Source organism: [Rhizobium] kunmingense (assembly GCF_977018605.1).
Genome location: NZ_CDRNXG010000001.1, coordinates 2,169,686 through 3,056,249 on the forward strand (window position 1 = coordinate 2,169,686; position 886,564 = coordinate 3,056,249).

The 886,564-nt window shown below is 61.6% G+C and carries 900 protein-coding genes, 12 tRNA genes, 2 other RNA genes, 2 pseudogenes and 2 riboswitches (2 of these 918 cut by a window edge); of the genes and pseudogenes, 507 read left to right on the top strand and 409 right to left on the bottom strand.

From position 1 onward, the window contains the following. The 3 genes from AC0JZ4_RS10225 to AC0JZ4_RS10235 form a co-directional block, all read right to left on the bottom strand. Positions 1–663, bottom strand: partial view of an NAD-dependent epimerase/dehydratase family protein gene (locus AC0JZ4_RS10225; protein WP_471886272.1) — the 5' portion only. The gene continues 219 nt to the left of window position 1, outside the view; the window shows 663 of its 882 coding nt (coding positions 1–663); the start codon lies at positions 661–663; the stop codon falls past the left edge of the window. After that, entirely contained in the window at positions 660–1,487 is an 828-nt protein-coding gene (locus AC0JZ4_RS10230; protein ID WP_471886273.1) for a glycosyltransferase, read from the bottom strand. Before AC0JZ4_RS10230 ends, AC0JZ4_RS10225 begins: the two co-directional genes overlap by 4 nt. 126 nt (positions 1,488–1,613) lie before the next feature. Continuing rightward, positions 1,614–2,834, bottom strand: coding sequence for an NAD-dependent epimerase/dehydratase family protein (locus AC0JZ4_RS10235; protein WP_471886274.1), 1,221 nt, complete (start codon positions 2,832–2,834; stop codon positions 1,614–1,616). A gap of 122 nt (positions 2,835–2,956) precedes the next feature. Between AC0JZ4_RS10235 and ybgC the strand changes: the two genes are divergently transcribed. Further along, positions 2,957–3,406, top strand: coding sequence for a tol-pal system-associated acyl-CoA thioesterase (ybgC, locus tag AC0JZ4_RS10240; protein WP_471886275.1), 450 nt, complete (start codon positions 2,957–2,959; stop codon positions 3,404–3,406). 25 nt (positions 3,407–3,431) lie between these two features. On the opposite strand, the gene AC0JZ4_RS10245 is transcribed toward ybgC, so the two are convergent. Together AC0JZ4_RS10245 and AC0JZ4_RS10250 are read right to left on the bottom strand one after the other, a co-directional pair. Beyond that, the gene (locus tag AC0JZ4_RS10245) at positions 3,432–3,716 is read right to left on the bottom strand and encodes a type II toxin-antitoxin system RelE/ParE family toxin (protein ID WP_471886276.1); all 285 of its coding nucleotides are present in this window, start codon (positions 3,714–3,716) and stop codon (positions 3,432–3,434) included. Next, complete coding sequence (locus tag AC0JZ4_RS10250) at positions 3,713–4,000, bottom strand: hypothetical protein (RefSeq protein ID WP_471886277.1); 288 nt, start codon at positions 3,998–4,000, stop codon at positions 3,713–3,715. The genes AC0JZ4_RS10245 and AC0JZ4_RS10250 overlap by 4 nt, the downstream gene beginning before the upstream one ends. Before the next feature lie 313 nt (positions 4,001–4,313). On the opposite strand from AC0JZ4_RS10250, the gene tolQ reads away from it, so the two are divergent. From tolQ to AC0JZ4_RS10320, 14 genes are all read left to right on the top strand, one after another. Further along, complete coding sequence (gene tolQ / locus AC0JZ4_RS10255; protein ID WP_471886278.1) at positions 4,314–5,033, top strand: protein TolQ; 720 nt, start codon at positions 4,314–4,316, stop codon at positions 5,031–5,033. Between the two features lie 27 nt (positions 5,034–5,060). After that, complete coding sequence (tolR, locus tag AC0JZ4_RS10260) at positions 5,061–5,531, top strand: protein TolR (protein ID WP_471886279.1); 471 nt, start codon at positions 5,061–5,063, stop codon at positions 5,529–5,531. Positions 5,532–5,539: 8 nt separating this feature from the next. Continuing rightward, positions 5,540–6,661 (top strand): hypothetical protein, encoded by a 1,122-nt coding sequence (locus AC0JZ4_RS10265; protein WP_471886280.1) that lies wholly within the window; start codon positions 5,540–5,542, stop codon positions 6,659–6,661. Positions 6,662–6,672: 11 nt separating this feature from the next. Continuing rightward, the gene (tolB, locus tag AC0JZ4_RS10270) at positions 6,673–7,980 is read left to right on the top strand and encodes a Tol-Pal system beta propeller repeat protein TolB (protein ID WP_471886281.1); all 1,308 of its coding nucleotides are present in this window, start codon (positions 6,673–6,675) and stop codon (positions 7,978–7,980) included. Between the two features lie 181 nt (positions 7,981–8,161). Next, positions 8,162–8,695 (top strand): peptidoglycan-associated lipoprotein Pal, encoded by a 534-nt coding sequence (gene pal, locus AC0JZ4_RS10275; protein WP_471886282.1) that lies wholly within the window; start codon positions 8,162–8,164, stop codon positions 8,693–8,695. A gap of 199 nt (positions 8,696–8,894) precedes the next feature. Further along, entirely contained in the window at positions 8,895–9,914 is a 1,020-nt protein-coding gene (gene ybgF, locus AC0JZ4_RS10280) for a tol-pal system protein YbgF (protein ID WP_471886283.1), read from the top strand. A gap of 12 nt (positions 9,915–9,926) precedes the next feature. After that, positions 9,927–11,282 (top strand): tRNA lysidine(34) synthetase TilS, encoded by a 1,356-nt coding sequence (tilS, locus tag AC0JZ4_RS10285; protein ID WP_471886284.1) that lies wholly within the window; start codon positions 9,927–9,929, stop codon positions 11,280–11,282. A gap of 103 nt (positions 11,283–11,385) precedes the next feature. Beyond that, the gene (gene ftsH, locus AC0JZ4_RS10290; protein WP_471886285.1) at positions 11,386–13,320 is read left to right on the top strand and encodes an ATP-dependent zinc metalloprotease FtsH; all 1,935 of its coding nucleotides are present in this window, start codon (positions 11,386–11,388) and stop codon (positions 13,318–13,320) included. Positions 13,321–13,546: 226 nt separating this feature from the next. Then, a complete protein-coding gene (gene glmM / locus AC0JZ4_RS10295) occupies positions 13,547–14,902 on the top strand; it encodes a phosphoglucosamine mutase (protein ID WP_471886286.1) in 1,356 nt (451 codons plus the stop codon). Between the two features lie 355 nt (positions 14,903–15,257). Beyond that, entirely contained in the window at positions 15,258–16,106 is an 849-nt protein-coding gene (locus AC0JZ4_RS10300; RefSeq protein WP_471886287.1) for an outer membrane protein, read from the top strand. Between the two features lie 70 nt (positions 16,107–16,176). Then, positions 16,177–16,767, top strand: a complete 591-nt coding sequence (locus AC0JZ4_RS10305) for an NAD(P)H-dependent oxidoreductase (protein WP_471886288.1) — start codon at positions 16,177–16,179, stop codon at positions 16,765–16,767. 174 nt (positions 16,768–16,941) lie between these two features. After that, on the top strand, positions 16,942–18,123 hold the full coding sequence (locus AC0JZ4_RS10310) for a phosphoserine transaminase (RefSeq protein WP_471886289.1): 1,182 nt from the start codon (positions 16,942–16,944) through the stop codon (positions 18,121–18,123). A 146-nt stretch (positions 18,124–18,269) separates the two neighbouring features. Continuing rightward, positions 18,270–19,865 carry a phosphoglycerate dehydrogenase gene (gene serA / locus AC0JZ4_RS10315; protein WP_471886290.1) on the top strand — a complete coding sequence of 532 codons (1,596 nt, stop codon included), beginning with the start codon at positions 18,270–18,272 and terminating at the stop codon, positions 19,863–19,865. Positions 19,866–20,113: 248 nt separating this feature from the next. Next, complete coding sequence (locus AC0JZ4_RS10320) at positions 20,114–21,190, top strand: Tim44 domain-containing protein (RefSeq protein WP_471886291.1); 1,077 nt, start codon at positions 20,114–20,116, stop codon at positions 21,188–21,190. Here the strand turns inward: AC0JZ4_RS10320 and AC0JZ4_RS10325 are convergent. Beyond that, positions 21,187–21,621: a DUF1810 domain-containing protein gene (locus tag AC0JZ4_RS10325; RefSeq protein ID WP_471886292.1), complete on the bottom strand. Its 435-nt coding sequence runs from the start codon at positions 21,619–21,621 to the stop codon at positions 21,187–21,189. The genes AC0JZ4_RS10320 and AC0JZ4_RS10325 overlap by 4 nt on opposite strands. A 95-nt stretch (positions 21,622–21,716) precedes the next feature. Between AC0JZ4_RS10325 and AC0JZ4_RS10330 the strand changes: the two genes are divergently transcribed. The 4 genes from AC0JZ4_RS10330 (at position 21,717) to AC0JZ4_RS10345 (ending at position 24,977) form a co-directional block, all read left to right on the top strand. Further along, a complete protein-coding gene (locus tag AC0JZ4_RS10330) occupies positions 21,717–22,838 on the top strand; it encodes a mechanosensitive ion channel family protein (RefSeq protein ID WP_471886293.1) in 1,122 nt (373 codons plus the stop codon). A 146-nt stretch (positions 22,839–22,984) separates the two neighbouring features. Next, positions 22,985–24,181: a tRNA 2-thiouridine(34) synthase MnmA gene (gene mnmA, locus AC0JZ4_RS10335; protein ID WP_471886294.1), complete on the top strand. Its 1,197-nt coding sequence runs from the start codon at positions 22,985–22,987 to the stop codon at positions 24,179–24,181. A gap of 166 nt (positions 24,182–24,347) precedes the next feature. Continuing rightward, a tRNA-Met gene (locus tag AC0JZ4_RS10340) sits at positions 24,348–24,424 on the top strand. Between the two features lie 13 nt (positions 24,425–24,437). After that, on the top strand, positions 24,438–24,977 hold the full coding sequence (locus tag AC0JZ4_RS10345; protein ID WP_471886295.1) for a hypothetical protein: 540 nt from the start codon (positions 24,438–24,440) through the stop codon (positions 24,975–24,977). A gap of 3 nt (positions 24,978–24,980) precedes the next feature. On the opposite strand, the pseudogene AC0JZ4_RS10350 reads toward AC0JZ4_RS10345, so the two are convergent. From AC0JZ4_RS10350 to AC0JZ4_RS10370, 5 genes and pseudogenes are all read right to left on the bottom strand, one after another. Further along, positions 24,981–25,979, bottom strand: a pseudogene (locus AC0JZ4_RS10350) (recombinase family protein); the annotation flags it as partial. Between the two features lie 128 nt (positions 25,980–26,107). Then, entirely contained in the window at positions 26,108–26,428 is a 321-nt protein-coding gene (locus tag AC0JZ4_RS10355; protein WP_471886296.1) for a hypothetical protein, read from the bottom strand. Continuing rightward, positions 26,428–26,622 (bottom strand): hypothetical protein, encoded by a 195-nt coding sequence (locus AC0JZ4_RS10360; protein WP_471886297.1) that lies wholly within the window; start codon positions 26,620–26,622, stop codon positions 26,428–26,430. Before AC0JZ4_RS10360 ends, AC0JZ4_RS10355 begins: the two co-directional genes overlap by 1 nt. Then, positions 26,619–27,305, bottom strand: coding sequence for a hypothetical protein (locus tag AC0JZ4_RS10365; RefSeq protein WP_471886298.1), 687 nt, complete (start codon positions 27,303–27,305; stop codon positions 26,619–26,621). Before AC0JZ4_RS10365 ends, AC0JZ4_RS10360 begins: the two co-directional genes overlap by 4 nt. Next, positions 27,302–27,685 (bottom strand): hypothetical protein, encoded by a 384-nt coding sequence (locus tag AC0JZ4_RS10370; protein ID WP_471886299.1) that lies wholly within the window; start codon positions 27,683–27,685, stop codon positions 27,302–27,304. The genes AC0JZ4_RS10365 and AC0JZ4_RS10370 overlap by 4 nt, the downstream gene beginning before the upstream one ends. Positions 27,686–28,074: 389 nt before the next feature. Between AC0JZ4_RS10370 and AC0JZ4_RS10375 the strand changes: the two genes are divergently transcribed. Further along, entirely contained in the window at positions 28,075–28,392 is a 318-nt protein-coding gene (locus tag AC0JZ4_RS10375) for an Arc family DNA-binding protein (protein ID WP_471886300.1), read from the top strand. A gap of 180 nt (positions 28,393–28,572) precedes the next feature. On the opposite strand, the gene AC0JZ4_RS10380 is transcribed toward AC0JZ4_RS10375, so the two are convergent. The 3 genes from AC0JZ4_RS10380 to AC0JZ4_RS10390 form a co-directional block, all read right to left on the bottom strand. Then, complete coding sequence (locus tag AC0JZ4_RS10380) at positions 28,573–29,328, bottom strand: Rha family transcriptional regulator (RefSeq protein WP_471886301.1); 756 nt, start codon at positions 29,326–29,328, stop codon at positions 28,573–28,575. Then, entirely contained in the window at positions 29,328–29,663 is a 336-nt protein-coding gene (locus tag AC0JZ4_RS10385) for a hypothetical protein (protein ID WP_471886302.1), read from the bottom strand. Before AC0JZ4_RS10385 ends, AC0JZ4_RS10380 begins: the two co-directional genes overlap by 1 nt. Before the next feature lie 70 nt (positions 29,664–29,733). Continuing rightward, on the bottom strand, positions 29,734–30,417 hold the full coding sequence (locus AC0JZ4_RS10390; protein ID WP_471886303.1) for a helix-turn-helix domain-containing protein: 684 nt from the start codon (positions 30,415–30,417) through the stop codon (positions 29,734–29,736). Between the two features lie 124 nt (positions 30,418–30,541). On the opposite strand from AC0JZ4_RS10390, the gene AC0JZ4_RS10395 reads away from it, so the two are divergent. The 4 genes from AC0JZ4_RS10395 to AC0JZ4_RS10410 all read left to right on the top strand — a co-directional run bounded on the left by AC0JZ4_RS10395 (position 30,542) and on the right by AC0JZ4_RS10410 (position 33,904). Further along, on the top strand, positions 30,542–30,751 hold the full coding sequence (locus tag AC0JZ4_RS10395; RefSeq protein ID WP_471886304.1) for a Cro/CI family transcriptional regulator: 210 nt from the start codon (positions 30,542–30,544) through the stop codon (positions 30,749–30,751). Positions 30,752–30,791: 40 nt separating this feature from the next. Then, positions 30,792–32,231 carry a replicative DNA helicase gene (locus AC0JZ4_RS10400; protein WP_471886305.1) on the top strand — a complete coding sequence of 480 codons (1,440 nt, stop codon included), beginning with the start codon at positions 30,792–30,794 and terminating at the stop codon, positions 32,229–32,231. Between the two features lie 2 nt (positions 32,232–32,233). Continuing rightward, positions 32,234–33,172, top strand: coding sequence for a YdaU family protein (locus AC0JZ4_RS10405; protein WP_471886306.1), 939 nt, complete (start codon positions 32,234–32,236; stop codon positions 33,170–33,172). A gap of 189 nt (positions 33,173–33,361) precedes the next feature. Continuing rightward, entirely contained in the window at positions 33,362–33,904 is a 543-nt protein-coding gene (locus AC0JZ4_RS10410) for a DUF6362 family protein (RefSeq protein WP_471886307.1), read from the top strand. A gap of 432 nt (positions 33,905–34,336) precedes the next feature. Here AC0JZ4_RS10410 and AC0JZ4_RS10415 read toward each other — a convergent pair whose 3' ends face one another. Both AC0JZ4_RS10415 and AC0JZ4_RS10420 read right to left on the bottom strand, forming a co-directional pair. Beyond that, positions 34,337–34,762 (bottom strand): hypothetical protein, encoded by a 426-nt coding sequence (locus AC0JZ4_RS10415; RefSeq protein WP_471886308.1) that lies wholly within the window; start codon positions 34,760–34,762, stop codon positions 34,337–34,339. Positions 34,763–34,807: 45 nt separating this feature from the next. Beyond that, positions 34,808–35,500: a hypothetical protein gene (locus AC0JZ4_RS10420; RefSeq protein ID WP_471886309.1), complete on the bottom strand. Its 693-nt coding sequence runs from the start codon at positions 35,498–35,500 to the stop codon at positions 34,808–34,810. 91 nt (positions 35,501–35,591) lie between these two features. Between AC0JZ4_RS10420 and AC0JZ4_RS10425 the strand changes: the two genes are divergently transcribed. The 7 genes from AC0JZ4_RS10425 to AC0JZ4_RS10455 all read left to right on the top strand — a co-directional run bounded on the left by AC0JZ4_RS10425 (position 35,592) and on the right by AC0JZ4_RS10455 (position 40,100). Beyond that, the gene (locus tag AC0JZ4_RS10425; protein WP_471886310.1) at positions 35,592–35,909 is read left to right on the top strand and encodes a hypothetical protein; all 318 of its coding nucleotides are present in this window, start codon (positions 35,592–35,594) and stop codon (positions 35,907–35,909) included. Between the two features lie 10 nt (positions 35,910–35,919). Further along, the gene (locus AC0JZ4_RS10430; protein WP_471886311.1) at positions 35,920–36,171 is read left to right on the top strand and encodes a hypothetical protein; all 252 of its coding nucleotides are present in this window, start codon (positions 35,920–35,922) and stop codon (positions 36,169–36,171) included. A gap of 271 nt (positions 36,172–36,442) precedes the next feature. Further along, on the top strand, positions 36,443–36,913 hold the full coding sequence (locus tag AC0JZ4_RS10435; protein WP_471886312.1) for a terminase small subunit-like protein: 471 nt from the start codon (positions 36,443–36,445) through the stop codon (positions 36,911–36,913). After that, complete coding sequence (locus AC0JZ4_RS10440; RefSeq protein ID WP_471886313.1) at positions 36,891–37,100, top strand: hypothetical protein; 210 nt, start codon at positions 36,891–36,893, stop codon at positions 37,098–37,100. Before AC0JZ4_RS10435 ends, AC0JZ4_RS10440 begins: the two co-directional genes overlap by 23 nt. 106 nt (positions 37,101–37,206) lie before the next feature. Then, the gene (istA, locus tag AC0JZ4_RS10445) at positions 37,207–38,733 is read left to right on the top strand and encodes an IS21 family transposase (protein ID WP_471885053.1); all 1,527 of its coding nucleotides are present in this window, start codon (positions 37,207–37,209) and stop codon (positions 38,731–38,733) included. Beyond that, entirely contained in the window at positions 38,723–39,535 is an 813-nt protein-coding gene (gene istB, locus AC0JZ4_RS10450; protein WP_094513296.1) for an IS21-like element helper ATPase IstB, read from the top strand. The genes istA and istB overlap by 11 nt, the downstream gene beginning before the upstream one ends. A 367-nt stretch (positions 39,536–39,902) precedes the next feature. Continuing rightward, on the top strand, positions 39,903–40,100 hold the full coding sequence (locus tag AC0JZ4_RS10455; RefSeq protein WP_471886314.1) for a hypothetical protein: 198 nt from the start codon (positions 39,903–39,905) through the stop codon (positions 40,098–40,100). A gap of 74 nt (positions 40,101–40,174) precedes the next feature. Here the strand turns inward: AC0JZ4_RS10455 and AC0JZ4_RS10460 are convergent, their stop codons facing one another. The 4 genes from AC0JZ4_RS10460 to AC0JZ4_RS10475 form a co-directional block, all read right to left on the bottom strand. Further along, positions 40,175–40,354: a hypothetical protein gene (locus tag AC0JZ4_RS10460; protein WP_471886315.1), complete on the bottom strand. Its 180-nt coding sequence runs from the start codon at positions 40,352–40,354 to the stop codon at positions 40,175–40,177. Between the two features lies 1 nt (position 40,355). Next, positions 40,356–41,630: a hypothetical protein gene (locus tag AC0JZ4_RS10465; RefSeq protein ID WP_471886316.1), complete on the bottom strand. Its 1,275-nt coding sequence runs from the start codon at positions 41,628–41,630 to the stop codon at positions 40,356–40,358. A gap of 277 nt (positions 41,631–41,907) precedes the next feature. After that, entirely contained in the window at positions 41,908–42,042 is a 135-nt protein-coding gene (locus AC0JZ4_RS10470) for a hypothetical protein (RefSeq protein WP_471886317.1), read from the bottom strand. Positions 42,043–42,192: 150 nt separating this feature from the next. Continuing rightward, complete coding sequence (locus AC0JZ4_RS10475; protein ID WP_471886318.1) at positions 42,193–43,227, bottom strand: dipeptidase; 1,035 nt, start codon at positions 43,225–43,227, stop codon at positions 42,193–42,195. 202 nt (positions 43,228–43,429) lie between these two features. Here AC0JZ4_RS10475 and AC0JZ4_RS10480 point away from each other — a divergent pair, with 202 nt between their 5' ends. Together AC0JZ4_RS10480 and AC0JZ4_RS10485 are read left to right on the top strand one after the other, a co-directional pair. Then, positions 43,430–44,938, top strand: a complete 1,509-nt coding sequence (locus tag AC0JZ4_RS10480) for a serine hydrolase domain-containing protein (protein WP_471886319.1) — start codon at positions 43,430–43,432, stop codon at positions 44,936–44,938. Between the two features lie 35 nt (positions 44,939–44,973). Continuing rightward, positions 44,974–45,888, top strand: coding sequence for a LysR family transcriptional regulator (locus tag AC0JZ4_RS10485; RefSeq protein ID WP_471886320.1), 915 nt, complete (start codon positions 44,974–44,976; stop codon positions 45,886–45,888). A 13-nt stretch (positions 45,889–45,901) separates the two neighbouring features. Here the strand turns inward: AC0JZ4_RS10485 and AC0JZ4_RS10490 are convergent, their stop codons facing one another. From AC0JZ4_RS10490 to AC0JZ4_RS10505, 4 genes are all read right to left on the bottom strand, one after another. Beyond that, complete coding sequence (locus AC0JZ4_RS10490) at positions 45,902–46,768, bottom strand: D-amino-acid transaminase (protein ID WP_471886321.1); 867 nt, start codon at positions 46,766–46,768, stop codon at positions 45,902–45,904. Between the two features lie 26 nt (positions 46,769–46,794). Beyond that, positions 46,795–47,856: a DmpA family aminopeptidase gene (locus AC0JZ4_RS10495; protein WP_471886322.1), complete on the bottom strand. Its 1,062-nt coding sequence runs from the start codon at positions 47,854–47,856 to the stop codon at positions 46,795–46,797. A 184-nt stretch (positions 47,857–48,040) separates the two neighbouring features. Then, the gene (locus AC0JZ4_RS10500; RefSeq protein ID WP_471886323.1) at positions 48,041–48,253 is read right to left on the bottom strand and encodes a hypothetical protein; all 213 of its coding nucleotides are present in this window, start codon (positions 48,251–48,253) and stop codon (positions 48,041–48,043) included. A 78-nt stretch (positions 48,254–48,331) separates the two neighbouring features. Next, positions 48,332–49,693 (bottom strand): amidase, encoded by a 1,362-nt coding sequence (locus AC0JZ4_RS10505; RefSeq protein ID WP_471886324.1) that lies wholly within the window; start codon positions 49,691–49,693, stop codon positions 48,332–48,334. A 149-nt stretch (positions 49,694–49,842) separates the two neighbouring features. Here AC0JZ4_RS10505 and AC0JZ4_RS10510 point away from each other — a divergent pair, with 149 nt between their 5' ends. After that, the gene (locus AC0JZ4_RS10510; protein WP_471886325.1) at positions 49,843–50,139 is read left to right on the top strand and encodes a hypothetical protein; all 297 of its coding nucleotides are present in this window, start codon (positions 49,843–49,845) and stop codon (positions 50,137–50,139) included. A 152-nt stretch (positions 50,140–50,291) separates the two neighbouring features. Next, a complete protein-coding gene (locus AC0JZ4_RS10515; protein WP_471886326.1) occupies positions 50,292–50,693 on the top strand; it encodes a DUF983 domain-containing protein in 402 nt (133 codons plus the stop codon). Positions 50,694–51,087: 394 nt separating this feature from the next. Here the strand turns inward: AC0JZ4_RS10515 and treY are convergent, their stop codons facing one another. The 5 genes from treY to AC0JZ4_RS10540 form a co-directional block, all read right to left on the bottom strand. After that, positions 51,088–53,625, bottom strand: coding sequence for a malto-oligosyltrehalose synthase (gene treY / locus AC0JZ4_RS10520; protein WP_471886327.1), 2,538 nt, complete (start codon positions 53,623–53,625; stop codon positions 51,088–51,090). Between the two features lie 8 nt (positions 53,626–53,633). Next, a complete protein-coding gene (treZ, locus tag AC0JZ4_RS10525; protein WP_471886328.1) occupies positions 53,634–55,445 on the bottom strand; it encodes a malto-oligosyltrehalose trehalohydrolase in 1,812 nt (603 codons plus the stop codon). Between the two features lie 408 nt (positions 55,446–55,853). After that, on the bottom strand, positions 55,854–56,549 hold the full coding sequence (locus tag AC0JZ4_RS10530) for a metallophosphoesterase family protein (RefSeq protein WP_471887856.1): 696 nt from the start codon (positions 56,547–56,549) through the stop codon (positions 55,854–55,856). Positions 56,550–56,611: 62 nt separating this feature from the next. Then, positions 56,612–57,406 carry a nucleotidyltransferase family protein gene (locus tag AC0JZ4_RS10535; RefSeq protein WP_471887857.1) on the bottom strand — a complete coding sequence of 265 codons (795 nt, stop codon included), beginning with the start codon at positions 57,404–57,406 and terminating at the stop codon, positions 56,612–56,614. A 197-nt stretch (positions 57,407–57,603) separates the two neighbouring features. Further along, positions 57,604–57,816, bottom strand: coding sequence for a hypothetical protein (locus AC0JZ4_RS10540; RefSeq protein WP_471886329.1), 213 nt, complete (start codon positions 57,814–57,816; stop codon positions 57,604–57,606). 151 nt (positions 57,817–57,967) lie between these two features. Between AC0JZ4_RS10540 and AC0JZ4_RS10545 the strand changes: the two genes are divergently transcribed. After that, positions 57,968–58,156 carry a DUF3008 family protein gene (locus AC0JZ4_RS10545; protein ID WP_471886330.1) on the top strand — a complete coding sequence of 63 codons (189 nt, stop codon included), beginning with the start codon at positions 57,968–57,970 and terminating at the stop codon, positions 58,154–58,156. A gap of 66 nt (positions 58,157–58,222) precedes the next feature. Here AC0JZ4_RS10545 and hutX read toward each other — a convergent pair whose 3' ends face one another. Together hutX and hmuQ are read right to left on the bottom strand one after the other, a co-directional pair. Further along, complete coding sequence (hutX, locus tag AC0JZ4_RS10550; RefSeq protein ID WP_471886331.1) at positions 58,223–58,747, bottom strand: heme utilization cystosolic carrier protein HutX; 525 nt, start codon at positions 58,745–58,747, stop codon at positions 58,223–58,225. Positions 58,748–58,750: 3 nt separating this feature from the next. Further along, positions 58,751–59,098: a heme-degrading protein HmuQ gene (gene hmuQ, locus AC0JZ4_RS10555; RefSeq protein WP_471886332.1), complete on the bottom strand. Its 348-nt coding sequence runs from the start codon at positions 59,096–59,098 to the stop codon at positions 58,751–58,753. A gap of 165 nt (positions 59,099–59,263) precedes the next feature. Between hmuQ and AC0JZ4_RS10560 the strand changes: the two genes are divergently transcribed. The 3 genes from AC0JZ4_RS10560 to AC0JZ4_RS10570 are packed head-to-tail and all read left to right on the top strand — an operon-like array spanning position 59,264 to position 62,024. Then, complete coding sequence (locus tag AC0JZ4_RS10560) at positions 59,264–60,148, top strand: heme/hemin ABC transporter substrate-binding protein (RefSeq protein ID WP_471886333.1); 885 nt, start codon at positions 59,264–59,266, stop codon at positions 60,146–60,148. After that, positions 60,148–61,233 (top strand): FecCD family ABC transporter permease, encoded by a 1,086-nt coding sequence (locus AC0JZ4_RS10565; RefSeq protein ID WP_471886334.1) that lies wholly within the window; start codon positions 60,148–60,150, stop codon positions 61,231–61,233. Before AC0JZ4_RS10560 ends, AC0JZ4_RS10565 begins: the two co-directional genes overlap by 1 nt. Positions 61,234–61,241: 8 nt before the next feature. Further along, positions 61,242–62,024, top strand: a complete 783-nt coding sequence (locus tag AC0JZ4_RS10570) for a heme ABC transporter ATP-binding protein (RefSeq protein ID WP_471887858.1) — start codon at positions 61,242–61,244, stop codon at positions 62,022–62,024. Positions 62,025–62,042: 18 nt separating this feature from the next. On the opposite strand, the gene AC0JZ4_RS10575 is transcribed toward AC0JZ4_RS10570, so the two are convergent. Then, complete coding sequence (locus tag AC0JZ4_RS10575; RefSeq protein WP_471886335.1) at positions 62,043–62,399, bottom strand: YbaN family protein; 357 nt, start codon at positions 62,397–62,399, stop codon at positions 62,043–62,045. Between the two features lie 189 nt (positions 62,400–62,588). Here AC0JZ4_RS10575 and galE point away from each other — a divergent pair, with 189 nt between their 5' ends. The 8 genes from galE (at position 62,589) to AC0JZ4_RS10615 (ending at position 70,872) form a co-directional block, all read left to right on the top strand. Continuing rightward, positions 62,589–63,578, top strand: coding sequence for a UDP-glucose 4-epimerase GalE (gene galE / locus AC0JZ4_RS10580; RefSeq protein ID WP_471886336.1), 990 nt, complete (start codon positions 62,589–62,591; stop codon positions 63,576–63,578). A gap of 9 nt (positions 63,579–63,587) precedes the next feature. Next, positions 63,588–63,983, top strand: coding sequence for a VOC family protein (locus tag AC0JZ4_RS10585; protein ID WP_471886337.1), 396 nt, complete (start codon positions 63,588–63,590; stop codon positions 63,981–63,983). A gap of 12 nt (positions 63,984–63,995) precedes the next feature. Continuing rightward, complete coding sequence (ung, locus tag AC0JZ4_RS10590; protein ID WP_471886338.1) at positions 63,996–64,688, top strand: uracil-DNA glycosylase; 693 nt, start codon at positions 63,996–63,998, stop codon at positions 64,686–64,688. 225 nt (positions 64,689–64,913) lie between these two features. Next, positions 64,914–65,843, top strand: coding sequence for a VOC family protein (locus tag AC0JZ4_RS10595; RefSeq protein WP_471886339.1), 930 nt, complete (start codon positions 64,914–64,916; stop codon positions 65,841–65,843). A gap of 57 nt (positions 65,844–65,900) precedes the next feature. Continuing rightward, positions 65,901–66,521 carry an alpha/beta hydrolase gene (locus AC0JZ4_RS10600; RefSeq protein WP_471886340.1) on the top strand — a complete coding sequence of 207 codons (621 nt, stop codon included), beginning with the start codon at positions 65,901–65,903 and terminating at the stop codon, positions 66,519–66,521. Between the two features lie 88 nt (positions 66,522–66,609). Next, the gene (locus tag AC0JZ4_RS10605) at positions 66,610–68,034 is read left to right on the top strand and encodes an aldehyde dehydrogenase family protein (protein WP_471886341.1); all 1,425 of its coding nucleotides are present in this window, start codon (positions 66,610–66,612) and stop codon (positions 68,032–68,034) included. A 234-nt stretch (positions 68,035–68,268) separates the two neighbouring features. Continuing rightward, positions 68,269–70,152: a sensor domain-containing diguanylate cyclase gene (locus AC0JZ4_RS10610; protein WP_471886342.1), complete on the top strand. Its 1,884-nt coding sequence runs from the start codon at positions 68,269–68,271 to the stop codon at positions 70,150–70,152. Positions 70,153–70,263: 111 nt separating this feature from the next. Then, positions 70,264–70,872, top strand: a complete 609-nt coding sequence (locus AC0JZ4_RS10615; protein WP_471886343.1) for a YceI family protein — start codon at positions 70,264–70,266, stop codon at positions 70,870–70,872. Between the two features lie 24 nt (positions 70,873–70,896). Here AC0JZ4_RS10615 and AC0JZ4_RS10620 read toward each other — a convergent pair whose 3' ends face one another. Continuing rightward, positions 70,897–71,466, bottom strand: coding sequence for a transglycosylase SLT domain-containing protein (locus AC0JZ4_RS10620; RefSeq protein ID WP_471886344.1), 570 nt, complete (start codon positions 71,464–71,466; stop codon positions 70,897–70,899). Between the two features lie 228 nt (positions 71,467–71,694). Between AC0JZ4_RS10620 and AC0JZ4_RS10625 the strand changes: the two genes are divergently transcribed. Next, positions 71,695–72,960: a DUF3422 family protein gene (locus AC0JZ4_RS10625; protein ID WP_471886345.1), complete on the top strand. Its 1,266-nt coding sequence runs from the start codon at positions 71,695–71,697 to the stop codon at positions 72,958–72,960. A gap of 15 nt (positions 72,961–72,975) precedes the next feature. Here AC0JZ4_RS10625 and AC0JZ4_RS10630 read toward each other — a convergent pair whose 3' ends face one another. Then, positions 72,976–73,872: a DMT family transporter gene (locus AC0JZ4_RS10630; protein ID WP_471886346.1), complete on the bottom strand. Its 897-nt coding sequence runs from the start codon at positions 73,870–73,872 to the stop codon at positions 72,976–72,978. A gap of 274 nt (positions 73,873–74,146) precedes the next feature. Here AC0JZ4_RS10630 and AC0JZ4_RS10635 point away from each other — a divergent pair, with 274 nt between their 5' ends. The 4 genes from AC0JZ4_RS10635 (at position 74,147) to AC0JZ4_RS10650 (ending at position 80,253) form a co-directional block, all read left to right on the top strand. Beyond that, positions 74,147–75,445 (top strand): adenylosuccinate synthase, encoded by a 1,299-nt coding sequence (locus tag AC0JZ4_RS10635; RefSeq protein WP_471886347.1) that lies wholly within the window; start codon positions 74,147–74,149, stop codon positions 75,443–75,445. A gap of 58 nt (positions 75,446–75,503) precedes the next feature. Continuing rightward, entirely contained in the window at positions 75,504–78,014 is a 2,511-nt protein-coding gene (locus tag AC0JZ4_RS10640; RefSeq protein ID WP_471886348.1) for a DNA polymerase III subunit gamma/tau domain-containing protein, read from the top strand. 182 nt (positions 78,015–78,196) lie between these two features. Further along, complete coding sequence (locus AC0JZ4_RS10645) at positions 78,197–78,706, top strand: hypothetical protein (RefSeq protein WP_471886349.1); 510 nt, start codon at positions 78,197–78,199, stop codon at positions 78,704–78,706. 137 nt (positions 78,707–78,843) lie between these two features. Further along, positions 78,844–80,253: a PepSY-associated TM helix domain-containing protein gene (locus AC0JZ4_RS10650; protein ID WP_471886350.1), complete on the top strand. Its 1,410-nt coding sequence runs from the start codon at positions 78,844–78,846 to the stop codon at positions 80,251–80,253. A gap of 112 nt (positions 80,254–80,365) precedes the next feature. Here AC0JZ4_RS10650 and AC0JZ4_RS10655 read toward each other — a convergent pair whose 3' ends face one another. From AC0JZ4_RS10655 to AC0JZ4_RS10670, 4 genes are all read right to left on the bottom strand, one after another. Then, a complete protein-coding gene (locus AC0JZ4_RS10655) occupies positions 80,366–81,205 on the bottom strand; it encodes a class I SAM-dependent methyltransferase (protein ID WP_471886351.1) in 840 nt (279 codons plus the stop codon). A 21-nt stretch (positions 81,206–81,226) separates the two neighbouring features. Beyond that, positions 81,227–82,621 (bottom strand): APC family permease, encoded by a 1,395-nt coding sequence (locus AC0JZ4_RS10660; RefSeq protein WP_471886352.1) that lies wholly within the window; start codon positions 82,619–82,621, stop codon positions 81,227–81,229. Positions 82,622–83,152: 531 nt separating this feature from the next. Beyond that, positions 83,153–84,055 (bottom strand): RNA polymerase sigma factor RpoH, encoded by a 903-nt coding sequence (gene rpoH, locus AC0JZ4_RS10665; RefSeq protein WP_471886353.1) that lies wholly within the window; start codon positions 84,053–84,055, stop codon positions 83,153–83,155. A gap of 397 nt (positions 84,056–84,452) precedes the next feature. Further along, positions 84,453–85,478, bottom strand: a complete 1,026-nt coding sequence (locus tag AC0JZ4_RS10670; RefSeq protein WP_471886354.1) for an RluA family pseudouridine synthase — start codon at positions 85,476–85,478, stop codon at positions 84,453–84,455. Positions 85,479–85,508: 30 nt separating this feature from the next. Here AC0JZ4_RS10670 and AC0JZ4_RS10675 point away from each other — a divergent pair, with 30 nt between their 5' ends. Together AC0JZ4_RS10675 and AC0JZ4_RS10680 are read left to right on the top strand one after the other, a co-directional pair. Next, entirely contained in the window at positions 85,509–85,898 is a 390-nt protein-coding gene (locus AC0JZ4_RS10675) for a hypothetical protein (protein ID WP_471886355.1), read from the top strand. Beyond that, entirely contained in the window at positions 85,898–86,719 is an 822-nt protein-coding gene (locus AC0JZ4_RS10680; protein WP_471887859.1) for a TrmH family RNA methyltransferase, read from the top strand. Before AC0JZ4_RS10675 ends, AC0JZ4_RS10680 begins: the two co-directional genes overlap by 1 nt. 69 nt (positions 86,720–86,788) lie before the next feature. On the opposite strand, the gene AC0JZ4_RS10685 is transcribed toward AC0JZ4_RS10680, so the two are convergent. Then, positions 86,789–87,964, bottom strand: coding sequence for a hypothetical protein (locus AC0JZ4_RS10685; RefSeq protein ID WP_471886356.1), 1,176 nt, complete (start codon positions 87,962–87,964; stop codon positions 86,789–86,791). 136 nt (positions 87,965–88,100) lie between these two features. Next, complete coding sequence (locus AC0JZ4_RS10690; protein WP_471886357.1) at positions 88,101–88,691, bottom strand: DUF1134 domain-containing protein; 591 nt, start codon at positions 88,689–88,691, stop codon at positions 88,101–88,103. Positions 88,692–89,095: 404 nt separating this feature from the next. Here AC0JZ4_RS10690 and chpT point away from each other — a divergent pair, with 404 nt between their 5' ends. Continuing rightward, positions 89,096–89,743 (top strand): histidine phosphotransferase ChpT, encoded by a 648-nt coding sequence (chpT, locus tag AC0JZ4_RS10695; protein WP_471886358.1) that lies wholly within the window; start codon positions 89,096–89,098, stop codon positions 89,741–89,743. Between the two features lie 120 nt (positions 89,744–89,863). Further along, a complete protein-coding gene (locus AC0JZ4_RS10700) occupies positions 89,864–90,226 on the top strand; it encodes a response regulator (RefSeq protein WP_471886359.1) in 363 nt (120 codons plus the stop codon). Positions 90,227–90,363: 137 nt separating this feature from the next. On the opposite strand, the gene ctrA is transcribed toward AC0JZ4_RS10700, so the two are convergent. Further along, positions 90,364–91,065 carry a response regulator transcription factor CtrA gene (gene ctrA / locus AC0JZ4_RS10705; protein WP_471886360.1) on the bottom strand — a complete coding sequence of 234 codons (702 nt, stop codon included), beginning with the start codon at positions 91,063–91,065 and terminating at the stop codon, positions 90,364–90,366. Positions 91,066–91,483: 418 nt separating this feature from the next. Here ctrA and AC0JZ4_RS10710 point away from each other — a divergent pair, with 418 nt between their 5' ends. Next, entirely contained in the window at positions 91,484–91,834 is a 351-nt protein-coding gene (locus tag AC0JZ4_RS10710; RefSeq protein WP_471886361.1) for a flagellar export protein FliJ, read from the top strand. A 111-nt stretch (positions 91,835–91,945) separates the two neighbouring features. Here the strand turns inward: AC0JZ4_RS10710 and AC0JZ4_RS10715 are convergent, their stop codons facing one another. Then, positions 91,946–92,224, bottom strand: a complete 279-nt coding sequence (locus AC0JZ4_RS10715) for a GNAT family N-acetyltransferase (RefSeq protein ID WP_471886362.1) — start codon at positions 92,222–92,224, stop codon at positions 91,946–91,948. Positions 92,225–92,318: 94 nt separating this feature from the next. Here AC0JZ4_RS10715 and AC0JZ4_RS10720 point away from each other — a divergent pair, with 94 nt between their 5' ends. After that, complete coding sequence (locus AC0JZ4_RS10720; protein ID WP_471886363.1) at positions 92,319–92,780, top strand: paraquat-inducible protein A; 462 nt, start codon at positions 92,319–92,321, stop codon at positions 92,778–92,780. 72 nt (positions 92,781–92,852) lie between these two features. Here the strand turns inward: AC0JZ4_RS10720 and sciP are convergent, their stop codons facing one another. Then, on the bottom strand, positions 92,853–93,128 hold the full coding sequence (gene sciP, locus AC0JZ4_RS10725) for a CtrA inhibitor SciP (protein ID WP_018327815.1): 276 nt from the start codon (positions 93,126–93,128) through the stop codon (positions 92,853–92,855). Positions 93,129–93,361: 233 nt separating this feature from the next. Further along, a complete protein-coding gene (locus tag AC0JZ4_RS10730) occupies positions 93,362–94,393 on the bottom strand; it encodes a DUF2793 domain-containing protein (protein ID WP_471886364.1) in 1,032 nt (343 codons plus the stop codon). Positions 94,394–94,614: 221 nt separating this feature from the next. Here AC0JZ4_RS10730 and AC0JZ4_RS10735 point away from each other — a divergent pair, with 221 nt between their 5' ends. The 4 genes from AC0JZ4_RS10735 to AC0JZ4_RS10750 are packed head-to-tail and all read left to right on the top strand — an operon-like array spanning position 94,615 to position 99,678. Further along, the gene (locus tag AC0JZ4_RS10735) at positions 94,615–95,865 is read left to right on the top strand and encodes a sarcosine oxidase subunit beta family protein (RefSeq protein ID WP_471886365.1); all 1,251 of its coding nucleotides are present in this window, start codon (positions 94,615–94,617) and stop codon (positions 95,863–95,865) included. A gap of 26 nt (positions 95,866–95,891) precedes the next feature. Then, on the top strand, positions 95,892–96,167 hold the full coding sequence (locus AC0JZ4_RS10740) for a sarcosine oxidase subunit delta (RefSeq protein ID WP_471886366.1): 276 nt from the start codon (positions 95,892–95,894) through the stop codon (positions 96,165–96,167). Continuing rightward, positions 96,164–99,121: a sarcosine oxidase subunit alpha family protein gene (locus tag AC0JZ4_RS10745; RefSeq protein ID WP_471886367.1), complete on the top strand. Its 2,958-nt coding sequence runs from the start codon at positions 96,164–96,166 to the stop codon at positions 99,119–99,121. The genes AC0JZ4_RS10740 and AC0JZ4_RS10745 overlap by 4 nt, the downstream gene beginning before the upstream one ends. A gap of 5 nt (positions 99,122–99,126) precedes the next feature. After that, positions 99,127–99,678, top strand: coding sequence for a sarcosine oxidase subunit gamma (locus AC0JZ4_RS10750; RefSeq protein ID WP_471886368.1), 552 nt, complete (start codon positions 99,127–99,129; stop codon positions 99,676–99,678). 2 nt (positions 99,679–99,680) lie between these two features. On the opposite strand, the gene AC0JZ4_RS10755 is transcribed toward AC0JZ4_RS10750, so the two are convergent. Then, on the bottom strand, positions 99,681–99,947 hold the full coding sequence (locus AC0JZ4_RS10755) for a hypothetical protein (protein ID WP_471886369.1): 267 nt from the start codon (positions 99,945–99,947) through the stop codon (positions 99,681–99,683). 106 nt (positions 99,948–100,053) lie between these two features. Then, a complete protein-coding gene (locus tag AC0JZ4_RS10760) occupies positions 100,054–100,233 on the bottom strand; it encodes a hypothetical protein (RefSeq protein WP_471886370.1) in 180 nt (59 codons plus the stop codon). A gap of 110 nt (positions 100,234–100,343) precedes the next feature. Between AC0JZ4_RS10760 and AC0JZ4_RS10765 the strand changes: the two genes are divergently transcribed. From AC0JZ4_RS10765 to AC0JZ4_RS10795, 7 genes are all read left to right on the top strand, one after another. Then, positions 100,344–101,246, top strand: a complete 903-nt coding sequence (locus AC0JZ4_RS10765; RefSeq protein ID WP_471886371.1) for a branched-chain amino acid ABC transporter permease — start codon at positions 100,344–100,346, stop codon at positions 101,244–101,246. Between the two features lies 1 nt (position 101,247). After that, positions 101,248–102,636, top strand: a complete 1,389-nt coding sequence (livM, locus tag AC0JZ4_RS10770) for a high-affinity branched-chain amino acid ABC transporter permease LivM (RefSeq protein WP_471886372.1) — start codon at positions 101,248–101,250, stop codon at positions 102,634–102,636. After that, entirely contained in the window at positions 102,636–103,499 is an 864-nt protein-coding gene (locus tag AC0JZ4_RS10775; RefSeq protein WP_471886373.1) for an ABC transporter ATP-binding protein, read from the top strand. Before livM ends, AC0JZ4_RS10775 begins: the two co-directional genes overlap by 1 nt. Next, the gene (locus AC0JZ4_RS10780; protein ID WP_471886374.1) at positions 103,499–104,227 is read left to right on the top strand and encodes an ABC transporter ATP-binding protein; all 729 of its coding nucleotides are present in this window, start codon (positions 103,499–103,501) and stop codon (positions 104,225–104,227) included. Before AC0JZ4_RS10775 ends, AC0JZ4_RS10780 begins: the two co-directional genes overlap by 1 nt. A 39-nt stretch (positions 104,228–104,266) precedes the next feature. Continuing rightward, the gene (locus AC0JZ4_RS10785) at positions 104,267–104,620 is read left to right on the top strand and encodes a DUF6867 family protein (protein WP_471886375.1); all 354 of its coding nucleotides are present in this window, start codon (positions 104,267–104,269) and stop codon (positions 104,618–104,620) included. Positions 104,621–104,760: 140 nt separating this feature from the next. Next, entirely contained in the window at positions 104,761–105,882 is a 1,122-nt protein-coding gene (locus tag AC0JZ4_RS10790; protein WP_471886376.1) for a branched-chain amino acid ABC transporter substrate-binding protein, read from the top strand. Positions 105,883–106,141: 259 nt separating this feature from the next. Then, positions 106,142–106,642 carry a hypothetical protein gene (locus AC0JZ4_RS10795; protein WP_471886377.1) on the top strand — a complete coding sequence of 167 codons (501 nt, stop codon included), beginning with the start codon at positions 106,142–106,144 and terminating at the stop codon, positions 106,640–106,642. Here the strand turns inward: AC0JZ4_RS10795 and AC0JZ4_RS10800 are convergent. From AC0JZ4_RS10800 to AC0JZ4_RS10820, 5 genes are all read right to left on the bottom strand, one after another. Then, on the bottom strand, positions 106,603–106,806 hold the full coding sequence (locus tag AC0JZ4_RS10800; RefSeq protein ID WP_471886378.1) for a hypothetical protein: 204 nt from the start codon (positions 106,804–106,806) through the stop codon (positions 106,603–106,605). The two genes, AC0JZ4_RS10795 and AC0JZ4_RS10800, sit on opposite strands and share 40 nt — an antisense overlap. A 154-nt stretch (positions 106,807–106,960) precedes the next feature. Continuing rightward, entirely contained in the window at positions 106,961–107,887 is a 927-nt protein-coding gene (locus AC0JZ4_RS10805; protein WP_471886379.1) for a response regulator, read from the bottom strand. Continuing rightward, positions 107,880–111,266, bottom strand: coding sequence for a hybrid sensor histidine kinase/response regulator (locus AC0JZ4_RS10810; RefSeq protein ID WP_471886380.1), 3,387 nt, complete (start codon positions 111,264–111,266; stop codon positions 107,880–107,882). The genes AC0JZ4_RS10805 and AC0JZ4_RS10810 overlap by 8 nt, the downstream gene beginning before the upstream one ends. Before the next feature lie 86 nt (positions 111,267–111,352). Beyond that, complete coding sequence (locus AC0JZ4_RS10815) at positions 111,353–111,697, bottom strand: DMT family transporter (protein WP_471886381.1); 345 nt, start codon at positions 111,695–111,697, stop codon at positions 111,353–111,355. Next, the gene (locus AC0JZ4_RS10820; protein WP_471886382.1) at positions 111,694–112,263 is read right to left on the bottom strand and encodes a TetR/AcrR family transcriptional regulator; all 570 of its coding nucleotides are present in this window, start codon (positions 112,261–112,263) and stop codon (positions 111,694–111,696) included. Before AC0JZ4_RS10820 ends, AC0JZ4_RS10815 begins: the two co-directional genes overlap by 4 nt. Before the next feature lie 202 nt (positions 112,264–112,465). On the opposite strand from AC0JZ4_RS10820, the gene urtA reads away from it, so the two are divergent. The 19 genes from urtA (at position 112,466) to ureG (ending at position 128,597) form a co-directional block, all read left to right on the top strand. Continuing rightward, positions 112,466–113,755 (top strand): urea ABC transporter substrate-binding protein, encoded by a 1,290-nt coding sequence (gene urtA / locus AC0JZ4_RS10825; protein ID WP_471886383.1) that lies wholly within the window; start codon positions 112,466–112,468, stop codon positions 113,753–113,755. 239 nt (positions 113,756–113,994) lie between these two features. Further along, the gene (urtB, locus tag AC0JZ4_RS10830) at positions 113,995–115,608 is read left to right on the top strand and encodes an urea ABC transporter permease subunit UrtB (protein ID WP_471886384.1); all 1,614 of its coding nucleotides are present in this window, start codon (positions 113,995–113,997) and stop codon (positions 115,606–115,608) included. Continuing rightward, on the top strand, positions 115,605–116,780 hold the full coding sequence (gene urtC, locus AC0JZ4_RS10835; RefSeq protein ID WP_471886385.1) for an urea ABC transporter permease subunit UrtC: 1,176 nt from the start codon (positions 115,605–115,607) through the stop codon (positions 116,778–116,780). The genes urtB and urtC overlap by 4 nt, the downstream gene beginning before the upstream one ends. A 4-nt stretch (positions 116,781–116,784) precedes the next feature. Further along, positions 116,785–117,546 carry an urea ABC transporter ATP-binding protein UrtD gene (urtD, locus tag AC0JZ4_RS10840; protein ID WP_471886386.1) on the top strand — a complete coding sequence of 254 codons (762 nt, stop codon included), beginning with the start codon at positions 116,785–116,787 and terminating at the stop codon, positions 117,544–117,546. Positions 117,547–117,742: 196 nt separating this feature from the next. After that, complete coding sequence (urtE, locus tag AC0JZ4_RS10845; RefSeq protein ID WP_471886387.1) at positions 117,743–118,438, top strand: urea ABC transporter ATP-binding subunit UrtE; 696 nt, start codon at positions 117,743–117,745, stop codon at positions 118,436–118,438. Positions 118,439–118,641: 203 nt separating this feature from the next. Continuing rightward, positions 118,642–119,811, top strand: coding sequence for a CE1 family esterase (locus AC0JZ4_RS10850; RefSeq protein WP_471886388.1), 1,170 nt, complete (start codon positions 118,642–118,644; stop codon positions 119,809–119,811). Further along, positions 119,748–120,572, top strand: coding sequence for an urease accessory protein UreD (locus AC0JZ4_RS10855; RefSeq protein ID WP_471886389.1), 825 nt, complete (start codon positions 119,748–119,750; stop codon positions 120,570–120,572). Before AC0JZ4_RS10850 ends, AC0JZ4_RS10855 begins: the two co-directional genes overlap by 64 nt. A 33-nt stretch (positions 120,573–120,605) precedes the next feature. Continuing rightward, positions 120,606–120,908, top strand: coding sequence for an urease subunit gamma (locus tag AC0JZ4_RS10860; protein WP_471886390.1), 303 nt, complete (start codon positions 120,606–120,608; stop codon positions 120,906–120,908). A 10-nt stretch (positions 120,909–120,918) separates the two neighbouring features. Then, positions 120,919–121,182, top strand: a complete 264-nt coding sequence (locus AC0JZ4_RS10865; protein WP_471886391.1) for a DUF1272 domain-containing protein — start codon at positions 120,919–120,921, stop codon at positions 121,180–121,182. An 11-nt stretch (positions 121,183–121,193) separates the two neighbouring features. Then, on the top strand, positions 121,194–121,499 hold the full coding sequence (locus tag AC0JZ4_RS10870) for an urease subunit beta (protein ID WP_471886392.1): 306 nt from the start codon (positions 121,194–121,196) through the stop codon (positions 121,497–121,499). Then, entirely contained in the window at positions 121,496–121,912 is a 417-nt protein-coding gene (locus AC0JZ4_RS10875; RefSeq protein ID WP_471886393.1) for a lysozyme inhibitor LprI family protein, read from the top strand. The genes AC0JZ4_RS10870 and AC0JZ4_RS10875 overlap by 4 nt, the downstream gene beginning before the upstream one ends. Before the next feature lie 52 nt (positions 121,913–121,964). Next, positions 121,965–122,225: an AbrB/MazE/SpoVT family DNA-binding domain-containing protein gene (locus AC0JZ4_RS10880; RefSeq protein ID WP_471886394.1), complete on the top strand. Its 261-nt coding sequence runs from the start codon at positions 121,965–121,967 to the stop codon at positions 122,223–122,225. After that, on the top strand, positions 122,222–122,632 hold the full coding sequence (locus AC0JZ4_RS10885; protein WP_471886395.1) for a PIN domain-containing protein: 411 nt from the start codon (positions 122,222–122,224) through the stop codon (positions 122,630–122,632). The genes AC0JZ4_RS10880 and AC0JZ4_RS10885 overlap by 4 nt, the downstream gene beginning before the upstream one ends. 6 nt (positions 122,633–122,638) lie before the next feature. Continuing rightward, positions 122,639–124,348: an urease subunit alpha gene (ureC, locus tag AC0JZ4_RS10890; RefSeq protein ID WP_471886396.1), complete on the top strand. Its 1,710-nt coding sequence runs from the start codon at positions 122,639–122,641 to the stop codon at positions 124,346–124,348. 9 nt (positions 124,349–124,357) lie between these two features. After that, complete coding sequence (locus AC0JZ4_RS10895; RefSeq protein WP_471886397.1) at positions 124,358–124,801, top strand: GNAT family N-acetyltransferase; 444 nt, start codon at positions 124,358–124,360, stop codon at positions 124,799–124,801. 949 nt (positions 124,802–125,750) lie between these two features. After that, on the top strand, positions 125,751–126,293 hold the full coding sequence (locus AC0JZ4_RS10900; RefSeq protein WP_471886398.1) for a redoxin family protein: 543 nt from the start codon (positions 125,751–125,753) through the stop codon (positions 126,291–126,293). A gap of 146 nt (positions 126,294–126,439) precedes the next feature. Next, positions 126,440–126,964, top strand: a complete 525-nt coding sequence (gene ureE, locus AC0JZ4_RS10905) for an urease accessory protein UreE (RefSeq protein ID WP_471886399.1) — start codon at positions 126,440–126,442, stop codon at positions 126,962–126,964. Between the two features lie 43 nt (positions 126,965–127,007). Next, the gene (locus AC0JZ4_RS10910) at positions 127,008–127,688 is read left to right on the top strand and encodes an urease accessory protein UreF (RefSeq protein ID WP_471887860.1); all 681 of its coding nucleotides are present in this window, start codon (positions 127,008–127,010) and stop codon (positions 127,686–127,688) included. Positions 127,689–127,985: 297 nt separating this feature from the next. Next, entirely contained in the window at positions 127,986–128,597 is a 612-nt protein-coding gene (gene ureG, locus AC0JZ4_RS10915) for an urease accessory protein UreG (RefSeq protein ID WP_471886400.1), read from the top strand. 178 nt (positions 128,598–128,775) lie between these two features. Here the strand turns inward: ureG and AC0JZ4_RS10920 are convergent, their stop codons facing one another. From AC0JZ4_RS10920 to AC0JZ4_RS10990, 15 genes are all read right to left on the bottom strand, one after another. Further along, positions 128,776–129,414, bottom strand: coding sequence for a Crp/Fnr family transcriptional regulator (locus tag AC0JZ4_RS10920; RefSeq protein WP_471887861.1), 639 nt, complete (start codon positions 129,412–129,414; stop codon positions 128,776–128,778). 203 nt (positions 129,415–129,617) lie between these two features. Continuing rightward, positions 129,618–132,944, bottom strand: coding sequence for an efflux RND transporter permease subunit (locus tag AC0JZ4_RS10925; protein ID WP_471886401.1), 3,327 nt, complete (start codon positions 132,942–132,944; stop codon positions 129,618–129,620). Continuing rightward, positions 132,941–134,179 (bottom strand): efflux RND transporter periplasmic adaptor subunit, encoded by a 1,239-nt coding sequence (locus AC0JZ4_RS10930; RefSeq protein ID WP_471886402.1) that lies wholly within the window; start codon positions 134,177–134,179, stop codon positions 132,941–132,943. Before AC0JZ4_RS10930 ends, AC0JZ4_RS10925 begins: the two co-directional genes overlap by 4 nt. A 274-nt stretch (positions 134,180–134,453) precedes the next feature. Next, positions 134,454–135,419 (bottom strand): ABC transporter substrate-binding protein, encoded by a 966-nt coding sequence (locus AC0JZ4_RS10935; RefSeq protein WP_471887862.1) that lies wholly within the window; start codon positions 135,417–135,419, stop codon positions 134,454–134,456. Positions 135,420–135,488: 69 nt separating this feature from the next. Then, positions 135,489–136,622, bottom strand: a complete 1,134-nt coding sequence (locus tag AC0JZ4_RS10940) for an ABC transporter permease (protein WP_471886403.1) — start codon at positions 136,620–136,622, stop codon at positions 135,489–135,491. Further along, positions 136,619–137,518: an ABC transporter permease gene (locus AC0JZ4_RS10945; protein ID WP_471886404.1), complete on the bottom strand. Its 900-nt coding sequence runs from the start codon at positions 137,516–137,518 to the stop codon at positions 136,619–136,621. The genes AC0JZ4_RS10940 and AC0JZ4_RS10945 overlap by 4 nt, the downstream gene beginning before the upstream one ends. Further along, entirely contained in the window at positions 137,518–137,853 is a 336-nt protein-coding gene (locus AC0JZ4_RS10950; protein ID WP_471886405.1) for a hypothetical protein, read from the bottom strand. Before AC0JZ4_RS10950 ends, AC0JZ4_RS10945 begins: the two co-directional genes overlap by 1 nt. After that, on the bottom strand, positions 137,850–138,218 hold the full coding sequence (locus tag AC0JZ4_RS10955) for a hypothetical protein (RefSeq protein ID WP_471886406.1): 369 nt from the start codon (positions 138,216–138,218) through the stop codon (positions 137,850–137,852). The genes AC0JZ4_RS10950 and AC0JZ4_RS10955 overlap by 4 nt, the downstream gene beginning before the upstream one ends. Before the next feature lie 193 nt (positions 138,219–138,411). Beyond that, positions 138,412–139,203, bottom strand: coding sequence for an ABC transporter ATP-binding protein (locus AC0JZ4_RS10960; RefSeq protein ID WP_471886407.1), 792 nt, complete (start codon positions 139,201–139,203; stop codon positions 138,412–138,414). 7 nt (positions 139,204–139,210) lie between these two features. Beyond that, positions 139,211–140,665 carry a dihydropyrimidinase gene (hydA, locus tag AC0JZ4_RS10965; protein ID WP_471886408.1) on the bottom strand — a complete coding sequence of 485 codons (1,455 nt, stop codon included), beginning with the start codon at positions 140,663–140,665 and terminating at the stop codon, positions 139,211–139,213. 13 nt (positions 140,666–140,678) lie between these two features. Further along, positions 140,679–141,041, bottom strand: coding sequence for a type II toxin-antitoxin system PemK/MazF family toxin (locus tag AC0JZ4_RS10970; RefSeq protein ID WP_471886409.1), 363 nt, complete (start codon positions 141,039–141,041; stop codon positions 140,679–140,681). Next, positions 141,038–141,250, bottom strand: a complete 213-nt coding sequence (locus AC0JZ4_RS10975) for an antitoxin MazE-like protein (protein ID WP_471886410.1) — start codon at positions 141,248–141,250, stop codon at positions 141,038–141,040. The genes AC0JZ4_RS10970 and AC0JZ4_RS10975 overlap by 4 nt, the downstream gene beginning before the upstream one ends. A gap of 12 nt (positions 141,251–141,262) precedes the next feature. Continuing rightward, positions 141,263–141,391 carry a hypothetical protein gene (locus AC0JZ4_RS10980; RefSeq protein WP_471886411.1) on the bottom strand — a complete coding sequence of 43 codons (129 nt, stop codon included), beginning with the start codon at positions 141,389–141,391 and terminating at the stop codon, positions 141,263–141,265. Positions 141,392–141,457: 66 nt separating this feature from the next. Beyond that, on the bottom strand, positions 141,458–141,661 hold the full coding sequence (locus tag AC0JZ4_RS10985; protein ID WP_471886412.1) for a hypothetical protein: 204 nt from the start codon (positions 141,659–141,661) through the stop codon (positions 141,458–141,460). A gap of 49 nt (positions 141,662–141,710) precedes the next feature. After that, positions 141,711–142,964 carry a Zn-dependent hydrolase gene (locus AC0JZ4_RS10990; protein ID WP_471886413.1) on the bottom strand — a complete coding sequence of 418 codons (1,254 nt, stop codon included), beginning with the start codon at positions 142,962–142,964 and terminating at the stop codon, positions 141,711–141,713. 258 nt (positions 142,965–143,222) lie between these two features. On the opposite strand from AC0JZ4_RS10990, the gene AC0JZ4_RS10995 reads away from it, so the two are divergent. Further along, the gene (locus AC0JZ4_RS10995; RefSeq protein WP_471886414.1) at positions 143,223–143,861 is read left to right on the top strand and encodes a TetR family transcriptional regulator C-terminal domain-containing protein; all 639 of its coding nucleotides are present in this window, start codon (positions 143,223–143,225) and stop codon (positions 143,859–143,861) included. A gap of 306 nt (positions 143,862–144,167) precedes the next feature. Here AC0JZ4_RS10995 and AC0JZ4_RS11000 read toward each other — a convergent pair whose 3' ends face one another. Further along, positions 144,168–145,202, bottom strand: a complete 1,035-nt coding sequence (locus AC0JZ4_RS11000) for a glutamine synthetase beta-grasp domain-containing protein (RefSeq protein ID WP_471886415.1) — start codon at positions 145,200–145,202, stop codon at positions 144,168–144,170. 415 nt (positions 145,203–145,617) lie between these two features. Between AC0JZ4_RS11000 and AC0JZ4_RS11005 the strand changes: the two genes are divergently transcribed. Beyond that, a complete protein-coding gene (locus tag AC0JZ4_RS11005; protein WP_471886416.1) occupies positions 145,618–145,809 on the top strand; it encodes a DUF2735 domain-containing protein in 192 nt (63 codons plus the stop codon). 81 nt (positions 145,810–145,890) lie between these two features. Here the strand turns inward: AC0JZ4_RS11005 and AC0JZ4_RS11010 are convergent, their stop codons facing one another. Further along, positions 145,891–146,925 carry a YeiH family protein gene (locus tag AC0JZ4_RS11010; protein WP_471886417.1) on the bottom strand — a complete coding sequence of 345 codons (1,035 nt, stop codon included), beginning with the start codon at positions 146,923–146,925 and terminating at the stop codon, positions 145,891–145,893. Between the two features lie 114 nt (positions 146,926–147,039). On the opposite strand from AC0JZ4_RS11010, the gene AC0JZ4_RS11015 reads away from it, so the two are divergent. Next, on the top strand, positions 147,040–147,921 hold the full coding sequence (locus AC0JZ4_RS11015; protein ID WP_471886418.1) for a LysR substrate-binding domain-containing protein: 882 nt from the start codon (positions 147,040–147,042) through the stop codon (positions 147,919–147,921). 313 nt (positions 147,922–148,234) lie between these two features. Here AC0JZ4_RS11015 and AC0JZ4_RS11020 read toward each other — a convergent pair whose 3' ends face one another. The 6 genes from AC0JZ4_RS11020 to AC0JZ4_RS11045 form a co-directional block, all read right to left on the bottom strand. Beyond that, complete coding sequence (locus AC0JZ4_RS11020; RefSeq protein WP_471886419.1) at positions 148,235–150,148, bottom strand: methyl-accepting chemotaxis protein; 1,914 nt, start codon at positions 150,146–150,148, stop codon at positions 148,235–148,237. A 340-nt stretch (positions 150,149–150,488) separates the two neighbouring features. Then, complete coding sequence (locus AC0JZ4_RS11025) at positions 150,489–151,073, bottom strand: SCO family protein (protein ID WP_471886420.1); 585 nt, start codon at positions 151,071–151,073, stop codon at positions 150,489–150,491. Next, on the bottom strand, positions 151,073–151,561 hold the full coding sequence (locus AC0JZ4_RS11030) for a copper chaperone PCu(A)C (protein WP_471886421.1): 489 nt from the start codon (positions 151,559–151,561) through the stop codon (positions 151,073–151,075). The genes AC0JZ4_RS11025 and AC0JZ4_RS11030 overlap by 1 nt, the downstream gene beginning before the upstream one ends. 150 nt (positions 151,562–151,711) lie before the next feature. Beyond that, entirely contained in the window at positions 151,712–152,137 is a 426-nt protein-coding gene (locus AC0JZ4_RS11035; RefSeq protein ID WP_471886422.1) for a DUF2946 family protein, read from the bottom strand. A gap of 293 nt (positions 152,138–152,430) precedes the next feature. After that, positions 152,431–153,744: an NAD-dependent dihydropyrimidine dehydrogenase subunit PreA gene (preA, locus tag AC0JZ4_RS11040; RefSeq protein WP_471886423.1), complete on the bottom strand. Its 1,314-nt coding sequence runs from the start codon at positions 153,742–153,744 to the stop codon at positions 152,431–152,433. Between the two features lie 15 nt (positions 153,745–153,759). After that, positions 153,760–155,133, bottom strand: coding sequence for an NAD(P)-dependent oxidoreductase (locus AC0JZ4_RS11045; protein ID WP_471886424.1), 1,374 nt, complete (start codon positions 155,131–155,133; stop codon positions 153,760–153,762). Positions 155,134–155,352: 219 nt separating this feature from the next. Between AC0JZ4_RS11045 and AC0JZ4_RS11050 the strand changes: the two genes are divergently transcribed. From AC0JZ4_RS11050 to AC0JZ4_RS11065, 4 genes are all read left to right on the top strand, one after another. After that, complete coding sequence (locus AC0JZ4_RS11050) at positions 155,353–155,790, top strand: hypothetical protein (protein WP_471886425.1); 438 nt, start codon at positions 155,353–155,355, stop codon at positions 155,788–155,790. A 154-nt stretch (positions 155,791–155,944) separates the two neighbouring features. After that, positions 155,945–156,274 (top strand): FliM/FliN family flagellar motor switch protein, encoded by a 330-nt coding sequence (locus AC0JZ4_RS11055; RefSeq protein ID WP_471886426.1) that lies wholly within the window; start codon positions 155,945–155,947, stop codon positions 156,272–156,274. A 192-nt stretch (positions 156,275–156,466) separates the two neighbouring features. Further along, positions 156,467–156,874, top strand: a complete 408-nt coding sequence (locus AC0JZ4_RS11060) for a DUF2325 domain-containing protein (protein WP_471886427.1) — start codon at positions 156,467–156,469, stop codon at positions 156,872–156,874. Further along, entirely contained in the window at positions 156,855–157,076 is a 222-nt protein-coding gene (locus AC0JZ4_RS11065; RefSeq protein ID WP_471886428.1) for a hypothetical protein, read from the top strand. Before AC0JZ4_RS11060 ends, AC0JZ4_RS11065 begins: the two co-directional genes overlap by 20 nt. Before the next feature lie 30 nt (positions 157,077–157,106). Here AC0JZ4_RS11065 and AC0JZ4_RS11070 read toward each other — a convergent pair whose 3' ends face one another. The 5 genes from AC0JZ4_RS11070 to AC0JZ4_RS11090 all read right to left on the bottom strand — a co-directional run bounded on the left by AC0JZ4_RS11070 (position 157,107) and on the right by AC0JZ4_RS11090 (position 158,643). Further along, positions 157,107–157,451, bottom strand: coding sequence for a DUF423 domain-containing protein (locus AC0JZ4_RS11070; protein WP_471886429.1), 345 nt, complete (start codon positions 157,449–157,451; stop codon positions 157,107–157,109). Positions 157,452–157,482: 31 nt separating this feature from the next. Further along, positions 157,483–157,872: a group II truncated hemoglobin gene (locus AC0JZ4_RS11075; RefSeq protein ID WP_471886430.1), complete on the bottom strand. Its 390-nt coding sequence runs from the start codon at positions 157,870–157,872 to the stop codon at positions 157,483–157,485. A gap of 208 nt (positions 157,873–158,080) precedes the next feature. Then, positions 158,081–158,275, bottom strand: a complete 195-nt coding sequence (locus AC0JZ4_RS11080; protein ID WP_471886431.1) for a hypothetical protein — start codon at positions 158,273–158,275, stop codon at positions 158,081–158,083. 87 nt (positions 158,276–158,362) lie between these two features. Beyond that, on the bottom strand, positions 158,363–158,557 hold the full coding sequence (locus AC0JZ4_RS11085; RefSeq protein ID WP_471886432.1) for a hypothetical protein: 195 nt from the start codon (positions 158,555–158,557) through the stop codon (positions 158,363–158,365). A 9-nt stretch (positions 158,558–158,566) separates the two neighbouring features. Beyond that, positions 158,567–158,643: transfer RNA gene (locus AC0JZ4_RS11090), tRNA-Arg, on the bottom strand. Between the two features lie 307 nt (positions 158,644–158,950). Here AC0JZ4_RS11090 and AC0JZ4_RS11095 point away from each other — a divergent pair. Next, on the top strand, positions 158,951–159,163 hold the full coding sequence (locus AC0JZ4_RS11095; protein ID WP_471886433.1) for a DUF3329 domain-containing protein: 213 nt from the start codon (positions 158,951–158,953) through the stop codon (positions 159,161–159,163). Positions 159,164–159,252: 89 nt separating this feature from the next. On the opposite strand, the gene AC0JZ4_RS11100 is transcribed toward AC0JZ4_RS11095, so the two are convergent. After that, positions 159,253–159,759, bottom strand: a complete 507-nt coding sequence (locus tag AC0JZ4_RS11100; RefSeq protein WP_471886434.1) for a hypothetical protein — start codon at positions 159,757–159,759, stop codon at positions 159,253–159,255. Positions 159,760–159,889: 130 nt separating this feature from the next. Here AC0JZ4_RS11100 and AC0JZ4_RS11105 point away from each other — a divergent pair, with 130 nt between their 5' ends. Together AC0JZ4_RS11105 and AC0JZ4_RS11110 are read left to right on the top strand one after the other, a co-directional pair. Continuing rightward, entirely contained in the window at positions 159,890–160,084 is a 195-nt protein-coding gene (locus tag AC0JZ4_RS11105) for a type II toxin-antitoxin system Phd/YefM family antitoxin (protein WP_471886435.1), read from the top strand. Between the two features lie 50 nt (positions 160,085–160,134). After that, entirely contained in the window at positions 160,135–160,422 is a 288-nt protein-coding gene (locus tag AC0JZ4_RS11110; protein ID WP_471886436.1) for a PIN domain-containing protein, read from the top strand. Between the two features lie 161 nt (positions 160,423–160,583). On the opposite strand, the gene AC0JZ4_RS11115 is transcribed toward AC0JZ4_RS11110, so the two are convergent. The 3 genes from AC0JZ4_RS11115 to AC0JZ4_RS11125 all read right to left on the bottom strand — a co-directional run bounded on the left by AC0JZ4_RS11115 (position 160,584) and on the right by AC0JZ4_RS11125 (position 163,913). Further along, entirely contained in the window at positions 160,584–161,420 is an 837-nt protein-coding gene (locus tag AC0JZ4_RS11115; protein ID WP_471886437.1) for a transglutaminase family protein, read from the bottom strand. Positions 161,421–161,546: 126 nt separating this feature from the next. After that, the gene (locus tag AC0JZ4_RS11120; protein WP_471886438.1) at positions 161,547–162,491 is read right to left on the bottom strand and encodes an alpha-E domain-containing protein; all 945 of its coding nucleotides are present in this window, start codon (positions 162,489–162,491) and stop codon (positions 161,547–161,549) included. 12 nt (positions 162,492–162,503) lie between these two features. Beyond that, on the bottom strand, positions 162,504–163,913 hold the full coding sequence (locus AC0JZ4_RS11125; RefSeq protein ID WP_471886439.1) for a circularly permuted type 2 ATP-grasp protein: 1,410 nt from the start codon (positions 163,911–163,913) through the stop codon (positions 162,504–162,506). A 308-nt stretch (positions 163,914–164,221) separates the two neighbouring features. Between AC0JZ4_RS11125 and AC0JZ4_RS11130 the strand changes: the two genes are divergently transcribed. Next, complete coding sequence (locus tag AC0JZ4_RS11130; RefSeq protein WP_471886440.1) at positions 164,222–165,100, top strand: DMT family transporter; 879 nt, start codon at positions 164,222–164,224, stop codon at positions 165,098–165,100. 12 nt (positions 165,101–165,112) lie between these two features. Here AC0JZ4_RS11130 and AC0JZ4_RS11135 read toward each other — a convergent pair whose 3' ends face one another. The 4 genes from AC0JZ4_RS11135 to alaE form a co-directional block, all read right to left on the bottom strand. Next, positions 165,113–165,358 (bottom strand): hypothetical protein, encoded by a 246-nt coding sequence (locus AC0JZ4_RS11135; RefSeq protein ID WP_471886441.1) that lies wholly within the window; start codon positions 165,356–165,358, stop codon positions 165,113–165,115. Between the two features lie 117 nt (positions 165,359–165,475). Beyond that, positions 165,476–167,287, bottom strand: coding sequence for a DEAD/DEAH box helicase (locus AC0JZ4_RS11140; RefSeq protein WP_471886442.1), 1,812 nt, complete (start codon positions 167,285–167,287; stop codon positions 165,476–165,478). A gap of 336 nt (positions 167,288–167,623) precedes the next feature. After that, entirely contained in the window at positions 167,624–168,937 is a 1,314-nt protein-coding gene (locus AC0JZ4_RS11145) for a solute carrier family 23 protein (RefSeq protein ID WP_471886443.1), read from the bottom strand. 236 nt (positions 168,938–169,173) lie between these two features. Beyond that, on the bottom strand, positions 169,174–169,641 hold the full coding sequence (gene alaE, locus AC0JZ4_RS11150; protein ID WP_471886444.1) for an L-alanine exporter AlaE: 468 nt from the start codon (positions 169,639–169,641) through the stop codon (positions 169,174–169,176). Positions 169,642–169,838: 197 nt separating this feature from the next. Between alaE and AC0JZ4_RS11155 the strand changes: the two genes are divergently transcribed. Further along, positions 169,839–170,177 carry a YciI family protein gene (locus AC0JZ4_RS11155; RefSeq protein ID WP_471886445.1) on the top strand — a complete coding sequence of 113 codons (339 nt, stop codon included), beginning with the start codon at positions 169,839–169,841 and terminating at the stop codon, positions 170,175–170,177. Positions 170,178–170,216: 39 nt separating this feature from the next. Here AC0JZ4_RS11155 and AC0JZ4_RS11160 read toward each other — a convergent pair whose 3' ends face one another. From AC0JZ4_RS11160 to AC0JZ4_RS11170, 3 genes are read right to left on the bottom strand one after another with little or no spacing between them, the layout of a single operon-like run. Next, a complete protein-coding gene (locus AC0JZ4_RS11160) occupies positions 170,217–171,602 on the bottom strand; it encodes a sensor histidine kinase (RefSeq protein ID WP_471886446.1) in 1,386 nt (461 codons plus the stop codon). Beyond that, positions 171,599–172,258 (bottom strand): response regulator transcription factor, encoded by a 660-nt coding sequence (locus tag AC0JZ4_RS11165; RefSeq protein ID WP_471886447.1) that lies wholly within the window; start codon positions 172,256–172,258, stop codon positions 171,599–171,601. Before AC0JZ4_RS11165 ends, AC0JZ4_RS11160 begins: the two co-directional genes overlap by 4 nt. Positions 172,259–172,263: 5 nt before the next feature. Further along, entirely contained in the window at positions 172,264–172,581 is a 318-nt protein-coding gene (locus tag AC0JZ4_RS11170) for a PepSY domain-containing protein (RefSeq protein ID WP_471886448.1), read from the bottom strand. Between the two features lie 145 nt (positions 172,582–172,726). On the opposite strand from AC0JZ4_RS11170, the gene AC0JZ4_RS11175 reads away from it, so the two are divergent. Next, on the top strand, positions 172,727–173,029 hold the full coding sequence (locus AC0JZ4_RS11175) for a PepSY domain-containing protein (RefSeq protein ID WP_471886449.1): 303 nt from the start codon (positions 172,727–172,729) through the stop codon (positions 173,027–173,029). A gap of 70 nt (positions 173,030–173,099) precedes the next feature. Here the strand turns inward: AC0JZ4_RS11175 and AC0JZ4_RS11180 are convergent, their stop codons facing one another. The 3 genes from AC0JZ4_RS11180 to AC0JZ4_RS11190 are packed head-to-tail and all read right to left on the bottom strand — an operon-like array spanning position 173,100 to position 176,718. Continuing rightward, entirely contained in the window at positions 173,100–174,530 is a 1,431-nt protein-coding gene (locus AC0JZ4_RS11180) for a c-type cytochrome (protein ID WP_471886450.1), read from the bottom strand. A 14-nt stretch (positions 174,531–174,544) separates the two neighbouring features. Beyond that, positions 174,545–176,179: a GMC family oxidoreductase gene (locus tag AC0JZ4_RS11185; protein WP_471886451.1), complete on the bottom strand. Its 1,635-nt coding sequence runs from the start codon at positions 176,177–176,179 to the stop codon at positions 174,545–174,547. 29 nt (positions 176,180–176,208) lie between these two features. Beyond that, complete coding sequence (locus tag AC0JZ4_RS11190) at positions 176,209–176,718, bottom strand: sugar dehydrogenase complex small subunit (RefSeq protein WP_471886452.1); 510 nt, start codon at positions 176,716–176,718, stop codon at positions 176,209–176,211. 374 nt (positions 176,719–177,092) lie between these two features. Between AC0JZ4_RS11190 and AC0JZ4_RS11195 the strand changes: the two genes are divergently transcribed. Continuing rightward, positions 177,093–177,515, top strand: coding sequence for a MarR family winged helix-turn-helix transcriptional regulator (locus tag AC0JZ4_RS11195; protein WP_471886453.1), 423 nt, complete (start codon positions 177,093–177,095; stop codon positions 177,513–177,515). Between the two features lie 78 nt (positions 177,516–177,593). On the opposite strand, the gene AC0JZ4_RS11200 is transcribed toward AC0JZ4_RS11195, so the two are convergent. Next, a complete protein-coding gene (locus tag AC0JZ4_RS11200) occupies positions 177,594–177,953 on the bottom strand; it encodes a hypothetical protein (protein ID WP_471886454.1) in 360 nt (119 codons plus the stop codon). A 205-nt stretch (positions 177,954–178,158) separates the two neighbouring features. After that, complete coding sequence (locus AC0JZ4_RS11205; protein ID WP_471886455.1) at positions 178,159–179,748, bottom strand: trimethylamine methyltransferase family protein; 1,590 nt, start codon at positions 179,746–179,748, stop codon at positions 178,159–178,161. Between the two features lie 281 nt (positions 179,749–180,029). On the opposite strand from AC0JZ4_RS11205, the gene AC0JZ4_RS11210 reads away from it, so the two are divergent. The 4 genes from AC0JZ4_RS11210 to AC0JZ4_RS11225 all read left to right on the top strand — a co-directional run bounded on the left by AC0JZ4_RS11210 (position 180,030) and on the right by AC0JZ4_RS11225 (position 184,412). Beyond that, positions 180,030–183,257, top strand: a complete 3,228-nt coding sequence (locus AC0JZ4_RS11210; RefSeq protein WP_471886456.1) for a PAS domain-containing hybrid sensor histidine kinase/response regulator — start codon at positions 180,030–180,032, stop codon at positions 183,255–183,257. 272 nt (positions 183,258–183,529) lie between these two features. Then, a complete protein-coding gene (locus AC0JZ4_RS11215; protein WP_471886457.1) occupies positions 183,530–183,739 on the top strand; it encodes a cold-shock protein in 210 nt (69 codons plus the stop codon). Between the two features lie 140 nt (positions 183,740–183,879). Next, a complete protein-coding gene (rpsU, locus tag AC0JZ4_RS11220) occupies positions 183,880–184,122 on the top strand; it encodes a 30S ribosomal protein S21 (RefSeq protein ID WP_471886458.1) in 243 nt (80 codons plus the stop codon). A gap of 89 nt (positions 184,123–184,211) precedes the next feature. Continuing rightward, the gene (locus AC0JZ4_RS11225) at positions 184,212–184,412 is read left to right on the top strand and encodes a hypothetical protein (protein ID WP_471886459.1); all 201 of its coding nucleotides are present in this window, start codon (positions 184,212–184,214) and stop codon (positions 184,410–184,412) included. Positions 184,413–184,498: 86 nt separating this feature from the next. Here AC0JZ4_RS11225 and mnmC2 read toward each other — a convergent pair whose 3' ends face one another. Next, positions 184,499–185,251, bottom strand: coding sequence for a tRNA (5-methylaminomethyl-2-thiouridine)(34)-methyltransferase MnmC2 (mnmC2, locus tag AC0JZ4_RS11230; RefSeq protein WP_471886460.1), 753 nt, complete (start codon positions 185,249–185,251; stop codon positions 184,499–184,501). On the opposite strand from mnmC2, the gene AC0JZ4_RS11235 reads away from it, so the two are divergent. From AC0JZ4_RS11235 to AC0JZ4_RS11280, 10 genes are all read left to right on the top strand, one after another. Next, a complete protein-coding gene (locus AC0JZ4_RS11235) occupies positions 185,250–186,449 on the top strand; it encodes an NAD(P)/FAD-dependent oxidoreductase (RefSeq protein WP_471886461.1) in 1,200 nt (399 codons plus the stop codon). The genes mnmC2 and AC0JZ4_RS11235 overlap by 2 nt on opposite strands. Positions 186,450–186,575: 126 nt before the next feature. Further along, positions 186,576–187,283, top strand: a complete 708-nt coding sequence (locus tag AC0JZ4_RS11240; RefSeq protein ID WP_471886462.1) for a DUF1045 domain-containing protein — start codon at positions 186,576–186,578, stop codon at positions 187,281–187,283. Between the two features lie 68 nt (positions 187,284–187,351). Then, positions 187,352–188,308: an allantoinase PuuE gene (puuE, locus tag AC0JZ4_RS11245; protein ID WP_471886463.1), complete on the top strand. Its 957-nt coding sequence runs from the start codon at positions 187,352–187,354 to the stop codon at positions 188,306–188,308. Then, positions 188,305–188,802, top strand: coding sequence for a 2-oxo-4-hydroxy-4-carboxy-5-ureidoimidazoline decarboxylase (gene uraD, locus AC0JZ4_RS11250; RefSeq protein WP_471886464.1), 498 nt, complete (start codon positions 188,305–188,307; stop codon positions 188,800–188,802). Before puuE ends, uraD begins: the two co-directional genes overlap by 4 nt. Before the next feature lie 57 nt (positions 188,803–188,859). Next, positions 188,860–189,150 (top strand): nucleotidyltransferase family protein, encoded by a 291-nt coding sequence (locus tag AC0JZ4_RS11255; protein ID WP_471886465.1) that lies wholly within the window; start codon positions 188,860–188,862, stop codon positions 189,148–189,150. Then, on the top strand, positions 189,147–189,509 hold the full coding sequence (locus tag AC0JZ4_RS11260; RefSeq protein ID WP_471886466.1) for a HepT-like ribonuclease domain-containing protein: 363 nt from the start codon (positions 189,147–189,149) through the stop codon (positions 189,507–189,509). Before AC0JZ4_RS11255 ends, AC0JZ4_RS11260 begins: the two co-directional genes overlap by 4 nt. Continuing rightward, positions 189,506–190,018: an ureidoglycolate lyase gene (locus AC0JZ4_RS11265; protein ID WP_471886467.1), complete on the top strand. Its 513-nt coding sequence runs from the start codon at positions 189,506–189,508 to the stop codon at positions 190,016–190,018. Before AC0JZ4_RS11260 ends, AC0JZ4_RS11265 begins: the two co-directional genes overlap by 4 nt. Beyond that, a complete protein-coding gene (gene uraH, locus AC0JZ4_RS11270; protein WP_471886468.1) occupies positions 190,015–190,371 on the top strand; it encodes a hydroxyisourate hydrolase in 357 nt (118 codons plus the stop codon). Before AC0JZ4_RS11265 ends, uraH begins: the two co-directional genes overlap by 4 nt. Then, positions 190,371–191,129 carry a metallophosphoesterase family protein gene (locus tag AC0JZ4_RS11275; protein ID WP_471886469.1) on the top strand — a complete coding sequence of 253 codons (759 nt, stop codon included), beginning with the start codon at positions 190,371–190,373 and terminating at the stop codon, positions 191,127–191,129. Before uraH ends, AC0JZ4_RS11275 begins: the two co-directional genes overlap by 1 nt. A gap of 231 nt (positions 191,130–191,360) precedes the next feature. Next, positions 191,361–192,125, top strand: coding sequence for a hypothetical protein (locus AC0JZ4_RS11280; RefSeq protein ID WP_471886470.1), 765 nt, complete (start codon positions 191,361–191,363; stop codon positions 192,123–192,125). A gap of 108 nt (positions 192,126–192,233) precedes the next feature. Here AC0JZ4_RS11280 and AC0JZ4_RS11285 read toward each other — a convergent pair whose 3' ends face one another. The 6 genes from AC0JZ4_RS11285 to puuD form a co-directional block, all read right to left on the bottom strand. After that, positions 192,234–192,611, bottom strand: a complete 378-nt coding sequence (locus AC0JZ4_RS11285) for a PH domain-containing protein (protein WP_471886471.1) — start codon at positions 192,609–192,611, stop codon at positions 192,234–192,236. Positions 192,612–192,646: 35 nt separating this feature from the next. After that, positions 192,647–193,798: an alpha-hydroxy acid oxidase gene (locus AC0JZ4_RS11290; protein ID WP_471886472.1), complete on the bottom strand. Its 1,152-nt coding sequence runs from the start codon at positions 193,796–193,798 to the stop codon at positions 192,647–192,649. A gap of 132 nt (positions 193,799–193,930) precedes the next feature. After that, positions 193,931–194,311: a helix-turn-helix domain-containing protein gene (locus AC0JZ4_RS11295; protein WP_471886473.1), complete on the bottom strand. Its 381-nt coding sequence runs from the start codon at positions 194,309–194,311 to the stop codon at positions 193,931–193,933. Beyond that, positions 194,304–194,552 (bottom strand): type II toxin-antitoxin system HigB family toxin, encoded by a 249-nt coding sequence (locus AC0JZ4_RS11300; RefSeq protein ID WP_471886474.1) that lies wholly within the window; start codon positions 194,550–194,552, stop codon positions 194,304–194,306. Before AC0JZ4_RS11300 ends, AC0JZ4_RS11295 begins: the two co-directional genes overlap by 8 nt. 81 nt (positions 194,553–194,633) lie before the next feature. Continuing rightward, positions 194,634–195,965 carry a guanine deaminase gene (gene guaD / locus AC0JZ4_RS11305; RefSeq protein WP_471886475.1) on the bottom strand — a complete coding sequence of 444 codons (1,332 nt, stop codon included), beginning with the start codon at positions 195,963–195,965 and terminating at the stop codon, positions 194,634–194,636. An 8-nt stretch (positions 195,966–195,973) separates the two neighbouring features. After that, positions 195,974–197,209, bottom strand: a complete 1,236-nt coding sequence (gene puuD, locus AC0JZ4_RS11310) for a urate hydroxylase PuuD (protein ID WP_471886476.1) — start codon at positions 197,207–197,209, stop codon at positions 195,974–195,976. Positions 197,210–197,536: 327 nt separating this feature from the next. On the opposite strand from puuD, the gene AC0JZ4_RS11315 reads away from it, so the two are divergent. After that, complete coding sequence (locus AC0JZ4_RS11315) at positions 197,537–197,908, top strand: hypothetical protein (protein ID WP_471886477.1); 372 nt, start codon at positions 197,537–197,539, stop codon at positions 197,906–197,908. Here the strand turns inward: AC0JZ4_RS11315 and AC0JZ4_RS11320 are convergent. Next, positions 197,902–198,804 (bottom strand): LysR substrate-binding domain-containing protein, encoded by a 903-nt coding sequence (locus tag AC0JZ4_RS11320; RefSeq protein WP_471886478.1) that lies wholly within the window; start codon positions 198,802–198,804, stop codon positions 197,902–197,904. The genes AC0JZ4_RS11315 and AC0JZ4_RS11320 overlap by 7 nt on opposite strands. 116 nt (positions 198,805–198,920) lie before the next feature. On the opposite strand from AC0JZ4_RS11320, the gene AC0JZ4_RS11325 reads away from it, so the two are divergent. Next, positions 198,921–199,157, top strand: coding sequence for a hypothetical protein (locus AC0JZ4_RS11325; protein ID WP_471886479.1), 237 nt, complete (start codon positions 198,921–198,923; stop codon positions 199,155–199,157). Here AC0JZ4_RS11325 and xdhC read toward each other — a convergent pair. From xdhC to AC0JZ4_RS11350, 5 genes are all read right to left on the bottom strand, one after another. After that, entirely contained in the window at positions 199,154–200,011 is an 858-nt protein-coding gene (gene xdhC / locus AC0JZ4_RS11330; protein ID WP_471886480.1) for a xanthine dehydrogenase accessory protein XdhC, read from the bottom strand. The genes AC0JZ4_RS11325 and xdhC overlap by 4 nt on opposite strands. A gap of 86 nt (positions 200,012–200,097) precedes the next feature. Beyond that, complete coding sequence (locus tag AC0JZ4_RS11335) at positions 200,098–200,598, bottom strand: GNAT family N-acetyltransferase (protein WP_471887863.1); 501 nt, start codon at positions 200,596–200,598, stop codon at positions 200,098–200,100. Positions 200,599–200,745: 147 nt separating this feature from the next. After that, positions 200,746–203,082, bottom strand: coding sequence for a xanthine dehydrogenase molybdopterin binding subunit (gene xdhB / locus AC0JZ4_RS11340; protein WP_471887864.1), 2,337 nt, complete (start codon positions 203,080–203,082; stop codon positions 200,746–200,748). 2 nt (positions 203,083–203,084) lie between these two features. Further along, positions 203,085–204,587 (bottom strand): xanthine dehydrogenase small subunit, encoded by a 1,503-nt coding sequence (xdhA, locus tag AC0JZ4_RS11345; RefSeq protein WP_471886481.1) that lies wholly within the window; start codon positions 204,585–204,587, stop codon positions 203,085–203,087. Between the two features lie 231 nt (positions 204,588–204,818). Next, positions 204,819–205,790, bottom strand: a complete 972-nt coding sequence (locus AC0JZ4_RS11350) for a GGDEF domain-containing protein (protein WP_471886482.1) — start codon at positions 205,788–205,790, stop codon at positions 204,819–204,821. A gap of 736 nt (positions 205,791–206,526) precedes the next feature. Here AC0JZ4_RS11350 and AC0JZ4_RS11355 point away from each other — a divergent pair. Then, on the top strand, positions 206,527–207,777 hold the full coding sequence (locus AC0JZ4_RS11355) for a D-alanyl-D-alanine carboxypeptidase family protein (RefSeq protein WP_471886483.1): 1,251 nt from the start codon (positions 206,527–206,529) through the stop codon (positions 207,775–207,777). A 107-nt stretch (positions 207,778–207,884) separates the two neighbouring features. Here AC0JZ4_RS11355 and AC0JZ4_RS11360 read toward each other — a convergent pair whose 3' ends face one another. From AC0JZ4_RS11360 to mqo, 5 genes are all read right to left on the bottom strand, one after another. After that, entirely contained in the window at positions 207,885–208,475 is a 591-nt protein-coding gene (locus AC0JZ4_RS11360; RefSeq protein ID WP_471886484.1) for an SH3 domain-containing protein, read from the bottom strand. 33 nt (positions 208,476–208,508) lie between these two features. Further along, on the bottom strand, positions 208,509–209,003 hold the full coding sequence (locus AC0JZ4_RS11365) for an invasion associated locus B family protein (RefSeq protein ID WP_471886485.1): 495 nt from the start codon (positions 209,001–209,003) through the stop codon (positions 208,509–208,511). Positions 209,004–209,375: 372 nt separating this feature from the next. After that, positions 209,376–209,855: a GFA family protein gene (locus tag AC0JZ4_RS11370; RefSeq protein WP_471886486.1), complete on the bottom strand. Its 480-nt coding sequence runs from the start codon at positions 209,853–209,855 to the stop codon at positions 209,376–209,378. Positions 209,856–209,925: 70 nt separating this feature from the next. Then, entirely contained in the window at positions 209,926–210,309 is a 384-nt protein-coding gene (locus AC0JZ4_RS11375; protein ID WP_471886487.1) for a response regulator, read from the bottom strand. A gap of 232 nt (positions 210,310–210,541) precedes the next feature. After that, complete coding sequence (mqo, locus tag AC0JZ4_RS11380) at positions 210,542–212,254, bottom strand: malate dehydrogenase (quinone) (RefSeq protein WP_471886488.1); 1,713 nt, start codon at positions 212,252–212,254, stop codon at positions 210,542–210,544. 216 nt (positions 212,255–212,470) lie between these two features. Here mqo and AC0JZ4_RS11385 point away from each other — a divergent pair, with 216 nt between their 5' ends. The 6 genes from AC0JZ4_RS11385 (at position 212,471) to map (ending at position 217,889) form a co-directional block, all read left to right on the top strand. Continuing rightward, entirely contained in the window at positions 212,471–213,496 is a 1,026-nt protein-coding gene (locus AC0JZ4_RS11385; RefSeq protein WP_471886489.1) for an ABC transporter substrate-binding protein, read from the top strand. Then, a complete protein-coding gene (locus tag AC0JZ4_RS11390) occupies positions 213,493–214,533 on the top strand; it encodes a FecCD family ABC transporter permease (RefSeq protein ID WP_471886490.1) in 1,041 nt (346 codons plus the stop codon). Before AC0JZ4_RS11385 ends, AC0JZ4_RS11390 begins: the two co-directional genes overlap by 4 nt. After that, positions 214,530–215,291: an ABC transporter ATP-binding protein gene (locus tag AC0JZ4_RS11395; RefSeq protein ID WP_471886491.1), complete on the top strand. Its 762-nt coding sequence runs from the start codon at positions 214,530–214,532 to the stop codon at positions 215,289–215,291. Before AC0JZ4_RS11390 ends, AC0JZ4_RS11395 begins: the two co-directional genes overlap by 4 nt. A 105-nt stretch (positions 215,292–215,396) precedes the next feature. Then, complete coding sequence (locus tag AC0JZ4_RS11400; protein ID WP_471886492.1) at positions 215,397–215,861, top strand: SRPBCC family protein; 465 nt, start codon at positions 215,397–215,399, stop codon at positions 215,859–215,861. A 182-nt stretch (positions 215,862–216,043) separates the two neighbouring features. Continuing rightward, positions 216,044–217,105: an LLM class flavin-dependent oxidoreductase gene (locus AC0JZ4_RS11405; protein WP_471886493.1), complete on the top strand. Its 1,062-nt coding sequence runs from the start codon at positions 216,044–216,046 to the stop codon at positions 217,103–217,105. Positions 217,106–217,133: 28 nt separating this feature from the next. Continuing rightward, positions 217,134–217,889 (top strand): type I methionyl aminopeptidase, encoded by a 756-nt coding sequence (map, locus tag AC0JZ4_RS11410; RefSeq protein ID WP_471886494.1) that lies wholly within the window; start codon positions 217,134–217,136, stop codon positions 217,887–217,889. Between the two features lie 58 nt (positions 217,890–217,947). On the opposite strand, the gene AC0JZ4_RS11415 is transcribed toward map, so the two are convergent. Then, positions 217,948–218,178, bottom strand: coding sequence for a hypothetical protein (locus AC0JZ4_RS11415; RefSeq protein WP_471886495.1), 231 nt, complete (start codon positions 218,176–218,178; stop codon positions 217,948–217,950). Between the two features lie 43 nt (positions 218,179–218,221). Here AC0JZ4_RS11415 and AC0JZ4_RS11420 point away from each other — a divergent pair, with 43 nt between their 5' ends. From AC0JZ4_RS11420 to sbmA, 3 genes are all read left to right on the top strand, one after another. Beyond that, positions 218,222–218,437: a hypothetical protein gene (locus tag AC0JZ4_RS11420; protein WP_471886496.1), complete on the top strand. Its 216-nt coding sequence runs from the start codon at positions 218,222–218,224 to the stop codon at positions 218,435–218,437. Continuing rightward, positions 218,434–219,627: a YbfB/YjiJ family MFS transporter gene (locus AC0JZ4_RS11425; RefSeq protein WP_471886497.1), complete on the top strand. Its 1,194-nt coding sequence runs from the start codon at positions 218,434–218,436 to the stop codon at positions 219,625–219,627. Before AC0JZ4_RS11420 ends, AC0JZ4_RS11425 begins: the two co-directional genes overlap by 4 nt. A 123-nt stretch (positions 219,628–219,750) precedes the next feature. Continuing rightward, positions 219,751–221,031, top strand: a complete 1,281-nt coding sequence (gene sbmA, locus AC0JZ4_RS11430; RefSeq protein WP_471886498.1) for a peptide antibiotic transporter SbmA — start codon at positions 219,751–219,753, stop codon at positions 221,029–221,031. A 96-nt stretch (positions 221,032–221,127) separates the two neighbouring features. On the opposite strand, the gene AC0JZ4_RS11435 is transcribed toward sbmA, so the two are convergent. After that, positions 221,128–221,487: a VanZ family protein gene (locus AC0JZ4_RS11435; protein WP_471886499.1), complete on the bottom strand. Its 360-nt coding sequence runs from the start codon at positions 221,485–221,487 to the stop codon at positions 221,128–221,130. A 133-nt stretch (positions 221,488–221,620) separates the two neighbouring features. Next, positions 221,621–222,634 (bottom strand): polysaccharide deacetylase family protein, encoded by a 1,014-nt coding sequence (locus tag AC0JZ4_RS11440; RefSeq protein ID WP_471886500.1) that lies wholly within the window; start codon positions 222,632–222,634, stop codon positions 221,621–221,623. A 268-nt stretch (positions 222,635–222,902) separates the two neighbouring features. Here AC0JZ4_RS11440 and AC0JZ4_RS11445 point away from each other — a divergent pair, with 268 nt between their 5' ends. Together AC0JZ4_RS11445 and der are read left to right on the top strand one after the other, a co-directional pair. After that, positions 222,903–223,574: a tetratricopeptide repeat protein gene (locus AC0JZ4_RS11445; RefSeq protein ID WP_471886501.1), complete on the top strand. Its 672-nt coding sequence runs from the start codon at positions 222,903–222,905 to the stop codon at positions 223,572–223,574. A 37-nt stretch (positions 223,575–223,611) separates the two neighbouring features. Further along, positions 223,612–225,036, top strand: a complete 1,425-nt coding sequence (gene der, locus AC0JZ4_RS11450) for a ribosome biogenesis GTPase Der (protein WP_471886502.1) — start codon at positions 223,612–223,614, stop codon at positions 225,034–225,036. Positions 225,037–225,439: 403 nt separating this feature from the next. On the opposite strand, the gene AC0JZ4_RS11455 is transcribed toward der, so the two are convergent. Beyond that, positions 225,440–226,474: a glycosyltransferase family 4 protein gene (locus tag AC0JZ4_RS11455; RefSeq protein WP_471886503.1), complete on the bottom strand. Its 1,035-nt coding sequence runs from the start codon at positions 226,472–226,474 to the stop codon at positions 225,440–225,442. A 161-nt stretch (positions 226,475–226,635) separates the two neighbouring features. Here AC0JZ4_RS11455 and AC0JZ4_RS11460 point away from each other — a divergent pair, with 161 nt between their 5' ends. After that, positions 226,636–227,043, top strand: coding sequence for an OsmC family protein (locus AC0JZ4_RS11460; protein WP_471887865.1), 408 nt, complete (start codon positions 226,636–226,638; stop codon positions 227,041–227,043). A 103-nt stretch (positions 227,044–227,146) separates the two neighbouring features. Here AC0JZ4_RS11460 and AC0JZ4_RS11465 read toward each other — a convergent pair whose 3' ends face one another. Then, complete coding sequence (locus AC0JZ4_RS11465) at positions 227,147–228,061, bottom strand: sugar kinase (protein ID WP_471886504.1); 915 nt, start codon at positions 228,059–228,061, stop codon at positions 227,147–227,149. A gap of 155 nt (positions 228,062–228,216) precedes the next feature. Between AC0JZ4_RS11465 and bglA the strand changes: the two genes are divergently transcribed. The 6 genes from bglA (at position 228,217) to AC0JZ4_RS11495 (ending at position 236,477) form a co-directional block, all read left to right on the top strand. Beyond that, complete coding sequence (gene bglA, locus AC0JZ4_RS11470; RefSeq protein WP_471886505.1) at positions 228,217–229,866, top strand: beta-galactosidase BglA; 1,650 nt, start codon at positions 228,217–228,219, stop codon at positions 229,864–229,866. Between the two features lie 285 nt (positions 229,867–230,151). After that, positions 230,152–231,135 carry a tripartite tricarboxylate transporter substrate-binding protein gene (locus AC0JZ4_RS11475; RefSeq protein WP_471886506.1) on the top strand — a complete coding sequence of 328 codons (984 nt, stop codon included), beginning with the start codon at positions 230,152–230,154 and terminating at the stop codon, positions 231,133–231,135. A 273-nt stretch (positions 231,136–231,408) separates the two neighbouring features. Further along, the gene (locus AC0JZ4_RS11480) at positions 231,409–231,870 is read left to right on the top strand and encodes a tripartite tricarboxylate transporter TctB family protein (protein ID WP_471886507.1); all 462 of its coding nucleotides are present in this window, start codon (positions 231,409–231,411) and stop codon (positions 231,868–231,870) included. Between the two features lie 18 nt (positions 231,871–231,888). Next, the gene (locus AC0JZ4_RS11485; RefSeq protein WP_471886508.1) at positions 231,889–233,394 is read left to right on the top strand and encodes a tripartite tricarboxylate transporter permease; all 1,506 of its coding nucleotides are present in this window, start codon (positions 231,889–231,891) and stop codon (positions 233,392–233,394) included. Between the two features lie 242 nt (positions 233,395–233,636). Beyond that, positions 233,637–235,349 carry an HWE histidine kinase domain-containing protein gene (locus AC0JZ4_RS11490; protein ID WP_471887866.1) on the top strand — a complete coding sequence of 571 codons (1,713 nt, stop codon included), beginning with the start codon at positions 233,637–233,639 and terminating at the stop codon, positions 235,347–235,349. 99 nt (positions 235,350–235,448) lie between these two features. Beyond that, on the top strand, positions 235,449–236,477 hold the full coding sequence (locus tag AC0JZ4_RS11495) for a DNA topoisomerase IB (protein ID WP_471887867.1): 1,029 nt from the start codon (positions 235,449–235,451) through the stop codon (positions 236,475–236,477). 119 nt (positions 236,478–236,596) lie between these two features. Here the strand turns inward: AC0JZ4_RS11495 and AC0JZ4_RS11500 are convergent, their stop codons facing one another. Together AC0JZ4_RS11500 and AC0JZ4_RS11505 are read right to left on the bottom strand one after the other, a co-directional pair. Further along, complete coding sequence (locus AC0JZ4_RS11500) at positions 236,597–237,157, bottom strand: type 1 glutamine amidotransferase domain-containing protein (protein ID WP_471886509.1); 561 nt, start codon at positions 237,155–237,157, stop codon at positions 236,597–236,599. Between the two features lie 409 nt (positions 237,158–237,566). Beyond that, on the bottom strand, positions 237,567–237,689 hold the full coding sequence (locus AC0JZ4_RS11505) for a hypothetical protein (protein WP_471886510.1): 123 nt from the start codon (positions 237,687–237,689) through the stop codon (positions 237,567–237,569). Between the two features lie 140 nt (positions 237,690–237,829). On the opposite strand from AC0JZ4_RS11505, the gene glgX reads away from it, so the two are divergent. Together glgX and AC0JZ4_RS11515 are read left to right on the top strand one after the other, a co-directional pair. After that, entirely contained in the window at positions 237,830–239,908 is a 2,079-nt protein-coding gene (gene glgX, locus AC0JZ4_RS11510) for a glycogen debranching protein GlgX (RefSeq protein WP_471886511.1), read from the top strand. Between the two features lie 183 nt (positions 239,909–240,091). Beyond that, entirely contained in the window at positions 240,092–240,628 is a 537-nt protein-coding gene (locus AC0JZ4_RS11515; protein WP_471886512.1) for an antibiotic biosynthesis monooxygenase, read from the top strand. A gap of 15 nt (positions 240,629–240,643) precedes the next feature. Here AC0JZ4_RS11515 and glgA read toward each other — a convergent pair whose 3' ends face one another. Then, the gene (gene glgA, locus AC0JZ4_RS11520) at positions 240,644–242,122 is read right to left on the bottom strand and encodes a glycogen synthase GlgA (RefSeq protein ID WP_471886513.1); all 1,479 of its coding nucleotides are present in this window, start codon (positions 242,120–242,122) and stop codon (positions 240,644–240,646) included. Between the two features lie 316 nt (positions 242,123–242,438). Beyond that, positions 242,439–242,717 (bottom strand): DUF2934 domain-containing protein, encoded by a 279-nt coding sequence (locus AC0JZ4_RS11525; protein ID WP_471886514.1) that lies wholly within the window; start codon positions 242,715–242,717, stop codon positions 242,439–242,441. A 176-nt stretch (positions 242,718–242,893) separates the two neighbouring features. On the opposite strand from AC0JZ4_RS11525, the gene AC0JZ4_RS11530 reads away from it, so the two are divergent. Beyond that, a complete protein-coding gene (locus tag AC0JZ4_RS11530) occupies positions 242,894–243,139 on the top strand; it encodes a hypothetical protein (protein WP_471886515.1) in 246 nt (81 codons plus the stop codon). Positions 243,140–243,292: 153 nt separating this feature from the next. Here the strand turns inward: AC0JZ4_RS11530 and AC0JZ4_RS11535 are convergent, their stop codons facing one another. Together AC0JZ4_RS11535 and AC0JZ4_RS11540 are read right to left on the bottom strand one after the other, a co-directional pair. Further along, a complete protein-coding gene (locus tag AC0JZ4_RS11535) occupies positions 243,293–243,463 on the bottom strand; it encodes a hypothetical protein (protein WP_471886516.1) in 171 nt (56 codons plus the stop codon). A gap of 211 nt (positions 243,464–243,674) precedes the next feature. After that, positions 243,675–243,887, bottom strand: a complete 213-nt coding sequence (locus AC0JZ4_RS11540) for a hypothetical protein (RefSeq protein ID WP_471887941.1) — start codon at positions 243,885–243,887, stop codon at positions 243,675–243,677. Between the two features lie 155 nt (positions 243,888–244,042). Between AC0JZ4_RS11540 and AC0JZ4_RS11545 the strand changes: the two genes are divergently transcribed. After that, positions 244,043–244,549, top strand: coding sequence for a sigma-70 family RNA polymerase sigma factor (locus AC0JZ4_RS11545; protein ID WP_471886517.1), 507 nt, complete (start codon positions 244,043–244,045; stop codon positions 244,547–244,549). Positions 244,550–244,832: 283 nt separating this feature from the next. After that, positions 244,833–247,175, top strand: a complete 2,343-nt coding sequence (locus AC0JZ4_RS11550) for a glucose/quinate/shikimate family membrane-bound PQQ-dependent dehydrogenase (RefSeq protein ID WP_471886518.1) — start codon at positions 244,833–244,835, stop codon at positions 247,173–247,175. Between the two features lie 109 nt (positions 247,176–247,284). Here the strand turns inward: AC0JZ4_RS11550 and AC0JZ4_RS11555 are convergent, their stop codons facing one another. The 12 genes from AC0JZ4_RS11555 to AC0JZ4_RS11610 form a co-directional block, all read right to left on the bottom strand. After that, the gene (locus AC0JZ4_RS11555; protein WP_471886519.1) at positions 247,285–248,139 is read right to left on the bottom strand and encodes a D-amino-acid transaminase; all 855 of its coding nucleotides are present in this window, start codon (positions 248,137–248,139) and stop codon (positions 247,285–247,287) included. Positions 248,140–248,239: 100 nt separating this feature from the next. Next, positions 248,240–249,154 carry a LysR family transcriptional regulator gene (locus AC0JZ4_RS11560; protein WP_471886520.1) on the bottom strand — a complete coding sequence of 305 codons (915 nt, stop codon included), beginning with the start codon at positions 249,152–249,154 and terminating at the stop codon, positions 248,240–248,242. A gap of 4 nt (positions 249,155–249,158) precedes the next feature. Then, a complete protein-coding gene (locus tag AC0JZ4_RS11565; RefSeq protein WP_471886521.1) occupies positions 249,159–249,842 on the bottom strand; it encodes an aspartate/glutamate racemase family protein in 684 nt (227 codons plus the stop codon). Then, positions 249,839–251,299 (bottom strand): dihydropyrimidinase, encoded by a 1,461-nt coding sequence (hydA, locus tag AC0JZ4_RS11570; protein WP_471886522.1) that lies wholly within the window; start codon positions 251,297–251,299, stop codon positions 249,839–249,841. The genes AC0JZ4_RS11565 and hydA (AC0JZ4_RS11570) overlap by 4 nt, the downstream gene beginning before the upstream one ends. A gap of 11 nt (positions 251,300–251,310) precedes the next feature. Continuing rightward, positions 251,311–252,237, bottom strand: a complete 927-nt coding sequence (locus tag AC0JZ4_RS11575) for an N-carbamoyl-D-amino-acid hydrolase (protein ID WP_471886523.1) — start codon at positions 252,235–252,237, stop codon at positions 251,311–251,313. 21 nt (positions 252,238–252,258) lie between these two features. Then, the gene (locus tag AC0JZ4_RS11580) at positions 252,259–252,924 is read right to left on the bottom strand and encodes an amino acid ABC transporter permease (protein WP_471886524.1); all 666 of its coding nucleotides are present in this window, start codon (positions 252,922–252,924) and stop codon (positions 252,259–252,261) included. Positions 252,925–252,934: 10 nt separating this feature from the next. Next, the gene (locus tag AC0JZ4_RS11585) at positions 252,935–253,609 is read right to left on the bottom strand and encodes an amino acid ABC transporter permease (protein ID WP_471886525.1); all 675 of its coding nucleotides are present in this window, start codon (positions 253,607–253,609) and stop codon (positions 252,935–252,937) included. 5 nt (positions 253,610–253,614) lie between these two features. Further along, complete coding sequence (locus AC0JZ4_RS11590) at positions 253,615–254,358, bottom strand: amino acid ABC transporter ATP-binding protein (protein WP_471886526.1); 744 nt, start codon at positions 254,356–254,358, stop codon at positions 253,615–253,617. A 180-nt stretch (positions 254,359–254,538) separates the two neighbouring features. After that, on the bottom strand, positions 254,539–255,390 hold the full coding sequence (locus AC0JZ4_RS11595) for a transporter substrate-binding domain-containing protein (protein ID WP_471886527.1): 852 nt from the start codon (positions 255,388–255,390) through the stop codon (positions 254,539–254,541). Between the two features lie 153 nt (positions 255,391–255,543). Then, positions 255,544–256,170 (bottom strand): LysE family translocator, encoded by a 627-nt coding sequence (locus tag AC0JZ4_RS11600; protein ID WP_471886528.1) that lies wholly within the window; start codon positions 256,168–256,170, stop codon positions 255,544–255,546. 159 nt (positions 256,171–256,329) lie between these two features. Next, on the bottom strand, positions 256,330–256,623 hold the full coding sequence (locus AC0JZ4_RS11605; RefSeq protein WP_471886529.1) for a BON domain-containing protein: 294 nt from the start codon (positions 256,621–256,623) through the stop codon (positions 256,330–256,332). Positions 256,624–256,724: 101 nt separating this feature from the next. Then, positions 256,725–258,662 carry a hybrid sensor histidine kinase/response regulator gene (locus AC0JZ4_RS11610; protein ID WP_471886530.1) on the bottom strand — a complete coding sequence of 646 codons (1,938 nt, stop codon included), beginning with the start codon at positions 258,660–258,662 and terminating at the stop codon, positions 256,725–256,727. 189 nt (positions 258,663–258,851) lie between these two features. On the opposite strand from AC0JZ4_RS11610, the gene AC0JZ4_RS11615 reads away from it, so the two are divergent. The 4 genes from AC0JZ4_RS11615 to AC0JZ4_RS11630 all read left to right on the top strand — a co-directional run bounded on the left by AC0JZ4_RS11615 (position 258,852) and on the right by AC0JZ4_RS11630 (position 265,120). Continuing rightward, on the top strand, positions 258,852–259,454 hold the full coding sequence (locus AC0JZ4_RS11615; RefSeq protein WP_471886531.1) for a TetR/AcrR family transcriptional regulator: 603 nt from the start codon (positions 258,852–258,854) through the stop codon (positions 259,452–259,454). A 70-nt stretch (positions 259,455–259,524) separates the two neighbouring features. Next, on the top strand, positions 259,525–260,679 hold the full coding sequence (locus tag AC0JZ4_RS11620) for an efflux RND transporter periplasmic adaptor subunit (RefSeq protein WP_471886532.1): 1,155 nt from the start codon (positions 259,525–259,527) through the stop codon (positions 260,677–260,679). Between the two features lie 41 nt (positions 260,680–260,720). After that, complete coding sequence (locus tag AC0JZ4_RS11625) at positions 260,721–263,909, top strand: efflux RND transporter permease subunit (protein ID WP_471886533.1); 3,189 nt, start codon at positions 260,721–260,723, stop codon at positions 263,907–263,909. 131 nt (positions 263,910–264,040) lie between these two features. Further along, positions 264,041–265,120, top strand: a complete 1,080-nt coding sequence (locus tag AC0JZ4_RS11630) for an enoyl-CoA hydratase/isomerase family protein (RefSeq protein ID WP_471886534.1) — start codon at positions 264,041–264,043, stop codon at positions 265,118–265,120. 95 nt (positions 265,121–265,215) lie between these two features. Here AC0JZ4_RS11630 and AC0JZ4_RS11635 read toward each other — a convergent pair whose 3' ends face one another. Beyond that, positions 265,216–265,614, bottom strand: a complete 399-nt coding sequence (locus tag AC0JZ4_RS11635; RefSeq protein ID WP_471886535.1) for a RidA family protein — start codon at positions 265,612–265,614, stop codon at positions 265,216–265,218. A gap of 160 nt (positions 265,615–265,774) precedes the next feature. Here AC0JZ4_RS11635 and AC0JZ4_RS11640 point away from each other — a divergent pair, with 160 nt between their 5' ends. Both AC0JZ4_RS11640 and AC0JZ4_RS11645 read left to right on the top strand, forming a co-directional pair. Continuing rightward, on the top strand, positions 265,775–266,371 hold the full coding sequence (locus AC0JZ4_RS11640) for a TetR/AcrR family transcriptional regulator (protein WP_471886536.1): 597 nt from the start codon (positions 265,775–265,777) through the stop codon (positions 266,369–266,371). 127 nt (positions 266,372–266,498) lie between these two features. Further along, entirely contained in the window at positions 266,499–268,628 is a 2,130-nt protein-coding gene (locus AC0JZ4_RS11645; RefSeq protein WP_471886537.1) for an ATP-binding protein, read from the top strand. Positions 268,629–268,646: 18 nt separating this feature from the next. On the opposite strand, the gene AC0JZ4_RS11650 is transcribed toward AC0JZ4_RS11645, so the two are convergent. Next, positions 268,647–269,513: a DMT family transporter gene (locus AC0JZ4_RS11650; RefSeq protein WP_471886538.1), complete on the bottom strand. Its 867-nt coding sequence runs from the start codon at positions 269,511–269,513 to the stop codon at positions 268,647–268,649. Between the two features lie 326 nt (positions 269,514–269,839). On the opposite strand from AC0JZ4_RS11650, the gene cysP reads away from it, so the two are divergent. The 4 genes from cysP to AC0JZ4_RS11670 all read left to right on the top strand — a co-directional run bounded on the left by cysP (position 269,840) and on the right by AC0JZ4_RS11670 (position 273,746). Further along, complete coding sequence (gene cysP / locus AC0JZ4_RS11655; protein WP_471886539.1) at positions 269,840–270,823, top strand: thiosulfate ABC transporter substrate-binding protein CysP; 984 nt, start codon at positions 269,840–269,842, stop codon at positions 270,821–270,823. Between the two features lie 199 nt (positions 270,824–271,022). Further along, complete coding sequence (gene cysT / locus AC0JZ4_RS11660; protein WP_471886540.1) at positions 271,023–271,847, top strand: sulfate ABC transporter permease subunit CysT; 825 nt, start codon at positions 271,023–271,025, stop codon at positions 271,845–271,847. 4 nt (positions 271,848–271,851) lie between these two features. Then, a complete protein-coding gene (gene cysW / locus AC0JZ4_RS11665; RefSeq protein ID WP_471886541.1) occupies positions 271,852–272,730 on the top strand; it encodes a sulfate ABC transporter permease subunit CysW in 879 nt (292 codons plus the stop codon). Further along, a complete protein-coding gene (locus tag AC0JZ4_RS11670) occupies positions 272,727–273,746 on the top strand; it encodes a sulfate/molybdate ABC transporter ATP-binding protein (protein ID WP_471886542.1) in 1,020 nt (339 codons plus the stop codon). The genes cysW and AC0JZ4_RS11670 overlap by 4 nt, the downstream gene beginning before the upstream one ends. A 149-nt stretch (positions 273,747–273,895) precedes the next feature. On the opposite strand, the gene AC0JZ4_RS11675 is transcribed toward AC0JZ4_RS11670, so the two are convergent. Further along, positions 273,896–275,137 carry a saccharopine dehydrogenase family protein gene (locus AC0JZ4_RS11675; RefSeq protein WP_471886543.1) on the bottom strand — a complete coding sequence of 414 codons (1,242 nt, stop codon included), beginning with the start codon at positions 275,135–275,137 and terminating at the stop codon, positions 273,896–273,898. A gap of 69 nt (positions 275,138–275,206) precedes the next feature. Continuing rightward, positions 275,207–276,304 (bottom strand): carboxynorspermidine decarboxylase, encoded by a 1,098-nt coding sequence (locus tag AC0JZ4_RS11680; RefSeq protein WP_471886544.1) that lies wholly within the window; start codon positions 276,302–276,304, stop codon positions 275,207–275,209. Positions 276,305–277,045: 741 nt separating this feature from the next. On the opposite strand from AC0JZ4_RS11680, the gene AC0JZ4_RS11685 reads away from it, so the two are divergent. Both AC0JZ4_RS11685 and AC0JZ4_RS11690 read left to right on the top strand, forming a co-directional pair. Beyond that, positions 277,046–278,191 (top strand): NHL repeat-containing protein, encoded by a 1,146-nt coding sequence (locus tag AC0JZ4_RS11685; protein WP_471886545.1) that lies wholly within the window; start codon positions 277,046–277,048, stop codon positions 278,189–278,191. Between the two features lie 339 nt (positions 278,192–278,530). Beyond that, complete coding sequence (locus AC0JZ4_RS11690) at positions 278,531–279,373, top strand: alpha/beta fold hydrolase (protein ID WP_471886546.1); 843 nt, start codon at positions 278,531–278,533, stop codon at positions 279,371–279,373. Between the two features lie 191 nt (positions 279,374–279,564). On the opposite strand, the gene ade is transcribed toward AC0JZ4_RS11690, so the two are convergent. The 7 genes from ade to choX form a co-directional block, all read right to left on the bottom strand. Next, positions 279,565–281,259 (bottom strand): adenine deaminase, encoded by a 1,695-nt coding sequence (ade, locus tag AC0JZ4_RS11695; RefSeq protein ID WP_471886547.1) that lies wholly within the window; start codon positions 281,257–281,259, stop codon positions 279,565–279,567. A 134-nt stretch (positions 281,260–281,393) separates the two neighbouring features. Further along, entirely contained in the window at positions 281,394–282,509 is a 1,116-nt protein-coding gene (locus AC0JZ4_RS11700) for a branched-chain amino acid ABC transporter substrate-binding protein (protein ID WP_471886548.1), read from the bottom strand. 444 nt (positions 282,510–282,953) lie between these two features. Then, on the bottom strand, positions 282,954–283,274 hold the full coding sequence (locus AC0JZ4_RS11705; RefSeq protein ID WP_471886549.1) for an ArsR/SmtB family transcription factor: 321 nt from the start codon (positions 283,272–283,274) through the stop codon (positions 282,954–282,956). Between the two features lie 94 nt (positions 283,275–283,368). Beyond that, positions 283,369–284,118, bottom strand: coding sequence for a HugZ family pyridoxamine 5'-phosphate oxidase (locus AC0JZ4_RS11710; protein WP_471886550.1), 750 nt, complete (start codon positions 284,116–284,118; stop codon positions 283,369–283,371). 151 nt (positions 284,119–284,269) lie between these two features. Beyond that, positions 284,270–285,346, bottom strand: a complete 1,077-nt coding sequence (gene choV / locus AC0JZ4_RS11715) for a choline ABC transporter ATP-binding protein (protein WP_471886551.1) — start codon at positions 285,344–285,346, stop codon at positions 284,270–284,272. Beyond that, positions 285,343–286,197 carry a choline ABC transporter permease subunit gene (gene choW, locus AC0JZ4_RS11720; RefSeq protein WP_471887868.1) on the bottom strand — a complete coding sequence of 285 codons (855 nt, stop codon included), beginning with the start codon at positions 286,195–286,197 and terminating at the stop codon, positions 285,343–285,345. The genes choV and choW overlap by 4 nt, the downstream gene beginning before the upstream one ends. 100 nt (positions 286,198–286,297) lie before the next feature. Next, positions 286,298–287,251: a choline ABC transporter substrate-binding protein gene (gene choX / locus AC0JZ4_RS11725; RefSeq protein WP_471886552.1), complete on the bottom strand. Its 954-nt coding sequence runs from the start codon at positions 287,249–287,251 to the stop codon at positions 286,298–286,300. 229 nt (positions 287,252–287,480) lie between these two features. Between choX and AC0JZ4_RS11730 the strand changes: the two genes are divergently transcribed. Next, positions 287,481–288,203 carry a L,D-transpeptidase gene (locus tag AC0JZ4_RS11730; RefSeq protein WP_471886553.1) on the top strand — a complete coding sequence of 241 codons (723 nt, stop codon included), beginning with the start codon at positions 287,481–287,483 and terminating at the stop codon, positions 288,201–288,203. A 195-nt stretch (positions 288,204–288,398) separates the two neighbouring features. Here AC0JZ4_RS11730 and AC0JZ4_RS11735 read toward each other — a convergent pair whose 3' ends face one another. After that, positions 288,399–288,782, bottom strand: a complete 384-nt coding sequence (locus tag AC0JZ4_RS11735) for a VOC family protein (RefSeq protein ID WP_471886554.1) — start codon at positions 288,780–288,782, stop codon at positions 288,399–288,401. A 176-nt stretch (positions 288,783–288,958) separates the two neighbouring features. On the opposite strand from AC0JZ4_RS11735, the gene AC0JZ4_RS11740 reads away from it, so the two are divergent. The 5 genes from AC0JZ4_RS11740 to AC0JZ4_RS11760 all read left to right on the top strand — a co-directional run bounded on the left by AC0JZ4_RS11740 (position 288,959) and on the right by AC0JZ4_RS11760 (position 293,060). Further along, positions 288,959–289,486: an AAA family ATPase gene (locus tag AC0JZ4_RS11740; RefSeq protein ID WP_471886555.1), complete on the top strand. Its 528-nt coding sequence runs from the start codon at positions 288,959–288,961 to the stop codon at positions 289,484–289,486. Between the two features lie 101 nt (positions 289,487–289,587). After that, positions 289,588–290,169: a thymidine kinase gene (locus AC0JZ4_RS11745; RefSeq protein ID WP_471886556.1), complete on the top strand. Its 582-nt coding sequence runs from the start codon at positions 289,588–289,590 to the stop codon at positions 290,167–290,169. A 115-nt stretch (positions 290,170–290,284) separates the two neighbouring features. Then, positions 290,285–290,737: a pseudoazurin gene (locus AC0JZ4_RS11750; protein ID WP_471886557.1), complete on the top strand. Its 453-nt coding sequence runs from the start codon at positions 290,285–290,287 to the stop codon at positions 290,735–290,737. Positions 290,738–290,858: 121 nt separating this feature from the next. Continuing rightward, entirely contained in the window at positions 290,859–291,722 is an 864-nt protein-coding gene (locus tag AC0JZ4_RS11755) for a hypothetical protein (RefSeq protein ID WP_471886558.1), read from the top strand. A 174-nt stretch (positions 291,723–291,896) separates the two neighbouring features. Further along, the gene (locus tag AC0JZ4_RS11760; protein ID WP_471886559.1) at positions 291,897–293,060 is read left to right on the top strand and encodes a DUF2333 family protein; all 1,164 of its coding nucleotides are present in this window, start codon (positions 291,897–291,899) and stop codon (positions 293,058–293,060) included. 209 nt (positions 293,061–293,269) lie between these two features. Here AC0JZ4_RS11760 and AC0JZ4_RS11765 read toward each other — a convergent pair whose 3' ends face one another. The 3 genes from AC0JZ4_RS11765 to AC0JZ4_RS11775 all read right to left on the bottom strand — a co-directional run bounded on the left by AC0JZ4_RS11765 (position 293,270) and on the right by AC0JZ4_RS11775 (position 295,624). After that, positions 293,270–293,758 (bottom strand): PAS domain-containing protein, encoded by a 489-nt coding sequence (locus tag AC0JZ4_RS11765; protein ID WP_471886560.1) that lies wholly within the window; start codon positions 293,756–293,758, stop codon positions 293,270–293,272. A gap of 39 nt (positions 293,759–293,797) precedes the next feature. Then, on the bottom strand, positions 293,798–294,523 hold the full coding sequence (locus AC0JZ4_RS11770; protein WP_471886561.1) for a helix-turn-helix transcriptional regulator: 726 nt from the start codon (positions 294,521–294,523) through the stop codon (positions 293,798–293,800). Positions 294,524–295,090: 567 nt separating this feature from the next. Beyond that, entirely contained in the window at positions 295,091–295,624 is a 534-nt protein-coding gene (locus AC0JZ4_RS11775) for a TIGR00645 family protein (protein ID WP_471886562.1), read from the bottom strand. Between the two features lie 288 nt (positions 295,625–295,912). On the opposite strand from AC0JZ4_RS11775, the gene AC0JZ4_RS11780 reads away from it, so the two are divergent. The 5 genes from AC0JZ4_RS11780 (at position 295,913) to AC0JZ4_RS11800 (ending at position 302,909) form a co-directional block, all read left to right on the top strand. After that, a complete protein-coding gene (locus tag AC0JZ4_RS11780) occupies positions 295,913–298,108 on the top strand; it encodes a TonB-dependent hemoglobin/transferrin/lactoferrin family receptor (RefSeq protein ID WP_471886563.1) in 2,196 nt (731 codons plus the stop codon). A gap of 169 nt (positions 298,109–298,277) precedes the next feature. Further along, positions 298,278–299,957: a formate--tetrahydrofolate ligase gene (locus tag AC0JZ4_RS11785; RefSeq protein ID WP_471886564.1), complete on the top strand. Its 1,680-nt coding sequence runs from the start codon at positions 298,278–298,280 to the stop codon at positions 299,955–299,957. Between the two features lie 278 nt (positions 299,958–300,235). Beyond that, positions 300,236–301,216 carry a hypothetical protein gene (locus tag AC0JZ4_RS11790; protein ID WP_471886565.1) on the top strand — a complete coding sequence of 327 codons (981 nt, stop codon included), beginning with the start codon at positions 300,236–300,238 and terminating at the stop codon, positions 301,214–301,216. Between the two features lie 110 nt (positions 301,217–301,326). After that, entirely contained in the window at positions 301,327–301,533 is a 207-nt protein-coding gene (locus tag AC0JZ4_RS11795; protein WP_471886566.1) for a hypothetical protein, read from the top strand. 233 nt (positions 301,534–301,766) lie between these two features. Continuing rightward, positions 301,767–302,909: a glycosyltransferase gene (locus AC0JZ4_RS11800; RefSeq protein ID WP_471886567.1), complete on the top strand. Its 1,143-nt coding sequence runs from the start codon at positions 301,767–301,769 to the stop codon at positions 302,907–302,909. A 23-nt stretch (positions 302,910–302,932) separates the two neighbouring features. Here AC0JZ4_RS11800 and AC0JZ4_RS11805 read toward each other — a convergent pair whose 3' ends face one another. Both AC0JZ4_RS11805 and AC0JZ4_RS11810 read right to left on the bottom strand, forming a co-directional pair. Further along, complete coding sequence (locus AC0JZ4_RS11805; RefSeq protein WP_471886568.1) at positions 302,933–304,321, bottom strand: extensin-like domain-containing protein; 1,389 nt, start codon at positions 304,319–304,321, stop codon at positions 302,933–302,935. 5 nt (positions 304,322–304,326) lie between these two features. Beyond that, positions 304,327–304,671: a hypothetical protein gene (locus tag AC0JZ4_RS11810; RefSeq protein WP_471886569.1), complete on the bottom strand. Its 345-nt coding sequence runs from the start codon at positions 304,669–304,671 to the stop codon at positions 304,327–304,329. Between AC0JZ4_RS11810 and AC0JZ4_RS11815 the strand changes: the two genes are divergently transcribed. Further along, the gene (locus AC0JZ4_RS11815) at positions 304,654–306,843 is read left to right on the top strand and encodes an anthranilate synthase (protein WP_471886570.1); all 2,190 of its coding nucleotides are present in this window, start codon (positions 304,654–304,656) and stop codon (positions 306,841–306,843) included. The two genes, AC0JZ4_RS11810 and AC0JZ4_RS11815, sit on opposite strands and share 18 nt — an antisense overlap. Positions 306,844–307,055: 212 nt before the next feature. Here AC0JZ4_RS11815 and AC0JZ4_RS11820 read toward each other — a convergent pair whose 3' ends face one another. Together AC0JZ4_RS11820 and AC0JZ4_RS11825 are read right to left on the bottom strand one after the other, a co-directional pair. Next, entirely contained in the window at positions 307,056–307,736 is a 681-nt protein-coding gene (locus AC0JZ4_RS11820; RefSeq protein ID WP_471886571.1) for a GNAT family N-acetyltransferase, read from the bottom strand. A 2-nt stretch (positions 307,737–307,738) separates the two neighbouring features. Next, on the bottom strand, positions 307,739–308,224 hold the full coding sequence (locus AC0JZ4_RS11825; RefSeq protein ID WP_471886572.1) for a MarR family winged helix-turn-helix transcriptional regulator: 486 nt from the start codon (positions 308,222–308,224) through the stop codon (positions 307,739–307,741). A gap of 226 nt (positions 308,225–308,450) precedes the next feature. Between AC0JZ4_RS11825 and AC0JZ4_RS11830 the strand changes: the two genes are divergently transcribed. Both AC0JZ4_RS11830 and queF read left to right on the top strand, forming a co-directional pair. After that, positions 308,451–309,377: a cation diffusion facilitator family transporter gene (locus AC0JZ4_RS11830; RefSeq protein WP_471886573.1), complete on the top strand. Its 927-nt coding sequence runs from the start codon at positions 308,451–308,453 to the stop codon at positions 309,375–309,377. Continuing rightward, positions 309,374–309,838 (top strand): preQ(1) synthase, encoded by a 465-nt coding sequence (queF, locus tag AC0JZ4_RS11835; protein ID WP_471886574.1) that lies wholly within the window; start codon positions 309,374–309,376, stop codon positions 309,836–309,838. The genes AC0JZ4_RS11830 and queF overlap by 4 nt, the downstream gene beginning before the upstream one ends. 163 nt (positions 309,839–310,001) lie before the next feature. Here queF and AC0JZ4_RS11840 read toward each other — a convergent pair whose 3' ends face one another. After that, the gene (locus AC0JZ4_RS11840; protein WP_471886575.1) at positions 310,002–310,586 is read right to left on the bottom strand and encodes a HupE/UreJ family protein; all 585 of its coding nucleotides are present in this window, start codon (positions 310,584–310,586) and stop codon (positions 310,002–310,004) included. Between the two features lie 216 nt (positions 310,587–310,802). Here AC0JZ4_RS11840 and AC0JZ4_RS11845 point away from each other — a divergent pair, with 216 nt between their 5' ends. Next, positions 310,803–311,390, top strand: a complete 588-nt coding sequence (locus AC0JZ4_RS11845) for an ATP-dependent Clp protease proteolytic subunit (protein WP_471887869.1) — start codon at positions 310,803–310,805, stop codon at positions 311,388–311,390. Positions 311,391–311,484: 94 nt separating this feature from the next. Here the strand turns inward: AC0JZ4_RS11845 and AC0JZ4_RS11850 are convergent, their stop codons facing one another. Then, the gene (locus AC0JZ4_RS11850; RefSeq protein ID WP_471886576.1) at positions 311,485–314,166 is read right to left on the bottom strand and encodes a bifunctional diguanylate cyclase/phosphodiesterase; all 2,682 of its coding nucleotides are present in this window, start codon (positions 314,164–314,166) and stop codon (positions 311,485–311,487) included. A 309-nt stretch (positions 314,167–314,475) separates the two neighbouring features. On the opposite strand from AC0JZ4_RS11850, the gene eglC reads away from it, so the two are divergent. From eglC to leuA, 3 genes are all read left to right on the top strand, one after another. Then, on the top strand, positions 314,476–315,912 hold the full coding sequence (gene eglC / locus AC0JZ4_RS11855) for an endo-1,3-1,4-beta-glycanase EglC (protein ID WP_471886577.1): 1,437 nt from the start codon (positions 314,476–314,478) through the stop codon (positions 315,910–315,912). Between the two features lie 168 nt (positions 315,913–316,080). Beyond that, positions 316,081–317,262 carry a benzoate/H(+) symporter BenE family transporter gene (locus AC0JZ4_RS11860; RefSeq protein WP_471886578.1) on the top strand — a complete coding sequence of 394 codons (1,182 nt, stop codon included), beginning with the start codon at positions 316,081–316,083 and terminating at the stop codon, positions 317,260–317,262. A 358-nt stretch (positions 317,263–317,620) separates the two neighbouring features. After that, on the top strand, positions 317,621–319,345 hold the full coding sequence (gene leuA, locus AC0JZ4_RS11865) for a 2-isopropylmalate synthase (protein ID WP_471886579.1): 1,725 nt from the start codon (positions 317,621–317,623) through the stop codon (positions 319,343–319,345). An 83-nt stretch (positions 319,346–319,428) separates the two neighbouring features. On the opposite strand, the gene AC0JZ4_RS11870 is transcribed toward leuA, so the two are convergent. The 3 genes from AC0JZ4_RS11870 to AC0JZ4_RS11880 all read right to left on the bottom strand — a co-directional run bounded on the left by AC0JZ4_RS11870 (position 319,429) and on the right by AC0JZ4_RS11880 (position 321,817). Further along, positions 319,429–320,280, bottom strand: coding sequence for an anti-sigma factor family protein (locus AC0JZ4_RS11870; RefSeq protein ID WP_471886580.1), 852 nt, complete (start codon positions 320,278–320,280; stop codon positions 319,429–319,431). A gap of 2 nt (positions 320,281–320,282) precedes the next feature. After that, positions 320,283–320,768, bottom strand: a complete 486-nt coding sequence (locus AC0JZ4_RS11875) for a sigma factor (RefSeq protein WP_471886581.1) — start codon at positions 320,766–320,768, stop codon at positions 320,283–320,285. An 89-nt stretch (positions 320,769–320,857) separates the two neighbouring features. Continuing rightward, the gene (locus AC0JZ4_RS11880; RefSeq protein ID WP_471886582.1) at positions 320,858–321,817 is read right to left on the bottom strand and encodes a metallophosphoesterase family protein; all 960 of its coding nucleotides are present in this window, start codon (positions 321,815–321,817) and stop codon (positions 320,858–320,860) included. A gap of 65 nt (positions 321,818–321,882) precedes the next feature. Here AC0JZ4_RS11880 and AC0JZ4_RS11885 point away from each other — a divergent pair, with 65 nt between their 5' ends. Continuing rightward, complete coding sequence (locus AC0JZ4_RS11885) at positions 321,883–322,371, top strand: NUDIX domain-containing protein (RefSeq protein ID WP_471886583.1); 489 nt, start codon at positions 321,883–321,885, stop codon at positions 322,369–322,371. Between the two features lie 37 nt (positions 322,372–322,408). Here the strand turns inward: AC0JZ4_RS11885 and AC0JZ4_RS11890 are convergent, their stop codons facing one another. Next, positions 322,409–323,392, bottom strand: a complete 984-nt coding sequence (locus tag AC0JZ4_RS11890; RefSeq protein ID WP_471886584.1) for a glutathione S-transferase family protein — start codon at positions 323,390–323,392, stop codon at positions 322,409–322,411. Between the two features lie 278 nt (positions 323,393–323,670). On the opposite strand from AC0JZ4_RS11890, the gene AC0JZ4_RS11895 reads away from it, so the two are divergent. Together AC0JZ4_RS11895 and AC0JZ4_RS11900 are read left to right on the top strand one after the other, a co-directional pair. Then, on the top strand, positions 323,671–324,231 hold the full coding sequence (locus tag AC0JZ4_RS11895) for a GNAT family N-acetyltransferase (protein WP_471886585.1): 561 nt from the start codon (positions 323,671–323,673) through the stop codon (positions 324,229–324,231). Between the two features lie 72 nt (positions 324,232–324,303). After that, positions 324,304–325,617: an MFS transporter gene (locus tag AC0JZ4_RS11900; protein WP_471886586.1), complete on the top strand. Its 1,314-nt coding sequence runs from the start codon at positions 324,304–324,306 to the stop codon at positions 325,615–325,617. Between the two features lie 20 nt (positions 325,618–325,637). Here AC0JZ4_RS11900 and AC0JZ4_RS11905 read toward each other — a convergent pair whose 3' ends face one another. From AC0JZ4_RS11905 to AC0JZ4_RS11925, 5 genes are all read right to left on the bottom strand, one after another. Beyond that, positions 325,638–326,057 carry a GNAT family N-acetyltransferase gene (locus AC0JZ4_RS11905; protein WP_471886587.1) on the bottom strand — a complete coding sequence of 140 codons (420 nt, stop codon included), beginning with the start codon at positions 326,055–326,057 and terminating at the stop codon, positions 325,638–325,640. 134 nt (positions 326,058–326,191) lie between these two features. Next, positions 326,192–328,258: a hypothetical protein gene (locus tag AC0JZ4_RS11910; protein ID WP_471886588.1), complete on the bottom strand. Its 2,067-nt coding sequence runs from the start codon at positions 328,256–328,258 to the stop codon at positions 326,192–326,194. A gap of 13 nt (positions 328,259–328,271) precedes the next feature. Beyond that, positions 328,272–331,148: a DUF4159 domain-containing protein gene (locus AC0JZ4_RS11915; protein ID WP_471886589.1), complete on the bottom strand. Its 2,877-nt coding sequence runs from the start codon at positions 331,146–331,148 to the stop codon at positions 328,272–328,274. Next, complete coding sequence (locus AC0JZ4_RS11920) at positions 331,145–332,062, bottom strand: DUF58 domain-containing protein (RefSeq protein WP_471886590.1); 918 nt, start codon at positions 332,060–332,062, stop codon at positions 331,145–331,147. The genes AC0JZ4_RS11915 and AC0JZ4_RS11920 overlap by 4 nt, the downstream gene beginning before the upstream one ends. A gap of 43 nt (positions 332,063–332,105) precedes the next feature. Further along, positions 332,106–333,119 (bottom strand): AAA family ATPase, encoded by a 1,014-nt coding sequence (locus AC0JZ4_RS11925; RefSeq protein ID WP_471886591.1) that lies wholly within the window; start codon positions 333,117–333,119, stop codon positions 332,106–332,108. Positions 333,120–333,314: 195 nt separating this feature from the next. Here AC0JZ4_RS11925 and AC0JZ4_RS11930 point away from each other — a divergent pair, with 195 nt between their 5' ends. Genes AC0JZ4_RS11930 through AC0JZ4_RS11940 form a run of 3 tightly spaced genes read left to right on the top strand, consistent with a single transcriptional unit; the run spans position 333,315 to position 335,844 of the window. Next, positions 333,315–333,938 carry a DUF1285 domain-containing protein gene (locus AC0JZ4_RS11930; protein WP_471886592.1) on the top strand — a complete coding sequence of 208 codons (624 nt, stop codon included), beginning with the start codon at positions 333,315–333,317 and terminating at the stop codon, positions 333,936–333,938. Beyond that, complete coding sequence (locus tag AC0JZ4_RS11935) at positions 333,935–334,585, top strand: CoA pyrophosphatase (protein WP_471886593.1); 651 nt, start codon at positions 333,935–333,937, stop codon at positions 334,583–334,585. The genes AC0JZ4_RS11930 and AC0JZ4_RS11935 overlap by 4 nt, the downstream gene beginning before the upstream one ends. Beyond that, entirely contained in the window at positions 334,582–335,844 is a 1,263-nt protein-coding gene (locus tag AC0JZ4_RS11940; protein WP_471886594.1) for a CCA tRNA nucleotidyltransferase, read from the top strand. The genes AC0JZ4_RS11935 and AC0JZ4_RS11940 overlap by 4 nt, the downstream gene beginning before the upstream one ends. Before the next feature lie 7 nt (positions 335,845–335,851). Here AC0JZ4_RS11940 and AC0JZ4_RS11945 read toward each other — a convergent pair whose 3' ends face one another. The 3 genes from AC0JZ4_RS11945 to hemF form a co-directional block, all read right to left on the bottom strand. Further along, complete coding sequence (locus AC0JZ4_RS11945) at positions 335,852–336,040, bottom strand: DUF1059 domain-containing protein (protein ID WP_471886595.1); 189 nt, start codon at positions 336,038–336,040, stop codon at positions 335,852–335,854. Positions 336,041–336,145: 105 nt separating this feature from the next. Beyond that, positions 336,146–336,436 carry a hypothetical protein gene (locus tag AC0JZ4_RS11950; RefSeq protein WP_471886596.1) on the bottom strand — a complete coding sequence of 97 codons (291 nt, stop codon included), beginning with the start codon at positions 336,434–336,436 and terminating at the stop codon, positions 336,146–336,148. 126 nt (positions 336,437–336,562) lie between these two features. After that, positions 336,563–337,477, bottom strand: coding sequence for an oxygen-dependent coproporphyrinogen oxidase (gene hemF / locus AC0JZ4_RS11955; protein WP_471886597.1), 915 nt, complete (start codon positions 337,475–337,477; stop codon positions 336,563–336,565). A gap of 165 nt (positions 337,478–337,642) precedes the next feature. Here hemF and AC0JZ4_RS11960 point away from each other — a divergent pair, with 165 nt between their 5' ends. Beyond that, complete coding sequence (locus AC0JZ4_RS11960) at positions 337,643–337,900, top strand: hypothetical protein (RefSeq protein ID WP_471886598.1); 258 nt, start codon at positions 337,643–337,645, stop codon at positions 337,898–337,900. A 54-nt stretch (positions 337,901–337,954) separates the two neighbouring features. Here AC0JZ4_RS11960 and AC0JZ4_RS11965 read toward each other — a convergent pair whose 3' ends face one another. Continuing rightward, the gene (locus AC0JZ4_RS11965; protein WP_471886599.1) at positions 337,955–339,604 is read right to left on the bottom strand and encodes a Na/Pi cotransporter family protein; all 1,650 of its coding nucleotides are present in this window, start codon (positions 339,602–339,604) and stop codon (positions 337,955–337,957) included. 129 nt (positions 339,605–339,733) lie between these two features. Beyond that, a complete protein-coding gene (locus AC0JZ4_RS11970) occupies positions 339,734–340,198 on the bottom strand; it encodes a tRNA (cytidine(34)-2'-O)-methyltransferase (RefSeq protein ID WP_471886600.1) in 465 nt (154 codons plus the stop codon). 337 nt (positions 340,199–340,535) lie between these two features. Between AC0JZ4_RS11970 and AC0JZ4_RS11975 the strand changes: the two genes are divergently transcribed. The 4 genes from AC0JZ4_RS11975 (at position 340,536) to AC0JZ4_RS11990 (ending at position 348,663) form a co-directional block, all read left to right on the top strand. After that, positions 340,536–342,389, top strand: coding sequence for an ABC transporter ATP-binding protein (locus AC0JZ4_RS11975; RefSeq protein WP_471886601.1), 1,854 nt, complete (start codon positions 340,536–340,538; stop codon positions 342,387–342,389). A gap of 194 nt (positions 342,390–342,583) precedes the next feature. Further along, a complete protein-coding gene (locus AC0JZ4_RS11980; protein ID WP_471886602.1) occupies positions 342,584–344,515 on the top strand; it encodes a methyl-accepting chemotaxis protein in 1,932 nt (643 codons plus the stop codon). Positions 344,516–344,726: 211 nt separating this feature from the next. After that, complete coding sequence (locus tag AC0JZ4_RS11985) at positions 344,727–346,661, top strand: HAMP domain-containing methyl-accepting chemotaxis protein (RefSeq protein ID WP_471886603.1); 1,935 nt, start codon at positions 344,727–344,729, stop codon at positions 346,659–346,661. A 136-nt stretch (positions 346,662–346,797) separates the two neighbouring features. Continuing rightward, positions 346,798–348,663 (top strand): ABC transporter ATP-binding protein, encoded by a 1,866-nt coding sequence (locus AC0JZ4_RS11990; RefSeq protein ID WP_471887870.1) that lies wholly within the window; start codon positions 346,798–346,800, stop codon positions 348,661–348,663. Positions 348,664–348,669: 6 nt separating this feature from the next. On the opposite strand, the gene AC0JZ4_RS11995 is transcribed toward AC0JZ4_RS11990, so the two are convergent. Continuing rightward, positions 348,670–349,614, bottom strand: coding sequence for an endonuclease/exonuclease/phosphatase family protein (locus AC0JZ4_RS11995; RefSeq protein ID WP_471886604.1), 945 nt, complete (start codon positions 349,612–349,614; stop codon positions 348,670–348,672). Between the two features lie 452 nt (positions 349,615–350,066). On the opposite strand from AC0JZ4_RS11995, the gene petA reads away from it, so the two are divergent. The 4 genes from petA to AC0JZ4_RS12015 all read left to right on the top strand — a co-directional run bounded on the left by petA (position 350,067) and on the right by AC0JZ4_RS12015 (position 353,547). Beyond that, entirely contained in the window at positions 350,067–350,645 is a 579-nt protein-coding gene (gene petA / locus AC0JZ4_RS12000; RefSeq protein WP_471886605.1) for a ubiquinol-cytochrome c reductase iron-sulfur subunit, read from the top strand. A gap of 11 nt (positions 350,646–350,656) precedes the next feature. Next, complete coding sequence (locus AC0JZ4_RS12005) at positions 350,657–351,949, top strand: cytochrome b (protein ID WP_471886606.1); 1,293 nt, start codon at positions 350,657–350,659, stop codon at positions 351,947–351,949. 26 nt (positions 351,950–351,975) lie between these two features. Next, positions 351,976–352,869, top strand: coding sequence for a cytochrome c1 (locus tag AC0JZ4_RS12010; protein ID WP_471886607.1), 894 nt, complete (start codon positions 351,976–351,978; stop codon positions 352,867–352,869). 132 nt (positions 352,870–353,001) lie between these two features. Beyond that, entirely contained in the window at positions 353,002–353,547 is a 546-nt protein-coding gene (locus tag AC0JZ4_RS12015; protein ID WP_471886608.1) for an adenine phosphoribosyltransferase, read from the top strand. A gap of 42 nt (positions 353,548–353,589) precedes the next feature. Here AC0JZ4_RS12015 and AC0JZ4_RS12020 read toward each other — a convergent pair whose 3' ends face one another. The 3 genes from AC0JZ4_RS12020 to ychF form a co-directional block, all read right to left on the bottom strand. Continuing rightward, on the bottom strand, positions 353,590–354,057 hold the full coding sequence (locus AC0JZ4_RS12020; protein ID WP_471886609.1) for a MaoC family dehydratase: 468 nt from the start codon (positions 354,055–354,057) through the stop codon (positions 353,590–353,592). Next, positions 354,054–354,512 carry a MaoC family dehydratase gene (locus AC0JZ4_RS12025; protein WP_471886610.1) on the bottom strand — a complete coding sequence of 153 codons (459 nt, stop codon included), beginning with the start codon at positions 354,510–354,512 and terminating at the stop codon, positions 354,054–354,056. Before AC0JZ4_RS12025 ends, AC0JZ4_RS12020 begins: the two co-directional genes overlap by 4 nt. A 70-nt stretch (positions 354,513–354,582) precedes the next feature. After that, positions 354,583–355,686 carry a redox-regulated ATPase YchF gene (gene ychF, locus AC0JZ4_RS12030; protein ID WP_471886611.1) on the bottom strand — a complete coding sequence of 368 codons (1,104 nt, stop codon included), beginning with the start codon at positions 355,684–355,686 and terminating at the stop codon, positions 354,583–354,585. A 135-nt stretch (positions 355,687–355,821) separates the two neighbouring features. Here ychF and AC0JZ4_RS12035 point away from each other — a divergent pair, with 135 nt between their 5' ends. The 4 genes from AC0JZ4_RS12035 to clpS (AC0JZ4_RS12050) all read left to right on the top strand — a co-directional run bounded on the left by AC0JZ4_RS12035 (position 355,822) and on the right by clpS (AC0JZ4_RS12050) (position 356,880). Then, on the top strand, positions 355,822–356,088 hold the full coding sequence (locus AC0JZ4_RS12035; protein WP_471886612.1) for an AbrB/MazE/SpoVT family DNA-binding domain-containing protein: 267 nt from the start codon (positions 355,822–355,824) through the stop codon (positions 356,086–356,088). Further along, positions 356,078–356,296 (top strand): PIN domain-containing protein, encoded by a 219-nt coding sequence (locus tag AC0JZ4_RS12040; RefSeq protein WP_471886613.1) that lies wholly within the window; start codon positions 356,078–356,080, stop codon positions 356,294–356,296. Before AC0JZ4_RS12035 ends, AC0JZ4_RS12040 begins: the two co-directional genes overlap by 11 nt. Before the next feature lie 13 nt (positions 356,297–356,309). Continuing rightward, positions 356,310–356,477, top strand: a complete 168-nt coding sequence (locus AC0JZ4_RS12045; protein ID WP_471886614.1) for a PIN domain-containing protein — start codon at positions 356,310–356,312, stop codon at positions 356,475–356,477. Between the two features lie 94 nt (positions 356,478–356,571). Beyond that, positions 356,572–356,880 (top strand): ATP-dependent Clp protease adapter ClpS, encoded by a 309-nt coding sequence (gene clpS / locus AC0JZ4_RS12050; protein WP_471886615.1) that lies wholly within the window; start codon positions 356,572–356,574, stop codon positions 356,878–356,880. A gap of 14 nt (positions 356,881–356,894) precedes the next feature. Here clpS (AC0JZ4_RS12050) and pth read toward each other — a convergent pair whose 3' ends face one another. The 4 genes from pth to AC0JZ4_RS12070 all read right to left on the bottom strand — a co-directional run bounded on the left by pth (position 356,895) and on the right by AC0JZ4_RS12070 (position 361,695). Further along, a complete protein-coding gene (gene pth, locus AC0JZ4_RS12055; RefSeq protein WP_471886616.1) occupies positions 356,895–357,635 on the bottom strand; it encodes an aminoacyl-tRNA hydrolase in 741 nt (246 codons plus the stop codon). Between the two features lie 78 nt (positions 357,636–357,713). Further along, complete coding sequence (locus AC0JZ4_RS12060) at positions 357,714–358,451, bottom strand: substrate-binding periplasmic protein (protein ID WP_471886617.1); 738 nt, start codon at positions 358,449–358,451, stop codon at positions 357,714–357,716. Positions 358,452–358,509: 58 nt separating this feature from the next. After that, positions 358,510–360,885, bottom strand: coding sequence for a bifunctional diguanylate cyclase/phosphodiesterase (locus AC0JZ4_RS12065; RefSeq protein ID WP_471886618.1), 2,376 nt, complete (start codon positions 360,883–360,885; stop codon positions 358,510–358,512). A gap of 201 nt (positions 360,886–361,086) precedes the next feature. After that, positions 361,087–361,695, bottom strand: coding sequence for a 50S ribosomal protein L25/general stress protein Ctc (locus tag AC0JZ4_RS12070; protein ID WP_471886619.1), 609 nt, complete (start codon positions 361,693–361,695; stop codon positions 361,087–361,089). Positions 361,696–362,064: 369 nt separating this feature from the next. Here AC0JZ4_RS12070 and AC0JZ4_RS12075 point away from each other — a divergent pair, with 369 nt between their 5' ends. Beyond that, positions 362,065–364,842, top strand: a complete 2,778-nt coding sequence (locus tag AC0JZ4_RS12075; protein WP_471886620.1) for a bifunctional diguanylate cyclase/phosphodiesterase — start codon at positions 362,065–362,067, stop codon at positions 364,840–364,842. A 29-nt stretch (positions 364,843–364,871) separates the two neighbouring features. Here the strand turns inward: AC0JZ4_RS12075 and AC0JZ4_RS12080 are convergent, their stop codons facing one another. The 8 genes from AC0JZ4_RS12080 to lgt all read right to left on the bottom strand — a co-directional run bounded on the left by AC0JZ4_RS12080 (position 364,872) and on the right by lgt (position 372,049). Next, on the bottom strand, positions 364,872–365,129 hold the full coding sequence (locus AC0JZ4_RS12080; protein WP_471886621.1) for a hypothetical protein: 258 nt from the start codon (positions 365,127–365,129) through the stop codon (positions 364,872–364,874). Positions 365,130–365,236: 107 nt separating this feature from the next. Beyond that, complete coding sequence (locus AC0JZ4_RS12085; protein WP_471886622.1) at positions 365,237–365,788, bottom strand: Kazal-type serine protease inhibitor family protein; 552 nt, start codon at positions 365,786–365,788, stop codon at positions 365,237–365,239. A gap of 152 nt (positions 365,789–365,940) precedes the next feature. Next, a complete protein-coding gene (locus tag AC0JZ4_RS12090) occupies positions 365,941–366,873 on the bottom strand; it encodes a ribose-phosphate pyrophosphokinase (protein ID WP_471886623.1) in 933 nt (310 codons plus the stop codon). A gap of 135 nt (positions 366,874–367,008) precedes the next feature. After that, a complete protein-coding gene (locus AC0JZ4_RS12095; RefSeq protein ID WP_471887871.1) occupies positions 367,009–367,713 on the bottom strand; it encodes a hypothetical protein in 705 nt (234 codons plus the stop codon). Positions 367,714–367,834: 121 nt separating this feature from the next. Beyond that, positions 367,835–368,986, bottom strand: a complete 1,152-nt coding sequence (locus tag AC0JZ4_RS12100; protein WP_471886624.1) for a M24 family metallopeptidase — start codon at positions 368,984–368,986, stop codon at positions 367,835–367,837. A gap of 1 nt (position 368,987) precedes the next feature. Beyond that, positions 368,988–369,785, bottom strand: a complete 798-nt coding sequence (gene pgeF, locus AC0JZ4_RS12105) for a peptidoglycan editing factor PgeF (protein ID WP_471886625.1) — start codon at positions 369,783–369,785, stop codon at positions 368,988–368,990. A 239-nt stretch (positions 369,786–370,024) separates the two neighbouring features. After that, the gene (locus AC0JZ4_RS12110) at positions 370,025–371,149 is read right to left on the bottom strand and encodes a class I SAM-dependent methyltransferase (protein ID WP_471886626.1); all 1,125 of its coding nucleotides are present in this window, start codon (positions 371,147–371,149) and stop codon (positions 370,025–370,027) included. 12 nt (positions 371,150–371,161) lie between these two features. Continuing rightward, positions 371,162–372,049 carry a prolipoprotein diacylglyceryl transferase gene (gene lgt, locus AC0JZ4_RS12115; RefSeq protein WP_471887872.1) on the bottom strand — a complete coding sequence of 296 codons (888 nt, stop codon included), beginning with the start codon at positions 372,047–372,049 and terminating at the stop codon, positions 371,162–371,164. 146 nt (positions 372,050–372,195) lie between these two features. Between lgt and AC0JZ4_RS12120 the strand changes: the two genes are divergently transcribed. From AC0JZ4_RS12120 to AC0JZ4_RS12155, 8 genes are all read left to right on the top strand, one after another. Next, a complete protein-coding gene (locus AC0JZ4_RS12120) occupies positions 372,196–372,456 on the top strand; it encodes an accessory factor UbiK family protein (protein ID WP_471886627.1) in 261 nt (86 codons plus the stop codon). Between the two features lie 433 nt (positions 372,457–372,889). Continuing rightward, on the top strand, positions 372,890–373,390 hold the full coding sequence (locus AC0JZ4_RS12125; RefSeq protein ID WP_471886628.1) for a type III secretion system chaperone family protein: 501 nt from the start codon (positions 372,890–372,892) through the stop codon (positions 373,388–373,390). A gap of 1 nt (position 373,391) precedes the next feature. Beyond that, positions 373,392–374,222, top strand: a complete 831-nt coding sequence (gene proC, locus AC0JZ4_RS12130) for a pyrroline-5-carboxylate reductase (RefSeq protein WP_471886629.1) — start codon at positions 373,392–373,394, stop codon at positions 374,220–374,222. Between the two features lie 19 nt (positions 374,223–374,241). Beyond that, complete coding sequence (locus AC0JZ4_RS12135; protein WP_471886630.1) at positions 374,242–374,583, top strand: tRNA-binding protein; 342 nt, start codon at positions 374,242–374,244, stop codon at positions 374,581–374,583. Positions 374,584–374,800: 217 nt separating this feature from the next. Beyond that, positions 374,801–375,010 (top strand): cold-shock protein, encoded by a 210-nt coding sequence (locus AC0JZ4_RS12140; RefSeq protein WP_471886631.1) that lies wholly within the window; start codon positions 374,801–374,803, stop codon positions 375,008–375,010. A gap of 169 nt (positions 375,011–375,179) precedes the next feature. Continuing rightward, positions 375,180–375,404 (top strand): hypothetical protein, encoded by a 225-nt coding sequence (locus AC0JZ4_RS12145; RefSeq protein WP_471886632.1) that lies wholly within the window; start codon positions 375,180–375,182, stop codon positions 375,402–375,404. Positions 375,405–375,469: 65 nt separating this feature from the next. Then, positions 375,470–375,784 carry a hypothetical protein gene (locus AC0JZ4_RS12150; RefSeq protein WP_471886633.1) on the top strand — a complete coding sequence of 105 codons (315 nt, stop codon included), beginning with the start codon at positions 375,470–375,472 and terminating at the stop codon, positions 375,782–375,784. Beyond that, a complete protein-coding gene (locus tag AC0JZ4_RS12155) occupies positions 375,781–376,149 on the top strand; it encodes a YkgJ family cysteine cluster protein (protein ID WP_471886634.1) in 369 nt (122 codons plus the stop codon). Before AC0JZ4_RS12150 ends, AC0JZ4_RS12155 begins: the two co-directional genes overlap by 4 nt. A 56-nt stretch (positions 376,150–376,205) precedes the next feature. Here the strand turns inward: AC0JZ4_RS12155 and AC0JZ4_RS12160 are convergent, their stop codons facing one another. The 3 genes from AC0JZ4_RS12160 to AC0JZ4_RS12170 are packed head-to-tail and all read right to left on the bottom strand — an operon-like array spanning position 376,206 to position 378,827. Beyond that, complete coding sequence (locus tag AC0JZ4_RS12160; protein WP_471886635.1) at positions 376,206–377,585, bottom strand: ATP-binding protein; 1,380 nt, start codon at positions 377,583–377,585, stop codon at positions 376,206–376,208. Positions 377,586–377,624: 39 nt separating this feature from the next. Then, positions 377,625–378,320, bottom strand: a complete 696-nt coding sequence (locus AC0JZ4_RS12165) for a response regulator (protein ID WP_471886636.1) — start codon at positions 378,318–378,320, stop codon at positions 377,625–377,627. Positions 378,321–378,329: 9 nt separating this feature from the next. After that, positions 378,330–378,827, bottom strand: coding sequence for a MarR family winged helix-turn-helix transcriptional regulator (locus tag AC0JZ4_RS12170; RefSeq protein WP_471887873.1), 498 nt, complete (start codon positions 378,825–378,827; stop codon positions 378,330–378,332). A gap of 264 nt (positions 378,828–379,091) precedes the next feature. On the opposite strand from AC0JZ4_RS12170, the gene AC0JZ4_RS12175 reads away from it, so the two are divergent. Beyond that, positions 379,092–379,274, top strand: coding sequence for a hypothetical protein (locus tag AC0JZ4_RS12175; RefSeq protein WP_471886637.1), 183 nt, complete (start codon positions 379,092–379,094; stop codon positions 379,272–379,274). Between the two features lie 74 nt (positions 379,275–379,348). Beyond that, complete coding sequence (locus AC0JZ4_RS12180) at positions 379,349–380,005, top strand: MBL fold metallo-hydrolase (RefSeq protein ID WP_471886638.1); 657 nt, start codon at positions 379,349–379,351, stop codon at positions 380,003–380,005. 145 nt (positions 380,006–380,150) lie between these two features. Here AC0JZ4_RS12180 and AC0JZ4_RS12185 read toward each other — a convergent pair whose 3' ends face one another. Then, positions 380,151–380,366, bottom strand: a complete 216-nt coding sequence (locus AC0JZ4_RS12185) for a cold-shock protein (protein WP_003494703.1) — start codon at positions 380,364–380,366, stop codon at positions 380,151–380,153. A gap of 746 nt (positions 380,367–381,112) precedes the next feature. On the opposite strand from AC0JZ4_RS12185, the gene AC0JZ4_RS12190 reads away from it, so the two are divergent. The 3 genes from AC0JZ4_RS12190 (at position 381,113) to AC0JZ4_RS12200 (ending at position 383,091) form a co-directional block, all read left to right on the top strand. Then, a complete protein-coding gene (locus AC0JZ4_RS12190; RefSeq protein ID WP_471886639.1) occupies positions 381,113–382,315 on the top strand; it encodes a pyridoxal phosphate-dependent aminotransferase in 1,203 nt (400 codons plus the stop codon). A gap of 105 nt (positions 382,316–382,420) precedes the next feature. Continuing rightward, the gene (locus AC0JZ4_RS12195; protein WP_471886640.1) at positions 382,421–382,702 is read left to right on the top strand and encodes a type II toxin-antitoxin system Phd/YefM family antitoxin; all 282 of its coding nucleotides are present in this window, start codon (positions 382,421–382,423) and stop codon (positions 382,700–382,702) included. Between the two features lie 2 nt (positions 382,703–382,704). Beyond that, positions 382,705–383,091 carry a type II toxin-antitoxin system VapC family toxin gene (locus tag AC0JZ4_RS12200; RefSeq protein ID WP_471886641.1) on the top strand — a complete coding sequence of 129 codons (387 nt, stop codon included), beginning with the start codon at positions 382,705–382,707 and terminating at the stop codon, positions 383,089–383,091. A 164-nt stretch (positions 383,092–383,255) separates the two neighbouring features. Here the strand turns inward: AC0JZ4_RS12200 and AC0JZ4_RS12205 are convergent, their stop codons facing one another. Beyond that, the gene (locus AC0JZ4_RS12205; RefSeq protein WP_471886642.1) at positions 383,256–384,479 is read right to left on the bottom strand and encodes a PQQ-dependent sugar dehydrogenase; all 1,224 of its coding nucleotides are present in this window, start codon (positions 384,477–384,479) and stop codon (positions 383,256–383,258) included. A 181-nt stretch (positions 384,480–384,660) separates the two neighbouring features. After that, complete coding sequence (locus AC0JZ4_RS12210) at positions 384,661–385,080, bottom strand: DUF3597 domain-containing protein (protein ID WP_471886643.1); 420 nt, start codon at positions 385,078–385,080, stop codon at positions 384,661–384,663. Positions 385,081–385,512: 432 nt separating this feature from the next. Here AC0JZ4_RS12210 and AC0JZ4_RS12215 point away from each other — a divergent pair, with 432 nt between their 5' ends. After that, positions 385,513–385,782, top strand: coding sequence for a DUF2188 domain-containing protein (locus AC0JZ4_RS12215; protein ID WP_471886644.1), 270 nt, complete (start codon positions 385,513–385,515; stop codon positions 385,780–385,782). A 123-nt stretch (positions 385,783–385,905) separates the two neighbouring features. On the opposite strand, the gene AC0JZ4_RS12220 is transcribed toward AC0JZ4_RS12215, so the two are convergent. The 4 genes from AC0JZ4_RS12220 to trxB all read right to left on the bottom strand — a co-directional run bounded on the left by AC0JZ4_RS12220 (position 385,906) and on the right by trxB (position 389,830). Beyond that, complete coding sequence (locus AC0JZ4_RS12220; protein WP_471886645.1) at positions 385,906–387,027, bottom strand: alkene reductase; 1,122 nt, start codon at positions 387,025–387,027, stop codon at positions 385,906–385,908. Between the two features lie 64 nt (positions 387,028–387,091). Beyond that, positions 387,092–387,394 carry an ArsR/SmtB family transcription factor gene (locus AC0JZ4_RS12225; RefSeq protein WP_471886646.1) on the bottom strand — a complete coding sequence of 101 codons (303 nt, stop codon included), beginning with the start codon at positions 387,392–387,394 and terminating at the stop codon, positions 387,092–387,094. A gap of 556 nt (positions 387,395–387,950) precedes the next feature. Further along, positions 387,951–388,853, bottom strand: a complete 903-nt coding sequence (locus AC0JZ4_RS12230) for a LysR family transcriptional regulator VtlR (protein WP_471886647.1) — start codon at positions 388,851–388,853, stop codon at positions 387,951–387,953. A gap of 2 nt (positions 388,854–388,855) precedes the next feature. After that, positions 388,856–389,830 (bottom strand): thioredoxin-disulfide reductase, encoded by a 975-nt coding sequence (gene trxB / locus AC0JZ4_RS12235; RefSeq protein WP_471886648.1) that lies wholly within the window; start codon positions 389,828–389,830, stop codon positions 388,856–388,858. A gap of 366 nt (positions 389,831–390,196) precedes the next feature. On the opposite strand from trxB, the gene AC0JZ4_RS12240 reads away from it, so the two are divergent. Beyond that, positions 390,197–390,664, top strand: coding sequence for an Lrp/AsnC family transcriptional regulator (locus AC0JZ4_RS12240; RefSeq protein WP_471886649.1), 468 nt, complete (start codon positions 390,197–390,199; stop codon positions 390,662–390,664). Positions 390,665–390,764: 100 nt separating this feature from the next. Here the strand turns inward: AC0JZ4_RS12240 and AC0JZ4_RS12245 are convergent, their stop codons facing one another. Beyond that, positions 390,765–391,571, bottom strand: a complete 807-nt coding sequence (locus AC0JZ4_RS12245) for a hypothetical protein (protein ID WP_471886650.1) — start codon at positions 391,569–391,571, stop codon at positions 390,765–390,767. A gap of 232 nt (positions 391,572–391,803) precedes the next feature. On the opposite strand from AC0JZ4_RS12245, the gene AC0JZ4_RS12250 reads away from it, so the two are divergent. After that, on the top strand, positions 391,804–392,334 hold the full coding sequence (locus AC0JZ4_RS12250; RefSeq protein ID WP_471886651.1) for an acyltransferase: 531 nt from the start codon (positions 391,804–391,806) through the stop codon (positions 392,332–392,334). A gap of 68 nt (positions 392,335–392,402) precedes the next feature. Here AC0JZ4_RS12250 and AC0JZ4_RS12255 read toward each other — a convergent pair whose 3' ends face one another. Then, complete coding sequence (locus AC0JZ4_RS12255) at positions 392,403–393,371, bottom strand: glycosyltransferase family 25 protein (RefSeq protein WP_471886652.1); 969 nt, start codon at positions 393,369–393,371, stop codon at positions 392,403–392,405. On the opposite strand from AC0JZ4_RS12255, the gene AC0JZ4_RS12260 reads away from it, so the two are divergent. After that, positions 393,312–394,337 carry a glycosyltransferase gene (locus AC0JZ4_RS12260; protein WP_471886653.1) on the top strand — a complete coding sequence of 342 codons (1,026 nt, stop codon included), beginning with the start codon at positions 393,312–393,314 and terminating at the stop codon, positions 394,335–394,337. The genes AC0JZ4_RS12255 and AC0JZ4_RS12260 overlap by 60 nt on opposite strands. 12 nt (positions 394,338–394,349) lie before the next feature. On the opposite strand, the gene AC0JZ4_RS12265 is transcribed toward AC0JZ4_RS12260, so the two are convergent. Next, entirely contained in the window at positions 394,350–395,408 is a 1,059-nt protein-coding gene (locus AC0JZ4_RS12265) for a glycosyltransferase family 4 protein (protein ID WP_471887874.1), read from the bottom strand. A 44-nt stretch (positions 395,409–395,452) separates the two neighbouring features. Next, positions 395,453–395,929 (bottom strand): transcription elongation factor GreA, encoded by a 477-nt coding sequence (gene greA, locus AC0JZ4_RS12270; RefSeq protein WP_471886654.1) that lies wholly within the window; start codon positions 395,927–395,929, stop codon positions 395,453–395,455. 241 nt (positions 395,930–396,170) lie between these two features. On the opposite strand from greA, the gene AC0JZ4_RS12275 reads away from it, so the two are divergent. Both AC0JZ4_RS12275 and AC0JZ4_RS12280 read left to right on the top strand, forming a co-directional pair. Further along, complete coding sequence (locus AC0JZ4_RS12275; RefSeq protein ID WP_471886655.1) at positions 396,171–397,403, top strand: putative DNA modification/repair radical SAM protein; 1,233 nt, start codon at positions 396,171–396,173, stop codon at positions 397,401–397,403. Further along, a complete protein-coding gene (locus AC0JZ4_RS12280; RefSeq protein ID WP_471887875.1) occupies positions 397,403–398,875 on the top strand; it encodes a UdgX family uracil-DNA binding protein in 1,473 nt (490 codons plus the stop codon). The genes AC0JZ4_RS12275 and AC0JZ4_RS12280 overlap by 1 nt, the downstream gene beginning before the upstream one ends. Before the next feature lie 303 nt (positions 398,876–399,178). Here AC0JZ4_RS12280 and AC0JZ4_RS12285 read toward each other — a convergent pair whose 3' ends face one another. The 3 genes from AC0JZ4_RS12285 to carB all read right to left on the bottom strand — a co-directional run bounded on the left by AC0JZ4_RS12285 (position 399,179) and on the right by carB (position 404,543). After that, a complete protein-coding gene (locus AC0JZ4_RS12285) occupies positions 399,179–400,384 on the bottom strand; it encodes a T6SS phospholipase effector Tle1-like catalytic domain-containing protein (RefSeq protein WP_471886656.1) in 1,206 nt (401 codons plus the stop codon). A 125-nt stretch (positions 400,385–400,509) separates the two neighbouring features. Further along, positions 400,510–400,971, bottom strand: a complete 462-nt coding sequence (locus AC0JZ4_RS12290; RefSeq protein ID WP_471886657.1) for an SRPBCC domain-containing protein — start codon at positions 400,969–400,971, stop codon at positions 400,510–400,512. Between the two features lie 89 nt (positions 400,972–401,060). After that, positions 401,061–404,543 (bottom strand): carbamoyl-phosphate synthase large subunit, encoded by a 3,483-nt coding sequence (gene carB, locus AC0JZ4_RS12295; protein ID WP_471886658.1) that lies wholly within the window; start codon positions 404,541–404,543, stop codon positions 401,061–401,063. A gap of 306 nt (positions 404,544–404,849) precedes the next feature. Here carB and AC0JZ4_RS12300 point away from each other — a divergent pair, with 306 nt between their 5' ends. From AC0JZ4_RS12300 to AC0JZ4_RS12310, 3 genes are all read left to right on the top strand, one after another. Next, positions 404,850–406,061, top strand: a complete 1,212-nt coding sequence (locus AC0JZ4_RS12300) for an MFS transporter (RefSeq protein WP_471886659.1) — start codon at positions 404,850–404,852, stop codon at positions 406,059–406,061. Positions 406,062–406,160: 99 nt separating this feature from the next. Continuing rightward, complete coding sequence (ypfJ, locus tag AC0JZ4_RS12305) at positions 406,161–407,075, top strand: KPN_02809 family neutral zinc metallopeptidase (protein ID WP_471886660.1); 915 nt, start codon at positions 406,161–406,163, stop codon at positions 407,073–407,075. A gap of 359 nt (positions 407,076–407,434) precedes the next feature. Then, a complete protein-coding gene (locus tag AC0JZ4_RS12310; protein WP_471886661.1) occupies positions 407,435–408,850 on the top strand; it encodes an MATE family efflux transporter in 1,416 nt (471 codons plus the stop codon). 52 nt (positions 408,851–408,902) lie between these two features. Here the strand turns inward: AC0JZ4_RS12310 and carA are convergent, their stop codons facing one another. After that, the gene (gene carA / locus AC0JZ4_RS12315) at positions 408,903–410,108 is read right to left on the bottom strand and encodes a glutamine-hydrolyzing carbamoyl-phosphate synthase small subunit (RefSeq protein WP_471886662.1); all 1,206 of its coding nucleotides are present in this window, start codon (positions 410,106–410,108) and stop codon (positions 408,903–408,905) included. 304 nt (positions 410,109–410,412) lie between these two features. On the opposite strand from carA, the gene AC0JZ4_RS12320 reads away from it, so the two are divergent. The 4 genes from AC0JZ4_RS12320 (at position 410,413) to AC0JZ4_RS12335 (ending at position 416,982) form a co-directional block, all read left to right on the top strand. Next, on the top strand, positions 410,413–410,865 hold the full coding sequence (locus AC0JZ4_RS12320) for a GatB/YqeY domain-containing protein (protein ID WP_471886663.1): 453 nt from the start codon (positions 410,413–410,415) through the stop codon (positions 410,863–410,865). A gap of 143 nt (positions 410,866–411,008) precedes the next feature. After that, positions 411,009–413,027: a DNA primase gene (dnaG, locus tag AC0JZ4_RS12325; protein ID WP_471886664.1), complete on the top strand. Its 2,019-nt coding sequence runs from the start codon at positions 411,009–411,011 to the stop codon at positions 413,025–413,027. 423 nt (positions 413,028–413,450) lie between these two features. After that, complete coding sequence (rpoD, locus tag AC0JZ4_RS12330) at positions 413,451–415,502, top strand: RNA polymerase sigma factor RpoD (protein ID WP_471886665.1); 2,052 nt, start codon at positions 413,451–413,453, stop codon at positions 415,500–415,502. 178 nt (positions 415,503–415,680) lie between these two features. Beyond that, the gene (locus AC0JZ4_RS12335) at positions 415,681–416,982 is read left to right on the top strand and encodes a DUF930 domain-containing protein (protein WP_471886666.1); all 1,302 of its coding nucleotides are present in this window, start codon (positions 415,681–415,683) and stop codon (positions 416,980–416,982) included. A gap of 129 nt (positions 416,983–417,111) precedes the next feature. Here AC0JZ4_RS12335 and AC0JZ4_RS12340 read toward each other — a convergent pair whose 3' ends face one another. From AC0JZ4_RS12340 to AC0JZ4_RS12350, 3 genes are all read right to left on the bottom strand, one after another. Further along, a complete protein-coding gene (locus AC0JZ4_RS12340; RefSeq protein WP_471886667.1) occupies positions 417,112–417,285 on the bottom strand; it encodes a hypothetical protein in 174 nt (57 codons plus the stop codon). Positions 417,286–417,399: 114 nt separating this feature from the next. After that, positions 417,400–417,645 carry a DUF982 domain-containing protein gene (locus tag AC0JZ4_RS12345; protein WP_471886668.1) on the bottom strand — a complete coding sequence of 82 codons (246 nt, stop codon included), beginning with the start codon at positions 417,643–417,645 and terminating at the stop codon, positions 417,400–417,402. Between the two features lie 35 nt (positions 417,646–417,680). Continuing rightward, positions 417,681–417,756: transfer RNA gene (locus tag AC0JZ4_RS12350), tRNA-Ile, on the bottom strand. A 233-nt stretch (positions 417,757–417,989) separates the two neighbouring features. On the opposite strand from AC0JZ4_RS12350, the gene AC0JZ4_RS12355 reads away from it, so the two are divergent. Next, positions 417,990–418,733, top strand: coding sequence for an SIMPL domain-containing protein (locus AC0JZ4_RS12355; RefSeq protein WP_471886669.1), 744 nt, complete (start codon positions 417,990–417,992; stop codon positions 418,731–418,733). An 83-nt stretch (positions 418,734–418,816) separates the two neighbouring features. Here the strand turns inward: AC0JZ4_RS12355 and AC0JZ4_RS12360 are convergent, their stop codons facing one another. Next, complete coding sequence (locus AC0JZ4_RS12360; protein ID WP_471886670.1) at positions 418,817–419,149, bottom strand: hypothetical protein; 333 nt, start codon at positions 419,147–419,149, stop codon at positions 418,817–418,819. A gap of 146 nt (positions 419,150–419,295) precedes the next feature. Continuing rightward, positions 419,296–419,718, bottom strand: coding sequence for a secondary thiamine-phosphate synthase enzyme YjbQ (locus tag AC0JZ4_RS12365; protein ID WP_471886671.1), 423 nt, complete (start codon positions 419,716–419,718; stop codon positions 419,296–419,298). Positions 419,719–419,904: 186 nt separating this feature from the next. Here AC0JZ4_RS12365 and AC0JZ4_RS12370 point away from each other — a divergent pair, with 186 nt between their 5' ends. Together AC0JZ4_RS12370 and AC0JZ4_RS12375 are read left to right on the top strand one after the other, a co-directional pair. Further along, the gene (locus AC0JZ4_RS12370) at positions 419,905–420,630 is read left to right on the top strand and encodes a phosphatase PAP2 family protein (protein ID WP_471886672.1); all 726 of its coding nucleotides are present in this window, start codon (positions 419,905–419,907) and stop codon (positions 420,628–420,630) included. Between the two features lie 77 nt (positions 420,631–420,707). Next, on the top strand, positions 420,708–421,472 hold the full coding sequence (locus AC0JZ4_RS12375; protein WP_471886673.1) for an SDR family NAD(P)-dependent oxidoreductase: 765 nt from the start codon (positions 420,708–420,710) through the stop codon (positions 421,470–421,472). A gap of 2 nt (positions 421,473–421,474) precedes the next feature. On the opposite strand, the gene AC0JZ4_RS12380 is transcribed toward AC0JZ4_RS12375, so the two are convergent. From AC0JZ4_RS12380 to AC0JZ4_RS12390, 3 genes are read right to left on the bottom strand one after another with little or no spacing between them, the layout of a single operon-like run. After that, positions 421,475–422,686 (bottom strand): class I SAM-dependent methyltransferase, encoded by a 1,212-nt coding sequence (locus AC0JZ4_RS12380; protein WP_471886674.1) that lies wholly within the window; start codon positions 422,684–422,686, stop codon positions 421,475–421,477. Then, on the bottom strand, positions 422,686–423,495 hold the full coding sequence (locus AC0JZ4_RS12385; RefSeq protein WP_471886675.1) for a DUF1365 domain-containing protein: 810 nt from the start codon (positions 423,493–423,495) through the stop codon (positions 422,686–422,688). The genes AC0JZ4_RS12380 and AC0JZ4_RS12385 overlap by 1 nt, the downstream gene beginning before the upstream one ends. Continuing rightward, positions 423,492–424,844, bottom strand: coding sequence for an NAD(P)/FAD-dependent oxidoreductase (locus AC0JZ4_RS12390; protein ID WP_471886676.1), 1,353 nt, complete (start codon positions 424,842–424,844; stop codon positions 423,492–423,494). The genes AC0JZ4_RS12385 and AC0JZ4_RS12390 overlap by 4 nt, the downstream gene beginning before the upstream one ends. Before the next feature lie 208 nt (positions 424,845–425,052). Here AC0JZ4_RS12390 and AC0JZ4_RS12395 point away from each other — a divergent pair, with 208 nt between their 5' ends. The 3 genes from AC0JZ4_RS12395 to AC0JZ4_RS12405 are packed head-to-tail and all read left to right on the top strand — an operon-like array spanning position 425,053 to position 426,743. Then, complete coding sequence (locus tag AC0JZ4_RS12395) at positions 425,053–425,637, top strand: sigma-70 family RNA polymerase sigma factor (RefSeq protein WP_471886677.1); 585 nt, start codon at positions 425,053–425,055, stop codon at positions 425,635–425,637. Then, on the top strand, positions 425,634–426,308 hold the full coding sequence (locus tag AC0JZ4_RS12400) for a ChrR family anti-sigma-E factor (protein WP_471886678.1): 675 nt from the start codon (positions 425,634–425,636) through the stop codon (positions 426,306–426,308). The genes AC0JZ4_RS12395 and AC0JZ4_RS12400 overlap by 4 nt, the downstream gene beginning before the upstream one ends. Before the next feature lie 27 nt (positions 426,309–426,335). Then, positions 426,336–426,743 carry a DUF2177 family protein gene (locus tag AC0JZ4_RS12405; protein WP_471886679.1) on the top strand — a complete coding sequence of 136 codons (408 nt, stop codon included), beginning with the start codon at positions 426,336–426,338 and terminating at the stop codon, positions 426,741–426,743. 21 nt (positions 426,744–426,764) lie between these two features. Here AC0JZ4_RS12405 and AC0JZ4_RS12410 read toward each other — a convergent pair whose 3' ends face one another. From AC0JZ4_RS12410 to AC0JZ4_RS12450, 9 genes are all read right to left on the bottom strand, one after another. Next, positions 426,765–427,154, bottom strand: coding sequence for a response regulator (locus AC0JZ4_RS12410; protein ID WP_471886680.1), 390 nt, complete (start codon positions 427,152–427,154; stop codon positions 426,765–426,767). 177 nt (positions 427,155–427,331) lie between these two features. After that, on the bottom strand, positions 427,332–428,567 hold the full coding sequence (gene pepT / locus AC0JZ4_RS12415; protein ID WP_471886681.1) for a peptidase T: 1,236 nt from the start codon (positions 428,565–428,567) through the stop codon (positions 427,332–427,334). 144 nt (positions 428,568–428,711) lie between these two features. Beyond that, positions 428,712–429,992, bottom strand: coding sequence for a TRAP transporter large permease (locus AC0JZ4_RS12420; protein WP_471886682.1), 1,281 nt, complete (start codon positions 429,990–429,992; stop codon positions 428,712–428,714). Continuing rightward, complete coding sequence (locus tag AC0JZ4_RS12425; protein WP_471886683.1) at positions 429,992–430,513, bottom strand: TRAP transporter small permease; 522 nt, start codon at positions 430,511–430,513, stop codon at positions 429,992–429,994. The genes AC0JZ4_RS12420 and AC0JZ4_RS12425 overlap by 1 nt, the downstream gene beginning before the upstream one ends. A 167-nt stretch (positions 430,514–430,680) precedes the next feature. Beyond that, positions 430,681–431,667 (bottom strand): TRAP transporter substrate-binding protein, encoded by a 987-nt coding sequence (locus AC0JZ4_RS12430; protein WP_471886684.1) that lies wholly within the window; start codon positions 431,665–431,667, stop codon positions 430,681–430,683. A 52-nt stretch (positions 431,668–431,719) separates the two neighbouring features. Further along, positions 431,720–432,616 carry an amidohydrolase family protein gene (locus tag AC0JZ4_RS12435; protein ID WP_471886685.1) on the bottom strand — a complete coding sequence of 299 codons (897 nt, stop codon included), beginning with the start codon at positions 432,614–432,616 and terminating at the stop codon, positions 431,720–431,722. Further along, positions 432,616–433,761: a mandelate racemase/muconate lactonizing enzyme family protein gene (locus AC0JZ4_RS12440; RefSeq protein ID WP_471886686.1), complete on the bottom strand. Its 1,146-nt coding sequence runs from the start codon at positions 433,759–433,761 to the stop codon at positions 432,616–432,618. Before AC0JZ4_RS12440 ends, AC0JZ4_RS12435 begins: the two co-directional genes overlap by 1 nt. A 5-nt stretch (positions 433,762–433,766) precedes the next feature. Continuing rightward, the gene (kdgD, locus tag AC0JZ4_RS12445; protein ID WP_471887876.1) at positions 433,767–434,672 is read right to left on the bottom strand and encodes a 5-dehydro-4-deoxyglucarate dehydratase; all 906 of its coding nucleotides are present in this window, start codon (positions 434,670–434,672) and stop codon (positions 433,767–433,769) included. Between the two features lie 74 nt (positions 434,673–434,746). Beyond that, the gene (locus tag AC0JZ4_RS12450; protein WP_471886687.1) at positions 434,747–435,499 is read right to left on the bottom strand and encodes a FadR/GntR family transcriptional regulator; all 753 of its coding nucleotides are present in this window, start codon (positions 435,497–435,499) and stop codon (positions 434,747–434,749) included. 223 nt (positions 435,500–435,722) lie between these two features. Here AC0JZ4_RS12450 and AC0JZ4_RS12455 point away from each other — a divergent pair, with 223 nt between their 5' ends. The 5 genes from AC0JZ4_RS12455 (at position 435,723) to AC0JZ4_RS12475 (ending at position 440,847) form a co-directional block, all read left to right on the top strand. Continuing rightward, entirely contained in the window at positions 435,723–436,295 is a 573-nt protein-coding gene (locus AC0JZ4_RS12455; RefSeq protein ID WP_471887877.1) for a DUF922 domain-containing Zn-dependent protease, read from the top strand. A 113-nt stretch (positions 436,296–436,408) separates the two neighbouring features. Next, complete coding sequence (locus AC0JZ4_RS12460; RefSeq protein ID WP_471886688.1) at positions 436,409–437,557, top strand: M20 family metallopeptidase; 1,149 nt, start codon at positions 436,409–436,411, stop codon at positions 437,555–437,557. Positions 437,558–437,634: 77 nt separating this feature from the next. Continuing rightward, the gene (locus tag AC0JZ4_RS12465) at positions 437,635–439,191 is read left to right on the top strand and encodes a VOC family protein (RefSeq protein ID WP_471886689.1); all 1,557 of its coding nucleotides are present in this window, start codon (positions 437,635–437,637) and stop codon (positions 439,189–439,191) included. Further along, on the top strand, positions 439,191–440,135 hold the full coding sequence (locus tag AC0JZ4_RS12470) for an ROK family protein (RefSeq protein WP_471886690.1): 945 nt from the start codon (positions 439,191–439,193) through the stop codon (positions 440,133–440,135). The genes AC0JZ4_RS12465 and AC0JZ4_RS12470 overlap by 1 nt, the downstream gene beginning before the upstream one ends. Beyond that, positions 440,119–440,847: a copper homeostasis protein CutC gene (locus AC0JZ4_RS12475; protein WP_471886691.1), complete on the top strand. Its 729-nt coding sequence runs from the start codon at positions 440,119–440,121 to the stop codon at positions 440,845–440,847. Before AC0JZ4_RS12470 ends, AC0JZ4_RS12475 begins: the two co-directional genes overlap by 17 nt. Positions 440,848–440,870: 23 nt before the next feature. Here the strand turns inward: AC0JZ4_RS12475 and AC0JZ4_RS12480 are convergent, their stop codons facing one another. Continuing rightward, positions 440,871–442,127 (bottom strand): AGE family epimerase/isomerase, encoded by a 1,257-nt coding sequence (locus AC0JZ4_RS12480; protein ID WP_471886692.1) that lies wholly within the window; start codon positions 442,125–442,127, stop codon positions 440,871–440,873. A 193-nt stretch (positions 442,128–442,320) separates the two neighbouring features. Here AC0JZ4_RS12480 and metH point away from each other — a divergent pair, with 193 nt between their 5' ends. Next, complete coding sequence (gene metH, locus AC0JZ4_RS12485) at positions 442,321–446,097, top strand: methionine synthase (protein ID WP_471886693.1); 3,777 nt, start codon at positions 442,321–442,323, stop codon at positions 446,095–446,097. Between the two features lie 121 nt (positions 446,098–446,218). On the opposite strand, the gene AC0JZ4_RS12490 is transcribed toward metH, so the two are convergent. The 5 genes from AC0JZ4_RS12490 to AC0JZ4_RS12510 form a co-directional block, all read right to left on the bottom strand. Beyond that, a complete protein-coding gene (locus AC0JZ4_RS12490) occupies positions 446,219–447,568 on the bottom strand; it encodes an MFS transporter (RefSeq protein ID WP_471886694.1) in 1,350 nt (449 codons plus the stop codon). A 146-nt stretch (positions 447,569–447,714) separates the two neighbouring features. After that, positions 447,715–448,776, bottom strand: coding sequence for an ABC transporter ATP-binding protein (locus tag AC0JZ4_RS12495; RefSeq protein WP_471886695.1), 1,062 nt, complete (start codon positions 448,774–448,776; stop codon positions 447,715–447,717). A 12-nt stretch (positions 448,777–448,788) separates the two neighbouring features. Beyond that, positions 448,789–449,577, bottom strand: coding sequence for an ABC transporter permease (locus AC0JZ4_RS12500; protein WP_471886696.1), 789 nt, complete (start codon positions 449,575–449,577; stop codon positions 448,789–448,791). Between the two features lie 10 nt (positions 449,578–449,587). Beyond that, positions 449,588–450,463: an ABC transporter permease gene (locus AC0JZ4_RS12505; protein WP_471886697.1), complete on the bottom strand. Its 876-nt coding sequence runs from the start codon at positions 450,461–450,463 to the stop codon at positions 449,588–449,590. 238 nt (positions 450,464–450,701) lie between these two features. Further along, the gene (locus tag AC0JZ4_RS12510) at positions 450,702–451,805 is read right to left on the bottom strand and encodes an ABC transporter substrate-binding protein (RefSeq protein ID WP_471886698.1); all 1,104 of its coding nucleotides are present in this window, start codon (positions 451,803–451,805) and stop codon (positions 450,702–450,704) included. 41 nt (positions 451,806–451,846) lie between these two features. On the opposite strand from AC0JZ4_RS12510, the gene AC0JZ4_RS12515 reads away from it, so the two are divergent. The 3 genes from AC0JZ4_RS12515 (at position 451,847) to AC0JZ4_RS12525 (ending at position 454,767) form a co-directional block, all read left to right on the top strand. Beyond that, complete coding sequence (locus AC0JZ4_RS12515; protein WP_471886699.1) at positions 451,847–452,047, top strand: hypothetical protein; 201 nt, start codon at positions 451,847–451,849, stop codon at positions 452,045–452,047. 304 nt (positions 452,048–452,351) lie between these two features. Then, positions 452,352–453,851, top strand: a complete 1,500-nt coding sequence (locus AC0JZ4_RS12520) for an amino acid permease (RefSeq protein ID WP_471886700.1) — start codon at positions 452,352–452,354, stop codon at positions 453,849–453,851. A 199-nt stretch (positions 453,852–454,050) separates the two neighbouring features. Then, the gene (locus tag AC0JZ4_RS12525) at positions 454,051–454,767 is read left to right on the top strand and encodes an AAA family ATPase (RefSeq protein ID WP_471886701.1); all 717 of its coding nucleotides are present in this window, start codon (positions 454,051–454,053) and stop codon (positions 454,765–454,767) included. Positions 454,768–454,838: 71 nt separating this feature from the next. Here AC0JZ4_RS12525 and AC0JZ4_RS12530 read toward each other — a convergent pair whose 3' ends face one another. Further along, complete coding sequence (locus tag AC0JZ4_RS12530; protein WP_471887878.1) at positions 454,839–456,233, bottom strand: L,D-transpeptidase; 1,395 nt, start codon at positions 456,231–456,233, stop codon at positions 454,839–454,841. Between the two features lie 241 nt (positions 456,234–456,474). Here AC0JZ4_RS12530 and AC0JZ4_RS12535 point away from each other — a divergent pair, with 241 nt between their 5' ends. The 3 genes from AC0JZ4_RS12535 (at position 456,475) to AC0JZ4_RS12545 (ending at position 458,168) form a co-directional block, all read left to right on the top strand. Beyond that, positions 456,475–457,317 carry a DUF4432 family protein gene (locus AC0JZ4_RS12535; RefSeq protein WP_471886702.1) on the top strand — a complete coding sequence of 281 codons (843 nt, stop codon included), beginning with the start codon at positions 456,475–456,477 and terminating at the stop codon, positions 457,315–457,317. Between the two features lie 75 nt (positions 457,318–457,392). Next, complete coding sequence (locus tag AC0JZ4_RS12540; RefSeq protein ID WP_471886703.1) at positions 457,393–457,731, top strand: protein tyrosine phosphatase family protein; 339 nt, start codon at positions 457,393–457,395, stop codon at positions 457,729–457,731. 95 nt (positions 457,732–457,826) lie between these two features. Beyond that, positions 457,827–458,168, top strand: coding sequence for a RidA family protein (locus tag AC0JZ4_RS12545; RefSeq protein WP_471886704.1), 342 nt, complete (start codon positions 457,827–457,829; stop codon positions 458,166–458,168). A 59-nt stretch (positions 458,169–458,227) separates the two neighbouring features. Here AC0JZ4_RS12545 and AC0JZ4_RS12550 read toward each other — a convergent pair whose 3' ends face one another. From AC0JZ4_RS12550 to AC0JZ4_RS12570, 5 genes are all read right to left on the bottom strand, one after another. Beyond that, positions 458,228–458,356: a hypothetical protein gene (locus AC0JZ4_RS12550; RefSeq protein ID WP_471886705.1), complete on the bottom strand. Its 129-nt coding sequence runs from the start codon at positions 458,354–458,356 to the stop codon at positions 458,228–458,230. 59 nt (positions 458,357–458,415) lie between these two features. Continuing rightward, positions 458,416–460,089 (bottom strand): thiamine pyrophosphate-binding protein, encoded by a 1,674-nt coding sequence (locus AC0JZ4_RS12555; RefSeq protein WP_471886706.1) that lies wholly within the window; start codon positions 460,087–460,089, stop codon positions 458,416–458,418. Beyond that, complete coding sequence (gene caiB / locus AC0JZ4_RS12560; protein ID WP_471886707.1) at positions 460,044–461,285, bottom strand: succinate--glutarate CoA-transferase; 1,242 nt, start codon at positions 461,283–461,285, stop codon at positions 460,044–460,046. The genes AC0JZ4_RS12555 and caiB overlap by 46 nt, the downstream gene beginning before the upstream one ends. A gap of 2 nt (positions 461,286–461,287) precedes the next feature. Continuing rightward, positions 461,288–462,253: a DMT family transporter gene (locus AC0JZ4_RS12565; protein ID WP_471886708.1), complete on the bottom strand. Its 966-nt coding sequence runs from the start codon at positions 462,251–462,253 to the stop codon at positions 461,288–461,290. Between the two features lie 78 nt (positions 462,254–462,331). Then, positions 462,332–463,273 carry an alpha/beta fold hydrolase gene (locus AC0JZ4_RS12570; RefSeq protein ID WP_471886709.1) on the bottom strand — a complete coding sequence of 314 codons (942 nt, stop codon included), beginning with the start codon at positions 463,271–463,273 and terminating at the stop codon, positions 462,332–462,334. Positions 463,274–463,529: 256 nt separating this feature from the next. On the opposite strand from AC0JZ4_RS12570, the gene AC0JZ4_RS12575 reads away from it, so the two are divergent. The 5 genes from AC0JZ4_RS12575 (at position 463,530) to metF (ending at position 471,568) form a co-directional block, all read left to right on the top strand. Next, positions 463,530–465,200: a hypothetical protein gene (locus tag AC0JZ4_RS12575; protein WP_471886710.1), complete on the top strand. Its 1,671-nt coding sequence runs from the start codon at positions 463,530–463,532 to the stop codon at positions 465,198–465,200. 109 nt (positions 465,201–465,309) lie between these two features. Then, complete coding sequence (gene ettA, locus AC0JZ4_RS12580) at positions 465,310–466,959, top strand: energy-dependent translational throttle protein EttA (protein ID WP_471886711.1); 1,650 nt, start codon at positions 465,310–465,312, stop codon at positions 466,957–466,959. A 190-nt stretch (positions 466,960–467,149) separates the two neighbouring features. Further along, a complete protein-coding gene (locus tag AC0JZ4_RS12585) occupies positions 467,150–469,522 on the top strand; it encodes a methyl-accepting chemotaxis protein (RefSeq protein ID WP_471886712.1) in 2,373 nt (790 codons plus the stop codon). A 130-nt stretch (positions 469,523–469,652) separates the two neighbouring features. Further along, positions 469,653–470,672, top strand: coding sequence for an ArsR/SmtB family transcription factor (locus AC0JZ4_RS12590; RefSeq protein WP_471887879.1), 1,020 nt, complete (start codon positions 469,653–469,655; stop codon positions 470,670–470,672). Further along, complete coding sequence (gene metF, locus AC0JZ4_RS12595; RefSeq protein WP_471886713.1) at positions 470,669–471,568, top strand: methylenetetrahydrofolate reductase [NAD(P)H]; 900 nt, start codon at positions 470,669–470,671, stop codon at positions 471,566–471,568. The genes AC0JZ4_RS12590 and metF overlap by 4 nt, the downstream gene beginning before the upstream one ends. A gap of 432 nt (positions 471,569–472,000) precedes the next feature. Here metF and AC0JZ4_RS12600 read toward each other — a convergent pair whose 3' ends face one another. From AC0JZ4_RS12600 to AC0JZ4_RS12620, 5 genes are all read right to left on the bottom strand, one after another. After that, complete coding sequence (locus AC0JZ4_RS12600) at positions 472,001–472,915, bottom strand: DMT family transporter (protein WP_471886714.1); 915 nt, start codon at positions 472,913–472,915, stop codon at positions 472,001–472,003. A gap of 93 nt (positions 472,916–473,008) precedes the next feature. Further along, the gene (locus AC0JZ4_RS12605; protein ID WP_471886715.1) at positions 473,009–474,256 is read right to left on the bottom strand and encodes a lytic murein transglycosylase; all 1,248 of its coding nucleotides are present in this window, start codon (positions 474,254–474,256) and stop codon (positions 473,009–473,011) included. 147 nt (positions 474,257–474,403) lie between these two features. Then, positions 474,404–475,186 (bottom strand): glycoside hydrolase family 25 protein, encoded by a 783-nt coding sequence (locus tag AC0JZ4_RS12610; RefSeq protein ID WP_471886716.1) that lies wholly within the window; start codon positions 475,184–475,186, stop codon positions 474,404–474,406. 140 nt (positions 475,187–475,326) lie between these two features. Continuing rightward, the gene (locus tag AC0JZ4_RS12615) at positions 475,327–475,944 is read right to left on the bottom strand and encodes a class I SAM-dependent methyltransferase (RefSeq protein ID WP_471887880.1); all 618 of its coding nucleotides are present in this window, start codon (positions 475,942–475,944) and stop codon (positions 475,327–475,329) included. A gap of 44 nt (positions 475,945–475,988) precedes the next feature. Beyond that, positions 475,989–477,239: a BtaA family protein gene (locus AC0JZ4_RS12620; protein ID WP_471886717.1), complete on the bottom strand. Its 1,251-nt coding sequence runs from the start codon at positions 477,237–477,239 to the stop codon at positions 475,989–475,991. A 168-nt stretch (positions 477,240–477,407) separates the two neighbouring features. Between AC0JZ4_RS12620 and AC0JZ4_RS12625 the strand changes: the two genes are divergently transcribed. Beyond that, positions 477,408–478,736 carry a serine hydrolase domain-containing protein gene (locus AC0JZ4_RS12625; RefSeq protein WP_471886718.1) on the top strand — a complete coding sequence of 443 codons (1,329 nt, stop codon included), beginning with the start codon at positions 477,408–477,410 and terminating at the stop codon, positions 478,734–478,736. A gap of 50 nt (positions 478,737–478,786) precedes the next feature. On the opposite strand, the gene AC0JZ4_RS12630 is transcribed toward AC0JZ4_RS12625, so the two are convergent. The 3 genes from AC0JZ4_RS12630 to AC0JZ4_RS12640 form a co-directional block, all read right to left on the bottom strand. Continuing rightward, positions 478,787–479,704 carry a transglycosylase SLT domain-containing protein gene (locus tag AC0JZ4_RS12630; protein ID WP_471886719.1) on the bottom strand — a complete coding sequence of 306 codons (918 nt, stop codon included), beginning with the start codon at positions 479,702–479,704 and terminating at the stop codon, positions 478,787–478,789. Positions 479,705–479,925: 221 nt separating this feature from the next. Then, the gene (locus AC0JZ4_RS12635; RefSeq protein WP_471886720.1) at positions 479,926–480,561 is read right to left on the bottom strand and encodes a hypothetical protein; all 636 of its coding nucleotides are present in this window, start codon (positions 480,559–480,561) and stop codon (positions 479,926–479,928) included. A 42-nt stretch (positions 480,562–480,603) separates the two neighbouring features. Then, complete coding sequence (locus AC0JZ4_RS12640) at positions 480,604–481,815, bottom strand: pyrophosphate--fructose-6-phosphate 1-phosphotransferase (RefSeq protein WP_471886721.1); 1,212 nt, start codon at positions 481,813–481,815, stop codon at positions 480,604–480,606. Between the two features lie 366 nt (positions 481,816–482,181). Between AC0JZ4_RS12640 and AC0JZ4_RS12645 the strand changes: the two genes are divergently transcribed. From AC0JZ4_RS12645 to AC0JZ4_RS12730, 18 genes are all read left to right on the top strand, one after another. Beyond that, positions 482,182–482,925: a TerB family tellurite resistance protein gene (locus AC0JZ4_RS12645; RefSeq protein WP_471886722.1), complete on the top strand. Its 744-nt coding sequence runs from the start codon at positions 482,182–482,184 to the stop codon at positions 482,923–482,925. Continuing rightward, the gene (locus AC0JZ4_RS12650) at positions 482,922–483,710 is read left to right on the top strand and encodes an N-acetylmuramoyl-L-alanine amidase (RefSeq protein ID WP_471886723.1); all 789 of its coding nucleotides are present in this window, start codon (positions 482,922–482,924) and stop codon (positions 483,708–483,710) included. Before AC0JZ4_RS12645 ends, AC0JZ4_RS12650 begins: the two co-directional genes overlap by 4 nt. Positions 483,711–483,958: 248 nt before the next feature. Further along, positions 483,959–484,591: a lytic transglycosylase domain-containing protein gene (locus AC0JZ4_RS12655; protein WP_471886724.1), complete on the top strand. Its 633-nt coding sequence runs from the start codon at positions 483,959–483,961 to the stop codon at positions 484,589–484,591. A 91-nt stretch (positions 484,592–484,682) separates the two neighbouring features. Continuing rightward, positions 484,683–485,873: an NAD(P)/FAD-dependent oxidoreductase gene (locus AC0JZ4_RS12660; protein ID WP_471886725.1), complete on the top strand. Its 1,191-nt coding sequence runs from the start codon at positions 484,683–484,685 to the stop codon at positions 485,871–485,873. Between the two features lie 60 nt (positions 485,874–485,933). Then, positions 485,934–486,337, top strand: an RNA gene (gene rnpB / locus AC0JZ4_RS12665) — RNase P RNA component class A. 414 nt (positions 486,338–486,751) lie between these two features. Continuing rightward, positions 486,752–487,777: a 16S rRNA (cytosine(1402)-N(4))-methyltransferase RsmH gene (rsmH, locus tag AC0JZ4_RS12670; protein ID WP_471886726.1), complete on the top strand. Its 1,026-nt coding sequence runs from the start codon at positions 486,752–486,754 to the stop codon at positions 487,775–487,777. A gap of 3 nt (positions 487,778–487,780) precedes the next feature. Further along, positions 487,781–488,245 (top strand): cell division protein FtsL, encoded by a 465-nt coding sequence (gene ftsL, locus AC0JZ4_RS12675; protein WP_471886727.1) that lies wholly within the window; start codon positions 487,781–487,783, stop codon positions 488,243–488,245. Continuing rightward, a complete protein-coding gene (locus AC0JZ4_RS12680) occupies positions 488,245–489,990 on the top strand; it encodes a peptidoglycan D,D-transpeptidase FtsI family protein (RefSeq protein ID WP_471886728.1) in 1,746 nt (581 codons plus the stop codon). The genes ftsL and AC0JZ4_RS12680 overlap by 1 nt, the downstream gene beginning before the upstream one ends. Positions 489,991–490,047: 57 nt before the next feature. Then, on the top strand, positions 490,048–491,508 hold the full coding sequence (locus tag AC0JZ4_RS12685; RefSeq protein WP_471886729.1) for a UDP-N-acetylmuramoyl-L-alanyl-D-glutamate--2,6-diaminopimelate ligase: 1,461 nt from the start codon (positions 490,048–490,050) through the stop codon (positions 491,506–491,508). After that, positions 491,505–492,938, top strand: coding sequence for a UDP-N-acetylmuramoylalanyl-D-glutamyl-2,6-diaminopimelate--D-alanyl-D-alanine ligase (locus AC0JZ4_RS12690; protein ID WP_471886730.1), 1,434 nt, complete (start codon positions 491,505–491,507; stop codon positions 492,936–492,938). Before AC0JZ4_RS12685 ends, AC0JZ4_RS12690 begins: the two co-directional genes overlap by 4 nt. Positions 492,939–492,966: 28 nt before the next feature. Then, a complete protein-coding gene (gene mraY / locus AC0JZ4_RS12695) occupies positions 492,967–494,067 on the top strand; it encodes a phospho-N-acetylmuramoyl-pentapeptide-transferase (protein WP_471886731.1) in 1,101 nt (366 codons plus the stop codon). Between the two features lie 6 nt (positions 494,068–494,073). Beyond that, positions 494,074–495,480, top strand: coding sequence for a UDP-N-acetylmuramoyl-L-alanine--D-glutamate ligase (gene murD, locus AC0JZ4_RS12700; protein WP_471886732.1), 1,407 nt, complete (start codon positions 494,074–494,076; stop codon positions 495,478–495,480). Between the two features lie 5 nt (positions 495,481–495,485). Next, complete coding sequence (ftsW, locus tag AC0JZ4_RS12705; RefSeq protein WP_471886733.1) at positions 495,486–496,640, top strand: putative lipid II flippase FtsW; 1,155 nt, start codon at positions 495,486–495,488, stop codon at positions 496,638–496,640. A 43-nt stretch (positions 496,641–496,683) separates the two neighbouring features. Beyond that, positions 496,684–497,826, top strand: coding sequence for an undecaprenyldiphospho-muramoylpentapeptide beta-N-acetylglucosaminyltransferase (gene murG / locus AC0JZ4_RS12710; protein ID WP_471886734.1), 1,143 nt, complete (start codon positions 496,684–496,686; stop codon positions 497,824–497,826). Beyond that, positions 497,823–499,232, top strand: a complete 1,410-nt coding sequence (gene murC / locus AC0JZ4_RS12715; RefSeq protein ID WP_471886735.1) for a UDP-N-acetylmuramate--L-alanine ligase — start codon at positions 497,823–497,825, stop codon at positions 499,230–499,232. The genes murG and murC overlap by 4 nt, the downstream gene beginning before the upstream one ends. A gap of 2 nt (positions 499,233–499,234) precedes the next feature. Beyond that, the gene (murB, locus tag AC0JZ4_RS12720) at positions 499,235–500,209 is read left to right on the top strand and encodes a UDP-N-acetylmuramate dehydrogenase (protein WP_471886736.1); all 975 of its coding nucleotides are present in this window, start codon (positions 499,235–499,237) and stop codon (positions 500,207–500,209) included. Positions 500,210–500,211: 2 nt separating this feature from the next. Beyond that, positions 500,212–500,481: a hypothetical protein gene (locus AC0JZ4_RS12725; RefSeq protein WP_471886737.1), complete on the top strand. Its 270-nt coding sequence runs from the start codon at positions 500,212–500,214 to the stop codon at positions 500,479–500,481. Further along, a complete protein-coding gene (locus tag AC0JZ4_RS12730) occupies positions 500,478–500,603 on the top strand; it encodes a hypothetical protein (protein ID WP_471886738.1) in 126 nt (41 codons plus the stop codon). Before AC0JZ4_RS12725 ends, AC0JZ4_RS12730 begins: the two co-directional genes overlap by 4 nt. Before the next feature lie 79 nt (positions 500,604–500,682). Here AC0JZ4_RS12730 and AC0JZ4_RS12735 read toward each other — a convergent pair whose 3' ends face one another. Then, positions 500,683–501,987 (bottom strand): MFS transporter, encoded by a 1,305-nt coding sequence (locus AC0JZ4_RS12735; protein WP_471886739.1) that lies wholly within the window; start codon positions 501,985–501,987, stop codon positions 500,683–500,685. Positions 501,988–502,371: 384 nt separating this feature from the next. Here AC0JZ4_RS12735 and AC0JZ4_RS12740 point away from each other — a divergent pair, with 384 nt between their 5' ends. The 7 genes from AC0JZ4_RS12740 to recN all read left to right on the top strand — a co-directional run bounded on the left by AC0JZ4_RS12740 (position 502,372) and on the right by recN (position 511,435). Continuing rightward, positions 502,372–503,298 carry a D-alanine--D-alanine ligase gene (locus AC0JZ4_RS12740; RefSeq protein WP_471886740.1) on the top strand — a complete coding sequence of 309 codons (927 nt, stop codon included), beginning with the start codon at positions 502,372–502,374 and terminating at the stop codon, positions 503,296–503,298. A gap of 8 nt (positions 503,299–503,306) precedes the next feature. After that, on the top strand, positions 503,307–504,212 hold the full coding sequence (locus AC0JZ4_RS12745) for a cell division protein FtsQ/DivIB (RefSeq protein ID WP_471887881.1): 906 nt from the start codon (positions 503,307–503,309) through the stop codon (positions 504,210–504,212). Then, a complete protein-coding gene (ftsA, locus tag AC0JZ4_RS12750; RefSeq protein WP_471886741.1) occupies positions 504,209–505,540 on the top strand; it encodes a cell division protein FtsA in 1,332 nt (443 codons plus the stop codon). The genes AC0JZ4_RS12745 and ftsA overlap by 4 nt, the downstream gene beginning before the upstream one ends. 85 nt (positions 505,541–505,625) lie before the next feature. Further along, on the top strand, positions 505,626–507,359 hold the full coding sequence (gene ftsZ, locus AC0JZ4_RS12755) for a cell division protein FtsZ (RefSeq protein WP_471886742.1): 1,734 nt from the start codon (positions 505,626–505,628) through the stop codon (positions 507,357–507,359). A gap of 317 nt (positions 507,360–507,676) precedes the next feature. After that, on the top strand, positions 507,677–508,636 hold the full coding sequence (gene lpxC, locus AC0JZ4_RS12760) for a UDP-3-O-acyl-N-acetylglucosamine deacetylase (protein WP_471886743.1): 960 nt from the start codon (positions 507,677–507,679) through the stop codon (positions 508,634–508,636). Positions 508,637–508,840: 204 nt separating this feature from the next. Beyond that, positions 508,841–509,707, top strand: coding sequence for an outer membrane protein assembly factor BamD (locus tag AC0JZ4_RS12765; RefSeq protein ID WP_471886744.1), 867 nt, complete (start codon positions 508,841–508,843; stop codon positions 509,705–509,707). A gap of 54 nt (positions 509,708–509,761) precedes the next feature. Further along, on the top strand, positions 509,762–511,435 hold the full coding sequence (recN, locus tag AC0JZ4_RS12770) for a DNA repair protein RecN (RefSeq protein WP_471886745.1): 1,674 nt from the start codon (positions 509,762–509,764) through the stop codon (positions 511,433–511,435). A 24-nt stretch (positions 511,436–511,459) separates the two neighbouring features. Here the strand turns inward: recN and AC0JZ4_RS12775 are convergent, their stop codons facing one another. Continuing rightward, a complete protein-coding gene (locus tag AC0JZ4_RS12775; protein ID WP_471886746.1) occupies positions 511,460–512,029 on the bottom strand; it encodes a cytochrome b in 570 nt (189 codons plus the stop codon). Positions 512,030–512,236: 207 nt separating this feature from the next. Between AC0JZ4_RS12775 and ligA the strand changes: the two genes are divergently transcribed. Next, positions 512,237–514,405: an NAD-dependent DNA ligase LigA gene (gene ligA / locus AC0JZ4_RS12780; RefSeq protein ID WP_471886747.1), complete on the top strand. Its 2,169-nt coding sequence runs from the start codon at positions 512,237–512,239 to the stop codon at positions 514,403–514,405. A 3-nt stretch (positions 514,406–514,408) separates the two neighbouring features. Here ligA and AC0JZ4_RS12785 read toward each other — a convergent pair whose 3' ends face one another. Beyond that, positions 514,409–514,948 (bottom strand): GNAT family N-acetyltransferase, encoded by a 540-nt coding sequence (locus tag AC0JZ4_RS12785; protein ID WP_471886748.1) that lies wholly within the window; start codon positions 514,946–514,948, stop codon positions 514,409–514,411. A 277-nt stretch (positions 514,949–515,225) separates the two neighbouring features. Here AC0JZ4_RS12785 and AC0JZ4_RS12790 point away from each other — a divergent pair, with 277 nt between their 5' ends. Continuing rightward, positions 515,226–515,816: a 3'-5' exonuclease gene (locus AC0JZ4_RS12790; protein ID WP_471886749.1), complete on the top strand. Its 591-nt coding sequence runs from the start codon at positions 515,226–515,228 to the stop codon at positions 515,814–515,816. 91 nt (positions 515,817–515,907) lie between these two features. Further along, positions 515,908–516,405 carry a CreA family protein gene (locus tag AC0JZ4_RS12795; protein ID WP_471886750.1) on the top strand — a complete coding sequence of 166 codons (498 nt, stop codon included), beginning with the start codon at positions 515,908–515,910 and terminating at the stop codon, positions 516,403–516,405. Between the two features lie 106 nt (positions 516,406–516,511). Here the strand turns inward: AC0JZ4_RS12795 and AC0JZ4_RS12800 are convergent, their stop codons facing one another. Both AC0JZ4_RS12800 and AC0JZ4_RS12805 read right to left on the bottom strand, forming a co-directional pair. Further along, complete coding sequence (locus AC0JZ4_RS12800) at positions 516,512–516,841, bottom strand: hypothetical protein (RefSeq protein ID WP_471886751.1); 330 nt, start codon at positions 516,839–516,841, stop codon at positions 516,512–516,514. 274 nt (positions 516,842–517,115) lie between these two features. Further along, positions 517,116–517,583, bottom strand: a complete 468-nt coding sequence (locus AC0JZ4_RS12805; protein ID WP_471886752.1) for a chemotaxis protein CheW — start codon at positions 517,581–517,583, stop codon at positions 517,116–517,118. Positions 517,584–517,770: 187 nt separating this feature from the next. Here AC0JZ4_RS12805 and AC0JZ4_RS12810 point away from each other — a divergent pair, with 187 nt between their 5' ends. The 3 genes from AC0JZ4_RS12810 (at position 517,771) to AC0JZ4_RS12820 (ending at position 519,584) form a co-directional block, all read left to right on the top strand. Beyond that, positions 517,771–517,929: a hypothetical protein gene (locus AC0JZ4_RS12810; RefSeq protein ID WP_471886753.1), complete on the top strand. Its 159-nt coding sequence runs from the start codon at positions 517,771–517,773 to the stop codon at positions 517,927–517,929. 90 nt (positions 517,930–518,019) lie between these two features. Continuing rightward, positions 518,020–518,619 carry an SCO family protein gene (locus tag AC0JZ4_RS12815; protein WP_471886754.1) on the top strand — a complete coding sequence of 200 codons (600 nt, stop codon included), beginning with the start codon at positions 518,020–518,022 and terminating at the stop codon, positions 518,617–518,619. Positions 518,620–518,705: 86 nt separating this feature from the next. Then, on the top strand, positions 518,706–519,584 hold the full coding sequence (locus tag AC0JZ4_RS12820; RefSeq protein WP_471886755.1) for a 50S ribosomal protein L11 methyltransferase: 879 nt from the start codon (positions 518,706–518,708) through the stop codon (positions 519,582–519,584). A gap of 176 nt (positions 519,585–519,760) precedes the next feature. On the opposite strand, the gene AC0JZ4_RS12825 is transcribed toward AC0JZ4_RS12820, so the two are convergent. Beyond that, positions 519,761–519,934, bottom strand: a complete 174-nt coding sequence (locus AC0JZ4_RS12825) for a hypothetical protein (RefSeq protein ID WP_471886756.1) — start codon at positions 519,932–519,934, stop codon at positions 519,761–519,763. A 247-nt stretch (positions 519,935–520,181) separates the two neighbouring features. Between AC0JZ4_RS12825 and AC0JZ4_RS12830 the strand changes: the two genes are divergently transcribed. Next, positions 520,182–522,017, top strand: a complete 1,836-nt coding sequence (locus AC0JZ4_RS12830; protein WP_471886757.1) for an aminopeptidase P family protein — start codon at positions 520,182–520,184, stop codon at positions 522,015–522,017. 1 nt (position 522,018) lies between these two features. Here the strand turns inward: AC0JZ4_RS12830 and AC0JZ4_RS12835 are convergent, their stop codons facing one another. The 3 genes from AC0JZ4_RS12835 to pncA all read right to left on the bottom strand — a co-directional run bounded on the left by AC0JZ4_RS12835 (position 522,019) and on the right by pncA (position 523,882). Then, positions 522,019–522,348 carry an AzlD family protein gene (locus AC0JZ4_RS12835; RefSeq protein WP_471886758.1) on the bottom strand — a complete coding sequence of 110 codons (330 nt, stop codon included), beginning with the start codon at positions 522,346–522,348 and terminating at the stop codon, positions 522,019–522,021. 1 nt (position 522,349) lies between these two features. Next, complete coding sequence (locus AC0JZ4_RS12840) at positions 522,350–523,081, bottom strand: AzlC family ABC transporter permease (protein ID WP_471887882.1); 732 nt, start codon at positions 523,079–523,081, stop codon at positions 522,350–522,352. Positions 523,082–523,255: 174 nt separating this feature from the next. Beyond that, complete coding sequence (gene pncA / locus AC0JZ4_RS12845) at positions 523,256–523,882, bottom strand: bifunctional nicotinamidase/pyrazinamidase (RefSeq protein ID WP_471886759.1); 627 nt, start codon at positions 523,880–523,882, stop codon at positions 523,256–523,258. 171 nt (positions 523,883–524,053) lie between these two features. On the opposite strand from pncA, the gene AC0JZ4_RS12850 reads away from it, so the two are divergent. The 3 genes from AC0JZ4_RS12850 to AC0JZ4_RS12860 all read left to right on the top strand — a co-directional run bounded on the left by AC0JZ4_RS12850 (position 524,054) and on the right by AC0JZ4_RS12860 (position 528,873). Further along, positions 524,054–525,502: a hypothetical protein gene (locus AC0JZ4_RS12850; RefSeq protein WP_471886760.1), complete on the top strand. Its 1,449-nt coding sequence runs from the start codon at positions 524,054–524,056 to the stop codon at positions 525,500–525,502. Between the two features lie 241 nt (positions 525,503–525,743). Next, entirely contained in the window at positions 525,744–526,967 is a 1,224-nt protein-coding gene (locus tag AC0JZ4_RS12855) for a YeeE/YedE family protein (RefSeq protein ID WP_471886761.1), read from the top strand. A gap of 526 nt (positions 526,968–527,493) precedes the next feature. Beyond that, on the top strand, positions 527,494–528,873 hold the full coding sequence (locus tag AC0JZ4_RS12860) for a DUF2778 domain-containing protein (protein WP_471886762.1): 1,380 nt from the start codon (positions 527,494–527,496) through the stop codon (positions 528,871–528,873). Positions 528,874–528,935: 62 nt separating this feature from the next. Here AC0JZ4_RS12860 and AC0JZ4_RS12865 read toward each other — a convergent pair whose 3' ends face one another. Together AC0JZ4_RS12865 and AC0JZ4_RS12870 are read right to left on the bottom strand one after the other, a co-directional pair. After that, complete coding sequence (locus AC0JZ4_RS12865) at positions 528,936–530,081, bottom strand: amidohydrolase (protein WP_471886763.1); 1,146 nt, start codon at positions 530,079–530,081, stop codon at positions 528,936–528,938. Positions 530,082–530,174: 93 nt separating this feature from the next. Next, positions 530,175–532,712: an ATP-dependent helicase gene (locus AC0JZ4_RS12870; protein ID WP_471886764.1), complete on the bottom strand. Its 2,538-nt coding sequence runs from the start codon at positions 532,710–532,712 to the stop codon at positions 530,175–530,177. A gap of 241 nt (positions 532,713–532,953) precedes the next feature. Here AC0JZ4_RS12870 and AC0JZ4_RS12875 point away from each other — a divergent pair, with 241 nt between their 5' ends. The 4 genes from AC0JZ4_RS12875 to AC0JZ4_RS12890 all read left to right on the top strand — a co-directional run bounded on the left by AC0JZ4_RS12875 (position 532,954) and on the right by AC0JZ4_RS12890 (position 542,582). Further along, positions 532,954–534,141, top strand: a complete 1,188-nt coding sequence (locus tag AC0JZ4_RS12875; RefSeq protein ID WP_471886765.1) for an efflux RND transporter periplasmic adaptor subunit — start codon at positions 532,954–532,956, stop codon at positions 534,139–534,141. Between the two features lie 2 nt (positions 534,142–534,143). Beyond that, positions 534,144–537,326 (top strand): efflux RND transporter permease subunit, encoded by a 3,183-nt coding sequence (locus AC0JZ4_RS12880; protein WP_471887883.1) that lies wholly within the window; start codon positions 534,144–534,146, stop codon positions 537,324–537,326. Positions 537,327–537,435: 109 nt separating this feature from the next. Beyond that, positions 537,436–538,854, top strand: a complete 1,419-nt coding sequence (locus tag AC0JZ4_RS12885) for an FAD-binding oxidoreductase (RefSeq protein ID WP_471886766.1) — start codon at positions 537,436–537,438, stop codon at positions 538,852–538,854. A 53-nt stretch (positions 538,855–538,907) separates the two neighbouring features. Further along, positions 538,908–542,582, top strand: a complete 3,675-nt coding sequence (locus AC0JZ4_RS12890) for an AsmA family protein (RefSeq protein ID WP_471886767.1) — start codon at positions 538,908–538,910, stop codon at positions 542,580–542,582. Between the two features lie 85 nt (positions 542,583–542,667). Here the strand turns inward: AC0JZ4_RS12890 and AC0JZ4_RS12895 are convergent, their stop codons facing one another. From AC0JZ4_RS12895 to ssrA, 4 genes are all read right to left on the bottom strand, one after another. Beyond that, complete coding sequence (locus tag AC0JZ4_RS12895; RefSeq protein WP_471886768.1) at positions 542,668–542,910, bottom strand: ribbon-helix-helix domain-containing protein; 243 nt, start codon at positions 542,908–542,910, stop codon at positions 542,668–542,670. Positions 542,911–543,014: 104 nt separating this feature from the next. Next, positions 543,015–543,209: a DUF4169 family protein gene (locus tag AC0JZ4_RS12900; protein ID WP_471886769.1), complete on the bottom strand. Its 195-nt coding sequence runs from the start codon at positions 543,207–543,209 to the stop codon at positions 543,015–543,017. Positions 543,210–543,235: 26 nt separating this feature from the next. Then, positions 543,236–543,742: an SspB family protein gene (locus AC0JZ4_RS12905; RefSeq protein ID WP_471886770.1), complete on the bottom strand. Its 507-nt coding sequence runs from the start codon at positions 543,740–543,742 to the stop codon at positions 543,236–543,238. Between the two features lie 117 nt (positions 543,743–543,859). Continuing rightward, positions 543,860–544,224, bottom strand: a transfer-messenger RNA (tmRNA) gene (gene ssrA, locus AC0JZ4_RS12910). A 128-nt stretch (positions 544,225–544,352) separates the two neighbouring features. Between ssrA and AC0JZ4_RS12915 the strand changes: the two genes are divergently transcribed. The 5 genes from AC0JZ4_RS12915 to AC0JZ4_RS12935 all read left to right on the top strand — a co-directional run bounded on the left by AC0JZ4_RS12915 (position 544,353) and on the right by AC0JZ4_RS12935 (position 549,764). Next, entirely contained in the window at positions 544,353–545,147 is a 795-nt protein-coding gene (locus AC0JZ4_RS12915; RefSeq protein WP_471886771.1) for a thymidylate synthase, read from the top strand. Next, positions 545,147–545,677, top strand: a complete 531-nt coding sequence (locus AC0JZ4_RS12920; protein WP_471886772.1) for a dihydrofolate reductase — start codon at positions 545,147–545,149, stop codon at positions 545,675–545,677. Before AC0JZ4_RS12915 ends, AC0JZ4_RS12920 begins: the two co-directional genes overlap by 1 nt. Positions 545,678–545,817: 140 nt before the next feature. After that, positions 545,818–546,942: an FtsH protease activity modulator HflK gene (hflK, locus tag AC0JZ4_RS12925; protein ID WP_471886773.1), complete on the top strand. Its 1,125-nt coding sequence runs from the start codon at positions 545,818–545,820 to the stop codon at positions 546,940–546,942. Further along, positions 546,939–547,865, top strand: a complete 927-nt coding sequence (gene hflC / locus AC0JZ4_RS12930; RefSeq protein WP_471886774.1) for a protease modulator HflC — start codon at positions 546,939–546,941, stop codon at positions 547,863–547,865. The genes hflK and hflC overlap by 4 nt, the downstream gene beginning before the upstream one ends. Positions 547,866–548,099: 234 nt before the next feature. Then, a complete protein-coding gene (locus tag AC0JZ4_RS12935; RefSeq protein WP_471886775.1) occupies positions 548,100–549,764 on the top strand; it encodes a Do family serine endopeptidase in 1,665 nt (554 codons plus the stop codon). A gap of 12 nt (positions 549,765–549,776) precedes the next feature. Here the strand turns inward: AC0JZ4_RS12935 and AC0JZ4_RS12940 are convergent, their stop codons facing one another. Together AC0JZ4_RS12940 and serB are read right to left on the bottom strand one after the other, a co-directional pair. Beyond that, positions 549,777–550,367, bottom strand: coding sequence for a GNAT family N-acetyltransferase (locus AC0JZ4_RS12940; RefSeq protein WP_471886776.1), 591 nt, complete (start codon positions 550,365–550,367; stop codon positions 549,777–549,779). Between the two features lie 5 nt (positions 550,368–550,372). Then, positions 550,373–551,266: a phosphoserine phosphatase SerB gene (gene serB, locus AC0JZ4_RS12945; RefSeq protein ID WP_471886777.1), complete on the bottom strand. Its 894-nt coding sequence runs from the start codon at positions 551,264–551,266 to the stop codon at positions 550,373–550,375. Here serB and miaA point away from each other — a divergent pair, their 5' ends adjacent. Continuing rightward, the gene (gene miaA / locus AC0JZ4_RS12950) at positions 551,267–552,187 is read left to right on the top strand and encodes a tRNA (adenosine(37)-N6)-dimethylallyltransferase MiaA (protein ID WP_471886778.1); all 921 of its coding nucleotides are present in this window, start codon (positions 551,267–551,269) and stop codon (positions 552,185–552,187) included. Here the strand turns inward: miaA and AC0JZ4_RS12955 are convergent. Beyond that, entirely contained in the window at positions 552,172–554,277 is a 2,106-nt protein-coding gene (locus AC0JZ4_RS12955; protein WP_471887884.1) for an ATP-binding protein, read from the bottom strand. The genes miaA and AC0JZ4_RS12955 overlap by 16 nt on opposite strands. A 382-nt stretch (positions 554,278–554,659) precedes the next feature. Between AC0JZ4_RS12955 and AC0JZ4_RS12960 the strand changes: the two genes are divergently transcribed. The 3 genes from AC0JZ4_RS12960 (at position 554,660) to AC0JZ4_RS12970 (ending at position 558,205) form a co-directional block, all read left to right on the top strand. Then, entirely contained in the window at positions 554,660–556,453 is a 1,794-nt protein-coding gene (locus tag AC0JZ4_RS12960) for an acetolactate synthase 3 large subunit (RefSeq protein WP_471886779.1), read from the top strand. A 50-nt stretch (positions 556,454–556,503) separates the two neighbouring features. Next, on the top strand, positions 556,504–557,076 hold the full coding sequence (gene ilvN / locus AC0JZ4_RS12965; RefSeq protein ID WP_471886780.1) for an acetolactate synthase small subunit: 573 nt from the start codon (positions 556,504–556,506) through the stop codon (positions 557,074–557,076). 145 nt (positions 557,077–557,221) lie between these two features. Next, the gene (locus AC0JZ4_RS12970; RefSeq protein ID WP_471886781.1) at positions 557,222–558,205 is read left to right on the top strand and encodes a capsular polysaccharide export protein, LipB/KpsS family; all 984 of its coding nucleotides are present in this window, start codon (positions 557,222–557,224) and stop codon (positions 558,203–558,205) included. A 104-nt stretch (positions 558,206–558,309) separates the two neighbouring features. Here AC0JZ4_RS12970 and AC0JZ4_RS12975 read toward each other — a convergent pair whose 3' ends face one another. From AC0JZ4_RS12975 to AC0JZ4_RS12985, 3 genes are all read right to left on the bottom strand, one after another. Beyond that, positions 558,310–559,152, bottom strand: coding sequence for an aldo/keto reductase (locus AC0JZ4_RS12975; protein WP_471886782.1), 843 nt, complete (start codon positions 559,150–559,152; stop codon positions 558,310–558,312). A gap of 107 nt (positions 559,153–559,259) precedes the next feature. Further along, complete coding sequence (locus AC0JZ4_RS12980) at positions 559,260–559,739, bottom strand: DUF2269 family protein (protein WP_471886783.1); 480 nt, start codon at positions 559,737–559,739, stop codon at positions 559,260–559,262. Beyond that, positions 559,739–561,019, bottom strand: coding sequence for an SDR family oxidoreductase (locus AC0JZ4_RS12985; protein WP_471886784.1), 1,281 nt, complete (start codon positions 561,017–561,019; stop codon positions 559,739–559,741). The genes AC0JZ4_RS12980 and AC0JZ4_RS12985 overlap by 1 nt, the downstream gene beginning before the upstream one ends. Before the next feature lie 115 nt (positions 561,020–561,134). Between AC0JZ4_RS12985 and AC0JZ4_RS12990 the strand changes: the two genes are divergently transcribed. The 3 genes from AC0JZ4_RS12990 to AC0JZ4_RS13000 all read left to right on the top strand — a co-directional run bounded on the left by AC0JZ4_RS12990 (position 561,135) and on the right by AC0JZ4_RS13000 (position 562,811). Further along, complete coding sequence (locus tag AC0JZ4_RS12990) at positions 561,135–562,259, top strand: ATP-dependent DNA helicase (RefSeq protein WP_471886785.1); 1,125 nt, start codon at positions 561,135–561,137, stop codon at positions 562,257–562,259. 139 nt (positions 562,260–562,398) lie between these two features. Continuing rightward, complete coding sequence (locus AC0JZ4_RS12995) at positions 562,399–562,704, top strand: ETC complex I subunit (RefSeq protein WP_471886786.1); 306 nt, start codon at positions 562,399–562,401, stop codon at positions 562,702–562,704. Positions 562,705–562,734: 30 nt separating this feature from the next. Next, positions 562,735–562,811, top strand: a tRNA-Arg gene (locus AC0JZ4_RS13000). A gap of 119 nt (positions 562,812–562,930) precedes the next feature. Here the strand turns inward: AC0JZ4_RS13000 and AC0JZ4_RS13005 are convergent. The 17 genes from AC0JZ4_RS13005 to AC0JZ4_RS13085 form a co-directional block, all read right to left on the bottom strand. Further along, the gene (locus AC0JZ4_RS13005; RefSeq protein WP_471886787.1) at positions 562,931–563,992 is read right to left on the bottom strand and encodes a tyrosine-type recombinase/integrase; all 1,062 of its coding nucleotides are present in this window, start codon (positions 563,990–563,992) and stop codon (positions 562,931–562,933) included. Next, positions 563,937–564,242, bottom strand: coding sequence for a helix-turn-helix transcriptional regulator (locus tag AC0JZ4_RS13010; RefSeq protein ID WP_471886788.1), 306 nt, complete (start codon positions 564,240–564,242; stop codon positions 563,937–563,939). Before AC0JZ4_RS13010 ends, AC0JZ4_RS13005 begins: the two co-directional genes overlap by 56 nt. Continuing rightward, positions 564,226–564,438: a hypothetical protein gene (locus AC0JZ4_RS13015; RefSeq protein WP_471886789.1), complete on the bottom strand. Its 213-nt coding sequence runs from the start codon at positions 564,436–564,438 to the stop codon at positions 564,226–564,228. Before AC0JZ4_RS13015 ends, AC0JZ4_RS13010 begins: the two co-directional genes overlap by 17 nt. Then, positions 564,435–564,635 (bottom strand): Lar family restriction alleviation protein, encoded by a 201-nt coding sequence (locus tag AC0JZ4_RS13020; RefSeq protein ID WP_471886790.1) that lies wholly within the window; start codon positions 564,633–564,635, stop codon positions 564,435–564,437. Before AC0JZ4_RS13020 ends, AC0JZ4_RS13015 begins: the two co-directional genes overlap by 4 nt. Then, a complete protein-coding gene (locus AC0JZ4_RS13025) occupies positions 564,632–565,222 on the bottom strand; it encodes a hypothetical protein (protein WP_471886791.1) in 591 nt (196 codons plus the stop codon). Before AC0JZ4_RS13025 ends, AC0JZ4_RS13020 begins: the two co-directional genes overlap by 4 nt. Further along, the gene (locus AC0JZ4_RS13030; RefSeq protein WP_471886792.1) at positions 565,219–565,440 is read right to left on the bottom strand and encodes a hypothetical protein; all 222 of its coding nucleotides are present in this window, start codon (positions 565,438–565,440) and stop codon (positions 565,219–565,221) included. The genes AC0JZ4_RS13025 and AC0JZ4_RS13030 overlap by 4 nt, the downstream gene beginning before the upstream one ends. Beyond that, positions 565,437–565,706 carry a hypothetical protein gene (locus tag AC0JZ4_RS13035; RefSeq protein WP_471886793.1) on the bottom strand — a complete coding sequence of 90 codons (270 nt, stop codon included), beginning with the start codon at positions 565,704–565,706 and terminating at the stop codon, positions 565,437–565,439. Before AC0JZ4_RS13035 ends, AC0JZ4_RS13030 begins: the two co-directional genes overlap by 4 nt. After that, on the bottom strand, positions 565,703–566,137 hold the full coding sequence (locus tag AC0JZ4_RS13040; RefSeq protein WP_471886794.1) for a hypothetical protein: 435 nt from the start codon (positions 566,135–566,137) through the stop codon (positions 565,703–565,705). Before AC0JZ4_RS13040 ends, AC0JZ4_RS13035 begins: the two co-directional genes overlap by 4 nt. After that, entirely contained in the window at positions 566,134–566,901 is a 768-nt protein-coding gene (locus AC0JZ4_RS13045) for a hypothetical protein (RefSeq protein WP_471886795.1), read from the bottom strand. Before AC0JZ4_RS13045 ends, AC0JZ4_RS13040 begins: the two co-directional genes overlap by 4 nt. Further along, positions 566,898–567,260 carry a hypothetical protein gene (locus AC0JZ4_RS13050; protein WP_471886796.1) on the bottom strand — a complete coding sequence of 121 codons (363 nt, stop codon included), beginning with the start codon at positions 567,258–567,260 and terminating at the stop codon, positions 566,898–566,900. Before AC0JZ4_RS13050 ends, AC0JZ4_RS13045 begins: the two co-directional genes overlap by 4 nt. Then, positions 567,257–567,874 carry a hypothetical protein gene (locus AC0JZ4_RS13055; protein ID WP_471886797.1) on the bottom strand — a complete coding sequence of 206 codons (618 nt, stop codon included), beginning with the start codon at positions 567,872–567,874 and terminating at the stop codon, positions 567,257–567,259. Before AC0JZ4_RS13055 ends, AC0JZ4_RS13050 begins: the two co-directional genes overlap by 4 nt. After that, on the bottom strand, positions 567,871–568,887 hold the full coding sequence (locus AC0JZ4_RS13060) for a hypothetical protein (protein WP_471886798.1): 1,017 nt from the start codon (positions 568,885–568,887) through the stop codon (positions 567,871–567,873). Before AC0JZ4_RS13060 ends, AC0JZ4_RS13055 begins: the two co-directional genes overlap by 4 nt. A gap of 212 nt (positions 568,888–569,099) precedes the next feature. Further along, entirely contained in the window at positions 569,100–569,366 is a 267-nt protein-coding gene (locus tag AC0JZ4_RS13065; protein ID WP_471886799.1) for a hypothetical protein, read from the bottom strand. A gap of 27 nt (positions 569,367–569,393) precedes the next feature. Next, the gene (locus AC0JZ4_RS13070) at positions 569,394–570,230 is read right to left on the bottom strand and encodes a pentapeptide repeat-containing protein (RefSeq protein ID WP_471886800.1); all 837 of its coding nucleotides are present in this window, start codon (positions 570,228–570,230) and stop codon (positions 569,394–569,396) included. 56 nt (positions 570,231–570,286) lie between these two features. Next, entirely contained in the window at positions 570,287–570,457 is a 171-nt protein-coding gene (locus AC0JZ4_RS13075; protein ID WP_471886801.1) for a hypothetical protein, read from the bottom strand. Next, a complete protein-coding gene (locus tag AC0JZ4_RS13080) occupies positions 570,454–570,783 on the bottom strand; it encodes a hypothetical protein (protein ID WP_471886802.1) in 330 nt (109 codons plus the stop codon). The genes AC0JZ4_RS13075 and AC0JZ4_RS13080 overlap by 4 nt, the downstream gene beginning before the upstream one ends. A 105-nt stretch (positions 570,784–570,888) precedes the next feature. After that, positions 570,889–571,614, bottom strand: a complete 726-nt coding sequence (locus tag AC0JZ4_RS13085) for a S24 family peptidase (RefSeq protein WP_471886803.1) — start codon at positions 571,612–571,614, stop codon at positions 570,889–570,891. A gap of 755 nt (positions 571,615–572,369) precedes the next feature. Here AC0JZ4_RS13085 and AC0JZ4_RS13090 point away from each other — a divergent pair. From AC0JZ4_RS13090 to AC0JZ4_RS13205, 24 genes are all read left to right on the top strand, one after another. Then, a complete protein-coding gene (locus tag AC0JZ4_RS13090) occupies positions 572,370–572,684 on the top strand; it encodes a hypothetical protein (RefSeq protein WP_471886804.1) in 315 nt (104 codons plus the stop codon). Continuing rightward, complete coding sequence (locus tag AC0JZ4_RS13095) at positions 572,681–572,953, top strand: hypothetical protein (RefSeq protein WP_471886805.1); 273 nt, start codon at positions 572,681–572,683, stop codon at positions 572,951–572,953. Before AC0JZ4_RS13090 ends, AC0JZ4_RS13095 begins: the two co-directional genes overlap by 4 nt. A gap of 2 nt (positions 572,954–572,955) precedes the next feature. Next, a complete protein-coding gene (locus AC0JZ4_RS13100) occupies positions 572,956–574,086 on the top strand; it encodes a hypothetical protein (RefSeq protein WP_471886806.1) in 1,131 nt (376 codons plus the stop codon). A gap of 63 nt (positions 574,087–574,149) precedes the next feature. Further along, positions 574,150–574,458 (top strand): hypothetical protein, encoded by a 309-nt coding sequence (locus tag AC0JZ4_RS13105; protein WP_471886807.1) that lies wholly within the window; start codon positions 574,150–574,152, stop codon positions 574,456–574,458. Then, positions 574,455–574,802: a hypothetical protein gene (locus AC0JZ4_RS13110; RefSeq protein ID WP_471886808.1), complete on the top strand. Its 348-nt coding sequence runs from the start codon at positions 574,455–574,457 to the stop codon at positions 574,800–574,802. Before AC0JZ4_RS13105 ends, AC0JZ4_RS13110 begins: the two co-directional genes overlap by 4 nt. Further along, positions 574,799–574,975: a hypothetical protein gene (locus AC0JZ4_RS13115; protein WP_471886809.1), complete on the top strand. Its 177-nt coding sequence runs from the start codon at positions 574,799–574,801 to the stop codon at positions 574,973–574,975. The genes AC0JZ4_RS13110 and AC0JZ4_RS13115 overlap by 4 nt, the downstream gene beginning before the upstream one ends. A gap of 115 nt (positions 574,976–575,090) precedes the next feature. Continuing rightward, positions 575,091–575,942 (top strand): prohibitin family protein, encoded by an 852-nt coding sequence (locus AC0JZ4_RS13120; RefSeq protein ID WP_471886810.1) that lies wholly within the window; start codon positions 575,091–575,093, stop codon positions 575,940–575,942. A gap of 23 nt (positions 575,943–575,965) precedes the next feature. Continuing rightward, on the top strand, positions 575,966–576,778 hold the full coding sequence (locus AC0JZ4_RS13125) for an ATP-binding protein (RefSeq protein ID WP_471886811.1): 813 nt from the start codon (positions 575,966–575,968) through the stop codon (positions 576,776–576,778). 245 nt (positions 576,779–577,023) lie between these two features. Further along, the gene (locus AC0JZ4_RS13130; RefSeq protein ID WP_471886812.1) at positions 577,024–577,656 is read left to right on the top strand and encodes a hypothetical protein; all 633 of its coding nucleotides are present in this window, start codon (positions 577,024–577,026) and stop codon (positions 577,654–577,656) included. Further along, the gene (locus tag AC0JZ4_RS13135) at positions 577,656–577,856 is read left to right on the top strand and encodes a hypothetical protein (protein ID WP_471886813.1); all 201 of its coding nucleotides are present in this window, start codon (positions 577,656–577,658) and stop codon (positions 577,854–577,856) included. Before AC0JZ4_RS13130 ends, AC0JZ4_RS13135 begins: the two co-directional genes overlap by 1 nt. A 57-nt stretch (positions 577,857–577,913) precedes the next feature. Further along, complete coding sequence (gene dnaN, locus AC0JZ4_RS13140) at positions 577,914–578,969, top strand: DNA polymerase III subunit beta (protein ID WP_471886814.1); 1,056 nt, start codon at positions 577,914–577,916, stop codon at positions 578,967–578,969. Positions 578,970–579,251: 282 nt separating this feature from the next. Beyond that, entirely contained in the window at positions 579,252–580,184 is a 933-nt protein-coding gene (locus AC0JZ4_RS13145; protein WP_471886815.1) for an oxidoreductase, read from the top strand. Between the two features lie 22 nt (positions 580,185–580,206). Beyond that, a complete protein-coding gene (locus tag AC0JZ4_RS13150) occupies positions 580,207–580,452 on the top strand; it encodes a hypothetical protein (protein WP_471886816.1) in 246 nt (81 codons plus the stop codon). Next, positions 580,449–580,982 (top strand): sigma-70 family RNA polymerase sigma factor, encoded by a 534-nt coding sequence (locus AC0JZ4_RS13155; protein WP_471886817.1) that lies wholly within the window; start codon positions 580,449–580,451, stop codon positions 580,980–580,982. The genes AC0JZ4_RS13150 and AC0JZ4_RS13155 overlap by 4 nt, the downstream gene beginning before the upstream one ends. Then, positions 580,982–582,709, top strand: a complete 1,728-nt coding sequence (locus AC0JZ4_RS13160) for a DEAD/DEAH box helicase (protein WP_471886818.1) — start codon at positions 580,982–580,984, stop codon at positions 582,707–582,709. Before AC0JZ4_RS13155 ends, AC0JZ4_RS13160 begins: the two co-directional genes overlap by 1 nt. A gap of 91 nt (positions 582,710–582,800) precedes the next feature. Further along, positions 582,801–583,289: a hypothetical protein gene (locus AC0JZ4_RS13165; RefSeq protein WP_471886819.1), complete on the top strand. Its 489-nt coding sequence runs from the start codon at positions 582,801–582,803 to the stop codon at positions 583,287–583,289. Beyond that, positions 583,286–584,014 carry a hypothetical protein gene (locus tag AC0JZ4_RS13170; protein WP_471886820.1) on the top strand — a complete coding sequence of 243 codons (729 nt, stop codon included), beginning with the start codon at positions 583,286–583,288 and terminating at the stop codon, positions 584,012–584,014. The genes AC0JZ4_RS13165 and AC0JZ4_RS13170 overlap by 4 nt, the downstream gene beginning before the upstream one ends. Then, on the top strand, positions 584,014–584,337 hold the full coding sequence (locus AC0JZ4_RS13175) for a hypothetical protein (RefSeq protein ID WP_471886821.1): 324 nt from the start codon (positions 584,014–584,016) through the stop codon (positions 584,335–584,337). The genes AC0JZ4_RS13170 and AC0JZ4_RS13175 overlap by 1 nt, the downstream gene beginning before the upstream one ends. Then, the gene (locus AC0JZ4_RS13180; RefSeq protein ID WP_471886822.1) at positions 584,334–584,549 is read left to right on the top strand and encodes a hypothetical protein; all 216 of its coding nucleotides are present in this window, start codon (positions 584,334–584,336) and stop codon (positions 584,547–584,549) included. The genes AC0JZ4_RS13175 and AC0JZ4_RS13180 overlap by 4 nt, the downstream gene beginning before the upstream one ends. Positions 584,550–584,626: 77 nt before the next feature. Then, on the top strand, positions 584,627–585,682 hold the full coding sequence (locus tag AC0JZ4_RS13185) for a DNA-methyltransferase (protein WP_471886823.1): 1,056 nt from the start codon (positions 584,627–584,629) through the stop codon (positions 585,680–585,682). Then, a complete protein-coding gene (locus AC0JZ4_RS13190; RefSeq protein ID WP_471886824.1) occupies positions 585,679–586,008 on the top strand; it encodes a hypothetical protein in 330 nt (109 codons plus the stop codon). Before AC0JZ4_RS13185 ends, AC0JZ4_RS13190 begins: the two co-directional genes overlap by 4 nt. Further along, on the top strand, positions 586,005–586,391 hold the full coding sequence (locus AC0JZ4_RS13195; RefSeq protein WP_471886825.1) for a DUF6511 domain-containing protein: 387 nt from the start codon (positions 586,005–586,007) through the stop codon (positions 586,389–586,391). Before AC0JZ4_RS13190 ends, AC0JZ4_RS13195 begins: the two co-directional genes overlap by 4 nt. A 97-nt stretch (positions 586,392–586,488) precedes the next feature. Beyond that, positions 586,489–588,090: a DNA cytosine methyltransferase gene (locus AC0JZ4_RS13200; protein WP_471886826.1), complete on the top strand. Its 1,602-nt coding sequence runs from the start codon at positions 586,489–586,491 to the stop codon at positions 588,088–588,090. 154 nt (positions 588,091–588,244) lie between these two features. Beyond that, positions 588,245–590,605: a bifunctional DNA primase/polymerase gene (locus AC0JZ4_RS13205; protein WP_471886827.1), complete on the top strand. Its 2,361-nt coding sequence runs from the start codon at positions 588,245–588,247 to the stop codon at positions 590,603–590,605. 28 nt (positions 590,606–590,633) lie between these two features. Here AC0JZ4_RS13205 and AC0JZ4_RS13210 read toward each other — a convergent pair whose 3' ends face one another. Beyond that, positions 590,634–590,900, bottom strand: coding sequence for a CRISPR-associated endonuclease Cas2 (locus AC0JZ4_RS13210; protein WP_471886828.1), 267 nt, complete (start codon positions 590,898–590,900; stop codon positions 590,634–590,636). A 517-nt stretch (positions 590,901–591,417) separates the two neighbouring features. Here AC0JZ4_RS13210 and AC0JZ4_RS13215 point away from each other — a divergent pair. The 22 genes and pseudogenes from AC0JZ4_RS13215 to AC0JZ4_RS13320 all read left to right on the top strand — a co-directional run. Next, positions 591,418–591,834, top strand: a complete 417-nt coding sequence (locus AC0JZ4_RS13215; RefSeq protein WP_471886829.1) for a VRR-NUC domain-containing protein — start codon at positions 591,418–591,420, stop codon at positions 591,832–591,834. 166 nt (positions 591,835–592,000) lie between these two features. After that, positions 592,001–592,777, top strand: a complete 777-nt coding sequence (locus tag AC0JZ4_RS13220) for a hypothetical protein (protein WP_471886830.1) — start codon at positions 592,001–592,003, stop codon at positions 592,775–592,777. Positions 592,778–593,203: 426 nt separating this feature from the next. Next, a tRNA-Asn gene (locus AC0JZ4_RS13225) sits at positions 593,204–593,279 on the top strand. Between the two features lie 4 nt (positions 593,280–593,283). After that, positions 593,284–593,357: transfer RNA gene (locus AC0JZ4_RS13230), tRNA-Ala, on the top strand. A gap of 8 nt (positions 593,358–593,365) precedes the next feature. Then, a tRNA-Phe gene (locus tag AC0JZ4_RS13235) sits at positions 593,366–593,440 on the top strand. A gap of 7 nt (positions 593,441–593,447) precedes the next feature. Further along, a tRNA-Trp gene (locus tag AC0JZ4_RS13240) sits at positions 593,448–593,523 on the top strand. A gap of 647 nt (positions 593,524–594,170) precedes the next feature. Next, complete coding sequence (locus AC0JZ4_RS13245) at positions 594,171–594,434, top strand: HNH endonuclease (protein ID WP_471887885.1); 264 nt, start codon at positions 594,171–594,173, stop codon at positions 594,432–594,434. A gap of 425 nt (positions 594,435–594,859) precedes the next feature. Next, positions 594,860–595,243, top strand: a complete 384-nt coding sequence (locus AC0JZ4_RS13250) for a hypothetical protein (RefSeq protein ID WP_471886831.1) — start codon at positions 594,860–594,862, stop codon at positions 595,241–595,243. Next, a complete protein-coding gene (locus AC0JZ4_RS13255) occupies positions 595,203–597,101 on the top strand; it encodes a terminase large subunit (protein WP_471886832.1) in 1,899 nt (632 codons plus the stop codon). The genes AC0JZ4_RS13250 and AC0JZ4_RS13255 overlap by 41 nt, the downstream gene beginning before the upstream one ends. After that, positions 597,101–598,327 carry a phage portal protein gene (locus AC0JZ4_RS13260; RefSeq protein WP_471886833.1) on the top strand — a complete coding sequence of 409 codons (1,227 nt, stop codon included), beginning with the start codon at positions 597,101–597,103 and terminating at the stop codon, positions 598,325–598,327. Before AC0JZ4_RS13255 ends, AC0JZ4_RS13260 begins: the two co-directional genes overlap by 1 nt. 9 nt (positions 598,328–598,336) lie before the next feature. Continuing rightward, the gene (locus AC0JZ4_RS13265; protein ID WP_471886834.1) at positions 598,337–599,455 is read left to right on the top strand and encodes a S49 family peptidase; all 1,119 of its coding nucleotides are present in this window, start codon (positions 598,337–598,339) and stop codon (positions 599,453–599,455) included. Positions 599,456–599,464: 9 nt separating this feature from the next. Continuing rightward, the gene (locus tag AC0JZ4_RS13270; protein WP_471886835.1) at positions 599,465–600,673 is read left to right on the top strand and encodes a phage major capsid protein; all 1,209 of its coding nucleotides are present in this window, start codon (positions 599,465–599,467) and stop codon (positions 600,671–600,673) included. A 44-nt stretch (positions 600,674–600,717) separates the two neighbouring features. Beyond that, positions 600,718–600,960: a hypothetical protein gene (locus AC0JZ4_RS13275; RefSeq protein ID WP_471886836.1), complete on the top strand. Its 243-nt coding sequence runs from the start codon at positions 600,718–600,720 to the stop codon at positions 600,958–600,960. A 118-nt stretch (positions 600,961–601,078) separates the two neighbouring features. Next, a complete protein-coding gene (locus AC0JZ4_RS13280) occupies positions 601,079–601,432 on the top strand; it encodes a head-tail connector protein (protein ID WP_471886837.1) in 354 nt (117 codons plus the stop codon). Beyond that, positions 601,432–601,611 (top strand): hypothetical protein, encoded by a 180-nt coding sequence (locus AC0JZ4_RS13285; RefSeq protein ID WP_471886838.1) that lies wholly within the window; start codon positions 601,432–601,434, stop codon positions 601,609–601,611. Before AC0JZ4_RS13280 ends, AC0JZ4_RS13285 begins: the two co-directional genes overlap by 1 nt. A gap of 17 nt (positions 601,612–601,628) precedes the next feature. Then, a complete protein-coding gene (locus AC0JZ4_RS13290) occupies positions 601,629–601,814 on the top strand; it encodes a hypothetical protein (RefSeq protein WP_471886839.1) in 186 nt (61 codons plus the stop codon). Then, positions 601,811–602,155, top strand: coding sequence for a head-tail adaptor protein (locus AC0JZ4_RS13295; protein ID WP_471886840.1), 345 nt, complete (start codon positions 601,811–601,813; stop codon positions 602,153–602,155). Before AC0JZ4_RS13290 ends, AC0JZ4_RS13295 begins: the two co-directional genes overlap by 4 nt. Beyond that, the gene (locus AC0JZ4_RS13300; protein WP_471886841.1) at positions 602,152–602,640 is read left to right on the top strand and encodes an HK97-gp10 family putative phage morphogenesis protein; all 489 of its coding nucleotides are present in this window, start codon (positions 602,152–602,154) and stop codon (positions 602,638–602,640) included. Before AC0JZ4_RS13295 ends, AC0JZ4_RS13300 begins: the two co-directional genes overlap by 4 nt. A 2-nt stretch (positions 602,641–602,642) precedes the next feature. Beyond that, the gene (locus AC0JZ4_RS13305) at positions 602,643–603,050 is read left to right on the top strand and encodes a DUF3168 domain-containing protein (protein WP_471886842.1); all 408 of its coding nucleotides are present in this window, start codon (positions 602,643–602,645) and stop codon (positions 603,048–603,050) included. Between the two features lie 31 nt (positions 603,051–603,081). Then, positions 603,082–603,513, top strand: coding sequence for a phage tail tube protein (locus AC0JZ4_RS13310; RefSeq protein ID WP_471886843.1), 432 nt, complete (start codon positions 603,082–603,084; stop codon positions 603,511–603,513). A gap of 3 nt (positions 603,514–603,516) precedes the next feature. Continuing rightward, positions 603,517–603,876 (top strand): hypothetical protein, encoded by a 360-nt coding sequence (locus AC0JZ4_RS13315; protein WP_471886844.1) that lies wholly within the window; start codon positions 603,517–603,519, stop codon positions 603,874–603,876. 26 nt (positions 603,877–603,902) lie between these two features. Continuing rightward, positions 603,903–604,079: pseudogene (locus tag AC0JZ4_RS13320) on the top strand (phage tail assembly chaperone); the annotation flags it as partial. Here the strand turns inward: AC0JZ4_RS13320 and AC0JZ4_RS13325 are convergent. Beyond that, on the bottom strand, positions 604,076–604,390 hold the full coding sequence (locus tag AC0JZ4_RS13325) for a hypothetical protein (RefSeq protein WP_471886845.1): 315 nt from the start codon (positions 604,388–604,390) through the stop codon (positions 604,076–604,078). The pseudogene AC0JZ4_RS13320 and the gene AC0JZ4_RS13325 overlap by 4 nt on opposite strands. Positions 604,391–604,435: 45 nt before the next feature. Between AC0JZ4_RS13325 and AC0JZ4_RS13330 the strand changes: the two genes are divergently transcribed. From AC0JZ4_RS13330 to AC0JZ4_RS13365, 8 genes are all read left to right on the top strand, one after another. Then, complete coding sequence (locus AC0JZ4_RS13330) at positions 604,436–607,627, top strand: hypothetical protein (RefSeq protein WP_471886846.1); 3,192 nt, start codon at positions 604,436–604,438, stop codon at positions 607,625–607,627. 2 nt (positions 607,628–607,629) lie between these two features. Further along, the gene (locus tag AC0JZ4_RS13335) at positions 607,630–608,355 is read left to right on the top strand and encodes a hypothetical protein (protein WP_471886847.1); all 726 of its coding nucleotides are present in this window, start codon (positions 607,630–607,632) and stop codon (positions 608,353–608,355) included. Between the two features lie 188 nt (positions 608,356–608,543). Next, positions 608,544–609,155, top strand: a complete 612-nt coding sequence (locus AC0JZ4_RS13340) for a hypothetical protein (protein ID WP_471886848.1) — start codon at positions 608,544–608,546, stop codon at positions 609,153–609,155. Further along, positions 609,145–609,585 carry a DUF6950 family protein gene (locus AC0JZ4_RS13345; protein WP_471886849.1) on the top strand — a complete coding sequence of 147 codons (441 nt, stop codon included), beginning with the start codon at positions 609,145–609,147 and terminating at the stop codon, positions 609,583–609,585. The genes AC0JZ4_RS13340 and AC0JZ4_RS13345 overlap by 11 nt, the downstream gene beginning before the upstream one ends. Continuing rightward, on the top strand, positions 609,548–611,740 hold the full coding sequence (locus AC0JZ4_RS13350; RefSeq protein ID WP_471886850.1) for a phage tail protein: 2,193 nt from the start codon (positions 609,548–609,550) through the stop codon (positions 611,738–611,740). The genes AC0JZ4_RS13345 and AC0JZ4_RS13350 overlap by 38 nt, the downstream gene beginning before the upstream one ends. A 17-nt stretch (positions 611,741–611,757) precedes the next feature. Beyond that, positions 611,758–612,564 (top strand): hypothetical protein, encoded by an 807-nt coding sequence (locus AC0JZ4_RS13355; RefSeq protein WP_471886851.1) that lies wholly within the window; start codon positions 611,758–611,760, stop codon positions 612,562–612,564. Positions 612,565–612,578: 14 nt separating this feature from the next. Next, positions 612,579–612,926, top strand: a complete 348-nt coding sequence (locus tag AC0JZ4_RS13360) for a hypothetical protein (protein WP_471886852.1) — start codon at positions 612,579–612,581, stop codon at positions 612,924–612,926. Next, positions 612,927–615,251 carry a hypothetical protein gene (locus AC0JZ4_RS13365; RefSeq protein ID WP_471886853.1) on the top strand — a complete coding sequence of 775 codons (2,325 nt, stop codon included), beginning with the start codon at positions 612,927–612,929 and terminating at the stop codon, positions 615,249–615,251. On the opposite strand, the gene AC0JZ4_RS13370 is transcribed toward AC0JZ4_RS13365, so the two are convergent. Then, the gene (locus tag AC0JZ4_RS13370; RefSeq protein ID WP_471886854.1) at positions 615,238–616,152 is read right to left on the bottom strand and encodes a glycosyltransferase; all 915 of its coding nucleotides are present in this window, start codon (positions 616,150–616,152) and stop codon (positions 615,238–615,240) included. The two genes, AC0JZ4_RS13365 and AC0JZ4_RS13370, sit on opposite strands and share 14 nt — an antisense overlap. Positions 616,153–616,172: 20 nt before the next feature. Beyond that, the gene (locus AC0JZ4_RS13375) at positions 616,173–616,955 is read right to left on the bottom strand and encodes an ABC transporter permease (RefSeq protein WP_471886855.1); all 783 of its coding nucleotides are present in this window, start codon (positions 616,953–616,955) and stop codon (positions 616,173–616,175) included. Positions 616,956–617,087: 132 nt separating this feature from the next. Here AC0JZ4_RS13375 and AC0JZ4_RS13380 point away from each other — a divergent pair, with 132 nt between their 5' ends. The 5 genes from AC0JZ4_RS13380 to AC0JZ4_RS13400 all read left to right on the top strand — a co-directional run bounded on the left by AC0JZ4_RS13380 (position 617,088) and on the right by AC0JZ4_RS13400 (position 618,988). After that, on the top strand, positions 617,088–617,321 hold the full coding sequence (locus AC0JZ4_RS13380) for a DUF7940 domain-containing protein (protein ID WP_471886856.1): 234 nt from the start codon (positions 617,088–617,090) through the stop codon (positions 617,319–617,321). After that, complete coding sequence (locus AC0JZ4_RS13385; RefSeq protein ID WP_471886857.1) at positions 617,284–617,922, top strand: lysozyme; 639 nt, start codon at positions 617,284–617,286, stop codon at positions 617,920–617,922. The genes AC0JZ4_RS13380 and AC0JZ4_RS13385 overlap by 38 nt, the downstream gene beginning before the upstream one ends. Further along, the gene (locus tag AC0JZ4_RS13390) at positions 617,919–618,290 is read left to right on the top strand and encodes a hypothetical protein (RefSeq protein WP_471886858.1); all 372 of its coding nucleotides are present in this window, start codon (positions 617,919–617,921) and stop codon (positions 618,288–618,290) included. Before AC0JZ4_RS13385 ends, AC0JZ4_RS13390 begins: the two co-directional genes overlap by 4 nt. A gap of 210 nt (positions 618,291–618,500) precedes the next feature. Beyond that, positions 618,501–618,845, top strand: coding sequence for a hypothetical protein (locus AC0JZ4_RS13395; protein ID WP_471886859.1), 345 nt, complete (start codon positions 618,501–618,503; stop codon positions 618,843–618,845). Continuing rightward, positions 618,845–618,988: a hypothetical protein gene (locus AC0JZ4_RS13400; RefSeq protein ID WP_471886860.1), complete on the top strand. Its 144-nt coding sequence runs from the start codon at positions 618,845–618,847 to the stop codon at positions 618,986–618,988. Before AC0JZ4_RS13395 ends, AC0JZ4_RS13400 begins: the two co-directional genes overlap by 1 nt. A 28-nt stretch (positions 618,989–619,016) precedes the next feature. Here AC0JZ4_RS13400 and AC0JZ4_RS13405 read toward each other — a convergent pair whose 3' ends face one another. Both AC0JZ4_RS13405 and AC0JZ4_RS13410 read right to left on the bottom strand, forming a co-directional pair. Further along, entirely contained in the window at positions 619,017–619,283 is a 267-nt protein-coding gene (locus tag AC0JZ4_RS13405) for a hypothetical protein (protein WP_471886861.1), read from the bottom strand. Positions 619,284–619,301: 18 nt separating this feature from the next. Continuing rightward, positions 619,302–619,466, bottom strand: a complete 165-nt coding sequence (locus AC0JZ4_RS13410; RefSeq protein ID WP_471886862.1) for a hypothetical protein — start codon at positions 619,464–619,466, stop codon at positions 619,302–619,304. 675 nt (positions 619,467–620,141) lie between these two features. Here AC0JZ4_RS13410 and AC0JZ4_RS13415 point away from each other — a divergent pair. The 15 genes from AC0JZ4_RS13415 (at position 620,142) to AC0JZ4_RS13485 (ending at position 627,228) form a co-directional block, all read left to right on the top strand. After that, positions 620,142–620,780: a trypsin-like peptidase domain-containing protein gene (locus tag AC0JZ4_RS13415; protein ID WP_471886863.1), complete on the top strand. Its 639-nt coding sequence runs from the start codon at positions 620,142–620,144 to the stop codon at positions 620,778–620,780. Then, on the top strand, positions 620,780–620,932 hold the full coding sequence (locus tag AC0JZ4_RS13420) for a hypothetical protein (RefSeq protein WP_471886864.1): 153 nt from the start codon (positions 620,780–620,782) through the stop codon (positions 620,930–620,932). Before AC0JZ4_RS13415 ends, AC0JZ4_RS13420 begins: the two co-directional genes overlap by 1 nt. Before the next feature lie 51 nt (positions 620,933–620,983). Further along, the gene (locus tag AC0JZ4_RS13425; protein ID WP_471886865.1) at positions 620,984–621,211 is read left to right on the top strand and encodes a hypothetical protein; all 228 of its coding nucleotides are present in this window, start codon (positions 620,984–620,986) and stop codon (positions 621,209–621,211) included. Continuing rightward, the gene (locus AC0JZ4_RS13430) at positions 621,208–622,470 is read left to right on the top strand and encodes an oxidoreductase (protein ID WP_471886866.1); all 1,263 of its coding nucleotides are present in this window, start codon (positions 621,208–621,210) and stop codon (positions 622,468–622,470) included. The genes AC0JZ4_RS13425 and AC0JZ4_RS13430 overlap by 4 nt, the downstream gene beginning before the upstream one ends. A gap of 307 nt (positions 622,471–622,777) precedes the next feature. Beyond that, positions 622,778–623,233 carry a nucleoside triphosphate pyrophosphohydrolase family protein gene (locus AC0JZ4_RS13435; protein ID WP_471886867.1) on the top strand — a complete coding sequence of 152 codons (456 nt, stop codon included), beginning with the start codon at positions 622,778–622,780 and terminating at the stop codon, positions 623,231–623,233. After that, complete coding sequence (locus AC0JZ4_RS13440; RefSeq protein ID WP_471886868.1) at positions 623,233–623,457, top strand: hypothetical protein; 225 nt, start codon at positions 623,233–623,235, stop codon at positions 623,455–623,457. The genes AC0JZ4_RS13435 and AC0JZ4_RS13440 overlap by 1 nt, the downstream gene beginning before the upstream one ends. After that, positions 623,454–624,158 (top strand): hypothetical protein, encoded by a 705-nt coding sequence (locus AC0JZ4_RS13445; protein WP_471886869.1) that lies wholly within the window; start codon positions 623,454–623,456, stop codon positions 624,156–624,158. Before AC0JZ4_RS13440 ends, AC0JZ4_RS13445 begins: the two co-directional genes overlap by 4 nt. Next, complete coding sequence (locus AC0JZ4_RS13450) at positions 624,155–624,337, top strand: hypothetical protein (RefSeq protein ID WP_471886870.1); 183 nt, start codon at positions 624,155–624,157, stop codon at positions 624,335–624,337. Before AC0JZ4_RS13445 ends, AC0JZ4_RS13450 begins: the two co-directional genes overlap by 4 nt. Beyond that, positions 624,334–624,768 carry a hypothetical protein gene (locus tag AC0JZ4_RS13455; protein ID WP_471886871.1) on the top strand — a complete coding sequence of 145 codons (435 nt, stop codon included), beginning with the start codon at positions 624,334–624,336 and terminating at the stop codon, positions 624,766–624,768. Before AC0JZ4_RS13450 ends, AC0JZ4_RS13455 begins: the two co-directional genes overlap by 4 nt. Next, positions 624,768–625,091, top strand: coding sequence for a hypothetical protein (locus tag AC0JZ4_RS13460; RefSeq protein WP_471886872.1), 324 nt, complete (start codon positions 624,768–624,770; stop codon positions 625,089–625,091). The genes AC0JZ4_RS13455 and AC0JZ4_RS13460 overlap by 1 nt, the downstream gene beginning before the upstream one ends. Further along, positions 625,088–625,366, top strand: coding sequence for a hypothetical protein (locus AC0JZ4_RS13465; RefSeq protein ID WP_471886873.1), 279 nt, complete (start codon positions 625,088–625,090; stop codon positions 625,364–625,366). The genes AC0JZ4_RS13460 and AC0JZ4_RS13465 overlap by 4 nt, the downstream gene beginning before the upstream one ends. Further along, entirely contained in the window at positions 625,363–625,581 is a 219-nt protein-coding gene (locus AC0JZ4_RS13470) for a hypothetical protein (RefSeq protein WP_471886874.1), read from the top strand. Before AC0JZ4_RS13465 ends, AC0JZ4_RS13470 begins: the two co-directional genes overlap by 4 nt. 146 nt (positions 625,582–625,727) lie before the next feature. Further along, the gene (locus AC0JZ4_RS13475) at positions 625,728–626,225 is read left to right on the top strand and encodes a dATP/dGTP diphosphohydrolase domain-containing protein (RefSeq protein ID WP_471886875.1); all 498 of its coding nucleotides are present in this window, start codon (positions 625,728–625,730) and stop codon (positions 626,223–626,225) included. Next, positions 626,222–626,719, top strand: a complete 498-nt coding sequence (locus AC0JZ4_RS13480) for an HD domain-containing protein (protein ID WP_471886876.1) — start codon at positions 626,222–626,224, stop codon at positions 626,717–626,719. Before AC0JZ4_RS13475 ends, AC0JZ4_RS13480 begins: the two co-directional genes overlap by 4 nt. Next, positions 626,710–627,228, top strand: a complete 519-nt coding sequence (locus AC0JZ4_RS13485; RefSeq protein ID WP_471886877.1) for a hypothetical protein — start codon at positions 626,710–626,712, stop codon at positions 627,226–627,228. The genes AC0JZ4_RS13480 and AC0JZ4_RS13485 overlap by 10 nt, the downstream gene beginning before the upstream one ends. Positions 627,229–628,019: 791 nt before the next feature. Here AC0JZ4_RS13485 and AC0JZ4_RS13490 read toward each other — a convergent pair. Beyond that, complete coding sequence (locus AC0JZ4_RS13490) at positions 628,020–628,328, bottom strand: hypothetical protein (protein WP_471886878.1); 309 nt, start codon at positions 628,326–628,328, stop codon at positions 628,020–628,022. Positions 628,329–628,636: 308 nt separating this feature from the next. Here AC0JZ4_RS13490 and AC0JZ4_RS13495 point away from each other — a divergent pair, with 308 nt between their 5' ends. Continuing rightward, positions 628,637–629,299 (top strand): hypothetical protein, encoded by a 663-nt coding sequence (locus tag AC0JZ4_RS13495; protein ID WP_471886879.1) that lies wholly within the window; start codon positions 628,637–628,639, stop codon positions 629,297–629,299. A gap of 80 nt (positions 629,300–629,379) precedes the next feature. Here AC0JZ4_RS13495 and AC0JZ4_RS13500 read toward each other — a convergent pair whose 3' ends face one another. The 4 genes from AC0JZ4_RS13500 to AC0JZ4_RS13515 form a co-directional block, all read right to left on the bottom strand. Continuing rightward, positions 629,380–630,150 (bottom strand): amino acid ABC transporter ATP-binding protein, encoded by a 771-nt coding sequence (locus AC0JZ4_RS13500; RefSeq protein WP_471886880.1) that lies wholly within the window; start codon positions 630,148–630,150, stop codon positions 629,380–629,382. A 31-nt stretch (positions 630,151–630,181) separates the two neighbouring features. Then, positions 630,182–631,339 carry an amino acid ABC transporter permease gene (locus AC0JZ4_RS13505; protein WP_471886881.1) on the bottom strand — a complete coding sequence of 386 codons (1,158 nt, stop codon included), beginning with the start codon at positions 631,337–631,339 and terminating at the stop codon, positions 630,182–630,184. 4 nt (positions 631,340–631,343) lie between these two features. After that, positions 631,344–632,540, bottom strand: a complete 1,197-nt coding sequence (locus AC0JZ4_RS13510; protein ID WP_471886882.1) for an amino acid ABC transporter permease — start codon at positions 632,538–632,540, stop codon at positions 631,344–631,346. A 119-nt stretch (positions 632,541–632,659) separates the two neighbouring features. Next, a complete protein-coding gene (locus AC0JZ4_RS13515) occupies positions 632,660–633,682 on the bottom strand; it encodes an amino acid ABC transporter substrate-binding protein (RefSeq protein WP_471886883.1) in 1,023 nt (340 codons plus the stop codon). 357 nt (positions 633,683–634,039) lie between these two features. Here AC0JZ4_RS13515 and AC0JZ4_RS13520 point away from each other — a divergent pair, with 357 nt between their 5' ends. Then, positions 634,040–635,227, top strand: coding sequence for a cystathionine beta-lyase (locus tag AC0JZ4_RS13520; RefSeq protein WP_471886884.1), 1,188 nt, complete (start codon positions 634,040–634,042; stop codon positions 635,225–635,227). On the opposite strand, the gene AC0JZ4_RS13525 is transcribed toward AC0JZ4_RS13520, so the two are convergent. Further along, complete coding sequence (locus AC0JZ4_RS13525) at positions 635,228–636,391, bottom strand: FAD-dependent monooxygenase (protein WP_471886885.1); 1,164 nt, start codon at positions 636,389–636,391, stop codon at positions 635,228–635,230. 23 nt (positions 636,392–636,414) lie between these two features. Beyond that, complete coding sequence (locus tag AC0JZ4_RS13530; protein ID WP_025603238.1) at positions 636,415–636,660, bottom strand: zinc-finger domain-containing protein; 246 nt, start codon at positions 636,658–636,660, stop codon at positions 636,415–636,417. A 171-nt stretch (positions 636,661–636,831) separates the two neighbouring features. Here AC0JZ4_RS13530 and AC0JZ4_RS13535 point away from each other — a divergent pair, with 171 nt between their 5' ends. The 7 genes from AC0JZ4_RS13535 to AC0JZ4_RS13565 all read left to right on the top strand — a co-directional run bounded on the left by AC0JZ4_RS13535 (position 636,832) and on the right by AC0JZ4_RS13565 (position 643,386). Continuing rightward, entirely contained in the window at positions 636,832–637,617 is a 786-nt protein-coding gene (locus tag AC0JZ4_RS13535; protein WP_471886886.1) for an alpha/beta fold hydrolase, read from the top strand. 114 nt (positions 637,618–637,731) lie between these two features. Then, a complete protein-coding gene (cysE, locus tag AC0JZ4_RS13540) occupies positions 637,732–638,556 on the top strand; it encodes a serine O-acetyltransferase (protein ID WP_471886887.1) in 825 nt (274 codons plus the stop codon). A 120-nt stretch (positions 638,557–638,676) separates the two neighbouring features. Continuing rightward, a complete protein-coding gene (locus tag AC0JZ4_RS13545; RefSeq protein WP_471886888.1) occupies positions 638,677–638,883 on the top strand; it encodes a DUF3126 family protein in 207 nt (68 codons plus the stop codon). A 411-nt stretch (positions 638,884–639,294) separates the two neighbouring features. After that, complete coding sequence (gene clpS, locus AC0JZ4_RS13550) at positions 639,295–639,648, top strand: ATP-dependent Clp protease adapter ClpS (protein WP_471887886.1); 354 nt, start codon at positions 639,295–639,297, stop codon at positions 639,646–639,648. A 10-nt stretch (positions 639,649–639,658) separates the two neighbouring features. Beyond that, on the top strand, positions 639,659–642,208 hold the full coding sequence (gene clpA / locus AC0JZ4_RS13555; RefSeq protein ID WP_471886889.1) for an ATP-dependent Clp protease ATP-binding subunit ClpA: 2,550 nt from the start codon (positions 639,659–639,661) through the stop codon (positions 642,206–642,208). 93 nt (positions 642,209–642,301) lie between these two features. After that, positions 642,302–643,051: an AzlC family ABC transporter permease gene (locus AC0JZ4_RS13560; protein ID WP_471886890.1), complete on the top strand. Its 750-nt coding sequence runs from the start codon at positions 642,302–642,304 to the stop codon at positions 643,049–643,051. Beyond that, a complete protein-coding gene (locus tag AC0JZ4_RS13565; protein WP_471886891.1) occupies positions 643,048–643,386 on the top strand; it encodes an AzlD domain-containing protein in 339 nt (112 codons plus the stop codon). The genes AC0JZ4_RS13560 and AC0JZ4_RS13565 overlap by 4 nt, the downstream gene beginning before the upstream one ends. Here the strand turns inward: AC0JZ4_RS13565 and AC0JZ4_RS13570 are convergent, their stop codons facing one another. From AC0JZ4_RS13570 to AC0JZ4_RS13585, 4 genes are read right to left on the bottom strand one after another with little or no spacing between them, the layout of a single operon-like run. Further along, positions 643,387–643,809 carry an HIT family protein gene (locus AC0JZ4_RS13570; protein ID WP_471886892.1) on the bottom strand — a complete coding sequence of 141 codons (423 nt, stop codon included), beginning with the start codon at positions 643,807–643,809 and terminating at the stop codon, positions 643,387–643,389. Between the two features lie 15 nt (positions 643,810–643,824). Then, positions 643,825–645,015, bottom strand: coding sequence for a GNAT family N-acetyltransferase (locus AC0JZ4_RS13575; protein WP_471886893.1), 1,191 nt, complete (start codon positions 645,013–645,015; stop codon positions 643,825–643,827). 19 nt (positions 645,016–645,034) lie between these two features. Further along, positions 645,035–645,763, bottom strand: a complete 729-nt coding sequence (locus AC0JZ4_RS13580) for a glycerophosphodiester phosphodiesterase (RefSeq protein ID WP_471886894.1) — start codon at positions 645,761–645,763, stop codon at positions 645,035–645,037. Further along, on the bottom strand, positions 645,760–646,230 hold the full coding sequence (locus tag AC0JZ4_RS13585) for a RidA family protein (RefSeq protein WP_471886895.1): 471 nt from the start codon (positions 646,228–646,230) through the stop codon (positions 645,760–645,762). Before AC0JZ4_RS13585 ends, AC0JZ4_RS13580 begins: the two co-directional genes overlap by 4 nt. Before the next feature lie 110 nt (positions 646,231–646,340). On the opposite strand from AC0JZ4_RS13585, the gene AC0JZ4_RS13590 reads away from it, so the two are divergent. The 15 genes from AC0JZ4_RS13590 to lpxB all read left to right on the top strand — a co-directional run bounded on the left by AC0JZ4_RS13590 (position 646,341) and on the right by lpxB (position 660,906). Further along, entirely contained in the window at positions 646,341–647,189 is an 849-nt protein-coding gene (locus AC0JZ4_RS13590; RefSeq protein WP_471886896.1) for a cell envelope integrity EipB family protein, read from the top strand. Between the two features lie 108 nt (positions 647,190–647,297). After that, positions 647,298–647,489: a hypothetical protein gene (locus tag AC0JZ4_RS13595; protein ID WP_471886897.1), complete on the top strand. Its 192-nt coding sequence runs from the start codon at positions 647,298–647,300 to the stop codon at positions 647,487–647,489. Between the two features lie 207 nt (positions 647,490–647,696). Beyond that, positions 647,697–648,464: a 30S ribosomal protein S2 gene (rpsB, locus tag AC0JZ4_RS13600; protein ID WP_471886898.1), complete on the top strand. Its 768-nt coding sequence runs from the start codon at positions 647,697–647,699 to the stop codon at positions 648,462–648,464. A 247-nt stretch (positions 648,465–648,711) separates the two neighbouring features. Continuing rightward, on the top strand, positions 648,712–649,638 hold the full coding sequence (gene tsf / locus AC0JZ4_RS13605; protein ID WP_471886899.1) for a translation elongation factor Ts: 927 nt from the start codon (positions 648,712–648,714) through the stop codon (positions 649,636–649,638). A gap of 115 nt (positions 649,639–649,753) precedes the next feature. Then, complete coding sequence (pyrH, locus tag AC0JZ4_RS13610; protein ID WP_471886900.1) at positions 649,754–650,476, top strand: UMP kinase; 723 nt, start codon at positions 649,754–649,756, stop codon at positions 650,474–650,476. Positions 650,477–650,549: 73 nt separating this feature from the next. Next, a complete protein-coding gene (gene frr / locus AC0JZ4_RS13615) occupies positions 650,550–651,110 on the top strand; it encodes a ribosome recycling factor (RefSeq protein ID WP_471886901.1) in 561 nt (186 codons plus the stop codon). A gap of 48 nt (positions 651,111–651,158) precedes the next feature. Further along, a complete protein-coding gene (locus AC0JZ4_RS13620; RefSeq protein WP_471886902.1) occupies positions 651,159–651,902 on the top strand; it encodes an isoprenyl transferase in 744 nt (247 codons plus the stop codon). Continuing rightward, positions 651,902–652,735 (top strand): phosphatidate cytidylyltransferase, encoded by an 834-nt coding sequence (locus AC0JZ4_RS13625; protein WP_471886903.1) that lies wholly within the window; start codon positions 651,902–651,904, stop codon positions 652,733–652,735. The genes AC0JZ4_RS13620 and AC0JZ4_RS13625 overlap by 1 nt, the downstream gene beginning before the upstream one ends. A 39-nt stretch (positions 652,736–652,774) precedes the next feature. Next, positions 652,775–653,896, top strand: coding sequence for an RIP metalloprotease RseP (gene rseP, locus AC0JZ4_RS13630; protein WP_471886904.1), 1,122 nt, complete (start codon positions 652,775–652,777; stop codon positions 653,894–653,896). A gap of 196 nt (positions 653,897–654,092) precedes the next feature. After that, the gene (gene bamA / locus AC0JZ4_RS13635) at positions 654,093–656,429 is read left to right on the top strand and encodes an outer membrane protein assembly factor BamA (RefSeq protein WP_471886905.1); all 2,337 of its coding nucleotides are present in this window, start codon (positions 654,093–654,095) and stop codon (positions 656,427–656,429) included. A gap of 51 nt (positions 656,430–656,480) precedes the next feature. Next, positions 656,481–657,548, top strand: a complete 1,068-nt coding sequence (lpxD, locus tag AC0JZ4_RS13640; RefSeq protein WP_471886906.1) for a UDP-3-O-(3-hydroxymyristoyl)glucosamine N-acyltransferase — start codon at positions 656,481–656,483, stop codon at positions 657,546–657,548. Then, entirely contained in the window at positions 657,541–658,008 is a 468-nt protein-coding gene (gene fabZ / locus AC0JZ4_RS13645; RefSeq protein WP_471886907.1) for a 3-hydroxyacyl-ACP dehydratase FabZ, read from the top strand. The genes lpxD and fabZ overlap by 8 nt, the downstream gene beginning before the upstream one ends. Beyond that, entirely contained in the window at positions 658,005–658,820 is an 816-nt protein-coding gene (gene lpxA / locus AC0JZ4_RS13650) for an acyl-ACP--UDP-N-acetylglucosamine O-acyltransferase (RefSeq protein ID WP_471886908.1), read from the top strand. The genes fabZ and lpxA overlap by 4 nt, the downstream gene beginning before the upstream one ends. 5 nt (positions 658,821–658,825) lie before the next feature. After that, positions 658,826–659,731 carry an LpxI family protein gene (locus AC0JZ4_RS13655; protein ID WP_471886909.1) on the top strand — a complete coding sequence of 302 codons (906 nt, stop codon included), beginning with the start codon at positions 658,826–658,828 and terminating at the stop codon, positions 659,729–659,731. Beyond that, entirely contained in the window at positions 659,728–660,906 is a 1,179-nt protein-coding gene (gene lpxB, locus AC0JZ4_RS13660; protein WP_471886910.1) for a lipid-A-disaccharide synthase, read from the top strand. The genes AC0JZ4_RS13655 and lpxB overlap by 4 nt, the downstream gene beginning before the upstream one ends. Before the next feature lie 29 nt (positions 660,907–660,935). Here lpxB and gltA read toward each other — a convergent pair whose 3' ends face one another. Beyond that, a complete protein-coding gene (gene gltA / locus AC0JZ4_RS13665; protein WP_471886911.1) occupies positions 660,936–662,225 on the bottom strand; it encodes a citrate synthase in 1,290 nt (429 codons plus the stop codon). Positions 662,226–662,560: 335 nt separating this feature from the next. Here gltA and AC0JZ4_RS13670 point away from each other — a divergent pair, with 335 nt between their 5' ends. Further along, positions 662,561–665,233 (top strand): ComEC/Rec2 family competence protein, encoded by a 2,673-nt coding sequence (locus AC0JZ4_RS13670; RefSeq protein WP_471886912.1) that lies wholly within the window; start codon positions 662,561–662,563, stop codon positions 665,231–665,233. Here the strand turns inward: AC0JZ4_RS13670 and lexA are convergent. Beyond that, positions 665,214–665,933 (bottom strand): transcriptional repressor LexA, encoded by a 720-nt coding sequence (gene lexA / locus AC0JZ4_RS13675; protein ID WP_471886913.1) that lies wholly within the window; start codon positions 665,931–665,933, stop codon positions 665,214–665,216. The two genes, AC0JZ4_RS13670 and lexA, sit on opposite strands and share 20 nt — an antisense overlap. A gap of 198 nt (positions 665,934–666,131) precedes the next feature. Between lexA and AC0JZ4_RS13680 the strand changes: the two genes are divergently transcribed. The 13 genes from AC0JZ4_RS13680 to lipA all read left to right on the top strand — a co-directional run bounded on the left by AC0JZ4_RS13680 (position 666,132) and on the right by lipA (position 678,046). Further along, positions 666,132–667,004: a VOC family protein gene (locus AC0JZ4_RS13680; protein ID WP_471886914.1), complete on the top strand. Its 873-nt coding sequence runs from the start codon at positions 666,132–666,134 to the stop codon at positions 667,002–667,004. 3 nt (positions 667,005–667,007) lie between these two features. Then, on the top strand, positions 667,008–667,856 hold the full coding sequence (gene kdsA, locus AC0JZ4_RS13685) for a 3-deoxy-8-phosphooctulonate synthase (RefSeq protein WP_471886915.1): 849 nt from the start codon (positions 667,008–667,010) through the stop codon (positions 667,854–667,856). A gap of 118 nt (positions 667,857–667,974) precedes the next feature. Beyond that, positions 667,975–669,249, top strand: coding sequence for a phosphopyruvate hydratase (gene eno / locus AC0JZ4_RS13690; protein ID WP_471886916.1), 1,275 nt, complete (start codon positions 667,975–667,977; stop codon positions 669,247–669,249). 166 nt (positions 669,250–669,415) lie between these two features. Further along, on the top strand, positions 669,416–669,733 hold the full coding sequence (locus AC0JZ4_RS13695) for an FtsB family cell division protein (RefSeq protein ID WP_471886917.1): 318 nt from the start codon (positions 669,416–669,418) through the stop codon (positions 669,731–669,733). 196 nt (positions 669,734–669,929) lie between these two features. Beyond that, positions 669,930–670,988: a pyruvate dehydrogenase (acetyl-transferring) E1 component subunit alpha gene (gene pdhA / locus AC0JZ4_RS13700; protein WP_471886918.1), complete on the top strand. Its 1,059-nt coding sequence runs from the start codon at positions 669,930–669,932 to the stop codon at positions 670,986–670,988. A 21-nt stretch (positions 670,989–671,009) separates the two neighbouring features. Further along, positions 671,010–672,413: a pyruvate dehydrogenase complex E1 component subunit beta gene (locus AC0JZ4_RS13705; protein WP_471886919.1), complete on the top strand. Its 1,404-nt coding sequence runs from the start codon at positions 671,010–671,012 to the stop codon at positions 672,411–672,413. Between the two features lie 15 nt (positions 672,414–672,428). Then, positions 672,429–673,793, top strand: a complete 1,365-nt coding sequence (locus tag AC0JZ4_RS13710; protein ID WP_471886920.1) for a pyruvate dehydrogenase complex dihydrolipoamide acetyltransferase — start codon at positions 672,429–672,431, stop codon at positions 673,791–673,793. A 130-nt stretch (positions 673,794–673,923) separates the two neighbouring features. Continuing rightward, the gene (locus AC0JZ4_RS13715) at positions 673,924–674,157 is read left to right on the top strand and encodes a hypothetical protein (protein WP_471886921.1); all 234 of its coding nucleotides are present in this window, start codon (positions 673,924–673,926) and stop codon (positions 674,155–674,157) included. Between the two features lie 45 nt (positions 674,158–674,202). Then, positions 674,203–674,841 carry an SGNH/GDSL hydrolase family protein gene (locus tag AC0JZ4_RS13720; protein WP_471887887.1) on the top strand — a complete coding sequence of 213 codons (639 nt, stop codon included), beginning with the start codon at positions 674,203–674,205 and terminating at the stop codon, positions 674,839–674,841. Between the two features lie 70 nt (positions 674,842–674,911). Further along, the gene (locus AC0JZ4_RS13725; RefSeq protein ID WP_471886922.1) at positions 674,912–675,184 is read left to right on the top strand and encodes a YdcH family protein; all 273 of its coding nucleotides are present in this window, start codon (positions 674,912–674,914) and stop codon (positions 675,182–675,184) included. Positions 675,185–675,263: 79 nt separating this feature from the next. Continuing rightward, positions 675,264–676,709: a dihydrolipoyl dehydrogenase gene (lpdA, locus tag AC0JZ4_RS13730; RefSeq protein ID WP_471886923.1), complete on the top strand. Its 1,446-nt coding sequence runs from the start codon at positions 675,264–675,266 to the stop codon at positions 676,707–676,709. A 77-nt stretch (positions 676,710–676,786) separates the two neighbouring features. After that, positions 676,787–677,032 carry a GlsB/YeaQ/YmgE family stress response membrane protein gene (locus AC0JZ4_RS13735; protein WP_132273513.1) on the top strand — a complete coding sequence of 82 codons (246 nt, stop codon included), beginning with the start codon at positions 676,787–676,789 and terminating at the stop codon, positions 677,030–677,032. A gap of 39 nt (positions 677,033–677,071) precedes the next feature. Next, entirely contained in the window at positions 677,072–678,046 is a 975-nt protein-coding gene (gene lipA / locus AC0JZ4_RS13740; RefSeq protein ID WP_471886924.1) for a lipoyl synthase, read from the top strand. Between the two features lie 32 nt (positions 678,047–678,078). Here the strand turns inward: lipA and AC0JZ4_RS13745 are convergent, their stop codons facing one another. Then, positions 678,079–678,264: a hypothetical protein gene (locus AC0JZ4_RS13745; RefSeq protein WP_471886925.1), complete on the bottom strand. Its 186-nt coding sequence runs from the start codon at positions 678,262–678,264 to the stop codon at positions 678,079–678,081. A 195-nt stretch (positions 678,265–678,459) separates the two neighbouring features. On the opposite strand from AC0JZ4_RS13745, the gene AC0JZ4_RS13750 reads away from it, so the two are divergent. Next, positions 678,460–679,011: a P-loop NTPase family protein gene (locus AC0JZ4_RS13750; protein WP_471887888.1), complete on the top strand. Its 552-nt coding sequence runs from the start codon at positions 678,460–678,462 to the stop codon at positions 679,009–679,011. Between the two features lie 9 nt (positions 679,012–679,020). Continuing rightward, a complete protein-coding gene (locus AC0JZ4_RS13755) occupies positions 679,021–679,479 on the top strand; it encodes a type II toxin-antitoxin system RatA family toxin (RefSeq protein ID WP_471886926.1) in 459 nt (152 codons plus the stop codon). Here AC0JZ4_RS13755 and AC0JZ4_RS13760 read toward each other — a convergent pair. Together AC0JZ4_RS13760 and AC0JZ4_RS13765 are read right to left on the bottom strand one after the other, a co-directional pair. Continuing rightward, positions 679,476–679,982 carry a CinA family protein gene (locus AC0JZ4_RS13760; protein WP_471886927.1) on the bottom strand — a complete coding sequence of 169 codons (507 nt, stop codon included), beginning with the start codon at positions 679,980–679,982 and terminating at the stop codon, positions 679,476–679,478. The two genes, AC0JZ4_RS13755 and AC0JZ4_RS13760, sit on opposite strands and share 4 nt — an antisense overlap. After that, the gene (locus AC0JZ4_RS13765) at positions 679,979–681,172 is read right to left on the bottom strand and encodes a bifunctional 2-C-methyl-D-erythritol 4-phosphate cytidylyltransferase/2-C-methyl-D-erythritol 2,4-cyclodiphosphate synthase (protein WP_471886928.1); all 1,194 of its coding nucleotides are present in this window, start codon (positions 681,170–681,172) and stop codon (positions 679,979–679,981) included. The genes AC0JZ4_RS13760 and AC0JZ4_RS13765 overlap by 4 nt, the downstream gene beginning before the upstream one ends. Before the next feature lie 198 nt (positions 681,173–681,370). Here AC0JZ4_RS13765 and dusB point away from each other — a divergent pair, with 198 nt between their 5' ends. The 5 genes from dusB to ntrX all read left to right on the top strand — a co-directional run bounded on the left by dusB (position 681,371) and on the right by ntrX (position 688,767). Then, on the top strand, positions 681,371–682,348 hold the full coding sequence (dusB, locus tag AC0JZ4_RS13770) for a tRNA dihydrouridine synthase DusB (protein WP_471886929.1): 978 nt from the start codon (positions 681,371–681,373) through the stop codon (positions 682,346–682,348). Beyond that, positions 682,345–683,493 (top strand): two-component system sensor histidine kinase NtrB, encoded by a 1,149-nt coding sequence (locus AC0JZ4_RS13775; protein WP_471886930.1) that lies wholly within the window; start codon positions 682,345–682,347, stop codon positions 683,491–683,493. The genes dusB and AC0JZ4_RS13775 overlap by 4 nt, the downstream gene beginning before the upstream one ends. Then, positions 683,490–684,941, top strand: coding sequence for a nitrogen regulation protein NR(I) (ntrC, locus tag AC0JZ4_RS13780; protein WP_471886931.1), 1,452 nt, complete (start codon positions 683,490–683,492; stop codon positions 684,939–684,941). Before AC0JZ4_RS13775 ends, ntrC begins: the two co-directional genes overlap by 4 nt. A gap of 198 nt (positions 684,942–685,139) precedes the next feature. Then, positions 685,140–687,413, top strand: a complete 2,274-nt coding sequence (locus AC0JZ4_RS13785; RefSeq protein WP_471886932.1) for a sensor histidine kinase NtrY-like — start codon at positions 685,140–685,142, stop codon at positions 687,411–687,413. Further along, positions 687,403–688,767: a nitrogen assimilation response regulator NtrX gene (ntrX, locus tag AC0JZ4_RS13790; RefSeq protein ID WP_471886933.1), complete on the top strand. Its 1,365-nt coding sequence runs from the start codon at positions 687,403–687,405 to the stop codon at positions 688,765–688,767. Before AC0JZ4_RS13785 ends, ntrX begins: the two co-directional genes overlap by 11 nt. A 43-nt stretch (positions 688,768–688,810) precedes the next feature. Here the strand turns inward: ntrX and AC0JZ4_RS13795 are convergent, their stop codons facing one another. Beyond that, positions 688,811–689,008 carry a hypothetical protein gene (locus AC0JZ4_RS13795; RefSeq protein ID WP_471886934.1) on the bottom strand — a complete coding sequence of 66 codons (198 nt, stop codon included), beginning with the start codon at positions 689,006–689,008 and terminating at the stop codon, positions 688,811–688,813. Here AC0JZ4_RS13795 and hfq point away from each other — a divergent pair. Together hfq and hflX are read left to right on the top strand one after the other, a co-directional pair. Beyond that, positions 689,007–689,249: an RNA chaperone Hfq gene (hfq, locus tag AC0JZ4_RS13800; RefSeq protein WP_007757453.1), complete on the top strand. Its 243-nt coding sequence runs from the start codon at positions 689,007–689,009 to the stop codon at positions 689,247–689,249. The genes AC0JZ4_RS13795 and hfq overlap by 2 nt on opposite strands. A gap of 75 nt (positions 689,250–689,324) precedes the next feature. Then, positions 689,325–690,665, top strand: coding sequence for a GTPase HflX (hflX, locus tag AC0JZ4_RS13805; protein WP_471886935.1), 1,341 nt, complete (start codon positions 689,325–689,327; stop codon positions 690,663–690,665). A gap of 178 nt (positions 690,666–690,843) precedes the next feature. Here the strand turns inward: hflX and AC0JZ4_RS13810 are convergent, their stop codons facing one another. From AC0JZ4_RS13810 to cysG, 5 genes are all read right to left on the bottom strand, one after another. Continuing rightward, entirely contained in the window at positions 690,844–691,656 is an 813-nt protein-coding gene (locus AC0JZ4_RS13810) for a ferredoxin--NADP reductase (RefSeq protein WP_471886936.1), read from the bottom strand. 138 nt (positions 691,657–691,794) lie between these two features. Beyond that, on the bottom strand, positions 691,795–692,304 hold the full coding sequence (locus tag AC0JZ4_RS13815; protein ID WP_471886937.1) for a DUF934 domain-containing protein: 510 nt from the start codon (positions 692,302–692,304) through the stop codon (positions 691,795–691,797). Further along, the gene (locus AC0JZ4_RS13820) at positions 692,304–693,977 is read right to left on the bottom strand and encodes a nitrite/sulfite reductase (RefSeq protein ID WP_471886938.1); all 1,674 of its coding nucleotides are present in this window, start codon (positions 693,975–693,977) and stop codon (positions 692,304–692,306) included. Before AC0JZ4_RS13820 ends, AC0JZ4_RS13815 begins: the two co-directional genes overlap by 1 nt. 20 nt (positions 693,978–693,997) lie before the next feature. Beyond that, positions 693,998–694,312 (bottom strand): DUF2849 domain-containing protein, encoded by a 315-nt coding sequence (locus AC0JZ4_RS13825; RefSeq protein ID WP_471886939.1) that lies wholly within the window; start codon positions 694,310–694,312, stop codon positions 693,998–694,000. Continuing rightward, positions 694,309–695,793: a siroheme synthase CysG gene (gene cysG, locus AC0JZ4_RS13830; RefSeq protein WP_471886940.1), complete on the bottom strand. Its 1,485-nt coding sequence runs from the start codon at positions 695,791–695,793 to the stop codon at positions 694,309–694,311. Before cysG ends, AC0JZ4_RS13825 begins: the two co-directional genes overlap by 4 nt. Positions 695,794–696,029: 236 nt before the next feature. Here cysG and AC0JZ4_RS13835 point away from each other — a divergent pair, with 236 nt between their 5' ends. Together AC0JZ4_RS13835 and mazG are read left to right on the top strand one after the other, a co-directional pair. Continuing rightward, positions 696,030–696,620: a deaminase gene (locus AC0JZ4_RS13835; RefSeq protein WP_471886941.1), complete on the top strand. Its 591-nt coding sequence runs from the start codon at positions 696,030–696,032 to the stop codon at positions 696,618–696,620. 33 nt (positions 696,621–696,653) lie between these two features. Then, positions 696,654–697,520, top strand: coding sequence for a nucleoside triphosphate pyrophosphohydrolase (gene mazG, locus AC0JZ4_RS13840; protein WP_471886942.1), 867 nt, complete (start codon positions 696,654–696,656; stop codon positions 697,518–697,520). Between the two features lie 6 nt (positions 697,521–697,526). Here mazG and AC0JZ4_RS13845 read toward each other — a convergent pair whose 3' ends face one another. From AC0JZ4_RS13845 to gcvT, 5 genes are all read right to left on the bottom strand, one after another. Continuing rightward, positions 697,527–698,642, bottom strand: coding sequence for a metallophosphoesterase (locus tag AC0JZ4_RS13845; protein ID WP_471886943.1), 1,116 nt, complete (start codon positions 698,640–698,642; stop codon positions 697,527–697,529). Positions 698,643–698,752: 110 nt separating this feature from the next. Continuing rightward, entirely contained in the window at positions 698,753–699,100 is a 348-nt protein-coding gene (locus AC0JZ4_RS13850; RefSeq protein WP_471886944.1) for a hypothetical protein, read from the bottom strand. A gap of 130 nt (positions 699,101–699,230) precedes the next feature. After that, complete coding sequence (gene gcvP / locus AC0JZ4_RS13855) at positions 699,231–702,095, bottom strand: aminomethyl-transferring glycine dehydrogenase (RefSeq protein WP_471886945.1); 2,865 nt, start codon at positions 702,093–702,095, stop codon at positions 699,231–699,233. Beyond that, positions 702,092–702,454, bottom strand: coding sequence for a glycine cleavage system protein GcvH (gene gcvH / locus AC0JZ4_RS13860; protein WP_153354829.1), 363 nt, complete (start codon positions 702,452–702,454; stop codon positions 702,092–702,094). Before gcvH ends, gcvP begins: the two co-directional genes overlap by 4 nt. A 22-nt stretch (positions 702,455–702,476) precedes the next feature. Next, the gene (gene gcvT, locus AC0JZ4_RS13865) at positions 702,477–703,613 is read right to left on the bottom strand and encodes a glycine cleavage system aminomethyltransferase GcvT (RefSeq protein ID WP_471886946.1); all 1,137 of its coding nucleotides are present in this window, start codon (positions 703,611–703,613) and stop codon (positions 702,477–702,479) included. Positions 703,614–703,697: 84 nt separating this feature from the next. After that, a riboswitch (glycine riboswitch) is annotated at positions 703,698–703,784 on the bottom strand. A 1-nt stretch (position 703,785) separates the two neighbouring features. Then, positions 703,786–703,870, bottom strand: a riboswitch (glycine riboswitch). Positions 703,871–704,080: 210 nt separating this feature from the next. Between gcvT and AC0JZ4_RS13870 the strand changes: the two genes are divergently transcribed. Then, the gene (locus AC0JZ4_RS13870) at positions 704,081–705,259 is read left to right on the top strand and encodes a GNAT family N-acetyltransferase (RefSeq protein ID WP_471886947.1); all 1,179 of its coding nucleotides are present in this window, start codon (positions 704,081–704,083) and stop codon (positions 705,257–705,259) included. Positions 705,260–705,267: 8 nt separating this feature from the next. On the opposite strand, the gene AC0JZ4_RS13875 is transcribed toward AC0JZ4_RS13870, so the two are convergent. After that, the gene (locus AC0JZ4_RS13875) at positions 705,268–705,549 is read right to left on the bottom strand and encodes a hypothetical protein (protein WP_471886948.1); all 282 of its coding nucleotides are present in this window, start codon (positions 705,547–705,549) and stop codon (positions 705,268–705,270) included. 115 nt (positions 705,550–705,664) lie between these two features. On the opposite strand from AC0JZ4_RS13875, the gene crcB reads away from it, so the two are divergent. The 6 genes from crcB (at position 705,665) to AC0JZ4_RS13905 (ending at position 709,582) form a co-directional block, all read left to right on the top strand. Beyond that, the gene (crcB, locus tag AC0JZ4_RS13880) at positions 705,665–706,042 is read left to right on the top strand and encodes a fluoride efflux transporter CrcB (RefSeq protein WP_471886949.1); all 378 of its coding nucleotides are present in this window, start codon (positions 705,665–705,667) and stop codon (positions 706,040–706,042) included. 36 nt (positions 706,043–706,078) lie between these two features. Further along, complete coding sequence (locus AC0JZ4_RS13885) at positions 706,079–707,068, top strand: RluA family pseudouridine synthase (RefSeq protein ID WP_471886950.1); 990 nt, start codon at positions 706,079–706,081, stop codon at positions 707,066–707,068. Beyond that, a complete protein-coding gene (locus tag AC0JZ4_RS13890; protein ID WP_471886951.1) occupies positions 707,065–707,712 on the top strand; it encodes an HAD-IA family hydrolase in 648 nt (215 codons plus the stop codon). Before AC0JZ4_RS13885 ends, AC0JZ4_RS13890 begins: the two co-directional genes overlap by 4 nt. A 10-nt stretch (positions 707,713–707,722) precedes the next feature. Beyond that, the gene (locus AC0JZ4_RS13895; protein ID WP_471886952.1) at positions 707,723–708,508 is read left to right on the top strand and encodes an ATP12 family chaperone protein; all 786 of its coding nucleotides are present in this window, start codon (positions 707,723–707,725) and stop codon (positions 708,506–708,508) included. Positions 708,509–708,569: 61 nt separating this feature from the next. Next, the gene (locus AC0JZ4_RS13900; protein ID WP_471886953.1) at positions 708,570–709,064 is read left to right on the top strand and encodes a hypothetical protein; all 495 of its coding nucleotides are present in this window, start codon (positions 708,570–708,572) and stop codon (positions 709,062–709,064) included. Positions 709,065–709,186: 122 nt separating this feature from the next. Then, on the top strand, positions 709,187–709,582 hold the full coding sequence (locus tag AC0JZ4_RS13905; RefSeq protein ID WP_471886954.1) for a DoxX family protein: 396 nt from the start codon (positions 709,187–709,189) through the stop codon (positions 709,580–709,582). 48 nt (positions 709,583–709,630) lie between these two features. On the opposite strand, the gene fghA is transcribed toward AC0JZ4_RS13905, so the two are convergent. The 13 genes from fghA to AC0JZ4_RS13970 form a co-directional block, all read right to left on the bottom strand. After that, complete coding sequence (gene fghA / locus AC0JZ4_RS13910; RefSeq protein ID WP_471886955.1) at positions 709,631–710,464, bottom strand: S-formylglutathione hydrolase; 834 nt, start codon at positions 710,462–710,464, stop codon at positions 709,631–709,633. A 33-nt stretch (positions 710,465–710,497) separates the two neighbouring features. Further along, positions 710,498–711,163 (bottom strand): DUF1345 domain-containing protein, encoded by a 666-nt coding sequence (locus AC0JZ4_RS13915; protein WP_471886956.1) that lies wholly within the window; start codon positions 711,161–711,163, stop codon positions 710,498–710,500. A 9-nt stretch (positions 711,164–711,172) separates the two neighbouring features. Beyond that, entirely contained in the window at positions 711,173–711,640 is a 468-nt protein-coding gene (locus tag AC0JZ4_RS13920; RefSeq protein ID WP_471886957.1) for a YaiI/YqxD family protein, read from the bottom strand. 47 nt (positions 711,641–711,687) lie between these two features. Beyond that, positions 711,688–711,876, bottom strand: coding sequence for a YegP family protein (locus AC0JZ4_RS13925; protein WP_183821573.1), 189 nt, complete (start codon positions 711,874–711,876; stop codon positions 711,688–711,690). A 77-nt stretch (positions 711,877–711,953) separates the two neighbouring features. Further along, entirely contained in the window at positions 711,954–712,211 is a 258-nt protein-coding gene (locus AC0JZ4_RS13930; RefSeq protein WP_471887889.1) for a type II toxin-antitoxin system RelE/ParE family toxin, read from the bottom strand. Between the two features lie 56 nt (positions 712,212–712,267). After that, complete coding sequence (locus AC0JZ4_RS13935) at positions 712,268–712,531, bottom strand: type II toxin-antitoxin system ParD family antitoxin (protein WP_471886958.1); 264 nt, start codon at positions 712,529–712,531, stop codon at positions 712,268–712,270. Positions 712,532–712,595: 64 nt separating this feature from the next. Further along, complete coding sequence (locus AC0JZ4_RS13940; RefSeq protein WP_471886959.1) at positions 712,596–713,063, bottom strand: GNAT family N-acetyltransferase; 468 nt, start codon at positions 713,061–713,063, stop codon at positions 712,596–712,598. Next, the gene (locus AC0JZ4_RS13945) at positions 713,060–714,187 is read right to left on the bottom strand and encodes an S-(hydroxymethyl)glutathione dehydrogenase/class III alcohol dehydrogenase (protein WP_471886960.1); all 1,128 of its coding nucleotides are present in this window, start codon (positions 714,185–714,187) and stop codon (positions 713,060–713,062) included. Before AC0JZ4_RS13945 ends, AC0JZ4_RS13940 begins: the two co-directional genes overlap by 4 nt. 133 nt (positions 714,188–714,320) lie before the next feature. Beyond that, positions 714,321–714,935, bottom strand: coding sequence for a GNAT family N-acetyltransferase (locus AC0JZ4_RS13950; RefSeq protein WP_471886961.1), 615 nt, complete (start codon positions 714,933–714,935; stop codon positions 714,321–714,323). A 42-nt stretch (positions 714,936–714,977) separates the two neighbouring features. Then, the gene (locus AC0JZ4_RS13955; protein ID WP_471886962.1) at positions 714,978–715,769 is read right to left on the bottom strand and encodes a hypothetical protein; all 792 of its coding nucleotides are present in this window, start codon (positions 715,767–715,769) and stop codon (positions 714,978–714,980) included. 85 nt (positions 715,770–715,854) lie between these two features. Further along, positions 715,855–716,787, bottom strand: coding sequence for a DMT family transporter (locus tag AC0JZ4_RS13960; protein ID WP_471886963.1), 933 nt, complete (start codon positions 716,785–716,787; stop codon positions 715,855–715,857). 87 nt (positions 716,788–716,874) lie between these two features. Then, on the bottom strand, positions 716,875–717,000 hold the full coding sequence (locus tag AC0JZ4_RS13965; protein WP_471886964.1) for a hypothetical protein: 126 nt from the start codon (positions 716,998–717,000) through the stop codon (positions 716,875–716,877). Between the two features lie 358 nt (positions 717,001–717,358). After that, positions 717,359–717,443, bottom strand: a tRNA-Leu gene (locus AC0JZ4_RS13970). Positions 717,444–717,628: 185 nt separating this feature from the next. Here AC0JZ4_RS13970 and lipB point away from each other — a divergent pair. Continuing rightward, complete coding sequence (gene lipB, locus AC0JZ4_RS13975) at positions 717,629–718,351, top strand: lipoyl(octanoyl) transferase LipB (protein ID WP_471886965.1); 723 nt, start codon at positions 717,629–717,631, stop codon at positions 718,349–718,351. Between the two features lie 4 nt (positions 718,352–718,355). After that, the gene (locus tag AC0JZ4_RS13980) at positions 718,356–718,778 is read left to right on the top strand and encodes an OsmC family protein (RefSeq protein WP_471886966.1); all 423 of its coding nucleotides are present in this window, start codon (positions 718,356–718,358) and stop codon (positions 718,776–718,778) included. On the opposite strand, the gene AC0JZ4_RS13985 is transcribed toward AC0JZ4_RS13980, so the two are convergent. The 3 genes from AC0JZ4_RS13985 to AC0JZ4_RS13995 form a co-directional block, all read right to left on the bottom strand. After that, positions 718,775–719,269 (bottom strand): BON domain-containing protein, encoded by a 495-nt coding sequence (locus tag AC0JZ4_RS13985; protein WP_471886967.1) that lies wholly within the window; start codon positions 719,267–719,269, stop codon positions 718,775–718,777. The two genes, AC0JZ4_RS13980 and AC0JZ4_RS13985, sit on opposite strands and share 4 nt — an antisense overlap. Positions 719,270–719,397: 128 nt before the next feature. Beyond that, positions 719,398–719,649, bottom strand: a complete 252-nt coding sequence (locus tag AC0JZ4_RS13990) for a BON domain-containing protein (protein WP_471886968.1) — start codon at positions 719,647–719,649, stop codon at positions 719,398–719,400. Positions 719,650–719,729: 80 nt separating this feature from the next. Next, complete coding sequence (locus AC0JZ4_RS13995) at positions 719,730–720,221, bottom strand: peptide deformylase (RefSeq protein ID WP_471886969.1); 492 nt, start codon at positions 720,219–720,221, stop codon at positions 719,730–719,732. 174 nt (positions 720,222–720,395) lie between these two features. Between AC0JZ4_RS13995 and mgtE the strand changes: the two genes are divergently transcribed. Then, positions 720,396–721,811, top strand: coding sequence for a magnesium transporter (gene mgtE, locus AC0JZ4_RS14000; RefSeq protein ID WP_471886970.1), 1,416 nt, complete (start codon positions 720,396–720,398; stop codon positions 721,809–721,811). Positions 721,812–721,871: 60 nt separating this feature from the next. Next, on the top strand, positions 721,872–722,258 hold the full coding sequence (locus tag AC0JZ4_RS14005) for a MerR family transcriptional regulator (protein WP_471886971.1): 387 nt from the start codon (positions 721,872–721,874) through the stop codon (positions 722,256–722,258). A gap of 6 nt (positions 722,259–722,264) precedes the next feature. Here the strand turns inward: AC0JZ4_RS14005 and AC0JZ4_RS14010 are convergent, their stop codons facing one another. Both AC0JZ4_RS14010 and AC0JZ4_RS14015 read right to left on the bottom strand, forming a co-directional pair. Next, positions 722,265–723,272, bottom strand: coding sequence for a heparan-alpha-glucosaminide N-acetyltransferase (locus tag AC0JZ4_RS14010; RefSeq protein WP_471886972.1), 1,008 nt, complete (start codon positions 723,270–723,272; stop codon positions 722,265–722,267). 12 nt (positions 723,273–723,284) lie between these two features. Then, the gene (locus tag AC0JZ4_RS14015; protein WP_471886973.1) at positions 723,285–723,977 is read right to left on the bottom strand and encodes a DUF599 domain-containing protein; all 693 of its coding nucleotides are present in this window, start codon (positions 723,975–723,977) and stop codon (positions 723,285–723,287) included. A 271-nt stretch (positions 723,978–724,248) separates the two neighbouring features. Here AC0JZ4_RS14015 and AC0JZ4_RS14020 point away from each other — a divergent pair, with 271 nt between their 5' ends. Both AC0JZ4_RS14020 and AC0JZ4_RS14025 read left to right on the top strand, forming a co-directional pair. Then, positions 724,249–725,649 (top strand): L-serine ammonia-lyase, encoded by a 1,401-nt coding sequence (locus tag AC0JZ4_RS14020; RefSeq protein WP_471886974.1) that lies wholly within the window; start codon positions 724,249–724,251, stop codon positions 725,647–725,649. A gap of 72 nt (positions 725,650–725,721) precedes the next feature. Then, on the top strand, positions 725,722–726,159 hold the full coding sequence (locus tag AC0JZ4_RS14025; protein ID WP_471886975.1) for a DUF1489 family protein: 438 nt from the start codon (positions 725,722–725,724) through the stop codon (positions 726,157–726,159). 61 nt (positions 726,160–726,220) lie between these two features. On the opposite strand, the gene AC0JZ4_RS14030 is transcribed toward AC0JZ4_RS14025, so the two are convergent. The 6 genes from AC0JZ4_RS14030 to AC0JZ4_RS14055 all read right to left on the bottom strand — a co-directional run bounded on the left by AC0JZ4_RS14030 (position 726,221) and on the right by AC0JZ4_RS14055 (position 731,679). After that, the gene (locus AC0JZ4_RS14030) at positions 726,221–726,499 is read right to left on the bottom strand and encodes a hypothetical protein (RefSeq protein ID WP_471886976.1); all 279 of its coding nucleotides are present in this window, start codon (positions 726,497–726,499) and stop codon (positions 726,221–726,223) included. Between the two features lie 93 nt (positions 726,500–726,592). Beyond that, positions 726,593–728,047: an SPOR domain-containing protein gene (locus tag AC0JZ4_RS14035; RefSeq protein WP_471887890.1), complete on the bottom strand. Its 1,455-nt coding sequence runs from the start codon at positions 728,045–728,047 to the stop codon at positions 726,593–726,595. A gap of 235 nt (positions 728,048–728,282) precedes the next feature. Beyond that, entirely contained in the window at positions 728,283–729,026 is a 744-nt protein-coding gene (locus tag AC0JZ4_RS14040; RefSeq protein ID WP_471886977.1) for a hypothetical protein, read from the bottom strand. A gap of 122 nt (positions 729,027–729,148) precedes the next feature. After that, positions 729,149–729,760 carry a transglutaminase-like cysteine peptidase gene (locus tag AC0JZ4_RS14045; RefSeq protein ID WP_471886978.1) on the bottom strand — a complete coding sequence of 204 codons (612 nt, stop codon included), beginning with the start codon at positions 729,758–729,760 and terminating at the stop codon, positions 729,149–729,151. A 623-nt stretch (positions 729,761–730,383) separates the two neighbouring features. After that, on the bottom strand, positions 730,384–730,995 hold the full coding sequence (locus AC0JZ4_RS14050; RefSeq protein WP_471887891.1) for a PilZ domain-containing protein: 612 nt from the start codon (positions 730,993–730,995) through the stop codon (positions 730,384–730,386). Positions 730,996–731,085: 90 nt separating this feature from the next. Beyond that, positions 731,086–731,679, bottom strand: a complete 594-nt coding sequence (locus AC0JZ4_RS14055; RefSeq protein WP_471886979.1) for a PAS domain-containing protein — start codon at positions 731,677–731,679, stop codon at positions 731,086–731,088. 232 nt (positions 731,680–731,911) lie between these two features. On the opposite strand from AC0JZ4_RS14055, the gene AC0JZ4_RS14060 reads away from it, so the two are divergent. Further along, positions 731,912–732,754, top strand: coding sequence for a rhomboid family intramembrane serine protease (locus tag AC0JZ4_RS14060; RefSeq protein ID WP_471886980.1), 843 nt, complete (start codon positions 731,912–731,914; stop codon positions 732,752–732,754). Between the two features lie 119 nt (positions 732,755–732,873). Further along, a complete protein-coding gene (locus AC0JZ4_RS14065; RefSeq protein WP_471886981.1) occupies positions 732,874–733,308 on the top strand; it encodes a CBS domain-containing protein in 435 nt (144 codons plus the stop codon). 57 nt (positions 733,309–733,365) lie between these two features. On the opposite strand, the gene AC0JZ4_RS14070 is transcribed toward AC0JZ4_RS14065, so the two are convergent. From AC0JZ4_RS14070 to folE, 3 genes are all read right to left on the bottom strand, one after another. Further along, on the bottom strand, positions 733,366–734,328 hold the full coding sequence (locus AC0JZ4_RS14070; RefSeq protein WP_471886982.1) for a patatin-like phospholipase family protein: 963 nt from the start codon (positions 734,326–734,328) through the stop codon (positions 733,366–733,368). A gap of 106 nt (positions 734,329–734,434) precedes the next feature. After that, complete coding sequence (hisI, locus tag AC0JZ4_RS14075) at positions 734,435–734,911, bottom strand: phosphoribosyl-AMP cyclohydrolase (protein ID WP_471886983.1); 477 nt, start codon at positions 734,909–734,911, stop codon at positions 734,435–734,437. 5 nt (positions 734,912–734,916) lie between these two features. Continuing rightward, the gene (gene folE, locus AC0JZ4_RS14080) at positions 734,917–735,531 is read right to left on the bottom strand and encodes a GTP cyclohydrolase I FolE (protein WP_471886984.1); all 615 of its coding nucleotides are present in this window, start codon (positions 735,529–735,531) and stop codon (positions 734,917–734,919) included. A gap of 281 nt (positions 735,532–735,812) precedes the next feature. On the opposite strand from folE, the gene AC0JZ4_RS14085 reads away from it, so the two are divergent. The 5 genes from AC0JZ4_RS14085 to AC0JZ4_RS14105 all read left to right on the top strand — a co-directional run bounded on the left by AC0JZ4_RS14085 (position 735,813) and on the right by AC0JZ4_RS14105 (position 740,239). After that, on the top strand, positions 735,813–736,262 hold the full coding sequence (locus AC0JZ4_RS14085; protein ID WP_471886985.1) for an iron-sulfur cluster assembly scaffold protein: 450 nt from the start codon (positions 735,813–735,815) through the stop codon (positions 736,260–736,262). Positions 736,263–736,266: 4 nt separating this feature from the next. Continuing rightward, positions 736,267–736,629 (top strand): membrane protein insertion efficiency factor YidD, encoded by a 363-nt coding sequence (yidD, locus tag AC0JZ4_RS14090; RefSeq protein WP_471886986.1) that lies wholly within the window; start codon positions 736,267–736,269, stop codon positions 736,627–736,629. A gap of 29 nt (positions 736,630–736,658) precedes the next feature. Then, on the top strand, positions 736,659–737,081 hold the full coding sequence (gene arsC / locus AC0JZ4_RS14095; RefSeq protein ID WP_471886987.1) for an arsenate reductase (glutaredoxin): 423 nt from the start codon (positions 736,659–736,661) through the stop codon (positions 737,079–737,081). A gap of 145 nt (positions 737,082–737,226) precedes the next feature. Further along, complete coding sequence (gene thrS, locus AC0JZ4_RS14100) at positions 737,227–739,245, top strand: threonine--tRNA ligase (RefSeq protein WP_471886988.1); 2,019 nt, start codon at positions 737,227–737,229, stop codon at positions 739,243–739,245. A 109-nt stretch (positions 739,246–739,354) separates the two neighbouring features. After that, the gene (locus AC0JZ4_RS14105) at positions 739,355–740,239 is read left to right on the top strand and encodes a 1-acyl-sn-glycerol-3-phosphate acyltransferase (protein WP_471886989.1); all 885 of its coding nucleotides are present in this window, start codon (positions 739,355–739,357) and stop codon (positions 740,237–740,239) included. 4 nt (positions 740,240–740,243) lie between these two features. Here AC0JZ4_RS14105 and AC0JZ4_RS14110 read toward each other — a convergent pair whose 3' ends face one another. From AC0JZ4_RS14110 to AC0JZ4_RS14120, 3 genes are all read right to left on the bottom strand, one after another. After that, entirely contained in the window at positions 740,244–740,633 is a 390-nt protein-coding gene (locus AC0JZ4_RS14110; protein WP_471886990.1) for a cupin domain-containing protein, read from the bottom strand. Between the two features lie 47 nt (positions 740,634–740,680). Next, positions 740,681–741,133, bottom strand: coding sequence for a GNAT family N-acetyltransferase (locus tag AC0JZ4_RS14115; RefSeq protein WP_471886991.1), 453 nt, complete (start codon positions 741,131–741,133; stop codon positions 740,681–740,683). A 114-nt stretch (positions 741,134–741,247) separates the two neighbouring features. After that, positions 741,248–742,240 (bottom strand): hypothetical protein, encoded by a 993-nt coding sequence (locus AC0JZ4_RS14120; RefSeq protein ID WP_471886992.1) that lies wholly within the window; start codon positions 742,238–742,240, stop codon positions 741,248–741,250. 107 nt (positions 742,241–742,347) lie between these two features. Between AC0JZ4_RS14120 and AC0JZ4_RS14125 the strand changes: the two genes are divergently transcribed. The 3 genes from AC0JZ4_RS14125 to AC0JZ4_RS14135 all read left to right on the top strand — a co-directional run bounded on the left by AC0JZ4_RS14125 (position 742,348) and on the right by AC0JZ4_RS14135 (position 744,788). Further along, positions 742,348–742,920, top strand: a complete 573-nt coding sequence (locus AC0JZ4_RS14125; RefSeq protein ID WP_471886993.1) for a nitroreductase family protein — start codon at positions 742,348–742,350, stop codon at positions 742,918–742,920. A 15-nt stretch (positions 742,921–742,935) separates the two neighbouring features. Then, positions 742,936–743,538, top strand: coding sequence for a flavin reductase family protein (locus tag AC0JZ4_RS14130; RefSeq protein ID WP_471886994.1), 603 nt, complete (start codon positions 742,936–742,938; stop codon positions 743,536–743,538). Between the two features lie 122 nt (positions 743,539–743,660). Next, a complete protein-coding gene (locus AC0JZ4_RS14135) occupies positions 743,661–744,788 on the top strand; it encodes a DUF2336 domain-containing protein (RefSeq protein ID WP_471886995.1) in 1,128 nt (375 codons plus the stop codon). A 4-nt stretch (positions 744,789–744,792) separates the two neighbouring features. On the opposite strand, the gene AC0JZ4_RS14140 is transcribed toward AC0JZ4_RS14135, so the two are convergent. Then, the gene (locus AC0JZ4_RS14140; RefSeq protein ID WP_471886996.1) at positions 744,793–745,224 is read right to left on the bottom strand and encodes a hypothetical protein; all 432 of its coding nucleotides are present in this window, start codon (positions 745,222–745,224) and stop codon (positions 744,793–744,795) included. Positions 745,225–745,313: 89 nt separating this feature from the next. Beyond that, positions 745,314–746,522, bottom strand: a complete 1,209-nt coding sequence (locus tag AC0JZ4_RS14145; protein WP_471886997.1) for an AI-2E family transporter — start codon at positions 746,520–746,522, stop codon at positions 745,314–745,316. 265 nt (positions 746,523–746,787) lie between these two features. Between AC0JZ4_RS14145 and AC0JZ4_RS14150 the strand changes: the two genes are divergently transcribed. After that, a complete protein-coding gene (locus AC0JZ4_RS14150) occupies positions 746,788–749,334 on the top strand; it encodes an HWE histidine kinase domain-containing protein (RefSeq protein WP_471886998.1) in 2,547 nt (848 codons plus the stop codon). 39 nt (positions 749,335–749,373) lie between these two features. Here the strand turns inward: AC0JZ4_RS14150 and pdxY are convergent, their stop codons facing one another. Together pdxY and parE are read right to left on the bottom strand one after the other, a co-directional pair. After that, a complete protein-coding gene (gene pdxY / locus AC0JZ4_RS14155) occupies positions 749,374–750,273 on the bottom strand; it encodes a pyridoxal kinase PdxY (RefSeq protein WP_471886999.1) in 900 nt (299 codons plus the stop codon). Positions 750,274–750,348: 75 nt separating this feature from the next. Next, the gene (parE, locus tag AC0JZ4_RS14160) at positions 750,349–752,436 is read right to left on the bottom strand and encodes a DNA topoisomerase IV subunit B (protein WP_471887000.1); all 2,088 of its coding nucleotides are present in this window, start codon (positions 752,434–752,436) and stop codon (positions 750,349–750,351) included. 200 nt (positions 752,437–752,636) lie between these two features. Here parE and AC0JZ4_RS14165 point away from each other — a divergent pair, with 200 nt between their 5' ends. The 4 genes from AC0JZ4_RS14165 to AC0JZ4_RS14180 all read left to right on the top strand — a co-directional run bounded on the left by AC0JZ4_RS14165 (position 752,637) and on the right by AC0JZ4_RS14180 (position 756,847). Then, the gene (locus tag AC0JZ4_RS14165; RefSeq protein WP_471887001.1) at positions 752,637–753,524 is read left to right on the top strand and encodes an alpha/beta fold hydrolase; all 888 of its coding nucleotides are present in this window, start codon (positions 752,637–752,639) and stop codon (positions 753,522–753,524) included. A 245-nt stretch (positions 753,525–753,769) separates the two neighbouring features. After that, positions 753,770–754,549 (top strand): triose-phosphate isomerase, encoded by a 780-nt coding sequence (gene tpiA / locus AC0JZ4_RS14170; protein WP_471887002.1) that lies wholly within the window; start codon positions 753,770–753,772, stop codon positions 754,547–754,549. 85 nt (positions 754,550–754,634) lie between these two features. After that, positions 754,635–755,081, top strand: a complete 447-nt coding sequence (gene secG / locus AC0JZ4_RS14175) for a preprotein translocase subunit SecG (RefSeq protein ID WP_471887003.1) — start codon at positions 754,635–754,637, stop codon at positions 755,079–755,081. Between the two features lie 137 nt (positions 755,082–755,218). Beyond that, positions 755,219–756,847 carry a CTP synthase gene (locus tag AC0JZ4_RS14180; RefSeq protein ID WP_471887004.1) on the top strand — a complete coding sequence of 543 codons (1,629 nt, stop codon included), beginning with the start codon at positions 755,219–755,221 and terminating at the stop codon, positions 756,845–756,847. 139 nt (positions 756,848–756,986) lie between these two features. On the opposite strand, the gene AC0JZ4_RS14185 is transcribed toward AC0JZ4_RS14180, so the two are convergent. The 8 genes from AC0JZ4_RS14185 to AC0JZ4_RS14220 all read right to left on the bottom strand — a co-directional run bounded on the left by AC0JZ4_RS14185 (position 756,987) and on the right by AC0JZ4_RS14220 (position 764,801). Continuing rightward, complete coding sequence (locus tag AC0JZ4_RS14185) at positions 756,987–758,453, bottom strand: cryptochrome/photolyase family protein (protein ID WP_471887005.1); 1,467 nt, start codon at positions 758,451–758,453, stop codon at positions 756,987–756,989. Between the two features lie 66 nt (positions 758,454–758,519). Next, a complete protein-coding gene (locus AC0JZ4_RS14190; RefSeq protein ID WP_471887006.1) occupies positions 758,520–759,740 on the bottom strand; it encodes a molybdopterin molybdotransferase MoeA in 1,221 nt (406 codons plus the stop codon). A gap of 13 nt (positions 759,741–759,753) precedes the next feature. After that, the gene (gene moaC, locus AC0JZ4_RS14195; protein ID WP_471887892.1) at positions 759,754–760,245 is read right to left on the bottom strand and encodes a cyclic pyranopterin monophosphate synthase MoaC; all 492 of its coding nucleotides are present in this window, start codon (positions 760,243–760,245) and stop codon (positions 759,754–759,756) included. Then, positions 760,245–761,060, bottom strand: coding sequence for an indole-3-glycerol phosphate synthase TrpC (gene trpC, locus AC0JZ4_RS14200; protein WP_471887007.1), 816 nt, complete (start codon positions 761,058–761,060; stop codon positions 760,245–760,247). The genes moaC and trpC overlap by 1 nt, the downstream gene beginning before the upstream one ends. Before the next feature lie 4 nt (positions 761,061–761,064). Next, positions 761,065–762,081 (bottom strand): anthranilate phosphoribosyltransferase, encoded by a 1,017-nt coding sequence (gene trpD, locus AC0JZ4_RS14205; protein ID WP_471887008.1) that lies wholly within the window; start codon positions 762,079–762,081, stop codon positions 761,065–761,067. Positions 762,082–762,100: 19 nt separating this feature from the next. Beyond that, positions 762,101–763,990 (bottom strand): peptidylprolyl isomerase, encoded by a 1,890-nt coding sequence (locus AC0JZ4_RS14210; protein ID WP_471887009.1) that lies wholly within the window; start codon positions 763,988–763,990, stop codon positions 762,101–762,103. A 178-nt stretch (positions 763,991–764,168) separates the two neighbouring features. Continuing rightward, complete coding sequence (locus AC0JZ4_RS14215; RefSeq protein ID WP_471887010.1) at positions 764,169–764,516, bottom strand: DMT family protein; 348 nt, start codon at positions 764,514–764,516, stop codon at positions 764,169–764,171. Between the two features lie 120 nt (positions 764,517–764,636). Further along, positions 764,637–764,801 (bottom strand): hypothetical protein, encoded by a 165-nt coding sequence (locus tag AC0JZ4_RS14220; protein ID WP_471887011.1) that lies wholly within the window; start codon positions 764,799–764,801, stop codon positions 764,637–764,639. Positions 764,802–765,056: 255 nt separating this feature from the next. On the opposite strand from AC0JZ4_RS14220, the gene AC0JZ4_RS14225 reads away from it, so the two are divergent. Continuing rightward, positions 765,057–765,311: a DUF6074 family protein gene (locus AC0JZ4_RS14225; RefSeq protein WP_471887012.1), complete on the top strand. Its 255-nt coding sequence runs from the start codon at positions 765,057–765,059 to the stop codon at positions 765,309–765,311. A 67-nt stretch (positions 765,312–765,378) separates the two neighbouring features. On the opposite strand, the gene AC0JZ4_RS14230 is transcribed toward AC0JZ4_RS14225, so the two are convergent. From AC0JZ4_RS14230 to AC0JZ4_RS14255, 6 genes are all read right to left on the bottom strand, one after another. Then, the gene (locus AC0JZ4_RS14230) at positions 765,379–766,584 is read right to left on the bottom strand and encodes an ABC transporter permease (protein ID WP_471887013.1); all 1,206 of its coding nucleotides are present in this window, start codon (positions 766,582–766,584) and stop codon (positions 765,379–765,381) included. Then, positions 766,574–767,290, bottom strand: a complete 717-nt coding sequence (locus AC0JZ4_RS14235) for an ABC transporter ATP-binding protein (RefSeq protein WP_471887014.1) — start codon at positions 767,288–767,290, stop codon at positions 766,574–766,576. The genes AC0JZ4_RS14230 and AC0JZ4_RS14235 overlap by 11 nt, the downstream gene beginning before the upstream one ends. An 11-nt stretch (positions 767,291–767,301) precedes the next feature. Then, positions 767,302–768,594 carry an efflux RND transporter periplasmic adaptor subunit gene (locus AC0JZ4_RS14240; protein ID WP_471887015.1) on the bottom strand — a complete coding sequence of 431 codons (1,293 nt, stop codon included), beginning with the start codon at positions 768,592–768,594 and terminating at the stop codon, positions 767,302–767,304. A gap of 230 nt (positions 768,595–768,824) precedes the next feature. After that, positions 768,825–769,004 carry a hypothetical protein gene (locus AC0JZ4_RS14245; RefSeq protein ID WP_471887016.1) on the bottom strand — a complete coding sequence of 60 codons (180 nt, stop codon included), beginning with the start codon at positions 769,002–769,004 and terminating at the stop codon, positions 768,825–768,827. A gap of 75 nt (positions 769,005–769,079) precedes the next feature. Then, positions 769,080–769,205, bottom strand: a complete 126-nt coding sequence (locus AC0JZ4_RS14250) for a hypothetical protein (RefSeq protein WP_471887017.1) — start codon at positions 769,203–769,205, stop codon at positions 769,080–769,082. A 144-nt stretch (positions 769,206–769,349) separates the two neighbouring features. Continuing rightward, positions 769,350–769,425: transfer RNA gene (locus AC0JZ4_RS14255), tRNA-Lys, on the bottom strand. Between the two features lie 192 nt (positions 769,426–769,617). On the opposite strand from AC0JZ4_RS14255, the gene AC0JZ4_RS14260 reads away from it, so the two are divergent. Together AC0JZ4_RS14260 and AC0JZ4_RS14265 are read left to right on the top strand one after the other, a co-directional pair. Then, complete coding sequence (locus AC0JZ4_RS14260) at positions 769,618–770,364, top strand: cytochrome c biogenesis CcdA family protein (RefSeq protein WP_471887018.1); 747 nt, start codon at positions 769,618–769,620, stop codon at positions 770,362–770,364. Positions 770,365–770,402: 38 nt separating this feature from the next. Continuing rightward, positions 770,403–771,365, top strand: a complete 963-nt coding sequence (locus AC0JZ4_RS14265) for an AEC family transporter (RefSeq protein WP_471887019.1) — start codon at positions 770,403–770,405, stop codon at positions 771,363–771,365. On the opposite strand, the gene AC0JZ4_RS14270 is transcribed toward AC0JZ4_RS14265, so the two are convergent. After that, positions 771,342–772,544 (bottom strand): UbiH/UbiF family hydroxylase, encoded by a 1,203-nt coding sequence (locus tag AC0JZ4_RS14270; RefSeq protein ID WP_471887020.1) that lies wholly within the window; start codon positions 772,542–772,544, stop codon positions 771,342–771,344. The two genes, AC0JZ4_RS14265 and AC0JZ4_RS14270, sit on opposite strands and share 24 nt — an antisense overlap. 192 nt (positions 772,545–772,736) lie before the next feature. Here AC0JZ4_RS14270 and pcsA point away from each other — a divergent pair, with 192 nt between their 5' ends. The 9 genes from pcsA to AC0JZ4_RS14315 all read left to right on the top strand — a co-directional run bounded on the left by pcsA (position 772,737) and on the right by AC0JZ4_RS14315 (position 785,390). Then, positions 772,737–773,465, top strand: a complete 729-nt coding sequence (gene pcsA / locus AC0JZ4_RS14275) for a phosphatidylcholine synthase (protein ID WP_471887021.1) — start codon at positions 772,737–772,739, stop codon at positions 773,463–773,465. Positions 773,466–773,630: 165 nt separating this feature from the next. Next, on the top strand, positions 773,631–775,205 hold the full coding sequence (locus AC0JZ4_RS14280; RefSeq protein ID WP_471887022.1) for an ABC transporter ATP-binding protein: 1,575 nt from the start codon (positions 773,631–773,633) through the stop codon (positions 775,203–775,205). Continuing rightward, the gene (locus AC0JZ4_RS14285) at positions 775,195–776,283 is read left to right on the top strand and encodes an ABC transporter permease (RefSeq protein ID WP_471887023.1); all 1,089 of its coding nucleotides are present in this window, start codon (positions 775,195–775,197) and stop codon (positions 776,281–776,283) included. Before AC0JZ4_RS14280 ends, AC0JZ4_RS14285 begins: the two co-directional genes overlap by 11 nt. Next, positions 776,283–777,197 (top strand): ABC transporter permease, encoded by a 915-nt coding sequence (locus tag AC0JZ4_RS14290; RefSeq protein ID WP_471887024.1) that lies wholly within the window; start codon positions 776,283–776,285, stop codon positions 777,195–777,197. The genes AC0JZ4_RS14285 and AC0JZ4_RS14290 overlap by 1 nt, the downstream gene beginning before the upstream one ends. Positions 777,198–777,238: 41 nt before the next feature. Beyond that, entirely contained in the window at positions 777,239–778,312 is a 1,074-nt protein-coding gene (locus tag AC0JZ4_RS14295) for a BMP family ABC transporter substrate-binding protein (protein WP_471887025.1), read from the top strand. Positions 778,313–778,457: 145 nt separating this feature from the next. Then, a complete protein-coding gene (gene glmU / locus AC0JZ4_RS14300; RefSeq protein WP_471887026.1) occupies positions 778,458–779,816 on the top strand; it encodes a bifunctional UDP-N-acetylglucosamine diphosphorylase/glucosamine-1-phosphate N-acetyltransferase GlmU in 1,359 nt (452 codons plus the stop codon). A gap of 371 nt (positions 779,817–780,187) precedes the next feature. Further along, complete coding sequence (locus AC0JZ4_RS14305; protein WP_471887027.1) at positions 780,188–782,530, top strand: membrane-bound PQQ-dependent dehydrogenase, glucose/quinate/shikimate family; 2,343 nt, start codon at positions 780,188–780,190, stop codon at positions 782,528–782,530. 203 nt (positions 782,531–782,733) lie between these two features. Continuing rightward, complete coding sequence (gene glmS, locus AC0JZ4_RS14310; protein WP_471887028.1) at positions 782,734–784,560, top strand: glutamine--fructose-6-phosphate transaminase (isomerizing); 1,827 nt, start codon at positions 782,734–782,736, stop codon at positions 784,558–784,560. Positions 784,561–784,658: 98 nt separating this feature from the next. Continuing rightward, positions 784,659–785,390: a DUF502 domain-containing protein gene (locus AC0JZ4_RS14315; protein ID WP_471887029.1), complete on the top strand. Its 732-nt coding sequence runs from the start codon at positions 784,659–784,661 to the stop codon at positions 785,388–785,390. A 3-nt stretch (positions 785,391–785,393) separates the two neighbouring features. On the opposite strand, the gene recG is transcribed toward AC0JZ4_RS14315, so the two are convergent. Further along, complete coding sequence (gene recG / locus AC0JZ4_RS14320; protein WP_471887030.1) at positions 785,394–787,499, bottom strand: ATP-dependent DNA helicase RecG; 2,106 nt, start codon at positions 787,497–787,499, stop codon at positions 785,394–785,396. Positions 787,500–787,589: 90 nt separating this feature from the next. Between recG and AC0JZ4_RS14325 the strand changes: the two genes are divergently transcribed. Further along, on the top strand, positions 787,590–787,913 hold the full coding sequence (locus AC0JZ4_RS14325; protein WP_471887031.1) for an FAD assembly factor SdhE: 324 nt from the start codon (positions 787,590–787,592) through the stop codon (positions 787,911–787,913). Next, positions 787,910–791,440: a transcription-repair coupling factor gene (mfd, locus tag AC0JZ4_RS14330; RefSeq protein ID WP_471887032.1), complete on the top strand. Its 3,531-nt coding sequence runs from the start codon at positions 787,910–787,912 to the stop codon at positions 791,438–791,440. Before AC0JZ4_RS14325 ends, mfd begins: the two co-directional genes overlap by 4 nt. A gap of 31 nt (positions 791,441–791,471) precedes the next feature. Here mfd and AC0JZ4_RS14335 read toward each other — a convergent pair whose 3' ends face one another. Beyond that, complete coding sequence (locus tag AC0JZ4_RS14335) at positions 791,472–791,951, bottom strand: hypothetical protein (RefSeq protein ID WP_471887033.1); 480 nt, start codon at positions 791,949–791,951, stop codon at positions 791,472–791,474. A 755-nt stretch (positions 791,952–792,706) separates the two neighbouring features. Here AC0JZ4_RS14335 and AC0JZ4_RS14340 point away from each other — a divergent pair. After that, positions 792,707–792,940 (top strand): hypothetical protein, encoded by a 234-nt coding sequence (locus tag AC0JZ4_RS14340; protein WP_471887034.1) that lies wholly within the window; start codon positions 792,707–792,709, stop codon positions 792,938–792,940. Between the two features lie 42 nt (positions 792,941–792,982). Here AC0JZ4_RS14340 and AC0JZ4_RS14345 read toward each other — a convergent pair whose 3' ends face one another. The 4 genes from AC0JZ4_RS14345 to AC0JZ4_RS14360 form a co-directional block, all read right to left on the bottom strand. Beyond that, a complete protein-coding gene (locus AC0JZ4_RS14345) occupies positions 792,983–793,228 on the bottom strand; it encodes a CopG family ribbon-helix-helix protein (RefSeq protein WP_471887035.1) in 246 nt (81 codons plus the stop codon). Positions 793,229–793,345: 117 nt separating this feature from the next. Continuing rightward, positions 793,346–794,284, bottom strand: coding sequence for a DMT family transporter (locus tag AC0JZ4_RS14350; protein ID WP_471887036.1), 939 nt, complete (start codon positions 794,282–794,284; stop codon positions 793,346–793,348). A 22-nt stretch (positions 794,285–794,306) separates the two neighbouring features. After that, positions 794,307–794,978, bottom strand: a complete 672-nt coding sequence (locus AC0JZ4_RS14355) for a DsbA family oxidoreductase (RefSeq protein ID WP_471887037.1) — start codon at positions 794,976–794,978, stop codon at positions 794,307–794,309. 52 nt (positions 794,979–795,030) lie between these two features. Next, the gene (locus AC0JZ4_RS14360) at positions 795,031–796,851 is read right to left on the bottom strand and encodes an extracellular solute-binding protein (RefSeq protein WP_471887038.1); all 1,821 of its coding nucleotides are present in this window, start codon (positions 796,849–796,851) and stop codon (positions 795,031–795,033) included. A gap of 280 nt (positions 796,852–797,131) precedes the next feature. On the opposite strand from AC0JZ4_RS14360, the gene AC0JZ4_RS14365 reads away from it, so the two are divergent. Beyond that, on the top strand, positions 797,132–797,770 hold the full coding sequence (locus tag AC0JZ4_RS14365) for an invasion associated locus B family protein (protein WP_471887039.1): 639 nt from the start codon (positions 797,132–797,134) through the stop codon (positions 797,768–797,770). Positions 797,771–797,938: 168 nt separating this feature from the next. Here the strand turns inward: AC0JZ4_RS14365 and AC0JZ4_RS14370 are convergent, their stop codons facing one another. The 6 genes from AC0JZ4_RS14370 to AC0JZ4_RS14395 form a co-directional block, all read right to left on the bottom strand. Continuing rightward, on the bottom strand, positions 797,939–799,186 hold the full coding sequence (locus tag AC0JZ4_RS14370) for a multidrug effflux MFS transporter (protein ID WP_471887040.1): 1,248 nt from the start codon (positions 799,184–799,186) through the stop codon (positions 797,939–797,941). A 79-nt stretch (positions 799,187–799,265) separates the two neighbouring features. Further along, the gene (gene grxD, locus AC0JZ4_RS14375; RefSeq protein ID WP_471887041.1) at positions 799,266–799,598 is read right to left on the bottom strand and encodes a Grx4 family monothiol glutaredoxin; all 333 of its coding nucleotides are present in this window, start codon (positions 799,596–799,598) and stop codon (positions 799,266–799,268) included. A gap of 133 nt (positions 799,599–799,731) precedes the next feature. Then, positions 799,732–799,968 (bottom strand): hypothetical protein, encoded by a 237-nt coding sequence (locus tag AC0JZ4_RS14380; protein ID WP_471887042.1) that lies wholly within the window; start codon positions 799,966–799,968, stop codon positions 799,732–799,734. Positions 799,969–799,972: 4 nt separating this feature from the next. After that, complete coding sequence (locus tag AC0JZ4_RS14385) at positions 799,973–800,209, bottom strand: BolA family protein (protein ID WP_471887043.1); 237 nt, start codon at positions 800,207–800,209, stop codon at positions 799,973–799,975. Between the two features lie 167 nt (positions 800,210–800,376). Continuing rightward, positions 800,377–802,584: a phosphoribosylformylglycinamidine synthase subunit PurL gene (gene purL / locus AC0JZ4_RS14390; protein ID WP_471887044.1), complete on the bottom strand. Its 2,208-nt coding sequence runs from the start codon at positions 802,582–802,584 to the stop codon at positions 800,377–800,379. Positions 802,585–802,749: 165 nt separating this feature from the next. Further along, complete coding sequence (locus AC0JZ4_RS14395; protein ID WP_471887045.1) at positions 802,750–804,168, bottom strand: aminotransferase-like domain-containing protein; 1,419 nt, start codon at positions 804,166–804,168, stop codon at positions 802,750–802,752. A gap of 84 nt (positions 804,169–804,252) precedes the next feature. Here AC0JZ4_RS14395 and AC0JZ4_RS14400 point away from each other — a divergent pair, with 84 nt between their 5' ends. Then, a complete protein-coding gene (locus tag AC0JZ4_RS14400) occupies positions 804,253–804,549 on the top strand; it encodes a DUF1127 domain-containing protein (RefSeq protein ID WP_471887046.1) in 297 nt (98 codons plus the stop codon). A gap of 194 nt (positions 804,550–804,743) precedes the next feature. On the opposite strand, the gene AC0JZ4_RS14405 is transcribed toward AC0JZ4_RS14400, so the two are convergent. The 5 genes from AC0JZ4_RS14405 to purC form a co-directional block, all read right to left on the bottom strand. Further along, positions 804,744–805,130, bottom strand: a complete 387-nt coding sequence (locus AC0JZ4_RS14405; RefSeq protein WP_471887047.1) for a hypothetical protein — start codon at positions 805,128–805,130, stop codon at positions 804,744–804,746. A 64-nt stretch (positions 805,131–805,194) separates the two neighbouring features. Further along, positions 805,195–805,869, bottom strand: a complete 675-nt coding sequence (purQ, locus tag AC0JZ4_RS14410; RefSeq protein WP_471887048.1) for a phosphoribosylformylglycinamidine synthase subunit PurQ — start codon at positions 805,867–805,869, stop codon at positions 805,195–805,197. Next, on the bottom strand, positions 805,866–806,123 hold the full coding sequence (locus AC0JZ4_RS14415; protein WP_471887049.1) for a hypothetical protein: 258 nt from the start codon (positions 806,121–806,123) through the stop codon (positions 805,866–805,868). Before AC0JZ4_RS14415 ends, purQ begins: the two co-directional genes overlap by 4 nt. 19 nt (positions 806,124–806,142) lie before the next feature. Continuing rightward, on the bottom strand, positions 806,143–806,385 hold the full coding sequence (gene purS / locus AC0JZ4_RS14420) for a phosphoribosylformylglycinamidine synthase subunit PurS (protein ID WP_112459135.1): 243 nt from the start codon (positions 806,383–806,385) through the stop codon (positions 806,143–806,145). Between the two features lie 18 nt (positions 806,386–806,403). Continuing rightward, a complete protein-coding gene (purC, locus tag AC0JZ4_RS14425) occupies positions 806,404–807,168 on the bottom strand; it encodes a phosphoribosylaminoimidazolesuccinocarboxamide synthase (protein WP_471887050.1) in 765 nt (254 codons plus the stop codon). A gap of 440 nt (positions 807,169–807,608) precedes the next feature. On the opposite strand from purC, the gene AC0JZ4_RS14430 reads away from it, so the two are divergent. After that, positions 807,609–807,929 (top strand): DUF1476 domain-containing protein, encoded by a 321-nt coding sequence (locus AC0JZ4_RS14430; RefSeq protein ID WP_471887051.1) that lies wholly within the window; start codon positions 807,609–807,611, stop codon positions 807,927–807,929. 78 nt (positions 807,930–808,007) lie between these two features. Here the strand turns inward: AC0JZ4_RS14430 and AC0JZ4_RS14435 are convergent, their stop codons facing one another. The 5 genes from AC0JZ4_RS14435 to AC0JZ4_RS14455 all read right to left on the bottom strand — a co-directional run bounded on the left by AC0JZ4_RS14435 (position 808,008) and on the right by AC0JZ4_RS14455 (position 813,822). After that, positions 808,008–809,759: a sensor domain-containing protein gene (locus AC0JZ4_RS14435; protein ID WP_471887052.1), complete on the bottom strand. Its 1,752-nt coding sequence runs from the start codon at positions 809,757–809,759 to the stop codon at positions 808,008–808,010. A 121-nt stretch (positions 809,760–809,880) separates the two neighbouring features. Then, positions 809,881–810,435 (bottom strand): RBBP9/YdeN family alpha/beta hydrolase, encoded by a 555-nt coding sequence (locus tag AC0JZ4_RS14440; protein WP_471887053.1) that lies wholly within the window; start codon positions 810,433–810,435, stop codon positions 809,881–809,883. Between the two features lie 31 nt (positions 810,436–810,466). Continuing rightward, positions 810,467–811,774: an adenylosuccinate lyase gene (gene purB, locus AC0JZ4_RS14445; protein WP_471887054.1), complete on the bottom strand. Its 1,308-nt coding sequence runs from the start codon at positions 811,772–811,774 to the stop codon at positions 810,467–810,469. A 163-nt stretch (positions 811,775–811,937) separates the two neighbouring features. Further along, on the bottom strand, positions 811,938–812,606 hold the full coding sequence (gene rpe / locus AC0JZ4_RS14450) for a ribulose-phosphate 3-epimerase (RefSeq protein WP_471887055.1): 669 nt from the start codon (positions 812,604–812,606) through the stop codon (positions 811,938–811,940). A 112-nt stretch (positions 812,607–812,718) separates the two neighbouring features. Beyond that, entirely contained in the window at positions 812,719–813,822 is a 1,104-nt protein-coding gene (locus tag AC0JZ4_RS14455; protein ID WP_471887056.1) for an ABC transporter substrate-binding protein, read from the bottom strand. Between the two features lie 197 nt (positions 813,823–814,019). Here AC0JZ4_RS14455 and AC0JZ4_RS14460 point away from each other — a divergent pair, with 197 nt between their 5' ends. From AC0JZ4_RS14460 to AC0JZ4_RS14475, 4 genes are read left to right on the top strand one after another with little or no spacing between them, the layout of a single operon-like run. After that, on the top strand, positions 814,020–814,346 hold the full coding sequence (locus tag AC0JZ4_RS14460; protein WP_471887057.1) for an XdhC family protein: 327 nt from the start codon (positions 814,020–814,022) through the stop codon (positions 814,344–814,346). Then, positions 814,346–815,050 carry an XdhC family protein gene (locus AC0JZ4_RS14465; RefSeq protein WP_471887058.1) on the top strand — a complete coding sequence of 235 codons (705 nt, stop codon included), beginning with the start codon at positions 814,346–814,348 and terminating at the stop codon, positions 815,048–815,050. Before AC0JZ4_RS14460 ends, AC0JZ4_RS14465 begins: the two co-directional genes overlap by 1 nt. Then, the gene (locus tag AC0JZ4_RS14470; protein ID WP_471887059.1) at positions 815,047–816,705 is read left to right on the top strand and encodes an NTP transferase domain-containing protein; all 1,659 of its coding nucleotides are present in this window, start codon (positions 815,047–815,049) and stop codon (positions 816,703–816,705) included. Before AC0JZ4_RS14465 ends, AC0JZ4_RS14470 begins: the two co-directional genes overlap by 4 nt. A gap of 10 nt (positions 816,706–816,715) precedes the next feature. Continuing rightward, positions 816,716–817,042 (top strand): TfoX/Sxy family protein, encoded by a 327-nt coding sequence (locus AC0JZ4_RS14475; protein WP_471887060.1) that lies wholly within the window; start codon positions 816,716–816,718, stop codon positions 817,040–817,042. A gap of 197 nt (positions 817,043–817,239) precedes the next feature. On the opposite strand, the gene AC0JZ4_RS14480 is transcribed toward AC0JZ4_RS14475, so the two are convergent. From AC0JZ4_RS14480 to AC0JZ4_RS14490, 3 genes are all read right to left on the bottom strand, one after another. Beyond that, positions 817,240–817,671, bottom strand: a complete 432-nt coding sequence (locus AC0JZ4_RS14480) for an NUDIX domain-containing protein (RefSeq protein ID WP_471887061.1) — start codon at positions 817,669–817,671, stop codon at positions 817,240–817,242. Continuing rightward, the gene (locus tag AC0JZ4_RS14485; protein ID WP_471887062.1) at positions 817,668–819,194 is read right to left on the bottom strand and encodes a DEAD/DEAH box helicase; all 1,527 of its coding nucleotides are present in this window, start codon (positions 819,192–819,194) and stop codon (positions 817,668–817,670) included. The genes AC0JZ4_RS14480 and AC0JZ4_RS14485 overlap by 4 nt, the downstream gene beginning before the upstream one ends. A gap of 178 nt (positions 819,195–819,372) precedes the next feature. After that, entirely contained in the window at positions 819,373–820,701 is a 1,329-nt protein-coding gene (locus AC0JZ4_RS14490) for a peptidoglycan DD-metalloendopeptidase family protein (RefSeq protein ID WP_471887063.1), read from the bottom strand. A 221-nt stretch (positions 820,702–820,922) separates the two neighbouring features. Between AC0JZ4_RS14490 and tyrS the strand changes: the two genes are divergently transcribed. Then, entirely contained in the window at positions 820,923–822,176 is a 1,254-nt protein-coding gene (tyrS, locus tag AC0JZ4_RS14495) for a tyrosine--tRNA ligase (protein WP_471887064.1), read from the top strand. Positions 822,177–822,264: 88 nt separating this feature from the next. Here the strand turns inward: tyrS and AC0JZ4_RS14500 are convergent, their stop codons facing one another. Next, entirely contained in the window at positions 822,265–825,672 is a 3,408-nt protein-coding gene (locus tag AC0JZ4_RS14500; protein WP_471887065.1) for a YhdP family protein, read from the bottom strand. Positions 825,673–825,784: 112 nt separating this feature from the next. Here AC0JZ4_RS14500 and bcp point away from each other — a divergent pair, with 112 nt between their 5' ends. Then, positions 825,785–826,252, top strand: a complete 468-nt coding sequence (gene bcp, locus AC0JZ4_RS14505; RefSeq protein ID WP_471887066.1) for a thioredoxin-dependent thiol peroxidase — start codon at positions 825,785–825,787, stop codon at positions 826,250–826,252. 75 nt (positions 826,253–826,327) lie between these two features. On the opposite strand, the gene AC0JZ4_RS14510 is transcribed toward bcp, so the two are convergent. After that, on the bottom strand, positions 826,328–826,954 hold the full coding sequence (locus tag AC0JZ4_RS14510; protein ID WP_471887067.1) for a TerC family protein: 627 nt from the start codon (positions 826,952–826,954) through the stop codon (positions 826,328–826,330). Between the two features lie 316 nt (positions 826,955–827,270). Between AC0JZ4_RS14510 and msuE the strand changes: the two genes are divergently transcribed. Continuing rightward, positions 827,271–827,804 carry an FMN reductase gene (msuE, locus tag AC0JZ4_RS14515; protein ID WP_471887068.1) on the top strand — a complete coding sequence of 178 codons (534 nt, stop codon included), beginning with the start codon at positions 827,271–827,273 and terminating at the stop codon, positions 827,802–827,804. Between the two features lie 54 nt (positions 827,805–827,858). Further along, positions 827,859–828,353 carry a heme-degrading domain-containing protein gene (locus AC0JZ4_RS14520; protein WP_471887069.1) on the top strand — a complete coding sequence of 165 codons (495 nt, stop codon included), beginning with the start codon at positions 827,859–827,861 and terminating at the stop codon, positions 828,351–828,353. A 109-nt stretch (positions 828,354–828,462) separates the two neighbouring features. Here AC0JZ4_RS14520 and AC0JZ4_RS14525 read toward each other — a convergent pair whose 3' ends face one another. After that, positions 828,463–828,714, bottom strand: coding sequence for a GlsB/YeaQ/YmgE family stress response membrane protein (locus AC0JZ4_RS14525; RefSeq protein ID WP_471887070.1), 252 nt, complete (start codon positions 828,712–828,714; stop codon positions 828,463–828,465). A 150-nt stretch (positions 828,715–828,864) separates the two neighbouring features. On the opposite strand from AC0JZ4_RS14525, the gene AC0JZ4_RS14530 reads away from it, so the two are divergent. Both AC0JZ4_RS14530 and AC0JZ4_RS14535 read left to right on the top strand, forming a co-directional pair. Further along, entirely contained in the window at positions 828,865–831,330 is a 2,466-nt protein-coding gene (locus AC0JZ4_RS14530) for a mechanosensitive ion channel domain-containing protein (RefSeq protein WP_471887071.1), read from the top strand. Positions 831,331–831,569: 239 nt separating this feature from the next. Further along, positions 831,570–832,418: a response regulator gene (locus tag AC0JZ4_RS14535; protein WP_471887072.1), complete on the top strand. Its 849-nt coding sequence runs from the start codon at positions 831,570–831,572 to the stop codon at positions 832,416–832,418. Positions 832,419–832,484: 66 nt separating this feature from the next. Here the strand turns inward: AC0JZ4_RS14535 and AC0JZ4_RS14540 are convergent, their stop codons facing one another. Beyond that, positions 832,485–833,369 carry an SDR family oxidoreductase gene (locus AC0JZ4_RS14540; RefSeq protein ID WP_471887073.1) on the bottom strand — a complete coding sequence of 295 codons (885 nt, stop codon included), beginning with the start codon at positions 833,367–833,369 and terminating at the stop codon, positions 832,485–832,487. Positions 833,370–833,506: 137 nt separating this feature from the next. On the opposite strand from AC0JZ4_RS14540, the gene AC0JZ4_RS14545 reads away from it, so the two are divergent. After that, positions 833,507–833,914: a winged helix-turn-helix transcriptional regulator gene (locus AC0JZ4_RS14545; RefSeq protein WP_471887074.1), complete on the top strand. Its 408-nt coding sequence runs from the start codon at positions 833,507–833,509 to the stop codon at positions 833,912–833,914. Positions 833,915–833,987: 73 nt separating this feature from the next. On the opposite strand, the gene AC0JZ4_RS14550 is transcribed toward AC0JZ4_RS14545, so the two are convergent. Beyond that, the gene (locus tag AC0JZ4_RS14550; protein WP_471887075.1) at positions 833,988–835,040 is read right to left on the bottom strand and encodes an NAD(P)-dependent alcohol dehydrogenase; all 1,053 of its coding nucleotides are present in this window, start codon (positions 835,038–835,040) and stop codon (positions 833,988–833,990) included. Positions 835,041–835,228: 188 nt separating this feature from the next. Here AC0JZ4_RS14550 and AC0JZ4_RS14555 point away from each other — a divergent pair, with 188 nt between their 5' ends. The 3 genes from AC0JZ4_RS14555 (at position 835,229) to ilvC (ending at position 838,011) form a co-directional block, all read left to right on the top strand. After that, the gene (locus AC0JZ4_RS14555; RefSeq protein ID WP_471887076.1) at positions 835,229–836,134 is read left to right on the top strand and encodes an AraC family transcriptional regulator; all 906 of its coding nucleotides are present in this window, start codon (positions 835,229–835,231) and stop codon (positions 836,132–836,134) included. A gap of 178 nt (positions 836,135–836,312) precedes the next feature. Further along, on the top strand, positions 836,313–836,951 hold the full coding sequence (locus AC0JZ4_RS14560) for a TetR/AcrR family transcriptional regulator C-terminal domain-containing protein (RefSeq protein WP_471887893.1): 639 nt from the start codon (positions 836,313–836,315) through the stop codon (positions 836,949–836,951). Between the two features lie 40 nt (positions 836,952–836,991). Beyond that, a complete protein-coding gene (ilvC, locus tag AC0JZ4_RS14565; protein WP_471887077.1) occupies positions 836,992–838,011 on the top strand; it encodes a ketol-acid reductoisomerase in 1,020 nt (339 codons plus the stop codon). A 62-nt stretch (positions 838,012–838,073) separates the two neighbouring features. On the opposite strand, the gene AC0JZ4_RS14570 is transcribed toward ilvC, so the two are convergent. Beyond that, positions 838,074–838,526, bottom strand: coding sequence for an RbsD/FucU family protein (locus AC0JZ4_RS14570; protein WP_471887078.1), 453 nt, complete (start codon positions 838,524–838,526; stop codon positions 838,074–838,076). A 212-nt stretch (positions 838,527–838,738) separates the two neighbouring features. Here AC0JZ4_RS14570 and AC0JZ4_RS14575 point away from each other — a divergent pair, with 212 nt between their 5' ends. The 9 genes from AC0JZ4_RS14575 to AC0JZ4_RS14615 all read left to right on the top strand — a co-directional run bounded on the left by AC0JZ4_RS14575 (position 838,739) and on the right by AC0JZ4_RS14615 (position 847,838). Next, positions 838,739–839,983: an aminotransferase-like domain-containing protein gene (locus AC0JZ4_RS14575; RefSeq protein WP_471887079.1), complete on the top strand. Its 1,245-nt coding sequence runs from the start codon at positions 838,739–838,741 to the stop codon at positions 839,981–839,983. Positions 839,984–840,130: 147 nt separating this feature from the next. Next, a complete protein-coding gene (locus tag AC0JZ4_RS14580) occupies positions 840,131–841,111 on the top strand; it encodes an ABC transporter substrate-binding protein (RefSeq protein WP_471887080.1) in 981 nt (326 codons plus the stop codon). An 11-nt stretch (positions 841,112–841,122) separates the two neighbouring features. After that, positions 841,123–842,817, top strand: coding sequence for an ABC transporter permease (locus AC0JZ4_RS14585; protein WP_471887081.1), 1,695 nt, complete (start codon positions 841,123–841,125; stop codon positions 842,815–842,817). Then, positions 842,805–843,833, top strand: coding sequence for an ABC transporter ATP-binding protein (locus AC0JZ4_RS14590; RefSeq protein ID WP_471887082.1), 1,029 nt, complete (start codon positions 842,805–842,807; stop codon positions 843,831–843,833). Before AC0JZ4_RS14585 ends, AC0JZ4_RS14590 begins: the two co-directional genes overlap by 13 nt. A 50-nt stretch (positions 843,834–843,883) precedes the next feature. Beyond that, a complete protein-coding gene (locus tag AC0JZ4_RS14595) occupies positions 843,884–844,993 on the top strand; it encodes an endonuclease/exonuclease/phosphatase family protein (protein WP_471887083.1) in 1,110 nt (369 codons plus the stop codon). Continuing rightward, entirely contained in the window at positions 844,990–845,733 is a 744-nt protein-coding gene (locus AC0JZ4_RS14600) for an NUDIX hydrolase (RefSeq protein WP_471887084.1), read from the top strand. The genes AC0JZ4_RS14595 and AC0JZ4_RS14600 overlap by 4 nt, the downstream gene beginning before the upstream one ends. A gap of 64 nt (positions 845,734–845,797) precedes the next feature. Further along, positions 845,798–846,715, top strand: a complete 918-nt coding sequence (locus AC0JZ4_RS14605; protein WP_471887085.1) for a PhzF family phenazine biosynthesis protein — start codon at positions 845,798–845,800, stop codon at positions 846,713–846,715. 171 nt (positions 846,716–846,886) lie between these two features. Further along, positions 846,887–846,962: transfer RNA gene (locus AC0JZ4_RS14610), tRNA-Lys, on the top strand. A 111-nt stretch (positions 846,963–847,073) separates the two neighbouring features. Next, complete coding sequence (locus tag AC0JZ4_RS14615; RefSeq protein ID WP_471887086.1) at positions 847,074–847,838, top strand: BA14K family protein; 765 nt, start codon at positions 847,074–847,076, stop codon at positions 847,836–847,838. 12 nt (positions 847,839–847,850) lie between these two features. Here AC0JZ4_RS14615 and AC0JZ4_RS14620 read toward each other — a convergent pair whose 3' ends face one another. Next, complete coding sequence (locus AC0JZ4_RS14620) at positions 847,851–848,789, bottom strand: LysR family transcriptional regulator (protein WP_471887087.1); 939 nt, start codon at positions 848,787–848,789, stop codon at positions 847,851–847,853. A 139-nt stretch (positions 848,790–848,928) separates the two neighbouring features. Here AC0JZ4_RS14620 and AC0JZ4_RS14625 point away from each other — a divergent pair, with 139 nt between their 5' ends. From AC0JZ4_RS14625 to AC0JZ4_RS14635, 3 genes are all read left to right on the top strand, one after another. Further along, on the top strand, positions 848,929–849,726 hold the full coding sequence (locus AC0JZ4_RS14625) for an alpha/beta hydrolase fold domain-containing protein (RefSeq protein ID WP_471887088.1): 798 nt from the start codon (positions 848,929–848,931) through the stop codon (positions 849,724–849,726). Between the two features lie 59 nt (positions 849,727–849,785). Next, positions 849,786–850,967, top strand: coding sequence for an efflux RND transporter periplasmic adaptor subunit (locus tag AC0JZ4_RS14630; protein WP_471887089.1), 1,182 nt, complete (start codon positions 849,786–849,788; stop codon positions 850,965–850,967). Positions 850,968–851,098: 131 nt separating this feature from the next. After that, complete coding sequence (locus AC0JZ4_RS14635; protein WP_471887090.1) at positions 851,099–854,293, top strand: efflux RND transporter permease subunit; 3,195 nt, start codon at positions 851,099–851,101, stop codon at positions 854,291–854,293. A 50-nt stretch (positions 854,294–854,343) separates the two neighbouring features. Here the strand turns inward: AC0JZ4_RS14635 and AC0JZ4_RS14640 are convergent, their stop codons facing one another. Beyond that, positions 854,344–855,114: an SDR family NAD(P)-dependent oxidoreductase gene (locus AC0JZ4_RS14640; RefSeq protein ID WP_471887091.1), complete on the bottom strand. Its 771-nt coding sequence runs from the start codon at positions 855,112–855,114 to the stop codon at positions 854,344–854,346. A 202-nt stretch (positions 855,115–855,316) separates the two neighbouring features. Here AC0JZ4_RS14640 and AC0JZ4_RS14645 point away from each other — a divergent pair, with 202 nt between their 5' ends. Next, the gene (locus tag AC0JZ4_RS14645; RefSeq protein ID WP_471887894.1) at positions 855,317–855,931 is read left to right on the top strand and encodes an HAD-IA family hydrolase; all 615 of its coding nucleotides are present in this window, start codon (positions 855,317–855,319) and stop codon (positions 855,929–855,931) included. 5 nt (positions 855,932–855,936) lie between these two features. Here the strand turns inward: AC0JZ4_RS14645 and AC0JZ4_RS14650 are convergent, their stop codons facing one another. The 5 genes from AC0JZ4_RS14650 to AC0JZ4_RS14670 all read right to left on the bottom strand — a co-directional run bounded on the left by AC0JZ4_RS14650 (position 855,937) and on the right by AC0JZ4_RS14670 (position 861,742). Then, positions 855,937–857,295, bottom strand: coding sequence for an APC family permease (locus AC0JZ4_RS14650; RefSeq protein WP_471887092.1), 1,359 nt, complete (start codon positions 857,293–857,295; stop codon positions 855,937–855,939). Between the two features lie 97 nt (positions 857,296–857,392). Further along, on the bottom strand, positions 857,393–857,836 hold the full coding sequence (locus AC0JZ4_RS14655) for a YqaA family protein (protein ID WP_471887093.1): 444 nt from the start codon (positions 857,834–857,836) through the stop codon (positions 857,393–857,395). Between the two features lie 84 nt (positions 857,837–857,920). Next, positions 857,921–860,452, bottom strand: coding sequence for a protein translocase subunit SecD (secD, locus tag AC0JZ4_RS14660; protein WP_471887094.1), 2,532 nt, complete (start codon positions 860,450–860,452; stop codon positions 857,921–857,923). 92 nt (positions 860,453–860,544) lie between these two features. Next, positions 860,545–860,949 carry a hypothetical protein gene (locus AC0JZ4_RS14665; protein ID WP_471887095.1) on the bottom strand — a complete coding sequence of 135 codons (405 nt, stop codon included), beginning with the start codon at positions 860,947–860,949 and terminating at the stop codon, positions 860,545–860,547. Between the two features lie 115 nt (positions 860,950–861,064). Then, positions 861,065–861,742 carry an alpha/beta hydrolase gene (locus AC0JZ4_RS14670; protein ID WP_471887096.1) on the bottom strand — a complete coding sequence of 226 codons (678 nt, stop codon included), beginning with the start codon at positions 861,740–861,742 and terminating at the stop codon, positions 861,065–861,067. A gap of 239 nt (positions 861,743–861,981) precedes the next feature. Here AC0JZ4_RS14670 and AC0JZ4_RS14675 point away from each other — a divergent pair, with 239 nt between their 5' ends. The 16 genes from AC0JZ4_RS14675 (at position 861,982) to AC0JZ4_RS14750 (ending at position 878,137) form a co-directional block, all read left to right on the top strand. Continuing rightward, entirely contained in the window at positions 861,982–863,148 is a 1,167-nt protein-coding gene (locus tag AC0JZ4_RS14675) for a cysteine desulfurase family protein (RefSeq protein WP_471887895.1), read from the top strand. Between the two features lie 150 nt (positions 863,149–863,298). After that, positions 863,299–864,768 (top strand): Fe-S cluster assembly protein SufB, encoded by a 1,470-nt coding sequence (gene sufB / locus AC0JZ4_RS14680; RefSeq protein WP_471887097.1) that lies wholly within the window; start codon positions 863,299–863,301, stop codon positions 864,766–864,768. A 56-nt stretch (positions 864,769–864,824) separates the two neighbouring features. Then, positions 864,825–865,166 (top strand): GIY-YIG nuclease family protein, encoded by a 342-nt coding sequence (locus tag AC0JZ4_RS14685; RefSeq protein ID WP_471887098.1) that lies wholly within the window; start codon positions 864,825–864,827, stop codon positions 865,164–865,166. A gap of 108 nt (positions 865,167–865,274) precedes the next feature. Then, complete coding sequence (gene sufC / locus AC0JZ4_RS14690; protein WP_471887099.1) at positions 865,275–866,030, top strand: Fe-S cluster assembly ATPase SufC; 756 nt, start codon at positions 865,275–865,277, stop codon at positions 866,028–866,030. 18 nt (positions 866,031–866,048) lie between these two features. Further along, positions 866,049–867,335: a Fe-S cluster assembly protein SufD gene (gene sufD, locus AC0JZ4_RS14695; RefSeq protein ID WP_471887100.1), complete on the top strand. Its 1,287-nt coding sequence runs from the start codon at positions 866,049–866,051 to the stop codon at positions 867,333–867,335. A gap of 189 nt (positions 867,336–867,524) precedes the next feature. Next, positions 867,525–868,769, top strand: a complete 1,245-nt coding sequence (locus AC0JZ4_RS14700) for a cysteine desulfurase (RefSeq protein ID WP_471887101.1) — start codon at positions 867,525–867,527, stop codon at positions 868,767–868,769. A 15-nt stretch (positions 868,770–868,784) separates the two neighbouring features. Next, complete coding sequence (locus AC0JZ4_RS14705; RefSeq protein WP_471887102.1) at positions 868,785–869,159, top strand: SUF system Fe-S cluster assembly protein; 375 nt, start codon at positions 868,785–868,787, stop codon at positions 869,157–869,159. 442 nt (positions 869,160–869,601) lie between these two features. Further along, on the top strand, positions 869,602–869,991 hold the full coding sequence (gene sufA, locus AC0JZ4_RS14710) for a Fe-S cluster assembly scaffold SufA (protein WP_471887103.1): 390 nt from the start codon (positions 869,602–869,604) through the stop codon (positions 869,989–869,991). A gap of 76 nt (positions 869,992–870,067) precedes the next feature. Continuing rightward, positions 870,068–870,157: transfer RNA gene (locus AC0JZ4_RS14715), tRNA-Ser, on the top strand. 398 nt (positions 870,158–870,555) lie between these two features. Continuing rightward, positions 870,556–871,596 (top strand): septal ring lytic transglycosylase RlpA family protein, encoded by a 1,041-nt coding sequence (locus AC0JZ4_RS14720; RefSeq protein WP_471887104.1) that lies wholly within the window; start codon positions 870,556–870,558, stop codon positions 871,594–871,596. A 177-nt stretch (positions 871,597–871,773) separates the two neighbouring features. Further along, positions 871,774–872,940: a D-alanyl-D-alanine carboxypeptidase family protein gene (locus tag AC0JZ4_RS14725; protein ID WP_471887105.1), complete on the top strand. Its 1,167-nt coding sequence runs from the start codon at positions 871,774–871,776 to the stop codon at positions 872,938–872,940. Between the two features lie 134 nt (positions 872,941–873,074). Beyond that, on the top strand, positions 873,075–873,740 hold the full coding sequence (gene tmk / locus AC0JZ4_RS14730; RefSeq protein ID WP_471887106.1) for a dTMP kinase: 666 nt from the start codon (positions 873,075–873,077) through the stop codon (positions 873,738–873,740). Further along, positions 873,737–874,768, top strand: a complete 1,032-nt coding sequence (locus AC0JZ4_RS14735; protein WP_471887107.1) for a DNA polymerase III subunit delta' — start codon at positions 873,737–873,739, stop codon at positions 874,766–874,768. The genes tmk and AC0JZ4_RS14735 overlap by 4 nt, the downstream gene beginning before the upstream one ends. Before the next feature lie 117 nt (positions 874,769–874,885). Further along, positions 874,886–876,445 carry a methionine--tRNA ligase gene (metG, locus tag AC0JZ4_RS14740; RefSeq protein WP_471887108.1) on the top strand — a complete coding sequence of 520 codons (1,560 nt, stop codon included), beginning with the start codon at positions 874,886–874,888 and terminating at the stop codon, positions 876,443–876,445. A gap of 76 nt (positions 876,446–876,521) precedes the next feature. Further along, positions 876,522–877,304 carry a TatD family hydrolase gene (locus tag AC0JZ4_RS14745; protein WP_471887109.1) on the top strand — a complete coding sequence of 261 codons (783 nt, stop codon included), beginning with the start codon at positions 876,522–876,524 and terminating at the stop codon, positions 877,302–877,304. A 2-nt stretch (positions 877,305–877,306) separates the two neighbouring features. After that, positions 877,307–878,137: an MBL fold metallo-hydrolase gene (locus tag AC0JZ4_RS14750; protein ID WP_471887110.1), complete on the top strand. Its 831-nt coding sequence runs from the start codon at positions 877,307–877,309 to the stop codon at positions 878,135–878,137. Positions 878,138–878,192: 55 nt separating this feature from the next. Here AC0JZ4_RS14750 and AC0JZ4_RS14755 read toward each other — a convergent pair whose 3' ends face one another. Next, complete coding sequence (locus AC0JZ4_RS14755) at positions 878,193–878,915, bottom strand: haloacid dehalogenase type II (RefSeq protein ID WP_471887111.1); 723 nt, start codon at positions 878,913–878,915, stop codon at positions 878,193–878,195. Positions 878,916–879,218: 303 nt separating this feature from the next. On the opposite strand from AC0JZ4_RS14755, the gene AC0JZ4_RS14760 reads away from it, so the two are divergent. Next, positions 879,219–880,220: an IS30 family transposase gene (locus AC0JZ4_RS14760; protein ID WP_471887112.1), complete on the top strand. Its 1,002-nt coding sequence runs from the start codon at positions 879,219–879,221 to the stop codon at positions 880,218–880,220. 122 nt (positions 880,221–880,342) lie between these two features. Here the strand turns inward: AC0JZ4_RS14760 and AC0JZ4_RS14765 are convergent, their stop codons facing one another. From AC0JZ4_RS14765 to AC0JZ4_RS14775, 3 genes are all read right to left on the bottom strand, one after another. Next, positions 880,343–880,822, bottom strand: coding sequence for a GNAT family N-acetyltransferase (locus AC0JZ4_RS14765; protein WP_471887113.1), 480 nt, complete (start codon positions 880,820–880,822; stop codon positions 880,343–880,345). A 56-nt stretch (positions 880,823–880,878) separates the two neighbouring features. After that, positions 880,879–881,466 (bottom strand): J domain-containing protein, encoded by a 588-nt coding sequence (locus AC0JZ4_RS14770; protein ID WP_471887114.1) that lies wholly within the window; start codon positions 881,464–881,466, stop codon positions 880,879–880,881. A gap of 202 nt (positions 881,467–881,668) precedes the next feature. Beyond that, complete coding sequence (locus tag AC0JZ4_RS14775; RefSeq protein ID WP_471887115.1) at positions 881,669–882,814, bottom strand: MFS transporter; 1,146 nt, start codon at positions 882,812–882,814, stop codon at positions 881,669–881,671. Positions 882,815–883,020: 206 nt separating this feature from the next. Here AC0JZ4_RS14775 and AC0JZ4_RS14780 point away from each other — a divergent pair, with 206 nt between their 5' ends. Further along, positions 883,021–883,446, top strand: a complete 426-nt coding sequence (locus AC0JZ4_RS14780; RefSeq protein WP_471887116.1) for a DUF4864 domain-containing protein — start codon at positions 883,021–883,023, stop codon at positions 883,444–883,446. A gap of 212 nt (positions 883,447–883,658) precedes the next feature. Here AC0JZ4_RS14780 and tgt read toward each other — a convergent pair whose 3' ends face one another. From tgt to AC0JZ4_RS14800, 4 genes are all read right to left on the bottom strand, one after another. After that, positions 883,659–884,792 (bottom strand): tRNA guanosine(34) transglycosylase Tgt, encoded by a 1,134-nt coding sequence (gene tgt, locus AC0JZ4_RS14785; protein WP_471887117.1) that lies wholly within the window; start codon positions 884,790–884,792, stop codon positions 883,659–883,661. Beyond that, a complete protein-coding gene (queA, locus tag AC0JZ4_RS14790; RefSeq protein ID WP_471887118.1) occupies positions 884,793–885,887 on the bottom strand; it encodes a tRNA preQ1(34) S-adenosylmethionine ribosyltransferase-isomerase QueA in 1,095 nt (364 codons plus the stop codon). 70 nt (positions 885,888–885,957) lie between these two features. Continuing rightward, positions 885,958–886,467: a peptidylprolyl isomerase gene (locus tag AC0JZ4_RS14795; protein WP_471887119.1), complete on the bottom strand. Its 510-nt coding sequence runs from the start codon at positions 886,465–886,467 to the stop codon at positions 885,958–885,960. Positions 886,468–886,530: 63 nt separating this feature from the next. After that, positions 886,531–886,564: the 3' end of a peptidylprolyl isomerase gene (locus AC0JZ4_RS14800; RefSeq protein ID WP_471887120.1), read on the bottom strand. It continues 533 nt past the right edge of the window; the window shows 34 of its 567 coding nt (coding positions 534–567); its start codon lies off the right edge, out of view; its stop codon occupies positions 886,531–886,533.

Genomic DNA, 886,564 nt, shown 5'->3' on the forward strand with positions numbered 1-886,564 from the left:
GACGGCTGCATCCTCTTCCAGCATCAGCTGCACAGCCGCAGCGACGTCGGCTCCGTGAACCTCGGTGCCGGCGCGCGGCACGAGCGGCCGGCCGGTGAAGGCGTCGGCAATCAGGTCATCCCATTTGTTCGGCCGCAGATGGCCGTAGACCCCGGTGGGGCGCAGCGATGCGGCGGTAAAGCCTGGGCCGGACAGCGCCGACAGCGCCTGTTCGCAGACGAACTTGACCTCGCCATAGAGAGAGGTGGGGCTGAGCGGCAGATCTTCGGTGAGAAGCGTTCCCGCAGCCAAGCCATCATAGACGGCGCGGCTTGATAGGAAAACTGCGCGTTTCAGGCCCGCATGTCTGGCCGTCTCGAACAGTCTGACCGAGCCGTCGAGATTGAGTCTTCTAAACCGCTCCGGGTCGTTTCCCTCGCCGCCGCGATATTTTCCCGGCAGGTGGTCGAAAGCTGCGTGGACGAAAGCCTCCATGCCCTCGAAGGCGGCGCTCTGGTCCTGGGCCGGGTCCAGTTCAAGAGGGGTGAAGCGGAGCGGTTGCGAGAAAAAGCCGGCTCTCGGCTGGCGTCGTGCTCCGACAGTCACCGCATGGCCGGCGGCAATCAGACCCTCGACGATGTAGCGGCCGACAAGGCCGGTTGCGCCGGAGACGAGGACCTTCAAGCGCTCACTCCGATTTCGGGAATTGTCGGATTGGCAAGACTTGCAATCTCCGGGATGGCGCGGTTTTCGTGGAAGGCGTGCCACAGTTCGATCAGCGGGCGCAGGCGGTCCGATTTCGGATGGTCCGTCTCCCAGGGCTTTTCATACTGGTAGTGGAGGATCGCAATGTCTTTCCAGTCCCAAAGTGCCGGCATGTTGAACCAGACATATTGCAGCATGTTCATGAAGACCGGCAGGCCGTGCCAGTCGGGATAGAAGCTTTCCAGAAACGTCTGGTCGGTCCGCCGCCAGAAGGCATCCGGCTGGTCCAGCGCGACAAGCATCCGCTCATATGTTTCGGTGGACGGCTTGGCGACGAAGACGCCGGAGTTGAGGCGGTGGAAATCCGCAACGCTTTCATAGACGTTCGGGGCAGCGGAAAATTCCGGGTAGCCGAACAGCTTGTCGATGGTCTTCAGGACAATGATGTCGGCGTCGAGGAAGACGACGGTGTCGTATTCGGTGAGCTGCCAGAGGCGCAGCTTGCAGAAATTGTCGAGCGGCGTGTGGAAATCCGGCTTACGGCCCCTGGTGAAGGGGGCGGCGCCATGCAGGTTCTTTCGCGCATGGCGTTCGTTGAAGGCATCCGACAGCGCCAAATGCTCGACGGCAACAAGCCTGCATCCGATCGCTGCAAGATGAGCCAGGGCATCCGGCTCGACCGCGCCGGTGTGCATCAGGACTATATCCGCACCGGTGCCGGTGTGACGCAGTGAATGGACGAGGGCGGTCGCGCCTTTCACGTAATCGGCATTGGTCACCAATGTGACGAAGGCGTTGCGCATGGGTCTGGCTCGTCCTGTCGTGCTTGCGCGCGTCACGCTCGGGATGGTCCCGAGCCTCCGCCGTCTGCGCCGAATTTTACGTGGGTAGATCCTCGGGACAAGCCCGAGGATGACGGAATGGGCTTCTTAGGAGACCGACTTCAAGCGCTTGCCTTCCGGATCCCGGTCGATGGTGGCGGCTATGTCCTTGGTCCAGGCGGAAACGGCCGGGACGCGCGAGCGGTCGACGCGGTAGGCGTATTTCTTCGCCACGTCGACGATCTCCGACAGAAGGCCTTCGCGCAGCGTCGTCGGCTTCAGGCCGAGTTCGAGGAACTTCTCGTTCTTCACGACGAGATCGTTTTCCGGCGCTTCCTTGCGCGGGTTGGGCAGCCAGGCGATCTTGGTGCCGGTCATCTTCGAGATCATCTCTGCCAGATCGCGGATGCGGTGCGTCTCGGTCATCTGGTTGAAGATTTCGACGCGGCCGCCGGATGCGGGCGGGTTGTTGAGCGCGATTTCGATGCAGCGCACCGAATCCTGGATGTGAATGAAGGCGCGGGTCTGGCCGCCGGTGCCGTGCACGGTCAACGGATAGCCGATCGCCGCCTGGATGAGGAAGCGGTTAAGAACGGTGCCGTAATCGCCGTCATAGTCGAATCGGTTGATCAGCTGTTCGTGGATGCGCGTCTCGGCGGTATGGGTGCCCCAGACGATACCCTGGTGCAGGTCGGTGATGCGCAGCCGGTCGTTCTTGGCGTAGAAGGCGAACAGCAGCTGATCCAGGCACTTGGTCATGTGATAGATCGAGCCGGGGTTCGACGGGTAGAGGATTTCCTGGGAAACCGTCTCGCCACCCATCGTCTCGATGCCGACCGGAAGATAGCCTTCCGGGATTGCAGCGCCAACGGTGGAATAGCCATAGACGCCCATCGTGCCGAGATGCACGAGATGGGTGTCGAGGCCGAGTTCGACCAGCGCATTCAGAAGGTTATGGGTGGCATTGACGTTGTTGTTGACCGTGTAGTTCTTATGGCGGTCGCTCTTCATCGAATAGGGTGCGGCGCGCTGTTCGGCGAAATGCACGATCGCGTCCGGGCGATGCTCGGCCAGCCAGTTCTTCAGCAGCTCGTAGTCTTTCGCCAGATCGATCAGGCTGAAATGGATGCGACGGCCTGTCTCGGCATGCCAGATGCGGGTGCGCTCCTGTATCGAGTCCATCGGGGTCAGCGATTGCACGCCGAGTTCGGTATCGATCCAGCGGCGGGAAAGATTGTCGAGAATGTGGACCTCATGGCCCGCATGGGACAGGTGAAGGGATGTCGGCCATCCAATGAAACCGTCGCCGCCCATGACTGCAATCTTCATAAAAAATCTCCAGTGGTGTTCTTCAGTTTTCCTGTTAGGGAGGAAATATGACGCCCGTTCAATAGTGGGGCAGCGTACTCGCGATATCCAGAGGACGATAAGGTTTTTCCAAGGCAAGCCCGATGAATAGTGAAAATTTTCTCCTTTCCGGCGAATTGATCGAGAACGGCCATCGCCTCGTGCAGCGGGTCTATTACGAGGACACGGACTTTTCCGGGCTGATCTATCACGCCCGCTATCTGCATTTCCTGGAGCGCGGACGCAGCGACTATCTGCGCTGCCTCGGCTGCGAGCAGAGCGCGCTGATCGAAGCCGACGAGGAAGGGCTGGTCTTCGTCGTCCACCGGATGGAGATCGACTTCAAGCAGCCGGCGCGGATGGACGACATCATCACGATTTCAACCGTCACCGAAAAGGCCGGCGGTGCGAAGATGGTGCTCAACCAGGAGATCCGGCGCGACGGAACGCTGCTGATCGCGGCCAAGGTGGTGATCGCGGTGATCAACAAGCACGGTCGGCCGAGACGGCTGCCGGAAACGATCGCGGAAAAATTTCTCGGGCGTGCGGTTTGATGCGGCGGCGCAACCGTGGCTGGACTCACTTCGGTCCTGGAGGCCACTTTCTTGCCGTATGAAGCAGACGAAGAACGCGTATTTGATCTTGCGTGATGTCATAGATGAGGAGGTAGCTCGGATGGACGACCAGTTCCCGCGTTCCGGACCTCCTGCCTATACGGCCGAGATAGGGAAGTGACGAAAGCCTCTGCGTCGCATGATGGAATAGTTCGTCGAGCCTGATGGCCGCAGCCGGATCCTCCCGTTCGACAAACATATAGCTGCTGCTGCGGTCGTGGAGAGAACGGCGCGTCCAGACAAGCCTCATCGACGGCTGCGGAGATTGTGCTTCGTTCTCTCGCGTAGTTCCGCGAAGTAGTCTGTTACCTCGTCAGAGGAGACCAGATTACCGGCATTGGCATCAGCCAAACCCTCGTCGACTTGCTGCAGGAACCAATCACCGTAGTCCGCATCGGGGTCATGCTCGACGATGAAGTCGCGCATCAATTGGCGCAGTGTTTCGTCGCTTGTTCTATTCTGCGCGTTTGCTACCTTCTCAAAGGCTGACTTCAGATCATCATCGACAGTGAATGTGACGGTGGTATCAGTCATTTGTGGCTCTCGACATGGTTGAGTTCCAAAGGCTACCACTGAATGCGGCCCAAGCACAGAACCCCGCCGCCAAGTCACGCAGCCAGACATATTCGTAACGCATTATTAACGATAATGTAGTCTTACTGGAGGCTGAGGAATTTGTGCAACGCACGCCTTCCTTTGACCAAATTTGAAGGCGAGAAGCCAAGCTGAAAACTCAGGACATCTTGGGGTTAGGGCAGCTCTCTTCGTGGTCACGTACAGTTTCGCGAAAGCGTGCTTTGGAACCCGCCCGGTCGTCATGCCGGGCGTTTGGATTCGGGGATAGTGGATGGAACAGGTAGCTTTGGAAGCCGCGACGCACGACGTCAGTCTGTGGGCTCTCTTCATGCAGGCAGGTCTGATCGTCAAGGCGGTCATGATTGGCCTCATCGGCGCGTCGGTATGGACTTGGGCGATCGTGATCGACAAATATGTCGCCTTCGGCAAGGCTCGCCGGCAGTTCGACCAGTTCGAACAGGTGTTCTGGTCCGGCCAGTCGCTGGAAGAACTTTACCGCACGCTCGGCGAGCGCCAGAACAATGGCCTTGCCGCCATTTTCGTGGCCGCCATGCGCGAGTGGAAGAAAAGCTTCGAGCGCGGCGCGCGTTCGCCCATCGGCCTGCAGATGCGTATCGACAGGGCGATGGACGTCACGATGGCGCGCGAGGCGGAAGTCTATGAGGCGCGTCTCGGTTCGCTTGCGACGATCGGTTCCGCCGGTCCGTTCATCGGTCTTTTCGGTACCGTCATCGGCATCATGACCTCGTTCCAGGCAATCGCCGGTTCGCAGTCCACCAATCTTGCGGTCGTTGCACCCGGTATTGCCGAAGCGCTGCTGGCGACGGCGATCGGTCTGGTCGCAGCCATCCCGGCCGTCATGGCCTACAACAAGTTCACCGCCGACGCCGGCAAGCTTGGCTCGCGTATGGAAGGCTTCGCAGACGAGTTCTCGGCCATCCTGTCGCGCCAGATCGACGAAAAGCTGCAGCCGCGCCAGGCTGCGCAGTAACCGCCAGCGGATCAAGGAGGTACACTCATGGGCATGTCTGCCGGAGGTTCCAAGGGATCGGGTGGCGGTCGTCGCGGCCGTCGCGGCCGCAGCCGTGGCGGTGCCATCAGCGAAATCAACGTGACGCCGCTCGTCGACGTCATGCTCGTGCTGTTGATCATCTTCATGGTCGCAGCACCGATGATGACGGTCGGCGTACCCGTCGACCTGCCGCAGACGCAGGCGTCCTCGCTCAATTCGGAAACGCAGCCGATCACCATCAGCGTCAATGCCGATGGCCAGATCCACCTGCAGGAAACGCCGATCGCGGCCGACGAGATCGCGCCGAAGCTACAGGCCATTTCGACCACGGGCTATAACGAGCGCATCTTCGTGCGCGCCGACACGACGTCGGCCTACGGTGTCGTGGCGGATGTCATGGCCCGCATCCAGGGCGCCGGTTTCCGCAATATCGGCCTCGTCACGCAGCAGCGGCAGAACGCACAACCGGGCAACTGACGGATCAGATGAAGGCGAGCCTCACCACATCCGCGATCATTCACGTATCGGCTCTCGCCTTTGCGCTGGTGTCGCTTGGCGCGCCGGAGCCGCTCGAGGTCGCCAATACCGAGACGCTGCCCGTCGATCTCGTGCCGATCGAGGAATTCACCCAGATCCAGCAGGGTGACAAGAACGCCCCGATGACGGAAACCGCCGCGCCGACGCCGACCACAAGGCCGGACCCGGTGCCGGACGCGCAGAATGTCGGCGATAACAATGTCGACATCAAAGCGCCGCCGATGCCGACCGCCAAGCCGAGCAACAACGAATCCGCCGCAGCGCCCGCAGCCCAGGAAAAGCCGGCCCCGGTCGTCGATACCAAGCCGACCGCTTCCACCGAGATTGCCAAGGAAGAAACGGCGCCGGCGCCGCAGGAAGTCGCGGCCCTGCCGCAGCAGAAGCCTGAGCCGACGCCACCGACGCCCGCCCCCGAGCCGACGCCCGAACCGGCTGCCGAGACGCCGGAAGAGGCGATGCCGCTGCCCGATTCGATCCCGCTGCCGACCGCCAAGCCGAAGCCCGAGCCGCCGAAGGAACAGGCCAAGCCCGCCGAGAAGCCGCCGGAAAAGAAGCCCGAGCAGCCGAAGGCCGCTGAAAAGCCGACCGACAAGAAGGTTGCCGACCGCAAGCAGGAAGTGGCGAAATCCGCGTCTTCCAAGGAAAGCGATTTCAATGCCGACGATATCGCGGCGCTGCTGAACAAGCAGGCGCCGGCCAATGGCGGCGCCAAGCGCTCGACCCAGACGGCGTCTCTCGGCGGCAAGACCAATACCGGCGGTTCCAGGCTCAGCCAGAGCGAAATGGACGCGCTGCGTGGCCAGATCCAGAACAACTGGTCCTATATTTCCGGTATCGAGGGCGCCGACGGCGTCGTCATCCGGGTCGAAATGCGGCTGGACCAGTCCGGCGCGATCGTCGGAGAACCGACGGTTTCGTCGAGCGGCGGCTCGGATGTGGCGCGCAGGACGCTCGAATCGAGCGCCCGCCGTGCGGTGCTGCGGTCCTCGCCGTTCAGAAACCTGCCTGCAGACAAATACGACGCCTGGAGTGAAGTCGTCGTCAACTTCACGCCGAGCGACCTGCTTTGAAAGGCCCAATCATGATCAAACGTTCCTTCATCGGTCTCATGATGGCGATTGCCGGAATGGCCACGGTCTTTGCCACGCCTGCTCACGCGGTTGTCGAGATCAACATCAACAAGGGTAATGTCGAGCCGCTGCCGATCGCGATCACCGACTTCCTGTCGAATAACGAGCTTGGCGCGCAGATTTCCCAGGTGGTTGCCGCCGATCTGCAGCGTTCGGGCCTGTTCGCGCCGGTCAACAAGGCCGCGTTCATCGAAAAGATCACCGATCCGAACCGTGCACCGCGCTTCCAGGACTGGACGGCGATCAATGCACAGGCAATGGTCGTCGGCCGCATCAGCCGCGAGGCCGATGGTCGTCTGCGCGCCGAATTCCGCCTCTGGGATACCTATGCCGGCCAGCAGATGACCGGCCAGCAGTTCTACACCCAGCCGGAGAACTGGCGCCGTCTCGCCCATATCATCGCCGACGCGATCTATGAGCGGATCACCGGCGAAAAGGGCTATTTCGACACCCGTGTCGTGTTCGTTTCCGAAAGCGGGCCGAAGACTGCCCGCCAGCGCCAGCTCGCCATCATGGACCAGGACGGTTTCAACGTCCGCATGCTGACCAACACCAAGGACTTGGTTCTGACGCCGCGCTTCTCGCCGAGCCGTCAGGAAGTCACCTACATGTCCTTCGAGGGCAACCAGCCGCGCGTCTATCTTCTGCAGCTGGAAACAGGGCAGCGTGAAGTGGTCGGTAATTTTCCGGGCATGACGTTCTCGCCGCGCTTCTCTCCGGATGGCCAGAAGGTCATCATGAGCCTGCAGCAGGAAGGCAATGCCAACATCTACACGATGGACCTGCGTTCGCGCACCACGACCCGCCTGACCTCGACGGCGGCGATCGACACCGCACCGTCCTATTCGCCGGACGGGCAGCGGATCACGTTTGAAAGCGACCGTGGCGGACGCCAGCAGATTTACGTGATGAATGCAGATGGCTCCGGCCAGAACCGCATCTCCTTCGGCGACGGTTCCTATTCCACGCCGGTCTGGTCGCCGCGCGGCGATCTGATCGCCTTCACCAAGCAGTCGGGCGGAAAGTTCTCGATCGGCGTGATGCGTCCCGATGGTTCGGGCGAGCGCATTCTGACGAGCGGTTTCCACAATGAGGGCCCCACCTGGGCGCCCAACGGCCGCGTACTGATGTTCTTCCGCCAGAACGCCGGCGCCGGCGGACCGCAGCTCTTTTCGATCGACCTGACCGGCTATAATGAGCAGGCGATCAAGACGCCGTCCTACGGTTCCGACCCGGCCTGGTCGCCGCTGCTCGAATAGGCTGTAAACGGCTGCAATCAAGAGTGAGGCGCTTTTGCCTCTTTGCTGCCCCATTTCACTGGAAATGGGGCAGTTACGGGACACCGGAAGGTTCTGTTAACCATGCCTGTTTTAACAAGGTTAACCGAAACCGGTTAGAGTCTGGCAACTCTGAATTTCACGATCCAAGGAGAGACCGGCCATGAGCCGCACTGATACCCAGGCGATGAGCCGCATGCAGAATCTCGCTCGCAACCCAGCCGTCATCGCACTGACGCTGGCTCTGGCACTTGCCGGCTGCGCCAACAAGAAGAACCTGCCCAACAGCGCCGGTGAACTCGGCCTCGGCGGCGCCGGTTCGGCCACTCCGGGCTCGAGCCAGGACTTCACCGTCAATGTCGGCGACCGCATCTTCTTCGACACCGATTCGACCTCGGTTCGCGCCGACGCCCAGCAGACGCTCGACCGTCAGGCCCAGTGGCTGCAGCGCTACCCGAACTACGCGATCACCGTCGAAGGCCATGCCGACGAACGTGGTACGCGCGAATACAACCTGGCACTCGGCGCCCGCCGTGCAGCCGCTACCCGCGAATACCTCGCTTCGCGCGGCGTTCCGGCAAACCGCATGCGGACGATCTCCTACGGCAAGGAACGCCCGGTCGCCGTCTGCGACGACATTTCCTGCTGGTCGCAGAATCGCCGCGCCGTTACCGTTCTCGGTGGCGCCGGCATGTAATCATCCGATCGGGGATAACCCGGACGACGATGACAATTGCGTTAGAAAAGGTGGTCTTGCGGCCACCTTTTTTGTTTTTCCTTAGTTTGGCCCCGTTTCGATTGATTTTGAGCATCGGCTTGGTTGCTTTTTGACCGCAGGTGATAAAAATCCGATCTGCGCCACTCCGGCGCAAATCACTAAACGCAGGACGAACGACATGAAGAAAATTGTCTTGGCAGCAATGCTGGGGCTGGCGGTAATGGCTGGACCCGCTGGGGCCTTCTCATTCCCGAAACTCTTCCAGGGCGCGCAGAGCGCTGCACAGGAGCCACAGGCCCAACAGGGCCAGGTTATCCTTGCGCAGGGCAATGACGCCGTTCGCGTCCAGCAACTCCAGGAAGAGATCCGCCAGTTGAACGGCCGGATCGAGGAAATGAGCTATCAGCTGCTGCAGATGCAGGAGCAACTGCGCAAGACGCAGGAAGATAACGAATTCCGCTTCCAGGATCTGGAAAAGAAGAGAAGCGACTTGGGCGACACGGGCGGGCAACCGGCCGTGGCGTCCAGCCGCCCTTCTTCCTCCGCCTCGCAAGCTCCTTCCGGAAACGGTGGCGACGATGTCGCCAGCATCATCGGATCCTCTTCAGATAACAGCGCCGACAGCGCGCCGCGCAGCAATTCCGCGCCGGCGCCGACGACGCTCGGTTCGATGGAATTCGACCAGAACGGCAATCCCGTCGGTGCGTCGCGCAACGACGATGCCCGCAATTCCTCGGCGCTTCCGGGTGTCGACACCGGGACACCGCGCGGCAACCAGGGCAACGCCCGCGATCCGCAGCAGACCGCCTCGCTCGGCAGCGAGAGCGATGCCTACAAGATCGCCTACGACCATGTGCTGACCGGCGACTACGGTCTCGCCGAGACCGAGTTTTCCACCTACATCACTTCCTATCCGAAAAGCGGCCGCATCGCGGATGCCAATTTCTGGCTCGGCGAGGCGCAGTATTCGCAGGGCAAGTATAACGAGGCGGCAAAGACCTTCCTCAATGCGCACCAGACCTATGGCAAATCCGCCAAGGCGCCGGAAATGCTTTTGAAGCTCGGCATGTCGCTGGCCGCCCTCGACAACAAGGAAACGGCCTGCGCGACGATGAAGGAAGTGCCGCGCCGCTATCCGAGCGCGCCGCGCGCCGTGCTCACCAAGGTCGGTACCGAGCAGAAGCGGCTCGGCTGCTGACGGTGTCCGGCCGTGCCTGAAACGCCGCATTCCTTTCTTTCACCCTCCGAGGCGATCGCAGCACTGCTCGACCGGCTGGTTCGTCCCTCGGTGCTGCTGGTGGCGGTTTCCGGGGGCAGCGATTCGGTCGGGCTGCTCCTGTCGCTGCATCAGGCGCTTTCGCGGCGGCCGGGCAGCGGACACCGGCTTGTCGCCGCAACCGTCGATCATGGGCTGCGGCCCGAGGCGGCGCGTGAGGCTCTGGCTGTCGCCGATCTCTGCCGCGAGCTTTCCATTCCTCATGTGGTCAAGTGCTGGCGAGGCGATAAGCCGAAATCCGGCATCTCGGCGGCAGCGCGCGAGGCGCGCTATCGGCTGCTGCTGGAAGCCTGCGCACAATTGCGCGCCGATGCGTTCGTGACCGGCCACACATTCGACGATCAGGTCGAAACGATCAGCATGCGTGCCGCCCGCAACGAGGGGGCGACCAATCTCGGGCTTGCCGGCATGGCTGGGGCGGTGCTGCTCAAGCGCACCGTCTGGCTGCTGCGGCCGTTTCTGGCGACGCGACGGGCTGCCATCCGGCGGTTCCTGACGGAGGAGGGCAGGGGCTGGGTCGACGATCCGAGCAATGCCGATCAGCATTACGAACGGGTGAGGGTGCGCGATGCGTTGCCCGTCGACATCGCCTCGACGCCATCGATGATCGAGGCGGCCGCGGGACAGAGGCTGCGGCTGGCGCAAGGGGCGGCCGAACTGGCGCGCGATCACCTGAAACTGCATCACGGCGTTCTCGCCGAGATCGCTCCTTCCGGCCTGTGCGGTGACGCCACCTTTCTGCGGCATTTTCTGGCCTCGGTCGCCGCCATACTCGGCGGCCGCAGCCATCTGCCGGCGGCGGCGACGATGGATCGGGTCATGGCGATGCTCGAAGGTCACAAGATGGGCCGCACTACGGCCGGGCGGGTGATCTTCGATTTGCGCCGACAGGGCCTGTTCATGCAGCGCGAGACGCGCGACCTGCCGATGCTTCACGTCAAGGCGGGATCGCAGGCGATCTGGGACGGGCGCTACAGGATCGTCAACGGATCGGCGGCCGAAGTGGTCGTCGGGCCGCTGCCGCCCGAGCGTGCATCGGCGCAGGCGATATTCGCCGGTGTGCCTTCCGCCATTGCCATGCGGGCCATGGGCGTCATGCCTCACCTTCAGGTTGCGGAGGCTATGGGCGGGGCAATCGATAAAGCGACTGTGATCGCCCGGCCGGTGCTTTGCCCATACGACCGTTTTTTGCCGCAGTTCGATCTTACTCTGGCTGCCGAGCTTGGGGTTTTGTTCGGATACGAGGCAATTCCGGCCGCTCCGATTAATGTTTTCGAGCGGAAAAGCTAAAGGACTGTGCCTGCTTGCCTTGGCAAGGGCGAGACGCAACCTTATGTTATGGGCCAATTAAGGCAGTCGCTTGAGCGGATGCCATCGCAGTCCGGGGAGTTCGATGAACCCAAACTTTCGTAATTTTGCCCTCTGGGCTATCATAGCCCTCTTGCTGATCGCTCTGTTCAGCATGTTCCAGACGGCGCCGACACAGACCAATTCTCGGGATGTGGCGTATTCGCAGTTCCTGAAGGATGTGGATTCCGGTCGCGTGCGCGATGTCGTGGTGACGGGTAACCGCCTCATGGGAACGTTTTCCGATAACGGTCAGGCTTTCCAGACCTATTCCCCGGTCATCGATGACGCGCTGATCCAGCGGCTGACGGAAAAGAACGTGCAGGTCGTGGCTCGTCCGGAGACCGATGGTTCGTCCGGCTTCCTCAGCTATCTCGGAACGCTGTTGCCGATGCTGCTGATCCTCGGCGTCTGGCTGTTCTTCATGCGCCAGATGCAGGGCGGTTCGCGTGGCGCCATGGGTTTTGGCAAGTCCAAGGCCAAGCTCCTGACCGAAGCGCATGGCCGCGTCACGTTTGACGATGTCGCCGGCGTCGACGAAGCCAAGCAGGATCTCGAGGAAATCGTCGAGTTCCTGCGCGACCCGCAGAAGTTCCAGCGTCTCGGCGGTCGTATTCCGCGCGGCGTGCTGCTCGTCGGCCCTCCGGGCACGGGTAAGACACTTCTCGCCCGCTCGGTTGCCGGTGAAGCCAATGTGCCGTTCTTTACGATTTCCGGTTCGGACTTCGTCGAAATGTTCGTCGGTGTCGGTGCATCCCGTGTGCGCGACATGTTCGAACAGGCCAAGAAGAACGCGCCCTGCATCATCTTCATCGACGAAATCGACGCCGTCGGTCGCCATCGTGGCGCAGGCCTCGGCGGTGGTAACGACGAACGCGAACAGACGCTCAACCAGCTTCTGGTCGAGATGGACGGCTTTGAAGCCAATGAAGGCATCATCCTGATCGCCGCCACCAACCGTCCCGACGTTCTTGACCCCGCACTTCTGCGTCCAGGCCGCTTCGACCGTCAGGTCGTCGTGCCGAACCCGGATATCGTCGGCCGCGAGCGCATCCTCAAGGTGCATGCCCGCAACGTGCCTTTGGCGCCGAATGTCGATCTCAAGGTTCTCGCACGCGGCACGCCCGGTTTCTCCGGTGCGGACCTCATGAACCTCGTCAACGAAGCTGCCCTGATGGCTGCGCGCCGTAACAAGCGCCTCGTCACCATGGCGGAATTCGAAGACGCGAAAGACAAGATCATGATGGGCGCGGAACGCCGCTCGTCCGCCATGACCGAGGCCGAGAAGAAGCTCACCGCCTATCACGAAGCCGGTCATGCCATCACGGCCCTCAAGGTCGCGGTTGCCGATCCGTTGCACAAGGCAACGATCATTCCGCGCGGCCGTGCACTCGGCATGGTCATGCAGTTGCCGGAAGGCGACCGCTATTCGATGAGCTACAAGTGGATGGTGTCGCGCCTGACCATCATGATGGGCGGACGCGTTGCGGAAGAACTGACCTTCGGCAAGGAAAACATCACCTCGGGTGCGTCCTCGGATATCGAGCAGGCCACCAAGCTTGCCCGCGCCATGGTGACCCAGTGGGGCTTTTCCGATATCCTCGGTCAGGTTGCCTATGGTGAAAACCAGCAGGAAGTGTTCCTCGGCCACTCGGTTTCCCAGTCCAAGAACGTCTCGGAATCGACCGCCCAGAAGATCGACCAGGAAGTGCGTCGTCTGATCGACGAAGCCTATCAGGAAGCCCGCCAGATCCTGACCGACCATCACGACGGGTTCGTGGCGATCGCCGAAGGCCTGCTCGAATACGAGACGCTGACCGGCGAGGAGATCAAGGCGCTGATCAGGGGCGAGAAGCCGTCGCGCGATCTGGGTGACGACAGCACACCGAGCCGCGGCTCCGCAGTTCCGTCTGCCGGCGCCAAGAAGGACGAGCCGAAAGGCGATGCGCCGGAAGGCGGCCTGGAGCCTCAGCCGCACTGACGGCATCCGTTGAAATTGGAATGGCCGCCGTGGAGCGATCCGCGGCGGCCATTTTTGCATTAACGATCACTTATCCGCTCACGGGATATGATCGACTTTGACGCTAATTTAAGTGCTTGCGCCGCCAGCCTGTGGCATGAGCGAGAATGCCGGTCCTTAACGAGGCTGCAGCGGCCCGATCCCTGATCCGCCCGCAGCGCCAGACCGCGCCGATGAAGGAGATTACATGGCACGCCGCTATTTCGGTACCGATGGTATCCGTGGACATTCGAACGTCTTTCCGATGACGCCTGACCTTGCCATGCGGGTCGGTATCGCCGTCGGCACGATCTTCCGCAACGGCAACCACCGCCATCGCGTCGTCATCGGCAAGGATACGCGTCTTTCCGGCTACATGCTGGAAAACGCCATGGTTGCCGGCTTCACCGCCGCGGGCCTCGATGTGTTCCTGCTCGGCCCGATCCCGACGCCCGCCGTCGCCATGCTGACGCGCTCGCTGCGCGCCGATGTCGGCGTCATGATCTCCGCCTCGCACAATCCGTTCGAGGATAACGGCATCAAGCTGTTCGGCCCGGACGGCTACAAGCTTTCCGACGAGCTGGAAATGCGCATCGAGGACCTGCTCGACAGCGACCTGCATGCGCAGCTGGCCAAGTCCGCCGAGATCGGCCGCGCCAAGCGCGTCGAGGGCGACATCTACCGCTATATCGAACATGCGAAGCGCACCCTGCCGCGCGACGTGACGCTGCAGGGACTGCGGATCGCCATCGACTGCGCCAATGGCGCCGCCTACAAGGTCGCTCCGCTGGCGCTCTGGGAACTCGGCGCGGAAGTCGTGACCATCGGCAACGAGCCGAATGGCACCAATATCAACCTCGACTGCGGCTCGACCAGCCCCGAGCGGCTGCAGAAGAAGGTGCATGAAGTGCGGGCCGATATCGGCATCGCACTGGACGGCGACGCCGACCGCGTCATCATCGTCGACGAGAACGGCGAGATCATCGACGGTGACCAGCTGATGGCGGTGATCGGCGAAAGCTGGGCGGATGCCGGCACGCTGCGCGGCAACGGCATCGTCGCGACCGTCATGTCCAATCTCGGCCTTGAGCGCTTCATGGGCGATAAAGGCCTGACGCTGGCGCGCACCAAGGTCGGTGACCGTTATGTCGTCGAGCATATGCGCAACCACGATTTCAACGTCGGCGGCGAACAGTCCGGCCATATCGTGCTGTCGGATTTCGGCACGACCGGCGACGGCCTCGTCGCAGCGCTGCAGATCCTTGCCCGCGTGAAAACGCTCGGCCGCCCGGTCAGCGAAGTCTGCCGCCGCTTCGAGCCGGTGCCGCAGCTTCTTAAGAATGTCCGTTTCTCCGGCGGCAAGCCGCTGGAAAATGCCGCGGTCATCGAGGCGATCGCCGATGCGGAAGCCGAGCTTGCCGGCAAGGGCCGCCTCGTCATCCGTCCGTCCGGCACCGAGCCGCTGATCCGCGTCATGGCGGAAGGCGACGATCGGGCGCAGGTTGAAAAGATCGTCAACGGTCTGATCGACGTGATCGGCAATGTCCGCTCTCAGGCGGCCTGATCTTCGGATCTACTGCGACACACTTAAATCAAATACTTGCCGGCGCTGCGCCTCACCCGCGCCTGCCGGCACCTTCTCCCCGTTTCATGGGGAGGAGGATATGTGCCGCAGCGGAGCCGTTCCCCTCGCGCGGGGCGCGGGTGTGCCGGATAAGGCGGAGGCGGGCTTCACCGCAAACCACGCAGTATTGCGACAAGTAATCCGTATTTCTGCTGTGTTCCTTCGTCCCGCAACAAAGCAGTTTGGTAAATTCCTATGGTTAAGCGGGGCTTAACCTTTATCCTTCATTGTCCAAGCGAAAGAGGGTGGAGCGGCGTCGTGCCGGCCATTTGCGATTGAGCTTGGAGAAGCGAAAATGAAAAAGCGCCTTGCTGCAACCGTTGCCGCAGCAGTGCTGTCGGCTGGTTTTGCCCATGCTGCGGATTTCTATCAGCCCGAACCCGCACCGATGCTGGACGCGCCGGAAGTGACGATCCAGGAAGCGAGCGGCTGGTACCTGCGCGGCGATGTCGGATATTCGTTCAACAAGATACGCGGCGCGAAGTATTTCCAGGGTGGTCTGGATAACGAGGTGAATTTCACCTCGACCCGGATCGACGACAGCTTTCTGCTCGGCGCTGGCGTCGGTTACCAGTTCAACAATTACCTGCGCGGCGACATTACCTTCGATCACCTGACGAAGTCCGATTTCCGCGGCAGCACCACCGGTACCTGCGGTACGGCTCCCGGTAGCTATACCTGCACATCGGACGACCGCTCGTCCTTCCGCGCCTATTCGCTGATGGCGAACGTCTATGTCGATCTCGGCACTTACGCCTATTTCACGCCTTACGTCGGTGCAGGCTTCGGTGCCTCCTACGTGAAGTGGAACAAGCTGCGCAATACGGTCGTCGATTGCGTCGATCCGGCTGATGCAGGTTGCGCCTACACGGAGCATGGCGGCAAGGGCAAGTGGCGCGCGAGCGCCGCCCTGATGGCCGGTGCCACAATCGACGTGACCTGCAATCTCAAGGCCGATGTCGGTTACCGCTTCCGCTACATCGACGGCGGTGATTTCTTCGGCTTTGCCAATGGTGGCGGCCCAGGCCGCGACAAGGGCATCTACAGCCACGAAGCCCGCGTCGGTGCCCGCTATCTGTTCAACAACGATTGCTCTGAGCCGGTCGCCTACGAGCCGGCACCGGAACCGATCGTCTACAAGTGAGTTGACCTCCCGCAACTGAGCCGCCTTCGGGCGGCTTTTTTGTTTCTGATGATCAGAAAGGGAGGCCCATATGCACGCACTGATCGTTCTGTCCCATCCCGTTTCGACGTCGCTCGTCCATGCCGTCTCGGCAATGCTTGGCGAAGGTGTCGGCCGGACCGGTGCCGATGATACGTTCGAAATCGCCGATCTGACGGACGAAGGGTTCGATCCGCGCTTTTCCGCTGCGGACTTCGCCGCACATCGGGGCAGGGGCGAGCCGCCTGCCGATGTGGCCGCGGAACAGGCAAGGATCGACCGGTCGGATGCGCTCGTGCTGGTGTTCCCGGTCTATTGGTGGGCCATGCCGGGGCTGCTCAAAGGGTGGATCGATCGCGTGTTCGCAAATGGCTGGGCCTATGACGACAGCGGCGAGAAGGTGATCAAGAAGCTCGGTCGCCTGCCGATCCATCTCGTCGCCATCGGTGGTGCGGACATGAGCACCTACGAACGACACGGTTACCTTGCGGCCATACGGACGCAGATCGACCACGGCATATTCGATTATTGCGGCGCTCCGGTCATCACCTCGGAACTGCTTCTCGAGTCGGACGGACCCGATCAGCAGAAAAATCTGGAAGCCGCGCTGGCGATTGGGGAAAGAGTTTTTTCTTCGAAGTGACAATGGGATAGGCGGTTATCCCGCTGGCTCGTTCTGCCTCGGGACAGGCCCTGATCGGCAAAAATATCGTCCCGCTGCCACATGTCCCGCTTGACTGTGAAAGCCGACGCGAATATCCACGGCGGCGGGACACTCCTCCCCAACGAGGAGCCAATTACCTGGAAGGGTATACATATGGCCAATGGCACCGCAAAGCCGGACGTACGTCCGAATAATGCTCATTTTTCTTCTGGCCCCTGCTCGAAGCGCCCCGGTTGGTCGCTCGATGCTCTCTCCGATGCCCCGCTCGGTCGTTCGCACCGCGCCAAGGTTGGCAAGGACAAGCTGGCACAGGCCATCAATCTCACCCGTGAAATCCTGAACGTACCGGCTGATTATCGCATCGGCATTGTTCCCGCGTCCGATACCGGCGCTGTCGAAATGGCGCTCTGGTCGCTGCTCGGCGAGCGCGGCGTCGACATGCTGTCCTGGGAAAGCTTCGGGGCCGGCTGGGTCACCGATGTCGTCAAGCAGCTAAAGCTCAAGGACGTTCGCAAGTTCGAGGCCGATTACGGTCTCCTTCCGAACCTCGCCGAAGTCGATTTCGACCGTGACGTCGTCTTCACCTGGAACGGCACCACCTCGGGCGTGCGCGTGCCGAACGCCGATTTCATCCCGGCAGACCGCAAGGGCCTGACCATCTGCGACGCCACCTCGGCCGCTTTCGCGCAGGACATGGACTTTGCAAAACTCGACGTCGTCACCTTCTCCTGGCAGAAGGTTCTGGGCGGCGAGGGCGGTCACGGCATGATCATTCTGTCGCCGCGCGCCGTCGAGCGTCTGACGACCTACGTTCCGGCCTGGCCGCTGCCGAAGATCTTCCGCCTGACCTCGGGCGGCAAGCTTTCGGAAGGCATTTTCAAGGGCGAGACGATCAACACGCCGTCGATGCTCTGCGTCGAGGACTATATCGATGCGCTCGAATGGGCAAAGACGGTCGGTGGGCTGGAAGGCCTGATCGCCCGCGCTGACGCCAATGCCAAGGTCATCTTCGATTTCGTCGAAGCAAACGACTGGATCGCCAATCTGGCGCAGGTCGACGAGACCCGTTCCAACACCTCCGTCTGCCTGAAGATCGCCGACGCCGATGTTGCCGCTCTCGATGCCGACGCGCAGGCCGCCTTTGCCAAGGGCATGGTCTCGATCCTCGAAAAGGAAGGTGTCGCTCTCGACATCGGCGCTTACCGCGACGCGCCGTCGGGTCTGCGCATCTGGGCCGGCGCCACCATCGAAACGGCCGACATGGCCGCCCTGATGCCGTGGCTGACCTATGCGTTCGAAACGCAGAAGGTCGCGCTCAATAAGGCCGCAGCCTAAAACTTCCAGTGCATGACTTCGTCATCCTCGGCCCTGTGCCGAGGATCTGACCACATCAACAGGACCGATCGGTCGCAGATACTCGGGACAAGCCCGAGCATGACGGCGGAGAGGTTTCAGTCAAACCCCCTTTAAGGAGCCCAAACATGGCACCTCGCGTACTCGTGTCCGACGAACTGTCGGAAACCGCTGTCCAGATTTTCCGCGATCGCGGCGTTGAAGTCGATTTCCAGCCGAAGCTCGGCAAGGACAAGGACAAGCTCGCCGAAATCATCGGCAACTATGATGGCCTCGCCATCCGCTCGGCCACCAAGGCGACCGAAAAGCTGATCGCCGCCGCGACCAACCTGAAGGTCATCGGCCGCGCCGGTATCGGCGTCGACAATGTCGATATCCCGGCTGCGTCGAAGCGCGGTATCATCGTCATGAACACCCCGTTCGGCAACTCGATCACGACGGCCGAACACGCCATCGCGTTGATGTTCGCCGTTGCCCGCCAGTTGCCCGCAGCCGACGCCTCCACGCAGGCCGGCAAATGGGAAAAGTCGAAATTCATGGGTGTCGAAATCACCGGCAAGACGCTCGGTGTCATCGGTGCCGGCAATATCGGCGGCATCGTCTGCCGCAAGGCCATCGGCCTCGGCATGCATGTCATCGCCTACGATCCCTTCCTGTCGGCTGAACGCGCGCAGGAAATGGGCGTTGAAAAGGTCGAGCTGGAAGAACTGCTGCCGCGCGCCGATTTCATCACCCTGCACGTGCCGATGACCGACAAGACCCGCGGCATTCTCGGTGCCGAAAACCTTGCCAAGACCAAGAAGGGCGTTCGTATCGTCAACTGCGCCCGTGGTGGTCTGGTCGATGAACAGGCGCTTGCCGAAGCCATCAAGTCCGGCCATGTCGCCGGTGCCGGTTTCGACGTCTTCGAAGTCGAACCCGCAACCGAAAGCCCGCTCTTCGGCCTCGAAAACGTCGTCTGCACGCCGCATCTCGGCGCTTCCACCACAGAGGCCCAGGAAAACGTCGCCTTGCAGGTTGCCGAACAGATGTCGGACTACCTCGTCAAGGGTGCCGTCTCCAACGCCATCAACATGCCGTCGATCACCGCCGAAGAAGCACCGATCCTGAAGCCGTTCATCCGTCTTGCGGACGTTCTCGGCGCGTTCGTCGGTCAGGTTTCCGACGATCCGATCAAGGAAATCGAGATCCTGTTCGATGGCCAGACGGCCAACATGAACACCCGTGCGCTGACGTCTGCGCTGCTGGCCGGTCTGATCCGCAACCAGGTGGCCGACGTCAACATGGTTTCGGCACCGATCATGATCAAGGAAAAGGGCATCGTCCTGTCCGAGGTCAAGCGCGACAAGACCGGCGTTTACGACGGCTACATCAAGCTGACGGTCAAGACCGAAAAGCAGACCCGTTCGGTTGCCGGCACCGTGTTCTCGGACGGCAAGCCGCGCTTCATCCAGATCAAGGGCATCAACATGGATGCCGATGTCGGCGCCAACATGGTCTACATCTCCAACACCGACGCTCCCGGCATGATCGGCTTCATGGGTACGACGCTGGGTGACGCGAAGGTCAACATCGCCAACTTCCAGCTCGGCCGTGAAAAGGACGGCGGCGACGCCATCGCTCTTCTTTACGTCGATGCGCCGGTCTCGCAGGACGTTCTCGACAAGCTGACCGCCAACCCGGCGATCAAGCAGGCCCGTCCGCTGGTCTTCAACGTCGAATAAGTTTTCCTCCCAGGAAGATGCGCAAAGGGCTCGGTACGCTTCCGTATCCGGCCCTTTGCTTTTTTCGCCTTGCCCATGTGATCTTGCTGCGATCGAATGCGTCCAATGGTTGTATTTTTATCGATTGGCTCCCGCGAAGAAGTTCTGTAGCTACTAAAGCGGGAAAAATGCTGGAGGGCTCTAAAATTCTCTGCCGTGGTTCCCCATATCAGGTCAAAGACCGCATTTCGCGGACAGAGGAGAATTTGATGTTATCCAAGCTTCGGCGTTTCCAGAAACTCTTCGCGATCGCAGCGATCGGAATGGCAGTTTCGCTAACAGCCGTCGATTTTGCGGAAGCGCGTCGCGCAGGCGGCGGCTCCAGCTTCGGCAGCCGCGGCACGCGTACCTTTGCAGCCCCGCCGTCCACCAACACGGCACCCGGCGCCGCAAGCGGCATCAACCGTTCGATGACGCCCAACACGCAGCAGAACGCCACGACGCCGGCAAACGGCATGGGCGCGCAGGCTGCCCAGCAGCAGCGTCGTCCGGGCATGTTCGGCGGCATGGCAGGCGGTCTTCTGGGCGGTCTCGCCCTCGGTGGCCTTCTCGGCATGATGATGGGTAACGGTTTCGGCGGAATGGCCGGTTTCCTCGGCATGCTGCTGCAGATCGCCCTGATCGGTGGTCTTGCGATGCTCGCCTTCCGTTTCTTCGCCCGTCGCCAGCAGCAGCAGGCAGCCGGTCCGGCCGGTAATGCCCGCGCCTATGGCAATGGCGGCAATAACGGTCGTGACCAGCAGAACAATCACGCCTATCAGGCGCCGCAGCAGAACCAGGGCGGTTTCCAGATCCCGAAGATCGGTGCGGGCGCTGGTGCAGCAGCGGGTGCCGGTGGCTATGCCGCGGCACAGCGTCAGGCCGGTGCGGACACCGACGAGATCGGCATTACCGGCCGTGACCTCGGTCAGTTCGAGAAGCTGTTGACCGACGTTCAGGGCGCTTACGCCGAAGAAGACTACGCCAAGCTGCGCAGCCTGACCACGCCGGAAGCGATGTCCTACCTTGCCGAGGAACTCGGTGAAAACGCCACGAACGGCGTCAAGAACGAGGTACGCGACGTGACCCTGCTGCAGGGCGACCTTGCCGAATCCTGGCGCGAAAACGGCCAGGAATACGCGACCGTCGCGATGCGCTACTCGTCGATCGACATCCTGCGCGACCGCAACAGCGGCGAGATCGTCGAAGGCGATCCGAATGCCGTGACGGAAGCGGTCGAAGTGTGGACCTTCGTGCGCAAGCCGGCCAACGACTGGAAGCTGTCGGCCATCCAGTCGGCTGCCTAAGTATCAATGAGTTCGGCGGTTCTGCCGTCGTGCTCACCCTGATAGAACATCTGAAGGGCTCGCTCGAAAGGCGAGCCCTTTTCGCTGACAAGATGAAATAGCGTCATCGAGCTTCTGAATTTCAGGTCATCGACCGAGCCCAAGATGTCGCCGGCGCTGCGGCCTTCGTGGGAGAGCATGATGGCGGTGCATTCGCCGATCCGCCAGCCGAGCAGCGGATGGGCGAGATAGGCGATGGCCTCGTCGCGCGAGGCGATGGCAAACCGCTGGGCCATTTCGGATGCTCCAAGCCCGCCGATCTGCGGGAAGATGTACCACATCCAGTGGCTTCTCTTCTGGCCGTCCTGCAGTTCCGCGATCACCTGATGATAGATTTCCGCCTGCGCCTCGACAAACCGCGTGAGGTCGAAAGTCACAAGCCTATCAGTCATATAGCTCTCCTACCCAATTCAGGCATCAAGCGGCAGAAAGATGATAATTTTGCGGCCGGTCTTTTCCATGCTGCAATGCACACTAATTCTTCCTCATGGAGAACCTTATTCAGGAATTTCAAGCTGATACAGCATGGCTGCCGAACTGGGTGGTCAGTATCGGCGTGTTTGTCGTCGCGCTTTTTGTCGGCATAGCTGTTCACAAATTCGCGTTCAGGCTGTTTACCCGGCTAGTCGAGAACAAGGACCTGTTCTGGCGCTCGCTCGTGTCGCGCGGAAAGCGGCCGCTGCGGCTGACGATCCTCACATTCGCGCTGTCGTTTGCCGCGTCCGTCGCGCCGCTTGCATCGCGGCCTGCCGACGTCATCCGGCACGTTCTGCTGTTATGCTTCATCATCGTCCTCGGCTGGTCGGCCAAGACCGCGCTGCATATCTGGATGACCGTCTATCTGCGCCGCTTCAAGCTGGATGCGGAAGACAACCTGCTTGCCCGCGCGCATGTGACCCAGTCACGCATCGCCGAGCGGATCGGCGGTTTCATGATCGTCATCCTGACGATCGCCGCCATGCTGATGACCTTTCCGGCGGTGCAGCAGTACGGGGTGAGTGTGCTTGCCTCTGCCGGTGTCGCCGGTATCGTGCTCGGCCTCGCGCTTCAGCCGATGCTGAAGAACATCTTCGCCGGCATCCAGCTTGCCATCACCCAACCGATCCGCATCGACGATGCGCTGATCGTCGAGGGCGAATGGGGCAATGTCGAGGAGATCACCGCGACCTATGTGGTGGTGAAACTGTGGGACTGGCGGCGCATGGTGCTGCCGCTTTCCTATTTCATCGAGAACCCGTTCCAGAACTGGACGCGTGAAAGCTCGGCTCTGATCGGTACGGTGATGATCTATCTCGACTATACGATCCCGGTTTCCGTGGTGCGCGAGAAGGTGCTGGAAATCGCCGCCGCCAACCGGCTTTGGGACAAGCGGGTGGTGGCCGTGCAGGTGACCGATTTTCGCGAAAGCGTCATGGAAATCCGCATCCTCGTTTCCGCCAGCAGCGCGCCGAAGGTCTTCGATCTGCGGTGCGAGGTGCGCGAGGCACTCGTCGAATTCATCCAGCGGGACTATCCGCAGGCGCTGCCGAAAGTGCGTACCGACCGCCCGCTCGAAGGCGTCGGTACTGCAGTCGTCGGTGGCGGCGTGAACGCGGCGCCGCAGGCATGACAGGCTCGTGGACGCTGCCTTCTTGCGCGTCCGGCCAATAGTTTCTATATCCGGATCAACAATGCCCGGCCTGTGGACGATCCCGCGGCGGGCGAAGAGAGACCGCCCGGTCGGCGGTTCCATTTGGATTGCTGCGAGAGTATTCCGTGAACACGCTGGATTTTGACAAGAAGCCGGAAGATACGCGCATTGTCGTCGCCATGTCGGGCGGCGTGGATTCGTCCGTCGTCGCCGGGCTTTTGAAAGCCGAGGGCTATGACGTGCTCGGCATCACGCTGCAGCTTTACGATCATGGCGCAGCCGTACACCGCGCCGGTTCCTGCTGCGCCGGCCAGGATATCGACGATGCGCGCCGCGTCTGCGAAACACTCGGCATTCCGCATTACGTGCTCGATTACGAAAAGCGGTTTCGCGAAACGGTGATCAACCCGTTCGCCGAGGCCTATGCGATGGGCGAGACGCCGGTGCCCTGCGTGGCCTGCAACCAGACCGTCAAGTTCGCCGATCTTCTGGCGACGGCCAAGGAGCTCGGTGCCGATGCGCTGGCGACCGGCCACTATATCCGCTCGGCTGCCAACCCGACCGCCGACAATCCGAACCGCCGTGCCCTCTATCGCCCGATCGACAGCGATCGCGACCAGAGCTGGTTCCTGTTCGCCACGACGCAGGAGCAGATCGACTACCTGCGCTTCCCGCTCGGCGGCATGTCGAAGGCGCAGGTTCGCGATCTCGCCGAGGACATGGGCCTTGTCGTCGCCAAGAAGGCCGACAGTCAGGACATCTGTTTCGTGCCGGCCGGAAAATATGCCGATATCATCAACAAGGTGAAGCCGAACGCGGCGCTTGCGGGCGATATCGTCCACATGGACGGGCGCGTGCTCGGCCGGCATGAGGGCATCGTCCATTACACGATCGGCCAGCGCAAGGGCTTAGGCGTCGCCACCGGCGAACCGCTCTATGTCGTCTATCTCGACGCCCGCTCGCGCCGCGTCATCGTCGGTCCGAAGGAAGCGCTCGATACGCACCGCGTCTATCTGCGCGACATGAACTGGCTGGGCGATGCGTCGCTGGAAGCCGACGCGGCAGGCGGCTTTGCCTGCTTCGCGAAAGTGCGCTCCACCCGCCCGCCGACCCCCGCGACGCTCCATGTGGACGAGCGAGGCGTCTATGTCGATCTGGCGATCGGGGAGGCAGGTGTCGCCCCCGGCCAGGCCTGTGTGCTTTATTCCGCCATCGGTGCCGATGCGCGCGTCTATGGCGGCGGGTTCATCGAGCGTTCGGAGCGGGCAGAGGCGGCGGAAGCCTCGCTGAAACTGCTTCTGGCACCGCCGGTTGCAGCCTAAGCTTCTGTATTTTGAAGCGTTTCGGCAGCTGGATGACGGCGACAAGACAGATCTGCAAAACTCCTCTGTTTTTCGCCGATCATCTGTTGACAAGGCTCGCGGCCAGCCTTTATAAGCCGCTCATTCCACGGGGAAGACGCTTTTCATGCGGTTCCGCTGGTAGTGTGGCTGGGTAGCTCAGTTGGTGAGAGCGCAGGATTCATAACCCTGAGGTCGGCGGTTCAATTCCGCCCCCCGCTACCAACCTAATCACCGAATGTTCGTCTCCACTGATGAGGCCGGACAGAAAGCCCTTTATTCCAATGCGATAGGGCTCATATGCGGCGCGCGGCTCGACAACGACCGCTGCGACCATTTGCCGGAACGGCACAGCCAGTTCCGGAGATACCTCTCCACCGTTCTGCACGATCTTAGCCAGACTTTCGACATTCTCGCGAAACCGTCTCACTGCCTTGGGCTGCAGCTCGATTACGTTTTCTGGCTCTTCGACCGAATCAAGGATCGCCTGGTTCTTGTCACGGTCGGCGCGGAGAGGGGTGAGCATCGCCGTCCCTTCCTGTTCCGTCACCAGATCCTTGACCATCATCTGAATGACTTTGGTGATTTCCGCCTTCGCCTCGTCGACTCCTTTCTGTGCCGTTGCACGCTTGCGGAATTTGTCGTGGCGACTGCGCTTAAGCTCGTCTTGGTATGCGGCGACGTACATCTCGATGATGCTGGTATCAGCAAATTCGCGGCGCAAGATGTCGAGGACCATTTCCTCGATGCGCTCGATGTAAAACCTGCTCTTGTTTGAGCAGGTCCCAGATTCCCGATTAGTAGAGCATTGGATACGGGAGCCGCCCTTGTCGGGCCCGGCCAACGACATCCCCCCGCCACACGCTCCACAGCGAAGCAGCCCAGAGAGCAGACGCTTTGACCTCGGCCCTTTCGTGTGCTCCTTCCTGACTACTTCCTTTCGTTCCTGTACGGCATCGTAAAGCGCTGCCGGTACGATGCGTAGGTGTTCGGCGTCCGTGATCTCCTGATCCGCCTCTTCGTTCGGCCGTGACAGGCGCTTGCCGGTCGACGGGTCTTTCACCATCCGCACCCGGTTCCACACTCGCCTGCCGTTATAGATAGGGTTTCTGATGATGCCGCAGCCGCGGGTCGCGTTGCCATTGATCGTGGAGGCATTCCACTTGGCCCCGCGCGGGGCAGGGATGCCTTCATCGTTCAGCGCTCCTGCTATTGATCGCGGGCTGACGCCACCGGCGTAGAGCTTGAAAATGCGCCGGATGATCTCGGCCTCGCAGCCGACAATTTCCAGCTCTCCTGGCTGGCCTGGTATGGGCCTGTAGCCGTAGCACTTACCGCCGGCATTTCTGCCCGACCGGACGACGCCAATCATGCCGCGCTTCGTTTTCTTGGCGCCTTCTTCTCTCTGCATCTGGCCGATAACACCGTACATGCCGACCTGCACCGTATCCATGATGCCGCCGTTGACGCAGTTGATGACGACGTCGCGGAACTTCAACGTTTTATGGACGTGGGCGAGGTCGGCGATGTCGCGCGAAATGCGGTCTGGGGATTCGGCGATTAGAACCGAGAATTCGCCGCGCTCGGCTGCCTGCATCAACTGCGCCAGCCCCGGTCGGCCGAACATTGAAGCTCCCGACTTGGCGCGATCGGAAAACTCTTCGGTGATTGTGACCCCGAGCCTGACCGCATGCGCCCGGCACAATGCGATTTGGTCCTCGACCGATTTTTCATTCTGCAGGTCGGTCGAATACCGGGCATAGATTGCAGCGCGCTTCATCGCTTCCTCGCGGGCTTCTTGTCTTTATCGTTCTGATTAGCCGGTTCTGGCTCTTTGGCGTCAAGCCGGGCCTGACGCCTAGCGAGGGCCTTGACGAATTCATGCAAGGGGTTTTCCTGATCCATCGATCAGTTCTCCCCGTTATTCGACTTGTCCACAGACCATCCGAGCAATGATCGAAGAAATGGCGTGAGGGTCCATACTTGCTCTCCGCCGGTCATAGTGAAGCAATTCCGCAGTGTGTCATGTGCGCCGCTATCCTGAAGGACGAACATCGCCTTCGTCCTGACGTCCTCGAGCGTTTGGCACGGGAAATTGATGATCGCGTCCTCAGCGGCCATGTAATTATCCCAATGAGAGCAATTCTCAGCTTCCTTTTCGTCCCTGTTGAAGATCGTCTGCCAAGCGTCTCGCTCGGCATAATATCGGGCGATGAGATCGTTCAGCATCAATCAGCCTCCATCTCATCGACGACAGCCTGTGCCGCCTGCATCTCATTGGCTGCGCCTTCCACCAGAAGGCTGATGGCGCAATAGTCGCGACCGTTTGGGAACTTTGCCCCCTCAAGCGCGAGCTTAATCGCGTGGAGATAGCTTTCGCCGGCGCCAAGAGCATCGCGGAGCTTGTTGGTTGCGGGGGTCATATCGCAACCCTCCCGGCGTCCATCCCATCGATGCTGGCGATAACCTGCTCCAGCTGTTCGATTGACAGTTCGGCCTCATCGGCGCGTAGCGCGAGGATCGCTCTGAGGCGATGATGCTTATCAGTCTCCTGCTCATCGTCCCGCGTGCCAGCGGCGATGCTCATGACGCGCGTCTTTTCGAACATGAGAAATTGTTCGATGCTCTCCAGGTATTCGCCGGCGGCATTCAGTCGGTGCCGGCCGGGTATCTCACACTGAGGCCGATTGATAATTCCTCCAAGGATATCTACGCAGGTGTTAAGGCCATCCTGAACGGCAAACCATCCGCTGCCGGAAACCTGCTTCATGTCAGGGAAATCCCCGACCATATTAAGCGCATCGCGGATCACTCCGCTGCCGCTGACTTCTTCAATGCCATCGAAATACGCCATCGCGCCATCGATCAGAGCCTTCGACATATTGCTGCCATCGAACTCAACCATTTCCTTCTGCAGGAGGCGAAGGGCTGCCATGGCTCCGGTCGGAGTGGTCGCGATGTGATTGCCGCTGCCGACGTCGGCAATTGCGGCATGGAACGCCGCTTCTTCAGGTGTGTCGTCGATCGGGACCGATAGATTGTTGACTGTGTGCTCGGCCGCTTTGAAGCGAACAATGGCGTTGAGGAGATTGTCGACGGATCTCATGCCTCGACCCTCCGCTTCTGCTCGGCGGTAAGCCAACCAAGGGCAGCGTTCATCATTGATGGGATGCGGAGCGTATCACCGCATTCGTAATCTTCGACGGCCAACTGCAACGCCATCTGCGCTTCGATCAAAGTTTCCGCAGGCCGCTGCCAGTTTTCGAGGATCTTCATCGAAGACTCGTAGGTTGAGGGAAGATTATCGCTTTCGCCGCGCTCCGAAGCTTCCAGGCATTCGGCAAGGTAAAGGTTCCACTCGCCGCGGTAGCGGTGAATAGCGGCCGTGAGGGAATAACCTCTTTGAGCCGCAAGACGCGAAACAACGTTCGCGCTAAGTTCGCCTATGCTTTTAGGCGCAGTTGTGCTATCCCGGTGATCGCTCATCAGGCAAATCCTTTTTGCTTGTTTGTGTTAAGCAGGCTCGGGGCGACGTTTGGCGACTGCTGCCCCGACCTGCTGCTATTCCAGAGGGCTCGCGCACCCAGGCGCGAAGAACTCCTTATTCGGACCGGCCGCTGCCGGCATTTCCTTTTCCACTCTCTCCATCCGCTCCCTGATGCTACGAACTATTTCGCTATTCATCGAGCTTCCGAACCTATCCGACTGACGCTCCAGAAAGCTTTTCAGTTCTGGCGGCAGGCGGCAGAGCATTTTAGCGTGTTCTTTCATTGGTTTGCTCTCCAGTAAGGTTAATATGTCATAGTGCTACCATTGCGGCCAAGCGTAATATAGCACTATGACATCATTATTTTAGTGTTTGTGAAAGCGTGACGATGGCGAAGAGTACGATCACCGGCGATCCGGTTTCCGAGCAAGACAAATTCATGCTGCGACTTCCGGCGGGCATGCGCGATCGGATCAAGGCCAAGGCCGACGAGAACAGCCGCTCCATGAACGCCGAAATAGTTTCGACCCTGGAGCGCGAGTATCCAGCGCCGTCGGACGTGATGCACATCCACCTTGAAAACATTCGTAGAGCGCTTGATGAATACGAGCGCGAGACGGACCCTAGAAGGCGACTCAATCTTCAGACGATGGTTGAGGCGATGGTAACCTCCGGCCACAACTTTGAAATCGATTGGGACGATTGATGACCTTGCAGAGGTACCAAGGAACGGCAGTAGGCATAGCTTCGCCATCCGACCGAATCGGTTCATTTATTCCACTCCAATCTGGTGATTGCGGCCCCCGCCGATCCCACCCGGTTAAGTTTCGCGACGCACGCCACGCTTCAAAGAGATAATGTCGCCAGAACGAGAAAAGTTTCAAATTTAACTCGGCGCATTATCCTTATGGTTAACAAGGGGTTGACTCGGCTGTAGGTCCAACTTGAACCGGCCCTCGACGTAAGGATGGGTATGAAGGTGGCCGGCCGAGTGCTGGCACTCGTCGACGAAGCGCCGAAAGATGGCCGAAACCTCCTTCTTTGAAAATCCGGAATTATGGACGCCATCGGCATGGGTGTTGCGGACCAGCACGCGCACCGTCGGCGCGTACGGGCTATCCCGCATGATCTTGTCGACCACCGGCATAGACAGGCCGTCTTCCTTGTTCATGCGCTTCCGGATCCGCTCAATGCCTTCGCAATCGGTCGGCATCTTCTCCAAGACGGTATGCGCCTGGGTGATCAGGGAGACCTGCGAATTGAGCGCTGCAATCTGCTCGCCTTGCTCAGCCTGGCGCCGCTCGACCTCGGCCTGAAGCGTCAGCATCTGGATCAAGGTCTCGGTCGTCGTGGGTGGACGGCTAGCGCCAGCTTCCAATTCGCGCAGGCGCCTGACGACCCGAAGACGGAGTTCGGCACTATAGCTGAGAAGCACTGTCTCGGTGTGGTCGCGGTCTAGGACATACTCCGTCTGCTCGCGGTTCATGCTGTCACGATAGATGTGAGCAAAACTGCTCACATCTACGCCAAGCTCCTTCATAGTGCGCTCGATGTCGCGCTTGACGTCTGGGTGGCGCTTTCCTGTCAACTCCGCGATTTCGCGGCTCGACATTTTCACGGTGGGGGAGGTCAGCATGTTCATCACTTCGCCCCCTCGACCACGAGCGATCGGAGGAAAGGCTCCGCCAGCGCGTAGTCCTTGCCGCCATACTCCGGCATATCAAGGCAACTGAACAGGGTGTCACGGTCGCCTACGGTACCATTGAGCAGATATGAAATCTTGCTCTGCACGTCGTCTGCCGTAAGGCACGGAAGCATGACGAAATGGCGAAACGCATCAATCTCGGCAGATTGGGCGCGATCGCTTTCCGCTTGATCGAAAGAGTTCCCATCAGGGTCGAATGTCGCTTCGTCAGCGATGACTGAAGCGCGGTGCGCCTCGATCGCATGCAGTACGGGATTGACGTTGAGGTGCATGTTCAGCTCCGTTGTTGGAGCCAAATAAAGCACCGCTTGAATTGTACGTCAAGTCGCGCTTGATAAAAAATCAGTCCATCCGGAAATAGCGGCGTTGCTCTCTGACCACTCCGATCACCCTGCCTGGGTTTTCCTGATCTATCCGGCGGTACGGGCTGTTTCTTGTATCGGAGTTGTGATGTAGCTCAAATATGGGCGCTCTGTACTCGTCTGTGCCCATCGGAATGTAGCGGCCGAAGTAGACGCGTTTGTTCGCCATTTCTACCACAACGATATCGCCTCGCTCTGGTGCTCGACCGGTGTCGATAATGATGAAATCTCCTATTGAGAAATCCGGGTTCAGAAGATTATTGTTTATTTTCAGAGCGAAAACGTCGCCTACGGGTTTCCATCTGATCTCAAGAAAATCGTCCGCGACCCAGCTAAACGGGTCTTCTTCTTCGTCCGATTCTAACGACGACCATTCCTCCGGATTTTTCCATTGGACGATGGGGGCTCTAACGGCAACAGCTGGAGCTTCCCACGAAGAGTGTAACCCGTGGACGAAGTCTGCTGTGGTGATTTGCTTATCGAGGGCGAGGCCAATTACGTGCCGAAGGTCGGAAAGGTTTTTGTAGTTCGGGATCGTCCTATCGGTTTCCCATTGGCTAACCGCTTGAACGCTAATACCCATTTTCTCAGCGACTGCCGCTTGGGTCAGGCCTGCACGCTTACGCGCGTCCTTGATCTCACTTCCGAGAGTATTCTTCGGCATGATAAAATTCCTCAATGATATTCGTATCATAAAGGCATGCTTTATGAATTCAACCAAGCGGTGCTTGAAAACATAGTAAAGAACGGCTTTAATCGGCTTGATTTAAATTCAAGCGAGATGTGCGATGTCACTAGCGAAAGCTTTGAAAGCTGTAGGTGGACCGGCTGAGTTGGCGCGCCGGGTAGGCGTAACTGCTCAGGCAGTTTGCCAGTGGAAAAAAGTGCCTCCGACCCGTGTCCTGGCCGTAGAGCGAGCAACTGGGATTAGCAGGACCGACCTTCGCCCAGACCTCTATCCGCCAGTTGTGCCTACGCCCGCTGAGGTTTTGGAATGAAGCGCGCCTCTCACGCGCATGCACGCGAGGGGAGGGCCTGATGCATCTCCCAGCCGTAAGCATCGACATCGACAAAACCGGCTTTGTGCCTGAGCTTGAACAGCAGGTTCTCGGATCTCTGCTGCTGACGGGGCATCATTCGTCCGTCCAGGGCGTCGTTCGCCCCGAGCATTTCCTTCACCCGATCCACCGCCGGATCTATGAGGCGATCGAACTGGCCGCAAGCCAGTACGGTTCGTCGAAGCTCGACCTCGCTTATCGCATGGTGCCGGCGGAAGACGTGAAACGTTTGTCGGATGAGATGAAGGCGCCGCTTCGCGAGTACTTCGCAAATCTCGCCGGCTCGACGGCGCTGAGCCTTAAGCACAGCGTTCCAAACCTCATTCAGCAGTGGGCCCGGATCACGACAGGTATCGAGGCGGATCGGGTGCGGCTCGCATCGACTGATCCGTCGGTTGATGCCGCGGCGCTGATCAGGGCCGCAACCCGTGCGCTCGATGATGTAGCCTCAGGCCTTCGTGGCGCAGGCAGGGGAAAGACACGCTATTCGCTGTCCGAAGCCGCTGACGAGGCGCTGGAAGAAACGCAGCGGGCTATGACGTCTGGCACCGGCCTTACCGGCATCACGTGGGGCCTTGCCGATATCAACCAGGCCACCGGCGGCATCCACAAGGGTGAGATGGTCATCCTTGGCGCACGCCCCGGTATGGGCAAAACGGCGGTAGCGCTGGGCGTCGGCATGAAGGCCGCTCGATCCGGTGCCGGCGTCTGCTTCGTCTCGCTGGAGATGAGGTCCGGCCGACTTGCCATGCGCGCGCTGACAGACATCGCTTTCGATTGGAACATCAAGGTTCCATATAACGACCTGATCACCGGCCGCGTTGCCGAGAATGATTTCGAGGCGATTGTCGCTGCCAAGCAGGAATTCAACAAGCTTCCACTTTGGATCGAGGAACAGCCAGGCCTCTCGATCGCAGACCTTAGGGTCAAGCTCGACCGCATGCAGGACGTGGCGGCTCAGGACGGCAAGAAGATCGACCTGCTGATCGTGGACTACCTGCAGCTTCTTTCCGCTTCCTCGCGCTACTCTGGGAACCGGAATAACGAGGTTTCGGAGATATCGGCCGGCCTGCGCCAGATCGCCCGTGAAAACGACCTCGCCTTGGTGGCGCTATCCCAACTCAGCCGCGGTATCGAGAGCCGGGAAGATAAGAAGCCGATGCTGGCGGACCTGCGCGATTCCGGATCGCTCGAACAGGATGCCGACACGGTCGCCTTCCTTTACCGTGAGGCCTACTACCTCGCCAAGGATAAGGGCAAGGATCCAGACGCCGACATGGAGCGCCTGGATAAGCTTGCCGAGTGCGAGAACAAGCTCGAATTCATCATCGCGAAGCAACGCAACGGGTCGGTGAAGACGATCGACCTTTTCGTCGACATCGCGTCTTCGGCCGTTCGGAACGCAGCGAGGTCGTTCTGACCATGCGCGCAGATTACGTCCCAGATTATCGTCATTGCCTGTTGCCGTATGTGCAGTGGTTTCAAGACGACTTCCTCGGCGGCGTTCGGGGAATGAAGGCGCAGGAGATAGGGATCTACACGATCCTGCTCAACGAAATGTACAATCGCGGGGTAGCGCTGGAGCAATCCGACGAGCGTTTGGCGCGCATGTGCGGTGCCGATATCCGCGTCTTTAAGAAGGTTCTGGCTGACCTGATCCAGGACGAAAAGATCGTTCGTCTCGACTGCGGACTTTGGAATTTGAGGTGCGAGGATGCATTCACTTCCAGAGCATTAATGCTGAGGAAGCAATCTGAGGCGGGGAAAAAGTCTGCGAAAAAACGTAGGAAAAACAGTGGTGGACTTGAACAAGTGTCGGACGATGGTTCAACCGATGTTCAACCAATCTCAGAAGCTCAGAATCTCAATAATATAGAACCTTACGGTTCTTCCTCATCGCAGCCGTCGGCAGCGAAGGTGAACGAGGCCGTTTCGAAGAAAAAAGCTCTTGAAGCTGAGTTCAACGAAACCTTCTGGCCTGCCTATCCCCGCAAGGTCGAGAAGAAGGATGCCCTGAAGGCGTTCCTCAAAGCTCGCGCCGTGGCCTCGCTCGACACGATCATGGCTGGCCTTCGCGCATTCGCAGCCGAGGTCGTCGGCAAGGAACCTCAGTTCATCCGGCATGCCTCCAAATTTCTCAACGGCGAGAGCTGGAACAACGCCGCAGAGGCATTATCGGTCACGCCGGCCGTCGTCGACGATGCGACATGGACAAAGCGCCTGACGTACGGGCGGCGCGAAGGCAGATGGGCCTCGACAAAATGGGGCCCAGCGCCAGGCAAGCCGGGCTGCATCGTCCCGACCAATCTCATCCAATCCGAAGACGGCGCCGGCTGGCGCGAGTGGGAGCAAGCAGCATGATCAATCTCCTATGGGCTCAGTTCATATTTTGGCCGGCCTGCATCGTCGCCTTCCTCGCCATCCTATGGTTCGCTCCCGGCGGATGGAGAGACGAACGACGCGCGAAGAAAAACCATCAACGCCGCCAGAAAGCAGACCGCGCCGCTCACGAAAAGTGGATGCGCAACCGGTCGAGATTGTGAGAACCGGATGCCGAAGATCAAACTAAAGCGTCAACAGAAGCAGAAGAAGCCGGTGGGCCTGCCGCCGCCTGGCTGTATGGTTCTGCCAGAAGACAGCCGCATGCCGACGGCCCGCATGAAGCTGCCACCGCAGCCCCCGCGGACGCCGGCCCCGCGCGTAAAGTCGTCGAAGGTCAAGGTTTCGCGCACGGACGTCGAGGGGCGCTTGATGACGGCGATGAGGACGCTGCGCGCCATGCCCGACCGGGAGCGACGGTTCTTCATCGTCAAATCATCATCCCCGGACTACGTGCAGGAGTCCGTCACCGCCTACGCCGCGGTCGAAGACATCGGACCCCGCTTCCAGCCATCGCCTGCAGACATATCCGATTGCCTTCACGCGCTGGCATGGGTGCGTCACCTCGATCGAGCCGCTTGGCAGATCTTGTGGTGGCGTTCGTTCGAATTGTCGTTCGGCGTCATTGGCAAATACATCGGCCGCAGTGACGAGACAGCGCGGAAGCGGTTCGAAACGGCTATCACCGACGCATGGATCGCGGCCAATGTGTGATTTGGCTAGCAGATGGCAAATTCTTGGTGAAATTTCCTAGAAATTGCTTGGCATAGTTGGCTCCAAATGCCATTTTGCGTGAAATAATCGGTGATTTGCGTTTTGAGGGGCGATGGGCCGCCCGTGAGGCGGCCTGCCGATTAGTCACGGGACGGTCTTCTTCTTTCTGTGCTTCAGATAGACGTCGAGAGCGGCTAGCACGAAGTACGCCAGAGGCAGTAGGTCGTTCATGTGTTCGATCAATTGATCACCTCCTTTCTTCTACAAGGGTCCAGTACACGGCGAATGGTTGTCGCCGCGAACTGGCTACCGTGTATCCTCATATGAAGGGAGATCGGGATTGCTGGAGTACAGTATACTCGCGCCGAAAAATCGCTCAGCGATACGCAGCGCGCAGAATTCGAAGGCATGGATGCCGCGGACGTCTCGGGATTAACCTAACGGCTCTGGCGGCTCGTTGTCAGGGTCGCGAGGTTTTTGCTTTCGCTTTATAAACCGTCGCCACGTCCATCCGGCGAACCAGTAAACCGCAAGATTTATCGCCAACACAAAGAAGGCGAGAACGAACGCCTCGTTCAAGGATGGGGGAGGTGGCGAGCCAGTCCTATCGGCTGAACCGAAGATGATCGCTAAGGTTATGCCGATCGATGCCATGAGAAGTAAGTAGCCGGAGCACAACACGACAAGGAATTTCGAAAGTCTGTAGGCGGCTCCCAGCACCCATCTGGCGGCTTCCCAAATCCTAAGGCTGCCTCCCCCCAAGACCCTGTCCATCCATCTCTTCGCATTAGGATGCGCGAACACCTTTTCGGCAAGAGCGCCAGCAACTGCCCCGATCAGCACCAAAACCACTTCCATGCAAAGGCCCCCTACGCCTCAGTGAAGGAGGCAGGCTCGCGCGCCTCATTTCAAAGTGACCATTCCGCTTTTATCGGACGAGATGTAGTCGTATTTGATGCTGTCGACAGTTGGGGGAATGAGGTTGTTTTCTGGATCGCGATACCAGCTCATCAGAAAGCCTACCGTCACTCTGCAAAAGGTCTCTTTTGTCAGCATTTCTATTACCTCGGCATGCTCTCCATCGTGCGTCCGGACATAGTCATTATATACCAAGCGCCATGCTTCGTTGAGGACCAGCGCCCTGTCTTCATTGAGCCAGATATTCAGAATCTGCACCTTTTTCGAAGTTTCGGATAACGCATTTCTTAATTCCTCGGTGTTGTGCTCGGCCTTATTAAACGTCAGCAGCCCTGGGGATTTCTCGTCGAAATAGATGGTCGTCTCCTGGGGGAATTTGCGAGTGTTCGTGATCGCGTACCGCCGCGTCACTTGATCGGGTATCGAATACCATCCGCAAAGATCCTCGAGGCTTTGGATCAGCTCGACGAACGATCGGTTTCTGTCCGCAGCGATAAGTGCTTCGTTGGATGCCGCAACCTGCTGGTAAGCAAATATCGCCGCTGCAGCGGAGGCGAGAGCAGATATTGAGCCTAGGATGCCTGAGCCTATTGGAACCCAATTTTGAAAGCGAACCAATACGCTCTTATTCTCGGGGCGCTTCGTCTTGGTATCTTCGGTTGTGACTTCTTCTGTCAACTTCATCCCCTGAGTTAGCCTATGCCCGTACCGAAAACGCCTGGCATGAGAAATTCGCTCAATCTTTGAATTTAATCAAAGGGAATCGCTGATGAGCCTTGAAGACGAAAACGTCGTCGACCGGCAGGAATTCATTGCCATGGCTTCGCGCGCCAGCGATGAGATCAAGGCGCTGCGCAGTCAGGTCGCGTTCCTCGCGCCGAAGGCTCAGGCCTATGACGCCATGATTATGATCCTCAGCCTTGTTCCCCAGCAGCGGCAGGGCATGACTGAGGACTTCGCCGGCATCCTTGATCGCCGAGTGTCGTTCTTGAAGGGTGCCGGCAAGCCGAAGCCGCCCCCGCCGGGCGCAAAAGGCGTGACAAGCCCGTTGGGCCAGGACGAAGTGGAGGGCGAACAGGATGCTTAGCGGGCAGTCCATGAACGCGCTCCCCGGCGACCTTTCTGCGCAGCGGGAAAAGGAGTTTCAGCAGTTCATCGAAGACAGCGTCTTCGCGAAGATCGTCAAGACGGCTTCTGGTTCGGCAATTCTGATCGATGGGCAGTTGATTGAGGTGACCTCAAGCAATCCCGTCTTCCACGTCGAGGCTATTGCTCGCGCTCTTCGGTCTCGCGGTACCGATCAATGCACGTCTGCCAGAACAATGGTCCAGGCCGGGATTGCCTCGTGACGCGCTTCACAATGATGCTGCCCGATCGGTTGTGGCGTTGCCGGATCGGTCGGGTGCAACTTAAGCCAGGGGTGAGAATGGTCTGCCCCTTCGCCTGCAATCACCCCTTCTGAGTTTTCGAAGGAGCGGGAATGCCAGCCTAGGGCGACCGATCCCAGGGCTCATAAATGGAAACAAGGTTTCGCTCGCGGCTTAGAACCAGCCGGCCGCTCCGGGGGACGCCAATCCCTCCCATTTTACCGGCGCAAGCGGACAAATCGGAATTTGTGATATGGCAAAGCCATCAAAGTTCACTGACAGAGTAGTCGATACGATCTGCAACCGGATAGCTGATGGCGAGAGCCTTCGGTCGATCTGCGAAGACGACACGATGCCTGCGAAATCGACCGTGCTTGCATGGTTGTCTGATGATGAAAACGCGGCATTCCGGACCAAGTACGCGCGCGCACGCGAAATGCAGGCCGACGCTCTTTTCGACGACATGATCGACATCGCCGACGACGGGCGGAACGATTGGATGGAGAAGCGAAACTCAGACGGTGAAAACGTCGGATGGCAGGAGAACGGTGAGGCGCTGCGCCGGTCTGATCTTCGCATCAAGACACGGCAGTGGATGGCCTCGAAGCTGCAGCCGAAGAAATACGGCGACAAGCTGGATATCGATCAGAAGACGACGGTTGAGGCGGGTGACAGCGTGATGGCGTTGATGCAGGCGATTGATGGGCGCACCCGCACTAAGTGAGGAAATGGTCGAGCGCTGGGCTGATCGCCGCTGGCGCTTGAACAACCTGTATTACATCGAAGACAAGTACGGCAACGTCGTGCTGTTTCAGATGAACGCAGCTCAGGAGAAGCTGCTCGACGATCTGCACTATCTGAACATCGTGATGAAGGCGCGTCAGATGGGCTTCTCGACGTTCATTTGTTGATTTCCACTGAGAACTGACCCGGCGTGGCCTGATATTTCCATTGAGAATTGACCCATGTTCCAACCTTCCCTCGCATGTTTTCAGCGGGGGCTATGGAGTGATCGACATGGCGTTATTGAGCGTGATCCGACGCTGGCATTTTCGAGACCATCTATCGATCCGGGAGATTTGCCGCAGGACCGGCCTATCCCGGAATACCATTCGCAAATACCTTCGCCTGGACGGCGTGGAGCCGAAGTTCAAGGTGCCGGAGCGGCCGAGCAAGCTTGATCCGTTTGCAGATCGGTTGTCGGCCTGGCTGAAGACCGAATCCAAGAAGAACCGCAAACAGAAGCGGACGATGAAGCAATTGCATGCCGATCTGATGAGCCTCGGCTATGAGGGTTCCTATAATCGGGTGGCGGCATTTGCTCGGGAATGGCGTGATGATCGGCAGCGGGAATTGCAGACGACGGGTCGCGGGACATATGTGCCCCTGGCGTTCGATCCCGGTGAAGCCTTCCAGTTCGACTGGTCGGAAGACTGGGCCATCATCGGCAACGAGCGCACCAAACTACAGGTGGCGCACACGAAGCTGAGTTACAGCCGCGCCTTCATCGTGCGGGCCTATCTGCTGCAAACCCACGAGATGCTCTTCGACGCCCACAACCATGCATTCCGCGTGTTCGGAGGCATCCCCGGTCGTGGCATCTACGACAACATGCGCACCGCGATCGACAAGGTCGGCCGTGGCAAAGAGCGTGACGTCAACGTCCGCTTCCAGGCGATGGCCAGCCACTACCTGTTCGAACCCGAGTTCTGCAATCCGGCTTCCGGCTGGGAGAAGGGACAGGTCGAGAAGAACGTTCAGGACGCGCGTCATCGTCTGTGGCAGCCAACGCCGCGCTTTCCATCGCTGGATGCTCTGAACGACTGGCTCGAGCAGCGCTGCAAGGAGATCTGGGCGCAGACCCCACACGGCCAGATGCGTGGCTCCATTGCCGACATCTGGGCGGAGGAAGCACGCGCGCTTATGCCCGTTATCCGGCCGTTTGATGGGTTTGTCGAACACACCAAGCGTGTCTCACCGACCTGCCTCGTCCATCTGGAGCGCAATCGCTACAGCGTCCCGGCGTCCTTCGCCAATCGACCGGTGAGCCTGCGGGTCTATCCGGATCGTGTCGTGGTTGCTGCGGAAGGACAGATCGTTTGCGAGCATCGTCGCGTCATCGATCGCTCCCATGACCGACCGGGACAGACCATTTACGACTGGCGGCACTATCTGGCGGTGGTGCAGCGTAAGCCCGGCGCTCTGCGCAATGGTGCACCATTCGTCGAGCTACCGGACGCATTCCGGACCTTGCAGCAATATCTCCTGAAGAAGCCGGGTGGCGACCGCGAGATGGTCGATATCCTGGCGCTCGTCCTTCAGCACGATGAACAGGCCGTCCTGTCGGCGGTCGATATGGCACTGAAGTCCGGGATTCCGACCAAGACGCATGTACTGAACCTGCTGCATCGCCTCGTCGACGGCAAATCCTTCACGCCGCCGACCATTGATGCGCCGCAAGCCTTGACGCTCATCAACGAGCCCAAGGCCAATGTCGAACGATACGATGCCCTGAGAAAGACGGAGGCCCGCCATGCGTCATAATCCAGCAAGCGGTGCTATCGTCATCATGCTGCGGCAACTGAAGATGCACGGCATGGCACAAGCCGTCGGCGAACTGACTGAGCAAGGATCGCCGGCGTTCGAGGCTGCCATTCCGATCTTGTCGCAGCTCCTCAAGGCGGAGACCGCGGAACGTGAAGTTCGTTCGACTGCCTATCAGCTCAAAACAGCTCGCTTTCCTGCCTATCGTGATTTGAACGGCTTCGACTTCGCCAGCAGCGAGATCAACGAGGCGCTCGTGCAACAGCTTCATCGCTGCGACTTCCTGGACGATGCAAACAACATCGTTCTGGTCGGTGGCCCTGGCACGGGCAAGACACACATTGCTACCGCGATAGGTGTTCAGGCCATCGAACATCACCACAAACGGGTCCGATTCTTCTCAACGGTCGAACTGGTCAACGCGCTGGAACAGGAGAAGGCGCAAGGACGGTCTGGGCAGATCGCCAATCGGCTCGTCCACTCCGATCTCGTCATCCTCGATGAGCTTGGATACCTGCCGTTCAGCGCGTCGGGCGGTGCGATGCTGTTCCACCTGCTCAGCAAACTCTACGAGCGAACCAGCGTCATCATCACCACAAACCTCAGCTTCAGTGAATGGGCCAGCGTGTTCGGCGACGCCAAAATGACCACAGCATTGCTCGATCGGCTTACCCATCATTGCCACATCCTTGAAACCGGAAACGACAGCTTCCGCTTCAAGAACAGCTCTGCGCACGACACCAAAACGACAAAGGAGAAAACGAGGAACTTGACCACGACCGCAGACCCGAAACATACCTAACAAGCGGGTCAATTCTCGGTGGAAACGCCGGGTCAGTTCTCAGTGGCAATCAACATTCGTTCGGGATGATGTGGTCGGGTCAATGTCACTCGCGGTAATGGAGGGCACCCTCTTCGTCGAGAACATCGACAAGGAAGCAGCCAGCTTTCTTAGATCTTACAACCGAGAATTCGACCAATTTAAAACTGTATCACTTGATGCGCCGGTGCCTGGATGCGATGGGATTACATATCTGGACAGGCTTGCCGATCCTGACGCTGTCCAAGAGTAGGACTTTGAAGCTCACGGCCTGCCTGACCGGGCCGTGCAGCAGTACTCGGTGCCGTAGATGATCGGTCAGTGTGAAGCGAGCAGGAGGGGCTGATCTTTGAACGCCAGCGTTCCGGATGGAGACGATAAGCCGATACGAAATCGCAAGCCGATCTGGCCGTGGCTTGCACTGCTGGTCGTCACGCTGATGGTGATCTACGCCTACAACGAGGCGCTGGCGGTGTTCGATGACCTAGGCCAGACGGGCCGTGACTTCGTGCAGCTCTTCAAATGGCTGCTGTCAATTGTGGAATAGTCAACGACGCGCTCTATAGTCTCCCCAAAATTAAAGCCCCGCCAGAGACGGAGCTAATTGTTTTTGAATGTCGTTCAGTAGTGGGCACTGCGTTCCAATTCGCGCTTCAGCGTTTCAGAGAACGACTTCGAAGCCTTGCCAACGACTGCTTTGGTTGTTTCTTCACGCTGAATTTTCTGGGCAATCAATGGAAGCTTGGAATCTGATGGGCTTCGTCTGCCTGTCGCGGACTCGCGTTTATCAAGAGTTGCCATTTTAGTCTCCGTCTGAGTTGTCAGCTGCATACTCTGAAAAATAGCCGTTTACAAACCGTAAGTTTCTGTCCGGATCGAAGTAGTGTTTTCGCTTGACCCAGACAAAGCCGTCACCTTTCGATATCACTGCGACGTCAATCGCGCCGCCAACGGTCTCGATTTCGCGAGACACTTTTCTCTGAAGAGAGGTAAGACTCACGAGCGATTCCGCAAGATTTGCTAGCTCGTCCTTCGGCAAGCTTGCAACCATGTCAATGATTGGTTGCGCGAAGCGTTCCTGCCTAGTGTTCCTGTCCTCTTGCCAAAATGTTTCAAAGGCGGCGTTAACGGCCGCCTCTAGTGCGGGTTTGAACGCTTCCTTCTGTTCCTCGCTTGTTGCCAAGGCATTGGCCACGTCAAAGGCATTGCTCATCAACAAGGCGTGAATATTGTCCTTTAATTGAACAGCGTGGTCAGGATCGATGCCTTCCATAAAGCGATAGACCATATCAGTCTGCGCGAACGGAACGATGGTTCCGGAATGCTTGCGTGTTACGTCGATAGCGCCTGCTCTCAAGTACTTCAACCGACCCGCAACGATCCCGTCGATTTCAAAGCAGACCATCGATGGAAGAAGCTCTTTTTCACCGAAGCCTGCCACGACTAGGCCGCTATGCGCGGTGGTCGACCTATTTTTTCTGACAGCAAGGACAACTAGGCGCTTGAGTTCGTCTGCCAACTGCTCCAGTTGCGGCGGCATCCCGGCGACCACATCATTAACAGCGGCGGCGTAATCTTCACCTAGGGCGTCCCATTCTTCCTGTGTCAGAAAGTCATCCTCGCCCTCTAGATCTGCTATGTGCAGCTCGATCTCTTCGCGGAGGTCGTCGAGGAAATTCTCGTCATTAGGGCTGGTTTGCAGAAACTCAAAATACCTATTGATGATTTGAGATATCGCGGTGCGTCCTATGCTCCTCACGAGCACCAAGCTGTCAGTCGGTGGAAATTCGAAAAATGTAGTTAGAAAGTCCCTCAGGTCATCAGCCCAATGAAATAGTGTGTCGAAGCTCTTCTTAGGCCGTCTTCGGCGGTATTCCTTAAGTATTGTCTCCCAAGGAAACCCCATAAATTCTGCGTTTCCGTAGATCATTGCCCCTACGGGTTCAGTTTTTGAAAGAGAAAAAAGCTTATTTACGGTGTCGTATGTTTTCTGTCGGCCGCCGGTGGAAAGCGTAACCTTGCTGTCAGCCGCAAGCGCAATAGCCGACTTATTGATGATCGCAATTTCAGCGGTCATTTTTTCTCCCCAGAGTTGTATGGGGAGAAGAACATGATTCGAGTGACGATGGAAGTTTGCTTATGATCTACTTCTCTGATCGGTTGCTAACTCACTGTTTGCAGGGTGCGGCACGTTTGGCTTGACCATGAAATTCGCTACGGCCCGCTTCAAGGCGATCTGCCAGGATCCGAAGTCTATGAACTGGCCTGTTTCGAGTAGGTGATAGTAACTAGAGCGGTCCCCCGCTACCAATTTTCTCTTACATATCCGATGAATATCCAAATTGTCTGGCGCTTCAGTGTGTCGCAGGATCGTCATCCGCATCGGTGTGCGAGAGGATAAGCCCCGGCACATCATCGCTCCAGGCGCGAAGGCGGCCATCGGGGCGCTGCTCAAAGCACACCGTCACCTTGAATGAGCCGTTCTTCATCTCTTCCTCATCTCTTCCTCGCGGGCTAGCCTGCTGCTAGCGCGAGCAGAATTTTCAAGGGCATCACATGGACACTCGGTTGACAGGCTGTCAACGCGTGCTGCTACCGTCGCGAACCAAGCTTTCGCGGGGCATTCGGGGAGGGCGCCTTCACCCGCCCCAGGTCCTCTCCAGCACATCGGCCCAGTTCCGCCACAACACCTGCTCCAGCGCCGCGCCATCGAAGCCGCGGGCGCGTAATGCGTCCACCAGAACCGGAAGGCCGCTTGCGTCCTTCATGGCGGCGGGGATGGTCGTGCCGTCGAAATCCGAGCCGAGCGCCACGTGGTCGATGCCGATACGGTCGGCAATATAGGCGACGTGGTCGACCAGAAGCTCGATGCTGGTGTTCGGGTCGCGGACGGCATCGTTGCGCAGGAAGAGGACGCCGAAATTGATGCCGGCGAGGCCGCCGGTGTCGCGGATCGCGTCGAGCTGGCGGTCGGTCAGGTTGCGGCTATGCGGGCAGAGCGCATGCACATTCGAATGCGAGGCGACGAGCGGCGCATCGGAAAGCCTGGCGATTTCCCAGAAGCCCGCCTCGTTCATGTGCGACAGGTCGATCATGATCTTCAGCTCGTTGCAGGCGCGGATCAGATCGCGTCCGGCATCCGTCAGGCCGGGGCCGATATCGGGCGAGGACGGGTATCTGAACGGCACGCCATAGGCAAAGATGTTCGGCCGGCTCCAGACGGGGCCGAGCGTGCGTAGGCCCGCCCGATGCAGCACGTAAAGCGCATCGAGATCGGCAGCGATGGCTTCGGCGCCCTCGATATGGAAGACCGCGGCGAAGCTCCCGGTCTCGATCGAGCGTCGGATATCGGCGGCCGTGCGGCAGACGGTGACGGCACCGTCGGAGCGTGCCTCGATATCGAAGAGAAGCCGCGCCATGGCCAGCGTTTCGTTGAGCGCGTCCGGCTGGGCAGGGGCGGGGAAATCGCCGTTGGCGTCCTTCGTCATGCTCGGCGAGGGGATGTAGATGGCGCAGAGACCGCCCGCCAGTCCGCCGGCTCTTGCGCGCGGCAGATCGATATGGCCGGTTCCGTCGCCGTTCAGGAAGGCGGCGGCCGGATCCTTGATGCCGCTGCGGCGCAGGCGCAGAAGCGTGTCGTTGTGACCATCGAAGACCGGATGGGGAATGCTCATCTTTGAAAAACCTTTGAAAACAGTCGGCGTGCCTTGGTCATTGTCCTAGGCCAAACCGGCACGATGCTACAAATGCATTCCGCGAATGGCGAGTGCACAAAACGGAATTGGTTGCCTACGACCCCGCCTGATATGAGCACTTCAAGCGCTTTCCGCCAGAGTTACATTTCCGGCGCATTCGCCCAGGCATTGGAGACACGATATGGCAATCACGGCTCATTGGGAGGCGGCGGAAGCCGCCGTCAGACGGTTTACCGACACATGGAATTCCGATGAACCCGGCGGAGCGGTGGTCGGCTTCGATGGCAGCGGCATCCGCCTTGCTGCTGCCGGTGGCGTCGAGAACCTCTCGACCATGGTGCCGTTTTCCGCCGATACGGTGGTGCGCTATGCATCGCTGACCAAGCATGCCTTCTGCGCCATGGTGCTTTCGCATCCCGAGGTCATCTCGCTTGACGACCGGCTCGGGCAACATCTGCCGGAACTCGACGAGCCGATGGCGAGTGTTACCGTCGGTCGGGCGCTCGACATGTCGGGCGGCCTGCCAGATACGCGCGAATGCCTGACGCTGCTCGGGCTTTCGGTCTTCACCGAAACCAAGGTGGCACCACTTCTCGAGCTTCTGGCACGTCAGACGCGGCTGAATTACGAGGCCGGCACGGAAGTCTCCTATTCCAACACCGGCTACCGGCTCGTCGAGGCGGCGCTGGAGCGCCAGGGCCTGTTGTTCCGCGATTTCATCGTCAGGGCCGGGGCATCGGCCGGTGCCGTGTTCGATGCGCCGGATGTGTGGAACGATGCGGTTTTGGGCCTCGCACCCGGTTACTGGCATGATGGCGACAAGTGGCAGCTTTCGGCGGCCGGCCTGCATATTTCCGCCTCCGGCAGCATGACCGGCAGCGCGATAAGCCTTGCCGCATGGCTGCGTATGCTGCTTACCGGCGAAGGTGATTTCGACGGCGTGCTCGCCCGACTTGCCGCGCCGCGGCCGCTGAAGGACGGGCGGATGAGCGGTTACGGCCTCGGGCTTCGTCGCACCGTGATCGGTGGTCGCGAATTTACCGGCCATGGCGGCTCGCATCCCGGCTACAAGAGCTATTTTCTGCTCGACCAGACGAATGGCTGCGGCTTCGTCGTCGTGTCGAACCGCGAGGATGCCAATGGTAACAAAATCGCTCAGGAGGCCATGGCAGCACTCTTCGGCCTTGCCCTTCCTGTTGCCTCGTCCGCTCTGGCCGATGGTGTTTACGTTTCCGAGGAAGGGCCGCTCTGGGCGGAGGTGAAGGGCTCGACCGTCACCTGGCTCGATGCCGATGATACGGTCTATGAAGACGATGACGGTTATGCCTCGTCGTTTTCCGCTTCGTCGCCGATGCGGCTGAAGATGGATGGGACAGCGCTTGTCGGCGAGATCGGGCATCCCGCCCGCCGGCTGCTGCCGGCTGTCGATGAGGGCGTGCCTCCGGGGCTTGCCGGCCGCTGGTTTTCTGACGAGGGTGCCGTTTTCGACATCGACGGCGATCATCTGGTGATGGGCGTCGGGCCGGTGCGGCAGCGCATGCCGCTCACGTCGCTGGGCGGCGGGCGCTTTCTGTTCACGCTGAAGGACGGGCCGTGGACGAAGCGCGTCTGCCTGCATGTGCTGGCGGAAAACCGTGTCGAGCTGGTGCTGTCGCGGGCGCGGATGATCGAATATAGCCGCGCCGGCTGATTGATTTTCTCATCCTTTGGGACCAATGGAAGGCCGTGAAAGCGGTTTTTCCCTGGGAGCGCGGTGTGGAAGTCAAATGGCTTGAGGATTTTCTGGCGCTGGCCGGAACGCTCAATTTTTCCAAGGCGGCGGACGAGCGCAATGTCACGCAGTCGGCCTTCAGCCGGCGCATCCGCCAGCTGGAAGCCTGGGTCGGCGCCAGCCTTATCGACCGCGCCACCTATCCCTCGCGGCTGACGGAAGCCGGCGAGCGTTTCGTGCCGGTGGCCGAACAGACGCTGCACAATCTCTATCAGGCGCGCCGCAACCTGCAGATCGAGGACGGCACGGATGCGCGCACGATCACGCTGACGGCGCTGCATACCCTGTCCTTCACCTTCTTTCCCGGCTGGTTGAGCGGGCTGAATGACAGGCTCGGGCCGATCGTTTCGCATCTCAGGCCCGATTCCGGCTCGATGGACGAAAACCTCAATTCGCTCGTCGATGGCGACAGCGATTTCCTCCTCACCTACCAGCATCCCGACGTGCCGATGCTGCTCGACAGCCGGTTCGAGCATGTGCGGCTGGGAACGGAAACACTGCTGCCGGTGTCGGTGGTCGGTCCGGATGGCGGGCCACTGCATCGGGTGGCAGATGGCTTTGCCCATGTCGGCTACCAGAAGACATCCTTCTTCGGCCAGCTGATGGCAAGCAGCCTTGCCACGCGCCTGCCGGCAGAAAACCGCGTGCATGTCGGCAGCCATTCGGTCGGCCTGAAGGGCATGGTCGTTTCGGGATGGGGGCTTTCATGGCTGCCGGAAAGCCTTGTTTCCAGCGAGCTTGCCGGCGGCACGCTTATACGCGCCGCCGATGCGGACTGGGACATCGATGTCGAGATCCGGCTCTATCGCTCACGGGAAAACCGGCGGCCGATCGTCAAGCGTATCTGGAACGCGCTGACCGCCGGGTAATCGTTGCCATTCGTCAAACTGCGGTGCGGCGGGCGTTGTCCATGTAAAGCGTGCGCAGGCGCTTGAACATCTCGCCGGGCTTGCCGTCGCCCACCGGCTTGCCGTCGATCATGGTGATCGGCACGATGAAGTTAGACGCGCTTGTCAGGCAGGCCTCGCGGGCGGCCATGGCCTCTTCCACCGAGAAGGGGCGCTCCTCGATCGTCAGGTTCTGTTCGCGGGCAAGATCGAGCACGGCCAGACGCGTGCAGCCCGGCAGGGTGGCGTTGCCGTTGCCGCGCGTGATGATGCGGTCGTCATGGGTGATGATATAGGCGGTCGACGAAGCGCCCTCGGTGACGAAGCCGTCTTCCACCATCCAGGCCTCGTCGCAGCCTTCCGCCTTGGCGATGCGCTTGGCCAGAACCTGCGGCAAAAGGCAGACGGTCTTGATGTCGCGGCGTTCCCAGCGCTGGTCCGGCACTATCTTGACCTTCAGGCCCTTTTCCACGGCTGCGACATTTTCCAGCGTCTTTGCCTGGGTGAAGAGCAAAAGCGTCGGGGCCAGATCTTCCGAATAGAGGAAATTGCGGTCTTCGGCGCCGCGCGTGTATTGCAGGTAGACGACGCCTTCGGTCAGGTTATTCTCTTCGACCAGACGCTTTTCGATGGCGACGATCTCGTCGGTCGTGATCGGCAGAGTGCCGCCGATTTCACGAACGCTGCGTTCCAGCCGCGTCATGTGCAGCGGGCTGTCGATCAGCTTGCCGTCGAGCACGGCGGTGACTTCATAAATGCCGTCGCCGAACAGGAAGCCGCGATCGAAGATCGAGATATGGGCGTCGTGTTCGGCCAGGAATTCGCCGTTCAGGTAGACGGTGCGGGGCGTTGCGGCAGGCATGGCATGTCCTTTGGAAGTGTCGTGGGTCAGCGACGCTTGATGGCGTCGAGCGAAATCGCGTGGATGGTCGATGGCTTATCCGTGCCGGCATTGTAGCCGTGCGTCGTTCTCGCCATCGTCATGGAATTGAGGATCGCCTCCTCGCTCGCCTCGATCACCGCTTCAAAGAGCGGCGAGACGACATCGTTGGAGAGGACCGGATAGGAAGTGATCGCCTCGCGGCGCGCCGGCGTGCGGCGCACGGCTTCGTTGGTGGAGAAGGCAAGCGCGTAGTCGCCGGAGCCGTTGCTCAGCGCCGCGCCGGTGCGGGCAAGGCCGCCGAAACAGCGTTCGGCAAGGCGCTTCAGGTTGCGGGCACAGAGCGGCACGTCGGTGGCGACGATCATGACGATCGAGCCGTCCTTATCGTGCGGGGCGTCATGTGGGCCTTCCGCTTCATAGGGCTTTCCGACAACCGAGAGCTTGCCGCCATAGTTGGACTGGACGAGGACCCCGAGCGTGTAGGTCTCGCCGGCAATCGTAACCTTCCGCGAACTGGTGCCTATGCCGCCTTTCATGCCGAAGGCGACCGTGCCGGCGCCGGCGCCGACTGCACCTTCTGAGACTGGGCCGGTTTTGGCGCCGGCAAGTGCCGACCGCATCTCCTCCACCGTCGGACGGGCGGCGCGGATGTCGTTAAGGCGCGAATCGTTGGTTTCGCCGACGACGGCGTTGAGCGAGACGACGCGCTCATTGCCGGGCTGGCTGATCGTATAGGTGTTGATCGCCTCGATGGCGCGGCCGACGGCCAGTGTGTTGGTGAGCAGGATGGGCGTTTCGATTTCGCCCAATTCCTCAATCTGCGTCGAGCCGGCGAATTTGCCGAAACCGTTGAAGACGGCAAGCGCTGCGGGGAGCTTGTCCTGAAACAGATTGCCGGAATGGGGGATGATGGCGGTTACGCCGGTGCGGGTACGCTCGCCCTCGACCAACGTCACATGGCCGACCGCGACACCGTCCACATCGGTGATGGCATTCAGCGGGCCGGGCTCGTAGTGGCCCGGTGCAAGGCCGAGGTCGCGCAGGCGAAGGCGGTTTTCTTCGGTCATCTTGTCTGCCCACCGGTCATCAGTTGCTTGTTGCGACGGTTTCTAACCCGTCGCGGCAAAATGGGGCACAACAAAAATGGAATAGGGCCAGTCTCGTGGCGCAACAGGCGCGACAAGCGGTGTCATGGATGCGGTCGCCGCATCAGAGGATGCGACGCCGGCCTGTTCCGATTTTAAGGGGGCGCTAGCGAATGCCGAAGGCGGCTTCCGACGCCGGCGTTATCATCTCACGCTGATTGTGCCGCTGGCTGCGTCCGCGCGCCTGCAGCAGTCGGTCGAGTTCGCTCTTCGATGCACCGAAGCGGGCGATCAATCTCTCCGCCTCCGGTTCGTCGAGGCCGTATCGCTCGCGAAGTTCAGCGGGGGTGTAGGAACGCGGGTATGTTGTCGTGGTCATGGTAACTCCTTCCGAAAGGGAAACACCATGAGCCGAGCCTACGTTCCTTCAATCAATGCTACGCGTTGTAACGTGGCTTCATCCGCGGATGACGTCCTCGTAGCGCAGCGAGGCGGACAGGAGCTTGTCGTCGTCACCGGCGATGCCGGAAAGAAGAAAGCCGACAGGCATGCCGGCATCGCCGGTGCCGCAGGGGATGGAGACGCCGCACCAGTCGAGGAAATTGCCGAAGCCGGTGTTGCGCAGCGTCTTGCCATTGGTGGCGAAGAACAGGTCGTCGTCGCCGATGAGCGGCTCGATCGCCGGTGCCACATGGGCAACGGTCGGCATGGCGACGAGGCGACCGGCGAGCAGGTCCTCGGTCTCCTTTGTCAGCTTTCGGCGGATCTCGAGCATCTCGATATAGTCGGCGGTCGCGATATTGCCGCCAAGACGGATGCGGGCGACGACGCGCGGGTCGATGCCGTCGGCCTCCGGCCCGTTCAGGCGTTCGCGGTGAAGCGCGAAGGCTTCCGCCGTCACCAGCGCGCCGCGTGCCTTGACCAGTTCGCCGATTGCCTCGAAGGCGGGAATGCGAAGCCGTTCGATACGCGCGCCTTCCTTTTCGAGCCGCGCGACAGCCGCCGCGAAGGCTTTAACGACACCTTCTTCCGCGCCATCGAAGACGCCGTTTTCCGGGATGACGATATGGAGCGGCTTGTCCGTGCCGCGCAGAATCTCGGGGCGGGTTGCGCCGCGCATGGCGGCATCGACCCAGATCGCGTCCTGTACGGTGCGGGTGAGGGGGCCTAGGCAATCGAGGCTTTTGGCGAGCGGGAAGACGCCGTCCATCGCATAGCGGCCGCGGCTCGCCTTGTAGCCGACGATGCCGTTCAAGGCAGCCGGGATACGGATCGAGCCGCCGGTATCGGTGCCGATCGCCACCGGCACGAGGCCTGCGGCCACGGCAACCGCCGAACCGGAGGAGGAGCCGCCGGGGACACGCGGCACATCGGTGCTTCTGGGATTGTGCGGGGTGTCGTAATGCGGGTTGATGCCGATGCCGGAAAAGGCAAACTCGCTCATGTTGGTACGGCCGATCGCGACCATGCCGGCCTGGCGCACCAGATCGACGACCGGCGCGTCAGCGGCGGCGGGTTCCGCTTTCGACAGCACCGTGGAGCCTGCCGTGGTCGCCATGCCCTTGAGGTCGAACAGGTCCTTCCAGGCGATCGGGATGCCATCCAGAAGGCCGAGCGACCGACCCTCGGCAATGCGTGTGGCCGATGCCTGCGCTTCCGCCATGGCGCGCTCCTTTGTCAGCGCGGTGAAGACGGCCTTGTCCTCATGGCTGTCGATCGCATCGAAAACCGCGGCCGCGATCTCGACGGGATTTGCCTTGCCGGAATGGATCAACAGCGAAAGCTCGGCAATGGACATGCTGGAAAAGGGTCTGGTCATGAGAAAATCCCGAAATGCGAAGAGACTGGCAAAGGTGTAGCCGATATTGCCGGCAAGGGTAGCGGAATTTGTGCCACAGCCCTATCTCCTCAGCATCTCAATTGACGAAGGATCGCAGCCACGATCCTTCAAGGCGCAAGGATGATGTGATGAAATCCGCCATTGCTTTGACGATCGCCGCACTCGCACTGGCCGGCTGCACGGCCTCGGCCACCACCGCCAGCTTCTCGCTCAACGAGCGGGCGGGACTGGAACCCATACCCGGCAGCATCACCTATCGCGGCCAGACGCGCACACGGCTCACCCGGTCGCCGATCGGCAGCACGCTATCCCACCAGTTCATCGACCAGTATGGCCGAGAAGTGCATGAAACCTATGTGATCGAGCCGGATCGCAGCCTCAAGATCATCGATCGTTTCGTCAGGCGAGAGCGCATGTGGGATTGAGATGCAGGGCTGATTCGCGGCTTTCGGCGACGGCTGTCCACCGGCATCCGCTGCCCGAGGCAGATTGACGCGCTTCAGTTTGTTGCCTTGATGATTGCCAAGGTTCGGCGTTAGGCATCTCTAAAGATCACATTCGAGAGAAAGCCGGACCCATGGGACATGATGCACAATGGCCGCCACTTTCGCCTTACCAGACCGGTATCCGCGGGCATTGCCCGCGCTGCGGACAGGGGCATCTGTTCGACGGGTTTCTGACGATGAAGCCGAGCTGTGAGGTCTGCGGCCTCGACTACGGCTTTGCCGATCCCGCCGATGGCCCGGCCTTCTTCGTCATCTGCTTTGCCTGTGTGCCGAGCGTGGCGCTGGCCGTCTGGCTGGAAGTCGCCTTCCAGCCGGCTTTCTGGGTTCATCTCGTGGTCTCGCTGCCTTTCCTGCTTCTGACCTGCATCCTGCCGCTGCGACCGCTCAAGGGGTGGCTGGTGGCAAGCCAGTTCTTCTACAAGGCCGAGCAGGGCAAGCTGGATCGCGGCTCCGGCCTCAAGCGCGGCTCCTGACCTGGGCCGTCTCCGGCCCCGGCAAAAAACCTCTGTTTTCCCGCTTTTCCGGCTGGAACCTTTTGCGGTTGCGACCGTTCACTTTTGCGACATGCAAAGGAGAACATCATGAACAGCATCGTTTGGTTGGTAGGGGCAGTGGTGATCGTGGTTGCGGTTCTCAACCTCGTCGGTTTTGCCTGAGCGAAGCGTCATCACTGCGGATCCATCAATTTTCAGGAGAGCGCCATGAACAGCATCATCTGGCTCGTTGGAGCCGTTGTCATCGTCCTCGCCATTCTCTCGTTTCTCGGCATCGGCTGATCGAACGCGACAATTTCCGGGGCTTTGAACAAAACCGCTCGGTCTTGCGACCCGGCGGTTTTCTCTTGTCCGGTTTCGGCGGTCGCCGCCGTCACCCGCTGAGAAGCACGGCGAAGGGGCGATCGCCGAGCAGGTCGGCAATTGCCGGGTGCTCGGTGGTTTCGATCTCGCGATCATCGAACAGGTTTCGGTAACGCCGCCCGGCAAGCGGAGGTGCGAGCGTCAGTGACGTATCCTGCCAGTCCCGATCCGCCAGCGGCGTTGCGCCATCTGATGTCTGCAGGGCCAGTCGAGGCAGGATGACCAGCAGTGCCTTGCCGTCATGCTGGCGAGCGAACGCGATGAGGTTTTCCGACGCGGTCCCGGTTGCCTGCAGCGGCAGATAGTCTCCCGACCGGAAGAGATCGGGCAGGCCGCGGCGCAGTTCCAGAAGCCGTGCGATCACTGCCTGCTTGAGCCGACCGTCGAGCCATGTCGTATCATCCGTCGCGTCGATCGCCTCTTCCTCCAGGGTATTGTCTGCCAAGGCGTTGAAATCCGGTTCCCGCCGGTTGTCGGGATCGACGAGCGACAGATCGCTCGTCTCGCTGCCCTGATAGATATCCGGCACGCCCGGTGCGGCGAGCTTGATCAGCGTCTGGGTCAGACTGTTGATACTGCCGGCGAGCATGAACGGGCGGATCGTCTCGCTGAAATCGGCGAGAAACACGCGGTTCTGCGGAGACAGGAGGTGGCGGGCATAATTCTGCACCGCCTGTTCGTAATCCGGCTGCACGTCGCTCCAGTTGGTCCGCAGCTTGGCTTCGCGCAGCGCCTTTTCGACGAAGGGGAGAAAACGCTCTTCCAGCGCCTGTAGGCCAGCCTCGTCATCAGCCTTCAGATCATGCGGCCAGGCGCCGAGAAGCGCCTGGTAGAGCATCCATTCGACCGTAGGTTCGGGGGCGGGGCCATCGTCGAGCGGGCGAACTGCTGCGGCATTCAGCTCTCGCCAGCGCGCAACGGCCTGCGCCCACACATCAGGTGCTTCGCTCAGCGCATAAAGCCGCGCACGTGCATCTTCGCCGCGCTTGGTGTCGTGGGTCGAGGTCGTCGAAATCGCATCCGGCTGGTGTGTCTGCCGCGCCGCCATCTGCGCGTGGAAGCGATCGAGACCGTAGTCGCGCGGCAGCGGCTCGGCTCCGACTTCGTTCAGCCCGATCATCGCGTGATGGCGGAAGAACAGCGTGTCCTCCACCGATTTCGCCATCAGCGGACCGGTGAGCTGCTGGAAACGGATGCGGAAGGTCGATGCCTTTTCCGCAAGCGGGGCCGGGACGTCGCCATGCAGGATCTTCACCAGAAGCGGCAGGGCGACGAGATCCGCGGCAGGCCGGTTCTGCCGCACATGGTCGATGACCTCCTGCAGCATCTTCCTGCCCTGCGGCGGCATGCCGTCGCGATTGCCGTAGGTGCGATAGACGGGAAAGGCGGAGAGCAGTTCGCGCAGGGCGGCGCGGATGTTTTCGCCGGAAACAGAGCGTATTTCCGGCATTGCCTCGCAAAGTGATTCAGCGAGCTTGACGAGTGTGCCAAGTTCTCCGGCGAAGTTGTTGTCCGCCATCAGCAATTTTGCCGCGCGCAGTTCGTCTTCCATGTCCGGTGTCGCGCCGGTCATGGCGGCATAGGCGTGTTGCAGCCGCTTCGCGCCGCCGTCATGCACCAGCGCATTGCTGAGCGAGGCGATGAACTCGTAGCCGGTCGTGCCCGAGATCGGCCAGTCGGGCGAAATTTCCTCGCCTTCGCCGAGGATCTTCTCCACCGTGATGTAGCAATCCGGTCCCGCCTCTTGTCGCAGCCGTTCGAGATAGGCTTTCGGATCGGCCAGGCCATCGACATGGTCGACGCGCAAGCCGTCCACCGCGCCCGAGCGGACGAGATCGAGGATCAGGCGGTGGGTATCGTCAAACACCTGATCGTCCTCGACGCGAACGCCGGCAAGCCCGGTGATCTCGAAGAAACGACGGTAGGAGAGTTCGCGCGGGGCATCCCGCCACGACATCAGTCGATAGGGCTGCCGGTCATGCAGCGCGGCGATCGCGTGGGCGTCGGTGGTTGCGACGATCTCATCCTCTTTGCCGAGATATGTATCCGGGTCGAGGGGATAAAGGCTGTCGTAATAGGCAAGCGCCGGCTTGCCCGTTTGCGGATCGGGTTTCACCGATATCTCGCCGGCTTCCAGCACCTTTTCGAACGTGTCGCCGAGGAAGGGCAGGGTGAGGCGGTGCTGCCAGTCGATGTCGAAGTGGCGGGCATAGACGCTTTTTGCGCCGTGCTCGATCACATCGCGCCACCACGGATTTTCCAGCGAGGCCGCCATGTGGTTCGGCACGATGTCGAGGATCAGGCCGAGGCCCTCGGCCTTCAGGCTTTCGACCATGCGGTCAAACCCTTCGCGGCCGCCGATCGCCGGGTCGATCTCGTTGGCGTCCGTCACGTCATAGCCGTGGGTGGAGCCGGTCGTGGCGGTGAATACGGGCGAGGCATAGAGATGGCTGATGCCGAGGCGTTTCAGGTAGGGGACGAGATCGGCGGCGCGGTCGAAGGTCATGCCGTTGCGGAACTGAATGCGGTAGGTCGCGGTCGGGATCATGCGGCGGCTCATGCCTTTTCAAACGAGAGAAGGAAGGAATTGGGGGGAAGTTCGGCCAGCCGTTCGGGATGATCCTTTTTCGGCACGGCAAAGATCGGCGTTCCGGGCAGGGCCGGCAGCGGCCGCGCCGTCTCACCGATATTGAGTGCGATGCCATAGCGGCCCTTGGGGAAATCCCAGGAGACGGCGAGAAAGCCTTCATCCGTGTCGATCACGCTGCCGGTGCCGCCGGGAGCAGTCTTCAGCAGCGGCACGATCAGTTCATGCCGCAGCGTCAGAAGCTCGCTGATGAAGGCCAGCCAGTCGCGGCCTTGCGTAGTGTCGCTCTTTTGCCAGTCGAGTTTCGAGGCCTCGAATGTCTTTCCGGCGTTCGGGTCGGGTACCTTTTCGCCATGGCCGGCATGGCCCTCGAATTCCCGCGCCCGGCCTTCGCGCACGGCCTTGGCCAGATCGCCATGGAAGTCGGTGAAGAACAGGAACGGGTTGGCCTCGCCATATTCCTCACCCATGAAAAGAAGCGGGATATGCGGCGAGAGCAGAAGCGTGGCGAGCAGCAGTCTGGTGCGGGTTGCGCCGGCCAGCGAAATCAGCCGCTCGCCCTGCGCTCTATTGCCCGTCTGGTCATGGTTCTGGATGAAGTCGACAAAGGCCGCCGGCGGCTGGCCGGTGCTGTCGACACCGCGCTTTTCGCCCGTCTGCGGAGAGGTCTCGCCCTGATAGGCAAAGCCCTGCGCCAGGCAGCGGGCTACCAGCCTTTCCGGCTGCTCGGCAAAGTCCTGATAATAGGCATGCGTCTCGCCGGTGGCGAACACGTGGACTGCATTGTGAAAATCGTCGTTCCATTCGCCGGTATAGAGCGGTGTCGAGCCATCCTCGGCACGCTCGTGCAGGACAGTGACGTTGCGGCAGTCCTCGGTCGTCAGGTGGATCGGCCGATCGGTGATTTCAGCGCGGATGCGCTCGGCGATCTTGACGAGTATGTGCTTGTCCGAGGTGTCTTCGATCTGGTCGATCGCGTCGAAACGCAGACCGTCGAGGTGGAATTCCTCCAGCCAGTAAAGCGGCGCATCCGAGATATAGGCGCGGGCGGCATCGACATCATAGGCGATGCCGGCGCCCCAGGGCGTCACCCGCTCCTTGTGGAAGAAATCCGGTGCCAGAAGCGGCAGGTAATTGCCCTCGGGGCCAAAGTGATTGAGCACGATATCGAGCACGACCGACAGGCCATGCCCATGGGCGGCATCGACGAAGGCCTTGAAATCCTCCGGCGGGCCATAGGCGGCATGCGGTGCATACAGAAGCACGCCGTCATAGCCCCAGCCGCGCTTGCCGCCGAATTGGGCAAGCGGCATGACCTCGATCATCGTGATGCCGAGGTCGGCGAGATGCGGCAGTTTTTCGATCGCGGCGCGGAACGTGCCTTCCGGGGTGAAGGTGCCGACGTGAAGTTCGTAGATGACGGCCTCTTCCCAGGGCCGGCCTGTCCATGCGGTGTCCTGCCAGTCGTAGCTTGTCGGATCGATGACGAGGGATGGACCGTCGACGCCTTCCTTCTGGGCGCGGGAGGCAGGGTCGGGAACAACGGTGCCATCTTCGAGAACGAAATTGTATTCGGTTCCCGCAGATATGCCCGTGGCCAGCAGCTCGAACCAGCCATCGCCGCTTGCGCTCATTTCGGTGTCGTCACCATCGAGGCGCAGCGTCACGGTCTCGTGGCCCGGTGCCCACAGGCGGAAGCGGACTTCTCCCAAGGCGACGTATTCTGCTCCCCAGGTCTTCGGGAAAACACGAAACTCCTCGGCGGGCAAAACGTCCGTCATGCAATCGGGTCCCTCGCTGGTAAACGAGACCGGCAAACGGACGAAGGGGCTTCGGGTTCCATCGGGCGAGGTGAGGGAAGGAGAATTTCGGGTTGGGTGGGGAGGGAGAATTTTCGGTGTAGATCCGGTTTGGGCCTGGAGCCGTTGCGCGGGATTGGGACTATGGGGGCAAAAAGGAAAAGCCCCCATAGTCCCAATCCTCCCCACAAGGGGGAGGGCTTAACCCAGCCTCACCGTAGGTGCCCTCGATTGAGGCAGGCGATTACCGCTTCTCCTCTCCCCCTTGTGGGGGGCGCGAAGCGCGGGTGGAGACCGGTGGTTCCACCCCGGCGGGCCAGAGTGAGATTTGCTTGATATCTCGGCCGCTTGCGAGGGAGAGGGGGAGGGGCAGAGCCGTACTGATCGCCGTCACATCTCCAGCAAGGCATAGGCCTTGCCCGTCGGCTTCTCGATATGCGAGGCGACGTTATAGACCGGGGCGCCGCCGGGCGTTCGGCCTTCGTAGGTGCCGCGATGGGCGTGGCCGTGGACCACTGCCTTGACCGGAAACCGGTCGATCGTCTCGGCCAGCCGCGACGAGCCGAGGAAGGGAAAGATTTCCGGCGGCTCGCCCTCGACCGTCTGCTGGATCGGCGCGTAGTGCAGCACGACCATGGCCCGTTCGGACTTGACCTGCCGCAGCGCATTTTCGAGCCGCATCGTTTCCTCGATGCTTTCCGCCACCATCGCCTTGATCGCCGGTTCGCCGAAGGAGCCGAGCATGTAGCGGCCGAAGCCGCCGGCAAAGCCCTTCACACCCGCAAAGCCAATGCCGTTGATCTCGGTCGCCGAGCCTTCCAGCAGATGCACGCCGGCGTCCTTGATGATCGCCTTCACCTCGTCGACATGGCCGCATTCGTAATCATGATTGCCGAGCACGCCGACGATCGGGATCGAACAGGAGCGCAGGTCGGCGGCCAGAAGCTCCGCTTCCGCAGGCTTGCCGAGGTCGGTCAGGTCGCCGGTCAGGACGAGGATGTCGGCCTCCTGGGAAATCTCCGTGAAGAGGTCCTTGTAGGAGACGGAGCCGTGCTCCTTGACATGGAGATCGCCAACCGCCGCGATGCGCTGGGTGCCGTTCGCCTTTTTTTCTGCCGTTCCGTTTGCCGTCTTTGCGGGTGCCTTCGTCACACCGGGCCTCCCTGTCTCTGTTCCTCGTCGACGCCTTCGCGCAGGTCGCCTTCGCCGCCGACATCGGCAAAGCCCCATTCCTTCACGTCGATCTCGAAATCGACGCGGCTGAACATGCGGCCGCGGCAGATCTTCATCTGCGGCAGCGGCAGTTCTCGCTGCGCTTTCAGCCGGTCGAGCAACTCGTCGAGCAGCCAGTCGGGTACCTTGTCGCGCTCGGTCGGGTAGATCCAGCGGAAGTTGAGGAGGTGGATCAGCAGCACTTCCCAATGCACTTCCATGTAATTGAGCAGTTTCTGCCAATCGATCTCGGCATGCGCCCGCAGGATCATGTGGACGATATCGCCGCCGTCATAGCGATGGCGCAGCTGGACGAAGCATTTCGACCAGATCAGCTCCGTCGGGGCGATGATACGCACCTTGTGGCCGTTCATCTCGATCTGACGGGCGTTTTCGAACCAGCTGTCACTGATCGGCATCGTGCCGTTTGAGGCGGCGAAGATGACGTCGCAGAAATGGTGGCCCTTCTTGATCTTGCCGAGCCAGCGGTCGTCCTCCACCTCGATCTCGTAATCCTTTTCCTTGAAATGGGCGAGAATGCGGGTGTAGTCGCCGGCCTTGCAGAAGATGTCGAGATCCTTGGTCGGGCGGCTGATGCCGGTATAGGCGCTGATCGCAAATGTGCCGGCGAGCAGAAAGGGGATGTGGCATGCGACCAGATCCTCCAGCGCCTGCGAGACGAAGGCTTCCGCCTCCGGGTCGGCAAGCGTCGGCGCGGCCATCACCTCCATGCCCGGCATGGCATCGACCGGATGCGCATGGGTCTCGTGGCTGCCGTCGGCGGGAACCGCAGCCTTCTTGGTCTTCAAGGTCTGCGCCGTGTTTACGTCGGCATTCATGGATCTTCTCCTGGATCTTCTTCGAATGTCATCTGCGCAGGGTAGCAGCGGGAGGCTACGTCCGGTTCCGCTTCTACTGGCTTGAACGTTCAGGGTTTTTCCTGATTGTCGGCATTGGCCATGGGGCTTGCCCGACCATCTGGCTGATCGCCGTCCTCGCGCTGATCCGCGTCTTCCAGATCGGTCTCGACCAGATACGTATCCTTGTTACCAAGCCGCGCCGCTTCCTTGAGGGCTTCCGGATTGATGGTGTTGCGCTGCTCGCGGTCGATATCGTTCAACTTGCCGGATGTCTCACTCATGGTGCGTCTCCTTCAAAAGATGGCGGCAACGGTTCTCGCGCTGCCTGGCAATGGACAACCCGTCGCGGCGTCAGAGGTTCCGGGTCTGTCTACGGGAACGAAAGCCGACGGCGGTCGGTTTGACCGGGAGACATCAAGGAAGGAGACCGTCTTGCCGGCAAAATCCAGGGCACAACAGAAGGCCGCAGGCGCCGCACTCGCGGCCAAGCGCGGAGACATCAAGAAGAAGGACCTGAAGGGGGCTTCCAAGGAGATGGAGAAGTCGATGAGCGAGAAACAGCTGGAAGACTTCGCGTCGACCAAGCACGCGGGCAAGCCGGAGCATGTCGCCCAGCATTAGATTGCCGTGCCCGGTTGAGCCGGGCCGCGAAAGAGGCGGGCCGTGCTGGTCCGCCTCCTGTTTCGATTAGGCGTAGCGGGCGCGCAGACCCTCGAACTTCGCCAGCTGTTCGGCCAGCAGCTCGCGTTGCTCGTCGCGTTTGACGAAGACCTTGAACATCGGTGCGCCCTTGGCGTTCATGAACCACACCGAACAGGAGCGGCGGCCGTGGAAGGCACGGTCGACGAAGGTGATCGAGGCGCAGTTGTCCTTCTTGATGTGGCCGCCGATCGGGCTGTCGCCATGGATGTTGAACCAGCCATGACCTTCGGACCCCACCGGCAGTTCGCCGTCGATCTCTGCCACGACATCGTCCGTATGGACGAGGAAGAGCACGACACCCCAGGTGGTCAGCTCGTTCCAGATGTCGAGAAAGCTTTCTTTCGGCGCGATGACAGCCGAGCCTTCCGGCAGGATTTCAAGGATTTCCGCCGGCGTGACATCGGCATTGGCGGCGATCGACTCGACGATGCCGTCGGGCTTTTCAGCCAGTGCGGCAAGCGCCCGCTCGCGGCGGTCAGGGGCAATTTCGGTGACTGCGTTCATGGACATACCTCAGGCCGCATCGGCAGCGCGCACGCCGTTCTTGTCTTCATGGATGATCACCTCGAAACCCTCGAAATGCGGGCCGGAGAGGTATTCCACCTTGCCGCGGTTGTTGCCGGCATTGGCGTGTGCCGCACGGAACTGTTCAGACGTCGTCCATGCCTTGAAGTGTTCGAACGTCTCCCAGACGGTGTGGGACGCGTAGAGCGAGTGATCCTCGGCCTTCGGGCCTTTCAGCATGTGAAACTCGATATAGCCCGGCAGTTCCGCAAGGCGGCCCTGGCGATCGCGCCACACGGCCTCGAAAGCCTCCTCATAGCCCGGCACGACGCGAAAACGGTTCATCGCGATATACATGAAAACATTCCTCACTTAAGTTTCATTCGCCGGTCAAGTTATCTGCCGGTCGGCCCCTTGAAAAGCCAAAAAAACTTGCGTAGTCAACTCAAGTTATCGGGTTCTGCAGCATCGTCCCGCGATCGCGGTCGGCATGGGTGCCGCAATGAAAAAGGGTGGATCACCATGGCTTCCTCTTCCTCGTTCGGGCGCGTTTTCGCTGCCGCCGCCGTTTCTGTCGCAGTGCTGACGGGCGCGGCTTCTGCCGCCGAGACCGGCAACATGCAAGCGCAGCGCATCGTCTCCGTCGGCGGCACGATCACCGAAATCCTCTACGATCTCGGCGCGCAGGATCGTATCGCGGCGCGCGATTCCACCAGCTTCTATCCGGCGGATGCCAATTCGAAGCCGGATGTCGGCTATATGCGGGCGCTCTCGGCGGAAGGTATTCTCGGCCAGAAGCCGGACCTGATCCTGATGGAGGAAGGCTCCGGCCCGCCGCCGGTGCTGGAGATCCTGAAAGCCAGCGAAGTGCCGATGGTGGTCGTTGCGACACCACCGGACGCGGGCAAGATAGGTCAGAAGATCCGTGACGTCGGTGCCGCTGTCGGCTTGTCCGACAAGGCCGAGGCACTGGCGGCGAAGACCGAGGAAGGCCTCAAGGCTGTCGCCGCCGATGTCGCGAAAATTGCCGGGGAGAAGAAGAAGGTTCTTTTCGTCCTTTCCGTTTCCAACGGCCGGCTGATGGCCGGCGGTGCCGACACCGAGGCCGGCGCGATCATCGAGATGGCCGGTGGCGTCAATGCCGCGCCGACGATCACCGGTTACAAGCCGCTGTCGGACGAGGCGGTGATTGCCGCAGCACCGGACGTCATCCTCACCATGTCGCGCGGCGACCATTCGATCACGCCGGAAGAGATGTTCGCGCTGCCTTCGATGCAAACGACACCGGCCGCCGCCAACAAGGCGCTCGTCTCGATGGACGGCCTGATGCTGCTCGGCTTCGGTCCGCGTACGCCGGAAGCCGCACGGGCGCTGGCATCGGCGATCTATCCGGGCGCGATCAACTGATGCGGACGCTCGCCATGCCGTTCGGGCGCAGCGGTGAAGGCGACCGCACGTCGCAGGGCGTGCTGGTGCTCGGCCTTCTGGTCCTGCTGCTGGCCGCCGCCTGTCTGATCTCGCTGCATGTCGGCCCGACCGGTGTCGGTCTTGCCGATCTCTTCGCCTACCTCTCCGGCAATGGCGACGCTCTTACGACGCAGGAGCGCGTTATCCTGGAAGCCGTGCGCCTGCCGCGCACCGCGCTCGGCCTTTTGGTCGGGGCGGGGCTCGCCGTCTCAGGCGCCATGATGCAGGGCCTTTTCCGCAATCCGCTTGCCGATCCCGGCATTGTCGGGGTGACGTCGGGGGCGGGGCTTGCAGCCGTGTCTGCCATTGTGCTCGGCGGCGGCGTGCTGGCGCCGGTGGCCATCCTGCTCGGCAACCAGTTCCTGCCGCTGATGTCCTTCTTCGGCGGTCTTGTCATCACCTGGCTGCTTTATGTGATCGCCACCCGCGACGGGCGCACCTCGACGACGGCGCTGATCCTCTGCGGCATCGCGCTCGGTGCGCTGGTCGGGGCGCTGATGGGCCTCCTGATCGTCAGCGCAGACGACCGGCAGCTGCGCGACATCACCTTCTGGAGCCTCGGCTCGCTTGGTGGCGCGACCTACGGGCGGGTGCTTGCCATCCTGCCCTTCATACTCGTCGTGCTGGCCGTCATTCCCTTCGTCGCACGTGGTCTCGATGCGCTGATCCTCGGCGATGCGGCGGCCTTCCACATGGGCATTCCGGTGCAGAGGCTGAAGCGGATCGTCATCGTGGCGGTCGCCGCCGCCTGCGGCTCGACAGTTGCGGTCGCCGGCGCGATCGGTTTCGTCGGCATCGTCGTGCCGCATCTCCTGAGGCTTGCCATGGGGCCGTCGCACCGGTTCCTGCTGCCGGGTTCGGCACTCGGCGGCGGGGCGCTGCTTCTGATCGCCGACAGCGTGGCACGCACCGTGACCGCACCGGCCGAATTGCCGATCGGCGTCGTTACGGCGCTGTTCGGCGCGCCGGTCTTCCTGTTTCTGCTGATCGGCAAGAACGGCATCGGAGCGCGCGACCTGCCATGAACAACGCGCTGATCAAGGCCGAGAATGCCACTGTCATCCGTTCCGGGCGAAGGCTGATAGACGATATCTCGATCGGGCTTGAGCCGGGAAAGTTCACCGTCGTCATCGGCCCGAACGGTGCCGGAAAATCGACGCTGATGAAGGTTCTTTCTGGCGAGATGAAGCCGGATCAGGGGCGCGTCTCCTATTACGGCATGGGCGTCGAGCTTTGCCAGCCGGCCGATCTTGCCAGGCGCCGGGCGGTGCTGCCACAGGCGACGCAGCTCGCCTTTCCCTTCACCGCGCTCGAAATCGCCCGCATGGGTGCCGTGGCGCAAGGGGCGCTGAACCCGAGCGAGGAAGGACGCCGGGCGCTTGCCCGCGTCGGTCTGCGCGGTTTCGAAAGCCGGCCCTATCCGTCGATGTCGGGAGGCGAGCAGCAGCGGGTACAGTTTGCCCGCGCGCTGGCGCAGGTGCCGCAGGCGGTCGCCGACGGTGTGCCGCGGGCGCTGTTCCTCGACGAACCGACCGCGAGCCTCGATCTCGGCCATCAGATTTCCGTGCTGGAGACGGCGCGCGACTTTGCGTCGGCCGGGGGCATGGTTCTCGCCATCCTGCACGACCTCAATCTTGCGGCGGAATTTGCCGATCATCTGGTCGTGCTTAATCACGGCCGGGTTGTCGCGGAAGGACCATGCCACGAGACGGTGAGCGACGAGATGATCGCCTCGGTCTACGGCATTGCCGGGGCCGTCGGGCGCGTGCCGGCCGCGCATGTGCCTTACGTGCTGCCGCAATCTCGGCACAGATAAGCGCGGCACCGCTGAGGATCAGGAACTCGGCCGCGTCAGCATGAATATGGCGGGGCCGATCATCAGTGCGGCGACGAGCGCCGCCAGCCACGGCGCGGGGTGCGAGCCGAACCAGAACCCGGCATAGCTCACCGCCATCAGCGAAATCGCCATGATCTTCGCCCGCTTCGAGATCGCGCCGCGCTCGCGCCAGTCGCGCAATGACGGGCCGAATGTCTTGTGCTCCATCAGCCATCTCTCGAGCTTGGGCGAGGAGCGCGCGAAACAAGCGACCGCCAGAAGCAGGAATGGCGTCGTCGGCAGAACGGGCAAAAACGCCCCGATCACGCCGAGGGCAACGAACAGCCAGCCGAGACAGAGAAAAACATAGCGCATCAAAAGGCCTAGGACGAAATCCTGAAAAATAGGGACAAGTTTTATTGCCGCCAATTCATTTAAAGAGTCAACGCATCTCGGCAAGCCGCCCCTGCGATTTTTAGCTGTTTCGCATCCGCAGCATTCGCCCTTCCCATTTGATCATCGGCAGCTATATTGCCGCCGACTTCAACAACCTCTGAGGACATGATGTCGAAGAAGAAAGTGCTTGTCGTCGGCGGAGCCGGCTATATCGGGTCTCACACATGCCTGGTGCTGGCGGAGAGAGGCTACGAGCCGGTCGTTTTCGACAATCTTTCCAACGGACATGCGGAATTCGTCCGCTGGGGCGAGCTTGAAGAGGGCGATATCCGCGACCGCGCCCGTCTCGACGAAGTGTTCGCCAAGCACAAGCCCGACGCCGTGCTGCATTTCGCGGCGCTGATCGAGGTCGGTGAGTCGGTGAAGAACCCGGTCGGTTTCTACGACAACAACGTGATCGGCGCGCTGACCCTGATGTCGGCGGCGATGGATGCGGGCGTGAAAGCCTTCGTCTTCTCCTCGACCTGCGCCACCTATGGCCTGCCCGACCGCGTTCCGATGGACGAGACGCATAAACAGGCTCCCATCAATCCTTACGGTCGCACCAAGTTCATCATCGAGCAGGCGCTGAAGGATTACGGCCAGTACAAGGACCTGAAGTCGGTCATGCTGCGCTATTTCAACGCTGCCGGTGCCGATTTCGAGGGCCGGATCGGCGAATGGCACACGCCGGAAACCCACGCGATCCCGCTCGCCATCGAGGCAGCACTCGGCCGTCGCCAGGGGTTCAAGGTCTTCGGTGACGATTACGACACCCGCGACGGCACCTGCGTGCGCGATTATATCCACGTGCTCGACCTGGCCGACGCGCATGTGCGCGCCGTCGACTATCTTCTCGCCGGTGGCGAGACGGTCGAGATCAATCTCGGCACCGGTACCGGCACGACCGTCAAGGAGTTGCTCGGCGCCATTTCCGATGTCTCCGGCAAGCCGTTCCCGGTCGAGTATGTCGGTCGCCGCGAGGGCGACTCGACGTCGCTCGTAGCCGACAATACCAAGGCGCGCGAAGTGCTGGGCTGGGAGCCGCAGTATACGCTTGCCGATATCATCAAGTCCGCGTGGGACTGGCATTCCCGCTCCAACCACGTGATGAGCTGAGGAACACCCATGGCCAAGCTGGTCCATTCGATGATCCGTGTGCTTGAAGAGGCGCGGTCGGTTGATTTCTACGACAAGGCTTTCGGCCTGAAGATCGCCGACCGCGTGCCTTTCGACGGCTTCACGCTGATCTACCTGTCGAACCCGGAGACCGGGTTCGAGCTGGAGCTGACGGTCAATGCCGGTCGCACCGACGCTTATGATCTCGGCAACGGCTATGGCCATCTGGCTGTGACGGTCGAGGACATCGAGGCGGAATATAAGCGCTTCACCGATCTCGGCCTGACTGTCGGCAAGCTCGTCGAGATGCCGCATGAGGGCAAGCCGTTCGCAAGGTTTTTCTTCGTGACCGACCCGGATGGCTACAAGACGGAAGTCATCCAGCGTGGCGGCCGGTTTCAGTAAGAGGTGAATGCGATGGCGGATGCTGAGATCAAGCTGGAAGAGAGCTGGAAATTCGCGCTCGAAGGCGAGTTCGCCGATCCCTACATGGCCGATCTCAAGCGCTTTCTTGTCGCAGAGAAACAGGCCGGAAAGCGCATCTTCCCGAAGGGTTCCGAATATTTTCGCGCCCTCGACCTGACCCCGCTCGACGAGGTGAAGGTCGTGATCCTCGGTCAGGACCCGTATCACGGAGCAGGCCAGGCGCATGGCTTGTGCTTTTCCGTCCAGCCGGGCGTCAGGACGCCGCCGTCGCTCGTCAATATCTACAAGGAAATGCAGGCCGATCTCGGCATTCCGCCTGCCAGGCACGGGTTTCTCGAAAGCTGGGCCGAACAGGGCGTACTGCTGTTGAACAGCGTGCTGACCGTGGAGGAAAGCAAGGCTGCGGCGCATCAGGGCAAGGGCTGGGAGCGGTTTACCGATGCCGTCATCCGCACCGTCAACGACGAATGCGATGGCGTCGTTTTCATCCTCTGGGGCTCCTATGCGCATCAGAAGGCCGCCTTCGTCGATCAGGAACGGCATCTGGTGCTGAAGTCGGCGCATCCGTCGCCGCTGTCTGCCCATAACGGCTTTCTCGGCTCGCGGCCGTTTTCCAAGACGAACGAATACCTGCAATCGGTCGGCAAGGATGCGATCGATTGGCAGTTGCCGGAAAACGTCTGAAGCGCGTCGCGCTTCCGGTTGTTTGTTGGCGCATGTCTTTGTCGCAAAACCGCTGCACACTTTTGCGCAACATGCGCGATAGGTGAACGTCCGCGCTTCGGCGTCAACGTTTCTCGAACAATCCGTTCGGATGTGTCCGTCTATCCAATCGCGGCCTGATCGACCAAGTATCACCCCATGAACAGCGGGCCGCATGGGCGGCCCCGAAGGAACAAGGGGTTTGACATGCTTACCCAGATCAAGGGCCTGCACCACGTCACGTCGATGGCCGCGAGTGCCTCCACCAACAACCGGTTCTTCACCGATACGCTCGGCCTGCGCCGGGTGAAGAAGACCGTCAATTTCGATGCGCCGGATGTCTATCATCTCTATTACGGCGATGAGGCCGGTACGCCCGGTTCGGTGATGACCTATTTTCCGTTTCCGCATATCGCGCAGGGGCGCCCTGGCACCGGCGAGGTCGGTACCACTGTGTTTTCCGTACCTGAGGGTTCGCTCGGTTACTGGACTGATCGGCTGGCACAGACCGGCGCCGATGGCATGAAGGCCGATGAGGCGTTCGGCGACAAGCGCCTGCATTTTGCCGGTCCCGATGGCGACGGTTTTGCGCTGGTCGAGGTGAAGGACGATGGCCGCGCGCCCTGGACCGGCAATGGCGTCGGCGCGGACGAGGCGATCCGCGGCTTCCATTCCGCTTCGATGCGGCTTCGCGACGAAGGTTCGACCGCCGAACTCCTGACGTTCATGGGCTATGAGCGGATCGATGCGAAGGATGGCGTCACCCGCTTCGGCATTCCCGGCGGCAATGGGGCCGATTTCATCGATGTCGAGACGATGCCGAATATTTCGAGCGCCCGTCTCGGTGCCGGTTCCGTGCACCACATCGCGTTTGCGGTCGACAACCGCGAGAAGCAGCTCGAAGTGAGAAAGGCGCTGATGGATACCGGCTATCAGGTCACGCCGGTGATCGACCGCGACTATTTCTGGGCGATCTATTTCCGTACGCCGGGCGGCGTGCTGTTCGAGATCGCCACGAACGAGCCGGGTTTCGATCGCGACGAGGACACGGCTCACCTTGGTGAGGCTTTGAAGCTGCCGACCCAGCACGAACACCTGAGAAAGACGCTCGAAGAGCATCTGGAGCCGATTGCCTAAGTCATTTCAGGGCAGGGCGGTGATCCGTCCTGCCACTCTACCTTTGAGGAGATTTCCATGAGTTACGACAGCTATCTGCACCGGGTGCGTCCCGGTGCGCCCGGATCGCCGATCCTGTTCGTCTATCACGGCACCGGCGGCGACGAGAACCAGTTCTTCGATTTCGCTTCCCGGCTTCTGCCGGGCGCAACCATCGTTTCGCCGCGCGGCGACGTATCCGAACATGGCGCTGCCCGCTTTTTCCGGCGCAAGGCGGAAGGCGTCTATGATTGTGACGACCTTGCCCGCGCCACCCAGCGAATGAGCGAGTTCGTGACCGCCAACCGCGAGCGCTACGAATCCTCGACCGTGCTTGGCCTGGGCTTTTCCAACGGGGCGAACATTCTCGCCAATATCATGATCGAGAAGCCGGGCCTGTTCGAAGCCGGCGTGCTGATGCATCCGCTGATCCCGTTCGCCCCCGCCGAGCGTCAGACGGGCGAGAAGGCGCATGTGCTGATCACCGCCGGTGAGCGCGATCCGATCTGCCCGGTGCCGATGACGCTGGAGCTTGCCGAATATTTCAAGCGGCAGGGCGATGCAGTGACGCTCGACTGGCATGTCGGCGGCCATGAGATCCGGCCGAACGAGATAGAGGCGATCAAGGCCTTCCTCGCGCCTTATGGCGGTCAGGGTTGAATTCCGACGAATTCCGCCCGCGGGCTTGCTTAACGCTTCGTTCATGGCCGATAGTGGCCGTAGCCAAGCGGCAAGCCCGGAGGACGTCATGAGCAACCATCTGAAATTCTTCATCGACGGCGCATGGGTGGAGCCCGCCATTCCCGCAGCGCTCGACGTCATCGACCCTTCGACGGAAGAGGCGTTCACGAGAATTGCCGTCGGTTCGAAGGCCGATGTCGACAAGGCCGTCGCGGCGGCGAAGGCTGCGTTCACCGGTTTTTCCCAATGGACGCAGGCCGAGCGCCTGTCGCTGCTCAAGCGCATCCTGTGGGAATATGAAAAGCGTGCCGAGGACATCGCGCAGGCTGTCAGCCGCGAGATGGGCGCACCGATCGCCTTTGCCCGCGATTCCCAGGTGGCGGCCGGCCACGGGCATCTGAGTGCGACGATCACGGCGCTCGAGACCTACAAATTTTCCGAGCAGCGCGGCACGACGCGCATCGTCAAGGAGCCGATCGGGGTCGTGGCGCTGATCACGCCGTGGAACTGGCCGCTCAATCAGATCACCTGCAAGGTCGGCCCGGCGATCGCCACCGGCTGCACGATGGTGCTCAAACCCTCCGAGATCGCGCCGATCTCCGGCATCATCTTCGCGGAGGTGATGGAGGCGGCGGGTGTGCCGAAGGGCGTGTTCAACATGATCAACGGCACCGGCCCGGATGTCGGTCAGGTGATGGCCGGCCACCCGGATGTCGACATGGTGTCGTTCACCGGCTCGACGCGGGCCGGCATCATGGTGGCGAAGACGGCGGCCGATACGGTGAAGCGCGTGGCGCAGGAACTGGGCGGCAAATCGGCCAACATCATCCTGCCCGATGCGGATCTTCCGCAGGCGGTGGCGGACGGTGTAACGGGCTGCTTCGGCAATTCCGGCCAGTCCTGCGATGCGCCGACGCGTATGCTGGTGCCGCGCGCCCGGCATGAAGAAGCGCTGGCGGTGGCGAAGGTTACGGCCGAGAAATTGACGACCGGCGATCCGCAGGGCGACGGCATCGATCTCGGCCCGGTCGTCAGCCAGGTGCAGTTCGACAAGATCCAGCGGCTGATCGAGGCAGGCATCGCGGAGGGCGCAACGCTCATCACGGGCGGTCCGGGCAGGCCGGAAAACCTCAATCGCGGCTATTACATCCGGCCGACCGTTTTCGGCGATGTCACCAATGACATGACCATCGCACGGGAAGAGATTTTCGGCCCGGTCCTTTCCATCCTGCCCTATGACAGCGAGGAAGAGGCGATCGACATCGCCAACGACACGCCCTACGGGCTCGCCGCCTATGTGCAGGGCGAGCTGGAGCATGCGCGGAAGATCGCACCGCAGCTGAGGGCCGGATCGGTCTATATCAACTATCCCGCATGGGACCTGTTCTCCTCCTTCGGCGGCTACAAGCAATCCGGCAACGGACGCGAATATGCCGACTGGGGCATCCACGACTTTCTCGAGATCAAGAGCGTGGTCGGCTATGGAGGCTGAATGTGCCGGCGTTCGGCACGGTTTCTTTCTTAATTTTCAACCATTGGTGATTAAGGTCGGTCCTGTTTCACTTGTTCAGACCCTGTTTACCGTATTGACGAATTCGCTTTCAGCAGACGCTTTCCGCTAACTGATCTTTTTATTCCAACGACATACGTTCGGCAGGGCGCAAGTCGCCCTTCGACAATAAGGAATTATGAATTGAACAATCTCTGGTTGGGATTGTTGGCGAACATGGCCATCGTGGCTTTGGTCATTTCGCTGTGGTCCAACGTCAATCTGCCGATCTTCAACCGCGCGGGCGTGCACCGCCGCTGGGAACTCGGCGCACTGTTTGGCCTCGGAGCCGTCGGGATGATGCTGATCCCGGTGCAGCTTTCCGAGGGGTTCTTCATCGACCTGAGAATGGCGCTGATCGGCACGGCCGCGTTTATCGGAGGGCCGGCGGCGGGGCTGCTGGCGGCGCTGATCGCAGCCTGTTTCCGTCTCTACGTCGGTGGCGCCGGTCTTCTCATCGGCATGGTGGGCATCTTTCTTGCCTGTTTCGCCGGGCTTGTCGCCTGCCGCCTGAAGACCTCGGAAGCGCCGACCTTGAAGCAGAGCCTGGTTTTCTCGGTGGCGATGGCGCTGTGTGCGCTGGCTCCGGCAATCGTGCTGTCGCTTGCCAGGGACCTGACTTCGCTTCCGCCGGTCCGCATTCCCTACCTGACGCTCATCTTCTTTGCGACGTTGAAGGGATGCCTTGCGATCGGCAACGAGTTGCGCCGCCGCGAGGCAGAACAGCGCAACCACATGTATCGCCGCGTCATCGACAGTCTGCCGGATGCGCTGAGCGTCAAGGATAGCGAGGGGCGTTTCGTCATGGCCAACCCGGCCACGGCATCGCTCCTGCGCGCCCAGGACACCGAAAACATGATCGGCAAGACCTATTTCGATTATCTGCCGGAACAGATCGCCCAGTCATTCCAGGAGGATGAGGCGCGCGCGCTGGATGCCGGCGCGGTGCTGGTCGAGGAACGGTCGGTCTCTCATCTCGATGGCAGCACCGCCTATTTCTCCATGCTCAAGGCCCCCTTCGTCGATACCGACGGACAGGTGATCGGCGTCATCAGCCATAGCCGCGACATTACCGACAAGAAGCTGCTGGAGATCGCGCTTGCCCAGAGCGACCGCCGCGCGGCGGAAGCGCTGTCGGGCATGGCGGATGGCGTTGTCATGTTCGACAAGGACCTGACGCTGGTGTTCTGCAACGAGCGCTACCGCGCCATGTTTTCCATGACCGCCGATCTGCGTGTGCCGGGCACGGCCGCTCCCGCCATCCTTTATGCATCGATCGCACGCGGAGAGCTGATCGGCATCCCGCAGGATCAGGTGGCACACTGGGTGGGCGCCGCGCTCAGCCGGCTGCGCGAGGCCGGTACGGTGCAGTTCCCGATGGCCGACGGCCGGTGGATCGAGTCGCGCACGCGTCCGACGCCGGATGGTTCCTGCTTCGTCATCTGCTCAGACATCACCGCCACCAAGCAGAACGAGCTGCAGCTCAAGGACATGAACAGCAAGCTTTCCGTGCTGGCCGAGACGGACAGCCTGACCGGTCTTCTCAACCGCCGCGCCTTCGATGCGGTGATGGATCAGGAGATGGAACGGGTCGGCCGTGGCGATACCGGGCTGTCGCTGCTGATGGTCGATGTCGATTATTTCAAGCGTTTCAACGATACCTATGGCCATGCCGAGGGCGATACCTGCCTGCAGGCGGTTGCCGACTGCCTGCGCGCTTCCGGCCGCCGGCCGAACGACCGGGCGGCGCGCTATGGCGGCGAGGAAATGGCGCTTATCCTGCCCGATACGGACGAGCAGGCAGCGCTCGAGATCGCCGAGGATTTTTGCACCCGTCTGAGAGATCTGCGCATACCGCATTCGGCCAGCCAAAAGGGCATCGTCAGCGTCAGCGTCGGGGTGGCGACGCTTGTCGCCGGTTCGCCGGTGATGAAGCCGGCGCGGCTCGTTTCGCGAGCCGACGAGGCGCTTTATGTGGCGAAGGGCGCCGGCCGCGATTGCGTCAAGGCCTGGGAACCAAGCCGGCCGCGCATCGTCCATTCGGATAGCGGCCAGCGATAGAGCCTTTCCGGTTCAAATCGAGCAAGGCATATATGCCTTAATAGCATAGGCCAAACCGGCAATATTTCCTCTAGATGGTGTCCATCCGAATCGGGACAGGACACCATCTTCATGAAGTACATCCATGCCGTCGCGCTCACTGCGCTTCTTGCGACATCCGCACTGGCCGCCGACAAGCCCGCGCCGGCCCCATCCGGAACCTATGTCGCCGATCCGGCACATTCGAGCGTGATCTGGAAGGTCAGCCATCTCGGCCTGTCCAACTACACCGCCCGCTTTACCAAAATGTCCGCCGAGCTTGTCTGGGACGCGGAAAATCCTTCCGCCTCGAAGGTCACCGCCGTCATCGATCCCACCTCCGTCAGAACCGAGTATCCGTTCCCGGAGAAGGAGGATTTCGACAAGGAGATCGGCACGGGGGAAGATTTTCTTGCCGGCCAGGAGATCCGTTTCGTCTCGACCTCGGTGACGATCACAGGCGAGAACAAGGGTGAGGTCGCCGGCGACCTGACATTGCGCGGACAAAGCCATCCGGCGGTGCTGCTGGTCACCTTCAACGGCTCGATGGCCGAGCAGCCGCGCGAGAAGACGCCGAAGATCGGGTTTTCCGCCGAGGCCGCGATCAAGCGCAGCGATTGGGGCGTGGCGCCGAAAATTCGCTCGATCGCCGATGACATGTCGATCGTCATCGAAACCGAGTTCATGCCTTCAGTGAAGTAAACAGGGCAGGCGGCTACCGATCGATCAGTAGCCGCAGCCGCGCAGCTGTTCCGCATAACGCGCCGCCATACCGGCCGATTTCTTGGCCGTCTGCCTCAGGCTGCCGCTGAAGTTGCCGCGATTATATCCGGTGTGGCCGGAATAGTAGGCGAGGTAGAGATTGTACGGGTCGTTGCGGGCAATGCCGTTCTTCACGTGGCTCTGGTGGTGATACCAGCCGACGAAGCGGATCGCGTCGGCGAAATTGTTGCGACGCGCGGCCCAGCGGCCGGTCGAACGCTGGTAGCTCTCCCAGGTGCCGTCGAGTGCCTGCGCATAGCCATAGGCAGACGAGGCGCGCTTGCCCGGAATGAAGCCGAGGAACCATTTTCGCGGCGGGCGGGCATTCGGGCGGAAGCTCGATTCGACATAGATCGTCGCCATCAGGATCGAGACCGGCACGCCGTATTCACTCTCGACGGCGCGGGCCTGCCGTTCCCAGTTGTTGAAGAGGCCGTCACGCTGGTCGAAAATCGAACAGACGTTCGCAATCCTGCTCGGTGCGCTGGCGCAGCCGGCAAGAGTGAGAAGTGCGACGAAAAACGCAATACGCATCGCAGAAGCTCGGGTCATCCCCGATCAATGACTCCTAAGATTTAATGAAAAGTTTAGGAATTGGGGCGGAGTTGCGGCCGAGCCAAAATGTGATCGGTGCTTCTTCCTGTTCCGGCCGCTCGCCGCGCCGCCTTTCTGCGGCAAACCGCCGCGTCGCCCGCTCAATTTCATTTGATAATAGTCAAATCCAATGGCGTGCCGACGGGGCGTGCCCGGGGAATATAAAGAATGACGAAGCGCAGCTTCTCCTTTCCGGTTGCAGATGTAAGAGCGCGGGCGCTCGGCGAGATCCATTCGCGGCCCTATACGCTGATTTCGCTGCCGCGCGTCATCTTCCAAGTCGCCTTCCTGACCGAGGCCAATCTCGAAGCCGATCATGCGATCCTTGCAGACCTGTCGCTCGGGCAGGGCGTGCCGGCACCGGCCGCCGATACCAGCCATCACACGATGACCTGGGGCAACGGCACGCTGCGCTGGGAGCGGCATACGGAATTCTCCACCTATTTCTGGGATACGGCTGCGCCCGCCAGTTTTGGCGCGGAAGTTCCGGTCAATCCGTTCGGCGCAAGCTTTGCCGCGCCCGGCGCCTTCATCTCGGGCGTGCGCATCGAAATTCGCCCGGCGGATGAAGACAATTCGGCGGTGATCGCCAATTTCGACCCGACCAGCCTCTGTCAGAGCATGGTGGCCGACAATCAGGCGACGGTGATCACCGATTTTCGCCAGGATGGCGACGGGCTGACGAAATTCCTGATCCTCGATCACGGCATGACGGATGCGGCGCGCGGCATGCTGGCGCAGCGTATCCTCGATATCGAGACCTACCGGACGCTTGCCATGATGGGCCTGCCCCTGGCGCAGACGCTGTCGCCGGAAATCCGCCAGATCGAATCGCGCTTTACCGGCATTACCCAGCGGATGAAGCTGCATGCACGCAGCGAAGCCGACAGCATGCTGGCCGAGATCACCGCGCTTGCCGCCGAGCTGGAAGCCAATGCGGCGCTCAGCCTTTATCGCTTCGGCGCAAGCCGCGCCTATAACAACATCGTTCTGGAACGCGTCGCCATGCTGGCGGAAAAGGCGCTGCCGGGCAACGAGACGCTCGGCGCCTTTCTCAACCGGCGTCTGGCGCCTGCCATGCGCACCTGCCAGTCGGTCGAAGAGCGTCAGCTCAACCTGTCACGCAAGCTGACCCGTGCGACCGCGCTGCTGCGCAGCTGGATCGATGTCGATCTGCAGAAGTTCAATACCGAGATCCTCGCCTCGATGGACAAGCGTGCGCATCTGCAATTGCGCCTGCAACAGACCGTCGAAGGCCTGTCTGTCGCGGCGATCTCCTATTACGTCATCGGGCTGGTCGGCTATGTCGCCAAGCTCGTCCACAATGTCGGCGTCCACATCGCGCCCGAAACGCTGACCGGCGCGTCGGTGCCCTTCGTCGTGCTCGGCGTATGGATGATCACGAGGCGCATCCGCAACCGCCACAGCGACTAAAGTCCGTCCGGGTTATCAGGGTTTCGCGATGGCCACCGGCTTGCCGCGTTCGGCGATGGCGATGCCGACAAGCGCGAGTGCCAGCGCTGCGACGTGGAACGTTTGCAGCGCTTCGCCGAGAACCAGAACCGACAGGATGGTACCGAAAACCGGGATCAGGTTGATGAACAGGCCGGCGCGGTTGGGGCCGATCTCTTCCACACCGAAGACGTAAAGCACCTGCGCGACAAGCGAGGCGAAGACGGCCGTGTAAAGGGCGATCAGCCAGCCCGTCGCGTCGGGTGCGATGAAATTGCCCTGCGACATTTCCCAGATGACGAGGGGAATGCTGGCGAGAAGCGCGAAGAAGGACGGCACCGCCATAAGGCTGCGCCAGCTGATAGGCGGGCGCCAGCGCAATGCGATCGTGTAGAGCGCATAGGCGACGATGGCGATCATCATGATCGCATCGCCGACATTGATTGTCAGCGTCAGGAGCGTCGAGAGATCGCCGTGTGCCGCGGTCAGAAGGCCGCCGATCAGCGTGATGCTGAAGCCGACGATCTGCAGCCATGTGACGGCGGTTCTGAACAGGATGAAATTCAGAAGGAAGATCAGGACCGGGATCAGCGTCTGCTCGACCGTGACGTTGATGGCGCTCGTGTATTTCACCGCCGTGTAGAGCGAGGCGTTGAAGGCTGCATAGCCGATGACGCCGAGGAAGGCCATCAATGGCAGGCTCTTACGGATCAGCGGCCAGTCGCGGCGCAGGTCCGCCATCGAGATCGCCACGATGATGACGGTAGCGAAGAGCCAGCGCATGAGGATCAGCATCATCGGGCTGATATGGCCGAGGGCAAGCTTTCCGGCGATGGAGTTTCCGGCCCAGCAGAGCGTTGCGATGACGAGAAACAGATAGGCTCTGCGATGCACGGCATTTCCTCCGCACGCCGTCGTTACGGCGCGTCATGCAATGTTTCATCGCCCATAGCGTGCGGATTCGCGATTTGTCACGCAAAAACCTTTGGACAGTCACAAACCGGTCGCTTTCCTTGGGCCAAGGCATTATAGATGCGCGCGTTTGTGGTGTCGTGAAACCTTATCCGGTTACGGCATCTTGAAAAAAGAATTGGTGTCGAGCCGACATGGTCAAGTCGATGGATATCGGTAGACGATCAGGCTCAGTGCGCAAGGGCAGGAAGCAGATATGACGAATGTTGTAGTCGTGGGTTCGCAGTGGGGCGATGAAGGCAAGGGCAAGATTGTCGATTGGCTTTCCGAGCGGGCCGACATTGTCGTCCGGTATCAGGGCGGCCATAACGCCGGTCATACGCTTGTCATCGATGGCGTCAGCTACAAGCTGTCGCTGCTGCCTTCCGGCGTCGTGCGCCCCGGCAAGATGGCCGTCATCGGCAACGGCGTCGTCGTCGACCCTCATGCACTGATCGCCGAAATCGGTCGTCTGGCCGAAAAGGGCGTCGAGGTTTCGCCGAAGAACCTGCGAATCGCCGAGAACGCCACGCTCATCCTGTCGCTGCACCGCGAGCTTGACGGCATGCGCGAAGACGCCGCCTCCAACAGCGGCACGAAGATCGGCACGACCCGTCGCGGCATCGGCCCGGCCTATGAAGACAAGGTCGGCCGCCGCGCCATCCGGGTCATGGATCTCGCCGATCTCGACGCGCTGGAAGCCAAGGTCGAGCGTATCCTCACCCACCACAACGCGCTGCGTCGCGGTTTCGGTGCGGCGGAAGTCGAGCATTCGACGATCATGGAAGAACTGACGACGATCGCCGATCAGGTCCTGCCGTTCATGGACAGCGTCTGGCAGCTGCTCGACAAGGAGCGTCGCCAGGGTTCGCGCATCCTGTTCGAAGGCGCGCAGGGCTCGCTGCTCGATATCGACCACGGCACCTATCCGTTCGTCACCTCGTCCAACACGGTGGCCGGTCAGGCGGCAGCCGGTTCCGGCATGGGGCCGGGCGCACTCGGCTATATCCTCGGCATCACCAAAGCCTACACGACGCGTGTCGGCGAAGGTCCGTTCCCGACCGAACTCAACGACGAGATCGGCCAGTTCCTCGGCGAGAAGGGCCATGAATTCGGCACCGTGACCGGGCGCAAGCGTCGCTGCGGCTGGTTCGACGCGGCCCTGGTGCGCCAGTCGGTCGCCACCAACGGCATTACCGGCATCGCGCTGACCAAGCTGGATGTTCTCGACGGCCTTGAAGAACTGAAGATCTGCGTCGGCTACAAGCTGGACGGCCAGACGATCGATTACCTGCCTGCATCGCAGGCCGCACAGGCCCGCGTCGAGCCGATCTACATCACGCTCGAAGGCTGGAAGGAATCCACCGTCGGCGCGCGCAAGTGGGCAGATCTGCCGGCGCAGGCGATCAAATATGTCCGCCAGGTCGAAGAACTGATCGGCGCGCCGGTCGCACTTCTGTCGACAAGCCCGGAACGCGACGACACCATACTTGTGACCGACCCATTTGAAGACTAAACTCAAGAATTGATTATCCATTCGGCCGGCCGACGCTGGCGACCATGAGAAAGTGCTGATGGCTGATTTTGTAGCGGTTATCCGCCGCGCTGTTGACGGTTTGGCGACCAACACGCCGGAAGCGCGTGTGCGGGTTTATGAGAAGGCTCGCGGTGCGGTACAGCGCCAGCTCGAGAACATGAAGCCGCGTCCGCCCGAAGACATGCTTCGCCGGCAGATGGACAAGCTTGAGGCCGCAATCCTCGAGGTCGAAAGCGAACATGCCGAGGCCCTGCCGGCCGAGCCGGCGGCGGTTGCCGCCCCGGTGGTGATACCGGCCGAGGTCTATGAGGCGCCGGCGCCCGAGCCCATGGTTCCCGAACCTGAGGTCGAGCCCGAGCCGCAGGACTATCGTGCAGAAGCGGTCGAACAGGATGTGCCGCTCACGGCCTCCGAGCCTGTGGTCGCCGAACCCGTCGAAGCGGAGCAGGCGGAGCCTTATGAGGCGCAATATGCGCCCGAGACCGCAGCTCCGGCCGTCGAGGCCGATGACGAGGCGGCATGGCGTTCGCAAGCCGTTGCCGAAGAGCCGGCACTTGCCCAAGAGGAAGCACTGGCGGAACACGAAGGCCAGCGGTTCGAGACGGACCGCTTCGAGCCTTCCGTCGAGCCGGCAGTAGCCGAGCCGCCGGAGCAGCATTGGCATGAAGAGCCGGTCGTAGAGCCGCAACAGGCGGTCGCCGATGAACCTGCACCTGCCGTCGAAAGTGATCAGCAACGCTACGGCGACTGGCGCGACGACGTGCCGGAAGAGCAGGGGACTTTCGCGGCAAGCCATGATCTTCCGGTGGAGCCGGACTATGCTCAGCCTGTCGATCACGCGGATGCGCTTTACCCGGCTGCCGATGAGCAGCGCGCCGCCGAGGCGGAGCAGGCCGCAGCCGAATGGATGCGGGCGCAGGCGGCTGAAGCCCCTTCGATCGATGTGACGCATGACGCCCCGGCGGTACAGGCCGAATGGCCGGACGCCGCCAGCGCGCCGGCGGAGACCGCTGCCCGTCCGCAGGCAGGCAATGTCTGGGACGAGGTCGACAACCTTACCCGCCATCTGGACGCGCCTGCCGGACAGGGGTCGGCCGATGCCTATTTCAGCCCGGAAATGCGGGCGACCGCGACGCCGGTGCGGATGCCGGCGGCGAGCGACATTCCGCAGCCGGCAGGGCATCAACCGGCCGAGCATGCGGCAGACGATCATCGCCAGGCCGCAGATCCGTTCGAAGCCTATGTGAACGCCCAGCCTTCCGCGCCGGACGTCACGCCGCAGCAGGTATCGGCTTCGACACAGGCGCAGCCGCCGCAGGACGCGGCGCGCGATCCTTGGAGCGACCTGGAAGACCTGATCGGATACACGAAGGAAGCCACACCTTCCGACGACAAGCCGAAGGCAGAGCAGGATGTTCGCTCGGAAGACGATTTCAGCGATCTTCTGGCCGCTCCGGCCAAGCCCTACCGCGTCACCGCCAAGCGCAAGCGTAATTATACCGGCCTCATCCTCGGCGTCGTGGCGCTGCTGATCGTCGGTGGTGGCGGTTATGCCGCCTGGATGAACCGCGATACGCTGAACGAGATGGTCGGCGGACTGCTGTCTTCGGGCGCAGAGACGACCGAACAGTCATCGACGACCGCGCCCGAGGCCGCTGAAACGCCTGCAACGCCACAGACGGAGGCGCCCGCCGCTCAGGAGGGTGCCAACGCTCCGGCGCAGGGCACGACGACACCGCCGACCGCCGATGGCTCTACCGCCGGCGGCAAGTTCACCCAGCGTCTTCTCGAAGACGGTACGGAAGTGGACGAGGGTCCCGGAGGCGCCGGCGCGCTGGCGCAGAACGCCGAAGGCCAGTCGGTTTCGCAGCTCAATGCACCGCCGGTCGATCCGGGTCCGGCTGCTGCTCCGGCGAACTCCGCCGGTGCGGCCGGTACGGCACCGGCCACGCCGAGCGCCAGCCCGACCGATGCACCGGCCGCAGCCGGCGAGCGGATGTTCCTTTACGAGGAGCGTATCGGCCAGACCGCGCCGACCGCCATCGAGGGCAGCGTCTCCTGGTCGCTGCAGCGCGAACCGGCACAGAACGGCGGTCCGCCGGAGCCGGTCGTGCAGGGGCGGATTACCGTTCCCGGCCGTGGCCTGACAGCGCTTTTGACCGTCAAGCGCAATACGGATTCGTCGCTTCCGGCGAGCCATCTGATCGAGATCGTCTTCGCCGTTCCTCCGGATTTCGAAGGCGGCGCGATCGACAGCGTTCTGCGCATCGCCATGAAGCAGACGGAGCAGGATCGCGGCAATGCGCTCGTTGCCGTGCCGGCCAAGATCACCGACGACTTCCACATGATCGCGCTCAACGACTTCCCGGATGCGCGGGCAACCAACATGGATCTGCTGCGCACGCGCAACTGGATCGATATCCCGGTCGCCTATCGCAATGGCCGCCGTGCGCTTCTGACCCTGCAAAAGGGACCGGAGGGCGTCGCGGCCTTCGACGAGGCGATCCGCGAATGGGGCCAGCAGGGCGGTACGCAGACCGGCCAGTAAGGCTTTCGACAACGATCTTCAAAAGCCCGCGAGGTTTGCGCCTCGCGGGCTTTTTCGTTTGCCCGTATGGGGACGCCCTATTGTCGCATTGACAATCCTCAGTTTCAGCGGCATCCACCTCGACCATGCGCTTTTTCAGGCAACTCATCAGAGGTTCGTTATGCGGTGGCCCGCTGGCCGCCGTGATCGGCATTCTGATGGCGCTGCAGGCGCTGATCGGCGGCTTCGGCACCGGCGCGATGGCTTTCGCCGCTGCCGCCGACGAAATGGTGATCTGTTCCGCAGATGGCGTCGAGCGCCTTGCCGGACGGGGCATGGATCATCCGTCCAGCGATAATCTTGCCGGCGATCATGCGGCCGATCCCCATCCGGCTCATGCCTCTCACGATGAGCATGCCGGCCATGACGGCATGCAGATGGCCCATGCGCCGATGGCCGGCATGGAGATGCCCGGCCACGCAAAGGGGCCGGGCGAGGGCGCACACAAGAACCATCGTCCCGACTGCTGTCTGACCGCTTGCCAGGTGGCGGCATCGGTCGTGCATGTCGTCCTGCATTCCAGTGCACCGCAACCGGTGGCGCTTGCCGTCGGCCACGATGCGCCGGCCTTTGTCACGCGCGAGGCGATCATTTCGCCGAGGCAGCTGGGGCTTGGCGGCGATGCGCGAGGACCACCGCTCTTTCCGATCTGACGCGATCCCATTCGCCGGTCACTGGCCGGCTCACGTCTATTGGAGAGACCTCATGATCTTTTTCAGGGCCGCAGTCGCGGCCGCCTGTCGCGTGCAATCCTTGCCCGCCCTCTGCCCTATCGCTGCGGGAGGCGCCGATGTCGGCTGAAGCGGCAGACCGTCAGGCCGCATCGGCGGCCATCCGGCAGTTCATCACGCGGTTGCATTTCTACATCGGCCTGTTCATCGCCCCGTTCATCTTCATCGCGGCGCTGACCGGCACGCTTTATGTGCTGACGCCGCAGATCGAGGCCTGGCTCTACCGCGACCAGCTCGTGGCGCAGTCGGAAGGGCCGGCAAGGCCGCTTGCCGAGCAGATCGCCGCCGCGCGTGCGGCGGTGGGGGAAGGGCCGCGTTTCTTCGCCATCCGGCCGGCCGTGGCGGAAGGGCTGACGACGCGTGTGATGTTCACCGAGCCGGGGCTCGGCGAATCCGAAACGCGCGCCGTCTTCGTCGATCCGGCATCTCTCGGCATACAGGGTGACCTGATCGCCTATGGCACGAGCGGCATCCTGCCGTTGCGCACCACCATCGATTATTTCCACCGCAACCTGCTGCTCGGCGATATCGGCCGCAATTACAGCGAGCTTGCAGCCTCCTGGCTGTGGATCGCGGTGGCCGGTGGTCTCTGCATGTGGTTCTGGCAAAGACGGGTGCCGAAGACGGTCGGGCGCGCGGCAAGGCAACGCAGGCTGCATAGCCTGATCGGCCTGTGGGTTGCACTCGGCCTCGTCTTTCTCTCTGTCACCGGCCTCACATGGTCGCGCTGGGCAGGCAATACGATCGACCAGTTCCGCAGCCAGGTCGGCTGGGTGACGCCTTCGATCACCACCAATCTGGGCAGCACCGCGCCACCGGCGCCGCAGGGCGAACATGCCGAGCACATGGCGGCGGCCGCACCGGTGGCAAGCGCGCCTGCCAAGGCGGAGACGGATGTCTTGGGCGAGATCGACCGCGTGGTCGGCACGGCACGGGCGGCTGGCATCGATTCCCCGGTGCTGGAAATCCGCCCGCCGCGCACGGTGGATCAGGCCTACCGGGTCAGCGAAATCGACCGCAGCTGGCCGACCCAGGTGGATACGATCGCTATCGATCCGTCGACGATGGCGCTCACCAGCCGCGCCGATTTCGAAACCTTCCCGATCGTCGCCAAGCTGATCCGCTGGGGCATCGACGCGCATATGGGGGTGCTGTTCGGGGTTGCGAACCAGATCGCGATGGCGGCCCTCGGCCTCGCGCTGATGGTATCCATCGCCTACGGCTATCGCATCTGGTGGCTGCGCCGCCCGGCGCCCGGCGGTTCGCCGAGGACGCTGGTCAAGGCGTTTTCCTATCTGTCGGGACCGGCGAAGATCGTTGCGACGCTGGTCGCCATAGGTCTCGGCCTGGCGATGCCGACGATGGGCGCGAGCCTTGTGCTGTTCCTGTTCATCGACCTGATCCGCTCGGCCTTTGCCGAGATCATGTCGGCGGACAAGCGACAGGGATTGCCGCCCGGTATTCACTGAGCGCCTGACGAAGAAAAGCCCGTGACGATGTCACGGGCTTTTCCTCCATCATGCCGACCGCACATGTCGACCCTGACCGGGGTGTTGCGGCGGTCGGCACTGAGTGCTGCGATCAGCCGGCGGAGCGGGTGCCGCTGAGCGGCTGGCCGCCTTCCGGCGCGATCGTCATCGTGTTGTTTTCGGCGACTTCGCCGGTGTAGCGGGTGCCGTTGGCGGTGAAGCTGATGGTGCGGCCGTCCATCTTGGCGTCGCTGATCTCGTGGCTTGTTCCCTCATGGGTGAGCGAGCCGGTCAGCATCTGGTAGGTCTGGGCGAGTTCCAGTTCGCCTTCGCCAAGGTTCCATTCGCCTGCCACCTTGGCCGGAATGACCCACTTGTAAGCGCGGCACCAGCTGGTGCATTCGCCTTCCGAAACATCGACCGAGTCATCCGGCGTCCAGTCGCCCATGGTGAAGCTGTTGGAGACGACGCGGGTGCCCGGTTCCATCTCGAGCAGCGTCGGGCGCAGGCGTTCGTTGAGCGTCGGCAGCAGGAACAGGGTGATCACGTCGGCATCCGAGAAGTCGGATTCGAAGATATCCGCCTCGGCGAAGGTGGCGCGGTCGGCAACGCCTGCCGCCTCGGCATTGCGCTTGGAGAGCGCAACCATATCGGGATTGTATTCGATGCCGTGGGCGCGGGCACCGAGCTTGGCGACGCTGATGACGGTGCGGCCGTCACCGGAGCCGAGGTCGATGACGTAATCGTCGGCCGTCACCTCGCCCATTTCGAGCATCCGGTCGACAAGCGTCTGGGCGGTCGGGACCCAGATGACGTCCTTGCCGGCCTGGCCGACGGTCGGCTGGAATTCCTGGGTGGCAGGGGCCGCCGGCGTCGCCGTCTGGGCGAAGGATGCGGTCAGCGGAAGGGCGGCGATGCTGAGCGCCATGGTCAGTGTACGAAGCTTGGACATGGTGGTTTCCTTCTTGAAGTACTAGCGGTTGGAGACTTGCGGTTTGAGAGCGGAAATGCTGCGCGGCGGCGCTGCCTGCGGCCTTGCGGGCGCCGGTTCCTCGGGCCGCTGGAACCAGAGAAGCGGCATGCCGGCGAGGAGGACCGCAACGCCGATGAGCGAGGCGATGCCGGTATAGGCGAGGCTGCCATGCAGCATGTAGGCGCAGGTGGCGCAGAACAGCGCCGGCGTCAGCGGGTAGAGCGGCACCTTGTAGGGGCGCGGATGATCCGGCTCCTTGCGGCGCAGGACGAAGACGGCAAGGCCGATGAAGAAGAGGAAGCCCCAGAACACCGGCGCGGTGTAATCGACCATGGCCTGGAAGCCGTCACGCGTGCCGGCGCCGATGCCGACAAGCGCGAGGGCGACGATCGCCTGCATGATCAGGCCGTTGGCCGGCGTCTTGCCGCGCTCGTTCCATTCGCCCACCTTCGGCAGAAGCGTCAGGTCGCGGGCCATGGCGTAATAGACGCGGCCACCGGTGAAGATCGTCGCGTTGAGCGTCGAGATGGCGGCGACGACGACGGCGAGGCTGACGATCATGGCGCCGGACGGGCCGACAAGGGCGCGCATCATTTCGGCGGCGACCGCATCCGACTGGCGCAGTCCTTCGAGGCCGAGCACGGCGAGCATGGCGATGTTGGCAAGCACATAGAGGCCGGCAATCGCCGCCGTGCCGAGCACCAGCACGCGGGCGATGTTGCGCGGCGCATCCTTGATCTCGCCGGTCAGGTAGGAAACTTCGTTCCAGCCACCATAGGTGAGGAGCACGAAGATCATCGCCATGCCGATCGCTGCCGTCTCCGTTGCCTGGGTGACCGGGGCGACCGGCGCATCGGAGGACATGAAGAAGCCGGCGAGGATGATGGCGGCGACGGCGCCGATCTCGATGAAGGTGACGGTGATCTGCAACGTCTTGCTCTGGCGGGTGCCGATGACGTTGACGGCGGTGAAGATGACGATGGAGAGGGCCGCATAGATCGCCGGACCATAGGGGCCGAGCGGAACGATCTGCGCCATGTAGTCGCCAAGCACGAAGGCCACGCCGGCAATCGCGCCGGTCTGCATGACGGAGCCGCGCGCCCAGCCGAAGAGGACAGCCACTGGCCTGCCATAGGCGCGGGAGAGGAAGTGGTATTCGCCGCCCGCATGCGGGTGGGCGGCGGCAAGCTCGGCATAACAAAGTGCGCCGATCAGGGTGACGAGACCACCTGCCACCCACACCGCGATGAAGGCCAGTTCGCTGTCGACATTGGAGGCGACGATCGAGGGCGTTCTGAATATGCCGATGCCGATGACGAGGCCGACCATGATGATGACGGCGTCGAAGACGCTCAGCGATGCCTTCGGCTCGGATGGAGGACTGGTTTCGGCCACGTTATCTATTCCCTGGGTTGACCGTCGTTGATTGTCGACGGTTCGCGTGCTGCTTGCGGAGGAGAAAGGTCGGCATCACCGTCGTCGGGAAATCCGCTGCGCCGGTGGACAAGACCTCTCTTCGGAGTTTGCACGGCGTAGCTAGGGCGGCCCCATGGTGACGAAACAGGGGGGAGCGGCATCACGTTTTTTCGCGCGTCATCACGGTTCACAGGTGGTTTACCGGCTGCCGGACATGCGCGAGCGATGTTTTCAAGCTGCTAATGAGCCCTGCGGGCAAGGGCATTGAGCGAACGCGGAGACGAAACACGAAAATGCCAAATGGCCGTGAGCGCGCGATGCGGCTCACATTCGGCTCCAAAGTTCGTGAAACGATGTGCAGCGATGTGGAGGGGGCGGCGCATGCTGATGGGGGCAATAGTGATGCCCGTAACGCCGCAACGCGAGGCGGTTGCTGTCGCTGGCGGCCAAAATAAAAGGCCACGACCGGGAGCGGTCGTGGCCTTGATCGTTGAGCGGTCGTTTAAAGGATCAGGCGTCGACCATGCGCAGCGCCTGCGCCTGGGCAAGTGCTTCCTTCTGCACGGCGTCCTGTACCTTCTCGAAGGCACGTACCTCGATCTGGCGGACGCGCTCGCGGGAGATGTCGAATTCGCTCGACAGCTCTTCCAGCGTGATCGGGTCCTCGGTCAGGCGGCGTGCCTCGAAAATGCGGCGTTCGCGTTCGTTCAGGACGCCGAGCGCCTTGTCCAGCATGCGGCGACGCGTATCCAGTTCGTCCTGCTCGATCAGCACGTCTTCCTGGCTGTCGCTGTCATCGACAAGCCAGTCCTGCCACTGACCGGCTTCGCCTTCGGAGGCGCGGATCGGGGCGTTGAGCGATGCGTCGCCGGAAAGGCGGCGGTTCATCGACACGACCTCTTCCTCGGAGACCTTCAGCTTGGTGGCAATCTCCTTGACCTGATCGGGGCGAAGGTCGCCTTCCTCGATCGCCTGGATCTTGCCCTTGAGGCGGCGCAGGTTGAAGAACAGACGCTTCTGGTTGGCCGTCGTGCCCATCTTCACCAGCGACCACGAACGCAGGATATATTCCTGGATCGAGGCCTTGATCCACCACATGGCATAGGTTGCCAGGCGGAAGCCGCGTTCTGCGTCGAACTTCTTCACTGCCTGCATCAGGCCGACATTGCCTTCCGAGACGACTTCGCCGATCGGCAGGCCGTAGCCGCGATAGCCCATGGCGATCTTGGCGACGAGGCGCAGATGGCTGGTGACGAGCTTGTGGGCCGCGTCACGGTCGCCATGCTCGGCATAGCGTTTCGCCAGCATGTATTCCTGCTGCGGTTCCAGCATCGGGAACTTGCGGATTTCATCAAGGTAACGATTGAGACCGGCTTCGCCGGCAGTAATCGATGGCAAGGTATTGCGGGCCATAGAGCACCCCCTTCTTGATCAAGTGTTCCGGCTCCCGTGGCATCGCCAGCCCCTCTCACAGGCCGTCGAGACGCCGTTTCCGGCAAGCCGTTCGGCGCAGATCGTCTTGTCGATCCCACGCCGGTCCATGTGTCAGATAAGTGCGGCAATGCGGCGGTTCAATGGATCGGCATGGTGTTACAGCATTACATTTTGGTAAGCTTCGCACCGCCGAGCATGAACCGAAACCGGCACCCGGACATCATTTCCGCTACCCTTATAGCACCGCCCAAGGCATCGGGCTTGCAGGATTTCACTGCGGCGTGGCGACGGACTGTTCTCAAAACGCACTCATCGGCGGCGTTGTTCCACCCGTGCCGGGCGAAAGCCTCTTCGCGAAACGTGTATTCCCCAGACGTTATTCCCGGAGTGCCTCTACCAGTCTCGCCATGTCGTCGGGCATCGGCGCCTCGAATTCCATGATCTCGCCGGTGCGCGGATGCTCGAAGGCCAGCAGGAAGGCGTGCAGCGCCTGACGCGGAAAGGCGCCGACGACGGACTTCGCCGGTTCGGGCAGACGGTTCGCCTTGGTCTTGAAGCCGCCCGCATATTCCGGATCACCGATCAGCGGATTGCCGACATGCGCCATGTGGACGCGGATCTGGTGGGTGCGGCCCGTCTCCAGCCGGCATTCGATCAGCGCGGCAAGCGCCACCGCATCCTGGGTTTCCTGAAACCGTTCGACCACTTCGTAATGGGTCACCGCGTGGCGGGCGTCGGAGGAATCCTCGCGCTTGACGGCGCGCTTGGTGCGGTCACCGGTGGCGCGGCCGAGCGGCGCGTCGATCGTGCCGTGGAGATGGCTCGGGCGGCCCCAGACGATGGCGTGGTAGGCGCGTTCCAGATTGCCGGAGCGGCCGTGGTCGGCGAACTGGTCGGCAAGGTGGCGATGGGCGATGTCGTTCTTGGCGGCCACCATGACGCCGCTCGTCTCCTTGTCGAGACGGTGGACGATGCCGGGGCGCTTGACGCCGCCGATGCCCGACAGGCTTGCGCCGCAGTGATGGATCAGCGCGTTGACCAGCGTGCCGGTCCAGTTGCCGGCGCCGGGATGGACGACGAGACCGGCCGGCTTGGAGATGACGATCAGGTCGCTGTCTTCGTAAAGCACTTCGAGCGGAATATCCTCGCCCTTCGGCTCCGGGTCTTCGGGCTCGGGCAGGACGAGAGTTATCTCGTCGCCGGGCGACACCTTCTTCTTGGCCTCCGACACAACCTTGCCGTTGATGGCGACGGCGCCTTCCTCGATCAGGGCCTTGATGCGGTTGCGGGAAAACTCGCCTTCCAGCTGCGATGTCAGCCATGCATCCAGCCGGCCGCCGTCGTCTTCTCCGGCATTGAGGACTTTCCTTGGCAGTCCGGCTTCGGTAAAGGGTTCGCTCATTCGTTCATCCGCATAAAACAAGGACACTCCATGTCACAACCCGAAATCGAGCAACAGGAAGAGCCGCTTGACCCGGCAATGGAGAGAATCCGCCGGAAAATGGTGCTTCTGCAGCTCGTTTCGGGCGGGATCATGTTCGTCTGCTTTATGGCGGTCCTCGGTGCGATTGTCTACAAGATCAACCAGCGCCCCGACAAGCCATCCACGGCGATCGCCGCTCCGGCCGCATCCAGCGTCCCTGCCGACCACCCCACGGCCGTCACCGCGGCGCTGCCGCGCGGCTTTGTCGTCGAAAGCACGTCGCTCTCGGGTAGCCAGATCCTGTTTTACGGACATGTCGACGGCACGGCCAAGGCGGTCGTTTTCGATCTTTCTGTCGGCCGTGTGATCGCCGACGTGACGGTCGATACCGGCCGGTGATCGCGCCTGTGCGCATTGCCGATGCGGATGATCCGCGTATCGAAGAGTTCCGCTCCATCCGCGAGCGGGACCTTGTCGGTCGGCATGGGCGTTTCATCGCCGAAGGCACCGTCGTGTTGCGCATGCTTGCGGCCGCGCATCGGCGAGGCGGGGCATTTTCCGCCGAAAAGATCCTGATCCTCGAAAACCGGCTGTCCGGCGTCGCCGACATTCTTGCCGATTTCCCGGCGGATGTGCCGGTTTATGTGGCCGACAGCGCGGTGCTCGACGGCATTGTCGGCTTCCACCTGCATCGCGGCATTCTGGCGATCGGACGGCGTGTAACCGATCCGTCCGCTGCCGAACTCATCGCCACGCTGCCGGACAAGGCTCTGGTTGCGGCGGCGATCGGCATCTCCAATCACGACAATATCGGCTCGATCTTCCGCAATGCCGCAGCCTTCGGCGTCGATGCCGTGCTGCTCGACGAGACATGCTGCGATCCGCTCTACCGCAAGGCGCTGCGCGTCTCGGTCGGCGCGGTGCTGCAGGTGCCTTATACGCGCGGCGGTACCGTGCTCGAACTGATGTCGGGGCTTGTCGGGGCAGGCTTTGCGATATGGGGGCTTTCGCCGGCCGGCCGTACCGAGATCCGCCATGTGCCGGCGTCGCCGAAGATGGCACTTCTGACGGGCAGCGAAGGCAACGGCCTGCCGCCGTCGCTGATGGAAAAGATCCAGACCGCCGGCATCGCCCAGGCCCCCGGTCTCGACAGCCTCAACGCCGCGACGGCAACCGGCATCGCGCTCTACCAGATCGCCAGTGCGCAGGGGCGTATCTGAGGGGCAGCCGAGGGCCGCATCTGCCGCGTCCTCCAATTCTCATGGATCAGAGGTTCGAGCCGTGTCGTCTCAGGACCGGCTGCCGACGTCGCCGGTGGTGCCGAGCAGCGTCTTGACGCGGGTGGACAGGCTCTGGCGCTTGGCATTGCCGGGCTTGCCGGCGACCATCGCATGGACGGGGGAGGTCTTGCCTTCCTTCACCGCCGTCATTGCCACCATGCCGGCGGCGATCTTCGCCATCTCCTCGCGCAGCGCGTCGTCGTTGGCGGTGCCCTTGCCGTTCAGCAGGCGCTCGGAAAGGGCTGTCGCGCGGTTCCTCGCATCGGAGGCGAGAAGATCGACACGGGCCTTGATCTCGGCCTCGCTCGGCGGGGCGGCGGGGGCAGGGCGGGACATCGGTTCGTTTTCCTTCTGCCGCTCCGCGGCTGCGGCTTCCGGTTTCGACACGGTCTCGGTGTTTTCGGCGGCAGAGGTGTTGCGCGACTTCATCTTGTCACGAAGACGGGCGATTTCTTCCTCACGGCGTTCCAGCGCGGTTTCCTTGTCCGTCCGCTTGGCGACTTCCCGGTCGAGCTTGTCTTCGAGCCGCATGGCGCGATGCTCCTCCTGGGCCAGCCGGTTGTCGGCCTCCTTGGCGCGGGTGGTCTGCTGCTTGACGTCCTGGCGCAGTGCTTCGCGTTCCTCACGCAATGCGCTGATGCGGAATTTCAGGTTCTCGATCTCGGTTTCGCGCGTCGAAAGGTCGATGCGCGCATTGTCGTGATTGGCGGCGACGACCTCGATCTCGCGGCGCAGCTTGTCGATCATCAGGTCCTTGCGGACGCCGAGATCCTCCGAGGTTTCGAGCGCCGATTTCAGCTCGGCGATATAGCCGTCCTCGCGGCGCAGCTGCGATTTCAGGTCGACGGCCGTCACATCCAGAGTTTCAAGCCTGGTCTTCAGGTCGATATTGCTGGCGGTTAGGGTCTTGATCGACTGCTTGAAGTCCTCGCCCTTCAACTGCAGCGAAAGGCTCTTGTCGCGTTCCTGCTGCAGTTCCTGCCGGGTGCGGGCATTTTCGGCGGCATAGACGGCACGCGCCATGTCGCGCTGGGCGCGCACTTCCTGCGGGCTGATCGGCACGGTGGCGCGAATGCGGTTTTCGGTGAATGCGACGATCCGGCGATGGATCGCCGGCGCGATCAGCATCACGATCAACAGGGCGCTCAGGAAGCCAAGGCCAAATAGCAGAGCAAATTCGATCACGATCGGGCCGTCGTCCTAGTGTGAAAGTGCCGGGTGTAAAAGTGCCGGGATGCACGTTTAAGCATGAGGGCGATCAGGCGGCAAGTCGCGACATCCTGCGGATGATTTCTCGCCGGCCGCGATCTGCAATAGGCGATCAGAAGGGGTTCCAGGTCGGCGAACGGGTCAGCTTCAGGTAACCGATATTGACGCCGAGGCGGGCGCCGACGCCGGTGCGGATCGGCACGAGCACGACGTTCTGGTTGCGCAGCACGGTCATGCCGACGCCGGCGACGACGAAGGCCGAGCCGGATACGCCGCCGAAACGGGCGTAGAGCGAATCGACCGAAGGCAGATCGTAGACCAGCATCATCACGCGGGTGCCCTGGCCACCGTAATCGATGCCGAGCGACGGGCCCTGCCAGAAGCTGGGATGCTGGCCGGCATTCTTGGTGTAGAGCTGGCCTTCGCCATAGGTGAGGCCGGCGATGAAGGCGCCCGAACCTTCCTGGCCGAGGATGTAACCGTTCGGCAGGCCGTATTTCTGGAAGGCGTTCTCGACCACCTTGCCCAGCCCGCCGCTGGTGTTGCCGAAGAAGCCATGGCCGGCATCGACGATTTCCTGCAGCGAGTACTGGCTGTTAGCCTGCTGCGCTGATGCCGGCATGGCGGAAAGCCAGAGCGCCGCGAAGGCGGCAGCCAGGGCTTTGAAGCGAAGGGCAGGAGCGAAGAGGTTGAGGCGGCGCATGTTCTGGTCCGTTTTTAAATTCGTCCAAAGGCCTAGCATCATGCTTAAGCCAAAACCATTCTGGCGATATGATATTAACAAGCGGTTAAGTATTTTGAACGCTAACGTGCTGATATTGTTGATGTCGGTTGTGCCAATGCGGTTCATGCGCGGCGGCGGGGCTTGGTCGCCGACGGTTAAAACATCCATCTGTGAGCGTCTATCGCGTCCGAAATGGGCGATGTTGTGGCCTCATTTTCACGCGCGGTAAGCGTTTCGTGTTCCATTGCAAGCCTCGGTTCGGCGGGCGATTAACAGTCGCTTTACCAAAGATAGTGTCAATATGGCCGCCGATCGCTCCATCTCCGCGCAATCTTGCCGTGGCACTCAGCCGGATGGACACCAAAATACGCCAGGAGTAACGCATGCCGAAGAATCCCAATCTTACCCTCAGCGGTCCAGATCTGGCGGCACTCCTGTGCAGCCGCGTCTGCCACGACGTCATCTCGCCGGTCGGCGCCATCAACAACGGTCTCGAGCTTCTCGATGAAGGTGCGGCCGATGCCGACGCGCTCGACCTGATCCGCACCTCGGCGCTCAACGCCTCCGTGCGCCTGAAATTCGCCCGTCTCGCTTTCGGCGCCTCCGGCTCGGTCGGCGCGTCGATCGATACCGGTGAAGCGGAAAAGGCGGCGAAGGATTTCGCTGCTGCCGAGAAAAAGACGGAAGTGACCTGGAGCGGTCCGCGCGCCATCATTCCGAAGAACCGCGTCAAGCTGCTGCTCAACCTCTTCCTCGTCGCCTATGCCGGCATTCCGCGCGGCGGCTCGGTCGACGTGACGCTGGAAGATCCGGAAGGCGTCGCCCGCTTCGTCATCACCGTCAAGGGCCGGATGATGCGCGTGCCGGCCAAGTATGTCGAGATCTGCACCGGCGTGCTGGAAGAGGCCGTCGATGCCCACACGATCCAGCCCTATTACACGGTGCTGCTCGCCGATGAATGCGGCATGGATCTCAAGCATGTCGCCGACGAAGACAAGATCACCTTCATCGCCGAGACGATCGTCGAGTAAATCCGAGGGCGGGAATTCCGAATTCTGGCCGATTTTGGGGCGGATTGCCGGTAACGCTTCCTTAGCGGCAATCGGCTAGCCTCATGTCTTGCCCAAAGGGTGGGCTAAGGGGAACGGGTGATGCAGCGTCTGATGATCGCCGACAATTCGGATATCGTGCGCAAGGTCGGCAAGCGGATCCTGTCCGAACTCGGTTTTCTCGTCGCCGAAGCCGGGGATGCCCGCGATGCTCTGCGCGGATGTCAGGCGGAACTGCCGAATTTCCTCATCGTCGACGCCAGCCTCGATGGCGCGCTCGACCTGATCGCGGCGGTTCGCGCCCTGCCGGAAGGCAAGGCGGTGAAGATCTTCTACTGCGTCATCGAAGCGGACCTGAAGCGGATGATGGCCGGCAAGCGGGCAGGGGCCGACGACTTCCTGCTGAAGCCCTTCGACCGCAAAATCCTGACCTCGGTATTCGGCGCGCACGCGGAAGCCGCCTGATCCCTGAAAAAGCGAAATTTCTTTCGACGGTCGCTTCGGCGGCCGTTTTCGCGTCCGGCAAAGTGCGCCAAATGCGGGCAATAAAAAACCCGCCTGGCAGAACCAGACGGGCTTTTCGCGATAAGGGGAATTTTCGCTCAGGCAGTTTCGGCGTATTCGGTCGCGTCCGGCTCGCGCAGCACATAGCCGCGGCCCCAGACGGTTTCGATGTAATTGGCGCCACCGGCAGCGTTTGCGAGCTTCTTGCGCAGCTTGCAGATGAAGACGTCGATGATCTTCAGTTCCGGTTCGTCCATGCCGCCGTAAAGGTGGTTGAGGAACATTTCCTTGGTGAGCGTCGTGCCCTTGCGGAGCGAAAGCAGCTCCAGCATCTGGTATTCCTTGCCCGTCAGGTGAACGCGCTGGCCACCAACTTCGACGGTCTTGGCGTCGAGATTGACGATCAGTTCGCCGGTGATGATGATCGACTGGGCGTGACCCTTGGAGCGACGGACGATCGCATGAATGCGAGCGACCAGTTCGTCCTTGTGGAAGGGCTTGGTCATGTAGTCGTCGGCGCCGAAGCCGAGACCGCGAACCTTGTCCTCGATGCCGGCCATGCCGGAGAGGATCAGGATCGGTGTTTTAACCTTGGCGAGACGCAGCGTACGCAGCACCTCGTAACCCGACATGTCGGGCAGGTTAAGGTCGAGAAGGATAATATCGTAATCGTAAAGCTTGCCGAGATCGACGCCTTCTTCACCGAGATCGGTGGTGTAGACGTTGAAACTTTCCGACTTGAGCATCAGTTCGATGCTCTGCGCTGTCGCGCTGTCATCTTCAATGAGTAGAACCCGCATAATTTTCCCCTTTACCGCCGCGCAAGGTAACCGTTGCCCCCTACTCGTTACGGATCCAGACTGTGCCTGATTTGGAAGCTGCCACCAAATGGTTAACAAATTGTGACCTGATTTGGCAAGGTGCATCAATTTATTAAGCAAAATTAGTAGAAGCCTGTTTTCCTTTCAGGATTGGCCATCACCAGTTGAATCAACGGACGAGGAAATTCCGCTAAGTGATTCATGCGACTGACACATTGTCGCCGTCCGATTTGGACTTGGTATTTACCGACCCTTAAACGATCGTGATTATCATTAATGATGCCCGTAAACGAAAGGTTAACGCGACGCCAGATTTATTAACGTCGTGGAAATTTTCGGTCTGCAGAGTGACATGCGGATTTCGGGCCGGGATATAGTATCCTATGGAGTATTGCGTATGAAGTCGCGTGACAGTCTTGTTCGCCTGAAGGGATTTCAGGTTAATGAAAAGCGCCGTCAGCTGCAGCAGCTGCAGATGATGATGGCCGAATTCGAACGGATGGCGAAGGAACTGGAGCACCAGATCACCGTCGAGGAGAAAAAGTCGGGCATCTCAGACCCCGGCCATTTCGCCTATCCGACCTTTGCCAAGGCTGCCCGCCAGCGTGCGGACAATCTGCAGGTATCGATCCGGGAACTGAAGGTTCAGCAGGATAGTGCGGAACTCGCACTGGAAGAGGCTGAAGCGGAACTCGCCAAGGCGTCGGCGCTCGAAGAGCGTGACGGCGGAATGCGCGCCCGCGCCTGATCGGCCGGATCATTTCGAGAAGGAAGAAAAGGGCGACCCGCAAGGGGCGGCGCCCTTTTTCCGTTTGTTGGGCAGTCCCGCCGGCCGTCGCCGTGGCGGGACTTTCGGCCGTCAGCTGATGATGTCGCGCCATTCCGGGTGACGTGCGACCTGCGCCTTGAAGAAGGGGCAGAGCGGAATGACCTTCCAGCCGTTGGTGCGCGCATCTTCCACCGCGAATTTTGCCAGCGCCTGGCCGACGCCTTGACCGCGCAGGGCATCGGGAACGCCGGTATGATCGATGATGATCAGCGTCGGCGATGTGCGGGAATAGGTCATCTCGGCCTGGTGGCCATCGACCTCCGCGACGTAGCGACCGCCGGATGCCCTCTGTTCGTGTGCGATTTCCATAATGCCTCCTATCCCGTTTTGCGCCATGCTAGAAACGGAACGCATCGAAGGCAATGCCCGTTCGGAGTGCGGACTTCTGACGGATGGAGGTTTGGTGGATCGGATCTGGCCTATTCTGGCTCTCGCGGTGGCGGCCGCGCTTCTGGCGCTCGGCGTCAGTCTGCCGATCATGCGCTTCGAGCAGCTCTACTTTTTCAGCTCGGAGCCGTCGCTCTTGCAGATGATCTTCGGACTGTGGCGCGACGGCAGCGGATTGCTGGCGATCATCGTCGCGACTGTTTCCATCGTCATCCCGCTTTGCAAGCTGGCGATATACTCGATGGATCGGATCGGGCAGGGTGCCCGACCGGTTTTTCTCTCCGCCATCATGCCGCATCTCGGCAAATGGTCGATGATGGACGTCATGCTTGTTGCCATCGTCATCTTCGCCGCCAAGACGAGCGGTCTGGCGAAAGCCGTGACCCTGCCCGGGTTCTGGTGCTATGCCGCTTCTGCCGCGATCGCGGCCGTCTATCCCTCTGTGGTCAAACTGGGAAAGACGAAGCGGCCAAGCTGAAAATTGATCAAAAAAATGATGCCGCGGGTTTGGCGCGGCATCCGGGCATGATCGGCTTTTCGCCTTCGGGCGCTAGTGGCGGTACTGCTGGATGCGGGTCGTGCGCAGGCCGGCAAGGCCATGATCGTTGATCGACGACTGCCAGGACAGGAACTCTTCGACGGTGAGCGTGTAACGCTCGCAGGCTTCCTCCAAGCTCAACAGGCCACCGCGCACAGCCGCGACAACCTCTGCCTTGCGACGGATAACCCAGCGGCGCGTATTGGCCGGCGGCAGGTCAGCAATCGTAAGCGGGCTGCCATCGGGGCCGATGACATATTTAACTCGTGGACGGATCATTTCGGTCATTGGAACTCTCTACACAACACAAGACCACGGACGAGAGCCTAGTCCGGCAGTTTTAACATTTGACTAAACACGAAGCGCAAATGTGACCTAACTCGCAAAGGTCGTATTTTTCCATGTTTTCAGTGCGGAAACCCTTGTGGTGCAGGGGTTGCAGAGACTGTGGAAAGATCATTTTCGGCCAGCCCCTGTGCGAAAAGGAGACAGGAGCTGGCCCATTTTGCGAAAGTTTTTCGCTAAATCATTGTCAGAGAAAGGTTAGTTCCGTTCGCTCCGGCCATGAACGTGGCGCCGCCCGTATGCGCGAAAACCAGTGTATCGTCTTGTTGCAACTGCACTATCGCGGATGCCGACAGGCTGGCCGCCGAGCCCGATGCGCCGCTGACCGAAACCAGCGTCTGACTACCATTGCGCGCAACCCCGACGCCGTACGCCGAGGTTACGGCCGTCACCATCGTCGTCAGCGCCAGAAGGTAGAGGCCGGTCGCCGGCACCACAAGCGCATTGCCGCCGCCGGCCAATGCTGCGCCCGTGGCAAAGCCGCCCTGGTTGACCGAAAAGGCCGTCATGCCGCTCTGCTGGCCGGATGTCGGCGTGAAGTTGGCACCGGCTCGGTAGGCGCGGGCGGCGGGCTGGCTCGGGCGCGTCACGCGGCCTGCGGCATCGATGGCGAGGCCGGTTCTCCATTCATTGCCGTCGCTGACCTTGATGGAAAAGTCGGTGTTGCCGGCAAGGCCCATCTCGGCATGGCCGGTCCAGCCGGACTGAAACAGCAGGCTTGCCGTATCCGCCGCCTGCGCCTTGTTGATCTTCAGCTGATGTCCTGCGCCCGCATGGTTGAGAAGCGTGGCGGGGGAGGCGATCGACAGCCGGTTCGTCTCGTCGGCGGCAGCATTGATGCCGAGTGTCGAGACCGAGACGTCATCGGCAAGGCCGATCGCCTGCCAGTCCGTTCCGTCGAATGCCCTGAGGGCGCCATCCGCCTCGAACCATGCGAGCCAGCCGGTTGCGGGCGTGGCAAAGGCCCAATAGCCATCCTGCCAGATGGCAATGTCGCCGCTGTGGCCGCTCCAGCCGCCGGTCGCGTTTGCGCCGACGAGATAACGGTCGCCGGGCGTCGGCGCGGCGGGCGGGGCATCGCCTGTGGCGACGATCGAAAGCTGCACGACGGCATCCAGCCGCAGCAGGGCCTCGTTATGGGTGACGTGCTTCTGCGCCTGCGCCGGTGCAATGAAGGGCATGTCCAGATTTACGCTGCGATCACTCATCCTTGTCTCCTTCAAAAAGATCGGCACAAGAATACGCCCGCTTTGGAGGACGGGGATGAGACTGCTTGCAAACCCTTGAAAACGCTCAATCGTGTGTTCGATTTTCGGTAACCGTGACGAAAAATGCGCGATCTGTCGCAAAGCGAAACGTCAGGGTGGCGGTTGCGCTTGGCGAGCGAGGCACCTATTCAAATGCGGGCCGCAATCAACGGGACGGATGGATGCGTTACTCTGCATATTCGATCATCAAGCAGGCTCTTTCGGGCAACCGGCTGTGGACGCCGGCATGGCGCGAACCGGAGCCGAAGCCGCATTACGACGTGATCATCGTCGGCGGCGGCGGGCATGGTCTTTCGACCGCCTACTACCTCGCCAAGGAATTCGGCATCACCAATATCGCGGTGATCGAGAAGGGCTATATCGGTTCCGGCAATGTCGGCCGCAACACGACGATCATCCGCTCCAACTACCTGCTTGAGGGCAACAATCCGTTCTACGAACTGTCGCTCAAACTGTGGGAAGGGCTGGAGCAGGATTTCAATTACAACGCCATGGTTTCCCAGCGCGGCGTGTTGAACCTCTTCCATTCGGACGGTCAGCGCGACCAGTATGCGCGGCGCGGCAACGGCATGCGCATGCATGGCGTCGATGCCGAGCTGCTCGACCGCGAACAGGTGCGCAAGCTCGCGCCCTATCTGAATTTCGATCATGCCCGCTTCCCGATCATGGGCGGGCTTTTGCAGAAGCGCGGCGGCACGGTGCGCCATGATGCGGTCGCCTGGGGCTATGCGCGCGGCGCCGACATGCGCGGCGTCGACATCATCCAGCATTGCGAAGTCACCGGTATTCGCCGCGAAAACGGCGTCGTCACCGGCGTCGAGACGACCAAGGGCTTCATCGGCTGCAACAAGCTGGCGCTGGCGGCGGCCGGCAACACGACGACCGTCGGGCGCATGGCCGATCTTCGCCTGCCGATCGAGACGCATGTGCTGCAGGCCTTCGTCTCGGAAGGGCTCAAGCCGGTGATCGACAATGTCATCACCTATGGCGCCGGGCATTTCTATATTTCCCAGTCCGATAAGGGCGGCTTGGTCTTCGGCGCCGATATCGACTACTATTCCTCCTATGCGCAGCGCGGCAATCTCGCCACCGTCGAGCATACGATGGAGGAGGGCGTGTCGCTCATTCCGGGCCTCTCAAGGGCCAAGGTGCTGCGCTCCTGGGGTGGCGTCATGGACATGTCGATGGACGGTTCTCCGATCATCGACCGCACGTCGATCGACAATCTCTACCTCAATTGCGGCTGGTGCTACGGCGGCTTCAAGGCGACGCCGGCCTCCGGCTTCTGCTTTGCGCATCTGATCGCCAAAAACGAGACGCATCATGTGTCGCGCTTCATGCGGCTGGATCGTTTCGAACGCGGCTACATGATCGACGAAGCGGGCAAGGGTCCGCAGCCCAACCTCCACTGAGCCGAATTTTCAGCGAGATATTTCCGATGGCAAGCCTGATTACCTGTCCGCATTGCGGAACACGCCCCAAGGAAGAGTTTTCCATTCGCGGCGCAGCGCTCGCGCGCCCCGAGCCGAATGCCGGCGAAGAGGCCTGGCAGAGCTATGTCTATGTCCGCGACAATCCTCGCGGACGCTACCGCGAATACTGGCACCATGCCGGCGGCTGCCGCCGCTGGCTGATCGTCGAGCGCGACAACCTGACCCATCAAGTGTTTGCCGTCACAGACGCGGCGCGGGCTGCGATGGAGGCAGGCGAATGACATCCTACCGGTTTTCCTCGCATGGCGCGGTCAATCGCAGCCAGCCGCTAACCTTCAAATTCGACGGCAAGGCTTACAAGGGGTTCGAGGGCGACACGCTTGCCTCGGCTCTGCTTGCCAACGACCAGATGCTGATGGGGCGCAGCTTCAAGTATCACCGGCCGCGCGGGCCGGTGACGGCGGGTTCATCCGAACCCAATGCGCTGATGACGATCGGCACCGGTGCGCGCACCGAACCGAACGTGCGCGCCACCGTGGCCGAGCTTTACGACGGGCTGACCGCGATCAGCCAGAACCGCTGGCCGTCGCTCGCCTTCGATATCGGCGCGGTCAACGGGCTGATGTCGCCGATGCTGGGTGCCGGCTTCTACTACAAGACCTTCATGTGGCCGGCCGCCTTCTGGGAAAAGCTCTACGAGCCGCTGATCCGCCGTGCCGCGGGGCTTGGAAAGATGTCTGTCGAGGCCGATCCCGATCGCTATGAAAAGGCATGGGCGCATTGCGACCTGCTGGTCGTCGGTGCCGGTCCCGCCGGTCTCATGGCGGCGCTTGCCGCTGCGCGCGCCGGTGCGCGGGTGGTGATCGCCGATGAAGGGTTCCGGTTCGGCGGATCGCTTCTGTCCGAACGCGCGTCCGTTGGCGGGGTGCCGGCTGCGGATTTCGCCAAGGGCCTCGTCGAGGAATTGTCGTCGCTCGCCAATGTGACGCTGATGCCGCGCACCACCGTGTTCGGCTGGTATGACGACATGGTGTTCGGTGCGGTGGAACGGGTGCAGAAACATGTGGCTATACCGACCACCGACCTGCCGGTGGAGCGTTTGTGGCGCATTGCCGCAAAGCGGGCAATCCTTGCCTCCGGCTCGGAAGAACGGCCGCTGGTCTTCGGCGGCAACGACAAGCCGGGCGTTATGACGGCTAGTGCCGTCAGCGCCTATGCCAACCGCTACGGCGTTGCCGCCGGCCGCAAGGTCGCCGTCTTCACCAATGGCGGATCGGGTTACCGGACGGCGGCGGATCTGCGGGCTTCCGGTGTCGACATTGCCGCGATCATCGATGCGCGGTCGGCGTCCGCCGATGTCGCGCCGGATGGCGTGCGGGTGATCCGCAATGCCGGTGTCGTCGGCACAAAGGGGGCCAAGCGTATAGAGGCGCTGATCGCCGAGCGCTCCGGGTTCCAGGAACAGATCGCCTGCGATGCGCTTGCCATGTCGGGCGGATTCTCGCCGATCGTGCATCTGATGTGCCAGCGCGGCGCAAAGCCCGTCTGGTCCGACGAGCGGCAGGCCTTCCTGGCGCCGGATGTCGGCGCTGCCTTCATCGCCGCCGGTTCTGCCGCCGGATGCGAGACGATTTCGGCCTGCCTGCGCGATGGCGCGGAAAAGGCGACCTTGCTTGCCCGCGATCTCGGCTTTGCCGCCTCCGCGATGAACCTCCCCGAGGTCGAGGGCGAGCATGACGCCGCCTTTGCGCCGCTCTGGTTCGTTCCCGGCGCCAGGGACAAGGCCTTTGTCGATTTCCAGAACGACGTCCATGTCGGCGATCTCGGCATCGCCCAGCGCGAAGGCTTCGGTCATATCGAGCATACCAAGCGCTATACGACGACGGGCATGGCCACCGATCAGGGCAAGCTCGGCAATGTCAACACGATCGGCATCGTTGCCGGCATGCGCGGCGTGTCTCCGGCGGAAATCGGCACGACGACGTTCAGGCCCTTCTACACGCCGGTCTCCTTCGGCGCGCTGGCCGGCACCGGCCGCGCCGAGCATGCCGCACCGGTCAGAACCTCGCCGCTGCACGAATGGTCGAGGAAGAACGGCGCGACATTCGTCGAGGCCGGGCTCTGGTATCGTCCGTCCTGGTTTGCCCGCGAAGGCGAGAAGGGCTGGCGCGACAGCGTCGACCGCGAGGTGGCGAACGTGCGCCGCAACGCCGGCCTCTGCGATGTCTCGACGCTCGGCAAGATCGAGATTTTCGGGGTAGGGGCGGCCGAATTCCTCAACCGCGTCTATTCCAACAATTTCCTCAAGCTGCCGGTCGGCAAGGCCCGTTACGGGCTGATGCTGCGCGAGGACGGGATGATCCTCGACGACGGCACGACCAGCCGCCTTTCGGAAAACCACTATATCCTGACGACGACGACGGCCTATGCGACCGAGGTGATGGCGCATCTGGAATTCGCCAGCCAGACCTTCTGGCCCGAACTCGACGTGCGCTTTGCCTCCGTCTCCGACCAGTGGGCGCAGATGTCGCTGGCCGGGCCGAAGGCGCGGACGATCATGAGCCGGATCGTCGAGGACGATATTTCCGACGCCGTCTTTCCGCATCTTGCAGCACGCGCCGTGACGCTGCGCGGCGGGCTGAAGGCACGGCTTTTCCGCATCTCGTTCTCCGGCGAACTCGCCTATGAGCTTGCCGTACCCGCAGGCTACGGCGAGGCCGTCGCCAATGCTATCATGGATGCCGGTCGTGACGAGGGGATCTGCGCCTATGGTGTGGAGGCGCTCAACGTGCTGCGCATCGAAAAGGGCTTCATCACCCATAGCGAGATCGACGGACGCACCACCCCGGACGATCTCGGACTTGGCAAGATGATGGCGATGCAGAAGCCCGATTTCATCGGCAAGCACCTGTCCAGCCGTTTTGGCCTCACTGCCGCCGACCGGGCGCAACTCGTGGGTCTGAGGCCCTTCGAGAAGCTCGAGGAATTCCACGCCGGCGCGCATCTTCTGAAGGATGGCGCGACGCCTTCCATGGTCCACGACCAGGGCTGGGTAACCTCCGTCTGCCATTCGCCGACGCTCGGCCACACGATCGGGCTTGCGATGCTGAAATCCGGCCGCGAGCGCTACGGCGAAAAGCTCGTCGTCTGGGATGCATTGCGCAAATCGGAAGTGCTGGCCGAGGTCTGCCCTCCCGTCTTCGTCGATCCCGACAACCGCAAGCTCAAGGGGTGAACCTCATGTCGCTGACGCTCTTTCACCGGCATGTGCTGGAAGATCAGCTCTCCGCTTTCGAGACGAAGACAAATCCGAACCACCTGACCGTCATTCGCCGGCCGGCGATCTTTTCGGTGCTTGCCCATCGCGGATACGAGGCCGGCCTTGCCGAAACACTGGCCGCAATCGACGCTATCTCGATCCGCGACTGCGCGCCCGGCGAATGGCTGGTCGTCTCTGCGACCTCTTCGTCCACCGTGGTCGAGAATGCGCTTTCGGCGATCGGCGGCGCTTCCGTCATCGATCAGAGCGACGGCCGCGCCCTGCTTCAGCTTTCCGGCGCCAGTGCCCGAAAAATCCTGGCGAAATGCGTCGCGGTCGACCTGCATCCCGATGCCTTTGCTGTCGGGCGCTCCGCCAACATGCTCTGCTGCCACGTCGCGATCAATCTCGCGCGTACAGGCGCGGACACATTCGAGATCGTCGCTCCGCGCTCCTTCTGCGGATCGCTGTTTGCCGAGCTTATGGAAATGGGGCGCGAGTTCGCGCTGACCGCTGGGTTTGCGGATCCCTGAATTCAGTGGCTGTTCCGTACGAAGCACCACAGCGCTTTTTCCGGCGTTGCGGCGACGACCAGATCCGGACGCCTCTCCAGTGCCGGCAGCAGGGCCTGTAACCCCTCGACCCGGCTGAGGATTTCGATATAGCCGGGTGCCTGATCCTCGGCAAAATCGCGGCAGAAGCCGTGAATGACGCCGAGTTCTATCGTGTCTCGCGGCGTAAGATCGCGCGCCGATGCGAGAACGTGTCCAACCAGTTCGTCGAAGCTCAAAACCGTTTTCATGCTGCTGCCCCTTGTTCGTCGGCGCTCATGAACTTCTATACGTGGCCATCGCCAACTAAGTTTCAGGGAACATGTCGAATGCCCCGTCACTCGATGCCGGCAATCCTCATCGACGCTCCTGATGGTTGTAAACTCTATAGAAAAGCTGGCGTTGAATTGCCCTGATTTCCACAGCCGCGACGCTCAATTTTTGTGACTTTTGTGCCGCAATTCCGGCACTTCTGAGCGCTTTTGCGCCATCGCCCGCAAAAGCTCGTGAAAATTGATCTGCCTCTTTATTTTGCACTTCACATTTCCACCGAAACGGATAGGAATCAAAAAAATTGATACTCCGATCAGGAGTTTCGAAAGAACGGTGTGGCCCTCGACAAGGTAACCGCACTCAGGGGAAACTATATGGAATACTTTATCCAGCAGCTCATAAACGGGCTGACTCTCGGATCCATCTATGGCCTCGTGGCAATCGGCTATACGATGGTTTACGGCATCATCGGCATGATCAACTTCGCCCATGGCGATATCTTCATGCTCGGCGGCTTTGCCGCCCTCATCGTCTTCCTGATCCTGACATCCTTCTTCGCCGGCATCCCGGTGGCGCTGCTGCTGCTGCTTATGCTGCTGGTCGGCATGCTGATGACGGGTCTGTGGAACTGGACGATCGAACGCGTCGCCTATCGCCCCCTGCGCGGGTCGTTCCGCCTTGCGCCGCTGATCACGGCAATCGGCATGTCGATCGCGCTGTCGAACTTCATCCAGGTGACGCAGGGGCCGCGCAACAAGCCGATCCCGTCGCTCGTTACCGACACCTATCATTTCGGCGCGATCACCATTTCGCTGAAGCAGATCCTGATCGTCGTCATCACCTCGATCCTGCTCTTCGCCTTCTGGTACATCGTCAACAAGACGCCGCTCGGCCGTGCCCAGCGCGCCACTGAACAGGACCGCAAGATGGCGGCGCTGCTCGGTGTCGACGTCGACCGCACGATCTCTATAACCTTCATCATGGGCGCGGCACTCGCCGCCGTCGCCGGCGGCATGTACCTGATGTATTACGGCGTCGCCTCGTTCAACGATGGCTTCATTCCGGGCGTCAAGGCGTTCACCGCAGCCGTTCTCGGCGGTATCGGCTCGCTGCCGGGCGCGGTTCTCGGCGGTCTGCTGATCGGCCTCATCGAAAGCCTGTGGTCGGCCTATTTCTCCATCGCCTACAAGGATGTCGCGACCTTCGCCATCCTCGCCATCGTGCTGATCTTCAAGCCGACCGGCATTCTCGGCCGTCCGGAAGTGGAGAAGGTCTGACATGGCTTACCAAACCGAAAACAACGATAGCGGCCTGATGGCCAGAGCCGTGAAGGAAGGCATTTTCGCAGGCGTCATCGCCTTCGGCATGTTCCTTCTGTTCGTCGGCATCGAAACCTATCAGGACATCAACAACCAGCTCGTCTGGCGCACCCGCTGGGGCCTGCTTGCGGTGTTCGTTGCCGTTGCCGCTGTCGGCCGGTTCGTCACGGTCGGCTTCATCAAGCCGCATCTCGATGCCCGCAAGCTGGCCAAGGCAAAATCCGGCGTTCTGGAAATCTCCGACGAGAAGGGCTTCTTCCACAAGCACTTCCTCAAGATCGCGCTGCTGTTCCTGGTCTGCTATCCATTCCTGGCGATGCTGATCTTCGGCCGTCAGGGCTCGCTGAAATATGTCGACAATTTCGGCATCCAGATCCTCATCTACGTGATGCTGGCATGGGGCCTCAACATCGTCGTCGGCCTCGCCGGCCTGCTCGACCTCGGTTATGTCGCCTTCTATGCGGTCGGCGCCTATTCCTACGCGCTTCTGTCTGCCAATTTCGGCTTCTCCTTCTGGCTGCTGCTGCCGATGGCCGGCATTCTGGCCGGTTTCTGGGGCATCATCCTGGGCTTCCCGGTGTTGAGGCTGCGAGGCGACTATCTGGCGATCGTGACGCTTGCCTTCGGCGAGATCATTCGCCTCGTGCTGATCAACTGGACGGATGTCACCCGCGGCACGTTCGGCATTTCCAGCATCGCCAAGGCGTCGTTCTTCGGCATCTGGTCGTTCGATGTCGGCGCGCCCGACAATTTCAACAGGGCCTGGGGCCTGCCGTCCTCTTCGGTCTATTACAAGGTCTTCCTGTTCTACGTCATCCTGGCGATGTGCATGCTCACCGCTTACGTCACCATTCGCCTGCGCCGCATGCCGATCGGCCGTGCCTGGGAAGCGCTGCGCGAGGACGAGATCGCCTGCCGCTCGCTCGGCATCAACACGGTCATGACCAAGCTGACGGCGTTTGCCACGGGCGCGATGTTCGGCGGGTTTGCCGGATCGTTCTTCGCCGCCCGCCAGGGCTTCGTTTCGCCGGAAAGCTTCGTCTTCCTGGAATCGGCGGTCATCCTTGCCATCGTCGTTCTCGGCGGCATGGGGTCCCTGACCGGCATCGCCATCGCGGCGGTGGTCATGGTCGGCGGTACCGAACTGTTGCGCGAGATGGAATTCCTCAAACACGTCTTCGGGCCGGACTTCACGCCCGAACTCTACCGCATGCTGCTGTTCGGTCTGGCGATGATCATCGTCATGCTGTTCAAGCCACGCGGCTTCGTCGGTACCCGTGAACCGACAGCCTTCCTCAAGGAACGAAAAGCCGTCTCCGGCAGCTTCACCAAGGAAGGCCACGGCTGATGGCGACGGGTAGCAAGACAATGACAAACGAGACCATTCTCAAGGTCGAACACCTGTCGATGAAGTTCGGTGGCCTGATGGCGATCAACGACTTCTCGTTCGACGTCAGGCGCGGCGAAATCACCGCGCTGATCGGCCCGAACGGTGCCGGCAAGACGACCGTGTTCAACTGCATCACCGGCTTCTACAAGCCGACGATGGGCATGCTCACCTTGAAGCGTAGCGACGGCAAGGAATATCTGCTGGAGCGGCTGCGCGATTTCGAGATCAACAAGGTGGCGGGCGTTGCCCGTACCTTCCAGAACATCCGCCTGTTTTCCGGCCTCACGGTTCTGGAAAACCTGCTGGTCGCGCAGCACAACGCGCTGATGAAGGCGTCGGGCTACACCATTCTCGGTCTGCTCGGTCTGCCGGCCTACAAGACGGCTGCCAAGGATGCGATCGAGAAGGCCCGGTACTGGCTGGAAAAGGCCGATCTGATCGATCGTGCGGACGATCCTGCCGGCGACCTTTCCTATGGCGCGCAGCGTCGTCTGGAAATCGCCCGCGCCATGTGCACCGGACCGGAACTCCTGTGCCTGGACGAACCGGCCGCGGGTCTGAACCCGAAGGAATCCCTGACGCTCAACGCGTTGCTGCGCGGCATTCGCGACGAGGGCACGTCGCTGCTCCTCATCGAGCACGACATGTCCGTCGTCATGGAGATTTCCGACCATGTCGTCGTTCTGGAATACGGCCAGAAGATTTCCGACGGCACGCCCGATCATGTGAAGAACGACCCGAAGGTCATTGCGGCCTATCTCGGCGTCGAGGATGACGAAGTTGAAGCAATCGAGGAAAAGCTTGATGAGGGGACCGTCTGATGGCCGGTGAGACCCTTCTGAAAGTCCAGGGTGTAGAAACCTTTTACGGTAATATCCGCGCGCTTTCGGGCGTCGATGTCGAGGTCAACAAGGGCGAGATCGTCAGCCTGATCGGCGCCAACGGCGCCGGAAAGTCGACGCTGATGATGACCATATGCGGCTCCCCGCAGGCCAAGAACGGCCAGGTCATCTTCGACGGCGAGGACATTACCAGGCTGCCGACCCACCTGATCGCCCGCAAACGCATCGCCCAGTCGCCGGAAGGCCGTCGTATCTTCGGGCGCATGACGGTTCTGGAAAACCTGCAGATGGGCGCCAATCTCGACAACCTGAAATTTTTCAAGGAAGACGTCGAGAAAGTGTTTGCGATGTTCCCGCGGCTGAAGGAGCGCCAGAGCCAGCGCGGCGGCACGCTTTCGGGCGGCGAACAGCAGATGCTGTCGATCGGCCGCGCGCTGATGTCGCGCCCCAAGCTGCTGCTTCTCGACGAGCCGTCGCTCGGTCTTGCACCGCTGATCGTCAAGGGCATTTTCGAGGCGATCAAGAAGCTCAACGAGGAGGAGGGGCTGACCGTGTTCCTCGTCGAGCAGAACGCGTTTGCGGCGCTGAAGCTCTCCGACCGTGCCTATGTCATGGTCAACGGCCGCGTCACCATGAGCGGCACCGGCAAGGAACTGCTGACCAATCCGGAAGTCCGCGCCGCCTATCTCGAAGGAGGCCGGCATTGAGCACGACCATCTTCACCCTCGCCATGGGGAGCCACTGACATGCAGGGCCTGCTTTTCGAAACCGATACCGTCGTGCGCTATTTTCTCCGCGGTATCGTTCTCCTCCTCGGCTTCTGGACCGCATGGCGTTCCGGCAAGGCGGCTGCCGAAGACTGGAACGGCTATCGCGAAGTCGTGATCTACGCGGTGCTCTTGGCCTGTGCCATGCAGTTCCTTCACTATGCGCTCTTCCAGGGGCCGCTGATCAACGCATTCTACTATGTGCTTGACCTTGCTCTCCTCCTGGCATTCGCGCTGGCTGGCTTCCGTCTGCGCCGCACGCGCCAGATGGTGCAGAACTACTATTGGCTCTACGAGCCGACCTCAGCTTTCTCGTGGAAGAAGAAAGATTGACAGCCAGACTTTTCTGAATTCAGATCGGTTTTGGTCAAAGAAGAATACACCAGAAGGTGGAACCGTTTTCCGGCGTAGTGATGGTGGGTATTGCGCCGGATCCCTCAAAAATGCCTCACCTTAAGAACTGGGAGTTATCCATGAAGAAGTCTCTTCTTTCTGCTGTTGCGCTGTCGGCCATGGTTGCCTTCAGCGGCAACGCCTGGGCTGACATCATCATCGGCGTCGGCGGTCCTCTGACCGGCCCGAACGCCGCATTCGGTGCACAGCTGCAGAAGGGTGCCGAGCAGGCCATCGCCGACATCAACGCCGCTGGCGGCATCAATGGCGAGAAGCTCGTCATCGCTCTCGGCGACGACGTTTCCGACGCCAAGCAGGGCGTTTCCGTCGCCAACAAGTTCGTTGCCGACGGCGTCAAGTATGTGGTCGGTCACTTCAACTCGGGCGTTTCCATCCCGGCGTCGGAAGTCTATGCCGAAAACGGCATTCTCGAAGTCACCCCTGCCGCAACCAACCCGGTGTTCACCGAGCGCGGCCTGTGGAACACGTTCCGCACCTGCGGCCGTGACGACCAGCAGGGCGGCGTTGCCGGCAAGTATCTCGCCGAGAAGTTCGCCGATGCCAAGGTAGCCATCATCGACGACAAGACGCCTTACGGCCAGGGTCTCGCTGAAGAAACCAAGAAGGCCTATAACGCTCTCGGCAAGACCGAAGTCGTTCGCGAAGGCGTCAACACCGGCGACAAGGACTTCTCCGCTCTCATCGCCAAGATGAAGGAAGCCGGCGTCTCGATCATCTACTGGGGTGGTCTGCACACCGAAGCCGGCCTGATCATCCGTCAGGCAAAGGATCAGGGCCTCGCAGCAACGCTCGTATCGGGTGACGGTATCGTTTCCAACGAACTCGCTTCGATCGCCGGCGACGCCGTCGAAGGCACGCTCAACACCTTCGGCCCGGACCCGACGCTGATCCCGGCAAACGCTGAACTGGTCGCCAAGTTCAAGGCCGCCGGCTTCAACCCGGAAGCCTACACGCTCTACTCCTACGCTGCCGTCCAGATCATTGCCGAAGGCATCAAGGCCGCCGGCAGCGCCGAAGACGCGGAAGCCGTTGCTGCGAAGCTGCACGAAGCCACGTTCAAGACCGTGCTCGGCGACATCGCTTTCGACGAAAAGGGCGACCCGAAGCTTCCGGGCTACGTCATGTACGAGTGGAAGAAGGGCCCGGACGGCAACTTCAGCTACTTCCAGCAGGGCAGCTAAGCTCTGGTCTGATCTGATCACACATGACAACAGGAAGCCCGGTTCGCCGGGCTTCTTTCGTTTCGGGTGGTCGAGAACCGTGTTGCCGTGAAGTTTTTCAAGAAAAACGGGGAAATTGTACGCTGGAGAATACCTGTTTTAGTCCGGAAACACTGGGGTTCGCGAATGTTCCAAAAGTTTACGGGTCAAAATACATAATTTACGGAATTATAATGTTCTAAAATAAGTGTATCTGAGATTGTTTCAGAAAAGGATTCGCATGTTTCCGCTGAATAGTGATTTGGGCACTGCTGTTCTGTCCTGTGGTATGGCGTTCTTCAGCTGGGACCTCGGCAGCGACAAGGTTTATGGCGACGTGGCGTTGGCGGGAATGTTGGGGGTTGAGGCGGCGCTGCTGGCCTCCGGACTGCCCATCCTGGCGATCATCGAGCGCATCAGCATCGACGACCGTGCGCGGGTGGCCGCATCCATCCACCGGGCGATTACCGGCGGCGAGCTGTATCAGGAGCGCTACGGGATCGAGCGCGGCGCAGGCCGGCGCGTCGAGGTGATCTCGGTTGGCCGATGCCTGAAGGATACGGCGGGCATTCCGTTCATCTATAACGGCACGATGATGGAGATTGCGGCGGAGCCCAAGGCCGAGGCCGGCAATCCGCTGGAAAGCCATTGCAGGTCGGCACTCGATCTCGCCGAGCGACAGGGCAACGAGCTTGCGGCCCGTTATCTGTCTTCGGCGCTGCGGGTCATCGGTGCCGCCTGAGGCGTGATCTCGATCTGCGGGTAACGGGTGAGACGATCCATCAGCAGCGAGACGCGATGCGCCCGCTCCGTCGCCGAAAGCACATGTGGCTGGTCGGCACGCTTCAGGGACCGGACCAAGGTCATGAGAGATGCGATGGACTGGTTATTCGCGTCGGATATCATGGATGCAGACCCTCGTGTGCACCGACCCCTAGCTGCTTCGCTGCAACGCAACAACATATGCCAGATTGTATCTCTGGCATCGACATATTATAATTGGAGAATGTTCTAAATATACGCGATCGAAATGCCGCTGTCGACTCAACTCGCGGTGGTTTTACGGAGATTCATGCAGAACATGGGCTGCACGAACCGCCGCCGAGGCACGGTTCTCGACACCCAGCTTGATATAGATCTGCTCCAGATGCTTGTTCACCGTGCGGGCCGACAGGCCGAGGATCTCGCCGATGTCGCGGTTCGACTTGCCCTTGGCGATCCATTGCAGCACTTCGGCTTCCCGTGCGGTGACGGGGAAGTGTTCACGCAGCACATCGGTCTCGGATCGCCTTGTGTTGGCGGTCAGGCGAAACAGGAATTCGTCGGCGCCAAGGCCTCCGAGGTAGGAAAGCTGCAGGCCCTGTTCCTCGCCTGCCGTCAGCGAGAAGCCTGCCTCATGTGAAAAGCCGGGCTGTTGGCGCTCCGCCATCCATGCCGCGACCCGCGTGGAAACGCGTTCCAGCCCGTCATCGCTGCCCGTTGCCGCATTGATCAGCCGCGTTGCCTGTGGCGTCGACCACTGGATGCTGCCATCGGCGCGCACGGCCAGCAGATGGCGACCGGCGGCATCGAGCGCGACGCGGGCGCTCTGGGCGGAGCGCGCATTGGCCAGATGGACACGGATACGGGCGCGCAGCTCATCCACATTGATCGGCTTCGTCAGGTAGTCGACCCCGCCCGAGCCGAGCGCGTGGACGACATGCTCGGTCTCGGTCAGGCCGGTCATGAAGATCACCGGCACCTGCGCCACGCCGGCGCTGACCTTCAGTCGCCGGCAGGTCTCGAAGCCGTCCATGCCGGGCATGACCGCATCGAGAAGGATGAGGTCGGGGGTGATCTTGTCGGCGATGTTGAGCGCCGAGTGGCCCGACGTGGCGATCAGCACGGAAAAGCCAGACTGTTCGAGCGCCTCCGTCAGAAAGCCGAGCGCATCCGGGCTGTCGTCGACGAGAAGGATGATGTCGCGGGGCAGGGCCGGTTCAGCCATTCTGCATGTCCTCCGTCTCCATCTTCTCCAGGAATTTCATATAGCCCGCCATGTCGAAGGCCTTCACGTAGCCGCCGGCCTCTTCGGCGAAGGGGCGGTGCGTGTCGTCACTGGCGAGATCGGCAAGCTTTGCTTCGATCCCCCGCACGTAGCCTATTTCGCCGAGCCGCAACAGGTCCTGAAGATGGATCTGGCCGGGGCTTTTTACGACCCTCTTCTCCGGTGTTGCCGGGGCCGGCTGGCGGTCGCTGTCATAGAGCCATTCCAGCCCAAGATGCGCGGCGAGCTTGTCGGCGAGGCGACGAACGTCGACGGGCTTGGCGATTGCGTCGTTATGGCCGGCGTCCTCGGAAATCTTTGCCACGCCGTCACCGATATTGGCCGACAGCATGATGATCGGGGCCGCCATGCCCATATCCCTCAGTTTCGTCACGAGCTGCCAGCCGTTCATGTCGGGCATGGAAATGTCGACGAGGAAGAGGTCCGGCGTGGTGCCGTCGATCAGCGTCAGGCAGTCGAGGCCGCCGGTGGCGGTCAAGACGACGAAATCCATCGGCGCCAATACTTCGCGCATCAGGTCGCGGTGGTCCTGATTGTCGTCGACGACAACGATGGTACGGCGAGGGCCGGTATAGGAAACGATCTTCTTTTCCGGGGCGGGTGCCGTGTTGGGTCGCTCGACGGCCGACAGCATCAGCCGGACGCGGAAGGTCGAGCCGAAATCCTTGGTGCTCGTGGCGATGATCTCGCCGCCCAGCGTGTTGGTCAGAAGCTGGGTGATGGTGAGGCCCAGCCCGAGCCCCGGCATCGGCCGCAGGCTTTCCGCCTCGCCACGCTGGAACGGTTCGTAGACGCGCGCGAGATCCTTTTCGGCGATGCCGCGTCCGGTATCGGTCACGGTGAATGTCGCGACCTGGCTGCGATAGGCAATGTCGAAACGCACAGTGCCCTCGTCGGTGAACTTGATCGCGTTCGACAAGAGATTGACGAGGATCTGGCGCAGTCGCTTTTCATCGGTGCGGACATATTGCGGCAGGGCTTTCGCGCGGATGTGCTCGAAGACCAGGCCCTTGGCCTGCGCCTGCAGCGAGAACATCTCGACGATCTGGTCGAGAAAATCCTGGATGTTGATCTCGTTGGAATAGACCTGCAGGCGGCCGGCCTCGATCTTGGAGATGTCGAGCAAGCCGTCGATCAGACCGGAGAGGTGATCGGCCGAGCGGCGGATCACCTTGATGGCGGACTGGCGCGGGGCGGGTATGGTCTCGTCGCGCTCGAGGATCTGCGCGTAGCCGAGCACGGCATTGAGCGGCGTGCGCAATTCGTGGGACAGGCCGACGACATAGCGGCTCTTGGCGCGGTTGGCGGCTTCCGCCGTTTCCTTGGCCTGCTGCAATGCCGCGTCGGTCTTCCGGTGGGCTGCGATTTCCTTCAGGAGAAGCGTGTTCTGGCGGGAGGATTCTTCTTCGGCCACGACGCGGCTGTCATGGGCGAGAACATAGAACCACGAGACGATGCCGGCGATGATGGCGAAGACGAAGAAGACGATCGAGATCGTGCCGTAGATGATTTCGGCATTGGCCGGTGCCGCTTCGCCCGCCTGATAGCCGACCATGGCAAGGATCGCGCCCATGGCCGAAATCGAGATGATTGCCGTCGTCGCATAGCGCCCGAGCCTTGTCGTCAGCTTGGCGATGATATGCTCGGGCAGGAAGGCGCGGGCAACCGTGCCCACCTGCGTATTCAGCCGCGCATGTGGCTTGCACATGTCGTGGCAGCGGCTGTCGAGCGAGCAGCAGAGCGAACAGATCGGCGCGGCATAGGCCGGGCACCATGCCATGTCCTCCGGCTCGAACGGGTGTTCGCAGATCGAACAGGTGATCGAGGAGAGGTTCTTCCAGGCGTGGCGCGGCTTGCGGGCGAGATAGTATTTGCCGCGCGTGGCAAAGGCGATCGCCGGGGATATGACGAGTGCGGACAGCGTCAGATAGGTCGAGAGCGAGGCCAGCAATTCGCCGAACAGGCCGAAATGGGCGGCAAGCGAGATTGTCGCCGAGAGGATCATCGAGCCGAGGCCGACCGGGTTGATGTCGTAGAGATGGGCGCGCTTGAACTCGATGCCGGGAGGGGCAAGCCCCAACGGCTTGTTGATGACGAGATCTGCCGAAATGGTGCAGAGCCAGCTCATGGCGATGATCGAGAAGATGCCGAGCGTCGCCTCGAGCAGCTTGTAGATGCCCAGTTCCATCAACAGAAGCGCGATCGCCACGTTGAAGACCAGCCAGACGACGCGGCCGGGGTGGCTGTGGGTCAGGCGGGAGAAGAAGTTCGACCATGCGAGCGAGCCCGCATAGGCGTTCATCACGTTGATCTTCAGCTGCGAAACGACGACGAAGGCGGCCATCAGCAGCATCGCCGCCGTCTCGTTGGGGATCATGTAGCCGAAGGCGGCGAGATACATATGGGCGGGATCGGCCGCCTGGCTGATCGGCACGGCGGTCGACAGCGTCAGGACTGCGAGAAACGAGCCGGCGAGCAGTTTCGGCACGCCGACCACGACCCAGCCGGGACCGGCCAGAAACACGGCAAACCGGTGCCGCCATCTCTGCATGCCTTCCGGCGGCAGAAAGCGCAGGAAGTCGACCTGTTCGCCGATCTGCGGCATCAGCGCCAGAATGACGGCCGAGGCCGCGCCGAATTCGATCAGGTTGAACGGGGCTGCGCCGCCGATCTCCGCATTCGAATGATTGACGCCGGCAAAGGCGCGCCAGAGATCGAACTTCTCCCAGTCGAGAAAGGCGATGAAGACGAAGGGCAGGATGTTCAAGACGATCCAGAAGGGCTGGGTCAGAAGCTGGAAGCGCGAGATCAGCTGCACGCCGTAAATGACGAGCGGAATGACGACGACGGCGCTGATGATATAGCCGAGCCAGAGTGGAATGCCGAAGGCCAGCTCAAGCGCGCCGGTCATGATCGACGCCTCGATGGCGAACAGCATGAAGGTGAAGCTCGCATAGATCAGCGAGGTGATGGTCGAGCCGATATAGCCGAAGGAGGCGCCACGGGTGAGAAGGTCGATGTCGACGCCGTGGCGGATCGCATAGCGGCTGATCGGCAGGCCGACGAGCAGCATCAGAATCGCGGCGGCAATGATGGCGAAGAAGGCGTTGGTGGTGCCGTAGGACAGGGTGATCGCGCCGCCGATCGCCTCAAGCGCCAGGAACGAAATCGCGCCGATCGCGGTGTGCGAGATGCGGTTGGACGAGAAGCGCCGCGCGCTCTTGGCGGTAAAGCGCAGCGCATAGTCTTCCAATGTCTGGTTGGCCACCCAGCGATTATACTCTCGCCGGATGGGAATGATCCGCTGCCGCGCTGCCATGCCTTGTTTTTCATCCCTTGGGAGGAGTGATCGTCAACGAGGCAGTTTCGACGGTAGGCTGCGGTTTTGCAACCGAATTGACGCGCTCAGTGGGCAACCGTCTTGGAAAAGACGTTGACGACGATAACGCCGGCGATGATCAGCCCCAGCCCTATGACGGCGGCAAGATCGAGTGTCTGGCGAAACAGCACCACGCCGACGATCGAGATCAGCACGATGCCGAGCCCGCTCCAGATCGCGTAGGCGACGCCCACCGGCAGCACGCGCAGCGTGACGCTCAGGAAATAGAAGGCCGCGCCATAGCAGAGCGCCATGCCGAGCGTGGGCAGCGCCTTGGTGAACTGCTGGCTCTGCTGCAACAGCGTCGTGCCGACGATTTCGAAGGCGATGGCGATGAAAAGCGAGCCGTAGGTGATCAGTGCGGGGTTCACGTGTCGTTCTTTCGGGTCAGGGAAATGAGGTGCGCGACAAGCGTCTCCCGGCTTTCCGTCGTCGTTGCTGAATAGTCCATCAGGCCGGCCAGCCACAGGCCGTCGGCAGCGTAGCGGGCAATGCCGAGTTCGACGCCGCTATCCGTATCGGCATGGCGGGCGAGGCGGGCGGCATACCAGTCCGCCCACATCGCCTTCATTTCCGGATCGGTGAGCGAGGAGAGGGGAAGTGCGTTCCAGTCGGTGCTGGTGCCGGCTCTGTCGGCCTCGGAAAAGGCACGGATATAGGCGCGGGTGAAGCAGCCGTAAGGCTCCGGGTCTTCGTCGATCAGCCGGTCGATTTCCTCGTCCAGCCGTTCGAGCAGATCCTGAAACACCGCCTGGATCAGCGCCTGCTTGCTCGGGAAATGATGCAGCAGCCCGCCCTTGGTGACTTGCGCCGCATCGGCCACCGCCTGCAGCGTCACCGCCGGCAATCCCTGCTCGAGCGAGATCTGCGCCGCGCAATCGAGAAGATTGCGGCGGACGCGTTCGGGCTGTTTCTTGCGCTCATGGGCCTGGCTCATGAAATAAACATACCAGATGGTCGGTATGTTTGTAAATCCGGTTCGTCCTCACGATCGGTGCAGTCGGCGCGCTACCAGTTTACCCCACCACCTACGTCATTTTGCGTATGTGGTTTTGCAGTGCAGCGGCCGATAGTCCCCACAGGCAACGGGCAACGGGCCGTTGTGCCAACAAACCAAATAAAAGAGGGGGTTTGATCCTATGAGCTTCAAGGCAAGACTGGGCGGAGCATTGCTGGCTGCCGCACTCTCCAGCACCGCATTCCAGGGTGCATTCGCGCAGGAAGAGACGATCAAGATCGGCGTTCTTCACTCGCTCTCCGGCACGATGGCAATTTCGGAAACGACGCTGAAAGACGCCATGCTGATGCTCGTCGAAGAGCAGAACAAGAAGGGCGGCGTTCTCGGCAAGAAGCTCGAAGCCGTTGTCGTCGACCCGGCTTCCGACTGGCCGCTGTTTGCCGAAAAGGCCCGCCAGCTGATTTCCCAGGACAAGGTCGCGGCCGTTTTCGGTTGCTGGACATCGTCCTCGCGCAAGTCCGTCCTGCCGGTCTTCGAAGAGCTGAATTCCATCCTCTTCTATCCGGTCCAGTACGAGGGTGAGGAATCCTCGCGCAACATCTTCTACACCGGTGCCGCACCGAACCAGCAGGCCATCCCGGCCGTCGACTATCTGGCCGAGACCGAAGGCGTCGAGCGCTGGGTTCTCGCCGGTACCGACTACGTCTATCCGCAGACGACCAACAAGATCCTGCAGGCCTATCTCATCTCCAAGGGTGTCGCGCCTGAAGACATCATGATCAACTATACGCCGTTCGGTCATTCCGACTGGCAGACGATCGTCTCCGACATCAAGACCTTCGGCTCGGCCGGCAAGAAGACCGCGGTCGTTTCCACCATCAACGGCGACGCCAACGTTCCGTTCTACAAGGAACTCGGCAACCAGGGCATCAAGGCCGAAGACATTCCGGTCGTCGCCTTCTCCGTCGGCGAAGAAGAACTCGCCGGTCTCGATACCACGCCGCTCGTCGGCCATCTCGCTGCCTGGAACTATTTCCAGTCCGTCGATGCGCCGGTCAATGCCGAGTTCATCAAGACCTGGCATGCCTATACGAAGAACGACAAGCGCGTTACCAACGACCCGATGGAAGCCGCCTATATCGGCTTCAACGCTTGGGTTAAGGCCGTAGAAGCCGCCGGCACGACCGACACGGATGCGGTTCTGGACTCGATCATCGGCGTTTCCGTACCGAACCTCTCGGGCGGCACCTCCACCGTCATGCCGAACCACCACATCACCAAGCCGGTGCTGATCGGTGAAATCCAGGCCGACGGCCAGTTCGAAGTCGTGCAGGAAACCCCGGCCGTCGTCGGCGACGAGTGGTCGGACTACCTGCCGGACTCGAAGGACCTGATCTCCGATTGGCGCAAGCCGATGGAATGCGGCAACTTCAACGTCGCCACCGGCAAGTGCGGCGGCAAGGGCAGCTGATTGCGCAATCCCGTTGGTGGGGGCTGATCCCCTCACCAACAGAATCTGAGACTTAGCCTTTGGCCAAGATCTTGATTTTGTATCCTCTCCCACAAGGGGAGAGGTAGGCGCCGAGTTCGCCTCCCCGTTGCCTCTCCCCTTGCGGGAGAGGAAGCAATTTCAAAGCTTAGCGCAGCTGAGTTTTAGAAATTGCAGGTGAGGGGATCGAACCGCCAACCGCGCGGACGAGGGGCGATGCGATGACCATGAAATATTTCTTCCAAACCATACTCATCTGGATGACGTTGCTCGTCTCCGCACCGGCTTTCGCGCAGGGCGCAGACCCCAGGCCGCTGTTCAATCAGCTGGCCGACGCCAACTTCAACGCTGCCGAAAAGCTCGTCGGCGAAATCGCCGCCACCGGCGATCCGCGTGTCGTGCCGGCGCTCGAAGCCTTCGCATCCGGCGATCTCTATTTCCGCAAGGCCGACAAGCTGACCTTCATCGGTCGCGAGCAGGGCCAGCAGGTCGCGCTGACCGACCCCGTCACCGCTGAAAGCGCCGGCGAAGTCGCCAAGGGCGCGGTGACGAAAATCCGCGTCAACAACAACCTGCGCCGCGCCATCCGCGCGGCTCTCGGCGGCCTGACGCTGATGAGCCCGGATCGTGGCGCGCGTCTTTCCGCCGCCGATGCCATCCTGCGTTCTCCCAGTGCCGAAGCGCTGGAACTTGTCGAGGCCGCCCTCGCCAGGGAAGCCGACACCGAGGTCAAGGCTCGGATGGAAGAGGCGCGCGCCGTTTCGATCCTCTCCTCCGACCGCTCCGTCGACGAAAAGCGCGCTGCCATCGCGACGATTTCCGGTCTCGGCGCCTCCGGCCTCGGCGTGCTGAACTCCGCTGCCGGCACGATCGACCCCAGCCTCAAGCCCGACCTCGATGCCGCGATCGCCTCGATCCAGAACGCACAGCAGCTGTGGAACCTGGCGCAGAACGTCTGGTACGGCATGTCGCTCGGCTCCGTGCTGCTGCTTGCCGCCATCGGTCTTGCGATCACTTTCGGCGTCATGGGCATCATCAACATGGCGCATGGCGAAATGGTCATGCTCGGCGCCTATTCCACCTTCATGGTGCAGCAGGTGATCCGCGACAATGCGCCGGGCCTGTTCGACTGGTCGCTGGCGATCGCGCTTCCCGTCGCCTTCCTCGTCACCGGCTTCGTCGGTTTCGTCATCGAGCGCGGCGTCATCCGTTTCCTCTACGGCCGGCCGCTGGAAACGCTGCTCGCCACCTGGGGCGTGTCGCTGATCCTGCAGCAGGCGATCCGCACGATCTTCGGCCCGACCAACCAGGAGGTCGGCAATCCGTCCTGGATGTCCGGTTCCTTCCCGCTCGGCGGCATGACGATCACCTATAACCGCATGTGGATCATCGTCTTCTCGCTGACGATCTTCTTCGCGCTGATGTTCGTGATGAAGAAGACGGCCTATGGCCTCAACATGCGCGCCGTCACCCAGAACCGCCGCATGGCGTCGTCGATGGGCATCCGCACGCCCTGGGTCGATGCGCTGACGTTTGCGCTCGGCTCCGGTATCGCCGGCATTGCCGGGGTGGCGCTCAGCCAGATCGACAACGTCTCGCCCAATCTCGGCCAGAGCTACATCATCGATAGTTTCATGGTCGTGGTCTTCGGCGGGGTCGGCAATCTGTGGGGCACGCTGGTCGGCGCCCTGTCGCTCGGCATCCTCAACAAGTTCCTCGAACCATCGGTCGGCGCCGTGCTCGGAAAGATCCTCGTGCTCGTCCTCATCATCCTCTTCATCCAGAAACGTCCGCGCGGCTTGTTCGCGCTCAAGGGAAGGGCGGTGGAAGCATGATTACCGGCTTCATTCTTCGTGCGCTCGAAGGCAAGATCATCATCGCCGTCGGCATTCTCCTGGCCGTCGCGATCATCGTCCCGGCGCTCAACCTGCTGACGCCTCCCGACAGCGCCCTGCATATCCCGACCTATGTCATGGCGCTGATGGGCAAGTATCTCTGCTACGCGCTGCTGGCGCTGGCACTCGATCTCGTCTGGGGCTATTGCGGCATCCTCTCGCTCGGCCACGGCGCCTTCTTCGCGCTCGGCGGTTATGCGATGGGCATGTATCTGATGCGCCAGATCGGCTCTCGCGGCACCTACGGCAATCCCGACCTGCCGGATTTCATGGTCTTCCTCAACTGGAAGGAACTGCCGTGGTTCTGGTACGGGTTCGATATGTTCCCGTTTGCCATGGCGATGGTGCTGATCGTGCCCGGTCTGCTCGCCTTCGTCTTCGGCTGGTTCGCCTTCCGGTCCCGCGTCAACGGCGTCTATCTGTCGATCATCACCCAGGCGATGACCTATGCGCTGATGCTCGCCTTCTTCCGCAACGACATGGGGTTCGGCGGCAATAACGGCCTGACCGATTTCAAGGATATCCTCGGCTTCCAGGTGCAGGCGGACGGCACGCGTGCGGTTCTCTTCGCCATGTCGGCGGTCATGCTGTCGCTCTGCCTGATCGTCGCCTCCGCCATCACGAGGTCGAAATTCGGCAAGGTTCTGGTCGGCGTGCGCGATGCGGAAAGCCGGGTGCGCTTCCTCGGCTTCCGGGTGGAAAACATCAAGCTGTTCACCTTCGTCGTCTCGGCGATGTTCGCCGGCATTGCCGGTGCGCTGTTCGTGCCGCAGGTGGGCATCATCAATCCGGGCGAATTCGCCCCGGCCAATTCGATCGAAGTCGTCGTCTGGACGGCCGTCGGCGGGCGCGGCACGCTGATCGGCCCGATCATCGGCGCCATCCTCGTCAATGCCGGGAAAAGCTATTTCACCGGCGCCTTCCCGGAATTCTGGCTGTTTGCGCTCGGCGGCCTGTTCATCGCCGTGACGTTGTTCCTGCCCAAGGGCATCGTCGGCACGATCCAGCACGGCTGGAACGCCCGCAAGGCGCTGAAGGCAGCAGCCGATGCGGAAAAGGGCAGGGATGCAGGCGCTGCACCGGTGGTGCAGCAGGCTCAGGCAGCGGAGTGAGACAATGAACACGATTGCTGAAACACGTTCGAAAAGCCTGCTCTATCTCGAAGACGTTTCCGTCTCCTTCGACGGGTTCAGGGCGATCAACTCGTTGTCCCTGGTCATCGAACCCGGCGAGCTTCGTGCCATCATCGGCCCGAACGGCGCCGGCAAGACGACGATGATGGACATCATCACCGGCAAGACGCGTCCCGATACCGGCCGTGTGATCTTCGAGGACGATATCGACCTGACGAAGAAGGACGAGGCGGATATCGCCCAGCTCGGTATCGGCCGAAAATTCCAGAAGCCGACCGTATTCGAAAGCCATACCGTCTGGGACAATCTGGAACTGGCTCTCAACCGCTCCCGCGGCGTCTTCGCCACGCTGTTCTATACGCTGAGTGCGCAGGACAAGGCGCGGATCGAGGAGATTCTCGAGACGATCCGCATGACCCACCGCAAGGACGAATACGCCGCCAACCTTTCCCATGGTCAGAAACAGTGGCTGGAGATCGGCATGCTTTTGGCGCAGGAGCCGAAATTGCTGCTTGTCGACGAACCCGTCGCCGGCATGACAGACGCGGAAACGGCCGAAACCGCGATCCTTCTGCGCGAGATCGCCAAAACCCGCTCGGTGGTGGTCGTCGAACACGACATGGGGTTCATCCGCGATCTCGGCGTCAAGGTGACGTGTCTGGCGGAAGGCTCGGTGCTGGCCGAAGGGTCGATCGATTTCGTCTCGAACGATCCCAAGGTGATCGAGAATTATCTGGGGCGGTGAATGCTCATGGCTTTGGCTTAGCCCCTCACCCTAACCCTCTCCCCGCAGGCGGGGCGAGGGGACTTGCCCCACTCGGGGCAGTGAGAATGCGTCATTCGTCCTTCTCCCCGCGGGCGGGGAGAAGGTGCCGGCAGGCGGATGAGGGGCAGGCGCCAACCGCTGTCGCGGAGATATACAAATTGAAAAGAGACCAACCATGCTGACAGTCGACAACGTCAATCTTCACTACGGCGCCGCCCAGGCGTTGCGTGGGGTCTCGATCAATGCCGAGATGGGCAAGATCACCTGCGTGCTGGGGCGCAACGGCGTCGGCAAGTCGTCGCTGCTGCGCGCCGTCACCGGCCAGCATCCGGTCTCCGGCGGCTCGATCAGCTTTCAGGGCGAGGCGCTGAACGGCCTGGCGCCCTATTCCCGTGCCAAGCACGGTATCGGCTACGTGCCGCAGGGGCGCGAGATCTTTCCGCTGCTGACCGTTCAGGAAAACCTGCAGAGCGGCTACGCGCCGCTCGCCCGCAAGGACCGCTACATTCCCGACGAGATCTTCTCGCTGTTTCCTGTGCTGAAAACCATGCTCGGCCGGCGCGGTGGCGACCTTTCCGGTGGGCAGCAGCAGCAGCTGGCGATCGGACGCGCCATGGTCACGCGGCCGAAAATCCTCGTGCTCGACGAGCCGACCGAAGGCATCCAGCCGTCGATCATCAAGGATATCGGCCGGGCGATCCGCTATTTGCGGGACAGTACCGGCATGGCGATCCTGCTCGTCGAACAGTATCTCGACTTCTGCCGCGAGCTGGCCGACCAGGTTTACATCATGGATCGTGGCGAGATTGTGCATCAAGGCCCCGCCGAGACGCTGGATACGGCAGAAGCAAGGCGGCATCTAACAGTTTAATGGTCAATGTTTGCATAGCTTCTATTCGCTGATGCTGTTTCAATGCTTGGGCGCCTGTGTTACATGAACCGCAGATGAACGACATCTCCGAACATCGTTGACACCCCGCACCCCATGATGAGGCGCTGATGGTCTTTGCATGCATTCCCGGTTTCCGTTCCCCCTCCGCTCTTGTTCGCCTGTCCGCGACCGGAGCGTTTTTCTTGGCCGCTGGTGCCGCCTTCGCCGGCTGCGGCCAGTCTATGGCGCCGGGTCGCCATGCCATGACCATCGAAAGTGACGGCGTCGCGCGACAGGCCGTCTACTACGTGCCGTCCTCCTATACGGGCAAGGACAAGGTACCGGTCGTGTTCGATTTCCACGGCAGCAACAGCAATCCGAACGGCCAGCTGACCCGCTCCTCCTGGGACAAGGTCGCCGAAAAGAACGGCTTCATCGCGGTGGCGCTTCAGGGCAGCCTGCCGGGCAAGGTGGCGGGCACGTTTGCCTGGAATGTTCCGGGCGTCGAAGTTTCCAAGGCGATCATCCCGACGGGGGCAGCCGGTGGTCTCGACGAAATCGCCTTCATCGACGATGCCGTCGATGAGGTGAAGGACGACTTCTGTGTCGATCCGAACCGCATTTTCGCGTCGGGCTATTCCGGTGGCGGGCGCATGCTGTCGGCCTATGTCTGCTCCGGCCAGGACGATTTCGTCGCGGCCGGCTTCGTCAACTCGCTGCGCGCCGGCCGTCCGGTCGAGATCGACGGCAAGTGGGCCCCGGAAAAGGCGAACTGCAATCCGGCCAAGCCGATCTCGATCGTTGCCTTTGCCGGCGAAAAGGATGCGCAGAACCCCTATGCGGGCGGCGGCGCGGCCTATTGGCAATACGGTTTCAAGACCGCCATCCAGCGCTGGAGCGAACTCGACGGATGCAAGGGCAGCGGCGATCCGAAGACGGCCGATGGCGTGACCTACACGATGCACGGGACCTGCAAGAACGGCGCCCGTATCGCAACCTACGTCTTCGAAAAGGGGACGCATGACTGGCCGAAGCCGGTAGCCTCCAAGGATGCCGTGATGGCCGCCGCCAAGGAAGGCGCTGCGAGCGTCACCAAGGTTGCCGCCGTTGTATCTGCCAAGCAGCCGGCCTTCGACGCCAATGTTGATCCGGCCTTCCGGATGTGGGACTTCTTCGGCAAGGCCGATTCGACGGATCTCGTCGCGACGGCGGCGCCCTCCAAGTCCTCGGCAAAGTCGTCGACGCCTGCGAAGTCTGGCACGTCCGTTGCTTCTGACTGCGCATCGCAAGCAGCAATCGAAGGTATGTCGTGCAGCAATACCCAGCCGAACACTATGCGCCGCAGCGGGCAAGGGGTGCAGGACGCCTTGTAACCAAGGCTTTTGGCGGTCGCACGCGGCTCGACGAGTTCTTCCAGGAAGGCTGCGCAAAAATACGCCTTCCGGAAACCTTTTCGCCTGAAATGGAGGCGATCCTCATCAATACGTCAGGGGGACTGACGGGCGGCGACGTGATCGAATGGTCCGTCGCCGCCGCGGCTTCCACGAAGCTATCGGTCACCACCCAGGCGAACGAGAAAATCTACAAGGCGGCCGCTGACACCGCCTCCGTCTCCACATCCATCCGGGTTGCCGAAGGGGCTTCGGTGCACTGGCTTCCGCAAGAGACGATCCTGTTCGATCAGGCGTCGCTGACGCGCAGGCTTGATGTCGATCTGGCCGGCGATGCCGAGTTTCTGGCCGTCGAGGCGGTGCTGCTCGGCCGCAAGGCGATGGGCGAGGCGGTCGATCGCGGCTTTTTCCGCGACCGCTGGCGGGTGCGCCGCAACGGCCAGCTCATCCATGCCGAGGAACTGCGTTTCGAGGGCGAGATCGAGCGGCTGACACAGGCGGCGGCCGTGCTTTCCGGCCAGGTGGCGTTTGCCACGCTGTTTTATACCGGCCCGCTGGGGGAGGCGCTTCTGCCGCGTTTGCGGCAATGCCTCGATGGCACGTTCGGCGGCGCAAGCTATTGGAACGGCAAGCTGATTGCCCGTATCGCGGCGCCGACCGGCTTCGACTTGAGAAAAATCCTGGTACCGGCAATTTCCGTATTGCGTAACGGTGCGCCAGTGCCGAAAGTCTGGCATATCTGATTTGCCATTTCCAAAGCCGATTGCGGGATAAAAATGAACCTCACCCCACGCGAAAAAGACAAGCTCCTGATTTCCATGGCCGCCATGGTGGCTCGCCGCCGGCTGGAGCGCGGGGTGAAGCTCAACTACCCGGAAGCGATCGCGCTGATTACCGATTATGTCGTCGAGGGTGCTCGCGACGGCCGTTCCGTCGCCGACCTGATGGAAGCCGGCGCGCATGTGATTGCCCGCGATCAGGTGATGGAAGGCATTCCGGAAATGATCCACGACGTGCAGGTGGAGGCAACCTTTCCGGACGGCACCAAGCTGGTTACCGTTCACGAACCTATCCGCTGAGGAGCGCGTCATGGCCCTGGAACTGCGACCCAATTGCGAATGCTGCGACCGCGACCTTCCGCCGGAAAGCCGGGATGCGATGATCTGCACGTTCGAATGCACCTTCTGCGCCGATTGCGCCACGGACGTGTTGTCCGGTTTCTGCCCGAATTGCTCGGGCGAACTGGTGCGCCGCCCGGTGCGCCCGGCTGCGGCGCTGGCGCGCAACCCGGCATCGACGGTGCGCGTTTTGAAAGCCGAGGGCTGCGCGCCCAAAATCGCTTTAACAGCCTGAGGAGGTGACAGATGATCCCCGGTGAAGTCATTGCCGCTGCAGGCGAAATCGAACTGAATGTCGGTGCCCCGACGATTTCGATCGAAGTGTCCAATACCGGCGACCGGCCGGTGCAGGTGGGCAGCCACTATCATTTCTTCGAGACCAATAACGGCCTTTCCTTCGACCGCGACAAGGCGCGCGGCATGCGGCTGGACATTCCCGCCGGCACCGCCGTGCGCTTCGAGCCGGGCCAGACGCGTTCGGTCACCCTGATCCCGCTGTCGGGCAAACGCGAGGTCTACGGTTTCCAGCAGAAGATCATGGGCGCGCTATGAACCCGGCGGCTTTCCTCCTGCTCTGCGGTTGCGTGCTGCTCGTCGATGCGCCGACCTCGGCGCAGGAGCCGCAGCCGAACTGCAAGGAGCCGCAGACGCAGACCGACATGACGATCTGTGCCGGGCGCGATCTGATCGATGCCGACGAGGCGCTGAACGCGCAGTATCAGGCGACCCGCAAGGTTTTGAAGGCGCGCGACGCGGAAGCCGCCATGGATGATCTGCGCGGCAACGATGCAGCGCTGGTAAAGGCGCAGCGCGCCTGGGTTGCCTATCGCGACGCCCAATGCGCCTCCTGGGGTTATCAGGCGCGCGGCGGATCGATGGAGCCGATGCTGATCTCGACCTGCCAGGCGGACCTGACCCGCAAGCGCACCGACGACCTGAAGGCGCTGGTGCAGGAGCTGAACTGACAGGGCTTTTCGTGTTGTGGTAAGCTGCGTTCGTTTCGACTGGGAGAAGAGGATGACCGAGACCGTCAGAATCAGTCCTGAAAACCAGATCACGCTGTCGAGCGACGCTTTGGCGCGCCTTGGCGTGAAGGCGGGCGACCAGGTGGAAATCCGATCCAATGAGACCGGCAGTTTGGAAATCAGGCGCAAGCGCACGACCTTTGCGGACCTGCGCGGCATGGTGAAGCTCGACCGGCCAATCACCGACGAGGAGCTGGACCGTTGGGCGGCCGAAGCTCGCGGGCGGACCGTTGGAGGTGACGCCGAAGAATGATCGGGCTCGACACCAATGTGCTGCTCCGCTGGCTTTTTCGCGGCCAATCGGTCGGAGAGTTGACGGACGATCAGGCAAGAGCGTTGTCCGCGTTGCTGGCGAACAGCGAGGATGGCCTTTTCATTAACGAGATCGTCGTGGTCGAACTCGCATGGGTTCTGAAACGGCGTGCCCGACTGTCGAAGGCCGAGATAGCCGATGTGTTGGCATCGGTGCTGGGCCTTGAAAAGGCTATTGTGAAAGACCGTGAGATCCTTCTCAAGGCACTGAATTCCTTTGAAACGTTTCCCGGCGATTTTTCCGATCACCTGATTGGTGAAATCAATCGCCGGCACGGCTGCACCACGACCATGACCTTCGATCGGGCTGCTGCCAGATCCCCTTATTTTACCGAGCTTCGGAGCTAGTTTTTCATGTCCTACAAGATGTCCCGCGCCGCTTACGCCTCCATGTTCGGTCCGACGACCGGCGATAAGGTGCGGCTGGCCGATACCGAGCTTTTCATCGAGGTGGAAAAGGATTTCACCACCTATGGCGAGGAGGTGAAGTTCGGCGGCGGCAAGGTGATCCGTGACGGCATGGGCCAGAGCCAGGCGACGCGGGCGCAAGGCGCTGTCGATACCGTCATTACCAATGCGCTGATCGTCGACCACTCCGGCATCTACAAGGCCGATGTGGGCTTGAAGAACGGTCGTATCCACGCGATCGGCAAGGCCGGCAATCCGGATACGCAGCCGGGTGTAACGATCATCGTCGGCCCCTCGACCGAAGCCATCGCCGGCGAAGGAAAAATCCTGACGGCGGGCGGCATGGATGCGCATATCCACTACATCTGCCCGCAGCAGATCGAGGAAGCGCTGATGAGCGGCGTCACGACCATGCTCGGCGGCGGCTCCGGCCCGGCGCATGGGACGCTCGCCACCACCTGCACCGGTGCGTGGCATATCGAGCGGATGATCGAGAGTTTCGACGCCTTCCCGATGAACCTGGCGCTCGCGGGCAAGGGCAATGCCTCGTTGCCGGCACCTCTGGAAGAAATGATCCTCGCCGGCGCTTCGTCGCTGAAGCTGCACGAGGACTGGGGCACGACCCCGGCTGCGATCGACAACTGCCTGACGGTGGCCGATGCATTCGACGTGCAGGTGATGATCCACACGGACACGCTGAACGAGAGCGGTTTCGTCGAGGACACGGTCGCCGCCATCAAGGGCCGCACCATCCATGCCTTCCACACGGAAGGGGCGGGCGGCGGGCATGCGCCCGACATCATCAAGGTCTGCGGCAATCCGAACGTCATCCCGTCGTCGACCAACCCGACGCGGCCCTACACGGTCAATACGCTCGCCGAACATCTCGACATGCTGATGGTCTGCCATCACCTGTCGCCGTCTATCCCCGAGGACATCGCCTTCGCCGAAAGCCGTATCCGCAAGGAGACGATCGCGGCGGAAGACATTCTGCACGATATCGGCGCCTTCTCGATCATTTCGTCCGACAGCCAGGCGATGGGCCGCGTTGGCGAGGTGGCGATCCGCACCTGGCAGACGGCCGACAAGATGAAGCGCCAGCGCGGCCAGCTGAAGGACGAGACCGGCGACAACGACAACTTCCGCGTCAAGCGCTACATTGCAAAGTACACGATCAACCCGGCGATCGCGCATGGCGTTTCCCACGAGATCGGTTCGGTGGAGGTCGGCAAGCGCGCCGATCTGGTGCTGTGGAGCCCGGCCTTCTTCGGCGTGAAGCCGGAAATGGTGCTGCTCGGCGGCTCGATTGCGGCAGCTCCGATGGGCGATCCGAACGCCTCGATCCCGACGCCGCAGCCAATGCATTACCGGCCGATGTTCGCCGCCTATGGCAAGCTGCGCACAAATTCTTCGGTGACATTCGTTTCGCAGGCCTCGCTTGACGGCGGGCTGGCGCAGCGGCTCGGCGTGGCCAAGAAGCTGGTGGCGGTGAAGAACGTGCGTGGCGGTATCGGCAAGGCGTCGATGATCCACAATTCGGCGACGCCGCATGTGGAAGTCGACCCGGAGACCTATGAAGTGCGCGCCGACGGCGAGTTGCTCACCTGCCAGCCGGCGACCGTGCTGCCGATGGCGCAGCGATATTTCCTGTTCTGACGGGTTCACATGACCTATTCCGTCCGGCGATGTGCTGCGGATGACATCGCCGAGTGGGCGAGACTGCGGCATGCGCTGTGGCCGGACGCGACGATCGACGAGCATGCTGCGGAACTGGCCGCGGCTTTTCCCGGCACGGTGCTGCGAGGCTATTTCGTGGTGACCGGCGAGGGCGAAGCGGTCGGCTTTGCCGAGGTTTCCCTTCGGCGCTATGCCAATGGCGCGACGCAATCGCCAGTGCCCTTTCTCGAAGGGATCTGGATTGCATCCGATCACCGCCGTCATGGTCTTGGCGGGATGCTGGTCGACAGGGTCTCGGCCGATTTTGCCTCCGAGGGCTTCGTCGAACTCTGCTCCGATGCGGAGATCGACAACGAGGGCTCGCACCATGCGCATCGGCGCTGGGGTTTTGTCGAGACCGAGCGGGTTGTGTGTTTTCGCAAGAGTATCTGAGCCGGTCGTCGCGAAGACGCGGCTTCGGTGACGGTTATATTTGTATCCGTCTTCGGGAGACACTGAGCAGACTCTCCCCTTGGCGATCCGGGGATTTTCGAAATTCGGCCGGGACACGTCGGGTGTCTCGAATTTAGTTTAGTAGGTGACACACGACGTGCCCCGTTCGGTGTGTTTTTCCACGCAACTCCGGTCCGTCTACAGCGACTGGGCTTATTGACTTCGCCAGCCGGTTTGTGTGCGACACACGCACGCCCTCAATAGAGGGGGCGGACCATTTTCTGCGCAGCCCCGCATGTCCCGCTTGCATCAGGGCGGTCCATGCGATCACCGGCCCCACCTCGCCGGCAATGCTGACCGGTGTAGCCGAAGCGGAACGGGGCGATTATAGGCACAGGTTGAAAGCACGGGGATGAGACTGCTTGCAAGTCATTGATATCATTAAATCGGCGTGCAGATTTTCGGAGGTGGGGTGGTTTTTGGAGGCGGAAAAGGCTCCGATTTGGGCTTTGAGTGTGGGACTGATCCCCTCCCCAACAAAATCTGAGACTTAGCCCTTGGTTAAGATCTTGATTGCCTTCGCGCGGCGTCGCGCTCAGGCCTCCGTTCGCTGAAATCGACTTTATCGATTTCTGGCCTTCGGCCATCGTTCCGAGGCCTCTCCCGCAAGGGGAGAGGTAGGGTGTCACGGGTGCAGCGATCTCAAGTATCTCTCCCCTTTATGGGAGAGGAAGCGATTTCAACATCTTAGCTTTTGCTAAGTGTTAGAAATCGCAAGTGAGGGGACCGCTCGCATGCCGCAGTCTATTCCCCAAGCCCTGCTTCCTGTGAATAGCTGGTTTGCATTGCGTCAATTTTTGACCAGATTTGCTGCATTGCGGAAGAAATGCAGGTATGGGAGTGCATCTGCCTCAGGACGGGGCAAAAATTCATTCTCATGGAGGCACATATGCTGGGCAAAAAGGTTCCCAACGTCATTTTCCGCACCCGCGTTCGCGACGAAGCCATCGGCGGCCCGAACCCTTTCCGCTGGCAGGACGTGACCACGGCCGACTACTTTGCCGGCAAGCGCGTCGTGCTGTTCTCGCTGCCGGGCGCCTTCACCCCGACCTGCTCGACCTTCCAGCTGCCCGATTTCGAAAAGCTGTTCCCGGAATTCCAGGCTGAGGGCGTCGACGCCATCTACTGCATGTCGGTCAACGATGCCTTCGTCATGAACGCATGGGCCAAGAGCCAGAACCTTGAAAACGTCACCGTCATCCCGGACGGTTCGGGCGAATTCACCCGCAAGATGGGCATGCTGGTCGCCAAGGACAATCTCGGCTTCGGCATGCGCTCGTGGCGCTACGCCGCCATCGTCAACGATGGCACGGTCGAGCAGTGGTTCGAGGAAGAAGGCTATTCCGACAATTGCGAAACCGACCCCTACGGCGCATCGTCGCCGCAGAACATTCTCGAAAGCCTCAAGGCTCTCAAGATTGCTGCCGAATAAGGCGAAACCACTGATCTGAATTCGGAAAGCCCGGTGCGCCTTGATGGCGGCCGGGCTTTTTGCCGTCTTGCGCCCGCCGCCTCTTGTGTCGCGTGCCGGCATTCGCGATGATGGGAAAAGATCATTGCAGTTCAACGGGTTTTGTCATGCAGCATATCCATTCCTACCGTTCCGCAGGCGAGGTCTCCGATCCGCCGATCGATACCGTCAGCCTGCCGCATGACCTGCGCCATCTTCGCCGGAAATTGCTGCATCTGTCGAATGGCGACATGGTGATGCTGGACCTGAAAGAGGCGGTGCTGTTTCACCATGGCGACCGGCTGGTGCTCGACAATGGCGATACGGTGGAAGTGCAGGCGGCGCCGGAAAAGCTGTTTGCAGTGACGCCGCGCAGCAACCTGCACCTGATCGAACTGGCCTGGCATCTGGGCAACCGCCACCTTTCGGCGCAGATCGAGGAAGGCCGTATCCTGATCCTGCGCGATCACGTCATCCGCGCCATGCTGGAAGGGCTGGGCGCAACGGTGACCGATGTCGAGGAGCCGTTCCAGCCGGCACGCGGGGCATATCACTCGCATGGTGCCCATGCCCATGGCGGACATTCGCACGGGCATGACCATGGCCACGATCATGGGCATAGCCACGGCCATGGCCACCACGATCACGACTGAGACCGGCGTGGGCGAGGATGGTATTTCGGCCGAGCGGCCGGTGATGGCGAAGGCGGATGCGGCGCTCGACACGAAGGCGCTGCTGCGGCTGATGGCATGGCTTTCGCCGGCCTTTCCGATCGGCGGGTTTGCCTGGTCGGGCGGGCTGGAACGGGCCGTGGCGGACGGGCTGGTGACGAATGCCGACGGCTTGCGCGACTGGCTTTCGACGCTTCTGACCCATGGCGCCCTGTGGAACGATGCCGTGTTGTTTGGCGAAGCCTGGCGGGTGGCGGATGACGCCCTGGCCTTGCAGGAGGTTGCGGCGCTGGGACTGGCGCTGGCCGGATCTGCGGAGCGGTTTGCCGAGACATTGTCACTGGGCAAGGCGTTCGTTGCTGCGGCTTCCGCATGGCCGCATCCGGTGATCGGGCTATTGCCGAAGGATGTACCGTTTCCGGTAGCTGTCGGCGCGGTGGCTGCCGGGCATGGCGTGCCGGGACCACAGGCGCTGGCGGCCTTTCTGCATGCTGCGGTTTCCCAGGGCGTTTCGGCGGGCATAAGATTGAGCGTTGCGGGACAGGCGGACGGGGTGGCGATCCTGGCCGGGCTGGAAGGGCTTGTGGAAGCGCAGGCGGCGCGGGCGATGGCTGTGACGCTCGATCATCTGGGCGGCGCTGCGGTGCAGGCGGAGATGGCGCAGCTGAGGCACGAGGTGCAGTTTTCGCGGCTGTTCCGGTCGTGAGGTTGGGGCATCTTCTACGGTTGTTCAGCTGATTTGTCGGGGCTTCTGGTGTGCACGGCCCCTCATCCGGCTGCCGCCACCTTCTCCCCGTAATGAGGGGGAGAAGGAACCAGGCCGCAGCGTCGCATCTCTTGCGAGCACCTGATCGCGGCACGTTGCCTCGTCCCGCTTGCGTGGGGAGCGTTAGGGTGAGGGGCTATTTGTGACACGCCGTCGCCTCCATCCTGCGGCACACACCCCATTGCACCCACCCACCGTCGCGCTATTGTCGCGGCAGCATATCGAAAGGACATTTTCATGAAATCGGCGAACGGACCTCTGCGGGTGGGCATCGGCGGGCCGGTTGGGTCGGGCAAGACCCATCTGACCGAAAAGCTCTGCAAGGCGATGCGGGACGAATTTTCCGTCGCGGTCGTCACCAACGACATCTACACGAAGGAAGATGCGGATGCGCTGGTGAGGATGCAGGCGCTGTCTTCCGACCGGATCGTCGGGGTGGAGACAGGCGGGTGTCCGCATACGGCGATCCGCGAGGATGCGACGATCAACCTGCAGGCGATCGCGGGACTGAACGAGCGTATCCCGGATCTCGACGTCGTGTTCATCGAATCCGGCGGCGACAATCTGGCGGCGACGTTTTCGCCGGATCTCGCCGATATCACGATCTATGTGATCTCCACCTGCCAGGGCGAGGAAATTCCGCGCAAGGGCGGGCCGGGGATCACCCGCTCGGACCTGCTCGTCATCAACAAGAAGGATCTGGCACCTTATGTCGGTGTCGATATGGATGTGATGGACAGGGATGCCTCACGGATGCGCGAGATGAAGCCGCATGTGTTTACCGACCTGAAGCGCGGCGAGGGCGTCGGCCATATCGTCGAATTTCTGAAGCGGCAGGGCGGGCTGTGAGGCGAAGGCCGTCACCGGCCTTGTCGGCATGAGCGAACAAGCATGAGCGGATAAAAAGAGGCCGGCGGTCCCATGGACCCGCCGGCCTTGCCTGTTGCCGGACACCCCTGTGGCAACAGGCCCGCTTGGGAAGGCGGCGTCGTCATCGCCCGCCTTCCAGCGTTCGCAGATCTGGCGTCTATATGTTTCGAAGGGCCTGAACGTCGCCGACCTGGATGATGCGGCCGCGCACCGTGACGCCGGCCTGACGCAGGCTGGAAAAGGCGCGCGACAGGGCTTCCGGGGCAAGGCCCAGCATGCCGGCGAGCAGGCTTTTCTGGTAGGGAAGGCGGATCGAGGCCGGGCCGCCATCGACCGGGCAGCGGCTGACGATATAATTGGCGACGCGCTGCGGCGCGGTGAACAGGCGGTCGCTGGCGATGCAATCCATCGTGCCGAGCAGATGGCGGGAGACGGCGGAGATCAACGCCTGGGCGATTTCCGGCTCCTGCTGCGCCAGATCGCGCACGGCCTGCATGTCGAAGCGGGCCAGCGTCGTCGCTTCCGCCGTCTGGGCATTGCAGCGATAGATGCCGTCGGAAAACAGCAGGCATTCGGCAAAGGTATCGCCCGGTGCGCAGACCATGATGTCGGCTTCGCGACCTTCGCGGCTCAGCCGGAACAGCCGGACATAGCCGTTGAGGACGCAATAGAACGCGTCGGCCGGATCGCCCTCGCGGGTGACGAACTTTCGGGCCGGAACCGTGCTGATCGACATCGCCGACATCAGGCGGATCATTGCGCCGTTGCTCAGCCCCGTCAGAAACGGTGCTTTCATGAGCACGGCCCGGTCTCTTGTGCTGAGTTTCAGGCTGCTATTCATCTCGCCATCTCTTCCCTTGTGCGGTCGTTATCAAGACATCCACCGGGAGAAGATAGCGCGTGCAGGCACGGGTGATTTGACACTGATCAACCGAATTGCATTTTTGCGTTGAGCGGCCGGCAGCTGAGGGTTGCGTCTTTGGCTTTCGTCGCGAGCGGTCACTCCGCTGCGATCGGCGGCAGGCGAAGGACGTTGCCGCTTGCGTGAACACCGCCATGCGTCTCGCCGCCGTCCCTTTCGATGCGCGATATGCGCGTCTCGATGTCGGAGAGCTTCTGGGCGTTGCGGCGGGCCAGGTCTGCCACTTCGTCGGCGCTGAGGAGGTCTTCCTTCTCCTTGCTTCCGACAAAACGGCCGAAGAGGCGGGCGAGCAGGCGCGACAGGTCGTCCATGATGAGGAAGAAGGCGGGGACGACGAGCAGCGACAGGACGGTGGAGACGATGATGCCGCCGATGACGGCGATCGCCATCGGGGCGCGGAAGGAACCGCCTTCGCCGACACCCATGGCAGAGGGCAGCATGCCGGCCGACATGGCGATCGAGGTCATGATGATCGGCCGTGCGCGCTTGCGGCCGGCCTCGACCATGGCCTCGACGCGGGCCATGCCGTGGCGCTTCATCTCGATGGCGAAATCGACGAGCAGGATGGCGTTCTTGGTGACGATGCCCATCAGCATGAGGATGCCGATCAGGACCGGCATGGACAGCGCGTTTCCGGTGAGGATCAAGGCGACGGCGACGCCGCCGATGGCGAGCGGCAGCGAGAAGAGGATGGTGAAGGGCTGGATGACATCCTTGAACAGCAGGATCAGCACGACGAGCACCAGCATGAGGCCGAGCAGCATGGCATTGCCGAAGCTCTGCTGCATTTCGCCCTGGACTTTGGCGTCGCCGCTTTCGGCAAGGCTGACCGTCGAGGGGAGTTCGGTTTCGTCGACGATGCGCTTGAATTCGGCGCTTGCGGTATCGAGCGCGGTGCCGAAGGGCACGTCGGAGCCGATGGCGACGACGCGGTTGCGGTCGTTGCGCTTGATCGAGCTCGGGCCTTCGGCATAGTCGATGTCGGCGACGCTATAGAGCGGCACCATGGCGCCTGCCGCGGTCTTGACCTTGAGCGAGCGGATCGCCTGCAGGTCGCGGCGGACATCGAGCGATGTCTGGACGCGGATGGGGATCTGGCGGCTGTCGAGCGAGATCTTTGCAAGGTTCGCGTCGATATCGCCGATCGTCGCGACGCGGACGGTTTCGGAAATCTGCTGCGGGGTGATGCCGAGGCGCGAGGCTTCGGCCATGCGCGGGCGGATCTGCAGTTCGGGCCGCGGCAGGGCGCCTTCCGACGAGACGTTGACGAGGATGGAGGAGGCGCGGAGCTTGGATTCCAGCAGGCTGACGGCCTCGTTCAGGTCGTCTTCGTTCGACGAGAGGAAGTTGAAGGAGAGTTCGCGCTCGGCGCGGTCGTTGACCTTGGAAATGCGCACGTCCGGGATATCGCGCACGGCGGCGAAGATGTCCTTTTCGACATCCCACTGGGCGCGGGTACGGCCGTGATCGGGCAGTTTCGGCAGGTATTGGCCGATCAGCGGAATGCCGCCGAGGCCCTTGTTGACCAGCGTCTTCAACAGCGAATGGTCGATGTTCTTGAGGATGATGCGGACGGTGGAGCGGCGCAGTTCGAGATCGCCCTTGGGCGAGGCGCCGCCGAGCACGAAGACGCTCTCGACGCCGTCGATGTTGCGGACGGCTTCGTAGATCACCGTGCTGCTGGCGTCGGTCTCTTCGAGCGTCGCGTTGGGCGGAAGCTCGACGGAGAGGACGACGCGGGATGAATCGTCCGGCGGCAGGAAGGAGCCGGGGACCTTGCTGAGCAGGAACATCGAGCCGGCGAGGAAGGCGACGGCGCCGAGAAGCGTGGCGTAGCGCCAGTACCATTTGCGGGTCGTGCCGGTGACGAGGCGGGTATAGGCCTTCATCAACGGGCCGTCATTGTCGTGGTGGTCGTCGTGGACGGCGTCTTCGGCGCGCATCAGGTAGGCGGCCATCAGTGGCGTGATGAGGCGCGCGACGACGAGCGAGAAGAAGACCGAGAAGGCCACAGTCAGGCCGAACTGGATGAAATACTGGCCCGGCACGCCCGGCATGAAGGAGACCGGCACGAAGACGGCGATGATGGTGAAGCTGGTGGCGATCACCGCCAGGCCGATCTCGTCGGCGGCTTCGAGCGAGGCGCGGTAGGGCGTCTTGCCCATCTTGATATGGCGGGCAATGTTTTCGATCTCGACGATCGCATCATCGACGAGAATGCCGGTCGCGAGCGTCAGGGCCAGGAACGAGACGAGATTGAGCGAGAAGCCCATGATGTCCATGATCCAGAAGGTCGGGATCGCGGAGAGCGGCAGGGCGACGGCGGCGATGATGGTGGCGCGCCAGTTTTTCAGGAAGAGGAAGACGACGATGACGGCGAGGATCGAGCCTTCCATCAGCGTGTGAAGCGCCGCCTCGTAATTGCCGTAGGTGAAATAGACCGAGTCATCGACCATCTGGATCGCGACATCCGGGTGGGCGGTGCGGATCGTCGACAAGTTCTCGGCGACGGTTTCGGCGACCGAGACTTCGCTTGCGCCCTTGGCGCGGAAGACGGCGAAGGTGACGGTCGGGTTGCCGTTGAAGCGCGAGAAGGACTTTTGCTCCTCATAGGTATCGGTGACGCGGCCAAGCTCGGAGAGCCTGACGAAGCGGCCGTTGGGGAGCGCGATCGAGGTATCGGCGAGCTGCGCGACGTTGCGGGCATCGCCGAGCGTGCGGATGGTCTGCTCGTTGCCGGCGACCTGGCCGCGGCCGGAGCCGAGATCGACATTGGTGCCGCGGATCTGCTGGTTCACGTCGGCGGCGGTGATGCCGTAGGCGTCGAGCTTTTCGGCGTTGAGGGAGACGCGTACCTCGCGGTCGGCGCCGCCGTAGCGGTCGATGCGGCCGATGCCGGGCTGGCCCTGCAGCTCGCGGGTGATCGTGTCGTCGACGAACCAGGACAGTTCCTCAAGCGTCATGTCGGGCGAGGAGACGGCAAACGTCTGGATCGCCTGACCTTCGACATCGACCTTGGTGACGATCGGTTCCTCGATGCCGGCGGGCAGATCGCCGCGGATCTTGTCGATCGCGTCCTTGGTGTCCTGCACGGCCTCTTCGGTCGGCTTTTCGATGCGGAAGACGACGACGGTCTGCGACTGGCCGTCGGTGACGGTGGACTGGATCTCGTCGATGCCGCTGATCGAGGCGACGGCATCCTCGATCTCCTTCGTCACCTGCATTTCGAGTTCGGCCGGGGCCGCACCGCTTTGCGCGACGGTGACGGAGACGACGGGGACGTCGATATTGGGAAAGCGGGTGATCGGCAGGGCGTAGAAGGCCTGCATGCCGAGGAAGACCAGCAGCACGAAGCCGAGGATCGGCGCGATCGGGTTGCGGATGGACCAGGCGGAAAAGTTCATTGGGATTCTCCCGCGGCGTCGGTCGTGACCGACTTTTCGGCAACCGGGGCGATGCGGTCGCCATCGCGGACGAAGGCGCCGGCCTTGGCGACGACCGTGTCGCCGGCGGCCAGGCCGTTCAAAATCTCGATGTAGCCGCCGTCCTGAAAGCCGGTGTCGATCTCGACCTGTTTGACGACATTGCCTTCAACCTTGCGGGCGAACGAACCTTCGCGACCGGTGGTGACGGCCGAAAGCGGCAGGGCAAGTGCCTCGGTTTCCTCGACGATGATGGCGGCGCGGCCGTACATGCCGGCGCGGGCGCCGCTGTCGGCGTCGATCTCGACATGGACGAGGCCAAGCCGGGTGGTCGGATCGACGGTCGGCGAGACGAGGCGGACGCGGCCCTCGATCTCGCGGCGGCCGCCGGCGACGGTGACCAGCGCCTTCTGACCGGGCTTTGCCTTCTGGATGTCGGTTTCGGAAATATCGGCGACAAGCTCGATCGCGCCGTCACGGATGACGGTGAAGAGCGGATCGCCATTGCCGGACGCGATCGCGCCGACCTTGGCATTCTTGGCGGAGACGACGCCATCGACGGGCGTCTTCACGCCGGTGCGGGCAAGCTGCAACTCGACATCGGCAAGCTGGGCTTCGATGACGCGGACATCGGACTGGCCGACTTCGACCGACTGGCGGGCGGCGTTCAGCCTGGCACGGGCGACATCGACCTGGGCATTGGCCTGTTCGAGCTGCGAGACGGTGCCGGTGCCGCTCTGGTTCAGCTTTGCCGTGCGGTCGCGCTGCTTGGTGGCGTCGTCGAGGTTGGCTTCCGCTTCCACGACCTGCGCCTCGTACTGGGCGACGCCGGCCTCGGCCTTGGCCCTGTTGGCCTGGAACTGGCTCTTTTGCAAAAGGAGTGCATCGTCGTTGAGGGTGGCGAGCGGCTGATCTGCCTTCACCTCGTCGCCCACTTCCACATTGATTGCCTTGACTGAGAGACCTTCGACCAGCGGCTGGATGTAGATCTCATCGACCGGGCGCACGGTGCCGGTGGCGATGACGCGGTCGGTGAGGGGTCTTGTTGCGGCCTTCGTGACGATGATCGAGGGGAGCTTTGCCTCTGCGGCGGCAGGCTGCGGGGCCGGCTCCTGGGCGGCCACGGGGGCGGCCACAGAGGCGACGAGCGGGGTTACCGCAACCGATGCGGCGAGCGCGATGAGGGCAGGGATCGATTTCGAGACGCGGTATGGCATGCGGCAGATCCAATGCTCGGAGGGGCATGAACGCGCCGACCATCGGCATGCGCCCGCCATACTTCCTCCCTGTATGACGCGCGCCGAAGGCCGGTTGCGACAGGCATATCGACGGATGGTCGAAAATGCCGCGGCAGCCCTCGCGGCTACTTTTACGTGTTCGCGGCGCAGCGATCAATCCGGTCTTCGATGGATCGATGCCACGACGTGATGGCAAAAAAATGCCCGACGAAAGCGCCGGGCATCCTAATTATCGAAGAGGTGTATTGCAGGGTTATTTCAGTGCCTCGGTGGTGATGTCCGCCGTATAGGCACCCTCCGGGGCCTTGGCGATGATCTTCTGGTCGGTCAGCGCCTTCACCGTGCGCTCGTAGGTCGCCATGTCGAGCTTGCCATCGCCGATCAGCTTGGCGACTTCGCCCATCATCCGCTTCTGGTGGTTCTCGTCCTGGCCGCCATTGTCCATGACGATTTCGGCGGCCTCATCCGGATTGTCCATGGCGTATTTCCAGCCCTTCATCGAAGCGCGGACGAACTTGACCATGTTTTCCTTGAAGGCCGGGTCCTTGAGCTTGTCCTCCGTGACATAGAGGCCGTCTTCGAGAAGGTCGTTGCCGAGTGCCGTGTAGTTGAAGACCGTCAGGTCTTCCGGCTTGAAGCCGGCGTCGATCGCCTGCCAGTATTCGTTATAGGTCATGACCGAGATGCAATCGGCCTGTTTCTGTACCAGCGGCTGGACGTCGAAGCTCTGCTTGAGGACCGTGACGCCATCGGCGCCGCCTTCGGTCGACAGGCCGAGCTTGTTCATCCAGGCGAAGAACGGATATTCGTTGCCGAAGAACCAGACGCCGAGGGTCTTGCCCTTGAAATCGGCTTCCGTCTTGACCGGCCCGTCCTTGGGGCAAATCAGCTGCAGGCCGGATTTCTGGAAGGGCTGGGCGATGTTGACGAGGGCCACGCCCTTTTCACGCGCCACCAGCGCGCCGCCCATCCAGGCGACGACGACATCGGCGCCGCCGCCGGCGATGACCTGTTCGGGCGCGATGTCCGGGCCGCCCGGCTTGATCGTCACGTCGAGGCCTTCCTCTTCGTAGAAGCCCTTGTCCTTGGCGACGAAATAGCCGCCGAACTGCCCTTGCGCCACCCATTTGAGCTGGAGCGTGATCTGGTCAGCTGCCATTGCCTGCGCCGCTGAAAGCGCCATGGTGGTGCCGATGGCGGAGGCCATCAATGCCTTCATGATCCTGTTCATTGCCGTTACCCTCTGTGTTTCCGCCGTTTACGATGTTACGCGGGCGGTTCGTTGCGTCTAACCCCCACGGTTAGACGGATGCCAGAATGTCGTTGCGCGTTCCGCGAGCGCCACCACACCATAAAAGATCGATCCGACCAGCGCTGCAACCGCGATTTCGGCCCAGACCATGTCGACATTCATGCGGCCTATCTCGGTCGATATGCGGAAACCCATGCCAACGATGGGCGTACCGAAGAATTCCGCCACGATCGCGCCGATCAGCGCCAAAGTCGAGTTGATCTTCAGCGCGTTGAAGATGAAGGGCATGGCGGCGGGCAGGCGCAGCTTGATCAGCGTCTGCCGGTAATCCGACGCGTAGGAGCGCATCAGGTCGCGTTCCATGGCGCCGGCGGCGGACAGGCCGGCAATCGTGTTCACCAGCATGGGAAAGAAGGTCATGATGGTGACGACGGCGGCCTTGGACTGCCAGTCGAAGCCGAACCACATGACCATGACCGGGGCGACGCCGATGATGGGGAGCGCCGACATGAGATTGGCGATCGGCAGCAGGCCGCGGCGGAAGAAGTCGATGCGATCCGCCAGGATGGCGGTGGCAAAGCCCAGGACGCTGCCGAGAATATATCCGGCGAGCACGGCTTTCAGCACCGTCTGCTGCACATCTGCCAAGAGGGTGGGGATTGAGACGGCGATGCGTGCGCCGATGGCGGATGGCGGCGGCAAAAGGATGAAGGGCACGCCGAAGCCGCGGGTGAGTGCTTCCCAGAGGATCAATATCCAGACGCCGAAGATGGCCGGGATGAGGAGGCGCAGCAGCGCATCTGCGAGCGACGATTTCGGGCGGAGCGCGGAGAGAAGGCTGACGCAGCGCCAGGCGAGCAGCCAGTTGGCGGCGACCAGCAGGACGAAGCCGGTTGCGGCGGCGCCCTCGTTGCCGGTGAGCCTTGCGATCATCAGACCGGTTGCCAGATGACAGCAGATAAAGAGCGTTGCCGCGAGGAAGAGGCCGGGGAGCGGCAGGAGCGAGACGATCGCCGCGCCGATGGTGAGCGTGAAGACGGAAAACGTTCGCATCAGGCTGAAGGGGATCGGCGCATCCGGCTGGAGCGGCGGCAGGATGGCAAGGGCTGCGAGCGCGAGCGCGAGGGCGACGACGCTTTGCCAGGCGCGCATGAGCGTGGTGGCGGTCATGCCGCGCTCCTTTCCGGTTTCGCACCCATTGCCCGCTCCGTCAGCCTGCCGAGGGCGGCGACGATGGCGACCAGCAATGCGGCCAAAACCGAGCCGGCGACGAGGGCGGCCCAGATGTCGATCGTCTGGCTGTAATAGGCGCCGGCGAGCAGTTTCGAGCCGATGCCGGCGACGGCGCCGGTCGGCAATTCGCCGACGATGGCGCCGACGAGGCTGGCTGCGACCGCAACCTTCATCGAGGCAAACAGGAAGGGGACGGAGGCGGGGGCGCGCAGCTTGAAGAAGGTTTGCGCGGCGCTGGCATGATAGGTGCGCATCAGATCGAGCTGGATGAGTTCGGGCGAGCGCAGGCCCTTCACCATGCCGACGGCAACGGGGAAGAAGGAGAGATAGGTGGAGATCAGCGCCTTGGGCAGAAGCCCGCTGACGCCGATGGCGCCGAGCACGACGATGACCATCGGGGCGATGGCGAGGATCGGCACCATCTGCGAGGCGATGATCCACGGCATGAGGCTGCGCTCCAGCGCCTTCACATGGACGATGCCGATGGCGATCAGGATGCCGAGCACGGTGCCGAGCGAGAAGCCGACCAGCGTCGAGGAGAGCGTGACCCAGGCGTGATAGACGAGGCTGCGGTTGGAGGTGACGCGGCGCAGGAGCGTGTTCTCGTAGACATTTTGCGCGACCTGATGCGGCGCCGGCAGGATCGGCTTCGGCTGCGACATGGTTTTCGCGAAGAATTCCGACGCCGTGGAGGTGACGTTGGCGCGGCGGTCGAGATCGCGCTGGAAGGGCGCGTTCATCAGGTGGGCGCCAACATACCAGAGGGCGAGAATGGCGGCGAGGATGGTGGCGACGGGGAGGATGCGGTGGCGCAGTAAGGTTTCCTTGTGCATCAGCTTTTCGCTCCGACCGGAAACAGCATCAGCACCATGGCCGCGAGGCCGAGGCCGACGCCGGCCAGCTGCGTTGCGGTGAGGCGTTCGCCGAAGACGGCGAAGGCGATGACGTTGATAAGCAGAAGCTGGGCTATGGCGGAAACCGAAATGGCGAGCCCCAGCCCGCCCTCGCGCATCAGCTTCACCATCATCAGATTGCCGACGCAGTAGAGCGCCAGCGACAACAGTAGCAGGAGCATGTTGCTGGTAGAGATATAGGCGCGCGAGGCGGTGGCCGCGGCAAGGAAGACGGCCATCGCGGCGGTAAGCCAGAAGAGGAAGGCCGGGTTCATCGAGCCGTTTCCTTGCGAAAAAATGGCGAGACGAGCTGCTCGATCGTGATGAAGACGTGGTCGGGTCCGCCGAGAACCTGGAAATTTTCGAACCTTGGAATGGTAAAACCTTCGGCAGGCATGAACGCATGGCGTTTCAGGTCATGCTTTCGGCCAAGGTCCGATTCGCGGCGGAAACAGGCACCCGATGGGCGAAGGTCGTGCAGCATGTTCCACATGGCGGCTTCGGCTTTGGTGAGTTGACGATGCAGGCGTTTTGCGCGGGTGCGGGTTATTGCATCGATGTTGGAATGCGGCATGTTCATTCCTCTCGATAAGTAAGTCGTTTTTCTATCCCGGCGCGCCCGCGGGGGAGCGGCTGACAAGAAGGTCGCCTCCCGATCGACCGGGATCGAGCCATGGGTCTCGATCCGTCCTTGCGAACCTCCACAAGGGGGAGGGCATGACCCAGCATCGCCGCTGCTGCTCAATCGAGGCAGGCGATGGCGGCAAGTCATCTCCCCCGTTTTGGGGGAGATGACCGGCAGGCCGGAGGGGGATTTTCCTGCTATTGCGGACCTATTCCTCATAGCTATGCCCCGCCCGCAGACCTTCCCGTACCCGATGCGCGATCGCGAGGAATTCCGGGGTTTCGCGGATTTCCAGCGGACGTTCGCGGGGAAGGGTGGAGGTGATGATGTCCGTCACCCGGCCGGGGCGAGGGGACATGACGACGATTTTCGTCGAGAGGTAGACGGCTTCCGGAATGGAGTGGGTGACGAAGCAGATGGTTTTCTGGGTGCGGCCCCAGAGTTTCAGGAGCTGCTCGTTCAGGTGGTCGCGGACGATCTCGTCGAGTGCGCCGAAGGGTTCGTCCATCAGAAGAAGATCGGCATCGAAGGCGAGGGCGCGGGCGATCGAGGCGCGTTGCTGCATGCCGCCGGACAGCTGCCACGGGTATTTCTTGCCGAAGCCCGCAAGGTTGACGAGATCGAGGGTGCGCTCGATACGGGCTTTCTTTTCGGCCGCCGAATAGTTCATGATTTCGAGCGGCAGGGCGATGTTATTTTCGATCGTGCGCCATGGATAGAGCGCCGGCGCCTGGAAGACATAGCCGTAGGAGCGCGCCTTGCGCGCCTCTTCCGGCGTCATGCCGTTGACGGTGATCTCTCCCGACGTGGCGCTTTCGAGATCGGCGATGACGCGCAGAAAGGTCGTCTTGCCGCAGCCGGACGGGCCGATGAAGGAGACGAAATCGCCTTTTTTTACCTCGAGATCGACATTCGACAGAGCATGGACCGGGCCGTCATTGGTCTCGAAGGTAAGGCCGAGATTGCGGGCGGAGACAACGGAGAAGGGCATATCGGTCATCTTGGATTTACACACCGCTTGCCGGGATGCCGGTGCGTTCGACCTTTCTCGGGGCGGTCAGTTCCTTCCAGGTGGAGAGCGCCCTGTTGACGGCGGGGAAGGGTTCTCGGGCGACGAACTGGCCGTGGCCTTCGCGGCTTTTCAGCGTGCCGTCCTCGACGGCGACGACGCCTCTGGTCAGCGTGTAGCGCGGCAGGCCGTTGACTTCGCGGCCCTCGAAGACGTTGTAATCGATTGCCGACTGCTGGGTTTTGGCCGCGATGGTCTTCGATTTCTTCGGGTCGAGGACGACGATATCGGCATCGGCACCCACCAGGATCGCCCCCTTTCTCGGGTAGAGGTTGAGGATCTTGGCGATGTTGGTGGAGGTGACGGCGACGAATTCGTTCATGGTGATGCGGCCGGTTTCAACGCCGTGGGTCCAGAGCATGGGCAGGCGGTCTTCAAGGCCGCCGGTGCCGTTGGGGATCTTGCGGAAATCGCCCAGGCCCGTGCGCTTCTGGGCGGTGGTGAAGGCGCAGTGATCCGTTGCCACGACCTGCAGCGAGCCGGAGGCGAGGCCGGCCCAGAGACTGTCCTGATGCTGCCTGTTGCGGAAGGGGGGCGACATGACGCGACGGGCCGAATGATCCCAGTCCTTGTCGAAATACTCGCTTTCATCGAGCGTCAGGTGCTGGATCAGCGGTTCGCCATAGACGCGCATGCCGTTCTGCCGCGCCCTGCGGATCGCCTCATGCGCCTGTTCGCAGGATGTGTGGACGACATAGAGCGGCACGCCCGCCATGTCGGCGATGATGATTGCGCGGTTGGTGGCCTCGCCCTCGACTTCGGCGGGGCGCGAATAGGCGTGCGCTTCGGGTCCGTCATTACCCTCATCCATCAGCTTCTGCTGCATGGCGGCGACGATATCGCCGTTTTCGGCATGGACGAGGGGCAGCGCGCCCAGTTCGGCGCAGCGGGAGAAGGACGCGAACATCTCGTCGTCATTGACCATCAGCGCGCCCTTGTAGGCCATGAAATGCTTGAACGTGTTGATGCCGTGATTGCGCACGACGGCCTTCATCTCGTTGAACACCTGTTCACCCCACCAGGTGATCGCCATGTGGAAGGAATAGTCGCAATGGGCGCGGGTGGCCTTGTTGTCCCAGCGTTTGAGCGCATCGAGCAGCGACTGGCCGGGATCAGGCAGGCAGAAATCGACGACCATGGTGGTGCCGCCGGCAAGGGCGGCACGGGTGCCGCTATCGAAATCGTCCGCCGAATAGGTGCCCATGAAGGGCATTTCGAGATGCACATGCGGATCGATGCCGCCGGGCATGACGTAACAGCCGGTCGCATCGAGAACCGTTTCGGCCGACAGGTTCGGGCCGATCTCGACGATCTTTCCGCCGTCGATCTTCACATCGGCGGCGTAGGTTAGGTCGGCGGTTACGATGGTTCCGTTTCTGATGACCGTGGCCATGGTGTTCCCCTTTTTATCTGGTCCTCGTTATCGGCATGACGGCCTGGCGGAGGCCGGTAATGGTGATGATGGCTGCATCGAGCATCAGCATCTCGTCGTCATCTAGGTGGCCTATCACCTCGGCGATTGCCGATTTCCGCAGGTGGGTGATCTTGTCGACCATGATTTGCGAGACGGCGTTCAGGCCGTTTGCGGCGGTTGGCTGGATGGTCGGGCGGAACGCGGGCGAATTGGCAAGAAATGTGGTCAGCGGGCAAAGAACAAGCGTGACGTGGTCGGCGATGAACTCGTCGGCGTGGACGATGACGGCCGGCCTGGGCTTGCCGAGGTCTCCGTGAAACGCGGCCGTTACCATGTCGCCTCGTGTCAGTTTCACGGCTTGTCCCAATCCTCGGCAGCGCCCGGATCGACGAGTTCGTCGAGGCCTGCCTGACGGTCGGCCTCGACGGAGGCGCGCGCCTGGCGGGCGGCATCCTGCCTGTAGGCTTGGCTCTCGACGTCAGGCACCCAGATCTCGACAGGGCGGTAGCCGCGGCGGATGAGATCTTCGCGTTCCTCCTTCGACAGCTGCGTGGGACGTCCCATGGGGCACTCCTGTTAACGGAAATTGCTGCTCGATATTACTTCAGGATCGCGTCCGGCGATCTTCACGTCTTCATTGTCTCCCGGTTCGGCGGCAAGGGTGGGGCCGGTGCCGATCGATGTGTGGTCGTGCCCGTAGCCCATGCCGCATCATTCACCCAAGGCTGGAGGCCTTAGGGGCTGGATCGTCTTCGTTCGTGTGGTCTTGTCTCAAGCTTCTGCGAGTTCGAGGCGTTTTTCGATGCGCAGGACACGCTCGTCCATCCGGTCGAGCCTTGTGGAGATGATGGCGTACTGATGCTCAAGGGCACCGATGCGCTTTTTGACCTCCTGCATGTCGTCCGACAAACGGTCGAGCGTCGCACGAATGGCGCGAAGATGTTCGAGGACGAGATTTTCCGTTGCTGGCGACATTGGCCATGCTCCACCGGGGCGATCGGCTTCAAGTATAGCGGGTGCATTGTCACTCCACAATCTCCGCGGTCTCGACCACGGCATGGAAGAGCACGTCGCAGCCGGCGGCAGCCCAGTCTTTGGAAATCTCCTCGGCCTCGTTGTGCGAGAGGCCGTCGACGCAGGGGCAGAAGATCATCGTGGCGGGGGCGACTTTTGCCGCCCAGCAGGCGTCGTGGCCGGCGCCGGAGACGATATCCCTGTGGCTGTAACCGAGGCGGTCTGCGGCATCGCGGACGCGGCCGACAAGCGTCGGGTCGAAGGTGATCGGGTCGAAATGGCCGACCGCTTCGACTTCGCAGCCGACGCCGAGTTTTTCGCAGACATCCTTTGCGCCGGCCTCGATCTTGGCGCGCATGCGGTCGAGCTTGTCCTGGGAGGGCGTGCGCATGTCGACGGTGAAGACGACCTTGCCGGGCAGCACATTGCGGGAATTGGGGGTGAAGAAGGCCTGGCCGACGCCGGCGACGGCATCCGGCTGCTCGGCCATCGCCACGTCCTGAACGACTTCGAGGATGCGGCCCATGGCAAGGCCGACATTGACGCGGCGGCTCATGGGGGTGGAGCCGGTATGGGCTTCCTTGCCGGTGAGGGTGAATTCCAGCCACCAGAGGCCCTGGCAATGGGTGACGACGCCGATCTGCTTTTCCTCGGCCTCGAGGATCGGCCCCTGCTCGATGTGGTATTCGAAATAGGCGTGCATCTTTCTTGCGCCGACCTCTTCCTCGCCCAGCCAGCCGATGCGCTTCAGCTCGTCGCCATAGGTCTTGCCGTCCGGGTCCTTGCGGCCATAGGCATAATCCAGCGAATGGATGCCGGCGAAGACGCCGGAGGCCAGCATGGCGGGGGCAAAGCGCGCGCCTTCCTCATTCGCCCAGTTGGTGACGACGATCGGGTGTTTCGTCCTGATGCCGAGATCGTTCATCGATCGGACGACTTCCAGCCCCGCCAGAACGCCGAGCACGCCGTCGAACTTGCCGCCGGTCGGCTGGGTGTCGAGATGGGAGCCGATATAGACGGGAAGCGCATCCGGATCGGTGCCGGGCCTCGTCGCAAACATCGTGCCCATCCGGTCGACGCCCACCGTCATGCCGGCGTCCTCGCACCAGCGCTTGAAGAGATGGCGGCCCTCGCCATCCTCGTCGGTCAGCGTCTGGCGGTTGTTGCCGCCGGCAATGCCGGGGCCGATCTTCGCCATGTCCATGAGCATGTCCCACAAACGGTCGCCATTGACGCGCAAGTTCTCGCCCGGTGCTGCAAGCATCGTCATCATCCTTCATGCTAGTGTACTGCCGGTTGGCCGGCAGCATGCCTGTCGTTCCCATGGTCTCGTCCGCAGGCTCCAAGGCGTGGTGCGCCCCGCTGCGGAAGATCGGCATTGCGTTTGTTATGCTTGTCGCCGATAATTTGACCTCTTGGTAAAAGCTTACAATTTCCGCCGCGTCACTCAAGCTGAAAATCGTTGCGGGCGGCGTTGTTTTCAGGTTTTTAGCCGGCAGGTTCAGGCGAGGTGTGAGGGCGCATGGCGATCCCGAGGGCTGCGAAGACGCAGCGGCGAACGCGGATACAGGAAGAGAAGGAAGAGCGCATCCTCGAGGCGGCGCTCGACGTGTTTTCCGCCAGCGGTTTCCGTGGTTCGACGATCGACCAGATTGCCGATGCGGCGGGGATGTCGAAGCCCAACCTGCTCTATTATTTTCGCACCAAGGAGGCAGTCCACCGGCAGTTGATCGACCGGGTCCTGACGACATGGCTGGAGCCGTTGCAGGCCTTCGATGCGGCGGGGAACCCGGAAGCGGAGATCCGCTCCTATATTCGTCGCAAGCTGGAAATGGCGCGGGATTTCCCGCGCGAAAGCCGGCTGTTCGCCAACGAGATCCTGCAGGGTGCGCCGCATATCGAGGACGAGCTGAAGGGGCCTTTGAAGGCGCTGGTCGACGAGAAGGCGCAGGTCATCCGGGCTTGGTCTCGCGCCGGCAAGATCGGCAAATGCGATCCCTATCACCTGATCTTCTCGATCTGGGCGACGACGCAGCATTATGCCGATTTCGATGTACAGGTGCGGGCGGTGCTGGGGCAGGACCAAGCCGGCGAGGGACGGTTCGAAGACGCCGCACGGCACCTGGAGCAGCTGTTCATGGATGGGCTCAGGGCACGGTAGGCATGTGCACAGTCATGGGACATGGAGACAAGGCCGATCCCCTCACTTGCGATTTCCAACACTTAGCCTTCGGCTAAGATGTTGAAATCGCTTTCTCTCCTGCAAGGGGAGAGATGCCCGTGCCGCACCCGCGATGCTCTACCTCTCCTCTTGTGGAAGAGGATGCAAACTCAGCATCCTAGCGTCAGCCAAGCGCCAGATTTTGTTGGTGAGGGAATTTTTCGGGTGCAATCCATCAATCCACCCCACAAACGAAAAACGCCGGCTTGAAGCCGGCGTTTCCGTTTATCCTTGGGAGGACTTTGATCAGGCAGCAGCCGACTTTGCAGTCGGGACTTCCGAGATCGTCTTCAGAACCTGGGAAGCGATCTGGTAGGGGCAGCCCTGCGAGTTCGGACGACGGTCTTCGAGGTAACCCTTGTAGCCGTTGTTGACGAAGGAGTGCGGGACGCGGATCGACGCGCCACGGTCAGCAACGCCGTAGGAGAACTCGTTCCACGGAGCCGTTTCGTGCTTGCCGGTCAGACGCAGGTGGTTGTCCGGGCCGTAAACGTCGATGTGAGCCTGCAGGTTGGTCTTGAACTGCGCCATGAGCGCTTCAAAATATTCCTTGCCGCCAACTTCGCGCATGTACTTGGTCGAGAAGTTGCAGTGCATGCCCGAGCCGTTCCAGTCGGTGTCGCCGAGCGGCTTGCAGTGGAATTCGACGTCGATGCCGTACTGTTCGCAAAGGCGGAGCAGGAGGTAACGTGCCATCCAGATCTGGTCGGCGGCGCGCTTGGAGCCCTTGCCGAAGATCTGGAATTCCCACTGGCCCTTGGCCACTTCGGCGTTGATGCCTTCGTGGTTGATGCCGGCTTCGAGGCACAGGTCGAGGTGCTCTTCAACGATTTCGCGAGCAACCGAACCGACGTTCTTGTAGCCGACGCCGGTGTAGTACGGACCCTGCGGAGCCGGATAACCCTGTTCCGGGAAGCCGAGCGGGCGGCCGTCCTGGTAAAAGAAGTATTCCTGCTCGAAGCCGAACCATGCATCTTCGTCGTCGAGGATGGTTGCGCGGCTGTTGGACGAGTGCGGCGTGACGCCATCCGGCATCATGACTTCGCACATGACGAGCGCGCCGTTGGTGCGGGCCGGATCCGGATAGATCGCAACCGGCTTCAGAACGCAGTCGGACGAACGGCCTTCAGCCTGCATGGTCGACGAACCGTCGAAGCCCCAGAGCGGCAGCTGCTCGAGCGTCGGGAATGCGTCGAATTCCTTGATCTGCGTCTTGCCGCGCAGGTTCGGAACTGGGGTGTAACCGTCGAGCCAGATGTACTCGAGCTTATACTTGGTCATGTTTTATCTCTCAGGCCGTGGTGTTCATGGTTGAGTTATCCTGGAAGGGGCCGAAACCAGCCATCCTCCGGGCTTGATCAGAAGAATGCACGCGGCGTGCCAGTTTGCGCGCGACGACCCGGCTGCGGGCGAAAAAAATAATGAGAGTGTGCGTGTGCGCCGCGGTGCGCATGATGTTTCGGCATCAAAGCGCTTGAATCTGCTGGCTTAAGCCGGATCGAAGGAAATGCCTCAAAACTTGCTGCATGCCTTCGGATTGGGCCGGCTTCACGCAGTGTGGCGCATTGCAATCGTAATTGCCTACAATCTCCACTGGTGGGTAGGATATAAATGATGTAAAATGCGTCATTGAGATTAAAAAATGTGCATATTTGCCAGTGTGCTCATTTGGTGATGAACAAAAGGAGGCGATCGGATGAGAGGAATCCATCGTGAAACGGCGCAAATCTTTCAGTTTCCGCTTTTGCAGCGACGTCGGCTGGAAAATGGCCTGACGGCGCCGATCGTGTCGGTCGAGCCGATGCTTTCGGTAATCGATACGTGCTGGTATCATAGCGATGCCGTGCGGGATGAGGAAGCGGTGCAGCCGCAGCCGAAGCCCTGCTGATTTCGTCCGCGAGGGCGCGGCTCCGAGGAGGGGCCGGCCTGTCGCGTTTTGGCGCGCCCAGGGTGCGCCGCCTCCGGTCGCTCAGAATCCGGTGATCTTCAGCATCGCGTAGCCCAAGGCGGCGATGAACAGCCAGCCGAATGCGCCGAGCGCCAGTGGCCTCCAGCCTTGCGCCCTCAACCTTCCCATATTGGCCTGCAGGCCCATGGCGGCGAGCGCCATGGCGAGCAGGAAATTCGTCAGCGTGACGATGACGGCGGTCGCCTGTTCGGGGATGGCGACGGCGCTGTTGACGAGCATCAGGGCGATGAAGCCGAGGACGAACCACGGGACGACCGTGGACCGTCTTTCCGATCCGCCCGATCCGGCGGGCGTTGAACGCACAGCGAGCGCCAGCGCCATGACGACGGGGGCCAGCAGGACGACGCGGGCAAGTTTCGAAATGGTGCCGAACTGGCCGGCGATATCGCCGCCCTGGAATGCGGCGGCCACGACCTGGCCGACTTCATGGATCGTCACGCCCGTCCACAGACCGTAGGCGCGCGGATCGAGACTGAGGGGGGCGGCGAGCATCGGGTAGGCCAGCATGGACAAGGTGCCGAACAGGGTAACGCAGGCGACCGCATAGGCGACGTGCTCGTCCTTTGCCTTGACCACCGTGTTGGCGGCGATGACCGCCGATGCGCCGCAGACGGACGTGCCGGCGGCGATCAGATCGGTCAGTTGCGCGTCGACGCCGAGCGTGCGGCCTACGATGCGGATGGCGACGAAGGTGGCGGCCAGCGTGACCGCGACGATGACGAGCGCCGATGTGCCGAGCGAGAGGATCTGCGTCAGCGTTACCTGCATGCCGAGCAGGATGATGCCGCCGCGCAGCACCGGTTTGAGCGAGAAGGCGATGCCGGCTTCCGTCGCCTGCGAGACTTTGAAGATATTGCGGGCCAGCATGCCGAGGACGATCGACAGGATGAGGGGGCTGAGCGCCGTTATGCCGGCCACCTGGCGGATCGTCAGTGCCATGGCGGCAATGGCGGCGGTGAGCGCCAGGCCCGGACAGAGGCGGAGAACAAGCGACCGCGTCGGGTGTATGCGTTCCAGCTCGCTGACGATCGACATGCGGATATTTCCAAGAGTGGTGATGTTTTTCGAACGGCATTCTCCGATTTGAAAAAGAATAAATCCAATTGATAAGTCTTGTGATATCGTTCGATAAAATCGAATGGTGATGTCGTGACGCTTGAGCAATTGCGGATTTTTCTTGAAGTGGCGCGGCTGGAGCATGTGACGCGGGCGGCCGAGGCGCTCAATCTGACGCAGTCGGCGGTGAGCGCCGCCGTTTCGACGCTGGAGGCGCGGCATCAGGTCATTCTGTTCGATCGCGTCGGTCGGAGGATCGCGCTGACGGAGGCGGGCCGCCTGTTTGCCGAGGAGGCGCGGGGCGTGCTGGAACGGGCGCGGGCGGCGGAACTGGCTCTTGCCGATCTCGGCGGCTCGGCGTCGGGCGTGTTGCGCATCCATGCCAGCCAGACGGTGGCAAGCTACTGGCTGCCGTCGCGGCTGGTCACCTATCACGAGCGATTCCCACGCGTCGACCTGCGGCTGAAGGTCGGCAATACGCAGAGCGCCGCCGAGGCGGTGCTTTCGGGGGCGGCGGATATTGCGGTCGTCGAAGGCGAGGTGCCGATGACCGCGCTTCACCGGCAACCGGTGGCGGAGGACCGGCTGGTGCTGGTGGTGGGGCGGCGGCATCGCTGGGCGGATGGGCGGCCGTTGCTGCCGGACGATCTGCTGGAGACCTCATGGATCATGCGCGAGACGGGATCGGGCACACGCGCAGCCTTCGAGGCGCATCTTTCGGGGCTCGGGATCGATCCGCAGGCGCTGTCGGTCGTGCTCGAAATGCCGTCCAACGAGGCTGCGATCGCGGCCGTCGAGGCAGGGCTTTTCGCCACCGTGCTTTCCAGCCGGGCGACGGAGTTTCACTCGCTGGCCGGGGCGCTGCATGTGGCCAATTTCGTCATGCCGACGCGGGCGTTCTCGACGCTGCATCACGGCGAGCGGCATGTGACACGGGCGCTGAGGGCGATGCTGGATTTGCTCGGCGAGGGGTGAGAGGCGGTATTTGGTGCAAGTGTCCCGTTGGCTTGCAAAGAGGACGGCATAGGCCGTTCTCCCCGCTTGCGGAGAGAGTATCCGGCAGGCGGATGAGGGGCTGACACAGACGCCGAGTTCGACGCTGCCCCTTATCCCCTCGCTTCGCTCCGGACCTTCTCCCCGCGGGCGGGGAGAAGGGGCAAGCCGATGGCTCTCAGGTCTATGGGCGATTGCCCCATCGCATGCAGAGTGCCTTCGGGAGCTTGCGTTCCAAAAGGAAAAGCCCGGACGCATCGCATCCGGGCCTTCGACGTCATGCAGCGCGATCCGATCAGGCGGCGTGGCGCAGGCGGCGGGCCATTGAGCCGAGATCCGATCCGTCGTCGAGCTTGAAGTTCTGCAGGATCGACTGCAGCTGGCGGCTTTCCTCGGCGAGCGTTTCGCTGGCGGCCGTGGTTTCTTCCACCATGGCGGCGTTCTTCTGGGTCATCTGGTCCATGTGGTTGACCGAGGAGTTGATCTCAGCCAGCGCGGTCGCCTGTTCGCGGGCGGCTGTGGCGATCGATTCAACATGCTCGTTGACCCGGTTGACGAGGCCTTCGATTTCGACCAGCGCCTCGCCGGTGGAGCGCACGAGCGTGACGCCGCCCGAGACTTCCGAGGCGGACGCGCTGATCAGCGTCTTGATCTCCTTGGCGGCATTGGCCGAACGCTGCGCCAGCTCGCGGACTTCCTGGGCGACGACGGCGAAGCCGCGGCCGGCTTCACCGGCACGGGCCGCCTCGACGCCGGCATTCAGCGCCAGAAGGTTCGTCTGGAAGGCGATCTCGTCGATGACGCCGATGATCTGGTTGATCTTGGCCGATGAGCCTTCGATGCGGCCCATGGCGTTGACGGCGGAGCGAACGATATCGCCCGACTTGGCAGCACTTTCCTTGGTCGCGTGCACCATGTCGCGGGCTTCCGAGGCGCGCGAGGAGGCGGCGCGGACGGTGGCGGTGATCTCGTCGAGGGCGGCGGCCGTTTCTTCCAGCGCTGCTGCCTGCTGTTCGGTGCGCTTGGAGAGGTCGTTCGCGGCCGACGAGAGTTCGGCCGAGTTGTTGTTGATCGTCGCTGCGGCGCCGCGGACATTGTTCATCGTGCCGCGCAGGCGCACCATCGTCGTGTTGACGTTGGCCTGCAGCTCGGCGAAGGCGCCCTGGAACTGGCCGTTCATGCTTTCCGTCAGATCGGCATCGGCCAGCGCTGCGATGACGCGGCGGACCTCCGAGACGGCGTCGTCGACGCTTGCGACCAGTTCGTTGACGCCGGCGGCGAAGCGGTTGAGGTCTTCGTTGTCGTAGTCCTTCGCGATCCGGCCGGAGAAATCGCCGGCGACGGCCGAGGCGACGACGGTCGAGATGCTCGACTGCAGGTCGCTGCTGCTGCGGTGGAGGGCCTCTTCCTGCGCCTTCAATTCATCCATGGCGAGCGCATTGGTGCGGAAGACCTCGACCGCGCGGGCCATTTCGCCGATCTCGTCGCGGCGCTTCGTGTCTATGCCGAGGTCGTTGACTTCGCCATCGGCGAGACGGTTCATCGCTTCGGTCAGGTCGCGGATCGGGCGGACGATGCCGCGGCGGGCGACCGTCAGGCCGATACCGGCGCCGATGATGATGAAGACGGCCGCCGAGATCGCCGAGATCAGCATGGCGGTGGTCGATGAGGCGACGGCTTCGGCGCGGGCGGAGGCCAGCTCGGTGCCGGAATAGGTGCTGTAGACCTTGACCGTATCGGTGACCGTCTTCTGGCCGGCAAGCGCTGTCTTCAGCGCTGCGGAAATCGCGGCTGTGTCTGCCGGGTTTCTCGCGGCGACATCGACCATGGCGCGGATTGAACCGAAATAGCTGTCGAGTGCGCCACGGACCGCCTTCAGCTGTTCCGTTTCGGTCGCATCGGCGGTGGATTCGATTTTCGGCAGGCGGGCGAGCATTTCAGACGAGCGCTTGTCGGTTTCGGCGCGGAAATCCTGCGCGCGCTGCGGCTCCGCGGCCAGCTGGTAGGTCATGCGGCTGATGGCGATGATGTCGACGCGCAGGTCCATCGCCTCGCGGGCGACTTCCTCGCGGGCACCGACCGAGGTCATGGCCTGTTGCAGTCCATAGAGGCCGCTTGCCGCGATCCCTGCGATGATTATTGAAGAAAGGCCCATCACTGCGGTCACAAGACCGAGTTTCTTCGAAATGGCCATATCTCGAAATGCCATAGTGTACACCACCTAGTTTCCCAACACCTGGCTCGTGGCGCGTCTTGAACAGGCGCGTCAGGATGCCGCACTAAGTTATTGCCATGGCTAAGCTAATTGCTGGTTAAAATGGTGTCTTTACTTGTCGGCAGGGCCTTGTCGTCGATGTTTGCCGATCAATATTTGCACAGCTGAGCAAAAGCTCACAACAGGCCGCGCTAAAATTCTTTTGTTGCCCGAGGCTTCGCTACTATCGGGCGAAAGGTGCGGAATTTATGCTGCAATGCAGCATTGTTTGGTTGCAAACTATTCTTGGGCGGCGGTGACCATTTCAATGGCGCCATCCTTCGCGCAGCAGGCTTTACAGGAGCCTGCTGCGGATCTTTTCGATCGCCGTTTCGGGATCTTCGCCATAGGGGATGAGACCCTTGAGGCGGCCGTCGGCGCCGATCATGAAGAGATCCATCGTGTGGCTCATCGAGTAGCCGCCGCTCGGGTTCGGGACCTTTTCGGCAAACGCCCGCCAGCCGGCGACGACCCGCATGATCTCCTCGGGCGTGCCGGTGACGCCAGTGATGCGGTCGGAGAAGGCGGTGACATAGCCCTTCATGATCTCCGGCGTGTCGCGCTCGGGATCGATGGTGAAGAGGTAGCTCTTGATCGGCGCGCCATCCTCTCCCAAGGCGTCGAGATAGCCGGCGACCTCGTAAAGGGTCGTCGGGCAGACTTCCGGACAATGGGTATAGCCGAAATAGACGAGCGACGGATTGCCCCGGAAGATCGACTGGTCGACCGCCTCTCCCTGATCGTTGATCAGGGAGAACGCCGTGTTGAAGACGCCGTTGCGCGGCTCGTCCTTGAAAGTGAAGGCCAGAATGCCGACGAGTACGGCGCAGAAGGCCGCAGAGACGATGGTGGCGACCAGCATGAAAGGGTTCTTGGTCATCACTGGCCGTGCCCCGCGTGGGCGTCATGTGCCTTCTGGCCGGCGACGGGGCCGACGGCGAATTCCACATCGACGGAGCCGGCCTTTTCGAAGACGAGCGTGGCCTTCACCATTTCACCCTCCTTGAAGGGCTTTTCGACATCGATGAACATCAGGTGGTAGCTGCCGGGCTTCAGATCGGTGACCGCCCTTGCCGGAATGGAAAGGCCGCCGGTCAGCTCGCGCATTTCCATCACCGCGCCGTTCATCTTCATTTCGTGTACTTCCACGCTCGCGGCCCGCTCGGAAGTGACGCTGACGAGGCGGTCGGAATCGCCGGTGTTGGTGATCTTCATATAGCCGCCGCCGACCTTGGCGACAGGCAGCATGGCGCGCGAATAGGGGTGGCCGATTTCAAGCTGGCCGAGCTTGAATTCATGGGCCTGCGCTGTCGTGAAGGCGAGCGTGGCGGCGATTGCGGCGTAAAGGCCGAGCTTTTTCGTGATCATGGTTTCCTCCGGTCGGGGGATGAATTCGCTGTGCAGGACGGTGGCGGCGGCGCGATCGAAATCCGTTGGCGATCTTTGCTTCTTCCGCTGACCCCGGATGCCGACGAGGGCGTCGTGGGTTTCCTGCCATGAAGGCGCTGTCGTGCGGGATCAGGCGGCGGGTGGCCCTCGGGCATCGGGTCGAAGGGTGCTACGTTCCGGTGTCGGGGCCGATGTCGCCGGAAACAGGATGCCGATGGATGCGGCCGTTTGGGCAGCATGGAAGAATGCTGTCGGGGCGATGACGGCTGCAAGCGTTGAAGAGGCCAGGCGGCAGAGCGTGACGCAGGGGCAGTCAGCGCTTTTCTTCAGCGGGTTTTCGGGAGAGACCGGGGCGGAAGCCCCGGAAGCCTCAGAGACGCCGGATGTGCCGCAGATGATGTGGAACGGGTCTTCGGCTGCGATCGCCATGGAGGCGCGGGCCATGCTGCCGGCAAACCCCTGAAACGCCAACAGGTAGGCGAAGACCACCGCCAACACGGTCGCCAGCATCCTGTCGGAAAGGATTTGCCGCATCGCCTTCATGCCGTCTCCCATGCCACATGCCGGACACATTGTCACGGGTGCGGTGGTGGTGTGGCTGCGGCTTCAGCGTGCATGCGACGGTTGGTCGCTGGGTGTGGGGAGAACTGTAGCGAAGCATGGTGCGGCTTGCGGCTTCTCCCCGCTTGGCGGAGAGAAGGTCCGGAGCGTTAGCGAGGGGATGAGGGGCAGCCTCAGACGTTGAGTTTGCAGCTTTTGCCCCTCATCCGCCTGCCGGCACCTTCTCCCCGCCGGGCGGGGAGAAGGGCGGGTGCCGCGCCCTTGTCGTAAGGGCCTTCACCCCTCCGTTACTCCGCCGCCTGCCGTGCCATCGGGTTGTTCGGGTGGGTGGTCCAGTTGGCGTAGTTCGGATCGACCGGGCGGCCGGTGCGCTTGTCGAGGGCGCCGACCGGGAGTGCCTCCATGGTGATGCAGTTCTCCACCGGACAGACGTTGACGCAGAGATTGCAGCCGACGCAATCCTCCTCCTTGACCTCGAAATGCCTTCTGCCATCGACAAAGGCGGTGATCGCCTGATGGGATGTGTCCTCGCAGGCGATGTGGCAGCGGCCGCATTTGATGCAGGCGTCCTGATCGATATGCGCCTTGGCGATATAGTTGAGGTTCAGGTACTGCCAGTCGGTGACGTTCGATACTGCCCGGCCGGTGATGTCGTCGAGCGTGCGGTGGCCTTTGGCATCCATCCAGTCGGAAAGGCCGGTGATCATTTCCTCGACGATCTTGAAGCCGTAGGTCATGGCGGCGGTGCAGACCTGCACGTTGCCGGCCCCCAGTGCGAGGAATTCGGCGGCATCGCGCCAGGTGGTAACGCCGCCGATGCCGGAGATCGGCAGGCCCTGGGTTTCCCGGTCGCGGGCGATCTCGGCCACCATGTTGAGCGCGATCGGCTTGACCGCCGGGCCGCAATAGCCGCCATGCGAGCCCTTGCCGTTGATCGAGGGCTGCGGGCTGAACGTGTCGAGATCGACCGAGACGATGGAGGAGATGGTGTTGATCAGCGACACGGCATCGGTGCCGCCGCGCCTTGCGGCGCGGGCGGGGTGGCGGATGTCGGTGATATTGGGCGTCAGCTTGGTGATGACCGGCATGCGCGTGTATTGCTTGCACCAACGGACGACCATTTCGATATATTCCGGCACCTGGCCAACGGCCGAGCCCATGCCGCGCTCCGACATGCCGTGCGGACAGCCGAAATTCAGCTCGATGCCGTCGACTTCGGTCTCTTCCACCAGCGGCAGGATGGCTTTCCAGGCCTCTTCCTCGCAGGGGACCATGATCGAGGCGACGACGGCGCGGTCTGGCCAGTTGCGTTTCACCTGCTTCATTTCGGTGAGGTTGGTGTAGAGGTCGCGGTCGGTGATCAGTTCTATATTGTTGAGGCCCAGCAGGCGGCGGTCGGCGCCCCAGATCGCGCCGTAGCGCGGGCCGTTGACGTTGACAACCGGTGGGCCCTGTTCGCCGAGCGTCTTCCAGACGACGCCGCCCCAGCCGGCCTTGAACGCGCGCTCGACATTATAGGCCTTGTCTGTCGGCGGTGCGGAGGCGAGCCAGAAGGGGTTGGGGGATTTTATGCCGACGAATGTGTTGCGGATATCAGCCATTGTCTTTCTCCCCCTTCAAGCCACGGCCGTGGCCGGTTTGGCGCCGACGGCCAGCATGCGGTTGATGCTTTCGGCAGCGTCGCGACCGTGCGCGACGGCCTGGACGGTGAGGTCTTCGCCTGACGGCACGCAGTCGCCGCCGGCCCAGACGTTGTCGATCGAGGTGCGGCCTTTGTCATCGACGGCGATGCGGCCGTTTTCGAGCTTGAGCGCTCCGAGGCCGGAGGCTTCGAAGGTCTGGCCGATCGCCTTGAACACCTGATCTGCCGCAATGAGGCCAAACTCGCCGGTGCCGGTGAGCCTGCCGTTTTCCATTGCAGTATATTCCACCTCAATGCCGGCGACCTGAGGGCCGCCGGGCCCCTCCTTGCCGATGATCGACTTGGGGGCGAGCCAGTGGCGGATGATGACGCCCCTGGAGGCCGCAAGGTCCTGCTCGAAACGGGAGGCGTTCATGCTGTCGCGCCCACGGCGATAACAGATCGTCACCTCTTCCGCGCCCAAGAGCTTTGCCTGGATGGCGGCGTCGATGGCGGTCATGCCGCCGCCGATGACGACGACGCGGCGGCCGATCGGGATATTCGCCTTGTCGCTCGCCTGCCTGAGGTTGGCGATGAAGGCGACCGCATCCTCGACGCCGGTCAGGGTTTCGCCCTCGATGCCGAGGCCGTTGACGCCTGACAGCCCCATGCCGAGGAAGACGGCGTCATAGCGGCCGGTGAGATCGGAGAGTGAAAAGTCGCGGCCGAGCGCCCTGCCGGTCTCGATGGTGATGCCGCCGATGGCGGTGACGTAGTCGACCTCGCGGGCAGCGAAGTCATCGACCGCCTTGTAGGTGGCGATACCGTATTCATTGAGGCCGCCGGGTTTTTCGCGGGCTTCAAGGATGGTTACGTCGTGGCCGTTGACGGCCAACCGGTGGGCGGCGGCAAGGCCGGCGGGGCCGGCGCCGACGACGGCGATCGTCTTGCCGGTCGGGGGCCTGCGTTCATAGAACTGCCGGCCGCTCTGCATGGCAATGTCGGTGGCGTAGCGTTGCAGCCGGCCGATCTCGACCGGGCGCTCCTCCGCCGTGTTGCGGACGCAGGCGTCCTCGCACAGCGTTTCGGTGGGACAGACGCGGGCGCACATGCCGCCCAGAATGTTCTGGTCGAAGATGGTTTTCGCCGATCCGAGCGGGTTGCCAGTCGATATCTGCCGGATGAACATCGGGATATCGATGGCGGTGGGACAGGCCGTCATACACGGCGCGTCATGACAGAAGTAACAGCGGTCTGCGGCTACCAGCGCCTCATGGTTGTCGAGGCGCGGGTGAAGGTCGGCAAAATTTCCTGCGTATTCGTCGGATGCGAGGCGTCCGGCCCCGATCCCGCTTCCCAGTCGTTCCATCCGAGTTCCCTCTTCTTATGGTCATGGACAACTATTGAGGGAAAAATACCACGGGTTAAAATTTTATCAAACGGTAAAATTTCTGCGCGGCACACTGCCGCGCTTGGCGGGTGAGGGGACGTCGGGAGAAATCCACAGGAAGGCTAGATCTCGCAATTGTCCGCCGCCGTCCGGTTCGATACGGTGTTAAGATTGTTTTAACCATATTTCGGCCACCTCATGTTTCAGAACCGGAAGCCTCGGCATTTCCTGTCACAGTTCTACAGCGCCAACGACAACCCGGACATCAATCTGCGCAAGGCCAATCTGGTGGCGCGGGCGGTGTATCCGAATGGCGGCGGGGTGAAATCGTTTTCGAGCCTGCAGGTGCGTATCGTCGGTCTGCATGAAAACGGCGCGGTGATCGAATCCAGCGCCATCGAATTTCTGCCCGAGCATTTCTACCTGTGTCTCGGCGACAAGGAGATCTTCTTCACCTGTGCACGGCGCAATGTGATGAAGGCGGAGATGGTGGTGGCGTTTTCTCAGCCGGAAGATTCGTTCTTCATCGAGGCGTTGGCGCGAATCGCTGCTCCTCTGGCGACGCTGAAACGGATGCGCGAGCTGGCACCGCCGGTGATCAAGGCGCGGATGCACGGCCCCAAGCGACGCGGTTGACCGATTTCGCGGCAGTTTTTCGCGTTCTGCGCGACCTCGCTGTGGATGTTCAGAATTTGTTAACGATGACGGTCGCCCCGAGCGGAAACCGAGCCGCCCTCGGTTTATTTTCGGGTTACCGACACATTCAAATTCATTTCAAAAGGTGACGATCATGAGCGACGAAGCTCCCGCCAGCCGCCCGGCTTTCTTTCTTCCCGAATTTCCGGAAGAGGATGTTGCGGGGCAGGGCGGCAAGGATGCGCCGCGCGGCCGCGTCAGCGACATTCCCGTCGAGATCCAGGCCGTGATCGGCAAGACCAAGGTTTCCGTGGCGCAGCTGATGGCTGCCAAGGAAGGCTCGCATTTCAGGCTCGACGCGCATTTCGGTGACCCCGTCGAAATCCAGGTCAACGGCCAGACGATCGGCTACGGCGAGATAGTCGGCGACGACAAGGAGGGCATTGTCGGGATCCGCATGACTTCCATTCGGCCGATCGGCTGAGCTTCCACATTCCGAATTCCACATCGCGAATTCCGCTTTCAAACGAGGCGAATGGCCTGCTTCCATTCGCCTCGGAGCGCCGCTGATAAATATGAGTATAATCCTCACGTTTAATCTTTACTCTGAGAGTCAACTTATCTAAGGTGCCGCTCACTGAAGGTTCCCGAGATGAGACTCGATCAGCGAGGCGTGATGGCAAAGAAGCAGAAGCGGAAGAATGGCGGCGCGAGCAATGCGGCGGTCAACGAGCAGACGAAAGTCGATCGCGACGCAGTCGACGTGCGCAGCTTCCTCTATGTGGGCGGCCGTGACTGCCAGGTGGCGCACCTGCGCGCCATTGCCACCAATTTCGGTGCCGAACTGATCCATCACGACGGCGGGCTGCGCGAAGCCGTTTCGCGCATCGATACCGTGCTTCCCTCCGTCGACTGCGTATTCTGCCCCATCGACTGTATCAGCCACGATGCGTGTCTGAGGGTGAAGACCGGCTGCAAGAAGTTCGGCGTCACCTTCGTCCCGCTGCGCAACGGCTCGAAATCGAGCCTCGAACGCGCGCTGCAGACGATGAAGGAACGGAATGATGAGAGACGAGCGTCCTGACGCCAGCCTGCTGATTGGCCTGCATAAGCTTGCCGAGACGAATGGCGAGGGACTGGTGCCGGAACTTTACGAAATCCTCGCCTTGCGGGCGCGGGCCGATGAATTCGGCGACAATGTCGTGAAATTTCCCTCGCATGCCAGCGTCAGTGCCACGACCGTGCCTTCCTGGGAGGCAGGCAAGGTTCTGCCGTTTCGGCGCTAGACGGCAGACGGCAGCCCAGCCACTTCGACACTAACTTCCCCGAACCCGGAAAAATGCGCCCGCTGCCACCAGCAGCCAGCCGAGCATCATCAGCGTGCCGCCGAGAGGGGCGGCGAAGGGGAAGAGGCGCGTCCCGAGAAAATGGCGGGAGACGAGGTCTCCGGCGAAAACGAGGGTGCCGAGCGCCAGTGTCAGGCCGGCAAGCGTTGCCGTGCGGATGACGTGGTGGGCGAGGTAGAGCGCCAGAAGGACCGGGGCGTGGGCGAGGCACATGGTCGAGGCCGAACCGAGCAGGTGCGCGTCGCCGCCATGGCTGGCGGCCGCGGCCAGCACGACGCCGGCCAGACCGGCCAGGCCGCTGACAAACAGAATCAACGGTCTCGTTTTGGCTATGCTTTCCAACTGACTATTCCTTGTTCTGCATGTGGAAGCCGAGGCGTTCGATCGGTGGCCAGATGATGTCGCGCAGCTTTTCGTTGGCGATCGTCTCGTCCATCGCCCGGCGGAAACAGAGCAACCACTCATCTCGCTCGGCCGGGCCGATTTCGGCGCCGAAGTGGCGCGAGCGCAGGCGCGGATGGCCGTATTTCTCGACATAGATCGGCGGGCCGCCGAGATAGCCGGTCAGGTAGTCGTAGAGCTTGTCCTCGCTGCCGCGAAGATCTGCCGGGTGGATGGCGCGGCAGCGGGCGGCCTCGGGCAGCGTGTCCATCAGATGGTAGAAGCGTTTGACCAGTTCGCGGATCGTGGCCTCGCCGCCGATCGCTTCGTAAAGGGTGATGGTTTCGCCTGCCATGATACGCCTCCGGGTCTGGAGGTGGTGTTAGAGGCTGCGGCGAATGGGAGCAAGGGACATTGCGTCGCGGGGGGTAGGGGTGTTGCGGGATGCTGGGCTTTACAGGATGGCGGGGCTTTGCGACACATGTCCTTCTCCCCGTCTGCGGGGGGAAGGTGTCAGCGGGCGAGTGAGAAGCAGGCCTCGCGCTCTGTCGAAAAGGGCGGTCTCAGCCGGTGCCGGCATCCGTATCCTTGGCATGCCTGTCGGGCAGCGAGCCGGTTCCGGGTGTCTTGTCGTAGTCGGTCAGGTTGTCTTTGGCATGCGGGCCGGCGGGTGGAGTGCGTTCGGAAAGTTTCTGGCGGCGATAGCTTTCACCGCTGCCGCGTTCGACCGTTTCCTGCGCGGTTCTGTCGTTTTCCATATCTACCTCCGATCATTCTGTGGTTGCTGACAAAACGAGCGGAGGCGGGATGAGGTTCCAGATGATCGTGTCCGGACATGGGCGGGATCAGCGTGGGTTGCGGACAGGTCTCGTCGGAACGTCGTCGGGGTCAAGGGTGCCGGCGGGCATGGCGCGGGCGACCATGACGGTCGTGTTGTCCTGGCGCGGATGGCCGCAGGCGGTGACCGCGTCGATGAGCGCGCGGCAGATGCCGGCTACAGCTTTCGCTTCATGATTGGCGACAATCTCGCCGATCTGCATTGAAAAATATGGCGCACCCGACAGGATTCGAACCTGTGACCTTTGGAATCGGAATCCAACACTCTATCCAGCTGAGCTACGGGTGCTAACCGTGTCAGGCGATTCACATCGCCTCAAGTCCGATGGGAGGTTCTTACCCTAGCTCGGGGGAGGCTTCAATGCCAATACGGCGGTCTGCCACGGAAAAATCTTCGACCGGCCGTATCGGGCACGCCTTGTATCGCCGGGGCTGGGCTTTGCCCTGTGATTGTCTGCCGTTCGGCTCGTTTCGGACTGATTTCTGTCGGAAACGTGAGGGCGCGGTCGATGGCGGGAGGGCGGCCGGCCTTGCAATTTTGCAACCGAAGCCGGATATGGGCGGCAGGCATGGACATGCCGATGCGGAGGACAAGAATGATCGACCCGAACCACCCGTTCTATAACGCGCTCTGGCGCAGGCTGCTCGTGCCGGGCGTCTGTTTCGCCTGGGTGGTGACCGAGCTGATCATCGGTTCGCCGACATGGGCCGCGATCGTCGGGGCCGTCGGTGTGTATGCCACCTACAAGCTGTTCTTCGACAGGCAGAAAACCTCAGGCGACAAGCCTTCCGAGCCGCGCGACGAGTAAGGTCGAGATATCAGCTTTCTGGTGATGGGGCGGGCTTGCGCTGCCGGCGGCAATTCGGCGCCGCTTGCGCCTCTGACTTTGCCGGAGGCTTACCGCCAGAACAGGTCGCGGATTGCCTGGTCGATCATCAGGTTGGCGATGGTCATCCGGATCGTGGCGTTTTCCCGGAACTGCGGGGCAACGCCGTCGGGATGATTCCGCTTGGCGAAGCGGCGGCGCTTTTCGGCCAGGACGGCTTCCGTATCCTTGTCCGAAATCGCCAGTTCCTGTGCAATCTCCGCTTCGCTCAGACGTGTGAGATGGGGCGGTATCGGCGGCGGTGCTTCCGGCGTCTGGTCGCCTGCCGGTGCGGATTGCCCGGCCTCGTCCGTCTCGCCGGGCAAGGTGTGCGGCTCTTCCGGCAGGTAGGCAAAATACGCGTCGACATTGGCGTCCGTCATCGATACGGGGGGATCCGCAGGCGGCGCGACGAAGCCGGCACCGAGGCCCCGGATGCGAAAATCCGCAGCCGAACCCGGCGTTTCCTCCGCCTCGTCCTTTTCCTCTTCCTTCAACCGGGTCAGGACCGATTGAAAGACCGATTGCCCGAAGAGCATCGACAACTCCGTTTGCGATGGGTTGCTGCTATCAGGCGGGGATGGCGCCGGGCTTGCGTTGGGTAGGGTGAGTTGGTGCGGTCTCGCAGGAGGGACCACATTGGTGGTGGTCTGCACAGGAGACATGGACATGACGCCTAAGACTGTTGCCGCCCCAGAATTCAAGGCGAACGGCCTGAGGCTGATCGACAGGATGAACGCTGACGGCCAGACGATCACCATCACCAGACGCGGCAAGCCTGTAGCCGCGCTGACGCCGGTGGAGCGCGAAAAACCGGTGCTCGAGAGCATTGTCGGCATCATGAATGGATCGATTCTGCGATAGGACGATCCGTTCGAGCCGGCGATCGATCCCATGGGCTGGGACGCGCTGAAGTGATCCTCGCCGATACTCACGCCGTGCTATGGGCCGTCGAATATGATCGGCGGCTGGGGCGGCGTACGATCGACCAGCTTGATCCGGCGGCTGCCGTGGATGCGCCGTTCGTATCCGTCATTCCGTGCTGGGAGATCGCATTGGTGGTGCGGCGTCAGCGGCTGGCACTGTCGGTGCCGGTTTGCGCATGGGGCGCTCTCAGCCTCAATCGGCCGGGTAGACAATGGGCGCAGTGGAAGCCGGTGATTTCGGTCGCGAGCGTCCAACTGCCGGGCTTTTCACAATGATCCGGCATATCGGTGGCTCGCGGCCACCGCACGCCACTTCGGCATCCTGCAGTTGCCCGCCGACCGCACCATTCTTGAGTATGGCGCGGACGGGCATGTGCGGGTGATCGACGCGACAATTTGAACAGGCGCGCGCAAGCAGTCCGGCTTGCTGTTCGCCTTTACGACTGCGTCTGGCTTTGTTCCTGGTTCTGCGTCTGGCCTGCACCCGCCACCGTCAACGTCACCTTGAGGTTCTCGTCGGCAAGGCCGATGCGCATTCCGGACACCGGGGCGCAGTCGCGGTAGCAGAGGCCGGATGCGATACGGACATAGCGGTCGTCGGGGCAGACGTTGTTGGCCGCATCGAAGCCGACCCAGCCGAGGCCGGGGACATGCGCTTCCGCCCAGGCATGGGTCGCCACCTGGTCGGTCGTGTCTTCCATCAGAAGGTAGCCGGAGACGTAGCGGGCCGGCAGGCCTGTGAGCCTTGCGACGGAGATGAAGAGATGGGCGTGATCCTGGCAGACGCCGGTTTTTGCCGCGAGCGCTTCTTCCGCCGTCGTCTCGGTGGTGGTCGAGCCGGGCGTATAGGCGACCGTCTCGTGGATCGCCTCCATCAGCGCATGCATCTGCGACAGTTCGCTATCGCCCTTGACGCTTTTCGCCAGCTCGCGGATCAATTTGCCCGGCCTGGTGAGGGCGGTTTCGCGCAGAAACAGCCAGAGCGGGCAAAAGCCCTGATGCGGGCCGAAGACGCCGGCCTTGTCGAGCGTCTCGACCTCGCCCGAGGCGACGATGCGGATCGTGTGCTCGGCCCCCTCGACGGAGACGAGTTCGGTGCGGTTGCCGTACTGATCGGCATAGCCGGTCTCGATCCTGGCCCCGTCGACCGTGACGGACCAGTTCAGAACGGTCTGGGTCGGGCCGGTCTGCGGCGTCAGGCGCAGGCGCTGCAGCGAATAGGGGACGGGTTCGTCATAGGTATATTCGGTCGTGTGCGAGATCTTCAGGCGCATTCTCTGGTCCTTAAAAGCGGTCGCGTAGAGCAGTTTGGATTTTCTTCGAAACGCAAAATCGATCCATCATTCTGATTTGACGCAGTTGCGGACGCAAAACCGCTACGCACTTTTGCTGGAACTGCTCTACTGGTAAAAACGGTAGCCGTCGGAAATCTCGGCGCTCAGCTGGCTGTTGCGTGAGACGAAATCCTCGAGGAACTCGTGCAGGCCGGTATCCATGATGTCGGTGATCGAGCCGCGTTTCAGCATCGCTCTTATCGCATCGGCCGTCTCATGCGCCTTCAGCCGTTCGCCGTCGTAATCGTCAGCCAGATAGGAAAGGTTGCTGGTGATCTTCTCGTAGCAATAGGCGAGCGACCGCGGCATCTGCACCTGCAGGATCAGGAAATCGGCGATATTGGCCGACTGGTAATCACCGTCATAGACCCAGCCGTAGGAGCGGTGCGCGGAGACGGAACGCAGGATCGATTCCCACTGCATGTTGTCGAGCGCCGAGCCGACCTGGCTGACGGAGGGCAGGAGTACGTAATACTTGACGTCTAGAATGCGGCTGGTGTTGTCGGCACGTTCGATGAACGTGCCGATGCGGGCGAAATTGTAGATCTCGTTTCGCAGCATCGAGCCGTGGAAAGCGCCGCGGATGAGGCCGCAACGGTGCTTGATGCCGTCGATCAGTTCCGGCATGTCGGCGGGGCGCAGCTTGCGCGCCAGCCGTGCCTTCAGGTCGAGCCAGGCCTCGTTGGTGGCTTCCCAGGTTTCGCGGGTGAGCGCGGTTCTGACCATACGGGCATTGTTGCGCGCCGCCTCGATGCAGGACATCACGCTCGACAGGTTGGTGCGGTCGCGCAGGAGGTAGTCGATCGCGTCCGATGCGGTCAGCTTCGGGTGGACTTCGGAATAGGCCTCGCGCACGCCGGCACTTTCCAGTACGCCGTGCCAGTCCTCGTCGGAGGAGCCGGCGCGGGTGAGTGAGACGCGCAGGCCTGCATCGACCAGACGGGCGATGTTTTCGGCGCGCTCGATATAACGGAACATCCAGTAGAGGCCGTTTGCAGTTCTTCCCAGCATATGCTTACGCCCTCAATCTTCCAGTACCCAGGTGTCCTTGGTGCCGCCGCCCTGGCTGGAATTGACCACCAGCGAACCCTGCTTGATCGCCACGCGGGTAAGGCCACCCGGGATGATCTTCACCTTGTCGGAGACGAGCACATAGGGCCGCAGATCGACGTGCCGCGGAGCGATGCCCTTGTTGACGAAGATCGGCACGGTTGAGAGCGCCAATGTCGGCTGTGCGATGTAGTTGGACGGGCGGGCGGCCAGCTTTTCGGCGAAGTCCACGCGTTCCTTCTTCGTCGCCGTGGGGCCGACCAGCATGCCGTAGCCGCCGGAACCGTGGACTTCCTTGATGACGAGTTCCTCGATGTGTTCCAGCACGTATTTGAGGCTCGACGGCTCCGAACAGCGCCAGGTAGGCACGTTTTCCAGAAGCGCCTTGCGGCCGGTGTAGAACTCGACGATTTCCGGCATGTAGGAATAGATCGCCTTGTCGTCGCAGATGCCGGTGCCCGGCGCGTTGGCGATGGTGACGTTGCCGGCGCGGTAGACATCCATGATGCCGGGAATGCCGAGCGCCGAATCGGGTCGGAAAGTCAGCGGATCAAGAAAATCGTCGTCGACACGGCGGTAGAGCACGTCGATCGCCTCATAGCCGCGGGTGGTGCGCATCTGCACCTTGCCGTCGAGGACGCGCAGATCAGAGCCTTCGACCAGTTCGACACCCATCTGGTCGGCGAGGAAGGAGTGTTCGTAATAGGCGGAATTGTAGATGCCGGGTGTGAGCACCGCGACGCGCGGCTTGCCCTTGCAGCCGCGAGGCGCGACCGCGGCAAGCGACTGGCGCAGAAGGCGCGGATAGTCCTCGACCCGCTGCACCTTGTTGAGGGTGAAGAGTTCGGGGAACATCTGCATCATCGTCTCGCGGTTCTCCAGCATGTAGGAGACGCCGGAGGGCGTGCGGGCATTGTCTTCCAGAACGTAGAACTGGTCCTCGCCGGTGCGCACGATATCGGTGCCGACAATATGGGTGTAGACGCCGCCCGGCGGCTTGAAGCCGATCATCTCGGGCAGGAAGGCGACGTTGTTCTCGATCAGCTCGCGCGGAATGCGGCCGGCCTTGATGATCTCCTGCTTATGGTAGATGTCATCGAGGAATGCATTGAGCGCCAGGACCCGCTGCTCGATGCCCTGCGCGAGCTTGCGCCATTCGCGGGCGGAGATGATGCGCGGGACGATATCGAAGGGGATGAGCTTTTCAGAGCTGTCGGCATGGCCGTAAACGGCGAAGGTGATGCCGGTCTTGCGAAAAATGTTTTCCGCATCCTGGGTCTTGCGTATCAGGTGCGCGGTGTCCTGTGCCGCATACCACTCGTGGTAGTTCTGGTATGGTGGGCGCGGAAGGTTCTCCGCAGTTAACATTTCATCAAATGCCAAAGAAGCGTTCCCCTTTTTTTGGCCATAAGAATACAACGCAGACGGCAATGCAAGAACCATGCGCAATTGCCGAAGATAAAATCGAAACCGGTGCTGGCTTTTGCAAAGCAGGCCTTGCGGCCTGCCGCCGCCAGACTTGGCAGGGTTGATTAGATTGGGCTTACGTTCGACAAATCAATGCCTTGCATTTAAAAACGCCAAGTGCCCACAGTATGATCAGCGCGCCTGAAGCATGGCGTCAGTTTTTCTGCTTTGACGAAAGGCAGGTCCGCCGCTAATCGGGCGGGACCCTTTTTCGGATCTGCGCCATGCTCGACCGTTTTGCTCCGGCGATCTTCGCCTTTTTATGGTCGACCGGCTGGATCGTGGCGAAATACGCCGCCATGCATGCCGACCCGATCACCTTCCTGGCGGCACGCCATGCTCTTGCTGCGTGTGCCTTCTTTGGCATCTGCCTGCTGATCAAGGCGCGCTGGCCGGACAGCGTCGCGCAGGTCGGGCGGGCTGTCTTTTCCGGCATCTTCCTGCACGGGCTTTATCTCGCCGGTGTCTGGTATGCGATCGGGCAAGGCGTGCCGTCCGGCCTTTCCGGCATCATCGCCGGATTGCAGCCGCTTCTGACGGCAATGGCCGCCCCTTTCTTTCTCGCCGAGCGATTGTCCATGCGCCAGAGGGCAGGGCTTGGCCTCGGCTTTGCCGGCATTCTGATTGCGATCTCGCCGCAGCTCGTCGCCAGCCTTTCGGCCGGCCTGACGGGGCTCGGCATTCCGATCCTCATCAATCTCGTGGCGATGAGTTCGGTCACCTACGGCACGCTCTACCAGAAACGCCATCTGCAGAACGGTGATATCTGGACGACGGCGACGCTGCAGTTCGTCGGCGCCTTTGTCGTGACCTTGCCGATCGCCATCATGAGCGAGGAGATGCGGTTCGACTGGACGATGCAGGCGGTCGCCGCCATGGCGTGGTCGGTGATCGGCATTTCGATGGGGGCGGTGCTTCTGCTGCTCTATCTGATCAACCGCGGACAGGTCTCGCGCGCCGCATCGCTCATCTACCTGATGCCGCCGATGGTGGCGGTCGAGGCGGTGATCCTGTTCGGCGAGGCGCTGACATGGCCGATGGTTTTCGGGACGGCGATCGTGGTGGTCGGGGTGTGGATGGTCAATCGGAAGGCTGCGGGGTAAACGAAGTGCGCTTCATCCATGTCGCCAGAGTTCGACGAAGGTTGCCGCTTTATCGTCGAGTTCCTTTTCTGGCGCCAGCGGCATGGTGAGGTCTGCATCGCTAAAGGCGGCGAGGAGATCTGCCAGATCCCGCGGGCCCAGCCGGCGAATAACGTCGCGGTGCGAGAGCCGGCCTTGCGAACAGGCCTCAAGTCGCTCCTGCGTGGTTGCGGCCGGCTTGACGGAAGCGTCTGTCGCCTTTTGTTTCAGCGTGTGCATGAGCCTCCGGGGCAGTTGAAATCATACGCCGTCAAGTGAGCTGCTGCAATCGAGCCGCTCAAAAGCAAAACGGCCGGGTGTGAACCCGGCCGTCTCTGTTCGATCTATTCCTTGCGCTTACGCCGGACGGCGCTTGCGGCCCTGCAGGCCGCCGCCGCGCTGTTCGTCGCCGCTGCCGCCGGCATTGCCGAAGCGGACGGGGCCGCGGGCTTCGCCCTGGGCCGTCTTCTGCGGAGCGTGGCGGTTCTGGGCGCCGGACTTGGGCGGCTGGGTGCCTTCGGCGGCACCTGCCTGATGGTTCTGGCGCTGCTTGCCGGCTTCATGGGCGCCGTGGGCTGCATGCTCGCGGTTGCCGTTGGCCGGCTTGCCCTGACGCTGCTGCTGGCCACGGTTCTGGCCGCCGTTGCGGTTTTCGCCGTTGCGCTTGGGCTGTTCGCCGCGGTTCGGGCGGAAATCCGAGGTGGTGGCGAGATCGTTGTCGCCTTCCGAACGCGGAGCTTCCTCGTTGCGACGCTGGCCGCGGAACTCTTCGTTACGGCGGTTGTCGCGCTGCGGGCGGTTGTTGTTGCCGCCGCGACGTTCGCCACGGTTCTGCTGCTCGCCGGCGGGGGCTGCCGCGCCGCCTTCTGCGCCTTCTGCGAAGAAGGGCTTGCGGGCAGGGCGTTCACGACGCTTGGGCTTGCCGGCTTCGGCATTGCCGCCGCCGTTGCCACGACCGGCGCCATTGCCGCCACGGGCCTTGTTGCCGCCGCGGTTGTTGCTGTTGCCGTTGCCGCGAACCGGGCGGTTCATGGCTTCCGGGCGCTCGCCCGAAGCGGTCTTGATCTCGATGTTCATCAGCTTTTCGATGTCGCGCAGCAACATCGTTTCGTCCGGTGCGCAAAACGCGATGGCGATGCCGTCGCGGCCAGCGCGCGCGGTGCGGCCGATGCGGTGAACATAGGCGTCCGGCACTTCCGGCAGGTCGTAGTTGTAGACGTGGCTGACGGCCGGGATGTCGATGCCGCGGGCGGCGACGTCGGTTGCGATCAGCGTCTTGATCTCGCCGTCACGGAAGCCCTTCAAGGCACGCTCGCGCTGGCCCTGGCTCTTGTTGCCGTGGATCGAGGCGACCGAGAAGCCGATATTGTCGAAATGCTTCATCAGCTTTTCGGCAGTGTGCTTGGTGCGCATGAAGACGATCGAACGGCCGTCCGGATTTTCGAGCAGCGACTTGCGCAGAAGCTCGGTCTTGTCGCCCTTGCCGGCAACGAAGTGGACATACTGCTCGACCTTATCGGCAGCCTTGCCCGGAGGCGTCACTTCGACCTTCGTCGGATCGGTGAGGAAGTCCGCCGCGAGATCGGCGATTGCCTTCGGCATGGTGGCCGAGAACAGCATCGTCTGGCGCTTCTTCGGCACCATTTTGGAAATCTTGCGCAGGTCGTGGACGAAGCCGAGGTCAAGCATCTGGTCGGCTTCGTCGAGAACGAGGAAACGAACCGTCGTCAGGCCAATGGCGCGGCGGGCGACGAGGTCAAGCAGGCGGCCGGGCGTCGCAACGAGAATGTCGGTGCCCTTTTCCAGCTGCTGCTGCTGCTTGTTGATCGATACGCCGCCGACGACGAGGTTGATCTTGAGCGGACGGCCCTTGGCGAAGGTCTTCAGGCTGGCGGCGATCTGGTTCACCAGTTCGCGCGTCGGCGCGAGGATCAGCGACCGGGTCGTACGGTTGTCGGGGCGGATGTTCTCTGTGAGCAGACGCTCGATCAGGGGGAGGCCGAAAGCGGCGGTCTTGCCGGTGCCGGTCTGGGCAAGGCCAATCAGGTCGCGGCCTTCGAGGAGAAGCGGGATGGCCTGCGCCTGGATAGGCGTCGGCGTTTCAATGCCAAGCGCGGTCAGCGTGGCGACGATCTGCTTGGAGACACCAAGAGATTCAAAATTCGTCAAAGCGAATACCTTTCGGGGCGCCAAAAGCATATGCGCCGGTATGGCACCATGCCATGTCGGCTGCTTGTGGCGTCAAGAACCCCGCGTGATTTGGGAACTTGTGAGTTGGAAATTGCTTCCCAGCGCTTAAACCCTGAGTGTCAGGGCGATCTATCTGTGCGCCTTGTTCCTTCTTCGCGAACATTTTCGTCGCAGGGCCAGCTCACGCGGCGGCCGGAAGGTGAAAGCATGGCGTGCATGTGGTGGATTTGCCGGGAAAAGTCAAGGATGTTTCGCAGGTACCAAAAGAAACGGGCCGGAAGGCCGGCCCGTTCGGATGCAGATTGTGCCGGGTTTTCAGCGTCGGCGTGCGAAGCCGAGCGCGTGGTAGAAGAGGATCGCACCGATCGTTGCCGTGCCGATACCATCGAGGGTGAAGCCTGCCACTTCGAGCTTGAAGTTGCCGGCGCCGAGGACCAGCGCCACGCCGACGGTGATGAGGTTGCGCGGCTCGGAGAAGTCGACCCTGTTTTCCACCCAGATGCGGCCGGCGGTGGCGGCGATCAGGCCGAAGACGACGATCGAAAGGCCGCCGAGGACAGGGCCGGGAATGGTCTGGATCAGGGCGCCGAATTTCGGCGAAAAGCCGAGCAGGATGGCGATGAAGGCCGCAACGAGGAAGACCAGCGTCGAAAAGATGCGGGTGACGGCCATGACGCCCATGTTCTCCGCGTAGGTGGTCATGCCGGTGCCGCCGAAGGCGCCGGAGACCATCGTCGCTACACCGTCACCGACGAAGGCGCGGCCGAGATAGGGATCGAGATTGCGGCCCGTCATGGCGCCGATCGCCTTGATATGCCCGAGGTTTTCGGCAACCAGGATGACGACGACCGGGGCAATCAGGGTGATCGCCGAGAAGGAGAAGACCGGCGCGGTGAATTTCGGCCAGCCGAACCAAGAGGCTGCGGCAACACCGGAAAAATCGATCGCAGGGCCGAAGGCAAAGCCGTTGGCGAAGATCATGTAGGCGACATAGGCGAGCGCGCCGCCGATGAGGATAGGCAGGCGGCGGGTCATGCCCGGTGCATAGACGGCGACAACGCCGACCGCGACGAAGGTGAGCATGGCGATCCAGCGGGAGAACTGGTCACCCTCCGGGCTGGCCGGATTGATGCCGGAGGCGCTGGAAATGGCGATCGGGGCCAGCACGAGACCGATGGCGGCGACGATCGCGCCGGTCAGCACCGGCGGCATCAGCCGCTCGATCCAGCGATGGCCGACGGCCATGACGATGAAGCCGATCAGCGTGTAGAGCGCGCCGGCGGCAATGATGCCACCGAGTGCGAGCGCGATATTCGGGTTCGGCGCGCCGGCGGTGGCGGCGGTTGCGACGAGGACCGGGCCGATGAAGGCGAAGGAGGAGCCGAGATAGCTCGGCACCCGGCCGCCGACCGCGATGAAGAAGATCAGCGTCGAAATGCCGGAAAACAGGATCGAGACGTTGGGATCGAAGCCCATCAGGATCGGGGCGAGAACGGTTGCGCCGAACATCGCCACGACATGCTGCAGGCCGAGCACGGCGGTCTGGCCTGTCGGCAGCCGCTCATCGGGAAGGACCTGGCCCTCCGTCTTCAATTTCCAGCGAGGGAAATAACCACCAGTCTCGCTCATCATAAGCCCCCAAATCACTCGGCCGCACCCTGCGACCGTTGCGGACGGTTGTCGATGAAGGATCGAAGGGTGGGGTGTTTCCGTTACTGCGACCGATTGCGAAATCGCGCGGCGATTCCGCCTCCGGCCGGACGGATTTGCGATACTGTGCCGGTCTGCCGCTGTCATCCGGGCAGCCAGGGTTTCCCACAGGCAGTTCCGGCTTCGGTCATGGTGCTTAACGTCGCATCCTCTGCTCAGCCCTTCAGAGACATGGGTTTGGCGCCGCCGGGCGGCAGGCCGAAAAGGCGCCTGACGAAATTGAGGAATGCGCCATAGGGGCGGCCGAGGACAAGCATCATCACGGCGGCGCCGATGATGCCTTTCACGAGGCCGGCGCCGGATGCGCCACTGACTGCGATAATCGCCGCATAGATCGGCACCTGAAAAGTCATCAGCGCGACACTGTCCCAGAAGAGTTGCGAGACGCGGCCCTCTGCGGCGCGGCGCATGATCCAGTCCCGCCAGAGGCCGTAGGGGCGGGCGACCGGCAGCATCAGCAGCGCGCCGAGAAGGCGGGCGTTCAGGACTTCCTCCCAGGCCATGCCAGCGACGAAGCGCTCGTTGATGATGCCGGTCGCGGTGAAGAAGACGACGAGCGCTACCGTGTCGGCAATGAAGGCACGTCGCCGATGGCTGCGTTCTTCTGTCGTGATGAGGGTCACGGTCGCAATCCCGTTGGAGCGTGGAGAACGGGGGCAAACGCATCGGCGGCGGGTTTTGTTGCCGGGGATGTGGTTCGGGTGTCGGGCGGCAGGTGGGGCGAAACGTCCTTGCGGTAACAGGGCAGCCGTTTGATCGGCGCGTTGAGGGGCATTCGACGACATGGATATTTACGTCATCAATAGGGAGGATGATCATCATGCAGTATCTGATCGCCATTCATCACCGTGACGATTACGACCCGTTTGCCGAGGAGGACGCGGCGATGCATCGGGATATCGACATGCTCAACGACGCGATGGTCGCAGCCGGGGTGCGGGTTTTCGTCGGCGGGTTGAAGCATGTCAGCGGGGCCAAGTCCTTGACGCGGGACGGAGCGGGGCAGGTTCGCGTCGCCGAAGGACCGTATCTGAAGACCGACGAGCATGTCGGCGGGTTCTGGGTGCTCGATGTGGCAGGCGAGGCCGACGCTGTGGAATGGGGGCGCAAGGCGGTGATTGCCTGCCGTGCGCCCGTCGAGGTCCGGCCGTTTCATTGACCGGGGACTGGTGTGTCGGGCGACAGGCCGGTAGGTCGGTCAGAAACCGATCGTCACCTGCAGGCCCGAGCCCTGGCGGTTCTCGATCGACAGCGACAGGCCGTAGACGGTGCAGATTTCCTGGACGATCGACAGGCCGAGGCCGGTGCCGGGGACCTGTTCGTCGAGGCGCACGCCGCGCTCGGTCATGCTGCGGATTTTTTCGGGCGCGACGCCGGGGCCGTCGTCAGCGATGATGAGGCGGCGGTCCTTCCAGGTGATGGAGACCTCGGCTGTTGCCCATTTGACGGCGTTTTCGACGATGTTGCCGACGAGTTCGCGCAGGTCATGCGGATCGAGCGGAACTTCGGCCGGTTCACCGATGTGGAAATGCCAGGTCAGCGCTTCGCCTTCCGGCGTTCGTTTCAGCGTGCGGGTGATCTGGCCGACGATCTTTTCCATCTCGGCATCGGACTGGCGCAGCTCGGCATTGGCGACGATGCGGCTTCGCGCCAGTTCCGCTTCCACATGGCCACGCATCAGCGCCACCAGCCGGTCGATCTCGTCGGCCATGTCGGTCTCGCCGCGCTGGCGCAGCGTCAGGGCATCGTTTGAGAGCACGGTCAGCGGCGTTTTCAACCCGTGGGCAAGGTCGCCGGCGCGGGCGCGCGCCTTGGCGATCGCCTGCGACTGGGCGTCGAGAAGGCGGTTGAGTGACTGCTCGACCGGCTCGAATTCCTTCGGCAGCACGCCGTCGAGCCTGCCGCCGCGGCGTTCGCGGATGCGGTCGAGACCGCTTGTGAGGGCAGCCAGCGGCTGGAGGCCGAAGACGACCTGGATCAGCGAAGCGCCGATGAGGAAGATTGCAAGGCCAGCCAGATAGGGCAGGATGTCGAAGGCGAAGCGGTAGCCGGCATCTTCCAGCGGCTTGCGGTCGGCGGCGACGGTGATGCGCAAGGCCCTGAGGCCGGCGGGTGTCGGCACCATGATCTGCCGCTGCTGGGCGGTCAGCGTCGCGCCGTCCGGGCCGGGGATGTCGTAGCGGTGGACGGCGCCGTCGGCCGCAAGGTTTTCCGGCGAGGGGAGCGTGTAGTCCCAGAGCGATTGGGAACGCAGGCGGGCGGGGGCCGCATCATCGCCGATCTGCCAGTAGAGGCCGCCATAGGCATCCTCGAAACGCTTGTCGAAAAATCCTGCCGGGCGTTCCGGTGTGCCGTCTGCGGCAAAACGCAGGGAGGCGGCGATATTGTTGATATGGCCGGTCAGTTCCGCATCGAGGCGTCGTTCCAGATTGGCGGAAAAGACGGAGACCATGAACAGGGCGGCGAGCGCCAGCGCGGAAGGCACCGTCACCAGCGAGACGATGAGAAAGCGGGCGCGGATGGAGAGGGGCCGTGCGGCCTGCGCTTCATTCGATTGCGGCTTGTCCGATGTCTTGTCGCTCATGCGGTGCCGATCCGGTAGCCGTAGCCGCGGCGGGTGGCGATGATCTCCCTGCCGAACTTCTTTCGCAGGCGTCCGACCAGCACTTCAACCGAATTGCTCTCGCGCTCGAAATCCTGCGCATAGAGCTGTTCGGTCAGTTCCATCTGCGAGACGTGGCGTTCGCCATTTGCCATGAGGTAATGCAGGCAGCGATATTCGAGCGGCGTCAGTTCCACCGGCAGGCCGTCGACCGTCGCGTGCTTGGTGCGCGGATCGAGTTTCAGCTTTCCTGCCTGCATGACCGGGGCGGCCTTGCCCTGCGAGCGGCGGATGATGGCGCGCAGGCGGGCGAGAAGCTCCGGCATCTGGAAGGGTTTGGCGAGGTAGTCGTCGGCGCCGGCATCGATGCCCTCGACGCGCTCCTCCCAGTTGCCGCGGGCGGTGAGGATCAGCACGGGGAGTTCGCGGTCGGCGGCACGCCAGCGTTTCAGCACCGACAGGCCGTCGAGTTCGGGCAGGCCGAGATCGAGGATGACGGCGGCGAATTCCTCACTGTCGCCGCGGAACCAGCCGCTTTCGCCATCGCGCTCGTGCTCGACGAGATAGCCGGCATGTTCGAGATGGCGGGTGACGTCGCGGGCGATCAGCGGGTCGTCTTCAACGAGAAGGATACGCATGGCGGTCAATCGTCATCATCGTCGGCGTCGACATCGAGAACGCGGCCGTCTTTCGCATCCATCTCGATCTCCACCAGCCGGCCATTGGCCTTCAGCACCTTGAACTCATAGATGAAGCGGCCGTCATCCTCGTCCAGTTCGACGCGGATGATTTCGCCCGGAAAAGCGCGGCGGACCTCGTCCTGCAGCTTCGACAGGGCCATGACCTCGCCACGGCTGACGGCATCGCGCAGCCGGTCGAGGTCGTCATCGTCTGCATGCGCCTGAGGGGCGGAAAGCGCCAGCGCGGAGAGGACTGCGAGGGGAATGATAGGGTTCAACATGCGCTTCTTCTAACAAGTCCAAGCTGAAATTTAGCTGACAGGACGTGTCAGTTATCGCTCAGCGCGCCTTTCGTAAGGTCTCGTCATCGGTCAGGCAATGGTGCCCCGGCCGGACCGAAGAGATTGTCAGAAAAAGGAACCTGCCATGAAGAAGATCATTCTCGCTACCGCCGCCCTCGCATCGATTGGTGCCATGGGCGGCTTCGCTTCTGTCGCCCATGCGGATGACGACGATCGCCGCCGCTGCGGTAACGTGCCGGTTGCCGACTGGATGAGCGAGGCGGACCTGCGCAACCGCATCGCACCGCTCGGCCTGGAAATCCGCGACATCGACATCGACGACGGCTGCTACGAGGTGGAGGCCCGCAACAAGGATGGTCGCCGTATGGAAATCCAGTTCCATCCGCAGTCCGGAGAGCAGGTCTGGATCGACGGCGACGACGACTGATCCAAACAAGACGGCAAACAAAAAAGCGGCGGTGAGGTTCACCGCCGCTTTTCTCGTTCAGGGCTTGGTTTCACGCCGCTGCCGGCTTGCGGCGGCGGATCAGCCAGATGATCAGGCCGAGAGCGACAAGGCCGGCTGCAGCACAGATACCCATGCCGATGCGGGCCATCTCGACCAGATTGGACTTCGGCCCGCCTTCGCGGATCACCTGCACGTCTTCCGGCTTCACGGTCAGCTTTTCGTTGCCGTACTGGGCCAGAAGGTAGTTGGAGAGTGAGGCGACCTCGACGTTGGACAGCTGGACGACGGCGTTCGTCTGGTCGCCGAAGGGCGGCATGAAGACGTGTTCGCTTTCGGTGTGGCGATCGACGCCGTTCAAGATCGCCGAGATCACGTTGACCGAATTGTCGCCGGCTGTCGCCGCGTTGTGGAACAGGGTCGGATAGTAGCCGTCCTTCGTGCCTTGCGCGTTGTAACCGTGGCAGGAGGCGCAGTTGGCGGCGAAGATCTGGGCGCCGGCGTGTTCGCCTGCGAGACCGTCGGCATACTTGCCGCCACGGAAGGCGGCCATGTCGTTGCCGGCTTCGCCCTTGTCGAAACGGGTCGTGCCGGCTGCTTCGCCGGCCTTGGCCGAAGAGACGCTGCCGACATAGACGGCAATGGCATTGAGGTCGGCGTCGGTCAGGTGCTGGAAGGAGTAGCTGATCGCCTCCGCCATGCTGCCGGCGGCCTGCGCCCGGTTTTCCAGCTTGCCGGTCTTCAGGTAGGTGACGAGGTCCTGCTGGCTCCAGGAGCCGATGCCGTGCACCGGATCATTGGTGATGTCGGGCGCATACCAGGCGCCGATCTGGGCGCCGGTGAGGTTGAGGCTCTTGTCTTCCTGCATGAAGATGCCGCGCGGCGTGTGGCAGGTGCTGCAGTGGGCTGCACCCTCGGCCAGATATTTGCCGCGGTTCCATTCGGCCGATTGCGCCGGGTCATCCTTGTGCGTCTCGTTGGGGCGGAACAGCATGTTCCAGCCCATCATCGAGGCGCGGATGTTCATCGGGAAGGGCAGGTCGGTTTGCGGCGCCTTTTCTTCGATCGGCTCGACGCCCTGCATGAAATAGGCGTAGAGCGCCTGTACGTCCTCATCCGTCATGTTGGAATAGGAGACGTAGGGCATGGCCGGGTAGAGGTTGGCGCCATCGCCGCGAATGCCCTTGCGGACCGCGTCGGCGAACTGGGCTTCGGTGTAGTTGCCGATGCCGAATTCCTTAGATGGCGTGATGTTGGTCGACATGATGGTGCCGACCGGGGATGCCATGGGCAGGCCTCCGGCCATCGGCTTGCCGCCGGCATGGTTGGTGTGGCAGGCGACGCAATCGGAGGCGGTCGCCAGATAGCGGCCCTTCTCGATCAGTTCCTGGGAAAACTGACCAGGTGTTTCCTGGGCCGATGCCGGAGCGAGGGCGGCGAGCGCGAACGGTGCCGCGAGGGCGAGGGACTTTACGGTTTTCATGATCATGTTCACCTTCACGCGCCGCGCATCTGGTCGACCATGGCATCGCCGGCCTTGAGGGCGAGCGCGACCATGGTGATGGTGCTGTTGCCGCAGGCACCGGCCGCCATTGCGCCGCCGCCCGGAATGAACAGGTTTTCGTGGTCGTGGGCGCGGCAATCCACGTCGACGACGGAGTTCGACGCATCCGTGCCCATGATGGTGCCGCCCATGATGTGCTTGCTGTTGTTGAACTTCGGCGAGATCTTGATGTCGGTCGCACCCATCGCCTCGGCGAGCTGCTTGCCGATCGGCTGCGAATAGACCTCCCAGCACTTGCGGACGTAATCGCCGACATCATAGTGGATCGACGGCTTGGGCAGGCCGAGCCAGTCCTTCTTGTCCGACAGGGTGAGGCGGTTGTTGGGGTCGGCAAGGATTTCGTGGGCGGCGACGATGTCGGCCGTGCAGGCGGTCATGCGGCGGATTTCCTCGTCGAGCGCCTTGCCGACAAGGCCCTTCTTCAGCGCCGCGAAGGTGATGTAGCGGTTGCGGGCGAAGTTGTTGTAGCGGAAATAGGCGCCGGCATGTTCGGAGCGGAACGACCCTTGCGAGGTCTGCATGATGCCCGAATTGACGACCGGGCCGATGCCCGACCAGAAGGGTTCCTTGGTGGTGACGGTGAACGTGCGGGCCGGGTGGTCCATCATGTTGCGGCCGACCTGATCGGACGAGTTGGCGACGCCATTCGGGTTACGGTCGTCGGTCGACATCAGCAGCAGTTTCGGGTTTTCGAGACCGTTGCAGGCGAGCACGAAGAGCTTGCCGGAGATCCGGTGGCTTTCCTTGTGCTGATCGTAGAAATGGACCGCCTCGATCTTGTTCTGGGCGTTCGTCTCGACCTTGTAGACGACCGAATCGACGAGCAGCGTTGCGCCCTTCTTTTCCAGCCGGTGCAGCGCTGTTTCCGCATCATACTTGGCGGCGACGGGACAGACCGGCACGCAGTTGTTGTTGGCGCAGCAGGCCGGGCGGCCGTCATAGGGCATGCCGCTGTTGCGGGCCTGCGAGACGGGGATGTTGTTGTAGCCGAGGCCTTTCACGACCTCGGTGAATTTTACCTCACCCGGCGAAAACGGCAGGGCCGGCATCGGGTAGGGCGCGGAGCGGGCGCCGGTCTGCGGCCATTGCTGGGCGCGGTCCGAAGGGCCGCAAATGCCGAGCTTGTTCTCGGTGCGGACGTAATAGGGCTCCAGCGTGTCGTAGTCGAAGGCCCAGTCACGGCCGACGCCATAGAGCGAGTTGAGGCGCATGTCCTCGGGCGTCAGGCGCCAGGACGTGCCGGCCCAGTGCCAGGTGGAGCCGCCGGCATAGCGGATATAGGTCTGGTCGTAGGCGTCCGGGCCGGAGAACTGCAGATAGGCGTCCTCGGGCTTTTCGCCGCCCATCGGATGCGGCGCCCAGGGGCGGATCGGGTAGGCGACGGAGGTGTCGCCCTTGACGCCGAGCGGCGCGTTGCGCCAGTTCTCGACCACCTCGGCGCGGGTCACGCGCGGACCGGCTTCGATCATGAGGACGGAATGGCCTGCATCGAGCATCTGTTCGGCGATCACGACGCCGACGACACCCGTTCCGACGATAACGACGTCGGCACTAGTCTTGGTAACCATGGGATAAGGCTTTTCTTCGCTGGGTTTCGTCAGAAGGTCGGCATCGGGGCCGAGAGCGGCAGATTGGGCCGGGTCCACAGGTTGGGACCGGAAATGCCGTAGGAGGGGATGGTGAGAATGTCGCTGGTGGGCTTGAAGACCAGAGCTTCCTCATAGGTGAAGACGGTGGCGTTGCGCTTGTCGGAGGAGCAGCCGGAATACCAGGCGAAGATCACCCAATGGGCAAAGTCCTTCAGCTCGCCATCCGGGATGTCGGCAAAGAAGGCCTCGACTTCGGTCGCCTTCTTCACTTCAGCAATCCGGATGATCGCATCGAGCATCTGCGGCAGGTTCTGGTACTGGCTTGATGCCGTCTCGGCGATCTTGGCACCGACTGCCGGGTTGAGCTGATGGTTGATCAGCAGGTTCGACAGTTCCATGAAGCGGGTCGCAAGCCCGCTGTCGACTGCCGCCAGCGATGGGGTGGGACAGAGCGATGCGACCATGCCGGCGCCCAGCATCATGGCGCTGCCGAGCAGCAGGCCGCGTCGCGACATCATTAGCTTTTCGTTGGGATCTCTCGTCCGTCCAGTCATTTCATCTTACCTGAGAGGGAGGAGGCGTGTGCCTCGGGGAGGGTTCCGGCTATGCCGGCATTGTTCATGACCGAGAGATTTCGGCCGCGCAGCCGACGCGTACCGACCGTCGAAACGGCAGGGTTTCGCGATGCGAAAAAGGCAGCTACAAGGGTCGTCTCAGGCATGGGTGTCACCCATGGCGCAAGCGACAGCGTTTGCGCCCTCGTCGTCAACGACGGGCACATTCTGCCTCCGCACCATATTAGTTGGATAGCTGATTATCAGCTATCCAACTAATCGCCGTTTGTCAATTCGCCAATAGGAAGCAGCCGCACGTGGTCCTAACTGCAGACTGGATGTTGAATACGCATGGCATTCTCCTGCGGCGCTGCCAGCAGGTTTCGCTCGCCCTGTTTAGTGAGGAGGCGGCAGAGCTTGGCTTTTCGCCGACCCAGTACAGCGCGCTCGCCTTCATCCAGATCGAACCGGGCATCCAGCAGAACATGCTGGGAGAGCGGATCGCGCTCGACCGCTCGTCGGTGACGAAATGCGTGGAAAATCTCGAAGCGCGCGGACTGATTCGCCGCGAGGTCGACCGTCGCGACAAACGGGCGCGGATGCTCTACATCACCGATGCGGGGCAGGAGACGCTGGACGGCGTCGCCGAGGCCGCCTTGCGCGCCCGCCGTCGTATAGAGGCGGTGCTCGGCGAGGAGCGGTTCGCCAACCTGCTCAAGGAGCTGAGGGCGTTCGGCGAAATTCTCGACGAGGCCAAATAGGCCAGGGGCCTGTTCATAAGAAAGACCATAAAAAACGGCGGTGTTTCCACCGCCGTTTTGCGTTCAGACTGTCCGCTCTCAATAGCAGACGCGGGCGCGATAGGCTTCGCCGTATTCGTTCTCGACCCATTCGAAATGGCAGCGCGGCGGCGGCGGGGCCGGCTCGTAATAGGCGCGGCGATAGACGACCTGCGGCGGGGGTGGCGGCGGTGCGTATTCGTAGCGCGGCTCGTCATAGTAGACCGGGCGCTGCGAGCCCGAAACGATGGCGCCACCGATCAGGCCGCCGACGACACCCGCGGCTGCGCCCAACAGGACGTCGTTGCCGCGGTGATGGTGGCGATCGCGGGCTTCTGCCGCCGGCGCGGTCGCTGCAAGCGCTCCGGCAACCGAGACGGCGATCAGGCCTGCAGAGATTGTCTTCTTCATGAAAGTCATGACCGTGTTCCTTTCCCTCTGGTTCCTTCCAAGGGCACGCTCATAAACTGATGGGCAATCTCGGCGGATTGATGGAGAGAAACCAGAAGTAGTCTGAACGGCTGTTCACACTCGTCCGTCCACAAGTTGTTTTCTTCGCAAGACTTGCAACCTCCATCCTGCTTCGTGGCGGGATTGTGGCTTTTGTGCGCCGAATTGGAGGCGCTTAGAAATCGGTCGGAATGCCGCCCTCGGCCTTTCTTCTGGCGACAAAGGAATCGAGCTCCTCCTCGATCGCGGCATCGAGAGGCGGCTGCCGGTAGGCTTCCAGTGCCTGCCTGTAGATGCGGTTGGCGTGGTCGTAGGTCGTCGGGCGGCCGGCCTCGGTCCAGGTCTCGAAATTGCGCCAGTCCGACAGGATCGGCGAGTAAAAGGCATTCTCGTATCGCGAGAGCGTGTGGGCGGTGCCGAAATAATGGCCGCCGGGGCCGACTTCGCGCACGGCGTCGAGCGCCAGCGCGTCGGGGCTGACATCGAGTGGGGTGAGGAATTCGGCGACCATCTGCAGCATGTCGACATCGAGGATGAACTTCTCGAAGGAGGCGGTCAGGCCGCCTTCCGTCCAGCCGGCCGAATGGAGGATGAAATTGCCACCGCCCTGCGTCAGCGCCCACAGCGACATGGCGCTCTCATAGGCGGCCTGCGCATCGAGCGTGTTGGCGGCATTGGTGTTTGAGGTGCGATAGGGGATGCCGTAGCGGCGTGCCAGCTGGCCGCCAGCGATGACCGCCTTCATGTATTCCGGCGTGCCGAAGGCGGGCGCGCCCGTCTTCATGTCGACATTCGAGGTGAAGCCGCCATACATGACCGGTGCGCCGCGCCGGACCATCTGGGTGAAGGCGATGCCGGCGAGCGCCTCGGCGTTCTGTTGCACGAGAGCGCCGGCGATCGTCACCGGAGCCATGGCGCCGGCCAGCGTGAAAGGCGTCATGATGACGACCTGGTTGCGCGACGACATTTCGATGATGCCCTGCAGCATGGGCGCGTCGAGGCGCAGCGGCGAGGAGGAGTTGATGACGGTGAAGAGCGAGGGCTCGCGCTCCATCTGGTCGGCCGAGATGCCGCGGCCGATGCGGCCGATCTCAAGCGCATCGAGATTGCGCTCGCGGCCGAGCGAATAGCAGTGAAACACCTTGTCGGTGAGTTTGACCAGATCCGAGAGGCAATCGAGGTGGCGCACCGAGGCGTGTATATCGACCGGCTCGACCGGATAGCCGCCGGTTGTGTGGATGATGTCATAGTGCTGGGCGAGCTTGATCAGCTTGCGGAAATCCTCCCGATTGCCCACCCGCCTGCCGCCGTCGCGGTCGGCGACGAAGGGAGCGCTTGCCACCTGGGCGAAAACGAGGCTGTTGCCGCCGATCTGGACATTCCGCGCCGGGTTGCGGGCGTGCATGGTGAAGTGCTGAGGGGCGATGGCGATCAGCTCCTCGATCATGAAACGGTCGAAGCGGACGCGCTCGGAACCGGCTGTGACATCCGCGCCCGCCGCCTTCATCCGCTCGCGGGCTTCCGGCAGGATGATGTCCATGCCGATCTCTTCGAGCACGGTCAGCGACGCCGCATGGATGTCTTCCAGCGCTTCGGGGGAGAGGATCTCGGTTCTGGCGATGGAATTGACGAGGCTGCGGTATTTCGTCCCGTCGGAACCGGTGCGGACCCGCTCGCCGCCCCGGCCGCCGCTGCGGCGTCGTCGCTCTCCGGCGGTGGCGGCGATATCGGTCTGGCTGACTTCAGGTGTCGTGATTTCGCTCATGGCTGTCCCGTCCGCGCCGTCGTGGTCGAACTGTCTCAAATTCCCAAGTACCTCGCCCTCGCCATTTGCGACGGCCGGTCGCCTCTTCCAGAACATCGCGCCACGGTGTGCGATCCTGTCGGGTGGGCGAGGGGGTAAAAAACAACACATCGCCTGCTGGCAAAAACACGTTGTTAACACTCGCTATGGTGTTATCGTCGTTCATCAAGGCCGCGAGAGTCGGCCAAATTGCCCGGGAACATAAAATTAGGGGACGGCAGCGCGTGGACAGGCACAGCGACTTGCTAGAGAAAGCCTGTGCGCGGATCAACGATCTGCCGCAGCCGGCTTTCATCAAGGACAGCGCATTGCGGTATGTGGCGGTGAACGACGCCTATGCGGCCCTTTTTCAAGGGGTGCCGGCGGATTTCATCGATGGCGGCAGCCGTAGCCCGATGGGCACAGTCGATGTCGGCGAGCGCAAGGAAAAGGAAAGTCGCGCCATCGTCTTCGGCAGCGACGAGGTGGCGCAGCTTTTCGATGCGACCGGCGTCATGCGCTACCAGATCCATATCGAGCGCTTCCTGACGGAAAACGATCACACCTATCTGTTCGGCGAGATCGAAAGTGTTGCCGTCTCCGAGCCGGCGCCGAGGAGCGTTGCGGCAGCGCCTGCCGTTCCACTTGGCGCCGCGGCGCCCGCGGGCTTCAGTTCGGTGCTGATGGACGATGCGCTGGACATGCTGGAGCTCGGCATCGGCATCTATGACCGTCACGACGTTCTGCTCTACTGCAATTCACAGTTGATAGACTATTTCGCCTCGCTCGGCATCGATATCGGGCCGGGGCTGACGCTGCCCGCCATTCTCGGCCTTGCCTTCGACCGCCGCAAGCAGATCGTACCCGACGAAAGCGGTGCGTTTTCATCCGAGCGCTCGGTCTGGATCGAGCAGCGGATGTCGCCGTTCCGCCAGCCGTATTACGAGAGCATCGACCAGCTGGCCGACGGGCGCTGGCTGCGCGTCGTCAACAAGCGGCTGGAAAGCGGTATCCTGATCGCCATCCGTCAGGATGTGACCGATTTCAAGGAGCATGAAATGGCGCTCCGCAGCCAGGTGGCGGAGACGGAGTTGTTCCGATCGATCCTGGAAGATCTGCCGACGCCGGTTTTCGTGCGCAACCAGGCACATGAGCTGACATACGCCAACCATGCCTATGAGCAGATGCTGGGCAGCTCGCGCGACCGCTATCTGGGCAAGACGGAAGCGGAGATGTTTCCTTGGGCGGCGGAGCGGTTCTGGGACGAGAATGCGCGCGTTCTGGCCGGCGAGAATATCGACAAGTCGGAGGATATGAAATTTCCGGACGGATCGGTCATTCCGGTGCTGACGCGGCTTCGCTCGATCCTGACGGAAGACGGGGCCAATTACCTCGTCTGCTCGCGCACCGACGTATCGCTGATCAAGGAGGCGCAGCAGAAGGCGGAGAAGGTCAGCAAGGACCTGCAGACCATTCTCGATTCGGTTCCTGTCGGTATCGGCATTCTCAACGAGCAGATGATCTTCGAGTACGCCAACCCGTCCTTCTACGAATTCTGGGATACGGATCGGCCATTCGAGCTGCCCGGCCATACATATCGCGAATTTCTGGCGGTCAATTTCGACGACGGCATTTATGACGGCGCGCATGACGGGCTGGACGATCTCTATCGCGCGCGGATCGAGACGCTGGTCGCCAAGGACGGCGGCAGCTCGGTCGAGGTGAGCACGCAGCGTGGCCGACAGCTGCTGATTTCCGGCCGCCGGCTGACGGACGGCAAGATCCTGCTCAGCCATACCGACGTGACCGAGGCGAAGAACCGCGAGGAGGAGCTGGCGCGGCTTCTGGCGCGGGCAGAAGCCGCCGACCGGGCGAAGTCGGAATTTCTGGCCAATATGAGCCACGAGATCCGCACGCCGATGAACGGCGTGCTCGGCATGGCTGAGCTTCTGTCGAAATCCGATCTCGACATGCGGCAGAAGACCTTCATCGACATCATCGTCAAATCCGGCAATGCGCTTTTGACGATCATCAACGACATCCTCGACTTTTCGAAGATCGATGCCGGGCAGATGAAGCTCCGCAAGGCGCCGTTCGATCCGGTCGAGGCGATCGAGGACGTGGCGACGCTTCTGTCTTCGGCTGCCGCCGACAAGGATATCGAGCTGATCGTGCGCGGCGATGCTTCGGTGCGCGAGACGGTGCTGGGGGACGCGGGCCGTTTCCGCCAGATCGTTACCAATCTGGTCGGCAATGCCGTCAAGTTCACCGAAAAGGGGCATGTCTTCATCGACCTGAAATCGGAGCTGATCGCGGCCGGCGAGATGATGCTTTGCGTGCGGATCGAGGATACCGGGCTCGGCATTCCCGACGAGAAGCTTGCTTCGGTGTTCGAAAAGTTCTCGCAGGTCGATACGTCGTCGACGCGCCGGCACGAGGGAACGGGGCTGGGCCTTGCCATCACCTCCGGTCTCGTCGATCTGTTCGGCGGCTCGGTGACGGTCGAGAGCGAGCTTGGACGCGGCTCGGTGTTTACCGTCAGCCTGCCTTTCCCGATCGTTGCGGAACGCAAGCTGGAGACGGTGCTGCCGATCAATACGAGCGGCGCGCGGGTGCTGATCGTCGATGACAATATCGTCAACCGGCGCATCCTGACCGAGCAGCTGACGATGTGGGGCTTCGATACCGTGGCTGCCGAAAGCGGGCCGGAGGGACTGGCCGTGCTCGGCGAGGCAGCCAGACTCGGGATAGCTGTCGATGCGATCGTGCTCGATTATCACATGCCGGTGATGAACGGTCTCGATTTCGCCAGGTCGCTGCGCCGCGACCGCCGCTTCGACGGTACCGGCGTGATCTTCCTCACCTCCATGGACATGGCGAGCGACGACAGCATGTTCTCGGAGTTGCAGATCCACGCGCATCTGATGAAGCCGGCGCGTGCAAACCTGTTGCGCAGCACGGTGATCGAAGTCGTCCGTTCCGTGAGAAGCCGCCGCAAGGTGGAGACGACGATTGCCCGCGATCCGGGGCTGCGCGTCGTCAATGCCGCCCAGATCAAGTCCGAACCCGCGTCCACCTCGCCGGTGAAGGCCACGGCGTCGCTCGATGTGCTGGTGGCCGAGGATAACGAGGTCAACCAGATCGTCTTCACCCAGATCCTGCAGAATACCGGCTGGCTGTTCCAGATCGTCAGGAACGGTGCGGAAGCCGTCGAGGCATGGCAGGCGCATGATCCGGCGATCGTGCTGATGGATGTGTCGATGCCGGTGATGAACGGGCATCAGGCGACCCGCCGCATCCGCGAGCTGGAAGGGCATTCAGGCACCCGCACGCCGATCATCGGCGTCACCGCACATGCGCTGGAAAGCGACCGCGAACTCTGCTTCCAGGCGGGCATGGACGACTATCTGTCGAAGCCGATCAGCCCGGAGGCGCTGGAAGACAAGATCCGTACCTGGATCGGCGGTGCGCGGCTGAGCAGGCAGCGGTAAGGTCGGAATGGCGAAAGCGGGCATGCTTTGCCTCAGCGCCTTGTTTTCATAGACGTCTGAGGAAACCGGAGGCGGATTTTACGGCACATGCGTGATTGCTTTTATTTGAAATTCGCCCTTGTCTCGGCGTAATTAAGCTATACGTTGTCACCATCGAACTTTGCTAGTGACTCTTGAAGACCTAAACGGCTCTAGTGATCTCCTCTCATCGTCGATTTACCCGCCAGTCTTTTTTCGACTGGAAACCTACAAGCGATTGAAAGGAAATCGTTATGACTACCGGTACCGTAAAGTGGTTCAACAGCACCAAGGGTTTTGGCTTCATCGAGCCTGACAACGGCGGCGCGGACGTTTTCGTCCACATCTCCGCTGTTGAGCGCGCTGGCATGAACGGCCTCACCGAAGGCCAGAAGATCAGCTTCGAAATCGTCCAGGACAAGCGTTCTGGCAAGAATTCTGCCGGCAACCTGCAGGCAGCCTAAGGTTTGTCATCGCCTCGCGTGACCACGGATGTACTGGCACGCATGAGGGTGATGGCGGTGGAAGGTCGGGGTTAACCTCCCGGCCTTTTGTTTTTGAAGCTCCAGAATTGCACGGCCGACTGGCCGAGAAGGAGATTTTTTTGCAGGTTATCGTCAGAGAAAATAACGTCGAGCAGGCGCTTCGCGTCCTGAAGAAGAAGATGCAGCGGGAAGGTCTTTTCCGCGAAATGCGCGCGCGCGAGGCTTTCGAAAAGCCGTCGGTCAAGCGTGCACGCGAAAAGGCGGATGCGATCCGTCGCGCCCGCAAGCTTGCCCGCAAGCAGGCACAGCGCGAAGGCCTCATTCCCGGCCCGAAGAAAAAAGTCATTTCGAAAGGCCGTTGATCCGGTCCTTGCCGGCCCGATTTCGCGGGTAGGCTATCTTCCGTCCAGAAATGCCGGCAACGTCGTTGCCGGCTGCGAAGGAGACAGTGATGACTGTGATCGCAGAAGACGTCGCCAAGCCGGTCAAGCTATCGGCTGAAGAGAAGACCAAACAGACCAACAAGGTTGTCCGCGATATCCTCGACGCGGAAACCAACGCAAGAGAAAAGAAAACCGAGAAGCTGCGCGCCCTGCGTCTGGCGCAGGAATCTGCGGATGCGCCGGTCGCGAAGAAAAAGCGCAGCCGCTGAGGCGTCCGTCTCGATTTTTTAAAGGCCTATGTCGGGGTGCTTGACGCGACCACTCACCGTCGCACACCTGTTTTTTGCAGGATCGGTCAGGCGTCGTCCCCCTTGATCCCGCACAGCATTTCGCGCTTGCCGGCAAAGCCGGGGCGACGTTCGACCGTAAATCCGGCAGATGAGAGATTGCGGCGCACGAAGCCGGCTGCCGCATAGGTGCCGAACGTGCCGCCGGGCCTTGTGCGGTCGAAAAGTGCAAGCATCAGTTCCGGCGACCACATGGCCGGATTGCGCGACGGGGCAAAGCCATCGAGGAACCACGCATCGAAATCTGCCGTCGCCGCCGTGACGCCATCGAAGGCCGGGCCGCAGACGACCGTCAGGCGGGTCTGTTCGTCGAGGTCGAGCACCACATGTCCGGCCGGGGCATCCGGCCATGCGGCAGCGAGCGCCTGCCGTTGCGCGTCGATTTCCGGCCAGCGCGACAGCGCCCGGTCAATCTCATTGCGGCTCATGGGAAAGAGTTCGAACGAGGTGAAGTGCAGCTTTGTGCCGGGGTAGCGAGCAAGCTGCCATTGCCGCCAGGTCTCGCAAAAATTGAGACCGGTGCCGAAACCGAGTTCGCCGATGCGGAACCCGTCTCCTGGCCGTGTCATCTCCATCCAGCGCTCTGGCAGGCGGTTGCCGGCCAGAAAGACGTGGCCGCATTCCAGCCTGCCATCGGTGCGGCAATAAAAGTGATCGCCAAATTCATGGGAGTACGGCATATCGCCGTCATGCCAGTCGAGCGTCTGCAACGTCGGCTGCTCGTTTTCTTGCGTCTTCAATACGGGATCTTGCTCGCTCATGACACATGCGGATAATCCGGTCGGTGCCGATGGTCAATCGCAGGCGGCGACAGTGGTGCCGTACTCGGTGGATCTGGTGATCATCGGCGGCGGCATCATGGGCCTGTGGGCGGCGGTCAAGGCCGAACGGCTGGGCATCCGCACGCTGCTTGTCGATGCCGGCCGGCTGGGGCAGGGGACGAGCGGCGGCCTGCTCGGCGCGCTGATGCCGCATATGCCCGACAAGTGGAACGACAAGAAGCAGTTGCAGTTCGATGCGCTGCTCTCTTTGGAGGACGAAGTGGCGCGGATCGAGGCCGCGACCGGGCTTTCCTGCGGCTACCGCCGTTCCGGCCGGCTGATCCCGCTGCCGAAGCCGCATCTGCGGGTGATCGCGGAGCGGCATTGCGAGGAAGCCGGCATCAACTGGAGCCGTAACGGACGGCAGTTTCACTGGCACGTCCTCGACGAGACGCCCTATCCAGGTTGGCCGGATTCAGCCTATGCCGGTGGCGGGATGGTGCTCGATACGTTTGCCGCGCGCGTGTCGCCGCGCCGACTGACGGCAGCGCTTGCCGCGTTTCTGCGGAGTGGACGGTATGTGACGATCGTCGAGGGTGTTGCGGTACACAGGATCGATGCGGCGGCCTGCGCGGTGGTGTTGGCGGATGGCCGCAGGGTTGCGTTCGCTACCTGCATAGTGGCAGCGGGCTGCGAGGCGTTTTCCCTGATCGAGCCAATATCCGCGCCGCTGGCAAAGCCGCTCGGCAAGGCAGTAAAGGGGCAGGCGGCGCTGCTGAAGGGCAATATCGATCCGTCCCTGCCGCTGATCTATCTGAACGGACTTTATCTTGTGCCGCATGATGACGGCCATGTGGCGCTGGGCAGCACAAGCGAAGAGGCGTTCGACCAACCCTTTTCGACCGATGGCCAACTTGACGATCTGATCGCGCGGGCGCGGCATCTGGTGCCGGCGCTGGCCGATGCAGCCGTGGTCGAGCGCTGGGCGGGCCTGCGGCCGAAGGCGATCGATCGCGACCCGATGGTCGGGCCGCACCCCGACCATGCCAACGTGATCTCGCTCGGCGGCGGCTTCAAGGTCAGCTTCGGCATCGCGCACCTGTTGGCGGATGCCGCGCTCGATGCGGTCGCCGGTCAGGCGACCGATCTGCCGGCGTCCTTTTCACTTGAAAATCACGTTGCCGTGGCTTCGCGTTAAACGCGAATATCCCGCCCTCCGCGTCGTCAATCTGTCACGCAAATCACCTAGTTGCTTCATCCGGGGCTGATTAAGCACGTGCGTAATCAAACAGGGCAATGACAAGGATGCACGAGAAGGTGACGCATGCGCTATGCACTCTATTTCACACCGCCGGCTCATGATCCGCTGACGCTTGCCGCGTCGCAATGGCTCGGCCGAAGCGCCTTTTCCGGCGACATGGTCGAGCATCCGGCGATCCGCGGCATCGGCCTTCACGACATTTCCTTCAATACCGCACTGCCGCGCCGCAAGGGCTTCCACGCCACGCTGAAGGCGCCGTTCAGGCTGGCGCCGGAAATCACCGAAGCGATGCTTCTGCGCCATCTTATGCGGTTCGCGGGCGCATACGAACCTTTCGAGCTTCCGCCACTCGAGGTTGCGCGGCTCGGCAATTTCTTCGGACTTGCGCCGATGCGCTATTGCGACGAAATCCGTCATTTCGCCTGTGCGGTGGTGCAGGAATTCGATGCGTTTCGCGCGCCCTTGTCCGAGGCGGAAATCGAGCGCAGCGATCCGGGTGATTTGTCGGCGCCGCAATTCGCCAATCTCTACCGCTGGGGCAATCCTTACGTGATGGACGAGTTCCGCTTCCACATGGCGCTGACCGGGCCGATGCTTGAAAAGGATATGCGGGCCTATGACGGCGTGCTGAGGGATTATTTCGCGCCCTATCTCGACCGGCCGGTACAGGTCGCCAATCTGGCGCTTTTCGTCGAGGAGGAGCCGGGCGCGCCGCTGCAGGTTCACTCGCTGCACCCGATGGGCCGGGTTGCCGCCCGCAAGATCGCCTGACGTCCATCTTCTATCTCGACAGTGACGGAAGCGGTGCGCTACCGTCACGGCCAAACAGAGGTGGAATGATGCCGATTACGATAAACGATACTCCACGCGATCTCGTCGGTTATGGCCGCAACAGCCCCGATCCGAAATGGCCGGGCGGGGCGAATGTCGCCGTGCAGTTCGTCATCAATTACGAGGAGGGCGGCGAGAGCCATATCCTCGACGGCGATGCGGCATCGGAAAACCTGCTTTCCGAGATCGTCGGGGCGGCAGCATGGCCCGGCCAGCGCAATCTCAACATGGAATCGATCTACGAATATGGCTCGCGCGCCGGCTTCTGGCGGCTTTTCCGGCTGTTCACCGAACTGAAGATGCAGTGCACTGTCTATGGCGTGACGCTTGCCATGGCGCGCAACCCGGAAGCCGTCGCGGCCATGAAGGAAGCGGGCTGGGAGATCGCCAGCCACGGCTATCGTTGGCTGGAATACAAGGATTTTTCGCTGGAGCGGGAGCGGGAGCATATTCGCGAGGCAGTGCGGCTGCACACCGAGCTGGTCGGCGAGCGACCCTACGGCATGTACCAGGGCAAGCCTTCCGACAGTACGCTGAAACTGGTGATGGAGGAGGGCGGCTTCCTCTATTCCTCCGACAGCTATGCCGACGATCTGCCCTACTGGGTGCCGGACCATGATGGCAAGCCGTTCCTGATCATCCCCTATACGCTGGAGACCAACGACATGCGGTTTGCCACGCCGCAGGGTTTCAACTCCGGCGACCAGTTCTTCGCCTATCTCAAGGATGCGTTCGACACGCTTTACCGGGAGGGAGAGGAGGGCAGTCCGAAGATGATGTCGGTCGGGCTGCATTGCCGTCTCGTCGGACGGCCGGGCCGTATCGCGGCGTTGCGCCGGTTCATGGAATATGTGGCCGGCCACGAGAAAGTGTGGGTGCCGCAACGCGTCGAGATCGCACGGCACTGGCATGCGCATCACCAGCCTTTGAACTGGGGCGGCACCTCGTCCAAAGGTGCGGCATGACGGCGAGAGCGGATTTTGTTTCCGCCTTCGGCGGCGTCTTCGAGCATTCCCCCTTCCTTGCCGAGCGGGCCTATGATGCAGGGCTTATCTTCGTGCCGTTGACCGCCAAGGGCGTGCATGAGGCGATGGTGATCGAGTTTCGCAAGGCAAGCGATGCAGAGCGTCTCGGCGTGCTGCGCGCGCATCCCGATCTCGCCGGGCGGCTGGCGATCGCGGGCGCGCTGACGGAAGACAGCAGGCTGGAACAGGCCGGTGCCGGTCTCGACCGTTTGAGCCCTGCGGAACATGCCCGTTTCACCGAACTCAATGCCGCCTATACGGCCAAATTCGGCTTCCCCTTCATCATCGCCGTCAGGGGGCTGAACAGGGGCGATATCCTGTCGGCCTTCGAGACGCGTGTCGACAACGCGATCGAGGTGGAATTCGCCACCGCCTGCGCGCAGGTGGAGCGGATCGCGCTGCTTCGCCTGCTGGCGCTTCTGCCGGAAGCCTGAACGCTTTCCACCCTTGCGGTCCTCGCCTATACTGGCGCCCCAAGGAGATAGGCCGCGATGAAGCCTTCGGACGTGCTGGAGAAGAACCGCGAAGCCATCCGCGAGGCGACGAAGCGCTTCAATGCGGCAAACCCGCGCGTCTTCGGCTCCGTCGCGCGCGGCGAGGACCGGCCGGGTAGCGATATCGACATTCTGGTCGATGCTTTGCCGGGCAGCACGCTGTTTTCGCTCGGCGGATTGCAATTCGAGCTCGAGGCCTTGCTCAAGGTTCGTGTCGATCTCGTTACCGCCGGAGGCCTGCAAGGAGCCGTGCGCGACCGCGTCCTGTCGGAAGCAATGCCGATATGAGCAGCGAAAGGTTGCGCGACCATATCGAGCGCATGCGCGACGCTGCGCAAAAGGCATGTGCCTTTCTTGTCGATATGCCTGAAGAGGAATTCTACCGCGATCAGCGAACGCAGATGGCAGTCGGAATGGCTATCGTTCTGGTCGGTGAAGCTGCCGCGCGAATCGTAAGGGACGCCCCCGATTTTCTCACGGAACACCCGGAAATTCCGTGGTCGCAGATACGCGGGATGCGAAACCTCGTCCTTCACGATTACTATGAGGTCGAGCTTTCGGTTGTCTGGAAGACGGTTAAGATATCTCTTCCCGAATTGATCGCCGATCTTAACTCACTGCGCAACTGGCATGCCCAAGGCGAATGACATTGACCCATCCACAGACGCTCGACATTCTTCCGCTGACCCGATCCGCCTTCGCGCCCTACGGCGATGTCATCGAGGCCGATCCGTCGACGAGGCGACGGATCAACAACGGCACGACCGAGCGGTTTCACGCGCTGGCGGAGCCGGTGGTGGTGGGCGAGCCGGAGAGGCTGATCTTCAATATTTTTCGCGGGCAGCCGCGGCAGTTTCCCTATGAGGTCGGGATGATGGAGCGGCATCCGTTCGGCAGTCAAAGTTTTGTGCCGTTGTCGGGGCGTCCGTTTCTCGTCGGCGTTGCCGATGACGAGGGTGGACAGCCGGGGCGTCCGAAAATCTTTCTGGCGCAGCCGGGTCAGGGGGTGAACTATTTTGCCAACACGTGGCATCATCCGCTGATGGCGCTCGGGGAGGTCTGCGATTTCCTGGTCGTCGACCGCGACAATACCGCCGCCAATCTCGAAGAGTTCTTCTTCGATGAACCTTACCGAATTCTGGAGCCTAGCCTATGACCGGCCTCACCACCCATGTGCTCGATACGGCAAGCGGCCGGCCGGCCGAGGGGCTCGCCATCGATCTCTATCGGATCGATGCTGACGGCCGCGACAAGATCGCGACGGTGGTGACCAATGCCGACGGCCGCGTCGATGGCGGCCCGATCCTGATCGGCACCAGTTTTCGCGTCGGCACCTATGAGCTTGTTTTCCACGCCGGCGATTATCTTCGCGCCCATGGTGTCTCGCTGAGCGAGCCGGCCTTTCTCGACGTGATCCCGATCCGCTTCGGCATCTCCGACACGACGGCGCATTACCATGTGCCATTGCTGCTTTCGCCTTACGGCTATTCCACCTATCGGGGCAGCTAATGCGGTTTGCGGTGATTGCAGACATTCACGGAAACTGCGCTGCCCTGCAGGCCGTTCTCGACGATATCGCGGCGCTCGGCATCCGGGACATCGTCAATCTCGGTGACTGTTTCAGCGGGCCGCTGGAGGCCGGCCGGACCGGCGACCTTCTTCTGTTGCTCGACATGGCCGGGGCACAGACTGTGCGCGGAAACCATGACCGGTATCTTTTGGAGCATTCCGCGGATGCGCTTGCCGCCCGTGGCGCCGTCTCCGATGCGCATGCGCACCGGCAGATGTCGGCGCGGCATTTCGACTGGCTGCGCAAGCTGCCGTTCAGAATCGTCTGGCGCGAGGAGATATTCCTCTGCCACGCGACGCCCAAGGACGACAATCGCTACTGGCTGGAAACGGTGACGCCGCAGGGTGATGTAACGCTGCGGCCGCAGGACGAGATCGAGGCTTTTGCCGAGGGTATCGCGCAATCGCTCATCCTGTGCGGGCACAGCCACATTGCACGGATGGTGGCATTGGCGGATGGCCGCCTGATCGTCAATCCCGGCAGTGTCGGCCAGCCCGCCTATGACGACGACGCGCCTTATCCCCACAATGTTGAGGTGGGGCATGTGATGGCCTGTTATGCGGTAATCGAGAAAACCGAGCGCGGCTGGTCGCCGACATTCCGTACCGTGGCCTACGACCATATGGCGATGTCGCGGCTTGCGGCAGCCAACGGGCGTGCCGACTGGGCGAGTGCGCTGGCGACGGGGCGGGTGTGAAGCCATTGCGTTTTCCTCGAAGTGCTAAATCGCTTTAGATCTTCGATTTGACGCAGCTCCGGACGAAAAGCCGTTACACACCTTTTCTGGAAATGCGCCAGCAGTCTTCGCCTGCGGCATATGATGGACAATTTTAGTGAGTTGTACCAATTCCACTACTGATCATGTGCCGGAAACCATTCCGCAAGGCTTGCGTCCGATACTTCCGTGCGATTCGACAGGAGAATTCGCATGGCACCAGCACGCAAGAAGTCAGCCGCTCGACGCAAGGGCGGCAAGCGCGGCGCAGCGCGCTCGGGGTCTTCCTTCTGGCCGTGGGTTGCGGCTCTTGTCGTGGTCGGCGGCGGGATTGCCGCCTATGACAATTTTGCGCCTGCTCGACGGTTTGTCGCCAGCCTGACGGATGACAGGCCGGTTCGCACGGCCGCGCGTGATGAGGCGCGTGACAAGGCATCGCCTGCCAGGCCGCCTCAGCATTCGGTTGCGCGCGTACCTGCTCCGGTCCCGCCGCGTCCCGTCGGTGCGCCCGACCGGACACAGACCGCGGCGATCATCCCGCCTGCGTCGATCGGCAAGCCGGGACTGGAGGTTGCGGCGCTTTCTGCCGCCGCACCGAAATCCGGCGAGGCGCTGGCCGGCGGTTACCAGGGCAAGTTCTTCCTTTGCGGCACAGCCAAGCAGGACGACTGCGTCGTTACCGCCGACCGGTTCGTCTTTCACGGCCAGAAGATCCGTCTCGTCGGCATCGAGGTGCCGGATATCAAGACGCCGCGCTGCGAGGCGGAGCGGATCAAGGCGAGCGACGCCAAGCTCAGGGTGCGCGCCTTCCTCGATTCCGGGCCGTTCGAGCTGGTTACATGGCAGGGCAATACTTCGACCGTCGACGGTCACCAGCTGCGCGACGTGACGCGCAACGGACGGTCGCTTGCCGATGTGCTCGTCAACGAGGGGCTGGCGAAGCGTCCGGGTTCAGGCTCATCCGGTTGGTGCTCCTAGAGCACGTCGCGATCTTTCAGATTCGCTTGCCGTGCTCTAGCTCCTTGTTTTTGTGCATGTCTCCCGAAACCGGGGACAACTTTCGGGAGACATGCTGTAGGTTACGCGTCAGCGCAGCACACCGGCCGCCAACGCCCGCTGGATGCCGCGCACGTCCGTACCCTTTTTCAGCGTCTTGGAAATCGGCGTGTCGGCGCCCGATACCCAGATCCTGAGTTCGGAATCGAGATCGAACGTGCCGGCGGTTTCCACCGAGAAGCGTGAGATCGAACGGTAGGGGATCGACGTGTAGTCGACCTTGCTGCCGGTCATGCCCTGGATGTCTACGAGGATCACCCGGTACTGGGTGAAGACGAAGAAATCGCGGATGACCTTGAAGGCCAGCTGCGGCTGTTCGCCGTCGATCAGAACGCCGGAAAGACGCTTGTCGAGATCGCCGGGATCGACCGTCGAGCCGTGGCCGAGAATGCCGTCGAAGAGACCCATGGAATAGACCTTTCCTGCTGCGTCTTGCCCTGCATTTATCGTGCGTAGGGATTTTCGGCGATGATGCTGTCGCCGCAATCGCTGATGTCGCGCTTGCCGCAAAGTGCCATGGTGATGTCCATCTCCTTGCGGATGATCTCGAGCGCGGTCGTGACACCCTGCTTGCCGGCGGCGCCGAGACCGTAGAGGAAGGGGCGGCCGATATAGGTGCCTCTGGCGCCGAGCGCTACAGCTTTGAGCACATCCTGGCCGGAACGGATGCCGCCATCCATGTGAACCTCGATGCGGTCGCCGACGGCGCCGACGATCTTCGGCAGCATGGAGATGGAAGAGGGGGCGCCGTCGAGCTGGCGGCCGCCGTGGTTGGAGACGATGATCGCGTCTGCGCCGGTATCGGCGGCGGCGCGGGCATCCTCCTCGTCCAGAATGCCCTTGATGATCAGCTTGCCGCCCCACAGATCCTTGATCCAGCGGATATCGTCCCAGGAAAGGCGCGGATCGAACTGTTCGGCCGTCCAGGCGCCGAGCGAGGAGAGGTCGGAGACATTCGAGGCATGGCCGACGATATTGCCGAAGCCGCGGCGCTTGGTCTGCAGCATTTCCATGCACCAGAAGGGCTTGGTCGCCAGTTGGAGGGCGCTGTCGAGCGTCCATTTGGGCGGCGCTGACAGGCCGTTGCGCAGGTCCTTGTGCCGCTGACCGAGGATCTGCAGGTCGGCGGTGACGACGAGTGCGGAGCAGCCTGCGGCCTTGGCGCGGCCGATCAGGCGTTCGACGAAGCCGCGGTCCTTCATCACGTAGAGCTGGAACCAGAAGGGTTTCGAGGTGACCGATCTCACATCCTCGATCGAGCAGATGCTCATGGTCGAGAGCGTGAAGGGCACGCCGGCTTCTTCCGCAGCCTTGGCCGCCAGCATTTCGCCATCGGCATGCTGCATGCCGGTCAGGCCCGTGGGGGCAAGTGCCACGGGCATCGATACATCCTGGCCGACCATGGTGGTCGAAAGCGACCGGTTGGTCATGTCGACCAAGACCCGCTGTCGCAGCTTGATCTTCGAAAAATCGCTTTCGTTGGCGCGATAGGTGCTTTCCGTCCAGGCACCGCTATCGGCATAATCGAAGAACATTTTCGGCACCCGGCGGCGGGCCATGGTCTTCAGATCGGCGATGGTGAGCGGCTTGGACATGATGAAATGTTCCCTCCTGATATGGTGTTCGAGAGGTAGCATATGGAGGGCTCGAATAAAGGCTAATTCACCTTCGAACCGATATTTTATGACGACGCTGTCTGCCGATCCGAGCGGCTGTCCTTGTGGCGTTCAAGCCGCATCCCTTGTCGAACGTATCGGCTGGATCAGGATTTCTGCGGGGATGCCGAGTTCGGCGTTCAAGCGGCGGATCATTTCGAGTGAAAGGGGGCGTTTGCGATTGAGAATTTCTGCGACCCTGCCGCGGCTGCCGAGCAGTGGTTCTAGGTCCTTGCGGGTCAGGCCCTGCTGTTCCATCCGGAACAGGATGGCGTCGATCGGGTCGGGCAGATCAATGGAGTGGTGGTTGTTTTCGTAGTCGTCGATCAAGGTCATCAACAGGTCGAGCCTGTCACCCTCGGGTGTGCCGGCGTCAGCACCCCAAAGGCTCGTAAGGAGGGCCGTTGCCTCTGCATAGTCCGCCTCGTTGCGGATCGGTTTCAGCTCAGTCATATTCCACCGTTGCTGCGTCGATGTTGTCATAATCCCGATGCGTGCCGATCCATTTTATCCATACGGCACTCCGTCTGAAGTCAACCGATACGATCAGCCGATAATCATTACCCTTGATATTGAAGACGACGCGCTCCGCGTTGATGATGCTCGCATGAGCGTATCGTTTCTTAATGTCGGCCGGTGACTGCCATTCAGCCTTCTGAACTTCATGAAACCAGCTATCCAGCGCCGCTTTCAAGGCTGCGCCGCCTTTCTGGCCGTTTGGGCCTTCCGCGAATAGTCTCAGCGTACGGCGGGAGATTATTCGCATCGTAGGGTATCATGCTCCCGAATTGGGTGCAATTAGACTTGGCTTCATCGGCTTGCCCGCCACATAGGTTTCCACCACGGCGCGGTCGTCGCCGATGGTCTGGAGCAGGAAGAGTTCTTCCGACAGCGAATTCACCGTTTCCATCCTGAGCTTCATGGCCGGCGTCGCGGCGGCATCGAGGATGACGAGGTCGGCGACGGAGCCGATGTCGAGCGTGCCGATATCGCCCTGCATCGACAGTGCCTCGGCATTGCCGCGGGTCATCAAGTAGAAGCTTTCCAACGGGTTGAGGCGCTCGCCGAGCAATTGCTGGATCTTGTAGGCCTCATCCATCGTCTTCAGCATCGAATAGCTGGAGCCGCCGCCGATATCGGTGGCGACCGATACGCGTACCTGCTTTTCGCGGCGCATCAGCTGTTTCATCGGGAAGAGGCCCGAGCCTAAGAAGAGGTTGGAGGTCGGGCAATGGACGGCGATCGAGCCTGCCTCCGACAGCGCGTCCATCTCGCGATCCGAAAGGTGGATGGCGTGGCCGAGAAGGGTCTTGTTTCCGAGCAGGCCGTAGCGGGCATAGATGTCGGTATAGTCCTTCGCTTCGGGGAAAAGCTCGCAGGTATAGCGGATCTCGTCGTGGTTTTCCGACAGATGCGTCTGGATGAAGAGGTCGGGGAATTCTTCCGCCAGCGCCTGCGTTGCCTGCATCTGCGCCGGTGTCGAGGTGATGGCGAAGCGCGGGGTGATGGCGACGTGGTTGCGTCCCTTGCCGTGCCATTCCTGGATCACGGCTCGGGTCTCGTCATAGCCCATTTCGGGCGTGTCGAGCAGGCCCTGCGGGGCGTTGCGGTCCATCATAACCTTGCCGCCGACCATGCACATGTTGCGCTTCATGGCCTCGGCAAAAAAGGCGTCGGCGGACGTCTTGTGGACGGAGCAGTAGGCGACTGCGGTCGTCGTGCCCTGGCGCAGGAACTCGTCGTAGAAATGCGTGGCGATGCGGGCCGCATGGTCGCTTTCGACGAAACGGCATTCCTCCGGGAAGGTGTAGGTGTTCAGCCATTCCAGAAGGTTGGCCGCATAGGAGGCGATGACCTGCATTTGCGGGAAGTGCACATGCGTATCGATGAAGCCCGGCAGGATGAGGTGAGGGCGGTGGTCGATCTCGGTGATGTCGTCGGGGGCTTGCGCCTTCACCGCCGTGTAGTCGCCTGCCGTGACGATGCGACCGTCCTCGCCAACCAGCAGGCCGCCGTCATGCTCGTAGCGATAGCTGTCGCTATCGGCGAGCGACTGGGGCGCGCGGTTGAAGGAGAGGAGGCGTCCGCGGATCAGGGTGCTGGTCATCTGTTGCTCTATTTCTCTGCCACGCTGCTTTCATACCATGCGACGAGCAGCTTGCGTTCCTCGGGCGTGAGGTCTGTGACATTGCCGGGCGGCATGGCGTGGCTTCGTCCTGCCTGGATGTATATCTCGCGGGCATGGGCGGCAACCTCGGCGTCGGTTTCCAGCCTCACCGATTTCGGCGTGAAGGTGATGCCGTCCCAGACGGGTTCGGCCGCATGGCACATGGAACAACGGGCCATGACGACATCGCGGGCGGCTTCGAAATGGGCGTTGGAGGCGAATTTCTGCTGTAGAGGCGTCATGGAAGCGGATGTCTCCGCCTCGCCGGTCAGGACCTTCGGCACGGTCGAAAGCCACATGATGACGATGAATATCAGGACCGTGACCAGCCATGTCCAGGTCGGCCTGCCCTTGCGCGCATGGGTGGTGTTGAACCAGTGGCGGATGGTGACGCCCATGAGAAAGACGAGCGCGGCGATGATCCAGTTGAATTCCGTCGCGAAGGCCAGCGGATAGTGGTTCGACAGCATGAAGAAGATGACGGGAAGCGTCAGGTAGTTGTTATGAAGCGAACGCTGCTTGGCGATCCTGCCGTATTTGGCATCCGGCGTGCGGCCGGCGATCAGGTCGGCGACGACGATCTTCTGGTTGGGAATGATGATGAAGAAGACATTGGCCGACATGATGGTGGCGGTGAAGGCGCCCAGATGCAGGAAGGCGGCGCGGCCGGTGAAGACCTGCGTATAGCCCCAGGCCATCGCCACCAGCGCCACATAGAGCAGGATCATCAGGCCCCAGGTATTGTTGCCCAGCCGTGACTTGCAAAGCTGATCGTAGAACAGCCAACCGACGCTAAGCGAGGCCAGCGACAGACAGATCGCCTGCCAGGGTTCAAGCTCCATCACCGTGCGGTCGATGAGGAAGAGGTCGGCGCCGCCGTAATAGACGATACAGAGGAGCAAAAAGCCCGACGCCCAGGTGAAATAGCTCTCGTACTTGAACCATGTCAGGTGCTCGGGCATCTGGGCGGGCGCCACCAGATATTTCTGGATATGGTAGAAGCCGCCGCCATGGACCTGCCATTCCTCGCCATGGGCGCCAGGTGGCAGGTGCGGACGTTTCACCAGCCCGAGATCAAGCGCGATGAAATAGAAGGATGAGCCGATCCAGGCGATCGCGGTGATCACATGCAGCCAGCGTACCGCAAAGTTCAGCCATTCCCAGGCAACGGCGTATTCGTACATTCTTCTGTTTCCCGTTCAGTTCCCCGACTCGTGAGTGTGGGCAAAAAAACGGGACGTGGGAAGTGGGGAAACGGTGCTGCGGCGGTATGGATGCCGGCGCGCTTTGGTTGAGGCAGGTTCGGGCTTGCCGCAGGCCGCCGCCATCAAGTGTGGCCATTCAATCACGGCGACGAAACTGCTGCTGTGCGAAGTTGTGCATTGCACCAGAACGGGCTTAGCCGGCTAAGCCGACTCGGGTATTGTAGGACTTGCGAATTCAACCGGCAGTGCCGGGTATTGCGTCCGTCACGCGGCCGGGGATGACATCCATCAACGGAGAACATGCTGATGCCAAAACAGAGGCGTTCGATTGTTAAAGGTGCGATGATTGCGTTTGCTGCGGGCGCCGGGGCGTTTCCCGTCGGCGCCCACGAGGCCCACAGTCCCAAGGGCGTCACATGGAAATATGACGGCTATTGCTGCAATGGCGATGCCAAGAGCGGCGACTGCCAGATGATCTCCACCCGCAATGTCAGGGTTACGAACCAGGGCTATGAGATCCTGCTTGGTCCCGGCGATCACCGGATGATTACCAGGACGCACAGTTTCACCATGAAGCAGAGCGAGGCGCGCCGCTCGAAGGACGAGGAGTATCACATCTGCCTCTATCCGACCGAGGACACGCTGCGCTGCTTCTATGCTCCGGACATGAGCTACTGATCGCCTGCCGTCTCGGGTAGAACGGACGTGATCCAATCCCTGAATGCCTTGATCTTGGGCGCCGAGCGGCGGCTTTCGGGATAGGCCAGCCAATAGTCCCTGCCGTCATTCAGGGTAAGCTCGAATGGTTGGACGAGACGGCCGGCGGCGATCTCGTCGGCGAAGTGACCGGGATTGAGAATGGCTACGCCCTGACCGGCGATGGCGATCTGCGCGTCCATCGCCTGGGTGCCCAGCTCGTTGCGCGGATAGCGCTCCAGTGCCGACACATCGATGCCGGCCGCTTCAAACCACTGGCGCCACCAGCGATCGCCGGCGCTGATGATCGGCATCGTCAAAAGGTCGGCCGGCTCCCGCAACGGGCCGTGGCTATCCAGCAGTTTCGGGTTCAGCATCGGGGTGAAGTTCATCCGCATGATGCGATGGGCGGTCAGTCCCGGCCAGTCTCCCTTGCCCCAGCGGATCGCCACATCGGCCTGTTCGCGGGTAAAGTCGATGAGGTTGGAGGAGGTTTCAATCCTCACGGCAATCCGCGGATGCCTGAGCTGGAAGTCGCCGATATGGCGCGCAAGCCACTGCTGGGCGAATGTGGCGGTGGAATGGATCGTCAGCATTTCGTTGGATGCCCGGCCAAGCGCCGCGATCGCCTCGTCGACCATGCCGAAAGCCTCGCTCAGGCGCGGCGCGAGCTTTTCTGCCGCTTCCGTCAACGCCACCTGGCGGGCGCGGCGCAGAAACAGCGGCTCCCCCAAAATGTCCTCCAGCAGCTTGATCTGGTAACTCACCGCCGCCTGGGTCATGCCGAGCTCGTCGCCCGCTTTGGTGAAACTCATATGGCGCGCGGTGGTTTCGAAAACGCGCAGCGCATTGAGCGGGACTTTCCGCGACATTTTCATGGATAAGCTCTCTTTATTCATGCAGTCGGATGTTCTGTTGGAATAACAGCACGAAGCCGTCCATCCTCCAATCATAAAAACCATAATGACCAATGGTCAATAAAGGAGATGCGGCCATGAGACGTGGCTTTCGCAAAGGCTTTCTGCGCATCAAAAATATAACGGAAAAGGCAGTGGGGATGATGTCTCGCACGCGAGGATCGTTCTGGCTTGAAACGAAGCCGCAGAGCGTCAGCGAGCATGATTTGCGCGATGTCGGGCTGCTCGACGGCAGGGTCTCTCCCAGCACGGTCGAAAGGCACGAAGGGTCACGCATCCTTCATGGTGTGGATGCTCCGCCGCGCTGGCTCTAGATATCGCCGGCGGGCTGCGGTCGCTTCCGCGTTTCGGCTGTCTGCGACATCATCGTTTGCAAAAGCTCGGCGGCAACAAGCGCTGCAATCACTTCGGGGCGCTTGTCCCTGACCGCCGTCCCGCCGATCGGCAGGACGAGGCGGGACAGTATTTCGTCTATCCGGCTGCGCTGCATGTCTTCGCCGTGCTGGCGGGCAAGCCAGCTTGAGAAGGTGGCGCGTTTGGTGGCCGAGCCGATCATGCCGATATAGGCGAGATCCGCCCTGGCGAGCGCACGTTCGGCGATGAGGAAATCGAGCGCGTGGTCGTGGGTGAGGATGACGACTGCGCCGCCGGATGCGATTTTGCCGACACAGCTTTCGGGCATGGCGGTCAGTTGCTGCGGTATCGTGGCCGGCAGGTGCTCCAGCGCCTCGCGGCGGGTTTCGACGACGCTTGTGGCAAAGGGCAGGGGCGCGAGCGCACGGGCGAGCGCCATACCGACATGGCCGGCACCGAAAAGTACGATTTCGGGCCGCCTCTCACGCTGTCTTTCGATCTTTCCGACAAGCGCGCTTGCGATTTTTGGCGTGACGGGCGTGAACGTGAGCAGCGTGCGGCCGCCACAGCACTGGCCGATTTCCGGCCCGAGCGGAATATCCATAACCGGCACGCCGCGGCCCAGAAGCAGGGCGCGTGCATTGTCCATCGCCATATATTCGAACTGGCCGCCGCCGATGGTGCCCCATATGGCATCGGCCGAGACAAGCATGAAGGCGCCGGCCTCGCGCGGGGTGGAGCCCTTCGTCTCGGCAAGCTCGACCAGCACGACGCTTCGGTCGGCAAGGAAGGCTTCGAGCGAAATGTCCGGCATGTCGTCACCCATGAAAGGCTTGAGGCTGATCGGCAGAATAGGATGATCGTCCTGCGGCCGTCGAGCCTTTTGAACGAGGTTGCGGCTCAGCCGGTGGTGGAAAATCCCCTGGCGAAGGTGAGTATGCCTTTCGGCGCGCTGCCGGAAAGGACGATGCGCTGCACATAGATATCGGCCACGCCCTCGTAGGTGAGAGCAGCGTCATTGTCGAAGCCCGAGCTTTTGTAGACTGAGGGATCACCGACGAGTGCGCAGCCCTTTGCGCCCAATGCCTTCAGCCTTGCCAGCCCTTCGCGGATCAGCGCCTTGCCGATGCCTTGCCGCCGCCGGTCAGCGGCGACCGAGATCGGGCCGAGACCGAACCAGTCGTCATAATGTCCATCGATCGCGACGGGCGAGAAGGCGACGTGGCCGATGATCTGTCCGTTATCCTCCGCCACCAGCGACAGCGTCAGGTCGCCATCGGCGCGCAGGGCGCGGATGATCGCGCCCTCGGTTTTCGAGCTGTACGGCATCGGCGCGAATGCCTGCTGGGTGAGGTCGTGGATCAGGTCTTCGTCGCCGGGGTGTTCGGAGCGGATGATAATGGGCATCGTCGTGTTCTCCTCCTGTTTCCGGCGTTGCGAGCGGCCCTTCATCCGGCTGCGTCCTTCGGCCCCTTTTCCTTTCCCGATGAAGGGGAGCGCGGCTTGCTGCGCTCCGGGTGAGGGGCTTTTCTTGCCGCCCATCCAACCTCACATCGCCTTCAGCCGCTCCACCGCCATCAAAACTCTTTCAGGTGTTGCCGGGGCGTCCAGCCTGGGGCAGACCGCATAGTCGGCGACGCTTGCGACGGCCATGGAAATCGCTTCCAGAACCGAGATCGCCAGCATGAAGGGCGGTTCCCCCACGGCCTTGGAGCGGCCGATGGTCGGCTCGGCGTTTTCGGACCATTCGGCCAGTTGCACGTTGAAGACCTTCGGTCGGTCGGAGGCGAGCGGGATCTTGTAGGTGGACGGTGCGTGGGTACGCAGCCGGCCCTTGTCGTCCCACCACAATTCCTCCGTCGTCAGCCAGCCCATGCCCTGCACGAAGGCGCCTTCGATCTGGCCGATGTCGAGCGCCGGATTGAGCGAGCGGCCGACATCGTGGAGGATATCGGTACGCTCCACCATGTATTCGCCGGTCAGCGTGTCGATCGACACTTCCGAGACGGCGGCGCCATAGGCGAAATAATAGAAAGGATGGCCGCGGCCGGCTGCGCGGTCCCAATGGATCTTTGGCGTCTTGTAGAAACCGGCTGCGGACAGCTGTACGCGGTCGAAATAGGCGGCCTTGACGAACGTGTCGAAAGGCACGGTCTCGCCGCCGATCTTCACCCGGTTGGGCAAAAACTCGATCTTGTCGCGCGTCACCTTCCATTGCCGGACGGCGAAGTCGATCAGCCGTTCCTTGATCTGACGGCAGGCGTCATAGGCGGCCATGCCGTTGAGGTCGGAGCCGGAGGAGGCGGCGGTGGCGGACGTGTTCGGTACCTTGCCGGTGGTCGTCGCGGTGATCTTCACCCGGTCGATATCGACCTGGAAACAGTCGGCCACGACCTGCGCCACCTTGGTGTAGAGGCCCTGGCCCATTTCCGTGCCGCCGTGGTTCAGGTGGATCGAGCCGTCCGAATAGACATGCACGAGTGCGCCGGCCTGATTATAGGCCGTGAGGGTGAAGGAGATGCCGAACTTGACCGGAGTGAGGGCAATGCCTCGGCGGATGACCGGGCTCGTCTCGTTGAAGTCGATGATCGCCCGGCGGCGGGCCTGATAGTTGGACGAGGCCTCGAGCTCGTCGACGATGCGGGCGATGACGTTGTCGTGGATATCCTGATGATAGGGCGTCACGGTGCGGTCGGAGCCGCGCTGGCCGTAGAAGTTCAGCTTGCGGATGTCGAGCGGGTCCTTGCCGACGGCGTAGGCGATGTCCTCGATCATCCGTTCGGCACCGAGCATGCCTTGGGGCCCGCCAAAGCCGCGAAACGCGGTGTTGGAGACGGTGTGGGTCTTCAAAGGTTCGGATTTCAGCCGCACATGCGGGTAGTAATAGCTCGAATCGGCATGGAAGAGGGCGCGGTCGGTGACCGGGCCGGAGAGATCGGCCGAATAGCCGCAGCGCGCCGCATAGACGCTGTCGACCGCGTGGATCCTGCCATCCTCATCGAAAGCGACGTCGTAATCGACGCGGAAATCGTGACGCTTGCCGGTGACGGTCATGTCCTCGTCGCGGTCGGGGCGAAATTTTATCGCGCGCTTCAACTTCTTCGCCGCAACGGCAGCCAGGGCTGCGAACTGGTTGCCCTGGGTTTCCTTGCCACCGAAACCGCCGCCCATGCGACGGGTCTTCACCTCGACGGCGTGGTTGGCGCAGCCAAGCACATGCGCCACCATATGCTGCACCTCGCTCGGGTGCTGGGTGGAGGACCAGACGATGACATCCTCGTCCTCGCCGGGCATGGCGAAGGCGATATGGCTTTCGAGATAGAAATGCTCCTGGCCGCCGATATTCATCGATGCCTGAATGCGGAGCGGCGGCTTTTCGATCTCGGTTTCCGGCTCGCCGCGACGCAGCGTCATCGGCTCGGTGACGAAGGTGGAGCCGTTTTCGCGGGCGTCGTCGATATCGGTCCAGTGCGGCAGGTCGCGGTATTCGATCTTCGCCAGACGGGCTGCGCGACGGGCCTGATCGCGGGTTTCGGCAAAGACGGCGAAGATCGGCTGGCCGTGGAACTGGACGAGATCGGTGGCCAGCAGCGGCTCGTCATGCTTGCCGGTCGAGGCGACGTCGTTTGCGCCGGGAATATCGTCCGCCGTCATCACCCAGACGACGCCTTGGGCGTTTCGCACGGCATCGAGATCGATCGACAGGATTTGAGCATGCGCCCGGTCGGAAAGGCCGAGGGCTGCGTGCAGCGTGCCGGCGGGTTCGGGAATATCGTCGATATATTCGGCACTTCCGGTGACATGCTTGTGTGCTGAATCATGTTTCAACGAGGCATGCATCGGGCCGTCGATGACGGGTTTGATGGGGAAGGAGGTCTTGTCCATCATCACGCCTCCTCCACTTCGTATGCGTCCGGCTCGAACCGCTGCAACTGCACCGGCGCTCCCGCCGTTTCCAGGAAGAAACGGGTCAGCAGGTTCCTCGCCGTCAGGCTGCGGTATTCGGCGCTAGCCCGCCAGTCGGTAAGGGGCTGAAAATCGGCCTCGAATGCGGACTGTGCCGCGGCAATCACATCCCAGCGCCAGGGCATGCCGGTTAGCGCCTGCTCTACATGGGTTGCCCGTTTCGGGGTGGCCGCCATGCCGCCGAAGGCGATGCGGATGTCTTCCACATGGCCGTCGCCGTCGAGCGTCAGGTTGAAGGCGCCGCAGAGCGCCGAGATATCCTCGTCGCGGCGCTTCGATATCTTGTAGACGGCGAAATGGCCGAGATCGGCCGGACGCGGCACGAATATCTTCTCGACGAATTCGCCCGGCAGCCGGTCCTGGCTGCCGTAGGCGAGAAAGTAGTTTTCGAGCGGCATGGTGCGGCGGCCGGAATGGGAGCGCAAGGTCAGCGTGGCTCCCAGCGCAATCAGCGGCGGCGGGGTGTCGCCGATCGGCGAGCCGTTGGCGATATTTCCACCGATCGTGCCCATGTTCCTGACCTGCTGGCCGCCGATACGGTCGATCAGCGGGCCGAAGGCGGGGATGACGGCTTCGAGGAAGCCATGAGCCTCGGCATAGCTGACGCCGGCGCCGATCGTGACGCCGTTTTCCTCGACGGAAATCGTCTGAAGCTCGGACAGGTGGCCGATAAAGACGACCGGATCGAGTTTTCTCAGCTGTTTCGTTACCCACAGGCCGACATCGGTGGCACCGGCGACGATGGTGGCCGCCGGTTCCTTCGCCAGCGTCTCGGCCAGCGCTCCGATCGAGGCTGGCAGGATCGAGCGGGTGATGCTGCCGTCGGCTTCGGTCTTTTCCACGGTGACCGTGTCGGTGACGGATTTCAGCGCCCAGAGCTTTGCCATGATCTCGGTGCGATCGCGCTCCAGCGGGTCGAAGAGCGAGCTTGGCCGCGCCTTCGCCACCTGTTCTGCGGCCTTGACGATCGGTTCGTAGCCGGTGCAGCGACAGAGATTGCCCTGCAGGGCGCTTTCGATCTCGGCGCGGTTCGGGTTTTCGTTGGACAGCCACAGGCCATAGAGCGACATGACGAAGCCCGGCGTGCAGAAGCCGCATTGCGAGCCATGACAGTCGACCATGGCCTGCTGCACGGGGTGCAGCGTGCCGTCACTGGCCGCCAGATGCTCGATGGTGACGATGTGAGTGCCGTGGACGGAGCCCATGAGCCTGATACAGGCATTGACGCTTTCATAGCGCAGGCCGGTTTCGGTCAGCCGCCCGACAAGCACGGTGCAGGCCCCGCAATCGCCTTCGGCACAGCCTTCCTTCGTCCCCGTCAAACGCATCCTAAGGCGCAGGTAATCGAGCAGCGTATCCGTCGGAGCAAAGTCTCCGAGGGTCACGTTCTCGCCGTTGAGGATGAAGCGGATGGCTGAACTCATCGGTCTCCTTCGTCCGCCGTTGCCGGCTCTAGGGGAAATAGCGAGTCATGATGTTACTGCGCCGCCCGGCCGCCGTCGATGGAGATATGCATGGCCGTGATGCTTCTTGCCGCATGGCCTGCCTATGGGAATGCCCCGAGCGACGAGGTGGAAGCGCATTCCCGTGCGGCACTCTCGCAGCCGCACGGGAATAACCATGGGAAAGACTGGTTTACGGGAACCGCAGGAAGGTCAGTGCTGCGGATGTCCGTCGGCGGGGGCCGCTGCGGTCTGCTGGGTGGAGCCTGAGGCGGAGGCACCCGGCCTTGCCGTATCCAGGTTGATCGTATTCGGCTGTTCGTCGGCCCGGCGGATGCAGTTGCGGCCGTCGCGCTTGGCCTCGTAGAGGGCGAAGTCGGCGCGCAGAAGAAGGTCGGGCAGGCGGTCGCCGGGATTGGCCCCGCACAGGCCGAAACTTGCCGTCATGCGGCCTCGGCGCAGCGGCTGGACGGTGGTTTCCGACAGAGCGACACGCACACGCTCGGCAATGTCTTCCGCCTCGTCGAGCGCGGTGCGCGGCAGGATGATACAGAATTCCTCGCCGCCGATCCGGGCCGCCAGATCGTAGGGGCGCAGGCAATTGCGCACCACTTCGCCGGCCGCCATCAGAACCCGGTCGCCGGTTTCGTGGCCATGCGCGTCGTTGATGCCCTTGAAGCGGTCGAGGTCGAAGGTGATGACGGAGAGCGGCTCCTGCTGGCGCTCGGCGCGCGCCAGTTCCTCGACGGCGCGCTCGCCCAGCCAGCGGCGGTTGCCCAGCCCAGTCAGCGGGTCGGTCATCGCCTGGTGGCGAAGCTTGGTCAGAAGGCTCTCCGTCTCTGCGACCATCGTGGTGACGGTCGATGTCAGGAGGCCGATCTCATCGTTGCTTTCGACGACGAGGCGGATCGGCGTACCGTTCTTCTGGTAGGTCTTGATGGCGGTCGCGAGCTGGCGCAGCGGCCGGATCAGCCACCAGAGAGTCATCAGGCAGATGCCGGTGCCGGCAACCGTTGCGGCCAGCAGCAGGACAAGGACAGGTTCCGGCTGGGTGGCGAAACCGCTGGCCAGATATACGATGAACACGATGAGCGGCACGTGCACCGACAGGAAGCAGATGGCGAAGACCTTGATAGTCAGCGAGGAACCGACAGCCTTGGCCAGTCCCGAAGTCATCGGAATCATTCCGAGTTCTCTCCTATGACATTTCATATGCGGCGGCACGCTAGGAACCGCGCTTGAAGGCGAAGTTAATTCATTCGCTAAAATGCAAGCATTCACAAGCCCGCCTCGGCCGGTCATCACACCTATAGCGGGAAGGCTTGCGGCGGAAAAGTAAAATGCTGACTACAAGGCAGGTTTGCATAGGGTGTGAAAATATTCCGCCCGCAGCGGTAAGTCTTCGATGATCGACGAGCTGGTGATGCGTGGTCTGCGTACAACCTGCGGCAGACCAGCCGGCCGGCGGCGGCGCGGCGGGGATCGCAATCGCGGACTTCAGGAATTTGTTTAAATTTTTCCGATGGATACTCCGTTTCGGCGTGTATGGGGCGAAAGCTGTCTGGGTGTCGGTTTTCGAGGCCGCTGACGACGCTTGCCGCGTGTCACGACAGGAGGCCGACGGCGGTCGCTGGCGTAATCATAAGCCATCGTCATGGCGTGGCCATTGCCGAGGGTAAAATATGCCGGCCGATGCCTCGGGTGCTCAAACAGGCGTGGAAAAGTCTTGCCGGATTGCAAATTCCAAACCGCTCTTCCGTCCCCTTTCGACACAGAACTGCGGCATGGAAGGGTTTTGCGGCAAAGCGGAAAGCCGATGCCGTATTTGACCGCGCGGTAACGGTTGTTTATTGCGGATGAGCCATTCTGGCCTCCAATTGTCGGCTTTATGTTCCGTCCCGCGTCTCGAAAGGGAACCCGCATGCCTTCACTTCAACGGATCGTGGCGCTCGTCTGCTTCATCTGTGCGGCGTCATTCGTGAGCCGGACGGCAGAGGCCGGTTATGCGCATTACATCTATGATGCGCAGACGGGCAAGGTTCTCGCCTCGCAGAATGCCGAGACGCTCAATCATCCGGCATCGCTGACCAAGATGATGACGCTCTACATGACGTTCGAGGCGCTGAAAGCGGGCCGGCTGCGCTGGGACGACAAGATCGTCATGACGCGCAATGCGGCCTCCAAAATTCCGTTCAAGCTTGGCGTGCCGGCCGGACAGACGATTACGGTGCGTGAGGCGGTCAACGCGATCGCGATCCGCTCCGCCAATGATGCGGCAGCCGCAATGGGCGATCATCTGGGCGGCACGGAAGACCGGTTCGGCACGTTGATGACGCGCAAGGCGCGTCAGCTCGGCATGCGAAAGACCGTGTTTCGCAACGCGTCCGGCCTGCCTGACGATGCGCAGGTGACCACCGCGCGCGACCTTGCGGTGCTGGCCGTGGCGCTGATCCGCGATTATCCGCGCGAATACCGGCTGTTTTCACAGCGCTCCTTCGTGTTCCGCGGCCGCACCATCCGCGGCCACAACAATCTCATGTACCGCTATCCCGGCATGGACGGCATCAAGACCGGTTTCATCAATGCGTCCGGTTACAATCTCGCCAGCGCCGTCAACATCAATGGCCGGCGCTATATCGGCGTGATCATGGGCGGCAAGACGGCCCGCCAGCGCGACAACCAGATGGCGGCGCTCCTCGATCAGGTCGTGCCGGGTGCAGTCTCGTCGCTGCCGGGCGTTGCGGCCGCCGAACCGCGCGGCCAGAAGCGCGCGGCGGAAGGGACCGTTTCGGCCTCCGCCTCGGTGCCGTTGCCGCAGCCGCGCCGGGAGATCCTGGCGGGTGCCGCGACGACCCGTGCCGCCAGCGTAACGCCTTATGCGAGCGTGCCGCAGACAGGCGGCGCCCTGCAAAGCGTCTCGCGTCAGGCGGGGCCGGTCTGGGATATCCAGATTGCCGCCGCATCCAGCCAGGCGGCTGCGTCCGGTGTGATCGACAGCGCGCTGTCGCTGCTTGCCGAATTCGGCCAGATCGCGCCCAGTATCCAGGGGTCACAATCGGGCGGGCAGGCCATCTACCGGGCGCGGCTCAGCGGCTTTGCCGATCGCGATTCCGCATCACGCGCCTGCGGTATGCTTCAGGCCCGCTCGATGGATTGCTTCGTCGTCCGTTGATCTATGGCGGTTCCAGCAAAAGTGCGCGGCGGTTTTGCGTTCGGAACTGCGCCGAATCAACCAGCTGGAGTAATTTTGCGATTCGCAGAAAAGCGGAATTACTCTCGCTATTCCGTCACGCGCTCGTGCGGATAGACACCCCATAGCTGCGACTGGGACACGTAGCCGCCGAGCCTTTGGCTCTGCAGCTCGACCCGGCACCATGCGCCGTCGCAATGGGCGATATTCACGCGCACGGACGGGGTAAGCCTGGCGACAACGCCGGCACCGGACTGCGGCTCTCGTCTCATGGCGATCGGCGTGTCGAGCCAGGGGCCGACCACCGCCGTCCTTTGACCGGACAGGAGCGGTGCGAGCATCCAGCCGCTGGCGCCGTCGGGGTCGCGCACCTGTCGCCAGTTGCCGTATTCCTCGATGATCTCCATCGGAAGGCCGCGGGCGGAATAGACCCAGGCGGTCGGGTAATCGGTGGAAGGGCCGACGCGCATATGGGCGCTGGTGGCCCGCAGCGATACGTAACGGGGAATGTCCAGACCGGTGGAGCGGCCGGTCCGTTGCGCCAAGGCGGCTGCGACACTGGGGGCGGTGGCTACCGGTGTCGCCGGTGACGCATCGGCATCGGCCGCTTCGAGCCGGGCGACGAGAGGCAGGCCCAGCGCGATGGCCAGGGTGGCGGCGGCGAGGCGCCGCCTGTTCATTTTCAATCGCATGTCAGTGACGGGCTCCGCCGATCACCGGCAATTGCTGACTTCCTGAAGGGCTGCGGTGACGCCTGCCAGAGAGAAGGAATAGCTGGTGCCGGTGCCGCGCCCGGACGTCGCCCTGATGGTCATCTGGCTACCGCCGCGCATGGCGTTGATCAGCGCCGGCTCCCGGCCCTGATCGCGCACCCAGGCGGTGTTTTCACGCGGGGCGAGCACGAAGTTCTCGTCGCCGACGGCGACCTCCACTTCCGAACCCTGGCGCAGGTTGTAGCCCATGATCGCCTGCGGCATCAGCGCCTGACCCTGCGGCGAGATGAGGAAGAAGTTGTCGCCGTGGTTGACGCTGGCCGGTGCCGAGCTTGTCGGCACGGAAAGGGCGTAGCAGCTCTTCTGGCCGTTGGCGGTGTAGGAATAGACGCCCCAGGCGTCGAACTGCTTGATCCTTGTCGGCTGGGCGGCGCTTGCCGCAGCGGCTGACGTGACGGTGAGGGCGAGAGCAAGAATTGCTGATCTGGTACGCATAGTGTCTCCACAAAGAACAACAGGCCCTGGGAGATGGGCCTTCACGAAATCGATGCGGCCATACAAGGCCTGCACAGTTAGCGAGAGGTTAATTTGTGTGTCGATTCGATGATGGCGACGGTCACAAAGGGTTGACCATGATGTCATGAAAATCCGGCATATGCCTGTTTATGCAGCATTTATCTCGGATTTTTGCGGTTCTGGCGAAAGCCCGAGGAAATCGTGTCGCTGTGCCATAATCTGTGGAAAGCTCGATCGCCGACGGCGCCCGCATTCGTCTGTGAATGGGGGGCTCCTTTTGCTCCGCACGGATGACGATGAGTTGCCGCGCGGCAAGATAGAGCCGTCGTGATGTCCGCCTTGGCGGCGTCGCTAACCGGGTGAGGCATCGGAGTTGCCCGCCTGCTCCGCATACTCCTTCATCAGCTGCGGATACGCGTCGAAGGTTGGGAATTCCGCGAAGCTGTGGCGGGCGCCGGTCTCGGCCCAGGCGAATTTGACCGACGCATAGGTTTCGATGAACGGAGAGAACCAGGTCGTATCGTCGAGCATGGTGGGGCGGATGTTGACGAACCAGTCCATGCCGGCGGGCCTGGTGAACAGCCAGCTCTTGCAGCGCGGGCAGTGGTAGTGGTGGGCTTCATCGCCGTGGGCACCACCGATCACGGGATTGCCGGTGATAAGCTCGAAGCCGTCTGACGGGATCGCTGCCGAGCAGGAGAAGGCGGAAGCGCTCATCCTCTGGCAGCCGTGGCAATGGCAGGCCATGGTGATCATCGGCGGCGCACTGATCCTGATGCGGATGTCACCGCAGCGGCAGGTACCTTCGATCGGCAGGGCGGGCTTCGTCATTGCTATCTCCTTGATATTTGCCGATGGGAGATAGGGCAGATCGACGGCGAGGACAGGCGGAACCGGTTTTTCAGGCCAGCGACATGCGGTTCAGCTGCCTGGTGACCTCGGCGTTGTTGTAGGGCTTGGGAAAGAACACGCTGCCGCTCGGCAGGACTGCATCCTGCATGGCCAGGTGGCCGGACGTCACGATGATCGCGATCGGTGGCCAGCGGTCGCGGATCGCCGCGGCGAGCTTCAGCCCGTTCATCGATCCGGGCATGTCGACATCGGTGAAGACGATGCGGATGTCCGAACGGCTTTCGAGAATTTTCACGGCTTCATCGGCGCTCCATGCCTCTATGACATCGAAGCCTGCGTCGATAACGAGGTCGACAGCCATCATACGCTGGAGCGGTTCGTCCTCGACGACGAGCACGACCATCCGTGTATCGATCGGCGTTGTCTGTGCCATTCTTCAATTTACCTGTTGCTGGAGAGATCCGACATATTCGTGAAGAAGTCGGGACCCACATAACGAACGATAACGGCGCCTGTTCCAATCAGGCCCATCCGGATCCGCTTCGCGCGGAAAATCCTGAGCGCCGCGCGGTCGCTGGGAGCAAGGTTCAGGTGGCGCGAGATAAAAAAAGACCGGGCGCTCTGGGGCGCCCGGTCCTGTTATTTCCGATCGGTTCCGGCGTGGCTCAGAGAGCGATATCCGGGACGCGCTTGATTTCACCGGCGGGCGCCGCCGGTGCCGGCTGGCCGTAGCTTGCCGGGTCGATCTGCGGTGCCTTGATGGCGAGCTGCAGGCGCTCTTCGGTGGCAACCCATTCGCGGGCCAGCATTTCCGGGTTCTCGTTCAGCTTGGTTCCGTAGCTTGGAACGATCGTCTTGACCTTTTCCTGCCATTCCGGGGTCTTCAGCTTTTCGGCGAAGACGGTCTTGAGCACGTCGAGCATGATCGGGGCCGCGGTCGAAGCGCCCGGCGAAGCGCCGAGAAGGGCTGCGATCGTGCTGTCTTCCGAAGCGACGATCTCGGTGCCGAGCTTCAGCACGCCGCCCTTTTCGGCATCGCGCTTGATGATCTGGACGCGCTGACCGGCCTGCCAGAAGCGCCAGTCCTCGGCCTTGGCGTTCGGGAAGTATTTGCGAAGTTCAGCCAGACGGTCCTCGTCGGACATCATCAGCTGGCCGGCGAGATACTGCACGAGGCCGAACTCGTCGGTGCCGACCTTGGCCATCGGCCAGATGTTGTCGAGCGTGACCGTCGAGGGCAGGTCGAACAGCGAGCCGTCCTTGAGGAACTTCGTCGAGAAGGTGGCGAAGGGACCGAACAGGATGTGGCGCTTGCCGTCGAAGACGCGGGTGTCGAGATGCGGAACCGACATCGGCGGCGCGCCGACATCCGCCTGGCCATAGGCCTTGGCGAGGTGCTGGTTTACGATCTCGGGGTTGTCGCAGACGAGGAAAGAGCCGCCGACCGGGAAGCCGGCATATTCGTCGCCTTCCGGAATGCCCGACATCTGCAGGAGCGGAAGCGCGCCGCCGCCAGCGCCGAGGAAGACGAACTTCGCCTTGACGGTGGTGGTCGTTCCGCTCTTGGTATCGGCGAACGAGACGTTCCAGGCGCCGTCTTCGGTGCGCTCGATGGCCGTCACTTCCGAATTGGTGCGCAGGTTGAAGGTCTGCTTGGCCTTCAGGCTTGCGACATACTGCTTGGTGATCTCGCCGAAGTTGACGTCGGTGCCGAGCGGGCTCCAGGTGGCGGCGATCTTCTGGCTCTGGTCGCGGCCTTCGATCATCAGCGGTACCCACTTGGCGATCTCGGCCTGATCGGTCGAGAACTCCATGCCGGCGAACATCGGGCTGGCCTTCAGCGCTTCGAAGCGCTTGCCGAGGAATTCGATGTTCTTGTCACCCCAGACGAAGCTCATGTGCGGGGTGGAGTTGATGAACGAGCGCGGATCCTTCAGGACGCCCATGTCGATCTGGTGGGCGAGGAACTGACGGGTGATCTGGAACTGCTCGTTGATGCCGACGGCGCGCGAGATCGCGACATTGCCGTTCGAATCTTCCGGCGTGTAGTTCAGTTCGGCGAGAGCCGAGTGACCGGTACCGGCATTGTTCCAGCCGTTGGAGCTTTCCATGGCGACGTCATCGAGACGCTCGATCATTTCGATCTGCCAGGTCGGTTCAAGCTCGGAAAGAAGGACGCCGAGCGTCGCGCTCATGATGCCGCCGCCGATCAGAAGAACGTCGACGGACTGATCGGCAGTCTGAGCCCAGGCAGGCAGAGACGTCACGCCGACAGCGGCCGCGCCACCGGCTGCAGAGCCGAGAAGCTGGCGGCGGCTGAGGCTGATTGCGCCTGCAGCGGTCTGGTGAGCGGAATTATTCTTGTTCTTGGAAGGCAACGGCCACCTCAATTCTTGGTTCTCGTTCCTCCCGGCGCGCTTCTTAAGCGAAAGATCAATTAGCGGCAAGTCCCTCATGCGGCATTTTGTCAGTCCGGCAGCATGTCGCAGGCGGAAGCCCCGAAAAAACATGACTGAATAAATCTTGTTTTTGTTTCTGGTGCTCGATAAAGGGCGCATGCGCACGCTCGCGCCACTAAATTAGGAAACACCTTCGTGACTGTCTTGAAGTCCATTCTGGCCGCTTCCGGCCTTTGTGCCGCTCTTGGTTTCTTCGCTGCCAACTCTGCGCAAGCCGCTACCCAATATCCGCTGGTCATCGACAATTGCGGCGCATCCGTCACCTTCCGACAAGCGCCCGCACGGGCCGTCGGGCTTGGCCAGAACAGCGCGGAAATCCTGCTTCTGCTCGGCCTCGAGGACAAGATGGTCGGCACCGCCTTCTGGCCGAGCAAGGTGTTGCCGCAGCTGGAAGCGGCAAATGCCAAGGTGAAGCTGCTGACGGTCGAGTTCCCGACTTTCGAAAGCATCCTTGCGCAGGAGCCGGATTTCGTCGCGGCTGCACTGCCGAGCCTGATCGGGCCGACCAGCAAGGTCGCCAAGCGCGAGGATTTCGACAAGGTCGGCGTGCCCTCCTACATTTCGCCGAGCACCTGCCTTTCCACCGAAAAGGTGAAGAACGAATATGGCAGCCGCGAGCAGCTGTGGAACATGGAGCTGCTCTACAGGGAGATCGACGAGCTGTCGCAGATCTTCGATGTCGCCGATCGCGGACAGGCGCTGATCGCCGACTTCAAGCAGCGTGAAGCCGCATTGCGCGCCGGCGTCTCGGCCGATGGCAAGACGCTTTCCTACATCTTCTGGTTCTCCAGCCCTTCGCCGACCGCGGACGCCTATCTCGGTGGCCAGAACGGCGCATCCGGCTTCATCGCCAACGTGCTTGGCGGCGAAAGCGCGATCAAGACCGAAGCCGAGTGGCCGACGCTCGGCTGGGAAAGCATCATCGCCGCAAATCCGGATGTCATCGTCGTCGCCAACCTCGACCGCAACCGTTGGGAACTCGACAAGCCGGAAGCCAAGATCAAGTTCCTGACCACCGATCCGGCCGTCAGCCAGATCAATGCGGTGAAGAACAAGGCGCTGGTCGTCATGGACGGTCAGGCGATGAACCCGACTGTGCGCACCATCTACGGTGCCGAGCAGGTGGCCGGACAGCTCAAGGCTCTCGGTCTTCTGAAGTGAACGAGACATCGCCCGCCATACGGCAGATCGTCGCCTTCGGCGGCCTGCTGCTTCTGTCTCTTGCCGCCATCGCGCTGGTGGTGGGCGTGAGCGTCGGGATCGGCGACCTGCCGATCCCGCTATCGACCACCTATGCGGCGATTTCCAACCGGCTCGGCTGGACGGCGATCGAGCTTAACCGCATCCACGAGACGGTGATCTGGGATTATCGGCTGAGCCGTGCGCTGGTCGCCGCATTCTGCGGTGCGGGACTGGCGCTGTCGGGCGCGATCATGCAGTCGCTGTTGCGCAATCCGCTGGCCGAGCCTTACGTGCTCGGCATTTCCGCCGGCGCCTCGACCGGGGCGGTGGCGGTCGTCATTCTGGGGCTTGGGGCCGGCACGGTATCGCTGTCGGCGGGCGCATTCGCCGGGGCGTTTGCCGCCTTCTTCTTCGTTGCTCTCCTGTCCAACGGCACGCGGGGCGGGGCGGATCGCACCATTCTGGCCGGTGTCGCCGCATCGCAGCTGTTCAACGCCGCGACCTCCTATATCGTCACAACATCCGGCAATGCACAGCAGGCACGGGACGTGATGTTCTGGCTGCTCGGAAGTTTTGGCGGTGTGCGCTGGCCGGAATTCATGCTCGTCTCGGTGGTCGTCGGTTTCGGACTGGTCGTCTGTCTCTGCTATGCGCGGGTGCTCGATGCATTCGCGTTCGGCGACGAGGCGGCGGCGTCGCTCGGCGTCAATGTCGGTGCCGCGCGGATCGTGCTTTTCGCGCTGACCGCCGTGATGACCGCGACCGTGGTCAGTATGGTCGGGACGATCGGGTTCGTCGGGCTGGTCGTGCCGCATGCGGCGCGGTTCGTCGTCGGGCCGCTGCATGTCAGACTTCTGCCGGCCTGCGCCATCGTCGGGGCGATCTTCATGGTGCTGGCGGATATCGCATCGCGGGCGCTGATCCCGCAGCAGGTGCTGCCGATCGGGGTCGTGACCGCGCTGGTCGGCGTGCCGTTCTTCTCCGTCATCCTCTACCGGCTCCAGAGGGCGTCATGAGCATCAGGGCAGAAAATCTCAGCTGGAAGATCGGTCGAAAGACCATTCTCGACGACGTGTCCTTTGCCGCCGAGCCGGGGCAGATGCTCGGGCTGCTCGGGCCGAACGGGTCCGGCAAGACCTCGCTTCTGCGCCTGCTGGCGGGGTTGAAGACGCCCCATTCGGGGCGGGTGACGCTGGATGGCTCCGACATCAGGTCGATTGGCCGGCGCACGATGGCCCAGCGTGTCGCCTTCGTCGAACAGCATGCGACGACCAATTCCAACCTCAAGGTCATCGATGTCGTCAAGCTCGGGCGGTTCCCGCATCGCTCGATGTTTTCCGGCTGGTCGACGGCGGACGATACGGCGGTGGTGGAAGCGCTGGAACGGGCGGGCATGATGGAAAAGCGCAACGAGCGCTGGCAGAGCCTGTCCGGCGGCGAGAAGCAGCGGGCGCATATTGCCCGCGCGCTGGCGCAATCGCCGAAGGAGCTGATCCTCGACGAGCCGACCAACCACCTGGATATCCAGCACCAGATCAGCCTGATGCGGCTGGTGTGCGGGCTTCCTGTCACCAGCATCATCGCGCTGCATGACCTCAACCATGCCGCCATGTTCTGCGATCGGCTGATCGTCATGCAGGCGGGAAGGATCGTCGCTACCGGTACGCCGGAAGCGATCGTCACGGAGCAACTGCTGCGCGACGTGTTCAGCGTCGAGGCGCGGGTCGAGGCATCGCCGCATCATGCACGGCCGCATATCCACTATCTGCGGTAAGTGAAGGGCCGGCATAAAATCGCCGGCCTTGCCGCTTTCCTGCGTCGTTATCTGTTCTAGTTTCATCGTCGGAGAAGATGCTCGACCAACGACGGGAGACAGGACATGAGCGAGGCCCCCTACAAGCTGCAGATCATTCGCGAATTCGACGTGCCGGCGGAAAAGCTGTTCAAGGTGTGGACGACGCCGGAGCGGTTTGGCGAGTGGTTCTGCCCGCTGCCGTGGAAGGTGACGCAGGCGCGCTCCGACCTGCGCCCCGGCGGCGAAAGCTTCGTTCTGATGGAGGGGCCGAATGGCGAAAAGGTGCCCAATCCGGGCGTCTATCTGGAAGTCGTGCCGGGTCGCCGTCTGGTGTTCACCGATGCCTATACCGCGGGCTGGGTGCCGTCGGAAAAGCCGTTCATGACCGGCATCCTCGAATTCGAGGACCTTGGCAACGGACGCTCGCGCTATACCGCCACGGCGGTGCACTGGACCGAGGAGGACATGGCCGCCCATCAGGACATGGGGTTCGACGTGGGCTGGGGCATCGTCGCGGACCAGATGGCCGACGTGGCGAAGACATTCTGACATTCGTGATTCTTCGCAATGGCTTGGGCCGCCCGGCTGAGGATGTGATTCATCGTCTTGCTGCGACACATCAGGTCTGAGGCAGCCATCGATTTTGTCGAACGAAGCGTTCGATGCAATCCGGTTTGCGCTTGAGGCATGCCGGCTCTATCTGATGCGCAAGGATCACAGGGACCCATGCGATGGAACTCGGGCTTCATACATTCGGCGACATGGACGCAAGCGCGATCGACAAGGGGGCGGAGGGCGCCAGGCGTCTCACCAACCTGCTCGAAGAGATCGAGCTTGCCGACCAGGTGGGCCTCGACGTGTTCGGGCTGGGCGAGCATCACCGGCCGGATTATGCAATCTCCTCTCCGGTGACCGTGCTGGCGGCCGCTGCGGCGCGGACGAAACGGATCAGGCTGACAAGTGCCGTGACCGTGCTGAGTTCGGACGATCCGGTGCGGGTGTTCCAGCAGTTTTCCACGCTCGACCTGATTTCCGGCGGACGTGCCGAAATCATGGCAGGGCGCGGCTCGTTCATCGAATCCTTCCCGCTGTTCGGCCAGGATCTTGGTGACTACGACGATCTTTTCACCGAAAAGCTCGACCTGCTTATGGCGCTGCGCGATCAGGAAGTGCTGACGTGGCACGGTCAGATGCGGCCTTCGATCAACGGGCGCGGCGTTTATCCGCGTCCCTTGCAGGACCCGCTGCCGGTGTGGATCGCGGTCGGCGGCACGCCGCAATCGGTGGCACGGGCAGGGGCAATGGGCCTGCCGCTGGCGATCGCCATCATCGGCGGCGAATATCCGCGCTTCAAGCCGTTCGCCGATCTTTATCGCGAGGCGGGCGAGAAGGCGGGGCAGGATCCGAAGAACTTGAAGACCAGCATCAATGTGCACGGCTTCATTGCCGATACGACAGAGATGGCCGCTGACCAGTTCTACGGGCCGCAGTCGGAGGTGATGAACCGGCTCGGTCGCGAGCGCGGATGGGGGCCGACGAGCCGGGCGCAGTTCGACCACGCCCGCTCGGCTCTCGGCAATCTCTTCGTCGGCGAGCCGGAACGGGTGGCGGAGAAGATCATCGCGGCACACCGGGTCTTCAAGATGGACCGGTTCCTGCTGCAGATGGCGATCGGGCTGATGCCGCATGCGCAGATCATGCGCGGCATCGAACTCTACGGCACGAAAGTGGCACCGATCGTCAGAAAGGAATTGACCGGATCGGCCGAGCGGGTCACACCGCTGGCCGATTGAACGGCACGATTTTAGGACTGATTGCGGAATGATAATCTCCAGTGAAGACGAACTCGACAAGCTCAAGGCGATAGGACGTCTCTGCGCCCAGGCGATGGAACTGATGGCGAAATCGCTGGAGCCGGGGATCACCACGAAAGAGCTGGACGATATCGGCCGCAAGCTTCTGGAAGACAACGGCGCACAGTCGGCGCCGGAGACCTGCTACAAGTTTCCGGGTGCGACCTGTATCAGCGTCAACGAGGAAGTGGCGCACGGTATTCCGGGTGAGCGCATCATCAAGGCGGGCGATCTGGTCAATATCGATGTCTCGGCGGTGAAGGACGGGTTCTTCGGTGATTGCGGCTCGTCCTATGCGGTGCCGCCGGTGAAGCGCGAAATCGAAAAACTCTGCCGCGACGGCCGCCGTGCATTGTGGACCGGGCTGCAGCAGGTGAAGGCAGGCAACCAGATCGCCGGCATCGGCAATGCGATCGGTGCCTTCGCCAAGAAGAACCGCTATACGCTGATCACCAATCTCTCCAGCCACGGCATCGGTTTGACGCTGCATGACGAGCCGACCGAGATCCCGACCTGGCCGGACAAGAGCGAGCGACGGATCATGGAGGAGGGGCTCGTCTTTACCGTCGAGCCGTTCCTGTCGATGGGCGGCACATGGGCCGAGGACGGCGACAACGACGATCCGTGGACGCTTTACAGCGATCCAAGCGCGCCGACCGTACAATACGAGCACACGATCGTGGCGACCCGCAACGGGCCGCTGATCCTGACGCTGGCAAACTGATCTGCGGATAAATAGTCGAAAGGCCGATCGCTGCGGCGCAGCGCACGGACGGTTTCGATCAGACGGCGCGGTTCTCGCAACGCTTGGCCGATTCGATGGCGCAATAGAAGGCGTCGGCACGCTCTTCCTCGATGTCGGCCATGGCACGGCGTGCATGCACGCGGGCAGCACTTTCCATCAACTGGGCAAATGCTGCATTGCCGATCAGGTCCGCCTTGCGCAGCTGCGCGATCAACGGATCGACCAGAACTTCCGATACGGTAAGGTCACGTTCGATGTCATAGCTCATATTATTGTGCCTCCCGTCCTTGTTCGTTGGTATGCTAAGGATCATGACGGCCATTCGTGTCAACAACAAGACAAATGACGCGCTGCAACGCACCAATTCGTTACTGCAGCGTATTTATGAGTGCTCTTGTCCTGTTTTTCGCTCGCGTGCGCTTGTCGCCGGTGGAGCGTTCGTTGGTCAGGGCGTGAATTGCGTCATGGCAGCTATGAAAAATGCTGATTTGTCGATCACCGGCACCGCTGCCATAAGCGCGGCATGACCATCACCACCCAGACTCAAAATCCCGGATATGACCTGCGCCTTGTCGGCCTTGCCGGGGCGATCGCCATGGCTGCCGCCATGGGCTTCGGCCGCTTTTTCTACACGCCGGTCCTGCCGGGCATGATGGTGGGGATTCCGCTGACATCCGCCGATGCCGGCTACATCGCGGCCGGCAATTTCGCCGGCTATCTCGCCGGGGCGCTGATGGCGGGGCAGGGATGGGCTGCAGGGCGCGAGCGGCGGATCGCGCTTGCCGCGCTGGTGTCGGGTGCACTGCTGCTTGCGGCCATGGCCCTGACCACGTCGGTTGCCGCCTTCGTGGCGATCCGTTTTCTCGCAGGCGTCGCGAGCGCGCTGGCGATGATCTTCACGTCATCGATCGTGCTGCCGTTTGCGCAGCAGGGCGGACGGCATGCGCATGCGGTCAATTTCCTGCATTTCGGCGGCGTCGGAGCCGGTATCGCCCTGTCGTCGGCATTGGCGTTTGCCGTCAACATGTCGGCCGGGGATGCGGCGCATGGATGGCGGATGAACTGGCTTTGCGGCGCCGCGATCGCACTTTTCGCCGCGTTCATCGTCGTGGCGCTTCTGCCAAGACCGCAGGTGGGTGCCGGACGGCGTGTCGAGCCGAAGCTCGTCTGGAAACTGCCGCTGGCGCTTTTGACCCTGTCCTATGGTCTTTTCGGTTTCGGCTATGTGATTACCGCCACCTTTCTCGTGACAATCGCGCGGCAGGGGGATGCGGGGCCGCTGGTGGAGTTCCTCGCCTGGTTCTTCACCGGCTCGGCGGCTGCCGTCTCGCTCGTCGCCTGGCACCCTGTGGCCATCCGGCTCGGTCTCGCCAAGGCCTATGTCGCGGCCATTGCGGTACTTGCCGTCGGCGTCGTCGCCTCCGTGCTGCTGCCCTCGACGGCGGGCGCGCTGGTCGGTGGGCTGCTTCTGGGCGCAACCTTCATGGTGGTGACCGCCTACGGGCTGCAGCTTGGCGGGACTCTGGCGCCGCAAAGCCCGCGCCGGGCGCTTTCGACGATGACGGCGGCATTCGGCGTCGGGCAGATCGTCGGGCCGCTGGTTGCTGGCTGGGCTGCCGAGGCGAGCGGCAGCTTCACGCTGCCGACGCTGCTTGCCGCCGCCGTGCTTGCCGCAAGCGTCGTTCTTGCTGCCATAGTCGCCAAACGCGCCGCCTGAAAAGGTTCGTGGTTACAAATGCGTAACAATAAGGTGCGGGCATTGCCGCATTCATGCGATTGCCATAGTTTTCGCGGTTAAAGCATCTCCTCCCAGACTCGAACTCAGGAAAGCACCCGCTCCGTGTTCCATTCGTTCTTTCCCCGCCCGAAACTGTTTTTCACCTCCGCGTTAATCTGGGCCTGCGTGTGTATCGCCGTATGGTACACGGTCGGTCCGCAAATGGGGGCAGCACTCGGCATGCCGCCGATGGCGGAAGGGCAGCAGGCGCCACTCGGCCTTGCCTATTTCGTCACGCCGGACAATCTCTGGTTCTATCTCTATTTCACCATTTTCGTGCTGATCTTCGGCCTCGCCTGGAAGGCGATCGAACGGGATCACCCGTGGTCGAACTGGTCGATCTGGGGGACGGCCTTCATCATCTTCATCGCCTATTTCGTGGTGCAGATCTCGGTGGCGCTCAACAACTGGCGCGGGCCGTTCTTCGACCTTTTCCAGCGGGCGCTGGAAAAGCAGCCGGGCATCACGCCCTGGCAGTTTTACGAGTTGCAGCTGCGTTTCCTCGAAATCGGCTTGATTTCGGTGGCGATGAACATCGTTACCGCCTTCTTCACCAGCCATTACGTGTTCCGCTGGCGCACGGCGATGAACGACTTCTATCTGGCGAACTGGGACAAGCTGCGCCATATCGAAGGCGCCTCGCAGCGTATCCAGGAGGATACGATGCGATTTGCCTCGATCGTCGAGAGCCTCGGCGTCTATCTGGTCAACTCGGTGATGACGCTCGTCGTCTTCCTGCCGATCCTGTTCCAGCTGTCGAGCAATGTCGGTGAACTGCCGATCCTCGGCGCCATCCCGCATTCGCTGTTCTGGCTGGCGCTTCTGTGGTCGGTGTTCGGTACGTTCCTGCTCGCCATCGTCGGCATCAGGCTGCCGGGGCTGCAGTTCCGTAACCAGCGTGTCGAGGCGGCCTTCCGCAAGGAACTCGTCTATGGCGAGGACCATGAGGAGCGTGCCGAGCCGGCGACGATGCGGCAGCTGTTCGGCAATGTGCGGAAGAACTATTTCCGTATGTACTGGCACTACACCTACTTCAATTTCGCCCGCTACACGTTCGGCCAGCTGGATGCCCAGATCCTGACCTTCATGCTGATTCCGACGATCGTTGCCGGCCGGATCACCATGGGTGTCTGGCAGCAGATCGCCACCGCCTTCGGCCAGGTCGCCGACAGCTTCCAGTATCTGGTCAGCTCCTGGTCGACGATCATCGAGCTTCTGTCGATCCGCAAGCGTCTGGTCGCCTTCGAAGCCGCGATCTACGACCAGCCGCTGCCGCAGATCGACCAGAACTATCTGCGCCGCGAGGCGGAGGATGGCGAGATGGCGGCGAACAAGCCGACCTGATTTTCACCCGCAATCCTGCAAAAGAAAGAGCCGCGCCGGGAAATCCCTGCGCGGCTTTGTCTTGTCTGGGGCCTTACCGGGGCACCGTTGGGCCGATCAGGCCATCGCCGGCTGGCGGAAGCGGTTGATGGTCCAACCGAGCGCGCTGCCGAAAGCCGCGCCTGCGGCCTTGACCGCGGCGTCGTCGAAATGCGGGTGGCGGCTGGGGGAGAGAAGCTGCAAAAGCTCGATGCCGCCGGCGCCCAGGATCAGAAGGGCGGCGCAGAGCATCCACTTGCGCGGATAGGCCAGGACAAACAGCAGCGCCATGACGGCAAAGGCGGCCGCGCGGTCGATATCGACCGAGGCGATGTCCTGCGGTCGCAGGCGGATGGGTGATATCGTGGCGAAGACGATGGCGGCAAGCGCCAGCCATGGAAGCGCTTTGGGAAGAATCTTGATCAGGCGATGTGTCATGGAGCCGTCATATCGTGCGCGGGCCGGCGCGGAAAGCCACGATCGGCAGGCGGGAAAAAGTGATGATCGCGGCAGCAAGGCCCGGCCGTCGCGATCCGGTGCAGACATAAGCGCGTCAAGTCGGCACTGATGCCTAACCGGCGGAGCTTTCACTCCTGGCGGCCGCACCCGTGCCGGAGCGGCGTTCGTCGAGCATTCTGATTGCCTCGGTATAGGTGACGCAGGCGACGTCGGTTTGTCCGCACACTTCCGAGACAAGCCGTTCCATCGCGCGCCAGTAGGCGCCGGCATTCATCTCGACGAAATGCAGGCCGATCTGGACGGGAATGCGGTCGCCGTCTAACTGCTTGTCGAAGGCGGCGCGGAAGGCGGAATAGGCGCGTTCCTCGAATTCGGCGGATTTCGACGGATTGTCGACGCCGGCCGAGTGGCGGATGAAGAGATTGTAGTCCATGGCGATGATCGGCCGCTGCGAGGGACCTTCGGGAATGAGCGGCAGGCCGAAGCGGATGAGGCCGTCCTTGCGTTCCGGCATCATCGGCCCCTTGGTGACGAGGCTCGCATCATAGGTGAACCCCGCCTTATTTTCCGCTTCGGTCATGCCGGTGCTGACGGAGAAATAGGGCGCGCGAAAGCCGTGGATGTCGTTTTCGATGAAATCACGCCAGCCCGGCGGCTCAGAATTTGCGGCGCCGATCGTTTTCCAGGCGTTGGTCATGACATCGTGAAAGCTCGTGAATTCGGCCTGCCAATCGTCCTGCGTCCAGTCCTTGCCGTCGAAATGGCCACAGGTGTGACTGGATATGTCATGGCCCTCGATATGGGCGTTCCAGATGTGGCCGAGCCTTTCCTGCGCTTCCGGCCGGTCCTGCGCGAAGCCGATATTGGAGCGGCCGGCCTTCTTGCCCGGACCTTCGTAGCGGGCGCGGTCGGCGCGCGGGATGACGAGCGAGCAGGAGACGAAATAGGTGAAACGGGCGTTGTTGGCGCGGGCAAAGTCGCGGCTGCGCTGCCACAGCGCATTCGAGCCTGCGCCATCGAAGGAGATCAGCAGAATCTGCTTCGGCTTTTCTGCGGCATCCTGCGCCACCGCCGTGGTGGACAGGATGAGGCCGAGAAGGAGGGCGGATAGAGGCGCAAGACGCATTACGAATTCCCGATTCTTCATGTACCGGCCGCTCATGGGCGGGGAATAAGGCGAAGCTTGGGAGAATGCCGAAAAAGCCACGAAAACGCCATGCGATCACAAGTGCGGTGACACAGGCGACGGTCAGGGTGACGCAATGAGCCTCAACAAGCTGCCGAGAAATGTGCGGGGGGCCTTACATCCTCGACAAAATAGGCTAGAAGGCGCTTTCCTGAGCATTGGCCGCATGACCGGCCCACGATTGGCCTTGATGGGGCCGGAGACTTCGATGGCGCATAACGACGACAGTTTTTTCCGTGAAGTGAACGACGAGCTTCGCTCCGACCAGATGCACAATGCCTGGAAGCGTTACGGCCGGATCGCCATCGGCGTGGCTGCGCTGATCGTCATCGGCACTGCCGGCTGGCGCGGATACGAATATTGGGAAACGCATGGTTCGTCGCAGTCGGGTGACCGGTTCATCGCCGCGCTGACTTTGGCTTCCGAAGGCAAGAACGACGAGGCGCTGGCGGCCCTTTCCGCCATCGAGCAGGACGGCACGGGTTCCTATCCGGTTCTCGCCAAGCTGCGGGCTGCCTCCGTGCAGCAGGCCAAGGGCGATCAGGCTGCCGCGGTTGCCGCCTATGTCCAGGTCGGCGGCGACAATGGCGTGCCGGAAGCCATCCGCGATCTCGCCAAGCTGCGGGCCGCCTTCATCCTGGTCGATACCGGTTCCTATGAAGAGGTTTCGGCGCAGGCGCAGGTTCTGGCGAGCCAGGGCCATGTGCTGGCCAATTCCGCCCGCGAGGCGCTCGGCCTTGCCGCCTACAAGGCCGGCAACATGCCGCAGGCAAAACAGTGGTTCCAGCAGGTGGCCGAAGACACGACCGCGCCTCGCAATGTGGCGAACCGCGCACAGATCATGCTCGACAACATCGCCGCATCGGGCAAGGCGCCCTAAGTCCCTACGGGACTTTTAAGGGCTTGAGGGATTAAAAATGAGCTTCACCGTCGCCATCGTCGGACGTCCGAATGTCGGCAAGTCCACGCTTTTCAACCGCCTCGTCGGAAAGAAGCTGGCGCTTGTCGATGACACGCCGGGGGTTACCCGCGACCGCCGTCCGGGCGACGCGAAGCTCGTTGACCTGCGTTTCACCATCATCGATACAGCCGGTCTTGAGGAAGTCGGGCCGGACACGCTCGAGGGCCGCATGCGCGCCCAGACAGAGATGGCGATCGAGGAGGCGGATCTCACGCTTTTCGTCGTCGATGCCAAATTCGGCCTGACGCCGCTCGACAAGACGTTCGGCGAGCTTTTGCGCCGCAGCGGCAAGCCCGTCGTGCTGGTTGCCAACAAGTCCGAAGCCAAGGGCTCGGACGGCGGCTTTTACGATGCCTATACGCTGGGGCTCGGCGAGCCGGTTCCGATCTCGGCCGAACACGGCCAGGGCATGATCGATCTCAGGGATGCGATCGTCGAGGCGATGGGCGAGGACCGCGCCTTCCCGGAGGACGATGAGGACGTCGCCGAGACCGATGTCGACGTACGCGACAGCGTGCTGGGCGACGAGGCCGACGACGAGCCGGATTATGACGAGACCCTGCCGCTGCGCGTCGCCATCATCGGTAGACCGAATGCCGGCAAGTCGACGCTGATCAACCGGTTTCTCGGTGAAGACCGGCTTCTGACCGGCCCGGAAGCGGGCATTACCCGCGACAGCATTTCTGTCGAATGGGACTGGCGCGGCCGCACGATCAAGATGTTCGACACCGCCGGCATGCGCCGCAAGGCACGCGTGACCGAGAAGCTCGAAAAGCTTTCGGTGGCGGATTCGCTGCGGTCCATCCGTTTTGCCGAGACCGTGGTGATCGTTTTCGATGCGACGATCCCGTTCGAGAAACAGGATCTGCAGCTCGCCGATCTGGTGCTTCGCGAAGGGCGTGCCGCCGTGCTGGCGTTCAACAAGTGGGATCTCATCGAAGATCCGCAGGCGGTTCTGGCAGAGTTGCGCGAAAAGACCGAGCGGTTGCTGCCGCAGGCGCGCGGCCTGCGTGCCGTGCCGATTTCCGGGCAGACGGGCTACGGCCTCGACAAGCTGATGCAGGAAATCATCGCCACCGACAAGGTGTGGAACAAGCGTATCTCGACGGCCAAGCTCAACAAATGGCTGGAAGGCACGCAGATCCAGCATCCGCCACCGGCAGTTTCCGGCCGCCGCCTGAAGCTGAAATACATGACCCAGGTGAAGGCCCGTCCGCCGGCATTCATGGTGTCCTGCACGCGTCCCGACGCGCTGCCGGAGAGCTATATCCGCTACATGATCAACGGCTTGCGCAACGATTTCCAGATGCCCGGCGTGCCGATCCGCATCCATTTCAAAGCGGGCGACAACCCGTTCGAGGGACGGCGCAAGAAGCGCTGATCCGGGTTCTTCCCGGTCTGCTTGCTATTTTTAGCATTCCATGATGCACTGCCACCCTGGCCTGTGCAGTTGGAGGACTCACAAGCCGGACGCCGGTGCCACGGGGCACCGTCGTTTTGGGAGATCGCGCATCGTCAAATCCGGATCCTGTTCTCAAGGTTTCGGCCGATGCGTCAGCTTGGGAGGACTTTCATGATCGTAGCAGGTCTTATCGCGGCATTCTGTCTGGGCGTCAGCGGCGTCGCATATTTCCGCTGGCGTGACGGGTGAGGCGGTAGATCCGCTCTAATCGTTTCCGATCCGCCGTGTGTTCCTGAACGCGGCGGGTTTCGGTTCTGGCACGAGGCCATCCTGAGCCGGTTCTGCCTTGCGGGGCTGGCTCAGGCGGCGCTTTCCTCGACTGTCAGGCGACCGGCAGGGTGCGGCTCGCCTGAGCCTTCAGCACATTGCCGAGAAACTGTTTCGATGCCGCTTCCCATGTGTAGTGCCTAGCCAGATGGCTGGCATCCTCGCGCCGGCATTCGAGCGCCTTGAGGCAGGCCGTCCGCAGATCTTCGTCCAGCGCGCCGGCGCCCGACCCTTCCTCGATGATGTCGATCGGTCCCATGACCGGATAGGCCGCGACCGGAACCCCGCTCGCCAAAGCTTCCAATATCGTGTTGCCGAACGTGTCGGTCTTCGACGGGAAGACGAAGACGTCGGCCTGGGCATAGGCCTTCGCCAGTTCCTCGCCTGTCTTCATGCCGGTAAAGAGGACGTTCGGATACTTCCTCTTCAGGTCCGCCAGCGCCGGTCCGTCGCCGACGACGACCTTGGAGCCGGGGAGGTCTAGGTCGAGAAAGGCGGGCAGGTTCTTTTCCACCGCGACACGGCCGACCGTCATGAAGATCGGACGCGGCAGGTCGAAGGGATGCTCTTCGCGTTCCATCGGGTGGAACACCGTCTGATCTATGCCGCGGCTCCAGCGCAGCAGATTGCGGATGCCGATCTTCGACAGTTCGCGCTCAAGGCTTGCGGTCGCCACCATGCAGCCGTTGCCGGCGTTGTGGAACCAGCGGACGAAGCCTTGCATCCAGCGGATCGGCACCGGGAAACGGGCTGCCACATATTCCGGAAAGCGTGTGTGGTAGCTGGTGGAGAACGGCATGTCGTTCTTCAGACACCAGCGTCGCGCGATCAGCCCGAGCGGACCTTCGGTGGCGATATGCACCGCCGTCGGCAAGGTCTTCTCGATGGCGCCTGCGACCTGCGCATAGGTCGTCATCGACAGCCGGATTTCGGGGTAGGTGGGGCAGGGGATGTTGGCGAAATCCTTCGGCGTGACCATGCACACCTCGACGCCCATGCGGGTCAATTCCCGATTGGTATTCTCGATCGAACGGACGACGCCGTTCACCTGAGGATACCAGGCATCCGTGACGATGGTAATTCTGGTCATGCGCGGCCCGAGCCCCGTTGCCGATTCGCAGGCGACTCGCATGTCGACCGCTTTTCGTGCTCTCTATCGGGGAATTTCGTGACAGGGCGATGAAGCGGGTATCGCGCTCATCGCATGAAGTCCAGGTCGTGAACGTCATTCAAACGGGCGAGGTGTGTGCAATGGTGTTGTCTGTCGTAGAATTGCGCAATGTTGCCGGGACCGAGGCGGCGATGGGGTGGGCTGGTTCGCACACGATCATCGTCGATCGCCCCGAGGGAAGGGCAGGAGGTTTGGGCCTCGGCTTCAACGGTGGGCAGCTTCTGGCCCTTTCGATCGGCGGTTGCTTTTGCAATGACCTGCGCTATGCCGCGTACGACATTGAGGTTGAACTCGGCGAGATTGCGGTGACGGTGGCGCTCGAGCTGGAAGGCAAACCGCTGGTGGCGACATCGGCGAGAGTGGACGTGCGATGCATCACGACAGAAGGCACTCGCGCTGACGAGGTGGTGGCGCGGGCACGAGCCATCTGCACGGTTGCCAACTCGGTGATGAAGGGGTTCCCGGTGACATTCGTGACCGCCGTCTAAGCTGAGATTGAATGCGAAGAAACTGAACAGGCGATTCCGCCAATATCTTGAGAGCGCAGTCGCCGCGTTCCCGCCTTTCTCTTCGTTACCCGCGGCGCTCCGTTTACCGCGGCAAAAGCTCCGGGCTGATCAGCGCGCCGTGATGGCCGATGACGGTGGCGGCGACGGCGGCGCCGTTTGCTGCGGCCTTTGCCGGTGTGCCGCCGGTTACGAGCTTGGCCAGGAAGCCGCCGTTGAAGCTGTCGCCTGCGCTTGTCGTATCGACCACCGTGTCGACCTTCACCGAGGGCACGTGGATGGATGGGCCGGCTCCGAAGGCGAGGGTTACGCCCGAGGGGCCATTCTTGACGACGATGTTCTCGACGCCGTAGCCGCGGTAGCGGGCGATGGTTGCGGCCTCGTCCGCGTCGCCGAAGTGGGTGGCCTCGTCGTCGAAGCTCGGGAGGACGAGAGAGGCGGCGCGGGCGCCATCCTCGATCGTCTTCAGCATGTATTCGCGGTTCGGCCAGAGCCGCGGGCGGATGTTCGGGTCGAAGGCGACGATCCTGCCCATGGCCTTCGCGCGGCGGGCTTCCGACAGCAGCGTGTCGACGGCCTCGGGGGCCAGAATGCCGAGCGTGATGCCCGAGAAATAGACGATGTCGGCGCTTTCGATCGCGGCGCGCAGGTGGTCGGCGTCATCGGCAAGCTTCCTTGCCGCTGCCGAGTCGCGCCAGTAGCTGAAGGTACGCTCGCCGTCCTTCAGGGTGATCAGGTAGAGGCCGGGCGTCTTGCCGGGAATGCGGCGCACGAGATCGGTACCGATGCCGGCCTGCTGCATCATCGCCAGCATATCGGAGGACATCGGGTCATCGCCGACGGCGGAGAAATAGTCGACCGTCCAGTCTGGGGAGAAGCAGGCGCGGGCGTACCAGGCGGTGTTGAACGTGTCGCCGGCAAAGCCCTTGCGCAGCAGGCCCTCGCCCGCCTGCGACAGTTCCACCATGCATTCGCCGATCGAGAGAAGCTTTCCGCCCAATAGTCCGTCCTCCTTATTTGGTACCGTCGCATAGGCCGAACCGGGATGTCTGACAAGAGCGTGTGCGGTGCAAGATTGCGCGTTGTCTTTTGATGTCGTGGCTCTAGGTTGGGCTTCAGGTCGACTTGGGAACATCGGGAAAGGAGAAGCGCAGCATGGCGAGCGAAGTGCAGAAGAGATCGGGTGCGGACTGGTGGCGCGGGGCGGTGATCTACCAGATCTATCCGCGTTCCTTTCAGGATACGAACGGCGACGGTATCGGTGACATCAAGGGCATCACGCAGCGGCTCGCCCATGTCGCCTCGCTGGGTGTCGATGCGATCTGGCTCTCGCCCTTCTTTACCTCGCCAATGGCCGATATGGGCTACGACGTTTCCGACTACTGCAATGTCGACCCGATGTTCGGCACGCTGGCCGATTTCGATGCGATGATGGCGGAGGCGCATCGGCTGGGTCTCAAGGTAATCATCGACCAGGTGATTTCCCACACGTCCGACCGGCATCCGTGGTTCATCGAAAGCCGGGAAAGCCGCTCCAATGCAAAGGCCGACTGGTTCGTATGGGCCGATCCGAAACCGGACGGAACCGCGCCGACCAACTGGCTTTCGATCTTCGGCGGGCCGGCGTGGGAATGGGACGGTATCCGCAAGCAGTATTATCTGCACAATTTCCTGATCTCGCAGCCCGACCTGAATTTCCACAATCCGGACGTCCAGGATGCGCTTCTGGATACGGTGAAGTTCTGGCTCGACCGCGGCGTCGACGGGTTCCGGCTCGACACCGTGAACTACTATTTCCACGACAGGCAGCTGCGCGACAATCCGCCGATGGTCTATGACACCGAGGGCGCGGGCATGGAGACGGATACCAATCCGTATTCGATGCAGAACCATCTCTACGACAAGACGCAGCCGGAGAATATCGAGTTCCTCAAGCGGTTCCGGGCGCTGCTCGACAGCTATGACGACCGCACGACGGTCGGCGAGGTGGGTGACGGCCCGCGATCGCTCAACACGCTGGCGCTTTACACGACCGGCAATGACAAGCTGCACATGTGCTACACGTTCGACCTTCTGGGGCCGGCGTTTTCGGCGAGCTATATCCGCAAGGTGATGCAGACGGTGCTCGATACCGTCGTCAATGGCTGGGTGTGCTGGGCGTTTTCCAACCATGATGTGATCCGCCATGTGACACGGTTCATCGAGGACCCGAACGAGCAGGACCGGGTGGCGAAGCTGTCGGCTTCGATCATCGCCACCCTGCGTGGCTCGATCTGCCTCTATCAGGGCGAGGAACTGGGGCTGACGGAAGCCGATCTTGCCTTCGAGGACCTGCGCGACCCCTATGGCATCCGCTTCTGGCCGGCCTTCAAGGGGCGCGACGGGTGCCGCACGCCGATGGTGTGGGAGGCAGGTGCGCCGCATGCGGGCTTTTCGCAAGGGGCTGCGACATGGCTGCCGGTTCCGGCCGACCATGCGAGCCGCTCCGTCGATGCGCAGGAGACGCTGGCGGGATCGGTGCTTGACCATTACCGGCAGACATTCGCCTTCCGCAAGGCGCATCCGGCGCTCATCGATGGCGACATGACATTCGTCGAGACGAACAAGGACGTACTTGCCTTCGTACGCGAAAAAGGCGGCGAAAAGCTGCTGTTCGTCTTCAACCTGACGCGCGAGGCGCAGACATTCAGACTGCCGGCGCGCTTCGGTTCCGTGATGCCGGTCGATATGCCGGGCTACAGGTCGACGCTGGAAAACGGGGCGGCGGTGCTCGGTCCGATCGACGTGTTCTGCGCTCGGGTTTAAAATTGACGCGCCTCGTCTGAGGCTCGACCTGCCGGTTCGGCCGGTGGCGGGAAGGGGCTTTTCTGTCCCGTCACAGCGCCTTGGGTGGAGATCCACCCAAGGCTCCTCCCCATTGTTCCCAAATCCACCCATGCTGCATTGCGGCGGGCGCATTATCCCGGTCGCGCTTGCGTTTAGCCAATTGCCAGCCTTCGCGTGCGGCCCGCAAATGCGCGTCAAGCAGGTGCCGGAGGAGAAGCGCACCCGCGGATATTGGCGGGACATCTGTCCCTGGAGGAGGAAATCATGAAGTTCTTGAACGCCGTTCTCGGTGCAACCGCGCTTGCCACCCTGTCGCTCGCATCCGTCGGTGCGCATGCGCAAGGGTATCCCGAGCGGCAGATCACCATGGTCGTGCCGTTCGCGGCCGGCGGCCCGACCGACACGGTTGCCCGTCTCGTCGCCGAATCGATGTCGAAGGATCTCGGCGAGCAGATCGTCGTGGAAAATGTCGGCGGCGCCGGCGGCACGCTCGGTGCCGGCCGTGTGGCAGCGGCCGATGCCGATGGCTACACAGTGCTGTTGCATCATATCGGCATGGCGACCAGCGCCACGCTCTACCGCAAGCTTGCCTACGACACCCTGAACGCCTTCGACTATGTCGGCCTCGTTACCGATGTGCCGATGACGATCGTTTCGCGCAAGGACATGGAAGCGACGGACCTGAAGGGGCTTGTCGAATACGCCAAGGCCAATGCCGACAAGGTGACGGTGGCGAATGCCGGCATCGGAGCTGCGTCGCACCTGTGCGGCATGCTGTTCATGAGCGCCATCGAAACGCCGCTCGTCACGGTTCCCTACAAGGGTACAGGCCCGGCGATGACCGACCTTCTCGGCGGCCAGGTCGATATCATGTGCGACCAGACCACCAACACGACGAAGCAGATCCAGGGCGGCACGATCAAGGCTTATGCCGTCACCTCGCCGGAGCGCCTCGACATCTTCAAGGACCTGCCGACCGTCAAGGAAGCCGGGCTCGAGAGCATGACGGTGGGTATCTGGCACGGCATCTACACGCCGAAGGGCACGCCGGCAGAGGTCAACGACCGTTTGGCGAAGTCGCTGCAGGTGGCGCTGAAGGACGAGAACGTGGCCAAGCGCTTTGCCGAACTCGGCACCTCGCCGTCGCCGGAAACGGACGCCACGCCGGCGGCGCTGAAGGCCAAGCTGGAAAGCGAAATCACCCGCTGGAAGCCGATCATCGAGGCCGCGGGACAGTACGCGGACTGAGAACTGAAGCTTTCGCCTTGCGGATGTGATTGCCCCTCACCCTACCCCTCTCCCCGCGCGCGGGGAGAGGGGACGCGTATGCCGCTACTCTTTCCAATTCTCTTTGATGTGGAGAGTGGGCGAGTGGGTGCAGCAAAGGTCCTTCGCCCCGCCTGCGGGGAGAAGGTGCCGGCAGGCGGATGAGGGGCGGCGGCCGCTGCGCGCGGTGTGGCAGAAGCTCTTCCGCCCTCCAGCCATCAACGCAAGACCTTCTCCCACACCAACGGAGACACCATGAATTCCCAATCACTCGACAAGGCCAACCTGATCTGCGGTGTCCTGCTGATCCTGGTCGGCCTCTTCTTCGCCTACCAGTCGATCGAACTGGAACTCGGCACGGCGTTGCGCATGGGGCCGGGGTATTTCCCGTTCATTCTGGCGCTGGCGCTCATCCTGTTCGGGGCGATCATTCTCTTCCAGGCGTTTCGCGCGGCGGGAGAGCCGATCGGGCCGATCGCCTGGCGGGGTATCGTCTTCATCCTCGCCGCACCGATCTTCTTCGGCATCACCGTGCGTGGCCTAGGCTTCGTTCCGGCGCTGTTCTTCACCGGACTGATCGGCGCTTTCGCCTCGCACAAGATGACGCCGGTGAAGGCGGTCGTGCTGGCTGCGCTTCTGACGGTGTTTTCCGTGCTCGTCTTCTCTTACGGCCTCGGACTGCCCTTCCAGCGCTTCGGGCCGTGGGTCCGGTTTTAGGTTTCGGGGAGCTTTTTCATGGATCTGTTCAATAACCTTCTCCTCGGCTTCCAGACGGCGGGCTCGATCGAGAACCTGTTCTTCTGCCTGATCGGGGTTCTGCTCGGCACGCTGATCGGCGTGCTGCCCGGTATCGGCGCAACGGCGACGATCGCCATGCTTCTGCCGATCACCTTCCAGCTCGAGCCCGTCTCCTCGCTGATCATGCTCGCCGGCATCTATTACGGCGCGCAATATGGCGGCTCGACCACGGCGATCCTGATCAACATGCCGGGCGAATCCTCCTCGGCCGTCACCGCCATCGACGGCTACCAGATGGCGCGCAAGGGCAAGGCCGGGGCGGCTCTTGCGATTGCCGCGATCGGCTCGTTCTTCGCCGGCACGGTGTCGACCTTCCTGGTTGCCATCTTCGCGCCGCCGCTCACCGAGATCGCATTGCAGTTCGGCGCCGCCGAATATTTCTCGCTGATGGTGGTCGGCCTCGTCTCGTCGATCGCGCTTGCCCATGGCTCGATCATCAAGGCGCTGGCCATGGTGGCGCTCGGGCTGCTGCTCGGTCTTGTCGGCACGGATATCTATACCGGTGCGCCGCGCTTCACGCTCGGTATCCGCGAATATGCCGACGGGTTGAATTTCGTCGCGGTGGCCGTCGGTGTCTTCGGCATCGCGGAAATCCTGCGCAATCTCGAAAACGAGAGGACGCGCGAGGTGCTGATGGCGAAAGTGTCCGGCCTGTTGCCGAGTCGCGAGGACCTGCGGGCGATTGTTGCGCCGATCCTGCGCGGTACGGCGATCGGCTCCATCCTCGGCATTCTGCCCGGCGGCGGCGCGATCCTCGCCTCCTTCGCCTCCTATACGGTGGAAAAGAAGGTGTCCAAGAAGCCGGAAGAGTTCGGCCATGGCGCGGTCGCCGGCGTTGCCGGTCCGGAATCGGCCAACAATGCGGGCGCGCAGACCTCGTTCATTCCGCTGCTCACCCTCGGCATCCCGGCCAACCCGGTCATGGCGCTGATGATCGGTGCGATGATCATCCAGGGCATCGTTCCGGGGCCGAATGTGGCGGCCGAACAGCCGGCACTGTTCTGGGGCATCATCGCTTCCATGTGGATCGGCAACCTCATGCTCGTCATCCTCAACCTGCCCTTGATCGGGCTGTGGGTGAAGCTGCTGACGATCCCCTATTACCTGCTCTTCCCGATCATCATGGCGTTCTGCTCGATCGGGGTCTACAGCGTCAACTCCAACGTCTACGACCTCTATGCCGTCGCGTTCTTCGGTCTGCTCGGCTACCTGCTGCTGAAACTGCGCTGCGAGCCGGCGCCGCTTCTGCTCGGTTTCGTGCTTGGACCGCTGCTCGAAGAAAACCTGCGACGTGCGATGATCCTGTCGCGCGGCGATCCGACGACGTTCGTTTCCCGCCCGATCAGCGCCGGACTGCTGCTGATCGCCGCGATCGTGCTCGTCGTCGTCTTTCTGCCGAGCGTGCGCAAGAAGCGCGAAGAGGTGTTCGTCGAAGAGGATTGAGCCGCCATCCCTGCGTGAGGCATTTTCCGGCCTGTCCCGAAACGGGACGGGCCGGAGACGTTTTCGCAAGGCTGCGCATCAATGCTGACCCGTATTGTGCCAAACAAATCTTGGCGCTATCGGCGAAAGCGGATAGAACCGTCTTGGCTAAGATGTATTAGCACAGGGCGGGACAACTGATGATCAGTATTGCCGGGCAGATTTTGCCCGTGGCTATTTTCATGGCTTAAGACAGCGGAATGTTGAAATTCCCCCGTCTTTTCCCCACAGCTTCGATCGGCGCCTATCTGATGGCGCTGGTGATGGTCGTTGCCATCCCGCTTCTGGTGTTCGTCGCCTTCCTGCTCCTGCAACTCGAAAGCCAGGAACGTGAGGGGCTTGCCAACGAAACGGCCGAGGATGCGCAGCTGATCGCCCGTTCGGTCGATCGCGAGTTGCAGGACATGGCGACGACGCTGCGCCTGCTGATCACTTCGCCGGAGCTTGAAGCCGGCGATCTGCGCGCTTTTCACGATCGCACCCAGCGCAGCCTGCGCTCCAATTCGCTCTATGTCATCGTCGTCGACAAGGATGGCCAGCAGCGCCTGAATACCCGTTCCCCGTTCGGCGACCCCTTGACGAAAATGTCCAACATGCCGGCGCTCGAGGCGGTGCTGAAGTCGGGCATTACCGAAGTTTCCGACGTCTTTTACGGCAGGACCAGCGGCAGGTCCGTGTTCAATGTGGCGATGCCGCTGCCGGAGGAGCTGTCGCATTCCGGTTCCGCGATCATCATGACGCAGAATGCCGACGATTTGCAGAAGCTGGTGGCGATCGACGGGTTGCCGGCCGGATGGTCGGCTGCCGTGGTCGACGGGCGCGGGCAGGTGGTGGCCTCCGGCGGTGCCGAAAATCTGACGTCCGGGCAGGCCTTCGATCCCGAAACGTTGAAGCTGATGACCGGCTTCAAGGGTACGATCGAGGATGTCGACGGGCCGGAAAAGCAGATGTACGGCTATTCGCAGATTACCGGATGGAGCTGGAAAGCCGTCGTCTGGGGGCCGATCGCATCGGCCCAGGGCAGTATCATCACCACCTTCAAGCAGCTGATTTCCGGTGGCGTCATCTTTCTGACGCTGGCAATCCTGCTTGCCTATACGATCGCAAGGCAGCTTCGCACGCCGATCCGGCAGATCGCCGACATGGCGGAAAGGATCGGCAAGGGTGAGATCGTGCCGCCGGTCGAGACCCGGATCACCGAGGCGAACCAGATCGCGGTGGCGCTTTCCAACGCTTCCTTCGACCGCAGCCAGGCGGAAGACCGCATCCATCTCATCCTGCATGAACTGGTGCACCGGACGAAGAATATCCTGACACTGATCCAGGCGATGATGCGCCAGCTCGGCCGGCAGGATACGACGATGCCGGAGTTCCAGAAGGCAATCGGCACCCGCCTGCAGGGGCTCGGCAAGTCGATCGAGGCGCTTGCCAAGGAGCAGTGGGCGGGCGTGCGCATGTGTCGCGTGCTCGACATCCATCTTTCGACCTTCGAAGCCGGCGACCGGGTGCTGATGCAGGGCGAGGACTTCATGCTCAAGGCCGAAGCGGTGCAAAATCTCGGCCTCGTGCTGCACGAGCTTGCGACGAATTCGCTCAAATACGGCGCGTTGTCGGTGCCTCAGGGGCGCGTTCGAGTGACCTGGGAGGATGTGGCGCCGGATGGGGATCCGGTCGAAGGCGCAGAGGCCAGGCCGCTGATCAGGCTGGTCTGGGAAGAGGAGGGTGGACCTCTGGTGCGCGAACCGTCGCGCAAGGGGTTCGGCACGACGATTATCCAGCGCCATGCGGCGGCGGCATTCGGTGGCCGGGTGAATGTGGAATTCCGCCCGGAGGGGCTTGTCTGGCGGCTGATCGCGCCGCGCGCCAACATGGAGCGCGAGGAAGGTCACGACGAATGGCGCAATCTCGCCCAGTGACGCTGTCGGGGCGCGGCGTGGCGAGCGCTGCGGAACGAGGAACGAAGCTCTGGTCTTCTCGTTCTAGCGATCATGGACCTGTCACTCAAAACCGTCGAGATCGATCCCGCCTCGCTTGAAGCCATCGGCCTTACCTATGTCAGCGACACCGAGCCGGGGATAAGGCGGTTGCGGCGCGGAAAGGGTTTTTCCTACAGGCTGCCGGACGGGCTGCTGTTGTCGGACGATGACGAGCGGCTGCGGATTTCGGCACTCGCCCTGCCGCCGGCCTATGACGATGTATGGATCTGCATCGATCCGCGCGGCCACCTGCAGGCGACCGGCTATGATGCCCGCGGGCGAAAGCAGTATCGCTATCACGCAGATTGGCAGAGCTTCCGAAGCGAGCAGAAATTCGACCAGCTGCTGCGGTTCGGCGAGGCACTGCCCAGGATACGTCGCAAGGTGAAGAAAGACCTGGCGCTTGGCCTCGATCACTCCGACTGCGTACTCGCCGCACTCGTGGCTCTGATGGATGCAACACATCTGCGCGTCGGAAACCGGGCCTATGCGAAGGAAAACCGTACCTATGGCGCGACGACGCTGCTCAAACGCCACATGGTTCTGTCCGGTGACGGGGTGCTTCTGAAATTCACGGCAAAGGGCGGCAAGCGGGTGCAGCACACGCTGAAGCATCCGCGGCTGCAGCGCATCCTGGAAGAGATAGCCGATCTGCCAGGCCGCCAACTCTTCTCGTTTCCCGACGAACAGGGCGCGCCCCGCCCGGTGGATTCCGGCCGGCTGAACGCCTATCTCGCCAAGGCGGCCGGGTTCGGTGTGTCGGCCAAGACGTTTCGTACCTGGGGCGGAAGTCTGGCCGCCTTGATGACCGCTTGGGAGAGCTTGCGCGAGGATGGCAAGCGACCCAAGATCAAGGCGCTGACGAGCGCCGCATCCGAGGTTCTGCAGAATACGCCGGCCGTGTGCCGATCGAGCTACATTCACCCCAGTATTCTTGCGCTTGCCGATGACGAAAAGCCTTTGCGCAAGATGATCGATCAGGGCGGGAGAATGCCGCCACGCGGGCTGAGGATGGACGAGGCACGGCTGGTGGACTTCCTCAGACTTGATGCCGAAGCACGGGATTGATCTCCCCTTCAGCCTCGTCCCGCAGAATGGGCAGAGGGCTGAAGCAGCGATGGAGCGCGCGCTTTGGGGGGGCATGATTTAAAACGCCCGTGGCCCGCTGGCCGGCAGTCAGCGACGCATCAAGCCGCACGGCGCTGGTGCAGGCCGTCCTCGATCTCCGCGACCAGCCTTTCGACGAATTGCGGCAGGTCGGCCGGGGAACGTGAGGTGATGATGCCGCTATCGACAACGACGGCCTCGTCCTTCCAGCGGGCGCCGGCATTGCGAATGTCGGTTCGGATCGACCTGTAGGAGGTGGCATCGCGGCCGCGCAGGGCATCCGCTTCGATGAGCAACCAAGGGCCATGGCAGATGGCCGCCACCGGCTTGCCGCTGCTGATGAAGCGGCGCACCAGATCGACGGCGTCCTTGTCATTGCGCAGCACATCCGGGTTGATCTGGCCGCCGGGCAGGATCAGTGCGTCGAAATCGGCGGCGACCACGTCGGTCACCATCAGATCGACGGCGACCGTGTCGCCCCAGTCCGTCTCATCCCAACTCCTGATTTCGCCGGCGCTCAGCGATGCGATCTTCACATCGGCGCCGCGGCTGGAAAGCTCCTCCATCGGCATGCGCAGCTCCGAGCGCTCATAGCCGTCGGTGGCAAGAATAAGGATTTTGGCGGATTTGATCTTCGCCATGATCGGTCTCCTTTATGGATTGTTCTTGTTTGTCCTTCGCGTGCATACGCGGCGCGTCGGCGTGCCCGACGCAGTCTGACGATGGCGATTGCCACGTCTCGTACATGATGCGAACAGTCGCGGAGACGATACGTTCCCGCAATTTCGCCTTGAATTTCAGTCTTCAATTTTAAGGCTTGAATGTCAGGGGTGAGGGGCGGGAAAGCCTGTTGGCAGGGCTTGTCTCCCGATTTCGCGTTTCGTCCAATTGGAGGAATGGTGCGCGAAATGACAGCTCATCGAGGTGCTTGGCCGAGGCAGCTGCCATCGACATTCTTCATGCTCCCGCGACCTCCCTGGGCCGCGAGAGCGTCGGGCCTCTTTTGGCGAGGCCCATTCCCCTCCTCGGGAAACCTTGGCTATGCAGCCGTCAGACCGGTATCACCAGCATGTAGCAGGCTGCGATCATCACAACGAAGCCGGCAGCTTCAAACCATTCCCTGACCATAGTCGCCTCCATCGAACTCGGACTGTAGAACGGAGTATGCGCCATTTCGGTTCCACAGTTTCGTCATAAACGTGGCGGCGCGGTCACAAATATGAACAGTCGTTAAAACACCGCCATCTGCGGCGGAACCAAATGCCGCGCTGCACCATTGTCAGGCAGAATTTTCCGAACCCTGGGGGCGTGGCATGGACATGAAGACCAACAACTTCACCATAACATCCGGCGACTGGACGCGGCTTGGCGCCAATTTTGACGGTGAGGGCATTAATTTCGCAATCTTCTCCGCCCATGCGACGCGCGTCGAGCTGTGCCTCTACGATCCGAGCGGCAAGATAGAGATCGCCAAGCTGGACCTGCCGGAATACACGCACGAGATCTGGCATGGCTATGTGCCGGGACTGAAGCCGGGCACACTTTATGGCTACCGCGTCCACGGCCCGTTCGAGCCGGAGGCCGGACACCGGTTCAATCCGTCAAAACTGCTGATCGACCCTTATGCGCGCGAGCTAGTCGGCGATATCGAGTGGAACGAGGCGCATTTCGCCTATGATCTTCTGCACAAGAAGAAGGATCTCACCTTCGATACCCGCGACAGCGCGCCGTTCACGCCGAAGGCCAAGGTGATCGATCCGAACGAATTCGACTGGCAGGACAAAAACCGCCCCAACATCCGCTGGCCGGATGCGGTCGTCTACGAGACCCATGTGAAAGGCTTCACGCAGCGCAATTCGGCGATCCCGAAGGAGTTGCGCGGCACGTTCGAGGGCATGGGCCACAAGGCTTCGGTCGATTATATCAAGAGCCTCGGCATCACATCCGTCGAGCTTTTGCCGATCCACTGGTTCCCCGACGACCAGCACCTGCTCGACAAGGGCCTGAAGAATTTCTGGGGCTATAACTCGCTCGGCTTCTTTGCGCCTGCATCGCGCTACTATGGTCCGAACGGCATCCAGGGCTTCCGCGACATGGTGCGCGCCTTCCACGATGCCGGCGTCGAGGTGATCCTCGACGTGGTCTATAACCACACGGCCGAAGGCAACGAGCTTGGCCCGACCCTCTCCTTCAAGGGCATCGACAATTTTTCCTACTATCGGACGCTGCCGGACAATCACCGCTATTACATCAACGACACCGGCACGGGGAACACGGTGAACACCTCCCATCCGCGCGTGCTGCAGATGGTGATGGATTCGCTGCGTTACTGGGCCGAAAGCATGCATGTCGACGGCTTCCGCTTCGATCTCGGCACCATTCTCGGCCGCGAGCCGGAAGGGTTCGACGAGCGCGGCGGCTTCTTCGATGCGATGACGCAGGACCCCGTGTTGTCGAAGCTGAAGCTGATCGGCGAGCCGTGGGATATCGGTCCCGGGGGCTATCAGGTCGGTGGCTTCCCGCCTGGCTGGGCCGAATGGAACGACAAGTATCGCGATACGGTGCGCGAATACTGGAAGGGCGACAATGTCGCCACCGATTTCGCTGCCCGTCTACTCGGGTCCGGCGATCTCTACGACCAGCGCGGCCGTCGCCCCTGGGCCAGCACCAATTTCATCACCGCCCATGACGGCTTCACGCTGAACGACCTCGTCTCCTATAACGAGAAGCACAACGAGGCGAATGGCGAAGACAATAACGACGGCCACAACGACAACCGCTCCTACAATTACGGCGCGGAAGGCGTGACGGAAGAAGAGGCTATCAACGATATCCGCGAGCGGCAGAAGCGCAACTTCCTCGCCACGCTGTTCTTCTCGCACGGCACACCGATGCTGCTGGCCGGCGACGAATTCGGCCGCAGCCAGATGGGCAATAACAATGGCTACGCGCAGGACAGCGAAATCTCCTGGGTCCATTGGGACGACCTGCCAGAAAGCTGTGAGGCATTGCGCGAGTTCACCCGCGAGATCATCAGGCTGAGAGCCGAGCAACCGCTGCTGCGCCGCGAAAGCTGGCGCGACGGCATGGACATCAAGTGGTTCAATGCCGGCGGTGGTTTCCAGCAGCCGGAACAGTGGGACGAGGGCACTACGCTCGGCGTCTATATCGGCCGACCCGACCTGCAGGAGGAGGAGGGCGTCTGGCACGATGTGCTGATGCTGTTCAACCCGTTCGAAGGCGCCGTGCCTTTCCGCATCCCGCAATTCGGCGAGGGCGGCTGGGTGCTGGAAATGACCACCTGCGACACGAAGAAACGCGGGCTGACGATCACCAAGGAAAAGGATTTCGAGCTGGAAGGCCGAAGCCTCGCGCTGTTTAGGCGGCCGTGAGGGCGCAGCACGCTGGTTGATCGACAGGACTTAAAGTGAAGCACGGCGAAAGCCGTGCTTCTTCACATTGACAAGCGGCTCCTGCTTTTCTAGCAAAAAGCATAATCTCTCGACCGCCGCTGCTCCTTTTCCCGAGCCTTTCCTCCCGCGGATATGGTCTTTTCGAAAAAGGAATTGCCGGCCATGTCGCAAGTGACACGTATCGTCCACAGACGCGCCAACGCCGGTCTTGAGCGACAGTACGAGGAGCTCGCCTGCGGCATGCTCGAAGCCTCGTCAAAGGCGCCGGGCTATCTGTTCTCGACGCTCATCCCGCCGCGGGTGGAGGGTGAGGAATTCCATATCGTGCAGGTCTTCGCCACTCAGGCGGATCTCGATGCCTGGCGCAACTCGGACATCGCCCATGAATGGCACGAGCGGCTGAAAGCGGTGTCCGACCATGCGCCGGAATATCGCATCTTCAACACCGAGGATCTTTGGTTTTCGGCGACGGGGCTTGCACTGCCGCCAAAGCCACCGGCGCGCTGGCGCATGGCCTTCGTCATCTGGATGGGGATCTTTCCGACCGCATCCTTCTACGTCTATTTCCTGTTTCCATGGCTGGAGAACATCCCGTTTCTGCTGAAGATGCTGATTGCTACGGTGCTGATCGTGCCGACCATGTATTTCGGCATCCTGCCGCATCTTCTGCGGCGGATGAAATGGTTCCTGAAGCCGTAGCCGGACCTTCACCCGTTACCAGAATTTCAGTCGTTTCAGCGCCGAGCCGAGCGGTGAGGGCGTCTTGACGAGGCCGACATAGACGGCGGCATATTGCTGGGCGGAACGGTCCCAGGAGAATTTCGTCTTCATGCCCTGGTTCTGCAGGCGCGCCCACATTTTCGGGTTCTCATAGGCGTGCATGGCGCGGCGCAGCGCCAGGCGCAGGCCGTTGGCGGTGACCGGATGGAACTGGAAACCGGTGGCGACACGCGCCGACATCGCCGCGTCATTGGCGTCGATGATCGTTTCAGACAGACCGCCGGTGCGCGACACGACCGGCACGCAGCCATAGCGCAGTGCGTAGAGCTGGGTGAGGCCGCAGGGCTCGAAACGGGATGGCTGGACGATCGAGTCGGCTCCCGCCTGCACAAGATGCGCGGTCGGCTCGTCATAACCGATATGAACCGCCATTCGGCCGGGATGGCGGGTTGCCGTTTCCAGCAGCGCCTGCTCGATCGCATGGTCGCCCTGGCCGACGATGATGATGCGGCCGCCGTTGGAGATCACCTCATCGGCGGTCTCGGCCATCATGTCGATGCCCTTCTGCCAGGTCAGGCGGCTGACGGCAGCAAAGATCGGCCCGCCATCGTCCGCATCGAGGTTGAACCGGTCAAGCAGCGGCTGACGGTTGTCGCGTTTGCGGCGCAGCGTGTTGATATCGAAATTCTGCGGCAGGAACTCGTCGGTCGCCGGGTCCCAGACATCGAGGTCGATGCCGTTGACGATGCCGCGCAGCATCGAGACCTTTTCGTTCAACACGCCGTTGAGGCCCATGCCGAAGCGCGGCGTCAGGATTTCGCGCGCATAGGTCGGGCTGACTGTGGTGATCACGTCGGCCGTCTGCAGGCCACCCTTCAGGAAGCTGATGTCGCCGAAATATTCGAGGCGGTCCATCGAATAGGCCTCCGGCGGAAGGCCGAGAAGCGGCATCAGGTTGGCCGGATACTGGCCCTGGAAGGCGAGGTTGTGAATGGTGATGACGACCGGCGTCATGCAGCCCATCTGGCGCATGTAGACCGAGGTCATGGCCGACTGCCAGTCGTGGGTATGGACGAGGTCCGGCACCCAGCCGGGCAAGGCGCCGTTGGCGATTTCGGCGGCCGCCAGCGACAGAACGGCGAAACGTTTCCAGTTGTCGGGATGATCGTTGCCGCCGGCATCGACATAGGGGCCGCCGGAGCGGTCGTAGAGTGCCGGGCAATACAGAACGAGAAGGTCGAGGCCGTCGACATCGGCATGAAGCAGCGTGGCGCTTTCGCCGAGAAGATCGTCGAAGGCCATCAGCGTCGTCGCCTGGCCTATCTGGTTCATCACGCGCGGATATCCGGGGACGAGCGATGTGGTTGCTACGCCGAGTTTGCCGAGCGCCTTGGGTAGAGAGCCCGTCACGTCAGCCAGTCCACCGGTTTTGATCAGTGGATAGATCTCCGACGTCACGGATAGAATTTTCATCGCGGCATTTTCCCCCTTGGCAGCGACAGGGTTCGACCCTGCGCGATTCCCATGCCCATCATGACGGTTAATGTGCTGCTCAAGTGAGAGATAAGCGCACATCAGCCCTGCATCCCAAGCATAGCGTGAACGGGGGGGATTAAATTTCCGGTAAGCAAAAGCCACTGGCTGCAATGTTTCGTGGTGCCGAACGATAATTCATGCATTCCGATCGTCGAAGCCATCTGTTCACTCCCAATAAAAAGCCGTGCCCGGCAGCGGTGCTGCCGGACTTGATCTTCGTGTGGATGCTAAGGCGCGCTCTATTGCGCGCAGGCTATTTTGCCGGGGCCTTCTTCGGGCTCTTCTTCGTGGCTGCCGGTTTGGCAGAAGCCGCAACTGCTGGCTGCTTTGCCTTGGCGGTCTTCGGCTTGACTTCCGCCTTCGGAGCAGCCCGTTTGCGGCCGGGCGCCGCGTCGGATGCTACCGGCTTGAGCGAAGTATATTCCAGCTTCGCACGTTCCCAGTGTTCGATATCCTTGCCGGAAGGGTAACCTTCCAGCTCCCACAATTGATAGGCTCTATGCTTGATCCAGTCTTCCTGAGAGGCTGCCATCATCGTCTCCATTGCCCAAATCGCCAAACGGGTACACGGGGTAAAAGTTCCGAATAATATTAAAGTCCGACATCTCACGGGATCACACACTCACGTGATCACCAATCGGATTTCTTCCCTCGAACGGAACTTTTCTGGGTGAAGTCAGTTCCGGCCTTTGGGAAGGAGGCACGCACATGCAAAACTACTGCGATATAATGCCCCATGCGACAGGTTGGGTCTATGTCATAGATGGGGTGCAATCCGCGTCATGTTACCACACGTATGAGTTGGCCCTCGACGCGGCCAAAACCCATCTTGCTACCCGCGGTGGAGAATACAGCCGCATCTTTCGCTATCAGGGTCTGAACGGCAGCATGATGCCGATCAACATACCTATGGCCGTCCAGCCGCTCGACAACGGACCGGTGGCCTTTCGCTGATCCTTGCAGATCATGAGCCATGAGAAAAGCCCGGTTTGCGCCGGGCTTTTCGTTTGACGTCGTATCGGATTGTTCGCGGTGCTTGCGGCGCTGGCCGTGCGGATAGGATCGCCGGCGGGATGTCATGATGTGGTTGGTGGTGCGGACGACAGACTAGCGCTCGAGCTTGTCGTTGAGTGCGTCCTGAAGCTTGACTGCCAGCTCGAGAAGACGATCCGGCACGTCTTCCTTTTCAATCTCGGTCAGAAGGGTGGAGACCTTGCCGTTCACCCGGCGTCCCAGTCTCTTCTCCCGTTCGTCGACTTCCGCGCTTTGTTTCGTCATCCCGACCTCTGACGTACCCCGACATTAGACGTACAAAGTGCCGCACATAATTTCGGCGACCGCTACCCAGCCCGTATGCAAATTTCATACATCAAGAAGGCCTTCTTCGGAAATCCCGAAAATGTCACAGGTGAATGGAAACAGGCAGGCGGCAATTGCGGACTGGCCGTTCGCCTCGTCAGCCCGCTTCTCGCCAGCGCGCCGATTGAATTCAGTGGTTCCGTTTGCGCGTCGGCGGCTCGGGCGTGCCGGCCGGAATGGCCGTCGTGCTGGTGGCGACAGGGTCGCTTGCGGGGAAGGTATCTTCCAGCCCCTCGTTCAACTGTTCATCCAGATCTGCCTTGGCGCCTTTGGTCCGGGCGGAATCCTCCGTCTTTCCGGAATTCTTCTTCTGGTTCGGGTTGTTGCCGGCTGTTGGGCTCATCGCGTCTCTCCTCTTGGGTCCTGCGGATAAAACGGGAGGCGGGCGGGCTTTGTTCCGAGGTCGGAAACCGCGTGGACGCGCGCGGAACCAAATCACCAAGGCATGCGTTTGCCACCGTCCATCCCGCCAGGAAGACCGAGGAGAGGTAGGCAACGGTGTCCGACCCACAGTTGAACGGCGATCCCGCACGCCAAGACATAGTCAAGCTTATCCCGGCTCTGCGTGCCTTCGCCCGCACCTTCTGCCGGAACCCTTCCGATGCGGATGATCTCGTCCAGGAAACGCTGATGAAGGCGCTCGCCAATCTCGACAAGTTCGAACGCGGCACGAAGCTCAAATCCTGGCTTTTCACCATCATGCGGAACACATTTTACACACGCTCGAAGATCCTCGGGCGCGAGGCGCCGGGACTTGAGGAGAATGTCTCTGGCGATACGCCGGTCGCGCCATCGCAGGAAATGGCGATGCGGGCGCGCGAGGTGCAGCGCGCGCTGCAGAAACTGCCGCCCCATTACCGCGAGGTGCTGACCCTCGTCGCCATCCTCGGCGAGAGCTATGAAGCGACCGCGGTCATCTGCGACTGCGCCGTCGGAACGGTGAAAAGCCGCCTCAACCGCGCCCGTCACCAGATCCTTCAGGAGCTCGGAGAAGAAGCCGTCTGACGCCATTCTCAGTCGCGATTCGAGGGCGGCCCTTGGCAGGTGGATAGCGAGTGGCATGATGTCGCAAACAGGATGGCCGCCATCAACTCCGTTGCACGTATAGCGTTCTATGCAGAGCAGGCATTGCGGATAAACCGATTGTTTTCAACCCATGCTCCCTGTCCTTTCCGGGCCGCTGTTCTAATTTAGGCCGGCATAAGCGCCTGCGATATTTCGCCGCGGCCGAGATGCAAGTGTGGGGGCGTCCTGCTTGCCACGTTTATTTTCACAAGAGGGTTGCCTCATGGCTATTCGTATCACCGCAATCATTATGGCGTTGATGGGTCTTGCCCTGGCGGTCGGGGGTGCAAAACTCCTGATGCTGGGCGGGAGCATTTATTATCTCATTTGCGGCGTGGGCTTCCTGCTCACCGCCGCTCTGTTGTTTATGCGCAAGTCTTTTGCGCTTCATCTTTATGCCGTCATCGTCGTCCTTTCGCTCGCCTGGGCCGTCTGGGAAGTCGGGCTCGACTGGTGGCAGCTCGGCCCGCGCGGCGGGGTCATCATCGTTCTCGGCATGTGGCTCCTCACGCCCTGGATCCGCCGTCCGCTCGGCTTCACCAGCCCGACCGGCAAGGGTTATAGCGCGACGGCCAAACCGCTCGCGGTGTCGGTCGCGCTTGCCGTGGTCATCGCCGTCGTGTCGATGTTCCTCGACCCGCTCGACCGCAGCGGCAATCTGCCGGAAGAGGCGGTTGCCGCAGCACCTTCGCTCGGCGGCAACGTGCCGGATGGTGAGTGGCACCAGTATGGCCGTACGCCCTATGGCCAGCGCTATTCGCCGCTCGACCAGATCAACGTCGAAAACGTCTCCGGCCTTGCGGAAGTCTGGCGCTACCAGACGGGCGACGTGAAACTGCCCGACGATGTCGGCGAGACGACATACCAGGTCACCCCGCTCAAGATCGGCAATTCGCTGTATCTGTGCACGCCGCATAACCTGGCGATCGCGCTCGATGCGACGACCGGTCAGCAGATCTGGAAGTATGACTCGAATTCCGGCATGAACCCGGATCGCCAGCACCAGACCTGCCGCGGCGTCAGCTATTACCGCGATCAGGCAACTCCGGCCGATCAGCCTTGCGCCGAGCGGGTCTACCTGCCGACCTCGGATGCGCGCCTCATCGCGCTCGATGCCAAGAATGGCGAGGTCTGCACTTCGTTTGCCCAAAACGGTGTTCTGCATCTCGAAAAGGGCATGCGGTACAATCCGGCAGGCTACTACTACTCCACCTCGCCGCCGGCCATCGTCGGCAACAAGATCATCATCGGTGGCGCCGTCAACGACAACTATTCCACGCAGGAACAGTCCGGCGTCATCCGCGCCTTCGACGTCAATTCCGGTGCGCTGATCTGGAACTGGGATTCGGGCAATCCGACCCAGACCCAGCCGCTGCCGGAAGGCCAGACATACACGACCAATTCGCCCAACAGCTGGTCGGTCTTCTCCTATGACGAAGAACTCGGTCTGGTCTATGTGCCGCTCGGCAACCAGGTACCCGACCAGCTCGGAATGGGCCGTTCGGAAAATGTCGAGAAATACGCATCGTCGATCGTTGCTCTCGATATCAATACCGGTGCCGATCGCTGGGTCCGCCAGACCGTGCATCACGATCTGTGGGACATGGACGTGCCGGCCCAGCCGGTGCTGATCAACCTGACGAAGTCGGACAATACCGTCGTGCCTGCGCTCGTCGGTCCGACCAAGCAGGGCGACATCTATGTACTCGACCGGCGCACCGGCGAGCCGATCATCCCCGTCACAGAGCAGGCCGCTCCAGGCGGCACGATCCCCGAGGATTTCGCCTCGCCGACGCAGCCGATCTCGGCGCTCAACTTCCGTCCCCGCACGCTCGAGGGCCGGGATATGTGGGGTGTCACCATGTTCGACCAGATGGTGTGCCGCATCCGGTTGCAGGAGATGAACTACGAAGGCCAGTACACGCCGCCTTCGCTCAACGGCACGATCGTCTATCCGGGCAATTTCGGCACATTCAACTGGGGTTCGGTCGCGGTCGATCCCGAGCGGATGGTGATGTTCGGTATGCCGACCTATCTCGCCTTCACCTCCAGGCTGGTGCCGCGTGCCGACATCCCGCCGAAGGAACAGGGCGAGAAAGGTTCCGAACAGGGCCTGAACCGCAATGACGGTGCACCTTACGGTGTCGTCATGGGTCCGTTCCTCGGCCCGCTGCAGATCCCCTGCCAGGCGCCGCCTTGGGGCTATGTCGCAGGTGTCGACCTGCGCACCGGCGAGACCGCCTACAAGCACCGCAACGGCACCGTTCACGACATGACGCCGCTGCCGCTGCCGTTCAAGCTCGGCGTTCCGGGCATCGGCGGTCCGATGATCACCAAGGGTGGCGTCGCCTTCCTCGGTGCCGCGGTCGATGACTACCTGCGCGCCTACGACCTGACCAACGGCCGCCAGCTGTGGGAAGCCCGGCTTCCGGCCGGTGGACAGGCAACGCCGATGACCTATGCGGTCGAGGACGGTCGCCAGTTCGTCGTCATGGTCGCCGGCGGCCACGGTTCGGTCGGCACCAAACCAGGCGATTACGTCATCGCCTATTCGCTGCCGCGGTAATCACGCGTCCATCGCAACCCGAACGCCTTGCTCGGGTTGCTTCATCCCAAACAAAAAAAGGCCGGCGATCGGATCGATCGCCGGCCTTTCCTGTTCAGACATCGATGGTTCAGATGGCGCTGGCCGTCTTGTGGGCGATGTAGAGTCCACGCAGCTTCAAGGTCAGCGGGCCGGGCTTGCCGTCGCCGACCGGCTGGCCGTCGATCTTCGTCACCGGCAGGACGAAATTCGTCGCCGAAGTGATGAAGGCCTCCGCCGCATTCTTCGCCTCGTCCGGCGTGAAGGCACGCTCTTCGTAGGGGATGCCGGCCTGATCGGCGATGTCGAGCACGCTGGCGCGCGTGATGCCATGGAGGATGGCGTTGGACAGCGGTCGGGTGATCAGCTTGCCCTGGCCGTCGATGATATGGGCGGTGGCCGAGCTTGCTTCGGTGACGAAGCCGTCTTCCACCAGCCAGGCGTCGTCGGCGCCCTTGGCCATCGCCTGCATCTTGGCCATCGACGGATAGAGAAGCTGCACGGTCTTGATGTCGCGGCGCTCCCAGCGCCAGTCGGGCAGAAGGGCGATGGAAATGCCGGTGCCGAGCTTCGGGTTGGCGATCACCGATTTTGCCTGGGTGAAGAGGACCAGAGTCGGCTTCGGCTCTTTTGGAAAGGCGAAGTCGCGGTCGGCAGCGCCACGGGAAATCTGCAGATAGATCAGGCCTTCCTTCAGCTCGTTGCGGCGAACGATCTCGCGGTGGACCTCCAGAAGCTCGTCGGTCGAGATCGGCAGGTCGATGCCCAGTTCTGCGATCGAGCGCTGCAGGCGGGCGGCGTGACCGTCATATTCGAGAAGCTTGCCATCGATGACGCCGGTCACTTCATAGATCGCGTCGGCAAACAGAAAGCCTCGGTCGAAGATGGACACCTTGGCATCGGCTTCGGGTAGCCATTCGCCATTGAGATAGACGGTACGGGACAAGTTTATTCTCCTTCGGGACGATCGCGGCGTTCAGCGGATGCTACGCAGCGCGGATGGGGCAAAATGAGGGCGTCGGCCGCTGGTCTGTGCGAAAACGCGATCAGAGCACATCGCCGACGGCCCGCTTCAGTTCGGCGATGAAGCCATGCAGCAGGCGCGAGCGCGGCACGCCCTTGCGGGTGATCATAACCGCGGGAATCTCGCAGGGCGGCTGGAAGGGGAGCTGGACGAGGCTGTCGGCGAGCTGGTAGGCGGCGCTATAGGGATCGACGACGGCAGCGCCGACGCCGGCCCCGGCAAGCACTGCCGCCGTCGAGCAATAGCGTACCTCGACGCGCGGCTCATAGGTCATGCCGTCGCGTTCGAAGGCATCACGCAGCATCTGGCCCATGCGCGATTCCACTTCCAGGCCGACGAAGCCGTGTTCGGTCAAATCGGCGACCGTCACTTCCTGGCGGCTCGCCACGTCGTGCCCTCTCGGCACCAGCGCCACCATATGGGTGCGCGACAGGACCTCGACATTGACGGACGGATGGCGTTCGAGCGCGATCGCTAGGCCGATATCGGCCGCCCCGCTCTGCACCGCCTCGATGACATGTTCCAGCCGGCGCACGTCGTAGGCGACGGAGACATCCGGCCGGTCCTTCAGAAAACGCGCGAGCGCCATCGGTGCCACCGTATTGCCGAGCGGCGGCGTCGACATTACCCGCAACCGTCCCGAGGTGCCGTGCCTTATCGAGCGGGCGCGGGCGGAAAAATTGCGCAGCATGCTGAAGACCGGGCGCACTTCCTCGAACAGGAGGATGGCTTCCTCGGTCGGCTCCAGCCTGCGGTGCAATCGTTCGAACAGGGTCACGCCGAGCTGGTTTTCGAGCTGGCGGATGCCGTTGGAAACCGCCGGCTGGGAAATGCCCAGCTGTTCGGCCGCCTCGACCGTCGTCTCGCACCGCATCATGGCGCCGAAGATTTCCAGGAGGCGCAGCGAGATATCCGGCTTTTGCTCGATCTCGGTCATGGGCTCAGGTCAGAACCGCGCCGAGCGCCATGGCGACGGCCGCCTGGGTCGGGTCGATAACGCGGATGCCGAGTTCCTGCTCCAGCCGGCGGCGATGGCCGGACATGCCGGCGCAGCCGAGCACGATTGCACCCGCGCCCATCTGGCGCAGTTTCGTGCCGGTCTTCAGAAGCGCCGCATAGCTTTCCTCGCCATGGCCGCTGTCGGCGACGCTGATCGATCCCTCGATTGCCACTTCACCGGCCAGCCTGCCATCGACGCCGAGGCGGCGCAGGTTTCGTAGATGGCGGGGGATAGATCCTTCGGCGACCGCGATGACGCCGAAGAGATCGGCGAGCGCCAATGCGCTCAGGACGCCGGCATCCTGAATGCCGTAGACGGGTTTCGAGGTGATCGACCGGGCGAGATCGAGGCCGGGCTGCGAATAGCAGGCCAGCACATAGGCCGAGGCGTCCGGCCGGCTTTCGATCAGGTCAGCGGTGTTGAGCGCCGCCTCATCGACATGGCGCTGGGTGACGACGCCGGGCGGGCCATGGCTGATGGTCACGCATTCGATCGCCGGCCCGTCTTTGAACTGCATGGGGGCCAGCGCCTCGCGCAGGCCTTCGGTGACGCTTTCGGAACTGTTCGGATTGATCACGAGGATCGGGCCGATCTCCCTCGCGGATGCGCTCGTCGATGCGCTCATGGGGCGATCTCCGTGCCGAAATTCTGCGTGGGGTCCAGTTCCTTGGCGCGGTGGCCGGGCTTGCCCGTCAGGTCGACCGGATTGCGGGCGATGAACCGGCCACGGCCGCGCTCGGCCTTCAGCTCACCGTTCTCGACGATGATATCGCCACGGTTCATGGTCAGGACCGGCCAGCCCTGAACTTCCATGCCTTCGAAGGGCGTGTAGTCCATGTTGTCGTGCTGGTCGGCGAGTGTCGCCGTGCGGCGTGCCTCCGGGTCCCAGATGGCGATATCGGCGTCGTAGCCGGGCGCGATCGTGCCCTTCTTCGCCACGCCAAAGGTTTTCGCCGCATTGGTGCTCGAGAGGGCGACGAACTGTTGCAGCGTGATGCGGCCCTTGGCGACGCCTTCGGAGAAGAGATAGGGCAGGCGCATGGCGATGCCCGGCATGCCGTTGGAAATCTTCGGGTAGGGCGCCTCCGCGCCATTGGCGAACTTGCCCGACGCATCCATGCGGTAGGGCGCGTGGTCGGAGGAGACGCTTTCGAACGTGCCCGACTGGACGTGTCGCCACAGTGCCGCCTGCGTCGCCGCATCGCGCACGGGCGGCGAACACATGAATTTCGCGCCTTCCATGCCGGGTCGGTCGAGGTCGTCGCGGGTCAGTGCCAGATATTGCGGGCAGGTCTCGGCAAACAGTTTCGTGCCGGCCAGCTTTTCGCGCTGAACGATCGCCGCACCGCCTGCGGTCGATACATGGACGATGAAGAGTGCGGCATCGACAAGTTTCGCCAGTGAAACGGCGCGATTGATCGCCTCTTCCTCGGCCAGCTCCGGGCGGCTGATCGCGTGGTATTTCGGCGTGGTCAGGCCGGCGGCGGCCAGCCGTTTGTTCATCCATTTGACCATGTCGTTGTTTTCGGCATGGACCATGGTCAGCGCACCATGGGTCTTTGCCACCGTCAGGATATCGAGCATGCCGCCGTCGCCGATATTCATCAGATCATAGGTCATGAACACCTTGAAGGAGGTGATGCCGCGGGCAAAGACGCCCGGCAACTCTTCCAGTACGGCGGCGGATGGGTCGGAAATGATCAGGTGGTAGGAATAGTCGAGCACCGACTGCGGTGCCGCACGGCCGTCATAGGTGGATATGACATCGGCGATCGACTGGCCGCGATGCTGGGCGGCAAACGGAATGAAGGAGGAATTGCCACCGAAGGCGGCGGAGACGGAGCCCGAATAGTAATCGTCGGCGGTCATCAGGCCGGTCGAGCTTTCCTGGGCGATATGGGCATGCGCCTCGATGCCGCCCGGAACCACCAGCCTGCCGCCCGCATCGATACGGCGGGAACCGCCGGCTATCTTCTCCCCGATCGCGGCGATACGCCCGTCGACGATGCCGATGTCGGCATCGAAAACGTCTGATGCGGTGGCTATGCGGCCGCCATGGATGACGGTATCGAACTCTGTCATTTCGGTCTTCCTTACACTTCGACGATCACGCCGGTCTGGCTCGTGATGCGGCCATAGTGTTCGATACGACGATGGCGGTCGAAATCAAAGATCGTCTTCTTGCCGAAATCGCATTTGGAAAAGTCGCATTCGGCGATGATCAGCTCGTCTTCCTCGGTGACGGCCTTGGCCAGAATGAAGCCGTCCGGATCGACGATGATCGAGCCGCCCATCAGGGGATGGCCGTCCTCGACGCCTGCCTTGGCGATGCCGGCGACATAGGTGGCGTTCTGGTAGGCGCCGGCCTGCAGCGAGAGTTCCGAATGGAACAGTCGCTTTTCAAGGCCTTCGGCGCTCATCTGGGCGTTTACGGATGGCGTGTTGTAGCCGATCGTCACCAGCTCGACGCCCTGCAGGCCGAGGCTGCGGAAGGTTTCCGGCCAGCGGCGGTCGTTGCAGATTGCCATGCCCATGATGACGCCTTCGTTGCGCCAGACGTTGAAGCCCATGTCGCCGGGTTCGAAATAGCGCTTCTCGAGATGCTGGAAGGCGCGTTCCGAATCGTATTCCGAGTGGCCGGGAAGGTGGATCTTGCGGTACTTGCCGACGATATTGGCCTGCCGGTCGGTGACGATCGAAGTGTTGTAGTAATGGCCGTCCGGGGTCTTTTCGGCGTAGCCGAAGGTGATGGCGATGTTCAGCTCGCGGGCGCGGTCGAACAGCGGCTGGGTGGCAGCGTTCGGCATTTCCGTCTCGAACCAGAAATCGATCTCGGCCTGGTCTTCCATATACCAGCGCGGGAAGAAGGTGGTGAGCGCCAGTTCCGGGTAGACGACCATGTCTGCACCCTTGGACGCGGCTTCATCGAGCAGCGCGATCATGCGCTTGACGACGGCTTCGCGGCTGTCGGCCTTCTGGATGGCGCCGAGCTGGGCGCCTGCGATCTTCATGACGGTCATTGGGGTTTCCTTTCGAGGCGATCAGGCGGCCAGACGCCGCTGGAAATGGCTGACGAGGCGCACCAGCGGCCACAGCAGCACAAGGTAGAAGAGAGCGGCCAGCACCAGCGGCGAGGCATTGTAGGTGACAGAGCGGGCCATGCCGGCATTGTAGAGAAGCTCGGAGAGCGAAATGACGGAGGCGAGCGAGGTGAGCTTCACCACCTCCACCGTGTTCGACAGAAGGTCCGGCAGGACGTTGCGCACTGCCTGCGGCAGGACGACGTTGATGAGCGTCTGGGCGGGGCTGAGGCCGGTCGACTGCGCTGCTTCCCATTGCCCCTTGGCGACGGACAGAAGCCCGGCGCGATAAACCTCCGCGTAATAGGAGGAGTTGTTGAGCAGGAAGGCGATGACGACCGCGGCAAAGGGCGAGATGTTGATGCCGGCAAAGGGCAGGCCGGCATAGATGAAGATCAGCAGCACCAGCGGCGGCAGGGCGCGGAAGAGGTCGGTGTAGGCGATCGAGATCCAGCGCAGCCAGCGGCGCTCGCTCATGTTGCCGAGCGCGACGAACAGGCCGCCGATCAGGCCGAGAAGAATGACGGCGCTGCACAGCTGCAACGTCATCCAGAGGCCGGACATGAGCAGTGGAAGCGACTTCCGCATGATCTCGATGTTGAAGAACTGGTCGATGAAAATGTCCATGTCAGGGCTCCTACCGCTTCTTCCAGGCGGTGCGGCTTTCCAGCCAGCGGGCAACGACCACCATCGGCAGGAAGATCACCAGATAGGCGACGACCGACATGGTGAGCGGCGTGGCGCTGCCGGAAAAGCTTTGTGCCGTCGTGGCGCTCGACAGGATTTCCGAGACGCCGATGGCGGAGCCGAGCGCCGTCATCTTGGTGATCGCCAGAACGCGGTTGACGAGCGGCGGAATGGCGAGCCTGACCGCCTGGGGCAGGGCGACATGGACGAGCGTGCGGGTGAAGCCGAGCCCAGTGGCGATACCTGCCTCCCACTGGCCTTTCTCTACAGAAGAGAACCCGGCCCAGAAAATTTCCTCGGCGAAGGCGGCAAGCGTGGCGGCGAGCACGAGGAACAGAACCATCGGGCCGGAGAGCTGGATGCCGATAGAGGGGAAGCCGAAATAGAGGATCAGGATAACGACCAGCGGCGGCAGGGCGCGAAAGATGTCGGCATAGCAGATGATGAAGAAGTTCAACGCCCGGATGCGATAGCTGCGCAGGCAGGCGAGCGCCAGCCCGGCGGCGATGCCGGCGATGATCACGGCTATGGCGATCTGGAGCGTCACCCAGATGCCGGCGATGATATCGGGCGTGTATTGCGCCATCACCACCGGGTTGAAGAAGGTTTCGAGAAACCGGTCCATGGCCGTTATCCGGAAACGCGCGAGAGGAAGGCGCGGGTGCGCTCGGCCTTCGGCGCGCCAAAGATTTCGTCCGGCGTTCCCTGCTCGACGACCAGACCGCCATCCATGAAGACGACGCGATCGGCTGTTTCGCGGGCAAAGCCCATCTCATGGCTGACGACGATCATCGTCATGCCTTTCGATTTCAGATCCTTCATAACCTTGAGGACGGAGCCGACAAGCTCGGGGTCCAGCGCCGAGGTCGGTTCGTCGAACAGCATGACCTTGGGGTCGAGTGCCAGCGAACGGGCGATTGCGACGCGCTGCTGCTGGCCGCCGGAGAGCTCGCCCGGATAGGCATCGGCCTTGTGCGCCATGCCGACCTGTTCGAGCATGTCCATGGCACGCGCATCGGCTTCCGCCTTCGAACGCTTCAAGGCCTTGCGCTGGGCGAGCGTGACATTCTTCAGGACGCTCATATGCGGGTAGAGGTGAAACCCCTGGAAGACCATGCCGATCTGCAGGCGCATCCGGTCGAGATCGCGGCGCGTGCCGGACATGATGTTGCGGCCGTCGACGAGGATGTCGCCCGAGGTCGGTTCCTCGAGACGATTGCAACAGCGCAGCATGGTGCTCTTGCCGGAGCCGGACGGGCCGATGACGAAGACGAGTTCGCCTTGCGCAACCTTGAGGTCGATCTTTTTCAGGATGGTGTTGGTTCCGAAGCGCTTTTCCAGCGCGACGACTTCCAGCATGGGGCGATTGGCCATTCAGGCTACTCCGGGGGCAGGCACGGCGCGGGGCGGATGGGACCGAACTGCGTGCGCCAAGTGTGTCCCGCCTCAAAGGCGACGGGCGGAGCGGCTACAGGCCGTCCGGTCGAATTTCGTTTGGTAGAAGGGTGCGGACAGGCGAGTGGGAGGCCCCGCCCGTCCGCGATTCTCAAAGACTCACTTCAGGTTGTCGCAGGAGGCCTGGTGGGCGTCTTCCGTGTAGCCATCGAACCCCGGCGTGCCGAAGCCGGCGGTCGGGGTGACAATCGTCGTGCCGGCGGTCGGAGTGACGCCGAACCACTTTTCCGAAAGCTGCGCCATCGAGCCGTCGAGCTTGAGGCATTCGATCGCCTTGTCGACGAGATCGCGGTTCGCCTCGTCGCCCTTGCGGAAGGAGAGCGCCCAGACGAGTCCTGTCTGATACTCGAAGGAGAGTTTCAGGCGCGGGTTCTGCTTCACCGCCCAGGCGGCAGACGTGTTGCCGGCAAGGTTGGCATCGGCGCGGCCGGCCATGACGGCGGCCACCGCATCGGTATTGGTGCCGTAGCTCTCGACCTTCCAGCCGAATTCCGCTTCGCGCTCGCGCAGGAAGCTGTCATAGGCGGAGCCCTTGTTGACGGCTATCGTCTTGCCCTTGAAGTCTTCCAGCGTCTTGTAGTCTGGCGCGTTTGCCGGAACGACGAAGCCGAAATTCGTATCCATGAAGCCTTCGGTGAAGAGAAGGTTGGCGGCACGCTCCTTGTTGACGGTTACCGGCGCGACGAGAAAGTCATAGGTGCCGGCCTGAAGGGCAGGGATCAGACCGGAAAACTGGGCGCCGGTGATATCGATCTGCTTGCCGAGGCGCTCACCGATCAGGTTGGCCATGTCGACGTTAAAACCCTCGATCTTGCCGTCGAGAGTGGGCATGGCGTGCGGCGCAAAGGTCGCGTCGATCGCGGTCTTGATCGGGTCGCCGAGCGCGAAGGCTGACGAGCAGGCAAAAAGCGTCGCTAAGCCGGCAATGCCGGCCTTAATAAAGGGTTTCATCGATGTTCTCCTACTGGCGGCTCCAGGCCTTTGTCGGCCCTTGTTGACACCATAGTTCCACCGAACCTGCTGCACTGCAATATAATTTATTATTATAATTGAAGTAGAATTATACGATTTTCGAATAGTGGCGACACGTGCCGCCTTCGCTGGCTACAGTTTCTCGGTGATGAGGCGCAGGCCAAATCCTGCCAGCAATGTTCCGATGCCGCGTTCGATCCAGCGGCCGAACCGGACGTAGGCGTTTCGGGCCGTCTGGCCGGAAAGCAGCAAAGTCACGAGACCGTACCAGACGATTTCGAGCAAGAAGCCGCCTGCTAGGATGGCGAGCTTCGCCCATGTCGCCGTATCGGGAGGGACGGCGACCGCGTAGAGGCCGATGAAGAAGGCAATGCCTTTCGGATTGGAGAGGTTGACCAGAATACCCATGCGCAAGCCGTGTCGCACATTGCCGGAGGCGGTGCGTTGTGTCGGTGCGGTGGTTTCGGGTCCGCCGGACAGCCAGGCTGTCAGCCCGAGATAAACAAGGTAGCAGCCGCCGGCGATCTGGATGAGGCTGGCAAGCCAGCTGACGCGTGTCAGAACCAGCGCAAGTCCCGTCATTGACAGAACGGCATAAAGGGTCGCGGCAATCGCAAGGCCAAGCGTTGCGCCGAAAGCGGCAGGACGCGCGCCGGAAACGGCAAGCCTGCTGATCAGTGCGAAATTTGGACCAGGACTGATGACCACTGCCGCATAAAGCCCGAGTGTCGTCAGTATGATTGCGAGTTCAGTGCCCATGCCGATTCCGGCTCCAAAGCTGTCTTGCGAAAATAGTCAGGATGAAACGGCTGAAAAATAGCCAATCCTTCAACAATTACAACAATCGCATTGCACGGGCAAAACAGACGCATGACCCGAGACCTTGATCGCCCGTAAGCTCAGCCGGAATTGCCTCTCTCAAATCGCCCGCGACACCTGTTCCTGACCCGTCACCGCGATGTCGTTGCGTACATGCTCGACGCCCACGACGCTGCGGGCCACCTCTGCGGCGCGCTGTACCTCTTCGGCACGCTGGACGCTGCCGGCGAGGGTGATCGTGGTGCCGGAAGCCGTCACCGTCACGTCACTGGCGTCGATGCCTCCGGAGGAGGCGAGCGCATCGGACACGGCGCCCTCCAGCGCGGCGCGGGCGGGAAACTCCACCTCGATTTCGGGCGGGGTCTCATGGAATTGCTGATGCTTGAAGACCATGGTCGTTCTCCTCTCTCTCTCTCTCTCTCTGGAAAGGGAAGAACGCGGATCTTCGGCCTTAGTTCACGGGCGTCGGTTCCGGGGGGGGGCGCCGCCTGCCTTTATCCTGCGGTGCCGGTGACGGTGCCGATCATGTCGCTCAGCTGCGACTGGGTGAAGGGCTTGGGCAGGCGGGGCAGGTGGCCGCCGCTGCCATCGGGCAGTTCGGCATAACCAGTGGCGAGTACCACCGGAAGGCCCGGCCATTCGGCGGCGATCTGGGCGGCAAGCTCTGATCCCGTCATGCGCGGCATGGAATGGTCGGTGATGACGAGGTCGATACGGCTTTCGGAATCCTTGAGGGCAGTCAGCGCTTCCTGGCCGCTATAGGCTTCGATCACCTGATGTCCCATGTCTTCGAGCATCAGCGTGGTGTTCATCAGGACCAGCGCGTCGTCATCGACGGCGAGCACTGTCAGCGGGCGGTCGCCGATCTTTTCACTTGGGCCGTTTGCCACGGTCTTCTCCTTCGGGCAATCTTCTTCATTGGCAACGGGCAGGAACAGCGACACCGTGGTGCCTTCGTTTCTGACGCTGTCGATCGTCAGCATGCCGCCCGATTGTTCGGTCAGGCCCTGCACCATCGACAAGCCCAGTCCCGTTCCCTTGCCGACGCCCTTGGTGGTGAAGAAAGGCGTCGTCGCGCGGGTGACCGTATCGGGGTCCATACCTTCGCCGGTATCGGAGACGAAGATACGCAGATAGTCGCCGCAACGCAATTTGTCATTCTCGTCGTCGACATGGTGGCGTTCGGCACCGATCGTGATCGTGCCGCCGTGTTCCATCGCGTCGCGGGCATTGACGACGAGGTTGAGGAGGGCGGTTTCCAGCTGCACGGCGTCGGTCAGGACGCTTTTCAGGTCTTGCGGAAAGCCCACGTCGATGCGCATCGCGGCAGGCAGCGAGCGTTCGAGGAAATCCATCATGCCGGTGACCAACGAGGGCACATCGACCGGCTTCATGTTGAGTTCCTGCCGGCGCGAGAAGGCGAGCATGCGTTGCGTCAGTGCCGCGCCGCGCTCGGCACCGCGCAGGGCGTTGTCGAGCAGCGGGGTCAGTGACGGGTCGTCGGGCATGCGCTTGCGCAGGATTTCGAGGCTGCCCATGATCGCCATCAGCAGGTTGTTGAAGTCGTGGGCGATGCCGCCGGTCAGCTGGCCGATCGCTTCCATCTTCTGCGCCTGGAACAGTTCCTCGCGGGTTTTCGTCAGCGCCTTCTGCGTCTCGATCTTTTCGGTGATGTCGCGGGTGATCTTGGCATAGCCTATCAGGTGGCCGGCCTCGTCGCGGATCGCGTCGATCACGACATGCGCCCAGAAGGTGGTGCCGTCCTTGCGTTGGCGCAGGCCCTCGCGCTCCACGCGGCCGGTGCGCCTTGCGATGTCGAGATTGCGTTCCGGCTCGCCCTTCGCCTGATCCTCGTCGGTGTAGAAACGGGAGAAATGGCTGCCGACCGCTTCTTCGGCGGTGTAGCCCTTGATGCGGGCAGCGCCCGCATTCCAGTTGCTGACATGGCCTTCCGGGTCGAGCATGTAGAGCGCGTAGTCGCTGACGCCATTGACGAGGAGCTGGAATTTCTCTTCGCTCAGGCGCAATTCGGCCGCCGCTCCCATGCGTTCCGTCAGGTCGCGGGTGACCTTGGCAAAGCCGAGGATGTGGCCGTTGCGGTCCCAGATCGGATCGACGATGACATGCGCCCAGAAACGGGTGCCGTCCTTGCGCATGCGCCAGCCTTCGCTCTCGAAATGTCCAAGCTCGGTCGCTGCTTCCAGGGCGCGCTCCGGCATGCGGGCAAGGCGGTCCTCGTTGGTGTAAAAACGGGAAAAGTGATGGCCGAGGATTTCGGCGGCATCATAGCCCTTGAACCGCTGCGCGCCGGCATTCCAGCTGACGACATGGCCAGTCGGGTCGAGCATGTAGATGGCATAGTCCGAGATCGCATCCACCAGCAGGCGATAGCGCTCCTGGTCAAGCAGCGAAACGTCGTGACTTTGCGTCATTACATACATGTCCCCCTCCGCCGCAGATCCGTGCGGCGCGGTTCCAGATTTATCCCGCATCCCAATAATTTCAATGCCAGCTCTGCACATTAGCGACAAGTGAAATGCCCCAAGAAGGTTGACAAAAGGAAACTGTCGATTTACGACTGACGAAAATTAAAAATCGTCAGTCGTAAATCGTGAGGCAGTATGGACACCGTCGATTTCGCAGCGGACACCGTCAGACAGGACAATATCACGCGCATCCTCGATGCCGCTGAGCGCCTGTTCAAGCATTACGGCTATGCCAAGACCACGGTTGCCGACATCGCCAAGGATCTCGGCATGTCGCCGGCCAATATCTACCGCTTCTTCTCGTCGAAGGCGGAGATCCATAAGGCGTTGGCCGATCGCATGCTGGATGCCAGCCGGACGGTCGCGCTTGCCAATGCCGCGCGGCCCGTCAGCGCATCCGAACGCATCCGCGATCACTTTCTCGTGCAGCACCAGATCACTATCGAAACCCTGCTGCACGACAACAAGGTGCACGAGATGGTGGTCGTCGCCATTCAGGAACAGTGGTCGGTTATCGAGAGCCATATCAGGCAGATGCGCGAGATCGTCGCGGGCCTCGTGCGCGAGGGTATTGCCGCCGGCGAATTTCGCGCTCAAGATGCGGACTTCGCATCGGAGTGTCTTTGTGATTGTACCGTCACGCTCTGCCATCCGCAGATCATTGCGGAATGCCTGATCGAGAACCGCCTGACCAAGCCGGCCGATCTCGTCGATTTCGCCATCAGGGCGCTGAAGTAACACACAGTCGAAGTTGCAACCGGTGCCGGGACGGCGCCACGCTCATAACCGCCACCATGGAGTGCGGATCATGCTTCACATTCGAAACCGACACCTCGTCCGCGTTGCCAAGGGGATCGTTCTCGCCGTCGCGCTGGGTGCGCTGACTGCCTGCTCCGATGAAGAGAAGGTGGAGGCGCCCGATCCGGTTCGCCCGGTCAAGGTGACGGAAGTCGCGGGCCCTGATCTTGCTCGCAGTTTTCTCTATTCCGGTTCCGTCCGCGCCCGCACAGAGATGAACCTCGGGTTCCGCGTGTCGGGCAAGATTACCGAACGTCTCGTCAATGTCGGTGACCGTGTGGAGCCGGATACGCTTCTCGCGAGACTGGATGCCGTCGATTACGAGCTCGCCGTGCGCCGCTCGCAGGCCGACCTTTCCGCCGCGCAGAAGCAGGTCGAGATCACCGGCCTTGCCCAGCGTCGCGCCGAGACGCTGGCAAAGCAGAACGTCACGCCGCAATCTCAGCTCGAACAGGCGCAGCTTTCCGCCGACCAGGCGCGGTCGCAGCTCGAATCCGCTCAATCCGCGCTGGAACAGGCCAATAATCAGGTCGCCTATACGGAGCTGAAGGCCACGCGTGCCGGTATAGTCACCACCGTTTCGGCCGATGTCGGGCAGGTGGTTTCCACCGGTACGCCGGTCGTTACCGTCGCCGTCGATGGCGAGAAGGAAGTGCAGATCGCCGTGCCGGAAATGGATATTTCCCACTTCAAGCCGGGCAAGGCGGTCAAGGCGACCTTCTGGTCGGCACAGAACCTGACGCTCGAAGGCAAGGTCCGGGAAGTCGCCGGTGCCGCCGACCAGCAGTCGCGCACCTTTGCCGTGCGTGTCGCGCTGCCGGCCGACGAGCGGGTGCTGATCGGCATGACGGCGACGATCGAGGCGAGCGAGGACAATGCGGCGCCGACCTTCGGCGTGCCGCTGGCAGCGCTTGCGCAGAAGGACGGCGAACCGGTCGTCTGGCTGGTGGACCGGCAAAACGCGACGGTGAAATCGCGCGGCGTCACGGTCGCCGGCTACAGCGACAGCGGCGTGCGTATCTCTGAAGGGCTTGCCAAGGGCGACCTCGTCGTCTCGGCCGGCACGCAGTTCATGAAGGAAGACATGAAGGTAAGGCTGCCGGAGCCGGTCGTCTCGCGCTTCGGCTCGGTTTCCAGCCAGTCCACCGCGTCGATCGAACCCTGACTGCTAAGATTTGGCCCCTCGCGCCGAAAAGGATACCCACAATGAGTTCCTCCCATCAGGGCAACACGCCGGGAACCTCGCCGAATGGCGCCCCGACCAAGGGCGAAGGCTTCAACCTGTCGCGCTGGGCGATCGGCCATCCGAGCATCGCCCGCTTCCTCTTCGGCCTGATCATCGTCATGGGCGCACTCGGCGTCATGAACATGGGCCAGAAGGAAGATCCGGACTTCACCTTCCGCGTCATGGTGGTGCAGAGCGTGTGGCCCGGCGCGTCGATCGACGACATGCAGAACCAGGTCGTCAACAAGATCGAGCGCAAGCTGCAGGAAACGCCGCATCTCGACTGGGTGAAATCCTATACCCGCGCCGGCATTGCCATCACCACGATCCAGGTCAAGGGCAATACCAATGCCGATGAAGTGGCCGACGCCTTCTACCAGGTGCGCAAGAAGGTCGGTGATATAAGGCAGGAGCTGCCGTCAGGCCTGCTGGGGCCCTATTTCAACGACGAATTCGGCGATACCTACATCACCCTGCACGCCATCCAGGGCGACGGCTACAGCTATCCGGAGCTGAAGGACTTTGCCATCCAGGCGCGCGACATGCTGATCGCCACGCCCGGTGTGGCCAAGGCCGTCATCCTCGGCGACCAGCCGGAAAAGATCTTCATCGACGTGTCGTCGAGAGCATTGGCAGAGCGCGGGCTGACCGTTCCCGATATCCAGGACGCTCTTGCCGGCCAGAATACCGTCGATCCCGCCGGCACCGTGCAGACCGCCGACCGTTCCGTGCGTATTGCCGTCGAGGGCGACGTGACGACGCCGGAGGATATTCGCGAGTTGCGCATCAAGGCCGGCGACCAGGTGATCCGGCTCGGTGACATCGCCACCGTCAAGAACGGTCTGGAAGACCCGTACCAGCGCAAGTTCCGCTTCAACGGACATGACAGCGTGCAGATCGGCGTCGTCATGGCTGACGGGTTCAAGGTCACCGATGTCGGCCATTCGGTCGAGGCGACCTATGCCCGTTTTGCCGAAACCCTGCCGATCGGCGCCGAAGTCAGCCAGATCTCCAATCAGCCGGAAGTGGTGACCGAAGCCGTCGGCGAATTTACCACCGCGCTGATGGAAGCGCTCGTCATCGTGCTCGTGGTGTCGCTGATCTCGATCGGCTGGCGCTCGGGTATCGTCATTGCGATCGCCATTCCGCTGGTGCTCTCGGCAACGCTTGCCATCATGTTCTATCTCGGCATCGAGCTGCAGCGCATTTCGCTCGGCGCGCTGATCATCGCGCTCGGCCTTCTGGTCGACGATGCGATGATCGTCGTCGAGATGATGGAGCGGAAGCTCGAAGAGGGGCTGCCGCGGCTGGAGGCTGCAACCTTCGCCTATTCGTCGACCGCATTTCCGATGCTGACCGGCACGCTGATCACCACGGCCGGCTTCATCCCGGTAGGCTTCGCCGATTCCACCGCCGGCGAGTATGTCCGCTCGCTGTTTTACGTCGTCGGCATCGCGCTCGTCGTGTCGTGGTTCGTGGCCGTCTATTTCACCCCGTGGCTCGGCTACATGCTGTTGAAACAGCGCGCCCATGCCGGGACCGGACACCATCACGACGCCTATGACACCCGCATGTATCGCGGTGTGCGGCATGCCGTGACGTGGTCGGTGCGCCATAAGGCGGTCATCCTTCTCGCCACGCTCGGCATCTTTGCCGGCAGCCTGTGGTCGTTCCAGTTCATCCCGCAGAGCTTCTTCCCGCAGTCCTCGCGGCCGGAAATCCTCGTCGACATGTGGTTGCCGGAAGGCACCGCGATCGAGGAAGTGGAGCGTCAGGCCAAGGCGCTGGAAGATAAGGTGCTGGCCGATCCCGACCAGACCTTCGTCGCAACCTATATCGGCGAGGGCGCGCCGCGCTTCTTCCTGCCGCTCGACCAGCAGCTGCGCAATCCCAACTATGCCCAGCTGCTGATCATGTCGAAGGGACTGGAAGAGCGCGAGCGGCTGATCGTCAAATTGCGCGAGACGCTGGCGAACGACTTCCCGACGGTGCGCGGCAAGGTCGACCGTCTGTTCCTCGGGCCACCGACCGGCTGGCCGGTGCAGATGCGCGTCATCGGTCCCGACAAGGCGGAGGTGCGTCGCATCGCCGACCAGGTGAAGGAACGCTATCATGCCGATCCGCTGTTCGGCGCGGTGCATGACGACTGGATGGAGCCGGTGCCGGGAATGAAACTGGTCATCGATCAGGACCGTGCGCGTGCGCTGGGCGTATCGTCGCAGCGGGTGCGGCAGATGCTGCAGGCGGCGACATCAGGCGCGCCGATCGGCGATTTCCGTGACGGCGAAGAGACGGTGTCGGTCGTCGTGCGCGAGCCGGATGCGACCCGCGACCTGTTGTCGGCGGTGCAGTCGGTCTATGTGCCGACCGATTTCGGCGGCTTCGTGCCGGTGTCGCAGATCGCCCATGTCGAGCCGGTGCTCGAACAGGGGATCGAGTGGCGGCGCGACCGGTTGCCGACGATCACCGTCAAGGCGACGCTGCCCGATGGCGTCGAGCCGACGCAGGTGTCGCTCAACTTCTACAACTCGATCGCCGACATTCGCGAGCAGCTGCCCGCCGGCTATGCGATCGAGATCCAGGGTGGTGCGGAGGATTCGGCCGAAAGCCAGGCCTCGATCGCCGCCAAGGCGCCGATCATGCTGCTCGTCATCATGCTCCTGCTGATGATGCAGCTGAAGCATTTCGGCAAGGCGCTGCTGGTTCTGTCCACCGGTCCGCTCGGCATCATCGGCGCAGCAATGGCGCTTCTGATCACCGGCGCGCCGTTCGGCTTCGTGGCGATCCTCGGGGTCATCGCGCTGCTCGGCATCATCATCCGCAACTCGATCATCCTCATCGACCAGATCGACCAGGATATCGCGGCTGGCATGCACAGGCAGGAGGCGATCATCGGCGCCGCCGTGCGCCGTTTCCGGCCGATCATGCTGACCGCGCTCACCGCCGTCCTGGCGCTGATTCCGATCTCGCGCGGCCTGTTCTGGGGACCGCTCGCCTATGCGATGATGGGCGGCATTCTGGTGGCCACCGTGCTCACCATCCTCGTCCTGCCAGCCGGTTACGCCCTGTTCTTCGGGCGCGAGCCGAAGGGGAAGGATGAGGAGGCGGAGAAGGCCGACGAGCCGGACCTGTTCGACGAGCATCGGAACCTGCCGATGGCGGCGGAGTGAGGTGAGGGCAGGGTCATTGCTTGAGGCGTGATCCCCCCACTGCGGCAATCCTTCCCGATATCACCTCTGGCAACCGCCATCGCCCACCGGCTATGGTGGCCGTCTTGGGAAACTGGCATCCAGAGGCAGGCATGAGCGACCGGGCAGTTGAAACCGACGAGATCTTCTTTTCCCGAACCGGATCGGCGGCGGTCATTCATCTCAACCGGCCGAAGGCGCTGAACAGTCTCAACCTTGCCATGGTGCGGGCTTTGAAGGCGGCGCTCGACCGGTTTGCCGAGGACGATACGGTGTCCTGCGTCATCCTGGCCGGCGAGGGTGAGCGCGGGCTGTGCGCCGGCGGCGATATCCGCGCGATCCACGATCTCGGACGAGCGAACGACCCGGAGGTGACGCGATTCTGGAGGGAGGAATTTCCGGTCAACTACACGATCTCGCGCTATCCTAAACCCTATGTGGCGCTGATGGACGGGATCGTCATGGGCGGCGGTGTCGGGGTGGCCGCGCATGGCAGCCACCGGGTGGTCACGGAACGGACGAAGCTTGCCATGCCCGAAACCGGGATCGGCTATTTCCCCGATGTCGGAGCGACATGGCTCTTGCCAAGGGTGCCGGGAGATGTCGGAACATGGTTGGGGCTGACCGGCGAGATCATAGATGCGGCCGACGCCATCTATGCCGGCCTTGCCGATTTTCATATGCCATCGGATGGGCTGCAAGATCTCGTCCAGGCGCTCGGGCGATTGCCGGCGCCCGCCTCCGGCCAGGAGGTCCTTGACGTGATCCGCCGCGCCTCCACGGCTACGCACGACAGCCGGTTCGAATTGCAGCGTTACACCATCGATCATGTTTTCGGCTTCGATACAGTCGAGGAGATCATCGCGGCGCTGATGAGGGAAGAGGGCGAGTTTGCGGCTTCCACCCTGGCGTCGATTTCCAAACGCTCGCCGACCAGCCTGAAACTGACGCTGCGGCTGCTGCGCGCCGGTGAGAAAAGCGCAAGCCTGATCGAATGCCTGGAGCGGGAGTTCACCGCCGCTTCGGAAATTCTGCGGCAGCATGATTTCTACGAGGGTGTCAGAGCGGCGATCATCGACAAGGATCGCAATCCGCAATGGCAACCGGCGACGCTTTCAGAGGTGACCGAGGACGCGCTCGAGCGCTATTTTGCCGGTGGGCATCAGCCGCTGTTTGCCGATCACCGGCTATAGGCCGGTACCATCGCCGCGCCGGGAGAGGCGCGCCGATGGGAGTTTTAGGCGTATTCGGAGGCCTGAAATCGGCCTCCGCTGTGGCTGAAATCGCATCAGCCGGCCTGCGGGATGCGGGCGATCACCTTGATCTCGAAATCGAAGCCGGCAAGCCAGTTGACGCCGATCGCCGTCCAGTTCGGATAGGGCGGTGCGCCGAAGACTTCCGCCTTGGCCTTCAGGAAAGTCTCGAACTGGTTTTCCGGGTCGGTGTGGAACGTGGTGATGTCGATGATGTCTTCCAGCCCGCAGCCTGCGGCGGCGAGTACGGCGCGGAGATTCTCAAAGGCGCGCTTTACCTGGCTTGCATAATCCGGTTCCGGCGAACCATCCTCGCGGCTGCCGACCTGGCCGGAGACGAACAGAAGGTCGCCGGATCGGATGGCGGCGGAATAACCGTGCTTTTCATAGAGTGCGTGGCGGTTGGCGGGGAATACGGGTTGCGGTTTCGTCATGATCTGGTCTTTCCCTTGGATTGTTTCCTGCACCCTGTTGCCTAGCGAAGAGGTCTTCCTTCGGGCGTTGAAATCTCATATACGGTGCGTATCTAAATTGGTGGCATACGATGCGTATGTCAAGTTCAAATACGTTGCGTATGTGAAATCGGAGAGAAGCATGGCCGGGCGGCGTCTGGAAAAAATGGAGGAAAACCGCGCGAAACTGATCGCTGCGGGGCGTAAGGCGTTCGCGCAAAAGGGCTACGCCAATGCCTCGATGGACGAGCTGACGGCCGATGCGGGGCTGACGCGCGGGGCGCTCTATCACAATTTCGGCGACAAGCGCGGGCTGCTTGCCGCCGTGGTCGAACAGATCGACGGCAATATGGCGGCGCGCGCCAAGGTTATCGGCGATGCGGCCGGCAAGGGTGACCTGTGGCAAGCAATGCTCGCCCAGGCGGATGCCTATATCGAGATGGCGCTGGATCCCGAGGTGCAGCGTATCGTGCTGCTCGACGGGCCGGCGGTACTGGGCGATCCGTCGCAATGGCCGAGCCAGAACAGCTGCCTGCAGGAAACCCGTCGCGCGGTCGATCTGCTGATTGCGGAGAGGGTGATGAAGCCGGTGGACGGCGAGGCGGCGGCGCGGCTTCTATGCGGCGCGGCGCTCAATGCGGCGCTCTGGATCGCGGCAAGCGATGACCCGGCCATCGTGCTGCCGAAGGCGATCGAGGCATTCCGGGTGATGGCGACAGGTTTTCTGCGCGAGGCTTGAGGCAGTGTGCAGGCCGGTCGTCCGTGCCCGGCAAATTCCATCACCGCAACCGATTTCTTTGCCTGCGCGTTGTGCTAGGAATTTCGCCGGGGTGGCGTGTTGATCCGCGTGCTGAGAGGACCGTTTCTTGAATTCCGATGTGACATCGTTTTCGCATGAAGACCTGGTGGCGGAGGTTTCCCGCCTGAGAACCGAAGCAACCGAAGGCGACAATGCCCTGCTTCGCTCCGACGCCCGCTACCGCGCGCTCTTCGAGGCGATCGACGAAGGGTTCTGTATTATCGAATTCATCGATGGGCCGCATGGGCCGTTGTCGGATTATGTGCATGTCGACGCCAATTCCGGTTACGAGCGGCAGACCGGCATCGCCGACATCGTCGGAAAGAGGTTGCGCGAGATCGAGCCGGATGCGGCCGACAAATGGATTGCGCTCTATGGCGGCGTGCTTGCCAGCGGCGAGTCGATCCGTTTCGAGCAGGAATTCGAGGCGATCGGGCGTCATATTGAGGTGTCGAGTTCGCGGGTGGAGCCGGCCAGCCTGCGACAGGTCTCGGTCCTGTTTCGCGACATTACCGCCCGCAAGCGCGCCGAAGCGGCGCTGCGCGAGAGCGAAGCGATTGCAAGGCAGGCGGTACAGCGGGTGCAGCTGGCGCTTTCGGCCGGCGCGATCATCGGCACATGGTTCTGGGATATTCCGGCCGACAAGTTTACCGTCGACGAAGCATTCGCCAAAGCCTTCGGCCTCGATCCGGCACTCGGACGCAGCGGCTTCAACCTCGAGCAGGTCACTGAAACCGTCCATCCGGACGACCGGGAAGGGTTGATCGCGACGATCACCGAGGCGCTGGAGCGGCGCGGCTCCTATGTCCACCAATACCGGACGCGACGGGCCGACGGAAATTATTACTGGCTGGAGGCGAACGGCAAGGTCGAGGTCGGGCCGGATGGAGAGCCGCTGAGTTTTCCCGGCGTACTGATCGACATCGAGGAGCGCCGCGCGGTGGAGCAGGAGCGTGATCGTGCGGCCGCTGCATTAAGGACGCTGAACGACACGCTGGAGCAGCGGGTGGCCGAACGCACGGCGGAGCTGATGCGCTCGGAAGAACAGTTGCGGCATTCGCAGAAGATGGAAGCGGTCGGGCAGTTGACCGGCGGATTGGCGCATGATTTCAACAACCTGCTCGCCGGAATTTCCGGCTCGCTTGAATTGATGCAGACACGGCTGGCGCAGGGACGGATTTCCGACCTCGACCGCTATCTGACCGGTGCGCAAGGGGCCGCGAAACGCGCCGCCGGGCTGACGCAGCGATTGCTCGCCTTTTCGCGACGCCAGACGCTCGATCCGAAGCCGGTCATCCTCAACCGCCTGGTGTCCGACATGCAGGACCTGATCACCCGCAGCGTCGGGCCGACGATCCATGTCGAGACGGCGTTTGCCGGCGGCCTGTGGACCGCCTTCGTCGATGTCGGGCAGCTGGAAAACGCGCTGCTCAACCTTTGCATCAATGCCCGCGACGCGATGCCGGACGGTGGCAGGCTGACGGTCGAGACCGGTAACCGCTGGTTCGACGAGCGGGCGGCGCGCCAGCGCGGGCTGGAGCCCGGCCAGTACGTTTCGCTCTGTGTCAGCGATACAGGCACCGGCATGCCGTCCGATGTGATCGAGCGCGCTTTCGACCCGTTCTTCACCACCAAGCCGACCGGGCAGGGAACGGGCCTTGGGCTTTCCATGGTGCACGGCTTTGCCGGCCAATCGGGAGGTACGGTGAAGATCTATTCCGAAATCGACAAGGGGACGATGATCTGCATCTACCTGCCGCGCCATCTCGGCGAGGCGTTGGCGGAAGACGATATGGCCGAACTGGCGACGACGACGCCGCGGGCCGGCGATCACGAGACGATCCTCGTCGTCGACGACGAGCCGCTTGTCAGGATGGTTGCGGTCGAGATCCTAGAAGAACTCGGCTACCACGTGCTGGAAGCCGGCGACGGGCCGACGGCGCTCAAGATCATCAATTCCGGCCCACCGATCGATCTCCTGATCACCGATGTCGGCCTGCCGGGCGGCATGAACGGGCGTCAGCTCGCCGATGTCGTCCGCGTCGACCGGCCGGATCTGAAAGTGCTGTTCGTCACCGGCTATGCGGAAAACGCCGTGCTCAACCACGGGCATCTGGATCACGGCATGCACGTGATGACCAAGCCGTTCATGAGCGACGCCTTCGGGCGGCGGGTGAAGGATCTGCTGGCGGAGTGATCCACTCCGCCGGTTCTGCTACTTGATGCCGAGCCGGTGTTCGCGCCAGACGGTGAACAGGCCGGCGCCGACGACGATGATGGCGCCGACGACCATGTTGACGGTGATCGTTTCACCGAAGACGGTCGAGGCCAGAAATACGCCGAGCACGATCTGCAGATAGGTGAGCGGCTGGACTTCGACGGCAGTCAGGATGCCGTAGGCCTTGATCAGCAGATAATGGCTGAGCGCGCCACAGACGCAGAGCGCCAGCATGGCCGGCCAGTCTTCCATTGCGATCGGCGTCCAGTAGAACGGGCCGACAAGGCTTGCGGCGATGGCGCCGAAGACGCCCGTGTAGAGCACGCTGGTGATAGCACTGTCGTGGCGGCTGACGGCGCGGGTGGCGATGCCGTAAAGGCCGAAGGCGAAGGCGCCGGCGAGTGGCCAGAGAAGGTGAATGCCGAAATCGGCGCCGACCGGATTGAGGATGACGAGCACGCCGAAAAGACCGACCAGCACGGCCGCACCACGCCGCCAGCCGACCTGTTCACCAAGCAGCGGGATCGACAGGATGGTGATGATGAGAGGCGTGGCCTGCATGATCGCCTGGGTCATGGCGAGACCTGCCTGGGTAAAGGCGTAGACGACGATGACGATTTCGAGCACCAGAAGCGGGCCGCGCAGCATCTGCAGGAAGGGGCGCTTGGTGACGAAAGCCTGCCGCAGTCCGCCGGAGGAAAAGGCGGCGAGCGCGATCACGAACAGTGCAAATGCCCAGAACCGGATCATGGTGAACATCACCACCGGGTATTTCTCGCCCAGGTATTTGGAGAACCCATCCTGGCCGGTGAAAATGGTGACGGCGAGCAGGACGTATAGATAGCCGAGGCTTTTGTTTTTCATTTTCGGGCGACTTTGGTGGACGCGAGGGACCGCGACGGGCGGTCGATCGGGCAAAGGGCATAAGGCGGGGGCGATTTTGGCATAACGGCTGCGCGGCCCGGTCCTATACCGTTGCGGCGGGCTGCGCCATATCTGCCCGCACCGAAGGCAAGGATTTTCTGTCGCGGTGCGGCAGTGGTGCCATACGGGCAAAACTGCCGCCGAATTCGCATGAAAATGGATGGAATTTCTAAGGTGCGCCGACGGCGAAGAGGGCGGTTTCTCGCGGTTTCACGATGCTGCCGCTAATTTCTTCGGCAACAGACATTCCTTATCGGAGATCCTCGATGAAACGCCTCCTTATTCTCGGCACCGCGCTTGCCGCGCTCTTCGTACAGCCGGCCCTGGCGCAGGAGCAGAAACTGCTCAACGCTTCCTATGACGTGGCGCGCGAGCTTTTCGTCGCCGTCAACGAGGCCTTCATCAAGCAGCATCCGGGCGTCACCATCGACCAGTCGCATGCCGGCACGTCGAAGCAGGCGCGGTCGATCGTCGAGGGGCTGGAAGCGGATGTCGTGACCTTCAACCAGTCGACCGACATCGATTTCCTCGCCAAGCAGGGTTTTGTTTCGGCCGAATGGACCAAGGCGTTTCCGAATAACGCCTCGCCCTTCTACTCCTTCCCGTCCTTCCTGGTGCGCGCCGGTAACCCGAAGGGCATCAAGAACTGGGGCGATCTCGCCCGTGACGACGTGAAGGTCGTGTTCCCGAACCCGAAGACGTCGGGCAACGCCCGTTACACCTATCTGGCTGCCTATGCCTGGGCGAAGGAAGAGTACAAGGACGACCAGGAGAAGATCGAGGCGTATATCGGCAAGGTGTTCGACAACGTGCCGGTCTTCGATACCGGCGGCCGTGCCGCCACCACCACCTTCGTCGAGCGCGAGACCGGCGACGTGCTGATCACCTTCGAGGCCGAAACGCGCGGCATCGAGAAGCAGTACGGCAAGGACAAGGTCGAAAGCGTCATCCCGTCCGTCAGCCTGCTGGCCGAATTCCCGGTCGCCGTGGTCGACAAGGTTGCTGCGAAGCACGGCACGGAAGCGCTCGCCAAGACCTATCTCGACTTCCTTTATACCGAGGAAGGCCAGAAGATCGCCGCCGAATTCGGCCACCGCGTGCACAATGAAAAGATCGCCGGCGAGTTCAAGGACCAGTTCCCGGAAATCCGTCTCGTCAATGTCGACGACACGTTCGGCGGCTGGGCAAAGATCCAGTCTGAGCATTTCGCTTCCGGCGGCGCGCTCGACAAGATCTACGGCAGCCGTTAACTCTTCCTCACCAAGAGGTTTTGCCGCAAATTCTTCCGTCATGCTCGGGCTTGTCCCGAGCATCTGCCTCCGCCAAATTTTGGGCTCAGCAGATCCTCGGCACAAGGCCGAGGATAACGACGAGTAAGGGGCGGGCCTGTCATTATTCCCACCGGCGGATGCCCATCCGCCGGATTTGCTTTGAGTAGGAACCTGCTGCGTGAAACGACGTAATGTCCTGCCCGGATTGCCGTTGTCGCTGGGCGTGACCCTGTTTTATGTCGGCCTGATCGTCGTGCTGCCGCTGGCGGCGCTGGTGATCAAGGCGGCGAGCCTCGGACCTGCCGATTACTGGCAGATCATCTCTTCACCGCGGGCGGTGGCGAGCTACAGGGTGACGGTCCTCTGCGCCTTCGTCGCCACGCTGTTCAATCTCGTCTTCGGGCTGTCGCTTGCCTGGGTTCTGACGCGCTACCGCTTTCCCGGCCGACGGCTGGTGGATGCGATCGTCGATCTGCCGTTCGCGTTGCCGACCGCCGTTGCCGGCATTGCGTTGACGGCGCTGTTTACCACCAACGGCTGGTTCGGCTCGGTGCTGGAGGATTTCGGCATCAGGGTGGCCTATACACCGCTCGGCATCATGATTGCCATGTGCTTCACCTCGCTGCCTTTCGTCGTACGCACGGTGCAGCCGGTGCTGGAGGATCTCGATCCGGCGCTGGAAGAGGCGGCCCAATCTCTCGGCGGTTCCGACTGGACGATCTTTCGAAAGGTCATCCTGCCGCTGCTGACGCCCGCGCTGCTGGCCGGCGTATCGCTCTCCTTTGCCCGCTCGCTTGGCGAATTCGGCGCGATCATCTTCATTGCCGGCAACCAGCCGATGTCGACGGAGATCACCGCGCTGATGATCTTCATCCGGCTGGAGGAATATGACTATCAGGCGGCGGCGGCGATCGCCTCCGTGCTGCTGATCACCGCCTTCGTCATGTTGGGCGTCACCAACTATCTGCAGTCGCGTGCCCTGCGCTATACGGTGAAAGGCTGATCCGATGAGCGCTCATTCCACCCGCAGAAAGCCGCCGCGCGTCGGCGACAATCCGCTCTTCCGCCGTTCGCTGATCGGCGCTGTGCTGATCGTCGGCGCTTTTCTTGTTCTCGCGCCCTTGATCATCATCGGTGTCGAGGCGTTTTCGAGGGGCTGGCAAGTCTATCAGGAAGCGATCGTCCATCCCGACACGCGCCACGCGATCGGGCTGACGGTGACGGCGGCGCTGATTGCCGTGCCGGTCAACACGACCTTCGGCATTGCCGCCGCCTGGGCGATTACCAAGTTCGATTTCTGGGGCAGGCGGTTCCTGCTGGTGCTGATCGAGATCCCGTTCTCGGTCTCGCCGATCGTCGCCGGTGTCGCATATCTGTTCGTCTATGGCCTGCAGGGCCTGTTCGGACCGCTGCTCGATGCCTGGGATATCAAGATCCTGTTTGCCGTGCCCGGCATCGTGATTGCCTCGATGTTCGTCACTGCACCTTTCGTGGCGCGCGAACTGATTCCGCTGATGCAGGCGCAGGGACGGGATCTGGAGGAGGCCGCGACATCGCTCGGCGCTTCCGGCTGGCGCACCTTCTTCTCGGTGACGCTGCCGAACGTGAAATGGGCGCTGCTTTACGGCGTCGTGCTGTGCAATGCCCGCGTCATGGGCGAGTTCGGCGCGGTCTCGGTCGTGTCGGGCAATATCCGCGGCCAGACCAACACGCTGCCGCTGCATATCGAGCTGCTCTATCACGACTATAACGCGGTCGGCGCCTTTGCCGCCGCGTCCATCCTGGCGTTGATCGCCGTCTTCACCATCATCGCCAAGGTCCTGCTCGAACGGCAGGGCGCCGGCCGTGTCCGCAAAGCCACCAATCCGGCAGAGAACGCACAATGAAGATCCGTCTTGAGAACGTCGTCAAAACCTTCGAGACCTTTCGCGCCGTAAAAGACGTGTCGCTCGATATCGAGAGCGGCGAGCTGGTGGCGCTGCTCGGGCCATCGGGCTCTGGCAAGACAACGATCCTGCGCATGGTTGCGGGGCTCGAATATTCCGATGGCGGCAGCATCCATTTCGGCACGCAGGATGCGACCGACATTCCGGTGCGCGACCGCGGCGTCGGCTTCGTCTTCCAGCATTACGCACTGTTTCCGCATATGACGGTGGCCGACAATATCGCCTTCGGCATGAAGGTGTCGAAGGTGAAGCGTGACCGCGCGGCGATCGATGCCCGCGTCACCGACCTGCTGCGTCTCGTGCGGCTGGAAGGGCTGGGCGACCGGTTCCCGGCGCAGATTTCCGGCGGCCAGCGGCAGCGCGTGGCGCTGGCACGGGCGCTCGCCGTCGATCCCAAAGTGCTGCTGCTCGACGAACCGTTCGGGGCGCTGGATGCCAACGTGCGGCGTGACCTGCGCCGCTGGCTGCGCGAAATCCACTCGGAGCTCGGCATTACCACGCTGTTCGTCACCCACGACCAGGAAGAGGCGCTGGATCTCGCCGACCGTGTGGTGATCCTCAAGGACGGGCAGATCGTCCAGCAGGGCACGCCGGAAGAGGTGTGCCGCGATCCGAAATCGGCCTTTGTGATGAAGTTCCTGGGCGATGCCAATGTGATTGCGGCCGAGGTGCGCGCGGGGCGTGCCTATGCCGGTGACGTTTCCATCGCGGCCGACGGCGTGGCGGATTGCAAGGCGGAGCTGTATGCGCGACCGGCCGATCTCGACTGGTCGCAAGCCGGACCGGGGATTGCGGCCAAGATCACCCGCGTGCTCGACCGGCCGGATGGGCGGCGGGTGCTGGCAGAGACGAGTTCTGGCGAGGCGCTGGAGTTCGACGTTGAGCCGGAGCGGGCGGTGAAGGCCGGCGAAGCCGGTTTCGTGACGCTGCGTCGGGCAAAAGTGTTTGCGGCTTAAGCCCGCGTTCCTGCTCCAAGCACTGCGCGGCGTCGGCGCTGCCGGCCTCTCCATCGCGCCAGACCTTACAGCTGGATTGGTCCAAAACGGAAAGGCCCGCGATCGCTCGCGGGCCTTTCGTCATTTATCAGTCAGGCAAGGCCTGCATCTCAATCGAAATGCAGTTCGCGCTCGCCCTGTTCGTCGCGGATGCAGGTCTGCAGGCCGATCTTGTTGAGGATGTTCAGGAACGGGCGCGGGGCCAGTTCCTCGACATTGGCCATCTTCTTCACGTCCCATTCGCCTGATGCAACGAGCATAGCGGCTGCGACCGGGGGAACGCCTGCCGTGTAGGAAATGCCCTGGCTACCCACTTCGTTGAAGGCTTCCTTGTGGTCGGCGACGTTGTAGATGAACACCGTGCGTTCCTTGCCGTCCTTCGTGCCCTTGACGAAGTCACCGATGCAGGTCTTGCCTTCATATTCCGGCGCCAGCGACGACGGGTCGGGCAGGCAGGCTTTTACGACCTTGAGCGGCACGACTTCGGAACCGTCGGCCAGCTTGACCGGCTGTTCGGAGAGGAGGCCGATTGACTTCAGGACGGTGAAGACGTTGATGTAGTGATCGCCAAAGCCCATCCAGAAGCGCACGTCGGCGCCGTCCATGTTCTTGGCCAGCGAATGCACTTCGTCATGGCCGCAGAGATAGGCGCGGCGGGTGCCGACGACCGGCAGATCGTAGTCCTTGCCGATTTCGAACATCTTGTTGACGTTCCATTCGCCGCCCTGCCACGAATAGACAACGCCCGTGAACTCGCGGAAATTGATTTCCGGGTCGAAGTTGGTGGCGAAATACTTGCCGTGGCTGCCGGCATTGATGTCGACGATATCGACGTCGGTGACGGTGTCGAGATATTCGTCCTTGGCCAGACGCGCATAGGCGTTGACGACGCCCGGATCGAAACCGGCGCCGAGGATGGCGGTGATGCCCTTTTCCTCACATTCGGCGGCGCGCTTCCACTCGTAGTTACCGTACCACGGCGGGGTTTCGCAGATCTTGTTCGGTTCTTCGTGGATGGCGGTGTCGATATAGGCGACGCCGGTATCCATGCAGGCGCGCAGCACCGACATGTTGAGGAAGGCGGTGCCGACGTTGATGACGATCTGGCTGCCGGTCTTCTGGATAAGTGCCTTGGTGGCTTCGATGTCGAGCGCGTCGAGCGCGTGACCTTCGAGTACGCCTGCCTGCTTCATCGCCTTCTTTTCGTGAACCGAAGCGATGATGGCGTCGCACTTGGACTTGGTGCGCGATGCGATATGGATGTCACCGAGGACATCGTTGTTCTGCGCACACTTGTGGGCAACGACCTGTGCGACGCCGCCGGCGCCGATGATGAGCACGTTCTTTTTCATTCTGGGGACCACTCCTTGCGTCCAATCGTCAGAAAGTCTTGTCCTGAGGGCTCCTCGAGCCCGGGATGATCAGGAAAGGCTCTGTTCGTAGTCCGTGTAGTTAAACTCACGGACCGTCCTGAGGCTGCCATCCAGTTCCCGAATGGCGATTGCCGGCATTTTCACGCCGTTAAACCAGTTTTTCTTGACCATCGTGTAGCCGGCAGCATCCTGGAACGAGATGCGGTCGCCGACCTTTACTTCTTCGGGGAAGTCGAATTCTCCGAAGATGTCTCCGGCAAGGCATGACTTGCCGCAGACCATCGCACGATGGGGTCCCTGGTTAGGGTGAACCTTGGCATTCTCACGATAGATCAGGAGATCCAGCATGTGCGCTTCGATGGAACTATCCACCACGACAAGGTTCTTGCCGTTGTAAAGTGTGTCGAGGACGGTGGTTTCCAACGTCGTCGATCTGGTGATCGAGGCTTCGCCCGGCTCAAGGTAGACCTGTACACCATATTCGCCGGAAAAGCGCTTGAGGCGCTCGGCAAACTGGTCGACCGGGTAATCGTCGCCTGTGAAATGGATGCCGCCGCCGAGGGAGACCCATTCGGCCTTTTTCAGAAGCGGGGCGAACTTTTCCTCGATATCGCCGAGCATGCGATCGAACAGGGAGAAATCCTTGTTCTCGCAGTTGTTGTGGATCATGAAGCCGGTGATCATGTCCATGACCGGCTCGACCTTGTTCAGATCCCATTCGCCGAGGCGCGAGAAGGGGCGGGCCGGATCGGCCAGATCGAAGCTCGACGACGAGACGCCGGGATTGAGGCGCAGGCCGCGGGTGATGCCCGAAGACTGGCCTTCGAAACGCTGCAGCTGGCCGATCGAGTTGAAGATGATCTTGTCGGCGTGGGAAACGACTTCGTCGATTTCGTAATCCGCATAGGCGACGGAATAGGCGTGGGTTTCCTTGCCGAACCGCTCGTGACCGAGGCGGACTTCATTGAGCGACGAGGAGGTCGTGCCGTCCATATAGTCGCGCATGAAATCGAAGACCGACCATGTGGCGAAACATTTCAGGGCCAGCAATGCCTTGGCGCCCGACTTCTCACGCACAGTGGCAATCCGTTCCATGTTCTGGAGCAGTTTTGACTTGTCGATGAGGTAGTAGGGTGTCTGCAGCATTTCTGTCGGTCGGCCTTCTTGCGGTTCGTCTAAACTTGTGGGGGCCTATTGCCTGACGCAGATGACATCTTCAAGACCCCATGGCTTTTCGGGATAAAGAAAAGCCCCGCAGCGGGGCTGCAGGGCACAATGTTCTCGCAATCCTGTGCGTCATTCGGGGATTGGGTGATCCGTCAGGCGGCAGGACGTTCAAGGTCAGGATCGCCGCGACTTTCCGACGCGCCTCTGGTTGAGCGCTTCCGGAAAAGATCGGGAGAAAGATGCCGATCGGCCGGACGATCTCCCGGTTAGGCCTGATTCGTCGGCGGATTCTTGCGCATTCGCGCCATAATCGAGGCGGCGGAAAGCCGTCGAGCTGTCACAAAAATCCTCTCCTTGAGGGGATCACGAGATCTCTCCTCAATCGCACACTAAGGTGATTTGGCATGATTTTCAGTTGGATGTACGGCGAAATCGGTTAGTTGGCGTGGGTTCAATATCCACGATTATCGAAAAATGCTTTTGCCTGAATCTCTATCGTTCGAAGTGGCGGTTTCCTTCCGTGAGAAAGAAGTCGCAGGAATTCCTGATCAAAAAGAGGACGCTACATTCCGATCGCATGGGGCGGGCGAATGCAGATGCTGTTTTGGGCCTGTCGACTAGCCGCCCGATCCAAGCTTGATACTATGTAATGTTTCAGAGGACACAATGCCCCGTTCTACAATCCTTTTCAGTTTGATTTCTTCACTTCTATTATTGCCATTGAGCACGGCTCAGTCCGCTGAACCGACGCAAGCGCTCGTTCCCATACTGGAAAACATCGAGGCGTCACCCGGTACGCTGGTGCCGCGCTTTGCAGTCGATGCCGCCTGGCCGCAGGTTCCCGAAACGATGCTGTGGGGACAGGTCAGCGGTGTGGCGATTGCAGCCGACGACAGTGTCTGGCTGGTCGACCGGCCGGATTCACTGACAGCAACCGACAACGGTCTGGCGCAGTCCCCGCCGATCGCGCTGTGCTGCCGCCCGTTCCCGCCGGTGACGCATTTCAGTGCAGACGGTAAATATCTCGGTGGCTTCGGTGGCCCGGAAACCGCACCGACGATCGACGGCGTCAACCAGTGGCCGACCAGCCTGCATGGCCTCTTCATCGACGAAGACGGCTCGCTCTGGTTCGCGGGTATCGGCAACGGCGACCATGTCGTGGTGCATTACACGACCGATGGCAAATACATCGGCCAGATCGGCCAACGCGGCAAGACCAACGGTAATTCCGACGCCAAGTATCTCGGCAATCCATCCGACATCGCCGTCATGGGCGATCAGCTCGTGGTGGCCGATGGCTATGTCAACCGTCGCTTCCTGGGCTTCAACAAGTCCGGTGGTGATGCCTTCGGGATCTGGGGCGCTTACGGCGAGGCACCTTCGGCCGCGACACGCCAGGGTAATTTTGATCAGAGCCAGGCAACGGCCAATGCAGGTCCCGATCCGGAATCCCGCGAATTCGGCACCATCATCCATTGCGCCGTGCCGACCGGTGACGGGGAAGTCTACATCTGCGACCGGCCGAACAACCGTATGCAGCTTTTCAGCCTTGCCGCTGATGGCAAGATGACCTTCGTCCGCAATATCGCGATTGAGGGCAAGACCGGTGGTCTGGGCACGGTGACCGACGTCGCGCTTTCGCCCGACAAACAGTATCTCTATGTCGGCGACATGATGAACGGCCGTATCTGGATTCTGCTGCGTTCGACCCATGAAGTCCTTGGCTCGTTTGGCCGTATCGGTCGGCAGGCCGGACAGTTCACATGGATGCATTCCATCGAAACCGATAGCAAGGGCAACTTGTACGTGACCGAAGTTGGCACCGGCCGTCGCGTTCAGAAGTTTATCTTCACCGGTTTGAAGTGAGCCGTTCCACATCGAATGCCGGTCGCGCTTCAGACGTATGCGTTCACGTCGAAGCGCGATCTGTGTGACGTTTGACGCTGACCGCCCGGCACGTCTAATCCGGGCGATCAGTCCCGTCAGAAAATTCCGCCGGCTTCAATAGCCCGCAGCTTAGGCCAGTCGTGAACTCGTGCCAGGCGCGACCTCTATAGAGTTGCGGCCGCGCACTGATTCCATCTGCCATTGCAATTTCCAAACGTAACAAGTCATCCTATCGTGGTGCGCGCCATTGGCCGGGAGTGCCAAGCGGCGTGTTCGCAAACTTCGCATGCATTTTGCCAGATCAACCGAGGAAAAATCATGAGCAGCGGTTTCATCACCACCAAGGACGGCACGCAGATTTTTTACAAGGACTGGGGATCGAAGGATGCCCAGCCGATCGTCTTCCATCACGGCTGGCCGCTTTCGGCCGACGACTGGGATGCGCAGATGCTGTTCTTCCTTCACGAAGGTTTTCGCGTAATCGCCCATGACCGGCGCGGGCATGGGCGTTCCAGCCAGACAGAGACCGGCAACGAGATGGATACCTATGCCGCCGACATGGCGGAGCTTGCGGCGCATCTTGATCTCAAAGGCGCGATCCATGTCGGGCATTCGACCGGAGGCGGGGAGGTGACGCGCTATGTCGCCAAGTTCGGCCAGCCGCAGGGGCGTGTTGCCAAGGCAGTGCTGATCGGGGCGGTGCCGCCGATCATGGTGAAGTCGGACAAGAACCCCGGCGGGTTGCCGCTCGAAGTGTTCGACGGATTTCGCGCAGCGCAGGCGGCCAACCGGGCGCAGTTCTTTCTCGATATCCCGACCGGGCCGTTCTACGGCTACAATCGGCCGGGTGCGGAGGTTTCCGAAGGGGTGATCCGCAACTGGTGGCGGCAGGGCATGATGGGCGGCACCAAGGCGCATTACGATTGCATCAAGGCGTTTTCGGAAACGGATTTTACCGAAGACCTGAAGGCGATCGATCTGCCGGTGCTGGTGATGCATGGGACGGATGACCAGATCGTGCCGTTTGCGGATTCCGCACCGCTGTCGTCCAAGCTTCTGAAGAACGGAGAGCTCAAGATTTACGAGGGCCTGCCGCACGGGATGGCGACCACGCATGCGGATGTCATCAATGCGGATCTGCTGGCGTTTTTTAAGGCGTGATGCCGCGTCGCGGCGTTCGGGACTGCCCCTCACCCTAACCCTCTCCCCGTAATGACGGGGAGAGGGGACTTGCCGCGCTTAGCGGCAGAAATGGACGTAGACGTCGCTGCTCGTGCCCTTCTCCCCGTGAAACGGGGAGAAGGTGCCGGCAGGCGGATGAGGGGCCTTTTGCCCAACCCGCCGCATTCCCCTCAGATCAGCTGAAACTTGTCCACATCGACCATGCCCATATCCGAAATCTTCAGATGCGGGATCACCGGCAGCGGTAGAAACGCGACCTGCAGGAAGGGTTCTTCGAGAGTCGTTCCAAGGGCATAGGCGTGTTTTCTCAAGTCGTGCAGCGTGTCGCGGACCCATTCGTAGGGTTCAAGGCTCATCAGGCCGGCGATCGGCAGAGCGATCTCGCCGGTGACCTTGCCGTCTTCGACCACGACGAAGCCGCCGTTGATTTCTCCCAGCCGGTTGGCGGCGAGCGCCATGTCGTCTTCGGAGACGCCGACGACGCAGATATTGTGGCTGTCATGGCCGACGGTGGAGGCGATAGCGCCCTTTTTCAGGCCAAAGCCCTGGACGAAACCGTTGGCATGGTTGCCGTTCTTGCCGTGACGCTCGATGACGGCGACCTTGATGATGTCGCGGGACAGATCGACACCTGCCTGGTTGCCGGCGGCAGGCAGACGGTAGCGGCGGTGTTCGGTGATGATCTTTCCAGGCATGACGCCGATGACTGGGGTTTCCGCTTCGGAGTAAGGGACGCCGAACTGCATGGCCTGTACGGGCCGCGCCTTGACGCTGTCGAGGCCGACCGGGGCAACCGGCTTGCGGGTCGCGAAGAGATCGTCGGTGACGCGGCGGCCGGCGGAAAAGACGATCTCGGCCTTGCAGTTTTCGAGCGTGTCGATGACGACGAGATCGGCGCGCCAGCCGGGGGCGACGAGGCCTCGGTCGGTGAGGCCAAAGGCTTTTGCCGCGGAAATTGAGGCGGCGCGGTAGATGGCGAGCGGTTCGACGCCGGCTGCAATGGCGGTGCGGATCATGTAGTCGAGATGGCCCTGTTCGGCGATGTCGAGCGGATTGCGGTCGTCGGTGCAGAGCGCCAGATAGGGCGACAGCCGCTCGGTGATGATCGGCATCAGGGCTGCCAAGTCCTTGGAGACGGAACCTTCGCGAACGAGAATGTGCATGCCTTTGCGGATCTTCTCGAGCGCCTCTTCGGCGGTGGTCGACTCATGTTCGGTGCGGATGCCGGCGGCGAGATAGCCGTTGAGGTCGTTTCCGCGCAGGAGCGGGGCGTGGCCGTCGATGTGGTCGCCGTAGAAGGCATCGAGTTTGGCGAGGCAGATCGGGTCCTTGTGGATGACGCCGGGGAAATTCATGAATTCGGCAAGGCCGATGACCTTCGGGTGATCGCGGAAGGGCAGAAGCTTTTCGATCGGCAGATCGGCGCCGGCCGTTTCCAGATGCGTGGCCGGCACGCATGAGGACAGCTGGACGCGAATGTCCATGATCGTCTCGAGCGAACTATCGAGGAAATAACGGATTCCTTCCTCGCCGATGACATTGGCGATCTCATGCGGATCGCAGATCGCGGTGGTGACGCCATAGGGCAGGACGCAGCGGTCGAATTCATGCGGAGTGACGAGCGACGATTCGATATGAAGATGCGTGTCGATGAAGCCGGGAACGACGGTCTTGCCCGAGATATCGATCTCGGTCTTGCCCACGTAATCGCCGCAGGTGCCGACGATGCGGTCGCCGCAGATGGCGACGTCGGACTTGACGAGTTCGCCGGTGACGAGGTCGAAGAAGTGTCCGCCTTTCAGCACGATGTCGGCGGGTTCGCGGCCGGTGCCCTGGTCGATGAGGCGTTCAAGTCTTGTCGTCATGGTTCTCTCTGTCCTGTCACTCGATTTTGTCGCTCGATTCCGCATCTTATAGCGCATTCATGAGGCTAAACGAAAACGGGCGTCCTAAGACGCCCGCTCTATAGAGCATTGCTGGAGATGATCGAACCGTCCGCTTATTCGGCTGCGACGGTCTTGCCGGCTTCCCACTTGTAGACGGAGAAGCTCTGCGAGGTGAGATCGCCGGTTTCGCCATAGGTGAGTTCGCCGATGGCGGTCTTGATCGGTGCGCCGTCCTTGAGCGCTTCGGCGACGGCTTCCGCATCATCGGTGGTGCCGGCCTTGGCGATGCCGGCGGCGATGACTTCGACAGCGGCATAGGTGTTGAGCGTGAAGGCTTCCGCCGGGATGTTCTTGGCGAGAAGCGCTGCTGCTGCGGCCTTGCTGTCTTCGTTCTTCAGCGCGTCGGCGGCGTTGGTGTAGATCGTGCCATTGGCGGCATCGCCTCCGGTTGCGATATACTCGCTGTTCGACAGGCCATCACCGGCGATCAGCTGCACGGCCATGCCGGCATCCTTCATCTGGCGAACCAGCAGACCGGCTTCCGGGTGGTAACCGCCGAAATAGAGCACTTCGACGCCCTCCGACTTCATGCGGGTGACGAGCGCATTGAAATCCTTGTCGCCGGCGGTCAGTGCGTCGTTGAAGACTTCGGTGACGCCGGCGGCGTTCAATGATGCCTTGAAGGCGTCGGCAAGGCCCTTGCCGTACTGGGCCTTGTCGTTGAGGATCGCGATCTTCTTGTCCTTGAAGTTTTCAATCACGTATCTGGCGGCGACTTCGGCCTGCTGGTCGTCGCGGCCGCAGGTGCGGAACACGGTCGAAAGGCCCTGCGCCGTCAGTTCCGGCGCGGTGGCCGTCGGGGTGACCATCAGTGCGCCGTTTTCGGCAAAGACGATGGAGGCGGGAACCGAGACGCCCGAGGTGACAGGACCGACAACGAAGCGGATGTCGTCGGCGATCAGCTGGTTGGCGGCAGATACGCCCTGTTTCGGGTCGCCGGCGTCATCGGCAATCTTCAGCACGAGCTTCTCGCCGTTGATGCCGCCCTTCTTGTTGATCTCCTCGACTGCGGTTTCCGCGCCGTTCTTGATCTGCGCGCCGATGGCGGCGACCGGGCCGGTGAGCGGCGCCATCAGGCCGATGGTGATGTCGGCATGGGCGAGCGTGGCGGTGAAAGGGGCAAAAGCCAGCGATGCGGCAAGCGCTGCCGCGTAAGTCTTCAATGTCATGTCCGTCTCCTTGGGGCATGCGAGTGGTCTTGCACAGGCCTCCCAGCCTGCTGATGTCTGCGTCGCTGTCGTCCCCTAGACGTTCCTCGACGGCTGCGCGTCGATGATGATCGGTTCGGGATAAGGCGACGGTCCACCTGCGGCCATGTTTGGCTCGCCGGGTGGACGGCAACTTTTGTAAAAATTCCCATGCCTCAGCGCAAGAACATAACAGAAAGATGCGACGTTTCGGACAGGATAGTGATGGTGTCGGCGGTGTGGGGGCTGTCACGATACTGGCCGGACCACGGCTACACCGCTCGGTATCTGCGACGCAGGGCCTGCGGGCGCTTGAGACGGAAATGCAAACGGCAGGCCCGAGTTTCGGAACCTGCCGCACATATCATCAACCCGGACACGGAGGCCGCCACCAGCCGCGTCAGTTGGACCGATCCAAACGGTGGATCAGGCTGCCGCGGACGTCTTACGCTCGGCTTCGATATAGATGTCTTCGAGGCTGTCGAGGATCTTCAAAACGGATTCCGACGAGCTGGAATAATAGATCGTCTGTGCATCGCGGCGGGTCTTGACCAGCTTCTGTGCACGAAGCTTGGAAAGGTGCTGCGAAAGGGCAGACTGGCTGAGGCCGACACGGGTCGCGAGTGCGCCGACGGCAACTTCGCCCTTGACCAGGCAGCAGAGAATCATCAGCCGCTTGGGGTTCGCCATAGCCGAAAGCAGGCCTGCTGCTGCTGTCGAATGTTCAGATAGTGGTACCTTGTCCATAAGTCCTATTCACCTCGGTTCCAAAGCGGCCGCGCTATTCACCCATATTTGTTTTGGGTAATGTTAGGCGGTACAGGTAGAATTTGTATATCCCCTAAATTTTGGGTAGTTCGCCCATTATTTTAGTCTCAATGCAAATATAATATATGATGTTCTCGGGCAAGTGTTTTAGCGTATCGAACTCGTGCCGAACGAGTAAATCACCTGAGATAAGGTCGATTCCGGCAGCGTCGACAAGTCCAAATCGCCAGTTTTCGCCGGAAAGTCCGAGATGACGGGCAAAAGATGTCGCGTGTGCGGTTCGGCCGACCAGTTCCTTCTGCAACTCTGCCCAGGATGATTCGCCTGTTTCCGTGTGGAACAGTAAATCCTCGCCGGTTAAAGCATAGGCGCGGCCGAAGCCGCCGTTGAGCGATGCCTGTTGCGGCACAAGCCGGAAAAACAGGAAGTCGGGAAAGTCTACATAGAGCTGGGCTTTTGCATGGCGACGCAGGAAACGGTCCCTGAGGCGCCGATGCGCCTGACCGTCTCTCTCTACCGGCTCGGCGATACACTGCACGGTAATGCGCGCATGGGCGAGCGGGTCACCCTTGCCGGGTTCGCCGGCGAGAAGCGAGCAACGTCGGTCGGCAGAAAGCCCCTTGGTGTGCCCGGACAGGCCGGAGACGAGAATGACCGGCGTGCCGTCGAGATCGATGGCTGTCAGCGCACGGCTGACGGCAGGGAAGCCGGTGACCGGGTCGATGACGGCAAGCGACATATAGCGCGAGCCGCGCACGAGCTGGCGTGCAAGCTCGCGTGCTTGGTCATCGGTCGGGCGCAATAGCTGGGCCGGCTCGGCCATTCGTCACTCTATTCTCGGCTGAGGGTCGATCGGGGGCGTGTATCAATTTCGCTTATGCTTATATCATGTTATTTTGCAGTGCAGAAGATGTGAGGGCGCGTCAAGTTTTCGCACCCTTTACAAGGAGTTACCCCCGACCTTTATCGCGCTCTTACATTTGACTTTTGTCACGCAGGCGATGGCGGGTCAGGCCGGAGACCACGTCGTCCGCCGTTACCGAGCCGATGATCGCGCCATTTTCGACGATGGCCACAGCGCCACGCTGGCGGGCAAGCGCATCGAGAATGTCGACGAGCGGCGTCGAGGGAGCGGCGGATGCCGAAACGGGCGCGCCGGCGCTTGCCGCCGATACACCCGTCGACATCACGTCGCTTGCCGTCAGCATCCGTATCGGGTTCATGTGCTGGACGAAATCGGCGACATAGTCGTCGGCGGGGGCGCGCACGATCTCCTGCGGCGTGCCGCACTGGATGATGCGCCCGCCTTCCATGATGGCGATGCGGTTGCCGATGCGGAAGGCCTCGTCGAGATCGTGGCTGACGAACAGGATCGTCTTCTTCAGCCGCTGCTGGAACTCCAGAAGCTCATCCTGCAGCTTGTTGCGGATCAGCGGGTCGAGCGCCGAGAAGGGCTCGTCCATCAGGAGTATCGGCGCGCCTGTGGCAAAGGCGCGGGCGAGGCCGACGCGCTGCTGCATGCCGCCCGACAGTTCTGCGACGCGGCGGTCGGCCCATTGCGAAAGGTTGACAAGTTCGAGCTGTTCGCCGACGCGGGTCTTGCGCTCGGCTTCGGCGACGCCTGCCAGTTCGAGGCCGAAACCGACATTTTCCGCCACCGTGCGCCAAGGCAGGAGACCGAACTGCTGGAAGACCATGGAGACCGTGTGCATGCGCAGGTCGCGCAGCACGCGGGCGCTTGCCGCGTAGGGATCGACCGGACCTTGCGGCGTGGCGACGCTGACGCTGCCGCGAACCACCGGCGCAAGCCCGTTGACGGCGCGCAGCAGGGTCGACTTGCCGGAGCCGGACAGGCCCATCAGCACGAGGATCTCGCCCTCGCGAATGGTCAGCGAGGCGTCGGAAACTCCGACGACGATGCCGGTCTCTCGGCTGATCTCGTCGCGGCTCCTGCCGGCATCGAGAAGCGACAGGGCGCCCGACGGTTCCTTGCCGAAGACGATGTCGACATTGCTGAAGGTGACGCAGTCTTTTGTCGTCGTGTCGGTCATGGCGTGTCTCCCGCGTCGCTCTTGAACATGCGGTCGAGGATGATCGCGAGGATGACGATACAGAGGCCCGCTTCGAAGCCGCGGGCGATGTTGACGGTGTTGAGCGCGCGCACGACCGGAACGCCGAGGCCGTTTGCGCCGACAAGCGCTGCGATGACGACCATGGACAATGACAGCATGATCGTCTGGGTCAGGCCCGCCATGATCTGCGGCATCGCATAGGGAAGCTCGACCTTGCGCAGCACCTGTGCCGGCGTCGCACCGAAGGCGATGGCGGCTTCGGTGAGAGCCTGCGGCGTCGAGATGATACCAAGCCGCGTCAGGCGGATGGGTGACGGAATGGCGAAGATGACCGTGGCGATGAGACCCGGCACCATGCCGAGGCCGAATAGGATCAGCGCCGGGATGAGATAGACGAAGGTGGGAATGGTCTGCATCAGGTCTAGGACCGGGCGCATGATCTCGTAGAACCACGGGCGCCTTGCCGCGGCAATGCCGAGCGGAATGCCGATCGCCATCGAAACCACGGTGGCGGCCAGAACGAGCGACAGGGTTTCCATCGTCTCCTTCCAGTAGCCCTGATTGTAGATCAGAAGCAGCCCGAGACAGGTGAAGACGGCCACGCCGAGCGAGCGGCGCAGGGCATAGGCGAGCGCCGTGAAAATGGCGATCAGCAGAAGCGGCGGCGGAAATTCGAGCACGGCCAGCAGCGCGTCGATCGCAATCGACAGGATGCTGGACAGCCAGTCGAAAAACCAGCTGGCATTGGTCGTCAGCCAGTCGACGGCGTTGCGCGCCCAGATGCCGAGCCTCAGCTTGCCGCTGGAATCGGCGAGCCAGTTCGGAAGCAGGTCAGTTAACCAGTTCACGTCCGATATCACCTCGAATGAAGGAATGGGCAGGACGGAAGGGCCGGATCACGTTGTATCGGTGCCGGCCCCTATGATGTTCTCAGAGGCCGAGTTCGGCCTTGACCGCTTCAAGTCCCGGCTTGCCGTCCTTGGTGGTGACGCCGACGAGCCATGGCTCGATCGCCGAACCGTTGTCCTTCAGCCAGTCGGTGGCGGCGACGCTGGCTTCTTCGCCGTCATCGAGGATCTTGGCCATGATCTCGTTTTCCATCGGCAGCGTGAACTTCAGGTTCTTCAGGAAAGCGCCGACATTGGTGCATTCCTCGGTGAAGCCGGCGCGGACATTGGTGAAGACCTCGGCGCCGCCGAAATTCGGGCCGAAGACATCATCGCCGCCGGTCAGGTAGGTAAGCTTGAAATTGGTGTTCATCGGATGGGGTTCCCAGCCGAGGAAGACGACCGGCTCGCCTGCCTTGTCTGCGCGCATCACCTGCGCCAGCATGCCCTGTTCGGAGGATTCGACCACTTCGAGCGCCTTCATGCCGAACGTATCCTTCTCGATCAGGCCGAGAATGAGCTGGTTGCCGTCATTGCCCGGCTCGATACCGTAGATCTTGCCGCCGAGCGCATCCGCATGGGTGGCGATATCCTTGAAATCCTTGATGCCGAGTTCAGCGCCCTTGGCATTGGTGGCGAGCGTATATTTGGCACCGGTCAGGTTGGGGCCGAAGGATTCGATGCTCTTTTCATCGATATAGGGCTTCAGGTCGCCCGACTGAGTGGGCATCCAGTTGCCGAGGAAGACGTCGATGTCCTTGTTCTTCAGCGACGAGAAGGTGACCGGCACGGACAGGACCTTGATATCGGTCTCGTAGCCCAGCGCCTTCAGCACGACCGAGGCCGTGGCTGTGGTCGCGGTGATATCGGTCCAGCCGACATCGGACAGGCGGACGGTGCCGCATGATGCGGGTTCTGCCGCCGATGCGCCGGCAGCAAAACCGGCAACGGAGGCGGACAGGGCGAAAGTGAATGCCAACGATTTTTGAATGCGCATGATTTGCTCCCGTTCTTATATGTTCCTGGCCATTATCAATATCTTGAAGTGGCACGCAAGCGCGTGCATTCGCGCCATGCGGGTAGGGGTGTTTGCGACATGGAAGACCAGGTAATACCGTAGGTAACTATTCGAAAATGCTTGTGGATAGCCTAGTTGTGATTTGCTCTACCCTTTAAGCGGACGGATAGAGGCATATCGATATTCGACATCTGTCTGGAAAATCCTCATGTCTTCTGCCCAATTCCTGTCGCGACGCAGCTTCGTGCTCGGTTCCGTGTCGCTGACCGCAGCACTCGCCGGCTGCTCGACCACCAGCCAGCCGCGCGTCATTCCCGGCATGGCACAGCGGCCGATCGGACCTCCGGACGAGGCGGAGCTGCAGGCGCGCTATGCTTCGGTGACCGATGGCGGGCATGTGATCCCGGCCATTCCCTACCAGCAGATCGATCCGAAATATTATCGCCAGCGCGTTGCCGATCCGACCGGCGAAAAGGTCGGTACGGTGGTCGTCGATACGCAGGAGCGGTTCCTCTATGTCGTCGAGCCCGGCGGCACGGCGATGCGCTACGGCGTCGGCATCGGCCGTGACGGCTTTGCCTGGCAGGGCGAAGGCGTCATCCAGTGGCGCCAGCCCTGGCCGCGCTGGAAAGTGCCGGACGAAATGATCGCCCGCCAGCCGAGCCTTGCGCGCTTTTCGGTGGAAAACGGCGGCATGGACCCCGGTATCAAGAACCCGCTCGGCGCCCGCGCGCTGTATATCTTCCAGGACGGCAAGGACACGCTCTATCGCCTGCACGGATCGCCGGAATGGCAGTCGATCGGCAAGGCGACGTCCTCCGGCTGCGTGCGGCTGGTCAACCAGGATGTGCTCGATCTCTATACCCGCGTACCTTACCATGCCCGCATCGTCGTGCATCAGGGCGGGTTGCGCCGCGCGTTCGGCGTCTGATCGCTGCCGCCACGGCATGGCATCCGCATCCGTGGTGTGAGAGAGCAATCGGCGGCAGGCTTTCCTGCCGTCGCTCACCGCTGAGGCTCGCTTCCAGAGGATTACCATCGATCACTGAATGGCGACAATGCTCCAGCTTTCTGATCTTCCGCAATTCCGGACGCAAGATCGGTTCCCGCTTTTGCTGGGATGGCTTCAGCTGGTGATTTCCACCGGCGTTCCGTCGGGCATCAGGATGACCGCCTCGTAGAAACCGTCGCCGGTCATGCGCGGTCCCGAGGCGAGGCAGCCGTCCTGGCTGCACTGCGCCGCGAGCGCGTCAACCGCCTCGCGGCTGCCGAGCGACACGGCGATATGGTCCCATCCCGCACGATCGCCGTCTTCCGCGCCGCCGATCCAGGGACCGGTCATCAGTTCGATCTGGTCCGGGCCGTCAGGAAGACTGACGAAGCGGGAGACAAACCCCTCGCGCCGTCTGCTGTGATAGGCCTGTCCAATGCTGGCGCCGAAATAGCGCTGCCAGAATGCGGCTGCTTCATCAAGGTCTCTGGTCCAGAGGGCTGCATGGGCGATGCGCATGTTTTGCAATCTTTTGAATCTGATAGATCCCGAACTTCATGTGGCGCAGGAGTGCGGGACGATAGTGTTGGCGTGGTGATTGTGCATCATCATTCATAAACGTGCAATACTATGCATTTGTTTTCCGGTTTGGAGCGGCTGGCAGGTCGGGCGGCCGTTGGTCAAGAGGAGTGGGTATGAACCGTTTCGTCGTGATTTCAGGCTGTTCGGGCGGCGGCAAGTCGACCCTGCTCGCCGAACTGGCAGCGCGCGGATTTGCCGTGGTCGCGGAGCCGGGCCGGCGGATCGTTTCTCAGGAGCATGAAGGCGAGGGCCGTGCGTTGCCGTGGGTGGATCTCGCAGCTTTCGCACGACGGGCGATAGACATGGCGATCGCCGACCGGGACGTTGCGGCAGGCAACGCCGGCTGGACCTTCTTCGACCGCAGTCTGATCGATGCCGCCGTCGCCCTCGAACAGGCGACCGGCGAAGCTCTCGTCGAACGGTTGAACGCGCGCCATCCCTATAATCGAACGGTTTTCCTGACGCCGCCATGGCCGCAGATCTACCGCGCCGACGCCGATCGCCGCCATGGTATCGAGGCGGCGCTTGCGGAATATGAACGGCTGGCGGCGGTCTATCCGGCGCTTGGCTACGAGGTCGTTCTGCTGCCGAAAACGACGGTCGTGGAGCGGGTCGATTTCGTCCTCGATCGCCTCGGTTGAGGTGAACGGGGGCGTGTTGCGCCGTCTTGGTCCGTCAAAAATCTGTGGTTATCGCCCGGCATGTCTTCCGCCGGTCAGCTGCGGATAAGAAAACGCCTGTCATGGCCAAACTCTATTTCCACTACGCGACGATGAATGCAGGCAAGTCCACCATGCTGCTGCAGGCATCCTACAATTACCGCGAACGCGGCATGCGCACGGCGATTTTCATCGCCGCGCTGGATGAACGCGCCGGCAAGGGACGTGTGGCGTCGCGGATCGGCCTGTCTTCGGATGCCATTCCCTTCGGGCATGGCGATGATCTGTTTACGGCGATCTCCGGCATGCATGCGCAGGAGCCGATCGCCTGCGTCTTCATCGATGAATCGCAGTTCCTGTCGACCGATCAGGTCTGGCAGCTGGCACGGGTATGTGACCGTATCGGTATTCCGGTCATGGCTTACGGTCTGCGGACCGATTTCCAGGGTAAGCTTTTTCCCGGCTCGCATGAACTGCTGGCCGTTGCCGACGAACTGCGTGAAGTGCGCACCATCTGCCATTGTGGACGCAAGGCGACGATGGTCGTGCGCGTCGGTGCCGACGGCGAGGTGATCCGCGAGGGGGCGCAGGTCGAGGTCGGCGGTAACGAGCGCTACGTGTCGCTCTGCCGTCGCCACTGGGAAGACAAGATGCGCTGTCACTGAACAGTCACGTTTTTTTCAATCGACTTCTCCAATTGACCCTTGTCAAAGCGTGATGCCGCCATGTGGGTAAAACGCTGGCATCGCGGTGACGCGAGGACACCTTCAGGAGAATTCAATGCGCAAGAGCAGCACGCTGAAAACCTTTACTCTGGCCGCGGGGCTGGCGCTGATGGCGCTGCCGACAATGGCTGCCGAGATCGAGATCAAGATGCTCAACAAGGGCACAGACGGCGAGATCATGGTTTTCGAACCTGCGGCGGTCAAGGCTGCGCCAGGCGATACGATCAAGTTCGTCGCCACCGACAAGGGGCATGACGCACAGTCCCAGCCCGGCCTTATCCCCGAAGGCGTTGCCGCCATGCGGGGCAAGATGGGCCAGGACCTGACCATCACCCTCGACCAGGCCGGTGCCTATGTCTTCAAGTGCACGCCGCATTTCGGCATGGGCATGGTGGCGCTGATCGTCGTCGGTGACGCGCCGGCCAACATCGACGCCGTCAAGGCGGCGAAAATGCCGAAGAAGGCCAAGGATCGGCTCGACGCGGAAATTGCCAAGCTCGGCCTCTGAGGCGAGCGCTTTTTTAGACAAAGACCTTTTTATCACCTAGTCATTGCCGGGCCGCTGTCGCACGAATCGCGCAGCGGCCCTATTCTGTTTGCCGATCGGCGGATCAACGGGAGCACTTGCGGTGAGCGCGGATCTTTCCAATTCCTTCGAAGACGCGGCCGTTCACGCCGACGAGGATTTCAGGGCGCTTGCGGCCGCCGGACAGGCGCTGGTCGCAGCGCTCGACGCCGCCATGCTTTCGTCCGATGACGCTGACCCGGAGATTGCCGCGGCGCTCGATGAAGGCGTCGGTGCCTACCTGGAGGCGCTTGGCGGCGCCCATGGACGGATTGCGCTGCCGGTTGCCGAAATCGCCGACGTGGTTGATGCCGAAAAACGTGCCTTCGACAATAGGGAAGTACCGCTTGCGCTGGACCGGTTGATCGGCCGGGTTTCGAAGACGACGATGCGCCGTCGTATAGAGGAGAGGGCTGCGCGTGCGATCGGTACGGAGCGGCTGCGCCTGACGCTCGGGCGGGCGGATCGTCTTGCCGGGCTGATTGACGGGCAGCGGCTCGGCGTCATTGCGCAGCGACGGGAGGCCGAGACGGCGCTTTCCATCCTGTGGCGTGGCGAAAGCGGCCCACTTCCGGCACCGAAGGACGGCGGATCGTCGGTAGGCTTGAGGCCGCCTGCGCAGCCTGCCATGCTTGCAGCGGCCGGGCGCGTGGTCGAAGCGCTGAATACGGCCGTGCGAGACCTGACGCTGCTCATCCAAAAGCTGCGCTTCGATGTGGAATATCTGCTCGATCTCTACGCCGTGCTTTTGAGCTTCCACCGCGATCGGGAGGCGCATGCGCTTGTCGCCGATGCCTATCCGCATTTCACCGATGCCATTCGCCGGCTGGAGGACGGACTTTTGCCGGGCGGCCTGCTGGCGGCAAGCCGGCAGAGAGCTGAACAGGGGTTTGCCGCGCGGTTCGGCAATGGCCAGGCGGCCCGCTAGCGGCAAGGCCGGACGGTGTTGCAAGGCAGGGCAAAGCTGGGCGGGTGCGGCTGCGTTGACCGACTGCGACCTCAAGGATGCTGCGATTTTGCCGGTTAAATGCCTGTGGCCGTTGTACTTGCGGCTGCGGCGCCATATCTGAGCGGTGACCGATCGGATTTTCAGGAGAACTTGATGCTCGACCAGATCAGCGGATTTTTTCGAGGCGTGGCGGCTGCCATCGGGCGCGGGCTGCGGCTTCTGATCGCCTGGCTGGTCTGGCCGCTGCGGGCGGGCGGCAGCTGGTATGCCGGCCGACGTCTTCTGGTTAAAGGGCCGGTCGCGGTCATCGCCGTGGTTATCATCGGCCTTTACGGCTATTTCATCTGGCAGACGCAGGTCTGGCGCGGTTTCGATCCGAATTTCGTCGATACCTATCGCTGGACCGAGCGCAACATGCCGGCCGGGGCGGAATTGCCTGTGCCGGGCGTTGCGGCGCAGGCGCAGGCCTCCGGCCCGTCCGGTGTGGCGGTAACGCCGCCGCGCCAGTGCCAGACATCGGCAATCGCCGATGCGGCGGCCGACCTGACCGACGTCAATGTCAACCAGAATGCCTGGATTTCCTCCATGCTTGTCTACAGGCTCGGCCTGTTCGGTCTCGACTGGGACAACACGCCGTTCCTCGACAACAAGGCCTCGTTCCAGCGCGGCGTAAACCAGGCGGTGCGCCGCACCACAGTGGAACTGGTCGATACGCTGGCGCGCGTGCGCGGCACATCGGGCATCAATTCCAACCTGCAGGACGCGCGCAGCAACCTGCAGTTCGACGAGTATTCCTGGTATTTCGGCCTGAACCCCTTCGGTCCGAAGACGCCGACGCCGAGCTATTACCGCGAGGCGATCTCCAACCTGCGGGCATTCAATGTCGAACTCGGCAATTGTACCGCAATGTTCGACAGCCGCGCCGACAATCTCGTGCAGTTCCTCGACCGCGTTGCCAACGATCTCGGCGGCACTTCGGCGATCCTGCGCGAGCGTTCGGAAAACTATAATGGCGGCTGGTTCGATACGCGCGCCGACGACCGGTTCTGGTTCGCCTATGGTCAGATCTATGGTTATTACGCCATTCTGTCCGGTGCCGGAGCCGATTTTTCGCAGGTCATCCGCGAGCGGAACCTGGCGACGCTGTGGACCGATACGCTGGGACAGATGCGCTCGGCACTGCGCATTCAGCCGGCGATCATCTCCAACGGGGCCGAAGACGGCTGGATCATGCCGACGCATCTCGCCGTGATGGGCTTTTACACGCTGCGGATACGTTCCAACCTGGTGGAAATCCGCTCGGTACTCGATCGTTAATTCCGGCACATCGCCTGCGGTCTCTGGATCGCAGGCGACGCCTTGTCCCTTGGGGCTCGTACAATTGCCAACGTAAGGCCGCTTCAAACCTTTACTGGAATTACGCTTGAGCGTGTCGCTCGAAAGTGGTTGCCGGTTTCGAGCTAAAGACACGCGTAGAAACAAAAGGCTAAAGCGTGCAGATCGAATCTGAAAGATCGTGACACGCTTTAGGTGGCTGCTTCCGGCGGCAGCGCGTGCAGGTCGCCTTCCGGGATGAAGCCGATCGTCGTGCTCTCCTGGTCGAACAGTTCGTAGGTCATGCCGATGACCTCTCCCTGACCGGCGGTGCCGGTCCTGAACTTGCCGACGCTGCGGACGAACTTGTAGGAACCGGCCGTCATACGCACCCTGTAGAGATTGTGGTAGGTCAGGCGCGCGGCGCTGGCGCGTTCGAACGTCTCCATCATCACCGACAGGTCGTCCGGGTGGATGGTGGCGCTCAGCTCCACGACGTTGAGCGGCCCTTCGGTGGGCGCCATGCCGAATATGTGGGTGAAGTCAGGCGTGCCGAAGAGGTGGCCCGTATCCAGATCGAAACGCCAGTAACCGCATAGACGAAACGAAGCGATCAGCTCCAGCACTTCCGTGTCATGCAGGCCGATCGCCCGGTGCTGGGCGGTATAGGGCTTGCGCGAATGTTCAATCCAGGATGTCAATTCCGGTCGTCCTTAAGCCCCGCGTGCGATCAAGCGCGCTCAGGCGATCAGCCTCAGCCGCAGGGCCTTGGCTACCAATTGCGTTCGGTTGACGCAATCGAGCTTCTTGATGGCAGTGGTCATGTAGGCGTTGACGGTGTGGTCCGACAGAGTAAGAATCTTGCCGATTTCGGCGGACGTCTTGCCCTGCGCCGTCCAGCGAACGACCTCGAGCTCGCGACTGGTCAGTGGCGAAGGCGATTTCTTCTGCTGGTTTCGCCTGATCCGCTCCAGCACGTCGAAGGCGTGAAGCGTGATCATGCCGAGTTCATTGAGCTCGACCTGGGTCAGTCGGGGGCGGGTGCCGTCGAAGCGCATGATGAAGCGTTCCGCCTCGCGCGAATAAAGCGTCATCGCCACGGTGGTGATGAGCCCGTGACGGCGTTGCAGCTCGGCCGTCTGGCTGTCTATTTCCAGATGCTTTGGATGAGATGCATCGTTGACCGACCAGCAATAGGGCAATTTCGACTGCGCCATGATATCGTTCAACGGACAACGACCGAGCAGTCTTCGCCGGTCGAATTCGGCAAAGAAACTATCCGGAATGCTCGACTTTACAACCATTCGCGAGAGGAGTTCCTCATCGGGATTGTTCAGCGACAGTAATGTTACGTGTTGCAGGCTGAATTCGTGAGTTACCCGCCCCAGAGCCAGAAAAAGACCTTCCTGAGACTTGGCGGCGGATATCTCGCTACTCAGCACAGACTGCCGTTCGAGAGTAATCATCAGGGTGGCGGGTCCGGGAGGCTATGTTATTGTAAATAAATATACTAATTCCTGTTTTTAGCCAATTAAAAATCACTTTCGCAAGGGGAAATCATCTATTTTTATGATAGATGATCATCTTAATTGTTGTATTTCAGTGGCTTATGGGCAAATGCCGAAGCCGTGGAGATCCGCCCTGAATTGGGATTTGGCCGAATTCGGGTGGCAGCGCTGACCACGGCTGTGCAGCTGCGGTGGAATCAGCGGGTTTGCGAGAGAATAAGAGACGGGTTTATTCAAGGGAGGGGCGATGAGCGGATCATCGCCGTGCGGCGCTGCAAACAGGGCGGGGCGGTAAGCCGTTCAGGTGCGGCGAGCGAGCCGGTGAAGAGACGTCGGACCCGCCGGGTGCGCGGATGATGGCGCTATAGTGGCCGGGCCAGCAAGGTGTAGCGTTGATCGTCGTTCGCCATCCGGACAGTCCTGTGGCGCGGGTCTTCGACGATCTCCGCTTGTGCAGTCATTGTCTGACGGTCCAGCCGCTCACCGCACGGCCGGACCTGTGCTTCATCTTTTGCAATAATGGCGTCAGAGCTTGGCTTCGTACTTCGCCTCGTCCTTGTCGGCCTTGGTGGCGGCCATGATGCGTTCCAGCCAGCCGAGCATGACGGCGGAGACGACGAAGGCGAGGTGGATGATCGTGTACCACATCAGCTTTGCGTCGGTGTACTGGTTTGCATTGAGGAAGATCTGCAGAAGGTGAATGGAGGAGATCGCGACGATCGACGAGGCGACCTTGATCTTTAGGCTGCCGGCATCGAGCTTGCCAAGGAAGGAAACATCCGCTTCCGTCTCGTCAAAGCGGCTGACGAAATTCTCGTATCCGGAAATCATCACCATGACGATCAGGCTTGCCACAAGCGCTGCATCGATAAGGCCGAGCATGGCAAGGATCATCTCCGCCTCGCCGAGCGTGAATACCTCTTTGGCGATCTTCCAGAACTTGAAGGCGAAGGAGAGCGCATAAAGGCCAAGGGCTGCGACGAGGCCCATGTAGAAGACGACCAGAAGCCAGCGGCTTGAGAGGATGATCTTCTCGACGAGCAATTCCAGCGATTTCATGTCTTCTCCAGGTGTCCTAATTGTTAGTTTCCCATAATTTACAGCTTTGTGCACTGCAATAGGCGTCGGGTATTTGTTGCAGAATTGTCACCGAGGCATGCTCTCAAAAATATGATTCAAATAATCATGTTCAAATAATTGACAAAAGAACTCATGTTTTCTACTGGCATGAATAAGGCAGTTTTCTGCCGCCCGCCATATTTTAGCCAGAATTGAATTGGGCGCCGTCTTCTCCCGGTATGCTTAGGTGCGCCGGTCGTTTTCGCACGCCCTCCTGAAAGGACAGCCATGCGTAGCCGGCGTTTTCGATCGATCCTTACTACATGCACCGCACTTGCTTTGCTCGGATTTACCGCGGAAGCGTCAGCCCAGCAGGCGACGGCGACCGAGCAGGATGACACGGCGCTTCAGCCGATCGTGTTGAAGGGGAAGAGCGCTCGCGCTCCGGCGGGGAGCGTTTCGGACACGCCTCTGGCGACCGTAACGACGCAGGAGACGATACTTCAGCGGGATATTCGTGACCTAGACGATCTCGGCAATACGGTTGAGCCAGGCGTGAATTGGGTCGGCTCATCGAACAGTGTCAACATTCGTGGTCTTGAAGAGGACCGCATTCTGACGACCATCGACGGCATCCCGCTGCCTTTCATGTCGGATAGTATCTGGGGCGCTACAGGTGGCGCAAATACGTTCGATTTCAATGCTTTGTCGGCAGTCGATATTCTGAGAGGCTCAGATTCCAGCCGAGCAGGTTCTGGTGCGCTTGGTGGTGCAGTCGTCTTGCGTACGCTGGAGCCCGAAGATCTGATTAGCGCCGAAAAAGACTGGGGCGGCATCGTCAAAGGTACCTATGACGGCAAGGATCGTTCGGTCGGCGGCTCGGCTGCCGTTGCGAAACGGATCGAAAATACGTCCGTTCTGTTCCAAGGCAGTTACACGAGAGGTAACGAAACCGAAAATGGCGGCGAAGTGGGCGGTTATGGCGCGACCCGTACCAAGGCGGATCCCGAAGATTACCGCACGCGTAACCTTATGCTAAAGCTGCGTCAGCAGCTGGAGGGCGGCCATAGTCTCGGTATTACGGCGGAGCATTACAAGACGGACACTGACATCAATGTGTTCTCGAATGCCAGTGCTTCGTATGTTCCGGGCAGCACCAAAGGGACCGAGGATCGGCAACGTGACCGTGTTTCGCTTGACTATCGATATGACGCGATCGCAGCCGACTCGCTTATCGATAATGTGACTGCAACGCTTTATTGGCAGCGTGTGCAGCGCCTTTACGGAACGATGCAGGATCGTATTACAATCCCCGTTGGAGACTATGGTCGCTTCACAGACAATAAAGAGAATGACTACGGGTTTTCGGCTTATGCCAATTCGTCATTCGAAACCGGTAATTTGCAGCATCGCCTGACATTCGGTGGCAATTTCCAGTTCAGCAAGACCGACCAGTTCACCACTGGCATCGACAGCTGCGACGAGAACGCAACCGATCCCGATTATATCGCCACCTGCTCTAACTATCACGTCAATCAGTCGAATTCGCCTGACGTGAGCGGCTATAAGCTTGGCCTTTTTGTCGAGGATAGAATTGAGTTCGGCGAGAGTGGGTTCTCTCTTACGCCGGGCGTTCGTTTCGACTGGTACAAGTTCGACCCGACTGCGTCCGCAGGTTATGAAGATGCAGACGGCTACTCTGGGTTGCCCGACGGTCAAAGCGATTGGCAGCTTTCGCCCAAATTGCGTGCCGCATGGCAGATTAACCCAGAGGTCGAGCTGTTTGCTCAGTTCTCAACGGCTTTTAAGGCGCCGAACGTAGATCAGCTTTACCTGACTTACGTCAGCACGCGCTATCAGCAGATCGGCAATCCTGATCTGGATCCTGAGAGCAGCTACGGCTTTGAATTTGGCGCCAATCTCGGTGATCAGGACTTCGGCGGTCGGATTACCGCGTTTTCCACGCGCTATAAGGACTTTATAGGTTCCGAGACTACCGGCTCCCCCATAATTGGCGATATGGTCATTCGGCCCATCAATATTGATAGGGTAAGGATTTCTGGCGTCGAAGCGCGTGTGCAAAAGCGCTTTGCAAACGGCTTCAATGCACATGCGTCGCTTGCCTATGCCTATGGCGAGGATCTCGACAGCGGCCAGACATTGGGGTCGGTGGCCCCGCTGAAGGGTATAATTGGCATCGGATATGAGCAGGACACGTGGGGCACCAATCTTGATCTGGTCGCCTCGGCTGCGGTCAGGGAAGATTCCGACGCAGCCTTCAAGCCGGCCGGCTATGGTGTCGTGAACTGGGCCGGTTATTGGGAGCCTGAACAGACCAAAGGTCTGCGCATCCAGGCCGGCGTCTACAACGTCTTCGATAAAACCTATTTCGATGCACTCGAAGTAAAAGAGATGTCTGGAGCTACCGATCTCTTCTCCGAGGCTGGCCGCTATTTCAAAGTCTCGCTCACTCAGCGTTTCTAATAAAGCATAGGGGCGGGGGACGCTCCGGGAGGGCGGCGCGGGAAACTGCGCTGCCCTTTCCTTGTGGGGATCGCAAGAAGATCGCGACTGCCTATTCTCTCCGGGCGCCATGTTCGCTATCGGTGTCCGCAAAAGCCCTCAACGGGCAGCGAGACACAAGGATACCCCCATGGCTGACGTGAAATCGGATATCGAGATTGCCCGAGCGGCGCGCAAGGAGCAGATCGTTGCGATCGGTGCCAAGCTCGGGATGGCGGCGGAAGACCTCATTCCCTACGGTCATGACAAGGCCAAGATCGGCGCCGGTTTCATAGCTTCGCTTGCCGACCGCAAGGACGGCAAGCTGATCCTCGTCACCGCCATCAACCCGACGCCGGCCGGCGAGGGGAAGACGACAACGACGGTCGGTCTCGGCGACGGCCTCAACCGGATCGGCAAGAAGGCGGTCATCTGCGTGCGCGAGCCGTCGCTCGGCCCCTGCTTCGGCGTCAAGGGCGGTGCGGCCGGTGGCGGCTATGCGCAGGTCGTGCCGATGGAGGATATCAACCTCCATTTCACCGGCGATTTCCACGCGATCACCTCGGCCCACAATCTTCTGTCGGCCATGATCGACAACCACGTCTATTGGGGCAACGAACTCGACATCGATATCCGCCGCATCACCTGGCGGCGGGTGATGGACATGAACGACCGGGCGCTGCGCCAGGTCGTCATGTCGCTCGGCGGCGCCAAGAACGGTTTTCCGCGCGAGGGCGGCTTCGACATCACGGTCGCGTCCGAAGTCATGGCGATCCTGTGCCTGGCGGAAAACCTCGAGGATCTCGAACGGCGTCTGGGCGAAATCGTCATCGGCTACCGCACCGACCGTTCGCCGGTCTATGCACGTGATCTGAAAGCCGACAAGGCGATGGCGGTGCTCTTGAAGGACGCGATGCAGCCGAACCTGGTGCAGACGCTGGAAAACAATCCGGCGCTCGTGCACGGTGGGCCGTTCGCCAATATCGCGCATGGCTGCAATTCGGTGATCGCCACCAAGGCGGCCTTGAAGCTTGGCGATTACGTCGTCACAGAGGCCGGCTTCGGTGCCGATCTCGGCGCTGAAAAGTTCTTTGACATCAAGTGCCGCCAGGCGGGGCTGAAGCCCGATGCCGCCGTCATCGTCGCGACCATCCGGGCGCTGAAGATGAATGGCGGGGTGAAGAAGGAGGATCTCGGCGCCGAGAATGTCGAGGCGCTGGTGCGCGGCTGCGCCAATCTCGGCCGCCATGTCGCCAATGTACGCAAGTTCGGCGTTCCCGTCGTCGTCGCCATCAACCACTTCATCTCGGATACCGGGGCGGAAATCGCCGCGATCAAGGAGTATGTCGACAGGCTCGGCGCAGACGCCATTCTGTGCCGCCACTGGGCGGATGGTTCCGCCGGTATCGAGGAACTGGCGCACAAGGTCGTCGAGCTTGCCGATAGCGGCCAGGCGCATTTCCAGCCGCTCTACGGTGACGACACGCCGCTGATGGACAAGATCGAGACTGTCGCGTCAAAAATCTACCATGCCGGCGAAGTGACCGCCGACAAGGCAGTTCGCGACCAGCTCAAGGCCTGGGAAGAACAGGGTTACGGCAAGCTGCCGGTCTGCATTGCCAAGACGCAATATTCCTTCTCGACCGATCCCGCGCTGCGCGGCGCGCCGGAAGGCCATGTCGTGCATGTGCGTGAAGTGCGCCTGTCGGCCGGTGCCGGCTTCATCGTGGCGATCACCGGCGAGATCATGACCATGCCCGGCCTGCCGCGCTCGCCGTCGGCCGAGCGGATCATGCTCAACGACGAAGGCGAGATCGAAGGTCTGTTCTAGGGCCGCCTCCCGCAATCTTGTCCGGGTAGCATTCCTGATGCGGCTGCCCGGGCCATTTTTCCTGCCGAGATTAATCCAGGTTGACGAGGCCAGGCTCGGCCTCGCTTAAGCTTTCTCCGACGAAGATGGAGATTGCGGTGAGGGGCTGTATCCCGACGATGTTTGACCGTGTGCCCGCGGCTTTGCTGGCGCTTGGATTGGCCGTGTCGTGCGTTGTATCGATCCCTCGGGCCTCGGTCGCCTCAGCCGGTACCACAGGCGCGACGAACGAAAATGCCGTGCTCGCTGAGGAGATGGCGCGTGCCTGCGAAGGGCAGCGGGCTTCGCTCGGCGACATGTGGGGTGAGCGGGCCGATCTCGACGGTGACGGGCAGCTCGACCTCATCCTCGATCACGGCGGCATTCTGTGTGATGGTTTGCGTGGCAACATAACCTGCGGCTTTCGCGCCTGCGACGTGATCATCTACCTGCAGCGTCAGGGCCGACTGGTGAATAGCTACGAGATCCTCAGCGTCGGCTATGAGCTGACAGGTGGCGTGCCACCGTCCATCAAGCTTGTCGGACACGATTTCGACGAGGGGGCGGTTCGATGGGACGGCCGGCGTTTCGCCGACGTTGCGCCCGGTACCGGAGGTGGCGCGAGTGAAGGTGGTGGACCTGATGCGGGAGCCGGAGCGGGGGGCATGGGGCATGTCGGCCCAGCATCGCCATCTGCTGCGGCGGTGCCGGCCATCTCCTCGCGCTGGCAGTACGGACGGCATCCGGTGCTCGGATTAACCGCCCATATCGAGAGCGGCGAGCATACGATCGGCCTTGCCTGCGGCCAGGCACGATATGATGCGACGCGCAGCGAGAGTGTGGAAATTCGCGTAACGCCGTCGCTTGTGCGCCAGCCATCGACGGTGATCGTCTTCCAGTCCGGCCATGCAGCCGGCTATAGCTTTGCCGACAGCGGGCAGGGCTATCAATCCGTCAAGAACGATGTCTGCATGGCCGGGATCTCGGATTTCAGGTCGCAGAATGGCCTGATGGTCTTGCCGGCCGGCAAGATCATGTCGGTCGCCGCCGACGGTGCGGTCTCGAAGATCGAGTATATGCTTTCCGACGGAACGTCGGTGGTGCTGGAAGGACCAGGCGGGATGGACCGGTTGCCGGGGACGATCCATTTGCCGCTTGCAGGCTCGTCGGCCGCCATCGGCAAGCTGATTGCTGCCTGTCCGGCGATCCGAGCCGATATCGACAATAATTGCGGTATCTGAGCGCGCCGCTCCGCTCGCAGCTGTCGTGGCGTTACCGGCATTGCCGGAACTCAATCGTGCGCCGGGACTTTTCCTCATGCAATATCGTCGATGAGGAAAGGAAGTCTTCAATGCCATATCTGGAAATCGCCCTGAAAGCCGGCAGTACCATTCTGGTGGAGGACGTTCGCTCAGCGGAGGCGCTGACCCGAGAGCTGGAGCGGCAAGGCGAAGTGATCGTCGATCGGGTCGAGGTGTTCGATACCAAGCAGAAATACGAGGTGACATTGCGTGACGAGGATGTTGCCGGCGTGGCGCCGGCAGCGGACCTGCAATAGGATAGGCGCGCCAAGCCCCGGCGCTTTGCGTTGGCGAGCGCCTGGATTTGTCTTGTGGGCTGTGTCGTCCGGTGGCCCGTCCTGTCTGGCGATCAAGTGCTGTGGTTATCACGGCGGGAATGAGTGGCGAGCCGTCCGCCGTCATCCGGCTGTCACAGGCCGGTGATCTTCTGGCCTGACTGCTGCCGCCGGAACGATGGTGTCTCCCGGCCGTCCCGTGTCGGAAAGCTCTGATGGCCCTATTCCTTGCGACCTTCGCCTTCGCCCTGCTGGCGGTCAATCTTACCAGCATCATGATTGCGATGGGCCGGCTCTCGCATCGACGCGGCTACAGCCCCTTGCCGGTGACGCAGTTTCCGGTTTCGATCGTCGTTCCGGTCCGCGGGATCGAGGCCTATTCCGAACTCACGCTTCGCCATGCGTTCGAGCTTGAATGGCGCGAGTATGAGCTGATTTTCTGCGTGCAGGTGGAAGACGACCCGATCATTGCGAAAATCCGTGATGTCATGGCGGCGTATCCCGCCGTTCCCGCACGCATTCTCATCGGCGACGATCGGATCAGCGCCAATCCGAAACTCAATAATTGCGCCAAGGGATGGCAGGCCGCCCGACATGACTGGGTTATCCTGGCAGACTCGAACGTGCTGATGCCGCGTGATTACGTCGGCAATCTGGTGGCCGGATGGCGCAAGGATACCGGTCTCGTCTGCTCGACGCCGATCGGCTCAAGGCCCGACGGTTTCTGGGCAGAGGTGGAGTGCGCCTTTCTCAATACGCTGCAGGCGCGCTGGCAGTATGTCGGCGAGGCGCTCGGCCTCGGTTTTGCGCAGGGCAAGAGCATGCTGTGGCACAAGCCGTTCCTCGATGCGGCCGGCGGTATCGCGGCACTTGCGGCCGAGATCGCCGAGGACGCGGCAGCGACCAAGCTGGTCAATCGTCATGGAAAGAAGGTGCATCTCGTCGGTGCACCCTTCGAACAGCCGCTCGGCCGGCGTAGCCTCGGCGAAATCTGGTCGCGGCAGGCCCGCTGGGCGCGGCTGCGCCGTGTGACGTTTCCGATGTTCTTTGCGCCGGAAATCCTGCTCGGGGCCATGCCGCCGCTACTGTTCGGGCTGGTTGCGGCATTCGCCCTCGGTGTCAGCACGCCGCTTGTGGTGACGACGGTAGCCTGCGCCATCTATCTGCCTGAAATCGTCCTTGCCGTTTCCAAGGGCTGGCGGCTGTCTTTCTGGACATTGCCGGCGATGATCGTACGCGACCTTCTTTTGCCGGCGATCTGGCTGCGCAGCTGGATCGGCGGTTCGTTCGAATGGCGCGGCAATGCGATGACGATCGGCACGCAGGAAAGCAGCCTGAGCAGCAATCCGGCGGGCTGACGGGACGTATGACGCGGCACGGCCTATCGGCAATAGCGATAGCCGCCGTCGCGTTCCAGTATGTCGAGGTGCAGGTGATCCTGATGGGCGGCGTCGCTGCCCGGTGACAGGACGGTGGTGAAATGCAGGCAGGCGCCGGCGGTCGCCGTGCGCTGAAAAGCGCCTTCCAGCGTCGAATCCTCCTCTCGCGGCTTCATCTCGATCGTCTCGCCGTTGTCGAGCTTGAAGGCCGCGACGTCATAGGCATTGCCGCGGGCATGTTCGGAAATCTTGCCGGTCGCTGCGCTATTCCTCAGGCGGCACTGGTAGGTGGAGCCGGGAACGAGGCCGGTGATCCGGCGGCCGGGCATGGCGATGGAAAGCGCCGGCTGTGCTGTTTCCTTCAGCCAATGCGCCATCGTCAGCGCCGTTTCGCAGCGCATGGTAGCGCCGCCGAGATCGACGCCGGGCAAGACCTTGCGCACATCGATCGGGTTTTCGATGCCGCAACCGTTGCCGTCGTCGATCGGGTCGGTCGCCTCGAATTCTGCGCCGATCGCCTTAAGGTCGGCGAGGCAGGCCTGCAATTGTTGCGGGTCCTCCTTGATCAGCGGCGGCGGCGGCTCGTCTTCTGCCTTTTGGTCTTCGCTCTCTTGGCCTTCAGGCTTCGCATCCGGCTGGGCGGCTTCGGTTCCGGTTACGCCATCCTGTTTTGCGCCATTCTCTTTTGCAGCATCTCGGTCGGCGGCAGGCTCCTTCGACTGTTCCGTTGCGCTGCCAGATGCCGCCGTGTTCGCATCCGGTTTGGAAAGAGGCGTCGGTACTTCGGACTGGCGAGCCGGTTCGCTTTCGGTGGCAGGCTGCTCGACGACGGGTGGCGTGGCCGTTTCGGTGGGCGTCGGCACCGCCGAAGCCGGGTCGTTATCCGTTGCCGGTTTCGGCGTCGTGGGCGGCGCCTTGTCAGGCGTCGCTGGCTGGGAAATTTCACTCTCCGGCGCGGGCACTGCCTTTGAGGTCGCGCCGGCCTGCGGCGATGTTTCCCCTGCTTGCGGCTGACCGGTCTCTGCCGGCTTTGCCGTCGGCGCAGCGGCCTCCGCCGTGCCGATTGTTGTGTCCTGCTTTTCGTCCTCGGGGCTTGTCTGGTCCAGCGCTGTTTTCTGCGTGTCGTCAGCGGGCCTTGCGATAGGCAGCGGAACGCTTGCCAGCGCCGGCGGCCTGGGAATTGCGCCGCCGGCCGGTGCTCGGGAGCGGCTGCGCTTCGATTGCGTCGGGCGTTTGCGAATGCCGGTATCCTGCAGAAACCTGTCGATCACGTTGATTTCGACGACATGGCGCGCCTCTGCCTGCGGTGGCTGCAGTGGGCGGGACGGGGGGATGGCGGCGCCAAGCATGAAGGGGAGGCTTAGCAGCAGCAGATAGGGTGACCGTTTCATCAGGTTCATCTCTCCTTGCCGTCTTTAAGCGTCGCCGGCGACCTTGTTCCGTCGAGCCGGATCACCGGCAAGGGTGGCAACGCTTTGGGAGCCGTTTTGGTCGCATGCATGGTGGATGTTTTTATTGCTTGCGCGCGCGCGAGACCCACGCTAACAATTCCGCCCATGACGATTTCGATGAACAATAACGGTAACTGGTGGTGGGCACGCTGACGCGGCCTTGACCAGTCATGTCCATCGACAAGACTTAAACCAAGCCGCCCGAGACCCGAGGCGGCTTTTTTGTTGCCGCCTCGCTGAATGGGCAGAGACTTCGAAGAGGCAGGCATCAGATGGCGACGATCATTCACGAGGACGGCTCGGAAACCTACGAGACCAGGGGCGGCATATCCGTCAGCCGCAAGCGCCGGCCGGCGGATTATGCAACGGCGATCTCCTCCTATGTCGACCGGCTGGATGAGCGTCGCGGCGCCGTCTTCTCTTCCAATTACGAGTATCCGGGCCGCTATACGCGCTGGGATACAGCGATCGTCGACCCGCCGCTCGGGCTAACCTGCAACGGCCGCAAGGTGTGGATCGAGGCCTATAACGGTCGTGGCGAAGTGCTGCTCGGTTTCGTCGCCGACCGGCTGGCAGGCGTAGAGGATCTGACGCTCGGTGAGCGGACCGCCCGCCGTCTCGACCTGACGGTCAACCAGCCGTCCCGCGTCTTCACCGAGGAAGAACGGTCGAAGATGCCGACGGTGTTTACCGTTCTGCGCGCCATCGTCGATCTCTTCTATTCCGATGCGGATTCGGCGATCGGTCTGTTCGGCGCCTTCGGCTACGACCTTGCCTTCCAGTTCGACGCGATCAAGCTGTCGATGCAGCGGCCGGAAGACCAGCGCGACATGGTGCTGTTCCTGCCCGACGAAATCCTCGTCGTCGACCACCATGCGGCCAAGGCCTGGGTCGATCGCTACGACTTTGCCAAGGATGGCGTGACGACCGAGGGCAAGGCCCAGGAAATTTCGCCCGATCCGTTCCAGCGCACGACCGTTACGCCGCCGAAGGGCGATCACAAACCGGGCGAATACGCGCAGCTCGTCACGAGAGCAAAGGAAAGCTTCCGCCGTGGCGACCTGTTCGAAGTCGTGCCCGGCCAGAAGTTCATGGAGCGCTGCGACAGCAAACCTTCGGAGATTTCCAACCGGCTGAAGGCGATCAACCCTTCGCCGTATTCCTTCTTCATCAATCTCGGCAACCAGGAATATCTGATCGGCGCCTCGCCGGAAATGTTCGTGCGCGTATCGGGCCGCCGCATCGAGACCTGCCCGATTTCCGGTACGATCAAGCGCGGCGAGGATGCGATTTCCGACTCGGAACAGATCCTCAAGCTGTTGAATTCGAAGAAGGACGAGTCCGAGCTGACGATGTGCTCCGACGTCGACCGGAACGACAAGTCCCGCGTCTGCGAGCCGGGTTCGGTGAAGGTGATCGGCCGCCGGCAGATCGAGATGTATTCGCGGCTTATCCATACGGTCGACCATATCGAAGGGCGTCTGCGGCCTGACATGGATGCTTTCGATGCCTTCCTGTCGCATGCCTGGGCCGTCACCGTTACCGGTGCGCCAAAACTCTGGGCGATGCGCTTCGTCGAAGCCAATGAAAGAAGCCCGCGCGCATGGTATGGCGGGGCGATCGGCATGGTCGGCTTCAATGGCGACATGAATACGGGGCTGACCCTGCGCACCATCCGCGTCAAGGACGGTATTGCCGAGGTGCGCGCCGGGGCGACGCTGCTCAACGACAGCAACCCGGAAGAGGAAGAGGCCGAAACAGAACTGAAGGCATCCGCGATGATTTCTGCGATCCGTGACGCACGCGCCGGCAATGCCGGCAAGGTTTCCCGCGATGTCGCGCGTGTCGGCGAGGGGGTGAAGATCCTGCTCGTCGATCACGAGGACAGTTTTGTCCACACGCTTGCCAACTATTTCCGCCAGACGGGCGCGACCGTCTCGACCGTGCGCACCCCGGTGCCGGAAGAGGTGTTCGACCGGATCGATCCCGATCTCGTCGTGCTGTCGCCAGGTCCCGGCAATCCGAAGGACTTCGACTGCAAGGCGACGATCAAGGCGGCGCGGGCGAAGAACCTGCCGATCTTTGGCGTGTGCCTTGGCTTGCAGGCGCTGGCCGAGGCTTACGGCGGCGAGCTGCGGCATCTGGCAATCCCGATGCATGGCAAGCCATCACGCATCCGGGTACTGGAGCCGGGCATTGTCTTTGCCGGTCTTGCCAAGGAAGTGACGGTCGGTCGCTACCACTCGATCTTCGCCGATCCGGCAACGCTCGACCGCGATTTCATCATCACGGCGGAAAGCGAGGATGGCACGATCATGGGGATCGAGCATGCCAAGGAGCCGATCGCTGCCGTGCAGTTCCATCCGGAATCGATCATGACGCTCGGCGGCGATGCCGGCATGCGGATGATCGAGAACGTGGTTGCCAATCTGGCCAGGAAGCGGGCGACGAAGGCGGCTTGAACGGCGGTTGGGCCTTGCCCGTGAGGCGGCTTCGCGAAGCGCAAATGTAGCCTCTCGCCCTTAACCCTCTCCTCGTAGTTACGGGGAGAGGGGACCTTCTCCGCTCAACGGCGGAGAGGGACTGGTGCCTTGCGGCACCGCTCCTCCGCGCCGCTTGCGGGGAGTAGATGACGCCAGGCGGATGAGGGGCTGTCGCAACATCCGTCCCGATCTCAGCCCTCTTTCCTCACCACTCGGAAATTCATGTCGCTGCGGATCTTGAAGCCGAGTGACTGATAGAGGCCCACCGCACCGGCATTGTGCTTGTAGGCATGCAGATAGACCGTCTCGCCGCCCGCCGAAATCTCGCCGGCGACGAAGCGGAGCATCAGTTTTCCAAAGCCCTTGCCTTGGCAGTCGGGGTGGACACAGAGGCCGCTCAGTTCGGCAAAGCCCGGCTGGCGCATGCGCTGGCCGCCCATGGCGACAAGCCGGCCCTCCATGCGGATGCCCCAGAATGTGCCGAGCGACTGCGCTCTGAGTGTGAAGGGGCCGGGCTTGGTGAGCGTTGCCAGCGCCAGCATGTCTTCGGCATCGTTTTCGGAAAGCCTTGCGATGCGCGGATCGTCGATCCGATCGAACGGCTTTTCCGCCAGCATCTGCACCAGCGTCGCGTCTATGAGGGATTCGAAGCCGGGAAGGGCCGGGATTTCTCCCGCTTCCACCAGCGCCGCCGTCTCGCCGGTGGCAACGAGATCGGTCAGCGCGGCAATGCTCGCCTGCGTTTCGTCCGCCATGCCGGCGAAGGGCACGATCGTGGTCGGATAGCGTCTGGCCTGCGGCGAACCTTCCGCCAGATGCGCGTGGACGGTCGCAAGCGCGTTCCAGGCGGGGCGATCGAGAATATGGGGCATGTCTATTTCCTGTCTTGTCTAAAACGCTCGGCCAGCGGGCGTGCCTTGAGGCCATCCTCGACGGCACCCACCTGTTCGAGGAACGAGCCCTGGAGATCGGCGCAGAGCTGCGTCACGGCTGCCTCGACGCCAGGCCAGATTTCGCGCGTCGCGTAGGTGACGAGCTCCTTGCCGGCTTGCGTCAGCGAGACCTGCTTGCGGCGCTGGTCTGCATCATTGATGGCGATCTTCAGCAGCCCTGCCTCGACCAGAAGACCGATCGTGCGGGTGGCGCCCGGTTGCGAAATGCCGATGATCTCGGCCAGCTCGCCGACCGTCAGCGGACCGTTTCTGTCGATGGCGGCGAGGAACGGGTAGTGGGCGGCGGGCAGGTCCAGTCCATGCTGGTGCATGATGACCTGCGTGTTGGCCTGCACCATTTCGCCCAGCCGGCGCAGGCGCGTGCCGAGCGTCAGGTAGCCGAAGTCGCGGACGATATCCTGCGGCAAGTGCTTCTCCTTTTTTATGCGAGGTTATATAACTTGTTATATTTTAAACGCAAGCGGTTGTCGCTTTGACATCCTGCGGTGTTTGCGGCATATGCTTGGTCCAACCGAAACCGCCGCTGCGAGAGCCTCGCAGCGGCGGTTTCGTCGTTTCGGGGCATGACTTCTGCAAGTCATTCTCACCAGCAAAAAGGCGCCACAGGCAGCGTAGCGAATGAAGGACAGTTCGGTGAACACGGCAAACAAGAACGGGCGGGCGATCGTCGAGAGGCTGGCATTCTGGGGTATTCCGATTTCGATCGGGGTCATGGGACTCAAGCTGCTCGCATGGTGGGTCACCGGTTCGGTGGCGCTGCTTTCGGACGGCATGGAATCGCTGGTCAACGTGACGGCGGCCTTCATCGCCTATTTCGTCATTCGGTATGCACAGCGTCCGGCGGACGAGGATCACCAGTTCGGCCACCACAAGGCGGAATATATCTCGGCGGTCGTCGAGGGCGTGCTGATCGTGGTGGCGGCGCTTCTGATCATCCAGGAGGCATGGGGCGCGCTTGCGGCGCCGGTGGTGATGGAAGCGCCGGCACTCGGCATGGCGATCAACATCGTTGCGGGCGTCATCAACGCGATCTGGGCGACGATCCTGATCCGGGTGGGCCGCGAGCATCGTTCGCCGGCGCTGACGGCGGATGGCCAGCATATCATGTCGGACGTGGTGACGTCGGCCGGCGTTCTCGTCGGCCTCGTGCTTGCGGTTCTCACCGGCTATGCGATCCTCGATCCTCTGCTTGCCATTCTGGTTGCCATCAACATTCTCTGGCAGGGCTACAAGGTCATCGGCCACTCGCTCGGCGGGCTGATGGACAAGGCGCTGGAGCCGGAGGAGGCGGCTGCCGTGCGCGAGGCGATCACGGCGCATTCTGCGGGCGCGCTCGACGTGCACGATCTGAAATCGCGTCGCGCAGGGGCTGCGGCCTTCATCGATTTCCACCTCGTCGTGCCGGCCTCGATGAGCGTCGGCGAGGCACATGATATCTGCGACCGCTTGGAAGATGCGATCAAAGCGGCTATTCCCGGCGCGACGCTGGCCATCCATGTGGAACCCGAAGGCGAGAGCGCCCATGGCCAGAAGGTGGAAATCGAAGGATCAGCACAATGAGCATGACGGATGTCAGCGGGCTGTCGCAGCTCGGAAAACAGGTGGATGCGCCGAAAACGCCGGAAGAGGCGGTTCTGGAGCGCGTGCCGAACAGCAACCAGGGCATGGATTACGTGACGCGGTTCACCGCGCCTGAATTTACCTCGCTCTGCCCGATGACCGGACAGCCGGATTTTGCCCATATCGTCATCGATTACATTCCCGATGCCTGGCTGGTGGAATCGAAGTCGCTGAAACTGTTCCTCACCTCGTTCCGCAATCACGGCTCTTTCCATGAGGACTGCTCGATCTATGTCGCCAAGCGGCTGGTCGAGCTTCTTCAGCCGAAATGGCTGAGGATCGGCGCATACTGGTATCCGCGCGGCGGCATTCCGATCGACGTGTTCTGGCAGACCGGCGATGTGCCGGCCGGCGTCTGGATGCCGGATCAGGGTGTACCGACCTATCGTGGGCGTGGGTGAGGCGCGGTCCGGAGAAGCCGGAGCACTCGATCCGGTGAACCGATTGCAGCGACGAACGCTCCGAGCTTAAGCGAGGGGCGGGCATCGCTTGACGGCATTTCAGTGCTGTCCAACTAAAAAAGCGCCGGCATGACCGGCGCTTTTTTGATGCTGTGCCGGTGGCTCAGCCGAAGGCGAGCGACAGGCCGAGAAGGGCGGTGATGCCGCCGAGGACACGGGCGATATAGGGGCTGAAACGGGCAATGCCCATGCCGGCCGCGATGCCTGCTGCATGCAGAAGGGCGGTCGCGATCACGAAGCCGATGCCGAACTGCATCGCGCCGGCGGTGCCCAGCTCACCGCCATGGGCATGGCCGTGGAACAGCGCGAAGACCGCGACGATCGCGGCGCTGGCTGATGTCGGGATACGGACCGCCATGGCGACCATCAGGCCGAGCGCGATGACGGAGGCGAGGATCGCGGGCTCGACGAAGGGCAGTTCCATGCCGGAGACGGCAAGGCCGAAGCCGACCGCCATCGTGCCGACAAAGGCTGCCGGAACGATCCAAAGCGCACGATTGCCTTTTTGCTGCGCGATCTGGGCCGCCCACAGTCCTACCGCGAGCATGGCCAGGATGTGATCCATGCCGAAAAGCGGGTGGGAAAAGCCGGCCATGAACGAACCGTGTTCCTCAGGGCTCAGATGCGCGAAGGCGGGCGCGGAGGCCGTGGCAAGAATGGCGAAGGACAGTGAAAGGCGCTTGAACATCGTGTTCCCCGTATTTCGAAGCATGCAAAATAAGGCGAACGATAGGATGCAAGTCCGGTCTGTGTCCATGGCAAATGATTGCCGTGCAGCAAAGGTTTCTACGTCATTCACCTTAAGCCGTGGCTTGATGGGCGCATCGCGCGGCTCTCCATTGTTTTGTCGGCGCGAACACATTATGTCCCGTATATGAATTCCATGCAGGAGATCTTGATTGTGCTGAACGACGACGACAACGACGACAAGACGAAGGAACTGCCGCTCGGCAAGGAAACGGAGGCGAACCTTTTCAAGTCGCGTTCGATCTTCATCTATGGCCCGATCACCCAGGAACTGGCGCAGAAGGTCAACACGCAGCTCGTCGCGCTTGCGGCGGCAAGCGACGACGACATCCGCATCTACGTCAATTCTCCCGGCGGCCATGTGGAATCGGGTGACTCGATCCACGACATGATCAAGTTCATAAAGCCGAATGTCTGGATGATCGGTACCGGCTGGGTCGCATCGGCCGGCGCGCTGATCTATGCAGCCGCTCCCAAGGAGCGCCGTATCTCGCTGCCGAACACCCGCTTCCTCATCCATCAGCCGTCCGGCGGCACGCGTGGCATGGCGTCCGATATCGAGATCCAGGCACGCGAAATCGTCAAAATGAACGAGCGCCTGATAAAGATCTTCGCCAAGGCCACCGGCCAGACCGAAGAAAAGATCGCCAAGGATATCGACCGCGATTACTGGCTGTCGGCCGAAGAAGCGATTGCCTACGGTCTCGTGTCGCGTGTGGTGACCTCGCAGAGCGAAATCGCTTAACAGCCCTTCATTGGGTTGAACGAAATGAAAAAAAGCCCCGGTGCTTACGGCATCCGGGGCTTTTTGTTTGGTGTCGGTTTCAGTGGTGGGTCGCTCAGACTGCTTCCTCGATCGACAGCGCATCACCGTCCAGGCGTGTCTGCCAGTTGCGCGCAAAGGTGACGAAATCGTTGGCCGACATCGGCTTGGCGAAGGCGTAGCCCTGCAATGCATGGCAGCCGAGCTGGCGCAGGATGGCGATATGCGCCTCCGTCTCCACGCCTTCGGCGACGATCTCGATATTCTGCGAATTGCCGATCTCGATGATCGAGGCGACGAGGCGTCGCTGCGAGGCGGATCGCTCGATCGGGCCGACCAGCTTGCGGTCGATCTTCAGGCGCTTCGGGCCGAGTTCCAAGAGGCTGACGATCGATGCGTGGCCGGTTCCGAAATCGTCGATCTCTATGTCTATGCCCAGTGACTTCAGGCGGGCGATCGCGGCGCGCAGTTCCTGATTGTCGTCCTCGAAGGAAATCGATTCCAGGAGTTCGAAGGAAAGCGTGCCGGGTTCGAAACGCATCGTCGAAAGCTTTTCGATCAGACGATTGTCGAGCAGGCGCTGGGCAGAGATGTTGACCGACAGATGCGGGACCGGCAGCCCGAGCGCCTGCCAACGGCTCATCTGGAAGAAAGCCTTGTCGAGGATGATCGCGTCGAGGTCGGCGGCGCGGTTGAGGCTTTCGGCAATGGTGAGAAAGCGATCCGGCGCGAGGATGCCGCGATCCGGGTGATCCCAGCGCGCCAGCGCTTCTACCCCTACGATGCGCAGGGTGCGGGCGTCGAACTGCGGCTGAAAGTAGGGGATGATCTGGTCGTGTTCGAGGGCGGTGAGAAACTCGTCGGACATGGTCTTGCGCAAGACGGCCGCCATGCGCAGTTCCTCGGAGAAGATTTCCATGCGATTGCGGCCGCGTTTCTTGGCTTCATACAGTGCGATATCTGCGTTGACGAGCAGTTCGCGCGGCTCCTCCATGGCGGTCGTCTGGCAGGCTATGCCGGCGCTGCAGCCGACGCGACACTTGTGCCCGTCGACGTCGATCGGCCGAGCGAGCGCCTTGACGACTGCGCCGGCCAGTTCGCGCGAACGCCGTTCGACTAGCGGGCCACTGGTGACGATGACGAATTCGTCGCCGCCGACGCGGGCGGCGAACTCGTCGTCATCGGTGAGCTTCAACACGCGCTGTGTCGTTTGCCGCAGAACTTCGTCACCGGCGGCGTGGCCGAGCGTATCGTTGACCTCCTTGAAGCGATCGAGATCGATATGGATGAACGCCAGGCGGTGCTGCGGGTCGGTGCCGTTTCCGGCCTCCATGAACTGGTCGAGGAAGCGGCGGTTGGGCAGGCCGGTCAGCGCGTCGTGAAGCGACTGGTGCTCCAGCGTGCGGCGCGTGGCGCGCAACTCGACATTCTGTTCCTCAGCCTGCTGGCGCGCGCCGCTCAACTCAGCCTGCAGCGTCATGTCGTTGGTGACGTCCCAGTTGGCACCGACGATCCGCATGCTCTGGCCGGCCGAATGATAGATCCCGCCATTGGCGCGGATATAGCTGATCTTGCCGGCGGCGGATATGATGCGGAACTGGGTGATGTAGGGAGCACCGTGTTCCATTGTCCGCCGGAAGGCTTCGGTGGTCGCGTCAAGGTCATCAGGATGGATGGCATCCCGCCAGTCGGCGTAGGAGAATGTGCTTCGGTCCGGCGATGCGCCGTACATCTCGCACATCCGGCGGTCCCATATCAACTTGCCGGTATCCGGATGATATTCCCAGACGCCGATGCCCGAGGCTTCCAGCGCCACGCCGAGCCTGTTGGAGACCTCGGCCAGTTCCTCCTCGCGGTCTTCGAGGACGAGCAGGTTGCGGTGGCGTTGCTTCATCAGCAGGCCTGCCCAGAGCAGCGGCGCTATGATGCCCACCGCAATCAGCCCGGCATAGAAGCGAAACATGACCATCGATGGCGGCAAGGCGACCCACCCCCCTTTGGGCACGGCGGCCAGATACCAGGTGTCGTAGCCGAGATCGATGCGTGTGCGCACGGCATTCTCGCCGAATATGGCCGCCCTGCCGACGAAAACATCTTCAGCTTCCGGCTGGGGACGTTTCGATATGGCGATGTCCAGCGGCTGACGTTCCGAATTCAGATCGCTGTCGCGGTAGAGCCGATCGACGTCGATAACGCTGGAAATGACGCCCCAGAAGTGGCCGTTGGAGATGGCAAAGACGGGGTAGCGTGCAAGCAGGCCCTGTCCACCCTGCTCAAGCTTGATGGGCCCGGCGACGGTTGTCGTGCGCCGTCTGATCGCCTGCATGACCGAGCCGGACTGGCGTGGGTTGGCCGCGTAGTCATAGCCGACCAGCTGCTTGTTGGCCTCGTATGGATAGACATACCTGACGACCAGATCAGGTGCTGCGGCGACATTGCGCAATTGCGAGGGGGCCGAGAACACGTGTTCGGCGAGTGCGCCGAACTGCGCCTGGTTCATGTGCGGATTGGCGGCGACCGCAGATACAAGACCCTGGATCAGATTGACGTTGCCGCGGATCTGGGTTTCGAGCCGCGACGATACCTGCGCCAGCCGCTCGGCAGCCATCATCTTCTGTTCGGCGAGATACTGCTCCTGCTTTTCTCTGTCGGCGCGGACAATGCCAATCGCCACGGCCACGATGACAAGCGTCGCCGGGAGAAAGTAACCGATGCCAAATGCTTTGGCAGACTTATGCGCGGATAAGGATAAAGCCATCGAATATACCGGTCGTGAGATAGCTTAGTGTCCCAGACAATCTTTAAGAGAATGCTTTCAAGGGAAACATTTAGTCGGCAATCGATTTGCTAACTTCATGAGGTGGAAGGAGTTTCCCAGGTGCATCTTACGCGTGTGTTCGTGTCTGTGCCGGGTGTGAGATATGGCAGGCGTTCATTAGACGCGCCTTAACCGTGGCGACGGTTTGCGGGAACATTGTGTGCGTATTTCAAATTCTGTCCCAATCGAGCGGCTAGCATGGCGGCGGGAGGAATTCTGGAGGAGATCCACGCAACAGGAGTGATTTCGATGACGAATTCGATTTTGAATGCGCTTGGCACACCGCTTTACTATAGCGCGAATTCCAATTCCTGGATTTCGGCAACCGGCTCGGGGCCGTATCTCGGCGGCACTGGCAGAAACGATTCCATGTATGGCGACAGTTCGGTCAATGTCACGATGGCCGGAGGTGCGGGGGACGACATCTACTATCTCTATTCCAGCATCAACCGCGCCGAGGAAGCGGCGGGCGAAGGGACCGATACGATCGATACCTGGATGAGCTATACGCTGCCGGAGAATTTCGAAAATCTGCGGGTGACGGGTGACAACCGCTATGCCTTCGGCAATTCTGCCGACAACATCATTACCGGCAGTTCAAGTCGTCAGACGATCGACGGCGGTGCGGGTAATGACGTGCTGATCGGCGGCGGAGGTGCCGATACGTTCATCATCAGCAAGGGCAACGGCACAGATCTCATCGTCGATTTCAGCAGCGACGACACGATCAGGCTCGATGGCTATGGTGTCACGTCCTTCGACCAGCTGGTCAGCCAGTCACGGCAGGAGGGGAGCGACCTGTGGCTCGACCTGGGCACTGGGGAGAGCGTGGTTCTCGCCAATACGACGGTCGACGAGCTGTCCGCCGGCCAGTTCGAGCTCAGTCTCGATCGCTCTGCCCTGACGATGACCTTCAACGACGACTTCAACGCGCTGTCGATGTTCGACGGTGACAGTGGTGTCTGGGAGGCGAAATACTGGTGGGCGCCCGAGAAAGGGGCGTCTCTGCACACCAATGGCGAGGAGCAATGGTATGTCAATCCGGCCTACGGCCCGACTGCTTCTGCCAATCCCTTCTCCGTGACGGACGGCGTTCTGACCATCCGGGCGGAGCGGGCGTCAGAGGCGATTTCGAACGAAATCGAGGGCTACGATTACACATCCGGCATGCTGACGACGCATGCCACTTTCGCCCAGACCTACGGCTATTTCGAAATCCGCGCCGACATGCCCGAAGAGCACGGAGCATGGCCCGCCTTCTGGCTGCTGCCGGAGGACGGTTCGTGGCCGCCCGAGCTGGATGTTATCGAGATGAGGGGGCAGGATCCGAACACGCTGATCGTTTCTTCGCATTCGAACGAGACCGGCCAGCAGACGTCCGACATCAACAATGTCAGTGTCGGGAGCACCGAAGGGTTTCATACCTATGGCATGCTGTGGGACGAGGATCACGTCACCTGGTATTTCGACGACGTGGCGATCGCCCAGACGGAGACGCCATCGGACATGCATGATCCGATGTACATGATCGTCAATCTCGCCGTTGGCGGCATGGCCGGTACGCCGGCCGGTGGACTGCCCAACGGCGCGGAAATGGATATCGATTATATTCGTGCCTACCAGCTGGACGAGTATCAGGCACAGACCGCCACGTCGGCATCGTCCTCAAGTGACTGGATCGGCTGACCGGCGGCCGCGCTTTCCCATGCCGCCAGATGGCGGCATGGACCGTAGGCCATCCATCCACACGGAATGGTGGGCGGAGAACGCTTTGACCTTGGGCGGGCTTGTCGGACCGGGCTTATTTTGATCTGTGACGGATCAAGACTTTGCCTGCCAGGATATCCCAAAGCGATGATCAAGGATTTCTCTCCCTCGGCCCTGACGATGGGCCTGCTGACCGCCTTTGTCGGTTTCGTCAGCTCGTTTGCCGTCATCATGCAGGGGCTTCAGGCCATGGGGGCCTCGCCCGAGGAAATCGCCTCGGCGCTGCTGGCCGTCTCGGTGGCGCAAAGCGTGCTGGCCGTCGCATTCTCCCTATGGCACCGGATGCCGATCATGATGGCGTGGTCGACGCCGGGCGGCGCACTTCTGGCTGCGACCGGCGTGATCGAGGGCGGTTTTGCCGCCGCCGTCGGTGCGTTCGTCCTTTGCGGGGTGATGATCGCGCTATCCGGGCTGTTTAGGCCGCTCGGCCAGCTGATCCGCAAAATCCCGTCGCCGCTCGCCAATGCGATGCTGGCCGGAATTCTGCTCGGGCTGTGCCTTGCACCGGTGAAGGCGGTCGCCTTCGATCCGCTGCTCGGCCTGCCGATCGTGCTGGCCTGGATGGTGGTCGTATCGCGCTGGCGGCTTTGGGCGGTGCCGGCCGCGCTCGGCGCCTTCGTCCTGGTGCTAATCTTTGGGGTCGATTTGCCGGACGATGTGTTCGGTCAGATCGGTGCCGCAATCCATCCGAGCCTTGTCTTCGTGACGCCGGTGTTTACCTGGCATGGCTTCGTCTCTGTCGCGGTGCCGCTCTTCATCGTCACCATGGCGTCGCAGAACATTCCCGGCATCGCCATTCTCAAGGCACATGACTACGAGCCGGCGCCTGGACCGCTGTTTGCCTTCACCGGCATCTTTTCGACGATCTGCGCATTCTTCGGCAGCGTGCCGGTCAATCTGGCAGCGATCACGGCTGCAATGTGCGCCAGCGAGGACGCCCATCCCGATCCGAAGCGGCGCTATTGGGCGGCGGTCGTCGGCGGGGCTGCCTATACGGTGCTCGGCCTGATCGCCGGCGGCATCATCGCCTTCGTTTCCATGGCGCCACCTATCCTGCTGCAGGCGGTGGCGGGCCTCGGGCTGATCGGTGCGTTCTCCAACGCCGCCTTCGCCGCTTGGCGCGAGCCGGAAAGCCGCGAGGCTGCCGCGATCACCTTCCTCGTCACAGCCTCGGGGGCCACGTTCGGCGGCATTTCCGGTGCCTTCTGGGGCCTGCTTGCCGGGGCTGCGATGATGGGATTGGCGAAGGTGATGAAGCGGACGAATTGAACAGGCGTACCGTAAGTCGCAAAGCGGTTCTTGCCTGACAACTGATGTGACGCTATAGATTCGCCTATGACCATGACAGGCGCGATCATGTTTGACCGTTTTGCCGCCCGCAGCATCGCTGCCGGGGCGACGGTTTTCGCGCCTCTCTCGCTTCTTAGCCTCGACCTTACACTCGGTTGCCGGGTCCGTTGAGGAGCGCCCGGCGGCCGACCAAGCCCGCCGGCGTAAGTGCTCCTCGCATCAAATCCCTGAAATGAAACCGGACCATAAGATGGTCCAGCATCCGCAGCCCGATCAAGCGCAGTGACGCGATCGAACTATGGCTGTTCCTGCGGATGAGAGGCTGAGGACGATAGACATGGATACCAAGAGCTTTTCCGCCACCAACGGCATCAACAAGGGCATGGCCGACGCAGCGGTGAAGTACCGCGCCTACCCGACCATCAACATCCCGGACCGCACATGGCCGTCGAAGGTCATCGACAAGGCGCCGATCTGGTGTTCGGTCGATCTGCGCGACGGAAACCAGTCGCTGGTCAACCCGATGGGCCATGATCGCAAGGCGCGCATGTTCAAGCTGTTGCTCGACATGGGGTTCAAGGAAATCGAGATCGGCTTCCCGTCGGCCTCGCAGACCGATTTCGACTTTGCCCGCTGGTGTGTGGAAGAAGCCGGCGTGCCGGATGACGTGTCGCTGCAGGTGCTGGTGCAATGCCGGCCGGAACTGATCACCCGCACCTTCGAGGCGCTGGAAGGTGCCAAGCATCCGATCATTCATTTCTACAACTCCACCAGCGAGTTGCAGCGCCGTGTCGTGTTCGGCAAGGATGTCCACGGCGTCAAGCAGATTGCCGTAGATGCCGCGAAGATGATCATGGACATGGCGACGAAGGCGGGCGGCGACTATCGGTTCGAATATTCGCCGGAAAGCTTTACCGGCACCGAGCTGGAGGTGGCGCTGGAAATCTGCAATGCGGTCATCGCTGAAATAAAGCCGACGCCGGAAAACAAGCTGATCCTCAATCTGCCGTCGACCGTCGAAATGGCGACGCCGAACATCTATGCCGACCAGATCGAGTGGATGTGCCGCAATATCGACAAGAGGGACAGCGTCATCATTTCCGTGCATCCGCATAACGACCGTGGCACGGGCATCGCCGCAACCGAACTGGCGCTGATGGCCGGTGCCGACCGCGTCGAAGGCACGCTGTTCGGCAATGGCGAGCGTACCGGCAATGTCGACGTCGTGACGCTGGCATTGAACATGTATACGCAGGGCGTAGATCCCGAGCTGGATTGCTCCGACATCGAGCGGATCAAGGATGTCTATGAGTATGCCAACGAGATGGTCATTCCCGAGCGCCATCCTTATGTCGGCGAACTGGTCTACACGGCCTTCTCCGGCTCGCATCAGGATGCGATCAACAAGGGCATGAAGGCGATCAAGGTCGCCAACCATCCGGTCTGGGAAGTGCCTTACCTGCCGATCGACCCGCGCGATGTCGGCCGTTCCTACGAGGCGATCATCCGCATCAACTCGCAGTCGGGCAAGGGCGGCATCGCCTATATCCTGCAACAGGATTACGGCCTGAACCTGCCGCGTAACCTGCAGGTGGAATTCCGCGAGGCGATCCAGAAAATCACCGACGAGGAAGGCAAGGAACTGTCGTCGAAGCGGATCCACGAGACCTTCATCGAGCGCTATGTCGAGCAGCCGACCGCGCGGCTGAAATTCGTCGATCATCACACCTATCCGTCCGAACCCAACCACAAGGGCGTGCGCGTCGTGGCGGCCGAGATCACCGATGGCGGCGAGACGAAGCGGATCGAGGGCAAGGGCACCGGTCCGATCGACGGGTTCATCAATGCGCTGTCGACCTATCTCGGCATCGAACTGTCGGTGAACGATTACTCGGAACACTCGTTGCAGCACGGTTCGAATGCGTCGGCGATCGCCTATGTCGAGATGCAGCATCCGGGTGGGAAGCTGTTCGGTGCCGGTATCAATACCAATATCGTCACCGCGTCACTGGATGCGATCGTATCTGCAGCGAATCTGATGCTGGAGGCGCGGGGACGCTGATCGGCGTTCCTGTCGCGACAGAATAATGAAAGCCGCTCCGGGACACCGGAGCGGCTTTTTTGATGCCGGGACATGGTCAGTAGTCAGATCAGGCCGGCGGCCTTGGCGGCGATGTCGTCGAGGTCTGCGGCGGAGGAGGGGCCGACGAGGACGTAGGTCGCAAGCGGCGTGCTCCAGGTGACGAGGCCGGTATCTTGGCGGATATCCTCGATCGGCTTGGCCGTTTCCGGGCGGGCGCGCGCAATGGTCAGCGCAATGATGTCGCCATCGCTGTCACCCCCGGTACGGCGGTAGAAGAGAAGGCCGGTCGGGGTGTTTTCGGCGGCAACCAGACGGGCGCCGATGAAGGTCAGGCCGCTATCTGCCAAATCCGGAATGCGGAAGCTTACGCCGGTTCCCGTCGTCAGCCATTCGCGGACCTCGGCCGGGTTTTCGGCTGCGATCTCCACCAGACGGTTCTGTGGCTGGCGGGCATAGAGGCGGTAGTGCGCGACGACATCGTCCAGCCAGTCGCGCGCCTGCTGCACCTGGCTCGGCAGCGCTGCCGTCGCGGTGGCGCCAGGCGGCTGCATGGCGATCATGTAGCCGATGCCCGCGCCAAGCACGAGCGTGACAAGGCAACCTGCGACGGTCTGAAGACCCGTCGGGCGGAAAGTAAAGGCCGTGCCGGTCGAGCCGGGCAGGCGGATCGCCTTGCGCGGCAAGGCGGCGTTCTTGATGCCGCGCACCAGATCGAGCGGGACCGGTTCTCTCAGCATGTCGTCGAAAAGTTTCCGGCCGCGATCGGCGCCACGCCGCAATTCGTCATGCAGGCTGCGCGCTGCAGGATCGTTTACGAGCAGGGATTCGAGATCCTGCCTTTCGGCATCCGATACCTGACCGTCGACAAAGGCCGAAAGGCGCGTTTCCTGCAGAGAAGGGACGGGCTGCGACATGGTCAAGCTCTCCGCTCGGCAAGCGTTACCGGCTGTGCCGAAAGCGCCACGCGGGCGGCGCAGAGCCGGGCAGCCAGATCTGCCGCAGAAATTCCGAGGATCGAAGAGGCTTCCGCATAGTCGAAACTTTCGACATCGACGAGGAGAAGCGCGACCGCCTTGTCGCTGGAAAGGCATGACAGGGCCGGGGAGGGAAAAGTGACGGGCTGTGCCCGTGATGCGCCGTCATCAGCCCCTTGCTGGTTCTCGCCGCCAGGGTTTCCAGCGGTATCCTGCCAGGCGCTGCGGATCAGGCTGAAGATCCAGCTTTCCAGCCGGCACTCTGCTTTCCAGTGATGGCTCTTGTCGATGGCGCGGATGCAGACATCGCGGACCAGATCATCGGCCACCCGGCTATCGCCGGCGAGCGTCAGCGCGAAGCGACGCAGGCGCGGCAGAAGTGCCACGAGATCTCGGCGGATGTCATGCGATGCTGCGGATGCATTCATTCAGCGTGAAAAGCCCTTGATTCGTATCGGTCTTGCCGGAGCAAGGCATGGTTATGAATCGAATGTGACGATTATGCAACAGGCTTCCGTCAAACGTGAAGAGCGCGCGCGGCTTCTTCCACCGGGATTTGCGCCTGCATGCTGCCGTAGAACATCCGGGTCTCGTCCAGCGCGATGCTGTCGCCCGTTTCGGTCAGGCCGTGTCGCTCGCACATCAGGTTCCAGGCGCCCGGCCTGCCGGTCAGCGAGAAGAGATTGTAGGCGGCACGCGGCTTGTGGCCACCGGGGCCTTGCGAGGCGGACGCGATGCCGACGACCGGCACCGGCGCATCATGGGTTTTCAGCCAATACACGGTGTTCAAATGGGTATGACCATGCAGAACGAGTTCCGCTCCGCCCGTTGAGATCGCTGCGGCAAAGCGGCGTATGCCAAGCATCCGCTTGTGGGATGCGGCGGCGCCCCGGATCGGCGGGTGGTGGATCATCACCACGCGGAACAGGCCCTCTTCGCCCGCCTTCTTGAGCAGGTCCACGACTTCTCTTGCCTGTCTGGGACTGAAGAGACCGGAGGCGGAAAACGGCGGGGTGGCGTTGGAGGTGGAACAGCCGATGATCGCCAACGGGCCGCGGCGACGATAGGTCGGGAAGATGTGGTCGTCTTGCGGCCACTCGCCGGGATCGTCGTCGCTCTTGATGAACGGATACCAGGCGGCGACCGATTTGTCGTGCGCGCCAGGCACATAGGCGTCGTGATTGCCCGGCACGACGGTCGTGTCTTCCGCCAAGCCGATCGTATCAAGCCATTCGCGCGCAATCCGCGTCTCGATCTTCGTCGCCAGATTAACCAGATCGCCGGTGATGAGCAGCTGGTCGGGGTGCTGGTTCTTCAGGTCGCTCAGGAGCAGATCCAGGGTGTTCACGAAGAGATGCTTGCGCCGGTTCCTGTGCCAGTTGACGAAGCCGGTTATACGTTTCGACATCAGTTCGCGGAGCGTGAGTTTTGGCAGCGGACCGAGATGAATGTCGGAAATGTGGGCGAATTTAAACATGTCCCTGTCATAACGCACGAAATGCAAATTCGTTATGAAATTTGCGCGAGCAAACAGGAGATGTGATGAGCGGCGCGGGACTGGCTGAAATCGGCACATGGCGGACGCGCGTCATCGTGTGGATGTTGCACCGTATTTTCTTCCTGACACGCGGCATGACGGTCGGGGTGAGAGCCGCCTGTTTCGATGCGCAGGGGCGCATTTTTCTCGTGCGCCACACCTATGTGCCCGGCTGGTACCTGCCCGGCGGCGGCATGGAAGTGGGCGAGACGGCATTGCAGGCGCTTGCCAAGGAATTGCGCGAGGAAGGCAACCTCGTGATGACCGGCGCGCCCGAACTCGTTCAGGTCTATTACAATCGCCGCACCAGCCGGCGGGATCACGTACTGTTCTATAGGGTCGGCGTCGAGCAGACCGCGCCTCGCATCGCGGACAGAGAGATCGCCGAGAGCGGTTTCTTCGCGCTCGATGTGCTGCCGACCGAGACGACGGATGCGACGCTGCGTCGGTTGCGGGAGCTGAGTGGTGCTGAGGCGCGATCGGATTACTGGTGAGGTCGCGGGCGGACGAGGGGTATCACCAAGTTCAGATCTATCCTGCCAGGCCTTCACGCCCATGCGCAGCGGCCAAATCCAATGCAGGCCCCACCGGCACGATGCCGGTCGGGTTTATCGCCCGGTGGCTCTCGTAGTAATGATGCTTGATGTGCAGTAGATTGCAGGTCTCGGCGATGCCCGGTTGCTGGTAGAGGTCGCGCAGATAACCGGACAGGTTCGGGTAATCGGCGATACGGCGGATGTTGCATTTGAAGTGGCCGACATAGACCGGATCGAAACGCAGCAGCGTGGTGAACAGCCGCCAGTCCGCCTCCGTCGTGTGATCGCCGAAGAGGTAGCGGCTCGTTTCCAGCCTTGCATCCAGCATGTCCAGTGTTTCGAACAGTGCGGTAACCGCTTCCTCATAGGCGTCCTGAGTGGTGGCAAAACCGGCCTTGTAGACGCCGTTGTTGACGCGGTCGTAGACGGTCGCATTGAGGGCGTCGATCTCGGCGCGAAGTTCCGGCGGATAGAGGTCGAGGTCCGATCCGGTCAGATCGTCGAAGGCGCTGTTCATCATGCGAATGATTTCGGCGCTCTCGTTCGAGACGATGGTGTTCTGCTGCTTGTCCCATAAGACCGGCACGGTGACGCGGCCGGAATAGGCCGGGTCCGCCTTGAGGTAGATCTGGTAGAGATAATCCGAGCCGAACAGCGTGTCGCCGGTGGCGCCGTCGCGTGTCCTGAATTCCCAGCCGTTTTCCAGCATCAGGTAATCGACGACAGAGACCGAAATCAGCTCCTCGAGCTTCTTCAACTTGCGGAAGATCAGCGTGCGGTGCGCCCAGGGGCAGGCAAGCGAGACATAGAGGTGATAGCGCCCGGCCTCTGCCTTGAAGCCCGGCTTGCCGGTCGGTCCTGCCGCGCCGTCAGTGGTGATCCAGTTGCGGAACTGCGACTGCGACCGCTGGAAGCGGCCCTTGGTGGCCTTGGTGTCATACCAGACATCCTGCCATTTTCCCTCGACGAGCATGCCCATGGCGCTCTCCTTTCGTGCTTTTGTGGATAGATACGGCGTGGTTCAGCCATTGCGAGGTGCAAATTTGTAAACGCTGCGTTTTTTGGGCGTGGCCTGTTTTTGCGTTGGACGGGGTGAAAAAATCCTGCTAGTTGCCTTTTCACATTTTCGTGGGAACACATTTCCAAATGACCGAAGCACGGGCACTGCGACGACGCTGAAGATCGAACACGACGCTTAAGACGCGTCATCGACTTCGCATGTCCTGTCCGCTCATCTTCTACGGCTTCGGTTTACCCATGTCTCAATCCGCCTCCCTGCACCTCGTCGCCATCTCGAAGGCTACTGATTCCAAGTCGCTTGCCAAGCATGATCTCGTCTATCTGACCGAGGACGCCTCGCATGACGAGGCGATCGAACTGATCAACGAGGAGGCTTTCGGTCCCGGTCGCCATACTCGCGCAGCCGCGAGAATTCGCGAGCAGGGGCCGCATGACCGGTCGTTGTCCTTCATCTGCGCCGATGACGGCGAGACGATCGCATCCGTGAGGATGACGGCGGTGCTTGCCGGCACCGTAAAGGCCCATATGCTCGGCCCGCTTGCCGTGCGGCCGGCGCACAAGAATATGGGTATCGGCCGCGAGCTGGTGCGGATCGCCATCGAGGCCGCACGGCGCAAGGGTTCGGAAGCGGTGATCCTGATCGGCGACCCGCCTTACTATATGCCGCTCGGCTTCGAGAAGGTTTCCTATGACGCGCTGAAGTTCCCCGGCCCGGTCGATCCGGCACGGGTTCTCGTCGTGCCGATCGCCGAGGATGTGCATTCCCGGTTGCATGGCGTGATCGGCTGGCGCGCCTGAGCTAAATCAGCTAAGCCTTGATAAAGGCCGGCATGCGACATCGCCGGTCGTTTGTTTGGTGGGGCTTGGTGAATGAAACCTATTACGGTTGACGAGGCGCTCGACCGCGCCGGGGCAGGGCGTTATCAGCGGCGTCTGATCGGGGTCTTCGGGCTCGTATGGGCGGCCGACGCCATGCAGGTTCTGGCGGTCGGATTTACCGCCGCATCGATTGCCGCGAGTTTCAATCTGACCATTCCCGAAGCGCTGCAGACGGGCACGCTGTTCTTTCTCGGCATGCTGTTCGGTGCCATGGGCTTCGGCCGGCTGGCCGATCGCATAGGACGCCGCTCGGTGCTGATCATCACCGTTTCCTGCGATGCCCTGTTCGGGCTTCTCTCCGTCTTCGCACCCAATTTCGGCATATTACTTATCCTGCGTTTCCTGACAGGCATTGCCGTCGGCGGCACGCTTCCCGTCGACTATGCGATGATGTCCGAATTCCTGCCGGCAAAGAACCGCGGCCGCTGGCTTGTGGCGCTGGAGGGCTTCTGGGCAATCGGAACGCTGATCGTGGCACTGACGGCATGGGCCGCAAGTGCCGCCGGAATGACCGATGCGTGGCGGGTGATTTTCGCCGTCACCGCCATTCCGGCGCTGGTCGGCATCGGCATGCGCGTCCTGATACCGGAATCGCCGCTCTATTTGCTGCGTACAGGCCAGAAGGAAGAGGCGCGTGACGTCGTCAACCGGATCCTTTCGGTCAATACCGGACGGCAACTGGCTGATGACGAAGAGCTGCTTCTGCCACCGGCGGAAGCGCGCGTGTCCATCTTCTCGCCGGCCTTGCGCCGCACCAGCCTGATGATCCTGGCGATCTGGTTCCTCGTGTCGGTCTCCTATTACGGCATCTTCACCTGGATGCCGGCACGGCTGGCGAGCGAAGGGTTCGGCTTCGTGCGCGGCTACGGTTTCCTTGTCCTCGTGGCGCTCGCCCAGCTGCCCGGTTATGCGCTCGCCGCCTATGGGGTGGAGAAATGGGGACGCAAGCCGACGCTGATCGGCTTCTGCCTGCTATCGGCCGTCGGATGCCTGATGTTCGTTCTGGCACTCGGCCCGGGAATGATCGCAGCCTCGCTGCTTTTGATGAGCTTCGCGCTGCTCGGGACCTGGGGGGCTCTTTATGCCTACACGCCGGAACTCTTCCCGACCCGCTCGCGTGCCACGGGCATGGGCGCTGCCGGCGCCATGGCGCGGCTCGGCGGGCTGATCGCGCCGTCTGCGATGGTCTATGTCTTCGCCCACGGTTTCGGCCTGACGATCGGCATCTTTGCCGCCCTTCTGCTGCTCGCGGCCGTTGCGGCGATGATGATCCGGGTCGAGACGCGGGAGGTCTCGCTCACCTGAGCCTCGGACATGTCCGGGTTTCAGAAACGCTTGGCGAGCCATGTCACCACATGGCCGCCGGCAAGCGCATCGAGTTTGCCGATCTCGGCATATCCGAGTTTCGTATAGAGGTTCAGCGCGTCGGGGCTCATCGTGTCGATATAGGCACCGAGGCAGCCGCGCCTTCGGGCTTCGTCTTCCGCCATCTGCAGCATGCGGGTGGCCAGGCCCTGTCCGCGCAAATCCTCCGGAATGTAGAGCATAGAGACATAGAGCCAGCCGCGGCCGGTATAGCCGACGAGGCCGCCGGTGATCGCCCCATCCAGATCGTAGAGTGGCACGGTCAGTTCCCGCCGGTCGCTGGCGCCGAAAGTCGCGGTATTGAACGCCTTCAGGCGGTCGAGGATGATCGCTTCCTCGGAGGGCGCAATGCCTTCCGTCACTTCAAGTCCGATACCCATATCCCTGGCGTTCCTCCCGTTTTCGGCAAGGAATGCTTGGATCAAAGTGTCTTTTTTAGGAACAGGCGAAATCACCGGACCGAGGCGCCCGCCGGATAAGGCGGGCGGCTGGCTTCCGCAGGATGGTCGTTCGCTCAGCGGCCTTCGCGCCACCACATGGCCGCTACTGCAAAGAGCAGGGCGGAGAGGCCGGCAAAGCCTGCAAAAAGCGGCAGGCTGTTGATACCGCGCAGGACGCTCTCGTCGGTCATGCGGATGACCATGCGGTTCGGATCGCTGACGCGCACCTCGCCGCGTATCGGCAGGATATCCGGCAGCGTAATACTTTCACCGGACGCCACGCGGGTGACGAGACCACGGGTCTCTTCGGCATAGGGGCGAAGCGTGTCCTCGGTCGAAATCATCGCCTTGAATTCCGGCGCATCGACGGCGCCGACATGGACAAGGGTGGAGAACTCGCCGTTCGACACCTCGAACAGGCCGACTTCATCCATCGGGCGTTCGAAACGGTACTGGCCGGGGCCGGCTTCCGTCATGGCGATGGTTTCGGTGCGGCCGGAGGGGAAGCGCACGGTCGCCGGACCCGGATCCTCGCCGATCGTCTGGCGCGTCGCTTCCAGCGTGCGGCCGGAGGAACGCGCCGTCAGCGCCTCTTCCTCAAGCTCCGGCTCCTTCATCAGCCAATGGGCGATGCGGCGGTAGAGCGCCACATGCGGACCACCGCCTTCGAAGCCGCGCGCCCACAGCCAGCCCTGATCGGACAGAAGCATTGCCACACGGCCTTCGCCCTCACGGTTGAGGACCAGAAGCGGACGGTCGCCGTCGCCTTCCATCACCGTCTGGCCCTGCGGCGGGTCGACATCGATCGAGCGGAACCAGCGGCCCCAGGCCGGCGGCGTCTGGGCCGAGCCGTCGAGACCGCGGGTGACCGGGTGCTTTTGGCCGATGGCGGAAAGATGCGGATAGAAGCCGGCGCTGTGCACGTCGCCGGTCGGGGCGGCGGGCAGGACCTGCTCAAGCGGGGTGAGCGCGATCGAATCCTCGCTTGCGTGCTCCGGGCCGGCGGCGATCAGAAGTGCGCCGCCATTCTGCACATATTGGGAAATGTAATCGTAATACAGGATCGGCAGCACGCCGCGATGCTTGTAGCGGTCGAAGATGATCAGGTCGAAATCCTGGATCTTTTCGACGAACAGTTCACGGGTCGGGAAGGCGATCAGCGACAGTTCGTTGATCGGCGTGCCGTCCTGCTTTTCCGGCGGGCGCAGGATGGTGAAGTGGACGAGATCGACCGAGGCGTCCGATTTTAACAGGTTGCGCCAGGCACGCTCGCCGTTATGCGGCTCGCCGGATACGAGCAGGACGCGCAGGTTCTGGCGGATGCCGTCGATAACGTGGACGGCGCGGTTGTTGGCGGTGGTCACTTCGCCGGGCAGCTCGTTGACGGAGAATTCCATCACATTGTTGCCGGCGCGCGGGACCGTGAAGGGGAACGGCGTGTCGGTGCCGGGCGTGGCGCGGAAGGTCGCGGTCTCCTGTCCGTTCATCCGTACGGTCACTTCTGCCGGCGTGCTGTCCTCGCGGCCGTCATCGACGACGCGCAATGTCAGTTCCTGCTCCTCGTTGACGATGCCGAAGCGCGGGGCGCGGACGATTTCGACGCGGCGGTCGAATTCGTCCGGTTGTCCGGTGATCAGACCATGGACTGGAGCGTTGAAGCCGAGATCCTGGTTGGTGCCGGGCAGATCGTGGATCTGGCCGTCAGTGACGAAGACGGCGGCGCCGAGGCGGGCAGGGGGGACGTCGGAAATCGCGGCGCGAAGTGCGGTGTAGAGGCGGGTCGAGGGGGTGTCGCTGTCGGGATCGTCTTCAACCTCGACGATGCGCGTCTCGATACGGGGATAGCGGGAGAAGCGGTCGCGCAGTTCCGCCAGCGCCTCATCCGTCTGGCGACGACGTTCCTCGGTCTGCTGGCTCTGCGAGCGGTCGACGATGACGGGCACGATGGTCGACAGCGGCTCGCGGTCTTCCTGCAGCAGCGTCGGATTGGCGAGCGCCAGAAGCAGAGCGGCGAGCGCCAGCGTGCGCAGGCTTGCGCCGCGGACGTTGCGCCAGAAGGCGAGCAGGCAGAGAACGAGCGCGAAGAGGCCAAGACCGATCAGCACGGGCCACGGAAAGAAGGGGGCGAATTCGAGAGTCATCGTCTTGTTCCCTTCACTGGCCGAGCCGCTCAAGCAGCGCCGGGACATGCACCTGGTCGGCCTTGTAGTTGCCGGTGAGCATGTACATCATGATGTTGACGCCGGCGCGGTAGGCATATTCGCGCTGCATGTCGTCGGCGGGTACCGTGGGCAGGACGGGAGCCCCCTGCGCATCGACGGCCCAGGCGCCGGCAAGATCATTGCCGGTGATCATGATCGGCGACACGCCGTCGCCGCCCGATGTCACCTGATTGGCGGTGTTTCGGCCGTCCTGACGCGCCTCGACCCAGAGCGCGCTGCCGTTGTAACGGCCGGGGAAATTGGTGAGCAGGTAGAAGGAACGCGCGAGAACGTGGTTTTCCGGCACAGGCTCGAGGGCGGGGATGTCGATATTGGCGAGGATCGCCTGCAGCCTCTCGCCGTTCGCAGAGGTGCCGCCTCCGAGTGAAGAATACTGATCACGGGTATCGAAGAGAACGGTGCCCCCGTTGCGCATATAGGCGTCGATGCGGGAGATCGCCGCCTGCGACGGCATCGGCGCACTGGCCGAGACCGGCCAGTAGATGATCGGGTAGAAGGAGAGCTCGTCCTGACTGATGTCGAGGCCGACCGGCGCGCCAGGTTCCAGCGTCGTGCGGTAGGTGAGGAACTGCGTCAGGCCCTCGATCCCCTGTTCGGAAACCCTGTCCACATCCGCTTCGCCGGTGACGACATAGGCGATGTGGGTCGTATCGAGGTTTTCGAGGATGTTCTCGTCGCCGGGCTTGACGCCGCTGCCTTCCGGCATGTCCTGCGCCTCCGGCTGGGCCGTCGACGGCGGCTGCTGGGCCGAGGCGGGAGCGGGCTGCAGGGCCGCAAAACCGAGCGCCATGACGGCGATCACGGTCGCGGCCGTGGCTGCGCGCCGAGTGCCGCCGCCCCGCCTGATGCGGGAGAAGGCGCCATTCATGAAGAGCATGATGAGGCTGTCGAGGATGAGCATGGCGAAGGCCGCGGCAAACAGGGCGGGGCGCAGCGACACGGCTTCGCCGCCGGCCAGCACTTCGCGCACGACAGGACGGCCGACCGCTGCCGGATCGAAGGCGGCAAGGACTGCACCGGGGGCTAGAAGGTTGACGGCGGAAAAGCCGTCTTCCGTTCCGTATAGGCCCGGTGGGTGGTCGAAATTGGCCGAAGGCGTTGCACCGGCGGCGATCGTGATCGGGCGTGCGCCGCCCGTTTCCGTCGTCAGCATGCCGTCGGCAGTCAGGAGACGGTACGGCGGCAGCGTAGCGGAGGCGGATTCTGCGCCGGAGGATGATGTCGTGGCGCCACCGGCGCGGGCCAGCTGGACCACCCGGCGCAGCATTTCGACGAAATTGCCCGAGAGCGGCAGGTTTGACCATGTCGCTTCGGCGCTAGTGTGGAAGAGGACGAGACGACCGGCTTCCACCTCCCGCGTGGTGACGAGCGGCGTGCCGTCGGCAAGGCTTGCCCAGGTGCGCTCAGCCAGATCCGGCGTCGGTTCGGCCAGAACCTGCCGGGTGACGGTCAGGTCGGTGGCGCGCGGCATGCCGGCAAAGGGGCCGAAATTCGGAAAGTCGGCCAGAACCTGCGGTTCCGACCACGACATCGCACCGCCGAGTGCGCGTTCGCCCTGGCGCAGCGTTACCGGCACGAGCGGATCGTCGGCGGGGGCTGCTGCAAGGCGCGGGCCGGCAAAACGGATCAGCGTGCCGCCACGCGAAATCCAGCGCTGTAGCGGCTCATAGGTTTCTGCCGGCAGGCGGCCGACATCTGCCATGATGATGGCGGACGGATTGCTTTCGAGGATTTCCGGGATCGACACCGCAAGGTCCGCCGTGTTCGGCTGAATGACGTCGGCATAAGGCGAAAGTGCGCGGCTGATATAGTAGAGCGGCTGCAGGAGCGGTTGGAAATCGCTGCCGCTCTCGCCGGCGATCAGGGCGATGCGGCGGCGCTTGAAACCGTCGTCGAGCAGATGCACGGCGCCTGCGGAGGCAAGACCGTCGATACTCAGGCGGGCGAAATCGTTGCGCAGTTCGAAGGGGGCGGAAATCTCGGCCGTTGCCGTGTTCTCGCCGCCGGCGAAATCCATCGTGCCGGCGGCAAGCGAACGGCCCTGCGGGTCGAGCGCGCTGACGGTCACCTGACGCGGGGCGGTCGTGTCGAGACGGGTGGCGGTCACCGTCATGGCAGCGGAGTTGTTGGTCGCACCGGTCAGCGCTACCGAACCCTGGCCATCACCTTCGTAGAGGCGCAGGTCAGCAGCGTTCAACTGTCCGAGTGCGGTCATGGCGTCTTCATCGCCTGTCGCGGCAATGCCGTCGGAAATCATCGCGATCGTGCCGGGCTGGTTGCCGTCGAGTGCTTCGGTGAGCGAACGGACGGCGCGCAGGCGGTCCGGCACGAGCGGGCGGGCCTCGGCGGCTGCCAGCTTTTCGCGGGCGGCAGCGGCTGTGCCGGCGGTCGGCTCGTTTGTTCCTTCGGCGGTGAAGGTGACGGAGACGGGTACGTCGGCGCTTTCTGCCTCGTCGATCAGCATATTGGCCGTCTCAAGGCGGCGCTCCCAGTCGATCGAGCTGGACCAGCCATTGTCGATGACGAGCACGAGGGGACCGTTGGAATTCAGCGAGCTGGCGCGCGGGTTCATCACCGGATCGGCGATCGCCAGGATGACGGCGGCGGCGAGCAGCATGCGCAGCAAGGTGAGCCACCATGGGCTCTGGGCCGGGGTTTCCTGACGCTTCAGAACGGTCGCAAGGATGCGAAGCGGCGGAAAGACTTCGGTCTGCGGCCGCGGCGGGGTGAGCCGCAAGAGCCACCATATGGCCGGCAGCGAAAGCAGGCCGAAGAGTATGAAGGGATTGGCGAAGGCAAGAGCGCTCATGTTCTGGCCCCCGGAATGACAGCCGGCATGCCGGCAAGATAGCCATGGACGGCGACGAGCGCTTCCGATGCCAGATGATCCGTGCGGTGGAAGACGAAGCTCCAGCCGAGCCGGCGGAGACCCTCGCCGAGCGCATCGCGGCGGCCGAGATAGGCGCGCTGGTAATCCTCGCGGATCGTTTCGGCGCGACCGGCGGTCAGTTTTTCGCCGGTCTCGGGATCGGTGAATTCGGTGCGGCCGGCATAGGGGAAGGTTTCCTCGGCCGGATCGGCGACCTCGATGACATGGCCGCGCAGGCCGCGCTTGCCGAGCGGCGAAATGCGGCCCATGACGCTTTCCGCATCGTCAAGAAAATCGCCGATCAGAACGATGTCGCTCTGGCCGCGGATCATGCTCGTTTCCGGCAGGCCGGTGGTGAGCGGTGCATGCATGATGGCGGCGGCGAGACGTTCGGCGGCGTTGCGGGCGGAGACCGGCTCCATGATGCCCGGACATCCGATGCGTTCACCCGAGCGGGCTAGGATCTCGGCGAGCGCCAGCATGATCACCAGCGCGCGGCTTTCCTTCGACACCATGGCAAGCGTCGACTTGTACATCATCGATGGCGACATGTCGGCCCAGAGCCAGATCGTGTGCGCCGCTTCCCATTCGCGGTCGCGGACATAGGTATGATCGTCGCGGGCGGAGCGGCGCCAGTCGATGCGCGACAGGCTTTCGCCGTCGGCATAGGGGCGGAACTGCCAGAAATTTTCGCCCATGCCACGCTTGCGGCGGCCATGCCAGCCGGCGATCACCGTGTTGGCGATGCGCTTGGCTTCCACCATGCAGTCAGGCACAAGCGCTGCACGCGCCTGGGCGCGGGAGAGGACTTCGCTGCTGGATGTCTGCTCGACGATCTGGCCGATTGATGCCACGCATTGTCCTTTCGAGAGGCGGCTATATCCCTTTACGGGAAATTCAGCCGCGGGCCTGCTTTACCAGTCCGGCGATGACGTCGCGCACCGACATGCCTTCGGCACGGGCGGCGAAATTGAGCGCCATACGGTGTTCGAGAACCGGCTCGGCCAGCTCATAGACATCGTCGAGCGAGGGCGCGAGGCGGCCTTCGTAAAGCGCACGGGCGCGTGCCGTCAGCATCAGCGACTGGCCTGCGCGTGGACCCGGACCCCAGGCGACATGCCTGTCAGTCTGGGCGTTGCCGTGGCCAGGCCGGGCCGAGCGGACGAGCGACAGGATCGCATCGACCACCTTGTCCGAGACCGGCATCTGGCGGATCAGCATCTGGATTTCCTGCAGCCGGGTGCTGTCGATGACGCCGCGCGGCTTGGCTTCGGCAAGCCCCGTCGTGCCGAGCAGGATCTGCCGTTCGGCATCGAGATCGGGATAGAGAACGTCCACCTGCAGCAGGAAGCGGTCGAGCTGGGCTTCGGGCAGCGGATAGGTGCCTTCCTGTTCCAGCGGGTTCTGGGTGGCGAGAACATGGAAGGGGGCGGGCAGGTCGAACCGCTGGCCGGCGACGGTGATGTGATATTCCTGCATAGACTGCAGAAGCGCCGACTGGGTGCGCGGCGAGGCGCGGTTGATTTCGTCGGCCATCAGCAACTGGGCGAAGATCGGCCCCTTGATGAAGCGGAAGGTGCGGCGGCCGTTCTCGTCCGTATCCATGACTTCCGAGCCGAGAATATCGGACGGCATCAGGTCGGGGGTGAACTGGATGCGGCTTGAATCGAGGCCAAGCACGGTGCCGAGCGTGTTGACGAGCTTGGTCTTTGCAAGGCCCGGAACGCCGACGAGCAGGGCGTGGCCGCCGGAAAGCACGGCGAGAAGCGTGTTCTCGACCACCTTCTCCTGGCCGAAAATCACCTTGGCGACTTCCTGGCGGACGGCAGCAATATCGGCCAGCGCGCTTTCGGCGGCGGCGACGATTTGCTTCTCGTCAAGAACGGCCTCGGTTGGATTCATCACGCCCATGTCGTTCTCCATGATCAAGGTCGATTGTCTTATGCCGGACGGCGTCATGCCCTTGTCGCGACTCGTTGCAGTGCAGCAAGCAGATTAGCCTCTCAAGTTATTACCCCAAATGAGGCTGACAAGCTCGTCTTGAATGACTATCTCGTGAGGAACGATCGCGACGGTCAACGATTAATTTCGAACCGGGACTGAAAGATGGCAGCTCAGACGATAAATGGTGCGACGGACGCAGCCGGCCTTGCGGCGATGATTTCGCGTGCTTCCGAGCAGTCCGGCAGTAAAAACCGGGGCTTGCCGCCGGTCGAGAAATGGAACCCGCCGTTCTGCGGCGATCTCGACATGGAAATCCGCGCCGACGGCACCTGGTTCTATATGGGAACGCCGATCGGACGCGCGCCGCTGGTGCGGCTGTTTTCCACCGTTCTACGCAAGGACGAGGACGGGAAGACGTATCTCGTCACGCCTGTGGAAAAGGTCGGTATCCGGGTCGTCGATGCGCCGTTCCTGGCGGTCGAGATGCAGGTGGCGGAAAAGGACGGCCAGCCGCTCATCACGCTCAGGACAAATGTCGGTGACGTGGTGGAAATCGATGCCGATCATCCGTTGCGCTTCGAGATCGTTGGTCAAGAGCGGCAGTTGAAGCCATATGTCTTGGTTCGCGGACGGCTGGAAGCGCTCGTCTCGCGCGCTGTCATGTATGAACTGGTCGAGCTTGGCGAGGTCGTCGATGTCGATGGTACGGCGACGTTCTCGCTGCGCTCGGGCGGCAATACCTTCCCGGTCATGCCTGCCGACGAGCTGGAACGGCTTGCCCGATGAGCGATGTTTCGACCCGTGATCCCGCGCCTTATTCCGCCGACGGTTTTCGCCGCCGGGCGCTGCACCAGAGCGGCGGGCCGCTGGATACGGCGTGGCGCGAGCATGGCGATCACCTGCTCAATCCGCAATTCGTCGCCGCGGCGCGGGAGTTGAAGCTGAAGGATGCCGCCGTGCTGGTGCCGGTGATCGATGACGGTATCGAGGCGAAAGTCATCCTGACCCAGCGCACCACGACACTTCGAAAGCATTCCGGCCAGATCGCCTTTCCGGGCGGTGGCGTCGATCCGGAGGACGGATCGCCGGAGCAGGCGGCGATGCGCGAGGCGCAGGAGGAGATCGGGCTCGACCCGCGCTTTGTCGAACCTCTTGCGCGTCTGCCGCAATATTATGCGATGACCGGGTTTCGCATCACGCCGGTGCTTTCGGTGGTCAAACGCGGCTTCGATCTCAGGCTCAATCCGGCCGAAGTGGACGATGTCTTCGAGGTGCCGCTGTCGTTCCTGATGAACGAGGCGAACCACCAGCGCGGCAGCCGTTCTTTCAACGGAACGGAGCGGCATTTCTATCTTATGCCCTATGAGGGCCGGAACATCTGGGGGATTACCGCCGGTATCCTCCGTACGCTTTATGAAAGGCTTTATGCATGACTTCCGTGGCTGGCGAGACCTGGTTCCAGGATACGGCGCTGCAGCGCGTTCTTTCGCTTTTGAACGACGAGGGCGGCGAGGCCCGCATTGCCGGCGGTGCCGTGCGCAACGCGCTGATGGGCATGGCGGTCGCCGATGTCGATATCGCAACGACGCTTACGCCCGACGTGGTCGTCGCGCGCGCCAGGGCCGCCGGCTTAAAGGCGGTGCCGACCGGGATCGAGCATGGCACGGTGACGCTTGTTCTTGACGGACGCGGCTTCGAGGTGACGACGCTTCGCCGCGATATCGAGACCAACGGTCGCCACGCCGTCGTCGAATTCGGTACCGACTGGAAGGCCGATGCAGAACGGCGCGACCTGACGATGAATGCGCTCTACGCCGATATCACCGGCGAGGTGATCGATCTCGTCGACGGCATCAAGGATATCGAGGCGCGGATGGTGCGCTTCATCGGCGACGCCTCCCAGCGGATCGCCGAGGATCATTTGCGCATCCTGCGCTTCTTCCGCTTCTTCGCCTATTACGGCTCCGGCCGGCCGGATGCGGACGGATTGCGGGCCTGCGCGCGGGCGAAGGAGGCGCTGGATACGCTCTCGGCCGAGCGGGTCTGGGCCGAAACGAAAAAGCTGCTTTCCGCTCCCGATCCTTCGCGGGCGCTTCTGTGGATGCGCCAGGTCGGCGTGCTGACGCAGATCCTGCCGGAAACGGAAAAATGGGGCATCGACAGCATTCATGGTCTTGTCGCTGCCGAGCAGGCGCTCGGCTGGTCGCCGGAACCGCTCTTGCGGCTTGCCGCGATCGTGCCGCCGGACGAGGCTCGGCTCGCGGCGCTGGCGAAACGCCTGCGGTTGTCGAATGCCGATGCGGCCAAGCTGCAACTCTGGGCCTCGACGCCGGCCATTCCCGATGAGGTGACCGATGTCGGCTTCACCCGGCTTCTCTACCGGCACGGCAGGGGCGGGTTGATTTTCCGGGTCAGACTGGCGCTCGCGTCGGCGCGAGCCGCGGCAGAGGGGGATCTGGCGGCGATGCGCAGGAGCGCACGGCTTTCGCAACTGCTGGCGAGGGCGGAGGGCTATGAGAAGCCGGCGTTTCCGCTTTCGGGAAGCGACGTGATGGATGCCGGCGTGCCTGCCGGCAAGCGCGTCGGCGAAATTCTGCGAGAGCTTGAAGAGTTCTGGATCGCCCGCAACTTCGTTCCCGAGCGGCCCGAACTGGCCGCCCGGCTGGAAGGCATGGTGGCGGACGAAAAGTAGTTGCCGCTTATGCGGCAGCGTGTTTTTCGTCGCGGATGCGTGCCTTGATATTGTCGATCATGGTTTCGCGGATGATGTCTTCACCGTGGTCGGCGCGCATATGCGTCACCGCCCGGCGAACCACTTCGGCATCTTCCGCCGCCCGCGTATGCCATTGGCAGCCGGGAACCAGCGTGCCGCATTCAAAAAGCCGCATGGCATTTCCTCCTCTTGTTCATTCTAGGCTTCACCGCCAGTCCTGACGGACAGGCGGTGAAACGAGAACTTCGCAAGAGGTCAAGAGTTCCGCCGGCTGGGCGGATCAGTCCGGCAGAGCCCAGGAATGGAATACCGAGCCGCCTGGCGGTGTTGCGGCTACCGTCGGCTTCTCCGCCATCGGGTGGCGGGGCGAAGCCTTGCCGGCGAGCTGATGCTTGACCTGTTCGATGCAGAAGGACAACGGCAGTTCGCCGCCGCTTTTCGTGCGCATCTCGGTCGCCAGCCGATCGATCAGTTCGGATTGCGTCTCGGTCGTCGGTGTCTTTGCGTGTGTCGCTGTAGATGCCTGGGCAGGCGCTTCGGCAGGTGAGGGCATGCTTTTCGATGCGGTCATCGTATACTCCTCCCGGTTGACCGTTGCAGGTTAACACCAGTTAAAGAGATTCGTGTATCGCAATTGTCAAATGTACGATGCCGTACGAGACTATTTTTCAGTTCGGCCGCTTACGGACGTCTCTTCTCAGGGCCAGCGAACCGCCGGCGGCAGGGACGAGAGGATCGATTCCACATTGCCGCCTGTCTTCAGGCCGAAAATCGTACCGCGGTCGTAAAGCAGGTTGAACTCGACATAGCGGCCGCGGCGTACCAGCTGCTCGTCGCGTTCCTCTTCCGTCCAGGGCTTGTTGAAATTGGCGCGGACGATGCGGGGGTAGACGAGATTGAAGGCACGACCGACGTCCTGGACGAAGGCGAGGTCGGCGTTCCAGCCGCCTTTTTCCTCCGGCGATTGCTGCCAGTCGAAGAAGATCCCGCCTATGCCGCGGTGTTCGTTGCGGTGCTTGAGGAAGAAATAGTCGTCACACCAGGCCTTGTAGCGCGGGTAATCGGCGATCGCTTCGTGGCGCTGGCAGGTGATTTCCATGACGCGATGGAAAAGCTGGGTATCCGGGTCTTCCTGGGTACGCCTCGCATTCAGCATCGGCGTCAGGTCGGCGCCGCCGCCGAACCAGTGGCTCGAGGTCACAACCATGCGGGTATTCATGTGTACGGTCGGCACATGGGGATTGACCGGATGGGCAATCAGCGAAATGCCTGAGGCCCAGAAACGCGGGTCTTCTTCCGCGCCGGGAATCTGGCTGCGGAAATCGGGGGAGAACTCGCCGTGGACTGTGGAGGTGTGGACACCGACCTTCTCGAAGACGCGGCCTTCCATCATCGACATGCGACCGCCGCCGCCGACACCGCCATCGCGCAGCCAGTCCTTGCCCGTGAAGGCACCCGGAGGCTGGTCGGACAGACTGCCTGTCAGTTCATGCTCCAGCGTTTCGAAGGAGGCGCAGATCGTGTCGCGCAGGCTTTCAAACCAAGCGCGTGCGGCCTGCTTCTTGTCTTCGATATCCGCGGGCAGGCCCTTCGGCAGGTTCGGTCGTTCCATGGCGGTTTCCTCGTCAGTCCTTCGATTCGGCTCCTCCGTCTAGCGCATAACAGCAAAGGCTTTCGCGGGCCATTCCACCGCTCATCATCCACCGGAAATCAGACTCGCAAAACGTGCAGAGCAGGCTTATCTTCGAGATCAGCAAGGTGCGGATGAGAGGCTTTCATGGCGAAATTCACACCACCGCCGCTCAACGGCTTGAAGCGGCGTATCGACCGCCACCGGCAACAGGTCGCCGGCGAGCGATCCGGCATGTTCGTGCGCGAAACGTTCCTGATGTCGCGCATCGACGCGCGCGAAAAGGCGCGGGAGTGGTTCGAGGCGTATCCCAAGGCCGCCTACTGGACCGAGGTGGAAAGCTGGCGTCAGCTGGAAGGGGACCAGATCGAGTTTACCATGCGAAGGCTGCCGACGGCGGATTGAGCTTCGCCCGTGATGTCGGTTTAACCAGCCTGAAATTCGCACGACCGTCGGGATTCAGTGCTGTTCCGCCTGTCGCAGGCGACTTTCGATCAGAAGCCCGCTCTCGTCCAGGATCGGATGGGCTACCGACACGATATGGGCGTTGATGCGCTTGAGGTCGCGCAGCATGTCGAGGTGAAGCGAGCTTGTCCGCAGGCTTTCCGGCCTGCCGTCTCTGAGACGTTCCAGATGCCGTTCGGCCGAACGTTTTTCCAGCCGGCGCACCTCGACCTTCATCTCCATCAGGCGCCGGGCAAGGTTGAAATCGCCGGTGACGAAGACGGTCTGGGCGGTGCGCAGGTTGTCGATCGTCAGGTCGAAGAAGTCGGCGAGCTCCTGCTGGCCGTCTTCCGAGAATTTCAGTCCCTTGGCGATCTTCTTGCCCAGCTGGTCGCAGAGGCCCTTTTCTATGATGTCGCCCATGTGTTCCAGATTGATCGCATAGTCGATGATGGCGATCGAGCGTCTGGCGTTCTCGTCGCTGAGACCCAGCTGGCCAAGTTTGGAGAGATAGATCTTCACGTCCTGATGCAGCCGGTCGACACGTCCCTCGATCGAGGCGATTTCGTGCAGCGGGGTCGGGTCGTTGCGCTTGAAGGCGTTTTCTGCCCGGATCAGCATGCGTTCGATCTGATCGCCGACGCCGAGCACTTCGCGCGTTGCATTGGTGAGTGCGCGAACGGGATCGTTCAGCTCGTCGGGATCGAGAAACAGCGGGCCGGCTTCCTTTTCCGGCGCATCGGGGATCAGGCGGGTCATGAGGTCTGAAATCAGGCCTCCGAAGGGCCATGCCAGACAGGCCAGAGCCAGGTTGAAGGCGAGGTGGGCATCGACCGGCAGTTTTTCGGGGGCGACCGGCAGCATCTGCAGCAGGTCGGCGGCGATGCCGGCAAGGGGCAATGCGAGTGCGCAGCCGATGGCGCGCACGAGAAGGTTGCCGCGGGTTATCCGGCGCGCTTCCGGCGGGCTCGCGAGTGTTGCTATGACGGGCGGAATCGCACCGCCCAGATTGGCGCCGAGGATCAGCACGACGACAAGTCCCGGAGAAGCGACGCCGCTCGATGCCAGCGAGAGGATGAGGATGACGATCGCAAGGCTGGATGAGGAGACGAAGGCAAGTGCCGCGGAGAACAGAAGTGCCACCAGCCATGTGGAATCGAGCAAGGCGAGAAAGGCGGCAAGCGCCGGCGACTGTCGCATCGGCTCCGTCGCAAGGCCGAGGAGCTGCAACGACAGCAGCATGAGGCCGATACCGATCAAGGCCGTGCCCAGGCCCTGCCGGGCAGGCTGGGCGTTCCGCAGCAGGAAGAGGCCGACAAGAAGAAGGAGAGGGGCGAAAACCTCCGTGCCGGCCGCGACCAGCCATGCCGTCACGGCGGTTCCGACATTGGCGCCGAGCAGCACGACCTGCGCCATGCGCGGATTGATCAGTCCCCGCTCTGCAAAGGACGCGGTCATCAACGCTGTCGCTGTCGAGCTTTGCAGCGCGATCGTCGCAAGAAGGCCGGACAGGATGGAGCGGATGCCGCTTTTCGTGCTGTTGGCAAGCGCTGTCCTCAGCCGCGCGCCGAAGGCGCGGGTCACACCTTCCTTTACCTGCGAAAGGCCAAACAGAAGCAGCGCGATGGCGCCGAGGATGTTGATGACGACGAGCGTCGACTGCAATGCAAAATCCCCCGAAAGCCAATGAGATAACGAGCGTGATTCCGTTGCCGGCTAATGAATGATAGCCCTTTTGCGGGTGCGCGCAAGACGCTTCACGCTAAAGTTTCGGCGCTGAGGAAGAGGCGATGTCTACGGCTTCCAGCTCGTCTGGCGCATAGCCTCGCCGGCGATCATCGCGGCCGACATGGCGACATTGATCGAGCGCTGGCCCTCGACCATGGGGATCAGGATGCGTCCTTCAACCGCGTCATGGACATGATCCGGCACGCCGGCGCTTTCGCGTCCGAAAAGCAGGATGTCGTCGGGTCGGTAATCGAACTTTGTGTAGGCTTCCGGCGATTTGGTCGTTGCGAGCACCAGCCTGCGACCGGTGCTTTTTCGCCATTCGTCGAATTGCTGCCAGTTGACATGGCGCGTGAGCTGCACCGCCGACAGGTAATCCATGCCGGCGCGTTTCAAGTTGCGGTCGGAGATGTCGAAGCCGGCCGGTTCGATGATGTCGACGCCGAGACCGAGACAGGCGGCGAGACGCAGGATCGTGCCGGTATTGCCGGGGATGTCGGGCTGGTAGAGGGCAATGCGCAAATCGGTCATGCAGACTGATTAGCGGAGGTTGGGGCTGTCGCTCAAGCCCGACATTTTCGAGAGCTATTGGGACTTTTCAATTTTGCCGCGAGCGTGTAGAAGGACGGCCTGTTCAACGCCCATTTTGGAGGCCTACATGGATATGACCGTGCTCATGCGCCTCCGCCAGTCGGATAGCCGTCCGGCCTGAGGCGTCTCGCGGTTCACGCAAAGACTTCTTCTTAAATGATCCGCTTTTCCGTAAATCAGCCTGTGGCCGCGTCAGGCCATGCCCATTTTGTCCAGATCCATGCCGTTTCGGGCATTTTACCCCGCGTGGATCGACTTCCGACATTCGGAGCCATTCATGTTCTCGTGGTTTGAACGCCGCCTCGATCCCTATCCCGAAGATGTGCCCGGCCTGCCGCCCAAGGGGCTTTTCGCCTTCTGCTGGCATTATACAAAGCCGGCATGGCCTTGGCTGCTGCTCCTGGGCGGTTGCTCGCTCGCCATCGCGGTTGCCGAAGTGCTGCTCTATCAGTTCCTCGGCAATATCGTCGACTGGCTGGCCGCCGCCAATCGCGAGACTTTTCTCGCCGACGAGGGCGGCAAGCTGTTCTGGATGGCGCTGCTTGTTCTTGTCGGCCTGCCGCTTGTCGGGGCCATCCACACCGTCACCATGCATCAGGTTCTGGCCGGCAACTACCCGATGATCGCCCGCTGGCAGATGCACAGGTTCCTGCTGCGCCATTCGATGGCCTTCTTCGCCAATGAATTTGCCGGCCGCGTATCGACCAAGGTGATGCAGACCTCGCTTGCGGTGCGCGAAGCGACGATGAAGATCATCGACGTCTTCGTCTATGCGATCGGCTTCTTCGTCTCGATGCTGGCGCTGGTCGTCGCGGTCGAGTGGCGGCTGGTTCTGCCGTTGATCCTCTGGTTCGTCCTCTACGTGTTCATCCTGCGCTATTTCGTGCCGCGGCTGCGCAAGCTGTCGAGCGAACAGGCCGATGCGCGCTCCATGATGACCGGGCGGATCGTCGACAGCTATACCAATATCGGCACGGTGAAGCTTTTCTCCCATGCGGGCCGCGAGGAAAGCTATGCCAAGGAAGGTATGAACGAGTTCCTCGGCACCGTTCACAGGCAGATGCGGCAGATCAGCCTGCTCAATATCGCGGTCGACGTGAACAATGCGCTGACCGTGTTCGGTGTTGCGGCGCTCGGCATCTGGCTGTGGCTCGATGGCGGCGTCAGCGTCGGCTCGATCGCGGTGGCGATCGGCCTTGCCATGCGCATCAACGGCATGTCGCAATGGATCATGTGGGAAGTCACCGCGCTCTTTGAGGCGATCGGTACCGTCTATGACGGCATGAACATGATGACCAAGCCGCATGACGTGACCGATGCCGAGGGCGCGCGTGTTCTGGCGACCAAGAAGGGCCATATCCACTACGATGGCGTGCGCTTCCACTATGGGCGCAGCAAGGGGATCATCGACGGGCTGACGCTCGATATTCCGGCGGGTCAGAAGGTCGGCCTCGTCGGACGTTCCGGCGCGGGCAAGACGACGCTGATGAACCTGCTCCTGCGTTTCTACGATCTGGAAGGCGGCAGGATCACTATCGACGGGCAGGATATCTCGGGCGTGACGCAGGACAGCCTGCGCGGGCTGATCGGTGTGGTCACGCAGGACACGTCGCTCCTGCATCGGTCGATCCGCGACAACATCGCCTATGGGCGTCCGGATGCCGGCGATGCCGAAATCATCGTGGCGGCGAAGCGCGCCAATGCCTGGGACTTCATCGAAGGCTTGTCCGACCTGCAGGGCCGTACCGGGCTGGACGCGCATGTCGGCGAGCGCGGGGTGAAGCTATCGGGCGGTCAGCGGCAGCGGATCGCGATCGCTCGCGTGTTCCTCAAGGATGCGCCGATCCTGGTTCTCGACGAGGCGACCTCGGCGCTCGATTCGGAGGTGGAATCGGCGATCCAGGAGAACCTGTTCTCGCTGATGCAGGGCAAGACGGTGATCGCGATCGCTCATCGGCTGTCGACGCTGACCGAGATGGACCGGCTGATCGTGCTCGACAAGGGGCACATCGTCGAGACGGGCACCCATGAGGAACTGGTGGCCTCCGCCGGCATCTATGCCGACCTGTGGCAGCGCCAGTCGGGCGGGTTCCTCGGCGATCATGAGACGGAAGAGGCCGCGGCGGAGTAATCCGCCGCGGGCCTGCCCGGTCCGCGACGAGATGTCCCGGCACCGGCGCTTTTTTCAACCCGATAAAGGCTCTTGTTGTCGCACTTTTGCAAAACGGATCAATTAACAGAGCCGAGTAAGCCTTTGTTTATCCGAAGCTGTCAGTGATGCATGGAGTGCATGGCACCCCTGACTAATTCTGATGGTTGCAAAAAATGAACACTGTAAAAATCAAATTTCTTCTTCCCGCACTGTTTAGCGTTATGGTTCTGATCCTGATCGTGCAAGGCGCCATGGGTATGCGGTCCGTCTATCAGATGGACACTCAGGCCAATACGATCAGCCACCGCATCGACCGCATGATGATGGTTGCGGATATGGACGGACTGCTGTCCGATGTCCGCCGCCTGTATCTGATGATCCTTTCCGCTCCGTCGGCCGGCGAGCGCACCGGCTACATGGAGCAGCTCTCGGCCAAGGACGTGGTGCTGGCTGCGGCGATGAAAGATTACGCCGCTTCGGCCGTCATCCCGGCGACGCAGCAGAAATTTGCCGAAGTCGAGCGCGTGGTTGCCGACTATAACCGGATGGGCGCCGATTTCATCCAGCGGATCCGTTCCTCGCGGGTCTATGAAGCCCGGGATATCATCGCCCAGATGATCCCGCGCGGCGCAGAGGCAGGTACGCTGCTTCAGGAGATTATCGACGAGAACAAGGCTCGCAGCGTCGACGATCGTCAGAAAGCCAACGATACGGCAAACTTCGTCTATGTCACGACGATGCTGGGCGTTGCCTTCGCCGTGGCGATCGCCATCGGTGCCGCGATCATGTGCCTGCTGCGCGTGACGCGTCCGGTCGGCCAGATCACGTCCTCGATGAACGAGCTGGCTTCGGGCAAGAACGACATCACCATCCCTTATGCCGGTCGCTCCGACGAGATCGGCGAGATGGCGGCTGCCGTTGCGGTCTTCCGCGACAACGCGCTGGAGCGCGTGCGTCTGGAGCAGGAAACCGAGGCCAACCGCTCGATGAGCGAGCGCGAGCGGATCGCCAACGAAGAACAGAAGGCCCGCGAAGCGGCCGATGTGGCATTCGCCGTCAACAGTCTCGCAGGCGGCCTCAATGGTCTCTCGGATGGCGACATGACCGTTCGTCTGGATCAGCCGTTCGCCGGCCAGCTCGACCAGTTGCGCGTCAACTTCAACGAATCGATGGACAAACTGCAGGGCGTGCTGCGCTCGGTTGGCGAAAACGCCCGGATGATCGATGCCGGCGCCAACGAGATCCGCTCTGCCGCAGACGACCTGTCGAAGCGTACCGAACAGCAGGCAGCCTCGGTTGAAGAGACCGCAGCTGCGCTCGAACAGGTCACGACGGCCGTCAAGGACTCGGCGGTTCGTGCCGGCGATGCAGGCAAGCTCGTCGACGAGACCCGCTCCGCGGCCGAGCGCTCGGGCGACATCGTCCGTCAGGCTGTTTCCGCCATGGAGGAAATCGAGAAGTCTTCGGGCGAGATCTCCAACATCATCGGCGTGATCGACGACATCGCGTTCCAGACCAACCTGCTTGCGCTCAACGCCGGTGTCGAGGCGGCTCGCGCCGGTGAAGCCGGCAAGGGCTTTGCGGTCGTCGCACAGGAAGTGCGCGAACTGGCCCAGCGTTCGGCCAATGCCGCGAAGGAAATCAAGGCGCTGATCAACGCCTCGGGTGACAAGGTTCGTGACGGCGTGAGCCTCGTCGGCCAGACCGGTGAAGCGCTGGACCGGATTGTTGCCGATGTTCAGCGGATCAACACCAACGTGTCGTCGATCGTCGTGTCTGCCCGCGAGCAGTCGACGGGTCTGTCCGAGATCAACACCTCGGTCAACCACATGGACCAGGGCACGCAGCAGAACGCGGCGATGGTCGAACAGACGACGGCTGCAAGCCACAGCCTTGCGGCGCAGGCCCAGGCACTGAACGAGCTGCTTGGCCAGTTCAAGCTCGGCGGCGCTCAGTCGGGTGCATCTGCTCCGCGTGCGGCCACGCAGGCTTCGCGTCCTTCGGCATCGCCGGCGCGCGCGCTCGGCGCCAAGATCGCGTCTGCCTTCGGTGGCGGCGGTCGCGCCTCGGCTGCGGCCGTCAAGCAGGAATGGTCGGAATTCTGATGCCCATCAAGTATTGACGTAGAAACGGCGGCTTCGGCCGCCGTTTTTATTTGTCGGGTCCGCTTGCACCCATGCCTGGTCATATTGTCGCATCTCGCTACATAGGCCCTATGGGTAAGTTTCGTTAACTATGCTTCAAAAGCTCTTTGTTTAGATGGGGTTGCCGGAGGGAGGCCGGTGCGTGATGCTCTAACTCTGTGGACACCCCTCCATGAAAAGTCTCAAGATCAAAGTTCTTCTTCCGGCTCTTTTCGGCTGCGTCGTCGCCCTCGGGCTTGCTCAGGGCGGCATGGCACTGAAATCGCTCTCCGACCTGGAAACGAAATCCCAGGAGATGGGCCGCCACATGACCGGCAGTGCCAATATCTCGGCACTGGACAACAGTTTTGGTGATCTGCGCCGCCACTACGTCGCGCTTCTGTCGGCCGCCGACAATGCCGAGATCGAGCGGATGAGGCCGCAGATCGCTTCTGCCAAGCAGGTCCGCGACGATGCCCTGCGCGCCTTCTCCGCACGCATTACGCTGCCTGCGACACGGGCGAAATACGACATGCTGATCGACAGCTTCCGTCGTTACGATGCCTTTGCCGACCAGATGATCACACGGGCGATGGCCGGCGAGCGTCTTTCCCTGAAGCCCTTCATGGTCGACAACATGGATGCGATCAGCGTCGCTGCGACCGAAGTCGTCATGGGCATCAACGAGAACAACATGCGGCTGGCCGAGCAGTCGATCGGCGATACGGCCGACGTCGCGGCATCCGCCAAGATGAGCACCATAATCGCAATCATTCTGTCCGCTCTTCTCGCCGTCGGTGCCGCCATCCTCTGCCTTGTACGGGTTACCCGTCCGATCGGCCAGATTACTGCCTCGATGAACCAGCTTGCAGCCGGCAACAACCAGGCAGCCATTCCTTACGCCGGTCGCCCGGACGAAATCGGCGATATGGCTGCTGCCGTTGCGGTCTTCCGCGACAACGCGCTGGAGCGCGTGCGTCTGGAGAAGGAAACCGAGGCCAACCGCTCGATGAGCGAGCGGGAGCGGATCGCCAACGAAGAACAGAAGGCCCGCGAAGCGGCCGATGTGGCATTCGCTGTCAACAGTCTCGCAGGCGGCCTCAATGGTCTCTCGGATGGCGACATGACCGTTCGTCTGGATCAGCCGTTCGCCGGCCAGCTCGACCAGTTGCGCGTCAACTTCAACGAATCGATGGACAAACTGCAGGGCGTGCTGCGCTCGGTCGGCGACAATGCCCGGATGATCGATGCCGGCGCCAACGAGATCCGCTCCGCCGCCGAAGATCTGTCGAAGCGTACCGAACAGCAGGCGGCCTCGGTTGAAGAGACCGCGGCTGCGCTCGAACAGGTCACGACGGCCGTCAAGGACTCGGCGGTTCGTGCCGGCGACGCCGGCAAGCTCGTCGACGAGACCCGCTCCGCGGCCGAGCGCTCGGGCGACATCGTCCGTCAGGCAGTTTCCGCCATGGAGGAAATCGAGAAGTCTTCGGGCGAGATCTCCAACATCATCGGCGTGATCGACGACATCGCCTTCCAGACGAACCTGCTCGCACTGAATGCCGGTGTCGAGGCGGCCCGCGCCGGTGAAGCCGGCAAGGGCTTTGCGGTCGTCGCCCAGGAAGTGCGTGAACTGGCCCAGCGTTCCGCCAACGCGGCGAAGGAAATCAAGGCACTGATCAACGCCTCGGGTGACAAGGTTCGTGACGGCGTCGATCTCGTCGGCCAGACGGGCAAGGCGCTCGATACGATCGTTGCCGACGTGCAGCGGATCAACACCAACGTGTCGTCGATCGTGGTGTCTGCCCGCGAGCAGTCGACAGGTCTGTCCGAGATCAACACCTCGGTCAACCACATGGACCAGGGCACGCAGCAGAACGCGGCGATGGTCGAACAGACGACGGCTGCAAGCCACAGCCTTGCGGCGCAGGCCCAGGCACTGAACGAGCTGCTTGGCCAGTTCAAGCTTGGCGGCGCTCAGTCGGGTGCATCTGCTCCGCGTGCGGCCACGCAGGCTTCGCGTCCTTCGGCATCGCCGGCGCGCGCGCTCGGCGCCAAGATCGCGTCTGCCTTCGGTGGTGGCGGTCGCGCCTCGGCTGCGGCCGTCAAGCAGGAATGGTCGGAATTCTGATCCATCCCTGAACACGAGATTGAACGGCGGCTTTGGCCGCCGTTCGCGTTTCGGGTAAGCGTCCGGTTGCCGGCTTGCCGAAATGTAATCCGCTGGACCCTTTGCCGCAGTGCGGAAGCGGCATATATCCCTTGCCATGCTCATCACCCGGTTCTTCCGCTTCTTCGAGACACGCATCCGGCCTTTCGAGGGGAAGGACGACCTGCGTCCGTCTTCCGGCACACTTGCCTTCATCTGGTTCTATGTGCGTCAGGCCAAGGCACCGTTCCTTGCCATGCTGGTGCTGGGCGGGCTGACGGCGGCGATCGAGGCGGCGCTGTTCTGGTTCGTCGGGCGGCTCGTCGACATCCTTGCCAGCATCGACAGGGCGCAAGGCTGGTCGGGGCTGATCGCCCAGCACGGATACGAGCTTGTCGGCATGCTTGTGCTGATCGGCGTCGTGCGCTTTCTGGTGACGCTGGTCACCGCGCTGGTCGACCAGCAGATGATCACGCCGGGTTTCTACAATCTGGTGCGCTGGCAGTCCTATCGGCATGTGGCGCGCCAGTCGCTGTCCTTCTTCCAGAATGATTTCGCCGGCCGTATCGTCACGAAAGTCTGGTCGGGCGGGCAGGCGGCGGGCGATCTCGTCACCTCGCTGATGGAAAGCGTCTGGTTCGTCTGCATCTATTCGGTGTCGATGCTGACCCTGGTCGGCGGACTGGACTGGCGGCTTGCGGTACTGGTTCTTGTCTGGGTGGCGGTCTTTGCAGCGCTTGCCCGCTATTTCGTGCCGCGCATTCGTTACCATTCGAAGGAAACGGCGGAGGCCGCATCGATGCTCTCCGGCCGCATGGTCGATGCCTACAGCAATATCCAGACGCTGCGGCTCTTCGGGCGCGATGAGGCAAACGACCGATACATGCGCGACGGGTTCGACACGTTCCAGTCGACGACGATCATGTTCACCCGCTTCATCACCGGGGTCAGGGCATCCATGGCGCTGCTTTCAGGGGTGATGATCGTCTCGATGGCGGCGCTGTGCATCCATCTCTGGCTGCAGGGCAGGATTACCTCCGGTGCCGTCGCCTTCACGCTGGCGCTTGTACTCAGGCTCAACTTCCTGCTCGGGCGTCTGATGACCCAGTTCAACGGTATCATGCGTAATTTCGGTACGGTACAGAATGCAGCCGAGCTGATCTCGCAGCCGATCCAGCTGACAGACCGTCCGGACGCCAAGGCGCTGGAGGTCAGGAGGCCGGAGATCCGCTTCGAGAATGTCAGCTTTCATTACGGCCGCGCCTCGGGCGTGATCGATCATCTGAACCTGACGATCAAGGCCGGCGAGAAGATCGGCATCATCGGCCGTTCGGGGGCGGGCAAGTCGACGCTCGTCAATCTGCTCCTTCGTTTCTACGATCTGGAAGGCGGTCGGATTGCGATCGATGGGCAGGACATTTCGCGCGTGACGCAGGAGACACTGCGCTCGCAGATCGGTGTGGTGACGCAGGACACCTCGCTGCTGCATCGGTCGATCCGTGACAACATCCTGTTCGGGCGCCCGGATGCCAGCGACGAGAAGCTTGTCGAGGCGGCGAAACGGGCGGAGGCGCATGACTTTATCACGACGCTTGTCGACCAGCGCGGCCGCACCGGCTTCGACGCGCATGTGGGCGAGCGCGGGGTCAAGCTCTCCGGCGGCCAGCGGCAGCGGATCGCAATCGCCCGCGTCATGCTCAAGGATGCGCCGATCCTCGTTCTCGACGAGGCGACGTCGGCGCTCGATTCCGAGGTGGAAGCGGCGATCCAGTCGAGCCTCGACCACCTGATGCAGGGCAAGACGGTGCTGGCGATCGCGCATAGGCTTTCGACCATCGCCATGCTCGACCGGCTGATCGTTATGGACAAGGGGCGGATCGTGGAGGAGGGGACGCATAGCGAGCTTCTCGCCAGGGACGGCCTTTATGCGCAGCTGTGGGCGCGCCAGACCGGTGGGTTCCTCGCCGCCGATGCGGCACAATAAGGCGTCTCAGGGCGCGGGCAGGGCGATTTCGGCGATCAGGCCGGCATGGTTGGAACCGTGGGGCTCGTCGAGGCGCTTGAGGCTCTTGATCGCCAGCGGTGCACGGGCGTAGATGTGGTCTATCGGCAGGCCGAACATGCCGAGTTGCACCGGCCATGTCGCGGGCTCCCAGGCGGCGGTCCTCAGCTCGCTGCGAACGAGAAAGTCGCGCATGTTGGGGGCGAGGCTTGAGGCATTGAAATCCCCCGACAGAACAAGCGGCCCGTCGAGCCAGGAGAGGGCCTGACCGGCGCGAAAAAGCTCCAGCGTCTGAAAATCGTCGAAATAGGGTTTTGTCGTGTGGATACCGCCGACATGGATTTTTCGGCCGTCAATCTCTGTCTCGGCGAGGATGAAACGATCGGCGAAAACGCCGCTGAGGCTTCTGACCAGACCGTTTTGCAGCGGAGTCTTCGACAGCATCAGCTGATCGCAATCCTCTACAGCGATGCCGCAGCCGAGGCGATAGGGATAGGCGGCGACCAGCGTCGGAAGATGCGCCAGCAGGGGCTCCGCTTCCATGACATTGACGATATCCGCGCCAGAGGCGGCGATCATTCTGGCAATCGCTACGCCACCTTCATCATTGGTGGTCAGGATGTTGAAGGACATCAGCTTGAAAGTCGGCGCGATCTCCTGTCCTGGCGTCGCCACCGAAACGAAGTCGCGGGTCATCAGCACGGCATGGGCGGTAAGGACGAGCGACAGGGCGAGCAGCACGGCGGCCATGAGGCTGCGGTTGAGACAGAGTGCCGTGACCATGGCGACCGCACAGGCGCCGGCCGCATGCAACTGCAGGCTATGGATTGAGGCGAACAGCCAGTGCGGGTGGACGTAACGCGTCGCTATCGCCAAAAGGATGAGCGACACGATGACGCAGAGGACGACGGAGAGAGTGTCTCTGATGCGCATGAAGCTTGTCCGCCGGGCTTTATTCGCCGATGCATTAGCATGCGTGCAAAGGGCTGGCAACGCAGCACTTTTGGCGCGCAGAACCTGTCTTATGCACTTGATCCAAGTCAAACGACCTTTTGATTTTACAGCGTAAATGAAGGTCGCTGCATAGTGTCGCAAGACTGCGTTGCAGTATCCGCTCGTTTGCATGTCCAAATAGCAATCGCACACGTCCGAAGGGCCTCGGGCCTTGCCAAGCGCCAAGTTTATCTGCGATCAAACACTGATCGAGCTGACTTGCTGGGGAATCGGTGTTCGATCTATGGTGAAGCCTCCACCACCATAGATCAAACACTGATCGAGCTGACTTGCTGGGGAATCGGTGTTCGATCTATGGTGGTGGAGGCTTCACCATAGCCAGGAGGAGGCATGCGAATGATCGAGATTTTGCATGAGAGGATGGTTGAACCGTGAGTGAGCATAATCCAAAAGAAGGAACGCTGAGCGAGCCCACGCGCCGCGATTTCCTCTATCTAGCAACGGGCATGGCGGGTGCCGTCGGCGCCGCCGCCGCCGTCTGGCCGTTCATCGACCAGATGCGGCCGGACGCCTCGACACTGGCCCTGGCCTCGATCGAGGTCAATGTTGCCGCATTGCAGCCGGGCATGTCGCTGACGGTGAAATGGCGCGGCAAGCCGGTCTTCATCCGCAACCGCACACCTGAAGAGATCGAGGAGGCGAACGCCGTTCAGCTTGCCGACCTCAAGGACCCGGTCGCCCGCAATGCCAACCTTGCCGCCGATGCCGAAGCCACGGGCATGGACCGTTCGGCCGGAGAGGGCAAGGAGAACTGGATCGTCATGATCGGCTCCTGTACCCATCTCGGCTGTGTCCCGCTCGGCCAGTCCGGCGATTTCAACGGGTGGTTCTGTCCCTGCCATGGCTCGCATTACGATACTGCGGGCCGCATCCGAAAAGGTCCTGCACCGCAGAACCTGGCAATTCCGACCTTCGCTTTTTCGAGCGATACCGTGATCACCATCGGGTGAGGGGAACAGACATGAGTGGACATTCGTCTTATCAACCGTCGACGGGGATCGAACGGTGGGTTGACCAGCGGCTGCCTTTGCCGCGCATGGTGTATGACAGTTTCGTCGCCTATCCGGTGCCGCGCAACCTGAACTATGCCTATACATTCGGCGCCATGCTGTCGGTCATGCTGATCGTGCAGATCCTGACCGGCGTCGTGCTGGCCATGCATTACGCCGCGCATACGACCGTCGCCTTCGAAAGCGTCGAGAAGATCATGCGCGACGTCAACCACGGCTGGCTCCTGCGCTACATGCATGCCAACGGCGCATCCTTCTTCTTCATCGCGGTCTACCTGCATATCGCCCGCGGCCTCTATTACGGCTCCTACAAGGCGCCGCGTGAAATCCTCTGGATCCTCGGCGTCGTCATCTACCTGTTGATGATGGCGACCGGCTTCATGGGTTACGTTCTGCCCTGGGGGCAGATGTCCTTCTGGGGCGCGACCGTCATCACCGGTTTCTTCTCGGCCTTCCCGCTGGTCGGCGAGTGGATACAGACCTTCCTGCTCGGCGGCTTTGCCGTCGACCAGCCGACGCTCAACCGCTTCTTCTCGCTGCATTACCTCCTGCCGTTCATGATCGTCGGCGTCGTCATCCTGCATGTCTGGGCGCTGCATGTGACCGGCCAGACCAACCCGACCGGCGTCGAGGTGAAGTCGAAGACGGATACGGTGCCGTTCACGCCCTATGCGACGCTCAAGGATGCGTTCGGCGTGTCGGTCTTCCTGATCGTCTATGCGTGGTTCGTCTTCTACATGCCGAACTATCTCGGCCATCCGGACAATTACATCCCGGCCGATGCTCTGAAGACACCGGCTCATATCGTGCCCGAATGGTATTACCTGCCGTTCTACGCCATGCTGCGCGCCATCACCTTCAACATCGGCCCGATCGATTCCAAGCTCGGCGGCGTGCTCGTGATGTTCGGTTCGATCATCATCCTGTTCTTCCTGCCCTGGCTCGATACGTCGAAGGTTCGCTCGGCCGTCTATCGTCCGTGGTACAAGCTGTTCTTCTGGCTGTTCGTGGTCAACGCGATCCTGCTCGGCTGGCTCGGCGCCATGCCGGCGGAAGGCATCTACGTCATCCTGTCACAGCTCGGCACGCTCTACTATTTCGGCTTCTTCCTGGTGATCATGCCGCTTCTCGGCCTGTTCGAAACGCCACGCAGAATTCCGAACTCGATCACCGAAGCCGTGCTCGAGGAAAAAGCCAGGAAGGCCGGAGCGGCAACTGCCGAACCCGCCAAGGCCTCGGCATGAGCGCGGTGACGGAGAGGGACACGATCATGAAAAAGCTTGCTACCAGCATCCTGTCGCTGGCGCTTCTGGCCGGACTGGGCCTTGCCCAGGCCCATACGCAGGCCCAGGCGCAGGAAAACCACGATGCGGCCGGCGCCGAAGCGCATGCGGAAGGCGGCACGCCGCATTATCCGCTGCATCATCCGAGAGAGGTCGACTGGAGCTTTGCCGGCCCCTTCGGCCATTACGACAAGCAGCAGCTGCAGCGCGGCCTGAAGGTGTTCACGGAAGTCTGTTCCGCCTGCCATTCGATGAACCTCGTTTCCTTCCGCACGTTGGAGGATCTCGGGTATTCGGAAGCGCAGGTGAAGGCTTTCGCGGCCAATTATCAGGTGCAGGACGGGCCGAACGACGATGGCGAGATGTTCGAGCGGGCGGCGGTGCCGTCAGACCATTTCCCGTCGCCTTTCCCGAATCCGCAGGCGGCTGCCGCTTCCAACAACGGCGCGGCTCCGCCGGACTTCTCGCTGATCGCCAAGGCGCGCGGCGTGACCCGCGGTTTCCCGCAATTCGTCTTCGACATCTTCACCCAGTATCAGGAAGGCGGGCCGGACTATATCTACTCGCTGCTGACCGGATATCAGGAGCCGCCGGCCGGTGTCGAAGTGCCCGAGGGGACGCATTACAACCCTTACTTCGTCGCGTCGGCTTCGCTTGCGATGGCGCCGCCGATCTCAGACGATCAGGTGACGTATGACGACGGCGCACCGCAGACCGTCGACCAGTATGCCAAGGACGTTTCCGCCTTTCTGATGTGGGCCGCAGAGCCGCATCTGGAAGACCGCAAGCGCACCGGCTTCATGGTCATGGTCTTCCTCGCCATCTTCACCGGGTTGATCTACCTGACGAAGAAGTCGGTCTACGCCAACAAGGAACATTGATCCCAATCGGGGTCGAGGGTAGAGAAGGCGGCTTCGGCCGCCTTTTTTCATGCGCGGCGCAATTCCATTACGCCACCCTCACCGGTGGCCAGGCAGACAGGTTTGCTGCCAGAACGAAAAAACAGGGTTTCCATGACTGCCTCCGCCAAAGACATCCTCGCCGCCGCGATCCGCTCGATCCCGGATTACCCCAAGCCCGGCATCATCTTTCGCGACATCACCACGCTGCTTGGCGATGCGGCGGCCTTCCGGCTTGCCGTCGACGAGCTGGTGAAGCCTTATGAGGGGCTCGGCGTCGACAAGATCGCCGGCATGGAAGCGCGCGGCTTCATTCTCGGCGGCGCGATGGCGCATCAGCTTTCGGCCGGTTTCGTGCCGATCCGCAAGAAGGGCAAGCTGCCGCACAAGACCGTCAGCATGGCCTATGCGCTTGAATACGGTACCGACGAGATGGAAATCCATGTCGATGCGGTGAAGCCGGGCGAGAAGGTGATCCTTTGCGACGACCTGATCGCCACCGGCGGCACGGCGGTCGGCGCCGTGCAGCTGCTGCGCCAGATCGGTGCGGAAGTCGTCTCCGCCTGCTTCGTGATCGACCTGCCGGATCTCGGCGGCCGAAAGAAGCTCGAAGCGCTCGGCGTGGAAGTGCGCACGCTGGCGGAATTTTCGGGTCACTGATCCGGGATGACGACGGGCTGTACGATCAGCCCGTCCTCGCTCTCAGGCGAATTCCAGCACGCTTGCTTCGAAGCGCAGGACGGTTTCGCCCTTCTGGTTGACGCCCTGGTTCTTCGACAGGTTGATGAACGTTCCCGGTCGTGACATCAGGGTACGGCTTTCGACGAGTGTCGTCGAATAGGTGATTGTGTCGCCGGCATAGACCGGCTTCAGCCATTGCAGCTTCTTGAAGCCCGGAGAGGGGCCGAATTTCGGCGGCTCGATGCCCTCACCGACAAGGCGCGCGTCCTCAGCCTCGCGGTAGGCGACATAGGTCTTCATCCAGCCGGCGCAGGTATGCCAGCCGGAGGCGCATAGGCCGCCGAAGACATAGTTCTTCGCCGCTTCGGCATCCGTGTGGAACGGCTGCGGATCGAACTTTCTGGCAAAGGCGATGATATCCTCGGCGGTGAAGATCAGGGAGCCTATGGCGATCTCTTTGCCGGGCGGCGAAATCTCGATCAGCCTCATGGCGTATCCGCTCCGTTGGTGCGGGCCCGGAACATGATCGGGTTTTCGCCACGCATGACGATCTCGCCGTTCTGGTTGATGACTTCATGGAGGAATTTCACGAGGCCGATGCCGGGCCGGGAGTTGAGGCGGCGTGCCTCGATTACCGTCGAGCGACCCGAAAGGGTGTCGCCGGCGAGAACAGGCTTCTTCCACTCCATGAACTCAATACCGGGAGAGCCTTCCGACGTCGTGTCCGCCAGCCAGCCGTCATACATCATGCGCATGAAGACACTGGCCGTGTGCCAGCCGGACGCGGAGAGGCCGCCGAGGATGCTTGCCGTGCCGGCGTCCGCGTCGAGATGCATCGGTTGCGGATCGAATTCGGAGGCGAAGGCGATGATCGCGTCCGCCGTCATCGTCTGCGATGCGAGCGGCAGGATACGGCCGGGCGTGAAATCTTCGAGGTAGAGCATACGGCACCTCGGATGCGGAGCGTGGAAAGGCCATGGCGGGACAGGCCTGCCATGGCCTTTGGTCGAACAATCAGGTGTTGAAGCGAAAGTGGATAACGTCGCCGTCGTTGACGACATATTCCTTGCCTTCGTCGCGGCCCTTGCCGGCTTCCTTGGCGCCGACTTCGCCCTTGTAGGTGATGTAATCGTCAAAGCCGATGGTGAAGGCGCGGATGAAACCGCGTTCGAAATCGGTGTGGATTACGCCGGCTGCTGCCGGAGCCTTGGTGCCCCGAACGATCGTCCAGGCGCGCGTTTCCTTCGGGCCGACCGTGAAATAGGTGATCAGGTCGAGCAGCTGGTAACCGGCACGGATCAGACGGTCGAGGCCTGCTTCTTCCAGGCCGAGCGCGCCGAGGAACTCCTTGGCTTCCTCTTCCGGAAGCTGGGCGACTTCGGATTCGATGGCGGCCGAGATGATGACGCATTCGGCGCCCTGGCCCTTGGCCATTTCCGCAACGGCCTTCGTATGCTCGTTGCCGTCGACGGCATCGCCTTCGGCGACGTTGCAGACATAGAGGACCGGATGCGACGTCAGGAGGTTGAGGCCCTTGAGGATCTCGATGTCATCGGCCGCCAGCGTCTTCAGGAGAATGCGGGCCGGCTTGCCTTCGTTGAGAAGCTTGATAACGGCTTCCATGACCGGCAGCTGGGCGACCGATTCCTTGTCGTTGGTCTTGGCGCGCTTGCGGGTCTGCTCGACGCGGCGTTCCAGGCTTTCGAGGTCGGCGAGCATCAGCTCGGTCTCGATCGTCTCGGCATCGCCAACCGGGTTGATGCGGCCTTCGACATGGGTGATGTCGTCGTCTTCGAAGCAGCGCAGGACGTGCACGACGGCATCGACTTCGCGGATGTTGGCGAGGAACTTGTTACCGAGGCCTTCGCCCTTCGACGCGCCGCGCACGAGGCCGGCGATATCGACGAAGGAGATGCGGGTCGGGATGATTTCCTTCGAGCCGGCGATCGTCGCCAGCTGCTGCATGCGTGCATCCGGAACCGCGACTTCACCCGTGTTCGGCTCGATCGTGCAGAACGGGTAGTTGGCCGCCTGTGCCGCCGCCGTCTTGGTGAGAGCGTTGAAGAGTGTGGACTTGCCGACGTTGGGCAGTCCGACGATACCGCATTTGAAGCCCATCGGGGAGGAAACCTATCGCTTGAACTGATTTGCAGTCGCTATGGGGGAGAATGCCCTGCGGGTCAAGACTTGGCGAAAAGGCATTGCCTTGTCGGTAGGGGGATTTGCCTTAGCTTTCTCTCCAGGAGATATGGGATGGTCCAGCTGAAGGTTACCGCGAAAGGGCAGATTACTCTCAAGAACGAGGTCCTTGATCATCTCGGCATAAAGCCGGGCGATGAGGTTGATGTCTTTCTTTTGCCGCGGAAGGGAGCAGGTCTTCGCAGTACGCCGAAAGGCAGTATCGAGGACTTCTTTCAAGCGGGCTCAAACCCCTACAAAGTCCAGGCCGTCATTGAGGATATCCATAAAGCGATAGAGGCCGGGCGGGCAGGGCAGGTGAGGCTGGACGATGACCCCTGATACGAATGTTCTCGTCCGGGCCTTCATCATGGATGATCCGGCACAGACGGAAGCATCGCGCAGTCTTCTTCGGCAGGCCGAGGTGGTACATATTTCGCCGGTCGCGTTATCAGAGTTCGTCTGGGTGCTGCGACAGGTCTACAAGAAGACTCGTAGCGAGCTTGCCCAAGCGGTGGTCCGCCTGCTGATCGCTGACGCGCGTGGGTAACGATCGTGCGGCTATGGAAGCGGGTCTCACCACTTTGTTTGCGGGCTGCGACTTTGCTGATGGTGTGATAGAATTTGAGGGAAGACGGCTTGGCGGCGAGATTTTCGTCACGTTCGACAGGAAGGCTGCCGCCGTGATCGCCTCTCAAGGACGGCAGAGCCTGCTTCCCAAGGTTGATTGACCGTAATGCCGCCACGACATTAAATCTCGCCGCTGCGAGATAAATACATTTGATCGAATGCTCCCAAACAGGAGCCCATTACGAGGTAGCGCCGATGGCCGGAAACACGGTTCTCACCCCGAAGACGAACACCAAGCCCAAGCTGGAGCGGCCGAAACTCTACAAGGTCATCCTGCTCAATGACGATTACACGCCGCGCGAATTCGTCATCATGGTGCTGCGCGCCGTCTTCCGCATGAGCGAGGATGCCGGTCTGCGGGTGATGATGACCGCCCACCGGCTCGGCTCATGCGTGGTCGTGGTCTGCACCAGGGACGTCGCCGAGACGAAGGCGAAGGAGGCGGTCGATCTTGCCAAGGAAGCCGGGTTCCCGCTGATGTTTACCACCGAGCCGGAGGAATAGGCCTTTCGGCTGCATTACTCTTTCGGCCCGAACATCTTTTTCAGCATGTCGGCCATCGGCCCCGAGGTCGGCAGGTTGGGCTTGCCGCCATTGCCGCGCGCCTGATGGATATGGGATTTTCCGGCCGGCTTCGATGCGGGAGCCGTAGCGGGCTTGGCAGGCTTCGCAGGTTTCTCCGGCTCGGGCTTTGCGCCGACAGCGAGCGTCAGCTTGTTCATCAGTTGTGAATCCTCGGCCCTGACCAGCATGTCGGCATTGTCGGCGATCGCATCCATCAGCGGTTCCAGCCAGACGCGGTCGCTCTTGGCGAAATCGCCGAGAACGTGGTTGTGAACCTGTTCCTTGGAGCCGGGATGGCCTATGCCGATGCGCAGGCGACGGTATTCCCTGCCGCAATGGGCATCGAGCGACTTGATGCCGTTATGGCCGCCATGGCCACCGCCGGTCTTCAGCTTGGCTCGGCCGGGGGCGAGGTCGAGTTCGTCGTAGATGGCGACGATGTTTGCGGGCGTCAGCTTGAAAAAGCGCATTGCCTCGCCGACGGATTCTCCCGACAGGTTCATGAAGGTCTGCGGTTTCATCAGCAGAACCTTTTCGCCGGCGATCTCTCCCTCTGAAATCTCCGCCTTGAATTTTTTCGACCAGGGAGAGAAGCCCGGCAGACGCTGGATCGCGTCGACCGCCATGAAGCCGATATTGTGGCGGTTGCCCGCATATTTGGCTCCGGGATTGCCCAGTCCGGCAATGATCAGCATCGGGAAGTCTCCATAGCGCAGGCAAGTCATCTTTGCCGTTCACGACAGCGAAACCGCGGCGCTGTCAACTTCTTTCGGTCATCTGGACCACAGAAGCATGGGCTTGAGGCCGTAGCGTTGCAGGATTTCGTCCTGTGCCCTGCTGCTGATGAGGTCATTCAACCCGGCCTGCATGCGTGCAATCTGATCGTCGGATACGCTCTTGTTGCAGGCGAGACCGAATTGCTGTTCGGAGAAGGGAAGCGCTGCCTCGAGCGGCAGGCCTTCGGCGCGCAGCCTTTCCAGCACGCCTTCCGACATTGGTACCATGTCGATGCGCTGTTCGAGCAGCTTGTTGACCGATATCTGGAAGTCTGCGCTGAGATCTATCGCGGTAAAGCCCTGTTGCCGCAGGAGATCCTCGGTGTAGTCGGCTCTGTGGGTGCCGATCGTATAGCGCTTCGCCTCGTCGATCGTCGATGCCCGCACGTCGGACAGGCTGTGGCGGACCAGCACGCTGCGACTGATGCTGATCGGCCGAACCCATTTGAAACGCGGTGCGCGCTCCGGTGTCATGGCGGCGGTAAAGACGCAATGCAGGGCCTGGCTTTCCGCTAGCGTGATCGCCCGCGCCCAGGGGACGACCTCGAGTGTGAACGCAATGCCGGCCTTTGCCATGATCGCCTCGACCTGCTCGACGCTGGAGCCGGTTATGCGGCCATCCTTTTCCACCTGAACGAATGGTGCGTAGGGTTCGGTCATCAGCGCGATCGGCTGTTCGGCTTGCACGGGTGTGCAGAGACCCAGGAGCCCGACCAGCGCAATCATGTACTTCATGCGTCCAACTCCGAAACCGGTTGCGTTCAGTTATTCTGCGCGTGAGGTTTTTGCCCCATCAGCTGGCGAGCGCTTCCATGGCAGGCCGTCCGGCGAGGTCCGCCAGAAGGTCGTTGATCTGGCGCGGCTTGCAGAAATGATAGCCCTGGGCGTAATCGACGCCGAACTGGATCAGCTGTTGCTGCTGCTGGGCCGTCTCGACGCCTTCCGCGATCACCTTGCAATGCATCTTGTGCGAGATCGTCGTGATGCCTTCGATCAGCATGCGGCTCTTGCGCTCGACGTCGGCATCGCGGCCGACAAGGGACTGGACGAAGGACTGATCGATCTTGACGATATCGACGGGAAAACGGTTGAGGTAGCTCAGCGAGGAATAGCCGGTGCCGAAGTCGTCGAGCGCGATGCGGCATCCCAGGTTGTGAAGATCGCCCAGCGTCTTCCTGATTTCCGGGTCGTCATGCATCAGCACGGCCTCGGTTATCTCGATGACCAGACGTGACGGGGCAATGCGGTGTTCGGCAAGCAATGCTGCAAGCCTTGCCGACAGGTCCTTCTCGAACTGAAGCGGCGAGACGTTGACCGCCACATAGGCGTTGGCGAGGCCCGGAAGCCGGGAAACCATGCCCAGATTGATCAGCGCGTCCTTAAGAATGAGGCTGCCGATCTGTCCGATCGTGCCATTCTCTTCGGCTGCGGCGATGAGCGGGCCGGGAGACATCATGCCCTTGCGCGGATGGCGCATGCGCATCAGCGCCTCGAAACCCACCGGCTGGCCGTCGGCGATATCGACGATCGGCTGAAAATGCGCCTCGAACCAGTTGTTCTCGATGCCCATCTCGATGTCGTTTTCGATCTCGGCTTTCTCCCTCGTTCTCGTCAGGATCGCCGGATCGTAGACCATAGAGCCGTTCTTGCCGTCGCGCTTGCGCGCATACATGGCGAGGTCGGATTTTTGCAGCAGTTCGGCGGAGCCGGAGGCATGTTGCGGATAATGTGCAATGCCGACGCTGGCGCTCAGGCGCATACTGGCGTCCTCGAACCTGAATGGTTCCTCGAGCATGTCGATGATCCTGTCGCACAGCGCCTGCGCGCGATCTTCGCAGTTCCTGCCGGCAACGACGATCGCAAATTCGTCGCCGCCCAGTCGCGCGGCGGTGTCGTTCGCCTCAAGCAAAGGCTGAAGCCGTGCGACGAACTGTTGCAGGACGATATCGCCGGCCGCGTGCCCGTGGTTGTCGTTGATCGCCTTGAAGCGGTCGAGATCGACGAACAGGCAGGCAAGTCTGGCACCTGTGCGATCGGCTTCGACGATCTGCGCTTCGAGGGCTGCCTCGAAGCCCTGACGGTTGAGGAGGCCGGTCAGGTGGTCGGAGATCGCCTGCTGGTGGTTGCGGATTTCCGACTGCTTCAGTTCCGTCACGTCGGTCATGACGCTCAGCGAGCCGGCCATGTGTCCGCCGGCTGCGCCGAGATCCGCTTCGGTGATCAAGGCGTCCATCGACCGTCCCTCAGCACAAATGAACCGCACGGTGATTTCGATAGTGCCCTTGTCGCCGGTCCGGGTGCGCCGGCGATCTTCGAAGATCGCGCGGTCGGGGGCAAGCAGCAGTTCGGCGAACTGTCGGCCGATGATGTCCTCGCGGCGGTAGCCGGTGGCGATCAGCCAATAGTCGCTGACGGCGGCAATCGTATCGTCTGCCGTCAGGGAGAACAGCATGGCGGGCGTCAGGTTGTAGATCTCGGTCGCCTGCTGGTGGGCGCGTTTCAGTTCGCGCTCCTCACGTTCCAGAAGCGCCTGCATCTCGTTATAGCTCTTTGCAAGCCGTCCCATCTCGTCGTTGGAGCGCCAGTCGACATGGTGGCGCGAGCCGAGCCGGCGGGTCGCCTCGATGGCGGCAGTCAGCCGCATCAGCGGTCTGATGACCATCATGCGGTTGCCGAATACAGCGGCGCCGAACACGGTCAGAATGGCAATGATGAAGATCGAGATGAAGGCAAACTCGATCTGATGCAGACCCGAGAACCATCCGGCATGCGGCACATAGACGCTCAGTGTGCCAACTTCCCTGACGCCCTGCAGCGATCTGTACATCAGCGGCTGAGTTCTGACGGCCAGACTGCTCAGGTCGGGTGTGTCGGGACTGGCCTCGAAGACATCGAGCTTGCCGGTACTGTCGGTAATGCGGACGGCGTTGATTGCCGGGTCGGCCGCCAGCATTTCGGCGACTTCGCGTATACTGTCCTGATCCAGATCCCACAGCTGCTTGCCGAGCACCAGCGAATTGCTGGCCATGACGACGTCTATGTGTTCACCGAGGCTTTGCGATGCCTGCTGCGAGGACAGTGCAAGAAAAAGAGTAAAAAGAGGAGCGACGACGATGAGAAGCGCGGCAGAAATGATCGTAATAAAACGACTCTCAACGGAATGAGTCATTCGCGTTCCCCGAATTTACACAGTTCTAAAATATTCCCCGCGATATACTTTCACCTAAACCTTTAAAAACTCCCTGATGCGGTTGTGAAAATACCCGCGGTTGTGAACTGAGGGGCAGGAAATGCAATTCCCGACGCCCGTCTGAAACGAAAAAAGCTCGCCGCAGAGGGCGAGCTTTTCCAAATCTTCGAGATTGGAAGATTATTCTTCGGTCGAAGCTGCTTCTTCTTCCTCAGCGACGCCAGCTGCCGGAGCAACGATGGTCGCGATGGTGAAGTCGCGGTCGGTGATGATCGGGGTTACACCCTTCGGCAGCTTGACGGCCGAGATGTGGATGCTGTCGCCGATCTTGGCGCCGTCGAGGTCAACCGTGATGAATTCCGGGATGGCGTCAGCCGGGCAATGGAATTCTACAGTGTGGCGGACGATGTTGAGAACGCCGCCCTGCTTGATCGCGGACTTGTCTTCGTTGACGAAGTGGACCGGAACGTCGACGTTGACTTCGGTGTTGCCGGATACGCGCAGGAAATCGACGTGCATGGTGAAATCACGCACCGGATCCAGCTGGTAGTCCTTCGGCAGAACCTTGATCTTCTTGCCGTCGAAGTCGATGGTCGCGATCGTCGTCATGAAGCCGCCAGCGTGAATGCGCTTGGTGACCTCATTCGTGCTGAGGGCGATCGAGATGGGGGCCTGCTTGTCACCATAGATGACAGCCGGGATGAAACCGTTGCGGCGAAGTTCACGGGAGGACCCCTTACCAACCCGTTCGCGCGCCTCGGCCTTGAGCTCGTAAGTGTTCTGGCTCATGGCATTTCCTTTCGAGGTTATTTGGAGAGTTCTGTCCGGTCACTCGACCGGATCGAACTGAAGGACGTCTTTCGACGCGCTTCATCCGCGTTGCCTCCAAGGGTGTCTGCGCGGACGCGGTCCCTATAGTACAAGGCGTCTTGCGAGGCAAGCGCCGAGACGGGCGCAGATGCCGGTGCGGCCGCCTTCCTCTACAAAACACCCGCGCGGCGAGCTGAAAGGTTGCAAACTTACCCTGAGTAGGCCGTCATTGCGTGACTGTTAAGTACGTTCGACCACTGTCCCCTAAAGAAGCATAGCCTGATTAAGAGGTAGGGAATTTGTTAAAGATGTATGCGCGAAAGCAGGGTTAGTTTTGAGGAATGAACCATGTCCGGCGTCGTCACCTGCCTGCTTTACGAACACAATCTGTCGCTCGTTCTTGTCGCCGGCATACTCTGCTTTCTGGCCAACCTCGCCACGGTTGCCTTTGTCGGGCGCGCGCGCGAGGTGCAGTCCTATGCACGGGTGGTTTGGGCCGCTGTTGCAGGTGGGGCCGGCGGGTTCGGCATATGGGCGACGCATTTCGTCGCGATGCTGGCCTATGATCCGGGGCTGAACTTTCTATTCGACAGGTCATTGACGCTTCTGTCGCTCAGCATCGCCTTTATGGCTACCTTTGCGGCGGCTGTCGTCGCCGTTGCCCTGCCGACGCGGCTCGGCGCGATCGCTGCCGGCGTGGTGTTCGGTGCCGGCGTCTCCTGCATGCACTTCACCGGAATGTCGGCGATCGAGTTCGGCGGCGCGATCGTCTGGTCGCGGCCGCTCGTGCTCACTGCCATCGGCATGGCCGTGCTTCTGGCGCCGATCGCTTTCGTACAGGCGCTGGGTCGTGGTGCGAAAGCCCGTATCACCGCGGCGTCCATCCTCGCGCTGGCAATCGTGACGATGCATTTCATCGCGATGGGTGCAGCGCAGCTGGTGCCGGACGTTTCCGCCGGTATCGAGGTCGGGTCACTATCCAAGCCGCTGATGCTGTCGACGATCATCGCCGTGTCGCTTTCGCTGCTGGGATCGGGGACCGCTGCGGCACTGATCTCCGACAGGGCGGCGCGCTCCTCCAAGGCGAGCGAGCGCTATTTCGAAATGCTGGTACGCGGCGTAACCGACTATGCGATCTACATGCTGGACCCCAATGGCGTGGTGACCAACTGGAATGCCGGCGCGCAGCGTGCCAAGGGCTATACGGCAGACGAAATCGTCGGGCATAACTTTGCCCGGTTCTACTGCGCCGACGATCAGGAGCGCGGTGTGCCGCAACAGGCCCTTACGACCGCGCGCGAGACCGGCCGCTTCGAGGCGACCGGAAAGCGCTATCGCAAGGACGGCAGCTGGTTCTGGGCGCATGTCGTCATTCAGTCCGTGCTGGATGACGACGGTGTTCTCGTCGGATATGCCAAGATTACCCGCGACATAACCCAGCAGAAGGCGGATAATGACCGCATCGCGGCCGTGACGCAGAACCTCGACCTGGCGCTTGAGAACATGAGCCAGGGCCTTTGCCTCTTCGATCACAACGAGCGGCTGGTGTTGTTCAATCACCGCTACAAGGACATGTTCCAGTTTCCTGAGGGCTTTGTCGTTCCGGGCGTTACCTGCAAGGCGCTGGTACGCCGGGCTTTTGAAATTTCGTATGGCGAGCAGCATGTCTCGTTCACCATCGCCGATCAGCATTACGAGCGTTATATCGCCGCGATGAAAGCCGGCCAGCGCAGCATGCAGCACAAGACCTATAATGGCCGGACGATTCGCACCGGGATCAACAGTCTCGCAGATGGCGGCTGGGTCGCGACATTCGAGGACATCAGCGAACAGGTTCGTTCGGAAGAAAAGATCGCCTACATGGCGCGCCATGACGGGCTGACGCAATTGCCCAACCGGACGGCCTTCATGGCCTATCTGGAGGCTGACGTGATCAATGCCGAGCAGAGCGGCGACTATCTTGCCGTCGTCGGCATAGACCTCAACAAGTTCAAGCAGATCAACGACCAGCTTGGCCATGGCGTCGGGGATAAGGTGCTGAAAGAGATCGCCCGGCGGATGAAGGCGACCGTTGCGGCAACCGAACTGTTTGCCCGGTTCGGCGGCGACGAGTTCGTGGCCGCGACCCGGTACCGCAACATTGAGGAGGTGCATTCCTTCGTCGAGCGGCTGATGGCCGAGTTCGATCGCCCGATGGACATCGAAGGCCACAGGCTAAGCCCTGGCGCCAGCATGGGCGTGGCGCTCTATCCGAATGACGGATTGACGCCGGAGGCGCTGCTCGCCAATGCCGACCTCGCCATGTATCGCGCCAAAGCATCGCTTTCCCGCGAAGTCTGCTTCTACGATGTGGAGATGGACGAGGCCGCGCGCGACCGCACGAAGATGGCCAAGGAGCTGTGGGCGGCGATAGAGGACAGGCAGTTCCACCTTCATTATCAGGTGCAGAAATCGATCTCGACCGGACAGATCACCGGCTACGAGGTGCTGCTGCGCTGGGACCATCCGGAACGTGGCAGCGTATCGCCGGTCGAGTTCATTTCCGTTGCAGAGGAATGCGGCGCCATCCTGCCGATCGGCGAGTGGGTTCTGCGTGAGGCCTGCCGCGAGGCGGCGGGCTGGCCGACCGGGTACAAGGTTGCCGTCAACCTGTCTCCGGTACAGATTGCCCATACGGACATGCCGGCACTCGTGCATTCGGTTCTGCTCGAAACCGGCCTCAAGCCATCGCGGCTGGAGCTGGAAATTACCGAAAGCTCGATCTTTGCCGACAAGCCGCGCGCCCTGCATGCGCTGCGCGCCATCAAGGGGCTCGGCGTGTCTATCGCGATCGACGATTTCGGTACGGGCTACTCGTCGCTGGAAACGCTGCAATCCTTCCCGTTCGACAAGATCAAGCTCGACCGCAGCTTCCTTGCCGATGTCGAGCGCAGTGACGAGGCAAAGGCCATGGTGCGGGCAATCCTTGCCTTGGGGCAGGGGCTTCGCATCCCGGTGCTTGCCGAGGGCGTGGAGACGCAGAAACAGCTGCTGATCCTGCGCGAAGAAGGCTGCCATGAAGCGCAGGGCTACCTGCTCGGCCGCCCGGCGCCATTCGACAGACAAGCGATTTCAGACGCAGCCTGAGTGGCTTTCAGGGGCGGCCTGTTCGTGCGTCAACGGCGCGCTTCGCCGCCCGGCGCGTAATAGGATTTCTGCTCGAAGCGGAATTTGTGGCTGCAGTCGCCGCAGCGGATCATGTATTTGCGCGGATCGGTCGAGGCGAATTCCGTATGAAAAGTCTTCGGCAATTCGTCGATGCGGAAGTCGCGGCTACCGGCGCGCTTGTCGTCGGTTTCCGACACTTCGGCAAAGCCCGTGTTGCCGCACTGGGAGCATTCGAGTTTTCGGGAATAGCGGTCGCGGGATGCCATGCGGGACTCCTTGAATAGAAGCCCTACATAATCGGCCCGTTCGGCGAATGCAAAACGCCGGGAGCGTAATCCCGGCGTTTGCGCATGTGATTTCGGCAGTTTCGTTTTTATCCGCGACGGCACTGGCCGGACGAGATGACGCCGAAGCCCGCATTGCCGGCTTCGCAGGCATTCGGGAATGTCTGGGTGCGGCCACGGTTCTGGCCGCAGACCGGGCGGTATTCGCGTGTGCAGGCCCGGTCGTTGCCGGGACGGCCCGGCCGGTCAGGGCGATCCCAATCGGGGCGGTCCGGTCTTCCTGGGCGGTCCGGCCTGCCGGGACGGTCCCAATCAGGGCGGTCGGAGCCGCCCGGGCCACCCCATTCCGGCCGATCAGGACGACCAGGGCCGCGGCATTCGCCGGAGCTGACGACACGGAAGCCGCGTGAGCTTGCCTGGCAGGAATTGCCGAATGTCTCGAGGCGTCCGCCACGCTCGGCGCAGACCGGACGGTAATCCATGGTGCACATCTGCGGCCTCGGGTCCGGCCGCGATGGTGGGTAATAGCCGCCGGGACCACCCGGCCCATAGGACGGGCCGCCATCGACCGTGCAGGCCGACAGGACGGGTAGCAGGATGGCAAGCGACAGCGCCTTGCGCGCATTCAGGATCGACAACATTGTGATTCCTCCCCTTTTGATCGTGCCCACCGTAAAGCAATTCCAATCCGGGTGCGAACCGGTTTCGTGCTGATGGCATCCGGAAATGAAACGGGCCGGAAGTCGTCATCGACTTCCGGCCCGATCATGTCATTTCGAATTCTCTGCCAGGATCAGTCGAACAGGCTGGAAACCGAGCTTTCCATCGCCGTGCGGTTGATTGCCTCGCCGAGCAGCTGCGCCGTCGAGATGACGCGGATGTTGTGGGCGGACTGTACGGCCGTGGTGGGCTGAATGCTGTCCGTGATCACCAGTTCCTTCAGCTTGGAGGAGGCGATGCGGGTGACCGCGCCGCCAGAAAGGACACCGTGGGTGATGTAGGCGGTCACGCTGGTCGCGCCGTTCTTCAGAAGCGCTTCGGCGGCGTTGCAGAGCGTGCCGCCCGAGTCGACGATGTCGTCGATCAGGAGACAGTCCTTGCCGGTCACGTCGCCGATGACGTTCATGACTTCCGACTCACCGGCGCGCTCGCGACGCTTGTCGACGATGGCAAGCTGGCAATCGAGGCGCTTGGCCAGCGAACGGGCGCGCACCACGCCACCGACATCCGGCGATACGACCATGACGTTGTTCAGGTCATAGTTTTCCTTCACGTCGCGCGCCAGGATCGGCACCGCGTAGAGGTTATCGGTCGGGATGTCGAAGAAGCCCTGGATCTGGCCCGCATGCAGGTCGAGCGTCAGAACGCGATCGGCGCCGGCCTCGGTGATCAGGTTGGCGACGAGCTTTGCCGAAATCGGCGTGCGCGGGCCGGCCTTGCGGTCCTGGCGGGCGTAGCCGAAGTAGGGAAGCACCGCCGTGATGCGTCTGGCCGATGCGCGTCTGAACGCATCGATCATGATCAGCAGTTCCATCAGGTGGTCGTTGGTCGGGAAGGACGTGGACTGGATGACGAAGACATCTTCGCCGCGCACGTTCTCCTGGATTTCAACGAAGATTTCCTGGTCTGCAAACCGCCTTACGCTGGCTTTTCCGACTGGAACATTGAGATAAGAGCAGATCGCGTCGGCCAGATGCCGGTTCGAATTGCCTGCGAAAACCTTCATTGCGGTCCGCCTGTTTTTTTAGCTGGATGGCGGCCTTTTACCGCCGCGGCCCTCGAATGCAAGAGCGGATTCGAAATCCGCATGGAATTTTATGAATGAACTGTGACCCGGCGTTACATATATGCCCGGATAACGCTAGCCGGATTGGCTCTGACGCCACGTCAGGTAGTCTCCTATCGTCTTCGTCGCGATCGATTGCATGAGCGATGCCGGCACCGCCGCCCAAGGGTCGGAGCCTTGCGCCGGTACGGTTTCCTGGCCCTGCATACGGTGCAGTCTGCCGCCGGAATTGTCGAGCACATCCCAGACATAGACGATGGTGACATTGCCGCGATCGGCAAAGGCGGAAAAATAGCCCTTGAGGATCTGCTGCGTCGTCGTGTCGCTGGAGGGACGGATCGTCAGGCCGTTTGCGCGCGCCGATGCGCCGAGTTGGCGCGACAGTGGCGTGACCGCCTGCACCGGAGCGCCGATGATCGGCAGGAAGCGGATCGTGCTGCCGCTGCCGGCTGCCACTGCCGGCCCGAGCGAGGCCGTATCGCCGGGGGGAGGCGCTGCCTGCGGGCCTGCCGTTTGCCCCTGCCACTTGGGCGGCGGACCGGAGGAGGCCGGCGAGGTGCCGTTGCCGTTCTCCATGGCGCGTGCCTGCGCCTCCAGCGTGTTCTGAGGATTGGCGGGGCGATAGGAGCGTGAGCCGGAGGGAGGTTGCGCGGCCGGTGTGCCGACCATGCGGTCCGTATCGGCCTGGGTGACGGGCGTCGAGGAACGGCTCATGCCGCCGCCGACATCGGCCTGCGGCGTTAGCGCATCGGTCGTGTTGCAGGAGGTGAGGGCGAGCATCAGCAGGGCAGCGATGTGAGACCTTGCCGATGGCTGCACCTGTTCGTCTCCTGAATAGCTGACCCCGTGTCAACTCTAGAGGCGGGTCGGAAGCCCTGTCAATTCCACAATCCTTGCCGTGTCAGCAGACGATCAGGTCGAGGCTGTGGCGCGACAGCGGTTCCGGGGCGCCCTCGGTGGTGAGATAGGTATGGCCGAGCGTCATCGCCGTGCCGGTATCGGAATCCATGATGATCATGTGGACGAAGAGCGTCATGTTGGCGACGATCTCCTGCGGATTGCCGACATGGAACATCTGGTGCTCCATCCAGGACGGCGAGAAGCGTGCTCCGAGCGAATAGCCGCAGGCATTCAGCCGGTGGCGCGACAGGCCGCGCTCGTCAAGGATGCGGGCATGGGTGTCGAAAACGTCGCCGAACGTGTGGCCGGGCCGCAAAACCTCCTCGATCGCGTGGATGGTTTCGAGGCAGGCCTTGTAAAGTTCGCGGTGGCGCATGGTCGGCTCGCCGATGACGGCGGTGCGCATCATCGCGGCATGGTAATGCGCGCCGGCACCAGCCCATTCGAGCGTCAGCTGGTCGGTTGCATCGAGTGTGCGGCGGCCGGCCTTGTAGCGGCACAGAAGCGCGTCCTCTCCCGAACCGATGATGAACTCGTTGGCCGGGTAATCGCCGCCGCCTGAAAAGATTGCGCCCTGCATGGCAGACAGGATGGCGGCCTCGTCACCGCCGGCCCTGATCAGCGGCAAGGCCGCGTCCAGCGCATCGTCGGCCAGTTCGGCGGCGCGGCGGGCATGGACGATTTCGGCGGGACTCTTGATCAGCCGCAGGCCGCTGACAAGATAGGAGGCGTCGATCAGCTGGCCGAAGGTCGAAAGCTGATTGTCGACCAGTTTCGCGACGCGGCCGGTCATGCCGTGCGTGTCGTATTCGACGCCGATCCTGGCACCGAGCAGGTCCATGTCGCTCAGAAGGTTCTTCAGGTCCAGGGTCGGATCGGCATTCACCCGGTCGACCCAGATGGCGATGTTCTCGACGATCGAGGTCTGGCGTGCCTGTCTCAGGTCCGCCGAGCGGGTGAGCAGCGTCATCGAGCCGTCCGATTTGACGATCAGCGTCTGGAAGAAGCAGTAGCCGAACGTGTCGTAGCCGGTCAACCAGTACATGCTTTCCTGCGCGAACAGCAGCAGCGCATCTAGCTTCTGCTCCTGCATTCCGGCAAGCAGGCGCTCAAGGCGTGCGGCATATTCCTCACGGTCGAAATGCAGGGCCATGTCAGTCCTCCCGGATCGCTATTGCGGAAATCTGGCGGCCGTAATCCGGCTCTTGTTTGTGGGTCGTGCGCCGATAGGAGAAGAAGCGCTCCGTATCGGGATAGGTGTCGAGGCCGAGGCTTTCCGCCCGGATGCCGGCATCGCGCAGACGCTTCACCGTCAGCGACGGCAGGTCGAACATCGCGTGGCCCGGCTTTGCAGACGGCGAGAAGAAGACCTCATAGGCAGGATCGACGGCCTTGAAGTTCGCCACGAATTCCGGGCCTACCTCGTAGCTTTCCGGTCCGATCGACGGGCCGAGCACGGCGGTGATCCTGTCACGCTCGGCGCCGAGTGCCACCATCGCATCGATGGTGTTTTCCAGTACGCCGTAAAGCGCGCCCTTCCAGCCTGCATGGGCGGCGCCGATGACGCCGTTTTTGGCATCGGCAAACAGGACCGGGCCGCAATCGGCCGACAGAACGCCGAGGACGACGCCCGGAACCGATGTCACCATCGCATCGGCTTTCGGACGCTCAGCGGGCAGGGCGGTACCGTCGACGACGACCACGTCGGAGGAGTGGACCTGATGGACGGTCGAAAGCCGTGTCGACGGCTGGCCGAACCATGCGGCAACACGAGCGCGGTTCTCAGTCACATGGCTTTTGTCGTCATCGGAGCCGACGCCGACATTGAGGCCTGCATAGATGCCGCCCGATATGCCGCCCTCGCGGGTGAAGAAACCATGGCGAATGCGCTCGCCCGTCTGTTCATTCAGAAGCGCACTCTCGACCGGTCGCGGCTTGGAAGTTTCCGACATAGGCGTCCATCCCATTGATTTTACTTCGCAATGAACGCGAATGCTTCGGTCTTTTGGTGGCGAGATTGGCGCATGGGGTGGTGCGATGTCAATCGGGGGGCGGCAGGAGATATACGTGCAAAGGGAGAGTGCAGCGGTCCTCTCACCAAGAAAATCTGAGATTTGGCTGAAGCTAAGTCTCAAAAATCACCAGTGAGGGGATCACGTCACCCAATTCCGTTGAACCGCCAAGCCCCCCGTCAATCCACCGGCCGAAACGGCATCAGTTTCAGAGCCGGGCTGGAGACCGCGATCACCTTGAACAGTTCACCCATCTTGCCCGCGCCTTCACCGGCAAGCCGGTCTACGGCTGCGGCTATGAGGCGTTGCTCAACCGCATCCTTGTCCTTCGCCAGCGCCTTGGCGCGTTCGGCAAGGCCAAGGCCATAGAGGAATTCGCCCTGCCGCAGGCCGCCGTTGAGATGCACGCCGGCGGAAACGGCGACCTTGGCCAGATCCTCGAAGTCGACATGGCTGGTCAGATCGGCTTCACCCGGGTGGGCAAGTGGCGGATCGTAATCGTGGTTCATGATCGCCTGCAGCGTATCGCCGAAACCGGTGACCATGTGACCGTAATCGATGACGAGAGCGGTGCCGCCATGCCCAAGCAGGCGCTCGCAAAGCGTCTGCATGACCGCCTGACGGGCCGGGGCCATCTCGAAGATCGTGCCGTCGGGAATATTGCCTGACGGGGCAGGCAGGAGTGCCGGATCGACGGTCGCGATGCCGGCGGCAAAGGCAAGTTCGTCGCTTGTATCGAGCCCGATCAGGCGCTCGCGAAAGCCGGTCGGCGTCTTGATGAACTGGCGGATCGGGATGGCGTCGAACAGTTCGTTGGCGGCGATCAGGCAAAAACCTTCCGGCACGTCCTCGAAACTGTCGTGCCAGCTCACCATGGTCGAATAGGCTTCGAGCGTGATGCGCTGCACCCCGCGCAGGCGTTCGCTCGTTTCGACCAGATGGACGGACAACGTGTCGAACAGCGGCGGGGCGATGCGCTTGATGACGCGCAGCATGTCGGCCATCATCGTGCCGCGGCCGGGGCCGATCTCGACGAGGCGGATGTTTGCCGGCGTTCCGTGCTGCTGCCAGGCATGCACCATGAAGACGCCGATCATTTCGCCGAACAACTGGCTGATTTCCGGCGCGGTGATGAAATCGCCCTGACTGCCGAAGGGTTCGCGGGTGCGATAGTAGCCGTATTCGGGATCGGCGAGGCAGAGCGCGAAGTAATCGGTGACGCTGATCGGACCGTTGGTGCGGATCAGCGCCTTGATCTTCTCTGCGAGCGGGCTGGTCGGGGCGGGGGACGAGGGCTGGCTCATCGCGTGTGTTCCTCAGGCTGCCGCAGCGGGCGCGGCGAGCTTTGCCCGCGCGACGGCCCAGACGCCGATTGCAACCATCGGCAAGGAAAGGACCATGCCCATGGTCAGCCAGTTCGTGCCGAGAAGATAGCCGAGCTGTGCATCCGGCTCGCGGAAGAACTCGACGAAGATGCGCGAGAAGCCGTAGCCGATGACGAAGCTGCCGGCGATGAGGCCCGGCGTGCGCAGCGCCTTGAACCGGAAAATCATCAGCGCCAGCACCAGAAGCAGGATTATGCCTTCGAGACCCGCCTCGTAAAGCTGGCTCGGGTGGCGGGCAAACGGGCCGCCGGTCGGGAAGACGATGGCCCAGGGCATGTCGCTCAAGCGGCCCCAGAGCTCGCCATTGACGAAATTGGCGATGCGGCCGAACAGCAGGCCGAAAGGTACGACCGCTGCGATGATGTCGAACATGCTCCAGACGGGAATCTTGTGCTTGCGGGCAAACAGGATCATCGCCAGCGTCGCGCCGATCAGGCCGCCATGGAATGACATGCCGCCGTTCCAGATCTCGATGGCGCGGATCGGATTTTCGACGATGCGGGCGAAATCGTAAAAGAGGATGTAACCTATGCGACCACCGAGCACGATGCCGGCGGCGATCCAGACGAGGAAGTCGTCGAGATGGGTCTTCGTCATCGGCGCTTCGCCGTTCGGCCACTGTGCCGGGCGTTCGATCAGCTTGCGGGCATAATGCCAGCCGATGAGGATGCCGGCGACATAGGCGAGGCCGTACCAGTGTACCGCAAGAGGTCCGATGGAGAAGGCCACCGGATCGATGTTTGGAAACGGAAGAATGGCAAGAAGATGAAGCGCTTCGTACAATGTAAATTCCCGGCGTGACCGATGTCGGCGGACCATGGCCTTAGCAAATGTGGCGGTCAAGCTGGAATCGCCGGAGCGGTTGCAACGGCAGTGGATGGCGCTTGCAACGGACCGCCCGTGGCCCTACTTGCTAGTCATGGATATTCGCCGGGATTTGTCTCGGCTCTACAGGAGATGACGACATGTCGACCGGAACCAATCGCATTTTCGACGACTTCGCCAAGCTGATGACCGATGCCGCGGGGGCGGCACAGGGTGTGCGCAAGGAAATGGAAACGGCGTTCCACGCCCAGGCAGACCGCGTCCTCAACAGCATGGACATCGTCAAGCGCGAGGAATTCGAAGCCGTGCGCGAAATGGCGGCGCGCGCCCGCGACGAAAACGACGCGCTCAAGGCGCGCATCGAGGCGCTGGAAGCCAAGCTCGCCGCGCAGCAGGGCTGAGCGCGCACAAATTATCGTTGAGAATCAAATCGGCCCCTTGCGCTTTGCGTGAGGGGCCGATTCTCGTTTCGGCTGCATTTCAGCGGTTAAAAAACGCGCTACAAAATCGGCGGCGCGGGCAAAAAAATGGCGCCTGTGGACACTTGAGAAAAAGTGAGGCGGCAGAGTCATTTAACCCCTTCCGCTGATGCCGAGGGAGAGGTCGGCAAAACCGTAACCCACTGAAATAGTGAGGTCAGGGGCTGGTGACTGGAACCTGTCTAGCTACACTGATTTTAAATGATGATTCGAAACGAACTGGTAAGCTCCAGACAGGGTGGCAGCGTTATTCTGGCGGCGTCGTAAGATCATCGGAAGTGTTGTTTCCGGTTAAGTGTTCGCGTGTTGGCGTATTTCCGCACATCCGCAATCATTCCGGTCAAGAAGGTGCCGCATGAGCCTCATGGAATTGGAAATTGAACGGCAATCGAACCCGGTCGACATGATCGAGTTCGTTGCAGCCTCCAACGACTGGACGTTCGAACGCTCGGGCGACGACGAAATCGCCATGACAGTCGAAGGTCGCTGGACCGACTACCATGTGTCTTTCTCGTGGATGGAAGAGTTCGAGGCGCTGCATCTTGCCTGCGCTTTCGACCTGAAGATCCCAGAGACGCGCGTCAACGAAGTCATTCGTCTGCTGTCGCATGTCAACGGTCAGACGTTGATGGGCCATTTCGACCTGTGGCGTGCCGAAGACGTGGTAATCTTCCGTCAGTCGCTTCTGCTTGCCGGCGGCGCCGAGCCCACCAACCAGCAGGTGGAAGTGCTGCTTTCCAGCGCGCTCGATGCCTGCGAGAGCTATTATCAGGCATTCCAGTTCGTCGTCTGGTCGGGCATGGAAGCGAAAGCCGCCATGGATGCGGTCCTGTTCGAAACCGTTGGTGAATGCTGACATGACGACTGCTGGCGCAACAGCGGCCGACGGGTCGATCGTTCTCGTCGGCGCCGGTAATATGGGCGGTGCGATGCTGTCCGGATGGCTCGACAACGGGGTTTCCGGCGCGCGTATCACGGTCATCGATCCGTCGCCTTCCGAGGCAATGCAGGCGAAGATCGCTGCTGCCGGTGCCGCTCATCTCAAAGCCGCGCCGAATGATGTCGTTGCCGACATCCTGTTTCTCGCGGTCAAGCCGCAGATGATGGACGTGGTCCTGCCGGCGCTCAAGACTCTGATCGGGGCCGGAACGGTTGTCGTGTCGGTCGCTGCCGGCAAGACGCTTTCCTACATGACGATCCATCTCGGTGATGCGGCCATGGTGCGCGCCATGCCGAATACGCCGGCGATGATCGGCCGCGGCGTCACGGGCGCGTTTGCCAATGAAAAGGTGACGGGCGCGCAGCGCGAGGCCGTGGATGGCCTGTTGAAGGTCAGCGGTCCGGTTGAATGGGTCGCAAGCGAAGCCGATATCGATGCCGTCACTGCCGTTTCCGGCAGCGGGCCGGCCTATGTCTTCTACCTCGTCGAGTGCATGGCGGAGGCCGGCCGCAAGGCGGGACTGCCGGCGGAGCTTGCCATGCGCCTGGCGCGCGAAACGGTGTCGGGCGCGGGGGAGCTGTTGCACCGGTCTTCCGACGACGCGGCGCAGTTGCGCAAGAACGTTACCTCTCCGGGCGGCACGACGGCTGCGGCACTTGCCGTGCTGATGGCCGACGACGGGATCCAGCCGATTTTCGACAAGGCGATTGCAGCCGCCCGCAACCGGGCGGAAGAACTGGGCAGTTAATCAGAACAAGGTGGCAGGCGTGGCAGACGAGATTACGTACGGGGATTTCGAGAAGGTCGATATCCGGGTTGGAACCATCGTCGAGGTCGAGCCCTTTCCTGAAGCGCGCAAGCCCGCCTACAAACTGAAGATCGATTTCGGCCCCGATATCGGCGTGAAGAAATCCTCGGCGCAGATTACCGTTCATTACACGCCGGAAACGCTGCTGGGCCGTCAGGTGCTCGGCGTCGTCAACTTCCCACCACGCCAGATCGGCCCGGTTCGCTCGGAAGTGCTGACCCTTGGGTTCGAGGACGAGAATGGCGCCATCGTGCTTGCTGCCGTCACGCAGGGCGTGCCGAACGGGCGCAAGATGATGTAGATTGTCGGCAGCGGCCCCGTTGCAGCTGGTGTAAAAACTAAAAGTTGACTTTCGGGCCGCGTGTCACTATTTAAAGTTTATCGATATTTTTTGCCGAGATTTGCTTGCTGCGCGACTGGCACCGCGTGTTGATCGACCCTCTCTTTAAAGCATCGTTTTCATCATCCGCATCGCATGTGCGATGCGGTCTTTCTATGCTGCTATGAAAGGGTTCATCATGACCACTGGCACAGTTAAATGGTTCAATTCCACCAAGGGCTTCGGCTTCATTCAGCCGGATAACGGCGACGCAGACGCATTCGTGCATATCTCCGCTGTCGAGCGGTCTGGCATGCGCGAGCTCGTCGAAGGCCAGAAGCTTTCCTTCGAGATGGAGCGCGACAAGAAGTCGGGCAAGATGTCGGCCTGCAATCTTCAGGCCGTTTGAAAAGGACTCCGCTTTCCGGTGACCACGGATGTACTGGCACTGTTGAAAGCATGAGACCAGAGGAGGTCAGGCAGCCGCCTGGCCTTTTTTTTATTGCACCTGGCGATGAAGCCATGTCCCGCAGGCTGCGTGCATGGCCGATAAGCCGGCACCCGAAGCGAGGGAAACAATGACCGAGCGTCACAGCAAGGCACGCGAAAACGCGGAGAAGGCATTCGACAAGACGAAGGCGCCCATGGCTGCCGGCGACCGGGCCCGCGAGGAACTCGACCTTGTTGCGAAGGCCCGGCAGGAGAAGACCTCCCGTCTGAGGGAAGCGCGTCTTGCCATGGAGGCGCAGAATGTCGCTTCCGGCGACGTTGCCGCTGACGACGAAAACGTCGAGAAGCCCTGACAGACGTCCACCGATCCATTTGATGCGACATGTCGCACCTCGTCATTCAGAAGAAGAAAAGAACCATGAACGCCACGACCACCGCCGCCCTGACAGTCGAGTTGACGCCAATCCAGGTCCGTGGACTGAAGCTCGCGAAAGTCGGCGACCTTTACCCGCAAGAGGGAAACAAGTGGACGCATCTCGACGCCACCGTCACCTATGCGAAGTCGGATCGCTTCAAGGAACGCCCGTTGAAGGTGAAGTCCGCGAACACGGCCACGCTCGAGCAGCTGAGGGAGCACGGTCTCATACAGCGTATCGGGCCTGACGCGGGCAATGCCGAGACCCCGCTCGGCATAACGATGGCCGGCAAGATGTGGCTGCTGAAACACAAATGACGGCAAGGGCCGCCGCTTCGGGATGGACCCAGCCGGGCAATGATCAGGATGGCGATGAGGTTTTCTTCGCCGACGGCGAAAGCATTCCCGATTGCCAGACATGCGGTGCCTGTTGTTCCTATTCCTCCGAATGGCCGAGATTTACGACCGAGACCGATGAAGCGCTGGACATGGTTCCGCTGCAGTTCGTGGCCAAGGACCAGCAGGGCATGCGTTGCGAAGATCAGCGCTGTTCGGCCCTTTTCGGTCGCGTCGGCGTCAGCACGTCATGCCTCGTCTACGATGTGCGTCCCGATGTCTGCCGGGCCTGCGTGCCCGGCGATTACGCCTGCAAGACGGCGCGCTCCGCCTTCGGCCTGGATTGAGGCCGTTCGCCCGGTGTAGCCCGTGTTCGGACGCCGCCGCAATCTTCCATTTTCCATCAGGCCGGTATCCGTACCACCGCCCTCAAACCGCCGCGCGGGCTGTCGGTCAGCGTCACGTTGCCGCCATGGGCGCGGGCGATGTCACGGGCGATGGCCAGCCCGAGGCCGGTGCCTGAACTGTCGAGATTACGCGCCTCGTCCAGCCTGTAGAAGGGTTTGAAGACCTCCTCGCGCGATTCCTCGGGGATGCCCGGACCATCATCGTCGAGCGTCAGGGTCAGCCATTTGGCGCTGTGTCTTGCATTGATGTGCAGGCTGTTCGCATAGCGCTCGCTGTTGGACACAAGGTTGCCGACGAGGCGGGCGAAAGCGTTGGGGCGCACCGCAATTTCGTCCTCGCCGTCGATCTCGAAGGTCAGCGTGCGGCCTCGCAGTTCATAGTCGCCACGGAAGCGTTCGAGCAATTCGCTCAGTTTCAGCGTGCCGAAATCCTCTTCCGCCTCTCCCTTGGCGAAGGCGAGGTAACCCTCCAGCATCGACTGCATGTCGTTGACGTCTTCCGTCATGCCGGACAGTTCCGGCTTGTCGCCGGCAAGCGCCAGCTGCAGCTTGAAGCGGGTAAGAATGGTGCGCAGGTCGTGGCTGATGCCGGCGAGCATCGCGGTGCGCTGTTCCAGCTGTCGCTCGATGCGCTCGCGCATCTGGATGAAGGCAAGGCCGGCACGGCGGATTTCCACCGCGCCATGCGGCGCAAAACCCTCCGTCTTCTGGCCCTTGCCGAAACTTTCCGCGGCACTTGCCAGCGACAGGATCGGGCGGATCTGGCCGCGCAGGAAGAGAATGGAAATGAGAACGAGCACGAGGGCTGCCGCGACCATCCAGACGAGGAAGATATGCGTGTTCGACGCGTAGGTGGAGCCACGCCGAACGAAGGCGCGCAGCACCCTGTCGTCAAACTTGATGCGGATTTCGACCAGCCGGCTGTCGCCCACCGTGTCGATCCAGAAGGGCATCTTGATCTGCTGGGTGATCTGGTCGGCAAGGATGCCATCGAGAATGGAAAAGAAGGGGCGGGGACGCGGCGGCGGAAGCTGGCCGTTCTCCTCGACGGCAATCGTCAGGTTCAGCGCCTGATCGGCGATCCGGGTGATCTCGTCGTAATTGGCATCTTGAGGATAGGCGCGGATCACCTCGATGATGCCGGCAATGTCGCGTACGGTGCCGTCCGACAGGCGTTCGGTGACCATGCGCCAGTGCCGTTCCATGAAGACGGCGGCGACCACCGTCTGCAACAGAAGCATCGGCAGGATGACGATCAGCAGCGAGCGGGTATAGAGGCCGGTCGGCAGGCGGCGGCGCAACCAGCGCGCCAACGGCCGCCAGCCGGGAGGAGAGAAAGATGCCACGTTCTGCCTCAGCGTGTCGAAAAAGGCCATTGCCGCTTCACCTGCTGACTGGTTTCATGCTGCCATCGGTCAATCGACGCTCAGACGATAGCCGATGCCGCGCACGGTCTGAAGATAGACCGGATTGGCCGGGTCGTCCTCTATCTTGCGACGCAGGCGGTTGATCTGAACGTCGATCGTGCGCTCGCCGACTTCTGAATCATCGCCGATCAGTTCGTGGCGGGGGATCGTGTCGCCGCCGCGCAGCGCAAACAGCAGCATGATATCCTGCTCGCGGTCGGTCAGGCGGATCGTCTCGGCGGCACGCCGCAGCTCCTTCTTGGAGATGGAGAAGGTGAACGGCCCGAAGATGACCTGCTCGATCTTGTGCTGTTCGGACGCGCTGCGGCGCAGGATATTGTTGATGCGCAGAACCAGTTCGCGCGGGTCGAAGGGCTTTGACAGATAATCGTCAGCGCCGGCTTCAAGTCCCTCGATACGAGCATTCGCCTCAGCGCGGGCAGTCAGCAGAATGACCGGAATGGTCTTCCTCTCGTAGAGCGACTTGGTCAGCGACAGGCCAGTCTCCCCCGGCATCATCACGTCGAGGATGATCAGGTCGAAATGCAGGCCTTCGAGCTTGCGGCGCGCTTCGGCGGCATCAGCGGCGATCGTGACACGAAACCCCTGCTCGTTGAGGTAGCGGTTGAGCAGGTCGCGGATGCGCTTGTCGTCGTCGACGACCAGAAGATGAGGCGCATCGTCGGAAAGGAGGGCGTTGGTCATTCGGGCATCCTACACATCGTCCGCGGGCGGAGCGTTTTCGTCGCGGCCGCGCATTTTCCTGAGGAATTCCTTCACCGCTTCGCGCTCGCCGGGTTTAAGGCCTTCCATGGCATTGGCGATGCGCAAGGATTGCGGCTCTGATAGGGCAAGCGACAGTTCGCGGCCCGCAAGGGTCGGGTAAAGGCGACGTTCACGCCGATCCTTGGCACCGGCCATCTGGCGAATGTAACCGGCCTCGATCAGGTGCTTCAAGACGCGCGAAAGGCTTTGCTTGGTGATCTGCAGGATGTCGAGGAGGTCGCTCACCATCATGCCGGGCTGGCGGCTGACGAAATAGACGACGCGGTGATGGGCGCGGCCCATATCCAGTCTTGCGAGGATCGCGTCAGGATCTGAGATGAAGTCGCGATAGGCAAAGAAGAACAGCTCGATCGTATCGAAATCCATGCGGCTTTCATCGACCGCGGGCATGGGTGGCAGGGCTTTCCTGACGGGTTTTGCCGCCATTGCTCGAGACACTTGCCGATCCTTTCTGCAAAGCCGCGCGACCGGGCGCAGCGTATATCATCATGATTGTAATCGCTTGCGGTCGATAAAGCGCGATCCGCCTGAACAATCAACAGGATTCGTATGATGCGAGGTGTCGGTTGTGGCAGCGCGACCCGCCGGGATCGCAGGCTGTTTCATTCTCCAGACCTGCCGTCGCGCCGCGAGGGGAACTTAACCGCGGCAGCGACATTAACGCTGCAAGAGATATTGGAGAGCCTCAAGATGCAGACCTATTCCGCCATGCCGCCGATCGTGCTCGATCAGCCGAAACAGCATCCGCTCAAGGCAGTGTTCATCACCGTTCTGACCCTCAAGCTGGTCGTGTGCGCCTTTCTGGTCGGTACGGTCTCGCTGGCGCCTCCGGTTGCCGCCGATACGCGCTATATGGTGAGTGTGAGCGACTAAAAGCCTTGGGGGGCTGATTTCCTCGTCCCATACGGGTATACCCGGCTCGAAATCATGAGAAAGGGCCGGAGATCATGGGACAGCTTCAGGCGGGCATCGTTCCCGTCACCCCGTTTCAGCAGAATTGCACGATCCTGTTCGATGACGACACGCGCGAAGGCGTGGTGATCGATCCGGGCGGGGATGTGAACCTGATCGTTCAAGGCATTCGCCAGAACAATCTGACCATCAAGGAAATCTGGGTCACTCACGGACACATCGACCATGCCGGCGGGGCAGACGAGTTGCGTGAGATCCTCGGGGTTCCGGTTGTCGGGCCGCATGAGGACGACCGCCCACTGCTTGACCAGTTGGAGAACCAGGCAAAAGCCTTTGGCGTGACTATGGAAGCGCGCAATCTGGTGCCCGATCGCTGGCTTGCCGAGGGGGATAGCGTGTCGTTCGGCGATCATGTCTTCGATGTCTACCACTGCCCCGGCCACGCGCCCGGACATGTGATTTTCTTCAATGCGGTGCAGAAATTCGCCCATGTCGGCGATGTGCTGTTTCATGGATCGGTCGGGCGCACGGATCTGCCGGGCGGGGATCACGCGACGCTGATGGCGTCGATCCGCGATAAGGTTCTGCCGCTGGGTGATGATGTAGGCTTTCTTTGCGGCCACGGCCCTGGCGGACGTCTCGGTGAGGAGAGACGGAACAATCCGTTCCTGAAGGCGCTCTTTACAGCTTAAGGGTGCAGCGGGCGTGGTCCTGCCGGCCGCACTATCACGTTCCATCGCCGCCTGTCATAACGAGTGTGATGCAAAGACGGTCTGTTTCTGGCATAAAAAAACCCGGCAAACTTGCCGGGCTTCAACTCTGTTAAGCCTGAACGGCTTAGCCAGCGATCTGCAGATTAACGGCCTTGGGGCCTTTACCGCGACGATCCGGCTCGGTGTCGAAGCTTACTTTCTGGTTTTCCGAAAGACCGGACAGGCCAGAAGCCTGTACGGCTGAGATGTGGACAAAGATATCGGCGCCGCCATTATCTGGCTTGATGAAGCCGAAGCCCTTGTCGGTATTGAAGAATTTTACAGTGCCAGTTTCGGCCATGCAGCAGGTCCTTTTCTTTCTGTCCGTGTTCAGCGGCGGACAGCACAACGGTCGTTTTGCCCCGAAGGGCGGCGGCAGGCAGTTTTAAGAAAGGGTCCCTGTGTTACCGCGGCGAATGGCAGGAATAAATTTTGCAAATTGCCCCCAGTTCCACCGCCCGAAGTTTTGGCGCCTTCGGATCGCATTATTATAGGTCTTCCCATGCTCGTAAATTGCCCGAACTTGAGCAGATTGCTGTGTTTATAAGGAATTGGCAAGAAAAAGTTTTGCGAAACTGCGCCGATGAGTTGAAAATTCGAATCACTCAAATCCCTTGTGGCGCAGGCCTTTTCGCTTCGCTGTCGGGTTCCTTGCCCAGTTGTATAGCCGGCCATGCTTGATTGTATTGAACAATGTGCCGTTTTGGAACATTGGTTCTCGCGCGCCTTAAAAGATGCCCGCGTTATCCCAGAGGCGTTGTGACGCAACCTATGGGTAGCGCCTCGACGCCCCCAATCGGGTGTCCAAGTGCCGCGTTTGCGGTATCTGGATGCCGCGATAAGCATGGGAGCTGACGCGGCCTGTCGTGCGTACGGTGCCGCTTAAATGTTTGTTAGCGCTGTTCTGCGTGGGGCTGTTGGTCGGATCACCGACATTGATGGGACGCATTCAAGCTTTCCGCTTGAAACCGCTTGTGTCATTCGACATACAGCATGGGGCGAAAAATTGAGTTTCGCCGCGTTGCAACAGCTCTCAGGACCGAAAATATGGCCTTTCTTGCCGATGCCCTTTCCCGCGTGAAGCCGTCCGCCACCATCGCCGTTTCGCAGAAAGCGCGCGAGCTCAAAGCAAAGGGCCGCGACGTTATCGGCCTCGGTGCAGGCGAGCCGGATTTCGACACGCCGGACAACGTCAAGAAGGCCGCTATCGACGCGATCAACCGCGGCGAGACCAAATACACGCCGGTCTCCGGCATCCCGGAACTGCGCAAGGCGATTGCCGAGAAGTTCAAGCGCGAGAACGGTCTCGACTACAAGCCGGAGCAGACGATCGTCGGTACCGGCGGCAAGCAGATTCTTTTCAATGCTTTCATGGCAACGCTTAACGCGGGCGATGAAGTCATCATTCCGGCGCCGTACTGGGTCTCCTATCCGGAGATGGTGGCGCTCTGCGGCGGTGAGCCTGTTGCTGTCTCGACCACCCAGGAAAACAATTTCAAGCTGACGGCCGCGGAACTCGAAGCCGCGATCACGCCGAAGACGAAGTGGTTCATCTTCAACTCGCCGTCGAACCCGACGGGTGCTGCCTACAGCGCCTCGGAACTGAAGGCTCTGACCGACGTGCTTTTGAAGCATCCGCATGTCTGGATCCTCACCGACGACATGTACGAGCACCTGACCTTCGGCGACTTCAAGTTCGCCACCCCGGTGGAAGTCGAGCCGAAGCTTTATGACCGCACGCTGACCATGAACGGCGTGTCCAAGGCCTACGCGATGACCGGTTGGCGCATCGGCTATGCGGCCGGCCCGATCGAGCTGATCAAGGCCATGGACATGATCCAGGGGCAGCAGACCTCGGGTGCGTCGTCGATCGCCCAATGGGCCGCCGTCGAGGCGCTCAACGGCCCGCAGGACTTCGTTGTCAAGAACAAGGCGATTTTCGAAGGCCGTCGTGATCTCGTCGTGTCGATGCTTAACCAGGCGACCGGCATCGTTTGCCCGAAGCCGGAAGGCGCATTCTACGTCTATCCGTCCTGCGCCGGCCTGATCGGCAAGACGGCACCGTCGGGCAAGGTCATCGAGACGGATGAGGACTTCGTCTCCGAGCTGCTGGAAGCCGAAGGTGTCGCAGTCGTGCACGGCTCGGCCTTCGGCCTCGGCCCGAACTTCCGCATTTCCTACGCGACCTCGGAAGAGCTTCTTGAGGAAGCCTGCAAGCGTATCCAGCGCTTCTGCGGCGCCTGCAAGTAAGGGCCCAAGCCGAGTATTCCATCGAGAGGCCCGCCGGTAACGGCGGGCTTTTTCGTGCGCGGTGGTCACGTTGACGACGTGTCTGTGCAGGATTACATTTTGCCGATGAAAACCGTGTCGATCCGCGAGATGCAGGAACATTTCGATGAGCTGGTCCATGATGTGGAGCGGGGGCAGACGGTTGTCGTGACGCGCGATGGAAAGCCGGTTTTCAATCTGGTGCCGAGCGAGGGCGAGCCTGTAGCCCGTAAAGGGGGGCTAGATTTGGAAGCGGGGCAAGCTTACCTGAGGTCCCGTGGGATCACCAACCCGGTGCCTTACATTGCCGACGATTTCGACGACCCGTTGCCTGAAGACTTTCTGATCAAGCCTTTGCCGCAGTCGTAGTCATGCGATGTTTGCTCGATACGCACATCGTTCTTTCCGTGTTGCGTAACGACATTCACGGTCGGTTTCCAGCGGTCGGGGATCTGGTCGTGTCCGAGGGATTTTCTGGCTTTGTCAGCGTTGCCAGCCTCTGGGAGATTGCGATCAAGTCGCGCCTGAAAAAGCTTGATCCCGGAATGGCGCTCGAGGCCATGCAGCCGACCCTGGAGGGTACGGGAATAAGCATACTGCCCATCGATGTTGCTCACGTCATCTGTGCCGCCGAGCCGGAACCGCCGACGCGTGATCCCTTCGATCGGTTGCTTCTTGCCCAATGCGAGGTCGAGGGGCTGCAACTGGTGACGATCGATCGCGCGCTGCTCGGCCATCGCCTGGCCTTCCGGTTCTAAAACACGTCGCGATTTTTCAGATCCGCTCGCCGCGCTTTGGCTCCTTGTTCTTGCGTATGTCTTTCTCCCGAAACCGGTGACCACTTTCGGGAGACATGCTGTAGACCTCGTAAAAAAAGCGGCAGTCACCTGCCGCTTCATTTTCACTCCCGCAAGGTTCTAGATCAGGCCTTGGTCAGCTTGACGATCGTCGAGGCGCCGCCGCGGGTTTCGGTCACAGCGTAAACTGCGCCATCAGGCCCGACCTTCACGTCCCGGATGCGGGCGTTGAGATCGACGCGTTCTTCGTGGGTTACCCGGTCGCCGTCGATGTGAAGTACCACGACACCCTGGCTGCGCAGCCCTCCGACGAGAAAGGCGCCCTTCCACTCGGGAATGGCGTCTGCGTCATAGAAAGCCATGCCGGACGGGGCAATCACCGGGTCCCAATAGTAGGCCGGCTGCTCGGTCTCGGCGGACTGGGTGATCCCGTCACCGACGGCGCTGCCGCTATACTCGACGCCATAGGTGACTTCCGGCCAGCCGTAATTCTTTCCGGCTTCGGGACGGTTCAACTCGTCACCGCCGCGCGGGCCGTGTTCGACGGTCCAAAGCCGGCCCTGTCCGTCCAGGGCGGCGGACTGCATGTTGCGGTGGCCGAGGCTCCAGATTTCCGGTCGGGCGCCTTGCGTGTTGACGAAGGGGTTGTCGGCAAGCGCCTTGCCGCTCACGTCGATGCGGAACACCTTGCCGAGCCCGCTTGCAAGGTCCTGCGCCTGCACGCGCGGTTCGGGGTCAGAGCGTTCACCGACAGTCACGTAGAGTTCGCCAGCGGGTCCGAATACGAGGCGCGAGCCGAAATGCGAACGCCCTTCATAGCTCGGTGTCTGGCGGAAGACGACGGCGACGTCTTCAAGTCGACCGCCGCCGTTTTCGTCGGTCACCAGTCGGGCGGATGCCACCGAGGTGCCGTTGCCGTCGTCGCGGGGTTCGGCGAAGGAGAAGAAGATCAGGCCTGAGGTTGCGTAGTCGGGTGCCAGCGCCACGTCGAGCAGGCCGCCCTGTCCACCGGATGCCACGTCCGGAACGCCCGAGATCGCCGGTCCTGCCTCACCCTCCTGATCGACGATGTGCATCGCGCCCTGCTTGGCGGTGACCAGCATGCGTCCGTCGGAGAGGAATTCCATCGCCCAGATCTGGGGCAGGTCTTCCGCCACCACCTCTGTCGAGATCGTCGGCATCGTGGCTGGCTGCGGTGCGCGCGTCTGGCCCTGGAATGCCGGCGTCTGGTCGGGGGCATTCGCCCGGCCGGTTTCGACAGGCTGTCCCGCCTGTTGCGCCAGGGCAGGGGCTGCAAGCAGCGCAACGGAGAGGGCGGAGCATTTCAGCAGGGCGTTCAGGCGGTTCATGGCGGCTCCATCTCGTTTGATGAGGTATTTCCTCCAGATAGGGCATGCCACGGAAAAGACCGAACACGCGTCGATCAAACTTAGTTTATCCTTTTGTTCGAGAGGGTTGCCGGTCGTGTGGACAAAAAGAAGCCCGCTTAACGCGGGCTTAGTTCAGGCTGAAGTCGAGGCCTAACGGCCGTCAATCGAGGAGGTCCGCCGGTACCTTGCCGCCGTTTTCCGACAGTTTCTTCATCAGTGCCTTGTGCAGCCAGATGTTCATTTCGGCCGAGCCGTCCTTGGCGCCGGTATAGCCCAGTTCATCGGCCAGTTCCTTGCGTGCGGCGAGGCTGGAATCCAGATCGAGCGCCTTCATCAGGTCGACGATGGATTTTTTCCAGTCGAGCTTCTGACCGTTTTTGGCGACCGCTGCATCGAGGATGGGCTTGATGTCGACCGGCGCCGCATTGGATGGTGTCGACGGAGCGGCTGGCGTGGAGGCGGGTGCCGCAGGTGCAGGTGCAGGTGATGGCGCGGCCGAGGGTGCCGGCTCGGCCGTCGTCGCTTCGGCGGCCTCCGCACGTCCGAAAATTGCATTCTTGATCTTGTCGAAAATACCCATATGCCCCTCCGTTTGATTAGAATTACGCAATTGAGGTATCGCTCCCTATTCGCTTTTCAAGGGGCTAAGCCTAGCGCGAAGGAGAAGGCTTCCGTGGCGCAGGTCCGACCTTTCTTCCTGCTTGAGAAAGTGAATCACGCGCTTCGCGTCTTGAATCTGCCTTCATGTGTAAGTGATTGGAATGGCGTGATAATCTCTGGATGTTGTTGGTGGTGGTGGCAGGGAAAGCTTGAAGGGTATGCCTTCCAGATGCATTCGGGCGATTGCGAAAGCTGCATCGGCGCACTTCGTCACAGAGCGGAGCATTTGCGCTCTTTGACCGATGATGCCATTATTTTGCGAGTGGTCTGGAACTCGACTGCGTCCTTTTGCATCTCCATAACGATGCCGCAGCAGTCCGGTTATTGCTGTGGCCACGCGTAAGGAGGAACAATGACCAAGGTCGTGTATAAAGTCGTGCCTCATGATGGTGGCTGGGCCTACCGTCTGGGGGATGTGTTTTCCGAAACATTTCCCACACATTCCGATGCCTTGCAGGCGGCCCGCATCGTGGCTGCCGAACAGCAGGTCGGTGGCGAGCCAGAGGAAATCAGCTGGCAGGACGAGAAGGGCGCGTGGCATACCGAGCATAGCGACGGGGGCGACAGGCCCGAAGCCGAAGTGCAAGATGGCGACGAGTCGCAGGCCGCTGCGCGCCACTGATTCACGGCCTTCATGCGCTCGCGTCACGGATGCCGTCGCCGCGAATGGAAAAGGGCCGCACGAGACGGCCCTTCGGGGTTTGATTTCGGCAGGGCCGACTTGCGGCCTGCGGCTTCGAGGTGATTAGGCCACGACCTCGAGCGCCGGATAGTCGGTATAGCCCTTGGCGCCGCCACCATAGAAGGTAGCCTTGTCGGGCTCGTTCAGCGCGGCGCCATCCTTGAAGCGTTCGACCAGGTCCGGATTGGCAATGAACAACTTGCCGAATGCGACGGCGTCGGCGTAGCCGCTGGCGATGGCCTTTTCAGCGGTTTCACTGGTGTAACCGTTGTTGACCAGCCATGCGCCGGTGCCGCCCGCCTTTCGGTAGGTGTCCTTCAGCGTCTGGTAATCGAAGGGCCTGTCGCCCTGGGTGAAATCGCGATCGCCACCAGTTGCGCCTTCGACCACATGGATGAAGGAGAGGCCGCGTGAGCCGAGCTGCTCGACCAGATAGTCATAGACCTCCTGCGGGTTCGTCTCGCTGATGCCGTTGGCGGGCGTCGTGGGCGACAGGCGAATACCAACGCGGCCGGCGCCGATTTCCTTCGTTACAACATCCACCACTTCAAGCGCGAAACGGGCGCGGTTCTCGATCGAGCCGCCATACTGGTCGGTGCGCTGGTTGGCGTTTTCCTTGAGGAACTGCTCGATCAGATAGCCGTTTGCCGCATGGATCTCGACCCCGTCGAACCCGGCGTCGATGGCTGCGCGCGCGCCCTTGCGGTAGTCATCGAGAATGCCGGCGATCTCGGATGTCTCAAGTGCACGGGGGGCCGATGTTTCGACGAAAGCGCCGCTGCCATCCGGATTGATGATGTAGGTCTTGCCGCCGGCCGGAATTGCCGACGGGGCGACGGGGGCGCCTTCGTTCGGCTGCAGCGACGTGTGGGAAATGCGGCCGACATGCCAGATCTGGGTAACGATCTTGCCACCCTTGCGGTGCACCGCGTCGGTCACCCTCTTCCATCCGGCGACGGCCTCCGTCAGGTACAGGCCTGGAACGTCCGCATAGCCCTGGGCCTGCTGCGTGATCGGGGTACCCTCGGTGATCAGCAGGCCGGCGGAGGCGCGCTGTTCGTAATAGGTTACGTTCAGGTCGTTGGGGATAGCCTTTGGTGACCGGTTGCGGGTCAACGGCGCCATGACGATGCGGTTTGCCAGCTCGATGTCGCCGAACTTCACGGGGTCGAAGAGTGTGGTCATAATGAAAAGTCCTTTTGCCTTCGTGTGAAAGGGGCCTTGGGAGGTGTTGTGGAAGTGTCAGGTTTCAGAGCGTTGCCTTGAGCTCGCTCAGGAAGGCGGCGATGGTTTCCTCGTTACGGCTGTAAAAAGCCCATTGTCCGATGCGATTGATGTTCACGAGGCCAGCCTTTTCGAGAATGGCCAGATGCGCCGATACCGTGGATTGTGAGAGGCCGCAGCATTTCTCGAACTGGTTGGCGCAAATTCCCATTTCCAACGGATGGGCCTGATCGCAAAAATGCTTATCGGGATCGCGCATCCGTTCCAGGAACGAGATGCGCGCCGGGTGCGCCAGGGCCTTGAGAATTTCCGTCTTGTCTGTCGTCATCGCTTATCGCCTCCACCCGATACGTAGATCGTTATTTTACGATTTAAAGGGGCAAAAAAATCGGGCCGTCAGATTTCTCTGAGGCCCGTCAGGTGTGAAGGTCAAAAACCTCCAGAGGGGAACAGCCGTCGCGGATGGCGGGAAGCCACAAGTGCGTCGGCTAAACTCTATATGGGCGGTCGAGTTATCCGGGGCAAGGGGCTTGTTGAAGATATTTGACGCGCGGTCGGGTTTTTCTTCGTCTGAGGGTGCGGCAAAAATGTCTGCCTCCGCGGCGGCGCCGGGCGCGGGCAAAAAAAGAGGGCCACCGGATTGCTCCAGGGCCCTTTGAGGTATGAAGGTCAAAAAAACCTCCAGAGGGGAACAGCTGCTGCGGCGGAACTGGGAGGAAAGCCGCCATGTGCATCAGCTGGGTGCGATATGATGGTTTTTTGTGCATGGCGCAATCATATTTTGTGCAGGACAGCCATGCGGCAGGCGCAATGCTTCTGTCGTAAAACCTGCATAATTGCCTCGAGTGATTCTGTGTGGCCGGCCGCTTCTGACGGAAATGCAGTCAGAAGCTCCAGTTGCGGGCTTTTCCGACGATGAAATCGCGGAAGACTTTCAGCTTCGCGGCGTTCTTCATTTCGTCCGGGTAGCAGAAATAGGTGTCGAAGGACGGGATGTCGGCATTGACGCCGAGCTGGATCAGGCCCGGATCGCGGCCGACGATGTAATCCGGCAGGCAGGCGATGCCGATGCCGAGCAGGCAGGCGCGCTTGATCGAGGTCTGACTGTTGATCTGCAGATGCGGCGTGCGCGGATTGTCGGAAGAGCGACCGGCATATTCCAGCCAGTTGACGTCCAGCAGGTAGTTCGGTGCCGGCTCGCCGAAGGAAATGATGCGGTGACTGTCGAGATCGTCGATTGTCTGCGGCTCGCCGAAGCGGTTGATATAGGATGGTGCCGCATAGACATGCATGTGCACGGTAAACAGCTTGCGCTGGATGAGGTCGGACTGTTGCGGCTGGCGCAGGCGGATGGCGCAGTCCGCGTGGCGCATGTTGACGTCGACTTCCTCGTTATCGAGGATCAGCTGGATCGACATTTCCGGGTAAAGCTGCAGGAATTCCTGCACCTTGTCGGTCAGCCAGCCCTGGCCGAGGCCGACCGTCGTCGTGACGCGCAGCTTGCCGGACGGCTTGTCTGTCGTTTCCGTCAGCTGAACCTTGACGGTTTCGAGCTTCAGCAGCACGTCATGGGCGGTTCTGTAGAGGAGTTCGCCCTGTTCGGTCAGGATCAGGCCGCGCGCGTGGCGGTGGAACAGCTTGACGCCGACATCCTGCTCAAGCGCGCTGACCTGACGGCTGATCGCCGACTGGGAAAGATGCAGCTTGTCGGCTGCATGGGTGAAGGAACCAGCCTCCGCCGCCGCATGGAAAATGCGCAGTTTATCCCAGTCTAACGGTACGCCCATGCTTACTCCGCTGCTACGGCGACCGGCTGGATGCCGGCCATGTATCGTTCCGCCTCAAGGGCTGCCATGCAGCCCATGCCGGCTGCGGTGATTGCCTGACGGAAAGTGTCGTCGGTGACGTCGCCGGCGGCAAAGATGCCGGGTACATCGGTGGCCGTAGAATCGGGCGCGGTCCACAGATAGCCGCCAGCCTTCATCTTCAGCTTGTCCTTGAACAATTCGGTCGCCGGTGCATGGCCGATTGCGACGAAGACGCCGTCGATCGGCTGATCGCTGATTGCGCCCGTCCTGGTGTTTCTCAGCCGCACACCCTCGACCGACGGCGGCATCGGCGCCTTGGCCGGCTTGCCGGTGATCTCGTGGATCTCGGTGTTCCACAGAACCTTGACGTTTTCACGCTGGAACAGACGCTCAGCGAGGATCTTTTCCGAGCGGAACGAATCGCGGCGGTGAACAACCGTGACCGTCTTGGCGATGTTGGACAGATAGAGCGCTTCCTCGACGGCGGAATTGCCGCCTCCGACGACGATGACGTCACGGTTTCGATAGAAAAAGCCGTCGCAGGTGGCGCAAGCCGACACGCCGAAGCCCTGGAAGACCTGTTCGCTCTCGATGCCGAGCCACTTGGCCTTGGCACCGGTTGCGATGATGATCGTATCCGCAGTCCAGACCGTGCCACTGTCGGTGCGCACGGTGAAGGGGCGGGAGGTGGTTTCGACTTCGGTGACGAGATCGTTGACGATTTCGGCGCCGACATGGGTCGCCTGCTTGAGCATCTGCTCCATCAGCCAGGGACCCTGGATGGGATCGCCGAAACCGGGATAGTTCTCGACATCGGTGGTGATCATCAACTGGCCACCCTGTTCCATGCCGGCGATCAGCACCGGCTTCAGCATGGCGCGGGCGGCATAGATGGCGGCGGTATAACCGGCGGGGCCGGAGCCGATGATCAACACTTCCGTATGACGGGCGGACATGAGTGACTTCCTTTCGAACGGCGGGCCTTAATCTTTGGTCCTGCCTATGGTCATTCGCCATATAGGAACTCGATGGCCGCTTTGCCGATTTTTGAAGACCATCTAATGTCGATCCATGCGCTTGTGCAAGGGCAGCGATGCGTTAACAACAGGACAGTTATCCGCTTGTGCCCGATTTACCAAGGGTTTCGACCGGTTGCGCCGCATCGGCCGACGACTTGACCGTAAAGACGCGGCCGCTCGATGCGTGCGGCGGTCAGGCGTCCACGGCGATGTCCGGCGTGGCACTGTTTCGGGCTTTCTTCGCAGACAGCTTGCGTTAAACATCGTTTCGATTAAAAGCCATCCCATTCAAAGGGGAAGACAGTGCTCCGCGCCGATCTCGATGCCATCGATATAAAGATATTGCGGGAGCTCCAGCAGGACGGCCGCATTACCAATGTGGAACTCGCCGAGCGTGTCGGCATTTCCGCGCCGCCATGCCTGCGCCGGGTGCGCAAGCTGGAAGAGGCGGGGATCATCGAGGGCTATCACGCGCTGCTCAACGGCCAGAAGCTGGGTTTCGACCTCGTCGCATTCTGCATGGTCGGCCTCAAGCGCCAGTCTGACGCCGACCTCAAGGCGTTTGCTGCACGCATGCAGCAATGGCCGCTGGTGCGCGAAGCCTGGATGGTCAACGGCGACAGCGATTTCCTGCTGCGCTGTACTGCCGAAAACCTCACCCAGTTCCAGGACTTCGTCATCGAGGTCCTGACCGCCGACGAACATGTCGATACGGTGAGGACCATGCTGACGATCCGGCAGGTGAAGCAGATGGGGCTGGTCGAGGTTTGACGTGGGTGACATGGGCCTGAAATCTGGCTCACAGCACGTCGGCTGCCTGGCAGATGCTGCCAAGCGGCGATGCTCTGGACAAGTCGACGGCGCGATCGCTCTACGGAATTTTAAAGCCGGACCACTTTGAGTAGCGTTCGCGCGCTATGTCCAAAAAGGAATTGGCGGGAACCTCGCCGTTATACCTGTTCCTGATGATCGCCCTAAGATCCTTGCCCCAAAGATGAACCGCCTGGGTTTCTTCCGGAAACGATTCGAAATCGAGTTCACCCGGCGTGGCGAAGCGCCAGGCATCGCGGAAGGGGATCGGGTAGAATACGTTGCGTTCCTTCGCATGGCTGATTTCACCCGAAGCCTCCGCGAAATGTGTGAGGGCGCGCGGACCAACTGCGCCCCATGGCCATTTGGATATGTGAACGCCCATGCCCAACGATTTCACCACATATTTCATGCGGCGAAAGCCCTTTAGCGTCGGAGGGTATCCGCGGGTGTTGCTGTCGAACTTCAGCAACTCTCTCAAGGCCTGAGAATTCGACGGCAATTTCAGGACGGCGCCGTTTAGTTCGCCGTCTCTCTCGTAGCCGAAAATGTGGGATTCACTGGTGTCGATGGCGCGCAGTGAGACGATGTCCAGATCAACCCAGGTGAAATCTGTGCGCTCGAAAAGCGCATATCTGAATAGATCCGAGTAGAGCGCCGTGCTGCCCGTCTTTCTGTGCTTTACGACGGTCCCATGGTTCAATATTTCTCTGGCGTCTCTGACCTCTATGCCCGGCGGCACCGCGCCGACGTCGCCGAGCGTGTAGAGAACAAGTTGATGACCGGTTTCGAGGAACGAAAGTGCGCTGACATACTCGATCGCGCCGAGCGGGCTTCCCGTCCAAAACGTTGCTAATCTGCCTGTCATCTTTTTGTATTTACGCCCTGTCTGAATTCGAGACCCTGCGGGCGCCCTAGCAAGATTTTCTGGAGGCAACAAGCTTTTCACACGATGCGCTGCCCAGAGTATAGGCGCCGGCCTGACTACCCTCATGGTTTCTAGCGCATACGCGTGATAGATGCGTTGTCGGCTTATGGCGACTTTCCTCCTATTAAGTTTGTATTTGCCGCACCGCATTCAGCGAATAGAAGGATTTATCATGCGACTGCGCTCCATTGTGTCCATCATTTGGCGGTTTCGCTCTTTGTTCAGTCCGGTCAAGCTTTCGATCGGTCCTAAGGCGGGCATTTCCGGAAAAGCGATAATTGTGCTCAAGAACGGTGAAATTCGGATTGGTCGAAATCTGAGGATGCATGCGGGAGCTCTGATCGATGCGCAGAAAGGTACTGTCATCGTAGGGGACAATGTGTCCCTAAATCACTATGCAATTCTGTACGGGGCTGGGAACATTACGATCGGCAACAATGTACGGATTGCGGCACACACTGTGATAGTTTCTTTCGACCACAAGTATCAGGATGTTGATCGGGCGATCGTAGAGCAGGGGCTTGCACTTAAGCCTATCGTAATCGGTGATGATGTGTGGATCGGTGCCGGCGCCAAGATTCTCGGCGGAACAAAAATTGCCAATGGCTGCGTCATCGGTGCGAACTCCGTGCTCAAAGGAGAGACAGAGCCGAACGGCATTTATGTCGGCAGTCCTGCACGCCTGGTAAAACATCGGGGCTGATCCCGCCTTGATGGAGATCTTTCGTCAGCTCGCAGGTGTCGTAGGCAGAAAACGGGGGGCTTGGCCCCTTAATCCACTGCCGAGCGGAAGCGCCACTTTCGCCATGAGGCGATCAGTTTGTCCTGAAACAGACGGAGCTGCTTGGCTGCTCCGTAATACCACTTGCGATTGTTGGTCTTTCTTGCGTTGCCGCTGTCCGACATGATCTGGCTGGCGGCATCGGTGGTGGTGACGGGAGAGGGCCAAAACGAGTAGCCGTGGCCGGTGCGGGTCAACCAGTAACGGAAGTAATTGTCCACGGGCGCAAAGATTTTCCGATGATTGTCGACGAAAGCCTGCGCCCCGGTTCTCGACCAGACGATCGCGCTCGTCGTCATCGGGAAGTAATGTGCAGCCACAAGATCGCATTCGTGCAGATCCGTCCGATAATGCCCGATGGGTGTCGCTATCTTGAGCTTGTTATTGCCGATATTCATGAGCATCCAGTCGGGGTCCGCCGCCTCTAGGTCCGGCAATGACTGCTCCAGAAGTTTGATCGGGTCACAAAGCGGAAGCGCGTCGTCTTCAAGGACGAGAGCGTAGCGGGCTTGCGAGGCGAGGAACTGCTCCGCGACCTTCAGGTGGCTGCGGTAGCATCCGATCTCTCCGCCCACGAGCGCGCGCCCCATATAGCGTTCAGCGTGGTGCAGATCGTAATCTTCAAGCGCAGCAAGATCCATTTTTCGACCATCCACCGCCGAAACACGCTCGAAGCGTGTACCGTAAGCCTCGAGGCGATCGCTGATGGTCTTAAGTCGAGCGCCGCTGCCATCGAGATTGATTACATATGTGTTGAGCGACTGCATGCCTTTATCCGATATCGGTTTGTCACTTCCCTGCATGGCCGGACACGCTTTTGTCAACGTGTACTTGCATGCTCTCCCGGCATTGCGATAAGTCCGCATCCAACAAAGCCATTGAAGGACTGTGCGGCCCCTATGCGGATTCACCAGTATATTTTCGGCAAAGACGGCGGTGCGGAAAAGTTCTTCGTGCATCTTGTCAATGCATTCGCACAGCGCGGCGCGGAGCAGACCGTGGTCATGCGTCCTGGGCGCCGCTGGAAGGTTGAGGTCGAGCCGCACGCTCGCATCATAGAAAGCAATTTCCGCAACCTTTCGCTGGACCGGGTGCTCTTGCCCATGCGGGTCAAGCATATCGCCGAAAAAGACAAGGCGGATGCAATTATCTCATGGTCGACACGGGGCGCGACCCTGATGCCGGGCTATACGGGGGGCGTGCGAATTTCCCGTTTGGGCGATTACCCGATGCGGCTTTCCTATTTTCGCAATACCGACGTCATCGTCTGCAATACACCCGGCATCGCCGATCAAGTGCGCAACCTTGGATGGGATCGTCAGATCGAGGTGATCTCGAATTTCACGCGTATCGAAAAGGTCGCGCCGATATCTCGAGCCTCAGTCGATACGCCGGCAGACGTTCCTCTCGTCATGGCGATGGGGCGCTTCGTGCATCGCAAGGGGTTCCACACGTTGATCGATGCCGTCGCGCGGCTGCCGGACGTGTGGCTGTGGCTGGCTGGAGAGGGAGAAGAGCAGGAGGCGCTTCAGGCGCAGGTAAGCAATCTCGGCCTGTCGGACAGGGTCCGTTTTCTCGGTTGGCAGCAGGATGCGAGAACCTATCTTGCCGCGGCGGATGTCTTCGTCATGCCCTCCAATCATGAACCGCTCGGCAATGTTATTTTGGAAGCATGGGCACAAGGCATACCCGCCGTCTCGACCCGCTCGGAGGGGCCTCTCTGGTTCATGCGTGACGGGGAGAATGGCTTGCTTGCCGATATCGATGATGACGCAGGCCTTGCCCGTTCGATATCGGCGATCCTCGGGGATCCCCATCTTTCACAAGCCCTCCGCGACGGTGGCCATCGCAGTTTGATGGCGCAATTCTCTGAAGACGCGATCGTGGACGCTTATTTCGACCTGTTTGCCAAAGGCTCCCGATAACGCATTCCCGTTTCAGGAGGAAAGGCAGCGGTTATAGACCGCGTCAAGCGCATTGCACTCGTTGGCGATCGAGAAAGATGAGCGGATGTGGGCATTCGCCTGCATTGAAGCCTTGCTGCGATCCGCCTCGTTTTCCATAAGGTGTGCCGTGGCGGACGACATCGCTTCCAGATCATCGACGGGGATGATCGTGCCCGTCGCATTCTGACCCGTTACAACCAGCTCCGAAAATGCGCCGACATCGGTCGCCACCACGGGTACGCCCGTCGCCATGGCTTCGAGCGGGGTGAGGCCAAAGCCTTCCCAGCGCTGGGGGGCGATGAAGAGGTCGAGCGCCCGGTACCATTCGTTGATGTTCGTATGTTCGCCGACGAAGAGGATGCGGTCGAACAGACCGGCGTTTCTTACCTTTTCCTTAAGACCATTCTCGAATTCGACGTGTTTGGCCGTGGCGCGGCCGGCGATGATGGCGCTCCAATCGGGGCGAGCGGGCAGGAGGGCAATCATCGTGTCGACGAAAAGATCGGTACCCTTCTGATGGCGGACGCGGCCGAAGCAGCCGGCAAATTTCTGCGCCGGATCGAGGCCAAGGGCGCGCTTGGCCTCCGCCCTGTCGGCCGGCGGCGAGAAGCGTTCGGTGTCGATTCCGTGCATGATCACGGTGTTTTCGACGTCGAGATAGGCGGATGTCCTGGCGCTGGTGGCGATGACCGCGTCCATTTTCGAAATCAGCCACTTTGTCCAGCGTGAATGTTTTCGCTGCGACGCCGAGGTGAAGACGATCTTCAGCGGCATGCGCAGCACGTCGCGCATGAAAATTGCCGGCAGCATTTCAACGTTTCGACGGGCATGCCAGACGCGCGCCTTGCCTCCCCGGGGCGGATGCCAGAGGCAGGCAAGGTCGCGGAAGCGGATATGCGGAATATCGGCGGGCAGGCCCGGCCCGAGTGCTGCAATCTTCGTTCCCAGACGGCGCTGGACCGGCACGAGCTGGATGATCGTCGACGTGACGCCGGAAAGCCGCCGCTTGAAATTCGGGGCGATGACTTCGACGTCACTGATATCGACGATGGTGTCCTGCGTGGTGCTGGTGTGTCGGCCCTCGGCCACGGCGATCAGCCCCAGGAAACGGAGAGGATTTCGTAGCCCTTGGAGCCGCCGGGCGCCACGACCTCGATCGAATCGCCGGCTTCCTTGCCGATCATGGCGCGGGCGATCGGCGACGAGATGGAAATGCGGCCGGCCTTCACGTCGGCTTCCTGATCGCCGACGATCTGGTAGGTCTTTTCTTCGTCGGTGTCTTCGTCGACCAGCTTGACGGTGGCGCCGAACTTGATCTTGGCGCCGGACATCTTCGACAAGTCGATCACTTCCGCACGGGCGGTGAAATCTTCCAGTTCGGTGATGCGGCCTTCATTGTGGCTCTGCGCTTCCTTGGCGGCATGGTATTCGGCGTTTTCCGAAAGGTCGCCATGGGCGCGCGCTTCCGCGATCGCTTCGATGATACGGGGACGCTCTTCCTGCTGCCTCCAGCGCAGTTCTTCCTGCAACTGGACAAAGCCGTTCTGCGTCATCGGTACCTTTTCAACCATTTTCTTGTCCTTAAGGGCATGTCCGCGGTGCCCGCGAACACAAAAAGAAACAGGTTCCGGAGCGTGAACTTCGGAACCATCTCAACGTCAAAATATAGGTCAGAATAGCGGAATTTCGAGATGCCTTCCAAGGCAAAGTGCGAAAATCCGTCATATCTCCCGCTTCCCCTATCTGATGTGAACCGCGCCCATTTGTCAATCGCTTGACCGGCAAAATGAGAACATATATAGAACAAACATAATGAAGAAGTCGCTGAAACAACGATTGGCGATCCTGTCGGACGCCGCCAAGTATGACGCTTCCTGCGCTTCCAGCGGGACGGTGAAGCGCGATTCGTCAGCAAGCGGCGGTCTGGGGTCGACGGAAGGGTCCGGCATCTGCCACGCCTATGCGCCGGATGGCCGCTGCATCTCGCTTCTGAAAATCCTGCTCACCAATTTCTGCATCTACGATTGCGCCTATTGCATCAATCGCTCGTCCAGCAATGTCGAAAGGGCACGTTTCACGCCCGACGAGGTGATCTGGCTGACGCTCGAATTCTACAGGCGCAATTATATCGAGGGCCTGTTCCTGTCGTCCGGAATCATCCGGTCTTCCGACCATACGATGGAGGAAATGGTGCGGGTCGCCCGCGAACTGCGAACGGTGCATGATTTCCGCGGCTATATCCATCTGAAGTCGATCCCCGAGGCGTCGGCGCATCTGATCGAGGAGGCGGGGCTTTATGCCGACCGGCTGTCGATCAACATCGAGCTGCCGACCGATGCCGGCATCGGAAAATTCGCGCCGGAAAAGCAGCCGGAGAATATCCGCCGTTCGATGGGCAACCTGCGGCTCAAGATCGAGGAAATGGCCGAGCCGACGTTGCAGACGAAGCGTCGCAAGCGGTTCGCGCCGGCGGGGCAGAGCACGCAGATGATCGTCGGGGCGGATGGCGCGGACGATGCCACGATCCTTGGCACGAGTGCGCGCCTTTATGGCAGCTATGGTCTGAAGCGGGTCTATTACTCCGCCTTTAGCCCGATCCCCGATTCGTCGAAGACGCTGCCGCTGATCAAGCCGCCCTTGATGCGCGAGCACCGGCTTTACCAGGCCGACTGGCTCTACCGGTTCTACGGGTTCGATATCGGCGAGATCACGGCGGGGCAGGCGGGCGGCATGCTCGATCTCGACCTCGATCCGAAGCTCGCCTGGGCACTGTCCCATCGCGAGCGGTTCCCGGTCGATGTCAACCGGGCGGAGCGGGAAATGCTTTTGCGCGTGCCGGGCTTCGGTACCAAGACGGTGAAGGGCATTCTTTCGTCGCGGCGCTTTCGCAAGCTCAGGCTCGACGACCTGAAGCGGCTCTGTGTGTCGCTCAGGAAGGTGCAGCCGTTCATCGTCTGCGAGGGCTGGACGCCGCACCGGCTCGTCGACCGGTCCGATCTCAGGGCCATGTTTCAACCGAAGCCGGAGCAATTGTCGCTGCTATGATGTTTCGCTATTCCCTGCGGGGGCGGGGCGAGCTTGCCGAATGGCGGGATGCCGCGCGCGGCTTCATGTCGGCGGGCATTGCGCCGCAGTTCATCGAGTGGCGAACGATGGACGATGCCGATGGCCTGTTCGGTTTCGACGACAACCGTCTGCCGGAACCGGCCGACCCGCCGCCCAAGATCACTGTGCCGCAATCGTTCCTCCGATTGGCGGAGGCGGTGCTCTGCCATTCCGATCCGACGCGGTTTGCGCTTCTCTATCGTATCCTGTTCCACGCCTTCCACTCACATGGCCGCGTGCTGCAGATGCTGACCCATCCGGATATTGTCGCCGCGCGGCGGATGGCGAAGTCGGTGGGGCGGGATTACCACAAGATGACGGCTTTCGTTCGCTTCAAGGAGCTGCCAGTGCCGCAAGGCGAGGTGGGGCGGCGGCGGTTCGTCGCCTGGTTCGAGCCGGATCATTTCATCATCTCCCGCGTCGCGCCCTTCTTCCAGCGGCGGTTCACCGACATGGACTGGGTCATTCTGACGCCGAAGGGATCGGCAGCCTGGGATGGCGAGATGCTGAGGGTGAGCGACGATCCGGCGGAAAGGCCAAAGGCGAAGGACGATATGGACGATCTCTGGCGCACCTATTACGCCTCCATCTTCAATCCGGCGCGGTTGAAGGTGAAGATGATGACGACCGAGATGCCGAAGAAATACTGGAAGAACCTGCCCGAAGCCGAACTCATTCCCGGCATGATCGCCAAGGCCGAGGCGAGCGTGCTGCAAATGGCAGCGCAGCGGCCAAGCGAACCCTTGCCCTATCACCATCGTATTCAGGAGGCGGCGGCCCGCGTTCCGGCTGCAACGGTGCCGGCGGCAGGAACGCTGGAGGCGGTGAGGGCGCAGGCGCGTCATTGCACGCGTTGCGAGATCCATTGTCTGGCAACCCAGACCGTATTCGGCGAGGGGCCGGCGGAGGCGCAAGTGATGGTGATCGGTGAACAGCCGGGCGATCAGGAGGATCTGGCCGGTCGCCCCTTCGTTGGTCCGGCCGGAAAGCTGTTCGACGAAGCGCTGGCCGGGGCGGGTATCGATCGCGGCCGGCTCTACATCACCAATGCCGTCAAGCATTTCAAATACCAGCCGCGCGGCAAGAGGCGCATCCACCAGAAGCCGAACATGGGCGAGATCCGCCAATGCCGCTGGTGGCTCACTCAGGAGATTGAACTCGTCCGGCCGAAGCTGATCGTGGCGATGGGGGCATCGGCGCTTTTTGCTCTGACCGACATGCGGCAGAAGCTCGACGACGTGCGCAGCACGCCGATCGCCATGGAGGGCGGCAGGATACTGTTCGTCACCGTCCATCCCTCCTATCTTCTGCGCATCCCCGACGAAGACCAGAGGCGCGAGGCGCTGTTGCGCTTCGGCGAGGATTTCAAAGCGATGAAACGGCTCATCTCCCAGGAGCAGGCTGCGGCCTGATCTGTGTCGTATCGGCGCGGCGGCGCCTCATTTCATGTCGCACTGCAAAAAATCGCACCTTGCCGGATCGCAAGTCTTAACAATTTCCAGTCTTCATTCGGGACAGGCCGATCATTGGCCTCTAGCCTATCCCAGCATCAACTCTGGAGGTACCGCCGCATGACGAGGCGGGTTGCAAGCGTGATCATGTCGATCTGCGTCGCTTTCGTGACGTGGGCGGCTCTGGCCGTGGTGGCCTTGATGATGTGGAAATATTTTCGCGACTATGCGGGGTGAGCCGGGGTGCTTATGGCACGGCGGCTCCTACGGCACATATGTCGGTCCTTGTGGCAGGTTGGGCGGATTATAGCCGCCGCCGGCAATCCGCGTCCTGACGGATTCGTGGATCAGCGCCTCTGCGGGGATGAGCCGACGATCGCAGAGCGGGATATAGATTGGCAATTTAAGTTTGTGCATGCGCCATGAGGTTTTCGGTATGCGGCGCGGAATAAATTCGATTGGTGGCCAGATTCCCTTCATGGACTGGTGCAACAGTGCGGTTGGATCAGGCTCGACATGTTTGTCGGCGCGTGTGCCCTTGACGAGCTTATCGACAACGTCGTCCTGATAGATCAAGCCAGTCGCCTTGGTCTCTCGTATCATCCAGTCGAGCGGGATTTTTATCTGACCGCTCTGCTGCTCAGGATAGCCGCCACCGACATCGCCGTGTACGCCGGCAAACCACACCTCCTTGAAGTCCTGTTTACCCTGAACCGGGCGGAACGGGTTGCCTCGATAGTCCTGGCCATGGTCCCAAAGCTCGGGCTGAAACATCGTCCGACGTTCATCAATGGCAACCGCATGGCGAACCCATTCCACGCTTGGGTTCTTTCTGGTGAATGGGTGCGTCTTCAACTGTGGCCAGTATTTTCCCGGCTCGATCACCGATGCAACCGTGTCGAACAGTCCAAGCAGCTTTATCGGTGGCCTGTCTGTTCGCAGGGCACGCTCATATAAGCGCATAGACGCGAAGGCAGAACGGGCTTCATCCTGCGGCAAGGCCGCGTGGCTGGTCTGCTCGTGTTCCGGAATACCTTTGTATGTCCTGTAAGCATAGTCCAGGAGATTGAGTTGGTATTTGCTCATCAAGCCAAGTGCGTGGATGAAGCCAGCGAGAACCCGAGCGGAATAGGCGCCTCGGCTGAATCCGAAGATGTAGATTCGATCTCGGTCAGGATGGCGACCGTCTGCATCCGTTTCTCCGGATTCGTAATTTTCTATAAGGAAGCGATAGGCCTCCTTGACGTTCTGATCGATGCCCCAACCGGTCACCAGCCCCTTGAATTCGGAAGCCTTGCGGCGCAGCCGTGACCACGCATTGTCGGAGCCGAATGTGCCGACGCCGGGATCGTAATAGACGATCTGGCGGTCCGATCGCTCCAGCGTGCCGAACAGTCTCAGGATATTGGTGCGGTCTGCGGAAATCTCGTTCGACGTACCATCGAACAGGATGACGATATTCTTCGACATGCAATTCCCCCGGTTTGAGCCCGAAAGAAATCTAGCGTGTAATTTTGTTGGCCGCAATCCTGGATTGATTCTTGCCGGAACTACGCCTGAAGCGTGTCGTCCGGAGGGCGGCGCGACCAGGCCTGTCAGTCATTCTTCGCCATGTCGGCCACCAGCATTTCCAGCCGGTCGAAATTCTGCTCGTTGGCGGCGGACAGGAACTTTTCTATCTCGCGGTTGTCTGGCGTGTCCTCGAAAGACATGCGCCATGTCAGGCGGGTACCGTCTTCCGCATCGTGGTAGCCCAGATCCAGGCCGAAGGCGTGTATCGGGCCATGGTGGAAGGCGGCGATCCGTGCATCGGGGCGGATTTCCTCGAAGGTCCAGTGATTTTCGAAATCGGTGCCGCTGGAGGAGGTCATGACGATCAGCCATGTGCCGCCATTGGAAAAGTCGAAGCGTTCGATGCGGTTGGTGAAACCATGCGGTCCCCACCACTTTTCCAGCATGGCAGGATCGGAAAATGCCCTGAAAAGCGTGGCGCGGTCGGTGGCGAAGATGCGTTCGTTCTCGATGACCAGCGAGCGGTTCACGTCATCTTTTTTCATTGTCTTCCTCCATCTGGCGATACTCGGCCGGGTCATAGCGGAGGGAAAAAGAGCCGGTCAACTGCGATGCTGACCGGCTCCGATATTGCTTAGAAATACGCCTGAAGCGGGCGAACCTCGAGATTGCCGGCTTTCAGCGCCTTGATCGCCATGGCGGCGGCTTCGGCGCCGGCCATGGTCGTGTAGTAGGGCACCTTCTGCATCAGCGTGGCGCGGCGCAGCGATTTACTGTCCGAAATCGCCTTGTTGCCGTCCGTCGTGTTGATGACGAGCTGGACCTGGCGGTTGCGGATCGCGTCTTCGATATGCGGACGGCCCTCGAGAACCTTGTTGATCTTTACGGCCTCGATGCCCTTTTCCGCCAGGAAGCGAGCGGTACCGCCGGTCGCCATCACCTTGAAGCCAGCCTCCGTCAACAGACGGATGGCCGGCAGGACGCGGTCCTTGTCGCTGTCGCGGACGGAGACGAATACCGTGCCACCGCGCGGCAGTTCGACACCGGCACCGAGCTGGGACTTTGCGAAAGCGAGCGCGAAATCCGTGTCGAGGCCGATGACTTCGCCGGTCGAGCGCATTTCCGGGCCGAGCAGCGTGTCGACGCCTGGGAAGCGGGCAAACGGGAAGACGGCTTCCTTGACGGCGATGTGCTTGAGGTTGCGCGGGTCCGGCTTGGTGCCATAGGCGAAAAACAGCGGGTCGAGCTTTTCGCCGGCCATGGCGCGGGCGGCGATCTTGGCAATCGGCGCACCGATGGTCTTGGCGACGAAGGGCACGGTACGCGAGGCGCGTGGGTTGACCTCGAGCACGTAGACGGTGCCGTCCTTGATGGCGAACTGGACGTTCATCAGGCCGACGACGTTGAGTGCCTTGGCCATCGCCTTGGACTGACGCTCCAGCTCGTCGATCATCTCGGCCGACAGCGTGCGCGGCGGCAGCGAGCAGGCGCTGTCGCCCGAATGGATGCCGGCTTCCTCGATATGTTCCATGATGCCGGCGATGAAGACATCGGTGCCATCGCAGAGGCAGTCGACGTCGACTTCGATGGCGTTTGACAGGTAGCTGTCGAACAGAAGCGGGTTCTTCGACAGAAGCGTGTTGATCTGGCCGGTCTTGTCGTTCGGGTAACGCTGCTTGATGTCTTCCGGAACCAGTTCCGGTACCGTGTCGAGCAGGTAGGTCTGCAGCTGGCCTTCCGAATGCAGGATCTGCATGGCGCGGCCGCCGAGAACGTAGGACGGGCGCACGACCAGCGGGAAGCCGATTTCGGAGGCGACGAGGCGGGCCTGTTCGACCGAATATGCGATGCCGTTGTTCGGCTGGGTCAGGTCGAGCTTCATGAGAAGCTTCTGGAAGCGGTCGCGGTCTTCGGCCAGGTCGATCATGTCGGGTGCTGTGCCGAGGATCGGAATGCCGTTCTTTTCCAGCGCTTCGGCGAGCTTCAGCGGGGTCTGGCCGCCGAACTGGACGATGACGCCGACGACTTCACCCTTTTCCTGCTCGGCGCGCAGGATCTCGATCACGTCTTCGGCCGTCAGCGGCTCGAAATAGAGGCGGTCGGAGGTGTCGTAGTCGGTGGATACGGTTTCCGGGTTGCAGTTGATCATGATCGCTTCGTAGCCGGCATCCTTCAGCGCGAAGGCGGCATGGCAGCAGCAATAGTCGAACTCGATACCCTGGCCGATACGGTTCGGGCCTCCGCCGAGGATGACGACCTTCTTGGCGGCCGAAACTTCGGCTTCCGAGCGCAGTTCGCCGACGAACGGGGTTTCGTAGGTCGAGTACATGTAGGCGGTCGGCGAGGCGAATTCGGCGGCGCAGGTGTCGATGCGCTTGAATACCGGACGCACGTTGAGCGCGTTGCGCAGTTCGGCAACTTCCTTCGGGCGCTTCGAGGTCAGCGAGGCGAGGCGGGCGTCGGAGAAGCCCATGGCTTTCAACATGCGCAGGTTGTCGGCATCGGTCGGCAGGCCGTGCTCGCGGATACGGGCTTCCATGTCGATGATCGCCTTGAACTGGGCGATGAACCACGGGTCGATCCTGCAGGCCTCATGCACTTCGTTCTCGGACATGCCGAGGCGCAGCGCCTGGGCGACCTGGCGCAGGCGGTCCGGCGTCGGCGTGCCGATCGCGGCGCGGATGGCGTTGTGGTCGTCGCCTTCGCCAAGGCCGGGGATCTCGATCTCGTCGAGGCCGGTCAGGCCGGTTTCCATGCCACGCAGGGCTTTCTGCAGGGATTCCGCGAAGGTGCGGCCGATCGCCATGACTTCACCGACCGACTTCATCGCAGTGGTCAGGACCGGCGAGGCGCCCGGGAACTTTTCGAAGGCGAAGCGCGGGATCTTGGTGACGACGTAGTCGATCGACGGTTCGAACGAAGCCGGCGTCGCACCGCCGGTGATGTCGTTGTCGAGTTCGTCGAGCGTGTAGCCGATGGCGAGCTTGGCCGCGACCTTGGCGATCGGGAAGCCGGTGGCCTTCGATGCAAGCGCGGAGGAGCGCGAGACGCGCGGGTTCATTTCGATGACGACCAGACGGCCATCGGCTGGGTTGACGGCGAACTGGACGTTCGAGCCGCCGGTCTCGACGCCGATCTCGCGCAGAACCGCGATCGAGGCGTTGCGCATGATCTGGTATTCCTTGTCGGTCAGCGTCAGCGCCGGCGCGACAGTGATGCTATCGCCCGTATGGACGCCCATCGGGTCGATGTTTTCGATCGAGCAGATGATGATGCAGTTGTCCGCCGTGTCGCGGACCACTTCCATCTCGTATTCCTTCCAGCCCAGTACCGATTCCTCGATCAGCACTTCGGTGGTCGGCGAGGCGTCGAGGCCGGAGCCGACGATCTCGAAGAATTCCGAGCGGTTGTAGGCAATGCCGCCGCCGGTGCCGCCGAGCGTGAACGACGGACGGATGATGGCGGGCAGGCCGACGACGTCGAGCGCCTGGGCGCCGATCGCCATGGCATGCGCCATGTAGCGCTGCTTGCGGTCGGTCTCGCCGAGGTTCCACTGGTTCTCCAGCGCGTCGAGCGCCGTGTCGAGATCGGCGCCGGCAAGCGTGTCGCGCAGCTTGGCGCGTTCCGCCTCATGCGCCTTGCGGTCGGCATCCTTGATGTCGGTGGCGTTGGCGAGCATCGACTTCGGCGTTTCCAGCCCGATGCGGGCCATCGCCTCGCGGAAGAGCGCGCGGTCTTCGGCCATGTCGATGGCGGCCGGCTTTGCGCCGATCATTTCCACGTTGTAGCGGTCGAGCACGCCCATGCGCTTGAGGGACAGCGCGGTGTTGAGCGCCGTCTGGCCGCCCATGGTCGGCAGAAGCGCGTCCGGGCGTTCTTTGGCGATGATCTTGGCGACGACTTCAGGCGTGATCGGCTCGACATAGGTTGCGTCGGCGAGACCCGGATCGGTCATGATCGTTGCCGGGTTGGAGTTGACCAGGATGACCCGGTAACCTTCTTCCTTCAGCGCCTTGCAGGCCTGGGTGCCGGAATAGTCGAATTCGCATGCCTGGCCGATGACGATCGGACCCGCGCCGATGATGAGGATCGATTTGATATCTTGGCGCTTTGGCATGGTCTCTATCCGCTTTTGTGTCTGCGCGAAAAGCCGGCACGGGGCAGGGAAAGCTCCGGTCGGGTCGCGTATCTATCAATTTTCAGGCTAGACGCGGCTTATAGGCAAATGTTGCGCCGAACGGAACCCCATAAATGATGAAATCGACAGGAAAAGGCCTCCGCGGATTAACAGTCCTTGCCGAGGTGGGGGAAGCCGTACCGCTACGGGGCAGGGCGACATGGACAGCGGGCAATCACAGGTCTAGAGGAAGCGTATAAGCGATGCGGCATATGGCCGCCGATCGCTAAGCTCAAGGAACGCCCCATGGCCGATGCCACCGCCAAGCCGGCAACCGCCGCTGCCGCCGAAAAGACCGTTATGCCGATCATCCTGGCGGCGAGCTTTTGCCATATGCTCAACGACATCATGCAGTCGATGATCTCGGCGATCTATCCGATGCTGAAGGCGGATTTTCAGCTCGATTTCTGGCAGATCGGCATCCTGACGCTCGCCTTCCAGTGCACGGCCTCGCTGTTGCAGCCGGTGATCGGCATCATCACCGACAAGAAGCCCTATCCCTATTCGCTGCCGGTCGGCATGGCCTCGACCTTCTTCGGCCTGATCCTGCTCGCCTTTGCCCCGACCTACGCGATCCTGGTCATTGCCGCGGGTCTCGTCGGCATCGGCTCGGCGGTGTTTCACCCGGAAGCATCGCGCGTTGCACGGCTTGCCGCCGGCGGGCGTTACGGATTTGCCCAGGCGACCTTCCAGGTGGGCGGCAATTTCGGCCAGTCGATCGGCCCGCTGCTCGCCGCCTTCATCATCGTGCCGATGGGGCAGGGCAGCGTCGCATGGTTTTCCGGCATGGCGCTGCTCGGCATCATCGTGCTGACGTGGATCGCCCGCTGGTACAAGGCGCATATGGCGGCCAACAAGGGACGCAAGAAGGCGGTCGGCGCGCATAGCCTGTCGAAGAACACGGTGGTCACGGCGCTCGTCGTGCTGACCATACTGACCTTTTCGAAGAATGCCTACATGGCCTCGATCAGCAGCTACTACACATTCTTCGCCATCGAGCGCTTCGGTGTTTCGGTACAGATGTCGCAGGTCATGCTGTTCGTCTTCCTCGGCGCGGTGGCGCTCGGTACCGTCTTCGGCGGGCAGGTCGGCGACCGGTTCGGCTCCAAGGTGGTCATCTGGATCTCGATCCTCGGCGTGCTGCCGTTCACGCTTGCCATGCCCTACGCCAACCTGCCTATGACGATCGTGCTGTCAGCCATCATCGGCTTCATCATGGCCTCGTCCTTCCCGGCCATCATCGTCATGGCGCAGGAACTGGTGCCGGGCCGGGTCGGCATGATTGCCGGCATCTTCTTCGGCATCGCATTCGGCGTCGGCGGCATCGCCGCAGCCGTGCTCGGCGTGCTGGCCGATGCCCGCGGGATCAGCTTCGTCTATACGATCTGCTCATTCCTGCCGGCGATCGGTCTTCTGACCGTGTTTCTGCCCAGCAAGAAGCAGTTGCAGGTGGCCTAAGACGCATCGATGCGGGATGTCTCATTCCGCATCGCCTTTCCTGAATGCTACGCTATATTACCCATCGGTGAAGGATCATGTCGTCGAGGAGTGGGCAGGATGGAATGGAAGGGTCGCCGGCAGTCTGACAATGTCGAGGATCAACGCGGCGCTTCAATGGGCGGAAGCCCATTCGGCCGACGTGGCATGCGCATTCCGATCGGCGGAGGCGGACGGCGCGGCGGTGGCGGCATCGGGATCGGCGGCATCGTCGTCATCCTGATCATCTGCTGGGTCACCGGCATCAACCCGCTAACGCTGCTTTCGGGCGGCGATATCGGCCTCGATGGCGGCGGCAATCTCGAACAGTCGCAATCGCAGCCCGGCGCGCCCGCCAATGACGAGATGACCGCCTTCGTGCGCACTGTGCTCGCCGATACCGAGGATACCTGGGCGTCGATTTTCCAGGCGAGCGGCGAAACCTATCGCGATCCCACGCTTGTCCTGTTTTCCGGCCAGGTTCGCTCGGCCTGTGGCTTTGCTTCATCGGCATCAGGACCGTTTTACTGCCCCGGCGACCAGAAGCTCTATCTCGACACGACCTTCTTCGAAGAGCTTTCGCAGCGTTTCGGCGCATCCGGCGACTTCGCCGAGGCCTATGTGATCGCCCACGAAGTCGGTCATCACGTGCAGAACCTGATCGGCGTGCTGCCGAAATTCAACCAGATGCGCCAGCGGATGAGCGAGACGGAAGCCAACCAGATGTCGGTGCGCGTCGAGCTGCAGGCCGATTGTTTCGCCGGCGTCTGGGGCAAGCATACCGACCAGAAGGGCCTGCTCAGCCAAGGCGATCTGGAAGAGGCTTTGAACGCCGCCCAGCAGATCGGCGACGATACTCTGCAGAAGCGCAGTCAGGGCTATGTCGTGCCGGAAAGTTTCAACCACGGCACTTCCGCCCAGCGCATGCGGTGGTTCAAGCGCGGTTTCGACAGCGGCGACATGAATTCCTGCGACACGTTCTCCGGGGATGTGTGAGCTGCGCCGCCGAGCTTGTCGTTAGGCTTTACTGATCCGGCCGCTGTTCCTCTCGCATGTCTTTCGCAGACGCCGTATGGACTATCGGCCCTATCGTCCGAACCTTCGTCTGGCTCGGCGTCGCTGCCGTCCGCCGGTCTCATCATCCCTCCGCTTTCACCTGCATGGTGACGGCTACCCCACGCTCACCAAAGGGAGCGGCGGAGGCCGGTATCCATCAGGTTTCGTGAAGTTACCCGCACAAAAACTGCTGGATCGGCTGCCGGGCTTGCTGGAACCGATTGCCGCCTTTATAGGCAGGATGCTGCGCCGCTGACCATTTTTTGGAAGCGGCCTTTTTGCTTTATCGAGGTTGTGACATGTCGAGTTCGCTGGAAACCGTCGCCTTGGACGATCGGGCCGCCGCATCCCTTGGCGCTTCGTGGGGCGCGCATCTGCGTGCCACTTTCGCGCTCGGCATTCCGCTGGTCGGTGCACAGCTGGCGCAGATGGCGATCCATACGACCGACGTCATCCTTGTCGGCTGGCTCGGCACGACCGAGCTCGCCTCGGTCGTCATTGCGACGCAGATCTTCTTCGTCGTCTTCATCTTCGGCACCGGTTTTACCAGTGCCGTCATCCCACTGGTTGCGCAGGCGCTCGGGCAGAATGACAAGGTCGGGGTGCGTCGTGCCGTGCGGATGGGGCTTTGGGTCGTCATCGCTTACTGCGCGCTTGTGGCACCTGTCCTGTGGTTCTCCGAACCGATCCTGCTGGCGCTCGGCCAGGAGCCGGATGTCGCCGCCAACGCGCAGAGCTACCTGCGGATCGCGCAATGGGGCATGTTCCCGGCGCTTGGGCTGTTTGCCATCCGCAGTTTCGTGACCGGGCTGGAGAAGGGCAGTATCGTCCTCTATGTGACGCTCGGCATGTTCGCCATCAATTTCGTCGTCGCCTACCTCACCATCTTCGGGCATTTCGGCGCGCCACAGCTTGGCCTGCATGGTGCGGCACTCGCAGCCGTCTGCGCAAACTTCACGGGCTTCATCATCATCGTTGCCTATGTCGAGATGCAGCCGGAGACGCGTGCCTACGAGATCTTCGTCCGCTTCTGGCGTCCCGACTGGCCGATCATCCGTGAGGTTCTCGTTCTCGGCCTGCCGATCAGCTTCACCATTCTGGCCGAAACCAGCCTGTTCGCCGCAGCCTCGCTTTTGATGGGCATGATCGGCAAGCTGGAGCTGGCCGCCCACGGGATTGCGCTTCAGCTCGCCTCGATCGCCTTCATGATCCCGCTTGGCATGGCGCAGGTGGCGACCGTTCGCGTCGGGCTTGCCAATGGCCGCAGCGATGCGCTGGGCGTCAGGCGCGCAGCTGGCGCTGTGCTCGTGGTGTGCGTCTTCTTCGCCGTCATCGGCAGCCTGCTCTATGCGGCTCTGCCGGGTTTCTTCGGCGGACTGTTCCTCGATACGTCGCAGCCGGAGGCGGCGCAGGTTCTGCAACTCGCCATTCCTCTGATCGTCATTGCCGGGGCCTTCCAGCTCGTCGATGGACTGCAGGCTGTCGGGGCGGGGCTTTTGCGCGGGCTTGCAGACACGAAGATCCCGATGATCCTGGCGCTGATCGCCTACTGGCCGATCGGCTTCACCTGCGCCTATGTGCTTGCTTTCCCGCTCGGCTTCGGTGCGGAGGGGGTCTGGTTCGGCTTCGTGCTGGGGCTTGCTGCGGCTGCTGCGTTTCTGTGCGCGCGGTTCTGGGTGCTGGTGAAGCAGCCGGTCAACTCATCCCTGAAATGAAAATGGCCCGCCGGAGAGCGGGCCATTTTCATATTCTATTTTCTGGTAAGGCTCAGCGTTCAGCGAGAACCGGCTCGCCCTTCTTCTCGCGCACCATATTGATGAAGCGGCGGAAGAGGTAGTGGCTGTCCTGCGGGCCGGGCGACGCTTCCGGGTGATGCTGGACCGAGAAGACAGGCTTGCCGGACAGGCGGAGGCCGCAATTCGTGTTGTCGAACAGCGAGATGTGAGTCTCTTCAACGCCTTGCGGCAGCGACTTCGAGTCGACCGCGAAGCCGTGGTTCATCGAAACGATCTCCACCTTGCCGGTCGTGTGGTCCTTGACCGGGTGGTTGGCGCCGTGGTGACCCTGGTGCATCTTCTCGGTCTTGGCGCCTAGTGCGAGGCCGAGCATCTGGTGGCCGAGGCAGATGCCGAAGGTCGGGATGTCGGTCTTGATGATCTCGCGGATGACCGGCACGGCATATTCGCCGGTCGCGGCCGGGTCACCGGGGCCGTTCGACAGGAAAATGCCGTCGGGCTTGAGCGCCAGGATGTCTTCGGCAGACGTCTGCGCCGGAACGATCGTCACCTTGCAGTCGAGGCCGGTGAAGAGGCGCAGGATGTTGCGCTTGACGCCGTAGTCGATGCAGACGACGTGATATTTGGCGTCTTCTGCTTTGAGTTCCGAAAAGCCTTCGTTCCAGACCCACGGCTTTTCCGACCACTGGCCGGACTGGCCGGATGTCGCGACCTTGGCGAGGTCCAGACCTTCGAGGCCGCCCCAGGCTTTGGCTTCTGCCTTCAGCGCCTCGATGTCGAAGACGCCGTTCGGATCGTGGGCGATGACGGCGTTCGGCGCGCCATGCTCGCGGATCCAGGCCGTCAGTGCACGGGTGTCGATGCCCGACAGGCCGATGACGCCACGGCTTTTCAGCCAGTCGTCGAGATGCTTTGCTGCACGGTAGTTGGAAGGGTCGGTGATGTCGGCCTTGAAGATCGTGCCGACCGCGCCGTGGCGTGCTGCCGGCGTCAGGTCTTCGATGTCCTCGTCATTGGTGCCGATATTGCCGATATGCGGGAAGGTGAAGGTAACGATCTGGCCCAGATAGGACGGGTCGGTGAGGATTTCCTCGTAACCCGTCAAAGCCGTGTTGAAGACGACTTCCGCGGTCACCTTGCCGGTCGCGCCGACGCCAGTGCCTTCGATGACGGTGCCATCGGCGAGAACGAGGAGGGCGGTGGGCTTTTTAGGCGTCCAGGGTGCTGTACCGGTCATGGCTATCCTTCTGACCCATCGTTCCGGTCTTTGGGCAAAGACAGGCTGCAGGGGTTTCTTGTTGTCGCAGAAAAGGGCGCAAGCGTGGTCGCCGGCGGCTCTTCAAATCCAAATGTCGTGCAGGTGCGGGAAAATAAACAAAGGCCGGGTCCGGGTCAATCAGGTGAAAGAAAGATTCAGCGGCAAATATCGGCGCCTTTGCGGGAAAACATTGATCGGTTGTCACCTCTGATCTATCACCACGCTCAATTGCCTCTATGAGGCCTGCAGGCGACAACGCCCGCCATGACGGAGATCGAAGACGATGATGCGCGAAAAGCTGACCGAATCCATGAAGGACGCGATGAAGGCCAAGGACAGCCGCAGGCTTTCCACCGTCCGTCTGATCCAGAGCGCGGTCAAGGATCGCGACATCGCCAATCGCGGTGTCGGCAAGGATGCCGCGAGCGAGGATGAGATCCTGCAGATCCTGCAGAAGATGGTGAAGCAGCGCGAAGAGTCCGCCAAAATCTACGAGGATGCCGGACGCGCAGAACTCGCGACCCAGGAGCGTGAAGAAATCGCCGTCCTCAAGACCTTCATGCCGGAACAGCTTTCCGACGAGAAGGTCGACGAGATCGTCGCCGCTGTCGTGGCAGAGATCGGTGCCGCCGGGATGAAGGACATGGGCAAGGTGATGGCAATCTTACGCGAGCGCTATGCCGGCCAGATGGATTTCGCCAAGGCTTCGGGTGTCATCAAGGCAAAGCTCAGCTGATTTCAGGGGGGCTACGAGACTATCGCGGCGCCTGAGGGCGCCGTTTTCCGTTCATAAGAGGGGCCTGTGAATAATGGGAGCGGTGAGTGTTGACTCACTGTTGCCCGTAGCGCGGCCCGTGACTTCCGCCTATATGAGTAGCCATGCGCTTTTCCAACACGTTCCTCGACGAGATACGCGACCGCGTGCTGATCTCCACCGTGATCGGCCGCCGTGTGACGTGGGATCGGCGCAAGACGAATGTGTCGCGTGGCGATTACTGGGCCTGCTGCCCTTTCCATGGCGAAAAGAGCCCGAGCTTCCACTGCGAGGACCGCAAGGGACGCTATCACTGCTTCGGCTGCGGTGTTTCGGGCGATCATTTTCGCTTCCTGACCGATCTTGAAGGGCTGAATTTTCCCGAAGCCGTACAGCAGATTGCCGATCTGGCCGGTGTCGCCATGCCGCAACCCGACCCGCAGGCGGAGAAGCGCGAAAAGGAGCGCACCTCGCTGCAGGACGTCATGGAAATGGCGACGCAGTATTTCCAGGACCAGCTGCAGAGCGCCGGCGGCGCCAAGGCGCGCGCCTATCTGCGCGATCGCGGGCTTACGGGCCGCACGATCGAGACGTTTCGGCTGGGCTATGCGCCGGAAAGCCGCAATGCGCTGAAGGAGTATCTTTCAGCCAAGGATGTACCGCGCGAGCAGATCGAGGCCTGTGGTCTGGTGCGCCACGGGCCGGATATTCCGGTGTCATACGATTATTTCCGTGATCGCATCATGTTCCCTATCCTGTCGTCGCGCGACAAGGTGATCGCGTTCGGCGGCCGCGCCATGGCGGCGGATGCGATGGCGAAGTACATGAACTCGCCGGATACGGAACTCTTCCACAAAGGTCAGGTTCTCTACAATTTCTCCCGCGCAAGGCGGGCGGCGCAGGCCGCGGGCGACAAGCGGCAGAGCGGCGCGCTGATCGCCGTCGAAGGCTATATGGACGTGATCGCGCTTTATCAGGCCGGTGTCGAGAATGCAGTGGCGCCGCTTGGCACGGCGCTCACCGAAAGCCAGCTCGATCTTCTCTGGAAGGTTTCGCCGCAGCCGGTGCTGTGCTTCGATGGCGATGGCGCGGGTGTTCGCGCGGCCAACCGGGCGGCTGATCTGGCGTTGCCGGCAATCAAGCCCGGCAAGTCGGTCAGTTTCGCGCTTCTGCCGGATGGCAAGGATCCGGACGACCTGGTGAAAAGCGAGGGTAGGGCGCCGTTCGACCGGGTTCTCTCGGAGGCGAAGCCGTTGGTCGAGATGGTCTGGATGCGGGAAACGACAGGGGCGACCTTCGATACGCCGGAACGCCGGGCAGAACTGGATGCGCGCCTGAAACAGATCGTCTCGGTGATCGCCGATGAAAGCGTGCGCTATCACTATCAGCAGGATATCCGTAGCCGCCTCGGCGCGTTCTTCTCGCAGTCCGGCGGTGGCGGTGAGCGCCGGCAAGCTTTTCAACGCGGCAATACGGGCGGCGGCGGCGTTGCGCGTGGCGGACGCGGTGGGGGGGCGCGTGTCGGCGTTGCCGAAGCCGGCGCGATGCTGGAAAGCGGAACGGCTGGCAGCGCGCGTCTGAACCAGATGCTGAAGATGTCGACGCAGGCCGGGCCTGAGCTGCGCGAGACGGTGCTGGCGATCACGATCGCAAACCACCCGCAGCTTCTGCTCGACGAGTATGACGAGATTTCCACGGTCGATTTCGAGAACAAGGATCTGCAACGCTTTTGGTCCTCGCTCCTGTCGATCGTCGGGCGGCTGGGGCCGAAGCTGACGCTCGAGGCCGTGCGCGAGGGGCTGGAAGTCGAGGGATTCGGCGAGCTCCTGGGCGCCATGAGCCAGCAGGTGCGCAATGCGCGCCTGTGGTCGGCAACGGAGGCGGCCGACCCGCAGGACGCGCTGCAGGCCTATCGCCAGGCGCGGGCGCTGCATTCACGCAACAAGGAACTGCGCTGGCAGAAGATCGAGCTGGAACGCGAGATTGCCGAACTGACCGAGGAGGACGCCGATCGCGGCGAGATCCTGTTGCGGGCGCTTTACGAGATCCAGAACGAGATTGCCCGACTGGAGGCGCAGGAGGCGATCATCGACGGGTTCGGGGTTCTGTCGGGCCGGGTCAAGCGTCCGGCTGCGGGCCATTGAGTGCGCCCGATTTTTCACCCGTTCACGTTTGTGGTGATAGCGTTTTGGTTAACCCTTGTCTTCTTGGCGGCTATCCCTAAATAAGCGTGGGACTGGTGAACGTCCCCGTTCAAGCGGGTGCAATGCTTGTTTTTCCACTTTTCCGGTTGAAACGCCGGAGAAACGCTTGACGGATCGTTAATTTGTGGGAATCACCATTTCTAGGCAAAGTAGGCGGATTGGGTCGGTTGTGCTGGAGTGATCGGCAAACCATTGAACATGGTCTGTTCAAGACGGCCGTCTGTGGTAATTCGGAATTAAAGGTCATTCCGTTATCGAGTGGGCAAGTGATTCGCGGCTAGGGCTTTATCGCCTTATGTCGCCGGCCACGAGCGCGGCCCATGAGGTACAGCGCAGTGGCGTTCAGGGAAAGTGACGAAATACATGGCAACAAAAGTCAAAGAAAACGAAGAAGCAGATAACGAACGCGAAGGTTCGGCCGACGGTCCGCTTCTCGATCTTTCTGATGACGCGGTCAAGAAAATGATCAAGGCCGCCAAGAAGCGCGGCTATGTGACCATGGACGAGCTGAATTCGGTTCTGCCCTCGGAAGAAGTGACCTCGGAGCAGATCGAGGACACGATGGCGATGTTGTCCGACATGGGCATCAATGTCGTCGAGGACGAGGAAACCGAAGAGAAGGCTGAAGCCGACGACGACGGCGACGACGACAACGAGAGCGAAGGCGGCGAACTGACGACGTCTGCCGGCACCGCGGTCGCGACCACGAAAAAGAAAGAACCGACCGACCGTACCGATGACCCGGTGCGCATGTATCTGCGCGAAATGGGTTCGGTCGAGCTTCTGTCGCGCGAAGGCGAAATCGCCATCGCGAAGCGCATCGAGGCCGGCCGCGAGACGATGATCGGCGGTCTCTGTGAAAGCCCCCTCACGTTCCAGGCGCTGATCATCTGGCGCGACGAACTGAACGAGGGGACAACGCTGCTGCGCGAGATCATCGATCTCGAAACCACCTATTCCGGCCCCGAGGCCAAGGCTGCGCCGCAGTTCCAGAGCCCGGAAAAGATCGAAGCCGACCGCAAGGCGGCCGAGGAAAAGGAAAAGAGCCGCAAGGCCCGCATGACGGCCGCCAATGACGACGACATCACGTCGGTCGGCGGCGAGTTGCCGATCGAGGAAGAGGAAGAGGACGACGATGAGTCGAGCCTCTCTCTCGCTGCGATGGAAGCGGAACTGCGCCCGCAGGTCATGGAAACCCTTGACCTGATCGCTGATACCTACAAGAAGCTGCGCAAGCTGCAGGACCAGCAGGTGGAAGCCCGCCTGTCTGCGGCAAGCACTTTGTCTTCCGCCCAGGAGAAGCGCTACAAGGAACTGAAGGACGAGCTGGTTACGGCGGTCAAGTCGCTGTCGCTCAACCAGAACCGCGTCGACAGCCTTGTCGAGCAGCTTTACGACATTTCCAAGCGCCTGATGCAGAATGAAGGCCGACTGCTGCGCCTCGCCGAATCCTACGGCGTCAAGCGCGACTCGTTCCTCGAGCAGTACCAGGGTTCCGAACTCGACATGAACTGGGTCGAGACCGTCGGCAGTCTTGCAGCCAAGGGCTGGAAGGATTTTGCCAGGGCCGAGACGCGGACGATCGGCGACCTGCGCCAGGAAATCCAGAATCTGGCGACCGAAACCGGTATCTCGATCACCGAGTTCCGCCGCATCGTGTCTATGGTGCAGAAGGGTGAGCGCGAGGCGCGTATCGCCAAGAAGGAAATGGTCGAAGCGAACCTTCGCCTCGTCATCTCCATCGCCAAGAAGTACACGAACCGCGGTCTGCAGTTCCTCGACCTCATTCAGGAAGGCAATATCGGCCTGATGAAGGCGGTCGACAAGTTCGAATACCGCCGCGGTTACAAGTTCTCGACCTATGCGACATGGTGGATCAGGCAGGCGATCACCCGTTCGATCGCCGACCAGGCCCGCACGATCCGCATTCCGGTGCACATGATCGAGACGATCAACAAGATCGTCCGTACCTCGCGCCAGATGCTGCACGAGATCGGCCGCGAGCCGACCCCGGAAGAGCTGGCTGAAAAGCTGGCGATGCCGCTCGAAAAGGTCCGCAAGGTCCTGAAGATCGCCAAGGAGCCGATCTCGCTCGAAACCCCGGTGGGTGACGAAGAGGATAGCCATCTGGGTGACTTCATCGAGGACAAGAACGCGCTTCTGCCGATCGACGCCGCCATCCAGGCGAACCTGCGCGAAACGACGACCCGCGTCCTGGCTTCGCTGACGCCGCGCGAAGAACGTGTTCTTCGCATGCGCTTCGGCATCGGCATGAACACGGACCATACGCTGGAAGAAGTCGGTCAGCAGTTCTCGGTTACCCGCGAACGTATCCGTCAGATCGAGGCGAAGGCGTTGCGCAAGCTGAAGCATCCGAGCCGCTCGAGAAAGCTTCGCTCGTTCCTCGACAGCTAAGCGTTCCAGACGTTCAATTTCACGAGATCAAGCCCGGCAGGCTTAAAGTTTGCCGGGCTTTTTCGTGGGCAGCCGGGCGAGGGGACTTCATCCGGCCAAGCTTTCATCCTACATCGGAAGAATGCAGGAGAATTCACCCAGGCCGCGACACAAGCTTTATGGAGGCATAGCCGTCTCCGTGGCGCTGCATGCCATTATCGCGGCCATTGTCCTGGTTCAATTGCCGCCTAACGATATCACGCCGCCGGAAGAAGAAGAGACCGTTTCCGTCGAAATGGTGCCGCCGCCCGAAGAGGAGCAGCCGGCACAAGAAGAGCAGGCACTCACCGTGCCCGAGATGGAGCAGTCTCAACCGCAGGAGCAGGAGCCGCCGCCACCGCCGGAAGAGCAGGCGAGCGAACCCGCCCAACCTGCCGGCGCAGAGCCTCCGCCACCTGCCGAAGCCGAACCCCAGGAGCAGCAGCCCCAACCGGAGGCCCAGCAGGCCGAAGCTGCGCCGCCACCAACGCCGTCATCGGAAGAGATGCAGCAGGCCGAAGCGGAACCGCCGCCACCGGCAGAACAGGAAGCCGCTGAGCCGCCATCAGCCGAGGAGCAGGCACAGCAACAGCAAGCTCCTTCCGGCAGTGAAGAGGCCGGCGAGGAACAGGCCGGCCAGGGCCAGCCGCTGCCGGTGCTGAGACCCGTCTTCGAATATGGTGACGAGGCAAGCGGTTCCGGCTTGGCGCGCAGTGGCAACGCCTCGGAGGGCGAGCAGGCCGAAGAGACGGAAACCGCCGAGACGACTGCCGCAGACACAGCACCGGGGGCCACTTCACCCGAGGCGGCCGAGAACGCCGAGGCCGAGACCGCAGATGCCGCAGCAACTGACAACGGCGAGAGCGAGGCGGAGTCGGCCGCCCCGAATCTGCCGGATGACATCGAGACGCCGTCCGTCGAGATGAGCGGAGCTGCGCAGCTTCCCTCCAGTGAGGAGCCAAATTCCGAAGGCACGCAGACGGAGCTTGCGGCGGAACCCGAACCCGAGGCTGCGGACGAGCAGGCCGCGCTTGCCGAGCCCACCGAGAATGCCGAAAATGCACCGGCCAAGCCGGAGGGAGATGTCGCTCAGGACGAGCCGCCGCGGCCGGCGCGACGTCTGTTTTCCGAACAGGACACCAATGCCGACATCGCTCGCACGGCGATGGGCAGTGTACCGCGCGAAATCCGTGCCGGGCAGTTGTGTTCGACGGAGCTGACCGAGCAGTTGCGGCATGGAGCGCAGCGTTTCAACCCTGATATCGTGCCCGCCTTCAAACTACCGGAAGGCACCGTGCTCGATGTGCGGCAGGCGGCGTTTCGGGCGGATTCGAGATGGTACGACATCCGCTTCCGCTGTGAGGTGAACGAGAATGCGACGCGAGTGGTGTCCTTCGGCCTCGATATCGGCGAGCCGGTGCCGCGCAGCGAATGGCGGGCGCGACGTTTTCCCGAGTTCTGATTTTCAGGTCCTACAGCAATTCTGCGTTTCTTCGAAACGCGTAATTGCGCCATCTCCTTGGCGTGACGCAGTTCCAGTTCCGGACGCAAAGCCGCTCAGCACTTTTGCCGGACACGCTACAGCGCAAGCCTATTCGAGCGGTGGCTCGTCGAGCATCTGGACGAGTTCGCGGATTACGTCGAGCGCCTCGTTCAAGACGACGAGGACCGCATCCGATGGCATCGTGTCGAGGTTCTCGATCGCATCGGTGAGTTTCGCCACGATGTCGAGGCTCAGGTTCGAGGCCGTTTCCGAAGTCTCCATGTCACCCCACCGTGCTTCGCGTCACCATTCTTCGCCTTGCCGGGCGAAAAGGTGTCATGGTCTGCGCGGATGTCAATCCGTTGCCGGCTTCTTCTGCTGTAGGCGGCTTGCCGTTCAGGCGCGGACGAGAACGCCGGCCTCCTGGGCTGCTGCGACGAAGGCGGTGCGCGCCTCTTCCGGCTTGCGTTTGCCGGCATCGACGGCTGCGCAGACCAGAAGCGCGTGGTCGAGCTGGCTGCCGTCTTCCGTCGGCCAGTCCTCGATCATAGCCCAGGCCGCCCCTTGCGTGGTCTCGATGACCATTTCTTCCGGCGGTTCGCCGATGGACACGATGACCGGTTTGTTCCAGGGGGTATTCATGGCGCGGGTTCCAGACGGTGCGGATGAAAGGAAAATGGTGGGCCCGGAGGGACTCGAACCCCCAACCAAGCGGTTATGAGCCGCCGGCTCTAACCATTGAGCTACAGGCCCTCTGTTTGCTCCAAAGGTGCAGACAGCGGTGATGCGCAATGGTTCGCAAGCACCTTGGTGCCCGCTCTAACGTAAATTGTGACTGGTCACAAGCCGTTGCCGCAATAGGTACACAATAGACCGGCAAGGAGACGTGTGCTCTGGTTGAAATGCCTGGGCCGGCCGGCTGTCATGCTTGTATTTTCCGGGCAAGGGCAGAGGTGTTTTGAAGATTTGAGCCAAGGATTAAGTCCATGAATTCCGCCATTCGTTTTGCCTATGCCGCACTGATCGTGCCTGCGATTGCGTCAGCTAGCCTGCCTTCGGCGGCATTTGCCCAGGAAGACAGGCCGCGCGAGGCGCAGATCAATGTTTCCGGCGAAGGCGAAGTCGCCATCGCGCCCGATATGGCGATCCTGTCACTGACGGTCCTGCGCGAGGCGGAGACGGCCGAGGCCGCGTTGACCGCCAATAGTGCCGCCATGCGCAATGTCGTCGGCGCGCTGCGCGAACGCGGCGTCGAGGAACGCGACATCCAGACCAGCCAGTTCCAGATCTATCCGCGCTACAACCAGCCGGAAGCCAAGGATGGCGTACAACCGGCGGCCGAGATCATCGGTTACGAGGTCAGCAACGGGCTGACGGTCAGGGTGCGCGACATTTCCAGGCTCGGCGGTCTGCTCGACCAGTCGGTCAAGCTCGGCGTCAACAAGGGCGGGCAGATCAGCTTCACCAACGATGACCCGGAAGCGGCCCTGACGGAGGCGCGCAAGAAGGCAGTGGCGCAGGCGCTTGCCAAGGCCCGTACGCTGACGGAGGCCGCCGGCGTCAAGGTCGGCCGGATCATCGAGATGAGCGAAAATTCCATGCGTCCGATGCCGCAGCCGATGATGCGCATGGCCATGGCCAAGGAAATGGCTGCCGATGCGGTGCCGGTCGCTTCGGGAGAAAATACCTACAGCGTCACCGTCAACGTGACCTTTTCGCTGGACCAGTAAGCGCTAAACCGCTTTTGGGAATTTAAAAGCCCCCGGCCTTAAAGTGGTCGGGGGCTTTTTCGTGTCTGTAATTGCCCGGTTGATCAGCGGCGGATGATCGGGCAGCCGCGGACATTGGCAAAGACGACCCGGTCGCGGCCGTGGCGGTCGCGGCCAACGACGGTGACGGTGCGGCGCGAGACATCGACGACGCGCACGCGGCGCAGGCCCATACGCTCGGCCTTGGCTTCGGCGCGCCAGGGCGAGCAGCCCGGACGACCGTGGTGGCGACGCATGTCGCGGTCATGATGCCTGTCGTGATACTGGACCTGCATCACGAGGCTGCGGTCCGATGCGCTTGCGGTGGACATGGTGGCGGAGAGGCCGCCAAAAGCGACAAGCGCGGCAAGTCCGATCTTGGTCAACAGACTGGTCATGGGTGTTTCTCCGGTTGCAGCAGAATTCTTCGTTGGTCGCCAAAGGCTCGTTGTGGGCCCTTGGCGATGATCGGAGATTATCGGCGGCGGGCTGAACGGAAGCCCAAGGCGGCGTTCAGAGACCGTTCATCAGCAAGGTGGCCCGTTCAGGCCGAAAGGTGCAGGACGATTTCGCGACGATGCGGGCGGTCGCGATGTTCAAACAGATAGATTCCCTGCCATGTGCCGAGAACGAGCCGTCCGCGAGAGACCGGGATTCCGATCGAGACTGCCGTCAGCGCTGCCTTGATATGGGCGGGCATGTCGTCGGGACCTTCCGCCGTGTGGATGATCCAGTTCATGTCCGGGTGGCTCGATGGCGGAACGAGGCGGCTAAAGAAGCTTTTCAGGTCGCGCTGGACATCAGGGTCTGCATTCTCCTGGATGATCAGCGAGCAGGACGTGTGACGGACGAAGACGGTCAGCAGGCCTTCGTCGGCGGACTGATTGCGGACGAAAGCCTGTACCTGATCCGTAAACTCATAGAGGCCCTGGCCGTGGGTCGTGATGGAGAGTGATGTCTGCGGCATTGGGCTTGTATCCTCCGGCTCGGGCCACGCTGTGCTCAAATTGCCGTTCGAAGCATGAAGCGCAAGCGTCAATTGGTGCGCACGAACGGCGCCCACCATCGCGTTGTTTATTTGCGGCAATTCTTGCGGGATTTCCGCTGCTCCCTATCTACCTCGTAACTGTAACAACAACCAACGTGAGAGAGCATGCCAATCCATCAGCGCGTCCGTAACGGGATTATCGACCGGTTCATGACGTTCGAGCCTATCGGCCTGATAACCTTCGCCGCGATCGCGGGTGGTATCTTCGCCTTCCTGACGCTGACCGGCGAGGTGATGGAGGGCGAAACGCATGCGTTCGACGAGAAGATCCTGCTCAGCCTGCGGCAGGTGGGCGATCTTGGCCTGCCGATCGCGCCGCAATGGGTGACGCATGCGGTCGACGACATCACGGCGCTCGGCGGCATTACCGTCCTGTCGATGATGACGATGCTCGCCGCCGTCTATCTTGTTCTTTCGCGGCAGAAGGCGATTGCGGTCTTCCTGTTTCTGTCCGTCTCCGGCGGCTGGCTGGTCAGCTCGGCCCTGAAGCTTGGCGTCGCGCGGCCGCGGCCCGATATCGTGCCGCATCTCGTCGATGTCAGCGACATGAGTTTTCCAAGCGGCCACGCGATGCTGTCGGCCGTCACCTATCTGACGCTGGCGGCAATCCTGTCGCGGGCCGAGCAGTATCGCTCGACACGGATCTTCCTGATGGCGGCGGGCATTTTCCTGACGCTGATCATCGGCATGTCGCGCATCTATCTCGGCGTGCATTACCCGACCGATGTTCTCGGTGGTTGGTGCGCCGGCGCGGTCTGGGCCGCCGGCTGCTGGTTGGTCGCACGGCGGTTCATCGCGCGCGCGCCGAAGGATACAGTCCCTGCCAGGTGACATTGTCTGCGACTACCGCAAGATCCGATCGCATTGTCCCGGCGTAGTAAAGGGATGAGAGCATTTGGGAGGATCATATGAGCGGTTCCAACAATGGCAAGGTCGCCTGGGTGACCGGTGCCAGTTCCGGTATCGGCCGGGCGGTGGCGTTAAAACTTGCCGATGCCGGGTGGCGGGTGGCTGTAAGCGCGCGCTCGGCGGAAAAGCTGGAGACGCTTGCAAGTGAGCGGCCGGGACGCATCGAGGCCTTTCCGCTCGACGTGACCGATCGCGAGGCGGTGAAGGGGGCGGCACTGTCGATCGCGCAGTCGATGGGGCCGATCGATCTCGCGTTGTTTTCCGCCGGCAGCTATACGCGTGACAGTGTCCGAAATTTCGATGCCGGTGTGCTGGCAGAGCTGGTCAACCTCAATATTGTCGGGACCGGCAATTGCCTGGAAGCGGTGATTGCGCCGATGACGGCGCGGCGTTCCGGGCATATCGCGGTCATCGCGTCCGTGGCGGGGTTCCTCGGCCTGCCGGGCGGCGGTTTCTATGGGGCGACGAAGGCGGGGCTGATCAACCTCTGCGAGGCGCTGTATCCCGAACTGGAAAAGGAAGGGGTCAGGCTGCAGCTCATCAATCCGGGTTTTGTCGATACGCCGCTGACCGAGAAGAACGATTTTCCGATGCCTTTCCTGATCAGCCAGGAGGAGGCGGCCGACGCGATCGTGTCGGGGCTTGCAGGTTCACGGTTCGAGATCGTCTTCCCGTGGAAGATGGCGCTCGCAACCAAGCTTTTGCGCGCCATGCCCTATGCGGTCAGCCTGGCGCTGACGCGACGGATGCTCCGAAAGAGCTGATCTCAGGTCGAAAGCTTGAACTGCACGACATCCAGCCTGCCGGTGCGGAAGCCGGTGGCGCAGTAATGAAGGTAATAGTGCCACATGCGGAAGAAGCGCTGATCGAAGCCGAGCGGCACGATCTTCTGCCAGTTGGCGCGAAACGCCCTGTCCCAGATCAGCAGCGTCTGCTCGTAATCGCGGCCGAAGCAGAAACGGTCCTCGACGGACAAGCCGGTATCTTTCGCCGACCGCTCAAAGGCGGAAATGCTCGGCAGCATGCCGCCGGGGAAGATATAAGCCTGGATGAAATCTGCATGACTGCGATAGTGGTCGAAGCGGTCTTCGGCAATCGTGATGACCTGGACGAGAGCGTTGCCGCCTTCGGTCAGAAGTTCACGCAGGCGGTTGAAATAGACCGACCAGTTTTCCTCGCCGACTGCTTCGAACATCTCGATCGAGACGATCCTGGTGAATTTGCCGCGGCAGTCGCGATAGTCTTCGAGGCGGATGTCGGCACGGTCCGACAGTCCGGCATCCTTCAGACGCTGCTCGGCATAGGCCGCCTGTTCGCGTGACAGGGTGAGGCCGGTGATACGGCAACCGGTGGCGCGGATCGCCTCTTCGGCAAAACCGCCCCAGCCGCAGCCGATTTCCAGCACGTGATCGTCGGCCGTGAGGTTCAGCTCGTCGATGATGCGGCGGTATTTGGCGCGTTGGGCGTCGGCAAGGTTCTGGCGGGGGTCAGCGAAGAGGGCGGATGAATAGGTCATCGTCTCGTCGAGCCAGAGTTTGTAGAACTCGTTGCCGAGATCATAGTGGAAGGCGATGTTGCGGCGGCTGCCGGCCTTCGAATTGCGGTTGAGGCGATGACGCAGACGCGCGACGAAGGCAGCGATCGGGCCGGGCTTCATCACACCCTTCCATGCTGCCTCGTTGGCAAGGGCAAGATCCAGAACGGCGCCGAGATCCGGCGTATCCCACTCGCCTTCGACATAGGCCGTGGCAAAGCCGAGGCTGCCGCCGGAGAGGATGCGGCGCAGCGGGCGCATCGTTTTGAAGGTGATCGTAGCCGAGGGGCCTGCCACGTCGCCGGAAAAGCGAGCCTCGCGGCCACTCGGGAATTTCAGCGTCAACTGGCCGGTTGCCAGCCTGCGACCCCAGCGGCAAATGAGCTTTTCCGAAAGCGAAAACGAGGCAAGCGGCATCGGGAACTTGTCGTCAATATTCGACATCAACGGCTCTCCATCCGTTCTGGCGGGGTGTGGGGATTGGTAACGATCGTCGTGGCGCGCGCGGACGCGGCTTTCGTGTGGCGATAGACGGGAACGCGCTTTGTCCAGAGTTTGAAGGCTTCCCAATGGATCGCGGCGGTGACCTTCAGCGTCATCAGCGGATAGCGGACGAATGCCCAGGCGAGACCTCGGTCGGTGAGTGTGCGACGATCGCCCTGGAACATGGCGTAGAGCAGCATGCCGTCCTGATCGGACTCCTTGATGGCGATTCGGACCTCTTGCGCCGGCGTGCGAACGGAAAAGTCATAGCGGCAGTCCATCGGCATGAAGGGCGAGACGTAGAGATCCTTGGCACAAGTATGGCTCACCTGTCCGTCATTCTCGCTGCCGACGGGGATGATATAGGCATGGCGCTCGTGGAACGTGTTGCAGACCTCGTAGATGACAGCGCGCAGGCTGCTTTTCGGGCCGTAGCAGAAATAGACGGTCAACGGATTGAAGACATAGCCGAAGATACGGGGGTAGCAGAGGATCCTGACGCTCAGCTCATCCGTGGCAATGTTGGCATCTTCCAGCTTCCGGGCGACCCAGGCCTTCAGATCTCCGGGTTTTCCTTCGCCGTGATCCTTTTCCCAGAAGCCGAACAATCCGCGGCGGTTGACGGAGAAGAGGCGCAGTGCCCCGTCGAGTGCCGGCAACTCGTCGAGATCAAGCAGCAGCGAGAAGACGCTGTAACGCAGATCGTGGCGCTTCGGCCGCAACCGCGTATGGACGACATCGCCCGCATAGATGCTCGATGGTACCGTCATTCGGCCGCTGCCCGGAATTCGGTGATGGCAATCCTGCCGGACTCGTTTTCGACTGTCCAGGGACGGCGGATGCCGCCCAGCGCTTCGGCGACCGCCAAGCCGGACTGGATGCCATCCTCATGGAAGCCGCTGCCGAAATAGGCGCCGCAGAACCATGTTCTGTTGCGGCCCTGCAGCTGCCATAGCCTTTGCTGCGCGGCAAGTGCGGTGCCGTCGAAGCGCGGATGGGTATAGTCATAGCTGCCGTGAAGGAGGTCGGGATTGGGCTCCCGGTTCGGGTTCAGTGTCAGGAGAAGCGGGCGCGGCGTCTCCAGTTTCTGCAGCCGGTTCATCCAGTAGGTGACGCAGAGCGGGCTCTCGTCATCCGGCTTGCCGCTCAAATAGTTCCAGCTCGACCAGACGTTTCTGTGCCTGGGCATGAGGCCGATGTCGCTGTGCAGGACGGCGCGGTTCTTCGTGTAGCCGAAGGAGCCCAGGAGGCTTCGTTCCATCAGGTCGGCGTCGGACAGCATGGCGAGGGCCTCGTCCGCATGGGCGGCGATCACGACGTCGTCGAAAAGTTCGGCGTTTCCGGCCTGATCGGTGATCGTCACGCCGTTGGCGGCGCGGCGGATCGAGGCGACGGGCGTTGAAAGTCGTATCTCGCCTCTAAAGTCCGCGGCGATGCGCGAGACATATTCGCGGCTGCCGCCTTCTACAGTTCGCCATTTCGGGCGGTCGGACAGGAGCAGCAGGCCGTGGTTGACGAAAAAGCGGAGAAAGGCTTCGAGCGGATAGTCCTGCATGTCCTTCGCCGTCGTCGACCATATGGCGGCGCCCATCGGCATCAGGTGATCGTCGATGAAGGATGCGGAATAGCCGGCCTTGTGAACATATTCGCCAAGCGTCATGCCACTGATTTCGGGCTTTCCTAGGAGGGCGGGGGACTGTTTGTAGAATTTCAGGACGTCCTTCAGCATGCGCCAGAAGCGCGGGCGGAAAATGTTGCTGCGCTGGCCGAGGAGGCCGGAGAGGCCCGTGCCGCTATATTCGAAACCACCGTTGTCCATCGAGGCGGCAAAGGACATGTCCGAGGCGATGGTCGGGACGGCGAGGTGGTCGAAAAGGGCGACGAGGTTCGGATAATTGGTCTCGTTATAGACGATGAAGCCGGTATCCACGGCGACCGGCTGTCCGTTCATTTCGACTTCGACCGTATGGGCGTGGCCGCCGAGGCGCGGCGATGCCTCGTAGAGCGTGACGTCGCGGCTTTTCGACAGGAGCCACGCGGCAGACAGGCCGCCGATCCCCGATCCCACGACCGCGACCTTCGTTGTTGCCCGTCCCATTTCGCCGCCCAACGTCCTCATTGTCTCACCCTCACGCTTCGATAGTTCCTAATACGCGGGCGTATCGCAATTGGATCTCCCGGAAAATTTTCCAGGCGGCGTGATCCGGCGTTTATGTCGCGCCGTAATGCTTGCCATGAACCTGAACATTCCTATTTCGGCTGGAACATGCCACAGAAAGATGTCCGCAGGCCTGCGTCCCGCGGGACGGTTAGCGCGCGAGTTCAGGATGAACAATAAAACCTCCGACGGTTTGGCGACCGGCGATCTCGCACAGGTCGAGATGGTCCGTCTGCTTTCGATCGTCGGCCGGGACCGCAATGTCGATGCGTTCGAGACGATATTCCGCTTTTATGCGCCGCGCATCCGCAGCTTCATGGCAATCAAGACCAAGGACCGGCAGGCTGCCGAAGAGCTGATGCAGGAGACTATGGCCGCCGTCTGGAACAAGGCTTCCCAGTTCGATCCGGCGCGCGGCAATGTCTCGGCCTGGATCTATACGATTGCCCGAAATGTCCGGATCGATGCCTATCGCCGCAAGCGGCCGGAATTCGACGTCAACGATCCGGCCTTTGTCCGCGACGACGTGCCGGCGGCGGATTTCGAGTTCCAGCAGATGCAGGAGGCGCAGTTGCTGCGCGTCGCCATGGAAACGCTGCCGCAGGACCAGCTCGACGTGCTGAAGCGCGCCTTCTTCGACGAGGCGTCGCATTCCACCATCGCTCGGGATCTCGGCGTGCCGCTGGGTACGGTGAAGTCGCGTATCCGGCTTGCCTTCGAGAAGCTGCGCTCGACGCTGGAGGGCCGGCTATGAGTGTCAAGCATCATATCAGCGACGCTTTTCTGATCGACTACGCCTCGGGAAGCCTTTCGGAAGGATGGAGCCTTGCGGTGGCGAGCCATCTGGCGCTGTGCCCCGATTGCCGCAAGCGGCTTTCCGCAATGGAGGGCGCCGCAGGGGCGCTGCTCGACAAGGCCACGGCGGGAGGAAAGGCGTCAGCCTACGCAAGCGAGGACGAGGCCTGGGCGAAGTTCAAGGCGCGGACAAGCGCGATGCCGGTGGCGGAAGAGATAAAGCCGATCGCCGAGACGAAGGCCGGTGCCGTGTTGCCGGAGCCGTTGCGCTCCTATGTCGGCGGAGACCTCGGTGATCTCAAATGGCGGGCGCTCGGGCGCGGCGCCTACCAGATCCTCATCGATACGAAGGACAAGGACACGCAGGTGCGGCTGTTGCGCATTCCGGCGGGAAAGCCGGTGCCGGAACATACGCATGAGGGTCGCGAGCTGACGCTGGTGCTGTCTGGCAGCTTCCACGATGGCGAGGACCTGTTTGCGCGCGGCGATATCGAGGAGGCGGACGGCGATCTTCTGCACACGCCGACTGCGACCGAAGGCGAGGACTGCATCTGCCTGGCGGTGACCGAGGCGCCGTTGAAATTTTCCAGCTGGATCGTGCGGCTGGTGCAGCCGATCCTGAAGATCTGACCAACACGAAAAAGAGCGAGGGACGAGATGACCTATGTCGTGGCCTATGTGGCGACTGCGATCGCCTTTCTCGGCATCGATGCGATCTGGCTCGGAAAGGTTGCGACCGGCTTTTACAAGAGCAGGCTCGGGGAGCTGATGCTGGCGCAGCCGAATTTCGTTGCGGCCGGTCTGTTCTATCTCGCCTATGTGGCCGGTATCGTCTATTTCGCCGTACAGCCGGCCATGGTTTCGGGAAGCTGGACGACGGCCTTGATCTCCGGCGCCATCCTCGGCTTCATCGCCTACGGAACCTATGACATGACCAATCTCGCGACGCTGAAGAACTGGTCGGTGACGGTCAGCATCGTCGACATGATCTGGGGGACCGTGCTGACCTCGTTCTCCGCGGTCGTCGGTTACTTCGTGGTGCAGAAATTTTCGGGCGGGCTCTGAGCTGCGCTACGCAGCAGGCCGTCACGCGGCTTTGCGTACGCCGAATGTCTGCTCCATCAGATTGTTGAGCTTGTTTATGTTCCACGGCTTGGCGAGCATGGCCAGTCCTTCCAGTCTGCCTTTAAGGTCCGGCAGATCGGCATAGCCGCTGCAGACGATTACCGGAACGCCGCGCTGGCGTAGCATCTCGATGACCGGGAAGGACAATTCTCCGTGGAGGTTGAGGTCCACGATCGCGCCGGCGAGATCGTTGCGGGGAATGGCATCGAGCGCATCGGCGATACGTCCGAACGGTCCGACGATCTTGTGGCCCGTTTGCAGGAGATGGTCTTCCATATCCATGGCGAGAAGTAGATCGTCCTCCAGGAGGAGGATGCTTGGACAATCGTTCAGATAATCAGCTTCAGTCATCTTACCCTTACTGCTTATTCCCGGATCGCGACCTGCAGCGTTGGCGCTGCATGCTCAACCCCATGCACGTCTCTTACAAGACGTCTGACCGACTACAAAGTTCCAACCTTCCTGAAGGTTAAGATGGCGGCCCCGATCTTCGGCCGATCCGCGCTCACCATCAAGCATGACGTCCGATCAGGCGCGCTCTTCCCAGAGTTTCGCCAGTTCGACGATCGTCATGACGGCGCGTTCCATGTCCTGGCTGCTGACCCATTCGAGTGGCGAGTGGAAGGCGTGGCCTCCGGCGAAGATGTTGGGGCAGGGCAGGCCCATGAAGGAAAGGCGCGAGCCATCGGTGCCGCCGCGGATGCTGCCGCGCACCGGCTCCATGCCGGCCCGACGGATCGCCTCTAACGCGTTGTCGATGATCTCCGGATGCTGGTCGAGCACTTCCTTCATGTTGCGGTACTGTTCGGTAATCTTCAGTGAATAGGTGGAGCCCGGATAGGTGGCCATTACCTCGCTCAGGACGCGCTCCAGTATGCCGGCCTTGATGGTCAGGCCCTCGGTGTTGAAGTCGCGCAGGATCAGGCCGATCCTCGCGCCTTCCATCGTGGCCGAGACGGAGGTCGGGTGAATGAAGCCGTCGCGGCCCTTCGTCGTTTCGGGAGCCATGTCGCGCGGCAATCCGGCAATCACGTCGCCGGCGATGCGAATGGCGTTCTCCATCTTGCCGTAAGCGAAGCCCGGATGGATGGCGACGCCGGTGATGATTATTTCGGCCGCATCGGCGGAGAAGGTCTCGTCCTCGATCGTGCCGGCGGTCTCGCCGTCGAGCGTGTAGCCGAAATCGGCGCCGAGCTTGCGCAGGTCGACCTTGTCGACACCGCGGCCGATCTCCTCGTCGGGCGTGAAGAGAATGCGGATCGCGCCATGCTTTATCTCGGGATTTTCGATGAGGAATTGCGCCGCCGTCATGATTTCGGCGATGCCGGCCTTATCGTCGGCGCCGAGAAGGGTGGTGCCGTCGGAGGTGATGATGTCGTTGCCGATCTGGTTTAGGAGTTCGGGGTGATCCTTCGGCCGGATGATCCGCTCCGGCGCGCCGGGAAGGCGGATATCGCCGCCGCGATAGTTGCGGACCACCTGCGGTTTGACATGGGTGCCGGAGAAATCCGGTGCCGTGTCCATATGGGAGCAGAAGCAGATGACCGGCACATTGTTCTTGCCCGTGTTGGACGGGATCGTCGCATAGACATAGCCGTGTCCATCGAGTTCGGCGTCCGTAATGCCGATGGCCTTCAATTCCTCGACGAGAAGACGGCCGAGATCGAGCTGCTTGGCGGTCGACGGCTGGGTCGGGGAGGAGGCGTCCGACTGGGTATCGAGAACGACGTAACGAAGAAAGCGACTGGTCACGGTATCGGTCATGGCAAAATCCGGATCGGGCAATGGATGGTGGAATGCGGCGACCTTACCCGGCTCGGCGGTGATCGTGAACCGTTAAATCTTCAAGTGTCGTGTCGATGAAACGAAAGATCCCGCCGAAGCGGGATCCTCATCGTCGATGTTCATTCAGCGAAACAGGCTTGGCAGCCAGAGTGATAGGGCCGGTATGTAGGTGACCAGCATGAGCACGAAGATGCTGGCGCCGAAGAACGGCCAGATCGTTCGCATCGCTTCGCGTATCGATATGCCGCCCACCGCGCAGCCGACGAAAAGCACTGTGCCGACCGGCGGCGTGTTCAGCCCTATTCCGGCATTCAGGATCATAACGATGCCGAAATGCACCGGGTCGATGCCGAAGGCTTTTACGACCGGCAGGAGAATCGGCGTGGATATGATAACCATCGGTGCCATGTCCATGAAGGTGCCGAGCAGCAGCAGGATGACGTTGATCATCAGGAGCACGATGATCGGATTGTCGGAGACGGCGCCGATCGCTGCGATGATCAGGGTCTGTACCTGCAGGAAAGCCATCAGCCAGCTGAATGCAGCGGCCGTGCCGATGACGAGCAGAACCATGGCGGTGGTGCGCACGGCACCCATGACGGCCTCAATGAAGCCCTCCCAATCCAGTTCGCGATAAACGAGCATGGCGACGACGAAGGCGTAGAGTACGGCGATGCAGGAGCTTTCCGTCGCGGTGAAGACGCCGGAGCGAACGCCGCCGAAGATGATGCCGATCAAAAGCAGGCCGGGCAGCGAAGCGAGGAAGAAATAGCCGACACGCGAAAAACCGGGGAACGGCTCTGACGGATAGCCTCGGCGCTTGGCAACCCACCAGGCGGTGACCATCAGCGCGGCGGCCAGAAGAAGGCCCGGAATGATGCCGGCGGTGAACAGGTCGGCGACCGAGACATTGCCGCCGGCGGCGATCGAATAGAGGATCATGTTGTGCGACGGCGGCAGCATCAGCGCGATGATCGCGGCGTTGACGGTGACGTTGACGGCGTAATCCCGGTCATAGCCGCGCTTGGCCATTTGTGGGATCATCAACCCGCCGACAGCAGAGGCATCGGCGACAGCCGAGCCGGAGATGCCGCCGAACAAGGTGGATGCGAGAATATTGACCTGGCCGAGGCCGCCCTTGAGGTGACCGACCATGCCGGCCGCGAAGCGGACCAGGCGGCTGGCGATACCGCCGCGGACCATAAGGTCGCCGGCGAAGATGAAGAACGGGATCGCCATCATGGCGAAGACGTTCATGCCGGAGTTCAACTGCTGGAAGACGACGATCGGTGGCAGGCCCATGTAGAGGACCGTCGCGAAGGACGCGATGCCGAGGCAGAACGCGATCGGCATGCCGATCAGCATCAGGAAGGTGAAGGAACCGAATAGGATCGTGTAGGCCATCAGATCACCTCCGCCGCGACGACATCCGCTGCAACTTCATGATCGATCGCGACATCGACGAAGCGCTCTGCGGCAAAGATCGAGATCATCGTGCCGCCTGCGATCATGGGGAAGAAATCAACGCCACCCGGCCAGCCGAGAACCGGTATGCGGGCGCTCCACGTGCCGATTGACAGCAGTGTCGCGTAATAGGCCATGCCGGCGCCGAACAGGACGATCAGGCCGAGGCTCAGGAGATCCATCCCTTTCTGCACCGTCGGCGGCATCATGTAGCGGACGATGTCGAGGCCCAGATGCACGCTTTCGCGCACCCCGACCGCAGCACCCAGCATGATGAACCAGGACATCAGATGGAGCGACAAGGTCTCCGACCAGCTGGGCGAGTCGTTCAGCACGTAACGGCCGAAAATCTGCCAGCCGACGATCAGCGTCATAGCGATCAGGCCGATGCCGGCTGTGTATAGAAAGAGGCGGCTGACACCGGCCAGAACAGGCCGGATCGCACGCATGAAGTTCCACATGTCGTTATCCTCCACAAGCCGGCGAGTGTTCCCCGCTGCCGATTGTATTGTAGTGGCGGTCTCATCGTTCTGACGCGTGCCCGGTTAATGCCCGAGCATCATGGAACGAGGGTTTTCTGCTTCGCCGGAAAGCCGGCCTCGCATGGAGGCCAGCCTCCAGTTTCAGCTCATTGCACGGCCTGGATTTCTTCCAGCAGCGCCTTCATCGAGGCGTCGGTGACGAACTTGTCGTAGACCGGCTTCATCGCGGCGGAGAACTCTTCCTTGTCGACCTCGATGACCTTGACGCCGCCGGCACGGACCTTCTCTTCGGAAGACTTCTCGCGGGCGGTCCACAGTTCGCGCATCTTTACGACCGAGTCCTTGGCGGCCTGGCGGACAATTGCCTGGTCTTCCGGCGTCAGCTTGTCCCAAGAGATCTTCGACATGACGAGGATTTCCGGGTTCATCGAATGCTGGGTCAGCGTGTAGTTCTTCGCCACTTCGTAGTGACGAGCGGACTCGTAGGATGGCCAGTTGTTTTCCGCGCCGTCGACAACACCCGTTTCGAGCGAGGAATAGACTTCACCCATCGGCATCGGCGTCGGGTTTGCGCCGAAGGCCTGCATCATGGCGATCCACAGGTCGGATTGCTGGACGCGGATCTTCAGGCCCTTGAGGTCGGCAAGTTTTTCGACCGGCTTCTTCGTCGTGTAGAAGGAGCGTGCGCCACTGTCGTAATAGGCGAGGCCGATCAGGCCGTGTGGCTCGAAGGCGGCCAGGATCTTGTCGCCGATCGGGCCGTCGACGACCTTGTGCATATGGTCGGTCGAGCGGAACAGGAAGGGCAGGCCGAGAACGACCGTTTCCGGGATCAGGTTGTTGAACGGCGCGGCATTAACGCGGTTCATGTTGATGACACCGAAACGGGTCTGCTCGATCGTGTCCTTCTCGCCTCCCAGCACCGAGTTGTTCATCACCTGGATGCCGATGCGGCCGCCCGTGCGTTCCTTGACGAGTTCGCCCATGTATTTGACCGCATCTACGGTCGGGTAGCCATCCGGGTGGATGTCGGCCGAGCGCAGGATGACTTCCTGCGCGTGCGCGGCGGGAATAGCGGTGGTTGTGGCAAGCGCGAGCGTCAGCGCCAGCCCGAAAGCTCTGGTGATTTTCATGTCTTCCTCCTCCAAAAAGACCGACGCCTCCTCGCGCCGGTGGTTCAAAACATCATGCGGTCGATGCACTCCAGTCGGGGGCACTCCAGTCCGGCAGACCGAAAAGCGCTTCCGGGCTTTTCACAAGCGCGAGATACCGGGCTTCCTCGTTCGGCAGCCAGCCGAGCACGGTATCTGTGAGTGCCACGTCGTCGGGATAGTCTTCTTGTTCGCGGGCGAGATTGTGCGGCCAGTTGGTGCCCCAGACAATCCGCTCGGGGGCGTAGGCGGCGATGTCCTTGGCAACGGCTGCGACGTCCTCGTAGTCAGGGCTGCCGGATTTCGACGATTCGTAGACGCCGGCGAACTTGAACCAGCAGTTTCCGCGGTCCATCAGCCGCTTGGCAGCAGCGATCTCGTCGCTGTCCGGCGTGACGCCGCGGAAGAATTTTCCGTGGTGATCGAAGACCCAGCGGGATTTCAGGTCTGTGAGCCGTGCCTCGTGGTCGAGAATGTCGCTACCGTCGAACTGCACCGCGAGCATCCAGCCATGCGCGGCGGCCCTCGCATCGATGGCCTCGAGTTCAGACAGGCCGACTGCGCCACCCGGCAGGTCCATGATGCGTGCGCCGACGATGCCGGCTGTGGCAAGGCGTTCGATCTCCGCATCCGTCGTCGTGCTGTCTATGACGCAGACGCCGCGCGCAATGTCGCCCATTTCCTCAAGGCAGGCGACCAGATTGGCATTGTCGCGTTGGTGGGCGTTGCCCTGGGTGATGATGACCCGGTCGATGCCGAGCCAGGCCATGAATTGCCGGTATTGATCCGCATCGGGAAGGGTGCCGACGGGCAGGCCGGGGCCGCCGGGAAGCGACGGGTAGCCTGGCAGATACATATGCATCTGGGTGTCGACCGCCCCCTTTGGCAGTCTGGTCTTCGGAGCTTTGCCGGACATTGGGCGGACGAGCATCAGGCGTCTCCCCGGTCGGGCATGCGGAATTCCTTGAGCGCGTCGCGGTCGATCTCGATACCGAGACCGGGGCCGTTCGGGATCTGCACCACGCCGTGCTGGTGTTCTATCGGTGTCTTGATCACCGCCTGGCGGAATGGGTTATCGGTACGGTCGAATTCGAGAACCGGCTCGATCGGGTTGACGCGCACCGGGTTGGGGATCATCGCCGCCATGAACTGCAGGGCGGCGGCGATATGAACCGCCGTTCCCCAGACATGCGGCACGAGCCGGACGCCATGGAGCGCGGCCATATCGGCAACCCGCTTGGCCTCGGTAAAGCCGCCGACGCCGGCAAGATCCGGCTGGACGATATCGATGGCGCGCGTTTCGATCGGTTCGCGCATGCCCCAGCGACTATGCCAGGTTTCGCCACCGGCGACCGGGATCGGCTGTCTGGCGCGGACCTCGCGATAGGCGGCGAGCTGTTCGGGCACAACCGGCTCTTCGAACCAGTCGATGTCGTAGTCCGCTGCGGCATTGCCGAGGCGGATCGCCTCCACCGTGTCATAGCCGTGGTTGGCGTCGATCATCAGGCGCATGTCATCGCCGGCTGCCTCGCGCACGGCGCGGATGACGCGCAGATCCTCTTCGACGCCGAAGCCGATCTTGATCTTGGTGGCGTGAAAACCTTCCGCGCGGTAACGGGCGACGTCCGTCGCATTGTCCTCGATGCGGTCGACGCCGTCACGCTTGAAGCTTCCGGTGGCGTAGGCCCTGACGCTTTCGCGGAAACGTCCGCCGAGCAGAATGGAGATCGGCGCGTTGAAATGCTTGCCCTTGATGTCCCAGAGCGCCATGTCGATGCCCGAAAGCGCTGTCAGCGTCAGTCCGCGCTGTCCCTGGTCGCGCAAGGCATTGTAGAGCTTCGCCCAGACCTTTTCGGTTTCGAGCGGGTTTTCGCCGATCAGCCAGTTGGCGTAGGCGGAGACGACCGCGGCGTTGGGGCGGGCAGGGCCGAGGCATTCACCCCAGCCCACCGTGCCGTCGTCGCATTCGATCTCGACCAGGATATGGGCGCGGCGGTCGAACCGCATGGATGCACTCTCGAAGGCGACATCGAGCCTGTGTTCGAGAAGATGGGTGCGGACCGACGCGATTTTCATCGGCGTTACCTCTTGTGGCTGCCGATGAGTTTCAGAAGCATCTGTTCTTCCTCCGCCGTCAGGTCGTCAAGCGGGGGGCGAACCTTGCCGGCGTCAAAGCCCTGCAGGCGAACGCCGGCCTTGATGGCGGCGACCGCATAGCCCTTGCGGCGGGCGCGCAGTTCCATGAACGGATAGAAGAAGTCCTTGAGGATTTCCTCGCAACGGGTGCGGTTGCCGGCGCGCAGCGCCTTGTAGAACTCGACCGCCAGACCCGGCACGAAGTTGAATACGGCCGACGAATAGGTGGTGAAGCCGGCGCCGAGATAGGCTTCGGCAAACAGTTCGGCCGTCGGCATGCCGCCGAGATACATCAGCCGGTCGCCCATCGTCGCGGTGACCTGACGCACGAGGCCGATCTCGCCGGTGCCGTCCTTGAAGCCGATCAGGTTAGGGCATTCGTCGCAAAGGCGCTTCAGCGTGTCGACCTGCAGGATGGAATTGTCGCGGTTATAGACCATGACGCCGATGCCGACCGACTGGCAGATCTGCTTGACGTGCTGGTAGAGGCCTTCCTGCGGCGCATCGATCAGGTAATGGGGCAGAAGCAGGATGCCGTCGGCGCCGGCCTTTTCCACGGCCTTGGCCATGTCGACGCCGACTTTCGTGCCGAAGCCGCAGCCGGAAACGATCGCTGTGTCGCCTGCCGCTTCCTTCGCCGACCTGACGATGGTGGGGACCTCGTCGGGCGACAGCGAGAAGAACTCGCCGGTGCCGCCGGCGGCGAAGAGTACCGGTGCCTCGAAGCCGGACAGCCATTCGATATGGCTCTGGTAGCTATCCTGTTTGAATTCTCCGGCCGCATCGAAATGGGTCACGGGAAAGGACAGCAGGCCAGCGCCCAGCGCTGCCTTGATCTCGTCAGGCGTCATCATGAAATTTCCTCTCGAAGTGTCTCCTCCAGACAAAAATTGTCGTACAGGTTGGCTTGATTTGTGTCAACAAGTCATCTGACATCTTCGCGAATTGCGCGAAGGAGATTGCGGTAGCGCAACTGGCTGCCCTTGAGGTGGCGGCGCATCGCATCGCGGGCGCCGTCCTCGTCACCGTCGGAAATGGCTGCGACGATCGCCTGGTGTTCCTCGACGAGCAGGCTGATATAGCCGGACTGATCGGCATCCTTCTCATCGCCGCGCAGGGCCGCGCGCGGTATGACGTTGCGGCCGATCATGGTGAGGAACTCACGGAAACGCGGGTTGTTGGTGGCGTCCGCAATCGCCAGGTGAAGGGCGAAATCCGCCTCGCTGGTGGGCTGGTGGGCGTCGAGACAGGCACGCACGGCATAGTGTCGGTCGAGGATGACTTCCTCCTGCGCCGGCGAGCGGCGCGCGGCTGCAAGCCCCGCAGATTCAACCTCTACGGCCGTCCGAAGCTCCAGAAGTTCGATCATGGACGAGACGCGGGCAAGATCGATCTGGCCAAGCGACAGGATGAAGGGCGGCGGCGTGGGTGTGGATTGCAGGACAAAGACGCCTGCGCCCTGGCGTGCCTCGACCAGCCGGTCGGAGCGCAACGCGGCGATCGCCTCGCGCACCACCGTGCGGCTGACGCCGTGGGCCACCGTCAACTTTGCTTCGCTGGGCAAACGCGTGCCCGGCTTGAATTCGCCATCGGCGATTGCCTTGCGCAGGATTTCGCTCAGCTGCGTGGCGCGGGTTTTGGGAAACGAGACGAGGTCCGGGTAGAGTTCGTCGCTCATGGGATCGGCTGCCTTTCCTCAATCCGTGATGCCGCCTGGGCGACCGGATTTGTTCGCTGGTTTCCCAAGATGTATGACAAGTTCGGCCGGATGTCACTTCCCATCGCTTTTCGTTGATAGGAGGCGGCGTTGAAAAACATCCTGCCAGCCTCTACGACGGTAGCCGGCCAAGCCGGAGTGCGGGATGCGATCGATGTTGAGGACGACGGCGCTTTTGGGCGCGATGATGACCGGCTCGCTCATGGCGGGCGGGATGGATGCAAGAGCGCAGTGGGCGCCGGCCGAGCAGGTGAAGACCTATACGGTGAGCGGCACGACCGGAATGGAGCTCTACTCGCAGATCGGCGAGAAGGGCCCCGTCGTCGGTGGATCGGTGCGGACCATCGCGCATACGGATTTCAAGCTTTTGTGGTCGCGCGACTACCGGCCCCAACCGGACGGTTCCTGCACGCTCGTTTCGGCGCGGCCGAGCCTGACCCTGGTCTATACGCTGCCCAAGGCGGGCAAGATGCCGGCTGGCCTGAAGGCCAAGTGGGATGTGTTTGCCGCCGGCGTCAACAAGCACGAGCGGCTGCATGGCGACCTGATCGTCGAGATGGTCAGGGAGATCGAGGCGGTGAGCGTCGGCCTGACGGTGGCCGACGATCTCAAATGCGCGAAGATCCGCCAGGAGCTGACGGCGAAGCTCGGCGAAATTTCGCGGCGCAACCGCGAGCGGCATCGCGACTATGACCGGGAGGAGATGAACAATGGCGGCAATGTCCATCAACTCATCCTCAATCTTGTGAACGAATAGAATTGATTGTCTTCGAATAATGAACGGTCCGATCGTGGGGCGGGCCGTTGCCCGTGACGGGATCGTCGGTATAGTCCCCCTCGAAACATGCAGCGCATAGCAAGGGGATTTCGATGACCAATTTCATTTCCGCCGCCGATATAGACGACAAGGCCCTGTTGGAGGAGCTGGTCGAATGGGTGGAGATCGAAACGCCGTCGAATGATGCCATGGCGGTGAACCGTCTGGCCGACCGGGTCGAGGAAAATGCGAGGGCGGCTTCTCTGGATGTGGAGCGCCTGCCCGGCACGCTCGGTCTTGGCGATATCCTGACAGTTCGTTCGCCGCGTCCTGCAGGCTCCAACGAAAAGAGCCTGCTGGTTCTGGCGCACCTCGACACCGTGCATGCGCATGGAGTGATCGCCAAGCAGCTGCCTTTGAAGCGCGACGGCGACAAGCTTTACGGCCCCGGGATCTATGACATGAAGTCCGGTGCACTGATGGCGCTGGAGGCTTTGAAGATCGCGGTTTCCAGGGGAAGCCGCATGCCGGTCGATCTGGTTTTCGTGCCGGATGAGGAGATCGGCAGCTATTCCTCCCGTGTCTACATGGAGGAGCTCGCCCGCAATGCCGCGTATACGCTGGTGGTCGAACCTGCCCGCGACGGCGGCAAGATCGTCGTCGCCCGCAAGGGAGTTGCAATGTATGACGTCACCGTGCGGGGACGCGCCTCGCATGCCGGCACGCGACCGCAGGACGGACGAAGCGCCATTCGCGCCGCAGCACGACTGGTGCTCGACCTCGAAGCGCTGAACGACGCCGAGCGTGGCGTGACCGTGACGGTCGGCACGATCCAGGGAGGAACCGGGCGCAACACCGTGCCGGCGGAATGCCGGATGCAGGTGGATGTACGCGTACCCGACGACAGCGCGGCGAGGGAGATTACGGCAAAGATCGAAGGCATGGTGCCGGTCGACCCCGATATTGCCTTCGAGATCAAGGGCCAGATGAACCGTCCGCCCTTCGCACAATCGGAAGAGGGTGTGAAACTCTTCGATGCGGCGGCTGCGATCGCGACCGGCCTCGGCATTGCGCTGGAAGGTGTCACGACCGGCGGCGGATCTGACGGCAATTTCACCGCAGCACTCGGCGTGCCGACACTTGATGGGCTGGGGGCCGATGGCGCGGGCGCGCATACGTTCGACGAGCATATCTTCGTCAGCAGCCTTGCGCCGCGTACGGCGCTCCTCGCCAACCTGATGATTTCGCTCGAAGCGAAGTGAGCCGCTTCGGCGCGCAAGCGCCGGGTGCCATATCTCAATACATCGGGCCGAGGCCCGGACAGCCAGGGCAAATAGTAATGACCAGCGGCATTCACCACGTCACCGCCATCACGCGTAAGATCCAGGCCAATGTGGATTTCTATGTCGGCTTTCTGAGCCTGAGGCTCGTCAAGCGGACGGCCGGGTTCGAAGATGCGCAGCAGTTGCATCTCTTCTATGGCGACGGGGCTGCGACGCCCGGTTCGCTGATGACCTTTCTTGCCTGGGAAGACGGGTCGCTCGGCCGTGTCGGGCATGGCGCGCCGAGCGAGATCAGCCTTGCCATCGACCGCGAGGCGATAGGCTTCTGGCTGACGCGCGGGCTGCAATGCAATGTGCCGATCACCGGCCCGGCCCAGGAATTCGGTGAGCCGGTGCTCAGGCTGACCGATCCCGACGGCATCATCATCAAGCTCGTCGGTGTCGAGGATTACGGTGACTGGGTCTGGTGGAAGGATGGCGGCATTGCCGAGGCCGACGCGATCCGCGGCATTCGCGGCACGACGATCCTGTCGGAAAAGGCGGATGAGACGGCGGCCTTCCTGACGCGTCACATGGGCTTTGCCGCAGGCGCCACCGAAGGCACGATCCGGCGGCTTGTCGGCGATACCGGCCAGGTGCTCGATGTGCGCGATGCGTCCGGTTTCTGGACGGCGGCACCCGGCACGGGAACGATCGACCATGTGGCGCTGCGCGCGCGCGACCAGGCAGCAGTGGAGGCCGTGCATGCGGGGCTCCTCACCGCCGATGCGGGCGAGATGAACATGCATGACCGGCAGTATTTCTACTCTCTCTATGTGCGCGAACCGGGCGGCACGCTGATCGAGCTTGCCTCCGATGGACCGGGCTTTGCCACGGACGAGACCATCGAGGCGCTCGGCAGCGGCTTCTTCATTCCCAAGCATTTCAAGGGCGATCATGAGGCGCTGAAAGTGATGCTGCCGCAATTCGGCCTGCCGGGCGAGGAGCGGGTCGTCTATCGCGACCTGCCTTTCGTCCACCGCATCCATATGCCGGATGAATGGGATGGCTCGACGATGGTGCTGCTGCACGGGACCGGCGCCAACGAGACGGCTATGCTGCCACTCGGGCGCAAGGTGGCGCCGAATGCGATGCTGATCGGCCTGCGCGGGCGTTCTATCGATGAAGGGCATCCGCGCTTCTTCCGCCGCTTCGATCAGGTGACCTTCGACCAGAAGGAGATCGCTTCCGAGGCTGCCGCCTTCGTTGCCTTCGTCGAGGATATCGCGCCGGCCTATGGCGTCGATCCGGCACGCACGACGTTTCTAGGCTATTCGAACGGCGGCAACATGATCGGGGCGGTGATGCAGCTTCATCCCGATGTCATCCGCAAAGCCGTGCTTCTGCGCTCCATGAACGTGCTGGAAGCGCGGCCGAATGTGGATCTCTCCGGTGCCGAAATCCTGTCGCTCAGCGCCACCGACGATTTCTACGGTCCGCTGACGGGCGAGCTCGAGGCGCGACTTGAGGCGGCCGGTGCAACGCTGACGGCGCGGGTGCTGGATGCCAATCACGGGCTGGGAGAAGAGGACGAGGCGATCGTCAGGACATGGCTCGAGGAGCGGAGTGCCTGATGCAGGCCGGGGCCGTACTTTGTGCCGATATCGGCGGATCGTTCATCAAGTTCGGCCTGTCGCGCGGGGCGGGACAAGTGGAAGAACTGGCACGGGTGCCGACGCCGAAGGCAGACTGGCGGGCGCTTGCTGATGCCTTACGGGAACTGGCGGACACGGCCGATCCGGCGCGCGGGCTGGCACTCGGACTTTCCGTTGCCGGACTAGTCGACCCCGTCACCGGTCGGGGACTTTCGGCCAATGTGCCGTTTTTCACCGGTCTGCCGATTGCCGAGGCCATGGCTTCTGTGACAAAGCGGCCGGTGTTTGCCGCAAATGACGCGGATTGCCTGACGCTTGCCGAAGCCAATGACGGGGCAGGGCGCGACCATGCCGTCGTCTTCTGCGTCATTCTCGGCACCGGTGTCGGCGGCGGCATCGCGGTCGATGGCCGTATCCTGCGCGGCGCCGGCGGAGTGACCGGCGAGTGGGGGCATGGACCGGCGATGAACACGAGCGTGATCATCAATGGCGAAGCCCGTCATGTGCCGCGCTTTGCCTGCGGCTGCGGCCAGTCGGGCTGCATCGACACGATCGGGGCTGCGCGCGGCATGGAGCGGCTGCATGCGCTTTTTCATGCGGAAGAGCGAACCAGCCACCAGATCATCGAGGCATGGCAGGCGGGCGAGGCGAAGGCCGGGCAGACGATCGAGGCCTATCTGCAACTGGTTGCCGATCCGCTGGCGGTGGCGGTCAATACGGTCGGTCCTTCAATCATGCCGGTCGGCGGTGGGCTTGCGTCTGCTGCGGCGCTGATTACGGTGCTCGACAAGGCGGTGCGGGCGCGCATTCTGAACAGGCTCGACCGGCCGCTGCTGGTACCGGCACTGCGACGCGAGGATGGTGGACTGGCCGGAGCAGCGGTTCTGGCGCGACAGGGAGTATCCGATGCCCGCGCTGCTTGAGGTTTGCGTCGATAGTGCCGAGGGACTGACCGCTGCCATCGAGGGCGGGGCGGAGCGGATCGAGTTGTGTTCGGCGCTCGATCTCGGTGGCCTGACGCCGTCGCGGGGGCTGATGGAACTGGCCGCGAAAGTGGCCATACCGGTCTATGCGATGATCCGACCACGGGCCGGGAACTTCGTGTTTGACGCGTCGGACAGGCAGGTGATGCTGGCCGATATCGATGCGGCGCGTGAAAGCGGATTGTCCGGCGTCGTGCTCGGCGCCAGCCTGCCGGATGGACGGCTCGATTTGGATTTGCTTGGCGCAATGGTCGTGCAGGCGGGCGGCATGGGGCGGACGCTGCATCGCGCGTTCGATCTCGTGCCGGATGTTCATGAAGCGCTTGAGCAGGCGGTGGCGCTCGGTTTCGAGCGGGTGCTGACATCCGGGCAGGCGCTGAAGGCGCCGGAGGGGATGGCGACGCTGCGCCGGATGGTCGAGCAGGCGCAGGGCAGGATCTCGATCATGGCGGGCAGCGGGGTCACGCCGGCGAATGTTGCGGCGATCGTCCGTGATACCGGTGTTCGCGAGATACATGCCTCCTGTCGCCTTCCGATGACATTCGTCGACGAGACCGTCGTTCGCTTCGGTTTTTCGCCTCCCGACACCTATCGCACCAGTGCCGTCGTCGTGGCGGAGATGCGTGCGGCGCTGGCCGGGCCTGATGGCTAGAACACCGCCAGGCTTCCCGGTCCTCAGAGTTTTCCGTCTGCCTCGATGATCATCTTCGTCAGGCTGCCGTTTGCCGGATAGAGCGGGATCAGGCAGGCCTGCAGGGCATGATAGATGTCGCCCTTGCCGGGGAAGAGTGAGTGGGCGGGGACGAGGTCTTCCGTCAGTTCCTCATGCCAGCCGCCGTGTCTGTGGTCGATGAAGCGGTTGGCGATCGTGCTCCAGATCAGCCGGTAGCTGTCCTCGTAGAACGGGTCGTGCGGCAGGTGCTGGTTGATGAAATGCGCAGCCCCCGCCGCCTCGCACATCGGCCACCACAGCTTTGCCGTCTTGGCCGGCCTGTCGTCCCAGTCGAGCGTATAGAAAAAGCCGCCCTTGTCGCGGTCCCATCCGAGCGACATCGCCTGGATGAAGAGGTTTTTCGCCGCATCCGGCATCCAGGCGTGTCGCTTGCCGCCAAGTGCCCAGAGCTGCAGCGTCAGGCGCGCCCATTCCAGAGCATGGCCGGGTGTGGTGCCGGCCGGGCGGAACATTTCGTCGGCGTGGTAATAATCCTTGTCGAGCAGCCAGTTCGCGTCGAAATGCTCGGCGACACGAAAACCCGTCGAGCCGGCGAGGCGACGGATGATCAGGTCGGCGATCGTTTCCGCCTTTTCGAGATAGTGCTTTTCGCCGGTCGCCTCATAGGCTGCCATCAGCGCTTCGGTAAGGTGCATGTTGGAATTCTGGCCGCGATAACCGCCGCCATCGATCGGCCCCCAGTCGGCGGTGAATTCCTCAGCGATCGCGCCGTGGCTTGCCTCCCAGAAACGGGTTTCGAGAACTTCGGTAATATCTGCCAGCATCTGATCGGCCAGCGGGTGACCGACCGTCTTGGCAGATGAGGCGGCGAGCAGCACGAAGGCGTGGCCATAGCCCTGCTTGTTCCAGTCCGCCGGGCCGTCGTCGTTCGTCGACCAGACATAGCCGCCGTTCTTGTCGTCACGGTGATCGTTCCAGAGAAAATTCATGCCGTGGTCGATCAGGTCGCCGGCACCGGGGCGGCCGAGCAGGTAGGCGATCGAGAAGCAGTGGACCATGCGGGCCGAGGCATGGATGCCGCGTGTCGGATTTGCCCCGCCGAGCGGATGACCTTGATCGTCGAGATCGAAGAACCCGCCTTTAGGGTTGATGGCGCGGTACTGGAAGAAGTCGAACAGGCCATTCGCCTGATCGAGAAGCCAATGGCGGTGATAGGGCAGATCGCTCCAGAATTTCGGCAGTTGACCCGTTTCGCTCATTCTCTTCTCCCTTTTTTCTCAACCCTTTAATTAGGAACTATAGTGGTAAGGGCCATAGCTGCCATACATAAAGCTGCTGCCGAAACGATGCGACACATCCGACGATAATCGCGACGTTGATGGCTGGACTTCACATAAAGGCATCTTTATATGGTTATGGATATTGCCTTGATCTCTGTCAGGAGTGCGCGTCTTGTTTGATGAACTGTTCGGTCCCGAAGGTGCCAGCCGCGATGGTGCGGAAATTCTCGCTGCCCTGAAAAAGGCCGCCAGCGAGCGCATTCTGGTGATCGACGGTGCCATGGGAACGCAGATCCAGGGTCTGGGCTTCCAGGAAGAACATTTCCGCGGCGAACGCTTCATCGGCTGCGCCTGTCACCAGCAGGGCAACAACGACCTTCTGATTCTCACCCAGCCGCAGGCGATCGAGGACATCCACTATCGCTATGCGATGGCCGGTGCCGATATTCTCGAAACCAACACGTTTTCGTCCACGCGTATCGCGCAGGCGGATTACGAGATGGAAGGCGCGGTCTATGACCTGAACCGCGACGGCGCTCGGCTTGCCCGCCGTGCCGCTCTGCGTGCCGAGAAGGAAGATGGTCGTCGCCGTTTTGTTGCCGGCGCCATCGGCCCGACCAACCGCACGGCCTCGATTTCGCCGGACGTCAACAATCCCGGCTACCGCGCCGTCTCCTTCGACGATCTGCGCAAGGCCTATGGCGAGCAGATCGACGGGCTGATCGACGGCGGAGCCGATATCATCCTGATCGAGACGATTTTCGACACGCTGAACGCCAAGGCTGCGATCTTTGCCTGCGAGGAGCGGTTCGAGGCAAAGGGCATCCATCTGCCGGTGATGATTTCCGGCACGATCACCGACCTTTCCGGCCGCACGCTTTCGGGCCAGACGCCATCGGCCTTCTGGAACTCGGTCAACCATGCGCGGCCGTTCACCGTCGGTCTCAACTGCGCGCTCGGCGCCGACGCGATGCGCCCGCATCTGCAGGAACTGTCCGCCGTTTCAGACACGTTCATCTGCGCCTATCCGAATGCCGGCCTGCCGAACGAATTCGGCCAGTATGACGAGACGCCGGAGATGATGGCGGCTCAGGTGGAAGAGTTTGCCCGCGAAGGCCTCGTCAACGTCGTCGGCGGCTGCTGCGGCTCGACGCCGGAGCATATCCGCGCTCTGGCCGATGTCGTCGCCAAGTACCCGCCGCGCGCCATTCCGGACCATGTGCCGTTCATGTCTCTGTCGGGTCTCGAGCCTTTCGTGCTGACCAAGGACATTCCCTTCGTCAATGTCGGCGAGCGCACCAACGTCACGGGTTCAGCCAAATTCCGCAAGCTGATCACCAATGCCGATTACACGGCAGCGCTCGCGGTTGCCCGCGACCAGGTGGAAAACGGCGCTCAGGTGATCGACATCAATATGGACGAGGGCCTGATCGATTCCGGCCATGCCATGGTCGAATTCCTGAACCTGATCGCCGCCGAGCCGGATATCGCCCGCGTGCCCGTGATGATCGATTCATCGAAATTCGAGATCATTGAGGCGGGCCTGAAATGCGTGCAGGGCAAGGCGATCGTCAATTCGATCTCGCTGAAGGAAGGCGAGGAGAATTTCCTGGCGCAGGCGAAGCTGGTCCGCAATTATGGTGCCGCCGTCGTCGTCATGGCCTTCGACGAGACGGGGCAGGCGGATACCTATGACCGCAAGGTCGAGATCTGCACACGCGCCTACAAGATCCTGACCGAGCAGGCCGGGTTCCCGCCGGAGGACATCATCTTCGACCCGAACGTGTTCGCCGTGGCGACGGGCATCGAGGAGCACAACAATTACGGCGTCGACTTCATCGAGGCGACAAGGACGATCCGTCAGACGATGCCGCTCGTGCATATTTCCGGCGGCGTTTCCAACCTGTCCTTCTCCTTCCGCGGCAACGAACCGGTGCGCGAGGCGATGCATGCCGTGTTCCTCTACCACGCCATCCAGGCGGGAATGGACATGGGCATCGTCAACGCCGGCCAGCTCGCCGTCTACGACAATATAGACCCGGAACTGCGCGAGGCTTGCGAGGACGTGGTGCTGAACCGCCGCGCCGACGGCACCGAGCGTCTGCTGGAAGTCGCCGAGCGATTCCGTGGTGGACCGGGCCGGGAAGCCAAGGTTCAGGATCTTGCCTGGCGCGACAAGCCGGTCGAAGCCCGCTTGTCGCACGCGCTGGTGAACGGCATTACCGACTATATCGAAGCGGATACCGAAGAGGCCCGGCAGCAGGCCGCTCGTCCGCTGCATGTCATCGAAGGGCCGCTGATGGCCGGCATGAACGTGGTCGGCGACCTGTTCGGCTCGGGCAAGATGTTCCTGCCGCAGGTGGTGAAATCCGCCCGTGTGATGAAGCAGGCGGTGGCCGTGCTGCTTCCCTACATGGAGGAGGAGAAGCGCCTCAATGGCGGCGAACAGCGCAAGTCGGCCGGCAAGGTGCTGATGGCGACCGTCAAGGGCGACGTGCACGATATCGGCAAAAACATCGTCGGCGTCGTGCTCGCTTGCAACAATTACGAGATCATCGATCTGGGCGTCATGGTGCCGGCGACGAAGATCCTCGAGACGGCGGTGGCCGAGAGGGTCGATATCATCGGCCTGTCCGGCCTGATCACCCCGTCGCTGGACGAGATGGTGCATGTAGCCGCCGAAATGGAGCGGCAGGGTTTCGATGTGCCGCTGCTGATCGGCGGTGCGACCACGAGCCGTGTCCACACGGCGGTGAAGATCCACCCGCGCTACGAAAAGGGGCAGGCGATCTATGTGACGGACGCCAGCCGCGCCGTTGGCGTGGTTTCGGCATTGCTGTCGGAGGAGCAGAAGCCTGCCTATGTCGAGGGCATACGCAGCGAGTATGCCAAGGTTGCCGAGGCGCATGCCCGCAACGAGCGCGAAAAACTGCGCCTGCCGATCGCCCGCGCCCGCGCCAATGCGGAAAAGGTGGATTGGGCGGCCTACGAGCCGGTAAAGCCGCAGTTCTTCGGCACCAAGGTGTTCGAGAGCTACGATCTGGAGGAATTGGCGCAGTATATCGACTGGACGCCCTTCTTCCAGACCTGGGAACTCAAGGGCCGCTATCCGGCGATCCTCGAAGACGAGAAGCAGGGCGAGGCGGCGCGCCAGCTGTGGTCCGATGCGCAGGCCATGCTGAAAAAGATCATCGCCGAAAACTGGTTCCGTCCGCGCGCGGTCATCGGCTTCTGGCCGGCCAATGCGGTGGGTGACGATATCCGCCTGTTCACCGACGAGACGCGGTCGGAAGATCTCGCGACGTTCTACACGCTGCGCCAGCAGCTTTCCAAGCGCGATGGCCGCCCCAACGTGGCGCTGGCGGATTTCGTCGCACCGGTCGACAGCGGCAAACAGGACTACGTCGGCGGTTTCGTCGTTACGGCCGGTATCGAGGAAGTGGCGATTGCCGAGCGCTTCGAGCGGGCCAACGACGATTATTCGTCGATCCTCGTCAAGGCGCTGGCCGACCGCTTTGCCGAAGCCTTTGCCGAGCGCATGCATCAGCGCGTCCGCAAGGAATTCTGGGGCTATGCGGCGGACGAGACGTTCGGCAATGACGAGTTGATCCACGAGGAATATGCCGGCATTCGCCCTGCGCCCGGCTATCCGGCGCAGCCCGACCATACGGAAAAGGATACGCTGTTCCGCCTGCTCGACGCGACCAATGCGACCGGCGTGGAACTGACGGAAAGCTATGCCATGTGGCCGGGGTCGTCCGTCTCCGGGATCTATATCGGCCACCCGCAGAGCTATTATTTCGGCGTCGCCAAGGTCGAGCGCGACCAGGTCGAGGACTATGCGAACCGCAAGGGGATGGGTGTCGAAGAGGTCGAGCGCTGGCTCGGTCCGGTTCTTAATTACGTGCCGGGCGGAACGGCTGCCGAAAAGGTGGACGACGCGGCTTGAGCGGATAGCTCCATCGCTAAAGACAGAAAAGCCGGAGAGTTTTGCTCTCCGGCTTTTCTTGTTCTATCGGGATCAACTCGGGCGTCATGCTCGGGACAGGCCCGCGCATGACGATCCGCATTTAGCTCTTCGCCAGTCTCGCCGTCAGCTCCTCGATACCAGCGGCCGATTCCACCTTGCTGCCGCTGAGGCCGAGGTAGATGCCGACGCCGGTAGTCAACGCTGCGATGAAGAGCAGGTACCAGGCATGCGCCATCGGGTTGATGGCAAGCGCCGTGGTGACGGCGATCGGGGTCATGCCGCCGAAGATGGCGTAGGAGAGGTTGTAGGAGAAGGACAGGCCGGTAAAGCGGACGCGGGCCGGAAAGGCGCGTACCATCACGTAAGGCACTGCGCCCACCATGCCTACGGCAAGGCCCATGACCGCATAGAGCGCGAACATGGTGGTGATCGACGATGCTGCGAAGCTGTAGAAGGTCCAGGTGGCGGCGCCGAAGACGACGCCGGCGACGGTGAAGAACCGCGCCGAACCGATGCGGTCGACGAGCGCTCCGGCAGCCGAGGTGCCGAAGATCAAAAACAGCGTGCCGAAGCTGGTCGCGGCCAGCGACTGCTGCGCCGTGTAGCCGTAAATCTTCTGCAGCAGCGTCGAGGTCATCAGCGTGGTGACGACGATGCCAGCCGAGAGGATCCAGGTCAGCAGTACCGAGATGACGATGCCGCGCTTATGGTCGCGCAACACGGTCTTGAGCGGCAGTTCGGGCGCGAGCGCCCGGCTAGCCTTCATCTCGGAAAAGATCGGCGTTTCCTGCAGCCAGCGGCGCATCCACACCGACAGGAGGCCGAAGAAGCCGCCGAGGAAGAAGGGAATGCGCCATGCGCCGTCGAGGATCGCTTCCGGCGTGAAGACGGTATTGATCAGCGTCGCGATCGACGAGCCGAGCAGGATGCCGAGCGACAGGCCAGACGCAAGGAAACCGCAGGCAAAGCCCACGCGGCGGAAGGGCACGTGTTCAGCCACGAAGGTCCAGGCGCCCGGAACTTCACCACCAATCGCCGCACCCTGAAGGATGCGCATGACGACGAGCAGGATGGGAGCCAGAACGCCGATCGTCGCATAGGTCGGCATGATCGCCATACCAAGCGTCGACAGCGACATCAGCAGGATCGAGAAGGCGAAGACCTTCTTGCGGCCGAAGACATCGCCGAAATGGGCGAGGACGACGCCGCCGAGCGGGCGGATCAGGTAGCCGGCGGCGAAAATGCCGAAGGTCTGGATCAGCTTCAGCCATTCAGGCATGTCCGGCGGGAAGAAGAGCTGGCCGATGACGGTGGCGAAGAAGACGAAGATGATGAAATCGTAGAATTCCAGCGCGCCGCCGAGAGCGGAAAGGCCCAGTGTGCGAAAATCCTGGGCGGTGAGGCGGCGTGGTGCGGCTCCTGCGGGAGCCGGGGAGGTAATCGAAGACATTGTACTCAACTAATGTACGGGGTGGTTTCCCTTCCTGGGAGATGGCCCCTAGCGCAATGCGGCATGGAGGCCTGCATATCAAGGCTGAAAGGGTGTTCTTCCGGGCAATCGACAATGGTGGCGATGCAGTTCGGCAACAGGCAGCTCTAATCCCGGATGACCAGAAGGTCGCCTGCAGCAAAGCGGAGCGTGACCGTTTCGCCCAGCTGCGGCAGTATCTTGTCCGGGGCGTTGAACATGTCGAAGGAAATCTGGCTGCCGCCGACATCGAACTTTGTGCGGACGACCGAGCCGAGGAAGTGGGAAGAGGTGACCTTGCCGGTCAACGCGGTATCGCCTTTGGCACTTTCCGACAGCGAGCCCGCTTCCGGGCGAAGTGCGACGGAGAGCGTGTCGCCGGGCTTCAACGCGCCGATCGGTTCGCGCAGGGCGATCACGTTGTTGCCGATACTAATCGTGTCGGCAGCGGGATCGACGACCGTCGCATCGATGATGTTGAGCGTGCCGACGAATGAGGCGACGAAGCGGGTGGCGGGACGATTGTAGATATCCGACGGCGTGCCGATCTGGTCGGCGCGGCCGGCATTCATGACGACGATGCGGTCGGAGATCGACAGTGCCTCTTCCTGGTCGTGGGTGACGAAAACGGTGGTGATGCCGAGCTGACGCTGGATCTGGCGGATTTCCTCGCGCAGCGAGACACGGATCTTGGCATCGAGCGCCGAAAGCGGCTCGTCGAGCAAAAGGACCTGCGGCTTGGGCGCAAGCGCGCGGGCGAGCGCGACGCGCTGCTGCTGGCCGCCTGACATCTGGTAGGGGTAGCGGTCGGCGAGATGTTCGAGATGGATGAGTTTCAGCATCTCCTTCACCCGGCCCTCGATCTCTGCCTTCGGCATGCCCGCGACCTTCAGGCCGAAGGCGACGTTGTCGAAGACGTTCATGTTGGGAAATAGCGCATAGGCCTGAAAGACCATGCCGATATTGCGCTGGCTGGTCTTGAGACCCGACTGGTTACGGCCGTTGATGGTGATCGTGCCGTCGCTCGGAGTTTCGAAGCCGGCGATCATCCTCAGGACCGTCGTCTTGCCGCAGCCCGATGGGCCGAGGAAGGAGACGAACTCGCCCTTCTCGATCGACATGTTGAAATCCTTGACGACCTGGGTCTGGCCGAAACTCTTCTTGAGGCTGTCGAGAACGAGGAAGGACATGGGCGATATTCCTTAGGCGCGAGAAGGCGCCATCTTGCTGAGACGGGTGACGAGCTGGATGAGGCCCATGGAAAGCCAGGTCATGGCGAAGGCAATGACGGCAAGTGCGGAGGGCTCGTAGGCCTTGTTGGCGCCGACAAGCTGGAGATAGGGGCCGAAGGCCGGACGGTTTAGAAGGGCCGCCATGGTGAATTCGCCCATGACGATGGCGAAGGTGATGAAAGCGCCGGACAGCACACCCGACATGACATTCGGGAAAATGCATTTGAACAGGATAGTCGGCCATTTGGCGCCGAGAATTTCAGCGGCTTCCGTCAAGGTGCGGACATCGATCGTGCGCATCGCCGTATCGACCGAGCGGTACATGTAGGGCAGAGACAGGGTGATGTAGGACATCACAAGCAGCACATTGGTGCCGAAGGTCGAGCCGGTGAACGGAATATACGACGAGGAATTGTAGAGGCGCAGGTAGCCGAACACGATGACGATGGCCGGGATGACGAGTGGCATCAGGGTGACGAATTCGACGACCGGGCGCATCTGCGGCAGGCGCAGGCGCACCCAATAGGCGGTCGGCACGACGAGCAGCATGCCGAAGATGATGGTGAACAGCGCCATCAGCATCGAAAAGCCGAAGGTCTGCTGGAACTGGATGTCGGAGAAGACCGAATCGTAGGCGTCGAAGGAATATTCGCCGCGGCGCATGCGCAGCGAGAATTCGAACGTGCCGAGCAGCGGCACGAAGAAATAGATGACGCCGACGGCGATCGCGAGCCAGGCGAAGAATTTTGTCATCTTCATCGGTTCGCCCTCACTTCTGCCAGCGTTCGGCGCGCATGCGCAGCCAGATATAGAGAATATTGGACAGGCCGGTGATGACGATCATGCCGAGCGCCAGCGCGTAACCGAGATTCGGGTTATGCAGAACGTCGCCGCGGATCTGGGCGTACAACAGGATCGGCACAATGTTGAGCGAGGAGCCCGTCAATGCGTATGCCGTGGCTATGGCGCCGAAGGCATTGGCAAATAGCAGCAGCGAGGTGCCAAGCAGGCTGGGCCAGAGAATCGGGAAGGCCACCATGCGCCAGTATTGCCAGGTCGAGGCGCCGAGGATTTCGGAGGCTTCGCGCCATTCCTTCTTCAGTCCGTCGAGCGCCGGGGTGAGGATCAGCACCATCAGCGGGATCTGGAAGAACATGTAGGTAACGGTCAGGCCGACGAAGGACAGAAGGTTGAAGCCGGTCGAATAGAGATTGAAGCCGAACCAGTCGCGCAGGAAGACCGTCACGAGACCGGTGCGGCCGAGCGTGGCGATGAAGGCGAAGGCGAGCGGTACGCCGGCGAAGTTCGAGGCGACGCCGGAAAAGGTCAGGAGGCCGGAGCGGATCCACGAGGGCAGGCCGCCGAGCACGATTGCCCAGGCGAGGAAAAAGCCGATCAGCGCGCCGCCGAGCGACGAGGCGAAAGAGACCTTGATGGAGATCCAGTAGGCCGACAGGATCGTCGGGGTGAACAGGTCGGCGATATTCCTGAAGGTGAGTTCACCGTCCGGCGTGAAGAAGGCACCCATGACGAGATAGAGCGTCGGAACCACCAGGAACATCAGCGCGAAGATCATGAACGGCGCGATGCCGAGCCAATCGATGACGGTACGTCGGTCGATAAAGGACGAGGATGCCGTTGTCATGAAAGCGCGCGCCTTTGAGAGAAATAGACCTCACCCGACGGGAGAGTGGTTGCGCATGGGAAATCCCTCTTCGGCCTGACGATCATCTTCCCCGCAAGCGGAGAGAACCGTCGGTCGCTGCCTGCCGCAGCCCGATTAGGCGATGCGGCCAGCTGAAGCCCGCCTTTCGTGGCAAGGGCTGGGAGGGGTGTCCCATAGGCGAAAGCCTCCCCGCCTTTCGGCGGGGAGGCCCGATATGCTACTGGACGTTGGCGCCGACGACGCTGTCCCACTTGGTGGTGATAGCGGTCTTGCCGGCGGCCTGTTCGTCAAGCGTCGGGAATTTCGCCTTCTCGTAGGCTGCTGCCGGCGGCAGGGCGTCGAGCATTTCCTTCGGGACCTTGTTGCTCTTGGCAAGATCGTTGAAGCGGATCGGGTGGCAATAGCCCTTCAGGTAGCCGAGCTGGCCTTCGTCGGAATAGAGATACTCCATCCACAGCTTGGCGGCGTTCGGATGCGGTGCGAAGGCCGAGATCGCCTGAACGTAGACGCCGGCAACAACGCCGGTTTCCGGAACCACGACTTCGAGCGGCGGGTTGCCCTTCAGCGTATCGCGCCAGGACAGGCCGTTATAGTCCCAGGCAACGACGATCGGGGTGGAGCCCTGCGCAAGCGAAGCGGACTTGCCGATGACCGGCACGAAATTGCCAGCCTTGTTGATTTCCGAGAAGAGCGCCAGACCGGCTTCGCCAGCCTTGGAAGCGTCGGTCTCGCCAGCGCCGAGGCCGGCCGCGTAGACGGCCTGGACGGCCTGGTTGGAGCCGCGCGGATCGCCGGCAAGTGCTACCGAGTTGGCGTATTCCGACTTCGTCAGGTCCTTCCAGTCCTTCGGCACTTCCTTGACGATATCGGTGTTCACGACGAAGGAGAGAACGCCGTAATAATCGCCGTACCAGTAGCCTTCGGCATCCTTGGCATCATCCGGGATAGAATCCCAGGTGGAGACCTTGTAGGGCTGGATCAGGCCTTCGGCCTTGGAAGACGGGCCGAAGGAGAGACCGACGTCGATGACGTCAGGCGCCTGCGGGCCGGTATTACCCTTGTTGGCCTTGATGGCTTCGATTTCGTCACCCGAGCTTGCGTCCGGGTTCAGTTCGTTGACCTCGATGCCGTACTTGGCCTTGAAGCCGGCAATGATGTCGCCGTAACCGCACCAGCTGTGCGGCAGGGCGATGGTGGTCAGCGAACCTTCCTTCTTGGCGGCGGCGATGAGTTCGGCGCTCGGCTCGGCGAAAGCGAACGAAGTGGAAGCAACGACTGCAGCAGTCGTGAGCGAGAGCAGGCGGTGAGCGTTCTTGAGCACGGAAGTCCTCCTGGGGTTTAACGTGTCGGCGGCAACTCGTAGTGACGTTTGATGAACTGTATGTGACAGGCGATGTTTGTAAAGTTCAGCCGATAAGTTCCGGCTTTGAAAGCATTTTTCTTAAATGTGCCAAAGACATCCCACCCTTGGCTGTGGATAACCGGCAGCGCGTGTCGCTGGCGGAACAGATGCGACGCAAATGCGCCCCGGACATTCAAAAGTTTCGTTTGACGGCGCGCTGAAAGTGAAGAATTCTCAGTTGCAACTATTTATTTAAATTTTGCAAGTCGTCCCGCTCAAGCCACATTTTCGTAATCGGCGGACGGGACGGCCCGAAAAACACTTCCGGAATTGGTCGAGGGATCGCGACCGCGCCAGGCAGATCATTCCAGTCTGCTGACAGAACAAAGATCTCCTGGGAGCAGTCAAAGCTGTGCCGGCACTCTTGCGACGGATCGGGAAACCGAGAGGGCGGAGGGCGTGCCGACCTATGGGCATATCCGGCCGCTGGGGCCGGGGCCCTTTGCTTTGAGCAGGAGACGGGGAATGGAAAGTTCATCTGCCGGCGTCAGCTACAAGAAAGCGGACGCCTCCTATTTCGACAAGCGCGGGCTGTCCCGCTATGCCGGTGTCTGGTCGCTGTGGGCGCTCGGCGTCGGCGCGGTCATTTCCGGGCATTTTTCCGGCTGGAACTTCGGCTTCGCCACCGGCGGTTGGGGCGGCATGCTGGTGGCCGGCATGATCATCGCCGTCATGTATCTGGGGCTTACCTTCTCGATTGCCGAGATGAGCCCGGCGCTGCCGCATACAGGGGCCGCCTATTCCTTCGCGCGCACCGCGATGGGGCCTTGGGGAGGGTTCCTGACCGGGCTTTGCGAAAACGTCGAATATGTGCTGACGCCCGCCGTCATCGTGACCTTCATCACGGCTTACGTGAACTCGATCCTCGGGCTCGATCCGGCCTATTCGCCGCTTCTGTGGATCCTGTTCTACGCGGTCTTCCTGGCGCTCAACGTGTTCGGGCTGGAACTGTCGTTCAAGGTGACGCTGGTGATCACACTCGTGTCGCTGGCGGTTCTGGTGTTCTTCTGGATCAGCGCGATCCCGAACATGGATTTCAATCGCTGGGCGCTGAATATCGGCGTCGGACCCGACGGCGCGGCGATCGAACTGCCGGAAGGCAATGGCGACTGGTTCCCCTTCGGCATCTCGGGTGTTCTCGCAACGCTGCCGTTTGCGGTGTGGCTGTTCCTCGCCATCGAGCAGCTGCCGCTGGCGGCGGAAGAATCCGTCGATCCGAAGCGCGACATGCCGAAGGGCATCATCCTCGGCATCATCACGCTGATGGTCTCCGCCTTCATGATCGTGCTGCTCAACCCGTCGCTGCCGGGTGTCGGCGCCTTCCATCTCGGTTCGGCGCTTGAGCCGCTGCTCGACGGGTTCAAGTCCGTCTATGGCGATGGCGGCGTGGTCATTCTCGGCCTGGTGGCACTGACGGGGCTGATCGCCAGCTTCCACACCATCCTCTATGCACAGGGTCGGCAGATCTATTCGCTGTCACGCGCCGGCTACTTCCCGACGGCACTTTCCGTCACCCATCCCGTCTACAAGACGCCCTATGTGGCGATGATGGCGGGCGCGGCGATCGGCCTGGCGGTGATGCTCGTCATCTGGTTCGCGCTCGGTGCGGAACAGGGGGGTACCGTGATCGGTGCCGTGCTTCTGAACATGGCCGTCTTCGGCGCGATGTTCTCCTACATCATGCAGGCGATCTCGTTCATCATCCTGCGCAAGAAGTTGCCGAATATCGAGCGGCCGTTCCGCTCGCCGCTCGGCATTCCGGGCGCCGCACTGACGATCATCATCGCCGTCGTGACGCTGCTGTACCAAATCCAGGATCCGAATTTCTTCCGGGGCGTGGTCTGGGTTGCGGTGTGGTTCGTGGTGGCCATCGCGTATTTCGCGCTGGTCGGTCGTCACCGGCTGATCCTGTCGCCGGAAGAGGAGTTTGCCATGGAGCACAAGGAGGCGGCGTCGCTCGCCTGATCATCCTTGTTTCCTGGAAGACGGAGGCGGCCATCCATAGGGTGGCCGCTTTTTTGATGCATGGATGCATCACCACCGCGCATTTGAAGCTTTGCAAGCGGTGCGACAAGTTTCGGTCAATGATGGATGGAAAAGGATATGGCAGAGCTGCCCCGTGCTTCGGGGATAACGTCAGGACCGAACCCGCCAAGGATCAGAAATGCCAGTCATATCTTTCGCCAATGCCAAGGGCGGCGCCGGCAAGACTACGGCAGCGCTGCTGCTTGCGACGGAACTTGCGCAGCAGGGCTTCCGCATCACCATCATAGATGCCGACCCGCAGCGCTGGATCAGCCAGTGGCAGGAGGTTTCCGGCACGGTCCGCAATATCGAGGTGATCTCCGAAGTGAGCGTCGCATCGCTGCACTGTCATCTGCGCGAGATGGCATCGGTTACCGACTACTTCATCGTCGACCTTGCCGGTGCGCGCGATGCGCTGGTCACGACGGCGATCGGGCTTTCCGACCATGTTTTCATCCCGGTTCAGGGCTCGGCGATGGATGCCAAGGGTGCGGCTCAGATTCTCGATTTGATCGCGATGATGAAGGAGAAGGCGAAACTCGACATCGACCATTCGGTGGTAATGACGCGGGTGACCTCGATGGTGACGACAAGGGCGCTGCTCGCCATCAAGGGGTTGCTGGCGGCCAAGGGCGTCAACGTGCTGTCGACGCCGATCGGCGAGCGGACGGCCTTCAAGGAACTGTTCGAGACTGGCGGCACGCTGCACACGATGGACCCGGCAAAGGTCAGCAATGTCGAGAAGGCGCGCGAGAATGCCCGCGCCTATGCGTTGGAGGTGCTGGGCATCCTGCCGACAAAAATGACCCGTTCACCGATCACGCGGTTGATCGGTCTGGTCCGCAATGCCGGCTGAATGGTGTCAATGACAGAATAGAAAAGGCCGGTCATCGCCGGCCTTTTGCGTTTGGTTATGCCGTCGTCTGCTTACTCGACGAATTCTACCGTCGTGCCGGGCTTGACCATCTTGGCGAGTTCCGTCGCATCCCAGTTGGTCAGACGGATACAGCCGTGGCTGTTGGTCTTGCCGATCTTCGACGGTTCCGGCGTGCCGTGGATGCCGTAGGTCGGCTTGGACAGGGCGATCCAGACCGTGCCGACCGGACCGTTCGGGCCCGGCGGGATCTGCAGGATCTGGGTGTTGTTGCCCTGCGTGAAGTTGATCTTCGGGTTGTAGGTATAGCCCGGATCGAGCGCGATGCGCTGGACCGTGTGATTGCCGGTCGGCGACGGCGTGTCGGACGAGCCGATGGTTGCCGGATAGGCCGAGATCAGGTTGCCATCGGCGCCATAGGCAAAGACCTGCTTGCGACCCTTGTCGGCAACGATGCGGGTCACCTGACCCGTCTTGGCCTGCGCCGGGTTGACGACCTTGATGATCGTACCCGGAATGCTGAAATCGGCATTCGGGTTCATCGACTTCAGGTAATTTTCATCCATGTGGAACTGTTCGGCGAGCTTTTCCGTCACCGAGGTATAGGACATGGCGGGCAGGGCAGCCTTGTGGGCGTAGTCATCCGGAATGGAGGCGACATAGGGGCCTGCGGCATCCGAGGCAGTGATCGTGTAATCGACGATCGGCAGGCCGCCCGAATAGGTCAGGCGCTGCATGATGTCTTCGGAATTGTTCGGATCGAGCGTCTCGCCGGTCATTTCCTGCCACGCGGCAATCGCCTTGTTGACGTTGTCGCCAAGATGGCCGTCGATGACGCCGGGCGAAATGCCTTCGCGGTCGAGAAATACCTGGAGCGCGGCGATTTCCGCCTGCGGCTTCTTGGTGACGGTGATGACCGGTGTGTTCGGATGCAGGTTGTCTGCCGGCGGCAGGCTCTGGTTCGGTTCGAGAGCTGCTTCCTGCGAATAGCCCTGATCGCCGTATCCCTCATCCACGCCGGGCAGGGCCTGGTCTTCGAGCGGCATGCGGGTCACCGAATCGGGGCGGCCGATCGAGCCGGTCACCGCGCCTGGTTCTCCAGCCTCGCCGGGGCGATACTGACGGTAGTCGCGATACCCGTTCTGTTCCTGATAACGCTGTTCGCGGCGTTCCTGGCGGGCCTGCTGGCGTTCGTTGCGATAACCGCCGGGCGCTGCCGGATATTCGTCAAAGCGGGGACTGCGGGGGTTGTAGGTATCGCGGCGCATTTCGGTCGCGACGATATTGCCCCAGCCATCGAGGTAGACGCGGCGGCCCATGCCGTCACGGCTGATGATGACGTCGCCGCCGTTGGGCATATAGTCGAGGATCGCGCCGTCGGGCGCGACGAGCAGCGGTGCCTCCTCATATCCATAGCCGCGGCTCTGGGAAAAGGCGGGCTGCGCCATGGACGCCGCGAGGACCGAAAGACTGATGCCGACGAAGAGGGAGCGCTTCACGTTCTCACCGATTATACTGTTGCACATTGATGTAATCGGGAATGATGGTGCTTGGTTCCCGTCTGCCATGTGCTTTGACTGACAAGCTAAATTTGACCCTTGTATGGAAGAATCCCAGTTTGCAATGAATGAATTATTAAATTTTGCTCAAAGACGGTAAACGCCGCGTGAGCGATGGGAGGAAAAATCGATGAAAACCTTTACCGCGACAGTCGGACCGAAACTGATGCTCGACGAGGGGTCCGTTCTCGATGTCGGGAGCTGTTTCGTCAATGACATCGACATCGCGCCGGGGAGGGCCATTCCCGACGATGGCGATGCACGAATCGATCACTCGCTCGAGGGGTTTCTGTTTACCTGCGGACCGGATCACATCCGCCACCCGGTTGCGATACCGGGCGATGCCAGTGGCGGCAAGTATCCGCTGCATGGCTCGTTTTCGTCGCATCCGGCGGAGATCCTCTTCTGGGACCATATCGAGGGGGATGATGCGGAATGCCGGGCGAAGATCGCGGTGGCGACGGCCGAGGGTGGCCATGCGCTCCTTGAACGGCATTGGCGGATCGACAGCATGTCGGGCGAGGTCTGCCTGCAGGACAGGGTAACGAATGTCGGGGAAACGTCGTTCGCGCGGATTCATATGTATCACATGAATATCGGCGCGTGGCTGTTCGATGACGGCGTGCAGCTGTCGGGTGCGATGCTGGAGAACGGGCCGGTGCCGTGGAACTTCGGGCCGGAGCCGGGAGGCGTGTTTTGCGTGCCGGCTGCGCGTGAAGGCGAGGAGTGGGCGGAAGTGGCGCTTGGGCCGATCGCTGCCCTTGGAGGCGTAACGCTGAAAGTGCGGTTCAGGACGGATGGCCTGCCTTACCTGCAAGTCTGGCGCAACCAGAAGGAGCCGGCGCATGTACTCGGTATCGAGCCGGTGTCACACCGCTTGGCGAGCCGCGAGGAACTGGTGAGAACCGGCGAGATGCAGATGCTTGAGCCGGGCGAGAGCGCCGAATATGCGCTGCGTTTCGCCTTCGTATGAGGGCTTTCATCTTTCGTTGACGCTTGTCGAAGCACCGCGTAATGCTTGCGCCTCAAAAGACATGGAGGCAGCACGATGGATATCCGCCCGATCAACGACGACTACTCTGTTTCCGGCCAGATCACGGTCGAGGAGCTGGACGAGATCAAGGCGCTCGGCTTCAAGTCGCTCGTCTGCCACCGTCCCGACGAGGAAGAGCCGGGCCAGCCGCATTTTTCCGAAATCGAAGCGCGCGCCAAGGAACTCGGCCTCGACATTCGCCACATCCCGGTCGGCCGCATGGGCCTGACGCCGGAAGGTGTCACCGAAATGGCCGATGCGCTCGAAGACTTTCCGAAGCCGATGCTCGGCTTCTGCCGCTCGGGCGCCCGCTCGACTGCAATCTACGAACAGGCCCAGCGCTTCAAGGGCTGATTTGACGTAAGGCCGGTGACGGTCCCTGGTTTTTTCGCGCATGCCGCGGTGTTACGCGGCGTGCATATTCCAAGCTCAGCATTCAGGAGCATCCCATGAGCATCAAGCGTATCGAACCCGGCGCCCGCATGAGCGGCGCAGTCGTCCACGGCAACACCGTCTATCTCGCCGGCCAGGTTGGCGAAGGCGAAACCGTTGCCGACCAGTGCAAGGACGCGCTCGCCGAAGTCGATCGCCTGCTGGCCGCAAGCGGTTCCGACAAGTCGAAGATCCTGCAGACGATCATCTATCTTTCCGACATGTCGACCTTCGGTGAAATGAACGCCGTATGGGAAGCCTGGATCGACCCGGCAAACCCGCCGGCACGCGCGACGAGCGAAGCTGCTCTCGCTGCTCCGAAGTACAAGGTAGAATTCATCGTCACGGCTGCGATCTAAGCCACCAACGTCTACCGAATACAGAAAAGAGGCCGGTGAAAACCGGCCTCTTTTGCATCTTACTGTGTGGTTTCGCCCGGCGTCATGCCGAACAGGTAGAAGGCCGCAAGGGCTATTCCGATCAGGAAGATGGCGACGACGAACGTCGACATGCCCCCCAGTGCTTTGCGTTTTGTATCCTGTGCCATGCTCCATCAACGGGCATGGCGACGGGATGTTCCGCGAAAGGCGAGCAAAAGCTCACGCGTCAGCGCTTTTCACGAATGTCGGTCAAGCTGCGGGCAGGGGTGATCGCTTCGGGATCGAGCCGCACTTCGATGATCGCGGGCTTGCCGCTTTCGCGGGCGCGCAGATAGGCGGGGCCGAAATCCTCGGTCTTTTCCACCAGCTCACCGTGGCCGCCGAAGGCCTTGGCATAGGCGACGAAATCCGGATTGACGAGATCGGTGGCGCTGACGCGGCCGGGATATTCCCGCTCCTGATGCATGCGGATCGTGCCGTAGATGCCGTTATTGACCAGAACGGTAATGATCGGCAGCCCGTAGCGGACGGCGGTGATGAATTCCTGGCCGTGCATCATGAAGCAGCCATCGCCGGCAAAGCAGACGACTTCCCGCTCGGGGAACATCTGCTTTGCCGCAACCGCGGCCGGAAGACCGTAGCCCATCGAGCCGGAGGTCGGTGCCGACTGGGTGTTGTATTTGCGGAACCGGTGGAAGCGGTGCAGCCATGTGGCGTAGTTGCCGGCGCCGTTGGTGAAGATCGCGTCGTCCGGCGTATTCTCCTCGATCCAGGTCATGATCGGCCCCATATGCACGTCGCCGGGGCCCGTTGCCGGTGGCGTTGACCATTTCAGGTAGGCATCGTGCATGGCCGACTTGCGTTCGGCCCAGAGCGGCAGCGCCGGCGGCTCAAGATCCCTGATGGCGGCGACGAATTGCGAAGGGGCGGCGCAGATGGCGAGATCCGGGCGGTAGATGCGACCGAGTTCTTCCGGGTCGGGGAAGACGTGGATGAGTTTCTGGGCGGGATAGGGGATGTCCAGAAGGGTGTAGCCGGAGGACGGCATTTCCGACATGCGCGCGCCGATCAGGATCAGAAGGTCGCTGTCCTTGATCTCTTTTGCCAGCGCCGGATTGATGCCGATCCCGACATCGCCGGCATAGGACGGGTGCAGGTGATCGAACAGCATCTGGCGGCGGAAGGAGCAACCGACCGGCAGCTTGAAGCGGCTGGCGAAGGACTGGAAATCGGCGACAGCCTGCTCGTCCCAGCGGGTTCCACCGACGATGACCATCGGGCGCTGTGATTCCTTCAGCAGCTTTTCGAACTCGGCGACCTGCGTCCTGCCGGGATGGCTTTCGACAGGAGTATAGGCTTTTGCGCGTGGCGCTTCGACTTCCTCGACCAGCATGTCCTCCGGCAGCGTCAGCACGACCGGGCCGGGGCGGCCGGAGGTGGCGACGGCAAAGGCGCGGGTGACGAACTCGGGAATGCGGCGTGCATCGTCGATCTCGCCCACCCATTTGGCGAATTCGGTGAAGGCGCGGCGGTATTCGACTTCCTGGAAGGCCTCGCGTTCCTTCATGTCGCGGCCGATCTGGCCGACGAAGAGGATCATCGGGATCGAATCCTGCTTGGCGACATGCAGGCCGGCGGATGCATTGGTGGCGCCGGGGCCGCGCGTGACCATGCAGATGCCGGGTTGGCCCGAAAGCCTGCCCCAGCTGTCGGCCATCATCGCAGCGCCACCTTCCTGGCGGCACACGAGGACGTCGATGCCGCTTTCATAAAGCGCATCGAGGACGGCGAGATAGCTTTCGCCCGGCACGCAGGAGACACGGCTGACGCCGTTCGCCTTCAGCGCCTCGACGATCAGCTGACCGCCGGTTCTGATGGTGGTTTCCGCGGTGTCTTGCATTGATTGCTCTCCTCCTCGATTGCATTCAGTTCTGCCAGAATTTCATCCGTATGTTCGCCGACGCGCGGGCTCGGGCGGTGATAGGCGAGCGGTGTCTCCGACAGCACGATCGGGGTCCTCACGCCCGGAATGACCGTGCCGTCGGCCGCTTCAAGATCGACGCGCAGGCCGCGCGCCTTGACCTGCGGATCCTCGAACATCTCGCCGATCGAGTTGATCGGGCCGACCGGTACAGCGTTTTCGCCGCAGGCCGCCAGAAGATCGGCTTTCGTCCATTTCACCGTCTCGGCCGTCAGCAGGCTGCGAACTTCGACGCGATGGGCGACGCGGGCCTTGTTGGTGGCGTAGCGTTCATCATCTGCGAGGGCCTCTATGCCGAGAATGCGGCAAAAGCGCCGGAACTGGCCGTCGTTGCCGACGGCGAGAATAATATGGCCATCGAGAACAGGGATCACCTCATAGGGCGAAATGTTGGGGTGGGCGTTGCCGAGCTTGACCGGAGATATGCCGGAAATCAGGTAGTTCATGTTCTGGTTGGCGAGAACAGAGGACATGACGTCGAGCAGGGCCATGTCGACCAGCTGACCTTCGCCAGTGTTCATCGCATGGATGAGTGCCGCCTGGATGGCGGTGACGGCGTAGATGCCGGTAAAGATGTCGGCGATCGCGACACCGGCCTTCATCGGCTGGCCATCCGGTTCTCCGGTGATCGACATGAAGCCGGACATGCCCTGGACGATGTAGTCATAGCCGGCGAGCGCGGCATAGGGGCCATCCTGGCCAAACCCGGTGATCGAGCAGTAGACGAGCTTCGGGTTGATCGCTTTCAGGCTTTCGTGGTCGAGGCCGTATTTCTTCAGGCCGCCGAGCTTGAAGTTCTCGATCAGCACGTCGGATTGTGCAGCGAGACGGCGGACGACCGCCTGGCCTTCCTCGGTCTTCAGATCGACGGCAATCGAGCGTTTGCCGCGATTGGTGGCGTGATAATAGGCGGCGGACAGGTTGTCGCCTTCGATGCTTTCGACGAAAGGTGGCCCCCAGGCGCGTGTATCATCGCCGCCTTCCGGGTTTTCCACCTTGATGACATCGGCGCCCATATCCGCCAGCATCTGTCCGGCCCAGGGGCCGGCCAGTACGCGGGCAAGTTCCAGGACGCGGATGCCGGCAAGCGGCGGCTTTTTCTCAGGCTTATCCATGATCAGGGAATTACCGATGTGGTTTCGCTTGTCGTGACGGGCTTGATGGAGGCGGTGCGGCGTTCGCGCCAGATGATGTAGAGGCCGGAGCCGATGATGATGGAGATGCCGAGCCATTTGATCGGGTCGGGGAAATCGCCGAAAACCAGCCAGCCGAAGAGTGTGGCCGAAACGATCTCGAAATACTGGATGGGGGCAAGAACCGAGGCCGGGGCTGCGCGGTAGGCATAGACGCTGAGAAGACCGGACAAGGCTGCGAAGACGCCGACGCCGGCCATGAGCGCTACGGCCGCGGCATCGGGAACCGAAGGTGCGAGGAAGCTGATGTCAGTCATGCCGCCGACCAGAAGAAGGGCAGCGCTGATCGGCATTCCCCAGAGCGCCATCTGGAACTGCATGGCGAACGGCTCTTCGCGATGCGCCAGTGCGCGCGTCATCATGGCAAAAATGGCGACGCAGAAGGCGGTGACGACCGGTAGGAGCGCGACATAGCCGATTTCCTGAAAGCTCGGGCGGATGACGATCATCGCGCCGATAAAGCCGACCGCGCAGGCGGTGTAACGGCGCCAGCCGATGATTTCCTTCAGGAATATGCTCGACAGGACGGTGAGGATGATCGGTTCGACGAAGAAGATGGCGACCGCATCGGCAACCGGCATGACCGCCAGAGTGGCAACGAAGCAGATCATGGAAAGCGTCACGAGACCGGCGCGGATCGCGTGAAAAAAACTCATCTGCCAGGAAAAGGAACGCCATGAGCGGCTGATCAGCACAAAAGGCAGCATGCAGACGGCCTGAAAGAGAAAGCGGGCGGCGGTGATCAGTGTCGGCGAGGCACTCGCGGTGGCAAGCTTGGAGAAGACATCGATCAGCGGCGCAACCAGCATAGCCAGCAGCATGAAGCCCAGGCCGGCGGAAATGCTGGTCGCCGGGGCGCGCGAATCTGGTTTTGCCGGTGCTGCACTCATGGGTTGGATATAGCGGTCTGCGACACTTGGCGCACTTGAATAAATGTCATGAACTCATTCCGCTGGCGCCTGGCCCGATTAGGTTGCCGGTCCTGGCTTGAAAGCGGCGACAGATCGCGCCCATTCGGCGAATTCTGCGGTCGCTTCCGCCCGCATCGTATCGTTAAGTGTCTCATGGCGGGCGTTCGGCCAGAAGCGGGTCGTGACGTTTGTCAGGCCTGCCGCACGGAACCTTCCCGAAAGCCAGAGCACTGCGCGGCCCTTGTCGGTCGCCGGGTCCTCTCCTCCGCCGAGGAGATGGATCGGAATGGTCTTCGGCAGACGGGAGAGATGTTTCGGCGCCCGGAAGGCGAGGTCGAAGAGGTCCAGCCAGAGTGACACGCTTGCATCGAAACCGCATAACGGATCTGCGATATAGGCATCGACCTCGGCCGGGTCGTGGCTCAGCCAGTCGAAGGCGGTGCGATGGTTCGGGATGGAATCGCCCCAGGCGCCGAAGGTGAGGCGGGGCAGCATGCCGCTTGGCGTATCCGAACCTTTGAGCGCCCGCTCGGCCAGAAGCAGGCCCTGCGCGACGCGGCCGGCAATGCCCGGATTGAAATTCGTGTTCCATACCGCGACCGCATCGAAGCCCTGCGGGTTTTCGAGTGCGGCATTGAGGGCGATCAGCCCTCCCATGGAATGGCCGAAGAGAATGACGGGCAGGTCGGGATGTGCGGTGACAGCCATGTCCCGAATGGCCATCACGTCCCGCAGGACGATCGCCGCGCCATCCTTGAGGGCGAAGCGGCCGAGCGGCGCCTCCGGCGCCGTTGTTTCGCCATGGCCGCGGTGATCCCAGGCGTAGACATGAAAGCCCTTGCCGGCCATTGCCTCGGCAAAGGGTCGGTAGCGCCTGGAGTGTTCGGCGAGGCCGTGTGAGACAAGCAGGATGCCGATGGCGGCACCTTCGGCGGGCATATGCCAGTAGGCAAGGCTTGCGTCGCTCGAACGTGCCAGCCGTTTGCTTGCGTCGAACATATTGCCTGCCTTCTCTGCTCTGTTTCCTTCGGCATTGTTTTGCAGAGCGCCGGTCTTAGCGCAATGTTAAACGCGCGGGACCTAATAATCGCCGATCGTTGGCGGGGGCCTTCCTGGAGAAATGACACAGTCTATTGACGTTGCCGCGAGTGGGGCAGAGCCCACGAAGAGAGCAAGCCTTCTTTCTCTCTTCGTCATCATGCTTGTCGCAGGTGTCTGCATCTGCCTGCTTGATTTGGCCGATGCCCGGAAATTCATGGGCGACATCGATGATCAGATGCGCGAGGTTCAGATCCGGCATCTGCTGTTCGGCGGTGCGGGCTGGTGGGATCTCAATCTGCCCGCGATTGCACTGCCGGAACCCTATATCTCGCCCTGGTCGAGACTGGTGGATGCGCCGTATGTTGCCATCACCCATATTCTTGCGCCGTTCATCGGGAAGGATGCTGCGCTGACGATGGCGTTCGACATCTGGCCGATGGTGATGCTGGCGATATTCTGCCTGCAATGCGCCGTCATTTTCCGTCGCATGAACGTGCCGGCCTTGTTGATCGGCTATCTTCTGGTCGTCACTGCCGCGCTGGCGATGTTGTTCGCGTTCTGGGAATTCGTTCCCGGCCGTATCGATCACCACAATATCCAGATTATCGCATTGATGACGATGCTGTGCGGACTGGCGCGCTGGGATCGCGCAGGCGGTTGGCTGCTCGGCATTGGCACACTGATCTCCGTCGCCATCTCGCTCGAAGGGTTGCCTTTCATCGCGGTCATCCATGCATGCCTCGTCGTTGGTATGCTGTGGCGTGTCGACGGCGCGGTCGCGATGGTGAGGCATGCGTCGGCGGTCATGTTCCTCGCGACCCTGCCGCTGGCTTACGGGCTGATCGGGCCGGTCGGCATGCTATCGACGCAATGCGATGCGTTCTCGGCGCCCTATATCTTCTTGCTCGCGGGGTTTAGTGCCGTGCTGTGGGGTGTTGCAAGGTTCCTTCCACATGTGCGTCGGTTGCTGCAGATTGCCTGTCTGGCCTTGCCCAGCATCATGCTTCTGGCCGTCTTCGCCATCCTTTTCCCACAATGCCTTTCCGGCCCCTATTGGATGATCGATCCGGTATCGAAAAGCTATTGGTTGCAAAGGATCTCCCAAGAGCACAGCGCGCTTTATTTCGTCGGGCAAGGGCAGTCGGCAATCCTGGTGCTCGCCGTTGTTCTTGGCATCATCCTGACCTGTGCGACTGCTTTTGTTATGCGCTGGCGGGAGCAGGGCTGGATGGGGCTGCTGATCATCCTAGTCGTCGGCTGGGTGGCGCTGATCCTGACATTGGTTCTCAATCGCTATATCCGTTTCGCCTTTGCCTTCGCGCCGCTACTCATGCCGCTCGCCGTTCAGTTCTTTCAGGTCAAGGCGGTTGACAAGCTGGCGGTCGGACTGCGCCGGGCGGTGCTGGGTTGCATCGCTGCCTATGTCCTTACGGCCATCTATGTCGTGCGGGAAACGCCTTTACGCGTGGCGGTGTTCGATGCTGCGGATTACATGGCCTATAGCGATTGCGCCGAGGGGGATTTCTCCTCCCTGAATGCGCTTGCTCCCGGCCGCATCGCGGCCCCGCAAGGGATGGGGCTTACGCTTGTGGAAGCATTGCCGCCGGGCTTTTCCGTTGCAGCGGTGCCGTTCCATCGGGCATCGCCCGGCATGCGCCGGATGTTCGAGGCATTCTTGACGGAAGATGCCGGCACCCGACGCACGGCGCTTGCGTCGTTCGACTATGTCTCCGTATGCCGCTTTCCGCTCAAGCCCGATGTTGGGGTTGCGCCGCTTTACGATGCGCTCTCGGCAGGGCGGGAATGGCCGGGCCTTATCCGCATTGCAACCGGTGCCGACAATCCGTTCCAGCTCTTCCGGATCGACCACGCAGCCCTGGAATAACGCAAATAAGGCGTCGAAAGCTGCGGCTTTCGACGTGCCACGCGTTGCCCCGAGGCGCGTCTTCGCCTACATAGCGGCAAAACCTCTTTCCCCCGGAGCTTAATTATCGATGGCACGTCAGTTCATCTATCACATGTCGGGACTGAACAAGTCCTATGGCGCCAAGAAGATCCTCGAGAACGTCAACCTGTCGTTCTACCCCGACGCCAAGATCGGTATCCTCGGCCCGAACGGCGCCGGTAAGTCGACCGTCCTGCGCATCATCGCCGGTCAGGACAAGGAATTCACCGGTGAAGCCTGGCTCGCCGAGGGTGCGACCGTCGGCTATCTGGAGCAGGAACCGAAGCTCGACCCCAACAAGACCGCATTCGAAAACGTTATGGAAGGCGTTGCCGATAAGCAGGCCGTGCTCGACCGTTACAACGAACTGATGATGAACTATTCCGACGAGACGGCGGAAGAGGGCGCGAAGCTCCAGGACGTTATCGACAGCCAGAACCTCTGGGACCTCGAACAGCAGGTCGAAATGGCGATGGAAGCGCTGCGCTGCCCGCCGAAGGACGCAGCCGTCGACAATCTCTCGGGTGGTGAGCGTCGCCGTATCGCGCTCTGCCGCCTGCTTCTGTCGCAGCCTGACCTGCTGCTGCTCGACGAACCGACCAACCATCTTGACGCCGAGACGATCGCCTGGCTTGAAAAGCACCTGCGCGACTATCCGGGCGCCGTGATGATGATTACCCACGATCGCTACTTCCTCGACAACGTCACCGGCTGGATTCTCGAACTCGACCGTGGCCGTGGCATTCCGTACGAAGGCAACTATTCCGCCTACCTGACGGCCAAGGCCAAGCGCATGCAGCAGGAAGCCCGTGAAGAGGCCGGTCGCCAGAAGGCGCTGTCGCGTGAGCAGGAATGGATCGCTTCCAGCCCGAAGGCGCGTCAGGCCAAGTCGAAGGCCCGTATCAAGTCCTACGAACAGCTGGTCGATGCAGCCGAAAATATCCGCCCGAGCGATGCGCAGATCATCATTCCGGTCTCCGAGCGCCTCGGTAACGTCGTCATCGAACTCGAAGGCATCAAGAAGGGCTTTGACGGCCGCACGCTGATCAGCGACCTCTCCCTGAAGCTGCCGCCGGGCGGCATTGTCGGCATCATCGGCCCGAACGGTGCCGGCAAGTCGACGCTTTTCAAGATGATCACCGGCCAGGAAACGCCTGACGAGGGTTCGATCCGCGTTGGTGACACCGTTCACCTCGGTTATGTCGACCAGAGCCGCGATGCGCTGGCTGCAGACAAGACCGTCTGGGAAGAGATTTCAGGCGGTGCCGAAGTCATCAAGCTCGGCAAGTTCGACATGAACTCCCGCGCCTATTGCGGCGCCTTCAACTTCAAGGGCGGCGATCAGCAGCAGAAGGTCGGCAATCTCTCGGGTGGTCAGCGCAACCGCGTGCACCTTGCCAAGATGCTGAAGGCCGGCGGCAACGTTCTTCTCCTCGACGAACCGACCAACGACCTCGATACGGAAACGCTCGGTGCGCTGGAAAGCGCGCTGGAAGCCTTTGCCGGCTGCGCCATCATCATCAGCCACGATCGCATGTTCCTCGACCGTCTGGCGACGCATATCCTTGCCTTCGAAGGCGACGGCCATGTGGAGTGGTTCGAAGGCAACTTCGAGGACTACGAGCAGGACAAGATCCGTCGCCTCGGCCCGGATGCGCTCAACCCCGGCAGCCAGTCGTACAAGCGTCTGACACGCTGAGGGCGCGATTGGCCCGTTCTACCGGTGTTTTTTGAAGAAGGGTGCGAAAGCGCCCTTCTTTTTTTGCTTTGGAAGCGCAATCAATGATTGTATATCGTTGATTTTTATCGGTTTTTTCCGATTTCGGGTTTTACTGAATTTTTAATCGATTTAGATTTAATCGCCGGCATAGTATTCACGTGAGGCTGGCATGTTCTCTATCCGCAATACGCTTACCGGTGCATTTCTAATCGTCAGCGTCACGCTGGCGGGTGTGGTGGCAAAGTCCACGCTTGATGCATATTCGACTTATCAGTCACAGGTCGCAGCCGCGGACTTCGCGCAGGTCGACAAGGCGCTGTTCAATGCGCTGCTCAGTTTCCGCAGCGAGCGGGGCGACACCGCGACGGCGCTGCAGCTGCCGCAATCTGCCGCCGCAGCGACGATGGAAAGCGTCAGGGCGGCGCGTGGCCGCGTTGATGCTGCGATGGCGGATGCCTCCGCTGCCATGGCGGATGTCGATGCCTCCGGATTGAAGGCGGCCTTCGACGGCGTGACTTTGGTCTACGGCCAGGTCGTCCTCCTGAGACAGGCGGTCGACAATGCCCTGACGCGCGAACCGGCTGCGCGCCCGGCGGATCTCGGCTCTCGATCCTTCGCTCTCGGCAGCGATTACCTCGCTGCCCTAGAAAGAGCATCCGTGAGTGCCGAGAACGCTATTCGCAGCGATGATCCTTCGATGGTGGCGTTGGTGCAGACCCGCGCGCTCGCCTGGGCGGCCCGCGCCAATGGCGGCACGTCCGCCGTGGTGATCAATGCACCGATCACAGAGGGCAGGGGATTTTCGGGCGATGAGGCCTTCAAGGTCGCCGCCGGTGATGCGTCGATGGCACTGGCCTGGAATGCCGTGAAGGTGCTCGTCGATCACCCCGGCATGTCGGCTTCCCTGAAGGATGCGGTGGCGCTGGCCGAGCGCGGCTATTTTGCCGGCGAAGTCGCATCGTGGCGTTCCGCTGTCGTGAGCAGGTTGCAGGCCGGGCAGGCAAGCCCTGTCGGCATCGACGAATGGCGTCCGAAAATCACTGCTGCTCTCGGCAGTGTCGCCGCAGTCGCCTCTCTGGCCATGGATCAGCTGGTGACGCAGGCGGGCATGCAGAGGGAGGCCGCCCTTTGGTCTCTGGCGGCCAATGCCGCGCTGTTCGTTCTGGCGATCGTGATTGCGCTTGGCGGCATGTATATCGTCATCGCGCGCGTTGTGCGGCCGATCTCTACCCTGACGGACTGCATGGGTGCATTGGCCAGCGGAAAGCTGGATGTCGATGTGGCCGGTACGCGGCGTACCGACGAGGTCGGCGCCATGACGCGCTCGGTGGAAATCTTCCGCGAGGCAGCGATCCGCAACAGGCAGCTCGAAGATGAGGCGGACGCCAACCGTCGCACGGCCGAACGTGAAAAGGCCGAATTGCAGGCGCGTGCCGAAGCGGAAGCAGAGGCGCGTCTGACACAGGCGACCGGTCAGCTGGCCGCAGGCCTGCGCCGTCTGGCCGATGGCGACATGACCTGCGAGATCCATGAGAGCTTCGCGCCGCAGTTCGAAGCACTGCGCGCCGACTTCAACACATCGGTGATGCAGCTGCGTCGCACCCTGACGGGCGTCGGCCAGGCGGTTGCAACGGTGGCCAGCGGCTCCACCGAGATTTCTTCTGCCTCCGATACGCTCTCCAAGCGGACGGAACAGCAGGCCGCCTCGCTGGAGGAGACGGCCGCGGCGCTTGAAGAGATCACCGCCAACGTCGTGAATACGTCCAGGCGGACCGGGGAAGCGCGTGATGTGGTGCGCGATGCAACGGCGCGGGCTGACAAGTCGGGAGAGGTCGTTCGCGATGCCGTCTCCGCCATGGAGCGTATCGAGGAAGCGTCCCGCCAGATCAGCCAGATCATCGGTGTGATCGACGAGATCGCCTTCCAGACGAACCTTCTGGCGCTGAATGCAGGGGTCGAGGCGGCGCGCGCCGGTGAGGCCGGCAAGGGTTTTGCTGTCGTCGCCCAGGAGGTTCGCGAACTTGCACAGCGCTCCGCCAATGCGGCCAAGGAGATCAAGGCGTTAATCTCCAACTCCACCACCGCCGTCGATCAGGGTGTCAAGCTGGTCGGCGATACCGGCGAAGGGCTGGCGCAGATCGCCGAGCTGGTGCTCGTCGTCAACCGCCACATGGATGCGATCGCGACGGCTGCACAGGAGCAGTCCGCCGGCCTTTCGCAGATCAATACCGCGATCAACCAGATGGACCAGGCGACGCAGCAGAATGCTGCAATGGTCGAGGAGATGAACGCGGCCGGCGTCGGTCTGGCACAGGAAAGCAGCAACCTGAGCGGTCTGCTGTCGATCTTCAATCTCGGCAATGCCGGCGCCGAAGGGCTTCGCAATGCCGCCGCCCAGATGCGCTCCGCCACGGCACCCTCGCGACACGTCGCTCAGCCGGCCACCCAGCCGAGCTATTCGTCGCGGCAGTCCGCTCCCATCGCGCGGTCCCGTGGCGGCGCTGCCGTCGCAGTGGCCAAGGACGAGTGGCAGGAATTCTAAGCGCGTAAATCGCCATATCCTGATCACGAACGGGGCAGCGGAAGCGCTGTCCCGTTTTTTACTTCTGTGCTATCAGCCTTTCAATCTTGCGTCGCACCCGTAAATCACATAAAGATATGTTTATATCTTGATTGAAGGTGGTTGTCAGTTGATCCTGGATACGCTCATAGACGTTTTGAAGACGGTGGGGGAACCTACGCGTTTCCGTCTGCTTGCGCTGCTTGCTCGCGGCGACCTGACCGTGACCGATCTTACTGAAATTCTCGGGCAATCCCAGCCACGCATTTCCCGGCACCTCAAGCTCCTGACCGAAGACGCGCTGATCGATCGCTATCAGGAAGGCGCCTGGGCCTATTTCCGCCTGCGCCACGACGGAGCGGGGGCAACGCTGGTGCGCACGCTGCTGGCCACGGCTGCGACTGACGATCCGGTTCTGGCGCGCGACGGCGAACGGCTGGCGGCGGTCAAGCGCCAGCGGGCCGACAAGGCGCAGGCCTATTTCAGTCGCAACGCATCCGAATGGGACGAGCTTCGCCGCCTTCATGCCAGCGATAGTGCCGTCGAGCAGGCGTTGCTGCGGATGGTCGGGACCGCGCCGATCGATTCGCTGCTCGATCTGGGCACCGGTACGGGCTGGATCCTCAAGCTTCTGGCGCCGCATTACCGCCGGGCGATCGGCGTCGATGCCAGCCGCGACATGCTGTCGGTGGCGCGCGCCAATCTCGACAAGGCGGGCATCCTCAAAGCGTCCGTTCGTCACGCCGATATTCTCAACCTGCCGCTGGAAGGCCAGGATTTCGATCTGGTGACGATCCATCAGGTCCTGCATTTTCTCGATCAGCCGGAACTGGCGATTGCGGAAGCGGTCCGAAATCTGCGGCCGGGCGGGCGGCTTTTGATCGTCGATCTGGCGCCGCATACGCTGGAGCATCTGCGCGAGGAGCATGCGCATGTGCGTCTCGGCTTTTCGCACGAGACGATCGGCGACTGGCTGGAGAAGCTCGGTGTGGATGTGGAGAAGTCGATCGATATCGCACCGGACAAGGCGGAGGGCCTGACCGTGACGATCTGGCTGGCGAGGGATCGCCGCATGCTGGTCGCCGGCAGCGAAGACACCGCGCCGAGGCTTTCGGCGCTGCAGGAAGGATGACCATGAGCGACAACAACAAGAAACAGAAGTTCGAGATCTCCTTCGAATTCTTCCCGCCGAAGTCCGAGGAAATGGAAGCCCAGCTTATCGAGACCGTCGATAAGCTGGCTGAATTCCAACCGGAATTCGTCACGGTGACCTACGGAGCCGGCGGTTCGACCAAGGAACCGACGCTTTCCGCCGTAACGAAAATCATTGCCGCCACGAACCTGCCGACGGCAGCACACCTGACCTGCGTCGATGCATCGAAGGACGAGGTTAAGGCCGTCGTCGAGGAGTATCGTGCGGCCGGCGTTCGCCGTATCGTTGCCCTGCGCGGCGATCCGTCGACCGGTATCGGCACGGAGTATGTGCCGCATGCGCAAGGCTTCCAGCAGACGGCGGATCTGGTGCGTTCGCTAGCCGACTATGGCGACTTCGACATTTCCGTTTCCGCCTATCCGGAAAAGCATCCGGAAAGCCGCGACATGGCCGCCGACATTGCTACGCTGAAGAGCAAGGCAGATGCCGGCGCGACGCGGGCCCTGACGCAGTTCTTCTTCGATAACGAGACCTTCTTCCGCTACATGGATGAGGTTGCGGCCGCGGGTGTGACCATTCCGGTCTTGCCGGGCATCATGCCGATCCAGAACTTGACGCAGTTGAAGCGGTTTGCGCGTCGCTGCGGCGCGTCGGTGCCGTCCTTCCTGGATGCCCGTTTCGAAGGGCTGGACGAGAAGCCGGAGGAGCGGGCGAAGGTTGCTGCCGAGGTTGCAGCCGAGCAGATCGAGGAACTGGCGCGGCATGGTTTCCACCACATCCATCTCTACACGATGAACCGTGCACCGCTGATCTCCGCCGTGCTCGACACTATCGGCTATGCGCCGGGCACGACCAAGGCCGTTGCGGCGGCCTGATCAGCTACCATTCCGACAGGCATTAAAAAACGCATGCTCCGCAGGGAGCATGCGTTTTCTGGAATTCGTGGTCCATATCAAACGTATTTGGATGCAAGATACGACCGGTAGTCTATCCGCCTAGATGAAAAGCATCGAGGCGACAAATGCGAATGCTGCACCGACTACCAGGAGATTGAGGGGGTAAGTACGTCCCATGTTTGCCTCCTTGCGTTGACGAGCCGATTTTATGTCGGTTCTGTGTCAAATGGGAAGCGGAATCTTGTGCTGCGCTGCAGCGGGTTTGATGCGGTTACGCATCGTTATCCACTTATCCATCTGATATAAAAAGAATATTCGGTATTAACGAAGCTTTCTCACACGTTAAATTTACCTATTTGGCTGTTAACGACGGTTATTTTTCGTGAGCGGAGGCGGTGATTTTTGCCTCTGTCATGCGGCTTTGCTGCGGTTGCGAAACAGGCGTCCGTCGAGCAGAAGCAGGCCTAGACCGATCACCGCCATGCCGGTCATATCGGTGAGCGCAAGTCGTTCTCCGAGGAAGAGCGCGCCGAGAAGGATGGCGCTTGGCGGCACCAGCAGGGTGACGAGCGACGTGTTGGTGGCGCCGGCAAGCGCCAGGATCCTGAAGAAGATCAGGTAACCGAGTGCGGTGGACAGGAGCGCCAGCGCGACGATGGCAGCGACCGCATGCAAGGAGGGCGCCGCGAGCGTCCATGGCTGGTCGGCAATCAGCGAGACGGGCAGCATGATGAGGCTGGAGGCGGTCAGCTGGCCGGTGGCCGTTACCGGGGCGGGAAGGCCGCGGAAACGCTTTCCGTAGGTGCCGGCGACGCCGTAGGAGATAGCAGCCATGACCGGCAGGACGAGCGCCCAGAGCGGGGCCGCCGTATCCGTGATCGTGCTCGGGCCGATGAGAATGCAGGTGCCGACAAGGCCGGCGACGCAGCCGGCGAGCTTGAGGCCGGTCAGCTTTTCGTCCGAGGTCCACTGGTTGGCGATAATGACCGTCCAGATCGGCGTCGTCGCATTGAGGATCGAGGCGAGCCCGGCGCCGATCTCCGTCTGGCCGAAGAAGATCAGCGTGTGAGGCAGGGCGTTGTTGACGAGGCCCATGACAAGGAAGGCCCGCCAATGCTCTTTCAGGATCGAATAGGTGCCGAAGCGGCCGTGCAGGTAGATGTGGAGGGCGAGAGCGGCGATGCCGAGGCGCAGAAGCACGAGCGTGAAGGGCGGAACCTCCTGCACGGCGATGCGGGCAAAGAAGAAGGAACCGCCCCACAGCAGGCCGAGCAGAAAGAGCAGCGCCCAGGCGAGCGTGGTCAGGCGGGGCGTCTCTGCTGTCATTTCGATTCTCTTCGATTTCTTCGATGCAAAAGATAAAACGGGCGGCGATCCGATCGCCACCCGTTTCCTGTCACCTGATCATTTTTCGGCGGCTCAGAGCGCGTCGAGCAGTTCGCGTGTCGGCCAGCCATCGGCCGGCATGCCGAGGCGAACCTGTTCCTTCTGCGTCGCCTGGCGGGTGCCGGAGCCGAGAATGCCGTCGACCTTGCCGACATTGTGGCCATGGGCCTGCAGCTTGATCTGCAGGTCCTTCATCGTGTCGGGATCGAGGCCCGGCTCGGGCGTCGTCTTCTGGTATGGCGGTGCGCCCGACAGGCGGGTGGCGAAATAGGCGGCCGAGGTCGTGTAGATGAACGACTGGTTCCACTGCAGATAGATGCCGAAATTCGGGTAGGCGAGGAAGGCGGGACCCTTGCGGCCCTGCGGCAGGATGAGGGCTGCCGGCAGGTTGCCGAAGCTCGTTACGCTATCACGCGGGGTGACGCCGAGCGAGAACCATTCCGACGCCGGGATCTCGTTGCCGAGGCCGGATTTTTCATAAGGCAGGGTTTCCGGCAGGGTGACTTCCTGCACCCAGGGTTCGCCCGGCTTGTAGCCCATGCTCTGGATGAATTTCGCCGCGGTCAGGATGGCGTCGGCGGCGGATCCCTTGACGTCGATATGGCCGCTGTTGTCGCCATCGACGCCGTGGGCGATGATGTCTTCCGGCAGCATTTGCACCTGGCCGATTTCACCGGCCCATGCGCCGGTATTGGTGGCCGGGTTGAGGTCGCCGTGCTGAACCATCTCGATCAGCGAGATCAGCTGCGGGCGGAAGAGTTCCGGGCGTCGGCAGTCATGCGACAGGGTGACGAGCGCGTTGCGGGTGTTGAAATCGCCCTGAACTGCGCCGAAATCGGTCTCCATCGCCCAGAAGGCAGTGATGACGCCGGGGGCGACGCCATATTCCTTCTCGGCGCGGGAGAAGACGTCGGCGAGCTGCTTCAGCTTCTGGCGGCCGATATCGAGGCGGGCCTGGCTGACGGTGCGCTGCGAGAATTCGAGAAAGGTCTGGCGGAATACGCCCTGGGCACGGTCGCGCGAGAGAACCTTCGGGTCGATCTGCGCACCGGCAAGCGCTTCATCGGCAGCACTTGCCGGAATGCCCTTGGTGATCGCTTCCTGCTTAACGCCTTCGAGAAAGGCCGCGATATCGCCGCCGCAAACGGGTTTCGGCTCGGCGGCTACTGCTGCCGGAGACGTGTTTGCCGGAGTTTGGGCGGTCTGGGCGAAGGCGGGGGCAGCCATGCCTCCCACGATGAGTGCAGCATAAGCAAGGCGGCGGCTGTCGAGCAAGGGCATGGTCGATCCTGAGCGATCTGTGAGCGTTTTGAGGAAAGTTGCAGACGATGAGATATGCCGTACAGGTCGGTGTGACCTGTGCGGAAGGCCGCTATTTAGCGCAGTCGCATTCACAATGCCAGCGTCACGCGCAAGGTCAAGCGCCGCCTAGCGATTGGCGGCGGCGACCCAGCTTGCCCAGCTCTTTTCATTGCCGGAGAAGACGTTGATATCGGTATTTCCCTTGATGCCGGGAATGACGCCGGTTGCGGTATATTGCCAGAAGGTCCATTTGCGGCCCGTATAGATCTGGCTCGGATGGGCGGCGACCGAGCGGACCCAGAAGTGATGGTCGTTGAAGGCGCCGACGAGATTGTCGCGGTGGAAATCCACCGATGTGTAAATGATCGGCTTGACGCCGTAATGAGCCTCGATGCGGGCGATGAAGCGGCGCATGACATCGCGAACGGTGGCGGCATCGGGCTTCAGCTTGCAGCTGGGCGAGGCGTGGTTCCATTCCATGTCGAGCACCGGCGGCAGCATGTTGGCCTCCTTCGGCACATTGGCGATGAACCAGTCGGCCTGATCTTCCGGCGTCGAGCAGAAATAATAGAAGTGATAGGCGGAATGCGGAATGCCGGCAGCCGCCGCGCCGCGCCAATGGGTGGTGAAGGCCGCGTCGATGCGGTCCTTGCCTTCGGTTCCTTTGATGAAGACGAAGGCGACATCGGATTTCTTCACCGTCTGCCAGTCGATATCCGTGCCGTTCCATTTCGACAGGTCAATGCCGTGGACCTCGTGGCGGCCGGGGTGGTTATGGCCGAAATCCTGCGGGTCGTTGTCCTTGAACTTGGTGCCGCGGATCGAGGCGGTGTCCATCACGTCGCCGGTCGAGGTGCAACCGGCAAGCAGACAGGCAGACAAGGCGAGGGCGAGGAGAATGCGCGGCATGAAGGACCCGGATTGAGTGACGATCAAAGCCGCAGTCAGCCGGAATCGGCGAAGCAGCACCAATTTTCGTTTATCATAGAGGCGTGCCGTATGGATAAGGCGAAATCACCGGCTCGTGACGTGCGGCGATAACGAATGTGTCAGCCGCGCTTGCGAATGACCGCATGCCAGGCGTAGCCGCGGCTCAGCTCCTCGAAGATCATGTCCGCATTTGCAGCGTCCAGCCGCGCCTCCAGTGCTTCATGCAGCGTCGCGCGCGGGGTGACATGGAAACGCCGCAGCCAGGCCTGAAGGCCGGAGCGGAACCAGATCGGCAGGCCTTCCTGCTGGCCGAAATCGACGATATGCAGCGAGCCGTGCGGGGCGAGTGCCGCAAGTGCCGCGTCGATCGCCTCTTCCCAGGCCGGGATCATCGACAGCGCGTAGGAGATCATGACCCGGTCGAAACCGTCCGTGCCGAAATCCTGCGGGCGGAAATTCGTCGCGTCTGCGACGATGAGGTTGGGAAGTGCCTCGCCGCCCGCCAGGTTCTTCCGAGCCGTTGCCAGCATCTCGGCCGAAATGTCGAGGCCGTAAAGTTTTGCCTTCGGATAATGCCGGCGGGTGAGCGCCAGATTGCGGCCGGTGCCGCAGCCGACTTCCAGAATGCTTGTTCCGGGCGATGGCTTGAGGCCCTCGATCATCCGGTCGCGGCCGAGGAGGTAGTATTTGCGCGTCAGGTCGTAGATGTGGCGCTGATAGCGATACATCCGGTCCATGTCGGCGGCGTGGTCATCCGCCGGTCGGTTTTCCGGTACCGCGCTCACGCGCCGGCCTTCGTGTAGATGTGGAAGCCGCCATAGATCGCCGAACGATCCTGACGGTTCAGCTCGCTGGAGCGTTCGGCGAGATAGGTCCATTCCTGCCGCAGTGCATCGGAAATGCGACCTTCGATGACGCTGTCTTCGGCGGCGGTGCGGAAGATGACACGGGCGCCGGGAGCAGCCGTGCGGTTGATCTCGCTCCACAGCGCATTCAGCTGCTCGTCCGACATCCAGTCCTGCGCATCGAGAAGCACGAAGCGATCGACGGAGGCGGCCGGCTTGCGGGCGAGAAGCGCGGTGAACGTCTCGTGGTGCACCGTGACGCGGTCGGCGTTCTGGCGGATGGCCGCGTAATGTTCCGGGCGCAGGTAGAAGGGCAGGTCGCCTTCGTGCGGGCGGGGATAGCGGCGAGCGAAGGCCTGCCAGGCAAAGTAGTTGTCCTTGAGCGGGAAATGGCAGGCGAGCTTTTCCAGCCTGCCACGCAGAACCGGGGCGATCGAGCCGTTCGGGGCGAGGCTTGCCAGTTCGTCATACTGCTGCGGCGGAATGCCGAGGCCGAAAAGCGAGCTCTTGCGGCTGGTGATGAAGCGGATCAACGGGCGATCGAAGAGCGGGGCGATCTTTTCGTCGAAGAACTGCCGCTGTTCGTGCAACGTGCGGGCCTTGACAAAATCCGTCAGCCGGACGCCGTGCAGGCGGGCGAGGATGTGGCCTAGCGCGATGAAGCGGCCAAGCAAGCCGGTGCGATAGATGTTACGGTTGAAGACATCGACGCGCCGGCGGCCGGTCAGCGAGCGCTCCTGCCAGTAGCTTCGCGTGGCATGATCGAGATGGGCGGCGATATGATGGTCGAAGGAAGCGCTGTTGGTCCTCACTCCATCCATGCCGAACTGGCGGACGACATCGGCATGAGCCGGGAGATGACGGAAAGCGGCGAGCTTGAAGCGGTTCAGCGCAATATGGTGACGGTTGAGATCGACGACGTCGATGCTGCCCGGAGAACGCGACAGATAGGCGAGCATGTTGCAGCCGCCGGAGCCGATCGTGACGATCGAATGACCTTCCGCCAGTTCCATCGCCTCAATGTCGACAGCAGGGTCTTCCCATATCTGCGGATAGACGAGGCCGGAGAAGAGGAGGCCGAAGAAGCGCTCCGAAAGGCCGTGGGCGGAAAACGCCTTGTGCTGGATGAGGGCTGATTTCAGCTTGCCGTTCTTTTGCAAGCCACGCTCTTCGACGATCTCTGCCATGGTCAATTCCTGCCTCATCATGCGTTTGGAGGCGTTTAGTCCTCTGATGCAACAGCTTCGTGACGAGACCTGTGTGTGGTGGGGCGGAATGCGGTTGCGGCGCAGAAACGGGCTTTCCCTTGGGTGTATATTTTGCTTGCATGCGGCCGACCCAAAGGGAGACTGCCGGTGCTCAGACGGATTTTTCGTGTCCTCGCCATCCTGCTGATCGTGCTGGCGATCGGCCTTGGCGGATGGCTGTATTTCGTGCCGCCGAACCTGCTGCGTGTCGGCAGCGGCTATGCGGCGAAGATCGTCTGCTCGAATGTGTTCATTGCCGGGCGTGACGCGGATCAGGTTCTGGCGCAGGACGTGCAGGCGCCGGGGCATCCGCTGTTGCGGCTGATGCGGGTGGAGATCGACCGCCAAGGCGGGCGTGTCGGGGCGGCACTTCTGGGCGTAATTGCACCGAGCGAGGCCTTCTATCGCGAGGGAACCGGCTGCACCGTCGTCGTCCCCGGAACATCTCTGGCAAGTGTCGCCGTGCCGCCCGTTTCTGGCGGGGAGGTTGATGATATTCTCTGGCCTGAAGGGCGAAAGGTCGAGTTGGATGAATCGCTTGCGCGCGTGCTTTCAGATGCCGCGTTAACGGGACCGGGCATGCGCGGCACCGTGGTCGTTCGCCAGGGCCGCATCGTGGCGGAGGCTTACGGGACCGGCTTTTCGGCCGAGACACCACTGCTCGGCTGGTCGATGACGAAGACGGTGAATGCCGCGATCATCGGGCGGCTGATAGAGCAAGGGCGCATGTCGCTCGAGGACAGTAACCTGTTTTCCGAGTGGCGCGGCGACGGCCGGGCCGCGATCCGTGTCGCCGACCTTATGGGGATGGAGAGCGGTCTCGTCTTCAACGAGAATTACGGCACGGTTGCCGATGTGACCCGCATGCTTTTCCTTGAGCCGGACATGGCGCGGTTTGCCGCCAGCCTGCCGCCGGAGACGGAGATCGGGACCGATTTCCATTATTCGTCCGGTACTTCGGTGCTGTTGTCGAAACTCTGGATGGAGCGGTTCGACGATGCTGCGGAGGCGCTTGCCTATCCGAACGGCAGCCTTTTCGGGCCGCTCGGAATGGCGTCTGCGGTTATGGAGACGGATGAGGCCGGAACCTATGTTGGCAGCTCCTACATGTATGCGACGGCACGCGACTGGGCCCGCTTCGGCCTGCTGCTGGCGCGGGACGGCATGTGGAACGGAGAGCGGTTGCTGCCGGAAGGGTTCGTGGCGCAGATGCATGCGCCGAACCGCAGTTCGGGCGGTCGTTACTCGAAGCTGCAGACATGGTTGCCGCGGCCCGATGCGGGATTGCCGGCCGATGCGTTCTTTCTGAGCGGCCACGACGGGCAATATGTCTTCGTCATCCCGTCTCTGGATCTGGTCGTCGTGCGCATGGGGCTGACGCCACGCGCCACAGGCTATGACGCGGTACCGTTGGTCAGAGCCGTGATAGGGCGTTGATGAGGCAGTTGCCTGGGCGGTGATCGAGGTCAGTGGCGGCGGATCGCGCCTTACTGTTCCAGAACGTGCAGCATGTCCTTACGCTTGGCGTCGTAATAATAGCCGCGTGCATAAAGACGGATCGCGTTATCGTTGGAATTGTCGGCAACCAGCCAGGCGCCGCGCAGATACTTGATCGCGTATTTGAGGTTGGTCTCGGCATCGAGCAGGCCTTCCGGCGGGCCGGAATACCCCATCGACTTGGCCGTTGCATACTTGATCTGCATGAGGCCCCAATAGCCGTTCTTGTGATAGGCCTTGGGGTCGTATTTGCTCTCGCGGTGGACGACGCGGTGGACGAGCGATTCCGGTACGCCGTAAAGGCCGGCATAGCGGTGAATCAGCTTTTTCAGGTCTGCCGGTGCCGCCGATGCAGTCTCCGGCATCGGTTCGCCGGGTGCCGGCGGAAATTCCATGCGACTGTCGATCGCCTTCACCGCGGCAACCGCTTTCGGCTGGGCGGCATAGGCAAGCGTCGTCGTTGCGGCCATCTGCGGTTTGGGCAGGGGAATGACGGATTGCAACGCCACCATGTCCGGCGTCAGTTGCGGCTCGTCGAGCGCGATCGCCTGGGCGGCGGCGGGCTGGATCCGGCCGGCCTGAACGGCGGGCGCTACCGGCGGCGACACGAGGCGGCTGCCCTTTGCGGTGCTGTGAGCGGCGGCAGGCTGCACGGACGCAAGTACGAGCGGATTTGCGGGTTCGGTCGGCGCGGCGGTTGCCGCCTCGACCTGCATGGCGACAAAGGGTGCCATAGTCGGCGAGGCCATGGCCGCCGTCTGGACGATCGAGGCTTCGGCGCTTGCCGGAACCGGAATGGGAAGACGGCTGGTCTTTGTGAGCGTCACCGAATTCTGCGTGGGGTCTACGGCAAGATCGGCTGCGGCCTGTTCGCTGCCGGACGCGGTCTGCGAGTCGGTCGAAGCCATGTCGGGGCCGTGTTCAACGCTGGAACATGCGGCCAAGGCAGTCGACATGGCCAGAACCACGGCTGCCTTCCGGCCCACAAATCGCATCATCGCCATTGGGTCGCTTTCACTAAAAATCGTTGCCCAGACCGTAAACAGGACCGCCAAAATGCTGCGGGACTTTCGTTTCCATTAACCTATCCGGATCGGGCGGACAAGATGACAGGCGGCGCAGCCGCCTCCTACGCGGCAATTCGCCGGTATCCGGCCGTCACCGCCCGGCGTGCGATGAATAGCGTTCCGGGCTTGTGCGGGGCTTTGCCCGACTTGCGCGGCGGACGCTTTTTGCGGCGCATCAGTCTGGGGAAAACCGCGTAGCAGAGGGCGGAAACGAAGGCCGCGCCAGCGAAAATGCCGATCATCGCGGCATAATCCAGCGGCAATACAGCCGCCGGCTCAGAAAACTGGGCAAGCACGGCGGCCATCAGGAAGACGTAGCGACCGCTCTGGAACGTGGTGCGGATGATCTGCCAGCAAATCTTGAGCGGGCGCGTTTCCGGCAGGTTGTCGTTGTCGGCGACGCCCTGGCGCAGCCGCGGGTCCTGAAATGCATACAGACAATAGATGATCAGGAAGACGAGGCCGACCCATGAGGCCGCGTCGTCGATTGCCGGCATGACGGTGAACAGCCCGATGCTCGCGGTCGTGGCGACGATGGCGGCAAGCGTCACGGCAAGTGTCACCGAGGGCACGGTGACAAGGGCGCTCGTGCGCCCCCAGGACCGCGCGTAAGTCGCGACGGTAAAGGCGAGCGGATGAGGGACGAGGAGGAGCGCCGTTGCAGTCGCAGCAAAAGCGAGCCATGCCTCAGTGGTCATCATACCCTCCCAGGTCGCTCACGGCGCCCGTCTTTCGCGCCATCAGGCAGCCTTGAACGGCTGGCCGATGGACGCCATTACGTCCTCGAACCATTTTGCCGACATATCGAACGGTTTTCCACCCTTGATACGCGGAAATTCGATTGTCCTCAGCTTTCCGCCCTGATCCTCGTCATGGCCGGTGACGCCGGAGACCCTGTTCAGCGCGCTTTCCACGGCCAGATCGACCATCGACTGGATCAATCTCAAATCTTCGCTATTGGCCGGCGCGGAGCGGGCGAAGTAGCCGGATTTCTGCACCAGAGACCGTTCGGCGCCGAGAAGTGCGGCAAACTGCTTCTGGAACCAGCCGCCGACATTGATCGTGTCGATCTTCACATGGCCGAAGGCATCGCGCTTGATCGCCTCGCCGGCAGCTTCGCGTTCGGCGACGATGGCGTCGAGGCAGGCGCCTTCCGAGACGAAGAGGGTTACGAAGCCGCGACTGTCCATCAGCATTTTCAGGCGCGCCGCTTCCGCATCCGCATCGAAGGCCATTTCGGGCAGATAGAGGCCGTCTATGCCCTTCATCTCGGCATTCATGATGAAGCCGTCGACATAGTCCTGCGCGGCGGATTTCTGCATGTAGGCGCGGGCGGTCGCTGCCGTCAGCCAGCCGCAATGGCGCCCCATGACTTCGTGGATGACCAGCGTTCTGGGCGCTGCCGTCTGTTCGTTGGAGACGTTGTCGAAAAAGGTGGCGCCCATTTCGGCGGCGGTCCATGCGCCAAGCGACTGGCGGATCGGCACGACATCGTTATCGACCGTTTTCGGCAGGCCGACGACGGTGAGGTCGTAGCCATTGGCGGCGAGATAGGCGGCGAGGTCGGCTGCGGTCGTGTTCGTGTCGTCGCCACCGATCGTATGGAGAATGGTCACGCCATCGGCCGCGAGCCTTTCGGCGGCGACCGCCAACGGGTTCTCGCCTTCCCTGACGAGGCCACGCTTGACGCAGTCGGCGGCGTTCGTGAGTTTCACCCGGCTGTTGCCGATCGGCGAGCCGCCGAAGCGGTGCAGCAGATGCGCCTTCTCACGCATCTCCGTCGTAATCTCTATTCGATCACCCAGAAGAACGCCCTGATAGCCTGAGCGATAGGCAATCAGTTCCGTTTCAGGAGCGATGTCGGTGTAGCGTTCAATCAGGCCGCCGACGGCCGAGGAAAGGCAAGGGGCAAGGCCGCCCGCGGTCAGCATTGCGACTTTCTGTTTGGTCACGGATCCTCCAATGCGCTCAAAACGCTTATCCACGAACAGGTGGTGAATGGATGCGACAGGTCAATGGCGGTGTAAAGGGGAATCGTCAGGGCACGTTTGCTGCGTATTCGGCTGTCGTTGCGGGCTTGCGCAGAGATTTCAAGTGCTTGTGATCTCTGATTGATGGCAGTGCGCCGCTCTGTCGAGGCATTTCGAAGCACTGCTCTGTAAGCGTGGTAAGTGCTGGTGGAGCGGGGTTTTATCCTGCTTGAGCGGGTGATTGACGTTTATTGCGCATCGATTGTTCGGATAAGATGAACATAGTTTAATCCGATCACGGGCGTCCGATCCGTTGCATTCTCGGGTGTTTTCTGGTCATTTGCCGTCATGATATTCGATTTTTCCTGTCTGCAGATTTCCTCGCTCTGGGAGCGGCTGATCAGCGCCATCGGTGACGCCGCCGGAAGCGCGCTCGGCCGTGTGGTCGAGGCGATCCGCACAATGTTCGAGGGCGACCCGGAAACACGCCGTCAGGTATCCTTCTCCGTTGCCATCATCGCATTGTCGGCCAAGATGGCGAAGGCGGACGGCATCGTTTCCGAGGCAGAGGTTCGGGCTTTCCAGCAGATCTTCGATTTTCCGGACGAGGAAGCGCGCAACGTGGCGCGGCTTTACAATCTGGCACGACAGGATGTGGCCGGATACGAGGCCTATGCGATGAAGCTGGCCGGGCTGTGCGGTTCGGGCGCTTCGGAAAACTGCCCGATGCTGGAGAATGTGGTCGACGGCCTGTTCCACATCGCCAAGGCCGATGGTCTGGTGCATGAAAAGGAACTGCTTTTCCTTGGCCGGATCGCCGAAATCTTCCATATCAATGAAGAGCATTTCCGCCGCATCATGGCGCGGCACGTGCATCTCGACGGGCGCGACCCCTATCTCGTGCTCGGCGTTTCGCCGGAGGACGATTTTTCCGCGATCCGCAAGCAGTACAGGCTGCTGGTTTCCGAACACCATCCCGACCGGCTGATCGCGCGCGGCGTTCCCGCATCGCTGCATGCCGCCGCCAACGAGCGCATGGCGGCGTTGAGCCAGGCTTACCGGACCATCGAGAAAGAGCGCCGGGCCGCATGACCGGCGTCGGCGCGGATTCTTTCGCCGCAGACCATGCGGCGGCCTGCGTGCAGGCCTCGCCGAATCATGGGGAGCGTGTCGACGGGAGAAAGCCCGACATGATCATCCTGCATTACACCGGCATGCCCGATGACGAGCAGGCGCTGCGCTGGCTCTGCAATCCGGAAAGCCAGGTATCCAGCCACTACTTCGTCCATCAGGACGGGCGGGTGATCCAGCTCGTGGCCGAAGATCGGCGCGCATGGCATGCGGGAAAGAGCGGCTGGGCCGGTGAGGGGGACATCAATTCCTGCTCCATCGGCATCGAGATCGCCAATCCCGGTCATCCGGGTGGCTTGCCGTCCTATCCCGAAAAACAGATCGACGCGGTGATCCAATTGTGTCGCGATTGCGGCGAACGGTGGTCGATTGTCCCTCACAGGGTGCTCGGACACTCGGATGTCGCCCCCATCCGCAAGGTCGATCCGGGTGAAAATTTCCCCTGGCAGATCCTGCATCGGGCGGGGGTTGGGCATTGGATCGATCCATCCGTTGTCGCCGGCGGGCGGTTCTTTCAGCTTGGCGAGAGCGGACAGCCGATCGAGGCATTGCAATCGATGCTGTCGCTTTATGGTTACGATCTTGAGATCACTGGGCAATTCTGTGAGCGGACGAAGGGTGTGGTCGAAGCTTTCCAGCGCCATTTCCGGCCGTCTTTGGTCGACGGAATTGCCGATTTTTCGACCATCGACACACTGCACCGGTTGCTGAAGTCGCTGCCGCAATACCGGCCTGCCGAGGCCTGATCGGAGCGTCGGGAACGGCGGCGAAATGCAGCTTTTGCTGCGCCGCCACAGACTTTCCTTATTAGCCGGCTTTAACCATGTCCTCGCGCAATCGCCTTGTAGGCGGGGATTGCTTAAGAAAAACGAACGGGTTTCGTTAACGGTCGCGCCGTCTTTCCGGCGAGGCGACCGAAGGTCCGGCATGTGTCCGGCCGCGATCCTGGCAGGCCCTTCGAGTTCTGGGCCTCATCCGGAGACTGAACTAGTCCATGAGAATGCTGGCTGTTGCAGCCGCCGTGAGCATCGCCGTGCTCGCCGCGGGTACTGACCTCGTGCGCGCCGAGGACGGCGGAGAGACGATCACCTTCACGAAGACAGAGGTCAAGGCGCCTTGGGAAACGCGTGAGACGCTGGCGATGGCCGCGACACCTGAAAGCCGCATGGCGGTGCGCCGGGCGCATTACGAAAAGCTGATCGGCAAATATGCCGACCTTTACGACGTGCCGAACGAGCTGGCGCTTGCCGTGGTACAGATCGAGAGCAGCTTTCGGCCTACGGCCAAGGGAAGCGCCGGCGAAATCGGTCTGATGCAGATCAAGCCGGCCACGGCAAGGATGATGGGATACGAGGGCAAGGCCTCCGGTCTCTACGATCCGGATACCAATATCCGCTTCGGCATGAAGTATCTGGCCGGCGCGCATGATCTCGGTGACGGCAAGATCTGCCGGACGATCCTCAAATACAATGCCGGCCACGGCGCCAAACGGATGAACCCGATCTCGAAACGCTATTGCGACAAGGTTCAGGCGGTGATCGCGGACATGCCGAAGACGGATATCGAGACCGCGTCGATCGCGACCGTCGATCTCGTCTATGCTCGTACATATCCGTTGATGTTCTGATTCAGGCGGCTCAGATTTTGATTCCGCAAACGGTTCGAAGCGCTTATCAGATATGCGCATTCGGCTTGGGAATCGAAAAGGCACAGCAGGCATGGCGCAGCACTTCAACATTATCGTCATCGGACGGGGCATGATGGGGGCTGCGGCGGCGCGGCATCTGTCCAAGTGGACGGATGGCGTGGCGCTGATCGGGCCGGACGAGCCGAAGGATGCCGCCAGCCACCAGGGCGTGTTCGCCAGCCATTATGACGAGGCGCGCATCACCCGCACGATCGATCCGAACGAGGTATGGGGGCTGCTCGCCAATCGTTCGATCGCCCGCTACCGGGAGATCGAGGCGGAAAGCGGCGTCGCCTTCTATCATCCTGTCGGCTGCCTGATGGTGGGGCCGGAGCGGGAGAGCGGTAATCCCTATATCGGTGGCATCTGCGATGCGGCGGCGACGCTCGGCGTCGATGTCGATCTCATCGATGCTGCCGGGGTGGCGGCGCGGTTTCCGTATTTCGGCTTCGAGCCGGGCTGCGAGGGTGTGTACGAGGCGGGCGATGCCGGTTACGTCAATCCGCGGGCGCTGGTGAAGGCGCAGTCGGTTCTGGCCGGCCGGCAAGGAGCCGAGGTGATCGCGGAAACCGTGGTTTCCGTTCGCGATGAAGGCGGAAAGGCCGTCGTGACGACCGCCGAAGGCCAGGTCTATTCGGCGGAGAAAGTGCTGTTGGCCGCTGGCGGGTTTTCCATTTCCGAAGGGCTTCTGCCGCGTCCGGTGGAGATGGCTGTCTATGCGCGCACCGTTACCTTTTTCGAGATCCCGGAGGACGAATTGCCCAAATTCGCGGGCATGCCGTCGCTGATCTACGAGCCGCGCAATTCCCGCGACCATATCTACATGCTGCCGCCTGTGCGTTATCCCGATGGCCGTGTCTATCTGAAGATCGGTGGCGATCCCGACGATATTCTCGTCCGCACGGATGCCGAAATGCGCCAATGGTTCCGCTCGGGTGGGCGCGAGACCGTGCGCGACCACCATGCCCGGATTATCGAGACGCTCGTGCCTGCGATCGATCGAGGCCGGATTTCGACGGGGGCCTGCGTCGTGTCCAAGACGCCGACCGGTTATCCGGCGATCGGCTTTACCGAGTCTTCGCGTATCGGCGTGCTGACGGGCGGCTGCGGGGCGGCGGCGAAGAGTTCCGACGAGATCGGCAGGCTTGGAGCAGAGCTGATCTTCCACGGGGCGATCCGCGACACAGCTTACGCTGTGCCTTTTTCCGCGAGTTTTGCCTGATCGGTGAAACTGCGCTCTTTCCTGTGGCCTTTGCCGATCAAACCGTCTAAGGAGCCGATACCAGTTGGCCGGGCAGCCGCGCTTTACCAATGCCGAAAGGCGGTAGGGTGAGGAAAGTCCGGGCTCCACGGAAACACGGTGCCGGATAACGTCCGGCGGGGGCGACCCTAGGGAAAGTGCCACAGAAAGCAAACCGCCTCGCTACATGCGGGGTAAGGGTGAAAGGGTGGGGTAAGAGCCCACCGCGCTTCTGGTAACAGCGGCGGCAAGGTAAACCCCACCGGGAGCAAGACCGAATAGGGATGACGCGGGGTGCCGCAAGGCGCCTACAGCCCGTTTCCGGGCCAGTCATCCGGGTGGGTTGCGCGAGGCGATGTGCAAGCATCGTCCCAGATGAATGGCTGCCACGTTCCGATGCTTGCATCGGGGCCATACAGAACCCGGCTTACAGGCCAACTGGCAAATCACACTCCGCCCTGAAACGGGCCGTCGAGAGCGGGTCCGGGCCTCTGATGCGGCCGTCGGCATTCAAGTTTCGCGCAGGGTTGAAAGTCCATGCTTCTCAGGCTGTTGAAATGTGCGTGAAGATGCCTTTCCGACCGTTTGCGGCCGGGGTCCGAAGGGTGCCTGGTAATCATTTGTTAAACTTAACGGCTCATAAATAAATGCTGATCGGAAGGGGCTGGCGGAGCCTGTTTCGTCGGTGTTTCGTGGTCGATGTCACGTCATCCTTCGCGCTTCATGTGGTGCCTTGGTCTTGCCGCCGATTGCTTCGTTGCATTGCCGTCCGCCGGCGATGCCTGGTCTTGGAATTTGAAATTTCGCGGTGGCAAAATGGGGCGTCAAAACCGGCGTCCCGATTGCAGCAGGAGTGCAGTATGAGCGACAGGTCGGATGGTGTTGAACTCGGGGCCGATGCCGGGCCGGTTCGTCACATTCCGGTTTTGCTGAAAGAGGTGCTTGCCGCGCTTCAGTCTGAAGCGGGCAAGGTGATCCTTGATGGAACCTTCGGTGCCGGGGGCTACACGTCGGCCATTCTTGCGGCCGGCAGTTCGGTGATTGCGCTCGATCGCGATCCGACGGCGATCGCAGCAGGTCAGGCGATCGTCGCTCAGCATGATGGTCGTCTTTCTCTTCATCATACGGAATTTTCCCGTCTTGCCGATTTTGCGCCGGAAGGCGGTCTCGATGGCGTCGTGTTCGATATCGGCGTCTCCTCCATGCAGATCGACCAGGCCGAGCGCGGCTTTTCCTTCCAGCGCAACGGGCCGCTCGACATGCGCATGTCGTCCGACGGCGTTTCGGCGGCAGATGTGGTCAATCGCGCCAAGGTTGGCGATCTGATCCGTATCTTCGGTTTTCTCGGTGAGGAAAAGCATCCAGGACGTATCGCCCGTGCGATCGAGAAGCGCCGCGCGACGCAGCCGTTCGAGACGACGCGCGATCTCGCCAACCTCATCGAGAGCGTCAATCCGCGAAAGGCCAAGGACAAGATTCATCCGGCGACCCGCGTCTTCCAGGCGCTGCGCATCTTCGTCAATGACGAGCTGGGTGAGCTGGCGCGTGCGCTGTTCGCCGCCGAGCGGGCGCTGAAGCCGGGTGGCCGGCTGGTCGTCGTCACCTTCCATTCGCTTGAGGATCGCATCGTCAAGCAGTTCTTTTCCGACCGTTCCGGCAAGGCCGGCGGCTCCCGGCATATGCCGCTGGTGGAGGTTCGCCCCGCCGTATTCGACTTTCCGGGCAAGCAGATGGTGGCAGCCAGCGACGAGGAGGCGGAGGTCAATCCGCGGGCCCGTTCGGCCAAGCTGCGCATGGGCGTTCGCACGTCGGCACCGTCGGGTGTCGCCGACATGTCCATCTTCGCATTGCCGGATCTTGCCAGCCTCAAGACGATGGGAGCCTGAAGCATGCTGCGGAGTTTCGATCTCGTGCTGATCGGTGTGATGACCGCGATGGCAGTCGTCACCTACACGATCAAGCATCGGGCCGACGAGAAGCTGGCGGAAGTGCGCCGGTTGGAAACCGAGATCCGACTGGAACGCGACACGATCGACCTGCTCAAGGCCGACTGGGCGCTGTTGACCCAGCCGAACCGCCTGCAGCCGCTTGCCAAGGTCTATGACGCCGAGCTTGGTCTGGTGCCGACTGCGCCGACCAGTCTGGCGCTGCCCAACGAGTTGCCGATCCTGCGGGCGCAGCTGCCGCAGCCGGAAACGACGATCGAAGACATCATTGCCGGCAAGAGCGGCGAAGTGGCCGCGGCATTGAAGGGCGTGGAACAGGCCAGGGCGACGCCTGCGCCGGCCATCCCCGTGCCGCTGCCGCGCGGCTTCTCGCCCGATGCAATTTCAACCGGTTCGGTGAGGCGCTAATGTCCTTTCTCTCTCGCGTGATGACCGTCAAGCGCCGGGCTCATTTTTCCGCCAACCGCAAGGGTGGTGTGGGGCCGAGCGGTGGTGCCTTTGAAGGAACACGCAAGCGCAAGGCCGCACAGGCGAGAAACCGAGTCGGTCTTCTGATCGCGGGTTTTGCCGTACTATACGTCGTCGTCGGCGGACGCCTGACGCAGTACGGCATGGCGCAGCCGGAAATCACCTCCAGCATCCTGCCTGCCGACCGGCTGATGGCATCGCGCCCCGACATCGTCGATCGTAACGGAGAAGTGCTGGCGACCGACATCCGCACCGTTTCGCTGTTTGCCGAGCCGCACAAGATCGTCGATGCCGACGAGGTGGTCGAAAAACTCTCCACGGTGCTCACCGATCTCGATATCCGCGGAACATACACGCGGCTGAAATCGAATTCGCGTTTCCAGTGGCTGCGCCGTCAGTTGACGCCGAAGCAGCAGAGCCAGATCCTGGCGCTCGGCATTCCCGGTATCGGCTTCCGGCCGGAGAAGCGCCGCTTCTATCCGGGTGGACGAACCGCGTCTCATATCATCGGCTATGTCAATATCGACAACCGCGGCGTGGCCGGCATGGAACGCTATGTCGACACGCAGGGGCTTGCCGATCTTGCCGCGGTCGGCATGACCTCGAACCAGCCGCTCGAGCCGGTCAAGCTGTCGATCGATCTTCGCGTCCAGGCGATCGTGCATGACGTGATCATGACCGCGATCGACAAGTTCCAGGCGATCGGTGCCGGGGCTGTCGTGCTCGACGCCAATACCGGCGAGGTTCTCGGCATGGCGTCCGCACCGGATTTCGATCCGAACGATCCGGCCGCCAGCGCCAAGGAAGGCTGGCTCAACCGCATGTCGAACGGCACGTTCGAGATGGGGTCTACCTTTAAGTCCTTCTCGCTCGCCATGGCGCTCGACGCCGGCAAGTTCAACCTCAACGATTCGGTCGATGCACGTTTGCCGATCCGCATTGGCGGCTTCACCATCAAGGATTTCCACGGCAAGGGTCGTTTCCTCTCCGTGCCGGAAGTTTTCCAGTATTCCTCCAACATCGGCACCGCCAAGATGGCGGATGCGGTCGGCATCGAGGGGCACAAGGATTTTCTCACCAAGCTCGGTCTTTTGAGCCGGATGCATACGGAACTGCCGGAAGTGGCGATGCCGACGCAGCCGCGCCAGTGGAAGAAGATCAACTCGATCACGATCTCCTTCGGCCACGGTGTTTCCACGACGCCGCTGCAGACGGCGGTTGCCGGCGCGTCGCTCGTCAATGGCGGCAAGCTGATCAATCCGACCTTCCTGCCGCGCTCGCGTGATCAGGCGGACATGGACGCGGTGCAGGTGATGAAGGCTTCGACCAGCCGCGACATGCGCTACCTGTTCCACTGGAACGGCGTGAAGGGATCGGGCCGCAATGCGCGCGTCGCGGGCTTCAATGTCGGCGGCAAGACGGGCACGGCCGACAAGGTGGTCAACGGCCGCTATGCGCATGACAAGAACTTCAACGCGTTCCTGGCTGCCTTCCCGATCGACGATCCGAAATACGTCGTGCTGACATTCATCGACGAGCCGAAGACCGACAAGGGCAATGGCGCAGCGCTCGCCGGTACCTCTGCAGCCCCGATGGCGCATGACATTATCAGCCGTGCCGCGCCCATACTCGGTGTGAAGCCGAAATTCGGCGATGACGGTTCTGCCCTGCTTGTGTCTTATTGAGCGATAACAAAGCGGTCAGCGATTCGTGATTGCTGACCGACAACTGGAATTCTGCCAATGAAACTGCGCGATCTTGCCGGCCCGGATTTTCCGGAGATGAATGGGCTTCTCGATGGTCCTACGGGCGACCTCGAGATTACCGGGATTTCCTCGGACAGCCGCAAGATCAAGCCCGGCATGCTGTTCGTCGCGCTCTCCGGCACCAAGGGCGACGGGGCGGGCTTCATTGCCGACGCGGCCGGCAAGGGTGCCGTTGCGGTGGTTGCTGCGCATCAGGCGGATGCGAGCATTCCGGTTCTTCCCGCTTCCAACCCGCGCCGCTTTCTGGCGCTTTCCGCCGCCCGCCTCTTCGGCCGCCAGCCGGAGACGATGGTGGCTGTGACCGGAACGGCCGGCAAGACTTCGGTTGCCTCCTTCACCCGTCAGATCTGGGCGAAAGCCGGCCTGAGCGCGGCGCAGATCGGGACGACTGGCGTGATTTCACCCACTCGTAATGATTACGGTTCGTTGACGACGCCCGATCCTGTCGATCTGCAGGCGCTGCTTGCCGAACTCGCCGACGAAGGCGTGACGCATGCGGCGATGGAGGCATCCAGCCACGGGCTCGACCAGTCGCGCCTCGACGGCGTGAAACTGTCCGCCGTCGCCTTCACCAATCTCGGCCGCGATCACATGGACTACCACCCGACGGTGGAGGACTACATGGCCGCCAAGATGCGGCTTTTCGATACGCTGGCGCCGAAGGGCACGCCGGCGGTCATCTTTGCCGACGATGCATGGTCCGACGAGGCGATCCGCGTCGCTCAGGCGTCCGGGCTCGATGTCCGCACCGTCGGGCGCAAGGGTGATTATCTCTGCATCAAGCGGGTCGAGCATTTCCGCCACAAGCAGATGGCGGAAGTCCATCATGCCGGCGAAATCTTCGAGATCGACATTCCGCTTGCCGGTGATTTTCAGCTTGCCAATGCGCTTGTCTCCGCGGGCCTTGCCATTTCGACTGGTGTCGCACCGAGGGCCGCCTTCAAGGCGCTGGAGACGCTCACGGGTGCTGCAGGGCGTCTGGAACTCGTCGGCCACACGAAGGACGGGGCGCTTGCCTATGTCGATTATGCCCACAAGCCCGACGCGCTCGAAAAGGTGCTGACGGCTGTGCGGCCCTTCACCAGCGGCCGGGTCCTGGTCGTGTTCGGCTGCGGCGGCGACCGCGACAAGGGCAAGCGGCCGATCATGGGCGAGATCGCCACGCGTCTCGCCGACGTGGTTGTCGTCACCGACGACAACCCGCGTTCGGAAGTGCCCGAAGTGATCCGTTCGGAAATCATGGCGGCGGCACCCGGCGCCATCGAGATCGGCGACCGGGCAACGGCAATCCGTCATGCGGTGAGCCTGCTCGGCTCCGGCGACACGCTGATCGTCGCCGGCAAGGGACATGAGGAAGGGCAGACGATCGGTGCGACCGTACTGCCGTTTTCCGACCATCAGGAAGTACGCAAGGCATTGGAGGAACGGGCATCGTGAGCTGGCTCTGGACATCGCAGGAGATGGCGGCCGTCATGGAAGGCCGTCCGATCGGTAACTTGCCCGAGGGCATTACCGGGATTTCGATCGACAGCCGTTCGATCGGCGCGGGCGAAGCCTTCTTCGCCATCAAGGGTGACCGGGTCGACGGGCATGACTATGCCAGCATCGCGGTTGCCAACGGCGCATCGCTGATCGTCGTTGCCGAAGGCAAGCTGCCGGCGCTCGGCCGCCTGACCGTGCCGATGATCGTCGTTGAAGACGTGCTCGTGGCGCTCGGCAAGCTGGCCGTTGCCAGCCGCAGGCGCAGCGGCGCGCGGATCGTCGCCGTCACCGGTTCGGTCGGCAAGACGACGACGAAGGAAATGCTGCGCAATGTGCTTTCGCCTTCCGGCCGCGTACATGCAGCCGTGGCTTCCTTCAACAATCACTGGGGCGTGCCGCTGACCCTGGCGCGCATGCCGGCCGATACGGAATTCGGTGTCTTCGAGATCGGCATGAACCATGCCGGTGAGATCACGCCTTTGGTCAAGATGGTCGAGCCGCATGTGGCGATCATCACCACGATCGCGGCAGCTCATCTCGGCCATTTCATCGATCTCGAAGAGATCGCAGCGGCGAAGGCTGAGATCTTCGACGGCGTCGTCGAGGGCGGGGCTGCGATCCTCAACCGCGATATCAAGCAATACGAGTTTCTCGAAGAACGCGCCGAGGACGCCGGGGTCGCCAAGATCTACAGCTTCGGCCAGCACGCCAAGGCGGACTTCCGGCTTGCCGATTTCGAAGGCGATGCGGAAAGCTCGACGATCTGGGCCGTGATCGGCGGCGAGACGCGCGAAATCCGCATCGGCGCGCCGGGCCGCCATATCGCCGAAAACGCCATGGCGGCGCTCGGGGTGTGCAGCCTTGTCGGCGCGGATATGGAGGAGGCCATCGCGGCCCTTTCCGGTCTGCGCGCGGTCAAGGGGCGTGGCGAGCGCCATCGTCTGGGTATCGGCGAGGGGCATCTGACGCTGATCGACGAGAGCTACAACGCCAATCCGGCATCGATGCGGGCGGCGATTGCGCTTCTGGCCGCTTCGATGCCGGAGCTGACGGGCCGACGGATCGCCGTACTCGGCGACATGCTGGAAATGGGTGCGTTCTCGGCGCAGGTGCATGAGGAGCTTGCAGGAGCGCTTCTCGCAGCCGGTATCGAGCATGTCTGGCTGGCCGGCGCGGAGATGGCGGCGTTGCGGGATGCGCTGCCGGACAGTGTCGAGGTGGTCTATCACGAACAGACCGCCGATCTCGTCGGGCATGTCGTAAACGCGGTCAGACCGGGTGATGTGGTCATGGTGAAGTCGTCACTCGGCCTCGGCTTCGGCAAGATCATTGCGGCTCTGCTTGACAACTATCCGGCATTCTCCGACACGCATCACCAATCCTGAATTTTAGCGGCTTTTAGAAAGGGCCCATATGCTGATCTGGCTTGTCGAACTGGCGGACGAACTGCAGTTTTTCAATTTGTTCCGCTACATCACCTTCCGGACCGGCGCTGCCCTGTTCACCTCCGCACTCATCGTCTTCCTGTTCGGGCCGAGGATGATCAATTCGCTGCGCGTGCGTCAGGGCAAGGGCCAGCCGATCCGCGCCGACGGCCCGCAGACGCATTTCAAGAAGGCCGGCACACCGACCATGGGCGGCCTGATGATCCTCGCCGGTATCGTCGGCGGCTCGCTGCTCTGGGCCGATCTGTCCAACGTCTATGTGGTCGCGACGCTTTTGGTCACGCTCGGATTCGGCGCGATCGGTTTCTATGACGACTACCTGAAGGTGACGAAGCAGTCGGACAAGGGCTTTTCCGGCAAGGCGCGCCTCGGCATCGAGTTCGTCATCGCCGGCATCGCGGTCTACTTCATGATGCGCCTGTCGATGGCGTCGCAGACAGCCAATCCGGCGCTTGCCACCTCGATCGCGCTGCCGTTCGTGAAGGAGTTCGCCATCAATATCGGCTTCTTCTTCATCCTCTTCGGCGGATTCGTCATCGTTGCGGCCGGCAACGCCGTCAACCTGACGGACGGTCTCGATGGTCTCGCCATCGTGCCAGTGATGATCGCGGCCGCTTCCTTCGGGATCATCGCCTATCTCGCCGGCAATGCCGTCTTCGCCAATTACCTGCAGATCAATTTCGTTCCCGGTACCGGCGAGCTTGCGGTCATTCTCGGCGCGGTCATCGGCGCCGGCCTCGGCTTCCTCTGGTTCAATGCGCCGCCGGCGGCGATCTTCATGGGCGATACCGGTTCGCTGGCGCTCGGCGGCCTGATCGGTTCGGTGGCCGTCGCCACCAAGCACGAGATCGTCATGGCTATCATCGGCGGCCTGTTCGTCATGGAAACGCTGTCGGTGATCATCCAGGTCGGTTTCTTCAAGCTGACCGGACGCCGGGTCTTCCTGATGGCGCCGATCCATCACCATTTCGAAAAGCTCGGCTGGAGCGAAAGCCAGGTCGTGGTCCGCTTCTGGATCATCGCCGTCGGTCTCGCCATGCTCGGCCTGTCCACCCTGAAACTCCGGTAATAGCAGATGATCCCCGTCACGACTTTCAAGGCAAGGAACGTAGCGCTGTTCGGTCTCGGCGGATCGGGGCTTGCGACCGCGCAGGCGCTGGTCGCCGGCGGCGCCAACGTGACGGCATGGGACGACAATCCCGACAGTGTGGCGCGGGCATCGCAGGCGGGCATCACCGTTGCGGATCTGAGAACCATCGACTGGTCGCAGCAGGTGGCCCTCGTGCTGTCTCCGGGTGTGCCGCTGACGCATCCGAAGCCGCATTGGACCGTCGACCTGGCGAAGGCTGCGGGCGTCGAGATCATCGGCGATGTCGAGCTTTTCGTGCGCGAACGCCGGGCGCATGCGCCGGATTGCCCGTTCATCGCGATCACCGGCACGAACGGCAAGTCGACCACGACCGCGCTGATTGCGCATATTTTGCGCGAAAGCGGTCGCGATACGCAGCTCGGCGGCAATATCGGCACGGCGGTTCTGACGCTCGATCCGCCGAAGGCGGGGCGTTTCTATGTGGTCGAATGCTCGTCCTACCAGATCGATCTGGCGCCGACGCTGAATCCTTCGGCCGGCATCCTGCTCAACCTGACACCGGATCATCTCGACCGGCACGGCACGATGCAGCATTATGCCGACATCAAGGAACGGCTGGTCGCCGGCAGCGATACGGCGATCATCGGTATCGACGACAGCTTCTGCGCGCTGATTGCCGATCGCGTCGAGCGCGCCGGCGTTAGCGTGAAGCGGATTTCCAAGCGCAGTCCGGTGGCCGAAGGTCTCTATGCCGAGGGCATGCGGTTGATGCGGGCGAGCGGAGGTGCTGCCGATCAGATCGCCGATCTCGACGGTATCCAGACGCTGAAGGGCGCACACAACGCGCAGAACGCGGCAGCAGCTGTTGCTGCCTGCCTGGCTGTCGGGTTGTCTGATGACGAAATCCGTGCAGGCCTCAAATCCTTCCCCGGCCTCAAACACCGGATGCAGCCGGTCGGGCGACGAGGGCATGTCGTGTTCGTCAACGATTCCAAGGCCACCAATGCGGAGGCGGCGGCACCGGCGCTCTCCAGCTACGAGCGGATCTACTGGATTGCCGGCGGCCTTGCCAAGGAAGGCGGGATCACAAGCCTCGCACCACTTTTCCCGCGTATCGTCAAAGCCTATCTGATTGGAGAGGCCGCGCCGGCATTTGCGGCCACCCTTGGCGATGGTGTGCGATACGAGATTTCCGGCACGCTGGAACAGGCCGTCGCTCACGCTGCCGCAGACGCCGCAGGCGATCAATACGCTTCGGCCGTGATGCTTTCGCCGGCATGTGCAAGCTTCGATCAGTTCAAGAATTTCGAGCTCCGCGGTGATGCCTTCGTGCAGCACGTGGCCGGCTTGCAGGACGTGACCATGCTGGTCGATACCGGAAACAGGAGCTGACAACGATGGTAAGCCGCGCAGACCGAGGACCGCTCGCAGACTGGTTCTGGACGATTGACCGCTTCTTCCTCGCGGCCTTCATCCTGTTGATGGGCATAGGATTCATGCTTTCGTTTGCCGCGTCTCCCGCGGTTGCCGAACGTATCGGACTTGGCAGCTTCCACTTCGTCGAGCGCCACGCGATGTTCATCGTGCCGTCGCTGATGGTGATGATCGGACTTTCCTTCCTGACGCCGCGGCAGGTGCGGCGCATGGCGATCCTTCTTCTGGTCGTCTCGCTGGCGATGATGGTGCTGGCGCTGTTTATCGGCGTCGAGGTTAAGGGCGCGCGGCGCTGGCTCGGTATCGGCTCTTTCTCGATCCAGCCGTCCGAATTCATGAAGCCGGCCTTCGTCATCGTCTGCGCCTGGCTGTTTTCAGAGCATGCGCGGCAGCCGGAAATTCCCGGAAATCTGTTCGCCATCATCCTGTTCGGCATCGTCGCGGCGCTTCTCGTGGCCCAGCCCGACCTCGGCCAGACGATCCTGACCAGTGTCGTCTGGGGCGGCATGTTCTTCATGGCCGGCATGCCGTGGCTGTGGATCGTCGTTCTCGGCGGCATGGGCGCCGGCGGTCTGCTGGCGGCTTATTACATGCTGCCGCACGTGACCGCGCGTTTCGACAAGTTCTTGACCGGCGAGGGTGATCGCTTCCAGATCGAGACTGCCCATGAGGCGATCGTGCGCGGTGGCTGGTTCGGTCAGGGACCGGGCGAGGGCATGGTCAAGCGCATCCTGCCGGACAGCCATACCGACTTCATCTTTTCGGTCGCTGCGGAAGAATTCGGCATCATCTTCTGCATGGCTCTGGTGATGATCTTCGCCTTCATCGTGCTGCGCGGCCTCAATCATGCCTTCAACGAGCGCAATGACTTCAACCGGTTTGCGGTTGCCGGCCTGGTGCTTTTGATCGGCATGCAGTCGATGATCAATATCTGCGTCAATCTCGAGCTGATGCCTGCGAAGGGCATGACGCTGCCGCTGATCTCCTATGGAGGCTCGTCGCAGATCGCCATCTGCGTGACCGCCGGCTTCATCCTGGCCCTGACACGTCACCGGCCGGAAAAGCGGGCGCAGGAGCGCCGGCACTTCAGAATGCCGCACGGCATTCCGGCCGAGTGACCCGGCGGCGTGATTTAGCCAGGAAGTTTGGCGGAGTGATTGAATGACCAAGGGTGTGATCGTGCTTGCCGCCGGGGGAACCGGAGGCCATCTGTTTCCGGCAGAAGCGCTGGGCCACGAGCTGAAGAGCCGTGGCTTTTCGGTGCATCTGGTGACGGATAGCCGCGCCGAGCGGTTTGCCGGAAAGTTTCCGGCCGACGAAATCCATGTCGTGCCGTCCGCCACCTTCGCCTCGAAGAGCCCGGTGGCGATGGCCAAGACGGCGCTGACCTTGTGGAAGGGCCTGCGCGTTGCCCGAAAGCTGATGGTGCGGTTGCGGCCGCTGGCGGTGATCGGTTTCGGCGGGTACCCGACCGTGCCGCCGCTTCTCGCCTCGACCGGGCTCGGCATTTCGACGCTGATCCATGAGCAGAACGCCGTCATGGGTCGTGCCAACAAGGCGCTGGCCAAGCGCGTGCAGGCGATCGCCGGCGGTTTTCTGCCGGAAGGCCGCGGCGAGCATGCGGCAAAGATCGTGCTGACCGGCAATCCGGTTCGTCCGCCGGTGCTTGAGGCGGCTGCCGTTCCCTATGCTGCCTCGCGCGGGCAGGAGCCGTTCAGGCTGGTCGTTTTCGGCGGCAGCCAGGGCGCACAGTTCTTTTCGTCTGCTGTTCCGACCGCAATCAGCCTTCTCGAACCCGCGCAGCGTGAGCGACTTGTCGTCACCCAGCAGGCGCGGCCGGAAGATAGTGATCGCGTGACGTCCTGTTTCGCCAAGCTCAAGGCGCCGGCCGATATCGCGCCGTTCTTCACCGACATGGCCGACCGTCTGGCTTTAGCACATCTGGTCATCTGCCGCTCCGGCGCATCGACCGTGTCGGAAATCTCGGTGATCGGCCGCCCGTCGATCCTCGTGCCTTATCCTTACGCGCTCGATCACGACCAGGCGGCGAATGCCGCGGCGCTGGTCGCCGAAGGCGGGGCGGAGGTGGTGGCGCAGGCCGATCTTTCGCCGGAACGGCTTTCCGCCATGCTTGCCTCCGCGATGAGCGAGCCGGAGCGGATGGAGGCGACGGCTGCGGCTGCAAAGAAGGCGGGCAAGCCGCAGGCGACCGAAAGCCTGGCGGATCTTGTCATCGCTATTGCGGAAAAGCGTTCAATCGCCGAATACAAGAACAATAAGAATAAGAGTGGAGTTCAGGCATGAAGATGCCCCAGGCCATCGGCCTCGTACATTTCATCGGCATCGGCGGCATCGGCATGAGCGGCATTGCCGAAGTGCTGCACAATCTCGGCCACAAGGTTCAGGGGTCCGATCAGTCGGACAGCGCCAATGTGCAGCGCCTGCGTGACAAGGGCATCGAGGTATTCGTCGGCCACAAGGCGGAAAATCTTGGCGATGCCGAAGTCGTCGTCGTGTCGACCGCGATCAAGAAAACTAACCCGGAACTGATCGCCGCGCGTGAAAAATCGCTGCCGATCGTGCGTCGTGCGGAAATGCTGGCCGAGCTGATGCGCTTCCGCAATGCGATCGCCATCGGCGGCACGCATGGCAAAACGACGACGACCTCGATGGTCGCGACGTTGCTGGAGGCCGGCAATCTCGATCCGACCGTCATCAATGGCGGCATCATCAATGCCTACGGAACCAACGCCCGCATGGGTGAGGGCGAGTGGATGGTGGTCGAGGCCGACGAATCCGACGGCACCTTCCTGAAGCTTCCGGCCGAAGTGGCGGTCGTCACCAATATCGACCCGGAACATCTGGATCATTACGGCAATTTCGATGCGGTTCGCGCGGCGTTCCGTCAGTTCGTCGAAAACGTGCCTTTCTACGGTTTCGGCGTTCTGTGCATCGACCATCCGGAAGTGCAGGCGCTGGTCGGCAAGATCGAGGACCGCAAGGTCGTGACCTATGGCGAAAATCCGCAGGCCGATGCGCGTTTCTCCAACATTCGCATGGACGGCACCAAGGCGACGTTCGATGTCGAAATTCGTCGCCGCCGTACCGGACGGGTGTTCAATTTCAAGGACCTGACCCTGCCGATGCCGGGTCGACATAATATTTCCAATGCAACAGCGGCAATTGCCGTCGCCAATCGTCTGGGCATTTCCGAAGCGGATATCCGCAAGGGGCTGGCGGCTTTCGGTGGTGTGAAGCGCCGCTTCACCCTGACGGGGACCTGGAACGACGTTTCGGTGTTCGACGACTACGGCCATCACCCTGTCGAGATAAAGGCGGTTCTCAGAGCTGCTCGGGAAGCCTGCAAGGGCCGTATTATCGCGGTGCATCAGCCGCATCGCTTTTCGCGCCTTGGCAGCCTTTTCGAAGACTTTGCGACCTGCTTCAATGACGCGGACAGCATCATTCTTGCTCCCGTCTATGCGGCGGGTGAAGATCCGATCGAGGGGATCGATTCGGAGACGCTGGTGTCGCGCATTCGTTCGGGCGGGCATCGCGATGCCCGCTACATCGCGTCGCCGGCCGAACTGGCCCCCATCGTTTCAGGCATTGCGAAACCGGGTGATTTCGTGGTTCTTCTGGGTGCAGGTAATATTACGCAGTGGGCGGCATCCTTGCCGGGTGAGCTGCAGAGCATAGCAGGACGTTGAGAATGAAGCAGGTAAATGGGGAAAAGCTGCTGGCCTCGCTCGGGGAGGGCGTCAACCAGCTGCGCGGGCGTTTGACGCCGGATGCGCCGATGGAGCGCGTGACGTGGTTTCAAGCCGGCGGTCTGGCCGAGCTGATGTTTCAGCCGCATGACACGGATGATCTCGTCACCTTCCTGAAGCTGTTGCCGGAAGAGGTGCCGCTGACGGTCGTGGGCGTCGGGTCGAACCTGCTCGTGCGCGATGGCGGCATTCCGGGCGTCGTCGTACGCCTCTCGGCCAAGGGCTTCGGCCAGGTCGAACTCGAGGGTGAAAATCTGATCAAGGCAGGCTCTATCTGCCCGGACAAGCATATCGCCGCCATGGCGATGGATAACGGCATCGGCGGCTTTGCCTTCTACTACGGCATCCCCGGCTCGATCGGCGGTGCGCTGCGCATGAATGCCGGCGCCAATGGCGGCGAGACGGCCGAGCGTGTCGTCGAGGTTCACGCCGTCGATCGGCAGGGCAACCAGCATGTGCTGTCCAAGGCCGACATGGGCTACAGCTATCGTCATTCGGCAGCGTCGAAGGATCTGATCTTCACGCATGCGATCTTTGAAGGCTATGCCGAGGACCGGGCGACGATCCGTGCCGAAATGGATGCCGTGCGCCAACACCGCGAGACGGTGCAGCCGGTGAAGGAAAAGACCGGGGGGTCGACCTTCAAGAACCCCGAAGGTCATTCGGCCTGGAAGCTGATCGACGATGCCGGCTGCCGCGGGCTGATGAACGGCGGCGCGCAGATGTCGTCGCTGCATTGCAACTTCATGATCAATATCGGTCATGCCACCGGCTACGACCTCGAATATCTCGGCGAAATGGTGCGCCAGCGCGTGTTCGAGGATTCCGGCATCAAGCTGGAATGGGAGATCAAGCGGCTCGGTATCTTCATGCCGGGGCGTGAGGTGAAGCCGTTCCAGGGGGCGACGACGGAGTAGCGATGAGCGAAGACCCGTTCGATTTTGGAAGGGAGAAGCAAACGATCGTTCTCGTCCAAAACGAACGGGCAAAGCTGAGAGCGAATGCCCTTGATAGGCTTTCTACAGCTTCTGTCGCGGCCGGGTTTATCGCTCCGGTGGCGTCGATCTCCAACAGCGGGTTCAGTTCGGGGCTTTCGGTTTCAATCGTTATCTCGACCGTCGTTTGGATTTCGACCGCATTCGTATTACATTTGGGGGCGCAGTCCGCACTGGGGAAGTTGAAGCCATGAGTTTCGCTGCTGCCTTTTATCTCTACATTCTTCCGCTGATGATTTCTGCCGCCGTATTGGGATGGATGGCCTACGATAAATGGAAGCAGCGCCGTGGTCAGGGGCCTCATGCTGGTGATTGAGAGCGGCAAGATATTCAAAGAAAAGCCCGCGAGGCCAATGGCTTCGCGGGCTTTTTTGTCGGTTTGATTCCGCCTTGGCTCAGACTTCGCCCTTGCGGGACAGGAAGATGCAGAGAAGCGTGATCATGGCGGCTGCCAGAAGATAATAGCCGACATAGGTCATGCCGTAGTTCACCTGCAGGTAGGTGGCGATGTAGGGCGCCAGCGAAGCCCCGAAGATGCCGGCCATGTTGAAGGTGATCGACGAGCCGGTATAGCGGACAGCGGCCGGGAAGGGGGCAGCAAGTGCAGTACCGATCAGGCCGTAGGTCATGCCCATCGGGATCATCGCGAGAATGACGAACAGGAAGATCATGGCTTCGCCATTGGTCATCAGGAACGGCACGAAGAACGAGAACGCTGCGATCACCAGGGTCGTCAGGATAAGCATTTCACGGCGACCGTAACGCTCGGCAAGCTTGCCGATCACGACGATGAAGATACCGAAGACGACGGAGCCGAGAAGCTGTACTTCCAGCGCATCGAGGAACGGCATCTTCAGGACCTTGACGTTGTAGGACAGAAGATAGGCGGTGCCGATGTAGAAGAGCACGAAGGTGGCGAGTGCCACGAAGGTGCCGAGAACAAGGCTGCGCTTGTGGTTGCGGAAAATCTCGGCGACCGGCACTTCGACGCGCTCGTGGCTGTCGATGGCCTTCTGGAACGCCGGGGTCTCGGTGATCGACAGGCGAACCCACAGGCCGATGGCGATCAGCGCGATCGAGGCGATGAACGGCACGCGCCAGCCCCAGCTCAGCAGCGCTTCCTGCGGCATGAAATGCAGGAGAACCCAGAATACGCCGGAGGACAGGAAAAGGCCGATCGGTGCGCCGAGCTGCGGAAACATGCCGTACCAGCTCTTCTTGCCGGGAGGCGCATTTTCGGTAGCAAGCAGAACCGCGCCGCCCCATTCTCCACCCAAGCCGAAGCCCTGGCCGAAACGGCACAGTGCCAGCAGCAGCGGTGCGAGAACGCCGATCTGCTCGTAGGTCGGCAGAAGGCCGATAATGACGGTCGATACGCCCATGGTCAGCAATGCTGCGACAAGCGTCGCCTTGCGGCCGACGCGGTCGCCGTAATGGCCGAAGACCACGGCGCCGAGCGGGCGCGCGAAGAAGGCGATGGAGAAGGTCGCAAAGGATGCAAGCAGCGCGCTGGTCGGGTCGGCGCCCGGGAAGAACAGCGTCGGGAACACCAGAACGGCGGCCGTTGCATAAACATAGAAATCGAAGAATTCGATCGTCGTGCCGACCACGCTGGCCGTCAGGACTTGTGCAGGAGAGTTCGTTGCAACAGGCGCTAACGGCTCAGCAGACGGCGAAGCGGACTGCGTCGCGTTTGTCATACTGATTCCAGTTCAAAAAAATTCTGAGGCTCTTGGGAGTGCCGCGAAGGGCAGTATCGCAATTTTGTGAATACGAAAACCCTTCGCGCCGCAATAAGTGCAAAAAAGATCGCCGGTTGGGGGAATCATATGGCGTTGCCGCACGCCTGCACCTTGGTTGTCACCGTCGTGCCATATTGCTCCGGGATCACGCGGCGCATTAACCATTCTGTTATTCAAAAAACCCTTTACTATCAATGCTGTGGCGCATCTCGTTAAGCAAAGTAAACGATTTATTAACTATTTTGCGACACTAATTGCGGAACGGCTTGAGGAGAGTCGCGAGGCGCAAGGTTGGCGCAAGCGCAGCTCCTCAAGATTAGGGTATTTTTCAAGGAGTGGTGGATGAGTGGCAAGCACGTGGCTGTTTTGATGGGAGGTTTTTCCTCCGAGCGGCCTGTCAGCCTGTCGTCCGGTTCAGCGTGCGCGAGCGCGCTGGAAGCGGAAGGTTATCGCGTGACCCGCGTCGATGTGGCGCGTGACGTCGCATCCGTGCTTTCCGATCTTCGTCCCGATGTCGCCTTCAATGCCTTGCACGGACCTTTCGGTGAGGATGGCAAGGTGCAGGGAATTCTCGAGTATCTCGAAATTCCCTATACGGGCTCCGGCGTGCTTGCGTCGGCGCTTGCCATGGACAAGGGGCAGGCAAAGCTCGTTGCGGCTGCCGCCGGTGTGCCGGTCGCCGATGCGCTCGTCATGGACCGCCACGACTTTCCTTCCACGCATCCGATGCCGGCGCCTTATGTCGTGAAGCCGGTTCGCGAAGGTTCGTCGTTCGGCGTGGTGATCGTCTCCGAGGATCAGTCGCATCCGCCGCAGATCCTGACGTCCGCAGAATGGCGCTATGGCGATCTCGTCATGGTGGAGCGCTATGTGCATGGGCGCGAGTTGACATGCGGCGTGATGGGCGGCAAGGCCATGGGGGTGACCGAAGTCGTCACCACCGGTCCGGGCTTTTACGATTACGATGCGAAATACGTCGAGGGTGGCTCCAAGCATGTCATTCCGGCGCAAATTTCACCGAATATTTACCAAAAAATACAAGAGTTGGCGGTCAAGGCGCACGAAGCCATCGGCTGCCGTGGCGTGAGTCGTTCGGACTTCCGTTTCGATGACCGCTTCAGCGAAGAGGGTGAAATCATCTGGCTGGAGGTCAACACCCAGCCCGGCATGACCCCTACATCTCTCGTGCCCGAAATGGCTGCTCATGCCGGTTATTCCTTCGGCGAGCTTGTTCGGTGGATGGTGGAGGATGCTTCGTGCCTGCGGTGAATAACAAGATGATGGCTGTGCGGCGTGGCGTTTCCGACGCAGCGGTTGCCGACGAGCGTCGCGTACTGCCGCGGCCGTTGCGTCGCGTCGTTCGCTTCGCCGTCAGCCTCGCGACCGGCCGCATCGATATTCCGCGCCACACCGGCACGTTCTCGACGTTCGGCCTCTTTGCAGCCGTCGGGCTCTACGGCATGTCGATCGGCGGTCATGGCTATGATGTCGCCCAGGCCACGACCGCCTCGATCGGCTTCGCGATCGAGGATGTTCGTGTGTCCGGCAACGAGCAGACCTCGGAAATCGATATCCTTCAGCTTCTCGGCCTCGACGGCACGACGTCTCTCGTTGCGCTCGATATCGATACGGCACGTCGCAAGCTGTCCGAACTGCCCTGGGTCCAGTATGCGGAAGTGCGCAAGGTCTATCCGCGCACAATCGAGGTCATGCTCAAGGAGCGTGTCGCCTTCGCGATCTGGCAGCATGGTTCGGAACTGTCGCTGATCGAGAAGAACGGTTCGGTCATCGCGCCGCTGAAGGACAACAAGTTTGCCGCCCTGCCGTTGTTCGTCGGTCGCGATGCGGAAACAGCGGCCGCAGATTTCGCCGAGGAAATGAATAACTGGCCGGGGATTTCGAGCCGTGTTCGCGCGTATGTGCGTGTCTCCAGCCGCCGCTGGGACCTGCATCTAGACAACGGTGTCGTCGTCAAGCTGCCGGAAAACAACATCCCGCGGGCAATCGCCCTGCTCGATCGCATGGAAAAGGAACAGAGTGTGATGGAGCGTGACATTGCGTCCATCGATCTTCGTCTTGGTGACCGCACCACCATCCAGCTGACCTCGGCTGCGGTGGAGCGTCGCGAAGATGCGCTCGAGGCTCGTACGAAGGCAATCAAGAAGGCGGAGGAGCGTTCGTGAGCGTCTTCGGTTCCTCCAATTTCGGTCTTCCGCGGATGAAGTCTCCGCAGTCGAAGCGCAGCCATGTCGTGTCGGTTCTCGATATCGGATCGACCAAGGTCGTCTGCATGATCGCCCGCCTGACACCGCGTCAGGAAAGCCAGATCCTGCCGGGCCGCACTCACCACATCGAGGTGATCGGTATCGGTCACCAGCGGTCGCGCGGCGTGAAGTCCGGCGTGATCGCCGATCTCGATGCAGCGGAAAGTGTCGTGCGTCTGGCGGTCGATGCGGCCGAGCGTATGGCGGGGCTGACCGTAGACAGTCTGATCGTCAACATCTCCGCCGGCCGTCTGGCCAGTGACGTCTACACGGCCGCGATCGATCTCGGCGGCCAGGAAGTCGAGAATGCCGACCTGCGCAAGGTTCTGATTGCAGCGAGCCAGCAATCGCAACGCCAGGACCGCTCCATCCTGCATTCGCTGCCGACCGGCTTCTCGCTGGACGGCGAGCGCGGTATCCGTGATCCGTTGTCCATGTATGGCGACGAACTCGGTGTCGACATGCATGTCGTGACGGCGGAACGTGTTGCGCTCAAGAACCTCGAGCTCTGCGTCAACCGCGCGCATCTGTCCGTCGAAGGCATCGTCGCGACGCCTTATGCCAGCGGCCTTGCTGCCCTCGTCGATGACGAAGTGGAACTCGGCTGTGCGGCGATCGACATGGGCGGCGGAACGACGACGATCTCGGTTTTCTGCGAAGGCAAGCTTGTGCATACCGATGCGATCGGTCTGGGCGGTCATCATGTGACGACCGATCTTGCCCGCGGTCTGTCCACCCGCATCGAGGATGCCGAGCGGATGAAGGTCGTGCACGGGTCTTCGCTGGCGAACGGCGCGGATGAGCGTGACGTGATTTCGGTCCCGCCGATCGGCGAGGATGATCGCGATCAGCCGACCAACGTGCCGCGCTCGCTCGTTACCCGGATCGTCAATGCCCGCATCGAAGAGACGCTGGAATTGATCCGCGACCGGATCCAGAAATCCGGCTTCAGCCCGATCGTCGGCAAGCGTGTCGTCCTGACGGGCGGCGCCAGCCAGCTGACCGGCCTGCCAGAGACCGCCCGCCGGATCCTGGCGCGCAATGTTCGCATCGGCCGCCCCATGGGCGTGTCCGGTCTGCCGACCGCCGCCAAGGGGCCGGCTTTCTCCACCGCCGTCGGATTGATCATCTATCCGCAGGTCGCAGACATGGAGACACACGCTTCGCAGGGCGGGCTGATGGCCTCGCTCGGCAACGGAAACGGCAGACTGGCTCGCGTTGGCCAGTGGCTGAAAGAGAGTTTTTGACGGGAAGGCACCCTCTCTCGTCAAATCGGGTTGTAAATGAATTGGCCAGCTCGGCGATGCGGCCAGGAGAAGAAGGAAGAATGCAATGACGATCAAGCTGGACAAGCCTGATATTACCGAGCTGAAGCCTCGGATCACCGTATTCGGCGTCGGCGGTGGTGGCGGCAACGCCGTCAACAACATGATCACTGCCGGGCTCGAAGGCGTCGATTTCGTCGTTGCCAATACCGACGCCCAGGCGCTGACCATGACCAAGGCCGAGCGTATCATCCAGATGGGTGTGCAGGTCACCGAAGGTCTCGGCGCAGGTTCGCAGCCGGAAGTCGGCCGTGCGGCCGCCGAAGAGTGCCTCGATGAGATCATCGACCACCTGAACGGCACCCACATGTGCTTCGTCACCGCCGGCATGGGCGGCGGCACGGGTACCGGTGCTGCTCCGGTCGTCGCACAGGCTGCCCGCAACAAGGGTATTCTGACCGTCGGCGTCGTCACCAAGCCGTTCCACTTCGAAGGCGGCCGCCGCATGCGCCTCGCCGAAGAGGGCATCCAGGAACTGCAGAAGTCGGTCGACACGCTGATCGTCATCCCGAACCAGAACCTGTTCCGCATTGCCAATGACAAGACCACGTTCGCCGACGCATTCGCGATGGCCGACCAGGTTCTGTACTCGGGCGTTGCCTGCATTACCGACCTGATGGTCAAGGAAGGCCTGATCAACCTCGACTTCGCCGACGTTCGCTCGGTCATGCGCGAGATGGGCCGTGCAATGATGGGTACCGGTGAAGCTTCCGGTTCTGGCCGTGCGCTGCAGGCGGCCGAGGCCGCTATCGCCAACCCGCTGCTCGACGAAACCTCGATGAAGGGCGCACAGGGCCTGTTGATCTCGATCACCGGCGGTCGCGACCTGACGCTGTTCGAAGTCGACGAAGCCGCGACCCGCATCCGCGAAGAAGTCGATCCGGACGCCAACATCATCCTCGGCGCTACCTTCGACGAAGCGCTCGAAGGCCTGATCCGCGTCTCCGTCGTCGCGACCGGCATCGATCGCGCCCATGGCGATATCGACCTGCGTGCGGCTGAAATGCGCGCTGCGCAGAAGCCGATTATCCGTCCTTCCGCGGCCGTTGCTCCGGCGCCGGCCGCACAGCAGCCTGTCATGATGCAGGCCCCCCAGGCACCGAAGGCTGCCGATCCGATCGCCGATACCATCCGTCAGGCTGAAGCCGAGATGGAACAGATGCTCGCCATCCCGACACCTGTCGCTCCGGCTCCGCAGCCGGCAGTGCAGCCGCAGCAGGAATTCCGCCCGCAGAGCCGTATCTTCGCAGCCCCGCCGGCCGACATGCCGGCTCCGGTTGCCAGCCGTCCGGTCCAGCCGGCACCGGTTCAGCAGCATCAGCCTGCACCGGCTCCGGTCATGGCTCAGCCTGCACCGCGCATGGCGCAGCCGGTTCATCATGAACACGTCATGGAACCTGTCCGCATGCCGAAGGTCGAGGACTTTCCGCCGGTGGTAAAGGCCGAGATGGATCACCGCTCGCAGCCGGTCAGCCACGTTCAGGAAGAACGCGGGCCGATGGGTCTTCTGAAGCGCATCACCAGCTCGCTTGGCCGCCGCGACGAAGAAGAGCAGGTCCATTCCGACATGACCTCTTCGGCTCCGGCTCCGCAGCAGCGCCGTCCGCTGTCGCCGGAAGCAAGCCTCTACGCTCCGCGTCGCGGCACTCTCGACGACCACGGCCGTTCTGCCCCGCAGGCTTCGCATCACGAAGACGACCAGCTGGAAATTCCGGCTTTCCTGCGCCGCCAGTCTAACTGAGTTAACGGCGTATAACGAAGTTGAAGAGGCCCGGATCATGGCATCCGGGCCTCTTTGCATTTTCCGTTTACGGACGATTCGGAAATGGCCGTTATGCGTCAATGCCTTGATAGGCTCCGCATGGATCAAATCCGATGTGGAAAGATGCTTATTGCTGCTGTCAGGAAACCGTAACAATGCGAAACGAACAGTGATTTGAGAAGCGCTGTCGGCATGCGTATTTAGAACGGCAAATGAAGGTGGGGCAATCTGACTCGATGGTTCCACACACGGCCCGCGAAAGGCGGTGCCGACAAGGAATTGAGAAGGCGTACGTAATGACAATTGGATTGCTCGGGTTTCAGGCAACGATCGCTGCTCCGGTTTCGTTGAGCGGCATCGGTGTTCATTCTGGAGCGCCCGTATCGATCACGTTCCAGCCGGCCGAAGCCGGTACCGGCATCGTGTTCAGCCGAAATCTCGCAGATGGCTCCACCGTCGAATACCGCGCGATCTCCTCGCAGGTCGGTCCGACGGACCTGTGCACCGTGCTCGGCGTCTCGCCGGCCAAGTGGGTTGCGACGATCGAGCATGTCATGGCCGCACTCTATGCCATGGGCATCGACAACGTTATCGTCGAGGTCGACGGCGCGGAAATGCCGATCATGGACGGCAGCTCCTATCCGTTCATCGACGCGATCGAACAGGTCGGAACCGTCAATCTCGGTATCAAGCGCCGCTACATCCGCGTCGTGAAGCCTGTTCGCATCGAAGCCGGCGCATCGTGGTCGGAATTCCGCCCCTATGACGGTACGCGCTTTGAAGTGGAAATCGACTTCCCGTCGGCGCTGATCGGCCGCCAGAGCTGGAAGGGTGACCTGACGGCTGCCAGCTTCAAGGCTGAATTGTCGCGCGCCCGCACCTTCGGCTTCATGCGCGATGTCGAGCGTCTCTGGGCTGCCGGCTATGCGCTCGGTTCTTCGCTGGAGAACTCGGTCGTCATCTCCGACGACGAGACGGTGGTCAACGTCGAAGGCCTGCGTTACGCCAAGGACGAATTCGTTCGCCACAAGACGCTCGATGCGGTTGGCGACCTGGCGCTTGCCGGCGCACAGTTCATCGGCTGCTACCGCTCCTATCGCGGTGGCCACAAGATGAATGCGAATGCGCTCAAGGCGCTGCTCAGCGATCCGAGCGCCTATGAAGTCGTCGAGGCACCGTCCTCCGTCGCGACGCGCGTTCGCGCCGGCGAATTCGTGCCGGTCAGCATCAGCGAATGCGCTCCGTGGTTTGCCTGAGCAAATCGATGTGATCGATCATGATCAAGGCGGGCCGCTTCCTCACCGAAGCGGCCTTTTTCTTTGCAATTAGGCACTTGGCGTCGATCACCGCCACAAAAATGCATTAATGCCAAACCATTGCGTTGCCCTGACCTTGCTTTTATGGCTAGTACGCCGCTTAAGCACGGGTAGTTTTACACGGGGACGATCAGGGACTGTCGGATGGCTGATGTAAAGTCTGTAGGAATGCGTAGGTTGACCAGGATCGGCGTCCTGTCGATTGCGCTTATCGGAACCGGACTTGGGGTGGCTTCGTGCCAGTCCGACAAGGACATCGACATTACCAAGCTCGGCTTCGAGACCGAATCGCCCGAGATGCTCTACAATCAGGGCCTGGCCAACATCAAGGCCGGCAACATGGCCGAAGCGGGCCGCAAGTTCGACGCGATCGAAAAGCAGAATCCGTTTACCGAATGGGGCCGCAAGGCGCTGGTGATGAGCACGTTCACCAAGCAGCGCATGGGCCGCAACGACGATGCGATCGCCTCCGGCAACCGCTATCTCGACCAGTATCCGCGCAGCCAGGATTCGGCTTACGTCCAGTATCTGGTCGGCTTGAGCTATTCCAAGCAGATCGCCGACGTGACGCAGGACCAGCGCCCGGCGCAGCGCACGATCGAGGCGATGCAGAAGGTCGTCACCGATTATCCCGATTCGGAATATGTCGAGGACGCACAGGCCAAGATCCGCTTCGCCCGCGACCAGCTGGCCGGCAAGGAAATGCAGGTCGGACGCTATTATCTCGAACGCAAGGAATATCTGGCCGCGATCCAGCGCTTTCGCGTCGTCGTCGAGCAGTATTCCAACACCAACCAGGTGGAAGAGGCACTCGCCCGCCTGACCGAGACCTACTATGCCATGGGTATCGTCGAAGAAGCGCAGACGGCTGCCGCCGTGCTTGGCCGTAACTATCCCGACAGCCAGTGGTATGGCGACAGCTACAAGCTCCTGCAATCGGGCGGCGTAGAGCCGCGCGAAAACCGTGGCTCGTGGATTTCGCGCGCCGGTGCACGGCTTATCGGCGCCTGAGGCGCCGACATTCTCGAATAAGGGGCCTCGAGCAAGGGGCGTTGACGAGGTCCTATGCTGATCCAGTTGTCGATCCGCGATATCGTTTTGATCGAACGGCTGGATCTCGGATTCGAGGCCGGGCTTTCGGTGCTGACCGGCGAGACCGGTGCCGGTAAATCGATTCTTCTCGACAGCCTTTCGCTGGCGCTCGGCGGGCGCGGCGATGGCGGCCTTGTGCGCCACGGCGAGGACAAGGGGCAGGTCACGGCCGTGTTCGACGTGCCGGGTACTCACTCTGCACGAAAGCTTTTGCGCGACAATGGTCTGGACGACGACGGCGACCTGATTTTCCGCCGCATCCAGTCTGCCGATGGACGCACGCGTGCGTCGATCAACGACCAGCCTGTCAGCGTCCAGCTGATGCGCCAGATCGGCCAGGTTCTCGTCGAAATTCATGGCCAGCATGACGACCGGGCGCTGATCGACACGAATGCGCATCGCACGCTGCTCGATGCCTTTGCGGGCCTCTCGGACGAAGTTTTGCAGGTGTCGGGGCTTTACCGCACATGGAAGGATGCCGAGCGCGCCTTCAAGGCGCATCGCGCCAAGGTGGAGGCTGCCGCCCGCGAAGCCGACTACATCCGCGCCTCCGTCGAGGAATTGGAGGCGCTTTCGCCGCGTGACGGCGAAGAGGACGAACTGGCCGAGCAGCGGTCGAAGATGCAGAAGTCGGAGCGGATTGCCGGCGATATTGCCGAGGCATCCGAATTCCTGAACGGCAATGCGTCTCCCGTGCCGATGATCGCCTCGATGGTGCGTCGGCTGGAGCGCAAGAGCCATGAAGCGCCGGGACTTCTGGAAGAGACGGTCGAGCTGCTCGACCAGGCGCTCAACCATCTGTCCAGTGCGCAGATGGAAGTCGAGGCCGCGCTTCGGCGTACCGAATTCGATCCGCGCGAGCTTGAGCGGGTCGAGGAACGACTTTTCGCCCTGCGCGCGGCCGGCCGCAAGTATTCCGTCGCCGTCGTCGATCTGCCGGCGCTCGCCGAGAAGATGGTCGCCGATCTCGCCGATCTCGATGCGGGTGAGGAGAGGCTGGGCGAGCTGGAGAAGGTGGCCTTCGCCGCCAAGGACGCGTTCGACCGCGCTGCCGCGGCACTTTCTGCGAAGCGCAAGACCGGGTCGGACGCGCTTGCTGCCGCCGTGATGGCGGAGCTGCCGGCGCTGAAGCTGGAACGCGCGCGCTTCATGGTCGAGGTGACGGCCGATGCGGAAGGGGCAACCGCCGAGGGGATCGATACCGTCGAATTCCATGTGCAGACCAATCCGGGCACGCGTCCGGGGCCGATCATGAAGGTCGCCTCCGGTGGCGAGCTTTCGCGCTTCCTGCTTGCGCTGAAAGTGGCGCTTGCCGACCGTGGCTCGGCGCCGACACTTGTCTTCGATGAAATCGATACCGGTGTGGGCGGCGCGGTGGCCGATGCCATCGGCCAGCGGCTGAAGCGATTGTCAAAGACCGTGCAGGTCCTTTCCGTCACCCATGCACCGCAGGTGGCGGCGCGGGCGGCGACGCATCTGCTGATCTCCAAGGGGCCGGCTGCGGATGGATCCGAGAAGATTGCGACACGCGTGGCGACCATGGCGCCGGAGCACCGGGCCGAGGAAATCGCCCGCATGCTTTCGGGTGCTTCCGTGACCGACGAGGCGAGGGCTGCCGCTGCTGCCCTATTGTCGGACAACGGCTGAGGCGCAGCCTCATCTCCTGCCTGCCTATTCCGCTGCCTGGAGTTTCCGGGAGCGTCCGGCCATGCGCGACAGGAGATTGTCCTTCCAGACGAGGCGGTGGATGACGACCATGGCGATATGTCCGCAGACCAGTGCGAGAAGCGTCCAGGCGAGCGTGCCATGCAGGAGATTGGCGGGGGCGACCATCCAGCCGATGTTTTCGCCGCCGCGCGCAACGAGCTGCTGGCCGAATAGAGCAAGCCCCCATTCGGAACCGGCCGCGCGAACCAGCGCCATGGCCGGGATGACGAGCATCAGCAGATAGAGAACGCCGTGGCCGGCGCGGGCTGCGAGGCCGAGAAGACCCTTTGCCTGCGGCGGGCGATCCTTGAGGTTGTAGAAGCCCCAGAGTGCGCGAAGGGGTGTCAGAACGAGGATGACGACGCCGAGTTCGCCATGGGTGCTGTTCAGCAGATCGGTCAAGCCTGAGCGACCGAACAGTGCGCCGATGACCATGCCGGAAAACTGCCAACAGATGACGAAGGCCATGCTCCAGTGAAAGGCGCGCGAGATGAGGCCATAGCGAAGCCCGTCGTCTTTCCAGTCGTTCGCCATGTTCACTCTCCCGACGGCATTCATGCGTTAAGATGATTGTTGGGCGCAGGTATTACGATGGCGGGACGCATGACGTCCAGCGGGCGATGCCGTGCTTCCACACGCATGATGCGATAATCGGCATGAAGTTTCGGGACGTTGGTTTCGACGCGCCTTCCATTCCGGAGCGTTTGCACTAGAAAAGCGGTTGAAGATGGAGATTCCCGCATGGCCGCCGATTTGACCCCGATCGAGACACTTACCGAGCAGACGGCGGTTCTGGAGCTGGAGCGGCTGGCGCGCGAACTCGCGCATCACGACGAGCTTTATCATGCCAAGGATGCGCCGGAGATTTCCGATGCCGATTATGACGCGCTGAAGCGCCGCAATGCCGCGATCGAGGAACGCTTTCCGCAGCTGATCCGTGCCGACAGCCCGTCAATCTCGGTCGGTGCCGCACCGCTCGCCACTTTTGCGCAGATCACCCATTCGCGCCCGATGCTTTCGCTCGACAACACGTTTTCGGACGAGGACGTGCGCGATTTCGTCAATTCCGTCTATCGGTTTCTCGGGCAGTTGCCGGACAATTCGATCGCCTTCACGGCTGAGCCGAAGATCGACGGGTTGTCGATGTCGATCCGCTACGAGAACGGCATTCTCGTCAATGCCGCGACGCGTGGCGACGGAACGACGGGCGAGAACGTGACTGCCAATTTGAAGACGATCAGAGAGATCCCGCAGCGCCTGCCGAAGGGCGTTCCTGGCGTCGTCGAGGTGCGCGGCGAGGTCTATATGGCCAAGAGCGACTTTCTGGCGCTCAACGCCGAAATGGAGGCGCAGGGCAAGCAGCTCTACGTCAACCCGCGCAACACTGCCGCAGGCTCGCTGCGCCAGCTCGACGCCAAAGTGACGGAAAGCCGAAAGCTGAAATTCTTCGCCTATGCCTGGGGCGAGATGTCGGAGCCGAACGCATTGCCGAAGACGCAGTTCGAGATGGTGCAGACCTTCAAGGACTGGGGTTTTCCGGTCAATCCGCTGATGAAGCGGCTGACATCGGTGGAAGACATTCTGGCGCATTACCATGAGATCGGTCTCGCGCGGCCAGATCTCGACTACGATATCGATGGTGTCGTCTACAAGGTCGACCGGCTGGACCTGCAGGCGCGGCTCGGGTTTCGCTCGCGCTCGCCACGCTGGGCGACGGCGCATAAATTCCCGGCCGAGCAGGCGTTCACGACTGTCGAGAATATCGACATCCAGGTTGGCCGCACCGGCGCGCTGACGCCGGTTGCGCGTCTCACCCCGATCACGGTGGGCGGTGTCGTCGTCACCAATGCGACGCTGCACAATGCCGACTATATCGAGGGGATCGGCAATTCCGGCGAGCGCATCCGCGAAGAAGGCCACGATATTCGCATCGGCGACACGGTTATCGTGCAGCGGGCGGGGGATGTCATCCCGCAGGTGCTCGATGTTGTGATGGAGAAGCGTCCGGCAGAGGACTTGCCGAAGTATGCGTTTCCGACGAAGTGCCCTGTCTGCGGCAGCCATGCGGTGCGGGAAAAGAACGAAAAGACCGGCAAGCTCGACTCCGTCACCCGCTGCACGGGCGGTTTCGTCTGCCGCGCACAGGCGACCGAGCACCTGAAGCATTTCGTCTCGCGCAACGCGTTCGATATCGAAGGCTTCGGCACCAAGCAGGTGGACTTCTTTTTCGAGGCCGAGGATGCTTCGCTGCAGATCCGTACCGCGCCTGATATTTTTACCCTGAAGGCGCGGCAGGAAACCTCGTCGCTGGTGAAGCTGGAAAACATCGATGGCTTCGGCAAGGTCAGCGTCAGAAAACTCTTCGATGCCATCGACGAGCGCCGCTCGATCGCGCTCAACCGGTTCATCTATGCGCTCGGCATCCGCCATGTCGGCGAGACGACCGCAAAGCTGCTCGCCCGCCATTACGGAACCTATGAGGCCCTGGAAGCGGCCATGCAGGACGCCTCGTCACTGACCGGTGATGCGTGGGCAGATCTCAACAATATCGAAGGCATCGGCGAAATCGTCGCGCGCGCCATCGTCGAGTTCTTCAAGGAGCCGCGCAATACCGAGGTCATCGGACGCCTGCTCAAGGAGGTCACGCCGCAGGCGGCCGAGCAGGTGGCCGCGTCCGACAGCCCTGTCGCCGGCAAGACGGTCGTGTTCACCGGCTCGCTGGAGCGCTTTACCCGTGACGAGGCCAAGGCGCGGGCCGAAAGCCTCGGCGCCAAGGTGGCAGGCTCCGTCTCCAAGAAAACCGACTACGTGGTCGCCGGCCCCGGCGCCGGCTCCAAGCTCGACAAGGCCAGGGAACTCGGCGTCGAGGTGATGACGGAAGACGAATGGCTGGTGTTTATCGGCGGGTGAGAATCACGTTCTCAGCCGCGCCATGGTGAAGGCATCGACATAGAGACCATCGCGCAGGGCGAATGCAGCGAAGCGCCCTTCGGTGACGAAACCTTTGCGGCCGTAGAGGCGGATTGCGCTTTCGTTGTCGACGAATACGGTCAGTTCGATCCGGCGCAGGTCGAGCCAGTTGTCCGCCAGATCAATCACGGCATCCATCAATGCGGAGCCGACACCGCGGCCAACGAACTCGTCGTGGACGCCCATTCCGAGTGTCGCAACGTGTCGGCGCCGTCCCTGCATGGGGCCGATGAAGATGCTGCCGATGATGCGGCCATCAAGGTCGGCGACGATTTCCTTTGCGCCGCCATTCAGGCTTTCCAGCCGTTGCCGCGTCTCGGCAATGGTCTGGAAGGGCAGTCGCAAGGTCCCATTTCGCACACCGGGCATATTGGCGATGGCTGTCAGTTGCTCAGCGTCCGCGGGCGTCGAGGCGCGCAGCTCATATCCTTGCAGCCGCGGCGCTATGGGCGGCTCGGCGTCATTTGCATTTCGGGAATTCATGTTCTCTCCTGGGATTTAAGCCGAGGCAGAGAGGGTATCGCACCATCCCTGCCTTTATTCGGCAGGGTGGTGGTCGGATGATCGGCTAACGCGCCAAACCCGCCACGCGCCCTGCAGGGCGGATGGTCATGGTCACATGGGTAAGGGCGGCGCGGTTGATCATGGCGATATTGGGGGTTAAATGCACAGTAAGGTCAAGCTGCAAAATCTGGCGGTCTTTGCAGAATCGTATACTCCAGCCTAAAAGGGCGGGAATAAATGTGACCCGGAAGCCGCCTTGAAAACCATTGCCATCGACTTCGAAACCGCCAACGAGCAACGCGGCAGCGCCTGTTCGGTTGGGCTTGCGTGGATCGAGGACGGGCGTGTGGTGCGGGTCGAGGAGCGATTGATCCGGCCGAAGGACATGCGCTTTTCCTCCTTCAATATCGGCATTCACGGCATTCGCCCCGAACAGGTGGAGGACGCCGGCGAGTTTCCCGAAGTGATGGACGAGTTCGCCGATGATTTTGCCGGGGCGACGATGATTGCCCACAATGCCGCCTTCGATTTCAGCGTCTGGCGCGCCTGCTCAGACCAGTACCGCCAAGCCTATCCCGAGCTTACCTATATGTGCAGCGTCAAGATGGCGCAGCGGGTATGGCCACAACTGATGTCGCACAAGCTCAACGTGCTGGCACGGCATATGGGCCTGTCTTTCCTGCATCACAATGCGGCAGAGGATGCGGCGATCTGCGCGCAGGCCTCGATCGCGATTGCGCGTTCGCTCAAGCTTGCGGATGTCTGCGATATACCGGCCGCGATCGGCATGAAGGCCGGTCGCCTCTATGCCGGTGGCTATGATGCCTGCACGATGCGCAAGCTATAGCGCGCCTGTCGCGCGTTCTCCGCTCGCTGTCTTGCAGTTAAGGCCGCAAGCCTTATCTCTCTTCACGCATCGTTGACCGGAGATAATTGCCATGCCCGCCTTTCGCCGCCGTCTTGCCCTTCTTGCTTTCACCGCAACCGCGGTCTCCCTCACCATACCCGCATGGGCGCAGGTGGTCGGAGAGGTCGGGGTGGACTGGATCGGTAACGATATCATCGTCGAGGCCGTGCCGGATCCGCAGGTCAAGGGCGTGACCTGCCATGTGACCTATTTCGACCGCAGCGTCATCGACCGGCTGCGCAACGGCAACTGGTTCGAAGACCCGTCCAACAGCTCGATCGCCTGCCGCCAGACCGGGCCGGTCGAGATCGGCGATATCGAGCTGGACAAGGGGGGCGAGGAAGTGTTTCGGCAGGGACGGTCGCTGATCTGGAAAGACCTGCTGGTCAAGCGGATCTATGACAAGACCAATGACACGCTGATCTATCTCGCCCATTCGCGCCAAGTCGTGGAAGGATCGGCCAAGATGGCGATCTCCACCGTACCGCTTTACGGCCAGCAGGTGACCTGGGCCAACGGCAAGCCATGATTAGCCGCTGACGGATTGAGCGTCTCGAGGGACACGCGTGTTCCGATCGGAAACGAAAGAGCCGGGCCTGTTAAAGGCCCGGCTCTTTCATGGTCTTGATCCGATCTTATCGGTAGTAGACGATCTTGCCGCCGTTGAGCGCGGTCTGGATGTTGAGCACGTTCTGCGGGTCAACATTCTGCTCTTCCAGCGATGCCAGGATCATCGGGTCGGAGGTGGCCTCCGCCTGAGCGCTCTGGATGACGTCGGTGGTCGGATCGGTAATGGTCGCCGGTGCGCGGCTGCCGTTACCGGTGCTCGGGTCGGCATTGATGTCGACGATCGTCACACCCGGCGTCGAAGACGTGGACGTATCCGTGCCGAGATCCTGAGCATAGGCGCCGGCTGCGAAAGTGGTGGCCGAAATCATGGCGGTAAGTGCGATAATCTTTTTCATCATAATGCTCCTTGCGTTTCTTTAAGTGGTGTCGATCGCTGCCGGACTGTTCCAGTCACCCGGTCAAAATATCCGGCTGCATCGTGTCTCAGTGGACGGCTGGATAATCCGCGTAACGGCCAAAGCGTTCCAAGAAAAAATCGTTATTTTGCAATTATTTAGAGTTCCATCACAAGCCTGTGCGGCACATGGTTGTGAGGCTTTGTGACAGGCAAACGAAAACACCCGCCGGGTCGCCCCGGCGGGTGTCTGTCGAAAGGCATGTTTGCCAGGATCAGGCGGCTTCGCGCTGCAGTTCCTCGGCGATCACGGTGTCGAGATTGAGGAAGCAGACCATGGTCTTCTCCAGCGCGACAATGCCGCGGCAGAAGTCGCGCTGGGCTTCCGGGATGATTTCCGGCGCCGGCTGCAGGTCCTCGGAGCGGATGGTCATCATGTCGGAAACCTGCTCGACAAGCAGGCCGACAAGCTTGCCAGCGATATCGGTGACGATGATCGCTGAACGCTCGGACGGTTCGGTCATCTTCATGCCGAGGCGGCAGGCCATGTCGATGACAGGGATCACCGCGCCGCGCAGGTTGATGAGGCCCAGCACGTAGGGCGGTGTGTGCGGCATCGGAGTTACCGGCGCCCAGCCGCGGATTTCGCGGATCGCCATGATGTCGATGCAGAACTCCTGGTCGCCCAGGTGAAACGAGACAATCTCGAGATAGGCGCCGGACTGCTTTATCGCATTGCTCATGTCAAAATTCTTCCGTTGGTCTGAAAAAGCCCGACGATCTGCGGGCATCAAGAATCGCGTCTGGATCATCTTTGCCGTGGAGAAGTGAAAAACAGGTGAATCACCCGGCCGCCAAGGTGAAGGCGTATCTGCCGAAGTCTTCCCGGTCGCGCTGTTCAGGGCGAATGATTTGCGGTAGATCATCACCATGAACTTCGCGTCAGATCTCAAGTCGGGCCTGCCTCTCATGCTGATCTTCGGCCTGCTGGCCGCGGCTCTATCGATGCTGGGCTTCTGGGGCTGGATCAGATACGGCTCGGCCATTGTTCTTTCCGCCGGAGAAAGCGCTCTTTCCTGGTGCTTCTGAGTCCTGTCACGGGCTCTGTGTTGAATTGCATCGGCCGGCGTATGCGTCTATCCACTATGCGACTGCTTCGATGGGGTTAGAGACGCGAACATGAAAAGCCTTCGGATTATTCTTTGGGTCGCGGCGTTTGCGCTTGCCGGCGTGCTTGTCTGGCTGACGCTTGAAATTACCGAGCAGAAACAGACGATGGCGGAAGGACCGTTCGGCGTGCCGTTCACGCTTGTCGCCCAAGATGGCCAGCCGATCACCGAACAGGCGTTTCGAGACAAGCCGACTGCCGTCTTCTTCGGCTTTACGCATTGCCCGGAAGTGTGTCCGACGACGCTTTTCGAGCTGAATGGCTGGATGGAGAAGGTCGATCCCGACGGTACGAAGCTGAATGCCTTTCTCGTCAGCGTCGATCCTGAACGGGATACGCCTGAGCTGCTCGGCCAGTATGTCTCCAATGTCAGCGCTCGCATCAGGGGCATTTCCGGCGATCCGGCGGCGGTGAACGCCATGGTCAAGGGCTTCAAGGTCTATTCCAAAAAGGTGCCGGTCGACGAGGCCGATCCTGACGGCGAGTACACGATGGACCATACGGCATCGGTCTTTCTGCTCGACGATGGCGGCCGGTTTGCCGGCACGATTGCCTATGGCGAGAATGCCGAGACGGCGGAGAAGAAGCTGGCCAACCTGATCGGCGGCTGATTGGGGGCTAACCCCTCTTATCGGTTGAACGGTGGCGGCCTTCTGTGGCAATGCTCCCGGCAACAACCGATAAGAGAGAAAAGCCCGTGAGCGAAATCCGCCTCTATGTAACCGTGACCGAACAGACGGCACCCGAAGTCCTCGATATCCTCTCGGACGTCTTCGGTGAGGAGGATTTTGCCATCGCCACCACCGAGGTGGACGAGAAGCGCAATATCTGGGAAGCCTCGGTCTACATGATGCTCGCCGACGAGGACATGGTGCGCGAGCGCGTTGCCGCAGCACTTGTCGGGCCGTTTGCCGAACTCGAGATCAAGCGAGAGATCATTCCCGATGTAGACTGGATTGCCAAGTCGCTGGAAGGCCTGAAGCCGGTCAGGGCAGGGCGGTTCATCGTTCACGGCTCGCATGACCGCGACAAGGTGCGCGAGAACGATATCGCCATCGAGATCGATGCCGGACAGGCGTTCGGTACCGGCCACCACGGCACGACGGCGGGTTGCCTCGAAGTCATCGAAAAGGTGCTGCACGGGCGCGTGGTGCGCAATGCGCTCGATCTGGGCACCGGCAGCGGCGTTCTGGCAATTGCCGTGCGCAAGCTGAAGGACATCCCCGTGCTTGCGACCGATATCGATCCTGTCGCCGTCGATGTGGCGCGGGAAAATGTCGAGCGCAACGGCGTTGCTTCCGGCATCAGGGTGGAAACCGCGCCGGGCTTCGATTCCCAGGTGTTTCGCGATGAAGGTCCGTTCGACCTGATCATCGCCAATATTCTTGCCAAGCCGCTGATGATGATGGCGCCGGACCTGGGCAACCACCTGACGCCCGGCGGCTCGGTCATCCTGTCGGGCATTCTTGCCGAACAGCGCTGGAAAGTGATCGCCGCCTACAAGGATGCGGGCATGCGTCACCTGTCGACGATCTGGCGCAACGGATGGGTGACGATGCACCTGACGAATGGCTGATTCGATGAGCTGCACACTTGCAACAAGCGCATAGCGGCGTGTTGCCGCAACCGTAACTCATGGAAAAGGCGACGTCCGGGACGTCGCCTTTTGTCTATCCGATCTGCGTGACTGCACACGGGGGAGCTGTTTGCGGACACTCGCTGCCAACGGGCGACGGTGACCGCCCGTGATCGTCAGTAAATGTAGCGGGTCGCGCCCTTGCGGCGAAGTTCTTCGCGGGTCGTGCCGAGGCCCTTGAGAGTTTCGTCATCGAGCGACATCAGCGCGCCGTTGACATAGCGGGAGACCTGACGCTCGCGAGCGGAGACGACGCGATTGAATGCCGTGCGGAAGAAAGAATTTGCCATCGACGTGTTCCTTGGTGCCAAGCGACACCTGTCGCTTTCATCTGTTGTGAATATAAGCGCATGTGAAATGCCTAGTGAGTAGGCTTCGGTCATTGGTGCTATGATGCTTGTGCATGGCGGCGCGGGTGACGGCAGGCCGGTTTTCGCTGTGCAGAATGACGAATGGTCCCGTTGAGGGTGGCGGTGAAGCGGGGAAGTCCGCTAACATGGATTACGACATCCTGTTTATCTCACCGGAATGCCCATCATGTTTCAGTCCTTTGACAACAAATCCACCCCGCAATTCGGCCGGGAGCGCGTTGCCGCGATCCGTGACCGGTTCGACGAACTCGGCATCGACGGTTTTCTCGTGCCGCGGGCCGACGAATACCAGGGCGAGTATGTGCCGGAATCGGCCGAGCGGCTGTCCTGGCTGACCGGCTTTACCGGGTCGGCCGGCGTAGCGCTGATCACCCGCACACAGGCAATCGTCTTCGTCGACGGACGGTATGTGACGCAGTTGGCGGAACAGGTGGACGGCAGCGTCTTCACCGGTGGCGATCTGGTCAACCTGCCGCCACATCTGTGGTTGCCGGCCAATGGCGCAAAGGGTTTTCGGCTCGGCATCGATCCATGGCTGCATGGCGGGGCGGAAGTGAAGAAGCTTGCGAAGGGACTGGCGTTCATTGGCGGTTCGGTGGTGCAGCTGTCTGAAAACCCGCTCGATACCGCCTGGGCAGAGCGTCCCCAGGAGCCGCTTGGCGCTGTGGTCGTGCAGAAGGAGGCGCATGCGGGCAAGCCGGCGGCCGAAAAGATCGCCGAGATCGCGGCCGGATTGAAGGCGAAAGACGTTGCGGCGGCGCTGATCGCCGACCCGTCTTCGGTCGCCTGGATCTTCAATATCCGCGGCGCCGATGTGCCGCATACGCCGCATCCGCTGTCGCGCGCCATCATCGGTGCGGACGGTTCGGCCGAGTTGTTCATCGACGAACGCAAGATCGGCCCTGAGGCGAGGGCACATATCGTGCCGGTGGCGACGCTTTTCTCGCCATCAACGCTGACGGAGCGTATCGGCCGGCACGCGGCGGATGGCGGGCGTATTCTCGTCGATCCCGAGCTGACGGCGCTGGCGCTGGTCAACGCCATCGAGGCTGCCGGTGGCACCGTGGTCGAGGGGACCGATCCGGCGCGGTTGCCGCGGGCGATCAAGAACGCCGTCGAACTGCGCGGTTCAGCCGAGGCGCATGTCCAGGATGGCGTGGCGATGGTTGAGTTCCTCTACTGGCTCGATCGGGCGGAACCCGGCTCGGTCACCGAAATCCAGGCGGTGGAAGCACTGGAGGCGGCGCGCGCCCGCGTCGGCCAGACGATGCAGAACCCTTTGCGCGACGTATCCTTCGACAGTATTTCCGGTGCCGGCGAACACGCGGCGATCATGCATTACCGGGTGACGCGTGACAGCGACCGGGCCATCGAGGGCGGCGAGCTGTTCCTGATCGATTCAGGCGCGCAATATGTGAACGGCACGACGGACATTACCCGCACGGTGGCTATCGGGGCGGTACCGGAAGACCGCAAGCGCTTCTTCACGCTGGTGCTTAAGGGCATGATCGCGATCAGCACGGCGCGCTTTCCGAAGGGAACGCGCGGCTGCGATCTCGATCCCCTGGCACGTATCGCGCTGTGGAAAGCGGGGGCCGACTTTGCCCATGGCACAGGGCATGGCGTTGGCTCCTATCTCTCCGTGCATGAGGGGCCGCAGCGGATCTCGCGCCTCGCGACGCAGGAACTGCTTCCCGGCATGATCCTGTCCAATGAGCCGGGTTACTATCGGCCGGGGCATTTCGGCATTCGCATCGAAAACCTGATCCATGTTCGTGACGCAGAAGAGGTCGAGGGTGGCGATATGCCGGTCCGTTCCTTCGAGACGCTGACCTGGTGCCCGATCGATCGCCGGCTGGTCGTCGCTTCGCTGATGACGACTGAGGAACTCGACTGGCTGAACACCTATCATGCGAGCGTGCGTGAAAAGCTGATGCCGCTGATCGCCGATCCGGCCATACAGGCATGGCTCGACGCCGCGACGGCGCCGATCGCGGCATAGATCACAGTCCGAAACCGTGTCGGGCCGCCATCACGGCGGCCCAGCCGATGACAAGCAGGGTAAGGCCGGGAAAGCGTAGCGCGACGACGAAAGCGACCGCCATGGCGAACCTGATATCCCAGCCGCCATAGACGAAGGACGGCGCGACCAGCGTGGTCAGGACGGCGGCGGGCACCGCGTTCAGAGCCGATTCCACCCGCGACGGGATGCGTTTCATTCCGGTCATCAGCAGATAGCCGCCGACGCGGGTCATGTAGGTCGCGAGCGCGGCGACGAGGATGAGGAGAGCCGTGTTGGCGTCTATCGCCAGCATGTTTGCATTGCCTTCCATCTCACATCGCCTCCTTTTCCAGCGTCGAGACATCCGGTTCCTTCTCGGGTCCCTTCGGCGGTGGAAGGACGGCGGCAACGAGAATGCCGAGTGCCGCCCCTATGCTGATATGCCAGGGGGAACCGACGAGCTTGAAGGAAAGGACGGAGCCTGCCGCACCCGCCAGCATGACGGGCAGGAAATTGTGACGGCTGCGAAAGCCCATGGTCAGGCCGAGAAAATAGATCGGCAGCAGTACATCGATACCAAGCGCTTTCGGATCGCCGATCATGCGGCCGAAAAATGCGCCGATGACGGTGTTGGCGACCCACGCGATCCAGACGACGCCGCCCATGGCGATATACCAGCGAAATGTCACCGGCTTGCCGGCATCGCCACGCTTGATGGTTTCGGCGAATTGCGGATCGACGAGGAGAAAGAAGGACAGGAAGCGGCGCAGCGGCGGGAAACGCCCAAGGACGCCCGCAAGTGCGGCCGAATAGAGAACGTGGCGGAAATTGACCGCAAGCACCGAAAGCACAATGATCCAGGCCGCGACGTGCTGGCCGAACAGCTCGATGCCGACCAGCTGGCTTGCGCCGCCATAGACGAGTGCGCTCATCAATGCCGCTTCCGTAAGGCTGAAGCCGTTATCGACCGCAATCGCGCCGAAGAGGATGCCAAAAGGAGCCGAGGAAAGGGCGACGACGAAGCCCTTCTTCAATCCGTCTTTTAGCTGTTCTGTCTTGTCCATGGTGGTGCCGTCCTGCGTGATCCGTGTCGCGGCCGGCCTTTTCGTCGCCAAGGCCCGTCTCTTGTGGCGCGTTTAGGCGCAATGGCGGGTGCTGACAAACGAATTGCGTTTATTCAACCATCTATTTCAATGAACTATCCGCTCAATGGCGATCTGGGCCGCAGCCATTCGGGTTCAGTCGCGCAGGATATCCGCGCTGGCGACGATGGCGATGTCGCGGGCTTTCATTTCGCCAATGGCGTCTGTGACACCTTGCGGGGAGATGCCGCGGCTGGCATCGGTGACGAAGCGGACCTTTATCTCCGGCAGCATTTCGCGGGCATCGAGCGCGGAGAACTTTACGCAGTAATCGGTTGCCAGGCCACAGACATCCAGCTCGGTGACACGTTGTGCCTTGAGATAACCGGCAAGGCCGGTCAGGGCGGCGTGGTCGTTGTCGCGAAAGGCCGAATAGCTGTCGACGGCGGGGTTCTCGCCCTTCTGCTGGATGTAGTCTATCGCGTCCGTATCGAGATCGGGGTGAAACTCCGCATCGGCCGTACCCTGAACGCAGTGATCCGGCCACATGACCTGCGGCTCGCCGGAAAGCTCGCCCATGTCGAAGGGCTGCTTGCCGGAATGTTGTGACGCGAAGCTGCCGTGGTTGGCGGGGTGCCAGTCCTGAGAGGCGACGATGACGTCGTAACCGCCTTCGCGGATCAGCCTGTTGGCGACCTCGACTACGGCTGCTCCATCCGGAACCGCCAGGTTTCCGCCGGGGCAGAACCCGTTCTGGATATCGACCAAAAGAAGCGCCTTCATCTAACTCTCCAATGACAATCGGGGGAGAATGCCAAGGTCAGGTCGACCGATCAAGAAAAAATCCTGAGCCAATTCATAGCTATAATCGATAGAATTGTGTTTATCTAAATTAGAAATAGCTTATTAAGTATGTTGCGAAATGATCTCCCTATCCGAAGTTGAGGGGGTATCATGAAACGCCTTGCAATGCCTGCGGCCCTGCTGCCGGTCACGTTGATCTTGAGCCTTTACGGCTCTGCCGCGCATGCCCAGTCGGCACCTCTCGTGAATGTCTGTTCGGGACTGAGTGTCGATATTCCGGCGCTGCAGCCGCTTGCCGACGGGCTTGGTGGCATACTTGGCATCATCGGTCTCGACCTGACCGGATTGCTGAACGGTCAGACAGTCGGTGTGAACGTGCTCGATGACGACGGCAATCTGGTTTCGACGACCGACTGCGGGGTGACCGCGGATTCGATCGAAATCGAGGACCTTCGAGGCATATCGATGGGCGGCGGTACGCTGACTGGCCTCGGCGGTGCCGGCAATGCCGCCTCGGTGGCGGGAGAGGTAAATTCGGTGGCCATCGGCAATGGCGCCGTCACCAGCGTTGCGGCGACCAATGCGGTGGCTCTCGGCCTGCGTGGCACGGTGACGGCCGCGAATGGCGTGGCGCTTGGCGCGGACACGACCGTCAGCGCTGTCGGCGGTGTGGCGCTCGGCTCCGGTGCCGTGGCGAACCGCTCCGGGATGAATGGCGCTACCGAACTGTTTTCCGGAACGGCCGTCGCCTCGACCGCCGGGGCTCTGTCGATCGGCATTGCCGGTTCGGAGCGGCAGATCACCAATGTAGCCGGCGGCACCGCCGATACGGACGCGGTCAATGTGCGGCAGTTGCGGGCCGTGCAGACGACGATGTCGACCAATCTCGACGATGTGGCGGATGCGCTCGGCGGCGGCGCGACCTATAATGCGACGACCAATGTCTTCAACGGGCCGAGCTACACGCTGCGCGGCAATACCTATACCAATGTCGGTACGGCGATCGCGGCGCTCAACTCCTTTATCGGCGGTGCCGGAACCAACGGAGCGCTTGCTGCCAACAATACGAGCGGCCTGTCGGATGCGGTTGCCGCCGGCGCGGATGCGACCGCCGTCGGCTATGGTTCGAGTGCCGCGCATGCCAACAGCACGGCGATCGGCCGGGGGGCCGCGACCACGCGGGCGGGGCAGGTGATGATCGGCACCGCGAGCAACACCTATACGATGCCGGGCGTCAATTCCGCCGCAAGCCGTGCGGCGCAGAGTGGCCCGACGCGTATCCTGACAGCGGACGCCGCCGGCAATATCGCCACCGCCGATATCGACATCAACGGGCTGCGCTCCGACATTTCCGGTCTGCGGAAGGAGTCGCGACAGGGCATTGCGGCGGCGATGGCGATGACGCCGGCGCCCAAGCCGTCGGCGCCTGGCAAGACGTCCTGGGCGACCAATGTCTCGACCTATGAGGGCGAGGTGGCGACCAGTTTCGCCGTCGCCCACATGCTCGATACCGAATATCCGGTCGTCGTCGATGCCTCGCTCGGATACTCGCCGGGCGGCTCGGCCGGCGTGCGCGTCGGCGTTGCCGGAGAATTCTGAGCGGGCAGATTACATCCTTCCCCCCGGCCGGCCCGGTCCCCCTACCGTGCCGGCTTGTTCCACCCCGCGCCCCCATCGCGGGGTGGAATGCTTTCAAATTGCAGCTCCATAGATGAAAATGTCTGCACCAAGTGCCTTTTGTAGAATGATTTCCCGCCTGCTGCATTCATGTTGAAATGCGGTTTCTCGCCATGCATGCTCGCGATCTCTAAGTGAGGGCGTAAATAAGGAGCATTCTTCCATGTCAGTTTCGTCCACGCTCGGGGCGGGCGCCAAGTCCGTTCCGCCGCTCGGCACACCGGGTCTTCTCTCGCTCGTCATCCTCGTTCTCGGCACCGTCGTGCTGGGCGCGATCTATGGTGCGGCTCATGGCGCGCTGTTTTTGATCGGCGGTGCGCTCGGTATCTCGCTCTATCACGCGGCCTTCGGCTTTACCTCCGCATGGCGCGTGTTCATTGCCGAGGGGCGCGGTCGCGGCCTGCGGGTGCAGATGATCCTGCTGGCGCTTGCCGTCATCCTGTTTTTCCCGGCGCTGTCCTCGGGCGTGCTGTTCGGCAATGAGGTGCGCGGCAATGTTTCGCCCGCCGGCATAGGCGTCATCGCCGGTGCCTTCATGTTCGGCATCGGCATGCAGCTCGGCGGCGGTTGCGCCTCCGGCACGCTGTTTACCGCCGGCGGCGGCAATGCACGCATGCTGATCACGCTGCTATTCTTCGTCATCGGGTCGCTGCTCGGAACGATCAATTTCGACTGGTGGCTGAGCCTGCCGTCGCTTCCGCCGACCGCATTGTTCCAGACTTTCGGCGCATTCGGCGGCATTGCTGTTTCGCTGGCGATCTTCGGTGCGATTGCCGCGATCACGGTCGTGGTGGAAAAGAAGCGCAACGGCGCGCTGGAGCAGGCGCCGCCTTCGCCTCGGCATGGTTTCGCCCGTTACCTGCGCGGCCCGTGGCCGCTCGTCTTCGGGGCGATCGCACTCGTCATCCTCAATTTCGCGACGCTGGCGATCGCCGGTCGTCCCTGGGGGGTGACGTCGGCCTTCGCGCTGTGGGGTGCAAAGGGTGCGCAGCTGATCGGCATCGATCCGACCGCATGGTCCTACTGGCAGCAGCCGGGTAATGCCCGCGCCTTGCAGCAGAGCGTTTTTGCCGATGTCACCTCGGTGATGGATTTCGGCATCATTGCCGGTGCAATGCTTGCGGCGGCTCTTGCCGGAAAGTTCGCACCCAACTTCAACATCCCGCGCCGTTCCATCCTGGCGGCGGTGGTCGGCGGCCTGCTGCTCGGCTATGGTGCCCGCATCGCCTATGGTTGCAATATCGGCGCCTATTTCTCCGGCATCGCATCTGGCAGCCTGCATGGTTATCTATGGGCCGTGGCGGCCTTCGCCGGCAATGTCATCGGCGTGAAATTCCGTCCGTGGTTCTTCGAAGAAGGGCGCTCGATCCGTCGCATGGATGGCTAAAGCACTTCGCGATCTTTCAGATTCGCTTGCCGTGCTTTAGCTCCTTGTTTTCGCGCATGTCTTTATCCCGAAACCGGTGACCACTTTCGGGAGACATGCTGTAGGCTAAGGTCCCCATGGTTAATTACGGAGGTCGCGGTCAACGCGGCCTCTTTTCATTTCAGCCCCATTTCGCACGCCGTGCCGAGGGTGGTCGTCCCTATAATTCCGGCGGTTTGGTTGAAAATCGCGCTTTTTGTCGCTAAACAGCAACAGTCGCATGCTTGACCTGCCTTAATTGCGAAGGGCTTGAAACACAGGCTTGCCGCATTTCGGTTAAACTTCCGACGGCATGCGCTTTTATGAGCACCTTCGAAACTGATCGGGGCGGCGTAAAGATATTGGTTACCATAATCGTTCATTCTCTCATCCAGTCGCAAAGCGGATTCGAGCCGGAAATGTGCATTTCCATCGGCTGCTTCGGACTGGAAGGCGACACGTCGGGTTTTGTGTTCGCGGTAAAGAGTAACGGTTCGGGTAACGAGTAATGGCGCGTAGGGTCGACACCTCCACGAAACGCAATCCCATGTCGGTAAAGCCGGCCAAGCGAAAGCGCGGCCGCTCCGTCGTGGCCAATCTGGCGCTCGGTTTCGGCCTCACGGTTGCCGCCCTGTTCGGCGCTTCCGTGGTGACGGTGGCCACTGCGGTGAAGCCCACCAAGGATGTAAAATTCCAGACGGCACTGCTGACGCCGGTCCAGACACGCGATCATTTCGAGATTGCCGCAGTCGACCGCTCGCTCGACGTCTCCAAATTCTCCAGACTTCCCGGCAGTGTTCCGGCGCAGCCTAAGGCTGGCCGCTTGGCAGGTGCGCAGGTTGCAGCGCTTGCGGCCATGCGTCCGGAGGCGACGACTGTTCGTGAGGCTCTGCATCATGCGATGAACACGGCCGCGCGGCATGCAGAACGCGAGGAACAGTTTGCCGCTCTGGCCACCCGCCGGCCGACGGGCGATGCGATCCGCACCATTCTCCAACCTGCCATGCAGGATCTTGTCGTCGTGGCGCCGCGTGGCGACAGCGTCATGCCCGACCTCATTCAGGATGCCGAAAACGTTGCAAGTGTTGCCCAGCTTCAGGACATGAAGCCTGTCGAAATGGCTGCTCTCGAAGAGGCCGACGGTAACGAGCCGGAAGAGCTGGCAAAGGAAATTGCGCTCGCGCCGTCCGTTGCCGACGCCTATGCCCTGCCGTCCGCCGGTCCGCTGCCGGTCTTGCGTCCGGCCGCCGGCACCCGTGGTGACGATGCCAAGCCCACCGAGCGCGGCAATGCGCTGGCGGCGATTGCCGCCGTCGCACCACAAAAGCCTGGCCGCAGCAGCGATGACGACAAGCCGACCGCGCTTGCCTTTGCCAAGCCGAACAACCCTATGCGCGAAGAGCCAGCCTCGCCTGCACCGGGCGCGCCGAACTGGCCGGGTATCGGCTCCAAGGTTGCAATCTACGACATCACCAACGGCGTCGTTCACATGCCGGACGGTACGAAGCTCGAAGCCCATTCCGGCATCGGCGAAATGCGCGACAACCCGAAATACACGCATGTGAAGATGCGCGGCCCGACGCCGCCCGGCACCTACAAGCTTTCCATGCGCGAGAAGCTGTTCCACGGGGTTGCGGCGATCCGTTTGACCTCGGTCGACGGCAAGCATCCGCAGAACCGTACCGGGCTTCTGGCGCACAGCTATCTCCTGCGCGTCAGGGGCGACAGCCACGGCTGCGTTGCCTTTGCCCAGTACGACAAGTTTCTCAAGGCATTCCAGCGCGGCCAGATCACTCACATGGTCATCGTGCCGAAGTGGGATGGCAGACGGCCGGGTGGTTCCGGTGGCGGGTTCCTGGCCAAACTCTTCAATAACAACGACGCATAAGCAGCGACAAAAAAACGGAGCCGGTTGGCTCCGTTTTCCGTTGGATGCTCAGCTCGATTCGCTCAGCCCAGCGTATTGCGCACTGCGCGCAAAAAGACCCTTGCGCCGATCGGGATGAGGTCGTCGGGAAAGTCATAGTTGGGATTATGCGGGGCAGGGTGGTTTTCGCCGGCGCCAAGGAACAGCATGGCGGATTTCGATACGGCGCCGAAGCGACCGAAATCCTCCGAGGCGCGAAATCCTTCACCCGGCTCATGGCTGACGCCTTCGTCATCCAGGGCGGCCCGCAGGATATCGGCTGCAGCGGCGTCGTTTATGCAGTGGCCGAATATTTCCTGATATTCGATGGCGAGCGACAGGCCGCTTTCGGCGGCCGCCTTGCGTGCCATCGCCTCCGCCTGTTCGACCAGTGCTGCCATCTGGTCGTCCGTGGAGGTGCGCAGTGTCGCCCAGATTTCTCCATGCGCCGGCGAGACGCCGACGGTCGGCTCGCCGATCGCCGCGTGGGTGACGGTGGCACGCACGAGATTGCCCTCCGGCACGGTGCCAGCGGAAAGCGCATTCAACGCCGGCATCAGCTTTGCCACCGCGGTGACGGGCGAGGTGCCGGTTTCCGGATAGGCGGCATGGGCCGTCTTGCCGGTCAGGATGATCTTAATGCCGCGCGAGGCGCAGTTGGCCGGGCCATCCTTCAGCCAGACATGGCCAAAGGGAACGCCGGGCATATTATGCTGCGACAGACTGAAATCCGGTGTCAGGGCCTCGAACTTCTCATCGGCGATCACCGCTGCCGCGCCAGCGCCGTTTTCTTCCGCCGGCTGGAAAAGCAGGATGGCGCGGCCGCTTTTCGGCCGTTGGCGTCCGAGTGCTCGACCGACGGCGGCGAGCGTCGCCATATGGCCGTCGTGACCGCACATGTGGCTCTTGCCCGGTATCTTCGACCTGTAGTCGGGGGCGCCCAGTTCCTCGATCGGCAGGGCATCGAGCTCGGCGCGGATCATCACGGTCCTGCCGGGGTGGCCGCTGTCATAGACGACCGCAACGCCCGTTCCGCCAAGCCCCTCGACAATCGTATCCGGCCCAGTCTCGCGCATGAAGCGCACGACCTCGCGCGCCGTCTCCACTTCCTCGCCGGAAATTTCCGGCATGGTGTGAAGATGACGGCGCCAGGCTGTGGTTTCGATGATGTCGTGGTTGGTGAGGGACATGCGGCTTTTCATCCTGCTTGAATGGGAGCCGCATTTTGCCGAAATGCGGCAACTCGTCTGTTTACTCGAGGCCGTGACTATTGATGTCGGTGCTCACACCTTCTCCACAAACCCGTCCAGCACCCGCTTCTGCCCGGCGCGGTCGAATTCGATCGTCAGCTTGTTGCCTTCGATGGCCGTAATGTTGCCGTTGCCGAATTTCTGGTGGAAGACGCGATCGCCGGCTGTAAATTTCGAGGGTGTCGTGGCCACCGATTTGGCCACCAGTTCGCCGTCGATCGTGCGGCCGCGCGGGCCGCTTTCGCCGTAGCCGATGCGTTCCACCGCATGGCCGGAGCGCGAGCCCCAGTTGTCGCGGGTGGCGTCGGTCTTGTTGGCCTGGGCGCGTTTCCAGCCGGGGGTGGAATAGGAGTTGGCAAACGGATCGGCCTTGTCGAAACGCGACTGGCCATAGCCGCCGCGTCCGCCATAGCCGCCATAGCTGGACGAATCCGAGGCCGCGACATCGACATGGCTCGGCGGCAGTTCGTCGAGGAAGCGCGATGGCATGGTCGATTGCCAGAGGCCGTGAATGCGGCGGTTGGAGACGAACCAGATATGGCAGCGGTGTTTCGCACGGGTGATGCCGACATAGGCGAGGCGGCGTTCCTCCTCCAGCCCCGAGCGACCGCCCTCGTCCAGCGCGCGCTGGTGAGGAAACAGGCCTTCCTCCCAGCCGGGCAGGAAGACCGTGTCGAATTCCAGTCCCTTTGCCGAATGCAGCGTCATGATCGAGACGGCGTCGAGGTTCTCGTTGGTCTCCGCGTCCATGACCAGCGAGACGTGTTCGAGAAAGCCGCGCATGCTTTCGAACTGCTCCATCGAGCGGATCAGTTCCTTCAGGTTGTCGAGGCGGCCCGGTGCTTCGGCCGACTTGTCGTTCTTCCACATGTCGGTATAGCCGGCCTCTTCGAGGATCTGTTCGGCGAGTTCCGTATGGGGAATCGATTCAAGGCGTTCCTGCCAGTTGCTGAAGTTCTGGATAACATCGAAAAGCGCCTTGCGCGCCTTCGGCTTCAATTCGTCGGTCTCGATGATGTCGGCTGCGGCCTGCAGCATCGGGATGTCGCGGGCGCGGGCATAGTCGTGCAGGTACCGGACTGTGGTGTCGCCCAGTCCACGCTTCGGCGTGTTGATGATGCGCTCGAAGGCCAGGTCGTCGGCCGGCTGGCAGACGAGGCGGAAATAGGCCATCGCATCACGGATTTCGAGCCGCTCGTAGAAGCGCGGGCCGCCGATGACGCGGTAGTTCAGGCCGAGTGTGACGAAGCGGTCTTCGAACTCGCGCATCTGAAAGGAGGCGCGGACAAGGATCGCCATGTCGTTCAGCGCATGCTTCTTGCCGTCGTTGTCGCCTCGCTGCAAGCGCTCGATTTCCTCGCCGACGGCGCGGGCCTCCTCTTCCGAGTCCCATGCCGCATGGACGATGACCTTCTCGTCGTCGGGATCGGCGCGGTCGGTGAACAGCGTCTTGCCGAGGCGGCCTTCGTTATGGGCGATGAGGTGGCCGGCGGCGCCGAGGATGTGTTCGGTGGAGCGGTAATTGCGCTCGAGCTTGATCACCTTGGCGCCCGGGAAATCCTTCTCGAAACGCAGGATGTTGTCGACTTCGGCACCGCGCCAGCCATAGATCGACTGGTCGTCGTCGCCGACGCAGCAGACGTTCTGCGGCACGCCCTTGGGACGCTGGGCGAGCAGCCGCAGCCACATATACTGGGCCGTGTTGGTGTCCTGATATTCGTCGACGAGGATGTAGCGGAATTTCTGGTGGTATTCCTTCAGCAGATCCGGCGTCTTGCGGAATATGGATATCGGATGCAGCAGGAGATCGCCGAAGTCGCAGGCGTTGAGCGTGCGCAGACGGGCCTGATAGGCGGCATAGAGTTCGCGGCCCTTGCCGTTGGCAAAGGCGCGGGCATCGCCTTCCGCGATGTCGGGCGGCAGCAGACCCTTGTTCTTCCAGCCGTCGATCATGCCGGCGAACTGCTTGGCCGGCCAGCGCTTGTCGTCCAGGCCTTCGGCCTGGATCAGCTGTTTGATCAGGCGGATGACGTCGTCCGTATCGAGAATGGTGAAATCAGACCGCAGGCCGACGAGTTCGGCATGGCGGCGCGTGATCTTGACGCCGATCGAGTGGAAAGTGCCGAGCCAGGGCATGCCTTCGACCGCGCCGCCGACGAGCACGCCGATGCGTTCCTTCATCTCGCGCGCGGCCTTGTTGGTGAAGGTCACGGCAAGGATCTGGCTCGGATAGGCGCGGTTCGTTTCGAGAATATGGGCGATGCGGGTGGTCAATACCCTTGTCTTGCCGGTGCCGGCGCCGGCCAGCACGAGAACGGGGCCGTCCAGCGTTTCGACGGCTTCGCGCTGTTCCGGGTTGAGGCCGGTCAGATAATCCGGGGCAGGGCGCGCACCGTCGCGCGCCGCCATGGCGCGGGCGGCGATACCGAGACCGCTGCCATTCGAGCCGCCATCGGCACCGAACTGGCGGGCGGGCTCCGTTTGCGGGCGCGTGGCCGGTGTCTGCCGCTTGCGGGGCGCGTGGTCCGGCTCTTCATCGAAGAACGGGATATCGTCGAAACTGTTACTCATGCCGCCAATGTAGTGATTCGAGGCCGAAAGGCCAGAAGCTGTTCACTTTTCATTCCTGTCTTCTGTGGGCTATCGCCTGAAAGTCTTTGCACCGTGCCCGCCCGGGTTTGTCCCCAGGCTCTGACATCTGCGTGAAATGGCGTGAGGTTACAATTCGGTAAGGTGGATCGTCCGGCCATTGCACGTTGCAAGGGAAACGAGGATACTTCCTTTCGAAATATTCAGTCTGTTGGGAGAAACTATGCGGATCTGGGGCCAGCTTCTTCTTTCGGTGGCGGTTTTGCTTGGAGGCCTGTGTCTCTGGGTCTATCTTTCTGCCGATGCCGGCCGGTCGCTGATTTCCATGGGCGCGCCCGCAAACGTCGTATCCGCGATCAACGCCCGGTCTATCGAACCGGTTTCAGCCACCGTTGCCGGCAGCGAAGGGGCCGTCTCTGCGGCCGGTGGTCAGTCCGCGCAAAACAGTGCCGAACGTCAGGCCGTTCTGGTCGCAACCCGTCCGGTCAGCACCGGCGTGGTGAACGACCGGCTCTCTGCCATCGGCGACGGCGAGGCGATCCAGTCCGTCATCGTGATGCCGCAGGCGACCGGCACGATCAACGAAATCATGGTGAAGTCCGGCGACCGGGTGAAAAAGGGGCAGATCCTAGCGCAGCTCGACGACGACGAGCAGATCATCCTGCGTGACCAGGCCCAGGTCCTGTTGCGCAGCGCCCGAGAAAAAGCCGACAGCTATGCGACCTTGAAGAGCTTTTCGAGGCTGGAAGTGCTCGATGCGCAGATCGCCAAGGAAACCGCGCAGCTTGCCGTCACCAATGCCGAGCTGGCCCTGAAGCGCCGTTCCGTCGTCGCGCCGATCGAAGGTATCGTCGGCATCGTCGCCATCAATATCGGCGATAACGTCACGACCACGAGCAACGTTGTGACGATCGACAACCGTTCGGAACTGCTGGTCGACTTCTGGGCGCCGGAACGCTTCGCCGTTCAGGTCAAGGCCGGCATGCCGGTCGAGGCAACCTCGGTTTCGCGCCCCGGCAGCAGCTATCAGGGATCGGTCGAGGCCGTAGACAACCGCGTCGATCCGGCAAGCCGCACGATCCGCATTCGCGCCAAGATACCCAACGGCAGCGATGAACTGCGCGCCGGCATGTCCTTCGGCGTGACCATGCGCTTCCCCGGCGAGACCTATCCGACCGTCGATCCGCTCGCCGTCCAGTGGGATGCCCAGGGCTCCTTCGTCTGGCGCATCGAGGATCACAAGTCTGTGAAAGTTCGTGTTCGGGTCATCCAGCGCAATCCCGACGCCATTCTCGTCGCCGCCGAGCTGAACGATGGCGATGCTGTTGCGACCGAAGGGCTGCAGCGTGTGCGTGAAGGCGGCAATGTCCGCATTGCCGGTGAAAAGCCGCCGGAGGTCGCCAGCCGATGACGATGGATCACAGCGGCCAGAACGAGGGTAACAGCCAGGTACGTGCCGCCGGCGCGGGCGGCAAGCAGAGCTTTACGGCACTCTTCGTCCGCCGCCCGATCCTTGCCGCAGTGATCAATACGCTGCTCGTCGTCGCCGGTCTTGCGGCGCTGGTCGGCGTGGAAGTGCGCGAGCTGCCGGATGTCGACCAGCCTGTGATCACCATCCGCACCACCTATGACGGTGCCTCCGCTCAGACGATGGACCAGGAGGTCACCGACATCATCGAGGGTGCGGTTGCGCGCGTCAGCGGGCTGAAGACGGTTTCGTCCGAATCGCAGTTCGGCCAGAGCCGGGTAACGCTCGAGTTCAACGACACCGCCGACCTTGCGGTGGCCGCCAACGATGTGCGCGATGCACTCGGGCGCGTGACGAACCAGTTGCCGGAGGATGTCGACGAGCCGCGCATCATTAAGGCCGACAGCGACAGCCAGCCGATAATGCGCCTCGCCGTGACCTCCTCGACCATGTCGATGGAAGACCTGACGCTTTTGGTGGAAAACGAGGTCTCCGATCGTCTGGCATCGGTCGATGGCGTGGCGGATGTCGAGCTTTACGGCGACCAGGAAAAAGTCTTTCGCGTCGACGTCAATCAGGTGGCGCTTGCCAGCCGCGGGCTGACGATCGCCGATCTTTCCAATGCGCTCGACACCGCATCGCTGGATGTGCCTGCCGGCTCGCTGGAATCCTCGACGCAGGATATCGTCGTGCGGGCCACCGCCAGCCTGACCAAGCCGGAGGATTTCGAGAACGTCCTGCTGGGCGACAATGTGCGTCTGCGCGACGTCGCGACCGTTATGCTCGGCCCGGATGACGGCACCACGGCGCTGCGCTCCAACGGGGTGCAGGGTGTCGGTCTCGGCGTGCTGCGTCAGGCGCAGTCGAACACGCTGAGCATTTCCGAGGGTGTCCGTACCGCTGTTGCAGACCTGCAGGCATCGTTGCCGGAAGGCACGAAAATCGCCATTACCAGTGACGATGCCGTGTTCATCCAGGGCGCGCTGCACGAGGTCGAGATCGCGCTGGCGCTGTCGGGCACGATCGTCGTTCTGGTCATCTTCCTCTTCCTGCGTGATTGGAAGGCGACGCTCATTCCGGCGCTGACCATGCCGGTAGCGCTGATCGGCACGCTGGTGGCGATCTATCTCGTCGGCTTCTCGATAAACATCCTGACGCTTCTGGCGATCGTTCTTGCCACCGGTCTTGTGGTCGATGACGCGATCGTCGTGCTGGAAAACATCGTCCGGCGACGGGCGGAAGGCATGGGACCGCGTGCGGCGGCCGTGCTCGGTACGCAGGAAGTGTTCTTTGCTGTTCTGGCGACGACGGCGACACTTGCCGCCGTCTTCATCCCGCTTTCCTTCCTGCCCGGCCAGATGGGCGGCCTGTTCCGCGAATTCGGCTTCGTGCTCGCCTTCGCCGTGGCGCTGTCCTCGGTTACGGCTCTGACGCTCTGCCCGATGCTGGCATCGCGCATGCTGACGAAACCGATCAAGGAGAAGCAGGACGGCCTGCTGGGCCGCTTCGGCACGCTGTTCGCCAATTTCTACCGGGTGACGCTGCACGCCTGTCTCGGTGCACCGGCGGTGGTCGTCATCGTCGCCATCCTGTTCGGCGGTGCCGGTTACATGGCGTTCAAGACGGTGAAGAGCGAGCTGACGCCGCCGGAAGACCGCGCCATGGTCTTCCTGCGCGCCTCTGCGCCGGAGGGCATCAGCCTGCAATATATGCGCGACAAGCTGCAGCAGGTGGAAGAAAAGCTGCAGCCGCTGGTCGACAATGGCGAGATCCGCAATCTCTACTCGATCTCCGGCCAGGGTGGTGCGACCAACAACGGCTTCATGGTCATCACGCTTGCGCCTTGGTCGGAGCGTGACCGCAGCCAGGCGGATATCGTCAAGGACATCAATGCGGCGACCGCCACCGTGCCGGCGCTGCGTGCCTTTGCCTCGCAGCAGAACAGCCTGCGTATTCGTGGCGCCGGCAACGGGCTGCAGATGGCGATGGTCGGGACCAACCACGAGCAGCTGACCGATGCGACGATGAAGCTGGTCGATGCTCTGCGCGATACCGGGCTTTTCGATACGCCGCGCCTCAACAACGAGCCGACGCAGGCGCAGATCTTCGTTTCGGTCAATCGCGAGCGCGCCTCCGATCTCGGCATCGACATCACCAATCTCGGCACCTCGCTGCAGTCGCTGCTGGAAGGGCGCTCGGTGGTCGACGTCTTCGTCGACGGCGAGGCGATCCCGGTCAAGCTGACCTCCACCACACGGCCGATCGACGACCCAACGGATCTGGAAAACATCTTCCTGAAAGCCAAGGACGGCCGGATGGTGCCGTTGTCGACGGTGGCGACGCTGGAGGAAAAAGCCGTTCCGCCGCGTCTCAGCCGCGAACAGAGGCTTGCGGCCGTATCCTTCTCTGCTGGTCTGAGGGACGGTGTTTCGCTTGGCCAGGCCGTGCAGGTCGCGACCGAACTGGCGCAGCCGATTCTGCCGCAGGGTTCGCGCCTGATCCCGCTTGCCGAGGCTGCGACGCTGCAGGAAAATTCGAGCGGCATGGCGCTGACGTTCGGCTTTGCCATCGCCATCATCTTCCTGGTTCTTGCCGCGCAGTTCGAGAGCGTTCTTTCGTCGATCATCATCATGTCGACGGTGCCGCTCGGGCTTGCCTGCGCCGCCTTTGCGCTGGTGCTGACCGGATCTAGCCTCAACGTTTACAGCCAGATCGGGCTTGTGCTGCTTGTCGGGGTCATGGCGAAGAACGGTATCCTGATCGTCGAGTTCGCCAACCATCTGCGCAATGAAGGCGCCAATTGCCGCGAGGCGATCGAGCGAGCCTGTGCGTTGCGCCTGCGCCCGGTGATGATGACGATGATCGCCACCGTCATCGGCGGCGTGCCGCTGGTTCTGGCGCAGGGCGCCGGTGCCGAGGCACGTATCGCGCTCGGCTGGGTGATTGTCGGCGGCCTCGGTCTGGCGACCGTGGTGACGCTCTATATCACGCCGGTCGCCTATCTGCTTCTCGCGCGCTTCTCCAAGCCGCATGCGCATGAAGAGGCGCGGCTGCATGATGAACTGGAAAGCGCCCGCAAGGGCCGCGCCAACGACCAGAAAGAGCCGCCTTTGATGGCTGCCGAATGAGCGTGGTTCGACAGCTGCCGGAAGGACGTGACGGATAGGCCTGTTTCGGCTGGACAAACAATGCCTTGTCTCCTAACCAATCTCCAAGCAAATGCGCAGGAGTTTGGTTATGGCAATTCGGGATGTTCAGCCGGGACAACGCAATGAGGCGGGTATCGCAACCGTCCTCGGGATCTTGAAACAGGCATTCGGCGACCGTTTCCAAACCGGCCAGGCCTTTCGCGAGCAGCATGCGCACACCACCACCTATCTGCCGGCGCAGCTGCCGGATGGCGTCGTCTTCGTCGAAACGAGCCAAGATGTTCAGGCCGTCGTCAAGGCCTGTGCCGCACACAAGGTTCCGGTCGTTGCCTTCGGCGTCGGGTCGTCGCTGGAAGGCCAGGTGAATGCGCCTTCCGGCGGCATATCGGTCGATTTTTCACGAATGAACAAGGTGCTCAGCATCAGTCCCGAGGATCTCGATGTAACCGTCGAGCCGGGCATTACCCGTGAGGAGCTGAATACCGAACTGCGTGCGACGGGTCTGTTCTTCCCGATCGATCCGGGTGCCAATGCCACGATCGGCGGCATGGCGTCGACCCGCGCATCCGGCACCAACGCCGTGCGCTACGGCACGATGAAGGACAACGTGCTGGCGCTGACCGTGGTGACGGCCAATGGCGAGGAGGTGCGCACCGCCCGCCGCGCCAGGAAATCTTCGGCAGGCTATGACCTGACACGGCTTTTCGTCGGCGCTGAAGGGACGCTTGGCCTTATTACCTCGGTGACGCTGAAGCTTCAGGGGATTCCGGAAAAGATCGGCGGCGGGGTATGCGCCTTCGAGACGGTCGAGGACGCCTGCAACGCGGTCATCATGACCATCCAGATGGGCATTCCGGTGGCGCGTATCGAGCTGCTCGACGATGTGCAGATCAAGGCCTGCAATGCCTATTCCTACCTTTCCTACCCTGAAAAACCGACGCTTTTCCTCGAATTCCACGGCACTGAGGATACGGTGCGCATCCAGTCGGAACAGTTCGCCGAGATCGCGGCGGAATGCGGCGGTGACGAATTCCAGTGGACGGCCAATGCCGAGGAGCGCACCAAGCTATGGAACGCGCGCCACAACGCCTATTGGGCCGGCCGCGCGCTCGACCCGTCGCTGAACGGCCTGTCGACCGATGTCTGCGTGCCGATCTCACGGCTTGCGGAGTGCGTGGCGGAGACGCAGGCGGATATCCGCGAGGCGGGGCTTCTGGCGCCGATCGTCGGCCATGCTGGCGACGGCAATTTCCACGTTCTCGTGCTGTTTGACGACAAGGACCCGGCATCGGTCGCCAATGTCGAGGCCTTTACCGCACGGCTCAGCCGCCGCGCGCTGGCCATGGACGGTACCTGCACGGGCGAACATGGCGTGGGGCAGGGCAAGATGTCCTATCTCGACGAGGAGCTTGGCGGCACGGTTGATCTGATGCGCTCGATCAAGACCAGCCTCGATCCCGACAACATCTTCAATCCGGGCAAGATTTTCCGGCTGGCAAAGGCGTGACTTGAACGTCGCCGCCGATGGTCTAAGCTTGACGCTATAAAGGAGATCGGACTGTGTTCGGACGCGTAATGGTAGCAATCGGCGGCGCGATCGTGCTGGTGCTCTTCGGGGCGCTGCTGGCGCCTTACATCGTCGATTGGTCCAGTTTTCGCGTCGAGTTCGAACAGCAGGCAAGCCGGGTGCTGGGCAAGAAGGTCTCGGTGCATGGCGAGGTCGATGCGCGTATCCTGCCGTTCCCCTCGATCACGCTGCATGACGTGCGGGTGGGCCAGGATGTCGATGGCCAGCCGCAGGCGCAGATCGCGCGGTTTTCCATGGACATGGAGCTTGCGCCGTTCATGTCCGGCGAGGCCCGCATCTTCGACATGCGCGTCGAGGAACCCAGGCTGCGCGTCCGCGTGCTGAAGGACGGCACGCTCGACTGGATGCGTGGCAGCCGGCCGGCGATCCCGACACGCATCGTCGTGATCGAAGACGTTCATGTCAGCGGCGGCCAGATCTCCGTCATCGACGAACAATCGGGACGTTCGCGCGATATTGCCGGGCTTTCGGCGGAAATGTCGGCTGCGTCACTCTTCGGTCCATGGCGAGCCGAGGGCAATGCGACACTCGACGGACAGGAGGCCCGTTTCAGCCTTGCGACAGGGACCGGAAACACACAGGCTAGAAGCCTGCCGCTGCGATTGCGGCTGTGGCCGGATGACGAGCCCGTCGAGGTCAACCTCGAGGGCAATCTCGCATTTATCGACAATGTCCCGACCTATAGCGGCAGTTTCGCAGCAAACCTCCTCGATGAGGAGGACGAGACCGAGCCGGTCAACGCGCCGCCGCCAAGGCCGCGGATGAAGGGCAGTTTCGAGCTGACCAACGACCGCATTCGCGTGGCGGACTACCGGCTGGAAGTCGGTGCCCTGGACGATCCCTATGTCGTTACCGGCGAGGCGACGCTCGATACCGGTGCGCGCTCGGAATTCCTGCTGACCGCCGAAGGTCAGCAGATCGATGTCAACCGGCTGGGGCCACAGGGCACGAACGGCAAGACAGGCCGCGATGGCGCAGCGTCGGCACAAAGGCGCCTGCAGGCATTCGTCGAAATGGCCGCGTCGATCCCTATTCCGCAGGTGCCGGGCCGGGCGAGCCTCAAGCTGCCGGCCGTGGTTCTCAACGATACGACGATCCGAGATATCCAGCTCGACGTCCGACCGGCAGGTGACGGCTGGACGGTCGACAGCGCCATCGCGACGCTTCCGGGGCGCACGCGGATGGAAGCGAAGGGCGCGCTGGTGCTGCAGGATGCCCCGTCCTTCAAGGGCAACATGCTGTTTGCCTCGACTCAACCGTCGGGGCTCGCCGACTGGCTCTCCGGCAATGTCGACCCCGCCATCCGGCAGCTGCGCACGGCGGGATTTTCCGCGAAGGTGGACCTGACGACCACGGTGCAGCGGTTCGACGACCTAGAACTGGGGATCGGTGGCGCAACGCTGAAAGGCAGTCTGGTGCGGCAATCACAAGCTGCACAGGCTCCGGGATTGGCCGTCGAACTTTCGGGTGACGAGATCGATCTCGACGCGATGCGGGCGCTTGCCTCTCTCGTGACCGGCGAAGATGCCGGGCGCAGCGTTCTCGATCACCGGCTCGAGGCAAATCTGAAGGCGCAGCGTGTCACGGCATTCGGTGTTGCGGCAGAGACGGTCGACACACGCTTCACACTGGATGGCGGCGTGCTGTCACTGTCTCGCCTGTCGATCGGCGACGTCGCGGGGGCGCAGATTTCCGCAGAGGGGCGGCTGGAAGGCTCGATGCTTGCCTATCAGGGGACTGCCGACGTGGCTTTGCGTGCGGCGGATGCCGGCGATTTTCTAGCGATGTTGAGGCGGCAATTGCCGTCCCATCCGGCTCTCGACAGGCTGGCGGCGAATGCCGGGTTTTATGCCGACACGACGCTCGACGCCAAAATCCGGTTTGGCGAGGGCGGCAGCGGCGCTTCGGCCGAGATCGCAGGGTCCATCAATGGAAGCGCTGTGCGGGCCTCGGTCGATCTGCCGACCGTGTTCGACCTGACCGGCGAGGACGCGCTTTCGCTTTCGGCAACGCTTGAGAACCCGCAATCGCAGATCCTGCTCGGTCAAGCCGGCGTCGAAATCCTGCCCTTCGGCGGTGATGGCGCGGGCTCGCTGTCGCTGGATATGAAACAGTCGGCGGGGCAGCCGGCGCAGACGCGGCTGAACTTCAAGACCGAGCGGAGCGAGCTTTCGGCGAGCGCGGATATAGCGCTTGGCGCCGACCGCTTCGGCGAAGGGCGGGGGCATGTGTCGCTTCGCAGCCAGGACATCGAGCCCTATCTGCTGTTGACCGGTATCGGCATCCCGCAATTCGGCGCAGGCCTGCCGCTCACGGTCGAGAGCGATTTTGCCGTTTCTTCGGGGGTGATCGAACTGATGGCGCTGCAGGGGCAGGCGGATGGAAACGGGTTCGAAGGCGGCCTGTCGATCGATCGCGCCAGCCCGAACCTGAAGGCGCAGGGCGCGATCCGTCTCGACAGTGCCGATCTGGCGTGGTTCGGCGAGGCCGTCTTCGGTCCCCTGACCGATCCGGCGACCGGCGCACCTTCGGAGGCGGACCTTGCCCTGCCTGTCTTCGGCGAGAGCGATGTCGCGCTCGATGTGAGAGCGGCCGAGTTTAGTGCCGGCGCGCTTGGCACGGTAGCCAATTTCTCGGCAAAGCTCGCGCATCGCGGCGGGTCGATCTCGATTGAGGATATGTCCGGCGACTGGCGAGGCGGCAGGCTCGGCGGTCGGCTGACAATGACCAATGCCGGCGGCACGGGCATTCTGCAGAGCAGGATACGTGCCGAAAACGCGGATCTCGCGTCACTGGTCTGGAGCCGGGACGGACGGCCGGTGGCAACCGGACGGGTGACGCTCGAAGCTTCGGCCGAGGCGAGCGGTGGCAGTGCGCGCGAATTGATCGGCGCACTGACCGGGTCAGGCGCTCTTTCGCTTTCGGATGTCAGGATCGATGGCCTCAATCCCGCGCTCCTCACCGGCCTGATGACGGCAGTGGATGGTGCAGGGCGTAAGGTTGCCGATACCGATATTGCCGGCATGGCCTCGCAGCGGGTTCATGACGGCTCGATCGAGCTTGGTGACGTGGACGTGCCCTTCACCCTCACCAGCGGCGAGCTTCGGGTGCAGGAGGCGAGGGCGCGTGCCGGGGGCGTGTCCCTTTCCGTGGAAGGGATCGCCGATCTGGCGGATGATGCGCTCAGCGGGACGCTGGCCCTGACCTATGATGCCGGTGACGAAGCCGTGGCGGGTGGCGATGCGACCGTGCGGCTCGTCTATTCCGGCGACAGGACGCAACCCAATGAGCGGGTGGATGCGGCACCGATGGCAAATTTCCTCACCATGCGCGCCTATGAACAGGAGCGTCGGCGGGTGGAAATGCTGCAATCGAGCGTGCTGGAAAAGCAGCGCCTGCGCCGCGACGTGGCGCTCTACAATTTTCGGGCTGTCGAACGCGAGGCCGAGACGGCGCGCAAAGCGGCGGAAGACGAGCGCGCGCGCCAAGCGATCATCGAGGCGGCAAGGGCCGCCGACGAGGAGCGTCGGCGCGAGGCAAACCAACTGCGTCTGGATGTACCCGCAGGCGACAGCTATCTGACGCCACCTAGCATGGGGCAGGACAATCCGTTCGATCCCGGCAGCCTTCCGGGCGTCAGTCAGTGATGCTTACCCGATAGGGTGACGCTTCCCAGATAGGGGGCGATGTGGGCGTTAGGGATCTATCGCCGGAAATCAGGGAATGACTCGGCTACTGCGAAACGGCAGCGCCGCCGCCGGCTGCCAGTTGCGCCTTGAGATAGCAGAGGACGTGCACGCGAAGGGCGGAGGAAAGGTTGCTTTCCGATTCGCGCTCGTCGTCTATTTCGGTAATGAGACCGGCGAGGCTCATGCCTTTCGCCTTGGCGATCACCTTCAGTTCGGACCAGAATTCGTCTTCCAGCGAAAAGCTGGTGCGATGTCCGTGCAGGGTCGCAGAATGCTTGTGTATCAAGTGTGGCTCCGTGATCATCATGACCATGGGCCTCTATACAGTGGGTGGATCGGATCGCGTCAAGCGACCCAAAGAGGCACAGGTAACGAGGTCTTAATGTCCACTCAGTCTGGGTCTTTCTGAGACTTCTCCAGCCGCCCCTGATCGAGCAGCCGCGCTGCCTTGTCATTCAGGGCCTCGGTCATGTCCTTTTCCGATTTGGTGCGGCCATGGGTCAGGCGGTTCTGTTCGGCGCGCTTTTCCTTCTCGTCGCGCGCCTTCACCTTGCGGAACTGCCTGAGATTGACGACGTCGCCCATGGCTGTGGTGCCTATCGGTTTGCGGCCTACTGCTTCTTGCGGAAGGAATCGAGCGAGACGACCGAGCCTTCCTTCTTCTCTTCGCCGGCATCCTTGGCGGCTTCAGCCGGCTTCGGCGTCGCGTCGACCGGGATTGCGGTGATTTCGGCGGAGGTTTCCTCTTCCTCCTCGGACAGCGGAACCTCGAATTCGAGTTCGAAATTCACCGAAGGGTCGTAGAAGCCGCGGATGGCGTTGAACGGAATGACCAGGCGTTCCGGTGTGTCGGAGAAGGACAGGCCGATCTCGAACTGTGTTTCGGTGATCTTCAGGTCCCAGAACTGGTGCTGGACCACGATCGTCATCTGCTCGGCGTATTTCGCCTTGAGGTGCTGCGAGATGCGCACACCCGGTGCGCCGGTCAGGAAGGTGATGAAGAAATGATGATCGCCCGGCAGTCGGCCGGTCGCTGCGACCTCCGTGAGGACCTTGCGGATGACGCCCCGAAGCGCATCCTGTGCCAGAATATCGTAACGGATGTGATCCTGAGCCATGCGGTCCTGTCTTTCCCTGTTCGTCTTTTAGTAAGACGCGTTATGCCATGCCATCCCCGCGTGCGAAAGAGCCGCCCTGTCGAGTCAGATGACAATTGTATTCCAGCGGCGAGGGAAGGTGAAGGCTTCTGTTGCCAGGTGCCTTCGGACCCCGCCTTACGGGGCTAACCGTAAGGACTTAGAGCGGAATTCCCGCACCGCCATTAGGCAGCGAGAGCGTATTCCTTAGCGTTGTTGTCGTTTGCAACTACACTTGTGACCCGATAACGGCGGTATCATGCCGAGCAAAAGTTCGATCTTTACACCCTTGTCGATCCTATTTCGCCCCCATCACAATCAGGCCTGATCATGCCGGATTGTGGTGGAGGCGCCGGGTACCGCCCCCGGGTCCAATAGGTTTATTACACCGACCGTTTATCGCCATATCCGGACCGAAGTCCGGCACGGGTGATATAGGTGTTCGCGGGCGAATTGAAAAGGGGCCTTGTCATATTGGCGCGACGATCGTGAAAAGACGGGGGAAAGCGGCTCCGCGTCACCGGTAGGTGATTGGTGGCGGGCGCCCGTGCTACTATATCCAACCGGAATTCCAGAATCGGCGGCCTGACCCATGAAACAGTATCTCGACCTTCTTCGGCATGTGATGGAAACCGGCAGCGATCGCGGTGATCGGACCGGAACCGGCACCCGCTCGGTCTTCGGCCACCAGATGCGCTTCGACCTGTCGCAAGGGTTTCCCGTTCTGACGACGAAGAAGCTGCATCTGCGCTCCATCATCGTCGAGCTTTTGTGGTTCCTGCGCGGCGACACGAATATTGCCTACCTCAAGGAAAACGGCGTTTCCATCTGGAACGAATGGGCCGACGAGAAGGGCGATCTGGGGCCTGTCTACGGCTACCAGTGGCGCTCGTGGCCAAACCCGGATGGCGGCCATGTCGACCAGATCGTGCAGCTGATCGAGGGATTGAAGACCAATCCGAACTCCCGCCGCCACATCGTGTCGGCCTGGAACCCGGCACAGGTCGACGACATGGCGCTGCCGCCGTGCCATTGCCTGTTCCAGTTCTATGTCGCCGACGGCAAGCTTTCCTGCCAGCTCTATCAGCGTTCGGCCGATATCTTTCTGGGCGTTCCCTTCAATATCGCATCCTATGCGTTGCTGACGATGATGGTGGCGCAGGTGACGGGGCTGGAGCCTGGCGAATTCGTTCATACGCTTGGCGACGCGCATATCTATGCCAACCATGTGGAGCAGGCGACGCTGCAGATGACGCGCGAGCCGAAGCCGCTGCCGGTGATGAAGATCAATCCCGAGGTCAGGGACATATTCTCCTTCAAGCTCGAGGATTTCGAATTGCAGGATTATGTCGCCGATCCGCATATCAAGGCGCCGGTGGCCGTGTAATGGCGGGTGTTCCTCTCGCCATCTTTGTCGCAGTCTCGCGCAATGGCGTCATCGGCCGCGATGGCGACATGCCCTGGCGGCTGTCGACCGATCTCAAGCGTTTCAAGGCAATGACGCTCGGCAAGCCGATGATCGTCGGGCGCAAGACGCTGCAGAGCTTTGGCGGCAAACCTTTGCCGGGCAGACCGCATGTGGTGGTGACGCGGGATGCGTCGCTCACGGTCGACGGCGTACAGATTGCGGGATCGTTGGGCGAGGCTGTGGAGAAGGCGCAGGTGCTGGCGGTCGAGACGGGAGCTGAGGAAATCGGCATTCTCGGCGGCGGCGAGATCTACCGGCAGTCGATCGATCTTGCCGACGTGCTTTACGTGACGCATGTCGAAGCCGATATCGCTGACGGCGATACGGTGTTTCCGCAGATCGATCCGGCACAGTTCGAGAAACTGTCCGAGGTGGCGTTTCCGGCTGGCGAAAAGGACAGCTTCGCCACGCGTTTCACCGTTTATCGTCGAAAAACCGCGGCAAACTGAAACAATTCGTTACCGTTGACCTGGAAGTTATTGAACGCGCGTTGAAAGCGCTGCTTCCGATACCTATAACGGGCGGTAACACCCGTTGCACTTCGAAAAGTTGAGCGGCGGGCAAGGGAGACACTTACAAAGAGGTTTTGATGCCCTGGAGCAATCAGAATGGCGGCGGCGGCCCATGGGGCGGCGGCGGCGGAGGCGGCAACAATCAAGGTGGGCCCTGGGGGCAGGGACCGAACCGCCCGCGTGGCGGTGGCGGTAACGGGGGTGGCAATGGCGGCCCTCCGGACATCGAGGACATCATTCGCCGCAGCCAGGACAGGTTGAAGGGCTTCATGCCGGGCGGATTCAATGGCGGCGCGATCGGCATTCTCGCCGTCGTGGTTCTCGCCTTCATCGCATTTCAGTCCATCTACACGGTCCAGCCAGACGAGCGCGGCGTCGAACTTCGGTTCGGCAAGCCGAAGGATGAAGTCTCTATGCCGGGCCTGCACTTCCACCTCTGGCCGATCGAAACGGTCGAGATCGTCAAGGTCACCGAGCAGCAGCAGAATATCGGTGCGCCGCGCGGCGCCACGTCGAATGCCGGCTGGATGCTGACGGGCGACCAGAACATCGTCAACGTGCAGTTTTCGGTTCTCTTCACCGTGACCGATCCGCAGGCGTTCCTCTTCAACCTGGATACGCCGACATCGACATTGCAGCAGGTTGCCGAAAGCGCCATGCGCGAAGTCGTCGGTCGCCGTCCGGCACAGGATATTTTCCGCGACAACCGCGAGCAGATCTCCACCGAAGTGCGCAACATCATCCAGGGCACGATGGACACCTACGGCTCCGGCCTTTCCATCAACGCCGTTCCAATCGAGGATGCAGCACCGCCGCGCGAAGTGGCCGACGCATTCGAAGAAGTGCAGCGCGCCGAGCAGGACGAGGATCGCTTCGTCGAGGAAGCCAACCAGTACGCCAACCAGCGTCTCGGTCAGGCCCGCGGTCAGGCCGCCCAGGTCCGCGAAGAGGCATCCGCCTACAAGGATCGCGTCGTCAACGAGGCTCAGGGTGAAGCGCAGCGCTTCGTCTCGATCTACACCGAATATGCCAATGCGCCCGACGTTACCCGTCGCCGCCTCTTCCTTGAAACGATGGAAACCGTGTTGAAATCGTCCAACAAGATCATCATGGATGGCCAGCAGCAGGGGGCGGTTCCTTATCTTCCGCTCAATGAAATGTTGCGCAATCCGAATGCACAGCAGCAGGGAGGCAGCCGATGAACTCGAACCGTCTGCCCGCCATACTCATCGGTCTTGGCGTCCTTCTCTTCATCGTCTACTCGTCAGTCTTCGTCGTGAACGAACGCGAGCAGGCAATCGTCGTCCGCTTCGGTGAAATCCAGGACGTCAAGCAGGAGCCGGGCATCTACTTCAAGCTGCCCTTCGCCTTCATGGATGCCGACCGCGTCCAGTATGTCGAGGACCGCGCTCTCCGTTTCGACCTCGACAACATTCGTGTCCAGGTGCGTGGCGGTGCGTTCTATGAGGTCGATGCCTTCGTGGTCTACGCAATCAACGACCCGCGGCGCTTCCGCGAAACCGTCTCGGGTGATCGGGAATCGGCCGAAGCGCGTCTGAGCACGCGTCTCGACGCAGCCCTGCGTCGCGTTTACGGTCTGCGTGATTTCAGCGTCGCTCTTTCGGACGAACGCGTCTCGATGATGCAGGAAGTTCGCGCCGACCTGAACGGTGCTGCCGAAACGCTGGGTCTGACGATCCGTGACGTGCGTATTCGTCGTACCGACCTGACGCAGGAAGTCTCGCAGCAGACCTTCCAGCGCATGCGGGCCGAGCGTCTGGCCGAGGCCGAGCTGATCCGCGCACGCGGTAACGAGCAGGGCCAGCGCCGTCGCGCCATCGCCGACCGTCAGGTTGTCGAGCTGGTTTCGGAAGCCCAGAGGGATTCGGAAATCCTGCGCGGTGAAGGCGACGCGGAACGCAACCGCATCTTCGCCGGCGCGTTCCAGCGCGATCCGAGCTTCTTCGAGTTCTATCGCTCGATGCGCGCCTATGTGGCGTCGATGGCCGATAGCAACACGACGATGGTTCTGTCGCCGGATTCGGAGTTCTTCAAGTTCTTCCAGACACCGGACGGGACAACGCCTGCTGCACCGCCAGCTGGCCAGCCGGTTCCGGCCAACTGATCGGCGACTTCGCCAAACGATAGGGAAAGAGCGGCTTCGGCCGCTCTTTCTGTTTGGGGCGAATTTATCGGGGTGCAATGCCGGGCTCTCACGAAAAGGTAATTTCCCGCCGACGCTTTCCGCCCTATTCTGCCGAAACAATGCCCGATTCAGTTGTTCCTATGGGGCGTCTCTACGGGACCCATCTTTTTTCCGGGCGGTCCGGACAGTCCACACATGATGCGAGGAGGCCAGATGGCTCAGCAGGTTCAGAAGTCCTGGAAGCGGTTTGCCCTGAGCGGGCTCGTGCTCGCCGTCGCCGTCGCGCCGATGCAGAGTTTTGCGCAGACACCTGCACCCGCACCTGCCCAGCCGGAAACACCCGCACCCGCACAGCCGGCACCGGTTCCGCCTGCCCAGGGCGCCGAGGGCGGCATGCTGCCGGCCCCGCCGCCGGCAACGCGCTCCTTCAATCCGCCGCCATCGCCGTCCGCCTCGATGACGCCGGCAGGCCCCGCCTCGATCGCCGATCTTTCCGAGGGTCTGCTCGATGCCGTGGTCAATATTTCCACGTCGCAGAACGTCAAGGACAGCGGCAACGGCCCGCAGCAGCCGCGCATTCAGGAAGGCTCACCTTTCCGCGAATTCTTCGACGACTTCTTCGACGGCGAGGGCGGAGAGGCGCCGCGCGGCAACCAGCGCACATCGTCGCTTGGCTCCGGTTTCGTCATCGATCCCTCCGGCTATGTGGTGACCAACAACCACGTCATCGAAGGTGCCGACGAGATCGAAGTGGTGTTCCCGAACGGTTCGAAGCTGAAGGCGACGCTTGTCGGCACCGATACCAAGACCGACCTTTCGGTGCTGAAGGTGGAGCCGGAAAGGCCGCTGAAGGCGGTGCCTTTCGGCGATTCCCGGCGCATGCGTATCGGCGACTGGGTGATGGCGATCGGCAACCCGTTCGGGCTTGGCGGTTCGGTAACGCTCGGCATCATCTCGGCCCGTGGCCGCAATATCAATGCCGGCCCCTATGACAACTTCATCCAGACGGATGCGGCGATCAACAAGGGTAATTCCGGCGGTCCGCTGTTCAACATGCGCGGCGAAGTGATCGGCATCAACACGGCGATCATCTCGCCCTCGGGCGGTTCGATCGGCATCGGTTTCGCTGTGCCGACGGAAATCGCCGAAAATGTCGTGCACCAGCTGATCGAATTCGGCGAAACCCGCCGCGGTTGGCTCGGGGTTCGCGTCCAGCCGGTGACCGACGAGGTCGCCGACAGCCTCGGCCTCGACCGCCCGCGCGGCGCGCTGATTTCCGGAGTCGTCAATGACGGGCCGATCAAGAACGGCGAGATCAAGGCCGGTGACGTCGTTGTCACCTTCGACGGTTCTCCGGTCAACGAAATGCGCGATCTGCCGCGTATCGTCGCCGAAAGTCCGGTCGGCAAGGAAGTCGATGTCGTGGTCCTGCGCGACGGCAAGGAGCAGACGGTCAAGGTGACGCTCGGCCGGCTGGAAGACAGCGTGCAGACGGCCGCCGCCGAGGACGACGCCGACGGCGACGGCCAATCGGGAAGCGACAATGGCGGCGCGCAGACGGCCGAGCCGAGCACCGATCCGGTCAAGGCTTACGGCATGACGCTGGCTGCGCTCGACGATGAGCGCCGCAAGAGTTTCGGCATTGCCGAAAGCGTCGAGGGCGTTGTCGTCACCGAAGTGGCGGACGGCTCGCTGGCGGCACAGAAGGGCGTGAAGGTTGGCGAGGTGATCGTCGAAGTGGCGCAGGATTTCGTCGAGGAGCCGGCGGAAGTGACGACCAAGATGGAAGAGCTGAAGGCCGATGGCCGTCGCAACGCCCATATCATGGTTGCCGACAAGGCCGGCAACCTGCGTTTCGTCGCCATTCCGCTCGACTGAACATCGGAATGATCAGGAGGCGGCGTTGGCCGCCTTCTGCCGCTGCCACTCGTCTCTTGTGACGGCATAGACCACATGTTGCTGCAGGTGGGGATGGGTATCGGGAACGCGCGGATGGTGGAAATCCAGCGCTGAAATACGGTGGAAGCCCAGTCTTTTCATTACGCTGGTCGAACGCACATTGGCTTCCACAGCGAAAGAGACGACCGCATCCAGCCCCTTCACGGCAAAGGCCCAGTCGAGCAGGAAGCGCGCGGCCTCCGTGGCGTAGCCGTGCCCCCAGTAGCGCGTTGCCAGTCGCCAGCCGATCTCGACCGTCTGCTCCGGGAACACGCCGGGCAAATTGGGGCGCGAGAGGCCGCAGAAGCCGATCGGCTCGCCCGTCTCCTTGAGCGCTACCGCGTAGAAGCCGAGGCCGTTATCCTCGATCATGCCATTGAGCTTGACGAAGACCGTATCCGCCTCTTCGTGGCTGCGCCGGAAGGGGAAGAATTCCATGACCTTTTGGTCGGCGTTGATTTCGCGAAACAGGTCACGATCGGACGGCAGCCACTGGCCGATGACGAGGCGCGGGGTTTGAACGATCGTGACGCGGTTCGTCATGTCTGTCACTTCGGGGATACGAAATCGCTCTTGCGGTATCCCTGGATATAGAGAAGCGCTGTCAGATCGCCGTGGTCGATGCGGATTTTTGCCTCGGCGGCGACGGTCGGCTTGGCATGGAGTGCGACGCCGGAGCCGGCAATGCCGATCATGCCGAGATCGTTGGCGCCGTCGCCGACGGCGATGACATCGTCCGGCGTGATGCCGAGCTTCGCGGAGATCTGTTCCAGCGCATCGACCTTGGCCTGCTTGCCGAGGATCGGTTCCGCCACTTTGCCGGTGAGAATGCCTTCTTCCTCGATCAGGATGTTGGCGCGGTTCTCGTCGAAGCCGAGCGTTGCGGCAATCCTGCTGGTGAAGACGGTGAAGCCGCCGGAGACCAGGGCGGAGTAAAAGCCCTTGGCCTTCATCGTGGCGATCAGCTCCGGGCCGCCGGAGGTCAGCGTGATGCGCTTGGCGATGACATCGTCGACGACGGTGATCGGCAGACCCTTCAACAGGGCGACGCGTTCACGCAGGGCCGGTTCGAAATCGATCTCGCCGTTCATGGCGCGAGCGGTGATCGTCGCGACCTGATCCTTCAGGCCGACGACATCGGCCAGTTCATCGATGCATTCCTGGCCGATCATGGTGGAATCCATGTCGGCGATGAGAAACTGCTTGCGGCGCGTCTCGGCCTGCTGCACGACGACGTCGATCGGTGCCTGTCCGACGACGGAGCGCAGATCGGCTTCCGCCTTTTCGATATCCGTGCCGTCGCGCAGGGCGATATCGCAGGCTATGCCGTCTGCCAGCCAGTAAAGGCCGCTCGCATTCACCGCCTCGCTGGCCTGTTCGGCGATCAAGGGCGTGAGGACCGGGTTTGACGGATGGGCGATGAGCGTGGCAACGAAAGCCATATGGAGAACCTTGTGCAAGAAACCGACGCGATCCTGATAACCGGGCCGACCGCCAGCGGCAAGTCGGCGCTTGCCGTCAGGCTCGCACATCAGCGCAACGGTGTCGTGATCAATGCCGACAGCATGCAGGTCTATGACACGCTGAGGGTCATCACCGCGCGCCCGTCAGACGAGGAGATGGAAGGCGTTGCGCACCATCTCTACGGGCATGTGCCCGCAACGCGCGCCTATTCCAGCGGCGAATGGCTGCGTGAGGTGACGCGGCTGCTGCCCGAGGTGCGGGCGCAAGGCAAGCTGCCGATCCTTGTCGGCGGCACGGGACTTTATTTCAAGGCACTGACGGGAGGACTTTCGGACATGCCGGAAATTCCCCAGGCGATTCGCTGCGAGGTGCGGCTGCGGCTGAAGGAAGAGGGGCCGGAAGTGCTCCATGCCGAGCTTGCGGGCAGGGATGCTGCCGTTGCCGGCACGTTGGAGCCGAAGGACGGGCAGCGGATCGTACGGGCACTTGAAGTGCTTGCGGCGACCGGCCGCTCGATTTCCGCGTTCCAGGGGAAGCAAGGGCCGATGATCGTCGATCCTGCGAGGGCTTTGAAGTTTATCGTGCTGCCCGACCGCAGCGTATTGCAGGATAGGATCAACCGGCGTTTCGAAAAGATGCTTGGCGAGGGAGCGATCGAAGAGGTCGATGCGCTGTTGCGACAGGCGCCGGCCGACGACCTTCCATCGATGAAGGCGATCGGCGTGCGCGAGATCGCCGAGATGATCGGGGGGCGGATGACGAAGGCCGACGTGATCGAACGCAGCTCGGCACTGACCCGCCAATATGCCAAACGACAGATGACCTGGTTCCGCAATCAGATGGATGAAAGCTGGCAGCGCATAGATGGAACGCCTGCTTCCATTCAGTCCTTGTCGTAGAGGCTCGTCAGCGGCTTTTTCAGCAGGCTTTCGCGGAACGAGCCTTCCCGCTTGATGAACGGGTTGGGGCGGGCTGGTGTGGGCATTTGCTGCTGCGTCGGTGCCGTTTCGTTCGACGAGGCTGCGCGATCGCGCCAGGTCGGGCGCGGTTCCGGTGGTGCGGGCTGTGGCGTGCGTGTCGTGCCGGGCAGCATGTCGGGATGGTATGATGGCATGGCGGGGGGCGGCGTCATCGGTGCGCGGTAGATTTCGCGTTGCGGCTCGGCCTGCATTTCCTGCCGCCAGCGCTCGACTTCGGCATCGCTTGCCGGCGGAAATTCGTCACGTGGGGCGGCTGGCGGCGAATAGGAAACAGGTGCCTGGGCCTGTGGCGGCGCACTGGATGCGTCAGCCGCGAGATAGCTTGTCTGGAAGGCGCTGATATCCGGTGTGCCGGTCGAGCGCATTCTGGAGATGATGCTGCGCAAGTCTACCGTATCGGGCGTTTCATCGGCGCCCTTGTCGACGATGCCGTGCGCCTTGGGCAGGTAGCGTTTTTCCACCTGCGCGAACCGCATGCGCATCGGTACCGCTATTGCCTCGCCGAAGGCGATGGCTTCACCATTGCCGATCGATGAGAGGAAGCTGGTGGTGGAGATCGACGAATTCGGGATCGCCGATTTGATGATCTCCTGGTCGCGCTCATTGGGCAGGCGCATGGCAAACAGGGTCGAGCACTGCGACAGGATGGTCTGGTCGAGTTCGCCGGGGCGCTGGGTGATGATGCCGAGCGAAACGCCGTATTTGCGGCCTTCCTTGGCGATGCGGGAGATTGCCTGCCGCGTCGGGAAAAAGCCGAGGTTCGGGTCGGACGGAATGTAACGGTGCGCTTCTTCGCAGACGACGAGCATATGGATGCCGCCATTGCTCCAGAGCGCCAGTTCGAAGGCCATGCGGCACAGAACGGAGGCGACGGAATTGACCACTTCCGACGGTACGCCCGAAAGCTGGAAGGTGGAGATCGGCCGGTCGTTGCCCGGAATGCGGAAGATGTCTGCAATCGTCTCCAGGATCGTGTCGTTGATCGTATTGTTGGAGAACATGAAGTGATAGCGCGGGTCGTTGATCGCCGAGATGATGCGCATTTTCAGCGAGCGCAGGAACGGCTTTTCGGTGCGACCTTCGAGGCGTCCTATACGGTCGTCGATCAGGGCGAGAAGATCGGCCATGCGATAAGGCACCGGCGTGTCGGCCGTTACCGAACTCTTTTCCGACGCGCGGCGTGTGAGGCTCGAATCGCTGCCGCGGAAGGCCCGCTTGGCATCGGGTATGAGATCCCGAAGAATATCGAGTTCATCGGCAATGGGGGCGCGGCCGCGGAAGACGACTTCGGCGAATTCCTCAAGCCGCATCAGCCAGAAAGGCAGGTCGAGCGTATCGGTGTCGATGACGACGGAATGATCGGGGAAGGCGGCCGCGAATTCGTTATGCGGGTCGAGGATAAGGACGCGCAGCTTCGGATTGGCCTCGATGGCGCGGTGAAGTAGCAGCGAGACGGCGGTCGACTTGCCGACGCCGGTCGAGCCGACAACAGCAAAATGCTTCGACAGCATGGATGGAATGTGGATCGTCGCGTTGATGCTTTCGTCCTGCGTAAGGTTGCCGATGACGCAATTGTCCTTCTTGCCGGCATCGAAGACGCGGCTGAGATCGGCGGCGCGAATGCGATGAGCGATGGCGCCGAGATAGGGGTAGCGGGTGATGCCACTGGAAAAATGTTCCCTGCCGTCCGCTTCGACACGGACCTCGCCGAGGAGTTCGGCTTCGATCCTGAAGACGGTGTTGCCGCCCTCATGCCAGTCCTGCGCGCTGGTCTGCATGGAATAGGCGAGCGCCACGATGCGGTTCGAGCCGACGCTGATCGAAATCAGCCGTCCGACAGACCAGAGTTCGGTGAGATCGGTCTCGCCGTTTTCGGCGACTGCCGCGATCGTCACATGGGCGCCATTGCAGGCAACGACGCGCCCGAGGAAGCGGTTGCCTGGCTTGTCGGTGTCTCGGCGATCCGTTTCCCCTGCTGAGGAGGAGCGATTGTGGTCGTCGTTCAACAAGAGCTTGCCCATGCCGTCGGGAATGCGTTTTCGGCCCGGATGGTTCAGGGCCGATGGTGAGGAAAGGCGAGTTTACGGCGGGTGGCTTAACAACTGGTGTAATGACATGCCTGCGGTTGTTCGGGCGCTGTGCTGTATTAGTCCAGCTGCATTTTGCCCGAATGGTGCGTTGACGAATGGAACTTATGTCGCTAACACTCCCACCCATGAAAATCTCGAAGGCACTTATTGTGGTGGGACCGCGCATGGGCAGGATGGTGTAACCATCCGGCGAAAGCTCCCATGCGCGAAAAGACAGGCTCCCTCAAGGGGGCTTTTTTTATGCCCGAAACCGGCTCGGAGGAGCCGCCGGTAGAAAATCCAGAGTGAACGGACAAAGGCAATGACGAACAGCAATACCCAGACGCCAGACAACCGCATGACCGGCGCTGAGATCGTCCTCAAGGCGCTGAAGGACAATGGCGTCGAGCATATTTTCGGCTATCCGGGTGGAGCGGTGCTGCCGATCTATGACGAGATTTTCCAGCAGGACGATATCCAGCACATCCTGGTGCGCCACGAGCAGGGTGCAGGCCACGCGGCCGAAGGCTATGCCCGCTCCACCGGCAAGGTGGGTGTCATGCTCGTCACATCAGGTCCGGGGGCGACCAATGCGGTGACGCCGTTGCAGGATGCGCTGATGGATAGTATCCCGCTCGTCTGCCTCACCGGACAGGTGCCGACGACGCTGATCGGCTCTGACGCCTTCCAGGAAGCCGATACGGTCGGCATCACACGCCCCTGCACGAAGCACAACTGGCTGGTCAAGGACGTCAACGAGCTGGCCGGCATCATCCATGAAGCCTTCCGTATCGCCCAGTCCGGCCGTCCGGGACCTGTTGTCGTCGATATCCCGAAGGATATCCAGTTCGCCACCGGCACCTACACGCCGAAGTCGGAAACGCCGGCCAACAAGAGCTACAAACCCAAGCTTGACGGTGATCTGGCCGCAATCCAGGCCGCCGTCGACCTGATGGCAACGGCGCGTCGCCCCATCCTCTATACCGGCGGCGGCGTCATCAATTCCGGACCGGAAGCGTCCAAGCTGCTGCGTGAACTGGTGGAACTGAGCGACTTCCCGATTACCTCGACGCTGATGGGACTGGGTGCCTATCCGGCTTCGGGTAAGAACTGGCTCGGCATGCTGGGCATGCATGGCTCCTACGAAGCGAACATGGCGATGCATGACTGCGACGTGATGGTCTGCATCGGCGCGCGTTTCGACGACCGCATCACCGGTCGCCTCAACGCGTTTTCGCCGAATTCGAAGAAGATCCATATCGACATCGACCCGTCGTCGATCAACAAGAACGTTCGCGTGGATATCCCGATCATCGGCGATGTCGGCCGCGTTCTCGAGGACATGGTACGTCTGTGGCGGGCGCTGCCGAAAAAACCGGAAAAGGCGCAGACCGCCGACTGGTGGACTTCGATCGATGGCTGGCGGGCGCGCAAGTCGTTCTCGTACAAGCACTCTAACGACGTCATCATGCCGCAATATGCGCTTGAACGTCTCTATGAAGCATCCAAGGGACGGGAAACCTTCATCACCACAGAAGTCGGCCAGCATCAGATGTGGGCGGCGCAGTTCTTCGGCTTCGAGGAGCCGAACCACTGGATGACGTCGGGCGGTCTCGGCACGATGGGCTATGGCCTGCCGGCAGCCCTCGGCGTGCAGGTTGCGCATCCCGAGGCTCTGGTCATTGACATTGCCGGCGATGCCTCGATCCAGATGTGCATCCAGGAAATGTCCTGCGCCATCCAGTACGGCCTGCCGGTGAAGATCTTCATCCTCAACAACCAGTATATGGGCATGGTGCGCCAGTGGCAGCAGCTCCTGCACGGCAACCGGTTGTCGAACTCCTATACCGAGGCGATGCCCGACTTCGTCAAATTGGCGGAAGCCTATGGCGCCGTCGGCATGTATTGCGACGATCCGAAGGAACTGGACGACAAGATTGCGGAGATGATCGCGGTCAACAGGCCGGTCATCTTCGATTGCCGCGTCGCCAATCTCGCCAACTGCTTCCCGATGATCCCGTCGGGCAAGGCGCATAACGAGATGCTGCTGCCGGACGAGGCGACCGACGATGCGGTTGCCACTGCCATCGATGCAAAGGGCCGCCAGCTCGTTTGAGACGAGTTGGTGTTCTTTAAGACAATACTTGAGGAAACGGACCCAAGATCATGAATGCACATCAGCAGCCGACCGGATCTGCCTATTTCATCAACCCCGAGACGGCAAAGCCCGAAAACCACACGCTTTCGGTCCTCGTCAGTAACGAGCCGGGCGTACTTGCCCGCGTTATCGGCCTGTTCTCCGGTCGCGGCTACAATATCGAGAGCCTGACCGTCTCGGAGACGGAGCATGAGGCGCATCTGTCGCGCATTACCATCGTCACCAACGGCACGCCGACCGTACTGGAGCAGATCAAGGCCCAGCTGGAGCGGATCGTGCCGGTTCACCGCGTCGTCGATCTGACGGTGCGCGCCCGTGACCTAGGTCAGGAACGGCCGATCGAGCGCGAAGTGGCGCTGATCAAGGTGGTCGGCCAGGGCGAGCGCCGGGCCGAGACGCTGCGGCTTGCCGACGCCTTTCAGGCCAAGGTCGTCGATGCGACGGTCGAGCACTTCATCTTCGAGATCACCGGCAAGTCGTCGAAGATCGACCAGTTCGTGGCGGTTATGAAGCCGCTCGGCCTGGCCGAGATCTGCCGTACCGGTATCGCGGCGATGAATCGCGGCCCGCAGGGCATGTGATCGATCCGCTCTTCGAACGGATTGGACAAACAGGGCCGTCCACGATAGGCGTCAGACATGCGCGTAATCGTGGACGGACACAGCATTGACAGCCGATGAGCCGGGAAGGCGTGAAAGCCCAGGCAGGATAGCGGGCAAGCCATGGATGCCGCCTGTCGGAACGTCCCTCGGCGCCATGCACTGGCTTCGTCAGGAGCAGCCTTGGGTCAGGGACTATCTTGACCTTGAAGCGATCGAAGGGTGCCTAACGCCGGGTATCGGCGGCACGATCGCGTGGGGCGGTCGGATCGTTTCGAAAATGACGCAGACGGTAGCCACTCTCCGCCATATCCCGCATTTCTGGCTCGAGGACGGTTTTCTGCGTTCGGTCGGGCTTGGAAAGGCCGGCGGCTTGCCGCTTTCGATCGTTGCGGATGACCTTTGCCTCTCGACAGACGCCTCACGCCATTCACGGCTGGAAAAGCTCATTCTCGCAGCCGATGACGGCGATGTCGAGCTTGGCCGGCCGGTGCGCGAGGCGATCGTCCACCACGGCCTTTCCAAATACAACCATCTGCCGGATCGCGAGCCGGGGTTCGAACGCACGGGCAGGCGACGCATACTGCTCGTCGACCAGGTGCGCGGAGACGTATCGGTGCCGCGCTCGCTCGGTTCGGCGAAATCATTTCAGCGGATGCTGGACGATGCGCTGGCGAGCGGCGCTCAGTGCATCGTGCGAACCCACCCCGACGTGATCGCCGGTTACCGCCGGGGATATCTGAGCGAGATGGCGGCGGGCCGGGCCGGGGTGACACTTTCCGCCGAGCCGATTTCCGCAGCGTCCATCCTTTCCGCCGTCGACGAGGTCTGGACGGTGGCAAGCCAGTTCGGCTTCGATGCGCTGCTGCGGGACATTCCCGTCCGCTGCTATGCGGCGCCTTTCTATTCCGGTTGGGGACTGACGCAGGACCGGATGAGCGAGCGGGCGCAGGGCATCGTTGCGCAACGGCGAACGGTGTCGCGCAGCATCGATCAGCTCACCGCCGCTGCCTTCGTTCATTATCCGATCTACCGCGATCCGCAGACATGGCGGCGGCGGGATGTGTTCCAGACGATCGACGCGATCGTGGCGGGTCGCAGCACGCTCTAAAGCACGTCGCGATCTTTCAGATTCGCTTGCCGTGCTTTAGCTCCTTGTTTTTGCGCATATCTTTATCCCCAAACCGGCAACCCCTTTCGGGAGACATGCTGTAGTCAGAGCATTTCGAGCGGCCGCTTGCGGGATGGCGGCGGGAAGGCTGCGTCGATCGCATTCCAGTCCGCATCACTGACCTCAAGCTCCAGTGCGCCGGCATTTTCCTCCACCCGGTGCGGATCGCTGGATTTGGGGATGGCGATGACGTTGCGGCGCTTGAGAAGAAAGGCGAGCGCCAGTTGCGCCGGCGTCGCCTGGTAGGCCTTGGCGATGCGGATCAGTTCGGCATTGCGCAGAATGCGGCCCTGTTCGATCGGCGAATAGGCCATGATCGGCATGTTGTGGCTCTCGCACCAGGGCAGGAGGTCGTATTCGATGCCGCGCCGGGAAAGGTTGTAGAGAACCTGGTTTGCGGCGCAATTCTCGCCGCCCGGCACGTCCATCAGCTCCTCCATATCGTCGATGTCGAAATTGGAGACACCCCAGGCGCCGATCTTGCCTGCCGCGCGCAACTCTTCGAAGCCCGCGACTGTTTCGGATAGCGTATGTTCGCCGCGCCAGTGAAGCAGGTAGAGGTCGATCCTGTCTGTCCCCAGCCTCTTGAGGCTTCGTGCGCATGCGTCGATGACGCCCTGCCTGCTTGCATTGAACGGATAGACCTTGCTGACGATGAAAACCTCGTCGCGCCTCCCGGCGATCGCTTTGCCGGTAATCAGTTCCGCCCCGCCTTCGCCATACATCTCGGCGGTGTCGATCAAGGTCAGGCCGAGGTCGAGGCCGCGCGTGAGGCTGGCGATCTCCTGATCGGCGATGCGCGGGTTCTCGCCCATTTTCCAGGTTCCGAGGCCGAGTGCCGGAACCGTGGTGCCTCCGAAAAGCGTTACATGGTGGGTGGCCGTCATGTTCTGGATCTCGCTCCTATGGAAATCCACAGTCTAGCGCCCTCGCGCCTGATGCCAAGCCGTCCACTCGCTTGTTCTTGTCGCGCATGCAGATGGCTGGCGGCGCCTCAAAACAGCGGGATGTCCGGCTTGTTCAGCATCAGGTAGAAGATTGCGGTGACGGCGAAAAAAGCCGGGAAGCCGCATGCGAACCAGATGCGATAAAGCCGGAACCAGACCGGAGGCAAGGGTTGTGCTGTCTGCTGCGCTGCGCGGGCGATGTCGCGCAGGCGGATCTGTATCCACACGACCGGGAGCCAGAACAGGCCGGTCACCGCATAGAGACAGAGCGACAGGGCGATCCAGCCTTCGGTGAGCGACCAGCCGAGCTGGTCGGCAAGGAGATAGCCGGTGACCGGCTGCAGGATGACGGCCGTCGCGGTAAACACCGTGTCTGCCAGAACGACGGTATTGGCGGTGTGGGCGATCAGTTTCGGGTCTTCCGTCGCCCTGGCTACCACCATGAAGAAGGCGATGCCGGCGCCGGTGCCGAAGAGGACGGTGGCGCCGATGACGTGGGCGAGAAGCAGCAGGCTGTATGTATCCATCAGCGTTCATCCAGAATGGCAAGCGCCACGACGGTGAGTGCAATCGAGGGCAGGACCTTGACCAGCGGACCGAGCGGTTCGAGCCAAAGCTGGGGTTCGAGGATCGTTCCTCCAGCGAGATAGGAAAGGCTGACGGCGATCATGCCGAGCAGGGCCTTGCGGGCCGTCGGGCGAAAGAGCACGGCGCAGCCGAGCAGAATGTCTATGAGGCAGGTGGCGATCGTCAGTGCGGTCGCCGAAATCGCCGACATGAAAGGCAGGAAATTGGCGGCCGCGCCATCGATATCGGCCAGCGGTATCAGGCCGGATAGAAACCAGAAGAGTGCAAGCGTCACGATGACGACGGGTTTGAGGAGATAGAGGCGGGCAAACCAAAGATCCTGCACGCCGGATTGATGGCGGGACAGCGCCGCGGCCGCATCTGCTAATGCCAGTCCGGCGGGTTTCGCGCGTGTGCTGATGACGCCTTCCGACATCACTGCCATCGCCGTCGACCTAAGCGGCGAGCGCCAGCCGAGCCGACCGGCCAGATCTGCCGCAAGGGTCACCGGTTTTGCCATGGCGGCGGGCAGTGCGATCGGGCGGGCGGGAGCGAGGCCAAGCCAGCGGCGGTGCAATGCCACGAGGTCGGACAAGGGCATCGTGTTGTCGGCGGCCAGATCGAGGTCGCTGCCGGATGCTATCCTTCCATCGACGGCCCGCGCAACGGCTTCCGCGACATCGTCGAGCGCGATCGTTTCGACCGGGTTCTGCGCATGGGCCAGCGGTGTGACGAAGGGGATGGCTGCAAGAGCGCGGATCAGTGCCGTTCCGCCATGGGCATTGCGGCCGACGACCAATGCCGGGCGCAGGATGACATGGCGCAGGCCGCTTGCCTTGAGCGCATCGTTCCCGGCGCGCTTGGTGGCGAGAAAGGGCAGGGAACGGGCGGAACCATCGGTGCGTGCCGAGATCTGCACGATGGTGCGGCCGCCGAGTGCCACTGCGGCTTCGATAAGTGACAGCATCGCCCGGTGCTGCGTGGCAGCCAGATCGTCCGACCACCCGTCCTGCAGCGCGCCGGCGCAATTGACGATCGCGTCCTGGTTACGGATCAGGTCTTGCCATTCACCCGCCGAGAGCCTGGCGATATCCGCCCTTGTCCAGCGAGCAGCCGGCATACGGCGTTCGGCGCTTGCCGTATCGCGGCCAAGGCCGGTCATGTCGTGGCCATCCGCCGCCAGTCGCTGCAGTATCATTTGGCCGATGAAGCCGGTGGCGCCGAGAATAAGTATCTTCATGTCCGACATTCTTAAGCTGCAAAGGTGAATGGCAGGTAGCGCGATCCCCGCCTTTGATTCATCTTTCGTTCTTTTCCTGTTGCGCTTTCAGGCAGAATCCTGACAAGTCGGAACCATGCAATTTGCACCGCAACAGGACGAGGCCCTCAAGGCCGTTTCGCGCTGGCTCAAGGATGGGCGCAGCCAGGTCTTCCGACTGTTCGGCTATGCCGGAACCGGCAAGACGACATTGGCGAAACATTTTGCCGAACATGTCGATGGCGAGGTCCTGTTTGCGGCGTTCACCGGCAAGGCGGCGCAGGTGCTGCGTTCGCTTGGCGCCCGCAATGCCAAGACCATCCATTCGCTGATCTATCGCCCGCGCGGCGAGGAGGCGGTGGAGGACGAAGAGACCGGCAAAACGTCCATCTCGCCGATGTTTTCCATCAACCGGCAGAGCCCGGTCGCCAAGGCGGCACTGATCGTCATCGACGAATGCTCGATGGTGGACGAGGCGCTCGGTCGCGACCTGATGAGTTTCGGCACGCCTATCCTGGTTCTCGGCGATCCCGGCCAGCTGCCGCCGGTTTCCGGTGGCGGTTACTTCACCGAGCAGGAGCCGGACTACCTTCTGACCGAGATTCATCGCCAGGCACAGGACAATCCGATCATCCAGCTTGCCATGCAGGTGCGTGAGGGCAGGGAGATCATGTATGGCGACTACGGCAAGGCAAAGGTTATCTCGCGCGATGAGGTGAACCAGGAACTGGTGCTCGATGCCGATCAGGTGCTCGTCGGCACCAACCGCACACGCAAGCGCTACAATCAACGGCTGCGCGAGCTGAAGGGGTTTACGACTGGCTATCCGCAATCGGGCGACAAACTTGTCTGCCTGCGCAACGACCAGGTGAAGGGGTTGCTCAACGGCTCTCTCTGGCAGGTGATGAGTTCCTCGCGCGAAACGGTGAAGCCCGGCATCAATCTGATGATCCGTCCGGAAGACGACGACATGGATCGCGGCGCGGCGAAGATAAAGCTGCTCAAGGCAGCCTTCGAGAGCGAAGAGGAAATTCCCTGGTCGACGCGCAAGCGCTATGACGAGTTCGATTTCGGATATGCGTTGACGGTGCACAAGGCGCAGGGCTCGCAGTGGAACAATGTCGTTCTGTTTGACGAAAGCTTTGCGTTTCGCGATACGCGCGAACGCTGGCTCTACACCGCGATTACCCGAGCGGCCGAGACGCTGACGGTCGTCCGATAAGCGATCGATCGCCGTCGTTGACATTGAACACCGGACACGGCAAAAGCGTTGTTGCTGCGAAGACGCGGCAGATGCGAATGAGGCTTTTCCCGGAAGGGGTTTTGCCTTTCTTCGTTCAATATGTATGGGGTGCGCGAGCATGACTGCAAAGATCTATCGTCCTGCAAAGACTGCGATGCAGTCGGGCAAGGCCAAGACTCATCTCTGGGTTCTTGAATTCGATCAGGAAGTGCCGCGTCACATCGATCCTATCCTCGGCTACACGTCGTCTTCCGACATGAAGCAGCAGCTTCGCCTGACTTTCGAAAGCCAGGAACTGGCGGAAGCCTATGCGGCGCGCGAAGGCATCGAATACCGGGTCATCCAGCCCAAGGAAGCCAATCGCCAGATCGTTTCCTATACGGACAATTTCAAGTTCAGTCGCCAGCAGCCCTGGACGCATTGATTTCGCGGCAGTTTCGAACTGACGCCAAGAGGCCCCTTAGCTCAACTGGATAGAGCAACTGCCTTCTAAGCAGTAGGTCGCAGGTTCGAGTCCTGCAGGGGTCGCCAAATATTTCAATAACTTAGGTGTGGTTTGGTGCTGCTCGGTTTGCAAATTTCCGACGCAGTTTGCTAAATCCGTTCCTAGCCTGTTCACGCCTCACAACCGTAACAAGAAAAAGCCCGCATCAAGCGGGCTTCTCTTTTTGTGCCGATTGGAAGTTCTCCAGCTTCCTAATGGCCTCCTCGGCCAAGGCAGTCTTGCCGCCGAGGTAGTGCGTATCGAGAATACTTTCTACGTCCTTAAGGCTATGTCCGGTAATAGCCGCGATCTGCGCCACTGAGCATCCGGCGAGGGCTAGTCGTGTTACCGCTGTTCCGCGTAGATCGTGGAATGTTAGATCCTCGATGCCAGCCTTCTTCTTCGCTTTCGTCCAGCTGGTGTTGAAGCCGTCCGACGTCCATGGCAGCTTGTCGCGCTTATTGGTGAGGATGACCGGCGAGATGCGGGGCATCCCGTCAAGCAACTCCTTGAGCGGTTGACCTGCTAGGATCTTCACTCGCGCATTCGTCTTGCCCTGTTTCACCTTGATGTGCGTGCCGTCGTAATCGCTCCACGGCGCCTTGAGGACGTCGCCCTTACGCTGGCCTGTCCACAGGGCGATAATCACCGCGGCTTGGATCTGTGGCGATGCTACGGCAAAAAGCCTATCCAGCGTCTCGTCGGTCCAGACGTTTTCGGCTCGGTCGACGCTGTAGATGCGCCCACCACGCTCCGCTTGGTTGACGGTAATCCTGCCGCGGTCTTTTGCCACGGATAGGATCCTAGCGAGAACCATCCACGAGAAGTCAGCCGTGCGCGGCTTGTCCGCCATGCTGTCTCGCCACTCCTTGAACTTGCCGCGTGCTCGCTTGTCCTGCAGCATGGGCAGGGTCATTAGGCCGAATTCATCGCGCACCTTGTCGATGTATCGATTGTATTCCTTCTGCGTCTTCTGTGCGAGGCCGGTAAAATCCGTAGATGCCTTGTACTCGGTGATGAGCTTATTCATGTTCTCGGTCGGATCGACGAATCGATCCTTCGTCGCATCGACATATGCCCTCATCAGGAGCGGGTCACCGGGCTGCAAAGGGAGGCCCGCCTTGTCCTTGAGAAGAGGGCCGCCGCGCCAAGCATAGCAGTAGGTGACGGTCTTACCGCTTGCGAGGCGTTTTTTTACCTTCGCTAGACCTTTCAGCTTTTCGCGCATTTTTCTCGCGCTCCCACTTCTCGAATTCGTCTTCCACGTTGTCGTTCGCTGCTGCTGGCGCACCTATGCCGCTAATCTCGTCAAGCTTTGCATCGATCGCTCTTCTGTCCCACTTGCGCGTGCCAGCAATTGCCGGCGGCATCTTATGGGTTGCCACCCACAGCGAAAAGGTCGATTCGCCTATACCGAGATAAGCTGCAGCTTCTTTGCGGCCAACAAGGCGAGGCACGTTGTCATTGGCTGGTGACATGCCCTGCCTCCGATCTTCTCCGCGCCTGGCATCGGCGCCACTGTTCGCGGCGTCGTTCAGCGTGCCGCTTGTTGGTGTGATAGTAGACGGTGCCCTCGTCGACGCCGTAGTCGGCGGCGATCTTGTTGACCGGAACTTTGCCGACCATCGCCCGCCACTCGTTAGCCGTCTTGATACTGATGCGTTTGGTGGTCATGGCATACCCACCTCCCTCGGTGACGGCGATGGGGAGCGACGGTTCCATGTCTCAACCGCCTCGTCGCGGCCAAGTGAAGCTGATGGGCCAGCGTCGCAGTTCTTGCAATGCAGCGCCCACAGCTTGTTGGCGTGCTTGGATTGTATGATGAGTGGATCGCCGCCGCAAAATGGGCATGGCAAAAGCTTGTCGGTCATGATCCACTCCTCGATTTGATGCTCGGCAACGTGCGATCGTCCTGCAGGGCGCGATAGGCGAAGCGCTGGTTCCAGCGGGAATGGGTAGAAAAGCCGAAAGCATGCTGCCCGATGTTCTGCCGCGCCTGGCGCTCGGCCATCTGAATGCGCAGGGTCATGATGGCGATGTCTCGCCGGCACTGGCCGCTGTTTCGCAGGATATCTACGAGCAGGCCCCATCCGGGTTCCTCGGCTTTCGACAGGCGCGGCGGGCGCTTCACGACGCGCCATGTCGAGCCGTCCCATTCGAGAAGGCCGGCCCACGACGGCACGTCCAGCTTTGTCAGAAGGCCGGGCGGGGTAACGTAGATGAAGCGATCGGAATGACGCAAAGCTCCCGCCTGCTTCTCTTCAGTGTCGCGCTTGAAGTCCTGCCGCGAAACCTTGATCTCGTAGCTCGTCGCACGAAATCCAGCGGAGCGGGTTGGCTCCAAGGTCCAGAAGTCGATACGCGTCGTCGAACCACGGAACGGAACCTCGGTCGCCCAGATCTTGTCGCCGCTGATGGAAACCAGGGCATCAAGGATGTGATCGGCGGTCAGGCTCATAGCTGGCCCTCCGTGGTCGTCTGGCGGGCGGGGTCGGCGAGCATCGCCTCAAGCTCGACGATACGGGCCTGATACCTCGCGATGATCCGGCCGTAATATTTGTCGGCCGCGCTCGGAGCGAAGGGGGCGATGTATTCAGGCTTGCCCGTGGTCGGGTCTTCGTCGGCCTCAGCGGCGGCCATCTTCGCAAGCCATTCCTTGGTGATGTCGAGTTTCATGGCTGCGAACCTTTCTTGAGTTCGAGATAGGCGTCGATCAGCTCGTCCCGGTTTTTGAAGCCGGTTTCGCGCTCGATCTTGGCGTCTTCCATGTCAGGGGTGTGAGGATCGCCGCCGTAGAAGGTGACCTCGGCGAACTGCTCGACGCCGATCAGGTTCATACGGAACACATGCTTGACGGAGAGCATGCCTTCGCCGCTAGGGATGTGGACATTCATCTCTCCCGGCATCTTGGCGAGAGCGTCACGAAGTTCGCTCACCTTCATGGCTGGCCCTCCGTGGTGAGGGCAGCGCGGGCCGTAGTGTGCCAGTTTGGATAGGTCGAGGTCGAGATGATCGATTGAGCGCGCTCGATTATCTCGCGATAGCGCTTCTTGTCGTATTCCTCAGCTTGGGCAACGCCTTCGAGGTAGTCCTTGAAAGCCTCGCCAAGATCAACCTCGCCATCCACAACCGGATCGTAGCCGTATTTCTGCAGGGTCTTGAGGATTTCCTTTGCCCATTCAGGCCACGGCACCTGACGCGCCTCGTAGCGTTCGTCTTCCAGGCTCGAAATGCGCTCTTCCAGCAAGACGATTTTCTCGGCGTCACTCCCCACCACATTCGATTGCGGGGCTGGGTTCCGATCCGGCTCCGTCCACCCGTATTCGTCGGCGCGCCAGCACCGAGCGAAGAACTTGAAAAATCTCTTGATCATGCCGGTTCCTCGCAAAAGATGCCGCATTCTATTTTCAGTTTTTTGAGAGGCCGACCCTTCGCGTCTGCTGGCAGCTCGTCCAGAAATATGCGCTTGCCTTTGTGGCGGACTAGCCGAGCGCCAAGGCGTCTGGACTGCACGGCTCGTTCTCCGAATACCGCGGGTCGCGTGGTGCGAACGAGGTTCCAATAGGTCGGGCTGGTGGCCTTCACGCAGCCGATGCAGTTGGCATTCGGGTAGCCTTCGGCATAAACGCGAGGCAGGGCAACGCCCGCCTCCGTAAGGACCGCCGCGCAATCGTCCTTCGTCTTACCGGCATCTATCAGGATGGGCAGGACGTTGCTGCGCTCGGTCAGCACGAACCGATCATACCGGCTCTGCTCCTCAGCTGTGAAGCCGAGAACATGCCAATGGACCTTGTGCAGCTGCTCGTAGTCCTGGCGGGCTTCCTTCTTACCGTGGACGGTGCAAGGGGCGCCGCGAGGGAATACCATTGCGCCGCGCTGATCCCAGATCTTCACGGCTGAACAATGCGGATATTTGGGATTGCCATGGAAGATGAGCGGACGACCGAGCCACGCGGCAACGTCCTTGCCAAAGCGAAGATTATCTTCGTCTTCCTCTATAATCGGATTGTTGACGATGCGAACATCGCACAGGTTGCCGTATTTCTGCAGCGTCAGGTAAGCAGCGACGGCGCTGGCGGCTCCGTTCGAGAACCACACGACAATCGTATCGCCTTCCTTCGGGGTCAGGTCCGTCATGGCTTAACCTCCGCCGCTTTGACGCAAGCATCCACGATGCTCCTCAGATGGTCGGCGAGGTCGTCGCTGTCGGGCATGAAGTGCGTAAGGGCAAACCGGTCGACTATCTTTTGAACGGCTGCATCGCCGGCCTTTCTTATGGCGACGGACCCCATCATTCTCGGTGAAGGTGATGGGGAGCGCGGCAAGGTGCCCATGAGGTAGCAGGTCCAATTGATATTGGCCTTTTCCCAATAGGCGCGGGCATCCGCTTCATCGTCGAAGACGGCCACATCCATCTGCGGATCGTCGAACATGACGAGGAATTGCCGCTTAGGCTGGTCTGCCGGCTGGCACCAGATTTCCTGATGTTCTGTCATGCTGCCACCTTCGTGAGTTCGTGATACCGGCTGAGAAAGGCCTCGGCGGCGTTCTCTGGAAACCACGGAGTGATCTCCATCTCGTAAGGCTCGATATCGTTGAGGGACCATTTTTCGCCGCGCCAAAGGAGAAGGTCGCGCCGCTCAGTCGCCAGCATCCGAACGTCGGCCTGCTTGATCGCGACAGGGTCGGTCATGGTAATGCCAAACCGCTTAAGGATCGCCGCCTCGCAACGTTTCTCGATGGCCTTGAAGCCCGGAACCAGCGATTTGAGCGGCGCTGTCATGTCTCCGCATACGGCTTCGCCGACCTCATGCATCAAGGCTTGCAGTGCCATCTCCGGGGCGACGACCGTGCTCATGCGGACGCAATGCTCTGCGACCGAATAGAAGACGCGGCGTTTGAAGATACGGCTGTAGCACTGGCCGGCGCAGCGGCCCTCGAATGCGAGGCCATAAGCAATGTCCTCGATCGTGATTTCGCTGTTCTCTGGATCTTCGAAGTCGAAGTAAGTGCCGGAACCAAGTAGGATCGTCGGGCCAATCGCCCTGCGGATAACGCTTTCGCGCATCGTCTCGATCGCGGCTTCTTCATGGGTGACAGAATTTGTCATGGCTGGCCCTCCGTGGTGGCGTCGGCGCCGTCCTGCTTAGGCAGGTATGCGACCTTGGTCGAATCCTCGTGATAGCTCCCGCTGGTCTGGGCAGCGTTGAAGGCATCAACGGCAGCCTTCAACATATCAAGGCCTTTTAGATCGTGCGTTGATGCGTCCTCATGGTGATCATCAAGGACGTTATCGATCAGGTTTTCGAAGTCGATGCGGAACGGGTTGAACGTCGAGCCGTAGACGTAGCTTGCCCCGTCCTCGATAGCTTCCCACGTGTCATGAAAATACTCGCCATCGGCATTGAAGCAATTTTCGATGGTCGCGGCGTCAACCACGGTTGCCTTCTGGAGCTTGGAGCTCTCCCGGCATTCCGAGCACTTCAGCCAGCCCTTCGGCGTTTCCTTGCCGCATGCTTCGCAAGTGTCGTGCGTTCGGCACTGCCAGCATTCCTCCGCCGCGCGCCGCGCTGCCTCGTGGGCCTGCTCCTCACGGCAGACATAGATCTTGGGCGAATGTGCCTGTCCGCATTTCGGGCATGCATAGAGCATAGGCTTTTCGGCCGGATCGCCCTTTTTCACCAGGATGATGACGTCGCTTGTCGCCTGCGTTTGCGACACGGGCGCGGGGGTGGATGATGCTCGAAAGCCGGCATAGAACGCGGTGACTGAAGCGGGGCTGTAGGTGTCACCATCGCGCCACGCCTCATAGGCCGTCTGGATTTCAAGATCCGAGCCGTGGCCGACTGACTCAGGTGCCGCCGTGGAATTCACCCACTTCAGAAGAGCTTGTCGAAGGGCGACTTCTGTCGATTCGTTCAAGTCCCGGATGCCGCCACAGATGCCACTGTGTTCCGTGAAGCTCCAGAATTCTGAAAGCGCCGTCTCGACGTAATCGGGTAGAGAAAGGCTTCCACCATTCCCGGCGGCGCTACTCTGGTCAAATGCGGGCAATTCCTGCGATGTATAGCTCATAGGCTTTTCTCGTGCCAAAGTCGCGGGGATGCTCTTGTCGACGCCCATCACTCCGACCTCGCAATGAAAAGCATCAACACTACAAATCCGATGGCGACCGCGCCGGTGACGGCCCAAACCGACAAAATCAATTCCCAATTTTCCATCACTTCATCTCCAAGACATATCCGCGCCACTTGGGCATCGGATCGCAGCCGCGCTGCAGGGTGGAAGTGCAGCAGCCCGTGAGGGCCGCTGCGATGATCACGAGGGCAACCAGCCTATGCGACACGGCGCTGCTGCTGAGGACGGCGGTTGTCATTGGCCGGGCGCGGCTTGGTGCCGCTCTCCTGGCGCAGCGCTGCAGCGATGGCCATGCTGCGGCGGTTCCGGCGGCGCTCGTGCCAGCCGGCTACGGCGGCCAGCACCTTCGGCGTGTTCGTCGAGGCGGTGAGGTTGGCAATCACCTCGAGATTATCGGTCTGGCGGGTCGGCACGAAGTCCGCATGGAATTCGGCCGCAAGTCTTCTGGCGTCCTGTTGGCGCATGGTGTGGTCTCCTCTTGTGGTGGTGGGTTAGGCTGCTGCGGCTACTGGTGCGACGTAACCAGTCGCTACGGCCGGCGATGCTGCGATGATCTGCTGGAGGATCGGTTTCCATGTCGCCCAGAAGCGAAGGGCGGTCTTGCCGTCCATCTCCGCGATGCGGCGATCGTCGAAGGACCACCACTCCGAGATTGAATGCAACTGGCAACCGATCTGCATCATGTCGGCAGCATAGGTGACCTGATACTCGCCCGCCTGGATTGTTTTGATGTGCTTGTTGTTGCCCGAGGCGTTCCACATCTTGGCGCCGTCGAGGTTGGCGCCGTCGAGGTTGGCGCCGTCGAGGTTGGCGCCGTAGAGGTTGGCGCGCTGGAGGTTGGCGCCGTCGAGGTTGGCGCGCTGGAGGTTGGCGCCGTCGAGGTTGGCGCCGTCGAGGTTGGCGCCGTAGAGGTTGGCGCGCTGGAGGTTGGCGCCGTCGAGGTTGGCGCGCTGGAGGTTGGCGCCGTCGAGGTTGGCGCCGTCGAGGTTGGCGCCGTAGAGGTTGGCGCGCTGGAGGTTGGCGCGCTGGAGGTTGGCGCGCTGGAGGTTGGCGCCGTCGAGGTTGGCGCCGTCGAGGTTGGCGCCGTCGAGGTTGGCGCCGTCGAGGTTGGCGCCGTAGAGGTTGGCGCGCTGGAGGTTGGCGCCGTAGAGGTTGGCGCCGTCGAGGTTGGCGCGCTGGAGGTTGGCGCCGTCGAGGTTGGCGCCGTACTTGATCGCCATTTTCACGGCAAGTCCCATCTTTACCGACGGGAGCGCGCTCTCTGTGCAATCGATCTCGGCAGTGAACTGCACTTCGCCGGACCATCTGTTCAGGATTTCAAATTTCACAATAGTCTCCTCTGCCGCTCAAGGCGGTCAACGTGGTGTGGTGGTGTGGTGGCTTGTTAGACCCGCGCGTCAGCGGCCATGTGCCGCTCCATCTGCACGAGTTGGTATCCGACGCCGGCAGTCAGCATCACGAGCACGACAAAGAACATTGCGTGCGTGAGCGCGCTCTGTGTTTCGACAATGTGCTTATGAATGGGCGTCAGTTCGATGCGGCGCGGGCCGATCAAGCGGCGTTCCCGTCGACAACCGCGCTCATAGAAAACACGTCGTAGCGCCCGCCGTGCAGATTCTGCAGGCGCTCAGCCTCGGTGCGAGCCGAGTCGATGTCAGGATGTTCGAAAGGGAGCTTGCCGGCGAGGATCGAGCCGGTCTTGATGCGGCCAGTGCGACCGCCGCGGCGAAACACAAAATGCCCGCCGCCGACCTTTTCATTGCGGCGCGGGCGCGGATGGCGCTTGGACTTGTGGTCGGGGCGCTGCATTGGCTCTGCCGAGCCGGCAGCATTCGTCGGGGTGTAGTCGTGGTCGAAGTCGATGTTGAGTGCAGGTCTCATGATGGTCTCCTCTGTGGTGAAGCCCGCCGTGGTGGGGCGAGTGAGGAGAAGCATATGTCGGCCGCCTGAGATCGTCAACAGGTAAAAGTGGTAAAACCTGTTTAATTAGTATTTGCCCGCAAGAATGATCGGATGAACGCTTACCACTTCGTCTCGAGCGAATCGAACTTCTGATGCGGGGTTGTACTGCTTGAGCACCAACTCGGATCCGGTCCAGCCAACAAATTCCTTTACGTAGCCGAAGGGCGGCACATCTTCCGAGTTGGGTCGGACCTGTATAATCACGTCATCGCCGCGCCGCGCAGGCTTGGTGGGATGGACGTAGACTGTCTCGCCAGACTTGTAGCGCGGGAACATCGATTCTCCATCGATGTAGACCGCATAGGCGTTGGCGACATTGGCGAGGGAGGGCGGGCAGGCGACGTAATCGAGGATGTGGCCATTGAAGCTGTATTCGCCGTCGACACCGCCAACCGCTTCGCCGAGGACGGGGATCATGCGCTCCTTGCCTGGCGTCGAGATTGGGCCGAGAATGCGGGCGTCGGGAAAGGGCGGCGATGACGCAAGCGCCCTGCCGATGTGGACCACGCCTCGCTCAATCAGAGCCTTATCTTCCATTTCATTAGTCGCCTCGATCATCATCGCTTGCATCTCGAGTTCGGGAATGCCGAGCGACTTGGCGATGGTCCGCCACTTTCGTGGATTGGCCGTGTTTCCGCGCATCAGCTCGGAGACCGCCTGCTGGCTCATGTCGAACATGTCTGCAAGCTCTGCCTGGTTCAAATTTCGCTCTGCGGCGATCGACGAAATGGTGTCGGAAAGACGTGACATTGAGGCTGCCCTTATTGTTTTTTCGGACTTCTACAATTTATTCCACAAAAACACAAACAAGCGCTTGACTGGCGGGTACAACTGGTACAAATTGTGATTGTCACCAGATGGCGGGGGCCAGATGGAGGACGAAAACATGGCGAACCACGACGAACCAATACCAAGAAGAAGAGCGAAGCTCCACGAGAATAAAAGAAGCTGGCCAGCGCAGGAGCGCGGGCCGCCAAGAAGAGCCAACAGGGCAACCCGCTCCCAACGGGATTGAAGACCCAGAGACCGGCCAGAATAATTGGAGGATTAAAATGACGAATGGATTGTGCGGCAGAAGAAGACGAACGGAACAGCATGGGGGCAGGAGAAGAGCCCTCGAATACCATAAGCCGCCATGAGGGCGGCTTTTCCTTTTTATAGGAGCGCCTTTTAGGGTTCCATCGACGCAGCTACTAACTGCGTTGAGGTCGAGGAGACGCAGGCCGGCGCGTTATCGCTGCCGGCCTGCACCGCCCCCGAAAAAAACAAACGGGGCGTTAAGACCCGGTACCACCCGGATCCGCCCCGTTTTAAACTGAGATCAACGGCCACCACAGCCTCCCTCAGTTCATGAGGAGACCATGTTTTGAAGCATGGCCACACGAAAGAGATATGCCTTCCGCGGCAGACTGTCAATCTTTCGCAACAAGCGCACTTGCGTACACCCAATGTAACCACCAGACATTCGCCACCCTGACACCACCAGGGACTATTGAGGAGACCAAATGAGACCTAGAGCAATCTCGGCCGAGGCACTTTCCGTGCTTCGTGAAATGAAGCGCAGCGGCGCAAGCTACCAGACACTCGCTGATTTCTACGGATGCGGTAAGAAAACCGTCATCGACGCCTTCAACGGCCGCAAACCGGCCCGCCCGGCTCGCACCGAGCACCCCGACCGCATCACGGTCATGTCCGCCCACAACGGCGGGTGCTCCACGACATCCGGCCTTATGCCGGTCACGCTCCCGCGCCTTTGTTGCCTGGATCCCCGCGTTGTGGCGAACGACAACCGCATGCCGGAAATGGCGGTGGCGGCATGAGTTGCCCTGATTGCGGAGGTATCGACGTCGGTGACGTCGTCGAGCACAAGATGAACACCGACATCGTCGGCATTGTCATAGGCTTCATGGGAAGCCTTGCGGTTATCCGCACCAGCCCGACGCTCGAAACAATGTCTTTCCACGAGTGGGAACTGCGAGAGATCGCAGACGAGGACGCGCCGCCGGCCAATGCGGAAGAGCCGCCGACGGCCGTCATCATCAATTTCGAAGACTATTTGCGCGGCGTGAAGCCGCAGGGGAGAGCGTGATTATGGGTAAGTTCAAGGTAGGTGACAGAGTAACGCATAACGCGGCGTCGAATGTGGATGTCGAGCGGCACTGGAATGAGAACTTCCGCCGAACTCAGGGAGACATCATCGACGGCGCGCTCGTCATTGTTGGCGTATACGAATGGAACGTCGGCCTCAGCAACAAACCAGGCCCGGCATTCTTCTACATGCCTCCGGATAAGCTCAAGCTGGCGGATCCAGTCGAATGGGTGCCGAAGGTCGGCGAGCGAGTCCGCTGGCTCGGAAAATTCAAATCCGGAATGTATACGAAGGGTAAGATCTATCAGATCCACAAATCCACGGAGTACAGCCTTTTCGTCACCGACGATACCGGCAGCCTGGAGCACACGTGGAGCCAAGGCGAGCTCATCAAAAACTTCGAACTCGTCACGTCCCTCACCATTGAAGCCGGCAAGTTCTACAAAACGCGCGACGGCCGGAGGGTCGGGCCGATGGACGAATGGACCTCGGGACAATTTCGCGAGAAAGCGGGTAACGGACGTTTCTGGATGAAGAGCGGCGAAGGCGTCCATGAGCCCGACCTCGTCGCCGAATGGGTCGACGAGGTCGTCGAGCAGCCAGCCAATTCCAGCAACGACAACGAGAATCCGGTAAAGCCGAATTTCAAGGTCGGTGATCGGGTGCGGGCGATTAAGTCCAGCTTCGGTGGCGCCGTTTCGGCTGGTGATGTCTATTCGGTGACCGAAGTCACTGACTATGGCATTCGCTTCATCAATAAGCGTGGCCGAAAGGACGGATGGAACTCGGAAAATTTCGAACTCGTCACTCCCGCCACACCGACCAACCCCGCCATTGTCTGCCTGATCGAAGACGGCCAGCCGAAGCCTTCGAGGTATCCGCGCGTCCATGCCGGCGAAGGAGAGGCAAGCGGGGAGGCTGCTCGTCTGGCGCAAGTCTACAAGGGCCAGAAGTTCGGCGTCTACGTGCTGACCCAGGCCGTCAGCGAAGGGCAGATCTACGCCCACGAATGGCAGAACTTGGCCGCCAACGGCAACAAGATCGGCGCAATCAAGGCCCTGCGCGAATTGGCCAGCCTTGACCTCCTGTCGGCAAAGAAGGCCGTCGAGGTCTTCGCCGAGAAGGCCGCCTAACCCCACCAACCTTCACCACAGCAACAGCCGTGCGCCTAACCAGCGCACGGCGAGAGGAGACCTATGTCCACAGCATTCCAGAAAGTGCTCGATAAGGAGCACGAGAACGACAGCAAGCTCGGCATGCCGTCGACGAGCTATGAGCACCACGTCCGTCGCAAGACGCTGATGGAGAAGCTTGCCGGCGGCAAAGGCTGGCGCGTGCCCGCCAAGGAAGTCCGCAAATTTGCCGATGGCACCACGCGCGGCCAGCGCAAGCGCGCCCTGCGTGCCGTCTTTGATGCCAAGGTCAGCGAGGATCGGCCGCACATATACATGCACAGCGCGGCTCGTCGTCGTGCCTTGGCTGCAGAGGTGAGGGCGGCGGCATGAAAAGGGCCGTTCTCAATGCCTTGCTGGCGAGCCTGAACGACCCATCGGCTGGATGGGAGTTCAGTGAATACGAAGCCATCAACCGGCGCATCCAGTGCTCGATCTGGATCGCCAACAGCTACTACGGCCTGTCGGTCAAGTTCTGGGGTGAGAAGATCCAGGCCGGGACGAGAGAGTACAGCGCCGCAGTGGAATACGAGAACAACCATCTCGGCTTTTGGATTCCATGGCGTCATCGCCTCTACAACGCAGCGTACCGTCAGCAACAGGCCTATGTCGCCAAGAAAGCCGTTACAGTTGAGACACTCGTTGCCGCCATCCAGTCAGCGTCGGAGGCGGCATGACCAAATCCCCATGGGCATCCTACGCCACCACCGGCACGCCGCTCGATTACGTGCCGATCGACGCTCCTATCGTCGCCAAGTCCGACATTCCTGACCGGCCTTCGCGGCTGTGGTGCTGGGTCTACGCAACCGGCGCGCTGATCGTCGGCGTCATCATCGGAGCGCTGTTGTGACCGCCGCTCTCGCTCTGGTCGGAGGCTGCGTGCTCGTAGCCTTCACCGCACTGGGAATCGTCACCTACGTCGCCCCAAAACCCACCAAAACCACCACAAAGAGGAGACCCAAATAATGGGACGCATTTTCGGAGCCATCGTTGGCTTTTTCATCTTCCTTGCCGGCATCAGCGTTGTTTTCGGCAGCTGGTACACGATCGACGAAGGCGAGCGCGGGGTGCTCACCCGTAACGGCGCCGTAGTTGGCGTCGCAACGCCTGGCCTCGGCTTCAAGATGCCGTTCATGGATGGCGTCGAAAAGATCACGGTTCGTACGGAGATCATCAACTTCGACAAGCTCGGCGCCTACAGCCGAGACCAGCAGTCCGCCGAGATGCGCGTCTCGGTCAACTACCGCATCCTGCCGGATGCCGTGAAGGAGGTCTATTCCAACTATGGATCGGCCGAGGGCATCGCGGCCCGCCTTATCCAGCCTCGCATCTACGAGACCATCAAGACGGTATTCGGACAGTTTACCGCCGTCTCTGCCATCCAGGACCGCGAGAAGCTCAATGCCATGGTTCGTGAAGCTATCGGCAAGAACGTAGGTGGCCCGATTGTCATCGAAGGCGTGCAAATCGAGAATATCGACTTTTCCGATGCCTATGAGGCCAGCATCGAGCAACGCATGCTTGCCGAAGTCGAAGTGCAGAAGCTTCGTCAGAACGCGGAACGCGAGAAGGTGCAGGCAGAAATCACTGTGACGCAGGCTAAGGCCAAGGCCGACGCCGTCCGGGCCGCTGCCACCGCTGAAGCAGAAGCAATCCGCATCAAAGGCGAAGCCGAGGCATCTGCCATCAAGTCCCGCGGTGCTGCGCTTCGCGACAATCCCGGCCTCGTCGACCTGACGGCCGTCGAAAAGTGGAAGGGTGACCTGCCATCCACGATGGTGCCAGGTTCAGCCCTGCCGTTCGTCGGCATCAAGTAACCACCCACCACAGAGGAGACCACATGGCTATTTCATGGGACAAACTCGAAGACACTTCCGACACCGACCCGCCAATCGTGACGCTCTACGGCGGCGCGAAGCTCGGCAAGACCACCCTCGCATCCGAATTTCCGGCACCCTACTACTGCCGCACCGGCGAAGGCGAAAGACAGTCGGCAGGCGCGCCGATGAAGTCTTTCGGCGTGTCCGAGACCTACCAGGACGTCATCGACCAGATGGAGTACCTGCTGCAGGCGGAACACGACCGTCGGTCGTTCGTCCTCGACGCGCTCGATGGTCTGGAAATCATGATCCACGCCGAGGCGTGCGCTCGAAACAACTGGCCCGACATCGAGGCGCCGGGCTACGGTCGCGGCTATCAGGCTGCGCAGATGATCTGGCACGAGTTCATCAACAAGGCGCTCGAGCTCAAGAAGGCGGGCTTTTACATCGTCCTCATTGCGCACGTGAAGGCCAAGACCGTTCCGGGCGTCACCACCGACAGCTACCCGCGCTACATGCTCAACCTCCGCGACGACTCCGGCAGCGCAATCTGCGATGCGTCCGATCTGATCGGCTTCCTGCACCAGCCGGTGTCGATCAAGAAAGAAGACCTCGGCTTCAAGAAAACCGCCAATCGCGGGCAGGGCGGCGGCGACGTGTCCATCGCTGTACAGGAGAGGCCGGGATTTATCGCCGGCAACCGCTATCAGATGCCGAAGCCAACCGTTGCCTTCAAGCTGGGCAAGGGATTTGCAGCCCTGAATGCATTCTTCCCGCCGCAGAAGGACGTGACGACAGAAGCTGTTGTTGAGGAAGAGGAGGAGGCAGCGTGAGGTTCAACTGCGGGCCGGATGCCCGACAGAGGAAGCAGAGCGCGCGAGACTACTGGTGCCGGTGGCACCGTTGGTTTGCCTGGTTCCCAGTACGCATTGGTCAGAATGACTGCCGATGGCTCGAATACGTCGAACGCAAGGCTAACAGCATCCATGGTGCTGGTCTGATCTTCGAGTGGACGGGCTACGACTTCAGCTACCGCGCCATCAAAACCTAACCACACCACCACAGCAAGGAGACTAGCATGGCCAAGATTGGCTTCGACTACGAGGTAGACTTTGAGAATACCGACAAGCAAGGCGGTGGCGGCATTCTGCCGAACATGTACGCCCGCATCTGGGCGGAATCCATCGAACTGAAGGAGACCAACGACAGCAAGGGTCATCAAGCCGAAATCACGTTCGAAGTGCAGGAGCCGGAAGCCTACAAGGGCAAGAAGTTCTGGGCCTACTGGACCATTGTCCACTCCGACGGATTCAACTTCGGACAGTACAAGTACGGCAAGCCGATGTTTGACCGCCTGGCTCGCGCCGTCGATGTCAACGTGACCGGCGACACCGATACCGACGAGCTGCTCTTCAAGCCTTTCGTCGTCGAGATCGAGGTGCAGGAAGGCGGCCCGAAGAACGACGGTAGCGGCACGAGCTACAAGGACAAAAACCAGATCGCCAAGTTCTTCTTCGAGGATGACGCGGCGAAGGAACCTGTTCCGGAGCTCGGATTGATCGGAGATGGCTCGGCGAGACGCCCGCCCTTCGGCGGCAAGGCCAAGACAGCGGCGGCCAACGACAACCGCGCGCCTGCTGCGAACGACAATCGCACGGCTTCCAAGCCGGCAGCCGCTGGCGGCGCCAAGAAGAATCCTTGGGCTAAGTGATGACCGTCAACGAGTTCAAGGCATGGCTTGATGGCTTCGAGGAGGCGATGGGCGGAAATCCGCCCTCCGCCGAGCAGTGGAAGTCAATCAAGGCAAAACTGGCGAAGGTCAATGACGCGCCGAAGCCGGCTTACCGCGAGGACCGTCCTCGCAACTGGCTGGCGGGCCAGCTCGCCGATGGCGCAATCCAGATGCGCTAACCAACTTGGCGGGCCGCCGCACCAGCGGCTCGCCTGCCACCACAAGAGGAGACCACCATGCAGCTGACCATCAGCCGCACCGAACTCGCACGCGTCGTTGGCGCTGTGGGCAAGGTCATAGAATCCAGGAACACCATCCCCATTCTGTCGAACATCCTTCTCGAAGCTGAGGGCGACAGTCTGTCCGTCACCGGCACGGATCTCGACATACAGGCGACGACGACTGCCGAGGCCACCATCCAGAAGTCCGGCAAGATTACCGTCAGCGCCAAGCTGCTCGGCGACATCGTGCGCAAGGCGGCCGGCGACACCATCGCGATTGAGCTCAAGGATAGCCGCCTGCACGTCAAGGCTGGCCGGTCCAACTTCAGGCTCGAGACCCTGCCGGCCGCCGACTACCCTGATCTAGCCACCGGCACATATGCTGCGGAGTTCGAGATCGACCTGGCTGCGCTGTTTGCACCGGTGGCCTTTGCCATTTCGACCGAGGAGACCCGTTATTATCTAAATGGTATCTTCTTGCACGTGGTCGACGGGATCGCCGTGGCAGTATCGACTGACGGCCACCGTCTTGCTCGCAATCGCGGTCCACTGGTGCCCGACTTCGCCGGCATTATCGTGCCGCGGAAGACCGTTGGCTTGCTGCCAAAAGGATCTGCAAACGTATCAGTGTCAGACACCAAGATACGTATTCGGCACAATGACCTCGTCATCGTATCGAAGCTGATCGACGGCACATTCCCCGACTACGTTCGCGTCATTCCACGGGATAACGACAAGGTCGTCACCGTCAACCGAGATGAGATGATGAAAGCGTCCGACCGCGTCGCATCGGTCTCGACCGAAAAAGGCCGCGCGGTGAAGTTCTCGATTGCTCCGGGTGGAATTTCCCTCGCCGTTCGATCCGACGTCGACGAGGCGCAGGACGAGGTCGCGGCCGAGTATACCGGCGAGCCTTTCGATATCGGTTTCAACGCCGCCTACGTCCGAGACATCTTTACGGTCCTGCCGGCAGGCGATGTCGTATTGAAGCTCGCGGGTGCCGGGTCGCCAACAGTGATCACCGGCGGGCTCGAAGGATGGGACGGCGTTCTGATGCCCGTGCGCGTCTGATGACCACCACCGAGCTAGAAGGCGGGCTGTGGCGGCCCGCCAACGCGACCGATGGCCACGACTTCGAACGCAACTGGTGCAGTCACTGCTTGGAAGAGCGCGGCGAAGATTGGGAAGACGAGTTCGGCAATCATGTCGAAGGTTGGTGCCCGATACTCTCGCATGCTCGATGGGGCGGACAGCCCGAAGAATGGATCGTCCGTCACGGCCAGCCTTGGTGCACTGCTTTCCGCCAGGATCTAGGTCGGCCGGCGCGATGCCTATTGACAGAGGAGATGCCGCTTGGCTCCCATACCCAAACCGGAATCTAGCACCGTCTCCGCCATCTACGCGGCATACGAGGCCACCAACGAGCATTACGACAGTCTTGGCATCAGTGTCGGCTTGGCGGCGACGGATTGCGACCGCGCATTGTGGTTCATCTTTCGCTGGTGCGCCGACCCGGAACGCCCCGACGGTCAGAAAATCAGCATCTTCCGTACCGGCGACTTGTGGGAAGATCGGCTCGTCGCGGATCTTGAGGCAATCGGCTGCGAAGTCGAAGGGCAGCAGGACCGCATTAGGCTTTCGGCCGGTCATGTTCGCGGCAAGATCGACGGCCGTGCGATCGGGCTACCGGAGGCTCCGAAAACCGAGCACCTCTGCGAGTTCAAGTCGTCCAACGACAAGGCGTTCAAGGAACTGCAGAAGGACGGCTGCCAGAAGTCCAAGCCGCTCCACTATGCCCAGGTTCAACTGGGCATGCATGCGCTGGGTCTGAGCCGAGGGCTCTATCTCGTCGTCAACAAGAACACTGACGAGCGATACGCCGAGCGGATCGAGTACGATTTGGAATACTGCCTGCGGCTCTTAGCTCGCCTCGAGCGCATCATCGCCGCCGACGAACCGCCACTCCGCCTTTGCAAAAAGCGTGACGACTTTCGCGGCATGTTCTGCCGGCAGGCGGCTGTTTGCTGGGGAGAAGATACGCCGCGCGTGACTTGCCGCAGCTGCATTCACTCGACGCCACTGATGACCGGAAACGCCGCATGGGACTGCGCGCGGTGGCATCAACCGCTGTCTTTCGACGATCAGAAGGCCGCTTGTCCGGCTCATCTATTCATACCCGCAACGCTCGCCGGCCTAGAGATGGTTTCGGCAGACCAGGAGGCGGAGACCATCACCTACCGTCGACCAGACGGAACGAAATGGACTGACGGCGCCACCACCGCCTGAACACCACAGAGGAGACCTTACTATGCAGCCACCGCTGTACGACTTCGACGCTATGCAGTTGCGTATCGACTACGCGCGCGCTGCGCTGGACGACATTACATTTCTCTCAAAAGCATTCATCTGGCACCGCACGCCTCAGGGGCGCGAATATTGGGAGCGACAGGCTTCCGACGGCCTTGATGCCGAAGGCCGGTCAACTATTGCGTTCATGGTTGCTCAATCAATCGAGCTAGAGATCCAGTCATTTGTCGGGAGGACCGCAGCATGACCGCCGCCAACGACAACCGCCCGTCCGGATTCGACGCCGCCCTGACCGCCTACCTGCCTGCGCTTCGCCGGATGGCGAGGTGGCACGCAGGCAGAACGCTTGATGCAGACGATCTTTTACAAGAGGCGGTCTCCTCGATGCTTCGCAATTCCGGAAACTGCAGGATGGAGACATTCAGGACATGGGCGCAGATGCGCGTCCGCAGCGTCGCAAGCACAATGCGGGTTAGTGCTCGTCGCGCATTGCTTAGTCGCCCCACGGTATCGATCGACGGCGATGCTGACGAATCGCCCATGGAAAATCGATTCTCCGAGCTCTGCACCCCGGCAACGCAGGACGTTTCCGTCCATCTAGCGGATGTTATTAGCAAGCTGAGCCGTATTCCGAACGGTGACGTTTTGCTGCGAAATGCTTCTGGCGAACTACTGGAGGATCTCGGAGCTGAAACCGGGACCACCAAGCAAAATGCTGGCATAAAGGTCGTCGCGGCACGCAAGCTGCTCAAAAAGCGCCTCGGGATGGCCGCCTGATGCTTGAGCTCCGTTATTATCAAAGAAATGCGCTCGACGAGCTCTACAAATACTGGGCCGAGGGCGGCGGCAATGGGCTCATCGTTCTGCCGACAGGCGCCGGCAAGGCACTCGTGATTGCCAAACTCATTGAGGAGCTACTCGCCGACTTCCCGTCGATGCGCATCCTCAACATCACCCACGACGCCCGCCTGGTCGAGCAGAACTTCAAGGAGTTCATCGGCCTGTCGCCGTTCGCGCCGTCCGGCATCTATTCTGCCGGCCTTAACCGTCGTGACGCGCACGCGCAGGTGCTGTTCTGCGGCATCCAGTCGGTCTGGAACAAGGTCGAGCAGCTTGGCGATATCGATCTCATCATCGTCGACGAGGCGCACGGCATCAGCCGGAACGCCAACACGCAATACGGCAAATTCTTTCGATCGGTGCGCGAGCACAATCCGGACAGCCGGACCTGCGGCACGACCGCGACCGACTACCGGATGGATTCGGGCCGCTTGACTGATGCGCTCGACGAGGACGGCGCAGTTGATCCGATCACTGGCGAAACCGCCAAGTTCAAGCTGTTCGATGACGTGGTATATGAGATTGGCATCGGCGAGCTTATCGAGCAGGGCTACCTCACGCGCCTGACCAGCCAGAAGACCGCGGCGAAGATTGACCTGAAGGGCGTTGGCACGCGCGGCGGCGAGTACATTCCCGGTCAAGTGTCGGAAGCCGCCGAGCAGATCATCGAGGAGGCCATCGCCGAGGACATGGCACTATCTGAGGGCAGGCGTGCCGGCCTATTCTTCTCGACCAGCAAGGAGAACGCCAACCACATTGCCGAGGCGATCCGCCGCTATGGCCGGCCCTGCGCTGTCCTCACTAGTGACAACGCGCACCAGACAAAGGAGATCTTCGAGGGCTTCAAGGCTGGGAAGTATTGGGCCATCTCATCGGTGAGCATGATCACGACAGGCACTAACTTTCCGTGGGTCGATTTCATCAGCCTGATCCTCTCGACGAAATCGGCGGGAAAACTGGTGCAGATCCTCGGTCGGGGCACTCGCAACTTCCCGGGCAAGACCGATTGCCTCGTTGCAGACCACGGCAAGAACCTCGCATATCATGGTCCAATCGACCAAATCCGGCCTCGCGAACCGGGCAAGGGGCTTGGCGACCAGCCAAGAAAGCTATGCCCGCAGGATAAGCACGACATCCAAGGCAAGTGCGGTTGCGGCGAGCTCATCGCCATATCGATCATGGAGTGCCAGTGCTGCGGCTATATCTTCCCACCGAATGAGGAGGAGAAGATCACTGCCAAGGCAGATCTGACGCCTGTGCTCTCGACAGAGAAGCCATGGCACGAGGTCTCATCGCGCAGCTTCTTCCATCACCCTGGCAAAGAGGGAAAGCCGGATTCGGTGAAGGTGACGTATCTCGTCGGAATGAAGTCTGTCAACGAATGGATCTGCTGCGCTCACACTGGTTTCCCGAAGTCTAAGGCCAACCGCTGGTGGATGACCCACGGCGGTAAGACGCCTTATCCAAATGGCGTCATCGAGTTCCTCGAGCGCCAGCACGAGCTGATGGACACGATTGAGGTGCAACTGGATTACGGCCGCAACCCGAAATACCCGGACATTGCCGCCCACCGCGTCGCACCGGCGAATGATAACCGCGAGCCGCCGGCGAACGACAACAAGCCTGCGTGGATGCAGGAGGATTGGGATGACATACCGTTCTGACGGTTGACGATGGGCAATGTAACCGCCGTTGTCATGAGCATGAGGCGCCTCACTAACGCCGAAGAAGACCACACCACAAGAGGAGACGAATATGAGCGAGAGAGCGGCCGACGATGGCCTGATTTCTGTGACCGTCAATGACGGCAAATATACCATCCAGCAGACATCACCTGGCACGTGGGAGGCACTTCGTTACGGCGAAGAGTGGCCGGCTTTCCGCGACAACGGTCCTGACAATCTCCACGTGGCGCTGGCATATGAGATTGCTGGCTTGCGCAAACAGGTTGCCGACCTTCGAGGTAAAGAGAACGGCTGCCAATGGTATTGGCCAGAGGATGACACGTCTTCCGACGCCTGCGTCGACCACCCCTTCGAAGTTTTGGAGTGGGATAAAGACGGCACAGTGGCCGCCGTTTCGCGTGGCGGCGTGATCGAGACGCGCTACTACGCGGTTCTTCCCGCCGCGGCAGATTCTGAAAGCGACGACGACTTCGAGGTCGACGAGGCTACTCACGAAGCGGCGCAAGACAAGGTGAACGCGGAGCTTGCTCGCCGGGCACAGGTGCAGGTGGCGGCATGAGCGAGTTCAACCCCACCGACATCGCCGGCTCCGTCCCCAAGACGCACAACCATCCGCCATACATAGCCATCTTCACCGAGATCGACGACCTCTTTGACGAGGCCAAGAATTTCGCCGACGGCGAGGCCATCTCCAGCCAGGACATGCACGACGCTATCGAGCGCTTGTATGACGGCCTGCACGAGGCCGGCAAGAAAGCCGATGCGCTGCGCGTCGAGGAGAAGAAGCCGCTCGACGAGAAGGTCAAGGAGATCCAGGACCGCTACAACAAGTACATCCAGCCGAAGAAGGGCAGAGTGGACCTCGCCAAGTCGACACTCGGCGCGTTGCTCGCGCCGTGGCGCAAAAAGGTCGCCGATAAAAAGGCTGCCGAGGCCGCAAATCAGGTGGCCGAAGCAGCGGCCGCTCTGGCCGAAGCACAAGCCGCAATCCGATCGTCGTCCGGCAACCTTGCCGCTCGCGAGGAAGCCGAGGAACTGCTGGCCGATGCGAAGAAGCTGGCGCGCGGCGCGAAGCGTGCCGACAAGGCCGCGACGACAGGCTTGGGGTTGCGGTCGGTGTGGAACGTCAACATCGTCGACGAGGAGAAGGCTCTGGAATGGGCTTACCTGCTTGCGCCGGGCGACTTCATGGCGCTTGCCTTGTCTATGGCTGAGGAGAAGGTACGCAGCGGCGTGCGCTCTATCGAGGGGTTCTCGATCGTTGAAGACAAGGTGGCTCGGTGATGACCTTCTACGTCTATGACCCCGGCGCCGACGAATACGCTGCATATCAGAGCCTCGGCTTTGCGATGCGCGAAGCCCGTAGCTTGATCGACACCTATCGCGAAGACTGCGATCCGGAATGGCCGGAATATGTTGAGGGCATCGTGATCTACGAGTCGGAAAATGCCAATGAGCCCGGCGATGGCCGAATGGTTGCTAGATCCGTAATCTGCGACCGGATCGAGATGCCAGACGATGTCGCCGAGGATGGCTACTCGCCTTCTCTGGGTATGGATTTCGGCGTGGTCGAATTCTACTGCGACTACAAGATGGAGGCGGTGTGAGCAGCAGCCAATACGTCGTCATCGCCCGCAACGACGAGACCGGAGAGATCCAGCTTCCGCTAGAAAATATGACGCTCTACGGTATGGGGATCGTCGACGGCGGATATGTTGAGGAGAGCGTGGTGCAAACCTGCGCAGCGAGCTACGGGCCGGAGTGGACATTGACGCTCTACGGGCCGCTCGGGGCGAGCTACTCCGGCACCAAGAAATAAACCGTCCAGAGTTTGTACCGAAATTTCGGACGAACTAGCTCGCCACCACCGCGCAAAGCACCACAAGAGGAGACTATATGGCAACGCGCCTGATGATTGGCGACGTGCGTGATCAGCTGTTGCAGCTTGACGCTGACAGCATCGATTGCGTCGTCACCTCACCCCCGTACTGGGGACTTAGAGACTACGGAGTTGAAGGACAGATCGGCCTAGAGCCAACTCTCGCAGAGCATCTGGCCGTAATGGTCCATGTGTTCTCGCTGGTGAAGCGTGTCCTTAAACCGACTGGCACGCTGTGGGTCAACTATGGCGACTGCTATGCGACTGCCCCGAACGGTCGGAGTGCGGCGGCCACGAAGGCAGCGGGTACGGACGACCGTACTTTCCGAGACAAGCCGTTTTCGACAGTTCAGGGAATCCTCAAGCCGAAGGATCTCTGCATGGTCCCGAACCGGCTCGCCATCGCGCTGCAAGAGGCTGGCTGGTGGGTTCGCTCTGAGATCGTGTGGGGCAAAACCAATCCAATGCCCGACAGCGTGAAGGATCGACCAGGCACCGCCCACGAGAAGATCTTCATGCTGACCAAATCGGCGCGCTATTGGTACGACGCTGAGGCTGTGCGTTTCGACCTGAAGCCAAAGACGCTTACCACGTACGGGACGGTGCGTAACGAGGTTGAGGACGATGGCTCCGGCAAGGTCAAGAAGGCCAACTTCGCCAAGTCTATTCCCATTCGGAAACCACGCGAGAAGGTCCGTGCATCTGATGTCGCGGATCCCCGACATGCCGGTCATATCAACCATACCGGTATCGAGAGCACGCCTCGCGGTGAGGGGCGGAATCTACGCAATTATGAACCGGCTCCGGTGGATGTCTGGCCGATCGCGACAAAGCCGTTCTCAGAGGCTCACTTTGCTACATTTCCGCCTGAGCTTGCCGAGCGTTGCATTCTTGCGGGATGCCCGGTTGGCGGCACCGTTCTAGACCCGTTTGGCGGCGCTGGCACGACCGCACTCGTTGCTGAGCGTATGGGGCGTAACGCGATCCTTATCGAGCTCAATCCCGAATATGCGGATATCACCAAGCGGAGACTTGAGGCCGATGGTGGCCTTTTTGCGCAGGTGGCAGCATGACCGACGTTTTCGGATCGCGCCTTTACCGGACGCCGTATCTTGTCATACCGCGCTTGGCTCTTGAGGCTATGCCGATCGACTGGCAGCAGCGCTTCGAGGGTCTGCTAAAGGAAGCCGACGAAGCCGGCATTGCAACGCCTGCCTATCATGTCTTCCGCGACCTTTCGGATGGCAACCCCGACGGCATCAAGGGCTGCAAGCAGGTCAATCGAGGGAAGTGGGATCAGGAGCCGTTCTACCGCCTGACCGGCGGATGGCATGGAGATCCATGGGCAAACTATCGGCACGGCGATGCCATGGCGTTGTCGAAGGCGGTGGCAGCATGACCAAAATCCCCGGCAACCCTGTCCTACCTATCACACCGACGGTCGACGACGACCACAACCCCACCACCTGCATGGCCTGCGGCCGCGTGGCCATGGGCCTCGGCAGGGCACTAAAGAAGGGCGGCAAGATGATCGACCCGGGTTTTCTCTGCAAAGGATGCGTTGTGGCGGTTCATGACCTTGCCAAGTTCGACCGGCTTTCGGTCTTCGAGTTGCAGGCGCTGGATGCCGGCGTCGAGGCAGTCGGCGAATACATCCAGGACAACGGCGGCATTACCGACCTTGCGCACATGGACGAGCTCGGCGCGCGAATGCTCGTGAAGAGCGCATGGGAGGGGTGCATTCGTGGGGTGCGGGAAGCTTTGAAGGAGTCGCCGTTTTGATGAAGCACCGCATAATCATGGGCGCATTGCTTGTCGCCTTGGCGTGGTCGCCGGCTGTCGTCGTCGCTGTCGTAGTCATAGTTGACAGGATGGTGAAATGAAGCACGCAAACGACAACCACACCGGCCTGACCTATCTCTCGGTCTGCTCCGGCATCGAGGCCGCCTCGGTCGCTTGGCATCCTTTAGGCTGGCGCGCCGTAGCTTACTCGGAAATCGAGAATTTTCCGTCGGCTGTACTCAAGCACCATTACCCTGATGTGCCGAACCTCGGCGACTTCACCAAGATCGACGTCCGAACGCTGGGTCGCGTGGACATTTTAGCCGGTGGCACGCCATGTCAGGCATTCAGCGTCGCTGGCCTTCGCCGGTCTCTCGCCGATGCGCGAGGTAACTTGTCACTCGAATTCGTGAGGCTTGCGCATGAGCTTGCAGCTAGCAATGGACTTCGGAATGTCGTCTGGGAAAACGTCGTCGGCGTCCTCAGCACCAAAGACAATGCCTTCGGATGCTTCCTTGCCGGACTTGTGGGAGCGGATTCCGCCATCGAGCCACCGCGAAGAGGAAAGTGGGGCGGTGCGGGTATGGTCTCTGGACCAAAAGGAACTGCCGCCTGGCGTGTCCTCGACGCTCAATACTTCGGAGTGGCCCAACGACGCCGCCGTGTCATCGTTGTCGCAGATTTTGGAAACGGGGCAGATCCCGCAGAGGTTCTTTTTGAGCAGGACGGCCTGCGCCGGTATTCTCCGCCGAGCCGAGAAAAGGGGAAAGACGTTGCCCTCACAATTAGCGCACGCACTAAGGGCGGTGGCGGACTCGGAACCGACTTCGACCTAGATGGCGGGTTGGTTGAGACGGCCGTCCTGCGCGGTCATTCCGACTACGGTCCAGGAGCTCCAACACTGCGCGCCAAGGGCGGCGACTGCGCGGGAGGGTCTGAGGCGTTGGTTTTTGCCCCTGAAATAGCGCGTTGCGTCGCAACGCGCGAAGGATCGTCCCAGGACTATGAGACCACGACGATGGTGGCGGTCGCAGGGGCGCTGTGTAAGGATAGCTTCGCCGGTGGTGCAGGAGGCCGACCAGAAGGTGCTGTGGCTGGTCACTTCATTGCCGTCAGTGTCACTGGCGAAGTCGCACACACGCTTAAGGCGGAAGGTGCCGACGCCAGCGAGGATGGTACGGGTCGCGGAACGCCTATTGTTTGCATCCATGCTGATGCAATCGGCCGCACCGGCGACGCAAAAACGCCAAGTGTTGATGCCGCTGGCGTATCGCGGATCCGAGATCCCGGCATGGGCATCGCGTCGGACGGCACATCGTACAACTTGATGGCAAGCGGACAAGCTCATGCTGTTACTGTCGCCATTAGAGGCCGTGACGGCGGCGCAACCGCAGAACTCGGTGGTGAAGTCGCGACGGCGCTCGGCTCCAGCCAAGGCGGTGGCGACAAACCGCATATACTGACCTCAGCCGTTCGTCGCCTTACGCCCGTCGAGTGCGAACGTCTGCAGGGCTTTCCCGACGACTACACTGCTATCCCTTGGGGCAAGAAGACAGCCGACCAGTGCCCAGACGGCCCACGCTACAAGGCGCTCGGTAACAGCTGGGCCGTGCCGAAGTTTGCTTGGCTAGGCCGTCGCCTGGCTATGCAGCTTGCAGCCAACGACAACATCACTGCGCAATCTCTTTGCGCCGCTTAGTCTCTAGATAGTTGAGCAGGTCGGTCAAATCATCGGCCTGCTCCATTTCTAACCCGATCTGTGGGACGTTTTCGACCTCTGCCGGTTCACCGGTCTCGATGTCGAAGACCGTTCACGAGCCGTCGTCTTCCTTGCGCATGTCATATCGTTGCTGATGCATGCCGATATCTCCGGAGGGTTTATGCCTGATCCTATCACACCTACCACCACCCCCAAAGACCTCGCCCTCTCATACGTCTATCATGGCGTATCGGTCTTCCCGTGCCGCGCCGCGGACGAGGTCACCGATCAGGTCGACGAGGAGACGGGCGAGATACTCGTCCTCAAGGCAAAGACGCCACTCCGCTCGAATGGATTCAAGGGTGCAACCGTCAACGGCGGTCTTGTCCAACGCATGTGGGACAACTATCCCGACGCCATGGTCGGCATTCCCACCGGCGAGCAGCTGGGCGCTTGGGTGCTCGACGTCGATGTTCACAAGGATGAGAACGGCAACGTTATCAACGGCTACGAGACACTTTCTGCGCTGGAAGATCAGCACGGCATTCTCCCCGAAACCGCTCGCGCTAAAACCGCCGGCGGCGGCACCCACTACTATTTCAAGCACGTCCCATCCGTTCGCAATCGCGGCGGTCTCGGCGCGGGTCTCGATGTCCGTGGTTCCGGAGGCTATGTCATCGCCCCCGGCAGCCGCACCGGTGACGGCCGCGAGTATGTCTGGGTGGACTTCGATGGCGAAGGACTGCCGGAGATCGTTGACGCCCCCGAATGGCTACTCGAACTCGTGACGCCACCGCCGGCCACGTCGACGCCAGTCGACTACAGCTATGAGCCGGGTACCAACGACGCCTATATCGAGCGAGCGATCCGGCTCGAGCTTGAGGAGACGGCATCCGTGCCGATGGGTGGTGGCCGCAACAACCGCCTCAACCAGGCCTCCTACTCGCTCGGCACGCTGGTCGGCGCCGGTGCGCTTCGCGAGTCGGACGCCCGCGCCCTTCTTCAGGACGTCGCGCGCCAGTGGGGCAGAGACTGGACGCAGTGCTGCAAGACGATCGATAACGGACTCAAGGCTGGCATCGTGAACCCGCGCGTCATTCCGGAGCGGACCACGGCAGATAGCACGCCTTCCATCGACACCGAGCGGATGGTGGCGAACTCGCTGGCGAAGCGGGAGAAGCCAGAGCCCATTCAACTCGCCACCGAACAGGAAGACGAAGAGCTGCCGGAATACAAGCTCGAGGCGGTGCGCGAGCTTGAGGATCTGACCTACCCGGGCGGGCTGGTCGAGGATCTCATCGACTGGATCGTTTCTTCAGCCGAGCAGCCGAGCCGGCCTTTGGCGCTTGCGGCCGTACTGCCCTTTGTCGCTTCGCTATGCGGCCCCCGATACTCGACGACCAGTCGAGACACGCGCCCCAACATCTACTCCGTTGCCCTGGCTGACTCGGGCTTCGGCAAGGATCACGCGCGCTCGCAGATCAAGCGGCTGCTAATGTCGGACCATGGCGTATTCGAGAAGTACAGTGGCCCGGCGCGTATCATGTCCGCCTCGGCTCTACGTGAGGTGCTCGAAGCCAATCAATCAGTCAACTGCCAGATCGACGAGTTCGGCGGCTTCATCCGCGACATTACCGACCGAAAGGCTGGCAGCCACCAGCGGGCGATATCGACGGACTTGCGCGACTACTATTCGGCGAGCTCGACCTTCTTTGAGGGCGCGGCCTATCGCGGCACGCCCCCCAAGCGGATCTATAACCCGATCCTATGCGTCCACGGCACATCGACGCCGGAGCAGTTTTGGTCGGCGCTGTCTTCGTCTAGCGCAGAAGACGGACTTCTGCCTCGCCTGATCTTGTTTCACGTTACCGGCGCAAAGCCGGCCGTGGTCAAACCGTCGAAGACCGTGCGTGACGTTCCATATCTCCTCATGGAGCGCATGGCCGTGGTTGCGGGCATCGATGTTGCCAAGAAGCGTGGAAACCTTGCGAAGGCGGGTTATGTGGCCGATACCTCATCAAAGGAGGTGAAGCCGTACGTCATCCCATGGACGCCGGACGCGGAAAGCCTGCTCCGAGCCGTCAAGGAGACGATCGAGGAGAAGGAGAGGGCGGTTGCCGCCGAGGCGCAGCCATTCGTCCGACGTATCGTTGAGAACGCCATCAAGCTCGCCATCGTGGTGGCGGTCGGCCGTGATCCGGTCGAGCCGGTAATCAATGAGGAAGTATTCGAGTGGGCGGCTGCCGTGGCGTGGACCTGCGCCGCATCCATGCTGTCGGAGGTCGGAGAGCGATTGGCGGACAACCAGCGCGAGGCGAACTACAAGAAGATCGAGGGACTGATCCGCAAATCAAAGGGCGGCATCACCGAAGGAAAGCTTGCGGACAAGTGCAAGGCTATCGACGGCTGGCAACGCGATGAGATCGTGAAGGATCTATGCAAGACCGGGCGAGTGGAATTGCGTGAGGAGAAAACCAAAGGGCGGCCATCACGGCGTCTGATATGGATAGGATGATGAGGGCGCCGAAAGGCGCCCTTTTTATTTAGCGAGGAAGCTTACTTGTCAGCCAGTCATTTGTTGCCTTGGAGGCTTGACCCCAGTAGGTCTGCCTAATCGGGATAATAAGCAGGGTGTCGTTTCCATCCAGATGCTTTTTTAGACGCTCATAGACCTGAACCGCAGTTTCGGCGGTCTCTATCGCGTAGGACGACTCGGATAGCTGAACCCAGCTACCTTTGCGGATATCCTTAAGAATATCCGGTCGCTTCTTCTCCAAATTCAAGTCATAAGTAACTACATAGACTGCCATGCATTGGCCTCCCAGCCATCGTTGAACAACCACGATGTAGGATGTCCAAATGCAAGGTTGAAGATGCAGACCTTACAATTTTTGAGAGCCCCAATCCCGCCCTTTTTCTTTCGTCTAAACTTCCGTCCTAAACGCCGACTTTCATCCTAGGACGAAACTTTCTTTCGTCCTTTTGTCCGACTTTCGTCCTAACGGGAAAAAGACAAAAGTTTTTCCGAAAAACCCAATGAATTCAATAATATAATATCTATATATATACTTTCATCTTTTATCTTCTACGTTATAGTAAGTAGTGTATTTTCACCTATTTTCCTGATTTGTGTAGAATACAGGGGAGGAAAGGACGAAACGCCTCCCCCCGGATTTTTTCGTCACCCCGGCATGACCAGCGACCGCCGCCGCCTACTAAATCGGCATGGCAAAAATTCCTCCCCAGAGAACCACGCAGACCACGCGCTACCAAGGTCGCAAGGTCCGCATCACCCAGACCACGACGGCATCCGGAACGAAGGTCACGGTGACCGACGCGCCGGTCGAAGAGTGGATCCTCCAGGCAGCTGCAGTCGCTGCGCTTAAGTCGATGCCGGAATATGCTGGCGACGCCGAGAGGGTCGCAACAAACGACAACGTAGGCCGGCCAAGCTTCACCATTGCCGCCGACATGAACGGCGACAACCGCAGCCGCCAGGCTGCCATGAAGGCAACTGCAACCGGCATTGCAGCCGGCGACCCGGATCTTCGGATTTACCTGCCCAACGGCGTCCTCAAGCTGATCGAGTACAAGAACGCCGAGGGCGTGCTCACGAAAAGCCAGCGCATCCGTCATCCGCTTCTATCCAAGCTCGGTCATCCGGTCGTCACGCTCAAAGTGGCCAGCAAGGAAGAAGCGGCGAAGCGGACGGTCGATTTAGTCAAAAGCTGGCTCGCCGCCTAACCACCACCACCACAGAGGAGACCGCATGGCCCGACACGGATCACTGGCAGAGCAGTTGGCTGCAACGCTCATCTTCGCAACGGCTCCCGATCACGAGCCGGAGCCAATCGAGACCAACTGGACCGTCACACCCGCGAACGACAACAATCCGGAAGATGTCGCGGACATGAAGACCGAGAAGCTGTGGGACATCTCGCCATCGGTCGAGGAGATCATGAAGCAGATCAAGGCTGGCCCGGTCCAGAAGAACGACGCTGGCCAGACCGTCCGCATAGGTCGCCTACGTTTCTCCGATGGCACACAGACCGAGCAGGCCATGAAGGTTACGATCGACGGAAAGGTTGTCACTTTCCAGGATCGCATGCCCACCGGTGCCATGCTCGGCACGTCCGACAAGGAGCGCGCTCAGCGAGGCGGCGATGAGAACCCCCAGGAACTCACGGACAGCAATGACTATTTCGTCGAGATGTTTGGTACGAAGAAACCCAGATACCTCAAAGCGACGAAGAAGCGGCAGCCAAGGCAGCAGATCAGCCATGAAGACGCCAAGCGGATGTTGGCGGACGCCTATGCCAAGGCCGGAGATGTCAGTAAGCTAATCACGCGCTATCCCGATGGTCTTCCATGCGGATCTCAGAAGGTGGCGGACAGCTTCCTCGGTATGCGGAAGACGACATGCGCCGGTGGTGGATCAATGGCCTGGCAGGACGTCGTCTCGGAAACCGAGCAGCGCAGGTCATGGCACGACGCAGTCGGATACATGGCAGACGAGCACTTCGACGTTCTGACGCACGCCAGCAAGGCCAAGAGCCTCAAGGAGATCGGACAGGCCAGAGGCTTCAAAGGCCAGTACGCAATCGAAGCGGGAAGGCGTCTCCTCATCGCAGCAAACGATGATTTCGCAGAAGCGCTTGAATTGGCGCGATACGCCAAGTCGGCCTGACTTTCTGCGAAGTTGCCACCTGTATAGGTGAAGGGGTTGCCGATAGGTGCCCCACATCTATCCGGGCGCACCGATGTTGCGACGGACGCTCGGCCAGCGATGAGCCGGGCGTAACTATATGTGGCCGATAAGATCGTGCACTGAGTACGGCGCCACATCACTCATGAGCATCCTAGCCCTCTGTGCTTTCTATCGTGCCGGGTTTTGTACCGTCACCATGGCGAGCGCATGCCTAACGTCACGAAATAACGTGAGGGCGCTGCTGACGAGCAGTGGCTGGATGCAGGGAACGACTTATCGCCAAGGCCTAAGCGTTCCCATCTATCACCCATTGCCTGGCGCGCCTCCTCTCGCGACAGGCAGTCCTGCGGCAGGTAGAGCATGGCGACGCTACAGGCGCTGCGCTCCCTGCCGCTTTTGTTTTCTTGGAATGTAGCTCAGACGGTAGAGCGGGTGACTGTTAATCACTAGGTCGATGGTTCGATACCATCCATTCCAGCCAATACGGGACGTGCTCTGGGTAAGCGGGTAATCCTTGCAAGATTGCTGCCGGTCGGTTCGATTCCGACACGCTCCACCATTTTCCATGCGACGATAGCTCAGTCGGAAGAGCTTCCGGTTGAAGCCCGGAGCGCGGTGGTTCGATCCCATCTCGTCGCACCAACCCAATGCGCGTCTGGCCGAGTGGTTGAGGCAACGGTCTCCAAAACCGTATAGGTCGGTTCGATCCCGGCGGCGCTGCGCCAGTTGAACATTACCTGATCGGCGCAATTCTCGACCTCTTGCGCTGGTGTCGCGGGTGGGCTTCGGCTCACCCGCTTTCACATGAGGTCGACAAGGAGTCGAGACCTTGATGGATGCACTTTTCGGCGGCCCCGTTGCCGCCAATGATAATTCTCCAAAGCCGCGCAAGCGTAACCTAGCTCGTGAAAACGAACTGAGGCACGCCAATGCTCCCGAGCGCACCTGCGAACATTGCGAAGCAGTGTTTCGGCGGAAAGTAAGCCGCAAGAATGCGGGCCGCTTTTGTTCGCGTGAATGTGCGTTCGCGGCGGGAGCCACCGGCGGGAAGTCACCTGAGCCTTATGTAGACCCTTACCTCCTTAGCGTGGCTGAGACTGTTTTTTCGGTCAGTTTCACCATCAATATGTCGAAATGCACCGTGTGCAGAGGCAATCTCAGTGTCGGTGCCAGGTCTAAAGTTTGCTCCGACGCGTGCCGCAGAGCACGTTACGTGTGTGCCAATGATAACATCATGCGAGCGCCACGTCTCTGCGCCGAATGCGGATCGACATTCTCCACATCGTATGGTGACAAGAGATCAGTCTATTGTTCGCAGGCATGTTCATCGAAGAACTCGCGTCGACGTAAACGAAAGAAAGAGCGTGCCCGAATGCGCGGCGCTCTGGTGGAGACTGTTGATCCCATCAAGGTATTCGAGCGCGACAAGTGGCGATGCCAGATTTGCGGCGTAAAGACGCCACGTAAGTTGCGTGGCTCGTACGACGATAAGGCTCCTGAGTTGGATCATGTCATGCCGCTTAGTCTTGGTGGCGCTCACAGCTACATGAACACTCAGTGCGCATGTCGCAGATGCAACGCAGACAAGAGCAACGCGCCGCCTGACCAGCCAAATCTATTTTCTATGGTCGTATGAGCAAGCATCGAGCCAGTAGTCAATGGCTGCATCTGTACAAGTCAGCGCGATGGCGAAGGATTCGTGATGCGCAGCTGACGCTTCACCCACTATGCGAGTGGTGCTTGGAGAGGGAAGAGGTCACGGCTGCGAACGAGGTGCATCACGCAATCGCTCATAAAGGTAACGAGGATCTATTTTGGACGGGACCATTCGTCTCGACTTGCAAGCCTTGCCACTCCTCGCGTGGCCAGCTCGAAGACCACGGCAAGGTTGTGATCCGATATGGGCCGGATGGATGGCCATTGTGATTGTGTTGCACATTTGCAACGAATGACGGGGGGTGTTGCAAAGTCGCAACATGCCCTGCCTAGGTAACGGCGTGGGTCATTCGCGCGCATTTTTCCAATTCAAAATATGACCCCTAGAGGGGCTAGGAGCTGAAAATGGCAAGGCCACGGACGCCGAAGGCGAAGGCCGCGGCAACCGGGCAGGCTGCCGTTCGGCGAAAGAAGTTTGAGGAACGGCAAGAGCCGGAAGTCGCAGAGGATCTTGGCGACCCGCCGCTGTGGATGCCTGAAAATCAACAGCAAGCATGGCGCGTCATCGCCACGGAGATCCCGTGGCTGAACAGCTCGCACCGTGCCCTGGTGGAAATTGCAAGTTACGTCCGCGGAAGGCTGATGGCCGGCGAGGACGTTGGCGTGCAGGCTTTGAACCTGTTGAGGCAGTGCCTAGGCCAGATGGGCGCGACACCGGCGGATGCATCGAAGGCGGGAGCTAAGCCTAGTGGCGAAGAAAAAGACCCTGCCGACCAGTACTTCACCTGATCCTGTCACGGATTACGCTGAGGCTGTGGTCCGTGGCGACATCGTCGCTGGGCCGCACGTCCGTAACGCTTGCCGTCGGCACATGGCCGACATGACGGACGGCCACAAGCGCGGTCTGATCTGGGATCTCGCGGCCGCAAACCGTTTTATCGGCTACTGCCGCGACGTGTTGCGCCTCAACGGCGGCCAGTTCGAAGGCAAGCCATTCATTCTGCAGCCCAGCCAGGCATTCGTCGCGGGCTCTATCTTTGGATGGAAGCGCACCAACGACGAAGGCAAGATCGTGCGTCGCTTTCGGCGCGCTTACATCGAGCAGGCAAAAGGGCAGGGCAAGTCGCCACTGGCCGGCGCGATCGGTCTTTATTGCATGACTGCAGACGGCGAGGCTGCCGCGGAAATATACGCCGCCGGCAAGGACAAGGCGCAGGCCTTCGTTCTCTTTCGCGACTCGGTCGCCATGTACGAGCAGTCGCCGGCCTTGAAGTCGAGGCTGACGCCGTCTGGAGGCAATCCGGTCTGGAACTTGGCCGACCTCAAGAGCCGGTCGTTCTATCGGCCGATTTCTCGCGAGCAGGCGCACAGTGGTCCTCGTCCTTACGTCGCGTTGTGCGACGAGATCCACGAGCACCCAGACGGCAAGACCCTTGAGATGCTCGAGCGCGGCTTCAAATTCCGCGACCAGCCTCTGTTGCTGATGATCACGAACTCCGGTTCGGATCGTAACAGCGTCTGCTGGGCCGAGCATCAGTGGGCAGTGCAGGTTGCGGCCGGCACCAGGACGCCTGACGACGACTTCACGTATGTCGGTGAGGTGCTGGGGCAGGCGGGCGAGGAATCGTTCTCCTACGTCTGCGCACTCGACAAAGGCGACGACCCGTTCACGGACCCGTCGTGCTGGATCAAGGCCAACCCGCTGCTCGGCGTCACGCTCAAGTACGAGTACATCGAAGGTGTCGTTGCCCAGGCGCGCGACATTCCATCGAAGCGGAACGGCATTCTCAGGCTGCACTTCTGCGTCTGGACGGAGGCGGACACTGCATGGATACCACGCCCGATCTTAGAGAAGGTGATGGCGGATTTCGATCCGTATGAGGAGCATGCTGGCAAGCTGATCAATGCAGCCGGACTCGACTTGTCCGGCGCCAAGGATTTGACCGCTGCTGCCTTCGTTGTGGAAACCGGCAGCAAGCGCGTGCTGCGCGCCGACGGCACCGAAGCCGACCTACCTACCTTCGACTTGTGGATCGAGGCCTTCACGCCTCGCGACACGATGGACGAGCGCGGCAAGGTGGACCACGTGCCTTACCGGTTGTGGTGGGAGCAGGGATACATCAACGCTCCTGAGGGGGCGCGTGTCCGATATGACCACGTGGCGGCTCTATTTGCCCGCCTGAGCGTCGAGCATGGCATCGGGATATTGGCGTACGACAAATACGTCTACGACAAGTTCCAGGAGGAGCTCGACAACTACGGGATCGAGCTCAACACGGTGATGCATCCACAGGGCGGCAAGAAGCGCGCCAAGCCAGATGACGAGAAAGTGCAGGCGGCGAAGGATGCCGGCTTGGATCCTCCTCTCGGGCTATGGATGCCAGGTTCCGTATCGGCACTCGAGACGCTCATTCTTGAGGAGCGCATCAGGCTCCGCCGATCACCGGTGTTGCTTGGTGCTCTAATGGGCGTCCATATCGAGACTGACCCTCTCATGGGCAATCAGTGGTTCTCGAAAAAGAAGTCGACTGTTCGTATTGACCCGGCGGTAGCCGCGGCGATGGCGGTTGGCGCAGCGCTGGACGGCATGGCTGAGCCAGGGCCTGATATCGGCGACTTCATCAACAACATGGTTATGGTGATCTAATGGGCCTCTTCGACAGATGGCGCGGAGTGCCCATCAAACTCACTGATGGCGAGTTCTGGCGTGGCTTCTTTGGCCTCGGCACGACGTCAGGCGAATGCGTGACGATCGAAAGCTCGTTGCAGCTCGATGCTGTGTGGGCTTGCGTCAATCTTATCCGCAACGCGGTCGTGATGCTGCCGTGCCTGGTCTACAAGGCTGACGGCGTGACCGTCGACAATGAATCAATCCTCTACGAGCTTCTGCATGACATGCCCAACATGGACGACACCGCGTCGGATTTCTGGGCAATGGCTGCACTTTGCCTCTGCCTAGATGGAAATTTCTTCGCCGAGAAGAAATTCAACGGCGAGAAGCTAGTCGCGCTCAATCCGCTGCCGCCCTTGGCGGTGAATGTCTGTCGCGACCGAAGCAACAACCGCTATTATGAGTTGACCGAGGACGGCAAGAAGCGCCGCATCCCAGAAAATAGGATGTTCCACGTCCGAGGGGCGACGCTCCCAGGCTGCGACCGTGGAATGTCTCCCATCGGCGTCGTGCGCAATGCCATCGGCAATGCTTTGGCGGGCGAGCGGGTGGCCGGCAAGATGTTCGCCAATGGCTTTCAGGTTGCGGGCGTTCTCTCGTCTGACCAGATTCTCAAGGCTGAGCAGCGCAAGCAGCTTGGCGACGTTCTAGGCCAGTTCGCCGGATCCGACCGGGCTGGCAAGATCGCTGTACTTGAGGCCGGTCTCAAATACCAGCAGCTGACGATCGATCCAAAAGATGCGCAAATGCTGGAGACGCGCCAATACAGTGTGGAGCAGATTTGCCGCATCTTCGGCGTGCCGCCGGTCATGATTGGCCACGCAGCTAATGGTACGACGACATGGGGCAGCGGCATTGAGCAGCTGATCCTGCAGTTCACCAAGACGTGCCTCGGGCCACTGGTAAAAAGCATCGAATCCGCGATTTACCGAGACCTTCTGGATAGTAAGACGCGCAAATCCGTGTTCGTAAAGTTTAGCATGGAAGGCATTCTGCGCGGTGATAGCTCCGCAAGGGCTGAATTCCTATCTAAGATGGTTCAGTCGGGCACTTACACCGTGAACGAGGCCCGCGCCTACGAAAACAAGGCGCCTGTCGCCGGTGGTGACCAGTCGATCGTCAACGGCACGATGACGCCACTCGACAAGCTCGGCCAAGAGCCGGTTGCGCAGCCTACAACGCCTGCAGCGCGCGCTGCGTAAGGACAAATCATGAAGTTCGAACACCTTATCTCGGCCTTTTTGGCCGAGCCTTGGGCGATTCAGCGCGAAAAACTCGGTGTTTTGGCCGATATTCTTGTCGCGCGCGCCGAAGGCGAGAAATTCGTTTCCACTGAGCTTGCGGCGTCGATTGACGACGCTCGATCCAAGGAAATCGCTGAAACCAACGGCAAAGTCGCGATTATCCCCGTTTATGGGGTTTTGGCGCAGAAAATGGACCTGTTTTCGGCGATGAGCGGCGGCACGTCCTACGCCGGCATCAAGCGGGCGCTCCATTCGGCGCTCGCGAACGACGACGTGAAGGCCGTTATTCTCGATGTCGACAGCCCCGGCGGCACCGTGCCTGGTACAGATGAGCTCGCAACGGAGATCCGTAAGCTTCGCGGTGGCGAAAAGCCGATTATCGCCCAGGTCAACAGCCTTGCAGCGAGCGCTGCTTACTGGGTCGCATCTTCGGCCGACGAAATTGTCGTCACGCCTTCCGGCCGCGCCGGTTCGATCGGCGTCTACACGGCTCACGACGATGTTTCCGCCGCTCTCGAGCAGCGTGGCATCAAGCGGACCTATATTTCTGCCGGCAAGCACAAGGTCGAAGGCAACGAGACCGAGCCGCTGAGCAAGGAAACGCTCGTGCATGTGCAGGATGGCGTCAATCGGTCCTATAACCGGTTCGTTGCAGCCGTCGCGGAGGGCCGCGGCACGACGGTCGGCAAGGTCGAAGACGGATACGGGCAGGGCAGGGTGTTTTACGCCGAGGCGCTGTTCGATCGCGGCATGGTCGACAGGATAGCCACGCTCGACGAGACGCTTGAGCGCTTTGGCGCCGATACGCAGCCGCCGTCGATCCGTCGCATCAAGTCAGCGAACGCCGCACGCGCCGAATCCGCCAGCATGTTGGCGGCAAAGATGGCAGCCGGCGAACCAATCACGAAACGCGAGTTCGAAAACGGCATCAGGGGACTGATGGGTTTGACGGGCTCTGAGGCAGAGCGGGCCGCTCGGCTCTACCTCAAGGATGGTCAGGGGGCTCCTGACGTCGATGCGGATGCTGCTGCTTTGGCAGCCCTAGACCGGCTTCTAGCCGAAGCAAAATCACCACTAATTCGATAAGGAGCCACCATGGCTGACAATCAACTTGCCGATAAGATCGGCGAGCTCGGTACTTCGCTTGCCTCCATCAAGGAGCAGGTCGGCAACCTAGCCACCGACTTCACTTCCAAGCTTTCCGCCAACGGCGAGGTTTCGGCCGAGCTGAAGGAAAAGACCGACAAGGCTCTGTCTGAACTCGGCGCCGTGACCACTCGCCTTGGCGACTTGGAAAAGCGTGCGGCTCGCGAGAAGGAAGATGGCGTCGACGAGCACAAGTCGCTCGGCGATCTCGTTCTGGATTCTGCTGAATACAAGGCCGGCATGCTCACCGGCGCCTCGCGCGGCTCGATCCGCGTCAAGGCCGACCGTGCTGCCATCACCTCCGCCAACACGACCGTCGGCGCGGGCCGTTCGCAGGGTACCTCGCTTGTACCTGGCGCTCGCGTCCCAGGTATCTTCGGCCTTCCGGAACGCCAGCTCACGATCCGCGACCTCGTCCTGCCCGGCCAGACTGCGTCGAGCTCGATCGAGTACGTCAAGGAAACCGGCTACACGAACAACGCCGCTCCGGTCGCTGAAACGACCGCGAAGCCGTATTCGGATCTGACGTTCGACATGACGTCCGCGCCGGTCCGCACGATCGCGCACCTCTTTAAGGCCTCCCGCCAGATTCTGGACGATGCTCCGGCGCTTCGCTCCTACATCGACGGCCGCGCCCGCTACGGTCTGCGCTTCGCCGAGGAGAGCCAGCTGCTGAACGGGTCTGGCACCGGCCAGAACATCCACGGCCTCGTGCCACAGGCGACTGCCTTCAATCCGGCCTTTGCTGCTGCCGACGAGACTGGCATCGACCGTCTGCGTCTGGCCGTCCTTCAGGTCGTCCTCGCCGAGTACCCGGCGACTGCCTTCGTTTTGAACCCAATCGACTGGGCGAAGATCGAGCTAACCAAGGATGCCGGCGGCAACTACATCATCGGCAATCCACAGGGCTCGCTCACGCCGACGCTCTGGAACCTTCCGGTTGTGTCGACGCAGGCCATGGCTGCAGGTGAGTTCCTCACCGGCGCATTCTCCTTCGCTGCTCAGATCTTCGACCGCATGGAAATCGAGGTTCTGCTGTCCAGCGAGAACGTCGACGACTTCGAGAAGAACATGTTCACGATCCGCGCCGAAGAGCGCCTCGCGTTCGCTGTGTTCCGTCCCGAATCCTTCGTCACCGGCGACGTCGAAGGCGCCTAATTGGTTCGGGGAGCTTCGGCTCCCCGTTTCCGAAAGGAGATCCCATGACTGATTATCTCGAAGTCAAAGCCATCCGTACCTTCGCGGTCGGCAAAGACTTGAAGACCAAGAAGAGTGACCCGTTCACGGTCGAGGCAGGTGAAGCGAAGCTGCTTGAGGCCCAAGGCCTCGTCACCATCGTCGGTGAAGCAGAGGCGCCTGTCGTCGAAGACGTCGAGCCACCGGTTATCTCGTCTGAGCGACCGAAGCGAAAGGCGAAGGCCGATGCTGTCAACGAAGGTTCGTAAGCGCCGCGTCGCCAGCTACATCGGGGCTGGCGTGGTAGTTGTCGACCCGCCGGATGAACCCACTCCCGAGGCGCGGCAGGCACCGGCAGAAAATCCCCCAGCCGACAGCGAGTAACTTATGGCACTCATCGATCTCGACACACTGAAGGCGCACCTGCGCGTGCTGCATTCCGATGAAGATGCCGAGATCGAACTCTATGGCGGCGCCGCTGAAGGTATCGTCGTCGAGTATCTCGACCGCATCGTCGTCGCAGCTGACGCAACGCTGCCTGCCGAGGGCGAGGAGGGTTACGACCCAAATGCCATCAAGGTGACGAAGCCGATAGTCGCCGCAATACTTCTCGTCGCTGGCGATCTCTACGAGGTGCGCGAAGCCGATCCGAAGCTGACTGGGGACGCAGTTCTGCCGCGTGCCGTGCGTGCGCTTCTAGCGCCGTACCGCGTCTGGCGGTCGCTGCCTGAGACCTGTTGATGTGGGTCCGCTTCACACGCCGCCACGTCTGGAAGGCCAGCGAAGCGACCAACGTCGCCTATCGACCTGACGGCGGCCCGCTCAAGGATGGCCGCTATTCTGTCACGCGCGAATGCGCCACCGATGCTGTTGCCAAGGGCGCGGCGGTCAAAGTCCCTACACCGAAGAGGCAGAGGTGATTAAACGAGAAACGTGGTTGTCGCAGATTGGCGGCACATGGATTGAGCATCCTGCCGCATGGTATGTTGCGCCGCTGCGATGGTTCGGTTCGTTCGGCCAGGTTGTGCTCGACGCGAAGATCGGTGCCGACCTCGGCTATTCCTGGCCGGAGGCAATTCGCTTCGCCTGGTCGATCTGGGGCTGGCAGACCGCAAGAGCATGAGCGCCGGCAAACGCCGGCAGGTCATGCTGATGCAGCGCCGCGAACTGGTTGATGACGGCTATGGCAACGAGCAGGCCGGCGACTTCGCCACCGTGTTCGAAACCACCGCGGAACTCATCCCGATGAAGGGCAGCGAGCCTGTCATCGCGGCCCGCCTGACCGGCACGCAACCTTATGTCGTCCGCATCCCAAGTTGCGCTGCGGCGCGCGAGGTCACGACGGCCTGGCGTATCGTCGACAAGCGCGATCCGCGCCGGGTCTTTAACGTCACGTCGGTTGCCGACATGGACCAGAAGAACCGGACCATCGATATTCTGGCGACACAGGGTGAAGCGGCATGATGACCGCACAGCTGCGTGGCCGCGAGGCGCTGATGCGCCGGCTTAATCAGCTGGCGCCGAACGTCGAGAAATACACGGCAGAGGCGAAGATCAAGGCGGCCGATCAGCTTGCCGACGAGATCCGCACTCGCGCGCCGACAGGCGCCACGCTCGAGTACATGGAAAGCATCGAGGGTGATCTGCTGTCGAGCCGACCTGCTCAAGAGCGCGTGAACATCACCGCCACCAAAGATCCTGGCGCGACCGGGATCTTCGCACGCTTCTATTGGCGCTTTCTGGAATTCGGGACTGCTCCGCACAGCACTGCCAAAGGCGGCGGCACGGTCGCTGGCAAGGCGCAGGCGGCGCAAGGGCAGGGGCAAATGCACCCGGGCACGGTCGCACAACCACATATCTTTCCGACATACCGCGCCTCTCGGCCGAAAATCCGGCGAATGATCCTCGCCGCTGTCAACAAGGCGGTGCGCGAAGCCCGCAAGGGGTAGCGATGTCCGCCGAACTTGAATTGCAGGGTGCGATCAACGCGCGTCTTCGCTCCGACGTGCCGCTTACGGCGCTCGTCAATAAGCGGGTCTATGACCAGCCGCCGACACCCGTCACCTATCCCTACGTGACGATCGGCGAGGCGCAAACGATTCGCGACGATGCCACATGTCTTCGAGCCGAGCAGGTCTTTTTGACGCTGCATGCGTGGTCTCAAGGCGTCGGATACCCGGAAGTGAAGCGGATCGCCGCTGCCGTCGAGGATAGCCTGCATCTCGCGCCCTTGGTCCTACCGACCAATCGCCTGGTTTCGATCATGCACCAACGGACGCGGATCTTCCGCGACGCCGACGGCCTGACCTCGCACGCGGTCATTGAGCTCGTCGCCAATACGGAAAAGCCGCTGGCTTAGCCGACCAACCACACCACATCAGGAGACCGCTATGGCAGAAGGCCAGCAGCTTGGCCGCCTGTTGCTGATTAAGATCGGCGACGGCGCAGACCCGGAAGTATTCATCAATCTTTGCGGTCTCAAGACCCGCAGTTTCAATATGTCGGCGACGGAGATCGATACTACGATCCCGAGCTGCACCAACCCCGGCGGCCCGGTCGTGAAGACCAGCCGGCCCGGCATTTCCAACCGAACCTTCACTGGTTCGGGCAACTTCGTTTCGAGTGTCGCCTCTAAGGCATTTCTCGACAAGGTCCGCGCATCGGAATCGTTCAATGCGCAGGTCATCGTCCCTGGCGATGGCACATACGAAGGCGAGTGGATGGTTACGGACTTTTCGTTCAGCGGTGATGTCGAGCCGAACATGGAATTCAGTGCCACGTTCGTCGCGTCCTCGGTTCCGACCTTCGAAGCGGAGGCGTAATCGATGGCTGTAGAGGAGAAGCCTTTCCCACTGGCGGTCAATGAAGCGCGTGGCGAAGTAGCCCTATGGGTCGGTGAGGTGCCATTGGTCATCGCGGCCGAGATGAAGCGCCTATCGGCACTTTCTAGCCGACTGCAGTGCAAATCGCTCAATGACCTATTCATCCGCCTTTCGGATGTTGAGGTTTCCGCCACCGTTGCTGCCATTGAGCTTCTGACAATCCGCGGCAAGCCGCTCGAGGCCATCGAAATTCTCGACCTAAGCCACTTCGGCGCCTGCCGCGTCGCGTTCATGGCCGTTCTTGCTCATCACTTCGATGAGGAAGACGAGGGAAACGTGGAAGCCGTCGACAAGGCGGCGTAGCGAAGGAAGATCCATTCCCTTGGCGGCAATGGATGCGTATTGGGATCGGCGGCCTCAAATGGAGGCCTGCCGATTTCTGGGCTGCGACGCTCACTGAGTTCTTTGAGGCAATCAACGGCCACAACGAAGCGCAGGGAGGCGAAGCTGAGCCGGAGGCTCCGAAGCAGAGTGAAATGGCTGCGCTGCTCGAAAAGTACGGTTAGCAGCCAGTGTTGCCGACGTAGATCTTGCGGCGGTCGATGATGTAGCGGAATGGCTTGAAGCCAGCGTAGCCTCCATAGGCATTCTTGGCATTCACCAGTCCGCAGATCGACCCCGCATCTCCATCGCGTGGCCGCAGCGACTTGAATTGCACAGCCAGAGGATCGGCAAATGTTGCCGATACATCCTCAACCATTGCCGCAACGGCGGTTTCATCGAGATTTTCAGCTGATTTGTCGACGATCGTTTGAGCGTTTGCGCTCGCGGCCGACAGCAACAGCAACACTACAGCGTATTTCACGACGCGCCCCATTCTAGCCCGCCATCGCGCGGGCTTCCTCATTTCTAGGATGCTCGCATGGCGGTCGACAATACCGATGACCTGATTATCAGCATTTCGACTGACCAGGCAACGCTCCGCCGATCGATCCGCCGCATTGAGGCTGACGTTGGCACGATGGCGAATGTCATCAAGCGCCAGTTTGATGCGGTCGGCAAGTCAGTTGACGCTTCTATGACGACATCGTTGCAGAACCGCATCAACGCCATGACGGGTGTCGGTACGAAAGCAGCGAAGGAGTGGACAGGCGCGCTTGCTGATCAGGGCAAAGAGCTTGAGCGCCTGCGCGCTCGCTATTCACCGCTGTTCAATGTGATGAACAATTACAAAAAGCAGCAGGCGGAAATCCGCACGCTGTATAGAAGCGGCACCATTGGTGCTGATGAATATGCGGCATCTATGTCGCGCGCACGTCAAGCTGCTTTGGCGGAAACCGCAGCTATCAAAGGTCGTAATGCAGCTGCGGCGGATACACCCGTGCAGCGCGGCATGTCTTCCGGCGGCCAGTCGTTCAACACTTCCAACCTGTCGGCGCAGGGCTTCGACATCGCCTCCACCGCGGCATTTATGCCTTGGTATATGGTCGCGTTGCAGCAAGGCCCGCAGGTTTCGGCCGTCTTCAACGATATCCGAGCAAGCGGTCAGGCAGTCGGACCTGCGGTGGCCGGCGCGTTTGCTCAGATAATCAATCCGGTATCGCTCGTCACAATCGGTGTCATCGGTGCTTCTGCGGCCTTGGTTCAGTATCTAGCCAGCGCCGACGACATAAAGTCAGCAGACGAAATCCTCAAAGGCCACGCCGAATCCATCGCGCTGCTCAAAGAGCGATACGGTGAGGCGGCGCAGGGCCTCCGCGAATACGTAAACGAAGGCATGTCCGGCACGGTCGTCGATATCCGCGATCGTCTCAAGGACGCTCGTGACGCGATCGTCGATGCGGCGGAAAACCGTAGTACCTATTCGACGTTCATCCAGCCATTCGTCGGCTCGACGGACGCCAAGACAGTTTCCGACTACCGTAACGCCTTCATCGAGTTGCGCGCGTCGATCCGCGAAGGCGAACCGGACCTCCTGAAGTTCCGTGATGCGATGGCTCGTATCGCAGATAATCCGGAAGTACCGGAGAAGGTGCGGGAGCTTGCGCGCGAAATGCGTGAGTTCGATCCAGAGATTGTCAAGGTTGCTCGTTCCATCCCCGGCATGGTCGATCAGCTTGATCTGATTGAGGGCACGGCAGATCGGCAGGCATTGGCCATCAGCCGACTGACAAAGTCGCTGCGGGAGCTCAATGAGATCGGCGTCGCTCCGCTGAGGGACATCGAAAAAGTCGAAGAAGCGTATCAGCGTGCGCGTTCCAATGCTTCGACGCGCGAAGATCGCGATGACGCAGATGCAGCCAGACGTGCCGCGTTGCGTCGATTGGATGACAATGATCCGACCGTCATCAATTCCGACGGCAACAGGACCAACGTCCCCATTCCTGGCCAGCGACCAGTCACGCTCGGCGACAAGCCCGACGGCGAGAGCAAAAAGGCCGAGACAGCCGCCCAGCGCGCCGCCATCGCCTACCGAGACCTGAAGAAGTCAGCCGACGATCGCATCTCCCAGATGCAGATGGAGGTCGCACTACTCGGCAAGTTTGGCGTAGAGGCTGATGCTGCGCGGTTCGCGCTAGATCTGCTACAGCAGTCCGAAGACAAAGGCCGGTCGCTTAGCGACGCGCAGCGCGGCGAGCTGCAACAGAAGGTGGAGCTCTACCGGCAGTATTCGGATCAGCTGGCCAAGGCCAAGCTTGCGCAGGATCTGCTAGAGCAACGCCGCTACAACTCGTTGTCGGCGCAAGATCAGCAGGTATTCTCGACGCTCCAGCAATACGGACTGTCGACCGATCTGAATAGCCAAGAGGCTGGCCAGATCCGGCAGTCGTTGCAGGATCAGCGTATTACTGATGCTGCGGATTCTTTCATTGACGACTTCACCGGCGCTCTTCTGAGTGGCGGCGATGACATCGGCAAGCGGCTTGGACAGACAATCCTTAGAGGATTGATGGAATCGTCGCAGGAACAGTTGTCGAACCTTCTCAAGCAACTGTTTCGCGCGGCATTCGGGTCGTCGTCTAGTTCTCCGGTCGGCGCTGCGTCGTCCATCTTCGGTGGCGGCGGTGGTTCATCGGGCGGCAAGAGTGCCGTCGATCTAGCCGGAGGTCTGCTGGGCAAGTCCGAGACTGCCAATCGCGGCCAGATCAACTCGTTCCTCAAGGCGGGCGGCGTCAACCTCGATGCGGCTCAGCAGGCGTGGTGCGCTGGCTTCGTCAATTCGTCTTTGGCGCAGATAGGTATCAAGGGCAGCGGATCATCGGTTGCCAACTCGTTCCAGAATTGGGGCTCTGCGGTCGATCCGTCAAGCGTCATGCGCGGCGACGTTCTGTTGCAGACCCGCGGCCTCGGCGCAGGCCAGACCGGCGGCCACGTTGGGTTCGCCACCGGCGCGACGCGTATGGCGGAAGGCCAGATGCAGCTGCAGATGCTTTCGGGCAACTCGAGCAACGCGGTATCCAATACTTGGGTTAACGCAACCGAGCTACAGGTAAAGCGCGCCACTGAGGCGGCATCCGCCTTGAGCAGCGTTGCCGACAGCTCGAAGATCGCCACGCAGGGGCTAGGGTCTCTCGGCCAAATGTCAGCGAACTTCTTCCCGGCCGCACCTTCTGCGCCAAGTGGCGGCGGTCTAGGTGGATTGTTCTCCGGCCTATTTGGGGGCGGACTTAGCGCTGCTCAAATTGCGAAATACACGCCGATGGTTGGTCTATTTTCCAACGGTGGCGATGTCCGTGGTCCTGGGACCGGCACAAGCGACAGCATCCCGGCCATGCTTTCCGACGGCGAGTTCGTCGTCAAGGCAAGCGCTACGCGGAAGCACCGCGCCCTCTTGCACGCCATCAACGGCGGCAGAGTGGGGCACTTTGCTGAAGGCGGCTTAGTCACTCGCGGCGCTCCGACGGCCCCCACGTTCCGCTCCGCGAGGTCTGCTTCCAACGACAACCGCCAGCCCGGCGTCATGGTCATCCAGATCGACGGCGCCAATGGTGACGAGCATGTCCGGCAGCTGGTCAAGCAGGGCGTCAATGACGGCCTCGGCCAGTACAATAAGGCTCAAGAGCGCGGCGGCTTCGGCCAAGTGCAAGGCCAGTTCAACAAGAGAAAGGGCTGACCTTGGCGGTTTACACAAACGTGCCGACGCTCGAGGCTAACTTCCTCGGGCCGGCTACGGTGTCGGTCGATGTGCTTGGTTCGTCCGTCTCCGGCGGCCGTAACGGGTTCGGTGAAAGCCAGACAATCGAGATGTCGGGTGGCGGCCTTCTGGCTGCCACCTATTCCGATTGCAAGCTCACCGAGCCGGAACAATACGAATACGTCAACATGCTTGGCGCACGGATGAATGGCGGGTTCCGCTACATCAACGTGCCAATCATCACGGACTGGTTTGGGCCTTTTCCGAAGAAACCAACGCTTCCCACGCCGATCATCGAGACAATTTTTCGCCCCGACGGCGTGCTGCTCAACGGCAGCACATATACCGAAGCGACGGTCTACGGCGAGATCACTGCTGCGGCCAGATTGAATGCCGGCATCATCAAGATGCGGGTCTACGGCTTGTCGCGGCCTCTGCGCTGGTCCGACTGGTTCTCGATCTATCACGAGACCAAGGGCTGGCGGGCCTACCGATACTGGGACGTACTTGACGTCACCGACGAGACCAACCCGGTCTATACGCTGGCGTTAAGCCCGCCGCTCCGTGAGGCAGTTACAGTCGGCACTCGGGTCGAGTTCGCCCGGCCGCGCTTCGTGGCGAAGTTCAAGGACGGCTTCACACTGCCCTCGGTCGTCGAGGCGTTCTTCGTGACCCAGCAGACCATTCAGTTTTCGGAGGCTTTCTGATGACGAGGGCAGAGATGACGCGGCACAACGCGCGCATTGTCCTCGCGAGTGTCCGAGGGAAGTCGAAGGCTGATCGGCACGAGATCCTCAATCTCCTACGGTTCGGCCCTCTCGCTCCTGTTTTGCGATGCCTGACATCGAACCTGCCTGCACGACAGGCATAATCACCAATTCAGCACGAGGTGCCCATGGCCTATGTGCCCGATAACGTCATTGAGGCGTTGCGCGGAAGCCATCAGCTTGGCCTTTTTCTGCGCATCGACACCGATCCGGCGTTGCATATCTGGTTCGGTGTCAACGACGTGCCGATCGGCTTTGACAGCATTGACCCTGCCGGCACGGTCTACCTCGGCGGCGGCCGACTTATTGGCCTGCCTTCGCTCGAAATCCTCATCAACGGCACGTCCGATGCGGTCGACTTCACATTAAGCGGAGTGGATCCAGCCACCGGCGCGAAGATGCTGGACAGCATCCCGCCTGTGCGCGGCAAGAAGGTGCAGATCGGCCTTACGACGCTGGATCAGTACCACCAGCCGATGAGCAGCATCATTCCGATTTGGACCGGCACGGCGTCGCACCCGAAGGAATCGGGATCGTACGGGCAAGGCGATGCCGGGGCCACGCTGGCACTCAGCCTTGCCGTTGTCTCCGGTGAGAACACGCGGTCGAGGCCGTCCCGGGCTTTGTGGTCCGACGCCATGCAGCGATCGCTTTATCCGACAGATGCCTTCTGCGATGGCGTTGCGCGCCTGGCTCGCGGCATCCAGCCCAAATGGCCGGTGTTCAAAGTTGAAGATTAACGAGTTTCTGGCGCGGCCCCGCGAGTTTCGCTGGGGCGGCGTCGATGGCGAGGACTGCATGACGTTTTGCGCGTCATGGATCGCCGAATTGACGGGCACTGACCCGGCGGCTGAATTCCGCGGCACCTATCACACCGAGTTCGGCGCTGGCCGGCTGATTGCCAGTCACGGCGGCCTTGTGCCGCTGACGGCGAGGCTGGTTGAGCCGCTCGGCTTCACGCGCACGACGGACCCGCAACCGGGCGACGTCGGCATCATCAAAGCAATTTCCGAAACCGACCGGCGTGCCGGCGAGATGGCTGCCATCCGCTACGGGCCGCTGTGGGCGACGATGTCGCTCGCGGGCGTGCGCGCCAAGAAGGTCGAGTTCGTGGCAGCGTGGAGAGCGCCCCTTGAGCCTCAAGGCCTTGTACGAGAACGTGCCGAGTGAGGCGCAGCACTATTTTCTGAACTACGCCGATCCGCACTTTCTGCACCGCACGACCGCCTTCTACGACCCGATCTTTACGCCGCTTTTCACGGCGGTTCTCGGGACCGGTGGATTCACCATTGGCGCCACCACCATCACCTACGCGTCGGTAGCGGCTGCAATCGCGACCACAGCACTTTCCATCGGCATCCAAGCGCTGCTCGCGCCGAAACCCCCCAAGCCTGAGGACGGCAAGGTTCCCCGCACGCAAGCCGTGCCTTATCGGCAGTGGGGCGTTGGGCGGAACCGCGTTGCCGGCTCGTTCATGCTTTGGGAATCGTACGGCAAGACGCTTTACGCAGTCCAAGCTATTGCGGGGCATCGCATTAAGTCGGTCAATCGGTTTTGGCTGCACGATGACGAAGTATCCGTGGCATCGGACGGCAGGGCAACAGGCGCGAATTACCGTGACAGGGTAAGTGTTTTTCACCGGACTGGCCTCGTTCCTGAGACTTCTTACTCCAGCATCGTCAACATACTCGGTGCTCAAGGCGTTTGGACCAATTCACACCGTGGAGACGGGCAGGCCTCCATTGCGATGGCCGCTACCAGCGACAAGGCGGAGCGGCAGCAAAAGACGTTCCCATACGGCCCGCCGCAGTTGTCGGTCGAGGCCGACATGGCGCTGTGCTGGGATTTCCGCGATCCACTTCAGGATCCGGAGGATGATAGCACATGGCAGTGGACGCGCAATTCCGCCGTCATCATGGCGTGGCATCAGTGCTTTAATGAGTTTGGACACCGGCGGGACTACCGGCGCGCGATCCTTCCGCTCCTTGATATGTGGCAGGAAGAGGCTGACGTCTGCGACGAACTAGTACCCCTCAAGGGCGGCGGCTTCGAGCGGCGTTACGAGTGCAACGGCTTCGACACCACAGAAAACGATCCGAAGGCCGCCACGAATGCCATCCTGGCATCGTGCGACGGCTGGATCTGCGAACGCGGTGACGGCGCGCTTCAGTTCATCGTCGGCAAGTTCCGCGAGAAGTACGTCACGACGCTGACGGATGCCGACATCACCGGTCACCAGATCGAATACGACGTCCTTTTCGAGGATGAGTGCAACAGGCTGGTGCCGAAGTTTACGTATCCCGAAATTGGCTACGCCACGTCGGACACGGATTTCTTCGAGGATGTCGATGCGCAGATCACCGCCGGCCGCGTGCTGGCGCAGGAAGCCATCTATCAGTGGGTGCAGCAGTGGCGGCAGGCTCGCCGCCTCGGCAAGCGCGACTGGTTGCGGCTGATGCAGAAAGTCAGCGGCACGCTCAATCTTCGGCTGTCCGGCATCAACTCGGTCTATAGCCGATGGGTCCGGATGAATACGCCGCTCGCCCTGCCGCGCCTGAACGGCAAGGTGGTCGAGAACCGGAAGTCTCTACTTTCCCTGATGCAGGGCGCATTCAGCATGGACATCATGCTGCATCCCGAGAACATCGACGCTTGGAACCCTGCCACCGACGAAGGCAAGATGCCGCCAGTCCCGCCTCGTGTGGCTCTTGCTGGCGTGGACGTGCCGGTTATCAATCTGGTGCAGGCCAAACCGCGCGGGGAGAGCGTCTACATCAGGGTCGTTATCATCGACCCCGAAGACGATTCGCTTATGCCGGTGGTACGCTATCGCGTCGCCAACGACGACGGCAATCCGGGCTCATGGGTCGAACAGCGCTTTCCGAATGCTTCTCCGTCAGGTGGCTTCATCAACATGAGCACCAACGTCGTGCCATCGAATACGCTGCTCGACGTGCAAGTTGCCTACATCGCATCCGATGGTGACTACGGTGATTGGTCCGTCACGGCGAACGTAACCTCGACTGTCGATCCTAACAGACCTGGTACTCCGACCAACATGTCGGCCGTAAATTCGGCGGGCACTGTGACGATTTCGGCTCGCGCGGCGAATGACAACACCCGCTACCTGATCTTCAAGCGTGGCACGAACTCTCAGACGTTCGCGCAAGCAGCGACAATTGGCATCTACAACGTATCACCGAACCAGACGATCAGCTTCGCGGATATGCCGGTCGCTGGCGCCTGGGAATACTGGTGCGGCGCTGAGAATAGCTCGGGCATTGCCTCGCTGGCGCAAGCCTCCGCGACCGTCACGGTCAGCTAATTTATTGGAGGATTAAAATGGCAAGCATAAAGCCAGTCACAACGAACGACCCTCAGGCAATTGCCAAGGTGAACGCCGCTATCATTGAAGCAAATAAGGTTGATCGAAAGGCCGAACAGTCGGACCTGAATAACGAGATCAAAAGCCGCGAAATGAATGAACTAGCTGAAGAGCAGGCTCGCATGAAGGCTGACACGGAGCGCCCCAAATTCGCGCAGGTCAGCCCGATCATCAGGCCGGGTGATGGGCCATCCTATTTCACCGCGTCGATCTTCGGTCGACCCGATGACTTGACACCAATCCCGGTAGAGCTTGCAAAGATGTCTCCCGACGGAATGGTTGTTGCAATTGAAGGCGCCGGACGCATAGCTCGCGTCTCTCCTTGGCGATTGGAACCCGCAAGGGTCGTCAACCTTCGGTTTGTGGTGCGGCGAACCGTGGACACCGAAGACCCCGCCAACGACGCTGTCCAGCTAGGAGTAGCATGGATGCGACCCGATTTCTCCGAAATTGGAATAGTCGAGCTCGCCAATCTTATCGATATATCTGTCGGCGATGGCCGGCTAGAATACAACTTTCGGGCCTCCATGGTGATCGCCGAAGACGTTGACGTCGCCCCGCCGTCCGGTGCGGTATACTTCCGTCCATTCGTTCGGTCCTTTGGATCGGGCGTGACGCATGTGGAGGTCATTGAAGTGACTGATGCGACAAATTCAGTAGCATGGTCACCTAACGTCGATCTGATGCGTCGCGAGATTGCGGGGCTGTCTGCTCAACTGCAATTCGCTCTTGACCGCCTGGAAGCTCTCGAAGCAACCGCTTAACCAAGGACATCGATATGGCGACCTTTACGGTTGCCGCTGGCACAGACTGGATCGACACAATAGTGCTCGGTTCTGTCAATGAACGCTGGCGGCTCGACGACTATGATATTTGGCTGCATGTGCGAAAGGCCGGCGATGCCAATGTGCTTCTCGATCTTAATTTAGCTAACGGAAAGCTTGTTGTTTCCGATCCCGTCGGGCGCCGTCTCGATGTGAATGTTGGGTGGCAAGAGATAGGGGACGTCTCTCCCGGGCCATTCGAATTTGACCTCCTCTTCCAGAACAAGACGACGCAGATCCGTTCTCGAAGCGGCACCCACATCCTTTCCATCACACCTGGCATTACTTTTTCGGAGGCTTAAATGGCTCGCTCACTCTCCAATCCTGTCCGCCTTGCTTCTCCTGAGAAGGGCGTCGACGGGCGCACCACGCTCGCCAAGGCACGCGCACCACTGATCACGGATGGGCGTATTGGCGACTTCTTTGTCGACATCCAATCCAAGAAGCTTTACGGCCCTAAAAATGCGGCTGGTTGGCCAGATAATGGGCTAATCAAGGGCGATGGCGGATGGTCGCCTGTGCTTGGTGTCGCCACAGACGGCATTCGTCGTGTCTACAGGGTAAATGACTGGCAGGGAGGTGAAGGGGCCAAGCCTGAGTTCGGACAGTATGTAGGTGCATCTGGCCTTGTCGACGCTATCTCTGATGCGGCGGATGTTCGTGGGCCGATGGGACCGGAGATGTCGGTTGATGGCCTAGACCAGGCTCAAGAACAGATTAGTGATAATACCGTCGTTGCTTCTGCCGAACCAGGGGATGATAACAAAAAGAGGGCCGCAGTCGAGGTATTTGACATTGGATCGGTGCTGCAGCGGCGAAGCGTCGCACATGCTCAAAACTCCGAGATTAGGGGCGCTATCAAAGCGGTACACACCCGCGTTTTCTCTGATGCGACCGGCAAAGGCGCGGCTAGCTATCATCGTGTAAGTTCGGAACCGGAAGTGCCGTCATCAGCTAAGTTCAGATCCTTAGATAGATGGACGGCTGATGGGCAACATGATAGCGCCAATGGCGGATGGTGGATAATCTCAAACGAGGTAGTCACGCCTGAAATGGTTGGCGCCTACGCTGACGGCGTGCATGACGACTTCGAAGCCGTACAGGCGACAGCCACGCTTAACAGGATCACCGAGTGGCAGGGTGATATTTCACAAACCGCTCCGATCTACGTCTCGGCGAACGGTAAAGTATCCGGACGAGGTGCGAATCGCACGAGGGTCAAGCGAACATTCGGTACACTTCCTGTTATTCGGGCCGATGTTGCTGGGGCTACTATCGAAGGTCTACATATTGATAACCAGGCCTCCGATGGATTCAGGTCTGGTCACGTCGTTCGTGTTACTTGTGACGATTTTTCGGGGCGAGATCTCACGCTAGAGAACTTCGGCCTCATGGCTGGAAGCACCGGCGGCGGGACCGGCGTCTTGGTCACGCCGGGCGTTGGACGTCCGAAGAGGCCGCGCCTCGAAAACATGAACATCTACGGAAATCCTCTGTCGCAGGCATCCATCGGCTGGCTCTACGATCAGACGGACTACGGTTTTGTGTCGCATGTGTACGCCGAAACAATCGTCGGTTCCGCTGGCGTTGGCTATGCGCACGAGCTGAAGAACAGCGCAAAGTGGAACAACCTTCACGCTCTCACGGCAAGGGCGTCTGAAGTTGCCTTTGCATGCGGCCAGGAGGGCGCAGGGCTAGGCGAGGGGGCTGCGTATAACGTCTTATTTGGTCTCCTGGCCGATGGCGTTGATATGGGCATCGCTCAAGGTTTCTCGATCGGCAACGTCACTGTCGGCTCTGTCATCAACGCTGATGGTCGACCGGGAGACGCGACGCGTTCCTATGCGCTTTCGCTTTACAATGCGCAGAAGGAAATCCACGCGGCTATCAATAACTTTGGTGCTGGTGCGAATGCTCGCGCAGTGACCATCTCGGGCGAGTCAACGCGAAACGTAGTGCAGATTGCAAATCACGCGGAAGCAACCGCAGCAGTCACGATCGCCGACGCGTCGAGAGGCAATGTTATCGATTTGCTTCACCCTGGTGAGCAGACGTCAATCCTCGATATTTTTACCGACACAAGTGGCGCACCCACACATGGCGCTGGTGCGAATGTCATATACAGCCAAGCCACCGGCGAGCAACTTGGTACCATGTCGGGCCGCTTCCGTTGGTATCTGGGCAATCCAGGCGCGGTGTTCCAGACATCGCACCGGTTCCAGATGGCCCGCGATGCAGACGCCATCCTCGCGTTCGGTACGCCATCTGCAAACGTGGCCGGCATCGCGCACGCTACCCCAGGTGGGACGATCAGCACATTCATTCACACCCCTGGCGCGACACGCGATCTCGACGCATGGACCATGAATGGGTGGGGCGTAGGCAACCGATTTGCTTGGAGCAGGGATGATTATTCCCCAACCACTACAAACGCAGTCTCTCTGGGCACATCTGCTCTTCGTTGGCTCAAGGGTTGGTTTGGAAATATCAGCCTGTTTCCAGCCAATTCCGTCACGCCAACGGTCAACGGCGAGGTGACGTTCCAGCTTACGACCAACACTCAGTTGACGTTCAAGGTGCGCGGAACCGATGGTACTGTGCGGTCAGGATCGATTACACTGTCCTAAAAAGCGCGCTCGTATCCGCTGCCTCCTTGGCGTAGCGATCCCAGATCGAATAGGCGAGTTCGTCTTTCTCCGTTTCCCAAGGGTTGTTCGAAGAGCCAACGAAATGGAGGAGCTTGATCTTTGTGGCGAGCTCCTCCTGTTTCTCTGGGGGTAAACGCTTTAGGTAGCCGGCGTTGAAATTGTAGAGGGGCGACAAAGGCACGAAGTCGATACCTCCACGCTCAACCCGACGGCGGATCAAAGCCTGTTCGTTCGGTTCAACAAGCTCGCTGGCAAGGTCGATAAGTTCGTCTCGGAAATCTTGCGTCATTGTTTTCCCAGAGAAGGTAAGGACGCCAGAATTCAAACGGGAACTTGTCGGCGGAGAAAGAGCGAACTCTAGAATGTTATGAGTAACCTCTTCCGCTGGCAGCGGCTTACCCTCGCGGCTTTTCAGGATGGTTTCGAAGAAGATCGGAGAGGCTCCGATCTCCGCGTCGACCTCAATCAGTTCGTCGACGTTCGAAAGGCAGACGATATCGGCGTCGATGAAGATGCCTCTTTTATACCCGTAGTCTTTGAAAATAAGCCACTTAAGATAAGTGTATGCGGGGATCCAATCGAGCTTGACGGACTCGTGGATTTTGCCTGCATTCACATTCGCGAACAATTCGATGTCAGACTGGCTGACCGGAACCTTTGTGTCAGCGATAAGATCAACGAGCGGATCCTCAAACACTTCATCCTCATCGGAGATCACGACGATTGGTAGGTCGACAAGCGTTTGATGCTTGATTAGGCTGTAAATCAGAACGCGGAAGCCGGGGAGAAACCGGGCGTTTAGGTTGAAAAACAGCGCGGTATCACTGCGGCCGCTTGGGATGGTTCGATCGATTGCGGCGACTGCGCTGCGGATAGCCATTTGTGATCCTTGATGAAAGGTTATTTCTCGCGAACGCGGGAAACGTCGAATTTTGTAAAAACCATCATCCCGATAGCCAGCGCCACAAAAGCAACCTCGAGAAGGTAAGACTTATCCAAGCCGATCGATGCATGCTTTCCGTAGAAGCCTTCCCGAAACATCATGACCACGTGAGTCAAGGGGTTGATCAGCAAGTAATCCACGAAGGGATGGGGCATCGACGAGGGAACGTAGAAGACCCCTGAAAGGAGAAAAAGCGGACGGCTGACGATCTGGTAAATTTTCTCATAGATCGGGAAAAGGAAGAAACCAACCATGTTTGCTAGCGACACGCCAAGGGCTAGCAGCCACGCGAGCATGACCGCTTCGATGATGACTTCCCAGTTAAGTGTCGGCGCGTGACGGGATGTTTGCATTGCGCCGAGCAAGACGATGCCGGAAACCACCGCTGAAGTAGCGCCTTGAAGAATGAGGCGGCTCACCACTGCATCAATTGGGGCAACGATCGGATAGCTCATCAGGGATCGGTTGGCACTGATCGATGATGTTAAATAGCCTTCCATCGTCTTGAAAAGACTGAACCCGATATACCCAGTCGCGTAGAACAGAACGTAACTATCACCCAGTGGCGGAATATGGGTGAACGCTCCCATGATCACCGACATAATTGCGATGAACGCTATCGGCTCGAGGAAAGCCCACAAGTAACCGCCTGGGTTCCTGCCGTAACGAGTAGCGATTTCCCGCATGACAAATGCGGACACGATTCGCGCGTGTATCTTTATGTAAGACATGTCGCTCATTCATCATGAATCGTTGAGCCGGCGGGTCTTGTAGACAATGGTGAGGCTTTGGTCAAAATCTAAGCGCAAACCGCCTCCACCATCCGCACCAAGTCGTCATTTAGGCAAACCTTACCAAAAACGGAGTTCTCGATGCTCCTCCCAGACTGGCGCCGCCTCGTAAGGCGCGCTTGGTCGCTGCGGCTTATCGAAATCGCGGCCGCAGCTGACCTCATCCTCAACGTCGTTCCCTTCGTCTCCGACTGGCTTCCGTGGTGGCTCACCCTCGCGCTGCTCGTCGCTGCTTGGGGCGCGCGTCTCATTGCCCAACCTGAAAAGGAACAGGCCAATGCCAATCAACAAGATCTTGCCGTCGAGGCGGGCTAAGGCGGCCGTTGCCGCTGCGATCATCGCGGCTGCTACAAGCGGCTGGGCTGCCCTGTTCGGCGGCGCGGCACCTATTACCGCCACCGAGATCCGCGCAGCCATTGCGCAGGGCTATACGCCGCCGGCGGTCACGCTTGCGATCGACAAGCTCATCAAGCCTTGGGAGGGCGTCCACACCGTCGCCTACAAGGATATCGTCGGCGTCTGGACGATCTGCTGGGGCGAAACAAAGGGCGTGCGGCCCGGCATGCGCAAGACGCTTGCCGAGTGCGACGACATGCTTAAGAAGCGCGTCACCGCCGACTACTATCTCCCGCTAGTTGACGGCGTTCGCGGCTTTGCTTCCGCACCGGTGAGCCTGCAGTCATCGATGACGTCGCTGGCCTACAACGTCGGTTCCGACGGCGCGCGCGGCTCGTCTGCAGCTCGTCACCTGACTGCCGGCCGATACAAGCAGGCATGCGAAGCTGTAACGGCGTGGAATAAGGCCGGTGGCCGCGTAGTGCGCGGTCTCGTAAACCGTCGCGAGATGGGCGACGCGCAGCGGATCGGCGAGGCCGAGCTCTGCGTTTCTGGACTGTCTTCGGAGGCGCGGACATGATCGCACTCCTTGCAAACAAGGCCGGCGCCAAGGCCATTGCGGCATTGATCCTCGTTCTATCGCTCATGGCTGGCGCGTGGTGGATCCACAGTCACGGATATCAGGCGGCCGTCCTCGTCAAAGACGCAGAGATCGCCACCATCCTCCGCGACGCCGCCCAAGCCGATGCCGACGAGCAGCGCCGACAGACCATCGCCAACAACGCGGCGAAGAAGCGGGAGGCCGAGGCCATCGCCGCGCTCGAAGCCGAACAGGCCGCCAACATCGAACTGAGAAGGAAGCTGGCCAGTGAAGCTCGGCAAGATCCTGATGCTGACAAGCCTAGCCTTAGTGCTGGCAGCGTGCAGCGTATCAACCAAGTCCGTTAGCCCGGTAAAGCCGCCGGCACTGGCACGGCCAGACAGCGCGCTGCTGCGCGCATGTGAGAGGCCGGTTCTGCTGGAGCAGGGACCGCTTACGCAGGCCGAGGTCGAAGAACTTTGGATCATCGACCGCTCCGCATTGCTTGCCTGCTATCGCCGCCACTTGGCTCTTCGCAACTACATCATCGATCGCGACGACGCGCTGCGGGGCGCCCTATGACCGGGCCGGAAATTATGGCCGTGGTCGGCTTCTTCGTCATGCTCTCCGCGACGCTGTGGGGCATCTGGTGGCGGATTGAGGGCAAGGTCAAAGAGGCCAAGGATGGTGCGCTGGCCTCGGCCTCTGCGGCGCAGGCCCTTGCCGCGATGGCTCGAGATGACCTTGCCGCTCACAAGCTACACGTTGCCGAGCATTACGTGAGCAAGCAGGGCCTGCGCGAAACGACGGACCAGATCATGGAGGCCATCAGCGGCGTAAAAAGCGCCGTAGAGCACATGACCGTCCGTATCGATCGGGTTGTCGAAGGACAGCCAAAGGCTCGCACTACTCGGAGCAGCTGATGCCAGATTTCAGGTTTCCACGCCTCAGCGGGTTGCTTGGAATGATGCGCGACATGGGCGGTCGCACACCGGCACAGATCGCTGACTTCGATGAAGCCCTGTCCTATCTCGACGCGGCCTTGGCTACTCTATTTGGCATGTAACCCCACCGCCCTGACATCAAAGGATGGGTTAGCTGGTTTTCGAGATTGCCGAGGCTTTCAAAGCTTCGGCCTTCTTTTCCAGGTCTGCCCACGCTGCGGCTTTGTGATCCTGCAACTGCCAGATCGGTATCTCGACCAACTCAATCATGTGCGTGTGTTTGATGGCCGCTTCCGATAAATAACTGCCTGAATGTGTTAAGTCCGAGGGTTTCATAAAGATGATACCCACTTCGAATGTTCGAGGATTGATACCGAGGATCGCGACGCCAGGATCGACGTTCTTTCGTTTGACCATGGTCTTCATCCCTCCTGACTACGTCATCCGTCGGATCATCGACATGACCCGCTCTGTCTCTTCCACGCTGCGGTGAGCCAGCATCAGGTTGTCGGCAAGATCGCCCAGTGCGCCAAGTGCTTCAACGCGCGTCCACCCGGCCGTGACTGCAGTAGCAACGAGATCGATGACCGCGGACTCCATAGCCTCTTGGCAGGCGATTAGTCTGTCGGGGTGGTCATCTGGAAGGTTTGGGTGATCTATGTCCATTGTAAGGAGATGGGGCGCGTTTGTCCTTTGGCAATGTTTCAGTTCTCGACCCAGGATAAGCTCGGTTAGCGCTCTTATGGCTCACGATGTTCGATCCAGGGAGACCGCAGGAGATGCAGCGAAACACCGTGCCTATCGCCTTGCCATCCGCAGGCAAAGTCGCCATGTCGATAGACACGTGCCGATTGCAGGGAGAGCAGTAGACGTGCAGGGTTAGGTTGAGCGCCAGCATTCCGGCCCATGTCGTGTTGTCAGTCATAGTCCGTCAGCGATTTCCGCCGCCGCCAGTCTTGCCTCACCGTGACGTGGTAGGCCGCGATACAGCCGTGGCTGATGCTCCGGGCAATACCAGAGCGTTATCGACCTGCTTTCCTCAAAGCCGTAGCAGCCCCATTTCGTGCAGCCGTCGTGGTCGCAGTAATGCTCCACCAAGGTTGCGTCGGATCGTGCTGTTCGGCTTTCATCACTCATGTTCTGTATTTGTTCTATAATTTGAGAACCGTCAAGCGCCCTCTGCCTCACCGCGGAGGGCGCTTTTTTTGTTTTTGACAATTCCGAATGTAACCACCAGCGTCCCGGTCACCATCACCACAACAAGAGGAGACCGCCATGAAGCTCAGACGCATCGCATACGCAGCCCTCGCAATCGCTCTTTCGAGCGCCGCTTATTTCGTCGCACCGACCGTTGCGGCATACACCGCGCATCCGGCCACTGAGGCTGCGACCGTTAAGGTCATCCTTACGAGTGGACATGGCTCAGGCGTCCATATCGGTAACGGTTTTGTCGTCACTGCTGCGCACGTCGCCGGAAATGCTGCGACCGTGGAATTGAAGACAAAGGACGGCAAGACCCGGCCAGCCGATGTCCTCTGGATCAACAGGGCTTACGACATCGCACTGCTGCGCACGTCGCCGGAAATGCTGCCTGCGGCCAACCTGACTTGCAGAATGATCAGCGAGGGCTCGATCATCGAGGCCGTCGGCAATCCACAGAAGATCGAATTTGTGTCTGCATACGGCAAGATTGCCGGCGCGCCTCGCGAAGTCGGCCCATGGAAGTCTGTGTTCGTCACCGACATCACGACCGTGCAAGGCCAGTCTGGCGGACCTGTGTTCGCCGACGGCAAGCTCGTCGGCATCACTGTCGGTGTCATGTCCGCGCAGGCTGGCTTTTCTTCGTCGCTCGTTGGCTTTGGATTTGTTGTGCCTTCGTCGGATGTTTGCGCGCTGTTGGGGCGCAAGGCTTGATGACAGAGGCAAGCAAGGATGCGCAGCTGGAAATTGCGACGCAGTGGTTGGATGAGGCGGCAATGCTGCTGTCGGAGTTCAAGCGCAGTAAAGAAGCGGCGAACCTCCGGCGCGTGGCGAAGGACTGCGAACGATTGGCCAAGGTCGCCTAACTACCGGGCCGCGCGAATGCGGCCACCAATCACCACATCACAGGAGACTTAATGAGCAACCGAAGTAGCGGTGGGCCCGCGTTCCCGCTTGAGGAAGAAGGCAGATACTCGAACGTAGGCATGAGCCTCCGAGATTACTTCGCAGGGCAAGCCTTGATGGGTCTGGCGGCATTTAGTCGTGATGCCAGTGGCGACAACAAGCCAGAACATTTCGCTCGTTGGTCCTATGCACTGGCCGACGCGATGATTGCCCATGCAGCCCAGGAGACCGCCACTTGAGCTACCACAACATCCCACCCGAAAACATCGAACAGGCCGGCAGACTATACGCCGATCACAACAGCATCCGCGCCGTCGCGAAACTCATGGGCATCGGTTATGGCACGGCCCACAAGTACATTCACCGCGCATCGGAGCGGGGTCTGCTAGGGACGGATCCGGTTTTGCCGGGCTTTGCCATCAAGTCGATCGCCAGCAAACAGGGCGATGCCTGGATCAAGCAGACGAAGGCGCCCGGTGAGGTTTTCGCGCTTCCGCAGGGGCAGATCGTCAAAGGCGTGTCCGCACTCGTCGACGGACAGGGCAGGGAAGTCGCCAAGTGGATCAAGACCACGACGGACGCGGATAATGCCGCTGCGATCTTTGCTGCCGCGGTCGATGCCCTCAAGGAAGACCTGCCGCGCATCACCATCATGCCGCCGCCGGCAGCCGTTGAATCGGACTTGCTCAATCAGTTTACAGTGACCGACAACCATTTCGGGATGCTGTCGTGGCGTGAGGAGACCGGATCCGATTACGACCTGCGCATCGCCGAGCAGCTTATCCTCGACTGGTTTGCTGCGGCGATCGCCAACGCGCCGCAGGCTCACACGGCCGTCCTGGCGCAGATCGGCGACCTGATGCACCATGACGCGCTCGAGAGCGTGACGCCGGCGCACAAGCACGTTCTGGACGCTGACAGCCGCCTGCAGAAGGTGATCCGCGTCGTCATCCGAACCATCCGCCGGATCATCGACATGCTCCTGCAGAAGCACCAACACGTCCACGTCATCATGGCGTCGGGCAATCACGATCCGGCCTCATCGGCATGGCTACGCGAGATGCTGGCCGCCATGTACGAGAACGAGCCCCGTATCTCGGTCGATAACAGCCCGTCTCTCTACTATGCCTACGAGTGGGGCGCGACAGCTCTATTCTGGCATCACGGACACAAGCGAGGCGTCAACAACGTCGATGCGACCCTTGCCGGGATGTTCCGCGAACTCTACGGCCGGAGCAAGTTCGCTTACGCGCACATCGGCCACCTGCACAGCGACGAGGGCCGCAAGTCAGGCCTGATGTATGTGGAGCGCCACGAAACGCTTGCCGCGCCTGACGCCTACGCGGCTGGCGGTGGATGGCTATCCGGTCGGTCAGCAAAGGTCATCACTTATTCCAGGCAGTACGGTGAGGTCGGTAGATCCACGCTGCGGCCTGAAATGGTCGCGGGCAAGTATGCGGCGGCGAATGACAATGTGCGGGACAGGGCGGTGGCATGAGCCAATTCATCCTGGGGGACGACGCCCACAACTATCCATGCGTCGGTGGCGATAGCGCTGGTCACTTTCGTCGGCGAATACCGAACACTCAAGAGACCGCAAAAGGTCATCACATACCAACGTTTCGCAGACACTGCGATGGACCGGACTGCATTGCGTGGCGGTATCAGGATGAGGAATTCACGCCGCCAGACGATCGACATTCTGAGCCAGGATACTGTGGCTTAGCGGGACGACCAAGAACTAACTAATCACCGCACCGCCGGCCTCACCACCCGGCGGCAATCACCCACAAGAGGAGACTAGAATGCTGATGGAATCCGCATCCAGAGAAATGTCGACAAAACTTGCTGAGCAGTTCGCCAAAACGGCAAACGACAGCCCGGCACCAGCCTACACCCACGCCGCCGCCATCAACATCTTCGCGGCCGACTGCCATGGCCGCAGCCGCAAGGCCGGCTGGTACACCGACCTGGCGACCGGCAAGGCGCTGGACCGCAACGTGCCGGAAATGCTGATGCTCATCGTGTCCGAGATCAGCGAGGCGATGGAAGGCTTCCGCAAGAAGCTGGACGACGACAAGCTGCCGCACCGGAAGATGATGGAGGTCGAGCTTGCCGACGCCATGATCCGCATCGGCGACCTGGCAACGTTCATGGGCTACGACCTCGGCGGCGCGATCGTCGAGAAGATGGCTTACAACGACAACCGCGAGGATCATCGCATCGAGAATCGGCTTAAGGCCGGTGGGAAGGCGTTTTGATGTCGAAGGTCGCGAAGCACAAAGGCCTGCTAGAGGCGCACAAACTGCTGCTCGCATATCATGAAGAGATCGCATCGGAGCACGAGCGCTTGCCCGCATCATTCTTCGGCAGGCCGACCAAGCGTCACCATCAGTTGATCGGCGCAAGTCGGGCGCTCGTCGAGCTAGGAAGGCGCATGGTTATCCTTGGCGCCGAGATAGTCGCCGAAAAGGAGGCCGCATGATGCCCGGTTATACCGTTTCCGCAGATCTGGTAACAACCACCTTCGCCCCACTCGACAAGTATGTCGCTGCGAACGACAACGTGCCTGCACCGCGCGCAGCTGCGGTCACTGCATCCCTTCGGGGCAAGGGCATCTACCCGCCAGAGCGCCACGGCGACTGGATGCAGACCTACTCCGGTCGCCAGTTCTGGCCCATGGACCCAAGGCCGGAAGAAGTCCACATCGAGGACATTGCCCACGCCTTGAGCCTGCAGTGCCGATACGCGGGCCACTGCATCCAGTTCTATAGCGTCGCCGAGCACAGCTGCCACGTCGCTCTCTGGCTGCTGCGCGAGTTTGGCCCGATGACGGCGATGTATGGCCTGCTGCACGACGCCAGCGAGGCCTACCTCGTCGACGTGCCGCGCCCGGTGAAGCCCTACCTGACCGGCTACAAGGATGCGGAGACGAAGGTGCAGGACGTGGTGCATGTCCGGTTCGGCCTTGGCGTGGGCATACCCAAGGCCGTGAAGGAGGCCGACGATCGCATCATTGCCGACGAACTCGTGAACCTGCGGCCGATGGAATGGCACAAGCGGTTCGATGACCCGCTCGGCGTTCGGATCGGATGCTGGAAGCCTGACGCGGCTGAGGACGAGTTCTTGTCCATGTTCGTCATGCTGGATCGGAAGATGCGTGAGACGGGGAGGGTAGCTGCGTGAGTAAGGATGACATCGGCTGCTTTGCCGGCCTTTCCTATGTTGCTGTGGCGCTCGTCGTGTTCGGCTTCTTCGTGAAGACTTTCATTGCCAAAGGTCCGGCGGCAATGATCGTTGGGATTGGCGTTGCCGCCTTCTGGCCCGCATCAGGTTTGATCTGGTTGGGGACGTGGCTAGCATGACCCAATACGTCCTGCTGAAACGAGATCTCTACGAGAACCCCGGCCACATGGGATACACAGGTATTCGAGACAAGGCGGGCACCTGGCCGGCCGAGGATTTCGCCTGCCACGGTATCCCGATCAAGGAGAATTACTCGCCGAAGGAGCGCGACAGCTACGCCATCCCGTTCGACGTCGCGCCGGAGTTCACCAACGAGTGCTTCCACGACCTGTCGCTGGCGCACCTGCGCGGGAAGATTGACCGGCTTCAAGAGGCGTTAACGCCGAGCGGCGCGACCAAGGCGGCGTATATCGGCGAGTTCAGTTTCGACATCGCCGACCGAAACGAGGACGGCGAAGAGTGCTCGCGCAACGTCGTCGTGCCTTGGACGACGGTAAAGGAAATCATGGCGGCAATTCGGTCGCGAGCGGAAATGAAGGAGGCTGCGTGATGAATTATCCAAGTAGTGAACATGGGTTCATTGGAACTCGCGAACAGCTTGCTAATGCTCTCTACGAGTGCGGCGAGCGAAACGGGGCGACGGCTTCGGCAGTCTGCAAAACCGCGGCAGACCTGATCCGCGCAGAGGACTTGGATGCCGACGCTCGTGCCGAAGATTTGGCTGGTCGGGTATGGGCTTACTTCGACCGAACTGGTGGAGCGACTGCTACTCGCTGGTTCAACGAGAACAAAACACTCAACGGTCCCGCTCACATTATCGAGCTTTGCCGCAAGGCAATGAGCCCATCTCCGTCACCCGGTATCCGCACATGACCACCATCAAACGCGGCGACGAGATCGTCTGTATCGACGACGGCATCTACGCCGAGCAGTACCTCGGCATCACCAAGGGCCAAATCTACAAGGCCCGATGGATAGGCCCGGTTACCAGCTACATGAACGGCGACTACATCGGCGTGAGGCTGGAAGGCATCAACCGCGGCGTCTGCCCTGAGTTCGGTGACGAGGATCCGCCTTATCGGGCAAGCAGGTTCCGACCGGTGGTGAAGCCAGGCGCGCTAGCGAGAAAACTAGAGGAGGCACTATGAGCGAAGGCAAGTGGAATGATTGGGCCGGTGGCAAGTTTATGCCAGTCCCGGCCGACGCGATCGGTGACGTGCGGTTGCGCAGCGGCAATGAGATGCTCGGCGTGAAGGCCAGTGACGTGCTCTGGGGAAAGCCGAAGTGCCCTGTTGCAGCCAACGACAACTTCCGCAACGGCGGTGAGATCGTCGCGTATCGATTTGAAGGGGAGGCTGCGTAGTGTGGCCATTCAAACGAAAGCCGCCACCGGAGCCTGAAATCCACATCTGGGAGCTGCCGCTCATGTGGGTAGAGGCTCAGCGAAAAGCACGCCAGAGGTGGGAAGACTTCTGTCGGGAACAAGACGAGAAGAGGAGACAGGAACACATGACCATAGAATCACAAGACGATGGCTGCATTGCCGAGGTGCCGTTCGAACTTCGCGGGCTCGGTGCGGCAATTGGCAAGGTGCCGGCCAACGATAATAGCTTCTTCGATCGCGCCATGGCCGCACCGGGCACTCTGCCGTCCAGCAACCCGAAGCGTGCATTCGGTGTCCGCAAGCCGTCTGCTCAATTCATCCCGCCGGTGGCCATCGTTGAGGAAAGTGCAGTCATGGCTCTCGGTGCGGCCAAGTACGGGCCTTTCAACTGGCAAGATGAGCCTGTTGATGCCACCACCTACTACAGCGCGGCCATCAGGCACCTGCTGCAGTGGTTCTCTGGTGAGGACCGGGACGCTGAGAGCGGAGCTTCGCATCTGGCTCACGTCAGGGCATGCATGGGCATCTTGCTTGACGCGCAGGCGGCGGGCACGCTGATCGACGACCGGCCAGACTGCGCTTCGGCTGGAGACGCGATTGAGAGATTGAAGAAGTCTGCATGACTGATCTTGAAAAACACGCTCTCCGGTTTGCCACGAAGGCCCACGAAGGCCAGGTGCGAAAATACACAGGCGAGCCCTACATCAACCATCCCATGGCTGTGGCGGCAATTGTCGCCACGGTCGAGCACACGCCTGAAATGATCGCGGCGGCCTACCTTCACGACGTAGTTGAGGACTGCGGTGTGACACTGGCGGAAATCAAAGAGCGATTCGGTGGCAAGGTCGCGACCCTGGTGGCCTACCTCAGCGATATCTCGACGCCCTACCACGGCAATCGAGAGGACCGCAAAGCCCTTGACCGGCAGCACATCGCACTTGCTCCGGCTGATGCCAAGACCATCAAGCTCGCCGACCTGATTGACAACACCAAGACCATTGCCGCTCTCGATCCGAATTTTTGGAAGGTCTACCGCAAAGAGAAGCAGCGTCTCCTGGAAGTTCTGAACGACGGCGATCCGGCCTTATGGGCACAGGCGGCCGCTCAATGCGAATGATTATTGCGGACCATCTTGCTGAGCGGCATGCTGACGTGAGCAAGTACAGCGTGACGATTAATGATGAGGATGGCGTCGCAACCTTCCTTCTTTTCGATCTGAGTGGAGCCGTCGCAGGTTATCAGCAGTACCGCCCTGCGGCGGACAAAGTGAAGAAGAATCACCCGCGCGAGGGCCGCTACTTCACATACAAGTCGCCGGGCCGAAACGCCGTGTTTGGTCTAGAGAGTTGGAGCTGGAGCCGTCCTCTCTACCTCGTCGAGGGCATATTTGATTGCGTCCGGCTGCATAATCTCGGACTGTCCGCCATCGCTACGCTATCCAACGATCCGAGGCCGCTTAGATCTTGGCTGACGGCCACAGGCAGGCGGATCCACGCAATCTGCGACGCCGGGGAGGGCGGACGCAAGCTAGCGAGGTTCGCACATCGACACGTGACATGCGCTGAAAAGGATCTCGGCGCGATGTCTGATGCCGAGGTGGTAGAAACGGTCGGACGATTTACCTGAAACAAAAGCCCGTCAGCCTCACCGCTGGCGGGCTTTTCTAGTTTACGTCAGCCCCTCCGCCGAAACCACCCGATAAGGCCGGCCATAGGCTCGCCCCGTTATCCACAGGTCGTATGTCTCTCGCCCCATGGCGGAGCGCGACCTAGCCAGTACGATGGCTTGCAGATCGCCGCAGCGGACAGCGGCGCCGATTCGGAATTTCCAATATGCCTGATAGATGCGCCGTCTTCGAGTTGGCGGATCTTGGTATGCGACTGCCATCAGCATTGTAGTGAAGCCTTGCCAATGATCCCGGTACGCAGCACCGGAGCCGGGGGTTCACAACACGCCTCGAAGACGTGCCGATACGCCTTTAGGCCGAAGCCCTGGACATACGCGCACCGCCCGCCGGCCATGAAGCCCAGGCAATGCGCCTGCCGCTAAGCAGCGCATACGTTCAGCTGGCTCGCTTGCGCGAAGCCTATTCGAGGTCAGGGTTGTGAAGCCCAACGTGCGTTATAGATATGCGGCGGGTGAGCGCAACATGTGATTTAGCATATATGAGTTATCGGACGTCGATAGGGCGCTTGCGCAACCGACGATAGGCCGGTACTATATCGGAATAACAGTCAAGCAACCGGCGTCCCGGTTTGCAGTCGAACCGTAAGCCTTTGAAATGCGATAGAGCGTTTTGGAAGCAGTTCGCAACCATCTAATCAAAACCATTGAATAAACACCTAGCTTCTAAGCAGTAGGTCGCAGGTTCGAGTCCTGCAGGGGTCGCCACCTAATTCGTCATCTGAAGTATCACATCAGAAATGTCTGCTCGGGCTGCCGAATAGCGGTACGGGGTAGGCGTAGCTGCCATCGGCTGCGAAGCCGTTGCGGTACAGGCATGCGCGGATCGCGGCGCGGTTGAGGAAGTTGTCGCTGCGCGGATGTCCTCTCAACGGCTGGGCGGCTTCGATCTCGCAAGCCTGTTGCGCGGCGACAAAACGCAGGTCGACATCCGTGCCCTCGGTGATCGCAATGCTTCCATAGGTGATCGATGCGGCCGAGGCTGCGCCGAACGGCAAGAGAGTGGCTATGGCTAAGACGGCTGGCAGCGCTCTATGTTTCATCACCCGGTCCCCTTGAATTGCCACGCTCAACGTCAATCGCGCAATTTTGTTCCTTCGTGTGCGCCGCAACCAGATTTTACCCGTGCTTGTTCGCATCTGCGAAACGGCTTTTCGGATTCCCTATCTGAGCGTTTTCGGATATGTTTTGTCGTATCGGTTCCGTTGCATCGCGCAGGGGAAGGTAGATTTGGCGCATGGAGCAGGAGCTCCACGAGTGGCGCCTTCAATACATCGAGATCGGTTTTTGCAGGCTGCACGGGGCGGCCCGGACCTTTGCTATGTCGTTGAGCCTTCGAGTGGGGATACATATGAGCAGACATTCGCGTGCGGCGATCGCCGCCGGTGCCGCATTTTTCATGATCACCGCGGCGGGTGTCGCGCAGGCGCAGGAGCGCCCACTGATCTGGCAGCCGACGAAAAATTCCGACACGAGCTATTCCGTCAGGCTGGGTATGAAACTGCCGACCCGGCTGGAGCCCGAGGCTGGTTTCAATGTCGGTGTCGATGCCAACAAGCGCGGCAAGATCGTCGAAACGCCGTTGCGCTTCTGGAGCCGGATCAAGGCCGCCGAGGCCAACCGGCCGGCCTACGAGATGCGCCGGCATATCGGCGTCAGCATGGACCAGACGGCCGATACCGCATCGATCAGCATGAAGTCCTATGAAAAGCAGATCGCTACGCCTTCGATCAATGTCGAGCGTCAGGCGGATTATGTTCTCCGCTACGACGGCACCCAAGGCGATTGGGTGGGGCTCGATGTGACCCAGTCGATCAAGGTCAAGCGGCCGGATACGGGCACCGCCTTCGTCGCCGGAGCAAACAGCACCGCCAGCTTCGAGACGATCGGGGCGAGTTTTGGTGTCGAGCAGCAGTTCGGCCCCAACATCACTGTGAGCGGCAATGTGAACCGCAGCTTTACCGACCAGACCACCGTGTCCAGCGTCAATGCGCGTTATTCCTACAAGTGGTGAACCTCGGCGCTGGGCCGCATGCCGTAAACGAAAAGGGCGCCCCGAGAGGCGCCCTTCGTCGTTCCAGTCCTGGCCGCCTGCTAGTGCAGGATCTGGCTGAGGAAGTTGCGGGTGCGTTCGTGCTGCGGATTGTCGAAGAATTCCGCGGGAGAATTCTGTTCGACGATCTGGCCCTGGTCCATGAAGATGACGCGGTTGGCGACCTGGCGGGCAAAGCCCATTTCGTGGGTGACGCACATCATGGTCATGCCTTCCTCGGCAAGGCTCACCATCGTGTCGAGCACTTCCTTGACCATTTCCGGGTCGAGAGCCGAAGTCGGCTCGTCGAACAGCATGATCTTCGGCTTCATGCACAGCGAGCGGGCGATCGCCACGCGCTGCTGCTGGCCGCCGGATAGCTGGCCGGGATACTTGTGGGCCTGCTCGGGGATCTTGACGCGCTTCAGGTAGTGCATCGCGATCTCTTCGGCATCCTTCTTCGGCATCTTGCGGACCCAGATCGGGGCCAGCGTGCAGTTTTCCAGGATAGTCAGGTGCGGGAAGAGGTTGAAGTGCTGGAACACCATGCCGACTTCGCGGCGCACTTCATCGATCTTCTTCAGATCGTTGGTGAGCTCGATATTGTCGACGATGATGTTGCCCGACTGGTGTTCTTCCAGGCGGTTGATGCAGCGGATCATCGTCGACTTGCCGGAGCCGGACGGGCCGGCGATGACGATGCGTTCGCCCTTCATCACCTTGAGGTTGATGTCGCGCAGAACATGGAAATCGCCGTACCACTTGTTCATGCCGATGATTTCGACGGCGGTGTCGGTGGCGGAGACGGTCATTTTGGGTTGGGCTTCAGCCATTTTAATCCCCTTATCTTATTCGGTGTCGGTGTTAGCGCTTGTGGGCCGTGTCGAGATGCCGCTCCATGAAGGCGGAGTATCGCGACATGCCGAAGCAAAACACCCAGTAGACAAAACCTGCGAAGACCAGGCCGGTGATCGGGGTCACGGGCGAAATCCAGGTCGTGTCGGTAAAGTTGAGACGGATGATGTTCAGGAGGTCGAACATGCCGATGATCGACACGAGCGAGGTATCCTTGAACAGGCCGATGAAGGTGTTGACGATGCCGGGAATGACCAGCTTGATCGCCTGCGGCAGGATGATCAGGCGCATCTTCTGCCAATAGCTGAGGCCCAGCGAATCCGCACCTTCCGCCTGACCCTTCGGGATCGCCTGCAGACCGCCGCGGATGACCTCGGCCATATAGGCTGAGGCAAACAAGGCGACGGCGATGAGCGCCCGCAGGAAGTTGTCGAACGTCCAGCCGGTCGGCAGGAAGAGCGGCAACATGACGTTTGCCATGAACAGGACGGTGATCAGCGGCACACCACGCACGACCTCGATGAAGGTCACACAGAGCGTCTTGATCACCGGCATCTGCGAGCGGCGACCGAGCGCCAGAAGCGTGCCGAGCGGGAAGGACACCGCGATCCCGACGAAGGACAGGATCAGGGTGACCATCAGGCCGCCCCAGAGCGGGGTTTCTACGACCGGAAGGCCGGCGACGCCGCCGTGAAGCAGGAAGAAGGCGACGATCGGGAAGATGACGAAGAGCAGAAGGGCATTGAGGCCCTTGCGTGGTGCCTTCGGGATCAGCAGCGGCACGAGAAGCGCCACGAACATGATCGTCACGAGAATCGGACGCCAGCGTTCGTCGAGCGGATAGCGGCCGAAGAGGAACTGCACGAAGCGGTCCTCGATGAAGGCCCAGCAGGCGCCTTTCCAGCCGTCGGGCTGAATGCCGCCCTGGGCGATCGTCGCGCAGACGGACCGATCCGGGCCGAACCATGCGGCCTGGATGAACAGCCAGTTCACGGCACCTGGAATGATCGCCACGAGAATGGCGATGGCAATCAGCGTCAGGACCACATCCTTCGGCGTTGCCAGAAGGTTGGTTCTGATCCAGCCGGCGAAGCTGCCGACTGCGATGGGGGCCGGTTCCGGCGCCAGCATTTCGCCGCGCACGAAGGAGATTTTCTTTTCGGACATGGGCTTATCTCTCCACCAGCGCCACTTTGGCGTTGAACCAGTTCATGAACAGCGAGGTGGCGATGCTGATGGTCAGGTATACGATCAGCCAGATCGAGATCACTTCGACGGCCTGGCCGGTCTGGTTCATGGTCGTGCCGCCAGTCGAAACCAGTTCAGGGAAACCGATCGCAACGCCGAGCGAAGAGTTCTTCGTCAAGTTGAGATACTGGCTCGTCAGCGGCGGGATGATGATGCGCATGGCCTGCGGTACGACGACCAGGCGGGTCGTGGCGGACGGCTGAAGGCCAAGAGCAAAGGAGGCTTCCGACTGCCCCTTGGACACGGCGCGGATACCGGCGCGGATGATTTCCGCGATGAAGGCTGCAGTGTAGAAGGACAGGGCCAGATAGAGCGCGACGAACTCAGGTGCGATGACCGAGCCGCCTGTCAGGTTGAAGCGTCCGGCAACCGGGAAGTCGAAGGTCAGCGGTGCACCGGCGACCAGAAAGCCCAGGACCGGCAGGCCGATGATGAGCGCGATGCCCGTCCAGACCGTGTGGAACTGCTGGCCGGTGCGCATCTGGCGCGCCTTCGCCCATTTGGCAACCACGACGGTTGCGACGATGCCGATCAGCAGGCCGATCAGGATCAGCGATGCGCCATCGCCCCAGACGGGCTTGGGGAAGAACAGCCCGCGATTGTTCAGGAACATGCTGAACGGCATCTGCAACGATTCACGCACCTGGGGCAGGGACGACAGAACGCCCGAATACCAGAAGAAGATGACGAGCAGCGGCGGAATGTTGCGGAATACTTCGACATAGACGGTGCAGAGCTTGGCGATCAGCCAGTTCTTCGACAGGCGTCCGATACCGATGATGAAGCCGATGATGGTCGCGGTGATGATACCGGCGACGGCAACGAGAAGCGTGTTGAGAAGGCCGACGACAATCGCCCGGCCATAGGTGCTGTCACTGTTGTAACCAATCATCGAGAAGCCGATGTCGAAGCCGGAGCGGCCGGACAGGAAGCCGTAACCGGAAGCGATATTGGCCCTGGCGAGATTGGTTGCGACGTTGTTGCTGATCATCCAGATGCCGCCGACGACAATGACGGCCGTCAAAATCTGGAAGAAGATGCTGCGCACCTTCGGATCATATAGAAGGGATGTCTTGGCCTCTCCCTTTGGAGGTGACACACGTATGGCGTGATCAGTCATGCTTGCCTTTCCCCGCAGCCTTGGCCTTTGGCCTTATTGGTCGTGGCTATCGTACTTTTCTTATCGTTATGAAAAGTAAGGCGGCTTGCGCCGCCTTACCGTTCTCTTGATCGCCGGGATCAGCGAACCGGCGGTGCGTACTGCAGGCCGCCCTTGGTCCACAGGGCGTTGAGGCCGCGCTCGATCTTGAGCGGCGTGTTCAAGCCGATGTTGCGCTCGAAGACTTCGCCGTAGTTACCAACACCCTTGACGATGTTGTAGGCCCAGTCGTTGGTCAGGCCGAGGTCGGTACCGATCTTGGTATCGGCTTCGGCGCCGAGGAAGCGCTTGATGTCGGGGTTGGTCGAGTTCTTCATCTCGTCGACGTTAGCCTGGGTGATGCCGAATTCTTCGGCCTGAACCATGGCGTAGCCTGCCCAGGTTACAACGTCGAACCACTGGTCGTCGCCCTGGCGAACGGCCGGGCCGAGCGGCTCCTTGGAGATGATTTCCGGCAGGATGACGTGGTCAGCCGGGTTGGACAGCGACAGACGCAGCGAATACAGGCCCGACTGGTCGGTCGTGTAGACGTCGCAACGGCCGGCCTGATAGGCGGCGTTGACTTCTTCCAGCTTTTCGAAAACGACCGGCTTGTATTCCAGGTTGTTGGCGCGGAAGTAGTCGGCGAGGTTGAGTTCGGTCGTCGTGCCGGACTGGACGCAGACTGCGGCGCCAGACAGTTCGAGAGCCGACTTCACGTTCAGCGAGCTCGGGACCATGAAGCCCTGGCCGTCATAGTAGTTGACATAGCGGAAGTTGAAGCCCAGCGCGGTGTCGCGGCTGACGGTCCAGGTGGTGTTACGGGCGAGAAGGTCGATTTCGCCGGACTGCAGCGCCGTGAAGCGGCTCTGGGCCGTCGTCGGCGTGTAGCGTACCTTGGTTGCGTCGCCGAATACGGCAGCGGCGACGGCCTTGCAGTAATCGACGTCGAGGCCGGTCCAGTTGCCGGCGGAATCAGGCTGCGCAAAGCCGGCAAGGCCGGTGTTAACGCCGCACTGAACAAAGCCCTTCGCCTTGACGTCATCGAGCGTGGCTGCCGATGCTACCGAGGCGGAGCCCAGGACCGCAGCGCCAATCGCGGCTGACAGAAGCGTCTTTTTCATTTTCCCAACCTTTGTTTGTAGTTTTGTGTCGTGGTGATACCGAGCCGCTCCCCTAGCGTGTATTTTGAATACGGCCGGTTGCTTGTCACCCCTCCAGGTGCAAGTCGCGCTATCTCATTCGTAAAAGCATTTAGGGTCAAGTCTCGGCTGCGTGAATTGAGACCAAAATGAGGTAAATTTAATTTTTATGCTCAGTGGTTGAGCAAATGCGCAGTGTTTGATCGGTCGCTGATCAAAATGCGAGCTATCCGGGATGTGGATGATGTTGTCTCAACCTTGCGGCGTGGCTGGCGGGCTTGACCGAAGAACTCGACGGCGCGAGAAGAGGCTTCCTGCCCACGAAAGTTACTTCCCGATATGACCAAGAAATCTTCTCTGCTCGATGCCGCCGGCGTGAACACCCGTCTCGCCCATATCGGCAACGATCCTTCGGCCTATCACGGCTTCGTCAATCCGCCCGTCGTACACGCCTCGACCGTGCTGTTTCCCAACTCCGCTGCTATGGAAAACCGCACGCAGCGCTACACTTACGGCACGCGGGCGACGCCGACGACGGATGCGCTCTGTGCCGCGTTAGATGAATTGGAAGGCTCGGCAGGAACGATCCTCGTCCCGTCGGGGCTTGCGGCGATTTCGGTCCCGTTTCTCGCCTATCTCTCGGCCGGCGACCATGCGCTGATCGTCGATTCGGTCTACACGCCTTGCCGTCATTTCTGCAACACGATGCTGAGGCGTCTCGGCGTCGAGGTCGAGTATTACGATCCCGAGATCGGCGCCGGTATCGAGGCGCTGATCAGGCCGAATACCAAGCTGGTCCATACCGAGGCGCCGGGTTCCAACACGTTCGAAATGCAGGACATACCCGCCATCGCGGAGGCGGCGCACAGGCACGGCTGCGTGGTGACGATGGACAATACGTGGGCGACCCCGCTGTTTTTCCGCCCGCTCGATTTCGGCGTCGATGTGTCCATTCATGCGACGACGAAATACCCGTCTGGCCATTCGGATATCATCATGGGCTCCGTGTCGGCCAATGCGAAGTGGTGGCCGCAGCTTGAAGAAGCGCGCATCGCCATGGGAATTTGCGGTGCGCCCGACGATTCCTACCAGATCCTGCGCGGCCTGCGGACGATGGGCGTGCGCCTCGATCACCACCAGAAGAGCGCGCTCGCGATCGCCCAGTGGCTTGAGGGCCGCGACGACGTGGCGCGGGTGCTGCATCCGGCGCTGCCGAGCTTTCCGGGGCATGCGATCTGGAAGCGCGACTTCAAGGGCGCGAGCGGCATCTTTTCCTTCGTGCTGAGCGCCGATGCACAGAAGGCGAAGGCCAAAGCCCACGCGTTCCTCGATGCGTTGACATATTTCGGCCTCGGCTATTCCTGGGGCGGGTTCGAGAGCCTTGCCTTGCACGTCAACCTGTCCGACCGGACGATCTGCAAGCAGGCGGCGGACGGCCCGGTCATCCGTCTGCAGATCGGGCTGGAGGACGTGGTCGACCTGACACAGGATCTGGAACGCGGCTTTGCTGCGGCTTCCGCCGTCTGATCAGTCCGGCCTGTAGCCGTAGAGCCAGTCAAGGTCTGCCGCGAGCGATTGCGGCGGACGCAGTGACAGGACGAGATCGCGGCCTATGCGGAAAGGTCCGCGGGCGTGATAGGCGAAACGGTTGAAATCGCCGCGTGCCTTGACGCGCTTGGCCCTCGGTATGCGAAGGCTTTCATATCGGCTTAGTGCGGAGGGCAGGTCGCTTGAGGCCTCGACCGACCGGGCGAGGATTTCGGCGTCCTCGATGGCCATCGCGGCCCCTTGCGCCGAAAACGGCATCATCGCATGGGCCGCATCTCCGATCAGTACGATATCACGGCCATTGTGCCATTTGCCGGGCGTGACCTGGTGCAGAGGCCAGAAGGTCGGCAGGCCCGCCTGTGATAGAAGTGCTGCGACATCCGGGTGCCAATGGCGGAACTGGTCGATCAGCATCTGTTTCTGGCTGTCGCTCGCCTGGGCGTCCCAGGTTTCGCCGGGACTGATGCCGGAGGCGATGGCGACGATATTGAATGCGCTTTTTTCCTTCAGGGAGTAGGCGACAAGATGGGTGGACGGGCCCAGCAACGCCGTCACACTGTCGCGGCGCAGCCATGTCGGCGCACCTTCCTGCGGAATGGTGAAGCGCCAGGCAATATTGCCGGAAAAATCGGGCTGAGGCGCTTCCGGCACGGATGTTCTGACATTCGACCAGACGCCATCGGCGCCGATCACCAGCGGGTAGGTTTTGCCGGTGATCGTCCTGAGCGCTTCCACCGGATTGCCGCGAATGGCGGTGCCGAGTGTGACCGTGCAGAGCGGGTTGCGTTCAACGGCGCGGAGCAGCGCCATCTGCAAAGTGGACCGGTGGAGCACGCCATAGGGCGCTCCCCAGCGCCGACGCGCGAATTCGCCGGATGGTACTTCAGCGATGCATTTGAGCGAGACGCCGGAGACGAGCGCGATTTCGCTCGGTTCCGTCCATAAAGGCTCCAGTTCTTCCAGTATGCCGAAGTCGCGCAATATGGCCGACGCGTTGGGCGACATTTGCAGGCCGGCGCCTACTTCCACGAGCTGGCCGGCCTCCTCGAAAATATCGCATGCGGTTCCGTAGCGTGAAAAGCTCAGCGCTGCCGACAGGCCGGCCATGCCGGCCCCGACGATTGCTATCCTGTCTAGATGCATAGGCTTATCGTATGCGCGTTATGTCACGCGGCCTTGACGTGGAAGACGCAGCCCGGCGGATCGGTCTGCTCGGCCTTGAGGCCCGGATTGTAGCGGAACAGCGTCGAGCAGTAGGAGCAGACCTTCTCGTTGTCGTCGCCCAGATCGATGAAAATATGCGGATGGTCGAAGGGAACGGACGCGCCGGTGCACATGAATTCCTTCACGCCGATCTGGATGACCGGATAGCCGCCGTCGTTCTGGAAGTGAGGAATGCTGTGGCCAGCCATCATGATCTCCCTGCAGATGATTTGTGCGGCGGACCTTATAGCGGCGCCTCTCGAATGTGTAGGGGAAATCTCGCGGTTTCTCTCGTCATGGGCGAATGCCCGGCGTCCGCCGTTTATTTTTTACGTCGGGGCCTCTATAGGACGTTTCGCACGATTAAGGATCGAATACCGATGAACCTGAATGCTCCTGTCTTCTCGTCCTTCACCCATGACGGTATCAACCTGCGCTATTTCGACGAGGGCAACCCGTCCGGCGAGCCGGTTTTGCTGATCCACGGTTTTGCGTCGAGCGCGCTGGTCAACTGGGTGCATCCGGGATGGCTTAAGACACTCGGCGATGCCGGCTACCGGGTGATCGCGATCGACGATCGCGGTCATGGCGGCAGCGACAAGCCGCTGGATGCTGAAGCCTATCGTCCGTGGGTGATGGCGGAAGACGCGGTGGCGCTACTCGATCATCTGGGCGTCCCCGAAGCGCACTTCTTCGGCTACTCGATGGGCGCGCGCATTTCCGTATTTGCCGCGCTTGCCCATCCCGACCGCGTGCGTTCGCTGGTTCTCGGTGGCCTCGGCATCGGCATGACCGACGGGGTCGGCGACTGGGATCCGATCGCCGACGCGCTGCTTGCGCCGGTCGTCGAGGAAATCACCCATGAGCGGGGCCGCATGTTCCGCAATTTCGCCGACCAGACGAAAAGCGACAGAGAGGCGCTCGCCGCCTGTATTCGTGGCTCGCGTGATCTCGTCGCCCGCGCCGACATGGGCCGGATCGAGGTGCCGACGCTGATCGGCGTCGGTACGAAGGACGATATTGCCGGTTCGCCGCAGGAGCTCGCCGACCTCATGCCGTATGCCAAGGCGCTCGATATCCCGAACCGTGACCACATGCTGGCGGTGGGCGACAAGGTGTTCAAGGCGGCGGTTCTGGAATTCTACGCGGAACAGGCGAAAAGCTAACAGGTTCTCTCAACGTCACGATCAACGGAATGCGATTTTGCAGCCGTTGGTGATCGGGTAAACTTGTTCTATATAATGCTCTCGCAAGACCTGAGAGCGAACAGGGAGTGGGCCATGCCCCCTAGAATGGATATTCGAGCCAAGGACGCCGTCGCGACGGTCGATCCGATCTGGGATACGCTGAAGGAAGAAGCGCGGCTTGCCATCGAGCAGGATCCGCTGCTGGCCGCCTTTCTCTATTCCACGGTGCTGAACCACCGGTCGCTCGAAGAATGTGTCGTGCACCGGATCTGCGAACGTCTCGATCATCCCGATCTGCAGGCCGTTCTCCTGCGTCAGACTTTTATGGAAATGCTGGAAGACTGGCCGGAATGGGGTTCCATCCTGCGCGTCGATATCCAGGCGGTCTATGATCGCGACCCCGCATGCCTGCGCTTCCTCGAGCCGGTGCTCTATTTCAAGGGCTTTCACGCGATCCAGACGCATCGGCTGGCGAACTGGCTCTACAGCCGCGGCCGGCGCGATTTCGCGCTCTATCTGCAGAGCCGTTCTTCGAGCGTCTTCCAGACGGACATCAATCCAGCGGCGACGATCGGCAAGGGCATCTTCCTCGATCACGCAACGGGTCTCGTCGTCGGCGAGACGGCGGTGATCGGCGACAACGTGTCGATCCTGCATGGCGTGACGCTGGGCGGAACCGGCAAGGAAGGCGCCGACCGGCATCCTAAGATCGGTAACGGCGTGCTTATCGGCGCCGGTGCCAAAATCCTCGGCAATATCGAGATCGGCTCCTGCTCGCGCGTGGCGGCCGGTTCGGTCGTGCTGAAGCCGGTACCGTCCAAAACCACCGTTGCCGGCGTGCCGGCCAAGGTGGTGGGCGAGGCGGGCTGCTCGGAGCCTGCGCGCGTGATGGATCAGCTCCTCATGTCCGAGGATTGACGGGGATAAAATTCATTCCAGTTTATGAGCCGGCAGCAATGCGTCTGCCGGCTTTACTTTTGCCGTAGGCCCATGCCACAAGCGGCGGACTTTTAAAGAACAAGCAGACGGAGAGTTCCCGTGAAACCCGATGAAATCAAAAAGATCGACGCTTATTTCAAGCGCCTTCTGAACCCGCAGATCGTGGTCAAGGCACGTCCGCGCAAGAACGATTCGGCCGAGGTCTATCTCGGCGAAGAATTCCTCGGTGTCGTTTATATCGACGATGAGGATGGCGAGCGCTCCTACAATTTCTCGATGGCGATCCTCGACGTCGATCTCGACTGATATCGCGCCGTAACGGATGCTTGAGCGGGCCTTTCGGGGCCCGTTTTTGATTCTCCGTTGCGGCTGAGCCGACGGACGCGGTTGCGCCACCCTTGTAAGGCACGGACCGCATCACCATAAATAGGGAGCGGCCAGTCAGGCCGCCTCTGTGAGCTTGGCCTCACACCGTTTTCCAATGCACGTTCGATGCATGGTCGCACCTGATAATCGTCAGGTGTGGGCGCGCATGATTTGCATTTGACCGGGTGATGGGTGTTAATTCTTGCGGGTTGGACCGGGCTCTGGCGGAATAGTGATTGCACCGCCGCAAAGGGGGCTTAAAATCCGTGTCCAATAGATTAAGTTAGTAAGACTGGAGTTCGGTGGATCGCAGCTTCTAACGCGGTCGCCGGCACCTGGGGATGAAGAATGATGATCGCACTGCCGATCTCGATGCAAAACGAAAAAGGTGATGACGGGGATAAGACCGGCCGCGGCACCTCGGTTATCACGCGCACGAAGCCGAAGACGAAACGTCCGAACCTGTATCGCGTACTCCTTCTGAATGACGACTACACTCCCATGGATTTCGTCATCCATATTCTGGAACGGTTCTTCCAGAAGGATTCGGAGGAGGCGACGCGGATCATGTTGCAAGTGCACAAGAACGGCGTCGGTGAATGCGGTATCTATACCTACGAGGTAGCGGAGACCAAGGTGAGCCAGGTGATGGATTTCGCCAGACAGCATCAGCATCCGCTACAGTGTGTCATGGAAAAGAAGTGAGGAACCCGACGTGCCCACATTTTCGCCTAGTCTTGAAAAGGCGCTGCACCAGGCACTGACCTTCGCCAACGAGCGGCATCACGAATATGCCACGCTCGAACACCTGCTTCTCGCGTTGATCGACGACGCGGATGCGGCGGCGGTCATGGGCGCTTGTAACGTCAACCTTGAAAACCTGCGCAAGACGGTTGCCGACTATGTCGACAACGAACTTGCCAACCTCGTGACCGGCTATGACGAAGATAGCAAGCCGACATCCGGCTTCCAGCGCGTCATCCAGCGGGCCGTTATTCACGTCCAATCTTCCGGTCGCGAAGAGGTGACCGGTGCCAACGTGCTCGTCGCAATCTTTGCCGAGCGCGAAAGCCATGCCGCGTTCTTCCTGCAGGAGCAGGAAATGACGCGCTATGACGCGGTCAACTATATAAGCCACGGTATCGGCAAACGGCCGGGGTCCTCCCAGGCACGCACGCCGCGCGGTTCGGAAGAGCCGGATGCGGAGGCCAAGCCTTCGCGTGGCGGCGAGCCGGACGACGGCTCGGCCAAGAAGCCGGCCGACGCGCTGAAGGCCTATTGCGTCAACCTCAACGACAAGGCCAGGGATGGCCGGATCGATCCGCTGATCGGCCGCCATTCCGAGGTCAATCGGACGATCCAGGTCCTGTGCCGCAGATCCAAGAACAACCCGCTCTACGTGGGTGATCCGGGCGTCGGCAAGACGGCGATCGCCGAAGGTCTCGCCAAGCGCATCGTCGAAGGCAAGGTGCCGGAAGCGCTGCAGGATGCGACGATCTTCTCGCTCGACATGGGCACGCTGCTCGCCGGCACGCGCTATCGCGGTGACTTCGAGGAGCGCCTGAAGCAGGTGGTCAAGGAACTGGAAGATTTTCCAGGTGCGGTGCTGTTCATCGACGAGATCCACACCGTCATCGGTGCGGGTGCGACGTCGGGCGGCGCCATGGATGCGTCCAACCTGTTGAAGCCGGCTTTGTCCTCCGGACAGATCCGCTGCATCGGTTCGACCACCTACAAGGAATACCGCCAGTTCTTCGAAAAGGACCGGGCCCTGGTCCGACGCTTCCAGAAGATCGACGTCAACGAGCCGTCGATCGTCGACGCGATCGAGATCATGAAGGGTCTGAAGCCCTATTTCGAGGACTACCACAAGCTTCGCTACACCAACGAGGCGATCAAGTCGGCCGTCGAACTGTCGGCCCGCTACATCTCCGACCGCAAGCTGCCGGACAAGGCGATCGACGTGATCGACGAGACCGGTGCGGCGCAAATGCTGCTGCCGGCCTCCAAGCGCCGCAAGCTGATCACCGAGAAGGAGATCGAAGCCACCATCGCGACGATGGCGCGCATTCCGCCCAAGACCGTTTCCAAGGATGACGAGGCCGTTCTCGCCAACCTGGAGAAGGAACTGCGGTCTGTCGTCTACGGTCAGGATGCGGCGATCGAGGCGCTTTCGACGGCGATCAAGCTGGCACGTGCCGGCCTGCGCGAACCGAACAAGCCGATCGGCTCCTACGTCTTTTCCGGTCCGACAGGCGTCGGCAAGACGGAAGTGGCCAAGCAGCTCGCCGCGTCGCTGGGTGTCGAACTGCTGCGCTTCGACATGTCGGAATATATGGAACGCCACACGGTCTCGCGACTGCTCGGTGCGCCTCCCGGCTATGTCGGCTTCGATCAGGGCGGTCTGCTGACCGATCAGGTCGATCAGCATCCGCACAGCGTTCTGCTGCTCGACGAGATCGAGAAGGCGCATCCGGATATCTACAATATCCTCTTGCAGGTCATGGACCATGGTTCGCTGACAGACCACAACGGCAAGAAGATCGACTTCCGCAACGTCATCCTGATCATGACGACCAATGCGGGCGCTTCGGAAATGGCCAAGGCCGCCTTCGGCTTCGGCTCCTCCAAGCGTACCGGCGAAGACGAGGAGGCGCTCAACCGCCTGTTCACGCCGGAATTCCGCAATCGTCTCGACGCGACGATCCCGTTCGCGCCGTTGCCGACGGAAGTCATCCATCAGGTCGTCCAGAAGTTCGTCATGCAGCTGGAAACCCAGCTGTCCGAGCGCAACATCACGTTCGACCTGCAGGAAAATGCGATCGCATGGCTTGCCGAGCGGGGTTACGACGAGAAGATGGGCGCACGTCCGCTGTCTCGCGTGATCCAGGAGCATATCAAGAAGCCGCTTGCCAACGAGATCCTGTTCGGGGCTCTGCGCAAGGGCGGTGTGGTGCGCGTTTCCGTCGGCAAGGACGAAAACGGCAAGGACAAGCTGGTGCTCGATTCCATCCCGGAAGCCGTGCCGGTGAAGCCGAAGCCGGAGGCCGAGGTCGAAGAGGCCAAGGAAGAGGCGAAGGCCAAGGTCGCAAAGCCGAAGGCTGCCAAGAAGTCCGCACCGAAGGCGAAGGACGGGGCAAAGCCGTCCGCCAAGGGTGGCAGCTCCGCCAAGGCCAAGGCTGCCGATGACGGCGACGTGATTGCCGAAGACGCGCCCAAGCCGCGCAAAGGCAGCACCGTGCCGCGGGTGCCGAAAGCCAAGTAATCGGCTCATATCGTTTGAAATGAAGATGCCGGGCTTGTCCCGGCATCTTTGTGTTTGTAGGCATGTGTTCGGGTAACAGCGAATGGAATGCCGATGTCCGCAGAGCGCGATGAGCGCGGCAGTTTGAGTTGGTGTCTGACGGGCATGCGCGGCGTCCTGTCGCTTCCTGCCATCATCCTGATGACGTCCTATGTCGGTTTCAGCGCCTTTGCGCTGCAGGCTGGGCTGACGCGCGCCGAGGCGGTGATCATGACGCTCGGCGTCTGGGCCTTGCCGTCTCAGATGATCCTTGTCGGCTCCATGCTCGGCGGTGCCAATATAGCGGCGTCCTTCCTGGCCGTGACGCTTTCCGCTATCCGCATGATGCCGATGGTGGCGTCGATCGTGCCGGACATGCGCACGCCGAAGACGCCGGTGTGGAAACTGCTGTTCCTGTCGCATTTCATCGCCATCACCTCCTGGGTGTTCGCCACGATGCGTCTCGGCGATGTGCCGCGCGAGCATCGCGTCGCCTTCTTCGCCGGATTTGCGATCACGCTGACCTGCGCCAATTCAGCGATCGTCGGCATCAGCTACGGTATCGTCTCGCAGTTTCCGCCGGTCGTCGCCGGTGCGCTGTTCATGCTGACGCCGGTCTATTTCATCTCGTCGATCTGGGCGAGTGCGCGGCAATTCGTCGTCAAGCTCGCCTTCATCATCGGTATTGTCGCCGGTCCGCTGCTTGCGCTCGTCGTGCCGCAATTCGACGTGCTGATCGCCGGTATCGGCGGTGGCACGATAGCCTATCTGATCGACCGCTACCGCCGTAGACGGGCCGCCGGCCAGCGGGAGGCGGCGCGATGATCGAGGAATACTGGACCTATGTGCTGATCGTCGTTGCCGGCTTCATCGCAACCGATTTCTGGCGCTGGCTAGGGGTTCTCGCCGGCAACCGGCTGAACGAGGAATCGGAAGCGCTGAACTGGGTGAGGGCGGTTGCGACCGCGCTGGTGATGGCGGTCACGGCAAAGCTGATCGTCTTTCCGACCGGTACGCTGGCCGATTCGCCGCTCTGGCTGCGGCTTGCCGCGGCCGGGCTCGGCTTCGGGTTGTTTCTTCTTACCGGAAAGAAGGTGGCGGTCGGCGTCATCGCGCCGATCGCCATTCTCGTGGTCGGTCTTTATCTCGTCGCGCCCTGATCAGGCGCCGAGCGCCGTGATCACCTTTTTCGCATTCGCCGCCAAAACGGCATGATCTTCCATGGCGCCCGTATGCGGCTTCAGGCCGGCACCCTCGTAGCGCGGAATAATGTGGAAGTGCAGGTGATAGACGGTCTGGCCGGCCGCCGGTTCGTTGAACTGGGTGACGGTGATGCCGTCCGCCTCAAACGCTTCCCTGGCGGCATTGGCGAGTGTCTGCACGATCGGGATCAGTTTCGACAGAACGGCCGGGTCCGCATCGAGGATATTGCGCGACGGTGCCTTGGGGATCACCAGGAGGTGACCGGCGGATTGCGGCATCACATCCATGAAGGCCAGCGTATCGGCATCCTCATAGACCTTGTGGCAGGGGAATTCGCCACGCAGGATTTTTGCGAAGATGTTGGTGTCGTCATAGCTCATGGGTGTTCTTCTCCTTCAATCGTCCTGCTGCCGCTCGCCCTTGCGGAAGGGGCTGTGCTCGGTGAGGTATTCGTTCATGTGCTCGACGTCGTCGCGCTCTCGTTCGAGGTAATCGGCGATGGCGTTTCGAAGACCCGGATGGGCGATGTAGTGCATCGAGTGGGTGGTGACGGGAAGGTAGCCGCGGGCGAGTTTGTGCTCTCCTTGCGCGCCGGCTTCCACGCGTTTCAAGCCGTTCTTCAGGGCGAAATCGATTGCCTGATGGTAGCAGACCTCGAAATGCAGGAAGGGGTGATCCTCGATGCATCCCCAATGGCGGCCGTAGAGCGCATCCCCTCCGATGAAGTTGATGGCGCCTGCGACATAGCGGCCATCACGCTTGGCCATGACCAGCAGGATATCGTCCGGCATGCGCTCGCCGATCAGCGAATAGAATGTTCGCGTCAGGTAAGGCCGGCCCCATTTGCGGCCGCCGGTATCCATGTAAAAGGCGAAGAACTGGTCCCAGATCTCCTCGTTGAGGTCGCTGCCGGTCAGCCAGTCGATCGAGATACCGTTTTCGAGTGCTGAGCGCCGTTCCTTCTTAAGCGCCTTGCGCTTTCTCGAGGCGAGCGTTTCGAGGAAGGCATCGTGATCGGCATAGCCGTCATTGATGAAGTGGAATTGCTGGTCGGTACGGTGCAGGTAGCCGCTGTCGTCGAAGGCCTCGATCTCGGTCTCCGGCGCGAAGGTGACATGTGCCGAGGATATGCCGAGCTGACGTGTCACTTCCTGGAGACCTGCCGCAAGCGTTGCCTGCGTGACGTCACGGTCATAGCCGGCCGAGACCAGAAGCCGCGGGCCGGTGGCCGGTGTAAACGGGATGGCGCATTGTAGTTTCGGATAATAGCGGCCGCCGGCGCGCTCGAAGGCATCGGCCCAGCCGTGGTCGAAAACGTATTCGCCCTGACTGTGGCTTTTCAGGTAGCCGGGAATGGCGCCGATGAGGTCGCCTTTCTCGTTTTCCAGCAGGATGTGGTGGCCCAGCCAGCCGGACTTGGCCGTTGCCGACCCCGATTCCTCCAGAGCCGACAGGTAGGCATGCGAGAGAAACGGATTGTAGGGTACGTCCGATGAGGACTTCGAGGTGCCTGCAAGCCGCGACCAGCTTTCAAGACTGATCGCGGCAAAGGACTTTTCGATGCGGATGGTCAGGTTTGAGGTCATTCCTGATTATTACGACTTTCTAGCGGGCTGTAACCTCTTTGGGGTTGAAGCCTTCAAAGGTGATCTGATCGCCGTGAAGATAGCTATGAACGAGCGCATTTTCATCCCTGACCGTCCAGGTGATCACCGTTTTTCCAGACTGTCTCTGGGCGGTGATGAAGGAGTTCGGCAGGTCCGGCCAGTGGTAGGAGACGAAATCCAGCCCGAGCTGCATGGCCTCGTCGTGCTGGAAGAATTCTTCCGGCTTGTCGCCCATGGCTGTAAGGCCGAGCGGGTAGGGCGCTTCGACCCGCTTCAGGTCACGCAGGATGTGGTGGTCGAAGCTCATCAGCGCGACCTTGCCCTGATAGCCTTCCAGCACTTCCAGAACGTCTTCGACGAAACCGTCGTCTTCCGCCGCCGTTCGCCCCTTGATCTCGATGACCAGAGGCACGCGGCCAGCGACGAGAGCGAGCATCTGCTTCAAGGTCGGGATGCGGTCCGACGTGCCGCCGACGGCGAGCATGCCGAGTTCGGCGGCGGTGCGTTCGCGAACGTCGCCCGGGATGCCGCAGACGCGGTCCAGCTTGTCGTCATGAAAGACCATGGGGATGCTGTCGGCCGAGAGCTGCAGATCGCATTCGATGGCAAAGCCTGATTCCACGGCGCGCGTGAAGGCCGAGAGCGTGTTCTCCCAGACCTTGTCGTTCATGTCGTGATAGCCGCGATGGGCGATCGCTACGTCCTTGATCCATGATGCGGATGTCATGCTGCGATCTCGATGACGGCTTCGATTTCGACGGCTGCATTCATCGGCAGGGCGGCCATGCCGACGGCGGCGCGGGCGTGCTTGCCGGCTTCGCCAAGCACGTTGGCGACGAGGTTCGACGCGCCGTTGGTGACGATATGCTGATCGGTAAAGCCGGGGGCCGAGGCGACGAAGCTCGACAGCTTGACGACGCGCTTGATCTTGCCGAGGTCACCGCCGAGGGCAGCCTTGGCCTGCGAGAGAATGTTGATGGCGCAGAGTTCGGCAGCGCGGCTTGCGGTCGCGACATCGACATCCTTGCCAACGAGACCGGTGATCGCGAGCTTGCCATTCTCGGTCGGCAACTGGCCGGAGATGTAGAGCATGTTGCCGCTGATGACGTAGGATACGTAATTGGCGGCCGGTGCGGCGGCCTCCGGAAGCGTAATCCCAAGTTCGGCAAGGCGGCTGTCGATGGCGCTGGACATTTCAGTCTCCGGTTTTGTTGTCAAACATTCAAAAATCCTGCATCAAGGCCATAACCTTGACTGATGGCGTTCTTATAACAGCCAATCTTGAGTCCAACAGGAGAATATGAATGCTGCGCACGAGCCTCGGGATATTTCTTGTCGGCACCCTCGGCACGTCATCAGCTTTCGCTGCTCCCTTCAATGCGGAAAGTGCCGCGCGGCTGCTCGTTCCCCATCGTGCTGTCTATGACCTGAAGCTCAAGGATGCCTCGGAGCGTTCCGGCATCGAGGGCATGTTCGGTCGCATGGTCTACGAATTCAACGGCTCCGCATGCACAGGCTTCACCACGTCCTTCCGGCTGGTGACGAAGATCAGTACGGGCGAGGAGACCCGCGTCAGCGACCAGCAGACCAAGACGTTCGAGGACCTCTCTGCCAGGCAGTTCCATTTCGAGACCAAGTCGTTCACCGACGAACAGCTGGACAAGGATGTGAGCGGCGATGCGAGCCAGGCGGATGACGGGTTGAAGGTGGAGATTCGCGGTCAGGGGACGCGCGAAGTCGAACTGCCTGCCAGCGATTTCCCCACCGGCCACACGATCGACATCATTCGCAATGCCAAGGAGGGCAAGCGGATTTTCGAGACTCGGGTATTCGACGGTTCGGAGGACGGCGATCAGTCGCTTATGACCTCGACCGTGGTCGGCAAGGCGGAGCGGCCGCAGAAGGGCGACGTCGATGCCGACAAGGCCGGCGAATTCGCCAAGGCATCCTACTGGCCGGTGACGGTGGCTTATTTCAACGACGGCGCTGCGGGTGATCCGACGCCCGTCTACAACATGTCGTTCAAGCTCTATGAAAACGGCATTACCCGCGACCTGACCATGGATTACGGTGATTTCTCGCTGTCGGGAAGCCTCGTCAACCTCGAGGTCCTGAAACCCGTGCAGGACCCTTGCCCGGCGGCGGTGCGATAAGGAAACGGCGCTTTTACCAGTCTTGGCGGTTGTGCCGCGGGTGCTTGTGTCAGTTCTCGACACTGTCGATGAACCATGTCTCTATGCCGGCCGCATAAGGAGTGATTCATGGCATTGATCGGTTTCAAGACCACCCACAATCAGGAGATCTACATCAATCCGGCGCAGATCCTCTACGTCATGCCGTTCGAGGAAGGCGTCACGATCGTGGCTTTTGCGGCGTCGGGCGGCAGTGGTCAGCCGCACTCGGTCTATGTCCGCGGGCATGTCGACCAGGTGCGCCAGAAGCTCGGCACCTGAGGCTTCCTTCGGCTGCCCCCTCATGCTTCGGGCGGAAACTGTCCTGCGGCCCTTGCTTTTTGGTTTCTTGCCCTGTATGGGCAGCGACATTCCACACGCAAGGCATGGGGTGGTCCGGGAGAAATCCGGATCGTTCCGCCCGGTGGCATTCTGAATTAAGAGTGCTGTTCGCCTTGCGGGGGTTCAACCGGAAAAGGATAACTAGGCATGGCATTGCCCGATTTCTCTATGCGTCAGCTTCTCGAAGCAGGCGTCCACTTCGGCCACCAGACGCACCGCTGGAACCCGAAGATGAAGCCGTACATCTTCGGCGACCGCAGCAACATCCACATCATCGACCTGGCTCAGACCGTTCCGATGCTGTCGCGCGCCCTTCAGGTCGTGTCCGACACCGTCGCCCGTGGCGGCCGCGTTCTGTTCGTCGGCACGAAGCGTCAGGCTTCCGAGCTGATCGCCGATTCGGCCAAGCGTTCTGCCCAGTACTACGTCAACTCGCGTTGGCTCGGCGGCATGATGACCAACTGGAAGACCATTTCGAACTCGATCGCCCGTCTGCGCAAGCTCGACGAGATCCTGGCTTCGGAACAGTCCGGCTACAACAAGAAAGAGCGCCTGAACCTCGAGCGCGAGCGCGAGAAGCTTGAAAAGGCTCTCGGCGGTATCCGCGACATGGGCGGCGTTCCGGACCTGATGTTCATCATCGACACGAACAAGGAAAAGATCGCGATCGAAGAAGCCAAGCGCCTGGGTATCCCGGTCGTTGCCGTCATCGACTCGAACTGCGATCCGGACCAGATCGACTACGCAATTCCGGGCAACGACGACGCTTCGCGCGCCATCGCTCTGTACTGCGACCTGATCGCCCGCGCTGCCATCGACGGCATCGCTCGCCAGCAGGGCGCTTCCGGTCGTGACCTCGGCGCCTCCGCCGAAGCTCCGATCGAGCCGGCTCTCGAAGGCGAAGCCGAAGCCTGAGTTGAAGTCGGAGCGAGATCCTCGCTCCCGCTTTTCCCATTCGACCGAGGCCAGAGAGACGATCCCTGGCCTCGGTCTGTTTCAAAGACCCTGTCTGCCGATGATCCAGCGGATCGCGGCTTAAGGCTTAAAGGGGCCGGGGCGATCTTCATCACCCTGTCATACTTCCGGGTACATTCGTTCCCAAAACCTTGAGTTCGCCGAGGTTTTCCGGCGAGACGCAACATGAACCGACAAGAGGCTCACAATGGCTGAAATCACCGCTGCACTGGTGAAGGAACTGCGCGAAAAGTCCGGCGCAGGCATGATGGACTGCAAGAAGGCGCTGACCGAGAACAACGGCGACATCGAAGCGGCAATCGACTGGCTGCGCGCCAAGGGCATCGCCAAGGCCGACAAGAAGTCGGGCCGCACGGCTGCTGAAGGCCTGATCGGCGTCGCTTCTGCCGGCACCAAGGCTGTTGTTGTCGAAATCAACTCCGAAACCGACTTCGTTGCCCGTAACGATGCCTTCCAGGGCATGGTTCGCGGCGTAGCCGACGTTGCACTCACCACCGACGGTACCGTTGAAGCCGTTGGCGCTGCGATCTACCCGGAAACCGGCAAGTCGGTAACCGACACGATCAAGGACGCTGTCGCCACGATCGGCGAGAACATGAACCTGCGTCGTTCGGCAGCTCTCGAAGTCGAAGACGGCGTCGTCGCCACCTACATCCACAACGCTGCTGCCGACCGTCTGGGCAAGCTCGGCGTTCTGGTCGCGCTGAAGTCGACCGGCGACAAGGAAGCCCTGAACGCCATCGGCCGCCAGGTTGCCATGCACATCGCTGCAACGGCTCCGCTCGCCATCCGTTCGGAAGAAGTCGATGCTGCCGTCGCCGAGCGCGAACGCAACGTCTTCATCGAACAGTCGCGCGAATCCGGCAAGCCGGAAGCCATCATCGAAAAGATGGTCGAAGGCCGCATGCGCAAGTTCTTCGAAGAAGTAGCCCTTCTTTCGCAGGCTTTCGTCATTAATCCGGACCTGACGGTCGGTGAAGCCGTCAAGGCTGCCGAGAAGGAAGTCGGCGCGCCGATCGAAGTCACCGGCATGGCACGTCTTCTGCTCGGCGAAGGCGTCGACAAGGAAGAAACCGACTTCGCAGCCGAAGTCGCAGCTGCCGCAAAGGGCTGATTTCCTCCGCATTAGCGGTGAAAAGAACGAGGGCACCGGTGACAAGCCGGTGCCCTTCGTGTATCCGCAACCCGTTTGATCTCTCCGTTCAGTCCTGCTTTTTCAAGGAGCCGTCATGTCGTCCCAGCCCATTTACAAACGTGTTCTTCTCAAGGCCTCCGGCGAGGCGCTGATGGGCAGTCAGGGGTTCGGCATCGATGTCGCGGTAGCTGATCGCATCGCATCCGACATCGCCGAAGCCCGCCGCATGGGTGTCGAGGTCGGCGTCGTGGTCGGCGGCGGCAACATTTTTCGCGGCGTCGCCGTGGCATCCAAGGGCGGCGATCGGGTTACCGGCGACCATATGGGCATGCTGGCGACCGTCATCAATGCGCTGGCGCTTGCCACATCGCTGCGCAAGCTCGACATCGATACCGTCGTCCTCTCGGCCATCGCCATGCCGGAAATCTGCGAAAGCTTCTCCCAGCGCCAGGCGCTGCACCACATGGCCCAGGGCCGCGTGGTGATCTTTGCCGGCGGTACCGGCAATCCGTTCTTCACCACCGATTCGGCTGCAGCGCTGCGCGCGGCGGAAATCGGTGCACAGGCAATCTTCAAGGGCACCCAGGTCGACGGCATCTATTCCGCCGATCCGAAGAAGGATCCGAACGCGACGCGCTTCGACACGCTTACCCATAGCGAAGTACTCGACAAGGGGCTGGCCGTGATGGATGTCGCGGCCGTTGCGCTGGCGCGTGAAAACCACATTCCGATCGTCGTCTTCTCGATCCACGAGGCGGGCGGCTTTACCCAAATCTTGACCGGTGGTGGCCGCAAGACCATCGTATCAGACAACTGACAATCTACAGCGGTCGTTTTCCCGATTCTCGAAGCCGGGCAGGGCCGCCAATGACAAGACGGGAGTTCTTACCATGAGCGGATCAGTCGATCTCAACGATATCAAGCGCCGCATGGACGGCGCGATCAACGCGTTCAAGAGCGATATTGCGTCGCTGCGCACCGGCCGTGCATCCGCCAATGTCCTCGACCCGGTGACGGTCGATGCCTACGGTTCGCGCGTACCGCTCAACCAGGTGGCCAACATCACCGTGCCTGAGCCGCGCATGCTCGGCGTGTCGATCTGGGACAAGTCGATGGTCGCTGCCGTCGAGCGCGGTATCCGCGAATCGAATCTCGGCCTCAACCCGATCGTCGATGGTCAAAACCTGCGCATCCCGCTGCCGGAACTCAACGAAGAGCGCCGCAAGTCGCTGGTCAAGGTTGCCCATGATTATGCCGAAAAGGCGAAGGTCGCCGCACGGCATGTGCGCCGTGACGGCATGGAAGGCCTGAAAAAAGCCGAAAAGGATGGCGTAATCGGTCAGGACGAAAGCCGTTCGCAGTCGGACAAGGTCCAGAAGATGACTGACGATACGATTTCTGAAGTCGACCGCTTGCTTGCGGATAAGGAAAAGGAAATCATGCAGGTATAGTGCCTGCATGTGTTGCCTGCCTTTGCTGCTGAAGGAAATGCATAGGATATGCTGACGCCAGACATTGCCATCATCCCGGATCACGTTGCCATCATCATGGATGGCAATGGACGGTGGGCCAACAAGCGCGGCCTCGGCCGCACGATGGGGCACAGCAAGGGGGTAGAAGCCGTCAAGGAGAGTGTCCGGACGGCCGGTGAGCTCGGCATCAAGTACCTGACGCTGTTCGCCTTCTCGTCGGAGAACTGGAACAGGCCGGAAGCCGAGGTCAACGACCTCATGGGGCTTCTGCGCCGCTTCATCCGCCGCGACCTTGCCGAGCTGCATCGCGAGAATGTGCGGGTCAAGGTGATCGGCGAGCGCGAAAAGCTGCGCGGCGATCTCCTGCCGCTGCTGCTGGAGGCAGAGGAAACGACGAAGGACAATACCGGCCTGACGGTGGTGATCGCCTTCAATTACGGCTCGCGCGACGAAATCGCACGGGCGATGGCGAAGATCGCGTCCAAGGTAAAGGCCGGCCTGATCTTGCCCGAGGCGATCGGACCGGACTTGATCAACGATCACCTCGACACGGCAGGCATCCCTGATCCGGACCTGATCATCCGTACGAGCGGGGAAGAGCGGCTTTCCAACTTTCTTCTGTGGCAGGCCGCCTATTCGGAATTCGTCTTCCTTCCCGACTACTGGCCGGATTTCAACCGCAGTCTCTTCGTCGAGGCGCTGAAGATCTACGCTTCGCGCGATCGGCGCTTCGGGGGGCTGACGGCAATACCTGCCGCTGTTGTCGGATAATGAGCCGCGAACTCAAGCTTCGGACCCTGTCGGCGATCGTGCTGGCCGCCATCGTGCTGGCCTCGACCTGGTATGGCGGCGCGGCGTTCAGCCTGGTCGCCGCAGTCATCGCGCCGCTCGTCTATTACGAATGGTCGACCATCACGCGGCTTGCCGAGCAGAGCTTCAAGGCGAATGCCTTCGGCTGGCTGGTCATCGTCCTGATCTCGATCGATATCGTGTTCGGCGGCTCCGAGCTCGCCATGCCGCTGCTCGGCGGCGGCCTTGTCACGACCATGCTGCTTGCCGCGTTCGGCCGGGTCTCCTGGTGGTTGCCGGGCGGGGTCGTCTACGCGGGCCTCAGCGGTGTGGCGCTTGTTGCCATCCGCGGCGATAATCAGGCCGGTCTCGTCGCCACCCTGTTCGTCTTCGCCGTCGTCTGGGCGACCGATATCCTTGCCTATTTCTTCGGTCGCGCGATCGGCGGGCCGAAGCTTGCGCCGCGCATCTCGCCCGGCAAGACCTGGTCTGGAGCGATCGGCGGTACGCTGTCGGGCATCGCGGCAAGTTCGCTTCTGACGCTCGGCGTTTTCTCCCGTCTGTCTCTGTGGACCGTGGCGCTCGCCTTCCTGCTGTCGGTCGCCAGTCAGATCGGCGATCTGTTCGAGTCCTTCATCAAGCGCCGTTTCGGCGTGAAGGATTCCAGTCATCTGATCCCCGGTCACGGTGGCGTGATGGACCGCGTCGATGGGCTTGTGTTTGCCTGCTTTGCAGTGTTTCTGCTGACACTTGTGGATACCGCGATGAAGGGCCATGTTATCGGCTCTGTCGCTGCCTTCATCTTCGGGCTCTGATGTCCGCGGCTGCTTGGGAAATGTGAAACGGAAAACTCGATGGCCATCTTCAGTTTCATCACGGGCTATCTCGTCCCGTTCATCCTCGTCCTCTCGCTTCTCGTTTTCGTGCACGAGATGGGCCATTATCTGGTCGGGCGGTGGAGCGGAATTCGCGTCACCGCATTTTCGGTCGGCTTCGGCCCGGAGCTTCTCGGCTTTACCGACAGGCATGGAACGCGCTGGAAGCTCTCGCTCATCCCGCTGGGTGGCTACGTCAAGTTCTTCGGCGATGAAGACGCGTCCAGTCTGCCGGACGCATCCAGTGTCGCGCATATGAGCGAGGCCGACCGGTCGCGCACGCTCGCCGGCGCAAAACTCTGGAAGCGGGCGGCAACCGTCGCCGCCGGCCCGATCGCCAACTTCATCCTTGCCATCGTCATCTTCGCAGTCCTGTTCAGCGTCTATGGCAAGATGGTCGCCGATCCGGTGGTGGCCGAGGTCCGTCCCGACAGTGCCGCGGCCGAGGCCGGTATGCTGGTCGGTGACAAGCTGGTGGCGCTCGATGGCAGCCGCATCGCGACGTTCGACGATGTGCGTCGCTATGTCAGCGTGCGCCCGGAGACCTCGATCGTCGTGACCGTCGAGCGCAACGGCCAGGATGTCGATCTGCCTATGGTGCCGAAGCGAAGCGAGATCACCGACCAGTTCGGCAACAAGGTGGAGCTCGGTCTGATCGGCATCGTCACCAACGAGCAGTTGGGCAATTTCCGCCGCGAGACCTACACGCCCGTTCAGGCGGTGGTCGAGGGGGTGAAGGAAACCGGCAACATCATCACCGGGACGTTCCGCTATCTCGGCAATCTGGTCACCGGCCGGATGAGCGCGGATCAGCTTGGCGGTCCTGTGCGCGTGGCGCAGGCATCCGGCCAGATGGCGACGCTCGGCTTTGCCGCTGTCATCCAGCTCGCAGCCGTCCTGTCTGTTTCCATTGGTCTAATCAATCTTATGCCGGTACCGGTGCTTGACGGCGGCCATCTTGTTTTTTACGCAATAGAGGCAGTGAGGGGGAAACCGCTCGGCGCCGGCGCCCAGGAAGTCGCATTCCGTATCGGTCTCGCCATGGTGCTGAGCCTGATGGTGTTTGCAACCTTCAACGATATTTCCAGCCTTATCGGCTGATCCGTTCAGGCGGTAAAATAAACCGTCTGTTCACCATGTTTGCAGTGTTGCGTGGCCTCAAGGCCACGCTTCAAAAGGAAGTAAATAGAAATTAACGCGATAGCTTGCTTGTAGGGCAAAAGAAGGTAAAACGGCACACGTGGCCGGAGTCGGGCTCCACCCGCCGAGGGACAACGGGAAAAGGTAAGAATTGAATATGAAGGCTGGTTCAAAGTTTTTGAACGCAGTGTCGGCGTTTGCGCTGTCTGCTAGTGTTGTCGTGCCCGGCGCAGGTGTTGCGGTTCTTGCAACTGCTCCTTCGGCTGAAGCTGCGGTCATCCGCAGTGTTCAGGTTCGCGGCGCCGAGCGCGCCGGGGAAGAGGCCGTCCGTTCCAACCTCACCATCCGGCCGGGCGTTTCCTTTTCCCCCGCCGATATCGATGAGTCGGTAAAGCGCCTCTACGCGACGGGCTATTTCTCGGATGTCCGCATCAGCGTTGCCGGCAGCTCGCTCGTCGTGACCGTCAGTGAAAATCAGCTGGTCAATCAGGTTGTCTTCAACGGCAACCGCAAGATCAAGGATGACAGGCTCGCAGGCGTCGTTCAGACGCAGCCGCTGGGTCCGTACGACCAGGGTATGGTCGAGGCGGATATCGAGCGCATCCGCAGCGCCTATTCGCAGATTGGCCGCAGCGACATCGAAGTCACCACGCAGACCGTCAATGTCGGTCAGGGCCGCGTCAACATCGCTTTCGTCATCAACGAAGGTGATCGCACGAAGATCGCCGACATCAACTTCGTTGGTAACCAGGCTTATGGCGACGGTCGCCTGAAGGCTGTCATCGCCACCAAGGAATCCGGTCCGCTCTCCTTCCTGACCCGCAAGGACGTCTACAGCGAAGACAAGAAGCGCGCCGACGAAGAGGCACTGCGCCAGTTCTATTACAATCACGGTTATCCGGACTTCCGCGTCGTTTCGTCCGACGCCGTTCTCGATACCGAAACGAACAAGTACACGATCTCGTTCACGGTCGAAGAAGGTGCGCGCTATCAGTTCGGCGACATCAACGTCGAATCGAGCGTCGAGGGCATCAGCGGCGATGACCTTCGCGGTCTCGTCGAGACGAAGCCGGGCGCAGTCTATGACGCCCGCGAGATCCAGCAGTCGATGGAAGCGATTTCCCAGCGTGTTTCGTCGCAGGGCTATCCGTTTGCCCGCGTGACCCCGCGCGGCAACCGCGACCTCAACAACAACACGATCGGCGTCTCCTATATGGTCGACCAAGGCGAGCGCGCCTATGTCGAACGTATCGATATCCGTGGCAACACCCGCACGCGCGACTACGTCATTCGCCGCGAGTTCGATTTCTCCGAAGGCGATGCCTTCAATCAGGAAATGATCTCGCGCGCCAAGCGTCGTCTTGAAGCTCTCGGCTACTTCACCTCGGTCAATATCTCGACTGCACAGGGTAGCTCCGGTGACCGTGTTGTCGTTATCGTCGACGTCGTGGATCAGTCGACCGGTTCGTTCGGCATCGGTGCCGGCTACTCGGCCGGCGGTGACGGGTTCATTCTCGAAGCCTCGATCGAAGAAAAGAACTTCCTCGGTCGCGGTCAGTATGTCCGTGTTGCCGCAGGTGGCGGTCTCAACGATTCGCGTACCTACTCGCTGTCCTTCACCGAGCCCTACTTCCTCGGTTATCGTCTGGCGGCCGGTTTCGACGTGTTCAAGAGCCAGACCTCTTCGAACGACAATTACGACTACGAAGAACAGGGCTTCACGCTGCGCGTGACCGCGCCGATCACCGAGGATCTGGCAACGACGCTGCGTTACACCTACAAGCAGATCAACTACGACAGCGACGGCAGCGATTACGACGATCTGTCGCCGGTTTATCAGGATCTTGTCGATCATGGCGATTACGTTCAGTCGTCGGTTTCTCAGACGCTGACCTACAATACGGTCGATAGTCAGACGATGCCGCGCGAAGGTATCTTTGCCACGTTCACGCATGAATATGCCGGTCTTGGCGGCGATTCGGACTTCTACAAGATTTCCGCTCGTGCCCGTTACTTCCACACGCTTTCGACCGAAGCCGACCTGATCGGCTCGGTTGCCGTTGGCGCCGGTCACGTGTTCGGCACGTCCGACAACCTGAACGTCTTCGACCAGTTCAACCTTGGCGGTCGTCAGGTTCGCGGCTTCGAGAACAACGGTATCGGTCCGCGCACCGTCGAGGACGGCGATGCAATCGGCGGTACGACCTACTTCACCGCATCTGCGGAAGTCTCGATGCCGATGCCGGCCGTTCCGGAAGACATGGGCCTGCGTCTGGCAGCCTTCGCCGATGCCGGCACGCTTTACGGCAATGATGCCAGCGTCAGCGGCACTGACATCGAGGGCACCGGCATGAACTGGCGCGCATCGGTTGGTGCGGGCATCATGTGGGCCTCGCCGTTCGGCAATATCCGCGTCGACTACGCGGTGCCGGTGATGAAGGAAGACTTCGACGAGACGCAGGAATTCCGCTTCGGCATGTCGAACCAGTTCTGATCGTTTCCGGCCGCGAAAGCGGCCGGACGCCCGATCTGGAGTTCTGAGTTTATGAAACAAATTGACTTTTTTCCGCCCCATGACGGCGTGCGCCTGCGCGAGTTGGCCACCCATCTTGGGGTCGATCTTTTGGATGACGGCAAGGGTGATCGTATCATCCGTTCCGTTGCTCCGGTGGCGCGTGCTGTGGAAGGGCAGATCTGCTATCTCCTGTCGCGCAAGCACCGACACGAGCTGGAGACTTGCCAGGCGTCTGCGATCATCTGTGATCCCGGCCTTGCGAGCAGCGTCCCCGAACATATCGCGATCCTGACCACCAAGGCTGCCCATAGCGCGTTTGCGATGGCTGGTGCCTTTCTCCATGAAAAGGCCATGCGGCCGGTGCTGATGACGTCCGCTGGTGAAGGTGTTTCGCCGGCCGCGTTCGTCGATCCGACCGCCAGGCTCGAAGAGGGCGTCACCGTCGAGCCGATGGCCGTGATCGGTGCGGGCGCTCATGTCGGCGCAGGCACGCGCATTGGCGCCGGTGCAATCATCGGTTCCGAGGTTCAGATCGGCCGGAACTGTTCTGTTGCCGCAGGGGCGAGCGTTATCGCCGCGCTGGTCGGCAATGGTGTCATCATCCACAACGGCGCCCGTATCGGCCAGGACGGATTCGGGTTCGCTCCCGGCCCGCGCGGCATGCTCAAGATCGTCCAGATCGGCCGTGTCATCATCCAGGACAATGTCGAGATCGGCGCCAATACGACGATCGACCGCGGCGCGATGGATGATACGGTGATCGGCGAAGGCACGAAAATCGACAATCAGGTCCAGATCGCCCATAACGTGCAGATCGGCCGCCACTGCGGCATCGCGTCGGGAGCTGGCATCGCCGGTTCGACGAAGATCGGCAACGGCGTCCTGATCGGCGGTGCTTCGGGCATTAACGGGCACATCACGATCGGTGATGGCGTCCAGATTGCCGCAATGAGCGGCGTTGTGGCAAATATTCCGGCTGGCGCTATCTATGGCGGCATACCGGCCCGACCGATGCGGGATTTCCTCCGCGAGATGGCCGAGAAGATGTCCCAGTCGGACGATAGGGCAAAACGCAAAGGAGAAAAGACCAATGACTGATGAGACCAAGCCGGAGCTCGGCGCGGCCGATATTCAGGAAATCATGAAGCTGCTGCCCCATCGCTATCCGTTCCTGCTGGTGGACAAGATCATCGATATCGATGGTGACAATTCCGCAATCGGCATCAAGAACGTGACGGCGAACGAGCCGCATTTCACCGGTCACTTTCCAGAAAATCCGATCATGCCGGGCGTTCTGCTCGTTGAAGGCATGGCACAGACGGCGGGTGCCATCTGCGCGCGCAAACAGGGCGAAAGCGGCAGTCTCGTCTACTTCATGACGATCGACAATGCGCGTTTCCGCAAGCCTGTCGTGCCGGGCGACCGCGTCGAGTTCCATGTCGTCAAGCAGAAGCAGCGCGGCAACATCTGGAAGTTCCATTGCGACGCCAAGGTCGATGGCTCGCTCGTGGCTGAAGCCGATATCGGTGCGATGATCGTCCGTCAGGACGGCAAATGAGCACGATCGCTGCCAGCGCCCGCATTCATCCGCTCGCGGTTGTCGAGGAGGGTGCCGTCATCGGCGAGAATGTCGTCGTCGGACCGTTCAGCCATGTCGGCCCGCGCGTCGTCCTGAAGGACGATGTCGAACTGGTCTCGCATGCCGTCGTCACCGGCAAGACGCAGATCGGCCGTGGCAGTCGCATCTTTCCGATGGCCGTCATAGGCGGTCTTTCGCAGAGCCTGCACGAAGCCGGTGAAGAGTCGAGCCTGACTGTCGGTGAAAACTGCACAATGCGTGAAGGCGTGACGATGAACATGGGCACGGTTGGCGGTGGCGGCACGACCGTCGTCGGCGACAACTGCCTGTTCCTCGCCAACAGCCACGTCGCGCATGACTGCCAGCTCGGCAGTGGCATCATCATGTCCAACAACGTGATGCTCGCCGGCCACGTTCATGTCGGCGACCGGGCGATCCTCGGCGGCGGCTGCGCCGTGCACCAGTTTACCCGCATCGGCCGCCAGGCCTTCATCGGCGGGCTTTCCGCCGTCAATTACGACGTGATCCCCTATGGCATGCTGAATGGAAATCCGGGGCTTCTCGGTGGTCTTAACATCGTCGGCATGACCCGTGCGGGCATGGACAAGGCCACGCTCCATCGCGTTCGCCGTGCCTTCAAGGATATTTTCGAAGGCGAGAGTAATGTTCGCGCCAGCGCTGCCGCCATTCGTGATGCGTACGTCGACTGCAGTGAAGCGATGGAGATCATCGACTTCATCACCGCCGACAGCGATCGCGCCATTTCCTCGCCCTTCCGCAGGAAGGGATGAGCGCCATGGCCGGCGCGTCTGGCTTGGCTGATACGACTGACCGCGGCCGGCCCGAGGGCCGGCTTGCGATTATCGCCGGTCGGGGATTTCTGCCGCTGCATCTTGCAAGAGCGGCCAGGGACGGCGGCGAGAACCCGCTGATCATAGCACTCGCGTACGAGGCCGATCGCAGCTTCGACGGTTTCGACACCGTTCACGTGAGCGTCGGCAATCTCGCCGAGATCGAAAAGACCTTCAGACAGAAGAATATTGGCCGTGTCGTGATGTCCGGCGGCGTTGCCCGTCGGCCTGACTGGCGCGATATCCGGCCGACGATCAGGACGCTGGTGAAGATGCCATTCGTCGTCCGCACGCTTCTGTCGCGCGGCGACGATGCCGTTTTGCAGATGGTGATTCAGCTGATCGAAGCGATGGGCTGTGTGGTCGTCGGAGCGCACGATGTCGCGCCGGGTCTTCTTGCGAGACTGGGGCCTCTCGGCTCGACGTCTCCTGCCGGTGACGATCTGCGTGATATCGATCGCGGTGTCGAGGCGGCGCTGGCTCTCGGTCATCTGGATATAGGGCAGGGCGCCGTCAGTGTCGGCGGGCGCGTCGTTGCCATGGAAGGTGTCGAGGGTACCGATGCGATGCTGGAGCGGGTCGCAGCGCTGCGGGCCGCCGGTCGTATATCTGCACGACGCCGCGGTGTTCTGGTCAAGCTTTGCAAGCCGCAGCAGGATATGCGCGCCGATCTGCCGACGATCGGACCATCGACCGTCGACAGCGCCGTGCGCGCGGGTCTTGCAGGAATTGCAGTCGAGGCGGGGCGGGCTCTGGTGCTGGAAGAGGAAAAGATGATTGCGGCCGCCGATGCGGCAGGCATCTTCATCTGCGGCATAGAGCCGACGCTTGCGCATGGAGGTCTGGAATGAGTGGTCCGCTCAAGGTTGCCGTAATTGCCGGCGAGGTTTCCGGCGATCTTCTGGGGGGCGATCTGATCGCGGCGATGAAGCTTGCCCATGACGGCCCGATCGAGCTGGTCGGCGTCGGCGGCGATGCGCTGGCCGCGCAGGGGCTGACATCCTTCTTCGATTTTTCCGAACTGTCGATCATGGGGATTACGCAGGTTCTGTCGCGCCTGCCGGGCCTGATCAGCCGGATCAACCAGACTGCCGCCGCGATCGTCGAGGCGAAGCCAGATGTGCTGATCATCATCGACAGCCCGGACTTTACCCATCGTGTGGCGAAGAAGGTGAGGGCAGCATTGCCCGGCCTGCCGATCGTCAATTATGTCTGCCCCAGCGTCTGGGCCTGGAAGGAGTACCGTGCCAAGGCGATGCTGGCCTATGTCGACCGGGTGCTTGCGGTCCTGCCGTTCGAGCCCGAGGCGATGGCGTGGCTTGGCGGCCCGGAAACGATATTCGTCGGCCATCGGCTGACCCATGATGCGGATCTTCTGAAAGTACGCGGCCTGCGGGCCGCGAAGGCTCCCAAGGCCGCGTCCGAGGAGAAGACGATCCTGCTTCTGCCCGGCTCGCGCGGGGCGGAAATCAAGAGCCTGCTGCCGGTCTTCGGCGAGGCCGCGCGGGAATTTTCAAACCGCAATGGCAAGGCGCGCTTCGTGCTGCCGACCGTTCCGCGCCGCGAGGCGATGGTGCGTGAAATGGTGGCGAGCCTGCCGGTTTCCGTAGAGGTGACGACGGACAGCGAGGGCAAGTGGCGGGCCTTTGCCGAGGCCGACGCGGCAATGGCTGCGTCAGGCACCGTCCTCCTCGAACTCGGCCTTGCCACCGTCCCGGTCGTTTCCGCCTACAAGACTGACTGGCTGATCAAGCTCCTGGCCGGCAAGATCAAGATCTGGACAGGCGCGCTGCCCAACCTGATCGCCGATTATCCGGTCGTGCCGGAATATATCAACGAGGTCGTGCGGCCGGGAAGCCTTTGCCGCTGGGTGGAAAGACTGTCGCAGGACACGCCCCAGCGCCGGGCTATGCTCGACGGTTACGCGCTTGCGTGGCAGCGCCTGCAGGTGCCGGTGCCACCGGGCGAGGCTTCGGCGCGTGCCGTCCTTGATCTTCTCTCCAAAAAAAAACCCGGTCGTTTCTGACCGGGTTTTTGTTTGTGGCTGCGTCTTTATCAGCGCTTGGTGAGCGGCACGTAGTCGCGCTTCGGTTCGCCGGTATAGAGCTGGCGCGGACGGCCGATGCGTTGCTGCGGGTCCTCGATCATCTCGTTCCACTGGGCGATCCAGCCGACGGTGCGGGCAAGCGCGAAGAGCACAGTGAACATCGTCGTCGGGAAGCCCATCGCCTTCAGCGTGATGCCCGAATAGAAGTCGATGTTCGGATAGAGCTTCTTCTCGATGAAGTACTCGTCCGTCAGGGCGATGCGCTCCAGCTCCATGGCGACCTGCAGAAGCGGGTCGTCCTTGTGGCCGAGTTCGCCGAGAACCTCATGCGTGGTCTTCTGCATGATCTTGGCGCGCGGATCGTAGTTCTTGTAGACGCGGTGGCCGAAGCCCATCAGGCGGAACGGATCGTTCTTGTCCTTGGCGCGGGCGATGTATTCCGGGATCTTGTCGACCGTGCCGATTTCCTGCAGCATGTTGAGCGCTGCTTCGTTGGCGCCGCCATGTGCGGGGCCCCAGAGGCAGGCAATGCCGGCAGCGATGCAGGCGAACGGATTTGCACCGGACGAGCCTGCCAGGCGCACCGTCGAGGTCGACGCGTTCTGTTCGTGGTCGGCATGCAGGATGAAGATGCGGTCCATGGCGCGGGCCAGAACCGGGTTCACCTTGTACTCTTCGCACGGAACGGCAAAGCACATGCGCAGGAAGTTCGACGAGTAGTCGAGATTGTTCTGCGGATACACGAAGGGCTGGCCGATATGGTACTTATAGGCCATCGCCGCGATCGTCGGCATCTTCGCGATCATGCGCAACGATGCGACCATGCGCTGGTGCGGATCGGTGATGTCGGTTGAGTCATGATAGAAGGCGGAGAGCGCGCCGACCGTGCCGACCATGACAGCCATCGGATGGGCGTCGCGGCGGAAGCCGGTGAAGAAGCGGCTCATCTGCTCGTGAACCATCGTGTGATGTGTCACGCGATAGTCGAAATCCTTTTTCTGGGCGGCGGTCGGCAGTTCGCCGTAGAGAAGCAGGTAACAGGTTTCGAGGAAGTCGCCCTGTTCGGCCAGCTGCTCGATCGGGTAACCGCGGTGCAGAAGCACGCCTTCGTCACCATCGATATAGGTGATTTTCGATTCACAGGAAGCGGTCGAAGTAAATCCAGGGTCGTAGGTGAAAGCCCCGGTGTTCTTGTAGAGCGCGCCGATATCGATGACATCCGGGCCGATCGATCCGGAGCGAACCGGCAGTTCAACCGACTTTTCACCGAGAGCGAGATTTGCGCTTATTTCCGTCATTCTGATCCTCCAACCGGTTGGCGGGATGGCGCCTTGAAAGCGCCACAAGCATAAAGCGTCACGATTAGCTATATGATCCGAAAGCCTCTGCCAAGCGTTCCTGACGGCAATTTGTGCAGCGCGGAAACATATTAGGCATCAACCATGCCGGTTATCGCCAACCCTCTGTTGTAATCCGGTTTCGTCGAAATTCCTCCAGGCCCTGTGCGTCAGGTTGACGCAGGCGAAAAGAACGCCCAGGTTGTATTCTCCGGAGGCTGACGGGGCTGGTTTCCGCTATGGACAAGGTTAGCGAAAAATTGCACCTGAGCCGGCCGGAGGAGGCTTCAGCCGGAGTGTTTCTGCATGAGCTCTCCTCGAGTTTGCCGCTCGTGCGTGGCACTTCAACGGCGCGCTTTCCGCTGCATCCAAGGCCGGCCGGGCGAAATGCCTCTCACTTCCATCGGCTTTCCGCGCTGGTCAATGCGGCGCCAGCGGCAATCGCTGCGCTCGTCGAGAAGGAGAGGCAGTACGGCCACGGTTTTCTTTGGGTGCCGGTGGCGATAGGGGCGGGAGCCGCGTTCTGGTTTCTCCTGCCCGCCGAACCCTCCTTCGTCGCGACGACCGGCATCGCATCGCTGATTTTAGGGGCCGTTCCCTTCACGCGCGCCGGTTGGCTGCGTGCTCTGCTGTTGACGCTCGGACTGTTCTTGAGCGGCATGAGTCTCGCCGCGCTGGAGAGCCGGCGGAACGCGACCGTTATTCTCGATACGTCGGTGACGACCGATATCGTCGGACGGGTGGAGCGAGGCGAGGTCACAGGTGCTGGACGGATGCGTTACACGGTGAGCCTCTTGGAGACAGCCAATCCGCGGCTTCGCCGACCGCCGGGCACGGTGACGCTGGTTGCAAGGCGCGCGCATACGCCCTTCGACAACGGCGCAGTGATATCCGGCCGCGCGCGTCTTTCGCCGCCCTCCGGGCCGGCATTGCCGGGCCTTCATGATTTTGCCTTTTCTGCCTATTTCGATGGCATAGGTGCAGTTGGCTTTTTCTATTCGGCCCCGGTCGCGCATGCGGCTCAACCATTGCCGGATGGCCTGTGGCAGATGGCGGAACGATGGCTTTTTGCGCTGCGGGCCGATATCGGCAACCGTATCCGGCAACAGGTTCCGGGCGATGCAGGCGCGTTTGCGGCGGCGATTGTCACCGACGAGAGACGAGCGATCTCCGAGGACACGGTCGAGGCTCTGCGGCTGTCGGGGCTTGCGCATATCGTCGCGATCTCCGGCCTCAACATGGCGCTGGCCGCCGGCATCTGCTTCGTCGGGTTGCGCACGGCCCTCGCTCTGTCTCCCGCCGTCTCGCAGGCCTTGCCGGTCAAGAAGATCGCGGCGTGCGGTGCGCTTGCGATGGTCACCTGCTACTACCTGATTTCCGGCTTCGGTGTTTCGGCCCAGCGTGCCTATATCATGATGGCGGTCATGCTCGTCGCCGTGCTTCTCGACCGTGCGTCGATCAGCCTGCGCAATGTCGCGCTTTCGGCATTGATCATTCTCGCCTGGACACCATCGGAAATTCTGGGGCCGAGTTTCCAGATGTCGTTTGCGGCCACGGCTGCACTGGTGGCCGGGTATGCGCTCTGGGCGGAGCGGGCAAGGCGGCGCGTGCACGAACCGCTGCCGTTTCGTCACCCTCTGGTGACGGGCGCTGCCGCATCCTCTCGCTTCGTCGGCGGCATCGTGCTGACCTCGTTGATCGGCAGCCTTGCCACGGCGATCTTTTCGATCGAGCATTTTCACCGGATTTCGACCTATGGGCTTGCTGCCAATCTTGCCGCCATGCCGATCATCAGTTTCATGGTCATGCCGGCCGGGCTTGTTGCCATGCTTTTGATGCCGTTGGGGCTTGATGGGCCTTTTATCGCACTGATGGCGAAGGGACTGGAATGGGTGATCGCGATCGCGCACACGGTTGCCGGTTGGCGCGGCGATGCCCTGGTCGGCCAGCAGCAGGCGTTGTTTCTGCCGCTCGGCGTGGCCGGCATGTTGTTGCTGGCCTTGCTGCGGACCCGCCTTCGGCTCGCAGGCGTGCCGTTTCTGATCGCCGCCTTGGTGCTGTTTGTTCAGGGCGGCTCACATGCCGGATCCACCCTTCTCGTCTCGGAGGACGGTACACTCATTGCCTATCGCGACCGGAGCCTTGTGACGGTCAATCGCACCCGCCCATCCGCCTTCGTCTTCGACCAGTGGACGAGGGCCCTTGGTCTGCCTGAGCCGATCAAGCCTGTCATGCTCGACCCGGCTGCCGCGTTGCAAACGGTTCACCCTTCGCCATCTCCGACTGTTGCCCCTGAAGGGGCGGGCGACGAGAGGTTGGCGGACGATCTCGTGGCGGCTGCGCGCCGGCGCATGGCTTCCTTGACGGCTCCTCGTTTCTCCTGCGAGGCCAAGGCCTGGTGCGGCCTGCGCATCGGTGAGGACCGCGTTCGCGACAACGCCGGAGGTCTGCGCGAGCCGAATGCGTCGGACCAGAAGTCCGGACCGGAGGAAGGGATGCTCGTGATTGCGCTCGACGATGGCCGTTATGTCGGTGCGGCCTGTGATGTGGCTGATCTTGTCATCGCTCCCAGGGCGCGTTTCGATCAATGCCGATCCGGTACCCTGCTTCTTTCAGGCGCCACGCTCAGGAAAACCGGTGCGTTGGAAATCGCGCTGCCGGACCGCGCTCATGGCATCGATGATCACCGGAACTGGAAAATCACGCCGTCATTTGCCGGCACGCAACGACCGTGGGCCATACATCGCCAGTATGACTGGCGAGGGAACCGATATGACCCGAGCCTGCCCGGATGGCTTGCAGCCGCCATCGAGGCAAACGGTTTTGCCACGCAGCCATCGAGCGCCGGCGCAGCAACGAATGACGCAACCGGACGCGCAGGCGGCGTGCCCATAACAAATACGGCCATGTCACCGTCTGGTGATGCTGCGGAGACCAGTCAGCCCGGTCTCAGTGATAGCGGCGAATAAGGCCGACCAGCTTGCCCTGCACCTTGACGCGATCGGGCGGGAAGATGCGGGTCTCATAGGCCGGGTTTGCCGCTTCGAGCGCGATCGATGCCCCCTTGCGGCGGAAACGCTTCAACGTCGCTTCCTCGTCATCGACGAGTGCCACGACGATGTCGCCTGGATTGGCGGTGCTGCCGTTGCGAATGATCACGGTATCGCCGTCGAGAATGCCGGCCTCGATCATAGAGTCGCCCTTGACCTCGAGCGCGTAATGTTCGCCGGTGCCGATCATCTCGATCGGAACGGAAACATTGTGGGTGTTGTTCTGGATTGCCGAGATCGGTACGCCGGCGGCGATGCGGCCCATGACCGGAACGCTTGCGGAGGTGGCATCCTCAAGCGGCGCGGATCGAGCAGGTGCTGCGGGCTCGACCGGACGCTTGCCGAGGCTTCCCTCTATGACGCTCGGGGAGAAGCCGCGCTTCGGCTGCAGGCTTGGCACATAGGCTTCCGGCAGCTTGATGACTTCGAGCGCGCGCGCCCTGTTCGGCAGGCGGCGAATGAAGCCGCGTTCTTCCAGCGCCGTGATCAGGCGGTGAATACCCGACTTGGATGCGAGGTCGAGCGCATCCTTCATTTCATCGAAGGAAGGCGGTACGCCGGACTCCTTCATCCGCTCGTGGATGAAAAGAAGCAGTTCCTGTTGCTTGCGAGTCAGCATGGATGCGCACCTTCGGATTTTGAAACAAATGCAGAACGGACACTATATGTTCCATATGTGTTCCGCAAGTCCTTAAATTTGGGTGGAGATTTCATAACTTTCTGAAATGGCAGATCCATTTGTCCGCTTAAAGGGACTTGCGCTTGTCGGTTGTCTGACCAATCTAGCTTCCAGCTAACAAATGTCTGGGGGACATGCGTGACTGCGAAGAAAATCGATCATCTCGTATTGCCGGTCTGCGATCTAGCTGCGGCGCGCGGCCGGTTGTCGGCGCTGGGCTTTACGGTGGCGCCCGATGCCCTGCATCCGTTCGGGACGTCTAACGCCTGTGTCTTCCTCGATGACGGCATCTATCTGGAGCCGCTGGCGCTGGCGGACCGGCGCAAGGCGGGTGCAGCTGCCAAGCGCGGCAATGTTTTCGTGGCGCGTGATGTCGCATTCAGGGGGAAGCGTGGGAGGCAGGGGCTTTCGGCGCTGGTCGTGGCCAGTGATGATGCCGAGGCTGATGATCAACGCTTTGTCGCAGCCGGAGTATCGGCGGGCGAGGTGCTGGAATTTTCGCGCGTCATAAAGTCTCCGGATGGTGATGAGGCGGAGGGCCGCTTCAGGCTCGCCTTTGCGGCGGATGCTGCGGCTCCGGATTTCTTTGCCTTCGCCTGTCAGCGTGTGGTTTCATTCCCTCAGGATATGGGCAACTTACGCATCCATGCGAATTCGGTAACCGGCCTCAAGGAGGTGGTGCTCGCGGCGCGCGATCCCTCATCCTCTGTGCCGCTGCTTGTCCAGGTGCTTGGCGCGGAGGCGGAAGAAACCGAGGCGGGTCTGGTGTTTGCTGCCGAGAATGGCCGCGTCCGGGTTCTCGGTGAAGGGCAGCTCGACCATGAATTCGGCTTGCAATTCGATCCGTCGGCTGCGGGGTTTTATGGCAAGGTTCTGATTTTTCGCTCCGCCGATCTGGCCGTGACAGAGATCATCCTTGCTGCTAATGACGTCGCATTCATCCGCCGGGATGGCCGTGTGCTCGTGCAGCCGGCAGCCGGGCAGGGCGTCATGTTCGGCTTCGAGGAATAGACAATGGCAGTTTCCCCCAAATCAGAAGTTTCCGTCGGCGAGGGCACGAAGAAGGTCGTCTTTTCCAATGCCGGACGATTGTCGCTGATTGCGGGGCCCTGCCAGATGGAAAGCCGCGAGCATGCCTTCATGATCGCCGGAACGCTTGTCGAACTTTGCGACAAGCTCGGTGTCGGCCTCGTCTACAAATCCTCCTTCGACAAGGCGAACCGCACGTCGATCGCTGGCAAGCGCGGCATCGGGCTTGAGAATGCGATGGAAATCTTCGCCGACCTCAAGAAGGAATTCGGATTTCCGGTGCTGACCGACATCCACACCGAGGAACAGTGCAGCATCGTTGCCGAGACGGTCGATATTCTGCAGATCCCTGCCTTCCTGTCGCGCCAGACGGATCTGCTCGTCGCGGCCGCCAAGACCGGTCGCGCGATCAACGTCAAGAAGGGCCAGTTCCTGGCCCCCTGGGACATGAAGAACGTACAGGCGAAATTCCTCGAAAGCGGCAACGGCAATGTCATGCTGTGCGAGCGCGGTGCGTCCTTCGGCTACAACACGCTGGTGTCCGACATGCGTTCGCTGCCGATCATGGCTTCGCTCGGTTCGCCCGTCGTCTTCGACGCCACCCATTCGGTGCAGCAGCCGGGCGGGCAGGGCGGCTCCAGCGGCGGTCAGCGGGAATTCGTCGAGACTTTGGCACGCGCGGCGGTGGCCGTTGGTATTGCCGGCCTGTTCATCGAGACCCATGAGGACCCCGACAACGCACCGTCAGATGGCCCGAACATGGTTCACCTGAAGGACATGCCGCGGCTTCTGGACAAGCTTCTGGCGTTTGACGCCATCGCCAAGGCCGCCTGAGCAATCGGGCGGCGGTTGAGCGCGGTCAAAGTGTTGAGAGCGCTCGCATTGTAATTCGGATGTCATTGAACATGGTTCATTTCAATGACCGAGTGACTGTAAATCTGAGGAGAGACCCTTGACTGCTATTACCGATATCATCGCCCGCGAAATTCTCGACAGCCGCGGCAATCCGACGGTCGAAGTCGACGTTCATCTCGAAGACGGCTCGATGGGCCGTGCAGCCGTGCCGTCCGGCGCGTCTACCGGTGCGCATGAGGCTGTCGAACTGCGTGATGGCGGTAAGCGTTACGGCGGCAAGGGTGTCGAAAAGGCCGTCGAGGCCGTCAATGGCGAGATCTTCGATGCGATCGGCGGTTTCGATGCCGAGAGCCAGATCCATATCGACAAGATGCTCATCGCGCTCGACGGCACGCCGAACAAGTCGCGCCTCGGCGCCAACGCCATTCTCGGTGTATCGCTCGCCGTCGCCAAGGCCGCTGCGGAAGCGTCGGGCCTGCCGCTCTATCGCTACATCGGTGGCGCCGGCGCGCACGTTCTGCCGGTTCCGATGATGAACATCATCAATGGCGGCGCGCATGCCGACAATCCGATCGACTTCCAGGAATTCATGATCCTGCCGGTCGGCGCCGAGACGCTGAAGGATTCGGTCCGCATCGGTGCGGAAATCTTCCACGTCCTGAAGAAGGAACTGGCGTCGCAGGGGCATAACACCAATGTCGGCGACGAAGGCGGCTTTGCACCTGGCCTGAAGAGCGCGCCCGAAGCGCTCGACTTCATCGTCAAGTCGATCGAAAAGGCCGGATACAAGCCGGGTGAGGACGTGTTCCTCGGCCTCGATTGCGCCTCGACCGAGTTCTTCAAGAACGGCAAGTACGAGATGGAAGGCGAGGGCCGTACGCTCGAGCCGGAAGCTATGGCCGACTACCTTGCCGAACTCGCCGCCAAGTACCCGATCATCTCGATCGAAGACGGCATGGCGGAAGACGACTGGGATGGCTGGAAGTACCTGACGGACAAGATCGGCAAGACGGTTCAGCTCGTCGGCGACGACCTTTTCGTCACCAACTCGGCGCGCCTGCGCGACGGTATCAAGATGGGCGTCGCCAACTCGATCCTCGTCAAGGTCAACCAGATCGGCTCGCTGACGGAAACGCTCGATGCCGTCGAGACCGCGCACAAGGCAGCTTATACGGCCGTCATGTCGCACCGCTCGGGCGAGACCGAGGATTCCACGATCGCCGATCTCGCGGTCGCGACCAACTGCGGCCAGATCAAGACCGGCTCGCTGTCGCGCTCGGATCGTCTGGCGAAGTACAACCAGCTCATCCGCATCGAGGAGATGCTCGGTCCGCAGGCGGTTTATGCAGGTCGGTCCATTCTCAAGGGCTGATTGCTCTTGTCTGCCAACTCCGAGACTTCAAAGCCCGCGTTCTCGACGCGGGCTTTTTGCATCGCGGCATGAGAAACGAATGCTTAAGCAAGTTCTGCGAAATTGAATTATTCCGATCGGGGCGAATGATCGCTCTGCCGACCTAATTCCAGGGCGTTGAAGAGGCATGTGGACAAAGCATCATAAGAAGAGAAAATTCGGCCGCCTCGTCCTGCCTGCCATCACCGTCGCGTTCCTCTCCTATTTCGGCTACCATTCGATCCATGGCGACCTCGGTCTGATCGCGACCGACGAGTTCGAGCGCCAGCGGCTGGCGCGGGCTGCAGAGCTGGACGGCTTGACGCAGAGACGCGAGGCTCTCGAGCGTCAGGTGCATCTGATGAGCGATGGCTCGCTCGACAAGGATATGCTCGACGAAATTGCGCGTTATCAATTAAATGTCTCGCGTCCGGATGAAATTGTCATATTTAACAATTATTTCTGAATTAACCTGATTTCGGTTAACTTGTATTTTCTTGATAAATATCAGCGACTTAAATAGCATGTGAGCCATGCAATTATGTCATTGCTGGGGCGGTGTTTCTTGCCTATGGTATGTGCCGAAACCCGAGCGGGTTGTGGTGGGGTTGAAGTCCTGCACAATCGCGCTCTATTCAAGTGCAGCACATAGGGAGGGATCGATGGCGCCAGCTAAATCCGCGTCTGCATCCGGCCGCAAGCCAGCGGCAAAGTCTGCTAACAAGGCAACCTCAAAAGAATTCACCGGCAAGAATACGCCCGACTTCAGCAAGGACGATGAGCTTCACGCCTATCGCGAGATGCTGCTGATCCGCCGTTTCGAAGAGAAGGCCGGCCAGCTTTACGGCATGGGCTTCATCGGCGGCTTCTGCCATCTCTATATCGGCCAGGAAGCTGTCGTTGTCGGTATGCAGATGGCGCAGAAGGAAGGTGATCAGGTCATCACCGCCTATCGCGACCACGGCCACATGCTGGCAACGGGCATGACCGCACGCGGCGTCATGGCCGAGCTTACCGGACGCCAGGGCGGTTATTCGCGCGGCAAGGGCGGCTCGATGCACATGTTCTCCAAGGAGAAGCATTTCTACGGCGGCCACGGTATCGTCGGTGCGCAGGTGTCGCTCGGCACCGGTCTCGCCTTTGCGAATGCCTATCGCGGCAATGACTCGGTTTCGGTCGCCTATTTCGGCGACGGCGCCGCCAACCAGGGCCAGGTCTACGAGAGCTTCAACATGGCGGCTCTGTGGAAACTCCCGATCATCTATATCGTCGAGAACAACCGCTACGCCATGGGCACGTCGACAGCGCGCGCAACTGCGCAGTCGAACTACTCGCAGCGCGGTTCCGGCTTCGGTATTCCGGGCATCCAGGTGGATGGCATGGATGTGCGCGCCGTCAAGGCCGCCGGTGAAGAGGCGCTCGCCCACTGCCGTGCCGGCAAGGGTCCGATCATTCTCGAAATGTTGACCTATCGCTATCGCGGTCACTCCATGTCCGACCCGGCGAAGTATCGCTCCAAGGAAGAAGTGCAGAAGATCCGCTCCGAGCAGGACCCGATCGAGCAGGTGCGCCTGCGCATTCTCGATGGCGGCTGGGCTACCGAAGACGAGCTGAAGGCTATCGACAAGGATATCCGCGACATCGTCACGGATTCGGCCGACTTCGCCCAGAATGATCCGGAGCCGGATGTATCCGAGCTCTACACCGACATCCTGCTCTGAAGCGCGGGGAGGAAAGAACACATGCCTATCGATATCCTGATGCCTGCGCTGTCTCCGACAATGGAAGAAGGCACGCTGTCCAAGTGGCTCAAGAATGAAGGTGACGCCGTCAAGTCCGGCGATGTCATCGCCGAGATCGAAACAGACAAGGCGACGATGGAAGTCGAAGCCGTCGATGAAGGCGTGATCGGCAAGCTGCTGATCGAGGCCGGCACCGAAAACGTCAAGGTCAACACCAAGATCGCCATCCTTCTCGAAGAGGGCGAAAGCGCCGACGCGATCGGTTCGTCCGCGCCTGCTGCCGAGGCACCTAAGGCGGAAGCCTCCGACGCTGCCGGCGGCAAGGCTCGCGAAGCCAAGGACGAGACGCCGGCGACCGACAAGGTTCCGGCCCAGCCGAAGCTCGACGTCGCCGCCGATCCGGATATTCCGGAAGGTACCGAAATGGTTTCGATGACCGTTCGCGAAGCCTTGCGCGACGCGATGGCGGAAGAAATGCGCCGCGACGAAGATGTCTTCGTCATGGGTGAGGAAGTCGCCGAGTACCAGGGCGCCTACAAGATCACGCAAGGCCTGCTGCAGGAATTCGGCGCACGCCGCGTCATCGACACCCCGATCACCGAACACGGCTTTGCCGGCGTCGGCGTCGGTGCGGCGATGGCAGGCCTCAAGCCGATCGTCGAGTTCATGACCTTCAACTTCGCCATGCAGGCGATCGACCAGATCATCAACTCGGCAGCCAAGACGCTCTACATGTCCGGCGGCCAGATGGGTGCTCCGATCGTGTTCCGCGGTCCGAACGGTGCTGCTGCCCGCGTTGGCGCGCAGCACAGCCAGGATTACGCATCGTGGTACAGCCAGATCCCCGGCCTCAAGGTCGTCATGCCGTATACGGCTGCCGACGCCAAGGGCCTGTTGAAGGCTGCCATCCGCGATCCGAACCCGGTCGTCTTCCTCGAGAACGAAATCCTCTACGGTCAGCATTTCGACGTGCCGAAGCTCGATGATTTCGTCCTGCCGATCGGCAAGGCGCGCATCCACCGCAAGGGCAAGGACGTGACCGTCGTTTCCTTCGGTATCGGCATGACCTACGCCACCAAGGCGGTTGCCGAACTGGAGAAGGAAGGCATCGATGTCGAACTGATCGATCTGCGCACGCTGCGTCCGATGGACCTGCCGACCGTCATCGAATCCGTCAAGAAGACCGGCCGCCTCGTCACCGTCGAGGAAGGTTATCCGCAGAACTCGATCGGTGCCGAAATCGCCACCCGCGTGATGCAGCAGGCCTTCGACTATCTCGATGCCCCGGTGCTCACGATCGCCGGCAAGGACGTTCCGATGCCTTACGCCGCCAACCTCGAAAAGCTGGCTCTGCCGAATGTCGGTGAAGTCATCGAGGCGGTGAAGACCGTCTGCTACAAGTAAGGATGAGGTGATACGATGCCTATCAACATCACCATGCCGGCCCTGTCCCCCACGATGGAAGAGGGCAACCTTTCCAAGTGGCTGGTCAAGGAAGGCGACACGGTCAAGTCCGGCGATGTGATCGCCGAGATCGAAACCGACAAGGCGACGATGGAAGTCGAAGCCGTGGACGAGGGCGTGATCGCCAAGATCGTCGTCCCGGCCGGCACCGAAGCGGTCAAGGTCAACGCCCTGATCGCCATCATTGCCGAGGAAGGCGAAGACGTTGCCGCCGCTGCTGCCGGTGCGGGTTCCGCACCCAAGGCGGAAGCAAAGGCCGAGGCTCCCAAGGCCGAATCCGCTTCGGCTGAAAAGGCTGCGGAAGCACCGAAGGCGGCAACTCCCGTCACCGATGCTGCTCCGGCGCCGTCGACGCCTGCACCGAAGGCCGATGGCAAGCGTGTCTTCTCTTCGCCGCTTGCCCGTCGTCTCGCCAAGGAAGCCGGTCTCGATCTCTCTGCCGTCACCGGCACCGGCCCACATGGCCGTGTCGTCAAGGCGGACGTCGAGAAGGCTGCCACAGGCGGTTCGGCAAAGGCTGCTCCGGCCGCTTCGATACCTGCCGCTGCTGCGCCTGCTGTTGCCAAGGGTCCGTCGGACGACGCCACGCTCAAGCTGTTTGCGGAAGGCTCCTACGAGCTCCTGCCGCATGACGGCATGCGCAAGACGATCGCCGCGCGCCTGACCGAGTCGACCCAGACGGTTCCGTCCTACACGATCTCGATGGATTGCGAGCTCGATGCGCTGATGAAGCTTCGCGCCGAAATCAACGCTTCGGCACCGGTGAAGAAGACCGAGAAGGGTGAGGTTCCGGCCTTCAAGCTCTCCGTCAACGACTTCATCATCAAGGCGATGGCGCTGGCACTGCGCGATGTCCCGATGGCGAATGCCTCCTGGACCTCGACGGCGCGCGTGCTGCACAAGCATGCGGATGTGGGTGTTGCCGTGTCGATCCCCGATGGCCTGATCACGCCGATCGTTCGCAAGGCGGAAACCAAGTCTCTGTCGGTCATCTCCAACGAGGTGAAGGACATGGCCAAGCGCGCCCGCGACAAGAAGCTGAAGCCGGAAGAATACCAGGGCGGCACGACTTCGGTCTCCAACCTCGGCATGTTCGGCGTCTCGTCGTTCACCTCGATCGTCAACCTGCCGCAGGCCTCGATCGTGTCGATCGGCGCCGGTGTCGAGAAGCCGGTCGTTCGCGCCGGCAAGCTCGAAGTCGGCACGGTGATGACGGCGACCTTTGCCTTCGACCACCGCGTCATCGATGGCGCGCTCGGCGCGGAACTTGCTTCTGCCTTCAAGCGCTACATCGAAAACCCGATGTCGATGCTGGTGTAGTGGTTTTTGGTCGCGGTGAAAGCCGCGGCCTGTTCCACCTGAGGATGCCCCCGGAACGTGACATTTGTCGATCAACTATCCATATTTAATGGATGCCGATCTTGGCAAGAGGTGTGACGGAGAGTGTTCTATGGCGAATGAACCGGTAGACATGATCATGCCGATGCTGCGCGAAATGCGTAGTGAGATGAATGACCGATTTTCGCAAATCGATCGGCATATCGGTGATGTCGAGGACGAGCTGAAAAGTGTGCGCAAGATGTTGGTTGCGGACACGTTGATGTCCAAGCTCGCTACAGGTGATTTTGAGAAGCGAATCTCGGCGTTGGAAATCGACGTGCAAAGGCTGATGAGGGAGACCTAATCCCATCGACGCACGTCTGCAGGGAATGACTGACATATGGACAATATGAAAACCGTTCTTTGCTTCGGCGACAGCTTGACTTGGGGCTATGATCCGGAAGGCCCCGGCCGTCATGCGTTCGAGGATCGCTGGCCGAGTGCGCTCGGCTCTGCGCTTGGCGAGAGTGTCACCGTCATCGCTGAAGGGTTGAATGGGCGTACAACCGGTTACGACGATCATCTGGCCGATTGCGACCGGAACGGCGTGACGAATCTGCCCACGGTGCTTCACACCCATATGCCGCTCGACCTCGTCATCATCATGCTCGGCACCAACGACATGAAGCCGACGATTGCCGGGGCTGCGCACGCGGCGCGTGCCGGCATGCAGCGGCTGGTCGGGCTCATCCGCCACCATGAATGGTCTTTCGACTATGATGCGCCGGATGTCCTGATCGTGTCGCCGCCGCCGCTTTGCAGCACGGCGGATCCGGTGTTCGCGGCCATGTTCAAGGATGGCATCGAGCAATCCGCGATGCTTGCCTCGCTTTATCGGGACCTTGCCGATGACATGGGATGCGGCTTTTTCGATGCCGGTTCGGTTGCGCAGACCAGTCCGGTCGATGGTGTGCACCTGACGGCGGAGGGAACGCGGGCAATTGGTCGCGGCCTCGAGCCGATCGTGCGAATGATGCTTGGCCTGTGATCTGAATCAACGGAGGAATTTTTAGGCGGACCTAGCGTGGCCCTTTCCGAACGAAAGAGGGATTTGCACCATGCCTGGCACGCCGCATGAACTGGCCGCGGAATTTCCGGATTTCAGGGCGCTCTTGCATCATCTCCAGCAAACCGACGGGCATTTCGCCAGGCTTTGCCGGAGCTATGAGGAGCTGAGCCGAAAAGTCCGACTGGCCGAAAAACGCAACGAGCCCGCCGGCGATGCCTTGCTCATCGACATGTGCAATCAGCGCCGGCAGCTGAAGGAAGAAATCCACGGGATGCTGGTTCACCCCGAACCGGAGGCGGAGGCGATCAAGCTGGCGGTGTGACGCCAGGCGCTTCCATCCCGTCAAAGGCTGGAGGACGGGTGTCCTCAAGCTCTAAATAAACAGAGGATTGGAAGCGCTCATGTCCAACGCTTATGACGTCATCGTAATCGGCTCGGGCCCCGGCGGCTATATCGCCGCCATCCGTGCCAGCCAGCTCGGCATGAAGGTCGCCGTCGTCGAACGCGAACACCTCGCCGGCATCTGCTCGAACTGGGGCTGCATTCCGACCAAGGCGCTGCTGCGCACCGCCGACGTGCTGCACACCGCGACCCATGCCAAGGATTACGGTCTGACGCTCGAAGGCTCGATCAAGCCGGACGTCAAGGCGATCGTCGCCCGTTCGCGCGGCATTGCCGCGCGGATGAACAACGGCGTCGGCTTCCTGTTCAAGAAGAACAAGGTCGATATCATCTGGGGTGAGGCCAGGATCACCAAGCCGGGCGAAATTGTCGTCGGCAAGATAACCAAAGAGATCGTGCAGCCGCAGGGTCCGGTGCCGAAGAACACGCTGGGCGAGGGCACCTACACCGCCAAGCACATTATCGTTGCCACCGGTGCGCGTCCGCGCGCGCTTCCCGGCATCGAGCCGGATGGCAAGCTGATCTGGACCTATTTTGAAGCCATGAAGCCGGAAGAGCTGCCGAAGTCACTGCTGGTCATGGGCTCGGGCGCCATCGGCATCGAGTTCGCGAGCTTCTACCGCACAATGGGCGTCGACGTCACCGTCGTCGAAATCATGAGCCAGGTCATGCCGGTCGAAGATGCGGAAATCTCCGCTTTCGCCAAGAAGCAGTTCGAAAAGCAAGGCATCAAGATCCATCTGGAGGCGAAGGTCGCCAAGGTCGAGAAGGGTTCCAACTCGGTCACCGCCACTATCGAGAAGAAGGACGGTTCGTCCGAAAAGATCACCGCTGACCGGATGATCTCGGCCGTCGGCGTTCAGGCCAATATCGAAAATATCGGGCTCGAAGCCGCCGGCGTGAAGACCGATCGCGGTTTCATCGTCATCGACGGCTACGGCAAGACCAACGTCAACGGCATCTACGCGATCGGTGACGTTGCCGGTGGCCCGCTGCTCGCTCACAAGGCCGAGCATGAAGCCGTCGTCTGCGTCGAAAAGATTGCCGGCCTGCCGAACGTTCATGCCACCGACAAGAGCAAGATCCCTGGCTGCACCTATTGCAACCCGCAGGTCGCCTCGGTTGGTTTGACGGAAGCCAAGGCCAAGGAGCAGGGCCGCGACATTCGCGTCGGCCGCTTCTCCTTTGCCGCCAACGGCAAGGCCGTGGCGCTCGGTGAGGACCAGGGCATGGTCAAGACCATCTTCGACAAGAAGACGGGCGAACTGCTCGGCGCCCACATGGTCGGTGCGGAAGTCACCGAACTGATCCAGGGTTTTGTCGTCGCCATGAACCTGGAGACGACCGAAGAAGACCTGATGCACACGATCTTCCCGCATCCGACCATTTCGGAATCGATGAAGGAAAGCGTGCTGGACGCCTATGGTCGCGTGCTGAACGCCTGATATTGCAGGGCTTCATCCGGCATTGTGCCCGGATGAAGCCCTAACCATATCTGGGCTTTGAACATCAGGAGAATGGAATGGGCGTCGGCTGGTTTGCAGCAATCATCATCGGGGGCTTGGCGGGATGGCTCGCGGGCAAGCTGATGGATATGCGCTTCGGCATATTCATGAACATCATCATCGGCATTGTCGGTGCAGTGCTCGCCAATGCCATCTTCGACAGCGCCAATATCCATGTCGCCAGCGGATGGCTGGGTTACCTGGTGCAGGGTTTCGTTGGTTCTTGCATTTTGCTATTTGTCGCCAAACTCGTCAGACGGTGACGGGGGCCGCAGGTTCTCGCGGCGGAGGAGCATTCATATATGGTCACAATTCTCGACAGGACGTCGCTTAACGACGAAAAGCGCATCCGTCACCCTGAAAAGGCGCATCGGCCGGATACCGAGGTGATGCGCAAGCCCGAGTGGATCCGCGTCAAAGCGCCGGTCTCGAAAGGGTATCAGGAAACCCGTTCGATCGTGAAGGAGCACAAGCTCGTCACGGTTTGCGAAGAGGCGGGCTGTCCCAATATCGGTGAGTGCTGGGACAAGAAGCACGCCACCTTCATGATCATGGGCGAGATCTGCACCCGCGCCTGTGCCTTCTGCAATGTCGCGACCGGCAAACCGAACGCGCTCGATATGGCGGAACCGGAAAACGTCGCCAAGGCGGTGAAGGAAATGGGCCTGTCCCACGTCGTCATCACCTCGGTCGACCGTGACGATCTGGCAGATGGTGGTGCCGAGCACTTCGAAAAGGTGATCTGGGCGATCCGGGCGGCCTCGCCGCTGACGACGATCGAGATCCTGACGCCGGACTTTCTGAAGAAGCCGGGTGCGCTGGAGCGTGTCGTTGCCGCCAAGCCCGATGTGTTCAATCACAATATGGAGACGGTTCCGGGCAACTACCTCACGGTTCGCCCCGGCGCGCGGTATTTCCACTCCGTGCGCCTGCTGCAGCGGGTCAAGGAGCTGGATCCGACCATGTTCACCAAGTCCGGCATCATGGTCGGGCTGGGTGAAGAGCGCAACGAAGTGCTGCAGCTGATGGATGACCTCAGGACGGCGGACGTCGACTTCCTGACGATCGGCCAGTATCTGCAGCCGACGCGCAAGCATCACAAGGTCGAAAAATTCGTCACGCCGGACGAGTTCAAGTCCTATGAGACGGTTGCCTATACGAAGGGGTTCCTGATGGTCGCGTCGAGCCCGCTGACCCGGTCGTCGCACCATGCAGGCGACGATTTTGCGCGGCTTCGTGCAGCGCGCGAGAAGAAGCTTCTGGTTGCCGCCGAATAGGCGGCAACCAATCTCCGATATTTCAGGGTCTGTTATTCTGCTGCTTCGACCTTCGGACGCTTGTCCTGGCCGTGGCGGCGTTCGCGCAGGGTGCCTTTCTGGCCGCGCGCCTCACCCTTTGCCATTTCGATGAAATAGGCCAGCATGGGCATGCCGTTCATGTCTGCGAGCTGCTTCGCGGATTCGAGCAGCTTTATCATCTGTGCGAAATCGTCCATGGATATGCGTCTTTCGGATAGATCGTTCTTTTTAGAATATTGCAACGCACCAATATAGGGCAGATTGCGCGCTGGGAATATTACAACCCGCATGCGCTGCATTAAATTTCTTTAACTTGAAATTTGTCAAACGGGAAGCCGGGGAGGTGATCGGTGGACATCACATCGGACGCATCCGCGATATGCTGCGTGACAATGGGCGAGGCGGCCGGGCTTTTGCGCCAGTCCCGTCGCATTCTCGTGATCGGCTGTTCCGGCGGCGGCAAGTCGACGCTTTCGCAGAGAATCGCCGAGTGCTTTACTCTTCCCTATGTGTCGATGGACCGCGAATTTCTCTGGCAGCCCGGCTGGGTGAAGCGCGACAAGGTGGATGAACGTCGGCTGATCGCAAAGGCTGTTTCCGCCGATCAGTGGATTATGGATGGCAGCGGCGCCTCGACCTTCGACCTGCGCTTGCCGCGTACGGAGCTCGTCATCTGGCTCAGGGTGCCGCGCTGGCAGTGTCTCTTGGGCGTCTTCATGCGCGTCTTCCGCTATTTCGGCCGCACGAGACCCGACATGGCGCCCGGTTGCCCGGAGCGGCTGCCGGATGCCGACTTCCTTTCCTACATCTGGAATTTCGAGAGGGTGTTCGTGCCGGCGATCCTGCGCAATATCGAGCGATACGGGCCGGATGTCCCGGTGGTCATTCTCAAATCGCGGCGACAAATGCGGCAGCTTCTTGATCTTGCGAGGCAAGGCGATTAACTGCAGGCCATGCCCAAGTTCGAGATCCTCCGCCCCGTCAAGCACAGCCCCGAAAAGATGTATGCGCTCGTCGCCGACATCGAGCGCTACCCGGAATTCCTGCCGCTATGCGAGGCGCTTGCCGTGCGCACGCGCAAGGAACGGGACGGCAAGGTTCTGCTGCTGGCAGACATGACGGTGGGCTACAAGGCGATCCGCGAGACGTTCACGACCCAGGTATTGCTCAATCCGTCAGAGAAGGCGATCGACGTCAAATATATCGAGGGACCATTCAAGTATCTCGACAATCGCTGGCGCTTCGAGCCTGCTACGGATGGCGGTGACGGCTGCATCGTGCATTTCTATATCGACTACGAATTCAAGAGCATGATTCTCGGTGCACTGATGGGGTCGATGTTCGATCGTGCCTTCCGCATGTTCACCGACGCCTTCGAGGCCCGCGCCGACAAAATTTACGCTGCGGCCTAAATTTCGAGGTCAGCCGCCTCGCGCAGCATTTCGAAGGCGGTACGGATGGTTGCCAGCCTGATCTCCGTCCTGCCCAGATCGCCATAGCGCATTTCCCTGTGCAGGGGCGCTCCGGTGCGGGTGCGGGCTGCCAGATGGACGAGACCGACCGGCTTGTCCACCGAGCCGCCGCCGGGACCGGCAATGCCGGTAACGGCTACCGCGATGTTCGAGCGTGAGCGGAACAGCGCGCCGTTGACCATCTGCAGCGCGGTTTCCTGCGATACCGCCCCGTAGGTCGTCAATGTCGACGTATGGACGCCGAGCATGTCCGTCTTCGCCTCATTCGTATAGGTGACGAAGCCGCGGTCGACGACGGCGGAGGATCCGGGAATGTCCGTCAAGGCCCCGGCAATCAGGCCGCCGGTGCAGGATTCGGCGGTCGACAACATCAGGCCCAGACGGCCGAAATCCTCGATGATCCGCCGTGCTTCAGCCTCCATATCGGCCGGGAACAGGCTCATGCCGGCGATCCGCGATAAACGACGGTTGCCGTGGCGATCGCGGCGATGCCCTCGCGGCGGCCGACGAAGCCGATTGTCTCGTTGGTCGTCGCCTTGACTGAGCAACGGTCCATCGAGATGCCGAGGATCTCGGCAAGGTTGGCGCGCATCGCATCGCGGTGCGGCCCGACTTTCGGGGCTTCGGCGATCAGCGAGACGTCGGCATTCATGATCACGCCGCCCTTTTCGCGTACGATCTTTGCCGCATGGTCGAGAAAGATTTTTGATGCGGCACCCTTCCACTGCATGTCCGACGGCGGGAAATGGTCGCCGATATCGCCGGCACCACAGGTGGCGAGCAGGGCGTCCGTCAAGGCGTGCAGGGCAACGTCTGCATCGGAATGGCCGGACAGTTTTTGATCATGCGGGATGAAGACTCCGCAGAGTGTCACGCCATTTCCTTCGACCAGCTGGTGGACGTCGTAGCCGTTGCCGGTGCGCACGTCCGGCAGGGCCTGGGAAGAGAGTTTTTCGTCGGCCATGGCGATGTCCCGTTTCACAGTCAGTTTCACATTGTCGACCGATCCTTCGACGAGCGTCACCGGCAGGCCGGCCCATTCGGCGATGGCGGCGTCGTCGGTAAAGTCTTCGCGGCGAAGCGCCGCGGCCTTCTCGTGTGCGGCGCGGATTTCCGACAGGAGGAAGCTCTGCGGCGTCTGTGCGGCATAAAGCCCGGCACGCGACACGGTCTCATGCACCAGGCCGTCGCTGCCGCCGCGCTTCAGCGTGTCGCTGACAGCGATTGCCGGCAGGACTGCGTCTATGCCGCCATCGAACGCCTCCGCGATGCGGTCGAGAATCACGTGGTCGACGAAGGGGCGGGCGGCGTCATGGATCATCACATGCGTCGCGTCTGTTTCTGACAGGGCGCGCAGGCCCTCATAGACGGATCGCTGGCGCGTCTCGCCGCCGAATGTGGTTGTGACGGACGCCATGTCGCCGAGGGCGGATGTTGCCCCGGCATAAAGCGCTTCGTCATCCGGGTGAATGACAACCACGATCGGACCACGCTTGTCCCACTTCAGGAAGGTCTCAAGCGTGTGTGCAATCACTGGGCGGCCGCCGATCGCGCGGTATTGCTTCGGCCCTTCCTCGGGCGCGCCTGCTCTCTCACCGCGTCCTGCAGCGACGATAACGATGCCGATTGTCATGGTTTTGTCGTCCCAGTCCCGTAGCGAATTCAATTGACAGGCGCAGAACTATAGACTCAAAAGCCGCATTTCCAGCATGTCGCTTAAAAATAGCGCAGTCCGTAAATCGCTCTTGGCAAACGCTCAAGACCTGAATAAAAATAGTGCAGAATACTATTTTGCCTGAAAGATCATCATTTGCTGTCCTGCGATCTTGCCATGCCATTCGAGATTGGAAACGTCACCGTCCGCAACCGGTCGGTGCTCGCGCCCATGTCCGGCGTGACCGATCTTGCGTTCCGCAAGCTCGCCTGGCGTTACGGTGCGGGTCTTGTGGTGACGGAAATGGTCGCCAGTCGCGAGCTGGTGATGAACAAGGGCGAATCGTGGGCGCGGCTCAGGAATGCCGGAATGACGCCGCATATGGTGCAGCTTGCCGGACGCGAGGCGTACTGGATGGCCGAGGCGGCAAAGATTTCCGTCGATAACGGTGCCGATATCGTCGATATCAACATGGGGTGTCCCGCCAAGAAGGTGATCGGCGGCTATTCAGGCTCGGCGCTGATGCGCGATCCCGACCACGCCCTGTCGCTGATCGAGGCGGTGGTGAAGGCGGTCTCCGTTCCCGTCACCGTCAAGATGCGGCTCGGCTGGGATCATGACAGCCTGAACGCGCCGCTGATCGCACGGCGGGCGCAGGATGCCGGCGTGAAACTGATCACCATTCATGGCCGCACCCGCATGCAGTTCTATGAAGGCAAGGCGGACTGGGACGCGATCCGTGCCGTGCGGGAGGTCATCTCCCTTCCGCTGATCGCCAATGGCGATGTTCAGACCAAGGAAGATGCTGCCGAGATCATGCGCCGGTCCGGTGCCGACGCCGTGATGATCGGCCGCGGCGCGCAGGGGCGCCCGTGGCATGTCGGATGCCTGGCCGGTCACGCCGCGCCGACGGCATCGGAGATCGGTGCGATCGTCATCGAACATTACGAGGCGATGCTGGAGCTTTACGGCCGTGAGCCGGGGTTGAGGCATGCCCGTAAACATCTCGGCTGGTATATCGAGCGTTTCGCGCCTGATCTACCTGCTGAGGAAAAGGCGGCAATCATGGTTGCGAAAGACGCTGCGGATGTTATCCGCCGCCTTGCCGTTGCCTTCGACGCCGCATCAATACAGCCCCGAAGGGAGGCCGCATGACCAAGTCCGCCGTCCAGGACGCAGCCCACGGGCAGGCGCTGGCCATGGCCGTCCTCAATTCCGTGCAGAACCCGGTGATCCTCGTCGATCAATCGGGCGTGATCGCATTCGCCAACTGGGAAGCTGAAACCTTCTTCGGCGCCAGCGCCTCGCATCTGGCGAAATACAAGATTTCCAGTTTCATTCCGTTCGGCAGCCCGCTGCTGGCGCTGATCGATCAGGTGCGTGAGCGCAAGGCGCCGGTGAACGAATATCGCGTCGATCTGTCGTCGCCGAAGCTCGGCCAGGAAAAGCTGGTCGATCTTTATGTCGCGCCGGTCGTCAGCGAGCCGGGCTCGGTCGTCGTCGTTTTCCAGGAGCGTTCGATGGCCGACAAGATCGACCGTCAGCTGACGCACCGGGCGGCTGCGCGCTCCGTAACGGGATTGGCATCGATGCTGGCGCACGAGATCAAGAACCCGCTTTCGGGCATTCGCGGCGCGGCCCAGCTGCTTGAGAGCGTCGTGCCGGACGATGACCGGCCGCTGACGAGGCTGATCTGCGACGAGACCGACCGTATCGTCTCCCTGGTCGACCGCATGGAAGTGTTTTCCGACGAGCGCCCGGTCGATCGCTTGCCGCTCAACATCCATTCCATCCTCGATCACGTGAAGGCGGTGGCCAAAGCGGGCTTTGCCCGTGACATCAAGATTTCGGAAATGTACGACCCGTCGTTGCCGCCGGTCTATGCCAACCGCGACCAGCTGGTGCAGGTCTTCCTCAACCTGATCAAGAATGCATCCGAAGCCGTTGGTGATCAGCCAGACGCCGAAATCATGCTGACGACGGCCTACCGTCCGGGCATACGCCTGTCGGTTGCCGGTACGCGCGAAAAGATTTCGCTGCCGCTGGAATTCTGCGTCATCGACAACGGTCCCGGCGTTCCGTCGGATCTCGTGCCGCATCTGTTCGATCCGTTCATCACCACCAAGACCAACGGCTCCGGCCTCGGGCTTGCGCTGGTTGCCAAGATCATCGGCGCCCATGGCGGCATCGTCGAATGCGATAGCCAGGCGCGCCGCACCATATTCCGTGTTCTGATGCCCATGCACAAGGAAGAGGTCGTCGACGGCCGTACCTTGAACTCCACAGGAAACGATCAATGACTGCCACGATCCTTGTCGCCGACGACGACGCGGCCATCCGCACCGTGTTAAACCAGGCGCTGACCCGCGCCGGCTATGATGTGCGCATAACCTCGAATGCCGCGACGCTCTGGCGCTGGATTTCCGCCGGCGAAGGCGATCTCGTCGTCACCGACGTCGTCATGCCGGACGAGAACGCGTTCGATCTCCTGCCGCGCATCAAGAAATCGCGCCCGGATCTGCCGGTCCTCGTCATGAGCGCGCAGAACACGTTCATGACCGCCATTCGCGCATCCGAAAAGGGCGCCTATGACTATCTGCCGAAACCTTTCGACCTGACCGAGCTTATCGCCATCGTCGGCCGCGCTCTGGCCGAGCCGAAGCGCAAGCCTGCCCGTCTCGACGACGACATGCAGGACGGGATGCCGCTCGTCGGCCGTTCGGCGGCGATGCAGGAAATCTACCGCGTGCTCGCCCGCCTGATGCAGACGGATCTGACGCTGATGATCACCGGTGAATCCGGTACCGGCAAGGAGCTTGTCGCCCGCGCGCTGCACGATTACGGCAAGCGCCGCAACGGTCCGTTCGTCGCCATCAACATGGCGGCAATCCCGCGCGACCTGATCGAATCCGAACTGTTCGGCCACGAAAAGGGTGCCTTTACCGGTGCGCAGAACCGTTCGACCGGCCGTTTCGAGCAGGCCGAGGGCGGTACGCTGTTCCTCGACGAAATCGGCGACATGCCGATGGATGCGCAGACGCGTCTGTTGCGCGTTCTCCAGCAGGGCGAATATACGACAGTCGGCGGCCGTACGCCGATCCGCACCGACGTGCGTATCGTCGCGGCTACCAACAAAGACCTCAAGCATCTGATCAATCAGGGGCTTTTCCGTGAGGACCTGTATTATCGGCTTAACGTCGTGCCGCTGCGCCTGCCGCCGCTGCGCGACCGTGCCGAGGATATTCCCGATCTCGTCCGCCATTTCATGCAGATGGCGGAAAAGGAAGGACTGGAAGGCAAGCGGTTCGATTCGGAAGCGCTTGATGCGATGAAGGCCTATGCCTGGCCGGGCAACGTGCGCGAGCTTGAAAATCTTGTGCGCCGGCTGATGGCTCTCTATCCGCAGGAGGTCATCACCCGCGAGATCGTCGATACGGAACTCAGCTCGGATGTGCCCGACAGCCCGATCGACAAGGTTGCGCCGCGAAACGGTTCTTTGACCATCGCCCAGGCGGTGGAGGAGAACATGCGCAGCTATTTCGCCAGCTTCGGCGACAATCTGCCGCCGCCCGGCCTCTATGACCGAGTGCTGACCGAGATGGAGTATCCGCTCATTCTCGCGGCGCTGACTGCGACCCGCGGCAACCAGATCAAGGCGGCCGATCTGCTCGGTCTTAACCGCAATACGCTGCGTAAGAAGATTCGCGAACTCGGTGTATCCGTCTATCGCAGTTCACGTTCTGCGTGATCTGTGTGGACTGCTTGACAGCAGGTCGCCATCGTTGCATTTTCGCCACATTGCGTTGCTTAGAAGTCACGCAGGCCGTCGTGCCGCGCCGGGATGTTTCGGGTCCGGCCGGTCGGGCGGACATCCTTTACAGCGTGTGAATAATGCCTGCGCCGCATGACGCAGGCGATAGGCCATTAGGGCATCAAGGAGGCAGCGATGGTGGACGGCGGGACGATGCCTGTTGCCGACAATCATGCGGCGGCCTCCGCTCAGGACCGTCGCGCCTCGTTCGCGCTGCCGGGGCTGCTGCTGGCCAGCGGCGCGCTCATTTCGGGCATGTCGACGCTGCTTGTGCTGCTTGGCCTTACACCCATCCCGCCGACCGGCAATGTCGTCATCGCGTCCGCTGTCATCAATTCGGTTTTCATTCTCGGCCTGATGTACCTGATCGGCCGCGAGGTGACGCGTCTGGTGCGGGCGCGCAACCGTGGGCGTGCTGCCGCGCGCCTGCATGTGCGAATCGTTGCGCTGTTCTCCATCGTAGCGATCACGCCGGCCGTTCTGGTGGCGATCTTCGCTAGCCTGACGCTGAACGTCGGTCTCGACCGCTGGTTCTCACTTCGCACCCAATCCATCGTGCAGTCGTCGCAGGACGTGGCGCGCGCCTACATGATGGAGAATGCCAGCTACCTGCAGGGCCAGACCGTTTCGATGTCGAACGACCTCGAGCGCAACCGGGCGATGTTCTATCTCGACCGCATCGGCTTTGTCGACATGATGACGAGGCAGGCGAGGGGACGCGGCATGCTGGGCGCGTTTCTGGTGCGCGAAGATGGCGAGGCGATCGCCCAGGCCGATATCAAGACGGAGCGGCCGCTGCCGGCCATTCCCGCCGATGCGTTGAAATCGGCGGCCGCCGGTCAGCCGACGCTGATCCCGCCGGGTGTGACCAATCTCGTCGGCGCCATCATCAAGACGGATGCGATTTCGGGCACGTTCCTTTACACGATCCGTGCCGTAGACCCGCGCGTGATGAACGCGATGCGGCTGATGGAAGAGAATACGGCCGAGTATACGTCCATGGAGGCGGGACGCTCGTCGTTGCAGTTTGCCTTCGCCGTGCTTTATCTCGGTTTTGCGCTTATCGTTCTTCTTGCTTCGATCTGGGCGGCCATTGCGGTCGCAGACAGGATCGTGCGCCCGATCCGTCTCCTGATCAGCGCCGCGGACAGTGTCGGCAGCGGCAATCTCAATGTCGTCGTGCCGGTCCGCGCCGCTGATGGCGACGTCGGCAGCCTTTCGCGTACCTTCAACAAGATGATCTCCGAGATCCGCACGCAGCAGGACGAGATCCTCGAAGCAAAGGACGAAGTGGACGACCGCCGCCGCTTCATCGAGGCCGTTCTGTCAGGTGTCACAGCTGCCGTCATCGGTGTCGACGACCGGCGCATCAGCATCGTCAATCCGTCCGCCGAACTGCTGCTCGGCATGAGTACCGATGAGATGATCGGCCAGACGCTGCAGGACGTGGTGCCCGAGATCGATCATATCCTCACCGAAGCCACGACCCGATCGCGCGGCGATTTCCGCAAGGAAGTCAATCTGATGCGCGGCGGCAAGGAGCGGACGCTGTCGGTGCAGGTGACGCGGGAAGAACAGCGGGCCTCGAACGACAGCTATGTCATCACGCTCGACGACATTACCGATCTCGTCATCGCGCAGCGCTCGACCGCATGGGCAGACGTGGCGCGCCGTATCGCACACGAAATCAAGAACCCTCTGACGCCGATCCAGCTTTCCGCCGAGCGTCTGAAGCGCCGCTATGGCAGGCAGATCGACGAGAATGACCGGGCCGTCTTCGACCAGTGCACAGACACGATCGTTCGTCAGGTCGGCGATATCGGCCGGATGGTGGATGAATTCTCGTCATTCGCGCGCATGCCGAAACCGTCCAAGGAGATCGCCGACCTGCGCGATATTCTCAAGGATTCCATCTTCCTGCGCGAAATGGGCGCGAGCCATGTCGAGTTCATCCGCGATCTCGGCGACGAGCCGCTCAAGGGCATGTTCGATGCGCGCATGCTGGGGCAGGCTTTTGGCAATCTGGTGAAGAATGCGGTCGAGGCGATCGAATCGGTTCCGGCCGACGAGGAACGGGACGGCCGCAAGGTGATGGTCCGTACCGGCTTCGACGCGGCGCGCGACGTGTTCGTCGTCGACGTGATCGACAACGGCATCGGCCTGCCGGCGGAAAACCGCCACCGCATTCTCGAACCCTACATGACGATGCGCGACAAGGGCACGGGTCTCGGCCTCGCGATCGTCAAGAAGATCATTGAAGAACACGGGGGGCAGCTCGAACTGCATGACGCCCCCACCGATTTCGACCATGGCAAAGGCGCCATGATCCGGGTGCTCCTGCCGCATGCCGAGGCAGCGGGCGGGGCATCCACGACCGACAAAGACAAGGAAATGGCTTATGGCGTCTGACATTCTGGTCGTCGATGACGAGGCGGATATCCGCGAAATCGTTGCGGGCATCCTCTCCGACGAGGGGCATGAAACGCGCATGGCGCATGACAGCGACAGCGCGCTTGCGGCGATCTCCGATCGCGTGCCGAGGCTCGTGTTTCTCGATATCTGGATGCAGGGATCGAAGCTCGATGGTCTGGCGCTGCTCGACGAGATCAAGAGCCGGCATCCCGACCTGCCCGTGGTGATGATTTCCGGTCACGGTAATGTCGAGACGGCGGTTTCAGCGATCAAGCGCGGTGCTTTCGACTTCATCGAAAAGCCGTTCAAGGCCGACCGCCTGATCCTGATTGCCGAACGGGCGCTGGAAAATTCCAAGCTTAAGCGCGAGGTTTCCGAGCTGAAGCGGCGCACCGGCGACGCGGCCGAGCTCGTCGGCACTTCGGTTGCCGTCTCGCAGCTGCGCCAGACGATCGAGAAGGTGGCGCCGACCAACAGCCGCATCATGATCCTCGGTCCCTCCGGTTCCGGCAAGGAGCTGGTGGCCCGGATGATCCACCGCAAGTCGTCGCGCGCAAGCGGCCCGTTCGTCGCACTCAATGCGGCGACGATCACGCCGGACCGGATGGAAGTGGCGCTGTTCGGCACCGAGGGTGCCCCCGGCCAGGCACGCAAGATCGGCGCGCTGGAAGAGGCCCATCGCGGTATTCTCTATCTCGACGAGATCGGCGAGATGCCGCGCGAGACGCAGAACAAGATTTTGCGGGTGCTTGTCGACCAGCAGTTCGAGCGCGTCGGTGGCTCCAAGCGGGTCAAGGTCGATGTGCGGATCATTTCCTCGACCGCCTATAATCTCGAGAACCTGATCTCCGAAGGTGCGTTCCGCGAGGATCTCTACCATCGCCTGGCGGTCGTACCGGTGAAAGTGCCGGCACTTGCCGAGCGCCGCGAGGACATTCCGTTCCTCGTCGACATGTTCATGCGGCAAATTTCCGAACAGGCGGGCATCCGTTCGCGCAAGATCGGCGACGACGCAATGGCCGTGCTGCAGGCGCATGACTGGCCGGGCAACATTCGCCAGCTGCGCAACAACATCGAGCGGCTGATGATCCTGGCGCGGACCGACGGGCCGGACACGGCGATCTCCGCCGACATGCTGCCGACCGATCTCGGCGACATGCTGCCGAAGGTGTCGTCGACCGGCAATGTCCACATCATGACGCTGCCTTTGCGCGAGGCGCGCGAGATGTTCGAGCGCGACTACCTGATCGCCCAGATCAACCGGTTCGGCGGAAACATTTCCCGCACTGCCGAGTTCGTCGGCATGGAGCGCTCGGCTTTGCACCGCAAGCTGAAGTCGCTCGGGGTGTGAGGAACGCATCGGGCGATAGCGGTCGATCCAATCGGTTGAATGGCTAGAAATTCGGCATGGCGGCATCAAGCCATGTCGCATCGAGTGATCGCCAGCGCTTTTTCGCGATTGCGGAAAAGACGGCGATTTGATAACCAGACATTTGGGGGAAGGGAAACACGGGGCGTTTCCCCATCATCTCAAATTTCGAGAGATCATTATCCCGGCACATTGTCGGCAAGAAAGAAAGAATCGGCGCCATGGCGGAACGTTCTCAGAACCTGCAGGATTTATTTCTCAATACCGTTCGCAAGCAGAAGATTTCCCTGACAATATTCCTCATCAACGGGGTAAAGCTCACGGGTGTCGTCACTTCGTTCGACAACTTCTGCGTCCTTCTTCGTCGTGACGGGCACTCGCAGCTCGTGTATAAGCACGCGATCTCCACCATCATGCCGGGTCAGCCGATGCAGATGTTCGAGACCGAAGAAAACGCAGCTTAAGGACGAAGACAGATTTCCAATCGAGACACGTCTAACGAATCGCTTGTCCCGGAAGCCGAAAAGCACCGGGACGATATGCGCGCCGTGGTGGTGGTGCCTGTGCTCAAACAGGCGCGCTCGCGCGGCGGGCAGGGCGACAATCCGGTTGCAGCCGCGCCGCAGCGTTCCAACGAGGCCCGCCTCGAGGAAGCGTCGGGTCTTGCGCGCGCCATCGATCTCGACGTGGTCGAGGGGCTGATCGTCACAGTCAGCCAGCCGCGCCCTGCGACGCTCATGGGAACCGGCAAGATCGAGGAGATCAAGGCACTTCTCGACGAGAAGGATTGTGGTCTCGTCATCGTCGATCATCCGTTGACGCCGGTGCAGCAGCGCAATCTCGAAAAGGAACTGAATGCCAAGGTCATCGACCGCACCGGCCTGATCCTCGAGATCTTCGGCCGCCGGGCCTCCACCAAGGAGGGCACGCTACAGGTCGATCTGGCGCATCTCAACTACCAGAAGGGCCGGCTCGTGCGGTCGTGGACCCACCTTGAACGCCAGCGTGGCGGCGGCGGGTTTATGGGCGGTCCGGGCGAAACCCAGATCGAGGCCGACCGTCGGCTGCTGCAGGATCGTATCGTCAAGCTGGAGCGCGAGCTGGAGCAGGTCGTGCGTACCCGCCAGCTGCATCGCGCCAAGCGCCGCAAGGTGCCGCATCCGATCGTGGCGCTGGTGGGCTATACCAATGCCGGCAAGTCGACGCTGTTCAACCGGATTACCGGTGCCGGCGTGCTGGCTGAAGACATGCTGTTTGCGACGCTCGACCCGACATTGCGCCGTATGAAGCTGCCGCATGGCCGCACCGTCATCCTGTCCGACACGGTCGGCTTCATTTCCGACCTGCCGACACATCTGGTTGCCGCCTTCCGCGCGACGCTGGAAGAGGTGCTGGAAGCGGATCTGATCCTGCATGTGCGCGACATGTCCGACCCGGATAATGCCGCCCAGTCACATGACGTACTGCGCATTCTCGCCGATCTGGGTATCGACGAGAAGGAAAGCTCCGAGCGGATCATCGAGGTCTGGAACAAGATCGACCGACTCGATCCGGAAACGCATGACGCGCTGTTTGCCCGCGCCGAGGGGCGTGACAATATCATGGCGCTCTCCGCCATCACCGGCGAGGGCCTCGATCCGTTAATGGACGAGATCGCCAAGCGGCTGTCCGGTGTGCTGACCGAAACCACGATCACCATTCCGGCGGACAAGCTTGCGCTCGTCTCGTGGATCTACGGCAACTCGATCGTCGATGGCCGCAAGGACAACGAGGACGGTTCGGTGACGATGGATGTGCGCATGTCGGAAGCGCAGGCGTCGGAGCTCGAGCGTAGGCTGGGCAACGGGACCAAGCGCGAAAAGGAAGACTGGGAACGGTAAACCGTTTTCTTGCGGATCTGTCTGCGGAAAGCTGCCCAGTCACCCGACTGCCGCCACCTTCTCCCGGTAACCGGACTGAAGGACGCAAGTCGCGAACTCTCCGACTTATATATCTTACCTATAGCGGGCCACGTCTCCCTCGCCCCGCATGCGGGGGGAGGGTTAGTGTGAGGGGCTTTTATCCGACGAAAGCCCGTTCAATAACAAACTCGCTCGGCTTGTTGTTGGCGCCCTCGGTCAGGCCAGCCTTTTCGAGCAGTTCCTTCGTGTCCTTCAGCATTGCGGCGGAGCCGCAGATCATGCCGCGGTCGATGGCGGGGTCCAGAGCGGGCACGCCGAGGTCGCTGAACATCTTGCCGTTTGCGATCAGATCGGTGATGCGGCCCTGGAACGGATAGTCCTCACGGGTCACGGTCGAATAGAGCTTCAGCTTGGTCCCGACCAGTTCGGAGAGGAACTCATGGTTCCTGATCTCTTCCACGAGGTCGAAGCCGTATTTCAGTTCGGCGACTTCACGGCAGGTATGGGTGAGGATGACTTCCTCGAACTTTTCATAGGTTTCCGGATCGCGGATCAGACTGGCGAAGGGGGCGATGCCGGTACCGGTCGAGAACATGTAGAGGCGTTTGCCCGGCGTCAGCGCGTCGAGTACCAGCGTGCCCGTCGGCTTCTTGCGCATCAGCACGGTGTCGCCCGGCTTGATTTTCTGCAGGTGCGAGGTCAGCGGGCCATCCGGCACCTTGATCGAGAAGAATTCCAGTTCCTCGTCCCAGGCCGGGCTTGCGATCGAGTAGGCGCGGTAGATCGGCTTTTCGCCGACCATAAGGCCGATCATGGCGAACTCACCCGAGCGGAAGCGGAAGCCTGCCGGGCGCGTCATGCGGAAGCGGAACAGGTGATCCGTATAATGCTGCACATCGAGAACCGTCTCGGCATAGACGCCGTCCGGGATTTTTGCGGCAAATTCTTCGTTCTTGGTGGGAGCGTTCATCGCGATCGGTCTTCCAGTCTCATCGTTTGACAGCGAGATATACTATCAAGCCGCGCATTTGAAGGCATCCGCGCCTGTTTGTCGCGGAGAACGGGAAAATATGTCCCGTTCTATCATGTTTTATCCACGGCGATATTTTCAGGCGGGCACGCTGCGGCGGCGCCAGCTGTAGCCTTCGCCCTGTTCCGCGGGACGCGCCGTCGGCTGATAATGCACGGCGATGCCGGGCAGGCGGCCTTCGGCAAGCCGTTTCAGCGCCGTTGCGTTGGTTACGGCAAAGCTGTCAACGCCGCAGCGCAGCATCAGCGGAACCTGGTCAATGAGCACGTCGCCAACAGCACGAAGCTCGTTCCGGTAGGCAAGCCGGTCGCGCAGCAGCGAGGCGTGGCTGAAGGCGCGGCCGTCGTTGAAGGCCGGGAAATCCACCGCGACCAGTTCGATACGGTAGAGGTATGGCTCAAGCTTGCGCACGTCGTCGGCAGGCCTGATCAGCACGCCGAGGCCGATATCGTTGCTTGCCTCGGCCTTCTCGATGAACTGGTCGAGCGGCAGAATCGGCTTCTGCTCTCCCTCGGCCTTCACCTCTTCCGTCTCGATTACCCACGGATCGTTGTCGACGAAGCCAGTCTCTCTCCAGATCTTGGTCATCACGCGGCCTCCGCCTTGGCGTCGCCATAGAGCGCATCCTTGAACGGCTGCGGTCCGACGCGGCGATAGGCCGCGAGGAAGGTTTCCTCCTTGCTCTCGCGCAGGCCGAGATAGGTGTCGACGATCGTCTCGATTGCGTCGGTCACCTTGGCTGGCTCGAAACCGCGGCCGATGATTTCGCCGATCGAGGTATTCTCGTCACCCGAGCCGCCGAGCGTGATCTGGTAGAGTTCGGCCCCCTTCTTCTCGACGCCCAGAAGGCCGATATGGCCGACATGGTGATGGCCGCAGGCGTTGATGCAGCCGGAGATCTTGATCTTCAGTTCGCCGATTTCAGCCTGGCGCTCCGGTGCGCCGAAGCGGGTGGAAATTTCCTGGGCTACCGGGATCGAACGGGCGTTCGCCAGGGCGCAGTAGTCCAGGCCGGGACAGGCAATGATATCGGTGATCAGGTTGGAATTAGCGGTGGCGAGGTTCTGGGCCACCAGCGCGCGGTAGAGCGGCTCGAGATCGGCCAGCGCCACATGCGGGAAGATGACGTTCTGCTCGTGGCTGATGCGGATCTCGTCATTTGAGAATTCCTCCGCCAGATCGGCAATCAAGTCCATCTGCACGTCCGACGCGTCGCCCGGAATGCCGCCGATCGGTTTCAGCGAGATCGTCACCATGCCGTAGTCTGGATGCTTGTGCGGCTGCACGTTCTGGTCAACCCAGCGGGCGAATTCCTCGTCCTGCTTCTTCCAGCCGGCAAGCTGCGCCCAGCCTTCGGCGCGGGGGAGCAGCGACGGCGGAGCGAAATAGGCGGTGATCGCCTCGATATCCGTCTCCGGCAGTTTCAGCTCGGTTTCCTTCAGGTGGGCGAACTCCTCTTCCACCTGTCGGGTCAGTTCCTCGACGCCGGTTTCATGCACGAGGATCTTGATGCGCGCCTTGTACTTGTTGTCGCGCCGGCCGTGCAGGTTGTACACGCGCATGATGGCGGTGATATAGGAGAGCAGGTCTTCCTCGGGCAGAAAGTCGTTGATCTTCTTGGCGATCAGCGGCGTGCGGCCCTGGCCGCCGCCGACATAGACGGCAAAGCCAATCTCGCCCGCCTCGTTCTTCTTCAGGTGAAGGCCGATGTCATGGACCTGGATCGCGGCGCGGTCGCGCTCGGCGCCGGTTACGGCGATCTTGAATTTGCGCGGCAGGAAGGAAAATTCCGGGTGGACGGAAGACCACTGGCGCAGGATTTCCGCGTAAGGGCGCGGGTCGGCGACCTCGTCGGCGGCGGCGCCGGCGAAATGGTCGGCCGTGACGTTCCTGATGCAATTGCCGGATGTCTGCAGTGCGTGCATCTCGACGCTTGCCAATTCAGCCAGGATATCCGGCGTGTCCGACAGCTTCGGCCAGTTGTACTGGATGTTCTGGCGAGTGGTGAAATGGCCGTAGCCGCGATCATATTTGCGGGCGATATGGGCCAGCATCCGCATCTGCTTGGCGTTCAGCGTACCATAGGGGATCGCGACGCGCAGCATGTAGGCGTGAAGCTGGAGGTAGACGCCGTTCATCAGGCGCAGCGGCTTGAACGCGTCCTCGGCAAGCTCGCCGGACAGACGGCGCTCGACCTGATCGCGAAACTGGTCCACGCGGCTGGAAACAAAGGCGTGGTCGAATTCATCGTAACGATACATGGGTTCCCGGACTTTCGGTATCAGACTGCGATAAAGGCTTTGTCCGCCGGTTTATAGCCGGCGGCGTATTCCATTGTGGGGCCGGCGGCGCGGATGCGCTCCCGCAGACGGGTCGGCCAGAGAATGCCGTTGGTTTCCTCGACATCGATCACGGCGACATCGACGACCTTGTTGTCGGCAAAGTCACGTTTGCCGATCGATTCCAGAGAGGCGATGGCTTCCGGGTGGCGTGCGACGAGCGCATCCTGCAGGCTTTCCGTCCAATGGCCTGCGGCGTCGAGCCAGACTGCGATGCCATCGGAGAGGCGGTTGGCTGTCAGAACCTTCTCGGTCATTGTTCCATTCCTGCTTCTTGCTGATTGCGAACTGCACTTCTGTAGGCGGAGAGCGGTTCGGATTTTTCGAAATTGGCGCCTGCCACAGCCTCGCCGATGATGACCATGACGGGACCCCTTAGAAATGGATTGGCAAGATCATCGCGAGCTTCAAGCGCCGGCAATTCGCCGAGCACGCCATGGAAGAGACGGCGATCGGCACGGCTGGCATTCTCGATAACGGCGACCGTTGTATCGGACGAAAGGCCCGCACCCATCAGGCGTTCGGCGACGGAGGCGGCGACCGTGCTGCCCATGTAGACGGCGATGGTCGCGCCCGAGATGGCGAGGCTCGCCCAATCGGGGAGGACCTTGCCGGTCAGGTCATGGCCGGTGGTGAAGATCAGCGACGAGGCAACGCCGCGCAGCGTCAGCGGCAGATCGAAATCCGCTGCAGCGGCAAAGGCAGAGGTGATGCCGGGGACTATCTCGTAGGTGATGCCTGCGTCGCGCAGCGCCGCCATTTCCTCGCCGGCGCGGCCATAGACCAACGGATCGCCGGATTTAAGCCGTACGACGCGCTTGCCCTGGCGGCCGAGATCGACGAGCAGCCGGTTGATCTCGGCCTGGCTCTTGGAGTGACAGTTCTTGCGCTTGCCGACAGACAGCCGCTCGGCATCGCGACGGCCCATGTCGACGATCGCCTGCGGCACCAGCGCGTCATAGACGATCGCATCGGCTTCCATCAGCACGCGCTGGGCGCGCAGCGTCAGAAGGTCTTCGGCGCCGGGGCCGGCACCGACGAGCCAGATCTTGCCTTCGGCCTTGCCGGAGGTCGACAGAAGCGCATTGGCGGCGCGGCGGGCGGAGGTGTTGTCATTGGCGTCGATGGCATCGGCGACATCGCCGGAGAAGAAACGACGCCAGAAGATGCGGCGCGAGACGCCGCGCGGGACCATGCGTTCCGCCGCGTCGCGGTAATCGGCTGCCAGCGAGGCGAGGCGGCCGAGCGAGGGAGAGAGCATCTGGTCAATGCGGGCGCGGATCAGCTGAGCGAGAACCGGGCCCGCACCCTCCGTGCCGATAGCGATGGCGACCGGAGCGCGGTTGACCAGAGCGGGCGTGAAGAAATCGCAGTAGTCCGGCTGGTCCACCGCATTGGCCGGAATTTTCTGCGCGCGGGCGGCCGTCACGATGATCCGGTCCTGTTCCGCTTCGCCGGTTGCGGCGAAGACGAGGGTGGCGCCGATCACCTGTTCGGGAGAAAATGCTGCAGACACGATCCCGACGCCATGCGCGGCGAGCCATGCGGCATAGTCGTGTTCGGGCGCATCGGCATAAGCGATGATCGTCGCATCCGTATTTGCGAGAAGCCGCGCTTTTGCATAGGCCTCATCGCCATTGCCGAAGATCGCGACGCTTTTGCCGCGCACACGGAAAAAGGCCGGGAAGGCCGACAGGCGATCCTGCGGACTGGTGGCGCGCTCGGTCGTGGAAGACATGCGAATATCCTGAACCATGGTTACGAGAGTATCCGCGAAGCGCCGGGCCAAATGAAGAAATGGAAGTGCGAACTCGTTTGGCCGACGATATTTCTTTTGCGCGGCAACGGGTTTCCGGAGCAAAACCCACCGTTTTCGGCGTTTCCCCAGCTTTTGTCGGGAATGCCCGCTTTTCGCTTCCGGCCGAAAGGACGAAGCTCTAATCTGTCGTCATTCGCCTTATCGGACAGATCGCCATGACCTCTTCACCCACCATTGCTGCCCGCCTTCTCGATGTCATCGAGCACGATATCCTGCCCTTGACGCAGCGGGGTGTTGCCGCCGGCAACAAGGTGTTCGGCGCGGCCATACTGAAAAAGTCCGACCTGTCGCTGGTTATCGCCGAGACCAATAACGAGCTGGAAAATCCACTCTGGCATGGCGAGGTTCATACGCTGAAGCGGTTTTATGAAAATACTTCAGGACTTTCCACCAATGATCTGATTTTCCTTTCTACTCACGAACCCTGCACGATGTGCATGTCGGCCATTACCTGGGCTGGTTTCGACAATTTCTATTCGTTCTTCAGCCACGAGGATTCGCGCGATGCGTTTGCGATTCCCCATGACCTGAAAATCCTCAAAGAGGTGTTCGGGCTGGAGCCGGGCGGCTATCGGCGCTCCAACTCTTTCTGGAATTCCTACTTCGTCGCGGAACTTGTCGAGGCCGTCGATGAGCCGCGACGGACCGAACTGACGGCACAGATCGCCCGCATCAAATCTGTTTATCAGCGGTTGTCCGACAGCTACCAGTCCGGCAAGGGCGACAACGACATTCCGCTCAACTGAATTCCGCTCCGCTGAGCGTTTGAGGACATTTTCATGGAAGCTTCGAAGGATATTTCACGCCTGATCGAGATCATGGCGGCGCTCAGAACGCCGGTGACCGGTTGCCCGTGGGATCTCGAACAGGATTTCGCGTCGATCAAGCCCTATACGATCGAGGAGGCCTATGAGGTTGCCGACGCGATCGAGCGCAACGACATGGACGATCTCTGCGAGGAACTGGGCGATCTGTTGCTGCAGGTCGTCTTTCACGCGCGGATGGCGGAGGAGGCGGGCGAGTTTTCCTTCGGCGATGTGGTGCATGCGGTCACGAGGAAGATGATCCGCCGTCATCCTCACGTCTTTGTTCCCCCCGGTGCTCGCTCCGATGCCGACACGCCGGATGCCGTCAAGGTACAGTGGGATACGATCAAGTCCGAGGAAAAGCGCGAGCGGGCCGAACGCCGGGCGGCGCGCGGCATCGTCGAGGATTTCAAGGCTGGTCATCTCGGCGCGGTGGACCGTGCGCTGCCGGCGCTGACGGAGGCGCTGAAGCTGCAGGAGCGGGCGGCGAAGGTCGGGTTCGACTGGTCCGAACCTGCGCCGATCCTCGACAAGATCGAGGAAGAGGTGGCGGAATTGCGCGAGGCGCTGGCGCAAGGGAGGCCGGAAAAGGTGGCCGACGAACTGGGCGATCTCATCTTCGCGCTCGTCAATATCGGCCGGCATGTCGATATCATGCCGGAAATGGCATTGCGCGGCACGAATGCGAAGTTCCGCCGTCGATTCAGTCATATCGAGGCGGAACTTGATAAATCAGGTGAAACGCTGGAGGCTGCCACGCTCGATCGTATGGAAGATCTCTGGCAGGCGGCCAAGGCGATAGAGCGGCAACTCGATGCCGCCCCCACCGATCGGCGTTGAGCGGTTTCAGGCGCGACGAAGCGTGATGACGGTCAGCTCCGAAGGTACGCCAAGGCGCAGCGCGAAACCGATCCATAGTGCCGTGCCGTTGTTGACGTAGAGCTGCATGTCGCCGACGTCGTAATGGCCGGAAACGAAGCCGTTGTTGAAGCGGGCGATGAGCCGGTCCATCCCGACGATCATGCCGCCGTGGGTGTGGCCGGACAGCTGCAGATCGGCGCCAGCTGCGGCGGACAGCGCCGCGTTGCGCGGCTGGTGATCCATCAGGATGACCGGCACGCCTTCCGGTGCGCCCGCCAGCGCCTTGACCGGATCCGGCCCTTCGAGGCCGAAGCGCGTCGCATTGATGTCGTTGACGCCGGCGAGCGTCAGACGGCCATCGCCACGCTGAAGAACCACATGGCCGTTGGAGATCGTCTTCAGGTTCAGTTCCTCGAACTTCGCCATCCAGCCGTCGTGACCGAAATAGTATTCGTGGTTGCCCGGAATGGTGTATACGCCGTCGGTGGCTCTCAGTCCCGCCAGCGGCGCCACATCGAGCGCGCGGTCTTCCAGGTCGCCATCGATAAGGTCGCCGGTGATGACGATCAGGTCGGCATTCTGCGCGTTTGTTCTCGCAACGGTTTCCTCGACCCAAGGGGCCTGGAAAAGCTTGCTGATATGAAGGTCTGTCAGCTGGATCATGCGATAGCCTTCGAACTCGGCGGGCAGGTCGCGGATACGGATCTCGACTTCCTTAACGGGCGGCACGCGGATCGCCTGGCTGACGGCGAATGCGGCGAGCAGGACGGTGACGACGCCGACGCCGTAGCGCAGCCTTGAAGGAACGAAGACGCGCCGGCGTCTGGCGGCCGCCAGCACGAGCGTCACGACATCGATCACCAACTGGGCCACGGCGGTCAGCAGCACGAAGCCGGAGAGCCAGTTGGCGAAGATCATGACGAAGCGGGGCACTTCGGGCGAGAACATCGTGCCGAACACAAGAAGCGTGAGCAGACTATGCTGGAACACCACCATCAGGACGATGGCGATGACGACTTTCAGCCATTTCGGCCAGGGCAAGGGTGCAATGAAACGAATGACGACGTAAAGGCAGAGAAGTGCTTTGACGAGATGAAACAAGGTGAAAGTATCCGGGATATAGGAAGGGACTACTCTCTTGTTCCGTTTTTCTGAAAGCCTCAAGCACCTGACGCGATTTTGATCGCGGTTTGCGGCCGCTCAGGCGGCATTCAGGCCGCAGCAAGCTCCCGCAGCAACCGTTTCAGTTCGCCGGATTGGGGCATTGGTTCAGGAGGCTCGGACTTTATCAGGTTGCGGTCGCCAAGTTCGAACTGATACCAGTTGAAAAGTCCGGACGCGATGGTCTGGGCCTCTTCGCTATCGGCGTCGACGCCGTTTTCCTCGCACCAGGCTTCAAGAAACCGTTGCAGAAGCTCCAGATCGTCCGATCCGAGCACCATCGCTGCCGAAGTATTGTCCTGAAGCATTTCGTCCTCACATGCAAAAGCTTGCCAAGCATACCGGTTCTCTCGATTGCCGGATAAGGCGGCGGATGTCTTGCATGACATGACATCCATGGGCGCATGTATTCCTGAAGCTACATACGCCTGCCGTGCCAATATAACGCACGAGTGTCGAAATGGTTCATGAGCCGGATACGAAGAAGGCGGCCAGTGGCCGCCTTCCGTCTTGTCGATAAGCTTTCGCTTACTCTGCCGCTTCCGCGTAGTCCTCGAGCGGAGGGCAGGAGCAGATCAGGTTGCGGTCGCCATAGACGTTGTCGACGCGGTTGACCGGCGACCAGTATTTGTCGACCCGGAAAGCGCCCGGCGGGTAGCAGGCCTGTTCGCGGCTGTATGGACGATCCCATTCACCGACGAGGTCTTCCACCGTGTGGGGTGCATTCTTCAGCGGGTTGTTGGTCTTGTCCATCCGGCCTTCCTCGATGGCGCGGGCTTCCTCGCGGATCGCCAGCATCGCATCGCAGAAACGGTCGAGTTCGGCCTTGGTTTCCGATTCCGTCGGCTCGACCATCAGCGTGCCGGCTACCGGGAAGCTCATCGTGGGGGCGTGGAAGCCGCAATCGATCAGGCGCTTGGCGATGTCGTCCACCGTGACGCCGGCAGAGGCGTTGAGCGGACGGGTGTCGAGGATGCATTCATGCGCCACGCGGCCGGCTTCCGACTTGTAGAGCACGTCGTAAGCGCCTTTCAGGCGTGCCGCGATATAGTTGGCGTTGAGGATCGCCACCTTCGTTGCCTGCGTCAGACCTTCGCCGCCCATCATCAGGGTGTAGGACCAGGAGATCGGCAGGATCGACGGCGAACCGAACGGAGCGGCCGACACCGCACCTTCGCGGCCATCCCATTGCAGGTGACCCGGAAGATGGGCCGCCAGATGCGCCTTGACACCGATCGGGCCCATGCCGGGACCGCCGCCGCCATGCGGGATGCAGAAGGTCTTGTGCAGGTTGAGATGGCTGACGTCGGAGCCGATGTCGCCGGGGCGGGCAAGGCCGACCATGGCGTTCATGTTGGCGCCGTCGAGATAGACCTGACCACCGTGTTTGTGGGTGATCTCGCAGATTTCCTTGACCGTTTCCTCGAACACGCCGTGCGTGGACGGATAGGTGATCATGCAGCAGGAGAGATTGGCCGCGTGGCTTTCCGCCTTGGCGCGAAAATCTTCGAGATCGATATCGCCGTTGTCACGCACCTTCACGACCACGACCTTCATGCCGACCATCTGTGCGGAGGCCGGATTGGTGCCGTGCGCGGAGGTGGGGATGAGGCAGACGTCGCGATGCGCATCACCATTGGCGATGTGGTAGTTGCGGATGGTGAGCAGGCCCGCATATTCGCCCTGCGCACCGGAATTCGGTTGCATGGAGAAAGCGTCGTAACCGGTGATCTGGCAGAGTTTTGCCGACAGATCGTCGATCATTTCCTTGTAGCCCAAGGCCTGATCCTGCGGAACGAACGGATGGATGTCCGAAAATTCCGGCCAGGTGATCGGCAGCATTTCCGCGGTCGCGTTCAGCTTCATCGTGCAGGAGCCGAGCGGGATCATTGACCGGTCGAGCGCGAGGTCGCGGTCCGACAGGCGGCGGATGTAGCGGGTCATCTCGCTTTCGGCGCGGTTCATGTGGAAGATCGGATGGGTCATGTACTCCGATTTCCGCAGAAGATCCTTCGGCAGACGATATTCGACCTCGAAGTCGGATACCTTGAAGTCACCACCGAATGCGCGCCAGACCGCTTCGAGCGTGACCGGGCGGGTGCGCTCGTCGAGCGACATGCCGACCTTGGTCTCGCCGACCTTGCGCAGGTTGACGCCTTCGGCGACGGCCGCGCGCAGGATCAGGCCCTGCATGTGGCCGACGTCTACGGTGATGGTATCGAAGAACGCGGCCGGCTCGATTTTATAGCCGAGCTTTTCGAGGCCCTTTGCCATCAGCACGGCCTTCTTATGGACCTGCTGCGCAATGGCTTTCAGGCCATCCGGGCCGTGGAAGACGCCGTACATCGAAGCCATGACGGCGAGCAGGACCTGCGCGGTGCAGATGTTCGACGTCGCCTTTTCGCGGCGGATATGCTGCTCGCGGGTCTGCAAGCTGAGGCGATAGGCGCGGTTACCGCGCGCATCGACCGAGACGCCGACGAGGCGGCCGGGCATGGCGCGCTTGTGGGCATCCTTGACCGACATATAGGCGGCGTGCGGGCCACCATAACCGACCGGAACGCCAAAGCGCTGGGTGGTGCCGATGGCGATATCGGCGCCCATTTCGCCGGGCGACTTCAGGAGCGTCAGCGCCAGAAGGTCGGCGGCGACGGCCGCGACGGCACCGGTCTGGTGCAGGCGGGCGATCAGGCCGGAGAAATCACGGACTTCGCCCTGTGTGCCGGGATACTGGAAGATCGCGCCGAACACGTCGACCGGGTCGAGATCGGTCATCGGATTGCCGATGATAACAGACCAGCCGAGCGGCTTTGCGCGGGTTTCGATGAGCGCGATGGTCTGCGGGTGGCAGGCGGCATCGACGAAGAAGGCCGTTGCCTTCGACTTCGCCTGACGCTGGCAGAGCGCCATGGCTTCGGCGGCCGAGGTGGCTTCATCGAGCAGCGAGGCGTTGGCGACGTCGAGGCCGGTCAGGTCGCAGATCATCGTCTGGAAGTTCAGAAGCGCTTCCAGGCGCCCCTGAGAGATTTCCGGCTGGTAAGGCGTATAGGCCGTGTACCAGGCCGGGTTTTCCAGAATGTTGCGCTGGATCACCGGCGGCGTGACGGTGCCGTAGTAGCCCTGTCCGATCAGCGAAGTGAGGACCTGGTTCTTGTTGGCGGTCTCGCGCAGCTTGTCGAGCGCTTCGCGTTCGGTCAGCGCGGCACCCCAGGCCAGCGGGGTCTGCTGGCGGATGGAGGCGGGAACCGTGGCTTCGATCAGGCCGTCGAGCGACTTGTAGCCGATAACCTTGAGCATCGCAGCCATTTCTGACGGCGAGGGGCCAATATGGCGGCGATTGGCAAAGTCATACGGATCGTAATCGGTGAAGTGAAAGTCGGTCTGGTCATTCATCCGATCAGGTCCTTGTAGGCGGCTTCGTCCATCAAGCTGTCGATGTCGGAGACGTTCTTGAGCTTGAGCTTGAAGAACCATGCGGCGGCCTGCGGGTCGGAATTGACCAGCGACGGATCATCGACGATCGCCTGGTTGACTTCGACGACTTCGCCATCGAGTGGCGAGTAGACGTCGGAGGCGGCCTTGACGCTTTCGACGGTGGCGGCGTTGCCGTCCTTGGTCAGTTCGGCGCCCACTTCCGGCAGTTCAACGAATACGAGATCGCCGAGCTGGTCGGCGGCGTGCTGGGTGATGCCGACGGTGGCGACATCGCCTTCGAGTTTCAGCCATTCGTGTTCGGCGGTGAATTTCAGCATTTTGTTCTCTCCGGAGGATTTCTTAGCGTTTGTAGGTGGGGGTAATGAAGGGAAGGGCGGCGACGGTCATCGGCAGATACTTGCCTCGTACTTCCGCATAAACCTGCGTGCCGGCGGGGACATGCGAGACCGGCAGGTAGCCCATGGCGACCGGGCCTTCGACGGTCGGGCCGAATGTGCCAGAGGTGACTTCGCCGAGTTCGGTCGTGCCTTCGGCATCGGCAAACAGTTTTGCATGCGAGCGCACCGGCGCCTTGCCTTCCGGCTTCAGGCCGACGCGGCGGCGGGTGGTGCCGTTGGCGAGTTCACCGAGGATGCGATCCGCGCCCGGAAAGCCGCCTTCGCGGTCGCCGCCGGCCTTGCGGGCCTTCTGCAGCGCCCATTCAAGCGAGGCCTCGATCGGCGAAGTGGTGGTGTCGATGTCGTTTCCGTAGAGACACAGGCCGGCTTCCAGACGGAGCGAATCGCGGGCGCCGAGGCCGATGGCTTCGCAATCCGGGTGTTCGAGTAGGGCGTTGGCGACATCGACGGCATGCGCTTCAGGCACGGAAATCTCAAAGCCGTCCTCGCCGGAATAGCCGGAGCGGGAGATGATGCAGGGCACGTCATGCAGCGGCACCTCGCGCACATCCATGAACTTCATGGCCGAGACACCGGCCCAAAGTTCAGCCAGAACCGCTTCGGCACGCGGCCCCTGCAGGGCGATGAGCGCGCGGTCTTCGAGAAGGGTGACGTCGCAGCCTTCCAGGTGCGCCTGCATATGGGCGAGGTCCTGATCCTTGCAGGCGGCGTTGACGACAACCAGCAGATGATCGCCGCGATTGGTGATCATCAGGTCATCGAGAATGCAGCCATTCTCGTCGGTGAAGAAGCCGTAACGCTGGCGGCCTTCCTTCAGACCGAGAATATCGACCGGGACCAGCTTTTCCAGAGCGAGCGCTGCGTCAGCATATTCGCCGGACTTCGCCTTCACGAGGACCTGGCCCATGTGGGAAACATCGAACAGGCCGGCTGCGGCGCGGGTGTGCAGGTGCTCCTTCATGACGCCGAGCGGATATTGCACCGGCATGTCGTAACCGGCGAACGGCACCATTTTCGCGCCGAGCGAAACGTGCAGGTCATGCAGCGGGGTGGTTTTCAGAACGGATTGATCGTCCAAAAAAGACGCCTCCAGGTTTGGCCGCGCCTGAAAACAGGTCGCACGCCGGCTCAGATTGGGACGTAAGCATCGCTACGCCGGTTTCGAGCCCCCTCTGTCCATTTCGCCTGAGATTGTTATCCCTTCGGCGAGCCCCCGATCAAACGGTTGCTTCTCTCCAGAGTTCCTGCAGTCTTCCCGTGGTCCTTTTGCCTGAGAGTTTCCGGGGCGGTTGCTCCTTCGGCTCCGCACTGAAGCGGTTTCTCCCTACGGGTCGGCTGCATTATCGTTGGAGCAGGGCATTTGGCAAGCGCAGAATGTCGCAGCGGACACGATTTCCGTCGTATTGTTTCGGATCGACTGCGTTCATCACGGGCAGTCACTGTTGGCGGCAGGTTCATGCGGAAACGTTTCGATCGTAATCTCTCGTTCAGGTCCCTCGGCTAGCTTGGCGTTCAAGGTCAGGGGGCGCAAACTGCGGGGGCGGCATGATAGGCACGAGCGAGGCGCATGCGCCGCAATTCCGGCGGCTGAACACGCTTGACGAGGTGGACGGCATTGCCGCCGAGTGGCGCGACCTCGAGATGCGCTGCGGTGACCAGCTCACCTATTTCCAGAGTTTCGACTGGTGTCGTGGCTGGATGGCCTCCTTTGCCGACGCTGCGGGTGGGCCGGAGTTCAGGATCAAGACCATCTGGCAAGGCGATCGGCTGATCGCCGTCTGGCCATTGATGGTGCAATCCACCGGAGGGGTGAGGGTGCTGCAGAGCCTAGGTGCGCCGCATTCGCAATACTGCAATTTGCTCCATGACACGACCTGCCTCGAAGACGATGCCGTCAGGGAACTCGTGGCGCGGATCGCGCGGGAGCCGGATTGCGATGTCGCGCTGTTCCATCCTGTGCCGAGGCAGTCGCGGATTGCTGCGCTGATGACGAGACGGCCGATGCCGGTCTATGACGGCAGCAGCGCGGTGCTCGACCTGTCGGTATTTGCCGATGCCGAGGCCTATCGCGCGCATGGCGGCAAGCTCAAGAAGCGTAACCGCAACCGGCGGCGCAATCATCTGGCGCGGTTGGGGGAAATCGATTTCGAAGTCGTCTGGCCGGACGATCCGCGTTTCGCCGAGCTTGTCGTTGCGTGCGCTGCAATGAAACGGGTCTGGTTGCAGGAAACCGGGCGGGCAAGCAGCGGATTTTCCTTCGAGGGGTTCGATCGGTTTCTTGCCGGGTTGACCGGTGATGCCGAGCTGCGCAGCGGCGCCTGCATTTCGGTGCTGCGTGCCGGTGAGACTGTCGTCGCCATGGAACTCGGGTTCCTGAAGGCCGGTCATTATTATGCCTATCTCGGCAGTTTCGACTGGGCGCTCAGCCGTCTCTCTCCCGGCAAGGTGCAGATGGAAATGACTGTCTGCTGGTTGATCGAAAACGGGGTGAAAAGCTATGACCTTCTGGGTGGCGATGGCGACTACAAGCAGTCGTGGTCAAACCGGGATGTCGCACTTGCAGGCTACAGCCTGCCGTTTTCGTGGAAAGGCCGGCTTTATGCAGAGGCGTGGCTGGCGGTGGTCAAGCCTCTGATGAAGAGCATCTATAAGGCGCTTCCTGAAGGCGTGCGGCGGATGGCGTCGCGTTTCCAGGCCATCGGCATGCTGGTGATGGTCGTTTAGGGCCGGTGCTACTCGTCGTCGAGATCGCGGTAGGCGCGTTCAACCTGCTGCATCAGATAATGCTGCTGCGGCTGCTCGCCGGTGGCCATGAAGCTGATGCCGAGGGTGACGGCCGGCGCCATGGGGCCGACGGCCTGCGGCTCGCCGACATTTTCCGCCCGCTTGGCGTTCTGATCCGCATCGGCCTTGACATCACGTACCTGGTCCTTCACCGAAATGCGGCGTGGCGTGCGCAGTGTCTCGATGTTCAGTGCCGCGGTATTCGCAGATATGCTCGCGATCTGGGTCATGGTGCTCACCTTCGATCGTTTATGTCTATTTCGTGACATGTTTTCCGGGCCTTAAGTAAAAGTCCGGCATTTTACCGAGATGTGCGTTTTTGCCTGTAAAACAAGAGTTCCCACCATGTTGAACATACTTCTCGTTGCTTTGGGTGGCGCGATCGGCTCCGTGTTGCGCTATCTCGTCGGCGTCTTCACGCTTCGCTGGTTCGGTCCTGCCTTTCCGTGGGGCACGCTGACGGTGAATGTCGTCGGCTCCTTTATCATCGGGCTTTCCGTCGAAATGATCGCCCGCCGGTTCAATGCTTCGCCGGAACTCAGGGTGTTCATTGTCACCGGCATTATCGGCGGGTTCACCACCTGGTCCTCGTTTTCCCTCGATACGATGGTGCTGATCGAGCGTGGCGCGACGACCGCTGCCATTGCCTATGTGATGGGCAGCCTGGTTATCTCGTTCGCCGCGGTGTTTGCCGGGCTGGCGCTCGGGCGGGCAATGCTCTAAAGACCGGCCATCATACAGATATAAGAAAGAGCTTTGATGGCAGGCATCGAGCATATCCTCGTTCAGCCGGACGAGTCGGGCATGCGCCTCGATCGCTGGTTCAAGATCCACTATCCGGGCCTCGGCTTCGGTCCGTTGCAGAAATTGCTGCGCTCCGGCCAGGTGCGTGTCGATGGCGGTCGCGTCAAGAGCGATAGCCGCGTGCAGCCCGGTCAGACAGTGCGCGTGCCGCCGATGGAGACCGACGCAAAGAAGGGGCCGATCGCCGGCAAGGATCTGAAGCATGCGGGCGACTATGAGCTGTTGCAGCGCATGGTGCTGCACGAGGACGACAAGGTTATCGTGCTCAACAAGCCGGCCGGCCTTGCCGTGCAGGGCGGTTCTGGCGTGACGCGCCATATCGACCAGATGCTCGAGGCCTGGATCAGCCCGAAGGGCGAGAAGCCGCGGCTCGTCCATCGTCTCGACCGCGACACGTCCGGCGTGCTGGTGATTGCCCGCACCCGCGGCGCCGCCCAGAAGCTGACGGCGGCGTTTCGTGAGCGCGATACGAAGAAGACCTACTGGTCGCTGGTCAAGGGCGTGCCGCGCAAACGCGAGGACAAGCTTTCCTCATGGCTGGTCAAGGAACAGACGCCGGATGGCGACCGCATGCGGATTGCCCGGCATGGCGAAGAAGGGGCAGATCATGCCATCTCCTTCTACCGCGTGCTTGAAACCGCCGCTCAATCGCTCGCCTGGCTGGAAATGGAGCCCTATACGGGCCGTACCCATCAGCTGCGTGTTCATGCGCTTTCGATCGGTCACCCGATCATCGGCGATCCCAAATATGTCGATGACGATGTCAACTGGCCGTTCCCCGGCGGTATCCAGAAGAAGCTGCATCTGCATGCCCGCCACATCGATATCCCGCATCCGTCCGGCGGCCGCCTGAAGGTTACCGCGCCTATGCCGCCGCATATGGTGCAGAGCTGGAACCTGCTCGGCTTCGATATGGAAAACGGCGCAAGGGATGACGACGAATGAAGCTGGTCCTGTTCGATTGCGACGGAACGCTGGTCGACAGCGCCGGCCTGATCCATGAAACCATGCGCCGCACCTTCCTCGAGTTCGGCAAGCCGGAACCGAGCTTTGCCGAGACGAAGGCGATCATCGGCCTGACGCTCGACATCGCGATTGCACGCATGCTCGGCCGCCAGCATGCCGGCGACGAGGAGGTGGCGATGATGGCCTATTACAAGTCGCTGTTTTCCGTCGTGCGCAACGATCTCGATTTCCGCCAACCGCTGTTTGACGGCATCGCCGACCTGATGGACACGCTCGCCGGCCGCGACGACATTCTGATTGGAGCCGTTACCGGCAAGTCGCGCCGCGGCCTCGACCTCGTTTCGGAAACGCATGGCTTCAGGTTCATCGCCTCGCGCACCGCGGACGATTGCCCGTCCAAGCCGCATCCGGCAATGGTGACGGAATGCTGCGACGAGACCGGCATGCGCCCGGCCGATACTTTCGTCATCGGTGATGCGATCTACGACATGCAGATGGCGAAGGCTGCCGGTGCGACTGCCATCGGCGTTTCCTGGGGCTATGCTTCGGTGGACGAACTGAAACAGGCCGGTGCCGACGTGATCGTCGAGCATCCGCGCGACATACTGGCCCATATCGGCTGAGGACGAGACCATGCGTGAACTGTTCCCTGATCCTTGCGAGGCCATGAGCCATCCGGATCCGACGCGCCGCGCGCAGATCCAGATGCAGAAGCCGCTGCCGAAGCGTTTCTACACCGAAGTGTCGGTCGTCGAAGGCGAGGCTGGTCATGCCGTCCATCTCGACGGACGCCCGGTGAAGACGCCGGCCAAGAACACGCTCGCGGCTCCGACCATGCATCTGGCCGAGCTGCTGCGCGACGAATGGGCGAGCCAGGTCGAGATTATCGATCCGCGCACCATGCCCGTAACGCGTCTCGTCAATACGGCGATCGACGGCGTGGCTGTCGAACCGCAGGCGGTGTTCGAAGACATCCTGCGTTTTTCCGCCGGCGACATGCTCTGCTATCGCGCCGAAAACCCGGAAAATCTGGTTCTGCGCCAGCAGCAGCTCTGGGACCCGATCCTCGACTGGATGATCGAGGCGTATGCTGCGCGTTTCGAGCTGATCGAAGGCGTGATGCCGAAGGAGCAGCCGCGGGAGGCGACCGCAGCTTTCTCGTCCGCGCTGCGCAAATACGACACGCCGATCGAGCTTGCCGTCCTCCATACGGTGACGACGCTCACCGGATCCGCAATCCTGGCGCTCGCCTTTGCCGAAGGCCGCATCAGCGACGAGGAAGCCTGGACGCTTGCCCATGTTGACGAGGACTGGGCGATCGAACATTGGGGCGATGACGCCGAGGCGCAGAACCGCCGGCAGAAGCGCCATGACGAATTCAAGGCGGCAACCGCCGTTTTTGCCGCCCTGAGGCGGTGAGCTTTAAGGCTTCCCTAACCCTAAGATAGCAACATGCGGGTCCCTTTGTCCGGATATCCGCATGCCGCTCTCACCCTGCCGTATTGCCGCAGTCTCGTTGGCGCTGATCGCGCTGACGGGATTTCGTATGCCGGTAGGGCAAGAGCCGGCCGATGCGCTGCTCTACGATGTGCGCGGCGCCTTCGTCACCGCGCGGCCCGATGTGTCGGGCGATCTGATCACCCAAACCGACCTTCTCGTCGATTCGGCAATTCAGGCCACTTCCCGTTCGTTCATCCTTCCACGCGCAATCCTGACGGTCAGGATCGGCGATGCGAAGCAGGCGCCTGTCCTGTTCGGCACGCGCCATTCGGCGGTTGTCACCGTCAAGGCGATCTCTGTCGGTTCCGGCGATGCCGTGGCTGAAGGGTCGTTCGAGGTTTCCGTCGTCCGTTTCGGCAGGGATGGCGCGGAGGCCTATCTGGCGGAAAAGATCGCTGAACGGATCGCTGCGGAATTCCGACTCACACCGCCGCGCCGCGGTTCGGTCATGACGGCGCTTGTGGACGGTCGATAGCCGCCGCCGCGAGAAAAGTGCCAGCTTCCCGGCCTGCTCGAATGGTGCCATAAATGTGATTTCTGGCGGAATACACTCAAGATTATCGCTGGAGCGCATAGCACTCATCCGGGGAGACACCGATGGCAATTTTCGAACGACTGGCTGCCTATAGAGACCATGGTCTGGCAGCCTTGAGGATCATGACCGGCCTGCTTTTCATTGAGCACGGCACGATGAAGCTTTTCGCCTTTCCGGTGCCGCAGGGCGAGGGCGGTCCGCTTTCGACGCTGATGCTGTTTGCGGCATTGCTGGAATTCGTCGGCGGCATCCTCATCACCATCGGCTTTCTGACACGGCCTGTGGCCTTCGTGCTTTCCGGCCAGATGGCGTTCGCCTATTTCATGGCGCATGCGCCGCGCGGCTTCTGGCCCGCGCCGAACGGCGGCGACGCGTCGATCCTGTTCTGCTTCATCTTCCTCTATCTGGTGTTTGCCGGGGCGGGCGCATTCTCGGTCGACAACCGCCGCAAGGCCTGACGACATTAAAACTGAAAAGCCGGCGTCAAACGCCGGCTTTTCAAAAGATCAGCCCAGCCGCTCGGCATGCCAGCGCAGGTGATCGTCCATGAAAGTGGAGATGAAGTAGTAGGAGTGGTCGTAGCGCTCGTGCATGCGCAGCGTCAGGCCGATATCCTTGCCCGTCACGGCCTCTTCGAACAGCCACGGGCGCAGGCCGTTTTCAAGGAAACTGTCGGCCTTGCCCTGATCAATCAGGAATTCCGGGAAGCGGGCGCCGTCTTCCACCAGAGCGCAGGCATCGTACTGACGCCAGGCGGCCTTGTCGGCGCCGAGATATTTTTCCAATGCGGGAGCAGACCAGTCGGCCGTCGAGGGCTCGACGATCGGGGCGAAGGCCGAGCAGCTCTTGAACCGGTCCGGGTTCTTCAGCGCAATGGTCATTGCGCCATGGCCGCCCATCGAATGGCCGAAAATGCCCTGGCGGGTCATGTCGACGCGGAACTGTTCGCTGACGAGTGCCGGAAGCTCCTCGGTGATGTAGGTATACATCCGGTAATTGTCGGACCAGGGCTTTTCGGTTGCGTCGAGATAGAAGCCGGCGCCCTTGCCCATCTGCCAGTTGGTCAGTTCATCAGGCACGTCATTGCCGCGGGGGCTGACATCCGGGCAGACGATGATGAGGCCGAGTTCTGCCGCCAATCTGCGATATTCTCCCTTTTCCATGACGTTCGCATGGGTGCAGGTCAGGCCGGAGAGATACCACAGGACCGGGCGCGGCTCTTCGATCGCCTGCGGCGGAACGAAGACGGCGAAGGTCATCTCGCAGTTGCAGGCTTCCGACTGATGGGCGAATACGCCCTGCATTCCGCCAAAGGCGGTGTTCTGGGAGAGGATCTTCATGGGGATTGTCCTTTCGGGCTTCACGGCGGCTCATCAGGTCGCCAGAGAGACGACGGCGTTGACTGCTGCGGCTACCAGTATGGTGTTGAAAAAGAAAGACACGACGGCGTGGACCAGGTTGATTTTGCGCATCTCCGTCGCCGTGATCGCCACATCCGACGTCTGCGCTGTCATGCCGATGACGAAGCCGAAATAGAGAAAATCCCAGGCGCCGGGACGATCCGTCTGCGGAAAATCGAGTCCGCCGACGGAGCCCGCGTCTTTGCTTGCACCCGGACGCCAGTAAAGGTGGGCATAATGCAGGGAGAACATCGTGTGGATGGAAAACCAGGCAAGGATAACGGCTGCAAATCCCGCCGACACTTCCATGACGCCGATGGTCTTTCCCTCGTTGAGCGCCAGAAACAGGGTCGCCAGCGCAATACCTGCCGCCAGCAGTGTGACGGCGAGGATGATGGGGGCGGGTTCGTCGGTGTTCTGGCCACTGGCTTCCAGCTTGTCGGAATCGAGGCTTGGGATGCGCCAACCGATCAGCGCGAGGTATACGATGAAGAAGGTGATCGCCGTCAGCGCAGCGGACAATGCGGAGGCGACGGCCAGCCATAAGGGGAGGGCGACGAGGGCTGTGATTGTAGCCGCAAGGAACGGGCCGTGACGGTGATGGCGCCAGTGCGTTAATCGTCCGCCGTCTTTCACCATCGCGTCACCTCATGCGGGCGGGGAACTTGAGATGGATTTCGCCCGGCGACACAGGCGGTCGAGCGTTTCCAGAAAGGCAGATCGGTCCTTCGCGGAGAACGCGGCATTATAGCCCTTGCTCTCGCCGGTTTCGCGTAGATGGGCGCCGAGGTCGCGCATGGCGGTCGCCATACCAATATTGGCCTTGTCGAAGATACACCCGGTCGGGCCGGTGACGAAGGCGCCAGCGGCAACACAGCGACCGGCCAGTGGCACGTCGGCGGTAATAACGATGTCGCCGTCGCCGGCGCGTTCGGCAATCCAGTCGTCCGCTGCGTCGAACGCGCCCGAGACGATGACGTTCTTCACCATCGGATCACGCGATGGACGCAGGCCGGAATTGGCGACAAGCGTCACCTCCAGGCCGTGGCGTTCGGCAACCTTCAGGATCTCCGGCTTGACCGGGCAGGCATCGGCATCGACATAGATCAACGGCATTCGCTTTCATGCATGGTCTTGAAACGACAGGAAAGCGATGTAGCAGATCAGGCTACCGCTGTCGTCTGGTCGTCGACGGTCGCGCCCGGCGCATTTTTCTTGATGGATTCAATCGCGGCGATGGCCGAGGCTTTCGCGGCATAGCCCTCGGAGGAAAACATGCTCTGGCCATTCGAGGCCTTGAAGCGGAACCGAAATTCGCCGGCCTTATCCTTGTAGACTTCAAACTTGTACATGAGGATTTCCTCTCTGAGTGTCCCATTATGGAGGATAGATCGGGGATGAGGAAAAGCAAGTGGCGGAGTGTCCCGGTTCAGATCCAGAGCCGGGCCTGGTCGTCGAAGTAACGGTGGTAGTCTCTTGCCGCGTGAAGCAGGCGAACCAGCTCGATTCCAGCTCTATCGGGAAGAGGATCGTAGATAATCAGGTGGCTGCGGTAGGGGAATAGCCGCATCGTTGGATATTTGGGGAATCGCGTTGCGCCCAAGTCGGGATTGGCAGCCAGAAGCCGATACCGTTTTTCAAGTTCAAAAACGAACTTGTCCGCCTGCTGTTCGCTGTCCCTAGCTATGAAAGCCCAAACGTCTCAGAGGTCTTCGACAAACTGAGGGCGCCTGAGGATCGTGCTCAACGGGGTGCCCTTGAGCTGCGAAAGCGGACCAGAAGGTCCTCTGCATTCTCCATTGGCGCGGAGGCGCCGCTCGCAAGTCCGGCTTCGATTTCCGTTTCTATTCCAGCTATAAAGTCTTGCGCATCGCGCTCGCGCTCTTGGAGGAGCTTCAGTCCCATTGCGACGACATCGTTTGCGCCTCGGTAGCGCCCCGCGCGGATCAGACTCTCGACAAACGCCTGCTGCTCGTCGTCCAGTGATATCGCCGAGGTCTGTGCCATGGGGAACTCCGGTTTGTCCTAGGCAACAGTATCGCAGTTGAAGCGCCCGAGCCAGCGGGATGCTTCACGCTGATGATGACGGCCGTACCATGTCGACATGCGGGATGCCGTCTTCCAGGTATTCGTCGGAGGTTCTCTCGAAGCCGAGCGAGCCGTAGAATTTCTGCAGGTGCGCCTGGGCGGAGATTTCGATAGCTTCGCCCGGATACGCTTTTTCGCAGCCGGCGATCGCCTCGCGCATCAAAGCCTCGCCAAGCCGCTTGCCGCGGTGGTCGGGCGAGACCGTTACTCGGCCGATGCGCGGCAGATCATCATGCGTCGGACGCCACAGGCGGGCGCAGGCCAGCAGGTCTTCGCCGTCGAGAAGCCGCAGATGCAGGCAGTCCGGGTCGTTGCCGTCGATCTCCGGATAGGGGCAGTTCTGCTCGACAACGAAGACGTCGACGCGCATTTTCAGCATGTCGTGGAGGTCGCGTGCGGAGAAGTCTTCCAGTCTCCGCACGTCGACACGATAGGTCGCGATGGTGGTCAATAGACCACCACGCCGCGGATCGATTCACCCGAATGCATCAGTTCGAAGCCCTTGTTGATGTCTTCGAGCGGCATCGTGTGGGTGATCATCGGATCGATCTGGATCTTGCCTTCCATGTACCACTCGACGATCTTCGGAACGTCGGTGCGACCGCGCGCGCCGCCGAAAGCGGTGCCCATCCAGTTGCGGCCGGTGACCAGCTGGAACGGGCGTGTGGAGATTTCCTGGCCGGCACCGGCGACGCCGATGATGACCGACTTGCCCCAGCCACGATGCGAGCTTTCCAGCGCCTGGCGCATGACCTTGGTGTTGCCGGTGCAATCGAACGTGTAGTCCGCGCCGCCGATCAGGTCGCCGTTCCGCTTGGTCATGTTGACTAGGTAAGGCACGATGTCGTCACCGACTTCCTTCGGATTGACGAAATGCGTCATGCCGAACTTTTCGCCCCATTCCTTGCGGTCGTTGTTGATGTCTACGCCGATGATCATGTCGGCGCCGGCAAGACGCAGGCCCTGGAGCACGTTGAGGCCGATGCCGCCGAGACCGAAGACGATCGCGGTCGAGCCGATCTCGACCTTGGCCGTGTTGATGACGGCGCCGATGCCGGTCGTGACGCCGCAGCCGATATAGCAGACCTTGTCGAACGGGGCGTCGGGATTGATCTTGGCCAGCGCGATTTCCGGCAGGACCGTGAAGTTCGCGAAGGTCGAACAACCCATGTAGTGGTGGATCTTGTCCTTGCCGATCGAGAAGCGGCTGGTGCCGTCCGGCATGACGCCCTGACCCTGGGTCGAGCGGATCGAGGTGCAGAGGTTGGTCTTCTGGCTGGTGCAGGAATAGCATTCGCGGCATTCCGGCGTGTAGAGCGGAATGACGTGGTCGCCCTTTTTCAGCGATGTTACACCCGGCCCGACATCGACGACGATGCCGGCGCCCTCGTGGCCGAGGATCGCCGGGAAGAGGCCTTCCGGGTCGGCGCCGGAGAGCGTGAAGTCATCGGTATGGCAGATGCCGGTTGCCTTGATCTCGACCAGAACTTCGCCCGCCTTGGGGCCTTCCAGTTGAACGGTCATGACTTCCAGAGGCTTGCCTGCCTGAATAGCGACTGCGGCGCGGACATCCATGGTGTCTCTCCTTATTTATGAAATTAGCAATATCTTGTTGTCGAATGTGAATCGGCGCGGACATTCGCACGGTCCAGTGCAAACGCTCAAGCCGAAAGCGGACGTATTATCGCTTGAAAGCGACGAAGGCGGATCAAGCTTCGAGCAGCGGCACATGTGGTGCTGCGGTTTTCGGCATGCGGCCATCCAGACGAGGGTCGTCGCAGATCTCGACCATGAAGGCATAGGGCCGGAAGCCGGAGCGCTGGTAGAAGGCCAGTGCCGCGGGGTGGTCGAAATTGCAGGTATGGACCCAGAAACGTCGGATCGGCCGCGACCAGGCGTGTTCGATCGCCGCATTCATCATGATCCTGCCGGAGCCGTTGCCGATGGCTTCGGGCACGACACCGAAGAAGGCGATCTCGCATTCGCCTTCTTCGCGAAAATCGAGTTCGAGAAGGCCAAGGCGGCGTTCTCCATCCGTCAGCACGTAGACTTCGACCAGCGGATGCTGCACAATTGCCTCAAGCTCGGCCGCGTCCATGTAAAGGCGCGATACCCAGAGCCAATCCTCGCCAACTGCGCGGTAAAGATCGCGATATTGCTCGGCCGGCGGCATCTCCCAGCGCTCGACACGCAGACCGCTTGCCGCAGGGGCCGGCCGTACCGGCGGGCGGGCCGTCATTTCGAGGCAGGTGGCGATGTTGGCGAGTTTTCCCGCAGGAACGGGAGAATAGCCGAAAGGCAGTGTAGGATTCGAGCTTTGCATATTTCCTTGGACCGCGTCGCTTGACCGATGTCAACGGGTCTCTCAGTTGATCGACAAGCTCTTGGCCCTGAGCGGGCGGTCACCATTGCCTCTGCCCGCTGGCGGCTGTTTCGTGCGCATCCCGTCGGCGTTCTCCTGCCGGCTGAGGCCGCCTAGATCGATGCCCGTCAGCCAGGGTTTGCTGCGCAAGCTGGCCCTCGCATCCTCATGCTGCTTCACGCCGTCGATGATTTCCTGCCAGCCGTCATGATTATCCCTGCCGTCTACGAGATCGCCGATGCCGTGGAGGATCGATGTTTCGAGCGTCGACAATTGCAGGCGACCGTCGGACACGAGCGGTCCGAGTATGCGCCAGAGATAGGTGACGTCATCATGGATCATGCCAGCCGACGCCCTCGCATCACGATGATAGCCGCCACCGGTCCCGCCGGACAGCGGATGGCGAAGCTGCTGAAGGGCGAAGGCGCGCAGCATGTTGGGGCAGGTTTCGGCGTGCCACATCGCATTGAGGAGGAATTCCAACTGCAGCGGATTGGCGACGATGCCGTTCTGGCCGAGCGCACGGATCAGCCATGCCGCTTTGGTCTGGTCGATATATCCTGCCGGCTGGGCTCTGTAGACGATGAAGTTCGTCAATTGCTCGATGAAGTAATCCGGCCATTCGGGGCATTGAACGGGACAAAGGTCGTTCAATGCGAGAAGTTGCAATGCATCTTCATAGGTGGCGATTCCGTCCGCAAATGCATATTTGCGTAACAGCATCAGGTCATGCCTGTCGATCTGGCCTTTTCCGGCGATGACACATGCCGGAAAAGAAAAGCGTACACCGCTCATCTTTCTCTCCGTTTCATCATGAAACTGGATATGGCTCCTAAGCGAGAGAAGTTGAAAGCTGACGAACGAGCGCGGTTAATGGCGTCTATGCGACCGGAGGCTCGGCGGAAATCTGCCTCACTCTGACACGCTCGCGCCAGATGATGAACAGGCCGGAGCCGACGATGATGGCAATGCCGAACCATTTCGACAGCGTTGGGAAATCCGAGAACAGAAGGTAACCGAGCACGGTTGCCGAGATGATCTCGAAATACTGGAAGGGTGCGAGAAGCGAAAGCGGCGCCATGCGGAAGGCACGCACCACGAGCAGGTGCACATAGCCGGAGATGCTGCCGAGGATGACGAGCAGGATCAGGCCCATGCTTGACGCCGGCAGCGAGGCCTCGAATTCGACCGGTGAAATGAGATGGCCGACAAGCAGTCCAACGGTCATGAACAGCGTGCCGCCGACACCGGCGACGAACTGCATGACCAGAGGTGTGTCGCTTTCACCGATTGCCCGATTGAGAAACAGATAGAGTGTATAGAGAAATGCGCAGGCGACCGGCAGGAGTGCGGTCCAGCCGAAGATCGCATAGCTTGGCTGGATGACGATCATCGCGCCGCCGAAGCCGATGGCGATGGCCAGCCAGCGCCTCCAGCCTACCTTGTCACCCAGAAACAGCGCCGACATCATCGTCAGCATGAAGGGTTCGACGAAGTAGATGGCGAAGACGTCGGCAAGTGGCATGTATTTGACGGCCATGAAGAACATCAGGCTTGCCGCCGCATGCAGTGCGCCGCGCAAAAGGTTCATGAACGGGCGATTGCCGCCACGCATTGCACCCGGCACGAATAGGGCGATCGGTAACAGTGCGAGGAACTGAAAGAAGAAGCGATAGAAAGCCACCTGGCCGGGAGACATCGTCTCGAAGGTCGCCATGTATTTGGCGATCGCATCCATCATCGGTAGCACGATCATGCAGCCGGCCATGATCGCCATGCCCCTGATCGGGTTCTGCGGAGTCGTCTCGGGCATCGGCATCACTCGTGAAGGGCTATTCTCCTTCAATCACAGCCTGCAGCGCCGTTCAAGCGATGGCCGTGTCCGCCGCCGATGAAGATCCTATTTGATCGAACTGGTGAAGGTCGGATCGATCGTCTGAAGGCGGTCCCAGGAAACCGACACGCCGAACAATAGTAATGCGATGATGGGAATCACGAAAAGCACAAGGCCGCCGTTGATGCGCATGACCAACTCCATACAATTTTAGTCATTGCCGGAACCATGATCGTGCGGACTTAATGAGGTGTTAATCACATTGGTTGCGCACAGGTTAACCTGTGCCGCCCTGCGGCAGGGGAGTGTTGACCGATACGGCGGGTGAGTGGTCGGTTTGTGGCATCCCTGTGGCGGCGGTCACGTCGGCTTCCAATGTTCGCCTGCATTGCCGGTGTTTCCGGCGCGGGGCGTTTGTGGCGATGAGGTGATCATCAGCGTATCGGGATCCGGCTGGAGAGGTGCGTTTTCCACAGTTACGGTGCGAGTTTAACGTTGGCGCATAACGATCTGGTAAAAAACAAAAAACCCGGCCGAAGCCGGGTTAGTTTGGTGCGGTCGAGAAGACTCGAACTTCCACGGGTTGCCCCACAGCGACCTCAACGCTGCGCGTCTACCAATTCCGCCACGACCGCATCGTGGTAGGCCGACTTGCGCCGGCGAGGGAGCATCTAGCAAAAGGATTCCGGCAGCACAAGTGTGCCGTGACAGTTTTTTGAAGGAAAAAACAAAAGCCCACAGGCCGCTTAACCGGAAGCCCCGGAAAGCCGGGGTTTTTGCCGTCTTGAAAAGCTATCGTCTTCTTGCGAAAAGACTTTCCATGTTGACCAGAACCGATCTCGACCATTCGATGCTGCCCGGCGAGAACTGTCCGCCGGTGCGTTGGCGCATTTCAGACTGTCCCATCGCCTATGAAGAGGCGCTCGCGGAAATGGAGCGCGAGGTCGCCGCCATTGCCGATGGCAAGGCCAGCGAGCTTGTCTGGCTTCTGGAGCATCCGCCACTTTATACAGCGGGGACCAGCGCCAACCCGAGCGACCTGATCGAGCCGGGTCGCTTTCCTGTCCACGAGACGGGGCGGGGCGGGGAATACACCTATCATGGCCCCGGCCAGCGGGTCGCCTACGTGATGCTCGATCTCAAGCGCCGGCGTCAGGATGTTCGCGCCTATGTCGCCGCGCTCGAGCAACTGGTGATCCGTACGCTCGACCTGATGAATGTCCGTGGCGAGCGTCGCGAGGATCGCGTCGGCGTCTGGGTGCGTCGTCCCGAGAAGCCGCGCCTTCCCGATGGCAGCATGGCGGAAGACAAGATCGCCGCTTTCGGCATCAGGCTGCGGCGATGGGTAAGCTTTCACGGCCTGTCCATCAATGTCGATCCCGACCTGACGCATTTCTCCGGCATCGTGCCTTGCGGTGTCACCGCTTATGGAGTGACAAGCCTCGAGGATCTCGGCATGCTGGTGATGATGCAGGATGTGGATATCCGGTTGCGGCAGGCCTTCGAGGAAATTTTCGGGCCCACCGTGATCGAGGGGGAATGACCCTGTGGTCGATGTGAAGATCAAGAAGCGGCCGATCGGCGCGGTGGCGAGGCTCGATCGCAACGGTCACCCGGTGGTGACGAGCCGCACCGGCGGGCAGATCGACATCGTCACCGGCGCCTCGGACGAAGGCTTCAATCCGCTCGACCTGACATTTGCGTCGCTTTCCGCCTGCCTTGTGCTCAGCGCCCGCATTGCTGCCAGCAAGCTCGACCTGTTGCAGCGGTTCAAGGGGGCAACCGCCGACGTCAGCGGAGAAAAGAGCGCCGAGGAACCCTACCGTATAGAGCGGATGACAGTGGTCATCCACGTCGAGGGCGACTTTTCCGAGGCCGAGAAGCACCAGATCGTGGAGATGGCCGAAGAAATCTGCACCGTCAGCAACACGCTGAAGACACCACCGGCGATTTCCGTTTCAGTCAGCTAGTCTTCCGCGGGTATCCGGCTGTCGATACCGGCAAGGCGCAGATGGTTGCGTATATGGCGCACGCCGGAAACGGTCTGGACGGCGGCTAGAATGCGATGGCCGGTTGCCGCATCATCTACCTCGCCCTCTATCGTCGTCGTGCCGCGTTCGACGCGGACGTCGATCAGGTCCATATCGATGATCCCGAGTGAATCGATCGCATCGGTGACGCGTTCCTCCAGGTCGTCCGCATCTTCCAGGCCAACCGTTCCCGGACGCAGGCTGTCGCGCTGCGGCGGTTCTTCGCCATCGAATCCGGCTTGCTCAACAATGAAACCGGGATTGCGGTCTGTTTCGCTCCTGGCATTGGATCCGCCGTAAGGCGCATTGTCGATAGGGCCGGACGCGGCGCCGGGCCGATCGGCATAGGGCCAGCCATCATCGATGTTGCGTTCCTCGTAATCGCGGAAGTCTTCCTCGCGGGACGTGTCGTCGATATCCTTCTTCGGCATAAGAGCCTCCTTTGTCGGGTCACGCGTGTCATTTCCGCCCCGCCCGAAGGCTGATGCGGTCATAATCGTGCCGCGTCTGCGCTGCGACCATCCGGATTTCGGATGGGGCGGACAAGACCTGAAGCGACCTAATGGGCGCTTTCGCCCGTCCTACCCGTCAGGGTCATGTGGTTTTCAACATCATGCACCCCGTCGATCGTTTCGGCGGCCAGAACCACCTTGCGGGCTGACATGATCGTGTCGACCGAGCCCTCCAGAACCACCGTGGTCCCTTCGATATGCGCGTCGAGCGCGGATGTGTCCACATCCGGCAACGAGGCCAGACGTGCGGCTACCTTGGTGCCGAGTTCGGTATCTTCGATCTTGGATATTTCCGTCATGGTCGCTCTCCTCAATAACCACGGCTTTCAATCACCATGGTCGGAAAACGCATGAAGCGGCCTGGGGTTCTATCGATCGGCTATTTTTCTTTGGTCCATTTGCGCACCAGTCGGTCGCGCCTGATCCGCGACAGGCGGCGAAGCCAGAAGATGCCGTCCAGCTGATCGACCTCGTGCTGAATGCACACGGCGTGAAAATCCTGCGCGTCCTCCTCGATCACCTTGCCGGTGAGGTCCTGATAACGGATGCGTATCCGTCTCGGGCGCTCCACCTCGTCGGTCGCGCCGGGCATCGAGACGCTGCCTTCGGTATGGCGGATCGTTTCCGCGCTTGCCGAGAGGATTTCGGGATTGACGTAATGGAGCGGCCCCTGCTGCGGCGACAGTTCCAGCACGAACAGACGCTTGTAGACGCCGATATGGGCGGCGGTGATGCCGACGCCCGGTGCCGCGCGCATCGTTTCCAGCAGATCCTGCGCCAATGCTGACAGCGTTTCGTCGAACTCCGTTACGGTCGCGCAGGGGCTGGAAAGGCCCGGATCGGGATAGGTGAGGAGCGGGCGGACGGGCATGTCATTTCACTTTCTGCGGGATGGCGCTTCGCCGTGTTCAATCCCCGAGAAGCACGGCGAGGGCCGATATTGCGGCTGTCGATAAAGATGCTTCAGTCTTTCATGCTATCTGTTTGTTGGCTATATGTTTTCGGTCGCTAATCGAATGGCGGCGCGTGTCAGGCGAGGCGGCAGATGAGTGATATCCAGGAAGAGACCCTCGTCCGCGCCAAAGCCGGCGACGAAGGGCACGACATCTACTCGGAAGACGGCTCCATCCGGTCCGACTTTCTCGCCCGCGTCGGTGCCGCAATCGCCGATCGCGATGTCCTCTATCTGCGGCAGAACGTTGCCAGGCTGCACGAATCCGAACTTGGCGACCTGCTCGAATCGATCCTGCCGGACCAGCGACTTGCGCTGGTCAAACTTCTCGGCAAGGATTTCGACCTGACCGCGCTGACCGAGGTCGACGAGGCGATCCGTCTCGAAATCGTCGAGCAGATGCCGAATTCACAGATTGCCGCTGCGATCGGTGATCTCGATTCGGACGATGCGGTCTACATTCTCGAAGACCTAGATCATCAGGACCGGGAAGAGATCCTGGCGCAGCTGCCGTTCACCGAGCGCGTGCGCCTGCGCCGCGCGCTCGATTATCCGGAAAGCTCGGCCGGCCGGCGCATGCAGACGGAATTCGTCGCGGTGCCGCCGTTCTGGACCGTCGGCCAGACCATCGATTATCTGCGCGACGAGGAAAATCTGCCGGAAAGCTTTTCGCAGATCTTCGTCATCGACCCGACATTCCGGCTGCTCGGCATCATCGATCTCGACCGTATCCTGCGCACCAAGCGGGCGATCCGCATCGAAACGATCATGCGCGAGACGAACCACCCGATCCCGGCCGACATGGACCAGGAAGAGGCGGCGCAGATCTTCGAGCAGTACGACCTTCTGTCCGCCGCCGTGGTCGACGACAACGGCCGTCTCGTCGGCGTGCTTACCATCGACGACGTGGTCGACGTCATCCAGGAAGAGGCGGAGGAGGACCTTCGTCGCCTTTCAGGCGTCGGTGACGAAGAACTGTCCGACTCGGTCAAGGATACATCGCGGTCGCGCGTGCCGTGGCTGATGGTCAATCTCGTCACCGCCTTCCTGTCTGCCTCGGTGATCGGGCTGTTCGAGGCGACTATCGAGGAGATCGTGGCGCTTGCCATCCTGATGCCGATCGTTGCCGGCATGGGCGGCAATGCCGGATCGCAGACGATGACGGTGACGGTGCGCGCGCTCGCCACCCGCGATCTCGACATTCACAATTCCTGGCGTGTCGTGCGCCGTGAGGCCGGGGTCGGGCTGATCAACGGTCTTCTGTTCGGCTCGGCCGTCGGTGCGGTTGCGGGATGGTGGTTTGCCGATCTGCATCTCGGCATGGTGATTGCCACCGCGATGATCATCAACATGTTCGCCGCCGCCATGGCCGGCATGATGATCCCGATGCTGCTCAACAAGGCTGGCACCGACCCGGCCGTCTCTTCGGCGGTCTTCGTCACGGCGATCACCGACATGACGGGTTTCATGAGTTTTCTCGGGCTTGCCACCGTCTGGCTGCTGCGCTGACGTGGTTTGACTGTTACGTAAAAGTCAATTATTTTACGTCGCTGATATCAAGGAAGCGACGTGGACAAATATTACAGCATAACCGAACTGACCCGTGAATTCGGCGTGTCGACCCGCACGCTTCGCTTCTACGAGGATGAGGGACTTATCCATCCCGAGCGGCGCGGCCGGACGCGTCTGTTCCGTGCCGCCGATCGCCGGCTGATCCAGGAAATCCTGCGCGGTCGCCGCATCGGCTTCACGATCGCCGAGATCCGTCAGATCATTCAGGTCTACAAGGAGCCGCCGGGCGAAATCGGCCAGCTCAAGATGCTGATGAAGCATGTCGACGAGAAGCGTGAAGAATTGCGGCAGAAGCGCAAGGATATCGAAGAGACGCTGTCGGAACTCGACAATGTCGAGGAAGCCTGCCTTACGCGCCTTGCCGAAATCGGCGTCGGCACCTGATATCTCTCACGGCTGAGCCGGCGTGTCGATCTGCATCGAGCATTCGCCGGCGATGATCTGGATACGATCATCCTGCGCGTTGATCGTGCCGCTCTGCAGCGGCGTCATCAACTGCTCGCTGATCAGCCGGTCGGCGGTGCAGCCGCAGAACCGTTCGCACAGCGCCTCGTCGTTTGCCTGACCCATGCAGCTTGCCTGGCAACTGTTGACATAGCTCATGCGCGGATCGGCCGGCGGGGCTGGGTAGACGAGCGACACGAGATAGACGATCGCGATCAGTACCGGCTGATGCACCAGATAGACGATGAGGCTGTGGCGGCCGGCCTTCGCCAGCGTCGTGTCGCTGGTCTGGACGCTGGCAAGCGGCGTCGTCCAGCCGCGTGCCACGGCGATCCTCGTGAGGATCACGCCGGTCAGAAGTGCTGCAAGCCACGGGAACAACGGCACGTAATCATTCGAGCGCGGTGGAATGTCCGCAAAGCCGAGCCATGCCAGCCAGCGCGTGTCGAAGGCTGGCAATTGAAGAATGCCCGGCATAACGGTCGCATTCGCTGCCATCGCGGCAACGATCAGAACCGGCGCGGCAATGGCGAACGGCAGCGGCATGCGCAGGAAGGCGAGGCCGATCAGGCTCGACAGCGCGATATTGTGCAGGATGCCGAAAAAGATCCATTCCTGCGGGAAGGCGATGAACGTCGCGATGCTGATTGCGAGTGCTGCACCCGCAACGATGCCGAAACGCTTCCAGAAGGCCGGCCAGCGAGTGCCGGATCCATGTGCCAGCACGAGACCCACGCCTGCCAGAAACAGGAAGGAACTGGCAATCACGCGCGCATAGATGCGGAACCAGCCCTGGGTTGCCGTGCCGGGATCGAGATAGCCGAAGAATTCCAGATCCCATGTCAGGTGATAGGACGCCATTGCGATCAGCGCGATGCCACGCAACGTGTCGATGAGCAGGATGCGCGGCGGCCTTGCGGCCTGCATGGGCTTTTGGGTGTCTGCGGCAGTCAATATTTCAGGTCCTCAGTCGTCTTCCATGATCGCCAGCCGCGCATCGGAAAAATACTGGCGGCGCAAGAGTGCGACGATGATGATGATCGTCGTTGCCATGAATACATAGGGCCCGGCGAACCAACCGAGATAGCCGATCGACAGAAAAAGTGTGCGCAGGCCGGAATTGAAGTGACTGGCGGCGATCGTGTTCATCTTGATCACGTGATCGGCGGCCTTGCGCGCCGCCTCCGGATTGGCCTCCGCTTCCTTCATCATCGGCAAAGCGCCGAAGAGAATGGTGCAGTAGTTGAACAGGCGATAGGCCCAGCCGAACTTGAAGAAGGCATAGCCGAGGAGGAAGGCAAGCCCGCCGACCTTCATCTCGAATGCTGCCTGCCCGCCATAGGGAACGAAGGGCAGGTGGGAGAAGACGGCGTTCACCTTGTCGGTGGAGCCCAGAAGCGCAAAGCAGCTTCCGAGCGCGAAGATGGACGAGGTGGCGAAGAAGGCGGTGCCATTCTGCAGTCCGGCAAAGATCTGCGTGTCGATCATCCGCAGGTCGCGTTTCAGCGAATTGTAGATCCAGCGATGACGACGCTCTATCATTGCCTGGTTGAGGCTCAATCTCGGCAACAGGCCAGCGCCGGCGCCGGCGGTGAACCACGAGTAAAGGCCCGAGAGCAGGGCGAAAAGAGCAAGGGCGACGTAGTCTGCAAGGGTCATGGAACTCTGCCGGATTGCGCGATCATATCCTGTGCCTCTCTTGCTTTGTTTCGGCCGCGTCGGCAAGGGGCGAGTGGCATTGTGATCGGCGAAATGCCGGCGTGTCGGACTTGCGCTCGGCGGCGTGAAATCGCATATGAGCGGGCAATCAATGTCGCTTGCGTCACATGTCTTGTCGGCGCGTCACCATGGTGCCACGCTGCGATGACATAGGCTTTGTTCAGGCTGCACTTCCGCTCTACCCGGCGCCGCCGGAGCAATTGGATCTTCCATGTTTCTGTCCGTCTTCGACGTTTTCAAGATCGGTATCGGGCCTTCCAGCTCCCACACGATGGGGCCGATGTCGGCCGCCAACCGGTTTCTCGAGCTGATCCTGTCGGACGACTGGCCGCGTCCGGCCAGTGCCCATGTGGCGGGCCTTTCTGTTTCGCTGCACGGCTCGCTCGCCTTTACCGGCATCGGCCATGGAACGGGCAGGGCGGTGATCCTCGGCCTCACCGGAGAGGCGCCGAATACGGTCGATCCCGACCGCATGGAGGCTCTCATCGCAGAGGTCGAGCGGACGGGCCGCGTCACCCCGCCGGGGCACCCGACCTATATCTTCCAGCCGGCCACCGATCTGGTCTTCGACAAGAAGCAGCCGCTGCCGGGACATGCGAACGGAATGAGCTTTTCGGCGCTCGACAAGGATGGCCGGCTTCTCCTGAAGCGGATCTATTATTCGATCGGTGGCGGCTTCGTCGTCACCGACACGGAGCTTGAGGCGATGCGCGCCTCGAAGGGCGCGGCCGGCAGCGACCGGGTGCCCTATCCGTTCGCTACGGCACGACAGATGCTCGCCATGTCGCATGGCGCCGGTCTGTCTATCGCGCAAATGAAGCGCGCCAACGAGCTGACCAAAATGAGCGAGCAGGAGCTCGATGAGGGAATCGACGCGATCTGGGAAGCGATGAGCGGCTGTATCGATCGCGGCCTGAAGGTCGATGGCATCATGCCGGGCGGGCTGAACGTCAAGCGCCGCGCCCGCGCCATCCATGACAAGCTGAAGGAAGAATGGCGCAGCAACCGTGCCAATCCGCTGCTCGCCAATGACTGGCTGTCGGTCTATGCGATGGCGGTCAACGAGGAAAATGCCGGCGGCGGGCGCGTCGTCACCGCGCCGACCAACGGGGCGGCCGGCGTCATCCCGGCGACGCTCAAATACTTCCTGCATTTCCACGAGGACGCGACGCAGCAGGATGTCCGCGATTTTCTGCTGACGGCGGCGGCCGTCGGCGGCATCATCAAGCACAATGCCTCGATCTCGGGCGCCGAAGTCGGCTGTCAGGGGGAGGTCGGGTCTGCGGCGGCGATGGCGGCCGCCGGTCTTGCCGCCGTCATGGGCGGATCGCCGGAGCAGATCGAGAACGCGGCCGAGATCGCGCTCGAACACCATCTCGGCATGACCTGCGACCCGATCGCCGGCCTCGTGCAGGTGCCCTGCATCGAACGCAACGCGCTGGGCGCGGTGAAGGCGGTGACCGCCGCCTCGCTTGCCATCAAAGGCGACGGCACGCATTTCGTGCCGCTCGACGCCTGTATCGAGACGATGCGCCAGACCGGCAACGACATGAGCGAGAAATACAAGGAAACCTCGACGGGCGGTCTCGCCGTCAACGTCGTCGAGTGCTGAGGAACGCGTTGACTGTGGACACCTTGCCCGTCAGGTCTTGACGGGGAGGCCCCATGGGTCTTCAAGCAAGCCATGGCTCTTCATCTCATCAAGCTTTGTGTCGGCGCCGACAGTATTCAGGATCTTCGTGAGTGGGTGGCGGACCGTTCGCTCACCGCCATGGCGGCCGGTCTCGAACCGCACAGCATCCATACGACACGCATGGTGCCGAAGCGCGTCGACGAACTTCTCGACGGCGGATCGCTCTACTGGGTGATCAAGGGGCAGGTGGCGGCGCGGCAGAAACTGCTCGACCTTCGCACCTTTACCGGGGCTGACGGCATTCAACGCTGCGAACTGGTACTCGGACCCGAGGTCATCGAGACAGCCAACCAGCCCAAGCGGCCGTTCCAGGGCTGGCGCTATCTGAAAGCCGAGGAGGCGCCGCGCGATCTCGGTGCGCTCGGCGAGGATGTTGCGGCCATGCCGGAAGACCTGCGCCGCGAGCTTTCGGATCTCGGACTGCTCTGAAGCAATTCAGGCGATGCACCGGTCAGGCGCACCGCCAGTTCGATTGTATCTGGAAGAAGCTTCAGGCGACCGTTTTCGGCGGCAGCTTCATTCTGACCGGCGATCGGCCGGAATGGGCCAGCACATGCAGGTGTATGCCTGCTTCCGGCTGCGACTGCCGCCAGGCGCGTGCGCCGTGGCTGAGAAGCAGCGAAACCAGATCCCTCGTCTTTTCCTTCGACCGCGTCAGGCCGAGACCGGCAAGACGCATGGCCGCTTCGTGTAGCGGATTGAGTGTGACGCCCCTGGCGCGGGAAAACGGAGCCGCCCCAAGATCTGCACTGTTTTCATTCATTCCCATCGGAAACCCCGTAAACGCATTACAAGTCGAGATTTCTCCGCGCCGGATACACGTGGCGCGGCGGTGAAACGGTGGGGGCTACGCCCCCGCCCGCTATTGCATGGCAGCCCAGCAGCCGACGCCCTTCTTCTTCAGCGCGTTGCAGGCATTGACCGCCGATTTCTGATCATCGAAACCGCCGAAACGGGCACGATAGATCTGCGAGCCGCCATTGTTGAAGGCGACGGTGAAGGGCTTGGCGGAACGCAATACCTGTCCGCCTTTATCCTGCGCACTCTGCAGGAGGTCGAGGGCCATCTTCTCGCTCGGAGAGACGCCGATCTGGATGACCCAGCCGGTCATGGCCGGGGATTGCACCGGAGCGCGCGTCGATGCGGTGGTGACGGCATCGACATTGGCGACCGGCGCGTCGCGCTTTATCGAGGCTTCCTGACGCTTTGTCGGAACGTATTCCGGCGCAGGAGCCGGGATTGCAGCCGGCGGCGTCATGGCTGCGGCCAGTGCCTGGTCGGCGCCGCGGCGCTGGGCGCTTTCACCGGCATAGGCGGATGCCGATGCGGCGGCCATTTTCGGCACGGCGAGCGGTGCGGTCGGACGTGCCTCGCGCTGCCCGTAACGGGCATCCGGAACCGGGCCGGCATTCGGCAGGTCGAAGGAGGCGACTTCACGGCTTTCGGACACTTCTGCTGCGACCGCTGGCTGACGCGGAACCGGAACGGCCGGGTCTGCGATCGGGCCGCGCTGGGCGATCAGGTTGGTGCGGCCGCCACGGGACGCCTTCGGCAGATATTCCGCAACAAGCTTGCGCATCGTGGCATCACGGGCAGCGCTGGAGCGGCCGCCAAGCACAACGGCGACGATGGAGCGACCGTCGAGTTCGGCGGAAGTTGCCAGGTTGCTGCCGGCTGCACGGGTGTAGCCGGTCTTGATGCCGTCGACACCGCGGACATTGCCGACGAGACGGTTGTGATTGCCGATCGTAACCTTGCCGTACTGGAAGGTGCGGATGCCGAAATAATGGTAATACTGCGGGAAATGCTGACGAAGGGCGATGCCGAGACGGGCCTGGTCGCGCGCCGTGGTCATCTGCGCGGTATTCGGCAGGCCGTGGGCGTTACGATAGGTGGTGCGCGTCATGCCGAGCGCACGGGCCTTGTTGGTCATGATCTGCGCGAACCGCGGTTCCGAACCGCCGATGAATTCGCCGAGTGCGGTTGCCACGTCATTTGCCGAGCGGGTGACGAGCGCGCGGATCGCCTGGTCGACGGTGACGCTGTTGCCAGCCTTGACGAAAAGCTTGGACGGCGGTTCCTTGGCGGCGTTTGCCGAGACCGGAACCTTCGAGTCGAGGCTGAAGCGGCCGGCTTCGAGGCCTTCGAAGGTCAGGTAAAGCGTCATCATCTTGGTCAGCGACGCCGGGTAGCGAAGGCCATCCGGATCTTCACCGTACAGAACCTTGCCTGACTTCGCATCGACGACGATGCCCGCATATTTCGGCGCTGCTTGCGCTTCCGCTGGTCGAGTGACGCCGGAAAGCGCCATTGCCATGACGAAAAGAAAGCCTACGCGTTTCGCCTGCGCCCTGACATTTCCCTTCGAGGGATACGCAAACATCGTTTTCAACACTGCCGCACTCATTGAATTGGTCATTGTTCAATTGATCCAGACGTTCCCCCGCCAAGACCGTTTGTGACAATCTAGGAGAACAGCGTTACCAAGAGGTTTATGATGAACGACTGGTTTCCTCGCTCCGGTGCATTTTAGCGGCCGGGGAGGTTGATGCTCAGCGCCCGTCTGCCGCCGCAAGGCCCTGGCGCACAAAGGATGCAACTGCGGCATCAATATGTTGCCAGTCTTTCAGAAGTGTGCTGGAGAAGCGATACAGCACGGTCAGATCACGGCCGATGTGAATATCGCGCTGGCAGTCGCCGCTGGTGGGGGCGTCCCCCTGTGCCGGAATCAGGCATCGGACGGCATAGGGCTCGTGGCCCTCAATTTCGGCGGTCAGAATGACCTCGCGGCCATAGCCGCTGTCCGGCCGCATCCTGTGCAGGGTCAGTCCGTGGGCAAAGGGTATCGCCTGTCCGTCGAAGAGCTGGCTGTAGATCGGCTTCAGCCGTCCCGACATGTCCTTCGACATGGTGCTTTGCGAGACCTGCAGGAAAAGCAGACCGTCCATGCGTTCGATCGTGTCGAAGACGCCCCGCCGGTCGTCGCTGTAGCCCGTCATGTCGGGCCATGTGAGGTAAAGGTCGAGGCGCTCGGCTTTGCCGGAGCGCCTCTGTTCGGAAAAGCGGATCGTGTTGGCGGGGAGGGCGAGCGTGTCTTCGCCGATGATGATCGCAAACGGCGTCGTATCCGCCGTATGGCCGCCGAGCGACATTTGCTCGCCGAGCCAGCGTCCGCCGATGCTGATCGCCACCGTGGCGGCGACGAGCACGGCGACGACGATTGCCAGGCGAATGAGGAAGCGCTCGGACAGGAGCGGCAGTTCCTGGGCCTTGTTCGTCGGTGTCTGGCGGCTCATGGCGTGGTCCGATCGGGTTGCGCGGTGCGGGACCGGAACGCGGATACGGGGTCCAAACGAGAATGCCCGCGATAGTCTCGCGGGCATGGTTAATTTTCGATGAACTTGTCGTGTGCCGGCCGTTACTGGCTGATGCTGCCGACTGCCATGTTGCGGCCGTCCTGAAGCTTGACCCAGCGCGACGGATCGCGAGCGTCCTGACGCTTCAGGTAGGTGTATTCGGTATCCGACCAGACCATGACGCGGTTGCGCATGTTGTCGAGAATGTAGTCGCCGCGGTCGGTGCGAACGGTCAGGACGGCATGGCCTTCGCCATTCGGCTGCAGGACGACGGTGATCAGCAGCTGCGAGGCGTCGAAGCCCTTGTTCATCAGCATCTTGCGCTTGAGGAGGACGAAATCCTCGCAGTCGCCGACGGTGCGCGGATAGGCCCAGCGCTCTTCGACGCCGTAGATTTCCTGGTCGGTCATCGGGGTGATGGTGGTGTTGACCGTATAGTTGACGTCGAGAATGGTGCGCCACTTGTCTTCCGTCAGGGCGATCGGGCTGGCGTCGCCTTCGAGCGGACGGCATTCACTGACATAGGTGCGGCAGAACTCGTAATGACCGATCGGCGGGTTGGCCTTGCCGATGATGCGCATCGTATCCATCGGGCCTGCGAGTGCCGGTGCTGCGGCTGCAAGTGCCAGTGCGGCGGCCATGATGATCTGTGTCAGTGTCTTTGGAAGCGTCATTTTTCTTGTCTCCCCGTTCGTTAGGAAGACAATGCCGGAGCCGATTTGATCGACTGCAAAATACCGTCGTAAAATCAAACGCTTATTGTAATCGATATTGAAGAAAATTCGCGTCGAATGCGGGCAAAATTCAAATCAAATGCGCGTCGAATGCGCTTCAAATTTAGCTAAAATTCGAGGCAAATCCGCTCTTTCGGCGGTCAAGTTCCTGGCGGTATTGCGTTTTCCAAAAGATCAAAGGCGCGCAGTCCGGCGGCGATCTGCGCTTGCCGTCGGTGCGGTTGAGGTCGCGCCGCCTGTTCGGGTGTGCTGAAGTCTGTCGTTTCAGGCCGAAATCATGCCTCGGGAGGGCATGAAAAAAATCCCGAAAAGATACATTTTTTTCTGGAGGTGGCCGATTTTCGCACATCCGGCATCGGAAAACGCTCTTGCCGGGCTGCGTACGGCGCCTCTGGTGTGCTGAGCGGTTAAGCGTCGGCGGCGGCTTCGTGCGGCCGGACGCGGATGCGTTAACGCATGACGACTGGCAAAGGTCGCCGTCTGCTCATTCTTGAGGTGTCGGGATTTTTCGGGGTGGCCCTATGGCCGGCCCGCTGCAGTTCGCGCCGAAGCCGTCTTCGAGCTTAAAGGAATTCCGTCAGGGATTCGCGTGACTGGACCGAGGCGAACTCGATCGCGACGCCTTCCATGAAATGGCGCACGACGCGGCCGCGCATGTTGCCGAGGCGGACCGGGGTGCCTATCGCCGGGCGGATTTCGACGTCCACGGCTGCGCCCGAAAGCGAAAGGTCCATCAGGCGGCAATCGTAGCGCGTGCCGTCTTCCAGCGTCAGCTGGGTATTGGTCATGCGCGGCGTCAGGCGATCGTGCCTGCGGTCTTCCGGCAGGCCAAGTTCGTGCTTGTTGGCGATCCAGGTCAGCTGTGCGGCCAGTTTCTCGCGCTTGCGGTCGGTCGCGTTGATCGACATGACGAAGCCGTCCGGTGTCAGCGACAGGACGTTGCCTTCCAGTCGGCCGAGATGGTCGAGATAGGCGATGACCCGCTCCTGCAGGCGCGGCTGGCCGGCGCAGACGAATTCGACGTCGCCAGGCGACATGTCGGTGACCGAGCAGGGGTATTCGTCATGGCTTGCCAGCATCAGGCGGCCTTCGACATTCACCGTGACGCGCTGAAACGAGCGCTGCATGGCGGCCGTCGGCGTCGGTGTTGTCTGTGCCGGCTGGAAGGAAAACATGGGCAAGCGCGCTCTGGTCGGACTGATGACCGCTAGAGTTAGCAGGCGTCGGTTAATTTAGTCTTGTTTCGAAGCCTTCGAGGCCGCGTGTCAGTGGCCGATTTCGGCGATGCGATTGCCGACGAGCCTGCGGAAGAAAGTGACGGAGGGCGCTGCCTTGTCCTCGTCCTGCACGGCTGGCTGCGACCGGGTACCGTCCGGGCGCACGAAGCTCCAGGCCTGCAGTGCGAGCGCTGATATCGGCAGGCGTATGTCCGGCAATGCCGCCTGCTGTGGCAGAAGCGCGCCGAGAACGCGGTCGCTGCGTCGGCCGAGCGATCGCAGCGGCATCAGCAGCAGTTCGTAAGGGTAATCATCGCCATCCGGTGACAGCCTGATATCGAGCAGGGCGGGACGCTCGTAGAACAGCACGTGGTCGAGAATGTCGTTCGGCAGGACATGGGTCTGGTCCAGCCAAACGGACGCATATTCCTTAGCGCGCAGTTCGCGGCCGAAAAGTTCGCAGATCCGCGTTCCGGCAAGCGAGAAGGTCGGCTGGCCGGGAATGGTGGCGTTGATGATGAACAGTTGTGGCAGGAAATGGCGCAGCGCTGAAGGATCGATCTCTGAGCGCAGTGGTGCGGGCCTGTGCCCGCGCAAGCCGTTCCAATAGTTAAGGATTTCTTGTGTTGCCGTGTTGCGCATGCGGTTCGTCCTGTTTTATTTCGATCCAGAATGCCCCGTCCGGCCTGCTGGATCGTCATAACCCAGCGAAAACCGTGCCAGTTGGCTCGCGATTTTTCGCTGACGCGTGATCGGCCATGCCCGAGTGCTTGCCGCCGTGGTGGCGCGCTTTGCAAAGGCGGGGCGGCTGTTATAAGTCTTGGGGCTACTTCGGGCATTGCTCGAGACTACAGATTGCAAGGAAGGACCGGCCATGGACGACAGGCCCGACATGGCCCCGAATGATGCGAACCCGGACAACCGGCCGCAGAAGAAGTCCGTCCCGTCGGTCGGCGTCCGCGATGCGGGGCCCGGATACGATGGGGCCGGATATGACGGGGGCGGTCCCGGTGACGACGGTCCGCCGCGCTCGGAGCCGGCCATCAATCTGCCGCGTGTCCTGACGCTCAGCCTCGTGCTTGTGGCGGGGCTTTACGCCTTCCAGGAATATGTGCTTTCGGGCGATGATCGGATCGCCTTCATCGTCAATCTGGCGTTTTCACCGATCCGCTATGCCTTCCCGCTCGGCGGGCAGGGCTATGAGTGGCTGTGGACGCCGGTCACCTACTCGCTCCTGCATGGCAGCGTCGAGCATCTGGGGTTCAACGCACTCTGGCTTGCCGCTTTCGGCGCTCCGGTGGTGCGGCGTATCGGGGCGGTGCGCTACGTCATCTTCTGGGCACTATCGGCCGCCGCGTCCGCCTTCTTTCACGGTGCGCTGCACTGGGGCGACGAGACGATCCTGATCGGTGCGTCCGGCGTCGTTTCGGCGCTGATGGGCGCTGCCTGCCGTTTCGCCTTTCCCGATGGCGGCGGCTATGACCGGACGCATGGCCACCTCTATCCGCGCCAGTCCATTCTCGGCGCGCTTTCCAATCGCACCGTCCTCATCTTCACCGGCATGTGGCTGTTCGGTAACGTGCTCGTTGCCGTCGGCCTGCCGCTGATCGGCAGCGACGCCGGCAATATTGCCTGGGATGCCCATATCGGTGGCTTCCTCTTCGGTTTCCTGCTGTTTGGACTGTTCGACCCGATCCGCTATCGCGAAATCCGCTAGCTTTCCGGCTGCGGCTTGAAGTCGCTCCGCCGCCGCTCTACACTCTTTCGTGTTTGGAAGCGTGCCATGGCGCTTGAGGAGAGAGGCGTCACGGCCCGTTGATTGGCAGGGAGGAAGCCATGTCGACTACCGTGAAGATGATGCTCGACGCCAAGGGTCGCGATGTCGTGACCGTCGAGCCCGACCGAAAGCTTATCGAGGTCGCGACCATACTCAATGACAGGAAAATCGGTGCGGTCGTCGTTGCCGGACTGGAGGGACGGATTGCCGGCATCTTTACCGAGCGCGATCTCGTGCGGGTCATCGCCTCGAAAGGCGTGGCGGCGCTCGACCAGTCGGTGAAGTCGCTGATGACGACCAGCGTCGAGCGCTGTCGCGAGGAGCAGACGGTCGACGATGTGATGGGGATGATGACGGCGGGGCGCTTTCGTCACGTGCCGGTGGAAACCGCGGGCAAGCTCGCGGGGATCATTTCCATCGGTGACGTGGTCAAGGCCCGCATGCGGGAAGTCGAGCATGAGGCCGAGCAGATGAAGGCCTATATCGCCGGCTGAGGTCGACCGCAAAATTCGCCCCGGATTTCGCTTCGGGGCGTCTCTCATGCACGGGCGTCACCGAGCGAAGACATCCTGCATGCGCTTCAGGGCGCCGATCTGCGCCATGGTTTCCTCATAGCCGCGTTCTATCGCTTCGCCGGCGCGGTGGAACTCCGACAGGCCGATGGTGTTCATGCGCGGGTGCAGCGCCAGATCCGGCGGGTCGCCGGCAAGGCGGGCGCGCGAAATGCGTTCCTGAATGATGTTGAAGGCCTGCACCATCGTGCCGGTGACGCTGACGCGGGTGTCGTCGGCCTTCTCGCGGATCACCTCGTCGACCGTCTGGACACTGGCATTGTGCTTGACCACGGCGGAGCGGCCGAAAATATCGTAATTGAGGTTGACGGCTACCACGAGCGGCTGCTCGTAGGCGCGGCAGACGGAGGTCGGTACAGGGTTTACCAGCGCGCCGTCGACCAGCGTGCGGTTGTTGCATTTGACCGGCTCGAAAATGCCGGGCAGGGCGTAGGAGGCGCGCAGGCCGTTGATCAGCGAGCCGCTGGAAATCCAGACCTCGTGGCCGGTCAGGAGTTCGGTCGCCACGGCTACGAACGGACGATCAAGATCCTCTATCGCAAGGCCTTCGAGATGCTCCTGCATCCGCTTGGTCAGCCGCATGCCACCGAGCAACCCGCCGCCGCCGATCGTCAGATCGAGAAGGGCAGCGATGCGGCGCATGGTGAGCGAACGGGCGAAGGTTTCCAGTTCATCGAGCTTGCCGGCGAGGTAGCAGCCTCCGACCAGCGCCCCGATCGAGGTGCCGGCAATCATGCCGACTTCGATCTCGGCTTCGTCGAGGGCGCGCAGGACCCCGATATGGGCCCAGCCGCGGGCAGCCCCGCCACCCAGCGCCAGCGCCAGTTTTGCCTTCTTCGGAGGTGCGACGGGAATGGGTGGGAGCGAATGGTCCTGCCGCACGATGTCGCCATCCGGTGACGCGGCCTGACGATCCTGACGGTTCCAGCTCCAGTTCAGCATTGATCCTTACCTTCCACGGCATCGCCTTGTGTAATCGGCAATTAGCGCACCTTATGGTTGCCAAAGCGTTTACTCGTGCCGGGCAGGCCTGAAACGGCGAAGAATGCTAATCCGTTCCCTTCATCGCGCCCGAGCCGGAGTAAACGGCCTCGGGATCAAAGTGCCGCGCGTCATCGCGGATTTCAAGGACGGTACGGTTCTCATCTTTTGTTACGGCGCGATAGAAACAGGAGCGGCGGCCCGTATGGCAGGTCGCGTCGTGGCCGGCGACCGAGACCTTCAACCAGACTGCATCCTGATCACAATCGGTGCGGATTTCGTGGACCGTCTGCAGGTTGCCGGAGGTCTCGCCCTTCTTCCACAGCGACTTGCGCGAGCGGCTGTAATAATGGGCGATGCCGGTGTCGACGGTCAGGCGCAGGGCCTCGGCATTCATATGGGCGACCATCAGCAATTCGCCGTCGCGTGCGTCCGTCACCACGGCGGTGACGAGTCCGTTTTCGTCGAATTTGGGCGTGAAGGCACCGGCACCCTCAAGTATTGCCTTGTCGGCGGAGGGGGCTGCAAAGACTGCGTCGGTCATGTCGATCACTTGTCGCGGGCGAGGGTGAAGAAGCGCGCCTGCTCGGTTGCGTTCGTCTTGAATTCGCCGGTGAAGGTCGTGGTGAGCGTGCGCGAACCCTGCTTCTGCACGCCGCGCATTTCCATGCACATATGCTCGGCCTCGATCATCACTGCGACGCCGCGCGGCTTCAACGTCTCGTCGATCGCCTTGGCGATCTGTGCCGTCAGGTTTTCCTGCGTCTGCAATCGACGACCGAAGATTTCGACCACGCGGGCGATCTTCGACAGGCCGAGAACGCGGCCGGTCGGCAGATAGGCGACGCTCGCCTTGCCGATGATCGGCAGCATGTGGTGTTCGCAATGGGAGAAGAACGGAATGTCGCGCACGAGGACCATGTCGTCATAGCCCGACACTTCCTCGAATGTGCGGCCGAGCACATCCTCGGCGGAAAGCTCATAGCCACCGAAAAGCTCACGGTAGGCCTTGGCGACGCGTTTCGGCGTATCGACCAGGCCTTCGCGTGCCGGATTTTCGCCGGCCCAACGCAGCAATACACGTACCGCATCTTCTGCTTCCGCCTGTGACGGCCGGGACTGATCCTGGCTCGAGGCCGGAAAATTCTTCACAATTGCATCCATCTACTGTCTCCCGATGCGGTGCAAGGCCGCATCCGACGTCATATCCCGTCCCGTTTTGCGGGCGGAACGAAGGGTAAAATCCAAGTCTTCGGCGCTATCTGATAGCTGCGACGCCTTTTGACAAGATATTCTGTTTCTCTCAAGAAGCTGATTTTACAAAATCCGCCTTTCTTGATCGTCACCACGAGACATCTCATATAAGGATTGCGAAGCGTCGTTGATAGGTCTCAATACGAACGATCTGCTCAACGGATCACTGAATAACGGCCGGACGGATTGGCATGGACGACATTTACAACAGCAAGATCCTCGAATTCGCCGGCAATATCACCCGCAGCGGCGAACTCGCCGACGCGGATGCGAGTTCGGAAAAGCACTCCAAGCTCTGCGGCTCCAAGGTGAAGGTCTATCTCAAGGTGGAAGACGGCCGGATCGCCGATTTTTCGCACGTTGTTCGCGCCTGCGCGCTCGGCCAGGCGTCGTCCGCCATCATGGCGCTGCATGTCGTCGGGGCGGATGCCGACGAATTGCGTCAGGCGCGGCTCGATATGCTCGCTATGCTGAAGGAAGGCGGCGAGGGGCCGGCGGGTCGCTTCGCCGATATGCGCTACCTGAAACCGGTGAAGGACTACAAGGCCCGCCACGCCTCCACCATGCTCACCTTCGACGCCGTGGTCGACGCGCTCGACCGGATCGAGGCCGGAGAGGGCGTCAAGGCTGCGGCTGGCTGAGCCGATGTGCGGATCCCCCGATTGCGGTCATGAACGAGGTCGGCCCGAACAAGCGCGCTCCCGCAACTGGCAGGGCCCGTTCCGCAAGACGCCCGGACGTCTCTTCGGCATGGGCTCCATTCGCCTCTATCAGCTGACGCTATCCGGTTTCATTGGCAATTCGTGTCGCCATATCCCGACCTGTTCCGAATATGGTTATGAGGCGATCGCGCGTCATGGCCTGTGGTCCGGCGGCTGGCTGACGCTGTTTCGCGTTGCACGCTGCGGGCCGGGCGGCAGCGGCGGCTTGGACCCGGTCGCCGAAACGCTCTCTGAACGTCAGCACTGGTGGGCGCCCTGGCGCTTCTGGCGCCGTTACAGAACCTAGATCGACCCGAACGACAGAAGGCCATATGCATGGACGTCATCATTTATCACAACCCGCAATGCGGTACCTCGCGCAATACGCTGGCGATGATCCGCAATGCCGGGATCGAGCCGACGGTGATCGAATACGTGAAGACACCGCCGACCCGTGAACAGCTGGTGCGGATGATTGCTGACGCCGGACTGAGCGTCCGCCAATCCATTCGCGAAAAGGGCACCCCCTATGCCGAATTGGGGCTGGCCGATCCGTCGCTGAGCGATGATGTCCTCGTCGACGCGATGCTTGCCAACCCGATCCTGATCAATCGTCCCTTCGTGGTGACACCGCTCGGCACGCGACTGGCGCGGCCGTCCGAGCTGGTGCTCGATATTCTGCCCGCATCTCATAAGGGACCATTCGCCAAGGAAGACGGTGAACAGGTGCTGGATGAAGAGGGCAGACGCATCGTCTGATCGTCTGCATCGACCGTTGCGACTGCTTTACTAGAACGGCGAAACGCACTATCACGCGGGCGTTCGTTGCCGCGCAGATCCGTGTGTCTCGCGGCCCTTTTTTGACCACCCGCATTCGTTGGCGGGACTGGACAGGAGAATTTTGATGTCCGTTTCCCTTACATTTCCCGATGGTTCCGTTCGCGTCTACGACGCGGGCACGACCGGCCTTGCCGTCGCCGAATCCATCTCCAAGTCGCTGGCCAAGAAGGCCGTGGCGATCGCACTCGATGGCGAGCTGCGCGATCTCTCGGATGCCGTCAACGACGGTGCGATCGAGATCGTCACCCGCACCGACCCGCGCGCGCTCGAACTGATCCGCCACGATGCCGCCCACGTCATGGCGGAAGCCGTGCAGGACCTGTGGCCGGGTACGCAGGTGACGATCGGCCCGGTCATCGAAAACGGCTTCTATTACGACTTCAAGCGCGTCCATCCGGACAGCAAGGAAGACTGGCCCTTCACGCCCGAAGATCTGCCGAAGATCGAAAAGAAGATGAAGGAGATCATTCAGAAGAATGCCGCCTTCACCAAGGAAAACTGGACGCGCGAAAAAGCCAAACAGATTTTTGGCGACAAGGGCGAGACCTACAAGGTCGAGCTGGTCGACATGATCCCCGAAGGCCAGGACCTGAAGATCTACAATCAGGGCGGCTGGTTCGACCTCTGCCGTGGTCCGCACATGGCCTCGACGGGCCAGATCGGCACCGCCTTCAAGCTGATGAAGGTTGCCGGCGCCTACTGGCGCGGCGATTCCACCAAGCCGATGCTGACGCGCATCTACGGCACGGCATGGGCGACGCAGGAGGAACTGGACCAGTATCTGCACATTCTGGCCGAAGCCGAAAAGCGCGACCACCGCAAGCTCGGCCGCGAGATGGATCTCTTCCATTTCCAGGAAGAAGGTCCGGGCGTGGTGTTCTGGCACGGCAAGGGCTGGCGCATGTTCCAGACGCTGACGGCCTATATGCGCCGCCGCCTGGCCGGCACTTATGAGGAAGTCAACGCGCCGCAGGTGCTGGATAGCTCGCTCTGGGAGACCTCGGGTCACTGGGGCTGGTACCAGGAAAACATGTTCGCGGTAAAATCCGCCTATGCCTTCACCCATCCGAAGGACGAGGAAGCGGATAACCGTGTCTTCGCGCTGAAACCGATGAACTGCCCGGGTCACGTGCAGATCTTCAAGCATGGTCTGAAGTCCTACCGCGAACTGCCGATCCGTCTTGCGGAATTCGGTCTCGTTCATCGCTACGAGGCATCCGGCGCATTGCATGGCCTTATGCGCGTGCGCGGCTTTACCCAGGACGACGCGCATGTGTTCTGCACCGACGAGCAGCTGGCGGCGGAATGCCTGCGCATCAACGAGCTGATCCTGTCGGTCTATGAAGACTTCGGCTTCCAGGAAGTCGTCGTCAAGCTGTCGACTCGTCCTGAAAAGCGCGTCGGCACGGATGACCTTTGGGATCGCGCCGAAAGCGTCATGACCGACGTGTTGAAGACGATCGAGGAACAGTCCGGTGGCCGCATCAAGACCGGCATCCTGCCGGGCGAGGGCGCGTTCTACGGTCCGAAGTTCGAATACACGCTGAAGGACGCGATTGGCCGTGAATGGCAGTGCGGTACGACGCAGGTCGACTTCAACCTGCCGGAACGGTTTGGCGCCTTCTATATCGACCAGAACTCGGAAAAGACCCAGCCGGTGATGATCCACCGCGCCATCTGCGGCTCGATGGAGCGTTTCCTCGGCATCCTCATCGAAAACTTCGCCGGCCATATGCCTTTGTGGTTCGCACCGACGCAGGTCGTCGTCGCCACGATCACCTCGGATGCCGACGATTACGGTCGGGAAGTGGCCGAGCAGCTGCGCGAGGCGGGCCTGCAGGTCGACACCGACTTCCGCAACGAGAAGATCAACTACAAGGTCCGCGAGCACTCGGTCGCCAAGGTCCCGGTCATCATCGTCTGCGGCCGTCAGGAAGCCGAGCAGCGCTCGGTCAACATCCGCCGTCTCGGTTCGCAGGCCCAGACCGCCATGTCGCTCGACGAGGCAATCGCCTCGCTGGTTGACGAGGCGACACCGCCGGACGTCAAGCGTCGCAAGGCCAAGCGTATCACCGCCGCCTGAGCCGGCAATGATCGACAGCGCCCGTCATGCACGGGCGCTGTCAGAATTCTGTCATCGATCCGAAATATTCTATCCCCCTAATCAATGGCGGGTATTCCGCGGAGACTGAATGCGCTTCCAGGAACTCTCCTACGCCAACGAGCGAGACCCAAAGCTGAAACGCTGGTTCATCCGCTCGATCGAAGGCCTGTCCGGCCGCGACCGCTATGCCCGCCTCTATGACATCTGGCGTGCCGATATTGTCGGCAAGACGGATCGGGTGTTCGGCAAGATGCTCGACCTCATCGATGTCGAACTCGACGTGCAGGGCGCATGGCCGCCGCCGGTCGAGCAAGGGCGACCGCTCGTCATCGTCGCCAACCATCCGTTCGGCATAGGCGACGGGATCGCCGTTCTCGCCATGGCCGAGCAACTTGGCCGGCCGTTCCGCGTCCTCATCAACGATGAACTGCTGAAAGTGCCGGAAATGGCACCCTATTCGCTGCCCGTCTCCTTCGAGGAGACCAAGGAAGCGCTGGCGATCAACATGAAGACCCGTCACGAGTCGCTGCGACTGCTTCAGGAGGGGGTGACGATCATCATCTTCCCGGCGGGCGGCGTCGCCACCGCGCGCAAGGGTTTTGGCGCGGCCGAGGACCTGCCTTGGAAGATCTTTCCGGCCAAGCTCGTGCAGTCGGCCAAGGCCGATGTCGTTCCGGTCTATTTCGAAGGCCAGAACGGAGCGATCTTCCACATCGCCAGCAAACTGTCCCTGACATTGCGGCTGTCGCTGCTGATCCGCGAGTTCAAGCGCCTGTCGGGCTCGACAATCCGGGCGCGATCCGGTGCCATCATGCGCTGGGAAGAGCTGTCGGCGATCAGGGACCGCAAGGATCTGCTCACGGTGCTGCATGACGCGGTATTTTCCATGCGGCCGATGAAGCGTTCCCGGCTTGCAAAATTCCAGGCGCGCCGGCAGGCGGCGCGCGCAGCCGTCGACAGGCGCGCGGCCTGACAGGCTATTCCAGATCCGTCTGGATCCAGCGGGTGGAATGATGGATGTCGATCGTCTGCAGCCGTCCGGTGCCGATGTTCTCGAACCGGTGCGGAATCCCGGCAGGCCCGAGCACCGCTTCGCCCGCACCTGCCTCGATCACATGGTTGCCGACAAAGAAACGCGCCCTGCCTTCAATGACGATGAAGGTTTCGTCATAGGGGTGGACATGCAGTCTCGGCCCTTCGCCCGGCGTGTCATTGCCGTAGGCAAGGATGGTGACCGGCCCGCCGAGAACCTCGCCGAAGAGAGAGCCGCGCCACGCGCCCTCCCTGGACGGATCGAAGACCATGCCCTTTGAAGGTGGCCTGCCATCCGGCGTGATCGTGTCGGGATCGAAATCTCTGCGCGTCACCACTCACCTCCCTGATTTCGTGGCTGATCGTCGATGGTATCGCGTGGCTATTTCAGGTCGAGATTCTTTTCGAAATAGACGCGGTTGAAACCGTTTTCCGTTCGGCGGTCGATCTCGACATAGCCGAGGCGGGGATAGATCGACAGGTTCTCTGTCATCTTCTCGTTGGTGTAGAGCTGCACCGTCACGAAGCCCCGTCGCTTGGCCTCGATCTCGCAAAAGCCGATCAGCGACTTGCCGATGCCCTTGCCGGCGGCGGCGGGCAGGACGGCGACATTCTCCAGCATGATGTGATCATCTTTGGCAAAGAAGACGATGAAGCCCTGCAATTCGCCGTCGGGTTCTGTTGCGACATAAACGTCGCCGGCTGCGATATGGGCTGAGAAATCCGCATCCATGGGCGCCGGACGACGGCCGATCGCCTCAATATAGCGGGTATAAGCGCCTTCCGCGCAGGCCCTGATGCCACTCTCGTCCGCTGCGAATGCCGGTCTGATCACGATGCGATACCCAGTTTATCGATCTGGCGATATCATCACGGGAGCAGTTGGGACGAAAGCAGCAAATGCGGCATCGCATCCGCCATCAGATCATGATGGCGGGCGCGGCTGCGATCAGTCCTGCGGCTCCATCGCGGCCGTCTCGCCGGAATTGCGCGCGTCGCGCATCAGCACTTCGACATCCGAATTGCGCCCGGCGGCCACGCTGAACTCACGCTGGTAGACCTTGTCCTTGTTGCGGGCGACGGCAAGATAATTGCCTTCCGACAGGACCATGGTGGAGAAGGCGCTGACGCTTTCGTTGACGACGTCGCCGGCCTCCGTCAGCACCGACCATGCGGTGTCGGCGATCGCTTCGCCGCCGGCCTGCGAGACGAGCTTGAGCGTCACCTGGGCGGCCTTGTGCTGAAGCACGGCCTGGGTCAACTGGCCGGCTTCGACCTGGATATCGGCGCGAACAATGGCGTTGATATCGCCGTATTCGGAAACAACGTGATAGGTGCCGGCATTGAGCCTGACGATCGTGTTCGGCTTGACGTCAGCCATAACGAGCGCGCGGTCGCCATTATCGCGAACTTCCGACGAATAGACGGAGAAGCTGAGCTGGCCCGGCGGGATGCGCTGGTCGGTTCCGGCCACGGCGTTCAGCACGAATCCGCCGGCATCGAGCACGATCGTCTGTTCGGTCATCTTGCCGTCGGCCGGCACGGTCAGTTTCTTGGTCACCCCGGCGCGGCCAAAGGCGACGTTGACGAAATAATCGCCCGGCGCGAGCTGGAAATCGGCCGAGCCGCCATCGGAGCTCGCCACCAGCGGCAGCTTGCCGTCTTCGCCGGCAATCGGGCTGAACACGCGCCATGCCAGTCCGTCGCGCATCACATCTCCGTTATTGGTCAGCTTGGCGCTGAAACGGACATCCTTAGCGAGAGAGGCCTGCGGCACGATGGCTGCGGGAGAAAAGGCATTCAGCTTCGGCATCTTGGTTGAGCTGTCGAGCTGTCGAAAGCTCTTGAATGCGTCGCTGTCCTGAGCATAGCTCGCTGTCGCCGCAAGAAGCACCATGGCTTCTGCAATAAGGATGCGGCGAACAAGGGAAATGCCTGACATGCGATGAACCGGTTGACTCTTGTTTTCTGACTAGCCACTTGAAACGCAAGGGAAAGGCAATTTCAAGGCCTCATTCTACCACACCCGAGCGAATGGAAGTTTCCGACATGAATTCTGACGCAAAACTGATCGATTACCTGCGCGAACGCCACTCCACGCCGGTGGCCCAGATCAAGGGTCCGGGGCCGAACGAGAGCGAGCTTGAGGATATTCTCACCTCATCCGTGCGCGTACCTGACCATGGCAAGATCGCGCCCTGGCGTCTCGTCGTCTATCGCGGCGATGTCTGCGTCTCGCTTGGCGAGACCTTCCTCGAGATCGCGTCGGCACAGAACCCGGAAATGACGGATGCAGCAAAGGAAGCCGAGCGGGTTCGCTTCACCCGTGCACCGCTCGTCGTCGGCGTGATCAGTACGGCCGCACCGCATGCCAAGATCCCGGAATGGGAACAGGTGCTTTCCGCCGGCGCCGTCTGCCTCAACATGCTGATGGCCTGCGAGGCGCGGGGCTATGTCGCCAACTGGCGCACGGAATGGGTTTCCTATGATGCCAGGGCGCTCGCAGCACTCGGCGTCAGCGAGAACGAGAAGGTCGCGGGCTTCATCCATATCGGCTCCAGCGACTTCCCGACGCCGGATCGTCCGCGTCCGCAGTTGTCCGACATTCTCACCTACGCCTGAGAAAGCCGTCGTCCGATGTTCTATCGAACAGAAAGCAATGACCATGGCATGGCCCACGATCCCTTCAAGGCGATCGTGGCGCCACGGCCGATCGGCTGGATCGGGACGAAGGGCAGGGATGGCTCCCTGAACCTGTCACCCTATTCCTTCTTCAATATCGTTTCCGACAGTCCGAAGCTCGTGATGTTCTCGTCGTCTGGCCGCAAGCACAGCCTGCGCAATGCCGAAGAGAGCGGCGTCTTTACCGCCAGCCTCGCGAGCCGGAACCTTGCCGATCAGGTGAACGCATCCTCGGCGCCTGCCGATTACGGCGTCAGCGAATTCGATCTCGCCGGACTGACGGCGAAGATGGGCGAGGTCGTCGATGCGCCCTACGTGGCGGAAGCCTATGCGGTGCTCGAATGCCGGCTGACCGAAGTGATCCAGCCGAAGGGGCTGGATGGCAAGGCCGCCGAATCGTTCATGGTGTTTGGCCAGGTGGTCGGCATCCATATCGGCGAGGCGATCATTCGCGACGGGCGAATCGCCATGGAACTCGCCCGTCCGATCGCACGCATGGGCTATATGGACTATGCGGATGGCGGCGCGGGCGTTTTTCAGCTGAAAAGGCCGACCTGAGCGGGCCTGTAGCCCCGGTTTTCATGCGGTTAACAAACGTGGTGAACCTAAATTAACTTTTGCGACCTAGTGTTCGGACCAGTAGCCGCAAGACGGCGGCTGCAGGAGTTCCGGGGCGCATTGTGATCGTACAGGCATTTCTACGTTGGGCTGAGACCGCAAGGACAAGTGATCGCGCACGGGCTGCGCGGGCGCTGGCGAAAGCGTTTCTGCAGTCGAGCGAGGGATCTGAAGAACATCGCGCCGCGATCATGGCGATGACCTATCTGCTCGATGATCCATCGCCGAAGGTCCGCCTGTCGCTTGCCGAGGCGCTGGCAGTGGAGGTCGACGCGCCGCGTGCGATCATCATGGCGCTGGCGGAAGACCAGCCGGAGATTGCCTGTACGGTGATCGCCTCGTCACCGGTTCTGCGCGATGCCGATCTGGTCGAACTGGTCGGGCGTGGCGACAGTTTCACCCGCGGGCTTGTTGCGGCGCGGCCGGGCCTCGGCGCCAGCGCGTCGGCCGCCATTGCCGAGGTCGGCGAAGGTGGCGAAATCACCATTCTTCTTGAAAATGAATTGGCGTCGGTCAGCCGGGTTTCGCTGCGGCGCATGGCCGAACGTTTCGGCCATCTGGCAGGCGTTCGCCATCTTTTGCTGGAACGCGACGGGCTGACCGCCGACACGCGCCACATGCTGGCCGGGCACGTGGCGCAAGCGCTCGCCGCATCCGATCTGGTGCGCAACACGATCGGCCGCAGCCGTATCGATGTCCTCACCCGCGAGGCCTGTGCCGAGGCTGCCGTGGCGATTGCCGGTTCCGTTTCCCATGACGAAATCCCGACGCTGGTGGAGCATCTGCGCACAAGCGGCCGGCTGACGCCAGCGCTGCTGGTTCATGCATTGTGCAGCGGCAAGGTCGATTTCTTTGCGGCGTCCATCGTCACGCTTGTCAGTCTCGAGGAAAAGCGGGTGAGGGCGATCCTCGCCACCGGCCGTACGCATGCGGTCAGGGCGCTTTTCGAGGCAGCCGGCATTGGTCGCGATGTCGTCCCAGTCTTCGTCGAGGCCGTCTTCCTGTGGCGCAAGGCGTCTGCGGGCGGTGCGCTGGATGCCTGCTATCTCGGCCTCCTGGAGCGGTTCGGCGACGAACGCGATGACGGCGGTCCCGTCGGCGAACTGATCGAGATGGTAGATCTGCTCTATCGCGGCGAGATGCGCCGCAACGCCCGCTCCTATGCGAGCGATATCGCTCTTGTGGCGTGATGCTTCATTGCGACCTGTCGAATTTTCTCGCCACCCATGAATAGCTGTCTTCGACGAGCCTGACCGGCTTCGTCATCAGCGTCTTGACGCCTTCGGTGGTCGGAAGGACGTTTCGTACGCGCTGGATTGCCCGGCCCGCCAGCGTCTGCGTTTCCTGCTCCGTCATTTCCGCCGGCGGCGAGGCGTCCGCTTCTATCTGTGACTGTGCTTGCGGCGGGGCCGCGTCCGGCGCGGCGGCGGTTTCCGTCTGCGGGTTCTGGCAGACGGCGATGATCACCGGATAGGGATGGTTGGCGTAGGTCGGCAGGGTCTCTTCCGAGATCGCGTCGCACATGGCGATCGTCGGCCAGCGTTCCTGCGCGGTGGCGATATATTTGCAATCCGTGCCGCTGTCGTTGCAGCCGAGGATGGTCATCACGACAAGGGCAGCATTCATCGATCTCGTTCTCCGTTTGACGATGCGGAGATAAGGCGAAGATCATGGCCCGGTAAAGGCCGCGCCCCATGTCTTTTCATGTCTGTGGATCAGGGGCCTGCCGCCTTGCGCGGCGGCAAAGGCTCCACGTCGATCTCGCCGCTCAGCGTTGCGCCTTCGGCCGGCTGGTCGACGATGTCCGCCATCTTCACTTCGCGGATCCATTCACGCCAGATCGACACGATCAGTGCCATCAACACGGGACCGATGAACAGGCCGAGGAAGCCCATCGTCTTCACGCCGCCGACAAGGCCGAAGAAGGTCGGCAGGAAGGGCAGCTTGATCGGGCCGCCGACAAGCCGAGGCCTCAGCGTCTTGTCGACGATGAAGAGTTCGACGCTGCCCCACACGAACAGGCCTATGCCTTCGAGATAAGCGCCATTGGCGACCAGGTAGCCGGAAATCAGCGTGAACGACAGCGGCGCACCGCCGGGGATCAAAGCCATGATGCCGGTGAGCACGCCGAAGGTGATCGGCGAGGGAACGCCGGCTATCCAGTAGGCGATGCCGAGCACGATGCCTTCGCCGATGGCGATCAGCGTCATGCCGGTGACGGTCGAGCTGATGGTTGCCGGCACGACGCGGGAAATCCGCTCCCAACGGGCCGGGAAGATGCGCTCGCCGAGAAGGTCGATCTGCCGGCTGAAAGAGGCGCCGTCGCGATAGACGAAGAACAGCGCAATCAGCATGAACAGCAGCGTCAGCATGATGTGGAAGGCGCTGTTACCCGCCACCAGGACGCCGTGATAGATCGCACCGATATTAGCGCCGCTGACGAGCTGGGCGAATTCGCCGAGCGCGCCCGGTGCGCCGATGTGGCGGGTCCATTGCAGGCTGAGCCAATCGCCGACGAAGGGCAGGCCGGTAATCCAGCCGGGCGGCGGTGCGCCGTTGCGATTGACCTCGACGGCCCAGCGGAACCATTCCGCGATCTCACGGGCCGCATAGGATGCGCCGATGCCGACCGGCACGACGATGAAGGCGACGATGAAGATGATGGCGAGCGTCGCGCCGATCGTGGTGTTGCCGCCGACCTGGGTCAGCAGCCGGCGATAGAGAGGCCAGCTGGCAAAGCCGATGACGAGCGCGGCAAGGACGGGAACCAGAAAGCCGTAGAAGAAATAGATGGAAGCGATTGCAACCAATATCAGCAGCCAGCGCGCAGCCGAGATCGGCGCGATCAGCGCGATCCTGTTGGGGGACACGGGGCCGAGCCAACGAGGTTCGTTGGCGCCATTGCGGTTGCTGCTACGGTTCACTGCAAATCCCTGTCTTTTGCTCGCCCCTATATGGCGGCCAAACCTTTTGAAAACAAGCTTCGCATCGATTCCTTAAAACCCCACTGCCTTACTTGCGGTAAAGGTTGGATGCGATAGAAATATGAAATTGCCAAATGGCGATGCTGCTCCATGTAACTAGAGCATGTTTTCAACGTCTTGCCCTTTTGTTGACTGACTGGTTACAGGGGACAGGAGCAAGAGACCTTGCGTTTTATCAATCTCGCCGGGCCTTAGGGACAGATTTATGCGTCAGACTGAAGCGGTCAACCTTACCAATTGTGACCGCGAACCGATCCATATCCCAGGCTCCATCCAGCCGCATGGTTGCATGATCGTCTGCGACGGCAACGGTTCCATGATCGTTCAGAACTCCGTCAATGTCGCCGACATGCTCGGCATCGATCCGGAGATGATCGGCAAGCGGCTCGAGGAAGTGCTTGGCGGCGATGTGGCGCATACGCTCAGAAACGCGCTCGCAACCTCCGACGACCCGGCGCGGCCGGCACTCAGACATAGCCTCAAGCTGCCGTCAGGCCGTCATTTCGACGTGGCGCTGCACAGCAACGACCAGAAGGTGATCCTGGAGTTCGAGCCGGCTTCCAGCGATACCGACCAGCCACTGGAAGTGGCACGCATGCTGATCAGCCGCATCCGCAATGTCGGCAGCATCGACAAGCTGGTGCAGAGCGCAACCCGGCTGATGTATGCGATGCTCGGCTACGATCGGGTGATGGTCTACCGATTCGAGCAGGACGGCTCCGGCAAGGTCATCAGCGAATACAAGCGGCGCGATCTGGAAAGCTTTCGCGGCCAGTATTTCCCTGCCGGCGACATTCCGCGCCAGGCGCGCGCGCTGTACATCAAGAATACGATCCGGGTGATCTGCGACGCCGAGTATGAGGCCGTTCCGGTGCTGCCGTTGCTGGATGAGAACGAGCAGCCGCTCGACCTCTCCTTCGCGCATCTGCGCAGCGTCTCGCCGATCCATTGCGAATATCTGCGCAACATGGGCGTCGGCGCATCCATGTCGATCTCGATCGTTCTGGATGGCGAGCTGTGGGGGCTGATCGCCTGTCATCACTATTCGCCGAAGACGCTGTCGATGCCGCAGCGGATCGCGGCCGAAACCTTCGGCGAATTCTTTTCGCTGCATCTGTCGTCGCTGCGTCAGAAGGAACTGCATGAGACGGCGCGCAATGCGCGGCGTTCGCTCGACCGGTTTTTGCAGGAAGCCTCGCATCATCGCGATATCGCCGAATTGTTGAGAAGCTCGATCGGCGATTTCGTCTCGATGATGCCATGCGACGGTGTGGGTCTGTGGCTTGATGGAGAGTGGAGCGGCGAGGGCAGCGTACCGCCGCGTGCGAATATCGCCGAGCTGGCGGAGGAGATCGGCAATGTCTCGACCGGCAGGATCTGGTCGACGTTCCAGCTGTCGCAATCACTGCCGGGGTCGCCGATCTCGCCGGACGATGCCTGCGGCGTGCTCGCGATCCCGCTATCTCAACGCCCGCGTGATTACCTGTTCTTCTTCCGCAAGGAAGTGGTGCAGACGCTCGACTGGGCCGGCAATCCGGACAAATCCTACACGACCGGGCCGATGGGCGACCGGCTGACGCCACGCAAGAGCTTTGCAATCTGGAAGGAAACCGTCCGGTTGCAGGCGCAGCCCTGGACGGACGGCGATCGCGAAACCGCCGAGGCGATCCGCGCCGTGCTGGTGGAGATCGTCCTGCATCACAACGAATTGCTGGCGGACGAGCGCGGCAAGGCTGATGTGCGCCAGAGGATGCTCAATGAAGAGTTGAACCATCGGGTCAAGAACATCCTGTCGATCATCAAGGCGCTGGTCGGCCATCCGGTCGATGGCGGCCGCAGCCTCTCCGAATATATCGGTTCGCTCAAGGGCCGCATCCAGGCGCTGGCCTTCGCGCATGACCAGGTCGTGCGTGGCGGCGATGGAGGCTCGCTTCGCGATCTGCTGGAGGCTGAGTTGCGTCCCTATATGGAAGGCACCCGTCTGGTGATGCTGGATGGACCGCGCGTCTGGCTCGACGGCCGGTCCTTCTCCGTCATGGCGCTGGTGCTGCACGAGATGTCGACCAACGCTGCTAAATACGGCTCGCTGTCGGTGGCCGGTGGCCGGCTCGACGTCAAGTGGACGATGCAGGAGAACGGTGACTGCGAGATCTCCTGGGTCGAAAGCGGCGGCCCGGAGGCGCGGCCGCCAAGCCGCACAGGCTTTGGCAGCGTGCTGATCGGCCGTAGCATCCCTTACGAGCTCGACGGCGAGGCGGCTGTCGAATACCCGCGCGACGGTGTCGTGGCCCGCTTCCTCGTGCCGGCAAAGCACCTGCATGCGGACGAAGAGGCGAAGGCGATCGCGTTGAATGCGGCGGCTTCTCCCGAAGGCGGCAGCGGTGCAACACCGCTTTTGAGCGAGATGGAATTCCTGCTGGTCGAGGACCAGATGCTGATCGCCGCCGATGTGGAAGTGATGCTGGCCGACAACGGTGTGACGAAGGTCACCACTGCGCCCTCGGTCACGGAGGCGTTGCGTCGATTGAAGACATTCACGCCGGACGTGGCGATCCTCGATATCAATCTCGGTTCGGGTACATCGCTGCCGGTTGCGCAGGAGCTGGCAAGCCGCGGCGTGCCCTTCATCTTTGCCACCGGCTACAGCGACCGCTCGATCATCCCGCCGAACCTTGCGGCTCCGATCGTCAGGAAACCCTATGAAGCGGCAGCCTTGATCGCCGCCGTCACCAAGCTTTTCGAGAATCGCTGAACGGTTTCACCTCAAACCCCTTCCGGCGCCGCGATGGGGTTAGAGAACCTTGACGGCCAGCGGTGCGGGGCGGACGAAATCATCCTGGGCGGCGATCATGTTGAGCTCGCGGCGGCCGGCTGCACGGGTCTTCTCGAACAGCGCGAAGATGCTCGACGCCGTCTTCGACAGCGCCTGATCGAGCGGCGCGCCTGAAAGGATATGGCCGAGGAACAGCGCCGACGTACAGTCGCCCGCACCGTTCGGGGCCGGGTTCATGTCCAGTCTCGGGGTGGTGACAAGCACCTGTTCGCCGGATTTCGACGAAGCCAGCATCTGGATCTCGTCATCCTTCGTGCCGGTGTGAATGAGCGAGGTGAGGAGCACTGTTTCCGGCCCCATTTCGTGAATTTTGGCGCAGGCCTTGCGGGCGTCGTCGAGCGACAGGATCTGTCGGCCGGCGAGGTATTCGAGTTCGAACTGGTTCGGCGTGATGATCGCGGCTTTGGCGAGCGCCTTCTCGCGGAAATAGTCCGGAATGCCGGGGCGGACGAAAAAGCCGCGGCCGACATCGCCCATGACGGGGTCGCAAAGCCAGCGCGTGCCGTCCGGCAGGCGGTCGAGCACGGCAAGGATGATCTCGCCGACCGCCGGGTCGCCCAGATAACCGGTCAGAAGCGCATCCATCTTCTCCAGCGCGCCGAGGCTCTCCAGCCCATCCAGAATGCTCTCGATATGGGCGGCGGAGAAAACCTCGCCGGTCCATTTCAGATAACCCGTGTGGTTGGAAAACTGCACCGTGTTGATCACGGTGACTTCATGGCCCAGACGCTGCAGGGGCAGGGTGGCGGCCTTGTTGCCGACATAGCCGTAGGCGACGTGGGACTGGATGGAGAGGATCTGCTTCATGGCGGGATGCTTCTTCACGGGATCGAAAACACGATCCTTCCGGTGAAGCATGCAAAGTCCCGCCGTGCAATCCTCTGTGACGCATTTCCGCTGAAAGTGGGAGCCGGTCTTGCGTCCGGCATTACCTCAGATATCGAGATTTTGCGCGAAGGCGGCGCGTTCCTGGATGAAGCGGAAGCGGGCGTCGGCCTTCGTACCCATCAGGTTGTCGACCGCCTCGCGGGTGCCTTCGAAATCCACCTCGTCGATGCCGACGCGCAAAAGCGTGCGCTTTTGCGGGTCCATCGTGGTTTCCTTCAGCTGCGCCGCCATCATTTCGCCGAGGCCCTTGAAGCGGCCGATCTCGACCTTCTTGCCCTTGAAGACGGTTTCCATCAGCTCGGTACGGTGGGCGTCGTCACGGGCATAGACGGTCTTGCCGCCCTGGCGGATGACGTAAAGCGGTGGCACGGCCAGATAGAGATGGTTGCCGCGGATCAGTTCCGGCATTTCCTGATAGAAGAATGTGATCAGCAGCGAGGCAATGTGCGCGCCGTCGACGTCCGCATCGGTCATGATGATGATGCGCTCGTAACGCAGGTCTTCCTCGCGGTACTTCGTCCGGGTGCCGCAACCGAGCGCCTGCACCAGATCGGCGATCTGCTGGTTGGCGGAGAGCTTTTCGCGGCTGGCCGAGCCGACGTTGAGGATTTTTCCGCGCAACGGCAGGATCGCTTGGTTGGTACGGTTGCGGCCCTGTTTTGCCGAGCCACCCGCCGAATCACCCTCGACGATGAAGAGTTCGGCTCCCTCGGCGGTATTTTGCGAGCAGTCGGCAAGCTTGCCGGGCAGGCGCAGCTTGCGCACGGCCGTCTTGCGGTTGACTTCCTTTTCCTTGCGGCGGCGAAGGCGTTCCTCGGCACGTTCGATCACCCAGTCGAGCAGCTTTGCAGCCTCTCCCGGATTGCCGGCGAGATAGTGGTCGAAAGGGTCGCGCAGGGCGTTTTCGACAAGACGCTGGGCCTCGACGCTGGCCAGCTTGTCTTTCGTCTGGCCGACGAATTCCGGCTCGCGGATGAAGACCGACAGCATGCCGACGGCGGAGATCATCACGTCATCGGTGGTGATGTCCTTGGCGCGCTTGTTCTGCGTCAGGTCGGCATAGTTCTTCAGGCCCTTGGTCAGCGCGATGCGCAGACCGGCCTCGTGTGTTCCGCCTTCAGCGGTCGGAATGGTGTTGCAATAGGAGTGGACCTGCGGATCGCCGCCATACCAGGTGATCGCCCATTCGAGCGCGCCATGGCCACCGGTCTTCTCCGTCTTGCCGGCGAAAATTTCGCGGGTGACGGTGAAGTCCTTGCCGAGCGTGGCCGAGAGGTAATCCTTGAGGCCGCCGGGGAAGTGGAAGACGGCCTTTTCCGGGATCTCGCCGCCCGGCTGGACGACGCCCGGATCGCAGCTCCAGCGAATTTCGACGCCGCCGAAGAGATAGGCCTTGGAGCGCGCCATGCGGAAGATGCGGCCGGCATCGAATTTCGCATGCTCGCCAAAGATCTGCGCGTCGGGATGAAAGCGCACGCGGGTGCCGCGGCGGTTATGCACATCGCCGAGTTCCTGCAGGCCCCCTTGCGGAATACCGCGCGAAAATGTCTGGCGGTAGAGCTTGCGGTTACGGGCGACCTCGACTTCGAGGATGTCGGACAGCGCGTTGACGACCGAAATGCCGACGCCGTGCAGGCCGCCGGAGGTCTCGTAGGCCTTTCCGTCGAACTTGCCGCCGGCATGCAGCTTGGTCATGATCACTTCGAGCGTCGACTTGCCGGGTACCTGCGGATGGTTTTCCACCGGAATGCCGCGGCCGTTATCGGTCACCGTCAGGCAGCCTTCGAGATCGAGATGGACCTCGATGAAGTTCGCGTGGCCCGCGACCGCCTCGTCCATCGAGTTGTCGATGACTTCGGCAAACAGATGGTGCAGTGCCTTCTCGTCGGTGCCGCCGATATACATGCCGGGACGCATGCGCACCGGTTCCAGCCCCTCGAGAACGCGGATCGACGATGCGCCGTAGTCGTCGGCGCCGCCCGTCACCGGCGCAGCCGGAGGCGTAGGGCGCGGTGCGGACGGAGCGGCAGCCACGGGTGCGGGCACAGGCTGGGCTGCAGTGGCCGGCCTGTTTTCGACCGGCCGCGCATTCGCCGTGCTGTCGCCGAAAAGATCGTTGCTGTTGTCGTCCATCTGGTCTTTAGCTGCTATCTGTCGGGCGGCCGGGAAGGGCGCCGGATGTTTCGTGTCACTTGCGAACTTGTCACTTGCGGACCGGCCGCAAAACCGGCTTTTTCGCCATGCCGTCAGCGGACGGAGATTGCTGCCAGCAATGCTTGGCAGGGTCTGTCATGGCAAGCGTACATTACCGAAGGATCAGAATGAAACCCCGCATGTCCACAGTTCATTTCGTTCTCGGCACGTTTCTTGCCGTTTTCTCCGGCCTTGGCGGCGCGATTGCCACAGCGCAGGAAGGGCCGGTCAAGCCGTTCAAGGATCAGTTGTTCTCGGCCATGACGGTGCTCGAGACTGCCGATGGCGGCGCCTATCAGGTGTTTGATTACCAGGAGATGCGCGACATCAACGGTCGCGACCAGGTGCCCGAGCGGCGGGTGAAGGCGGCTTACGTCGATGCTTCCGTGCGTCGCCGGCAGGAGAACGAAACGCTGACACTCGGCAATCGCCGAGTCGATGTCACCAGGGTGGGACCGTCGTCCGGCGCGGCGTTTTCGGTGATCTTCATCCACGGCCGCGGCGGCGACCGGCGGCTTGGCGTCAACGACTACACGTTCGGTGGCAATTTCAACCGGCTGAAGAACCTCTCCGCCAGAAACGGCGGAACCTATTACTCCGTCAGCGTGCCGTCCTTCGATGCGGCGGGCGCGGCCGATATCGGCGCGCTGGTGCGTCACGCTTTCGAACAGTCTTCAGGCCGGCCGGTCATTCTCGCCTGCGCCTCGATGGGCGGCATCATCTGCCAGCATGTCGCCCGCGACGCGGAGGTGGTGCGATATCTCGGCGGCATGGCGCTTCTCGGCGGACCGCCCGATACGGGGCTTGCCACGACGCCGCTCGCGAAGCAGAAAATCCCTGTCTACTTCGCCCATGGCAGCGCCGACAGCGTCTACAAGTCCGAGGATCAGGTCAAAATCTACCGTGGATTGAAAGCCTCCGGCTATCCGGCGCGCTTTGCGATGTTTCAGACGGGAGGGCACGGAACGCCGATCAGGATGGTGGACTGGCGCGAACTCATCAATTTCATGCTTATTTCCCACAGATAAGCGGATTTCGACTTAAATCGATAAGCATGAGGCTTCAAACCGATTGAAACCGGGAATATGCTGTCAAAATACTGTCGGGCTCGACTACGTGGCCGCCGAAAGCCATTTCTCTTTCAAACCAAGCGCTTGAATAAAAGACATTTTTCAGCTTAGGAGGAGGAGCGTCCGCTGTTCTTTTGCAACGGATGCGCGTGCAGGTAGCGATCCGATGACTGGGTCGCCGATGAAAGAGGATGCGACCGCCGATGACGCCAGATGTTCGTCCGCTGATTGCGGGAAACTGGAAGATGAACGGCACGAGGGAGGCACTCGGCGAGATCAAGGCTATGGCGGAAGGCGTTTTCGGCCCGTTGGCCGAGCATGTCGATGTCCTGCTTTGCCCGCCGACGACGCTGCTCTATGTCGCGACGGCGCTTGCCACCGACAGCCCGCTGATGATCGGCGCACAGGATTGCCACCAGAATGTCTGCGGCCCGCATACGGGCGATATTTCCGCCGAGATGATCTCCGACTGTTTCGGCACGCATGTGATCGTCGGTCACTCGGAGCGCCGTACCGATCACGGCGAGACGGATCATGTCGTGCGCGACAAGGCATGCGCGGCGCATGAGGCGGATCTCGTCGCGATCGTCTGTGTCGGCGAGACCGAGGACGAGCGCGACGCCTATGCGACGCTCGACGTGCTGCGCCGCCAGCTCCGCGGCTCTGTTCCTGAAGGGGCAACCGCCGAAAACACGGTCATCGCCTACGAACCGGTCTGGGCGATCGGCTCGGGTGTGACGCCGACGAACGAGGATATCGCCGTCGCGCACGCCTTCATGCGTTCCGAACTCATCCACAGGTTCGGCGATGAGGGGAAGATGATGCGGCTTCTCTATGGCGGTTCGGTCAAGCCGGGCAATGCCGGGCAACTGCTCGGGATCGCCAATGTCGACGGTGCGCTGATCGGCGGCGCGAGCTTGAAAGCTGCGGATTTCCTCGCCATCTATGGGGTCTACGAGGGCCTGATGGCGGAAACCTTGTAATCAAGGCTTGGAAAGCGCGGACGCCTCATGTAAAGAGCCGCAAACTCTTAATCGATGCTCCGTTGATGGGGCAGGGACCCGATACATGCAGACCGTACTGATTGTCATCCATCTCATGATCGTGCTCGCGCTTGTCGGCGTGGTGCTTATCCAGCGCTCCGAAGGCGGTGGCCTCGGGATCGGCGGCGGCTCGGGCTTCATGTCCGCCCGCGGCACGGCCAATGCGCTTACCCGCACGACCGCGATCCTCGCGACGCTGTTCTTCATTACGTCGCTGGGCCTCGGCATTCTGGCGCGCTACGAAGCGCAGCCGTCCGATATCCTCAACCGTATTCCGCAGAGCCAGCAGGGTACCGGCAACGGCATCCTCGACCAGCTCGGCCCGGCGCCGGCCGCCGCACCGGCAGCGCCTGCGCAGTCCAGCAACGGCGTTCCGTCCGATACCGGCGCAGCCGCTCCGGCTACCGGCACGGCACCTGCCGCCCCGGCTCAGCCGGCCGCGCCGTCGACAACGGTTCCGACCGGCCAGTAAGGCTCCGGTCCGGCTTTCAAATCTCCGGCAGGCCAAAAGCCTGCCGGTTTTATTTTGTGAAGATTCCACAGCCGTTTTAGCGATCGGCAAAATTTGTGCTGGCGGAATCGTGTGTGAAAAGGTAACCGGTGACTCCCATGGCGCGATATGTATTCATCACTGGCGGCGTGGTCTCTTCCCTCGGGAAGGGCATTGCGGCCGCGGCCCTCGGAGCTTTGCTTCAGGCGAGGGGTTACCGGGTTCGGCTCAGAAAGCTCGATCCTTATCTCAACGTAGATCCGGGCACGATGTCCCCGACTCAACACGGCGAGGTCTTCGTGACCGACGACGGCGCGGAGACGGATCTCGATCTCGGTCACTACGAACGCTTTACCGGGCGTTCGGCGACCAAGACCGACAACATCACCACCGGCCGCATCTACAAGAACATCATCGACAAGGAACGCCGCGGCGATTACCTCGGTGCGACCGTTCAGGTCATTCCGCATGTGACGAACGAGATCAAGAATTTCGTTACCGAAGGTAACGAGGATTACGACTTCGTGCTCTGCGAAATCGGCGGCACCGTCGGCGATATCGAGGCGATGCCGTTCATGGAGGCGATCCGCCAGCTCGGCAACGATCTGCCGCGCGGCACCGCCGTCTACGTTCACCTGACGTTGATGCCCTATATCCCGGCAGCCGGCGAGTTGAAGACCAAGCCGACGCAGCATTCGGTCAAGGAACTGCAGGCGCTCGGTATCCATCCCGACATCCTGCTCGTTCGCGCCGATCGCGAGATCCCGGAAGCAGAGCGCCGCAAGCTGTCGCTGTTCTGCAACGTGCGCGAAAGCGCCGTCATCCAGGCGCTCGACGTCGCCAATATCTATGATGTTCCGGTTGCCTACCACAAGGAAGGCCTGGACAACGAGGTTCTGGCCGCCTTCGGCATCGAGCCGGCGCCGAAGCCGCGTCTCGACCAGTGGGAAGACGTCTGCAGCCGTATCAAGACGCCGGAAGGCGAAGTCACGATCGCGATCGTCGGCAAGTACACGGGCCTGAAAGACGCCTACAAGTCGCTGATCGAGGCGCTGCATCACGGCGGCATCGCCAATCACGTCAAGGTCAATCTCGAATGGATCGAGTCGGAAGTCTTCGAAAAGGAAGACCCGGCGCCCTACCTTGAAAAGGTGCACGGCATTCTCGTTCCCGGCGGCTTCGGCGAGCGCGGTTCGGAAGGCAAGATCCTGGCGGCGCAGTTCGCCCGCGAGCGCAAGGTGCCGTATTTCGGTATCTGCTTCGGCATGCAGATGGCGGTGGTGGAAGCCGCCCGTCATCTCGCCGGCATCGAAAAGGCGTCGTCGACCGAATTCGGCAAGACCGAGGAGCCGGTCGTCGGCCTGATGACCGAGTGGGTGAAGGGCAACGAGCTCGAGAAGCGCAATGCGGCCGGCAATCTCGGCGGCACGATGCGCCTCGGCGCCTATCAGGCAGCGCTCAAGAAGGATACGAAGATCGCCGAGATCTATGGATCCACCGATATCGCCGAGCGTCACCGTCACCGCTACGAGGTGAATGTCGACTACAAGGACCGCCTGGAAAACTGCGGTCTGGTCTTCTCGGGCATGTCGCCGGACGGCGTGCTGCCGGAAACGATCGAGTACCCGGATCATCCGTGGTTCATTGGCGTCCAGTACCACCCGGAATACAAGAGCCGCCCGCTCGATCCGCACCCGCTGTTCAGAAGCTTCATCGAAGCGGCGCTGGAACAGAGCCGGCTTGTATAAGGGCTGCTAAAAGCACAACAATTCGAGAGACCCGGCTTCGGCCGGGTCTTTTGCGTTTGGGGGGCGGGTTTGCGGCGCGGCCTTTACCCTTTGCCCCGCGCAGGCGGGATAGGAGGCAAGCAGCACCGCCCCGTAGCTCTCAATCCTGCCCTCTCAGCGCCTTGTACGCCGCCAAAGCCCTGTCTCGCGCCATGCCGTGATCGACGATCGGCTTCGGGTAGGTTCTGCCAAGCTCGATACCGGCCTTTTCCAGCACATGCACCGGCGCCTGAAACGGCTTGTGGATGTATTTCCGATCCAGATTCGCCAGCTCCGGCACATGCTCACGGACGTAATCGCCATCGGGATCGAATTTCTCTCCCTGGAGGATCGGGTTGAAGATGCGGAAGAAGGGCGAGGCGTCGGCGCCGGAGCCGGCAACCCATTGCCAGTTGGCGGGATTGTTGGCCGGGCAGGCATCGACCAGCGTGTCGCGGAACCATTGCTCGCCCTTGCGCCAGTCGATCATCAGGTCCTTGATCAGGAAGGAAGCCGTGATCATGCGCACCCGGTTGTGCATGAAACCGTATTTCCACAATTGCCGCATGCCGGCATCGACGATCGGATAACCGGTCAAGCCCTTCGTCCATGCGACAAAATCCTTCTCGTCATACTGCCATTCGAAACCGTCGAACTTGTCGTCCCAGTTGTCGCGGTCGAGTGCCGGAAATTCGATCAGCAGGCTGTGGCAGAAGTCGCGCCAGGCCAGCTCGCGACGGAAATGCGAGACCTCTTCGGCAGCCTTTGCCGGCAGGCCGCGGACCGCATGCCAGACGCGGGCAGGGGAGATCTCGCCGAATGCGAGATGCGGGGACAGGTTCGAGGTCGCCTCGACGGCGGGCAGGTCGCGGCCCTGTTTGTAACCGTGGAGTTCGCGGTCGATCAGGTCTTCGAGCTTTTCCCGCGCACCCGCCTCGCCGGGCGTCCACATCGACGAAAAATTCTTCGCCCAATTGGGTTTTGTCGGCAGCAGATCCCAGCTGTCGAGCGCTTCCGAGCGGGGAAAATGAGCGGGCGCGGGGATGGTGTCCGGTGCGTCGATCGGCTCATGCGGCTCGCCATGTTTCTGCATGGCGTTCCAGAAGGGAGTGAAAACCTTGAAGGCGTTGCCGGAGCCGGTGCGGATCGCCTTCGGCTCGTGCAGCAACTGCCCGTGGAAGGCGCGGATGGCGATGCCGTTGTCCCTGAGGGCGAAAGCGATTGCGCGGTCATGGTCGTTCCGCTCATAGGCGCGGTTGACATGAACGGTCTTCGCACCGGTCTTTTCGGCGATCTCGACGAGCACGTGCTCGGCCTTGCCGGTGGCAAGCACGAGATCGCTGCCGAGCGCCTTCAATGCCTCTTTCAGTGCGGCAAGAGAATGATGCAGCCACCAGACCTGCGCGCCGCCCAGCGGGCCGATATTCAGGTCGTCCGGCTCGCGGATATAGACGGGTATCACCGGGCCGCCGGCATCGATCGCCGCATGAAGGGCCGCATTGTCGTCGAGGCGCAGATCCTTGCGGAACCAGAGAATTGAGGCGGTGCCGCCTTCGGTCTTGTTCGAGGTGGTGTTGGCTTCGGTCACGTGTGTCTCCGCTGGGGCCTTAAGCCCCAACATACGGATTTCGTTCCGATTCGGATCAGTCGGACGTCACGTGAGAGGGCGGATCAGCAACAGGGTACAGGCTTCGCCAGCGGCGAGTTCCGGCGCATGCGGCGCGCGGATGATCAGGCCGTCCGCGTGGGCGAAGATCTTCATCATCGACGAATCCTGCTTCGGATTGGCGTCCGCGACCAGCGTGCCGTTGTCATCGCGGGTTATGACCGAGCGCAGGTAATCCTGCCGCTGGTCGTTGGCCTTAAGGTCGCGGGCCGTGATGCCCTGAACCTCGCGCTCGCGCTGCGGCAGATGGGCAAGGCGACGCAGCAGCGGCTCGAGAAAGAGCATGCCCGTGACCATGCTTGCGACCGGATTGCCGGGTAGACCGATAACATGCATGCCATCGAGCGAGCCGACCATCAGCGGCTTTCCCGGCCGCATGGCGATCCGCCAGAAATCGAGTTCCATGCCGGCCGACCTCAGCACTGACTGGACGAGATCGTGATCGCCGACCGAGGCGCCGCCGAGGGTGACGAGGATGTCGGCCCCTGCATCCCGCGCGCGTTCGACCGAGGCTGCGATGGCATCGGGCCGATCCGGCGCTATGCCGAGATCGATCACTTCGCCGCCATTGTCGCGTATCAAGGCTGCAACGCCGAAGGTATTGGAGGCGATGATCTGGGCAGGGGCTGGCTTGCCGCCCGGCTGCACAAGTTCGTCGCCGGTCGCCAGAAGTGCGACCTTCGGCTTGCGATGGACGGCAAGCGTCGGGTGGTTCATCGCGGCTGCGACGGTCAGGTGCGAGAAATCAATCTGCGTGCCGGCTTTCAGCACCGTCTCGCCTTCGGCGAAATCCTGACCTTTCGGGCGGATATGGCGACCGGCGACCACTTCGAACGACGTGCGAATACGGGCGCCATCCAGCTTTTCGGCATCTTCCTGTATGAGGATCGTATCGGCGCCTTCCGGTACCGGTGCGCCGGTGAAGATGCGCACCGTCTCGCCGGGACCGACCGTGCCGTCGAACGCGTGGCCGGCGGCGGCACTGCCGATCACGGCAAGTTCCGAGCCGATCTTCGGCGCGTCGGCGGCGCGCAGCGCGTAGCCGTCCATGGCGGAGGCGTTGAAGGGCGGCTGCGTCAGCCTTGCCCGGACATCTTTTGCCAGCACACGACCTGCGGCGTCATGCAGCGCCACCATCTCGATATCGGCAATCGGCGTTGCCGCGGCCAGAAGGCGGGATTTTGCGTCGGCAACGGGCAGTAGCGCCATGAAAGATCCTCGTTCAGGTTTCCGCGCGGTAATGACCGGATTTTCCGCCGATCTTTTCCATCAGCCTGATCCCGCCGATCTCCATGCCCTTGTCGGCGGCTTTCGCCATGTCATAAATCGTCAGGCAGGTGACGGAGACGGCGGTCAGCGCTTCCATCTCGACGCCGGTCTTGCCGGTGAGCTTTGCCGTCGCGGCAACGCGCAGGCCGGGCAGGGCCTCGTCCTCGGTGATCTCGACCGAAACCTTGGTCAGCATCAGCGGATGGCAGAGTGGAATGAGGTCGGATGTCTTCTTGGCCGCCATGATGCCGGCGAGCCGTGCCGTGCCGATTACATCGCCCTTCTTGGCATTGCCCTCGCGGATCAGCGAGAGCGTTTCCGGCAGCATGCGGACATAGCCTTCGGCGGTGGCCGAGCGGGTCGTCTCCGCCTTGTCACCGACATCCACCATATGGGCTTCGCCGGCGCTGTCGATATGCGTCAAACCTGCCATATCCCTTGGCATCATTCGGCCGCCAGCGTATCGGCCTTGCCGGTCAACAGCAGGCGCGTTGCAGCGGCGACGTCGTCCTTGCGCATCAGGCTTTCGCCGACAAGGAAAGTGCCTATATCGACCTTGGCGAGGCGCAGGCAGTCCTCATGGGTGAAGATGCCGCTTTCGCCGACAAGCAGGCGATCGGCCGGCACCATCGGCGCAAGCGCTTCGCTGGTCGCAAGATCCAGCTCGAAGGTGCGCAGGTTGCGGTTGTTGATGCCGATCAGCGGCGCCGGCAGTTTCAACGCGCGTTCCATCTCCTGCGCATCATGCACCTCGATCAGCGCATCCATGCCGAGTTCGCTTGCCGTCTCGTAGAGCGACAGGGCCTCGTCGTCAGTAAGCGATGCCATGATGATGAGGATGCAGTCGGCGCCCCAGGAGCGGGCCTCGAAGACCTGATAGGGCTCGAACATGAAATCCTTGCGCAGCGCGGGAAGCGCGCAGGCGTTGCGGGCGCCGACGAGGAATTCCGGTGCACCCTGGAAGCTCGGGGTATCGGTCAGGACGGACAGGCACGCAGCGCCGCCGGCCTCATAGGCGGCAGCCAGTGCCGGCGGATCGAAATCCGGACGGATCAGGCCCTTGGACGGACTTGCCTTCTTGATCTCGGCGATCAGGCCGAACTCGCCCTTTGCCTTCTTCGCCTTCAGCGCATTGAGGAAGCCGCGCGGGGAGGACTGGTCGGCGGCGCGCGCCTTGATCTCAGCCAGCGGCACGGCGGCCTTGGCGGCCTCGATCTCGACGCGCTTGTAGGCTTCTATCTTCTTCAGGATGTCGGCCATCGCCTTATTCCTTCTCGTTGGAGACCGAAACAAGCCGGTCAAGGGCTGCGCTTGCTGCGCCGCTGTCGAGCGATTGCGCGGCAAGTGCCATGCCGTTCTTTACGTCGGTCGCCTTGCCGGCCACGACAAGGGCTGCCGCCGCATTGCAGAGCGCGATGTCGCGATAGGCATTCTTCGCTCCGCCGAGTACGGCACGCAGCGCGGCCGCATTATAGACGCCGTCGCCACCCTTGAGGTCGGCAAGCGTTGCCCGCTCTACGCCAAAATCCTCCGGCGTCAGCTCGAACTCGCGGATCTGGCCGCCTTCGAGCGCAACGACCTGGCTTGCGCCCGTCGTGGTGATTTCGTCGAGACCCTGGCCGTGCACGACCCAGACCGTCTCCGACCCCATTTCCTTCAGCGTCTGCGCAATCGGCATCAGCCATTGCGGCGAATAGACACCGAGCAACTGGCGCTTGGCGCCGGCCGGGTTGGAGAGCGGACCGAGAAGATTGAAGATCGTGCGGGTGCCCAGTTCGACACGGCTCGGGCCGACATGGCGCATGGCGGCGTGGTGCATCGAGGCGAACATGAAGCCGATCCCGGCCTCGCGGATGCAGCGGGCAATCAGCGACGGACCAATCTCCAGATTGATACCAAGCGCCGACAGCGCGTCGGCCGTCCCCGATTTCGAGCTGACTGCCCGGTTGCCGTGCTTGGCCACGGGAACGCCGGCGCCCGCCACGATGATCGAGGCGAGCGTCGAGATATTGTAGGTGCCGGCTCCATCGCCGCCGGTTCCGACGATATCGACGGCGTCCGCCGGAGCATCGACCCGCAGCATCTTCGCCCGCATGGTCGATACCGCGCCGGTCATCTCGGTGACTGTTTCGCCGCGCACGCGCAGCGCCATCAGGAAGCCGCCGATCTGCGACGGGGTGGCTTCGCCCGACATCAGGATGCCGAAGGCGTCGCGCGCTTCCTCGAAGTTCAGCGGCTCGCCATTGGCGACCTTGGCCAGCAGGGGTTTCAAGTCAGGCATGGCGCAGGATCCGCTTCACTTACTGGATTGTCGATGCAGACTGCTCGAGCGCGGTCTGGTTGACGCTGACGCCGTAGCGGGTCTTCAGGCTATTGACCATCTGATCGAGCATGTCGTCGCCGGCCGATTCCGCCAGCCGGTTGAGCTGCTCGTCATCGGCAGGCTCGCCGGACGGCGACTGTTCGACCGAGGTCACCTTCATCAGCATACGGCTTTCGCGGTCGGCCGCCAGGGCCGTACCCGTCGTGTCGACCGGGCCGGAGAAGGCGATGGCCGAGGCGTCCGCGCCGAAGATCGGATCATCGGCACTGCGGCGCAGGCCCGTCTTCGTCTCGACGGCGATCCCGAGATCCTCGGCGATCGCCGCCAGCGTCTCGCCGCCGTCCAGACGGGTCTTCAGCTCGGTTGCCAGCGTCGTCAGGGCGGTGCTCTGCTGCTCGGCCGTCCAGTCGACGGTCGCCTTCTCGCGAGCTTCGTCGAGCGTGCGCTCGCGTTCGGCGATGACGTTGCTGACTTCGAACCAGACATAGCCGGTATTGCCGATGCTGACCGGGATCGTGTCCTGGCCGGGCTCGGTGCGGAAGACTTCCGAGATCAGGTTGGTCGAGGCCGGAAGCCCTGCCACCGGCTGTTCCTGCTCATTCTGGCCGGATGCATCGGCGGTGACCGTAACGGCCCTGAGGCGCAGGTCGGCCGCAGCTTCCTGCAGTGTCGATCCGCCGCCGCGCAGCTCCTCGAAACGGTCGTGGGCGCTGGTAATTTCGCGCGAGGCGGCGGCAACGGCCATCTGCTGGCGCAGCTCTTCCTTCACCTCGTCGAAGGAGCGGGTGCTTTCCGGGCGGATGTTGCTGATGCGCAGGATGACCGGGCCGAACGTGCCCTGAATGACCGGCGTCGTGCCGCCGTTTGCCGAAACGCGAAATGCCGGCTCGGCCCATGCCTGGTCCGGCATGTTTTCGCGGGTGAAATCGCCGAGGTTGACGTCGGCTGCCGTCTGGCCCTGATCGGTGATGATCTGGTCGAAGGTGGTGGTGCCGTCGCGCAGCTGGGTTGCCGCGGCATCCGCCATTTCCTTGTTCGGGAAGCCCAGACGCTCGATGGTGCGGGTCTCGTGCGTCTTGTAACCTTCCTTGCGGGTCTCGTATTCGGCGCGAACCTGATCGTCGGTGATCGAGGTTGCGTCGGCGAGATCGGAGGGCTCCAGCTTCACATAGGTGAAGTTGCGATATTCGGGGGCGCGGTAGCGCGCCTTGTTGGCCTCGAACCACGTCGCCAGAACATCGTTGGCCGGTGCCTTGACCGGGTCGATGTTGGCGTTCGAGAGAAGCACGTATTCGATCGTGCGGCTTTCGTCGCGATACTGTTTCAAGGCATCGAGCATGACCTGCGGCGGCCTGAAGCCATCGGAGACGGCCTCGACGACCTGGCTGCGCACGGCGACCTTGCTGCGTTCGGCAATATAGTCGTTCTCACGCAGGCCGGCGGTGCGCAGGCGCGAGGAGAACAGGTCGCGGTCGAACTGGCCGTTCGAGGCGCGGAAAGCCGGGTCCTCGGCGATCAGGCTGGCGAGGCGATCCTCGGACAGGCCAAGGTTCATGTCGTCGGCAAGCTGATCGAGAGCGGCACCTGCGGAAAGCTGGGCGATGACTTCCTGATCGATGCCGAAGGCGCGCGCCTGCTGCGGTGTCAGCTGGGTGCCGAACTGGCGGCTCAGATTGGCGATCTGCCGCTGGTAGGCGAGCCGGAATTGCTCGGTGGAGACTTCCTGGTCGCCGACCGTCAGGACGGTGTTGCCACCGGTGGCCAGCAGCGACTGGCTGCCGCCCCAGATCGCAAAGGAGGCGACGAGAAGCAGGAGCAGGGCCTTCGCAACCCAGGAGCGGGCCGCGTTTCTGAGAGAATCAAGCATCGAACAACATACCTAAAGACAGTCTGCCGCCGCATGATGGCGGATGAAGCACTGTCTCTAGAGCAATCCGCAGAGGAATTGAAGGTGCACGTCATGAAAAGCGTGAGAGCAAACGCGATCGTGTCACGGCGCTGTTTTCGTGCGGGCGCGTGGCAAGCTCAAAACAGCGGCTGATGACCTACTTGGTGAAGATGAAGAAGGCGCCGAGCGCGATGAAGCCGAAGCCGATCGCCTGTTTCCAGTGAAACGATTCCCCGAGATAGAAGACGGAGAAGATCACGAAGACCGAAAGGGTGATGATCTCCTGAATGGTCTTCAGCTGGGCAGCATTGAAGTAGCCGTAGCCGATGCGGTTGGCCGGCACCTGGGCGCAATATTCGAAAAAGGCGATCGACCAGCTTGCCAGGATGACGAGATAGAGCGGCTTGTTCTCGAATTTCAGATGCCCGTACCAGGCAAAGGTCATGAAGACGTTGGAAAGAATGAGAAGGCCGATGGTCAGAATGGGCGTCAGCGAGAGGCTCATTGGGGGCGTTCCAGCAAGGGTGGGGTTGCAGGTGGTGTATTCAGCGGCACGAACCGCCGGGACGGGCTTTTGCAGCACGCCGTCCGGGCGGTCCTTTATCGATCTCTGTTTGCGACGGCCTTAGTGCAGCGTCTCGGTCGCCACGTCGCCTTCCATGATGGAGAGCGCGTTGTGAAGCGCCTCGACCAGGATGTCGGTCAGGCCGTCCATATCGTTTTCCTGCAGGAAAAGCGCGATCGACTGGTCGGATGGCTGCGGCGTCTGCTGTTCAATCTCGTTCGACATTCATGTCCCTCTCTTTCCGTCCTCATGACGTATTGGACATGAGTGCATGCGTCGGCTTGTGCCGGGCTGACGTGGCCGTTTGGTGCCAATCCAGCCCCCTTGGCGATCACCGAAGATCACAAGATGGTGCATCAATATGGCACGACAAGGTTCAATTGGAACCAACCCGGTTACCTCGGGTTCACTCTTTGTGAAGGTCTAGCCGCGATTGTGGCCTCATCCACGGGCGATTCGCCCAGCGAGTATGGAGATGGCATGACACTGGTGCAGTTCCCCGCCGACAGACGCACGGCCGATATCAGACGGTGCGCAGACGCGCTGCAGACCCTTCACGGAGACGAGGCAAACCGCTTCTGGCGTTCGGAAATGGCGCTGTTTGCGCAAGGTTTTCGCGAGCGCGGCGCCGATGAAGGCGAGATCCGCCATCAGGCCGCGCTGTTCATGCATGCCGTCCAGATGGAACTGCAGGCCGCCTACGGCGAGCCGGAAGGCATGGACGCCCGCGCCTGAAGTGCATTCGACAGCGTCGACGAGAAATTGAAGGCGGCCTCGGCCGCCTTTTCGATTCTTGCTCGCGCTATTCGTGCCTCAGCGCCTCGATCGGGTTCAGCTGCGCTGCCCGCCTTGCCGGGAAATAGCCGAAGATCATGCCGATCGCCGCCGAAAAGGCGAAGGCCAGCGCGATGATCGTCGGGCTGACGACGAACGGCACTTCGAGGAAACTGACGACGCCATAGGCAAGCGCCAGGCCGGTGACGATGCCGGTGACCCCGCCAAAGATCGACAACATAACCGCTTCCACCAGAAACTGGGTCAGGACCTGATTTTCCAGAGCGCCGATCGCCAGCCGGATGCCGATTTCGCGGGTGCGCTCGGTGACCGATACCAGCATGATGTTCATGATGCCGATACCGCCGACCAGCAGGCTGACGGCCGCGACCGCGCCGAGCAGGCCGGTCAAAAGCACGGTCGTGCCGGTCATCGCGGCGGCGATCTGCGACATGTCGTTGACGGAAAAGTCGTCGTCACGGCCGATGGCGATGCGGCGGCGTTCGCGCAAAAGGTTCTCGACATCCGACTGCACCTTGGCGGTCGACACACCGTCCTGCGCGGAGAGGATGACGCTCGAAATCGTGGTCGTGCCGCCGATGCGGCGCTGGTGCAGTTTCAACGGCATGACGACCGTGTCGTCCTGGTCGTCGCCCATGCCCGACTGCCCCTTGGCCGCCAGCACGCCGACGATCGGGCAGGCGACATTGCTGACGCGCAATGTCTGGCCGACCGGATCGGCCGAGCCGTAGAGTTCACGCCTGACGGTCTCGCCGATGATGCAGGCGGCCTGGCTGCCACGATCTTCGGTCGGGGTGAATTCGCGACCGAGCGCGAGTTCCCAGTCCTGCGCAATCAGATAGTCGGAATTGGTGCCGATCGCACTCGTCGAACGGTTTGCACCGCCGGCAATCACCGTGACGGTGCTGCGATTGAAGGGGGCGACGGCGCGCAGGCCGGAAATCTGCTCGCGCATGGCGGCGATATCGGCATCGGTGAAGCGCTTGGCCTCGGTGCTGGCGCGGCCGGGACCCCATTGGCCGGGGCGGATGAACAGCGTGTTGGTGCCGAGGCGCGAGAGTTCGTCGCGCACCTTGGCCGTCGTACCGTTGCCGACGGTAACCATGGCGATAACGGCCGCGACGCCGATGACGACGCCGAGCACCGTCAAAAACGAGCGCAGCATGTTGCGGCTGATGGCGCGCCAGGCGAGTTTTGCCGTCTCAAACCACATGGGCGATCTCCCCGGCCTGATTTTCATCGCTGACCAGATGGCCGTCGGTGAAGCGCATCAGGCGTCTGGCATAGGCGGCGATATCCTCTTCATGGGTAACCATGATGACGGTGATGCGGTTGTCGCGGTTCAGCCTGGTGATCAGGTCCATGATCTCGATGCTGGTCTTCGTATCGAGATTGCCGGTCGGTTCGTCTGCCAGGAGCACGGCCGGGTTGGTGACGATGGCGCGGGCGATCGCGACGCGCTGCTGCTGGCCGCCGGAGAGTTCCTGCGTCGTATGATGCTCGCGGCCCTTCAGTCCTACCTGCTCGAGCGCCGAAAGCGCCCGTTTGCGTCGCTCCGAATGATCCATGCCGCGATAGACGAGCGGCAGTTCGACATTCTCGACGGCCGAGGTGCGGGCCAGAAGGTTGAAGCCCTGGAAGACGAAGCCGAGCATGTGGCGGCGCAGAAGCGTCAGTTGCTGGCGGTCGAAGCTGCTCGTGGGAATGCCCTGGAAGATGTATTCGCCGGATGTCGGTGTATCGAGGCCGCCGATGATGTTCATGGCAGTCGATTTGCCCGAACCGGACGGCCCCATGATCGAGACGAATTCACCGGCCGAAATGGTCAGGTCGATCTTGTCGAGCGCGCGGATCGTCGCTTCGCCATGACCGTACAGCCTGGAGACCTTGTCGAATTTGATCAGTGGGGTGGCCATCATGTCGCCTCCCATCATCTGCCGCTGGTGGTCGCGTCGGTGATCAGCTGGTCGCCATCCTTGAGTTCGCCGGATTTCAACACGGTGAACTGGCCGTCCGTCGGCCCCATCTCGACAGCGACCCGCTCCGGCGCTCCGGCACGCAGGACCCAGACCGAGCGGCCGGCCGTCGTCGCCGAATCGTTGCCGCCACGCCGACCGCCGCGCGGACGGGGCGGGGAGAAGAGGCGGGTGAGCACATTGCCGCGCGTCTGAGCCGTCGCCGGCGGAGAGTAGCGAAGTGCCGCATTGGGAACGAGAAGCGCATCCTCCACCGACTGAACGGTAATGTCGGATGTTGCCGTCATGCCCGGACGCAGGAGAAGGTCTTCATTGTCGACTGTCAGGATCGCCTTGTAGGTGACGACGTTGGAGACGGTTTCGGAGGCGAATCGCACGGCCTCGATCTTTGCCGGGAAGCTGCGCTCGGGATAGGCGTCGACGGAGAATTTCGCCTCCTGACCTTCGCGCACCTGTCCGACATCGGCCTCGTCGACGGCGACCTGCAATTCCATCTGCTTCAGGTCGCCGGCAATGGTGAAGAGGACGGGGGCGTTGAGCGACGAGGCGACGGTCGCACCCGGATCGACATCGCGGGTCAGTACCACGCCATCGATCGGCGAGACGATCCGCAGCTTCGACAGGTTGACCTCGGCGAGGCGAAGCGAGGCTTCCGCCGATTGAACGGCCGCCTGGTTTATCTCGATCGTGGCGACAGCCGAATCATAGCTGTATCGCGCCGCATCCAGTTCCTGTTGGGTGGAAATGCGGTTGCTGACCAGGCCGGTCAGGCGGTCGAGCGAGTTCTTCGCCGATGCCGCTTCAGCCTGCGCCTTCAGGACGTTGGCCTTGGCCGAGGAAAGCTGGGCGCGGGCGGACTGGACGTCGGCTTCCTGGCGGTTGGTATCGAGTTCCAGCAACACGTCGCCGGCCTTGACAGTGCTGTTATAGGTGACGTTGACCTGACGCACGGTGCCGGACAATTCGCTGGAAATATCCACCTGATCGGTCGGTTGCACCGATCCGGTGGCGGTGACGATGACCTGCAGGTTGCCGGTCTTGACCGGCTGGGTCGTATAGGCGAGCTGCTGGCCATCGCCTGCGCCGAAGGCATAGAATGCCGCGCCGCCGCCGATGACGAGGATCGCCGCTGCCGCCAACCACTTGCCGCGGCCGCGCTTTTTCTTGCCCCCGGAAGAGGACAGGATGGTGGCAAGATCCGGGGCGTCCGGTCTGCCGGAAGTCGAAGGATCGGTTGGCGCGTTCACTCTGATTACCTCGTCTTGTGTCTGGCCCGTCGTGATCGGTCAGCCTCTTCTGGCGCCCGGACAGGTGTTTCCCGCTCAATGCCACGAAACGCCCGACGGGAATAATTAAATAACAGTAAGCTCTTGGTTGTTCCGAGGATGTCGCGTGCGCAGATCGTCGCGGCGCTTGATGGCGGACACGAAAAGGCCCGGTCACGCAGCCGTGCCGGGCCTTCGGATCGAGTGATAATTTACTGCTGACTGCTGGGCACACCGAATCGCTCCGGCAGGAACGCGGTCTCGGTCTGATCGCCGCTCAGGCGGTCGGTCTTGGCTGTCTCTACCTGCTGCATCGGGGCTGCGACGAAGTAAAAGGTCGCGGCACCGGCAAGAGCGGCGAAAAGGGCAATGATCAGACTGTTCTGCTGCATGTCTTATCTCCCTGTCTGCAAGAAAGAAGAACGGCGCTCGGGACCAATCGTTCCGCAGGCTTTTGTGCGCGGCCTCTAGCTGTTGGCCGAAAGCTCGGAGGGCGAGGCCATGATCTTCTGCTCGCCGATGGAGCTATCCATATACTTGAAGCCGAGGATGCTGAGGATCGATGCAATAAGAACAACGAAGATGATTCGCATGGGTTACTCCTTGAGCCGGCAATAACCATTAAGACCTGTCGCCGGTTCCCATGATCTGCGCATTGCGCAGCGGAAGTGGCTTGAAGAATTGTTTCGCAAAGTGTGAAAAAGTTATCGCGTCATCTGCACGAAACACTGTTCGAATGGTGAGAGCGCAGGGGTTCGAACCCTGGACCTACTGATTAAAAGTCAGTTGCTCTACCGGCTGAGCTACGCTCTCTCACCTCGGGCGTCGAAGCGCCTTTCGAAAGTGCGCGATACATATGCAGGACACCTCTTGCGGTCAACCCGCAAAAAGACCAAAAAAAGCAAAGCCAGCAGGTTTTCATAACCTTCCTTAAAAGGTGATTGGCATCAGGCGCCTATCGAAGGTAGCGCCTCTGGCAGCATTCAAGTTCGGAGTTCGTCCCGCGTGTCCATTGCCGAGATCTCGATATTCACCGCCTTGCTCGCGGGGACACTGTCGTTTCTGTCGCCCTGCGTACTGCCGCTGGTGCCGCCCTATCTCTGTTACATGGCGGGTATCTCGGTCGACCAGTTCCGCGGCGAGGCGGGCGAACGGGTGTCGCCTGCACGATCGGCTGTGTTGCGTTCGGCGGTGTTCTTCACGCTCGGCTTCGCCACCGTTTTCGTCATGCTGGGGGCCGGGGCATCAACCGTCGGCGTGCTGCTTCGCCAGCATCTCGACCTCCTTTCGAAGATCGGCGGATTGATCATCATCGTCATGGGCCTGAATTTCCTCGGTGTCCTTCGAATCGGCTTCCTGTCGCGCGAGGCGCGCTTCCAGTCGTCCGGCCAGCCGGCGACGCTGTCGGGCGCCTATGTCATGGGGCTTGCCTTCGCCTTCGGCTGGACGCCGTGCATCGGGCCGGTGCTGGGCGCCATCCTCGGAGTTGCCGCATCGCGCGATACGGTGGGCGAGGGCGCCATGCTGCTCGGCATCTATTCGCTCGGCCTTGCCGTACCGTTCTGGATCGCGGCGGCCTTTTCAGGCGTGTTCATGCGTTTTATGACCCGTTTCCGTCGCCATCTCGGACTGGTCGAAAAGGCGATGGGCGTGTTCCTGATCGTCACCGGCTTCGCCTTCATCTTCGGCTTTGTCACGGCTGCGGCAATCTGGTTTCAGGAAACTTTTCCAATCCTGATGCAGATCGGATAACCGGTCTGCGGCCTCAAACCTTCAGATCGTGACTGCCCATGGCCGATGTCGTTGCTCTTCTCCTGCCGTTCTTCGGGCTGATCCTGATCGGCTATGTGGCGGCGAGGGCGACGGGGCAGCCAATGGAAGCGCTCGGCTGGCTCAACACATTCATCATCTATGCCGCGCTGCCGGCGCTGTTTTTCAAGCTCGTCTCACGCACGCCGATCGAGCAGCTGACGCGGTTCGACTTCATTTTCGGTCAGATCGCCGCCGTCTATCTGATCTTTATCCTGTCCTTTGCTATCGGCTATTTCGTCCGGCGCAGCGCGTTCGAGGAATGCACGATCCAGGGCTTTACCGGCGCCTATGGCAATATCGGCTATATGGGGCCGGGGCTGGCACTGCTTGCCTTCGGCGAGGCGGCGGCCGTGCCGGTGGCGTTGATCGTCTGTCTGGAGAATGCCGCCCATTTCATCGTCGCGCCGGCCATGATGGCGGCGGCAGGAGACGACAGGCGGCCGATGGGGCAGGTCATCGGATCGATCGTATCGAAAGTTGCGCTTCACCCGTTCATCTTGTCGACCGCGCTGGGCTTCGCATCCGCCGCGTCCGGTCTGCAATTGCCGGGGCCGGCGATTAAGCTCGTCGACTATCTGGCGCAGGCGGCCGCCCCTTGCGCCCTGTTCGCCATGGGCGTGACGCTGGCGCTGCGGCCCGTGCGGCGCATTCCCGGCGAACTTCCCTATCTCGCCGTCTTCAAGCTGATCCTGCTGCCGCTTGTCATCTATCTCGTTCTGTCGCTCGTCGGTGACTTCGAGCCTGTCTGGGTGCATACGGCCATGCTGCTTGCGGCCTTGCCGACAGCGACCAATGTCTTCGTCATCAGCCAACAGTATCAGGCATGGCAGGAGCGAGCCTCGGCCAGCATCCTCATCATCACGCTCGCCTCGATCGTGACACTGCCGGTCTGGCTCTACGTGATTTCGAGCGGCGTGTTACCGGCGGACCTGTTTCGCTAGGCCCTTGACCAGGTTCTTCAGTCCACGACCGGGTTCGACGCCTTCATGCATCAGCACGTTGCGCAAGGGCGAGACGGCGTTGAGCACATGCATGCCGGCGGCGCGCAGCATCTGAACTGGCAGGAAATCGGTCAACAGCGAGCGGTTCAGAAGGTCGACGCTGAAGGTACGGCTGATGATGTCCGGCCGGCGGCGGCGGTTGAAACGGTCACCGGCATCCGCGGGCACGGGCTTGTCGCGGGTGGCGGCCAGAAGTTCGGCAAGCGCCATGCTGTCACGCAGCGACAGGTTCAGGCCCTGTGCCCCGATCGGCGGGAAGGCATGCGCCGCCTCGCCGATCAGCGCCACGCGGCCGGAACCGAAGCGCTCTGCCATCATGCTCGAAAGCGGCCATGCCTGCACTTTACCCTCGACCGTCACCTTGCCGAGGATCGACTGCATGCGCGCCTCTACGATCGCCGACAGTTCGTCCAGCGGCAGGGCGGTCAGGCGCGTCGCCTCTTCCGGGCGCACGACCCAGACGAGACTGGAGCGCTGGCCGGGCAATGGCACCTGGGTGAAGGGGCCAGTCTCGGTGTGAAATTCCGTCGAGACATTTCCGTGCGGCAAGGCGTGGGCGAAATTCAGCACCAGGGCCGATTGCGGATAGGCCCACTTTTTCACGTCGATGCCTGCTGCTTCGCGCGTGATCGATTTGCGGCCATCAGCACCGATGGCGAAATCCGCCTCGACAATCTCGCCGTCAGCGATTGCAATCGTCACCTTGTCCGTCTGGACCGCAACGCTTTGTGCATTCTTCTCGATACGGGTGAGATTGGGTTCTGCGGCAATGGCGGCGTCGAAGACTTCGGCCAGCGCCTTGTTCGGAATGTTGTAGCCGAAGGCGGGCAAGCCGATATCCATGGCGCGGAACTGGGCCGGCGGGGCGCGCAGCAGGCGCGTCGTGCCATCGATGATCTGCATCACCGAAAGACCGGCAGACGAGGGCACTATCTTGTCCCAGACGCCGAGACGTTCGAGATAGCGCACCGACTGATCCATCAGCGCTGTGGTGCGGCCGTCGTCGTGAGCCGCCGGCGCCGATATCAGGCAGACCTTGCGGCCGGCCCGCGCGAGAGCCAGCGCCGCCACGCTTCCAGCCAGTCCGCCACCGATGACCGCGATCTCGTAATGCTGCATATCCGCTTTCCATTCTTTGCCTGACGCCTATCTAGTGCGTCTTTGGAGTTTGATCCATGGGGTAAGTCAAACGCATGCAACCTTGGACGGCTACGTAACCGGTGCAAAACCGGCCACCCGGCCTGCAGCCGGTTGCAATGCGCAGGGATTGGCAGCATATCGGAGGTTTGATTGGAAAAGCGGGACCGAGGCGTGTTCAGACGAATCTTCAACTACCGTAAAGTCCCGTATGCGGAAATCCGCGCTTTCTCGGTTCACCTTCTGACGGCTTCCGGCTCGTTTCTGGCTTTTCTCGGTGTCGTCGCCGCCGCCGAGCACCGTTTCGTCGACATGTTCTGGTGGCTGGGCCTGGCGCTCCTCGTCGACGGCATCGACGGGCCGATCGCCCGCAAGGTGCATGTCAAGGAAGTCCTGCCCAACTGGTCCGGCGACACGCTCGACAATATCATCGACTATGTGACCTATGTGCTCCTGCCGGCCTTTGCTCTCTACCAGAGCGGCATGATCGGCGAGCCGTGGTCCTTCGTCGCCGCCGGAATGATCGTCGTGTCGAGCGCCATCTATTATGCCGACATGGGCATGAAGACGGACGAATATTTCTTCTCCGGCTTCCCTGTCGTGTGGAACATGGTCGTCTTCACGCTGTTCGTCATCGACGCAACGGCGACGACGGCGATGATCGTCGTGACGGTTTCCGTCTTCCTGACATTCCTGCCGATCAATTTCCTGCATCCGGTGCGCGTCAAGCGTCTGCGACCGCTCAATCTGGCGGTCGGCGCCATCTGGTGCGCGCTTGGGGGATACTCGCTGCTGATGCATTTCAACTCGCCGGACTGGGTCGTGTGGGGCGTGGTGATCAGCGGCATCTATCTCTATTGCATCGGCGGCGTGCTGCAGCTTTTCCCCAATCTGGGGAAATAATGCGCTGCAGCGTGGATAACGCGCTTTCATATTGTAGAAGCCCGTAAAAACGGTATCAATATCAAGTGGCTGACATTCGACCTGCGGATGTGGGTCATTCCATTCGTTTTCAATTGCAGACTGCAGTGCAGCTTACGGACGGCATTGCACACAAGAGGGGGTTCCGTGACGTTTTCGAAAGGCGTTGAGGCCGGCCCGCTTTTGTCCGTCAAAGGGCTGACCAAGCTCTTCGGCAGCTTTGCTGCCTGCAATGCGATCGACCTCGACATCGGCCATGGCGAAATCCACGCGCTGCTCGGTGAAAACGGTGCCGGCAAGTCGACACTGGTAAAAATGCTGTTCGGCGTGCTTGAGCCGAGCGCCGGCACGATTTCCTGGGAAGGTCGTCCCGTGACGATCCCGTCTCCCGGCGAAGCCCGCCGTCTCGGCGTCGGCATGGTGTTCCAGCATTTCTCGCTGTTCGAAGCGCTGACGGTCGCCGAGAACATCGCCCTGTCGCTCGATCCGAAGACGCCGCTTGCCAGAATCGCGGAGGAGACGGCGACCGTCTCGAAGGCCTACGGCCTGCCGCTCGATCCTTCCGCGCATGTCGCCGACCTTTCCGTCGGCGAACGGCAGCGCATCGAGATCATCCGCGCGCTTCTGCAGAATCCGAAACTCATCATTCTCGACGAGCCGACCTCGGTTCTGACGCCGCAGGAAGCGGAGCGTCTGTTCGAGACGCTCATGCGGCTGAAGGCCGAAGGGCGCTCCGTCCTCTATATCAGCCACCGGCTCGATGAGGTGCGCCGCATCTGCGACCGCGCCACCGTGCTGCGCCACGGCAAGGTCACCGGCGCGTGCGATCCGAAGCAGGAAACGCCGGCTTCGCTCGCCCGCATGATGGTCGGTACCGAAGTCGCCGAGGTCAAGCGCGACGGCACTGCGGCGCTGGGCGAAGCGCTGGTCGAAATGAACGGCGTCTCGGTGGCGGCCCGCACGCCGTTTTCCATGTCGCTCAAGGATATTTCGCTGAAGGTGCGCGCAGGCGAAGTGCTGGCGATCGCCGGTGTCGCCGGCAACGGCCAGTCGGAACTGTTCGATGCGCTGTCGGGCGAATATCCGATCTTTGACAACGAGGCGATCCGGCTGCGCGGCAAGCCGGTCGGCAAGGTTCGCATCAATGGCCGCCGTCTGCTCGGCGCCGGTTTCGTGCCGGAAGAGCGCCACGGCCATGCCGCCGTTCCCGCATTGTCGCTGTCCGACAACCTGCTGCTTGCCCGCAGCCGTTCGGACAGGAAGGCGTTTCTCGCCGGTGGGCCGCTCTCCGTCGTCAAGCGCGACGCCATTCTGTCGGCCGCCCGCCGCATCTGTTCGGTCATGGATGTGCGCAAGAGCGGCGACGACCCGGCTGCCGGCTCGCTGTCGGGCGGCAACCTGCAGAAATTCATCGTCGGTCGCGAACTCGACCGCCAGCCGGCCGTGCTCATCGTCAACCAGCCGACCTGGGGCGTCGATGCCGGGGCCGCCAGCCGCATCCGTCAGGCCCTGATCGATCTTGCCAGGGCCGGGTCCGCCGTTATCGTCATCAGCCAGGATCTCGACGAGATTTTCGAGATCGCCACGACCATTGCCGTGATTTCGGACGGCAAGCTGTCGGCCCCCTATCCGGCCGGCGAATTGTCGCTCGAACAGATCGGCTTGCTGATGGGCGGCGTTCATGAAAGCCATCCGGTGCCGGAGACTGCCCATGCGCATTGAACTGCAAAAGCGCGCCGGCGCCTCGACGCTGTTTTCCATCGTTTCGCCGCTTCTGGCTCTGGCTTTGACGCTGCTTGTCGGCGGCATCATGTTCTGGATGCTCGGCAAGAGCCCGACCGGCGCGCTCTATTCGTTTTTCGTCGAACCGCTTCTCGACGTCTGGTCGCTGCACGAACTGGCGGTGAAAGCCGCACCGCTGATCCTCATCGCGGTCGGGTTGTCGATCTGTTACCGCTCCAACAACTGGAATATCGGCGCAGAAGGACAGTTCACCATCGGCGCGATCACCGGCTCGATCCTGCCGGTTCTGAACCCCGAATGGCATTCGCCGATGATCCTGCCTCTGATGCTGATCATGGGCATGCTCGGTGGTGCGCTCTACGCCGGCATTCCAGCGCTCCTGAAGACGCGGTTCAACACCAACGAGATCCTGACGAGCCTGATGCTCGTCTATATCGCCCAGCTTTTCCTCGACTGGCTGGTGCGCGGTCCGTGGCGCGATCCGCAGGGCTATAATTTTCCGCAGACGAAAAGTTTCCAGCCGGAAGCGGTGCTGCCGGAAATCCTCGATTCCGGTCGCGCCCATCTCGGCCTCGTCTTCGCCATCGTCGCAGCCGTCGCGCTCTGGTTCATGATGCGCTTCATGCTCAAGGGCTTTCAGGTCTCGGTTCTCGGCCAGTCGGAGCGGGCAGGGCGGTTTGCCGGCTTTTCGGCGCGTAACATGGTGTGGTTCTCGATGCTCTTGTCCGGCGCGCTCGCCGGGCTTGCCGGCATTTCGGAAGTTTCCGGCTCGATCGGCCACGTGCAGCCGGTCATCTCTCCCGGTTACGGCTTTACCGCGATCATCGTTGCCTTTCTCGGACGCCTCAATCCGCTCGGCATCGTCGCTTCGGGATTCGTGCTGGCGCTCACTTATCTGGGCGGCGAGGCGGCGCAGCTGTCCATCGGCATCTCGGACAAGGTCAGCCGCGTGTTCCAGGGCCTGATCCTGTTCTTCGTGCTCTCCTGCGACACGCTGATCCACTACCGGATCCGCTTGGTCTCCAATCCATCAACGAGCAGGGAGGCGAAGACCTGATGTTCGAGGCAATCCTCCTCACCGTCATTACCGCGTCGACACCGCTGGTCATCGCAGCCCTGGGCGAACTGGTGACCGAGCGTTCGGGCGTCCTCAACCTCGGCGTCGAGGGCATGATGATCATGGGCGCGGTCTGCGCCTTTGCTACCGCACAGCTCACCGGTTCGCCCTATCTCGGCATTCTCGGCGGCATCGTCGGCGGCGGGCTGTTTTCGCTGCTGTTCGGCTTCCTGACGCTGACGCTTGTCGCCAATCAGGTGGCGACCGGTCTGGCGCTGACCATTCTGGGCCTCGGCCTGTCCGGCCAGCTCGGCGAAGCCTTTGTCGGCATGCCGGGCGTGCGCCTGCAGCCGATCGTCATTCCGCTTTTGTCGGACATTCCCTTTTTCGGCCGCGTGCTGTTTTCCCAGGACCTGATCTTCTACCTGTCGGTGGCGCTCGTCATCGGCATCAGCTGGTTCCTGTTCAAAAGCCGCACCGGCCTGAAACTGCGGGCCATCGGCGACAGCCACGGCTCGGCGCATGCGCTCGGCATCAATGTCGTACGGACCCGCTATCTCGCAGTCCTGTTCGGCGGCGCCTGTGCGGGGCTGGCCGGCGCGCAGCTGTCGCTCGTCTACACGCCGCAATGGGTGGAGAACATGGCGGCGGGGCGCGGCTGGATCGCGCTGGCGCTCGTCGTCTTCGCTTCGTGGCGTCCGTGGCGGGTGCTGGCCGGCGGTTACCTGTTCGGTGCCGTCTCCATCGGCCAGCTTCATGCGCAGGCCTTCGGGCTGGGCATTCCGTCGCAGCTACTCTCCGCGCTTCCCTACGCGGCCACTATTGTCGTGCTGATCATCATTTCGCATAATCGCCGCACGACACTCATCAACACGCCGGCATCGCTCGGGAAACCATTTGTCCCCGATCGGTGACCGCGTTAACGTCAATGTCATACTCCATCAGAGGTTGGAACATGAAGAAACTCATTATTGCTCTCACCGCCACGGCCGCAGTGCTGGGCGGTTTTGCGGGCGGTGCGCAGGCGCAGGAAAAAAAGAAGGTCTGCTTCATCTACGTCGGTTCCAAGACCGATGGCGGCTGGACCCAGGCGCATGACATCGGCCGTCAGGCGCTGCAGAAGGCACTCGACGACAAGATCGAGACGCCGTTCCTGGAAAGCGTTCCGGAAGGCCCGGATGCCGAACGCGCGATCGAGCGCATGGCACGCTCCGGCTGCGCCATGATCTACACGACGTCCTTCGGCTTCATGGATGCAACCGTAAAGGTTGCGGCGAAGTTCCCGGACATCAAGTTCGAACACGCCACCGGCTTCAAGGCGTCTGAAAACCTCGCCACCTATAATTCGCGCTTCTACGAAGGCCGTTACATTCAGGGCCAGATCGCCGCGAAGATGTCGAAGAAGGGCCTTGCCGGCTACATCGCCTCCTTCCCGATCCCGGAAGTGGTCATGGGCATCAACGCCTTCGAACTCGGTGCGAAGTCGATCAACCCGGATTTCAAGCTGAAGGTCGTCTGGGCCAACACCTGGTTCGATCCGGGCAAGGAAGCCGACGCCGCCAAGGCGCTGATCGACCAGGGCGTCGATATCCTCACCCAGCACACCGACACGACCGCGCCGATGCAGGTTGCAGCCGAGCGCGGCATCATGGCCTTCGGTCAGGCCTCGGACATGATCGCCGCCGGCCCGAAGACGCAGCTGACCGCCATCATCGACAGCTGGGCGCCCTACTACGTCAAGCGCACCCAGGCGATGCTCGACGGTTCGTGGAAGTCGGAGCAGATCTGGGACGGTCTCAAGGACGGCATCCTCACCATGGCGCCCTACACCAACATGCCTGACGACGTGAAGGCGATGGCGGAAGAGACCGAAGCCAAGATCAAGTCCGGCGAACTGCACCCGTTCACCGGTCCGATCAACCGCCAGGACGGCACCGCATGGCTCGCCGCCGGCGAAAAGCCGGAAGACGGCGTATTGCTCGGCATGAACTTCTACGTCGAAGGCGTGGACGACAAGCTGCCGAACTGATCTTTCTTTCGATCTCATCGGAAAGGGCGTCTTCGGGCGCCCTTTTTCTTTTCAGCGGTTTGTTTCCCTCAGACACAAGCCGTTTATCGCGCTGCAACGATCTTGCTGCTAAAGCATCCGGCGAATGCCCAAGGAGATTCCCGCCATGACCCGTTCCTGTCTTGCCGTCATCCTCGCCGCTGGCGACAGCACGCGGATGAAATCGTCGATGTCGAAGGTGCTGCATCCGGTCGCAAACCGTCCGATGATCGCGCATGTGATGGCGGCGGTGGCATCGGCCGGCATGACGGACGCGGCGCTCGTCGTCGGTCGTGACGCGGAAAAGGTCGCCAAGGCCGGCTCGATCGACGGCATTTCGGTCAAGAGTTTTCTCCAGACCGAACGCCTCGGCACCGGCCACGCGGTTCTCGCCGCCCGCGAGGCGATCGCCCAAGGGTTCGACGACGTTCTGGTCGCTTATGGCGACGTGCCGCTGATCACCGCCGCTCCCTTCACTGCTGCCCGTGAAAAGCTTGCCGAGGGTGCGGATGTCGTCGTCATCGGCTTCCACACCGAAAATCCCACCGGCTACGGCCGTCTGCTCGTCGAAAACGGCGAACTCGTCGCCATCCGCGAGGAGAAGGATGCCACCGACGACGAGCGCAAGGTCACCTGGTGCAATAGCGGTCTGATGGCGATCAACGGCGATAAGGCGCTGGCGCTGCTGGACAGGATCGGCAACGCCAATGCCAAGGGCGAATACTATCTCACCGACCTTGTCGAGATCGCCCGGGCCGAGGGTGGCAAGGTCGTCGCCGTCGATGCACCCGAAACGGAGCTGACCGGCTGCAACAACCGCGCCGAGCTTGCCGTCATCGAAAAGCTCTGGCAGGACCGCCGCCGCAATGAACTGATGGTCTCGGGCGTGACGATGATCGCCCCGGAAACCGTCTTCCTCTCCCATGATACCCAAATCGGCCAGGATGCGCTGATCGAGCCGAATGTCGTGTTCGGCCCCGGCGTGACGATCGACGGCGGCGCGATCATCCACGCCTTTTCCTACATCGAGGGTGCGCATGTCAGCGCCGGCGCGATGGTCGGTCCGTTCGCGCGGTTGCGGCCCGGCGCGGATCTCGCCGAAGGCTCAAAGGTCGGCAATTTCTGTGAGGTGAAGAACGGCAAGCTGGGCGAGGGCGCCAAGGTCAACCATCTGACCTATATCGGCGACGCGGTCATCGGTGCGCATGCCAATATCGGCGCCGGTACGATCACCTGCAATTATGACGGGGTTAACAAGTACCAGACGGTGATAGGCGCCAATGCCTTCGTCGGCTCCAACTCGTCGCTCGTCGCGCCCGTCTCGATCGGCGTCGGCGCCTATGTCGCTTCCGGCAGCGTCATTACCGAAAACGTGCCGGACGACGCGCTTGCCCTCGGCCGCGCCCGCCAGGAGCTCAAGCCTGAGCGCGCCAAGGTGATTCGCGAGCGGGCGCTGGCGCTAAAGGCGTCGCGGAAGAACGGCTGAGTTCAGTCATCATCACGCATTTGTGAAATCCATCGGCCGCGGCTTGATTGTCGGCGGCCGATTTTGCGTTGGGCGCTTCACGGGCGAATTCGATTTCACCTTCGTTTCTTGGATTTTTGCCTGTTCTGTGGCGATCGGTCGCATGTCCAGAAGCGGGAGCATGACGATTGCATTCGGCAAATAACATGACTAGAAAAATCATGTTATTTGCCTTGAACCCTAAAAAGGCGTGGGTTTTCAATTGACATTGTGGCAGACTGGCGGCAATTCCGTGGCGCGATCATGTTGCATGGCTGTCAAGTGTGCAAATTGGCGCACCTCTTCGCTGCCCGTCCGGGTGGCGGTATTTTCATCATTACGGGAGAATTTCCTTGGCGGAGCTCACTTCCCACAAGTCATGCAGATGGCTTGTGATTGCACTCGCCGTCGTCCTCGCGCTCTTTGGAGCGGCCTTCGTGGCCGGGGGCGGTTATCTGATTACGCTTGGCGGTTCCTGGTATTACCTGATCGCCGGTGCAGCCCTTCTCGTCTCGGCGTGGCTTTTGCTGCGCGGGCGCGCTGCAGGTCTTGCGCTGTTCCTCGCCATCGGCGCGGCAACGGCGGCCTGGGGCGTCTATGAAGTCGGCTTCGCCTTCTGGGGCCTCGTGCCGCGTCTGGCACCGTTCGTCGTCATCGGTATCGTCGCCGCGCTGCTTCTGCCGGTTCTCGGCGGCGCGCGTGCCAGGGTGCCGGGCTTTGCCATCGCGGCCGTTCTGGTCGCGGTCGTGGCCTATGGCGCCTGGGGTGCCTTCCAGCCGCAGGGCGTTCTGCGCCCGGAAAATCCGGTGGCCGTGAAGGCGGGCGCGCAGCCCTCCGAACAGGCGTCGAACTGGCAGTATTACGGCTACAGCCCTGCCGGCACCCGCTTTGCACCTTACAATCAGATCACCGCGGAAAACGTCTCCAACATCGAGGTTGCCTGGACCTTCCGCACCGGCGAAGAGCCGGTCAAGGGATCCGAATTCCAGAACACCCCGACCCAGATCGGCGACAGCGTCTATGTCTGCACGCCGCTCAACAAGGTCATTTCGCTCGATGCGACGACGGGTGAGGAAAAGTGGCGCTTCGACCCGAAGGTCGAGAGCAACACGTTCTGGAACCGTTGCCGCGGCGTCGGCTATTATGAAAGCACCGTCGTGCCGGAAGGCGAGATGTGCCATGCGCGCATCATCCTGACGACGATCGACGCCCAGATGCTGGCGCTCGACGCCAATACGGGCGAGACCTGCGGCCAGTTCGGCGCCAATGGCGCGGCCAACCTCAAGGACGGCCTCGGCGACGTGAAGGCCACCTACTACTTCCCGACCTCGATGCCGACCGTGACCAACGGCCTCGTCATCATCGGTGGCTGGGTGCGCGACGGTCGCGATACCAACGAGCCGTCGGGCGTCATCCGCGCCTACAGCGCCGAAAACGGCGATCTGGTCTGGGCCTGGGATCTCGGCAATCCGGCGATCACGACGCTGCCGCCGGAAGGCGAGAGCTATACGCGCGGTACGCCGAACATGTGGTCGACGCCGGCATTCGACCCGGAACTCGGCCTCATCTACCTGCCGATGGGCAATGCGACGCCGGACTTCTGGGCCGGTCACCGCAACGAGGCCGGCAACAAGTACGGCGCGTCGCTCGTCGCACTCGATATCGCCACGGGCCGCGAACGCTGGCACTTCCAGTTCGTTCATCTGGACGTCTGGGACTACGACACCGCCTCGCAGCCGGCCCTCTATGACATGGCCGACGGTACGCCGGTCGTCGTGCAGACCACCAAGCAGGGCGATATCTACGTTCTCGACCGCCGCACCGGCGAACCGGTCAAGAAGGTCGAGGAGCGTCCGGTCGAACAGAGCCATCAGGAAGGTGACGCGATTTCCCCGACGCAGCCGTTCTCGGTGGACATGCCGCATCTGGGCGGTGCCGTCCTGACGGAAGCCGATATGTGGGGTGCAACCCCGTTCGACCAGCTGGCATGCCGCATTGCCTTCAAGAAGCTTCGCTATGAAGGTCGCTACACGCCGATGGTCAACGGCCAGCGCACGCTCATCTATCCGGGCTTCTACGGCGGCATGAACTGGGGCTCCATGGCGATCGACGAAAGCCGCGGCCTCGGCATCATCAACGACATCCGCATGCCGCAGATCGCAGAACTCATCCTGCGCGAAGATGCGACGCCGGAAATGTCGGCAAACATGAGCCATGATGCCGGCGTTCATCCGCAGGAAGGCACGCCGTTTGCGGCGCTGCGCGGCGGCTTCTACTCGCCGCTCGGCGTTCCGTGCCACATGCCGCCATGGGGCACGCTCTCGGCGGTCGATCTGGAAACCGGCGAACTTGTCTGGCAGCGCCCGATCGGTTCTGTCGAGGACAGCGTCCTGCCGAATGGCCTGAAAATGCCGCTGCCGATGCAGATCGGCATGCCGACCCTCGGCGGCCCGCTGACCACCGCCGGTGGCCTGACCTTCTATGCCGGTACGCAGGATTTCTACCTGCGCGCCATCGACACCGCGACCGGTGACGAAGTGTGGAAGGGCCGTATGCCGATCGGCGCCCAGGCAACCCCGATGACCTACATGGGCCGCGACGGCAACCAGTATGTCGTCATCGCCGCGGGCGGTGCTCGCCAGAGCGCCCAGCGTGGCGACTATGTGGTCGCCTACCGCCTGAAGACGGCCCGTTAATCGGGCTGCAACGGCTGGAGCTTGAGGGGAGGCAGAGCAATCTGCCTCCCTTTTTCGTCCGAATGGATGAAGCCGTTGGCTTTAGTCATGAAATTAAGGCTTTCGCGTTACGTTTGTATATTGAAAGTGACCGTGAAGATGATTGCACGGCGCGTGCGATCCGCTAGGACTTCGTGCGAAATGAATCATTCGGAGAAGTCTATATGTGCGGGATTGTTGGTATCGTCGGTCGAGAGCCGGTGGCTGAGCGTCTGGTCGATGCGCTTCGCAGGCTCGAATATCGCGGTTACGATTCCGCCGGCGTTGCGACGATCCACGAGGGCAAGCTCGATCGCCGCCGCGCCGAAGGCAAGCTCTTCAATCTGGAAAAGAAGCTCGACGGCGAGCCGCTTCCCGGCGTCATCGGCATCGCCCATACCCGCTGGGCCACCCATGGCGTGCCGAACGAGACGAACGCCCATCCGCATTTCGTCGATGGCGTCGCCGTCGTCCATAACGGCATCATCGAGAATTTTTCCGAACTGAAGGAAGAGCTTGCCGCCGAAGGTGCGATCTTCACCAGCCAGACGGATACCGAAGTCGTCGCGCATCTGCTGGCCAAATACACACGCGAGGGCAAGAGCCACCGCGAGGCGATGCTCGCCATGCTGAACCGCGTTTCGGGCGCCTATGCGCTCGTGGTGATGTTTAAGGATGATCCGGGCACGATCCTGTCGGCCCGGTTCGGGCCGCCGCTCGCCGTCGGCCACGGCAAGGGCGAGATGTTCCTAGGGTCGGATGCGATCGCGCTGTCGCCCTTTACCAACGAGATTACCTATCTGGTGGATGGCGACCTTGCCGTCATCACCCATGATCGTCTCGAGGTGATGGATTATCAGGGCCGCCCGGTCACCCGCAAAAGCCAGATCTCCCAGGCGACTGCCTTCATGGTCGACAAGGGCAATCATCGCCACTTCATGGAGAAGGAAATCTACGAGCAGCCGGAGATCATTTCCCACGCGCTCGGCCACTACATCGATTTCGCCAGCCATACGATCAAGCCGACCGATCAGGCGATCGACTTCTCCAGGCTGTCGGGCCTTGCCATTTCCGCATGCGGCACCGCCTACCTGTCCGGCCTCGTCGGCAAATACTGGTTCGAGCGTTATGCGCGCCTGCCGGTGGAAATCGACGTGGCGTCGGAATTCCGCTACCGCGAACTGCCGCTGTCGCCGACACAGGCGGCACTGTTCATCTCGCAGTCCGGCGAGACCGCCGATACGCTCGCCTCGCTGCGCTATGCCAAGGATGAGGGCCTGAAGATCGGCGCCATCGTCAACGTGCGCGAATCGACGATCGCACGGGAATCCGATGCGATTTTCCCGATCCTTGCCGGTCCCGAGATCGGCGTCGCCTCGACCAAGGCATTTACCTGCCAGCTGGCGGTTCTGGCTTCACTGTCGATCGCTGCCGGCCGCGCCCGCGGTACCGTTTCGGAGGCTGACGAGAAGGCGATGGTGAAGCATCTTGTCGAGATGCCGCGGATCATGAGCAAGGTGCTGAACGATATCCAGCCGGCGATCGAGGCTTTGTCACGCGATCTGTCGCGCTTCAAGGATGTGCTCTATCTCGGCCGCGGCACGAGCTTCCCGCTTGCGCTCGAAGGCGCGCTGAAACTCAAGGAAATTTCCTATATCCACGCCGAAGGCTATGCCGCCGGCGAGCTGAAGCACGGGCCGATCGCGCTGATCGACGAGCACATGCCGGTGATCGTCATTGCGCCGCATGACCGGTTCTTCGAAAAGACCGTGTCGAACATGCAGGAAGTGGCGGCCCGCGGCGGCAAGATCATCTTCATCACCGACGAGAAGGGCGCAGCCGCTTCCAAGCTCGAGACGATGGCAACAATCACGCTGCCCAATGTCGACGAGATCATCGCCCCGATGATCTTCTCGCTGCCGATCCAGTTGCTCGCCTACCATACGGCAGTCTTCATGGGCACCGATGTCGACCAGCCGCGGAACCTTGCGAAGTCCGTCACAGTTGAGTGATATCGGCCGGCTATAGCCGGTCTTGCATCCCTTTCACGCATCCGGCATTGTCGCGGTAAAGACTGCGGCAATGCCTTAAAATTCCTAGGATAATCATCATGAGCGACAGCCCCGAGCGGATTTCGATGGCCGGTCGGCTCAGGAACAACTTCCTTACTGGCCTGATCATCTGTGCGCCGCTGGCGATTACCATCTGGCTGACTTTCACCTTCATCGACTGGGCCGACAGCTGGGTCACGCCATACCTGCCGCAGCGCTACAATCCGCAATATTATTTCGACGTCACCATTCCAGGCACCGGCCTGCTGATCGCCGTCGTCTTCATCACCATCATCGGCTTTCTCGGGAAAAACCTGATCGGTCGCTCGATCGTCAATTTCGGCGAATCGATCCTGCAGCGCATGCCGCTGATCCGCAGCGTCTACAAGAGCATCAAGCAGATCTTCGAGACGGTGCTCAAAGAGCAGTCGACCTCGTTCAAGAAATGCGGATTGATCGAATTTCCGAGCTCCGGCATGTGGGCACTGGTCTTCATTGCCGGCGATGCACAGGGCGAAATTGCCGCCAAGCTCAACGAAAACGGAGAGGAAATGGTGGCCGTGTTCATGCCGCCGACGCCGGTTCCGACCGCGGGCTTTCTGATGTTCGTGCCGAAAAGCCGGATCATCCCGCTCGACATGACGCCGGAAGAGGGGGCCAAGCTGTTGATATCCGGTGGCCTGATCTCGCCCGAATACCATCCCGACGGCACGCCGCTGCCGGCCTTGCCCGCGCCGTCCAAACGCGCGACCAAGGCCGCGGAAAAGGCTGCCAAAGCGGCGACGAAATAAGGCTCAGCCCGCCCGCAGAAAACGGATCGCTTCGTCACGCCGGTGCAGGTAAAGCAGAATGCGCACTGCTTCGCCGCGTTCGCTCGTCAGATCGGGGTCGCGATCAAGCAGATAGGTCGCATCCTTGCGGGCAATCTCCAGCAGGTCGGCATGCGCCGCAAGGCTGGCTATCCTGAAACCGGGCGTGCCCGACTGGCGGGTGCCGAGCAACTCGCCTTCGCCACGCAGTTTCAGATCCTCCTCGGCGATCAGAAACCCGTCCTCGCTGTCGCGCAGGATCGAGAGCCGCGCATGGCCGGTTTCGCTGAGCGGCCCCTTGTAGAGCAGGATGCAGGTCGATGCCTCGTCACCACGGCCGACGCGGCCGCGCAGCTGGTGAAGCTGGGCAAGCCCGAAGCGTTCCGCATGTTCGATCACCATGATCGTCGCATCCGGCACGTCGACACCGACTTCCACCACGGTGGTGGCGACCAGCATGCGGATCTCGCCGGTCTTGAACGCGGCCATCACCGCGTCCTTCTCCGGCCCCGCCATGCGGCCATGCACGAGGCCGACATTCTTTGCCCCCAGTTCGCGGGCAAGAACGGCGTGGCGTTCTTCCGCTGACATCAGTTCGGAAACGTCCGATTCCTCCACCAGCGGGCAGATCCAGTAGGCCTTCTTGCCCTCGGCAATGGCACCTTTCAGGCGGGCGACGATGTCGCCGATGCGTTCCGTCGGCACGGTGACGGTCTGGATCGGTTTGCGGCCGGCAGGTTTTTCGGTGAGTTTCGAGACATCCATGTCGCCGAAAGCGGCGAGCACCAGGGTGCGCGGGATCGGCGTCGCGGTCATCACCAGCATATGCGGGGAAATGCCCTTGGCCGTCAGGCGCAGGCGCTGGTGGACGCCAAACCGGTGTTGTTCGTCGACCACGGCCATCATCAGGTTGGCGTAGCTCACCGTATCCTGAAACAGCGCATGGGTGCCGATGACGATCTGAGCTTCGCCCGATGCGATCCGCTCGACGATTGCGTCCCGCTCGCGCCCCTTGGTGCGGCCGGTCAGCAACTCGACCGTCACTCCGGCGGCCCCCGCCAGCTTCGAGATCGTCGCAAAATGCTGCCTTGCCAGAATTTCCGTCGGTGCCATCAGCACGGCCTGGCCGCCTGCCTCGACAGCGGCGGCCATGGAAAGCAGTGCGACCAGCGTCTTGCCGGCACCGACATCGCCCTGCAGCAGCCGCAACATGCGGTCTTCGCCGGCCATGTCCTTGGTAATGTCCTCGATGGCGGCGTTCTGGCTCGGTGTCAGCGAGAAGGGCAGGGCGTGGACGATCGAGGCCGCGAGATCGCCCTTCACCCGGATCGGCTGACCCGGCACCTTGCGGATTTTCTGGCGCACCAGCGCCAGCGATACCTGGCCGGCGAGGAATTCGTCATAGGCGAGCCTGCGTCTTGCCGACGCGTTCGGGTCGATGTCCTTTTCGTCTTCGGGATGATGCAGGCCGCGGAAGGCGTCGGTGACGGTCGGAAAGTTCTGCTTCTGGGTCAGCGCGCCGTCGGCCCATTCGGGAAGTTCCGGCAGGCGCTCGACGGCGCCTTCGATCACCTTCCTGAGCGTCTTTGGCGATAGGCCGGCGGTGAGGGGATAGACCGGCTCGACCAGTGCCAGGTTCTGCGCTTCCGAGACCTTCACCATGAAATCCGGATGCACCATCGAGGCTCGGCCGTTGAACCAGTCGACTTTGCCGCTGACCATGACCTGTTCGTCAACGGGCAGTGACTTCGACAGCCAGTCGCCCTTGGCGCGGAAGAAGGTGAGCGCCAGTTCGCCGGTCTCGTCGTGGAGAAAGACGCGGTACGGCTGGTTGGTGCCGCGCGCCGGCGGCTGATGGCGGTCGACACGTCCCTCGATGGTGACGATCGAACCTTGCGGGGCGAGCGCGATGCCCGGGCGGTTGCGGCGGTCGATCAGCGAGAAGGGGGCGTGGAACAGGAGATCGACGACACGGCAATCCTCGGCATCCTCGCGCCCGGTTACCTTGGCGATCAGGTCGGCGATCTTCGGGCCGACACCGGGCAGCGACGAGGCGGAAGCAAACAGCGGATCGAGTATGGCAGGGCGCATGGCGGATAAATGCGATAGATTTTGCCCATTTGGCAAGGTGACGCGGGCCGAAAACAATCCTATATGAACCGCAAAACAGGGACTTGGCTTATGACCGGATTGGCACGCACCAGCGCCGACCTCGACCCGCGCCGCAGGCGCATTCTCTATCGCTGCTGGCATCGCGGCATTCGCGAGATGGATCTCGTCTTCGGTTCGTTTGCGGAAGCCGAGATTGCCAACCTCTCCGATGAGGAACTCGACGAGTTCGAGCAGATCATGGCGGAGGATGACCACGACCTGCATGCCTGGATCACCGGCGCACAACCGTTGCCGGACGATCGCGACACGCCGATGTTTGCCCGTGTCGCCGCCTACAAGCCGGATTTCGATCCGGTCACCGAAGAGTCGCTGAAAGAGAAACTCGGCCAATGATTTCCGGATTTGATGCGAAGAAGATCGCGGCCGCTTCCGCGCCGCTGACAGTCGGCAATGTGCCGCCCGGTATGGAGCCCCTGTTGCTCGCCGAACTCGCGCGGTCCGGCCAGTCGGTGGCCTATGTTCTGTCCGACGGTCAGCGCATGCCGGATCTGGAGCAGATGCTCTCCTTCGTGGCGCCCGAAATTCCAGTCCTCTCTCTGCCGGCCTGGGACTGCCTCCCCTATGACCGCGTCTCTCCCAGTGCCGATGTCTCCGCGCGGCGACTATCGGCCTTGTCGGGTCTGATCGCCCATGCGAAAAAGCGGCATCCGGCGATCGTTCTCGTCACCGTCAATGCGATGCTGCAGAAGATCGCGCCGGCGGAAATCATCGAAAGCCTGGCGTTTTCGGCCCGTCCCGGCAACCAGATCCGGATGGACGATATTGCAGCAAGGCTGGAGCGCAACGGCTTCGACCGCGTGTCGACCGTGCGCGAAGTCGGCGAATTCGCCGTGCGCGGCGGCATTCTCGATGTCTTCGTGCCGGGCTCGGAAGAGCCGGTGCGGCTGGATTTCTTCGGCGATACGCTGGAAAGCATCCGCTCGTTCGATCCGGCAAGCCAGCGCACGACCGGCCAGGCACGCTCGCTCGATCTCAATCCGATGAGCGAGGTGACGCTGACGCCGGATACGATCAGCCGGTTCCGCACCAATTACCTGTCGCTGTTCGGTGCTGCCAACCGTGACGACGCGCTTTATCAGGCAGTCTCCGAAGGCCGGCGTTATGCCGGCATGGAACACTGGCTGCCGCTGTTTTACGAAAAGCTGGAAACGGCTTTCGACTATCTCGCCGGTTTCCGCATCGTCACCGATCACACGGCGCGCGAGGCGGCGGCGGAACGCTCCAAGCTGGTCATCGACTATTTCGAAGCCCGCCGTGATCAGGGGGCCCAAGGCCAGGGTGCTGCCGCCCATTCGACGCCCTACAAGCCGGTTTCGCCCGGCCAGCTCTATCTCGATGGCAAGGCGTTTGCTTCGGCTCTGGATGAGGCGGCGGCTCTGCGCCTGACGCCGTTCAACGAGATGGATGCGTCGGGTCGCCCGGTGGTGACACTCGATGCGCATACCGGTCCGCGCTGGGCAAAAAGCCAGGCGGAAGCCAGCTCCGAGACGCAGGATCGCGACGCCAACGACCAGGCCCGCGTCAATGTCTTCGACCTCGTCGTCAAGCATATCGCCGACAAGCGGGCTGAAGGCGCCAAGGTTCTCGTCACCGGCTGGTCTGCCGGCTCTCTCGACCGTCTGCTGCAGGTGCTGGACGAACGCGGGCTTAAGCGGATCAAGCAGATCGACAAGCTTGCCGATCTCGACAAGCTGGAGAAAGGCGAGGCGGCCTCGGCTGTGATGAGCCTCGAGGCAGGCTTTGAGACCGGCAATATCGTCGTCATCGGCGAGCAGGATATTCTCGGCGACCGCATGGTCCGTCGCGGCAAGCGACGCAAGCGCGGTGCGGATTTCCTCACCGAAGTAGCGGGCCTCGACGAAGGCTCGCTGGTCGTCCATGCCGAACACGGGATCGGCAAGTTCGTCGGGCTGATCACCATCGAGGCCGCCGGCGCGCCGCGCGCCTGCCTCGAGCTGCATTATGCCGATCAGGCAAAGCTGTTCCTGCCGGTCGAAAACATCGATCTCTTGTCGCGTTACGGTTCGGATGCGGCGGAAGCCAATCTCGACCGGCTCGGCGGCGGCGCCTGGCAGGCCCGCAAGGCCAAGCTGAAGAAGCGCCTGCTCGACATGGCGGGCGACCTGATCCGTATCGCCGCGACCCGCATGGTGCGCCGTGCGCCGGTTCTGGCGACGCCGGAAGGGCTTTATGACGAGTTCGCCGCGCGTTTTCCCTATGACGAGACCGAAGATCAGGAAAACGCTATCGAATCGGTGCGCGAGGACCTCGCGGCCGGTCGTCCGATGGATCGCCTCGTCTGCGGCGATGTCGGTTTCGGCAAGACCGAAGTGGCGCTGCGTGCCGCCTTCTTCGCGGCGATGAACGGGGCGCAGGTGGCAGTCGTCGTGCCGACGACGCTTCTTTCGCGCCAGCATTTCAAGACGTTTACCGAGCGTTTCCGCGGGCTGCCGATCAGGATCGCGCAGGCCTCGCGCCTCGTCTCGGCCAAGGAACTGGCGCAGACGAAGAAGGACATTGCCGAGGGCAAGGTCGATATCGTCGTCGGCACCCATGCGCTTCTGGGCACCGGCATCCAGTTCGCCAATCTCTCTCTCCTCATCATCGACGAGGAGCAGCACTTCGGCGTCAAGCACAAGGAACGGCTGAAGGACCTGAAAACCGACGTTCACGTTCTGACGCTTTCGGCAACGCCGATCCCGCGCACGCTGCAGCTGGCGATGACCGGTGTTCGTGAACTGTCGCTGATCACCACGCCGCCGGTGGACCGCATGGCGGTTCGCACATTCATCTCGCCGTTCGATCCGCTGGTCATTCGCGAGACGCTGATGCGCGAGCATTACCGCGGCGGCCAGAGCTTCTACGTCTGCCCGAGGCTGGCCGATCTTGCCGATATCCAGGCCTTCCTCCAGTCCGACGTGCCGGAACTGAAAGTGGCTGTCGCCCATGGCCAGATGGCGGCGGGCGAGCTGGAAGACATCATGAATGCCTTCTACGACGGCAAGTATGACGTGCTGCTTTCGACCACCATCGTCGAATCCGGTCTCGACGTGCCGACCGCCAACACGCTGATCGTCCACCGCGCCGACATGTTCGGTCTCGCCCAGCTCTACCAGCTGCGTGGCCGCGTCGGGCGCTCCAAGGTGCGGGCGTTCGCACTCTTCACCCTGCCGGTCAACAAGACGCTGACGCAGATGGCCGACCGTCGCCTCAAGGTGCTGCAGTCGCTCGACACACTCGGTGCAGGCTTCCAGCTGGCCAGCCACGACCTCGATATCCGCGGCGCCGGCAATCTCCTGGGCGAGGAGCAGTCCGGCCATATCAAGGAAGTCGGCTTCGAACTCTACCAGCAGATGCTGGAGGAGGCCGTCGCCGAAGTGAAGGGCGAGGATGAGATCGTCGATACCGGCTGGTCGCCGCAGATCTCGGTCGGCATCACGACGATGATCCCGGAAAATTATGTCCCCGATCTCCACCTGCGCATGGGCCTTTATCGCCGCCTCGGCGAAGTGCAGGAACTGTCCGAGATCGATGGTTTCGGCGCGGAAATGATCGACCGTTTCGGGCCGATGCCGCCGGAAGTGCAGAACCTCCTGAAGGTCGTCTATATCAAGACGCTGTGTCGCAAGGCGAATGTCGAGAAGGTCGATGCGGGACCGAAGGGCGTCGTCATCGCCTTCCGCGACAAGCAGTTCCCCAACCCTGCGAACCTCGTGGGCTATATCGCCAAGCAGGGATCGCTCGCCAAGATCCGGCCGGACCAGAGCATATTCCTCAACCGCGACCTGCCGACGCCGACCAAGCGCCTGACGGCCGCGGCGCAGATCATGACGCAGTTCGCCGAACTGGCGAAGGGCTAGTCGCTCGGCTGCCCGCTCGTCGACCACCGGCTCACCTCTCCACGGGCGGCAGGCGCTTTTGGCGGGCGCGGCGGGCGGCGTCCCAACGGGCGGGGTTCCAGCGGCCGGAATGGTTGCGGGCGATGGCGATGGCAGTCTCGTCGCTTATGCGGCGCTCGCCGTTCGGCGTATCGAATTCCTCGGCATGGGTGTCGAGGCAATGGCGGGCGTAATTCGCCATGTGGTAGAGTTCGGTGAAGACGTCGCGCTGGGCGGCGGTGAGGTTTTGCAGGCAGCAGGGTTCGCCGGTGGCGATGAAACGCCAGCGGCAGCTCTGGCCGCGACGGCACGAGCGACGGCGGCAGACCATCAGCGGCAGCGCCATGGCTTCGGCCGTGCGAGTGGCCAGCTGGTTGTCGATCTTCGGCAGGCTCCCGGCGCCGCTCTTCGTTTCGGGCGCGGGACGGATCATCGGCCCGGTCATAGACCAGATTCTGGGCCCGGTTTCGGGTATGCGCTTATCTGCGGACATGCTGCCCCCTTGGCGATCTCGAGAATTTTCAACGAACGGACGGGGCGCTGACAGCTGCCTCGTAAGTTGGTTTTATGTGGCACCTCTCAGCACCCCGTTCGGCGGTTTTTATCCGCGACTCCGGTCTCTCTGCCTTGGCCGTTGAGCGTGGTGTTCGTCTGGCGTGAGCCGGCACCGACGGCACGACGTGGCCGCCAGCACCAAAACTTCGCCGCCGCCGGGTGTTCCGCTTTCACGGATGGGCATGACGCCCGGCGAAACCACATCCCAGGGCCACCCTGTGTGCCGCACAGGCACATCCGACGCGCTGTTCGGGCATCAGAAGCGGGTGACATGACCATCGCCGTTCCCGCTTCCCCCGTGTCGCCGGAGGGAGACCATTTTCCGCGGACCCCGATGGCAGGGATTTACGTCCTCTCCCCACCACCAGCGCCGGCCCCGCCTCGCCGGAACGCCTTCCGGTGTATCCACGACGGAACGGGGGCATTATAGGCACAGGTTGAAAGGGCGGGGATGAGACTGCTCGCAACGCATTGATTTTGTTGAATCGATGTGCGGATTTTCGGAAGGTTGGGTGGAGAAGGCGGCATTATTGACCGTATCCGAGGAGGATATGGCAGCGGTTTGGCAAGACCTGACGCAGGTTTGCGCATGCGTGAACCATTGACGCAGGCTTGATGTCGTGGCTGGCTTCCCGGAGATATGACGTTGACGAAGGGAAGGCCTGATGGCGAGAAGCGAGGCCGGGGAAACGAATGCGCCTGTTTAGATGGCTGCTAATGGCGAGCGGGGTGGCGATCTTCATCGGGACGCTGGCCGCGTGGTATTGGGTGGCGGCCTTCGGCTGCGGAATGAATACGGCGGGCTGCAACGGGGTCAGCCTGCCTATGCCCTGTGAGGATCCTGAACTGTTCGGCGTATTAGGGCCGTTTCTTGCATTGGGTTTGGGCTTGTTCGGTGTCGGCAAGTGGGCTGTGCCGCGGAAGTGAAATCAGGGCCAAAAGCGCGCCGTGTGTAGCGGACGGATGGCATCAGAGCCTGCGCGGTTTGGCACCGAAGCGCTCAAGGACGGCGCTCACCTCTGTCTCGCTTGCGAAATCGCTACTCTTCGCCTCGGCAAGCCCGGCTTGGATCTCGGCTGTCTGCCGTTCCCCGCACGCCACGAATTCCTCGATCGCGTCGGCGGCGACGCTGTCGGCCGGGCGGCCGAGTTTCCGGGCCAGCCGGTCGAGCCGGTCGGCTGTTTCGTCGGGCATGCGGATGGTGATCGAATTCATCCGGCAACCTCGCGTTCAACGCGATTGTGGACTGGCGGAGGATACCGTCAAGCTCGCTTCACGCGGCACGGCAAAACGTTGCTTCGCGTTTCCCGACCTTCAGGCCGTGACAGAACCTTACTTCAGGTCCCCGTCTTCCGGCGCGATCACCGCGGCGGCCTGTGCATCCGTTCCCACGGCCGGCGGCAATGGCGTGCCGCGGACGCGTTCGCGCACCAGGGTCAGCATGCCGGAGCCGACGATCAGGAGGATACCCGCAAGCATCCACGCATCGATACCATCGCCGAAGACGAGGTAGCCGAAGGCGACGGCCCAGAGCATCTGACTGTATTGGATGGGGCCGATCATCGATGCGGGCACATAGGCCGCCGCATACATGACCAGAATGGCGGCAAGCGCTGCGAGGAGGCCGTAGCCTGCAAGCCATACCCATTGCATGCTGGTGGGTGCCTGGAAGCCGGGAAGGGCGAGCGCGCCGCAGACGATCAGGGTGCCGAGCACGCCGGCACCGTAGAGCGAGATGTTCTTTTCGGACGGTCCCATGGCGCGGAACACGACGATCGAGATCGCGCCGGACAGGCCGCCGAAGACGGCGCCGAGATGGCCGATCGACAGCTCGCGAAAGCCGGGGCGCAGCACCACCATGACGCCGATGAAGCCGATGGCGACGGCCGCCCAGCGGCGATAGCCGACCTGTTCCTTGAGAAAGATCACCGACATGATGGTGACGAAGGAGGGCAGCAGGAAGATCAGCGCGAAGGCTTCCGCCATAGACAGATGGGTGAAGGCGGTGACGCTGCCGATCGTGCCGCCGGCCTGAGCGATGAAGCGCAGCAACCAGAGCGGCCGGTTTGTCGTGCGGACGATATCGCTCCAGCGGTCGCCCTTCTTCATGATGAAGGGCAGGCCGACGAGGCAGAAGACCGCCCCGAGGAATGAGGACTGCATCGGGCTGATCTGTCCCTCGATCAGCTTGACGCTGGCATCACTCCAAGCATAGGCGGCAAAGGCCGCAAAGGCGAGGAGGACACCCTTGACTGTCTGGTCTTGTTGCACCGGCGTGACTTTCGAAAACGGATCAGATCATGCCCTTGCGGGCTTCGGCCTTGAGCTTGGCAATGTCACGGAAGGCATTGGCGAGAACGTCCGGCGTTTGCGCGCCGCTGACCGCATACTGGCCATCGATGATGAAGAAGGGAACGCCGTTGACGCCCATCTTCTGCGCCGCCTCGATTTCGCCGATGACGGTGTCCTTGTCTGCCTCCGAGGCGAGCAGGTTTTCCGCCAGCTCGCGGTCCATGCCGCTTGCCTCGGCAATGTCGGCGAGAACCGCGTGGTCGCCGATATTGCGGCCTTCCTCGAAATTGGCCTTGAAGAGGGCGGTCATGACGCGATCCTGCACGTCGCGGCCCTCCATCGAGGCCCAGTGCAGCAGGCGGTGCGCGTCGAGCGTATTCGGGCCGATCTTGATCGCCGCGAAATTGTAGGCGATGCCGACTTCCTGGCCGAGTTGCGTCAGCATTTCATGGGCGCGGGCAACCGCTTCGGCTCCTCCGAGCTTTTCCTCCAGATAGGCCTTCTGGTCGACACCTTCGGTCGGGATGTCCGGGTTGAGCCGGTAGGGGCGCCAGTTGATGTCGATCCCGACCTCGTCCTGCACTTCGGCAACGGCGAGTTCGAGGCGGGCCTTGCCGAGATAGCACCAGGGGCAGACGACGTCCGAGACGATGTCGATGTTAATGCGCTCCATGGCGGCATCCTTTGAACTGAATATTGGCTTTAAATCGGTGGACACCAGGGGCTTACTGGGCCCGCTGGTCCCACCAGGTATTGAGCTGGTAGCCGTAGAGCGGCAGTGTTTCGGGATAGCCGATATGCTTGCGCCGCGCCACCCATTGATCCGGCACGTGATAAAGCGGCACGAGATAGTGGCCGGAAAGCAGCAGCCGGTCATAGGCGCGCACGGTCGCCTGGAAATCCTCTTCCGAACGGGCCGACAGCATCGTTTCGATCAGCCGGTCGATATCCGGGTCGGCGGTGCCGACGAAGTTGAAACTGCCGTCGCGATCACGCGAGGCGGAGCCCCAGCGGCCGATCTGCTCGATGCCGGGCGACAGCGACGACGGATAGGATTTGAGGATCATGTCGTAGTCGAAGGCTGAAGACCGGGCCTGATACTGAGCATCGTCGACGGTGCGGATGCGCATGTCGACGCCGATCAGCCGCAGCGTGCGCTGGTAGGTGATGGCGAGCTTTTCCTGGTCGACCGTCTGGGTCATCACCTCGAAGGACAGAGGCCGGCCGGAGCGATCGCGCATGCGGCCGTTCTCGATGGTGAAACCGCCCTTGGCGAGCAGATCGACGGCCTGCCTGAGGACGGTGCGATCGGCACCCGAACCGTCGGTCTTGGCCAGGCGGTAAGTGCCGTCGAGGATTTCCGGTTCGATCCGATCCCTGGCGGTGCCGAGGATTGCGAGTTCGCGTTCGTCGGCCGGCTTGCCGAGCGAGGTCAGGGGCGAATCCTGCCAGTAGCTCTCCGTGCGTGTATAGGCGTTTTCGAAGAGGTTGCGGTTGGCCCATTCGAAATCGAAGGCGAGCGACAGGCCGGCGCGGACATTGACGTCGGCAAACAGGGCGCGGCGGGTGTTGAAGGCAAAGCCGAGCATGCCGGTGGGCAGTTGCGGCTTGAATACGTCCTTGATGACCTCGCCGTTATGGGCGGCGGGAAAATCGTAGGCGCGCGCCCAGTGTGTCGGACTGCCTTCCAGATAGATGTCGACCGCCCCCTTCTTGAAGGCTTCGAACAGGGTGTTTTCCTGCAGGAAATATTCGACCGAGATCTGGTCGTAATTGTCGAAGCCGATCTTGGCCGGGATATCGCGGCCCCAGTAATCCGGGTTGCGTTCATAGGTGATGCGCTCGCCGGGGGCGACGGACCTGATTTTGTAGGGGCCGGAGCCGATCGGCGGGGTGAGCGTCGACTGGTCGAAGGTTGCGGGATCGATCGCGTGTCTGGGCAGGATCGGCGTCGAGCTGGCGAGGATCAGCGGGAATTCCCGGTCGGCCCTGTCGTTGAACGTGAAGCGGACGCTGCGCTCGCCGATCTTCTCCATCTTTTCCACCGGGTTGAGGCGGGTGGAGAAGGGGATGCGGCCTTTTTCCTTCAACAGTTCGAAGGTGAAGATGACGTCGTCGGCGGTGACGGGTTCCCCGTCCGACCATCTGGCCTTCGGATTGAGGTTGAACTGGATGAAGGTGCGGGCGTCGTCCATCTCGACGCTTTCGGCCAGCAGGCCGTAGAGCGTGAAGGGCTCGTTGCTGGAGCGCACCATCAGCGGTTCATAGAGAAGATGGCCGAAGATCGTGTCCCACAGGCCGCGCGCCGTGGTGCGCATGCTTTTCAGGATGAACGGGTTGAGGCTGTCATAGGTGCCGACGACGCCGTAGCGGACGGAGCCGCCCTTCTTCGCCGCGGGATCGACATAGTCGAGATGCGAATAGTCGTCCGGCAGGTTCGGCGTTCCGTGCATGGCGATGCCGTGCAGGGCCTGAGCGCTCGCCGGTGTGCAGGCAAGCGGCAGCGGCAATGCCAGACCGAGAACCAGGAGAAGAAGGTGCCGCATCAAAAACCTCGAAGACATTATCGCCGATTCGGCGCAAAATAGCCCAGTCCGGCCTTGCGACCAACCTTTGGAGCCGCACAAAAACCGACCATCACGGCAGTTTGCAGGGTTCAAAACTTGGTGCAGGGGCTGGATATCGGCGTTGCAGCCATGTAACAGGGTCGCAGGGATGTGGGTCATTCAAATGCCTCATTTGAACCTCAGGTGACGCGTCAGTGGACAACCCGAGGGATTGACGGCAGCGGCCACGTCCGAAGGTTTTTAGGAGACGGATCTCGTGATGAATCTCAAGGCTACCAAAGTTATGCGGACTGCCATGTCCGCTCTGGCTCTCACCGCCGGCGCGGCAGCGATGCCGGTCGCGGCATCGGCCCAGCAGGCAGCTCCGGCCGGCGCTCCGCCGCTTGGTTGGTTCAAGACCTGCACGAAGCAGGACGACAGCGACCTTTGCGTCGTACAGAACGTGCTCCTGGCCCAGAACGGCCAGCTGATCACCGCTGTCGGCCTCATCACCCTGGAAGGCAAGGTTAACCGCAAGATCCTGCAGGTTTCGGTTCCGACCGCCCGTCTCGTGCCTCCGGGCGTCGTGATGCAGATCGACGGTGGCCGCGGCCAGAAGATCGATTACACCGTCTGCCTGCCGGACAAGTGCACCGCCGAAATCCCGCTGACCGATCCGATGATCGCCAGCCTGAAGAAGGGAGGCGAGGTGGTCTTCACTTCGATGAACTTCCGCCGCGCGCCGAACCCGATCCGCGTTTCGCTGAACGGCTTCACCGGCGCCTTCGATGGTCCGGCGATCACCCAGTCGCAGCTTGCCGAAAGCCAGCGTTCGCTGGAAGAGGGCATGCAGAAGAAGGCTGAGGAAGCGCGCAAGAAGCTTGAAGAAGCCCAGAACGCTGCAAAGCAGGGCCAGTAAGCCTCATTCGATCGAATTCAGCAAAAGGGCTGCGCTTCACGGCGCGGCCCTTTTTTGTTTGGCGGTATCGCCTGCTTTCGCGATGGCGAGTTGCCGGATGTCGTGAAAAAAGGTCGCCACATGCATGATGTGGCGACCTCGATCGTGGTCAAGACGGTGCAAGGGCCATCAGGCCTTCGGGTTATGCGGCTGGAATAGCTTTCCCTTCTCGCCGATGACGACGAAGAAGAGGCCGATGACCGAGACGGTGAAGAAGCCCGCCACCATCGGTGTTGCCGTGCCGTTGAAGGCCTGGCCGATCGCCGCGCCGATGATCGCACCGCCGACCGTGCCCATGAAGCCGAGCACGGACGAGGCCGTTCCGGCAACATGGCCGAGCGGCTCCATCGCCAGCGAATTGAAATTCGAGGCGATCAGGCCGAACAGGAACATCGCCAGCGCGAAGAATGCCAGGAACAGCAGGAAGGGCATCGGCCCCGGCGACAGGAGCTGGACGCTCAGCCACAGGAAGGTGACCGCGACAAAGCCGACCACCGCCGCATGCGACAGGCGGCGCATTCCCATCTTGCCGACCCAGCGCGAGTTGAGAAAGGCCGAAATCGACATGAACAGCGCCACCGCGGCAAAGGCGACAGGGAACCAGACGCCGAGTTCATAAATGCCGACATAGACCTGCTGGGCCGAGTTGATGAAGCCGAACAGCGCGCCGAAGATGAAGGTGCTGGCGAGCGTATAGCAGAGCGCCACGCGGTTGGTCAGCACGATGATGAAGCCGGAGATGATCGAGCTTGCGGTGAACGGGCGCACGTCTTCCGGGGACAACGTCTCCGGCAGGCGGCGGGCGACCCACCAGGTGACGATGGCGCCGACGACGGCGATGAAGGCGAAGATCAGGTGCCAGTTGCCGAACAGAAGCACGACCTGGCCGGTACCCGGTGCAATGATCGGCACGATCATGAAGACCATCATGATCAGCGACATGACCTCGGCCATTGCCCGACCGCCATAGACGTCACGCACGATCGAGACGGAGATGACGCGGGTCGCCGCCGAACCGACGCCCTGCATGAAGCGCAGTGCGAGCAGGCCCGAGAAGGAGGGGACGAAGACAATGGCGACGGCCGAGAGGATGTAGATGCCGAGACCGATCAGCAGCGGCTTGCGGCGACCGAACCGGTCGGACAACGGGCCGTAAAGCAGCTGTGCCACACCGAAGCCGAAGAGATAGGCGGAGACGACGTATTGGCGGTGATTGGGGTTTTCGACGCCGAGCGATTCGCCGATCTGCTGCAGGCCCGGAAGCATGATGTCGATGGCGAGCGCGTTCAGCGCCATCAGGGCCGCCATCATCGCGATGAACTGCGTCTTGCCCATGCCCTGCAATTTCGCCGGCACGATTTGTGAAGGATTTGTCACAGCTGTTTCCTGAAGAATGGGAAAGGCGCCGCGGGGGGCGGCGCCTTCGGACATGGTCTGCGATCAGCGCGAGGCTAGATCAGGCAGCGCGAACCGCGACCCCCTGGCCTTCGAAATGGGTCTTCAGTTCACCCGACTGGAACATTTCGCGGACGATATCGCAGCCGCCGATGAACTCGCCCTTGACGTAGAGCTGCGGGATGGTCGGCCAGTTGGAATAATCCTTGATGCCCTGGCGGATATCTGCGTCGGCCAGCACGTTGACGCCCTTGTAGTCGACGCCGAGGTAATCGAGGATCTGGACCACCTGGCCGGAGAAGCCACACTGCGGGAACTGCGGGGTGCCCTTCATGAACAGGACGACGTCGCTGCTCTTGACTTCGTTGTCGATGAGATCGTGAATGCCGCTCATGTCTTTATCCTTTCACATGCGGTTTCAAGGACCGCCGCGCTTGTACTTTGCCCTTAGATAGCAAGGCAACCTTATTAATTCCAGCGCAATTGCACCGGGTTCGATGTCTTATTTCAACGTCCGGGTGCTGCGGTCAGCGGCTGCGCTGCTTGCTGCGGCTGGCGGCCGTGCTTCGCTTGCTGACTTGCCGCTTCGCCGGCTTTGCGGTGCGCGACGCCGTTTTGGCGGCAGGGCGGGCTGTGGTGCCGGACGGCTTGGTCGCCGCCCGCTTCTTGCGCTTGCTGGCCGTCTTGCCATGGGACTTGCCGAGCAATTCCTTCATGACATTCTCGACCACGCTCACAACGATCTGCTTGACGAGATCGTTCATGGCGTCACTCCGCAGGTGCCGATGTCTGGAGCGCCAGGGCGTGCAGGACGCCGCCCATGTTGCCCTTCAGTGCCTCGTAGACCATCTGGTGCTGCTGCACGCGGCTTTTGCCGCGGAAGGCTTCGGCGACGACTTCGGCGGCGTAATGATCTCCATCGCCCGCGAGATCGCGGATGGTGACCTTGGCGCCGGGAATGCCGGCCTTGATCATGTCTTCTATATCGCCGGGTCGCATGGGCATTTGGTCATGTCCTTTTTGTCTGGATACTGGAATCGTTCCAGCATCTGTCTTTCCGAAGAACACTGCCTCAAACGCGCGGCGCGGTCAAAGCGACAATGCCGGCGCGTGGTACGCACCGGCATTGTATTTGCTTCTGCTTTGGCTTCGCTAAAAGGCCCGTGACGGGATCAGGCCATGAACGCCGGGAACCAGGCTTCATGGGCAGCCGTCAGTTCCGTGACGGCGACGTTGATGACGCCTTCGACGACGAGGCTGTCGCCGCCGACCTTGCCAAGCGTGCGGAACGGCACGCCGGCGCTTTCGGCGCTGGCGGTGACGAAGCCTGCGAGATCGGCCGGGACGGCGAGGACGTAGCGCGCCTGGTCTTCACCGAACAGCAGTGCATGTGCCGGGCCCTGCTGGTCTGCGAGGCTGACGGTCATGCCCTTGTTCGACGACATCGCCATTTCCGCGAGTGCCACGCCGAGACCGCCCGACGAAATGTCGTGGCAGGCCGTGACCTGGGCATTGCGAATGACGGCGCGGACGAACTCGCCGTTGCGGCGCTCGGCGACGAGATCGACCGTCGGGGCAGGGCCGTCTGTCGATGCCAGAACGTCGCGCAGATAGACGGAGGAGCCGAGATGGTTGCCGTCTGTGCCGATCATGATCAGCACGTCGCCGTCCTTGGCCGCGCCGATGCGGGCCATCTTCTGCCAGTCGCCCAAAAGGCCGACGCCGGCAATGGTCGGGGTCGGCAGGATCGCGACGCCGTTGGTCTCGTTGTAGAGCGAGACGTTGCCCGACACGATCGGGAAGTCGAGCGCGGTGCACGCCGCGCCGATGCCCTTGATGGCGCCGACGAGCTGGCCCATGATTTCCGGTTTTTCCGGATTGCCGAAATTGAGGTTGTCGGTGGCGGCGAGCGGCTCTGCGCCGGTCGCGACGATGTTGCGCCAGCATTCGGCAACCGCCTGCTTGCCGCCCTCATACGGGTCGGCCTCGACATAACGCGGGGTGACGTCGGAGGAGAAGGCAAGCGCCTTGGAGGCATGGCCTTCGACGCGCACGACGCCGGCGTCACCGCCGGGAAGCTGCAGCGAGTTGCCCTGGATCAGCGTGTCGTACTGTTCCCACACCCAGCGACGGCTGGACTGGTTCGGCGAGCCGACGAGCTTGATCAGCGCGATGTTATAGTCTTCCGGTTCTGCGACCTGAGAGGCGGGCAGCGGCGCACGCGCCGTATGCTGCACCCACGGGCGGTCGTATTCCGGTGCCTGGTCGCCGAGATCCTTGATCGGCAGGTCGGCGACTTCCTCACCCTGATGGATGACACGGAAGCGCAGGTCGTCGGTCGTCTTGCCGACGATGGCGAAGTCGAGACCCCACTTGACGAAGATCGCCTTGGCGACCTCTTCCTTGGAGGGCTCGAGAACCATGAGCATGCGCTCCTGGCTTTCCGACAGCATCATCTCATAGGCCGTCATCTGCTCTTCGCGGACGGGAACCTTGTCGAGATAGAGCTCGATGCCGAGGTCGCCCTTGGCGCCCATTTCGACGGCCGAGCAGGTGAGGCCGGCGGCACCCATGTCCTGGATGGCGATGACCGCGCCGGTCTTCATCAGTTCGAGGCAGGCTTCGAGCAGGCACTTTTCGGTGAAGGGGTCGCCGACCTGAACGGTCGGGCGCTTCTCTTCGATCGACTCGTCGAATTCCGCCGATGCCATGGTTGCGCCACCGACGCCGTCGCGGCCGGTCTTGGCGCCGAGATAGACGACGGGGAGGCCGACGCCCTTGGCTTCCGACAGGAAGATGCCGTCCGACTTTGCAAGGCCGGCTGCAAAGGCGTTGACGAGGATGTTGCCGTTGTAGCGCGGGTCGAACTCGACCTCGCCGCCGACGGTCGGTACGCCGAAGGAATTGCCGTAGCCGCCGACACCGGCAACGACGCCGGAAACGAGATGCTTGGTCTTGGCGTGGTCAGGCGCGCCGAAACGCAGCGCGTTCATCGCCGCAACCGGACGCGCGCCCATGGTGAAGACGTCGCGCAGAATGCCGCCGACGCCGGTCGCCGCACCCTGATAGGGTTCGATATAGGACGGGTGGTTGTGGCTCTCCATCTTGAACACGACGACGTCGCCGTCATCGATATCGACGACGCCGGCGTTCTCGCCCGGTCCCTGGATGACGCGGCGGCCCTTGGTCGGCAGCGTGCGCAGCCACTTCTTGGAGGACTTGTAGGAGCAGTGCTCGTTCCACATGGCGGAAAAGATGCCGAGTTCGGTGAAGCTCGGTTCGCGGCCGATCAGATCCAGGATGCGCTGGTATTCGTCCGGCTTGAGGCCGTGCGAGGCGATGAGTTCCGGGGTGATCTGGCGGGAATTTGAGATCGTCATCTTTTATCCTGGAATAGCGGCCGTTCGGGGCTTTTGCGGCCTCTTTAGCCTAACTAATCCGCGAGCGCGACAGGAAAATCAGTCCCGGCAGGCAATGTCGGGGGATAGTCGCGCCGGGGTGGCGGCGGGAGAGGCCGGAATGCGTCGGCATGACCGGCGACAGGGTCAACCGACGCTGTCGTAGCCGGCGGCGCTATTGTCCAGAAGACTTCGCACGACGTTGAAACCCTGCTCGACCTCGGCCCGCGTCTTCGGCGAGGAAAAGCCGAGCCGAACCCGGTGGGTGACCTTGTCCGTGCGTGCCGCCTTGAACTCGTCCTCATCGTCGATCAGGACGCCATCCGCATAGACCGCGTTCTTGAATGTGCCGGAAAGCCAGGGTTCCGGCAGCTTGAGCCACAGGAAGGGGATGTCGGGGTTGGAGTTGAAGTCGTAGCCGGAAAGTATTTGCCGCGCCATGGCCTCGCGCGCGTTGATTTCCGCCTTGCAGCGCTCCCATATGGCCTCCGCCTCGCCGCTGAGCACGAGGCGTGCGGCAAGTTCGGCGAGCAGAAAGGGCAGGCCGCCGGTGATCATCTTGTGGGCGACGCGGACGCGCTGGGCGAGATGCGGCGGGCAGGCGACCCAGCCGCCGCGAATGCCGGCAGAGACGGATTTCGACAGGCCGTCGATGACGAAGGTGCGGTCCGGCGCAAACGCGGCGATCAGCGGAATGTCCTTCTTGTCCATCGCGCCATAGAGATTGTCCTCAATCAGCCAGACATTGTGCCGGCGGGCGATCTCGGCAATCGCGCGGCGCCGCGCGATTGGCATGGTGGCGAGTGTCGGGTTCTGCGCCGACGACATGAAGAAGGCGATCTTCGGATGCTGCTGCACGCAGGCGCGTTCGAAATCATCCGGGATGACGCCCTGCTCATCTGTGCTGACGAGCGAGACGCGGCGGCCGACAAGGCCTGCGGCGCGGCTGACCTGGGAATAGGTCATCGGCTCGAAGACGATCCGGTCGCCGGGATTGGTCAGCACCGTGATGATCGACATGACGCCGGCATGGGCGCCGAGCGTCGGCACGACGCTGTCGATCTGCGGGCTCCAGTCGCCATAGCTCAGCCACCGCTTGCCGGCCTCGTTCCAATGGTCGGGAAAGCTGCGCGTATAACCGGAAGCCTCTTCGGGACAGTCCCGCATGATGTCTGAGACGACCCTTGCGAGGACCTCGTTCTGGCCGAGTTCGGGGGCGGCGGTACTGTCTAGGCGTATCTTGTCTGGCGGGGTGTATAGGGGACGCGTTCCGGCGAGGCTGGTGGAAATCGGGTCGCGCTCCGCATGTGGTCCCACTTCGTTGCGCGCCAGCACATAAGTGCCGCGGCCGACCTCGCCACTGACGAGGCCGCGTTCGTGGAGCAGCGAATAGGCGCGGCTGATCGTGCCGATTGTCACCCCGATATCATAGGCGAGGTTGCGCTGCGGCGGCAATTTGCTGCCGGCGGCCAGATCGCCTGTTTCCATGGCGTTTTCCATCTGGTCTGCGAGGCGGATGTAAAGCGGTCCGGAGCCACTTTCGAGATTGGGAAGCCAGCTTGTCATGGTGACAATGAATACATTGTCACCCTAAGTGAGTCAATGTATTTGGATTGTACCGAATGCAACTCAACCACCCACAGGTGCGATATGCGCAAGTATGATGAATATCTCGCGACAATCGATACAATCTATCCCGACCGCTATGAGCGCGAGACTTACAAGGGCGCGGCCGGGACCTATGTCATCGGCGAGCTTTTGCCGCCGGCCGCGATGCCGGTGCGTGCGGGTGTGATCGCCTTCCTGATCGACACATGCGGAAACTGGCTGGCGCGTCGGACGGGTAGGAAGGCCTTGATGGAGATGGGTGACGATCAGCTGGCCGATATCGGGGTGACCCGTATTGCCGCCCATCGCGAGGCGAGGCGCTCGCGTTTCATGATCTGAGGCCTAAAAGCGTATCGCGATCTTTCAGATTCGTTCTGCGCGCTTTAGTCGTTTGTTTTGGCGCGTGTCTTTAGCTCGAAACCGGCAACCCTTTCGAGCGACACGCTCTATATGGATATTGTCCGCGGCGGCGTGGCTGCGGATGCTTGAGGCCTATCCGGCAATCCCAACCGCCGGATAGGCCTTTTATTGTGTCAGCAATTGCTGTTGCCGGTTGCCCAACGCCTGACGTCCGTACCGATGCGGTTGCCGAGCTGTTCGCTCATCAGCGGGCCGAAGGCGCTCAGCTGTGCGGGGCGGCCTTCAGCCTGGACGACGAGGAGCGGACGGATATCCGCCGAACCCTTGCGGGTCAGAAGAATGCGCGGGCGGCCGGAAAACGAGGTCAGTTCCGGGGCGAAATCGTAGGTGCGGAATGCTGCATCGCCCGACCGGAACCAGCAGCGATTGGCGGCGACCGCCACCTTTTCCATAACGTCGAGTGCCGATGCGCTGGGTTGCGCAACGGGCTTGGCCTGGCAGGCCGCGAGCATGGCGCCGAGCACGGCAACAGAAATGGCATTGGAAATGCGGCAGGACATCTGCTGGTCGTTCCCGGTTGAAGGATGGTGTCCGGTGGCCGGCTTGCGGCCACCGCAACCGCCGTCAGGCAGCGATGACGTCGAGCGCCGATGCGAAGATGCCGCGGCCGTCGCTGCCGCCATGGGCGGCTTCGATCAGGTTTTCCGGGTGCGGCATCATGCCCAGCACGTTGCCGCGGGCGTTGACGACGCCGGCAATGTCCTCGATCGCGCCGTTCGGATTGGTGCCTTCGGCATAGCGGAAGACCACCTGGCCATTGCCGTTCATCGACTTCAGGGTTTCCTGGTCGACGAAATAGTTGCCCTCGTGATGGGCGACCGGGCAGCGGATGACCTGACCCTTTTCATAGGCGCGCGTGAAGTCGGTCTCGGCATTGACGACTTCGAGCTTCACTTCCTTGCAGACGAATTTCAGCGAGGCGTTCATCATCAGCGCACCGGGCAGAAGGCCCGCCTCGACGAGGATCTGGAAGCCGTTGCAGACGCCGAGAACCTTGACGCCCTTTTCGGCCTTTTCCTTAATCGCCTGCATGACCGGCATGCGGGCGGCGATCGCGCCGCAGCGCAGGTAATCACCGTAGGAGAAGCCGCCCGGAATGACGATCAGATCGATGTCGTCGGGAATGCTCGTCTCCGTCTGCCAGACGGTGATCGGCGCCTTGCCGGAAATCTTGGTGAGGGCGGCGATCATGTCGCGATCGCGGTTAAGGCCTGGGAGCTGGACGACGGCTGACTTCATGGCTGTGGTTCAAACCTTGCTTGGGCTTCCTGGAACTCGCGCAGTTCCAGGCGGTTTTCGATACGGTCGAGGCGTAGCTCGTGATGCGTCAGGACCGTGTAGATATTGTGAATGTCCTGATGCATGGAGATCATGGTTCCACGCATCGCATTCATTTCTGTCTTCAACTCGCGTTGGCCGAATTTCAGATCGGATATGTCCGCATGCACGCGCTTCAATAGTTCATACATGAGTTCATTTGTGATCTCGGCCATCACGCGCTTCCCGCAACCTTTAGTCGATTGCGATAGTGTAGTTCTCAATCACCGTGTTAGCCAGAAGCTTTTCGCACATGGCCTTGAGGTCGGCTTCGGCCTTGGCCTTGTCGGCGGTGTCGAGTTCGAGGTCGAAGACCTTGCCCTGGCGGGCCTGGTGAACGCCTTCGAAACCGAGGCTGCCGAGCGCGCCTTCAATCGCCTTGCCCTGCGGGTCGAGAACGCCGTTTTTCAGCGTGACAGTCACGCGTGCCTTGATCACTTTCACTACCCCCAGGGTTTACTTGACGAGAACCGGACCCGTACCGCGGATCGGTTCGTTTTCATTGATGATGCCGAGACGGCGGGCGACTTCGGAATAGGCTTCCAGAAGCCCACCCATATCGCGGCGAAAGCGGTCCTTGTCCATCTTTTCCTGCGTCTCGATGTCCCAAAGCCGGCAGCTATCGGGGGATATCTCGTCGGCGATGATGATCCGCATCATGTCGCCTTCGTAAAGGCGGCCGCATTCGATCTTGAAGTCGACGAGCTGGATGCCGACGCCGAGGAAGAGACCGGACAGGAAGTCGTTGACGCGGATGGCAAGCGCCATGATGTCGTCGAGTTCGGCGGGGTTGGCCCAGCCGAAGGCGGTGATGTGCTCTTCCGATACCATCGGATCGGCAAGCTGGTCCGACTTGTAGTAGAATTCGATGATCGAGCGCGGCAGGACGGTGCCTTCTTCAATGCCGAGGCGTTCCGACAGCGAACCGGCGGCGACATTGCGCACGACGATCTCGAGCGGGATCATCTCCACTTCCTTGATCAGCTGTTCGCGCATGTTCATCCGGCGGATGAAATGCGTCGGAATGCCGATCTTGTTCAGGTGGGTGAACAGGTATTCGGAAATGCGGTTGTTGAGCACGCCCTTGCCGTCGATGACGTCATGCTTCTTCTTGTTGAAGGCGGTGGCGTCGTCCTTGAAGAATTGGATCAGCGTGCCCGGCTCGGGACCCTCATACAGGATCTTGGCCTTGCCTTCGTAAATACGGCGGCGACGGTTCATGATGTTCTAATCTCGTTGTGAGCGCTTGGGGAAGCGCTGTGGGTCTTGCTTGAAGCGGTCCCATAAAGGAAAAGTTTCGTTTTCACAATGCGGGTGCTCCGGAGCCGGGGATTGACCTTGCTCGTGATGAGAGAATCAACCGGTACAGAGTACATCGAAACGGTGACGGTCCGAGCCGTCGTTGCTGCATTTTCCACCGCAGATCGGAGCGAGCCGAGGGGCAGTTTGCGCGCGCATGTTCGGCAAAGGCCGTCGCAGCCGGTCGAGCGTGTCTTCCATCGATCCGTTTAGCCACCGAAATGCGTCTTGAGTTTGTCATCGCGGCGGCTCGCTCATGGAGCGGAATGCCGTTTCGCGCGTTGATGCCGGACAAAATCGGGCTTTGCCCGTCCGTTTCGGCGGACAGGAGGGACCCGAATGTTGCATTCAGGGAGGAAGGCATGCATACGATCAGCATGAGCGACCGGGAAAAGGCGTTCGAAAACAAGTTTGCCCATGATGAGGAGCTGAAATTCAAGGCGTTGGCGCGGCGCAATCGGCTGGTCGGGCTGTGGGCCGCCGGCCTGCTGGCAAAGACTGATGCCGATGGCTATGCGCGCGAAGTGCTGGCCGCGGATTTTCTCGAGGCGGGCCATGAGGATGTCTTCCGCAAGCTGCGAGCCGATTTCGACGCATCCGGCGTCACTGTGAGCGACGAGGAGATCAGGCTGAGAATGGTCGAGGCGCTGGGCGAGGCGACCTTGCAGGTGGAGCAGGAATAGTATCGGCCAGGCCTCGCCGCGGGCGCTTCTTGCGAGCGGCATCTGTGCTTCGTCTTCAAAGCTGCTTCGCCTGGCGACCTATGCTTCCTTTGCGAAGAAGACACAGCGATTGCGGCCCTGCTGCTTGGCCTCGTAAAGAGCGATATCCGAGTTGCGCAGCAGCTGGCGGATCTCGATATCTCCGCCGTGGGCGGTGGCGACGCCGATGCTGGCGCCGATATGGCACGGTCGGCCCTCGTAGAGGCAGGGTTCGCATATGGCTTCGATCATGCGGGCCGCAACATCCGGCAAAGGCTCCTGGTCACCGTCGAGGCGCGAAACGACGATGAATTCATCGCCGCCGACGCGGGCGATGAAATCCTCCTTGCGCAGCGTGTCACGCAGCATGTTGGCGGCATGCAGCAGCATCGTGTCGCCGGCATCGTGGCCGAGCGTGTCGTTGACCTGCTTGAAGCGGTCGAGATCGACATGCAGGATGGCGATGCCCGAGCCGTCGCGCCGGCACTGCGCGCTCATCCGCTGCAGCATGTCGTCGAGATAGCGGCGGTTCGGCAGTTCCGTCAGGTAGTCGTGCATCGCCGTATGCTCGATGCGATCCCTGGCGATTTCCAGCTCGTGTGCACGCGCCTCGGCAAGCGTCTTGGCCCGTTCCAGTTCCCGATGCAGGCCGACGTCTTCGGTCACGTCCCAGTTGGCGCCGATCGTGACGTTGTGGCCGCTGGCGTCGAGGAAGGATGTGGTGCGGGCGCGGATGATGCGTTCGGCGCCGTCGCGCAGCCTGACGCGGAACTGCTCGGCGAAACGGGTGCCGTCACGCGCCTGATCGTCGAGCTTTCGGGTCATCTCCTCGGCATCGTCGGGATGGAGGAATGTCTCCCACAGACCGCCGACGCGGACGTCCTCGCGCGTCGGAAGCCCGTAGATGCGGTACATCCGGTCATCCCAGTCGACGATGCCGGTGGTGAGGTCGCATTCATAGGTGCCGACATCGGAGATTTCGAGCGCCATTTCCAGCCGTTTGGCAAGACGGGCCACAGCCTCCTCGGCAAGCTTGCGCTCGGTGACGTCGGTATCTGTGCCGACGATACGGGTCGGCTTGCCGGTCTCGTCCCAGGCGATACAGTCGCCGCGGCATTCGATCCACATCCAGTGGCCGTCCTTGTGGCGCTCCCGGTATTCGAAGACGGCGTAGTTGATATCCCCGGCGTTCTGTCGCTCGACGCAGTGGATGACATGGTCGCGATCGTCGGGATGCAGCGTGTCGATCCATGCGGCCGTGCTTTCCGGCAAGGGATCGTCCAGCGACATGCCGCGGATGCGACGCCAGGTCGGCGAATAGTATTTCTGGCCGGTCGCCCAGTTGTGGTCCCAAACACCGGTGAGCGAGCTGACAAGCGCGCTATTCCAGCGGTTCTCGCGATCCGTCAGTTCCGCGATTTCGGCCCGAAGCGGGGTGATGTCGGTGAACAGCGCGGCGGTGAACGGCCCGCCGCAGGACTGTTCGGAGGCCGGCGTCAGGCTGACGTCGACCCAGCGGATCTCGCCGTCACCGGCGGTCAGGCGGATTTGTATCCGTTCGGTGACCTCTGAGGCGTGGTCGCGCAATCTGGCGTGAAAGCCGTATCGGTCCTCTGGATGGATCAGGTTGGTCAGCCGTCCGGCATGCGGGCCGCACCACGCGCGCTCGAAGGCGGCATTCAAATGGAAGACGTTGCCCTCCTGGTCGATCAATGCGACCGGAAAGGGCATGGCATCATATACGGCGATCAAAGACCCGAGATCCTCGGGTGGCGCCATGGCGGCGCCGGCATGCGCAAGGTTCAATGGCATCACGTCGCCCAGGCTGGCAAAGGTGATGTAATTTAGCGATTGCAAATTAAGTTAGACTTAAAATTGCCATTCGAAGTCGATGCGAAGATGCCGGGCCGCGTGGCCCGGCAGGGCCGTTTTGTCAGGCCTTCAATTTCGCAAGGAACTGGGCGAAAACCATGGTTCCTTCCGGCCAGGGGCCGTGGCCGGATTCGGCGTTTATGTGGCCGGATTCGCCGGCGTCGACGAGTAGCGACCCCCAGGCATTGGTAATGTCGCCGGCATGTTCGTAGGAGCCGAACGGATCGTTGCGGCTGGCGATGGTGAGTGCCGGGAAGGGGAGCGGATCGCGCGGGTATGGGCCGAAGGTCATCAGGTGCTTGGGCCTGATCTTCGGGTTTTCCAGTTCCGGTGGCGCAACGAAGAATGCGCCGGCCACCGGCTTCTTGAAATGCGGGATCGCATGCACGACGCTCGGCACGCCGAGCGAATGGGCGACGAGGACGACCGGCCGCGTCGAGGCGTTGACCTCCTCGACGACGCGATCGACCCAGTCGTTCCTGACCGGTTTTGCCCATTCGGCCTGCTCCACCCGGCGGGCCGTTGCGAGCTTCTGCTCCCAACGGGTCTGCCAGTGGGCGGGGCCGGAATTGGTGTAACCGGGAACGATGAGGATATCGGCTTCTGACGCTTTCATGCCGCCTATCTGTGCTTTCGTGCCGTCAATATCAAGCTTCGCCGAAGACGCGTGTGAAGATCGTGTCGACGTGCTTGGTGTGGTAGCCGAGATCGAACTTTTCGCGGATCTCTTCCTCGGAAAGTGCTGCCCGCACTTCCTCGTCGGCGAGCAATTCCTCGAGGAAATCGGCGCCGCGTTCCCACACCTTCATGGCGTTACGCTGCACGAGGCGATAGCTGTCCTCGCGAGAAACGCCAGCCTGCGTGAGTGCCAGAAGGACGCGCTGGCTCATTACCAGGCCCTTGAACTTGTTCATGTTCTTCAACATGTTCTCGGGGTAGATGACGAGCTTTTCGACAACACCTGCAAGGCGATGCAGCGCAAAGTCGAGGGTGACGGTCGTGTCCGGGCCGATGGCGCGCTCGACGCTCGAATGGCTGATGTCACGCTCGTGCCACAGGGCCACGTTTTCCATCGCCGGGACGACCGACATGCGCACGAGGCGCGACAGGCCGGTAAGGTTTTCGGTCAAGACCGGGTTGCGCTTGTGCGGCATGGCCGACGAACCCTTCTGGCCCGGCGAGAAGAACTCTTCGGCTTCCAGAACTTCGGTGCGCTGCATGTGGCGGATTTCGATCGCGACGTTTTCGATCGACGAGGCGATGACGCCGAGTGTGGCGAAATACATGGCATGACGGTCACGCGGGATGACCTGGGTCGAGACCGGCTCGGCCTTCAGGCCCATGGCGGCGGCGACATGCTCCTCGACGCGCGGGTCGATATTGGCGAAGGTGCCGACGGCGCCGGAAATGGCGCAGGTGGCGATCTCTTCGCGGGCGGACAGAAGACGCGTCTTGTTACGGTCCATCTCGGCATAGAAGCGGGCGAAGGTGAGGCCCATCGTCGTCGGCTCGGCATGGATGCCGTGGCTGCGGCCGATGCGCACCGTGTTCTTGTGCTCGAAGGCGCGGGTCTTCAGGGCCGCCAGAACGCGGTCCATGCCGGCCAGCAGGATGTCGGTGGCACGCACGAGCTGGACGTTGAGCGTCGTGTCGAGAACGTCGGACGAGGTCATGCCCTGGTGGACGAAGCGCGAATCCGGGCCGATGAATTCGGCAAGATGGGTGAGGAAGGCGATGACGTCATGCTTGGTGACGGCCTCGATCTCGTCGATGCGGGCCACGTCGAATTCGGCCTTGCCGCCCTTTTCCCAGATCGTTTCGGCTGCCGACTTCGGAATGACGCCGATCGCGGCAAGCGCATCGCAGGCATGCGCCTCGATTTCGAACCAGATGCGGAACTTGGTTTCGGGCGACCAGATGGCGACCATTTCCGGTCGGGAGTAGCGGGGGATCATGGGCAGCTCGCTTGGCTAATGAAAGTTGCCGCCGCTCTATCAAGAACAGCGGCAAAGCTCAATGTTTTACGAATAAAGGTGGGGGTTTAGGGAGGACGGTGGGATTTTGACGATAAGAAAGGGTTACGCCCACGCAATCGCGGGCGCCTCAACCTTTCAAGGATCAGGCCTTGGCCGCCGCAACCAAAGCCGCGATATTGGCCTGATAGGCGGATTTCTCACCGCCCTTGTAGACGGCCGAGCCGGCGACGAAGACGTTGGCGCCGGCCTTGTGGGCGGCGCCGATCGTTTCCGTGGTGATGCCGCCATCGACTTCCAGTTCGATCGGCCGGTCACCGATCAGAGACTTGATGGCGGCGATCTTGTCGAGCGCCGAGGGAATGAATTTCTGGCCGCCGAAGCCGGGATTGACGCTCATCACCAGGATGAGGTCGACATCGTCGAGCACGTTCTCAAGAACCGAAACAGGGGTTGCGGGATTGAGCGTGACGCCGACCTTCTTGCCGAGCGCGCGGATCGTCTGCAGCGAGCGATGCAGATGCGCACCGGCTTCCGCATGCACGGTGATGCCGTCACAGCCGGCCTTGGCGAAGGCTTCGAGATAGGGATCGGCAGGCGCGATCATCAGGTGGCAGTCGAAGAAGGCGTCGGTATAGGGGCGCAGCGACTTGATGACATCCGGGCCGAAGGAGATGTTGGGGACGAAATGGCCGTCCATGACATCGAGATGCACCCAGTCGGCACCTGCATCGATGACATCCTTCACCTCCTGGCCGAGTTTTGAAAAATCGGAGGCGAGAATGGAGGGAGCGATGCGAAGCGGCAGGGTCATGGGTGGCGTGTCTCCTTTGGTTGCCGGCCAGTAGCATTGCAAAAGGCCGGCTGCAATCGTTGCGCGGTGTCAGGCACCAGGTCCCGGGTACCAAATGCCGGCCGGCGACGCGCTATTCCGTGGATGTGGCGGGCGCGACGAATTCGCTGCCGCGCCATTCCAGCAGGCGGTAGGGATTGTCTGCAAGTTCATGGGCGTTTGAAAAGCCGATCTCACCGATCACGGTCTGGAAACGCTCGCTGAGAAGCGCAGCCAGGATAGCCTTTGGATCGCCATCGCCACGCGCTGCGGCCTGGCCGGCAATCTGCACGGCGGCATAGGCCGGCAGGGCCAGACCTTCCGGTTCGATGTCGCGTGTGACGAGGGTGGCGGCGATCGTTGCCGCATCCGGCACGGTGCGGTATTCCGGCAAGGTTACGGCAAGCGTTGCGTCGCGCAAGGGGACGGGCCGGTTGGCCGCACGCATCGCATCGCCGCCGAGCAGGGTGAGGGCGACATTTTCCTGCCCCGCGTCACGGGCGATGACGGCTACATCGTTGCGGTCCGCGCCGATCAGAACATGTGTCGCGCCGGCCTTCTGCAGGCGGCGTACGAGCGCGATCTGCTGTTCCTGTCCAGGGCGCAGCGTATCGGTGAAGACCGGCCTGATGCCGAGCGGCTCAAGTCTCTGGCGCACGGCGCTGACTAGTTCCCGGCCATAGATCGTACCGTCGTCGACGAAAGCGATCGCGCCGGCTTTCCAGCGCGCGATGATTGCTTCGGCAACCGCGTCTGCCTCTGCCGTCTCGGATGGCGCCATGCGCACGAGCGGCCAGCCGTTGCGTAACGCGTCCTCCATCAGGATGCGGGAGCGCACGGACAGGGTGAGGGCGGGGATGTTGGCTGCAGCCAGCGCCGGCATGGCGGCGGTCAGCGTCTCGACGCAGAGAAAGCCGATGGCGATTTCCGCCTGCGCCTCGACGAGCATCTTGGCCGCTTCCGTTCCGCCGGCTTCCTCGCAGTTCTCGTTGATCTCGACGATCGTGTCGCCGGTTGCCGCGGCGGCAGCCTTGGCGCCGTCGAGAACCTGCGCGCCGAGCAAGGCATAGGGGCCGGCCCTAGGCGCAACGACGCCGATCGTGGCGCCATCGGCCTCAACCGCCGTCGCGCCGAGGCCGGCGCCGAAACCGGCGGTGGAGATCAGCAGCAGGGCGATGGCGGAGCGCAGGGACGGCATGCTTTTCCTTAAGGATCTGTTCGCGTCACATTTAACCGCAGCAGTGGCAGCGTCAAAGTCTTTCCCGTCCGCTGCAGCAGATAACAGCGGGATTGCACGAACTGGTGATGCAAATTTCGGATTTTTCATCTGGCAAATCTGCGGAACTCGTATCATTTGAAGCGGATCACCCTCCGTTTTCGCCAGAAGGACGTTTCATGAAGCCTGCCAGACCATTGGACCCGTTATTGACGGCACAGGACTGGGTCGATGCCGGACGGCAGGTCGCGATCGCCACGGTGATGGAGACATGGGGGTCGGCACCAAGGCCGGCCGGCAGCCATCTGGTCATCGATGCGGATGGCAATTTCGAAGGCTCCGTCTCCGGCGGCTGCGTCGAGGGTGCGGTGATTGCCGAGGCCGTCGACGTGATCGGCTCGGGCGAACCGAAAATGCTGGAATTCGGCGTTGCCGACGAAACGGCGTGGCGCGTCGGGCTTTCCTGCGGCGGGCGCATCCGCGTCTATGTCGAAAGGCTTGGCTGATGCGGATAGACTGTCTGATCAGACTGAATTCCGCGCGTTCCGCGCGCAAGGGCGCGGTGGCGGTAACGGCGCTTGCGACCGGCGAGACGCGCGTCGTGCTGGAGGACGAGATTACCGGCGACCTCTATGCTGAAGCGATTGCGGGCGCGATGCGCAGCGGCAAGGCGACCAATATCGAGACGGGCGAGGGCGCAGTCTTCCTCAATCCACACCTTCCGCCGCCGCGGATCGTCGCGATCGGCGCGGTTCACATCACCCAGGCGCTGGCGCAGATGGCGCCGGTCTGCGGCTACGATATCACGATCATCGATCCGCGCACGGCCTTTGCCACGGAAGAGCGTTTTTCCGGTGTGCGGCTTGCTGCCGACTGGCCGCAGGATGTGCTGCTTACCGAGCCGCTGGACCGCTATACGGCACTCGCCGCGGTGACCCATGATCCGAAGATCGACGACTTTCCGCTGGCGGAGGCACTGAAGGCCGGATGCTTCTATGTCGGTGCGCTCGGCAGCCGCAAGACCCATGCGAAACGCGTCGAGCGGTTGACCGAAATGGGCTGTCTGCCTGAGGATATCACCCGGATCGCCGCGCCGATCGGGCTCGATATCGGTGCAGCAAGCCCGGCCGAGATCGCGCTTGCGACCCTGGCGCAGATCGTCGAGGCCTTTCGCATGCGTCCCGTAACTGATGTGCGGATGCCCCGATGAAGTTCGGCAGTTTTCCGCTTCAAGACGCTGAAGGCATAACGCTTGCGCATGCGATAAGACTACCCGCGAGGCGGCTTGCCAAGGGTTCGGTCCTGTCGTCTGAGGATGTCGCGGATCTGGCGTTGCAGGGCGTTGACTCGGTCATCGGCGTCAAACTCGATGCGGACGATGTGGCAGAGGATGACGCGGCGGCACGGATCGCGGCCGTGCTCGATATCTCGCGGTTACGGCTTTCGGAAGCCTCGACCGGACGCGTCAATGTCTATGCGCTGGAGAGCGGGCTTTTCGTCGCCGACAGGCAGGTGGTCGATGCGATGAACCGGATCGATCCCGCCATCACGCTTGCCTGCCTCGCCGACCGCGTTGCCGTGCAGGCCGGCGACATGGTAGCGACGATCAAGATCATTCCGCTCGCCGTGCCGCGCGCAAGCGTGGAGAAAGCCGCCGCGTCGCTTTCCGGCAGGCCGCCTTTCGGGCTGAAGCCGTTCCATCCCCGGTCGGTGACATTGATCGCCACCCAGTTGCCGTCGCTGAAGTCCTCTGTCATGGACAAGACCGTAAAGACGCTTGGCCAGAGATTGGCGAAATACGGTAGCCGGATAATAAATGAAATCCGTATCGGACACGATGTGGAGGCGATTCGTTCGGCCATAGAGGGCTTCGCGGCAAGCCGAAACGATGAGCCGGCTATGGTTGTCATCTTCGGGGCGTCGGCAGTGGCCGATGCCGACGATGTTCTGCCGGCCGGAATTCGTGCCGCCGGCGGTGTGGTCGATCATATCGGCATGCCGGTCGATCCAGGCAATCTGCTGGTTCTGGGGCGAATAGGCGACGTACCCGTCATCGGTGCGCCGGGCTGCGCCCGGTCGCCGAAGGAAAACGGCTTCGACTGGATTCTGGATCGGATCATGGCCGGTGAAACGCCGACACCGGACGACATCGCCGGATTGGGTGTGGGAGGTCTGTTGATGGAGATTGCCACGAGGCCGCAGCCGCGTGATGCGGATGCGCGCGGCGAGGGGCCGGTGAGGGTGGCCGCGGTCCTACTCGCCGCCGGACAGGCGCGGCGCATGCGAGTGGATGAACACGGGAGCGAAGGGGTGATATGGCCGCACAAGCTTCTCGCCGAATTCGACGGCAAGCCGCTGGTGCGTCGCTCTGCCGAAATGCTGCTTTCATCCGATCTATCCTCGGTGATTGCCGTGACCGGGCATCGGCGGGAAGAGGTGGAGGCGGCGCTGTCCGGTCTCGACCTCTGTCTTGAATACAATCCCGACTATTCCGGCGGCATGGCAAGTTCGCTGGTCCGCGGCTTCAGGCGCCACGAGGCCGCAGCCGCCGACGGTGTTCTCGTCATGCTGGCAGACATGCCGGCGGTGACGGTCAGGGACGTCAACAGCCTGGTTTCCGCCTTCCGCGAGGCGGGCGGAGAGGCAATCATCCGCTCCGTCCATGGTGGAAAACGCGGCAATCCGATCATCCTGCCGCGGGAGGCCTTCGCGGCCGTGCTGCGCCTCGAAGGCGACATTGGTGCAAGGGCGATTATCGAAAATTCGGGATTGCCGGTTATCGATGTCGACATCGGCCCTGCAGCGCATATCGATGTCGATACGCAGGAATCGGTCATTTCGGCCGGTGGTGTGTTGAAGGCGTGAGGGACCGGTGATGGACGATGCTGCGATCGAGGAAATCTTCGAGGGACTGGGGCCGGTCTCGATCCGCCGCATGTTCGGCGGCAAGGGCATCTATCATCACGGGCTGATCATCGCGCTAGATCTCGGCGACGAGGTCCTTCTCAAGGCGGATGACAAGAGCCGTGCTGCATTCGTTGAGGCGGGCGCGCGGCAATGGTCGTATGAGGGCAAGAAGGGCCGGCCGGTGCTGATGCCCTATTGGTCGATCCCCGAGGACGCCTTCGACGATCCCGACCAGATGCGCCTTTGGGTCGCCATGGCCTATGAGGCGGCGGTTCGTGCCGAACGTGCCAAGTAAGCAGGTTTGACGACACGCAAGTGCTAGATTTCGCGTATTGCCGACAATCAAGCTGAGCGAGTATCGTGTTTCTCGTAATGGGGGATGTGGTTCAGTCTAGGCTGAGCCGACGACAGCATCCGGTTTGTTAGACTCGATTTTCATCAAGATCGCCGTCCTGCGCCGCCAGGGCGGCTTTTTTGTCGGGCGTCCCGACCTTATCTCGTCTTCGTCTGCAATGCTTCGAAGGCTGCTTTCGAAAAGACAGATAGCGGCTGGGGTGGCGCGCTGATATCGACCCAGGTGAGATCGGAATGCTTGTCCGGCTCCGTCAATGTCGGCTCGCCGGCAAAATCCTCGGTGACGTATATAAGCGAGATCCAGTGCTGGCCTTCCTCGTCGAGAATGCCTTCCACGACGCAGAGAAACTCGACCTTGCCGATCCGCAGCCCGGTTTCCTCTTCCGCCTCGCGGCGTGCCGAAACAGCCGCGCGCTCCATCATGTCGACCTTGCCGCCGACAATGTTCCAGTATCCCGCTTCCGGCGCCTTGAGGCGGCGGCACATCAAGACCCTGCCGTCGGCCCGACGAATGATCAGGCCGACGCCGATTCCGGGAAAGTCCCGGCCGGGGATGATGGAGGAATTCACTTCGCCGCGTTGGCGACGATCAGCATGAAGGCCGGAATGTCGTCGCCGAATCCGACCGGGGTCGGGCCGTCGTCGTGGTCGCGGTAGCGGCGACGATCACGGTTGTCGTTGTTGGCCGGGCTTGGGCTAGGGCTCGGGCGGCGGTCGCGGTTGCCGTTATTGGCAGACTGTTCGCGCTTGTCGCCGCGGCGGTCCGACTTCCTGTTATCCTGCACTGCTGCTTCCACGATTGTCTCTTCCGCGACTGTCTGTTTATCTTCCACTGCAACAACCGGCTCGGACCGTACGCCACGGCTGCGATCGCGATCCTTGTCGCGTTCCCGGCCACGCTCGCGACCACCCTTGCGGCCACGATCCTTGCTCTCATGGCTTTCCATCGGAGCCGGCAGGGCGGTAAGGTCGCCGCTCAGCCATTCGATGTTTTCGCCGATCAGCTTTTCGATCGCGTCGAGATACTTGGTGTCGGAACGTGTCACCATTGTGAACGCCTTGCCCGAACGGCCGGCGCGGCCGGTGCGGCCGATGCGGTGGACGTAGTCCTCCGCGTGGATCGGAATGTCGAAGTTGAAGACATGGCTGACATCGGGAATGTCGAGGCCGCGTGCAGCGACATCGGAAGCCACGAGAAGCTTGATATTGTTGTCCTTGAAGTTCGCCAGCATGGTCGTGCGCGAACGCTGGTCCATGTCGCCATGCAGCGCGCCGACCGAGAAGCCGTGACGCTCAAGCGAGCGGAATAGGTCGGCGACATCCTTCTTGCGGTTGCAGAAGATGATGCCGTTCTTCAGGTCGTCCTGCGCGTTGATGAGATCGCGCAGAACCGCGCGTTTCTCATAATCCTTGGCGTGAGCGGCAACGAGGCGCTGCGTCACGGTCTTGGCGGTCGAGGACGGCTTGGCGACTTCGATGCGTTCCGGGTTCTGCAGGAAGCGGTCTGCCAGCTTCTGGATTTCCGGCGGCATGGTGGCCGAAAAGAACAGCGTCTGGCGGGTGAACGGGATCATCTTGGCGATGCGTTCGATATCCGGGATGAAGCCCATGTCGAGCATGCGGTCGGCTTCGTCGATCACGAGGATCTCGACACCCGTCATCAGAAGCTTGCCGCGCTCGCAATGATCGAGCAGGCGGCCGGGAGTGCAGATAAGCACGTCAGCGCCGCGCTCCAGCTTGCGTTCCTGATCTTCGAACGACACGCCGCCGATCAGCAGCGCCACGTTAAGCTTGTGATTCTTTCCGTACTTCTCGAAATTCTCGGCGACCTGCGCCGCGAGTTCGCGGGTTGGTTCGAGAATAAGGGTGCGGGGCATGCGGGCCCGCGCGCGACCTTTTTCGAGCAGCGTCAGCATCGGAAGAACGAAGGATGCTGTCTTGCCCGTACCCGTCTGGGCGATACCGCAGATATCCCGCCGCTGCAGGGCGTGCGGGATTGCTCCAGCCTGGATCGGGGTCGGTATCGAGTAGCCGGCAGCGGTGACGGCGTCGAGGACTTTCTGGCTCAGGCCAAGATCAGCAAAAGTGGTCAAAGGAAATACGATTCCATTTCGTTCGGGAAGAACTTGTTCCGTCGCGGCTTAATAAATGAGGCGACAACAGGGCGCGACATATGACCAAATCCCCCGAAAGTCAAGGAAACCAAGACTAGGGCTCGCGTTTTTGGTGAATGAAAAGGCCTTGAGACTACCGAGGTCCTGTCAGGAGGGCTTACTTCAGGTAGGCGGCCAGTTTCTGGCCGGCATTGAGGAAGTGCATGGGATCGACGGGCTGGCCGTTGCGCCTGACCTCATAATGGACATGCGGGCCTGTGGAGCGCCCCGTGGAGCCGGCCTTGCCGATGACGTCGCCGGCCGCAACCTCGTCCCCTACATTGACGAGGATGCGCGACAGATGACCGTAGCGGGTCGAAATGCCACGGCCATGGTCGACTTCGACCATGTTGCCGTAGCCACCGGCCGGTCCGGCCGCAACGACCTTGCCGGAGCCGGTTGTCTTGACGGCGTCGCCGGTCCTTGCCTCGAAATCGACGCCTGCATGCAGCGCGAGGCGGCCGAGAAACGGATCGACGCGATTGCCGTAACGGCTGGTCACCGACTGGCCTGGCGCAGGGTTGGCGAAGGGCATGGCGCGTGCCGTTTCGCGAACGGTTTCAAGGCGCGTCAGGGCTATATCCAGCTCATCGATCGACGTGTCGAAACGGTTGGCGGATTGTTCTGGCTCCATATACGGGCCACCGACGCCGTTTGCGTCGTCGAAGGACGGACGGAAGGCGACATTGATGCCGCTGCGGCGCAGGATATGGGTGATGGCATCGGCCGTATCGGACGCGCCCGTCGTCAGGTTGGCGATCTTGGCGAGCTGCTGACTTTCCAGCGCCTTCAGCGACAGCGTGACCTTGGAGAAAAGCGTGTCCGCCCGGTCCGCCGCTCCTTCGCGGAGGCTGGTGGCGGCAAGGGCTGAGCCGATATCGAGCGGCGCTGGCTTTTCATGGGTGCCGCCGATCAGTTTGGCGATGGCCGCGGTACCGCCGGTCATTGAGGCTCTGCGACCGTCCTCGACGGGGGCGAATGCCGGTATGCTGCCGGTTGTCGGTGCAAGTTCCGGGGTATCCGTCTGTTCCGGCGAGATGCCGGATTCCTGCGCACGGTCGAGCAGGTTGCCGAGCTTTCCGTGGCGCGAGAAAAGCGCGTTCTGTTGCTCAAGCAGCTTCTCTACCTTCTTTTCCACCACCTGCTGGTCGAGCAGCTGACGGGACGTGATGCGGTCGAGCTGAGCCCGCAACGCCGCGATGCGGTCCTCGTAGTCATGCTGAATGCGCGCCTGCCGTGCGATGGTCGCGCCGATCAGGTCGTCGCGAATGACGAGATAGGAGGTCGCACCGAGATAGCCTACCATCGCCAGGCCGGCGAGGCTGAAGCCCAGCGCCAGCATCCACGGGCGGATCGTCATATGACGGAGCGTTTCGCCGCTTGCCAGAATGAGGACGTGATTCTGTGCCCGTTTTCCAAAAACCTTGTTTTCGGCGCGTTGGGCCACGTTCTGCTGCTCCTGGAAACGACTCTGGCATTCGATGCTTGCTGGACGCGATTACACATCCTTAAGGTTAACGAATGCTTGATTGTCGCATCTCTTCTGCGCACCGGCGCATCCCGCCGGAGCGATCGCTGCGGGATGATGCTCACTTTTGGAGTGATTATCGCAAAGAAGGGTGCTAGAGGCGGCCTTCCACCGTCAGAAAACATCGACAGAGTAGAGAGATGTCCAGGTTCAAGTCCGATTTCCTCCGTACGCTCGACGAGCGCGGCTTCATTCACCAGATCTCCGACGAGGCGGGTCTCGACGAACTGTTCGCCAAGGAAACCGTGACGGCCTATATCGGCTTCGACCCGACGGCACCTTCGCTGCATGCGGGTGGTCTCATCCAGATCATGATGCTGCACTGGATGCAGCAGACGGGCCACCAGCCGATTTCCTTGATGGGCGGCGGCACCGGCATGGTCGGCGACCCGTCCTTCAAGGACGATGCCCGTCAGCTGATGACGATCGACACGATCGAAAGCAACATCGCCTCCATCAAGCGCGTCTTCGCCAATTACCTTTCCTACGGGGAGGGCCCGAAGGATGCCATGATGATCAATAACGGCGACTGGCTGCGCGACATCAACTACCTTGAATTCCTGCGCGATGTCGGCCGTCACTTCTCGGTCAACCGCATGCTGTCCTTCGACAGCGTCAAGACGCGCCTCGACCGCGAACAGTCGCTGTCCTTCCTCGAATTCAACTACATGATCCTGCAGGCCTACGATTTCGTCGAACTGAACAAGCGCTACGGCTGCCGACTGCAGATGGGCGGCTCGGACCAGTGGGGCAATATCATCAACGGCATCGACCTCGGCCATCGCATGGGAACCGAGCAGCTATACGCGCTGACCTCGCCGCTGCTGACGACCTCTTCGGGCGCCAAGATGGGAAAATCGCTGAATGGTGCCGTCTGGCTGAACCCCGACATGCTCTCGGCCTACGACTTCTGGCAATACTGGCGCAACACCGAGGACGCCGACGTTTCGCGTTTCCTGAAGCTCTACACGACGCTGCCGATGGACGAGATCGCAAGGCTTTCGGCGCTTGGCGGCTCCGAGATCAACGAGGTCAAGAAAATCCTCGCGACCGAAGTGACAGCCATGCTGCATGGTCGCGGCAACGCCGAGCAGGCGGCCGAGACGGCGCGCAAGACCTTCGAGGAGGGCGCGCTCGCCGATAATCTGCCGTCGATCGATATTGCCGCGGGCGAGCTGGAGGCAGGCGTTGGCCTGCTGGCGCTGATCGTCAAGGCGGGTCTTGCCGCGTCGAACGGCGAGGCGCGCCGGCATGTTCAGGGCGGTGCAGTGCGCATCAACGACGTTGCGATCTCCGACGAACGCAAGGTGATCGGTTCCGGCGAGATCACAGCCGATGGCGTGATCAAGCTTTCCCTCGGCAAGAAGAAGCACATTCTGGTTCGCCCGGCCTGATCAGCCAACGCTATCAGCCAGCATACATCAAAAGCCGCGCCGGGTTTCCGGGGCGGCTTTTTGCTGCCGGAAGGATCAAGGACTGCGGTTACTGGAACTCGAAGATCTGGCGGAAGACACCCGGTGCGATCAGCGATAGCGGGTTGACTGCAAGTCGCGGTGCGTCGAACGGGCCCTGAAGCTTGAACGTGATGCCCAGCAGGCCGCGATCGCGGCCATTGCCGAGGATGGCGCCGATCAGCGGCAGTTCGCCGAACAGCCGGTTGAGGCCATAGGCCGGCATGAATGTGCCTGTCAGGTCCATGTCGCCGTTCTTGTCGCGCAGCGCGCCCTGGAAGGTGGCGCCGATCTGCTCACCGCGGACGACGCCATTGGCGATAAGCAGCGTTCCGTCGCGGTAGGCGAGGCCAGCAAAACCGCGCTGGAAGCGGGCCGAGGACACGTCGATATCGCGCTTGACGGCCGAGTTGAGGCTGCGCCCGTCATTGCCGACCGGCGTCGAGACGAGCGACTGCAGCCGCTGTTCGTTGTTGAGCGAGAAGCTCCTGATATCGAGCGAACCGACCCAGTCATTGCCCTGCGCGCGCAGCCTGAGGTTCAGCAGGCCGCCGTTGAGATTGTCGTAGATATCGGAAAACCGGGCGAGCGCGCCTGCGTCGCTGCTGGTCACGGTGATCGTTTCCCCGCGCGTCATCTGGGTGACGAGCGCCTGACCGCTGCCGGTTACGGCGGTCAGATCGGCGCGCGATATGGCGGAGCCGTTGGTGGAGAAATCCAGCTGCACGTTCGACAGCGATTCGTCGTTGAAGCCGATGGCGCGGTCGATCCGGCCACGCAGGCTGACGCCGGCGCCATCGCTGCCGCCGTCCGATGACTTGGCTCCGCTGCCGGAACGCAAGCGGGTGATCACCGGGCGGATATCGACACTCGATCCGCTGACGGCGACATCGTAACTGTTTCTGGCGCGCTTGATGCTGACGGCATAGTCGTCGGCCGGTGACAGTTTGACCTGCGAAAGATTGGCCGAGGTCAGCGCGCCGGCTGCCAGCTGAATGGTGCCGCGGGCGCCGAAACTCTCGCCGCTCAACTGGAAATCCTCTAGCGTCATGGCGCGGTTTTCACCGGTGACGGCATTGAACGCCGCCTTGGCGCCGATGCCGCTACCCTTGGTCCAGCCGAGCCATGGCACGGTGAGCGCTGCACGCGATAGATCCAGCCCCACCGCCTGACGCTTGTCGTCGATCCTGGTGATCTCGGCGGTGATCTGGCCGTCGACCAGTTCGGAAAGGCCGGGGACGAGCTTGTCGCGCTGGGTGTTGTTGAGCGTGGCCTTGATAACCTGCTCGGCTTTCACGCCGGCCGTCTTGTCGATCGGTTGGACAACGGTGAATTCGGCCGGGATATCGTCGAGCGCGCCCTTGGCGGAGAGCCGGGCTGACCGATTGTCGATATCGAGCGTGCCATTGAGGCCGCCGATCCTGTGGCCCTGCATGTCTTTGGCCAGGTTGACGCCGTCGAGCCGGACGGCCGCGTTCCATACCGGGCGCGGCGGCTTGTGATCGTTGATAAGCCCGAACCGTGCGGTCACATCAGCGCTTGCCTTGCCGGAAAAGTCGCCGGGCGCGAAGTCCGTGCCTCTCAATGCGTTGATCGGTGCGAAACTGGCCAGCTCGGTGATCGCGTCGGCATTGCCGGAAAGCTTGAGCGCAATGTCGGCCATCAGCGGGCGGGCATAGGTGGAGGGAATGCTGAAACGACTGCCCCTGGCGACGGATACGACACGGCCTGAAGGTGCGAACGTCGCCGCCTGATCGACATCGACGGCGAGTTTCTCACCGCGAAGCGAGAATTTTCCGGCGATATCGCGCAGCGGCGGCACGTCTCCGGGAAGGTTGAGGCGCGCGTCGGCAATGCCGAAACTGATCTGCAACTCGCTTTCGCCGAGGTTCATCGGCATGCCCGGTCCGCGCATGCGGCCGGCCGGAATGAAAACCGCCATCGTGCCGTTGCTGACCGTTCCACCGAAGAGGTTCTGCATGATCCATTCACGCGGCCTGCGGGCCATCCAGAACGGCCACATCTGCTTGACGCCGGTGACCTGCATCTGCGGGATTTGGCCGCCGAAGCTGATTTCCGGCGACCTGTCGCCGAAGCGGACCTTGAGCGATGCCGCCATGCGGCCGAGCGGGCTGGCAAGGCCCATCTCGTCGAATTCGAGCTGCCTGTCAGCGGCAAGATAGCGGCCGGTCGCCTTGAGGTCGAAGTGAGCCGGTTCCTCTCCCTCCGAGCCGCCGACGGCCGTGCCGCCGCTGACCAGAAGGTCGAGACCGAAGCCGATGCGGCTGTCTGCGGCATCCAGACGGTTGAGGTCGATCACGGCGCCGGTGAAAGGCAGGACGGTGGGCCCGAAGCGCGCCTCCGATTTCAGGATCTCGACGGAGTTCTTGTCGAAGTTATAGGCGATGTTGATGGTGGCGCCGCTGAACGTCTGCTGGATGCCGTCGAAATAGAAATGGCCGGGCGCATTGGTCAGCGTCGCCTGCATCGCGGGCTTCTGTGCTTCGCCGCGCGAGCGCGAGGCATTGAGATCGAGGTCGAGCGAGCTTTCCAGCCCCTCGCGGGGGGCGCCGCTTTCCATCCGCTGAAGCAGGAAAGGCGTCACTTCCAGATCGGAGAGTTTTGCCGAGAGTGCAGCGGTGACGCCCTCGACGGTGCGTGAGGTGGCCGTAAGGCTTGCATGGCGGCCGTTGACGGTGATCGTGCCGTTGACGCCGATTTCCCCATCATCCGTGCGGGCAAGTTCAAGATCGGTGATTTCGAGTGCCGTCGGCGTTCTGCCGGGCGGTGCGGGCAGGACGATCTGGATGCCGGCGAGGCGAATTGCTGCCGTGCCTGTCCGCTCGATCAGCCCGCGCGCCTCGTCGAGGCGCTGGAATGCCTGCTCCAGCAGTTGCGGCAGGGCATCGACGCGCACCTTGGAGAAGGCGATCGGATCGCCCTGCGGCAGTTGCGCGGTTTCCAGGCGGATCGACTGTGCGGCGATGCTGTTGATGGAGATTCGGCCGCCGAGCAGAGCCAATGGATCGACCGCCATGCGCAATACGCCGGTGCGGCTCAGATGCTGACCGGTGGCGCGCTCGACGATATCGACGTCGCGTGCTTCTATGGCGAGGCGGAAGTCGGTATCGAACCGGATGGCCGTCGAGCCGACGGTGGAAACATAGCGCGGCCCGATGGCGTTGTTGAGGGCGGTCTGGGCGCGATTCGTCAGCGCGCCGTCGACGATGCCGCCTTCGATGGCAAACACGGCGCTGCCGATCGCCACAAGAACCAGCACGACGAACAGGCCGACCATCTTGCAGGCGCGGAAAGTGTGGCTGCGATGCGGCGGGCAATGGACGATGATCGGGTCTTCGGCCTGGGCGGACGGGTAGTCGTGCAGGGGAACGATATCGTTCTTCCCGAAGCTTACCTTCTCTCCTCGAATTTCCGCCATTCAGTGAAGAACTCGTCCTTATGCATCCACAGGTGATCTGGACGCCTCTCCGGCCTGTATATACCCATGGCGGCAACCATCACTCAAGATACTGGCGAAAGAAAGGAAAACGATGGCTGAACTCAAAATTGGCGCAAAGGCGTCCGATTTCGACCTTCCGGGCAACGGCGGCAGCAGGATTTCGCTTGCCGATTACAAGGGAAAGGCGCTCGTTCTCTATTTCTACCCAAAGGACGATACGCCGGGCTGCACGACGGAGGCGATCGCTTTTTCACAGCTTCTTGCGGAATTCGAAAAACTCGGTGCGGCGGTTGTCGGGATTTCGGCCGACAGCGTCAAGAAGCACGACAATTTCGTCGCCAAGCGGGAGCTGACGGTGGCGCTAGGATCGGACGAGGACACGGTTGTCTGCCAGCGCTACGGCGTCTGGAAAGAAAAGAGCATGTACGGCAAGACCTATATGGGGATCGAGCGCTCGACGTTTTTAATCGACCGCGACGGAAAGATCGCCGGGATCTGGCCGAAGGTGAAGGTCGCCGGCCATGCCGAAGAGGTGCTGGAGGCGGTAAGGGCGCTCTGACGGCGCTATCCGAACGACGGGCGGCGAGCGATAAGGCCCGCCGCCCGGCATTGCTGATTGTTCAGTGCTTTCGACTCAGGCCGCGTTGATGAGCGGCAGGACCTCGACGGCGCCGTGATAAATCATCGTCGCTGCGACATAGACGATCACGGCAAGGCCGGCATAGGCGATCCAGCGATGGCGATTGAGCAGGCCGGCGACGAAATTAGCAGCCAGTCCCATCAGCGCGATCGAAAAGACCAGGCCGACGATCAGGATGGTCGTATGGTCCTGGGCTGCGCCCGCCACCGCGAGCACGTTGTCCAGCGACATCGAGACGTCGGCGATAATGATCTGGGTGGCGGCCTGAAAAAAGGTCTTTTCCTTGCGCTTTCCGTCTGCATGCGTGTCGGCGGCACCGTGTGCGTCTTCCGGCGACTGGCGCAGTTCCGTCCACATCTTCCAGCAGACCCAGGCGAGCAGCAGTCCGCCGATGAGCTGCAGACCGACGATGCCGAGAAGGTAGGAGGCAATCGCCGCAAACACGATCCTCAATATGGTCGCTGCCGCGATGCCGAAGATGATCGCCTTCTTGCGCTGATGGGCGGGAAGGCCGGCGGTGGCGAGGCCGATGACGATGGCATTGTCGCCCGACAGGACGAGATCGATCATGATGACCTGAGCGAATGCTGCAAGGCCGGCTAAAGTGAGGAATTCCGTCATTCTTGACCTGTCTGGATTGGGGCGACCTGAAAATGGATTGGGGCCGGAGATCATCCGGAGGACGTCGGCGATGCCGCGACAGCCATGCTGGGCTGCACCATCAACTTTTCGTCATCCGTAGTCCTCGCGGCCCGCCAAGGCAAGCGCAAGACGAGCGTGGCGGGACCGTTGTTTTTCACTTTTCGGCGACGCCTGTCTGGCGGAGCCGCCGAGGATGATCTTTCGCGAACGCCGCCAAGATGATAGGTCGGACGGGATAACCGCGTTGATTGATCCGATCCGACGAACGGAACGCCTGAGTGAACGGAATTCTGGAATGACGAAACTGAAATTGGTCGGCCTTGCAGGAAGCCATAGCCGGCCATCCAAGACTTTCTCACTGGTCGATCAGGTGGCGGAATTGGCCTGCGCCCGCTACGGGCTTGCAAAAGCGGTCTATGATCTCAACGATGTCGGCCCGTCTCTCGGTGCCGCCAAGTCTCAGGCCGATCTCGACGCCGATGCAGCCGCGGTGATTTCGGCGCTGGTCGACGCAGATATTATCGTCATCGGCTCGCCCACCTACAAGGGCAGCTATCCGGGCATGTTCAAGCATTTTATCGATCTGATCGATCCCGAGCAGTTGCGTGGCAAGCCGGTCCTGATCACGGCGACCGGCGGGGGCGAGCGGCATGCGCTGATGGTGGAGCACCAGATGCGGCCGCTGTTCGGCTTTTTCATGGCCCATACAATCCCGACTGCGATCTATGCGTCCGACCGCGATTTCTCAGGCTATCAGGTCGCTTCGCCAGCGCTTCGGGAACGTATCGGCTTTGCGGTCGAGGAACTCTCTGCTTTCACGGCCCGGTGACTTGAGGGGTTTTGGGGTATTGATGCGCTAGGACAGCGTGTTGGGGAGGGATCCATGTCGATCGAAGAGGATATCGCCCGCATCGCCGAGCAGGAGCGCGTACTCGTGTTCCAGCGTTTCGATGCGGATGCGGCGTGGGAACTCGGTAGTCGCCTGCGGCAGATCGCCGGCCGGCAGGCGCTGCCGGTGGCCATCGACATCACCCTGCATGCGATGCCGGTGTTTTACACGGCGCTCGACGGATCGACCGCCGACAATGCGCGCTGGGTTCGCCGCAAGCGTAATGTCACGCTGCATTTTTTCCAGTCCAGCTACCGTATCGGCCGCATGCTTGCGGCGCAGGATGCTACGCTCGAGGCGAAATTCGGGCTTTCCGATGCCGATTACGCCGCCCATGGCGGCAGTTTTCCGATCATGGTCGGGGGTGCGGGCTGCATCGGCGCCGTGACGCTTTCCGGCCTGCCGCAGCGCATGGATCATGCGATCGTTGTCGAGGCGCTAGCCGATATGCTGGGCCATGATCCAGCCGCGATCGCATTGCCGGCGTAAGGTCGAACACTCTCTCTGAATTCACGAGATCGCGGCTTTTGCGCTGCATTCAACGTAAAATGGCGCCGGTTGGCGCCATTTCCTCATCGTCTCGATATGATCGGTTCGGTCAGCGCCGGAAGGCGCGGGCAACCGCGATGAGAATGCAGGCGCCGATGAAGCCCGCGATCAGGTAGCCGATCCAGCCGCCGAGCACTATGCCGAACACACCGAGCAGCGCATTGGCGATGATGGCACCGACGATGCCGAGAATGATGTTCATGAAGATGCCCATGTCGCTCTTCATGAATTTTTCTGCCAGCCAGCCGGCAATACCGCCGATGATGATGGCTGCGAACCAGCCGATTCCTGCTTCTTCCATTGCCTTACCCCTTTTGGTGAATTGCGCTTAGGTAACGCACACAATTGTTCCAGGGTTCCGCCGTATTTGTGCAAGTCTGCAACATTCCTTTTCTTTGCCCAGAACTGTCCCTATTTTGCGGCGCGACTCGGTTAACCAGAAGAGAGACCATTGGCCTCCACCATATTCAGAAGCCTCTCGCAGGCCCGTTTTCTCGCTGCAGCCTTCATGACACTTGCCATTCTCGCCGGCGCCTTCGGTGTGTCCGGGAATGCGCAGGCGCAGGCTTTCGCCGCGCCGCCGGCCGCAGGCGCCGCCGATGTGACGGCGGATTCGATCAATATCGAGATGAAAGACAAGCTGCAGTCGATGCGGCAGCAACTCGAAGGGTTCCGCACCACGGTTCAGGAGGCGGCCGACGACGATTCGCGGCTGGCCGACGTCAGGGTGAAGGCGGAAGCGATCATCGAGGAGATGCGTGTCGCGTCCGACGCGATGAAATCCCGCATCGACCAGATCCAGGGGCGGTTGACCAGTCTTGGCGAGCCGCCGGCATCCGGCCAGCCGCCCGAGGCGCCGGCCGTCGCCGAGGAACGCTCCAAGCTGCAAAACGAGCGTTCCGAACTCAGCCTCATCGCCGACGATGCCGGCAGTCTTTCGAATGGTGCGACGCAGCTTGCCAACTCGATCACGACGCTGCGCCGCAACCTGTTTGCCCAGACGCTTTTCAAGCATACCGAACTGTCGCCAGAACTGTTCGTCGATGCCGGCAACGCCTTCGTCACCGAAGTGCATAACTTCAACGCGACGATCGGCAGCTGGATGGGCTTCGTCTGGCGCTTCAAGGCCTGGTCGCTCATAGGCGCCATCGTGCTCTCCGTCGGGGCGGGCTTTCTTTTCCTGTCGGGTGGCTATCGCCTGTTCGGCCGCTTCGTCACCCGCAGCGGCGACGGCGAACCCGCCTATATGAAGCGGCTGTCGTACACGTTCTGGTCGACGGTGCTGCAGAGCGTCTCCTTTGCCGCATTCCTGATTGCTTCCTACCTCTTCCTCGAAGGCTTCAATGTCCTGAGACCGGATGTGGCGCCGATCATCGCAACCTTCTTCGGTTTCATCTGGTTCCTGCATTTCGTCTGGAACCTCACCTATGCGGCGCTTTCGCCGGACGAGCCGGCATGGCGCCTGGTGAAGATCACCAACCGCGGCGCGCGGCTGCTGAGCCTGGCGATCATCGCCATGGCGGTCGTCAACGGGCTTGATTATCTTCTCGGAGCCGTCAGCGAGGCGCTCAACTCGCCGCTCGTGCTGACCATCGCCAAGAGCCTGCTTGCATCGGTCATCATCGGCATCATCCTGCTCTGCATCTCGTTCATCAGGCCGGTCGTGGCCGAGGGCGAGGATGTCTCGGGGCAGGGGCGGCCGTGGCCGCGTTCGCTGGCGATCCTGTTCAGGATCATGGGCGGGCTGCTTCTGCTCAGCGTCGTTGCCGGATATGTCGGGCTTGCCCGCTTTGCCTCGACGCAGATCGTTCTGACCGGTGCGGTCGTCGCGCTCATCTATATCGGCATTCTCTCCGGCAAGGCGATTTCCAAGCGTGGGGCATTCAACGACACGCTTCTGGGACGTCGGCTGGTCGAACGCTACAGGTTCGGCGAAATCGGGCTTGATCAGGCGGGGCTGTTTGTCGGTCTTGCCCTCTATGCGTTTGCGCTGGCACTCGGCATTCCGCTGATCCTGATCACCTGGGGCTTCCAGGTCAGCGATATCGAATCCTGGGTCGTCAACTTCTTCACCGAATTCCGCATCGGCAATATTTCCATCTCGATCGTCGGCATCTTCGGCGGCGTGCTTCTGTTCGCGCTGGGCTACACGGTCACCCGCTGGGTGCAGAAATGGGTCGACGGCAATGTCATGGCGCGTAGCCAGGTCGATGTCGGCGTCCGCAATTCGGTCAAGACCGGTATCGGCTATCTCGGGCTTGGCCTTGCCGCCATCATCGGCGTGTCGGCGGCGGGCATCAATCTCTCCAACCTCGCCCTCGTCGCCTCGGCCCTGTCGGTCGGTATCGGTTTCGGTCTGCAGAACATCGTGTCGAACTTCGTGTCCGGCCTGATCCTGCTCGTCGAGCGACCGTTCAAGGTGGGCGACCATGTGGTGACGGGAACGACGGAAGGCATCGTCAAGCGCATCTCCGTGCGCGCGACAGAAATCGAGACGTTCCGACAGCAGGCGATCGTCGTGCCGAATTCCGATCTCATCAACGCGCCGGTCGGCAACTGGACGCTGAAGAACCGCATCCAGCGGCAGGAGATCAAGGTTTCGGTCAGCTATGATTCCGATCCCGAACAGGTGATCGCGATTCTGATGGACATCGTCGAGCAGGTGCCGGAAATCCTGCGCAATCCCGGTCCGCATGTCGACTTCCTCGCGTTCGGCGGCTCGTCGCTCGATTTCGAGCTGCGCTTCCATCTCGCCGACATGGGCGACGGCATCCGCATCCGCAACGGCGTACGCATCGAGATCCTCAAGCGCTTCCGCAAGGAAGGGGTGGAGATCCCGTTCCCGCGTTCCGAAGTCGTCTATCACCAGGGACTGCCGATCCCGCCAGCAGAGGACGACGTGCGCGGCGGCGCATGACACAGGGAAGACGACAAGAACATGGATGACGAGAAAGGCGGCCGGATGCAGTCGCCTTTTCCATTCGCACACTCAAGTATCGTTAAGCATGCAAGTGCGCATTTGATTGACCTATTTTGCCGATTTGTACCGACACGATCCCGTAATGCTGCAGGCGCTTCCCCGTCGATTAACGCTTCCGCAAGTCGGCTAAAGTAAAAGCCGGTGCAGGGGTTATTCTTTATTGGTAAGGGGCAAAAATGACATTCCTCGGCATTTCCGGGATGCAGTATTCCGGCGAGTCACTCGGCAATTTCCGTATCCTCCTGGCAGAGGATTCCAATGTCTTTACATCCATGGTCGGCAAGCGGATGAAGGAACTCTTCGGTATCGACGTGGAGATCTGCCGCAATTTCGAAGACCTGCAGCTTGCCTATGACCGATCGAGCGATCCGATCACGCTGGCGATCTCGAACATCAATCTGCCGGGCGCGGAAAACGGCGAGGCGCTCGAATATCTGATCGACCTGTCGATCCCGACGATCGTCTTCACCGGCACATTCCATCAGGAAACCCGCGACAAGCTTCTGTCGAAGGATATCGTCGACTACATTCTGAAGGACAACGTCTTTGCCGTCGACATGCTGGCGGAATCGGTCTGCCGTTTCCTCACCAACCATCGCCACCACGTATTGATCGTTGACGACAGCCCGACGGCGCGTGCATTGCTGTCGAGCCGCCTGAAGCGCTACAATTTCCGCGTCAGCATCGCGGAGAGCGGCGCCAAGGCGCTGGAACTGCTCAAGCAGAACAAGGATATCGGCCTCGTCATCACCGACTACAACATGCCCGATATCGACGGTTTCGAACTGACGCGGCGGGTGCGCTCGGTACGCGGTTCGCATGAATTGCGCATCATCGGCGTTTCGTCCTCGTCGGACCGCCTGCTGTCGGCGCGCTTCCTCAAGGCCGGCGGCAACGACTTCATGCTGCGGCCGTTCATCGACGAGGAATTCTATTGCCGCGTCAATCAGAACCTCGATACGCTGATCCAGATCCGTTCGATGCGCTCCGGCCGTGCGGCTGACGCCATTAGGGACGTTGCCTAGGCCTCGGTCTCTACACGCAGAGTTTGCAATGCCGCCCCATCCGGGCGGCATTGCCTTTTTAGGCTGTCAGCCAATCAGCGCATCACGCTTGGCGACGAGGAAGTCGGCAAGCGGTGTCGGCTTTTCACCGGTCAGTGATGCGTAGTCGTCGGTGACGATGTCGAAATTGCCTGCCGCGATATTGGCGTCGGCCGATACCAGCATTTTCACGAGGAAATCGGGCAGGCCGGCCGCGGTCATGCCGCCGGCGAGCTGTTCTGTGTCGACCTGTACGACATTCAGGGGCTTGCCCGTGGCCGAGGTCACGAGGGCGGCGACTTCTGCGGCGTTGAATGTCTCCGCGCCGGTGAGCGTCAGCGTCGTGCTGCCAGCCGGCGGATTGGCGAGGGCTGCGGCGGCCGCGCGGGCGCAGTCGTCACGGCTGATATTGGAGACACGGCCTTCGCCTTGCGCCGTGTACCAGGTGCCGGTTTCCAGATTGTGCGGCATCGACATGAGGTAGTTGTCGTCATACCAGGCATTGCGCAGGATCGTGTAGGGCAGGCCTGTCGCCTTGATCGCCTCTTCGGTGCCGAGATGATCGGGCGCGAAGGACACCAGCGATTTGTCCGGGTTCGGCATCGATGTGTAGAGGATGTGCCCGACGCCGGCCTTTGCGGCGGCTGCTACGGCGTTTCTGTGCTGCGTCAGGCGTCCGCCCGGCGTTGCCAGGTCGTCGGTGGAGATGATCAGCACCCGGTCTATGCCTGAAAAGGCTGCGGCAAGCCCTGCTTCGGCGGTGAAATCCGCCTTGCGTGTCTCGATGCCAAGCGCTGCGAGATCCGACAGTTTGGACGGATCGCGGCTGGCCGCGACGATGTCTGATGCTGCGACCTTCGATGTTTCCAGAAGATGGCGAAGGGTTGCGCGGCCAAGCTGTCCGGCGGCGCCGGTGACGAGAAGTCTGGTCATGTCGTGTCCTTTTGTAATGCCGGATGCGCCGGCTGAATGCAGGTCTCAAAAAGAGACTAGCGCTAAAATAGGAATTGACCGTGATCTGTAAAGGAGGCACATTTCCGGCAGATCGTTACCAAAAGGGAACCACCATCATGGACGCGAAGGCACGCAACGCCACACTGTCCGGAGCACCATGCGACATGTCCGGCTGGGATGCGGGCAACTGTCCGGTGCGCGATGTGATGAACCAGATTGCCGGAAAATGGTCGACGCTCATCCTCCAGGCGCTAGCGGAACGGCCCTATCGATTCGGTGAGCTGCGCCGTCTGGTGCCGGACATTTCGCAGCGCATGCTGACGCAGACGCTGCGCGACCTGCAGCGCGACGGCTATATCCACCGCGAAGTGTTTCCGACCAAGCCGCCGAGCGTCGAATACAGCATGACGGATCTGGGCCGCTCGCTGTTTGCGCCGCTGTCGAAAGTGCTGACCTGGGCGGCGGACAATCACGCGGCGGTAAAGGCTGCGCGCACGCGCTTCGACGCAAGCGAACTGGCTTAGGTTCTCCGGTGTAACGGCATGAAAAAAGGGCGGCCCATAGGCCGCCCTTTCGCATGACTGTTGTTCCGTTCGATCAGGCGGCGTCGAGCGTCGCCATGTCGATGACGAAGCGGTAGCGAACGTCGCTCTTCAGCACGCGCTCATAGGCTTCGTTGACCTGGTCGATGCTGATCTTCTCGATTTCCGAGACGATGCCCTTCTCGCCGCAGAAATCCAGCATTTCCTGGGTTTCCTTGATCGAGCCGATCATAGAGCCGGAGAGTTCCTTGGCGCCGAAGATCAGCGAGAAGGCATGAACCGGGATCGGATGTTCCGGCGCGCCGACGACGACCATGGCGCCCTTCGGCTTGACGAGGCCGAGATAGGCGTTCCAGTCGATCGCCACACCTGCGGTGCAGATGATCAGGTCGAAATAGCCGGCCAGCTTCTTGAAGGTTTCCTCGTCGCTGGTGGCGTAGTAATCCTTGGCGCCGAGCTTGAGGCCGTCTTCCTTCTTCGACAGGGACTGCGAAAGAACGGTAACGTCCGCACCCATGGCGGCACCGATCTTGACGCCCATGTGGCCGAGGCCGCCCATGCCGACAATGGCAACCTTCTTGCCAGGGCCGGCCTGCCAGCGGTGCAGCGGCGAGTAGAGGGTGATGCCGGCGCACAGAAGCGGGGCTGCGGCGTCGAGCGGCAGGCTGTCCGGGATCGACAGGACATAGCCTTCCTTGACGACGATCGAGTCGGAATAGCCGCCCTGTGTCGGGGCATTGCCGTTCAGCGTGTCGACATCGTTATAGGTCTGTACGAGACCCGGCAGGTAATGCTCGTTGTCGAGGTCGCGCGTGGCGCAGCCGACGCAAGAATCGACGAAGCAGCCGACGCCGACGCGGTCGCCGACCTTGAACCTGGTGACCTTGGAGCCGACCGCCTTGACGATGCCGGCGATCTCGTGGCCCGGAACGATCGGGTAAACTGCGTTCTTCCACTCGTTGCGGACGGTGTGGATATCGGAATGGCAGATGCCGGCGAACTTGATGTCGATGACGACGTCATCGTCGTTCGGCTCGCGGCGCTCGAAGGTGAAGGGGGTCAACGGGCTGGTGGCGTCGGTGGCGGCATAGCCTCTGGCGATGGGCATGGAACACTCCATTCATAATGGGTTGAAAATCAACGGCGGCACTATGCGTCGGGCCGAGATAGAGCGTTAGATCGATCCTGCAAGCTTCTTGCACGATCCTCCAAAATTGCGCGTTAGCGCTCGTTGCCAAGACGGTGACACGCTATAGAATGGCAGTCCGCCATTCGCCCTTTTCGGAGACGTGCCCGATGACATTGCCCTTCAGCCCCTATCAGGAAATCGCGTCCATCGCGGCCCGCTTTGCAACCGCTGAGGGGGAGGCCTCCACGGCCATCGAGGGGTTTGGCATCAGCCGCCGCTCATCCCCCAGCGAGCCTTGCCATGGCAGCTATCGCCCCTGTTTCGCAATGGTCATTCAGGGGGCGAAATGCGTGCAATTAGGCGGAGATACAATCAATTACGGGGCCGGGGACTATCTTCTCACCTCTCAGGAACTGCCGGTCGCCTGGCGCGTGGTGGAGGCAAGCCGCGAAGTACCGCATTTCTGCATCACGGTGGCGATCAGCAGCGAAAAGGTGCTCGATCTGATGGGCAAGGCAGGGCTTTCCCGCAGCGCGCCGCCGTCCACGGCCCAGCGCGGCATTGTCGTCAATGCGGCGACGCCGGAGCTTCTCGATGCTTCGGTACGCCTGATGCGCTTGCTCGATCGTCCACAGGACATCGCCGCGATGGCGCCGCTGATCGAGCAGGAAATCCTCTATCGTATCCTCACCGGACCTGCCGGCGGCCAATTGATCAGCCTCGCCACCGCCGATAGCCACGGCAACCGGATCGCACGCGCGATCGCATGGCTGAGAGGCAATTATGCCGGAACGCTGCGCATCGACGATCTGGCGGAGCATGTCGGCATGAGCGCCTCATCCTTCCACCATCATTTCAAGACGATCACCGCGATGACGCCGGTCCAGTACCAGAAGCAGCTGCGCCTGCACGAAGCGCGCCGGCTGATGCTGATGGAAGGGCTGGATGTCGGCAATGCGGGCCACCGTGTCGGGTATCAAAGCCCGTCGCAGTTCAGCCGGGAATACAGCCGGCTCTACGGCATGTCGCCTGTGCGTGACATGGATGCGGTACTCAGGAGCGCGACCGGCTGACGCTCTTTCTTTTGCTCGCCGCATCTATGGCGCAACGCGGCTCTTGACGCGCCGCTGATTTGCTTTAAAAGGCAGAACCGTACCGTACGGTACTAAAGTGGAGCGACGCGGTGCTCGGGGCCTCGAATGGGGAGAGGGTGCTGCGAAGAGGTGAGCCGTGAGATCCGATAGCGTCGACATGCCCGAATTTTCCCCGCGCCAGAACGAGGTTCTGGAGCAGGCTTTGCGCCTGCTGGTCGAGGGTGGCGACAAGGCGCTGACGACCTCCGGTCTGGCGCGTGCCGCAAGCTGTTCGAAGGAAAGCCTCTATAAATGGTTCGGCGATCGCGACGGACTTCTGGCCGCGATGATTGCCTTCCAGGCCAGCAAGGTGCGCACCTTTGAGCGGTCTGGCGAGCGCCTGACCCATGAACTCCTTATCCATCACCTGGAACAGTTCGCCCACGATTTGCTGGACGTTCTCGCCGGCGACGTGTCGCTGGCGCTCAACCGGCTGGCGATCGGCCAGACCAGCCGCGACGGTTCAAAGCTCGGCAAGCTGCTCGTCGAGCACGGCCGCCGCCAGATCGATCGGCGCGCCGTGGCGCTGATGGAGGCCGGCAAGCGCGCGAGCCTCTTGCGCTTCGACAATGCCGACGCGGCCTATCACGTATTCTACGGCCTGATCGTCTCCGATCTGCATGTCCGCATGCTGTTGGGAGAGCCGGGGCCGAAGGACAGCACGCGCCAGGCGCAGAAGGCCGTCGAGGCCTTCCTGACGCTGCATGGCGCCGAACAGAAATCGGCGGACGCATTGCGCGTTTCCGCCGGACGCTAAACAAACCCAGACAAACACACGCATAGGGAAGGAATTTAAGATGCGCGTTTTTTACGATCGTGACGCCGACCTCAACCTGATCAAGGCCAAGAAGGTCGCCATCATCGGCTACGGTTCCCAGGGCCGCGCACACGCGCTGAACCTGAAGGACAGCGGCGCCAACAACGTCGTCATCGCACTCAAGGCCGGTTCGCCGACCATCAAGAAGGCAGAGGCCGACGGCTTCAAGGTCATGACGGTTTCCGAAGCCGCCGCATGGGCCGACTTGATGATGATGGCGACGCCGGACGAACTGCAGGCCGACATCTACAAGGCCGAGATCGCCGACAACATCCGTGACGGCGCGGCAATCGCGTTTGCGCACGGCCTCAACGTCCATTTCGGCCTGATCGAGCCGAAGGCATCGGTCGACGTCGTCATGATCGCGCCGAAGGGCCCGGGCCACACGGTTCGCGGTGAATACCAGAAGGGCGGCGGCGTTCCCTGCCTCGTTGCCATCCACCAGAACGCTTCGGGCAACGCGCTCGAAACCGCGCTCTCCTACGCCTGCGGCGTTGGCGGCGGTCGTTCGGGCATCATCGAGACCTCCTTCAAGGAAGAGTGCGAAACCGACCTCTTCGGCGAACAGGTCGTTCTCTGCGGCGGCCTGGTCGAACTGATCCGCGCCGGCTTCGAGACGCTGGTTGAAGGCGGCTATGCCCCGGAAATGGCCTATTTCGAGTGCCTGCACGAAGTGAAGCTGATCGTCGACCTGATCTATGAAGGCGGCATCGCCAACATGAACTACTCGATCTCCAACACGGCCGAGTGGGGCGAGTACGTTACCGGTCCGCGCATCATCACCGCCGAGACGAAGGCCGAGATGAAGCGAGTCCTCACCGACATCCAGACCGGCAAGTTCACCTCGGACTGGATGCAGGAATACCGCGCCGGCGGCGCCCGCTTCAAGGGCATCCGCCGCATGAACGACACCCACCAGATCGAGGAAGTCGGCACCAAGCTGCGTGCCATGATGCCCTGGATCGGCAAGAACAAGCTGGTCGACAAGACCGTCAACTAAGCTTCGGTTCCAAACCGCATCAAGACACTGCGCGAAGCCATTTCGCGCAGTGTCACGTTCGATCAGGCCTTCGGCGGAACGACGCCCTTGGTCAGGATGAAGCAGCCGTAGAAACGGGTTTCGCCGGTGGCGATGACGCAGTAGGCCTTTTTCGCCTGTTCGTAGAAGGCGAACCGCTCGATTCCGTACATCGGGGCAGTGGCGCCTTCGGCCGCATCGATTTCCGCCTGCACTTCGCGCTGGATGTGCGGGATTGTCTCCGGCTCGCCGATCACCTCCATACGCCCGACCGAAGGCTGCAGCGGCGTGTCGAGCGGGAAGACCGACAGGATCGCCTCGAAGGCGCGCGCCGACGATAGGTTGTCCATCCGCAGCACCTTGCCGAGCACAGTCTGCCGCGCCACCGAATCGGACGGAAAATTGGTGTCGGCGATCACCAGCGTATCGCCATGGCCCATAGATCTGAGCGCATAAAGGACATCGGCATTGAGTGCCGGATCCAGGTTCTTCAGCATGTATTCCTCCTCCACGACCGGACCTCCGCCGGTCGGTCATCGTTATGACAAGGAATTGGCAATGCATGCCAGAGAAATGTAAAGCAGTCCGGATGTCATTCGGATTGTCACGGAGACAAAAGCGTACCGAATATCGATAGGTCAGTATTGCTGACCTTACGATCTTTCTGTAAAGCTCCGGCCAACAAAATTGAAATATGAGGAAACATCCCGTGCTTGATTGGGAACATATCTTCGCCACCCGTTCCAGCCGCATGAAGGCTTCGGAAATCCGCGAACTGCTGAAGCTGCTCGAACAGCCGGACATCATCTCGTTTGCCGGCGGCATTCCCGATCCGGCGCTTTTTCCGGCAGAAGCCTTCCAGAAGGCCTATGCGGACATCTTTGCCGGCTCGCAGGTCAATTCGGCGCTGCAATATTCTGTCAGCGAAGGCTACAAGCCGCTGCGCGACTGGATCGTCGAGGACGTTGCCAAGATCGGCATCGACTGCACGGCCGACAACGTCTTCATCACCTCCGGTTCGCAGCAGGCGCTCGATTATCTCGGCAAGCTGTTCTTGTCGCCGAACGATACGGCGCTCGTCACCTGGCCGACCTATCTCGGCGCGCTCTCGGCCTTCAACGCCTACGAGCCCAACTATGATCAGCTGTCGCTGAACGGCAACCGCACGCCGGATGCCTATCGCGACACGGCCGCCAAGGCCGGCGGCGACGTCAAGTTCGCCTATCTCTCCGCCGACTTTTCCAACCCGACCGGCGAGACTGTCGATCTGGCTGGCCGCGAAAAGCTGCTGGCGCTGGCCGACGAACTGGATATCGCGATCCTCGAGGACGCGGCCTACCAGAACCTGCGTTTCGACGGTGAGGCGATCCCGCCGATCCTGTCGCTCGATATCGCCCGCAGTGGCGGCATCGAGAAGACCCGCACGATCTACAGCGGCAGCTTCTCCAAGACGCTGGCACCGGGTCTGCGTGTCGGCTTCGTCATCGCTTCCATGCCGGTCATCCGCAAACTGGTGCTGATGAAACAGGCTGCCGACCTGCATTCCTCGACGATCAACCAGATCGCCGTCGAACACGTCGCCTCGCGCGGGTTTGCCGAACAGATCGCCAAGCTGAAGCGCGTCTATAGTGGTCGCCGCGATGCGATGCTCGCGGCTCTCGAAAAATACATGCCGAAGAGCACCAGCTGGACGAAGCCCGAAGGCGGCATGTTCGTCTGGGTCACACTGCCGGAAGGCATGGACGGCGCCGAACTGCTGGCAAAGTCGCTGGCGACGGAAAAGGTCGCCTTCGTTCCCGGCAAGGCCTTCTATGCCGATGGCAGCAATGCCAACACGCTGCGCGTCTCCTTCTCCTGCGCCAACGACGAGATGATCGACGAGGGCATCAAGCGTCTCGGCCGGCTGATCGCAAACGCCTCCGTCGAAGAGCGTGAAAGCCTGCCGATTATCTGATCGGGATTCGTATTCAGAAGCTATAAAGGGCGGAAACTCGTTGTTTCCGCCCTTTTCCGTTGTATGCTTACCTATACGTCAATCGCTGTCACATGAGTGTCGTTGAATGTGTGTTTAAGCGCGTCATCTCAAACTGGATGACCACCCATGACGAAGCTTCTTTCCACCTTCACGGCGCTTGTCGCGCTTGGCCTCTCGGGCGTTGTCAACGCTGCCGATCTCGTGATCTACACCAGCCAGCCGAATGCGGACGCACAGGCGACGATCGACGGCTTCAAGGCCGAGAACCCGAACCTCGACGTCGAGTGGGTTCGTGACGGCACGCCGCAGATCATGGCGAAGCTCAACGCCGAAATCGCAGCCGGCAACCCGGTCGCCGACGTGCTTCTGATCGCCGACACCGTCACCTTCGAGCGCATGAAGGCCGCCGGCCAGCTGCTGGCCTACAAGTCGCCGGAAGCCAAGAATTTCGATGCTTCGCTCTACGATGCCGACGGCTACTATTACTCTACCAAGCTGATCACCACCGGCATCATGTACAACACCCAGGCTGCCATGAAGCCGGAAAGCTGGGCGGATCTCGCCAAGCCGGAAGCCAAGGGTCTCGTCACCATGCCGAGCCCTGTTGCTTCGGGTGCAGCTCTCATCCACGCCCAGACGCTGACAGCCGTCGAAGGCCTCGGCTGGGACTATTATCAGAAGCTCAAGGACAACGGCGCGGTTGCGGCCGGTGGTAACGGCGGCATCCTGAAGTCGGTTGCCTCGGGCGAGAAGGCCTACGGCGTCGTCGTCGATTACCTGCCGATCCGCGAAAAGGCCAAGGGTGCTCCGGTCGAGTTCGTCTTCCCGAAGGAGGGCGTGTCCGCCGTCACCGAGCCGGCGGCGATCCTCTCGTCGACCAAGCATCAGGACGCTGCCAAGAAGTTCATGGATTACCTCCTGTCGGAAAACGGTCAGAAGATCGCGTCCAGCCTCGGCTACATCCCGGCCCGTAACGGCATCGACCTGCCGGCCGGCTATCCGGCGCGCAGCGAGATCAAGGTTCTGCCGCTCAATGCCGCAGAGGCCCTCAAAAACTCGGAAAAGGACGTCAAGACGTTCTCCGATATCTTCGGCACCAAGGGCTGATATAAAGCCCTATGTCCCGATTTAAAAATCGAGGAAACAGCCAGCCCCGCTGGCTGTTTTCCTTTGTCGTCGTGGTGATCTTCTTCCTGAGCGTTCTACCGCTCGGACGCCTCGCCATGACCGGCTTCTCATCGATCTTCGATGGCGGTGCGCGCGAACTTCTCTCGGATCGCGCCGTCTGGCAGGCCGTCTATGACACGCTGACAACCTCCTTCCTCGGCATGATCGCCGCCGTCATTCTCGGTGGCGGTTTCGCCCTGCTGCTGACGCTGTTTGACGTGCGCGGCAAGACGGCGCTCGGCTTCCTTTTCATGCTGCCGACGATGATCCCGCCGCAGGTGACGGCACTTGCCTGGATCGGCATGACCGGGCCTTCGAGCGCGCTCCTGAAAGCGATCGGGATGGCCCCGCCACTCGGCTCGCCGCAGCCGCTCTATTCGGTCGGCGGCATCGCGCTTCTCTATGGCGTGCAGAACGCGCCGCTCGTCTTCCTGTCGCTACGCGCCGGCCTACTGGCATTGCCGCGCGACGGCGTCGAGGCCGCTCGCCTTTCCGGTGCATCGTCGTGGCAGGTGCTGAAGGATATCATCCTGCCTCTGTCGCTGCCGGGTTTCGTCGCTGGTGCTGCGATTGCCTTCGTCTCCTGCGTCGGCAATTTCGGCATTCCCGCCATTCTCGGCATTCCGGCCTCCATCTATACGCTGCCGACCCTGATCTACTCGAAATTCGCCGCTTTCGGCCCCAACACGTTCGGCGATGTCTCGCTGCTTTCCGGCCTGATCGCCATCCTCTCCATCATCGGCCTGACGGTCGAGGAACGGGTGCTGCGCGGTCGCGATTACCGTGTAATCGGCCTGTCCGGCCAAGTGGCGATGTTCCGGCTCGGACACTGGCGCTACCCCGGAGAATTGATTCTCTGGCTCCTGATCTTCATCATGCTGGTCATGCCGCTGACGGCGCTGGTGGCTAGCTCTCTCGCGCCCGCCTATGGCGTGCCGCTGACCCCGGCGACGGTAACGCTCGATGCCTATCGCGAGGTTCTGTTCCGCCAGGCGATCACCCGCACGGCCTTCTTCAACTCGGTGACGCTTTCGCTCGCGACGGCCCTGGGTCTCCTGGTGGTGACTGTATTGACCGGCTATTACCTCGTGCGCTCGAAAAGCCGTCTTGCCCCAATCCTCTCGGCGCTGGCGGAGATCCCTTATGCGCTGCCCGGCATCGTACTCGCCGTTGCCCTGATCCTCGTCTTCGCCGCGCCGATCCCGATCATCGGAATCTCGATCTACGGGACGATCTGGATCATCCTCGTCGCCTATTTCTCCAGCTTCTTCGCGGTCAGCCTGAAGCCGGTGGTGAGCGCTTTCCGTCAGCTTGATCCGTCACTGGAAGAGGCCGCACGCCTTTCCGGCGCGGGGTTCGGACGGCGGCTGATGGATATCGTCGTGCCGTTGGTGGCGCCGGCCGCTGGCGCGTCCGTCATTCTCGTATTCCTCATTGCCTGCAACGAGCTCACCGTTTCGGCCATCCTCTGGTCGGCCGGCACCCAGACGCTCGGCGTGGCAATCTACAATCTCGATGACAGCGGCAGCTTCAACCTCGCAGCAGCACTTTCCGTCCTCGTGGTCATCATGGTGGTCGCGATGATGCTGGTGCTGGAACTGATGGCGAAAAGACTGCCGAAAGGTGTGGTACCGTGGCGAAGCTGATCCTCAACCGCCTCTCAAAGGCATTCGAAACCGGCGGTCGCCTGGCCGTCAACGACGTGTCGCTGACGGTGCGCGACGGTGGGTTCCTTGCACTCCTCGGTCCCTCCGGCTGCGGCAAGACGACAGTCCTCAGGATGATCGCCGGCTTCGAACAGCCGACCGACGGCGCGATCCTGCTCGGCGACCGGGTTCTGGCCGATGCCGGTGATATGGTGCAGCCGGAACATCGCAACATGGCGATGGTCTTCCAGTCCTATGCGCTCTGGCCGCATATGAGCGTCGCCGACAATGTCGGTTATCCGCTTAAAGTTCGCGGTGTCACCGGCGAGCGACGCAAGGCGAAGATCCGCGAGGCGCTCAACGCCGTTCGGCTGGAAGCCTATGCCGACCGCAGGCCCGCCGATCTGTCCGGCGGCCAGCGGCAGCGCGTGGCGCTCGCGCGTTGCCTCGTCACCGAACCGGATGTGGTTCTGCTCGACGAGCCGCTCGCCAATCTCGATCGGCATCTGCGCCAGGAAATGGAGGAGACGTTCCGCGATTTCCACGCCCGGTCCGGCGCAACGATGATCTATGTCACCCACGATCAGGCCGAAGCCATGGCGCTGGCAACCGATGTGGCCGTGATGTCCGAAGGACGATTGCTGCAGGTAGCAAGCCCGCAGGAGATCTATGCGCGTCCCGAGGGCCGGCTGGTCGGCGGGCTTGTGGGGCAGGGGGCAGTTCTGAAATGGCCGGCTGCATCCGCAGCCAACCGTCTGATGGACTGGCCTGTACTGGAAGGCCTGCTCGGTCACTCCCAAGGCTCCGATTGCGCCGATATCCTCGTGCGCCCGCAGGATGTCGAGATCGGCGGCGAGGGCATGCCGGCGACCGTGACCTCGGTTCTTTTCGAGGGAGAGCGCTACGCGCTGAAGCTTATGCTCGGCGACGACCAGATGCTGCGTGCCTTCAGCCGTCTGCCGGTCAGCGTCGGCGACAAGGTCTCGCTCGTCATCCGCTCCGCCTGGAGGCTGTAGCCAGCCATGGGATGAGCCGCTAAGCTGTCGGTCGCAATTGGGAAGCTTGCATGTCTCTGCGCCTCGGCACCTTCAATATCGAAAACCTCATGACACGTTTCGATTTCACCGGCTGGCGCAATCAGTTGCGCCAGGACCGGGTGCTGCGCCTGTTCGAGGTCGGCAGCCGCGAGGAATACGAACAGCTCGAGCAGGCCCGCCTGATCGCCGAGACCGATGATACCCGCCAGCTTTCGGCACTCGCGATTGCCGATGCGGATGCCGACATCCTGTGCCTGCAGGAAGTCGACAACATGCCGGCGCTGCAGGCCTTCGAATATGGCTATCTCTACCGCATGGTGGGCAACGGCTATCGCCAGAAGTTCCTGGTCGAAGGCAATGACGGACGCGGTATCGACGTCGCGGTGCTGATGCGCGAGGAGACGCTGAGCGGCGAGAAGATCGAGGTGGTCGAGGTGCGCAGCCACGCGATGCTGACCTATCAGGATCTGGATCTGTTCAACGACGAGCTGGCGCTGACCAACAAGCCGGGCGACAAGGTCTTCAAGCGCGATTGCCTTGAGCTGGAACTGAAGATCGGGGCTAAGCCGTTCTTTCTTTATGTCACGCACTTCAAGTCCATGGGCAATGCGCGCGACAACCGCGATGGCAGGCTCGGTACGATGGCGATCCGCACGGCCGAGGCGAAGGCCGTCCGGCGGATCATCGAGCGGCAGCTGGGCGTGGATGGCGCTCGGCGGGCGAATTTCGCCATCTGCGGCGACATGAACGACTATCAGGAGCGGATAAAGGTGATCGGGACGCGCCGCAGCGGCTACGCGTTTGAGCCGGTGCGCGAGGAGACGAGTGCACTCGACATCTTCAGCCATGACGGCTTTGCCGAAAACGTCGTGAAGCGCCGCGATGTGATGGATCGCTGGACGCTCTATCACGCCAGAGGGCCGCAGGAGCAGCATCTCTGCCAGCTCGACTATATCTGGCTGTCGCCGTCGCTCAGTGCCGCCAATCCGTCCGCCGTGCCGGATATCATCCGCAACGGCCAGCCGTTCCGCACCGTCTTTCCGCCGGGGCAGGAGGTCGAGCGGTTTCCACGTATCGGCTGGGACCGGCCGAAGGCCTCCGATCATTGCCCCGTGGTCGTGGAGTTCGATCTGCAATGACGTTTCGCATTCGTGACAACCGCAACGACTGGCCTCCGGAAAAGACGATCTTCCCCTTGGATCATGTCACCATACGGCTACGTGATGGCGGCCACCCTGTCGTCGCCGACAATCAGGATGCCATTGCGGAAAACTGGCAGCGGGAAATTGCGGCCAATCCGGCGCTTTACGATGGCCGCATGCTCTTTCACGAGCGCGTTTCGATCGCCGACGGGTGTTTGACGAGCGAGGCCTATCTCACGCCCTTTTCCGCTTTCCTGTGGTGGCGCCGGCAGGCCGAGCGGCCGCCGGGACGGCATGTTTTCGGCTTTCCGGTCCTTGCCGGTTCCGATGGCGCGCTGGTGGCGATCCGTATGGGACAGCACACCGCCAATCCGGGGCAGGTCTATTTCGCCTCCGGCTCGCTTGAGGCGATCGATGTCGTAGACGGCGTCTGCGATGTTGATGCCAACATGCGCCGCGAGGTTCGGGAGGAGACGGGCTTCGATCTCAATGAAGCCGTCTCCGTCAGCGGTTATCACGCCAGCCATTTCCGCTCAGTCATCACGCTGATGCGCGTCTATCGCTTCGACATGACGGCTGCCGACATGGTCGCCCGCATCGAGGCGAACATGCCGGTGGCCGAGGATCAGGAAATTGCCGGCGCGGTGGCGATCCGTTCCGCCGATCCGGCGGCACACGGTTACAACATCGCCATGCTGCCCATCCTCGACTGGTATTTCGCGAGCGCAGGAAAATAAGTTCCCGCCTTGCGCGAAAAACTTTGCTCGGGCAGTGTGCCGGCATTCGCATGGGGAGGAGATTATGGCGAGACGCTACGCCATTTATGATGTGTTCACCGACCGGAGACTTGCCGGAAATCCGCTTGCGGTGATCTTCGATTGCGAAGGGCTTACGGATGCGGACATGCAGGCCATCGCACGCGAGATGAACCTTTCGGAGACCGCCTTTCTCTGGCCGGCACAGGGCAATGGCCATGCCGCAAGGCTGCGTATCTTCACACCGGCAAAGGAACTGCCGTTCGCCGGACATCCGACCGTCGGCTCGGCGATTGCACTGAGCGAGCGTGACCGCCAGCCGGGCGTGACGGAACTCGATCTCATGCTGGCGCTGGAGGAGGAGGTGGGGCCGGTGCGTTGCGCTATCCGCATGCGCCGGCAGGAGGCGACCTTTGCCGAATTTGAAATACCGCGCCGCCCGGCCCGTATCGACATACCGCTCGATCGTCAGGGCATTGCCGACGCGCTGACGGTCAAGGCGACGGACATGGCGTTTGAAAATCACGCGCTTTCGATCTGGAGCGCGGCCGTGCCGTTCGTCTTGATCCCGATCCGCAACCTGGCTGTCGTGCAGAGCCTCGAATTCGTCTCGACCCTATGGGAGCGCGTCGCGCCCTTCGTCGATGGTGCGCTGGCCTCGGCCTATGTCTATTGTCGCGGTGGCGTTCATCATCAGGCGAAATTCCATGCGCGGATGTTTTCGCCCGAGATGGGAATTGCCGAAGATCCGGCAACCGGTGGTGCGGTGGCCGCACTTGCCGGTGCGATCCAGCAGTTCGACGCATTGCCGGACGGTCACCACCCCATCATCGTGGAGCAGGGTTTCGAGATGAACCGTCCATCCCTCATTCACCTGCACATCGATTCAAAGGGTGGCGAGATCGCCAGGGCACGCATCGGCGGCCAGGCCGTGAAGGTCGCGGAAGGCGTGCTGGAAATCTGAAAATTCTTTCTGTGAGGCGAAATCCCTGCAAAATAAGGGGTTTAGATGGATCTCGTGATTTTTTTGAGCAGTTGCACAAAGAAAATCATTCTGACCGCTAGACAAGCCAAAAGAACCTCTTTATACGGCCTCTCACACCGCCGGTGACGCCAAAAACCGGACGGGTTGGACGGGTGATTAGCTCAGTTGGTAGAGCAGCTGACTCTTAATCAGCGGGTCGTAGGTTCGAGCCCTACATCACCCACCATCTTCTCTTAAGCATCAATTATGACAGGCCTTTGAATAAAGGCTCACAGGTTTGGAACCTGAAGTGGCGCTTGTGCATTTGTCTGCGAAATCCAGACAATGCGGTGCGGCCTTGAAATCGGTTCTCGTTCTCCTTTCCTCTCTGTCTGCCGCCGTGGCGCTGTTTCTCGCCGGCCTGGCGATCGCTGCCTATGTGATTGCCGATCCCGAGCCCCATCGGTTCGCCAATCTCGACACGCCGGACCTGTGGACCTCCCGTCCGGTCGCTGTCGATCCCTCGACGCAGGACTATGTACGTCTCTCCGCGCTGCCGACAGTGGCGGCGGTTCCGGCTTCACTCGCGGCAATCGGAGATTTTTCCGAAGCGGCAGGCAATGGGCAGCCGTCAGGCGCAGCGTCCGGCGAGATGGACGCTCGCTCGCTCGCTGATCAGGCGCCGACAGGTTCGGTGATGCCTGAAGCTGCGGCGCCGGATGGCGGCGCCTTGCCGTCGCCTGCGATTGATCCGCAGCATGCGGACTGGTGTTTCGCCCGTTACAGATCCTATAGCATCGAGGATGATGGCTATCAGCCCTATGGCGGTGGTCCGCGTCGGCGATGCCTTTCACCCTGGACGGAAATGCTCGAGGACGATGTGCAGGCGTCGAACGGCATGGACGGTGAGGGGGATCTGTCGCGGCCCGATGGCTTCTTTGGTGATGGCACTGACATGCCGATCATCGAAAATGCGAGTGCATCCATCGAAGCCGAGGCTTCGCCCGCCAGTCCGCATGAGCAATGGTGCTTTGCCCGCTACCGTTCCTATCGGGTTTCCGACAACAGCTACCAGCCTTTTGCCGGTGGCGCGCGACGCATCTGCTCGTCGCCTCAGCGTTGAGGCATGTTGGCGTCAGCTTGCCTCGCGCAGCATATGACGGTTTTCCTCGACCTTCAGCGACTGAACCCGTTTTGCAAGCCAGTCGACAACCACCCGCACCTTGTTGCTGAGATGGCGCGTCTGCGGGTAGACGATGTAGAGCGGGAATGATTCGCAGGCCCATTCGGAAAGGATGGGCACGAGCTTGCCTTCCTGCACAGGCTTGCTCGCCATGAACAGCGGCACCTGGGCCACCCCGACGCCCGCGATCGCCGCGTCGAGATAGGAGCGGGCGTCGTTGACCGATACGATGTAGTTAGGATCGATCTCGATCTCATCCTCGCCGTCCCGTGAAAAGCTCATCGGCATGATACGGCCGGAGGGGGCCTGCAGATAGCCGACGCAGCGATGGCCGTCGTTGAGGTCGAGCGGATGGGCGGGATGGCCTGCTTTTTCGAGATAGAGCGGCGAGGCGTAGGCCTGCATGCCGATCTCGCCGACCTTGCGGACGATCAGGTTCTGGTCGGTCGGCGTGCCGCCGCGCAGCGCGCAGTCCACGTTTTCCGCGATATAGTCGACCAGCCGGTCGCCGACGCCTATATCGAGCTTGATATCGGGATAGCGCTCGTGGAATTCGCACAGGTGCGGAATGATCAGAAGGTCGGCGAACGCGCCGGCCATTTCCAGCCGCACGCGCCCGCTCGGGCTTGTCTGCGAGTTGGACAGGCTGCCGTCCAGCTCGGCGATCTCGGCAAGGATCTGGATGGCACGTTCGTAGTAGAGCGCACCGTCTGTCGTCACCATCACGCGCCGCGTGGTGCGGTTGAGAAGCGTGGTGTGGAGATGCGCTTCGAGCGCCTGCACCATGTTGGTGACCGTCGTCTTCGGGATGTTGAGCGTGGTCGCTGCTCGGGTGAAATTGCCCGTCTCCACGACCCTGACGAAAACGCGCATTGCCGACAACTGATCCATGTCCGGTTCCTTGCGGTGTGATTGTCCATGATTTTGGAAAAGTGTTGCCGATGACGGCATATTGCACTTTTTATCCCGAACAATAATATCTGAATACGAATTCGCCGCAAGACCTGTGGCCGAAACGGAAGCAATCATAATGGCACTGCGCTGGGAAACATTGGAGATCGATGGGCCTTGGAAGGCTTCGATTCCCGTGCGTGTTCGCAAGGGCAACGTAAGCGGCGGCACGCCGCCGGTCGTCCTTTATCTGAAAGGCGACGCGTTTCAGTCTTCGACTGGTGACGAGCAGCCGGTTCCGGTGGCGGAAGCTCTCGAAGAGGCTGGTGCCGTGGTTGTCGAGGCGGATTACGGTCGCGTCTCGCAGAATGTTTTTCCGCGTGCGATGGAATGCGCTTTCCTCGCGCTCTATGGGCTCAGCCACAAGCTGAACGCCTATGGCAAGGGCAAGTCGCCGCTGCTGATCTGCGGCGACGAGGCGGGCGGCAATGTTGCTGCCGGAGCCGCCCTCAAGGCGCGCGATCAGATGCCGGGCCGGCTTGCCGGCCAGGTTCTTTTGTCGCCGATGATCGATCCGATGATGACATCGGCATCGATCCGCAAGGCGGACGAGATCGGCATGCGCGAGCGCTGGTCGGACGGATGGAGCCATTATCTCGGCTCTGCATGTTCGATGCAGCATCCGTACGCCGCACCGTGTCTGTGTTCGCGGCTTTCGGGTGTCGCGCCGGCTCTGGTCATGACATCGGATGACGACCCCCTTCGCGACGAGGCGTTGAGTTACGCCGACAAGCTGTCCGGGGCAGGGGTCGATGTAACCAAACGTATCCTTCCCGCCGGAAGCGGCTGGACGGGCCTGTATCATGGCGTTGGCGGGGCCTGGCTTGCCAGCCTCTGCACCGAGTTTTCCGCCTTCGTTCGTCAGGTGACGAGCTGAGGCCATCATTCAAGAAGATAGATAGATAACAGCCTCCCCCTGGGCTGAAGGAGTTCACAATGACAGCGAAAACAACCCGCTGGGCCCTTTGGGGCGCCGGCTTGGCTACTTCTGTGCTTGTTGCAGGCGCGGCCTTTTATCTCGACCTGCCGCAGGGCGCCAACGCGGCGCAGCCTGCGGAGGCCGCAGCGCCTGCAATCCCGGTGACGGTCGCGACCATTGCGCCGCGCCGCATCGGCACCTGGCAGGATTTTTCCGGCAGGCTTGAAGCCGTCGACCGCGTCGATGTCCGGCCGCGTGTGGCCGGCGCCGTGCAGTCGGTACACTTCCGGGAAGGCGGGCTGGTCAAGGCCGGCGATCTTCTCGTGACCATCGATCCTGAGCCCTACATGGCGGCGATGGCGCAAGCCGAAGGCCAGGTCGCATCGGCGGAAGCAAGGCTTGCCTTTGCTCAAACCGAACTCGAGCGCGGCAACAATCTTGTCGCCCGCAACACCATTTCGCAGAGCGATCTCGCTCAGCGTCAGTCCACCCAGCGCGATGCCCAGGCGAACCTCCAGTCAGCCAAGGCAGCGCTCAGGGTAGCCGAGCTCAACCTCGGCTACACCGAAATCCGCGCACCGATCGCCGGTCGCGCGGGTCGGATCGAGGTGACGGTCGGCAATCTCGTTGCCGGCGGCTCGTCTTCCGCGCCGCTGACCACGCTGGTTTCCTCCGACCCGATCTACGCAAGCTTCGATGCCGGTGAAGAACTTGTGACGCGCACGCTTGCCGAACTGCCGCTGGTCGACGGCCAGCCGGCGATCGATCAGGTTCCGGTGGAAATCGCAACGCTTGCGCCGGGCGCCGAGCCAGTGAAGGGCCACCTTCAGCTGATCGACAACCAGGTGAATGCCGGCACCGGCACGATCCGGGTAAGGGCCGTTTTCGGCAATCCGGGCGGCAGGCTGATCCCAGGCCAGTTCGTTCGCGTCCGCATGGGCGAGCCTGAGCCGATGGATCGCGTCGTCGTTAGCGAACGTGCCATCAGCAACGACCAGGACAAGAAATTCGTTCTCGTCGTCGATGGCAAGAATACCGTCGCCTATCGCCCGGTCGAACTCGGCGAAGCAATCGACGGCATGCGTATCGTCGAAAAGGGCCTGAGCGCCGGAGACCGGATCATCGTCAGCGGTATGCAGCGCGTGCGCCCCGGCGCAACCGTTGAACCGCAGGACGAGGCAAAGGTCGCCGCGAATTAATTGACGGGCCGGTTCGCCGGCCCACCGCATTCTCGAACATCAGACATGAACCAAACCATCGCCCGCGGCAGACGCTGCGGGCGCAAGGGCCCTTGCGCCCTGAACCATCGCCCAGGAGAGAGGGCCAAGATATGAACATTTCCCGCTTCTTTATCGACAGACCGGTATTTGCCGGCGTCCTGTCCGTGCTGATCGTGGTCGCCGGCCTTCTGGGCATGCGCGCACTGCCGATCTCAGAATATCCCAACGTCGTTCCGCCGTCGGTCGTCGTCAAGGCGACCTATCCAGGCGCAAACCCGAGGGTGATCGCCGAAACCGTGGCGACACCGCTCGAAGAGCAGATCAACGGCGTCGAGGACATGCTCTACATGTCCAGCCAGGCGACCTCCGACGGCGTCATGACGCTGACGGTCACCTTCAAGCTCGGCACCGACCCCGACAAGGCGCAGCAGCTGGTGCAGAACCGCGTCAGTCAGGCGGAACCCCGCCTGCCGGCGGAAGTGCGCTCGCTTGGCGTCACGACGGTCAAGAGCTCGCCGGACTTCATCATGGTGGTCAACCTGGTCTCGGCCAACGACCGCTATGACCTGACCTATCTGCGCAACTATGCGACGCTCAACATCAAGGACCGTCTGGCCCGTATCGAAGGCGTCGGACAGGTGCAGATTTTCGGCGCCGGCGACTATTCGATGCGCGTCTGGATCGACCCGCAGAAGGCAGCAGCACTGTCTCTTGCAGCCAGCGACATCACCGAAGCGATCCGCGGCCAGAACGTCCAGGCCGCGGCCGGCATCATCGGCGCATCGCCGTCGCTTAAGGGCGTCGACATGCAGCTCAACGTCAATGCGCAGGGCCGCCTGACGACGCCGGAGGAGTTCGGCAACATCATCGTCAAGACGGGCGCCGACGGCGAGATCACCCGTCTGCGCGACGTCGCCCGCATCGAACTCGGCGCTGCCGACTACACGCTGCGCTCGCTGCTCGATGGTGAACCTGCCGTCGCCATTCCGGTGCTGCAGGCACCGGGCTCCAATGCGATCGAGATCGCCGATCAGGTTCGTTCCACCATGGACGAGCTGCAGAAGGCAATGCCTGAAGGCGTGAAGTACGAGATCGTCTACGATACGACCGAATTCGTTCGCTCGTCGATCGAAAAGGTCATCGATACGCTGCTCGAAGCCGTGGCGCTGGTCGTGCTGGTCGTCATCATCTTCCTGCAGACATGGCGCGCCTCGATCATTCCGCTGATCGCGGTTCCGGTCTCCGTCATCGGCACGTTCGCGGTCATGTATGCCTTCGGCTTCTCGATCAACGCGCTGACGCTGTTCGGCCTCGTGCTGGCGATCGGTATCGTCGTCGATGACGCGATCGTCGTCGTCGAAAACGTCGAGCGTAACATCGAAAACGGCCTCAGTCCCCGTGCGGCGACATACAAGGCGATGAGCGAAGTCTCCGGCCCTATCATCGCGATTGCGCTGGTTCTGGTCGCCGTCTTCGTACCGCTCGCCTTCATCACCGGCCTGTCCGGCCAGTTCTACCGCCAGTTCGCGTTGACGATCGCCATTTCGACCGTCATCTCGGCCATCAACTCGCTCACCCTGTCCCCGGCGCTTGCAGCCCTTCTCCTGAAGGATCACCATGCGCCGAAGGATTGGCTGACACGTGGCATGGACAAGGCGTTCGGCTGGTTCTTCCGTGGCTTCAACCGCATGTTCGGTGCTGCGGCGAACGGCTATGGCCGCTCGGTGGGCGGCCTGCTGTCGCGCAAGAGCTTCGTCATGGTCGTCTATATGGCGCTGGTGGCTGCCACCTACGGCATGTTCTCGGCCGTCCCCGGCGGCTTCGTGCCGGCGCAGGACAAGCAGTACCTGATCGGCTTTGCCCAGCTTCCCGACGGCGCTTCGCTCGACAGGACGGAAGACGTGATCAAGCGGATGTCCGACATCGCCATGGAACAGCCTGGCGTCGAGCATGCGATTGCCTTCCCGGGCCTGTCGATCAACGGTTTCACCATCGGCTCCAACTCCGGCATCGTCTTCGCCGTGCTGGACGATTTCGAAAACCGAAAGTCGCCGGAACTGTCGGGCGGAGCCATCGCCATGGCACTGAACGAGAAGTATGCCGGTATCCAGGAAGCCTTCATCGCCATGTTCCCGCCGCCGCCGGTCAACGGTCTCGGCACGACGGGCGGCTTCAAGCTGCAGATCGAGGATCGCGCCGGCTACGGCTACGAAGCCCTCGACGAGGCAACCAAGGCCGTCATGGCCAAGGCTGCCGTGGCTCCGGAACTGACGGGCGTCTTCTCCAGCTTCCAGATCAACGTGCCGCAGCTCTATGCCGACCTCGATCGCGCCCGCGCCGAACAGCTCGGGGTCTCGGTCACGGACGTCTTCGAAACGCTGCAGATCTATCTCGGTTCGCTCTATGTGAACGACTTCAACGCCTTCGGCCGCACCTACAGCGTCCGCGTCCAGGCCGATGCGCAGTATCGCGCCAAGGCCGAGGATATCGGTGCGCTGAAGGTTCGCTCGCAGTCGGGTGAGATGATCCCGCTCTCGGCACTCCTGCGGGTCGATCCTTCGGCCGGTCCGGAACGCACGACGCGTTACAACGGCTTCCTGTCGTCGGATATAAACGGCGCTCCGGCACCGGGGTATTCGTCGGGGCAGGCCGAGGCTGCGATCACCAAGATCCTCGCCGAAACGCTGCCTTCCGGCATCGAATTCGAATGGACGGACCTGACCTATCAGCAGATCCTTGCCGGCAATTCGAGCCTCATCGTCTTCCCGCTGGCGCTGCTGCTCGTCTATCTGGTGCTGGCCGCCCAGTATGAAAGCCTGACACTGCCGATCGCGATCATCATGATCGTGCCGATGGGCGTGCTGGCGGCGCTGGTCGGCGTGTGGTTGACGGGAGGCGACAACAACATCTTCACCCAGATCGGGTTGGTGGTGTTGGTGGGCTTGTCGGCGAAGAACGCGATCCTGATCGTTGAATTCGCCCGCGAACTGGAGCTCGAAGGCAAGAAACCGTTCGAGGCTGCGGTCGAGGCAAGCCGCCTGCGCCTGCGTCCGATCCTGATGACGTCGATGGCTTTCATCATGGGCGTCGTGCCGCTGGTGATCTCCACAGGTGCGGGTGCGGAAATGCGCGCCGCCATGGGTGTCGCCGTCTTCTCCGGCATGATCGGCGTGACGCTGTTCGGCATCTTCATGACCCCGGTCTTCTACATGCTGGCAAGAGCAATGTCGGGTAACCGCCCTCTCGCCCGCCATGACCACGATCATGATCACGAGGTTGCGCCCGCTCTCACCCCGGCAGAGTAGCGCGACAGGCCGCGCGGGCATCTCTCTCCGCCCGCGCGGTATTCCTTTATCTAGAGTGCGCCGCCATCGACGATCATCGTCTGCGCCGTCATTCCGGCCGACGCATCGGAAGCCAGAAACAGGCAGGGACCGACCAGATCGGTTTCATCGAGCGGCAGCTTCAGGCACTGGCGTGCAAGCATCGCTGCCATGCCGTCTTCCGTCAGCCACAGCCGCTTCTGCCTTTCGGTGACGATCATGCCCGGCAAAAGCGCGTTGACGCGAATGCCCTCCGGCCCGAGTTTTCCGGCCAGTCCCTTGGTCAATCCGATAATCCCGGCCTTTGCCGCAGTGTAGCTCGGATACTCCCCCATATTGAGCAGATACGAGATCGACGAGAAATTGACGATCGCCCCGCCGCCCGCCCTGCGCAAATGCGGTACGGCTGCCTGCGAGACGAAGAACATCTGTTTCAGATTGATCGCCTGGGTCTGGTCCCAATAGGCCTCGGTGACGTCCTCCAGTTCATGCCGGTCGTCCCAGGCGGCGTTGTTGACAAGGACGGACAGCGAGCCGAGCACCGATACCGCGTCGCGCACCGCTGCCTGCGCCTGCGTGACATCGGCAAGGTCCGCGCGGATGAAATGCGGCGCGTGGCTGCCTGTCGTCGCCAGATTCTGGACAAGCGCCCGGCTCGGCTTTTCGGCAATGTCGATGAAGGCGACCCTGGCGCCTTGCCGGGCGAAGCCTTCAACGAGTGCCGCACCAATGCCCGAGCCGCCGCCGGTGACGAGAACGCCGCGGCCCTCAAGGTCCAAATGTCGTACCGATGGAAACGTCAAAAGCTCCTCCTCATTGAGATCCCGCGACAAATCTATCGCGGACAGAGAAAAAATCACCCGACGGTTTGCGACTTTCGCATCTGCGGGATAGTCATGGGCCGCGCATTGACCGCCAACCCGCCCTGAAGGATTTCCCTTGTCTTCCGAAAACTCAGCAAACGCCGTACTGCCGACCCGGACCTATGACGCTTTCCTGTTCGACATGGATGGCACGATCCTGACGTCCATTCTCGCCGCCGAACGCGTCTGGAGCCGCTGGGCGGAAGAGAAGGGGCTGGATGTCGAAAAGTTCCTGCCGGTCATGCATGGTCGCCGCGGCATAGACACGATCACCGACCTCAACCTGCCGGGCGTCGATCCGGTCGCCGAGGCCGAGAAAGTGATGCAGGCGGAAATCGACGATGTCGAGGGCGTGTCACCGCTTGGTGGCGCCACCGAATTCCTCTCCGCTCTGCCTGCCGATCGCTGGACGATCGTTACCTCCTCGCCGCTCCCGCTTGCCAAGGCACGTCTGAAGGCGGCAGGCATTCCGATCCCGCTCAACATCGTCTCCGCCGGTGACGTTACCCAGGGCAAGCCGGACCCGCAGGGATATCGTCTTGGCGCCGAGCGCCTCGGTTTCAAGCCGGAAGACGTTCTGGTGTTCGAGGATGTCCCGGCCGGCATCAAGGCGGGCGAGGCGGCGGGGTCCGATGTGATGGTCATCACGGTCACCCACACGCATCCCGTCGAAGGCGGCGAGTATCGTATGGTCGACTATTCGGCCGTCGCACCGCATATCGCAGCCGACGGCCGTCTCTCCATTCGCTCGAAATAAACCGCTTAGCCTGCCTGCTTCGCGGTCTTCATGAAGGTGACCGTGGCGAACCACAGGATCGTTCCGAGCACGAGCAGCGCACCGGCGATCACGTACTGGATGGGATCGCGGCCGGTCCACGGACCGGTCAGGAAAAGGCAGCAAATCGCGCCGAGCACCGGCAGGATCGTCGGCGTGCGGAAATGCTTGTGCTCGACCTTGTCCTTGCGCAGCACCAGCACGGCGATGTTGACGATGGCGAAGACGCAGAGCAGCAGCAATGCCGTGGTGCCGCCCAGTTCCTTGACGCCGCCGGCAAATACGATCAGTGCGACCGCCAGAAGCGAGGTGAAGACGATCGCCACGTAAGGGGTGCGGCGTTGCGCATGAACCTTGCCGAGAACGTCGGGCAGCACGCCCTGGCGGCTCATGCCGTATATCAGGCGGCTCGCCATCATCATGTTGATCAGCGCCGAGTTGGCCACTGCAAACATGGTGATCACGGCGAAGATGCCGATCGGGAAGCCCGGCGCACCGGCCTCGATGACCTTCAGCAGCGGTGTTTCGCCTTCACCAAGTTCGGCCGCAGGGACAAGAGTGATCGCTGAAATGGCGACGAGGATGTAGATCACGCCGGTGATTAGGAGGCCGCCGAGAAGAACTTTCGGAAAGATCTTGCTCGGCTGCTTGCATTCCTCGGCCATGTTGACCGAATCCTCGAAGCCGACCATCGCGAAGAAGGCGAGCGTGGTTGCCGCGACGACCGGCCAGAATGTGCCGGAGCCTTCCGGCGTCGAGAAGGTCCAGGCGCGCGAGACGTCGCCCTGTCCACCCCAGATCGCCCACATGCCGATGCCGATGATGATCAGGAGGCCGGTCAGTTCTACGACGGTCAGTACCACATTCATCTTGACGCTCTCGCCAACGCCGCGGAAATTGACGGCGCCGACAAGCGCGATGAAGCCCAGCGCGATCGCCATAACGCCCCAGTCGCCCGCTTCCAGGCCGAGCGAGGTCGAGAAATTTGCGGCAAATGCCCGTGATGCCGTCGAGGCCGACGTGATGCCCGAGGACATGACGGCAAAGGCGACGAGGAATGTGATGAAGTGGATGCCGAAGGCCTTGTGTGTGTAAAGGGCGGCACCGGCGGCCTGAGGATATTTGGTGACGAGTTCGAGATAGCTACAGGCAGTCAGAAGCGCCACGACGAAGGCGACGAGAAACGGCAGCCAGACGACGCCGCCGACTTCTGCCGCGACCTGCCCGGTCAAGGCATAAATGCCTGTACCGAGAATGTCGCCGACGATGAAGAGAAGCAGAAGGCCGGGTCCCATCACCCGTTTCAGCTCATGGCGCTCGCCATCCTCACTCGCAATCTTCTGCATGCCTAAAGTCCTCCCATCATGCGGATTGTCGCGGACAATGGGAGAAGAGGCTGCAAGGTTCCAAACAGATGGAACATTTTGCGGATCTAAGCGAGCGTCAGATATTCAGCAATCCCAGAGTGATAGCGGCGAGCACGAGATAGCGCACCGCCTTGCCGATGAAGACGAGGATCAGGAAGGTTGCAAAAGGCTCGCGCATCACGCCGGCCGCAACGGTCAGCGCATCGCCGCCGATCGGCAGCCAGCTCAACAGCAGCGACCACTTGCCGTAGCGCCGGTACCAACCCTGCGCCTTGTCGAGCTGGTGCGGCTTGACCGGGAACCAGCGCCGGTCCTTGAACCGTTCGACGCCTCGGCCGATCACCCAGTTGGTGGCGGCACCGAGGGTGTTGCCGACCGATGCCGTCAGCACGAGTGCTGCAACCGAATAGTCCCCCTTGAGGATCAGCCCGACAAGGATCGCTTCCGACTGTAGCGGGAAGAGCGTGGCGGCGATGAAGGCCGAGAAGAACAGGCCGGCATAGGCGGCGAGATCGATCATGGAACAGGGGATCCGGGGCAGGGGGCGGATATGGAAAAGGGGCGGGATCTCTCCCGCCCCTTTCGTATTTCGGGTATCGGCCGATCAGGCCTTGCTCGGCGTCTCGCCGTCGACGGCTTCCGCCTCGGTTGCAGCCACCTGGGCCGCACGGCGCGTGCGCCAGTCGCCGAGGAAGAGCAGGATCGGAGCGGCGATGAAGACCGAGGACGAGGCCGCGACAAGGATGCCGAAGACCATCGGGATCGCAAAGCTTTCCACGGCGCTGCCGCCCCAGATGGCCATCGGCAGCATGCAGAGGAAGGCCGTGCAGGACGTGTAGAGGCTTCGTGCCAGGGTTTCGTTGATCGACCGGTCGATCAGTTCGCGCAGCGGCATCTTCTTGTAGAGACGCATGTTTTCGCGCATGCGGTCATAGACGACGACCTTGTCGTTGACCGAGTAGCCGACAAGCGTCAGCAGTGCCGCGATGGCCGTCAGGTTGAAGTCGAGGCCGGTGAGCGCGAAGAAGCCGATCGTCTTCGTCACGTCGAGCACCAGCGTGGCGATCGCGCCGACGGCGAACGGCCATTCGAACCGTACCCAGATGTAGATCAGCATGGCGATCGAAGCGAGAAGCACGGCCAGGATACCGGCGGTCGCCAATTCGCCGGAGACCTTCGGTCCGACGACCTCTGTACGCTCGATCTTTGCGCTCGAGTCGATCTGGACGATTTCGGCGCGCAGCTTTTCGACGGCTGCCGTCTGAACTTCCTCGCCACCTTCCTGACGCTCGACACGGACCAGAAGGCGATTATGCGCGCCGAACTCCTGCAGGCCGACCTCGCCGAGGCCGAGTTCGCCAAGGCCGGAGCGGAAGGCTGCCAGATCGGCCTCGCCCTGCGTCGTCACTTCGATCTGAATGCCGCCGCGGAAGTCGACGCCGTAGTTCAGGCCAGGATTGATGAACAGGAAGATCGAGGCGGCCGAGAGCACCAGCGAGACGCCGATACCGATGAAGCGGCCCTTCATGAAGTTGATCTGCGTACCGTCCGGGATCAGGTCGATCGGCAGCAGCGGCTTGATGTTGATCTTCTTCAGCTTCTTGCGGCCGGCGATGTAGATCATGGCGACGCGGACGACCGATACGGCAGTAAACATCGAGATCGCGATGCCGAGGCCCATGGTGACGGCGAAGCCACGCACCGGACCGGTGCCGAACCAGAAGAGCAGCACGGTGGCGATCAGCGCCGTGACGTTGGAGTCGACGATCGTGGAATAGGCGCGGGCAAAGCCTGCGTCGATCGCGCCGAAGGCGCTCTTGCCCTTGCGGGTTTCTTCCTTGATGCGCTCGTTGATGAGGACGTTGGCGTCAACCGCAAGACCGATGCCGAGCACGATACCGGCAATGCCGGGCAGCGTCAGCGTCGAGCCGATCAGCGTGAGGCCGGCAAATGTCAGGATGATGTTGATGAACAGCGCGAGGTTCGCAAGGATGCCCCAGGTGCCGTAGAGGAAGAACATGAAGCCGACGACCAGCAGGAAGCCGATAAAGCCGGTGAAGATGCCCATCTCGATGGCGTCGGAACCGAGGTCGGCGCCGACGGTGCGTTCTTCGATGACGGTGAGCTTTGCCGGCAGCGAGCCGGCGCGCAGCAGGGCCGCCAGCGTCGTTGTTTCCTGAGGCGAGAAACTGCCCGAGATCTGGCCGGAACCGCCGGTGATCGGCGTCTGGATGACCGGGGCGCTGAGGACAGTGTTGTCGAGAACGATGGCAAAGGGCCGACCGACATTGGCAGTGGTGATCTGCGCGAAGCGGGTCGCACCGGCGCTGTCGAAGCGGAAGGACACGATCGGCTGCTGCGTCTGCTGCTCGAAGGCGGCGCGGGCATCGGTCAGGCGGTCACCGGACAGTTCGACGCGGTCGAGAACCGGATATTGCTGGCCGCTTTCGTCCGCAAGCATGGTGACGCCCGGCTCACCCGGATTGCCGAGAAGATGGAAGCTCATCTTGGCGGTGGAGCCGAGGAGCTGGCGAAGGCGCGACGGGTCCTGTTCGCCCGGAAGCTGGACGAGCACGCGGTCGGAGCCGACACGCTGGATCGTCGGCTCGGCGACGCCGACCTGGTCGACACGCTGGCGGATGATTTCAAGGCTCTGCTCGACGGCGGCCGTGATATGCGAATTGATGCCGGCATCGGTCTGGGCGATCTGGATCGAGTTTTCGCTCGGTGTGGTGATCGCGATATCGGTGCTGCCGACCGTGCCGAAGCCGACCGGGTTCGCCAGCGTTTCGAGCTGGGTAACGGCCTGGTCACGCTGGGCCGGATCGCGCAGCGTGACGATGATCGCATCACCGGCGCGGCGGATCGCCGACGTGTTGATGTTCTGGTCGCGCAGGACACGGCGGGTGTCCTGGGTGAGGCTCTGGACACGCTCGTTGATCAGGTCGGCGCGGTCGACTTCGAGAACTAGGTGCGAGCCGCCACGAAGGTCGAGGCCAAGCGATACGCGGCTATGGGGCAGCCACGACGGCATGCGATCCAGCGCCGACTGCGGAATGACATTCGGCAACGCCACCAGAATGCCGAAGATGATGATGAGAGCATAGCTTCCCACCAGCCACGGAGAGTTTCTCATTGTCTAGATCCTGTTTGGCCCGGACCATTCAGCGGTCGGCATGGCCGTCAAATTTCATGCTGCGAGGCGCTCCCAATCTGGAGAGCCAAAAATCAGGCAGCAAAAGGTGGCGCGCGCGGACGTGCGCCGGGCCATGTGCCGTAGTCGACGGCATTACGCCGATAAGATGGCGCGCGTGCGGCAACATAGTCATGCTCCGCAAGCACAAGCGAGGCAGGCGGAAGGAAGCCGTCGTCATGAACGAGATGGCCGCCAGCGCTGTCCTTGCGCTCGGCCACCGCCACGGCCCGAATAGGCTCGCGCTTGGTCAAGGTCGGAGAGCGATCGGAACGGTCGTCGAGCGGACGCGTAGATGTGGCGATGTCCGTATTGCGCGGCGTGCCGGGCAGAAGCCCGAAGAGCGCGATCAGGAATGCGGCGACGAGTACGGGCAGGCGCGCAAGATCAGCTCGCGCACTTGAACCCTTCCTGTGATGTCGCAGCGGCCGTACCGCCATCCGCACCTCTTTCGGAATTTTCAGAGATTCGGAATGTTTCCGAATGGCGACGCCTTCTAGAGAAAGGCGACCGCCCGGTCAACAAAACGGGCCGTGAAGACGGCCCGTCGAAGAATTAGCGGATCCGCTTGGCGGCGGGTTCCGGCACCAGTTCGCCATCGAGTCGGCGGTCGAGATAGTCCTCGCACTCGGCCATCAGCGTATCGACCTGGCCGTTGAAGAAGTGGTTGGCGCCCGGCACCGTCTTGTGGGTGATCAGGATGCCCTTCTGCGTCTTCAGCTTCTCGACCAGTCCATTGACGTCCTTCTCCGGCGCAACCTTGTCCGAATCGCCGTTGATGATCAGGCCGGAGGACGGGCAGGGGGCAAGGAAGGAGAAGTCGTAGGTGTTCGGCTGCGGCGCGATCGACATGAAGCCTTCGATTTCCGGACGGCGCATCAGAAGCTGCATGCCGATCCAGGCGCCGAAGGAATATCCGGCAACCCAGCAGCTTTTCGAATCGGGATGCAGGCTCTGCACCCAGTCGAGCGCCGATGCTGCGTCCGACAATTCGCCGGCGCCATGATCGAACTCGCCCTGGCTACGGCCGATCGAGCGGAAATTGAACCGGAGTGTCGTAAAACCGCGCTTCTGGAACATATAGAAAAGCTGGTACACGATCTGGTTGTTCATCGTGCCGCCGAACTGTGGGTGCGGGTGCAGGATGATCGCGATCGGTGCGCTCTTCTCCTTGGAAGGCTGGTAACGTCCTTCCAGGCGGCCGGCCGGGCCGTTGAAAATCACTTCGGGCATTGGTACTCCGGTCAAATCGTGGCTGGTTCCAACCTGCGCATAACGTCGAGTTTGACTTGACGAAGTCGCTCAGCTTTTCTAAAAGCCAGTTTAGAACCATTCGAAACTTTAGGCGAGCAATCGGATTGCCCGTTGCGAAGTCTCATAAGGCAAGGCCAGCCGGAATTTCAAGGAAAATGCGGTTTCGGCCCTTCACCTTGCGATGAATGCTTAACTTGGAACGGAAGTACGATCAGGCAATGGTGCTGCAGCGAACATATCTCGACTGGAATGCCACCGCTCCCTTGTCGGAAGCGGCGCGCCTGGCGATGATCGATGCGCTGTCGCTGCCGGGCAATGCGTCGTCCGTTCACACGGAAGGGCGGGCCGCCCGCGCGGCCGTCGAAAAGGCCCGCCGTCAGGTGGCTGCGCTCGTTGGCGCAGAGCCTGCGCATGTTACCTTCACCAGCGGCGCGACAGAGGCCGCCAACCACGTGCTTTCGCCGGAATACCGGATGGGACGTGCGCCGGTTGCGGTCTCCCACCTTTATGCGTCGGCCATCGAACATCCCGCCATTCGCGAAGGCGGGCGGTTTGCGAGCGGCCAGGTGACGGAAGTGGCGGTTACGCCGGCCGGAACGCTGGACCTTTCGGCTCTCGAATCAGCCCTTGCCTCCCACGATCAGGCGACGGGCATGCCGATGGTGGCGGTCATGCTGGTCAACAACGAGACCGGCATCATCCAGCCGGTCGCCGAAGCTGCGGCACTGGCCCACAAATATCGCGGTCTGATGGTCGTCGATGCGGTGCAGGCAGCCGGCCGCATTCCGCTCGATATCAATGCTCTCGACGCGGATTTCCTGTTTGTCTCCTCGCACAAGATCGGCGGACCGAAGGGTGTCGGCGCGCTCGTCTCGCGCGGCGAGGTTCTGATGCCGAAGCCGCTCATCCGCGGCGGCGGACAGGAAAAGGGCCACCGGTCGGGGACCGAGAATTTTCATGCGATCATAGGCTTCGGCGCGGCAGCTGACGTGATGTCTAAGGATATCGCGATGCGCAACGACCGGATCGGCACGCTGCGCGACAGGCTGGAAGCGGCAATGAAGGCCGCCGCATCCGATATCGTCATTCATGGCGAGGCGAGCCCGCGGGTTGCCAATACCAGCTTTTTCACCCTGCCTGGATTGAAGGCCGAGACGGGGCAGATCGCTTTCGATCTTGAGGCCGTGTCGCTGTCGGCGGGCTCCGCCTGCTCGTCGGGCAAGGTCGGGCAGAGCCATGTCCTGACGGCCATGGGACACGATCCCGACGTCGGCGGTCTGCGCATCTCGCTCGGGCCGGAAACGGCGGATGCCGACGTCGACAACGCTATTGCCGCGTTCGGGAAGATTGCCGGACGCCGCAAGCTTCCGGGCAAGGCCGCCTGAGGCGGTTTCGAGAATTAGCGGAAGTGCAAATTTCCGCTTGCCAAGAGGTGGGAAAACCGCCTTCTGGCGCCTACATGGGGAAGACAAGATTTTCCCCGCAAGACTGACGGAATTGCCGGAATTTGAACCGGCAACACAGGGAGTAAAAAGATGCCTGCTGTCCAGGAAACGATCGATCAGGTCCGTGAGATCGATATCGATCAGTACAAGTACGGCTTCGAGACCGTAATCGAAGTCGACAAGGCACCCAAGGGTCTGTCCGAAGACATCATCCGCTTCATTTCGGCAAAGAAGCAGGAGCCGGAGTGGATGCTGGAATGGCGTCTGGACGCCTATCAGCGCTGGCTGACGATGGAAGAGCCGACCTGGGCGCGCGTCGATTATCCGAAGATCGATTTCAACGACATCTATTATTACGCCGCGCCGAAGAACATCACCGGCCCTGTGTCGCTCGACGAAGTCGATCCGGAACTTCTTCGCACTTACGAAAAGCTCGGCATCCCGTTGCGTGAGCAGGAAATCCTGGCCGGTGTGCAGAATTCCCGCGTCGCTGTCGATGCCGTCTTCGATTCGGTTTCGGTCGTCACCACCTTCAAGAAGGAGCTTCAGAAGGCCGGCGTGATCTTCATGTCGATCTCGGAAGCCATCCGCGAGCATCCTGAACTGATCAAGCAGTATCTCGGCTCGGTCGTCCCGACCACCGACAACTACTACGCAACGCTGAACGCCGCCGTCTTCACCGACGGTTCCTTCGTCTTCGTGCCGAAGGGCGTCCGCTGCCCGATGGAACTGTCCACCTACTTCCGCATCAACGAGAAGAACACCGGTCAGTTCGAACGCACGCTGATCATCTGTGAGGAAGGCGCCTACGTTTCCTATCTGGAAGGCTGCACGGCGCCGCAGCGTGACGAAAACCAGCTCCACGCCGCCGTCGTCGAACTCGTCGCTCTCGATGACGCCGAGATCAAGTATTCCACCGTCCAGAACTGGTTCCCCGGCGACAAGGACGGCAAGGGCGGCATCTACAACTTCGTCACCAAGCGCGGCGATTGCCGCGGCAGGCGGTCGAAGATCTCCTGGACCCAGGTCGAGACCGGTTCGGCTATCACCTGGAAATACCCGTCCTGCATCCTGCGCGGCGATGAAAGCCAGGGCGAGTTCTACTCGATCGCCGTTTCCAACGGTCACCAGCAGATCGATTCAGGCACCAAGATGATCCATCTCGGCAAGAACACGTCGAGCCGCATCATCTCCAAGGGCATTTCCGCCGGCGTGTCGCAGAATACCTATCGCGGTCAGGTATCGATCAACCGCCGGGCCGAAAGCGCTCGCAACTTCACCAACTGCGATTCGCTTCTGATCGGCGACAAGTGCGGGGCACATACGGTACCCTACATCGAGGTTAAGAATTCTTCGGCGCAGATCGAGCACGAGGCGACCACCTCGAAGATCTCCGACGACCAGAAGTTCTACGCCATGCAGCGCGGCATTCCGGAAGAAGAGGCGATCGCGCTGATCGTCAACGGCTTCGTCAAGGATGTCATTCAGCAGCTTCCGATGGAATTCGCCGTCGAGGCCCAGAAGCTGATCGGCATCTCGCTAGAGGGTAGTGTGGGGTAAAGATCAGGCCGTCATCCTCGGGCTTGTCCCGAGGATCTACTGTCGCGGGATAGAGGATGAGTGGCTTCGTCTACATGATGTCTGATAAACCGCGCGGCGTGATCTACACCGGTGTCACGAGCGACATTCACGGTCGCATATGGGAGCATCGAAACGCAACCCACGAAGGATTTACGCAGAAATACAAGGCGAAAAATCTGGTCTGGTTTGAAAGCCACCCGAACATTGTCCTCGCCATACAGCGGGAGAAGTCGCTTAAACGTTATCTCCGTGAATGGAAAATCAAGCTCATAGAAGGTCTGAATCCAACTTGGGTCGATCTTTACGAGCGTATCGACGAAATAGAAAACGTATATCGCCCGCATCCGAATACGGAGGGGTGGAGCAACTACAACTGACGGCTTGGATCCTCGGGACAAGCCCGAGGATGACGAAATTCGAAGGGGCCTCGCTGCCCTAAGGTCTATCGGGCGGCCCTTGAACCGCCTTATGAATGGGAAAACGAAATGCTTGAGATCAAGAACCTGCACGCCCGCATCGCCGAAGACGGCACCGAGATCATCCGCGGCCTGAACCTGACCGTGAAGCCGGGCGAGATCGCCGCCATCATGGGCCCGAACGGGTCGGGCAAGTCGACACTGTCCTACATTCTGTCGGGCCGCGAGGACTACGAAGTCACCGAGGGCGAGATCACCTATAACGGCGAGAGCATTTTGGAACTCGACCCGGCCGAGCGCGCTTCGAAGGGCATCTTCCTCGCCTTCCAGTACCCGGTCGAAATTCCGGGCGTTGCCACCATGCAGTTTCTCAAGGTCGCGATGAACGAGCAGCGCAAGGCGCGCGGCGAGGACGAGCTGACAACGCCGGACTTCATGCGCCGCGTCAAGGAAGCCGCAGAAGGCCTAAAGATCGATCCGGCCATGCTGCGCCGCCCGCTCAATGTCGGCTTCTCCGGCGGTGAGAAGAAGCGCGCCGAAATCCTGCAGATGGCGCTGCTTGAGCCGACGCTCTGCATCCTCGACGAGACCGATTCGGGCCTCGACATCGACGCGCTCAAGATCGTCGCCGACGGCGTCAACGCGCTGCGTTCGCCGGATCGCGCCGTCATCGTCATCACCCACTACCAGCGCCTGCTCGACTACATCGTGCCGGATACCGTCCACGTTCTCTACAAGGGCCAGATCATCCGTTCGGGTGACAAGGAACTGGCGCAGGAACTGGAAGCCAACGGCTATGCCGACGTGATCGGCACCGCGGCCTGAGGTCGGAAGGATTTTGGCATGAACATTCAAGCGAACCAGCCCGCAGCCAAGCTCACCGCCGCCGAGACGGCGCTGGTCGAGGCCTTTGCGGCACAGATGGGCGAACTGCCCGGCAACGGCGCCGTCACCGGCACCCGCGACCGGCTGCTCGATGACCTCAAGAAGTCGGGCCTTCCGACCCGCCGGATCGAATCCTGGCACTATACCGACCTCAAAAGCCTGTTCCGCACCTTGCCGGAGCGGACCTCCGCTGGCGCCGCAGTCGAGGCGATCGCGCCTCTGGTCAAGGGATCGACGGTTCTCTCCGTCCTGCAGGGCAAGGCCGATGCCTCGGCATCGATCGAAGGTGTCACGGTCACCGCGTTTCGCGATCAGCTGACAGACGGCTCGGCCCTGGCCGGCCTGACCGCGCTCGACAAAGACGACGCGATCGGCCGCCTCAACGGCTCCTTCGTTCGCGATGGCCTGTCGCTCGCCATTTCGGCCGATGCCGAGATCGAAGAGGCGATCGAGCTGCAGGCGCTGCACGGCGCCGGCCAGATCCATACGCGCTTCCCGGTTTCCTTCGGTGCCGGTTCCAAGGCGACGATCATTGAACGCCACCAGGCGGTGACCGACACCGCGGCGCTCGTCTCATCGGTGAGCGACATCACGGTCGAAGACGGCGCGGAGATCACCTGGATCATCCTCCAGAGCCAAGGGGCCGAGGACACGCATCTGGCACAGATCCGCGTTTCCCTCGGCGCGGACGCCAAGCTGCGCCTTTATGTCGTCAATGCCGGCGGCAAGCTGGTGCGCCAGGAACTGCGCATTGAAGTTAAGGGCGAGGGTGCAGAACTGACGCTGCGTGGCGTCAATCTGCTCGGTGGCGACAGCCATACGGACGTGACGCTGGTGCTCGGTCACAACGTGCCGCATACCAACTCGACGGAAACCTTCCGCAATGTCATCTTCGACAAGGCGAGCGGCGTCTTCCAGGGCATGATCAAGGTCGCGCCCGACGCCCAGAAGACCGACGCGAAGATGGCGTGCAACACGCTGCTGATGTCCGATGACGGTGATTTCTCCGTCAAGCCGGAGTTGGAAATCTTCGCCGACGACGTCATCTGCGGCCATGGCGCAACCGTTGCCGATATCGACCGCAACCACCTCTTCTACCTGATGGCCCGCGGCGTGACGGAGAGCAAGGCCCGCGCCATGCTGGTCAACGCCTTCGTCGCCGAGATCGTCGAGGAACTGGAAGAGGAAAAACTGGTCGAGCCGCTCGAAGAGGTGATCTCCACCTGGCTCGAGAAGCACGCCTGACATGAGGCGGCGGAGGAGCACATAATTCCTCCGTCATGCTCGGGCTTGTCCCGAGCATCTGCGACCGTCGGTGGTCGCAACGTGACTGGATCCTCGGGACAAGCCCGAGGATGACGCCGTGGATGCGGCGATTGCCCAACCGGGTTCTTTGCGGGATTTCGCCCGAGGGCGTTATAGAAAGGGTCTGACATGGACCAGACGACACCGTTAGCCGCTTATGACGTCGAAGCCATCAGGCGGGATTTCCCGATCCTTTCGACCATGGTCCACGGCAACAAGCCGCTTGTCTACCTTGATAATGGTGCATCGGCCCAGAAGCCTCAGGCGGTGATCGACGCGATCTCCCACGCCTATTCCAGCGAATACGCCAACGTCCATCGCGGCCTCCACTACCTGTCGAACGCCGCAACCGACGCCTATGAGGCCGCGCGTGAAAAGGTGCGTCGCTTCCTCAATGCCGGTTCGGTGGACGAGATCGTCTTCACCAGCAATTCGACATCGGCGATCAACACGGTCGCCTACGGTTACGGAATGCCGCATATCGGCGAAGGTGACGAGATCGTCGTCACCATCATGGAACACCATTCCAACATCGTGCCGTGGCATTTCATCCGCGAGCGCCAGGGCGCCAAGATCACCTTTGTGCCGGTGGATGACGACGGTGCCTTCCATATCGAGGACTTCGAAAAGGCGCTGACGGAGAAGACCAAGCTCGTCGCCGTCACCCATATGTCGAATGCGCTCGGAACGGTCGTGCCGGTGAAGGACATCTGCCGCATCGCCCATGAGCGCGGCATCCCGGTTCTCGTCGATGGAAGCCAGAGCGCCGTCCATATGCCGATCGACGTCAGGGACATCGACTGCGACTGGTTCGTCATGACCGGCCACAAACTCTACGGCCCATCGGGCATCGGCGTCCTCTACGGCAAAATGGACCGGCTGAAGCAGATGCGTCCTTTCCAGGGCGGCGGCGAGATGATCATCGAGGTGGCCGAGGATGTCGTCACCTATAACGACCCACCGCACCGTTTCGAAGCGGGTACGCCGCCGATCGTCCAGGCAATCGGGTTGGGTTACGCGCTCGACTACATGGACAAGGTCGGCCGCGCAGCAATCGCTGCCCATGAGGCGGATCTGACGGCCTATGCGACGGAACGGCTGCAGGCGATCAATTCGCTGCGCATCATCGGCAACGCGCCGGGCAAGGGGGCGATCTTCTCCTTCGAGCTTGCCGGCATCCATGCCCATGACGTCTCTATGGTGATCGACCGCCGCGGCGTGGCTGTGCGCGCCGGCACCCATTGCGCCATGCCGCTCTTGAAACGCTTCGGCGTCACCTCCACATGCCGCGCATCCTTCGGCATGTATAATACCCGTGCCGAAGTAGACGCTTTGGCGGACGCGCTGGATTATGCGCGCAATTTCTTTGCCTGAGGACATTTGAAGGCCATGGACCAAGACATACCAAAGTGGGACGCCCGCGAAGGCATCATCGAATCCGCCATCCCGGCCGATGAGCTGGAACGCCTGTCCGACGATATCATCGCGGCGCTGAAGACCGTCTATGACCCGGAAATCCCGGCGGACATCTTCGAACTCGGCTTGATCTACAAGATCGACATCGAGGACGACCGCATGGTGAAGATCGCCATGACGCTGACGGCTCCGGGTTGCCCGGTTGCCGGCGAAATGCCGGGCTGGGTCGAAAACGCCGTGAGCGGCGTGCAAGGGGTATCCGGCGTCGAGGTCGAAATGACCTTCGATCCGCCGTGGACGCCCGAGCGCATGTCGGAAGAAGCGCAGGTCGCGGTCGGCTGGTACTGATGCCCGTGACCGGCTGACTTTGCACTCTCGGCCGGAGGCTTCGGCATGAACCATTTCCGGAAGGTTGGCTGAGCTGTCATCTCAGGCCGAAAGCCCGCCAGGATGTGTCGAAAATCATTGGCTACATCGCGGGCCGCGCCCCTCTGCCGCCCGAAAGTCACACGATGGAATGGTTCGCGTTTTCGACCTTCTCGGCGACAATCCGCTGATGGGCTCGCCCCTCAGGAGGTGGGGGCGCAGATCCGGAGGTTCCCGTCGGACCATTGCGTCGTGGTTTGCAGGCCAAGGTCTCAGGGAACCTCGTGTTGCGCGGCGGTCAAGCCGGGAGCGATTGGCGGCAGCAGCCGATCTCGGTCAAGTCCGTTGATTAGATTGGCTTGACGAACTACATAGGGAATGAAGCGCCGGGCCTTGAACCCGGTTGTGGAAGGAGAACGGGCCGATGGGCTTTGCAGTGATGACCATGACCGATGCTGCGGCAACGCGCGTCAATCAGATCGTTTCCAATTCCGGTCCGGATGCCAAGGGCATTCGCGTCGGGATCAAAAAGGGCGGTTGCGCTGGCATGGAATATACGATCGACCTCGTCACCGAAGTGAATGTAAAGGATGATCTCGTCGAACGTGGCGAGGCCAAGGTCTGGATCGAGCCTTCCGCCGTTCTCTATCTCCTCGGCACACAGATGGATTTCGAGACCACCAAGATGCGTTCCGGCTTTACCTTCGTGAACCCGAACCAGACCTCCGCTTGCGGCTGTGGTGAATCGGTCGAACTCAAGCCCGCCGATCTCGCGGCACTCGCCAAAGAGCGCGAAGCGCAGGCGCACGCCTGAATTCGGCTTCGATGATTGACTCGGTGAAGGGCTGCCGTTGACGCCGATGCGATTGGGCGATAAAGCCCAGTCAGCCGGATGGGTGGCCGAGTGGTTTAAGGCAACGGTCTTGAAAACCGTCGTGCGGGGAACCGTACCGTGGGTTCGAATCCCACCCCATCCGCCATGTTTCCTTTGTTAGTTCCGGCTGCTTTTGCAATGCGTGGTACTCACCTGAAACAGGCCTGCGGCCAATGGCGCCTGCGCAGTTGCAGGCGTTGTCGCATCGCAAGTATAAATCCCGGCTGTTTCCATTCGAAACAACATCGAAATTAACTGTCTATTTACCATAACAAGTTGAATTTTAACCATTCCACAGAATTCGTTCGCATTTCTGCCGCGAACGAAGCAAAAGTCGGACATCAACATGTCCGCACATACATTTGCGGGCGAGGGGATGTCTGCGAATGGTACGGGACACGAGAAACCGCACCAAAATCGCACAATGCGGAACGGGACGGATTTAACTTGAGTTTGAGTGGCGGCAAACTTCTCCTTTGGTCCAAGTGGCTGGGGATTTCGGTAATGTGTGCGACGATGGCATCCTGTGCCACGACGGACACCGCAGAGGCTCCAAAGAAGAAGAGCCGCAGCAAGGAATATTTCGCCGAGTCGGAATATGGCGTGAAGGCGAGCCCGCGCGTCGTTGCCGACGGCAAGAATGTGCCGAAGGGCGGCGGCCGTTTCATGGTCGGTCAGCCCTACGAAGTTAAGGGCAAGACCTACGTGCCCAGGGAAGATGCCGACTATAACAAGTCGGGCCTCGCATCCTGGTACGGTTCCGCCTTCCACGGTCGCCTGACCGCCAATGGCGAAGTCTATGACAGCTCGCATCTGTCTGCCGCGCACCCGACCTTTCCGCTGCCGAGCTATGCGCGTGTAACGAACCAGGAAAACGGCACGTCCGTCATCGTCCGTGTCAATGACCGTGGCCCGTTCCATGCAGGCCGCATCATCGACGTATCGGACAAGACGGCCGAAATGCTCGACATGAAGCGCACCGGTACCGCCAAGGTAAATGTGCAGTATGTCGGCCGCGCCCGCATGGATGGCGAGGACATGCCGTTCCTGATGGCATCCTATATCCGCAAGGGCGATCGTCTGCCGACCTTCAATCCGGGTGGCCAGATCGCAACCGGTGTCATGGTCGCATCGAACCAGCCGCTTGGTGACCAGTTGCAGAGCTACGGGTCGTCAATTCCTGTTCCGGTGACCTATTCGGGCCGCACCCCGAGCGGCAGCGCCAAGGCCAAACGTCCGGCAGCGCAGCAGTTCGAAGAACAGATCGCCCAGCAGACTGCCGCACCGGTACAGCGTGCCGTCGAACCGGCGCGCAAGGCAAAACCGGTGGCGGTTGCCGCCGTTCAGCCGAAGGCGCAAGCCGTTCAGGCAAGCCGCCAGATGGCGCAGCCGATCCAGCAGGCAAAGCCGCGGGTGCAGACCGCACAGGTCGCTCCGGCGCCGGCCACCCAGACTGCCTATGCGGCTGAACCGCAGGGCAAGATGCCGCGCGTGATGTTCGGCAACATGCTGCTCGAACCACCGAAACCGGGCCAGAAATACTGATATTCCAGTCCCCGCCAATGCCATGCGTGCTCGCGCCGCAATGGTATTGGCGGGTTCTTTTTTATCTGCATGCGGCATGGCGAAAGATCTGGCCGTTTTTCCCGGCATGGATGAGTGTCGCAGTTGCTGCCTGACGGACAGGCTGGTAGGCATGGGCGGATGGATTTCGGGGGAATAATGCGACGGTCTCTGTTACTTGGCGTCCTTCTGGCTGCGGGCCTCGTAAGCGCCTATCCACCTGCCAAGGCGCAGGAAGCGGCGCCCGCATTCACCACCAAGGCCCGGCAGGCCTATCTGGTCGAGGAAAAGACCGGAACGGTGCTGCTTTCCGTCAATGAGAACCAGGCCTTTCCGGCGGCCTCGCTGGCGAAGCTGATGACCATGGAAGTGGTTTTCAATGCCTTGAGGGCGGGCACGATCTCGCCCGGCATGCTTTACCCCGTCAGCGAATACGCCTGGCGCACAGGCGGCGCCCCCTCCGGTACGACGACGATGTTCGCCGCGCTGAAATCGCAGGTTCCTGTTGCCGATCTGATTCAGGGCGTCATGGTGCAGAACGCCAACGACGCCTGCATCATTCTGGCGGAAGGCATGTCCCGAACGGAGGCTGAATTTGCCGCTCTCATGACCGCACGGGCGAGGGATCTCGGCCTCACGCGTTCACGCTTCGGCAACGCCACGGGCCTTCCCTATGCGGAAAGCTGGACGACGGCCCATGATCTGGTTGCGCTGTCGCGGCATATCTACCGGACTTACCCAGACCGGTATCCGACCTACATCCAGCCTGAATTCCAGTGGAACAAGATCCTGCAGCGTAACAAGAACCCGTTGATCGGCCTTGGGCTCGGTGTCGATGGCCTTGGCGCAGGCTTTGCCGAAGGTGCCGGCTATGCGTTTGCGGCGTCCGTGGAGCGTGACGGCACGCGGCTTTTCCTTGCTATGGGCGGTCTCGGCTCCGACAAGGAGCGCTCGGATGAGGCGAAGCGGGTTCTCGAATGGGGGCTTTCCTCGTTTCAGGACAAGGTTCTTTTCGCCGCCGGCGAGGTGATCGGTCAGGCGAGTGTCTATGGCGGCACCGATGGTCGGGTGGATCTGATCGCCGATGAGCCGATCGAGGTCTATGTCCCGCGCGCCAACCCCGAGCGCCTTTCGGGACGAATCGTTTATCAGTGGCCGCTGAGGGCGCCGGTTGCCGCAGGCACTGAGGTTGCGGTGCTGAAAATCTCGTCCGGCGACAGGGTAATCCGCGAAGTGCCGCTGAAGGCGGCTGGCGCTGTCGAGGTCGGAGGGCTGCGCGCCCAGGCCGCGGATGCGCTGATGGAACTGATGTTCTTCTGGCTCTGAGCCGCGGAAAATCCGATTTTCCGCTGTCCGATTCGATCGCGTGAAACCGGATCGCAACGCGCCGGAAAATCGGTACCGATTTGTCATGCGATGGGTTATATGGCGGTCAGACGACAACAGGTATCTAAGCGCGCGTGGCAGATCGTTCCGGCATATTCATCACGTTCGAAGGCGGCGAGGGCGTCGGCAAGTCGACGCAGATCCGGCGTCTTGCCGATCGCCTGCGGCGGCAGGGGCGCGATGTCCTCGTGACCCGTGAACCCGGTGGTTCGCCGGGAGCTGAAGCGGTGCGCCACGTGCTCCTGAGCGGTGCGGCGGAGGAATTCGGCGTGCGCATGGAAGCGATCCTGTTTGCCGCCGCACGCAACGATCATGTCGAGGACGTCATTCGCCCGGCGCTGGAAACCGGCGCCGTGGTGCTTTGCGACCGGTTTGTCGATTCCTCGCGCGTCTATCAGGGCGTTACCGGAAATCTCGAACCCGACTATATCGAGGCGTTGCAGCGCATCGCTACTAACGGCGTCATGCCGGACCTGACTTTCATGCTCGATATGCCGGCGGAAGCAGGGCTGGCGCGCGCGCGCCGGCGTGGCGGTGACAAAGCTCCCGATCGCTTCGAGAAGGAAGAGATCGACACCCATGAAAAGCGCCGACAGGCCTATCTCGACATAGCCACCGCGGAACCTCTGCGTTGCCGCGTGATCGACGCCGGCGGCAGCGAGGACGAGATCGCCGACGCCATTCTGGCAGCGGTCGAGCCGGCGCTCGACGAGGCGCGGAAGAAAGCGACGGTCGCGTGAGCGAGGCTAATGCACAGGTCCTGGACGGCGCTGTCCCACCGGCTGCCAACAACCGCCTTTTCGGCCATGCCGAAGCGCAGGCGTTTCTGGCACGCAGCTACCGCACCGGAAAATCGCATCATGCCATCCTGATCGAGGGGCCGGAAGGTATCGGCAAGGCGACGCTCGCCTTCCGTTTCGCCAATTACGTCCTGTCCAACCCCGAGCCGGGCGCCGCACCTGTCGACATGCAGGACCCGGATCTCACAACGCCGATCAGCCGCCAGATCCTCTCCGGTGCCTCGCATAACCTTCTGCATCTGTCGCGCCCGGTAGACGACAAGACCGGCAAGGTGAAGAGCGCGATCACGGTGGACGAGGTGAGGCGGGCAGGGCACTTCTTCTCCCAGACATCCGGCACCGGAAATCGTCGGATAGTCATTATCGATCCGGCCGATGATCTTAACCGCAATGCCGCCAACGCCATCCTCAAGATCCTGGAGGAGCCGCCACGCGGCGCGATGTTCCTCGTGCTCTCGCATGCGCCGGGCAAACTTCTGCCGACCATAAGATCCCGCTGCCAGACGCTGAAACTGTCACCACTGAGTGACGGCGAGCTTACGGCGGCGCTTGCCGCACTTGGTCAGTCGCTGGATGGCGGCCGGACGCAGGAACACGTGATGGCGCTCGCGAAAGGCAGCGTCTCGCGGGCGCTGAAACTGACCAATTACGGCGGCCTCGACATCATTACCGCCTTCGACGACATCATCCGCGGGCAGGGCGCGTCCGCCCGCAAGTCGATGCATCGGCTGGCCGACGTCCTGTCGGGCAAGGACAGCGAGGTGATCTTCACTTTCTTCCTCGAGCATCTGAGCGAGTATCTGGTCGACGAGGCGCGCAGCGCGGCGTTGCAGGGCGAGCTGGCCTTGGCCGACCGGCGGGCAAGGCTGGTGAGCGAGATCGGCGAGAAGATCACTGTCTCGACGGCCTATAATCTCGACAAGAAACAGACGCTGCTCTCGGTTCTGGAAGCCGTCCGCTCCGTCTGAGCAGGCCGCAAAGGCCAAGTTTGGGTTTCGCTGCCGCGCAACATGCGCTAAGAGCGGCATGAGCAGCGCCATGTTCGCGCCAAACCCATGTTCTCGACCCAAGTTCCGAGTGACCGAATGTCCGACAAGACGCCTTTCTACATCACGACTGCGATTTCCTATCCGAACGGCAAGCCGCATATCGGCCATGCCTACGAACTGATCGCGACCGATACGATGGCGCGCTTCCAGCGCCTCGACGGCCGCGACGTGTTCTTCCTGACCGGCACGGATGAACACGGCCAGAAGATGCAGCAGACGGCACGCAAGGAAGACATTTCGCCGGAAGAACTGGCCGAGCGCAATTCGAATGAATTCCGCCAGATGGGCAAGCTTCTCAACGCGTCCAACGACGATTTCATCCGTACCACCGAACCGCGCCATCACGAGGCATGCCAGGTGATGTGGACCCGCATGGCCGACGCCGGCGATATCTACAAGGACAGCTATGCCGGCTGGTACTCGGTGCGTGACGAGGCCTATTACGCCGAGGATGAAACAGAGGTTCGCCCCGACGGCATTCGCTACGGGCCGCAGGGTACACCGGTCGAATGGGTGGAGGAATCCAGCTATTTCTTCAAGCTTTCCTCCTACCAGGACAGGCTTCTCAAGCTCTATGAAGAGCAGCCCGATTTCATCGGTCCTGCCGAGCGTCGCAATGAGATCATCGCCTTTGTCAAGTCGGGCCTGCGCGACCTGTCGATCTCGCGAACGACATTCGACTGGGGCGTCAAGGTGCCCAACGATCCGGAACACGTCATGTACGTGTGGGTCGACGCTCTGACCAACTATCTGACCGCGACGGGTCTGTTGACGGACGAGAACGGTCCGCGGGCAAAATTCTGGCCGGCGAACGCGCATATCATCGGCAAGGACATCATCCGCTTCCATACCGTCTACTGGCCGGCCTTCCTGATGTCCGCCAACCTGCCGCTGCCCAAGCATGTCTATGCGCATGGCTTCGTGCTGGCCAAGAGCGGCGAGAAGATGTCGAAGTCGCTCGGCAACGTGCTCGATCCGTTCGAGCTGATCGAACATTTCGGCCTCGACCAGATCCGCTATTACCTGATGCGCGAAATCTCCTTCGGTCAGGACGGTTATTGCAGTGAAGATGCGATCGGCACTCGCATCAATGCGGACCTCGCCAACGGTATCGGCAACCTTGCCAGCCGCTCGCTGTCGATGATCTTCAAGAACTGCGACGGCAAGATCCCGCAGCCGGGCGAGCTGACGGATGCAGATCGCCAGATGCTGGCATCGGCCGATGCGCTGATCGCCATCTGCCGTGAAGAGATGGACAAGCATCTGCTGCACAAGGCGCTGACCGCCATCATCGCCGTCGTCTCCGAAACCGACCGCTATTTCGCCGTCCAGGAGCCGTGGGCGCTGAAGAAGACGGATGTCGAGCGCATGGGCACAGTGCTCTATGTGACCGCCGAGGTGGTGCGCCAGATCGCCATCCTTCTTCAGCCGTTCATGCCGGAATCCTCATCCAGACTGCTCGACCTTGTCGCCGCCGGTCCTGATGCGCGTGACTTTGCCGCCCTCGGCGAGGCCGGTCGCCTGAAGCCCGGCACGCCGCTCGAAGCGCCGACGCCGGTCTTCCCGCGCTACGTGGCGCCGACGCCGGCTGCCTGATCCTTTCGTAAAATACGGCTGGCCCGAAAACTTCCGGGCCGGCCGCATCATGCCTCAAACCGTTCATGACCTGCCCATGTTGATCGATACCCATTGCCACCTGGATTTTGCCGATTTCGACGAGGAGCGCGATCTGTTGATCGAGCGCGCCCATCAGGCCGGCGTCAAGCAGATGGTGACGATCTCGACGCGGGTCGCCAAGCTCGACACGCTTCTGGCCATCACGGAAAAATACCCGTCGGTCTTCTGCTCGGTCGGCACGCATCCAAACAATGCCGCCGAAGAGCTGGACATTCAGTCCGTGGATCTTATCCGTCTCGCCAACGCCCACGAAAAGATCGTCGCGATCGGTGAGGCGGGCCTCGACTATTTCTACGATACGCAGACGCCGGCCGACCAGAAGACAGGCTTTGTCCGCCATATCGAGGCTGCGCGCGAGACGCAGCTGCCGCTGGTCATCCATAGCCGCAGCGCCGACGAGGATATGATCGAGATCCTGACCCGTGAAAGCGGGAAGGGGGCCTTCCCTTTCATCCTGCATTGCTTCTCGGCCGGTCCCGAACTCGCGCGTGCCGGCGTCGAACTCGGCGGCTACATATCGTTTTCCGGCATCCTGACATTCCCGAAATCGCAGGATATTCGCGACATCGCCAAAACGCTGCCGCTCGACCGCCTGCTGGTGGAAACCGATGCGCCGTATCTGGCGCCGAAGCGCTGGCGTGGAAAGCGCAACGAGCCATCCTACGTCGTCAACACGGCCGAGGTTCTGGCCGAGGTGCATGATGTGAGCTACGCCGAAATGGCCCGGATCACGACGGACAACGCATTTCGCTGCTTCTCCAAGATGCCGAGGCTTTAACGGTGTCAGGATACCGGCGTCGCTTCACCATCCTCGGCTGCTCGTCTTCGCCCGGCGTGCCGCGTCTGAATGGCGACTGGGGCGACTGCGATCCGGAAAATCCGAAGAACAGGCGCACCCGCGCGGCCTTTCTCGTCGAGCAGATCGCCCCGGACGGCGCGACGACGGTTGTGGCGATCGACACCGGTCCGGATTTTCGCCAGCAGATGATCGCGGCCAAGGTGCCGCGCATTGATGCCGTTCTCTATACCCACGCGCATGCCGACCATCTTCACGGCATCGACGACCTGCGCGGTTATTTCATCCTGCAGCGCAAGCGTATTCCGATCCACGCCGACCCGTTCACCATGGACCGGATCCGCCAGGGCTTCGGCTATTGCCTGGAAACGCCGCCGGGTGGCAATTATCCGGCGATCGTCGAACCGGTTTTGATCGAGGATCTCGACCGCGACATCGTCGTCGAAGGGCCGGGTGGTGCGATCCGCTTCAAGCCGCACCTGCAAGCCCACGGCGATATCAAGTCGTTGGGATTTCGCATCGGTGACGTTGCCTACTGCACCGATGTCAGCGATTTTCCGCAGGACAGCATTGCGCGACTTTCGGGCCTCGATACGCTGATCATCGATGCGCTCCAGTACACGCGCCATCCGAGCCATCTGTCGCTCGAACAGGCACTAGGCTGGATAGAACGCCTCGGCGCCCGGCGGGCCATTCTCACCCACATGCATATTCCGTTGGACTACGCGCGCGTGATGGCCGAAACGCCGGACAATGTCGAACCGGCCTTTGACGGCCTGAGCTTCGAGGTTGAGGGAATTTCCGTCTGCCAGTAAAGGAAGGGCCGGGCGACAGCATCACCCGACCCGCTTGCTTGCCTTGCCGTTCGGCTCAGCCTTGCATGGCCTGCCTGTGGGCGTCGGCCAGATCCTTCATGCTGTTGAAACGGAAATCATATTTCGGCATGTCGCCAGGATGCATCGTGGCGCCGAATCCGTCCTTGTCGAAGCGACGGTAGATCCAGCAGGATGCAAGCCCGTGGCGATTGGCCGGCCCATGGTCGTGGAACATGCTTTCGGCCGTGTGCAAGACATCGCCCCGCGCAATCCCGAGCGTCTCCAGGTTGCGCAGCATGTAATCGAAATTACCGTCCGCCGGCTTGTAGGAGCCGATGTCCTCGGCGGTATAGATCGCGTCGAATTCGACGCCGAGCTTTGCGTTGCTGGCGGCAAAGCTCTCGTTGTCGACATTCGACAGGATGATCAGCTTGTAATGCTGTTTTAGGTAAGCGAGCGCTTCCGCCGAATCGCTGAAGGCCGGCCAGTTTTTCACCGACTGGCCATAGGCAACGCATTCGTCCCATGTCACCGGGATCGCCCATTCCTCGGCAAGCCGCTTGTAGACGATCGGCAGAAGGTGCCGATAGGACTTGCCCGGCGTCTGCAGCTGCTGGGCCGATTCGTGTCGTGCATGCGCCTCGAGAATTGCATCTCGTGCGAGCGGAGTGGACATGCGGCGGGTCAACGGCGTCAGTCCGGCAACCATGCCGGTCTCCCAGTCAATAAGCGTCCCATAGCAGTCGAATGTCAGAGCCTTGAAATCGGTGAGTTTCATTGTCGACAGATCCTTGATGCAAAATGGATTATGCTGTTTCAAATGCAGGCACGATGGGCAGCGAGAACAGCACGGCTGTTCTTCAGACCACGAAGAGCAGTGTCGCGTTGATCTCTCACAAGTTCAAGTCTGCCATGAAAATCAGAGGTTTGGGGGACGTGCCGGATATTCGAGCCGGGCTGGACGAATACGTCCTTTAGTTCCATAATCTATCTTATGCGATCTTTGTGTGTGGCCGGGTACATTCTATTTCCAAGTGCGACATGCCAGTAATTTCAATGGCTTCACTTTGGAGATTTTTGCATGGCCGGATGCTACACGCAATTGACCCTCGCCGATCGCCGCCTCCTTCACCGTCTGGTTGATCAGAAAGTCACCGTCAACGAAATGGCCCGGCGGCTGGGACGCCATCGTTCAACCATCTATCGTGAAATCCGTCGCAACACCTTCCATGACAATGAACTGCCCGAGTACACTGGCTACTTTGGTACGATCGCTGATGAACTGAGGCGCGAGCGGCGGCGGCGTCTGCGCAAGCTTCGGCGCCATCCAGATCTTCGTGCCGAAGTTATTCGTCAGTTGGAGGCCCGGTGGTCACCCGAACAGATCGCCGGGCGTCTGGTATCGGAGAGATTGAGCCTTGTCCGTGTCTGCGCCGAGACCATTTACCGGTTCATCTACAGCAAGGAAGATTATCAGCTCGGTCTCTATCACTATCTACCGGAAGCACGCCGCAAACGTCGGCCACTGCGGTCAAGAAAGCCTCGCGACGGTGCATTCCCGGCAAGCCATCGCATTTCGCAAAGGCCTGATTTCATTGGAAATAGATCACGGTTTGGGCACTGGGAGGGTGACCTTATCATCTTCGAGCGACCGTTTGGCCATGCAAATGTGACGTCCCTCGTCGAACGCAAAAGCCGCTACACTGTGCTGATCAAGAACCCGAGCCGGCATTCGCGACCAATCATGGACAAGATCGTACGGGCATTCTCCCGCCTGCCCGCCTTTGCACGTCAGAGCTTCACGTTTGATCGCGGCACAGAGTTTGCGGCATTCCGGGCTTTGGAAGATGGTATCGGTGCACGAAGCTGGTTCTGTGATCCAAGCGCGCCCTGGCAGAAAGGCGCCGTCGAAAACGCCAACAAGCGCATCCGCCGCTTTTTGCCGTCGAACACCGACCTCAGCCAGATGTCGCAAGTAACCCTGAACCAAGTCGCACGCATCCTCAACGACCAACCCAGAAAGTGCCTTGGATACCGGACACCAGCCGAAGCATTTATGGCCCATTTGCAAGAGGAGGCCTGATCCCCTACCCTCAAAAACAAGCATGATGCACTTGGGGTAGGATGTCCACCGGGCAGCTTCCATTTTTAAATGTGACGGTCGACCCAGTTAGAGATGCGAATGTCTCGCCTCTCTCCCATAACTCAGCCCTTTGCGAAGTCTTTCAGCGCATCGCCAGCCATCCGGTAGCGGAGCCATTCACTCTGCGGCTCTGCGCCGACCGCGTCATAGACCTTGATCGCCGGTTCATTCCAGTCGAGCACGCTCCATTCAAAACGGCCGCAGCCGTTTTCGATGGCAATCTGTGCCAGCCGCTTCAACAGCGCCTTGCCGGCGCCAAGGCCGCGTGCGCTGGGCGTGACATAGAGGTCTTCCAGGTACAGGCCGTTGCGGGCCTGCCATGTGGAATAGTTGAAGAACCAGATTGCCATGCCGATTGCCTGCCCGTCCTTTTCACAGATCAGCGCCTGCGTCACCGACCGGATACCGAAGATGGAATCCTCGATCGTTTCGACGGTGGCCGCAACCTCGTGCTCGGCCTTTTCATAGATCGCCAGTTCCCGGATGAAACTCAGAAGCGTGGCGGCGTCGGCGCGGGTTGCGGGACGGATGGTGATCGACATTATCGGGTTGGCTCCGCAAGCGATGTGGCAGGATCGGAAGTGCGTATGGCGGCCGATTATTCGGCAGCGTCCTGGAGGTCTTCGACAAGCTCCAGCTCGTAGCTGTAGCCTTCCAGCATGACATAGGCCTGCTCGATCGTCCGGATCTCTGCTTCGGATTTGTTGATCGCCTCGCCGATCGTCTCGCAACGCGCCTTCAGCATGCGGCCGAGAACATCGGTGCCGGGCTTGCGGCCCATGCGGTCCATGTGGTTGCGAATGCGGGCGCGATGGCGCTCCATCTCGAGAATGTGGAAGCGCGCGCTGACGATCCGGTCGGTCAGCTTGCGGCGCATCGAGGCCACGGGATCGAATGACCCCGGTTCGCGCTCGTCGAGGATCATTTCGTTGACCAGCGTCTCGAGAATGACCAGTCCCTGCAGGTCCTTGGTGTCGGCCAGCTCCGGGTCGTATCCGGTATCATCGAAGACCTTGCGGCGCACCGGATCGTTCAGCAACTCATAGGCACGCTTCAGGTCGGCAAAACCCTCGGCATCGCCGCCCGTGTCGGGATGCGCCGATTTCACGCGCTTCCTGTAGGCTGACTTGATGGCGGCGGCATCCGCATCGCGCGCAACGCCAAGGATGTCATAGGGGTCGATCAAGGAGCGTCACCTGTCTTCGGCATTCCGGTTTTATCGTGATGCGCTGGTTCTAAACGTCTACAGCGCAATTTGAGCGCCATGCACGGCGCCGGACGCTGTAGTGGTAAGGGTTATGGTCCGATGGCTCAAGACCTGATCCATTCTTATGGCCAATTGGCGGCAGGCTCACCTGGAAAGGCGCCCCTGCCCGTCTTACCCACAACTATCGTTTTCTGAACCTGAACGGCCGTTTCCCCTCCGCCACCGGCGCCATCAGGAAGCTTACGAGGATACAGGGCAGCAGCACCAGGAATGTGGCCGAAAGGCTGACATGTTCGGCGATGAAACCGAGAAGCGGCGGCACGCCGATGGTCGAAAGCATCAATGTCAGCGCCAGGGCCGCGAGATTTTCCGACGGCTGGCCCTTGCCGAGCGCGATCGTGGTGGCGACGGCCAGAGGGAAAGCCAGCGCGATGCCGCAGCCGATGAGGAAGAGCGCCGCGCCGGCTAGCCAGAAGGAGACGGCCGTGACGAGCAGCACCACGCCGATGGCGACTGCGACCGCCGACATGCGGATCAGCGCCAGTGCCCCCAACCGGTCGCGCAAGGCGTCGCCCACCATGCGGGTGGCGCCCATGCCGATGGTGAAGGCGGCGTAGAGAACACCGGCCAATGCCGGGTCGGCTCCCAGTTCCTCGCGCAGGAAGAATATGCCCCAGTCATAGATGGCACCCTCGACGATGCAGAGGCCGAAGACCATGACGCAGATCAGAAGAATGGTGCGATCGGGCAGGACATAGGCCGTTCCCCGCCTGACGGCCGGAACAGCCGGCGGATCGGCCGGTGTGAGAAGAAAGACGGCGAGACAGGCAAGAAGCGTCAGGCCGGCCGCGATGCTCTGCTGGATGGTCGGCGAGATGCCCTCGCCCGCCATGAAACCCGATGCCAGCGAGCCGACAAACAGCCCCACCGACCAGAATCCATGGCTGCGCGACAAAACCTTGACTCCGCTGCGTGCCTCGATGCCGGCGGCAATCATGTTGGCCGAGACATCGAAAATGGTCCGGAAAAAACCGAACAGAAAGAAACAGATCATGAAGCCCGGCAGCGAAAATACGGTCAGGAGCGGGCTCAAAAGCGCGCAGATCGGCAGCATGATCACGGCTGTCAGGCGCGGCGTCAGCCGGTCGGTGATGCGCCCCGCAAGCGGCAGCGCCAGGAAGGTGCCGACCGGCGCGCTGAGCAGCGCCAGCCCCAGCATCGCCTTGTCGATCTGCATCGTTTCCTGAATGGACGGTAGACGCGTGAACAGCGAGACGAACAGGATGGAATTGCTGAAATAGAGCAGTGCTGGCGGTAGAAGCGTCATCAAGTATTCCGATCGAATCAGTCCGGGCATTCGTCGCACCACGCCATGGCAACAACAAGCGCTTAAGACGGGACCCTGCCCTGCAGCTATAAATTTCGCTGGCAGAACAATGCGGGCGACCTCCTTTGGCGAAATAATCCGCACGCCCATCTTTTCAGCAGCGGGAAACGCGTTACCATTTCCCTATCGTCGCTGGAGAACACCTGATGGCTGTTAGATTTGCTTCTCTCGTTGCTACGCTTGCCCTGATATCCGTGCCGCCCGCCCATGCGGAGGACCCCGTCGCCGAGGCGCAGGCGGTCATCTCCCACCAGATCGCCGCACTGCGATCCTCGGATGCCGACAAGGCCTATTCCTACGCCTCGCCGGATATTCGCAGCCTCTATCCCGACAAGGACAGTTTCCTGGCCATGGTGCAGAAGAATTACCAGCCGGTCTATCATGCCGGCAACTATGCCTTCGGCCGCTCGAAACTCGTCGGTGGCGGAGAACTGGTGCTGCAGGAGGTTATGATCAGTGCCCGCGAAGGCAAGGACTGGACCGCCATCTACGAAATGCGGCTCATGGATGACGGGTCGTATAAGGTGAAAGGCGTGCGGATGATGCCGAATACGGCAAGCCAGGGGATTTGAGCGCCCGATCCGGCGTAGGCATGCAGCGTCGGCGTCATCGCGGAATGGGGCCGCGCGGCTTGCCTCCTCTCCCCACGCGAGAAGAGAAGTGTCGGAGCATCAAAGTGGTGATGAGGGCTAGAAGGTCAAGGCCTTGAGAACGAGGGGCCCCCTCGTCGGCCTGCCGGTACCGTCTCCCCGTTCCACGGGGAGAAGGAAGACCGCGGCAAGCCTTATACCGGGTCGATATCGCCCTTTGCCCAGGCTTCCTGCGTCTCTGCATAGAAATCGGCGAACCGGCCTTCCTCGATCGACTGGCGGATGCCCTTCATCAGGTCCTGATAGTAGTTGAGGTTGTTCCACGACAGAAGCATGCCGCCGAGCGCCTCGTCGGAACGGACGAGATGGTGAAGATAGGCGCGGGAATAATCGCGGGCTGCCGGGCAATTCGATTCCTCGTCGAGCGGACGCAGGTCCTCGGCATGGCGGGCGTTGCGAATGTTGACGCGGCCGCGCCGGGTAAACGCCAACCCATGCCGGCCAGAGCGGGTCGGCATCACGCAGTCGAACATGTCGATACCGCGGGCTACCGATTTCAGAAGGTCGTCCGGCGTGCCGACACCCATCAGGTAGCGTGGCTTTTCGCTGGGAAGAACCGGCACCGTCGTTTCCAGCATCGCCAGCATCACGTCCTGCGGCTCGCCGACGGCCAGACCGCCGACCGCATAGCCCTTGAGATCGAGCTGCTTGAGGCCCTCGGCCGAGCGGATGCGCAGTGCCGGGATATCGCCCCCCTGAACGATGCCGAACATCGCCTTGCCCGGCTGCTCACCGAAGGCGACGCGGCAACGCTCCGCCCAGCGCAGCGACATTTCCATGGCGCGCTCGATTTCCCGCGGTTCGGCCGGCAGGGCGACGCACTCGTCGAGCTGCATCTGGATATCGGAGCCGAGCAGTCCCTGGATCTCGATCGAACGCTCCGGCGACATGTGGTGCAGCGAACCGTCGACATGGCTCTTGAAGGTGACGCCCTGTTCGTCGAGTTTCCTGAGGCCCGACAGTGACATTACCTGGAACCCGCCCGAATCGGTGAGGATCGGACCGTTCCAGCGGATCAGATTGTGCAGGCCGCCAAGGCGGGCGACGCGCTCTGCGCCGGGACGCAGCATCAGGTGGTAGGTGTTGCCGAGAATGATATCGGCGCCTGTATCCTTCACCTGGTCGAGATACATGGCCTTGACCGTGCCGACGGTACCGACCGGCATGAAGGCCGGGGTGCGAATTGTGCCGCGCGGCATGGAGACCTCGCCCAGGCGCGCGCCGGCATCGGTCTTCTTCAGGGTGAACTGGAAGGTCTCGGTCGTCATCTAGTCTTTCCGGAAAAGCAGGCTGGAATCGCCATAGGAATAGAAGCGATAGCCCGTCTGAATGGCGTGGGAATAGGCGTCTTGCATCACCTCCAGGCCGCAAAAGGCCGAGACGAGCATGAACAGGGTGGTTTTAGGCAGGTGAAAATTGGTCATCAGCATGTCCACCGCCTTGAAGCGGTAGCCGGGCGTGATGAAAATGCCGGTCGGGCCGCTCCAAGGCGCGATCGTGCCGTCATCTTCAGCGGCGCTCTCGATCAGCCGCAGCGACGTGGTGCCGACGCAGACGATGCGCCCGCCCCTCGCCTTCACGGCGTTTAGCTTTTCGGCTGTCCCGGCGCTCACATAGCCGATTTCCTGGTGCATTTTGTGATCGACCGTGTCGTCCACCTTCATCGGCAGAAAGGTGCCGGCACCAACATGCAGCGTGACGAAGTGTCGTTCTACACCGGCCGCATCGAGCTTTGAGAACAGGTCCGGGGTAAAATGCAGCCCGGCGGTCGGGGCGGCGACGGCACCGTCTTCACGGGCATAGATGGTCTGATAATCCTGCCGGTCCTTGTCGTCCTCGGCGCGCTTGGCGGCAATGTAGGGCGGAAGCGGGATATGGCCGACCGACATAATCGCCTCGTCCAGCGCCGGGCCGGATAGATCGAAGCGCAGCGTTACTTCGCCGCCCTCGCCCTTTTCCTCGACCGTCGCCATCAGCGAGCCGGCCATGCATGTCTCCGCCGAGTGACCGAATTCGATGCGGTCGCCGATCTTGATGCGCTTGCCCGGCTTGGCGAATGCCTTCCAGACGTCAGGCTCGGTGCGCATGTGCAGCGTTGCCGAGACCTGTTGTCCCTGTGACCCCTCGCCGGCCCCGTCACGATGACGGATGCCTTCGAGTTGCGCGGGGATGACCTTGGTGTCGTTGAAGACGAGCGCATCGCCGGCTTTAAGGAAATCGGCAAGTTCGAAGACGCGATGATCGGCCAGAACAGTGGCCGCATCCGGCTTGACGACCAGCAAACGCGCGCTGTCACGCGGGTTTGCTGGTCGCAAGGCGATGTTGTCTTCCGGCAGATCGAAATCGAATAGGTCTACGCGCATGGTTCTCTCAAACAGGCAGGCCCGCCCCGCCCTTTTAAAGGTCGGAGCGGGCCAGGAGCGACAGCTCTGATCAGACGTCGGCAGCGACGCGGACGGAAACGATCGAATCGGGGTCCTGAACCGGCTCGCCCTTCTTGACTTGGTCGATCACGTCCATGCCCTCGATGACCTGACCCCAGACGGAGTACTGCTTGTTCAGCCAGGGTGCGTCGGTGAAGCAGATGAAGAACTGCGAGTTGGCCGAGTTCGGGCTCTGCGAGCGGGCCATGGAGCAGGTGCCGCGAACGTGCGGAACTGCCGAGAATTCAGCCTGCAGGTCCGGCTTGTCGGAGCCGCCCATGCCGGCGCGCGACGGGTTGAAGCTCTCGCCGCCCTTCTTGCCGAACTTGACGTCACCGGTCTGAGCCATGAAGTCGGGGATGACGCGGTGGAAGACGACGCCGTCATAAGCCTGTTCGCGGGCCAGTTCCTTGATGCGGGCAACGTGGCCCGGCGCCAGGTCCGGCAGAAGCGAGATCACGACCTTGCCCTTGGTGGTTTCCATGATGAGGGTGTTTTCGGGATCCTTGATGTCCGCCATGTGCGTCTCCTTTATGCGCCCTTTCGGGCTTTTCTCTTGTTGGAAGATAAGGCGCTTGCGCCGTTATTTCTTTTCGACAGTGACCTTGATCATCTTG

Excerpts from the sequence above, each read along its gene's own strand:
- AC0JZ4_RS10230 (WP_471886273.1), bottom strand. The coding sequence starts at position 1,487 with ATGCGCAACGCCTTCGTCACATTGGTGACCAATGCCGATTACGTGAAA.
- AC0JZ4_RS10235 (WP_471886274.1), bottom strand. The coding sequence starts at position 2,834 with ATGAAGATTGCAGTCATGGGCGGCGACGGTTTCATTGGATGGCCGACA.
- ybgC (WP_471886275.1), top strand. The coding sequence starts at position 2,957 with ATGAATAGTGAAAATTTTCTCCTTTCCGGCGAATTGATCGAGAACGGC.
- AC0JZ4_RS10245 (WP_471886276.1), bottom strand. The coding sequence starts at position 3,716 with ATGAGGCTTGTCTGGACGCGCCGTTCTCTCCACGACCGCAGCAGCAGC.
- AC0JZ4_RS10250 (WP_471886277.1), bottom strand. The coding sequence starts at position 4,000 with ATGACTGATACCACCGTCACATTCACTGTCGATGATGATCTGAAGTCA.
- tolQ (WP_471886278.1), top strand. The coding sequence starts at position 4,314 with ATGGAACAGGTAGCTTTGGAAGCCGCGACGCACGACGTCAGTCTGTGG.
- tolR (WP_471886279.1), top strand. The coding sequence starts at position 5,061 with ATGGGCATGTCTGCCGGAGGTTCCAAGGGATCGGGTGGCGGTCGTCGC.
- AC0JZ4_RS10265 (WP_471886280.1), top strand. The coding sequence starts at position 5,540 with ATGAAGGCGAGCCTCACCACATCCGCGATCATTCACGTATCGGCTCTC.
- tolB (WP_471886281.1), top strand. The coding sequence starts at position 6,673 with ATGATCAAACGTTCCTTCATCGGTCTCATGATGGCGATTGCCGGAATG.
- pal (WP_471886282.1), top strand. The coding sequence starts at position 8,162 with ATGAGCCGCACTGATACCCAGGCGATGAGCCGCATGCAGAATCTCGCT.
- ybgF (WP_471886283.1), top strand. The coding sequence starts at position 8,895 with ATGAAGAAAATTGTCTTGGCAGCAATGCTGGGGCTGGCGGTAATGGCT.
- ftsH (WP_471886285.1), top strand. The coding sequence starts at position 11,386 with ATGAACCCAAACTTTCGTAATTTTGCCCTCTGGGCTATCATAGCCCTC.
- glmM (WP_471886286.1), top strand. The coding sequence starts at position 13,547 with ATGGCACGCCGCTATTTCGGTACCGATGGTATCCGTGGACATTCGAAC.
- AC0JZ4_RS10300 (WP_471886287.1), top strand. The coding sequence starts at position 15,258 with ATGAAAAAGCGCCTTGCTGCAACCGTTGCCGCAGCAGTGCTGTCGGCT.
- AC0JZ4_RS10305 (WP_471886288.1), top strand. The coding sequence starts at position 16,177 with ATGCACGCACTGATCGTTCTGTCCCATCCCGTTTCGACGTCGCTCGTC.
- AC0JZ4_RS10310 (WP_471886289.1), top strand. The coding sequence starts at position 16,942 with ATGGCCAATGGCACCGCAAAGCCGGACGTACGTCCGAATAATGCTCAT.
- serA (WP_471886290.1), top strand. The coding sequence starts at position 18,270 with ATGGCACCTCGCGTACTCGTGTCCGACGAACTGTCGGAAACCGCTGTC.
- AC0JZ4_RS10320 (WP_471886291.1), top strand. The coding sequence starts at position 20,114 with ATGTTATCCAAGCTTCGGCGTTTCCAGAAACTCTTCGCGATCGCAGCG.
- AC0JZ4_RS10325 (WP_471886292.1), bottom strand. The coding sequence starts at position 21,621 with ATGACTGATAGGCTTGTGACTTTCGACCTCACGCGGTTTGTCGAGGCG.
- AC0JZ4_RS10330 (WP_471886293.1), top strand. The coding sequence starts at position 21,717 with ATGGAGAACCTTATTCAGGAATTTCAAGCTGATACAGCATGGCTGCCG.
- AC0JZ4_RS10345 (WP_471886295.1), top strand. The coding sequence starts at position 24,438 with ATGTTCGTCTCCACTGATGAGGCCGGACAGAAAGCCCTTTATTCCAAT.
- AC0JZ4_RS10355 (WP_471886296.1), bottom strand. The coding sequence starts at position 26,428 with ATGCTGAACGATCTCATCGCCCGATATTATGCCGAGCGAGACGCTTGG.
- AC0JZ4_RS10360 (WP_471886297.1), bottom strand. The coding sequence starts at position 26,622 with ATGACCCCCGCAACCAACAAGCTCCGCGATGCTCTTGGCGCCGGCGAA.
- AC0JZ4_RS10365 (WP_471886298.1), bottom strand. The coding sequence starts at position 27,305 with ATGAGATCCGTCGACAATCTCCTCAACGCCATTGTTCGCTTCAAAGCG.
- AC0JZ4_RS10370 (WP_471886299.1), bottom strand. The coding sequence starts at position 27,685 with ATGAGCGATCACCGGGATAGCACAACTGCGCCTAAAAGCATAGGCGAA.
- AC0JZ4_RS10375 (WP_471886300.1), top strand. The coding sequence starts at position 28,075 with ATGGCGAAGAGTACGATCACCGGCGATCCGGTTTCCGAGCAAGACAAA.
- AC0JZ4_RS10380 (WP_471886301.1), bottom strand. The coding sequence starts at position 29,328 with ATGAACATGCTGACCTCCCCCACCGTGAAAATGTCGAGCCGCGAAATC.
- AC0JZ4_RS10385 (WP_471886302.1), bottom strand. The coding sequence starts at position 29,663 with ATGCACCTCAACGTCAATCCCGTACTGCATGCGATCGAGGCGCACCGC.
- AC0JZ4_RS10390 (WP_471886303.1), bottom strand. The coding sequence starts at position 30,417 with ATGCCGAAGAATACTCTCGGAAGTGAGATCAAGGACGCGCGTAAGCGT.
- AC0JZ4_RS10395 (WP_471886304.1), top strand. The coding sequence starts at position 30,542 with ATGTCACTAGCGAAAGCTTTGAAAGCTGTAGGTGGACCGGCTGAGTTG.
- AC0JZ4_RS10400 (WP_471886305.1), top strand. The coding sequence starts at position 30,792 with ATGCATCTCCCAGCCGTAAGCATCGACATCGACAAAACCGGCTTTGTG.
- AC0JZ4_RS10405 (WP_471886306.1), top strand. The coding sequence starts at position 32,234 with ATGCGCGCAGATTACGTCCCAGATTATCGTCATTGCCTGTTGCCGTAT.
- AC0JZ4_RS10410 (WP_471886307.1), top strand. The coding sequence starts at position 33,362 with ATGCCGAAGATCAAACTAAAGCGTCAACAGAAGCAGAAGAAGCCGGTG.
- AC0JZ4_RS10415 (WP_471886308.1), bottom strand. The coding sequence starts at position 34,762 with ATGGAAGTGGTTTTGGTGCTGATCGGGGCAGTTGCTGGCGCTCTTGCC.
- AC0JZ4_RS10425 (WP_471886310.1), top strand. The coding sequence starts at position 35,592 with ATGAGCCTTGAAGACGAAAACGTCGTCGACCGGCAGGAATTCATTGCC.
- AC0JZ4_RS10430 (WP_471886311.1), top strand. The coding sequence starts at position 35,920 with ATGAACGCGCTCCCCGGCGACCTTTCTGCGCAGCGGGAAAAGGAGTTT.
- AC0JZ4_RS10435 (WP_471886312.1), top strand. The coding sequence starts at position 36,443 with ATGGCAAAGCCATCAAAGTTCACTGACAGAGTAGTCGATACGATCTGC.
- AC0JZ4_RS10440 (WP_471886313.1), top strand. The coding sequence starts at position 36,891 with ATGGGCGCACCCGCACTAAGTGAGGAAATGGTCGAGCGCTGGGCTGAT.
- istA (WP_471885053.1), top strand. The coding sequence starts at position 37,207 with ATGGCGTTATTGAGCGTGATCCGACGCTGGCATTTTCGAGACCATCTA.
- istB (WP_094513296.1), top strand. The coding sequence starts at position 38,723 with ATGCGTCATAATCCAGCAAGCGGTGCTATCGTCATCATGCTGCGGCAA.
- AC0JZ4_RS10460 (WP_471886315.1), bottom strand. The coding sequence starts at position 40,354 with ATGGCAACTCTTGATAAACGCGAGTCCGCGACAGGCAGACGAAGCCCA.
- AC0JZ4_RS10465 (WP_471886316.1), bottom strand. The coding sequence starts at position 41,630 with ATGACCGCTGAAATTGCGATCATCAATAAGTCGGCTATTGCGCTTGCG.
- AC0JZ4_RS10470 (WP_471886317.1), bottom strand. The coding sequence starts at position 42,042 with ATGAAGAACGGCTCATTCAAGGTGACGGTGTGCTTTGAGCAGCGCCCC.
- AC0JZ4_RS10475 (WP_471886318.1), bottom strand. The coding sequence starts at position 43,227 with ATGAGCATTCCCCATCCGGTCTTCGATGGTCACAACGACACGCTTCTG.
- AC0JZ4_RS10480 (WP_471886319.1), top strand. The coding sequence starts at position 43,430 with ATGGCAATCACGGCTCATTGGGAGGCGGCGGAAGCCGCCGTCAGACGG.
- AC0JZ4_RS10490 (WP_471886321.1), bottom strand. The coding sequence starts at position 46,768 with ATGCCTGCCGCAACGCCCCGCACCGTCTACCTGAACGGCGAATTCCTG.
- AC0JZ4_RS10495 (WP_471886322.1), bottom strand. The coding sequence starts at position 47,856 with ATGACCGAAGAAAACCGCCTTCGCCTGCGCGACCTCGGCCTTGCACCG.
- AC0JZ4_RS10500 (WP_471886323.1), bottom strand. The coding sequence starts at position 48,253 with ATGACCACGACAACATACCCGCGTTCCTACACCCCCGCTGAACTTCGC.
- AC0JZ4_RS10505 (WP_471886324.1), bottom strand. The coding sequence starts at position 49,693 with ATGACCAGACCCTTTTCCAGCATGTCCATTGCCGAGCTTTCGCTGTTG.
- AC0JZ4_RS10510 (WP_471886325.1), top strand. The coding sequence starts at position 49,843 with ATGAAATCCGCCATTGCTTTGACGATCGCCGCACTCGCACTGGCCGGC.
- AC0JZ4_RS10515 (WP_471886326.1), top strand. The coding sequence starts at position 50,292 with ATGGGACATGATGCACAATGGCCGCCACTTTCGCCTTACCAGACCGGT.
- treY (WP_471886327.1), bottom strand. The coding sequence starts at position 53,625 with ATGATCCCGACCGCGACCTACCGCATTCAGTTCCGCAACGGCATGACC.
- treZ (WP_471886328.1), bottom strand. The coding sequence starts at position 55,445 with ATGACGGACGTTTTGCCCGCCGAGGAGTTTCGTGTTTTCCCGAAGACC.
- AC0JZ4_RS10535 (WP_471887857.1), bottom strand. The coding sequence starts at position 57,406 with ATGGAGGTGATGGCCGCGCCGACGCTTGCCGACCCGGAGGCGGAAGCC.
- AC0JZ4_RS10540 (WP_471886329.1), bottom strand. The coding sequence starts at position 57,816 with ATGAGTGAGACATCCGGCAAGTTGAACGATATCGACCGCGAGCAGCGC.
- hutX (WP_471886331.1), bottom strand. The coding sequence starts at position 58,747 with ATGTCCATGAACGCAGTCACCGAAATTGCCCCTGACCGCCGCGAGCGG.
- hmuQ (WP_471886332.1), bottom strand. The coding sequence starts at position 59,098 with ATGTATATCGCGATGAACCGTTTTCGCGTCGTGCCGGGCTATGAGGAG.
- AC0JZ4_RS10560 (WP_471886333.1), top strand. The coding sequence starts at position 59,264 with ATGGCTTCCTCTTCCTCGTTCGGGCGCGTTTTCGCTGCCGCCGCCGTT.
- AC0JZ4_RS10565 (WP_471886334.1), top strand. The coding sequence starts at position 60,148 with ATGCGGACGCTCGCCATGCCGTTCGGGCGCAGCGGTGAAGGCGACCGC.
- AC0JZ4_RS10575 (WP_471886335.1), bottom strand. The coding sequence starts at position 62,399 with ATGCGCTATGTTTTTCTCTGTCTCGGCTGGCTGTTCGTTGCCCTCGGC.
- galE (WP_471886336.1), top strand. The coding sequence starts at position 62,589 with ATGTCGAAGAAGAAAGTGCTTGTCGTCGGCGGAGCCGGCTATATCGGG.
- AC0JZ4_RS10585 (WP_471886337.1), top strand. The coding sequence starts at position 63,588 with ATGGCCAAGCTGGTCCATTCGATGATCCGTGTGCTTGAAGAGGCGCGG.
- ung (WP_471886338.1), top strand. The coding sequence starts at position 63,996 with ATGGCGGATGCTGAGATCAAGCTGGAAGAGAGCTGGAAATTCGCGCTC.
- AC0JZ4_RS10595 (WP_471886339.1), top strand. The coding sequence starts at position 64,914 with ATGCTTACCCAGATCAAGGGCCTGCACCACGTCACGTCGATGGCCGCG.
- AC0JZ4_RS10600 (WP_471886340.1), top strand. The coding sequence starts at position 65,901 with ATGAGTTACGACAGCTATCTGCACCGGGTGCGTCCCGGTGCGCCCGGA.
- AC0JZ4_RS10605 (WP_471886341.1), top strand. The coding sequence starts at position 66,610 with ATGAGCAACCATCTGAAATTCTTCATCGACGGCGCATGGGTGGAGCCC.
- AC0JZ4_RS10610 (WP_471886342.1), top strand. The coding sequence starts at position 68,269 with ATGGCCATCGTGGCTTTGGTCATTTCGCTGTGGTCCAACGTCAATCTG.
- AC0JZ4_RS10615 (WP_471886343.1), top strand. The coding sequence starts at position 70,264 with ATGAAGTACATCCATGCCGTCGCGCTCACTGCGCTTCTTGCGACATCC.
- AC0JZ4_RS10620 (WP_471886344.1), bottom strand. The coding sequence starts at position 71,466 with ATGCGTATTGCGTTTTTCGTCGCACTTCTCACTCTTGCCGGCTGCGCC.
- AC0JZ4_RS10625 (WP_471886345.1), top strand. The coding sequence starts at position 71,695 with ATGACGAAGCGCAGCTTCTCCTTTCCGGTTGCAGATGTAAGAGCGCGG.
- AC0JZ4_RS10635 (WP_471886347.1), top strand. The coding sequence starts at position 74,147 with ATGACGAATGTTGTAGTCGTGGGTTCGCAGTGGGGCGATGAAGGCAAG.
- AC0JZ4_RS10640 (WP_471886348.1), top strand. The coding sequence starts at position 75,504 with ATGGCTGATTTTGTAGCGGTTATCCGCCGCGCTGTTGACGGTTTGGCG.
- AC0JZ4_RS10650 (WP_471886350.1), top strand. The coding sequence starts at position 78,844 with ATGTCGGCTGAAGCGGCAGACCGTCAGGCCGCATCGGCGGCCATCCGG.
- AC0JZ4_RS10655 (WP_471886351.1), bottom strand. The coding sequence starts at position 81,205 with ATGTCCAAGCTTCGTACACTGACCATGGCGCTCAGCATCGCCGCCCTT.
- rpoH (WP_471886353.1), bottom strand. The coding sequence starts at position 84,055 with ATGGCCCGCAATACCTTGCCATCGATTACTGCCGGCGAAGCCGGTCTC.
- AC0JZ4_RS10670 (WP_471886354.1), bottom strand. The coding sequence starts at position 85,478 with ATGAGCGAACCCTTTACCGAAGCCGGACTGCCAAGGAAAGTCCTCAAT.
- AC0JZ4_RS10675 (WP_471886355.1), top strand. The coding sequence starts at position 85,509 with ATGTCACAACCCGAAATCGAGCAACAGGAAGAGCCGCTTGACCCGGCA.
- AC0JZ4_RS10690 (WP_471886357.1), bottom strand. The coding sequence starts at position 88,691 with ATGCGCCGCCTCAACCTCTTCGCTCCTGCCCTTCGCTTCAAAGCCCTG.
- chpT (WP_471886358.1), top strand. The coding sequence starts at position 89,096 with ATGCCGAAGAATCCCAATCTTACCCTCAGCGGTCCAGATCTGGCGGCA.
- AC0JZ4_RS10700 (WP_471886359.1), top strand. The coding sequence starts at position 89,864 with ATGCAGCGTCTGATGATCGCCGACAATTCGGATATCGTGCGCAAGGTC.
- ctrA (WP_471886360.1), bottom strand. The coding sequence starts at position 91,065 with ATGCGGGTTCTACTCATTGAAGATGACAGCGCGACAGCGCAGAGCATC.
- AC0JZ4_RS10710 (WP_471886361.1), top strand. The coding sequence starts at position 91,484 with ATGAAGTCGCGTGACAGTCTTGTTCGCCTGAAGGGATTTCAGGTTAAT.
- AC0JZ4_RS10715 (WP_471886362.1), bottom strand. The coding sequence starts at position 92,224 with ATGGAAATCGCACACGAACAGAGGGCATCCGGCGGTCGCTACGTCGCG.
- sciP (WP_018327815.1), bottom strand. The coding sequence starts at position 93,128 with ATGACCGAAATGATCCGTCCACGAGTTAAATATGTCATCGGCCCCGAT.
- AC0JZ4_RS10730 (WP_471886364.1), bottom strand. The coding sequence starts at position 94,393 with ATGAGTGATCGCAGCGTAAATCTGGACATGCCCTTCATTGCACCGGCG.
- AC0JZ4_RS10735 (WP_471886365.1), top strand. The coding sequence starts at position 94,615 with ATGCGTTACTCTGCATATTCGATCATCAAGCAGGCTCTTTCGGGCAAC.
- AC0JZ4_RS10740 (WP_471886366.1), top strand. The coding sequence starts at position 95,892 with ATGGCAAGCCTGATTACCTGTCCGCATTGCGGAACACGCCCCAAGGAA.
- AC0JZ4_RS10745 (WP_471886367.1), top strand. The coding sequence starts at position 96,164 with ATGACATCCTACCGGTTTTCCTCGCATGGCGCGGTCAATCGCAGCCAG.
- AC0JZ4_RS10750 (WP_471886368.1), top strand. The coding sequence starts at position 99,127 with ATGTCGCTGACGCTCTTTCACCGGCATGTGCTGGAAGATCAGCTCTCC.
- AC0JZ4_RS10755 (WP_471886369.1), bottom strand. The coding sequence starts at position 99,947 with ATGAAAACGGTTTTGAGCTTCGACGAACTGGTTGGACACGTTCTCGCA.
- AC0JZ4_RS10765 (WP_471886371.1), top strand. The coding sequence starts at position 100,344 with ATGGAATACTTTATCCAGCAGCTCATAAACGGGCTGACTCTCGGATCC.
- livM (WP_471886372.1), top strand. The coding sequence starts at position 101,248 with ATGGCTTACCAAACCGAAAACAACGATAGCGGCCTGATGGCCAGAGCC.
- AC0JZ4_RS10775 (WP_471886373.1), top strand. The coding sequence starts at position 102,636 with ATGGCGACGGGTAGCAAGACAATGACAAACGAGACCATTCTCAAGGTC.
- AC0JZ4_RS10780 (WP_471886374.1), top strand. The coding sequence starts at position 103,499 with ATGGCCGGTGAGACCCTTCTGAAAGTCCAGGGTGTAGAAACCTTTTAC.
- AC0JZ4_RS10785 (WP_471886375.1), top strand. The coding sequence starts at position 104,267 with ATGCAGGGCCTGCTTTTCGAAACCGATACCGTCGTGCGCTATTTTCTC.
- AC0JZ4_RS10790 (WP_471886376.1), top strand. The coding sequence starts at position 104,761 with ATGAAGAAGTCTCTTCTTTCTGCTGTTGCGCTGTCGGCCATGGTTGCC.
- AC0JZ4_RS10795 (WP_471886377.1), top strand. The coding sequence starts at position 106,142 with ATGTTTCCGCTGAATAGTGATTTGGGCACTGCTGTTCTGTCCTGTGGT.
- AC0JZ4_RS10800 (WP_471886378.1), bottom strand. The coding sequence starts at position 106,806 with ATGATATCCGACGCGAATAACCAGTCCATCGCATCTCTCATGACCTTG.
- AC0JZ4_RS10805 (WP_471886379.1), bottom strand. The coding sequence starts at position 107,887 with ATGGCTGAACCGGCCCTGCCCCGCGACATCATCCTTCTCGTCGACGAC.
- AC0JZ4_RS10810 (WP_471886380.1), bottom strand. The coding sequence starts at position 111,266 with ATGGCAGCGCGGCAGCGGATCATTCCCATCCGGCGAGAGTATAATCGC.
- AC0JZ4_RS10820 (WP_471886382.1), bottom strand. The coding sequence starts at position 112,263 with ATGAGCCAGGCCCATGAGCGCAAGAAACAGCCCGAACGCGTCCGCCGC.
- urtA (WP_471886383.1), top strand. The coding sequence starts at position 112,466 with ATGAGCTTCAAGGCAAGACTGGGCGGAGCATTGCTGGCTGCCGCACTC.
- urtB (WP_471886384.1), top strand. The coding sequence starts at position 113,995 with ATGACCATGAAATATTTCTTCCAAACCATACTCATCTGGATGACGTTG.
- urtC (WP_471886385.1), top strand. The coding sequence starts at position 115,605 with ATGATTACCGGCTTCATTCTTCGTGCGCTCGAAGGCAAGATCATCATC.
- urtD (WP_471886386.1), top strand. The coding sequence starts at position 116,785 with ATGAACACGATTGCTGAAACACGTTCGAAAAGCCTGCTCTATCTCGAA.
- urtE (WP_471886387.1), top strand. The coding sequence starts at position 117,743 with ATGCTGACAGTCGACAACGTCAATCTTCACTACGGCGCCGCCCAGGCG.
- AC0JZ4_RS10860 (WP_471886390.1), top strand. The coding sequence starts at position 120,606 with ATGAACCTCACCCCACGCGAAAAAGACAAGCTCCTGATTTCCATGGCC.
- AC0JZ4_RS10865 (WP_471886391.1), top strand. The coding sequence starts at position 120,919 with ATGGCCCTGGAACTGCGACCCAATTGCGAATGCTGCGACCGCGACCTT.
- AC0JZ4_RS10870 (WP_471886392.1), top strand. The coding sequence starts at position 121,194 with ATGATCCCCGGTGAAGTCATTGCCGCTGCAGGCGAAATCGAACTGAAT.
- AC0JZ4_RS10875 (WP_471886393.1), top strand. The coding sequence starts at position 121,496 with ATGAACCCGGCGGCTTTCCTCCTGCTCTGCGGTTGCGTGCTGCTCGTC.
- AC0JZ4_RS10880 (WP_471886394.1), top strand. The coding sequence starts at position 121,965 with ATGACCGAGACCGTCAGAATCAGTCCTGAAAACCAGATCACGCTGTCG.
- AC0JZ4_RS10885 (WP_471886395.1), top strand. The coding sequence starts at position 122,222 with ATGATCGGGCTCGACACCAATGTGCTGCTCCGCTGGCTTTTTCGCGGC.
- ureC (WP_471886396.1), top strand. The coding sequence starts at position 122,639 with ATGTCCTACAAGATGTCCCGCGCCGCTTACGCCTCCATGTTCGGTCCG.
- AC0JZ4_RS10895 (WP_471886397.1), top strand. The coding sequence starts at position 124,358 with ATGACCTATTCCGTCCGGCGATGTGCTGCGGATGACATCGCCGAGTGG.
- AC0JZ4_RS10900 (WP_471886398.1), top strand. The coding sequence starts at position 125,751 with ATGCTGGGCAAAAAGGTTCCCAACGTCATTTTCCGCACCCGCGTTCGC.
- ureE (WP_471886399.1), top strand. The coding sequence starts at position 126,440 with ATGCAGCATATCCATTCCTACCGTTCCGCAGGCGAGGTCTCCGATCCG.
- AC0JZ4_RS10910 (WP_471887860.1), top strand. The coding sequence starts at position 127,008 with ATGGCGAAGGCGGATGCGGCGCTCGACACGAAGGCGCTGCTGCGGCTG.
- ureG (WP_471886400.1), top strand. The coding sequence starts at position 127,986 with ATGAAATCGGCGAACGGACCTCTGCGGGTGGGCATCGGCGGGCCGGTT.
- AC0JZ4_RS10920 (WP_471887861.1), bottom strand. The coding sequence starts at position 129,414 with ATGAAAGCACCGTTTCTGACGGGGCTGAGCAACGGCGCAATGATCCGC.
- AC0JZ4_RS10925 (WP_471886401.1), bottom strand. The coding sequence starts at position 132,944 with ATGAACTTTTCCGCCTGGTCCATCCGCAACCCGATCGCGCCGATCCTC.
- AC0JZ4_RS10930 (WP_471886402.1), bottom strand. The coding sequence starts at position 134,179 with ATGCCATACCGCGTCTCGAAATCGATCCCTGCCCTCATCGCGCTCGCC.
- AC0JZ4_RS10935 (WP_471887862.1), bottom strand. The coding sequence starts at position 135,419 with ATGAAGGCATTGATGGCCTCCGCCATCGGCACCACCATGGCGCTTTCA.
- AC0JZ4_RS10940 (WP_471886403.1), bottom strand. The coding sequence starts at position 136,622 with ATGACCGCCACCACGCTCATGCGCGCCTGGCAAAGCGTCGTCGCCCTC.
- AC0JZ4_RS10945 (WP_471886404.1), bottom strand. The coding sequence starts at position 137,518 with ATGCACAAGGAAACCTTACTGCGCCACCGCATCCTCCCCGTCGCCACC.
- AC0JZ4_RS10950 (WP_471886405.1), bottom strand. The coding sequence starts at position 137,853 with ATGAACCCGGCCTTCCTCTTCTGGCTTACCGCCGCGATGGCCGTCTTC.
- AC0JZ4_RS10960 (WP_471886407.1), bottom strand. The coding sequence starts at position 139,203 with ATGACCGATATGCCCTTCTCCGTTGTCTCCGCCCGCAATCTCGGCCTT.
- hydA (WP_471886408.1), bottom strand. The coding sequence starts at position 140,665 with ATGGCCACGGTCATCAGAAACGGAACCATCGTAACCGCCGACCTAACC.
- AC0JZ4_RS10975 (WP_471886410.1), bottom strand. The coding sequence starts at position 141,250 with ATGGGACGTCCCACGCAGCTGTCGAAGGAGGAACGCGAAGATCTCATC.
- AC0JZ4_RS10980 (WP_471886411.1), bottom strand. The coding sequence starts at position 141,391 with ATGGGCTACGGGCACGACCACACATCGATCGGCACCGGCCCCACCCTT.
- AC0JZ4_RS10985 (WP_471886412.1), bottom strand. The coding sequence starts at position 141,661 with ATGTCGCCAGCAACGGAAAATCTCGTCCTCGAACATCTTCGCGCCATT.
- AC0JZ4_RS10990 (WP_471886413.1), bottom strand. The coding sequence starts at position 142,964 with ATGCTTGCAGCACCGGGCGAGAACTTGCGCGTCAATGGCGACCGTTTG.
- AC0JZ4_RS10995 (WP_471886414.1), top strand. The coding sequence starts at position 143,223 with ATGGCGATCCCGAGGGCTGCGAAGACGCAGCGGCGAACGCGGATACAG.
- AC0JZ4_RS11000 (WP_471886415.1), bottom strand. The coding sequence starts at position 145,202 with ATGACCAAGTATAAGCTCGAGTACATCTGGCTCGACGGTTACACCCCA.
- AC0JZ4_RS11005 (WP_471886416.1), top strand. The coding sequence starts at position 145,618 with ATGAGAGGAATCCATCGTGAAACGGCGCAAATCTTTCAGTTTCCGCTT.
- AC0JZ4_RS11010 (WP_471886417.1), bottom strand. The coding sequence starts at position 146,925 with ATGTCGATCGTCAGCGAGCTGGAACGCATACACCCGACGCGGTCGCTT.
- AC0JZ4_RS11020 (WP_471886419.1), bottom strand. The coding sequence starts at position 150,148 with ATGGCATTTCGAGATATGGCCATTTCGAAGAAACTCGGTCTTGTGACC.
- AC0JZ4_RS11025 (WP_471886420.1), bottom strand. The coding sequence starts at position 151,073 with ATGACCAAGAACCCTTTCATGCTGGTCGCCACCATCGTCTCTGCGGCC.
- AC0JZ4_RS11030 (WP_471886421.1), bottom strand. The coding sequence starts at position 151,561 with ATGATCACGAAAAAGCTCGGCCTTTACGCCGCAATCGCCGCCACGCTC.
- AC0JZ4_RS11035 (WP_471886422.1), bottom strand. The coding sequence starts at position 152,137 with ATGGGAGACGGCATGAAGGCGATGCGGCAAATCCTTTCCGACAGGATG.
- preA (WP_471886423.1), bottom strand. The coding sequence starts at position 153,744 with ATGGCTGATATCCGCAACACATTCGTCGGCATAAAATCCCCCAACCCC.
- AC0JZ4_RS11045 (WP_471886424.1), bottom strand. The coding sequence starts at position 155,133 with ATGGAACGACTGGGAAGCGGGATCGGGGCCGGACGCCTCGCATCCGAC.
- AC0JZ4_RS11050 (WP_471886425.1), top strand. The coding sequence starts at position 155,353 with ATGTTTCAGAACCGGAAGCCTCGGCATTTCCTGTCACAGTTCTACAGC.
- AC0JZ4_RS11055 (WP_471886426.1), top strand. The coding sequence starts at position 155,945 with ATGAGCGACGAAGCTCCCGCCAGCCGCCCGGCTTTCTTTCTTCCCGAA.
- AC0JZ4_RS11060 (WP_471886427.1), top strand. The coding sequence starts at position 156,467 with ATGGCAAAGAAGCAGAAGCGGAAGAATGGCGGCGCGAGCAATGCGGCG.
- AC0JZ4_RS11065 (WP_471886428.1), top strand. The coding sequence starts at position 156,855 with ATGAGAGACGAGCGTCCTGACGCCAGCCTGCTGATTGGCCTGCATAAG.
- AC0JZ4_RS11075 (WP_471886430.1), bottom strand. The coding sequence starts at position 157,872 with ATGGCAGGCGAAACCATCACCCTTTACGAAGCGATCGGCGGCGAGGCC.
- AC0JZ4_RS11080 (WP_471886431.1), bottom strand. The coding sequence starts at position 158,275 with ATGGAAAACGACAGAACCGCGCAGGAAACGGTCGAACGCGGCAGCGGT.
- AC0JZ4_RS11085 (WP_471886432.1), bottom strand. The coding sequence starts at position 158,557 with ATGCAGATCGGCGAGATTGTCGCCAATCATGAAGCGAAAGCTGTAGCC.
- AC0JZ4_RS11095 (WP_471886433.1), top strand. The coding sequence starts at position 158,951 with ATGATCGACCCGAACCACCCGTTCTATAACGCGCTCTGGCGCAGGCTG.
- AC0JZ4_RS11100 (WP_471886434.1), bottom strand. The coding sequence starts at position 159,759 with ATGCTCTTCGGGCAATCGGTCTTTCAATCGGTCCTGACCCGGTTGAAG.
- AC0JZ4_RS11105 (WP_471886435.1), top strand. The coding sequence starts at position 159,890 with ATGACGCCTAAGACTGTTGCCGCCCCAGAATTCAAGGCGAACGGCCTG.
- AC0JZ4_RS11115 (WP_471886437.1), bottom strand. The coding sequence starts at position 161,420 with ATGCGCCTGAAGATCTCGCACACGACCGAATATACCTATGACGAACCC.
- AC0JZ4_RS11120 (WP_471886438.1), bottom strand. The coding sequence starts at position 162,491 with ATGCTGGGAAGAACTGCAAACGGCCTCTACTGGATGTTCCGTTATATC.
- AC0JZ4_RS11130 (WP_471886440.1), top strand. The coding sequence starts at position 164,222 with ATGCTCGACCGTTTTGCTCCGGCGATCTTCGCCTTTTTATGGTCGACC.
- AC0JZ4_RS11135 (WP_471886441.1), bottom strand. The coding sequence starts at position 165,358 with ATGCACACGCTGAAACAAAAGGCGACAGACGCTTCCGTCAAGCCGGCC.
- AC0JZ4_RS11145 (WP_471886443.1), bottom strand. The coding sequence starts at position 168,937 with ATGAGCGAGACTGGTGGTTATTTCCCTCGCTGGAAATTGAAGACGGAG.
- AC0JZ4_RS11155 (WP_471886445.1), top strand. The coding sequence starts at position 169,839 with ATGCAGTATCTGATCGCCATTCATCACCGTGACGATTACGACCCGTTT.
- AC0JZ4_RS11160 (WP_471886446.1), bottom strand. The coding sequence starts at position 171,602 with ATGAGCGACAAGACATCGGACAAGCCGCAATCGAATGAAGCGCAGGCC.
- AC0JZ4_RS11165 (WP_471886447.1), bottom strand. The coding sequence starts at position 172,258 with ATGCGTATCCTTCTCGTTGAAGACGACCCGCTGATCGCCCGCGACGTC.
- AC0JZ4_RS11170 (WP_471886448.1), bottom strand. The coding sequence starts at position 172,581 with ATGTTGAACCCTATCATTCCCCTCGCAGTCCTCTCCGCGCTGGCGCTT.
- AC0JZ4_RS11175 (WP_471886449.1), top strand. The coding sequence starts at position 172,727 with ATGAAGAAGATCATTCTCGCTACCGCCGCCCTCGCATCGATTGGTGCC.
- AC0JZ4_RS11180 (WP_471886450.1), bottom strand. The coding sequence starts at position 174,530 with ATGAAAACCGTAAAGTCCCTCGCCCTCGCGGCACCGTTCGCGCTCGCC.
- AC0JZ4_RS11185 (WP_471886451.1), bottom strand. The coding sequence starts at position 176,179 with ATGGTTACCAAGACTAGTGCCGACGTCGTTATCGTCGGAACGGGTGTC.
- AC0JZ4_RS11190 (WP_471886452.1), bottom strand. The coding sequence starts at position 176,718 with ATGATGTCGCGACGCGGCCTGCTGCTCGGCAGCGCCATGATGCTGGGC.
- AC0JZ4_RS11195 (WP_471886453.1), top strand. The coding sequence starts at position 177,093 with ATGTTGAATACGCATGGCATTCTCCTGCGGCGCTGCCAGCAGGTTTCG.
- AC0JZ4_RS11200 (WP_471886454.1), bottom strand. The coding sequence starts at position 177,953 with ATGACTTTCATGAAGAAGACAATCTCTGCAGGCCTGATCGCCGTCTCG.
- AC0JZ4_RS11205 (WP_471886455.1), bottom strand. The coding sequence starts at position 179,748 with ATGAGCGAAATCACGACACCTGAAGTCAGCCAGACCGATATCGCCGCC.
- AC0JZ4_RS11215 (WP_471886457.1), top strand. The coding sequence starts at position 183,530 with ATGACTACCGGTACCGTAAAGTGGTTCAACAGCACCAAGGGTTTTGGC.
- AC0JZ4_RS11225 (WP_471886459.1), top strand. The coding sequence starts at position 184,212 with ATGACTGTGATCGCAGAAGACGTCGCCAAGCCGGTCAAGCTATCGGCT.
- AC0JZ4_RS11235 (WP_471886461.1), top strand. The coding sequence starts at position 185,250 with ATGACACATGCGGATAATCCGGTCGGTGCCGATGGTCAATCGCAGGCG.
- mnmC2 (WP_471886460.1), bottom strand. The coding sequence starts at position 185,251 with ATGAGCGAGCAAGATCCCGTATTGAAGACGCAAGAAAACGAGCAGCCG.
- AC0JZ4_RS11240 (WP_471886462.1), top strand. The coding sequence starts at position 186,576 with ATGCGCTATGCACTCTATTTCACACCGCCGGCTCATGATCCGCTGACG.
- puuE (WP_471886463.1), top strand. The coding sequence starts at position 187,352 with ATGCCGATTACGATAAACGATACTCCACGCGATCTCGTCGGTTATGGC.
- uraD (WP_471886464.1), top strand. The coding sequence starts at position 188,305 with ATGACGGCGAGAGCGGATTTTGTTTCCGCCTTCGGCGGCGTCTTCGAG.
- AC0JZ4_RS11255 (WP_471886465.1), top strand. The coding sequence starts at position 188,860 with ATGAAGCCTTCGGACGTGCTGGAGAAGAACCGCGAAGCCATCCGCGAG.
- AC0JZ4_RS11260 (WP_471886466.1), top strand. The coding sequence starts at position 189,147 with ATGAGCAGCGAAAGGTTGCGCGACCATATCGAGCGCATGCGCGACGCT.
- AC0JZ4_RS11265 (WP_471886467.1), top strand. The coding sequence starts at position 189,506 with ATGACATTGACCCATCCACAGACGCTCGACATTCTTCCGCTGACCCGA.
- uraH (WP_471886468.1), top strand. The coding sequence starts at position 190,015 with ATGACCGGCCTCACCACCCATGTGCTCGATACGGCAAGCGGCCGGCCG.
- AC0JZ4_RS11275 (WP_471886469.1), top strand. The coding sequence starts at position 190,371 with ATGCGGTTTGCGGTGATTGCAGACATTCACGGAAACTGCGCTGCCCTG.
- AC0JZ4_RS11280 (WP_471886470.1), top strand. The coding sequence starts at position 191,361 with ATGGCACCAGCACGCAAGAAGTCAGCCGCTCGACGCAAGGGCGGCAAG.
- AC0JZ4_RS11285 (WP_471886471.1), bottom strand. The coding sequence starts at position 192,611 with ATGGGTCTCTTCGACGGCATTCTCGGCCACGGCTCGACGGTCGATCCC.
- AC0JZ4_RS11290 (WP_471886472.1), bottom strand. The coding sequence starts at position 193,798 with ATGTCCAAGCCGCTCACCATCGCCGATCTGAAGACCATGGCCCGCCGC.
- AC0JZ4_RS11295 (WP_471886473.1), bottom strand. The coding sequence starts at position 194,311 with ATGACTGAGCTGAAACCGATCCGCAACGAGGCGGACTATGCAGAGGCA.
- guaD (WP_471886475.1), bottom strand. The coding sequence starts at position 195,965 with ATGACCAGCACCCTGATCCGCGGACGCCTCCTCTCCTTCAACCGCGCG.
- puuD (WP_471886476.1), bottom strand. The coding sequence starts at position 197,209 with ATGTACGAATACGCCGTTGCCTGGGAATGGCTGAACTTTGCGGTACGC.
- AC0JZ4_RS11315 (WP_471886477.1), top strand. The coding sequence starts at position 197,537 with ATGCCAAAACAGAGGCGTTCGATTGTTAAAGGTGCGATGATTGCGTTT.
- AC0JZ4_RS11320 (WP_471886478.1), bottom strand. The coding sequence starts at position 198,804 with ATGAAAATGTCGCGGAAAGTCCCGCTCAATGCGCTGCGCGTTTTCGAA.
- AC0JZ4_RS11325 (WP_471886479.1), top strand. The coding sequence starts at position 198,921 with ATGAGACGTGGCTTTCGCAAAGGCTTTCTGCGCATCAAAAATATAACG.
- xdhC (WP_471886480.1), bottom strand. The coding sequence starts at position 200,011 with ATGCCGGACATTTCGCTCGAAGCCTTCCTTGCCGACCGAAGCGTCGTG.
- xdhB (WP_471887864.1), bottom strand. The coding sequence starts at position 203,082 with ATGGACAAGACCTCCTTCCCCATCAAACCCGTCATCGACGGCCCGATG.
- xdhA (WP_471886481.1), bottom strand. The coding sequence starts at position 204,587 with ATGAGTTCAGCCATCCGCTTCATCCTCAACGGCGAGAACGTGACCCTC.
- AC0JZ4_RS11350 (WP_471886482.1), bottom strand. The coding sequence starts at position 205,790 with ATGATTCCGATGACTTCGGGACTGGCCAAGGCTGTCGGTTCCTCGCTG.
- AC0JZ4_RS11355 (WP_471886483.1), top strand. The coding sequence starts at position 206,527 with ATGCCTTCACTTCAACGGATCGTGGCGCTCGTCTGCTTCATCTGTGCG.
- AC0JZ4_RS11360 (WP_471886484.1), bottom strand. The coding sequence starts at position 208,475 with ATGAACAGGCGGCGCCTCGCCGCCGCCACCCTGGCCATCGCGCTGGGC.
- AC0JZ4_RS11365 (WP_471886485.1), bottom strand. The coding sequence starts at position 209,003 with ATGCGTACCAGATCAGCAATTCTTGCTCTCGCCCTCACCGTCACGTCA.
- AC0JZ4_RS11370 (WP_471886486.1), bottom strand. The coding sequence starts at position 209,855 with ATGACGAAGCCCGCCCTGCCGATCGAAGGTACCTGCCGCTGCGGTGAC.
- AC0JZ4_RS11375 (WP_471886487.1), bottom strand. The coding sequence starts at position 210,309 with ATGGCACAGACAACGCCGATCGATACACGGATGGTCGTGCTCGTCGTC.
- AC0JZ4_RS11395 (WP_471886491.1), top strand. The coding sequence starts at position 214,530 with ATGAGCATCAGGGCAGAAAATCTCAGCTGGAAGATCGGTCGAAAGACC.
- AC0JZ4_RS11400 (WP_471886492.1), top strand. The coding sequence starts at position 215,397 with ATGAGCGAGGCCCCCTACAAGCTGCAGATCATTCGCGAATTCGACGTG.
- AC0JZ4_RS11405 (WP_471886493.1), top strand. The coding sequence starts at position 216,044 with ATGGAACTCGGGCTTCATACATTCGGCGACATGGACGCAAGCGCGATC.
- map (WP_471886494.1), top strand. The coding sequence starts at position 217,134 with ATGATAATCTCCAGTGAAGACGAACTCGACAAGCTCAAGGCGATAGGA.
- AC0JZ4_RS11415 (WP_471886495.1), bottom strand. The coding sequence starts at position 218,178 with ATGAGCTATGACATCGAACGTGACCTTACCGTATCGGAAGTTCTGGTC.
- AC0JZ4_RS11420 (WP_471886496.1), top strand. The coding sequence starts at position 218,222 with ATGACGGCCATTCGTGTCAACAACAAGACAAATGACGCGCTGCAACGC.
- AC0JZ4_RS11425 (WP_471886497.1), top strand. The coding sequence starts at position 218,434 with ATGACCATCACCACCCAGACTCAAAATCCCGGATATGACCTGCGCCTT.
- AC0JZ4_RS11435 (WP_471886499.1), bottom strand. The coding sequence starts at position 221,487 with ATGACACATCGCCTGATCAAGATTCTTCCCAAAGCGCTTCCATGGCTG.
- AC0JZ4_RS11440 (WP_471886500.1), bottom strand. The coding sequence starts at position 222,634 with ATGCGTCTTGCGCCTCTATCCGCCCTCCTTCTCGGCCTCATCCTGTCC.
- AC0JZ4_RS11445 (WP_471886501.1), top strand. The coding sequence starts at position 222,903 with ATGGCGCATAACGACGACAGTTTTTTCCGTGAAGTGAACGACGAGCTT.
- der (WP_471886502.1), top strand. The coding sequence starts at position 223,612 with ATGAGCTTCACCGTCGCCATCGTCGGACGTCCGAATGTCGGCAAGTCC.
- AC0JZ4_RS11455 (WP_471886503.1), bottom strand. The coding sequence starts at position 226,474 with ATGACCAGAATTACCATCGTCACGGATGCCTGGTATCCTCAGGTGAAC.
- AC0JZ4_RS11460 (WP_471887865.1), top strand. The coding sequence starts at position 226,636 with ATGGTGTTGTCTGTCGTAGAATTGCGCAATGTTGCCGGGACCGAGGCG.
- bglA (WP_471886505.1), top strand. The coding sequence starts at position 228,217 with ATGGCGAGCGAAGTGCAGAAGAGATCGGGTGCGGACTGGTGGCGCGGG.
- AC0JZ4_RS11475 (WP_471886506.1), top strand. The coding sequence starts at position 230,152 with ATGAAGTTCTTGAACGCCGTTCTCGGTGCAACCGCGCTTGCCACCCTG.
- AC0JZ4_RS11480 (WP_471886507.1), top strand. The coding sequence starts at position 231,409 with ATGAATTCCCAATCACTCGACAAGGCCAACCTGATCTGCGGTGTCCTG.
- AC0JZ4_RS11485 (WP_471886508.1), top strand. The coding sequence starts at position 231,889 with ATGGATCTGTTCAATAACCTTCTCCTCGGCTTCCAGACGGCGGGCTCG.
- AC0JZ4_RS11500 (WP_471886509.1), bottom strand. The coding sequence starts at position 237,157 with ATGGCGAAGATCAAATCCGCCAAAATCCTTATTCTTGCCACCGACGGC.
- AC0JZ4_RS11505 (WP_471886510.1), bottom strand. The coding sequence starts at position 237,689 with ATGGCGCATACTCCGTTCTACAGTCCGAGTTCGATGGAGGCGACTATG.
- glgX (WP_471886511.1), top strand. The coding sequence starts at position 237,830 with ATGGACATGAAGACCAACAACTTCACCATAACATCCGGCGACTGGACG.
- AC0JZ4_RS11515 (WP_471886512.1), top strand. The coding sequence starts at position 240,092 with ATGTCGCAAGTGACACGTATCGTCCACAGACGCGCCAACGCCGGTCTT.
- glgA (WP_471886513.1), bottom strand. The coding sequence starts at position 242,122 with ATGAAAATTCTATCCGTGACGTCGGAGATCTATCCACTGATCAAAACC.
- AC0JZ4_RS11525 (WP_471886514.1), bottom strand. The coding sequence starts at position 242,717 with ATGGCAGCCTCTCAGGAAGACTGGATCAAGCATAGAGCCTATCAATTG.
- AC0JZ4_RS11530 (WP_471886515.1), top strand. The coding sequence starts at position 242,894 with ATGCAAAACTACTGCGATATAATGCCCCATGCGACAGGTTGGGTCTAT.
- AC0JZ4_RS11535 (WP_471886516.1), bottom strand. The coding sequence starts at position 243,463 with ATGACGAAACAAAGCGCGGAAGTCGACGAACGGGAGAAGAGACTGGGA.
- AC0JZ4_RS11540 (WP_471887941.1), bottom strand. The coding sequence starts at position 243,887 with ATGAGCCCAACAGCCGGCAACAACCCGAACCAGAAGAAGAATTCCGGA.
- AC0JZ4_RS11550 (WP_471886518.1), top strand. The coding sequence starts at position 244,833 with ATGGCTATTCGTATCACCGCAATCATTATGGCGTTGATGGGTCTTGCC.
- AC0JZ4_RS11560 (WP_471886520.1), bottom strand. The coding sequence starts at position 249,154 with ATGACCGAGATCGAGCAAAAGCCGGATATCTCGCTGCGCCTCCTGGAA.
- AC0JZ4_RS11565 (WP_471886521.1), bottom strand. The coding sequence starts at position 249,842 with ATGAGCGCATCGACGAGCGCATCCGCGAGGGAGATCGGCCCGATCCTC.
- hydA (WP_471886522.1), bottom strand. The coding sequence starts at position 251,299 with ATGACAGAGTTCGATACCGTCATCCATGGCGGCCGCATAGCCACCGCA.
- AC0JZ4_RS11575 (WP_471886523.1), bottom strand. The coding sequence starts at position 252,237 with ATGACCGTCATGAAGATCGCAGGCGCCCAGCTCGGCGCCATCCAGAAG.
- AC0JZ4_RS11580 (WP_471886524.1), bottom strand. The coding sequence starts at position 252,924 with ATGGACATTTTCATCGACCAGTTCTTCAACATCGAGATCATGCGGAAG.
- AC0JZ4_RS11585 (WP_471886525.1), bottom strand. The coding sequence starts at position 253,609 with ATGGACCGGTTTCTCGAAACCTTCTTCAACCCGGTGGTGATGGCGCAA.
- AC0JZ4_RS11590 (WP_471886526.1), bottom strand. The coding sequence starts at position 254,358 with ATGGCCAATCGCCCCATGCTGGAAGTCGTCGCGCTGGAAAAGCGCTTC.
- AC0JZ4_RS11595 (WP_471886527.1), bottom strand. The coding sequence starts at position 255,390 with ATGAAACCCTTTATTAAGGCCGGCATTGCCGGCTTAGCGACGCTTTTT.
- AC0JZ4_RS11600 (WP_471886528.1), bottom strand. The coding sequence starts at position 256,170 with ATGGGCACTGAACTCGCAATCATACTGACGACACTCGGGCTTTATGCG.
- AC0JZ4_RS11605 (WP_471886529.1), bottom strand. The coding sequence starts at position 256,623 with ATGGTCTTCAAGCATCAGCAATTCCATGAGACCCCGCCCGAAATCGAG.
- AC0JZ4_RS11610 (WP_471886530.1), bottom strand. The coding sequence starts at position 258,662 with ATGACGCAAAGTCACGACGTTTCGCTGCTTGACCAGGAGCGCTATCGC.
- AC0JZ4_RS11615 (WP_471886531.1), top strand. The coding sequence starts at position 258,852 with ATGGACACCGTCGATTTCGCAGCGGACACCGTCAGACAGGACAATATC.
- AC0JZ4_RS11620 (WP_471886532.1), top strand. The coding sequence starts at position 259,525 with ATGCTTCACATTCGAAACCGACACCTCGTCCGCGTTGCCAAGGGGATC.
- AC0JZ4_RS11625 (WP_471886533.1), top strand. The coding sequence starts at position 260,721 with ATGAGTTCCTCCCATCAGGGCAACACGCCGGGAACCTCGCCGAATGGC.
- AC0JZ4_RS11630 (WP_471886534.1), top strand. The coding sequence starts at position 264,041 with ATGAGCGACCGGGCAGTTGAAACCGACGAGATCTTCTTTTCCCGAACC.
- AC0JZ4_RS11635 (WP_471886535.1), bottom strand. The coding sequence starts at position 265,614 with ATGACGAAACCGCAACCCGTATTCCCCGCCAACCGCCACGCACTCTAT.
- AC0JZ4_RS11640 (WP_471886536.1), top strand. The coding sequence starts at position 265,775 with ATGGCCGGGCGGCGTCTGGAAAAAATGGAGGAAAACCGCGCGAAACTG.
- AC0JZ4_RS11650 (WP_471886538.1), bottom strand. The coding sequence starts at position 269,513 with ATGAAAAACAAAAGCCTCGGCTATCTATACGTCCTGCTCGCCGTCACC.
- cysP (WP_471886539.1), top strand. The coding sequence starts at position 269,840 with ATGAAACGCCTCCTTATTCTCGGCACCGCGCTTGCCGCGCTCTTCGTA.
- cysW (WP_471886541.1), top strand. The coding sequence starts at position 271,852 with ATGAGCGCTCATTCCACCCGCAGAAAGCCGCCGCGCGTCGGCGACAAT.
- AC0JZ4_RS11670 (WP_471886542.1), top strand. The coding sequence starts at position 272,727 with ATGAAGATCCGTCTTGAGAACGTCGTCAAAACCTTCGAGACCTTTCGC.
- AC0JZ4_RS11675 (WP_471886543.1), bottom strand. The coding sequence starts at position 275,137 with ATGAAAAAGAACGTGCTCATCATCGGCGCCGGCGGCGTCGCACAGGTC.
- AC0JZ4_RS11680 (WP_471886544.1), bottom strand. The coding sequence starts at position 276,304 with ATGCTGCAGACACCCTACTACCTCATCGACAAGTCAAAACTGCTCCAG.
- AC0JZ4_RS11690 (WP_471886546.1), top strand. The coding sequence starts at position 278,531 with ATGAGCAGCGGTTTCATCACCACCAAGGACGGCACGCAGATTTTTTAC.
- ade (WP_471886547.1), bottom strand. The coding sequence starts at position 281,259 with ATGACGACAAGACTTGAACGCCTCATCGACCAGGGCACCGGCCGCGAA.
- AC0JZ4_RS11700 (WP_471886548.1), bottom strand. The coding sequence starts at position 282,509 with ATGACATTGAAGACTTACGCGGCAGCGCTTGCCGCATCGCTGGCTTTT.
- AC0JZ4_RS11705 (WP_471886549.1), bottom strand. The coding sequence starts at position 283,274 with ATGGACAAGGTACCACTATCTGAACATTCGACAGCAGCAGCAGGCCTG.
- AC0JZ4_RS11710 (WP_471886550.1), bottom strand. The coding sequence starts at position 284,118 with ATGGCCGAGCCGGCCCAGCTATTGCGCCCGACCGATGACCAAGCACGC.
- choV (WP_471886551.1), bottom strand. The coding sequence starts at position 285,346 with ATGACCGACACGACGACAAAAGACTGCGTCACCTTCAGCAATGTCGAC.
- choX (WP_471886552.1), bottom strand. The coding sequence starts at position 287,251 with ATGCGCATTCAAAAATCGTTGGCATTCACTTTCGCCCTGTCCGCCTCC.
- AC0JZ4_RS11730 (WP_471886553.1), top strand. The coding sequence starts at position 287,481 with ATGTCTTCTGCCCAATTCCTGTCGCGACGCAGCTTCGTGCTCGGTTCC.
- AC0JZ4_RS11735 (WP_471886554.1), bottom strand. The coding sequence starts at position 288,782 with ATGCGCATCGCCCATGCAGCCCTCTGGACCAGAGACCTTGATGAAGCA.
- AC0JZ4_RS11740 (WP_471886555.1), top strand. The coding sequence starts at position 288,959 with ATGAACCGTTTCGTCGTGATTTCAGGCTGTTCGGGCGGCGGCAAGTCG.
- AC0JZ4_RS11745 (WP_471886556.1), top strand. The coding sequence starts at position 289,588 with ATGGCCAAACTCTATTTCCACTACGCGACGATGAATGCAGGCAAGTCC.
- AC0JZ4_RS11750 (WP_471886557.1), top strand. The coding sequence starts at position 290,285 with ATGCGCAAGAGCAGCACGCTGAAAACCTTTACTCTGGCCGCGGGGCTG.
- AC0JZ4_RS11760 (WP_471886559.1), top strand. The coding sequence starts at position 291,897 with ATGCTCGACCAGATCAGCGGATTTTTTCGAGGCGTGGCGGCTGCCATC.
- AC0JZ4_RS11770 (WP_471886561.1), bottom strand. The coding sequence starts at position 294,523 with ATGATTACTCTCGAACGGCAGTCTGTGCTGAGTAGCGAGATATCCGCC.
- AC0JZ4_RS11775 (WP_471886562.1), bottom strand. The coding sequence starts at position 295,624 with ATGAAATCGCTGGAATTGCTCGTCGAGAAGATCATCCTCTCAAGCCGC.
- AC0JZ4_RS11780 (WP_471886563.1), top strand. The coding sequence starts at position 295,913 with ATGCGTAGCCGGCGTTTTCGATCGATCCTTACTACATGCACCGCACTT.
- AC0JZ4_RS11785 (WP_471886564.1), top strand. The coding sequence starts at position 298,278 with ATGGCTGACGTGAAATCGGATATCGAGATTGCCCGAGCGGCGCGCAAG.
- AC0JZ4_RS11795 (WP_471886566.1), top strand. The coding sequence starts at position 301,327 with ATGCCATATCTGGAAATCGCCCTGAAAGCCGGCAGTACCATTCTGGTG.
- AC0JZ4_RS11800 (WP_471886567.1), top strand. The coding sequence starts at position 301,767 with ATGGCCCTATTCCTTGCGACCTTCGCCTTCGCCCTGCTGGCGGTCAAT.
- AC0JZ4_RS11805 (WP_471886568.1), bottom strand. The coding sequence starts at position 304,321 with ATGAAACGGTCACCCTATCTGCTGCTGCTAAGCCTCCCCTTCATGCTT.
- AC0JZ4_RS11815 (WP_471886570.1), top strand. The coding sequence starts at position 304,654 with ATGGCGACGATCATTCACGAGGACGGCTCGGAAACCTACGAGACCAGG.
- AC0JZ4_RS11820 (WP_471886571.1), bottom strand. The coding sequence starts at position 307,736 with ATGCCCCATATTCTCGATCGCCCCGCCTGGAACGCGCTTGCGACCGTC.
- queF (WP_471886574.1), top strand. The coding sequence starts at position 309,374 with ATGAGCATGACGGATGTCAGCGGGCTGTCGCAGCTCGGAAAACAGGTG.
- AC0JZ4_RS11840 (WP_471886575.1), bottom strand. The coding sequence starts at position 310,586 with ATGTTCAAGCGCCTTTCACTGTCCTTCGCCATTCTTGCCACGGCCTCC.
- AC0JZ4_RS11850 (WP_471886576.1), bottom strand. The coding sequence starts at position 314,166 with ATGGCTTTATCCTTATCCGCGCATAAGTCTGCCAAAGCATTTGGCATC.
- eglC (WP_471886577.1), top strand. The coding sequence starts at position 314,476 with ATGACGAATTCGATTTTGAATGCGCTTGGCACACCGCTTTACTATAGC.
- AC0JZ4_RS11860 (WP_471886578.1), top strand. The coding sequence starts at position 316,081 with ATGATCAAGGATTTCTCTCCCTCGGCCCTGACGATGGGCCTGCTGACC.
- leuA (WP_471886579.1), top strand. The coding sequence starts at position 317,621 with ATGGATACCAAGAGCTTTTCCGCCACCAACGGCATCAACAAGGGCATG.
- AC0JZ4_RS11870 (WP_471886580.1), bottom strand. The coding sequence starts at position 320,280 with ATGTCGCAGCCCGTCCCTTCTCTGCAGGAAACGCGCCTTTCGGCCTTT.
- AC0JZ4_RS11875 (WP_471886581.1), bottom strand. The coding sequence starts at position 320,768 with ATGAATGCATCCGCAGCATCGCATGACATCCGCCGAGATCTCGTGGCA.
- AC0JZ4_RS11880 (WP_471886582.1), bottom strand. The coding sequence starts at position 321,817 with ATGTTTAAATTCGCCCACATTTCCGACATTCATCTCGGTCCGCTGCCA.
- AC0JZ4_RS11885 (WP_471886583.1), top strand. The coding sequence starts at position 321,883 with ATGAGCGGCGCGGGACTGGCTGAAATCGGCACATGGCGGACGCGCGTC.
- AC0JZ4_RS11890 (WP_471886584.1), bottom strand. The coding sequence starts at position 323,392 with ATGGGCATGCTCGTCGAGGGAAAATGGCAGGATGTCTGGTATGACACC.
- AC0JZ4_RS11895 (WP_471886585.1), top strand. The coding sequence starts at position 323,671 with ATGTCTCAATCCGCCTCCCTGCACCTCGTCGCCATCTCGAAGGCTACT.
- AC0JZ4_RS11900 (WP_471886586.1), top strand. The coding sequence starts at position 324,304 with ATGAAACCTATTACGGTTGACGAGGCGCTCGACCGCGCCGGGGCAGGG.
- AC0JZ4_RS11905 (WP_471886587.1), bottom strand. The coding sequence starts at position 326,057 with ATGGGTATCGGACTTGAAGTGACGGAAGGCATTGCGCCCTCCGAGGAA.
- AC0JZ4_RS11910 (WP_471886588.1), bottom strand. The coding sequence starts at position 328,258 with ATGACTCTCGAATTCGCCCCCTTCTTTCCGTGGCCCGTGCTGATCGGT.
- AC0JZ4_RS11915 (WP_471886589.1), bottom strand. The coding sequence starts at position 331,148 with ATGAGCGCTCTTGCCTTCGCCAATCCCTTCATACTCTTCGGCCTGCTT.
- AC0JZ4_RS11925 (WP_471886591.1), bottom strand. The coding sequence starts at position 333,119 with ATGGGCGTGATGAATCCAACCGAGGCCGTTCTTGACGAGAAGCAAATC.
- AC0JZ4_RS11930 (WP_471886592.1), top strand. The coding sequence starts at position 333,315 with ATGGCAGCTCAGACGATAAATGGTGCGACGGACGCAGCCGGCCTTGCG.
- AC0JZ4_RS11935 (WP_471886593.1), top strand. The coding sequence starts at position 333,935 with ATGAGCGATGTTTCGACCCGTGATCCCGCGCCTTATTCCGCCGACGGT.
- AC0JZ4_RS11940 (WP_471886594.1), top strand. The coding sequence starts at position 334,582 with ATGACTTCCGTGGCTGGCGAGACCTGGTTCCAGGATACGGCGCTGCAG.
- AC0JZ4_RS11945 (WP_471886595.1), bottom strand. The coding sequence starts at position 336,040 with ATGCGGCTTTTTGAATGCGGCACGCTGGTTCCCGGCTGCCAATGGCAT.
- AC0JZ4_RS11950 (WP_471886596.1), bottom strand. The coding sequence starts at position 336,436 with ATGACCGCATCGAAAAGCATGCCCTCACCTGCCGAAGCGCCTGCCCAG.
- hemF (WP_471886597.1), bottom strand. The coding sequence starts at position 337,477 with ATGGAACGACCGAACCTGCCGAAGGGCCTGCCCGCGGATATCGAAGAC.
- AC0JZ4_RS11960 (WP_471886598.1), top strand. The coding sequence starts at position 337,643 with ATGGCGAAATTCACACCACCGCCGCTCAACGGCTTGAAGCGGCGTATC.
- AC0JZ4_RS11970 (WP_471886600.1), bottom strand. The coding sequence starts at position 340,198 with ATGACCGATTTGCGCATTGCCCTCTACCAGCCCGACATCCCCGGCAAT.
- AC0JZ4_RS11975 (WP_471886601.1), top strand. The coding sequence starts at position 340,536 with ATGTTCTCGTGGTTTGAACGCCGCCTCGATCCCTATCCCGAAGATGTG.
- AC0JZ4_RS11980 (WP_471886602.1), top strand. The coding sequence starts at position 342,584 with ATGAACACTGTAAAAATCAAATTTCTTCTTCCCGCACTGTTTAGCGTT.
- AC0JZ4_RS11985 (WP_471886603.1), top strand. The coding sequence starts at position 344,727 with ATGAAAAGTCTCAAGATCAAAGTTCTTCTTCCGGCTCTTTTCGGCTGC.
- AC0JZ4_RS11990 (WP_471887870.1), top strand. The coding sequence starts at position 346,798 with ATGCTCATCACCCGGTTCTTCCGCTTCTTCGAGACACGCATCCGGCCT.
- AC0JZ4_RS11995 (WP_471886604.1), bottom strand. The coding sequence starts at position 349,614 with ATGCGCATCAGAGACACTCTCTCCGTCGTCCTCTGCGTCATCGTGTCG.
- AC0JZ4_RS12005 (WP_471886606.1), top strand. The coding sequence starts at position 350,657 with ATGAGTGGACATTCGTCTTATCAACCGTCGACGGGGATCGAACGGTGG.
- AC0JZ4_RS12010 (WP_471886607.1), top strand. The coding sequence starts at position 351,976 with ATGAAAAAGCTTGCTACCAGCATCCTGTCGCTGGCGCTTCTGGCCGGA.
- AC0JZ4_RS12015 (WP_471886608.1), top strand. The coding sequence starts at position 353,002 with ATGACTGCCTCCGCCAAAGACATCCTCGCCGCCGCGATCCGCTCGATC.
- AC0JZ4_RS12020 (WP_471886609.1), bottom strand. The coding sequence starts at position 354,057 with ATGAGGCTGATCGAGATTTCGCCGCCCGGCAAAGAGATCGCCATAGGC.
- AC0JZ4_RS12025 (WP_471886610.1), bottom strand. The coding sequence starts at position 354,512 with ATGCTCTACCTCGAAGATTTCACGCCCGGCCGTATCCTGCCGCTCGCA.
- ychF (WP_471886611.1), bottom strand. The coding sequence starts at position 355,686 with ATGGGCTTCAAATGCGGTATCGTCGGACTGCCCAACGTCGGCAAGTCC.
- AC0JZ4_RS12035 (WP_471886612.1), top strand. The coding sequence starts at position 355,822 with ATGGTCCAGCTGAAGGTTACCGCGAAAGGGCAGATTACTCTCAAGAAC.
- AC0JZ4_RS12040 (WP_471886613.1), top strand. The coding sequence starts at position 356,078 with ATGACCCCTGATACGAATGTTCTCGTCCGGGCCTTCATCATGGATGAT.
- AC0JZ4_RS12045 (WP_471886614.1), top strand. The coding sequence starts at position 356,310 with ATGGAAGCGGGTCTCACCACTTTGTTTGCGGGCTGCGACTTTGCTGAT.
- clpS (WP_471886615.1), top strand. The coding sequence starts at position 356,572 with ATGGCCGGAAACACGGTTCTCACCCCGAAGACGAACACCAAGCCCAAG.
- pth (WP_471886616.1), bottom strand. The coding sequence starts at position 357,635 with ATGCTGATCATTGCCGGACTGGGCAATCCCGGAGCCAAATATGCGGGC.
- AC0JZ4_RS12060 (WP_471886617.1), bottom strand. The coding sequence starts at position 358,451 with ATGAAGTACATGATTGCGCTGGTCGGGCTCCTGGGTCTCTGCACACCC.
- AC0JZ4_RS12065 (WP_471886618.1), bottom strand. The coding sequence starts at position 360,885 with ATGACTCATTCCGTTGAGAGTCGTTTTATTACGATCATTTCTGCCGCG.
- AC0JZ4_RS12070 (WP_471886619.1), bottom strand. The coding sequence starts at position 361,695 with ATGAGCCAGAACACTTACGAGCTCAAGGCCGAGGCGCGCGAACGGGTT.
- AC0JZ4_RS12075 (WP_471886620.1), top strand. The coding sequence starts at position 362,065 with ATGTCCGGCGTCGTCACCTGCCTGCTTTACGAACACAATCTGTCGCTC.
- AC0JZ4_RS12080 (WP_471886621.1), bottom strand. The coding sequence starts at position 365,129 with ATGGCATCCCGCGACCGCTATTCCCGAAAACTCGAATGCTCCCAGTGC.
- AC0JZ4_RS12085 (WP_471886622.1), bottom strand. The coding sequence starts at position 365,788 with ATGTTGTCGATCCTGAATGCGCGCAAGGCGCTGTCGCTTGCCATCCTG.
- AC0JZ4_RS12090 (WP_471886623.1), bottom strand. The coding sequence starts at position 366,873 with ATGAAGGTTTTCGCAGGCAATTCGAACCGGCATCTGGCCGACGCGATC.
- AC0JZ4_RS12095 (WP_471887871.1), bottom strand. The coding sequence starts at position 367,713 with ATGCTCGCCCTCACCTCCTGCAACACGACCGATGCGCTAACGCCGCAG.
- AC0JZ4_RS12100 (WP_471886624.1), bottom strand. The coding sequence starts at position 368,986 with ATGGCCCTGCATTTCGACCGTGAGGAATATGCCGCACGCCTTGAGCGC.
- pgeF (WP_471886625.1), bottom strand. The coding sequence starts at position 369,785 with ATGTCGGAAACTTCCAAGCCGCGACCGGTCGAGAGTGCGCTTCTGAAT.
- AC0JZ4_RS12110 (WP_471886626.1), bottom strand. The coding sequence starts at position 371,149 with ATGAGCCAGCCCTCGTCCCCCGCCCCGACCAGCCCGCTCGCAGAGAAG.
- lgt (WP_471887872.1), bottom strand. The coding sequence starts at position 372,049 with ATGGTCCGCCGACATCGGTCACGCCGGGAATTTACATTGTACGAAGCG.
- AC0JZ4_RS12120 (WP_471886627.1), top strand. The coding sequence starts at position 372,196 with ATGTCGACCGGAACCAATCGCATTTTCGACGACTTCGCCAAGCTGATG.
- AC0JZ4_RS12125 (WP_471886628.1), top strand. The coding sequence starts at position 372,890 with ATGAGCCTCATGGAATTGGAAATTGAACGGCAATCGAACCCGGTCGAC.
- proC (WP_471886629.1), top strand. The coding sequence starts at position 373,392 with ATGACGACTGCTGGCGCAACAGCGGCCGACGGGTCGATCGTTCTCGTC.
- AC0JZ4_RS12140 (WP_471886631.1), top strand. The coding sequence starts at position 374,801 with ATGACCACTGGCACAGTTAAATGGTTCAATTCCACCAAGGGCTTCGGC.
- AC0JZ4_RS12145 (WP_471886632.1), top strand. The coding sequence starts at position 375,180 with ATGACCGAGCGTCACAGCAAGGCACGCGAAAACGCGGAGAAGGCATTC.
- AC0JZ4_RS12150 (WP_471886633.1), top strand. The coding sequence starts at position 375,470 with ATGAACGCCACGACCACCGCCGCCCTGACAGTCGAGTTGACGCCAATC.
- AC0JZ4_RS12155 (WP_471886634.1), top strand. The coding sequence starts at position 375,781 with ATGACGGCAAGGGCCGCCGCTTCGGGATGGACCCAGCCGGGCAATGAT.
- AC0JZ4_RS12160 (WP_471886635.1), bottom strand. The coding sequence starts at position 377,585 with ATGGCCTTTTTCGACACGCTGAGGCAGAACGTGGCATCTTTCTCTCCT.
- AC0JZ4_RS12165 (WP_471886636.1), bottom strand. The coding sequence starts at position 378,320 with ATGACCAACGCCCTCCTTTCCGACGATGCGCCTCATCTTCTGGTCGTC.
- AC0JZ4_RS12170 (WP_471887873.1), bottom strand. The coding sequence starts at position 378,827 with ATGGCGGCAAAACCCGTCAGGAAAGCCCTGCCACCCATGCCCGCGGTC.
- AC0JZ4_RS12175 (WP_471886637.1), top strand. The coding sequence starts at position 379,092 with ATGCAGACCTATTCCGCCATGCCGCCGATCGTGCTCGATCAGCCGAAA.
- AC0JZ4_RS12180 (WP_471886638.1), top strand. The coding sequence starts at position 379,349 with ATGGGACAGCTTCAGGCGGGCATCGTTCCCGTCACCCCGTTTCAGCAG.
- AC0JZ4_RS12185 (WP_003494703.1), bottom strand. The coding sequence starts at position 380,366 with ATGGCCGAAACTGGCACTGTAAAATTCTTCAATACCGACAAGGGCTTC.
- AC0JZ4_RS12190 (WP_471886639.1), top strand. The coding sequence starts at position 381,113 with ATGGCCTTTCTTGCCGATGCCCTTTCCCGCGTGAAGCCGTCCGCCACC.
- AC0JZ4_RS12195 (WP_471886640.1), top strand. The coding sequence starts at position 382,421 with ATGAAAACCGTGTCGATCCGCGAGATGCAGGAACATTTCGATGAGCTG.
- AC0JZ4_RS12200 (WP_471886641.1), top strand. The coding sequence starts at position 382,705 with ATGCGATGTTTGCTCGATACGCACATCGTTCTTTCCGTGTTGCGTAAC.
- AC0JZ4_RS12205 (WP_471886642.1), bottom strand. The coding sequence starts at position 384,479 with ATGAACCGCCTGAACGCCCTGCTGAAATGCTCCGCCCTCTCCGTTGCG.
- AC0JZ4_RS12210 (WP_471886643.1), bottom strand. The coding sequence starts at position 385,080 with ATGGGTATTTTCGACAAGATCAAGAATGCAATTTTCGGACGTGCGGAG.
- AC0JZ4_RS12215 (WP_471886644.1), top strand. The coding sequence starts at position 385,513 with ATGACCAAGGTCGTGTATAAAGTCGTGCCTCATGATGGTGGCTGGGCC.
- AC0JZ4_RS12220 (WP_471886645.1), bottom strand. The coding sequence starts at position 387,027 with ATGACCACACTCTTCGACCCCGTGAAGTTCGGCGACATCGAGCTGGCA.
- AC0JZ4_RS12225 (WP_471886646.1), bottom strand. The coding sequence starts at position 387,394 with ATGACGACAGACAAGACGGAAATTCTCAAGGCCCTGGCGCACCCGGCG.
- AC0JZ4_RS12230 (WP_471886647.1), bottom strand. The coding sequence starts at position 388,853 with ATGGGCGTACCGTTAGACTGGGATAAACTGCGCATTTTCCATGCGGCG.
- trxB (WP_471886648.1), bottom strand. The coding sequence starts at position 389,830 with ATGTCCGCCCGTCATACGGAAGTGTTGATCATCGGCTCCGGCCCCGCC.
- AC0JZ4_RS12245 (WP_471886650.1), bottom strand. The coding sequence starts at position 391,571 with ATGACAGGCAGATTAGCAACGTTTTGGACGGGAAGCCCGCTCGGCGCG.
- AC0JZ4_RS12250 (WP_471886651.1), top strand. The coding sequence starts at position 391,804 with ATGCGACTGCGCTCCATTGTGTCCATCATTTGGCGGTTTCGCTCTTTG.
- AC0JZ4_RS12260 (WP_471886653.1), top strand. The coding sequence starts at position 393,312 with ATGCGGATTCACCAGTATATTTTCGGCAAAGACGGCGGTGCGGAAAAG.
- AC0JZ4_RS12255 (WP_471886652.1), bottom strand. The coding sequence starts at position 393,371 with ATGCACGAAGAACTTTTCCGCACCGCCGTCTTTGCCGAAAATATACTG.
- greA (WP_471886654.1), bottom strand. The coding sequence starts at position 395,929 with ATGGTTGAAAAGGTACCGATGACGCAGAACGGCTTTGTCCAGTTGCAG.
- AC0JZ4_RS12275 (WP_471886655.1), top strand. The coding sequence starts at position 396,171 with ATGAAGAAGTCGCTGAAACAACGATTGGCGATCCTGTCGGACGCCGCC.
- AC0JZ4_RS12280 (WP_471887875.1), top strand. The coding sequence starts at position 397,403 with ATGTTTCGCTATTCCCTGCGGGGGCGGGGCGAGCTTGCCGAATGGCGG.
- AC0JZ4_RS12285 (WP_471886656.1), bottom strand. The coding sequence starts at position 400,384 with ATGTCGAAGAATATCGTCATCCTGTTCGATGGTACGTCGAACGAGATT.
- AC0JZ4_RS12290 (WP_471886657.1), bottom strand. The coding sequence starts at position 400,971 with ATGAAAAAAGATGACGTGAACCGCTCGCTGGTCATCGAGAACGAACGC.
- carB (WP_471886658.1), bottom strand. The coding sequence starts at position 404,543 with ATGCCAAAGCGCCAAGATATCAAATCGATCCTCATCATCGGCGCGGGT.
- AC0JZ4_RS12300 (WP_471886659.1), top strand. The coding sequence starts at position 404,850 with ATGGCCGATGCCACCGCCAAGCCGGCAACCGCCGCTGCCGCCGAAAAG.
- ypfJ (WP_471886660.1), top strand. The coding sequence starts at position 406,161 with ATGGAATGGAAGGGTCGCCGGCAGTCTGACAATGTCGAGGATCAACGC.
- AC0JZ4_RS12310 (WP_471886661.1), top strand. The coding sequence starts at position 407,435 with ATGTCGAGTTCGCTGGAAACCGTCGCCTTGGACGATCGGGCCGCCGCA.
- carA (WP_471886662.1), bottom strand. The coding sequence starts at position 410,108 with ATGACCGGTACAGCACCCTGGACGCCTAAAAAGCCCACCGCCCTCCTC.
- AC0JZ4_RS12320 (WP_471886663.1), top strand. The coding sequence starts at position 410,413 with ATGATGCGCGAAAAGCTGACCGAATCCATGAAGGACGCGATGAAGGCC.
- dnaG (WP_471886664.1), top strand. The coding sequence starts at position 411,009 with ATGCGCTTTTCCAACACGTTCCTCGACGAGATACGCGACCGCGTGCTG.
- rpoD (WP_471886665.1), top strand. The coding sequence starts at position 413,451 with ATGGCAACAAAAGTCAAAGAAAACGAAGAAGCAGATAACGAACGCGAA.
- AC0JZ4_RS12340 (WP_471886667.1), bottom strand. The coding sequence starts at position 417,285 with ATGGAGACTTCGGAAACGGCCTCGAACCTGAGCCTCGACATCGTGGCG.
- AC0JZ4_RS12345 (WP_471886668.1), bottom strand. The coding sequence starts at position 417,645 with ATGAATACCCCCTGGAACAAACCGGTCATCGTGTCCATCGGCGAACCG.
- AC0JZ4_RS12355 (WP_471886669.1), top strand. The coding sequence starts at position 417,990 with ATGAATTCCGCCATTCGTTTTGCCTATGCCGCACTGATCGTGCCTGCG.
- AC0JZ4_RS12360 (WP_471886670.1), bottom strand. The coding sequence starts at position 419,149 with ATGACCAGTCTGTTGACCAAGATCGGACTTGCCGCGCTTGTCGCTTTT.
- AC0JZ4_RS12365 (WP_471886671.1), bottom strand. The coding sequence starts at position 419,718 with ATGCCGCAGACATCACTCTCCATCACGACCCACGGCCAGGGCCTCTAT.
- AC0JZ4_RS12370 (WP_471886672.1), top strand. The coding sequence starts at position 419,905 with ATGCCAATCCATCAGCGCGTCCGTAACGGGATTATCGACCGGTTCATG.
- AC0JZ4_RS12375 (WP_471886673.1), top strand. The coding sequence starts at position 420,708 with ATGAGCGGTTCCAACAATGGCAAGGTCGCCTGGGTGACCGGTGCCAGT.
- AC0JZ4_RS12380 (WP_471886674.1), bottom strand. The coding sequence starts at position 422,686 with ATGTCGAATATTGACGACAAGTTCCCGATGCCGCTTGCCTCGTTTTCG.
- AC0JZ4_RS12385 (WP_471886675.1), bottom strand. The coding sequence starts at position 423,495 with ATGACGGTACCATCGAGCATCTATGCGGGCGATGTCGTCCATACGCGG.
- AC0JZ4_RS12390 (WP_471886676.1), bottom strand. The coding sequence starts at position 424,844 with ATGAGGACGTTGGGCGGCGAAATGGGACGGGCAACAACGAAGGTCGCG.
- AC0JZ4_RS12395 (WP_471886677.1), top strand. The coding sequence starts at position 425,053 with ATGAACAATAAAACCTCCGACGGTTTGGCGACCGGCGATCTCGCACAG.
- AC0JZ4_RS12400 (WP_471886678.1), top strand. The coding sequence starts at position 425,634 with ATGAGTGTCAAGCATCATATCAGCGACGCTTTTCTGATCGACTACGCC.
- AC0JZ4_RS12405 (WP_471886679.1), top strand. The coding sequence starts at position 426,336 with ATGACCTATGTCGTGGCCTATGTGGCGACTGCGATCGCCTTTCTCGGC.
- AC0JZ4_RS12410 (WP_471886680.1), bottom strand. The coding sequence starts at position 427,154 with ATGACTGAAGCTGATTATCTGAACGATTGTCCAAGCATCCTCCTCCTG.
- pepT (WP_471886681.1), bottom strand. The coding sequence starts at position 428,567 with ATGACCGATACCGTGACCAGTCGCTTTCTTCGTTACGTCGTTCTCGAT.
- AC0JZ4_RS12420 (WP_471886682.1), bottom strand. The coding sequence starts at position 429,992 with ATGGCCTACACGATCCTATTCGGTTCCTTCACCTTCCTGATGCTGATC.
- AC0JZ4_RS12425 (WP_471886683.1), bottom strand. The coding sequence starts at position 430,513 with ATGTGGAACTTCATGCGTGCGATCCGGCCTGTTCTGGCCGGTGTCAGC.
- AC0JZ4_RS12430 (WP_471886684.1), bottom strand. The coding sequence starts at position 431,667 with ATGAAAATCACCAGAGCTTTCGGGCTGGCGCTGACGCTCGCGCTTGCC.
- AC0JZ4_RS12435 (WP_471886685.1), bottom strand. The coding sequence starts at position 432,616 with ATGCTCGTCCGCCCAATGTCCGGCAAAGCTCCGAAGACCAGACTGCCA.
- AC0JZ4_RS12440 (WP_471886686.1), bottom strand. The coding sequence starts at position 433,761 with ATGAAAATCGCGTCGGTCCGCACCCATCTTCTCGAACACAGGCTCGAT.
- kdgD (WP_471887876.1), bottom strand. The coding sequence starts at position 434,672 with ATGACGCCTGACGAGATCAAGGCAGCGCTGGGCGCTGGCCTGCTGTCC.
- AC0JZ4_RS12450 (WP_471886687.1), bottom strand. The coding sequence starts at position 435,499 with ATGAGCGACGAACTCTACCCGGACCTCGTCTCGTTTCCCAAAACCCGC.
- AC0JZ4_RS12455 (WP_471887877.1), top strand. The coding sequence starts at position 435,723 with ATGATGACCGGCTCGCTCATGGCGGGCGGGATGGATGCAAGAGCGCAG.
- AC0JZ4_RS12460 (WP_471886688.1), top strand. The coding sequence starts at position 436,409 with ATGACCAATTTCATTTCCGCCGCCGATATAGACGACAAGGCCCTGTTG.
- AC0JZ4_RS12465 (WP_471886689.1), top strand. The coding sequence starts at position 437,635 with ATGACCAGCGGCATTCACCACGTCACCGCCATCACGCGTAAGATCCAG.
- AC0JZ4_RS12470 (WP_471886690.1), top strand. The coding sequence starts at position 439,191 with ATGCAGGCCGGGGCCGTACTTTGTGCCGATATCGGCGGATCGTTCATC.
- AC0JZ4_RS12475 (WP_471886691.1), top strand. The coding sequence starts at position 440,119 with ATGCCCGCGCTGCTTGAGGTTTGCGTCGATAGTGCCGAGGGACTGACC.
- AC0JZ4_RS12480 (WP_471886692.1), bottom strand. The coding sequence starts at position 442,127 with ATGAGCGAAACGGGTCAACTGCCGAAATTCTGGAGCGATCTGCCCTAT.
- AC0JZ4_RS12490 (WP_471886694.1), bottom strand. The coding sequence starts at position 447,568 with ATGTCTTCGATTACCTCCCCGGCTCCCGCAGGAGCCGCACCACGCCGC.
- AC0JZ4_RS12495 (WP_471886695.1), bottom strand. The coding sequence starts at position 448,776 with ATGTCCTTCCTCGTTCTCGACAGCCTCAAGAAGAGTTTCGGCCAGACC.
- AC0JZ4_RS12500 (WP_471886696.1), bottom strand. The coding sequence starts at position 449,577 with ATGAAGATGACAAAATTCTTCGCCTGGCTCGCGATCGCCGTCGGCGTC.
- AC0JZ4_RS12505 (WP_471886697.1), bottom strand. The coding sequence starts at position 450,463 with ATGACAACGGCATCCTCGTCCTTTATCGACCGACGTACCGTCATCGAT.
- AC0JZ4_RS12520 (WP_471886700.1), top strand. The coding sequence starts at position 452,352 with ATGGAAAGTTCATCTGCCGGCGTCAGCTACAAGAAAGCGGACGCCTCC.
- AC0JZ4_RS12525 (WP_471886701.1), top strand. The coding sequence starts at position 454,051 with ATGCCAGTCATATCTTTCGCCAATGCCAAGGGCGGCGCCGGCAAGACT.
- AC0JZ4_RS12530 (WP_471887878.1), bottom strand. The coding sequence starts at position 456,233 with ATGGCGCAGCCCGCCTTTTCCCAGAGCCGCGGCTATGGATATGAGGAG.
- AC0JZ4_RS12535 (WP_471886702.1), top strand. The coding sequence starts at position 456,475 with ATGAAAACCTTTACCGCGACAGTCGGACCGAAACTGATGCTCGACGAG.
- AC0JZ4_RS12540 (WP_471886703.1), top strand. The coding sequence starts at position 457,393 with ATGGATATCCGCCCGATCAACGACGACTACTCTGTTTCCGGCCAGATC.
- AC0JZ4_RS12545 (WP_471886704.1), top strand. The coding sequence starts at position 457,827 with ATGAGCATCAAGCGTATCGAACCCGGCGCCCGCATGAGCGGCGCAGTC.
- AC0JZ4_RS12550 (WP_471886705.1), bottom strand. The coding sequence starts at position 458,356 with ATGGCACAGGATACAAAACGCAAAGCACTGGGGGGCATGTCGACGTTC.
- AC0JZ4_RS12555 (WP_471886706.1), bottom strand. The coding sequence starts at position 460,089 with ATGCAAGACACCGCGGAAACCACCATCAGAACCGGCGGTCAGCTGATC.
- caiB (WP_471886707.1), bottom strand. The coding sequence starts at position 461,285 with ATGGATAAGCCTGAGAAAAAGCCGCCGCTTGCCGGCATCCGCGTCCTG.
- AC0JZ4_RS12565 (WP_471886708.1), bottom strand. The coding sequence starts at position 462,253 with ATGAGTGCAGCACCGGCAAAACCAGATTCGCGCGCCCCGGCGACCAGC.
- AC0JZ4_RS12570 (WP_471886709.1), bottom strand. The coding sequence starts at position 463,273 with ATGTTCGACGCAAGCAAACGGCTGGCACGTTCGAGCGACGCAAGCCTT.
- AC0JZ4_RS12575 (WP_471886710.1), top strand. The coding sequence starts at position 463,530 with ATGGGCGACATCGATGATCAGATGCGCGAGGTTCAGATCCGGCATCTG.
- ettA (WP_471886711.1), top strand. The coding sequence starts at position 465,310 with ATGGCACGTCAGTTCATCTATCACATGTCGGGACTGAACAAGTCCTAT.
- AC0JZ4_RS12585 (WP_471886712.1), top strand. The coding sequence starts at position 467,150 with ATGTTCTCTATCCGCAATACGCTTACCGGTGCATTTCTAATCGTCAGC.
- metF (WP_471886713.1), top strand. The coding sequence starts at position 470,669 with ATGACCATGAGCGACAACAACAAGAAACAGAAGTTCGAGATCTCCTTC.
- AC0JZ4_RS12600 (WP_471886714.1), bottom strand. The coding sequence starts at position 472,915 with ATGACAGCAGAGACGCCCCGCCTGACCACGCTCGCCTGGGCGCTGCTC.
- AC0JZ4_RS12605 (WP_471886715.1), bottom strand. The coding sequence starts at position 474,256 with ATGCCCTTGCTCGACAGCCGCCGCCTTGCTTATGCTGCACTCATCGTG.
- AC0JZ4_RS12610 (WP_471886716.1), bottom strand. The coding sequence starts at position 475,186 with ATGCCGCGCATTCTCCTCGCCCTCGCCTTGTCTGCCTGTCTGCTTGCC.
- AC0JZ4_RS12615 (WP_471887880.1), bottom strand. The coding sequence starts at position 475,944 with ATGGACCGGATGTATCGCTATCAGCGCCACATCTACGACCTGACGCGC.
- AC0JZ4_RS12620 (WP_471886717.1), bottom strand. The coding sequence starts at position 477,239 with ATGGCAGAGATCGTCGAAGAGCGTGGCTTGCAAAAGAACGGCAAGCTG.
- AC0JZ4_RS12630 (WP_471886719.1), bottom strand. The coding sequence starts at position 479,704 with ATGGCTTCGACCGACTCGCAGACCGCGTCCGGCAGCGAACAGGCCGCA.
- AC0JZ4_RS12635 (WP_471886720.1), bottom strand. The coding sequence starts at position 480,561 with ATGACCACTGAGGCATGGCTCGCTTTTGCTGCGACTGCAACGGCGCTC.
- AC0JZ4_RS12645 (WP_471886722.1), top strand. The coding sequence starts at position 482,182 with ATGATATTCGATTTTTCCTGTCTGCAGATTTCCTCGCTCTGGGAGCGG.
- AC0JZ4_RS12650 (WP_471886723.1), top strand. The coding sequence starts at position 482,922 with ATGACCGGCGTCGGCGCGGATTCTTTCGCCGCAGACCATGCGGCGGCC.
- AC0JZ4_RS12655 (WP_471886724.1), top strand. The coding sequence starts at position 483,959 with ATGAGAATGCTGGCTGTTGCAGCCGCCGTGAGCATCGCCGTGCTCGCC.
- AC0JZ4_RS12660 (WP_471886725.1), top strand. The coding sequence starts at position 484,683 with ATGGCGCAGCACTTCAACATTATCGTCATCGGACGGGGCATGATGGGG.
- rsmH (WP_471886726.1), top strand. The coding sequence starts at position 486,752 with ATGAGCGACAGGTCGGATGGTGTTGAACTCGGGGCCGATGCCGGGCCG.
- ftsL (WP_471886727.1), top strand. The coding sequence starts at position 487,781 with ATGCTGCGGAGTTTCGATCTCGTGCTGATCGGTGTGATGACCGCGATG.
- AC0JZ4_RS12680 (WP_471886728.1), top strand. The coding sequence starts at position 488,245 with ATGTCCTTTCTCTCTCGCGTGATGACCGTCAAGCGCCGGGCTCATTTT.
- AC0JZ4_RS12685 (WP_471886729.1), top strand. The coding sequence starts at position 490,048 with ATGAAACTGCGCGATCTTGCCGGCCCGGATTTTCCGGAGATGAATGGG.
- mraY (WP_471886731.1), top strand. The coding sequence starts at position 492,967 with ATGCTGATCTGGCTTGTCGAACTGGCGGACGAACTGCAGTTTTTCAAT.
- murD (WP_471886732.1), top strand. The coding sequence starts at position 494,074 with ATGATCCCCGTCACGACTTTCAAGGCAAGGAACGTAGCGCTGTTCGGT.
- ftsW (WP_471886733.1), top strand. The coding sequence starts at position 495,486 with ATGGTAAGCCGCGCAGACCGAGGACCGCTCGCAGACTGGTTCTGGACG.
- murG (WP_471886734.1), top strand. The coding sequence starts at position 496,684 with ATGACCAAGGGTGTGATCGTGCTTGCCGCCGGGGGAACCGGAGGCCAT.
- murC (WP_471886735.1), top strand. The coding sequence starts at position 497,823 with ATGAAGATGCCCCAGGCCATCGGCCTCGTACATTTCATCGGCATCGGC.
- murB (WP_471886736.1), top strand. The coding sequence starts at position 499,235 with ATGAAGCAGGTAAATGGGGAAAAGCTGCTGGCCTCGCTCGGGGAGGGC.
- AC0JZ4_RS12725 (WP_471886737.1), top strand. The coding sequence starts at position 500,212 with ATGAGCGAAGACCCGTTCGATTTTGGAAGGGAGAAGCAAACGATCGTT.
- AC0JZ4_RS12730 (WP_471886738.1), top strand. The coding sequence starts at position 500,478 with ATGAGTTTCGCTGCTGCCTTTTATCTCTACATTCTTCCGCTGATGATT.
- AC0JZ4_RS12735 (WP_471886739.1), bottom strand. The coding sequence starts at position 501,987 with ATGACAAACGCGACGCAGTCCGCTTCGCCGTCTGCTGAGCCGTTAGCG.
- AC0JZ4_RS12740 (WP_471886740.1), top strand. The coding sequence starts at position 502,372 with ATGAGTGGCAAGCACGTGGCTGTTTTGATGGGAGGTTTTTCCTCCGAG.
- AC0JZ4_RS12745 (WP_471887881.1), top strand. The coding sequence starts at position 503,307 with ATGATGGCTGTGCGGCGTGGCGTTTCCGACGCAGCGGTTGCCGACGAG.
- ftsZ (WP_471886742.1), top strand. The coding sequence starts at position 505,626 with ATGACGATCAAGCTGGACAAGCCTGATATTACCGAGCTGAAGCCTCGG.
- lpxC (WP_471886743.1), top strand. The coding sequence starts at position 507,677 with ATGACAATTGGATTGCTCGGGTTTCAGGCAACGATCGCTGCTCCGGTT.
- AC0JZ4_RS12765 (WP_471886744.1), top strand. The coding sequence starts at position 508,841 with ATGGCTGATGTAAAGTCTGTAGGAATGCGTAGGTTGACCAGGATCGGC.
- recN (WP_471886745.1), top strand. The coding sequence starts at position 509,762 with ATGCTGATCCAGTTGTCGATCCGCGATATCGTTTTGATCGAACGGCTG.
- AC0JZ4_RS12775 (WP_471886746.1), bottom strand. The coding sequence starts at position 512,029 with ATGGCGAACGACTGGAAAGACGACGGGCTTCGCTATGGCCTCATCTCG.
- ligA (WP_471886747.1), top strand. The coding sequence starts at position 512,237 with ATGGCCGCCGATTTGACCCCGATCGAGACACTTACCGAGCAGACGGCG.
- AC0JZ4_RS12785 (WP_471886748.1), bottom strand. The coding sequence starts at position 514,948 with ATGAATTCCCGAAATGCAAATGACGCCGAGCCGCCCATAGCGCCGCGG.
- AC0JZ4_RS12795 (WP_471886750.1), top strand. The coding sequence starts at position 515,908 with ATGCCCGCCTTTCGCCGCCGTCTTGCCCTTCTTGCTTTCACCGCAACC.
- AC0JZ4_RS12800 (WP_471886751.1), bottom strand. The coding sequence starts at position 516,841 with ATGAAAAAGATTATCGCACTTACCGCCATGATTTCGGCCACCACTTTC.
- AC0JZ4_RS12805 (WP_471886752.1), bottom strand. The coding sequence starts at position 517,583 with ATGAGCAATGCGATAAAGCAGTCCGGCGCCTATCTCGAGATTGTCTCG.
- AC0JZ4_RS12810 (WP_471886753.1), top strand. The coding sequence starts at position 517,771 with ATGAACTTCGCGTCAGATCTCAAGTCGGGCCTGCCTCTCATGCTGATC.
- AC0JZ4_RS12815 (WP_471886754.1), top strand. The coding sequence starts at position 518,020 with ATGAAAAGCCTTCGGATTATTCTTTGGGTCGCGGCGTTTGCGCTTGCC.
- AC0JZ4_RS12825 (WP_471886756.1), bottom strand. The coding sequence starts at position 519,934 with ATGGCAAATTCTTTCTTCCGCACGGCATTCAATCGCGTCGTCTCCGCT.
- AC0JZ4_RS12830 (WP_471886757.1), top strand. The coding sequence starts at position 520,182 with ATGTTTCAGTCCTTTGACAACAAATCCACCCCGCAATTCGGCCGGGAG.
- AC0JZ4_RS12835 (WP_471886758.1), bottom strand. The coding sequence starts at position 522,348 with ATGGAAGGCAATGCAAACATGCTGGCGATAGACGCCAACACGGCTCTC.
- AC0JZ4_RS12840 (WP_471887882.1), bottom strand. The coding sequence starts at position 523,081 with ATGGACAAGACAGAACAGCTAAAAGACGGATTGAAGAAGGGCTTCGTC.
- pncA (WP_471886759.1), bottom strand. The coding sequence starts at position 523,882 with ATGAAGGCGCTTCTTTTGGTCGATATCCAGAACGGGTTCTGCCCCGGC.
- AC0JZ4_RS12850 (WP_471886760.1), top strand. The coding sequence starts at position 524,054 with ATGAAACGCCTTGCAATGCCTGCGGCCCTGCTGCCGGTCACGTTGATC.
- AC0JZ4_RS12855 (WP_471886761.1), top strand. The coding sequence starts at position 525,744 with ATGTCAGTTTCGTCCACGCTCGGGGCGGGCGCCAAGTCCGTTCCGCCG.
- AC0JZ4_RS12860 (WP_471886762.1), top strand. The coding sequence starts at position 527,494 with ATGGCGCGTAGGGTCGACACCTCCACGAAACGCAATCCCATGTCGGTA.
- AC0JZ4_RS12865 (WP_471886763.1), bottom strand. The coding sequence starts at position 530,081 with ATGTCCCTCACCAACCACGACATCATCGAAACCACAGCCTGGCGCCGT.
- AC0JZ4_RS12870 (WP_471886764.1), bottom strand. The coding sequence starts at position 532,712 with ATGAGTAACAGTTTCGACGATATCCCGTTCTTCGATGAAGAGCCGGAC.
- AC0JZ4_RS12875 (WP_471886765.1), top strand. The coding sequence starts at position 532,954 with ATGCGGATCTGGGGCCAGCTTCTTCTTTCGGTGGCGGTTTTGCTTGGA.
- AC0JZ4_RS12880 (WP_471887883.1), top strand. The coding sequence starts at position 534,144 with ATGGATCACAGCGGCCAGAACGAGGGTAACAGCCAGGTACGTGCCGCC.
- AC0JZ4_RS12885 (WP_471886766.1), top strand. The coding sequence starts at position 537,436 with ATGGCAATTCGGGATGTTCAGCCGGGACAACGCAATGAGGCGGGTATC.
- AC0JZ4_RS12900 (WP_471886769.1), bottom strand. The coding sequence starts at position 543,209 with ATGGGCGACGTCGTCAATCTCAGGCAGTTCCGCAAGGTGAAGGCGCGC.
- AC0JZ4_RS12905 (WP_471886770.1), bottom strand. The coding sequence starts at position 543,742 with ATGGCTCAGGATCACATCCGTTACGATATTCTGGCACAGGATGCGCTT.
- AC0JZ4_RS12915 (WP_471886771.1), top strand. The coding sequence starts at position 544,353 with ATGAAACAGTATCTCGACCTTCTTCGGCATGTGATGGAAACCGGCAGC.
- AC0JZ4_RS12920 (WP_471886772.1), top strand. The coding sequence starts at position 545,147 with ATGGCGGGTGTTCCTCTCGCCATCTTTGTCGCAGTCTCGCGCAATGGC.
- hflK (WP_471886773.1), top strand. The coding sequence starts at position 545,818 with ATGCCCTGGAGCAATCAGAATGGCGGCGGCGGCCCATGGGGCGGCGGC.
- hflC (WP_471886774.1), top strand. The coding sequence starts at position 546,939 with ATGAACTCGAACCGTCTGCCCGCCATACTCATCGGTCTTGGCGTCCTT.
- AC0JZ4_RS12935 (WP_471886775.1), top strand. The coding sequence starts at position 548,100 with ATGGCTCAGCAGGTTCAGAAGTCCTGGAAGCGGTTTGCCCTGAGCGGG.
- AC0JZ4_RS12940 (WP_471886776.1), bottom strand. The coding sequence starts at position 550,367 with ATGACGAACCGCGTCACGATCGTTCAAACCCCGCGCCTCGTCATCGGC.
- serB (WP_471886777.1), bottom strand. The coding sequence starts at position 551,266 with ATGGCTTTCGTTGCCACGCTCATCGCCCATCCGTCAAACCCGGTCCTC.
- miaA (WP_471886778.1), top strand. The coding sequence starts at position 551,267 with ATGGAGAACCTTGTGCAAGAAACCGACGCGATCCTGATAACCGGGCCG.
- AC0JZ4_RS12960 (WP_471886779.1), top strand. The coding sequence starts at position 554,660 with ATGACGAACAGCAATACCCAGACGCCAGACAACCGCATGACCGGCGCT.
- ilvN (WP_471886780.1), top strand. The coding sequence starts at position 556,504 with ATGAATGCACATCAGCAGCCGACCGGATCTGCCTATTTCATCAACCCC.
- AC0JZ4_RS12970 (WP_471886781.1), top strand. The coding sequence starts at position 557,222 with ATGCCGCCTGTCGGAACGTCCCTCGGCGCCATGCACTGGCTTCGTCAG.
- AC0JZ4_RS12975 (WP_471886782.1), bottom strand. The coding sequence starts at position 559,152 with ATGACGGCCACCCACCATGTAACGCTTTTCGGAGGCACCACGGTTCCG.
- AC0JZ4_RS12980 (WP_471886783.1), bottom strand. The coding sequence starts at position 559,739 with ATGGATACATACAGCCTGCTGCTTCTCGCCCACGTCATCGGCGCCACC.
- AC0JZ4_RS12985 (WP_471886784.1), bottom strand. The coding sequence starts at position 561,019 with ATGAAGATACTTATTCTCGGCGCCACCGGCTTCATCGGCCAAATGATA.
- AC0JZ4_RS12990 (WP_471886785.1), top strand. The coding sequence starts at position 561,135 with ATGCAATTTGCACCGCAACAGGACGAGGCCCTCAAGGCCGTTTCGCGC.
- AC0JZ4_RS12995 (WP_471886786.1), top strand. The coding sequence starts at position 562,399 with ATGACTGCAAAGATCTATCGTCCTGCAAAGACTGCGATGCAGTCGGGC.
- AC0JZ4_RS13005 (WP_471886787.1), bottom strand. The coding sequence starts at position 563,992 with ATGCGCGAAAAGCTGAAAGGTCTAGCGAAGGTAAAAAAACGCCTCGCA.
- AC0JZ4_RS13010 (WP_471886788.1), bottom strand. The coding sequence starts at position 564,242 with ATGTCACCAGCCAATGACAACGTGCCTCGCCTTGTTGGCCGCAAAGAA.
- AC0JZ4_RS13015 (WP_471886789.1), bottom strand. The coding sequence starts at position 564,438 with ATGACCACCAAACGCATCAGTATCAAGACGGCTAACGAGTGGCGGGCG.
- AC0JZ4_RS13020 (WP_471886790.1), bottom strand. The coding sequence starts at position 564,635 with ATGACCGACAAGCTTTTGCCATGCCCATTTTGCGGCGGCGATCCACTC.
- AC0JZ4_RS13025 (WP_471886791.1), bottom strand. The coding sequence starts at position 565,222 with ATGAGCCTGACCGCCGATCACATCCTTGATGCCCTGGTTTCCATCAGC.
- AC0JZ4_RS13030 (WP_471886792.1), bottom strand. The coding sequence starts at position 565,440 with ATGAAACTCGACATCACCAAGGAATGGCTTGCGAAGATGGCCGCCGCT.
- AC0JZ4_RS13035 (WP_471886793.1), bottom strand. The coding sequence starts at position 565,706 with ATGAAGGTGAGCGAACTTCGTGACGCTCTCGCCAAGATGCCGGGAGAG.
- AC0JZ4_RS13040 (WP_471886794.1), bottom strand. The coding sequence starts at position 566,137 with ATGATCAAGAGATTTTTCAAGTTCTTCGCTCGGTGCTGGCGCGCCGAC.
- AC0JZ4_RS13045 (WP_471886795.1), bottom strand. The coding sequence starts at position 566,901 with ATGACGGACCTGACCCCGAAGGAAGGCGATACGATTGTCGTGTGGTTC.
- AC0JZ4_RS13050 (WP_471886796.1), bottom strand. The coding sequence starts at position 567,260 with ATGACAGAACATCAGGAAATCTGGTGCCAGCCGGCAGACCAGCCTAAG.
- AC0JZ4_RS13055 (WP_471886797.1), bottom strand. The coding sequence starts at position 567,874 with ATGACAAATTCTGTCACCCATGAAGAAGCCGCGATCGAGACGATGCGC.
- AC0JZ4_RS13060 (WP_471886798.1), bottom strand. The coding sequence starts at position 568,887 with ATGGGCGTCGACAAGAGCATCCCCGCGACTTTGGCACGAGAAAAGCCT.
- AC0JZ4_RS13065 (WP_471886799.1), bottom strand. The coding sequence starts at position 569,366 with ATGCGCCAACAGGACGCCAGAAGACTTGCGGCCGAATTCCATGCGGAC.
- AC0JZ4_RS13080 (WP_471886802.1), bottom strand. The coding sequence starts at position 570,783 with ATGAGACCTGCACTCAACATCGACTTCGACCACGACTACACCCCGACG.
- AC0JZ4_RS13085 (WP_471886803.1), bottom strand. The coding sequence starts at position 571,614 with ATGTCACGTCTTTCCGACACCATTTCGTCGATCGCCGCAGAGCGAAAT.
- AC0JZ4_RS13090 (WP_471886804.1), top strand. The coding sequence starts at position 572,370 with ATGAGACCTAGAGCAATCTCGGCCGAGGCACTTTCCGTGCTTCGTGAA.
- AC0JZ4_RS13095 (WP_471886805.1), top strand. The coding sequence starts at position 572,681 with ATGAGTTGCCCTGATTGCGGAGGTATCGACGTCGGTGACGTCGTCGAG.
- AC0JZ4_RS13100 (WP_471886806.1), top strand. The coding sequence starts at position 572,956 with ATGGGTAAGTTCAAGGTAGGTGACAGAGTAACGCATAACGCGGCGTCG.
- AC0JZ4_RS13105 (WP_471886807.1), top strand. The coding sequence starts at position 574,150 with ATGTCCACAGCATTCCAGAAAGTGCTCGATAAGGAGCACGAGAACGAC.
- AC0JZ4_RS13110 (WP_471886808.1), top strand. The coding sequence starts at position 574,455 with ATGAAAAGGGCCGTTCTCAATGCCTTGCTGGCGAGCCTGAACGACCCA.
- AC0JZ4_RS13115 (WP_471886809.1), top strand. The coding sequence starts at position 574,799 with ATGACCAAATCCCCATGGGCATCCTACGCCACCACCGGCACGCCGCTC.
- AC0JZ4_RS13120 (WP_471886810.1), top strand. The coding sequence starts at position 575,091 with ATGGGACGCATTTTCGGAGCCATCGTTGGCTTTTTCATCTTCCTTGCC.
- AC0JZ4_RS13125 (WP_471886811.1), top strand. The coding sequence starts at position 575,966 with ATGGCTATTTCATGGGACAAACTCGAAGACACTTCCGACACCGACCCG.
- AC0JZ4_RS13130 (WP_471886812.1), top strand. The coding sequence starts at position 577,024 with ATGGCCAAGATTGGCTTCGACTACGAGGTAGACTTTGAGAATACCGAC.
- AC0JZ4_RS13135 (WP_471886813.1), top strand. The coding sequence starts at position 577,656 with ATGACCGTCAACGAGTTCAAGGCATGGCTTGATGGCTTCGAGGAGGCG.
- dnaN (WP_471886814.1), top strand. The coding sequence starts at position 577,914 with ATGCAGCTGACCATCAGCCGCACCGAACTCGCACGCGTCGTTGGCGCT.
- AC0JZ4_RS13150 (WP_471886816.1), top strand. The coding sequence starts at position 580,207 with ATGCAGCCACCGCTGTACGACTTCGACGCTATGCAGTTGCGTATCGAC.
- AC0JZ4_RS13155 (WP_471886817.1), top strand. The coding sequence starts at position 580,449 with ATGACCGCCGCCAACGACAACCGCCCGTCCGGATTCGACGCCGCCCTG.
- AC0JZ4_RS13160 (WP_471886818.1), top strand. The coding sequence starts at position 580,982 with ATGCTTGAGCTCCGTTATTATCAAAGAAATGCGCTCGACGAGCTCTAC.
- AC0JZ4_RS13165 (WP_471886819.1), top strand. The coding sequence starts at position 582,801 with ATGAGCGAGAGAGCGGCCGACGATGGCCTGATTTCTGTGACCGTCAAT.
- AC0JZ4_RS13170 (WP_471886820.1), top strand. The coding sequence starts at position 583,286 with ATGAGCGAGTTCAACCCCACCGACATCGCCGGCTCCGTCCCCAAGACG.
- AC0JZ4_RS13175 (WP_471886821.1), top strand. The coding sequence starts at position 584,014 with ATGACCTTCTACGTCTATGACCCCGGCGCCGACGAATACGCTGCATAT.
- AC0JZ4_RS13185 (WP_471886823.1), top strand. The coding sequence starts at position 584,627 with ATGGCAACGCGCCTGATGATTGGCGACGTGCGTGATCAGCTGTTGCAG.
- AC0JZ4_RS13190 (WP_471886824.1), top strand. The coding sequence starts at position 585,679 with ATGACCGACGTTTTCGGATCGCGCCTTTACCGGACGCCGTATCTTGTC.
- AC0JZ4_RS13195 (WP_471886825.1), top strand. The coding sequence starts at position 586,005 with ATGACCAAAATCCCCGGCAACCCTGTCCTACCTATCACACCGACGGTC.
- AC0JZ4_RS13200 (WP_471886826.1), top strand. The coding sequence starts at position 586,489 with ATGAAGCACGCAAACGACAACCACACCGGCCTGACCTATCTCTCGGTC.
- AC0JZ4_RS13205 (WP_471886827.1), top strand. The coding sequence starts at position 588,245 with ATGCATGCCGATATCTCCGGAGGGTTTATGCCTGATCCTATCACACCT.
- AC0JZ4_RS13210 (WP_471886828.1), bottom strand. The coding sequence starts at position 590,900 with ATGGCAGTCTATGTAGTTACTTATGACTTGAATTTGGAGAAGAAGCGA.
- AC0JZ4_RS13220 (WP_471886830.1), top strand. The coding sequence starts at position 592,001 with ATGAAGACCGAGAAGCTGTGGGACATCTCGCCATCGGTCGAGGAGATC.
- AC0JZ4_RS13245 (WP_471887885.1), top strand. The coding sequence starts at position 594,171 with ATGCGCGGCGCTCTGGTGGAGACTGTTGATCCCATCAAGGTATTCGAG.
- AC0JZ4_RS13250 (WP_471886831.1), top strand. The coding sequence starts at position 594,860 with ATGGCAAGGCCACGGACGCCGAAGGCGAAGGCCGCGGCAACCGGGCAG.
- AC0JZ4_RS13260 (WP_471886833.1), top strand. The coding sequence starts at position 597,101 with ATGGGCCTCTTCGACAGATGGCGCGGAGTGCCCATCAAACTCACTGAT.
- AC0JZ4_RS13265 (WP_471886834.1), top strand. The coding sequence starts at position 598,337 with ATGAAGTTCGAACACCTTATCTCGGCCTTTTTGGCCGAGCCTTGGGCG.
- AC0JZ4_RS13270 (WP_471886835.1), top strand. The coding sequence starts at position 599,465 with ATGGCTGACAATCAACTTGCCGATAAGATCGGCGAGCTCGGTACTTCG.
- AC0JZ4_RS13275 (WP_471886836.1), top strand. The coding sequence starts at position 600,718 with ATGACTGATTATCTCGAAGTCAAAGCCATCCGTACCTTCGCGGTCGGC.
- AC0JZ4_RS13280 (WP_471886837.1), top strand. The coding sequence starts at position 601,079 with ATGGCACTCATCGATCTCGACACACTGAAGGCGCACCTGCGCGTGCTG.
- AC0JZ4_RS13285 (WP_471886838.1), top strand. The coding sequence starts at position 601,432 with ATGTGGGTCCGCTTCACACGCCGCCACGTCTGGAAGGCCAGCGAAGCG.
- AC0JZ4_RS13295 (WP_471886840.1), top strand. The coding sequence starts at position 601,811 with ATGAGCGCCGGCAAACGCCGGCAGGTCATGCTGATGCAGCGCCGCGAA.
- AC0JZ4_RS13300 (WP_471886841.1), top strand. The coding sequence starts at position 602,152 with ATGATGACCGCACAGCTGCGTGGCCGCGAGGCGCTGATGCGCCGGCTT.
- AC0JZ4_RS13305 (WP_471886842.1), top strand. The coding sequence starts at position 602,643 with ATGTCCGCCGAACTTGAATTGCAGGGTGCGATCAACGCGCGTCTTCGC.
- AC0JZ4_RS13310 (WP_471886843.1), top strand. The coding sequence starts at position 603,082 with ATGGCAGAAGGCCAGCAGCTTGGCCGCCTGTTGCTGATTAAGATCGGC.
- AC0JZ4_RS13315 (WP_471886844.1), top strand. The coding sequence starts at position 603,517 with ATGGCTGTAGAGGAGAAGCCTTTCCCACTGGCGGTCAATGAAGCGCGT.
- AC0JZ4_RS13325 (WP_471886845.1), bottom strand. The coding sequence starts at position 604,390 with ATGGGGCGCGTCGTGAAATACGCTGTAGTGTTGCTGTTGCTGTCGGCC.
- AC0JZ4_RS13330 (WP_471886846.1), top strand. The coding sequence starts at position 604,436 with ATGGCGGTCGACAATACCGATGACCTGATTATCAGCATTTCGACTGAC.
- AC0JZ4_RS13340 (WP_471886848.1), top strand. The coding sequence starts at position 608,544 with ATGGCCTATGTGCCCGATAACGTCATTGAGGCGTTGCGCGGAAGCCAT.
- AC0JZ4_RS13355 (WP_471886851.1), top strand. The coding sequence starts at position 611,758 with ATGGCAAGCATAAAGCCAGTCACAACGAACGACCCTCAGGCAATTGCC.
- AC0JZ4_RS13360 (WP_471886852.1), top strand. The coding sequence starts at position 612,579 with ATGGCGACCTTTACGGTTGCCGCTGGCACAGACTGGATCGACACAATA.
- AC0JZ4_RS13365 (WP_471886853.1), top strand. The coding sequence starts at position 612,927 with ATGGCTCGCTCACTCTCCAATCCTGTCCGCCTTGCTTCTCCTGAGAAG.
- AC0JZ4_RS13370 (WP_471886854.1), bottom strand. The coding sequence starts at position 616,152 with ATGGCTATCCGCAGCGCAGTCGCCGCAATCGATCGAACCATCCCAAGC.
- AC0JZ4_RS13375 (WP_471886855.1), bottom strand. The coding sequence starts at position 616,955 with ATGAGCGACATGTCTTACATAAAGATACACGCGCGAATCGTGTCCGCA.
- AC0JZ4_RS13380 (WP_471886856.1), top strand. The coding sequence starts at position 617,088 with ATGCTCCTCCCAGACTGGCGCCGCCTCGTAAGGCGCGCTTGGTCGCTG.
- AC0JZ4_RS13385 (WP_471886857.1), top strand. The coding sequence starts at position 617,284 with ATGCCAATCAACAAGATCTTGCCGTCGAGGCGGGCTAAGGCGGCCGTT.
- AC0JZ4_RS13390 (WP_471886858.1), top strand. The coding sequence starts at position 617,919 with ATGATCGCACTCCTTGCAAACAAGGCCGGCGCCAAGGCCATTGCGGCA.
- AC0JZ4_RS13395 (WP_471886859.1), top strand. The coding sequence starts at position 618,501 with ATGACCGGGCCGGAAATTATGGCCGTGGTCGGCTTCTTCGTCATGCTC.
- AC0JZ4_RS13400 (WP_471886860.1), top strand. The coding sequence starts at position 618,845 with ATGCCAGATTTCAGGTTTCCACGCCTCAGCGGGTTGCTTGGAATGATG.
- AC0JZ4_RS13405 (WP_471886861.1), bottom strand. The coding sequence starts at position 619,283 with ATGGTCAAACGAAAGAACGTCGATCCTGGCGTCGCGATCCTCGGTATC.
- AC0JZ4_RS13410 (WP_471886862.1), bottom strand. The coding sequence starts at position 619,466 with ATGGAGTCCGCGGTCATCGATCTCGTTGCTACTGCAGTCACGGCCGGG.
- AC0JZ4_RS13415 (WP_471886863.1), top strand. The coding sequence starts at position 620,142 with ATGAAGCTCAGACGCATCGCATACGCAGCCCTCGCAATCGCTCTTTCG.
- AC0JZ4_RS13420 (WP_471886864.1), top strand. The coding sequence starts at position 620,780 with ATGACAGAGGCAAGCAAGGATGCGCAGCTGGAAATTGCGACGCAGTGG.
- AC0JZ4_RS13425 (WP_471886865.1), top strand. The coding sequence starts at position 620,984 with ATGAGCAACCGAAGTAGCGGTGGGCCCGCGTTCCCGCTTGAGGAAGAA.
- AC0JZ4_RS13435 (WP_471886867.1), top strand. The coding sequence starts at position 622,778 with ATGCTGATGGAATCCGCATCCAGAGAAATGTCGACAAAACTTGCTGAG.
- AC0JZ4_RS13440 (WP_471886868.1), top strand. The coding sequence starts at position 623,233 with ATGTCGAAGGTCGCGAAGCACAAAGGCCTGCTAGAGGCGCACAAACTG.
- AC0JZ4_RS13445 (WP_471886869.1), top strand. The coding sequence starts at position 623,454 with ATGATGCCCGGTTATACCGTTTCCGCAGATCTGGTAACAACCACCTTC.
- AC0JZ4_RS13455 (WP_471886871.1), top strand. The coding sequence starts at position 624,334 with ATGACCCAATACGTCCTGCTGAAACGAGATCTCTACGAGAACCCCGGC.
- AC0JZ4_RS13460 (WP_471886872.1), top strand. The coding sequence starts at position 624,768 with ATGAATTATCCAAGTAGTGAACATGGGTTCATTGGAACTCGCGAACAG.
- AC0JZ4_RS13465 (WP_471886873.1), top strand. The coding sequence starts at position 625,088 with ATGACCACCATCAAACGCGGCGACGAGATCGTCTGTATCGACGACGGC.
- AC0JZ4_RS13470 (WP_471886874.1), top strand. The coding sequence starts at position 625,363 with ATGAGCGAAGGCAAGTGGAATGATTGGGCCGGTGGCAAGTTTATGCCA.
- AC0JZ4_RS13475 (WP_471886875.1), top strand. The coding sequence starts at position 625,728 with ATGACCATAGAATCACAAGACGATGGCTGCATTGCCGAGGTGCCGTTC.
- AC0JZ4_RS13480 (WP_471886876.1), top strand. The coding sequence starts at position 626,222 with ATGACTGATCTTGAAAAACACGCTCTCCGGTTTGCCACGAAGGCCCAC.
- AC0JZ4_RS13485 (WP_471886877.1), top strand. The coding sequence starts at position 626,710 with ATGCGAATGATTATTGCGGACCATCTTGCTGAGCGGCATGCTGACGTG.
- AC0JZ4_RS13490 (WP_471886878.1), bottom strand. The coding sequence starts at position 628,328 with ATGAAACATAGAGCGCTGCCAGCCGTCTTAGCCATAGCCACTCTCTTG.
- AC0JZ4_RS13495 (WP_471886879.1), top strand. The coding sequence starts at position 628,637 with ATGAGCAGACATTCGCGTGCGGCGATCGCCGCCGGTGCCGCATTTTTC.
- AC0JZ4_RS13500 (WP_471886880.1), bottom strand. The coding sequence starts at position 630,150 with ATGGCTGAAGCCCAACCCAAAATGACCGTCTCCGCCACCGACACCGCC.
- AC0JZ4_RS13505 (WP_471886881.1), bottom strand. The coding sequence starts at position 631,339 with ATGTCCGAAAAGAAAATCTCCTTCGTGCGCGGCGAAATGCTGGCGCCG.
- AC0JZ4_RS13510 (WP_471886882.1), bottom strand. The coding sequence starts at position 632,540 with ATGACTGATCACGCCATACGTGTGTCACCTCCAAAGGGAGAGGCCAAG.
- AC0JZ4_RS13515 (WP_471886883.1), bottom strand. The coding sequence starts at position 633,682 with ATGAAAAAGACGCTTCTGTCAGCCGCGATTGGCGCTGCGGTCCTGGGC.
- AC0JZ4_RS13520 (WP_471886884.1), top strand. The coding sequence starts at position 634,040 with ATGACCAAGAAATCTTCTCTGCTCGATGCCGCCGGCGTGAACACCCGT.
- AC0JZ4_RS13525 (WP_471886885.1), bottom strand. The coding sequence starts at position 636,391 with ATGCATCTAGACAGGATAGCAATCGTCGGGGCCGGCATGGCCGGCCTG.
- AC0JZ4_RS13530 (WP_025603238.1), bottom strand. The coding sequence starts at position 636,660 with ATGGCTGGCCACAGCATTCCTCACTTCCAGAACGACGGCGGCTATCCG.
- AC0JZ4_RS13535 (WP_471886886.1), top strand. The coding sequence starts at position 636,832 with ATGAACCTGAATGCTCCTGTCTTCTCGTCCTTCACCCATGACGGTATC.
- cysE (WP_471886887.1), top strand. The coding sequence starts at position 637,732 with ATGCCCCCTAGAATGGATATTCGAGCCAAGGACGCCGTCGCGACGGTC.
- clpS (WP_471887886.1), top strand. The coding sequence starts at position 639,295 with ATGATCGCACTGCCGATCTCGATGCAAAACGAAAAAGGTGATGACGGG.
- AC0JZ4_RS13560 (WP_471886890.1), top strand. The coding sequence starts at position 642,302 with ATGTCCGCAGAGCGCGATGAGCGCGGCAGTTTGAGTTGGTGTCTGACG.
- AC0JZ4_RS13565 (WP_471886891.1), top strand. The coding sequence starts at position 643,048 with ATGATCGAGGAATACTGGACCTATGTGCTGATCGTCGTTGCCGGCTTC.
- AC0JZ4_RS13570 (WP_471886892.1), bottom strand. The coding sequence starts at position 643,809 with ATGAGCTATGACGACACCAACATCTTCGCAAAAATCCTGCGTGGCGAA.
- AC0JZ4_RS13575 (WP_471886893.1), bottom strand. The coding sequence starts at position 645,015 with ATGACCTCAAACCTGACCATCCGCATCGAAAAGTCCTTTGCCGCGATC.
- AC0JZ4_RS13580 (WP_471886894.1), bottom strand. The coding sequence starts at position 645,763 with ATGACATCCGCATCATGGATCAAGGACGTAGCGATCGCCCATCGCGGC.
- AC0JZ4_RS13585 (WP_471886895.1), bottom strand. The coding sequence starts at position 646,230 with ATGTCCAGCGCCATCGACAGCCGCCTTGCCGAACTTGGGATTACGCTT.
- AC0JZ4_RS13590 (WP_471886896.1), top strand. The coding sequence starts at position 646,341 with ATGCTGCGCACGAGCCTCGGGATATTTCTTGTCGGCACCCTCGGCACG.
- AC0JZ4_RS13595 (WP_471886897.1), top strand. The coding sequence starts at position 647,298 with ATGGCATTGATCGGTTTCAAGACCACCCACAATCAGGAGATCTACATC.
- rpsB (WP_471886898.1), top strand. The coding sequence starts at position 647,697 with ATGGCATTGCCCGATTTCTCTATGCGTCAGCTTCTCGAAGCAGGCGTC.
- tsf (WP_471886899.1), top strand. The coding sequence starts at position 648,712 with ATGGCTGAAATCACCGCTGCACTGGTGAAGGAACTGCGCGAAAAGTCC.
- pyrH (WP_471886900.1), top strand. The coding sequence starts at position 649,754 with ATGTCGTCCCAGCCCATTTACAAACGTGTTCTTCTCAAGGCCTCCGGC.
- frr (WP_471886901.1), top strand. The coding sequence starts at position 650,550 with ATGAGCGGATCAGTCGATCTCAACGATATCAAGCGCCGCATGGACGGC.
- AC0JZ4_RS13620 (WP_471886902.1), top strand. The coding sequence starts at position 651,159 with ATGCTGACGCCAGACATTGCCATCATCCCGGATCACGTTGCCATCATC.
- AC0JZ4_RS13625 (WP_471886903.1), top strand. The coding sequence starts at position 651,902 with ATGAGCCGCGAACTCAAGCTTCGGACCCTGTCGGCGATCGTGCTGGCC.
- rseP (WP_471886904.1), top strand. The coding sequence starts at position 652,775 with ATGGCCATCTTCAGTTTCATCACGGGCTATCTCGTCCCGTTCATCCTC.
- bamA (WP_471886905.1), top strand. The coding sequence starts at position 654,093 with ATGAAGGCTGGTTCAAAGTTTTTGAACGCAGTGTCGGCGTTTGCGCTG.
- lpxD (WP_471886906.1), top strand. The coding sequence starts at position 656,481 with ATGAAACAAATTGACTTTTTTCCGCCCCATGACGGCGTGCGCCTGCGC.
- fabZ (WP_471886907.1), top strand. The coding sequence starts at position 657,541 with ATGACTGATGAGACCAAGCCGGAGCTCGGCGCGGCCGATATTCAGGAA.
- lpxA (WP_471886908.1), top strand. The coding sequence starts at position 658,005 with ATGAGCACGATCGCTGCCAGCGCCCGCATTCATCCGCTCGCGGTTGTC.
- AC0JZ4_RS13655 (WP_471886909.1), top strand. The coding sequence starts at position 658,826 with ATGGCCGGCGCGTCTGGCTTGGCTGATACGACTGACCGCGGCCGGCCC.
- lpxB (WP_471886910.1), top strand. The coding sequence starts at position 659,728 with ATGAGTGGTCCGCTCAAGGTTGCCGTAATTGCCGGCGAGGTTTCCGGC.
- gltA (WP_471886911.1), bottom strand. The coding sequence starts at position 662,225 with ATGACGGAAATAAGCGCAAATCTCGCTCTCGGTGAAAAGTCGGTTGAA.
- lexA (WP_471886913.1), bottom strand. The coding sequence starts at position 665,933 with ATGCTGACTCGCAAGCAACAGGAACTGCTTCTTTTCATCCACGAGCGG.
- kdsA (WP_471886915.1), top strand. The coding sequence starts at position 667,008 with ATGGCAGTTTCCCCCAAATCAGAAGTTTCCGTCGGCGAGGGCACGAAG.
- AC0JZ4_RS13695 (WP_471886917.1), top strand. The coding sequence starts at position 669,416 with ATGTGGACAAAGCATCATAAGAAGAGAAAATTCGGCCGCCTCGTCCTG.
- pdhA (WP_471886918.1), top strand. The coding sequence starts at position 669,930 with ATGGCGCCAGCTAAATCCGCGTCTGCATCCGGCCGCAAGCCAGCGGCA.
- AC0JZ4_RS13705 (WP_471886919.1), top strand. The coding sequence starts at position 671,010 with ATGCCTATCGATATCCTGATGCCTGCGCTGTCTCCGACAATGGAAGAA.
- AC0JZ4_RS13710 (WP_471886920.1), top strand. The coding sequence starts at position 672,429 with ATGCCTATCAACATCACCATGCCGGCCCTGTCCCCCACGATGGAAGAG.
- AC0JZ4_RS13715 (WP_471886921.1), top strand. The coding sequence starts at position 673,924 with ATGGCGAATGAACCGGTAGACATGATCATGCCGATGCTGCGCGAAATG.
- AC0JZ4_RS13720 (WP_471887887.1), top strand. The coding sequence starts at position 674,203 with ATGAAAACCGTTCTTTGCTTCGGCGACAGCTTGACTTGGGGCTATGAT.
- AC0JZ4_RS13725 (WP_471886922.1), top strand. The coding sequence starts at position 674,912 with ATGCCTGGCACGCCGCATGAACTGGCCGCGGAATTTCCGGATTTCAGG.
- lpdA (WP_471886923.1), top strand. The coding sequence starts at position 675,264 with ATGTCCAACGCTTATGACGTCATCGTAATCGGCTCGGGCCCCGGCGGC.
- AC0JZ4_RS13735 (WP_132273513.1), top strand. The coding sequence starts at position 676,787 with ATGGGCGTCGGCTGGTTTGCAGCAATCATCATCGGGGGCTTGGCGGGA.
- lipA (WP_471886924.1), top strand. The coding sequence starts at position 677,072 with ATGGTCACAATTCTCGACAGGACGTCGCTTAACGACGAAAAGCGCATC.
- AC0JZ4_RS13745 (WP_471886925.1), bottom strand. The coding sequence starts at position 678,264 with ATGGACGATTTCGCACAGATGATAAAGCTGCTCGAATCCGCGAAGCAG.
- AC0JZ4_RS13750 (WP_471887888.1), top strand. The coding sequence starts at position 678,460 with ATGGGCGAGGCGGCCGGGCTTTTGCGCCAGTCCCGTCGCATTCTCGTG.
- AC0JZ4_RS13755 (WP_471886926.1), top strand. The coding sequence starts at position 679,021 with ATGCCCAAGTTCGAGATCCTCCGCCCCGTCAAGCACAGCCCCGAAAAG.
- AC0JZ4_RS13760 (WP_471886927.1), bottom strand. The coding sequence starts at position 679,982 with ATGAGCCTGTTCCCGGCCGATATGGAGGCTGAAGCACGGCGGATCATC.
- AC0JZ4_RS13765 (WP_471886928.1), bottom strand. The coding sequence starts at position 681,172 with ATGACAATCGGCATCGTTATCGTCGCTGCAGGACGCGGTGAGAGAGCA.
- dusB (WP_471886929.1), top strand. The coding sequence starts at position 681,371 with ATGCCATTCGAGATTGGAAACGTCACCGTCCGCAACCGGTCGGTGCTC.
- AC0JZ4_RS13775 (WP_471886930.1), top strand. The coding sequence starts at position 682,345 with ATGACCAAGTCCGCCGTCCAGGACGCAGCCCACGGGCAGGCGCTGGCC.
- ntrC (WP_471886931.1), top strand. The coding sequence starts at position 683,490 with ATGACTGCCACGATCCTTGTCGCCGACGACGACGCGGCCATCCGCACC.
- AC0JZ4_RS13785 (WP_471886932.1), top strand. The coding sequence starts at position 685,140 with ATGGTGGACGGCGGGACGATGCCTGTTGCCGACAATCATGCGGCGGCC.
- ntrX (WP_471886933.1), top strand. The coding sequence starts at position 687,403 with ATGGCGTCTGACATTCTGGTCGTCGATGACGAGGCGGATATCCGCGAA.
- hfq (WP_007757453.1), top strand. The coding sequence starts at position 689,007 with ATGGCGGAACGTTCTCAGAACCTGCAGGATTTATTTCTCAATACCGTT.
- AC0JZ4_RS13795 (WP_471886934.1), bottom strand. The coding sequence starts at position 689,008 with ATGGCGCCGATTCTTTCTTTCTTGCCGACAATGTGCCGGGATAATGAT.
- hflX (WP_471886935.1), top strand. The coding sequence starts at position 689,325 with ATGCGCGCCGTGGTGGTGGTGCCTGTGCTCAAACAGGCGCGCTCGCGC.
- AC0JZ4_RS13810 (WP_471886936.1), bottom strand. The coding sequence starts at position 691,656 with ATGAACGCTCCCACCAAGAACGAAGAATTTGCCGCAAAAATCCCGGAC.
- AC0JZ4_RS13815 (WP_471886937.1), bottom strand. The coding sequence starts at position 692,304 with ATGACCAAGATCTGGAGAGAGACTGGCTTCGTCGACAACGATCCGTGG.
- AC0JZ4_RS13820 (WP_471886938.1), bottom strand. The coding sequence starts at position 693,977 with ATGTATCGTTACGATGAATTCGACCACGCCTTTGTTTCCAGCCGCGTG.
- AC0JZ4_RS13825 (WP_471886939.1), bottom strand. The coding sequence starts at position 694,312 with ATGACCGAGAAGGTTCTGACAGCCAACCGCCTCTCCGATGGCATCGCA.
- cysG (WP_471886940.1), bottom strand. The coding sequence starts at position 695,793 with ATGTCTTCCACGACCGAGCGCGCCACCAGTCCGCAGGATCGCCTGTCG.
- AC0JZ4_RS13835 (WP_471886941.1), top strand. The coding sequence starts at position 696,030 with ATGACCTCTTCACCCACCATTGCTGCCCGCCTTCTCGATGTCATCGAG.
- mazG (WP_471886942.1), top strand. The coding sequence starts at position 696,654 with ATGGAAGCTTCGAAGGATATTTCACGCCTGATCGAGATCATGGCGGCG.
- AC0JZ4_RS13850 (WP_471886944.1), bottom strand. The coding sequence starts at position 699,100 with ATGGATGTCATGTCATGCAAGACATCCGCCGCCTTATCCGGCAATCGA.
- gcvP (WP_471886945.1), bottom strand. The coding sequence starts at position 702,095 with ATGAATGACCAGACCGACTTTCACTTCACCGATTACGATCCGTATGAC.
- gcvH (WP_153354829.1), bottom strand. The coding sequence starts at position 702,454 with ATGCTGAAATTCACCGCCGAACACGAATGGCTGAAACTCGAAGGCGAT.
- AC0JZ4_RS13870 (WP_471886947.1), top strand. The coding sequence starts at position 704,081 with ATGATAGGCACGAGCGAGGCGCATGCGCCGCAATTCCGGCGGCTGAAC.
- AC0JZ4_RS13875 (WP_471886948.1), bottom strand. The coding sequence starts at position 705,549 with ATGACCCAGATCGCGAGCATATCTGCGAATACCGCGGCACTGAACATC.
- crcB (WP_471886949.1), top strand. The coding sequence starts at position 705,665 with ATGTTGAACATACTTCTCGTTGCTTTGGGTGGCGCGATCGGCTCCGTG.
- AC0JZ4_RS13885 (WP_471886950.1), top strand. The coding sequence starts at position 706,079 with ATGGCAGGCATCGAGCATATCCTCGTTCAGCCGGACGAGTCGGGCATG.
- AC0JZ4_RS13890 (WP_471886951.1), top strand. The coding sequence starts at position 707,065 with ATGAAGCTGGTCCTGTTCGATTGCGACGGAACGCTGGTCGACAGCGCC.
- AC0JZ4_RS13895 (WP_471886952.1), top strand. The coding sequence starts at position 707,723 with ATGCGTGAACTGTTCCCTGATCCTTGCGAGGCCATGAGCCATCCGGAT.
- AC0JZ4_RS13900 (WP_471886953.1), top strand. The coding sequence starts at position 708,570 with ATGCCGCTCTCACCCTGCCGTATTGCCGCAGTCTCGTTGGCGCTGATC.
- AC0JZ4_RS13905 (WP_471886954.1), top strand. The coding sequence starts at position 709,187 with ATGGCAATTTTCGAACGACTGGCTGCCTATAGAGACCATGGTCTGGCA.
- fghA (WP_471886955.1), bottom strand. The coding sequence starts at position 710,464 with ATGAAGATCCTCTCCCAGAACACCGCCTTTGGCGGAATGCAGGGCGTA.
- AC0JZ4_RS13915 (WP_471886956.1), bottom strand. The coding sequence starts at position 711,163 with ATGGTGAAAGACGGCGGACGATTAACGCACTGGCGCCATCACCGTCAC.
- AC0JZ4_RS13920 (WP_471886957.1), bottom strand. The coding sequence starts at position 711,640 with ATGCCGTTGATCTATGTCGATGCCGATGCCTGCCCGGTCAAGCCGGAG.
- AC0JZ4_RS13925 (WP_183821573.1), bottom strand. The coding sequence starts at position 711,876 with ATGTACAAGTTTGAAGTCTACAAGGATAAGGCCGGCGAATTTCGGTTC.
- AC0JZ4_RS13935 (WP_471886958.1), bottom strand. The coding sequence starts at position 712,531 with ATGGCACAGACCTCGGCGATATCACTGGACGACGAGCAGCAGGCGTTT.
- AC0JZ4_RS13945 (WP_471886960.1), bottom strand. The coding sequence starts at position 714,187 with ATGGATGTCCGCGCCGCAGTCGCTATTCAGGCAGGCAAGCCTCTGGAA.
- AC0JZ4_RS13950 (WP_471886961.1), bottom strand. The coding sequence starts at position 714,935 with ATGCAAAGCTCGAATCCTACACTGCCTTTCGGCTATTCTCCCGTTCCT.
- AC0JZ4_RS13955 (WP_471886962.1), bottom strand. The coding sequence starts at position 715,769 with ATGAGCGGTGTACGCTTTTCTTTTCCGGCATGTGTCATCGCCGGAAAA.
- AC0JZ4_RS13960 (WP_471886963.1), bottom strand. The coding sequence starts at position 716,787 with ATGCCCGAGACGACTCCGCAGAACCCGATCAGGGGCATGGCGATCATG.
- AC0JZ4_RS13965 (WP_471886964.1), bottom strand. The coding sequence starts at position 717,000 with ATGCGCATCAACGGCGGCCTTGTGCTTTTCGTGATTCCCATCATCGCA.
- lipB (WP_471886965.1), top strand. The coding sequence starts at position 717,629 with ATGTTGACCAGAACCGATCTCGACCATTCGATGCTGCCCGGCGAGAAC.
- AC0JZ4_RS13985 (WP_471886967.1), bottom strand. The coding sequence starts at position 719,269 with ATGCCGAAGAAGGATATCGACGACACGTCCCGCGAGGAAGACTTCCGC.
- AC0JZ4_RS13990 (WP_471886968.1), bottom strand. The coding sequence starts at position 719,649 with ATGACGGAAATATCCAAGATCGAAGATACCGAACTCGGCACCAAGGTA.
- AC0JZ4_RS13995 (WP_471886969.1), bottom strand. The coding sequence starts at position 720,221 with ATGCCCGTCCGCCCGCTCCTCACCTATCCCGATCCGGGCCTTTCCAGC.
- mgtE (WP_471886970.1), top strand. The coding sequence starts at position 720,396 with ATGAGTGATATCCAGGAAGAGACCCTCGTCCGCGCCAAAGCCGGCGAC.
- AC0JZ4_RS14015 (WP_471886973.1), bottom strand. The coding sequence starts at position 723,977 with ATGACCCTTGCAGACTACGTCGCCCTTGCTCTTTTCGCCCTGCTCTCG.
- AC0JZ4_RS14020 (WP_471886974.1), top strand. The coding sequence starts at position 724,249 with ATGTTTCTGTCCGTCTTCGACGTTTTCAAGATCGGTATCGGGCCTTCC.
- AC0JZ4_RS14025 (WP_471886975.1), top strand. The coding sequence starts at position 725,722 with ATGGCTCTTCATCTCATCAAGCTTTGTGTCGGCGCCGACAGTATTCAG.
- AC0JZ4_RS14030 (WP_471886976.1), bottom strand. The coding sequence starts at position 726,499 with ATGGGAATGAATGAAAACAGTGCAGATCTTGGGGCGGCTCCGTTTTCC.
- AC0JZ4_RS14035 (WP_471887890.1), bottom strand. The coding sequence starts at position 728,047 with ATGGCAATGGCGCTTTCCGGCGTCACTCGACCAGCGGAAGCGCAAGCA.
- AC0JZ4_RS14040 (WP_471886977.1), bottom strand. The coding sequence starts at position 729,026 with ATGAGCCGCCAGACACCGACGAACAAGGCCCAGGAACTGCCGCTCCTG.
- AC0JZ4_RS14045 (WP_471886978.1), bottom strand. The coding sequence starts at position 729,760 with ATGACGCTTCCAAAGACACTGACACAGATCATCATGGCCGCCGCACTG.
- AC0JZ4_RS14050 (WP_471887891.1), bottom strand. The coding sequence starts at position 730,995 with ATGTTTTCCTTCCAGCCGGCACAGACAACACCGACGCCGACGGCCGCC.
- AC0JZ4_RS14055 (WP_471886979.1), bottom strand. The coding sequence starts at position 731,679 with ATGCGCAACACGGCAACACAAGAAATCCTTAACTATTGGAACGGCTTG.
- AC0JZ4_RS14060 (WP_471886980.1), top strand. The coding sequence starts at position 731,912 with ATGGACGACAGGCCCGACATGGCCCCGAATGATGCGAACCCGGACAAC.
- AC0JZ4_RS14065 (WP_471886981.1), top strand. The coding sequence starts at position 732,874 with ATGTCGACTACCGTGAAGATGATGCTCGACGCCAAGGGTCGCGATGTC.
- AC0JZ4_RS14070 (WP_471886982.1), bottom strand. The coding sequence starts at position 734,328 with ATGCTGAACTGGAGCTGGAACCGTCAGGATCGTCAGGCCGCGTCACCG.
- hisI (WP_471886983.1), bottom strand. The coding sequence starts at position 734,911 with ATGACCGACGCAGTCTTTGCAGCCCCCTCCGCCGACAAGGCAATACTT.
- folE (WP_471886984.1), bottom strand. The coding sequence starts at position 735,531 with ATGGATGCAATTGTGAAGAATTTTCCGGCCTCGAGCCAGGATCAGTCC.
- AC0JZ4_RS14085 (WP_471886985.1), top strand. The coding sequence starts at position 735,813 with ATGGACGACATTTACAACAGCAAGATCCTCGAATTCGCCGGCAATATC.
- yidD (WP_471886986.1), top strand. The coding sequence starts at position 736,267 with ATGTGCGGATCCCCCGATTGCGGTCATGAACGAGGTCGGCCCGAACAA.
- arsC (WP_471886987.1), top strand. The coding sequence starts at position 736,659 with ATGGACGTCATCATTTATCACAACCCGCAATGCGGTACCTCGCGCAAT.
- thrS (WP_471886988.1), top strand. The coding sequence starts at position 737,227 with ATGTCCGTTTCCCTTACATTTCCCGATGGTTCCGTTCGCGTCTACGAC.
- AC0JZ4_RS14105 (WP_471886989.1), top strand. The coding sequence starts at position 739,355 with ATGCGCTTCCAGGAACTCTCCTACGCCAACGAGCGAGACCCAAAGCTG.
- AC0JZ4_RS14120 (WP_471886992.1), bottom strand. The coding sequence starts at position 742,240 with ATGTCAGGCATTTCCCTTGTTCGCCGCATCCTTATTGCAGAAGCCATG.
- AC0JZ4_RS14125 (WP_471886993.1), top strand. The coding sequence starts at position 742,348 with ATGAATTCTGACGCAAAACTGATCGATTACCTGCGCGAACGCCACTCC.
- AC0JZ4_RS14130 (WP_471886994.1), top strand. The coding sequence starts at position 742,936 with ATGTTCTATCGAACAGAAAGCAATGACCATGGCATGGCCCACGATCCC.
- AC0JZ4_RS14140 (WP_471886996.1), bottom strand. The coding sequence starts at position 745,224 with ATGAATGCTGCCCTTGTCGTGATGACCATCCTCGGCTGCAACGACAGC.
- AC0JZ4_RS14150 (WP_471886998.1), top strand. The coding sequence starts at position 746,788 with ATGCGTCAGACTGAAGCGGTCAACCTTACCAATTGTGACCGCGAACCG.
- pdxY (WP_471886999.1), bottom strand. The coding sequence starts at position 750,273 with ATGCTTCACCGGAAGGATCGTGTTTTCGATCCCGTGAAGAAGCATCCC.
- parE (WP_471887000.1), bottom strand. The coding sequence starts at position 752,436 with ATGGACGACAACAGCAACGATCTTTTCGGCGACAGCACGGCGAATGCG.
- AC0JZ4_RS14165 (WP_471887001.1), top strand. The coding sequence starts at position 752,637 with ATGTCCACAGTTCATTTCGTTCTCGGCACGTTTCTTGCCGTTTTCTCC.
- tpiA (WP_471887002.1), top strand. The coding sequence starts at position 753,770 with ATGACGCCAGATGTTCGTCCGCTGATTGCGGGAAACTGGAAGATGAAC.
- secG (WP_471887003.1), top strand. The coding sequence starts at position 754,635 with ATGCAGACCGTACTGATTGTCATCCATCTCATGATCGTGCTCGCGCTT.
- AC0JZ4_RS14180 (WP_471887004.1), top strand. The coding sequence starts at position 755,219 with ATGGCGCGATATGTATTCATCACTGGCGGCGTGGTCTCTTCCCTCGGG.
- AC0JZ4_RS14190 (WP_471887006.1), bottom strand. The coding sequence starts at position 759,740 with ATGGCGCTACTGCCCGTTGCCGACGCAAAATCCCGCCTTCTGGCCGCG.
- moaC (WP_471887892.1), bottom strand. The coding sequence starts at position 760,245 with ATGCCAAGGGATATGGCAGGTTTGACGCATATCGACAGCGCCGGCGAA.
- trpC (WP_471887007.1), bottom strand. The coding sequence starts at position 761,060 with ATGGCCGACATCCTGAAGAAGATAGAAGCCTACAAGCGCGTCGAGATC.
- trpD (WP_471887008.1), bottom strand. The coding sequence starts at position 762,081 with ATGCCTGACTTGAAACCCCTGCTGGCCAAGGTCGCCAATGGCGAGCCG.
- AC0JZ4_RS14210 (WP_471887009.1), bottom strand. The coding sequence starts at position 763,990 with ATGCTTGATTCTCTCAGAAACGCGGCCCGCTCCTGGGTTGCGAAGGCC.
- AC0JZ4_RS14215 (WP_471887010.1), bottom strand. The coding sequence starts at position 764,516 with ATGAGCCTCTCGCTGACGCCCATTCTGACCATCGGCCTTCTCATTCTT.
- AC0JZ4_RS14220 (WP_471887011.1), bottom strand. The coding sequence starts at position 764,801 with ATGTCGAACGAGATTGAACAGCAGACGCCGCAGCCATCCGACCAGTCG.
- AC0JZ4_RS14225 (WP_471887012.1), top strand. The coding sequence starts at position 765,057 with ATGACACTGGTGCAGTTCCCCGCCGACAGACGCACGGCCGATATCAGA.
- AC0JZ4_RS14230 (WP_471887013.1), bottom strand. The coding sequence starts at position 766,584 with ATGTGGTTTGAGACGGCAAAACTCGCCTGGCGCGCCATCAGCCGCAAC.
- AC0JZ4_RS14235 (WP_471887014.1), bottom strand. The coding sequence starts at position 767,290 with ATGATGGCCACCCCACTGATCAAATTCGACAAGGTCTCCAGGCTGTAC.
- AC0JZ4_RS14245 (WP_471887016.1), bottom strand. The coding sequence starts at position 769,004 with ATGCAGCAGAACAGTCTGATCATTGCCCTTTTCGCCGCTCTTGCCGGT.
- AC0JZ4_RS14250 (WP_471887017.1), bottom strand. The coding sequence starts at position 769,205 with ATGCGAATCATCTTCGTTGTTCTTATTGCATCGATCCTCAGCATCCTC.
- AC0JZ4_RS14265 (WP_471887019.1), top strand. The coding sequence starts at position 770,403 with ATGGCCGATGTCGTTGCTCTTCTCCTGCCGTTCTTCGGGCTGATCCTG.
- AC0JZ4_RS14270 (WP_471887020.1), bottom strand. The coding sequence starts at position 772,544 with ATGCAGCATTACGAGATCGCGGTCATCGGTGGCGGACTGGCTGGAAGC.
- AC0JZ4_RS14285 (WP_471887023.1), top strand. The coding sequence starts at position 775,195 with ATGCGCATTGAACTGCAAAAGCGCGCCGGCGCCTCGACGCTGTTTTCC.
- AC0JZ4_RS14290 (WP_471887024.1), top strand. The coding sequence starts at position 776,283 with ATGTTCGAGGCAATCCTCCTCACCGTCATTACCGCGTCGACACCGCTG.
- AC0JZ4_RS14295 (WP_471887025.1), top strand. The coding sequence starts at position 777,239 with ATGAAGAAACTCATTATTGCTCTCACCGCCACGGCCGCAGTGCTGGGC.
- glmU (WP_471887026.1), top strand. The coding sequence starts at position 778,458 with ATGACCCGTTCCTGTCTTGCCGTCATCCTCGCCGCTGGCGACAGCACG.
- glmS (WP_471887028.1), top strand. The coding sequence starts at position 782,734 with ATGTGCGGGATTGTTGGTATCGTCGGTCGAGAGCCGGTGGCTGAGCGT.
- AC0JZ4_RS14315 (WP_471887029.1), top strand. The coding sequence starts at position 784,659 with ATGAGCGACAGCCCCGAGCGGATTTCGATGGCCGGTCGGCTCAGGAAC.
- recG (WP_471887030.1), bottom strand. The coding sequence starts at position 787,499 with ATGCGCCCTGCCATACTCGATCCGCTGTTTGCTTCCGCCTCGTCGCTG.
- AC0JZ4_RS14325 (WP_471887031.1), top strand. The coding sequence starts at position 787,590 with ATGACCGGATTGGCACGCACCAGCGCCGACCTCGACCCGCGCCGCAGG.
- mfd (WP_471887032.1), top strand. The coding sequence starts at position 787,910 with ATGATTTCCGGATTTGATGCGAAGAAGATCGCGGCCGCTTCCGCGCCG.
- AC0JZ4_RS14335 (WP_471887033.1), bottom strand. The coding sequence starts at position 791,951 with ATGTCCGCAGATAAGCGCATACCCGAAACCGGGCCCAGAATCTGGTCT.
- AC0JZ4_RS14340 (WP_471887034.1), top strand. The coding sequence starts at position 792,707 with ATGCGCCTGTTTAGATGGCTGCTAATGGCGAGCGGGGTGGCGATCTTC.
- AC0JZ4_RS14345 (WP_471887035.1), bottom strand. The coding sequence starts at position 793,228 with ATGAATTCGATCACCATCCGCATGCCCGACGAAACAGCCGACCGGCTC.
- AC0JZ4_RS14355 (WP_471887037.1), bottom strand. The coding sequence starts at position 794,978 with ATGGAGCGCATTAACATCGACATCGTCTCGGACGTCGTCTGCCCCTGG.
- AC0JZ4_RS14360 (WP_471887038.1), bottom strand. The coding sequence starts at position 796,851 with ATGCGGCACCTTCTTCTCCTGGTTCTCGGTCTGGCATTGCCGCTGCCG.
- AC0JZ4_RS14365 (WP_471887039.1), top strand. The coding sequence starts at position 797,132 with ATGAATCTCAAGGCTACCAAAGTTATGCGGACTGCCATGTCCGCTCTG.
- grxD (WP_471887041.1), bottom strand. The coding sequence starts at position 799,598 with ATGAGCGGCATTCACGATCTCATCGACAACGAAGTCAAGAGCAGCGAC.
- AC0JZ4_RS14380 (WP_471887042.1), bottom strand. The coding sequence starts at position 799,968 with ATGAACGATCTCGTCAAGCAGATCGTTGTGAGCGTGGTCGAGAATGTC.
- AC0JZ4_RS14385 (WP_471887043.1), bottom strand. The coding sequence starts at position 800,209 with ATGCCCATGCGACCCGGCGATATAGAAGACATGATCAAGGCCGGCATT.
- purL (WP_471887044.1), bottom strand. The coding sequence starts at position 802,584 with ATGACGATCTCAAATTCCCGCCAGATCACCCCGGAACTCATCGCCTCG.
- AC0JZ4_RS14395 (WP_471887045.1), bottom strand. The coding sequence starts at position 804,168 with ATGACAAGCTGGCTTCCCAATCTCGAAAGTGGCTCCGGACCGCTTTAC.
- AC0JZ4_RS14400 (WP_471887046.1), top strand. The coding sequence starts at position 804,253 with ATGCGCAAGTATGATGAATATCTCGCGACAATCGATACAATCTATCCC.
- AC0JZ4_RS14405 (WP_471887047.1), bottom strand. The coding sequence starts at position 805,130 with ATGTCCTGCCGCATTTCCAATGCCATTTCTGTTGCCGTGCTCGGCGCC.
- purQ (WP_471887048.1), bottom strand. The coding sequence starts at position 805,869 with ATGAAGTCAGCCGTCGTCCAGCTCCCAGGCCTTAACCGCGATCGCGAC.
- AC0JZ4_RS14415 (WP_471887049.1), bottom strand. The coding sequence starts at position 806,123 with ATGGCCGAGATCACAAATGAACTCATGTATGAACTATTGAAGCGCGTG.
- purC (WP_471887050.1), bottom strand. The coding sequence starts at position 807,168 with ATGAACCGTCGCCGCCGTATTTACGAAGGCAAGGCCAAGATCCTGTAT.
- AC0JZ4_RS14430 (WP_471887051.1), top strand. The coding sequence starts at position 807,609 with ATGCATACGATCAGCATGAGCGACCGGGAAAAGGCGTTCGAAAACAAG.
- AC0JZ4_RS14435 (WP_471887052.1), bottom strand. The coding sequence starts at position 809,759 with ATGCCATTGAACCTTGCGCATGCCGGCGCCGCCATGGCGCCACCCGAG.
- AC0JZ4_RS14440 (WP_471887053.1), bottom strand. The coding sequence starts at position 810,435 with ATGAAAGCGTCAGAAGCCGATATCCTCATCGTTCCCGGTTACACCAAT.
- purB (WP_471887054.1), bottom strand. The coding sequence starts at position 811,774 with ATGATCCCCCGCTACTCCCGACCGGAAATGGTCGCCATCTGGTCGCCC.
- rpe (WP_471887055.1), bottom strand. The coding sequence starts at position 812,606 with ATGACCCTGCCGCTTCGCATCGCTCCCTCCATTCTCGCCTCCGATTTT.
- AC0JZ4_RS14455 (WP_471887056.1), bottom strand. The coding sequence starts at position 813,822 with ATGCCGTCCCTGCGCTCCGCCATCGCCCTGCTGCTGATCTCCACCGCC.
- AC0JZ4_RS14460 (WP_471887057.1), top strand. The coding sequence starts at position 814,020 with ATGAAGCCTGCCAGACCATTGGACCCGTTATTGACGGCACAGGACTGG.
- AC0JZ4_RS14465 (WP_471887058.1), top strand. The coding sequence starts at position 814,346 with ATGCGGATAGACTGTCTGATCAGACTGAATTCCGCGCGTTCCGCGCGC.
- AC0JZ4_RS14470 (WP_471887059.1), top strand. The coding sequence starts at position 815,047 with ATGAAGTTCGGCAGTTTTCCGCTTCAAGACGCTGAAGGCATAACGCTT.
- AC0JZ4_RS14475 (WP_471887060.1), top strand. The coding sequence starts at position 816,716 with ATGGACGATGCTGCGATCGAGGAAATCTTCGAGGGACTGGGGCCGGTC.
- tyrS (WP_471887064.1), top strand. The coding sequence starts at position 820,923 with ATGTCCAGGTTCAAGTCCGATTTCCTCCGTACGCTCGACGAGCGCGGC.
- AC0JZ4_RS14500 (WP_471887065.1), bottom strand. The coding sequence starts at position 825,672 with ATGGCGGAAATTCGAGGAGAGAAGGTAAGCTTCGGGAAGAACGATATC.
- bcp (WP_471887066.1), top strand. The coding sequence starts at position 825,785 with ATGGCTGAACTCAAAATTGGCGCAAAGGCGTCCGATTTCGACCTTCCG.
- AC0JZ4_RS14510 (WP_471887067.1), bottom strand. The coding sequence starts at position 826,954 with ATGACGGAATTCCTCACTTTAGCCGGCCTTGCAGCATTCGCTCAGGTC.
- msuE (WP_471887068.1), top strand. The coding sequence starts at position 827,271 with ATGACGAAACTGAAATTGGTCGGCCTTGCAGGAAGCCATAGCCGGCCA.
- AC0JZ4_RS14520 (WP_471887069.1), top strand. The coding sequence starts at position 827,859 with ATGTCGATCGAAGAGGATATCGCCCGCATCGCCGAGCAGGAGCGCGTA.
- AC0JZ4_RS14525 (WP_471887070.1), bottom strand. The coding sequence starts at position 828,714 with ATGGAAGAAGCAGGAATCGGCTGGTTCGCAGCCATCATCATCGGCGGT.
- AC0JZ4_RS14535 (WP_471887072.1), top strand. The coding sequence starts at position 831,570 with ATGACATTCCTCGGCATTTCCGGGATGCAGTATTCCGGCGAGTCACTC.
- AC0JZ4_RS14540 (WP_471887073.1), bottom strand. The coding sequence starts at position 833,369 with ATGACCAGACTTCTCGTCACCGGCGCCGCCGGACAGCTTGGCCGCGCA.
- AC0JZ4_RS14545 (WP_471887074.1), top strand. The coding sequence starts at position 833,507 with ATGGACGCGAAGGCACGCAACGCCACACTGTCCGGAGCACCATGCGAC.
- AC0JZ4_RS14550 (WP_471887075.1), bottom strand. The coding sequence starts at position 835,040 with ATGCCCATCGCCAGAGGCTATGCCGCCACCGACGCCACCAGCCCGTTG.
- AC0JZ4_RS14555 (WP_471887076.1), top strand. The coding sequence starts at position 835,229 with ATGACATTGCCCTTCAGCCCCTATCAGGAAATCGCGTCCATCGCGGCC.
- AC0JZ4_RS14560 (WP_471887893.1), top strand. The coding sequence starts at position 836,313 with ATGCCCGAATTTTCCCCGCGCCAGAACGAGGTTCTGGAGCAGGCTTTG.
- ilvC (WP_471887077.1), top strand. The coding sequence starts at position 836,992 with ATGCGCGTTTTTTACGATCGTGACGCCGACCTCAACCTGATCAAGGCC.
- AC0JZ4_RS14570 (WP_471887078.1), bottom strand. The coding sequence starts at position 838,526 with ATGCTGAAGAACCTGGATCCGGCACTCAATGCCGATGTCCTTTATGCG.
- AC0JZ4_RS14580 (WP_471887080.1), top strand. The coding sequence starts at position 840,131 with ATGACGAAGCTTCTTTCCACCTTCACGGCGCTTGTCGCGCTTGGCCTC.
- AC0JZ4_RS14585 (WP_471887081.1), top strand. The coding sequence starts at position 841,123 with ATGTCCCGATTTAAAAATCGAGGAAACAGCCAGCCCCGCTGGCTGTTT.
- AC0JZ4_RS14595 (WP_471887083.1), top strand. The coding sequence starts at position 843,884 with ATGTCTCTGCGCCTCGGCACCTTCAATATCGAAAACCTCATGACACGT.
- AC0JZ4_RS14600 (WP_471887084.1), top strand. The coding sequence starts at position 844,990 with ATGACGTTTCGCATTCGTGACAACCGCAACGACTGGCCTCCGGAAAAG.
- AC0JZ4_RS14605 (WP_471887085.1), top strand. The coding sequence starts at position 845,798 with ATGGCGAGACGCTACGCCATTTATGATGTGTTCACCGACCGGAGACTT.
- AC0JZ4_RS14620 (WP_471887087.1), bottom strand. The coding sequence starts at position 848,789 with ATGGATCAGTTGTCGGCAATGCGCGTTTTCGTCAGGGTCGTGGAGACG.
- AC0JZ4_RS14625 (WP_471887088.1), top strand. The coding sequence starts at position 848,929 with ATGGCACTGCGCTGGGAAACATTGGAGATCGATGGGCCTTGGAAGGCT.
- AC0JZ4_RS14630 (WP_471887089.1), top strand. The coding sequence starts at position 849,786 with ATGACAGCGAAAACAACCCGCTGGGCCCTTTGGGGCGCCGGCTTGGCT.
- AC0JZ4_RS14635 (WP_471887090.1), top strand. The coding sequence starts at position 851,099 with ATGAACATTTCCCGCTTCTTTATCGACAGACCGGTATTTGCCGGCGTC.
- AC0JZ4_RS14645 (WP_471887894.1), top strand. The coding sequence starts at position 855,317 with ATGGATGGCACGATCCTGACGTCCATTCTCGCCGCCGAACGCGTCTGG.
- AC0JZ4_RS14650 (WP_471887092.1), bottom strand. The coding sequence starts at position 857,295 with ATGCAGAAGATTGCGAGTGAGGATGGCGAGCGCCATGAGCTGAAACGG.
- AC0JZ4_RS14655 (WP_471887093.1), bottom strand. The coding sequence starts at position 857,836 with ATGATCGATCTCGCCGCCTATGCCGGCCTGTTCTTCTCGGCCTTCATC.
- secD (WP_471887094.1), bottom strand. The coding sequence starts at position 860,452 with ATGAGAAACTCTCCGTGGCTGGTGGGAAGCTATGCTCTCATCATCATC.
- AC0JZ4_RS14665 (WP_471887095.1), bottom strand. The coding sequence starts at position 860,949 with ATGGCGGTACGGCCGCTGCGACATCACAGGAAGGGTTCAAGTGCGCGA.
- AC0JZ4_RS14670 (WP_471887096.1), bottom strand. The coding sequence starts at position 861,742 with ATGCCCGAAGTGATTTTCAACGGCCCGGCCGGCCGCCTGGAAGGACGT.
- AC0JZ4_RS14675 (WP_471887895.1), top strand. The coding sequence starts at position 861,982 with ATGGTGCTGCAGCGAACATATCTCGACTGGAATGCCACCGCTCCCTTG.
- sufB (WP_471887097.1), top strand. The coding sequence starts at position 863,299 with ATGCCTGCTGTCCAGGAAACGATCGATCAGGTCCGTGAGATCGATATC.
- AC0JZ4_RS14685 (WP_471887098.1), top strand. The coding sequence starts at position 864,825 with ATGAGTGGCTTCGTCTACATGATGTCTGATAAACCGCGCGGCGTGATC.
- sufC (WP_471887099.1), top strand. The coding sequence starts at position 865,275 with ATGCTTGAGATCAAGAACCTGCACGCCCGCATCGCCGAAGACGGCACC.
- sufD (WP_471887100.1), top strand. The coding sequence starts at position 866,049 with ATGAACATTCAAGCGAACCAGCCCGCAGCCAAGCTCACCGCCGCCGAG.
- AC0JZ4_RS14700 (WP_471887101.1), top strand. The coding sequence starts at position 867,525 with ATGGACCAGACGACACCGTTAGCCGCTTATGACGTCGAAGCCATCAGG.
- AC0JZ4_RS14705 (WP_471887102.1), top strand. The coding sequence starts at position 868,785 with ATGGACCAAGACATACCAAAGTGGGACGCCCGCGAAGGCATCATCGAA.
- sufA (WP_471887103.1), top strand. The coding sequence starts at position 869,602 with ATGGGCTTTGCAGTGATGACCATGACCGATGCTGCGGCAACGCGCGTC.
- AC0JZ4_RS14720 (WP_471887104.1), top strand. The coding sequence starts at position 870,556 with ATGTGTGCGACGATGGCATCCTGTGCCACGACGGACACCGCAGAGGCT.
- AC0JZ4_RS14725 (WP_471887105.1), top strand. The coding sequence starts at position 871,774 with ATGCGACGGTCTCTGTTACTTGGCGTCCTTCTGGCTGCGGGCCTCGTA.
- metG (WP_471887108.1), top strand. The coding sequence starts at position 874,886 with ATGTCCGACAAGACGCCTTTCTACATCACGACTGCGATTTCCTATCCG.
- AC0JZ4_RS14745 (WP_471887109.1), top strand. The coding sequence starts at position 876,522 with ATGTTGATCGATACCCATTGCCACCTGGATTTTGCCGATTTCGACGAG.
- AC0JZ4_RS14755 (WP_471887111.1), bottom strand. The coding sequence starts at position 878,915 with ATGAAACTCACCGATTTCAAGGCTCTGACATTCGACTGCTATGGGACG.
- AC0JZ4_RS14760 (WP_471887112.1), top strand. The coding sequence starts at position 879,219 with ATGGCCGGATGCTACACGCAATTGACCCTCGCCGATCGCCGCCTCCTT.
- AC0JZ4_RS14765 (WP_471887113.1), bottom strand. The coding sequence starts at position 880,822 with ATGTCGATCACCATCCGTCCCGCAACCCGCGCCGACGCCGCCACGCTT.
- AC0JZ4_RS14775 (WP_471887115.1), bottom strand. The coding sequence starts at position 882,814 with ATGACGCTTCTACCGCCAGCACTGCTCTATTTCAGCAATTCCATCCTG.
- AC0JZ4_RS14780 (WP_471887116.1), top strand. The coding sequence starts at position 883,021 with ATGGCTGTTAGATTTGCTTCTCTCGTTGCTACGCTTGCCCTGATATCC.
- tgt (WP_471887117.1), bottom strand. The coding sequence starts at position 884,792 with ATGACGACCGAGACCTTCCAGTTCACCCTGAAGAAGACCGATGCCGGC.
- queA (WP_471887118.1), bottom strand. The coding sequence starts at position 885,887 with ATGCGCGTAGACCTATTCGATTTCGATCTGCCGGAAGACAACATCGCC.
- AC0JZ4_RS14795 (WP_471887119.1), bottom strand. The coding sequence starts at position 886,467 with ATGGCGGACATCAAGGATCCCGAAAACACCCTCATCATGGAAACCACC.